General features: G+C 57.4%; 823 protein-coding genes, 16 tRNA genes, 3 rRNA genes, 1 other RNA gene, 7 pseudogenes and 1 riboswitch (2 of these 851 cut by a window edge). Of the genes and pseudogenes, 415 read left to right on the top strand and 435 right to left on the bottom strand.

What is annotated here, in order from left to right:
• The 3 genes in view from U6G28_11280 to U6G28_11270 are tightly spaced (at most 50 nt apart) and all read right to left on the bottom strand, a layout consistent with a single transcriptional unit that may run on beyond the window.
• Positions 1-1,792, bottom strand: the 5' portion of a protein-coding gene (locus tag U6G28_11280; protein ID WRS30071.1) for a heavy metal translocating P-type ATPase. Its footprint begins 467 nt before the window's first position; only the first 1,792 of its 2,259 coding nucleotides appear in the window; the start codon lies at positions 1,790-1,792; its stop codon lies off the left edge, out of view.
• 50 nt (positions 1,793-1,842) lie between these two features.
• Complete coding sequence (locus tag U6G28_11275; GenBank protein WRS30070.1) at positions 1,843-2,010, bottom strand: hypothetical protein; 168 nt, start codon at positions 2,008-2,010, stop codon at positions 1,843-1,845.
• Positions 2,007-2,249 carry a heavy-metal-associated domain-containing protein gene (locus U6G28_11270; GenBank protein WRS30069.1) on the bottom strand — a complete coding sequence of 81 codons (243 nt, stop codon included), beginning with the start codon at positions 2,247-2,249 and terminating at the stop codon, positions 2,007-2,009. Before U6G28_11270 ends, U6G28_11275 begins: the two co-directional genes overlap by 4 nt.
• A gap of 411 nt (positions 2,250-2,660) precedes the next feature.
• On the opposite strand from U6G28_11270, the gene ileS reads away from it, so the two are divergent.
• From ileS to U6G28_11160, 22 genes are all read left to right on the top strand, one after another.
• The gene (gene ileS / locus U6G28_11265) at positions 2,661-5,984 is read left to right on the top strand and encodes an isoleucine--tRNA ligase (protein WRS30068.1); all 3,324 of its coding nucleotides are present in this window, start codon (positions 2,661-2,663) and stop codon (positions 5,982-5,984) included.
• A 358-nt stretch (positions 5,985-6,342) separates the two neighbouring features.
• The gene (locus U6G28_11260) at positions 6,343-8,013 is read left to right on the top strand and encodes a folylpolyglutamate synthase/dihydrofolate synthase family protein (GenBank protein WRS30067.1); all 1,671 of its coding nucleotides are present in this window, start codon (positions 6,343-6,345) and stop codon (positions 8,011-8,013) included.
• Between the two features lie 184 nt (positions 8,014-8,197).
• The gene (gene dhaK / locus U6G28_11255) at positions 8,198-9,193 is read left to right on the top strand and encodes a dihydroxyacetone kinase subunit DhaK (GenBank protein ID WRS30066.1); all 996 of its coding nucleotides are present in this window, start codon (positions 8,198-8,200) and stop codon (positions 9,191-9,193) included.
• Between the two features lie 11 nt (positions 9,194-9,204).
• On the top strand, positions 9,205-9,849 hold the full coding sequence (gene dhaL / locus U6G28_11250) for a dihydroxyacetone kinase subunit DhaL (protein ID WRS30065.1): 645 nt from the start codon (positions 9,205-9,207) through the stop codon (positions 9,847-9,849).
• Positions 9,842-10,564 (top strand): dihydroxyacetone kinase phosphoryl donor subunit DhaM, encoded by a 723-nt coding sequence (gene dhaM, locus U6G28_11245; GenBank protein ID WRS30064.1) that lies wholly within the window; start codon positions 9,842-9,844, stop codon positions 10,562-10,564. The genes dhaL and dhaM overlap by 8 nt, the downstream gene beginning before the upstream one ends.
• A gap of 133 nt (positions 10,565-10,697) precedes the next feature.
• On the top strand, positions 10,698-11,153 hold the full coding sequence (ndk, locus tag U6G28_11240; protein WRS30063.1) for a nucleoside-diphosphate kinase: 456 nt from the start codon (positions 10,698-10,700) through the stop codon (positions 11,151-11,153).
• Positions 11,154-11,195: 42 nt separating this feature from the next.
• On the top strand, positions 11,196-14,804 hold the full coding sequence (gene smc, locus U6G28_11235) for a chromosome segregation protein SMC (protein WRS30062.1): 3,609 nt from the start codon (positions 11,196-11,198) through the stop codon (positions 14,802-14,804).
• 108 nt (positions 14,805-14,912) lie between these two features.
• Positions 14,913-16,136: a hypothetical protein gene (locus U6G28_11230; protein ID WRS30061.1), complete on the top strand. Its 1,224-nt coding sequence runs from the start codon at positions 14,913-14,915 to the stop codon at positions 16,134-16,136.
• Positions 16,137-16,147: 11 nt separating this feature from the next.
• Complete coding sequence (ftsY, locus tag U6G28_11225) at positions 16,148-17,326, top strand: signal recognition particle-docking protein FtsY (protein ID WRS30060.1); 1,179 nt, start codon at positions 16,148-16,150, stop codon at positions 17,324-17,326.
• Between the two features lie 38 nt (positions 17,327-17,364).
• On the top strand, positions 17,365-18,981 hold the full coding sequence (ffh, locus tag U6G28_11220; protein WRS30059.1) for a signal recognition particle protein: 1,617 nt from the start codon (positions 17,365-17,367) through the stop codon (positions 18,979-18,981).
• Between the two features lie 213 nt (positions 18,982-19,194).
• Complete coding sequence (gene rpsP / locus U6G28_11215; GenBank protein WRS30058.1) at positions 19,195-19,725, top strand: 30S ribosomal protein S16; 531 nt, start codon at positions 19,195-19,197, stop codon at positions 19,723-19,725.
• A 2-nt stretch (positions 19,726-19,727) separates the two neighbouring features.
• The gene (locus U6G28_11210) at positions 19,728-19,955 is read left to right on the top strand and encodes an RNA-binding protein (GenBank protein WRS30057.1); all 228 of its coding nucleotides are present in this window, start codon (positions 19,728-19,730) and stop codon (positions 19,953-19,955) included.
• 11 nt (positions 19,956-19,966) lie between these two features.
• Positions 19,967-20,509, top strand: a complete 543-nt coding sequence (gene rimM / locus U6G28_11205; GenBank protein ID WRS30056.1) for a ribosome maturation factor RimM — start codon at positions 19,967-19,969, stop codon at positions 20,507-20,509.
• Positions 20,510-20,513: 4 nt separating this feature from the next.
• Entirely contained in the window at positions 20,514-21,863 is a 1,350-nt protein-coding gene (trmD, locus tag U6G28_11200) for a tRNA (guanosine(37)-N1)-methyltransferase TrmD (protein ID WRS30055.1), read from the top strand.
• Positions 21,864-22,055: 192 nt separating this feature from the next.
• Complete coding sequence (gene rplS / locus U6G28_11195) at positions 22,056-22,412, top strand: 50S ribosomal protein L19 (GenBank protein WRS30054.1); 357 nt, start codon at positions 22,056-22,058, stop codon at positions 22,410-22,412.
• A gap of 38 nt (positions 22,413-22,450) precedes the next feature.
• Positions 22,451-23,272 carry a signal peptidase I gene (gene lepB / locus U6G28_11190; protein WRS30053.1) on the top strand — a complete coding sequence of 274 codons (822 nt, stop codon included), beginning with the start codon at positions 22,451-22,453 and terminating at the stop codon, positions 23,270-23,272.
• A complete protein-coding gene (locus U6G28_11185; protein WRS30052.1) occupies positions 23,269-24,000 on the top strand; it encodes a ribonuclease HII in 732 nt (243 codons plus the stop codon). Before lepB ends, U6G28_11185 begins: the two co-directional genes overlap by 4 nt.
• Complete coding sequence (locus U6G28_11180; protein ID WRS30051.1) at positions 23,997-24,305, top strand: DUF2469 domain-containing protein; 309 nt, start codon at positions 23,997-23,999, stop codon at positions 24,303-24,305. Before U6G28_11185 ends, U6G28_11180 begins: the two co-directional genes overlap by 4 nt.
• A 242-nt stretch (positions 24,306-24,547) precedes the next feature.
• The gene (locus U6G28_11175; protein ID WRS30050.1) at positions 24,548-24,943 is read left to right on the top strand and encodes a YraN family protein; all 396 of its coding nucleotides are present in this window, start codon (positions 24,548-24,550) and stop codon (positions 24,941-24,943) included.
• The gene (locus U6G28_11170; GenBank protein WRS30049.1) at positions 24,940-26,601 is read left to right on the top strand and encodes an ATP-binding protein; all 1,662 of its coding nucleotides are present in this window, start codon (positions 24,940-24,942) and stop codon (positions 26,599-26,601) included. The genes U6G28_11175 and U6G28_11170 overlap by 4 nt, the downstream gene beginning before the upstream one ends.
• The gene (dprA, locus tag U6G28_11165) at positions 26,592-27,815 is read left to right on the top strand and encodes a DNA-processing protein DprA (protein ID WRS30048.1); all 1,224 of its coding nucleotides are present in this window, start codon (positions 26,592-26,594) and stop codon (positions 27,813-27,815) included. Before U6G28_11170 ends, dprA begins: the two co-directional genes overlap by 10 nt.
• A gap of 104 nt (positions 27,816-27,919) precedes the next feature.
• Positions 27,920-28,906 (top strand): tyrosine recombinase XerC, encoded by a 987-nt coding sequence (locus tag U6G28_11160; GenBank protein ID WRS30047.1) that lies wholly within the window; start codon positions 27,920-27,922, stop codon positions 28,904-28,906.
• Positions 28,907-29,078: 172 nt separating this feature from the next.
• Here the strand turns inward: U6G28_11160 and U6G28_11155 are convergent, their stop codons facing one another.
• The gene (locus tag U6G28_11155; protein ID WRS30046.1) at positions 29,079-29,615 is read right to left on the bottom strand and encodes a M23 family metallopeptidase; all 537 of its coding nucleotides are present in this window, start codon (positions 29,613-29,615) and stop codon (positions 29,079-29,081) included.
• A 372-nt stretch (positions 29,616-29,987) separates the two neighbouring features.
• Here U6G28_11155 and rpsB point away from each other — a divergent pair, with 372 nt between their 5' ends.
• From rpsB to U6G28_11080, 15 genes are all read left to right on the top strand, one after another.
• Complete coding sequence (gene rpsB / locus U6G28_11150; protein WRS30045.1) at positions 29,988-30,938, top strand: 30S ribosomal protein S2; 951 nt, start codon at positions 29,988-29,990, stop codon at positions 30,936-30,938.
• Between the two features lie 32 nt (positions 30,939-30,970).
• Entirely contained in the window at positions 30,971-31,804 is an 834-nt protein-coding gene (gene tsf / locus U6G28_11145) for a translation elongation factor Ts (protein ID WRS30044.1), read from the top strand.
• Positions 31,805-31,898: 94 nt separating this feature from the next.
• Positions 31,899-32,639 carry a UMP kinase gene (gene pyrH / locus U6G28_11140; GenBank protein ID WRS30043.1) on the top strand — a complete coding sequence of 247 codons (741 nt, stop codon included), beginning with the start codon at positions 31,899-31,901 and terminating at the stop codon, positions 32,637-32,639.
• A gap of 8 nt (positions 32,640-32,647) precedes the next feature.
• Complete coding sequence (frr, locus tag U6G28_11135; protein WRS30042.1) at positions 32,648-33,205, top strand: ribosome recycling factor; 558 nt, start codon at positions 32,648-32,650, stop codon at positions 33,203-33,205.
• Between the two features lie 23 nt (positions 33,206-33,228).
• The gene (locus tag U6G28_11130; protein WRS30041.1) at positions 33,229-34,119 is read left to right on the top strand and encodes a phosphatidate cytidylyltransferase; all 891 of its coding nucleotides are present in this window, start codon (positions 33,229-33,231) and stop codon (positions 34,117-34,119) included.
• A gap of 1 nt (position 34,120) precedes the next feature.
• Entirely contained in the window at positions 34,121-35,383 is a 1,263-nt protein-coding gene (gene rlmN / locus U6G28_11125) for a 23S rRNA (adenine(2503)-C(2))-methyltransferase RlmN (protein ID WRS30040.1), read from the top strand.
• Complete coding sequence (locus U6G28_11120) at positions 35,380-35,928, top strand: DivIVA domain-containing protein (GenBank protein WRS30039.1); 549 nt, start codon at positions 35,380-35,382, stop codon at positions 35,926-35,928. The genes rlmN and U6G28_11120 overlap by 4 nt, the downstream gene beginning before the upstream one ends.
• The gene (gene dxr / locus U6G28_11115) at positions 35,928-37,172 is read left to right on the top strand and encodes a 1-deoxy-D-xylulose-5-phosphate reductoisomerase (protein WRS30038.1); all 1,245 of its coding nucleotides are present in this window, start codon (positions 35,928-35,930) and stop codon (positions 37,170-37,172) included. Before U6G28_11120 ends, dxr begins: the two co-directional genes overlap by 1 nt.
• Positions 37,172-38,437: a M50 family metallopeptidase gene (locus U6G28_11110; GenBank protein WRS30037.1), complete on the top strand. Its 1,266-nt coding sequence runs from the start codon at positions 37,172-37,174 to the stop codon at positions 38,435-38,437. Before dxr ends, U6G28_11110 begins: the two co-directional genes overlap by 1 nt.
• A gap of 75 nt (positions 38,438-38,512) precedes the next feature.
• Complete coding sequence (gene ispG, locus U6G28_11105) at positions 38,513-39,640, top strand: flavodoxin-dependent (E)-4-hydroxy-3-methylbut-2-enyl-diphosphate synthase (GenBank protein WRS31247.1); 1,128 nt, start codon at positions 38,513-38,515, stop codon at positions 39,638-39,640.
• A complete protein-coding gene (locus U6G28_11100) occupies positions 39,633-40,166 on the top strand; it encodes a hypothetical protein (GenBank protein WRS30036.1) in 534 nt (177 codons plus the stop codon). The genes ispG and U6G28_11100 overlap by 8 nt, the downstream gene beginning before the upstream one ends.
• 114 nt (positions 40,167-40,280) lie before the next feature.
• Positions 40,281-42,074, top strand: coding sequence for a proline--tRNA ligase (locus U6G28_11095; GenBank protein ID WRS31246.1), 1,794 nt, complete (start codon positions 40,281-40,283; stop codon positions 42,072-42,074).
• Positions 42,074-42,565 carry a peptide deformylase gene (gene def / locus U6G28_11090; protein ID WRS30035.1) on the top strand — a complete coding sequence of 164 codons (492 nt, stop codon included), beginning with the start codon at positions 42,074-42,076 and terminating at the stop codon, positions 42,563-42,565. Before U6G28_11095 ends, def begins: the two co-directional genes overlap by 1 nt.
• Positions 42,566-42,686: 121 nt before the next feature.
• Positions 42,687-43,187 (top strand): DUF3145 domain-containing protein, encoded by a 501-nt coding sequence (locus tag U6G28_11085; protein ID WRS30034.1) that lies wholly within the window; start codon positions 42,687-42,689, stop codon positions 43,185-43,187.
• A gap of 3 nt (positions 43,188-43,190) precedes the next feature.
• On the top strand, positions 43,191-43,616 hold the full coding sequence (locus U6G28_11080; protein ID WRS30033.1) for an acyl carrier protein: 426 nt from the start codon (positions 43,191-43,193) through the stop codon (positions 43,614-43,616).
• A gap of 18 nt (positions 43,617-43,634) precedes the next feature.
• On the opposite strand, the gene U6G28_11075 is transcribed toward U6G28_11080, so the two are convergent.
• A complete protein-coding gene (locus U6G28_11075) occupies positions 43,635-45,515 on the bottom strand; it encodes an FAD-dependent monooxygenase (GenBank protein ID WRS30032.1) in 1,881 nt (626 codons plus the stop codon).
• A 229-nt stretch (positions 45,516-45,744) separates the two neighbouring features.
• Positions 45,745-46,461: an IclR family transcriptional regulator gene (locus U6G28_11070; GenBank protein ID WRS30031.1), complete on the bottom strand. Its 717-nt coding sequence runs from the start codon at positions 46,459-46,461 to the stop codon at positions 45,745-45,747.
• A 211-nt stretch (positions 46,462-46,672) separates the two neighbouring features.
• Between U6G28_11070 and U6G28_11065 the strand changes: the two genes are divergently transcribed.
• The gene (locus U6G28_11065; protein ID WRS30030.1) at positions 46,673-48,139 is read left to right on the top strand and encodes an NAD-dependent succinate-semialdehyde dehydrogenase; all 1,467 of its coding nucleotides are present in this window, start codon (positions 46,673-46,675) and stop codon (positions 48,137-48,139) included.
• 390 nt (positions 48,140-48,529) lie between these two features.
• On the opposite strand, the gene U6G28_11060 is transcribed toward U6G28_11065, so the two are convergent.
• Complete coding sequence (locus U6G28_11060) at positions 48,530-49,933, bottom strand: MFS transporter (protein ID WRS30029.1); 1,404 nt, start codon at positions 49,931-49,933, stop codon at positions 48,530-48,532.
• Positions 49,934-50,121: 188 nt separating this feature from the next.
• On the opposite strand from U6G28_11060, the gene U6G28_11055 reads away from it, so the two are divergent.
• The 6 genes from U6G28_11055 to U6G28_11030 all read left to right on the top strand — a co-directional run bounded on the left by U6G28_11055 (position 50,122) and on the right by U6G28_11030 (position 56,949).
• Positions 50,122-51,618: a fumarylacetoacetate hydrolase family protein gene (locus U6G28_11055; GenBank protein ID WRS30028.1), complete on the top strand. Its 1,497-nt coding sequence runs from the start codon at positions 50,122-50,124 to the stop codon at positions 51,616-51,618.
• Positions 51,600-52,316, top strand: coding sequence for a GntR family transcriptional regulator (locus tag U6G28_11050; GenBank protein ID WRS30027.1), 717 nt, complete (start codon positions 51,600-51,602; stop codon positions 52,314-52,316). Before U6G28_11055 ends, U6G28_11050 begins: the two co-directional genes overlap by 19 nt.
• 24 nt (positions 52,317-52,340) lie before the next feature.
• The gene (gene hpaE / locus U6G28_11045; GenBank protein ID WRS30026.1) at positions 52,341-53,858 is read left to right on the top strand and encodes a 5-carboxymethyl-2-hydroxymuconate semialdehyde dehydrogenase; all 1,518 of its coding nucleotides are present in this window, start codon (positions 52,341-52,343) and stop codon (positions 53,856-53,858) included.
• Positions 53,859-53,943: 85 nt separating this feature from the next.
• Complete coding sequence (hpaD, locus tag U6G28_11040; GenBank protein ID WRS30025.1) at positions 53,944-55,089, top strand: 3,4-dihydroxyphenylacetate 2,3-dioxygenase; 1,146 nt, start codon at positions 53,944-53,946, stop codon at positions 55,087-55,089.
• 122 nt (positions 55,090-55,211) lie between these two features.
• Positions 55,212-55,997 carry a 2-oxo-hepta-3-ene-1,7-dioic acid hydratase gene (gene hpaH, locus U6G28_11035; GenBank protein WRS30024.1) on the top strand — a complete coding sequence of 262 codons (786 nt, stop codon included), beginning with the start codon at positions 55,212-55,214 and terminating at the stop codon, positions 55,995-55,997.
• A 127-nt stretch (positions 55,998-56,124) separates the two neighbouring features.
• Positions 56,125-56,949, top strand: a complete 825-nt coding sequence (locus tag U6G28_11030; GenBank protein ID WRS30023.1) for an HpcH/HpaI aldolase/citrate lyase family protein — start codon at positions 56,125-56,127, stop codon at positions 56,947-56,949.
• A gap of 111 nt (positions 56,950-57,060) precedes the next feature.
• Here U6G28_11030 and aceE read toward each other — a convergent pair whose 3' ends face one another.
• The gene (gene aceE, locus U6G28_11025; protein WRS30022.1) at positions 57,061-59,796 is read right to left on the bottom strand and encodes a pyruvate dehydrogenase (acetyl-transferring), homodimeric type; all 2,736 of its coding nucleotides are present in this window, start codon (positions 59,794-59,796) and stop codon (positions 57,061-57,063) included.
• Positions 59,797-59,986: 190 nt separating this feature from the next.
• Here aceE and U6G28_11020 point away from each other — a divergent pair, with 190 nt between their 5' ends.
• The 5 genes from U6G28_11020 (at position 59,987) to U6G28_11000 (ending at position 63,193) form a co-directional block, all read left to right on the top strand.
• The gene (locus U6G28_11020; GenBank protein ID WRS30021.1) at positions 59,987-60,751 is read left to right on the top strand and encodes an SDR family oxidoreductase; all 765 of its coding nucleotides are present in this window, start codon (positions 59,987-59,989) and stop codon (positions 60,749-60,751) included.
• A 138-nt stretch (positions 60,752-60,889) separates the two neighbouring features.
• The gene (locus tag U6G28_11015) at positions 60,890-61,288 is read left to right on the top strand and encodes a DUF3052 domain-containing protein (GenBank protein ID WRS30020.1); all 399 of its coding nucleotides are present in this window, start codon (positions 60,890-60,892) and stop codon (positions 61,286-61,288) included.
• Between the two features lie 258 nt (positions 61,289-61,546).
• Positions 61,547-61,623, top strand: a tRNA-Val gene (locus tag U6G28_11010).
• 34 nt (positions 61,624-61,657) lie between these two features.
• Entirely contained in the window at positions 61,658-62,524 is an 867-nt protein-coding gene (locus U6G28_11005) for a hypothetical protein (protein ID WRS30019.1), read from the top strand.
• A 243-nt stretch (positions 62,525-62,767) separates the two neighbouring features.
• Complete coding sequence (locus U6G28_11000) at positions 62,768-63,193, top strand: hypothetical protein (protein WRS30018.1); 426 nt, start codon at positions 62,768-62,770, stop codon at positions 63,191-63,193.
• A 264-nt stretch (positions 63,194-63,457) separates the two neighbouring features.
• Here U6G28_11000 and U6G28_10995 read toward each other — a convergent pair whose 3' ends face one another.
• The 17 genes from U6G28_10995 to U6G28_10915 all read right to left on the bottom strand — a co-directional run bounded on the left by U6G28_10995 (position 63,458) and on the right by U6G28_10915 (position 79,074).
• Positions 63,458-63,655, bottom strand: a complete 198-nt coding sequence (locus tag U6G28_10995; protein ID WRS30017.1) for a hypothetical protein — start codon at positions 63,653-63,655, stop codon at positions 63,458-63,460.
• The gene (locus U6G28_10990; protein ID WRS30016.1) at positions 63,652-64,215 is read right to left on the bottom strand and encodes a hypothetical protein; all 564 of its coding nucleotides are present in this window, start codon (positions 64,213-64,215) and stop codon (positions 63,652-63,654) included. The genes U6G28_10995 and U6G28_10990 overlap by 4 nt, the downstream gene beginning before the upstream one ends.
• A 10-nt stretch (positions 64,216-64,225) precedes the next feature.
• Positions 64,226-64,687, bottom strand: coding sequence for a single-stranded DNA-binding protein (locus U6G28_10985; protein ID WRS30015.1), 462 nt, complete (start codon positions 64,685-64,687; stop codon positions 64,226-64,228).
• Positions 64,688-64,783: 96 nt separating this feature from the next.
• Positions 64,784-66,529 carry a TraM recognition domain-containing protein gene (locus U6G28_10980; GenBank protein WRS30014.1) on the bottom strand — a complete coding sequence of 582 codons (1,746 nt, stop codon included), beginning with the start codon at positions 66,527-66,529 and terminating at the stop codon, positions 64,784-64,786.
• A gap of 17 nt (positions 66,530-66,546) precedes the next feature.
• Positions 66,547-67,086, bottom strand: coding sequence for a hypothetical protein (locus U6G28_10975; protein WRS30013.1), 540 nt, complete (start codon positions 67,084-67,086; stop codon positions 66,547-66,549).
• Positions 67,083-68,639 carry an ATP-binding protein gene (locus tag U6G28_10970; GenBank protein ID WRS30012.1) on the bottom strand — a complete coding sequence of 519 codons (1,557 nt, stop codon included), beginning with the start codon at positions 68,637-68,639 and terminating at the stop codon, positions 67,083-67,085. Before U6G28_10970 ends, U6G28_10975 begins: the two co-directional genes overlap by 4 nt.
• Positions 68,636-69,448: a hypothetical protein gene (locus U6G28_10965; protein ID WRS30011.1), complete on the bottom strand. Its 813-nt coding sequence runs from the start codon at positions 69,446-69,448 to the stop codon at positions 68,636-68,638. Before U6G28_10965 ends, U6G28_10970 begins: the two co-directional genes overlap by 4 nt.
• A 107-nt stretch (positions 69,449-69,555) precedes the next feature.
• Positions 69,556-71,034 carry an SCO6880 family protein gene (locus U6G28_10960; protein ID WRS30010.1) on the bottom strand — a complete coding sequence of 493 codons (1,479 nt, stop codon included), beginning with the start codon at positions 71,032-71,034 and terminating at the stop codon, positions 69,556-69,558.
• A 6-nt stretch (positions 71,035-71,040) separates the two neighbouring features.
• Positions 71,041-72,510 carry a conjugal transfer protein TrbL gene (locus tag U6G28_10955; protein ID WRS30009.1) on the bottom strand — a complete coding sequence of 490 codons (1,470 nt, stop codon included), beginning with the start codon at positions 72,508-72,510 and terminating at the stop codon, positions 71,041-71,043.
• A 43-nt stretch (positions 72,511-72,553) separates the two neighbouring features.
• Entirely contained in the window at positions 72,554-72,826 is a 273-nt protein-coding gene (locus tag U6G28_10950; protein WRS31245.1) for a DUF6112 family protein, read from the bottom strand.
• Between the two features lie 265 nt (positions 72,827-73,091).
• The gene (locus U6G28_10945; GenBank protein ID WRS30008.1) at positions 73,092-74,915 is read right to left on the bottom strand and encodes a hypothetical protein; all 1,824 of its coding nucleotides are present in this window, start codon (positions 74,913-74,915) and stop codon (positions 73,092-73,094) included.
• A gap of 158 nt (positions 74,916-75,073) precedes the next feature.
• Positions 75,074-75,340 (bottom strand): DUF6112 family protein, encoded by a 267-nt coding sequence (locus tag U6G28_10940; GenBank protein ID WRS30007.1) that lies wholly within the window; start codon positions 75,338-75,340, stop codon positions 75,074-75,076.
• Positions 75,341-75,342: 2 nt separating this feature from the next.
• Positions 75,343-76,956: a M23 family metallopeptidase gene (locus U6G28_10935; protein WRS30006.1), complete on the bottom strand. Its 1,614-nt coding sequence runs from the start codon at positions 76,954-76,956 to the stop codon at positions 75,343-75,345.
• Between the two features lie 15 nt (positions 76,957-76,971).
• Positions 76,972-77,652 (bottom strand): hypothetical protein, encoded by a 681-nt coding sequence (locus U6G28_10930; protein ID WRS30005.1) that lies wholly within the window; start codon positions 77,650-77,652, stop codon positions 76,972-76,974.
• Between the two features lie 42 nt (positions 77,653-77,694).
• Positions 77,695-78,174, bottom strand: a complete 480-nt coding sequence (locus U6G28_10925; protein ID WRS31244.1) for an IS5 family transposase — start codon at positions 78,172-78,174, stop codon at positions 77,695-77,697.
• A 7-nt stretch (positions 78,175-78,181) separates the two neighbouring features.
• Positions 78,182-78,577: a transposase gene (locus U6G28_10920; GenBank protein ID WRS30004.1), complete on the bottom strand. Its 396-nt coding sequence runs from the start codon at positions 78,575-78,577 to the stop codon at positions 78,182-78,184.
• 32 nt (positions 78,578-78,609) lie between these two features.
• Entirely contained in the window at positions 78,610-79,074 is a 465-nt protein-coding gene (locus U6G28_10915) for a DNA-processing protein DprA (protein ID WRS30003.1), read from the bottom strand.
• On the opposite strand from U6G28_10915, the gene U6G28_10910 reads away from it, so the two are divergent.
• Positions 79,073-79,432 carry a DUF4287 domain-containing protein gene (locus U6G28_10910; protein ID WRS30002.1) on the top strand — a complete coding sequence of 120 codons (360 nt, stop codon included), beginning with the start codon at positions 79,073-79,075 and terminating at the stop codon, positions 79,430-79,432. The two genes, U6G28_10915 and U6G28_10910, sit on opposite strands and share 2 nt — an antisense overlap.
• On the opposite strand, the gene U6G28_10905 is transcribed toward U6G28_10910, so the two are convergent.
• On the bottom strand, positions 79,350-80,963 hold the full coding sequence (locus tag U6G28_10905) for an ABC-F family ATP-binding cassette domain-containing protein (GenBank protein WRS30001.1): 1,614 nt from the start codon (positions 80,961-80,963) through the stop codon (positions 79,350-79,352). The two genes, U6G28_10910 and U6G28_10905, sit on opposite strands and share 83 nt — an antisense overlap.
• An 809-nt stretch (positions 80,964-81,772) precedes the next feature.
• On the opposite strand from U6G28_10905, the gene U6G28_10900 reads away from it, so the two are divergent.
• Positions 81,773-82,120, top strand: coding sequence for a sulfate permease (locus tag U6G28_10900; protein WRS30000.1), 348 nt, complete (start codon positions 81,773-81,775; stop codon positions 82,118-82,120).
• A 281-nt stretch (positions 82,121-82,401) separates the two neighbouring features.
• The gene (locus tag U6G28_10895) at positions 82,402-84,057 is read left to right on the top strand and encodes an ABC-F family ATP-binding cassette domain-containing protein (protein WRS29999.1); all 1,656 of its coding nucleotides are present in this window, start codon (positions 82,402-82,404) and stop codon (positions 84,055-84,057) included.
• Positions 84,058-84,185: 128 nt separating this feature from the next.
• Here U6G28_10895 and U6G28_10890 read toward each other — a convergent pair whose 3' ends face one another.
• The gene (locus tag U6G28_10890; protein WRS31243.1) at positions 84,186-85,433 is read right to left on the bottom strand and encodes an IS256 family transposase; all 1,248 of its coding nucleotides are present in this window, start codon (positions 85,431-85,433) and stop codon (positions 84,186-84,188) included.
• Positions 85,434-85,939: 506 nt separating this feature from the next.
• Positions 85,940-87,099: pseudogene (locus U6G28_10885) on the bottom strand (IS3 family transposase).
• A gap of 270 nt (positions 87,100-87,369) precedes the next feature.
• Here U6G28_10885 and U6G28_10880 point away from each other — a divergent pair.
• The 5 genes from U6G28_10880 (at position 87,370) to U6G28_10860 (ending at position 91,949) form a co-directional block, all read left to right on the top strand.
• Positions 87,370-88,017 (top strand): TetR/AcrR family transcriptional regulator, encoded by a 648-nt coding sequence (locus U6G28_10880; GenBank protein ID WRS29998.1) that lies wholly within the window; start codon positions 87,370-87,372, stop codon positions 88,015-88,017.
• Positions 88,007-88,588, top strand: a complete 582-nt coding sequence (locus U6G28_10875) for a hypothetical protein (protein ID WRS29997.1) — start codon at positions 88,007-88,009, stop codon at positions 88,586-88,588. The genes U6G28_10880 and U6G28_10875 overlap by 11 nt, the downstream gene beginning before the upstream one ends.
• Positions 88,589-88,803: 215 nt before the next feature.
• Positions 88,804-89,670, top strand: coding sequence for a helix-turn-helix transcriptional regulator (locus tag U6G28_10870; GenBank protein WRS29996.1), 867 nt, complete (start codon positions 88,804-88,806; stop codon positions 89,668-89,670).
• 236 nt (positions 89,671-89,906) lie between these two features.
• A complete protein-coding gene (locus U6G28_10865) occupies positions 89,907-91,004 on the top strand; it encodes an ArdC-like ssDNA-binding domain-containing protein (GenBank protein ID WRS29995.1) in 1,098 nt (365 codons plus the stop codon).
• 432 nt (positions 91,005-91,436) lie between these two features.
• A complete protein-coding gene (locus U6G28_10860) occupies positions 91,437-91,949 on the top strand; it encodes a helix-turn-helix domain-containing protein (GenBank protein ID WRS29994.1) in 513 nt (170 codons plus the stop codon).
• A gap of 120 nt (positions 91,950-92,069) precedes the next feature.
• Here U6G28_10860 and U6G28_10855 read toward each other — a convergent pair whose 3' ends face one another.
• The 5 genes from U6G28_10855 to U6G28_10835 all read right to left on the bottom strand — a co-directional run bounded on the left by U6G28_10855 (position 92,070) and on the right by U6G28_10835 (position 93,848).
• Positions 92,070-92,312, bottom strand: a complete 243-nt coding sequence (locus tag U6G28_10855) for a hypothetical protein (GenBank protein ID WRS29993.1) — start codon at positions 92,310-92,312, stop codon at positions 92,070-92,072.
• Between the two features lie 174 nt (positions 92,313-92,486).
• A complete protein-coding gene (locus U6G28_10850; protein WRS29992.1) occupies positions 92,487-92,864 on the bottom strand; it encodes a VOC family protein in 378 nt (125 codons plus the stop codon).
• Between the two features lie 62 nt (positions 92,865-92,926).
• Entirely contained in the window at positions 92,927-93,094 is a 168-nt protein-coding gene (locus U6G28_10845) for a hypothetical protein (GenBank protein WRS29991.1), read from the bottom strand.
• 151 nt (positions 93,095-93,245) lie between these two features.
• Entirely contained in the window at positions 93,246-93,413 is a 168-nt protein-coding gene (locus tag U6G28_10840; protein ID WRS29990.1) for a hypothetical protein, read from the bottom strand.
• Between the two features lie 39 nt (positions 93,414-93,452).
• Complete coding sequence (locus tag U6G28_10835) at positions 93,453-93,848, bottom strand: hypothetical protein (protein ID WRS29989.1); 396 nt, start codon at positions 93,846-93,848, stop codon at positions 93,453-93,455.
• A 25-nt stretch (positions 93,849-93,873) separates the two neighbouring features.
• On the opposite strand from U6G28_10835, the gene U6G28_10830 reads away from it, so the two are divergent.
• Together U6G28_10830 and U6G28_10825 are read left to right on the top strand one after the other, a co-directional pair.
• On the top strand, positions 93,874-94,128 hold the full coding sequence (locus U6G28_10830) for a cupin domain-containing protein (protein WRS31242.1): 255 nt from the start codon (positions 93,874-93,876) through the stop codon (positions 94,126-94,128).
• Positions 94,129-94,428 (top strand): AraC family transcriptional regulator, encoded by a 300-nt coding sequence (locus U6G28_10825; protein ID WRS29988.1) that lies wholly within the window; start codon positions 94,129-94,131, stop codon positions 94,426-94,428.
• Positions 94,429-94,479: 51 nt separating this feature from the next.
• Here U6G28_10825 and U6G28_10820 read toward each other — a convergent pair whose 3' ends face one another.
• Both U6G28_10820 and U6G28_10815 read right to left on the bottom strand, forming a co-directional pair.
• The gene (locus U6G28_10820) at positions 94,480-95,061 is read right to left on the bottom strand and encodes a CDP-alcohol phosphatidyltransferase family protein (protein WRS29987.1); all 582 of its coding nucleotides are present in this window, start codon (positions 95,059-95,061) and stop codon (positions 94,480-94,482) included.
• Positions 95,058-95,666: a VTT domain-containing protein gene (locus tag U6G28_10815; protein WRS29986.1), complete on the bottom strand. Its 609-nt coding sequence runs from the start codon at positions 95,664-95,666 to the stop codon at positions 95,058-95,060. Before U6G28_10815 ends, U6G28_10820 begins: the two co-directional genes overlap by 4 nt.
• A 108-nt stretch (positions 95,667-95,774) precedes the next feature.
• Here U6G28_10815 and U6G28_10810 point away from each other — a divergent pair, with 108 nt between their 5' ends.
• The 4 genes from U6G28_10810 to U6G28_10795 all read left to right on the top strand — a co-directional run bounded on the left by U6G28_10810 (position 95,775) and on the right by U6G28_10795 (position 99,757).
• The gene (locus U6G28_10810; protein ID WRS29985.1) at positions 95,775-97,196 is read left to right on the top strand and encodes a histidine kinase; all 1,422 of its coding nucleotides are present in this window, start codon (positions 95,775-95,777) and stop codon (positions 97,194-97,196) included.
• Positions 97,193-97,870, top strand: coding sequence for a response regulator transcription factor (locus U6G28_10805; protein ID WRS29984.1), 678 nt, complete (start codon positions 97,193-97,195; stop codon positions 97,868-97,870). The genes U6G28_10810 and U6G28_10805 overlap by 4 nt, the downstream gene beginning before the upstream one ends.
• A gap of 1,004 nt (positions 97,871-98,874) precedes the next feature.
• A complete protein-coding gene (locus U6G28_10800) occupies positions 98,875-99,270 on the top strand; it encodes a transposase (GenBank protein ID WRS29983.1) in 396 nt (131 codons plus the stop codon).
• Positions 99,251-99,757: an IS5 family transposase gene (locus tag U6G28_10795; protein WRS31241.1), complete on the top strand. Its 507-nt coding sequence runs from the start codon at positions 99,251-99,253 to the stop codon at positions 99,755-99,757. The genes U6G28_10800 and U6G28_10795 overlap by 20 nt, the downstream gene beginning before the upstream one ends.
• Here U6G28_10795 and U6G28_10790 read toward each other — a convergent pair.
• From U6G28_10790 to U6G28_10755, 8 genes are all read right to left on the bottom strand, one after another.
• Positions 99,754-100,851, bottom strand: coding sequence for a ParB N-terminal domain-containing protein (locus U6G28_10790; GenBank protein ID WRS29982.1), 1,098 nt, complete (start codon positions 100,849-100,851; stop codon positions 99,754-99,756). The two genes, U6G28_10795 and U6G28_10790, sit on opposite strands and share 4 nt — an antisense overlap.
• Complete coding sequence (locus U6G28_10785) at positions 100,844-101,776, bottom strand: hypothetical protein (GenBank protein ID WRS29981.1); 933 nt, start codon at positions 101,774-101,776, stop codon at positions 100,844-100,846. The genes U6G28_10790 and U6G28_10785 overlap by 8 nt, the downstream gene beginning before the upstream one ends.
• Before the next feature lie 6 nt (positions 101,777-101,782).
• On the bottom strand, positions 101,783-102,217 hold the full coding sequence (locus U6G28_10780) for a hypothetical protein (protein ID WRS29980.1): 435 nt from the start codon (positions 102,215-102,217) through the stop codon (positions 101,783-101,785).
• Positions 102,214-102,948, bottom strand: a complete 735-nt coding sequence (locus U6G28_10775) for a DUF2637 domain-containing protein (GenBank protein WRS29979.1) — start codon at positions 102,946-102,948, stop codon at positions 102,214-102,216. The genes U6G28_10780 and U6G28_10775 overlap by 4 nt, the downstream gene beginning before the upstream one ends.
• Complete coding sequence (locus U6G28_10770) at positions 102,945-103,850, bottom strand: bifunctional DNA primase/polymerase (protein WRS29978.1); 906 nt, start codon at positions 103,848-103,850, stop codon at positions 102,945-102,947. The genes U6G28_10775 and U6G28_10770 overlap by 4 nt, the downstream gene beginning before the upstream one ends.
• Position 103,851: 1 nt before the next feature.
• Positions 103,852-104,937 (bottom strand): ArdC-like ssDNA-binding domain-containing protein, encoded by a 1,086-nt coding sequence (locus U6G28_10765; GenBank protein WRS29977.1) that lies wholly within the window; start codon positions 104,935-104,937, stop codon positions 103,852-103,854.
• 237 nt (positions 104,938-105,174) lie between these two features.
• Complete coding sequence (locus U6G28_10760) at positions 105,175-106,107, bottom strand: AraC family transcriptional regulator (GenBank protein WRS29976.1); 933 nt, start codon at positions 106,105-106,107, stop codon at positions 105,175-105,177.
• A gap of 33 nt (positions 106,108-106,140) precedes the next feature.
• A complete protein-coding gene (locus U6G28_10755; protein ID WRS29975.1) occupies positions 106,141-107,559 on the bottom strand; it encodes an MFS transporter in 1,419 nt (472 codons plus the stop codon).
• A gap of 338 nt (positions 107,560-107,897) precedes the next feature.
• Here U6G28_10755 and mobF point away from each other — a divergent pair, with 338 nt between their 5' ends.
• Together mobF and U6G28_10745 are read left to right on the top strand one after the other, a co-directional pair.
• Positions 107,898-111,443 carry a MobF family relaxase gene (mobF, locus tag U6G28_10750; protein WRS29974.1) on the top strand — a complete coding sequence of 1,182 codons (3,546 nt, stop codon included), beginning with the start codon at positions 107,898-107,900 and terminating at the stop codon, positions 111,441-111,443.
• A 218-nt stretch (positions 111,444-111,661) separates the two neighbouring features.
• Positions 111,662-111,988 (top strand): hypothetical protein, encoded by a 327-nt coding sequence (locus tag U6G28_10745; protein ID WRS29973.1) that lies wholly within the window; start codon positions 111,662-111,664, stop codon positions 111,986-111,988.
• Between the two features lie 73 nt (positions 111,989-112,061).
• Here the strand turns inward: U6G28_10745 and U6G28_10740 are convergent, their stop codons facing one another.
• Positions 112,062-113,129, bottom strand: a complete 1,068-nt coding sequence (locus tag U6G28_10740) for a DNA-processing protein DprA (protein WRS29972.1) — start codon at positions 113,127-113,129, stop codon at positions 112,062-112,064.
• A 466-nt stretch (positions 113,130-113,595) separates the two neighbouring features.
• Here U6G28_10740 and U6G28_10735 point away from each other — a divergent pair, with 466 nt between their 5' ends.
• Both U6G28_10735 and U6G28_10730 read left to right on the top strand, forming a co-directional pair.
• The gene (locus U6G28_10735) at positions 113,596-115,116 is read left to right on the top strand and encodes a hypothetical protein (protein WRS29971.1); all 1,521 of its coding nucleotides are present in this window, start codon (positions 113,596-113,598) and stop codon (positions 115,114-115,116) included.
• Positions 115,113-115,994, top strand: coding sequence for a DNA adenine methylase (locus U6G28_10730; protein ID WRS29970.1), 882 nt, complete (start codon positions 115,113-115,115; stop codon positions 115,992-115,994). Before U6G28_10735 ends, U6G28_10730 begins: the two co-directional genes overlap by 4 nt.
• 34 nt (positions 115,995-116,028) lie before the next feature.
• Here U6G28_10730 and U6G28_10725 read toward each other — a convergent pair whose 3' ends face one another.
• Entirely contained in the window at positions 116,029-116,376 is a 348-nt protein-coding gene (locus U6G28_10725) for a helix-turn-helix domain-containing protein (protein WRS29969.1), read from the bottom strand.
• Positions 116,377-117,111: 735 nt separating this feature from the next.
• Here U6G28_10725 and U6G28_10720 point away from each other — a divergent pair.
• Both U6G28_10720 and U6G28_10715 read left to right on the top strand, forming a co-directional pair.
• On the top strand, positions 117,112-117,648 hold the full coding sequence (locus U6G28_10720; protein ID WRS29968.1) for a GNAT family N-acetyltransferase: 537 nt from the start codon (positions 117,112-117,114) through the stop codon (positions 117,646-117,648).
• Positions 117,649-117,689: 41 nt separating this feature from the next.
• Positions 117,690-118,157, top strand: a pseudogene (locus U6G28_10715) (methyltransferase).
• Positions 118,158-118,176: 19 nt separating this feature from the next.
• On the opposite strand, the gene U6G28_10710 reads toward U6G28_10715, so the two are convergent.
• On the bottom strand, positions 118,177-119,733 hold the full coding sequence (locus U6G28_10710) for a recombinase family protein (protein WRS29967.1): 1,557 nt from the start codon (positions 119,731-119,733) through the stop codon (positions 118,177-118,179).
• Between U6G28_10710 and U6G28_10705 the strand changes: the two genes are divergently transcribed.
• Complete coding sequence (locus U6G28_10705; protein ID WRS29966.1) at positions 119,720-119,908, top strand: hypothetical protein; 189 nt, start codon at positions 119,720-119,722, stop codon at positions 119,906-119,908. The genes U6G28_10710 and U6G28_10705 overlap by 14 nt on opposite strands.
• Positions 119,909-120,047: 139 nt before the next feature.
• On the opposite strand, the pseudogene U6G28_10700 reads toward U6G28_10705, so the two are convergent.
• A pseudogene (locus tag U6G28_10700) lies at positions 120,048-120,557 on the bottom strand (IS3 family transposase).
• A 608-nt stretch (positions 120,558-121,165) separates the two neighbouring features.
• Here U6G28_10700 and U6G28_10695 point away from each other — a divergent pair.
• From U6G28_10695 to U6G28_10680, 4 genes are all read left to right on the top strand, one after another.
• Positions 121,166-121,372 carry a hypothetical protein gene (locus U6G28_10695; GenBank protein ID WRS29965.1) on the top strand — a complete coding sequence of 69 codons (207 nt, stop codon included), beginning with the start codon at positions 121,166-121,168 and terminating at the stop codon, positions 121,370-121,372.
• A gap of 329 nt (positions 121,373-121,701) precedes the next feature.
• Positions 121,702-122,298, top strand: a complete 597-nt coding sequence (locus tag U6G28_10690) for a hypothetical protein (GenBank protein WRS29964.1) — start codon at positions 121,702-121,704, stop codon at positions 122,296-122,298.
• A 66-nt stretch (positions 122,299-122,364) separates the two neighbouring features.
• Positions 122,365-122,844, top strand: a complete 480-nt coding sequence (locus U6G28_10685) for a hypothetical protein (protein ID WRS29963.1) — start codon at positions 122,365-122,367, stop codon at positions 122,842-122,844.
• 20 nt (positions 122,845-122,864) lie between these two features.
• On the top strand, positions 122,865-123,458 hold the full coding sequence (locus U6G28_10680; GenBank protein ID WRS29962.1) for an MFS transporter: 594 nt from the start codon (positions 122,865-122,867) through the stop codon (positions 123,456-123,458).
• 82 nt (positions 123,459-123,540) lie between these two features.
• Here the strand turns inward: U6G28_10680 and U6G28_10675 are convergent, their stop codons facing one another.
• Both U6G28_10675 and U6G28_10670 read right to left on the bottom strand, forming a co-directional pair.
• The gene (locus U6G28_10675; protein ID WRS29961.1) at positions 123,541-123,837 is read right to left on the bottom strand and encodes a DUF2249 domain-containing protein; all 297 of its coding nucleotides are present in this window, start codon (positions 123,835-123,837) and stop codon (positions 123,541-123,543) included.
• Between the two features lie 132 nt (positions 123,838-123,969).
• Positions 123,970-124,797 carry a Crp/Fnr family transcriptional regulator gene (locus U6G28_10670; GenBank protein ID WRS29960.1) on the bottom strand — a complete coding sequence of 276 codons (828 nt, stop codon included), beginning with the start codon at positions 124,795-124,797 and terminating at the stop codon, positions 123,970-123,972.
• A 155-nt stretch (positions 124,798-124,952) separates the two neighbouring features.
• Here U6G28_10670 and U6G28_10665 point away from each other — a divergent pair, with 155 nt between their 5' ends.
• The 4 genes from U6G28_10665 (at position 124,953) to U6G28_10650 (ending at position 127,753) form a co-directional block, all read left to right on the top strand.
• Positions 124,953-125,186 carry a heavy-metal-associated domain-containing protein gene (locus U6G28_10665; protein ID WRS29959.1) on the top strand — a complete coding sequence of 78 codons (234 nt, stop codon included), beginning with the start codon at positions 124,953-124,955 and terminating at the stop codon, positions 125,184-125,186.
• A 56-nt stretch (positions 125,187-125,242) separates the two neighbouring features.
• Complete coding sequence (locus U6G28_10660; protein ID WRS29958.1) at positions 125,243-127,201, top strand: heavy metal translocating P-type ATPase; 1,959 nt, start codon at positions 125,243-125,245, stop codon at positions 127,199-127,201.
• Positions 127,202-127,244: 43 nt separating this feature from the next.
• Positions 127,245-127,409: a hypothetical protein gene (locus U6G28_10655; protein ID WRS29957.1), complete on the top strand. Its 165-nt coding sequence runs from the start codon at positions 127,245-127,247 to the stop codon at positions 127,407-127,409.
• 68 nt (positions 127,410-127,477) lie between these two features.
• Positions 127,478-127,753: a hypothetical protein gene (locus tag U6G28_10650; GenBank protein WRS29956.1), complete on the top strand. Its 276-nt coding sequence runs from the start codon at positions 127,478-127,480 to the stop codon at positions 127,751-127,753.
• Positions 127,754-127,781: 28 nt separating this feature from the next.
• Here the strand turns inward: U6G28_10650 and U6G28_10645 are convergent, their stop codons facing one another.
• Positions 127,782-128,156 carry a hypothetical protein gene (locus U6G28_10645; protein ID WRS29955.1) on the bottom strand — a complete coding sequence of 125 codons (375 nt, stop codon included), beginning with the start codon at positions 128,154-128,156 and terminating at the stop codon, positions 127,782-127,784.
• A 41-nt stretch (positions 128,157-128,197) separates the two neighbouring features.
• Here U6G28_10645 and U6G28_10640 point away from each other — a divergent pair.
• Positions 128,198-128,943, top strand: a pseudogene (locus tag U6G28_10640) (phage/plasmid primase, P4 family).
• 685 nt (positions 128,944-129,628) lie between these two features.
• Here the strand turns inward: U6G28_10640 and U6G28_10635 are convergent.
• The 7 genes from U6G28_10635 to U6G28_10605 form a co-directional block, all read right to left on the bottom strand.
• Positions 129,629-130,261, bottom strand: a complete 633-nt coding sequence (locus tag U6G28_10635; GenBank protein ID WRS29954.1) for a TetR family transcriptional regulator — start codon at positions 130,259-130,261, stop codon at positions 129,629-129,631.
• A gap of 5 nt (positions 130,262-130,266) precedes the next feature.
• Positions 130,267-132,453 carry a YhgE/Pip domain-containing protein gene (locus tag U6G28_10630; GenBank protein ID WRS29953.1) on the bottom strand — a complete coding sequence of 729 codons (2,187 nt, stop codon included), beginning with the start codon at positions 132,451-132,453 and terminating at the stop codon, positions 130,267-130,269.
• Positions 132,450-135,161: a YhgE/Pip domain-containing protein gene (locus U6G28_10625; GenBank protein WRS29952.1), complete on the bottom strand. Its 2,712-nt coding sequence runs from the start codon at positions 135,159-135,161 to the stop codon at positions 132,450-132,452. Before U6G28_10625 ends, U6G28_10630 begins: the two co-directional genes overlap by 4 nt.
• Before the next feature lie 275 nt (positions 135,162-135,436).
• A complete protein-coding gene (locus U6G28_10620) occupies positions 135,437-136,084 on the bottom strand; it encodes an NAD(P)-binding oxidoreductase (GenBank protein WRS29951.1) in 648 nt (215 codons plus the stop codon).
• 249 nt (positions 136,085-136,333) lie between these two features.
• A complete protein-coding gene (locus U6G28_10615; protein ID WRS31240.1) occupies positions 136,334-137,059 on the bottom strand; it encodes an N-acyl homoserine lactonase family protein in 726 nt (241 codons plus the stop codon).
• 9 nt (positions 137,060-137,068) lie between these two features.
• Positions 137,069-137,200 carry a hypothetical protein gene (locus U6G28_10610; protein ID WRS29950.1) on the bottom strand — a complete coding sequence of 44 codons (132 nt, stop codon included), beginning with the start codon at positions 137,198-137,200 and terminating at the stop codon, positions 137,069-137,071.
• A 39-nt stretch (positions 137,201-137,239) separates the two neighbouring features.
• The gene (locus U6G28_10605; protein WRS29949.1) at positions 137,240-137,842 is read right to left on the bottom strand and encodes a hypothetical protein; all 603 of its coding nucleotides are present in this window, start codon (positions 137,840-137,842) and stop codon (positions 137,240-137,242) included.
• Positions 137,843-138,172: 330 nt separating this feature from the next.
• On the opposite strand from U6G28_10605, the gene U6G28_10600 reads away from it, so the two are divergent.
• Both U6G28_10600 and U6G28_10595 read left to right on the top strand, forming a co-directional pair.
• Positions 138,173-138,532 (top strand): hypothetical protein, encoded by a 360-nt coding sequence (locus U6G28_10600; protein ID WRS29948.1) that lies wholly within the window; start codon positions 138,173-138,175, stop codon positions 138,530-138,532.
• Positions 138,533-139,116: 584 nt separating this feature from the next.
• Positions 139,117-144,216, top strand: a complete 5,100-nt coding sequence (locus U6G28_10595) for a S8 family serine peptidase (GenBank protein WRS29947.1) — start codon at positions 139,117-139,119, stop codon at positions 144,214-144,216.
• A gap of 200 nt (positions 144,217-144,416) precedes the next feature.
• On the opposite strand, the gene U6G28_10590 is transcribed toward U6G28_10595, so the two are convergent.
• The 4 genes from U6G28_10590 to U6G28_10575 form a co-directional block, all read right to left on the bottom strand.
• Positions 144,417-145,058 carry a response regulator transcription factor gene (locus tag U6G28_10590; protein WRS31239.1) on the bottom strand — a complete coding sequence of 214 codons (642 nt, stop codon included), beginning with the start codon at positions 145,056-145,058 and terminating at the stop codon, positions 144,417-144,419.
• Positions 145,059-145,082: 24 nt separating this feature from the next.
• Entirely contained in the window at positions 145,083-145,433 is a 351-nt protein-coding gene (locus U6G28_10585; protein ID WRS29946.1) for an ATP-binding protein, read from the bottom strand.
• On the bottom strand, positions 145,423-146,493 hold the full coding sequence (locus tag U6G28_10580) for a sensor domain-containing protein (protein WRS29945.1): 1,071 nt from the start codon (positions 146,491-146,493) through the stop codon (positions 145,423-145,425). Before U6G28_10580 ends, U6G28_10585 begins: the two co-directional genes overlap by 11 nt.
• Positions 146,494-146,716: 223 nt before the next feature.
• The gene (locus U6G28_10575) at positions 146,717-148,996 is read right to left on the bottom strand and encodes a DUF4185 domain-containing protein (protein WRS29944.1); all 2,280 of its coding nucleotides are present in this window, start codon (positions 148,994-148,996) and stop codon (positions 146,717-146,719) included.
• A 403-nt stretch (positions 148,997-149,399) separates the two neighbouring features.
• Here U6G28_10575 and U6G28_10570 point away from each other — a divergent pair, with 403 nt between their 5' ends.
• Together U6G28_10570 and mgrA are read left to right on the top strand one after the other, a co-directional pair.
• Complete coding sequence (locus tag U6G28_10570; GenBank protein ID WRS29943.1) at positions 149,400-150,836, top strand: serine hydrolase; 1,437 nt, start codon at positions 149,400-149,402, stop codon at positions 150,834-150,836.
• Positions 150,837-150,996: 160 nt separating this feature from the next.
• Positions 150,997-152,019, top strand: coding sequence for an L-glyceraldehyde 3-phosphate reductase (mgrA, locus tag U6G28_10565; GenBank protein ID WRS29942.1), 1,023 nt, complete (start codon positions 150,997-150,999; stop codon positions 152,017-152,019).
• 104 nt (positions 152,020-152,123) lie between these two features.
• On the opposite strand, the gene U6G28_10560 is transcribed toward mgrA, so the two are convergent.
• From U6G28_10560 to U6G28_10545, 4 genes are all read right to left on the bottom strand, one after another.
• Positions 152,124-153,170 carry a S66 peptidase family protein gene (locus tag U6G28_10560; protein WRS29941.1) on the bottom strand — a complete coding sequence of 349 codons (1,047 nt, stop codon included), beginning with the start codon at positions 153,168-153,170 and terminating at the stop codon, positions 152,124-152,126.
• A gap of 60 nt (positions 153,171-153,230) precedes the next feature.
• The gene (locus U6G28_10555; protein ID WRS29940.1) at positions 153,231-153,713 is read right to left on the bottom strand and encodes a GNAT family N-acetyltransferase; all 483 of its coding nucleotides are present in this window, start codon (positions 153,711-153,713) and stop codon (positions 153,231-153,233) included.
• A 133-nt stretch (positions 153,714-153,846) separates the two neighbouring features.
• Positions 153,847-155,787 carry an FUSC family protein gene (locus U6G28_10550; protein ID WRS29939.1) on the bottom strand — a complete coding sequence of 647 codons (1,941 nt, stop codon included), beginning with the start codon at positions 155,785-155,787 and terminating at the stop codon, positions 153,847-153,849.
• A 134-nt stretch (positions 155,788-155,921) separates the two neighbouring features.
• Complete coding sequence (locus U6G28_10545; GenBank protein ID WRS31238.1) at positions 155,922-156,212, bottom strand: zinc ribbon domain-containing protein; 291 nt, start codon at positions 156,210-156,212, stop codon at positions 155,922-155,924.
• A 348-nt stretch (positions 156,213-156,560) separates the two neighbouring features.
• On the opposite strand from U6G28_10545, the gene U6G28_10540 reads away from it, so the two are divergent.
• The 3 genes from U6G28_10540 to U6G28_10530 all read left to right on the top strand — a co-directional run bounded on the left by U6G28_10540 (position 156,561) and on the right by U6G28_10530 (position 159,382).
• Positions 156,561-156,827 carry a helix-turn-helix domain-containing protein gene (locus U6G28_10540; protein WRS29938.1) on the top strand — a complete coding sequence of 89 codons (267 nt, stop codon included), beginning with the start codon at positions 156,561-156,563 and terminating at the stop codon, positions 156,825-156,827.
• A 510-nt stretch (positions 156,828-157,337) separates the two neighbouring features.
• Positions 157,338-158,288 (top strand): phosphodiester glycosidase family protein, encoded by a 951-nt coding sequence (locus U6G28_10535; GenBank protein WRS29937.1) that lies wholly within the window; start codon positions 157,338-157,340, stop codon positions 158,286-158,288.
• Positions 158,285-159,382, top strand: a complete 1,098-nt coding sequence (locus tag U6G28_10530) for a bifunctional glycosyltransferase family 2/GtrA family protein (protein ID WRS29936.1) — start codon at positions 158,285-158,287, stop codon at positions 159,380-159,382. Before U6G28_10535 ends, U6G28_10530 begins: the two co-directional genes overlap by 4 nt.
• 34 nt (positions 159,383-159,416) lie before the next feature.
• Here U6G28_10530 and U6G28_10525 read toward each other — a convergent pair whose 3' ends face one another.
• From U6G28_10525 to eda, 3 genes are read right to left on the bottom strand one after another with little or no spacing between them, the layout of a single operon-like run.
• On the bottom strand, positions 159,417-160,217 hold the full coding sequence (locus U6G28_10525; GenBank protein ID WRS29935.1) for a methyltransferase domain-containing protein: 801 nt from the start codon (positions 160,215-160,217) through the stop codon (positions 159,417-159,419).
• 20 nt (positions 160,218-160,237) lie between these two features.
• Positions 160,238-161,359: a sugar kinase gene (locus U6G28_10520; GenBank protein ID WRS29934.1), complete on the bottom strand. Its 1,122-nt coding sequence runs from the start codon at positions 161,357-161,359 to the stop codon at positions 160,238-160,240.
• Positions 161,356-161,988 carry a bifunctional 4-hydroxy-2-oxoglutarate aldolase/2-dehydro-3-deoxy-phosphogluconate aldolase gene (gene eda, locus U6G28_10515; protein WRS29933.1) on the bottom strand — a complete coding sequence of 211 codons (633 nt, stop codon included), beginning with the start codon at positions 161,986-161,988 and terminating at the stop codon, positions 161,356-161,358. The genes U6G28_10520 and eda overlap by 4 nt, the downstream gene beginning before the upstream one ends.
• A 79-nt stretch (positions 161,989-162,067) precedes the next feature.
• Between eda and U6G28_10510 the strand changes: the two genes are divergently transcribed.
• The 4 genes from U6G28_10510 (at position 162,068) to U6G28_10495 (ending at position 165,551) form a co-directional block, all read left to right on the top strand.
• Entirely contained in the window at positions 162,068-162,901 is an 834-nt protein-coding gene (locus tag U6G28_10510; protein ID WRS29932.1) for an IclR family transcriptional regulator, read from the top strand.
• A gap of 146 nt (positions 162,902-163,047) precedes the next feature.
• The gene (locus U6G28_10505; protein WRS29931.1) at positions 163,048-163,848 is read left to right on the top strand and encodes a hypothetical protein; all 801 of its coding nucleotides are present in this window, start codon (positions 163,048-163,050) and stop codon (positions 163,846-163,848) included.
• Positions 163,849-163,931: 83 nt separating this feature from the next.
• A complete protein-coding gene (gene kduI / locus U6G28_10500; protein WRS29930.1) occupies positions 163,932-164,771 on the top strand; it encodes a 5-dehydro-4-deoxy-D-glucuronate isomerase in 840 nt (279 codons plus the stop codon).
• Between the two features lie 6 nt (positions 164,772-164,777).
• The gene (locus U6G28_10495; protein ID WRS29929.1) at positions 164,778-165,551 is read left to right on the top strand and encodes an SDR family oxidoreductase; all 774 of its coding nucleotides are present in this window, start codon (positions 164,778-164,780) and stop codon (positions 165,549-165,551) included.
• Between the two features lie 205 nt (positions 165,552-165,756).
• Here the strand turns inward: U6G28_10495 and U6G28_10490 are convergent, their stop codons facing one another.
• From U6G28_10490 to U6G28_10475, 4 genes are all read right to left on the bottom strand, one after another.
• A complete protein-coding gene (locus U6G28_10490) occupies positions 165,757-166,884 on the bottom strand; it encodes a substrate-binding domain-containing protein (GenBank protein ID WRS29928.1) in 1,128 nt (375 codons plus the stop codon).
• 155 nt (positions 166,885-167,039) lie between these two features.
• Positions 167,040-167,954, bottom strand: coding sequence for a carbohydrate ABC transporter permease (locus U6G28_10485; protein ID WRS29927.1), 915 nt, complete (start codon positions 167,952-167,954; stop codon positions 167,040-167,042).
• Positions 167,951-168,889 carry a sugar ABC transporter permease gene (locus U6G28_10480; protein ID WRS29926.1) on the bottom strand — a complete coding sequence of 313 codons (939 nt, stop codon included), beginning with the start codon at positions 168,887-168,889 and terminating at the stop codon, positions 167,951-167,953. Before U6G28_10480 ends, U6G28_10485 begins: the two co-directional genes overlap by 4 nt.
• A 92-nt stretch (positions 168,890-168,981) precedes the next feature.
• The gene (locus U6G28_10475) at positions 168,982-170,322 is read right to left on the bottom strand and encodes a sugar ABC transporter substrate-binding protein (GenBank protein ID WRS29925.1); all 1,341 of its coding nucleotides are present in this window, start codon (positions 170,320-170,322) and stop codon (positions 168,982-168,984) included.
• Positions 170,323-170,613: 291 nt separating this feature from the next.
• Here U6G28_10475 and U6G28_10470 point away from each other — a divergent pair, with 291 nt between their 5' ends.
• Entirely contained in the window at positions 170,614-173,733 is a 3,120-nt protein-coding gene (locus U6G28_10470) for a DUF2264 domain-containing protein (GenBank protein ID WRS29924.1), read from the top strand.
• Between the two features lie 121 nt (positions 173,734-173,854).
• Here the strand turns inward: U6G28_10470 and U6G28_10465 are convergent, their stop codons facing one another.
• From U6G28_10465 to U6G28_10455, 3 genes are all read right to left on the bottom strand, one after another.
• Positions 173,855-174,376 carry a hypothetical protein gene (locus U6G28_10465; GenBank protein WRS29923.1) on the bottom strand — a complete coding sequence of 174 codons (522 nt, stop codon included), beginning with the start codon at positions 174,374-174,376 and terminating at the stop codon, positions 173,855-173,857.
• A 233-nt stretch (positions 174,377-174,609) separates the two neighbouring features.
• Positions 174,610-175,362 (bottom strand): tyrosine-protein phosphatase, encoded by a 753-nt coding sequence (locus tag U6G28_10460; GenBank protein ID WRS29922.1) that lies wholly within the window; start codon positions 175,360-175,362, stop codon positions 174,610-174,612.
• A 41-nt stretch (positions 175,363-175,403) separates the two neighbouring features.
• On the bottom strand, positions 175,404-177,935 hold the full coding sequence (locus U6G28_10455; protein ID WRS29921.1) for a PEP/pyruvate-binding domain-containing protein: 2,532 nt from the start codon (positions 177,933-177,935) through the stop codon (positions 175,404-175,406).
• A 116-nt stretch (positions 177,936-178,051) separates the two neighbouring features.
• Between U6G28_10455 and U6G28_10450 the strand changes: the two genes are divergently transcribed.
• On the top strand, positions 178,052-180,211 hold the full coding sequence (locus tag U6G28_10450) for an alpha-galactosidase (protein ID WRS29920.1): 2,160 nt from the start codon (positions 178,052-178,054) through the stop codon (positions 180,209-180,211).
• 69 nt (positions 180,212-180,280) lie between these two features.
• On the opposite strand, the gene U6G28_10445 is transcribed toward U6G28_10450, so the two are convergent.
• Positions 180,281-181,537: an ROK family protein gene (locus U6G28_10445; protein WRS29919.1), complete on the bottom strand. Its 1,257-nt coding sequence runs from the start codon at positions 181,535-181,537 to the stop codon at positions 180,281-180,283.
• Positions 181,538-181,625: 88 nt separating this feature from the next.
• On the opposite strand from U6G28_10445, the gene U6G28_10440 reads away from it, so the two are divergent.
• From U6G28_10440 to U6G28_10425, 4 genes are read left to right on the top strand one after another with little or no spacing between them, the layout of a single operon-like run.
• On the top strand, positions 181,626-182,909 hold the full coding sequence (locus tag U6G28_10440; protein WRS29918.1) for an extracellular solute-binding protein: 1,284 nt from the start codon (positions 181,626-181,628) through the stop codon (positions 182,907-182,909).
• 12 nt (positions 182,910-182,921) lie between these two features.
• On the top strand, positions 182,922-183,818 hold the full coding sequence (locus tag U6G28_10435; protein WRS29917.1) for a sugar ABC transporter permease: 897 nt from the start codon (positions 182,922-182,924) through the stop codon (positions 183,816-183,818).
• Positions 183,818-184,732, top strand: coding sequence for a carbohydrate ABC transporter permease (locus tag U6G28_10430; protein WRS29916.1), 915 nt, complete (start codon positions 183,818-183,820; stop codon positions 184,730-184,732). Before U6G28_10435 ends, U6G28_10430 begins: the two co-directional genes overlap by 1 nt.
• A 55-nt stretch (positions 184,733-184,787) precedes the next feature.
• A complete protein-coding gene (locus U6G28_10425; protein ID WRS29915.1) occupies positions 184,788-186,464 on the top strand; it encodes an alpha-amylase family glycosyl hydrolase in 1,677 nt (558 codons plus the stop codon).
• Positions 186,465-186,594: 130 nt separating this feature from the next.
• Here U6G28_10425 and aspA read toward each other — a convergent pair whose 3' ends face one another.
• The 3 genes from aspA to pdxY all read right to left on the bottom strand — a co-directional run bounded on the left by aspA (position 186,595) and on the right by pdxY (position 189,567).
• On the bottom strand, positions 186,595-188,040 hold the full coding sequence (gene aspA, locus U6G28_10420) for an aspartate ammonia-lyase (protein WRS29914.1): 1,446 nt from the start codon (positions 188,038-188,040) through the stop codon (positions 186,595-186,597).
• Between the two features lie 115 nt (positions 188,041-188,155).
• The gene (locus tag U6G28_10415; protein WRS29913.1) at positions 188,156-188,698 is read right to left on the bottom strand and encodes an NAD(P)H-dependent oxidoreductase; all 543 of its coding nucleotides are present in this window, start codon (positions 188,696-188,698) and stop codon (positions 188,156-188,158) included.
• A 17-nt stretch (positions 188,699-188,715) separates the two neighbouring features.
• Positions 188,716-189,567: a pyridoxal kinase PdxY gene (pdxY, locus tag U6G28_10410; protein WRS29912.1), complete on the bottom strand. Its 852-nt coding sequence runs from the start codon at positions 189,565-189,567 to the stop codon at positions 188,716-188,718.
• A 185-nt stretch (positions 189,568-189,752) separates the two neighbouring features.
• Between pdxY and U6G28_10405 the strand changes: the two genes are divergently transcribed.
• On the top strand, positions 189,753-191,219 hold the full coding sequence (locus U6G28_10405; GenBank protein WRS29911.1) for an amidase: 1,467 nt from the start codon (positions 189,753-189,755) through the stop codon (positions 191,217-191,219).
• Positions 191,220-191,403: 184 nt separating this feature from the next.
• Positions 191,404-192,552 carry a hypothetical protein gene (locus U6G28_10400; protein ID WRS29910.1) on the top strand — a complete coding sequence of 383 codons (1,149 nt, stop codon included), beginning with the start codon at positions 191,404-191,406 and terminating at the stop codon, positions 192,550-192,552.
• On the opposite strand, the gene U6G28_10395 is transcribed toward U6G28_10400, so the two are convergent.
• The gene (locus tag U6G28_10395) at positions 192,549-193,589 is read right to left on the bottom strand and encodes a mechanosensitive ion channel domain-containing protein (protein ID WRS29909.1); all 1,041 of its coding nucleotides are present in this window, start codon (positions 193,587-193,589) and stop codon (positions 192,549-192,551) included. The genes U6G28_10400 and U6G28_10395 overlap by 4 nt on opposite strands.
• Before the next feature lie 376 nt (positions 193,590-193,965).
• Here U6G28_10395 and gadC point away from each other — a divergent pair, with 376 nt between their 5' ends.
• From gadC to U6G28_10380, 3 genes are read left to right on the top strand one after another with little or no spacing between them, the layout of a single operon-like run.
• A complete protein-coding gene (gene gadC, locus U6G28_10390; protein ID WRS29908.1) occupies positions 193,966-195,519 on the top strand; it encodes a putative glutamine/gamma-aminobutyrate antiporter GadC in 1,554 nt (517 codons plus the stop codon).
• 9 nt (positions 195,520-195,528) lie between these two features.
• The gene (locus tag U6G28_10385; protein ID WRS29907.1) at positions 195,529-196,830 is read left to right on the top strand and encodes a hypothetical protein; all 1,302 of its coding nucleotides are present in this window, start codon (positions 195,529-195,531) and stop codon (positions 196,828-196,830) included.
• A 10-nt stretch (positions 196,831-196,840) separates the two neighbouring features.
• Positions 196,841-198,019 carry a hypothetical protein gene (locus U6G28_10380; GenBank protein WRS29906.1) on the top strand — a complete coding sequence of 393 codons (1,179 nt, stop codon included), beginning with the start codon at positions 196,841-196,843 and terminating at the stop codon, positions 198,017-198,019.
• A 123-nt stretch (positions 198,020-198,142) separates the two neighbouring features.
• Here the strand turns inward: U6G28_10380 and U6G28_10375 are convergent, their stop codons facing one another.
• Complete coding sequence (locus U6G28_10375; protein ID WRS29905.1) at positions 198,143-198,832, bottom strand: TM2 domain-containing protein; 690 nt, start codon at positions 198,830-198,832, stop codon at positions 198,143-198,145.
• Between the two features lie 245 nt (positions 198,833-199,077).
• Between U6G28_10375 and U6G28_10370 the strand changes: the two genes are divergently transcribed.
• The 3 genes from U6G28_10370 (at position 199,078) to U6G28_10360 (ending at position 200,668) form a co-directional block, all read left to right on the top strand.
• Positions 199,078-199,359, top strand: coding sequence for an HU family DNA-binding protein (locus U6G28_10370; GenBank protein WRS29904.1), 282 nt, complete (start codon positions 199,078-199,080; stop codon positions 199,357-199,359).
• A gap of 272 nt (positions 199,360-199,631) precedes the next feature.
• Positions 199,632-200,399 (top strand): glucosamine-6-phosphate deaminase, encoded by a 768-nt coding sequence (nagB, locus tag U6G28_10365; GenBank protein WRS29903.1) that lies wholly within the window; start codon positions 199,632-199,634, stop codon positions 200,397-200,399.
• The gene (locus U6G28_10360) at positions 200,396-200,668 is read left to right on the top strand and encodes a DUF3039 domain-containing protein (GenBank protein WRS29902.1); all 273 of its coding nucleotides are present in this window, start codon (positions 200,396-200,398) and stop codon (positions 200,666-200,668) included. The genes nagB and U6G28_10360 overlap by 4 nt, the downstream gene beginning before the upstream one ends.
• 141 nt (positions 200,669-200,809) lie before the next feature.
• Here U6G28_10360 and U6G28_10355 read toward each other — a convergent pair whose 3' ends face one another.
• Positions 200,810-202,171 carry a nicotinate phosphoribosyltransferase gene (locus U6G28_10355; GenBank protein ID WRS29901.1) on the bottom strand — a complete coding sequence of 454 codons (1,362 nt, stop codon included), beginning with the start codon at positions 202,169-202,171 and terminating at the stop codon, positions 200,810-200,812.
• A 144-nt stretch (positions 202,172-202,315) separates the two neighbouring features.
• Here U6G28_10355 and murI point away from each other — a divergent pair, with 144 nt between their 5' ends.
• Positions 202,316-203,149: a glutamate racemase gene (murI, locus tag U6G28_10350; GenBank protein ID WRS29900.1), complete on the top strand. Its 834-nt coding sequence runs from the start codon at positions 202,316-202,318 to the stop codon at positions 203,147-203,149.
• Positions 203,146-203,943 (top strand): MBL fold metallo-hydrolase, encoded by a 798-nt coding sequence (locus tag U6G28_10345; GenBank protein ID WRS29899.1) that lies wholly within the window; start codon positions 203,146-203,148, stop codon positions 203,941-203,943. Before murI ends, U6G28_10345 begins: the two co-directional genes overlap by 4 nt.
• Positions 203,944-204,327: 384 nt before the next feature.
• Here the strand turns inward: U6G28_10345 and rdgB are convergent, their stop codons facing one another.
• Positions 204,328-204,957, bottom strand: a complete 630-nt coding sequence (gene rdgB / locus U6G28_10340; GenBank protein ID WRS29898.1) for an RdgB/HAM1 family non-canonical purine NTP pyrophosphatase — start codon at positions 204,955-204,957, stop codon at positions 204,328-204,330.
• Complete coding sequence (rph, locus tag U6G28_10335) at positions 204,954-205,706, bottom strand: ribonuclease PH (GenBank protein WRS29897.1); 753 nt, start codon at positions 205,704-205,706, stop codon at positions 204,954-204,956. Before rph ends, rdgB begins: the two co-directional genes overlap by 4 nt.
• Positions 205,707-205,839: 133 nt before the next feature.
• Here rph and U6G28_10330 point away from each other — a divergent pair, with 133 nt between their 5' ends.
• Complete coding sequence (locus U6G28_10330) at positions 205,840-207,930, top strand: ATP-dependent DNA helicase UvrD2 (GenBank protein ID WRS29896.1); 2,091 nt, start codon at positions 205,840-205,842, stop codon at positions 207,928-207,930.
• 72 nt (positions 207,931-208,002) lie between these two features.
• Here the strand turns inward: U6G28_10330 and U6G28_10325 are convergent, their stop codons facing one another.
• The gene (locus U6G28_10325) at positions 208,003-208,983 is read right to left on the bottom strand and encodes a hypothetical protein (protein ID WRS29895.1); all 981 of its coding nucleotides are present in this window, start codon (positions 208,981-208,983) and stop codon (positions 208,003-208,005) included.
• Positions 208,984-209,288: 305 nt separating this feature from the next.
• Here U6G28_10325 and arcC point away from each other — a divergent pair, with 305 nt between their 5' ends.
• Positions 209,289-210,221: a carbamate kinase gene (gene arcC, locus U6G28_10320; protein ID WRS29894.1), complete on the top strand. Its 933-nt coding sequence runs from the start codon at positions 209,289-209,291 to the stop codon at positions 210,219-210,221.
• Between the two features lie 55 nt (positions 210,222-210,276).
• Here the strand turns inward: arcC and U6G28_10315 are convergent, their stop codons facing one another.
• Positions 210,277-211,713, bottom strand: coding sequence for a zinc-dependent metalloprotease (locus tag U6G28_10315; protein WRS29893.1), 1,437 nt, complete (start codon positions 211,711-211,713; stop codon positions 210,277-210,279).
• A gap of 95 nt (positions 211,714-211,808) precedes the next feature.
• On the opposite strand from U6G28_10315, the gene U6G28_10310 reads away from it, so the two are divergent.
• Positions 211,809-212,936: a S16 family serine protease gene (locus tag U6G28_10310; protein ID WRS29892.1), complete on the top strand. Its 1,128-nt coding sequence runs from the start codon at positions 211,809-211,811 to the stop codon at positions 212,934-212,936.
• Between the two features lie 101 nt (positions 212,937-213,037).
• On the opposite strand, the gene U6G28_10305 is transcribed toward U6G28_10310, so the two are convergent.
• Positions 213,038-213,664: a PPA1309 family protein gene (locus U6G28_10305; protein WRS29891.1), complete on the bottom strand. Its 627-nt coding sequence runs from the start codon at positions 213,662-213,664 to the stop codon at positions 213,038-213,040.
• Positions 213,665-213,885: 221 nt separating this feature from the next.
• Between U6G28_10305 and U6G28_10300 the strand changes: the two genes are divergently transcribed.
• Both U6G28_10300 and U6G28_10295 read left to right on the top strand, forming a co-directional pair.
• Positions 213,886-216,867, top strand: a complete 2,982-nt coding sequence (locus U6G28_10300) for a UPF0182 family protein (protein ID WRS31237.1) — start codon at positions 213,886-213,888, stop codon at positions 216,865-216,867.
• 65 nt (positions 216,868-216,932) lie between these two features.
• Positions 216,933-217,009, top strand: a tRNA-Met gene (locus U6G28_10295).
• Positions 217,010-217,102: 93 nt separating this feature from the next.
• On the opposite strand, the gene U6G28_10290 is transcribed toward U6G28_10295, so the two are convergent.
• Complete coding sequence (locus U6G28_10290; GenBank protein ID WRS29890.1) at positions 217,103-217,861, bottom strand: TetR/AcrR family transcriptional regulator; 759 nt, start codon at positions 217,859-217,861, stop codon at positions 217,103-217,105.
• A gap of 58 nt (positions 217,862-217,919) precedes the next feature.
• On the opposite strand from U6G28_10290, the gene U6G28_10285 reads away from it, so the two are divergent.
• The 3 genes from U6G28_10285 to U6G28_10275 all read left to right on the top strand — a co-directional run bounded on the left by U6G28_10285 (position 217,920) and on the right by U6G28_10275 (position 220,013).
• The gene (locus U6G28_10285; protein WRS29889.1) at positions 217,920-218,825 is read left to right on the top strand and encodes an ABC transporter ATP-binding protein; all 906 of its coding nucleotides are present in this window, start codon (positions 217,920-217,922) and stop codon (positions 218,823-218,825) included.
• Positions 218,822-219,556 (top strand): ABC transporter permease, encoded by a 735-nt coding sequence (locus U6G28_10280; GenBank protein ID WRS29888.1) that lies wholly within the window; start codon positions 218,822-218,824, stop codon positions 219,554-219,556. Before U6G28_10285 ends, U6G28_10280 begins: the two co-directional genes overlap by 4 nt.
• Before the next feature lie 109 nt (positions 219,557-219,665).
• Positions 219,666-220,013, top strand: coding sequence for a helix-turn-helix transcriptional regulator (locus U6G28_10275; protein WRS29887.1), 348 nt, complete (start codon positions 219,666-219,668; stop codon positions 220,011-220,013).
• Positions 220,014-220,019: 6 nt separating this feature from the next.
• Here the strand turns inward: U6G28_10275 and U6G28_10270 are convergent, their stop codons facing one another.
• Together U6G28_10270 and U6G28_10265 are read right to left on the bottom strand one after the other, a co-directional pair.
• On the bottom strand, positions 220,020-220,613 hold the full coding sequence (locus tag U6G28_10270; protein WRS29886.1) for an ATP-dependent Clp protease proteolytic subunit: 594 nt from the start codon (positions 220,611-220,613) through the stop codon (positions 220,020-220,022).
• Positions 220,610-221,263, bottom strand: coding sequence for an ATP-dependent Clp protease proteolytic subunit (locus tag U6G28_10265; protein ID WRS29885.1), 654 nt, complete (start codon positions 221,261-221,263; stop codon positions 220,610-220,612). The genes U6G28_10270 and U6G28_10265 overlap by 4 nt, the downstream gene beginning before the upstream one ends.
• A 279-nt stretch (positions 221,264-221,542) precedes the next feature.
• Here U6G28_10265 and U6G28_10260 point away from each other — a divergent pair, with 279 nt between their 5' ends.
• The 6 genes from U6G28_10260 (at position 221,543) to U6G28_10235 (ending at position 232,140) form a co-directional block, all read left to right on the top strand.
• On the top strand, positions 221,543-224,113 hold the full coding sequence (locus U6G28_10260) for a helix-turn-helix transcriptional regulator (GenBank protein ID WRS29884.1): 2,571 nt from the start codon (positions 221,543-221,545) through the stop codon (positions 224,111-224,113).
• Positions 224,114-224,219: 106 nt separating this feature from the next.
• Positions 224,220-225,644, top strand: coding sequence for an APC family permease (locus U6G28_10255; protein WRS29883.1), 1,425 nt, complete (start codon positions 224,220-224,222; stop codon positions 225,642-225,644).
• A gap of 18 nt (positions 225,645-225,662) precedes the next feature.
• Positions 225,663-227,057 (top strand): C45 family peptidase, encoded by a 1,395-nt coding sequence (locus U6G28_10250; GenBank protein ID WRS29882.1) that lies wholly within the window; start codon positions 225,663-225,665, stop codon positions 227,055-227,057.
• 2 nt (positions 227,058-227,059) lie between these two features.
• Positions 227,060-228,418, top strand: coding sequence for a C45 family peptidase (locus tag U6G28_10245; protein ID WRS29881.1), 1,359 nt, complete (start codon positions 227,060-227,062; stop codon positions 228,416-228,418).
• A 91-nt stretch (positions 228,419-228,509) separates the two neighbouring features.
• A complete protein-coding gene (locus U6G28_10240) occupies positions 228,510-229,853 on the top strand; it encodes a C1 family peptidase (protein WRS29880.1) in 1,344 nt (447 codons plus the stop codon).
• A gap of 103 nt (positions 229,854-229,956) precedes the next feature.
• Positions 229,957-232,140, top strand: a complete 2,184-nt coding sequence (locus U6G28_10235) for an APC family permease (GenBank protein ID WRS29879.1) — start codon at positions 229,957-229,959, stop codon at positions 232,138-232,140.
• 108 nt (positions 232,141-232,248) lie between these two features.
• Here U6G28_10235 and U6G28_10230 read toward each other — a convergent pair whose 3' ends face one another.
• Together U6G28_10230 and U6G28_10225 are read right to left on the bottom strand one after the other, a co-directional pair.
• The gene (locus U6G28_10230; GenBank protein ID WRS29878.1) at positions 232,249-232,968 is read right to left on the bottom strand and encodes a TetR/AcrR family transcriptional regulator; all 720 of its coding nucleotides are present in this window, start codon (positions 232,966-232,968) and stop codon (positions 232,249-232,251) included.
• A 184-nt stretch (positions 232,969-233,152) separates the two neighbouring features.
• Positions 233,153-234,178, bottom strand: coding sequence for a LacI family DNA-binding transcriptional regulator (locus tag U6G28_10225; GenBank protein WRS29877.1), 1,026 nt, complete (start codon positions 234,176-234,178; stop codon positions 233,153-233,155).
• A gap of 255 nt (positions 234,179-234,433) precedes the next feature.
• Here U6G28_10225 and U6G28_10220 point away from each other — a divergent pair, with 255 nt between their 5' ends.
• The 3 genes from U6G28_10220 to U6G28_10210 are packed head-to-tail and all read left to right on the top strand — an operon-like array spanning position 234,434 to position 240,337.
• Positions 234,434-237,439 carry a glycoside hydrolase family 2 TIM barrel-domain containing protein gene (locus U6G28_10220; protein WRS29876.1) on the top strand — a complete coding sequence of 1,002 codons (3,006 nt, stop codon included), beginning with the start codon at positions 234,434-234,436 and terminating at the stop codon, positions 237,437-237,439.
• A 31-nt stretch (positions 237,440-237,470) separates the two neighbouring features.
• Positions 237,471-238,745 carry a galactokinase family protein gene (locus U6G28_10215; GenBank protein ID WRS29875.1) on the top strand — a complete coding sequence of 425 codons (1,275 nt, stop codon included), beginning with the start codon at positions 237,471-237,473 and terminating at the stop codon, positions 238,743-238,745.
• A 47-nt stretch (positions 238,746-238,792) separates the two neighbouring features.
• On the top strand, positions 238,793-240,337 hold the full coding sequence (locus tag U6G28_10210; protein WRS31236.1) for a UDP-glucose--hexose-1-phosphate uridylyltransferase: 1,545 nt from the start codon (positions 238,793-238,795) through the stop codon (positions 240,335-240,337).
• Between the two features lie 69 nt (positions 240,338-240,406).
• Here the strand turns inward: U6G28_10210 and U6G28_10205 are convergent, their stop codons facing one another.
• The 3 genes from U6G28_10205 to glpA are packed head-to-tail and all read right to left on the bottom strand — an operon-like array spanning position 240,407 to position 244,610.
• Positions 240,407-241,705 (bottom strand): anaerobic glycerol-3-phosphate dehydrogenase subunit C, encoded by a 1,299-nt coding sequence (locus tag U6G28_10205; protein ID WRS29874.1) that lies wholly within the window; start codon positions 241,703-241,705, stop codon positions 240,407-240,409.
• Positions 241,702-243,027: a glycerol-3-phosphate dehydrogenase subunit GlpB gene (glpB, locus tag U6G28_10200; GenBank protein ID WRS29873.1), complete on the bottom strand. Its 1,326-nt coding sequence runs from the start codon at positions 243,025-243,027 to the stop codon at positions 241,702-241,704. The genes U6G28_10205 and glpB overlap by 4 nt, the downstream gene beginning before the upstream one ends.
• Positions 243,027-244,610, bottom strand: a complete 1,584-nt coding sequence (gene glpA / locus U6G28_10195; protein ID WRS29872.1) for an anaerobic glycerol-3-phosphate dehydrogenase subunit GlpA — start codon at positions 244,608-244,610, stop codon at positions 243,027-243,029. Before glpA ends, glpB begins: the two co-directional genes overlap by 1 nt.
• 287 nt (positions 244,611-244,897) lie before the next feature.
• On the opposite strand from glpA, the gene U6G28_10190 reads away from it, so the two are divergent.
• Positions 244,898-245,707, top strand: coding sequence for a site-specific DNA-methyltransferase (locus tag U6G28_10190; protein ID WRS31235.1), 810 nt, complete (start codon positions 244,898-244,900; stop codon positions 245,705-245,707).
• Here the strand turns inward: U6G28_10190 and U6G28_10185 are convergent.
• On the bottom strand, positions 245,685-246,425 hold the full coding sequence (locus tag U6G28_10185) for a DNA-3-methyladenine glycosylase I (GenBank protein WRS29871.1): 741 nt from the start codon (positions 246,423-246,425) through the stop codon (positions 245,685-245,687). The two genes, U6G28_10190 and U6G28_10185, sit on opposite strands and share 23 nt — an antisense overlap.
• Before the next feature lie 197 nt (positions 246,426-246,622).
• Here U6G28_10185 and U6G28_10180 point away from each other — a divergent pair, with 197 nt between their 5' ends.
• The 3 genes from U6G28_10180 to U6G28_10170 are packed head-to-tail and all read left to right on the top strand — an operon-like array spanning position 246,623 to position 250,082.
• A complete protein-coding gene (locus tag U6G28_10180; protein WRS29870.1) occupies positions 246,623-248,524 on the top strand; it encodes an anthranilate synthase family protein in 1,902 nt (633 codons plus the stop codon).
• The gene (locus U6G28_10175; protein ID WRS29869.1) at positions 248,524-249,357 is read left to right on the top strand and encodes a Nif3-like dinuclear metal center hexameric protein; all 834 of its coding nucleotides are present in this window, start codon (positions 248,524-248,526) and stop codon (positions 249,355-249,357) included. The genes U6G28_10180 and U6G28_10175 overlap by 1 nt, the downstream gene beginning before the upstream one ends.
• Entirely contained in the window at positions 249,354-250,082 is a 729-nt protein-coding gene (locus U6G28_10170) for a hypothetical protein (GenBank protein ID WRS29868.1), read from the top strand. The genes U6G28_10175 and U6G28_10170 overlap by 4 nt, the downstream gene beginning before the upstream one ends.
• Positions 250,083-250,288: 206 nt before the next feature.
• On the opposite strand, the gene rnpB is transcribed toward U6G28_10170, so the two are convergent.
• The 3 genes from rnpB to map form a co-directional block, all read right to left on the bottom strand.
• An RNA gene (gene rnpB / locus U6G28_10165) (RNase P RNA component class A) lies at positions 250,289-250,640 on the bottom strand.
• Positions 250,641-250,667: 27 nt separating this feature from the next.
• A complete protein-coding gene (locus tag U6G28_10160; protein WRS29867.1) occupies positions 250,668-251,420 on the bottom strand; it encodes an ROK family protein in 753 nt (250 codons plus the stop codon).
• Positions 251,421-251,459: 39 nt separating this feature from the next.
• Positions 251,460-252,278: a type I methionyl aminopeptidase gene (gene map / locus U6G28_10155; protein WRS31234.1), complete on the bottom strand. Its 819-nt coding sequence runs from the start codon at positions 252,276-252,278 to the stop codon at positions 251,460-251,462.
• Between the two features lie 228 nt (positions 252,279-252,506).
• On the opposite strand from map, the gene pheS reads away from it, so the two are divergent.
• The 5 genes from pheS to U6G28_10130 all read left to right on the top strand — a co-directional run bounded on the left by pheS (position 252,507) and on the right by U6G28_10130 (position 259,655).
• The gene (pheS, locus tag U6G28_10150) at positions 252,507-253,604 is read left to right on the top strand and encodes a phenylalanine--tRNA ligase subunit alpha (protein WRS31233.1); all 1,098 of its coding nucleotides are present in this window, start codon (positions 252,507-252,509) and stop codon (positions 253,602-253,604) included.
• A gap of 1 nt (position 253,605) precedes the next feature.
• Positions 253,606-256,275: a phenylalanine--tRNA ligase subunit beta gene (gene pheT / locus U6G28_10145; GenBank protein WRS29866.1), complete on the top strand. Its 2,670-nt coding sequence runs from the start codon at positions 253,606-253,608 to the stop codon at positions 256,273-256,275.
• 44 nt (positions 256,276-256,319) lie between these two features.
• Positions 256,320-257,696, top strand: a complete 1,377-nt coding sequence (locus tag U6G28_10140; protein ID WRS29865.1) for an ISL3 family transposase — start codon at positions 256,320-256,322, stop codon at positions 257,694-257,696.
• A gap of 127 nt (positions 257,697-257,823) precedes the next feature.
• Positions 257,824-258,351 (top strand): arginine repressor, encoded by a 528-nt coding sequence (gene argR, locus U6G28_10135; protein WRS29864.1) that lies wholly within the window; start codon positions 257,824-257,826, stop codon positions 258,349-258,351.
• 80 nt (positions 258,352-258,431) lie between these two features.
• Positions 258,432-259,655, top strand: a complete 1,224-nt coding sequence (locus tag U6G28_10130; protein WRS29863.1) for an argininosuccinate synthase — start codon at positions 258,432-258,434, stop codon at positions 259,653-259,655.
• A gap of 155 nt (positions 259,656-259,810) precedes the next feature.
• Here the strand turns inward: U6G28_10130 and U6G28_10125 are convergent, their stop codons facing one another.
• Positions 259,811-261,079 (bottom strand): arginine deiminase, encoded by a 1,269-nt coding sequence (locus U6G28_10125; GenBank protein WRS29862.1) that lies wholly within the window; start codon positions 261,077-261,079, stop codon positions 259,811-259,813.
• 138 nt (positions 261,080-261,217) lie between these two features.
• Here U6G28_10125 and argH point away from each other — a divergent pair, with 138 nt between their 5' ends.
• The 6 genes from argH (at position 261,218) to U6G28_10095 (ending at position 270,983) form a co-directional block, all read left to right on the top strand.
• Positions 261,218-262,669 carry an argininosuccinate lyase gene (argH, locus tag U6G28_10120; GenBank protein WRS29861.1) on the top strand — a complete coding sequence of 484 codons (1,452 nt, stop codon included), beginning with the start codon at positions 261,218-261,220 and terminating at the stop codon, positions 262,667-262,669.
• Positions 262,670-262,733: 64 nt separating this feature from the next.
• Positions 262,734-264,002, top strand: a complete 1,269-nt coding sequence (gene tyrS, locus U6G28_10115) for a tyrosine--tRNA ligase (GenBank protein ID WRS29860.1) — start codon at positions 262,734-262,736, stop codon at positions 264,000-264,002.
• Between the two features lie 439 nt (positions 264,003-264,441).
• Positions 264,442-265,981 (top strand): 16S ribosomal RNA (locus U6G28_10110).
• Positions 265,982-266,439: 458 nt separating this feature from the next.
• A 23S ribosomal RNA gene (locus U6G28_10105) occupies positions 266,440-269,584 on the top strand.
• 136 nt (positions 269,585-269,720) lie between these two features.
• A 5S ribosomal RNA gene (rrf, locus tag U6G28_10100) occupies positions 269,721-269,837 on the top strand.
• Together the 16S, 23S and 5S rRNA genes form the textbook arrangement of a ribosomal RNA operon.
• 156 nt (positions 269,838-269,993) lie before the next feature.
• Positions 269,994-270,983: an acetylxylan esterase gene (locus U6G28_10095; GenBank protein ID WRS29859.1), complete on the top strand. Its 990-nt coding sequence runs from the start codon at positions 269,994-269,996 to the stop codon at positions 270,981-270,983.
• On the opposite strand, the gene U6G28_10090 is transcribed toward U6G28_10095, so the two are convergent.
• Together U6G28_10090 and U6G28_10085 are read right to left on the bottom strand one after the other, a co-directional pair.
• Positions 270,976-272,961 carry an alpha-glucosidase gene (locus U6G28_10090; protein WRS29858.1) on the bottom strand — a complete coding sequence of 662 codons (1,986 nt, stop codon included), beginning with the start codon at positions 272,959-272,961 and terminating at the stop codon, positions 270,976-270,978. The genes U6G28_10095 and U6G28_10090 overlap by 8 nt on opposite strands.
• A complete protein-coding gene (locus U6G28_10085) occupies positions 272,909-274,303 on the bottom strand; it encodes a glycoside-pentoside-hexuronide (GPH):cation symporter (GenBank protein ID WRS29857.1) in 1,395 nt (464 codons plus the stop codon). Before U6G28_10085 ends, U6G28_10090 begins: the two co-directional genes overlap by 53 nt.
• A 338-nt stretch (positions 274,304-274,641) precedes the next feature.
• Between U6G28_10085 and U6G28_10080 the strand changes: the two genes are divergently transcribed.
• From U6G28_10080 to U6G28_10005, 16 genes are all read left to right on the top strand, one after another.
• The gene (locus tag U6G28_10080) at positions 274,642-275,667 is read left to right on the top strand and encodes a phosphotransferase (protein WRS29856.1); all 1,026 of its coding nucleotides are present in this window, start codon (positions 274,642-274,644) and stop codon (positions 275,665-275,667) included.
• Position 275,668: 1 nt separating this feature from the next.
• Positions 275,669-276,067: a hypothetical protein gene (locus U6G28_10075; GenBank protein ID WRS29855.1), complete on the top strand. Its 399-nt coding sequence runs from the start codon at positions 275,669-275,671 to the stop codon at positions 276,065-276,067.
• A gap of 144 nt (positions 276,068-276,211) precedes the next feature.
• The gene (locus U6G28_10070; GenBank protein ID WRS29854.1) at positions 276,212-276,853 is read left to right on the top strand and encodes a hypothetical protein; all 642 of its coding nucleotides are present in this window, start codon (positions 276,212-276,214) and stop codon (positions 276,851-276,853) included.
• A 26-nt stretch (positions 276,854-276,879) separates the two neighbouring features.
• The gene (locus U6G28_10065) at positions 276,880-278,841 is read left to right on the top strand and encodes an HAD-IIA family hydrolase (GenBank protein WRS29853.1); all 1,962 of its coding nucleotides are present in this window, start codon (positions 276,880-276,882) and stop codon (positions 278,839-278,841) included.
• Positions 278,842-278,930: 89 nt separating this feature from the next.
• Positions 278,931-279,770, top strand: a complete 840-nt coding sequence (locus U6G28_10060) for a TlyA family RNA methyltransferase (protein ID WRS29852.1) — start codon at positions 278,931-278,933, stop codon at positions 279,768-279,770.
• Positions 279,771-279,818: 48 nt separating this feature from the next.
• Positions 279,819-280,670 carry an NAD kinase gene (locus U6G28_10055; GenBank protein WRS29851.1) on the top strand — a complete coding sequence of 284 codons (852 nt, stop codon included), beginning with the start codon at positions 279,819-279,821 and terminating at the stop codon, positions 280,668-280,670.
• Positions 280,663-282,330, top strand: a complete 1,668-nt coding sequence (locus tag U6G28_10050) for an AAA family ATPase (GenBank protein ID WRS29850.1) — start codon at positions 280,663-280,665, stop codon at positions 282,328-282,330. The genes U6G28_10055 and U6G28_10050 overlap by 8 nt, the downstream gene beginning before the upstream one ends.
• A 35-nt stretch (positions 282,331-282,365) precedes the next feature.
• Positions 282,366-284,030 (top strand): CTP synthase, encoded by a 1,665-nt coding sequence (locus U6G28_10045; protein ID WRS29849.1) that lies wholly within the window; start codon positions 282,366-282,368, stop codon positions 284,028-284,030.
• Positions 284,031-284,400: 370 nt separating this feature from the next.
• Positions 284,401-285,099 (top strand): HTH domain-containing protein, encoded by a 699-nt coding sequence (locus tag U6G28_10040; protein ID WRS29848.1) that lies wholly within the window; start codon positions 284,401-284,403, stop codon positions 285,097-285,099.
• A gap of 54 nt (positions 285,100-285,153) precedes the next feature.
• On the top strand, positions 285,154-286,596 hold the full coding sequence (sufB, locus tag U6G28_10035; GenBank protein ID WRS29847.1) for a Fe-S cluster assembly protein SufB: 1,443 nt from the start codon (positions 285,154-285,156) through the stop codon (positions 286,594-286,596).
• Position 286,597: 1 nt separating this feature from the next.
• On the top strand, positions 286,598-287,770 hold the full coding sequence (sufD, locus tag U6G28_10030) for a Fe-S cluster assembly protein SufD (GenBank protein ID WRS29846.1): 1,173 nt from the start codon (positions 286,598-286,600) through the stop codon (positions 287,768-287,770).
• Between the two features lie 13 nt (positions 287,771-287,783).
• The gene (sufC, locus tag U6G28_10025; protein WRS29845.1) at positions 287,784-288,563 is read left to right on the top strand and encodes a Fe-S cluster assembly ATPase SufC; all 780 of its coding nucleotides are present in this window, start codon (positions 287,784-287,786) and stop codon (positions 288,561-288,563) included.
• Between the two features lie 27 nt (positions 288,564-288,590).
• Positions 288,591-289,871: a SufS family cysteine desulfurase gene (locus U6G28_10020; GenBank protein ID WRS29844.1), complete on the top strand. Its 1,281-nt coding sequence runs from the start codon at positions 288,591-288,593 to the stop codon at positions 289,869-289,871.
• A complete protein-coding gene (locus U6G28_10015) occupies positions 289,868-290,338 on the top strand; it encodes an SUF system NifU family Fe-S cluster assembly protein (protein WRS29843.1) in 471 nt (156 codons plus the stop codon). The genes U6G28_10020 and U6G28_10015 overlap by 4 nt, the downstream gene beginning before the upstream one ends.
• A gap of 11 nt (positions 290,339-290,349) precedes the next feature.
• A complete protein-coding gene (locus tag U6G28_10010; protein ID WRS29842.1) occupies positions 290,350-290,778 on the top strand; it encodes a metal-sulfur cluster assembly factor in 429 nt (142 codons plus the stop codon).
• Positions 290,779-290,792: 14 nt separating this feature from the next.
• Positions 290,793-292,880, top strand: a complete 2,088-nt coding sequence (locus U6G28_10005) for a prolyl oligopeptidase family serine peptidase (protein WRS29841.1) — start codon at positions 290,793-290,795, stop codon at positions 292,878-292,880.
• Positions 292,881-293,042: 162 nt separating this feature from the next.
• Here U6G28_10005 and tgt read toward each other — a convergent pair whose 3' ends face one another.
• A complete protein-coding gene (gene tgt / locus U6G28_10000; GenBank protein ID WRS31232.1) occupies positions 293,043-294,347 on the bottom strand; it encodes a tRNA guanosine(34) transglycosylase Tgt in 1,305 nt (434 codons plus the stop codon).
• A 248-nt stretch (positions 294,348-294,595) separates the two neighbouring features.
• On the opposite strand from tgt, the gene U6G28_09995 reads away from it, so the two are divergent.
• From U6G28_09995 to U6G28_09985, 3 genes are read left to right on the top strand one after another with little or no spacing between them, the layout of a single operon-like run.
• Entirely contained in the window at positions 294,596-295,222 is a 627-nt protein-coding gene (locus U6G28_09995; protein ID WRS29840.1) for a hypothetical protein, read from the top strand.
• On the top strand, positions 295,219-295,806 hold the full coding sequence (locus U6G28_09990; protein ID WRS29839.1) for a hypothetical protein: 588 nt from the start codon (positions 295,219-295,221) through the stop codon (positions 295,804-295,806). Before U6G28_09995 ends, U6G28_09990 begins: the two co-directional genes overlap by 4 nt.
• The gene (locus tag U6G28_09985; GenBank protein ID WRS29838.1) at positions 295,803-296,423 is read left to right on the top strand and encodes a hypothetical protein; all 621 of its coding nucleotides are present in this window, start codon (positions 295,803-295,805) and stop codon (positions 296,421-296,423) included. Before U6G28_09990 ends, U6G28_09985 begins: the two co-directional genes overlap by 4 nt.
• Here U6G28_09985 and U6G28_09980 read toward each other — a convergent pair.
• Together U6G28_09980 and U6G28_09975 are read right to left on the bottom strand one after the other, a co-directional pair.
• Entirely contained in the window at positions 296,420-297,709 is a 1,290-nt protein-coding gene (locus U6G28_09980; protein WRS29837.1) for a hypothetical protein, read from the bottom strand. The two genes, U6G28_09985 and U6G28_09980, sit on opposite strands and share 4 nt — an antisense overlap.
• Before the next feature lie 9 nt (positions 297,710-297,718).
• Complete coding sequence (locus U6G28_09975) at positions 297,719-298,330, bottom strand: queuosine precursor transporter (protein WRS31231.1); 612 nt, start codon at positions 298,328-298,330, stop codon at positions 297,719-297,721.
• A 190-nt stretch (positions 298,331-298,520) separates the two neighbouring features.
• Here U6G28_09975 and U6G28_09970 point away from each other — a divergent pair, with 190 nt between their 5' ends.
• Complete coding sequence (locus U6G28_09970; protein ID WRS29836.1) at positions 298,521-300,131, top strand: ABC-F family ATP-binding cassette domain-containing protein; 1,611 nt, start codon at positions 298,521-298,523, stop codon at positions 300,129-300,131.
• Positions 300,132-300,447: 316 nt separating this feature from the next.
• Here U6G28_09970 and U6G28_09965 read toward each other — a convergent pair whose 3' ends face one another.
• The 3 genes from U6G28_09965 to glgC are packed head-to-tail and all read right to left on the bottom strand — an operon-like array spanning position 300,448 to position 303,522.
• Positions 300,448-300,957, bottom strand: coding sequence for a histidine phosphatase family protein (locus U6G28_09965; protein ID WRS29835.1), 510 nt, complete (start codon positions 300,955-300,957; stop codon positions 300,448-300,450).
• 22 nt (positions 300,958-300,979) lie between these two features.
• Entirely contained in the window at positions 300,980-302,290 is a 1,311-nt protein-coding gene (locus tag U6G28_09960; GenBank protein WRS29834.1) for a DUF1015 domain-containing protein, read from the bottom strand.
• On the bottom strand, positions 302,287-303,522 hold the full coding sequence (gene glgC / locus U6G28_09955) for a glucose-1-phosphate adenylyltransferase (GenBank protein WRS29833.1): 1,236 nt from the start codon (positions 303,520-303,522) through the stop codon (positions 302,287-302,289). The genes U6G28_09960 and glgC overlap by 4 nt, the downstream gene beginning before the upstream one ends.
• 96 nt (positions 303,523-303,618) lie before the next feature.
• On the opposite strand from glgC, the gene glgA reads away from it, so the two are divergent.
• From glgA to U6G28_09935, 4 genes are read left to right on the top strand one after another with little or no spacing between them, the layout of a single operon-like run.
• Complete coding sequence (glgA, locus tag U6G28_09950) at positions 303,619-304,854, top strand: glycogen synthase (protein ID WRS29832.1); 1,236 nt, start codon at positions 303,619-303,621, stop codon at positions 304,852-304,854.
• Positions 304,854-305,642, top strand: coding sequence for an ATP-binding cassette domain-containing protein (locus U6G28_09945; GenBank protein ID WRS29831.1), 789 nt, complete (start codon positions 304,854-304,856; stop codon positions 305,640-305,642). The genes glgA and U6G28_09945 overlap by 1 nt, the downstream gene beginning before the upstream one ends.
• Before the next feature lie 51 nt (positions 305,643-305,693).
• The gene (locus U6G28_09940) at positions 305,694-306,170 is read left to right on the top strand and encodes an NfeD family protein (GenBank protein ID WRS29830.1); all 477 of its coding nucleotides are present in this window, start codon (positions 305,694-305,696) and stop codon (positions 306,168-306,170) included.
• Between the two features lie 34 nt (positions 306,171-306,204).
• Positions 306,205-307,095, top strand: coding sequence for an SPFH domain-containing protein (locus tag U6G28_09935; protein WRS29829.1), 891 nt, complete (start codon positions 306,205-306,207; stop codon positions 307,093-307,095).
• A 264-nt stretch (positions 307,096-307,359) separates the two neighbouring features.
• Here U6G28_09935 and U6G28_09930 read toward each other — a convergent pair whose 3' ends face one another.
• From U6G28_09930 to U6G28_09910, 5 genes are all read right to left on the bottom strand, one after another.
• The gene (locus U6G28_09930; GenBank protein ID WRS29828.1) at positions 307,360-308,160 is read right to left on the bottom strand and encodes an amino acid ABC transporter ATP-binding protein; all 801 of its coding nucleotides are present in this window, start codon (positions 308,158-308,160) and stop codon (positions 307,360-307,362) included.
• The gene (locus U6G28_09925; protein WRS29827.1) at positions 308,157-309,119 is read right to left on the bottom strand and encodes an amino acid ABC transporter permease; all 963 of its coding nucleotides are present in this window, start codon (positions 309,117-309,119) and stop codon (positions 308,157-308,159) included. The genes U6G28_09930 and U6G28_09925 overlap by 4 nt, the downstream gene beginning before the upstream one ends.
• Before the next feature lie 10 nt (positions 309,120-309,129).
• Positions 309,130-310,047, bottom strand: a complete 918-nt coding sequence (locus tag U6G28_09920; protein WRS29826.1) for an ABC transporter substrate-binding protein — start codon at positions 310,045-310,047, stop codon at positions 309,130-309,132.
• A 92-nt stretch (positions 310,048-310,139) separates the two neighbouring features.
• The gene (locus tag U6G28_09915; GenBank protein WRS29825.1) at positions 310,140-310,835 is read right to left on the bottom strand and encodes a DUF4191 domain-containing protein; all 696 of its coding nucleotides are present in this window, start codon (positions 310,833-310,835) and stop codon (positions 310,140-310,142) included.
• A 34-nt stretch (positions 310,836-310,869) separates the two neighbouring features.
• Complete coding sequence (locus U6G28_09910) at positions 310,870-312,117, bottom strand: MFS transporter (GenBank protein WRS29824.1); 1,248 nt, start codon at positions 312,115-312,117, stop codon at positions 310,870-310,872.
• 180 nt (positions 312,118-312,297) lie between these two features.
• On the opposite strand from U6G28_09910, the gene U6G28_09905 reads away from it, so the two are divergent.
• Positions 312,298-313,431: a hypothetical protein gene (locus U6G28_09905; GenBank protein WRS29823.1), complete on the top strand. Its 1,134-nt coding sequence runs from the start codon at positions 312,298-312,300 to the stop codon at positions 313,429-313,431.
• A 272-nt stretch (positions 313,432-313,703) separates the two neighbouring features.
• On the opposite strand, the gene sucB is transcribed toward U6G28_09905, so the two are convergent.
• Positions 313,704-315,530, bottom strand: a complete 1,827-nt coding sequence (sucB, locus tag U6G28_09900) for a 2-oxoglutarate dehydrogenase, E2 component, dihydrolipoamide succinyltransferase (protein WRS29822.1) — start codon at positions 315,528-315,530, stop codon at positions 313,704-313,706.
• A 29-nt stretch (positions 315,531-315,559) separates the two neighbouring features.
• Positions 315,560-316,936, bottom strand: a complete 1,377-nt coding sequence (gene lpdA / locus U6G28_09895) for a dihydrolipoyl dehydrogenase (GenBank protein ID WRS29821.1) — start codon at positions 316,934-316,936, stop codon at positions 315,560-315,562.
• Between the two features lie 276 nt (positions 316,937-317,212).
• On the opposite strand from lpdA, the gene U6G28_09890 reads away from it, so the two are divergent.
• Positions 317,213-317,683, top strand: a complete 471-nt coding sequence (locus tag U6G28_09890) for a hypothetical protein (GenBank protein ID WRS29820.1) — start codon at positions 317,213-317,215, stop codon at positions 317,681-317,683.
• Between the two features lie 465 nt (positions 317,684-318,148).
• Positions 318,149-319,609 (top strand): dicarboxylate/amino acid:cation symporter, encoded by a 1,461-nt coding sequence (locus tag U6G28_09885; GenBank protein ID WRS29819.1) that lies wholly within the window; start codon positions 318,149-318,151, stop codon positions 319,607-319,609.
• Positions 319,610-319,870: 261 nt separating this feature from the next.
• Here the strand turns inward: U6G28_09885 and U6G28_09880 are convergent, their stop codons facing one another.
• Positions 319,871-320,377: a hypothetical protein gene (locus U6G28_09880; protein WRS29818.1), complete on the bottom strand. Its 507-nt coding sequence runs from the start codon at positions 320,375-320,377 to the stop codon at positions 319,871-319,873.
• Positions 320,378-320,480: 103 nt separating this feature from the next.
• Here U6G28_09880 and U6G28_09875 point away from each other — a divergent pair, with 103 nt between their 5' ends.
• Positions 320,481-321,056 (top strand): NAD(P)-binding domain-containing protein, encoded by a 576-nt coding sequence (locus tag U6G28_09875; GenBank protein ID WRS29817.1) that lies wholly within the window; start codon positions 320,481-320,483, stop codon positions 321,054-321,056.
• 88 nt (positions 321,057-321,144) lie between these two features.
• Here the strand turns inward: U6G28_09875 and U6G28_09870 are convergent, their stop codons facing one another.
• Positions 321,145-321,795, bottom strand: a complete 651-nt coding sequence (locus U6G28_09870) for a response regulator transcription factor (GenBank protein ID WRS29816.1) — start codon at positions 321,793-321,795, stop codon at positions 321,145-321,147.
• 346 nt (positions 321,796-322,141) lie between these two features.
• Between U6G28_09870 and U6G28_09865 the strand changes: the two genes are divergently transcribed.
• On the top strand, positions 322,142-322,381 hold the full coding sequence (locus tag U6G28_09865) for a DUF3781 domain-containing protein (GenBank protein WRS31230.1): 240 nt from the start codon (positions 322,142-322,144) through the stop codon (positions 322,379-322,381).
• A gap of 569 nt (positions 322,382-322,950) precedes the next feature.
• Here U6G28_09865 and U6G28_09860 read toward each other — a convergent pair.
• Positions 322,951-323,412, bottom strand: coding sequence for a tRNA (cytidine(34)-2'-O)-methyltransferase (locus U6G28_09860; protein WRS29815.1), 462 nt, complete (start codon positions 323,410-323,412; stop codon positions 322,951-322,953).
• Positions 323,413-323,622: 210 nt separating this feature from the next.
• On the opposite strand from U6G28_09860, the gene U6G28_09855 reads away from it, so the two are divergent.
• From U6G28_09855 to U6G28_09840, 4 genes are all read left to right on the top strand, one after another.
• A complete protein-coding gene (locus tag U6G28_09855) occupies positions 323,623-324,153 on the top strand; it encodes a hypothetical protein (GenBank protein WRS29814.1) in 531 nt (176 codons plus the stop codon).
• A complete protein-coding gene (locus U6G28_09850; protein WRS29813.1) occupies positions 324,150-325,829 on the top strand; it encodes a DNA polymerase Y family protein in 1,680 nt (559 codons plus the stop codon). Before U6G28_09855 ends, U6G28_09850 begins: the two co-directional genes overlap by 4 nt.
• 82 nt (positions 325,830-325,911) lie before the next feature.
• The gene (locus tag U6G28_09845) at positions 325,912-326,532 is read left to right on the top strand and encodes a thymidine kinase (GenBank protein ID WRS29812.1); all 621 of its coding nucleotides are present in this window, start codon (positions 325,912-325,914) and stop codon (positions 326,530-326,532) included.
• A gap of 199 nt (positions 326,533-326,731) precedes the next feature.
• The gene (locus tag U6G28_09840) at positions 326,732-330,031 is read left to right on the top strand and encodes an error-prone DNA polymerase (GenBank protein WRS29811.1); all 3,300 of its coding nucleotides are present in this window, start codon (positions 326,732-326,734) and stop codon (positions 330,029-330,031) included.
• A gap of 7 nt (positions 330,032-330,038) precedes the next feature.
• Here U6G28_09840 and U6G28_09835 read toward each other — a convergent pair whose 3' ends face one another.
• Positions 330,039-331,418, bottom strand: coding sequence for an AI-2E family transporter (locus U6G28_09835; protein ID WRS29810.1), 1,380 nt, complete (start codon positions 331,416-331,418; stop codon positions 330,039-330,041).
• 195 nt (positions 331,419-331,613) lie between these two features.
• Between U6G28_09835 and U6G28_09830 the strand changes: the two genes are divergently transcribed.
• Positions 331,614-332,093, top strand: coding sequence for a MarR family transcriptional regulator (locus tag U6G28_09830; GenBank protein ID WRS29809.1), 480 nt, complete (start codon positions 331,614-331,616; stop codon positions 332,091-332,093).
• Positions 332,094-332,112: 19 nt separating this feature from the next.
• On the opposite strand, the gene U6G28_09825 is transcribed toward U6G28_09830, so the two are convergent.
• Both U6G28_09825 and U6G28_09820 read right to left on the bottom strand, forming a co-directional pair.
• Positions 332,113-333,036 carry a DUF4349 domain-containing protein gene (locus tag U6G28_09825; protein ID WRS29808.1) on the bottom strand — a complete coding sequence of 308 codons (924 nt, stop codon included), beginning with the start codon at positions 333,034-333,036 and terminating at the stop codon, positions 332,113-332,115.
• Complete coding sequence (locus tag U6G28_09820; protein WRS29807.1) at positions 333,033-334,988, bottom strand: heavy metal translocating P-type ATPase; 1,956 nt, start codon at positions 334,986-334,988, stop codon at positions 333,033-333,035. Before U6G28_09820 ends, U6G28_09825 begins: the two co-directional genes overlap by 4 nt.
• A gap of 208 nt (positions 334,989-335,196) precedes the next feature.
• Here U6G28_09820 and U6G28_09815 point away from each other — a divergent pair, with 208 nt between their 5' ends.
• Positions 335,197-335,739, top strand: coding sequence for a hypothetical protein (locus U6G28_09815; protein ID WRS29806.1), 543 nt, complete (start codon positions 335,197-335,199; stop codon positions 335,737-335,739).
• A gap of 348 nt (positions 335,740-336,087) precedes the next feature.
• Here U6G28_09815 and U6G28_09810 read toward each other — a convergent pair whose 3' ends face one another.
• Together U6G28_09810 and U6G28_09805 are read right to left on the bottom strand one after the other, a co-directional pair.
• Complete coding sequence (locus U6G28_09810; GenBank protein ID WRS29805.1) at positions 336,088-336,612, bottom strand: hypothetical protein; 525 nt, start codon at positions 336,610-336,612, stop codon at positions 336,088-336,090.
• 335 nt (positions 336,613-336,947) lie between these two features.
• Positions 336,948-337,033: transfer RNA gene (locus U6G28_09805), tRNA-Leu, on the bottom strand.
• Positions 337,034-337,167: 134 nt separating this feature from the next.
• Here U6G28_09805 and U6G28_09800 point away from each other — a divergent pair.
• The 4 genes from U6G28_09800 (at position 337,168) to U6G28_09785 (ending at position 341,386) form a co-directional block, all read left to right on the top strand.
• A complete protein-coding gene (locus U6G28_09800) occupies positions 337,168-337,719 on the top strand; it encodes a phosphoribosyl-ATP diphosphatase (GenBank protein WRS29804.1) in 552 nt (183 codons plus the stop codon).
• The gene (locus U6G28_09795) at positions 337,709-339,778 is read left to right on the top strand and encodes a M3 family metallopeptidase (GenBank protein ID WRS29803.1); all 2,070 of its coding nucleotides are present in this window, start codon (positions 337,709-337,711) and stop codon (positions 339,776-339,778) included. Before U6G28_09800 ends, U6G28_09795 begins: the two co-directional genes overlap by 11 nt.
• A 71-nt stretch (positions 339,779-339,849) precedes the next feature.
• Entirely contained in the window at positions 339,850-340,947 is a 1,098-nt protein-coding gene (locus tag U6G28_09790; protein WRS29802.1) for an FAD-dependent oxidoreductase, read from the top strand.
• Between the two features lie 136 nt (positions 340,948-341,083).
• Positions 341,084-341,386, top strand: coding sequence for a DNA primase (locus tag U6G28_09785; GenBank protein WRS29801.1), 303 nt, complete (start codon positions 341,084-341,086; stop codon positions 341,384-341,386).
• Between the two features lie 183 nt (positions 341,387-341,569).
• On the opposite strand, the gene U6G28_09780 is transcribed toward U6G28_09785, so the two are convergent.
• Positions 341,570-342,538: an aldo/keto reductase gene (locus U6G28_09780; GenBank protein WRS29800.1), complete on the bottom strand. Its 969-nt coding sequence runs from the start codon at positions 342,536-342,538 to the stop codon at positions 341,570-341,572.
• A gap of 154 nt (positions 342,539-342,692) precedes the next feature.
• Here U6G28_09780 and U6G28_09775 point away from each other — a divergent pair, with 154 nt between their 5' ends.
• Entirely contained in the window at positions 342,693-343,547 is an 855-nt protein-coding gene (locus U6G28_09775; GenBank protein WRS29799.1) for an undecaprenyl-diphosphate phosphatase, read from the top strand.
• Between the two features lie 21 nt (positions 343,548-343,568).
• Here U6G28_09775 and U6G28_09770 read toward each other — a convergent pair whose 3' ends face one another.
• Entirely contained in the window at positions 343,569-344,399 is an 831-nt protein-coding gene (locus U6G28_09770) for a PD-(D/E)XK nuclease family protein (GenBank protein ID WRS29798.1), read from the bottom strand.
• 142 nt (positions 344,400-344,541) lie between these two features.
• Here U6G28_09770 and U6G28_09765 point away from each other — a divergent pair, with 142 nt between their 5' ends.
• The 13 genes from U6G28_09765 (at position 344,542) to U6G28_09705 (ending at position 358,274) form a co-directional block, all read left to right on the top strand.
• Positions 344,542-345,615: a tRNA (adenine-N1)-methyltransferase gene (locus U6G28_09765; GenBank protein ID WRS29797.1), complete on the top strand. Its 1,074-nt coding sequence runs from the start codon at positions 344,542-344,544 to the stop codon at positions 345,613-345,615.
• 1 nt (position 345,616) lies between these two features.
• On the top strand, positions 345,617-347,170 hold the full coding sequence (gene arc / locus U6G28_09760; protein WRS29796.1) for a proteasome ATPase: 1,554 nt from the start codon (positions 345,617-345,619) through the stop codon (positions 347,168-347,170).
• A 74-nt stretch (positions 347,171-347,244) separates the two neighbouring features.
• A complete protein-coding gene (dop, locus tag U6G28_09755; GenBank protein ID WRS31229.1) occupies positions 347,245-348,753 on the top strand; it encodes a depupylase/deamidase Dop in 1,509 nt (502 codons plus the stop codon).
• Positions 348,754-348,810: 57 nt separating this feature from the next.
• On the top strand, positions 348,811-348,987 hold the full coding sequence (locus U6G28_09750; protein WRS29795.1) for a ubiquitin-like protein Pup: 177 nt from the start codon (positions 348,811-348,813) through the stop codon (positions 348,985-348,987).
• A complete protein-coding gene (locus U6G28_09745; GenBank protein WRS29794.1) occupies positions 348,988-350,391 on the top strand; it encodes a proteasome accessory factor PafA2 family protein in 1,404 nt (467 codons plus the stop codon).
• Complete coding sequence (locus U6G28_09740; protein ID WRS29793.1) at positions 350,388-351,449, top strand: FKBP-type peptidyl-prolyl cis-trans isomerase; 1,062 nt, start codon at positions 350,388-350,390, stop codon at positions 351,447-351,449. Before U6G28_09745 ends, U6G28_09740 begins: the two co-directional genes overlap by 4 nt.
• A gap of 37 nt (positions 351,450-351,486) precedes the next feature.
• Positions 351,487-351,903 (top strand): phosphoribosyl-AMP cyclohydrolase, encoded by a 417-nt coding sequence (gene hisI, locus U6G28_09735; protein WRS29792.1) that lies wholly within the window; start codon positions 351,487-351,489, stop codon positions 351,901-351,903.
• Positions 351,890-352,735, top strand: coding sequence for an indole-3-glycerol phosphate synthase TrpC (gene trpC / locus U6G28_09730; GenBank protein ID WRS29791.1), 846 nt, complete (start codon positions 351,890-351,892; stop codon positions 352,733-352,735). The genes hisI and trpC overlap by 14 nt, the downstream gene beginning before the upstream one ends.
• Positions 352,735-353,991, top strand: a complete 1,257-nt coding sequence (gene trpB, locus U6G28_09725; protein ID WRS29790.1) for a tryptophan synthase subunit beta — start codon at positions 352,735-352,737, stop codon at positions 353,989-353,991. Before trpC ends, trpB begins: the two co-directional genes overlap by 1 nt.
• Entirely contained in the window at positions 353,991-354,797 is an 807-nt protein-coding gene (gene trpA / locus U6G28_09720) for a tryptophan synthase subunit alpha (GenBank protein WRS29789.1), read from the top strand. The genes trpB and trpA overlap by 1 nt, the downstream gene beginning before the upstream one ends.
• Entirely contained in the window at positions 354,791-355,768 is a 978-nt protein-coding gene (gene lgt / locus U6G28_09715) for a prolipoprotein diacylglyceryl transferase (protein WRS29788.1), read from the top strand. The genes trpA and lgt overlap by 7 nt, the downstream gene beginning before the upstream one ends.
• A 141-nt stretch (positions 355,769-355,909) precedes the next feature.
• Positions 355,910-357,358, top strand: coding sequence for a pyruvate kinase (gene pyk, locus U6G28_09710; protein WRS29787.1), 1,449 nt, complete (start codon positions 355,910-355,912; stop codon positions 357,356-357,358).
• A gap of 130 nt (positions 357,359-357,488) precedes the next feature.
• On the top strand, positions 357,489-358,274 hold the full coding sequence (locus U6G28_09705; GenBank protein ID WRS29786.1) for a G5 domain-containing protein: 786 nt from the start codon (positions 357,489-357,491) through the stop codon (positions 358,272-358,274).
• 169 nt (positions 358,275-358,443) lie between these two features.
• Here the strand turns inward: U6G28_09705 and U6G28_09700 are convergent, their stop codons facing one another.
• Both U6G28_09700 and U6G28_09695 read right to left on the bottom strand, forming a co-directional pair.
• Entirely contained in the window at positions 358,444-358,623 is a 180-nt protein-coding gene (locus U6G28_09700; protein ID WRS29785.1) for a hypothetical protein, read from the bottom strand.
• Between the two features lie 76 nt (positions 358,624-358,699).
• Positions 358,700-358,773: transfer RNA gene (locus tag U6G28_09695), tRNA-Leu, on the bottom strand.
• 111 nt (positions 358,774-358,884) lie between these two features.
• Between U6G28_09695 and U6G28_09690 the strand changes: the two genes are divergently transcribed.
• Together U6G28_09690 and U6G28_09685 are read left to right on the top strand one after the other, a co-directional pair.
• On the top strand, positions 358,885-359,478 hold the full coding sequence (locus U6G28_09690; protein ID WRS29784.1) for a response regulator: 594 nt from the start codon (positions 358,885-358,887) through the stop codon (positions 359,476-359,478).
• Positions 359,479-359,481: 3 nt separating this feature from the next.
• Entirely contained in the window at positions 359,482-359,622 is a 141-nt protein-coding gene (locus U6G28_09685) for a hypothetical protein (GenBank protein ID WRS29783.1), read from the top strand.
• A 440-nt stretch (positions 359,623-360,062) separates the two neighbouring features.
• Here the strand turns inward: U6G28_09685 and U6G28_09680 are convergent, their stop codons facing one another.
• Entirely contained in the window at positions 360,063-360,572 is a 510-nt protein-coding gene (locus U6G28_09680; GenBank protein WRS29782.1) for a PaaI family thioesterase, read from the bottom strand.
• A gap of 19 nt (positions 360,573-360,591) precedes the next feature.
• On the opposite strand from U6G28_09680, the gene polA reads away from it, so the two are divergent.
• The 9 genes from polA to U6G28_09635 all read left to right on the top strand — a co-directional run bounded on the left by polA (position 360,592) and on the right by U6G28_09635 (position 375,627).
• Complete coding sequence (gene polA / locus U6G28_09675) at positions 360,592-363,321, top strand: DNA polymerase I (GenBank protein WRS29781.1); 2,730 nt, start codon at positions 360,592-360,594, stop codon at positions 363,319-363,321.
• A gap of 177 nt (positions 363,322-363,498) precedes the next feature.
• Positions 363,499-364,962 carry a 30S ribosomal protein S1 gene (rpsA, locus tag U6G28_09670; protein WRS29780.1) on the top strand — a complete coding sequence of 488 codons (1,464 nt, stop codon included), beginning with the start codon at positions 363,499-363,501 and terminating at the stop codon, positions 364,960-364,962.
• A gap of 80 nt (positions 364,963-365,042) precedes the next feature.
• Positions 365,043-365,750, top strand: a complete 708-nt coding sequence (coaE, locus tag U6G28_09665) for a dephospho-CoA kinase (protein WRS29779.1) — start codon at positions 365,043-365,045, stop codon at positions 365,748-365,750.
• Positions 365,751-365,881: 131 nt separating this feature from the next.
• Positions 365,882-367,006 carry a BMP family ABC transporter substrate-binding protein gene (locus tag U6G28_09660; GenBank protein ID WRS29778.1) on the top strand — a complete coding sequence of 375 codons (1,125 nt, stop codon included), beginning with the start codon at positions 365,882-365,884 and terminating at the stop codon, positions 367,004-367,006.
• Between the two features lie 169 nt (positions 367,007-367,175).
• Positions 367,176-369,284 carry an excinuclease ABC subunit UvrB gene (gene uvrB / locus U6G28_09655; protein WRS29777.1) on the top strand — a complete coding sequence of 703 codons (2,109 nt, stop codon included), beginning with the start codon at positions 367,176-367,178 and terminating at the stop codon, positions 369,282-369,284.
• A gap of 83 nt (positions 369,285-369,367) precedes the next feature.
• Entirely contained in the window at positions 369,368-370,855 is a 1,488-nt protein-coding gene (locus tag U6G28_09650; protein WRS29776.1) for an amino acid permease, read from the top strand.
• A 383-nt stretch (positions 370,856-371,238) separates the two neighbouring features.
• Positions 371,239-372,276, top strand: a complete 1,038-nt coding sequence (locus tag U6G28_09645; protein ID WRS29775.1) for a TerC family protein — start codon at positions 371,239-371,241, stop codon at positions 372,274-372,276.
• Between the two features lie 4 nt (positions 372,277-372,280).
• Entirely contained in the window at positions 372,281-374,683 is a 2,403-nt protein-coding gene (locus U6G28_09640) for an HAD-IC family P-type ATPase (GenBank protein ID WRS29774.1), read from the top strand.
• A 95-nt stretch (positions 374,684-374,778) separates the two neighbouring features.
• Positions 374,779-375,627: an alpha/beta fold hydrolase gene (locus U6G28_09635; GenBank protein ID WRS29773.1), complete on the top strand. Its 849-nt coding sequence runs from the start codon at positions 374,779-374,781 to the stop codon at positions 375,625-375,627.
• A 133-nt stretch (positions 375,628-375,760) separates the two neighbouring features.
• Here U6G28_09635 and U6G28_09630 read toward each other — a convergent pair whose 3' ends face one another.
• Positions 375,761-376,132 carry a YciI family protein gene (locus U6G28_09630; protein ID WRS29772.1) on the bottom strand — a complete coding sequence of 124 codons (372 nt, stop codon included), beginning with the start codon at positions 376,130-376,132 and terminating at the stop codon, positions 375,761-375,763.
• 90 nt (positions 376,133-376,222) lie between these two features.
• On the opposite strand from U6G28_09630, the gene uvrA reads away from it, so the two are divergent.
• Positions 376,223-379,057, top strand: a complete 2,835-nt coding sequence (uvrA, locus tag U6G28_09625) for an excinuclease ABC subunit UvrA (GenBank protein ID WRS29771.1) — start codon at positions 376,223-376,225, stop codon at positions 379,055-379,057.
• A gap of 158 nt (positions 379,058-379,215) precedes the next feature.
• On the opposite strand, the gene U6G28_09620 is transcribed toward uvrA, so the two are convergent.
• Complete coding sequence (locus U6G28_09620; GenBank protein WRS29770.1) at positions 379,216-381,180, bottom strand: AMP-dependent synthetase/ligase; 1,965 nt, start codon at positions 381,178-381,180, stop codon at positions 379,216-379,218.
• Positions 381,181-381,284: 104 nt separating this feature from the next.
• Positions 381,285-383,183, bottom strand: coding sequence for an AMP-dependent synthetase/ligase (locus tag U6G28_09615; protein WRS29769.1), 1,899 nt, complete (start codon positions 383,181-383,183; stop codon positions 381,285-381,287).
• 307 nt (positions 383,184-383,490) lie between these two features.
• On the opposite strand from U6G28_09615, the gene uvrC reads away from it, so the two are divergent.
• From uvrC to secG, 8 genes are all read left to right on the top strand, one after another.
• Positions 383,491-385,608 (top strand): excinuclease ABC subunit UvrC, encoded by a 2,118-nt coding sequence (gene uvrC, locus U6G28_09610; protein WRS29768.1) that lies wholly within the window; start codon positions 383,491-383,493, stop codon positions 385,606-385,608.
• A 16-nt stretch (positions 385,609-385,624) separates the two neighbouring features.
• Complete coding sequence (rapZ, locus tag U6G28_09605; GenBank protein ID WRS29767.1) at positions 385,625-386,593, top strand: RNase adapter RapZ; 969 nt, start codon at positions 385,625-385,627, stop codon at positions 386,591-386,593.
• A complete protein-coding gene (locus U6G28_09600; GenBank protein ID WRS29766.1) occupies positions 386,590-387,588 on the top strand; it encodes a gluconeogenesis factor YvcK family protein in 999 nt (332 codons plus the stop codon). The genes rapZ and U6G28_09600 overlap by 4 nt, the downstream gene beginning before the upstream one ends.
• Positions 387,589-387,629: 41 nt before the next feature.
• Positions 387,630-388,613 carry a DNA-binding protein WhiA gene (gene whiA / locus U6G28_09595; protein ID WRS29765.1) on the top strand — a complete coding sequence of 328 codons (984 nt, stop codon included), beginning with the start codon at positions 387,630-387,632 and terminating at the stop codon, positions 388,611-388,613.
• Positions 388,614-388,779: 166 nt separating this feature from the next.
• Positions 388,780-389,784: a type I glyceraldehyde-3-phosphate dehydrogenase gene (gap, locus tag U6G28_09590; GenBank protein WRS29764.1), complete on the top strand. Its 1,005-nt coding sequence runs from the start codon at positions 388,780-388,782 to the stop codon at positions 389,782-389,784.
• Positions 389,785-389,894: 110 nt separating this feature from the next.
• The gene (locus tag U6G28_09585) at positions 389,895-391,085 is read left to right on the top strand and encodes a phosphoglycerate kinase (protein WRS31228.1); all 1,191 of its coding nucleotides are present in this window, start codon (positions 389,895-389,897) and stop codon (positions 391,083-391,085) included.
• Between the two features lie 4 nt (positions 391,086-391,089).
• Entirely contained in the window at positions 391,090-391,866 is a 777-nt protein-coding gene (gene tpiA, locus U6G28_09580; GenBank protein ID WRS29763.1) for a triose-phosphate isomerase, read from the top strand.
• A gap of 292 nt (positions 391,867-392,158) precedes the next feature.
• Positions 392,159-392,404: a preprotein translocase subunit SecG gene (gene secG / locus U6G28_09575; protein WRS29762.1), complete on the top strand. Its 246-nt coding sequence runs from the start codon at positions 392,159-392,161 to the stop codon at positions 392,402-392,404.
• A 312-nt stretch (positions 392,405-392,716) separates the two neighbouring features.
• Here the strand turns inward: secG and tkt are convergent, their stop codons facing one another.
• Complete coding sequence (tkt, locus tag U6G28_09570; GenBank protein WRS29761.1) at positions 392,717-394,798, bottom strand: transketolase; 2,082 nt, start codon at positions 394,796-394,798, stop codon at positions 392,717-392,719.
• Between the two features lie 128 nt (positions 394,799-394,926).
• Between tkt and U6G28_09565 the strand changes: the two genes are divergently transcribed.
• From U6G28_09565 to U6G28_09525, 9 genes are all read left to right on the top strand, one after another.
• The gene (locus tag U6G28_09565) at positions 394,927-395,883 is read left to right on the top strand and encodes a site-specific tyrosine recombinase XerD (protein ID WRS29760.1); all 957 of its coding nucleotides are present in this window, start codon (positions 394,927-394,929) and stop codon (positions 395,881-395,883) included.
• 76 nt (positions 395,884-395,959) lie between these two features.
• The gene (locus U6G28_09560) at positions 395,960-396,817 is read left to right on the top strand and encodes an AAA family ATPase (protein ID WRS29759.1); all 858 of its coding nucleotides are present in this window, start codon (positions 395,960-395,962) and stop codon (positions 396,815-396,817) included.
• An 8-nt stretch (positions 396,818-396,825) separates the two neighbouring features.
• Positions 396,826-397,695: a ScpA family protein gene (locus U6G28_09555; protein ID WRS29758.1), complete on the top strand. Its 870-nt coding sequence runs from the start codon at positions 396,826-396,828 to the stop codon at positions 397,693-397,695.
• Positions 397,679-398,323, top strand: a complete 645-nt coding sequence (locus U6G28_09550; protein ID WRS29757.1) for an SMC-Scp complex subunit ScpB — start codon at positions 397,679-397,681, stop codon at positions 398,321-398,323. The genes U6G28_09555 and U6G28_09550 overlap by 17 nt, the downstream gene beginning before the upstream one ends.
• 3 nt (positions 398,324-398,326) lie before the next feature.
• Positions 398,327-399,076 carry a pseudouridine synthase gene (locus U6G28_09545; protein WRS29756.1) on the top strand — a complete coding sequence of 250 codons (750 nt, stop codon included), beginning with the start codon at positions 398,327-398,329 and terminating at the stop codon, positions 399,074-399,076.
• A gap of 1 nt (position 399,077) precedes the next feature.
• Positions 399,078-400,229, top strand: a complete 1,152-nt coding sequence (locus tag U6G28_09540; GenBank protein WRS29755.1) for a prephenate dehydrogenase — start codon at positions 399,078-399,080, stop codon at positions 400,227-400,229.
• Positions 400,226-400,942 carry a (d)CMP kinase gene (cmk, locus tag U6G28_09535; GenBank protein ID WRS29754.1) on the top strand — a complete coding sequence of 239 codons (717 nt, stop codon included), beginning with the start codon at positions 400,226-400,228 and terminating at the stop codon, positions 400,940-400,942. The genes U6G28_09540 and cmk overlap by 4 nt, the downstream gene beginning before the upstream one ends.
• On the top strand, positions 400,920-402,506 hold the full coding sequence (locus U6G28_09530) for a hypothetical protein (protein WRS29753.1): 1,587 nt from the start codon (positions 400,920-400,922) through the stop codon (positions 402,504-402,506). The genes cmk and U6G28_09530 overlap by 23 nt, the downstream gene beginning before the upstream one ends.
• A 64-nt stretch (positions 402,507-402,570) precedes the next feature.
• The gene (locus U6G28_09525) at positions 402,571-403,587 is read left to right on the top strand and encodes a Dyp-type peroxidase (protein WRS29752.1); all 1,017 of its coding nucleotides are present in this window, start codon (positions 402,571-402,573) and stop codon (positions 403,585-403,587) included.
• Between the two features lie 3 nt (positions 403,588-403,590).
• Here U6G28_09525 and U6G28_09520 read toward each other — a convergent pair whose 3' ends face one another.
• Positions 403,591-404,217: an NUDIX hydrolase gene (locus tag U6G28_09520; protein ID WRS29751.1), complete on the bottom strand. Its 627-nt coding sequence runs from the start codon at positions 404,215-404,217 to the stop codon at positions 403,591-403,593.
• Positions 404,218-404,315: 98 nt separating this feature from the next.
• Here U6G28_09520 and U6G28_09515 point away from each other — a divergent pair, with 98 nt between their 5' ends.
• From U6G28_09515 to U6G28_09500, 4 genes are all read left to right on the top strand, one after another.
• The gene (locus tag U6G28_09515) at positions 404,316-405,158 is read left to right on the top strand and encodes a DUF72 domain-containing protein (GenBank protein ID WRS29750.1); all 843 of its coding nucleotides are present in this window, start codon (positions 404,316-404,318) and stop codon (positions 405,156-405,158) included.
• Positions 405,159-405,273: 115 nt separating this feature from the next.
• A complete protein-coding gene (locus U6G28_09510) occupies positions 405,274-405,819 on the top strand; it encodes a universal stress protein (protein ID WRS29749.1) in 546 nt (181 codons plus the stop codon).
• On the top strand, positions 405,807-406,247 hold the full coding sequence (locus U6G28_09505; protein ID WRS29748.1) for a CrcB family protein: 441 nt from the start codon (positions 405,807-405,809) through the stop codon (positions 406,245-406,247). The genes U6G28_09510 and U6G28_09505 overlap by 13 nt, the downstream gene beginning before the upstream one ends.
• Positions 406,244-406,627, top strand: a complete 384-nt coding sequence (locus tag U6G28_09500) for a CrcB family protein (GenBank protein WRS29747.1) — start codon at positions 406,244-406,246, stop codon at positions 406,625-406,627. Before U6G28_09505 ends, U6G28_09500 begins: the two co-directional genes overlap by 4 nt.
• Here U6G28_09500 and U6G28_09495 read toward each other — a convergent pair.
• Positions 406,610-407,125 (bottom strand): hypothetical protein, encoded by a 516-nt coding sequence (locus U6G28_09495; protein ID WRS29746.1) that lies wholly within the window; start codon positions 407,123-407,125, stop codon positions 406,610-406,612. The two genes, U6G28_09500 and U6G28_09495, sit on opposite strands and share 18 nt — an antisense overlap.
• A 202-nt stretch (positions 407,126-407,327) precedes the next feature.
• Between U6G28_09495 and U6G28_09490 the strand changes: the two genes are divergently transcribed.
• The 5 genes from U6G28_09490 to U6G28_09470 all read left to right on the top strand — a co-directional run bounded on the left by U6G28_09490 (position 407,328) and on the right by U6G28_09470 (position 408,907).
• Positions 407,328-407,401 (top strand) — tRNA-Pro (locus U6G28_09490).
• A gap of 126 nt (positions 407,402-407,527) precedes the next feature.
• Positions 407,528-407,659, top strand: coding sequence for a hypothetical protein (locus U6G28_09485; GenBank protein ID WRS29745.1), 132 nt, complete (start codon positions 407,528-407,530; stop codon positions 407,657-407,659).
• A complete protein-coding gene (locus U6G28_09480; GenBank protein WRS29744.1) occupies positions 407,660-407,935 on the top strand; it encodes a hypothetical protein in 276 nt (91 codons plus the stop codon). It abuts the gene before it with no gap.
• A 130-nt stretch (positions 407,936-408,065) separates the two neighbouring features.
• Positions 408,066-408,674: a hypothetical protein gene (locus tag U6G28_09475; protein ID WRS29743.1), complete on the top strand. Its 609-nt coding sequence runs from the start codon at positions 408,066-408,068 to the stop codon at positions 408,672-408,674.
• Between the two features lie 29 nt (positions 408,675-408,703).
• Positions 408,704-408,907 carry a transposase gene (locus U6G28_09470; protein WRS29742.1) on the top strand — a complete coding sequence of 68 codons (204 nt, stop codon included), beginning with the start codon at positions 408,704-408,706 and terminating at the stop codon, positions 408,905-408,907.
• Positions 408,908-409,125: 218 nt separating this feature from the next.
• Here the strand turns inward: U6G28_09470 and U6G28_09465 are convergent, their stop codons facing one another.
• Complete coding sequence (locus U6G28_09465) at positions 409,126-410,649, bottom strand: ATP-binding protein (protein WRS29741.1); 1,524 nt, start codon at positions 410,647-410,649, stop codon at positions 409,126-409,128.
• A gap of 224 nt (positions 410,650-410,873) precedes the next feature.
• Here U6G28_09465 and U6G28_09460 point away from each other — a divergent pair, with 224 nt between their 5' ends.
• The 3 genes from U6G28_09460 (at position 410,874) to U6G28_09450 (ending at position 413,202) form a co-directional block, all read left to right on the top strand.
• Positions 410,874-411,452, top strand: a complete 579-nt coding sequence (locus U6G28_09460; GenBank protein WRS29740.1) for a DUF402 domain-containing protein — start codon at positions 410,874-410,876, stop codon at positions 411,450-411,452.
• A 272-nt stretch (positions 411,453-411,724) separates the two neighbouring features.
• Positions 411,725-412,306 carry a type IV toxin-antitoxin system AbiEi family antitoxin domain-containing protein gene (locus tag U6G28_09455; protein ID WRS29739.1) on the top strand — a complete coding sequence of 194 codons (582 nt, stop codon included), beginning with the start codon at positions 411,725-411,727 and terminating at the stop codon, positions 412,304-412,306.
• Positions 412,303-413,202, top strand: coding sequence for a nucleotidyl transferase AbiEii/AbiGii toxin family protein (locus U6G28_09450; protein WRS29738.1), 900 nt, complete (start codon positions 412,303-412,305; stop codon positions 413,200-413,202). Before U6G28_09455 ends, U6G28_09450 begins: the two co-directional genes overlap by 4 nt.
• A gap of 451 nt (positions 413,203-413,653) precedes the next feature.
• Here U6G28_09450 and U6G28_09445 read toward each other — a convergent pair whose 3' ends face one another.
• Genes U6G28_09445 through U6G28_09435 form a run of 3 tightly spaced genes read right to left on the bottom strand, consistent with a single transcriptional unit; the run spans position 413,654 to position 417,104 of the window.
• Positions 413,654-414,409, bottom strand: a complete 756-nt coding sequence (locus U6G28_09445; protein ID WRS29737.1) for a succinate dehydrogenase/fumarate reductase iron-sulfur subunit — start codon at positions 414,407-414,409, stop codon at positions 413,654-413,656.
• Entirely contained in the window at positions 414,406-416,361 is a 1,956-nt protein-coding gene (locus U6G28_09440) for a fumarate reductase/succinate dehydrogenase flavoprotein subunit (GenBank protein WRS29736.1), read from the bottom strand. The genes U6G28_09445 and U6G28_09440 overlap by 4 nt, the downstream gene beginning before the upstream one ends.
• Entirely contained in the window at positions 416,358-417,104 is a 747-nt protein-coding gene (locus tag U6G28_09435) for a succinate dehydrogenase cytochrome b subunit (GenBank protein WRS29735.1), read from the bottom strand. Before U6G28_09435 ends, U6G28_09440 begins: the two co-directional genes overlap by 4 nt.
• A 192-nt stretch (positions 417,105-417,296) precedes the next feature.
• Here U6G28_09435 and U6G28_09430 point away from each other — a divergent pair, with 192 nt between their 5' ends.
• Positions 417,297-417,875, top strand: coding sequence for a carbonic anhydrase (locus tag U6G28_09430; protein WRS29734.1), 579 nt, complete (start codon positions 417,297-417,299; stop codon positions 417,873-417,875).
• Between the two features lie 148 nt (positions 417,876-418,023).
• Here U6G28_09430 and U6G28_09425 read toward each other — a convergent pair whose 3' ends face one another.
• Positions 418,024-419,271, bottom strand: coding sequence for an alpha-amylase family glycosyl hydrolase (locus U6G28_09425; protein WRS29733.1), 1,248 nt, complete (start codon positions 419,269-419,271; stop codon positions 418,024-418,026).
• Positions 419,272-419,416: 145 nt separating this feature from the next.
• Between U6G28_09425 and proB the strand changes: the two genes are divergently transcribed.
• The 6 genes from proB (at position 419,417) to U6G28_09395 (ending at position 428,321) form a co-directional block, all read left to right on the top strand.
• Positions 419,417-420,556 (top strand): glutamate 5-kinase, encoded by a 1,140-nt coding sequence (proB, locus tag U6G28_09420; GenBank protein WRS29732.1) that lies wholly within the window; start codon positions 419,417-419,419, stop codon positions 420,554-420,556.
• 119 nt (positions 420,557-420,675) lie between these two features.
• The gene (locus tag U6G28_09415) at positions 420,676-421,944 is read left to right on the top strand and encodes a glutamate-5-semialdehyde dehydrogenase (protein ID WRS29731.1); all 1,269 of its coding nucleotides are present in this window, start codon (positions 420,676-420,678) and stop codon (positions 421,942-421,944) included.
• A 324-nt stretch (positions 421,945-422,268) separates the two neighbouring features.
• Positions 422,269-423,591 (top strand): bifunctional o-acetylhomoserine/o-acetylserine sulfhydrylase, encoded by a 1,323-nt coding sequence (locus U6G28_09410; GenBank protein WRS29730.1) that lies wholly within the window; start codon positions 422,269-422,271, stop codon positions 423,589-423,591.
• On the top strand, positions 423,591-424,712 hold the full coding sequence (locus tag U6G28_09405; GenBank protein ID WRS29729.1) for a homoserine O-acetyltransferase: 1,122 nt from the start codon (positions 423,591-423,593) through the stop codon (positions 424,710-424,712). Before U6G28_09410 ends, U6G28_09405 begins: the two co-directional genes overlap by 1 nt.
• A 109-nt stretch (positions 424,713-424,821) precedes the next feature.
• Positions 424,822-426,279: an FAD/NAD(P)-binding oxidoreductase gene (locus U6G28_09400; protein WRS29728.1), complete on the top strand. Its 1,458-nt coding sequence runs from the start codon at positions 424,822-424,824 to the stop codon at positions 426,277-426,279.
• A gap of 350 nt (positions 426,280-426,629) precedes the next feature.
• Complete coding sequence (locus U6G28_09395; protein WRS29727.1) at positions 426,630-428,321, top strand: FAD-dependent oxidoreductase; 1,692 nt, start codon at positions 426,630-426,632, stop codon at positions 428,319-428,321.
• Between the two features lie 181 nt (positions 428,322-428,502).
• Here U6G28_09395 and U6G28_09390 read toward each other — a convergent pair whose 3' ends face one another.
• A complete protein-coding gene (locus tag U6G28_09390) occupies positions 428,503-429,111 on the bottom strand; it encodes a DUF308 domain-containing protein (GenBank protein ID WRS29726.1) in 609 nt (202 codons plus the stop codon).
• 199 nt (positions 429,112-429,310) lie between these two features.
• Between U6G28_09390 and U6G28_09385 the strand changes: the two genes are divergently transcribed.
• Positions 429,311-430,369 carry an aspartate-semialdehyde dehydrogenase gene (locus tag U6G28_09385; protein ID WRS29725.1) on the top strand — a complete coding sequence of 353 codons (1,059 nt, stop codon included), beginning with the start codon at positions 429,311-429,313 and terminating at the stop codon, positions 430,367-430,369.
• A gap of 17 nt (positions 430,370-430,386) precedes the next feature.
• Here the strand turns inward: U6G28_09385 and thrB are convergent, their stop codons facing one another.
• From thrB to U6G28_09365, 4 genes are all read right to left on the bottom strand, one after another.
• Positions 430,387-431,316, bottom strand: coding sequence for a homoserine kinase (gene thrB, locus U6G28_09380; protein ID WRS29724.1), 930 nt, complete (start codon positions 431,314-431,316; stop codon positions 430,387-430,389).
• Between the two features lie 100 nt (positions 431,317-431,416).
• Entirely contained in the window at positions 431,417-432,193 is a 777-nt protein-coding gene (locus U6G28_09375) for an SGNH/GDSL hydrolase family protein (GenBank protein ID WRS29723.1), read from the bottom strand.
• A 17-nt stretch (positions 432,194-432,210) separates the two neighbouring features.
• On the bottom strand, positions 432,211-433,629 hold the full coding sequence (der, locus tag U6G28_09370) for a ribosome biogenesis GTPase Der (protein ID WRS31227.1): 1,419 nt from the start codon (positions 433,627-433,629) through the stop codon (positions 432,211-432,213).
• A gap of 109 nt (positions 433,630-433,738) precedes the next feature.
• Entirely contained in the window at positions 433,739-435,325 is a 1,587-nt protein-coding gene (locus U6G28_09365; protein ID WRS29722.1) for a UDP-N-acetylmuramoyl-L-alanyl-D-glutamate--2,6-diaminopimelate ligase, read from the bottom strand.
• An 84-nt stretch (positions 435,326-435,409) separates the two neighbouring features.
• Between U6G28_09365 and U6G28_09360 the strand changes: the two genes are divergently transcribed.
• The 8 genes from U6G28_09360 (at position 435,410) to U6G28_09325 (ending at position 440,162) form a co-directional block, all read left to right on the top strand.
• A complete protein-coding gene (locus tag U6G28_09360) occupies positions 435,410-436,285 on the top strand; it encodes a DUF881 domain-containing protein (GenBank protein ID WRS29721.1) in 876 nt (291 codons plus the stop codon).
• 3 nt (positions 436,286-436,288) lie between these two features.
• Positions 436,289-436,621: a small basic family protein gene (locus U6G28_09355; protein ID WRS29720.1), complete on the top strand. Its 333-nt coding sequence runs from the start codon at positions 436,289-436,291 to the stop codon at positions 436,619-436,621.
• Between the two features lie 2 nt (positions 436,622-436,623).
• A complete protein-coding gene (locus U6G28_09350; protein ID WRS29719.1) occupies positions 436,624-437,385 on the top strand; it encodes a DUF881 domain-containing protein in 762 nt (253 codons plus the stop codon).
• A 63-nt stretch (positions 437,386-437,448) separates the two neighbouring features.
• Positions 437,449-437,877 (top strand): FHA domain-containing protein, encoded by a 429-nt coding sequence (locus U6G28_09345; GenBank protein WRS29718.1) that lies wholly within the window; start codon positions 437,449-437,451, stop codon positions 437,875-437,877.
• A complete protein-coding gene (locus tag U6G28_09340; protein ID WRS29717.1) occupies positions 437,874-438,644 on the top strand; it encodes a MerR family transcriptional regulator in 771 nt (256 codons plus the stop codon). The genes U6G28_09345 and U6G28_09340 overlap by 4 nt, the downstream gene beginning before the upstream one ends.
• A gap of 147 nt (positions 438,645-438,791) precedes the next feature.
• On the top strand, positions 438,792-439,346 hold the full coding sequence (locus U6G28_09335; GenBank protein ID WRS29716.1) for a MerR family transcriptional regulator: 555 nt from the start codon (positions 438,792-438,794) through the stop codon (positions 439,344-439,346).
• Positions 439,347-439,351: 5 nt separating this feature from the next.
• Positions 439,352-439,642, top strand: a complete 291-nt coding sequence (locus U6G28_09330) for an acylphosphatase (protein WRS29715.1) — start codon at positions 439,352-439,354, stop codon at positions 439,640-439,642.
• A gap of 154 nt (positions 439,643-439,796) precedes the next feature.
• The gene (locus U6G28_09325; GenBank protein WRS29714.1) at positions 439,797-440,162 is read left to right on the top strand and encodes an RNA polymerase-binding protein RbpA; all 366 of its coding nucleotides are present in this window, start codon (positions 439,797-439,799) and stop codon (positions 440,160-440,162) included.
• A 6-nt stretch (positions 440,163-440,168) separates the two neighbouring features.
• On the opposite strand, the gene lnt is transcribed toward U6G28_09325, so the two are convergent.
• From lnt to mltG, 25 genes are all read right to left on the bottom strand, one after another.
• Positions 440,169-441,890: an apolipoprotein N-acyltransferase gene (gene lnt / locus U6G28_09320; protein WRS29713.1), complete on the bottom strand. Its 1,722-nt coding sequence runs from the start codon at positions 441,888-441,890 to the stop codon at positions 440,169-440,171.
• Positions 441,887-444,619 (bottom strand): DEAD/DEAH box helicase, encoded by a 2,733-nt coding sequence (locus U6G28_09315; protein WRS29712.1) that lies wholly within the window; start codon positions 444,617-444,619, stop codon positions 441,887-441,889. Before U6G28_09315 ends, lnt begins: the two co-directional genes overlap by 4 nt.
• Positions 444,616-445,593, bottom strand: a complete 978-nt coding sequence (locus U6G28_09310) for a WYL domain-containing protein (protein ID WRS29711.1) — start codon at positions 445,591-445,593, stop codon at positions 444,616-444,618. Before U6G28_09310 ends, U6G28_09315 begins: the two co-directional genes overlap by 4 nt.
• Positions 445,586-446,554 (bottom strand): WYL domain-containing protein, encoded by a 969-nt coding sequence (locus tag U6G28_09305; protein WRS29710.1) that lies wholly within the window; start codon positions 446,552-446,554, stop codon positions 445,586-445,588. Before U6G28_09305 ends, U6G28_09310 begins: the two co-directional genes overlap by 8 nt.
• A gap of 27 nt (positions 446,555-446,581) precedes the next feature.
• Entirely contained in the window at positions 446,582-447,430 is an 849-nt protein-coding gene (hisG, locus tag U6G28_09300) for an ATP phosphoribosyltransferase (GenBank protein WRS29709.1), read from the bottom strand.
• 7 nt (positions 447,431-447,437) lie between these two features.
• Positions 447,438-447,701, bottom strand: a complete 264-nt coding sequence (locus U6G28_09295) for a phosphoribosyl-ATP diphosphatase (protein ID WRS29708.1) — start codon at positions 447,699-447,701, stop codon at positions 447,438-447,440.
• A gap of 56 nt (positions 447,702-447,757) precedes the next feature.
• Entirely contained in the window at positions 447,758-448,816 is a 1,059-nt protein-coding gene (locus U6G28_09290; protein WRS29707.1) for an ABC transporter substrate-binding protein, read from the bottom strand.
• Positions 448,806-449,660 (bottom strand): ABC transporter permease, encoded by an 855-nt coding sequence (locus U6G28_09285; protein WRS29706.1) that lies wholly within the window; start codon positions 449,658-449,660, stop codon positions 448,806-448,808. The genes U6G28_09290 and U6G28_09285 overlap by 11 nt, the downstream gene beginning before the upstream one ends.
• A gap of 45 nt (positions 449,661-449,705) precedes the next feature.
• Positions 449,706-449,827: riboswitch (FMN riboswitch) on the bottom strand.
• Between the two features lie 59 nt (positions 449,828-449,886).
• The gene (rpe, locus tag U6G28_09280) at positions 449,887-450,564 is read right to left on the bottom strand and encodes a ribulose-phosphate 3-epimerase (GenBank protein ID WRS29705.1); all 678 of its coding nucleotides are present in this window, start codon (positions 450,562-450,564) and stop codon (positions 449,887-449,889) included.
• 2 nt (positions 450,565-450,566) lie between these two features.
• The gene (locus U6G28_09275; protein ID WRS29704.1) at positions 450,567-452,045 is read right to left on the bottom strand and encodes a transcription antitermination factor NusB; all 1,479 of its coding nucleotides are present in this window, start codon (positions 452,043-452,045) and stop codon (positions 450,567-450,569) included.
• Positions 452,045-452,998: a methionyl-tRNA formyltransferase gene (locus U6G28_09270; GenBank protein ID WRS29703.1), complete on the bottom strand. Its 954-nt coding sequence runs from the start codon at positions 452,996-452,998 to the stop codon at positions 452,045-452,047. Before U6G28_09270 ends, U6G28_09275 begins: the two co-directional genes overlap by 1 nt.
• Positions 452,999-453,047: 49 nt before the next feature.
• A complete protein-coding gene (locus U6G28_09265; protein ID WRS29702.1) occupies positions 453,048-454,874 on the bottom strand; it encodes a hypothetical protein in 1,827 nt (608 codons plus the stop codon).
• A 5-nt stretch (positions 454,875-454,879) separates the two neighbouring features.
• A complete protein-coding gene (gene metK / locus U6G28_09260) occupies positions 454,880-456,082 on the bottom strand; it encodes a methionine adenosyltransferase (GenBank protein ID WRS31226.1) in 1,203 nt (400 codons plus the stop codon).
• Positions 456,082-457,329 carry a bifunctional phosphopantothenoylcysteine decarboxylase/phosphopantothenate--cysteine ligase CoaBC gene (gene coaBC, locus U6G28_09255; GenBank protein ID WRS29701.1) on the bottom strand — a complete coding sequence of 416 codons (1,248 nt, stop codon included), beginning with the start codon at positions 457,327-457,329 and terminating at the stop codon, positions 456,082-456,084. Before coaBC ends, metK begins: the two co-directional genes overlap by 1 nt.
• Positions 457,310-457,576, bottom strand: coding sequence for a DNA-directed RNA polymerase subunit omega (gene rpoZ, locus U6G28_09250; GenBank protein WRS29700.1), 267 nt, complete (start codon positions 457,574-457,576; stop codon positions 457,310-457,312). Before rpoZ ends, coaBC begins: the two co-directional genes overlap by 20 nt.
• A gap of 73 nt (positions 457,577-457,649) precedes the next feature.
• Positions 457,650-458,207 (bottom strand): guanylate kinase, encoded by a 558-nt coding sequence (gene gmk, locus U6G28_09245; GenBank protein ID WRS29699.1) that lies wholly within the window; start codon positions 458,205-458,207, stop codon positions 457,650-457,652.
• Between the two features lie 70 nt (positions 458,208-458,277).
• Entirely contained in the window at positions 458,278-458,589 is a 312-nt protein-coding gene (mihF, locus tag U6G28_09240) for an integration host factor, actinobacterial type (GenBank protein WRS29698.1), read from the bottom strand.
• A 174-nt stretch (positions 458,590-458,763) separates the two neighbouring features.
• Positions 458,764-459,294, bottom strand: a complete 531-nt coding sequence (gene nusB / locus U6G28_09235; GenBank protein WRS29697.1) for a transcription antitermination factor NusB — start codon at positions 459,292-459,294, stop codon at positions 458,764-458,766.
• Positions 459,295-459,301: 7 nt separating this feature from the next.
• Positions 459,302-459,865, bottom strand: a complete 564-nt coding sequence (gene efp / locus U6G28_09230) for an elongation factor P (protein WRS29696.1) — start codon at positions 459,863-459,865, stop codon at positions 459,302-459,304.
• Between the two features lie 29 nt (positions 459,866-459,894).
• Positions 459,895-460,428, bottom strand: coding sequence for a shikimate kinase (locus U6G28_09225; protein WRS29695.1), 534 nt, complete (start codon positions 460,426-460,428; stop codon positions 459,895-459,897).
• A 12-nt stretch (positions 460,429-460,440) separates the two neighbouring features.
• Positions 460,441-462,036 carry a 3-dehydroquinate synthase gene (gene aroB, locus U6G28_09220; protein WRS29694.1) on the bottom strand — a complete coding sequence of 532 codons (1,596 nt, stop codon included), beginning with the start codon at positions 462,034-462,036 and terminating at the stop codon, positions 460,441-460,443.
• A 1-nt stretch (position 462,037) separates the two neighbouring features.
• Entirely contained in the window at positions 462,038-463,261 is a 1,224-nt protein-coding gene (gene aroC, locus U6G28_09215; GenBank protein WRS29693.1) for a chorismate synthase, read from the bottom strand.
• A gap of 24 nt (positions 463,262-463,285) precedes the next feature.
• Complete coding sequence (locus U6G28_09210; GenBank protein ID WRS29692.1) at positions 463,286-463,999, bottom strand: prepilin peptidase; 714 nt, start codon at positions 463,997-463,999, stop codon at positions 463,286-463,288.
• Between the two features lie 5 nt (positions 464,000-464,004).
• Positions 464,005-464,835 (bottom strand): shikimate dehydrogenase, encoded by an 831-nt coding sequence (locus tag U6G28_09205; GenBank protein ID WRS29691.1) that lies wholly within the window; start codon positions 464,833-464,835, stop codon positions 464,005-464,007.
• A gap of 30 nt (positions 464,836-464,865) precedes the next feature.
• Positions 464,866-466,110 (bottom strand): endolytic transglycosylase MltG, encoded by a 1,245-nt coding sequence (gene mltG, locus U6G28_09200; GenBank protein WRS29690.1) that lies wholly within the window; start codon positions 466,108-466,110, stop codon positions 464,866-464,868.
• Positions 466,111-466,132: 22 nt separating this feature from the next.
• On the opposite strand from mltG, the gene U6G28_09195 reads away from it, so the two are divergent.
• The gene (locus U6G28_09195; GenBank protein WRS29689.1) at positions 466,133-466,342 is read left to right on the top strand and encodes a hypothetical protein; all 210 of its coding nucleotides are present in this window, start codon (positions 466,133-466,135) and stop codon (positions 466,340-466,342) included.
• Between the two features lie 243 nt (positions 466,343-466,585).
• Here the strand turns inward: U6G28_09195 and ruvX are convergent, their stop codons facing one another.
• The 6 genes from ruvX to aspS all read right to left on the bottom strand — a co-directional run bounded on the left by ruvX (position 466,586) and on the right by aspS (position 474,470).
• A complete protein-coding gene (gene ruvX, locus U6G28_09190; GenBank protein ID WRS29688.1) occupies positions 466,586-467,065 on the bottom strand; it encodes a Holliday junction resolvase RuvX in 480 nt (159 codons plus the stop codon).
• 8 nt (positions 467,066-467,073) lie between these two features.
• Complete coding sequence (gene alaS / locus U6G28_09185) at positions 467,074-469,764, bottom strand: alanine--tRNA ligase (protein WRS29687.1); 2,691 nt, start codon at positions 469,762-469,764, stop codon at positions 467,074-467,076.
• Positions 469,765-469,875: 111 nt separating this feature from the next.
• Positions 469,876-470,499, bottom strand: coding sequence for a 30S ribosomal protein S4 (rpsD, locus tag U6G28_09180; GenBank protein ID WRS29686.1), 624 nt, complete (start codon positions 470,497-470,499; stop codon positions 469,876-469,878).
• Positions 470,500-470,666: 167 nt separating this feature from the next.
• Positions 470,667-472,001 carry a replication-associated recombination protein A gene (locus U6G28_09175; GenBank protein WRS29685.1) on the bottom strand — a complete coding sequence of 445 codons (1,335 nt, stop codon included), beginning with the start codon at positions 471,999-472,001 and terminating at the stop codon, positions 470,667-470,669.
• A gap of 14 nt (positions 472,002-472,015) precedes the next feature.
• On the bottom strand, positions 472,016-472,633 hold the full coding sequence (locus tag U6G28_09170; GenBank protein ID WRS29684.1) for an L-threonylcarbamoyladenylate synthase: 618 nt from the start codon (positions 472,631-472,633) through the stop codon (positions 472,016-472,018).
• A gap of 43 nt (positions 472,634-472,676) precedes the next feature.
• Positions 472,677-474,470 carry an aspartate--tRNA ligase gene (aspS, locus tag U6G28_09165; protein WRS29683.1) on the bottom strand — a complete coding sequence of 598 codons (1,794 nt, stop codon included), beginning with the start codon at positions 474,468-474,470 and terminating at the stop codon, positions 472,677-472,679.
• A 114-nt stretch (positions 474,471-474,584) separates the two neighbouring features.
• Here aspS and U6G28_09160 point away from each other — a divergent pair, with 114 nt between their 5' ends.
• Positions 474,585-476,303 carry a DEAD/DEAH box helicase gene (locus U6G28_09160; protein ID WRS29682.1) on the top strand — a complete coding sequence of 573 codons (1,719 nt, stop codon included), beginning with the start codon at positions 474,585-474,587 and terminating at the stop codon, positions 476,301-476,303.
• A 92-nt stretch (positions 476,304-476,395) separates the two neighbouring features.
• On the opposite strand, the gene hisS is transcribed toward U6G28_09160, so the two are convergent.
• The 21 genes from hisS to U6G28_09055 form a co-directional block, all read right to left on the bottom strand.
• Positions 476,396-477,751: a histidine--tRNA ligase gene (gene hisS / locus U6G28_09155; protein ID WRS29681.1), complete on the bottom strand. Its 1,356-nt coding sequence runs from the start codon at positions 477,749-477,751 to the stop codon at positions 476,396-476,398.
• A gap of 50 nt (positions 477,752-477,801) precedes the next feature.
• The gene (locus U6G28_09150) at positions 477,802-478,479 is read right to left on the bottom strand and encodes an MBL fold metallo-hydrolase (protein WRS29680.1); all 678 of its coding nucleotides are present in this window, start codon (positions 478,477-478,479) and stop codon (positions 477,802-477,804) included.
• Between the two features lie 8 nt (positions 478,480-478,487).
• Positions 478,488-479,783, bottom strand: coding sequence for a DUF349 domain-containing protein (locus U6G28_09145; GenBank protein ID WRS31225.1), 1,296 nt, complete (start codon positions 479,781-479,783; stop codon positions 478,488-478,490).
• A 236-nt stretch (positions 479,784-480,019) separates the two neighbouring features.
• Positions 480,020-482,335: a bifunctional (p)ppGpp synthetase/guanosine-3',5'-bis(diphosphate) 3'-pyrophosphohydrolase gene (locus tag U6G28_09140; protein ID WRS29679.1), complete on the bottom strand. Its 2,316-nt coding sequence runs from the start codon at positions 482,333-482,335 to the stop codon at positions 480,020-480,022.
• An 87-nt stretch (positions 482,336-482,422) separates the two neighbouring features.
• Positions 482,423-482,992 (bottom strand): adenine phosphoribosyltransferase, encoded by a 570-nt coding sequence (locus U6G28_09135; protein WRS29678.1) that lies wholly within the window; start codon positions 482,990-482,992, stop codon positions 482,423-482,425.
• Positions 482,989-484,083 (bottom strand): protein translocase subunit SecF, encoded by a 1,095-nt coding sequence (secF, locus tag U6G28_09130; protein WRS29677.1) that lies wholly within the window; start codon positions 484,081-484,083, stop codon positions 482,989-482,991. The genes U6G28_09135 and secF overlap by 4 nt, the downstream gene beginning before the upstream one ends.
• Positions 484,076-485,956, bottom strand: coding sequence for a protein translocase subunit SecD (gene secD, locus U6G28_09125; GenBank protein WRS29676.1), 1,881 nt, complete (start codon positions 485,954-485,956; stop codon positions 484,076-484,078). Before secD ends, secF begins: the two co-directional genes overlap by 8 nt.
• Positions 485,957-486,031: 75 nt before the next feature.
• A complete protein-coding gene (locus U6G28_09120) occupies positions 486,032-486,487 on the bottom strand; it encodes a preprotein translocase subunit YajC (GenBank protein WRS29675.1) in 456 nt (151 codons plus the stop codon).
• 84 nt (positions 486,488-486,571) lie between these two features.
• Complete coding sequence (gene ruvB / locus U6G28_09115) at positions 486,572-487,636, bottom strand: Holliday junction branch migration DNA helicase RuvB (GenBank protein ID WRS29674.1); 1,065 nt, start codon at positions 487,634-487,636, stop codon at positions 486,572-486,574.
• A 3-nt stretch (positions 487,637-487,639) separates the two neighbouring features.
• The gene (ruvA, locus tag U6G28_09110) at positions 487,640-488,254 is read right to left on the bottom strand and encodes a Holliday junction branch migration protein RuvA (GenBank protein ID WRS29673.1); all 615 of its coding nucleotides are present in this window, start codon (positions 488,252-488,254) and stop codon (positions 487,640-487,642) included.
• Between the two features lie 68 nt (positions 488,255-488,322).
• Entirely contained in the window at positions 488,323-488,958 is a 636-nt protein-coding gene (gene ruvC / locus U6G28_09105) for a crossover junction endodeoxyribonuclease RuvC (GenBank protein WRS29672.1), read from the bottom strand.
• A 200-nt stretch (positions 488,959-489,158) separates the two neighbouring features.
• On the bottom strand, positions 489,159-489,914 hold the full coding sequence (locus U6G28_09100) for a YebC/PmpR family DNA-binding transcriptional regulator (protein ID WRS29671.1): 756 nt from the start codon (positions 489,912-489,914) through the stop codon (positions 489,159-489,161).
• A 12-nt stretch (positions 489,915-489,926) separates the two neighbouring features.
• Positions 489,927-490,526, bottom strand: a complete 600-nt coding sequence (locus tag U6G28_09095; GenBank protein WRS29670.1) for an NUDIX domain-containing protein — start codon at positions 490,524-490,526, stop codon at positions 489,927-489,929.
• The gene (locus U6G28_09090) at positions 490,523-491,878 is read right to left on the bottom strand and encodes a PrsW family intramembrane metalloprotease (protein WRS29669.1); all 1,356 of its coding nucleotides are present in this window, start codon (positions 491,876-491,878) and stop codon (positions 490,523-490,525) included. Before U6G28_09090 ends, U6G28_09095 begins: the two co-directional genes overlap by 4 nt.
• A complete protein-coding gene (locus U6G28_09085; GenBank protein ID WRS29668.1) occupies positions 491,856-492,443 on the bottom strand; it encodes a hypothetical protein in 588 nt (195 codons plus the stop codon). The genes U6G28_09090 and U6G28_09085 overlap by 23 nt, the downstream gene beginning before the upstream one ends.
• Positions 492,440-493,612, bottom strand: coding sequence for a glycosyltransferase family 4 protein (locus U6G28_09080; protein ID WRS29667.1), 1,173 nt, complete (start codon positions 493,610-493,612; stop codon positions 492,440-492,442). The genes U6G28_09085 and U6G28_09080 overlap by 4 nt, the downstream gene beginning before the upstream one ends.
• Complete coding sequence (locus U6G28_09075; GenBank protein WRS29666.1) at positions 493,612-494,529, bottom strand: phosphatidylinositol mannoside acyltransferase; 918 nt, start codon at positions 494,527-494,529, stop codon at positions 493,612-493,614. Before U6G28_09075 ends, U6G28_09080 begins: the two co-directional genes overlap by 1 nt.
• Positions 494,526-495,200, bottom strand: coding sequence for a CDP-alcohol phosphatidyltransferase family protein (locus U6G28_09070; GenBank protein ID WRS29665.1), 675 nt, complete (start codon positions 495,198-495,200; stop codon positions 494,526-494,528). The genes U6G28_09075 and U6G28_09070 overlap by 4 nt, the downstream gene beginning before the upstream one ends.
• The gene (locus tag U6G28_09065) at positions 495,201-495,878 is read right to left on the bottom strand and encodes an HIT domain-containing protein (GenBank protein ID WRS29664.1); all 678 of its coding nucleotides are present in this window, start codon (positions 495,876-495,878) and stop codon (positions 495,201-495,203) included.
• A 6-nt stretch (positions 495,879-495,884) separates the two neighbouring features.
• Entirely contained in the window at positions 495,885-497,894 is a 2,010-nt protein-coding gene (thrS, locus tag U6G28_09060) for a threonine--tRNA ligase (protein ID WRS29663.1), read from the bottom strand.
• Positions 497,895-498,009: 115 nt separating this feature from the next.
• Positions 498,010-498,849 carry an aldo/keto reductase gene (locus U6G28_09055; protein WRS29662.1) on the bottom strand — a complete coding sequence of 280 codons (840 nt, stop codon included), beginning with the start codon at positions 498,847-498,849 and terminating at the stop codon, positions 498,010-498,012.
• A gap of 304 nt (positions 498,850-499,153) precedes the next feature.
• On the opposite strand from U6G28_09055, the gene U6G28_09050 reads away from it, so the two are divergent.
• Positions 499,154-499,666, top strand: coding sequence for a glutathione peroxidase (locus U6G28_09050; GenBank protein ID WRS29661.1), 513 nt, complete (start codon positions 499,154-499,156; stop codon positions 499,664-499,666).
• A gap of 46 nt (positions 499,667-499,712) precedes the next feature.
• On the opposite strand, the gene thrC is transcribed toward U6G28_09050, so the two are convergent.
• The gene (gene thrC, locus U6G28_09045) at positions 499,713-501,116 is read right to left on the bottom strand and encodes a threonine synthase (protein ID WRS29660.1); all 1,404 of its coding nucleotides are present in this window, start codon (positions 501,114-501,116) and stop codon (positions 499,713-499,715) included.
• A 226-nt stretch (positions 501,117-501,342) separates the two neighbouring features.
• Here thrC and U6G28_09040 point away from each other — a divergent pair, with 226 nt between their 5' ends.
• On the top strand, positions 501,343-502,542 hold the full coding sequence (locus U6G28_09040) for a tyrosine-type recombinase/integrase (protein ID WRS29659.1): 1,200 nt from the start codon (positions 501,343-501,345) through the stop codon (positions 502,540-502,542).
• A gap of 160 nt (positions 502,543-502,702) precedes the next feature.
• Positions 502,703-504,160, top strand: coding sequence for a DNA methyltransferase (locus U6G28_09035; protein WRS29658.1), 1,458 nt, complete (start codon positions 502,703-502,705; stop codon positions 504,158-504,160).
• A gap of 147 nt (positions 504,161-504,307) precedes the next feature.
• On the opposite strand, the gene U6G28_09030 is transcribed toward U6G28_09035, so the two are convergent.
• A complete protein-coding gene (locus U6G28_09030) occupies positions 504,308-504,631 on the bottom strand; it encodes a hypothetical protein (protein WRS29657.1) in 324 nt (107 codons plus the stop codon).
• Between the two features lie 141 nt (positions 504,632-504,772).
• Here U6G28_09030 and U6G28_09025 point away from each other — a divergent pair, with 141 nt between their 5' ends.
• Together U6G28_09025 and U6G28_09020 are read left to right on the top strand one after the other, a co-directional pair.
• A complete protein-coding gene (locus tag U6G28_09025) occupies positions 504,773-505,006 on the top strand; it encodes a hypothetical protein (GenBank protein ID WRS29656.1) in 234 nt (77 codons plus the stop codon).
• Entirely contained in the window at positions 505,003-505,440 is a 438-nt protein-coding gene (locus U6G28_09020; GenBank protein WRS29655.1) for a hypothetical protein, read from the top strand. Before U6G28_09025 ends, U6G28_09020 begins: the two co-directional genes overlap by 4 nt.
• A gap of 138 nt (positions 505,441-505,578) precedes the next feature.
• Here the strand turns inward: U6G28_09020 and U6G28_09015 are convergent, their stop codons facing one another.
• Complete coding sequence (locus U6G28_09015) at positions 505,579-506,058, bottom strand: hypothetical protein (GenBank protein ID WRS29654.1); 480 nt, start codon at positions 506,056-506,058, stop codon at positions 505,579-505,581.
• Positions 506,059-506,121: 63 nt separating this feature from the next.
• On the opposite strand from U6G28_09015, the gene U6G28_09010 reads away from it, so the two are divergent.
• Positions 506,122-506,931, top strand: coding sequence for a BRO family protein (locus U6G28_09010; GenBank protein ID WRS29653.1), 810 nt, complete (start codon positions 506,122-506,124; stop codon positions 506,929-506,931).
• 203 nt (positions 506,932-507,134) lie between these two features.
• On the opposite strand, the gene U6G28_09005 is transcribed toward U6G28_09010, so the two are convergent.
• Positions 507,135-507,437, bottom strand: coding sequence for a hypothetical protein (locus tag U6G28_09005; protein ID WRS29652.1), 303 nt, complete (start codon positions 507,435-507,437; stop codon positions 507,135-507,137).
• Positions 507,438-507,559: 122 nt separating this feature from the next.
• Between U6G28_09005 and U6G28_09000 the strand changes: the two genes are divergently transcribed.
• From U6G28_09000 to U6G28_08950, 11 genes are all read left to right on the top strand, one after another.
• The gene (locus tag U6G28_09000; protein ID WRS29651.1) at positions 507,560-507,751 is read left to right on the top strand and encodes a hypothetical protein; all 192 of its coding nucleotides are present in this window, start codon (positions 507,560-507,562) and stop codon (positions 507,749-507,751) included.
• A gap of 58 nt (positions 507,752-507,809) precedes the next feature.
• A complete protein-coding gene (locus tag U6G28_08995; protein WRS29650.1) occupies positions 507,810-508,118 on the top strand; it encodes a hypothetical protein in 309 nt (102 codons plus the stop codon).
• 130 nt (positions 508,119-508,248) lie between these two features.
• Positions 508,249-508,404, top strand: coding sequence for a hypothetical protein (locus tag U6G28_08990; GenBank protein ID WRS29649.1), 156 nt, complete (start codon positions 508,249-508,251; stop codon positions 508,402-508,404).
• 91 nt (positions 508,405-508,495) lie between these two features.
• The gene (locus U6G28_08985; GenBank protein ID WRS29648.1) at positions 508,496-508,777 is read left to right on the top strand and encodes a hypothetical protein; all 282 of its coding nucleotides are present in this window, start codon (positions 508,496-508,498) and stop codon (positions 508,775-508,777) included.
• A 244-nt stretch (positions 508,778-509,021) separates the two neighbouring features.
• Positions 509,022-509,147, top strand: coding sequence for a hypothetical protein (locus U6G28_08980; protein ID WRS29647.1), 126 nt, complete (start codon positions 509,022-509,024; stop codon positions 509,145-509,147).
• The gene (locus U6G28_08975) at positions 509,144-510,019 is read left to right on the top strand and encodes a PD-(D/E)XK nuclease-like domain-containing protein (protein WRS29646.1); all 876 of its coding nucleotides are present in this window, start codon (positions 509,144-509,146) and stop codon (positions 510,017-510,019) included. Before U6G28_08980 ends, U6G28_08975 begins: the two co-directional genes overlap by 4 nt.
• Positions 510,019-510,597, top strand: a complete 579-nt coding sequence (locus U6G28_08970) for a hypothetical protein (protein ID WRS29645.1) — start codon at positions 510,019-510,021, stop codon at positions 510,595-510,597. The genes U6G28_08975 and U6G28_08970 overlap by 1 nt, the downstream gene beginning before the upstream one ends.
• The gene (locus U6G28_08965; protein ID WRS29644.1) at positions 510,594-511,061 is read left to right on the top strand and encodes a hypothetical protein; all 468 of its coding nucleotides are present in this window, start codon (positions 510,594-510,596) and stop codon (positions 511,059-511,061) included. Before U6G28_08970 ends, U6G28_08965 begins: the two co-directional genes overlap by 4 nt.
• A gap of 397 nt (positions 511,062-511,458) precedes the next feature.
• Complete coding sequence (locus U6G28_08960) at positions 511,459-511,866, top strand: hypothetical protein (GenBank protein ID WRS29643.1); 408 nt, start codon at positions 511,459-511,461, stop codon at positions 511,864-511,866.
• Positions 511,866-512,258, top strand: coding sequence for a hypothetical protein (locus tag U6G28_08955; protein ID WRS29642.1), 393 nt, complete (start codon positions 511,866-511,868; stop codon positions 512,256-512,258). Before U6G28_08960 ends, U6G28_08955 begins: the two co-directional genes overlap by 1 nt.
• Positions 512,258-512,827: a hypothetical protein gene (locus U6G28_08950; protein ID WRS29641.1), complete on the top strand. Its 570-nt coding sequence runs from the start codon at positions 512,258-512,260 to the stop codon at positions 512,825-512,827. The genes U6G28_08955 and U6G28_08950 overlap by 1 nt, the downstream gene beginning before the upstream one ends.
• Here U6G28_08950 and U6G28_08945 read toward each other — a convergent pair.
• Entirely contained in the window at positions 512,774-514,126 is a 1,353-nt protein-coding gene (locus U6G28_08945) for an IS256 family transposase (GenBank protein ID WRS31224.1), read from the bottom strand. The genes U6G28_08950 and U6G28_08945 overlap by 54 nt on opposite strands.
• Before the next feature lie 94 nt (positions 514,127-514,220).
• Here U6G28_08945 and U6G28_08940 point away from each other — a divergent pair, with 94 nt between their 5' ends.
• From U6G28_08940 to U6G28_08715, 46 genes are all read left to right on the top strand, one after another.
• A complete protein-coding gene (locus U6G28_08940; protein WRS29640.1) occupies positions 514,221-514,802 on the top strand; it encodes a hypothetical protein in 582 nt (193 codons plus the stop codon).
• The gene (locus tag U6G28_08935) at positions 514,799-515,284 is read left to right on the top strand and encodes a hypothetical protein (protein ID WRS29639.1); all 486 of its coding nucleotides are present in this window, start codon (positions 514,799-514,801) and stop codon (positions 515,282-515,284) included. Before U6G28_08940 ends, U6G28_08935 begins: the two co-directional genes overlap by 4 nt.
• Before the next feature lie 163 nt (positions 515,285-515,447).
• Positions 515,448-515,903, top strand: coding sequence for a single-stranded DNA-binding protein (locus U6G28_08930; protein ID WRS29638.1), 456 nt, complete (start codon positions 515,448-515,450; stop codon positions 515,901-515,903).
• A 65-nt stretch (positions 515,904-515,968) separates the two neighbouring features.
• Positions 515,969-516,325, top strand: a complete 357-nt coding sequence (locus U6G28_08925; GenBank protein ID WRS29637.1) for a hypothetical protein — start codon at positions 515,969-515,971, stop codon at positions 516,323-516,325.
• On the top strand, positions 516,322-516,603 hold the full coding sequence (locus U6G28_08920; GenBank protein ID WRS29636.1) for a hypothetical protein: 282 nt from the start codon (positions 516,322-516,324) through the stop codon (positions 516,601-516,603). Before U6G28_08925 ends, U6G28_08920 begins: the two co-directional genes overlap by 4 nt.
• 159 nt (positions 516,604-516,762) lie before the next feature.
• The gene (locus U6G28_08915; GenBank protein ID WRS29635.1) at positions 516,763-517,080 is read left to right on the top strand and encodes a hypothetical protein; all 318 of its coding nucleotides are present in this window, start codon (positions 516,763-516,765) and stop codon (positions 517,078-517,080) included.
• Entirely contained in the window at positions 517,077-517,286 is a 210-nt protein-coding gene (locus tag U6G28_08910; protein ID WRS29634.1) for a hypothetical protein, read from the top strand. The genes U6G28_08915 and U6G28_08910 overlap by 4 nt, the downstream gene beginning before the upstream one ends.
• Complete coding sequence (locus U6G28_08905) at positions 517,283-517,465, top strand: hypothetical protein (protein WRS29633.1); 183 nt, start codon at positions 517,283-517,285, stop codon at positions 517,463-517,465. The genes U6G28_08910 and U6G28_08905 overlap by 4 nt, the downstream gene beginning before the upstream one ends.
• A complete protein-coding gene (locus tag U6G28_08900; protein ID WRS29632.1) occupies positions 517,455-517,853 on the top strand; it encodes a hypothetical protein in 399 nt (132 codons plus the stop codon). Before U6G28_08905 ends, U6G28_08900 begins: the two co-directional genes overlap by 11 nt.
• Positions 517,850-518,026 carry a hypothetical protein gene (locus tag U6G28_08895; protein WRS29631.1) on the top strand — a complete coding sequence of 59 codons (177 nt, stop codon included), beginning with the start codon at positions 517,850-517,852 and terminating at the stop codon, positions 518,024-518,026. Before U6G28_08900 ends, U6G28_08895 begins: the two co-directional genes overlap by 4 nt.
• A complete protein-coding gene (locus tag U6G28_08890) occupies positions 518,023-518,325 on the top strand; it encodes a hypothetical protein (protein WRS29630.1) in 303 nt (100 codons plus the stop codon). Before U6G28_08895 ends, U6G28_08890 begins: the two co-directional genes overlap by 4 nt.
• Complete coding sequence (locus tag U6G28_08885; protein WRS29629.1) at positions 518,322-518,585, top strand: hypothetical protein; 264 nt, start codon at positions 518,322-518,324, stop codon at positions 518,583-518,585. Before U6G28_08890 ends, U6G28_08885 begins: the two co-directional genes overlap by 4 nt.
• Positions 518,582-518,893 carry a hypothetical protein gene (locus U6G28_08880; protein ID WRS29628.1) on the top strand — a complete coding sequence of 104 codons (312 nt, stop codon included), beginning with the start codon at positions 518,582-518,584 and terminating at the stop codon, positions 518,891-518,893. Before U6G28_08885 ends, U6G28_08880 begins: the two co-directional genes overlap by 4 nt.
• Positions 518,890-519,138 (top strand): hypothetical protein, encoded by a 249-nt coding sequence (locus tag U6G28_08875; GenBank protein WRS29627.1) that lies wholly within the window; start codon positions 518,890-518,892, stop codon positions 519,136-519,138. Before U6G28_08880 ends, U6G28_08875 begins: the two co-directional genes overlap by 4 nt.
• Positions 519,131-519,373, top strand: coding sequence for a hypothetical protein (locus U6G28_08870; protein ID WRS29626.1), 243 nt, complete (start codon positions 519,131-519,133; stop codon positions 519,371-519,373). Before U6G28_08875 ends, U6G28_08870 begins: the two co-directional genes overlap by 8 nt.
• Positions 519,370-519,579 carry a hypothetical protein gene (locus U6G28_08865; GenBank protein ID WRS29625.1) on the top strand — a complete coding sequence of 70 codons (210 nt, stop codon included), beginning with the start codon at positions 519,370-519,372 and terminating at the stop codon, positions 519,577-519,579. Before U6G28_08870 ends, U6G28_08865 begins: the two co-directional genes overlap by 4 nt.
• Before the next feature lie 118 nt (positions 519,580-519,697).
• Positions 519,698-519,865, top strand: a complete 168-nt coding sequence (locus tag U6G28_08860; protein WRS29624.1) for a hypothetical protein — start codon at positions 519,698-519,700, stop codon at positions 519,863-519,865.
• 123 nt (positions 519,866-519,988) lie between these two features.
• Positions 519,989-520,831 carry a hypothetical protein gene (locus U6G28_08855; GenBank protein WRS29623.1) on the top strand — a complete coding sequence of 281 codons (843 nt, stop codon included), beginning with the start codon at positions 519,989-519,991 and terminating at the stop codon, positions 520,829-520,831.
• A gap of 91 nt (positions 520,832-520,922) precedes the next feature.
• Complete coding sequence (locus tag U6G28_08850) at positions 520,923-521,492, top strand: HNH endonuclease (GenBank protein ID WRS29622.1); 570 nt, start codon at positions 520,923-520,925, stop codon at positions 521,490-521,492.
• Between the two features lie 125 nt (positions 521,493-521,617).
• Positions 521,618-522,184: a hypothetical protein gene (locus tag U6G28_08845; GenBank protein ID WRS29621.1), complete on the top strand. Its 567-nt coding sequence runs from the start codon at positions 521,618-521,620 to the stop codon at positions 522,182-522,184.
• A 572-nt stretch (positions 522,185-522,756) separates the two neighbouring features.
• Positions 522,757-523,071 carry a hypothetical protein gene (locus U6G28_08840; protein WRS29620.1) on the top strand — a complete coding sequence of 105 codons (315 nt, stop codon included), beginning with the start codon at positions 522,757-522,759 and terminating at the stop codon, positions 523,069-523,071.
• Entirely contained in the window at positions 523,025-524,551 is a 1,527-nt protein-coding gene (locus U6G28_08835) for a terminase (protein ID WRS29619.1), read from the top strand. The genes U6G28_08840 and U6G28_08835 overlap by 47 nt, the downstream gene beginning before the upstream one ends.
• 41 nt (positions 524,552-524,592) lie before the next feature.
• Positions 524,593-525,999: a hypothetical protein gene (locus U6G28_08830; GenBank protein WRS29618.1), complete on the top strand. Its 1,407-nt coding sequence runs from the start codon at positions 524,593-524,595 to the stop codon at positions 525,997-525,999.
• Positions 525,983-526,726, top strand: coding sequence for a hypothetical protein (locus U6G28_08825; GenBank protein ID WRS29617.1), 744 nt, complete (start codon positions 525,983-525,985; stop codon positions 526,724-526,726). The genes U6G28_08830 and U6G28_08825 overlap by 17 nt, the downstream gene beginning before the upstream one ends.
• A gap of 65 nt (positions 526,727-526,791) precedes the next feature.
• On the top strand, positions 526,792-527,355 hold the full coding sequence (locus U6G28_08820; GenBank protein WRS29616.1) for a hypothetical protein: 564 nt from the start codon (positions 526,792-526,794) through the stop codon (positions 527,353-527,355).
• A gap of 17 nt (positions 527,356-527,372) precedes the next feature.
• Entirely contained in the window at positions 527,373-528,338 is a 966-nt protein-coding gene (locus U6G28_08815) for a DUF5309 family protein (GenBank protein WRS29615.1), read from the top strand.
• Positions 528,339-528,414: 76 nt separating this feature from the next.
• Entirely contained in the window at positions 528,415-528,786 is a 372-nt protein-coding gene (locus U6G28_08810; protein WRS29614.1) for a hypothetical protein, read from the top strand.
• Positions 528,787-528,804: 18 nt separating this feature from the next.
• Positions 528,805-529,209 carry a Gp19/Gp15/Gp42 family protein gene (locus U6G28_08805; GenBank protein ID WRS29613.1) on the top strand — a complete coding sequence of 135 codons (405 nt, stop codon included), beginning with the start codon at positions 528,805-528,807 and terminating at the stop codon, positions 529,207-529,209.
• The gene (locus tag U6G28_08800) at positions 529,206-529,544 is read left to right on the top strand and encodes a hypothetical protein (GenBank protein WRS29612.1); all 339 of its coding nucleotides are present in this window, start codon (positions 529,206-529,208) and stop codon (positions 529,542-529,544) included. The genes U6G28_08805 and U6G28_08800 overlap by 4 nt, the downstream gene beginning before the upstream one ends.
• A 3-nt stretch (positions 529,545-529,547) precedes the next feature.
• A complete protein-coding gene (locus U6G28_08795) occupies positions 529,548-529,796 on the top strand; it encodes a hypothetical protein (GenBank protein ID WRS29611.1) in 249 nt (82 codons plus the stop codon).
• Positions 529,793-530,158, top strand: a complete 366-nt coding sequence (locus U6G28_08790) for a hypothetical protein (protein ID WRS29610.1) — start codon at positions 529,793-529,795, stop codon at positions 530,156-530,158. The genes U6G28_08795 and U6G28_08790 overlap by 4 nt, the downstream gene beginning before the upstream one ends.
• Positions 530,159-530,229: 71 nt before the next feature.
• A complete protein-coding gene (locus tag U6G28_08785; protein WRS29609.1) occupies positions 530,230-530,799 on the top strand; it encodes a phage tail protein in 570 nt (189 codons plus the stop codon).
• Between the two features lie 14 nt (positions 530,800-530,813).
• A complete protein-coding gene (locus tag U6G28_08780) occupies positions 530,814-530,963 on the top strand; it encodes a hypothetical protein (protein ID WRS29608.1) in 150 nt (49 codons plus the stop codon).
• 94 nt (positions 530,964-531,057) lie between these two features.
• Positions 531,058-531,363, top strand: a complete 306-nt coding sequence (locus tag U6G28_08775) for a hypothetical protein (protein ID WRS29607.1) — start codon at positions 531,058-531,060, stop codon at positions 531,361-531,363.
• A gap of 116 nt (positions 531,364-531,479) precedes the next feature.
• Positions 531,480-531,764, top strand: a complete 285-nt coding sequence (locus U6G28_08770; protein WRS29606.1) for a DUF5361 domain-containing protein — start codon at positions 531,480-531,482, stop codon at positions 531,762-531,764.
• 22 nt (positions 531,765-531,786) lie between these two features.
• Entirely contained in the window at positions 531,787-534,699 is a 2,913-nt protein-coding gene (locus U6G28_08765) for a tape measure protein (protein ID WRS29605.1), read from the top strand.
• Between the two features lie 383 nt (positions 534,700-535,082).
• Positions 535,083-537,392, top strand: coding sequence for a hypothetical protein (locus U6G28_08760; GenBank protein ID WRS29604.1), 2,310 nt, complete (start codon positions 535,083-535,085; stop codon positions 537,390-537,392).
• Positions 537,392-538,474 (top strand): hypothetical protein, encoded by a 1,083-nt coding sequence (locus tag U6G28_08755; GenBank protein WRS29603.1) that lies wholly within the window; start codon positions 537,392-537,394, stop codon positions 538,472-538,474. The genes U6G28_08760 and U6G28_08755 overlap by 1 nt, the downstream gene beginning before the upstream one ends.
• A complete protein-coding gene (locus U6G28_08750; protein ID WRS29602.1) occupies positions 538,440-538,979 on the top strand; it encodes a hypothetical protein in 540 nt (179 codons plus the stop codon). The genes U6G28_08755 and U6G28_08750 overlap by 35 nt, the downstream gene beginning before the upstream one ends.
• A gap of 95 nt (positions 538,980-539,074) precedes the next feature.
• Positions 539,075-539,383, top strand: coding sequence for a hypothetical protein (locus U6G28_08745; protein WRS29601.1), 309 nt, complete (start codon positions 539,075-539,077; stop codon positions 539,381-539,383).
• A gap of 21 nt (positions 539,384-539,404) precedes the next feature.
• The gene (locus U6G28_08740) at positions 539,405-539,695 is read left to right on the top strand and encodes a hypothetical protein (protein ID WRS29600.1); all 291 of its coding nucleotides are present in this window, start codon (positions 539,405-539,407) and stop codon (positions 539,693-539,695) included.
• A gap of 21 nt (positions 539,696-539,716) precedes the next feature.
• Complete coding sequence (locus tag U6G28_08735) at positions 539,717-540,100, top strand: hypothetical protein (GenBank protein ID WRS29599.1); 384 nt, start codon at positions 539,717-539,719, stop codon at positions 540,098-540,100.
• On the top strand, positions 540,085-540,237 hold the full coding sequence (locus U6G28_08730) for a hypothetical protein (GenBank protein WRS29598.1): 153 nt from the start codon (positions 540,085-540,087) through the stop codon (positions 540,235-540,237). Before U6G28_08735 ends, U6G28_08730 begins: the two co-directional genes overlap by 16 nt.
• Positions 540,238-540,310: 73 nt before the next feature.
• The gene (locus tag U6G28_08725) at positions 540,311-540,964 is read left to right on the top strand and encodes a hypothetical protein (GenBank protein ID WRS29597.1); all 654 of its coding nucleotides are present in this window, start codon (positions 540,311-540,313) and stop codon (positions 540,962-540,964) included.
• A gap of 20 nt (positions 540,965-540,984) precedes the next feature.
• Positions 540,985-541,404, top strand: coding sequence for a hypothetical protein (locus tag U6G28_08720; protein WRS29596.1), 420 nt, complete (start codon positions 540,985-540,987; stop codon positions 541,402-541,404).
• Positions 541,405-541,414: 10 nt separating this feature from the next.
• Complete coding sequence (locus U6G28_08715) at positions 541,415-541,852, top strand: hypothetical protein (GenBank protein ID WRS29595.1); 438 nt, start codon at positions 541,415-541,417, stop codon at positions 541,850-541,852.
• A 514-nt stretch (positions 541,853-542,366) separates the two neighbouring features.
• On the opposite strand, the gene U6G28_08710 is transcribed toward U6G28_08715, so the two are convergent.
• The 5 genes from U6G28_08710 to U6G28_08690 all read right to left on the bottom strand — a co-directional run bounded on the left by U6G28_08710 (position 542,367) and on the right by U6G28_08690 (position 543,898).
• Positions 542,367-542,735 (bottom strand): helix-turn-helix transcriptional regulator, encoded by a 369-nt coding sequence (locus tag U6G28_08710; GenBank protein ID WRS29594.1) that lies wholly within the window; start codon positions 542,733-542,735, stop codon positions 542,367-542,369.
• A gap of 57 nt (positions 542,736-542,792) precedes the next feature.
• Complete coding sequence (locus tag U6G28_08705) at positions 542,793-543,365, bottom strand: hypothetical protein (protein ID WRS29593.1); 573 nt, start codon at positions 543,363-543,365, stop codon at positions 542,793-542,795.
• Positions 543,366-543,641: 276 nt separating this feature from the next.
• Positions 543,642-543,716, bottom strand: a tRNA-Val gene (locus U6G28_08700).
• A 1-nt stretch (position 543,717) separates the two neighbouring features.
• Positions 543,718-543,788: transfer RNA gene (locus U6G28_08695), tRNA-Cys, on the bottom strand.
• Between the two features lie 37 nt (positions 543,789-543,825).
• Positions 543,826-543,898 (bottom strand) — tRNA-Gly (locus U6G28_08690).
• A gap of 121 nt (positions 543,899-544,019) precedes the next feature.
• On the opposite strand from U6G28_08690, the gene U6G28_08685 reads away from it, so the two are divergent.
• Positions 544,020-544,334, top strand: a complete 315-nt coding sequence (locus U6G28_08685; GenBank protein WRS29592.1) for a hypothetical protein — start codon at positions 544,020-544,022, stop codon at positions 544,332-544,334.
• 89 nt (positions 544,335-544,423) lie between these two features.
• Here U6G28_08685 and U6G28_08680 read toward each other — a convergent pair whose 3' ends face one another.
• The 9 genes from U6G28_08680 to U6G28_08640 form a co-directional block, all read right to left on the bottom strand.
• Positions 544,424-545,728: a peptidoglycan bridge formation glycyltransferase FemA/FemB family protein gene (locus U6G28_08680; protein WRS29591.1), complete on the bottom strand. Its 1,305-nt coding sequence runs from the start codon at positions 545,726-545,728 to the stop codon at positions 544,424-544,426.
• Positions 545,729-545,802: 74 nt separating this feature from the next.
• Entirely contained in the window at positions 545,803-547,062 is a 1,260-nt protein-coding gene (locus U6G28_08675) for a peptidoglycan bridge formation glycyltransferase FemA/FemB family protein (protein ID WRS29590.1), read from the bottom strand.
• Between the two features lie 50 nt (positions 547,063-547,112).
• A complete protein-coding gene (locus tag U6G28_08670; GenBank protein ID WRS29589.1) occupies positions 547,113-548,366 on the bottom strand; it encodes a peptidoglycan bridge formation glycyltransferase FemA/FemB family protein in 1,254 nt (417 codons plus the stop codon).
• Between the two features lie 103 nt (positions 548,367-548,469).
• A tRNA-Val gene (locus tag U6G28_08665) sits at positions 548,470-548,541 on the bottom strand.
• Between the two features lies 1 nt (position 548,542).
• Positions 548,543-548,615, bottom strand: a tRNA-Gly gene (locus tag U6G28_08660).
• 77 nt (positions 548,616-548,692) lie between these two features.
• Positions 548,693-549,751: a GNAT family N-acetyltransferase gene (locus U6G28_08655; GenBank protein WRS29588.1), complete on the bottom strand. Its 1,059-nt coding sequence runs from the start codon at positions 549,749-549,751 to the stop codon at positions 548,693-548,695.
• A 32-nt stretch (positions 549,752-549,783) separates the two neighbouring features.
• Entirely contained in the window at positions 549,784-550,317 is a 534-nt protein-coding gene (locus U6G28_08650) for a GNAT family N-acetyltransferase (GenBank protein WRS29587.1), read from the bottom strand.
• A 61-nt stretch (positions 550,318-550,378) separates the two neighbouring features.
• Positions 550,379-551,188 carry an IS3 family transposase gene (locus U6G28_08645; GenBank protein ID WRS29586.1) on the bottom strand — a complete coding sequence of 270 codons (810 nt, stop codon included), beginning with the start codon at positions 551,186-551,188 and terminating at the stop codon, positions 550,379-550,381.
• Between the two features lie 41 nt (positions 551,189-551,229).
• Positions 551,230-551,718, bottom strand: coding sequence for a helix-turn-helix domain-containing protein (locus tag U6G28_08640; GenBank protein WRS29585.1), 489 nt, complete (start codon positions 551,716-551,718; stop codon positions 551,230-551,232).
• A 693-nt stretch (positions 551,719-552,411) separates the two neighbouring features.
• Between U6G28_08640 and U6G28_08635 the strand changes: the two genes are divergently transcribed.
• The 3 genes from U6G28_08635 to U6G28_08625 all read left to right on the top strand — a co-directional run bounded on the left by U6G28_08635 (position 552,412) and on the right by U6G28_08625 (position 554,824).
• The gene (locus U6G28_08635) at positions 552,412-552,975 is read left to right on the top strand and encodes a DUF3000 family protein (protein ID WRS29584.1); all 564 of its coding nucleotides are present in this window, start codon (positions 552,412-552,414) and stop codon (positions 552,973-552,975) included.
• Positions 552,968-554,416, top strand: coding sequence for an HRDC domain-containing protein (locus U6G28_08630; protein WRS29583.1), 1,449 nt, complete (start codon positions 552,968-552,970; stop codon positions 554,414-554,416). The genes U6G28_08635 and U6G28_08630 overlap by 8 nt, the downstream gene beginning before the upstream one ends.
• Positions 554,417-554,524: 108 nt before the next feature.
• Positions 554,525-554,824: an antitoxin gene (locus U6G28_08625; protein ID WRS29582.1), complete on the top strand. Its 300-nt coding sequence runs from the start codon at positions 554,525-554,527 to the stop codon at positions 554,822-554,824.
• Between the two features lie 66 nt (positions 554,825-554,890).
• Here U6G28_08625 and pflA read toward each other — a convergent pair whose 3' ends face one another.
• The 3 genes from pflA to dxs form a co-directional block, all read right to left on the bottom strand.
• Entirely contained in the window at positions 554,891-555,784 is an 894-nt protein-coding gene (pflA, locus tag U6G28_08620) for a pyruvate formate-lyase-activating protein (GenBank protein WRS29581.1), read from the bottom strand.
• Positions 555,750-558,014: a formate C-acetyltransferase gene (gene pflB / locus U6G28_08615; GenBank protein ID WRS29580.1), complete on the bottom strand. Its 2,265-nt coding sequence runs from the start codon at positions 558,012-558,014 to the stop codon at positions 555,750-555,752. Before pflB ends, pflA begins: the two co-directional genes overlap by 35 nt.
• Before the next feature lie 170 nt (positions 558,015-558,184).
• Complete coding sequence (gene dxs / locus U6G28_08610) at positions 558,185-560,110, bottom strand: 1-deoxy-D-xylulose-5-phosphate synthase (protein WRS29579.1); 1,926 nt, start codon at positions 560,108-560,110, stop codon at positions 558,185-558,187.
• A gap of 370 nt (positions 560,111-560,480) precedes the next feature.
• On the opposite strand from dxs, the gene U6G28_08605 reads away from it, so the two are divergent.
• Positions 560,481-562,493, top strand: coding sequence for a prolyl oligopeptidase family serine peptidase (locus tag U6G28_08605; GenBank protein ID WRS29578.1), 2,013 nt, complete (start codon positions 560,481-560,483; stop codon positions 562,491-562,493).
• Positions 562,494-562,771: 278 nt separating this feature from the next.
• Here U6G28_08605 and U6G28_08600 read toward each other — a convergent pair whose 3' ends face one another.
• Together U6G28_08600 and U6G28_08595 are read right to left on the bottom strand one after the other, a co-directional pair.
• Positions 562,772-565,603 (bottom strand): aconitate hydratase, encoded by a 2,832-nt coding sequence (locus U6G28_08600; GenBank protein ID WRS29577.1) that lies wholly within the window; start codon positions 565,601-565,603, stop codon positions 562,772-562,774.
• 107 nt (positions 565,604-565,710) lie between these two features.
• Positions 565,711-567,105 carry a TRAM domain-containing protein gene (locus tag U6G28_08595; GenBank protein WRS29576.1) on the bottom strand — a complete coding sequence of 465 codons (1,395 nt, stop codon included), beginning with the start codon at positions 567,103-567,105 and terminating at the stop codon, positions 565,711-565,713.
• Positions 567,106-567,240: 135 nt separating this feature from the next.
• On the opposite strand from U6G28_08595, the gene U6G28_08590 reads away from it, so the two are divergent.
• The gene (locus U6G28_08590; GenBank protein WRS29575.1) at positions 567,241-567,903 is read left to right on the top strand and encodes a TrkA family potassium uptake protein; all 663 of its coding nucleotides are present in this window, start codon (positions 567,241-567,243) and stop codon (positions 567,901-567,903) included.
• A 1-nt stretch (position 567,904) separates the two neighbouring features.
• Positions 567,905-568,576 (top strand): TrkA family potassium uptake protein, encoded by a 672-nt coding sequence (locus U6G28_08585; GenBank protein WRS29574.1) that lies wholly within the window; start codon positions 567,905-567,907, stop codon positions 568,574-568,576.
• On the opposite strand, the gene U6G28_08580 is transcribed toward U6G28_08585, so the two are convergent.
• From U6G28_08580 to U6G28_08565, 4 genes are read right to left on the bottom strand one after another with little or no spacing between them, the layout of a single operon-like run.
• Positions 568,562-569,296 carry a DUF3159 domain-containing protein gene (locus U6G28_08580; protein ID WRS29573.1) on the bottom strand — a complete coding sequence of 245 codons (735 nt, stop codon included), beginning with the start codon at positions 569,294-569,296 and terminating at the stop codon, positions 568,562-568,564. The two genes, U6G28_08585 and U6G28_08580, sit on opposite strands and share 15 nt — an antisense overlap.
• Entirely contained in the window at positions 569,293-569,670 is a 378-nt protein-coding gene (locus U6G28_08575) for a hypothetical protein (GenBank protein WRS29572.1), read from the bottom strand. Before U6G28_08575 ends, U6G28_08580 begins: the two co-directional genes overlap by 4 nt.
• Positions 569,657-570,235, bottom strand: coding sequence for a DUF3710 domain-containing protein (locus tag U6G28_08570; GenBank protein WRS29571.1), 579 nt, complete (start codon positions 570,233-570,235; stop codon positions 569,657-569,659). Before U6G28_08570 ends, U6G28_08575 begins: the two co-directional genes overlap by 14 nt.
• A gap of 9 nt (positions 570,236-570,244) precedes the next feature.
• A complete protein-coding gene (locus U6G28_08565; protein ID WRS29570.1) occupies positions 570,245-570,547 on the bottom strand; it encodes a DUF4193 domain-containing protein in 303 nt (100 codons plus the stop codon).
• A 162-nt stretch (positions 570,548-570,709) separates the two neighbouring features.
• Here U6G28_08565 and sepH point away from each other — a divergent pair, with 162 nt between their 5' ends.
• Positions 570,710-571,774, top strand: a complete 1,065-nt coding sequence (gene sepH / locus U6G28_08560) for a septation protein SepH (protein ID WRS29569.1) — start codon at positions 570,710-570,712, stop codon at positions 571,772-571,774.
• Between the two features lie 8 nt (positions 571,775-571,782).
• On the opposite strand, the gene U6G28_08555 is transcribed toward sepH, so the two are convergent.
• Together U6G28_08555 and U6G28_08550 are read right to left on the bottom strand one after the other, a co-directional pair.
• Positions 571,783-572,940, bottom strand: coding sequence for an alkaline phosphatase family protein (locus tag U6G28_08555; protein WRS29568.1), 1,158 nt, complete (start codon positions 572,938-572,940; stop codon positions 571,783-571,785).
• 2 nt (positions 572,941-572,942) lie between these two features.
• A complete protein-coding gene (locus tag U6G28_08550; GenBank protein ID WRS29567.1) occupies positions 572,943-573,491 on the bottom strand; it encodes a DUF5998 family protein in 549 nt (182 codons plus the stop codon).
• A gap of 66 nt (positions 573,492-573,557) precedes the next feature.
• Here U6G28_08550 and U6G28_08545 point away from each other — a divergent pair, with 66 nt between their 5' ends.
• A complete protein-coding gene (locus tag U6G28_08545; GenBank protein WRS29566.1) occupies positions 573,558-575,978 on the top strand; it encodes a DNA topoisomerase IV subunit A in 2,421 nt (806 codons plus the stop codon).
• A gap of 145 nt (positions 575,979-576,123) precedes the next feature.
• Here U6G28_08545 and U6G28_08540 read toward each other — a convergent pair whose 3' ends face one another.
• Together U6G28_08540 and U6G28_08535 are read right to left on the bottom strand one after the other, a co-directional pair.
• Positions 576,124-577,110: a hypothetical protein gene (locus tag U6G28_08540; GenBank protein ID WRS29565.1), complete on the bottom strand. Its 987-nt coding sequence runs from the start codon at positions 577,108-577,110 to the stop codon at positions 576,124-576,126.
• Positions 577,111-577,158: 48 nt separating this feature from the next.
• Positions 577,159-579,261: a DNA topoisomerase IV subunit B gene (locus U6G28_08535; GenBank protein WRS29564.1), complete on the bottom strand. Its 2,103-nt coding sequence runs from the start codon at positions 579,259-579,261 to the stop codon at positions 577,159-577,161.
• A 130-nt stretch (positions 579,262-579,391) separates the two neighbouring features.
• Between U6G28_08535 and U6G28_08530 the strand changes: the two genes are divergently transcribed.
• The gene (locus tag U6G28_08530; GenBank protein WRS29563.1) at positions 579,392-579,631 is read left to right on the top strand and encodes a hypothetical protein; all 240 of its coding nucleotides are present in this window, start codon (positions 579,392-579,394) and stop codon (positions 579,629-579,631) included.
• A gap of 342 nt (positions 579,632-579,973) precedes the next feature.
• Here U6G28_08530 and U6G28_08525 read toward each other — a convergent pair whose 3' ends face one another.
• Positions 579,974-580,870 carry a hypothetical protein gene (locus U6G28_08525; protein ID WRS29562.1) on the bottom strand — a complete coding sequence of 299 codons (897 nt, stop codon included), beginning with the start codon at positions 580,868-580,870 and terminating at the stop codon, positions 579,974-579,976.
• A gap of 365 nt (positions 580,871-581,235) precedes the next feature.
• Positions 581,236-582,555, bottom strand: coding sequence for an RNA polymerase sigma factor (locus U6G28_08520; GenBank protein ID WRS29561.1), 1,320 nt, complete (start codon positions 582,553-582,555; stop codon positions 581,236-581,238).
• A 135-nt stretch (positions 582,556-582,690) separates the two neighbouring features.
• On the opposite strand from U6G28_08520, the gene U6G28_08515 reads away from it, so the two are divergent.
• Entirely contained in the window at positions 582,691-583,851 is a 1,161-nt protein-coding gene (locus U6G28_08515) for a polyprenyl synthetase family protein (GenBank protein ID WRS29560.1), read from the top strand.
• 7 nt (positions 583,852-583,858) lie between these two features.
• Here the strand turns inward: U6G28_08515 and U6G28_08510 are convergent, their stop codons facing one another.
• Entirely contained in the window at positions 583,859-585,256 is a 1,398-nt protein-coding gene (locus U6G28_08510) for an IS30 family transposase (GenBank protein ID WRS29559.1), read from the bottom strand.
• A 281-nt stretch (positions 585,257-585,537) separates the two neighbouring features.
• Positions 585,538-585,999 (bottom strand): Rv2175c family DNA-binding protein, encoded by a 462-nt coding sequence (locus U6G28_08505; GenBank protein ID WRS29558.1) that lies wholly within the window; start codon positions 585,997-585,999, stop codon positions 585,538-585,540.
• A gap of 63 nt (positions 586,000-586,062) precedes the next feature.
• On the opposite strand from U6G28_08505, the gene pknB reads away from it, so the two are divergent.
• The gene (pknB, locus tag U6G28_08500) at positions 586,063-588,042 is read left to right on the top strand and encodes a Stk1 family PASTA domain-containing Ser/Thr kinase (GenBank protein ID WRS29557.1); all 1,980 of its coding nucleotides are present in this window, start codon (positions 586,063-586,065) and stop codon (positions 588,040-588,042) included.
• 187 nt (positions 588,043-588,229) lie between these two features.
• On the opposite strand, the gene U6G28_08495 is transcribed toward pknB, so the two are convergent.
• The 3 genes from U6G28_08495 to U6G28_08485 form a co-directional block, all read right to left on the bottom strand.
• Positions 588,230-589,621, bottom strand: a complete 1,392-nt coding sequence (locus U6G28_08495) for a 3-deoxy-7-phosphoheptulonate synthase class II (protein ID WRS29556.1) — start codon at positions 589,619-589,621, stop codon at positions 588,230-588,232.
• A 59-nt stretch (positions 589,622-589,680) separates the two neighbouring features.
• The gene (locus U6G28_08490; protein ID WRS29555.1) at positions 589,681-590,907 is read right to left on the bottom strand and encodes a pyrophosphate--fructose-6-phosphate 1-phosphotransferase; all 1,227 of its coding nucleotides are present in this window, start codon (positions 590,905-590,907) and stop codon (positions 589,681-589,683) included.
• 118 nt (positions 590,908-591,025) lie between these two features.
• Positions 591,026-591,886, bottom strand: a complete 861-nt coding sequence (locus tag U6G28_08485) for a lysophospholipid acyltransferase family protein (GenBank protein ID WRS29554.1) — start codon at positions 591,884-591,886, stop codon at positions 591,026-591,028.
• A 139-nt stretch (positions 591,887-592,025) separates the two neighbouring features.
• On the opposite strand from U6G28_08485, the gene U6G28_08480 reads away from it, so the two are divergent.
• A complete protein-coding gene (locus tag U6G28_08480) occupies positions 592,026-592,304 on the top strand; it encodes an Lrp/AsnC ligand binding domain-containing protein (protein WRS29553.1) in 279 nt (92 codons plus the stop codon).
• Between the two features lie 9 nt (positions 592,305-592,313).
• Here the strand turns inward: U6G28_08480 and trpD are convergent, their stop codons facing one another.
• The 6 genes from trpD to U6G28_08450 all read right to left on the bottom strand — a co-directional run bounded on the left by trpD (position 592,314) and on the right by U6G28_08450 (position 597,895).
• Positions 592,314-593,351, bottom strand: a complete 1,038-nt coding sequence (trpD, locus tag U6G28_08475; protein WRS29552.1) for an anthranilate phosphoribosyltransferase — start codon at positions 593,349-593,351, stop codon at positions 592,314-592,316.
• The gene (locus U6G28_08470; protein ID WRS29551.1) at positions 593,348-593,740 is read right to left on the bottom strand and encodes a hypothetical protein; all 393 of its coding nucleotides are present in this window, start codon (positions 593,738-593,740) and stop codon (positions 593,348-593,350) included. The genes trpD and U6G28_08470 overlap by 4 nt, the downstream gene beginning before the upstream one ends.
• A gap of 101 nt (positions 593,741-593,841) precedes the next feature.
• Positions 593,842-594,744 (bottom strand): FKBP-type peptidyl-prolyl cis-trans isomerase, encoded by a 903-nt coding sequence (locus U6G28_08465; protein ID WRS29550.1) that lies wholly within the window; start codon positions 594,742-594,744, stop codon positions 593,842-593,844.
• Positions 594,745-594,896: 152 nt separating this feature from the next.
• Positions 594,897-595,250: an iron-sulfur cluster insertion protein ErpA gene (gene erpA / locus U6G28_08460; GenBank protein WRS29549.1), complete on the bottom strand. Its 354-nt coding sequence runs from the start codon at positions 595,248-595,250 to the stop codon at positions 594,897-594,899.
• Positions 595,251-595,367: 117 nt separating this feature from the next.
• Positions 595,368-596,528: a glycerate kinase gene (locus tag U6G28_08455; GenBank protein WRS29548.1), complete on the bottom strand. Its 1,161-nt coding sequence runs from the start codon at positions 596,526-596,528 to the stop codon at positions 595,368-595,370.
• 5 nt (positions 596,529-596,533) lie between these two features.
• Positions 596,534-597,895 (bottom strand): M20/M25/M40 family metallo-hydrolase, encoded by a 1,362-nt coding sequence (locus U6G28_08450; GenBank protein ID WRS29547.1) that lies wholly within the window; start codon positions 597,893-597,895, stop codon positions 596,534-596,536.
• A gap of 104 nt (positions 597,896-597,999) precedes the next feature.
• Here U6G28_08450 and U6G28_08445 point away from each other — a divergent pair, with 104 nt between their 5' ends.
• Positions 598,000-598,650: a DUF3043 domain-containing protein gene (locus tag U6G28_08445; protein ID WRS29546.1), complete on the top strand. Its 651-nt coding sequence runs from the start codon at positions 598,000-598,002 to the stop codon at positions 598,648-598,650.
• On the opposite strand, the gene U6G28_08440 is transcribed toward U6G28_08445, so the two are convergent.
• On the bottom strand, positions 598,647-599,453 hold the full coding sequence (locus U6G28_08440) for an HAD-IIB family hydrolase (GenBank protein ID WRS29545.1): 807 nt from the start codon (positions 599,451-599,453) through the stop codon (positions 598,647-598,649). The two genes, U6G28_08445 and U6G28_08440, sit on opposite strands and share 4 nt — an antisense overlap.
• An 84-nt stretch (positions 599,454-599,537) precedes the next feature.
• Between U6G28_08440 and deoD the strand changes: the two genes are divergently transcribed.
• Positions 599,538-600,245, top strand: coding sequence for a purine-nucleoside phosphorylase (deoD, locus tag U6G28_08435; GenBank protein ID WRS29544.1), 708 nt, complete (start codon positions 599,538-599,540; stop codon positions 600,243-600,245).
• 6 nt (positions 600,246-600,251) lie between these two features.
• Here the strand turns inward: deoD and U6G28_08430 are convergent, their stop codons facing one another.
• Positions 600,252-600,467: a hypothetical protein gene (locus U6G28_08430; GenBank protein WRS29543.1), complete on the bottom strand. Its 216-nt coding sequence runs from the start codon at positions 600,465-600,467 to the stop codon at positions 600,252-600,254.
• A gap of 144 nt (positions 600,468-600,611) precedes the next feature.
• On the opposite strand from U6G28_08430, the gene dapA reads away from it, so the two are divergent.
• Positions 600,612-601,487 carry a 4-hydroxy-tetrahydrodipicolinate synthase gene (dapA, locus tag U6G28_08425; protein ID WRS29542.1) on the top strand — a complete coding sequence of 292 codons (876 nt, stop codon included), beginning with the start codon at positions 600,612-600,614 and terminating at the stop codon, positions 601,485-601,487.
• A gap of 42 nt (positions 601,488-601,529) precedes the next feature.
• Here the strand turns inward: dapA and U6G28_08420 are convergent, their stop codons facing one another.
• From U6G28_08420 to U6G28_08405, 4 genes are all read right to left on the bottom strand, one after another.
• Complete coding sequence (locus U6G28_08420) at positions 601,530-602,762, bottom strand: serine hydrolase (protein ID WRS29541.1); 1,233 nt, start codon at positions 602,760-602,762, stop codon at positions 601,530-601,532.
• Positions 602,763-602,904: 142 nt separating this feature from the next.
• Positions 602,905-603,309, bottom strand: coding sequence for a hypothetical protein (locus tag U6G28_08415; GenBank protein WRS29540.1), 405 nt, complete (start codon positions 603,307-603,309; stop codon positions 602,905-602,907).
• Positions 603,310-603,389: 80 nt separating this feature from the next.
• Positions 603,390-604,199, bottom strand: coding sequence for a zinc transporter ZupT (gene zupT / locus U6G28_08410; protein WRS29539.1), 810 nt, complete (start codon positions 604,197-604,199; stop codon positions 603,390-603,392).
• 42 nt (positions 604,200-604,241) lie between these two features.
• Complete coding sequence (locus U6G28_08405) at positions 604,242-604,895, bottom strand: exonuclease domain-containing protein (protein WRS29538.1); 654 nt, start codon at positions 604,893-604,895, stop codon at positions 604,242-604,244.
• A 212-nt stretch (positions 604,896-605,107) separates the two neighbouring features.
• Between U6G28_08405 and U6G28_08400 the strand changes: the two genes are divergently transcribed.
• Positions 605,108-605,183: transfer RNA gene (locus tag U6G28_08400), tRNA-Ala, on the top strand.
• A 332-nt stretch (positions 605,184-605,515) separates the two neighbouring features.
• Here U6G28_08400 and U6G28_08395 read toward each other — a convergent pair.
• The 11 genes from U6G28_08395 to U6G28_08345 form a co-directional block, all read right to left on the bottom strand.
• A complete protein-coding gene (locus U6G28_08395; GenBank protein WRS29537.1) occupies positions 605,516-607,024 on the bottom strand; it encodes a recombinase family protein in 1,509 nt (502 codons plus the stop codon).
• 260 nt (positions 607,025-607,284) lie between these two features.
• Entirely contained in the window at positions 607,285-607,977 is a 693-nt protein-coding gene (locus U6G28_08390) for a hypothetical protein (GenBank protein ID WRS29536.1), read from the bottom strand.
• Positions 607,978-608,147: 170 nt separating this feature from the next.
• Entirely contained in the window at positions 608,148-608,570 is a 423-nt protein-coding gene (locus U6G28_08385; GenBank protein WRS29535.1) for a hypothetical protein, read from the bottom strand.
• Positions 608,571-608,674: 104 nt separating this feature from the next.
• Positions 608,675-609,085: a replication-relaxation family protein gene (locus U6G28_08380; GenBank protein WRS29534.1), complete on the bottom strand. Its 411-nt coding sequence runs from the start codon at positions 609,083-609,085 to the stop codon at positions 608,675-608,677.
• Positions 609,000-609,416 (bottom strand): replication-relaxation family protein, encoded by a 417-nt coding sequence (locus U6G28_08375; protein ID WRS29533.1) that lies wholly within the window; start codon positions 609,414-609,416, stop codon positions 609,000-609,002. Before U6G28_08375 ends, U6G28_08380 begins: the two co-directional genes overlap by 86 nt.
• Positions 609,417-609,650: 234 nt before the next feature.
• Positions 609,651-610,937 carry a hypothetical protein gene (locus U6G28_08370; protein ID WRS29532.1) on the bottom strand — a complete coding sequence of 429 codons (1,287 nt, stop codon included), beginning with the start codon at positions 610,935-610,937 and terminating at the stop codon, positions 609,651-609,653.
• Positions 610,873-611,475, bottom strand: coding sequence for a hypothetical protein (locus U6G28_08365; GenBank protein ID WRS29531.1), 603 nt, complete (start codon positions 611,473-611,475; stop codon positions 610,873-610,875). Before U6G28_08365 ends, U6G28_08370 begins: the two co-directional genes overlap by 65 nt.
• A gap of 108 nt (positions 611,476-611,583) precedes the next feature.
• A complete protein-coding gene (locus U6G28_08360; protein ID WRS29530.1) occupies positions 611,584-611,814 on the bottom strand; it encodes a hypothetical protein in 231 nt (76 codons plus the stop codon).
• Complete coding sequence (locus U6G28_08355; GenBank protein WRS29529.1) at positions 611,807-612,031, bottom strand: hypothetical protein; 225 nt, start codon at positions 612,029-612,031, stop codon at positions 611,807-611,809. Before U6G28_08355 ends, U6G28_08360 begins: the two co-directional genes overlap by 8 nt.
• 178 nt (positions 612,032-612,209) lie before the next feature.
• The gene (locus U6G28_08350; protein ID WRS29528.1) at positions 612,210-612,434 is read right to left on the bottom strand and encodes a hypothetical protein; all 225 of its coding nucleotides are present in this window, start codon (positions 612,432-612,434) and stop codon (positions 612,210-612,212) included.
• On the bottom strand, positions 612,434-613,123 hold the full coding sequence (locus U6G28_08345) for an MT-A70 family methyltransferase (protein WRS29527.1): 690 nt from the start codon (positions 613,121-613,123) through the stop codon (positions 612,434-612,436). The genes U6G28_08350 and U6G28_08345 overlap by 1 nt, the downstream gene beginning before the upstream one ends.
• 94 nt (positions 613,124-613,217) lie before the next feature.
• Between U6G28_08345 and U6G28_08340 the strand changes: the two genes are divergently transcribed.
• Together U6G28_08340 and U6G28_08335 are read left to right on the top strand one after the other, a co-directional pair.
• Positions 613,218-613,424, top strand: coding sequence for a hypothetical protein (locus U6G28_08340; protein ID WRS29526.1), 207 nt, complete (start codon positions 613,218-613,220; stop codon positions 613,422-613,424).
• 245 nt (positions 613,425-613,669) lie between these two features.
• On the top strand, positions 613,670-614,977 hold the full coding sequence (locus tag U6G28_08335; protein ID WRS29525.1) for a hypothetical protein: 1,308 nt from the start codon (positions 613,670-613,672) through the stop codon (positions 614,975-614,977).
• A gap of 40 nt (positions 614,978-615,017) precedes the next feature.
• On the opposite strand, the gene U6G28_08330 is transcribed toward U6G28_08335, so the two are convergent.
• Positions 615,018-615,698 (bottom strand): hypothetical protein, encoded by a 681-nt coding sequence (locus tag U6G28_08330; protein ID WRS29524.1) that lies wholly within the window; start codon positions 615,696-615,698, stop codon positions 615,018-615,020.
• Positions 615,695-617,170 carry a glycosyltransferase family 2 protein gene (locus U6G28_08325; GenBank protein ID WRS29523.1) on the bottom strand — a complete coding sequence of 492 codons (1,476 nt, stop codon included), beginning with the start codon at positions 617,168-617,170 and terminating at the stop codon, positions 615,695-615,697. The genes U6G28_08330 and U6G28_08325 overlap by 4 nt, the downstream gene beginning before the upstream one ends.
• Before the next feature lie 373 nt (positions 617,171-617,543).
• On the opposite strand from U6G28_08325, the gene U6G28_08320 reads away from it, so the two are divergent.
• The 7 genes from U6G28_08320 to U6G28_08290 are packed head-to-tail and all read left to right on the top strand — an operon-like array spanning position 617,544 to position 630,511.
• Complete coding sequence (locus U6G28_08320) at positions 617,544-619,106, top strand: class I SAM-dependent DNA methyltransferase (protein ID WRS29522.1); 1,563 nt, start codon at positions 617,544-617,546, stop codon at positions 619,104-619,106.
• Positions 619,103-620,299, top strand: coding sequence for a restriction endonuclease subunit S (locus U6G28_08315; GenBank protein WRS29521.1), 1,197 nt, complete (start codon positions 619,103-619,105; stop codon positions 620,297-620,299). The genes U6G28_08320 and U6G28_08315 overlap by 4 nt, the downstream gene beginning before the upstream one ends.
• Positions 620,296-621,030, top strand: coding sequence for a TIGR02391 family protein (locus tag U6G28_08310; protein ID WRS29520.1), 735 nt, complete (start codon positions 620,296-620,298; stop codon positions 621,028-621,030). The genes U6G28_08315 and U6G28_08310 overlap by 4 nt, the downstream gene beginning before the upstream one ends.
• Positions 621,027-624,167, top strand: coding sequence for a type I restriction endonuclease subunit R (locus tag U6G28_08305; protein ID WRS29519.1), 3,141 nt, complete (start codon positions 621,027-621,029; stop codon positions 624,165-624,167). The genes U6G28_08310 and U6G28_08305 overlap by 4 nt, the downstream gene beginning before the upstream one ends.
• A complete protein-coding gene (locus U6G28_08300) occupies positions 624,164-627,859 on the top strand; it encodes a hypothetical protein (protein WRS29518.1) in 3,696 nt (1,231 codons plus the stop codon). Before U6G28_08305 ends, U6G28_08300 begins: the two co-directional genes overlap by 4 nt.
• A 28-nt stretch (positions 627,860-627,887) precedes the next feature.
• On the top strand, positions 627,888-629,666 hold the full coding sequence (locus U6G28_08295; protein WRS29517.1) for an AAA family ATPase: 1,779 nt from the start codon (positions 627,888-627,890) through the stop codon (positions 629,664-629,666).
• Positions 629,606-630,511, top strand: a complete 906-nt coding sequence (locus U6G28_08290; protein ID WRS29516.1) for a hypothetical protein — start codon at positions 629,606-629,608, stop codon at positions 630,509-630,511. The genes U6G28_08295 and U6G28_08290 overlap by 61 nt, the downstream gene beginning before the upstream one ends.
• 12 nt (positions 630,512-630,523) lie before the next feature.
• On the opposite strand, the gene U6G28_08285 is transcribed toward U6G28_08290, so the two are convergent.
• Entirely contained in the window at positions 630,524-630,823 is a 300-nt protein-coding gene (locus tag U6G28_08285; protein WRS29515.1) for a helix-turn-helix domain-containing protein, read from the bottom strand.
• A gap of 868 nt (positions 630,824-631,691) precedes the next feature.
• Here U6G28_08285 and U6G28_08280 point away from each other — a divergent pair.
• Genes U6G28_08280 through U6G28_08270 form a run of 3 tightly spaced genes read left to right on the top strand, consistent with a single transcriptional unit; the run spans position 631,692 to position 633,691 of the window.
• A complete protein-coding gene (locus U6G28_08280; GenBank protein WRS29514.1) occupies positions 631,692-632,036 on the top strand; it encodes a PadR family transcriptional regulator in 345 nt (114 codons plus the stop codon).
• Positions 632,033-633,040, top strand: a complete 1,008-nt coding sequence (locus tag U6G28_08275; protein WRS29513.1) for a hypothetical protein — start codon at positions 632,033-632,035, stop codon at positions 633,038-633,040. The genes U6G28_08280 and U6G28_08275 overlap by 4 nt, the downstream gene beginning before the upstream one ends.
• 21 nt (positions 633,041-633,061) lie before the next feature.
• Positions 633,062-633,691: a hypothetical protein gene (locus tag U6G28_08270; GenBank protein ID WRS29512.1), complete on the top strand. Its 630-nt coding sequence runs from the start codon at positions 633,062-633,064 to the stop codon at positions 633,689-633,691.
• A 565-nt stretch (positions 633,692-634,256) separates the two neighbouring features.
• Here the strand turns inward: U6G28_08270 and U6G28_08265 are convergent.
• The 4 genes and pseudogenes from U6G28_08265 to U6G28_08250 all read right to left on the bottom strand — a co-directional run bounded on the left by U6G28_08265 (position 634,257) and on the right by U6G28_08250 (position 639,824).
• Complete coding sequence (locus U6G28_08265) at positions 634,257-634,904, bottom strand: ATP-binding cassette domain-containing protein (protein WRS31223.1); 648 nt, start codon at positions 634,902-634,904, stop codon at positions 634,257-634,259.
• A gap of 231 nt (positions 634,905-635,135) precedes the next feature.
• Positions 635,136-635,930: pseudogene (locus U6G28_08260) on the bottom strand (ATP-binding cassette domain-containing protein).
• A gap of 105 nt (positions 635,931-636,035) precedes the next feature.
• Positions 636,036-636,938: a TIGR01777 family oxidoreductase gene (locus U6G28_08255; GenBank protein ID WRS29511.1), complete on the bottom strand. Its 903-nt coding sequence runs from the start codon at positions 636,936-636,938 to the stop codon at positions 636,036-636,038.
• A gap of 63 nt (positions 636,939-637,001) precedes the next feature.
• On the bottom strand, positions 637,002-639,824 hold the full coding sequence (locus tag U6G28_08250; protein ID WRS29510.1) for a cation-translocating P-type ATPase: 2,823 nt from the start codon (positions 639,822-639,824) through the stop codon (positions 637,002-637,004).
• A gap of 138 nt (positions 639,825-639,962) precedes the next feature.
• On the opposite strand from U6G28_08250, the gene U6G28_08245 reads away from it, so the two are divergent.
• The 3 genes from U6G28_08245 (at position 639,963) to mgtE (ending at position 643,431) form a co-directional block, all read left to right on the top strand.
• Positions 639,963-641,489, top strand: a complete 1,527-nt coding sequence (locus tag U6G28_08245) for an ATP-binding protein (GenBank protein ID WRS29509.1) — start codon at positions 639,963-639,965, stop codon at positions 641,487-641,489.
• Positions 641,486-641,974, top strand: a complete 489-nt coding sequence (locus U6G28_08240; protein WRS29508.1) for a response regulator — start codon at positions 641,486-641,488, stop codon at positions 641,972-641,974. The genes U6G28_08245 and U6G28_08240 overlap by 4 nt, the downstream gene beginning before the upstream one ends.
• 98 nt (positions 641,975-642,072) lie before the next feature.
• On the top strand, positions 642,073-643,431 hold the full coding sequence (mgtE, locus tag U6G28_08235; protein WRS29507.1) for a magnesium transporter: 1,359 nt from the start codon (positions 642,073-642,075) through the stop codon (positions 643,429-643,431).
• Positions 643,432-643,930: 499 nt separating this feature from the next.
• On the opposite strand, the gene U6G28_08230 is transcribed toward mgtE, so the two are convergent.
• Positions 643,931-644,788 carry an SAM-dependent chlorinase/fluorinase gene (locus tag U6G28_08230; protein ID WRS29506.1) on the bottom strand — a complete coding sequence of 286 codons (858 nt, stop codon included), beginning with the start codon at positions 644,786-644,788 and terminating at the stop codon, positions 643,931-643,933.
• 261 nt (positions 644,789-645,049) lie between these two features.
• On the opposite strand from U6G28_08230, the gene U6G28_08225 reads away from it, so the two are divergent.
• The 3 genes from U6G28_08225 (at position 645,050) to U6G28_08215 (ending at position 647,708) form a co-directional block, all read left to right on the top strand.
• Positions 645,050-645,973, top strand: a complete 924-nt coding sequence (locus U6G28_08225) for a transporter substrate-binding domain-containing protein (GenBank protein ID WRS29505.1) — start codon at positions 645,050-645,052, stop codon at positions 645,971-645,973.
• Between the two features lie 128 nt (positions 645,974-646,101).
• The gene (locus tag U6G28_08220) at positions 646,102-646,968 is read left to right on the top strand and encodes an amino acid ABC transporter permease (protein ID WRS29504.1); all 867 of its coding nucleotides are present in this window, start codon (positions 646,102-646,104) and stop codon (positions 646,966-646,968) included.
• Positions 646,965-647,708 (top strand): amino acid ABC transporter ATP-binding protein, encoded by a 744-nt coding sequence (locus U6G28_08215; protein ID WRS29503.1) that lies wholly within the window; start codon positions 646,965-646,967, stop codon positions 647,706-647,708. The genes U6G28_08220 and U6G28_08215 overlap by 4 nt, the downstream gene beginning before the upstream one ends.
• 127 nt (positions 647,709-647,835) lie before the next feature.
• Here U6G28_08215 and rsfS read toward each other — a convergent pair whose 3' ends face one another.
• From rsfS to U6G28_08185, 6 genes are all read right to left on the bottom strand, one after another.
• The gene (gene rsfS / locus U6G28_08210) at positions 647,836-648,204 is read right to left on the bottom strand and encodes a ribosome silencing factor (GenBank protein WRS29502.1); all 369 of its coding nucleotides are present in this window, start codon (positions 648,202-648,204) and stop codon (positions 647,836-647,838) included.
• A complete protein-coding gene (gene nadD / locus U6G28_08205) occupies positions 648,201-648,818 on the bottom strand; it encodes a nicotinate-nucleotide adenylyltransferase (protein ID WRS31222.1) in 618 nt (205 codons plus the stop codon). Before nadD ends, rsfS begins: the two co-directional genes overlap by 4 nt.
• A 5-nt stretch (positions 648,819-648,823) precedes the next feature.
• A complete protein-coding gene (gene obgE / locus U6G28_08200) occupies positions 648,824-650,365 on the bottom strand; it encodes a GTPase ObgE (GenBank protein WRS29501.1) in 1,542 nt (513 codons plus the stop codon).
• 107 nt (positions 650,366-650,472) lie between these two features.
• On the bottom strand, positions 650,473-650,724 hold the full coding sequence (gene rpmA, locus U6G28_08195; protein ID WRS29500.1) for a 50S ribosomal protein L27: 252 nt from the start codon (positions 650,722-650,724) through the stop codon (positions 650,473-650,475).
• A 30-nt stretch (positions 650,725-650,754) separates the two neighbouring features.
• Positions 650,755-651,066, bottom strand: coding sequence for a 50S ribosomal protein L21 (gene rplU, locus U6G28_08190; protein WRS29499.1), 312 nt, complete (start codon positions 651,064-651,066; stop codon positions 650,755-650,757).
• A 230-nt stretch (positions 651,067-651,296) separates the two neighbouring features.
• Entirely contained in the window at positions 651,297-653,708 is a 2,412-nt protein-coding gene (locus U6G28_08185; protein ID WRS29498.1) for an Rne/Rng family ribonuclease, read from the bottom strand.
• A gap of 436 nt (positions 653,709-654,144) precedes the next feature.
• Here U6G28_08185 and U6G28_08180 point away from each other — a divergent pair, with 436 nt between their 5' ends.
• From U6G28_08180 to U6G28_08160, 5 genes are all read left to right on the top strand, one after another.
• Positions 654,145-655,704: a cytochrome ubiquinol oxidase subunit I gene (locus U6G28_08180; protein WRS29497.1), complete on the top strand. Its 1,560-nt coding sequence runs from the start codon at positions 654,145-654,147 to the stop codon at positions 655,702-655,704.
• Between the two features lie 18 nt (positions 655,705-655,722).
• On the top strand, positions 655,723-656,880 hold the full coding sequence (cydB, locus tag U6G28_08175) for a cytochrome d ubiquinol oxidase subunit II (protein WRS31221.1): 1,158 nt from the start codon (positions 655,723-655,725) through the stop codon (positions 656,878-656,880).
• A gap of 366 nt (positions 656,881-657,246) precedes the next feature.
• The gene (gene cydD, locus U6G28_08170) at positions 657,247-659,058 is read left to right on the top strand and encodes a thiol reductant ABC exporter subunit CydD (GenBank protein WRS29496.1); all 1,812 of its coding nucleotides are present in this window, start codon (positions 657,247-657,249) and stop codon (positions 659,056-659,058) included.
• On the top strand, positions 659,055-660,824 hold the full coding sequence (gene cydC / locus U6G28_08165) for a thiol reductant ABC exporter subunit CydC (protein WRS29495.1): 1,770 nt from the start codon (positions 659,055-659,057) through the stop codon (positions 660,822-660,824). Before cydD ends, cydC begins: the two co-directional genes overlap by 4 nt.
• A complete protein-coding gene (locus U6G28_08160; GenBank protein ID WRS29494.1) occupies positions 660,821-662,095 on the top strand; it encodes a histidine kinase in 1,275 nt (424 codons plus the stop codon). The genes cydC and U6G28_08160 overlap by 4 nt, the downstream gene beginning before the upstream one ends.
• 346 nt (positions 662,096-662,441) lie before the next feature.
• Here U6G28_08160 and U6G28_08155 read toward each other — a convergent pair whose 3' ends face one another.
• The 8 genes from U6G28_08155 to U6G28_08120 form a co-directional block, all read right to left on the bottom strand.
• A complete protein-coding gene (locus U6G28_08155; protein ID WRS31220.1) occupies positions 662,442-663,068 on the bottom strand; it encodes a response regulator transcription factor in 627 nt (208 codons plus the stop codon).
• Positions 663,069-663,135: 67 nt separating this feature from the next.
• A complete protein-coding gene (gene mutM / locus U6G28_08150) occupies positions 663,136-664,014 on the bottom strand; it encodes a bifunctional DNA-formamidopyrimidine glycosylase/DNA-(apurinic or apyrimidinic site) lyase (protein WRS29493.1) in 879 nt (292 codons plus the stop codon).
• On the bottom strand, positions 664,007-664,753 hold the full coding sequence (gene rnc / locus U6G28_08145; protein ID WRS29492.1) for a ribonuclease III: 747 nt from the start codon (positions 664,751-664,753) through the stop codon (positions 664,007-664,009). Before rnc ends, mutM begins: the two co-directional genes overlap by 8 nt.
• Positions 664,753-665,337 carry a YceD family protein gene (locus U6G28_08140; GenBank protein WRS29491.1) on the bottom strand — a complete coding sequence of 195 codons (585 nt, stop codon included), beginning with the start codon at positions 665,335-665,337 and terminating at the stop codon, positions 664,753-664,755. Before U6G28_08140 ends, rnc begins: the two co-directional genes overlap by 1 nt.
• Before the next feature lie 41 nt (positions 665,338-665,378).
• Positions 665,379-666,176, bottom strand: coding sequence for a hypothetical protein (locus tag U6G28_08135; GenBank protein ID WRS29490.1), 798 nt, complete (start codon positions 666,174-666,176; stop codon positions 665,379-665,381).
• Positions 666,177-666,201: 25 nt separating this feature from the next.
• Positions 666,202-666,714 (bottom strand): pantetheine-phosphate adenylyltransferase, encoded by a 513-nt coding sequence (coaD, locus tag U6G28_08130; protein ID WRS29489.1) that lies wholly within the window; start codon positions 666,712-666,714, stop codon positions 666,202-666,204.
• Between the two features lie 9 nt (positions 666,715-666,723).
• Entirely contained in the window at positions 666,724-667,290 is a 567-nt protein-coding gene (gene rsmD, locus U6G28_08125) for a 16S rRNA (guanine(966)-N(2))-methyltransferase RsmD (protein ID WRS29488.1), read from the bottom strand.
• Positions 667,287-669,509: an ATP-dependent DNA helicase RecG gene (locus U6G28_08120; protein WRS29487.1), complete on the bottom strand. Its 2,223-nt coding sequence runs from the start codon at positions 669,507-669,509 to the stop codon at positions 667,287-667,289. The genes rsmD and U6G28_08120 overlap by 4 nt, the downstream gene beginning before the upstream one ends.
• A gap of 284 nt (positions 669,510-669,793) precedes the next feature.
• Here U6G28_08120 and rpmB point away from each other — a divergent pair, with 284 nt between their 5' ends.
• Complete coding sequence (gene rpmB / locus U6G28_08115) at positions 669,794-669,985, top strand: 50S ribosomal protein L28 (protein WRS29486.1); 192 nt, start codon at positions 669,794-669,796, stop codon at positions 669,983-669,985.
• Between the two features lie 179 nt (positions 669,986-670,164).
• Here the strand turns inward: rpmB and U6G28_08110 are convergent, their stop codons facing one another.
• The 19 genes from U6G28_08110 to U6G28_08020 form a co-directional block, all read right to left on the bottom strand.
• Positions 670,165-671,907: an ABC transporter ATP-binding protein gene (locus U6G28_08110; protein WRS29485.1), complete on the bottom strand. Its 1,743-nt coding sequence runs from the start codon at positions 671,905-671,907 to the stop codon at positions 670,165-670,167.
• Positions 671,904-674,543, bottom strand: a complete 2,640-nt coding sequence (locus U6G28_08105) for an ATP-binding cassette domain-containing protein (GenBank protein WRS29484.1) — start codon at positions 674,541-674,543, stop codon at positions 671,904-671,906. The genes U6G28_08110 and U6G28_08105 overlap by 4 nt, the downstream gene beginning before the upstream one ends.
• Positions 674,544-674,619: 76 nt before the next feature.
• Positions 674,620-675,624 (bottom strand): ferrochelatase, encoded by a 1,005-nt coding sequence (gene hemH / locus U6G28_08100; GenBank protein WRS29483.1) that lies wholly within the window; start codon positions 675,622-675,624, stop codon positions 674,620-674,622.
• A 198-nt stretch (positions 675,625-675,822) separates the two neighbouring features.
• Entirely contained in the window at positions 675,823-676,698 is an 876-nt protein-coding gene (locus tag U6G28_08095) for a carbohydrate ABC transporter permease (protein ID WRS29482.1), read from the bottom strand.
• Positions 676,698-677,645 carry a sugar ABC transporter permease gene (locus U6G28_08090; GenBank protein WRS29481.1) on the bottom strand — a complete coding sequence of 316 codons (948 nt, stop codon included), beginning with the start codon at positions 677,643-677,645 and terminating at the stop codon, positions 676,698-676,700. The genes U6G28_08095 and U6G28_08090 overlap by 1 nt, the downstream gene beginning before the upstream one ends.
• 81 nt (positions 677,646-677,726) lie before the next feature.
• Positions 677,727-679,016, bottom strand: a complete 1,290-nt coding sequence (locus tag U6G28_08085) for an extracellular solute-binding protein (protein WRS29480.1) — start codon at positions 679,014-679,016, stop codon at positions 677,727-677,729.
• Between the two features lie 160 nt (positions 679,017-679,176).
• Entirely contained in the window at positions 679,177-680,175 is a 999-nt protein-coding gene (locus U6G28_08080) for a thiamine-phosphate kinase (GenBank protein WRS29479.1), read from the bottom strand.
• 117 nt (positions 680,176-680,292) lie between these two features.
• Complete coding sequence (locus U6G28_08075; protein WRS29478.1) at positions 680,293-681,096, bottom strand: RNA methyltransferase; 804 nt, start codon at positions 681,094-681,096, stop codon at positions 680,293-680,295.
• Positions 681,097-681,132: 36 nt separating this feature from the next.
• Positions 681,133-681,516, bottom strand: coding sequence for a 50S ribosomal protein L20 (gene rplT / locus U6G28_08070; GenBank protein ID WRS29477.1), 384 nt, complete (start codon positions 681,514-681,516; stop codon positions 681,133-681,135).
• A 29-nt stretch (positions 681,517-681,545) separates the two neighbouring features.
• Positions 681,546-681,740, bottom strand: a complete 195-nt coding sequence (gene rpmI, locus U6G28_08065) for a 50S ribosomal protein L35 (protein WRS29476.1) — start codon at positions 681,738-681,740, stop codon at positions 681,546-681,548.
• A 74-nt stretch (positions 681,741-681,814) separates the two neighbouring features.
• Positions 681,815-682,447: a translation initiation factor IF-3 gene (infC, locus tag U6G28_08060; GenBank protein WRS31219.1), complete on the bottom strand. Its 633-nt coding sequence runs from the start codon at positions 682,445-682,447 to the stop codon at positions 681,815-681,817.
• A 494-nt stretch (positions 682,448-682,941) separates the two neighbouring features.
• The gene (locus U6G28_08055; GenBank protein WRS29475.1) at positions 682,942-685,719 is read right to left on the bottom strand and encodes a glycoside hydrolase family 3 C-terminal domain-containing protein; all 2,778 of its coding nucleotides are present in this window, start codon (positions 685,717-685,719) and stop codon (positions 682,942-682,944) included.
• Positions 685,720-685,723: 4 nt separating this feature from the next.
• A complete protein-coding gene (locus U6G28_08050) occupies positions 685,724-688,171 on the bottom strand; it encodes a glycoside hydrolase family 3 C-terminal domain-containing protein (protein ID WRS29474.1) in 2,448 nt (815 codons plus the stop codon).
• Positions 688,172-688,175: 4 nt separating this feature from the next.
• Positions 688,176-689,156: a phosphatase PAP2 family protein gene (locus tag U6G28_08045; protein WRS29473.1), complete on the bottom strand. Its 981-nt coding sequence runs from the start codon at positions 689,154-689,156 to the stop codon at positions 688,176-688,178.
• A 119-nt stretch (positions 689,157-689,275) separates the two neighbouring features.
• Positions 689,276-690,100 carry an SseB family protein gene (locus U6G28_08040; protein ID WRS29472.1) on the bottom strand — a complete coding sequence of 275 codons (825 nt, stop codon included), beginning with the start codon at positions 690,098-690,100 and terminating at the stop codon, positions 689,276-689,278.
• Between the two features lie 5 nt (positions 690,101-690,105).
• The gene (gene priA / locus U6G28_08035) at positions 690,106-690,852 is read right to left on the bottom strand and encodes a bifunctional 1-(5-phosphoribosyl)-5-((5-phosphoribosylamino)methylideneamino)imidazole-4-carboxamide isomerase/phosphoribosylanthranilate isomerase PriA (GenBank protein ID WRS29471.1); all 747 of its coding nucleotides are present in this window, start codon (positions 690,850-690,852) and stop codon (positions 690,106-690,108) included.
• 41 nt (positions 690,853-690,893) lie between these two features.
• Positions 690,894-691,523 (bottom strand): hypothetical protein, encoded by a 630-nt coding sequence (locus U6G28_08030; GenBank protein ID WRS29470.1) that lies wholly within the window; start codon positions 691,521-691,523, stop codon positions 690,894-690,896.
• Positions 691,520-692,128, bottom strand: coding sequence for an imidazoleglycerol-phosphate dehydratase HisB (hisB, locus tag U6G28_08025; protein ID WRS29469.1), 609 nt, complete (start codon positions 692,126-692,128; stop codon positions 691,520-691,522). The genes U6G28_08030 and hisB overlap by 4 nt, the downstream gene beginning before the upstream one ends.
• The gene (locus tag U6G28_08020; GenBank protein WRS29468.1) at positions 692,125-694,602 is read right to left on the bottom strand and encodes a histidinol-phosphate transaminase; all 2,478 of its coding nucleotides are present in this window, start codon (positions 694,600-694,602) and stop codon (positions 692,125-692,127) included. The genes hisB and U6G28_08020 overlap by 4 nt, the downstream gene beginning before the upstream one ends.
• Positions 694,603-694,922: 320 nt before the next feature.
• Here U6G28_08020 and U6G28_08015 point away from each other — a divergent pair, with 320 nt between their 5' ends.
• The 4 genes from U6G28_08015 (at position 694,923) to U6G28_08000 (ending at position 700,555) form a co-directional block, all read left to right on the top strand.
• The gene (locus U6G28_08015; protein ID WRS29467.1) at positions 694,923-696,572 is read left to right on the top strand and encodes an ABC transporter substrate-binding protein; all 1,650 of its coding nucleotides are present in this window, start codon (positions 694,923-694,925) and stop codon (positions 696,570-696,572) included.
• Between the two features lie 101 nt (positions 696,573-696,673).
• Positions 696,674-697,600 carry an ABC transporter permease gene (locus tag U6G28_08010; protein ID WRS29466.1) on the top strand — a complete coding sequence of 309 codons (927 nt, stop codon included), beginning with the start codon at positions 696,674-696,676 and terminating at the stop codon, positions 697,598-697,600.
• Entirely contained in the window at positions 697,593-698,585 is a 993-nt protein-coding gene (locus tag U6G28_08005) for an ABC transporter permease (protein ID WRS29465.1), read from the top strand. Before U6G28_08010 ends, U6G28_08005 begins: the two co-directional genes overlap by 8 nt.
• Before the next feature lie 299 nt (positions 698,586-698,884).
• Positions 698,885-700,555, top strand: a complete 1,671-nt coding sequence (locus tag U6G28_08000) for an ABC transporter ATP-binding protein (GenBank protein WRS31218.1) — start codon at positions 698,885-698,887, stop codon at positions 700,553-700,555.
• A 77-nt stretch (positions 700,556-700,632) separates the two neighbouring features.
• On the opposite strand, the gene dnaE is transcribed toward U6G28_08000, so the two are convergent.
• From dnaE to dinB, 21 genes are all read right to left on the bottom strand, one after another.
• The gene (gene dnaE / locus U6G28_07995) at positions 700,633-704,190 is read right to left on the bottom strand and encodes a DNA polymerase III subunit alpha (GenBank protein WRS29464.1); all 3,558 of its coding nucleotides are present in this window, start codon (positions 704,188-704,190) and stop codon (positions 700,633-700,635) included.
• Between the two features lie 10 nt (positions 704,191-704,200).
• Positions 704,201-704,719: a GNAT family N-acetyltransferase gene (locus U6G28_07990; GenBank protein ID WRS29463.1), complete on the bottom strand. Its 519-nt coding sequence runs from the start codon at positions 704,717-704,719 to the stop codon at positions 704,201-704,203.
• 14 nt (positions 704,720-704,733) lie between these two features.
• Entirely contained in the window at positions 704,734-705,654 is a 921-nt protein-coding gene (locus tag U6G28_07985) for an RluA family pseudouridine synthase (GenBank protein WRS29462.1), read from the bottom strand.
• The gene (gene lspA, locus U6G28_07980; protein WRS29461.1) at positions 705,647-706,231 is read right to left on the bottom strand and encodes a signal peptidase II; all 585 of its coding nucleotides are present in this window, start codon (positions 706,229-706,231) and stop codon (positions 705,647-705,649) included. The genes U6G28_07985 and lspA overlap by 8 nt, the downstream gene beginning before the upstream one ends.
• A gap of 146 nt (positions 706,232-706,377) precedes the next feature.
• The gene (locus tag U6G28_07975; GenBank protein ID WRS29460.1) at positions 706,378-707,019 is read right to left on the bottom strand and encodes a DivIVA domain-containing protein; all 642 of its coding nucleotides are present in this window, start codon (positions 707,017-707,019) and stop codon (positions 706,378-706,380) included.
• Between the two features lie 225 nt (positions 707,020-707,244).
• Positions 707,245-707,547 (bottom strand): YggT family protein, encoded by a 303-nt coding sequence (locus U6G28_07970; protein ID WRS29459.1) that lies wholly within the window; start codon positions 707,545-707,547, stop codon positions 707,245-707,247.
• A gap of 57 nt (positions 707,548-707,604) precedes the next feature.
• Entirely contained in the window at positions 707,605-708,075 is a 471-nt protein-coding gene (locus U6G28_07965) for a cell division protein SepF (protein WRS31217.1), read from the bottom strand.
• A 109-nt stretch (positions 708,076-708,184) separates the two neighbouring features.
• Positions 708,185-709,456, bottom strand: a complete 1,272-nt coding sequence (gene ftsZ, locus U6G28_07960) for a cell division protein FtsZ (GenBank protein WRS29458.1) — start codon at positions 709,454-709,456, stop codon at positions 708,185-708,187.
• A gap of 333 nt (positions 709,457-709,789) precedes the next feature.
• Positions 709,790-710,584 carry an FtsQ-type POTRA domain-containing protein gene (locus tag U6G28_07955; protein ID WRS29457.1) on the bottom strand — a complete coding sequence of 265 codons (795 nt, stop codon included), beginning with the start codon at positions 710,582-710,584 and terminating at the stop codon, positions 709,790-709,792.
• An 18-nt stretch (positions 710,585-710,602) separates the two neighbouring features.
• Entirely contained in the window at positions 710,603-712,054 is a 1,452-nt protein-coding gene (murC, locus tag U6G28_07950; protein WRS29456.1) for a UDP-N-acetylmuramate--L-alanine ligase, read from the bottom strand.
• Complete coding sequence (gene murG, locus U6G28_07945; GenBank protein WRS29455.1) at positions 712,051-713,166, bottom strand: undecaprenyldiphospho-muramoylpentapeptide beta-N-acetylglucosaminyltransferase; 1,116 nt, start codon at positions 713,164-713,166, stop codon at positions 712,051-712,053. Before murG ends, murC begins: the two co-directional genes overlap by 4 nt.
• Positions 713,163-714,398 (bottom strand): FtsW/RodA/SpoVE family cell cycle protein, encoded by a 1,236-nt coding sequence (locus U6G28_07940; GenBank protein WRS29454.1) that lies wholly within the window; start codon positions 714,396-714,398, stop codon positions 713,163-713,165. The genes murG and U6G28_07940 overlap by 4 nt, the downstream gene beginning before the upstream one ends.
• Positions 714,399-714,400: 2 nt before the next feature.
• Complete coding sequence (gene murD, locus U6G28_07935) at positions 714,401-715,855, bottom strand: UDP-N-acetylmuramoyl-L-alanine--D-glutamate ligase (protein ID WRS29453.1); 1,455 nt, start codon at positions 715,853-715,855, stop codon at positions 714,401-714,403.
• The gene (gene mraY / locus U6G28_07930) at positions 715,855-716,940 is read right to left on the bottom strand and encodes a phospho-N-acetylmuramoyl-pentapeptide-transferase (protein ID WRS29452.1); all 1,086 of its coding nucleotides are present in this window, start codon (positions 716,938-716,940) and stop codon (positions 715,855-715,857) included. Before mraY ends, murD begins: the two co-directional genes overlap by 1 nt.
• A complete protein-coding gene (murF, locus tag U6G28_07925; GenBank protein ID WRS29451.1) occupies positions 716,937-718,370 on the bottom strand; it encodes a UDP-N-acetylmuramoyl-tripeptide--D-alanyl-D-alanine ligase in 1,434 nt (477 codons plus the stop codon). The genes mraY and murF overlap by 4 nt, the downstream gene beginning before the upstream one ends.
• 114 nt (positions 718,371-718,484) lie before the next feature.
• Positions 718,485-720,233 (bottom strand): penicillin-binding protein 2, encoded by a 1,749-nt coding sequence (locus U6G28_07920; protein WRS29450.1) that lies wholly within the window; start codon positions 720,231-720,233, stop codon positions 718,485-718,487.
• Positions 720,230-720,676: a hypothetical protein gene (locus tag U6G28_07915; GenBank protein WRS29449.1), complete on the bottom strand. Its 447-nt coding sequence runs from the start codon at positions 720,674-720,676 to the stop codon at positions 720,230-720,232. The genes U6G28_07920 and U6G28_07915 overlap by 4 nt, the downstream gene beginning before the upstream one ends.
• Positions 720,673-721,689 carry a 16S rRNA (cytosine(1402)-N(4))-methyltransferase RsmH gene (gene rsmH / locus U6G28_07910; protein ID WRS29448.1) on the bottom strand — a complete coding sequence of 339 codons (1,017 nt, stop codon included), beginning with the start codon at positions 721,687-721,689 and terminating at the stop codon, positions 720,673-720,675. Before rsmH ends, U6G28_07915 begins: the two co-directional genes overlap by 4 nt.
• Positions 721,690-721,867: 178 nt before the next feature.
• Complete coding sequence (gene mraZ / locus U6G28_07905) at positions 721,868-722,296, bottom strand: division/cell wall cluster transcriptional repressor MraZ (GenBank protein ID WRS29447.1); 429 nt, start codon at positions 722,294-722,296, stop codon at positions 721,868-721,870.
• 167 nt (positions 722,297-722,463) lie between these two features.
• Positions 722,464-722,910 carry a DUF3040 domain-containing protein gene (locus U6G28_07900; GenBank protein WRS29446.1) on the bottom strand — a complete coding sequence of 149 codons (447 nt, stop codon included), beginning with the start codon at positions 722,908-722,910 and terminating at the stop codon, positions 722,464-722,466.
• A gap of 32 nt (positions 722,911-722,942) precedes the next feature.
• Entirely contained in the window at positions 722,943-724,184 is a 1,242-nt protein-coding gene (gene dinB / locus U6G28_07895; protein WRS29445.1) for a DNA polymerase IV, read from the bottom strand.
• Between the two features lie 84 nt (positions 724,185-724,268).
• On the opposite strand from dinB, the gene U6G28_07890 reads away from it, so the two are divergent.
• Positions 724,269-725,105, top strand: a complete 837-nt coding sequence (locus U6G28_07890; protein WRS29444.1) for a fused MFS/spermidine synthase — start codon at positions 724,269-724,271, stop codon at positions 725,103-725,105.
• Positions 725,106-725,244: 139 nt separating this feature from the next.
• Here U6G28_07890 and U6G28_07885 read toward each other — a convergent pair whose 3' ends face one another.
• A complete protein-coding gene (locus U6G28_07885; protein ID WRS29443.1) occupies positions 725,245-726,405 on the bottom strand; it encodes a PAC2 family protein in 1,161 nt (386 codons plus the stop codon).
• A 194-nt stretch (positions 726,406-726,599) separates the two neighbouring features.
• Here U6G28_07885 and U6G28_07880 point away from each other — a divergent pair, with 194 nt between their 5' ends.
• Genes U6G28_07880 through U6G28_07870 form a run of 3 tightly spaced genes read left to right on the top strand, consistent with a single transcriptional unit; the run spans position 726,600 to position 732,119 of the window.
• The gene (locus U6G28_07880) at positions 726,600-728,858 is read left to right on the top strand and encodes an AAA family ATPase (GenBank protein ID WRS29442.1); all 2,259 of its coding nucleotides are present in this window, start codon (positions 726,600-726,602) and stop codon (positions 728,856-728,858) included.
• Positions 728,859-728,900: 42 nt separating this feature from the next.
• Complete coding sequence (gene serA / locus U6G28_07875; GenBank protein ID WRS29441.1) at positions 728,901-730,112, top strand: phosphoglycerate dehydrogenase; 1,212 nt, start codon at positions 728,901-728,903, stop codon at positions 730,110-730,112.
• A 57-nt stretch (positions 730,113-730,169) separates the two neighbouring features.
• Complete coding sequence (locus U6G28_07870) at positions 730,170-732,119, top strand: AMP-binding protein (protein WRS29440.1); 1,950 nt, start codon at positions 730,170-730,172, stop codon at positions 732,117-732,119.
• A 228-nt stretch (positions 732,120-732,347) separates the two neighbouring features.
• Here the strand turns inward: U6G28_07870 and nrdR are convergent, their stop codons facing one another.
• Positions 732,348-732,818 carry a transcriptional regulator NrdR gene (gene nrdR / locus U6G28_07865; GenBank protein ID WRS29439.1) on the bottom strand — a complete coding sequence of 157 codons (471 nt, stop codon included), beginning with the start codon at positions 732,816-732,818 and terminating at the stop codon, positions 732,348-732,350.
• Between the two features lie 356 nt (positions 732,819-733,174).
• Positions 733,175-733,714, bottom strand: a complete 540-nt coding sequence (locus U6G28_07860) for a LysM peptidoglycan-binding domain-containing protein (protein WRS29438.1) — start codon at positions 733,712-733,714, stop codon at positions 733,175-733,177.
• 198 nt (positions 733,715-733,912) lie between these two features.
• On the opposite strand from U6G28_07860, the gene lexA reads away from it, so the two are divergent.
• Complete coding sequence (lexA, locus tag U6G28_07855; protein ID WRS29437.1) at positions 733,913-734,572, top strand: transcriptional repressor LexA; 660 nt, start codon at positions 733,913-733,915, stop codon at positions 734,570-734,572.
• A 138-nt stretch (positions 734,573-734,710) separates the two neighbouring features.
• Here the strand turns inward: lexA and U6G28_07850 are convergent, their stop codons facing one another.
• Both U6G28_07850 and hflX read right to left on the bottom strand, forming a co-directional pair.
• Positions 734,711-735,709: an L-lactate dehydrogenase gene (locus U6G28_07850; GenBank protein ID WRS29436.1), complete on the bottom strand. Its 999-nt coding sequence runs from the start codon at positions 735,707-735,709 to the stop codon at positions 734,711-734,713.
• A 51-nt stretch (positions 735,710-735,760) separates the two neighbouring features.
• On the bottom strand, positions 735,761-737,299 hold the full coding sequence (gene hflX, locus U6G28_07845; protein WRS29435.1) for a GTPase HflX: 1,539 nt from the start codon (positions 737,297-737,299) through the stop codon (positions 735,761-735,763).
• A gap of 60 nt (positions 737,300-737,359) precedes the next feature.
• Here hflX and U6G28_07840 point away from each other — a divergent pair, with 60 nt between their 5' ends.
• Positions 737,360-737,989: a methyltransferase gene (locus tag U6G28_07840; protein ID WRS29434.1), complete on the top strand. Its 630-nt coding sequence runs from the start codon at positions 737,360-737,362 to the stop codon at positions 737,987-737,989.
• Here U6G28_07840 and miaA read toward each other — a convergent pair.
• The 21 genes from miaA to rimP form a co-directional block, all read right to left on the bottom strand.
• Positions 737,933-738,880, bottom strand: coding sequence for a tRNA (adenosine(37)-N6)-dimethylallyltransferase MiaA (gene miaA, locus U6G28_07835; protein WRS29433.1), 948 nt, complete (start codon positions 738,878-738,880; stop codon positions 737,933-737,935). The two genes, U6G28_07840 and miaA, sit on opposite strands and share 57 nt — an antisense overlap.
• Before the next feature lie 6 nt (positions 738,881-738,886).
• Positions 738,887-740,410 carry a tRNA (N6-isopentenyl adenosine(37)-C2)-methylthiotransferase MiaB gene (miaB, locus tag U6G28_07830; GenBank protein WRS29432.1) on the bottom strand — a complete coding sequence of 508 codons (1,524 nt, stop codon included), beginning with the start codon at positions 740,408-740,410 and terminating at the stop codon, positions 738,887-738,889.
• A 91-nt stretch (positions 740,411-740,501) separates the two neighbouring features.
• Positions 740,502-741,155: a CinA family protein gene (locus tag U6G28_07825; GenBank protein WRS29431.1), complete on the bottom strand. Its 654-nt coding sequence runs from the start codon at positions 741,153-741,155 to the stop codon at positions 740,502-740,504.
• Positions 741,139-741,684, bottom strand: coding sequence for a regulatory protein RecX (locus U6G28_07820; GenBank protein ID WRS29430.1), 546 nt, complete (start codon positions 741,682-741,684; stop codon positions 741,139-741,141). Before U6G28_07820 ends, U6G28_07825 begins: the two co-directional genes overlap by 17 nt.
• Positions 741,685-741,784: 100 nt before the next feature.
• Positions 741,785-742,876 carry a recombinase RecA gene (recA, locus tag U6G28_07815; GenBank protein WRS29429.1) on the bottom strand — a complete coding sequence of 364 codons (1,092 nt, stop codon included), beginning with the start codon at positions 742,874-742,876 and terminating at the stop codon, positions 741,785-741,787.
• Positions 742,877-743,229: 353 nt separating this feature from the next.
• Positions 743,230-743,454, bottom strand: coding sequence for a DUF3046 domain-containing protein (locus tag U6G28_07810; GenBank protein WRS29428.1), 225 nt, complete (start codon positions 743,452-743,454; stop codon positions 743,230-743,232).
• Between the two features lie 23 nt (positions 743,455-743,477).
• Complete coding sequence (locus U6G28_07805; GenBank protein ID WRS31216.1) at positions 743,478-743,798, bottom strand: helix-turn-helix transcriptional regulator; 321 nt, start codon at positions 743,796-743,798, stop codon at positions 743,478-743,480.
• 179 nt (positions 743,799-743,977) lie between these two features.
• A complete protein-coding gene (gene pgsA / locus U6G28_07800) occupies positions 743,978-744,601 on the bottom strand; it encodes a CDP-diacylglycerol--glycerol-3-phosphate 3-phosphatidyltransferase (protein WRS29427.1) in 624 nt (207 codons plus the stop codon).
• A 77-nt stretch (positions 744,602-744,678) separates the two neighbouring features.
• Positions 744,679-747,555 (bottom strand): DNA translocase FtsK, encoded by a 2,877-nt coding sequence (locus U6G28_07795; protein WRS29426.1) that lies wholly within the window; start codon positions 747,553-747,555, stop codon positions 744,679-744,681.
• Positions 747,556-747,617: 62 nt separating this feature from the next.
• On the bottom strand, positions 747,618-748,571 hold the full coding sequence (locus U6G28_07790; GenBank protein ID WRS29425.1) for a PfkB family carbohydrate kinase: 954 nt from the start codon (positions 748,569-748,571) through the stop codon (positions 747,618-747,620).
• Between the two features lie 74 nt (positions 748,572-748,645).
• A complete protein-coding gene (locus U6G28_07785; protein ID WRS29424.1) occupies positions 748,646-750,337 on the bottom strand; it encodes a ribonuclease J in 1,692 nt (563 codons plus the stop codon).
• A gap of 93 nt (positions 750,338-750,430) precedes the next feature.
• Positions 750,431-750,640 (bottom strand): BrnA antitoxin family protein, encoded by a 210-nt coding sequence (locus U6G28_07780; GenBank protein WRS29423.1) that lies wholly within the window; start codon positions 750,638-750,640, stop codon positions 750,431-750,433.
• A gap of 440 nt (positions 750,641-751,080) precedes the next feature.
• Positions 751,081-753,423: a polyribonucleotide nucleotidyltransferase gene (locus U6G28_07775; GenBank protein WRS29422.1), complete on the bottom strand. Its 2,343-nt coding sequence runs from the start codon at positions 753,421-753,423 to the stop codon at positions 751,081-751,083.
• A 248-nt stretch (positions 753,424-753,671) separates the two neighbouring features.
• Complete coding sequence (rpsO, locus tag U6G28_07770; protein ID WRS29421.1) at positions 753,672-753,941, bottom strand: 30S ribosomal protein S15; 270 nt, start codon at positions 753,939-753,941, stop codon at positions 753,672-753,674.
• Between the two features lie 160 nt (positions 753,942-754,101).
• Positions 754,102-755,085, bottom strand: coding sequence for a bifunctional riboflavin kinase/FAD synthetase (locus U6G28_07765; GenBank protein ID WRS29420.1), 984 nt, complete (start codon positions 755,083-755,085; stop codon positions 754,102-754,104).
• A gap of 6 nt (positions 755,086-755,091) precedes the next feature.
• The gene (locus U6G28_07760) at positions 755,092-755,238 is read right to left on the bottom strand and encodes a hypothetical protein (GenBank protein WRS29419.1); all 147 of its coding nucleotides are present in this window, start codon (positions 755,236-755,238) and stop codon (positions 755,092-755,094) included.
• A gap of 29 nt (positions 755,239-755,267) precedes the next feature.
• Positions 755,268-756,374, bottom strand: a complete 1,107-nt coding sequence (truB, locus tag U6G28_07755; GenBank protein WRS29418.1) for a tRNA pseudouridine(55) synthase TruB — start codon at positions 756,372-756,374, stop codon at positions 755,268-755,270.
• Positions 756,355-757,014 (bottom strand): 30S ribosome-binding factor RbfA, encoded by a 660-nt coding sequence (rbfA, locus tag U6G28_07750; GenBank protein ID WRS29417.1) that lies wholly within the window; start codon positions 757,012-757,014, stop codon positions 756,355-756,357. Before rbfA ends, truB begins: the two co-directional genes overlap by 20 nt.
• Positions 757,015-757,550: 536 nt before the next feature.
• On the bottom strand, positions 757,551-760,292 hold the full coding sequence (gene infB / locus U6G28_07745; protein ID WRS31215.1) for a translation initiation factor IF-2: 2,742 nt from the start codon (positions 760,290-760,292) through the stop codon (positions 757,551-757,553).
• Positions 760,293-760,545: 253 nt separating this feature from the next.
• Positions 760,546-761,586, bottom strand: coding sequence for a transcription termination factor NusA (gene nusA, locus U6G28_07740; protein WRS29416.1), 1,041 nt, complete (start codon positions 761,584-761,586; stop codon positions 760,546-760,548).
• 1 nt (position 761,587) lies between these two features.
• Complete coding sequence (rimP, locus tag U6G28_07735; GenBank protein WRS29415.1) at positions 761,588-762,058, bottom strand: ribosome maturation factor RimP; 471 nt, start codon at positions 762,056-762,058, stop codon at positions 761,588-761,590.
• 161 nt (positions 762,059-762,219) lie between these two features.
• Here rimP and U6G28_07730 point away from each other — a divergent pair, with 161 nt between their 5' ends.
• Both U6G28_07730 and U6G28_07725 read left to right on the top strand, forming a co-directional pair.
• Positions 762,220-763,302, top strand: a complete 1,083-nt coding sequence (locus U6G28_07730) for a hypothetical protein (protein WRS29414.1) — start codon at positions 762,220-762,222, stop codon at positions 763,300-763,302.
• 42 nt (positions 763,303-763,344) lie between these two features.
• Positions 763,345-763,641 carry a hypothetical protein gene (locus tag U6G28_07725; protein WRS29413.1) on the top strand — a complete coding sequence of 99 codons (297 nt, stop codon included), beginning with the start codon at positions 763,345-763,347 and terminating at the stop codon, positions 763,639-763,641.
• A gap of 32 nt (positions 763,642-763,673) precedes the next feature.
• On the opposite strand, the gene U6G28_07720 is transcribed toward U6G28_07725, so the two are convergent.
• The gene (locus tag U6G28_07720) at positions 763,674-764,564 is read right to left on the bottom strand and encodes a neutral zinc metallopeptidase (protein WRS29412.1); all 891 of its coding nucleotides are present in this window, start codon (positions 764,562-764,564) and stop codon (positions 763,674-763,676) included.
• 130 nt (positions 764,565-764,694) lie between these two features.
• Between U6G28_07720 and U6G28_07715 the strand changes: the two genes are divergently transcribed.
• The 5 genes from U6G28_07715 to U6G28_07695 all read left to right on the top strand — a co-directional run bounded on the left by U6G28_07715 (position 764,695) and on the right by U6G28_07695 (position 769,410).
• Positions 764,695-765,306 carry a DUF4956 domain-containing protein gene (locus U6G28_07715; protein ID WRS29411.1) on the top strand — a complete coding sequence of 204 codons (612 nt, stop codon included), beginning with the start codon at positions 764,695-764,697 and terminating at the stop codon, positions 765,304-765,306.
• Positions 765,303-766,103 (top strand): VTC domain-containing protein, encoded by an 801-nt coding sequence (locus U6G28_07710; GenBank protein WRS29410.1) that lies wholly within the window; start codon positions 765,303-765,305, stop codon positions 766,101-766,103. Before U6G28_07715 ends, U6G28_07710 begins: the two co-directional genes overlap by 4 nt.
• Positions 766,104-766,336: 233 nt before the next feature.
• Positions 766,337-767,068, top strand: coding sequence for a response regulator transcription factor (locus U6G28_07705; protein ID WRS29409.1), 732 nt, complete (start codon positions 766,337-766,339; stop codon positions 767,066-767,068).
• Positions 767,061-768,614, top strand: a complete 1,554-nt coding sequence (locus U6G28_07700) for a HAMP domain-containing sensor histidine kinase (GenBank protein WRS29408.1) — start codon at positions 767,061-767,063, stop codon at positions 768,612-768,614. The genes U6G28_07705 and U6G28_07700 overlap by 8 nt, the downstream gene beginning before the upstream one ends.
• 136 nt (positions 768,615-768,750) lie before the next feature.
• Positions 768,751-769,410 (top strand): hypothetical protein, encoded by a 660-nt coding sequence (locus tag U6G28_07695; protein ID WRS29407.1) that lies wholly within the window; start codon positions 768,751-768,753, stop codon positions 769,408-769,410.
• A 148-nt stretch (positions 769,411-769,558) separates the two neighbouring features.
• On the opposite strand, the gene U6G28_07690 is transcribed toward U6G28_07695, so the two are convergent.
• The 6 genes from U6G28_07690 to U6G28_07665 form a co-directional block, all read right to left on the bottom strand.
• Positions 769,559-769,635: transfer RNA gene (locus U6G28_07690), tRNA-Ile, on the bottom strand.
• Between the two features lie 247 nt (positions 769,636-769,882).
• Complete coding sequence (locus U6G28_07685) at positions 769,883-772,234, bottom strand: hypothetical protein (protein WRS29406.1); 2,352 nt, start codon at positions 772,232-772,234, stop codon at positions 769,883-769,885.
• 76 nt (positions 772,235-772,310) lie between these two features.
• Positions 772,311-772,382: transfer RNA gene (locus U6G28_07680), tRNA-Asn, on the bottom strand.
• 64 nt (positions 772,383-772,446) lie between these two features.
• A complete protein-coding gene (locus U6G28_07675) occupies positions 772,447-772,971 on the bottom strand; it encodes a hypothetical protein (GenBank protein ID WRS29405.1) in 525 nt (174 codons plus the stop codon).
• Between the two features lie 112 nt (positions 772,972-773,083).
• Positions 773,084-775,048, bottom strand: coding sequence for a DNA primase (gene dnaG, locus U6G28_07670; protein WRS29404.1), 1,965 nt, complete (start codon positions 775,046-775,048; stop codon positions 773,084-773,086).
• A gap of 66 nt (positions 775,049-775,114) precedes the next feature.
• On the bottom strand, positions 775,115-776,410 hold the full coding sequence (locus U6G28_07665) for a deoxyguanosinetriphosphate triphosphohydrolase (protein WRS29403.1): 1,296 nt from the start codon (positions 776,408-776,410) through the stop codon (positions 775,115-775,117).
• A 100-nt stretch (positions 776,411-776,510) separates the two neighbouring features.
• Between U6G28_07665 and U6G28_07660 the strand changes: the two genes are divergently transcribed.
• Positions 776,511-777,722 (top strand): hypothetical protein, encoded by a 1,212-nt coding sequence (locus U6G28_07660; GenBank protein ID WRS29402.1) that lies wholly within the window; start codon positions 776,511-776,513, stop codon positions 777,720-777,722.
• Between the two features lie 51 nt (positions 777,723-777,773).
• Here the strand turns inward: U6G28_07660 and U6G28_07655 are convergent, their stop codons facing one another.
• Genes U6G28_07655 through U6G28_07645 form a run of 3 tightly spaced genes read right to left on the bottom strand, consistent with a single transcriptional unit; the run spans position 777,774 to position 781,124 of the window.
• The gene (locus U6G28_07655; protein ID WRS29401.1) at positions 777,774-778,559 is read right to left on the bottom strand and encodes a type I 3-dehydroquinate dehydratase; all 786 of its coding nucleotides are present in this window, start codon (positions 778,557-778,559) and stop codon (positions 777,774-777,776) included.
• On the bottom strand, positions 778,510-779,763 hold the full coding sequence (gene dusB / locus U6G28_07650) for a tRNA dihydrouridine synthase DusB (GenBank protein ID WRS29400.1): 1,254 nt from the start codon (positions 779,761-779,763) through the stop codon (positions 778,510-778,512). Before dusB ends, U6G28_07655 begins: the two co-directional genes overlap by 50 nt.
• On the bottom strand, positions 779,733-781,124 hold the full coding sequence (locus tag U6G28_07645; GenBank protein WRS29399.1) for a glycine--tRNA ligase: 1,392 nt from the start codon (positions 781,122-781,124) through the stop codon (positions 779,733-779,735). The genes dusB and U6G28_07645 overlap by 31 nt, the downstream gene beginning before the upstream one ends.
• 200 nt (positions 781,125-781,324) lie before the next feature.
• Between U6G28_07645 and U6G28_07640 the strand changes: the two genes are divergently transcribed.
• The 4 genes from U6G28_07640 to U6G28_07625 are packed head-to-tail and all read left to right on the top strand — an operon-like array spanning position 781,325 to position 783,923.
• Positions 781,325-782,107, top strand: a complete 783-nt coding sequence (locus tag U6G28_07640; protein WRS29398.1) for a metal ABC transporter ATP-binding protein — start codon at positions 781,325-781,327, stop codon at positions 782,105-782,107.
• On the top strand, positions 782,104-782,964 hold the full coding sequence (locus U6G28_07635; protein WRS29397.1) for an iron chelate uptake ABC transporter family permease subunit: 861 nt from the start codon (positions 782,104-782,106) through the stop codon (positions 782,962-782,964). The genes U6G28_07640 and U6G28_07635 overlap by 4 nt, the downstream gene beginning before the upstream one ends.
• Positions 782,964-783,353: a Fur family transcriptional regulator gene (locus U6G28_07630; GenBank protein ID WRS29396.1), complete on the top strand. Its 390-nt coding sequence runs from the start codon at positions 782,964-782,966 to the stop codon at positions 783,351-783,353. Before U6G28_07635 ends, U6G28_07630 begins: the two co-directional genes overlap by 1 nt.
• A 42-nt stretch (positions 783,354-783,395) precedes the next feature.
• Positions 783,396-783,923, top strand: a complete 528-nt coding sequence (locus tag U6G28_07625; protein WRS29395.1) for a hypothetical protein — start codon at positions 783,396-783,398, stop codon at positions 783,921-783,923.
• Positions 783,924-783,988: 65 nt separating this feature from the next.
• Here the strand turns inward: U6G28_07625 and U6G28_07620 are convergent, their stop codons facing one another.
• The 14 genes and pseudogenes from U6G28_07620 to lepA form a co-directional block, all read right to left on the bottom strand.
• Positions 783,989-784,960, bottom strand: coding sequence for an isoprenyl transferase (locus U6G28_07620; protein WRS29394.1), 972 nt, complete (start codon positions 784,958-784,960; stop codon positions 783,989-783,991).
• Positions 784,900-785,643 (bottom strand): DNA repair protein RecO, encoded by a 744-nt coding sequence (gene recO / locus U6G28_07615; protein WRS29393.1) that lies wholly within the window; start codon positions 785,641-785,643, stop codon positions 784,900-784,902. Before recO ends, U6G28_07620 begins: the two co-directional genes overlap by 61 nt.
• Positions 785,644-785,912: 269 nt before the next feature.
• Positions 785,913-787,640 (bottom strand): 2-isopropylmalate synthase, encoded by a 1,728-nt coding sequence (gene leuA, locus U6G28_07610; protein WRS29392.1) that lies wholly within the window; start codon positions 787,638-787,640, stop codon positions 785,913-785,915.
• Positions 787,641-787,885: 245 nt separating this feature from the next.
• On the bottom strand, positions 787,886-789,223 hold the full coding sequence (locus U6G28_07605; protein ID WRS29391.1) for an LssY C-terminal domain-containing protein: 1,338 nt from the start codon (positions 789,221-789,223) through the stop codon (positions 787,886-787,888).
• Positions 789,224-789,396: 173 nt separating this feature from the next.
• Positions 789,397-790,305: pseudogene (era, locus tag U6G28_07600) on the bottom strand (GTPase Era).
• Positions 790,306-790,318: 13 nt separating this feature from the next.
• Complete coding sequence (locus tag U6G28_07595; GenBank protein WRS29390.1) at positions 790,319-791,671, bottom strand: hemolysin family protein; 1,353 nt, start codon at positions 791,669-791,671, stop codon at positions 790,319-790,321.
• A gap of 38 nt (positions 791,672-791,709) precedes the next feature.
• Positions 791,710-792,162, bottom strand: a complete 453-nt coding sequence (ybeY, locus tag U6G28_07590) for an rRNA maturation RNase YbeY (GenBank protein WRS29389.1) — start codon at positions 792,160-792,162, stop codon at positions 791,710-791,712.
• Positions 792,159-793,211 carry a PhoH family protein gene (locus U6G28_07585; GenBank protein WRS29388.1) on the bottom strand — a complete coding sequence of 351 codons (1,053 nt, stop codon included), beginning with the start codon at positions 793,209-793,211 and terminating at the stop codon, positions 792,159-792,161. Before U6G28_07585 ends, ybeY begins: the two co-directional genes overlap by 4 nt.
• 108 nt (positions 793,212-793,319) lie before the next feature.
• Positions 793,320-794,117 carry a 16S rRNA (uracil(1498)-N(3))-methyltransferase gene (locus tag U6G28_07580; GenBank protein ID WRS29387.1) on the bottom strand — a complete coding sequence of 266 codons (798 nt, stop codon included), beginning with the start codon at positions 794,115-794,117 and terminating at the stop codon, positions 793,320-793,322.
• A gap of 17 nt (positions 794,118-794,134) precedes the next feature.
• A complete protein-coding gene (locus U6G28_07575; GenBank protein ID WRS29386.1) occupies positions 794,135-795,256 on the bottom strand; it encodes a J domain-containing protein in 1,122 nt (373 codons plus the stop codon).
• On the bottom strand, positions 795,253-796,326 hold the full coding sequence (gene hrcA, locus U6G28_07570; protein WRS29385.1) for a heat-inducible transcriptional repressor HrcA: 1,074 nt from the start codon (positions 796,324-796,326) through the stop codon (positions 795,253-795,255). The genes U6G28_07575 and hrcA overlap by 4 nt, the downstream gene beginning before the upstream one ends.
• A gap of 96 nt (positions 796,327-796,422) precedes the next feature.
• The gene (gene hemW / locus U6G28_07565; protein WRS29384.1) at positions 796,423-797,640 is read right to left on the bottom strand and encodes a radical SAM family heme chaperone HemW; all 1,218 of its coding nucleotides are present in this window, start codon (positions 797,638-797,640) and stop codon (positions 796,423-796,425) included.
• 9 nt (positions 797,641-797,649) lie between these two features.
• Positions 797,650-798,549 (bottom strand): tRNA (guanosine(46)-N7)-methyltransferase TrmB, encoded by a 900-nt coding sequence (trmB, locus tag U6G28_07560; GenBank protein WRS29383.1) that lies wholly within the window; start codon positions 798,547-798,549, stop codon positions 797,650-797,652.
• Complete coding sequence (gene lepA, locus U6G28_07555; GenBank protein ID WRS29382.1) at positions 798,546-800,414, bottom strand: translation elongation factor 4; 1,869 nt, start codon at positions 800,412-800,414, stop codon at positions 798,546-798,548. The genes trmB and lepA overlap by 4 nt, the downstream gene beginning before the upstream one ends.
• Before the next feature lie 353 nt (positions 800,415-800,767).
• Here lepA and rpsT point away from each other — a divergent pair, with 353 nt between their 5' ends.
• On the top strand, positions 800,768-801,028 hold the full coding sequence (gene rpsT / locus U6G28_07550; GenBank protein WRS29381.1) for a 30S ribosomal protein S20: 261 nt from the start codon (positions 800,768-800,770) through the stop codon (positions 801,026-801,028).
• 254 nt (positions 801,029-801,282) lie between these two features.
• Here rpsT and U6G28_07545 read toward each other — a convergent pair whose 3' ends face one another.
• Positions 801,283-802,281 (bottom strand): LacI family DNA-binding transcriptional regulator, encoded by a 999-nt coding sequence (locus tag U6G28_07545; GenBank protein ID WRS29380.1) that lies wholly within the window; start codon positions 802,279-802,281, stop codon positions 801,283-801,285.
• A 258-nt stretch (positions 802,282-802,539) separates the two neighbouring features.
• Here U6G28_07545 and U6G28_07540 point away from each other — a divergent pair, with 258 nt between their 5' ends.
• The gene (locus U6G28_07540) at positions 802,540-803,667 is read left to right on the top strand and encodes a DUF4185 domain-containing protein (GenBank protein ID WRS29379.1); all 1,128 of its coding nucleotides are present in this window, start codon (positions 802,540-802,542) and stop codon (positions 803,665-803,667) included.
• A gap of 193 nt (positions 803,668-803,860) precedes the next feature.
• Here the strand turns inward: U6G28_07540 and U6G28_07535 are convergent, their stop codons facing one another.
• Positions 803,861-805,228 carry an extracellular solute-binding protein gene (locus tag U6G28_07535; GenBank protein WRS29378.1) on the bottom strand — a complete coding sequence of 456 codons (1,368 nt, stop codon included), beginning with the start codon at positions 805,226-805,228 and terminating at the stop codon, positions 803,861-803,863.
• A 508-nt stretch (positions 805,229-805,736) separates the two neighbouring features.
• On the bottom strand, positions 805,737-808,322 hold the full coding sequence (locus U6G28_07530; protein WRS29377.1) for a GH116 family glycosyl-hydrolase: 2,586 nt from the start codon (positions 808,320-808,322) through the stop codon (positions 805,737-805,739).
• A gap of 237 nt (positions 808,323-808,559) precedes the next feature.
• Here U6G28_07530 and U6G28_07525 point away from each other — a divergent pair, with 237 nt between their 5' ends.
• From U6G28_07525 to U6G28_07510, 4 genes are all read left to right on the top strand, one after another.
• Positions 808,560-809,696: a glycoside hydrolase family 172 protein gene (locus U6G28_07525; protein WRS29376.1), complete on the top strand. Its 1,137-nt coding sequence runs from the start codon at positions 808,560-808,562 to the stop codon at positions 809,694-809,696.
• Between the two features lie 17 nt (positions 809,697-809,713).
• Positions 809,714-811,351 carry a hypothetical protein gene (locus tag U6G28_07520; GenBank protein ID WRS29375.1) on the top strand — a complete coding sequence of 546 codons (1,638 nt, stop codon included), beginning with the start codon at positions 809,714-809,716 and terminating at the stop codon, positions 811,349-811,351.
• Between the two features lie 331 nt (positions 811,352-811,682).
• Positions 811,683-811,949, top strand: coding sequence for a hypothetical protein (locus U6G28_07515; GenBank protein ID WRS29374.1), 267 nt, complete (start codon positions 811,683-811,685; stop codon positions 811,947-811,949).
• A complete protein-coding gene (locus tag U6G28_07510) occupies positions 811,946-812,119 on the top strand; it encodes a hypothetical protein (GenBank protein WRS29373.1) in 174 nt (57 codons plus the stop codon). The genes U6G28_07515 and U6G28_07510 overlap by 4 nt, the downstream gene beginning before the upstream one ends.
• Positions 812,120-812,403: 284 nt before the next feature.
• Here the strand turns inward: U6G28_07510 and U6G28_07505 are convergent, their stop codons facing one another.
• The 9 genes from U6G28_07505 to U6G28_07465 form a co-directional block, all read right to left on the bottom strand.
• A complete protein-coding gene (locus U6G28_07505) occupies positions 812,404-813,294 on the bottom strand; it encodes a carbohydrate ABC transporter permease (GenBank protein ID WRS29372.1) in 891 nt (296 codons plus the stop codon).
• A 1-nt stretch (position 813,295) separates the two neighbouring features.
• Complete coding sequence (locus tag U6G28_07500; GenBank protein WRS29371.1) at positions 813,296-814,261, bottom strand: sugar ABC transporter permease; 966 nt, start codon at positions 814,259-814,261, stop codon at positions 813,296-813,298.
• Between the two features lie 64 nt (positions 814,262-814,325).
• Entirely contained in the window at positions 814,326-815,705 is a 1,380-nt protein-coding gene (locus tag U6G28_07495; GenBank protein WRS29370.1) for an extracellular solute-binding protein, read from the bottom strand.
• A gap of 452 nt (positions 815,706-816,157) precedes the next feature.
• Complete coding sequence (locus U6G28_07490; GenBank protein WRS31214.1) at positions 816,158-816,577, bottom strand: RbsD/FucU domain-containing protein; 420 nt, start codon at positions 816,575-816,577, stop codon at positions 816,158-816,160.
• A 44-nt stretch (positions 816,578-816,621) separates the two neighbouring features.
• Positions 816,622-817,620, bottom strand: coding sequence for a LacI family DNA-binding transcriptional regulator (locus U6G28_07485; GenBank protein ID WRS29369.1), 999 nt, complete (start codon positions 817,618-817,620; stop codon positions 816,622-816,624).
• A gap of 75 nt (positions 817,621-817,695) precedes the next feature.
• Entirely contained in the window at positions 817,696-818,595 is a 900-nt protein-coding gene (locus U6G28_07480; GenBank protein ID WRS29368.1) for a ribokinase, read from the bottom strand.
• Between the two features lie 62 nt (positions 818,596-818,657).
• The gene (locus U6G28_07475) at positions 818,658-819,266 is read right to left on the bottom strand and encodes an SIS domain-containing protein (protein WRS29367.1); all 609 of its coding nucleotides are present in this window, start codon (positions 819,264-819,266) and stop codon (positions 818,658-818,660) included.
• Between the two features lie 316 nt (positions 819,267-819,582).
• Positions 819,583-820,551: a DNA polymerase III subunit delta gene (locus U6G28_07470; GenBank protein WRS29366.1), complete on the bottom strand. Its 969-nt coding sequence runs from the start codon at positions 820,549-820,551 to the stop codon at positions 819,583-819,585.
• Positions 820,552-820,681: 130 nt separating this feature from the next.
• Positions 820,682-822,253: a ComEC/Rec2 family competence protein gene (locus U6G28_07465; GenBank protein ID WRS29365.1), complete on the bottom strand. Its 1,572-nt coding sequence runs from the start codon at positions 822,251-822,253 to the stop codon at positions 820,682-820,684.
• Between the two features lie 122 nt (positions 822,254-822,375).
• On the opposite strand from U6G28_07465, the gene U6G28_07460 reads away from it, so the two are divergent.
• The gene (locus U6G28_07460) at positions 822,376-823,815 is read left to right on the top strand and encodes an MFS transporter (protein WRS29364.1); all 1,440 of its coding nucleotides are present in this window, start codon (positions 822,376-822,378) and stop codon (positions 823,813-823,815) included.
• Between the two features lie 31 nt (positions 823,816-823,846).
• Here the strand turns inward: U6G28_07460 and U6G28_07455 are convergent, their stop codons facing one another.
• Entirely contained in the window at positions 823,847-824,623 is a 777-nt protein-coding gene (locus tag U6G28_07455; GenBank protein WRS29363.1) for a ComEA family DNA-binding protein, read from the bottom strand.
• Between the two features lie 168 nt (positions 824,624-824,791).
• On the opposite strand from U6G28_07455, the gene proC reads away from it, so the two are divergent.
• The 3 genes from proC (at position 824,792) to U6G28_07440 (ending at position 830,333) form a co-directional block, all read left to right on the top strand.
• Positions 824,792-825,601, top strand: coding sequence for a pyrroline-5-carboxylate reductase (gene proC, locus U6G28_07450; protein ID WRS29362.1), 810 nt, complete (start codon positions 824,792-824,794; stop codon positions 825,599-825,601).
• Positions 825,602-825,731: 130 nt separating this feature from the next.
• A complete protein-coding gene (gene valS, locus U6G28_07445) occupies positions 825,732-828,407 on the top strand; it encodes a valine--tRNA ligase (protein WRS29361.1) in 2,676 nt (891 codons plus the stop codon).
• Between the two features lie 51 nt (positions 828,408-828,458).
• Positions 828,459-830,333, top strand: coding sequence for an AMP-dependent synthetase/ligase (locus U6G28_07440; protein ID WRS29360.1), 1,875 nt, complete (start codon positions 828,459-828,461; stop codon positions 830,331-830,333).
• Here U6G28_07440 and U6G28_07435 read toward each other — a convergent pair.
• From U6G28_07435 to U6G28_07415, 5 genes are all read right to left on the bottom strand, one after another.
• Positions 830,330-830,632 (bottom strand): chorismate mutase, encoded by a 303-nt coding sequence (locus tag U6G28_07435; GenBank protein ID WRS29359.1) that lies wholly within the window; start codon positions 830,630-830,632, stop codon positions 830,330-830,332. The two genes, U6G28_07440 and U6G28_07435, sit on opposite strands and share 4 nt — an antisense overlap.
• 77 nt (positions 830,633-830,709) lie before the next feature.
• Complete coding sequence (clpX, locus tag U6G28_07430; GenBank protein ID WRS29358.1) at positions 830,710-831,966, bottom strand: ATP-dependent Clp protease ATP-binding subunit ClpX; 1,257 nt, start codon at positions 831,964-831,966, stop codon at positions 830,710-830,712.
• Positions 831,967-832,124: 158 nt separating this feature from the next.
• A complete protein-coding gene (locus U6G28_07425; protein WRS29357.1) occupies positions 832,125-832,811 on the bottom strand; it encodes an ATP-dependent Clp protease proteolytic subunit in 687 nt (228 codons plus the stop codon).
• A 12-nt stretch (positions 832,812-832,823) separates the two neighbouring features.
• A complete protein-coding gene (locus U6G28_07420) occupies positions 832,824-833,435 on the bottom strand; it encodes an ATP-dependent Clp protease proteolytic subunit (GenBank protein ID WRS29356.1) in 612 nt (203 codons plus the stop codon).
• A 293-nt stretch (positions 833,436-833,728) separates the two neighbouring features.
• Positions 833,729-833,802 (bottom strand) — tRNA-Gly (locus U6G28_07415).
• 229 nt (positions 833,803-834,031) lie between these two features.
• Here U6G28_07415 and tig point away from each other — a divergent pair.
• From tig to U6G28_07400, 3 genes are all read left to right on the top strand, one after another.
• Entirely contained in the window at positions 834,032-835,393 is a 1,362-nt protein-coding gene (gene tig / locus U6G28_07410) for a trigger factor (protein WRS29355.1), read from the top strand.
• Positions 835,394-835,595: 202 nt separating this feature from the next.
• A complete protein-coding gene (locus U6G28_07405; GenBank protein WRS29354.1) occupies positions 835,596-835,976 on the top strand; it encodes a BlaI/MecI/CopY family transcriptional regulator in 381 nt (126 codons plus the stop codon).
• Positions 835,969-837,201: a M56 family metallopeptidase gene (locus tag U6G28_07400; GenBank protein ID WRS29353.1), complete on the top strand. Its 1,233-nt coding sequence runs from the start codon at positions 835,969-835,971 to the stop codon at positions 837,199-837,201. The genes U6G28_07405 and U6G28_07400 overlap by 8 nt, the downstream gene beginning before the upstream one ends.
• A 14-nt stretch (positions 837,202-837,215) precedes the next feature.
• Here U6G28_07400 and U6G28_07395 read toward each other — a convergent pair whose 3' ends face one another.
• From U6G28_07395 to U6G28_07385, 3 genes are all read right to left on the bottom strand, one after another.
• Positions 837,216-837,650, bottom strand: a complete 435-nt coding sequence (locus tag U6G28_07395) for a hypothetical protein (protein WRS29352.1) — start codon at positions 837,648-837,650, stop codon at positions 837,216-837,218.
• Positions 837,651-837,807: 157 nt separating this feature from the next.
• On the bottom strand, positions 837,808-839,109 hold the full coding sequence (locus U6G28_07390) for a CapA family protein (protein WRS29351.1): 1,302 nt from the start codon (positions 839,107-839,109) through the stop codon (positions 837,808-837,810).
• A 32-nt stretch (positions 839,110-839,141) separates the two neighbouring features.
• Positions 839,142-839,579, bottom strand: a complete 438-nt coding sequence (locus U6G28_07385; protein WRS29350.1) for a hypothetical protein — start codon at positions 839,577-839,579, stop codon at positions 839,142-839,144.
• A gap of 213 nt (positions 839,580-839,792) precedes the next feature.
• Between U6G28_07385 and U6G28_07380 the strand changes: the two genes are divergently transcribed.
• From U6G28_07380 to U6G28_07360, 5 genes are all read left to right on the top strand, one after another.
• Positions 839,793-840,851: an ABC transporter substrate-binding protein gene (locus U6G28_07380; protein ID WRS29349.1), complete on the top strand. Its 1,059-nt coding sequence runs from the start codon at positions 839,793-839,795 to the stop codon at positions 840,849-840,851.
• 111 nt (positions 840,852-840,962) lie between these two features.
• A complete protein-coding gene (locus tag U6G28_07375; protein WRS29348.1) occupies positions 840,963-842,000 on the top strand; it encodes an iron chelate uptake ABC transporter family permease subunit in 1,038 nt (345 codons plus the stop codon).
• On the top strand, positions 841,990-843,240 hold the full coding sequence (locus U6G28_07370) for an iron chelate uptake ABC transporter family permease subunit (protein ID WRS29347.1): 1,251 nt from the start codon (positions 841,990-841,992) through the stop codon (positions 843,238-843,240). Before U6G28_07375 ends, U6G28_07370 begins: the two co-directional genes overlap by 11 nt.
• Entirely contained in the window at positions 843,237-843,998 is a 762-nt protein-coding gene (locus tag U6G28_07365; protein ID WRS29346.1) for an ATP-binding cassette domain-containing protein, read from the top strand. The genes U6G28_07370 and U6G28_07365 overlap by 4 nt, the downstream gene beginning before the upstream one ends.
• A 128-nt stretch (positions 843,999-844,126) precedes the next feature.
• Positions 844,127-846,064, top strand: coding sequence for a BCCT family transporter (locus U6G28_07360; GenBank protein WRS29345.1), 1,938 nt, complete (start codon positions 844,127-844,129; stop codon positions 846,062-846,064).
• Between the two features lie 200 nt (positions 846,065-846,264).
• Here U6G28_07360 and U6G28_07355 read toward each other — a convergent pair whose 3' ends face one another.
• The 4 genes from U6G28_07355 to U6G28_07340 all read right to left on the bottom strand — a co-directional run bounded on the left by U6G28_07355 (position 846,265) and on the right by U6G28_07340 (position 849,873).
• A complete protein-coding gene (locus U6G28_07355) occupies positions 846,265-846,567 on the bottom strand; it encodes a Dabb family protein (protein ID WRS29344.1) in 303 nt (100 codons plus the stop codon).
• Positions 846,568-846,646: 79 nt separating this feature from the next.
• Positions 846,647-847,171, bottom strand: coding sequence for a glucose PTS transporter subunit IIA (locus U6G28_07350; GenBank protein ID WRS29343.1), 525 nt, complete (start codon positions 847,169-847,171; stop codon positions 846,647-846,649).
• Positions 847,172-847,184: 13 nt separating this feature from the next.
• On the bottom strand, positions 847,185-848,207 hold the full coding sequence (locus U6G28_07345; protein WRS29342.1) for a VOC family protein: 1,023 nt from the start codon (positions 848,205-848,207) through the stop codon (positions 847,185-847,187).
• Between the two features lie 22 nt (positions 848,208-848,229).
• Entirely contained in the window at positions 848,230-849,873 is a 1,644-nt protein-coding gene (locus U6G28_07340) for an FAD-binding protein (GenBank protein ID WRS29341.1), read from the bottom strand.
• A gap of 193 nt (positions 849,874-850,066) precedes the next feature.
• Between U6G28_07340 and U6G28_07335 the strand changes: the two genes are divergently transcribed.
• Complete coding sequence (locus U6G28_07335) at positions 850,067-850,411, top strand: NifB/NifX family molybdenum-iron cluster-binding protein (GenBank protein WRS29340.1); 345 nt, start codon at positions 850,067-850,069, stop codon at positions 850,409-850,411.
• Between the two features lie 107 nt (positions 850,412-850,518).
• Here the strand turns inward: U6G28_07335 and U6G28_07330 are convergent, their stop codons facing one another.
• The gene (locus U6G28_07330) at positions 850,519-852,111 is read right to left on the bottom strand and encodes a hypothetical protein (GenBank protein WRS29339.1); all 1,593 of its coding nucleotides are present in this window, start codon (positions 852,109-852,111) and stop codon (positions 850,519-850,521) included.
• Positions 852,108-853,100 (bottom strand): ABC transporter ATP-binding protein, encoded by a 993-nt coding sequence (locus U6G28_07325; GenBank protein ID WRS29338.1) that lies wholly within the window; start codon positions 853,098-853,100, stop codon positions 852,108-852,110. The genes U6G28_07330 and U6G28_07325 overlap by 4 nt, the downstream gene beginning before the upstream one ends.
• Positions 853,101-853,221: 121 nt before the next feature.
• On the opposite strand from U6G28_07325, the gene U6G28_07320 reads away from it, so the two are divergent.
• Complete coding sequence (locus U6G28_07320) at positions 853,222-853,887, top strand: SGNH/GDSL hydrolase family protein (GenBank protein WRS29337.1); 666 nt, start codon at positions 853,222-853,224, stop codon at positions 853,885-853,887.
• 147 nt (positions 853,888-854,034) lie between these two features.
• Here the strand turns inward: U6G28_07320 and U6G28_07315 are convergent, their stop codons facing one another.
• Both U6G28_07315 and U6G28_07310 read right to left on the bottom strand, forming a co-directional pair.
• Positions 854,035-857,088 (bottom strand): glycoside hydrolase family 38 C-terminal domain-containing protein, encoded by a 3,054-nt coding sequence (locus U6G28_07315; protein ID WRS29336.1) that lies wholly within the window; start codon positions 857,086-857,088, stop codon positions 854,035-854,037.
• A 415-nt stretch (positions 857,089-857,503) separates the two neighbouring features.
• Positions 857,504-859,474 carry a DUF222 domain-containing protein gene (locus U6G28_07310; GenBank protein ID WRS29335.1) on the bottom strand — a complete coding sequence of 657 codons (1,971 nt, stop codon included), beginning with the start codon at positions 859,472-859,474 and terminating at the stop codon, positions 857,504-857,506.
• A gap of 380 nt (positions 859,475-859,854) precedes the next feature.
• Here U6G28_07310 and U6G28_07305 point away from each other — a divergent pair, with 380 nt between their 5' ends.
• On the top strand, positions 859,855-861,486 hold the full coding sequence (locus tag U6G28_07305; GenBank protein WRS29334.1) for a succinic semialdehyde dehydrogenase: 1,632 nt from the start codon (positions 859,855-859,857) through the stop codon (positions 861,484-861,486).
• A 46-nt stretch (positions 861,487-861,532) separates the two neighbouring features.
• On the opposite strand, the gene U6G28_07300 is transcribed toward U6G28_07305, so the two are convergent.
• The 5 genes from U6G28_07300 to ald form a co-directional block, all read right to left on the bottom strand.
• A tRNA-Pro gene (locus U6G28_07300) sits at positions 861,533-861,606 on the bottom strand.
• 29 nt (positions 861,607-861,635) lie between these two features.
• Entirely contained in the window at positions 861,636-861,788 is a 153-nt protein-coding gene (locus tag U6G28_07295; protein WRS29333.1) for a hypothetical protein, read from the bottom strand.
• A gap of 215 nt (positions 861,789-862,003) precedes the next feature.
• Complete coding sequence (locus U6G28_07290) at positions 862,004-863,221, bottom strand: galactokinase family protein (protein ID WRS29332.1); 1,218 nt, start codon at positions 863,219-863,221, stop codon at positions 862,004-862,006.
• Positions 863,218-864,060: a nucleotidyltransferase family protein gene (locus tag U6G28_07285; protein WRS29331.1), complete on the bottom strand. Its 843-nt coding sequence runs from the start codon at positions 864,058-864,060 to the stop codon at positions 863,218-863,220. Before U6G28_07285 ends, U6G28_07290 begins: the two co-directional genes overlap by 4 nt.
• Positions 864,061-864,131: 71 nt before the next feature.
• Entirely contained in the window at positions 864,132-865,223 is a 1,092-nt protein-coding gene (ald, locus tag U6G28_07280) for an alanine dehydrogenase (protein ID WRS29330.1), read from the bottom strand.
• Positions 865,224-865,382: 159 nt separating this feature from the next.
• Between ald and U6G28_07275 the strand changes: the two genes are divergently transcribed.
• Positions 865,383-866,252, top strand: coding sequence for an HAD family hydrolase (locus U6G28_07275; protein WRS29329.1), 870 nt, complete (start codon positions 865,383-865,385; stop codon positions 866,250-866,252).
• A 175-nt stretch (positions 866,253-866,427) separates the two neighbouring features.
• On the opposite strand, the gene U6G28_07270 is transcribed toward U6G28_07275, so the two are convergent.
• From U6G28_07270 to U6G28_07250, 5 genes are all read right to left on the bottom strand, one after another.
• The gene (locus U6G28_07270) at positions 866,428-867,348 is read right to left on the bottom strand and encodes a cytochrome c biogenesis CcdA family protein (GenBank protein WRS29328.1); all 921 of its coding nucleotides are present in this window, start codon (positions 867,346-867,348) and stop codon (positions 866,428-866,430) included.
• Positions 867,349-867,350: 2 nt separating this feature from the next.
• Positions 867,351-868,142 (bottom strand): thioredoxin domain-containing protein, encoded by a 792-nt coding sequence (locus tag U6G28_07265; GenBank protein ID WRS29327.1) that lies wholly within the window; start codon positions 868,140-868,142, stop codon positions 867,351-867,353.
• A gap of 103 nt (positions 868,143-868,245) precedes the next feature.
• Positions 868,246-869,445: an aminotransferase class I/II-fold pyridoxal phosphate-dependent enzyme gene (locus U6G28_07260; GenBank protein WRS29326.1), complete on the bottom strand. Its 1,200-nt coding sequence runs from the start codon at positions 869,443-869,445 to the stop codon at positions 868,246-868,248.
• A 4-nt stretch (positions 869,446-869,449) separates the two neighbouring features.
• On the bottom strand, positions 869,450-871,843 hold the full coding sequence (metE, locus tag U6G28_07255) for a 5-methyltetrahydropteroyltriglutamate--homocysteine S-methyltransferase (protein WRS29325.1): 2,394 nt from the start codon (positions 871,841-871,843) through the stop codon (positions 869,450-869,452).
• The gene (locus U6G28_07250) at positions 871,840-872,793 is read right to left on the bottom strand and encodes a methylenetetrahydrofolate reductase (protein ID WRS29324.1); all 954 of its coding nucleotides are present in this window, start codon (positions 872,791-872,793) and stop codon (positions 871,840-871,842) included. Before U6G28_07250 ends, metE begins: the two co-directional genes overlap by 4 nt.
• Before the next feature lie 19 nt (positions 872,794-872,812).
• On the opposite strand from U6G28_07250, the gene U6G28_07245 reads away from it, so the two are divergent.
• On the top strand, positions 872,813-873,184 hold the full coding sequence (locus U6G28_07245; protein WRS29323.1) for a hypothetical protein: 372 nt from the start codon (positions 872,813-872,815) through the stop codon (positions 873,182-873,184).
• 111 nt (positions 873,185-873,295) lie between these two features.
• Here U6G28_07245 and U6G28_07240 read toward each other — a convergent pair whose 3' ends face one another.
• The 3 genes from U6G28_07240 to rpmF all read right to left on the bottom strand — a co-directional run bounded on the left by U6G28_07240 (position 873,296) and on the right by rpmF (position 877,306).
• Positions 873,296-876,166, bottom strand: a complete 2,871-nt coding sequence (locus tag U6G28_07240) for a VaFE repeat-containing surface-anchored protein (protein ID WRS29322.1) — start codon at positions 876,164-876,166, stop codon at positions 873,296-873,298.
• Between the two features lie 252 nt (positions 876,167-876,418).
• On the bottom strand, positions 876,419-877,000 hold the full coding sequence (locus U6G28_07235; protein ID WRS29321.1) for a DUF308 domain-containing protein: 582 nt from the start codon (positions 876,998-877,000) through the stop codon (positions 876,419-876,421).
• 135 nt (positions 877,001-877,135) lie between these two features.
• Complete coding sequence (rpmF, locus tag U6G28_07230; GenBank protein ID WRS29320.1) at positions 877,136-877,306, bottom strand: 50S ribosomal protein L32; 171 nt, start codon at positions 877,304-877,306, stop codon at positions 877,136-877,138.
• 181 nt (positions 877,307-877,487) lie between these two features.
• Between rpmF and U6G28_07225 the strand changes: the two genes are divergently transcribed.
• The 3 genes and pseudogenes from U6G28_07225 to cysE all read left to right on the top strand — a co-directional run bounded on the left by U6G28_07225 (position 877,488) and on the right by cysE (position 879,700).
• On the top strand, positions 877,488-878,126 hold the full coding sequence (locus U6G28_07225) for a YigZ family protein (GenBank protein ID WRS29319.1): 639 nt from the start codon (positions 877,488-877,490) through the stop codon (positions 878,124-878,126).
• An 84-nt stretch (positions 878,127-878,210) separates the two neighbouring features.
• The gene (gene cysK / locus U6G28_07220) at positions 878,211-879,146 is read left to right on the top strand and encodes a cysteine synthase A (GenBank protein ID WRS29318.1); all 936 of its coding nucleotides are present in this window, start codon (positions 878,211-878,213) and stop codon (positions 879,144-879,146) included.
• Between the two features lie 65 nt (positions 879,147-879,211).
• Positions 879,212-879,700 (top strand): annotated as a pseudogene (gene cysE, locus U6G28_07215) (serine O-acetyltransferase).
• Positions 879,701-880,086: 386 nt separating this feature from the next.
• Here the strand turns inward: cysE and U6G28_07210 are convergent.
• Genes U6G28_07210 through U6G28_07200 form a run of 3 tightly spaced genes read right to left on the bottom strand, consistent with a single transcriptional unit; the run spans position 880,087 to position 883,058 of the window.
• The gene (locus U6G28_07210) at positions 880,087-880,830 is read right to left on the bottom strand and encodes a triose-phosphate isomerase (GenBank protein ID WRS29317.1); all 744 of its coding nucleotides are present in this window, start codon (positions 880,828-880,830) and stop codon (positions 880,087-880,089) included.
• On the bottom strand, positions 880,831-881,286 hold the full coding sequence (locus U6G28_07205) for a ribose-5-phosphate isomerase (GenBank protein ID WRS29316.1): 456 nt from the start codon (positions 881,284-881,286) through the stop codon (positions 880,831-880,833).
• 29 nt (positions 881,287-881,315) lie between these two features.
• Positions 881,316-883,058: a dihydroxyacetone kinase family protein gene (locus U6G28_07200; protein WRS29315.1), complete on the bottom strand. Its 1,743-nt coding sequence runs from the start codon at positions 883,056-883,058 to the stop codon at positions 881,316-881,318.
• A gap of 301 nt (positions 883,059-883,359) precedes the next feature.
• On the opposite strand from U6G28_07200, the gene U6G28_07195 reads away from it, so the two are divergent.
• A complete protein-coding gene (locus U6G28_07195) occupies positions 883,360-884,064 on the top strand; it encodes a GntR family transcriptional regulator (protein WRS29314.1) in 705 nt (234 codons plus the stop codon).
• 44 nt (positions 884,065-884,108) lie between these two features.
• Here U6G28_07195 and U6G28_07190 read toward each other — a convergent pair whose 3' ends face one another.
• The 3 genes from U6G28_07190 to U6G28_07180 form a co-directional block, all read right to left on the bottom strand.
• Entirely contained in the window at positions 884,109-884,885 is a 777-nt protein-coding gene (locus U6G28_07190; GenBank protein ID WRS29313.1) for an SDR family oxidoreductase, read from the bottom strand.
• A gap of 47 nt (positions 884,886-884,932) precedes the next feature.
• Positions 884,933-886,303: an MFS transporter gene (locus tag U6G28_07185; GenBank protein WRS29312.1), complete on the bottom strand. Its 1,371-nt coding sequence runs from the start codon at positions 886,301-886,303 to the stop codon at positions 884,933-884,935.
• A 132-nt stretch (positions 886,304-886,435) separates the two neighbouring features.
• Positions 886,436-887,335 carry a sugar phosphate isomerase/epimerase family protein gene (locus tag U6G28_07180; GenBank protein ID WRS29311.1) on the bottom strand — a complete coding sequence of 300 codons (900 nt, stop codon included), beginning with the start codon at positions 887,333-887,335 and terminating at the stop codon, positions 886,436-886,438.
• A gap of 403 nt (positions 887,336-887,738) precedes the next feature.
• On the opposite strand from U6G28_07180, the gene U6G28_07175 reads away from it, so the two are divergent.
• Entirely contained in the window at positions 887,739-888,260 is a 522-nt protein-coding gene (locus U6G28_07175; GenBank protein ID WRS29310.1) for a GNAT family N-acetyltransferase, read from the top strand.
• 7 nt (positions 888,261-888,267) lie between these two features.
• On the opposite strand, the gene U6G28_07170 is transcribed toward U6G28_07175, so the two are convergent.
• The 4 genes from U6G28_07170 to U6G28_07155 all read right to left on the bottom strand — a co-directional run bounded on the left by U6G28_07170 (position 888,268) and on the right by U6G28_07155 (position 893,643).
• Positions 888,268-889,257 (bottom strand): DNA-formamidopyrimidine glycosylase family protein, encoded by a 990-nt coding sequence (locus U6G28_07170; GenBank protein WRS29309.1) that lies wholly within the window; start codon positions 889,255-889,257, stop codon positions 888,268-888,270.
• A 10-nt stretch (positions 889,258-889,267) separates the two neighbouring features.
• Positions 889,268-892,201 carry a leucine--tRNA ligase gene (gene leuS, locus U6G28_07165; protein WRS29308.1) on the bottom strand — a complete coding sequence of 978 codons (2,934 nt, stop codon included), beginning with the start codon at positions 892,199-892,201 and terminating at the stop codon, positions 889,268-889,270.
• A gap of 101 nt (positions 892,202-892,302) precedes the next feature.
• Positions 892,303-892,749: a DNA starvation/stationary phase protection protein gene (locus U6G28_07160; protein WRS29307.1), complete on the bottom strand. Its 447-nt coding sequence runs from the start codon at positions 892,747-892,749 to the stop codon at positions 892,303-892,305.
• A 93-nt stretch (positions 892,750-892,842) separates the two neighbouring features.
• On the bottom strand, positions 892,843-893,643 hold the full coding sequence (locus U6G28_07155) for an AAC(3) family N-acetyltransferase (protein WRS29306.1): 801 nt from the start codon (positions 893,641-893,643) through the stop codon (positions 892,843-892,845).
• 204 nt (positions 893,644-893,847) lie between these two features.
• On the opposite strand from U6G28_07155, the gene U6G28_07150 reads away from it, so the two are divergent.
• The gene (locus U6G28_07150; GenBank protein WRS29305.1) at positions 893,848-895,500 is read left to right on the top strand and encodes a CotH kinase family protein; all 1,653 of its coding nucleotides are present in this window, start codon (positions 893,848-893,850) and stop codon (positions 895,498-895,500) included.
• 37 nt (positions 895,501-895,537) lie between these two features.
• On the top strand, positions 895,538-896,002 hold the full coding sequence (locus tag U6G28_07145) for an HIT family protein (GenBank protein WRS29304.1): 465 nt from the start codon (positions 895,538-895,540) through the stop codon (positions 896,000-896,002).
• Between the two features lie 9 nt (positions 896,003-896,011).
• Here U6G28_07145 and U6G28_07140 read toward each other — a convergent pair whose 3' ends face one another.
• Both U6G28_07140 and U6G28_07135 read right to left on the bottom strand, forming a co-directional pair.
• Positions 896,012-897,733 carry an ABC transporter ATP-binding protein gene (locus tag U6G28_07140; GenBank protein ID WRS29303.1) on the bottom strand — a complete coding sequence of 574 codons (1,722 nt, stop codon included), beginning with the start codon at positions 897,731-897,733 and terminating at the stop codon, positions 896,012-896,014.
• Positions 897,723-899,411, bottom strand: coding sequence for an ATP-binding cassette domain-containing protein (locus tag U6G28_07135; GenBank protein WRS29302.1), 1,689 nt, complete (start codon positions 899,409-899,411; stop codon positions 897,723-897,725). Before U6G28_07135 ends, U6G28_07140 begins: the two co-directional genes overlap by 11 nt.
• A gap of 171 nt (positions 899,412-899,582) precedes the next feature.
• Between U6G28_07135 and U6G28_07130 the strand changes: the two genes are divergently transcribed.
• The 8 genes from U6G28_07130 (at position 899,583) to U6G28_07095 (ending at position 913,087) form a co-directional block, all read left to right on the top strand.
• On the top strand, positions 899,583-903,998 hold the full coding sequence (locus U6G28_07130) for a 5'-nucleotidase C-terminal domain-containing protein (protein WRS29301.1): 4,416 nt from the start codon (positions 899,583-899,585) through the stop codon (positions 903,996-903,998).
• A gap of 147 nt (positions 903,999-904,145) precedes the next feature.
• Positions 904,146-905,942: a DUF2207 domain-containing protein gene (locus U6G28_07125; GenBank protein ID WRS29300.1), complete on the top strand. Its 1,797-nt coding sequence runs from the start codon at positions 904,146-904,148 to the stop codon at positions 905,940-905,942.
• 65 nt (positions 905,943-906,007) lie between these two features.
• Entirely contained in the window at positions 906,008-906,547 is a 540-nt protein-coding gene (locus U6G28_07120) for a type 1 glutamine amidotransferase domain-containing protein (GenBank protein ID WRS29299.1), read from the top strand.
• 2 nt (positions 906,548-906,549) lie between these two features.
• Complete coding sequence (locus U6G28_07115) at positions 906,550-908,976, top strand: glycoside hydrolase family 2 TIM barrel-domain containing protein (GenBank protein ID WRS29298.1); 2,427 nt, start codon at positions 906,550-906,552, stop codon at positions 908,974-908,976.
• Between the two features lie 49 nt (positions 908,977-909,025).
• Positions 909,026-909,526 (top strand): DUF6328 family protein, encoded by a 501-nt coding sequence (locus U6G28_07110; protein ID WRS29297.1) that lies wholly within the window; start codon positions 909,026-909,028, stop codon positions 909,524-909,526.
• Between the two features lie 300 nt (positions 909,527-909,826).
• The gene (locus tag U6G28_07105; protein ID WRS29296.1) at positions 909,827-911,086 is read left to right on the top strand and encodes an Nramp family divalent metal transporter; all 1,260 of its coding nucleotides are present in this window, start codon (positions 909,827-909,829) and stop codon (positions 911,084-911,086) included.
• Positions 911,087-911,309: 223 nt separating this feature from the next.
• A complete protein-coding gene (locus U6G28_07100; protein WRS29295.1) occupies positions 911,310-912,062 on the top strand; it encodes a TipAS antibiotic-recognition domain-containing protein in 753 nt (250 codons plus the stop codon).
• Between the two features lie 101 nt (positions 912,063-912,163).
• Positions 912,164-913,087: a cation diffusion facilitator family transporter gene (locus U6G28_07095; GenBank protein WRS29294.1), complete on the top strand. Its 924-nt coding sequence runs from the start codon at positions 912,164-912,166 to the stop codon at positions 913,085-913,087.
• A 103-nt stretch (positions 913,088-913,190) separates the two neighbouring features.
• On the opposite strand, the gene U6G28_07090 is transcribed toward U6G28_07095, so the two are convergent.
• The 6 genes from U6G28_07090 to U6G28_07065 form a co-directional block, all read right to left on the bottom strand.
• The gene (locus U6G28_07090; protein ID WRS29293.1) at positions 913,191-913,358 is read right to left on the bottom strand and encodes a hypothetical protein; all 168 of its coding nucleotides are present in this window, start codon (positions 913,356-913,358) and stop codon (positions 913,191-913,193) included.
• Positions 913,359-913,488: 130 nt separating this feature from the next.
• Positions 913,489-913,561 (bottom strand) — tRNA-His (locus tag U6G28_07085).
• Between the two features lie 254 nt (positions 913,562-913,815).
• Positions 913,816-914,196, bottom strand: a complete 381-nt coding sequence (locus U6G28_07080; GenBank protein WRS29292.1) for a metallopeptidase family protein — start codon at positions 914,194-914,196, stop codon at positions 913,816-913,818.
• A gap of 6 nt (positions 914,197-914,202) precedes the next feature.
• Positions 914,203-915,117 (bottom strand): glutathione synthetase, encoded by a 915-nt coding sequence (locus U6G28_07075; protein ID WRS29291.1) that lies wholly within the window; start codon positions 915,115-915,117, stop codon positions 914,203-914,205.
• Between the two features lie 49 nt (positions 915,118-915,166).
• The gene (locus U6G28_07070) at positions 915,167-916,309 is read right to left on the bottom strand and encodes a D-alanine--D-alanine ligase family protein (GenBank protein WRS29290.1); all 1,143 of its coding nucleotides are present in this window, start codon (positions 916,307-916,309) and stop codon (positions 915,167-915,169) included.
• 43 nt (positions 916,310-916,352) lie between these two features.
• Positions 916,353-917,372 (bottom strand): NAD(P)H-dependent glycerol-3-phosphate dehydrogenase, encoded by a 1,020-nt coding sequence (locus U6G28_07065; protein WRS29289.1) that lies wholly within the window; start codon positions 917,370-917,372, stop codon positions 916,353-916,355.
• 139 nt (positions 917,373-917,511) lie between these two features.
• Here U6G28_07065 and U6G28_07060 point away from each other — a divergent pair, with 139 nt between their 5' ends.
• On the top strand, positions 917,512-918,171 hold the full coding sequence (locus U6G28_07060) for a hypothetical protein (GenBank protein WRS29288.1): 660 nt from the start codon (positions 917,512-917,514) through the stop codon (positions 918,169-918,171).
• A 159-nt stretch (positions 918,172-918,330) separates the two neighbouring features.
• Here U6G28_07060 and U6G28_07055 read toward each other — a convergent pair whose 3' ends face one another.
• From U6G28_07055 to leuC, 5 genes are all read right to left on the bottom strand, one after another.
• Positions 918,331-919,158: a lysophospholipid acyltransferase family protein gene (locus U6G28_07055; protein WRS29287.1), complete on the bottom strand. Its 828-nt coding sequence runs from the start codon at positions 919,156-919,158 to the stop codon at positions 918,331-918,333.
• Positions 919,155-920,189 (bottom strand): diacylglycerol kinase family protein, encoded by a 1,035-nt coding sequence (locus U6G28_07050; GenBank protein WRS29286.1) that lies wholly within the window; start codon positions 920,187-920,189, stop codon positions 919,155-919,157. The genes U6G28_07055 and U6G28_07050 overlap by 4 nt, the downstream gene beginning before the upstream one ends.
• A 10-nt stretch (positions 920,190-920,199) precedes the next feature.
• Positions 920,200-921,519, bottom strand: a complete 1,320-nt coding sequence (murA, locus tag U6G28_07045) for a UDP-N-acetylglucosamine 1-carboxyvinyltransferase (GenBank protein ID WRS29285.1) — start codon at positions 921,517-921,519, stop codon at positions 920,200-920,202.
• 142 nt (positions 921,520-921,661) lie between these two features.
• Positions 921,662-922,273 (bottom strand): 3-isopropylmalate dehydratase small subunit, encoded by a 612-nt coding sequence (leuD, locus tag U6G28_07040; GenBank protein WRS29284.1) that lies wholly within the window; start codon positions 922,271-922,273, stop codon positions 921,662-921,664.
• Between the two features lie 13 nt (positions 922,274-922,286).
• Positions 922,287-922,746, bottom strand: the 3' portion of a protein-coding gene (gene leuC / locus U6G28_07035; GenBank protein ID WRS29283.1) for a 3-isopropylmalate dehydratase large subunit. It continues 941 nt past the right edge of the window; only the last 460 of its 1,401 coding nucleotides appear in the window; its start codon lies beyond the right edge, outside the window; its stop codon occupies positions 922,287-922,289.

The following is a 922,746-nucleotide window of genomic DNA, read 5'->3' as shown; positions in this document are numbered from 1 at the left end:
CACCAGTAAGAAGTACCGGTGTTAGACCGATCGCTTTGAACTCGTCGATAGCTTCCGCACTGGTCGGCTTCACGGTGTCTGCAACAACTAGAATGCCTCGGGCGCTACCATCCCAACCAGCGGCGACAACGGTCTTTCCCTCCGACTCGGCCCGGGTCTTCTTAGCGGCGATCTCGGGGGATAGGTCTTGTCCCCAGTCTGCCAGTAGTGACTCGCGACCAACGATAACCAGTTTCCCGTCGACTACGCCTTGAACGCCTTTGCCCTCGACGTTCTTGAAGTCCTCGGGAGGAGTGAGGGCCCCCACCGCCTCTCGTGCGCCATCGGCGATGGCGCGAGCGATCGGATGTTCCGAGGCATCTTCAACGGTTCCGGCGACTCGCAATAGTTCTTCTTGCGGTGTTCCCGTCTCGGCAATAACTTCGACGAGGGTCATCTTTCCCGTGGTGACCGTTCCCGTCTTGTCGAGCACTACGGTATCGATGTCGCGGGTAGATTCGAGGACCTCGGGCCCCTTAATCAAGATGCCCATCTGAGCGCCGCGACCGGTTCCAACCAGCAGAGCCGTCGGGGTTGCAAGCCCAAGCGCGCACGGGCATGCTACGACGAGCACGGCGACTGCGGCGGTGAAGGCCGCTGTCACGGGGAAGCCGGCGCCAAGCCAGGCTCCGAGAGTTGCGGCGGCGATCAGGATCACAACAGGAACGAAGACGCCCGAGACTCTGTCTGCAAGCCTTTGAACCTCCGCCTTACCAGTTTGTGCGTCCTCGACCAGCTTCGCCATCTGAGCCAGCTGGGTATCAGACCCAACCCTGGTAGCTCGCACCACCAGACGACCCCCCGCATTGACGGTGGCGCCGGTTACAGGGTCGCCCTTGGCCACCTCGACCGGGACGGACTCGCCGGTAAGCATCGATTCGTCAACCGCAGAAGTCCCCGAGACCACCACACCATCGGTAGCGATCTTCTCTCCGGGACGTACGACGAACTCATCGCCGACCCTTAACTCGTCAATCGGAACCTTGATCTCAATCCCGTCTTTGAGCAGTGATACGTCTTTGGCACCCAGTTCGAGTAGGGCGCGGAGCGCAGCTCCAGCCTGCCGCTTCGATTTCTTCTCGAAGTAGCGACCCAGAAGAATAAACATTGTGACGCCAGCGGCGACCTCAAGATAGATGTTGGACGCGCCATCTGACGGGGCGACGGTGAGGGTAAACGGATGCTTCATTCCCGGTTCGCCAGCCGTTCCGAAGAACAGGGCATACAGCGACCAAAGGAACGCGGAAAGGGTCCCCATAGAGATCAGTGTGTCCATGGTTGCGGCACCCTGTTTGAGGTTGGCCCAAGCTGCTTTGTGGAATGGCCATGCCGCCCAGACAATCACCGGCGCCGCCAAAGTCAGAGAGAGCCACTGCCAGTTCCTGAACTGGAGTGCCGGAATCATTGCCAGGAGGATGACGGGGACCGCCAGTACCACTGCGCCGATCAACCTTTGACGAAGTTCGGTCAACTCGCGGTCTTCGGGCTGCTCACCGTTATCGACGGGTGCAGTCTTTGGTTTTGGAAGCTCGGCTGAGTATCCGGCCTTCTTCACCTCCTCAACGAGAAGATCGGGGTTGTACCCCTCGGGAACGGTGACCTTGGCCTTTTCGGTGGCGTAGTTGACCGTTGCGGTTACACCATCGAGTTTGTTCAGCTTACGTTCGATCCGGTTCGCGCAGGATGCGCAGGTCATTCCGCCGATATCGAGTTCTATCGACACCCCGGCCGGTGGATTTGTCTGAATACTCATCGTCGCCTCTCTCCCTTACGTAGCACGAGGTCGTTGCTAGCACCGGCTACCTAGTGGCTGTCGTGGCCATGTCCTTCGGATGGAGAGATGGGGGATTGGGTTACACCCGGATCCCAGCCATCGATCTGACCCGTGATCGCGGATGCAACAAAGAAAGCGATCATGAAGACCGCCACCATTGCCGCTGCGAAGAGCGCGAGTCGGGTGCCTGCCTTCACAGTTCTGCGGTTCTGTTGCTTCCACCGCGGAACGCTGGCGTAGCCGAGTACCCCGCTTCGGTAACTGCGGCGAGCACCGCAGCGTCGTCTATCTCTCCTGTAGCGGTAACTACAAGATCGCCTGATTCGGCGCTAACCTGGATGTCAGTAACTCCGGGGATCTCCGACACTTCTTCGCGCACGGACATCTCGCAGTGCCCGCAGGTCATTCCGGTTACTTTGTACGAGGCGGTTGCCATTGGTGGTCTCCTTAGTTCCGTGGTTGTCCTGGTTACAACTGGACAATATACCCCCGGGGGGTATATTGTAAAGACCCTTAACCGCCGTTCGCTTGAGGCCGAGAGCTCTCGTCTCGACGCGCGGAAACTCACAGCCGCCATCTTCGCAATATCAGCCGCGCGCACTTACCATGGAGGGGCATTGAGCCGGCCTAATCCAGCAAGAACGGATCGGGACATCACCGGGGAGCATCCGGAAGAACCGAGGAGTGATCGTTTTACTCCCCGTACTAGAACCGGACGGGTAGGCCCGAGACAGCCGTAATCGAGGGGCGCTCGCTCAGGGCGCAAGCGGGGTGGTACCGCGGGGATTCTGTTGAGAAGCAGAGACCTCGTCCTACGCAAGGGAGCTAGGACACGAGAGGAACCACAATGGTCGCTAAGGACAGTTCAAAGCGATTTCCGTTGCACCGAGAAGACCTTGAGGTCAGTGCTAAACCCTCGTTCCCGAAGATTGAGGAACAGGTGTTGGCATACTGGAAGGAAGACGACACCTTCCAAAAGTCCGTCGACTTCCGTGATGCGGGCGAACGAGGCTCTAATGAGTTTGTTTTCTACGACGGCCCTCCATTCGCGAATGGACTTCCGCACTACGGTCATCTCCTGACCGGATACGTCAAGGACGTTGTCGGTCGATACCAAACGATGATCGGTCACCACGTCGAGCGCCGCTTTGGCTGGGATACCCACGGTCTGCCCGCCGAGCTAGAGACCGAGAAACAGCTTGGCATCGTCGATAAGTCCCAGGTCGAGGGCCCAACTGGAATTGGAATTAAGGCCTTCAACGACGCCTGCGCCGCCTCCGTACTTCGCTACACATCAGAGTGGGAAGACTACGTTACTCGTCAGGCGCGGTGGGTCGACTTTAAGAACGACTACAAGACCCTGGACCCGGAGTACATGGAGTCGGTGATCTGGGCGTTCAAGACCCTGTACGACAAGGGGTACGTTTACGAGGGCTACCGCGTGTTGCCCTACTGCTGGAATGACGAGACGCCGCTGTCTAATCACGAACTCAAGATGGACGACGATATTTACCAGGACCGTCAAGACCAGACGGCGACCGTCGGCGTCCAGCTCCTGGGTGAGGACGGGGAGCCGACGGGAGAGATCGCCCTAATCTGGACCACGACCCCTTGGACGCTTCCGTCTAACTTGGCCATCGCCGTTGGCCCGGATATCGACTATGTTGCTGTGGAGCCTACCAGCGGCGCGCTGGCGGGGAAGAAGGTCATCCTCGCTGAACAACTGCTGGATGTCTATGCGCCTGAGCTTGGAGCAAAGGACCCCTCATCCAAGAAAAAGGAGGGCGACGAGACGGACCTTCCCACTGCCGAGGAACTCGTCGTGTCCCGGATGAAAGGTTCCGACCTGCTCGGCCGCCGGTACGCTCCAATGTTCCCCTATTTTGAGGGACGCGAAGAGGGAGTTCCCGGCCCGAATGCGTTCCAGATTATTGCGGGTGACTTCGTTACGACTGAAGACGGAACGGGTCTGGTACACATTGCCCCCGCCTTCGGTGAAGACGATATGAACGTCTGCTTAGAAGCAGGAATCAAGGCAGTGGTTCCAGTCGATGAGCGTGGACGTTTCACCGCTGAGGTTTCCGACTACCAGGACGTTCAGGTTTTCGACGCGAACCGTCTGATCCTCTCAGACCTGCGCGAGCAGGAGGGTCCGATAGCTCGCGAGGACGAGGCACGCCGTCCCATCCTGGTCCGTCAAGCCTCGTACCTGCACTCATATCCGCACTGCTGGCGCTGCCGTCAGCCTTTGATCTACCGGGCGGTGTCCTCGTGGTTTGTTGAGGTCACTAAGTTCCGTGACCGCATGGTGGAACTGAACCAGCAGATCAACTGGGTTCCAGACCACATCAAGGACGGACAGTTCGGCAAGTGGCTTGAAGGCGCTCGGGACTGGTCCATCAGCCGTAACCGCTTTTGGGGGGCCCCGATCCCGGTCTGGAAGTCGGACAATCCGGAATACCCACGCGTGGACGTTTACGGCTCGTATCAGCAGATTGCCGACGATTTTGGGGTGGATGCCGACAGTATCAACCTGCACCGTCCAGATGTTGACGACCTAGTTCGACCGAACCCAGATGATCCCACGGGGGGCTCCATGATGCGTCGTGTGCCCGAAGTTCTGGACTGCTGGTTCGAGTCTGGTTCGATGCCATTCGCTCAGGTTCACTACCCGTTTGAGAACCAGGACTGGTTCGAAGACCACTACCCGGGTGACTTCATCGTCGAGTACATCGGCCAGACCCGTGGCTGGTTCTACCTGTTGCATGTTCTTGCCACGGCACTTTTTGATCGTCCTGCATTCCTCAACGTCATCTCGCACGGAATCGTTCTGGGTGATGACGGACGCAAGATGAGTAAATCGCTGCGTAATTACCCGGACGTCACGGGGGTCTTCAACGACTACGGGTCCGATGCAATGCGTTGGTTCCTATTGGCTTCGCCAGTGGTACGCGGCGGTAACCTAATCGTCACCTCGGACGGTGTGCGCGACGCGGTTCGCCAGGTGGTTCTGCCTCTCTGGAACGCGTACTACTTCCTGACTCTCTACGGCAACGCGTGTGACGGTGGCGCGGGGATCGCTCCCAGGCGCTTGGATGTGGAGTGCGATGACATTTCCGCTCTTCCTGAGATGGATCGCTACCTCTTGGCCCGAACATACGAGGTGACAAACGAGGTTCGCGCGGCGATGGACGAGTACGATATTGCGCGCGCGACTGCCCGATTGCGCGATCACCTTGAAGTGATCACGAATTGGTACATCCGAACCCAGCGTGACCGCTTCTGGGACGAGGATCGCGATGCGTTTGACACTCTGTACACGGCCCTGGTTGTTTTTGTAGAGGCCGCTGCCCCACTACTTCCGCTGGTGACGGAAGAAATTTGGAGGGGACTAACTGGCGGCGAGTCTGTCCACTTGGCGGACTTCCCGCAGCTTCCTGAGACGTGGATGGACGCCGACCTGGTTGCCAACATGGACGAGGTTCAAGAGATCGTCTCCGCCGCGCACAGCCTCAGAAAAACGAACAATGTTCGGGTGCGCCAACCCCTCGGACGCCTGACTGTGGTGGCGAGCGACCCGGACTCCCTCGTGCAGTTTGCGCCGATTATCGCCCGCGAAGTCAACGTGAAAGAGGTTGATTTTGAGGCACCCGAGGAGTCGGGCTTCGAGGTGAAGCGCACCCTGGGCCTCAACCCGCGAGAATTCCCCGGCGCGGTCCGCCCTCTCACTTCTAAGCTATTTGCTGCTGCAAAGAGCGGACAGTGGGAAGAAGCTCGCGAGGCTGACACAGTCCGTTTCCCAGCAGTGGAACTCGACGGGGCACCTGTGGAACTTTCCGGAGATCAGTTCACCCTGACAATCGGGGTGGAGGCGAGCGGGGATGAGGTTGCCGCGGTGCTGGACTCGGGGGCATTCGTCATTCTGGATACCGCCGTGTCGGAAGACCTAGAGCAAGAAGGCTACGCTCGCGACCTGGTTCGTGCTATCCAGGACGCTCGTAAGGACGCAGGTTTTCACGTTGCGGATCGCATCAGGATCGATCTGGTCGTCCCGGAGGGCCGCTTGGTTGCCGCCCGGGCGTTCGAGGACATGATTGCGAAGGAGACCCTGGCGTTGGAACTTGAGATCGTCGCCGGGGCGGAGCAGTCGGTTAGGGTCACGAAGCTCTAGAGACTCCGGGGTGCTTCTGGTCTTGAGTCTCCCGGTGCGCCCCGTGGTTTCTTGCGTCATTTGCGTGTTTGCTGGGCGGAAGTGCCACTCCGGCGGATATCTTGCGATGGAGCCCTGCTATTGTTGCCTGCTGGGCTGAGTATCTGCCGGTGTGGCCTCTTTCCAGAAGAAATCATGCGGAACATAGGGCTTCCGTAGTCAACCCTGGCAGAGACTCCCCTCCCACATGAGCACTTTGTGGATGAACCTGTTCTCTGACGGACTGAATATTCCCGTCCCACACGGGCACTTCCCAGGCACAAACACCCGAATAGTCCGACTTACGGTAACGCCGGACCAAGCGACTAGAGTTTTCACCATGAGTGATTCGACTGGCGCCGGGACCGGCGACGAGCAGAACTTCGATCTTCCACACGGGATCGACCCCGAACTGATCCCCTATCTGATCGCGGCCGACGAGGATGACGAGTCGGACGATGACCAAGACGATGTGCCTTCAGAAGGCAGCGGCGAGGAAGACGAGGATGAGGGCGACCTTGAACAACTTCGGCGGATCGTCAAAGAAACACTGCTGGCAGGAGCCGACCCCGAGCTAATCGCATCCATCCTTGAGGAAGATAGCGATGAGGATCGGGGAGAGATAGATCCCGACACCCAACGGATCGCCGAACACGAGGCCCTGCTGGACGAGGCAGAAGCCGAAGCGGAGCTAAACGTCGTCTACCAGGACTTGATAACCAGGACGCCCGAGCACGACTTCGATCCAACCCTAGATCGAGTCCAGCAGGTGCTCTACATCCTCGGTGACCCTCAGGACGCGTATCCGATACTTCACATTGCGGGGACGAACGGCAAGACCTCTACCACCCGTCTTTCCTCGGCCCTACTTAGCGGATTCGGACTTCGCGTGGGTGCGTTTACTTCACCGCACCTGACGAGTGTGCGTGAACGGATCCAAGTGAACGGACAGCCTCTTTCAGCGCGAGAGTTCCTCTCTGCCTGGCAGGACGTTTCCCCATATATCGACATGGTTGATGAGAAGGCCGACGAGGCTGGAACCCCAAAGATCTCCTACTTTGAAGCCTTGGCGATTACTGCGCTTGCGGCTTTTGCAGACATTCCGGTCGACGCTGCCGTTATCGAGGTCGGATTGGGCGGTCGCTTTGACGCAACCAACGTGGTGAACTCTGGTGTCCAGGTCATCACCCCGATCTCCTTTGACCACCAGAAATACCTGGGGAACACCATTGAGGAGATTGCGGGGGAGAAAGCCCAGATTATCAAGCCTGGGTCAATCGTCGTGGTTTCGAGTCAGGACCCTGCGGCACTCGCGGTCATCGAACAGCGGATACAGGAGACTGACTCGATCATGCGTCTGCAGGATCGTGACTGGGCGGTCGAGTCTAGACAGCCGGGCGTTGGCGGGCAGATGATCTCCGTTCGCACGCCTGCGGCGTTGTACGAGGAGTTGTTTATTCCCCTGCATGGCGAGCATCAGGCGCAGAACGCGGCTGCCGCGTTGGTTGCCGTCGAGGCCATCATGGGTGGCAAGGCCCTGCCGCCGGAGGTTGTAGAGGCGGGGTTCCTTCAGGCTCGTTCGCCCGGAAGACTCGAAATCGTTAGACGATCACCGACCGTGATCGTTGACGCCGCGCACAATCCAGCTGGAGTTGCGGCCATGAGAACCGGACTCGCAGAAGCCTTCCACCTCGACTACTTGGTGGGCGTGTTTTCGGCCATGGCCGACAAGAATATTGAGGCAATGCTGGTCGAAATTGAGCCAGCCATGGATCAGATAGTGTTGACGCAGATGCAGGGGGCACGTCCCATCGACATTGATGATCTCACAGAGATCGCGGTGGGGGTCTTTGGCGAGGACCGAGTCCACGTCAAGCCCGACCTCGCCGATGCGTTGGAAGAGGCCGTGAAGCTAATGGACGCGCCGAGTGATCCGAGTCTTCAGAGAGCGGTCGTTGCGTTTGGTTCCATCATGCTTGCTGGCGACGTGACCGCGCTGTTTCAGCGGTAGTTCACTTGGTACCCGCTCCCGGGCGCTGACAACGTCATCGTGGGATGGCAAGATTGGAGGCGAACGCCCTGTCCAGCGTCGGCTCAGGCACTAGAGTTCTTCGCTGCCACGGAGGTTCCGCCACGCGACCATAGAAATTGATGTGGTCGTGAAGCAGACACTGACTATGCGAGAGGTAGCGCCAATGAAGAAGCTGATAAACGATCCACACGATGTCGTAACGGAGACGCTGGAGGGCCTTGCGCTTGCACACCCAGAGAAGGTCATTGTTCACCTAGGTCCTGACTGGGTGGAGCGCGCCGTTCCCAAGGCAGAAGGAAAAGTAGCCCTGGTATCCGGTGGCGGATCGGGACACGAACCGTTGCACGCGGGCTACGTGGGCGAGGGCATGCTCGATGCCGCGGTTCCCGGTCCGGTCTTTACCTCACCAACACCAGACCCGATCGCTGCTGCAACAGCCGCTGTAGATCGGGGTGCCGGGGTCCTATACATCATCAAGAACTACACGGGCGACGTACTAAACTTTGAGACGGCGGCGGACCTCTCCGAAATGGAAGATATCAAGGTTTCGTCGGTCATTGTCAACGATGATTGTGCCGTGGAAGACTCGCTGTACACCGCCGGACGTCGTGGCGTGGCAGGCACAGTTTTTGTCGAGAAGATTGCCGGCGCGGCTGCGGAACAGGGTAAGTCCCTGGACGAGGTCACGGAGATTGCCAGGCGCGTCAATCAGAACATGCGCTCAATGGGTCTGGCGCTTGGCCCGTGTACGGTTCCACACGCGGGCAAGCCGTCATTTGATCTCGGAGACAACGAAATTGAGCTGGGAATAGGCATCCATGGCGAACCCGGATATCGTCGCGGCCCAATGGAAGAAGCAGATGCGCTGACGGTTGAGCTCTACCAACAGATTCGTGACGATCTGGGTCTGAAAGAGGGCGATCGGGTAATCGCCATGGTTAACGGAATGGGCGGTACCCCAGAGTCCGAACTGTACATAGTCTTCCGCAGGCTGGCGTCACTGCTACAGGAAGACCTGATCGTTCGGGAACGTCAGATGGTTGGGAACTTTGTTACTAGCCTTGAGATGCCGGGCGTTTCGATCTCGCTGTTGCGCCTCGATGATGAAATGCTCGAACTGTTCGATGCTCACGTAGACACGGTCGCGTGGACTAATTAGGAGATAGCAACATGACACAGAGCCTGGACTGGGCGCGAAAGTGGATTCAGAACTCCGCTGTCGTGGTCGCAGATAACCGTGAACTGCTCATAGATCTGGATCGGCAGATTGGCGATGGCGACCATGGCGAGAACCTAGACCGCGGATTCACGGCAGTGATTCGCGGCGAGGGACTTGAGAGTGCGGAGAGTGGTGGTGACGTACTGAAGTATGTTGCCAAAACTCTGCTTTCGACCGTCGGCGGGGCCGCTGGACCGCTTTACGGGACCGCGTTCCTCAAGGCGGCACAGCAGTTCCCAGAAGGTGAACTGGATGCGGATTCGGTAGGAAAGATTCTTACCGGAGCGGTCCAGGGAATCCAGGCTCGTGGCAAGGCTGAAACCGGAGAGAAGACGATGGTCGATGCCTGGCTGCCCGCGGCTGAGGCCGCGAGCGCCGACGGTGGCGATGTTGTCTCGGCACTTGAGGCGGCCGCGAACGCCGCCAGCGACGGTGCCGAGGCAACGAAACCGCTGAAGGCGACCAAGGGTCGGGCCTCTTATCTGGGGGAGCGCTCTCGTGGTCATCTTGATCCCGGCGCGGTCTCATCGGCGCTGATTCTCCGGGCGGCGGCAGATGCTGCCGAAGAAGTCTACGGAGACTCAAACGATGGGTGATACGGCACCATCGCGCGTCTCGCTGGTGGTGGTTTCTCACTCGAAGTTGATTGCAGATGGAACGCGGGAGCTGGCCTTGGCAATGGCTCCTAACGTTCACATCGGCGCTGCCGGTGGTGACCCCACCGGCGGTCTGGGCTCTTCCTTTGATTTGATCGAGTTGGAGGTTGCGCGGGCCCTAGAGTCGTCCGGGGAACGCGGAGTCGTTGTCCTCACCGATCTAGGTTCGGCGACGCTAACGGTCGACTCAGTTATTGAGTTTGCAACCGAGCCGGATTTGATTCGATATGTGCCAGGACCGCTGGTTGAGGGCGCCGTCGCGGCCGCGGTGGTGGCTGAGGGAGGCGGAGATCTGGACAGGGTGGCTTCTGCTGTGGTCGAGGCCGCTCAGTCGATGTGTCGGGAGCTATCGTCGTCTGTCCCGACAGTGGCCTCAACTGCCTCGCAAGCCGGAGAGGTTGTGGAGGTCAAGGCGATTGTTGCCGATAAGGCGGGACTCCACGCTCGGCCGGCCGCAAAGATTGCAACGCTCGCTGCCGGTTTTGATGCCGAAGTGTGGATTGATGAAGCCGATTGTGCTTCAGCGATGGAACTCATGGCAGCTGGCATGGAGTTTGGGCAAGAGGTGACTGTTAGAGCTCAGGGTCCTGACGCGCTCCGTGCTGCGCGTGAAATTGCTGACGGGATCAACGCTGGATTTGACGAACAGGTTTAGTGTCGTGTGCCGGTGTGGTGCGCAATCTGGGCAAGGTTTTTGCGGTGCAGGACACTAGTTGGGTTGGTAATGAACTGTCTGTGGTGATCGGGACTTATGATTGCCACAGTTAGTTCATCCCAAAGGAGTATCAATGCCGACCCCTGATCTACTGGATTCCGACAAGGAACACACCTTGGTTCTGGTCAAACCCGATGGTTTTGCACGTGGCCTCACAGGCGAGGTACTGCGTCGAATCGAGGCTAAGGGCTATGTCCTGAAGGGCCTCAAAATTAAGTTTGCGAGTGAGGAACTGCTGAGTGAGCACTATGCCGAACACGCGGAGCGCCCCTTCTTCCCCTCGATGATCAAGTACATGATGGAGGGCCCGGTTGTTGCCGTCGTCGTAGAGGGCGACCGGGTGATTGAAGGAATTCGTAACATTGTTGGAGCCACCAACCCAACCCTCGCGGCAGCGGGGACCATCAGAGGAGATCTTGGGCGTGACTGGGCGACTGAGGCCGTAAAGAATCTGGTACATGCCTCAGATTCTGAGACTTCGGCGATCCGTGAGATTGCCCTGTGGTTCCCTGAGCTTCAGTACCATTAAGCCTCGTTCGCTTCCCTGTCTAGTACGCACTGAGGACCTTCCATGTATCTGAAAGACCTGACGCTTCGCGGCTTCAAGTCTTTTGCCTCTGCAACCCGATTTCGTTTTGAACCGGGCATCACGGCGGTGGTTGGTCCAAATGGATCAGGTAAGTCGAATGTCGTTGACGCCCTTGCTTGGGTCATGGGAGAGCAGGGCGCGAAGTCTTTGCGCGGCGGCAATATGGCCGATGTGATCTTCGCTGGTTCTGCGCAGAGACCCGCGCTCGGTAGGGCTCAGGTTGAACTGACCATCGACAACTCGGACGGCAAACTTCCGATTTCATACTCCGAAGTGACGATCTCACGGACTATGTTCCGCTCGGGCGGCTCCGAGTATGCAATCAACGGGCAGCAGGTGCGTCTCCTCGACGTGCAAGAATTGCTTTCCGACACCGGGTTGGGCCGACAGATGCACGTCATTGTCGGTCAGGGTCAGTTGGATGCCGTTTTAACTGCGACACCGCAGGACAGGCGGGCTTTCATTGACGAGGCTGCCGGGGTTGCAAAGCACCGGCGCCGCAAGGAACGGGCGCTACGCAAGCTCGAAACGATGGACGGGAACCTGGTCCGAGTCCTCGACTTAACCGAGGAAATACGCCGCCAACTACGCCCGCTGGCTAGACAGGCAAAGGCTGCGCGGGAAGCCGCGGGTGTTAGAGAACGCTTGGACTACGCTCGCGCTCGTCTGCTGGCGGCCGACATGGTCGACTCCGAGGAGCGTCTCGAACGTGAACGAGCCTCGCTCAACAGTCTTCGCGAGGCTAGCGGTGACATGGAACGACAGATCCGTGTTCTCCAAGAGCAGGCGGACACTAAGCAGGCAGAGGTCGATAGACTTTCGGCGGAGTTACAGGTCGTGGCCGACCACTATCGCGACTACCGAGAGTTGTCACAACGCCTGTCGGCCATTGCCGAGATTGCCACTGAGCGCGGTGCCAGTGCCGGACGAGTCCCGTCCGCGATCACCGATGACGCCGTCCAAATCGCGGTAAAGCGAGCAGAAGAAGCGGAGAGTGAAGCCGCTGAAGCCAAGGAGAAGGCCGACGAAGCGGCGATGGCGGCGGTCCAGGTTGAGACGGAACGACGCACCCGCCAAATCGAGGCTGAGCAGGCGAGGAAGAACCTCTACCAGCAGCAACTCGAACTGGAAAAGGCACAACAGGACTTTGCTGCGCACCAGGGGCGGATTGAGCGGGCCTCTGCTGCGTTGGCGGCAGCCGAAGAACAGTTGAGGCAGGCTCGCATCTCTCGTGAGGCTGCCGAACAGCGCTTGGCGAGTGTTCCGGAACTGGATGCGGACCGGGGTTCTCTCGATGACTCGAGCCAGGGCGCTCAATCCCACTATCAACAGGCTGCGGAGGCCGAACAAAGGGCTCGGGATACGGTCCAGGTGGCCGAACGGGACGAACGAACCGCGGGTGAGGCTCTGTCATCGCAGATATCGCGGCGGGAGACACTTGCCCGATCGCTCAACCGGGTTGAGAGTGTTGCCGAAGGCGTCGCCGGGTCTCCGCGGGCGAATTGGACGAAACGGATTCTGTCCTCGTCCAAGGGAACACTGGCATCTCAGATACGAGTTAAGCGCGGTTGGGAGGATGCGGTCACTGCGCTTTTGGGGTCAATGGCTGAGGCGCGGGTGATAAGTGCGGGAGGGCCGCTACATTCGATGTTGCCCTCTGATTTCTCATTTGCCGAGGGGGATGAGCAGCCGATCCCGGGCTTGGTTCAGATGTCGTCGACCGATGCTGAGAATTGCCTTGCGGCTCTTTCCCAGCGAGAGGGTTCTGTCTCGGCGCTTTCTGCGGTGGAGGCACCCGCAGACTTGGCCGCCACGGTCCGTGAACTTCTTGGCGATTGCCTGCTTTGCAAGGACCTCGACGAGGTCGCCGAAGTCCTGAGTGAGCAGTCGGCGGCTCCGCGCCGGGTCGCGACCCCCGACGGAATGATTTTCACGTCGCATTCGGTGAGGCTCCCCGGTCGGACAGAGACTTCGACCCTTCGGCTGCACGCCGATTACGAGGACGCATGCGTGGAGGTGGATCACGCACAAAAGGAGTTGGAACGGGTCTCGGTAATCGCGGCCGCCGCGCGCGGAGTTTTGTCTGAAGCGCGCAGTGCTCGCGAGTCGGCGCTAGAGATGCTTCGAGCCAGCGACGCGCTAAGGGCGGAGGAAGCTCAGGAGCGTGCACGGGTTTCTGCGCTACACCATGCGGCATCACAGGACCTTGAGCGAGCGATTCAGGGCGTCCAGCGAGCGGTTGCAACCCAGCAGGAAGCCGAGTCGCGGTATCAGAGCTTGACCGGGGGAGATGTCCCGGTCCGGCCGGACTCCGCCGAGGTGTTCCTTGCGGAGGCCAGGGTGGAACTAGCTCAGAAAGAGAGCACACTGGAACAGGCCCGAGAGGCCGATAGCAACGCCCGAATGGCGGCACACGTAGCTGCGGAACGCAGTAGCGCGATGGACCGCCAGGCCCGGGCGTTCCAGACCCAAGCAGTGCGTCTTCGAGAGGATCGCGAGCGGCAGTTGCGACGAGAGTCAAAGGCAAAAATTACTCTCGAACGGGCCGAAAAGATCTCCGAGCGCGCGCGCGAAGCATCACGCGCCAGTGAGGCTGGGGCTGGCCGTTGCGCGAGCCTCAAGGAAGAAGTCATGCAAGCGCGGCAGGTTGCGGAGTCTGCAGCAAGTGCGGCGCGGAGCCAGCTGCAGGGACTGGAAGCCGCTCGCGGTGGCGCCAGGGAGCACCTGCTACAGAGCGAAGTCGCCTTCGCACAGTTCCAGGGATCGCACATGAACCTGGCCCGGCAGGTGCTTGACTTCCTGGGATTGTCCTCGGCCGAGGTCGACGGGGACACTGAAACTCAGGCTGACGAACTCCCTGAGGAAGTGCAGAACTTCATTCGTGAATTTGGGCCGCAGCACCCCTGGCCAGGTGGGGGAGAAGATGTCGAACCTGTCCCCTTCGATAGGGCGAAGGCCGCTGAACAGTTGCGCCGTGCCGAAAGGGAGTTACAGCGCTTGGGCGTGGTTAATCCGCTGGCGGTTGAGGAACATGCGGCTCTACAGTCGAGGCTGGATTTCTTGCTTGAACAGATTGAGGATTTGAACCGTTCAAAGGCCGATCTGCTTGAGTTAATTCGTGACGTTGACGCACAGGTTAAGGCTTCGTTCAACTCTGCATTTGAGGACACTTCGGCGCAGTATTCCAGAGTGTTTGAGCGTCTGTTTCCGGGTGGAACGGGTCGACTAGAACTAACTGATCCAGACGATCCGTTGGCGACCGGGGTTGAGATTTACGCACGGCCCTCGGGAAAGAAGGTCACCCGTCTTTCGCTTCTTAGCGGTGGAGAACGCTCACTTGCTGCCCTCGCCTATCTGATCGCCATCTTCTTGGCACGTCCCTCCCCGTTCTATGTGATGGATGAGGTTGAGGCCGCCCTGGATGACATGAACCTCTCCCGGGTGTTGAGCTTGTTTGAGGATTTGCGTGACGAGAGTCAGTTGCTGATAATCACACACCAAAAACGGACGATGGAGATTGCCGACGCGCTCTACGGTGTTTCAATGAAGGGTGGCGTCACGGCAGTGGTGTCACACCGAATGGACAACTGATCAAGGTGGTCCCGAATCGAAGGTCGGCTTTCCCCGTAACTCGTTTGCCGGGGATAATAAGGGCGGGTTAGCCCTTGTCTGCTGGAAGAAAGGTTTTACGGTACAGCTGTGGTTAGTGGTCGTGCACTCGTGCTACTGGTGATTGTGGTGCTATTGCTTGTTGCAATGGTCATAATCGTCGGTGCCGCTCTGATGCAGAAGCCGACCCGCGCCTGGCGTCTTCAGTGGCAAGAAAATGCTTCAGACCTGAAGCGATCGGGGATAAAGACGCTCAGGGGCGAACCTGTGCAGCCTCGTCTGGTCTCATTTACTGAGTTACTGGATGATCCCTATGTAAGGTCCTATGGAGTCAGACCAGAGATATATCAGTCGGCTCAGACGCAATTTGTTTCTCCTCAGTCAGTTCAGGCAGTGGCCGAGGTGGGAGTTGTTCCGGAGCGTGTCTCTGTCCTGACCCATGCAATCCCGATTGTTGACGACGAGCACGGAGGGGCCGCTACCGACACGAAGACCGCGTGGGAAGACTACGACGGCGATTACAACTACTTTGAAAATTCCGGGTACGAACGGGAGAAACCCGAGGAACCCCAGCTAACTTTTGATGAGAAGCGGGAGCTGGATCTGATTGGGAGCTGGAACCCGGGGCCAGCTGAGATAAGTCCCGTTCCTGAGATTGCCCCGGGTCAATTCTGGGCGACGGTGACAAAGTCGCTTGCTGGTGTGTGGTCGGCGGTTCAAACACGCTATGCGGACTGGAACGTCGAGCGAACTCAGCGAAAGCTCGCTGCTGAAGAGGAAGCGAAGGAACGGGCCGAACGCCAGGCGACCGAGGACGCTGAAGCTGCTCTCGGGTTCGAAATACCCGAGACAGAGGTGCTTGAGTCTGCGGATATCGTCGTCCCAGAGATTGAGTCAGAAGTCGAGATCACGATAGAGCCCGAATCTGGGTTCTCCGAGGAAGCCGAGATTGACACCACGATCAAGCCCGAATCTGTGGATCTCGCTGAGACTGAGACAGAGTCCGTGACAGAGCCCAATTTCGAGTTCACCGAGGCGCTTCCGCCGCCTCCTCCACCCCCCAGTGCGGCGCTTACGGCAACTCAGGAAAACTTGGAGCAGGACGAGAATCAAGAAGACAATCGGCGGATATTTGACGAGTACGACGAGGATATCGAACCGACAACCGCCGTTCCTGCCCCTTCTGAACCGGAGCAACTAGGGGAGTGGGTGGGCGGATTGCGCTACCTCTCCGAACCCCGCCCCGAGGACGAGTGGCGCAAGTACGTCCCCCGGATTGAAGACTTCAGGGATTCACTCCCTCCCGAAGACTGAAAGGAATTGTCTTGAACGATTTCGCCCAGTTCCTACAGACGCCGGTCGGCATCCTTGTTGCTGTCCTGGTGTTGCTGCTGATTGCCTTCATCGTTTGGTTCGTTGTCTCCCGAACAAGGCGTGGTGGCCCCACCTCGGCGGACATTTCTTCGACAGAAGTCGAGACTAAGCCACCAATTTCTGAGAAACCGGAAGCGGCGAAAGACGAGGCGGAAACACAGGCTGAAGAGGCCGAGGAACTTGAAGTTCCTGAATCAGTGACCAGTCGAATGCAGCGACTTCGCTCCCGTATGGCGAAGTCTGGATCTATTGGCAACGCGCTGCTTTCTGTTTTTTCTCGCGGCGATCTTTCCGCATCGGACTGGGAAGAGATCGAAGAGACCTTACTTCTGGCGGATGTCGGCATGGGGCCAACCGAAGAGATAATGACCCGATTGCGCACTGAGGCAAAGGTCCGTGGGAGTCTTTCCTCCGCCGATGCGAAAGCGGTCCTGAGGGAGGAACTGCTCGCTCTGGTCGGAACTGACACGGATCGCTCGCTGAACCTCGTTAAGCCCTCGTCTGACAGTGGCGAAGAACTACCTGCGTCCGTTCTGGTGGTCGGTGTGAACGGTACCGGTAAGACCACCACAATTGGCAAGCTCGCTCGTCTGCTGCGTGCCGAGGACAAGTCAGTCGTCCTCGGGGCAGCCGACACGTTTAGGGCCGCCGCTGCTGAGCAACTGACCACCTGGGGCGATCGCGTCGGTGTGCCGGTTGTTTCCTCAGATCGCGAAGGTGGAGATCCCGCCTCGGTTGCGTTCGAGGCCGTGAAAGAAGCCGTGGACACTGCTGCTGACGTGGTAATTGTTGACACTGCCGGTCGACTCCAGACCAAGGCCACCCTGATGGACGAGCTTGGAAAGATCCGCAGGGTCATGGAGAAGCAGGCTCCCGTGGAGGAGGTGCTGCTGGTCCTTGACGCGACCACCGGGCAAAACGGCATGAGACAAGCTCAGGTCTTTAGTGAGGTTGTTGGGATTACCGGCATAGTTCTAACCAAGCTTGATGGCTCGGCGAAGGGCGGCATCGTCGTCTCTGTTCAGCGAGAACTAGGGGTCCCCGTAAAACTGGTGGGCCTGGGTGAGGGGCCAGATGATCTGGCCCCATTTGACCCGGAAGGATTCGTTGACGCGATTATCGGAGATTAGTCTGCGGTAGTCTCTAGTCGAAACCTAAGAGGAGAACTGTGTTCAACACGCTTTCAGACCGTCTGAGTGATTCTTTCAAGCGCCTGCGCGGGAAGGGCATCCTCAGCGAGGCCGACGTAGACGAGACCCTAGGCGAGATTCGTCGTGCGCTACTAGACGCCGACGTGGCACTTCCGGTTGTTCGCGACTTTGTTGCTAAGGTGAGAGAACAGGCCTACGGAGCGACTCGATCAAAGGCACTAAATCCAGGTCAACAGGTTGTCCAGGTAGTTCATGATCAACTGGTCGAGACCCTGGGTGGGCAGACCCGCGAACTGGTCTTTGCTCAGCGCGGACCCACGGTTTTCATGCTTGCTGGTCTGCAGGGAGCGGGCAAGACTACTCTTGCTGGGAAGCTTGGAAAGTGGCTTCGCGAGAACGATAAGTCGGTTCTTCTTGTTGCATCCGACCTACAGCGTCCGAATGCGGTAAACCAGCTTCAGGTGGTCGGTGAACGCGCTGGAGTCAAGGTATGGGCCCCTGAGCCCGGCAATGGCATCGGTGACCCGGTTCAGGTGGCTCGTAGCGGCCTTCAATACGCGATCGAAAATGGCATTGATGTCGTCATCGTTGATACCGCCGGGCGTCTGGGCGTCGACGAGGAGATGATGGAGCAGGCCCGCGAAATTCGGGACGCCGTCAACCCGCACGAGATCATGTTCGTCCTTGATGCCATGGTCGGTCAGGATGCCGTCCAAACCTCAATCGCGTTCCGTGATGGGGTTGGCTTTACCGGTGTCGTGATGTCGAAGTTGGACGGCGACGCTCGTGGCGGGGCCGCCCTTTCAGTGCGTGGGGTGACGGGCGCGCCGATTCTCTTTGCTTCCACCGGTGAAGGACTGGACGACTTCGAACGTTTCCACGCGGATCGGATGGCCGGACGCATCCTCGACATGGGGGATGTTCTTACCCTGATCGAGCAGGCCGAACGTAAATTCGACCAGGAAGAAACCGAGAAGATGGCCGCTAAGGTCATGTCCGGTGAACTCACCCTGGATGATTTCCTTGCGCAGCTGCAACAGGTAAAAAAGCTTGGTTCGATGAAGAAGGTCCTGGGCATGATGCCCGGAATGGGCCAGATGCGCAGCCAACTGGAAAACTTTGATGAGCGAGAGGTTGATAAGGTCGAGGCCATTGTTCGATCAATGACTCCGGCCGAGCGTCAGGACGTGAAGATCCTTAATGGTTCGCGTCGTGCGAGGATCGCTAGGGGTTCGGGAACTACCGTTGCCGACGTCAATGGTCTGGTTAAGCGCTTCGAGGGTGCTAAGACCATGATGACCCAAATGGGCGGAGCTATGGGACCAGGCGGTACTCCCGACTTCGCCGCAATGGCTCGAGGCGGGGGTGGAGGACGCGCCAAACAGCGGGAACAGGCCAGGAAGGCTCAGGCCCAAAAACGCAAGATCGCAAAGAAGGCTCGCTCGGGGAATCCGGCGAAGCGGAAGCAACAGGAACTTGAGGCCCTGTTGCCTGCCTCGCAGCGGAAGAAAACTGCTGAGCCACAGGCCAAAGGATCCGCTTTTGGTGTGCAGCAGCCCGATCAAGAGCCGCCCTCGCGCGAGACGTTGGACGCGCTCCCGGACGACTTGAAGCGGCTTCTCTCGGGTATGTAGGTCGTTCACGGACCTCCACGGTGACCGATTCCACGGGGTAAACCCCATCCCAAGTGGCTCGCGTCGTCCCGGCCTGACTACACTTGTCACTTGTACTCGCGCTGTGCGGACCCCTCTCATCCCACAGAGCGTGTCCACCCGAGGCCTGGCAGTGCCGTGACCCACCGGTTACCGTTTGGCCTCAGAGATTCTAGATTTGGAGATACCACTCAAGTGGCAGTTCGAATTCGTTTGAAGCGGATGGGTTCCATCCACAACCCCTACTACCGCGTTGTTGTCGTCGATTCACGCAAGAAGCGCGACGGTCGAGTGATCGAGGAAATCGGAACATACGATCCGAAGCCGAATCCCTCGAAGATTGAAATCGACTCAGAGCGCGCCGTCTACTGGTTAGGCGTCGGCGCACAGCCGTCTGACACCGCTCGCCGGCTACTTTCCCTGAACGGCGACCTTGCTCGCGCCGCGGGCAAGGAAAACGTCGTCTCCCGCATCAAGGTTGCGGACGAGGACAAGGAAGCTGAACGTCAGGCAGCTATCAAGGCCGCCGAGGACAAGGCACAGAAGACCAAGGCGAAGGCCGCCGAATCCAAGGCAAAGGAAGCCGCAGTTAAGGCGGAAGAAGCTGCAGATGCTGCAGTCAAGGCCGACGAGGCCGCCGCTGCTGAGGACACCGCTGCCACCGAGGCCGCCGAGGAAGCCGCTAACGAGGCAACCCCGGAAGAGCCCACCAAGGATGCTGAGTAAGCATGCTGGCTGACGCACTTGAGCACCTGGTCGGCGGGATTGTTGACAATCCAGAGGATGTTCGCGTGACCTCACGGAACACTCGTCGCGGTGAGTTGCTTGAGATCCGCGTAAACCCGGACGACCTGGGCCGTGTCATTGGACGCGGAGGACGTACGGCGCGTGCACTACGCGCCGTGATGTCCGCGATCAAGGGTTCGGGTTCGGTTCGAGTCGACGTAGTCGAGTAAGTCCCGGCCCAGTGAGCGATAACCTGGTTCTGGCCGGAATCATCGGCGCGGCTCGCGGACTAAAGGGCGAAGTATTCGTCGAGGTTCGCACCGATCGCGCTGATGAGGTCTTTGAAGTGGGCTCACAGTTACATCTGCAAAGCGCCCGGGGAGATGCAGCATCCGCTGTGTCCCCGGGCGCTTTCGCGCACGTTCCAACCATCGTCACAGTGGACGTATCCCGCGTTCATTCCGGGCGACAGATCCTCCACTTCATGGAGGTCCAGACACGCGAGCAGGCCGAGGCGCTGCGAGGGACGCACCTGATGACACCAGAAGTCGAGGAAGAGGACGCCTGGTATCCCTATCAACTCGAGGGTCTCGAAGTAGTGGCTCTGGACGGTGAACCACTGGGAACGGTCTCTGGACTCGCCCAGGGCACGGCGCACGATTTCCTGCTAGTCAATCACAGCGGCACCGACGTAATGGTCCCGTTTGTACTGGCGATAGTCCCAGAGGTCTCGATCGAAGAGAAGCGGGTCGTCGTTGATGCTCCAGAAGGACTGTTCGACTAGGGCAATGCGCTTCGATCTGATCACCATATTTCCCGAGTATTTCGCCCCACTGTCGCTCTCTCTCCTTGGAAAAGCTCAGCAGGACGGCGCGCTGAGAGTCCATGTTCACAATCTGCGAGATTTCGCGAGCGGGAAACACCTTTCCGTTGACGACACTCCTTCCGGTGGCGGTGCAGGAATGGTCATGCGCCCGGATGTCTGGGGTAAAGCAATCGACGCCTCACTGGAAAAAACCACGATGGACGAGGACGGGTCCCAAGATTCGTTCCGCGTGGTTCTCGCGATTCCGACTCCCGGTGGCGTTCCCCTAAACCAGCGCCTTCTTGAGGACCTTACTTCCGCGGACCAGATAATCGTTGCCTGCGGCAGGTACGAGGGCATTGATGCACGGGTTGCTGAGTATTATGCGAGCGCGCCAGACAGCGTGGAAGTCCTTGAGTTCTCCCTGGGCGACTACGTGCTGAACGGGGGAGAGGTGGCAGCCCTCGCCCTGGTCGAAGGAGTCTCGCGGCTGGTTGACGGGGTTGTTGGAAACCCGGACTCCCTCGTCGAAGAGTCACACTCGGCGGACGGACTACTGGAGTATCCCGTTTATACCAGGCCCAGACAGTGGAGGGATCGGGAGATTCCGGGCGTCCTCTTTGGTGGTGACCACGGGCGTATCGCACGGTGGCGCAGAGACCGGGCACTGGCAAAGACAGCGCAACGCAGACCCGACATGATCGAAAAGCTCCTGGAGCAGCCAGGTTCGCTGGATAGGCGTGATCGGGAGGTGTTGGCACGCGAGGGAATTTTGCTCCAACCTCGGAGGGCATCCGTGAGGTTTCGGGTGCTGGAGTCTTCGGAGGTTGATATTCAACGGGTTTCCGAACTGGCCGGGAGAACGTTCCCCCTGGCGTGCCCGCCGGGAACTCCGGGTGAAGAGATCGAAGACTTCATCCAGTCAAGCTTGAGTCCGCGGGCGATCGCTTCGATGGTCGCTGATGGCGCTCGAATCTGCGTGGCTGAGGTGGGGGACCAGATGGTGGCATACACGCTTACTCTTCCCCGAGTCGACTTGGACGAGGTCGGTGGGACCAGGATCCCAGAGCATTCCTCGTACCTGTCAAAGTGCTACGCGGACCCGAATTGGCACGGATCGGGTGTCTCTGGCGCGATACTTGAGTTTGCCATCGAAGACGCGGTGGTGGCATGGAATCCAGAAGCAATGGTTCTGGGCACCAACCGAGGCAACCAGCGTGCCGCCAAGTTCTACCGCCACCACGGCTTCGTGAAGGCTGGGAAGCGGACGTTTGTAGTTGGTGGCCGTGCACACCTAGATGATGTCTTCGTGCTTGATCTCACCTCTGTATAGCTCCACGTTCCAGGCTTTGTGCTGGTTGCCGGATCAGCTCTGTGGCAGACTTGATCACCGGGCACTTCGGCGAATCCTGCCGCAGGGGGACGCCACTGAAGTAGCCCACGAACAGAAGTCGGACTCGCTGCCTAGGCAGTGCAGTTCGAGATTTGTCGCCTCGACCTGCGGCGGCGGTGACAAGGAGTAATCATGCAGAAGCTCGATGCAGTTGACGCAGCCTCGTTGCGCGACGACATTCCCAAGTTCCGTGCCGGTGACACCGTGAAGGTACACGTGAAGGTGACGGAAGGTAACCGCACTCGTGTCCAGGTCTTCCAGGGCATCGTTATTGCTCGAAAGGGTCGTGGTCTCACCGAGACGTTCACCGTTCGCAAGATTTCTTTCGGCGTCGGTGTCGAGCGTACTTTCCCGCTCCACGCTCCGACGATCGAGCAGATTGAAGTAGCGCAGCGCGGTGACGTGCGCCGCGCAAAGCTTTACTACCTGCGTGATCGACAGGGCAAGGCCGCCAAGATTCGCGAGAAGCGAGTCGGCGAGGCTAAGTAGTCGGTCAACTAAAGCCACCCCCCGATAGACTGGGCAACGTGAGAGATACAGAGGACGAGCAGACCGAAGGTTCCTCGTTCCCTCCTCTCCACGCTTCGCCTGGCGGCGGGGGGTTTACTATACCAGTGGAGAACGAATCAACGGAGCCAGACGGAGGGTTTCCTTCGCGGCAATCCATAAAGAATGACGACGATTCACGCCCACGTTCGCACCCGTTTCGTTGGCTGCTTGAACTTTTAGTCATTGTTGCGGGCGCCGCGGCGATTGCGGTCCTGTTGCGGATGTTCGTTGTGCAGGTGTACCAGATTCCGTCAGAGTCGATGAACAACACACTTCAGTCGGGATCACGCATCGCAGTTAATCGTATCCCGGTGCTGGGGAAGGAAGTTGAACGAGGCGATGTCGTGGTCTTCCAGGACACGGAAGGCTGGATGGAGCCGGTTGCTGCGGGAGGGTCAAACCCGATCAGGGCCATTGGCGAGTTTCTTGGACTCATTCCTCCTAACGGAGAGCAGGTCTTGGTCAAGAGGGTCATAGGAACTGGTGGTGACACAGTTTCTTGCTGCGATATCGACGGGCGGTTGCAGGTCAACGGGGTGCCGATTGATGAGCCCTATCTACTCACCCCAGGAACCGTATCCACGCCGGAGTTCTCGGTCGTTGTCCCTGAAGGAAGACTGTGGGTTATGGGAGATAACCGTAGCAACTCAGCGGACTCCGTATACCACTACTTCAGGGGCGACGAAGCTACGATCGATCAGAGTGCTGTCATCGGACGCGCTTGGGCCGAGATCTGGCCGGTGAGTGAGTGGTCGTCACTGGGTAACCGTGGCGTGTTTGAGGCGGTGCCGGAGCCGTGAGTCCGGTGTTGCCGACCCGCGAGATCGAGTTGGGGCTGCTTGAGCAATATGACGTGGTGATCGGGATGGACGAGGTCGGACGTGGTGCCCTGGCCGGACCGGTTGCTGTTGGGGCCGCAGTTGTCTCACGGAGTACCGGAGCCGCGCCGCAGGGGCTCGCTGATTCAAAGCTATTGAACGGGGTGAGGCGGCAAGCCCTTATCTCTCCAATCCGGCAGTGGATCGTCTCTGGAACCGTCGGGTGGTCAAGTCCTAGCGAAGTGAGTGAACAGGGTTTGACGTGGGCGCTTAGGCTTGCGGGTCTGCGTGCTATCGCCATGCTTCTTCCTCCGGTAGCCGGGATCGCACGCATCTGCATCCTTCTGGACGGCAACTACAACTGGCTGAAGACACCCGAGCAGGATCTATTCTCGACGCTTGAGACGACGGTTGGCGGCTGTCCGAGTATTGAGTCCTTGGGCATAGATGTGGCCATCCGAGTCAAAGCCGACCGTGATGCATCAGTGGTTTCAGCGGCTTCTGTATTAGCAAAAGTCTCACGTGACCGGTACATGGGGACCATCGCTGATCCCGGGTACGATTGGGCGCGGAACAAGGGATACGCGTCTCCATCTCACATCGAGGCTTTGCGGACAATGGGTCCGTCTAGAAGACATCGATTGGGTTGGAACCTTCCCGGACTAGCGGTTGAGGTCACAGGCAATTTGATGGATGAAGGTGGGTCGTGAGCGCCGAGGAACTAGAGAGTTATGAAAACGACTCTGAGCTTGCGTTGTTCCGCGAATACCGTGATGTCGTTCAGCTATTCAACTATGTGGTTGAGACCGAGCGACGTTTTTACTTGTGCAATGCGGTGGAGTTGCAGGCTCGGCCGATTGGCAACGATATTTTCTTTGATATCACCCTGACTGATGCGTGGGTTTGGGATATCTACCGACCTTCCCGGTTTGTGAAGTCGGTGCGGATTGTTACCTTTAAAGATGTGAACGTCGAGGAGCTCTCAAAGCCGGATTTGGAAATCCCGAACCCATAGTCTTTGCGCCGTGCCCGCCGGAACGTCTGCCATCGTGCCGCGCCTGACGGAACGTCTGCGGGCTCTTAAATCTCCCGCGCTTCGCGAGGTCGATAGTCGCTCCTCGATCGTTTCCGTCAGCCGCAGCGCTACCCGTTCACCATGATTCTGGTTTTTCCACAGTACTTTCTCCTCAGCGGTGCTCCTGGGGCTTTTACACAGGGTGTCGGAGGGGCATCGGTTTGGCTGGGCATTCTTTCTGGGTGAGCATCTTAGATACAGCGACAAGACAGCCGGAAAAATCTGATCGTAAGAGTGTGGGGCGGGCAGGTGAACGTGCCGCCGCCGTCTTCTTGGTTTCTCAGGGGTATTCCGTCCTCGATCAGAACTGGCACGATGGCAGGCGCGGTGAACTGGACCTGGTTGTTGAGCGTGACGGAACTGTGGTCTTTGTCGAAGTGAAGACCCGGCGGTGGTTGCCACCGGAGGCGGCCCTCACCGCAGTCGATCGCCAGAAACTTGATCGACTGCGCCGACTCGGCCTGGCCTGGATGCGATCTCATGGTGGCTGGCGCACCTGCCGTTTCGACATCCTGGGGGTTGGGCTGCGAGAGGGACGCGAACCGCTTTTCGCCTGGCTGCAGGATGTGGCACAGTGAGCGGGCTGGCTCGTTCCTATGGAATCGCCCTCGCGGGCCTTTCGGGCGTTCCGATTGAAGTGCAGACGCACATCGGGCCGGGACTGGTCGGAACTACTTTGGTTGGGCTACCGGACACTTCTCTGCGCGAGGCAAAAGAAAGGGTTCGGGCGGCACTGTTCAGTTGTGGAATAGGTGCAGTCAACGAGCGCGTCACAGTGAACCTCACTCCTGCGGATCTCCCCAAGGCCGGTTCGGGATTTGATTTGGCAATTGCGGTGTCGATGCTCATTGCTCGAAGAATTCTGCCCGAGGTGGCTGGGACGGACACTATTTACATGGCAGAACTTGGTCTCGATGGTTCGTTATTGCCAGTGTGTGGGGTGCTACCAGCTTCCGCTGCCGCGGCAGCAAACAGCTTCCAGCGAATTGTTGTTGCTCCAGAGAACGAAGCAGAAGCAAGACTACTGGAAGAGCTAGAAGTCGTCGGTTGTGCCCACCTCGATGAACTTCTAGCAGCCTTTAGGGTAGAGCCGGACCCCCAAGGGGGGACGCTCGCGGTGGGCGACGGGCGGTGGAAAAGCCTTAAGGCGCTCAGCACTCATCGGACCAGAAATGGTGGCTCGGAGACCTCCGCAGTGCCAGAGGTACAGGTGGACCCGACAATTGACGGGCCCGATCTTGCGGATGTTCACGGTCAAGGTGATGCCGTGCTTGCTTTGACCATCGCTGCGGTTGGAGGACATCATCTACTTCTTCACGGGCCGCCGGGCGCCGGCAAGACAATGCTCGCCAGAAGACTTCCGGGTATCCTCCCGGACCTCAACACTTCCGATTCCCTTGTAGCAACAGCGCTTCGTTCGATCGGATCGACTTCGGGAGTTGCCATCGGAGGTGAGGTCTCTTCGCTGGCAGGGGATCGTTCGCCCGCCCTGATACGCCGTCCGCCGCTTGAGTCTCCACACCACTCCGCCACGATGATTTCTCTTGTCGGTGGAGGAAATCCGATTCGCCCCGGTGCGGTATCGCTTGCTCACGCGGGGGTCCTGTTGCTCGATGAAGCCCCCGAATTCTCGCAGCGGACCCTTGATGCGCTGAGACAACCAATCGAGCAGGCTCAGGTCACAGTTCATCGTGCCAAGACCCAGGTCACATTTCCGGCGAAATTCCAGCTAGTGATGACCGCTAACCCCTGTCCCTGTGGCGGTGCGATATCGGGGGATGCCGATTCTTGTCACTGTTCTCCGCACCGGATCGGTCTTTACCGGTCCAGGCTTTCTGGTCCCCTTCTAGACCGTATCGATCTTCAGATACACGTGGACCGACCAAAACATCTCGACTTGGTACATTCGACTTCGACGACTACTGAGGCCGTTGCCGAAATGGTGTCCCTGGCGCGGGAGAGAAGCACGTATCGCCTCAGAACAACGCCATGGAACGTCAACGGAGAGGTGCCCGGTAGGTTCATCCGACAGAGCGAACAGATATCGGGCCGCTACACCCGGGAACTAGAACGACTTGTTGAACGAGGGATTCTCTCGCTTCGAGGTGCTGATCGTGTGTTACGGATGGCCTGGTCAAGCGCGGATCTATTTGGACGAGCCGAGCCACACGCCGACGACCTCTCCCTCGCTATGAAACTGAGAGGAATGACCGAGGGGGCTCCATCATGGATCTAACCGCGAGTGAGGCCCTCGCTCTCGACGAACGAACGGCGAGGGCGGCCTGGAGCGGGATTGCGGAACCCGCAGACTACCGGGTTGGCGAGCTACTTGAACAACTGGGACCAACCCGAGCGCTAGCGTGGGCGGCGAGTTCGTACGCCGATCCGCAAATCGGAGAGCACGATTCCTGGGGGGTTGTGCACGAAAGAGTCCATCTGCGACTTTCCCATCTGGTCCTCGACAAGGAGTTGAGCCGGATAGAGAAACTAGGGGGACGAATCATCATCCCCTCGGACCAACAGTGGCCCTCCCGGCTCGAACACCTGGGCGCCGGAGCACCCCATGCGCTGTGGGTGCTGGGAAGACTCCCAACGGAGACGCAAGACGCGGTCGCAATGGTTGGGGCGCGAGCCTCAACCGCCTACGGCAATGTCATAGCCACCGATTTTGCTTTCGATCTCGCCGCCGGCGGATTTGCCGTGATTTCCGGAGGCGCGTACGGGATTGATGCGGCCGCTCACCGTGGGGCGATGCGTGGCAGTCGAAAATCCGACGACTCGGCTGATCGGCTCTGCCCGACAGTCGCCGTATTGTGCGGAGGTCTCAGCAATCTCTATCCCGCTGGCAATCACTCAATGTTCAAACAAATACTCTCTTGCGGGGGTGCCTTGGTATCCGAGATGCCTCCCTCATTTCGTCCCGCCAGATGGCGTTTCATCGAACGGAATCGGATTATTGCGGCGCTCGCGGCTGCCACCGTCGTGGTGGAAGCTAGCTCCCGCTCCGGGGCTTTGGCGACGGCGAATCGCGCGGTCGAACTGGGTAAAGAGGTCGGAGCAATACCCGGTCCGATCACCTCAGCAGCTTCTGTCGGAACCAACCGACTGATCGCAGACGGTGCGAATCTTGTTGCTTCGGTCGGTGATGTTGTCGCCATGACAGGCTCGGGATTCGGCGTCTCTGACAGTCAGAGTGGTTCTGAGCACCCGCTTTTCACTGACCGGAAAAGAGCAGTGAAGCAGGCTCCAGCCACTCTGGCTCGTGCAGATCCGATAGAACGGAGAACTTGGGACGCACTATTTCGTAGCGGGGAGGCGGAACCGGAAGTTGTAGCCGGTGAAGCTGGACTGTCGGTTCAGGAAGTGCATACGGCTTTACTGGGGCTTCAGGCCCTCGGATTGGTGGCGCGGAGCGAGGCAGGGGGCTGGTCACGAGTCTTTCCCGCGTAGCATCGAGATGTGCGTGCCCCTGGAGAGTTCCTTACACCACATACATTTCGGCCGCTAACTCCAGAAGATCGCTGCGCTCGGTCTTTCCCGCGTAGCATCGAGATGTGGAACAGCGATCGACAGACTTGACGGTAGCTCAGGTGCTTATGCAATGGAAGCGCGACATTGTGGTTCGCCGCGGCCATTCCGAAAAGACTGCGACCGCGTACTCATCGGACGTGGAAGGACTGCTAGAAAAGCTTGGCCCGGCTAGGGACTCCTGGGAGGCGACCCCTGCGACCACCCTTAATCAACTTCTGAACTACCGCTCGTTACGCTCGTGGTTGGCAGCAAGAGTCCATCAGGGAAAATCGCGTTCGACGGTAGCCCGAAACGCAGCATCCATACGTAGTTTTTGCGCTTACCTTGCAACTCAGGGAGTAATCGAGTCTGATCCTTCAACCGCTCTTGAGACGGCTTCGCCGGACTCAGTACTCCCGGCGGTCTTGCAGCCTGAAGCAGTAAACGACCTACTTGAGCGGGCGCGCAAGGAAGCAGAAGAGGGTAGATTGGCTGCGGCGGATAAGGCGAAGAGCAAGAAGCATGCTGTTGCCGTGCGCGACTGGGCCGTGCTCGAACTTCTCTATTCCAGCGCTATCCGGGTCTCTGAGCTCACCTCGCTAGACATCAACGACCTCGACATGGACAACCTGCGAGTTCGTGTCTGGGGAAAGGGAGGCAAGGAACGCGTCGTGCCGTTTGGCCGCCCCGCAGTAGCTGCTATCTCAGAATGGATCGATGTTCGGGAGATACTGCTACCGGACAACAGTGAAGGAAGTGACGCACTCTTTTTAGGGATGCGAGGGAGGCGGTTAGATCCTCGCACGGTGAGAGTCAGCCTCGAACGCCTCACCGCGAGGGCCGGAATCAAGCGAGTCTCTCCCCACGGACTGCGGCACTCCTCCGCGACCCACATGCTTGAGAACGGCGCTGATCTACGTTTCGTGCAGGAGTATCTCGGACATTCCTCACTTGGAACGACTGAAAGGTACACCCATGTGGATGCCCGACGGTTGGCGGAGACTTACAGGAGGGCGCATCCCAGGGCCTAACAGCCCCCTTTATCCGGTTTGCCAATCACATAGGGGGACGACCCGCCGCAAAAGCGCGGAGAAAAGTCCCCTATGTGATTGGCAAACCGGATAAAGGGAACGAGAGCTCGGTTGAGGGATTCTCCTGGCCCTAAGGTTCCCAAGGTTCCCAAGATTTCTAGGAGTCTTAGGATTACCAGGGCTTCAAGATCGAGGGGCCGGCCATCATTCGAAGCGGATCGATGTACTCGTTCTTTCCAAATCGAGCGCCCCAGTGGAGACCTAGATGCTCGCCAGCTCCCTCTCTGGACACGGTTCCAATAGGTGTTCCTGCTTCGACAATGGCACCCACGTTAACTAACGGATCAACCGGTTCGTAGGTTGAGCGAAGGCCACCAGCGTGGAGAACCGAGATCACGGGCCGGTCGACGAGGACTCCCGCGTAGACAACCGTTCCCGGTGCGGGGGAGAGTATCGAGTCCCCGATAGCCACTTTTAGGTCCACCCCGCGATGGCCGGAGTTCCATGGCTGGGGTGGCGGATCAAATGGAACCGTCACCTGGACCGGTGTCACTGTCGGCCAAATCCAATAAGGGCTGGTCATCGGATTCGCTGCTATTGCTGGAACGACAATGGACAACATCGCAGCCACCGTAATGACGGTCAGTAGCATGAGGGCTCTGGTCGAGCCGAAAACTGAGTCTCTGAAATGCTTGGTTTGTTCCTTCATTACCCCACAGTGACGGAAGACTGGACCGAAGGAAACGCCCCTCTCATTGGCTTGTGGATAACTCCCAACGTGCGCCAATGCTCACTTTCTGAGCGCCTTTAGGTAGGCACGCTGCACTAAACTAATCGAAGCACCCTCTCCGGGGTGACTTCGCGTGTCACTACCGAACTGCGGTTCGGGGTGCGGGGCGATGGTCTCGGCTCCATCTGGTTCCGAGAGCCTCCGGCCGTGACACCAGGATTTGGGACCCAGTTGGGCGCCCGAATAGACAACCGAAATCTGGGCTTCGGCACCAGGGACTCGGGGCGGACCGTCTCGGGTTTCTAGTAAGCCGACGCCCCCTAGACTGCGCGAGCAGTTGAAAGGACGATCATGGCTGTTGTAACCATGCGTCAGCTCCTCGAAAGTGGAGTGCACTTCGGACACCAGACACGTCGCTGGAACCCGAAAATGGAGCCTTACATTCTCACCGAGCGTAACGGCATATACATTATTGATCTTCAGCAGACTCTTGCTGATATCGACATCGCCTACGAGTTCGTGAAGCAGACTGTCGCTCGCGGCGGATCGATTCTATTTGTCGGAACCAAGAAGCAGGCACAGGAAGCTATTGCTGAGCAGGCATCACGCGTCGGTATGCCCTACGTAAACCAGCGTTGGCTGGGCGGTATGCTCACTAACTTCCAGACGGTTTCTAAGCGTCTCCAGACCCTCAAGGAACTTGAACAACTCGACTTCGAGGACGCGGCTGCTTCAGGCCTGACCAAGAAGGAACTGCTGATGAAGCGCCGTGAGAAGGACAAACTGCAGCGTACCCTTGGCGGTATCCGCGACATGCAGAAGGTTCCCTCGGCTGTGTGGGTTGTCGACACCATTAAAGAGCACCTGGCTGTCACCGAGGCTCGCAAACTGAAGATCCCCGTAATCGCAATGCTGGATACCAACTCGGATCCTGAAGAGGTCGATTACGGAATCCCCGCTAACGACGACGCTATTCGATCCGTCGGCCTGCTGACCCGCGTAATTGCGGATGCTGTCGCCGAAGGCGTCATTGAGCGTTCCGCCCCGAAGAAGGGCGAGGCCGAGACCGCTGAAGCTGAACCTTTGGCTGAGTGGGAACGGGAACTGCTAGAGACCTCGGCCGATGGCTCGGTGGTTGCTGAAGCGGCTACCGATGTACCGGTAACCGAAGAGTCCGTGGAAGCGATCGAGGACCAGGCTGCCAATGACGAGGTCCAGGGTTCACCCAACGCTGAGATGATGAAGAACGCTGCTGACTCCAATGTCGCCGTGGAGGCCGAAGAGGCCAAGGCCGACAAGTAACGACCGCTGACCGACTGAAAGGAGCCACAACGATGGCTAACTACACAATGGCTGACGTGAAGGAACTTCGCGAACAGACCGGTGCCGGAATGATGGACGTCAAGAACGCTCTGGTTGAGGCCGACGGTGACAAGGCTGCGGCCATGAAGATAATCCGCATGAAAGGTCTCAAGTCGCTCTCGAAGCGCGAGGGCCGTGATGCAAGTGCGGGTCTGATCGTTGCTTCGGTTTCCGATGACGCGAAGACCGGAATCATGATTGAGGTCAACTCCGAGACCGACTTCGTTGCAAAGAACCAGAAGTTCATCGACTTTGCCAACGAGGTGCTCGCTGCTGCAGTTGCGACGGATGCCGCTGACATCGATTCGTTGCTCGCTGCTCCAACAGATGAGGGAACGGTCAAGGATCTGGTGGACGGTATGGGAGCCACCGTCGGCGAGAAGACCGAGATCGGTCGTATCGCCCGAGTTGAGGGCGACCATGTTGATCTGTACCTGCATCAGACCAACCCCGATCTGCCTCCGCAGGTCGGCGTGTTCGTGGTGACGAACGAGGCTGGTAAAGATCTCGCACACGACATCGCGATGCATGTCGCGGCCTTCAAGCCGCAGTGGGTTTCCCGCCACGTTATTCCTGCGGATGTTCTCGATAACGAGCGCCAGACGCTCACCGAGATAACGCTGAAGGAAGGTAAGCCGGAGAAGATTGTTGAGAAGATCGTTGAGGGGCGTCTCAACGCTTTCTATAAGGACAATGCTCTGGTAGATCAGGACTTCGCTAAGGATCCCTCGACCACGGTTGGGAAGGTTCTTGAGTCCAAGGGCGGTGAGGTGACGGAGTTCGTCCGTTTCCAGGTCGGCGCATAACACGACTCGCTAGTTCTTGTCGCTGAAAGCCCTCGTTCTTCGGAACGGGGGCTTTCGCGTAAACTCTTCGTAGTCATCCCTCACGGAGGTTCAAATGCCCGAAGCATATAAGGACAAGAGCAGACGAGTTTTGCTGAAGCTCTCTGGCGAGGTTTTTGGCGGCGGGGAGATCGGGCTTGATCCAGAGGTCCTTGAGGGAGTGGCGGCGCAAATAGCGGCCGCGGTCCGGCAGGGCGTTGAGGTTGCCGTGGTGGTGGGCGGAGGGAACTTCTACCGCGGCGCAGAACTGGCAGCGAACGGCCTGGACCGGGCGCGTGCCGACTACATGGGAATGTTAGGGACCGTGGTCAATGCCCTCGCACTGCAAGACTTCCTGGAACGCCAGGGCATCGAGACTCGAGTGCAGACGGCGATCGCCATGACTCAGATAGCTGAACCTTATTTACCGCTTCGAGCCATGGCACATATGGAACGGGGCAAAGTCGTCATTTTTGGCGCTGGGTCTGGGATGCCTTACTTCTCTACGGATACGGTTGCGGCGCAGCGTGCTCTTGAGACTCACTGCGATGAGCTCTTAGTTGCAAAGAACGGAGTTGACGGGGTCTATACCGCCGACCCTCATAAGTATCCCGATGCAAAGCTGTTGAGTAATGTCACCTATGGTGACGCGCTGGCGAAGCAACTCAAGGTGGTGGACGCGGCGGCTTTTGCCCTCGGGCAAGAGAATGGTCTCACAATGAGGGTGTTTGGTATGAACGAGCCGGGAAATGTAACTAGAGCGCTAATCGGTGAGACAATCGGAACACTGGTTACGGTTCAGGCTAAGGAAGATTAGGAAGACCAATGATCGACGACATTCTGTTGGAAGCCGAAGAGCGCATGGACAAGGCAGTTCAGGCGACGCAAGACGACTTCCAGAACATTCGTACAGGACGTGCGAATCCGGGCATGTTCAACCAGCTCATTGTCGAGTACTACGGCGCACCAACCCCTTTGCAACAGCTCGCCTCGATCAATATTCCTGAGGCGCGCACCGTGTTGATCTCCCCGTTTGACCGGAATGCGACAAATGAGATCATCCAGGCAATCCGAGATTCTGATCTTGGGGTCAACCCCAATGATGATGGCAAGGTCATTAGGGTTGTGCTTCCGGCGCTCACCGAGGAGCGCCGTCGCGAATATGTGAAGCAGGCGAAGAACCGCGCCGAAGATGGGCGAATCGCCATTCGTGGGGCACGGCGTAAGGCAAAGGACCAAATCGAGACCGCCAAGAAGGACGGCGATATCGGGGAGGACGAGGCGGATCGGGCAGAGAAGGCGCTAGAGGTCACAACAAAAGAGCACGTCGACATGGTGGATGCGGCTCTGGCCTCCAAGGAAGAAGAGTTGCTAGCCGTCTAGCGGCAGGAACCGATCCAAATCCCATGGGCACAGACAAGGCATCGCGCCTGCTAACAATCATCAGGCCGAACCCAACGGTTGACCACAAACCTCTGCCGTCTTCGGGGCGTGCTGGTCGCAACCTCCCTGCAGCGGTGGCGTCGGCTGTTGTACTCATCGTTGTCGTTGCGGCGGCACTGTTTCTTGCGCGTCCAGTCTTCCTGGTGATAGTCGGGATACTGGTTTGGCTTGCTTCATGGGAGATTGCCGGGGCGCTTGCCAGACGGGATATGACGGTGATGTTGGTCCCGGTGTATCTGGGTGGCGCAGCGATGCTGGTGGCCGGTGCATACGGTTCGGTCGGGTGGTTGATGATATCCCTCTACCTGACCCTAATCATGATTGTCATAAACCGAATGCTGTGGTCATCCCTTTCGACCCGTCCAGTTTTGGATGTCCTTGCGAGCGTTTTTACCGCGGTCTATGTTCCGTTTCTTGGGTCGTTCGTAGCTTTGATCTCGGCCTATACGCAGTCGCCGTGGCCTCTGGTGTTCTTTATCGTGGTTGTAGTTTGCAACGACCTGGGCGGATGGATGGCGGGAGTGCTCTACGGCAAGCATCCGATGGCGCCCAAGCTCTCCCCGAAGAAGTCATGGGAAGGGTTCGCCGGATCGGTGGCCCTCTGCCTGGTTGCGGGAGTCATCGGTACGTTCGTCATGGATATCCCGTGGTGGTGGGCGGTGGTCATGGCAGTCGTTGGTTCGGTGATCGGCACGCTTGGCGACCTAACTGAATCACTGATCAAACGAGACGTGGGCCTTAAGGACATGTCGGGGATTTTGCCCGGACACGGTGGGATCATGGACCGCGTTGACTCCATCCTTTTCGCGGCACCGGCGTTCTTCCTGATTTACACGCTTGCATTTAGTTGGTGATATGACCTCCCAGCAGTCAGCCATTCGGCCGAAACGGCGCGAGGTGCGCCCTACTGACCAACCGCCCGAGGGAGCCGTGACTCCTGATGCGCGACCGGTGCTGCAGTTCGCGGCACCGAGACGTGGGAAGGCTCCGACCCACCTGGCTGACCTCCCCGCTGCGGATAGGCGTAAGTGGGCAAAGGAAATAGGTATCCCCGCTTTTCGCGCTGATCAGATCTCCCGGCATTATTTCGGTCGGAACGAGGGCAACCCGCTTGAGATGACTGACCTTGCCCCAGCGGACAGGACTGGGGCGGCAACTACAATGCTTCCCCCTCTAGTAAAGGAGATAAGTAAACAGACGGCTGACGCGGGCACTACCGTAAAGAATCTTTGGCAACTTCATGACGGCGTTAATGTCGAGTCGGTATTAATGCGATACCCGGGTCGGACCACTCTGTGTATTTCCTCGCAGGCCGGTTGCGGCATGGCGTGTCCTTTCTGCGCGACGGGGCAAATGGGGCTTACCAGAAACCTTTCGGCCGCCGAGATCGTCGAACAGGTTCGCCATGCTCGGCTGACCTGTGAGAACGGAGAATTACCGGGCGGTGCAACGAACCTCACCAACGTGGTGTTCATGGGGATGGGGGAGCCCTTAGCGAACTGGAAAGCCCTCACGCAGACACTCCACCGATTGCTTGACCCGGCGCCGGAAGGTTTTGGAATGAGCGCCAGGAATGTCACCGTTTCTACCGTTGGCCTGGTGCCCGGGATAGGTAAGTTGGCGGATTCGGGTTTCCCGGTCACCCTGGCGATCTCATTGCACGCCCCGGATGATGACCTTCGCGATGAGCTTATTCCGATCAATTCACGCTGGAAAGTGGGTGAGTTGCTCGATGCCGCGCGACAGTATTTCGTCAAGACCGGGCGTCGTGTCTCAATCGAGTATGCGCTGATAATGGACATGAATGACCAGCCTTGGCGTGCGCAACTCCTCGCTGACGAACTCAATAAACGAGGCAAAGGCTGGGCTCACGTGAATCCCATCCCACTAAATCCGACTCCGGGAACCATTTGGACGGCCTCAACGCTTGATGCGCAGAACGAGTTTGTGAGGATCCTTCGTGAGAACGGAATCCGAACTACCATTCGTGACACCCGCGGAGCCGACATCGATGGTGCCTGCGGACAACTTGCCACGCAGTGGGCTAAGCGTAACAATTCAAAGAACGCATCGAAAACGTCTGTGGGCAGCGGGCCCGCAAAGGAGAAGACCCAATGAGCGAGCTGTTTCCATCCGCTGGCAAGCTCTCACGCGGTTACGACAAGGAAATGGTGTTCCAGTTCTTTGGTGACGCGCGCGAAGCGTACGAGGGTGGCGCTACTGCTGACCAGATTTCTTTCGACGAGATTAGGCGAGCCGCATTCCCCCTGGTTCGAGGCGGGTATGACACGAAGTCGGTGGATCGCTCGCTCAGCAGGCTAGAGTCTGCGTTTATCCAGCGAGATCGTGCCAACTACATCACTCGTAATGGCGAGGCAGCGTGGTACGCAAAGATCGCGGACGATGCCACCGTCCTCTACCCCCGTCTATTGCGTCCGCACGGTGACCGCTTTAGTCATCCCGAGGGCAAAGGATATGATGCCCAGGAAGTAGACCAGCTACTCGATCGTCTCGCGGATTATTTTGACAAGAACTCCGGCATCAAGGAGTCCGATTTAAGGTTCGCTGTGTTCAAGGCGGCGAAGGGTGAGAAGGCATACGCAGAGGCACAGGTAGATGCGTTCTTGGCGCGTGCCATGTACGTTCTGCTGGCGGTCTCCTAATGCGATCTAGTGATGACCAGGTCATTAGTGTCGTCATTCTAGGGTCAACCGGTTCTATCGGCACCCAGGCACTCGAGGTCATTCGTAAGCACCCGCAAAAATTCAATGTAGTTGGTCTTGCAGCGGCCGGATCTGACCCTGAACGTTTGAACAGGCAGATAAAAGAGTTCTCTCCGGAGTTGGTCGCTGTTGCCAAGAACCACGATGAGTTCACTGACCGGGAAACGCTCCAACTACTCAGATCCAGCGCCGATTTGGTCGGTGCCGAACTCAGCTTCGGTCCGGATAGTGTTTCCGAACTGGCTGGCACCTTCAGAGGCGCCACGGTTCTCAACGGAATTAACGGTGGGGTTGGACTTGCCCCGACGCTCGCCGCGCTTGAGGCCGGATCGACGTTGGCCCTCGCAAATAAAGAGTCTCTGGTTGTCGGGGCACCCGTGGTAAAGAAGGCGGTGCAAAGACCCGGTCAGATTATCCCGGTTGATTCAGAGCATTCCGCGATCGCCCAGGCGCTGATGGCGGGGCGCCACAACAGGGGACTGACCTCGAAGAATCTTGACGGAGAATCTGACCTCTATTCGCTGGTTCTCACTGCCTCCGGCGGGCCCTTCCGCGGAATGACTAGGGGTGAACTCAGGGACGTGACTGCGCAGCAGGCGTTGGCCCATCCAACTTGGTCAATGGGGCCCGTGGTCACCGTTAACTCCTCGACTCTGATGAACAAGGGGCTTGAGATTATTGAAGCGTCGGTCCTCTTTGACGTTCCGCCAAGTCGCATCACCCCGGTCGTGCACCCACAGTCGATCGTGCACTCGATGGTCACTTGGAATGACGGATCTACCATTGCCCAGGCCGCCTACCCGAATATGCGAGTTCCCATTGCCCTAGGACTGGATTGGCCTAACCACCTAGAGAGCGTTGGAGCACCACTCAACTGGATTAGTCCTACGGAGTGGACGTTCGAGCCGGTTAACGAGCAGACCTTCCCGGCGGTGACTCTGGCTCAAGCCTGCTTGGAGATGTCACAGACCCATCCTGCGGTAATGAATGCCTCGAACGAGGTTTGTGTTGATCGCTTCCTTGCAGGCGGGCTCAGTTGGCTCTGCATTGTGGACACCGTTTCTCAGGTTGTTGAAGAACATGATGGGGTGTCCGCCCCGTCCCTTGACGACATCATGGAGGCGCAGCGCTGGGCTGTCGAACGTACCGAGCAGCTTATCTCTGAAGGACAGAGTTCTCAGTAATGTGGTTGATCGGATTTGTTGTCCTGATCCTCGGAGTGCTCATCTCGGTGGCGCTTCATGAGCTTGGGCACCTGATTCCAGCCAAGAAGTTCGGTGCTGCGGTACCCGAGTACTGGATTGGTTTCGGTCCCAAGCTTTGGAAGACCAAGTACAAGGGGACTACGTATGGCATAAAGGCAGTCCTCCTCGGTGGTTATGTGCGGATCATCGGAATGTTCCCCCCAACCAGGTCGGGGCAGCGGATGACGAAGGCGAACGGTCAGCCGACAATGGCTGAGGAGGCACGACGTCAATCACAGGCCGATATCCAAGAGGCACGTCGCTCGGGCGTGCCAGGAGTACCGTTCTACCAGCTGACAACTCCTCAGAAACTAGTGGTCATGACCGGTGGGCCGCTGATGAACTTGTTGCTCTGCTTCCTTATTGTGGCAACTATTCTGCTTGGTTTCGGTTGGCAGGCTCCCTCGACCACGATTGAAAGTATCGTCAACGATGAGACGCCGAGCCCTGCGGCCGTAGCCGGAATTCTGCCGGGCGATACTGTACTTAGCTGGGGCGGGAGTGAAGTAGAGTCTTGGGATCAGCTACGATCCCTGATCCAGGACACGCCAGAATCCGGCGCGGTTGTAGAACTACAACGTTCCGACGGACAGACAGACGCGGTGACGGTGGTTCCAGATATCAATGATGACGGCGAGCGCTCGATCGGAATCGTCAGTCAACTACAACGGGAACGAGGAGACCTCTCAGACGTCGGCAGGGTGGTCTGGACCCAGTTCACCGGCACGGTAGCGGCGGTGGCCGCTCTTCCGGTGAGTCTCTATGAGATGGCGCGTTCTTTCGTCACCGGTGAAGAGCGTGACCCAAACGGGGTGGTGTCCATAGTTGGAGTCGCCCGGATCGCCGGCCAAATCACCTCGCCCGATTCCCTGAGCCAGGAGCAGACAACGGCAAGTGGGACTGTCACTGTTGCCCCCTCGTTTGAGGACAGAGTAGTTATGATGCTCTCTCTACTTGCCTCGTTGAACATGGCGCTGTTCGTCTTCAACCTCATTCCTCTACCTCCTCTCGATGGTGGACACGTTGCCGGGGCCCTCTACGGGGGAGCAAAGAACGTGGTAGCGAAGTTGCGTGGGAAGCCGAAGCCAGCTCCGGCTGACACCGCACGTCTGATGCCGCTTACCTACGGCGTGTTCATCGCCCTGATGGCGATGACCGTAATTCTCGTCCTCGCCGACATCGTGAATCCGGTAACCATCCTCTGAGGGTGACGAATGACGTGCCCTGCTCTGGAGGAGGAGGGGGATAATAGAACCGTGAGTCAAGCTATCTCTCTAGGAATGCCAACGGTGAAGGACGACCCCTTCAACCGACGGAAGACCCGGCTGATCCACGTGGGCGATGTCCCCGTCGGTGGAGGAAGCCCAATCAGTGTCCAGTCGATGACAACGACAAAGACCCACGACATTGGTGCGACGCTTCAGCAGATTGCCGAGTTGACGGCGGCGGGTTGCGATATTGTGCGCGTTGCCTGTCCAACAGACAAGGACGCTGAGGCGCTGCCGATCATTGCTCGTCAATCAACGATTCCTGTTATTGCGGACATTCACTTCCAACCCCGCTACGTCTTTCAGGCGATTGAGGCTGGTTGCGGCGCGGTTCGCGTGAACCCGGGAAACATTCGTAAGTTTGACGACCAGGTTGCTGAGATCACCAAGGTTGCTAAGGACCATGGGACTTCACTTCGTATCGGGGTTAACGCCGGTTCGCTTGATCGGCGTATGTACGCCAAGTACGGCGGAGCCACCCCGGAGGCGCTGGCCGAATCAGCAATCTGGGAAGCCTCGCTGTTCGAGGAACATGACTTCCATGACTTCAAAATCTCGGTGAAGCACCATGATCCAGTGACGATGATTCGCGCGTATGAGATTCTCTCGGAAGCGGGAGACTGGCCACTACACCTGGGAGTCACGGAGGCGGGTCCTGCATTCCAGGGCACCATCAAGTCGGCAACCGCGTTCGGAGCACTGCTTCGTGAAGGAATTGGTGACACGATCCGTGTCTCGCTCTCGGCTCCTCCTGTCGAAGAAGTCAAAGTCGGCCTGCAGATTCTTCAGTCGATGGGATTGCGTGAGCGCACCCTTGAAATCGTCTCCTGCCCTTCGTGCGGTAGGGCGCAGGTGGATGTCTACACCCTTGCTGAAGAGGTAACTGAGGGACTAAAAGACCTGACCGTTCCACTGCGGGTGGCGGTAATGGGTTGCGTGGTTAACGGGCCGGGAGAGGCACGTGAGGCCGATCTTGGAGTAGCTTCGGGAAACGGCAAGGGACAGATCTTCATAAAGGGTGACGTCGTCGCTACTGTCCCGGAAGAACAAATCGTTGAGACTCTGATCCAGTTCGCGAATCAACTTGCCGAGGAGATGGGACTGGAAGAAGGCGAAGGCGAGGTCGAGGTAATTGCCTAAAACGGGACGGAAGTTTTTGCTCTCGCTCGGACTCAGCGCTGTAGCGACGGCCTTGGTGGTAAGCGGATTCCCTCGTCGTAGCGGGCTGACGGCGGCCCAGTCTCTCGTCTCGATGCCGGGCGACATGGTGCTCCCGACTGCCCCGGTGCAGGCCGACCGTGCGGGAACGCTAGCTGCCACTGCGGACGAAGTCTGGCCGCTGGTTGAGGATTTGGCTACGGCATACGCCGACCTGTGGGACGTTCCGCTACAGACCGTCTACGAGTCAGAAAACGAGCTGCTGGTCGTTCAAACAGACGAGCGTTCGGTAGATGAGAACCCCAATGAGGCGTATTGGAGAGCATCACTCGCGATCCGACTGATCCCCAGCGTGGACGGCACAGTTACGGTTCAGATTCGTGAGCGCTATCTGCCGAATGGAGCGGCGGGGAAGACCGCCGCATACTCTGCGATGATTCTCAGCGCGGTGCTCGTGAAGAAATGGCTTCGCGGTTCACGGAAGCATGTTGCACCCGTCACTGAGTAGCTGACGACGGGAAGGCAGCATTTGCCTCATAATCTAAGACAGACTCAGGCGTGTGCCTGGTAGGGGCCAACCGCGTCGCTTGCGCGGGGCCGAGAGCGAAGGGTGAGTAAACAATTGCTTACAACCATGTCCCAGCTTTTCGTCCGGACACTGCGTGAGGACCCGGCCGAGGCTGAGTTGTCGAGCCACAAGCTGTTGGTGCGCGCCGGTTACACCAGGAGGGTTGCTCCCGGAATCTATACTTGGCTTCCGCTGGGCCTTCGGACGCTAAGGAAAATCGAAACCGTTGTCCGAGAAGAGATGGATGCCGCTGGCGCTCAGGAGGTACTTTTCCCTGCTCTGTTACCGAAGGAGCCGTACGAAGCGACCGGGCGTTGGGAAGAATACGGCGACAACCTGTTCCGTCTCCAGGACCGGCGTAAGAATGACTACTTGCTGGCCCCAACGCACGAGGAAATGTTCACCCTGCTGGTGAAGGACATGGTCTCTTCGTACAAAGAGTTGCCTCTTACCCTGTACCAAATCCAAACTAAGTATCGGGACGAGGCACGTCCCCGTGGCGGTTTGTTACGAGGGCGAGAGTTCCTGATGAAGGACGCCTACTCATTCGACCTAACCGACGAGCAACTGGGAGGGTCGTACCAGGCTCAGCGCGACGCCTATCAGCGGATCTTCAAGCGACTCGGCCTGGACTACGTAATCTGCTCGGCGGTGGCCGGGGCTATGGGCGGTTCTCGATCCGAAGAGTTCCTCTCGCCGAGTGAGGCGGGTGAGGACGTCTATGTCGTCTCTCCCGGTGGATATGTCGCGAACGCTGAGGCCGTGGTGACTCCGCAGCCTGATGCGAAGCCAATTGATGGATTACCGGACCCGGTCGAGTTTCCCTCGCCGGACACGCGTACTATCCAGACACTGGTTGATTTGCTGAATGCGGAACACCCACGCGAGGATCGCCCTTGGGAAGCTGGCGATACCTTGAAGAACGTTGTCTTTGCAACCACGGATCCTTCTGGAAAGCGTGACCTCCTTGTCGTCGGTGTTCCGGGTGACCGCGAGGTCGATATGAAGCGTCTCGAAGCTTCTGTATCTCCTTTGGAAATTGAAGTTGCGACCGAGGATGATTTCAAGAAGTATCCGAGACTGGTTCAGGGGTACATTGGTCCGGCGATACTGGGTCTGGATGATAAGGGCGAGGGAGTTCGCTACCTGGTCGATCCTCGTATCGTCGACGGAACGGTGTGGGTGAGCGGTGCCAACGCTGTGGACAGGCACGTTTATGGCATGGTCATGGGTCGTGACTTTAGGGCGGACGGTACCATCGAAGCGGCTGAGATTCGCGAGGGCGATCCGGCTCCTGACGGGTCGGGCGGACTCCAGTTGCACCGCGGCATCGAGATTGGCCACATCTTCCAACTGGGTCGCAAGTACGCGGAAGCTCTGGGACTGACCGTGCTCGACGAGAACGGCAAGTCGCGTGTGGTTACCATGGGTTCCTATGGAATTGGTGTTTCTCGGGTTCTTGCAGCGCTCGCACAGGCCAACAATGACGAGAACGGTTTGAAATGGCCCGCCGCGGTTGCGCCTTTTGACGTTGATGTGGTTGTCGCTGGCAAGGGTGAGGAGCTTGAGACGGCCGCACGTCAGATTGGTGAGGACCTAGATTCTGCAGGACTCTCGGTTGTCCTTGATGATCGTCGCCAGGTTAGCGCAGGCGTGAAATTTGCGGATTCTGAGTTGATTGGGTTCCCAATCACCGTGGTCGTTGGACGAGGTCTGAAGGACGGCAAGGTCGAGATTCGCTCCCGTTCCACGGGTGATCGTCAGGAAATCGCTGTGGAAGAGGCGTTCGAGAGCGTAGTTGCTCTGCACACCGCGTTACTCGACGAACAGAAAGCTGGGACACGGTAATGGCTATCCGAGAGATCCGAATTATTGGCGACCCGGTTCTTCGTACTCCGTGCGAACCGATCACAGAGATTGACGAAAGAGTGAAGTCGCTGATTGAGGACTTGCTAGAAAACGTTGATATGGATGGTCGTGCGGGTCTGGCGGCAAACCAGATCGGTGTCGGCTTGCGAGCATTCTCTTACAACATCGATGGGGAGATTGGCTACGTCATTAACCCTCGTCTCGCTGAGATCTCGATGGAGGAGTACCAGGATGGGGAAGAGGGGTGCCTCTCCGTGCCAGGACTGTGGTACCCGACGGAGCGTGCCTGGTATGCCCGCGTTGAGGGAATCGACTTGGATGGTAAGCCCATAGTGGTTGAGGGAGAGGAACTGATGGCCCGTTGCCTCCAGCATGAGACTGATCATCTGGATGGAATGATCTACATTGATCGCCTCGATAGGTCCACGCGAAAGAGGGCACTGCGCGACATCAGAAATGCAGACTGGTAAGAACCTCATCACTTGGGCCATACTTGGACTATCACCTCGTTGATTTGGCGATAAGTCCGTAAGGGCAGAGTTCGATATCAGGGACGTCGGGGAAGCGATCCTGGTTGAACTGGAGGTTGCCATGTCAGGAAGCAACACCCGAGGTGTACTTTTTGTGCACTCTGTACCCGCTGCGCTCTGCCCTCATGTGGAGTGGGCTGCGAGTAACGCGATCGGGCGAGAGATTCGTTTGGAGTGGACCCCGCAAGATGCGGCGCCCGGAATGCTACGTAGCGAGTTGTCATGGTCGGGGCCGACTGGCACCGGGGCGCGTATCGCCTCGGCTCTCCGCGGCTGGGAACATCTGCGCTACGAAGTGACGGAGGAACCTACTGCTAGCACTGATGGTGGGCGTTGGGCGCATACGCCCTCGCTAGGCATTTTCCATTCTCAAATGGACTCAGTTGGCAACATGGTGGTGCCAGAGGATCGAATCAGGGGAGCACTGCAATCCGCGTCGAGCCACCAGGAGTTGCTCGATGCTTTGGACCTGGCTCTGGGACAAGCCTGGGATGAGGAACTGGAGCCTTTCCGCTATGCGGGCGCCGGGGCCCCGGTCCGCTGGCTTCACCGGGTTGGTTGATCAATGAGTATCGGTGATCTGTTTGGCGATGATCTGAAAGCTCTGCTGGGCGACTCGGCAGAATCCGGAAGTAAAGAGGTATCCACAGAATCGGCAGAGACCAGTGCTGAAGAGCGATCGGGCTTAGAGGGAGCGTCTGAGGACATGGGTTCTGACGGTCCGATTGCCTTTGTTAGCGGCGGTGAGTCCGCTGTCCAGACTGTTTCAAACATTGAATCTGTGGTCCGGTCGATCCTCGCTGAGCTCTCTAGCGTGGAACCGGCTGCCATAAGCCTTGACACCGAACTGGGGGAGTACGGCGCTGAAGGTTTGGGCCTTTGGGCGGTCGTAGCAGAGGTTGAGCGTCACACCGGCCAGGCGATAAAGGATGAGGATGTAGCAGACTGGAAAACGCCCTCAGACATCATGGATTCTGTCCAAGATATCTGAGGACGTCTTGAGCCGGGATTATTTGCTTTGTTGCAGAAAACCATCAAACAACGTTGCCAAAGCATCGGTCGCGCTTAGTGGCATGACAGCTGAAACGTACTGATCGGGCCTAACTACTATGACCACGCCATTTTCCCTGTCGATACCTCTTTCATTGAAAATATCGGTACCAAGACCGGTCCCAAACACATTGTTTAGATCTTCCACCCCGTAGGGGCCGACTTCAGGGCGGAAAACCTCGGGTACATGATGCACGTTGATGTCGGTGTATTTGTCCTGGTATACGACCTTTACGTCGAAGATGGAGTTTTGGTCGTGTCCTTCCCGGGTGTACCTCACCAGGGGTGACTTCGGATCAGAACCGAACCACCCGGCCCACTCACATGTCGGGGAATCGGGGGAGAGACCGTTCCTGTCTGCAAATACATACAGTCGGAAGCGACCATCTGCCTTGTGTAGATGCCCAAGGTGGACCCTGTTGGCGTCCGAGACGCGAATGGCTTCTGCGGAACGGAAGCGCTTTCCTATCGGATAGCCACGGGCGAGGTTCTGATCGGCATCGCGAGTTAGGGTTGAGGGCTTGTACTGTGTCATGAAACCCATTGGAAACTCTTGAGTGGAGACGTAGAACTCTGCCAGTTCGCCCTTGTTTGCGAAGTCCTCGGGTTTCTTCGCCATCATTGAGGACCATTCGCGATCAAAGTCAATCAGGTTCTGCGCGATCTCTTGACGCTCGGCCGAGTAGCTGTTTAGGAGCGTTGGTTGACCTAGACCCGTGAGAACATACGCTAGCTTCCAGCCGAGGTTGAATGTGTCTTGCATGGAGACGTTCATCCCCTGGCCGGCCTTGGCACTGTGGGTGTGGCAGGCATCGCCGGCGATGAAGACTCTGGGAATTTCCTTGGAGTCGGCGGGCACGTTGTCGAACTTGTCTGTCACCCGATGCCCGACCTCGTATACCGACCACCATGCCACATGCTTCACATCAATGCTGTAGGGGTGCAGGATGTCGTTTGCCCGCCGAACAATCTCTTCGAGTGGCGTCTCGCGAACTTTTCCGCCGTCGCCTTCTGGGACATCGCCGAGATCAACGTAGAGTCTGACCAGATATCCACCTTCGCGTGGGATCAGAAGAATCGAGCCGGACTGGGACTGGATCGCACATTTTGTGCGTATGTCGGGAAAGTCAGTGTTGCTGAGAATATCCATGACTCCCCAGGCATGGTTGGACTGCGCGCCCTTCAGCTCGCGGCCGATGCTCTTTCGAACTATCGAACGCGCGCCATCGGTTCCGACGGCGTACTTGCAATGGACTATCTTCTCTTCGTCCAAGTTGAATTCTGCGGTGCCCTTGAGCTTCACACGAACTGGGTAGTCACCCTCGTCTTCCACAACCAACTCGGTGACGTCCCAACCCCAATCTGGAAGGAAGCGCGATGGAGAATTGGCCGCAAAGTCAGCAAAGTAGTCGAGAACGCGAGCCTGGTTGACGATCAGGTGTGGGAACTCGCTAATGCCGGTTTCGTCGTCAAGGGTTATGCCGGTGCGAATGATGTCTTCGGGCTTTTCTGGATCCGGACCCCAAATGTTCATTTGGGTCAGATGGTAGGCCTCCTGAACTATGGATTCGGCGAAATCGAAGGCTTGAAAGGTCTCGACGGACCGAGCTTGAATACCGTCTGCGTGGCCAAGAACCAGCCGCGAGGGACGCCGCTCGACAAGGCGCGTGTTGATTGAGGGGAACATAGACATTTGCGCAGCTAGAATCATCCCGGCGGGTCCTCCGCCGACGATTAGTACGTCGATCTCATTGGGGATTTCGTCGGTGCGCTGGTGATTTTCCGAAACTGGCTTAGTCCGCGGGTCTTTAGAAACGTATCCGTGGTGGTGGAACAGCATCTCAACTCCTCTTTAAGTTGATTGATCCGACGTCGAGAATATCCACAAAGATGCGGATATTGAAACAGATCGTATATGATTTGTTAGGCAATGGCAATAGATCGACGTACCTCAGGTAATGCGCCCGCGTAGAGCGCTCCTTGCCTCAAATAGTCTCGTCCATGAGAACTGGTGGCAGATGGTACGGCAATTTGATCTGAGGTGTTACGCAGTTTCTTGCCAGTGGGAGCTAAGCTCTGTTCTCAATGTTCGCCGCGGTCTCCTTCAAAGCCGCCACCAATTGCTGACGGTCAATCTTTTGCTCGGTGCAGAGCAGTGCCAGTGCGCACGGGCGCTCACCGGGAACCGTAAGAGGAACGGCTATCGAGGAGACTCCCGGGAGCACTTCTCCCTCACTAACCGCGTAACCCTGGTTCCAAATCTCAGTAATTTCTTCACTTAAGTCCTGGTATTTCGTCGATTTGGGGTCGGTAATTGGCCAGGCATCTTTGGGGATCACGGAAAGGATTGCTTTTCCGGGCGCGCCAGCTGTTATTGAGTGGCGAGTGCCCGGTGCTTGCGCGATGGAGGTCTGAAAACCCGTGGGAATGGCAGAGAGTAGGGTCACGCACTCGTCCTCGTCCTGAACCGCTACGAACGAGGTCTTTCCAGTTCGGTCGGCTAGGGACCGGAGCGCGGGGGCGACCATTTGACGGAAGCTGCGCTGCACTGAGGCCGCAAGAGGGGCAATCCCAGGTCCGCATTGATACCGTCCATCTTCTGTGGTGGCCAGTAAGTCGTGGTGTTCTAGGGTGTGGAGTAGACGGTGAGTCGTTGCTCTTGAAAGCCCGGTTGTCTCTGCGATGGATGCCGCAGTTAGCGGATAGCGCGATGCAGTCACTAACTTCAGTACGACGATCCCGTTCGAAAGGGCTGTTGCTAATCCGGGGCCCGCTTCGGTTATCACTCTTACCTCATTCGACCTAAGAATCCTTGTCGCGACTTATTGCCCGCGCGAGATGGATCGTATACGATTCTATACAGACGTAGCTCCGTTCAGTATATGTTTGCGTGTCCGGCTTGCTGGACAGGTTATGACGGTGATCATCGACGATTGTTGAGTTCCGGAGCGACGTTGTCACGGGCGACCTTGACCCTCCTGAAAGGGGAGCGTGCAAATGACAACTGAGAACGAACTGCTAGGGAAGATCCCGACAGGTCTGCTGATTGGTGGGCAGTGGCGCCCCTCGTCGGACGACTCAACGTTGGAGGTATCCGACCCTGCTACGGGCGAAGTACTGAAGAAGATTGCCAGTGCTTCTGTTGCAGATGGGGTAGATGCCGTCCGGGCCGCGGACGCGGCTTTTCCTGCGTGGGCGGCAACGCCGCCACGGGAACGGGCAGACATTCTGCGTCGTGCTTTCGACCTGGTTACAAAGCGAGCTGAAGAGTTTGCTCTGCTCATGACGATTGAGATGGGAAAACCTCTGGCAGAAGCACGCGGAGAGGTAGCTTACGGAGCGGAATTTCTTCGTTGGTTCAGCGAAGAGGCTGTACGCGTTGATGGTCGGTATGGGCCGAATCCGGAGGGTACCGGAAGAACGATTGTCACGAAGCACCCGGTCGGGCCCGCGTTTCTGATTACTCCCTGGAACTTTCCTTTGGCGATGGCGACGCGCAAGATTGCACCAGCGCTTGCCGCCGGCTGCACGGTGGTGGTCAAGCCCGCTGCGCTAACCCCGTTGACTACCCTTTATCTGGCGCAGATTTTCGATGAGGTGGGTCTGCCGCCCGGCGTGCTGAACGTTATTACCACCTCTCACTCGGTGGATGTCTCGGCAGCAATCATTGAACACCCGGCCCTACGAAAGGTTTCTTTTACGGGGTCTACAGGTGTTGGTCAGCAACTCTTGCGCCAGGCGGCGCAGGGCGTTCTCCGTACTTCGATGGAGTTGGGCGGCAATGCGCCGTTCCTAGTTTTTGACGACGCCGATCTTGACGCAGCTGTTGAGGGCGCACTCCAGGCCAAGTTCCGCAATATCGGACAAGCTTGCACTGCAGCCAATCGTTTTATAGTGGCTCGCAGTCTTGTGGATGAGTTCGTGAGGCGGGTGACGGAGCGGGTTGAGGCGATGAAGATCGGTCGAGGCACCGAGGAGGATGTAGTGATCGGACCACTCATCGATCATCGAGCTGTGGAGAAGACACTGGCTCTTGTCGCTGATGCCAAGGCGCGGGGAGCCTCATTGATGATCGGCGGGGTCGCGATTCCAGGCCCCGGGAGCTTTGTCGAGCCCACGGTAATCTCCGACGTGGCACCGGGGTCAGATATTTTGAAGGAAGAGATCTTTGGACCGGTTCTCGCGGTGGTTCCATTCGACTCAGAAGAAGATGCCATTTCGCTAGCGAACTCGACCGAGTACGGATTGGTTTCCTATGCGTACACCCAGGACCTCGCCAGGGCGCAACGCCTCATAGAGTCTCTTCAAACCGGCATGATGGGGCTGAACGTGGGGATGGTGTCGAATGCGGCTGCACCGTTTGGAGGTTGGAAGATGTCCGGCCTGGGGCGCGAAGGTGGTCCGGAGGGCATTGAGGAGTACCTTCAAACGAAGTACACGCTGACGCCAAATCCTTTCAACTAGGCGAAGAAAACTCGCCAGGGTGTAGTGACAGTCACCAGGAGACGCACCCTCGAATGGGAAACACAGCCGCATTAGCCACGTCTTTAGCCGGAAACCGCACGGTTTCGGTTCGACGTGGCGACTGCGGCTACCCTTCCAAAATGAAGTCTCAGGAAATTACGACATCGGCCATGTTTCCGCTCCACTGCTTGTCAGCGAGGCTAAGGAATCCGCTCGGCGGTTGTCGGTGGTGCCGAGGACTCCGTTCCGCAGTCTCGTCGGCGATCTCCCTGCTCTGTGGCCCGTCGATGTGAGACCAAGGACCCTAAGCACCGCTCGTACCGCCTTTCAGCTTGTACAGAGTGAACAAACATAACCCCGAACGATGAGGATCCTCCTTGTCTCAGCGTTCTACTTCTTCCAGATAAGCGGACTCTTTGCCTGCTCTGCTTCGTGGTCGGGACCGAGGGGGATCCCCGAGCGGTCTCGCAACATCAGCGTGGCAAAAAAGCCGACCAGCGTCATCCCGACCAAGTACCAGACGATAGCGTGCCATGAGCCAGTCGACTGCTGGAGCCACTGTGCGATAAGCGGTGAGAATGCCCCGCCCAGAACTGCGCCGAGAGCATACGAGATAGAAACTCCGGAGAACCTCACGGAGGCTGGATAGAGTTCGGCATAGAAAGCAGCCTGGGGCCCATAGGTGAACCCCAGACCTATACTAAGAAATCCGAGGCCGGCGAACAGCCATAGGGCGCTGCCGTGGTTGATGAGTGGGAACAGCGCTAGAACTCCAATAAGCTGGAGTCCCCATCCGATGAAGTATGCGTTGCGTCTTCCGACAAAGTCAGATGCCCAACCAGCGATCAGCGTGAACGCTAGCCACACAACCGCTCCGCCCGCGACAGCCCAGAGAATATCGGCGCGAGGGAGTCCGAGCGGTCCCTCCGGGTCCGCCGCATACGCCTGGATGAACCCTCCGGTGGTCATGTAGCCGACTGCGCTGTTTCCTGCAAAGACCAGTGCCGCAACAATGACCAGTGGGAGGAAGTTCTTGAGAAGGGCAGAAAGGGGAGTGCGTGTTTCTTGCGCACGCTCTGAGATCTCTTTGAACACGGGACTTTCTTCGACCGACTTTCGAACCCAATAGCCAACAAAGACCAATATGACCGAAAGCAAGAACGGTATTCGCCAACCCCACTCAAGGAATGCGTCGCCGGGAGCGATCCAAGCGACGATAGCCATCACTGCGGATGAAAGTAGCAGTCCGAGGGGAACGCCGATTTGTGGCGGAGCGCCGAGCAATCCACGTCGACCCGGCGCCGCGTGTTCGACAGCCATAAGGACGGCGCCGCCCCACTCGCCGCCAGCGGAAATACCCTGCAGTACGCGTAGCAGAACCAGAATGATTGGTGCGGCGATGCCGATATTTGCATATGTGGGTAGCAGACCAATTGCCGCCGTTGCTAACCCCATCGTCCAAAGAGTTGTTACGAGTACGACGCGCCTGCCGTATCGATCACCCAAATGGCCCGCGATTATTGCCCCTAACGGGCGGAACAGGAACGAAACGCCAACCGTCGCAAAGGAGAGGAGCATTGCCGCTCCGCCTCCCGCGGGCTCAAAGAATAGTTTGCCGAAAACTAGCCCGGCTGCCGCTGCATATACGAAGAAGTCATACCATTCGAGAGAGGTGCCAATGACGGTGGCCGCGATGACGCGGCCCTGATCGGGGTTTTCCTTGAATACGGTCTTCAGGCTTGGCGGTCTGAGAGTTCTTTCCCCCTCAGCAATTACATAGTCAGTTTCGGCCATAACTCGTAACTCCCTTGTCGAGTCTTATTAGGAACAAACCACCTTTAGCTTGCCCTTGTGAAACACATCGTATATTATTTTAGATATGATGCAAGGGTCAACCAAAGATCGGTTCGAAATGCACCAGGAGAGCTTTCAAGAATGTCACGCATATGCGATGCGAACGGGTCACTGATGGAGGATGACAAATGACTGTAGATTCCGGTTCATCTACCACGGACTCTAAGTCTGGCGCATTGACAGTGCCAGAGTATGAACTAGCTATGGCAGCCCTACCGGCAAGGCCGGGGAAAATAGTCGCAGTTCATCTCTCATATGAATCTCGCGCCGCTCAGCGTGGACGCAAACCCAAGACGCCGTCGTATTTCTTTAAGCCGCTCAGTTCGCTTGCGCGGTCGGGGTCCTCCGTTACTCGCCCTGCGGGCGCCGAGCTGTTGGCGTTTGAGGGAGAAATTGCTCTGATTATCGGTCTACCTACTCGTTGGGTGACTAAAGAAGATGCATGGTCCCATGTTGGTTGGGTTACTGCGGCGAACGACCTCGGAATCTATGACATGCGTAAGGCGGATAAGGGATCGAACGTCAGATCGAAGGGAGGGGATGGATACACGCCGATCGGTCCGAAGTGCATTCCCGCAGCTAGCCTGGATCCTGAAATGATCACCGTGACCACGTGGGTTAACGGTGAGGTCGTCCAGAAAGACTCGAGCGGTGGGATGTTCTTTTCGTTAGCACAGATCGTCGCTGATCTTTCTCAGCACCTTACGTTGAACCCCGGGGACATAGTTCTCACCGGGACTCCGGCGGGTTCTTCAGTTATCCGGCCGGGGGATGTCGTGGAAGTTGAGGTGGCGCACGAATCAGCCACCTCCGGAAAGCTGGTCACGACGGTAGTGGAGGGAACCAAAAGCTTTGACCCCGGGCTGGGAGACGTTCCCTCAACGGATGCTCAGCAGATCTCTGAGGCGTGGGGCCTGAAGCCTGCCCCCGCGCTTACTGATGCCTTACGTTCACGGCTCATGGATCTGCCGACCGCGGCTATCAGTGCCCAACTACGCAAAATGGGCCTAAACAACGTCACTGTAGACGGTGTAAACGCCGTACATCCAGATCAGAAAATGGTCGGGGTAGCGAGAACGCTTCGGTTCCTCCCCGGTCGTGAAGATCTATTCAAGAAGTACGGTGGGGGGCACAACGCTCAAAAGCGCGCATTTGATTCTCTTGGGCCCGGTGAGGTCATCGTTATCGAAGCCCGTGGTGAGAGCGGTTCGGGCACTTTGGGTGACATACTTGCGCTTCGAGCCAAGGTTCTAGGTGCGGCAGGAATCGTAACTGACGGTGGAGTACGTGACTACGATGCCGTCGCAGATACTCAGATTCCTGTTTATACGAGGGGAGCTCACCCGGCGGTCCTCGGACGCAAACACTTTCCTTTGGAAGTGGACGGAACCATTGCGTGCGGAGGAACGACAGTCGTCGCGGGTGACATCATTGTTGGCGACCGTGATGGAGTGATCGTCATTCCCGTCGACCTACTAAAGGAAGTCATAGACGGGGCCGAAAAGGCTGAGGTATCGGACGCCTGGGTGGCGCGACAGATCGCTGATGGACACCCCATCGAAGGTTTGTTTCCTATGAACGACGAGTGGAAAGAACGGTACCAGCAATGGCTACAGACTCAGTAAAGAAAAAGGACAAGAAACAGAAGAAGGATAAGAAGTCCTCTGTATCTAAGTCTGAGCGCGCCTACCTTTGGCTCAAAGAAAGGATCCTGAATCGGCAGTACGGTCCCGGATACCGACTGGTACTCTCTTCCATCGCGGGTGAGCTAGATATGAGCGTTGTACCGGTTCGGGAGGCGATTCGGCGTCTTGAATCAGAGGGTCTAGTTACCTTCGAACGCAATATCGGAGCCTGCGTAAAGCTCATCGATGATGCCCAGTATGCCGATTCTATGCAGGCGCTAGCCATTATGGAGGGAGCTGCCACGGCGCTCTCTGCACCGAACCTAAAGGCCGAACAGATCGAGAAGGCCCGCAAGGTAAACGAAGTAATGAAAGGGACGCTGGAAGACTTCAATCCGCGCGTCTTTACAGTCTCGAACCAGGAGTTCCATGAGGCACTGCTAGTTGGTTGTCCCAACCACAGGCTTAGCGATCTGGTTCATGCGGAGTGGGCGATGCTTGGTAATTTGCGCGAGTCAACGTTTTCTTTCGTTCCGGGACGGGCAAGGGAGTCCGTCCGCGAGCACTCCGCCATTTTGGAACTCATTGAAAAGGGGGCGCCGCCCTCAGAAATAGAGGAGGCCGTCCGTGCGCACCGCACGGCGACCATGGATGCGTATTTGATCCGCCAGCTTGACGAGGCCTCTTTTGGGGTTTAGTTCGTCTGATTAACAGGAGGCCAAGTGTCCGACAACAGTAAAGTGGTTGCCGATGTTGCGGTACCAGCAGATTTGCCAGATCAGATTCTTCACTATATCGATGGTGAACGGGTTCCCTCATTAGGAGCGGAGACGTTCGAGGTCCTGAATCCGGTTACCAACGAAGCGTATATTGAAGCGGCTTCAGGACAAAAGGCGGACATTGAGCGCGCCGTGTCAGCTGCGAAGAAGGCGTTTGATGAGGGTCCTTGGCCGAAGATGCTCCCGAGGGAACGGTCCCGAGTGCTTCACAAGGTCGCGGACCTAATCGAGGCCGAGGACGAAAGGCTTGCGGCCTTCGAGTCCTATGACTCGGGACTCCCGATCACCCAGGCGCTGGGCCAGGCTCGTCGCGCCGCAGAGAATTTTCGTTTCTTCGCAGACCTGATTGTTGCGCAGACGGATGACGTCTACAAGGTTCCTGGTCGTCAAATCAACTACGTCAATCGTAAACCGATTGGCGTTGCCGGACTTATCACTCCTTGGAACACGCCTTTCATGCTTGAGTCTTGGAAGTTGGCACCGGCATTGGCAACGGGCAACACTGTTGTCTTGAAGCCCGCTGAGTTCACTCCGTTGTCGGCTTCCCTATGGGGCGAGATTTTCGAGAAAGCTGGCGTTCCTGCAGGCGTCTTCAATCTTGTTAATGGATTCGGCGAGAGTGCGGGGGATTCACTGGTTAAGCATCCCGACGTTCCTCTTATTTCATTTACCGGAGAGTCGTCGACTGGAAGTCTTATTTTCGCCAACTCGGCCCCGTTCCTTAAGGGGTTGTCGATGGAGCTTGGCGGCAAGTCTCCGGCGGTGGTGTTCGCTGACGCCAATCTCGATGATGCTATCGATGCAACAATCTTCGGGGTCTTCTCGCTAAACGGCGAGCGTTGTACTGCCGGTTCGCGAATCCTGGTCCACCGCGATATCTATGACGAGTTTGTCGAGCGCTATGCCGAGCAAGCCTCTCGTGTGAAGGTCGGTCTTCCTTCCGACCCAAGCACTGAGGTTGGTGCACTGGTGCACCCAGAGCACTACGAGAAGGTTATGAGCTACGTCGAACTCGGCAAGGAAGAGGGACGTCTCGTCGCTGGCGGCGGCAGGCCCCAGGGGTTCCCTGTAGGAAACTTTGTTGCTCCCACGGTGTTTGCCGATGTTCGGCCGGATGCTCGTATCTTCCAAGAAGAGATCTTCGGTCCGGTCGTCGCCATCACGCCATTCGATAGCGATGAGGAAGCACTCGCATTGGCAAACGACACCAAGTACGGTCTTGCTGCCTACATTTGGACCAATGATTTGAAGCGCGCCCACAACTTCGCGCAGAACGTCGATGCGGGAATGGTGTGGCTGAACTCTAACAATGTGCGCGATCTCCGCACCCCCTTCGGGGGCGTCAAGGCGTCGGGCCTGGGTCATGAGGGAGGATACCGCTCGATTGACTTCTACACCGATCAGCAGGCGGTGCACATCAACCTGGGTGAGGTCCATAACCCAACATTCGGCAAACAGTAGTCATATTAAGGAAGCGGTGCTTCCGGCATTCCTAATTATCCGTGAATCTAGTGACTCAATTTTCTAAGAAAGCAAAGGTGCTCTCATGAATAAAGTAAAAGAAAACACAAAAAATCTGGATGCGGCCACGATACTTGGTTCAGTCCCAATCAACACGCCAGCTTCGCCGCCGCCAGACATCTTGCGCGTTGCATACATGGACATGGTTGTCACAGACCTTGAGGCTTCGCGTGAGTTCTACGCTGATGTCCTCGGTTTAGTTGTGACAGAAGAAAATGAGAATGAAATCTACCTGCGCTCGCTGGAGGAGTTCATCCACCACAACCTAGTACTTCGCAAGGGCGATCAGGCGGCGATTCGTGCTTTCGGGTTCCGCGTTCGTTCTCCCGAGGATCTAGATAAAGCAGCGGCGTTCTACAAGGAAATGGACTGTAGGGTTGACCGAGTTGAAGCCGGAGTTGTTCCCGGCATGGGGGAAATCATCCGTGTTCAAGACCCTCTAGGGTTCCCTTACGAGTTCTTCTACGACGTTGACCACGTCGAACGTCTCGCGTGGCGCTATGACCTCTATACTCCCGGAGCGCTGGTCCGGCTTGATCACTTCAACCAGGTGACCCCCAACGTCCCACGTGCGATCGGGTACATGGAGGACCTTGGGTTCAGGGTTACTGAGGACATTGTGGACGAGGACGGAACGGTCTATGCGGCCTGGGTTCGTCGCAAGCCGACCGTTCACGACACGGCGATGACGGGTGGTGACGGTCCGCGTATGCACCACATTGCGTTCGCTACTCACGAAAAGCACAATATTCTGGCTATCTGTGACAAGCTAGGTGCTCTTCGTCAGTCCGACAGGATCGAACGCGGTCCGGGACGTCACGGTGTATCCAATGCGTTCTATCTTTATCTCCGCGACCCAGATGGTCACCGAGTAGAGATCTACACGCAGGACTACTACACCGGTGACCCAGATAATCCAAAGGTCTCATGGGACGTTCACGACAACCAGCGTCGAGACTGGTGGGGCACGCCGGTTGTGCCGTCCTGGTACCGGGACGCATCGCTTGTGATGGATCTAGATGACAATATCCAGCCACTGGTGGCTCGAACGGACGAGAGCGAACTGGAGGCCACAATAGGTGCGGACGGCTTTTCATACACTCGGGAGGGTGACGAGGCGTCAATGCCAGAGTGGAAGTTGGGCGAGTTCAAGCTCGGAAGCCAGTTGTAATACCTCGATCTCAGTGTGGGATTTAAAGACGATGGTGTCTTTAAATCCCACACTGGCGGGTGTCTTCGCAGCCGCGGCGAGGCAATGTTGCACACTTTTCGTACGGACCTAAGGAAGTTCTCATGTTGACAGACACAGAGTTGACGAAGATTGCGAATGATTTGGCTGAGGCGGAAGAATCACGCTCGATGATTCCCCTGCTCACCGCACGGTACCCGGAGATGGTGGTGGAAGACTCTTACGCTGTTCAAGCGAAGTGGGTCGATCGCGGAGTTCAAGCTGGTCGGCGGCTAGTTGGGCGAAAAATCGGCCTCACCAGCAAGGTCATGCAAGCTGCGACAGGGATTACTGAACCGGATTACGGTGCGATATTCGACGACATGGTGTATGAAAACGGTGAAGAGATTCCATTCGATCGCTTTTCGAACGTGCGGATCGAGGTGGAGCTGGCATTCGTCCTAAAGGACGAACTCGCCGGAACCGACGTGAACATTTTTGATGTTTTGCGCGCTACAGAGTACGTGGTTCCCGCACTGGAGATTCTCTCGTCCAGGATCGAAATGGAGGGACGCACCATAGTCGATACCATCAGTGACAACGCCGCGATGGGGGCGATGGTCTACGGCGGAAACCCGATGGCTCCGGACGCTCTTGACTTACGCTGGGTGTCAGCCCTGCTATATCGCAATCAGACGATCGAAGAGTCCGGGGTTGCAGCCGCAGTGCTGAATCACCCTGCGACGGGTGTTGCATGGCTGGCAGGGAAGCTAGCGCAACACGGTGAGATTCTTCGAGCGGGGGACATCGTGTTGGCTGGTTCTTTTACTCGCCCAATGTGGGCGGAAAAGGGAGACACGGTCTTGGCGGACTATGGGCCAATGGGAACGGTCTCCTGCCGCTTTGTGTAGATTCGATATCCGCTTGGGCCTCCAGGTGCCGCCGCAGTCAGCATGATGATCAATCTGCCTTGAACTGCGGCGCTAGCATCGAGATGCGGCTCTGCTTCGTCTGAGCGATCTAAATTTAGGAGTAGTTATGACTTCTTCACTTCCGCCGACTCTTGCTGATCGCCTTCGTGAGTCGCGCGGTGTCCTCGTGGGAATGTGGGTCTGCTCGGGTTCTCCGGTGATGGCCGAAATCTGCGCGGGCTCAGGCCTCGACTGGATTCTGATTGATGCAGAGCATTCTCCGCAATCACTCAGCGAGATGCAGGTTCAACTTCAAGCCATTGCTGCCTATCCGGTTGTCCCCGCGGTCCGTGTGGCAAGTGATGACCCAGTTACCCTCAAACAGGTCTTGGACCTCGGTGTTCAAAACGTAATCGTCCCAATGGTTTCCACGGCCGAGCAGGCCCTAAGAATCGTCGAAGCTACCTCATATCCGCCCCGAGGAATCCGAGGAATCGGAAGCGCGCTGGCCCGCTCGGGAAGATGGGGGAGAGTGGGTGACTACCTTCAGAATGCCAACGACTACGTTAGCGTAACAGTCCAGATTGAGACGGCGGAGGCGGTGGGAAACATCGAGCAGATCCTCGCAGTGGACGGTATCGACGCGGTGTTTGTCGGACCATCCGATCTGGCTGCGTCGATGGGACTAATCGGGAGACAGTCCCACCCCGATGTAGTGGCCTCGGTCAAGTCGGTGTTCGAAGCCGCAAAGTCAGTTGGCAAACCAGTAGGAGTTAACGCCTTCGACCCGACTCTAGCGCGGGAGTATGTTGATGCTGGAGCGGACTTTATTCTGGTTGGTTCCGATGTGACGTTGGTTGCGCGGGGTAGCGAGGCTTTGGCAGATCGTTTTGGCAACGAGCAACTAGGTGGCTCCGAGGCCTCCGGTTCGTCCAACGCTGCATCGTACTAGCGTGATAATCACTGTCGCCGATTTATAGCTTCAACAAACCTGACTTCGTCCGGCCTTCTAAATTGAAAGCGCCCCGAGAACATCTCGAGGCGCTTTCCCAGTTTCCGGCTTCTAGTTCTCCAGAGCCGGGGCTGCGTCGATTGCGTAGTTGAACAACTGATACTTCTCAATAGCTTGCTGAACTACGGAACGGTCAATTTTCCCCTCGTTCGCCAATCCCTGCAAAACACGGGTGGCAGTGGACTCCGCGTCCACGTGGAAGTAGCGACGAGCCGCGCGACGGGTATCCGAAATACCAAAGCCATCGGTCCCCAGCGTCAGGTACTGACCCGGAATCCAGGGGCGGATCTGATCGTGAACTAAAGTTGCCCAGTCAGAAGTAGCGACGAAGGGTCCTTCGGCCCCAGCAAGTTGCCTGCTGAGGAATGGAACCCGGGGTTCGTCTTCTGGATGCAGGAAGTTGTGTTGATCTACATCGACTCCATCGCGACGCAACTCATTCCATGAAGTGACCGACCAAACCGCAGCGTCGACGCCCCAATCTTCTGCGAGGAGACGGCGAGCTTCACGTGCCCACGGCACGCCGACGCCCGAGGCGAGGATTTGGGCCTTGGGACCATTTCCGGTGTGATCCTCAAGCTTGTAAATGCCCTTGATAACGCCCTCTACATCCAGATTATCCGGCTCGGCGGGTTGAATCATCGGCTCGTTGTAGACGGTCAGGTAGTACATCACCTCTGAGTCGCGTGGATCGTCCTTACCGTACATGCGCTGAATGCCATCTTTGAAGATGTACTTGATTTCGTACGCGTATGCGGGATCGTAGGAGACAAAACCGTGGTTGGTCGCCGCCAAGAGTTGCGAGTGCCCGTCGAGGTGTTGCAGGCCCTCACCGGTGAGCGTGGTGCGCCCAGCGGTTGCACCGATGACGAAACCCTTTGTCAGCATGTCGGCGGCCGCCCAGAACTGATCGCCCGTGCGTTGGAATCCGAACATTGAGTAGAAGATATAGACGGGAAGAAGCGGCACGTCATGCGTTGTGTAGGCGGTACCGGCCGTCTGCAGTGCCGCGGCGGAACCGGCCTCGGTGATCCCGGTGTGCAGTATCTGGCCCTCGGTCGACTCCTTGTAAGACAGCATCATGTCTGCGTCAACTGCGGTGTAGTTCTGACCGTGGGTATTGAAGATCTTGGCGGTCGGGAAGATTGAGTCAAGGCCGAAGGTGCGGGCCTCATCCGGAATAATCGGCACGACGTACTTGCCGACCTCCTTGTCACGCATTAGGTCCTTTAGAGCGCGGACGAAGGCCATGGTGGTCGCAACCTCTTGTGAGCCAGACCCCTTACCTAGCGACTTGAAGGGTTTGTCCGGAACAGTTGGCCACTTTGGCTCGAATGCTTTGCGTTCGGGGAGGTAACCACCTAGTTGTTCGCGACGCTCTTTCATGTAGAGCAATGCTGGATCGTCCTCGGATGGACGGTAGTACGGAGGGGCGTAGGGGTTCTTATCTAGTTCCTCGTCCGAGATCGGGATGTGTAGCTGGTCGCGTAATAACTTCGCGTCGTCGGGGGAGAGCTTCTTCATCTGGTGGGTTGAGTTGCGTCCAGCAAACGAGGGTCCCAGGGCGTATCCCTTGATTGTGTGAGCCAGGATTACAGTTGGCTGTCCGGTATGCTCCATTGCTGCCTTGTAGGCGGCAAACACTTTCCGGTAGTCATGACCGCCGCGACGAAGATCCCAAATCTGCTCGTCGGTCCAGTTCTCAACCATTGCTTTAGTACGCGGATCACGGCCGAAGAAGTGCTCGCGAACGTATGCTCCGTCGTTGGCCTTGAAGGTTTGGTAGTCGCCGTCAATGGTTTCATTCATGACGTTGACTAGCGCGTGGTCTTTGTCAGCAGCCAACAGCTGGTCCCACCCGCGGCCCCAGACCACCTTAATGACGTTCCAACCGGCACCCTTGAAGAACGCTTCAAGTTCCTGAATTACCTTGCCGTTACCACGCACCGGTCCATCGAGGCGTTGTAGGTTGCAGTTGATAACGAAGGTCAGGTTGTCGAGTCCCTGAACAGCGGCGAGCTGAAGCAAGCCGCGCGATTCGGGTTCGTCCATCTCACCGTCGCCAAGGAACGCCCAGGTGTGCTGCTCGCTGGTGTCCTTGAGGCCGCGCATGTGTAGGTACTTGTCGACCCACGCCTGGTAGATCGCGGCTGCCGGGCCCAGGCCCAGAGACACTGTCGGGTACTCCCAGAACCAGTCCATTTGACGAGGGTGTGGGTATGAGGGAAGACCATTCTCAGTCGAAGCTTGCTGACGGAAGCCGTCTAGGTCCTCCTCGTCCAAGCGGCCCTCAACGAAGGCGCGAGCATAGTTGCCAGGGGAAGCGTGTCCCTGGAAGAAAATGTGGTCGCCACCGCCCGGGTGGTCCTTGCCACGGAAGAAGTGGTTGAGACCCACCTCGTACAGAGTCGCTACGGAAGCGTACGAGGAAATATGGCCGCCCACGCCCACTCCCTTACGCTGGGCCCGCGTCACCATGACAGCGGCATTCCAGCGGATCCAGCGACGATACTGCCGTTCGATGGATTCGTCTCCGGGGAAGTAGGGTTCCTGCTCGACGGGAATCGTGTTGATGTATGGTGTCGTCACCTCAAGAGGAACAGACACGTCACGACGACGGGCTTCATCCAGCATCGACAGCAACAAGTAACGTGCGCGCGGCGCGCCCTTTTCTGCAATAAGCCCTTCTAACGACTCAATCCACTCCCGAGTCTCCTCCGGATCATTGTCCGGAACCTGGCTGAGCATGCCGTTGACAACTGGGCGGGAAGTGTTTCCCTGACTCACCTAGCACCACATCCTTGAAGTAGGTATCGGCCGTAGCATTTTCCCCTTGTACACGGGGACCATTGCACTTGTTACTATTCTCCACCATTCTTCGAGGTCCGACGGCGTGAGATAGGACCATTGGCTCAGCGGATTCGTCACATATCCAACAGATCCAGACTGATTTGCTTGGCAGTTGCACAATAGGAACATGACGAAAAAAAGAGCCATTGTTACCGGAGCCTCAACTGGGATAGGGGAGGCAACTGTTCGGGCGCTGATCGCGGACGGGTGGCAGGTGCTGGCGACCGCGCGACGAGTCGACCGCTTGGAGAAGCTGGCTGACGAGACCGGATGCGAGTTCTTTCCGGCCGACCTCACTAACGAGGCGGAACTTGATGCGCTAGCTGTCGCCGCCGACTCCGGCCGGGTTGACGCTGTCGTCAACGTTGCTGGGGGAGCGCTTGGGACGGATAGGGTCGAAGACGCGGATCCGGCGAAGTGGCTGAGGATGTTTGAGATCAACGTCCTCGCAACGGTCCAACTGACAACCCGCTTATTGCCAGCGATCCGAAAGGCCGGTGGAGGGAGCCTAGTATTTATCACTTCCACCGCGGCTCACGGTCCCTACCCGGGCGGAGCGGGTTACACCGCGGCGAAGCACGCCGAGCAGCAGATTCCCGCCACGCTGAGGCTGGAATTGGTTGGCGAGCCCATTCGAATCATCGAGATCGCGCCGGGAATGGTGAAGACGCCGGAGTTCTCCCTTAACCGTCTCGGATCCAGTGACGCTGCTGATCAGGTCTACGCTGGAGTCGATGGGCCCCTCAGCGCGGAGGATATCGCTGAAGCAGTGCGGTGGAGTCTGGCAACGCCAGATCATATGAACGTTGACCTGATGGTCCTGCGTCCCGTGGCTCAGGCTTCTAATACCGAGGTGGTGCGCCGTCCGCTCGCGGTGCGAGACAACAAGTAACTTTTCAACAAAAGATAACAAACTAGAACAGATTTGCCGTTAAGTGGGCGTAGTGGAGGGTCTTGAGCCTCTGACAGGGCAGAATAGAACCGTTCATTTACCTTAGTGGACTGTTGCTAGTGAGAGGTGGTTGTCGAGGTGGGTGTAAACCTCGGTTTCAGTCAGGGTCAGGTTGTCCAGGAACTTTACTACGACGACGACGTGGACCAAGAACTCCGCACCCGGATTGAAACCTTGACCGGAGCCGAACTGGTCGATTACGACTACGGAGACATGGTGGACGGCGTGGTCCTGTGGTGGCGCGCGGATGATGCGGAAGAGGAGGACTTGGTTGATGTCCTCGTGGATGCCGCTGCAAACCTCGACGACGCGGGCGGAATCATTTGGGTTCTTTCGCCCAAGGCAGGCCGCGCTCAGTCTGTTCATGCGGGAGATATTGAGGAGTCTGCAAAGACTGCCGGACTAAAGGCGACCTCGGCGACTGCTGTTGGGGCTGACTGGGCGGGTATGCGGTTGGTGGCTAGTCCTCGTAAGTAGGGTCTGGTTGAATCCCTATCGGAAGGACTCGAAATGACTGACGGCTAGTCCTCGTAAGTAGGGTCTGGTTGGTTTCGTCTACTTTTCGAGGCGGTCGAGGACGGGCTGGTTCTTGCTCGTGAGGTTCTAGTTGGCCTGCGGTGATCCAACAGATGGCCAGCTGGGGCGAGTTATGCCACCAAATCACGTCTTCAGTTTCGCTAGATGCCGAGAACCATCTATCATTTAGGGGTTGCAAAATTCTGCGTGGCAACGCGCGGGCCTATAGCTCAGTTGGCTAGAGCGCCACGTTTACACCGTGGATGTCGGGGGTTCGAGTCCCTCTGGGCCCACCAGAAGGTCGTTGTTCAAACCGGCGACATTACCGGTTTGAGACCTCGACTCAGCGGCCCGCCCCTCGTGGCGGGCCGCTATCGTCTGCACTTCAGGGTCGAAGAACGCGTTGAACGGTTCCCCCGGTTCACCGATAACGGTGCCCTCCTCACTGAGGTAGAGCTTGTCGAAGAACGCCTGGTTCGCGATACGCCGCAGCGAGTCATCGATGCTCATGTACAGCTTGTAGCAGTCTCTGCCCAGTACGAGGCAGTCGTCCAGGTGGGCACTTGCCAGTTCGTACTCCATGTCACCGGCTTCGATCTGTGCTTCGAGGAACGCGAGCCGTCTGCCGATGCGATCCTGCTCCGACTTGAGCAGATCAAGCGGCACCGCCCCCGCATAGTGAGCTTGCAGAAGTTTGGAACGCTCTGCCTGGAGATCGTCGCGTTCGAGCACGTGTGCGTTGCGTTCCTGTTTCACTGTGGCGTGGAGTTGAGAGAATTGCGCCGTGATGAGGCTACTCAATGCCTGGATGGTGTGCTCAGGAATTTGGATGCGCCGGTAGTAGTCCTCGACCGCGGCTTCAACATCAGGCACATACATTGCTTTGCGTTCACAGTTGGTGCGTTTGGCGTGACGACCGGCACAGATGAAGTAAGGGTAGATGACGCCACGGCGGCTCCTGGCGTTGGTGACCATGAGTCGGGAACCGCACTCACCGCAGAACACGGTGCCTTTGAGGTAGTGCTCATGGGTTTGGGTTTTCTCACCAGATACTTGCTTCGCACCGAGCACCGCTTGGACTCGGTACCAGACTTCGGGGCCGACGAGCGGTTCGTGGATGCCATCATAGGTGGCACCCCGAAACGACACGCTGCCCTTGTAGTACGGGTTGGAGAGCATCTTCTGCACCGTCGATAACGCGGGTGGCCGTGCTGGTCGTTTCGGCGTGGGCGGTGTGGTCAGGCCCCGGTCGATGAGGGCTTCGCGGAGCATTGCAGTTGAGTAGTTGCCCGTCGCATATGCCTCGAATGCCCACTTCACGATCTCCGCACGCGTGGGGTCAGGTTCAACGATGCGCAGCTCGCGGCCAAGTTCATCGCGCGTGGTCACGTTGAGATACCCAATGGGCGCTTTCCCGTTGGTGCCACCCGTCATCGCTTTTTGGCTCATGCCCTTAGAGACTTCGTTGGCAAGGTTGCGGGAGTAGAACTCGGCGATGGTGGACATGATGCCGTGGAGCAGCATGCCCGAGGGAGTCTCGTCAATGTTCTCTGTTGCCGAGACCAGCATGACCCCGGCGTCTTTGAGTGCGACATGGATCGCGACATCATCGGCTCGGTTACGTGCCAGGCGGTCAACCTTATGCACGATGCAATACGCAACGTGATTGGTTTTGACGTACTCGATCATCCGCATGAGTTCAGGGCGGTCGGCCTTCCGGGCCGATTCACCGGCGTCGACGAACTCTTCGACCACGATCGCCCCGAGGTCTCGGGCTTTGCGCAGATTCGCTTCGCGTTGAGCGGGAATAGAGAAGCCTTCGTCACGACCTCCGCGTTCAGCTTGCTCTTTCGTAGAGACGCGTAGGTATGAGACTGCGATGGCGGTGGTTGCACCGAGATGCGTGAAGTCGTTGGCGGCAGGTTGCTGTGTGGTGCTCACGGGCTGTGTTTCCTCTCCCCATAGGTGGGGCCAACACGAGCAGCCTGTACCGCTCGCGCGGTGCGACTCGTAAAAGGAAACAAGACCTGGACGACTCTCAGCCGAGCCAGCCAAGTAAGCCACGATGGGCCAAACAGGACTGCGCACCGCGGCCAAGCCGATGGCCTGACCGCTAGCTTCTTACATCTCTCATTCTATCTCACCGGGCTGACAACCCTCAGGTGCAACGTCCGATCCCTCGTGACCGGTGCGGGGTTGCTCGCTGCGAGTGAGAGCCATTCCGATAAAGACTTGGGCAAGGCGTTGAAGGTCGGGGGTTTCCCGAAGCTCGGCATGCACTTCATAATCTCGCATTCGGGCCGGGAGACGCGGATCGGGGGCACTCATGACACTTCCCCGGTTTCAGGGTCGAGTGTGCTATAAAACTCATCTTCTTGTGCACGCCGAACGTTCACTTCCGCCAGCACGAAATCCGTAAACTCGTCATCGCGGTCCTCGATGACAATGTCTTCGACTTGCGGTGCCGGTTCTTCGCCGGGCCAGGTGGTCTGCCGTGTCGGGCGGTCTCGGTCGAGACGTGTGCCGGAGGCAGCGACCCAGTCGCGGAGGCGTTGTCGAGCGTCCACGAAATCACGGTGCCATCCCAGTGGTGCTGATCCGTTTTGTTCTGGGTCGTAGGCGCAGAGCCAGTGCAGGTGCAGTGCGGACAGTTCCCACACCAGCTCAGGGTGGTGGTGCCAGAACGGTGGGATCACGCTTGCCGGGAGCCCATACGTTTTGCGGAGCCAGTCAACCCACCGGTTGAGTTCAAGCCACTCGGCCTCCAGATCATCAGCACTCAGGAGATTCCAGTTCACTGGATGTGGGGGCTCTGAGGGGGCATCAAATCTGTCTTCCCCGAGAGCATCAACGTCGCTCTCCTCAGGTCCAAGGTCGTAGTCATTCATGTTCGTCGCCTCAGATCCCCATACCAGGTGACGCAGCGCCAGCGCGTGACTGGGCTGGAAGATCGAATGCGGATGCATCGCGAGAAACCGCTTCCCGTCCGGCTGTCTTCCCTCTCGGTGTACGGTCGACCTCGTACCGGGTACGGGCCATGTCATGACCGATTCTGCGAGCAGTGAACTCTTCGCCCTCGATTGTCTGCCCATCACGTTCATAGGTGTATTCGCGAACGAAACCCTCCGCGATAAACCTGTCTCCCTTCGACAACCGGGCATGCCCCTGCTCAGCAGCGGCCTTGAACGCGACAAGGTTGTGAAACGTCGGCTCCAGCTCAGTGAACGACCCGTCTTGTTCCTGGCGGAAATGTTCTTTACCGACCTTCACGAACAAACGAGCATCCCCGTTCTCGGTGTAGGTCAACTGCGGTTGCGATGCGATAAAGCCTGAAAAGGACTGCTGCGTGTGAATAGCCATCGGTCCCGTCCTCCTGACAGTTCAGCGGCGGCCTTCACGGTTTGAACACCGCCTCGTGCCAGACAGGTGCACAACTCGCCCCTGGCCTGGGCAGGGTTACGGGCGTTGTTGGAGGAGGGTTTCGATCTCGGTGCGGTCGGCGCGCAGTGTTTTCGCGTCGTCACGAGTGACCCAGGATCGGAGGTTAGTGACGATGGGTGGGGCGCTGCGGAGCATGGTGATGCCGGTACCGAACGGCAGGGTGCGGAGCCGGTCGGGTGGCAGGATCGGGACGCGGCGGATGGAGCGCTGGTTCGAGCGGGTGCCGTGATCGCCGATGGTGGTGGAGTCGGTGTATTCGTCGCGCTCACCGATCAACGTGGAGAGGTCTTGGAGATCGCGGGAGTTGGATGCGCCGCCGAGGATGATTTTCACGATCGCGGCATCCCAGATCGCGTTTGCTGCGTTCTCACCCCACTTATCGCGTGCCTGCGCCAATGACTGGAGCACCGGCATCGTGGTGATGCCTGTGCCGCCGCCTTCGGCCATGAGTGTCGGCAGCGATGGGAGTGGTGCGAGGTTCCCGATCTCATCCAATGCGAGCAGTACCGGCGGGTCGAGACGCGCACCCGCGGAGCGTGCAGCCATGCGCCGTGCGGTCTCGATGAGATCTTCGACGAGCGCTGCCACCAGCGCCGAGGACGCACCGGCTCCGGCACCGGTTGCCAGCAAATACAGGGTGCCGGATTCAGTGAGAAACGCCTCAGGATCGAAATGCTCACCCGAACGCGGTGTGACTGCGTCGAGCACGCGTGGGTCAGCAAGAGCGGAAAGTGCGAGGGAGACGCCCTGCCAGATGGAGTCGCGGGTGCGCGGGTCGGCGTCGATCATCGCTTCGAGCGATTCGGCCCACCCGGCGGCAGCCACGGTGGAGCCGGTGAGGATTGCGACGGCTTCGGCCGCAGCGGTGGGATCGAGTGTCCAGCGGAACAATTCGGCCGGTGGCCGGTTATCGAGGGCTGCGGCATGGAGGAGGGCTTGGAGAGCGGTGCGGGTTTTCCCCTCCCAGAACCCGCCACCTTCAACTCCACCTGCTGAGAGACCGGTTCCAGATGCAAGGCCGGTGGCGCGGATCATCGCCGTCAACGGGTCCTCGCACCCGCGTACCGGTGACCAGCGCAGCCCTGCTGGGAGACCTTCAGCGAGATGTTGAGGATCGAACACAGCCACAGGACCGATGCGTTGACGTGCCCTGAGCGTCGCGGTGAGGTTATCCGGACGGGTCGAGGTGGTCACAACTGCGCCGGGAGCATCCAAGATCGCGTTGATCACCACGTGCAGGCCCTTGCCGGAGCGGGGCGGGCCGACGAGCAGGATCGAGTCTTCCACGCTCGCCCACACCCGTTTCCCGTGCGAGCGGCCCAGCAAATATCCGACATCGGACGGCTTCGGGGCATCCAGGGACGGGCGCAGGGTGCCTGCCCGTTTGACGAGTGCCGTTTCGGAGGCGACGCGAGAGACTTCGCTACTGGTGGCGATGCCTTGCAGCCGTCTCGGGTCCGTCTGCACACTCTGCGAGTGGTGAAGCACCTTCGTCCACACCCACCACGCCCCAGCACCGAGTACTACCAGTAGAAGCGTGGTGGTGATCCAGTATGCAATGGTGTTGAGCCCGTCAGCCTCCAGTGCGGCTGCTGGATCGGCTGGATTTAGGAGCACTGTGAGGCCTGCGGTGATGCCTGCTTGTGGTTGTAGGGTGCCGGTGAGGAACGCGGCGATCGTGCCCGCGCCACGGAGGATCGCGGCGATGCCTGCCGCGGCGATGAGGAGTCCTATGCCGAGGTTCGCGAGTCCGTCACTCATTGACGCTGCTTGCCGGTTCATGGGTGTCTCACGATCTCGTAGTTCCCGGAGACGCGACCGATCAGTACGACTTCCCCAGTGGATGATGCATCGAATTGAGTGGCCTCAAGGAGTGCACGGGCACGCCCGGTGTGGGAGGCACCGGTGTGGGTGACGATGATCGCGACGCCAATGTCTTCACCCGGGATGAACCCTTCCGCGGTCACTTCCACAAGCTGTGGGGCGGCCGGAGTCTCAAGCACTGTCTCTGTGTTCGCAGGCTCTGGTTCAGGGCGGCTGCGGCGGCTTGGGCTGGGGGTGATGATGTCGGTGAATGAGGTCCCGTCCGATTCGTGCACCTCCACTCGCACCGGGGTGCGGCGTTGATCGGTGATTCGGTCCATGATGCGTCCGAAGTCGCTGCGCAGCCACGCAGGCGCAAACGCCTCAGGTGCGAAAGGCGCACCGTCAACTGTGACGGTTAGTGCCCCTCCTGTGTCCACGGTCACGACCACGAGCGGAAGTGACACCGGCGGCTGGCCCTGTTGCTGTTGGGCACGAATTTCTCGACGGCTCATAGCCCCTCACCATCCTGGTTCAGGCTCAGCGAGGCCGTGGGTTCGTCAGCATCGATGGACTTCTCACTTTTGGTGATCATGCGGGTGGTGGTGTCGAAGGCGTCGAGTTCTGCCGGGTGGAGCTGATGCTGGATCACGAACGAGCGGTCCTTGATCCGCCACAACCCCTGCCCAGTGCCAAGCCCCGGGAGAAGCTTCTGTTCTGTGCCGGTGAGTCCGAGGGTTTGGGCGGTGATGCCGAGTTGGTCGGATTCTTGCCGGTAGATGATCCGTGTCTCCGCGTTCGCAAGCAGGCTCCTGGCGAGGGCGCGCATGGCGGAACCTGAGTCGCCGACGTTGTCGAGGTCGGTGAGTTTGTGGAAGATCAGCATGTTTGCGATCCCGTAATGACGGGCGAGCCGCCACTGGGCATCCATGCGTTTCAGCAGTGCTGGGTGGGACATGAGTCGCCAGGCTTCGTCGTAGATCACCCACCGCTGCCCACCGTTGGGGTCCATGAGGGCAGACTCCATCCACGCACTGGAGCAGGTCATCAACACCGAGATCAGGGTCGAGTTTTCAGCCACCCGAGACAGGTCCAGGCTGATCATCGGTAGCGACGGATCAAATGCCACCGTCGACGGCCCATCGAAGAGGCCCTGGAGGTCGCCTGCGACGAGGCGGCGCAGGGCGTGCCCGACCATGCGACCGTCTTCGGCGAGTCGCCCGTCTTCGTTATCTGTCGGGTCGGGCGTGAGAATCAGGTCAACCACCATTGGCAGGATCGGCACATCGTTACCCGCGACAACGGCGGTCAGGGCGACATCGATCGCGGTGTGCTCCAGCGGAGTCAGCGAGCGTTCCAGCACGGTGGCGGCGAGAGCACCGATGAGATCACGACGGCGAGAAGCGACTTGGGTGGCCCATTCGTGGTCCGACAATCCTGAGGGGCGGTGGCCTTCATCGAGGGGGTTCAACCGGTTGCGGAGCCCGTGGCCGAGGACGATGGCTTGCCCGCCGACCATTTCTGCGACCGGCGTATGCTCACCCTTCGGGTCCCCAGGTACGTAGACGCGGCGACCAAACGGAATCGACCGGGTGTAGAGGCTTTTCGCGAGGGAGGATTTACCGGAGCCGACGATGCCTGCGAGCACCACATTCGGTGCGGTGATCAGGCCGCGCTGGTAGAGCACCCATGGGTCATACACGAAGCTGCCTCCCGAGTAGAGATCCTGACCCACAAACACGCCATCAGAGCCGAGCCCACCTTCAGCGAGGAACGGGTACGCACCCGCCAACGCAGCGGAGGTGTCTTGGTGGCGTGGGAGTCGGAACCTGCCCGGTGTGGAAAGTGCAGCCGGACCGGGTTCACCCGCTGCCGGGAGGTAGCGGGTGTTGCGACGTTCCGCTCGTTCAGCTTCTGCGCGCTCTTTGGCTTCGGTAGCTCGTGCCCTGCGTTCTTCGGCGTGGAGAGCGGCGGCGGCATCGCGGCGTGCTTTGCGGTGCTTGCGGCGTTCCCCTTCTGGGCCGACGAGCACGGACGTGTGCAGGCGTTCATCAGCGTGGCGGTTCACAGTCCCAGCCCCCGATCACGCACCACAGCACTGATACGCGCGGGGCGGAAGGGGTGGGCGAACGCATCCTCCCGCGCAGAGGACGCACTCGAAGCGTGACGGGCTGGAGGTTCAGGCCGTGCCGGTGCAATGTCGGCGTCCACACCATCGATTTCGTTGATGGCGTCGGTGTCGAGGAGAGCTTTGCGGAGCAGGCTGACGTGACCGAGGTGACGGTTTGCGATCAGCAGATAGTCGCCGTGTTCAGCAGTCCAATCCAGTGCACCGGTCGGTACAGTGTCGTAGACGTGCCCGTGAGCGAGCGCCGTGTCGGTGGTTTCGTTCCCGTAGTCCCACCGCTGGAGGTGTTGGATGCCTGTGGTGATCCCGTCGGCATCGATCTGGTCAAGCACCCGGTCGGCTTCTTCTCCTTGGAGGAACACCACACTCACATACCGCTGCACCGTTTCGGCCACCGGATGTGCGGGATGCCAGACGATCCGCCCGGAAGCTTGCGACGCGGCATCGAGCCGGTCAATCGCCGCATCCAGCAGTGACCCCGCTTGATGAAGTTCATCGGAGGCCGCCAACGCGTCCCCGGCACCGATCTCGTGGTCGCCCGCGTCGTTGAAGGCACGGTCCTGGTGCGTGAGGTGGGTAGTGGCGAGCTGGTCGAACACTTGCCGGAGGGAGCGGACCCCGGAGAGGAGGTCACCGATCACCGCATACGTGTCGGCCGGGTTGTCAAACGTGCGGGTCGCGTGGGCAAGGCCGCGCAACGCCTCGGATGCTTCGGCAGCATCACTGAGGGGGTTATCAAAAGTGGGCATGAGTCTGAACGCCTTTCACAGAACCGTGTCGGATGGGCGTCAAACAGGTGCACCCCTGTCACCCCGGGCATACACCGGAGCAACCAGGGGTGCGCCCAAAAATGGGGTTAGACGGTGCGCGCGAGCGGAAGCGCGGCGACTGTGAACGCTTGGGCTTGCTGGCCGACAAGGCGACGGGTTTCACAAGATGCTTGGATCGCGGCCTGCTCAACCGCGGAGACCGCCGCTTCGAGGTCATCTTGTGTAGGGGCGGAGATGTTGATGAGACCGGTGTAGCGCAGGATGCCGTGCCCGGAGGTGAGGTCGGCTTCTTGTTGGAGCACGTCATGGTATTCAGCAGTTTGTCCGGCGTCTTCGATCTGCCCGATCTTCTGCCGCTGCGCCGCGTCACTGATGTATTCGGTCTTCTTCTTCCGAATATCCCGAGCCGCCTGATCCGACCTGATCGGTGTACACACCAGCGAGAACGAGCGCTGAATCCCCGTCGAGAGCAGTATCGGGGCGAGGAACCCCGGATAGACAAGCGAGCGTGGCCACTCGCTGATCCACAACACCGCATGATGCGCCGAGTCCGACCGGAGCTGGTCCCAGGTTTCGGTGATAGCGACCGGGCCTGCGGTGGCAAGATCACGACCGAGGTCACCGTGACGTTCCAACGTAGCGGCGATCGCCGGGTCATAGGCGCTGCGCAGGATGACGGCGACCTCGCCAGGGGTGAGCCATTCTGAGGGGGTGAGGTCTGCGGCGCGCAGCGCGGCAACGAGGGTGGTCATTTCCTGCCGAAGCACTGCGGCAGCCCCGCGCAGGCCGCCGCCTGCGGTGCGGATTATTTGCCGGGCCGCGGTTCGCATATCGAGCGCAAGCGACAACGTGGTGGCATGGCGTTCTCCGGCGGGGCCTGCCCGATCGATGAGTTCGGCATACGTAGTCGCCGTCCAAGAATTATCTTGGTGGCCGTGGGAGGCCCACCATTCGGCAAGCCCCGACCCGGAATCTGGGAGGGTGCGTTCGAGCACCTGCAAACGCGCGATCCGCCCGGAACGGCAGGTGGTAGCGAGGACGCGGCCCCAGGCGGTGACGCGGCGTTCTTGTTCACCGGGGTCGAGGAGCACGAACGCGGGATGCGAGAGGCTGATGATCGCAGTGAGGGTGTGTTGGTGCGGGTCGTGAATCATCGCTGCCCCCGTCTCTGGGTCCACATACTCTCGCAGCGCGGCGGCGTCACCGGGGAGGGCGAGGGTGCCCGTTGGGCGGGGTTTGACGATACGGCGGCGATACAACAGCTGCCCGATGCTGACCCGCCATATCCATCTGAATCCGACCGGCACCCACTCGATGAGTTTCCGGCCCCCAGCTGGCACCCATGTGAGCACGGCTGCAAGCAGCCAGATCGGTGCGGCGTAGGCGATGAGGATGCCACCACCGGCGTAAAGGGCAGCAACGATTGAGAGGATACCGATGGCGAGGGTAATCAGTTGCGGTAGCGACAACCCCAACAGGATGCCACGGCGGGTGAGCCGGGAGAATTTCACCGCCGACAGCTCATAGTCATCGCGGCGACGGTCGTGTTCGTGTTTGCGTGCCATAACGGGTTACTCCTTCGGCTTCGGGGACGACGGCGGTGCCGGTGGTGGTGTCGTCTTCGTAGGTTGCGCGGGCGGCGCAGGTGATGCCGACGACGCTGCTGTTGCCGATGCTGATGACGTGGCAGACGGCGCAGAGGGTGCCGAACGTGCAGTGCCAGGTGTTGTCTGTGCCGGGGCGTTCGGCGTGGGAGGGGGTGCCGTGTCTTGTGCTGCGCCTGCGTGGGCGTCAGCTTGTCCACCGACCGCGGACCCGGCTTTGGGGCCAGCGGTGGCGGCTCCCTTGACTACCTGCGCGCCGATCACTGCGGCTGCGGCAGGACCAGCCGCAGCCGCCCCTGCGCCAGCACTGGCTCCCGCGCCTCCGGCTCCTGCACCCGCGCTTCCAGCTGATGCGCCACCGGCGGCAGCGCCCTTCCCAGCGCCAGCGGCCGTACCCGAAGACGAGCCACCACCGGTGCTTGCTGGTGCCGATGATCCGCCCCCGGATTTTCCGCCGGAACTGCCAGCGTCATCAAGGATTTTCTTCGGTCCGTCACCGGCCGGTTTCGCGACGGTTGGCACAGGACGGTTCATCGCCGATTTCGCTTCCTGCTCACTCGACATCGCGTGGTACATGTCGAACCCGACGAACGAGATGAACTTGTACGCCATATAGGGTGCGAACGCCGCAATCAGCATGAGCACGATTCCCGCTATCGGGTCCGCAATGGACGCCAAGTCGAGGTCGATGGGGGCTGAGACTTGGGTGATGGCGACGAGGAAGATCACCACCAGCACAAGCTTCGAGGCAATCAGAGCGATGACGAAGGCTGCCCATTTGGTGAACCATCCCTTGGTGGCATCCCAGGATGCTCCGGACAGGGCAATGGGGGCGAATACGATCGCCACCAATAGGAGTGCTTTGCGGATGAGAAGGCTAAACCAGACGATCGCTGCGGCACTAATCGCAAGTCCTGCGAGGAAGATCGTGATGATCGCTCCTACCCCTGGGGCGGTGATATTGATACCGACAAGCCCCGCGGCAAGCAGAGCGATACGGTCGCCCATGCCTTCCATCGTGTTGCCGGTGGCTTGGACGATCCCGATCGTGAGCTGGTCGGTGATCTCCAAAAGCAGTCCGGTGATGCTGATAGCGACAAACGATCCGAGGACAGCTTTCGCGAGTCCGAGGGCGGCGCGGCTAAGGGCGGTGGGGTCGCGGCGGATGAGTCCGGTGATCAGTTGCAGACAGAAGAAGATCAGCATGATGAACACCGCCATACCGAAGAGCACGTTGTACACCCCGATATAGCCGGGGTCAGACACGTCCACCAGGGTTGTGGTGTCAAACACGCTCCAGACGGCCTCGAAGAGCCATCCGGCGGCTTGGCCCATGGCTTGGGCGAGCCAGTCGAATGGTGCAGAGACGAGGGTGGCGGCTGCTTCACCGGCCACGTCGCACACGTTGGAGATGACGGGGATGTCGCAGATCGCCACCGCACATCACACCCTTCCTGAAAACAGTTGCTCGTGCTGGGGGTTAGACGGACTGGCCGACGTTCCAGAAGAAATTGACCAGCGTCACCGAAGCTCCGCAGATGATCGCCGCACCACAGGAGACGAGGACGCCGACCTTCCCGCGCCCAGCCAGGTGCGGGTTGCTGCTGTTTGCGCCGAAGCCCCACACGATCGCCGACACAATGAGCGCCAACACGCTGAGAATGAGGCCGACGGTCATGACCGCGCCGACGATGGTGCGCAACTGGTTAATGCCCGGTAGTCCGGAACTGTTGGGGTCGATATCGATCTGCATCGGCAACAGTGTTGACAAGATGGGTGTGGTTTCGGTGAGGAAAGTCAGGGTGTTCACGACGGTGGCTCCTTCAGTTCGTGGAAGCACGTTGCTTCTCCCAGAACAGGTGCACACTCGCCGCCCACTACCCGCAGGTGGATTACTGGATTGCTTGGGCCGAAGACCTGGATGTAACCGATGCAAGTGTCATAGCGATTCTTGCCCGGTACTTTCATTTGGAGTGCCGGGCACCGCAGACACAGCGACAAGACTGCCGGACGAACGGCTACTGGCGCAGAGCAGCTAACGCGTCGTCACAGGCGCTCGCAACGTCGGCAAGGTGAGCTTCGCGAGCGTACCCACGAAGCTCGCGAATACCACGCACCCAGGCGCGAAGGTCCTCTGAATCTTCCCTAACAATTATTGCTCTTGCTACTCGATCCCACTCGTCCTTCGACCAAGGCGAGGCACCGTCGAGACTGCTGGCCGCAGTGATTGCGGTAAGTCTGAGAATAGATTGCTTCGCATCTAGCGATTCAAGGCCTTCCGTATGGGTTCTAAACCTGTCCAGGGAGGTGACGAATACATGTTCTCGCGACGGCGTGGCGACACAGATCGTTCCTAAAGTTATTGAATCAGAAAACACGGCGCTAAGCACCGCAGCGAGAGTCATCCAGTCCGGTTCTGGTCCGCTGGCGTGAATGATCGCGCCTTCGTCATTTACATCAACAGAGTCACATTGGAGGCTGAATGTTCCCAGCAAGAGCGCTACCGCAGCGTCGCGATCTCTCGGAGCAAGGTACTGATTGTATTCAAAGTCAATCCCGTGGCGTGCCACGGCGAGCGTCACACCCACGAACGTGGCTATCACGGTTTCAAGGTAGGCGAGGAATCGATCAATGAAATGGTCCGTCGAGAAGTAATTCCCATCAATCTTGAGGCCATGCTCGCTCAAATCAATATCAGCGTGGGCTCCGGCGTTACGTAATGCGGGAGTTAGATTCTCGTCTAAGAGGAGCTCGGGATGACCTGATGCGGCTTTCGCTATGACCGCTCCGCCATTCTTACGACTCAGCGTTAGATACTCCTCTATCGAGCTTGACAGCATAGTCGCCAGCGTGTGTTTCAATACGCCATCGCGAAAGGTCGCTACCGCTTCGACCGCTCGATGGGCTACTTCGAAGTCGCTGCTACCGCTAGTAAAGATCCCTTGATGAACAGACGCAGCGGCACTCCCCAGAAAGGCCGCCGCACGTGCGTGGCGACGCTTCCACTCCTCAGACTGCATGAGTCCCTTGCTCCCAGTGCCGACCGCGGCGTCCGAAGCGGACAGAATTTGAGTGAAGGAATCCAAATCGAAGGAGGACAGAGCCATTGAGTGAATAGTGTGCTCCTGGAGCCCCATTCCTTCTGAGGCCGACTCCCAGCCCACCCCAGCCCTTAACGCCTGATCGAGTTCTTTTAGAGAAGACTTATATCCTGCAAGTTGTCGTGCAGACCGGCCAATGTTATTGAGCGCCTCTGAGGGCGATTCTTCCGAGAAAACCTCGTCAGCTTGGTTTATGCGACTGATGTCCGCGAGTATGCTCTCCGCTTCTTCAAAAATCGTGTTCCCTTGGAGTTCAAGGTTCTGAGCAGAGAGCATGTCGGGCGCTCTTAATGCTTCGACGAAAAGGTCAGCACCTTCAGCAAACTTCTGAAGCGCGCTACCTATGATTTTTCCACGATTTCGCTCTGGCCTTGGCAATTGGTTCTGCCAGTTGGCCACCAGTTGGTCCAGCAACGCAAACGCTGCCACCAATGAGTCGGCGGTGCGGTCAGTCCGGGAGGAGTCGGCCAGGGCGCGGAGTACGTGCTTTATCGCTCGGTCAAGTTCCGAAGGAAGACTGTCTAATACGGGAGAGATATCGCGATCTGAGGGCTGTCGCTTCTCCCGAAACTCAACGACTATGCGTTCCCGACGTTGCAGGTCGTGCTGGACCTCATGATGTTTCGGTTTTGCCCCGCAGTCAGGGCATTCACGCGCAAGCAGCCGCACTCCATTGCATCGTGTGCATGTAATAGTGCCAAACTTCAAGAGCAATCCGTCTTTGCGTTTTTGTCGCGCCATCTCTGCTCCTGCTTCCTCTGATTTGAAATACGTATCTCAGTAGATCATGAGGTACTGACATAGCAGAGATAGCTAGTGTTGGCGATGATCCTCTTGAACAGCCAGAATGCCCGCACCACACACGATGGCACGGGCGAGGAACCGAGAACCGGGCGTGGTTAGAGGGTGGAGCCGAGGTTGATGAGCCAATTTACCCAGGTGACTGCGCCCCCGGCGAGGATCGCAGCACCCAGCGCGGTCCAGGCACCGATACGGGCTTTCGATGCTGCGCCATGGTGGCCGTTCGCCGTGGCGATCGCCCACGTGATGGCGCAGATGATGAGCATGAGGACGGCGATGATGAGCACGAACGTCAGCAGCGCACCGATCACTGCGGTGAGGTCGCCTGCACCTCCGACGCCACCGAAATCGGGAAACACGTCCATGGTCAGGCTCCTTCTTTGACGGTGATGTGGAGGTGGTCGAAATGGCCCCCAGTGATATCAGCGGGGTCGTGCATGCCGCCACCGTTATAGGGCCGCCACCCTTCGGCGTCTTGGGTGAGGGACCAGATGCGTCCCTGCCAGATCAGATACTCCACCCCGAGCATTTCGGCGTGGGTTTTGAGCCAGTTGGTGACCGCCCACCCATTCTCGAGTGAGGCCCCGGTAGCGGGGTGGCCGATGCGGTTGCCGAACGTCACATCGCATGCCCGTCCGAGCGGATGCTCGGATCGGGTGCCGGGGCGTGGCGAGTAGCAACCCCAGCCGGTGCCCGGGAACGCGGTTCGGGTTTGGTTCATGACGTGCAGCATCCGGGCCGTGATCTGCCCGCCACTGGTGGGATCATCTACCATGGCGTCTGGTTCACCGGTCATCCCGCCGGGTGCGGGTGCGTCTCCGCCTGCGGCGCAACCGGGGCCAGGGGTCTGGCCGCCGTCGGCTTCGGTTGCGCCGTGTTCTGTCAGCCAGGCGTCAGCGTCGATGGTGTCGCTGCCGGTGCTGCCGGGACGAACCTCGAAATGCAGGTGCGCTCCCGTGGACCGGCCAGACGATCCGACATCGCCGATGTGGGTGCCTGCGGTGACGGCCTGTCCCGGCGTGACGTGGATGCCGTGCTGCCACATGTGCGCATACGCGGTACGCAGCGTCTGCCCGCTGACGGTGTGCTCGATGACGATCAGTCCGCCGTACCCGCCAGTGAATTCTGCGACCGTGACCCGCCCGTCGGCGGCGGCATAGATCGGGGTGCCGTCGGCCGCGCCGTAGTCGGAACCGGAATGGAAGGAACGCTCTCCGGTGAAGGGGTCTGATCGCCACCCCCACGCACTGGTTTTCGTCCACGTTCCTGCCGGGAGCGGAAACACGATCCGGCTCGTCTCCGGCACCGCCCCTGCTTCACCACCAGCTCCGGGCGCAGGGCGTGTGAGCGCGGTGAGGATCGCTTCGGCGACCGGCTGATAGTTCTGGTATCGGTCGGGGTAAGCGGACACTTCGACGGCTTGGGCGGCTGCGCCCATATCCATCTGCTGCCAACCTGGAATATCAAGTAGGCCCCGCGGTGACGGATAGTTTGGCCCCGTCGGTCCGCCATAGAAGGCGCGGGCCTGGTAGGTGGTGTCCATGAGGTCCGCGACCGTGCCCCATCCGGCTTGTGGGCGCATTTGAAACAGGCCCAGCGAGTCGTGGTCGGAGCCGTTGCCGTCGTTCGGGTAGTTCCCGGATTCGGGGTAGGTGCCGGTGTTCGCCAGTTGCCGGAGTGTGGACTCCGTGAGCGCTGCCATGAGGGCGATGGTCACCCCACGGGTGTCGATCCCGTCGGTTTGCCCGCCGACGGTGATGATCGTTGCCGCATGGGTGAGCTGCCTTCGGTTCAGGGTGAACCGTTCACCGTTCTTTGTCGTCACGTCGAGCGAGTCCGGGATGGGTCCGACCGTGAGGGACATGCCAGGAAGGCAGGAAGCTTGCGCTGCGGGGTTCATCACCAGCCCAATGCCGAGGAGCACGATGGTGGGGCCAAAGCACACGGCCGCAATGATGAGAGCGGCAAGGATTTTGCGCATTCCGGGCACCAGCCTTTACGTCAGGGGCTCGTCGATGCGAGACAGGCGCAGCAGATGGCAGTGATCGAAGGTCGGCTGGCAGGTGATGAACATCGTGAACGCCACTGGCCGCGAGGACTCCACTGGCTCCGTACCCCAGATGCCTTCACGGTGACGGGTGCCCGTCACCGTGTACGCGGTCGTGCCCGGGAGGAGTTGCCCGGGTGCGGCTTGGGCTTCGGCGTCCGCCCACGCGGCGGGTATGTAGAGGTCGTCAACGGTCAGCCATTGGGAGGTCTGATGGATGCGCAACTGCGCCCACTGCTCCGGGGAGGGCAGGTAGGTGCGCACATCAGCGGCGAGCCCTGCGGTCTCGGCGCCGGTGGGGTCCCCGACATCGACAATGACCTGCGCATACTCCGAGTACTGGTAACCACTGGCCGTATCCCACGTGAACAGCGCCACCGCCACGTCACGCGCGAAATCCTCAGCACGGGTGGTGTCGCGAATCTCGTTCGGCCCAGTCCGCGTCGCCGGATGCCGCGGCGACGGGGCCACTGTGTCAGTCTGGCCGCTGGGTTCCGGGTCGGGGCTGCTGGTGTGGGGGCCGCGGATGAGGCCGTAGATGCCGATGCCCGCAAGAAGCACGAAGGCAAGGGCACTTGCGATGGCCGCGATGAGCACGCGGCGATGCTTCAAAACAGTGGAAGAGTTCATACCTCCCAGGTGCACTACCCGTCCACGAGCGATGGGTTTCAGCTAGGGCGTGTCTGTTAAATGTTTGAGCCAAGCGATCACCCCGTTGAGCACTACCGCGGCCCGGTACACAACCGCGAGCTTGTCATACCGGGTCGCAAGCCCACGCCACTGCTTCAACCGGCAGTAACCACGCTCGATCACGTTCCTGCCTCGATACTTATCCGCATCAAACTTCAGCGGCCGACCACCCCGTGAACCCCGTCGTTTCCGATGCCCTTGCTGATCACGAGGCTCAGCAATTACCGCCTCAATGCCACGCTGACGCAGATACGCTCGGTTCCCACGCGACGAGTACGCCTTGTCACCCAACGCCGCAACTGGACGGGTGCGGCGACCAACCTGCAGCTGTTCCATCAACGGAATGAACAACGGCGCATCACCATCCTGCCCGGCCGTGCAGATCGTCACCAACGGTAAACCATGCTGCCCATCGACGAGCTGATGAGTTTTCGTCGAGAGGCCGCCTCTGGAGCGGCCAATCGCGTGATCAGGCGGCTCGGTCAGCAGATTCTTGTAATTCGACGAAGCCCTTTTTTAGGCGGGTGACGTTCGTCGCGTGCTGGTGTGCGCGAGCAATCGTGGAGTCCACTGACACATCCCAATCGACCATCCCTGCACGGTCGGCATACTCGTGTAGTCGAGCCTGTACATGGTCCCAAGTACCATCCTTCGCCATCCGGTGGTGCCACTGCCACACTGTTTGCCATGGCCCGAAGGTTTCGGGCAGATCGCGCCACGCGATTCCGCACCGGTACCGATAGATAATCGCCTCGATCATCAACCGGGCATCAGCGAAGGGGCGGCCCTTCTTCCCGGTCGGGCCTGGCATCAAATCGGAGATTAGATCCCATTGCTCATCAGATAGAAGCTGGAATCGAGACATGGTTCCACGATCCCAGCTTCCTTAAGAATCAATTAACAGACACGCCCTAGCTCTCCCGAGAGGTCTTCGGCGATGTGTGTGCCATAGGCAGTGGCGGCTCTCGCGCCAGTGACGGTGACGAATCGTGAAAGTGTGTTGCTGAGCAGATTCGTGCGCCCACGCGCCCACAGTGCATACGGGGCACGATCGCCGAGATCGGTGATGCCAGCCGGCCAATCTGGATCGCTCGGGATCAATACCCGGTAGTCCTCGCTGCTGAACGTCTGTGCGGCAAGATAATTTGTACTCGCTCGGGAACGCATACGATCTCGCCAAACGGCCGATTCGACCGCATCTATTCCTGGGACGGCGATGTCGCGCTCGATCAGAGAGATCGCCTCAACTGCGCCGACTCGACTGAGAAGCGCGCCGATCGAGAGGTCGCACGGTGTACCGATCACGGCCAGCAGCTGGCGAGCCGTTCTTTCGTCCTTGGCGAGGGCAGTGAGCGATGGCATGGGAAGCCTCCTTGGCTACGTGTCGCTCAGGAGGTGCGCGCGAGCTGCCCTGGTGGCCAGAGTTCACGCGACGTACCCTGAAGACGCCCCCGAGCATCGAGAAGACATACGGGCGCCCCATTCAGGAATGGCTGGACCCGGCCGCCGACCGACTCGACCGCACAAGCATATGGAAGTCGTCGAGTGGCTGAAGACCGAACACGGTCTCGGCCATGGTCACGCCAACGCGATCGTCGCCTACGTGAGCGGCGTGCGTCGGATGATGAGCAAGTACGTCAGTCGTGGAGGGTGCCGTCACGGCGCAATTCGAGCCGCACCGCGACGCCGACCCGGTCGAGGAACGCGTCGTCGTGGCTGACCAGCAGCGCCGCGCCGCGGTATGCCGATAACGCGTCCACGAGCTGGTCGACCGTGTCGAGGTCGAGGTTGTTTGTGGGTTCGTCGAGTACAAGCAGTTGCGGGGGCGGGTCGGCGAGCAGCAGTCGCGCCAGCGCGACCCGGAAGCGTTCGCCGCCTGACAGCGCCGATACCGGTCGCAGCGCAGTGTCGCCGCGTACGAGGAAGCGTGCGAGTCGGTTGCGGATCTCGGCGGACGTCACCGTGGGTGCGGTCGCGCGCACGTTGTCGAGAACGGATGCCGCGTCATCGAGCTGATCGGAGCGTTGAGGCAGGTATCCGACGCGGTCGGTGAACAGCTCGGCACGAACGCGCGGAAGGATACCGGGGGCACGGGCCGCGGCATCCGGTTCGATGAGTCGTTCGAGCAGCGTCGTCTTGCCGACCCCGTTCGGTCCCACGAGGGCGATGCGTTCCGGTCCCTGCACGACGAACTCGTGCTCGCCGTCACCGAGCATCGCGATGCGCCTCCCCGCGGGCACGTCGGGGTCGGGCAGGTCGATGCGCACGCGGTCGTCGTCGCGCACCCGCCGCTCGGCTGCGTCGAGCGCGGTGCGTGCCTCATCGACCTTCGCGGATGCCTCGATGCGAAGCCTTCCCGCCGACACCTGCGCGGCACGCTTCTTGCCGTTCATGATGATCTTGGGCTCGCGCTTCTGGGCCGACGCCTTCTTCGCGATCGCTGAGCGCGTCGAGAGCATGGACTCCGCCCGCACCCGATCGCGTTTCTCGCGGCGCAGAGCGCTCGCCGCGGCCGTCTCTGCCTGTCGTGCCGCCGCCTGCTCGGCCTCGAGCCACGCCCGCCACTGCGAGTAGGGGCCGCCGAACACCGACAGCTCACCGGCGTAGATCTCGGCGGTCTCGTCGAGCGCATCGAGTAGCGTCACATCGTGGCTCACCACGATGAGTGCGCCCCGCCACGCGCGGATCACGTCGTAGAGCCGTGCCCGCGACTCACGGTCGAGGTTGTTGGTCGGTTCGTCGAGCAGAGTGACGTCGGCGCCGCGAAGACGGATACCGGTCAGCGCCGCCAGCACGGACTCACCGCCCGACAGCTCCCCGACGCGCCGGTCGAGGGCGCCGGGCGGCAGCCCCGCCTCGGCGAGTGCTGCGTGCGCGCGGGCTTCGATGTCCCAGTCGGCGCCGACCGCGTCGAAGTGCGCGGGGGCGACGTCACCGGCTTCGATTGCGCGCACCGCGTGGAGCGGGGCGTGGATGCCGAGCAGCTCGGCCACCGGGACATCGGTGTCGAGGGTGAGGTTCTGCGGCAGGTACGCCACCTCACCGTTGACGGTGATGTTCCCGGACCCGGGTTGAAGCTCGCCGGCGATGAGCCGCAGCAGCGTGGACTTGCCGCTGCCGTTGCGGCCGACGAGGCCGGTGCGCGCATGTGAGAACGCTCCCGCCAGGTTGGCGAGCGCGGGTGTGCCGTCGGGCCACGCGAACGTGACAGCATCGAGCACGACAGAAGGATGGGTGGTTGATGCGGGCATGGATGCCTCCGAAGTCAGTCGGGCGCTGACGTGGAGACGGATGCTCGTCACCGGGAACGGAAGATACGGGGCCGCAGGGCAGAGGTTTTGAGCGGGTCGACGGTCAGCGCGAAGAGGGGCGCTGCACACGTCGCGAGACGGTTCAGCGCAGGGGCGCGGACGCGTCGATCTTCACCGGTGATTCCTCACGTTTCAAAACAGGGCTGCGACTAGTTTAACGGCCCTGGCTGGGCGCTGCCTGGATACAGGCTCTGTCGAAGTCTTGTCGCGGTCGACGAGGCATGTCACAGTCGAGGGGCGAGTGTGAGCGGTCGGGAACGCGGAAAGCCGTTCCAGGTCGCCGCGCGCCAACAAGCTTTGGCTGTCGCGGCCGTGGACCGACGACACGATGATCAGGATTTCATCGAACATGCGTCCGGTTGGTGGGACGACGAGTGTGGAGGTGCCGAGATGGCCGTCAGGCTGACACCCTGCGCTCGATCGAGCTGCTCGCCACCGAGGTCGCCCCCAGGTACGCGCCGCGCTTTCCGCTCCCGCTGTGGCCTGAGCACAGACGCATCCGTTTCTCCCCAACGCGGAGAGGAAGCCGGGTTGTCCACCGAAGGTCATCGACCCGGCTGGTGCGCCCATGGCCGCGTCGATGATGGACGTATGAACGTCACACCGCACCTTTCGCTAATCGGAATGTCGGCGTACCCTGGAGGCTGAAGCAGGTTCTCAACTCTGCGGGCCCTCCGGGGCGGCCCTCCTGGGCGTTCGATCACACGCTGCTTCCTCGACCGAGAACGACGTGTGACGAGAGGCCCATCATGATTCACCCAATCTTGGCGATGACAAGCTTCATCTATTCGCTCCTGCAGCGCTACGCGCCGAGTAACATCGCGCTCCGATGCATCCGGAGTCGGCGTGGGCTGAAGTGGGGAGTGCCGGCCGTGCTCCTCGCCCTGCCATACCTCGGCCTTGCGTTTTGGTGCTCATTTGTGGCCGCTGGTGGCGGTTCAGCATGGCTGATTTTCCTTGTCCTTCTCAGCCTGTGGAATGCGCTGAAATTCATTGCGTTTGGCCCCATTAGCCTGATGATCCTGAGTCGCGTTCGTGTAAAGGAACTCAATGAACGGCGTGACGGCGAAAAGGTGTCCGCGCCGGCCCTGAACTGATTCCGACGGACCGCGACAGCGTCGCCGATAGTGCGATCAAGTCTGACCGATCAAGCCTCCGAAGCCACAATCGGCACCCGATTCGTTGGTGCGGTGTGAGTGTGGGGTAGAATTGACGGTATGCATTTGTACTTCTTGTGATGGCTGAGCAGGCCTACCGCGCTCGTTGAGTAACTCCGAGCTTGCGGCGGCCGCTTGTTCTGACCCCATGGAGGGTCGCCGTCATTTGCGTACCCGTTGGCTGTTCGGCTTGCCGTGGTGCGTTGTTCTGAAGGATTTGAATGCTTACCCCTACCAACCGTCATCCGGCGCGCCATCGCGCGCAGCTCACCGCCTCCGACCTCTCCGTCATGCGAGGCGTAACACCGGTGCTCAACCATGTCGATCTCGTCGTCACTCCCTCGTCTCGTGTGGCGATCGTTGGCGAGAACGGGCGTGGAAAGACCACGCTTCTCCATGCGCTCGCTGGCACGCTGCCTCCTGACAGCGGCACGATCCAGCGCATCGGCACACTTGGGCTCGCTGAACAAGAAATGAACTCCACCGACAACCGCACCGTTGGGCAGGCCGTCGCCGAGGCCATCGCTGAACCGCTCGCAGCGCTGGCCGCACTCGACGCCGCCGCTGCCGCTCTCGCAGATGGGAGCAGCGAGGCCGCAGAGCAGTACGCCGCAGCATTGGAAGGTGCTGAAGCACTTAACGCGTGGGATGCCGAGCGCCGCGTACAGATCGCGCTCGAAGCACTCGACGCAGAAACCGACATGACACGATTGCTCGCCGATCTCTCGGTAGGGCAACGGTATCGAGTGCGCTTGGCCTGCCTGCTGGGGGCTGAAGATGATTTCTTACTGCTGGACGAGCCCACCAATCACCTCGACCGCAGCGGGCTTGAATTCCTGACCACGCAACTCCGCGCGCGCAACGGTGGTGTCGTCATCGTTAGCCACGATCGCGCGCTACTCTCTGACATTGCGGAGACGGTTGTTGACCTCGATCCGACACCTGATGATCGCCCCCGTATCTACGGCAACGGGTATGCGGGGTACCGAGAAGGGCGCCTGGCCGAGCGGGAACGGTGGGAGCAGGAGTACGAGCGCCAGCAGCAGGAGCAAGCGCGACTGCAGGACAGTCTCAGCGCTGCGCAGAATCGGCTGGTGTCGGGGTGGCGACCGGAGAAGGGGTCACCGAAGCATGGCCGCGCCACGCGTGCGGGCGGGCTGGTGCAGAGCGTGCACCGACGACAGGAGGCACTGAGAGCCCACGCGGTGACGGTGCCTGAACCACCGCAGCTGTTCCAGTTTCCAGACCTGCCCACACGAAAGGGCGCAGTGCTACTGAACGTCGACAACGTGAGCCTTGCCGAACGGTTAACGCAGCCGGTGTCGTTTGAACTCTCGCACCGCAGCAGGCTTGTAGTGACTGGCCCGAACGGGGCAGGGAAGTCGACGCTCTTAAGCATCGCGGCGGGCGAACTGTTGCCAAACACGGGAACAGTGCGAACATCCCGTGGCACGCGCTTGGGCTTTCTGCGCCAGGAGTCGGTGTTGCCGCCTGATCGGCGTGCGAACGAAGTGTATGCCCGGCACATCGACGAACTCGTCGCTCAAGGAAACCTGCAATCATCTGAGGCGGTCGGCCTGTCGGGGCTTGGTCTGCTGCGATCGCGCGAGGCGGGCAAACGGGTGGGTGAGCTGTCGATGGGTCAACAACGACGCCTCGATCTGGCGCTCGTGCTCGCGGCACGCCCGCACGTGCTGCTGTTGGACGAACCCACCAACCACCTCTCTATCGCGCTCGTCGACGAACTCACCGAGGCACTCGGGGCTACCCAAGCGGCCGTCGTACTGTCGACTCACGACCGGCAACTTCTACGAGATGTCGCTGAATGGCCTCATTGTCATCTCAGCACGATCGCCGAAAGATCCGCGCTGGTATGAGGTAACCAGCCAGCAGTCATCTCCCTCTGGGTGCACAATATCGTGGGGTTTTGGGAGTTGCCGCGCCTGGGAGGTCAAGCCCGGGGGCGTGGTGTAGCTGTTGGTGATCCTTCAGTTGTTGGTGTCGGTTAGGCGCTGAGCTCGAGGACGGGGTCGCTCACCTCCTCGGTTCCGGTGTCGGTGACGAGGGTGAGGCGGGACTTGGCGAGGATGTCGAGGCCGAGGTAGCGGCGCCCTTCTGCCCATTCGTCCGTCTGCTCGGCGAGGACGGCGCCGACGAGGCGGATGATGGCGTCGCGGTTGGGGAAGATCCCGACGCTGTCGGTGCGGCGGCGGATCTCACGGTTCAATCTCTCGTTTGGGTTGTTGGACCAGATCTGCTGCCAGAGCCCTTCGGGGAACCCGGTGAACGCGAGGATGTCCGTCCGAGCAGCGTCGAGGTGCTCGTGCGCGTCGGGGAGCTTGCCGTTGACGTAGTCCAGGAGCCGGTCGAACTGGGCGTTTACGGCAGCTGCGTCGGGCTGGTCGTAGACGGAGTGCAGCATCGCTTTCACGGCCGGCCACATGTTCTTCGGGGTCACGGACATCAGGTTGGCGGCGTAGTGGGTGCGGCATCTCTGCCAGACCGCGCCCGGCAGGTTCGCGGCGATGGCTTCCACCAGCCCGGCGTGGGCGTCGCTGGTGACCAGCCGGACCCCGCTCAGGCCGCTGGCGACGAGGTCGGCGAAGAATGAGTTCCAAGCCGCTGCGGTCTCGCTGGTTGTGACACGAAGTCCGAGGACTTCGCGGCGCCCGTCGGCGTTGACGCCGGTCGCGACCAGCACCACCGCGTTGATCACCCGGCCGCCTTCGCGGACCTTCATGGTCAGCGCGTCGGCGGCGACGAACGTGAATGGCCCGGCATCGCCGAGCGGACGGTGGCGGAACTGGTCGACGTGCTCGTCGAGGTCGGCCGCCATCCGCGAGACCTGCGACTTCGACAAGCCGTGGATCCCGAGGGTCTTCACGAGCTTGTCCATCCGGCGGGTCGAGACGCCGGCGAGGTAGCAGTCCGCGATTACGGTGATCAGCGCGGTCTCAGAGCGTTTGCGGCGCTCGAGGAGCCATTCCGGGAAGTAGGTGCCCGAACGGAGCTTTGGAATCGCGACGTCGATAATACCGACGCGGGTGTCCAGGTCGCGATGCCGGTAGCCGTTGCGCTGCGCGATCCGGTCCGGGCTGGGCTTGCCCCATTCCGCGCCGACCATGGCGTCCGCGTCAGCGGACAGCAGCGCGTTGATCGTGGTCTGCAGCAGGCTGCGCATCAGATCCGGCGACGCGTCGGTCAGGGCTTCAGCGAGCACGCTCGCAGGGTCGACAATATGAAGTGCGGTCATCGTGATGATGCCTTTCGACTGGAGGTAAGAGACTTCTCGAAGGATCACACTGACCGCGCTCACGTCGCGAACGACGAGCCAGCCACCGCGGGCTACACCACACTTAAGGGGCACTACTGCCTGGGAGGTGATTCGCAATCATGCATCGGTTCTTCGAGGCGCTGACGAATAGCGAAATCTACCCGATATGTTCCCTGACTTCCTCGAGCAAACTCCGAGGATCGTCAGCCCAGAAACGCACGATGTTACAAGTGTGTGCGCCGCCCTTCGGGCGTAACCCCGGTAACGACAATTCCAGCGGTCGTTCAAGCGTGATCTCGAGGTTTGTTTCGTCTGATATGCGAATAGCCATCACTGATTTGTCGTCTTCACGAAAAACCTTTGGTGTCTTTGGCTCACCGGATACGCGTCCACTTCGTTGTTCGAAGAAGCCGACCGATTGAATGTCTGAAGCGCCCTGGGTTTGTTAGAGACTGATGTGCCCTGGGGTTCATGGAGTCGCGCCGTTAGATTCCTGACTGCAGCATCTTTGCTTGTTCATACAGTTTCTCGTATTCGACGGGTGAACGCATCCCGAGTCGGGAGTGGCGCCGTTTCCGGTTATGGAACATTTCCAAATACTCGAAGATCGCATTCGCAAGCTCGAGCCTGGTCCGCCACATTCGACGGTCCAGTAGTTCGGTTTGCATACGCCCCCAGAACGATTCGATCATACTGTTGTCGTAACATGACCCAATCGCTCCCATCGACGGCAACAGCCCTGCAGCTTGAACCCGCTGAGTGAATACCCAACTCCGGAAAACAGTGCCGTGGTCCGAGTGTATGATCGTCCCCGGTTGGGGCTTTCGTGTCTCGATCGCCATATGCAGCGCGTTCGTCACGAGCGCTGCATCCGGGGAACTGTCAATCGCCCAGCCCACCACTTTTCGGCTGAACGTGTCCAGTACGACGGCGCAGTAGACTTTCCCTTCTCTTGTGCGATGCTCTGTGACATCGGTGACCCATAGCATGTTGGGATGATCCCGTGCGAACTCGCGCCGCACGAGGTCCCCGGGAAGAGGAGCATCGCTGCGGGAGTACCGCGAGCGTCTGGGGCCAGGAATACCGCGCAGACCGGCGCGTGCCATCACCAGTTCCACTTGGGAACGTCCAACCTGTAGCCCTAACCCCATGGTGAGTTCTGCCCACACCCTGCGCGCACCATATACGCCTCGTGCTGCTTCATGGACGGCCTGAATCTGCTCGAGAAGCCACGCATGACGGATCTGGCGATTCGATGGGACACGGGTCTTCCAGGCGTAGTATCCAGATTCAGATACCCCGAGGAGCCTGCACGCCTTCTGCACTGGCAGTCGTTCCGCGGACATCACTGCGATGGCCGCGTACACCCTTTTGGGTTGGGAGTCTCCTTCAAGAGCTGTCGCGCACGAACCAGGATTTGTACTTCCTCTTCGAGCTCACGAATGCGGCGTTTCGCACTGGCAAGTTCAGCGTTCTCGGCGCTGGTTGTGCCGGGGAGCTCCCCTTGATCGATACGTTGCTGTTTGCGCCAGTTATAGATGGTTTGCTGGCTGATGCCGAGATCCTCAGCAACATGTTTCACGGGTTTACCTTCAGAGAGCAAATCTAGGACTTTGCGTCTGAAGGGTTCAAGATAACGACTCACGGCCGACCTCTTTCTTGGTTGCGCTGCTACCAAGATCCCAACAGGCTGACTCCACTAAAGCCAGGGCACATCAGAGCCTCCATCAAACCCAGGGCGCTTCAGTGGCGCGGCATTGCCATGCGCTCAGACAAGACCGCCAGGAACTATCACTCCGCGCTCTGCCTCGCCGCAACCCTCCAATGGGTTTAGCAACACGGCCTAGAAGGGATGGACGCCGCGCATTTACTTCGATACGCTTGTATTGCACTGTAGAAGGAAGGGAGATGGGCTGTGGCGCGAGGGCGCGGACGCGATCACGATGTGGTCCGGCAAGCGATCATCGATGCAGCGGGCACCGCGGTCGAGCAGGGGGGCCTCGAGTCGCTGACGTTCCGTCGGGTCGCTGCTGCCGCGGATGTATCCCCGGGACGGGTCCAGCACTACTTCACCGACCACGCCAGGCTGGTGCAGGCCTGCTTCGATGCTGTGCAGGATAGGGCGCGTTCTCGTGTGGAGGCGACGCTCGCGAAAGTCGAGCCGAGCCCTGCGGAGGTGGTCGCGGCGATTCTGCGCACGATGATCCCGCGGAGTCCCGAGGACTTCAGAGATCTCCGTGTGGTCACCATGTTTGAGACCTTGGCGCTCACCGAGCCGGCGTTGGGGCGGGCACTGCTGGAGGGTCACGCAGAGCTGCGCATGCTGCTGGTCGATCAGGTTGCGCTCGTCTTACGCAGACCCGGTTCCGCGCTGGAAGCAGCCGGCATCACGTCCCCGGAGATGATCTCTGATGGATTGCTTGCGACGGCCGGCGGGCTCGCGAGTGAAGTCCTGCACGGCCATCTCGGGGCCGACGAGGCACACCGGGTCCTAGACGCGGCGCTGGCTTGCGGGCTCGGCAAGAGCACGACTGACGACACGGAGGGCGGCCATGGCGGATGACTCCGAGGTCCTGCGGCCGCTGCGGCGCGGGGAGGGGCTGGTCCGGGGCCGTTTCGTGACCGAGCACGACGGGGCGACCTACGTCGTCGACGCTCACTACCTCGACCTGGCCGAGCGCATCCGCCTCTACCGGAACGGGCGACTCGTCGACACTGCTCGCGGGCGTGCCACGTTCCATCTCGGCGGTGGCGTACGGATCGAGGCCGCGGTCGCTAAGGCCGGCATGAAGTACGTTCGCCTGCGACAGGGCGAAGCTGGCGGCAAAGTGCAGCTTCCACCGGCCGAAGGAACGGCCGAGGCATGGCGGGCGCGGGTCGGTACCGCTCACCCTACCGCGAGCCGAGTCGTCGGTTGGGTCTCGCTCGTCGTCCTACTGGCTGTGCTCGGGATCGAGCTTCCCCAGCTGATCAACCTCACCGGGAACCTGACGCCGCTCGTCGGACTGCCGTCGTTCGAGGTCCCGGCACTGACGCTACCGGGCTGGACGAACGTGGCACTCATCATCCTGGCCGGAGCCGCCGGGCTCGAACGCAGCCTGAGCATGAAGTACAACCCTCTGCTCGACGACTGATCGGCTCGATGGGTCAGAACACTCATTCGCGGCGCTTCAAAGAAGCTGATATCTGCGGCGTGGGCTCTGCTCTCCACGCCGAGCGCGGACAGCGTCGAGCCATTGCTCGCTCTGCGGATCAGTGCAGTCCGGTGCGGATGGTAAAGGCCCCTGACCGCGGACGGTTTCTGCCAGTCCTGGCCCGCACCCGCTCAATCCGTCGTCCGGTCGGGCCGATGGTCTACGACTGTCTCAAGCTCGTGTTCGTCAGGTCGGGGTCCGCGATCGTGTTTAGCGAGTTCGGGCATCAGCCGGTCAGCTTCGGTGATGTAATCATGATCGGCCCGAACGTGTTGTTCAGCGCCGAACCCGAAGGCCTCGTCACTCTCACCGCGATCTACGTTGATACCGACTTCGCGCTCGATCAGTTCTTCTGGCAGCACTCGACGGTCTTGCATGATCGGCTCGACGCGCAAGGGTTTGCCGAGAAGGTCTACTCCGAGCCGGCCCAGGTCCTGCGCCTGGGCCGGGACCGGGCGGGCATGGTGACGCCGTGGCTGGATGAGATGGTCGCCCTCAGTATTGAGGGCTGTTTCCCGCAGCGGTTCAACCGGTTGCAGGCGCTCTGGTTCGCCGTCATGGACGTCCTCGCCCCGCACATCCGTGTCTCGCCGGTGCGGTTGACGCCGTTGCAGCGGGCGCGCTCGCGCCCAGTCTTGCCGCGTACTCGGCGGTTCGCGCCGCTGCGCCGTGAAGCGATGCTCGCGCGCGAAGCTCTCCACGAGAACGTCGCGCACCCGTGGACGCTGGGCGAACTGGCCGAGACCGTGCGGCTATCTCCGCAACAGCTCACGCGGGTGTTCGCGGAGGCATTCGGGAAGACCCCGATCGCCTACCTGACCATGCTGCGCGTGCAGGAGATGGCGCGGCTGCTGCGCGAGACCGACCTGCCCGTGGCTACCGCGGGCCGTCGCGTGGGCTGGTCGAGCCGGTCGCGGGCGACGGAAGCGTTCATCGAGCACACCGGGCTCAGCCCGAGCCACTACCGCGCCATGCGCCCCATCACGACCGATCACCCCGAGAACGGCACCGTGGTCCGGTAAACCCTCACTTCGTCCGGCGTCCGACCGGACATCCCCGCTTCCCGCCCAGCGTCGGCGGGAGCGCTGGTAGTCCGGTATGGCCTACGTCAGGCACGACCACAAGTTGTCCTGGCGGCCAACCTACCGATCCCGTAGTTCGCTGACCGTCTCGACTCGCCGGATGTGCCTGGCTCACCTCGCAGGTACAGGACCAGCCGCCGCCCCTTGCGGCTGGCCCGCCGGGAGGAGGCCGGACGATGGCGACGAGGCAAGAGGAGGCCCGCCAAGCGCGGGAGGCGAAGCTCGACGAGCTCCACGACAAGCTCACCGGCGCGGTCGAACGGCTCGTCACCGGGGACGACTGGGCCGACGCGCTCCGGTTCGCCGCACGGTTCCGGTCCCGGTCGTTCAACAACGTCCTGCTGATCTGGGAACAGCACCAGGCCGCGTTTGAACGGGGCCGGGTCCCGGAACCGTTCCCGACCTATGTCGCCGGCTACAAGCAGTGGCAACAACTCGGCCGCCAGGTCGGCAAAGGCCAGGCCGGATACCAGATCCTCGCCCCCGTCACCGGCAGATTCGCGTCCGCGAACCCGTCCGATCCCGCGTCGTGGCGGCGCCTGAACCGCGGTGAGAAGCCCAAGCCAGGCGAGACCGTGCGCTCGAAAATGGTCGGGGTGCGCCCGGCCTACGTCTGGGATGTCTCCCAGACCACCGGCGACCCGCTCCCGAAGAAGCCGGAGCCAAGGCTGCTCACCGGGGAAGCGCCGGAAGGACTGCGCGAGGGGCTGGCGGGACGGATCGAGGCCGAGGGGTTCGAGCTGCTGTGGGTGCCGCACGAGGGCATGATCGGCGGCGCGAACGGGCTGACGAACTTCGAGACCCGCCAGGTCGCGGTGCGGGAGAAAATGCCCGATGCCGCGCAGGTGAAGACCGAAGGGCACGAGCTCGCCCATGTCCTGATGCACGGCCCCGACCAGGAGGAGGCGAGGCAGCATCGCGGGATCGGGGAGGTCGAGGCCGAATCGGTGGCGCTGATGATCGGCGCTGCGCACGGGATGGACACCAGCGAGTACACGATCCCGTACGTGGCCGGGTGGGCGGTGGCCGTGGATAGGAAGAACCCGGTCGAGGTGGTGCAGGCCGCCGGGGAGCGTATCCGCAAGACCGCGATCGACATCCTCGACCGGCTCGACACGATCCAGGTGAGCGACGGCACCCCGCCCGGCCTCGACCGCGACACCCAACGCCGCCCACCGGAACCTCGGCCCGGCCGGACAGCGCCTGCCGCGGAGGCTGAGGAGGCGCGGCCGGAACGAGCGGGGCGCGGGCGTACGGGATCGCGAACGCGATGATCTTCCACAAGGTCAGCGACCTCGACAACGTCGGCGACCAGGGCTCGGCGATGCGGGGCCTGGCTAACTCGTTGTTGGCGAACGCGGAGACGCGGATCATCTACCGGTAGGAGAGCGACCAGCTGGGCCCGACCTCCGCGGCGCTCGGGCTGACCGGCACCGAGCAAGCCCTGCTGCCCACCCTCGGGGTTGGGCAGCAGGGCTGTGGAAGATCAAGGGCTCCTCCTACGTCGTCCAACACCAGCTGCACCCGGCCGAAAATAGACTCTTTGACACGAGCTCGCGGGCGGCGGCACGCAGCTAGGGCGTGTCTGATAGTTGCCGGGTCCACGCGATGGCGGTGTGGATAAGGACGGCGGCGCGGTAGACGATCACGTGTTTGTCGTAGCGGGTGGCGAGGCCTAGCTCTAAAACTGATGGAGGTTGTTGACAGTGGGGTGTTCCGATTGGGAGGAAGGTTCCATTTCACAACGAGAGTTCGAGCGTCGAGCGAAGCATAAGCTCGCCGTGCTGTGGCACGTCGATGAGATCAGTGGGAACGTCGCGGCGACGTGCCGGTACTACGGCATCAGCCGACAGACCTACTACAAGTGGAAACGTCGTTACGAGGACGAGGGTCTTGAGGGGTTGAGGGATCGCTCCAGCGAGCCGCATCATCAACCGAATAAGGCCGGCTCGGAAGTGATCGAGAAAATCCTTTGGCTACGCCAGCGGTATCACTTCGGACCCCACAAGATCGCGATGTATCTGGCTCACTATCACGACATCACGATCAGCACCTCCGGGATCTGGCGGATTCTAAAGAAGGTCGGACTGAACCGGCTCCCCGCTTCACAGCGCTACAAGCGCACCCAGACGAGGTGGAAACGCTACGAGAAGCAACGGTCTGGGCACGCCCTGCAAGTCGACGTGAAGTTCATCGAACCCTTGGGACAGACGGGGTGAAAGAAGCGCTACTACCAGTACACTGCGATCGCTGACTGCACCCGCGTCCGAGTGCTTTGTGCTTACCCACGCAACAACCAGAAGACCGCGATCCAGTCCATCGACCATGTGCTGTCGAAACTACCGTTCCAAGTCGAACAGGTGCAGACCGATAACGGTCAAGAGTTCGGACAAGCGTTCCATTGGCACCTGCTCGACAAGGGCATCGGCCACGTCAAGATCAGGCCCCGTACACCCCGCTTGAACGGGAAGGTCGAAAGGTCCCACCGGATCGACTCCGAAGAGTTCTATCGACTCCTCGAAGGAGAAGTCATCGACGACGCGAACCTCTTCGCCGAACGACTCCAGCAATGGGAAGACCACTACAACTATGATCGACCACACGGAGCACTCGGCGGGCAAACCCCCTACGAACGACTCAAACAGAAAGCACAAGCTCCCCTGTCATAAACCTCATTCAGTTGCACACCTAAGGATAGCAAGAACCCCTGCCACTCACTTTGAGCAGTAGGGGTTCTTGGTCGGCAGACTTAACCCTTACAGGTACGGTTGCGTGATGAGTTCGAGGTAGTGGCCGGACGGGTCGAGCAGATAGACGCCTCGCCCACCGTGCTCATGGTTGATCTCTCCGGGCTTCGTGCGCTGCGGGTCGGCCCAGTGGTCCCAGCCTCGTTCCGTGATCTTCGCGTAGGCGCGGGCGAAGTGCTCGTCGTCCACGAGATAGGCGTAATGCTGTGGTGGGAACTCGAACGGCAGCGGTCCGGCGAACTGGAGCATCACCCCGCTGCCGATCTGGATGTTCGTGAACGCGCCCCACGACTCAGCGGGTGTTGCTTCCAGCATGTCGATGTAGAACTCGGCCATGGTCGGCGGGTCAAGCGAAGCGATGATGGTGTGGTTGAAGTGTGCAGTCATGGATTCTCCTTGTCTTCGTTGATGTGATTCTGGGATCGCATCAACGCAAGGAGGCGCACGGATCAGGAAACGACCAGATGGCCTTCCCGGGAGCGGCCGCCGTGGGCCTGACTGGTCTTCATCGGTTCCATCCTACCAGGAAGAGCCGGAGAGCTGCCGTCCTGACCATCGGCGGTCAGTTCAGCCATCCCGGCGATGAACGCGTCGAGCCCCAGCTTGTCCGACTTCATGATTCTGGGACTGCCGCGCTGTTAGGTGACTTCTTGACCTGCCTCACGGAAAAGGTTCCAGTTTCGATGGCTAACTGGTGGCCTGATCCGGAAGGCTCATCCGCATGCCCCGCCCCTATCCGCCGGCCTCGGCCTCGGCCCCCTGTGCGGCTCACGCTTCCGCATAGATCTGGCGGCGCACCAGTACGCGCGCCTCGGCCCCGGCACCCAGCAGTGTCCGTTCGGTGACCGATCCGACCCTGCCTGTGGCTCCTGCGATGACGTACATATAGTTTCCTCCTGCGAGCTTCGATTGATTGTTCTTCGGCGTATGCGGCATTACTCAGCAGAAACATCCTCATATAGGCAAAGTTCTTGCTCAATCATCTGATCCAGCGGGCGTATCTGCTCGGGGACGTGACACGACTGCAGCATGGAGGTTCTCTCGCGTTTCGAGGATCAGGATCGGGTGGCGCGTGTGCTCCACTCGTTGCGGATGCGCAGTACCTTCTACTGCCACGTCGAGCTCTCCGAGCCGTGGGCGCAGCAAATGCCGGCGATCGCCGACTCTGTGAGCTTCCACGTCGTCACGGCCGGCTCCTGCTGGCTGCGCTTGCCAGCGTCCGATCCGGTCGAGGTGCGGGCGGGCGACCTCGTCCTCGTGCCGCACGGCCTCGGCCATGACCTGCTCAGCGAAGCCGATGCGCGTCGTGGCCCGAGAGTCGACCTTCTGCCCCGGGAGTACTTGAGCGCCAGCTACTCGATCCTCCAGCACCGGGGGAGGCAGCCGGGCAGCGCAGCTGATCTGCGGGGTTGTCTCCTTTGACGAGTTCGCCGCACGCGAGCTGATGCATATGCTTCCCGCCGTGATGTTCATCGGCGGCGATACGCTCTCGGGGGTGTCCTCGATCAAGGACACGCTGCGCCTTATGGCGGGCGAGCTCGCGCACCCGCAGCTCGGAGGTGAAGCCGCCGCTACCAGACTTGCCGACATCCTCGTTGTGCAGGCGATCCGCTCCTGGCTCATCAACGACTCGACGGCCCCTGCAGGCTAGTTGCGTGCACGCGAAGACGAGAGGATCGGTCGCGTACTCGAAGCGATCCACCACCATCCCGGCAACGACGGGGACCTCGGTCGTCTCGCCCAGGTCGCCACGATGCCCAGGTCATCGTTCAGCAGCCGCTTCACCGCGCTGCTCAGCGAAGCACCGATCGCCTACCTCACCCGCTGGCGCATGAACATCGCCGCGTCACGGCTGCGCGAAGAAGACATCACCGCCGCCCGCCTCGCCTCCGAACTCGGGTACCAGTCGGAGGCCGCATTCAACCGGGCCTTCACCCGAATCAACGACTAGACCCCCGGGTCTCTGCGTGGACGCCGGAGAAGATAGTCGAACAGCCTGGGATCACATATCAGACAGATCTTTGCGGTTGTCACGAAGGAGAGCTCGGAAGTACCCGAACCCTGCGACGGCGTGGAGAACCGCTCCAGCGATGCAAAGCACTCTGCCTGCGGCTCCGACCGGGTGGAGTGTGGGGAGCAGGCTGAGTCCGATGAGCGCGAGCCCTGACATGAGCGCGGCAGTGCGCATCTTCCCGACTCGGGAGACCTTCGGCGCTTGTGAGGGACGGGTCACCAGGTAGGTGATGACGAGTGCAGCGTCGACGGCTGCGATGGTGAGAACCACTCCGAAGGAGAGATGACCTGCTAAGACAAGGGCGAGTGCGATGGTCGCAACGCCGACGCGGTCTGTGATCGGATCGAGAACCGCTCCCGTGGTGCTGACCTGGTTCAGGGCGCGGGCGAGATAGCCGTCGATCCAGTCGCTTGCGCCGAAGATCGCCAGGAGTACGACGGTGAGGCCGGGATGGTCACGGTTGAGGATGAGGATGACGATCGGAACTACGAGCCCGAGCCGCAGCAGGGTGATGAGATTTGGCAGAGTTGCCCAGTCGCGGCGCGGGCGTGCCGATGACGTGCGGTTCATGCGCGCACCCCCCGCTTATGGCGTGCGAGGATCCAAACGGCGAGTGCTGCGGCCACGACGATGAACGCGGGCAGGGTGTAGCGCTCCACGATGTCGAACAGTGCGTTCCCGATAAGCGCACCACCGACGACCCAAAGCCCGGCCCAGAGCAGTGCCGCGAGACCACAAGCGGTTGCGAATCGCGAGTACGGCACCGCTGAGGCGCCGGCTGCAGCGGCGACGAGGGTGCGGATACCCGGAAGCAGGCGGGCGATGATCACGACCCAGAATCGGCCGGCAACATAATATCGTGCCTTCTCCCAGCGGTCCCGGCCCAACCGCTTGATCAGCCTGGTGTCGCCGAGGCGGGCTCCAAGACCACGTCCGACCGCGAACCCCACATGGTCTCCGAGAAATGCGCCCAGTGCGGCGACGAATACCCCGGCGGCGAGCAGTTCGCCGCGGTCTGAAAGCGTGATCGCGGCCAAGACGATGCCCGTTTCCCCGGGGAGGACGGCGCCGATCCCGAGGGCCGCGTCGAGGGCCGCGAACAGGAGCATGCAGGCGAGCACGAGGGTGATGTGCTCGCCTGCCTGTGCAAGGAGTGTGCGGAGAAGTTCGACCATGCATGTGACGGTAGATCCGCGGGTAAACGTGCCGATATTGCCGAATGCCTATTCATGACCTAACGATCGTGAGTTCTCCGGTCGGAACCGCGCGCATAGATTGGGAGTATGAGTGGTAGTTCCGATGATCTCGAGACACTGCGCCGTCGGCAGAACATAGTGGGGTGCGTCGTCGCGGTCGGCGTCGGCACGTCCACGTGCTGGTTGTCCGAGCTTGCCGTACTGGTGCTGAGCCTTGTTGCGGCTGCTGCGATCGTCCTCGTGTTCGCAACCCCGGCTGTGCGGGTTCGCGTGGTTCTTGCCGGTTCCGTGCTCGGGGCTACCGTCGTCAGACTCCCCGAGTTGAATGTCGAGGAGATTGTCGATGGCCTCGTATATGGTCTGTTGACCGCCCTGGTGCTTGCCGCGCCGCTGACCACGCGGCGCGCGGTGTCCGAGCGGCGAGAGTTTCACCGGCGGGGCTGGCAACTGGCCGCGATCGAATCCAGGCGACGGGCGAGCCAGACCCGTGAGGTCCTGCAACGTGAGCGGATGACCCTTGCCGCGGAGATGCACGACGGCCTCGGCCACTCTTTGACGCTCATCGCCGTCCGGCTTGGACAGCTCTCCCTCACGCCGACACTCTCGGATACCGACCGAGCAGAGGTCTCCGGTATCCGCACGATCGCAGCGGACGCGGCGGATCAGCTCGGTCTCGCCGTTCGGCTGCTGCGCCAGTCTGAAGACCCGACGGCCGGGTGGAGGCTTCCGAGCCTCGATGAAGCAGTGACCGGTGCTCGTCAGGCCGACATGGACGTGGACACGCACATCGCCGCAAATCTGAGCGAACGGCTCAGCGACGCAGCGCTCAACGCCGTCGCCCGGGTGGTTCAGGAAGGACTCACCAACGCGTCCAAACACGCCCCGGGGCAACCGGTCACCGTACGCGTCGAGATCGAGGGCGATACTGTCACTGCGGTTGTCCGTAATCCTCTCAACGAGGGAGCGTCCTACGCCCATCCGCACGATTCTGGATTCGGGCTGCACGGCCTGCGGCACCGCGCGGCGATGCTGGGTGGCGCCCTTTCCGTCCGTCAGACGCCGACCGAGTTCGCCCTGAACCTCACCCTTCCCGCGCACGCTCGCCCATCCGCGGACGGCGCAGCATCCGATAACGACATCGTCGCCGCCAAGGACGATGCCGCGACCCTTCGATCCCGCGCTACCCGAGCAGCCATCGCCGTGCCCACAGCCATCCTCGGCGCAATCGTGTTCATCGTGGTCGCTTACTTCGTGCTCGCCAACACGCTATCGGTGATGACCACGGCACAGCTCGCAGACATCTCCGTCGGGGATACCCAGGAGACGGTCGAGCGATCCCTCCCTGCCCTCGAGATGCTCGATCCCCCGCGTGATGAGTTCCCACCTCTCCCCGACGAGGCCTGCCACTATTATGAGGCGGGAATCAGCTTCTTCGAACGAGTCGACGTCCACGTCGTCTGCTTCGCCTCTGACCAGGTCAGCAGGATCGGAACGGTTCCCGCGCCATGACCCCGGGCGATCACACCGACACCCCGCAGATCCGCGTCCTGATCGCGGATGACGACCACCTCGTCCGCACCGGCATTGCCGCGATCCTCGCCTCCGCCACTGACCTCGACATCATCGCCTTCGCCAGCAACGGCCACGAGGCCGTCAACGCCGCGGCAACACACCGCGTCGACGTCGCACTGCTGGATATCCAGATGCCACGACTCGACGGCATCGGGGCCCTCCGCGAGATCCGGCACCGACAGCCCGAGCTTCCGATCGCCATGCTCACAACCTTTTCCGACGATCATCTCATCGCCGATGCGATCAACGCCGGCGCCCTCGGGTTCCTTCTCAAATCCGACGAACCCCAGCAGCTCATTGCCGGCGTCAGAGCCCTCGCACACGGCGGCGGTGCGTTCTCCCCCCGAGTCGCCCGCTGGCTCGCCGCCGAGCAACGAGCAGGTCACCGCACCCGAACCGCGCGAGACGAACTCACCACCCTGCTCACCGAGCGCCAGATCGAGCTCCTCACCCACATCGCCCAGGGGCTCTCCAACGCCCAGATCGGCAAAGCCATGCACCTATCCGAAGGCACCGTCAAACAGTACATCTCCCAACTCTTCAACACCCTTGGCATCAATAACCGTGTCCACGCCGCCATCACCGCTTACCGACACGGACTCATCACATGACACCACTGACGAGGCACTACGTGGGGGACTGTCTGATTAACAATGAAGATGGTGTCGTGGCCTCGGGGCGGGTCTGACCTTCCGATTAACTGACTCGCTCCTGGCGGTGCTGTCCTGACACCGACGGGTCGACTCGCTCCGCGGCCACGTTCGTTCCGGGTGACCGGACCGGGCAGGAGCGTGACTTCATAGGACGTTGCTCGATCAATGACTCTTCATTGTTGTGTCCGTCCGGCCCGGCGAGGTCATCCCCTCATTTCGCGACCGGTACGCCAGTACCGACTCAATGCCACTCGGCACGACTACGGAGTCGACCGCGCAGAAGATCGACCGGGCCGCGCCGAAGGAGTGCCCAGCGAGGTTGCCCGTCGAGGCGTGGCCGATGGACGGCACCGGCCAGCACCGCTGGTCTCCCGGCAACGTGAACTTTGAGCCGGACAGTGGATACGCGCAAAGAAGTGGGCCTCACATTCGTCCAACATGCTATGCTCACGGACCGGCTCAACGGTCTACATGGAACGCGTCACCGTTCCCGGTGCTTCACGACGGTGGAACTTAGGGGCCAGGGCCGTGCGCCCGCCCCCGGGTGAGATACTAGCTCCTCGACGTCCGTCGCGGACGTGACAAATCGCCGGATGCCGGTACGCACCGGCTCGTGCGGGCCGATGCCGTTCACTCTCGTCGCCGGACCGGGCACCGCACCGACGCGACGCCCAGTCGATGCTCCTCGGTGACCACGCGCAGCGAACCGGACCAGGCAGTGGCTTCGACCACGACCGTCGCCCCCGGACAGAGCAGCCACGAGTCGAGAACGTGCCAGAAAGCGGTGCCGTGTCGCCCGTCGATCCTGGCGGCAGCACCTGGACTCCGACATCAGCTCTACACTGCCTGCGGCGACCAGCCCCCGGCCTCACGCCTCCGCGTCGGCGTCGACAATGTCATGCCCAACTACAGCTAGGGCGTGTCTGTTAATTGATTCTTAAGGAAGCTGGGATCGTGGAACCATGTCTCGATTCCAGCTTCTATCTGATGAGCAATGGGATCTAATCTCCGATTTGATGCCAGGCCCGACCGGGAAGAAGGGCCGCCCCTTCGCTGATGCCCGGTTGATGATCGAGGCGATTATCTATCGGTACCGGTGCGGAATCGCGTGGCGCGATCTGCCCGAAACCTTCGGGCCATGGCAAACAGTGTGGCAGTGGCACCACCGGATGGCGAAGGATGGTACTTGGGACCATGTACAGGCTCGACTACACGAGTATGCCGACCGTGCAGGGATGGTCGATTGGGATGTGTCAGTGGACTCCACGATTGCTCGCGCACACCAGCACGCGACGAACGTCACCCGCCTAAAAAAGGGCTTCGTCGAATTACAAGAATCTGCTGACCGAGCCGCCTGATCACGCGATTGGCCGCTCCAGAGGCGGCCTCTCGACGAAAACTCATCAGCTCGTCGATGGGCAGCATGGTTTACCGTTGGTGACGATCTGCACGGCCGGGCAGGATGGTGATGCGCCGTTGTTCATTCCGTTGATGGAACAGCTGCAGGTTGGTCGCCGCACCCGTCCAGTTGCGGCGTTGGGTGACAAGGCGTACTCGTCGCGTGGGAACCGAGCGTATCTGCGTCAGCGTGGCATTGAGGCGGTAATTGCTGAGCCTCGTGATCAGCAAGGGCATCGGAAACGACGGGGTTCACGGGGTGGTCGGCCGCTGAAGTTTGATGCGGATAAGTATCGAGGCAGGAACGTGATCGAGCGTGGTTACTGCCGGTTGAAGCAGTGGCGTGGGCTTGCGACCCGGTATGACAAGCTCGCGGTTGTGTACCGGGCCGCGGTAGTGCTCAACGGGGTGATCGCTTGGCTCAAACATTTAACAGACACGCCCTAGGCGATGACCCTCGCCGCAGCATCCTGAGTGACGCGTGCTGTGGTGCGGTGTTCCGCGATCTGGCGGGCGAAGTTCACGGTGCCGTCGATCGTTTCTTGAAACGCCTCGTGTTCCTCATCCGTGAGGGCGTGCGCGATGTCGGCGACGTCGTAGTGCAGCCACCAGTCAGCCATCTCGCTCCACATGACCCGGAATGCCCGCACCGGAAACTGCGGCACCGGCCCCTCATCAGGTTTAGGTGCGGGGCGAAGCGGCCTCGGCTTCCGTGTCTTGGTTTGTTCTTTCACCCGGCGCAAAGCTTCTACGGCCAGCCGTTCCAACTCGGCGGCCTTCACATCGGCGGGCGTCTCCCGAAGACTGTGGGCGGCAACCTGTGCGTGATGTCGCACGATCTCATCGACATCGGTGTCGCTGGCGATCCGTTCCAGCTCCGCCACCGAAGTGTGGGCATTGAGGCGTTGGAATGCTGGGGAGACCGGGGAGCCAGTATCGATGGCGGCAAGCTCGGCACGTGCCCGCTGCCGCACCTCCTCACTCTGGCCTGGGTTTTCGGCGAGGTTCTGGAGGTGGGCGATGCGTTCCAGCCGCTGAGAAGAGTCCGTCCCGGTGATGAGGCGGGCGGCCTGTTCCCGCGCATCACCCTTCATGCCGTACGGTCCCGGTGACTCACCGGTACCGGCCTGCCCAGGGTGTTTCCCGTCTGTGCCGAACTGCGTCGCTGCCTGTCGTTGGGCGGCTTCTTCGGCCATGATTTCTTTGAGTTCCCGATACAAGGTGGCTTGCTCGGTCGGGGTCAGCGGTTTATGGAGCAGGTTGTCGTCCTGCTCGGCAAGTAATGCTCCGAGCCGGTCGGTGATCCCCGATCGCACCCACACGTTTACGGTCCGCCACCCCAACTGTTTGATCGCCGCGAGCCGCCGCGCCCCGCACACGAGCACCCCGTCGGGGGTGATCGTCACCGGCTGTAAGAGCCCGTCACGCTGGATGGATGCGATCAGTTGCGTCAGATCTCCGTAGTCGGTGCGGTGCCGGGTGCCGATGGTGATGGATTCGACGGTGCGTTCCAGTCCGATGAAACCGTTTCGTTCACTCACGACCACCACCCCTGACCGGGATAGATGCCGTGATCGTCAGCACCAGATCGTCATCCCGCAGCAGAACGGGCACTGGTTCACCGATGAGGAGTCGCAGCAACACCCCGCGTCCGTGGGAGGTGCCGACATAGACGGGTTCGGGGTTCCCGAGCACGGTCCGCAGCAGTCCGAGCCAGGACGGGGCGGGAAGATCAAGGAGTGCACGAGCGTGTTTATCGCGGCGTAGCGCTTCAAACGCGGTGGCGCGGTTTCCGGCGCGTGCGAGCCGTTCACAGATGTAGTCGATGCTGGCTTTGACGGTGGGTTCGGGCCAGCCAAGCGCGGTGAACAGCGCGACCGTGTCAGTTACCGCCGAGGCAGCCAGCACCTGCTCATTCTCCGAGGAAACCGCATCATCACCGATCCCACTGTCGTGGCTGTGGTCGTGGTGGTGGAACGCGGGATGATAATCGGTAAGGGGGTTCTCCCGGTCGCTGAATCGTTCGGCATCATGAAACACCGAAAACTGCGGGCGGCGGGCCTGGTGCGTGGAGCAGAGCATCCCGTGTGCACGAGCTTCGGCAATGCAGGTGATCTGCACCGCCCGCGTGACCACACCCCACGGATCATTAGCCCGCAGCACCGAGGGGGTGCGCATCACATCGAATGCCGCCGAGGCTGCCTCCCACGCATCAAGGCCGTGCTTCCTCGCCAGCGGTGCGTATTTGGTTGCGGTGTAATCCATAAGCGCAGGAACGTCACGATCACTGCGCCAGGCGGCCCTACCTGCGCCGTGGATTCGTGTGAGAAGGATGCGCAGGCCTTCTCCGGTAGTGAAATCGATATGTGCCGCTTGGGTCGTGGTCATGATGGTGGCACCTCCTGACAGACAGGTGCGCACCACCTCCCACTGGTCCGGGGCCAGCACGATTGCGGTGCTCGTCATAACGCATCACCGGGCCATCCCCACACCCGAACGCTGTGGTGCCGATACTCCGTGAGGACGGGGGCGACCGAACGCCGATGACGGTGGAAGCTTGCTGACACGGTTCGAGATGGCCGTTCGTGACGCTGCGACGGTCTGGACCGGGAAGCGTCTGATCCGGCGGTGGAGTTCCGCCTCAAAGCTGATCCCACGTCCCGCCAGCTGCGCAGTCGATGCCGACAACGCGTCGGACAGGCGCACCCAGGCGACGCTGCGCGGATCAAACCGATCCACACCACGCGCCGTTACCGTTCTGCTCTTCAGGGAGGGGTCGGTCCGGCGGGCCAGCTCCGACACGTCCTCGTGCGGCGACCCTCCAGCTGCACTTGGTGCTGTCGCGCGCGGTGTGGTTTGCGGGGGCTCGGCCTCATAAGTGATGTGAGGGGGTTGCTTGGTATTCATGGTGATGTCTCCTGTTCATTCGTGATGGAAATCGGTTGGGGTAGCCAGCGGCCCACGGTCGAGGGGTGCACCCCGAAATGTTTGGCGATGCGCTTGTTTGACCAGCCCTGCTCGCGCAGCCCAGCAGCAACCGTGCGCCGGTCCAGCTCACCCGGATCGGGGCTGATCGCCGAGGCCTCATCACTGAACGGAGGCGTCGCAGCGCTTCGAGAGTCAGGAACCGGAAGCCACGCGGCATCCTCCTGGTCACCATCAATATCTGCTTCGTCGACGAGTTCCAGGGTGGTCGCGGCGGTGGATGGGAAATTGTTCGGGGAGATCGGGCGCGTGAGGATGACGGTCAGATGCGTGATCGCAAGGAGCACCAGTGGCGGGACTGCGGCAACAGCGGCGGCCAGTAGCCCTGGTACGTTGGCGTCGGCGGCGATGACTGCGTGCAGCGCATTCGCGGTTACGGATACGAGCGCACCTGCGGCCAGTAGCATCCACGGGTACCAGGCTGCACGGTGGCCAGCCAAAGCAACGACGGAGACGGTGGCGACGACGATTATGCCGTCCACGATCAACGGCCACGCCCACGCCTGATCTTCACTAATTCCAGACCTACGCGCGAGGTCTGCCAGTGCGGTGAACGACAACCAGAACGCGCCAAGGGCGATCAACACGGTTCCTGCCACGGCGGTGCTCACCGCGAGCCGTCCACCACGCCGCTGCAATACCAGGGTCGTCATGCAATCACCCGGCCCACAGCTTGTTGCGGTGGAGAACGACGCGGTGCCGGTTCATCGTTTGTTGATCGGTGATGTGCGGGGTCGGTGGCGCGGTACGCGGAGCGGATCGTGGTGGTGATCTCTCGTGCTCCCAGTCCCGCGTGTGCCGCCGCAGGTCCAAGAACTGCGAGGGTGTCACCAACGGCAGTGTTGTTCTCGGCGAGGCGGCATGCTGCCCAGAACAAACCGCGGTTGCGTTCACCTTCACCCAGGGCTGCGACCCACTGTCCGAGGCGCTGCCCATCAAGACCCCGACGCGGTGTCATCTGGTCTCGGTGGGTAAGTGAGGGGCGTGGGTCGAGGAAGTTTCGCAGGCGAGACGCATCCACCGGCGAAGGTTCGACCAGGCCGGTGCTTTGCAACTCATACGGCCTCAAGCGCCCATCGGGCTGGCGCACCTGTGACGGCGGGGCAAGGATGTAGCCGCCGGTGCCACGAAAATCGATCTGTGCCTTGGATGCCTGCCACGAAGGCTGTTCCCGAGAGGTACCGGCTGGGAAATAGAGGTGCAGCCCACCCGATGGGGTGCGCACCAACGCTGCCCACCCGTGCACGAGTCCTTCGCGGCGTGCCCGCTGGAATGCAGGGAACCCAGAACCGGTTGAACCGATATCAATGTCTACGACCTCGATGCCCGAGGCGGGACCGGTGGGAATCGTGAGATTCGCGCTCGGCCACCGATCCCACCACGCCGATACCTGGTCCAGATCGGTGGTCGCGTCATAGAAGCCACGCCTGGTCAGCGGGCGTTTTTCACCCGGCACGCATGGAAACACCGGCACCCCGGCCGACGCGAGCGACCGCGCAGCATCCGGCAGCCGCAAGTGCTGAATTCGGGCCAGAGCATTGAATACGGTCGCCATGTCACAGCCCCCTCACCGGTTCACGTCTACCTATAGCCAAGGACGGTGACGGCTCAGGCAACGGTTGAGGTGCCAATCGCTGACGCGCTTCGCGTCGCGATGTATCCCGCACCAGGCCGGGCGGGTCACCAGCCCCGACCTGTGAGGTGTCGAGCTGATCGAGGATCTCGGTCGCGGCCTTCCGCACCCGTTCACCGGCAGCCTGTACAACTTCGACCGGGGATGAGTCCTTCACGGTGCTGGCCCAACCGGTGACGTACGGGATCGTGTAACCGGCGGTGTCCATTCCATGCGCAGCACCCACCATGAGGGCAACCGATTCGGCCTCCACCTCACCAACCCCGCGATGCCCTGATGCATCAGGATTATTCGGTCCGTGGAGCATCACATGTGCCAGCTCATGCGTGAGCGTCTTCACCTGCGCCGCTGGTGACATGTTGTCCCGCACCTTGACCGTGTTCGCACCGTAGTCGGTGACCCCGTTCGCGCCGTGGATCATGCCCTCATGCGGCACCCGCAGCACCGTGAACCCGCGCGCCTCAATCTGTGCGGCAAGGCCCTCCCAGAGCCCACCGGGGGCTTGACCTTCCAACAGCACCGCCATCGGGCGTTCGGGAATCGGCTCACCCGAGGTCTGCGAAACATCCCACACATAAGCGGGTTTCACCCCAACGATCTTCGACCGGGCGACCTCACCCGCGCGCGGTTTCTCGCCGCGTTCCAGTCTGCGCCACGACGCCGCATCAGCAGGAGTTGCCGAAGCAAACCGGGCAGTGACCGGGGCGAAGATCATGTACCCCGACTGACCCTTATCTACCTGACGACCCAACGTTTGCCACTGCCGGAACCCCGCCACATACGAAGGTTCCGCAGCTGATACGCGACCGGACTCGAATGCGTCGAGATGCTGGGACCAGATCAGCAATGTGTTGTTGAACGACCGCGACCGAAACCTCGCCGTGAAAGTCATCGCGCGCTGCCAATCCTCACCAGTCACGAGGCCATCAACCGCGCCGACCAACCGCTCCTGCAAACCGTCGAGCTTCGCCTCACGCGCTACTCGTGCTTCCTCCCACTTCTTCGCCATCGCGTCCGCCTCTCCCAGAAACCTGTAGTCACCAGCCACTGCTTTGAGCAGGGCCTGCGACTACCAGGTACGCCGGGAACACATAAGCGACGAGCGGAAGTCAAAGTACGGGACGACCGCCAGGAACAACACTGAACCCGACAGTCCTTACCGTCCTACCAGCCAAAAACCAGCACCAGGCAGCGGTGTCGAAGAAGACGTCCCGAAGGACACCAGAGATGTCCCGTTCCCGATCGCTTACTCGGCGCGGTGCATCCGGCGATATTCGCTCGGCGTCATACCCACACACTGTTGAAATGCCTCATTGGCACGGCTCCGGCTCGCCCAACCAACCTGACGGGCAGCCGCGTCGATCGTCAAGTGAGTTTCACGCAGCAGGTGCGCCATCTCCTCGACGCGCATCATCGTCAAATATGCCAACGGCGTTTTACCGTAGGCCTCGGTGAACACTCGTGAAAGTTGCTTTGGGGATAAATGCACCCGGGCCGCCAAGACATTCAGCGTCCAGTTCGTGGCGATATCACTGACCAGAGTCGCGCGAGTTTGGTGGGCCTCATCCCTGGCTGGTGTGAACTTTCGGCACCTGGGCAGTGTAGGCCGGGCATGCGCGCGCTGGCCGCGACTCTGACGTATCGGCGTGACTTTAAGGAACGGCATCACCACATCAGCGATCGAAAACCAAAGGGCCTGCATCCGATGAAAATGAGACCCGAAGCCACCATCGATGCTGAGTGCAACGAGTTCATCCAGCCATGGCATCAACATGCCGGTTCGGTCTTCACCGAGCCGGAGCACTTGTGAGGGTTCGCTGTAGACCGCGTTGGTAAAGCGTTCGGCATCAAGGCGATCATGGAGCAGACAAGCGTGCTGCCAGAACACCTGATCGATCACATAGTCAGTGTCGAGGTAAATCGTGGTTGTGGTGATGTGACTCTCCGGTTCGCTCCCGCACAATACGTTGGCGTTCAACACCACAACATCACCGACGGTAACGAACCGCTGCCCGAACTCGCTCAAGAGCAACGCGCTGCCGTCGCGGACGACGACCAACTTGACGCAGTCGTACGCCGCCGGAGCCATAGGTTGGTGAATGGTTGCGGTGCGCGCAATAATCGGTTCGCACCGCAACCATGATTCAACCCTCTCTGGCGACTTGCCTGACGCCACCATCGGGTAATTAATCAGTCCGACTGGCTGGGCTTTCTAAGCTTCCGTGTTCACTCCTTGCTCTGTCGTGTGTTCATCGGAGACAGCAACTCGTCGGGCAACAAAGGCTGCGACGCAGAGGCCGATGATCGCAAGCCCACTACTCAATAGATAGGGCGATACTCCGTGGGCGATTGATGCAAACCCCAAACCAACAAATACCGTGACGCCAGCAGACCCGCCAAGCTGGTCTGCGGCCCGCTGTACGCCAGAGGCGACTCCGGCATCGTCGTCAGTTACTCCGGTGACTGCCGCATACTGCAATCCGACTAGTCCGAATCCCATACCTGCGGCGATGAAAAGCATCGCGGGGATTAATACCCAAGCGGGGGCGTCGAGTTGCGCGGCGACAGCAATCACAATCATGCCTGCTCCTGCAAAGCTAAGACCCGCGATGATGCACGAGCGCGCTCCCCAACGTCCCATCAGTCGGGGAACGACAGTCACCGCGACGATCAGCGCCATAGCAAGCGGGAGAAGCAGTAGGCCGGCTTCCAGTGGGGAAAGGCCGAGTCCATTCTGAAGATAGAACGTGAACAGTAGGAACGACGTTGAGAGCGCGGCACTCAGCAACGCGGTCGCGAGATTTGCTCGCACCCGAGTCCGGTTGCGGAAGAAGGTTAGAGGAATTAGTGGGTTCGATGCTCGCCGCTCTACACCGACGAACAGAACGGCCGCGACGAATGCTCCTGTCAGAGCCGCAACTGGCAGCCAAGAGATTCCTTCTCCGGCCTCCACGACCCCGAAGGCGAATAGTAGCGGTGCGCCTGTCAACAGAATCGACCCGAGAATGTCCAGCGGTGCGCGCTCCTTCTTTCGGTCGCGTGGAAGCAGGAATACCGTCGCGATCAGCACGAACAGGGTGAACGGGATAGCGATGAGGAAGACCCATCGCCAACCTAGGTGCTCGGTGATGATTCCCGAGAGCACGAATCCCAAAACGAGACCGCTGCTTGCAACCGCTGCCCAGACGCTCAATGCTCGAGTACGGGCCCGTCCCTCGGGAAAAAGGAGGACGATGGTTGCCATTGCAGCTGGTAGGGCGAGGGCTTCGCCTACTCCTTGAAACAGCCTGGCTACAACAAGCACTGCGAAGGTTTCCGCGAAGCCTGCCATCATCGAGGCTGCTCCGAAAATTGCGGTGCCGATTAGAAGAAGGCGGCGTCGACCAACGACGTCGCCCAGGCGGCCTCCGAGCATGAGTAGACCACCGCCGGTGATGGTGTATCCGACGACAACCCAGGTCAGGCCGCGCGGATCAACGCCGAATTCATCGCCGATAGATGGCAGTGCTACGTTGACGACAGTAACATCAACGGCGATGAAGAATTGCAGGACTGACAGGCACACGAGTGCTGCCCAGGATCGCGTGGTCGAGATGTGATCCGGGCGCGATATTGAGGTAAAAAAAGACACAGATAACTCCGTTGCTTGAATGAAGAATCGGGCGACAAGGTATGTCGCACCGAACCGACCATCAAGCGACGGAACGTGAGTTTACTAAGTAGTGAGAAAGACGTTCCGCCGCTAGCGGAGTGTCTTCGTCACAGCGGCCGCGCTCGCGGCAGAAGCACCTGACATGCCCATCATCTTATCCGATGACGCTTCTCCAATCCATTGGACCGGCCGCGCGACGGCCCACAGAAGACCCCACGCGTCTTGCAGAAGAGGCTCGAAGCCCGCGAATCAACGCTGAGTTGACTGTCCAGAAACGCGGTAGCTGACGCTTACCTGTCGTTCAGGAGGCAGCGGCGATGACGGTTTCGATGCGTGTTATGAGCGCGGGTGACGGTTACAAATACCTCCTGCGTACTGTCGTTGCTAGTGATGGTGACCGGTTGCTCACGACCCCGTTGACGCGCTACTACGCCGAGCAGGGATCACCACCCGGTAGGTGGGTCGGGCAAGGCCTCGGTGGGATCGGTGCCGGTCAATTGAGCACCGGTGACCAGGTCACCGAAGCGCAGCTCCAACTTCTTGTCGGGATGGGCCGAGACCCCATCACCGGTGACGCCTTCGGACGTGCGTATCAGTCCTTTGTGCGCGTTTCGGAGCGGATCGAGGCTCGCGTAGCAGAGTTGGACGGGTCATTGTCGCCCGCCGTTCGCGCGGAACAGGTCGCGCAGATCGAAGCCGAAGAAACTAAACGGGGTACCCGTCGTGCCGTAGCTGGATTTGATTACACGTTCTCGATACCGAAGTCTGCTTCGGTGTTGTGGGCGGTTGCGGATGCAGGGACGCAAGCGCTGATCGCGCAGGCGCACCATGCCGCGATTGCGGAGGTGGTTGCATTCATGGAACGTGAGGTTGCAACCACCCGAGTTGGTGCAACCGGCATCGACGGTGCCGCAGCTCAAGTGGATGTCACAGGCGTGATCGCGACCGCATTCGATCATTACGATTCCCGTGCTGGTGACCCGCACTTGCACACGCACGTTGTGATCTCGAACAAGGTCCAGACGGCGCAAGACGGCAAGTGGCGTTCTCTTGATGGCAGACCGATGCACGCCGCCGTCGTAGCGCTTTCAGAACTCCACGAGGCAGTATTTGCCGATCACATGACGCGCGCATTCGGTGTCGAATGGGAGTCCCGGGACATGGGTCGTGATCGCAACCCCGCATGGGCGATCAGTGCTGTGCCTGAGGCGTTGGTGTCGGAGTTCTCGACTCGTTCCCGCCATATTGATGTCGAGAAGAACCGCCTCATCGCTGACTACATTGAGAAGCATGGCAAGCAGCCCACGACGGCGACGATTCTCAAGCTCCGAGCCCAGGCAACCCTTGCAACCCGGCCCGAGAAGCAGGTGCGATCCCTGGCGGAACTCACCTCAGACTGGCGTACCCGTGCAACGCGCTTACTCGGTCAAGATGCAACCCGGTGGGCACAAGACGTTGCAGTGAACCCTCCCGCGATGTTGTTGCGTGCTGATGATGTGCCCCTCGTTGTGATTGCTGAGATCGGGCAGGCAGTGGTGGAGGCCGTGGGTGAGAAACGGTCAACGTGGCGGCGCTGGAACCTGCACGCCGAAGCATCCCGTCAACTCATGAGATGGCGCTTCGCCTCTATGGTGGATCGTGAAGCGATCACCGGGCTTGTGGTCGATTCGGCCGAGAACGCATCGCTACGTCTGACACCGCCTGAACTAGCGTCGAGCCCTGTCGTCTTCCAACGAGATGATGGCACGAGCCGGTTCCGCCCGAAGCACTCCACCGTGTATTCCTCCGAAACCCTGCTTCAAGCAGAAGACCGCCTCCTGCAACGTGCCCGCGCCACGGTGTCACCGAGTGTGGCGCTTACGACGGTCGAGCAGATCACCCCTCTTCCTGATGATGATGGGCGGATGCTAAGCGATGACCAAGCGACGGCACTCGCGTCGATCGCGGTGTCCGGGCGAACTATCGACGTGCTTGTGGGGGCAGCCGGTGCCGGGAAGACCACCGCGATGAACGCGCTCCGCCGTGCATGGGAAGCCGAACACGGAGCCGGTTCGGTTGTTGGCCTCGCACCGTCAGCTGTCGCAGCAGAAGTTCTCGCTGAAGATCTCGGTATCGCTACAGAAAACACTGCGAAGTGGTGGCACAACCACCTCACTCACGGCACCACGTTCACGGCTGGTCAGCTCGTGATCATTGACGAAGCGAGCCTTGCCGGTACTCATTCACTGGATCGCATCACAGGACTTGCCGAAACGGCGGGCGCGAAGGTACTGCTCGTTGGCGACTATGCGCAACTGCAATCCGTAGACGCCGGTGGGGCGTTCGCGCTGCTGGCCGGTGACCGGAACGACGCACCCGAACTGATCGATATTCACCGGTTCAGCAACGAGTGGGAAAAGACCGCATCCCTTGATCTTCGGCACGGCCGCACCGACATCATCGACACCTATATCGATCATGACCGCATCCACGACGGTGACGAAGATGCTATGACAGATGCTGCTTATGCAGCTTGGCGTGAAGACACCGCGGCGGGACTCGTGTCGGTGTTGATCGCGGAGACCAATGAGACTGTCACCGCACTCAATAACCGTGCCCGCGCCGATCTGATTCTTGACGGTAGGCTGCGCCCGAGTCGTGAGGTGGAACTCAACGACGGGTCGATAGCAGGTATTGGGGACACGATCATTACTCGACGTAACGACAGGCGACTGCGCACGAAGGACACATGGGTGCGCAACGGTGGACGTTGGCAAATCACCCAGGTCCGTGACGACGGCTCGCTCACCGTACGGGCCGTCGGGCGTCGTTTTGGCGGCGCGATCGTGCTGCCTGCCGCGTACGTGTCTGAGCATGTTGATCTTGGCTACGCCGTCACGGCACACCGGGCACAAGGCATCACGACCGACACCGCGCACACGGTTGTGACCGCGACAACAACACGGGAGAACTTCTACGTCGCAATGACCCGCGGCCGCAACGCCAACCACGCCTATGTCGCCGTAAACCAACCCGATGATGCTCACAGCCAGCCCCACCCTGGCGATAACACCGATGCCACCGCCAGGTCCGTGCTCTACGGAGTCATGCAACACGTCGGCGCTGAACTCTCCGCACACGAAACCATCACGGCAGAGCAGGAACAGTGGGGCTCGATCGCCCAACTCGCCGCGGAGTACGAGACGATCGCGCAAGCCGCCCAACACGACCGGTGGGCGACGCTACTACATACAAGTGGCCTCACACTCCAACAGACGGAAGACGTACTTGCCTCCGATGCGTATGGTGCACTATCGGCGGAGTTGCGACGAGCGGAAGCCAATCACCACGATGTTGACCGGCTCCTGCCACGCCTCGTACAAGCCCGCAGCGTCGAAGACGCAGATGACATCGCCTCGGTACTGCACGCCCGACTCGCCAAAGCCAGCGCCCGCCCAGCCGGATCAGGACGGACGCGCAAACAGCCACGCCTGATCGCAGGACTCATCCCACCCGCAGACGGAACCATGAGCCCAGAAATGCGGCAGGCACTCAATGCGCGACACCAGCTGATCGAGCAACGCGCTGATGCACTCGTTGACCAAGCCGTCGATGAAGCAGCCGATTGGGTGCAGCCGCTCCTCCCAAAACGTCAGAACGAGGACATGATGACTGGTTGGCGTCGCCGTGCGCGCGTGATCGCCGCCTACCGCGACCGACACCAAATCACCAGCACCGACCCGCTTGGACCGGTACCCGAGCGCACCGCACAGAAGATCGACTATGCCCGCGCACACGCTGCCGTCACGCAACTCCAAGCATCCGTCGAGCAACCTCCACACCGTGAACAGCAGCGACAGGTCAACCGAACCCTCGGACTCTGAGGCCGAGAAGGTCTCGGGCTTCCCTCCTGTCAGTGCTTCGTCGTATCCTGGTGACAGAGGCGGATACTCATTCCAACGCGCCACTTGTGGCAGACCCTCCAGGTCACTCTTCAACGCATCGCCTCGTCGGAGTTGTTTGTGCGATGGAGAGGAACGAGATCGTAATCCGCTTGCTCTGGACTGGAAGCGTCCATACCCGAAATTTTCTGCGTCGGTACATGCCGACCAATATCCTGCTTGATGCGATCCGCACCCCACGCGGTCTCAAATGGGGTGTGCCAGCGATGCTGTTGGCGATCCCATACTTCTTGATCGCGGCAATCCTGGTACAGGCCATCAATGATGGCGGCCCGGCTTGGCTCAATGTGCTTGTCCTGTTGAGCATTTGGAACGGGCTCAAGATGTTGTGGATCGGTCCGTTGAGTCTGATGCTGTTTGTGCGTCTCCAGGTCAACCGGCTCAAGGCCAGACCCAGGAATCAGCAGAGGACCCAGCATATGTCTGGCGAGGATGCTGAATATCGTGATTTAGAAACGGCGCACTGATCCGCGTCGTTATCTACACATGCAGCTCAAGGCCAAACGATCCGTGCTGCGATCGCTGATCTCGTGGGTTCCGTCAGAGATCACGGTGAGCTGAATGAGCGGCACGAGCATGTGCCGAATAGCTGTCCATACGGAATGCTTTGGCGCTGAGTTGTTGTATCGAGCCGGAAGGCGGCTGTTTCTCGGAAAGCGCCCGTACGTCGTTGGCGTTGGTCACGACACTGGCGATGCCCTGGGCAATGAGTCGATGTGGGCCATAACTCGTGGCACTTGTCACCGGCCCGGGAACCGCACCGACGCTGCGCCCCAGCGAGTATGCCTGTTGAGCCACCAGCAGCGAGCCCGACCGTGAACCGGCTTCAATGATCGTCGTTGAACCCGAAAGTGCAGCTTCGATGCGGGCACGGGCCATGAACCGTGCTCGTGTCGGCGTGGCTCCCGGCGGTTGCCCGCTCACCAACAATCCGACATCGCTCACACGTTCAAGCAGATCTCGATGACCCGCTGGGTATGGACGGTCAATTCCACCGGCCATCACCGCAATCGTATGACCCGCAACAGCCAACGCAGACCGGTGAACTTCACCATCTATACCGTATGCGCCACCAGCAACAATCACTTTCCCGTCACTGGCAAGGTCAGCAGAGATCTCGTTTGCGACCTGGACGCCGTAGCTGGTTGCCGCACGTGCACCGGTGATCGTAAAGCGATCGCTCACTGGCATTGCGAGTAGTGACTTCTCGCCTTTGACCCAGAGGACATATGGAGCACCGTCGCCGAGATCGTGGAGCGACGCCGGATAGTTGTCATCGCTGGGAATAAGCGTCTTGAAGCCACCACGTTCTGTGAGGTCGAGTGCTTCTTGGATCAGTCGTGGTTCCACCCGGGGCAGCAAGCGTTTACGCCACAGCTGAGCTTCCACGTTATCCAAACCGGGAACCGGTGCGTCGTCGGCAAGCAGCATGACAGTGTTGACTGCGCCGTGAACCGCAAGGAGATGCCCCGTTGTCGCATCAGTGGGGTCCATGATCACGGTCAGGGCGATCCGTGCCGCACGTTCATCCGTCGCGAATGTCAAGAGCGTGTCCAAGTTCCCGGTCCCTTCGTCGTTGAAGGGAAGGTGAGCTACCAACGCCATCATTACCTAACGTTCAGAATCTTTCATCAGACATTATTTGGCCATACTCGCATCGAACAACCGCCCCAGTTTTTACAGCGGCTGGCTGTCAGGCTGGTGGGAAAATCTGTCGTCCAGTAGGGTGAAGGTAAGTCCAGTTCACGGAAGATGCGGGAAGATGCCAGAAGACAACGAAATCTTGACGGCTGACGAAGCTTCGGCTTTGCTGCGGGTGTCGACTAAGACAGTCCTTGCGCTTGCACGAGCAGGTACATTGCCTGGCGAAAAAGTAGGACGTGCTTGGCGTTTTTTGAAGAGTGACGTTTTGAGATACGTGAGTGGGTCAAGTGAGTCGAGGGGTGGAGTGGCGGATGATAAATAGATTCAGGTCGACTTTTCGACGCTACGACACCACAAACCTTTGCAGAATACCTCTCTGTTTTCAGCGTCCGATTCTACCCACCTTTACTCTCGGAAGAGGCTGCTGCTCATGTTAGACACTTCGACTTGGCCAATCGTTGAACTTGATGTGCTGAAAGACATACGTTTAGATCCGAAGAATGTTCGCCTCGAAATCGCTGATGCGAAAGTCGAGGCAGATATTATTGAAGACCTATTCGTCAATGAGGACGCTCTAGGACTTGTTGAAGGCATCTGCAAAATTGGGTATCTGACGCATGAAACGCCTGTAGTTCTTGATCGGCAAGGTAAGTACGTGATGGTCGAGGGGAATAGACGACTTGCCGCGCTTAAGTCAATTCAAAACCCTATGTTGGTGCCAGATTACCAAGCTCGAATTAGCGCTTTGGCAAAACAGTTACCTGATAGGTCGTCTCTGGCGAAAATTCGGGTCATGATTGCTCCTAGTCAAGACGAAGCGGACCAACTTATCGCTGCCATACATACTGGAAACTTAAGGCGAGCATGGACCCCCAGCAGGCAGGCAGCGTTTTTTCAAGCTCAGATCGACTCTGGCCGCACTCTGAATGAGCTGGTTTCTCGCTATCCGACGATTGACGTCACTAAGTTTGTTCGTCGCGCGTTATTCATTAACTTGTTCAAGTCCGTGCAATTTGACGATCCTGAGTTGCAAGACTTCTTGAATACTAAGAAGTGGGCTCGCGGACTTTCTACACTCGCGCGTATCTATGAGTCGAAAGAATTCGTTGAGCTGATTGGCCTGACAATGCAGTCAGATGGGACGCTCTCGAAAATAGTGTCCGACGAGGTTTTCAAAGAGGTGGCGACCGAAATTGTACGAGGCATGTTCGAAGAGAACATCAACACTCGAAGCCTGAATTCAGTAAAAAGTCCTCGATACACCCAATTAATGGCCGAATTGCGGCGAATAGTAGCATCAGCTCCAGATACCCAGCTCGCCGGTTCGTCTTCAGGAGATCCTGACCATACTGTCGGGGCTGGTGCCAACTTGGGTGTCGCGCCGAGTGGAGGGGACGGCAGCTCATCTGCGGCAAGAGCCACAGGTAGTGGATCGTCGCCTACCGCGAATACCTCCCGGACAAAGTCACCTGCGAGAAATTCACCGGTGAAGAAGAAAGCTAAACCCCGAAACTTAGATTTGGGTCAAGTAAAGGCCCCAGATGCCTACCCGGAAGCCTTAAAACTTCTCCTAGGAGAGCTGTCTGAAGTTGACGTGCAAAAGTTTCCGAATGTGACATTTCTGGCGATTCGAGCAGTCCTAGAAAAATCAATCAAGGCTTTCGCGGAATACAAAACGATCGACATAGGTAAAACTAAACACAACAATAAAGGTCGCGTGCAATTAGGTAACGCGTTGAGTTGGCTTCTCGACCACGTAAACACCAACGGTCCGAGTCATTTGAAGCAACCAATCAAGAGGGTCCAAACCGGCTTCCTTGTAACCTACACCTCGACCGCTGACTCGTTAAACGCTATAAATCACAATCATCATTTTAATGTTGACAGAGATCAAGCATTTGCGATGTGGTCGTCGATTGACTCAATCATGAGATATTTGATGAAACCATGAGCGTTGTAAATATTAGTGTGACGAGCAGGCGCCCCCGCATTTCCCCGCTACGTTACCCAGGCGGGAAGTCCGCCCTATATTCCCGACTGAGGAAACTCATTCGAGACATGGACATGGCGGGCTGTACTTACGTTGAGCCTTACGCCGGTGGAGTTGGGGCAGGTCTAAGCCTACTTGTTACAGGGCAAGTGGAGAAGGTCGTCATTAATGATCTCGATCCGGCGATTTACTCGTTCTGGCTGACGGTCAAGGAGCATCCAGAGTACTTGATCGAACAGATTCAAAGCGTCTCTTTAGACGTGAACGAATGGCGTAGACAACGCGAGATATATCGAGCCGTCGACACAAGCAATACCAAAGAATTGGGTTTCGCTACATTTTTCTTGAATCGAACTAATCGTTCGGGCATCCTCAACGGTGGCCCAATCGGTGGGCTGGAACAAACCGGAAATTATAAGATCGATGCTCGGTTCAATCGCGACGGTCTCACAGAGCGAATGCGAATTCTGGCACTTTACGCCGACAGTATCATCGCAACTAGACAAGACGGCAAAGATGTGATCGCCCAATTTGCAAGCCAGAATGATGCTTTTATATATGCCGACCCACCCTATTTCGAGAAGGCTGGCTCTCTCTATCTCAACGCTTTTACAGCAGAGGATCATGTTCACTTAGCGGAGATATTAAATAATTTCGCTACTAGTCGATGGATTTTAACCTACGATAACGCCCCTCAGGTCGCTGAACTATATGCCGAGCGACGTCGGAGAGAGTTCCAGTTGAATTACTCCGCTCACCGAGTCGTGAAGGCTACTGAAGTAGCAGTGTTATCTGACAGCCTTCCAGAGATTGGAGAAGGTTGGAAGATTGACGCATAACACTAGAAGCTCCTACTTTAGAGTGTTGAGTTATCTAGAAATATGCACTCATCTTTCGACGACCTTTGGGTCGAATTGTGCCCCCATTAGCTACCACTGCTGAGCGAACTGCTTCGTCGCCGATTCCCAACTGCGCTGCTACTTGACTGAGCGTGAGGCCCCCGGCGTAGAGGCGTGCCGCCTCACTTCGTAGCTGTTGTGAATGTTCCGGTGCTCTGCTCGGATGACCCGCTCGCCGAGCAATCTCTCGCACCGTCGCCCGATGGACGTTGAACCTTGTTGCCAGCTCCTGAACCGGTACCCCCTCGGCGTACCCAACGAGTAGTTCTTCACGATTCGAGGCACTCAAACGGGTTTGAGACTGACTCGAATTTTCACGCACTGGACCCCTAGAATCTGTCGTGTGAGGGGTACCAGTGCGCTGCCGCTGTGTCTTCGATCCCTTGAGGACACGCGAAATCAACGTTCTTCGCGGTTTGCTGGGGTTTGAGAAGTACCTACGAAGGCCCACCACTAGCAGACCCTTTTGGATACAATCCGTTTCCGGCTGATCGTCCAAACCTGACACCCGGTTTTCCGCGTGGTTCTACGGTTCTTGGTGTGCGGCCTGAGTGCGTGAGAACGAGCTGCCGCTTCCGTGACCGCCCAGAAACGTCCTCGGCAGCCTGATTTCGGTCGACCCGCGCCTCGCGCCTCTCAAAGTTGAATACAGGGTATATTCAAATCCTCGCGTGGAAGCGTCAGGGGGTTTCAACTTGGGTCCAGGTGTATTCAACTTCGGGCCGGGGGGTTGCAAACGACAAATCGACCCTGGTTGAAACAGGCATGCTGTCGTTCGCAGAGTTCTAAACAGTGGACGATGCGCTTGCGACCATGGCACTTCGGATCACCCTCACCGGGCTGCGGTAGGTCTTCGCGAGACCTTGCTCGCTTCAGGTGGCCGACCGGTCAGACTCTCGGTTCGTCTTTGAACCGAATCGTAACCGTGCCGTCCGTGCTTATCTCAGCTTCCTTAACGAGCACGTTCCACGCTTGGGGCATGTAGTCCAGGGGCGGCTGGGTTTGTAGGTGGTCGTGGACTTGGTGAGCTAGGCGCCTACGGGTCTCCAGGTCCTGGATGGCCCGCAACTTTGATGCGTTGGGCGCCTATCAAGGTGCGTCTCTGGGGACGAGGGATGTTGGGCCATGTAAGCTGTTAGCTATGTTTTCTCTTCGCCCACGTATGTTCGCTGACTGCGAGGTTATGGTCAGTTGGGTGGCCGATGCAGAGGATCTTTACTTATTTACCGGTCCAAGGTTGAGTTGGCCCCTGACTCCCGACAAGCTTTATACGATGGAGGAACCAGGTCTGAGTCCCTGGATGCTCGTTGAAGAAGGTGCGGACAGCCCGCGCGGCCATTTCGACCTTGCGATAGACGGCAAGGTCGCCCGAATCGGTCGAGTGCTTATTGACCCAGCACATCGAGGGCGTGGTTTGGCACATGTATTAGTTGGGTTGGCAATCAACCAGGCAAAACTGCTTGGTGCCTCTGCAATGGAGTTGAACGTCGTTGCTGACAACGAGCCAGCTATTCACACTTACACGTGTGCGGGATTTACCGGGGTACCACACCCGGAGCGCCCAAACATCACCGTGATGCGTCTGCCTTTGTGATGGGCGACATCCACCAGTAAGTGCGCTGCTAGCCGCTTCTCGACCTTGTTTACACCTCGCTTGGGGTTCTGTGTTGGCTACCCGATATCGACAGCTGGGCCAAAACAGTGGCATCGCTAATGAAAACGGGAGGTACCTTCTTCATCCGCGACGATCACCCGATGTTCATGAGTATCGGAGAAGACGTGTCTGCTGGGCTACAGGTCGAGCAGCCTTACTTCGAAAGGTCCGATCCCATGACCTGGGACGATGACGGCAGCCACGTTGACGCCCCCGACGCTCCCCGCATTGCACACACGACCAATCATCAGTGGAATCATTCGCTCGGAGAGATTGTCACTGCTTTGATCAAGGCAGGTTTGACGATAGAGGAATTTGAGGAGACTCCGTTTTCAGCATGGTGTCCATGGCACGATCTCATGGTTCAGATGCCTGACGGCAGGTGGCAACTAAGAGATAACCCGGAGCGCATGCCCTTCCAGTTCGCAATCACGGCACGCAAGAACTAAACAGACGAGGCCGGGCCACTCACCCCGCCGGTTCATCCTTGAAGCAGATCGTTATCGTGCCGTCCGCGCTGACCACGGCTTCTTCGACGAGGGTGTTCCACGCTTCCGGTGTGTAGGCCAGGGGTGGCTGGGTTTGTAGATAGTCGCGGACTTGGTGGGCTTGATGTCTGCGGGTCTCTCGGTTCTTGATGGCCTCGGTGGTCTTGATGCGTTTAGCGTCTGCCTTCTGGTACTTGCGCTCGAGGTCGGCGTAGTCGGCGTCGTATCGGTCGGGGTCCACGCCCTCGCGTGCGCCTGCCGTGACTAGGGTGTTCATTCGGGCGATCAGCCCCTCAGCCTGCTCGTCGAGGGCGGCGAGTTCTGCGCGGAGTTTGTCGGTGTCGAACGCACCATCGACGGTTGCCAGCAGGTCGTCAGCGACCGGTAGCTGTTGGAGCTTTTCCGCTAGTGCCGCGACGAACGCCTCCTCGATCTGGGCCTCATAGATGTGGGGGGTGGTGCAGCCGGTCTTGTTGCCTTCGTATTTGTTGTTGCACCTCCAGATGTGGCGGGCGTATTTGCTGGTGGAGTGCCAGGTTTTGCGCCCGAACCATCCGCCGCACTGGGCGCACCGGATGCGAGCTGCGAAGGGGTGGTCGGTGCGGACGCTGGGGTGTTTGCGCCGTTCGGTCTCTGTCTGGACTTGTTCCCACACGGCCGGGTCGATGATCGCCTGGTGGTTACCGGTGACGTAGTACTGGGGTACTTCGCCTTCGTTGATCTTGGTTTTCTTGGTCAGGAAATCAACAGTGAAAGCCTTCTGCAAGAGCGCGTCGCCCTTGTATTTTTCATTGGCAAGGATTGAGCGGATCGTCGTGGTGGTCCACTTAGTTTTACCTCGAGGTGTGGGGATGCCTTCGGCGGTGAGTTCGCGCGCGATTCTCGCGGGCGCGTGACCGGAGAGGTAGTCGGCGTAGATGCGCCGCACCACGACGGCTTGCTCGTCATCAACGGCTAGACCTCCATCAGTGCCTTTCTTGTATCCGAGCAGGGAGGAGTATGGGACCATGACTCTTCCGTCCGCGAAGGCTCGGCGGTGTCCCCAGGTGACGTTCTCACTGATTGACCGGGATTCTTCCTGGGCGAGGCTGCTCATGATGGTGATGAGCAGTTCGCCTTTGGAGTCAAAGGTCCAGATGTTTTCCTTCTCGAAGAACACTTCGACGCCTGCGTCTTTGAGGTTTCGCACGGTGGTGAGGGAATCGACTGTGTTGCGGGCGAAGCGAGAGACGCTCTTCGTGACGATCAGGTCAATCCCGCCGCCCAGGGCGTCACCCACCATGCTTTGAAAGCCGCTGCGTTTAGCGGTGCTGGTCCCACTGATACCTTCATCGGTGTAGATTCCCGCTAGTTCCCACCCGTCATGGTTCTGAATGTAGTTGGTGTAGTAGGCGACTTGGGCGGCGTAGGAACCGGCCTGTTCTTCCATATCGGTCGAAACTCTGGCGTAGCCCGCGACCCTCTTGGTCGTCTTGGTGACTGCTGCGGACTGGGTGCGCAGTTGGCGCGTTGCGGGGATGGTGGTGACTTTAGGCATTAGTGACCATCCCTTTGGCGTAGGCGAAGCGTCTGGAAGCGCCATTGTTCAAGGTGATGGCTACTTCCCCACCGGGACTGACTCGTATGGTCTCGACCTTGTTGATGATGGCTTCTTCGTCCCATACGGTCAGGTTCAGGGCGCGCTGGCACATGGTTTTGATGGCTTCTTCTAATATTTGGGGCGCCCTACAGGGGTTGCCTTTCCCTTGGGTGGCAGTCCAGCACCACCAGAAGCGGTGCTTCGTGCCGTTGCGGTTTTGTTTGGTGCGCCGGTGGTAAGGGACTGGTGCATGGTTTGGTGACAGTTCCTAGTCACGCTGCGAGGTGGGCAGCTGTGTTCATGATTGTTTCGTATTCGTGTGGTGTCAATTTCCCGAGTGTTGCCTGGCGGCGACGCCGGTGGTAAGTTCGCTCGATCCACCAAACGATTGCGGCTCTGAGCTGCTCTCGGCTGGTCCAGGGGCCCTGGTTGAGCACGTTCTTTTGCAATAGAGCAAAGAATGATTCCATAGCCGCATTGTCTCCGGCAGCCCCCACGCGACCCATAGATCCGGTCAGGTGGTGTTTACGCAGAGCCCGACAAAACTTGCGGCTTCGAAATTGGCTGCCTCTATCGGAATGGACAATACACCCGGCGGCACCGCCGCGGGTAAGGATGGCGTTGTTCAAGGCCGTGACCGCAAGAGAAGCCTTCATTCTTGGCCCGATAGAGTAGCCGACAATTCGGTTAGAAAAAGCGTCCTTGACCGCACACATGTAGAGCTTGCCTTCCCGCGTGGGATGCTCGGTAATATGGTTGGATATTCGCGGGTGATCTGGGGCATGTGTCTATACGGCGAAATCGAACGGGCAGCGCATGCGACGGCATTGATGAAAAAGCCTGCTCAGCAAGCATGGGAATTAGCGGAAGACTATTTCGCGTTTTCCGTTTACGCGGTGAAGTATGTTGCTGAGCGCAGTGAGGATATTGCCTCGCAGGAATTGGTAGCCCCAGTAGTCGCAGAATTGCGTAGCCTCGAAAAGGAAAGGCTTTTCGGCAAAGACCAACTGGCATTAAGTGAATACTTCAAAGATCCTTTCTCTCATCTTCAGGACTATCGGGGGCTACATGGTGAAAAGGATGTGTTGTTGGCAGCTATTGATGATCTGGCAGTCCTGGTATCAATGTGGGCATACGGATCAGATAGTTGGACAAAGAACAGATTGATGACGCTTTCGACTCCATCCGTACCAATATCTTCCGTCTCCCCTCGTGCCACCCGCACCGTTGGCGACGGCAATGTGTCTGAAATTGTCGATTGTGTGAAAAGGATGGAGGTCTCAATGGCATAGTTTCTTGTACTTGGTACCGGAGGAATACCGTTACTGGGTGCTGGGTAGTGGGGTGAATGCATTTGCCCGTTTGGAGCATAACGAGTGGGAGGTATCGTGTGAATAGTTCTATGACGGTCATGGTGGATCAGTTTGAAAATGAGCAGACGGGGGAGATGGTTGAGGGGGTGACGATTATCGTTGATGGTGTATTGAAGCAGTTTTTGGATGTTGTGCGTTCTCGTAGTTCTGCTTATCCGGATAATGCCACGTTGATTCAGGATGCACTTTTCCGAGGTCTGGATGACATCAAAGATGGCCTGTAGGGCAAGGCATTCACGAAGGAGACAAATTGAGAAAGCTTTTGAACTTCTCGTGGACGGGCGTGTCGAGAAAATAGATTGGATGTTCTATCGAAGTCCTGTGACAGGAAAGGGGGGCGACTGGTCCCTCACGTGAGCATTTGGATCGGCGAGGAATCGGGGTGATCGAGGTGCCAGGTGCGGGGGTGCTGTAATGGCTGATTGGGATCGGTTCGAAGTTTTCGCGCCTCGCGATCTGGCGCGTGTGGGGGAGGTGAGTGGACGCCAGGCGCGGGCTCTGTTTCGGATGCGGATGGGCTTGTTGAATGAGCGCATTAACGAGTTAAAGGGGTTTGTGGCTCGTAACGGGTTCGTTTTGGATGGGCCTGCGGATTCAAGAGTGTTCCCAGCAAATACCCGGACTCAAGGTCCAGGGGGAGCCGGTTGGTCCTGCCCTCGCGCTGGTTGCAGATACGTCGGTGCCCCGCGACCAGCAGGTTGATCCGCACCATCTAGCAGACGAAATGGCTCGGTTACGTTTCAAAATCCAGCACCAGCCGGGCCACATCCAGAGTGACGGGGTCAAGATTCCTCACAGTGCCTACCTGACGATAACCCCGGTGACGGAAGCGACTCTCCCGGAGTTTTGTGCGGCTCTAGAAGCGGGCGCAGCAGCTGTTCGAGGACAGGCGCGCCCCAAGGTGGAGCTGCAACTTCGGCTGTTACGCCTGCTTGGTTACGGAAGGAGAAACCGGGTCCCAACACCTGAAATGGCATGGCGGATTCTGAGATTTGCGGGGGCGGGAGGCGAAAGCCTGCCCGGTAATATGGCGCCCCTTATGGCTCTTGTTGAAAGGCTGCCCGGGCCGGTAGCAGAAGTTTTACTGAGTGAACTTCTGGCGAGGGTCAGCGAGCCCGGAACGGCGACCTCGCAGGTCGCTGGCGCTTGAAGACAGAGTAGACTGCCAAACCGTAACTCCTTTCTGTTCAAGGCAACCGGAAAACAGGCGCATTCTATGTCAGCTAAACCGGCCGTAATGAAACCCACTCGACGTACTGGTGCGCCGACTTCTGGCGGTCCCCGCAAAGATATTTCAACGCTGCAAAAGCACACCGTCGCGGTGCTGATCATCTCGCAGATCTTCGGAACTGCCGGGGTGGGGGTGGCCCCCTCGATTGGGATTCTTATTGCGGGGGATGTGACAAACAGTGAAGCCTGGGCGGGCTCGGCGGTCAGTTTACAGTCGCGGTTTGCCGCAACCGACCTGGCCACCCCGGAAAACAAGGCGCGGTCATTATCGTTCGTGGTGTGGGTGTCAACCATTGGGATGGTGCTTGGACCAAACCTGGGGGCCGTTGGTGAAGTGCTTGGAGAAGCCATTGGGCTCACCACCTACGCGGCAACGTTTTTACTCGCCGTAGTCTTAGCGCTGGTTGCCGCGCTGATTGTCAGCGCATTTCTGCGCCCGACCCGCTCCTTGTCTCAAGGGAACTAGAGCCTGAAAGCGAAGAGGTTGTGCTCACAAGAAAGCGCGGCGCAATCCGAGGCATTATTGCTGAGATGAGGGAGAATCGTCCCGCTCGCATCGCCGTGATCGCAATTATTTGGGCGCAGATCGTCATGGTTTCCATCATGACGATGACCCCGGTTCACGTGGTAAACGAGGGCGGTACAGTCACCCTGGTTGGCATAGTGATTAGCTTTCACGTGCTGGGAATGTTTGCGCTTGCCTCCGTGGTTGGGATGCTGACCGACAGGTACGGCAACCGCTTTACCATCGCTGTTGGGGGTACCATTTTGCTGGTGTCACTACTGCTTGGAATCTTCCTCCCCGATGACATGGGGTGGGTGACGGTCTCATTGGTTTTACTGGGTGTGGGGTGGTCGTTTGTGAACGTGTCGGCCTCCGCACTTTTCACCGAGGTTATTACTTCCGGAGATCGGGCTTCTTTGCAAGGTGGGGCGGATGCGCTCTCCAACCTGTTTGGGGCAACGGCTACTTTTGCTTCCGGACCGCTGATGGCTGTCACCAGTTTTTCGATCCTGTCTCTGTTTGGGGTGGTGCTTTTGGTACCCCTGGGCTTTGTGCTGCTGCGCCCAATTCGGTGAGTATAAAAATGCACCTGCTCCGACGGGCATTTCGCACCGGTGCTAAATGCCCGTCGAAGCAGGTCGACGCATTATTTACGAGTTACGCAAGAGTGAACTGGATGCGCCACTGCTGCGGTCCACGCTCAAGGTACTCCATGTTGTATTTGCCGGGATGACGCTGCCCCAGTTGTTGCAGGAGGGGGATGGGGTCATGGGTGGCACGAATAATAAGTCCGCGTCCGGGTTGGATTGCTTCCAGTGCGCCGAAAATGGTCGCGTGTCGCACCTCGCCTGGGATCTGCTGCACGTCGAGTTCTGGGAACTCCACGGGGTGATGTCCGCAAGCGCAGCCGCTGTCGCCGGGCTTTTCAGTCAGTTCAATGTTCTCCTGAGCCATGGTATTTAATACTCCTAAAAATGGTAGAGCGTGCTCCAGAGCACGCTCTACCATGACACCATTTCGTCAATAACTGAACCCTTGACCTGCAAAGACTGTAATTACGGGAATTTGGGCTCTCCGATACGGTCCCTAGTCGGAAAGAGGGGGGAGGACCGCTTGAGTCGCATCAGTGAGTGCTTCTGGATTCAGCAAAATCGTCCAACGCCGCCCCGAATCAACCACGTTTTGCTTTTTGAACTGGCTCATGACGCGCGAAACAGATTCCGGGGTGGAGCGTGCCAGCCCTGCAAGATCGGCGCGCGACAGGGGAACATTCAAAAGGATGCCCTCAGCGGTTTGCTCACCCAACTTATCTGCCAAACGCAGCAGCGTGGTTGCCACCCGCTGTTTCACAGTATTCGTGGACTGGTCGCCAATATCCTGCTGGGCTCGCCGCAGTCGGCCCGCAACATCGTCCAGTACTTTCAGTGCCACCTTTGGATGCTGTTCGAGGATTTGTCGAAAATCGTGTTGCCCGATCCGCAAAATACAGCAGGGAACAAGGGTGACGGCCGATTGCAGGTGCGTTCGCTGCCCCAGTGCCCCCATCGCGCCAAATAGATTACCCGGGACCAAAATGTCGGTGAGGGTGGCGGTGCCGTCGGCGGAGACCTGGGATAACTTGACCCGGCCCTCGGCAATCACAAAAAGTTCGTTGGCCTCATCACCGGCATTGTAGATGTGTTCGTTTGGTGCGTATACGCGCGTGTTCATGCGGGTGCTGATTTCACGTAGCTCCGATGTGTCAAGCCCCTGGAAGTAGGGGGCCTGCCCTAGAACTCGTAGGCGCACCGGTTCGGGACACTCGTGTGGTAAAACTACTTCGCGAAGGGGGATTGTGCGCCGGCCCTTAGGGGGAACAAAGCTATTGGCGTTAAGAGGAGGATGGTTGAGCTGCCCTTGGTCATCCTGTGTCATCTGCTTTCGCCTCCTAACAATGCCGCACTTAAATATCCTGCACTTAATTGACGCTGATCATTCTGCCAGGCTCAGGCCCCTTTTAGTCTGAGGTTATTCAGGTAGAAGAAACAAAGCCACCCCCAAACTACGGGTGCGGCGTGAAAGGAAGAAAAATGTCAACTACTAACCCCACTCACACAATTTTCCGTTCCGAAGGTTTCAGCTGTCCCTCCTGCGTTGCCAAAATTGAAAAGCAGGTTGGCGACCTCGACGGAGTCTCCGGGGTTGAGGTGAAGTTTGCTTCGGGCCGCGTTGAAGTTGACCACAACCCCCAGGTTGTCACCGCTGACTCAATCGCCTCAATCATCACGAAGGCGGGTTACCCGACCAAGGTCTCCGCGTTCTAAGAGGCAGAGGTTTTAGGAAACGATAGGTGACAGCCGAGAAATTAGAAAAGGACTGAATGAATCCCCTCGTTCGTTCAAGACGCAGCCCGTGGACGATCTCGGCCTGCTCTGGAACCCTGATTGTGATTTCCGCAATCGTTTCTTTCGTGTACGGGGTCAACCCGTTTGGGGCGAACCACCACGGCGCGTTTGATTTCACCAAACCGGGGCCGCTGCTGGTAGCGGATGCCCTAATGATCGCTGCGGCGCTGGTTGCGGGTATTCCGATCGCGGTGAAAGCAGTGCGGGCGTTGCTTGTAAAAGTTGTGGCAATCGACCTGCTGGTTATAATCGCCGCGGTTGGGGCACTGGTTATTGGCGAGTACTGGGAGTCGGCAGCCGTGACATTCCTGTTCGCCTTTGGACACGCACTTGAAGTGCGAACCATGAACAAGACGAGGGGAGCCCTGGCCGCCCTCGTTGCGGTAGCACCCGATACCGCAATTGTCATGCGCGATGGCGACCAGGTCGAAATCTCTGCGGGAGCCGTAGCGCTTGGGGAAATTGTGCTGGTAAAAACTGGGGCGAAGACTCCCGTTGACGGCATTGTGGTCGGGGGATCGGGAAGCTTAGATGAAGCCTCGATTACCGGTGAGTCACTTCCCGTTGAGAAAGCGGTGGGGGATCGGGTGTTTGCGGGATCGATTTCCCGCAGCGGACTTCTTCAAGTCGAGGCAACCGGCGTGGGGGCGGACACCACCCTGGCGCGCATCATCCACCGGGTTGAGGAAGCGCAGGACGCCAAGGCTGCAACACAGTCTTTCATGGAGCGTTTCTCGCGCTGGTACACCCCCGGCATCATTGTCCTTGCACTGGTAGCGGGGCTTTTGACCCGCGATGTGGTTCTTGGGCTCACCCTGCTCGTAATTGGCTGTCCAGGCGCCCTGGTTATTTCAATCCCCGTTGCAGTTGTTGCGGGGATTGGTCGCGGCGCCCGTGACGGCATCTTGATTAAAGGCGGGGAGTACCTCGAAACCAGCGCTAAAATCAACGCTGTCACACTTGATAAAACCGGGACGCTGACGTGGGGTACCCCCCGCCTCACCGACGTGGTGCCCCTGGCAGAAAATACCTCTCGTGAGGATGTGCTCCGCTGGGCAGCCCGCGCCGAAGTTGGCTCTGAGCACCCCCTCGCCAAACCTATTGTTGATGGCGCCGCAGCGGAAGGCTTTGCAGTGAAAGAGCTGCCTGAAGAGGTGGAAGTCGTTGCCGGTAAGGGCGTTGTCGCCCTGGTTGATGGCCACAGAGTCGCGGTGGGTAATTTGGCGCTTATGAGCGCACTCGTGACGTCAGGTTCTGGTTCGGACAGTGAAGCCGCGTCGGAAAATGCGCAGCTAACATCGACAATGGACTCATTGGCCAAAGCGGGACGCACGCCCATGGCCGTGAGTTTAGATGGAATACCCCTTGGTGTAATCGCCGTGGCGGACCAGATCCGGCCCGACGCCCCCAGAATGGTCGGTTGGCTGCATAGCGTTGGTGTAATAGACGTTGTCATGCTGACGGGGGATAACGCGAGGGTCGCGCAGGCGGTCGCGGGTCAGGTTGGTCTGGATGAAGTACGCGCAGGGATGCTGCCGGAACAAAAACTCGAAGCGGTCGTGGAGCTACAAGAAAAGGGCTACACCGTGGCGATGGTTGGTGACGGGGTGAACGACGCTCCCGCACTGGCTGCAGCAAACGTTGGAATTGCAATGGGAGCCGCGGGAACAGCCGTCGCGATTGAAACAGCTGATATAGCGCTTATGAACGACGACCTCATGAAGTTACCGCGGGCCATTTCGCTTGCAAAACGCACCGTTTCTGTCATGCGTCAAAATATTGCCATTGCGCTGATCACCGTCATTGTGCTGCTGACGGGGGTGTTCCTGGGTGAAGTCACCATGGCGCTCGGGATGCTTGTGCACGAAGGCTCTGTGCTGCTAGTCATTGTGAACGCAATGCGACTTATGCGGCCAAAGCGCTTTCGCGAGTAACCTGAAGGGGAGCTTATTGGTTACCTGGAAGGGAAAACCGAAAATGATTGATGAAAAAGCTGCGCTAAACGGCGTGAAAGAAGCCCTCGGGGATATCCCTGTTGAAGATGTCGCCATCGCATTTCCGGTTGGCGCCACGCGGGGTCAGGCCGGGGGAGCCCTTGTCGGGATGCCGGTGGGGCGGCACTCGGAGCTGTTGCTCAGCTGAGTGGTGCTGCATTTGCGGGGAGCACCGTTGGTGGGGGCGGCCTCGGCATGCTGATTGCTCAGCGTCGCATGGAAAAAACTGAACCGGCCGCCTCAATTGTGCTGGCGCTTACCGCGCAGGACCTCTATCTGCTGGGGAGACACAAAATCGGCCCCCTGGCATCTTTCGATAACCTCGAGGTAATTCACCAAATCCCCAGAAGCTCGGTTTCCGTCGACCTCAGTCCCGCTGGTTTCACCCAGCATCTTTCAATCACTGACGAGGAAGACGGAACGCAATACCTGTACGAGGTGAAGCCGCTTGGGAGCGGAATCAAACGGCTGATAGCCGACCTGGGACAGTAGCTTTTGGCCTAGGGACTGAGCGTTTTGCTCAGGCGGGTTGCGTGGTTCTTGGGGAGCGCCAAAAAGGGATTGCAAGTGAGAGCGCCGCGATGACGAAGATCGCAATGACGCCCAGTTCCGCGGTTGCTCCCCACAGCCAGTTGCTGACACTGGAGCCATCTGCGTAAACGGAGAAAACAACCCCTGTGATTAGGGCGTACCCGATTGCGGTCGTGATGCGCTGCGTCATTTGCTGCAGGCCGTCCGCAGTGCCGCCGTGAGCCGGAGGAAAATCTCGCATCGCCTGCGTTTGGTTTGAAGCGCTCATGGTGCCAGCGCCAAAGCCCATCGGGATCAGGGCGACGATCAGCCAGTACACGGACACGTTCGTGGTGGCAACAAGCCAGAAACCAACCCCGAGCACAACGAGGGAACCAACTTCAAGTGACAGTGCGAAAACCTGGAGCCCGCGTCCTTGGCTCCTATGCAGGGAACATGTCCGCCGACGTCCTCACGGTTGGCGCTACCCGCAATGTGAAACCCGAGTTGGCGGAAGCCAAAGGCAAACGACTCTTGATTGCCGCCGAGTCCGAAGAAGGCGTGCGCCTGTCCACCTCAGTGGTCAAACAGCTGGCGTCAACGGACCAGGTGTATGCGGAGAAGAAGTACAAGGCCCCCTTCGCCTACACGCCCTCCCACCAACTGGTGCTCTACACGAACCACCTGCCCCGGGTTGGCGCGATGGACACTGGCATTTGGCGACGCCTAATCGTGGTGCCGTTCGAAGCAAAAATCCAGGGCAGTAGCGACGTCAAGAACTATGCGGACCACCTCTACGACCATGCGCGCTGGGCGATCCTCGCCTGGATCATGGAAGGCGCTCGCCTCATCCACGCCGAGGACTACAGGCTCAACCCACCCAGGCAAGTCGTGGAAGCCTCCGAGGCGTACCGGGAAGAAAATGACTGGTTCACGCAGTTCCTCGAAGACTGCTGTGACACCAGCGATCGGGGCGGAACAGCTAAATCCGGGTAGGTGTACCGCACCTACCGTGCATGGGCCGCAGCCACCGGCAGCTACGCGCGCTCAACCACCGACTTCTACTCAGCATTCGAGCGGGCCGGCACATCAGGCATAAAACCAAGGCCGGAATCATCGTGCGCGGCCTGACACTCAAGAGCGAGTTCGACAGTCAAGACGGGCCATTCTGATGCGCTGAGCGCTGCCCAAAAAATCGTTAAATACCAACAGGGTGCATATCTATGCAGGTCTCTACTAGAACTTCCCTTAAGGACTAAAAGATAAGCCTTAAGAAAAGTTACCTAGACGACCTTCCTCGACATGCACCAGTGAGGAAAAACCGTGGGTCTGCTGAAGGTTTAGGTGACAGTTCCTAGTCATGCTGCGAGGGTTGTAGCTGGAACCATGTTTGTTTCGTGTTCGGTTGGCGTCAACTTTCCTAGGCCCTCTTGTCGGCGCCTTCAGTGGTAGGTTCTCTCGATCCAATACATGATCCTGGTTCGGATCTAGTAACGCGCGCACAGGATCAAGCTTTCGTCGTGCAGCGGTCGCTCATGCGCTCAACTCCCGACCCCGTAAGCGTCGGAGGGAAGACCTCGACCGAGCCTTCAACGAGAATCTGCTGTTACTCCGACAACCTGGTGTTGCATCGACTGGTTGAACCTGGTCAATACACGTCGTTTGCGTTCACCACACGACTGGTCGAGGCCGGCGTGGACGCCTTAGAGACGCATTGGCTGGGTCACCGATTGGGAAGACCAAACTGATCCGGCTCGAATGCCTCTGGTGCGACGTTGGCCGCTTCGAGATCGAGCCCCTTCACTGGGTTCACTAGTTCAACCACGAGCGGACCCGCGAGTCGGTCCTCGTTCGGCCTCAGAGTACGGTGAGAATTTCAGGGTGATCAGCGAGCAGGTCGGCCTGCTCGCGCCACGACAGGCCCGCCATGCTGAGCACGACCCTTACGATGGTTGCCGCGGAGCCTTCGGATGCCATGCGCAGGTCGCGCAAAGTTGCGCGCGCGGTCTCTTCGATCAGAAGGGCGAGCAGCTCAGGAGTGAGGTCGTTACGGAAGGCGCCTGACACGATCCCTTCGTTGGCCAATTCGCGCACGCGTCGGCGCAGCGGCGCCAGCGCCACCACAGTTTCAGACACGTGCGTGTCGTCGAGGGCGATATTGGCCGAAGCACGTACAGAGGCCGCTTCGCTCCACAGTCGCGCTGCCATATGGGCCAGGGCGACGCGCGGATCGGCGTCGTCTCGGCGTTCGGCGATGGCGTTGAACCGACCGGCTCCGATCTCGATAACCTCGCGCAGCAGGCTTTCGCGGTCGGCGAAGTGTCCGTAAAGTGCGCGGCGCGAGAGTCCGGCGGCGTGGGCGATGGCATCCAGCGATGCGTGGGGGTCGGACGCCAGCGTCGACTGCGCGGCGCGGAGGAGGGCCTCCCGGTTGGCGGTGGCGTCACGGCGACGTGGGCGGGATACGTGGGAGACCACGTGTGCGGCCATGCGGATCACATCAGTTTCGTTGACTCGAGGGCGGCGGAGAGCTTGCGGTTGAACGAGATGAGCGGGCGGCGCAAGACGAGTCCGAGGAGCAGCACGGGGATGAGGAACGACACGAGCCAGCCCAGCGATATCCAGAAGTCGGCTCCATACGTGCCCGCGATCGCGGCACGCATCGCATCTACCGCGTGGGTGGCGGGAAGAAATGGGCTGATGTTCTGGAACCACTCCGGCAGCAGCTGCAACGGGTAGGCGCCGCCCGAACCGGAGATCTGGATCACTAGCAGCAGCACGCACAGCGCCTTACCCGCGTTTCCGAATGCCACTACGCACGTGTAGATCAGCAGGGTGAACACAATCGAGGTCACCCATCCGGAGAGGATGAGCAGGAAGGCGTGCTGTGGCTCGATCTGGACGAACAGCACCAGACCCACGGTGGTGATCGTGCTTTGGATGAGGCCGATCAGGCAGAAGATCCCATAGCGTCCGAGGTACTTCTCGGTCGGGGTCGGTTCGGGCCGGTTGGGCAAGGTCTGGGCGTTCACGTCGACGCGGATAGCGACGGTCATCAGTAGCGCCCCGACCCAAAGGGCAAGCACCGTGTACAGCGGCGCCATCCCTGCGCCGAAGCCCGCGATCGGGAAGACCGCGATGCGATCGACGATGACCGGCTCGGCTAGCGATGTGGCGAGCACGCTCGGATCGGACCCGATGGCCTCACCGATGCCCGAGAGCGACCCGCTGTCACCGGCCGTCTCGAGCGCTTCGGCTAGCTTATCGAAGCGTCCGGCGGCCACAGTGAACGCATCGGCGAGCTCGTGCGTCACCGATTGCGCATTCTGCAGCGATGAGACAACCGAACCCGACGATCCTGACAGGTTGGATGTCGCAGTGCCGAGCTCCGCACGCACCTGCGCAACATTCGATTCGATCACCGAGAGGGTGGTGGCGAGCTTGTCGAGCTCGGGCTTGAGGGTGCTGTTGTAGGAGTCCTGGGCGTCCTTCATCGCGGCCTGGGCCTGAGCGATTAGCTCGGTCACCTTCTCGTAGTCGGCCTGGGCCAACCCATTGCCGTCTGCCAGGTCGCCGGCAGCGCCCGCGAGGGCGTCGTGCACCGACTGCTGAAGGGCGATCGCATTGTCGAGTTGGGTGAGTAGGTGTTGGAACGCGGGTTGGGCCTCGGCGGGAAGTTGCGGACCGACCTCGTCAGCGAGGGTGTTGCGCAGGGTCGTGTAGTCGTCGATCTGGGCCTGCACCCGATCGGCGAGATCGTCCAAGGTGGTCACCTGGCTGCCGGCGAGCGAGTCCGCCTTCGCGTACAGGTCGTCGATACTCTTGCCGACTGCGGCGAATCCGTCTGCGGTCGACGTGAGCGCCGAACCGAGCGCCGTGGTCGCCGACTGCAGCGTGTCGTTGAGCGAGCTGACCGCGGCCGAACCACCGCCGAGGGCGTCCGCGGCGTCGCCGAAAGCCGATGCCGAACCACTGACTAGACCGGCGGCGTTTGTCACCAGCGGGATGACGCCGTCGATCAACGTCGAGAACATCTCGGCGGTCTGGGCTCCGGTGCGCAGTTGGGTCGCGATGCTGTCTATGCGGCTCTCAAGGCTTGCGAGCGCGGTCTGAGTGTCGGCGTTGGTGAGGTAGTCCGACATTGACGAGATAAGCGCCAGTGCGACTTCGCCGAGAGTCTCGTCGAAGACCTCGGTGATCTGCGCCGAGACGCCTTCGGCGCCCTGACCAGTGATCTTTGGGGCGAGCGCGTTCTTCTTTTCGTTCGTGTAGTACGCCAGTTCGGTGCGCTGGGCGCCGTCGGCGTAGAAGGTCATCATGTCGGCGCTGAACGAGGCCGGAAGGATGATCGCGGCGTAGTATTCACCCGAACGAGTGCCATCGATCGCGTCGTCGTCATCGGTGATGACCCAGTCGAGCTGATCGTTGGCACGGAGCTCCGACAGGACCTGTTCGCCGATGTTGACGCGGATCGGGATGAGGTCGCTCTGGTAACCCTCGTCGAGGCTCGCGACGGCGACCTTGAGGTTTTGAGTGTTCGAGAACGGATCCCAACTGGCGATGACGTTGAACCATGTGAACAGGGCCGGGATCACCACGAGTCCGAAGATGACGATGCCCGCCATGACATTGCTGAACGCGTGACGGATGTCGCGCTTGGTCAGGTCAAAGATGTTCTTCATGCTCGCTCACCCTCGTCCGCCTCACCGGGTTCCAGTTTGGGTTCCGGTTCGGCTTCGGGCTCCTCGGTGAGGGCGTCGAAATGTGCCCCCGCGACATCCGGTTTCGGAAAGGGTGCCGGTTTCGGCTCGATGACGATAATAGCGGTGGGCGTGGTGGCGCCGACCATGCGGCAGCGCGGGATGTCGAGGAGGACGGCCTCGCGCAGTTCGTGGTCGTCGAGGGTCGCCACTTCGGATGCGACCTCAAAGCTCTGCCTAACGTATTCGAACCCCACGAGGAAACCCATGATCGCGAGACACCAAAGGAGCCACACGAACAGAAACATGGCTTTGTGGGTCGGGAACATCCACGCGAAGATGCTGAGCACGACGATGCCGACAAGGCCGGTGATCATCGCGACACGTAGCAGGCTGCCGTAGCGTTGGGTAAACCGCGCCCCGCGCCGCGCGGTCTCGTCGCGGTACTCGTCGCGGTTGTTTATCGCGCGGATCATGTCGGTGAGGCGGTATCCGCCGCCGACGACCTGGACGTCTTCGGCGACGAGAAGGTCGGTGGCGTGGATCTCGCGGTTGAACACGAGGTTCAGGTTTGCCAGGCGCCAGCGCAGCACCAGGCCCAGAACCCACGAGAGTATGACGAAGATCGCGAGGGCGCCCATCTCGCGCCAATATGCCCCGCCGTAGAAGCCGGCGATCGTCTCGCGCATTGCGTCGATGCCGTACGTGAACGGCAGGAACGGATAGATGTTGCGGAAGAAGTCGGGCATCAACTCGATCGGGTACAAGCCCGATGTACCTGGGATCTGCATGATCACGAGTAGGATGCACAGTCCTCGGCCGACGTGGCCGAACGCCACCGATAGTGCGTAGATGATGCTGAGGTAAGCCCATGCGATGAGCACACCCGTGACCACGAACGCGACCGCGCTCACGGTCTGCACGCCCAGCATGAGGTCGCCGACGCACACGATCAGCGCCTGCCCGCCGGCCATGGCGGCCAGCAACAGGAAGCGCCCGACGTAGGCTTGACCGACGGTGATGGGTTCGACGCCCTCGGTGTCAACTTCGAGTTTGAAGATCACGATGAGCACGAACGCACCGATCCACAGCGATAGGTTTGTGAACAGCGCCGCCATCGCCGAACCGTAGGTATCGATGGGGAACACGACGTTCTCGCTGACTTCGACCGGCGAGGCGATGAACTCGGCGATCTGTTCGGCGTTGAGGCCAGTGAGTGTGGACAGGTCGCTGAAGGATGACGCCGAGCTCAGCGCTACGACGTCGGTGTGGGCTTCATCGATTCCCGATTGGATGTCGGTGATCGCGGCATCCAGCTGGCTGACCGCCCCCGAGGTGTCGGACAACTGCGTGTTGAGGGCCGACAGCAGTGATGTCGCCTGGGCGAGCTGTCCCTGCTGGGCATCCAGCGCCGCTGAGAACGCGCCGGCGCTGGATGAGAGGGAGGACATCGCCGCGTTCAATGCGGGCACGTTCTCGGTGAGAATCGTGCGAATGTCGGTGGCGGAGTCGCGTGCAGTCTGCATCGCATCGTCGAGGTTGTCGGCGGCCGACTGCACGGAGTCCGCTGCTTCGGAGATGGCGTCGTTGAGCTGCTGTAGGTCGGTCAGCAGCTGCTGGTGGCTTGTGTTGCTCTGTTCGAACGTTGCCAGCAAAGTATTCAGACGTTCGGCGACCACCGGGTCGAGGTTGGAGTTGTCGAGGATTTGCTGGAGTTTCGCGATGGCCTGAGCGTTGACCTCGGTGATTTCCGAGATATTCTCGATCGCGGTGTCGACGCGTGCGGATGCCTGCTCGAGTGACCCGGTGACCTTGCTGACTGAGACGTTCGCGGTGGCCGAGGCATCCGCTAGCAGGGTGATCCCCTGCACATAGGCAGACGTCGTGGCGTCGGTGAACGCGATGACCTCGGTCTGGGCCTCGGCGATGATCTTCTGCGCCTGCGCGACGGCGGACTTCACGTCGCCCAGCAAGGTGTCGACATCGTCGAGGCTCGCTGCGGCCCGTGTGAGAGTCGCACGGGAGTCATCGATGCCGACCCTGAGTCCCGCGGTGTCCTCGCGCGCGTCCTCCAATGCGGCAGAGGTCTCATCGAGAAGGTTCAACGAGTCAGTTTTGGCACGCAGGAGGGCGAGTTCGGCCGAGTTGCCGGCATCTTTCAGCGCTTCGGTTGCCGCGGCGGCGACCTGCTCGGTAAAGGTGGTCGTTATCTGCGAATCGAGGGTGGATGCCCCCACATCGGTGATCTTTGGGGCGATCGCGTTGGACTTTTCGTTGACGTAGTACTTCAGCGTCGGCTGGGTGAAGTTGCCGGTCGTGACGCTCAGGAAGTCGCTGCTGAAGTCTGCGGGGATCACGATAGCGGCGTAGACCTCGCCGCTATCGACAGCCTCACGTGCCTCAGCTTCGTCCATGAACTCCCAGCCGAGCTGGTCATTGTTCTTGAGCTGGTCGGTGATCTCGGCACCGATGTCGACGGGTCCGGTCAGCTTGCTCGTGGCGCCCTTGTCGAGGTTCGCAACGGCGATGTGGATGTTGGCCGTGTTGGCGTATGGATCCCAGAACGCGGCGACGTTGAACCACGCATAGAGGGCAGGGGTGATTAGGACGCCGAGGAGGATTACCCAGGTGCGGCGTTCGTGAAACAGGCGCGACACATCGCGCCGGAACACACGGAAGCTCTTTCGCATCCGCCTAGCGTATACCTAACGTGCACAGAGGTGTGAACGTTAGCGTGGGTGGCAAGATGAGAGTCGAAGGTCGTACGGGCGAGTCTATTATCGGGGTCCTGCGCGAGCAGGGCGCGCGGATAGCCGCGCGCACTCGCCGAACCCACCGGCAAGGCATCATGTCTGCGCCTAACACGATCCCGGCCAAGGATGGAGTCCGCGCCGGGGCCTTGCTTCTGAACCGGGACTTCAACCCCGGTGCGGTTCAGAGCAAAACGTCAGTATACTTTTTGCCATTACTCTGCGGGCCTCCATCCCTTGGGGGTCGTGATGAGGAGGCGCTGCCCGATGGTCTCCGAGTCGGTGATGACCTGCAGAATGCCTGTAGCTGCGTTCTCGAACGGTAGAGTCGGTAGGCCTGGAACCTTTCCGACCTGCGTCAGCGGCTTCACCGCAACGCCTTCCGGCAGCGCGTCCTTGAGGTTGACCGGATACACTATCGTCCAATCGAGGCCGGAGGACTGCAACAGCCCGTCGGCGGCAGCCTTGTCATCGAAAAACTTCCCCAGAACAGTGCGGTAGATCAGCCGTGCGAAACCCGAGGCCTTCTCGGCAGTATCGCCGGCGCCGAAGGCAGAGACCAGCACGATCCGAGACACTCCGGCCTGCTTCGCGGCAACGATGATCTTCGGCAACGTACGCTGCATGAACGACGAATCCTTTATCGGCCCGGTGATGGACACCAGAATTGCATCCGCACCATGTGCGGCCGCGGCAAGTGCCTCGGTATCTTCCGCGGCTCCCTTCGCGGTCGTGACGCCGGGCTGAGTGGCAATCGACTCCGGCGTGCGGGCGAAGGCGATGACGTGATGGCCCGCCTTCACCGCCTGTTCAGTGAATCGGGAACCGACATTGCCTGTGGCTCCCAGAACAACGATCTTCATGATTGGTTCTACTTGGGTGTTGTGAACGAAAATGGGGTGGAGAGTGCGGCTCGAGTTAGTTGGCGGTCAAGCGGCGTCTACGCATAGCTTTGAACGCAGTCATGCGGAGGATGAGCCCCGAGTCCTTCGGTCGCGCCGGTGACCAGAACAACCTCCCCGTGTAGCGACGTACAGTGGGTCAACGTCCGACCCCTTGTGCGCTACCGATGCGGTGCGGACACGCCTCCGCGGTCATCGTATCCATCGTGCTCACCGCTTCTTTAACGCTGACGGCCGGTAGACGCTTCTGGCTGTCAGCCGGGCGGCGGCGTTCGGGTCATGGGCGGGGAGAAGTACGAGGGGTTGTACGGCGGCAAATTGCTTAATTTTGCGGAGCTGCTCGACGGCGAGGCGGGGGTTGTTGTTCACCCCGTCGGTCTGCTCCTGGTCCAGCAGTTCCTGATCATAGGTGACGTCCCCGCCGAGAAAGTAGGTGGCCTCGTTGCCAAACACGACCACCGACAAGTGCCCCGGTACGTGCCCCGGAGTGGGAACGCCGACGACGCGCCCGTCATCGGTGATCGGGTAGGTTCTCTCCCAAGGTCCGAGCGCGGGGCCGGTCAGCTGTAGGAGCGTGGGCTGAAACCTGGTCGGCCAGTGTTGCGGGAGCGCGCCTTCGATCGTGGCGCGAAAGGGTTTGCGATAGAACTCCCAGTGCTCAGCCGCCACAAGGATGCGCGCACCTGCGAGATCCTGCAGCCCGTCACCGTGGTCGTGGTGCAGGTGCGAGACCACGACCGCCTGCAGGTCCTGAGGTTCGATCCCTTGCTGGGCGAGGCGGGCGCCGATGGCTTCATCTGGGGCGACGTGGATGTCGACGCTGCGTTGGAAGAACGGGTGCCACCAGGGCAGCCAGCCCTTTTCGGTGGCGTGCGGGGATTCCCCGGTGTCGAACAAGATCGGCCCGTCCGGGTGCTGGATCAAATACGTGTTGATTGGCAGCGGTTAGGTCCAGTTCGGGTCCCCGAAGATCGCTGTAGCCCGGCGCAACGGTACAGGCTTATCTGCGCTCTGCTGCCGGTGGGACGGGCGGATACGGACGGTGCCTGTCTCCAGAATCGACACACTCACGCTCATGGTCTCATTCCTCTCATTTCCCTCTGATGTCTTCCCTTGTCAGACGACCTGTGCGCCAGTGCCCAGTCCTTTGAATACGGACATTTCGACGTACGCGCTGAGTTGCGCCGCGAGCTCTGGTACCGGCATGCGCGGGTCGTCCTCCAGCCAGCGCAACATTGTCCACATGACCCCGGCCGCCAGTGCCGCTGACGTCATCTCTACAGGAAGCGGCCCGCGAGCGAGCGCGACAGAGGCCGGAGAATGACGCCGTAGCCGCGAGGCTACGAACTCCACCAACCGCGCCTGGACAATCCCGCCGCCCGGCCCTCGAAGCACCCGTGCGAAGAACTCGGCATTGTCGGACAGTCGCCTCAGGACGATCGTGAAGTTCTCGCGCATCAGCGCTGCGCGCCCCTCGTCGACATCGCCGACTGCCGCATCGAGGTCGGCGAAGGCATCCTCTAGCCGCGCCAATGCCGCTGCGGCGAACGCTGTAGGAAGATCATCGAATGCCGCGTAGAACGTTGGGCGGGTAAGCCCGGCACGGTTCACAATGTCGGTGATCGTCACGCGTTCGATGTCCTCGGTTGCGTCCAGTACGGCGGTCACCGCGGCTAGCAGTTTGGCGCGCGAGCGGCTCGAAGAACCAATTTTACACATGTAAAGATTTCACGGTTGTTAAATCAGGTTGTCTAGCTACCCTTGCGCCCGGTCACTTCACTGATGCCAGCGATCCCGGTCCGACGTTCTTGTTGACAGACCTTTATTTCTCATGCCCGAACTCCTCACTTACGTGAGAGTTCTACCCATCTGCTGTGTCCTTGGATAACTTTACGACGACACCTTGACCTACCGGTTGCTTAGCACTTTCGTTGGCACTTTTCGTGATATACGCAGCTCTCCATAGGTGAGCAGTGAGGGCGCTGCGTCAGGGGACGAAGACCGTTGCCACGGTAGTGACAATTTTCGCTTCAGAAATGAAGACCAACTTTGCCCGCTCCTGTGCACTCCTTCTTCAGAGGCGGGCGAGGAGAATCGGGTTACCTGCGGGTCGCGGGTGAGCCATCCGTTATCGGTCTTGGTGACGGATTTGAGCACGGGAAGGAGTTCATCGAGACGTTCACCAGTGTCGAGGCGAAGGGTGAATACCGCATCCGCTCACTACCCTCCGAGGACTGTGGGACACCGACGCCCTTCCACGTGCTCACGGCGATGTGGTGGATGAACTTCTCGCCCGCGCGGATGAGCCGCAGCCAGACATGGGCGAAGTTCGGTTCGGTTGGGGTCGAGTGGCGGCCAGCGCTTCCTTCAGGTGTGCAAGCTTCAGTCGTCTTTCGCTCGCTCGGATAATGATGCCTGCGGCAGCAATAGCGAGCGTCTCAGAGTATCTTCGGGTTTACGACAAACTGGGGGTGAACCAACGATTTCGGCACTGGTCGTTTGTTTGAGAATTGCTAGGGAAGACCCACCATTGTGTTTTTACTGGAAACTTGGGCGCAAAGGTTAGTTTTGTTCAGCAGTGATTCCCTGCGTATATGCTTATCTGGATTGCTAAGGATGAGATCTAGTCCATCTCTTACTCTATAACTTTCGGCTATGTGCGGTATGTGCCGTGGTGAGACTCGAAGTCGGCGACCCAAAAGCTGCAGCATCGTCGACCTGACGGTGTTGACACAGAAGTTCCCGCGGCCACGGGTTATCCCAAATCCTGAATCCGTCGTCCTGTATGTAGCGGGTGCCTATAACTTTTGAGTGGAAACCCATCCAACCAGAGGTTAGGAAATATGAGGCGTATCTTCTCAATTGCAGGGGGTATGGCCGTCGCAGCGTCGCTCGTTTTCGCGGGTCCTGCCATGGCGTACACACCACCCCCACCGGAATCCACCGACAACCAACCAGGAAATTCCATTGCCTCCCATGCCAGGGTACCGGTCATGGTGACTTTGGTCGAGGAAGCAGACGCAACAGAGGCGAGAGAGGACGCGCTCCTCGCACACCAAGTCCAACTCTTCCAAAGTTGGAAGACAAAGTATGAAATCGAAGTGGACCGACAGTTCGGGTATCTCCTCAGTGGGTTCTCGGCAACGATGCCGTCCAGCAAGATTGCTGCGCTTCGCAATGAACCCCAGGTTGCTGCTGTTTACGAACAGCGCATCTTCTACCCGACCCTGGATTCTGCGGGCGAACTGACTCAGACCACCGAGGCTAGGGAAGACATAGGTGTCGACGGTTCAGGAATGGTCATCGCCATCATTGACTCGGGAATCGATCCCAGCCACCAGGACATGCGCCTGAGTGATCCTACCAGCGGAGCGATTCAGGAGATCAAGGCCGGTGGTACGTTCACAGCGAAGGTGCCGTGGGGCTACAACTACGCGGATCGCAACGACAATGTTGTCGATCAGGACCCAACTCAACACGGGATGCACGTTGCCGGTATTGCTGCGGCCAACGGAGGCGAAGGGGCTTCGATAGAGTCGAACGGGCGCGTGAATGGTATGGCTCCAGAGGCTCAGTTGCTCGCCATGAAGGTGTTTTCCAACGCCCCTGAACGGCGCAACCAGGCGTTTGAATCCGACATTGTCGCGGCGATCGAGGACTCCGTTAGGTACGGGGCCGATGTCATCAACATGTCTTTGGGCTCGGCGAATGGTTTTGACTCAGCCGACTACGGCCTTAACCGCGCAGTAGAGAAGGCGTCAGAGGCCGGGACATTTGTCGTGGTCGCCGCGGGGAACGAAGGGCTTCGAAACTCCCTGGACTCAACCAACTGGGACTTGGACCTGTACAAGGACAACGGTACGCTCGGCGGTCCGTCCTCCTCCCGGTCCGCTTTCTCGGTCGCATCCATTGAAAATGGGACTGTTGTTGCCAATCTAGCGGCCATCTCCGCAGATGGTGTGGCTGAGGGTGAGAACTTCCCCTACTCTCTGCAAGCGGGGGTCCTTCCCGGTTCGGCGGTGGAGCTCTTCGATGCCGGGCTTGGAACGTATGACGATTTCCGTGACAATACGGGAGAACTCATTGATGGTATCTCCGGCAAGTACGCGTTGATCCAGCGTGGCGACCTCACCTTCACGGAAAAAGTGAACAATGCAGGTGATGCTGGCGCTGCGGGCGTCGTGATCTGGAACCACGAGGACGGCGGCGAAGAGCTGTTGAACATCGCGCTCGAGACCGCCTACACATTCCCAGTGATGACGCTGGGGTACTCTGCCGGGCTCGAAGCGAGCGATCTCATCGGTGCGGGTGGCACCGCGTTCGTCGAGTTCTTTAGCACCCCGGCCGCACAGCCAAATCCGGCGTCGCTGACTCCTTCGACATTTACATCCTGGGGTGTCACTCCTGACCTGGAGTTCAAGCCCGAGATAGCTGGGATTGGCGGCAACGTTTACTCCACTCTCAATGACAACCAGTATGGCAATATGTCCGGCACCTCCATGGCCTCACCCCAGGTGGCAGGTGTATCTGCCTTAATCAAGTCGGAGTTCACGGAACGCTACCCAGAGATGAGCGAGACAGAGATCAACGATCTGGTTCGTCACTCGCTTTCAAACACCGCATCGCCGGTGACGGACGAGGCTGGACTTCCATACCCCGTGCGTCAACAAGGAGCGGGCTTGGCACAGACAAAGGACGCGTTGGAAACATCTGTCATCGCCACCGTGGATGGGGCCCCGAACGTCGCGCTAAAGGACTTCACCGGAAGCAAGCAATTTACTGTGACGCTACGTAACCTAGGTGACGTTGAGCAGAGTTTCGATGTGAGCGCGGCCGATGTCCTGACGGAGGCAGTCGACGGATACGGTGACCTCGGTTCGCAGGTCAGCGCACACGGCGACAGCATCGCGCCGTCCGAGAGTAGTGTGGTTGTACCTGCGGGTGGGGAAGCCACAGTTACCTTTGATGTTGCTGCAGGGGACATTGACGCCCGGTTCGTTGAGGGCTGGGTCGACTTCGCGGCAACCTCCACTGATCAGCCCGACCTTTCGGTGCCGTACCTGGGCTTCGTCGGGGACTGGGGCGAGGAAGATATCTTCGACACCGGACTCTGGGGATCAGAAGACTTGTTCGATCAACCCTGGATCAAGACTCAGCTCGGCGTCAGTGACGGCTACGACGTTTACACGTATGACCCCGATACTTGGTTCACTTCCAACGCTGCAGGGACACCTCAGGCACTGGTTCCCGCATTGTTCACATTGCGAAACGCTACCGAAATCCAGTATGAACTTCTCGATGCGGATAGCAACGTGATTCAGAAGCTCGGTTACGACCGGGAAGTGCCCGCACCCCTAATTTCGCGTATATATGACGGGATGATTTCTCCGTTTAACATCGCCGACTGGGGTTTCGATGGACTGCGCTATGACAAGTCGGCGGGTGACTGGAAACCCGCTGAGTCCGGTTCCTACTCCATGCGGATCAAAGGCAAAGTCAATGACGGCAAAGAGATGCAGGTGCTGGACTTCCCATTCAAGCTGGATGTCGATGCTCCAACCGTTGAGGTGATCGGAACTGAGCCGTCCGGTTCTGGCACGAAGGTACAGGTCAAGGTAACTGACGCTCTTTCGGGTCCCGTGGCGGTGGAGCAGTGGGGCGAAATCACGGGCCTATCTGTGAATACCGCTGGTGGTTACGTGATGCCGAGCCGGATCGTATCGGCAAGCGAAACTGAAGCGGTGTTCGAGGTTGAGTTCGGCGACGTAGAGTCCGCGAAGTGGGCTGTCGTTCGTGCACAGGACTACGCAGGTAACGAGTCTGCGCCCCTGACGTACTTCTTCGATGACTACGGTGTCCTATGGAACAACCGTGGTGATTTCGACATGGGGTTTGCCGAAGGGACCTACTCGATCTACTTGGGTGACTTCTTGCTGAAAGACGGTCAGGTTCCACTGGTATTCACCACGGGTCACGGGATCGAGACCATCTCAGTTGGAGATATATCTGTCCCAACCGCACCAGAGGGTGTCACCACCGTGTGGGTTCCGACAGAAGTCGGTCACCAACTCCTCCCAATCCGAGGGCTAGACGGGGCTGGAACTGCTCGTTTTGAAGATGAGGTCGATGTCTTTTACCATCCGGGTCTCCCAACGATTTCGGATGTGCGAGTAGTCCCGGCGCGCGCCGATCTCTGGGGAACTGGCGAGGAAATGGACGTGCTGCACGCAACGGGTTGCGTAGCTGATGAGATGGTCAACCCGGAGGACCTTATCGTCTGGATTGCCGGCTGGGACGCCTATCCTGGTCCCGATGGCTGCTTCTCTGTAGACGTACCTGACGAGGACTGGATGACCGGCGAGGCACCGTCTATGGTTCTCTGGTATGTCGACAACGGAGTGACTGCTGTTGCGGGCTATGTCCAGGTTGAAGGACGCAATCCTGACGCCACTTGGACCCATATGCTGAAGAGGGCAAACGTCGACTTCGCTGGCGGAATTCATTTTGTGAGCGACCAGGATCCTGCTTTGGTTCCAAACGAGGATGGTTCGGCAACCTTCACGATCAGCGGTGTATTCAATGTGGTTGCCCCAGGGGTGTTCAGGATCGACGGGCAGGACGTGGAGGTCGGTTCTGACCTCACGTTCTCGCATGAGGTTGTTCTGCAACCGGGTGTGACCAGTGTGAATGTTTACATGGAAACACCGCAAGGTGAACTCGTGAACGACACGTCGCTCAGGTTGCTGTACTCACCATCTCTGCCTGAGCTGACGTTCGATACTCCGACTTTCCGGGACGGTCAGATCTTCGTGCCGCAAGCTGCGGACAATGAAGTGTCCTTCATAGGGGAGATTGTAGATGAAACCTTCGGTCACACACTGTGGATTAACGGTGACCTCGTGTCCTCGTACCAGGACATTACGGCGCCCGGTGAGGAGCTAACACGCCAGCAATTTGAGTACGTCACTCAGTTGGATGCGGGAGACATTGTCACCGTAAACGTTCTTGATGCCATTTCGCGCGAGGCCGAGTTGCGGGTTCCAGTGGTTCTGGACGACCTAGATCCGGTCTTGACTGTGACGGGCCTGGCCGATAATGACCTGGTCACGGCTAGCCGAACCGTTCAGACAACTGCGACGGATGCGAACCTCACCGATCTGGCTGCAGTCGTGATTGATCAGGCCACAGGTGAGCCTGCGGATGTGCAGTTCGATCGGACGTACAACAGCGACGATGACGGTGTCACCTTCGGCGCCTCCTTTGATCCGTTCGCACTTGGCGCTGGCGACTACCTACTTGTGCTGCGTGCAACTGATGCGGCCGGCAATGCCACTGAGCAGAATGTGTCGTTCTACGTCTCTGAGCAGACTTCAGTGACTATCGACGGCCCCGACCAAATTGAGGTAGAGGAGGGGCAACAGGTGCTGGTCTCCGATCATTGGAGTGTCGCTGACGGATACTCGTTGGTTGCGGACCTCGATAACTTGGTTATCGGTGACAACGCGGTTCGCATCCAGGCGTTCGGTGATTCCAATGTGCCAGTTGCACAGCGCGATGTGGTTGTGACGGTCGTTCGTGGTCTGTCTACGCTCACCGATGGTCGGGTCTCTGTAACAGCTCGTTTCGCACCGACCGATTCCCTCAGTGCGACTTGGACCGCTGTGTCTGAGTACGTTGAGGAGGTCAGGGTGACACATGGAGGGGACTCCCTTGGCGGCACGTTCCAGGTTCAGGTCCCGAAGACTGCCGGAGTAAAGGTACTCAGAATTGCCGATGAATCGGATACGAATACCCGGGTTCTTCTCGAAACTGAGATCGCCTACGAGGTTCAAGGCAGCAGCTTGGTCTTCGACGGAAGCACCCCCGGCGCGTACCGGATTGTGTACCCGGAGGTTCCTGGCGTGTCTGGAGGTGACGGTACCGATAACGGCAAGGACGGAGTTGGTGGTGGCAACGACAATCTGCCCAGCACAGGTGCGAACGGCATCGGTGCGTTGGTCGCAGGTGCGGTGACACTTATCGCCCTCGGTGCCGGATCGCTGTACGTGGTGCGCAGGCGCGGTGGGAAGGCCGGAAACACGGTCTCCCTCTGAGACAAGATCTGATAGCCAGATCTTGAAGGATAAGTAGCGCAAGGTGCGCGGCTCCGAATAAAGGGGCCGCGCACCTTTGCGTCAAACATGTGAAACGCCAGGGTGCCGTCGGTGTCTGCGAAGAATACGCGTATCGCCGGGCACAATGAGACTCCCATGTGCGGGAATGAGGACGCGCCAGGATCGATTGTCGCCGCGCTCTACTGGGCGCCCACGAACGCCAAGACCGCCTGCACCCTCCGGTTGTGCTCGGGAGAATCCTCCAAACCAAGTTTGGAGAAGACTGCGGAGATATTCTTTTCTACCGTTCCCAAGGAGATGCCTAGGTTATCGGCGATTCGGGTATTCGAACCCCCTTGGGCCATCTGCTCAAGGACGTCCCTCTCGCGAGGTGTAAGGGTCGCCAGCGGGTCCCGATTGGAGGCCAGCAGTGTGGCCACCACTTCCGGGTCGAGGACCGTTCCTTTGCGGTGAACCCTGCGGACCGCTTCGGTGAATTCCTCAAGCGCCACGACGCGGTCCTTCAGCAGGTACCCCATCCCACTCCCGCCGTCTGCCAGTAGCTCCCGCGCATAAACGCCCTCAACATACTGGCTGAGAACGAGGATGCCAAGGTCGGGAAAGGTTTCACGCAGTTGGAGGGCGGCACGAACGCCCTCATCTCGAAAGGTGGGCGGGAGACGCACGTCCAGAACGACCACGTCCGGCCCCACCTGAGATACTCGGTCGAACAAGTTGTTGGCATCTCCCCCTGAGGCGGCGACCTCGAATCCGGCCTCAGCGATTAAGCGCACCAAACCCTCGCGAAGCAACACAGAGTCTTCGACGAGGGCGACGCGCAGCAACTTATCAGACACAGCGTGATTCTAGTCGACGGAATTTCCCGACCCGGCGGGAACTTCGATGTCTACCACGGTCGGTCCTCCCTGCGGACTATTGATTCTCAGCGTTCCACGAAGGCCGGTGATCCGGTCGTGGAGCCCAGCCAGGCCGTGTCCAACTCTTGGGCGTGCCCCTCCTCGGCCGTCATCGGTGGTGCGAATCCTGATGATCGCTCCGTCCTTGGCAGTCGGTACCACCGTGACCTGGATAGACACCGATTCGGCCCTCGCATGTTTCGTCGTATTCGTCAACAGCTCGGCAATCGAGAAATAGAGGGCTCGGGCGACCTCGGATGTCACTTCCGTGTCAAGGTCGGGTGCGACTTCAGTGGTCACAAGTAGGGGTGTGTTCGCGGCCAAGGCTTCGATTGCGGCGCCTAGGCCTCGGTCCTGGAGTTAATGGAGGCGCCACACCCGCAGAAAGGGCGCGCAGTTCGTCGAGTGCTGCTTTGGCATGACTTTGAGCTTCGACCGCTAACGTGGATACCGCCTCGATGTCCCCGGCTTCTACGCGCCGGACGAGAGTGGCCAGATCAAGTTGGACGCGCAAGAGTTGCTGCTGGGGGCCGTCATGAATATCCCGCTCCAGACGCCGCAAAGAATCGTTTTCCGCCCGTACCGCAGCGGTTCTTGCAAGCTGTTCGGCGCGGGCTTCGGCGGCTAGGTCATCACTGGGCCAGTGCCCAAGCATTGCCTTGGCCACAATCCAGTTCACCCAGGAAAGACCACGAAAAACCCAAGGTGCTACAGCGAGAAATATGGCCCCGATTACCAGGTATAGGACGTCCTCAATAACCCAGGGTGGCAAGCTACCGAAAAGCCACGGCATCGCATCGGAAATATGGCGACCCCAAATGTCACTAACGATGCTTGGATTGATCAATCGCAATAGCCATTCCAGAGAACCAAAAATGGCGACACTGGCCCAGAGGACCCCGATGATGAACGAGGCCAGAGTGATGATTGGGCTGACCATCAGGCCGTGCAACAGCGCCATCCAGTAGTGACCACCCCGTAGCGCACGGATCAGCCGACCCCACCAGGTGGGAGCCGCAGGACTACCGCGGTTCCAATCTGGCGCGCTGATCTGCGGCAGCCCAGTCAGGCGAAGTAGGTAGCAGTGCGCAGTTGCGAAGCCGCGCGCGGCGAACAACGCGCCGACGATCAGCGGGACGCCGATCCAGATGATCAGTGTTGCGATTCCCGTCGACAAGAGGGTTACGAGGACGATGAAGCTCGCCAAAGAGAGGGCAAAACCGGCGACTGTGAAGAGGAGGCTTCCTGGCGTCCACCTCCACAGGATCCCGTACGTTGGCCAGAGATCGCGTTGCGGCGGTTTAGTTGCCGGCGAGGTTAGGTTGTTCGGTTGCGTGGTTATTGAAGCTGTTCTCGGCATGACCCCAGTTTCGTTTTCCCCCGAATTCGCCGGTAGCCAGGCAACGCCCGTCCTCGCTGGGGGTTAACCCGACCTTAGCGCGGTGGGTGGCATCAACATATACCGGACCACTCTGGGGCAGGCATTAGCGCTGGGGAATTACTAACCGGAGGTCTGACAGAAGCCAGACCTCCGGTTTTATTGACTCGCATTTTGGTGGCGACCCTGGTCGCTACAAAGGCGTCTACCTACGCACACGGAGCCTAAGTAGCGCGCCGGTACCAAGTAGTGCCAGCGCGAGCACGGATACAGCAGCAACTGTCGCCCCGGTGTTTGGAAGGGCGCCGTCCGTGTTGCCCTTCCCACCATCAACCGGGTCGGTCGTAGCGGAAGTAACCTCAAGGCTCACGCTAACAACGTTCTCGCCCTGAATCGCCTTGAGCTCGTGGACACCAGCCGTTACCGTCTGCGGCACGGTTATCTGGGTCGTGAATGAACCATCGGCCTCTACCGCTGTCGCTCCCAATGACACGACCTTCGAATGTAACTCGAACTTCACGTCTGAAGCAGGACTCCACTTTGTTCCAGAGACCGTGATCTTGTCACCAGCCGTAGCCTTGGTGGCGGAAACGTTCAGGGTTCCAGCAAACTCCTCGGGTGTCGGGGGACAGGTAGTCGCGGCGACGTCCATTGGCCACTGTGTGGTGAGTCCGTCGGCGAACACGTATCCATCCTCCGCTAGAGCAGTGACGGTGACTATTGTTCCTTCTCGAGCCTGCTCGTAGCGATGAGTTTCCTGATTCGCCGGAACAGTCACTGTGGCTTCAATGCCGCACTCGGTAGCTTCGACAAGAGTCGGTGTCTCAACCTGATCGATCACCGCGGGCACAGGTGGCTGTTCGCCCTCACCGATTTTCACCAGTGAGTAGCTGCTACTTTGCACCCAACGGTCGCGATCCAGGTTGGTTCCCGCATATACCTCTAGGTTTGTCTGATCACCCGAGTCAAACTCGACCTGCTGTCTGGTGTAGGTCGGCAGGTTTTGGAACTCCGTTTTCGCAAGGACGCTCGCCCCTGGACCAGTTCCTCTAACCCCGACTTCACCGGTCACGGTCTCAGGGTGGTTGGCCGGGCCAGTGACAACAAACGCGGTTAGCAGGTACCGAGTGTGAGGCTCAACGGTTACTGGTTGATAGAGATCAATCCAGCCCGAGTTGTTGCGCAGATAAGCCTGCTTTTCACTGCCGTATGCCCACGATGTGTTGTGGTCGATTCCGCAGTTGCCGTTGCATGCCCATGCTTCACTCATTGCTCCTGGAGCTGACCGGGAGAAAGAGGGGTCCTGCAGCAGATTCGGATTGATTACATTGCCTTCGGGATCCACTGTGAAGGCGTACTGGAAGACGTTGTATGGCCCCCACAGCGAGAGCGTGAAGTGTACTTCGGGACCTTCATTCCAGGGATGTAAGTAGGGAGAGTACATTCCTGGCAGGTCCAATGATGTGGCGACTGCGGTCGGTTCAGACCACGGTCCCTCGGGACTGTCAGCTGTGCGGAAGACGATTTCGAGGGCGTCCATGTCCGCCGAGTCCGTCATATACATCATCATCCACTTGCCCAGATACTCGTTGTATTGGACCGATAGCTCGGTGACGGTCGCGGGGACTATTTCGGTCGCGGCGGTGTCTTCGACGGCCCAGTTTGCGCCGTCCCAGTAGGTGTAGGCATCTTTATCGAGAATCTGATCCTCTGAGACACGGGCAAGATGCAGAGGGCCGAAACGTCCGTTCTGAGTACCGAACATATAGACGTAGCCATCGCCCTGACCGTGAGCAAATGCAACCATTTGGAACTTGTTGCTCCAGGCATCGTCATTGTCCCATTGGGGTCCGTCGGTCGAGTTCCAGGTCTGACCGTTGTCATCGGAATAGGCGATGCGTGAGAAGTTCGTAAACCACTCTCCGGGATCACCCCAGTGGTTGACCGACATGAACGAGAGGTACTGTCTGCCATCCACTGCAATTCCGCCTGTCGGAATCGTGGTGTGCTCAACACCCGGGATCTTCTGCGACGGGATGATCTCTTTAGCTCGTCCCGCAACATCGCTCGCGGCTGAATCAAAGGTCATTCCTTTTGTGTTCCAGTCGGAGTTGCTGGACCGGAGCAGGGCATTGGAGCGCCAATCTCCGCCTCCGCCTCCGCCCCCGCTCCATTGTCCGAAAGTATCGCCGATTGCGAAGAGGATTTCTCCCGCGCCGTTATCCCACATCAAACCGAGGTCTGTTCCGCCAACAGCCCAGTCGGCGAGAGTGTTAGTCAGTCCCTTGGCTCCTGTTAGTTGGCTGACCAAGCGAACTGAACTTGGGTGCTCGTAGTCGTCTGGCCACGGTGAATCTGGGGTTGGTTCGGCAACGGCAGCCGATGGAACGGCCAACGTAAGGGTTGCCGCACCAAGAACTGCGGCTGAGAGGCCTGCCAGTTTTCGCCCTTGTTTGTGAATTTTAGGTTTCGTGTGATGGAACATCGAGTGTTTTGCTCCTCGTCGAGTTTCACTTAAGAACCAATAGGTTCGCGATTACTGTAATCGATTACTCATTACAAAGTAAACAAAATGAGCAATAAATACCCAATTACGTGGAATCGATTGCAGACACAGGCCCATCATTAGGTCCTGTCATCTATTCGCGTTGGAAGCTCCCAGGTTTGGGTGTGACGGGGGCCACTAAGAGTTCGGCTCTGGTGAGCCGATCTCGACTAGTCCTCTCCGGTGCAAACGCGCCCCTTATTGGCCACCTATTGAGCAGAATACATTTCAGGAGGCCCGACCAGAGAGCCGGTCGGGATCCTCGTCGACCTTGGCCGACGTCGGATGATGTTGTCTAGCTCGATCCCACTAGCAAGCCTTCATTGGTGCATAGGCTTAGGTCATGAACAATTCTTCCGCCAACGGTTCTTCTTCTGCGCACGCCCTTGCAGGTCTGTCCAGCAAAGCCCTCCTTCGCTTCATTGACAGCTTGGAAGGAGCTGATGCCCGATTCGGTGAGACCCTCGATCCCCACGGAGTATGCATTATGCGCGGCGGGGAGATTGTGTGGGAAGCGGTTTGGAAACCGTACTCGCTGGAGCATGCCGCGTTGGTCTACTCCGCATCTAAGACCTACACATCTATGGCAATCGGATTCTGCGAGAACGAAGGGCTCCTTTCTCTTGATGATGACCCAGGCGTGATCCTGGGACTCCCAAACCCGCATGGAATCACCATCCGACACCTACTCACGATGAATACTGGGCACGAGGAATCCACGATCAACGAGTTGGATTGGGAGAAGGACTCGCTGCTTTCTACTCCTCCCGAGCACACTCCGGGAACCCACTTCTCGTACAACTCTCAGGCAACCTTCGTGCTTTCGTGTGTCGTAACAGCTGTAACCGGCCAGCGGCTTACCGAGTACTTGCGCCCTCGTCTTCTAGATCCACTGGGTATCGGGGATCGGTGGATGCGACGAATCAGAGACGTTGATTTCGGCGCCTCTGGATATCACTTGACCGTTCGCGATCTGGCTCGTACGGGAGCGATGCTGGCGGCCGGTGGGAAAGACGGCGAGGTCACCGTGGTCCCTTCGGCCTACATCGAGGAGATGCAGAAACCCTGGTCGGACAATTCCGGAGCGCCTGACCCCTCACTTGATGAATACATTCGACGAACCGCCCAAGAGAACTGGGGTGCTGGCTATGGATACCAGGTTTGGCGCAGTCGCGAGGGCTTTCGCTTGGATGGAGCATATGGCCAGTTCAGTTTGATCATCCCCGAACGTGACATTGTAGTCGCGTATCAGGGCGCAACAACTAACACAGCGGCGACTATGGCTGTCCTTTGGGAACTGATTGACGACTGGGGGGATGCACCCGCTCAGGAATCAGCGGAACAGTTGGAACAACTAGTGCGGCGCGCTGGGTCATTGGACTCCTGGAGTTTTTCCGCACGATACCGCGCAGCGCCAGATGGAGAACTTGTCTCGACCAGGTGCTGGCGTGAAGATAACGGCATGTTGCGGATCGGACTAGATATGTTCGTCGGGCTGGAAGGGATGTCTGTTCACGTCGGTGAGTATGAATGGCTGCAGACTACGATCGAGGTTCCAGGAACTCAGAATCCCGCGAATCTTCTCCCGTTAGCCGTCCGCGGTGAAGAGGATATAGATGGCAAGGTTCGCATTCACATTGTGGTCACGTCCTCTCCCCACCGCGTGCTGGCTACCGGAGATATCGGCGGTGAGCTAGAGGCGGCTTGGCACACTGTCCCGTTACGCTACGAGACCGCTAAGGATATCGCGGTTCCAAGAGTGGTAGTCGACGCCGTGTGAAATCGTTGGAACCCTTCGGCCGTTGACGTTGATGTCTCATTCCGACAGTAGGAAGCGACTAAACTAATCGAAGCGTCCGCGAGGCATTCAACTTCGGTTCTGCCAACCCATTGTCTCCACACTGTTTACATGTGCAGGTCTTTTGTCGCATGATGGTGGTATGTACCCCACATATGTTCCCGATTCCGACCGCTATGACGGTCGCATGCAATATCGATTCTGTGGCAAGTCCGGACTAAGGCTCCCGGTGCTGTCGTTGGGGCTGTGGCAGAACTTCGGCGACAGCCATCCGATGGAGACCCAGCGTGCCATTGTGAGACGAGCCTTCGACGTTGGAATTACCCACTTCGATCTGGCGAACAACTATGGTCCTCCCTATGGCCAAGCAGAGACCAACTTTGGAACCTTCTTGCGCCAAGATCTGCGACCCTTCCGTGATGAGTTGCTGATCTCAACGAAGGCCGGTTACGACATGTGGGCCGGTCCTTACGGACAGGGTGGTGGAACTCGAAAGTATGTGCTCGCCTCCCTTGATCAGTCGCTTGAGAGGATGGGCCTAGATTATGTGGATATCTTCTACTCCCACAGGTTCGACCCCGACACACCTCTCGAAGAGACCATGATGGCCCTGGACCATGCGGTGCGTTCGGGAAAGGCACTTTACGTCGGGATCTCCTCGTACTCCGCCGAGCAGACGAGAGAAGCGGCGCAGATCGCGAGGGAACTCGGGACGCCTCTCCTCATCCACCAGCCGAGCTATTCGATGTTAAACCGTTGGATTGAGCAAGGTCTCATTGACGCATGCAGTGATGAGGGCATGGGAATCATTGCCTTCTCTTCGTTGGCGCAGGGATTGCTCACGAACCGCTACCTAAACGGGATCCCGGAGGGTTCTCGGATGACCCGCGGTGGGTCGTTGCCGAAGAAGCACCTAAGTGACGAAGTACTGGTCCGAATTCGCGGACTGGGTGCGATTGCCGAGGAAAGAGGTCAGACGCTGTCCCAGATGGCGCTCGCGTGGGCTCTTCGTGATCCGAGGGTGACATCCTTGGTTTCCGGAGCCTCATCCGTGGAGCAACTGGACATGAATCTGGGAATGCTGAACAACATGGAGTTCTCGGCGGGCGAACTCACGGCAATTGACGAGTTTGCTGTGGATTCAGGGATAAACCTCTGGGGATAGCGAGCCTGAGTGCTGATATGCGAGACATGAAGGCGCCGCACCGAGGCGTGGGTAGCCGGGAATCCTAGGTGGACATCCCGCGCCAAGCAGGACTTCTTCTCGTGTTATGTGTACGAGGCAAAGATCTGGCGGCGGGTACCATCCACCGTGATTTGCCCGCCGTAGGGGAGTATCCATTGCGGACGTGTGTGGCCAAACGGCGGTCCCACGCAGACGACGGCATTGGGATTGTAAGAGCTGACCTCCTCAATTACCGCGTCTCTCCGAGCCTCTCGCCACTTCTCGCGGTTCTTCGCGATTGGCGGTTCGCCATCGATAGCAGATGCGGGGGAACGGGCGAACAATACTGCGGCCACGGCTTCGAGAAGACCGCGTTCGCCCAGTGCACGCACCCACCAGCGCACCATGTCCGCGCTCGGCAGTGTTTCGCTGGTTTCAAGTAGTAGAACGGCTCCGTTGAGGTCCTCGTTCGAAGGAAAGCGGTCCGCAATCGCGATCCAGTCGAGTACGTCCAAGCAACCGCCCCACGTGATGCCGGTGACTTTCCTCGGCGGACCTGCCCAAGTCCACGGCTCGGTCAGTTCACGCTCCCCAAACTCGGCAAGGCACGCAGAGTCTTCCCATGTAATCCCGAAATCCTCCGACTCGCCGGGTTCCGTTACCTCAAGTTCGTCTCCCGTTAGTAGTGCGGCACGTAATGACGCGGAATGTTCTGGGTCGAGGCGAGGTCCCGGACCGATCTGTACCTGGGTTGAGCCTCCGTAGAAGCTGGCAACTCCCTGGTTCCACATCCAGTTAAGAATGTTCGTGTTGTCGGAATAGCCCAGAAATGGTTTCGGGTCCGCCAACAGAAGGTCAGGGTCGAGGTGACGGATAAGGCGAATCTGGTCAGAACCGCCAATTGTTGAGAGAATTCCCCGGATTTCAGGGTCAGCAAGCGCAGCGTTGAAGTCACGAGCACGTTCTTGCGGGCTAGCTCCAAGTTGCCGGGTTGTCGCGTATTCCACGGGTACCAATCCCGTCTCCCCAACCAGCCGGGTCATGGCCTGGTTATGTACCGCAGGGAATACAGCGGGGGCGGCGAACGACGGGGAGAGGACGGCGACCTTATCCCCTGGAATCAACTTGTCCGGATGTGTCAGTTTCTTCACGACTCCAAGGGTACGACGGACTCGCATCCGTCCGGTCTTATTCGGAGGGCTATGGTGGTTCTAGAGTTTTAGGAGCATCACGCCGTCGGCTTCTTTGCCAGGCACCTCCTTGAATCCCTCGGAGGAGTAAAGTTTCTTCGAATGATTGTCTTCTTCTACTGACAAACTGATCTGGTTGTATCTGCGGCTAGCTGCCTCATTGGCGAGTTCCCGCAAAAGCGTGCGGCCAAGACCTTGACGCCGATTGTTGGGATGTACCCATAAGGCAAGTTCAGGGGTGTCTTCATCGACGAATCCGTAACCTGGATCGGTCCGAGGTAGACACAGTGCCCAGACAACGCCGACTGGCATATCGTCCTGTTCAGCAACTATGCCAAAATCACCTCGCTCGGGAATGAGCTTCGCGTAGTGCGCCAGTTCCGGGTCGCTACGCAGGTCATCAAGTGTGAACCTTGGCCCACACCAGTTCAGAGTGCCAAGTGATGCTGTTTCAATCAGACTCACTTCGGATGCCACAAGCGGGCGAAATCGAACGAAGGACATACCTGAATCGTACTGTTCCAGGTGCACGACAGTACCACCGCCCGACTGCCTCTCATGCCCGCTACATGCTGTCTCCACCGATCCCGGTTCCGACGGTGCCGCAGTAACTCCGATCTAAAAACGAGCTGCCGCGTCACTGGGGACTGCGTAGCGCCGACTCAACCTCGTCGGGTGCAGGGGTCAGCGTGTCCAAACTAGAAGCAAGGATTGCGATAGCACGCAACAGTTCGTCTTCGGGCTCGGCAGACGTGGTTGGTAGTTGCTGGATGAACTGATTCCGGGATGCTTGTTCCACGGACTCGACAGGTGCCGCCGCAGTTGCTGCGCGAGAAAACACCGACTGCTCCGCGACGCCCACGGGTAGCACCGATGCTGCAGTAGTGAGGTCAATCAATCGTTCGAGGGTTGCAGACGCCGGGGTCCACATCGCAGCCTGAGTTGCGACGGCCGAAGGCTCGGTCAGACTTCGGGCCAACTGGGTACGAAGAGCAACCTCAGCCGTTCGGGCAGTGGTGCGCAAGTCGAACAGCTGGGATTGGGTGAGGCTCGGATCGGCCTGTCCTCGTAGCATCTCTGAGACAGTTAATCTGCCGTTCTGCGCAAGAGGAATGATGCGTGACTCGCGAGAGCGGGGCCAGATTGCGTAACCCATGACAATGACAATCGCAGCGGCGATTGCGGTGGCAGCAAGGCGTTCTGGCCCGTAGTCCACAGACGCGCCCCCTGGCAGGATCAGGTTAGTGAAGACCAGCATTAGCGGAGTGAAGATTATCGCCTGCGCCGTGTATCCGAACCGCTTCACCAGCGGCATTATCGCCATCAGAAGGATGATTACCGCCGCTTGCCACCATCCTTTGGGCACGAACTGGAAGATGACCCAGCCGATACCTACGCCTCCGATTGCCCCAATCGAGCGCTGAACGGCGCTTGCATAGACCGAGCCATAATCGGGCTGGGCGATCATGGCTACCGCGACGACTATCCAGTAGGAGTGTGGAGTGTCTATGAGTCGGTGGACTACTACAGCCGTCATCATGCACAGCGCGAGCCGTGTCCCGCGCATGACGGAATCGTGGGATGGGTGAGACACGTAGTCGAAGAATTTCCCTAACTGAAGGCGTGAGCGAGGCTTTGAATCTCGCTCGGCAGGGCTTGGAACCAATTTCTGGTTGCCAACTTGCGCCGCATCCTCGCGTGCGCTGGCCGCGATACTGGCGGGATCGACCCCACTGAGACTCAAGGGAAGAAACCGGGAAGCAGTTACTTTTCCAGTTTCGATGCCAATCTGACTGATGATCGCGGTAGCTTCCTGCTTCCACACAGAGGTTCTGGTGTTGTTCCTCGCATCCACGTTCGCCTGATACGCCCGGCGCCGGGCAGCAGTGACCGGATCAGCGATGGTTGGTGAAATCGGTAGTGGGGATAGAGGTGATTCCGGGCCGTCCGCCGTGGCTCGCTCGACTGTTTGCGCGTAGTTTGCTAGGGCAACGTAAGAAGCTGAGAGGGCTCTCCTTTCGGGGAGGTCCCGAAAGATCGTCCACTCGATTAGCAACATGACCTCGTAGAGAGCCACTCCCACAAGGAACCACAGGGCGGAGTTCCAGTGTGTTGCAACTGCATCTGTATCCATCGAAGTTGAGGCGAGCATCAAGAGTGTTAGGGTGCCCGAGGCCCACGCTGGCCCTAATCCGCTTAGGTAACCGGCGCAGAACGACACGAGGCCCATCGAGACCACCAGGATCACGTCGCGCAATACGGATGTTCCTGCTCCGGGAACCAGCGCACCGATCAAGAAACCGATCATCCCGATGGTCGAGGTGGCGAGAGAATTACGTACCCGCGCGGCATACGGTGCGGCTCGTTCTCCCTGCAACAAAAGGAGGACACCCATGAATACCCATAGGCCCTGCTTTAGGTGATCTAGTTGCAGGGAAATGAGCAGGGGAATTAGCGCCCCGACCGTTCCTCGGATCATGCGGGAGACGACGAACTCGTTGGGGACGAACTCTCGGAGCGTTCTGTGGCCGAGACTTGTGTGGGTCCGGCTAGACCTAGTGCCTTTGGCTGATTGCATGAAGTACCCTCGACGCCGGGGTTGGGATAACCAGTCTATAGACGAGTCGGATGCGCATCAGTTCGGATAACGCTCGAAAACCCTCGCCGATGAGACCGACTCATCGGATGAGGGAAGGTCTGGTCGACGACGGTCTATTTCCAGCGCGCGAGCGTGGAGAACGACTGTCGCATGATCGTTGCCTTCTGGTCGCGGCCCATGATGCGGCCGTTCTCATCAAGCATCGGAAAGTCCATGTCTGCACAGATTTGAATCATCTCTTCCATGCTCACATCGGCGGTGAATGCCCCGTTGCTGTAGCAGTATGCGCAGTATTCTGTGCTTGCGGTACCATCGTTCTCCGAGCCGAAGTGCTCGGGATCTTTCATTGGCATACTGCAACTCTGACACCACGTAGCGTGCACGCCGTTTTCATAGCAGTACATGCAGTATGAGGAATTCTTTGTCCCGTCGGCGTTGCTGCCATACAGGGTCTCGCTCTTCATTGGCATTTCGCAAGAAAGACACGTTGCTGTACTCATTGCGGAGAGTCCATTCTGTCCAGGTTACAGTCGCCGTCTCAGGCTAGCATCTGGTCGAGTCAGCGAATCACTACGACAGCTTCGGAGTGGCAACCCTGGGCGATGGTGTCTTCCCACCCGGGCTGCTCATAGCAGACATCAACCAAAACGTCGTGAGGGTCGACGGCACAGCATAGTTCAGGCTGTGGGAAACATATTAGACACTAACCCGTATGGCCAATATGCTGCCCATAACTCGATATGGGAGGTTTGGTGGACATAAACGTGCCAATCGCCACCGCGGACACCTTTGCCAACTTTGCGCGTCGTACTCGCATTGAGCTTGGCCTCACCCAAGAGGAACTGACAAAGAAGGCCGGGAGATCTCGCAAATGGGTAACTTGCGTAGAACGGCAGGAAATCATGCCCACATTGCCCGCTGTGATTAGTGTTGTGAAAGCACTTGGCTACGCCCTCGTTCTTGAGCCGTTTCTTGAAGAGGACTCCGATATCATCGCGACGATACTGGGGGACCAATGAGCGATGAAAACACCCTAGATTTGTGGGTAGAGAACCGGTTCGCGGGGCACCTTCACCGTGGACGGGGAGACAGAGCCGAATTTCGTCTACGGTGAAGATTACTTGGCGGAAGCAGAGTGGGACAGATATGGGTCTCTGGGCATCATCGTGACGAGACCTGGATCGAAGGGCATTGGCGTTCCAGGCCCAGAGCATAGTCGCCTTGAGCTCACGTCTACCAGGGTGTGGCTGCCGGACAAGAAATCGCCAGAGAGTCGGTTTTTTGTGGATGCCCTTCCTTGGTTCTGGTGGGGTCACGCAACCTCATAGGACATTCATAATGTTGCCTTAGTTTCCCGATAGGTTCGGCTCCCACAGTTGGGCGCATGGACAACAAATACGATGCCCGTAGCGAGCAGCCCCAGATCCCTCAGGGGATAGAAGGACAATCACCAACTCAGAGTGGGAAGAACCGTGCGGCCAAGAAGCGCGGGGTGAGACGTAAGAGGATCATCCGCACGGCGGTAGGCGGTGGACTCGCCGTCTCCCCTGGTCGCAGTGGGAATCAGTGCGTGGGCGCTGGATCGTTTCGTCATAGACCACGTTGAGATCTCCGATGTCGCCGCATACGAGGCCGCTCAGAGTCCGACCGCAGTTTCTGAGAGACCCGAAGCCGAGCAAGGCCAGTCAGAGACCCCAGACTCGCCCGCAGAGCAAATTCCGGCGACCGTTACGGATTCGACCTACGAGGGTAGCAACGCATCGATTTCTATCACGCAGCAACAGACGGGGTCGGGCGAGGACACGGTCACGTACTACGTCGCGACAGTCAACCTCTCGGATGCCACCGCGTTACGATCCGCCTTTGCCAATAACCAGTTTGGTCAAAGCATCATTGACAAAACCTCAAGCATTGCTGAGCAAAACGGCGCAATCTTCGCCATCAACGGGGACTATTACGGCTTCCGGGACACGGGAATCGTCATCCGAAACGGAGTGCTCTTCCGTGATGCGGGGGCCCGAGAAGGTCTTGCCTTCTATCAAGACGGCACAGTTCAGCTCTACGACGAGACCGCAACGTCCGCGGATCAGCTTGTCACAAACGGTGTGTGGAACACTCTCTCATTCGGCCCTGCGCTCGTCGCAGACGGTACCGTCATCGCCGGCATCGACCAAATCGAGATCGACACAAACTTCGGCAACCACTCCATTCAGGGCCAACAACCGCGCACTCTGGTCGGCGTAAGGAGCGACGGAACGTTGGTCCTCGTGGTGATCGACGGTAGGGAGACAGGATACTCCCGCGGCATGACCATGAGCGAGGCCGCCGAACTAATGGTCTCCCTCGATTGTCAAACCGCCTACAACCTGGACGGCGGCGGCTCATCGACCATGTACTTCAACGGCGCGGTTATCAACGAACCGTCTAACGGCGGTGAACGCGGCACCTCGGACATTCTTTACATTGAGGATCTCTCATGATCATTCTGATTCCGTCCCTTGAACCAACTCCGGCACTAGCGGAACTTGTCGACTCGCTCCAAAGCGAGTTGCCCGATGCGCACATTCTGATCATCGATGACGGTTCAGGTCCGACGTACCAACATGTTTTCAGGGCACTCGAAGGACGAAATGTCACGGTGATTGGGTACGAGGTGAACCGTGGCAAAGGGTTCGCGCTACGCACTGGTTTCCATTGGTGCATGAAGAACGCTCCAGACGAGGTGGTTGTGTGTGCCGATTCGGACGGTCAACACCGTCCCGCAGACATCGCAAAAGTGGCAAACATGGCACACGCTTGGCCTGACGCTACTGTGTTGGGAGTCCGGGCTTTTCAAGGCGAGGTCCCGTTACGCTCGCGGTTCGGGAATTCCGCTTCAGCCCTGTTCTTCCGTCTCGCAACAGGTGTAAAAATCGATGACACGCAGACGGGTCTACGAGCATTCGGATCACGGCAGCTTTCAAAACTGATGGAGGTGCCCGGGGACCGTTTTGAATGGGAACTCAACGCGCTCTTGGTCGCTGCAGATTCGGGGCAGGACATCATCCAGGTTCCGATCGACACTGTCTACGAGGATGGGAACAGTGGCTCTCACTTCCGGCCCATCACAGACTCTATTCGGGTGTTTTGGCCGCTGGTTTCGTTTGCCGTTGTAGGGATTGGTTCCTGGGCACTAGAAATGTTTGTCTTCGTGATGCTCTCAAGCGTGATGGGGCTATCCGGTCCGATTGGGCTCAGCTTCTCAGTGGTGATGGCACGCATTCTCTCGGGTAGCGTGAACTTCCTGGCGAACAAGCATAAGGTATTCCATGACACGTCGAGTTACCGAACCAAGCGACAGATCCTCGAGTACAGTGTCCTCGCGGTGGCGTTGCTATCGATTACGATCTTGGGCGTTGAGATCCTGACATGGATCGGACTCACAGCATGGCTGGCGAAGGCGATCCTCGACGTATGCTGCTTTGGAGTCAGCTTCATAGTGCAGCGTCGCTTGATCTTCAGTCGCGACCAGTCACTGGATGAACCCCCAATCACAGTTCCACTAACGACCGGACACGTCGACTCAGGTCCTTGACAGCCGAGGACATCAAATCATTTGTGAAACCTAGTCATGCCGCCGGAAGGCGGCAGATGATTTCGCCGTGAGGGATCGAAATCCACCCGTCTGCGTCTTCTGCCCACCGGGTCCAGGCATTGCTAATTTCTTGCAGATCGGCCAGGGTTGCGAGGTTATTGTCTACCAGTTGCTTGGCGATGGCCGAGTTCAGAATTCGGTCGGCCCACATTCCGCCCCAGCCGGCTCTCTCAACCGGAGTTGAATAGCACCATGTGCTTGAGGTCGCCGCCACGTCGTCCATACCAGCGGCGTGAGCCCACGAAAGCAGTCGTCGACCCGCATCTGGTTCTCCGCCGTTCGCTTTAGCAGCGGTTCGATATAGCTCCAACCATCTGTCCAGGTCGGGAAGCTCAGGCCACCAAATGAATCCGGCGTAATCGCTATCGCGAACCGCGATTATTCCGCCGGGTTTAGCCACGCGAGCCATCTCGGCTATGGCGCGGACAGGATCGGCGACGTGTTGCAGTACCTGGTGTGCATGAACCACATCGAAAGTGTTGTCACCGAACGGGAGGTTGTGAACGTCGGCGACAACGAACTCGGCATTGTCTACTTCGCGCTGTACGAGAGTTTTCTGGGTAAGCGCTAACTCATCCGTTCCAATCTCTGTTGCGACAACTTTTTCGACCAATTCGGCTAGATCGGCCGTGATTGTTCCGGGTCCGGCACCGATGTCGAGCAGATGGTCACTTGTTTTGAGATGTGGGAGAAGATAGGCGGCCGAGTTTTCGGCGGTTCGCGACCGATGCGAGCGCAATACCGACTCGTGATGGCCGTGCGTATAGACAGACAAGGTAACCTCCTGCTCCCAGGCTATCGCTTTACTCTTGCTGAGCCTCCCGCCGCCAGGTTCTTCACCTCGGTTAAGGTCACCATCGAGGTGTCGCCGGGGGTGGTCATCGCCAATGCTCCGTGTGCCGCGCCGTAGTCAAGTGCAGTCTGGAGCGGTTCACCTTCCATCAGCCCGAAGATCAGTCCTGACGCAAAGGAGTCACCGCCACCAACGCGATCGAGGATTTCTAGATTCTCGCGATGGATAGACTGAAGAACTCCCGTGGGTTTCGACCAAGCAATTGCGCCCCAGTCATTGGAGGTGGCGGTGCGAACGGTGCGCATGGTCGTGGCAATCACTTTGAAGTTCGGATATGCCTCGGCCACCTTCCTGATCATTGCGGCAAAGCTATCGACCGGCAGCTGACTTAAATTCTCGTCGGTTCCCTCGATCTCGAATCCCAGAGAAGCCGTAAAGTCCTCTTCGTTTCCGATCATGACGTCAACATGAGGAGCTATTGCTTTGTTGACCTCTTGGGCGCGGGACTTGCCGCCGATGGCTCCCCAGAGGGACGGGCGGTAATTGAGATCGTAAGAGACAACAGTGCCATGTTTTTTGGCTGCCTCCACGGCTGCGAGGACTGTCTGGGATGCCTGATCCGAGAGAGCAGCGTAGATCCCGCCGGTATGAAGCCAGCGAACACCCAGATCACCAAAGAGGTAGTCCCAGTCGAAGTCATCGGGCCCAAGCTTTGAGATAGCGGTGTTGGCGCGATCGGAGACCCCTACCGCGCCACGCACGCCGAAGCCGCGTTCGGTGAAGTTTAGACCGTTTCGGGCTTCGCGACCGACTCCGTCGTAGGGGATCCACTTGATGAACCCGGTATCGACGCCCCCGGTCATGATGAAGTCTTCGATTAGTCGGCCAACTTCGTTATCTGCCAGTGCCGTGACAACGGCGGTACGCTTGCCAAAGGCTCTGCGTAGTCCTCGTGCAACGTTGTATTCGCCGCCCCCTTCCCAGGCGCGGAAATTGCGGGCGGTGCGAATGCGTCCTTCGCCTGGGTCGAGGCGAAGCATGACTTCTCCGAGCGAAACAATGTCGTAGCGGCAGTCCTTGGGATCGCGTAGGTTGAGGACAGAGATTTCGGCTGGAGCGGTCACTTCGAGACCTCCTGAGCTAGGGCAACAGCCTTCGTGGTGAGGGCTCGAATCTCATCGAACTCGCCCGCGGCGATGAGCTTTGGACCGACCATCCATGAACCTCCTGCGGCCGGAATACAGGGAAGTCTCAAATAGTCCCCGAGGTTAGCGGTGCTAACACCGCCTGTCGGCACAAAACGGATGCCTCGAAAAGGCGCGGAAAGCGCGGCGATCGCGGCAGCGCCTCCAGAGGTGCTCGCGGGGAAGAATTTGACCACGTCGAGGCCTAGGTCGAGAACCATCTGAATCTCGGTAGCAGTTACGGCTCCGGGGAGAATGGGAATCTGAAGTTCCTGACAGCGCTCGATTACCTTGGTGCTCGTGCCAGGGGAGACGATAAACCGCGCGCCAGCGCCGACTGCGCGGTCTACTTGGTCCACGGTGAGCACAGTTCCGGCACCGACGATTAGGTCACCACGAGTCGACATTGCCCTAATCGAGTCTTCGGCAGCGTCAGTCCGGAAGGTAACCTCTGCAACCGGCAAACCACCGGATACTAGGGCATCGGCGAGATTATCGGCGTCTGTTGCTCTCTCTAGAACCACCACCGGCACGAGCTTCTTACTAAAGACCTGGTCCAACACTGACATTGGCAACCGCCTAACCTGAGATTCTGAATTTCCGTGTGGCGGAAAAAGATTTCCGCTGTTAGTCTTAGCCCAACCATACATGTTTGAGTCCCTTGCGGCCATAGCTTTTCAATCGGAGGGTGGCGCGTTGTCGAAGGATGGAAAATTTTCCGCACTGGAGAAGACCCTGTTGGTTCTTGAGTGCTCTGCTAAGGGCGGGCACTTCTCGGAGATCACTGAAGCAACAGGTCTTCCCATCGCAACGGTCCACCGGATACTCGCCGAGCTGGTTGCAAGTGAATGGCTGTTCCAGGATCAAGAGAAGATCTATCGTCCCGGACCGCGGGCTTATCGCTTCGCGAGCGCCCTTACCGAAGATGCTCAGCTCACCGCGCTCGTGCAACCCTATGTCGCCTGGTTGACAAACCAGACGGGGCTGACCGCGCACGTCGGACTGCTTCAAGGCGATCAAGTGGTTTACATAGCCAAAGTTGATGCCCCCAAGCCTTACCGAATGAAGTCCCAGGTGGGCGGCACCATTCCGCTCTATTCAACATCGATCGGTAAAGCGATTCTCGCGACCATGTCGGACGAAGATGTGCTGGCATCAGTCGCCCGGACCGGTCTAGCACCGGTAACCCGAAAGACCGCTAGTTCTTCAGACGAACTCCTTTCGGAGCTAGAGCGGGTCCGCAGTCAAGGGTGGGCGCTGGATGACGAGGAGAACGAGGAGGGACTTCGTTGCATTGGGGCTACGGTCCGTGGTCCATCCAGGGCGGCCGCCATGGGAATTAGTGTTACCGGGCTGGTTCACGAGATGGACGAAGCGGCCGTGACGACCATCGCCACACGCGTCCAGCAGGCAGCGACACTTATCAGCAGGGCGCTGGCCGGACAAGAAGCCTCTGGTCAAAGTCCGCTGCAAACTAACTAAAAACGGCACCAAGCGCTGTACGCGACCGAGTCGGCGGTGCCAAGTCCGTTGCAAACTAACGAAGAGACGACAAGGAAGGAGAGCGGCGGTACAGTCCAGCCGGGGCCTGAGGTCCTCGGTGGCTTGTCCACCACCGCGAAGATGATATGAATGAGCTCAGCCTGAAGGTTATGGACAAGGACTCCCACACGCTTGCCGCTGTCGGTCCAGGTATGTTCGTTAATCTTGCGTTTACAAGGGAATATCGGCCGGGAGACCGGATAATACTCGAGGTTGAGTCACCAGGAGTTTTCTGTGAGATTCGTTTTGACGATGCGATGATCCCTGCCGTCGTCTACATCGATCAGCGTGCTGTCGAGTACCAGGTTCCTTTTGGAGAGCAAAAACAGGTCTATTCGGATAAGTCATTCTCTGGTTCAAACCATCTTGTAACGGCCCGAATCTTGGATGCACAAGAGGCGTCGACCAGGCGAAACCTAGCCCTAAATCCATACGACCAGCATGAGGAGTCAGGAATGTATCCTCATGCCCGGGCGAACGTCGAAACCAGAGGAGAAAGTGTTTTCGCCGCGCGCAACGCGATTGACGGGACCTTTGCCAATCAATCCCATGGTAACTATCCATTTCAAAGTTGGGGTATCAACCGGCGTCCCGACGCAGAGTTGACGCTAGATCTTGGACTCGAATGTTGCATTGACTTGATTCGACTGACGACCAGGGCCGATTTTCCCCATGATAACTATTGGACCGAAGCAACGTTGCTTTTTTCCGATGGGCGTGAAATTCAGATCCCGCTAGGAAAAGAAATGGAACCTCAGTCTTTTCCCGTCGATGTAGTCACGCGAACCATCACGGTAAAGAACCTGAAGCTTGCCCCCGGACTCTCTCCATTTCCAGCGCTAACGCAGATCGAAGCGTGGGGGACACCGGCGAACCCCGTGGCGTGATCGAAGATGATCGATTACTTGTCATAAACAGACATCGAGCATAGAGTCGAAATGGACGCATACCCAAGGAGGACATCCAGGCAATGGAACACATCGAGCAGCGCTATGCATCGCACCCCGAGGAAGTTAAGCAACTAGGCACCGACCAACTGCGAGAGCGCTTTTTGGTACAAGAACTGTTCGTTGAGGACGAAGTAAAGGGTGTCTACAGCCATTACGACCGTGTCATGTTGCTTGGAGTGACCCCGAAGACCAAGTCTCTGAGCCTTCCCGTTTACGAAGAAATTCGTTCAGAGTACTTTTTCGAGCGTCGCGAGGCAGGCATCGTCAATGTGGGCGGCACTGGTCTGGTGACCGTCGACGGCCAGAAGTACGAAATGGTCAAGGGCTCGTGTCTGTACATTGGAAGGGGCGTAAAGGAGGCTGTTTTCGAATCGCTCAGCGGTGATGACCCGGCCAATTTCTACGTCTTTTCCGCACCGGCGCATACCTCATACCCCGTTGCCTTAGTGAATCCGGGCGAAGGTGTGCATATGGATCTCGGTGAGCCAATCACCTCGAATGCGCGCACCTTGAACCGATACATCCATGAGGACGGCATTCAGTCATGTCAGGTCGTTATGGGCGTCACGCAGTTGCATCCGGGTTCTATGTGGAACACGATGCCAGCCCACACCCACGACCGTCGAACTGAAGCCTATCTTTACTTCGATGTTCCCGAAGATGCGCGAGTTATCCACATCATGGGTGAGCCACAAGAAACCCGTCACTTGGTCGTTGCGGACAAGGAAGCAATCATCTCGCCGACATGGTCAGTCCATACTGGGGTCGGGACAGCCTCGTACACGTTTGTTTGGGCGATGGCCGGGGAGAACAAGGCCTACACCGATATGGATACCTTCCCTGTGACAGAGATGAAGTGAAGAACGGTGGATCGCACAAAGATACTGGACCTTTTCTCTCTCGAAGGAAAAACGGCAGCGGTGACAGGGGCCAGCCGTGGCATTGGACTGGCGATCGCAACACTTCTTGCTGAGGCAGGAGCGAACATTATCGGCGTTAGCCACTCAATGCCCATGGGAGAGTCAGAGCTACGTGCTGCTTGCGAGGGTGCAGCTGTCGACTTTACGCCGCTGAGGGCGGATCTCTCGGACCGTGAGGCAGTCTCGAAGCTAGCGAGCAAACTGGTTCACGAGGAGATCGACATACTCGTCAACAACGGCGGAACGATTAGGCGTGCACCCGCAGCTGAACACTCCGATGTTGACTTCGACTATGTTATGGAAGTTAACCTACGTTCGGCCTGGTATCTCTCGCGTGAGATTGGTGCGATGATGCTGAAGCGCGGCAGCGGGAAAATAGTAAACACGGCCTCAATGTTGTCTTACCAGGGTGGCATTAACGTTCCTGGCTATACCTCGTCCAAACATGCGATTGTTGGACTTACCAAGGCTCTCGCGAATGAGTGGGCGAGTGGCGGCGTTAACGTCAATGCTGTTGCTCCGGGCTATGTTGCGACGGATAATACTTCCGCGCTACGAGCGGACGAGCAGCGAAGCGGCGACATCCTCGCGAGAATTCCGGCCGGACGCTGGGCGGATGCAGGAGACATCGCGGGAGCAGTACTTTACCTGTGTTCACCCGCGGCCGAGTATGTAAACGGAGCCACGATTCCGGTGGATGGTGGGTGGTTATCGCGTTAGGGTGGCGCTGCATTTTCGTATGCCTAGTTGCGCGGCGACTCGCCGCACAACTAGGCATACGAGTGAAAGCTTGCTGGAAGCAAATTAAGCGAGAGTGCCGCCGCGAGGTGCTGGCTCAGGGCGCGAAATAGGGGCGAAGTTGTAGCGCGGATGCCTGGGTCCGGCCGGAGTTTACCGTGCTATTTGAGTGGTCTGACAGCGGACCTTAGCGACTTTGGGTGGATTCGCGGATCGTTAGTCGCGGGCTAAGTATTACTCGTTGAATCGGACGACCTGGGTCTGCCAGTCGCGAAACAATGAGATCGACCGCCGTTTCGCCAATAGTGTACCGAGGCGGACGAACAGCGGAAAGAGCCGGCGTGAAAAGTGATGCGACTGCGTCATCATATGCCATTATTGACAGGTCTCCAGGGACCTCGAGTCCGTGCTGCTGGGCAACCTGAAGCATCATGTTCGCTTCGGGATCTGCGTGCACCAGAAGTGCAGTCACTCCATGATCAAGGCATAGATCTAGCACTCGATTGGTTTCCTCCAACAGCAACTCAGGCGTCGAATTATCAATGAGTTCATTCAGTGTCGCTTCCGGAGAGATTCCTCGATCGCGGCACGCCTCTTCCCACCCTTCTCGTAAATGAGGCGAAGTCGGGGAATCGGAAGGGCACACCATCCCTATGCGTTCATGGCCCATTTCGGTCAGTGTCCGCACTGCCAAGACCGCTCCAGACCGGTGGTCAGTAGTAACCGACTCGACTGGAGTTCCATCGATCGGCAGACTGCTCTTTCGCTCCACTAGGACAACTGGAATTCCTTGGTTAACGAGGTTCTGTATAAGGTCAAGCGTCTCTAGGTCGCGTACGTCGACGGTGAGAATGAGTCCCTTGGCTCCCGCGTGCTGAACCAGATGCTCGATCTGCTTCCGATCTTGTTCGGCGGACTTGTAGGCAGACTCCCGAAGGTTCAGCCTCATTCCTCGGCGTGTTGCCTGGTCCTTGGCTCCTCGTGCCACAGACGGCCAGTAATAGTCGAGGGAGGGCACCACCATTCCAATAACCGGTGCCGCGCTATCTGGAGCATTCGCACGACTTACCCCAACCGTTTTAGGACGAGCGGAAGCATGAGTTCGAGGCGTTTGATTCCGCAGGGTAACTCCGCCGTGAACGCGCTTTACTGCTCCTCGGTCGCTAAGCAGTTGAAGATCACGTCGGATGGTTACGGGGGTGACGCCTAATCGCTCGGCCAGGTCCGTGACGCGTAGAGAGTTTTGGTCGGCGAGAAGGGATAGGATCAACTGGCGACGTTCATCAGGAAGATGATCACTTGTATCAGAACTCATCTGTGACGCCTTTCTAGCTTGAGGTGGTCCACTGAACGACGAGCTTACCGGCAGAGGAGTAAACCCGGTCCCGACATTCCCTAATCCGTGGTGAAAGTCGGGACCGGCCCCGTACCAATAATCTTGCCCGTACCAATAATCTTGAAGGAGCCTTGCTACTTAACTGCCCCGGCAGTCAGCCCAGCTTTCCAGAATCTCTGTAGTGCGATGAACGCGATCAATAGAGGAATGATTGACAGGAGCGATCCCGTTATGACCATTGGAGTGAAGGCGGGAGTCGTTTTTGTGTATCCCTGCCAAAAGGACATCCCAAGTGATACTGGGACCAGGTCTCGATTCTGAAGCATGATCAGCGGAAGCATGAAGTTGTTCCAGATTCCGACGAACTGGAACAGTGCGATGGTCACATATCCGGGAACCATCATGGGAAGAGCAACCTTAACGAAGGTCTTTATGGTTCCGGCGCCATCGACTCTCGCCGCCTCCAGAGTCTCGTTGGGCACGTAGCCTTGCGAGAAGGTCCTTGCCAGATACACGCCAAACGGATTGCACAGTACAGGGATTAGCACGGCCCAGATGGTATTGGAGAGTCCAACTTTGGAGGCGAGCATATACAGCGGAATTACGGTTGCAGTATTGGGGATGAGTACACCGGACATGACTATTCCGAGCCAGTACTTTTTCCCCTTGAAGTCGTATTTATCGAATGCGTATCCAGCCATCACGGAGATCATTCCACCGACCAGCGCGCCGACTCCAGCGTATAGGAAGGACATTCCCATCCAGCGAAGAAATATTCCGTTCTCTGCAGAGAGAACGTTTTGGATGTTCTCGCCCAGCTTCATGTCTGCAAACGAGAAAGCAGGAGTGGTGTAGAGCGCTGTTAGTGACTTGGTGGATGAGAAGACTAGCCACAGAGTCGGAAAGAGCATATAGAGAGATCCGATGACCAACAGGCCATTTACGCTCACATAGCTCCAGAGAGAGGCGCGTGCCCCCCGAGGACGCCTAGCCGCCTTGGACGATGATGGAGTATCGCTGGGGGGATTGGTAATAGCTACTGCGCTCATGCTTCGTTCACCTTCGCGCTGATTCTGTTGACGATGAGGGCAAGGATCGCGGCAAGAACCGCCAGAACAATCGAACCGGCTGCCGCCAAGTTCAGGTTGTGTTGCTGAAATGCGGTGTCATAGATCCACATGTTGGGGACGAACGTGGACGGCATCGCCGATCCTGCATTCCTCAGAATGTACGGTTCCGTGAAAAGCTGAAGAGTTCCGATTATCGTGAACAACGTGACCACGTAGAGCGAGGGGAGAATCGAAGGGAGCTTGATGGAAATGGCGGTTCTCAGTTCCCCCGCACCATCGATTCTTGCGGCTTCCAAGGTCTCTCCGGACACAGCCTGAAGGGCCGCAAAAAAGATTACGACGTTGTAGCCGGTCCACTCCCAGACCCCGATGTTGACTATTGCGGGAAGCGCCATATGAGCGGATAAAAGATGGAGTTCGATTCCGCCGGAGGCCGCTGCTTTTACTATTGGACTCAGTCCAGGGGTATAAAGATAGGCCCAGATCAGGGCCGCGATTACGCCAGGGACTGCATGCGGGAGGAAAAGGAGAACCTGGAAAATCCTTTTTGCCTTGGCCACCGTCGCATCGAGTAATAGTGATAGGACAAGCGCGGAGCCGATCATGATCGGGACGTATATAAGGGCATAGAGCCCGATTCTCCCGAAACCGGCGAGGAACGAGTCTGTAGTGAATACCCTGACGTAGTTTTCGATACCCACGAATGTCTGAGTGGTCCCACCAAAGCCGAGACCGTCTCGCTTTGTTGCGAAGAGCGAGCTAACTATCGCATAGACCATTGGTGCCAGCATGGTTAGCGTAAAGAGAATAAAGAAGGGGATGAGGAAGATCGAGGCCGAGCGGCCTCCACCATCGGAACCGCGAGATCGGTTCTTACGGCCGGTCTGTGTCCCCGCAGGTTGTAGCACGGTCATTGTGCACTCCTGAAACGTTTTCTGAAACCTTGAGATACATGAAAAATCGGTGTGGCGGCGCCGAGGAGACAACGCCGCCACACCGGTAGGAGCTACTTGATAGAAAGACCCATCGCCTCAAGTTCGGTGCGGGTTATGTCCTGTGCCTTTGTAAGCGCATCAGCAATATTGCCACCCTGCCCAACGGTACCCAGTGCGTCGGCCAGTGCGGTATTCGTGATATCCCAAGCAGGTCCCCAGCTCCAACCGTCTACAACGGAGGCGGCGGACTCATTGAATACTGAATAGATGTCATTCGCGTAGTAGTCCGAGGGGAATTCCACGGCGCTCTCAAGTCCCGGGTAAGCCGGGAACGTCGAGCCTGCCTCGCCACGCGCTGCGAATGCCTCTGGGCTCGTGGTTAGCCATTCGAGGAAGGCCGCGGCTGCCTCTGGGTTGTCGGTGCCATTGGTGATCGCGTAGCTGGTTCCGCCGTAGTAAGCAGATGCGGGCTCACCCCATGAAGGAGGTGTTGCAGCGATCCAGTTGCCCGCGCCCTCAGTTTCTTCAGTGCGGTTCTTGATACCTGCGGCAGACCACGAGGCACCAACGACTCCAACGGTCGTTCCCTCTGCCATCGCGGCCGTCCACTCGTCCGAGAACGATGCGGTGACGAGCACTAGATCATCGTCAACGAGACTCTGCCAGTAGTCGGCGACCTTCTTTGATTCTTCGCTGTTGATGTCTAGCTTCCACGAGTCGTCGTCGACTGAGTACCACTTGGCACCTGCTTGCCATGCTAGCGAAGCCATAACTGCCGGCTCGTTCGGGTTGTAGCTGACCAAGTACTTACTTGGGTCGTTCGCGTGTACTTTCTCCGCGGCGGTGCGGAACTCGTCCCATGTCTTAGGAACATCGGTGACACCAGCAGCTTCCAGCAGGTCTTGGCGGTAATAGACCACTAGCGGGGCTTGATCGAAAGGCATTGCGTACATTTGATCCGCGAAGGTAACCAGTCCGCGGAGTTGGTCGGAGTATTTGCTGAGGACGGACTCGTCAACTAGGTCATTAATCGGAAGGACGTGACCGCCAGCGACGAACTGCGGCAGGTTCGGGTACTCGAATCCTGCAACATCGGGTCCTTCGCCCGCCTGCAGGGCAGCGAGGATCTTTGCGTATCCGCCATTGCCTCCGTTGGGGATCTCTTCATAGTTCACCTTGATAGCGTCCTGCGACGCGTTGTACGCATCGACGACAGGACCCATCTCGGCTACGGCGGTCCAGAAGGTGATTTCGCCAGATGGGCCAGCTTCTGTGTTCGCCTCAGTTGTACCGGAATTCTCTGACTCCGGGGCTTCGGGAGCGGTGGAGGACCCACCGTTGCTGCAACCAGCCAGAAGACCCAGGGAGACGAGGGCTGCTGCCCCCGCGTAGAGTGCGCGTGAACGTTGCATCTGCAGTTCTCCTTTGAATAGTTCTTGCACAATGAGCGTATCGCAAGCCTGATCGCTACGCAAACAAAATCGATCAGGTCAAACATTACAGAATGGTAACGAACAGTCAGGACTACTGCCGGCAAAGCAATTTTTCCATCGTTAGCGCAGTCTTTATGCCAAATACCGATAGGGCGGGCGAAATTGTTGCTTCATAACACGTTCAGATTGACACAAAAACGAACATGAAGATACGCTGGTGTCGTCCAGACGCCGGTGTCGGACTCAGTTACCTAAGGCAGGAGTGGACAGATGCGTACCCGGGACGAACTTGTCGAGTTTGCTGACTCACTCATAACGGCGGCGCAACAAGTTGCGACATCAGACCATGCAACGATTGTGATGCCCGGTCTCGTCGGCGGCCGAGGTGCGCGTGTGGATGGACTTGAGGGATTTGCTCGCACGTTCTTATTGGCATCATTTCGCATCGCGGGTTCGCCGAGCAATGATCCTAAGGCCCTGGAACTATCCGATTGGTACGCGGAAGGAATAGCCGCCGGGGTAGATCCTCGTAACCCGAATAGATGGATCAGGCAGACTGAGGCGAGCCAAGCGCACGTTGAATCAGCGTCCATCGCGCTGGGACTGGATATGTGCCGTGAGCAGATTTGGGAGAGGTTTTCCCCGGAGGTTAAGCGGCGTGTGGTTGAGTATCTGGCCGAAGCCATTGGTGACGATAGCTTTCCACGCAACAACTGGCTTTGGTTCCGGGTAGTAATCGAGACATTTCTGCGCTCAGTTGGCGGCCCCTGGTCAGTTCGTGACATTCAGTTGGATCTACAAAGATATGACTCGTTTGCCAGAGAAGATGGTTGGTACACGGACGGTGCGGGGAGGAAGTTCGACCATTATGCCGGTTGGGCTATGCACCTGTACCCAACGATCTGGTCCCGAATGACGGGTGCCGATGAGCTGATCCAGGAGCTCGATCCTGGCCTACCTGGGCGTAGCCGTAGTGCATTCGATTTATATCTCAAAGATGCACTGTCATTGGTCGGCGCAGATGGGTCACCGCTAATCCAGGGAAGAAGCCTGATCTATCGATTTGCGGCGGCGGCTCCTTTTTGGGTTGGTGCACTCGCTGAGACGACCGCTGTGCCTATGGGACAACTTCGAAGCGCCGCGCTGAGCATAATCAGCCATTTTCAAGAAAACGGCGTGCCGAACTCGGAAGGTCTGTTGGACCTTGGATGGCATCATGAGTGGCCGCGAATGGCACAAAGCTACTCGGGCCCGTCTTCTCCGTACTGGGCGAGCAAGGGCCTGATGGGAATCGCGTTGCCACCAACTCACCCTGTCTGGAGTTCGATGATTGAGCCTCTGCCAATCGAGAAGACCGATTTCACGAGAGTTATCGAGGCGCCCGGATGGGTCGTTTCTGGGACCAGAAACGACGGGATCGTTCGCGTCGCGAACCATGGTACAGACAATGAATCTGTCTTCTCTCCCGTTACTGACTCCCCCCTATACGCACGATTTGGGTACTCGACGGCCACTTCGCCGTTGCTCCGAGACGCTGACTTTCGGAGTCCGTCAGATCAGTCCGTCACGTTGCTTGATTCCTCTGGTTCGGGGTCACACCGAACCGGCCTGGTTTTTCTTGGGTCGGAACACTCCAATGTCGCTTCGTCTCTCAACTACCTTCAATGGATCGATGCAGAAGAAGAGAAGGATAGATTCGGAGGAGGCCTCCGAGGCGAGAATCGACCGGCGGGCGTAGCCACCGTTCACTCGATTCTTCACGGGAGCCTGGAACTACGAATTGTTCGTGTCCTATCGTCGTCGAATGACGCCACGATCCTGCGATGCAGTGGTTGGCCCGTTAGTGGATCGCAGGTCACCGCTGAGGCGACTGCCAGAAGTGCCTCGATTCTAAACGAAAACGGACTCATCTCAGATCTGGCCCAGATCCAGATTCATACAGAGACGCCGACACCGAAGTACGGTACCGAGGTATTGGAGGACGCTTCATTCTTGGGTCCAAGAACGGGATACCCGTTCGTCGAGTTTGTTCCGCGTGCGGGAGAAGACTATGCGATCGCTATCGAACTCGGTCAGAACTCGAGCAGTGCAAGAGAGTCTGCCGCGGTGAATGTTCGGAGAAACCAAAATGATGATGGCTCGTCGGCTCTAGAAATTACCTGGCCGGACGGACAAACCGAACATGTAGTCCTGGACACCCTCGCAGAAACCTTGATGAACGCCACCGAAAAGTCACTTGCGATAATTCGGGACTCAATGGATAGGTTCAAGGGAGTTTATCCGAGCGATAACACCGTCCAGGGACGTTACCCGGTATTGGGTGACGAGTCCGACTCGGAGGCGGACGGCAATGTTGGTTGGACTTCCGGGTTCTGGGTTGGTGAGTGCGCAATGGCGTATCAACTGACGAAAGACGCGGCATATCTTCAGGACCTAGATGCACACTTCGATAGCTTCTCCAGGCGTCTTGATAACAGGATCGACGTCGATCATCACGACCTCGGTTTTCTGTACACGTTGGCGGGAACCTTGCCTTACTACCTGACGGGCGAGGAGCGGTTCAAGTCGTTGGCCCTCCGAGCCGCGGACGTCCTGATGGATAGATATCTCGTGAATGCGGGAATCATTCAGGCGTGGGGTGACCTAAACGATTCGAGTCAGCAGGGGAGGGCGATCATTGACTCCCTCATGAACCTGCCTCTCCTCTATTGGGCGACGGCGCAGACCGGAGATGTCTCCTATGAGTCTGCGGCTCGTCGCCATGCGAATCGGCTGCTAGATCACATAATCCGAGACGACGACACCACCCATCACACGTACTACTTCGATCCCGAAACGGGGGAGGCTCTCTACGGACGGACCGCGCAGGGAGCGGGTGATGCTTCGACCTGGGCGCGTGGACAAGCCTGGGGGATCTATGGTTTTGCCCTTTCCTATGCTCAGACCAATGATCCACGGATGCTTGAGGGAGCCGTCCGATGTGCAGATAGGTTTCTCGATCTTCTCCCACGGGATCACGTACCGTACTGGGACATGATTTTTGCGGACGGCGATGACGAACCCCGCGACTCATCTGCAGGGGCTATCGCGGTATGCGGGTTACTTGAACTCTCGGAATCGATGGCAGATGCCGGTCAGTACACGCTTGCCGATAAGTACCACAAGGCGGCATTGCAAATCATGGAATCACTGATGAAAATCTATGCCACGAAGCCTGGTCAATCAGATGCTCTTCTCGACCACTCGGTTTACTCAAAGCCAGACAACAGGGGAGTGGATGAGGGAACTCTATGGGGAGACTATTTCTACATGGAGGCACTAAGTCGGCTGTTGGATTCGAGCTGGATAAACCCGTGGTTGCCTCCGAGTGAGGTTTCAACAGGTCGGTAACCCGTCGGTTGCGACTGACAAAGACGAGTGAACTTTGGGGTGGTAAAGGGTTGCCCGCTCATCCGAAGGAGAGCGGGCAACCCATAAGAGACGAAGCTAAATCCATCCCCTTTGATTTGGACTACTTGTCGAGTTTGTCTGCAACGCGCTCGGCGGCATCGACGACCTTCTCGGCTGCTTTCTCGGCGGCCTCATCGAACTTGTCATCGCGAATGCCAATCTTTTCGGCACCCTTCTCTACGTGCTTCACAGCGGCCGTGGCGTCGTGCTCGAGATGCTTGCCCTCACGTTCGAGGACATGCTCCACTCTTTTCTCAGCAGACTCGGCGACTTTATCCGCGTGCTTCTGAGCGCGAGCAATGGACTCGTCTGACTTGCCTTCGGCCACTCGCTTGGCAACCTTGTCCTCGGCCTTTGCAACGCGGTCAGCCTGATGCTCAACAACATGTTCTGCATGCTCAATGTGGTTACGGGCAAGACCGGCATCGACCTCAACCTCGTCCTTGACATGCTTCACGGTGCGCTCATCGCGCTTCCCTTCGCGGTCGTCGAGGCTGTCGAGATGCTTTGCCTCTTCATCAAAGACCTTCTCAACGTGCTCAAGTCCGTCTTCGGCCTTCTTTTCCCAGTCCTTCTCATCCATATGACTCTTCCTCTCTAGTAGGCAAGGGGTGCGCAGCGCGACGTGCTGCCGATCTCCTTTGCAGGGGGCTATTCCATGAGGGGGATAGCGGGGGGATAGATCAACTCCACCCGTCGAACCATCTTAGTGGTCGATTCCGAATAGTCCTAGCAACTATCCCGCGGGGAAGGCGTTTCGCTTCGGTTACTGCATCCACGAAAAACAATCCCGGGCGTGCCGAGGACTAAGAGGACTCAAGCCACAATGAGTTCCGCGCGTAGAGCGTCAATTTCGTCTTGCGTTACGCCGTTCGCCAGGATAAAGTCCTTCACGGTGCCGTGCTCCTTGCGGATAGTGTCCAGAACGCCCTGGATGGCTTCCGCGGGGCTACCTGTTGCCAACGCGGTAACGGCGGCAATGTCGATGCCGCCGACATCGGGGACCTTGGACATCATCTTTTGCATGTTGGCTTGCATCTTTGCGAGCCATGCACCCTGGAGGTTCTTCTGGGTTAGGACGTAGTTGGCGACGATGTCCTTATCGTTGACCCCGATCAATTCCTGCGTGAGGGCGATGACTACTCCCGTCCGGTCCTTTCCTGCGGTGCAGTGGACCAGCGCTGCTCCATTCGGCACTGCTGCAGCAACGGTAGAAACGGCTTCTGCGAGTTGCTTTGGTGACTCTGTGATCATGCTCTGGTATAGCTCGCTGACAGTGGGAATATTCGCCATCATCGACTTAATTGATCCGGTGAGAATGGGAATCTCGACGACGCTAAAGCCAGCGTCCTTGAAGTATCTGGGCTGCGACGCGATCTCGGCGTCCGTGCGCAGATCAAGAACCGTAGCCAATGGCACCTCTTGCATGAACTCCGCGTCTTCGGGGCCGAAGGACTGGGGGAAGTCCGAGCGAAGCAGACGCTGTGTGCGCACTCGCCCATTTCCAGCGGCCATGCCACCGCCCTCACGGAAGTTATAGAAGCCTGTTAGCTCGTACTGAATAGTCATCTTCGCCCCTCGTAGTCGGCAATTGGCCTAGTTACTAGAGCCTATAGGTTTGGTTGGTTAGCGAATGCGCATCTTAGCTGCTGGCTTACCACGTCAGCCCAGACTCTCAATCCCGGCGTGTGGGCGACGTGAATCACCTGGCTCAGGGGTCCATCGAGGCAGTTTGGAAGACCCAGGACGAACCCGGGATTCAGTCGGCTCGTTGGATTCATTTGGTCGAGGGCAACAAAGAAGATTCCCGTCTCCACCAGATCCTGGAAGAAGTGGCTCCCAAAACTCAGATCAACATTGAAGTTCAATGCCGGGTCAGTGAACTCGACAATGGCCTCCATGTGGTTGATCTCTGCGAATGAGACTGGCAATCCCAGACTGGTGATTCGACTGCCCCAGCGTCCGGGGGCCAGAGCCAAAACAGTCCGATCGGCCAGGTCGCGATTAAGCCGCCCGATGGTGCGCGCCACCTCGTACCTGTCTTGTTCAGGAAGAGCAAGGTATGCCTGTGGGTCAACGTAGATCACCGTATCGACGGCCAGGTCTAGGTTGCCACCCATGAAGCCACCACTGCTGGTGAACAGGCACTGGTCCGCTTCGAGCTCTGGTACTTGGACTGCTGTCCCCACACCTCGCGTCTGAAGGGGACGGCATTGAACCAGGCCAACATGGAACTCCCCGGCATCGTCAATGTTTAGTGTGAACTCGATGTCGACCGGGTAGTCGTATGTGGAGGCAAGTGTCTTCAATAGATTACGCATGTACGAGGGAAACTCGCCCCGTAGCAGTTTCGCGTGGTCCACGAACCTGGGCGGCGACTTCAGGGGTCGTCCCCGTTCGCGAGCGCGAGCAATCTGGGCGCGGTCAACGCCCACAAATAGATCCCAGTGCGCATCGAGGTTTTGTAGATCTCGAATGGGTGCAGTGACGAGTGCGTTGTGCGGAAGGTCAATAACGTCGATCATTCGCTGTGAGTAACGCGGTAGGTCCGCTGCATCAACCGCACTTTTAGTCGGATTATCCAGTGGAACCATTCGGGCGTAGTCGTTCTCAAGACGATCTACTGCCCTGGTCCCCAGACCAACAACTAGACGTAAAGCTCCCGCATCGGGATCAATCTCTTCGGAAAAGACGAATAGGTTGTGTGAGTTTCCCACTCCGGCAGCGTTGGGGAAGAAGTAATCACCGTGGTGAGCCCCCGAAACGCGCTGAATCAGGATCGCCATTTGCTCGTCACTATCCGCAAGGTTCCGGCGCAGCCTGTAGTGGAGAGGTTCGGTCCCCATTGCAGAGGAATAGACGATTCGAACCGCGTCCTCGAGCGCGCGAAGCCGGTGTTCAGGAGTTCCCTGGTTGGCGCAAAACACACTCTCGTACTTTCCAGAGAAGGCATTTCCGAAGTTGTCCTCCAACAGTGAACTGGAGCGGATGATTATGGGGGATTGCCCAAAGTGCTCGAGAACGCGAAGGAAACGTTCGCGGATTGCAGGACCGAAGGTTCCGTGACGCAGGTTCTCGTGCAACTTCGCGCCGACGGGAAAGTAGCCCTCCGGGGTCTTCTGTTCAACCCAATCAGCCCACCATCCGTTCTCAATAAGGTAAGTGAAAAACAGGTCGGAGCCAAGGTAAAAGGAGTCTTGAGGCTCGAGTCTGGGTACCAGCGCGGGATCGTCAAGAGCGATCTGAGTTGCTACCAGCATGCCGACCGATTTGCCGCCTATTCGGCCGGAACCAATGCGTCGCCCCGCGATGGCAAGTAGATCAGGAAGTCTCAGGTGTTCGTCTGCCAGTTCCCCCATTCGTCCCGCATGACCAATCATGATGCGGCGCAGTTCGCCCGCGACTTTCTCTTGCGAGGAGGTATCACCGGTGGTGAGGGCCTGCTCTGCCCGCATGAGTAGCGCCGGCCACGGACCCAGCGGAGGCTCGTGAAGCCCGATCTTTCCGAAGAGTTCAACGGCCTGCGCTGATGACGTTACTGGTATCGCCTGATCTCCCTGAAGTAAATGAGGAAAGAACATCGTGGGGGAGTACCTACCCCATGCTTTGTGAACCTGGACGTACTCTGCGCCTTCGATTGTGTGCAGGTCCAACAGTAGTTGGGTGGTCTCGCGGATTCCGGCGATGGCGTCGAATGAATGCCTTCCGCGTAGCAGACAGAAATATGCGACGGTGTCTAGCTGAAACAGGTAGGGGCAGGTGACCTTGAAGAAGTTCATGACCATCAGATCGCTGTTCCAGTGAGCCAGAAGTCCTGTCAGCGAGTCGAAGACATAGTAGGCACCAACCCCGATATCAGTGATTGTCTGATAAATCGAACGTGTCAGTGACTCGAACCCCGCTGAAGGATCAAAGCGGAACACCTGTACTCGATCATCGTGGACCACCGGGTGGTGCTCACCAAACCGAAAGTAGACGACCGTGTGATCATCTGCCAGTGCCTTCTGAACGAACGGGGTCACGCGCGCCTCGTAATCATCGATATCGTCTGCTTGCCACACCACGTTGTCACCCAAGCGAAGTCCATCAACCACTCCATCGATCCCTGGGTGACCGGAGCTGATTGGACGAAAACCGTTCATGAATAGAATCTAGTTTTTTGCGCCGGGACTCCGCTAGGGCCGTCTCGTTTAGCCCACGGACTCCGAATATAGTCTTGTTACGGAAAGAAATCGGACTAGACGGGAGACCGCTCGCGATGTTTCAACCTCCACCAGCAATACACATGTCCCGCGGTGGCACATCGGTGGTGGTGTCGAATCCCCCTGTGGGCGGCCCAAGAATAGCCTATTGGGGAAGGGAAATCGGTTCCATGACCGAGTCTCAACTCCTTGATTTTGTGCTTTCCCAGGTTCCCGAGGTGGTTTCGGGGACGGCCGACATCCCGTCAGCCTTTTCCCTCATCCCTTTGCAAAGCGAGGGGTGGCTTGGCACACCTGGTCTGATTGGTTCGCGAGGCGGACTGGAGACTTTCTCTGCGGTCCACATTACGGAGGTTCGCACCGAGGACGACGCTTCTGGAAATGTAGTCAGGGTTGAGGTCGACTCCTACGACTTCGAAGCCGATCTAGCCCTTACCGTCACCCTTGAGCTGACGGAATCGGGAGTTTTGAGGCTGCGCGCGAGACTCATAAACCAGGGTGAGGGCGGTTATGAACTCCAGTCGCTACTGCTTGCGATTCCTACACCGTCTTCGGAGACGCAGGTGCTGGACCTAACTGGCCACCACCTCAGGGAACGATCCATTCAACGGCACGAGTTCACTCTGGGCTCCCACGAACGATCAGTTCGAGTTGCACGAGGGCATGCCGAGTCGACCATCCACGGTACCTGTGAACCGCACACCGGTTGGCGTAGCGGACAGGTGCACTACATTCATGTTGCTTGGTCAGGAAATACCCGCACTATTGCTGAACGCGACATCCTTGGCTTCCAGGGACTGATGGGTGGAGAGTTGCTCTATCCGGGCGAGGTAGTACTCGATGAAGAACAGAGTTACGAATCCCCGTGGATTATCGCCACTTGGGGAGACGGACTGGACCGCGCGGCCGGTAGGGTTCACCAGGTCGTGCGGAGTCAGCGAAACTACCCGAAGACTCCTCGTCCCGTAACTTTGAACGCCTGGGAGGCGGTGTACTTTGACCATTCGCTTCCGCGTCTCCTCGCCCTCGTTGATGCTGCCTCAGAAGTGGGAGTGGAGCGTTTTGTTCTGGACGATGGCTGGTTTGGTGGCAGAAGAGACGATCACACCTCTCTCGGTGACTGGGTCGTCTCGGGTGAGGTATGGCCGGACGGGCTGAACCCTCTGGCCGATGCGGTTCACGCCAAGGGAATGCAGTTTGGTCTGTGGGTGGAGCCGGAGATGATTAGTCCCGATTCTGATGTTGCCCGCGCACATCCCGAATGGATTCTTGGTCCCTTGGGCCATCGACCGATTGAGGCGCGGTGGCAGCAGGTTGTCGATCTTAGTAACCCTGAGGCGTTTGAACATGTGCTTTCCGCGCTGGTCAAAGTCCTTACAGATACGCCGGTTGACTATCTCAAGTGGGACTTCAACCGGGATTTGTACGAGGCAGTTAGCCCTGCTACCGGGAAACCCTCATACCACGAGCAAACCAAAGCCACGTATCGACTGATGGACGAGCTACTTGAGCAATTTCCAGGTCTCGAGATTGAGTCGTGCGCCGGAGGTGGCGGTCGAATTGACCTTGAGATGATGACCCGTGCGGTGCGGGTCTGGGCTTCTGACTGCATTGACCCGCTGGAACGCAAGCAGATAGAGGCAGGGACCTCTCTGCTGTTGCCGCCAGAACTGGTCGGTTCACATGTTGCTTCGACCACCTCACACACCACCGGACGCACACTGGACTTGACTCTGCGTGCCTCGACCGCGATGTTCTCGCACATGGGAATCGAGTGGGATCTAGCCGAAGCCACTTCCAAAGAACGTGAAGACCTTGGTTCCTGGGTTGCCCTCCATAAGAAACTGCGCGAGTTCCTGCACTCGGGGACAACGGTTCACAGCGATCACGCGGACAGGTCGTGGTGGGTAAATGGGGTTGTCAGCGATGACCAAAATCATGGGCTCTATGCGGTAACCAGAATGAGGACGGGGGAGCAACGGCCGACTCCGCCTCTGACTCTGTCCGGTCTCGATCCGAAGAAGGTCTACCGCGTGCGCGAGTTGCTACCGGGCGGAGTCGAGTCGGCCACTGCCGGGATTGACCCAGAGAAGCAGGTTCCGTGGTGGAAGGACGGCTTAGCACTCCCAGGTGACGTTCTGGGACGGGTAGGGATTAGGTTCCCAGATTTGATGCCGCAGCAGACAGTTCTATTCGACGTGTCCGAGCAGAAATAGCTCGGGTTCTTTCTGTACGGAGCGATGCGTAAAGTGCGTCGAGAAGTGCCGCACTGCCACTTGCTCGGGTTACTCCCGCGCCCTAAGGCAGAGGTCCAGGGCATGCGTCCGCGCCAGGTCCACTGCAGCGACCACAGCGCCGGTCACAACTGCTTTATCTCCTAGTTGAGACGCGACGATTTCCGGCGCTGGTGAGTATAGATCCGATGGAAGGGCGGCTTGAGCTGCTTCGATCAACGGGCCAGCACCGGGTCCGATTCCACCGGCAACTATCACCTTTTCCGGGTCGTACATTCCGCCGAACACGCTGACTATTCGAGCCAATCGCTGACCCACAACAGAGATCAGCCTGAGAGCATCAGGATCTCCCTTTGCTGCCAGTTCAATAACGGCTCGTCCGTCTAGGTCCTCGGGGGTGAAGGACCTTAGCTCGCTATCCGCGCCGATGTCATCTGTGGCTAGCGACCGGCGCGCGAGCTCTGCAGCCTGGTAACCAAGACCGTAGGTGTCACTAACGCCCTCGACGTGTTCGAAAGCTCCCATTTCTCCGACCCCGCCGCGGGCTCCGCGTAACAGGTTGCCATCGACCACTACTCCGGAACCCAGTCTTGAACCGGCGAGCATAGTGACGAAGTTGCGACATCCTTGGGCCGCCCCGCACGCCGCCTCGGCGAGCGCAGCCAGAGACGCATCGTTTTCGACTCTGACCACCGGAGCCCACTGCTTGAGAAGCCCAACTAGATCGGGATTTATTCTCTGCCAGAACCCCGTTCGGTGCACGGGGGAAACTCCGCTTTCGTCAACTGGCGCTGGCACTCCTAGGCAGATAGCGAAAACGTCTGCATCATCGGGTTTGGCGTCCGATAGTGCATTGTCGATGACGGAAACGATGGCGTTGCGACGCTCGGCTTCTGCGACGCCGTCGAGATTGTGCTCTGTGCCGGGCTTAAGTCCTGATTCTGCGCTAATTGTCGTAAGAGGAACGCCGCGCAAATTAGCGACGGTCGCCGTCAAATGGGAGTGCCCTGCATCGACACCGACCACGAGTCCGGCTTCAGCGCGGAACTCAAATCTTCGGGCGGGTCTACCCTTTTGATACTGTCCGGCCTCGCGAGCATTCGGGAGTTCGCGAAGTAACCCCAGTTCGACCAAGGTTTGAGTAGCCTCGATGGCCGTGGTTCTAGTCAAGCCCGTTGCGGCCATTACATCGGTTGCCGTGAAATCGTCCGCGTCCCAGGCGTAGCCCAGAACCGTGTCCAGGCTCGCTGGTCGCTCGGTACTGCCGCCCGTCCGCCCGGCGGTAGGTGTTGACAGAGTGCTAGACATGGCGCAATACTAACAGCGCACAGTTGATTTACTAACTAGATTTATCTGTTAGCGATACTGATAACGCGGTGGTTTGAGGAGGACGAGGGTGTCGAGACGTGCAAAGACGGCGCAGCGGTGGATCGCTGCCGTGGCTGTAGTGGCCCTTGGAGGGCCACTACTAGGTGGCTGCTCATCTGGTGGTCGGGAGGAGATTCGCTTTACGTTCAGTAAGCGTGAGGCAATCCCCTTCATTAGTGAGGTGGTGAAGGACTACAACTCCTCACAAGATAGATACGAAGCAGTGCTGGACACCTCAGGTGTCGACGTTATTTCCGCCAGTTTCGTGCGCGGAAACCCGCCAGACCTGATGCTGGCCAACTACAACTTTGAGGTTTCTCGATTTGTTGATCGATGTGTATTGACTGATCTATCGGATACTCAGGCGGCCGCTTCGGTCGACCTAGAGATGTTCGAACCGCTTATGGACCAGTACGGGCAGTGTGAGGGAAGAGTAAGTGCCCTTCCGTATTCGGTCATGTCGGCGGCGGTCATCTACAACAAAGAGATTTTTGCCGAGCATGATCTTGAGATTCCCAAGACTTGGGATGAGCTCATTGCTGTTAGCGACAAACTGAAGCAAGAAGACGTTACTCCGTTCTACGGGACTTTCAAAGATGACTGGACGGTCGGTCAGGGATGGTTTGACTACACGGTTGGCGGGTCGATAGATGTCATTGAGTTCTTTGATGCGCTAAAAGCCGAGGGAACAGATGTCGGTCCCGAATCTGCGGTTTCTTTTCAGAAAGACTTCGCCGAGCCGATGGACAAAATGACGCGACTAATCAAGAACTACGCGAATGCGGATGCAGATAGCCGCAGTTACGGTGATGGCAACCTAGCCATGGCCCAAGGCAAGGCGGCAATGTACTTGCAAGGGCCGTGGGCGTTCAATGAAATAGCGAAGACTTCCCCCGACCTGGAACTCGGCACCTTCCCCCTACCAATGACCAATGACGAGGGTGATCTGTCAGTGCGCACCAACATCGATCTGGCGGCATTGATTCCCACAGGCTCTAGGCATCAAGAGGCGGCACGGGACTTCCTTGAGTACCTTTACCAACCGGAGATTATTCAGGACTACAACGAGTCGCAATTGGGTTTCACCCCGACGAAAGACGCTCCCGCACCGACGGACCCACGCCTTGCAGGAATGATCCCGTACTACGAGGACGGACAGATTTTCCAGGGCGCATCCGTTCTGATTCCTAAGGCGATTCCGGTCTGGAGCTATGCGCAGGCAATAGCGATGGGCGGGGACCCAACCGAGTACCTAGAAATCCTTGACAACGACTGGGCGCGCCTGGCTTTTCGTCAGCCTAAGGCCGAGTGAGGAACCTGGACAATGACCACAACAACAGTTGCCAAACCCCGAGCTGACAAGAAACCTCGGGTCGAACCAATCTACTACCTGTTTCTGCTCCCAACCGTCCTTTTGTTCACGCTCGCAATCACGGTCCCGGGAGTTATGGGAATCTTCTTCAGCTTCACCGACTCGATCGGAATCGGTGACTGGAGCTTCGTGGGATTCACGAACTACATCGCGCTGTTCTCCGACCCGGCGATCCTCCAGAGCTATCTGTTCACTTTCGGTTTCGCAATCACCACGGTGATAGTGGTGAACGTAGTGTCGTTTTTCTTGGCTCTCGGGCTCACCGCTCGAATACGATTCAAGACGGCACTTCGTGCAATATTCGTTATTCCGATGGTTGTCTCTGGCATCATCATTGCCTACGTCTTCAACTTTCTGTTCTCGAACTCTCTGCCTGCGCTAGGTGGAGCGTGGGGGATTCCTTGGCTTGAAAACAGTATTCTTGCCAATCCAGACCTTGCTTGGCTTGCCATCGTTCTGGTGACTGCCTGGCAGGCAATGCCGGGAACCATGCTTATTTACATCGCTGGCCTACTCTCGATTCCGGGGGATGTTTACGAGGCAGCGGATATTGACGGCGCGAGCGGTCTGCAACAACTCACCAAGATCACGGTACCGCTGGTGTTCGGTTACGTTGTCATCAACGTTATTTTGGGATTCAAGAACTTCCTCAACGCATATGACATCATCGTCGGCCTGACTAACGGCGGTCCCGGCACAGCCACGCGTAGCGTTGCCTTAACCATCATTCAGGGATTCAACGGCGGCGACTATGCGTATCAGATGGCCAACGCGACCATCTTCTTCATCGTGGCGATCTTTATTGCCCTGCTTCAACTGTCTGTAAATCGCGGAAAGAGTGAGCTCTAATGTCTACACAGCCAGCACTTGAGTTTGAACTGGTCGAGGCAGCCATCGACCTGGAGATGGCCAAGCCAGCGAAGCAGGTAAAGGCCAAAAAGGGAGAAAGAATCAACTGGTCCGCGACAGTGCTCCTGATTCTCTGCACGGTCACGGTTCTCCTGCCGCTCTATGTGACGATTTCGATGGCGTTCAAGACCGGTACGCAGGCGGTTGATGGCAATGCCTTCTCGCTCCCATCGCCGCCTAGCGTCAGTGGCTTCATCGAAGCGTGGAACCTCACCAAGTTTCCGGTGGGTGCCGGGGTTTCACTGTTTGTTACCGCCGGAACGGTGGTCCTTACTATCTTCCTCGCGGCGCTTGCTTCATATGCCATCGTGAGGAACTGGGATCGTAAGCTGTTTCGCTACTCGTTCTTCTACCTGCTTGCCGCAATGTTTGTTCCATTCCCGGTTGTTGCATTGCCACAGGTCCAGCTAACCGGCCGCGTCGGGCTCGATAACCCCCTCGGAGTCGTGATTCTGGCAACGATGTTCCAACTCAGCTTCTCGGTAATGCTGTTCACCGCGTTCCTGAGGTCGATTCCCCTGGAACTCGAAGAATCAGCACGCATGGACGGTGCCACGACCTGGCAGACGTTCTGGAAGGTTATCTTCCCGCTACTTGGCCCTATGAGTGCAACCGTTGGTATCTTTGCGTTCCTCTATGCATGGAATGACTTCATGATGCCGTCCTTGATAATCTCAGACCCGGCCCTGCAAACCCTCCCGGTACGTCAGAACCTGTTCCAAAACCAGTTTGCAAACAATTACAACGTCTCATTCGCCTCGTATCTGATGGCGATGGCGCCGGCGATTGTGGCATATCTGTTCAGTCAGCGCTGGGTCATGGAAGGCGTCACACAGGGAGCCGTAAAGGGCTAAAGCCAACCCCGTAAACAACGAATTCGCAATTGAAATTGAACTGAAAGGAAGTTCCATGTCCACTCAAGTCGAGCGATCGGCACAGGCGCGCGAAGACGCCCCATGGTGGCGACAGGCAGTCGTGTATCAGATCTATCCCCGTAGTTTCGCGGACTCGAACAACGACGGACTGGGCGACCTGCAAGGGATAATCTCACGAGCAGACTATTTGGCTGGCTTAGGGATTGATGCCGTGTGGCTTAGCCCGTTCTACCCGTCGGCTTTGGCCGATGGGGGATACGACGTCGACGACTACCGCGACGTCGACCCCCGACTGGGAAGCCTTGAGGACTTCGATCTGATGCTCTTAGAACTGCACAGGCGAAACATAAAGGTCATCATCGACATTGTCCCTAACCACACTTCTAACCGGCACCGATGGTTCAAGGAGGCGCTCGCGGCTGGCCCTGGTTCCGCCGCGCGGGAGCGCTATATCTTCCGCGAAGGAAAAGGGCCGGACGGTACGGAACCACCGAGCGATTGGATCTCTGAGTTTGGGGGACCCGCCTGGACCCGCGTCGAGGACGGCCAGTGGTATCTCCACATGTTCGCTAGCGAGCAGCCAGATTTGAACTGGGAAAACCGGGAAGTGCGGGACGAGTTTCTGGATATCCTGAAGTTCTGGGCTGACCGGGGAGTCGACGGTTTCCGGATCGACGTCGCAAATGCTCTGGCTAAGGACCTGAGTGAGCCTCTTCCCACCCTCGCCGAAATCAAGGCGATGCCGACGAACATGGGTGTTCACCCGTTCTATGACAGGGACGAGGTTCAGGACATCTATGTCGAGTGGCGTGAGTTGTTCAATAGATACGATCCGCCTCGAACTGCGGTGGCCGAGGCATGGGTCGACTCTGATCGGGTGCCTCGCTACGCGAATCCAAACAGTCTGGGTCAATGTTTCAACTTTGACCTGCTTGAGGCCGATTTTGACGCGCCGAGCTTCAAACGGATCATCGATCATCATCTGGAGATGGCTGAGACCTCAGAATCATCAAGTACATGGGTCCTGTCGAATCACGACGTGGTCCGTCACCCCACCAGGTATGGCCTGCCCAATCCTGCGCGGTCCGGTTGGCGCCCGGACGTTAAGCATGGATCAGAGTGGTTGGCTTCTGGAGGCACAGAGCCAGAGCTACTGCGGGAGCAGGGGGAGAGGCGGGCAAATGCGGCCACACTGATGATCCTTGGCCTGCCCGGTTCGACGTACATCTACAACGGCGAGGAACTAGGGCTGCATGAGGTAGCAGAGATTTCGGCCGAGGAGCGTCAGGATCCTACGTTCTTCCGCACCCGGGGCGCTGAGATTGGTCGTGATGGTTGCCGAGTTCCCCTCCCGTGGGAACCGGAGGGAGACTCGTTCGGCTTCGGTGAAGCATTTGCCCATTTGCCGCAACCAGGTTGGTTTCGAGACTTCGCAGTCGCGGCCCTGGATGCTGATCCAGACTCAACCCTCAACCTGTATCGCCGAGCAATTCATCTTCGCCGCGAACTTCAGGGAGCTGAGGAACTTGAGTGGCTTGAGACCGGAAGAGATGATGTTCTGCGCTATCGTCGGCCAGACGGCTGGGAAGTAGTGACGAATTTCGGGATGGAGTCGGTGGAACTTGGTCAAGGCGAAGTCTTGATCTCAAGCCAGCCTATTTCAGATGGAATCCTGCCGGCCGAAACCACTGCCTGGATCAAGGTCTCCTGATCGAGATGTTCTTGCCGGGCCGGCGCAGATAGGTTCGGTTGTAGGCCGACCTGTTGTGTCGCCGGTCCGGCAATGACTTCGGGGTAAGACAGTACTGGCGGCGAATGTCCGCTGCACTCCGCTAATCGATTTAGTCTGATTTCGGTAGTCCAGTTTCAGTGGTGTTGTAATAGGTCCCCCTATACTCCGGACTCAGCAGGTTCTCCACGCTGAGGATCGAGTCGATCCGCTCGGGAGTCATCAGCCCTTTCTCGATCAGGACCTCACGCACAGATTTGCCGGTCTGGGCGCACTCGCGGCCGACCTCGTCGCCGGCCTTGTGCCCGATGATCTCGTTGAAGTAAGTGATGATACCAATGGATTCCAGGACTCCGGCGCGACATACGTCCTCATTCGCGGTGATCCCCACGATGCACTTGGTACGAAGGGTGTCCAGGGCCCGGGTTAGCAAAGAGAGGGACTCGAACAAGGACTGTGCGAGTCCCGGCTCCATAACGTTGAGTTGTAACTGACCCGCCTCGGCGGCCAGAGTTACTGTCACGTCATTACCGATGACCTTGAAACACACCTGGTTCACAACCTCGGGAATCACGGGATTTACCTTGGCAGGCATTATGGAGGAGCCAGCCTGTAGCTCCGGAAGGTTGATCTCATTGAGGCCGGCACGGGGGCCCGATGAAAGCAGGCGCAAGTCGTTGCAAATCTTCGACAGCTTAACGGCCAGACGTTTAAGTGCAGAGTGCACCGCGATGTAGGCGCCGTTGTCATAAGTGGCCTCGACAAGGTCGATTGCCGGAACTACCGGTAGTCCGGACACGTCGCTCAGCTTCTCAATCGCAACCACCGAGTATCCGGGGGGAGTATTGAGCCCGGTACCAATGGCGGTTGCTCCGAGATTTACTTCAAGGAGTAGTTCGCTGTTCGCCTCTAGTCGTCTCACCTCCTCCAAAATGTTCGTGGCATAGCCGGAAAACTCCTGTCCTAGGCTCATTGGCACAGCGTCTTGAAGCTGGGTCCGACCCATTTTCAGAATGTTCTGGAACTCAAGTCCCTTGTTGTCGAACGCGGCAGCAAGTTCCTCAATCGCCCGAATCAGCTTTTGAACCATGAAGTAGACGGCTAGCCGGAATCCGGTTGGGTAGGCGTCGTTCGTGGACTGCGACTTGTTAACGTGGTCGTTTGGATTGATCAGGTCGTAGCGGCCCTTCTCAAAGCCAGCAAGCTCCAACGCCAAATTGGCGACTACCTCGTTCGTGTTCATGTTGGTTGAGGTGCCGGCGCCACCCTGGAACACGTCAACCAAGAATTGATCCAAGCAGCAACCATCACTAAGGATGGCATCGCAGGCACGAACGATTGCGTCTGCTATATCTCCTTGAAGAACATGCTCGTCCTTGTTGGCAAGCGCCGATGCCTTCTTGACCATCACCATGCTACGCACGAATTCTGGAACGTCCGAGACCGTTGTTCCAGAGATCTGAAAGTTCTCAATCGCACGGGCAGTATGGATACCGTAATATGCATCAGCCGGAACCTCACGGGTGCCGAGTAGATCCTCTTCGATCCGAGTCTTCACAGCGCGGCCTTCCTCTTCGCTACCCCTCGGAATGAGGGTACCTCGTCCGAACCAAATTGGGCCCAGTTGGGCCGAGACACTTCGGGATTGAGAGGCGTATTTTGGAAGTGATACATCAATTCTGCGGGGAGTCTTGAACCCACTCTGCGTAGCGCTTTGCGTCCGCTTCCAGTTGATCACCAGAGTAGTTTTCGGCTACCCCAAAAATAGTGAATGGTTCTCCAAACGTTGATCCGACAAAAACTGCCGTCGCTGCGAAAGGGACGAGAACCTGGTCAATGGTGAATCCGACCGCACCCTCAGCGGTGTAACTCTCCGCGGGCGAGCCGATGGTTGTGGCAACGTTTATTAGCTTATCGGCCATCTTTCTTCCACCATTGCCATAGGCCCAGCCGTCAACCAGAACTTCACTTAGCCACTGGTGCAGAAGTGAGGGGGAACTGTACCAATACAGCGGGAACTGAAAGATGATTCGTTGGCTGGCTTCTACCAGCGCTTGCTCGGCTGGAACATCAATTCGGCCGTCAGGGTATGCGGCATAGAGGTCGCGGACAGTAATATCTTCGGAGTCATGCAGGGTCAGTAGTGCGTCCAGCAACGTTCGATTGACTCGGGATGCATCGAGATCAGGGTGAGCAACCAGAACCAGGGTGTTCATATTCGAGATTTCCTTAACTAGCGGATTCTCTTGACTTCGAAGGCGTGGGTCGGTGCAACATACGCCTCTTGGGATTCTATGAGTTGAAGTTCGCGCTTGCCGGAACTCAGCGTATTTTCTAGTAGCTCGAAGACACTCGCTGCGGTCTTCTCAAGCGCCAGCGCTGGGTTGCCGCTCTCGACATACGCCGCAGAGAAGAGCGCCGCTGTGACGTCCCCGGAGCCGTTGGCCTTGAACGGTAGCAAAGGGGTCTGAACAATCCATGCACCATCGCCGTTTACGACCATCATTTCGATTGTGTTCTCAGGACGGTCGGGACGAAGAACGGATGTCACCAGCACCGTATTAGGGCCCGAGGCTCTAGCAGCGTCGACCGACTCGAGTGTTTCTTCGAGAGTGTGCGGATCGGTGCCGGTAAGGAATCCAAGTTCGAACTGGTTTGGAGTGATGATGTCGGCGTAGGGAACGACTCGATCACGAATCAGTTCTTGAACTTCCGGCGAGACAAAACAACCCTTATCGGCACTGCCTAGGACCGGATCGCAAGCGTATAGAGCCGCCGGGTTGGCCTCTTTCGTCAGCCTTACGGCGTCGAGAATCGCATCCCCGATTGAGGAACCACCCTGATATCCCGACAAGACCAGAGCACAATCATCCAGGCCGCCGCGATCATTGATGCCCTTCACGACACCCCGCACGTCGTCCCCGGTCATCATCGGACCTTCCCAGGCGCCGTAGCCAGTGTGGTTTGAGTACATGACGGTATAGACCGGCATAACCTCATGGCCCTGACGCTGAAGAGGGAATACAGCAGCGGAGTTGCCGACGTGACCGTATGAAACTGATGACTGAATAGACAGAATTCTCATGATTTAGAGCATGCACCCGAAGGGCATATGAACGCCAGAAGCGTCCAGCATAAGAAGGAGCGGTGGAGTTTAGGAAGTGAATCTGCCTAGACGCTTGACAGGCGCCGGTGATCTGTCACTTCAGGTTGTTGCAGTCCGGTGGTGCATGGCAGTCTTTAGCTTGGAACTTGGGTGCACAAGGAAGCGTGAGCAAAGTGACCGAACTACACAAATACCCTGCGGTTCAGTTGAGGGCAATGCTTCAGAACCGGGAGATCCGTCCAACCGAACTGGTCGAGCACTATCTGAGACGGATAGAAGCCCTGAACCCCAAACTCCATGCGCTAACCACGCTGACTGGCGATATGGCTCTCTGGCGCGCCGGCGAACTGGAAGCCGCAGGGGCAGTTCCAGACCGGTTTGAGCAACCAATCTGGGGCCTGCCATTTGCCGATAAGGATCTTGATGATCGTGAGGGCGTTCGTTCCACGTATGGATCGGTTGCAATGACTGGCTATGTGGCGCAGAGTTCTTCGCCCGTGGTTCAGGACATGGACCGAGCCGGCGGTATCTCCCTTGGAAAGACCAACGTTCCTGAGTTTGGTTCACCGTGTTACGCGGTCAACAAACTACCCGAGGGCTACGCCAGGAACCCGTGGGACCCGAGCCTCGATCCGGGCGGTAGTTCATCGGGTGCGGCAGTGGCTGTCTCGGCGAGGATGCTCCCGTTTGCTCCCGGGAATGATGCCGGTGGGTCGATCCGTATTCCGGCCTCCGCCACCGGATTGGTTGGCCTCAAACCATCAAGAGGGCGAGTTCCGGGACTACCGGGCAGTGGTTCTCTGGCTGGACTTCCAACGGCGGGTCCCATCGGTCGAACTGTCGATGACGTGGCGCTACTACTAGACGGAATGCTAAAGGGACCGCAGCGATACGCCGTGCGAGCTCCGCAGCCACCTTATATGTCCGAGAACGGTTCATTCCTCGATGCGGCGAACCTTCCTATTCCAAGACTCAGAATCGGTTGGAACACGTGGTCGCCTTGGAATGAGGAGTATGACATCGTCGTCGACTCACAGGTTATGAGGGTGTTCCAGGAGACCCTGGATCTACTGAAGAACCTGGGGCACCGCGTTGAAGAGGTGGAGCCAACGCCGGCTCCCGGCTACGTTCAAGCATTCCGTTCGGTCTGGATGGGATCCGCAGCTTCCGCTCCGCTGCCTGACGAGGCGCTGGAAGTTGTTGAGCCACTCACGGCCTGGTTGATCCGCTCGGGACGGGAGCGTCCTGCATCTGACCTTCCAGCCGGACTGACAAGGCTTGCCGAGTTCGAGTCGCAGATTATTTCTGACTACTCAGACTTCGATGCCGTTTTGACGCCTGGACTTGCGATGACCCCTCGTGCTTCCGACTGGTACGACCAGGTGGACGGAAACCTTAACTTTGTTCAGCAGTGCCAGTACACGCCGTTCACCAGTTATCTGAATGTTGCTGGACTTCCTGCGATTGCCCTGCCTGTCGGACAGGGCACTTCAGAAGTCACGGGTGCGAGTGTCCCGATCGGAGTTCAGGCGATCGGCAGGCCGGGAGACGAGGCCACTCTGCTTCGTTTGGGCAAGCAACTCGAAGAAGTACTGAGTTGGTCAGAGCGTGTGCCGGGAATCGCGAAGTAGACCTCTAGCACCTCGTGCCAATGTGCCCGAAGAGAAAGTGGAAGCGTAGCCCTAGTGCCGGTGTAGCGTTGAAATGAGAAGTAGCAGGTGCCCTTTTAGTTGGGTAGCATTGTCGGGCGGTACCTCCAGGACGACCTGGCGGTCTTAGCTCTGAGGTGGGACGGCCCCCAGAAACGGAACAGTCTTGCACTCTGCACCTCTGTCCACGTCGGTGTTCAACCCGGGTCTTCTTGTTCGGCTGGGAGTCGGTTGGGGAGCGTATCTACTCACCGTCATATACCGCCCGATTCTTGAGGGAGAACTGTCCGGACTGGCTTTGCTCGGTCTGCTAATCGCCGTAGTGGCGGTAATCATCGTCTGCTCATTTGGAGTGGTTGCGCAGGCAGAACGTCTTGCAGAGCGCTTGGGCGACCCATACGGAACACTGATCCTAACCATTTCAATCGCCATGATTGAAGTCATCTTGATCGCCGCCGTCATGCTGGGACCCGGCGAGCATTCGACTATTGCTCGCGACTCGGTGATGGCAGTTTCCATGATCATTTTGAACCTGGTAATCGGGGTTGCCGTCCTCGTGTCAAAACGTCGTGGCGAGAGTCCGCGTGCTAACGGTCGGGGTGTTTTCACCTATTTGGTCTTGCTGGTTTTGCTAAGCACGATTGCATTCGTGCTTCCGAGCCTTATAGGCCGTGACGGGCAGTACTTGCGTGGTCAACAACCAGTCGTGGTTGTACTAACAGCAGTGATTTACGGGGTCTTTCTCTTCCGGCAGATGGGGGCTGACAGCCGCCACTTTCAAGAAGTTGAGGAATCGTCTGCTGTGGGGGAGAGGACAAAGAGAGCTCCCCAGGTAAGCGTCGGCAGTCTGATTCACAAATACCGATCGGAGGTTGCTCAGGCCACTGCCGCATTGGTGTTGCTAATGGTCCCAGTAGTGCTTCTTTCGCACGACATGGCGAGCCTTCTTGATCGCGGACTCGACAGCCTCGGTGCGCCGGTAGCACTTTCTGGTCTACTGATTGCAATGATTGTCTTCCTTCCCGAAACAATCACGACTTTTCGGGCCGCAGCAGTTGGCGAGATGCAGAGGGTCAGTAACCTCTGCCACGGAGCATTGCTTTCTACCATGGGGCTAACGATCCCAGCAGTGCTGACGATTGGCTTCTTCACAGGGCAGCCGGTGGTATTGGCCGAGAGCCTGGCGAACCTGACGCTACTAGCGGCCAGCTACGTCCTGACAGCGGTCTCATTCGGTCGAGGTCGCATTAGGCGCGGATTCGGCTACGCGCACCTGACGTTGTTTACGCTGTTCGTGGCGTCAATGTTTCTTTAGTTGGCCGGCTCCTCAAGCACTCGTTGCGTCGGCAGTGCGGTGGTTTGAGTGGATGCAAGCCATTCGACGAGCTGTTCACGTACCTGTAGTCGAAGATTCATCAGATCGTTTTCATCCCCGGAACTAACCGTCACGCGGATTCGCACCATCCCGCCCGTAGCGTCCTCCACCGCTACGCTGGCTGTCTTTCCATCCCAGAGCTGGTTTCCCGAGAGAACTTGGTTCAGCTGCTCGCGGATAGCAGATGGGCTAATGCGCCAATCGACATCGAATCTGATTGAACCAATATGAACTCCTGTTTCCTTGGTCCAGTTTTCGAAGGGAGTAGTAGTGAAGTAGTTCGAAGGAAGTACAAGGCAGCGTCCATCACCCAGGCGCATCACGACCGTGGTGAGGTTGATGGTTTCAATTCGCCCCTGTTCCCCGTTGGCGACAACCAAATCGTTCACCCGGATCGCGCCGTTCAGTGCCAATTGCATTCCGGCAAAGACGTTTCCGAGGACCGATTGTGCGGCAACGCCAATGATCACAGAAGCGACGCCTGCGGAAGCTAGTACGGATGCTCCAAAGGCATGTGCTCCGGGGATCGTGAAGAACGAAATGCCGATGGCTAGAAGCCAAATGGCTGCGTTTGCGAAGGCTCTAATTACAGACAGTTGAGTATGCAGACGCATCGTTTGCTGATCGTTGTCACCTTCTATGGGATGACGTGTTCTGATTCTGTCTATTAGTGCGTTAGTTATTGAGGTTGCCAGCGCCGCCGTCGCAAAGATGCTTGCTATTACCATGATGCGGACAACCAGATCTTTTGAGGACGCGTGCGGCCAGGTGGCGGCGATCGAAACGAGTCCCAAAATGAGTCCGGTGAGGGTCAGGAGGTACTTGCGCGATGCGGCAAGCGTCGATACGAAATCAGGGTGCTTGGGCCGCAGCGCCCGGGTGGCCAACTTGAGTAGCCAAGACAGCAATACCAACAGCACCGCTATGACCAGTAGGGCTAGCAATAGTCCAAGCCAGGACTCTAGTTGTTCAGACATTTCTCGGTCGTCTCCTAATCTCTTGTGGTCAGATTACGGCCTACGGGAAGACATATAGGCCCGACGCACGTGAGTCATACGGGGCCTTATCCGGATGTGACTTAAGACGCTACGCATGGTCTAGACCCACGCGAGTCATGTCCTCGCGTATCTCACCCTGCACGACATTTTCTTTCACCCTCCAGGTGTTACGGGTGCGAGACGTACCCTAAGGGGCGTAATCACTTGTCAGAGGGGTAATTCGTTAGTAGTGCACCCATGTGATCTGGATTATTCGGCGGAGCAATCTCTTCGTGGATAGGATGACAGCGAGTGGGTTTTGACCCGCTCTCTGCGTCACCCATCCCAGGTGAACATTCAACACAGGAGGTAAGCAGTGTCTTCTACCAAAGCCGCGCCCGACCAACAACAGTCGGCCGGTACTGTACAGAAGTCCCAGGGCACGATTGGGCTTTGGGGCCTGATATTTCTCAATATCACCGCAATCATCTCACTGAACAATCTTCCCTCGGAGGCCGAGTACGGTCTCTCGGCTGTCTTCTATTACTTGTTCGCGGCCGTATTCTTCCTAGTTCCAGTGGCTCTGGTAGCAGCCGAGCTGGCTACCGGATGGCCCAAACAGGGCGGAGTCTTCCGCTGGGTGGGCGAGGCGTTCAAGGGACGTTTTGGATTCATGGCGATGTTCTTGGCATTCGTCGAGGTCTGCGTGTTCCTTCCGACCGCCTTGACGTTCGGTGCCGTTGCTCTTGCGAACATTGACCCGAATCACAAGTCCGCAATGAGTCTTGCTAACAACAAGTTCTTCGTTATGGCGATCGTCCTGATCGTCTACTGGGGCGCGCTGTTCGTAACGCTGATCGGCTCTAAAGGCGTCCAGAAGATGGCAAAGTGGGGTGGAATCCTCGGTGTCTTTGTCCCCATGGGTATCCTGATTGGCTTTGGTGCTGCCTACATGATCGGTGGGAATAAGGCCGAGATGAAGCTGGGTTGGGATGAGCTGATTCCCGACTTCTCAAACTTCAGCAACATCGTTTTGGCGGCTTCTGTGTTCCTGATGTTCGCCGGTATGGAAATGAACGCGGTTCACATCAAACAGGTGAAGAACTCGGAGAAGACGTATCCGAAAGCGATCTTCCTTTCCGCGATTATTGTGGTGCTCATCTTCGTCCTTGGAACTTTGATCATCGCCTGGGTTGTCCCTCATAAGGACATAAGCCTCACGACCGCGATCCTTACCACGTACTTCGACATCTTTGAGTGGGCCCATGTTCCGTGGCTCGGATCCGTAATTGCCATCATGCTTGCAATCGGCGTGCTAGTAAACGTCACGACCTGGGTCGCAGGTCCATCAACCGGTATGTTGGCCGTGGCCAAGGCTGGTTATCTTCCTCGTTGGCTCCAAAAGACCAACAAGAACGGTCAGCCGATCAGTATTCTGCTGATCCAGTCTGGCCTTGTTTCTCTGCTGGCTATCTTGTTCGTTGTGTTGCCTTCCGTGCAGTCGGCATACCAGATTCTGAATCAGCTAGCGAACATTCTTTACCTAACCGTGTACATGTTGATGTTTGCCGCAGCGATCTACCTGCGTCACAGTGAACCGGATGTTCGACGTCCGTTCAGACTCGGTAAGAAGGGCAACGGGCTAATGTGGTTCGTCGCAGGTCTCGGGTTCGTGGCCTCGCTTATCGCGTTCTGCTTCAGCTTCATTCCGCCAGACCAAATCAATGTTGGAAGTCCGGTCCTTTACGTTGTCATCCTTGTCGCACTGGCGCTCTTGTTCTACGCGATCCCGAACATCATTTACTCGATGAAGAAGCCTGAATGGGTTGCTGCCGACGAGGACTTTGAGCCCTTTGACTGGCAGATTAAGGAGCAGCAAGCAAAGGAAAAGGCTACTGCCACCACCACTTCTGCGCCCACTACCAAGTAGGAGGAGTCAATGAGCAGTATGAACAAAGTCCGTTTCGCTGGGTTCGCTATTCCAACGACTCCTTCAAGCATCGTGGGTGTTGGTGATGTCAACGGACCCGGAGCCGTTGCTGGCACGTATCCCGCGCTTGAGGACTCTAGCAAGGACATTGCGGCTCGTTTGGATGTCATGGAGGCTGCGGTCAAGACAGCGTTCGCTGAGATCGACAAGCAGGATGACGAGGACGTACTCAATGTCTTTGTGGCCCCTGAGTTCTATTGGCATAGCGACATCGGGCCTTACGTCTTTAGTCCGGGGGAGACTGACCCTGCCGAGTACATCCTGGAGCAGTTGCAGGGTAGGTTCACGGCAGAGAAGTATCCGAACACACTGTTCATTTTTGGAACAGTAATCTCGGCACAGGTGGATAACCTAGAGGCTGTTCTGAACGACTCGTCGGTCCTAGAACGTAACAAGGTTGTCAGGTCAATCGGGGAGGGCTGGGTCAACACCACCGGTGCGATCAAGGACGCCCTGTTCGACATGATGGTGAACTTTGTAAAGCTGGGCCATGCCTATCCCAAGGTAGAGGTTCGTAACAGAGCCCTTGTCGTGGGTTCTGAGAACCTCAAATCGGTCTCTGGAGACATGCAGGCTAAGTCTTTGACGGCAGAGAAGTATTTCGCCTCGAACGAAGACTTCCTACTCTGGGATGTGACGGGCAAACCCGTCATCACAGAGCAGATGGTCGCTTATCCGGTTCTTGATCTCTCGGGTGGTGACCTAAAGCAGAGCCCGGGTGACTCCAAAGCGATTTTCAAACTCGACGACGGACCCAATATCGGAGTCGAGATTTGTCTGGATCACTCGGATCATCGTCTGCGTCGCTCAGCCGCCCGCTCTCCCTGGCCCTCAGACGGACAGGGAGTGAACCTGCACCTGGTGCCGTCGTGTGGCATGCAACTGCATCCCGCATCGATTGCTGCAATCTCGGGTGGTTTGGCCTTTAACTGCGACGGCTTGTACGGTCTTGACGACTCTGCATCTGGAGAGATCGTGAAGGGGAACGTTGGTGGAGTCGAGTCTATTCACGTCAGCTACATCGACGGGGACGACACCACCTATGGGGCGCACAGCCAACTGGCACGGGTAGTGCAAGGCCCTGTGGGGGGAGACTCCGCCAAGCCTGGAACCAAGGACGCGGTGACAGAGATTCCTGAGGTGGATGTTACGGTTGTTTCTGTTGATGGAACCCCTGACCTTCACACCGTCTTTGCTGGTGGCCCGGGAGCGATTCACATCTACGGACTCAAGGAACCTGTAAGCATCTAGGGGTGGGCAAGTGGCTTACTTGCTGATAGCGGTTGGAACTCTGCTGGTTCTGTTTACCTTGGTGGACACGTTCTTCACGGTTCTCAACTACAACCAACGTGGTTTGTTTTTCAACCGCTTCTTGAGGTGGCAGTGGAAGGGAGCCCACTGGATTGCCAGGGGCTTCCCCACTGCCATAAGACGTCCGTTCTATCGTTCGCTTACAGGGCTGACTTTGGTCTCTGGAATCGGACTGTGGGTTGCGGGCATCGTCGGCGGTTTCAGCCTGGTGTACCTGGGTGCGATTCAGCTTGGACACCTGAAAGTGGAAAGTGGGGCGCCGGGAGGCCTCGTGGGCGGGATCTACTTAAGCATCGCCCAGTTCGCAACAGTGGGAGCCGACGGACTCTCGCCTCAGGTTTCCTGGGTAAGTGTTGTTAGCGCTATTGAGACACTGTTCAGTGTGCTGTTTCTTTCCCTGGTAATCGCGTTCCTGATAAACATCTTCAACTCAATCGAAGCCCTTCGAACGCTCTGTGCTTGTTTTCCAAACAGCACGACCCGTGTGACTTTGAACGTTGATTCACTTATCCCGTATCTTCCAGTAGAAGAGCCAACCAGCCTCGAAGAGCATCTTGCAACGACCAGATCGTCAATGAACGGATACTTTGATTCGATCGCAGCTGATCACTCTGCTCTCTACTTCTACAGTGGCAAAGATCGGTTCTCAATGCCGTTCGCTGTCTACATGGTTGCCGGAACCATCACCGGCATACAGTACGGACTGCCTCCGCAACACCCGAAGTCGAAAGTGCCAGAACTAATTCGGCTAAAGGACTCATTTGAGGGCGTCCGGTCCCAGATGTATTACCTTCTCAGATGGAAGGAACCCGAGAAGGTTAGTCCACTCGGAGCAGATGAGTTCACTGCATGTGCGGTCCGCGCTGCTCAGATTGGAGATGCTTCCAGGGACAGGGACTACGTCAGCCGTTTTGTCTCTCTCCGGCAGTCTGTAAGCGAGATGGCCGAGCTTCCTCCTCCCAGCGACTGGAAAGGGGAGTACGACAGATACGCATCGTGGTTGTCTTTCGTGGTGCTCGCTGATGATTTCATCCGTAGAAGTAGTCATCTGTTCGATTACCGTCCCGAGCTGGCACCGGAGATAGAACACAGTGCAATACCGATCACCGATTACGGTTGGGCGAAGTAGCCTGGCTCTATGATCTCAGGCGTTCCACATGTGCGGAGATCACTAAGAACGTTGAGCACACAGGACCTTCAGCCCTCTCGGACCGCGCCTTACTCGCTTAGGTGCCTCGGTGGGGCGGGGTAGCTACGAGCCGATTGGTTGCATCGGGTAACCGTTAGCGTCCAAGTCCCAGCTGGTGCCGGTGCCGGAAGCAAGAACGAGGATGCCTTCGATAAGCCCCCAGATTGAAGAGACCCAAGCAAGCATTCCGATGCTAAGCAATGTGATTAGTAGCTGGGCTACCGCTTTGCCGGTGTAACCCAGATAGAAGTTGTGAACACCAAAGGTCCCAAGGAAGATTCCGAGCAGGCCCGCTGCGAGCTTGCTCTTGGGACTCCACATCGCTACTGGCTGGTAGGCGCCGCTCGCAGTCTGCACGTAGGGCTGTCCCGGTCCCTGGTACGGCCCCTGCTGATATCCCGCATTAGGTGGCGGATAGGCGCCCGCGGGGTATGGCATTTCCTGTGGTTGTGTGTATGCGCCCGGATCTGAAGGTTGATAGCCGTATGGGGGAGCGGTCTGATCGTCTGTGGGTAGCGTGTTGGCGCCTTGGTCTGAAGGCTGGTACTCGTATGCGGTCCATGTGGGATCGCTCGTGGGAAGCGCATCATTTGGTGCACTACCGTACGGAGGAAAGACCTGAGCTTCCTCGGGTTGGTACGAGGAGTAGTCGGTAGCGGGAGGCTGAGCGGGAACCTCATAATCGGGTTCGACGACCTCCACCTCGATTTCTTCGTCGTTGGACGGAGCAAACGGGTTCGTGTTATCTGACAACGCGGTCTCCACTTCTTAGCTGTACGGTCCTGCTTTCTTGCTCAGCCTACCGGGCATGAGGACCTGCTGATGAGGCTATTTCCCAAATCGAAACACGAAATTCGAGCGTTTTCGGCTGGTTTGCGAGTAATTGCACTGGGTTTTTCGTGGTGCCGTCTGGCAACTGGGCCGTATGTTCCGTAGGGTTTCACACGAGGCTACGCAAGTGGTCTAGGCAAATCTTGTATCGAGAATAGGACAAACGCATGGCGATCAACCGCAACGAACTGGTTAGCTCAATTGCAGAGCGCTCGGGTCTGACCAAGACTCAGGCTGACGCAGCCCTGACTGCTTTCCAGTCCACAATCATTGACGCACTGGCTGAGGGCGAGTCAGTTCGCCTGACTGGCCTGATGTCGATCGAGCGCGTTGAGCGTGCGGCACGTACTGGCCGTAACCCTCGCACTGGCGAAGAGATCCAGATCCCCGGACGTTATGGCGTAAAGCTAACCCCGGGCCTGACCCTCAAGAACGCAGTCGCAAAGTAGTAACACTTCGCATCGAGAAGTGGGGATTGAGTCTAGACTCAATCCCCACTTCTCTTAGTCTCTAAGGTCTTTTAGTCCCAACCCATCCCAGCGTTTGCCAATCAGATAGGTGCCCGACACGCCGGGAAAGTGGCGCGAAATCGGCCCCTATCTGATTGGAGATTCGAGGGGAGGTGCTCAGCATCCACTTACGCCTGGAGTCCCCGTCCGTTCCATGCAACGTTCGGACTAGGATGGAGGGACTCACACATCACTAGCGCAGGAGAAGTACGTTGAGAGTCGCTGTCCTTCCTTCGAGCAAGGAAATCGCCCCCCTGGTTGCCGATATGTACTCGGAGCTACTGGCAAAGAAGCCGGATGCTGTCCTGGGATTGGCCACGGGATCATCCCCGGTTCCGATCTATGACGAACTGATTCGCAGGCACGAGGCAGGGAAGATTTCGTTTGCCGAGGCTCGCGCCTTTCTTTTGGACGAATATGTCGGCCTTCCGGCAGATCACCCAGAGGGCTACCGAAACTTTATTGAGCGAGTGTTTGCGGGCAGAGTGAACTTTGCGCCTAACGCTGTCATCGGACCGGATGGTCAAGCGGAAGATGTGGAGGCAGCCGCGGTCGAATATCAGAAGCAAATGGAGACCGCCGGTTGGGTCGATCTGCAGATCCTGGGCATCGGAACAGATGGCCATATCGCCTTCAATGAGCCGGGAGGTTCTCTAACGTCTCCGGTCCACACTCAGGTGCTGACGAGACAGACACGCGAGGACAATGCCCGCTTCTTTGGCGGAGATATCAACAAGGTGCCTTCTCTGGCGCTTACCCAGGGCCTCGAGACGATAGGCCACGCAAAGAAAATCGTTTTGGTGGCAGAGGGCAAGCAAAAGGCTGAGGCCGTCGCTCAGATGGTAGAGGGCGGGGTGTCGGCGCTCTGGCCAGCTACTGTGCTCCAGTTCCATAACGACGTCACCATCATGGTTGATGAGCAGGCGGCTAGTGGACTGAGGTTAATCGATCACTACCGCGCAGTTTGGGATGCGCAGTGAGTAACGCATCGCCGGCGGGTGGTGCCGATGTCCTAGAGCTTCCGAAGACGAAGCCCGTAAGCAACGATGGTGATCAGGACAGGTTTTCTCACTATGTGCGTCGAGACCGTGCCAATGTTTCGGCTGTGACTGGCCAGGCCGTTGTAGCTCTGTGTGGAAAAGTTTGGGTCCCTACTAGGGATGCGAAGAAGTACCCAATCTGTCCTCGTTGCAAGGCCCTGAAGGACGAGATTGGGAAGCAGGGTCCAAACTTCCCCTTTGCGGGCTAGTGTCCCGCGTCGTAGCTACATTCCCTGTATCGCGCACCGAGCCAACACCTCTGGGCGGTACTATCGCTTGACTTGAGATACGCAGATTTTGCACGCGATCCTTGAAAGGAGTCTGCGACGCGGGAAACTAGTGTCGGCCTCCTAGTGAGTCGGAAGCTTGCTGTCTGCGTCGTAATAGACGGTTGGGATTCCGGGTTCTCCCTCTGAAAGACGCCATGCGTGGTAAGGGAGTTCATTTCGAACCGACTTATGGTGCTCCTGCGCCCGAAGTGTCTCAGGAGCGGCCCAAAGCTCTTCGGTAATCTCTCCTGCTAGCACCAGCGGTACCTGGAGCAGACGACCGCCGGCGTCTAAAATTCTCTCTTTAGCCTCTTCAACACCAACGCCGGTTAGTAGCGCTTCCTGTGATGCCCGTCCATCGGCGTCATAGAGTCGACCAGCGACCTTTAGGCCACCGACCGTTCCCTTTGACTCTGATTTCTTGGCTACCGGCGCAACGGTTCCGTTGGCGTCCTCCCGTGCAACTAGCTTGTAGACAAGCGATGCCGTCGGAACTCCAGAGCCGGTCACCAGACGGGTCCCAACTCCGTAGCTGTCCACGGGTGCGGCGCCTAGTGCAGCGATCGCGTACTCATCCAAATCTGAAGTAACCGTTATTTTCGTGGAGGTGGCACCGAGTTCATCCAACTGCTCGCGAACCTTGAAGGCGTGAGCAACCAGGTCACCGGAGTCAATACGTACCGCTCCTAGTTCGCCGCCGGCCGCGCGGGCCGCTTCAACGGCTTTGACGACTCCCTCGTGCACATCGAATGTGTCAACCAGAAGCGTTGTGCCCGGTCCTAGACTTGCGACCTGCGCTGCGAAGGCCTCTTCCTCTGTGTCATGAACCAGGGTAAACGAGTGCGCGGAAGTGCCGACCGTGGGCAGACCGTATCGGGTACCAGCCTCCAGATCGGAAGTACCTACAAAGCCTCCGATGAACGCAGCGCGAGCTGCCGAGACTGCGGATCGTTCATGTGTGCGTCTCGCTCCCATGTCGATGCAGGGGCGTCCATGCGCGGCGATTGTCATTCGCGACGCTGCTGATGCGACCGCGCAGTCATAGTTGAGAATTGAGAGCAACAGTGTTTCCAGTACGGTGCACTCCGCGAATGTTCCCTCGACCGTGAGTAGGGGCGATCCAGGGAAGTAACACTCTCCCTCGGCATAGCCGTAAATGTCACCTGAGAACCTAAAATCTTTCAGGTAGTTCAGCGCGTCGTCGGAAAGGAATTTTTGAGCGTCGAGCCAACAAATCTGTTCATCGCTGAACTCAAAGCGTTGCAGGGCTTCCAGTATCCGCCCGACTCCGGCAACAACACCGAAACGTCTTGCAGTGGGAAGCTTTCGTCCGAATAGCTCAAAGACTGAGTGGCGCCCCGCCACTTTGGACGCCAGAGTCGCGTCCAACATCGTTAGTTCGTACTTGTCGGTCAAGAGTGCAGTTGACTGTGATGCGGGCATGGGTCAACCGTAGCCCTCAGAGCGTCGGCGGGGGAGCGGACAGTCATTCCTTCTCGTCTAGTGTGACGCACACCCCGGGTAAACGGGTGTGATCTCGCATAGAGATGACTAGATTGGCGCCTCAATTGCGATAGCGTCAATCTCGTGAATGACGCGCCGATTGGCATCTTCGATTCCGGCCTCGGAGGCTTGACTGTGGCACGGGCGATCATCGACTATCTTCCCGGTGAGGATATCGTCTATCTGGGAGACACGGCGAATACCCCGTACGGTCCCAGGTCCATTGCACAAATTCGTGATCTGACCATTGCTGGCCTCGACACGCTGGTGGAACGAGGCTGCAAGGTACTGGTTATCGCTTGCAATACGGGAACTGCTGCGGCTCTGGCTGATGCCAGAGAGCGGTACTCGGTACAAATGGGAATTCCGGTGGTCGAGGTGATCTCTCCGGCGGCACGTGAGGCGGCACTGACGACTCGAAACGGACGTATTGGAGTGATTGGCACCGAAGCGACTGTGGCTTCGCAGTCCTACCCCTCAGCCCTCGGTGCGGTTCCAGGGGTAGAGGTATTTCAGCAGGCCTGTCCTGAGTTCGTTGACTTTGTTGAGCAGGGGATAACAACAGGGCCAGAACTTGAGAGCATCACCAAGAAATATCTGTCCGGACTTAAGACAGAGAACGTTGACACCGTGATCCTTGGATGCACGCACTATCCTCTGTTGCAAGGCGCCTTAGCTCGGGAACTGGGAGAGGGTGTCAACCTGGTGACGTCATCTGAGGCGACTGCCCGAGAGGTCTACCTGCTTCTCGTTGAAGGCGATCTGTTGCACAGCCCGCGCCCGAGCGGGACATCAAACTACCGGTTCTTGATGACCGCACCGAACAATCGGTTCGTTTCACTGGCGCGACGTTTCCTGGGTCCTGAGGTTGGCGAACTCGAATTGGTTACCGCAAGTAGCAGTGAGGATCAGCCATGAGACTAACGGTCGTTGGGTCTACCGGATCGATGTCAGGGCCGGAGGGCGCGGCGTCCTGCTACATGGTCCAGGCAGACGGAGTAGATGCGAATACGGGTGAGAGACGGACCTGGTCATTGATTATGGACCTGGGCCCTGGCGCATTCGGACAACTATGGAAGTTTCTCACGCCACGCGATCTGGACGCGGTGTTGATCAGCCACGGGCACGCGGATCATATGGCCGACATTATTTCGCTCCAGGTGTATTTAAAGTGGCATCCTGACGGTGAAATTCGTGGACTGCCGGTTTACGGACCCGAAGAAACTCCAACGCGCATCGTGCAGGTCGAGGGCTATCGCACAGACTTTGATGAGTACGAGGCATTCGAGTTCCACCCGATTCAGCATGGAACGCAGTTTGAGGTTGGACCGATGAAGATATCCGCGTTCCGAGGCCTTCACACCGTCGAGTCCTATGGTTTCCGGATCGAAGGTCCTGCCGAGAGCGGAGGCAGCGAGATTGTGACCCTCGCCTACACGGGGGACACAGATAGTTGCGATGCGATGGAGGTAATGGCAAAAGACGTCGATCTATTGCTTTCGGAGTGCGGATTCACCGACGAAGTCGAGGTACGAGGAATCCATCTGAGCGGGACGCGCGCTGCTCAAATATCAAAGAACGCGGGGGCCAAGACCCTCGTCTTGACGCATATTCAGCCCTGGACCGATATCAGTGTTCCTTTGACTGAGGCGGAGAAAGTGCTGGGGAGTCGCCCCGAGGTTGCTGAGGTCGGGAAGACCTGGTCGCTTTAGTTTCCGGCGTCGCAGCTTCGCCCACTGCATCAGCGCAAAGCTAGAGCTTGTCGGCGGCGCCCTCGTTTGACTTGCACCGGCAAGCCTTCGTTCATTTGCTTTGCGATGCGATAGGTGGTCCTGGCAGAAGCACAACGACTATCGTCCGACAGGCCTTTGTCCGCTTACCTGGTGATGCGCCGACTTTGTGCGATCTAGGAAGCTAGGGTGTGTCTCCTATATCTTTGCTTGCTGTGGTGACCGGGAAATCCGCGTTTGCTACGTTGTCATCGTCGGCTTTGCCACCAGCAAAGCCTCCTCTTCCGCCTTGCAACCACGAATTTCCCGGGCATCCTCGCCTGAGCACATATTTAGGAGACACACCCTAGCTTGCGGCGCGGGACTCTAGTGCGACTGATCGAATAGCTTTGCGATGTACGGAGCCATGTCACGCATTGCCTTTGCGCGGTGAGAGATCTGGTTTTTCTCCTCTGCACTCAGCTCTGCGTTTGTCACCCGGTATCCGTCCGCGATGAATGCTGGATCATATCCAAAACCATTCTTTCCTCGGGGCTGCGTGGCAAGAACGCCGCGCATAATCCCCTCGGTAGTGACCGACTTTCCGTCGGGTAGCGCCAGGGCCGCAGCGCAGACAAACTGTGCTCCCCTGTCCTCTTCCTTCAGATCGGAAACCTGGGCGAGTAGCAACTCGAGGTTGCCTGCATCATCCCCGTGTCCCCCGCTCCAGCGCGCCGAGAAGATGCCCGGGGCGCCCCCCATGGCATCCACAGTGAGGCCGGAGTCATCAGCAAGGGCGGGAAGCCCAGTTGCCGCCGTGACTGCCCGTGCCTTTAGCAGAGCATTCCCCTCGAAAGTCAGCGCGTCTTCGACGGGTGAATCAACACCAAACTCCGCCATTGACACGATTCGACTCAGATCGAGGCCGGGAAGTGAGGGAGTCAAAATGGTGCGTATCTCCTCGACCTTATGCTCGTTGCCGCTGGCTAGAACCAAAAGGGGCCGTGGTCTGCTCACCTGGCAATCGCCTCGTTCTGTAGGTCGATTAGCTGCCTGATGCCTGCCTGGGCAAGGTCGAGTAGCTGGTCTAGCTCGTTTCGTGAGAACGGAGCGCCCTCTGCCGTTCCCTGAACCTCGATTAGGTCCCCGGATCCAATCCCCACGACATTCATGTCGGTCTCGGCCGCAACGTCTTCAACGTAGGGTAGGTCGAGGACGGGGTTTCCTCGAACGATGCCGACGGAGATGGCGGCGACGTTGTCGGTGAGTACCCTTCGTGGATCAGCAACTTTGAGGATTCTCTTCTGGATCGCCCATTCGATTGCGTCGTAAAGGGCGACCCAGGCCCCGGTTATTGAGGCTGTACGGGTTCCCCCGTCTGCCTGGAGCACATCGCAGTCGACGGTGATGGTGTTTTCCCCGAGTGCTTTCGTATTCACGACTCCGCGTAGCGAGCGACCAATTAGGCGGGAAATCTCGTGGGTGCGCCCACCGATCTTGCCACGAACTGATTCTCGCGGCGATCTCTCAGATGTCGCGCGGGGCAGCATCGCATACTCAGCGGTAACCCATCCTTCTCCAGAGTCCTTCCGCCAGCGCGGAACTCCTTCTGAGAAAGAGGCGATGCAGAGGACGCGAGTATCACCGAACTCAACTAAGACCGAGCCTTCACCTGTATTGGTCCATTTTCTGGTGATTTTTACGGGTCGGATTTGATCGGCCGAACGTCCGTCGGCCCTGGTTGTCGATACTTGGTTTTCACTCATGTTCAAACGGTATCTCTTTCTTACCGTCTACTCACACGGAGTGGCCGATCCGATAGGGTGTGCCGATTGGGGATTGTCCACAGTTGAACTTTCGTGATTTCCAGATGTCGGAGTTGATGGCTACCTTGGGCGTATGGCTCTCTCACCTTCTGCTGATGACAGGCAAGCAGCTGACAGACTGCTCGGTGCCCTGGACGCTCAGCAGCAACAGGTAGCGATGCGGGTTACAGGTCCGCTTTGTGTTAGAGCTGGCGCTGGGACAGGCAAAACCCGTGCAATCACGTATCGAATTGCCTATGGGGCTGCGATGGGTGCCGTCGATCCCTCTACTGTCCTAGCCGTCACCTTTACCACCAAGGCGGCTGCCGAGATGGGATCTAGGCTCAGAGAGCTCGGTGCGGGTCGGGCTACTGCCCGGACGTTTCACTCGGCTGCACTCGCTCAGCTGAGACATTTTTGGCCGGTCGCTTATGGAGGTCAGATGCCGGGTGTAGCTTCGCACAAGGCGTCACTGGTCGCGGCCGCAGCGCAGAGGGTTGGAATTTCTGCTGATAAGGCTTTGGTAAGGGATTTGTCTGCGGAGATTGAGTGGTCGAAGGTCTCGATTGTCGATGCCTCCCGCTACGCACAAAGAGCTATGGCTGACGGGCGAACCCCTCCCGGCGGTCTCGAGGCGGAGATGGTCGCGAAGATAATCGACGCATACGAACAGGGCAAGGACGAACGAGGGGTCATAGATTTCGAGGATATTTTGTCACTGACGACAGCAATGCTTGCTCGTAGTGACGATATCGCCCGTTCAGTCCGTTCTCGCTATCGCAGCTTTGTAGTGGATGAGTATCAGGATGTCTCACCGATTCAGCATCGACTGCTTGAACTGTGGCTGGGTGATCGCAAAGACATCTGTGTTGTCGGTGACGTCGCTCAGACCATTTACTCTTTTACCGGCGCGAGTTCTCGATATCTAGAGACCTTTCCACAATGGATGAGCGGAGCTCAGGTGGTTGAACTGGTTCGGGACTATCGTTCCACCCCTCAGATTGTCGCTGTGGCTAATCAGGTAGTCGGAAGTGCTAGAGGAATGGATGGTCGATCACGCGTAGGTGGACTTAAGGGATCGGTTCGACTTGTTGCCGGACAGCCAACAGGTCCGGCCGTTCGATTCAACGTGTATGACAGTGATGAAGAAGAAGCGGCGGGAATAACTAGGCGAATCCGCGAGGTTCAGGCGGCAGGTACCCGCCTGTCAGAGATAGCAATCCTCTACCGGACAAACGCTCAGTCCAGGTTGTTTGAAGAGGCGTTGGGCGCCGAGGGAATCAATTATCAAGTCCACGGTGGCGCGCGGTTCTTTGACCGTGAAGAAGTGCGTCGGGCCGTGATGCTTCTACGCCAACAGGCTAGGGTTTCCGCTCTGGCAGAGGACACTGGGCTCAAGGGAGAGCCGAGCCTACTCGAACAGGTTGAAGAGGTTGTTTCCACTCTCGGTTGGTCTCCTCAGCCGCCCACCGGTGAAGGAGCAGTGCGCGAAAGATGGAGCAACCTTGATGCGCTGGTTCAGATGGCTCGTTCGAGAAGGGATTTGTCGCTCGCGGCCTTCTTTGTCGAGCTTCAAGAAAGGGCCGAAAATAAGGCCGCTCCGCAGATTGAAGGAGTCACTCTGAGTAGCTTGCACGCAGCAAAGGGCCTCGAATGGGAGGCGGTTTTTCTGGGTGGATGCTCCGAGGGATTGATACCGATCTCGCTTGCGACAACACCAGAGGCGATTGAAGAAGAACGCCGTCTACTGTATGTCGGAATTACTCGGGCGAAGCGAGAACTGCAGATTTCATGGTCTAGGTCCAAGGGAGGGGGCGGTCGTAATGTTCGAAAGGTTAGTAGATTCTTGGGGCCCCTGTGGCCTGCTGGTGATCCCTCGAACAAGACAAGACGACTGGCGGGCGGGCAGCGTCGTAAAACTGAAGAACAAGAGTTCCAAGACGAATCCGATCAGGCCACTTTGGAACTGTACGAGCAGTTGCGTCAGTGGCGAAAGGACACCGCAGACGCGATGGGACGCCCAGCCTATACGGTGCTTCCAAACACGACTCTGCGTGACATCGCGACGGCAAGGCCAAAGACGATGAGACAGCTTGGTGTCCTAAGGGGCATAGGCGATGTGAAGCTAACCCAGTTCGGTGCAGAGATCCTAAAGACGGTCCGTGAGATCGCCTCAGACAACTAATGGATAGTCGGTGAGCGAGCTCGTACCCCCGAATCGGTCCATAAGCTTGGGTCAGGCTATGCCGCACAGAAGCTAGTTGGCTCGCACTAGCTCGGTGTTCAGGCCAATACAGCCGCAGTCTGCATGGGGCATGACGTACTGAGTCGTTATTCCCTCGGTGCCCACCCTGAGAAGGGGAGTAGGGGCCGTGGACGTCGACGACGGTTGCTCAGGGTCCGAGTTCGATGTGGTCTGCGGCCGAGGGAACCGGTTCGCGGCAACGGCATCGATAATGTTGACCACTGCCGCGGCCGCCATAGTAGAGATAAATGAGACGGAACGACACGGTCCGCTCCGCCTTAGCGCATCTGCGAAATAGCCCAACCCGGGGATTCGGTCTGCGGAATGAAGCTCGGCGCACAGAGCGCATGCTGTCTGACCCGGGACTACCAGAGGACCAACAGTTACTTGGCGATCGTCTAAGACAACTGGTACGTGGGGCGTGTCGTGGCTTAGCAGCAGACCCACTATGCCGAAATCGATGGTTCTCTCGCTGCAGACGATGGCCAGGTCTGGGACAGCGATCTTGCCTAGACACGTGTTGGGAGAGATGTCTCGGATCATCTCTCGCGTGGCCCGTTCTCTCGGTTGACCTTTGGCTGAGGAGGGAAACAGGAGTTCACAGTCACTGTCAACGAATCTCGGATCCCTCACCTCGATGTGCTTTATTCGGATTTCGGCGAGGATTCTCGCTATTCGAATTCCAACGTCATTTAGGCCCACTACCCGAATTCTGAGTGTTCTCATCCGGGGTTCGCCGCAGTCAAGGAGGCCGGCTGCACCCAGCAGGCGAAGGGCTTCCTCCTGTCGGCCGGTTAGATCCTCGCTCGCTCGGCGTTGTCGGCTGCCGCCCCCAAAAGGAACATCTCTAAGAGATTTCAACCAAGAAATTTCTGCGTTACTAAGCCCGGAGAACAACACCGAATGCTTCGGGTTGCTCCCGACTTGGACCATGCCATTTTCGACCTCGTGCACCAAGGTTCCTGGAACAAGATGTTTCTTATGGGAGACCATGTGGCGCTCCTCTCTAATTGGTATTTCCGCTATCAAGGATGAACGAACCATGACGGTTAGGCGGTGAAAATGAGGTCTGTGGAAAACGCAATGTGATTATTATGGTTTGGGCGTCACATCATGGCTGGTCAGCGGACCTCACGGGCCGCTTCCAGATTCTGTCTTAGCAAAACAGCCGCTTATAAGGCACAGACGGACTACGTTCTGTGAGGGGCTCCTGTGACGTAAAGTTCTACTACTCTCACCGACTTTCCTCGATGAGAGCCTTCCCAGAATACGAGCTAGCAGGACTGTAGGAGGAGCCGGTGGCACGGATTGTTGTCGCGTTAGGTGGAAATGCACTGGGGGATACTCCGACCGAACAGATTGAGAGGGTCGAAGTTGCCGCGCGGTCGCTAGTCGAGTTGGTACTGGCAGGAAACGATCTGGTCCTGTGTCATGGTAATGGTCCCCAGGTCGGAATGATCGACAAGACATTTACCAAAGCCTCTCAGATGGACTGGGATATCGCCCCAATGCCCCTCGCCGAATGCACCGCAATGAGTCAGGGATACATCGGATACCACCTGCAGCAAGCCATGACCAGAGAACTGACGCATCATGACACGGGCAAGCAGTGTGTAACGATCGTTACAGATGTGTTGGTAGATGCCGACGATCCCGCATTCCAGCATCCGACGAAGCCAATTGGTGAGTTTGTGGACCAGCAGAGGGCAAAGGTTCTGATGGAGGAGTATCCCGGTTGCATCTTCAAGGAAGATGCGTCCCGCGGTTGGCGTGAGTACGTGGCTTCCCCGAAGCCGGTCTCGATAATGGAACGTGATGCAATCACGGGGCTGGTCGACGCGGGTTTTGTAGTAGTCGCCTGCGGTGGTGGTGGAATTCCTGTGATTAGTGACGGCAGCGGAACGAAAGGGGTTGCGGCTGTCATCGACAAGGATCGGTCTGCCGCGAAGCTTGCCGAGGTCGTGGGTGCCGAAAGACTAATCATCCTCACGGCGGTGGACAACGTTGCGATCAACTGGGGAACACCGGAGCAGACGAGTTTGGATGACGTAGACACAGCTACCATGCACCGCTATTTGGATCAGGGACACTTTGCCGAAGGGTCGATGAAGCCAAAAGTGGAGGCGGCGCTTTCATTCGTTGAAGGAGCACCCGGACGTGAAGCCATAATCGGTTCACTTCAGCGTGCCGCAGAAGCGCTCGGAGGTCAGTCGGGCACTCGAATCAGTTAGGTTGCGAGTCAAAAGAGGTAGTGCCACTAATCAACGAGCGGTGCTACCTCTTCCGCTACTCCTCGTCCTCGTGTGGCTCTTCGGCGCTCCGCAGATCTTCGGGGACGTTTTCATCCCATTCGAGAGTTCCCTCAAGTAGCTTTTGCATCTCCCTATCAAACTCGGAGTCTTGCTCGGCAACAACGGCCGTACCAGAGGCATGGAACTGGATCGGATTCTCTAGGTCTTCGCTGGTCGGAACGAAATCGGGGTGCGCCCAGACCGAGTCACGCGCGCCCGGACCTCCCTCTATCTCCAGATTACGGAATATGTGTGCCGCGCCGCGAGCTTGCCGTGGACGCAACTTTAGTCCGACCAACTCTCCTAGGAGTTTGTCAGCCGAAGAACCCGTGACTCTTCGGCGCCTAATAAGCTCTCGCAGTCTGTCGGCGTTTGGCAGGTAGGGAGCAACTGCTGTGGCTGTGACGGTCTCGACCCAACCTTCAATGAGCGACAGTAGCGTCTCCAAACGCTGCAGAGCACGAGCCTGGTCTTCAGTTGCCTCCGTGGCAAACACTCCACCGTTCATGGCACGCTGTAACGACTCGGGGTCAGAGGGATCGATGGAGCGCGCGGCGTCCGCGATCGCGTCATCATCCAGTGCGATCTCTTGGGCGTAGCGGATAACCGCCAGCTCAAGGTCGTGTCGTAACCACGGGACCGATGCAAGCAGGCGAGCGTGCGCCACCTCCCGTACTGCCACGTACTGCTGAATCGTCGCGAAATCATCATCGAGTCCCTCAGCGAATGCGGCAATGTTTGTCGGTACCAGTGCGGCGATGCCTGGCTGGGTCAAAGGAAAACCTGCATCGGATGTGCCAAAACTGTCTTTTGCCATAGCCGACAGAGCCTGCCCAATTTGGGCACCGAAGGAGACCGCAGAAATCTTAGGAATCATGTTGCTCAGCGAACCGATCATTCCCGACATTTCCTCGGGAACCATTGCCCCATCACCAATCTGGGACTGGATGGACTCACCCATTGCCCTGGCCACATTCTCGGCGATCGGATTGAAAACGTTCTTCCAGGCGGGCAGTGTCTGATCGACCCACTCCGCCCGCGTCCAAGCCTCACGTTCGCTTCCGCGCATGGTGAAATCTGTAACCGGGTCCAACCAGAGGTCTGCTACCGACAGCACCTGCCTTACCTGCCCAGATTGCGCGGCCGAGAGGCGGGGGTCACCCGACTGATAGGCCATTTGACGTCCGATGTCCTCAACCATTCGCCAGTTCACGGGTCCGCTTGACGAGTCCATAAGAAATCGGAACTGGTTCATGGCCTGCGCCATAGCCCCAGGTGAAGCAAAGTTTCCCATCGCAGATATATCAAAACCCTGCTCACGCATCGCTCTCGCGGCTTCCTCGCCCGCCTGTGGACCTAAGAATCCTTGAAGGAACTGTTCGAGGAAATCCTGTGGTTCTTCCTCGTTCGGTTTACCCTGATCGTCTTCCATAGTCCGAGCCTACAGGCGTGTAAACCCAAATTGGCCGATGGATGCACAATAGGGCCGTAGGCGAAATTGCTCTAACGGAAACTGAGGATTCATTTATGACGAAACACGCGAGTCGGATGCGGCTTGTCCTTCGCGCTGCGATTGTGGTCGCCCTACTTACGGTGTTACTCATCGGCGTTGCAATGATTCCTGTTCCATACGTGGTTCACAGTCCGGGACCAACCGTCAACGTTCTTGGTTCTCAGGGGAGCACGGTTGTCCTCGAATTCGGCGAGGCCGATGATCCCTCGGTTCCGGCCGTTCGTCCGGAGAGCGAGGACGAGGGACAGCTGCGGATGGTGACCGTTTCCGAGTCTGGCGGACCCGGTACCAAGCTCCGTCTCATTGACCTGATTCGAGCAAAGTTGAATCCGGCCGACGAGGTAGATCGTTACGAGGATCTCTATGACGAGACCATCACTGCCGAACAGTTGAAAGACGCAGGTGCTGCACAAATGACGTCTTCTCACTCGGCAGCCTCGATCGCAGCATTCGATTATCTTGGGATTCCGATGGAGTCAACACTGACAATCGAGGGAGCCGTTCCCGGAAGCAGTGCAGAAGGGCAGGTCGAGCAAGGGGACGTGCTTGTTTCGATTAGGACTCCTGATGGCACCGAGCATCGGGTGGATCGACCTTCTGTTCCCTTCGACTTGATGAAGGAAACCACGCCGGGATCAACTGTCGTGGTTACGGTCGATCGAGGGGGCGAAAAGATCGAGATCCCCATAGTTACGACGGGGCCACAAGACGGAGAGAACTTTGAGGGTTCAAAGATGGGCATCTACCTGTCAGCCGACACTGAGTTGCCACTCGACGTAACTATTCACCTAGAACGTATTGGCGGTCCATCCGCCGGGCTCATTTTTGCGCTGGGAATCATCAACCGACTGAGTGACCAAGACATAACCGGCGGCCAGGTAATTGCCGGTACGGGAGCGCTGAGTTTTTCCGGTGACGTAATGCCGATCGGTGGAGTCAAGCAGAAGATGTACGGCGCCAAACGTGACGGTGCGGACTGGTTCCTCGTTCCGTATGACAACTGCGACTTGGTGGTTGGAAATATTCCGAAAGGCCTGACCGTAATTCCGGTGAAGACGCTCGGAGGCGCAGTAGACGTCGTACAACAGATCGCCGCTGGACAGACATCGGGTTTTGCTACCTGTGAGGCTGCACAGTCCTAGTTGGCGTTGAACACTCTACTGAGTTGAACACTCTACTGATAGGCCCAGCAGACCAACGCTTGTCACATGGGCTGGACGGTTTGCTCAGCGGTATCCCGCCGTTATTTTGAGGCGTTCTGTTGTGATTCTTCAGTGAGTCCAATCTTCAAGCCTTCGACCAGCCCTGGCACGAGGAGGGCTCCCTGACCGACACGTTCGCGGTCATCAAACGTACGGGCACGAACCTCACACCAGGAATCTCCGTCGCGGTTGACCCCGACGACTACGCGAATATCGGTGCGAGCAGGGTGGTTCTCTGCGTAGTGGACAGCCTCGTTGGGATCTTCGGGCGCCTCCTCATCCGCGTCATCGGGAAGGATTATTCGTTCGACGGTTAGTGCCGCACCAGCAACGGTGTCCGGCCAGGCAATCTTGGGGAGAAGTTCCTCAAGATCGTCCTGAGGCAGTGTTTCCTGGGCAACAGCGGAGAGGTGATCTGATGAGCCATCCCATTCGGCGCGAAGCGACTCCGCAACATCCGACGGCAGCCCGGGGGTCGCCAGAAGGGATTCTGTGCGCACCAGCGCGTAGAGCGCGGGAGGTCGGTCCCAACCAACGCGGGCGCTGCCGACTTCAAGTTCATCTACGACGCGTCGCAGTGCCCTCTGTGAGGCACTTTGCAGCGCCCCCTGCTTCAGTTCTTCTTTACGCGATGGAGTTTCCTGTGTTTCGTTTTCAGTTTCGCTCATGGCGGCAATATTCGCACGACTGGGGTTGCAGTCCCAAGTACGGATAGACTGGCGACAGCTAAATGCGGGCAGTAGCAGTTAGTGCCTGCGGGGAGGTAAGAGTGAGTTCGTTCCCGGAGGGCTGGCCGAGGCCCAACAGACCAACAGGACCTAGACAGAGTGCCCCGACCCAGGCAGATGGTTCGGGAGCCTCGAACCCGCCAGGTGGTGCGGGACGGTCGATACTGAAGAACCCGTGGTTCTGGACGCTGTCGATAATCGCAGCGCTGGTGCTCGTCGTTGTGATCGCCTCAAAGGTGTGGACTGAGGTTCTTTGGTTTGACCAGCTTGGAGCTTCACGAGTTCTTTGGACCCGCTGGGGTGCTATGGGGCTGTTGTTTGTGCTGGCCTTCCTGGTCCAGTTCGCGGTAGTCGTTGCCTGTGTGTACTGGGCTTACAGGGGTCGACCCAGTTCGGCTCGTGGTGCTAACGCAGCCAATATGCGTGAGTATCAGCGGGTGGTGGAGCCATTTAGAAAGTTTGTGTTCTGGGGCCTTCCCGCGATCATTGCAGCGATGACTGCTGGCAGCGTTGCCAGCAATTGGCAAACCTTCCTGGTTTGGATGAATCGAGCGCCTTTTGGGGAAGTGGATCCTCAGTTCGGGCTGGACATATCGTTCTATGTCTTCACCCTGCCACTACTTGAGATCATCGCTGGATTTCTTCTATCGACTCTGATCATTTCTCTGCTTGCAGTTGTTGGTGTCAACTACCTTTACGGCGGACTAAGCTTTGCCCCGAGGTTCTCAAGCACTGCAAAAGCACGTCGGCAGGTCGGTATCCTCGCTGCTCTTCTCTCGCTCGTCGTCGCACTTCGATACTGGCTCGGCATCTACTCGCTTCTGCTGAAAGACAGCGAACCCGCTGATGGGGCGATGTACACCGACGTTCATGCGACGCTTCCCGCGCAGGTCATCCTGGCGGTTATCTCGTTGCTCGTGGCCGTACTGTTCCTCGTCGCTGCGTTCCGGGGGACCTGGAAACTTCCTGCCGTTGGGGTGGGAGTAACGGTTGTTTCTGCGTTGATCATTGGAGGCGCGTATCCCGCTCTTGTGCAGCAGTTCAAAGTAACCCCGAACGAACGAAATCTGGAGAGCGCATACATTCAGCGCAACATCGATGCCACACTTTCGGCGTACGGCTTAGACGACGTCGAGTATCAGACCTATTCGGCCAAGACTGAAGCGGCTCCCGGTCAACTACGTCAAGACTCTCAGTCGACATCGCAAATTCGCCTGCTCGATCCGGGCATCGTTTCGCCGACGTTCCGCCAGTTACAGCAGTCGCGCCCCTACTACACGTTCGCGAATGAGTTGTCGGTTGACCGATACACCATTGACGACGAGCGTCGAGATACGGTCATTGCAGTTCGCGACATCAACCTTGACGGTCTGCAGGCCCAGCAACAGACTTGGGTGAATGAGCGGACTGTCTTCACTCATGGATTCGGTGTTGTAGCTGCATTCGGTAACACCGTTCAGTCTGATGGCACCCCTGCTTTCTGGGAGCAGTCGATCCCGTCACAGGGTGATCTCGGTGACTATGAGCCACGTGTCTACTTCTCTCCCAGATCCCCGGAGTACTCGATTGTTGGAGCTCCCGAGGGATCGGAGCCACAAGAACTGGATTATCCAGATGAAAACGCCGCTTCGGGCCAGGTGATGACCACTTTCACCGGTGACGGAGGTCCGAATGTTGGCAATCCCTGGAACAAGCTCCTGTATGCGGTGAAGTTTGGTTCGACGGACATCCTGTTCTCAAGTCAGACCAACTCGGAATCGCAGATTCTCTATAATCGCGATCCTCTTCAACGTGCCTCGAAGGTCGCACCGTTCTTGACGCTTGACAAGAACGCTTACCCGGCAGTTGTGGACGATGACGATGATCCGTCGACGCCAAAGCGTTTGGTGTGGATCATTGACGCATACACGACAACTGACAAGTTCCCGTATTCGGAACACCAGTCGCTACTTGAAGCAACCACGGATTCGCGTACGGCCGAGACCGGGATCTTTGATGCGGGCAACGTAAATTACATGCGTAACTCAGTAAAGATCACGGTTGATGCATATGACGGCTCTGTAAAGCTTTATGCATGGGAGCCCGATGAGCCCATACTGCAGGCATGGTCGGGCGTCTATCCAGGAATGATCTCTGACATTTCTGAGATTTCCGGCGACTTGATGTCGCACCTGCGATACCCACAGGACATGTTCAAGGTCCAGCGAAAGCTTCTTGAGACCTATCACGTCACGGAGGCATCTGAGTTCTACACCGGTGGTAACCGCTGGCGTTTGTCAGAAGATCCCACGGTTTCTGCAAATGATGCCGCGGCCTCAGCTTCGCAGAAGTTGCAACCGCCGTACTACTTGACAATGCAAATGCCGACTCAGGACAGCGCCGAGTTTTCGCTGACGTCCGTGTACGTTCCTGCCGGTGCAGGTGAGACACGACGCGCTGCAATGGCAGGCTTTTTGGCGGTTGATTCAGAGACCGGAAACGAGACGGGGAAGGTTCGTGAAGACTACGGAAAACTGCGCATGATAGCGCTTCCGTCCTCAACCACGGTTCCCGGACCCGGACAGGTACAGAATAACTTCAACACTGACCAGACCGTCGCTCAGCAACTGAATCTGCTGAACCAGCAGGGATCAAAGGTACGCCACGGTAACCTACTGACGCTACCTGTCGGCGGGGGACTGCTATATGTGCAGCCTGTTTATGTTGAGTCGACCTCGTCCACCTCGTATCCGGTTCTGCGTTACGTCCTGACGGCATTCGGTGACCAGGTCGGGTTTGGTCGGACTCTGGCCGAGGCTCTGGACCAAACCTTCGGTGGGGACTCGCAGGCGACTCTGGGAGACGAGACTGTGCCGGACGAGGTTACTGGTGGTGCAGGAGCGGAGCAGACTCAAGAAGAGAAAATAAACGCTCTCCTTCTTGAGGCAAGAGATGCGATGGTTGCTTCTAATCAGGCAATGACCGATGGCGACTGGACTGCATATGGCAAGGCGCAGGACAAGCTTGCGCAGGCATTGGATGAGCTGGTGAGCTTGCAAAGCCTAGAGGCTCCTGAGTCGGATGCTGCGGCTGACGCGAATTCAGGTGATGTAAACCTTGGGGAGCTAGGCGAAGACGCTCAGGAGGCAACTGACTCCAAGTAATGAGAAACCCCACTGGCTGCTCACTTGAGCTAACAACCCGCGGTGAGTAGAGTTGTTTGAGCCGACGCGGGGTGGAGCAGTTCGGTAGCTCGCCGGGCTCATAACCCGGAGGTCGTTGGTTCAAATCCAGCCCCCGCTACCAAGTAGTAGCGAGCGAGAAGGTCCCTGATCTGGAGTAATCCAAGGATCAGGGACCTTCTCGCTTCCCGTGAGCCGGTTTCGCTCATTCTGTCAGTTAGTCCGCCTCGTTTGCGGGTTCATTTGGCTCGTAGGACAGCGCGCGTGAGAGGATGCGTTGCACTGCGGCTCCGTCGACCATCTCTGGAGTGAGAGCTGCGTAAAGTGTTCCCATGTTGACGATGGTCGCTAAAGTCAGCGCAGCATCGGGTCCAACACCGGGTAGTTCTTCCGCGAGGAACTGATCGATTTGATCCCGAGCTCGCACTTGACCGCGAATTATCGCTTCGCGATGTTCGGGATGTCGGAAAGCGTAGATGAGGATTTCCAAAGACAGTGCGGCTTCCCGTCGTTCCTCCGCATCGGAGACCGATCGATCAATCAGTTCTGCCAAGCGACCGTCCTTGAACGCGTACACGACCTCTTTCGTTCCGTCATCTAGGCCACCCTCTGAGCACTGACTCTCGGCCAAAGCGACCATTAGGTCATCTTTGCTCGGGAAATGTGCGTAGATGGCTCCCTTGGTGCGGCCTGCTCTTTTGGCGATTTCGTCGAGACTTGCCGCATCAAAACCCTTTTCGGAAAAGACGATGGCGGCGGCCTGAAGGATATCGTCGCGCGTGCTTGATGGTTTTCCCTCAGATGGAGTCACCTTCCTGGCTGCGTCCTCAACCGCGTCGGCGGCTGACTGAAGTGCATCGGACATCTGTCGGGAAACATCACGTCCCAGACCAACGGTTGCGGCCTTCGTTAAGTCTGCGGTCGCTGATGCAAGAGCCTTAATAGCCTCGGACAAACTTGTCTGGTTCTCAGTCATGATGGCACGATACCAGCCGGTTTGAACATACTGTTAAGTATATGAAATACTGCTCGGTATGTACCAACCAGTTTTAAACGTATTAGACCTCGAAAAGACCTACTCTGGGCGTCACGGCTCGAAGGCAAACGACGGCATATCGATTCGTGTTGGATCGGGGGAGGTCGTAGGACTCCTCGGACACAACGGCGCGGGGAAAACAACGCTCGTCAACCAGATCGTGGGCATCCTAAAGCCCGATGGTGGGGTGATAGAGGTGAGTGGTCACGATGTCATCTCTAAGCCACAGATTGCGCGCCGACTCGTTTCCGTGCAAGCGCAGGCAAATGTTCCGATCACCGGGCTATCGCCTCGCAAAGCCATCGAGTTGGTAGGGAGAATCCGCGGCCTGTCAAAACAAGATGCTTCAACGCGAGCCGTCGAGCTATTGACCGCGCTAGAAATGGAGCAGTGGGCAGATAAGCCCGCACAGGCAATCTCTGGTGGCGTTGCACGCCTGACTGCGTTTGGGATGGCAACGGCGGCGCCGGGTGAGCTCGTGATCCTCGATGAACCAACTAACGATGTCGATCCGGTTCGCAGAAAGCTTCTGTGGGCAGAGATTCGCAGACTCGCAGACTCTGGTGTCGGGGTGCTTTTGGTGACTCACAATGTTGCTGAAGCCGAGCATGTTGTCGATTCCCTCGTGATTCTTGATCACGGCAAGGTGATAGCTCAAGGAACCCCCGCGGAGCTCTCCGCTTCTACAAGAGGAGAACTGTCTTTGACCATTAGCGGTTTGCGTACTGAGCCAGACGAACAGATGAATATCGTATCTCGCAACGAGTCGGGGATCGTGGTGCGGGTAAGAGACTGCGATGCCCCAGCAGCGATCGCGTGGGCGAGTGATCACGCGGAACGCTTCTCTCTTGCGCCGACCACGTTGGAGGACATTTACATTTCACTGGTAAAGGAAGCGGCATGAACACATTGCGACAAACTGGACTGCTCATTCAGTGGCAACTTCGCCGTGGAGCTAGCAGTCTTCCATTGATGATCCTGGTTCAGACGCTACTTGCCGTGGGTACCATAATCGGGTTCGGATTCCTCATCGGCGATCTTGACCCCGTGGCGGCGCTGTTCCTGGCGACGGGCGCTCCGACGGTCACCTTGGTCATGGTTGGCCTGGTAATGACTCCGCAGATGGTGGCCGAGGAGAAGCGTGAGGGAAGTATCGACTGGAAACATACCCTTCCGGTGCCCCGGATATTGTTCCTTGCCGCAGATCTGGTGATGTGGACTGTGATCGCATTGCCGGGGCTGGTACTGGCGATTCTGGTCGCGCTATGGCGTTACGATATTGAGCTTTCGCCCAGTCCCTGGCTACTGGCCGGAGTCATTGTCGTCTCGCTCACTGCAGCGAGCTTTGGGTATGCAGTTGCGACCCTTTTTCCTCCGGTGGTCGCCATGCTGGTCAGTCAGCTTTTGGTATTTGTAATTCTTTTGTTCACTCCGATCTCCTTCCCCCCTGAACGCATGCCCGGTTGGTTACAGAGTCTTCACCAGTGGTTGCCCTTCGAGCCGATGGGCGACGTTATTCGAAGCGGCTTGGCGAGCAGCGCTTATCAGGTATCCACGACATCAATCGTGGTGCTGACTATGTGGTGCGTTCTCTCCGTTGTGGGAGCAGGACTGGTTCTAGTACGTCGCAGATGATCATCGTTGCCGCGTGATCGGCGTTGGGAGTTACGCTCTCGGTTCTGTCTCTGCTAGCAGCAGAGACAGAACGGGCACGAATCTGCCCCGGTTACGATGAGGTATGGCTGTGAACACTAGGAAGCAGAACAAGATAACTTCAGAGGAGGGCACCTCCGTGAGCTATGGTCATCCTCTATGGCGTCACCTAATGGGAGATGAACTCAGGCGCCTGCGCCGCGAACGTGGGGAAACGCTCGACCAGACGGCCAAAAGAGCCAAGGTGTCCCCGCAGTATCTGTCTGAGATAGAGCGCGGTGTCAAGGACCCGTCGAGCGAAATGATCGAAGCCGTTGCCGGGGCACTGGACGTAACCTCGATCGACTTGGCACGATCGGTCGTTGAACGGTACCCGACCGCGCAATCAACGGGTGCTCTGGCCGCTGTATGTCGAGTTTCGTTTACTCTTGCAGCCTAAGATCTGTCATCGCTGGGTTATTACCTGATCGAGTAGCCCATAATCCTTTGCCTCCTGCGCGGTAAACACCCGATCGTGATCGGTATCAGCGCGTAGTTGTTCGGCCGTTTGTCCACTGTGATATGCCAGCACGGTCTCCAGTTCCGAGCGGAGTCGCACCGCCTCGTCGGCCTGAAGAATAAGGTCGGGTATGGTTCCTCGTCTTCCCTGGTTGCTGGGTTGATGGAGTACGACGCGAGTGTGGGGTAGTGCCGAGCGTTTGCCACTCGTTCCGGAGGCGAGAAGGATCGCTCCTACACCGATTGCCTGTCCAACACAGGTAGTGGCCACGCTCGCTTTTACATACTGCATGGTGTCGTAGATTGCCAGCATCGCGCTTGGGTCGCCGCCCTCGCAATTGATGTAGAAATTGATGTCAAAGTCGGTGCTGGATGACTCAAGGTAGAGCAGTTGGGCAATGATCGCATTCGCGACGCCCACGTCAATAGGTGTGCCGAGATAGATGATTCTCTCGGTGAGTAGATGTGAGTAGACGTCCATGATCCGCTCGCCTCGCGGACTCTGAGAAATCACATTGGGAATTGTGTAGCTTTGACTCATTTTGGCTCCTTGATATCAGCAGAACTCGCGTCCAGAGACCGTGAGGTAAACCCTGATGTTTTGTCACTTGTCCGGGGCAGGAGTTCTTCGAAGCTTTGTACGATGGTGTCAATGAACCCATAGTCGAGGGCTTCTTCTGCGGAGTACCAGTGATCGTGGAGAGAATCCTCGAAAACCTTTTCAATCGGCTGGCCCGTATCCTCGCTCGTCAGCTTGAGTAGCGTGTCACGCGTATACCTTAGGTCGCCGGCCTGCAGTTCCACGTCGACTGTCGAACCACCAATGCCTGCAGAGCCTTGATGCATGAGGATCCTGGCATTTGGCAATGCTCGCCGTTTTCCTCTTGTACCGGCCGTTAGCAAGAACTGTCCGGCCGAATAGGCGATCCCTAGTGCCAGAGTTGAGACCTCGTTTGGAATCAAATGAATCAGATCGCGAATTGCGACCATGGCGGGGACGGAGCCACCGGGGGAGTGAATCCACAGCGCGATCTCGGAACGCGGATCGGTAGTCGCTAGCGAGAATAACTGCGTTGCCAGGAGCATGCCGTTATCGTCTGTTAACTCGCCATCAAGTACTAGAACCCGCTGATCGTATAGTTCACGTCTGAACGACTCGGTGAAAACTGGAGGTTTAGATGCATCACTCATGAACCCATCATCACGTTCCGACTGAACGGAAACCGCCTTATCTGCTGTCAGCCTCGCGGCCGACAGCAGGGTTACCTATCGCGCTGATGACCGATATTTCATTTCTCTTGCCGGACACCGTCCTCAAATAAACTCGTCGCGTGCTACAAACAAGTAGTGGTACTCGCCATTTCCCTTGGAGTGACCAAGATTTGGGCCGTCTCGTCTCTGGCTGCGCGAACATTATCGGCGCTGCTAAAGGGGCAAGAATGTTCCTCGACGGTATGGTGAGTCCTGAGGGTGCGTGACGAGAGCGAGGTCCTGCGCATGGGCGATGACGGATTCCATGCTCGGTCGAACCAGATAGTTCAGCCGCACTGGTGGCAACCAAGTCAGATCCCAGTTACCTCTTCAAAACTTCTTTATCGTTCGCGCTTTGAGAGCCTGTGGGCTGATCTTCCGCAACTCCTTGTACTTGCTGCGCTTCCAGGTTGGGGGAAACGGACCTGGAAAGAGCAGTCTGCCGACTATCTGTCCAGGACCAGGCCCGACCTAAAGCTGCATTGGGCTCGCGGAATCCAGGATCTCGGATCGATTCTGGATGGCGTTCGCGGCGGTGCTGGCGACGTAATCTGCTTTCTAGACGGACGCGACGCAGGAGCCGATGACTCCTTTTGGGGGGAACTGGCCGTGGTGCTGGCCGCGCGCCCCTGGGTGCGGTGCATCGTGGGAACGTATGGATATCCTCCGTTGGACCGGGGCTCGTTGGCCGAACTCTCTGAGCCAGAAGAGAGCGAAGCAAAGTCAATCCTGGCAGATGCTTTGGTGATGAACGAGGGAGAACTCAGCTTCAACGCGGAGGAACTCTCGGCGCTTCGCCAATTGCTCGGAGATGACGGGATGCTGAATGATCTTCTTCTGGACGGTAAACGCGAGAAGGGCTGCCCCTATCTCGTAGGCCAGCACATCGAACGCATGACGGCTCCCGGCCACGTGGGAACATGGGTGGCGACGGATCCGCGGATCGAGCTCCGGCTCCTAGGTCTGCTAGATGGGGCTGTCAAACAGACCAGGCTTTCAGAATACCCAATTGGGAAGGCGCTGCGAGAAGCGCGGCGGTTCCGAGCCGTTTCGGCAGATCTTCTTGCCGGCGATGACATGTCGCACGAACTGGCGACCTCGATGGTCACTCGTTTTTCTAGTATTCCGCTGTTCGACCGGGATTCCGACGACGAACTGCGGGTTGAACAATGGGGTTGGCGCGGTGATGTGTGGCGAGCCATTGCCGAGGGTGAACCAAGTGCGTCCAAGGCGGCTCGACTTGGGAGTGGTCTGGCTGATGTCCGCAGAAGTGGACGGATCGCAGCACAACTGATTTACCTTCTGGAGACGGGGAGCGTGGTCCAAGCCGAGGAACTGGTGAGAAGAAACTTCCGCTGGTTCCTTATGTTCTGCGACCAGTGGGCAACGCGGTGCCTGGAAGAAGCTTCCGTCGACCCGGCGCGGGCACCGGCACTGACTCTTTTGCAGACAGAACTCCGACTCAGAAGCCACGGATTTGATCCGGAACTGCGGGCCGAAGCAGATGCCGCATTCCAGAGGCTTCGCGGTTGGCAGGCGACCAGTACCTACGAGGAAATCGAACGAGGAGGCCTGTTATCTTACGGCGCTACCTTGGCCGGTCATCGCGGGGAAGCCTCACGCTACGTGAGGCACGTAATCGAGTTGGTCGACACAGCGAAGAGTGCCCGTAAGCCGATAGACGATGCTGCCCGAATTCGTTCCGTCGGTGCCTGTTATTTGGCTTACTGGTCAGCGCTTCAGGCAGATCTGCACGATGAGGCCCTCGAACTGGCCGAGGCGATCGTCAGGTACAGTGACCCAAAGGATCGGCTGTACTTCTACGAGCACGTGAGCCTGGTAACCGAGCAAGACCTGCACGGTCTTCGATCAATGTCGCCTACCGGAGAGCGACCTTCTACTGATTCTCATTCCCAAGCACAACCGTTAGTCGATCTTGAAGAGGGCGCAGATGGCGAAGCTTTCGGATTTCTACGCCCCATTATTGCGCACGATAGCGGCGTCTCGAGATCCGCACTTGACGCGCTGATTCTAGTTGGTTGGGCAGTAGCCTCGCCAGACGAACTAAGCGCCAGCGAGATCGAGATGAAGCTCTCTCGCAGTTCCAGGTCTTGGGATGACGGCAGGCCCAGTAGCTTTCTTGTCTTGGCTGCAGTCATCGCATTCGCCAGTATCGGCGCCGGCGATAAGGCAAGGGCTTGGGTTGATTCCCTCTCCACCTACGACGATGTATTCGCCAAGTTAGCGCGTATGACCCTGGCACAGTGGGAGGGCGACGCGGATGCCGCCTACGCGACTTTTGAATCGATCGATTGGCCCATCCCGCCCAGACTTGCTGTTTACGCATGGACGATCACAGCCGCATCACAGGCTCTGCGCGGCGATCAAGAAAGGTCAGTTCTCTCACTGAAGACAGTATGGCGTCAGTATCCGGCGCCACGGCTCTTTAGATTTGCTCTTCGTTTTGTTCCTCAGGCTGCATTTGATGCACTGAGGGCACTTTCGGACCAGATTCCACAGATGCTTTCTCAGGTGTTTGAGGACTCCATCGAGGACAAGCGCGCAATTCGCTGGGTCGAAGACCCCAGGCTCACTCCGAGTGAGCGAGAAATTCTGGAAATGCTCTCCCTTGGACGGACAAATCGCCAGATTGCCGAGGCCAGGTTTGTCACTGTCGGAACTGTGCGATCGCAGCTAAAAACCCTCTATCGAAAACTGGGCGCTTCTGACCGCCTAGACGCCCTTGAAATCGTCGAACGTTTCCGCCTTTTAGACCGAGGGGGGAAATGAGAGGGTGAAGTAACCCCGGCTGACGATTCAAGGGGAAGGGCTGACCTACGCTCTGAGCATCAGATACCCCAATCGGGGAATGCACAGGCGCTAGGAGGCGACATAAGTGGACGCCAGTAGTAGTAAGGGCAAGACCTTAGGGATGATCCCACTCATCGCATTCGCGGTGGGAACGATGGTCGGCGGCGGTGTTTTTGCTCTTTCCGGCATGGTTGTGCAAGAAGCCGGTCCCGGCGCAATCATTTCTTACATTCTCGCCGGTCTCGTGATGCTTCTTTCCGCGCTGTGCTTCGCTGCGGTCGCCTCGCGAGCTAAGCCAGGCGAATCAGGATACGCCCCGATCGCAACCGAGTTGTCTCCGATGTGGCGTTTCATGGCGATGTGGGCCTTCTACATTTGCGGCGTCACCGGTATCGCATATGTCTTGATGTCGTTTGCAAACTACCTAATGACCTTCTTCCCGGACCTAAAGGGACAGTCGATCTGGTTTGCGCTGGGCGCTGCCGTGCTTCTCGCACTGCTCAACTTTGGTCCTGCCGCACTGGTTGGTAAGGCTGAAACCGCGATGGTTGCGTTCAAGCTTGCCGTACTTTTGCTGCTGGTCGTCTTTGGGTTTATTCACTTTGCTCCGGCAGAACTTAGCAACATGATCCCGCACGGGTCGTCCTCTATCTGGTCGACTACGGCGCTATTGTTCACCGCCTATACCGGATTCAATGTGATCACGAACATGTCAGGGTCTGTGAAGAATCCGCAGAAGACTGTGCCAAAAGCGATCATTACCTCGTTAGGCGTTGTTGCAGTCGTTTACATTGGCGTTGCCATTGCTTTGGTCATGTCGAAGCAGACCGGCGCCGATGGCTTTGCCGAACACGGACTTACGATCGCAGCAAAGGCCCTGGTGGGGGACTGGGGCGCCTACCTGGTCGCAATTGCTGCGTGTGTCTCAACACTTTCGGGAGCCAATGCCAACATGCTTGGAAACTCCGATCTTCTAGTGCATATGTCCGGCAACGGCGACCTGCCATCAAAACTGGGACGACTAAGCAAGGCGGGTAATCCGATCTCATCTGTTGCCATGACCGCAGTGATTACCCTTGTTCTTCTGCTAATCGGGGTCCTTCCCGATATCGGGAAGGAAGCTCTAAAGATAATCGTCGTGTTCTGTAACGTGGCGGCGATTGCGGCAATGGTGATAGTGGATGTTACCGCACTGAAGATGGGACTGAAGAAGTGGGCCACTCCCGGAATGAAACTCCCTCTCGGACCGACTATCCCAATCCTCGCAATTGTGACGGCGCTGATTCAGATTCCGTCTCTCGGATGGTGGCAGGTCCTGGTTGGTGCGGCAATGGTGGCGGTTGGATTCCCGATCTGGGCGCGTCGAAAAGCATATGACATCGTCTATCAGCAGGACATCAAGGACCACATCGCAAGGGGAGACACCCCGTTGATGAGGTTTTTCCTCGGTGATCCTGGGCGGCAGAACTGCGCCGTTTCACCCCCGGCGACCCCGGGTACAACGAAGTAGGGAAGTGGGTAATCAGCGATGGCAAGACTTACTGGCGAACAAGAGCAGTGGCTCCAAGAGGCAAGTAGATCAGGAATAAACGGCTGGATTTATCTGCGAGTCAAGGGCGAGCCGTTCGCGCGAGGGTTCCAACATGGCTACCTGGTCGCAGACGAATGGGCCGAAGCTCTGCGGGTAACGCGAGCAATGACGTATCAGAACTACGGTCTGACATACGACTTTTTCCAAGAGCACGCCATCGAACTCCACAAGGATAAAATCCCAGAGGAAATCGCCGACGAAATGAAGGGCATTGCTGCCGGACTGACGGCGGCCGGAGTGCCTGCGACCTACGATGACATCATTGGCTGGAATGCGTATACGGAACTCACGGGCTACTGGTATCCAACCGTCGCATCGAAGTACGCAAAGTCCGGCCCAAAGTCGCCGAAGGACTCTCACTGCTCGGCATTTGTTGCCACGGGATCTGCGACCGTTGACGGCAAACTCGTCATCGCGCACACCAGCTTCGATGATTTCTGGAACGGCCAATCATTCAACCTACTGCTTGACCTGACCCCAACCGAGGGATCGAGGATGGTTATGCAGTCGGTTCCCGGGTATGTCGGATCGTTTACCGACTTCTGGGTGACCTCTGCCGGTCTGGTCGTGACTGAAACGACGATCGGTGCCTTCCAGGGCTATGATGCTTCGCGCTCGCCCGAGTACGTGCGCTCAAGGTTGGCGACGCAGTACGCAAAGACCATTAGCGAATGGGTGGACACCCTGAATCGGGATAACAACGGCGGGTATGCGAACTCGTGGTTGATCGGGGATGCGAACACTGGCGAGATCGCCAGGTACGAGGAGGGGTTGATCTATCAAAACTTAGTCACCACTCGTAACGGGTCTTACTTCGGAGATAACGCCCCAGGCGATCCGAGAATCATGCACCTTGAATGTGGAAACTATGGCTATGACGACGTTCGATGGCCTACGGGAGCTCGACGGGTCCGATGGATGAACCTCCTTGATCAGCACCACGGCCACATCGACGCCGAAGTCGGGAAGGCCATGATTGCTGACACCTACGATGTCTACCTTGGTTTCAACAACCCTTCAATGCGGACTATCTGCTCGCACTACGACGCTGATCCGCTCCACTTCCTCTCGTCTCACGGAGTTCCGTTCAATCCGTTCGGATCGGTGGACGCCAAACTCGCTACCGCAACCGACGTATTGAACATGAGTATGTGGGGCCGTTTCGGACGTGCCGACGGAACGGTCTTTGATGCGGATGAGCATCTGCGCCAGCATCCGCAGTTCAACTGGCAACAGGGGTACCTGAAGTCCCGTCCTTCCCAGCCCTGGACGTATTTCAACAACGGTGTGACCGAAACAGAACTGACTGGACCACTGGAAGATAGGAACTGACAATGGCTGAACTAACGTCTGACCAGCAGGCGATTGTCGATCGTGCTTCTCTTGAAGAGAAGGACGGCTGGTATCACGTCAAGACCTACGGCGACCCGTACTCGCTTGGGTTTCAGCACGGCTACCTGCTGGCAGAGCAGTACGCGAAAGCGCTGAGAACCTATACCTACATGACACTCCAGTGCTTTGGAATGGACTACTCATTCTTCGTTGAGTCCGCGGCCAAGATGCACAGGGACAAGATTCCCGAGTACCTGATGAAGGAACTGGAAGGCATGGCAGATGGTTTCACTGCCGCGGGCACCGAAACCTCCGTCGATGATCTCATCGGTTGGAACGCTTGGATGGAGCTTACTGACTACTGGTGGCCTACCGTGGCCGCACAGTACTCGAAGAACCCCCCGCAGGGCCCTCGCGGTTCGCACTGCTCGGGCATTGTCGCCACTGGCTCGGCGACCACCAATGGGAAAGTCGTGATTGCGCACGAGAGCTTTGACGAGTTCTGGTCTGGTCAATACTTCAATATTGCCGCGCATATTCACCCTGACGAGGGCCACGCGTTCACAATGCAGACTGTCGCAGGCTATCTCGCGTCAATGACTGATTTCTATGTCAATTCAGCTGGACTTGGTATCACCGAGACGACACTGGCGGGCTTTCGCGGATACGACGAAAAGCGAGTGCCCGAGTACGTTCGTGCCCGGAATGCCGTTCAGTTTTCAGGTTCCATCGATGAGTGGGTCGCTACGCTAAACAAGGACAATAACGGCGGTTACGCGAACGCCTGGCTTGTCGCCGACGCCAATACAGGGGAGATAGCCAGGTACGAGGAAGGACTGATCTACCAGTCCCTCGAACGCACCTTTGATGGGTCATTCTTTGGCTGCAACGCGACCTTCGATCCGCGAATCCGCAATCTTGAGTGTGCGGATGTTGGTTTCAATGATCCTCGTCAGCAGACCGGGGCAAGACGTCAGCGACTCATGCAACTGCTCGACCAGTATCACGGGAAAATTGATACCGACGTCGCAAAGAAGATTCTTGCCGACAAGTACGACCCATATTTGGGGTATGAGAATCCGAGTTCACGCGGTGTCTGCTCGTATTACGACGTTGATCCCATGTACTACGCCGATGATCCAAATGCGGTGTGGAATGTCCCGTTCTACCCGGCGGGTTCCGTCGACGGGAAAGCCGCGGACGCAGATGACATTCTGGGCGTAAGGATCTGGGGTCGGTACGGACGGGCCGATGGCGGTGAATTCGACGCAGACAAGTTCCTGCGCGAACACCCTCTTTGGGCATGGCAGGAAGGATATCTGGAATCGAGACCGTCCCAGCCCTGGACCGTTCTCGATTAACAAAGGACTCCGTGGGCGCCCACTCTCTTGGCCGGGATCGGGCACCCACGGAACCACCACACCTAACAAATACAAGTGAAGGAGTAGCTCAATGGAGCTTACCAAAGATGCCCTTAAGAAAATGAGGGATGAATACGCGAAAGCGGAGACGCAGCATGTGGCGCAGCGTGCCACGATGAAAAACGGAATCTTGGATTCGTGTGAGAACGCCGACGTGGTCGCAAGGGATCAGTACGTTTTCTCAATTGACGTCGATTCTGAGGCTGTTGCCAATCAGAACCAGTCCGGGCGCTGTTGGATGTACGCCTGTCTAAACACTTTGCGTTGGCATATAGAAAAAGATCTTAACTTGACCCACGGATCCTTCGAACTGTCGCAGAACTACACGTTCTTCTACGACAAGCTTGAGAAGTCGAACTTCTTTCATCAGCAGATTATCGACTCCGCCGATGCTCCGCTGTCAGACCGGAGAGTTACGTTCCTTCTGAACACCCCTCAACAGGACGGAGGGGACTTCGACATCATCGCCGCGATCGTGAAGAAATACGGCGTGATTCCGAAGAAGTGGATGGACGAGACCCACGCTAGTATCAACTCGTCCGAACTCGACACTATCCTCAACAAGAAGCTTCGTCAGGACGCACTAGAGCTAAGAACAATGGTGCAGAAGGAGGCTTCGGAGGCGGAACTTGACTCGGTTCGCGAAAGAATGCTGAACGAGGTTTACAGGATACTCTCGGTGGCCCTTGGAACTCCTCCGGAGACCATTGATTTTGAGTACAGGGACAAGGACGACAAGTACCATTCAGACTTTGGCCTAACTCCACTGGAGTTTCTGGCCAAGTACGTTCCGATCAATCTTGATGACTACGTCGGGGTTATCAATGTTCCGATCGAGTCCATGCCCTACAACCGGGTATTTGGTATCGAGATGTCCAATGAGATCATCCAGGGTCGACCCAACCGCTATCTGAATGTCAGCATGGACGATCTGAAAGCGGTCGCTCTCAAGCAACTTCAGGCCGGTGAACCAATTTGGTTCGGTTGTGACGTAATGCAGCACACCGACATTCATAACGGAGTTATGGACATGGACCTGTTCAGCTTCGATGAACTTTTCGGTGTCGAGTTCACCATGGATAAGGCGCAGCGTTACCTGATGCGCGACTCACTACCCACTCACGCCATGACGATCGCCGGAGTTGACATCGTTGACGGGAAGCCCCGTAGGTGGAAGGTAGAGAACTCGTGGGGTGCTGACGTTCACGGGCAGAAGGTCGGTGACAACGGGTACTACGTCATGAGCGACGAATGGTTCGACAACTTTGTCTATGAGGTTGCCGTTCGTAAGGATCTGCTTCCCGAAGAGCTACAGAAGGTCTTTGGAACAGATCCCATCATCCTGCCCTACTGGAGCAGCTTCGATCCGCTATAGGCACGGACCAGCACTGGTTCGGCAATAGCAGCCGGTGGGTGGGCTAGAGTTCCCATCAAGTGCCCACCCACCCGTCTTCTTCGCCACGCGAAAGGCAATGAAAATGAGTTCTCAAACGAGCTCCCCGACCAGCGCCAAAGCTGGAGCCGTGGGCGCAAAACCAACTGGCGGCGGCTCAGGATATATAACGACGCTCGCCCTGGTGATGATGAATGTGACCATCGTCGCCGGAATCGGCAACGATGTTCAGCAGGCGTTTTATGGCCTGTCTTCTGTCACGCTTTTCACCATCGGTGCAATTGTGTTCTTTCTTCCGACTGGTCTGGTTGCCGCCGAATTGGCATCCGGCTGGTCCCAGCGAGGCGGTATCTTTCGTTGGGTTGGCGAGGGGATGGGTAAGGGTTGGGCGTTCACCTGTCTGTTGATCCTTTGGTTTCAAACAACTTTCAACTTTGGTTCTGGCATCCCTAGCGCCTCGGCGACGATCAAGTTCTACACCTCCGACTTTGAGGGTGCGGTGAAGTTTGCCGAGAACCCCTCGCACGAACTGCTTATCATGTGCGGCTGGTTGGTCTATTACTGGGCAATCTGCTGGGTTGCGACCAAGGGCGTAAAGGTTTTTGCTGGCGTTGCGAAGTACGGTGTTCTTTTAGGAACGTTCCTGCCGCTCGCAGTAATGACCATTCTTGCGGTCGTTTGGCTGATGCAGGGCAATAAACCGAACATCGACTTCACTCCGTCGGGACTGGTGCCACCCGTCAAGAACTTTACTTCGCTCGCGTTGGCGGCAGGCGTTTTGTTCTCATTTGCGGGCATCGATATGAACGCTGCGCACATTAAGCAGTTGAAGAACCCCCGCAAGCAGTTCCCAATCGCAATGTTTATCGCCATGATCCTGTCACTGGTCATTTTCATTGTTGGAACACTGATCATCGCGATGGTGATTCCCAATAAGGACATCAACGTCCTGTACACGTTGTTTGCCACCTATCGGGCACTGGGCGAGACCATCGGCATGCCCTGGCTGTATATGGTGTTTGTGTACCTCGGCCTTGGCGCCGGAATGGCAAACCTGATCACGAACCTCGCCGGCCCCTCCTTTATGTTGGGTCAGGCTGGTCGAAGTGGTTTCCTCCCGAAGGTTCTGCAGAACAATAACAAGCACGGCATGCCTTCGCGCCTGATGTACCTGCAGATGGCAGGTATGACCCTGATCGCTTTCGTTGTCTTCCTCCTTCCGAACGTAGAGGGATTCGTGATCCTGGTAACTCAGGCGGTCACGATCCTGTACATGGTCTACTACGTCCTCATGTTCGTTTCGTTCCTGCGACTTCGGTATGAGCAACCGAACCGTCCTCGGACTTTCGTAGTACCCGGTGGGATGATCGGTGCCTGGATCGTTGCAGGGATTGGGTTGGCAGCGTCGGTGTTTGGTATTGTCTTGGCTTTGTATCCTCCAGAACAGGTCAAGAAGGAGGTCGGATCCGGTACCACTTACGTGACGATTATTCTGGTGATTATCGCGGTGGTTTTGGCGCTCTGTATCTGGATCTACCAGGAGTCCAAGAAACACGATTGGGTCGATCCAAAGAATACCTTCGCTCCTTTCACATGGGAGCTTGAGGGACTCAAGAAGCCTCAGAAGGTTCTGTCGAACGTACCAAGTGAAATGATGGCCGAGGGCCAGAACCCCATGGGTCTACCCGTCAAGCGTCTCTACTCGCCGAATGACCGAATCATGCTGCCGCCGGAGTATGACGACATCAAGAAACACAGAGGAGAACCGACGCCAGAAGAGTTGGCGGCAGCAAAGGTGCAAGGGGCCGCCTCGGCAGGCACAACTTCCGTTGCTACGGCAGTAGCGAGCCAGGTTGCCACAGCTGTAGACACCGAACAGGTGAAGCCGACCCGGGCAAGCAGGCCGAGGCATGTTCCTGTTCCTCAGGCATCCGCAGAAGCAGTTGCTTCTACGGTGCTCCCCGCGGATCTGGATGCGGCTTCCCAAGCGGCAGCGCAGCAGGCACAACAGACTGCGGCTCAGGCCAAGAAGCTTGAGGTTGCGGCGCAGGCACTCGCCGATGAAGCCAAGGCAGATGCACAACTAGCGGAGGCCGAACGCAAGGCTAAAGCGGCCACGGCCGCCGCCGAACAGGCGGTGGAAGCAACCCACGGCGATGCGGGTTCGGCCACCCCTCAGACACCTGGTGGGAGTTCGACCGATAGCGATGACGGACCGAGTAAGCCGGACTCGTCTAATCAGGGAGGGACACAGACCGCAGACAGCTAAGGAGTCGTTCTCCGGCTGTCGCAAATGACGGGGCGGGTGGTGCAGGTGACGGGAAACCTGCGCCACCCGCCCTCATTGCACCCCAACAAGTTTCTGATCAGGGTTTAGTTATCTGATTCTCCAGCGATCTTCGATCATCTGAATGACCAAATGAGCCTCGCTGACGATGTCCGTATCCAGCGCTTTCAACGACTTTTCGTCTCCGCTCTCCAGGTCCGTGACATGGGCGAGGTACTGCAACTGAAGGCCATCTGAAACCGCGGCCAGAATACGAGCAATTTGCATAGAAGGAGCGGCAGGGTCGACTGTGCCCCGTTTCTTGCCCTGTTCAAGTACCTCGCAAAACGTGTTGAGAAATACGGATAGGTGAGTGGTGAACCACTCGTGCGCAGGATGGTCAGGATTGGTAACACTGGAACCAAGCGTTACGTACAACGAGGTGCCCGCCACATTACGGAAGTTCTCTTCCAGGACATGCTCCCAAGACCTGAGAGCCTCCCAGGCATCTACTTCTAGGCCGGAAGGTAGCGTCTGGCGGTCAACGGGAAGACCGAGAGTCTCGGTGATCGTCAGAGTCGAACGTCTGTCACGTTCTTCTAGGACCGCGGCAAACAATGCTTCCTTAGACGGGTAGTGGTGCAGCAAGCCTGCTTTTGACAGGTCGGAGGCTCTAGCAATGTCCTCGAGCGAAGCACCGTCGTAACCGACTCGCGAAAACAGATTGAGTGCTTCTTCGAGGATACGAGCTGACTTGTCCTCACTTCCGGCCTTGGGACGGCCAGGTCCTCGGCGGCTTCTTCCGCTGGCGCTGGACTCGGTTTTTCCCATCACCTAACCCTGATCTCTCCGACATCATCCGACGACCACAGAATAGTTGCTCGCCGTCTGATCTGACGAACGTGTAATCCGCCCGCGTACTCCTCTGGGCATCCACATTTCTTAGTGGTTTTGATTGGTCTATGAGTACGATCACTACCGAAGCCCGCACCCGCTGGAGCAACAAATCGTCTTGCTAGAGCCGGCTTGGATTTGGCGGTGCTGTGGAGTCACGGATCACCATCGTAACGGGCTTCACGAACGGCATAAGGTCTGGAGCTTCTCCGAGCTCGATCTCGTTTATTAGTCGTCCGAGTGCTACCTCCGCGATGTAGCGGAAGTCTTGATGAATCGTGGTCAGAGGTGGGATGGAGAACTCAGATATTTCTGTGCCGTCAAACCCAGCAATCGAAATGTCTTCGGGGACACGTAGCCCTGCGTCCTGAAGAGCCCTGACAACGCCGAATGCCATCTCATCGTTCGCGCAGAACACGGCGGTGACTTTGTCATCCTTCGCGATCATTGTTCCGGCATGGTAGCCCGACTCGACCGTCCAGTCGCCCTGCCAGATGCCCCCAACTTCCAGCCCATGTTCCTCCATGGACTTTGTGAACTGGTCACGCCTAACGACGGCCGAATCTGAGTCTGAAGCGCCCATAACGTGGTGTATGTTTTTGTGCCCCATCCCAGCCAGATAGCGGACTATTTCGGCTGTTCCTTCGGGAGAGTCGCCTATTACGGTGGGGTAAACACCCGCAAGACGCGAATCGAGCGAGACAACGGGCAAGTGTGGCGGAAGCTTGATCCGGTCAACTGAAGCTCGACCGATTCTCACCATTATCAATCCGTCAATAGGCAGCACCCATAGTCGACTCAAGGCTTCATCTAGAGCATCGGTATCCGGCTGACCGATCTGCACCACGGTTACCGTGTACCCGTGCCGTGCGGCCTCATCCACGATTCCGGCCGTGGTGAGTGATTCGCCAGTTCGCTCAAGCTGTTGGGTAACGACTCCGACAGCCTTGTACGCTCCCTTACGAAGTGCTCTAGCCGCTTGATTTGGGGCATATCCCAACTGCTCCATCGCGGCTCGTACCTTCGCTTCTGTCTTCGGTGTGACGAGATTTGAGCCGGTTGAAACGCGAGATGCAGTCTGAGGTGAAACGCCAGCTAGACGTGCAACGTCACCCAGGGAAGCACTCTTCCTTTGCCGTGCATTCATGATCCCTCCAAAATCCCGAGACGCTCTATTGTTACAGAACCGCAATAGTCTATGAGTGATGCCAGGCTGCCATCAGACCTACCCTTGGACTGTTGGTGATAACGTTATCAATGGTGACGAGTAGAAGAATGAGGCTGATTCGTACACGTCAGTCGCGGCTAAGAGTCACATAGGACACTTCAAAGTGCTGACGGTATCTCGGTACCTTGTTCTTCAAAAGAGTTTCGCTAACGGAGTTATGGGAGCTGTTAAGTAATGTTCGACCCCGCTGTCTTGTCCGACCCCGAATTTGTTTCCGAAGGTCGGCTGCCCGCCCATTCCGACCACCGCTGGTTCGCTGATACCAAAGAGTCCCAAAGGGATGTAAGCAGCTATGAGCAATCACTGGATGGTCTTTGGAAGTTCCAGTATGCGAAGAACCCGAACAGTGCGCCGGCGGGGTTTGAATCACTTGAGTTTGATACCTCTGAATGGGACGACATACGGGTTCCCGCCCATATCCAGATGGAGGGATACGATCGTCCGCAGTATGCGAATACTCAGTATCCGTGGGATGGGAATGAGGAGATTGCGCCCCCGAATGCTCCGATGAAGTTTAATCCGACGGCTTGCTACGTCAAGGATTTCGTCCTCGAACGCGAACTGGAGGAAGGGGAGCGTGTTACCGTCACCTTTAATGGTGCTGAGAGCGCGCTTGTCGTGTGGCTCAATGGGCACTACGTCGGATATGCGGAGGACACCTTCACACCTTCCGAGTTCGATCTAACTCCCTATCTGGTCGATGGGGAGAACAAACTGGCTGCCGAGGTCGTCAAGTGGTGCTCGGGCTCATGGCTTGAGGACCAGGACTTCTATCGTTTCTCTGGTTTGTTCCGTAGCGTCGTCCTGCGTACCTATCCAAAGGTGCACGCACGTGACGTAAAGGTCGGCGTCGACCTTCCTTCCGATCTGAAGAATGCGGTAGTTCGTGTTGAGGTTGAGCTACAAGGTGAGGGATCTGCGACTGTCTCGCTAGACGGTGTAGGCGAGTTTAGCCAGGATGGACAGGGGTTGTTTACCGCCCACATTCCTGATCCGCGCCTGTGGAGTTCCGAGGACCCGTACCTGTACGAGGGATGGGTCAAGGTCCTCGACACGGCAGGGGTCGCCACTGAGTACATTCCCATTCGCGTCGGGGTGCGTCGTTTCGGAATCGAGGACGGCCTACTGAAGATTAACGGTGAGCGCATCGTCTTCTTTGGAGTTAACAGGCACGACTTTGGCCTCGATGGGCGTGTGATGACCCGGGAACAGACCGAGGCCGACCTAATCGCGCTAAAGCGAGCGGGACTAAACGCGATTCGCACCAGTCACTATCCGAACAACTCATTCTTGTACGAGCTAGCGGACGAGTATGGTTTCTACGTCATCGACGAAATGAATCTGGAGAGCCACGGACTGTGGGATCTGATCCGCTACGCGGACTTCCCTGATGAGGCGGCAGTTCCCGGCAATGATCCGGTCTGGTTGCCATTATTACTGGATCGTGCCGCAAGCATGTACCAGCGCGACAAGAACCACCCCAGTATCGTGATCTGGTCCTGTGGAAATGAGTCGTACGGTGGAACAGACATTCTTGAGGTCTCAAACTACTTCCGCAGCGTCGATTCCCGTCCAGTTCACTACGAGGGAATCACCTGGGATCCACGCTATCCCGACACCACGGACGTATACAGCCAGATGTACACTCCGGCCGCCAAGATTGAGGAGTTCCTGGAGGAAAACCTCGACAAGCCCTTCATCCTCTGCGAGTACGCGCACGCCATGGGCAACTCGCTCGGTTCGGTGGATCGCTACATTGAGCTCGCATATCGCGAGCCGAGGTTCCAGGGAGGATTTATCTGGGACTTCGCTGACCAGGCGATCCTGATGAAGGATCGGTACGGAAACGAATACTTCGGTTATGGTGGGGACAACGGCGAGGCCCCGCACGACAGTGACTTCAGTGGGAACGGCATCTTCTTCGCTGACCACACGCCGAAACCCTTCATGCAAGAGGTCAAGTATCTCTACCAGGGTATCCGTGGAGAGGTGGAGGATAAGGGATTCAGCGTCACGAATCGCTATAACTTCACGAATACTTCCGCATTTGAGTGCGTGGTGACTCTGTGCGAGGAAGACGAGGTTCTAGAGGCCGGTATCGTCAATACTGACGTCGCCCCGGGTGAGACCAAGAAGTACCCGTTCCCCTTCGAAGTTCCCACAGAAGCAGGGGAGTACGTCGTCGACGTCTCCTTCCAACTTCGGGAGCCAACCTCATACGCTGAAGCGGCGTACGAGGTCGCGAGTGAGCAGGGAGTTATCAAGGTTGACACTGCCGCTTCGGCCATCGCGCGACGAGAACCTCAGGTAGTTCAGGGAATCCACAATATTGGGGTTCACGGGCCGAATTTCTCGGCGTTGTTTTCCCGTCTACAGGGCGGCCTTAGCTCTTACAAGTACGGCGTCACGTCTGATCGGGGAGGCGAGCTCTTGAAAGCCGTTCCCACGGCGAACTTCTGGCATGCGCCCACGTCGAATGAACGCGGATGGAAATCCTCGTTCGAGGATGGACAGTGGTTGCTTGCTTCTCGCTATGCGAAGGTGGATCAATCGGCTGACAGCCCCAGATTTGAGATGCGTGATGGTTTGGCGGTAGTCACATACACATACGATCTTCCAACCATTCCACCGAGTCAGTGCGAGATTGAGTATGCGGTTGACGGTGAGGGACGCATTGAGGTCACTGAAACTCTCCGAGCAGACGAATCACTTCCGGAGCTTCCCGAGTTCGGAATGATCTTCAAGACGGATGCTGATCTTTCTGTACTGACCTGGTACGGCGATGGCCCGCAAGAAACATACTCTGATCGTCAAGGTGGCGGCCGTCTGGGTGTCTACCAGCAATCGGTGGATGATCAACTCGCAGAGTATTTACGCCCGCAGGAGTCAGGAAACCATACCGAGGTCCGTTGGGCAGAGGTCACCGATGAGAAAGGCCATGGTCTACGGTTTGAAGCGGAAGTGCCCATGGAGTTCTCCGCGTTGCCGTGGAGTCCATTCGAGATCGAAAATGCGTCGCACCACAACGAGCTTCCACCGATCTTGAACACTTTCATCCGTCCCGCCCTGGTTCGCCGGGGTGTTGCTGGTGATGATTCATGGGGCGCCAGGCCACATGAAGAGTTCCGAATCCCTGCAGGGGAACTACAGTTCAAGTTCGCCTTCCAGGGAATCAAGTAGCAGATAACGGCCCATACGCTTAGGAACAAGAATGACCAAGACGCTTGCTGCGCGCCTAGATGGCGGTGACCTGGACGGAAGACTTGCACAGATCTATGTAACTGATAGAGCCGTTGCGCAAGCCAGGATTAAGCTCGGTTCGCTACTGGATGAGTTCACGTCCGATCACCCGGAGCTTACTCCGTCCCTCTACACCGCGGCCGGACGCACCGAGATGGGCGGAAACCATACCGATCATCAGCACGGGCGAGTGCTGGCGGCCTCGGTTGACATGGAGACTGTTGCGGTTGCCGCACCAAACGGAACTCGGATTATTCGGGTAACTTCTACGCAGTATCCCGAGGACGTCGTTGACCTAGACGACTTGGAGCCGAAACCTGAGGAAGAGGGAAAATCAATTGCCTTGGTCCGCGGTATCGCCAGGAATCTCGTCGATCGGGGATACTCGCTTGAGGGCGCAACGATTCTCACTTTGTCGGGGGTTCCGGGTGGATCGGGCCTCTCATCCTCGGCCGCATTCGAGGTTCTCATTGGAAATGTCCTGTCGCATCTCTTCTGCAACGATGAACTCAGTCCGGTTGAGATCGCGAAGATTGGCAAATATGCGGAGAACGTCTATTTCGGCAAGCCAAGTGGGTTGATGGATCAGATGGCTTGTTCCATCGGAGGAATCATCGGCATCGACTTCGCTGATCCGAACGAACCGGCAATCACCGAGGTCCACTTTGACCTGGCGAGTTCCGGATACGTTATGTGCATCGTTGATTCGGGCGCCGATCACGCCGATCTGACTGAAGACTACGCAGATATCACCAGAGAGATGCGTGCGGTCGCCAGGTACTTCAAGAAGGAGTACCTGCGGGACGTGAACCCGGAGGAGTTTTGGGAAAATCTTTCCGGGGTGCGTGAGTCTATTGGCGATCGCGCGGCAGCTCGAGCCGCCCATTTCTTTGGAGATAATGCTCGGGTAGGCGAGCAGGTTGCTGCCCTCTCGGAGGGGCGTTTCGATGACTTCCTGAAGTACGTCGAAGAGTCAGGACGGTCCTCGGGCCTCTATCTGCAAAACCTCAGGAGCGAGGCATCTGCCGACCAGTCTGTTGTCCTGACAAGTGCACTAGCTGACCAGTTGTTAGGTGGAAGCGGCGCGGTTCGCGTTCACGGAGGGGGATTCGCGGGCACTGTCCAGGCATACGTCCCCGCCGAGGACGCTGAGACATTCAAGTCGCGTATTGAGGCTGTTCTGGGCCGCGGAAGCTGTTCCGTGGTGACGGTACGACCTGTCGGTGGTGCCTTCATCGCCGAGTAGGGCCTGGTAATCGATAGCTAAAGAACGAGGAAACGACTGTGGCTGAAATGAGTCCGCAAGTCTCGAAGCTGGTCGACTATGCGATTCAGCGAGGACTGATCGAAGAAGAGGATCGTATCTGGGCGCAGAACCAAGTGCTGGAGGTACTCCATATCGACTCCTTCACCAGGCCCGAGAGAACGGATACCCAAAAGGTCGGTGATCAGGAGCTACCGGAGATCTTGGACGCGCTACTCGACGATGCAACGCATCGGGGTCTCATCGAAGCGAATTCTGTGGTCTTCCGAGACCTGCTCGATACGGCAATAATGGGACGCCTGACGCCTCCGCCGCGTGAGGTAAGAGTTCAGTTCGCAGCGCTACGGGACTCCGATCCTGCCTCTGCGACGAACTGGCTGTACCAGTTGAGTCAGGACACCAACTACATTCGCCGAGACCGAATGGCCCGCGATCTACGCTGGGTAGCCGCAACGAAGTATGGCGATTTGGACATAACGATTAACATGGCAAAGCCGGAGAAGGACCCTCGCGCGATCGCGGCGGCGCGGGACCTTCCCGCCGGTGACTATCCGCAATGTCTGCTCTGTGCTGAGAACGAGGGCTATGCGGGGCGTGCCAACCACCCGGCACGGCAAAATCATCGAGTCGCTCCCGTAACCATCAACGGCGCACCCTGGTTCATCCAATACTCGCCCTACGTCTACTACAACGAACACTGCATCGTCTTCAACCGGGAACACACACCGATGAAGATTGATCGGGCTGCCTTCGGTAAACTATTGGACTTCGTTGACCAGTTTCCGGAGTACTTTGTGGGGTCGAATGCTGACCTTCCGATAGTTGGTGGCTCAATCCTCGCTCATGATCACTTCCAGGGCGGCCGTTTTGAGTTCGCTATGGAGAGGGCACCCATCGCCGTCCCGGTCTCGTTTTCCGGGTTCCCCGAGGTGCGTGCGGGCATCGTGGAGTGGCCGATGTCGGTATTACGACTTACCTCTTCCTCGCCCGAAGATCTGGTCACGCTAGCAGATCGGATCCTTACAAAGTGGCGAGATTACTCCGACGAGGATTCTTTTGTTTTCGCCGAGACGGATGGTGAACCCCATAATACGATCACTCCGATCGCAAGACGGAGGGGGAGAGACTTTGAGCTGGATTTGGTGCTGAGAAATAACATCACTACCGAAGAGCACCCAATGGGCGTTTTTCACCCGCATCAGGAACTCCACCATCTCAAGAAAGAAAACATCGGACTTATCGAGGTTATGGGACTCGCGGTTCTTCCCTCACGTTTGGCGGAGGAACTCCGGGAGACCTCGAGAGCGCTGGTCTCAGGTGAAGATCTTCGGAAAAGTGAGCTTACGGAAAAGCACGCCGAGTGGGCGGAGAGCTTTGCAGAAGAAGTTCGGGACGCTGCATTAGCGGACCCCAAGAATGCTAATGGGATCGCCCAGGGGATTGTTGAGCAAAAGGTCGGTGAAGCCTTTGCCACCGTTCTTGAGCACGCCGGAGTTTACAAGCAAACAGATGAGGGTAAAAACGCCTTTCTACGGTTTGTCGCCTCGGTAAACGCGGAAGACTGGCTCAACTGAGGAATCGGACCCACGGGAGTCTGCGCTCCCGTGGGTACTCTCGTTTTTCTCCAAGATGGGGGCGAGACTCTAGAGTCCGTAGGCGCGGTGGAGTAGCCAGATCGGATGAACCACATTCGCCCCGGTAGCGGTTCGCAGTTGCCAGCGACAAGTCTCAGTGTCACAGGCAGCGATCTCAGGGTTAACCCGTTTGATGAAGTCAAACACTGGCTTTCCGACGGCCTGAGCGATCTCGTACTTCTCTTTTTTCAGACCGTAGGTGCCTGCAATTCCGCAGCAGGGTTGCTCTGACTCGATAACCGTTACTCCGGGGACTAGCTCCATCATGTTGACTGCGGGCATTCCCATTCCCGTGCTCTTTAGCTGGCAAGGCGCATGGTAGGGAATCGTTGCCTCGAAGCTTCGGGTCCTCTCAGGAAGCTCGCCTCGTTCCTCAAGATCCATGATGAACTCACAGATGTCCCACGTGCGGAAGGAGACGTCTTTTAGCGCTTCGTCATCCATGCCGAGGATCTCATGCGCCTCGTGCCGTAGTTCGCCGCCACAAGAACCCGAGGCCGTGACGATCGGCGCGTCTCTATTGACGCTCCGGAGGTCAGCCGTGAGCTTGGAAACGTACTTTCGGGCATCGTCGTAGAGGCCGTTTGACTGGAGCGCCAACCCACAGCAGCCATGCTTTGGATTGAGCACCTCGTACCCGAGGAACTCAAGCAGTTCCACCGACTTAATCGAGGTTTCGACTTCGAAATACTCGCCCGCGCATCCATGGAAGAAGATGACCTGTCCCTTGGTGCCGGAGTTGGGGTGCGGGGTGTGTCGCTTGAACCAGCCGTCGAAGGTCTGCCGCTGAGCGACAGGCATCGGCGCGTTGCGAGCAATCCCGATCACCTTTTCGACGATGACACGAATCCAGTCCTGTCTCAGGGCCCAATTCGCTATCGGAGCGACAGGGGTCATGACTGCCCCCATGAAGGTTGTCCTCGAAATGAGGCGATCCCTGAGGGGAATGCCCTGCTGTTGTTTCATAGCGGTTCGGGCGTGGTGGTTGATCTCTGCAACCTTTACCCCTTGCGGGCACACCGTAGTGCAGGTGCCGCACGAGGAACAGTAGTCGATCGAATGGTCCACCGAAATGGAGCTCGCGCCGCGGAATCTCTCAGCCTGCGGGCCGACAAACTTCGGCCCGCTGAAGAGTGGAGTGACTCTAGCAACCGGACACTGGGTTTCACAGATTGTGCATTTAACGCATGCGTCCAGCGTTCCCCTGATCTTGAGATGCTCAAGATCAATGATCTCAGCACTGTCATGAACCGGGAGTGGACGAAGCGTTTCATCGTCAATCGAAGGGGTTTCGACTAGGAGGCTCATTTCTTGCTCCCTTCCTCTGAATCAATGGCACCTGCGGAAACAATAGAGTCGGCAGCGCGAAGACCCGTCAATAGCGCTATTCCGTCGCCGGACTTCTCGCGCCATCTGTTCGCTCCCCCAATAAGACCTCCGGCGGCCCTGAGGTTTGAGTAGACCGCCTGACCCGTAGTATCGAGCGGGCGCATCTGCTCGTCAACCTTGAGACCGACCCTGAATAGAGGTTGTTCTCCCCAATAGTCGCCGTTGATCATCTCGTCGGTGACCCCGTGAAGGGGAAGGTCGAACAGAGTCTCGCTGACCGTGCCATGTGAGTCCATTGCCAGCGATCCGGCCTCGAATCCTCCTGTTGCTAGGACAAACTCTTTTGCCTGGATGGTTGTGGGGTGTCCCGCGCTTGCAACGGTAACGGAGGTAACTCGATCATCGTCAGTGTCGAATCCGATAACGTGACCTCCCAGGATGAATCGGGAGCGCGAGGCGAGAACTCCCGTCTCATCCGGAATTGAGTGGATCGCGCCCGGGTCTTTCATTCCCGACTTGACCAGACGAGTAAACCGTTCGTTGAGCCGCATGCCGGGAACCGACGGGGGCTGGATCACAACCTCAAACACGTCATGGTCCAGTCGCTGCGAAATCCGTTTCCAGGCATTTGTGTCGGCAAGGCCCAGAACTGCTGGGAAACCGACGACTTCACCGTCAAGAAGGTGCGGTTTCACCAGCCTACAGAGCTCTTCTTGAACATCGGGTGAGTCAAGTGCTCGGGCGAACTGAACCGCGGACGAGTCAACCTCGCCTTCTCTGACCTCAAGGTCAACGTGAATGGCCCGAGCCTTAATGGGTGTACCGTCGGGATTGGTCTGACGTCTCAGGTTTTCGGCGGCAAGATCGGGATAAAAGTCCTTGAGCCGATCAAATCCGACCAGAACGATCTTTCGACCTGAGGGTTCACCGAAGACCATTGAGGGCTGGGGGAGAGCCGTAGGCCGAAGTGAACCCAAGGCTGTTGGTAGACGGTAGTTCTTGTGTCCGTCACCGACTAGCAGGTCATTTCCCATGAGATCGCGGATCCATTCGGCGGCAGAGGCGGCATCGTCGGCCGAGAAATGAAAGTACGGATGGGAGTCGTCAACCGTCTGATTGATTCCTTCGATCGGATCGTGGATCAGATCAGGAGTGTAACCGAGGAAGTCGATTGTTCCCTGGCCCAGCTGTATGCCACCGATACCTTTACTCACCAAAGCAACGGACTTCCCCTGCTGCATAAGGCGGGTTGCTGCGGTGAGTCCTGCAAGTCCTGCACCGATTACGACTACATCGCGCATTAGATGACCTCCGTCGCGGGTTCTGGCAGGTGCTCAAGATCTAGGGTTCCCAGGAATATCCAGCTGTCCAGGGCGGTTTGTCTGACCTGTTGGCCATAGAGAATCGGCCAAAGTCCAATCCAGCGATTTTTTAGGAAGTTACGGAGCAACTCGGAGGCTCGCTCGGCATCAACATTCTCCAGCTCGTGTGCAATGCCGGCGGCTCGACTGCTGCAGAAACCGCCCTGACACGGTCCCATTCCAAGACGCACCTGTCGACGGACATCGTCAAGATTGAAGTCAGTCAGTCCATCCATCACTTCGAGTAGCTTCTTGCGAGTTACTAGCTCACATTCGCAAATGATTTGCTGGCCCGACGGAGCCTCGGTCTCAGTTTCAACTTGGTTTAGTCGACGATCCAGGGTGTAAAGCCGGTGATCGGTGGAGCCCGGAACGGCCTCGTCTGCGGTACGACACTCGCGTTTGTCGCCCATCTGTTCGCACATTGCGTCCACAATGCGCTCTGCCATCAATCGATACGTTGTTAGCTTGCCACCCGCGATGGTGAGGAAACCGCTGACACCGTCGCGCTCTTTGTGATCGATGATCTGCATTCCTCGGGCCATGTGGCGCGTGTCTTCAGCGGAGACACGCGAGTCCTTCACCAGTGGTCGCGCACCGGCCCAGGCGTGGATTGCCCTGGACTTCCTAAATCCGGGGATCATCTCTTCGCCAGCATCAAGCATTTGCTGAACCTGGTCCTGGGGGATCGGCAGAATGTCTGCGTTTCCAGCCTTGTGATCCGTGGTGCCGATAATGCACACGGGGTGCGCGGGCACCAGAATGTCTCCATCTGCTGGATAGATGCAACGGTTCAACACCGATTGCGTCAGGCGGTGATTCATTGCGATCATGATGCCGGCTCCGGGGACTACTTCAACGTCATGACATCCAGCCATAGCGGCGATCTCTCCGCCCCAGGGGCCTGCGCAACTGAGAACAAAGGAGCAGCCAACCCTGACCGTTTCTCCAGTTCTTCGGTCTAAGCAGTACACGGCGGAAACCTGGCCGTCCTTGTGATCGATTTTGGTCACCGAGTGATAGGTCAGAATAGTCGCACCGTACAGTTCTGCACTTCGAGCTGCTCCCCAGACCAACTTCCATCCGTCGACGGTCCCATCTTCGACCGCAAAGGCTCTTTTGAGGCCGGGATCAAGTAGCGGCTCGCGTTTGAAGGCTTCACGAAGACTGATTTCCTCGACGGGTACCCTCGCGTTGACGCAAGCCTCCTCGTAGCCATCGGCAAAATCCTCTGAGTCGGCTGACGTTGTGACGAACAGTCCTCCGGTCGCCTCAATCGCGTCGGCTTGAATACGTTTGAGAATAACGTTTTCTTCGGCGCATTCGGTCGCTGATTCCGGGTCCGAAACCACATACCGGCCGCCCGAATGCAACAGACCATGGAACCGGCCGGATGTTCCCTGAGCCAGGTCAGCCCTCTCAATCAAGACTGTCTTGTAGCCGCGCATCGCAGCGTCGCGAACTACGCCCGCTCCAGTTGATCCTCCACCGATTACCACGACGTCCGCGTCAATGGTTTTCACAGTGCCTCCATGTGGATAGGAACCTCTTTATGTACCTACGGTCTACCAGGTTTTCAGAGGGAATTCAGACACATGAGAATCCATCGTTCGCCGCTGCCCCGAAGGCCAATCATGAGGCGCTTTCAAGGCCGCGGATGCTCGACATATCAAACGTTCTGTATTTGAATGAGTCCCGAGTTTCGTCACGCCATAATTGCGAAACCCGGCTTTGCCGATAACCTTGAGCGGTGGATCTTAGTGCGAAGTCAAACCCTTTGTCTCAAAGCACGGTAATTCTCGGAGACAACATGGAGGTGTTGCCTCAGTTCGATTCGGGTCTCTTTCAGCTGATCTACATCGATCCTCCGTTTAATACGGGACGTACACAGAGGCGTGCGACGCTAAAGACGGTTCGCTCCGAGGACGGTTCCCGCGTCGGTTTCCAAGGGAAAAAGTATCAGAGTATCCGTGAGGCAACGCGAAGCTACGATGACGCATTTGCCGATTACTGGAATTTCCTCGAACCTCGCTTGGAACAGGCATGGCGGCTACTCGACGAATCCGGAACTCTCTACCTGCATCTCGACTACCGCGAAGTGCACTATGCCAAGGTTCTACTAGATGGGCTGTTCGGAAGAGAGTGCTTTCTTAACGAGATTATCTGGGCTTACGACTATGGCGGTAAAGCAAAGAGGAAATGGCCGGCGAAGCACGACACGATCCTGGTGTATGTGAAGAATCCAGGCCGCTATTTCTTTGACTCTGAGACAGTAGATCGTGAGCCGTACATGGCGCCGGGGCTAGTGACGCCAGAGAAGGCTGCCCGTGGAAAACTTCCCACTGATGTCTGGTGGCATACCATCGTTTCGCCGACGGGCCGAGAAAAGACCGGATACCCGACCCAGAAACCCGAGGGAATTCTAAGGCGAATAATCCAGGCCAGTAGCCGTCCGGGCGATTGGGTACTTGACTTCTTCGCCGGTTCCGGAACTACAGGAGCCGTGGCCTTTCAGCTCGATCGTAAGTTCGTCCTCATCGATCAAAACCCCGAAGCATTCGACGTCATGCAAAAGCGACTCGGCCAGGATGTCATGTTTAGGCAGCTTGAGTCCGAGTAGCTCGACGTCTCCCGTCTGGTTGCCACAAGCCGCTGTCTCCGCGCCTGTACGCCTCAAGAGGATTCGTATCGACGATTCCCGCCGCCTGCATCAGCGCATAACAACTCTTCGGGCCAACGGCGGCGAACCCGTGATTTCTCAGGTCATTCGCCAGATCCTCTGACTCTGGTATCGACGGCGGGAGATCATCATGGTGTAGAGGCGGCGGCGAGGTATCTGGTTGATGCGACCACACCAAACTTGCTAAACCCCCCTCGTTCCTAAGTCTGACGGTTGCGCGTGCATTTGTCAGTGTAGATTCGATTTTTCTGCGGTTACGAATCACGGCGGTGTCACACATGAGTCGCTCGATATCTTCCTGACCCCACGACGCTAGTAGGTCCGGAGAGAACCCTCCAAAGGCAGCGCGGAGAACGGTCCGTCGGGTGAGGATTGTCTTCCAGCGGAGTCCGGCCTGGAAGACCAAGAGACAGAGGATCTCAAATAGATCGTCTTCGTCGGTTAGCGGTACCCCCCACTCGGTGTCGTAGTAGTCAAGGAGGACAGGATCTGTTCCGACCCAGGCAGGACGACGTTTTCCGTCGGATCCGACAAGGGTCGCTGGGGGGTGCCGCAAAGAAGGAAAGGTGATGTGAACTCCTTCAGGGATTGACCCAGAAGACTGGTTTGCGGGTTTTGGACGCGCTGGGCCATTGGGAAGGGTGACGGTGAGTGTCATATCGATTCGCTCCTAATTTGCTCGGGGACTGTTATCGAACAGGAAACGAGCCGGAAATGCGACCGATTGACCGCGCTGCTGTGGACGCAGGCTATAGGAGGGCCATGTGGAAAAGTGCTGCTACTGCGAACCGCGGCGCGCTAGCTCCTCGTTGGGCGATACTCTGGTGAGGTTGAAAACCTGAATCGGAGCAACAGATGACGCAACCAGCCATGCTTACAGACGACCTCGCGACGGTTCTTAGCGGACGTTCGTCCTGGCCGGTGGCAGTTATCCGACGTGAGAACGAACCCGAAGTTGATGTCTACACCGGAAGGCTTGGCAGCGCGTCGCTCCTTCGAGAGATCCCTCTGGAGGGGGACGAGGTCATTGCGGCCGTACCGTACCGGCAGATTCGCGAGCGGGGGTTCGATGCAATCGACGATGATGCCGCGCTGCAGTACCTGACTGTGGAGAAACACTGGAAGATCCCGTTGACCACACTGATCGGGGTTCTGCCGCAGGATAGTCCCGAGGTTGAGGACCTAGGCTTTTCCACAGACGACGAGGAGTATGCGAAACAGGTTGAGAGGGTCATCGAGGGTGAGATTGGCCGCGGCGAAGGAGCCAACTTTGTGATCCGACGGGACTACCGAGCACGCACTGATTCGCCCTTCCGAAGTGCTTCTCTATCATGGTTGCGCCGACTGCTGGCCGGAGAGCAAGGGGCGTACTGGACCTTTGCGTTCATCACGCCGGAGATGGCCCTGGTTGGGGCCTCTCCCGAGCGACACGTCTCTGCCAAGGGCGGAACCGTGCTCATGAACCCCATTTCGGGTACTTTCCGGCATGGCGGTACAGCCTCCACTACGGAAGACCTCCTTGCGTTCCTTGCTGATCGTAAGGAGAGCGAGGAACTGGTGATGGTGGTGGATGAGGAACTCAAAATGATGAGTGCCGTCTGCCCAACTGGCGGAGTAATGAGAGGCCCATTCCTTAAGCCGATGTCACGGGTCACGCACACCGAGTATCTACTTGAGGGCCAGTCCGATCTCGACGTACGGGAGATACTCCGCTTGACAATGTTCGCTCCCACGGTGACTGGGTCCCCGATGGGAAATGCCTGCACAGTGATTGCCCGTCACGAGACTTCTGGACGTGGCTATTATTCGGGAGTGTTGGCTCACTTCAGGCCAGACGGCGCTAGATATGAGCTGGACGCCCCGATCATGATTCGAACAGCTGAGGTAAGCGCCAATGGCGACATTAAGGTCGGTGCCGGAGCTACGTTGGTTCGCCACTCTGATCCCGCTGGTGAGGTACTCGAGACCAAAGTGAAGGCATCGGGAGTACTAACTGCCCTGGGTCTACTTGAGTCAAAATCATTGCCTCCCAGGGAACATCACAAACAGCTTGTTGAGGACCCGAGAGTCACGGTTGCTCTCGCTGCAAGAAATCGCGACCTGGCACCATTCTGGAGGGACGAGCAGACCGCCTCCCAAGCACCGGAAACGGCAAAACTCAGCGGAACAGCCCTTGTCATCGACTGCGGCGACGAGTTCACCACGATGCTCGCGCACCAACTCCGTCACCTTGGTCTCAATGCAAGAATCCTGCCGTGGGACCAAGTCGAAGATAATCCCGGGGAGGATCTAGTTGTTTTCGGTCCCGGCCCCGGAGATCCTTCGGACCGGAATGATCGACGCATTGTCCGAGTTAGTGAACTCATTGCTTCCAGAATCGAATCCGCTCTGCCGATGGTAGCGGTCTGTCTGAGTCACCAGATCCTGAGCTTGATGGCGGGCCTTCCAGTCGAGCCGCTCCCCGTTCCACGACAGGGTCAGCCAGTCCAGGTCACCCTTTTCGGTGAGCCATCGCTTATCGGCTTCTACAACACCTTTGCGGCGCGAGCGGCTGATGGGACCAAGACCCCCGAACTGGGCCTCGTAGCGCACTCAGAACCTGATTCCGATATCGTTCATTCACTCACCGGAACCGGAGTTGCTTCAGTTCAGGGACACTTGGAGTCAGTATTGTCGCTAGATGGTTTCCCGGCTCTTCGCCGTGTTGTGGACCACGCAATGATGTCGGGTGAGGCCCGCAAACAGGATGGTGAGTAATGCTCTCAGTGGGTGAGGTGGCTTCGTGGATGGACCGATGGTATCCGCCGGCGTGTGCCGCCTCGTGGGACCGAGTAGGACTGATCGTTGGTCGTAGAAACGCGGAGGTAGAGAGCGTCCTATTGGCTGTTGACCCGGTCCAAGAGGTACTGGAGCAGGCTTTAGAACTCCGAGTTCAGATGGTGATAACCCATCACCCGCTTTATCTGAGGGGTACGTCGTTTGTCAGCGAAGATGATGCCAAGGGCAGAATGGTTGCCGAACTGATCCGCAGAGACATTGCTCTTTTCAATGCTCATACAAACGCGGATGTGGCACCGGTGGGTGTCGCTGAGGCACTCGGAGCACTACTCGGTCTGGAACGACTCGTTCCATTTGAGCTATTAGGGGAGGATCGAGCCGTTGGATACGGTCGCGTTGGCGAACTTAGAGAATCACTCAGCCTGGCCGAGTTTGCGAAGCGGGTGGCGAGTCGGCTTCCGGCGGGACCAACCGGCCTGCTAGTCGGGGGAGACCTCGGACGACAAGTGAAGAAGGTCGCAGTTTCGGGCGGGTCGGGGGATTCTTTTCTTGCCCTCGCCAAAGAACTGGGGGTGGACGCATACGTAACGGCGGATCTTAGACACCACCCGGCTTCTGAACATCTGCAGGATGAGGGTCCAGCGCTGGTATGTGGCTCGCACTGGGCGACGGAGTGGCCTTGGCTGCCGGTATTGGCCGAGCGCCTGAAGAACAGGGCGGCCGAGTCGAGTTCTACATTGAATGTTAATGTCAGTAGCATTCCAACAGAGCCATGGACAATGCATCTTCCAACGAAAGGGGGAGCGCTGTGAGAGCATCAGCCATACAACAGGCAACGCTTCTTGAGCTACAGCAACTCGACCTAAAAACAGCGCGCTTAAGCCATCAGATGGCCATTCACCCAACGCGTGAGAAGTTGGCTGAGCTAAGGGGAAGGGCCGAGGATCTTGAACGGTTCACAATCGGGCTTGGGGCACAGATAGAGGACCAGCAGCGCGAACTCTCAAAGCTCGAAGGTGAGATTGAGAAAGTGAAGACCAGGGGCGCAGTGCAGCAAGAACGTCTCGATTCAGGCAAAGTCGGGATTCGAGACATGGGCGCGGTCGAGCACGAGATCGGCAGAATCCGCGACCGCCAGAATGAACTTGAGGGCATACTCCTCGAACAGATGGAGAAGGTGGAGGAAGCCGAGAACAAGCTCTCCGATGCCAAGGCGCAGATCGAAGTGCTGGTGCAGGATGAGCAGAGGACCCGCAATCAGCTAGAGGACGAGTTACTTGCGCCCAAGTCTGAATTGACTGGTCTGGTTTCCAAGCGTGAGCAACTTATCGCAGAGCTTCCAGATCAGGTTGTCGAAGAGTATGAACGACTTCGCGAGAGGTTGGGTCCTGTCGTCGTGCTGCGACTCGAAGAGGGGATGCTGATTAACTCGCCGGTCTCCGTATCTCAAGAAGAGCTTGACTCTGCATCGGTAGCTCCTGCTGACGAACTCTGGTTTAGCGAGGAGACTGGCTACCTGATTGCTCGTCCCGCTTGAGTCCGCGCTTGTCCGACTTGAGTCCGCACTTGTCCGGCTTGAGTCCGCGCTCGTCCCGCCTAAGTTCGCCCAGCACCCCATCTCGAGTCTTTCCTCGTTCCTCGCACGGATCTCCAATCCGATAGGGAAGCGACACGCCGTATTTCGGTCCGAGAGAATCCCCGTTGTGATTGGAAACCCGACGGGACAACGCAAACTGAAGAGTGTGGACGAGTTGGCCGATACGCCGGGTTCTGTCCCGACCGAAGTCGGTGGCGACCATTCATCTGGGACTTGCGTTGCCGCAAGACTCTAGCGGTCTACCCGAAGGCTTTGGGCGGGCCGCCCGGCCTTCTGCTTGACCTTGCTCCTGGTGGGGTTTACCTAGCCGACTCAGTCACCTGAGTCGCTGGTGCGCTCTTACCGCACCGTTTCACCCTTACCGCTTACGCGGCGGTCTACTCTCTGTTGCACTTTCCCTCGGGTCACCCCGGGTGGCCGTTAGCCACCACCATGCCCTCTGGAGCCCGGACGTTCCTCACCTGCGCATTGCGCGGGCGCGGCCGCCTGGCCAACTCATCCGTAATAAGTCTACCGCGAAGAGGACTAGCTTTGCTGGTCTGCGTAGTACGCAGCTCCGACAATCCCCGCCGTGTTAAAAAGTTCCGCTGGAACGATCTCGGCATCCTTCAGCTGGATGTACTTCAGGAATTCCTCGTGGTTCTTTGAAACCCCACCACCGACGACGATTCGATCAGGAGAAAATAGCATTTCAAGGAAGTTATAGTAGCGGTCGAGCCGGCCGCCCCATTCCTTCCAACTCAGGTCATACTTCGTGCGCTGCTTGGCCGAGGCGTGCGTCTCTGCGTCCCGACCGTCCAGTTCTAGGTGTCCCAACTCCGTGTTTGGAACCAGAATCCCGTTGTAGATCAAAGCCGAGCCGATCCCGGTTCCCAGCGTTGTCACGATGACGGTTCCCATAACGTTCTTCGCTGCTCCAAAAGCGCACTCGGCAACACCGGCCGCATCGGCATCGTTTAGGACAGTGACAGGGCGCCCCAGTTGCTTTTCATAGATCTTTTTAGCGTCCTTCCCGACCCATCCCTGGTCGAGGTTCGCCATGAAGCCAATAATGTTGTGCCGCATCGGTGCTGGCATTGCGATACCGATGGGAGCATCCTCCGGTCCGCCGAGTTCCTTAACGATCTTTACACAGGTTTTGGCAACCGCTTTGGGAGTAGAAGGTGTCGGTGTGGGAATCCGATGTCTCTCACCGATGAACTCTCCGGCATCAAGGTCGACAAGTGCTCCCTTGATGCCGGACCCACCAATATCAATCCCGATTCCTACTCGCGTCATTGGGAACGTGCCTCTCAATATGTTGCCAGCGTTGCTGGGCTAGGGGAGCGTGAGGATGTCAGCGCCATCCTCGGTAACAACAATAGTGTGTTCGAACTGTGCAGTCATGGAACCGTCTGCTGTCACAACGGTCCAGTCGTCGTCCCATTGGCGCCAGTCCACTCCACCTAGCGTCAACATCGGTTCAACAGTGAAGACCATACCCGGTTCCATGATCTCTGCGTGATCGGGCGCGGCGTCATAGTGCGGAATGATTAGTCCCGAGTGGAATGCCTCGCCGACGCCATGTCCGGTGTAGTCCCGCACGACTCCGTAGCCGAATCGTTTTGCATAGGCGCTAATAACACGTCCGATAACGTTAACTGGACGTCCCGGCTTAATGGCCTTGATCCCGCGCATCATCGCTTCTTTGGTGCGTTCGACAAGCAGTCGATTCTCCTCGGACGTCTCTTTGGCGATAAACATGGCGCACGTATCTCCGTGAACCCCGTCTAGGAAGACCGTGACATCAACGTTGACGATATCGCCCTCTTCGATCTTACGGTCATCAGGAATCCCATGGCAGATTACCTCGTTGATCGAGGTGCAAATCGACTTTGGATATCCCATGTAGCCCAGGCACGAGGGATAGGCTCCACGCTCGATAATGAACTCGTGAGTCCGTCGATCTATCTCATCGGTCGTAACCCCTGGTTCCACCAGCGAACCAGCGAACTCAAGCGCTTCTGCCGCTATTCTCCCCGCGCGCCGGATCCTTTTAACGATTTCTGGTGACTTAGTGTCTGAGGCCGTAACAACTTCAGGGCCGTCATGGAACATATACTCGGGACGCTCAATGTGCGCTGGGACGGGGAGCATCCGCGAGACTCGTCCCTGCTTGATTGGAGTTACGTTAGATCTGGTCTGCGGCATACCTCAAGCATAGGTCGCAGACCGATGGGTAACCGCGCATGAGTCGCCGGTGCGACCTTTACCACCTTCCATACGCAAATGGGCTTCGGGACGGCCCCGGGGTCAGGGAATACTAGAGTGGAGGGGTTCCGCACCAAGCGGAGCGGAAGTGATGTATCAGTGAACGGGAAGTTGATGTCCAAGTCGGATGGCCTTGGCGCGACCACGTTGGATCCGTGTGATGAAGCCGCGGTGAGCAACTGGGTAGAGAGCGCGTCAGCACTAATTGAAGAAGCCGCCTCCAGAGCCGAGTTGCGCGAGGCTAAGGTGAGCGTTTTTGGTGACGGATCCGCTCTGACTGCTGCGAACCGATCGATTGGCTCCCTCGAGCCGGCTCAGCGAGCCAGCGCAGGGAAGAATCTCGGGGGCGCGAGAAAGCAACTGCAGGGACTCTACGACACCCGGATGTTGGCCCTTGAACAAGAGGAGCGCTGGCAGGCGATCAGGTCAGAGGGCGTGGACGTAACACTGCCAACTCGGCGCACCCCGATCGGCGCACGCCACCCACTTTCGCTGGTCATCGAGCAGATCGAAGACTTCTTTGTCTCCCTTGGATGGCAGATTGCCGAGGGACCCGAGATCGAACACGAGTGGTTTAACTTCGACGCCCTAAACTTTGATGCCGACCACCCGGCTCGTCAGATGCAGGACACGCTCTATATCGACGGAACGACCGTGGGCGCGGATACCCCCGACGGTGCGAGCCTGGTTCTACGGACTCACACCTCTCCCGTACAGGCGCGTGAGCTCATCGACAAGGGAGCACCACTGTACGTTGCATGTCCGGGTAAAGTTTTTCGCTCCGATGCGCTTGATGCGACGCACACTCCAGTGTTCCACCAGGTAGAGGGACTGGCGGTCGATAAGGGCCTGACGATGGCCGATCTCAAAGGAACTCTCGACCACTTTGCGAAAGCAATGTTTGGTGACGAGGCTAAGACCCGGCTTCGCCCCTCGTTCTTCCCATTCACGGAACCCAGCGCAGAGATGGACCTTTGGTTCCCGCAGAAGAAGGGGGGCGCGGGCTGGATCGAATGGGGAGGCTGCGGCATGGTCAACCCCAACGTGTTGATCGCTTGCGGCGTGGACCCGAATGAGTACACCGGGTTCGCGTTTGGAATGGGCCTTGAGCGCACCCTCATGCTGCAACATGGAATCGCAGACATGCATGACATTGTCGAGGGTGATCTCAGATTCTCTAGGCAGTTTGGCCTTTACGGAAAGGGGAACTGAAATGCCACACGTCGCTATCGACTGGCTACGTGACCATGTAGAGGTTCCTGAGGACGCGACGATCGAACAGATCGCTGAAGCCTTGGTCAAGGTCGGGATTGAAGAAGAAGAAATCTTTCCCGCCGCCGTGCAGGGTCCGCTCGTTGCCGGCACCGTCCTCTCGATCGAGGACGAGGAGCACAGTAACGGTAAGACCGTCCACTACTGTCGCGTGGACGTCGGCGAGTACAACGATGAGCCGGGCGCCGGCGCCGAGGCGTCCGAGTTCCCAAGCCGCGGAATCATCTGTGGTGCGCACAACTTCAAAGTGGGTGACACGGTTGTCGTGTCGCTTCCAGGAGCCGTACTTCCCGGACCGTTCCCGATCGCCGCACGCAAGACCTATGGTCACGTTTCTGACGGGATGATCTGTTCCGAGAAGGAACTGGGTTTAGGCACCGATCATAACGGCATCATCGTTCTGGGCGAGACGTTGAAGATGGACCCAATTCCGGTTCCCGGTACGAACATGATCCCGCTACTAGGACTGGGTGAAGAGGTCCTTGAAGTAAATGTGACACCGGATCGAGGATACTGTTTTTCGGTACGGGGCCTGGCCCGCGAGTACGGGCACTCAACCGGGGCCAAGTTCACTGATCGGGGGCTTCCGAACTCTCTTGCCGCGCCCCTTCCGACTTCGGACGACGGAGCCTTCAGGGCTGATGTTGATTCGGCCTCGATCCGCGAAGGACGCCCGGCTGCCGACCGCTTTGTCACTCGGATTGTCAGAGGCATAGATCCGAACGCCTCGAGTCCTAAGTGGATGGTACGAAGGCTTGAACAGGCGGGGATGAGGTCTCTTTCCCTCCCCGTTGATGTAACGAACTATCTGATGCTAGATCTGGGGCAGCCGCTTCACGCGTACGATCTCGGATTTGTGAAGGCCCCATTTGTCGTGAGGCGGGCGAACGAAGGCGAGACCTTCGCTACCCTCGACGGATCGCGTCTGGAACTCGACCCTGAAGACGTGCTGATTACCGACTCCCCGGATGACGAAAGAGGTTCTAGAGTAGTCGGATTGGCGGGAATAATGGGTGGCCTCGATTCCGAGGTGGGTCCCGAGACTACCGACGTGGTGATCGAAGCTGCACACTTTGACCCGATTTCGATTGCCCGCAGCGCCCGCAGGCACCGGATGCACTCAGAGGCTTCGAAGAGGTTTGAACGCGGCGTCGACCCGAATATTGCGCCGGTTGCTGCTGCGCGAGCCGCAGAACTCATTGCCGAATACGGCGGCGGAACTGTTGATCAGGCGGGCTACGACTACCGTCTGGTCGCACCGAAGACACCGGTTATGCTTCCTTTCACAGAGACTCAGCGTCTCACCGGATTAGTGCTCACCGAAGATGAGATCCAAAGAATTCTAGAAGAGATTGGATGCCGGGTAGAAAGGGTCGACGCAGGATTCTCGGTGCTGGCTCCGTCGTGGCGTCCAGACTTGGTTGGACCGGCACACCTGGTTGAGGAGATTGCCCGCCTTTACGGGTATGACCAGATTCCAGATCGCCTACCCAGAGCGATCGGCGGAGGGGGACTTAGGGACTCACAGGTTCTTCGTCGCAACGTATCGCAGTCCCTGGCGACAGATGGATTGGTGGAGGTCAAGTCGTACCCGTTCATTTCGAATGCGCACGACCGCCAGCAGTTGCCGGAGGATGACCAAAGACGCCACGCAATCCGTTTGCGCAATCCGCTGGCGGACGACGCGGGAGCGCTTCGAACCTCTATTCTGGATTCTCTACTGGAAATCGCGGAGCGCAACGCCGCCAGGGGAGTCACTCCTCTCGCAATGTTCGAACTCGGCCAGGTGGCACTTCCCGCAGGTACCAGGCCCGCTGAGATTGTTGGCGTCTCTGAACGTCCTGCGGATGAGGAAATTGCCGCGTTATTTGCAGGCGTTCCGAGCCAGCCGTGGCACGTCGCGGGGGTTATGGGGGGCGTGTTTGCTCCGCGCTCGGGTGCCGAGCTAGATGACGCCGCACCGGCTCAGCCCGGATGGCAGTGGTCTGATGCGATTGAGGCAGCACGATTGGTGGGCGCTGCGGGCGGGGTGAGAATCGAAGCGACTCGAAGTTGGCTGCCGGATAGCCCCGAGAGGAAGCCCGGTCCCCCGATGCCGAAACTCCTAGAGAATCCCGAGTCCGCGGCACCATGGCATCCTGCGCGAGTGGCAACTCTATTTGTGCGTGCCGGCAAGGGGTACGTCGAGGTCGGTCGTAGCGGTGAGCTTCACCCGGCCGTGGTTGAAGAGTATGGTCTTCCGGCCAGATCCGTCGCGTTCGAGGTGGACATGGACGCAGTGCTGTCCCTAGCACCGAAGTCGTTCCTAAAGGTGAAGCCGATCTCGGCCTTCCCTGCCGCAAAGGAGGACTTTGCAGTGGTTGTGGCGGAAGATGTTCCCGAGTCGGAGATTGCCTCGGTCATGCGCCGCGCTGCAGGTCCATTGCTGGAGAGCTTAACGCTGTTCGATATCTACCGTGGAAGCCAGGTACCCGAGGGACACAAATCGGTCGCCTACGCGATGACCCTTCGTTCGGGATCGAAGACACTGGACGCGTCAGAGGTCGAATCGGTTAGAGCAGAGGTTGTTAGGGCTCTGGACAAGCGACTTAAGGCAACGCTCCGGGGCTAGGGTGTGTCTCCTAAACCGGCTCTTCGCAGAACGGGCTGTAGTGGGTGACCCTCTGGCTGACAGGATGTAGGTGTTCTAAGCTGCATCTGTTGCCCGGAGGGTCTGTGTTCGAGTTTACCGAACCGTGTTTGGAGTCCGCGTTTCGTCTTGATACTGACCTGGTGAAAATCACGGGACAGGCGTTGATACGCCTGAGGGGCCGGGAGGTACTCGTTTTCGAGACCCGCCTGGTCGAACCTGGACAGTGGTGTTACATGTGTGGATGTCAGGGACGATCTCGCGGATCGCGGTCCAGGATGCTCACTCATTGCTCTAACGGGACTCGTCCGGTGAAACTGTTGGTGCGCCTGCGGTGCTTTAGCTGCGATGACTGCCAGAGGTATTGGTCGGAGCAGATCCCTCAGACATTGGCGCCGCCGGGGTCGAAACTCACGGTCGCGGCAGTCAACTGGGCGCTAGTGTCAGTGGTTTTAGATGGAATGAGCATCAACACTGCCGCCCGGAATCTGGGGGCAGCGTGGAACACGGTCAACACCGCCGTGCTTCAAGCAGGCTATGAGCATTTGATCAGTGATCCGAACCGTTTTGACGGGGTGAGCACGATCGGGGTTGACGAGCACTGCTGGAAACACACCGGTTGGCGCTCTGACCGGTTCGTTACCGTGATCATTGACTTGACACCGCGTAAGGATAAGCAGCCAGCACGCTTGTTGGACATGATTCCAGGTAGGTCTAAGAAAGTGTTGAAAACCTGGCTGAAAGCCCGAGACACTAAGTTCCGTTTGAATGTGAAGACCGTGGCAATGGATGGCTTCACTGGGTATAAGACCGCGGTCCGTGAAGTTCTTTCTAGCGCGGTCACGGTCATGGATCCTTTCCACGTAGTCCAACTTGTTGGTGACAAAATCACCCAGTCTCGTCAACGACTCCAACAAGAAACCACCGGACACAGAGGCCATAAGGGTGACCAGTTGTTCCAAGCCAGACGTTTACTCCTGACTCGTAACCGGCTCTTAGAAGGAAAAGCAGCAGCCAAAGTCGACAAGATACTACAAGACACACGATATGCGGCCCTGACCCGGATCTGGGGCATCTACCAAGCAGTCATCGGCGCCTACGAGAACCCTAACAAGAAACAAGGACGAGAGAAAATCGCTGGGATCATTGACGCCTTGAACTATGAAGTGACCAAAGGAATCCCCGAACTGGGATCCCTGGCACGCACCCTGCGCCGCCGCCGCGATGACATCCTCGCCTACTTCACCCACCCCTACAGCAGCAATGGACCAACAGAAGCGATCAACGGCAGGCTCGAACACCTCCGCGGAATCGCCCTAGGATTCCGAAACCTCGAAAACTACATCACCCGCAGCCTCCTCCACACCGGAGGATTCAAACACCACCTACAGCCCATATTATGAAGAGCCCCTAAACCTCTGCTTGCTGTGGTGACCGACTTTGCGGCACGAGAGGCAAGTGTGCGTGGTCTTTGACCAACACTCGGACCGGATTCCGCATGACGTATGAATATGCGGTACTCTGCATGTTATGCAGAATGGTTCTTCGGTGGCGGCTATGGATAGCGCAGAGGTGTTGCTGACTCGTGCTGCCCGACATGATGCCATTCGAAATGTTCTGAGTACTCGGCAAATCACCTCGCAAGAAGAACTCCGTAAAGCGCTCGCAGCACAGGGTTTTGAAACAGTCCAGGCGACTCTTTCGCGCGACCTGAGTGAGTTGCGTGCCGTCAAGGTTCGTGGCTCACAGGGACAATCGACATATCAGATTGTCGATGATGACGGACGAAGTCCATCGGCCGTCGAACCCAGTGCCGCACGCCTGGCCCGCTGGTGCCAGGAGTTGCTGGTGGGCGCGGACTGTGCCCAGAACATTTTGGTGCTGCGTACTCCTGCCGGGGCAGCCAACATGCTTGGCGCCGCGATTGATTCAGCCCGACTAAAGTATGTCGTTGGAACGCTTGCGGGGGATGACACCATCTTTACCGTGTGCCGGGACGAGTCATCAGCGCTGGCGCTTCGTCAAGAGTTGTTGGAACTCGCTGGCCGCACCAGCTAATAGAAACAAGTCTGAATCTTCATAGGACATCGGCCCTAACCGGACATCTCTCGTTCGGAATCGATGACAAGGAAAACTGAATGAAAAGCAACAAAGACCGGGTTGTTCTCGCATACTCGGGAGGACTGGACACTTCTGTCGCAATCGGCTGGATCGGAGAACAGACTGGCTCCGAGGTAGTTGCGGTGGCGGTTGACGTCGGTCAGGGCGGTGAAGATCTCGAGGTCGTCCGTCAAAGAGCCTTGGACTGCGGTGCGGTGGAGGCCTATGTTGCTGATGCCCGCGATGAGTTCGCAGAGCAGTATTGCATGCCAGCGCTCAAGGCCAATGCCCTGTACCAGCGGTCATATCCTCTGGTTTCGGCCATTTCGAGACCTTTGATTTCCAAGCATCTGGTGAAAGCCGCCCGTCAGTATGGTGCCACCACGGTTGCTCATGGCTGCACAGGAAAAGGTAACGACCAGGTGAGGTTCGAGGTTTCGATCACCTCCATTGCCCCCGACCTAAAGTGCATTGCTCCGGTGCGCGATTTGGCGCTTACGCGTGACGTCGCCATAGATTATGCATCCAAGCATTCCCTGCCAATTGAGACCACTCGTTCCAATCCTTTCTCCATTGATCAGAATGTCTGGGGGCGCGCGATCGAGACCGGCTTCCTTGAGGACATCTGGAACGGCCCGACAAAGGACGTGTACAACTACACCGATGATCCGACGTATCCGCCACTTCCCGACGAGGTCGTCATTACGTTCGAGGAGGGTGTTCCGGTAGCGATTGATGGGCGGAAGCTCTCGCCGTTGCAGATAATCCAGGAACTAAACCGCCGCGGTGGGGCTCAGGGAATCGGACGCATCGACGTTGTCGAGGACCGCCTGGTCGGAATCAAGTCGCGAGAGATTTATGAGGCACCGGGGGCCATGATTCTCATCGCTGCACATAAGGAACTTGAGAACGTCACGATTGAGCGTGAGCAGGCTCGTTTTAAGAAGCGTGTCGATGAGCGGTGGGGCGAGTTGGTTTACGACGGGCAGTGGTTCTCACCGCTGAAGAAATCGCTCGATGTTTTTGTCGACGATACGCAGAGGTACGTCAGCGGTGATATTCGAATGACACTGCATGGGGGACTTGCAACTGTTACCGGGAGGAAGTCCGAGACGTCTCTCTATGACTTCAACCTCGCGACGTATGACACGGGTGATTCCTTCGACCAGGCAAGCGCAAGAGGTTTCATTGATATCTACGGTCTTCCAGCAAAACTAGCGGCAGCTCGCGACGAGCGCTTCGGAAACGGGATCAAGCTCTAGTGTCCTGAGCTTTGGATTTGTTCCCTATCTCGCCAGCCATGGCGAGATCTCTCGGGGGCACTCTCGTTTGGTCGACTCGAGCGAGCCTTCGCTCGCTCGCCTTGCGATGTGCCGACTCTGCGCACGATCTAGGAAATGAACTCGCGATGTAAAAGCTAGGCCCGCTCGATTGGGCAAGACATACATCGCGGTCCACCTCGACCGCGTCCCAGTTCTGATCCATTGATCTCCAGGACCTCGATTCCCGCGTCTCGCATTGCGGCGTTCGAGAGGGGAGTCCGGTCGTACGAGACGACGGTACCAGGGCGAAGCGCAAGCATGTTGAATCCGTCGTTCCATTGTTCCCTAGAGAGTTCGGCGTCGCTGGCATCGGGAGCGACAAATCTGACCGAGCGTCCCAGCACACGCTGGATGGAATCTCTAGTGTCCCTGCTGAGCTCGGTAACGGATGCTCCGTCCTCTGTCTTCTCCAGTAGAACTGTCTCAAGTTGCCTGGCGCCGGGATAGAGAGTGAACATGTCCTTGTCGAGTTGCGTGAGTACCGTGTCTAGATGCATGAACTCCCTCGATTTGGGAAGCATGATGGCTAAAACACGATCGGCTCGGCCAGCGCTAAAAAGCTCCATTGCCAGGTGCTCAACACCCTGAGGCGTAGTCCGCTCCGAAATCCCGACCGTTAGCAGTCCGTCACCCAGGACTAGGATATCGCCGCCCTCAACGGAACGAGTTGAGCCAGCCTGCCCTTGGGTCCACACATTGAACTGGGCGTTCTTGAACGCCGGATGATAGTTATAGATGGTTCGGTAATGCAGGGATTCCCGGCGTCGAGCTTCACGATTCATCGAGCTGATGGCAACGCCGCCATACGCCCAAACGGAGGAATCGCGGGTAAAGAGGTGATTGGGCAGTGGCCCCACCAAAAAGTCGTCATCTGAGAGCGATTGTGCCACCAGAGACGGCCCAGAGTGGATGTCCGCCCACTCTTTTTTGGTAATGCCCTCGATACAGAGCGAAGCTAACTCGGCCGGGGACAGACCTCCCGCCCACTCCCTCAGATGCGGCGACATCAGTGGTCCTAGTCGCTTCCAGTTGAACGTGTTTTCTAGGACGAACTCGCGCGCGGCGGGATCTTCCAGAGCTGACCGAAAGAGGTCCATAAACTCGAGGACCTGGATGCCGTTAGCCCTCATTAGTTCTGTGAAGCGCTCGTGTTCGTCCTGAGCCTGCCTTGGCGATAACAGGTCATCAAATAGCAACTCTTTGTGATTCGGAGGGGTCAGACGCTCCATTTCCGCGCCCGGCCTATGAACGATTACCGTTTTTAGGTTGGAGATTTCGTCTTCAACCCGAATGGTTACCGCCGCGTCGCCGTCCGAAATCTCCGCATCGCTACGAAACTCATCGGGTCGGACTACCTGGGTCAAGGAGACCACCTTCTACCTTCGAATAGAGGCCGTGTGCCCCATTGAGAATACACGGGCATTATGGCTCCAGGGTCGGATTGGGTCACGCCCACATGAAACGGGGAGCAAGACTCCTACTAAATCCGGCATCATTAAGCCATGCAAGAATCCACTCCAAGAACTCCGGACAATGACACAAAAGCCCAAAGCGCTTCGCTTTGGGGAGGTCGCTTTGAAGGCGGTCCGTCTGGGGCACTTGAACGACTCAGTATCTCGACGCATTTCGACTGGCGTCTGGCGCAGGACGATATCGCGGGCTCAAAGGCGCATGCCCGCGCTCTCAATCAGGTCGGACTGTTGGACGACAACCAGCTTGAAGTGATGTTGATGGCCCTCGACTCGATTGCTGATGAACTCGCGGAAGGGACAGTGCTCCCTCGTCCCGATGACGAGGACGTCCATACCGCCCTCGAACGAGAGCTTATTGAACGGGTGGGATCTGATCTTGGGGGAAGACTGCGAGCGGGTCGCTCCAGAAATGACCAGGTCGCTGCACTAACCAGACGGCTGTTGAGACGGGAAGCTAAAGCTGTCGCGGCAGGGGTGATTGACGTTATCGAGGCGCTTCTCGGACAGGCTCGCGATGCGGGCAGCGCCGTGATGCCGGGGCGTACTCACATGCAGCACGCCCAGCCGGTCCTCGTTGCTCATCAGCTCCTTGCCCATGCTTGGGCTCTGTCGAGGGATCTGCAAAGACTTCAGGATTGGGACCGTCGTGCAGATGAATCACCGTATGGAGCGGGGGCGCTCGCCGGTAACACACTCGGCCTGGACCCCGAAGCGATCGCTGAACAGCTCGGATTTGCCCGAAGCTTCAACAATTCGATCGATGCGACCGCCGCGCGTGACATAACTGCTGAACTGTCGTTCGTTCTGGCAATGATCGGGGTGGACCTATCGCGCTTGAGCGAGGAGATTATTATTTGGAACACCGTCGAGTTCGGATATGTGACTCTCGACGATGCGTTTTCGACCGGTTCCTCGATCATGCCGCAGAAGAAAAATCCGGATATTGCGGAACTGGCCCGGGGCAAGGCGGGGCGACTAATCGGTGATCTTACGGGATTACTTGCGACGCTAAAGGGACTTCCTCTTGCATACAACCGCGACCTGCAAGAAGACAAGGAACCGGTGTTTGATGCCCTTGACTCGCTCGATCTTCTCTTGCCTGCCGTAGCGGGCATGATTCAAACCATGACTCTTAACCTCGCGCGAATGAGGGAGTTGGCGCCGCAGGGGTTCTCGCTGGCGACGGATATTGCAGAGTGGTTGGTGAGGCAGGGGGTTTCGTTCCGCGAAGCACATGAAATTTCTGGTGCATGCGTGCGTTACTGCGAGTCGAAGAATAAAGAGCTCTCTGATCTCAGTCCGGCGGAACTAGCAGCAATTTCACCGCATCTCAGTTCCGAGGTACTAGGCGTGCTCACTGTCGATGGCTCCGTGGCGTCTCGAAATGGAAGGGGCGGCACAGCTCCCGAAATGGTCGCACAACAGTATCGTGCGCTACAGGTTGTCCTTGACGAAGCGCGCGAATGGACGTCGCGGCGGTAGGCTTACCGCTGGAATCAACCCGGAGCTATAGAGGTTCCCGGGATCGCAAATGGAGGGAATTACCTTGTCAGATCTGATCGCCGAGTTGGAGTGGCGTGGTTTGCTGAAGCAGCACACAGACATGGAGCAGTTGAAGACTGCCTTCGATTCTGGACCAGTCACGTTCTATTGCGGCTTCGATCCGACAGCGCCATCACTACATCACGGACACCTCGTCCAGCTCGTCCTAATGAAGCACTTGCAACGGGCGGGACACCATCCGCTTGCACTGGTGGGTGGAGCAACCGGACAGATTGGCGATCCGCGAGAAGTCGGCGAGCGGGCCATGCAGGCAAAAGAAACCGTCGCCGAGTGGACCGAGAGACTTCGTCGGCAGATTGAGAAGTTCCTTGATTTTGACGGGGACAACCCGGCGCGCATGGTCAACAACCTGGACTGGACTGCGGACATGACGGCGATCGGCCTACTTCGCGATATCGGTAAGTACTTCCGACTAGGAACCATGATCAGTAAGGACGTGGTGGCCCGTCGTTTGGAGTCTGAAGAAGGTATCTCGTACACCGAGTTTTCATACCAGGTGCTCCAGAGCAACGATTATCTTGAGCTTTTCCGCAGATACGGATGCACGCTCCAGACCGGTGGCAATGATCAGTGGGGCAATCTGATCAGCGGAGTCGAACTTATTCGTAAGGCTGACGGGGCTGCGGTCCACGTCATGACAACTCCGATCATTACCAAGGCTGATGGAACGAAGTTCGGAAAGAGCGAGGGCGGGGCGATTTGGCTCGATCCCAGCATGATGAGTCCTTACGACTTCTACCAGTTCTGGTTACAGACAGCAGACGAAGACGTGGTGAAGATGCTAAAGATCTTCACTTTCCTGACCAGGGAAGAGATCGGTGAGCTTGAAGTAGCCACCATAGAAAGACCACACGCACGCGAGGCGCAGAAGGCACTCGCTGCCGAGGTGACGCGATTGGTTCACGGGCAGGGAGAGCTTGAACAAGTCTTGCAGGCCACCGAAGCGCTATGGGGAAAAGGAGACCTGGCTGGGCTGGATGCGGATACGCTAACTGCGGCCACGGCTCACCTGGATCGGGCTGACGTGGTCTTGGGAGAGACGACCGTGGTCGATGCACTGTTAGCAACAGGGCTTGAGAAGGGCCGCCAGGCTGCACTGCGTTTAGCGAAGCAGGGGGGCGTGGCTGTCAACAATGACAAGGCGCTGGATCCTGACGCCGTATTCACGGCCGAACAAGTCTTACCGGGTGGAGTAATTCTGATCCGTAAGGGACGAAAAAATCTCGCGGCGTTGACCGTTCTTGGAGACTGACTCCTGGAGGCCTTCGAGTATGCGCTTTTTCTATGGGTTTCCGTCTCTACAAAACGGGCAGACACGCCCGAATTTGGGTGCGCCGTCGGTCGATTGAGCGGGGATAAAAGCCCTGGTCATAGTAGGTTTCGTTGGCTGTGGTCGCCATCACGTGGACGAGGGTTGACCCCGCCCTCGCGGGTGCTATAAGCTTTATATCCGTTGCCCCAAAAGGTACGGAGCAGGCAGGAAGAACTAAAGGTTCTGGAGCTTGTTCGGAAAACCTAGGGTGGCCGCCCCGACTATATAGTTTCGGGGGTGTTGTTTGTGAACTTGATAGTGTTTGTTTTTTTGACGTTTGTTGTTTTGTTTTTTGGCTTGGATTGCATCTTTTTTGGGTGTTTTCTTTTTGGCATTGACTGTTTGGCTGGCTCTTTTGTGGGGTTGGTTGTTTTGGTTTTTGTTGGAGAGTTTGATCCTGGCTCAGGACGAACGCTGGCGGCGTGCTTAACACATGCAAGTCGAACGGACTGCACTTAGCTTGCTTTGTGTGGTTAGTGGCGAACGGGTGAGTAACACGTGAGTAACCTGTCCTTTTCTTTGGGATAAGCATTCGAAAGGGTGTCTAATACTGATTATTCTGCTGATTCCGCATGGTTTTGGTTGGAAAGATTTGTTTCGGGAAGGGTTGGGCTCGCGGCTTATCAGCTTGTTGGTGGGGTGATGGCTTACCAAGGCTTTGACGGGTAACCGGCCTGAGAGGGTGACCGGTCACATTGGGACTGAGATACGGCCCAGACTCCTACGGGAGGCAGCAGTGGGGAATATTGCACAATGGACGAAAGTCTGATGCAGCGACGCCGCGTGAGGGATGAAGGCCTTCGGGTTGTAAACCTTTTTCGCCCCTGAACAAGGCACTGCTTTGGTGGTGTTGAGGGTAGGGGGTAAAGAAGCTCCGGCTAACTACGTGCCAGCAGCCGCGGTAATACGTAGGGAGCGAGCGTTGTCCGGAATTATTGGGCGTAAAGGGCTTGTAGGTGGCTTGTCGCGTCTGCCGTGAAAGGCTTCAGCTTAACTGGAGTAGTGCGGTGGGTACGGGCTGGCTTGAGTGTGGTAGGGGAGATTGGAATTCCTGGTGTAGCGGTGGAATGCGCAGATATCAGGAGGAACACCGGTGGCGAAGGCGGATCTCTGGGCCATTACTGACACTGAGGAGCGAAAGCGTGGGGAGCGAACAGGATTAGATACCCTGGTAGTCCACGCTGTAAACGTTGGGCACTAGGTGTGGGGGCTGTCATGGTTTCTGCGCCGTAGCTAACGCTTTAAGTGCCCCGCCTGGGGAGTACGGTCGCAAGGCTAAAACTCAAAGGAATTGACGGGGGCCCGCACAAGCGGCGGAGCATGCGGATTAATTCGAGGCAACGCGAAGAACCTTACCAAGGCTTGACATACACCGGAATACTCCAGAGATGGGGGACTCTTTGATACTGGTGTACAGGTGGTGCATGGTTGTCGTCAGCTCGTGTCGTGAGATGTTGGGTTAAGTCCCGCAACGAGCGCAACCCTTGTCCTATGTTGCCAGCACGTTATGGTGGGGACTCATGGGAGACTGCCGGGGTTAACTCGGAGGAAGGTGGGGATGACGTCAAATCATCATGCCCCTTATGTCTTGGGCTTCACGCATGCTACAATGGTTGGTACAGAGGGTTGCGATACTGTGAGGTGGAGCGAATCCCTTAAAGCCAGTCTCAGTTCGGATCGAAGTCTGCAACTCGACTTCGTGAAGGTGGAGTCGCTAGTAATCGCAGATCAGCAACGCTGCGGTGAATACGTTCTCGGGCCTTGTACACACCGCCCGTCACGTCATGAAAGTTGGTAACACCCGAAGCCCATGGCCTAACCGGTTTTTCCGGGGGGAGTGGTCGAAGGTGGGATTGGCGATTGGGACGAAGTCGTAACAAGGTAGCCGTACCGGAAGGTGTGGCTGGATCACCTCCTTTCTAAGGAGCCCCTGATTTTGTGGTTTGAGGCTGGAGCGGGAACGTTTGGTTTTGCGCGGGTCTCTTGCTTTTGGTGGGGGAAACATTTTTTGTGAGTCACTGCTCTGTGGTGGGGTGGTGCAGGAAATATTGCAGCGATTTGTCAAAGAAACAGTTCTGGTTGGTTGGTTCTTGTTGGGCTGGCTTTCTGGGGCCCTGCTGCCGCGCTTTGGTGTGGTGGTGGGTTCACTATCGGGTTTACTCTCAACACCCGTGTGAGTCATTGGGGGAAGGTTCCAGGTTTTGTGCTTGGGCTCTAAGGTTTTAGGGTTTGCTTTCTTTCTTTGGTTTGGTGGTTGGGTTTTGCTGGTGATGGCTTGTCTTCTTTTTGGGGGTGGGCTGTTGTTGGTGGGTTGTTGGTGAATTGTATAGTGGTTGTTTTGTGTCTTTATTTTGTGTGATTTTGTTTTTTGTGTTGGTTTTTAGTTTTTGTGGGCGTTCGGTGGATGCCTTGGTATCAAGAGCTGATGAAGGACGTGGCGGTCTGCGATATGCCCTGGGGAGTTGACGAGCGAGCGTTGATCCGGGGATTTCCGAATGGGGGAACCTGGCCAGAGTTGTGTCTGGTCGCCGCATCATGAGTTAAGTAGTGGTGTGGGGGGAACGCGGGGAAGTGAAACATCTTAGTACCCGTAGGAAAAGATATTCCGTTAGTAGTGGCGAGCGAACGCGGATGATGGCTAAACCGTGTGTGTGTGATTACTCGGCGAGGGTTGCATGCGCGGTGTTGTGGGGCCGACCTTCAAGCCTGTTGCCGCGGGTTTGGGTTTTTGTTGTAGCTGATTTGAACAGTTTGGGATAGCTGACCGTAGGGCGTGATAGTCGTGTAGATGGTTGGTTGCAGCAAGGGCTTGGTTTGGTGCCCGAGTAGCGCGGGGCTCGTGGAATCCTGCGTGAATCTGCCAAGACCACTTGGTAAGCCTGAATACTTCTTGATGACCGATAGTGTATTAGTACCGTGAGGGAATGGTGAAAAGTACCCCGGGAGGGGAGTGAAATAGTTCCTGAAACCGGATGCCTTTAAGCCGTCAGAGCCTGACGCACTGTTTTGGTGTGGGTGGGTGATGGCGTGCCTTTTGAAGAATGAGCCTGCGAGTTAGTGGCATGTGGCTTGCTTAACCCGTTGTGGGGTAGGCGTAGCGAAAGCGAGTCTGAATAGGGCGTTTTTTGGTCGCGTGTTCTAGACCCGAAGCGAAGTGATCTACCCATGGCCAGGTTGAAGCGCCGGTAAGACGGCGTGGAGGACCGCACCCACCTAGGTTGAAAACTGGGGGGATGAGTTGTGGGTAGGGGTGAAAGGCTAATCAAACTTCGTGATAGCTGGTTCTCCCCGAAATGCATTTAGGTGCAGCGTTGCGTGTTGCCTGTTGGTGGTAGAGCACTGGTTGGTTGATGGGCCCTTTTGGGTTACTGAGATCAGCTAAACTCCGAATGCTAATAGTGTTGAGCGTGGCAGTGAGACTGCGGGGGATAAGCTTCGTAGTCGAGAGGGAAACAGCCCAGATCACCGGTTAAGGCCCCTAAGTGTGTGCTGAGTGGGAAAGGATGTGGAGTTGCTGTGACAACCAGGAGGTTGGCTTAGAAGCAGCCATCCTTGAAAGAGTGCGTAATAGCTCACTGGTCAAGTGATTCCGCGCCGACAATGTAGCGGGGCTGAAGCACACCGCCGAAACCGTGGCAAACAGCAGGCCCTTTGTGGTTTGTTGGTTGGGTAGGGGAGCGTCCCTCATGAGGTGAAGCCGCCGGGTGACCGTGTGGTGGATTGTGGGGGAGTGAGAATGCAGGCATGAGTAGCGATTTGAAGGGTGAGAATCCCTTCCGCTGATTGACTAAGGGTTCCAGGGCTAGGTTTTTCCTCCCTGGGTTAGTCGGGTCCTAAGGCGAGGCCGACAGGCGTAGTCGATGGATAACCAGTTTATATTCTGGTACCGGAAGTTATACCGTCCAACATTACTTCCAATCGCAGTCACGCATCCTTCAGTTTTGATGATTCTTGATTCCTTTACGGGTTTCTTGTTGATTTGATTTTGTTGCGTGTGTGGTTGTCTGGTTGTGGTGAGCGTGTTAACAGGGGTGACGCACAGTGGTAGGTTCCGCACACCGGTGGTTGTGTGTGTCTAAGCATGTGGCCCGTCCGTAGGTAAATCCGCGGACTTTTGTGGGTGAGGTGTGATGGGAACCCCTTTTCAGGGGTTTGGGATTGAGCCTGTGGTGCCAAGAAAAGCCTCGACGTGAGGTGTTCTTCCGCCCGTACCCTAAACCGACACAGGTAGTCAGGTAGAGTATACCGAGGCGTTCGAGTGAATCATGGTTAAGGAACTCGGCAAAATGCCCCCGTAACTTCGGAAGAAGGGGGACCCCTAGGAGTGCTTCGCCCTCGCGGTGATGGTGCTTTGGGGGGTCGCAGAGGATAGAGAGAAGCGACTGTTTATTAAAAACATAGGTGCATGCGAACACGTAAGTGGCGGTATATGCACTGACGCCTGCCCGGTGCTGGAAGGTTAAGAGGAAAGGTTAGAAGCCCTTCGGGTTTCGAAGCTTTGAATTGAAGCCCCAGTAAACGGCGGTGGTAACTATAACCATCCTAAGGTAGCGAAATTCCTTGTCGGGTAAGTTCCGACCTGCACGAATGGCGTAACGACTTCTCTGCTGTCTCGACCATGAGCTCGGTGAAATTGCACTACGAGTAAAGATGCTCGTTACGCGCAGCAGGACGGAAAGACCCCGGGACCTTTACTATAGCTTGGTATTGGTGCTCGCTGGTGTTTGTGTAGGATAGGTGGGAGACTATGAAACCGCGGCGCTAGCTGTGGTGGAGTCATTGGTGAAATACCACTCTGAGGCTAGTGTGCATCTAACCTCGACTCGTGATCCGGGTTGGGGACAGTGCCTGGTGGGTAGTTTAACTGGGGCGGTTGCCTCCTAAATGGTAACGGAGGCGCTCAAAGGTTCCCTCAGCCTGGTTGGTAACCAGGTTTTGAGTGTAAGTGTAAAAGGGAGCTTGACTGTGAGACAGACATGTCGAGCAGGGACGAAAGTCGGAACTAGTGATCCGGCACCCCCGTGTGGAAGGGGTGTCGCTCAACGGATAAAAGGTACCCCGGGGATAACAGGCTGATCCCGCCCAAGAGTTCATATCGACGGCGTGGTTTGGCACCTCGATGTCGGCTCGTCGCATCCTGGGGGTGTAGTCGCTCCCAAGGGTTGGGCTGTTCGCCCATTAAAGCGGTACGCGAGCTGGGTTTAGAACGTCGTGAGACAGTTCGGTCCCTATCCGCTGCGCGCGCAGGAAACTTGCAGAGACCTATCCCTAGTACGAGAGGACCGGGACGGACGAACCTCTGGTATACCAGTTGTCCCGCCAGGGGCACCGCTGGTTGGCTACGTTCGGAAAGGGTAACCGCTGAAAGCATCTAAGCGGGAAACCACCTCTAAGATAAAGTTTCCAACACACATTCGTGTGTGTGAAGGCCCCCCATAGACTAAGGGGTAGATAGACCAGGAGTGGAAGCACCGCAAGGTGTTCAAGAGCTAACTGGCACTAATCGGCCAACACTAAAACCAAACAAACACACAAAAAACGAGCACACAAAACAGACACAAAGTGACCACTATACAAACTCAGCACCAACCCACCCCCACCACACAAACAACAAGTGTTTGATGGGGTGCGGGACTACTAATAAGTGCATACAAACTTTGCGGGGGGCACAGCACGGGGGAAACGCCCGGCCCCATTCCGAACCCGGAAGCTAAGCCCCGCAGCGGCGAAGGTACTACATTCGAGAGAATGTGGGAGACTAGCAACCCCCCGCAAACCAAACATGGTTAGAGGGACCACCCAACACGGGCGGTCCCTCAAACCAATCAACCCACAAACCAACACCCCGGCGAGTCTTCAGTTCGCCACGAGTCGGCCCCCGATACGATTAGAAGTTGCCAAAGAAGGAAACGCGATCACTGAGGGGTACAAATGGCTTTTTTCGATCTGCCGATCGAGCAACTACGAGCCTACAAGCCGGAGGTTTGTGAGCCAGCCGATTTCGATGAGTTTTGGCGGGCCACCCTCGAAGAGAACCCGGCAGCATCGGAGCCACTTGAAATAGCCAGGGTCGCTGAGCACCTCTCGACTCTTGACGTGTTCGACCTGACCATTCAAGGTTATGGCTCCCAACCGATTAAAGCTTGGTACATTCGACCACGTTTCTCGGAGCCACTCGGAACAGTCGTCAGCTACATCGGCTATGGAGGAGGACGAGGATTTCCGGAGGAGCACGTTTCGTGGGCAACGGCGGGATTCTCAGAGGTCGTGGTCGATTCCAGGGGTCAGGGCGGTTCATGGAGCGCGGGTGGTGATACTCCAGACCAGGGTCTAATGGAGCCTTCGGCCAATGGTGTGATGACCAGAGGAATCTCCCACCCAAACAACTATTATTATCGACGGCTGTTTGTCGATGCAGCCAACGCGGTTGTTACTGCTCGCGGACTTGAAGGAGTGGACCCTTCGAAGATGGTCACCGCTGGTGGGAGTCAGGGCGGGGCACTATCTATCGCTGCAGCGTCCCTTGACTACATGCGACAGGATGGAGCGGCGGCGCCTCTAGCAGGGGCTATTGCAGCGGTTCCGTTCCTCAGCCACTTTGAACGAGCCATCGGGCTGACCAACGATTACCCGTACCAGGAGGTTGTTGACTACCTAAACACGAGGCGGAACATGGTAGAAACCGTATTCAACACCCTGTCCTACTTTGACGGTGTTAATTTTGCTAAACGCATCGGGGGGAAGGGACTCTACTCGGTAGGTCTGATGGACACGGTAGTCCCGCCCTCCACAGTCTTCGCCTCGTACAACTGGTTTGGTGGAGAAGCCAAGATCGAGGTCTATCCGTACAACGGACATGAGGGCGGAGGCCCATACCAGGTGCGCCGAGAAATCGAGTGGCTCAGGACCCTCGTTAGCTAGCCACCTTCGGCAACCGCGAAAGCCTCCACTCGTATGGGCGGAAAGAGCCGATTGGAGGCGGTCCGGTTTCCTGGTTATGGTTCGAGTGGACTAACTCGGCGCCCCGTGCGAGGGACAGCGAACTCACGTCGCCCCTAAGGTTCAGCGGCGTGCTCCCCAAGTTCATCTGTACCAGGTACTCTCCGCGCCTATACGCCCAGTAGTCCTTGACTTCCGAGTCCAGGAACTCGACATCCGAGTAGATGAAATCCGTGTTCTCGTGACGCCAGTGGAGCAGGGCCCGGTAAAAGTTAAGGACAGAGTCCGGGTCTTCTGACTCGACGGCCACGTTCACGTCCAAATAGTCGCCGTCCCCTTCAATCCATGGTGTGGCAGGTCCAAACCCGCCGTGCTTCGTCGCGTCCCACTGAACCGGTGTACGGGCATGGTCGCGAGTTCCCGCAAGGAGACGCCCGAAGGCGTCCTCTTCGCTCATGTTCTGCGTCCACTCCGCAAACTGGTTGAGCGCTTCGACATCGCGCAAGCCCTTAATCGAAGTGAAGTTCTGGTTGATCATTCCCAGTTCCTCACCTTGGAACAAGAATGGTGTACCGCGCAAAGTCAGCAGAATGCCACCCAACAGCTTGCCGAGTGCTTCTCTATACCGCGGATCTGGATTAACCTTTGAGATCATCCTCGGATTGTCGTGATTCTCGAAGAACAGAGACATCCAGTACTGTCCCGAGTACTCCCTGAGTGCGGCCTGGTAGTACTGCTTCAGGTAGTTCAGGTCATAGCGGTAGTCGTCGAGTCGCGTGTGGCCCGGGGTTTCTAGATGATCGAAGCTGAATACTAGATCCAGATCCGGTCCTTTGGGATCGGTGATCTGTTTGCCCACCTGCAGACCGATGCCTGGTGTCTCTCCCACGGTGAAGGTGTTGTTCGGAGCGAAGACCTGTTTCTGCAACTCCAGGAGATAACTGTGCAGATGTGGTCCGTAAAAGTAGTGTTCGATTCCACGGAACCCAATCACTTCACCAATCAGCTTGTTCCCGTCTGGAAGTTCCTCACGCTTCGAGATGTAGTTGATTACGTCTAGACGGAAGCCATCAACGCCGCGATCAATCCAGAACTGGACAATCTTTGCGACCTCGTCCCGAACCGCGTGGTTGTCCCAGTTCAGGTCTATCTGTTTTGATGAAAAGAGGTGTAGCGCCCACAGATCTTGCATCGGATAGTGGTTCCAGGCAGACCCTGAAAAGAATGACTCCCAGTTGTTCGGCGGCTCATCGCTTCCGTCGCCGTTTCGCAACAGATAGTAATCGCGATACGGGGACGAGGGGTCAGCCAATGCCTCTTGAAACCATTCATGTTCGTCAGAGGTGTGGTTGACGACGAGGTCGAGGATCACTTTCAGGTCGCGCGCATGCGCCTGTTCGACCAGCTCATCAAAGTCGTGCATCGTCCCGAACTCGGTCATGATCTTCCGGTAATCGCGGATGTCATAGCCCATGTCGTCATTTGGTGAGTCGAAGATTGGGGACATCCAAATCGCCCCAACTCCCAGCTCCTTGAGGTACTCAAGCCGGGAAATGATTCCTTGAAGATCACCGATTCCGTCTCCGTTGGAGTCTTGAAAAGAACGCGGATATATCTGGTAGATGACCTCCTCTTTCCACCATTCTTTCGATGTCGGTCCAGATACGGGGGATACCTCCTGTGGCCACGCATTTAGCAGATCAACCAGTGTCTGAACGAACTGCCTATCGATCTTTCCGAGGCTGAGTCGTTCGAGTGACTTGATCCTGAGGTTCCGTGCTAAAGGATTGCTGACAAGCCTCGCTGATGCCCCGGTCTGCGCCAGAATCTTGTCGACGATATCTCTTCCAGCAGGGTGACGATACACGTCTTCGATGGTGTTTTTGTCGGTGAAGTGCACGTCACCTCTACCTTTCCCTGGCCTTGAGGTCAGCAATGATCCGAGTGTAGAACTCGGCATCGATTCTGTAGAAGCGGCGGTATACGAGGTAGCTTCCCGCGATCAATAGTAGAGGTAGCCCGATCATGGCAAGTTTAAAGACTAGGAGATGACTTCCCTGCAGAACTTGTCCGGCCGGGACTTCCTGCGTATGAGCCAGCAATACCGTCGTACCAACCACACCGGAGGCTAATGCTGCACCGAGCTTGTTTATGAAGGGCTGTACCGCGAAAGTAATCGACTCATTCCGTCGTCCGAGCTTCCATTGCCCGTACTCAACGGTGTCTGCAATGAAAAGCAGAATCAGTACCTGTATCCAGGCTTGTCCGACAAATATGAGGACCCCTGCAACACCGATGAACAACATTGTGGTTGTGGGAGCAAGGAAGAAAATGATGTATCCGGTAACCACCAGAATCATTGAGACGAGGAATAGTCGCTTCCTGCTGATACGCTGAGTAACGGCTGGATATACCGCCATCGCTGATATTTGAGAGATGCCGAGAACCAGGGCGAAGATCGAGTACATTGCCTCGTCTCCGTAAACGTACTTGAAGAAGTAGAGTCCCAGGCTGATCGTTATTGTGTAACCAGTGGTGAAGAGCGCCATTGCCGCAGCGATCGCCACCAACTGATCATTCTTGAACAACACCTTTCCCAGTTCCTTGAATCGTGTCGGAGAATAATCACTCGGGATAGTGCGTTCTTCTTTGGTGAAGATGACCGTGACCGCTTGGAACACGATCAGTAGAGTGGCCGCAATAATGGCGAGAAGTTGATAGGCCCGAGACTCGGACCCGACCCATTCGGTGAGGGCGGTAGATATAGGAACGATACCAACAACCATTGAGAAGGCGCCAAGAGAAGCACAGATACGGGCGAATGATCCAATCTTGTCCCGCTGCTTCTGGGACTGGGATAGAGCAGGGAGAAGCGACCAGTACCCGACATCATTTGCGGTGTACGAGATGCTGTAGGCGAGATAAATGGCGGCGAAGAGCCAGACGAACGCGGCACCCTCGATCCCAAAATCGGTGAAGAGAAGGGCCTGGAAAATGAAGGTCAAGATGGCGCCCGCGACGATCCAGGGTTTGAACTTTCCCCAACGAGTGGCGGTGTTGTCAACGAGCAGTCCGACAACTGGATCAGATAAGGCATCGAAGATTCGCGCAACAACCACTACAGCCGTCACTGCGGCCAGCGTTCCTCCAGTGATCCTGATGACATCAGTTAAGTAGAACATTAGGTACATCGACACGAGGGTGTACGAGATATCTCGGCCCATAGTGCCGATTCCGAACCCGTAGACGTTTCGGCGAGCCTGGCTCGATACCTGTTTCGTCTTTTCGGTGTATTTCTCCACCGGTCACCCCCTTGTGCCGCCCTGCGTAAACGCTACCTGAACAAAGGAGCGAGTGTCCCGTGACCGCCTCAGTTCTCTATCTCGCTGACCGATTCGGAACCTCTTGGCAGCGCCCTCGTTCGCTACTTACCCCTTTAGACCTTCGCTCGCTTACCTCGCGATGAGCCGACTTTGAACGCCATCTAGGAAGCGAATTTACGACGCGGGACATAAAGAGACACAAAGAGTGGACTTAGTAGCGGCGATCTTCGCTTCTTGGCGCTAGGGGGAGAGTTCGTCGTTGGTTGATCAATCTGCAAGACTTGGAATGGAATAATTTCTGGCGGGAGGGGAAGACCGTGCGGCCTAGTGCAGGTGTGACGCAACCGGCCTTTGCTGAAACCCTGAGGCGTTCGGCAGAAGACGGGCTTCTTGCTGGGTTACCAAGCAACATGGATCTTTCGTCGATTTCGGTGAAACTTGAGGGAACGGGGGAATCATACGCAGTCTGGTCCCTCACTGACGGACAAAGAGCCTACATGCTGCGCATTCCGCTTCGCCCTCTTGATGAGATGCCGCATCCGATGGAGCGGGAGTTCCAGGTCGCGTCCCATATTTCCCCCTCGGTAGGTCCACGGGCTCTTTACTTTGAGCCGGATCCGGGGAATCCTCTAGGTGCTCCGTATATTATTTCTGAGTTCACTCCTGGACGGACGAAGAGGGAGCGGCAATGGGCGGCAGACGACTTTGATGCCCTCGTGCCCGTTATCGTGAGGTTGCACAGCGGCCCTTCCTGGGATCTGGATGGCGGCGACGAGGACGTCAACTTGTTAGAGGGGTTCCGGGCGGCTCGATTATGGTGGCAGAATAACGATCCGCAGACAGCAGATTCTGAGCGTGTCGCGTCGCTTGGTGATCGCGTAGAACGTTTTATTGAGTCGAATGAATGGGCCTGCGAGGGTGCGCATGCGTGTCCAATCCACTCCGACTTATGTGCAACCAACATAGTCTTCGATAACCAGGGTCACCCTCGACTAATCGACTGGGAATGGGCGGAGAACGGAGACCCAGCAAAGGATCTGGCGTACGTTGGGGGAGAGGCCTACTGCGATCCTTGGTATGTTCCGATGAGTCGTGCCGAGGTGAAACGATTTGTGCGAAACTATGCGACCCAGATGCGCCCGGAACTCTCATCGGACGAGGTCGAACGGGAGTATGAGCGGCTTCTGGCGCGCCGAGACTCATGGGAGGCTTGGGAGCGGTACACCATGGGCCTACATTGCCTAAGGCGCGGACGGGAAGAAAACGACGGGTTCTATCTGAATGCAGGGGAACAGATGCACCAGCGACTCCAGGCCCTGCTTGATCGCGATGAGGCGGCATAACGTGGTGGGCAAGATGCTCTCAAGACGAGGAATCGTTGGAAGTGGTCTTGCGGGTTCTTTAGCTCTTCTATATGGAACTTCAGTAGGAGGGAAACGAACGGACGTAGTCGTTCCAGTAACAGACTCTCTCAGCTGCCAGGAAGTGCTGATTCCCATTCGGGTGGTCTATGGCTTGCCAAAGTGGGCGTATCCCCGGGGCGGTGTCTGCGTCGGTCGGACCTTCTTGACGGGTCGCCGACCAACCAAGAAAATTCTCCAGCACGAGGCGCGGCACGTGCTGCAATGGCGAAGGCATGGCCTGACGATGCCGATACGTTACTGGGCCGCAGGAAGTGATCCGTTTACGAATAGGTTCGAGATTGAAGCGGACTTGGATGAGGGCGGATACTGCACGCCCTAAGCATAGGCATGGTCCGTCCGAGTACCATTGAGACATTGACCGATTCAGGTGGGCGGATTTGAGTCCCGACCCGCGGCGCGGTGGAAAGAGGAATAGTGGCAGAGCGAGATTACGGGCGCCAAGGCGGCCAAGGTAAAGACCGGAATGGCGGCAAAGGCAACTACGGCCGGTCTGGATCGGACCGATCTGGAGGTTCTTCAAGGCGCTCTAACGACCGCTACTCTGGAGGGCGTTCTTCCGATGGCGGTCGGCGATCCGGTGAGGGTTCATACTCAAGGGATTCGTCTGGGCGTGGTGAGGGACGGCCTCGTAATGATCGCGGGAACTATTCACGCGACGGAAACAGGGATTCCAGTCGTGGTGGGCGGGATGACCGAAATTCTTACTCCCGCGATGGTGGTCGCCGAGATGACCGTAAGCCGTATTCGAGGGACGGTAGGCGTGACGATCGCGGATCGCAGTCACGAGATGGTAGGCGGGACGAGCGTCGCTCATTCTCTTCTGGCGGTGGGCGGGATGACCGAAATTCTTACTCCCGCGATGGTGGTCGCCGAGATGACCGTAAGCCGTATTCGAGGGACGGTAGGCGTGATGATCGCGGATCTGGCTCGCGGGACGGGCGCAAGTCGTTCTCGCGGGATGATCGTGGACCTCGTCGTGACGACAGAGGTCGGGGTGGTCAATCACGCGATGGGGGACGCGACTTTAAGAAGCGCGACGACAAACCACACACCCGCGAATACAAATCTGCGGATCCGAACGAGCCGATTATTCCCGCTGGCGTAGGAGCGGATCAACTCGATCAAGAAGCGATGAACGCGCTTAGCACCCTTGCGGGCGCCAACCGCGAGATCGTCGCACGTCATCTTGTCATGGCTGGGCAGACGATCGACGTAGACCCTGAACTCGCCTATCAGCACAGCCAAGCTGCCGTGAAGCGTGCCGGCCGTGTCGATGTGGTTCGTGAAGCTGCGGCGCTCACCGCTTATGCCACGCAGAGGTATGAAGAAGCGCTACGCGAGGTCCGCGCTGTTCGCCGGATGCGCGGAGATGAGTCTCTTCGCGCTATCGAAGCCGACAGCGAGCGCGGTCTAGGTCGCCCAGAGAAGGCAATCGAGATCGTGGACGAGGCAGATCTTTCGAAAACGCCGCTCTCCGAGCAGGTGGAGCTAGTGTTGGTCTCTGCCGGGGCGCGTGCCGACCTGGATCAGTTGGACGCGGCGTTGTTGATCTTGGATGAGGCCGTTCACAAGCTTCCAGAGACGGCCGACGCATACATGGTCGGAAGGCTTCATAGTTACCGCGCGGATATTCTTCGATCCCTCGGACGAGACGAGGACGCCGTTGCTGCCGAAGCGCTGGTTCCAGAGCCTGAAGAGACCATCGAGATCCTTGACCTAGAAGAAATCCTCGATGCTGATGTCGACAATGTTCGTACTTCGCTTCGCGGGTCGAAGGGTCCGCTCATCGAGCAGCACGACGGGCTGGTACTTGACCTTGATGGCGTTTGCTTCGAAGGAACCAAATCGATTGATTACGCTGGTGAGTCCCTGACCAAAGCGTCCGAGGAGTACGTTCCTCTTTCATTCGCGACCAATAATGCATCACGCACGCCTGAAGAAGTGGCCGAGAAGCTTCGTGGCTTCGGTATTCCCGCCAAGCCCGAGAACGTCATTACCTCGTCGATGAACCTCATGTACCTGCTCAAAGAGGAACTTGAGCCGGGAGCAAAGGTGTTGGTAGTCGGTTCCGATGCTCTTGTCACCGAAGTGCAGAAGGCCGGTTTCCAACCTGTTTCCGAGAACGAAGACGGAATCGCTGCAGTGGTTCAGGGCTATGGAAAGGATGTCAACTGGGCGCAGCTTTCAGAGGCAGCATATGCGTTGAACGCCGGAGCGCGTTTCTACGCCACCAACCTTGACACCACGCTTCCTACCGAGAGAGGAATGGCCCTTGGCAACGGATCTTTGGTCGCCGCTGTCACTCGTGCAACGGGAAAGCGACCTGCAGCAACCGGCAAACCGCAACCCGAAATTATGGATCGGGCGGCCGGGCTGATTGAGTCTCAGAAGCCTCTCGCTGTTGGTGATCGCCTTGAGACCGATACCGCGGCTGCAATCGCCGCCCGTATGCCCACCATGCACGTACTGACCGGGGTTTCTAGTGCCGAAGACATCATTCGCGCACAGAAGGGGCTACGACCGTCATACCTTGCGCTTGATCTTCGCGGCCTGTTCGAGGAGCATCCCTTTGCAAAGCACCACCGGGACGGAACGTGGACGGCCGGGAACTCCCAGCCGGTCAAACTCACCAGGTGGGGAAGTCCAGTCTTTAGCGACATTGAACTACGCGATGATGGGGACCCTGTCGTTCTGAGCCTGGACAACTATCGGGCGTTTGCGGCCGCCGCATGGGATCAGGTCGATAGTGATCGTCCGGTGCGCGTTCCCAAATTGGTAATCGTGCCCAACGATGATCCAGCGGGAACGGTGGTGGCGCCAAACTTCGTGAAGGACGAGGAAGGAAATGTTCTGAGCGCGGACACCGACTCAGCCGTCGACCGCGAAGAAGTCACGGTGGAAACGGACGAGACCGTAATCGAGACCGATGCAAGCGAGGGCGACGGAGAGGCCATTCCAGAGGAACACGCTGTCGAGATAGAGACGGAGTTCGTCGAGGCCGTTGGATCCGCAACCGTTGGAGCCAACTCCTTAGAAGCCGAATACGAAGAAGACGAGACCACTGATGTTGAGGTTAAGGTCGAAGATGTCTGACGCAGATCAGGTTGAGGATGAGTTGCGGGCCCTGCGTCGCCTAGAGCAAGAACTCAGAGATGAACTGAATGAGCTGCAGGTGAACTGAGATGGCCAGAAGCCGTCTCGACGCTGAACTCGTGAGGCGCGGCCTCGTCCCTTCACGAAACCAGGCACAGCGCCTGGTCGAAGAAGGCCGGGTACTAGTAAACGGTATGCCCGCGGCAAAAGCTGCTTCACAAATCGATCAGGCTGTGCCAATTGAGGTGACAAAACCCGCGGAGAAGAGCGACTACGTTTCGCGTGGGGCCCATAAGCTCCTCGGTGCGTTGGAGGCGTTTCACGGAGAGTTTCCTTCCATTGAAGGAGCGAAATGCCTTGACGCGGGAGCATCGACTGGCGGTTTTACCGACGTTCTCTTGCAAAAGGGCGCGCGCGAGGTTGTGGCGGTGGATGTCGGCTATGGACAGTTGGCGTGGAAACTACGTGAAGATCCGCGGGTAACGGTTCTTGAAAGAGTGAATATTCGTCACCTGACTCCCGAACAGGTCGGAACTCCGCCATCGCTCGTCGTTGCGGATTTATCCTTTATCTCTCTCACCCTAGTTTTACCGAACCTGGTAACGGTCGCACCGGGGGCAACCATGATGCTCATGGTCAAACCACAGTTTGAGGCCGGTAAAGGAAAAGTCGGCGCCGGTGGCGTTGTGCGTGATCCCGAGATTCGTGCACAGACAGTCTTGAAGGTCGCGGACAGAGCCATTGAGCTTGGGCTCAGGGTGATCGGGGTGGCGGCTTCACCTCTTCCTGGCCCCTCCGGAAACGTAGAGTATTTTCTGTTGTTGGCACCGCGTCCGGTGGAAAATGACCAAGCGATCGGCCTTGCAGGGGCGGAACTCGCCGATAGGGTCCGGCGTGCGGTCGCAGAGGGGCCACAGGATGGCCTCTAGTCGTCAGAGCGGCGATCGAACGGCACCGTTGCAGAAGGAGGAACTCAAGTGAGTAAATCAATTCTGTTGGTCAGCCACCGCCATCGAGAAGAGATCAAGGCAGCGGCAGCCCTGACCAGAGCGATTTCCGGCGACCTAGGATTGAGAATCGTTGAGGAAGCTGATCGTGACAGTCCGCCTGATCTCGTATTGGCCCTTGGTGGAGACGGGACGATACTTGGCGCGGCCGAGTTCGCACACGAACTCGATATTCCGCTACTGGGAATCAACTTCGGGCACATGGGATTCTTGGCGGAGACATCTGGGGAAACCCTTCCAGACGTGCTGAGTCAGGTGGCGCGGGCAGACTACTCGGTGGATCCGCGAATGACCTTGAGGGTTGTCGTTCGATGCCCGGGCGGACAGACGACCGAGGACTGGGCACTCAATGAGGCGGTGGTTCTGCACACGGACATGGCGCGCCCAGCCGAGTTTGCGTTCGCGGTGGACCACCAGATTGTTTCGACCTACGCCGCTGACGGGATAATCCTCGCAACGCCGACCGGCTCGACCGCCTATGCCTACTCGGCGGGAGGACCGGTCGTCTGGCCCGACACCGAAGCCATCGTTATGGCACCGCTCGCGGCTCACGGACTTTTTACTCGCCCCCTGGTTGTCAGCCCTCAGTCATTCCTTGAGGTTGGAGTCCTGGCGGTAAACCGTGAGATTCCGAGAGTGTGGTTAGACGGACGCCGCGCCTATGACACACCACCGGGTTCGACGGTTGAGGTAACAAAGGGTGCCAAGCCACTGATGGTTGTCCGTCTTGGAGACACTCCTTTTTCGAAGCGTTTAGTCACAAAGTTCAATCTTCCTGTCTCCGGTTGGCGCGAGAATGGTTTCGAGGCCGCCGTTGATTGAGACACTTCGGATTGGTGGCCTTGCGCTCCTCAAAGATTGCGAGTTGGAGTTTCCGCCAGGACTGACCGTCGTCTCCGGCGAGACAGGCGCCGGAAAGACGGTGTTACTCACTTCGCTCCGGATTCTTTGTGGAGGTCGAGCCGATTCATCAATGGTTAGTCCGGGTGCTCTTCGCACCGAGGTCGATGCGGTTGCAACCCTCGACCGAGATCAGGCAACGGAGCTTGAAGAGGCGGGGTATCTGGTGGATGAGGACCAGGTCACCTTTTCACGAACTGTCCCTCGTGAGGGGCGTTCTCGGGCCGCGATTGCCGGACGTCCGGTTCCGGTAAAGATGCTGACTGATACTGTCGGTCGGACCATTACCATTCATGGCCAATCCGACCAATGGCGACTCAAGGGGTCGGGAGCCCAGCGAACTCTTTTGGATCAGTATGGTGGACCCGAGCACAGGGCGCTCCTAGACGAGTACTTGGCGACATGGGAACGGGTGACATCTGCCCGTGAACGCTTCGAGTCTCTGATCGCAAATCATGACCAACAGCAGGTCGAACTGCAGTACCTTCGCGAACTAGCCACGGCGATTGAAGAGCTTGATCTTGGTACCGATGAGGAGGAGTTGATTGACTCTGCGATCGACCGCCTAACGAATGTCCAAGAGCTTCGTGAGGAAGTCGGACTGGCTGCGTCGCTCTTCGACTCAGACCAGGCAGAGGGATTGGTTGACGCCATTGGCAGAGTCACAGAACTGCTGCGACGCGCCGGCCGTCAGGACGCTTCACTTGAGGCGCTTGAGATCCGTGCCTCCCAGCTGGAAATCGAGGCGGGTTCCCTGGCAGCCGACCTTCGTGACTACGTTGAAGGTCTTTTTGACGACCCCGCGGAGTTGGCTCGTCTGCACGACCGTAGAGCAGTCCTTACCGACCTGATGCGGGGTAGAGCAGCGAGCGTATCAGAGCTCTTAGACTGGGCCGACAACGCAAAACGAAGGATTTTAGAGCTTGAGGACACTTCTTCCGATCCGGAAGCCGCGGCGCGCCAGCTAAAGGTGGACGAAGAGGAACTGAGCGCTCAGGCCCGGCGCTTAAGCGAGTCCAGGAAGACCGCGGCGAAAAGGCTTGAGAACAGAGTCGGGGCCGAGATCGCCGATCTGGGTCTAGGAAACGCCAAGTTCAGGGTTGAGATTGAAACTCAGGAGTTATCTCGCCTCGGTCAGGATCGAGTGACGATGATGCTTCAGGCCCACCCGTCCATGCCGCCCGCGCCGATCTCTCAGGGAGCCTCTGGCGGCGAGCTGTCGCGGATCATGCTGGCTTTGGAAGTTGCCCTGGCCGAGAACGATGGAGGCAAGACGTTTGTCTTCGACGAAATTGATGCTGGCATCGGTGGAACTACCGTGGGTAGCGTCGCGGCGCGTCTGCTAGATCTTTCGAAATCACAACAGGTGATAGTTGTCACCCACCAACCTCAGATTGCTGCGATGGCGGACGCCAACTTCGTTGTGCAAAAGTCGAATGGAATCGCTGAGGTAACTAGGGTCGAGGCGAAGTCACGAACAGATGAGATTGTCCGCATGCTTGGTGGAGAATCCAAAGCCGCTCGTCAACACGCAATTGATCTTGAGTCAAGGGCCGCACTGCGGAGAAATAAGACAGTCTAGGATCCACGCTCGACCACGCGCTAAAATGAGGGTCCATGGTTAATGACAGCGCACAAGCTGCGAACATGGCACAGCCCAAACACATCTTTGTCACCGGTGGCGTGGTATCTTCCCTTGGAAAAGGGCTAACAGCCTCGTCCCTGGGAATGTTGCTTCGGGCACGCGGACTGAAGGTGGTCATGCAAAAGCTTGACCCCTATATAAATGTCGATCCTGGCACCATGAATCCTTTTCAGCACGGAGAGGTATTCGTGACTGAGGACGGTACCGAGACTGACCTGGACATCGGTCACTATGAACGCTTCCTCGATGTTCCCCTGTCCGGCGACGCTAATGCAACTACGGGGCAGATCTACTCGAGTGTTATTGCAAGGGAGCGCAGGGGCGAGTACTTGGGTGACACGGTTCAGGTGATACCACACATCACCAACGAGATCATGAGCCGAATGAGAGCACAAGCAAGCCCGGGTGACGGGTCAACGTCCCCGGACATCATCATTACGGAGATCGGTGGCACCGTAGGCGATATTGAGTCGACCCCTTTCCTTGAAGCAGCTAGGCAAGTTCGTCGAGAACTTGGACGCGACAACTGCCTTTTCGTCCATGTCTCGCTACTTCCTTACCTAAAGTCGGCCGGGGAACTGAAGACAAAACCTACTCAGCACTCGGTCGCCAACCTTCGCTCTCTTGGCATTCAGCCCGACGCTCTGGTCCTTCGCAGTGAAGTTGATGTGCCCGAATCGGTGAAGAAGAAAATTTCACTGATGTGTGATGTCGACATGGATGCCGTCGTGGTTTGCCCCGATGCGCGCAGTTTGTACGAGGTTCCAAAAATCCTCCACAAGGAAGGGCTGGATGCATTCATTGTCCGCAGACTAGATCTTCCGTTTCACGACGTCGATTGGACCACTTGGGATGACCTTTTGGAGCGTGTAAACCATCCGGATCACGAGGTTGAGGTTGCGATAGTCGGAAAGTACATCGATCTTCCCGACGCCTATCTTTCTGTAATCGAGGCACTGCGAGCGGGTGGTTTCGCCAATCGAGCCCGCGTGTCTATCCGGTGGGTCAACTCCGATGCTTGCCTCACATCGGAGGGAGCAGCAAATGAACTCAATGGAGTCGATGCTGTCCTGGTTCCGGGTGGCTTCGGAATCAGGGGAGTAGAGGGCAAATACGGCGCACTCAGATGGGCACGTGAGAACAGGGTTCCCACTCTTGGCATCTGCCTGGGACTACAGGCCATGGTGATCGAGGCGGCTCAGAATCTGGCTGGAATCCCTGAGGCATCCTCGACCGAGTTTGATCCCGATACCCCAGACCCCGTCATCACCACCATGGAGTCGCAGCTCGGGATCGTCGAGGGAGAGGGCGACCTAGGCGGGACGATGAGGCTCGGAGCCTATCCAGCAGAACTTGTTCCCGGATCGATTGTCGCCAAGGCATACGACACTACCTCCGTCTCGGAGCGGCACCGTCACCGGTTCGAAGTGAACCCCGACTATCGTGAGGTTCTAGAGAAGGCGGGACTCAGAGTATCTGGAACTTCGCCCGACGGAATGCTCGTCGAGTTCGTTGAGCTCGATTCGGACCTCCACCCCTACTACGTTGGCACTCAGGCGCACCCGGAGTTCAAGTCGCGTCCAGCCAACCCACACCCGTTGTTCGTGGGTCTAATCAAGGCCGCCATCGCTTCCTAGGCCCTCTCACTCAACAAAACTGTGCGACGTTTTGAGTAGGGAGGGCGAGTAGTAGATCCGCCGACACTTGGCGACTGCCTGGCCGAGGTCCCCTGCGGTCGCCCGCCGGGGTTACCGTCCAGCTCTGTTGAGGAATGAAGGGCGACGGTGGGCGGTGACTGACCGAAGACGACATCAGCGAAGCAGTGGTCGAGGCAGCACCGGTCGGCGGCGCCCGCCGCAACGAGAGCGGTCGAACTGATGGTCGCCGACACCGAAGTGCACAATCCCGCAGTTTTTCACAACCGCACTGTTTCCAAAATCAGCTACACTTGTAAACGCGTTATAGGACTTAGGTCTACAGGATTCGATTTGCGAGTTTGGGGGTGCCATGACGGATTTAGTTGAGCAGGGTACCCGGCAGCAAGTCCTCGACCTCATTATCGAAAAGGGTCCAATAACTGCGACCACTATTTCGCACATTCTATCTTTGACCACGGCCGCCGTCAGGCGTCACATCACCTCCCTTGAAAAGGGCGGAGAAATCATCGAGCACGAGGTTCCGGTTATCGGATCACGCGGGCGCGGCAGGCCGGCGAGACACTATGTCGCTACGGACTCAGGCAGAGGACGACTCGAAGATTCGCATTCGGACCTGGCGGTGAAAGCTCTCTACTACCTAGAAAAGGTCGGAGGGAAAGAAGCCGTTGAAGGTTTCGCGGCCTCGCGTTCGAGGGAACTCGAGCGAAGGTACGCCCCGGTCGTGCGGTCGGCGGGACACGACCCTCGTCTTCGTGCTCAGGCACTGGCCGACGCTCTCACCGATGACGGGTATGCCGCAACGATTCGTCCCGTTGGCGATGGAAATTTTGCGATTCAACTCTGTCAGGGCCACTGCCCGATTGAGAAGGTGGCGCACGGATATCCGCAACTTTGTGAAGCTGAGCTAGTTGCGTTTTCAAAGCTTCTGGGCGTTCACGTTCAGCGGCTTGCGACTTTGGCTCAGGGTGAGCACGTCTGTACAACCCACATTCCAGTGGGGATGGCGACGGTCCATCCGGGAACACGCTCGGTCTTCATGCGCCGATAGGTGGCAGAGGGCCGAGAGCAGGACTGAATAAGAAGTAGAAAAAGAAGGAAATCAATGACGCAGACAACGCAGGCCCCTCCTGTGACGCCAATGACCGATGACGAGATCATCGATTCCATTGGCGCATATGGCTATGGCTGGCATGACCGCGACGACTACTCCAAGGGAGTGCCCAAGGGCATCAATGAGGACATCGTTCGGTATATCTCTGAAACGAAGGAAGAGCCCGAATGGATGCTTGAGCGGCGCCTGAAGGCCTTCAACTTCTTTGAGCGCAAGCCCACGCCAACCTGGGGTCCAGACCTGTCCGGCATCGACTACGACGACTTCAAGTACTACGTTCGTCCGACCGACCGCCAGGTTAACGACTGGAACGATCTGCCAGAGGAAATCAAAAACACTTACGACCGGCTTGGAATTCCAGAAGCGGAGAAGAAGCGACTGGTGGCTGGGGTTGCGGCGCAGTATGAGTCCGAGGTGGTCTACCAGCAGATTCAGGAGGATCTGGAACGTCAGGGAGTCATTTTCCTCGACACCGACAGTGGTCTACGCGAATACCCGGAGCTGTTCGAGAAGTACTTCGGCAAGTCAGTTCCTGCGGGTGACAACAAGTTTGCCGCACTTAACACCGCCTGCTGGTCCGGTGGGTCGTTTATTTATGTTCCGCCGGGGGTCCACGTCGAGATCCCGCTTCAGGCCTATTTCCGGATCAACACGGAAGCTATGGGCCAGTTCGAGCGAACACTGATCATCGCTGACGAGGGATCGTACGTTCACTACGTCGAGGGCTGTACTGCCCCCATCTATGATTCGAATTCGCTTCACGCTGCAGTCGTCGAAATCTTTGTGCTCAAGGACGCTCGTGTTCGCTACACAACCATTCAAAACTGGTCGAACAACGTTCTGAACCTGGTTACCCAGCGCGCCATCGTTGAAGAGGGCGGCACCATGGAGTGGATCGATGGAAACATGGGTTCCGCGATCACCATGAAGTACCCGGCCTGCTACCTGATGGGTGAAAACGCCAAGGGGGAGACGCTTTCGATCGGGTTTGCGGGTCGCGGACAGCACCAGGATACGGGGGCAAAGATGGTGCACATGGCTCCTCGTACCTCATCCTCGATCGTTGCGAAGTCGGTGTCCCGTTCCGGGGGGCGTACCTCGTACCGTGGTCTAGTTGAGGTTCACTCACGCGCAACCAAGTCGAAGTCGAACGTTCTTTGCGACGCTCTGTTGGTTGACAAGATCTCCCGTACCGATACGTACCCCTACGTGGATGTTCGGACTGAAGACGTTGTGATGGGCCATGAGGCCACCGTCTCTAAGGTGAACGAGGACCAACTGTTCTACCTAATGAGTCGCGGTTTGGATGAAAACGAAGCGATGGCGACGATTGTTCGTGGTTTCGTTGAGCCAATCGCCAAGGAACTCCCGATGGAGTATGCCCTTGAGCTCAACCGCCTGATTGAACTGCAGATGGAAGGATCCGTCGGCTGATATGGCCACTAAAACCACTGGAAAAGTTAACGAACCGTCAAAGGCCACCAGGGCTGACCGTCCCGTCTCGTTTAGTCTTGAAGACTTCCCCATGCCCGTGGGGCGTGAGGAAGACTGGCGCTTCACCCCGATGCGGCGCGTCAAGCCACTTCTCGAAGAGCAGACCGAGTATCTGGCACCGAAGGTGGAGGTACAGGGGCCCGAGGGTGTTCTAGTCGAAAATGTCGCCATGGACGACTCGCGAGTCGGCATCGTACTGGCTCCGGGAGATCGTCCTGCTGCGCTCGCCTGGAATAAGACCAAAGAGGCTGTGGTCATCACGGTGCCAGCCGACATTGAGCTGACTGAGCCGGTAATGGTTCACGTAACAGCTCCGCGAGCGGCCTCCGCCGGACACATTGTGGTTCGAACCGAAAGGCATGCCAAGGCGACAGTCGTACTAATTCACGATGGTCCGGCCATTCTCAACCAGACGGTCGAGGTTCGTGCTGACGACGGATCGACACTTAACTTCGTCGCGGTTCACAACTGGGATCGCGATGCGCTTCATGCGTCAGCGCATCGAGTCAGCGTGGGCCGCGACGCCAATCTGACGCACATGATCGTCACCCTGGGTGGGGACTTGGTTCGCATCACCATCGACTCCGAACTCAAAGAGCAGGGCGGCAACCTGAACCTCAACGGTCTCTATTTTGTTGACCCGGGCCAAAATCTAGAACATCGGGTCTTCATCCACCACACTGCTCCCAACTGTTACTCGCGTTCTGCCTACAAGGGAGCTTTACAGGGCAAGGACGCGCATGCCGTCTGGATCGGTGACTGCCTCATCGGGCGGGATGCGGACAACACCGACACCTACGAGTTGAATCGGAACCTGATTCTTACAGAGGGCGCCAAGGCTGACTCAGTTCCTAACCTAGAGATCGAGAACGGCGAGATCGAGGGGGCAGGTCACGCTTCCGCTACAGGTCGCTTTGACGATGATCAGTTGTTCTACCTAATGAGCCGTGGCGTTTCGGCAGTCGATGCCAGACGCCTTGTTGTACGCGGATTCTTCGCTGAACTCGTCAACCAGATCGGCATCGCTGATCTGCAAGATTCACTGATGGAAGAAATCGACCATCGTCTACGCGAATACAACGAACGCCTCGCTGAACAAGTAACAGCCAACTAACCTCACACACGCGATGAACGAAGACAAGAAAGAAAACAAGATGTCGGAAACACTGGCCATTAAGGATCTCCACGTTGAGGTCATGACTCCTGAGGGTGCAAAGGAGATTCTCAAGGGAGTTGACTTGACGATTGGCTCCGGTGAGATTCACGCGATTATGGGACCAAATGGGTCTGGTAAGTCGACGTTGGCCTATGCCCTTGCCGGTCATCCTGCCTACGAGGTGACAGGCGGCGAGGCTCTGCTAAACGGTGAAAACATCCTTGAGATGTCGGTTGATGAGCGGGCCAAAAAAGGGTTGTTCCTGGCCATGCAGTACCCGGTAGAAGTCGCGGGGGTGTCGGTTTCGAACCTGCTACGGACCGCGAAGACCGCCATTGACGGGGAAGCTCCTCCTATCCGCCACTGGATCAAGGACGTGGATAAGGCAATGCAGAATCTCCGCATGCCCTCAGACTTCGCAGACCGCGATGTCAATGTCGGGTTCTCTGGGGGTGAGAAGAAACGCCTAGAAATCCTGCAAATGGAACTTCTGGAACCAAAGTTTGCAGTACTTGATGAGACTGACTCGGGTCTTGACGTTGACGCTCTGCGCATTGTTTCTGAGGGCGTCAACCGTGCTCACAAGAAGGACAATATGGGGATTATGCTGATCACCCACTACACCCGCATCTTGCGCTACATCAAGCCAAACTTCGTCCACGTCTTCGTAAATGGGCGCGTTGCAGAAGAGGGTGGGCCAGAGCTTGCGGACGTTCTTGAGGAGAACGGATACGACAGCTACCTGCAGTAGACAGACGCATTCCTGATAGGACTCAACATGGATGATGGGCGTGACTTCTCCGCCGGGGAGCTAGCGGCGATCCGACGTGACTTCCCCGCGCTTGAGCGGATCGGTCGGGGCGGTCACCCAATCATCTATTTAGATTCTTCCGCTACCGCGCAAAAGCCAATGTGCGTACTTGAGTCGGAGGTTGACTTCTATACGAGCTCCAACGGGGCTGTTCACCGAAACACTCACCTTCTTGGCGACGAAGCAACCGCGGCGTTCGAAGACGCGCGGACAAAGGTAGCCGGTTTCGTCGGAGGTAAGTCTGAGGAAATTGTCTGGACCAAGAACGCGACCGAAGCACTGAATCTAGTTGCGGCCTCAATCGGTAATGCGTCCCAGAATCAACCTGGTAGCGAGATGGCGATTTCGCCTGGCGACAAGATCGTTGTCACTCGCGCAGAGCACCATTCGAACCTAGTTCCCTGGCAGCAACTTGCTGCTAGAACCGGGGCCAAGCTCGACTGGCTCGACCTGACTCCCGAAGGCCGGATCGACCTCAGTACTCTGGAACGAATCACCGAGGACACTCGGGTGGTTGCATTCACGCACGCCTCGAACGTCACCGGGGCGGTCTCTCCAGTGGAACAGGTTGTCGAAAAGGCAAGGTCAGTTGGCGCGTTGGTGGTTCTTGACACCTGTCAATCGGCAGCGCATGTGCCGGTTGACGTTTCAAATCTGGGTGTTGACTTCGCAGTTTTCTCCTCGCACAAAATGCTTGGGCCAACTGGAGTAGGCGCACTGTGGGGAAAGGCGGATTTGCTAGAGAAACTACCACCATTTCTCACTGGAGGCTCAGTCGTCGCGGACGTGACGATGGAAAGTACGCGCTTTCTGCCCCCGCCCGCGAAGTTCGAAGCCGGATCGCAACCGGTAGCACAAGCCGTGGGATGGGCGGTAGCACTGGACTATCTTTCCGAGCTTGGCATGGATCGAGTCGAAGCACACGAGAACCGAATCACTGAGTACCTACTAGACGGAATTACGAACCTTGAGGGAGTACGCCTCCTTGGTCCATCCGACCGAGCGGAGCGGACAGGCGCGGTGTCATTTGTCGTTGAAGGAGTTCACCCACACGATGTTGGCCAAGTGCTTGACTCATATGACGTCGCTGTTCGCGTGGGACACCACTGCGCGATTCCACTTCACAGATTCTTTGGTGTGAAATCATCTTCTAGGGCATCAGTTTCGCTGACGACAACTACTGAGGAGATCGACGCATTTCTTGACGCCCTGGTAAAGGTTCAGGAGTACTTTGGAGGTCCTAAGTGAGCAGCCTAGACGCGCTCTACCAGCAACTCATCATTGATCACTCTCGTAAAAGGAGTGGCAGCGGAGATGTGAGTGGCTTCGAGTTCACCTCGTATCAGGTCAATCCTACCTGTGGCGACGAGGTTACTCTGGGGGTTCGCCTGGACAAAGCCGGTAATCCGGTTGAGATCGCCTGGGATGGTGATGGTTGCTCGATTTCGCAGGCGGCGCTGTCGCTATTGAGTGAGACGCTTGACGGCGCTGACCTAGAAGCGGTTAGACGCGACTTTGCCAACATGGAGCAAATGATGCACTCACGCGGCTCAGGAACACCCGACGAGATACTGGATGAGCTTGGCGACAATGCCGCGTTCGAGGGAACCTCAAAGTTTCCCAACCGAATAAAATGCGCTCTCCTTGGTTGGTACGCGTTACGCGACGCCATGGCCAAGGCGGGTATCGACATCACAGACAAGACACAAGACTAGGAGGGGCGGATATGAGCGATCAAGACGGGATGGCTGGAAACCCGATGGCGACACCGGAGCCTCCACCGCAACTGTTCGGCGAAATAAAGCCGGAATCTGATTTCGGGCGTGTTGACGTCATTGAGCTTGGCAACGTCGGGGGCGAGGAAGTCATCGAGGCACTGAAAGACGTCATCGATCCAGAGTTGGGGATTAACATCGTTGACTTGGGCCTGCTATACGGTGTTGCGATTGCCCCGGACAACTCAATCACGCTGAACATGACGCTGACATCCGCCGCTTGTCCCCTAACTGACGTTATCGAACGACAGGCACAGATGGTGCTTGGCCCGTTTTCTGAGAACGTTACGGTGAACTGGGTTTGGCTTCCGCCATGGGGTCCGGAGTGCATCACCCCGGACGGTCGAGCGCAACTAAGGGCCATCGGCTTCAACGTGTGACGTATCCTGGGTTGGTGAGCGAAACACTATTCTCAGATCCAGCGTCCTTTGTCCGTGCCCCTCGTCTGAGCGGGCTATCTGCCTCCCGCGACGGTCGGGTCATTGTTACTCGGCGAACCATTAGTGAGGAGCAAAACGCATTCCTCGACCAGTTGTTCGAGGTCACGGAAGACTCGGCGCGTCAACTGACTTTTGGGACCAAGTCGGCAGCGCTCCTCGCAATTGGTAAACGAGGCGAAATCTACTTCAGCCGCAATGACCCGGGTGCAGAGTCGAAGGGTGACGCGATTTGGATGCTTCCGCCCTCAGGAGAAGCACGTGAGATCTTCCGTTACAGGGGCGGCATAGAATCCGTTTCGGCCACCGAGTCAAACCTCCTAGTAACTCTTTCGGTTCTGCCGTCGGCCTGGTCTGATGGAGCGTCGGTAGAGCAAGCTCTCGCCAGATCGGCCGAGCTGAACAAGAAGCGTGAAGATGCCAAGGTAAGTGGGGTTCTCTACGCCCGCTATCCCACTAGATCTTGGGATCACGACGAGGCGGCGGGGGAGTGCCACCTGTTCATTTCGCCCCTACCTGAGTTGTCTGCGCCTACAGGCATTGATCCTCCTAAGAAGGCCGATACCGATAAGAAGAACGAGGATCACGCCGCGAAGTTACCCGCCAGTGAACTCAAACTGACCGAGGTGGCGTTGCCCCCGAGGCCGGACGGTGTCAGCGATTGGGACTTGGATCAAGTTCTGGCTTCAGACGACGGATCGATCGCGATGATCACCATGAGACGCCGAACCGAGATCGATCCGGTAACAGAGGTCTACCTACTAGATCTGCTTTCTGATGACGAACCCAAACTACTCTTTGGAGCACCGGACGCCGACATCTCAGGCGAGTTGATTTATCCGGACGCAAATGCGGGAATCCTCGGACACTATCTGCCACCACTGCCAGGCCAAACGGTGGATATAGAACTACAAAAGATCGACTTCAAGTCTGGAGAGATCGTTCTGCTTGCCCGCAGTGAGTGTAACTCGATGGCCGTGGGAGCCGGGAACGTTCTTTATCTTGCGAACGATAGAGGTGGCCGGGGCGGAGTCTTCAGTGTTTCCTCGCCTGAGGAACTCAGACTCGTCACGCCCGACGATGAGTACTCATACTCCAGTATTGCCTGGGCAAAAGACAAACTGGTCGCCCTGCGATCAAGCATCGCAGAACCGGCTACCGTAGTCTTCATCGACCCGGCTTCTGGAACGGTTACCGAAGGCCCACAGCTTACCCCCGAACTTGAGCTGCCCGGTGAACTGACCGAGGTAGAGGCGGTAGCTACGGATGGAACGCCTCTTCGTGCGTGGCTCGCAGTTCCGGACGGCGAGGGCCCTCATCCGCTGGTCGTCTTCGCGCACGGTGGCCCATGGGGATCCTGGAACGACTGGACTTGGCGCTGGAACCCGTGGGTATTTGTCGCTCGCGGATACGCGGTACTGCTTCCAGACCCGGGTATCTCAACCGGATACGGTCAAGAGATGACCAGTCGTGGACACGACTCGATCGGCGATGAACCCTTCACTGATATCATGGCGCTAACTGACGCGACCATAGATCGCGACGATATCGATGAGAGTCGGCAGCTTTTTGCCGGGGGCTCATATGGGGGTTACATGGCTAACTGGGTCGCGGGTCATACAGGTAGTCGCTTCAAGGGCATCGTCACTCACGCCTCACTGTGGAACATCGAATCAATGGCAAGGACCACCGACAACGGTTCCTGGTACCGCTGGATGATGGCGCCGATTCCAGCAGGACCCAGACAGGGACCGGCGCAAGCGGAGCTTTGGTCACCGCATCGTTTTGCTCAGGACATCAAAGTTCCGATGCTGGTCATCCACGGAGACCAGGACTACCGTGTGCCGATTGGCCAGGGCCTGGAGTTGTGGATGGACTTGCAACGTACCAGCCCCGAACTTGCTCACCAATTCCTCTACTTCCCGGACGAGGGACACTGGATTCTAAAGCCTGGCAACGCGCAGGTTTGGTATGAAACTTTCTTGGCATTCCTCGACCAGCACTCAGAAGACAGGGATTTCGTACGTCCCGAATTACTCGGATAGGCCCCCCGCTTCCGGTAGCTTCAAACTGTTTGAAGCTACCGGAAGCGGGACTATTTTCCCGGTTTATGCGTGCGCCCTACGCACAAACGGCAGAATGGTCCGGTTTGCGGCAACATTGCGCAGAAATCCTCCGTTTGCGAAGAGAAACGGGGAGAGTCGGGATCACTGGGGGAAGACGGCCAGCTTTCCGCTTCCGTAGTATCGGCGCAGGGTCTCGTTCCTGAATGCCTCGAAGCCACCATCCGACACTGACTGCCTTATTGCATCGACCAGGCGCACTGTAAACCACTCATTGTGGATGGTTGCGAGGGTGGCCGCCAGAATTTCTTTTGCCTTAAACAGGTGCCTAACGTAAGCCTTCGTGAAGTGGGCGCAAGTGTAACAACCACAACCTTCAGCCAGGGGGGTGAAGTCCCTCGCGAAGCGAGAGTTAGTAATGTTGTAGCGGCCAGTGGGGGTGTAGATAGCGCCGTTTCGTGCCACCCGTGATGGATTGACACAATCAAAGGTGTCGATACCTGCATCAACCGCCACGAACAGGTCGTATGGTTCAGAAATCCCCAACAGATGACGACCCTTGTCGGAGGGAAGTTCGGCCGTGACCCACGAGACTATTTCTCCGAGTTGCTCTTTACGCAGTGCACCACCGATGCCAAACCCATCGAAGCTTTGTCCTTCTTCTTCCATGTCTGCCAGTGCTCGCGCGGCCGAAACGCGAAGGTCATGGTAGTCGGCTCCCTGCACCACTCCCCACAACTGCTGGTACGGCTTGCCGGCGCGCTCTTCGGTTTGTCGCTTGTGCTCACTCAAACACCGTCGGGCCCATGCTTCGGTGCGGATAAGTGATTCCTCCTGATAGGGGCGAGGATGCGACAGTGAAGTCAACTCGTCAAACGCAAACATTATGTCTGCACCGAGCTGATGCTGAATCCGGATTGATACTTCCGGGGTAAATCGGTGTTTCGCGCCGTCGATGTGACTCCGGAAAACGACGCCGTCGTCGTCGACCACTGCCCTCGAGGCCTTTATCGCCCTGGCCGAGAGTTTCGCCGGGATTGGTTGATCAGGGTCGGCTGCGAACTCTTCGCTCAGGACCTTCTTGAAACCGGCGCCCATCGACAGGACTTGAAATCCACCCGAGTCGGTGTAGGTCGGTCCGGGCCAGTGCATGAATGACCCGACTCCTCCGGCCTCGTCCACGATGTCCGAGCCAGGTTGAAGGTATAGATGATACGCATTCGCAAGGGTCGCCTGTGCCCCAAGCCCGACCAACATCTCGGGAAGAATGCCCTTAACGTCGGCTTTGGTACCAACCGGAATAAAGGCCGGGGTCTGGATCTCGCCGTGAGAAGTGTGAATGGTGCCAACACGAGCCAGGCCTCGCCCCTCTTCGCTGCGAAATGTTTCGGTGAAGCCACGATCCGGACGTTTGTGTCCCTTCTTTCCCACAACGCGGGCGGATGAGATTTCGGAGGGGCCAGCAGGCCGCTCTTTGTCAGCAGATGGTGGGAAGGCCGAAAGGGTAGTGAGTGGTCCCGAAAAAGAGATGGGAGGCTGAGAGATCCAGTCAGTCAAAATTCACCTATCGCAGTAGTTATCAACAGTGACTTTACTGCGAAGGAGGACAGATCAGAGAATAGACTGCCCGGAGTCCGGGTAGCGGCTTTCCGTACCATTGGCATGTGACCGGTGAACCCTCGAATCAGACTTCGCGATTGAAGCGCGCTAAGGAGGGCTACAAACTCGTTTCGGATATCTTTACTCCGAGCCGTATTGCCCTACTCGCAGTCGTGCTTCTGATCGGAATAGTCGGCCTGTTTGGTGGATGGGATGTGGTCGGTGAAGAAGCTGGTGCGCCCCGCGGCGACCTTGAAGAGGCCGCAGAGGTGAAGCCATTCAAGGTGCTGCCGGAAACCGCGCGCTACTTCGACGAAATAGAGCGGGTACTTCCCAAAGAAGAGGGGTATCGGTACATCGCACTGATGGTGAATGTCGAAAATACTAGTGACAGCTTCATTGCAAGCAATGTACTTACCGGCAGCGTGACCATAGACATTGACGGACTCAAGCAGTTTGAGGCTCCGGACGGATCGTTTCCTGTGAGTCCGCAGGTGATACGTGTGGATGACGCGCTTAATCAACGAGCATTTCAGCCCGGACTACCAGTGCGAGTAATTCTGGTGTGGCAGCAGGAATCCGGGGTCGAACCGTCTTCCGAGCTAGCGGTGACTTTCTCCGCCAACACCTGGCGTCGATCGACACTGGATGAACAAATGGCCTGGTTGGACCCTGAGCCTGCAGTCCAATACGTTTTGCCCCTTTCTAAGGCGGTGGACGAGTGAAAAACACAGGTAAGACCGTCCTAACGGTCGTCACAGTGTTTGCGCTTCTTTACGTCGGTTCATTTCTCACGAAGTGGATCCCCGATGCTACCGAAATACTCTCGGATCGTTCATTCACCCGTGAAGCCGTAGTCGGTGAGACAGTAGAGATGCGAACTGGCGATGTCACCGTTACTGGAGTGCAGGCGACGCAACAGGTGGAGATATATGGTCAGGTAGCCACCACGGACCAGACGTGGCTGGTGATTGATGTGCAGTGGACCCCGCACGGTGAGTCGGGCATAATCGGCGGGTCTTTTCCGGTGATTAGAAGTAAAGACGGGCGAACGTTCGGTGGTATGCAGACACTAACAGCGAACTGTGGCCCCACTCCGCCAGGCCTCACTGTATGGTGCCAGATGCCTTTCGAGATACCGACCGATGCGCTAGAGGGCTCCAAGATACTGATTCCTGCCGGTGGCCAGGTGTTCACAAGCGACGATGTCGCACAGATAGACCTGCAGATTGACGCGGCCACGGCCAGTCAGCTCACGAGCTCTCAAGAGCGGATTCTGCTCCAGGACTCCACTTCGGTGATCCCATGACCTGGCTAAAGCAAAACCGTATTTGGCTGATCCTGATTGTTCCCTTGTTTCTTATAGCTGTGCTTGCTTCGTCCTTCCGCTTGGTGACTTTGTACCTTCCGTGGCAGTGGTCTGATCCGGTTACCGCTGGGGGATCTAAGGGACAACTCGAGCAGACTTTCGTTGATGTTGACGGGGTAAAGAGGCACCGCTCAGTAGCCGTAGAAGTGGCTTTGATTCAGGAGAGAGCTGAGTTCGAGGGTGTGGCCCCGGTGGATGGAGCGGCGATGTGGCAGGTGGTGCTCGAGTTCACCGCTGAGCCAGACCAGTACCTCTACGGATGTGAGGTTGAGCTTATTGATGATCGAGAAAATCGATACAGCTACGCGGGCGGATTGCAGGCATCCGAACCAGGTGGCTTCTACCTGACTCCCTACCTGCTTGCTTGCGTCCCCGAAGACGCTCCGGGGCCTCGTGCCGCGATCCTTGGTGAACAGATCGATGAGGTTGGTGCAGAGCGGCCTTCGTCCTGGCAACAGACAGTGTTAATCGCCATGCCTCAGGACGTGTTGCCAACCAGTGTTCGAGTCGGCTGGTCGAAACCCGTTTATTTGGTCCTGGATGTGCCCAACAGCTAGCTGAGGGCAGCGGGCTGTTCTTCAACCTCGACTGTAATATCGGTTTCTTTTCGTTGTGCGAGCACAATAGTGCTTACCGCAGCCGCCAGAAGACACAAGACGACAACGAAATAGACTCCACGTTCAACCATAATTACGTAGGGTTCCAGGGCATAGAGTCGATCCGGCGAACTCGGACCGATCAGCAATCTTGCTCCAAGAGCAACGACCGACTGAAGACCCGATGCGAGAAGGAATGTCAGGCAGAACAGAATCATCGGCACCACGCCCGCTGCCGCGATCTTGAGAACAGCCTTGAAAGCGCTCTGTATTGGGGTCACAACTGGCTCTATGACGTGAGCAACGCCCCGTCGAACGGGGTTGGGAATGCGGCCAATTTGTTTGCTGACTTGCTCATGACCTGGAACTTTGAGCTCTGCTGACTGCAGTTGATATCCGTACACAGCGGCGCCGGTGGCAAGCCAAGCCACCGGAACTACAACGACTGCGCCCAAGCTTCCGATTGTTGAACCAACGGCATCCAGAACGGTCGAGATCGAATCGCTCCACTCGTGAACAGCCACTAGAACAGAATCGACCCACGACATGAGATCGGCAACGAATCTCCTCGAGGTAACCCAGTCTTGGACGATTGAGATATGCGAGGTAAGTGCTTGAGCAAGGGTAATGATCCAGAGGACCTCAAGATACGCGGCGAAGCCAGCCCATACAAGCCTGTCCTGAGCCAGGTTTTTGACTGAAATGATTTTGCGTAGGACCAGCGCGACCACGATGAACAGGATGATGGTCCACCCTGGTGCGTAGTCGGCTCGGCCGAAGTTGATCTGTTCCGGTGCGGTATTCAGCCACTCATCGGTTGCTGAATCCACTAGAAAAACCGACACGTCCTGCGACAGTAGTCCCGCCGAGGCATACACGGCCAAGAAAGGGATCATCACCTGTCCCGCTACGGTAAAGTCTTCCGTCCAACGTTCGGTTGGAGTCTGGTGCTCGACCAGTCCCGAGAACGCTGGGAGCGTTGGAGTCATTACCCGGAGCATAAGAATGAACGAAAGTAACATGCTCATGGGTGCCAGAGGTAGTACCAACACCGCTACGGTCGGACTCCAATCCGAGACGATAATTGAGATCCACAGGAAACCCATTCGCCCGATCCAGCCGATGAGGAACAGACATATGAGCGCAGGCCAGTGCCTCAAAAAGACTCGGATGGCACCATGAATAAAGCGCCCATAAGTTCGCCCCCAGTCCTCGAGGATTCCCTGGGGATTCTGCTTCTCGCTCACTCCAAGATATTAGCGAGTTTCCGCTTTCTTGACCCTGTCGATAACAAGATACGAGAGCGGGAGCAGGATAATCTCAAACGCCATCTTGTATAGGTAGCCGACTAGGACATAGTTCCAGAACGGACCGCCGGTCAGGACGCCATAGAACGCGATTGTGCAGAAAACCAGAGTGTCGGCAGCCTCTCCAACCAGGGAAGATCCGAGCAGTCGCGCCCAGAGGTGTCGCTCGCCCCAGCGAGCCTTTATTCGAGTGAGGACGTACGCGTTGAGTAGTTGCCCAACCAGATAGGCCATAAGGGATGCGGCGACTATTCGGGGGACGAATCCCAAGACGGCCTCGAACGCGGCCTGGTTCTCGTAGTCAGAGGCGGGAGGAAGTAACTGGACTACAAAAAAGACCAACGATGCCAAAGCGCTGATAAGGAAGCCGAGCACGACTACGCGTCGCGTCCTAACCCAGCCATACACCTCGGCCAAAACGTCACCGAGAACGTAAGTGAAAGGGAAGAGAACGGCTCCGCCATCGAAGATCAGTGAGAACGCCCCGAGGTCAAACTCGATGAGTTTGGTTGCTGCCACGTTGGAGATGAGGAGCATTGCGACGAAGCAAGCCACGATCACGGTGAATGGTCCAAGACGGTTCGATCTTGCCTCCGTACCACGCCATTGGTTCGCATCTGTAGTTTCATTCACGGCTCCATACTGCCGCAGATACCCGATTGCGGGATATTCGAGGTGATTATCGCCACCGCCTACGCCCTATCGATACTCTGAACAGGCGGGCCACCCCCGTCCCCGCTAGACTCTTCGGGTGATCAGCGTGACCGACTTTGAGCTTCGAATCGGAGCTCGTGAACTGGTGCATCCAGTTTCCTTCGCGATCCCAAATGGTTCAAAAATTGGTCTGGTCGGCCGTAATGGTGCTGGAAAAACGACAATGATGCGTCTGCTGGCGGGCGAGGACGACCGTGGTGCCGCTGAGTACGGGGGCGCCATCAATCGCAGTGGTTCCTGGGCATACCTGCCACAGGATACGACCGAGCCCGCTGAAGAGAAGACTGGGATCGCGCGGATTCTCTCCGTGCGGGGGATCGACCGGCTCATCGCCAGGATCAATAAGGCCGAAGAGGAAATGTCGACGCAAAGTGGCGCTCGTCAGCAGAAGGCAATGGAGCGCTATGTCCGTCTAGACCAGGAATTCACCATGTCGGGTGGATGGGCGGCGAGTTCAGAGGCCTATCAGATCGCGGATGCCCTCGGCCTTGAAAAACACACTCTAGAACAGGACATCGCAACTCTTTCGGGTGGTCAGAGAAGACGCGTTGAACTGGCTCGAGTTCTGTTCTCGAACGCGGAAACGCTACTGCTTGACGAGCCGACGAACCACCTGGACCATGACTCAATCATCTGGCTTCGCGATTGGATTCGCGCCTACTCTGGCGGAGTTTTGATGATTAGTCACGACGTGGGCCTGCTTCAGGACACCGTCAATAGAGTTTTCCATCTTGACGCGAACGAGGCAGAGCTCGAGGTCTATCATCTTGGCTGGGATGCCTACCTTGAACAGCGTCGAGACGACGAACGTCGCCGTCGCAAGGAACGCGCGGGCGCGCTCAAAAAGGCAGAAGTCCTCCAGGCTCAGGGTGACAAGATGCGCGCTAAGGCCACTAAGGCGGTGGCGGCCCAGCAGATGCTTCGCCGCGCTGAAGAACTCCGCCAGAAAGCAGGGGCCGAGAAGGCTAAAGAGAAAGTCGCCAAAATTAGGTTCCCTGACCCCGCCGCGTGCGGTAAAGTTCCTCTCACGGCAGAGGGCCTGTCGAAGTCATACGGCTCGCTCGAGGTCTTTACCGGCCTTGATCTAGCGATCGATCGTGGAGCAAAGGTGGCGATTCTCGGGCAGAATGGTGCCGGAAAGACGACGCTATTGAGGATACTCGCTGGCGTTGAGACACCCGACATGGGTGAGGTTGTTGCGGGACACGGGCTAAAGCTCGGCTACTACGCGCAAGAACACGACACACTCGATCCCTCGGCGACGGTGCGCGAGACTCTGGCCGCCGCGGCCCCCGATCTAGACGAGACTGAACTGCGAAGTGTCCTTGGCCAGTTCCTCTTCGGAGCGGATGATATTGCTAAGCCGGTAGCAGTGCTGTCCGGTGGGGAAAAGACCAGGCTGGCCCTGGCGACCCTAGTTATCTCCGCCGCGAACGTGCTATTGCTTGACGAACCGACAAACAACCTTGATCCAGCTTCACGCGAAGAAATTCTGAAGGCGCTCGCTAGCTTCGCGGGAGCCGTGATTTTGGTGAGTCACGATCCCGGTGCCGTTGAGGCACTTGGCCCGGAACGGGTTCTGCTGTTGCCTGAGGGGGACGAGGACCTTTGGGACGAGGACTACTTGGAACTGGTGACGGTTCGGTAGCTACCGCAGTTCAGTGTCCGCAACCCGGACAATGCTCGGTCTACCGTGGGTGATTCTGGGCGAAATGCTATGGTCCCACTTGCGGAAGTTACGGTTTCTCGAATGCGGAGATCTTGTACGGGAAGTTTCGGTATTTGAAGTAGCCCTCTAGCTCGTTCAAGTGGTTATCGCAGGCGAGCCAGGTTTTGCCTCTTCCGTAGTGGATTGCTGGATTCGACCAGTCGATACGCCACTTTGCGGGTTCCCTGCACTCGCGTGCAGAGCAAGCGAACTCGCTAGGTCCCGGTGCTAGTGCCAAGGTTCTGCTCCCGCGTCTCTATGCGTGCGAAACATGTTCGAAGCCCTCGAGATCAGCACAGTGAGGATGCCACTCGTTCCAGTCTCTATCACTAGAAATGACGATGGCCGACCCCGTGGGCATGCCCCATGAAACAGGGCTGTCCTCGTCCTCTTTCAGTAGGCGGCGCGCTAGTTCAGAGACCGTGGGCTCATGTCCAACGACGATTGAAGTAGTTCCCGTTGATTCGATTCGTACGGCGTCCCAAATCTGGCTGGGAGACGCTGAGTAGATCACGGGTTCAACGTGAATGTTGACTGTCGCCGGATCGACGCCAGAGCCAGATGAAAGAGCTTCCCAGGTCTGCCTTGCGCGGGTAGCGGGAGAAATAAATGCGTCGTCCAGCCCAGCAAGGGCCGACCTTAGCGCTATTCCGAGTTTCCGTGCCTGTACTTTTCCCGCATTGGTCAGGGCTCGTTTGTCATCGGTGCCAGAAGCGTAGTCCTGGGCCTTCGCGTGCCTAACGATGATGAGGGTGTGCTTCGGCATTGGGAGTGTCCTTGTATTGGTCCTAGTTTTGGATTCTCCGGGCTTCGAGGTAGAAGCGTTTGTCGTGGCTTTCGCCCATGGAGAAGGTCTTTCGGGGGAGGACGCCGTCGTGGATTACGGCCTCGAACAACGAGCCCTTCCCCATTCCAGGTAGAAGGAAAGCTAGGGTGTTCGGCTCTTCTGCCAGTTTCTTTGCAACATCAGCGCCGTGAACGTAGTCGATTCGCGCCTCCGGGTGCTTGGCAAGCCAGGAGTCTAGGAATGTCTGGAGCGTTCCGACCTCAAGTTGCTGTGTGGGATTTGGAACCGTAATGGTTCCGGTCTGAGCGCCGACAGAGTAGATGAGGGTGTGGCCGTGGTCTTGTCGCTGCGTCTCGTCTCGGCCCTGGCTCTCATCCAGGTAGGCTCCGGGATAGGCGCTGACAAGATCAGCCAATAGCTCCTCGAAGTCCACATCGAAGATAACCCGATGAATCGGCTCGAACTCCAGAGAATCATCGTGCAGATTAACCAGTTCGCAAAGAGCATACCGGGAGGGAAGTGAGTCCCACTCTTCCTCTGGAGTCATGGCCTTTTGTTGTTCGTAGCACTCTTTGGCGGTAGCCAGCGAATGGTTGCCATCCCCGACAGCGAAGACGATGACAGGCATCCCATCGGCCCGGTAGCGGGTAGCGAAGGATTCTGGCTTGCCGAGTGAGACAAGAGCATCAGAGACGTGCTTCAGTTGCTCAAGGTTTAGTTGCCAGCCGGAGATGTGGCCGCCGCGCTCCATTAGGTCAAAGTCGTAGACGGGGTTCATCTGGTTCTTTTCAGATTCCAGAGGTTCAATCACCGTGCGTTCTGGATCGTCGCAGAGCAACATCACGTGAGGGAGTTCGATCGGAGCATTTTTTCGTACTTCAACGCGAGGAGGAATGCGTTCTAAGACCGTACCCTCTGTAGCGCGAACCATGCTGTCAGAACCCGGATGGTAGTCGTACTGTTGCAGATCAACTACTCCTACTAGGCCCTTGCGAACTCGACCGTCATCAAGACGTCGCTCCACATAAATCATCGAATCGGGCAGTGTCACAAAGCGGTTGTCGTCAAGGTACTGCGACATTGTCTCGTTTATCGCCCTTATGTCCTCCGCAACGTTCGGCCCTTCTAGCGAAGCCTCCGGAAGGATCATTCTCAGGGTCGACGGACTACTCCCGACACGTTCGTTCACCCGCTGCCAGTACGCTGGTTCGGAAGTGTATTGATCACAGGCAACCACTGACCACAGCGTTAGATCGCAGTCCCGGGGGATCAGTATGTCTGCAGGACCGAAAGCAATTCTCTCAAACGTCATTTCTTGACTATAAGGCCCTTGGGGGCAACGACGATGCCTGACTCCGTAACTGTCATTCCACGTTCACGATCGTACTCGTGGTCGAACCCAATCTGAGCGTCTTCTTCCACAACCACATTCTTGTCTAGGATTGCGCGACGCACCCTTGCGCGCCTGCCCACGCGAGCCCCGTGCATGATTATGGCGTCTTGGACCTGTGCCCAGGAGTGAACGGAGACCATGGGAGACAGAACCGAAGAGTAGACCTCACCTCCGGAGATAATCACCGACTGGGATACGAGGGAGTTGATCGCGTGTCCTAGACGCGAGCCGTGCTCACCGTGGACGAACTTCACTGGAGGAAGCGGCTCACTGGCCGTCAGCACCGGCCAGTCAAAGTTGTAAAGGTTGAACACCGGGGTGATCGCGATCAGATCTTGGTTTGCATCGAAGAATGCGTCAATGGTTCCGACATCACGCCAATAGTCGCGGTCGCGCTCGGTGGAGCCAGGAACGTTGTTGTCGATGAAGTCGTAGACGCCGCATTCGCCCTTCTCTACGAACCACGGGACAATGTTCCCTCCCATGTCGTGCTTAGAGCGGGCATTCTTCGCGTCGACCCGCAGTGCTTCTACCAACGCGTCAGTGGTGAAAATGTAGTTGCCCATAGACGCAAGTACTTTTGTCGGATCATCCTCGAGTCCGACCGCGTCCTTGGGCTTCTCCTGAAATTCTTCAACCATGCCGTCTTTGGCCTTGATAACGCCGAACTGATCAGCGAGTTCAAGGGGCTGGCGGATTCCAGCGATGGTCGCAGGGGCTTCGGAGTCTATGTGGTGCTTCAGCATTTGTGAGAAGTCCATGCGGTAGATATTGTCCGCACCGGTGATAACCACATAGTCTGGGCGCTCATCGTAAACAGCGTTGAGCGATTGATAAATGGCATCTGCTGAACCCATGTACCAGTGCGGTCCGCGTCGTTGCTGGGCCGGCATCGGAGTCACATAGTTGCCGAGCAGGGGAGAGAGCTGCCAGGCGGTTGCAATGTGGCGATCTAGCGAGTGGGACTTGTACTGAGTCAGTACAAGAATCTTCGTTAGTCCCGAGTTGACCAGGTTTGAAAGTGAAAAGTCGATCAGCCGATAATTCCCGCCAAACGGTACAGCGGGCTTCGCTCGGTCTTCAGTAAGAGGCATGAGTCGCTTGCCTTCACCACCTGCAAGGACGATTGCCAGAACACGCTTCTTTGCCATGCTTCAAGCATAGCCAGGAAACCCGTTTTGGGAGGGAAAGCCCGAGAACTAGATATGATTGGACTCAAACCCATCGGCCGACCGAGGACGGTAATCGTGCGAGTTGATCTTCTTACCAGGGAGTACCCGCCCTTCATTTACGGTGGAGCTGGAGTCCACGTCAACGAGCTAGCCAAAGTGCTACGTCCAATGGTTGATCTTAGGGTCTTGGCCTTCGATGGACCTCGCGTTGAAGGCGAGGCTGGAACCGAGCCGGGAGTCATCGGCTACGGCGATCTTCCAGAGCTTGAATCAGCAAATGGCGCGGTGAAGACACTCGGGGTAAACCTCGAAATGACCGATGGTATGGCTGGAACCGATCTGCTTCACGCTCACACTTGGTACACGACTTTTGCAGGCTACCTGGGGAAGTTACTCTTTGACGTGCCGCTGGTAATTTCGGCGCACTCCCTCGAACCCTTACGTCCCTGGAAAGCAGAACAACTCGGGGGTGGATACCGCGTATCCTCTTTCGCAGAGAGAGTTGGGTACGAGAACGCCGATGCGATAATCGCCGTTTCTAACGGAATGAAAGATGACATTCTCAGGGCCTACCCGGCGATTGATTCAGATCGAGTAAAGGTAATCCATAACGGAATCGATCTGGCGAAGTGGCATCGACCCGATACTGCTGAGGCGGAGAAGGCAGCTAAACAGGTTCGCGCCGACCTTGGAATTGATCCAAACAGGCGAACGGTTGTATTCGTTGGACGAATCACTCGCCAAAAGGGCCTGCCCGGATTCTTGCGCGCGGTAGAGATGCTCCCTGAGGACGTCCAGGTTGTACTTTGTGCGGGAGCCCCGGACACCCCGGAAATTGCGGCCGAGGTCGAGGAGCTGATTGAGGATTTACAGAAGAAGCGAACTGGAATCGTCCTGATTACCGAGATGCTTCCTCATGATCAACTGGTCGCGGTACTGGCGGGGGCTGATGTATTCGCCACACCCTCGATCTATGAGCCTCTTGGCATCGTGAATCTTGAGGCAATGGCGATAGGGCTTCCCGTGGTCGGGACTAAGACCGGGGGCATTCCGGACGTTATTGTTGATGGTGAGACAGGCTACCTCGTCCCAATCGAGCAGGCGCAGGACGGAACTGGAACGCCGCTAGAGCCAAGGCGGTTTGAGGCGGACTTCGCGGCAGCACTCGTTAGGGTGCTGGATGATCCTGACAGGGCGAAGCGCATGGGTCAGGCGGGCCTTGAACGGGCGCGCGAGCTTTTCTCTTGGGAAGCGATTGGTAAGCAGACCTTTGAACTCTATGAGTCACTAGTGAAGGGTAAGGACTCCTGATGACATTAGCAGCGCAGCTGCAGGGTGTTGACGTTGAGCTGTCCGGGGGGACAATTCTCAGTGAGCTCGACCTGGCAGTAGAGAGTGGGCAACACTGGGTCATCGTTGGGCCGAACGGTGCTGGAAAAACAACGGTTGCCAGGCTGATTGCCGGCCTTGAGATTCCGACTTCTGGATCCGTCAATGTCCTCGGTCAGGATACGCGTGAAATCGAGTCAACCTATCTTGCGTCGCAGGTGGGGTTCGCGTCATCTGATGTTCGTGAACGTCTCTCAGGAGCTTCTAAGGTACTTTCTTTGGTGCTACCCGCAGCCTGGGGACAAACGACGCGCTTTACTGAAGAGTACGAGGAGATTGATGAGCGGCGGGCGATGGACCTGCTGGCCGCTCTCGGCGTCGGCAGACTCGCGGATCGTCGCTATGGAAGTTTATCCGAGGGAGAAAAGCAGAGGGTTTCGATCGCTCGGGCGCTAATGGCAGATCCAGAGATAGTCATCCTCGATGAGCCGACTGCCGGTTTGGATCTTGGCGCCAGGGAGATGTTGGTTAGGGCGCTCAGTGAGATCATGGCTGATCGAAATGCTCCCACCGTCATCATGATCACCCATGAGCTCGAAGAAATCGCGCCCGGCTTCAGCCACGGTGTACTTCTGAGCCAGGGCCGAGTAGTTGCAAGTGGGGAACTGGATTCGATCCTTACCTCGGCTAATCTTTCCGAGACGTTCGGGCTTCCGCTGGAAGTAGAAAAGCGAAACGACCGCTGGTGGGCAACGGCTATATTCAGATGAGGTTCGCACTCCGCTACTGTTAGTTGTGTTGGACGACGCGAGGAGAATCAAATGTGGTGGCTCATCTGGCTCGGTGCGGCGTTGGTGCTGGGAATGCTCGAGCTACTTACGATGGATTTCTTTTTCTTGACGCTTGCCCTTGCCGCGATCGTCGCAGGAGGATTTGGTGCATTTGGGGGCGCAGTGGCCGTGCAGGTAATTGCCTTTGCTGTGGCCGCAGTTGTGCTTCTGGTCCTGGTTAGGCCGTGGGCTCGTAGACTCCTGCAAAACTCAACCCCTGACATCGACACCAATGCCCGCGCGTACCTGGGCAAGACGGCGGTCGTCATGGCCCCTTTGATCGGGGAAGCCGGACGGGTGCGCATCGGTGGTGAAGTTTGGTCCGCTCGTGGTCAAGATGGTGCAACGTTCCCGGTAGGAAGCGAAGTCCGGGTGGTACAGATTGACGGCGCGACCGCCGTGGTCGGCCCTTTCAGTGAACAGGTTGCCCTGCCGCCCAGCAGCGTCCCACTTGAGCCGGAGCTCTAAGACCTTTGTTAGTAAACCAAGACAGGAGCAGTAAATGGACGGTCTAGGCATTTGGATTTTGGTGCTTCTAGTCATTCTTCTGGTCGTTATCGTTGTGGTGCGTGCGGTGCGGGTTGTACCGCAGTCGCGAGCCCTGGTGATTGAGCGACTGGGTAAGTTTCAGACGGTCATGTATGCGGGCCTCCACATCCTGATTCCTTTCGTGGATCGGGTGGCCGCAAACGTTGATTTGCGCGAGCAGGTCACTTCTTTCCCGCCTCAACCGGTGATTACTGCCGATAACGTGGTTGTCTCTATCGACTCGGTCATCTACTACCAGGTGAACGATCCGATGGCTGCAACCTATGAGATCGCCAACTATATTCAAGCTATCGAACAATTGACAGTTACGACGCTCCGCAACGTCATCGGTTCTTTGGACCTGGAACAGACCCTGACTTCCCGTGACCAGATTAACCAACAGCTCCGTGGGGTCTTGGACGAGGCAACAGGCAAATGGGGCATTCGCGTCAACCGAGTCGAGCTAAAGGCAATCGATCCGCCTCCCACGATCCAGCAGGCGATGGAACAACAGCTTCGCGCTGAGCGCGACAAGCGTGCGGCAATCCTCCAGTCAGAAGGGGTGCGACAGTCCCAGATTCTGCGGGCCGAGGGTGAGAAGCAGTCACAGATTCTCAAGGCCGAAGGCGAGGCGAGCGCGGCAGTCACCGTTGCTGATGGACAGGCGAAGGCAATTCAGACGGTCTTCGAGGCAATCCACCTGGGGCAACCGACATCGGACCTATTGTCATATCAGTACCTGCAGATGCTTCCCGAGCTTGCTAAAGGCGAGTCATCAAAGATCTGGGTCATTCCCACCGAGCTTACCGCTGCCCTCAACTCAATCACCGAGGGATTCGGCGGAAAGAACGAGGAAAAGAAGTAACAAAAATACCCGGGGTCACCGGTTTCTGTTAGGACGGTGACCCCGGGTATTTGTGTGCATTGGGAGCTAGGGCGTACCTCCTAAATTTCTGCTCGCTGTGGTGACCGGGAAATCCGCGTTTGCTACGTTGTCGTCGTCGGCTTTGCCACCAGCAAAGCCTCCTCTTCCGCCTTGCAACCACGAATTTCCCGGGCATCCTCGCCTGAGCACAGATTTAGGAGGTACGCCCTAGCGTACCGAGTGTTCTCCCTGGATTTCTCGGAGCTAGAGGACCTTTGAGAAGAAGTCCTTGGTTCGTTGCTCAGTTGGGTTGTCGATAACTTGAGCGGGTGTGCCCTGTTCAACGATCTTGCCGTCGTCCATGAAGACGACGTGATCTGCAACCTCCCGAGCAAATCCGACTTCGTGAGTCACGACGATCATGGTCATTCCACCCTCGGCCAGATCTTTCATCACGCCAAGAACTTCGCCGACCAGCTCGGGGTCGAGTGCCGAGGTAGGCTCATCAAATAGCATCAACTCGGGTTCCATCGCCAGTGCCCGCGCGATTGCCACTCGCTGCTGTTGCCCACCCGACAACTGTCCAGGATAGTGGTCGGTTCGGTCGCCCAGCCCGACTCGGTCTAGCAACTCAAGTGCTTTTGCCTCAGCTTCTTTTTTATGCACTTTTTTGACGTGGATCGGGGCTTCCATGACGTTGCGGAGGGCGGTCATCTGGGGGAATAGGTTAAATCGTTGGAATACCATTCCAATGCTGCTCCGTTGCTTCGCAATCTCGGAGTCTTTTAGACGATACAGGACCTCTTCGCCGTCTTTTCCCGGCTTAGTGCGAAGTCCCATAAGCTCACCGCCGACCCAGATTCGGCCCGCAGAAATAAGTTCGAGTTCATTGATACAGCGAAGAAGCGTTGACTTGCCGGAGCCGGAGGGTCCGAGTATCACACAGACCTCACCTGGCTTCACCGTTAGGTCAATGCCCTTCAGTACGTGGAGGTCTCCGAAGAACTTGTGAACGCCTCTGACCTTGACCATGGGAGCGCTTATCTCTATCCCGACCTCGGTCATGGCGTCACGTCCAAGAAAAGCATTTCATTGTGCATCTGGCCATCAATATCCTCTTGTTCGCCAGGGACTTCCTTGCCCTTTGTTGCAGAGGCATTCTCTGCGTAGCCCTTACCGAAATGGCGTTCGATGTAGTGCTGGATCACCATGAGAACCGATGTGATCACCAGATACCAGATTGCCGCCGTGAGTAGCATCGGAACTGGAGCGAACATCCTCTGACCAAGGTCGCGGGCGACGAAGGTCAGTTCGTAGATGTAGGGGATTGCGGAAACGAGCGAAGTTGTCTTCAGCATTGAGATGGTTTCGTTGCCCAGCGGCGGAACAATAACTCTCATCGCTTGCGGCATGACGATACGTGCCATGATCTGAGTTCGTGACATTCCGAGCGCGGTGGCGGCTTCCCACTGCCCTTTGTCCACCGAATTGAGTCCGGCGCGGATTATCTCGGCCAGGTAGGCGCCCTCATTAAAACCGAGGCCCAACAGCGCCATCCAGAAAATGGTGATGACCTTCGTTGTTTCGAACGTCACGAACTCTGGCCCGAATGGAATACCAATTGAAAGTGTCGGCAGGATTACCGGCAACAGCGACCAAAAGATGAGCTGCGTATAAACGGGGGTGCCGCGGAAAAACCAGATGTAGAAGGTGGCTACCCCTCGCATAATTGGGTTGGGCGATTGACGCATAACCGCCATAGCAATCGCGATTATCGTTCCAAGGATCATCGCGCCGGCGGTCAAAATCAGGGTGTGAATGATGGCCTGCATGATGGTCTTGGAAAAAAGCCAACTCAAGACCATGTCCCACTGGAAGACTGGGTTCTTGACCAGGCCATTGACGATCATTGCTACGAATACCAGCAGGATTGCCGCACCCACCCAGCGCCCCGGATGGGGAACTGGGCGGGCGTTAATCAACTTGACTGGCGATTCAGTTTGAGTTGAGGAAGTCGTTGTCATTAGTTTTGGCCTACTGACCAGGGTTGATCTCTGCCTTGCTTAGTCCGATAGCCTCGGAGCCGAAGTTGCCTAGAATCTGCTCAAGGTAGCCCTCGTCCATCAGGTACTGCATTGCCGCCTGGACTGCAACGGTAAGTTGCTCGTCGTCCTTCGCGATGGCGATTCCCTGCGGCTCGGATTCGATAACATCACCGATCTGCTCAAGATCGCCATTTGAGTTTGCAACTGAGTACCCAATGACGGGGGAGTCTGCGAAGGTCGCATCCCAGAGTCCGCCAACGACTTTGACCGTCACGTCAGTTTGTAGATCCAGGGGATTGACGGTAATCGGCTCCTTGCCATCCGCTTCGCACTGCTGGGACCACTCCTCGGCAAGCACCTGCTGATAGGTGCCGTTCTGAACGCCGATAATCGATCCGCAAGGGTCTGAGGGATCGAACTTTGAGGGGTTCCCAGTCTTCACAGCGAACGCAGAACCGACCTGGAGATAAGAGACCATGTTTACCTGTTCAAGACGTTCAGGATTAATGGTGAAGGAGGAAGCACCAATGTCGAACTTCGCGCCAAGTGCCGGAATGATGGTGGGGAACTCGGCATGTTGCGTGGTTCCTTCCAAGCCCATGACCTGGCCGAGCGCTTGGACAATCTGAATGTCGTATCCGACTGGAACGCCATTCTCACGGAACTCGCCGGGCGCGTAGTCTGTCGAGGCGCCGTTACGTAGCTGGCCCCTCTCAGCAACGCTCGCAGGGACCATATCGGCGATGTCAGGGACAACCTCTATGGTCATGGGGTCAAAAGCCTCAACGACTTCGCCGGACTCTCCGGTCTCGGTGGGTTCGTTGGCTTCGGGGGCACTCGGGTCAGAGCAGGCGGTGAGCGATAGGGCGGCTACGACGGTCGCGGCAAATGGAATAAGTTTCCGCATGGGATCCTCCATAGAATGTTGAACCCCATAAGTATGCATGTCTCTGCATAGTATGCGCCAGTGATCTCACATAGCGGAGTGCGCAGTAGCGACTAGCCGCGCATTGCCTTCCGATTAGTTCGAGTCTTGTAGGGATCGACGCCCTTAGGGATGGGTAGGGCTTTCGAGGACAGCGCATTGAGACGGTTGGCGACTGCCGGAACCTCATGCTTAGTCAGCACCTTTTTAAGGCTTTTGAGTTTCCTGTTTAGTTTCGTGAGGGGCACCTGACCCTCGTCATGTCCAACCTGAATGAATACAACAGGAACATTGGTGATGGCGCGAGATACCTTGCGTTTCTCATTCTGAAGCAACGGCAACACTCGGTTCGATGGACCCTCTGAGATCAGAACAACCCCTGGTCGACCAACGAGTCGCCATACTAGGTCTTGAGTTTTGTTGACCGCAACAGGTTCTTCTTCGATGTCCCAGCCTCGTTTGATCTGGCTGATAACCGCATAGACCGATCCGACCTTGCCGTCAATCTGCTTGTACATGGCAGGTCGTAGCAGGAACGCCAAGAGGGCCATGTCCGCGATGATCGCTAGCATGACACCGCTGATCACCCAGAACACCATGGAGTGGAAAACAAATCCACCCAGAACGCCAAGTCCAATAATGATTATTGGCGCCGCGATTAATAGGAAGGGAAACCAGCTGTAGGTGCGCTTGATTACCTTGTAAGCATCAACAAAGTTCTCGTACCAGCGACGCTTCTTCGGGGCAGCGGTGTCAGTGTTCTTAGCCATGATTTCTTATTCTACAAGTGATCCGCAGGTCCGGTTACTCCGCGTCGCGGTGACGCTTCTGATACGAGGGCAGAAGAAGAACGCCTCCCACCACAATGATGATCACGGAGGCAATAGCGCCCAGGAAATATGCGGGTTGAGGACCGAGATTCTGAGCAACGGATCCGCCGATTGTCGATCCCAGAGAAACCCCAACGGTGACGGATGACTGCATGAGAGTCATTGCGACAGAAATTCCGCCGCGGGGCGCCAGGTGTTCGGCCACGGTAAACGCAGTCACCATGGTCGGGCCAACGAATATGCCAGTAAGCGCAAGCCATCCTACTGTTGCCGGGATCGTGGTAAGCGACGCGACGACAGAGATCGATACGGCCATGCCGATAGCAAAGGTAATTAGGCGCCACGGGACACGGAAAGCCGCTGGAAGCATGACGACTGCCAAAGACGCTAGAGCCGAGCCGATGCCCATGACTGCATAGATGAGACCCGCCTGGGAGTTCACCCCGAGTAGGTCCGCACGAGCGGTTGTTCCTGCCTGGGTCGCACCAAAGAACATGCCGATTGACATGAGGGTAATGATTGCGGGAAGAACGGCACGAATAACCACGAAGATGGCCGGGCGGCTGTTTGCCGTGTCGGTCTGCTTTGGCTCTGGGGCTACTGTCTCAAGGGATCGGGGAGAAGTAAGCGCAAACGCCGTTCCAGCAACAGCCATGAAAACGAAGGCAAGAAGGAGTGGCGCTGCGGGAGCTGCCAGCGACGCAGCAATACCAACCAGTGCGGGCCCTAGAACAAAGAGCATCTCGTCTGCCATTGACTCGTATGAGAAGGCGGCGTTAAGGACCCTTGCGCTGGTGCCAAACGAGACCCACTTGGCTCTGGTGAATGAACCAACTGGAACGACCGTTGCGCCCGCGAACACGCACATAGCAAGTAGCGGAACACCGAATATCCCGGTACTCGCCGCCCAGAACAGGCCAAGAAGTGCGACCGAGTTCAGGGGCACCAGGGTAAGCAGCGTTCGACGTTGACCCCATAGATCTGCAGCTCGCCCGACCAGAGGGGAACAAATCGCTACGGCAATCGAAAAGACACCCGAGGCGAGACCTCCGATGGCAAGATCACCTGACGAAGCAGTGAAAGCGGTCATTATGCCCAAGGGGAGCATTGCATAGGGGGTTCGGGCGATAAGCGCTACCAGCATATTTGAGAGCCCATAAACAGGGGGTAGCTCGCGATAGTGACGCAGGGCGCCGAAGGGTGAAGCAGATGGGGAAGACAAAAGAGATCTCCGTTGTTACGGTTGCCCCGAAGGGCCTGTACACACAGGGCATCGGGGCGGTGACCAGAGCGCCGGGCACCCGGTCAACATTGGTTAATTCTACGGCTCCACATATGGGAGTTATCAACAGGTTTAGTGGAGAGATCCGTCTCCGTAGCCAAAAGTCTTCAAACTCAAGGCATGACATCCGAAGTATCCCGCAGACCGCTGTACTTCCGTCCCCGGGGAGTTGTGTGGCTTCAGCGACACAAGGAGGGGACGTTCCTTACTTTTCCGGGCCCGCTGGAGGAGGAAACTTGGCAAATTCTTTCAGCAATCAACCACCGACAGATCGCCAGAGTTCGTGTACGAGGAGACAGTTTTGAAGATGGCGCCCTTGTCCAGTTCGCGCCTGAAAGGGGCTATTTGAGTGATTCGCGCGACGACTTTCCCACAATCAGAAGTCCTGAGGCCGCTCGAGTTTTCCTGACGAGCCAAGGACTCGCGACCGTAGAAGCGGTCTGGGTTCGCGCGACAACCTCTCGGTCGGGAGAACTCTTCTTTGTCTGCGTCCCTTTCGACATGGAAGGAGAAGACGGCTGGAGCAGGATAGACGGCCTCAGCGCAACGCACTCGTATGAGTATCAGGGGAAGGAGGGCGTTGGAACTGAGGTAACGCGGTCACCTGTTTCCTCTCACGGACGACGAGTCAAGAACAGCCCTGTGACTGAGGCAAAGAAGTCCGCTACCTCCTCGGACGAGCGTCAAGTCGGTTTCGCATCAAAGCAACAAAACCTTGAGCGAATCACGAACCTATTCGCAGATCAGCCGGCAGTTGAGCTCGCCCCAACTAAGCGTCTGCCGATTCACAAGCGGGTCCGGTTCCGATTAGGTGCTGTAGTGACCGTTACCGCGATAGTCCTCGGTGCGCTCGCAGTGCTACTCCCGATCCAAATCGAAGCGGCGCGCGTGTCTTGTCCATCTAGAGAACAGGTTCAAGTTCGACTGGAAGAACTCCTCCAGATCCGGGCAGATTCCCTCGAACATGGAGACCTTGCGCGGCTAAGAGAAATCGAGTCGGAAAACCTCTTTCTGATCGATGCTCGAATACTTGAGGAAGCCGGGAATAGCAGGGGAATCGTGGCCCCCGATTACGAAGTTGAGGTGATTGAAAGACTGTGTGATGCCAGCACGATCACTGCGGAGGCAAGCGTCACCAGTTCAGTCAGGGATAACGCTACAAATGGCCCTCAACGGGACTCAACGACAAGGAACGTGGCAGTTTCGATGACGCGGAACCCATGGAAGATCGTGTCATTCACGAATCAGAGGTGACCAGCCTGGTGTATCAAGAGTAAAGAGTCTCGAAATCAGCGTAAGAAATCTGCGGATGCCAGGAAATGAGCGTGCCACTCTGGCGGATACTCGCCCCTGGCGCGCTCTGTGGGTGGGTTCAGTTGAGCATATCTGCCGGTGCGCCACTCCGGAGGATTACTCACCCTCAACGCACATCGACCCTACGTCCGGATAAGTGACTGTAAACGGGGAGTGGTTAAACTAAAGGGCCAGGAAACCTGAAAGAGTTCCCTGGCCCTTTGGGTTTGTTTCTAGCCGAGCTGAAGATCAGCCAGGAAGTCACCGCCTTCGAGGCGACGCTTCACATCGCTCAGGAAACGAGAGGCATCTGCTCCGTCAACCAGACGGTGGTCATAGCTGATTGACAGGTAGACCATGGAGCGGATTGCGACCGCTTCACCGCCGTCTGCATCCTTGACGACGACAGGCCGCTTCACGATGGTTCCCGTCCCGAGGATTCCGGTTTCTGGCATGTTCAGAATCGGAGTGTCAAAGATCGCTCCGCCCGAACCCGTGTTTGTGATGGTGAAGGTTGACCCAGTGAGTTCATCGGGGCTGATCTTCCCATCGCGAACCTTGGAAGCGAGGGAATTGATGGACTCGGCGATTCCGGCGATGCTCAGGTCCTGAGCATCACGAATAACTGGAACCATCAGTCCCTGCGGTGCATCGACGGCAATCCCCATATTGACGTGATCGTGGTAGGTGACCTGGCGATCGTCGATAACAGCGTTCAGCTTTGGGTGGGCTTCAAGAGCCTCAATCGTCGCCTTCACGAAGAACGGCAAGAACGTCAGCTTGGTGCCGTGGACCTGCTGAAACTGGTCCTTGTATTTCGCTCGAAGCGCCGCAACCTTGGTCACGTCAACCTCGAATACGGTGGTGAGTTGCGCAGATGACTGCAACGACTCCACCATGCGACGGGCAACGGTCTGACGTAGACGAGACATTTTCTCGGTGGTGCCGCGAAGGGCTTCGGCCTCAGGCGAGGGCACGATCTTACTGGAGGTGCTGGGAGTCGAGGTCGCAGGAACTGGTGCGGCGGGAGCTACCACAGCGGGTGCTGATGCAACCACTGCAGCTTCAACGTCCTCACGGCGGATTCGCCCACCAATGCCGGTTCCGGTTACGGTCGACAGGTCGACGCCCTTCTCTTTTGCCAGCTTGCGAACTAGGGGCGTTACATATCCGGTTGAGGCGCCAAGTCCAGGGGCATGATCGACTACCTGACCCTCGCTAGACGCAGCTCGGGAGACAGATTCCAAAAGCTGTGCGTGGGCATCAGGTTTCGGGGTCGCGGCTGGTGTAGGAACTGGCGGAGGCGGCGGCGCAGCATGAGTTGGAGTTGCAGGAACCGCCGGAGCTGCAGGGCTCGCCGTGACGGGCGTTGCGGGAGTGGGTGCCGCGACTGCCTCAGTCGGTGTGGACGCAGCCGTAGCGCCCGAATCACCGGATGGAGCAGTATCAGAGATACGTACCAGAACAGTTCCGACATCGACAGTGTCGTCTTCTTCCACGAGGATTTCCGCGACGTACCCGTCAATCGGGGAGGGAACCTCTGAATCGACTTTGTCGGTTGCGACCTCAACGAGCGGGTCGTCGGCAGAGACCTTGTCTCCAACGGAAACCAACCATTCGCTTACGGTTCCTTCAGAAACTGACTCGCCAAGGGCTGGCATCGTCACATCGGTTAGGTTTCCAGTGGATGGGCTTCCTGCTGTGTGTGCGGGTGTCGCGACTGGTGCCGGTTCTGAGGCGGGGATAGAGACGGGAGTGGGTTCAGGGGCGGGTGCTGCCTCCGGGGCCGGGGCAGTTTCGACTGGTGCACTACCTGCTTCGTCGGGAGAACCGACTCGGGCTATCTCGGTCCCAACGTCCACGGTCTCGTCTTCATCAACCAGGATCTCAAGTAGAACGCCTGAGACAGGGGAGGGTACCTCTGAATCGACTTTGTCGGTTGCGACTTCAACGATTGGTTCATCGGCTTCGACGGTGTCGCCGACCTTCTTCAGCCATTCTGTGACGGTACCTTCTGAGACGGACTCGCCGAGTGCCGGCATTTTGATGGACTGTGCCATTGTTCTGTTATCTCCTTGTTCGTCGAGTCTTAGTTATGAGCGTGTAACGGCTTGCCAGCAAGGGCCATGGCTGCTTCGCCCAGCGCCTCGTTCTGAGTTGGATGGGCGTGAATCAAAGAAGCCACGTCTTCAGGATAGGCCTCCCAACCAACCATGAGTTCGCCCTCACCAATTTGCTCGCTTATGCGTCTGCCGATCGCGTGGAAACCGATGATTGGGCCATCTGCGACCGCGATCAGCTTCACCACGCCGGGAGTCTCGAGAATGTTGGACTTGCCATTTCCTGCAAGGTTGTATTCAACCGTCCTGATGTTCTCATCACCGTACTTTTCACGGGCCTGCTTCTCAGTGATGCCGACAGAGGCGATCTCTGGATCGGTGAACGTCACCCTTGGGATCACATTCTCATCAATGGTTACCGGGGACAGTCCCGCGATCTCCTCGGCTACAAAAATGCCCTGCAGGAAGCCGCGATGTGCAAGCTGAAGACCGGGAACAATATCTCCGACTGCGTATACTCCGGGAACTCCGGTGGATAGGCGGTCGTCGGTAAGGACGAAGCCGCGGTCCAGTTTCACCCCGATCTCTTCGAAACCAAGGCCCTCGGTAACCGGTCCGCGACCAACTGCGACCAGAAGAATGTCGCCATCGACAGTCTTTCCATCCTCAGTGGTGACGTGTACGCCAGAATCGTCCTGAGTTACGCCGCTGAAGCGCGTGTTAACCATGAACTTGATACCGCGCTTACGGAAGGCACGCTCAAGGTTTTTCGAGATGATTTCATCCTCATTCGGAACCAGGTGGGGGAGCCCTTCAATGATGGTCACTTCTGACCCAAAGGAGTGCCACGCAGAGGCAAACTCACTTCCGATGACACCGCCGCCGAGAATGATTGCGCGACTCGGAATCCAATCCATTTTTAGGGCCTGTTCAGAGGTAATGACGCGCCCTTCGATCGGTAGGTTTGGAAGACTACGAGAGTATGAGCCAGTGGCTAGGATCAGATTCTTGCCAGTCAGAGTCTGACCGTTCACTTCAACAGTGGTGGGACTGGTGACGCGTCCCCAACCCTGGATGACCTCCACTCCGCGGGATGCGAGCAGTCCCTCAACCCCGTGGTACAGCTTGTCAACGACCGAGTCGCGGTACTGACCGACTTTCCCCATGTCGATGCCGTCAAGGGTTGCGAGGATGCCGAAGTGATCGGCTTCTCGCACAGAGTCGGCGGTCTCCGCGGCGTGCAAATAGGCCTTTGTTGGGATACAACCCCGGTGCAGGCAGGTTCCCCCAACCTTGTCACCCTCGACCAAGACAACCTTCAGACCCAGCTGCGCACCGCGCAGAGCCGCGGCGTACCCGCCGGATCCAGCGCCAAGGATTACTACGTCGTAAACGGAATCACTCACGTCTTATCGCTCCTTGAGTTCTGAAACGTTTTCGTTTCAGTTAGTTCGGTAGGCCCGTCCAGCACCGATCTACCGCGACGGTTCCTCGGGTCCATTGTCCCACGATCCGCCAGAGCGGCGGCAGGTCAATTGGTGCAAGACCGGCCACGTTTTACCGGTTTTAGTACGAGGACAGAGCTTGCTATCCGGGCCGGCGAGCGGTGAAGATTACTCGGTGAGTGAAGAACAGTCGGATGCGACCTCGGTTTACGCAGGTAAAAGTTCTGGGACTCCGCAGTGAGCCAGGAACGGACGGATTTACCCTCGATCAATCTCAACGATGACCGACGGGCTGCACGGGGATGGGGTCGGATCGTCCCTGCCCTTTTCTGGGTCTTCGGAGTTGGGACGGTAGCTATCGCTGTTTGGCAACTGTTCGATGCAACGGACCAGCCGGTGGGGCCCCGTCTTGCCACCCTGTTTGCCGGGGCGGTGTACATACTCGCTGCGCTTGGATTGACTCATAACGGCAGACGAATGCGAGTGGTTGCTTGGAGCTGCATCTCGATTAGTCTGGCCGGCCCATTGATCGAAGGACTGTTGAGCCTTGATTTTCCCGCGACAGACGTCTGGTCGCCGTGGGCAAACTTTGGCTTGCAGGTTTGGTTCTCCTCGCTGCTCTTGCCACTGATCGGTTTGGTCTGGATGTGGTGGTCGAATCCAAGGCGCATAGTGGAGCTGGCAGATTCATCTCCAAGACTTAGATAGTTCCGGTGTGCTCACTGTGTGAGGGGGTCTTGAGTATCTGCCGGTCATCGGTCTATTGTGGTGCCGTTGACCTTGGAGCTAACTCCGTCAACACGACTGATCTGGAGACCACGTGAATAATGCGCGCATCGCAAACCGCACCTTCGAGTCCTCGCGCTCGCTGATGTGCTGTTGCATGCGCCAGGCGTTCGCGATGTGTCCGGTGCGCTGAGACCAGCGACCTTTCACCGCGTAACGCCGGTAAACCTGGCCCTCCCTTGTCATCGGGCAGATCGCCCGCGATAAGCAGTTACTGAACCATACAGATTCCGTCGTTGAGTCGCGTTCAGTTTCGTTGATATCTAGACGCCTAATATGCGTCGGTTTTGCCGCTTCTATGCGGGATGACAAGGGAACGAAGCCCGCGTTGCCAGGGGCCGCCATGCTGGCTACGCATTTCAGTTCACTTAAAACAAGGAAACTCCTATGTCTACATCAACATCCATCAAGCCTGCGAAACGGAGGAGACTCAAGCTCCCCTCGTTCTCAATCCAAATCCTTATCGGTCTAGCCCTCGGAGTGCTGCTCGGATGGGCTGCTCTCGTGATCGGTGAAACTGCAACCGGTGACTCCAATTGGCTGACTATTACGCTCTCCACAATTGGCTCCGCGTTTGTAACGCTTCTGCGCGCTATCGTCCCGCCGCTGGTGTTTACGGCGATCGTCGCTTCGATAGCAAACCTTCGAGGAATCACCAATGGCGTACGCCTTGCATTCCAGACTCTGATTTGGTTTGCTATCACCGCGCTAATCTCGGTCGTTATCGGTATCGGCCTCGGCCTGGTGCTCAAACCGGGGTCCAACGCCGGAGTTTCAGTAGATCTCGCACAGACACCGTCGCGGACAGGTTCTTGGCTAGATTTCTTGAACGGCATCATTCCCGCAAACTTCCTCGGAATCTACAGCAGCACGAATCTTGTGCGCGATGCAGAAGGCGCAATTACCGGAGCCGCCTCGGCTGTGAACTTCAATGTTCTGCAGATCCTGGTGGTCGCCATAGCAGTAGGCATAGCGGCGCTGAAAGTGGGAAAGAAAGCTGACTCTTTCCTGAGTTTTAATGCTTCGTTACTGGCCGTTATACAGAAGGTACTGTGGTGGGTTATTCGCCTCGCCCCGATTGGAACTATTGGCCTAATTGGCAATGCCATCGCCTCGTATGGCTGGAGTTCACTCTCAAGTCTTGGGACCTTTGCGATCGCGGTTTATGCCGGACTGGCGATAGTGCTATTCATCGTCTACCCGGCACTGCTCGCAAGCCACAGACTTTCAATCTCGAGGTATTTCCGTGGGGCGTGGCCCGCGATCCAACTTGGTTTCGTCTCTCGCTCATCAATCGGCACCCTGCCCGTAACTGAGAGCGTCACCTGGCGTAACCTCGGGGTTCCGCGTAGCTACGCCTCATTTGCGGCGCCCCTTGGAGCAACCACGAAGATGGACGGTTGCGCTTCAATCTACCCTGCGATTTCAGCGATCTTTGTCGCCCAGTTCTTTGGTATCGACCTGGGGATCACTGACTATCTGTTGATTGCCTTTGTTGCAGTGGTTGGTTCGGCAGCAACGGCCGGTGTCACTGGGGCAACCGTAATGCTCACGCTCACGCTGTCTACACTCGGTCTACCGCTTGAGGGCGTCGGTCTGCTTCTTGCGATCGATCCGATCCTCGACATGGGACGGACTGCCGTGAACGTGGCAGGACAGGTGTTGGTCCCCGTCATTGTCTCGAAGCGCGAAGGCATCCTCGACGAAGTCCAGTACGCCGCTGCTAACGCGGATGATCTGTTCGAGGATAACGAGGACACTCCCGATCCGCTTGAGTCCACTTCCACGGATCAGGAACCTTCGCAACCGACCGACGGGGCCAAGGTGATCGAAGTAAACGCAGGATAGTCCGTCAGAACAAGGGGCTGCTAGGAAACCTGGCAGACGGTGAGTGCAGCACCCGGCCAGGTGCCTCTAGTCACCAGTAGCCGGTAGCGGGCACTGGTATCCGGGTCGGTTGGTGAGCATGAAGCAGAGTGCGAGCCAACCGACCCGACACGTTGCGCTCCCCGGGTTGCTTTGGTGCCGCTTCGTGAAAAGGGTCGTAGAGCAGTGGAAGGGAAACATATCCGTTGCGGTCTGCGGCCCATAGCTCATTGGACAACGAGACTACTCGGCCAGTTCTTGAGTTCCGCTACACAGTCTCTGCGTTTCTTCTTTCGTCGGGTTCAGCCGTTCGAGGAGAATCGTGGTGATAAATTCTAGGTTCTTCTGTTGAGATTCATTTAGTGGATCGAACAGTAGGGCCTTAAGCGCCGCGATGTGTCCCGGTCGCGCTGCCTCAAGTGCCTTGCGGCCAGTGTCTGTCAGGGTTACGTTGGTCGCTCGCCCGTCGCTGGGGCAGGTCCAGCGATCAACCTTGCCTTCGGCCTCCAGGCGCGCTACCAACTTTGACATACGTGGAAGTGCTGCTTCAGCGCTCACTGCAAGTGCGCTGACACGAAGCGTGGAGTTTTCGGATCGATCGAGCTCGTCAAGTACATAGAACTCGAACATACCCATTCCACTGTCTTCGGACATCATTCGATCCAAACGTGCAGGAAGCAACTCGATTAGCGCGCCGAACGCGGTCCAGAGTCTTCGCTCGTGGGAGGAGAGTGTGTCTTTCGCAGCCATGTATTCACCATATCAACAATAGTTGCCCTGGAAACTAAAATAGTGATAAGTTTCCAAGGAAACTAAATCTGAGTCCGTCGACAAGACGGGGAAACGGAAGTAAATGATGACTGAGGTATCGGTTTTTGGTAAGGGAAACATGGGGTCGGCGATTGCTGGAGTCCTGAGCGATGGGGGAGCGAACGTCGAGGTCTTCGACTCGTCATCGTCAGATGTCACCGTGAATGGAGACATCGTGGTTCTTGCGGTTCCTTACAGTGCGCTAGCAACTATTGCTCAGCAATACGGTGACCAGTTGGCGGGCAAGATTGTAGTCGACATTACAAATCCCCTTGATTTCTCGACCTTCACCCTTATCCCGGCGGCCGATAGTTCCGCTACTGCAGAACTAGCCGCCCTGCTCCCTGAGTCGAAGGTAGTGAAGGCGTTCAACACGAATTTCGCCGCGACCCTCGGGGCGAAGAAGGTTGGGGAGGCGACAACCACGGTTCTTATAGCCGGTGACGATTCTGATGCCAAAGCTGAACTTGCTGCCGCGGTTACCGCCGGGGGTCTTAACGCTCTTGATGCTGGCGCTCTGGGCCGCGCACGTGAACTTGAAGCTATCGCCCTGACGCAAATGGCTCTCGCTGCGTCCGAGCAGATCGGTTGGACCGGCGGGTTCGCAGTAGTCAAGTAACAGCAAAGCAAGCAAACACCGCAGCCAAACGCGACCGACGCTGCAGGAGGCGGAGAGATTGTCCCTAGTCGAGGACGGTCATCTACCGCTACTTGGTCTGCTTCAGGTACTCCAGGACGGCTAGCACCCTTCTGTTTCCGTCCTCTTCCGCTAGATTGAGGGTAAGGAAGATATTGGTGATCGTCCGTTCAAGGGTCGCCGTCGACACGCTTATTTCGTCTGCGATTTGTGCGTTTGTTCGACCCTGAGCGATGAGGGCGAGGACCTCCTTTTCGCGTGCGGTCAGGCGACTTGCGGGCTCATTCTCTTGAGCGATCAAATGACGGAGAACCTGCGGGTCTACCACGACTTCGCCTCGTCCGACCGCGTCCACGGCGGCTAAGAACTGGGAGACTCGACCAACGCTTTCTTTTAGGAGGTATCCCGTTCCTCCTTGAGCTTGGCCTGCCTCCTGTAAAAGTTTACGGGCATAGTCATTCCCGGCGTACTGGGAAAGGACCAGGATAGAAGTTGTAGGGCGCTCACGGCGCAGTCTGAGTGCGGCGCGAAGCCCGTCGTCGCCGTGACGAGGGGGCATACGGACATCGGTCACTAGCATCGTTGGGGGCTCGCGGTCCAGCAATCGCGTCAGTTGGCCTGCGTCCCCAACCTCCCAGATCACTTCATGACTGCCGAGGCCAAGTACCGTCACGATTCCCTGACGCATGAGGATATCGTCTTCTGCGACACCGATTCTCATCGCCTTCTCCGTTCCGCTAGCCGCTGGCAGGCGAGTGGTGCGGGAAAGGTCAATTCCGTCACCGTTGGCCCTCCTGCGGGACTGTCTATGGCGAGGGAACCCCCGAGCATCCTCGCTCTGTTCTCCATCCCCACCAGTCCTGTCCCCAGGAGGGGATCTGCGCGACCTCAAGTTGATCATCAGCGCTGGTGGCGCCCAGCTGACTTCTGGCGAGGCCCAGTTGAATAGCAACATTCGCTAGATGTTGCTGGGGCCATCGTGAAGTTCCCTGCCTACCGCAGTTTCTGAAGTTGACTGCGACCAGGAGTGTTCGAGAGTGTCTGTGCAGTAACCTGACCAGGTGAACATGTTCGGACTAGACAGAAATAAGTTGCACACCACTGAACTCGGAGTCGAGAGGATCAGGCGCAATCTATCTCTATCCACCGACGACGTTGTCACTTGGTGTCAAGAAGTCATCGCTTCGCATACAACCGACGACTCTTGCATCACACAACGGGGAAAGAACTGGTACGTGGATTGTGGGGATTGCATCATAACTGTGAATGCCCACAGTCACACGATCATTACCGCGCACAGGAAGTGATTCAAAGCCGCCACAGCTAACAGCGTGGTCAGAAGCGGCTCGACCGACCACCAAACGGAATCCGCTTGATGACGGCTCCACACCGATGGAACTCTTCGCAAGCGCGGCCATAAACATGAAGGGATCGAGAAAAATACCCGCTCGATTCGCTGTCGCTCAACCTCGAACACCGTAACCATCTCGGTTGTATCGGAGCCGGACTGACCCTGGTCGCAGGTATTGGAATCCTGGCCGCTTTGCGGGCAAGTTACGGAAACCCCCGCAGTTTTCTTACCTCGTCCTAATGAGGGTCTACGTAGAGTGGCAAATGAATGATCGACCCTGCAAACGACTCAACTTCAACGAACTAAACGAGGTCATCGAAAGCATACTGTTGCACTAACCGCCAGAACCCACCGCATGATTTCGATTCGGGGATAGCCACTGTGGTTGATACTTGGCCTCGGAACTGCTTGCGTGGGGGTTTGGACGGGAGTATCTGCCGGTGTGGCGGTTCCGCATTTCGGTTCGGGACGGCCACTGTGGCTGATACCCCGCTGGATTAAAGCCTCAGAGAGTCGGTTTGGGTGTTAGACGCCTTCGGGGAACCCCAGTTGGCGCCAGGCCTCATAGGTTGCGATCGATGCGGCATTCGCCAGGTTAAGTGAACGAATCCCGGGGAGCATTTGGATTCGTACCAGGGAAGTGATACGAGGATCGTTCATCACGTGTTCGGGGAGGCCGTCGGGTTCAGGTCCAAATAAAAGACAGTCTTCGTCCCGATACTCAATGTCGCTGTACAGGTTGTCAGTTCTGCCGGTAAACGCCCAGACTCGACCGGTCATCTGGTCCAGGAGATCATCTAGATTCGGGTGGACCTGTACGTGAGCAAGATCGTGGTAATCAAGGCCAGCTCGTTTCAGCTTGGTGTCATCCATATCAAACGCCAGGGGCTCAACCAGGTGAAGCATTGCGCCGGTGCATGCGGCCAAACGAATAGCAGCACCAGTGTTTCCGGGGATTTTCGGTTCAAAGAAGGCTAAATGAAGCACCGCGCTATTCTGTCACGTTCGACGGTCAGTCGCGATTTGGATGTTGTTTTACCTTTTCCGGGTGTTTCTCAAATAGGGGATCGAAGCTAGTGTTCCTGCTGTTGGTCGATTTGTTAGTCAATCTGCATTGCCCCAGTTTCGATAAGTGATGGTGAACTTGTCGGACCCACCCTCTAAGATCGAACGTATGTTCGACTGGGGGTGATGGTGGTGAACGGAATAGAACGTCTTGCTAGAGCTCGGGCGACACTTATGCAAGTTGAAGCCTCAAGTGGAGTACGTTCCCACTACGTGCAGTCGATCGACAAAGCTGTTTTTCCTCCCGGGGTCTATCATGTACCGCTTGGGATTGAGGGATTGGTGTATTCGCTAACCAGGGTGATGACGCCTGACATGTGGGGAGTTTTAGTTGGGGTTCCCGACGTGGGGTGGGAAGCTGCCGCATCGGGGATGCACCTAGATATCTCCCGGATGGTGACGGTTCCTAGACTGTCAATAGACCCGGCCAAGACCGTGGGAATACTGGTTGAGGGATTTGACGCCGTGGCCCTCGGTGATCTTGATTTTTCCGTGTCAGTTCGTCGATCACTCGCGGCCAGAGGCAGAATGATGGAACGGTTTTTGTTGACCTCAAATCCCTGGGTCGGTATTAGTAAACCATTCCCGATTCCAATGAAGCTTGATGCCGATAGTAATGCTGCTTCGCGTCTGTCAGTCTTTGAGAGCGGGGATGCAGTGTGATCGAACCTAGTCTTGGGTCTGGGCAGACACGATATATCGCCCTGTGGGTGCCCAACTGGCCACTGGCATCTTTGGTCGCTCGCACCCCTCCTGATACTGCCGCAGTTATCGAGCACGGTAGGCGAATCGTTGTTGTTAGCCCGAAAGCGGCCAGGAAGGGCGTCCGGGTTGGAATGACCAGAACTCTAGCCCAGTACTACTGCTCAGAGTTACTGGTTCTAAAACATGATGAGGAGCGGGAAAGTGGGGCATTCGAGGTATTACTTGAAGTTTTTGATTCCTATGCCGCAGACGTGAGTGTGGTGCGTCCCGGTCTTGCATTTGCTCCAGCTACTAGTGCGGCCAAGTGGGCCGGGTCAGAAGAGTCTTTGGTAGAAAAAATAATCGATGACATTGCCGCATACACGGGAGCAGAAGCCTACATAGGAATCGGAACGGGGATAGGGACCGCTCTGCTAGCCGCAAGGAAAAACCTGGTTGTTCCGGAAAGGAAAACGAGAGAGTTCCTAAGAGGACTTCCCCTTCGGGAACTGGTTCAAGACCTACCGGAGGGATCAGCGCGTCAGGTCTCAGAAATCTTGACAACCCTGTTAGGACTGGGGATCTATACCGCCGGTGATCTTGAAAAACTTGGGGCCAGCCCGGTTATAAGTCGCTTTGGGCAGGGAGGAGAAACCCTGTTCAGACTCCTTTCAGGTGAACAACCAGCACTGTCGATTCGAAAGCGATCCGAAAGTACTGTCAATGTCTTTTTAGAACTCGACCCCCCGGTGGGTCAGATTGAACACGCAATGACGGCCATTTCCAGGGTCAGTAACGACCTAGCCGACAGGCTACGCAGCTCGGGACTTTATGCGTCTGCGGTCCAGGTGGTCCTCATGAGTCAAGGAGGCCGTAGAAGGGAAAGAACTTGGACCCTTCTTGATGCCACATCCTCATCTCAAGTGGCAAAGCGAATTGCTTGGCAACTAAAGGGATGGATCGACACCGAAACAGATTCAATTAGTGAAGAACCCGACCCGCTTGCATCCATTGAACTGGTCGCGGTCGACCCGGGAACTCTTCCTGAGATCGACCCACTTTGGGGTGGCACGCGCACCTCATGGAAAGCGGCGCAGGCCGCCGAGCAGGTGCAGGGCCTTCTTGGTGAAGAATCAGTTTTATCCCCGAGCTTGCATGGCGGTTTCGACCCTAGAACCAGGGTCTCACTGACACCATGGGGAACAGAGAAAGAAATCTCCCCGAAGACTACGGGAGAGTGGGAGGGAGGGGTGAGTGATCCACCGATAATTCTTTTCTCTAATCCACCCGAAGCCATGCTTATCGGAGTGAGGCTTGGAAGTGAACCCGATCCCATTAGAGGCAGGCTATGGATCACACGCCGCGGAGTGCTAAACGGCACCCCGGAAAGACTGATAGTGCACCAGGATCGAAGTGAATTAGCGGCTGGTGACTATCCCATTTCACAGGTGAATCGATTGTGGGTGGTTAGTGGCAGATGGTGGAAACCCGATGACCAAGCCAGGGGATCCCGCTGCTATCTTCGGGTCAGTCGAAGTGATGGCCCGGACCTTCTCCTCGTCCAAAGAAAAGGGAACTGGTATGTGGAGGGCATATACGGGAGCCTTATCTCTGTACACTCACCTGTGGGAATGCCCCTCGTGGGCGAAAACTAAGTGTTCGAATAAGCGGAGTTCCCTGTTGAAGCGGGGACGCCCTCGTTGGGAACTAAGACCTTGACCTCGGAGGGAATGGCAAATGGCAAAGCTATATTTCCGTTACGGTGCAATGAACTCAGGAAAATCGACGGCGTTGCTTCAGGTTGCCTACAACTACGAAGAGCGCGGGCAACGAGTCCTCCTCGCCAAACCGGCGATAGACACGAAGGGGAGCGGTTCGGTCGTCTCACGTCTGGGTGTGACCCGGGATGTCGACTTCCTGATCGGTCCAGACGACAGCGTTCATGAGTTGTTTCAGACTGCCGCTCGCGGAACCCAGCATGATGCACTGATTGAAGAAGTCGAGGGGTATCCGCCGGTTGCGGCCCTGCTAATCGATGAGGCTCAGTTTCTTACTGCCTCTCAAGTTGACGAACTAATGAAAATCGCGGTTGTGGGTGGGGTGCCGGTTTTAGCCTATGGACTTCGAACTGACTTCCAGACGGTGGCATTCCCGGGATCCCGGAGATTACTTGAAATCGCGCACAGTCTCGATGAACTCAAGACAATCTGCCGCTGCGGTCGTAAGGCCATATTCAACGGACGTAAGGTCGGAGATCGCTTCATCTTTGATGGCGACCAGGTCTCGATTGATGGTGAGGGCGTAACTTATGAGTCTCTCTGTGGCCTTTGCTACCTGCAAGAATCTGGAGCCATTTAGCTTCCCGGGTCGCAGCTTCGCTTCCTATCTCGCGCAATGAGCTAGTACCTCTCGGCGGCATTCTCGTCTGACTTGCCACGGTAAGCCTTTGCTCATTTACCTTGCCATGCGCCGACTTACCGCGCGATCTAGAAACGAGTTTTGCGCCGCAGTAGTCTCTCAACCTTTTGATCGAACAAATGTTCGATAGACTTGAGGGGTGTCAAAGCAGTACAGATACGCAGAACTTCACGCTCACAATGCATTTACCTTCCTAGAATCAGCTGATTCTCCAGAAGAGTTGGTCCGCTCTGCTACGGAGCTGGGACTCAGCGGACTCGGAGTCTTGGACGTTGACGGGATGTACTCTGCCGTCCAGACCGCGAGTGCTGGTCGTAAGTACGGGATGCCGATTGTCCACGGGGTTGAGCTAACTATTGATCACTTTGAGATCCCCGACTCCAGTTCGTTGAATCCTCTACGTCGAGCCCCGAAGTCGGATTCAGGAGGGGTCTTCCTCCGTAGCGGTGATGGCCTTCCGGCGGGGAGTATGGATCCGGGGATTCGCCTCCCCGTGCTAGCAACCTCACAGATCGGCTATCACGCTCTGTGCTCACTACTCTCTACCCACTTTCTTGAGGAACCCGGCAGACGGAAAGTTGCTCTAAGGCTTGAGGAGATTGAGACTCTTCAAAGGTCTTGGGAGTCTCCTGATCTTCTGGCACTTACCGGGACCTCAAGGGGACCGCTACAACGGGCCATCCGCACCCACGGCCTAAAGAGTGGTCGAGCCGTTCTTGAACGCCTTAAGGAAGTTTTTGGTCAAGATGGCGTTGCTGTCGAGATGAATGCAGCTCCACATGAACCTCCGGAGCGTGATGATCAGTTAGCTCTTCTCGCCCACGAGGCAAACCTTCCATTGGTGGCAACGGGGGCAGTTCGCTCCTCTGATCCCAGCCGCACCCAAATTGCGGATGTTCTGGGAGCGATAAGACTAGGAAAATCGCTGGAACAGGCCGAGCCTCATCTTCCCGCGTGGCGGTCTTTTATGCGAAGTCCGAAAGAAATGTCGCATCTCTTCATCCGTCACCCCGCAGCGGTTGACAACGCAGTTGCAATAGCTGAAAGCTGTGCTTTCGATCTGCGAATCATTGACCCGGGCTTACCGAACTTTCCTGTGCCAGAAGGCAAAAACGAGGCACAGTGGCTTCGTGAACTTACCTATCAGGGAGCGCAGCGGCGCTATGGTTCACGGCGCAATCAGCCAGATGCCTGGAACCTAATCGACCATGAGCTTGCCATTATCGAGCAGTTGGGATTTCCCGGATACTTTCTGATTGTCAAAGACATCGTCGATTTTTGTTCTTCCCAAGAGATTCTCTGTCAAGGACGAGGCTCGGCTGCGAACTCAGCAGTTTGCTATGCCCTGGGAATCACAGCTGTTGATGCGGTCAAGCACAAGATGCTTTTTGAACGGTTTATGTCACCAGATCGGAAGGAAGCGCCTGATATTGATCTCGATATCGAGGCGGGCGAACGAGAAGTAGTTATTCAATACGTCTACCAAAAATACGGGCGTGAGAACGCCGCCCAGGTAGCGAATGTCGTCAGTTACCGACCTAAGTCCGCCGTCAGGGACGCGGGTAAGGCTCTCGGCTATCCAGAGGGCGCGATCCGTCGGTGGAGCCAGTTTGTTAACCGCAGAAACCATGATTCTAAGACTTCACCTGCGAACTCAGAGATTCCGGATGAGGTTCTGCAGATCTCTCAGAACCTACAGCGGCTCCCCAGGCACATGGGATTACATCCCGGGGGAATGGTCTTGACTCACAAGCCGGTTTCTCAAGTATGTCCGGTTATGTGGGCGGCGAAAGAGGATCGAAGCGTCCTGCAGTGGGGCAAGGAAGACTGCGCCGACGCGGGATTAGTGAAATTTGATCTCCTTGGACTTGGAATGCTTACGGCGCTTCGTCGCATCTATAACTGGTTAGCCGAACAAGGGATCACTTGGAATGGCCGCCCCCTGGAACTGCACAGCATGCCGGATGACGATCCTCGCGTCTACGATCTGCTTTGTGCGGCCGATACGGTCGGTGTATTTCAGGTTGAATCACGTGCACAGATGAACACTCTCCCTCGCCTAAAGCCAAGGAATTTCTATGACATCGTGATTGAGGTCGCACTGATTAGGCCCGGTCCTATTCAGGGTCGGGCTGTGAATCCCTACCTGCGGCGAAAAAACGGGAAAGAACAAGAGCAGTCCCTTCACTCGCTCCTCGAACCAGCTCTACACAGAACCCTGGGGGTACCACTGTTTCAGGAGCAACTGATGCAAATGGCGGTTGACATCGCAGGGTTTACCCCGGGTCAGGCAGATGAACTACGCCGGGCGATTGGTTCGAAGAGAAGTGATGAGCGGATGTTGGCTTTGCGTCCGGCCCTATACGAGGGAATGACACGGAACGGGGTAGCCAAAGATGTTCAAGAACAGATCTTTGACCAGCTGAAGGGTTTCGCTGAGTTTGGTTTTCCCGAGTCGCATGCGTTTTCTTTTGCCTACCTGGTTTACGCTTCGTCCTGGCTGAAAGTGCATTACCCAGAGTTTTTCTACGCAGGATTGTTAGCAAGCCAGCCAATGGGCTTTTATTCGCCGGCATCACTTGTTGAAGACGCCCGTCGTCACGGAGTCAGTGTCCTTCCTCCATGCGTGGTGAACTCCGAAGTGAAGACACGCCCGGTTCGGGTGGGCGTTGACACAAACCCTGCGAATCGCTCGCGGAAAGAAGGGGTGAAAAAACTGGTTGATGCAGACCCCACCATGGCGGTACGGATCGGCCTAGAAACCGTCTCAGGGATCGGCAAAGCAGCAGAGAGAATCATTGAGGCACGATCGCATGCCCCATTTGACTCCCTCCAAGACATGGCCTCCAGAGCAAAACTTTCGCCTACTCAGTTAGAGAAGCTTGCCGCTGCAGGGGCGCTAGAGGCTCTGGGTTCGGGTCGTAGGGAAGGGCTATGGAAGGCGGGGGTAGTGGGACAAACGCAATGGGAACAACCCCATATTCCCGGTACGGAGCCAGGTGCCAATACTCCTGTTCTGCCACCTGTTACCGAGGCAGAGAGAGTTCTTCTTGACTATAGAACTCTCGGTCTTAGCACCGAGAATCATCCGATTGCTTTGGTTCGTGACCGTCTAAAGACAAGGGGAGTGGAACCCCTTTCAGCTCTGCCCAGAATTGCCAACGGTCAGAAGATTCTGATTGCGGGAGTAGTGACTCACAGACAGAGGCCAGCTACGGCTCGTGGGACCACGTTCCTTTCCATCGAAGATGAAACTGGCTTAGCGAACATCATTTGTTCTCCCGGCCTTTGGGCACGCTATAAGAAGACGGCTCTAGAATCTACCGCCCTCGTCATTAGGGGGCACGTTGAACAGGGAGACGGGGCTACGGCAGTTGTCGCTGACAGACTGGAAGCTCTTTTGATTCCGGTAAGAACCCGATCAAGGGATTTTCAGTGACTCGGAGTCAGCTTGTTGCCGTAACCTCCTCATCTGTTTGCGAAGAATCCGAATCAGTCTTAGTCGACTTGTCCTTCTTACTGAAGCGGCGGATGATCCGACCAAAGAAACCCGGCGCTTTGACGGGTTCCGGTTTGGCATCCCACCCTGGAAGTGGACCCTCGATTGGAGGGTCTCGGTGGTAAAGGGCGTTGAATACGGCCCAGACAACACCAATGATTGGAATAGCAATAATCGCACCGAACAGTCCGGCGAGCAGGGTCCCACTGATGACACCTAGACCAACCACAACCGGGTTCAAGGCGACCTGTTTACCCATGATCAAGGGCTCTAGGACATGGCCCTCTAGCTGACCGATTCCTGCGATTCCGATGCCTACGATCACTGCCGTTCCAACCCCATCGGTTGCTAGGGCGACAACCATTGCCAGGGCCATCGCGGCCGGGGCCCCGATCATTGGGATAAGCGCACCCACCATTACCAGAACGGCTAGAGCGGGTGCCAAAGGCACCCGTAGAATTTCTAGAAAGACCCAGGCAAGCACCCCGTTGATAAACGCGATGATCATCGTGCCCCGAGCGTATCCCTCAAATGCCCACCAACCCGCTTGAGCCGCGTGGTTCCACTTTCCGCGTTTGGCGGTTGGAAGCATGTTCAGGAACCATCGCCACATCTCGGATCCCTGCAACAGAAAGAACACGGTCACAAAGACAGCCAACGCTACGATGGTGAAGAAAATCGCGATGCCTCCGGCATTCGACATTACCGTTGTGGCCAGACGTTGCCAGTTCTCCGTTAAATACTTTTCTCCCTGGGCAATCAGATCCTGGAGCCACTTAAGAACGCCCTCAGTTGTGAACTGGAACTTGAACGGAAGACCATTTAGGAAGTCCACGATCTTCCCTAGTCCGTTTGCCAGTTGATCGTAGAGCTTGTCCCACTGACCTGCCACCGAGGTAACTACGAACGTAATGAGTCCAGCGAATACGGCGATGGCGCTTAGAAGAGCTACCACCACAGCAAATCCCCGCGGCATGTGTTTTGCGAGAAAATTGACGGCAGGATTCAGTATCGCGGTAAAAACAAAAGCGACAAATACCGCAATGAAAACCGCTGAAATCCTGCTCGTTGCGAAGACAACTCCGACAATCACCAACGCGACACCGATTAGGGACCAAGACCCGACGCCAGCATTCTTCAGCCACTGCGGAACCTGCGCCTGCTGGTGAATCATTGCCGCACTCGGATTTGCTTCGGTACCAGAGTAAGAGAGGCCCGGACTTGAAACAGCTGCCTGATCGGCAGGCGTTGTCTCAGTGTCAGAGGTGGACAGATTAACTGCGTCCGAATCACTCGGCGAGACCGTGGTTCGTTTTTGGTCGTCCATTTTCATGACCTCCCTGCCCGTAAGCCTCAAGCATAGTTGTACGACCTACAGAAGTACGATGCTTACCAGGGCGTCGAGGGTGAGGTGCAGCGGCTCCGCGCGGAATTCGTCGTCTGCACCACCCTCGCCGGTAACATCAGATGGAACATACACACGACAGTGTGGAAGATTTAACCCATGGGGAATGGAGAAGGCATGGCAAGTTCTGCCATGAATGGCATAGGGGATCGGGATAATCGCCGCTCTCTGGCTTGGCGTGTCTTCTTTGAGGCGAGCACCCGGTTGCAAGGAATCCTCGAGTCGCGCATGAAGGCAGAGAGTGGCATCTCGCTGTCCGACTACAACATCCTTCTGACGCTTTATGAGGCACCCAACCGGCAAATGAGGATGGGAGAGCTCTCCGAACATCTTGGATACTCCCCGTCGCGCCTAACCTACCTAGTCAACCAACTCGGTCGGCAGAAGTGGATTGACAGGGTTCCAAGCGACGATGACCGACGAGGGTACGTCGCGCGGCTTACTGAACCCGGAATAGAGATCACTGAGCGTGCGAGTCACATACACCAGGAAACGGTAAGAGAGTTGTTGCTCGACGACATGACTGACGCACATATAGACATGATTGTTGAGGCTTTCGGTTTCCGCGGTGATCGGGACTTCGGGCAGCCCGAGTAAGTGTAACCGGGAGGACTGACTACTTCTCCGGCTTCGTGGTTGCGATGACTTCTTGAGCGTCGTTGTCCGCAGTCTCGATCGATGTGCCAGATTCAAGTTTAGAACGACGGCTTCTTCGTACGAGCGTCCGAATGAGCCAGATGATCAGCCCGATCACGATTAGCCAGGGAACAAGGACGATCAGCGCATATGCAACGAATTTCAATGAATCGATGAGCAGATCCCAAGCGCGTTCCCATGAGAAGCCTGATCCGGCCGAGGAGTCCTGGGTAAACGTTACATAGACCGTGGACATGTCGACCTGATCGGTAAGCCACTCAAGTTGGGAGTTGAGCGAGTCGAGTTCTGCCTGTCGCTGAGTAAGCATGTCCTCGGCTTGAAGTAGTTCCTCTGTAGTGGTCGCCTGTTCCATCAACTCATGAAGTCTGCTCAAGGAGGTAACAAGTGCGTCTTTGCGGGCGTTTAGGTCAGTTACTTGAAGGCCAACGTCCTGACGAGAGGTGTTCTGATCAATGATCTTGCCGAACTCAGGCAGTGATGCAATCAGCTCCTGATACCTATCCGCCGGCACCTGCGCATCGACGGACGCCGAGACAGATCCATCCCATTCGGATTGCCAGGTACTGGTAATCACTCCATCCATCTCGGTGACTCTTGCGGCGAAGTCTTTGGCCGCTTTGTCTGGAGTATTGGTTCTTATGGTTGCACTTCCGGTGGTTATCACGGACTCGCCGGTTACGTTGACCCCACCATCCTTAGCGAGTTCCGACATAGATTGGTCTTCGATACCGACAGCGTCTGAGTAGGCCATGGACTCTTCTGAACCGGCGAATGATGAGTCGTTCTGACTTCCTGTGCTTGCGGAACAGCCACCTAGGGCTACCGCACCCGCAACTAGAATCAGGTACACCGCATGTCTACGAAAACGCTGATTTACACTCATGACCGAAAGAGTACCGGGGGGTTCGCACGTCGAGTCGTTCCGATCGCGGTTGTTACTGAGTTGTTGCGTCGTTCGGAACGGGGTCCGATCGCCCTAAGGGCGCCGAGGATGGCAACCAGGTCAACGACCTCTTGGAGCCAAGCCCCCAGAAGTGCAGGCAGGAAGCCGAAAGCGGCCACAATCATCAACACAACGCTGATAATGATCCCCAGCCAGATACTCTGGAGCGCGATACGCACCGTGTCTTTTCCGATTCGTATTGCGAGGGGAAGGGAATTGAGAGTGTCATATCGATTGACGATGTCAGAAGATTCACTTGCCGCAGTGGCTCCCCGTGCACCCATGGCGAAGCCAATGTCCGCCGCCGCCAAAACGGGAGCGTCATTGAGACCATCACCGACCATGATTAGAGGACGAGGCTGCACTTCAGCGACAATTCGAACCTTGTCTGCCGGCCGACACTCTGCATAAACCTCGCGAATATCGAGTTGCTGAGCAACTATGTCTGCGGTTGCCCTGGTATCGCCGGTAACCATTAGTGTGCGTTCAATGCCTAGATCCGTTAACTCTCGGATTACCTCGGCAGATTCTTCCCGAACCATGTCACGCATAATGATCGATCCCGCGAAACGATCACCAATCGCGACGTAGACCGCCACCTCTCCCGGAGCAAGCTCTGTCTCGACAAAATCATGAGCGTATTCGCTTACCCACGAGGCTCGGCCCACTCGCACAACGACCGTTCTTTGCGCTTCTTCTGGATCGCGTACCGTAGCAGCAACACCGTTGGCCGCGAACTCCTCGGCCTGTTCAGCATCAAGTAGAGCAAGCCCTCTTTCTTTTGCGGCAGTTACCACTGAATCGGCGAGCACGTGGGAAGAGTACACTTCGGCAGACGCAGCAAGGCGTAGTAGCTGGCCTTCGTCAATCTCGCCGCTGGGAACGAGCCGTTCGAGGAGTGGCTGACCGGTTGTTATGGTTCCTGTCTTGTCGAGTGCCACTGATCGGGCACGTGAAAGCTGTTCGAGCGTTCCACCACCCTTCACTATGAGTCCAAAACGTGCCGCGCGGCTCATACCGCCGAGGAAAGCCACTGGAGCCGCGATGAGCAACGGGCAAGGCGTTGCGACTACCAGCACCTCAGCGAAACGGACCGGATCGCCGCTGAGCGCCCACGCAGCAGCTGCGATCAACAGGGAGAGAATAGTGAACGGAACCGCAAAACGGTCGGCTAGCCGTACAACCTTGGCTTTACTATCGGCTGCCTGTTCTACGAGACGCACGATCTGTTGATACTCGCTGTCGACGGCTAGGGAGATGGCTCGCATTGTCACAGCGGTGGATCCATTCACCGCGCCGCTAGAGACTTTTTCACCGATGGCCCGTTCAACCGGGAGGCTCTCACCCGTTAGCGACGACTCGTCAAAGATCGCCTGTTCCGAAACTAGTTTGGAATCCACGGGCACCAGGGCTCCAGGACGGACCAATAGCAGGTCACCGACCTTGACGTCTTCTACGGGTACATCCTCGGTGGTCATCTCAGACTCGTCTGCTGAACCGTTAGCGTCTTCATCAGAAATTACGGTCGCTTGCTGAGGTGCCTTTCGAAGCAAGGCGGTGAGTTCGCGCTTGGAACGGTTCTCCGCGTAGTCCTCAAGGGCGGCGCCGCCTGTCAGCATCAGCACGACGACCAGAGCGGCCCACGGCTCGCCAACCAAGACTGCGGCGGTAATTGCGGTTACTGCCAAGATGTCGAGTCCCGCGTTACCTTTGAGGAGTTGGCGTACCATGCCGATTGCTTCCCATGCCGCTATCGCAAGCGCGTAGCCGCCAACTAGCCACTGCGCAAACTCGTGCGCAGGGGTCGCGAGTAGGACCAGTCCAACCAGGGCGACCAGAAGTGTGGTGGCGACTAGCGGATACGTTCTGATTGCTGCACGTACTCGATTCATGCGTTAACTCTCCCATGTATTGCTCGTTCCCGCATCGAAGGAAAGCCTTGCCTTTCTCGCCAGATTTGTGTTGCTCACCAGACAATCTCTCGACCGAAATATGCTGTTTTCGAAAAAACCAACGTTCATTTGCAGGGAAGGTTACGATTCCCCAGTTGACTGAGCGTACCCACGGGGCGAATCGGCGCCCCGTCAGTTGACTCGAATCATGGAGCATTGGAGTGACTTCGCGGCGCTTATGGGCGCGACATTTGGAGTGCTAATCGGTCTGCTTTTCGTCGGCCTATCGCTGCATGCGGACAGGCTTTCCGCTGCCCCCGCGTTACGTTCGCGTATTGCTCAGGTCCTGGTCATCTTTATTGGACTTCTGGTCGCAATGGCGATACCGCTGGTACCCGCACCGATCCAGGTGACGGGCGCTCTTGTCTTGCTTGACGCCGTCTCTTTGATAACCCCACTGATGATCCTGAACTCCCACGCAAAAAGGGGCAGAAGACCCGCAAGGTTGGAAGTGCTTCTTGATCGAATAAATCCCAACATCCTCTCCATCAGCCTGCTCACGACCACCGGGTGCTATTGGTTTTGGGACTTGATTGGGGCATGTACTTTCTTTTTGCCGCGGCCATTATCGGGATGGTTGGAGGACTGTTGGCGGCCTGGTTTGTGCTCTTGCGCCCCGCAACGGACATGGAAGAGGCAGAGGAGTGAAAGCGCGAGTACATTCGTCGTCTTCGAACTAGAGCCGAGCTAACAGTTTCACCCTTCGGATGGTTCGGGCCGCTTAGTGCGCACCTAGAAGCGACGTTAACGGTATCCGGGGTCGCTGGTGCTAGTGGGAAGCAGTGGAAGACAGACAGGGCCTTAGCCGCCATTTTTGAACCGGGCTACGGGCGCGGTTATCGCCTTTTGGGCTAGACGACAAAAGCAGCCGCGTTCTGAACTAGAAGCAATCAAAGATTGTCACGTTCTGAACGGGCTGCCTTCAGTATGAATTAGCCACTCTGACCGTATTTCGATTTGCGGTGTGATTACGAGGGCCTATGTGCCGCAGTTCATGTGCACTGTTCCCAAACCTAGGGTGTTTGGAGGACGTTACTAATTACTCGATAGGGTTGGCGATCTCGACTTTCACGACGTCTTCTTTACGCCTCTGGAGAAAGACTGTGCCCGCAAGGAGAATTGAGACACCCGTTCCGACCACAAGCAGTGAGACGCCATAGGCCAGAATCGAAGTGAACAGGGATGCACGGAGGAATGAAGCATTCATCTGGGTGTTCCGCAAAGCCTGGGCTTCCGCAGCCTCTTCCGAGTCCTCACCGTATTGCTCTTTGGCTTCATTTACTACATTCCCCAGCTCGGCGTAGCTGACGCCATCAGTTGCGTGATCTGCATGCATCTGGATGGTTTCTTGCATTGACCAGGCCGTAATCGGACCGCTGACTGCCTTTCCAGCATTAGATGTGGCGTCACCGGGGACGGTCATTTCCTGACTCTTAATCTGGCCGCCAACGGCAAACCAAGCAGAAGTTCCAGCAACGATCATCACGATGCCAATAATGGTTAGTACCCAACCAACGAATTTGCGGTAACCGTTCTTTTCGGAGGCGACGCTACTTGTTGTCATTAGGTTCCTTCTCCTAGTGTTTTGGGTGCTTCATACGCCTGAAGCGTGCGTCTAGCATAGGACTTATTACCTAAGTTTGACGAATTCACATTTGGGTGATGCGCCTGGGTGATAGGCCAATAAATACGCGGCTCTCTGGCCCCTTGAAAATGAGGATCAGCCGGGGCGCAGGACGTAGGTCGGGTGTGGCGCAGATTGTTTCGTTCATGCCCAAAAGGGCCGCGATTTATGTGTTGGCCCCCGGAAGTTGCTCTGTGGACACGAATCGTTGACAAGACGAAAAATGGCCTCTGACCGAACCCCTAAAAGGCCAGGTCAGAGACCACTTCGCTCCGTGCGCGGAGGGGGACTTGAACCCCCACCCTCTAATACGAGGACTAGCACCTCAAGCTAGCGCGTCTACCTATTCCGCCACCCGCGCGATGCGCTCTAGAGCGACTCAAAGTTAGCACGCAAAGGCGCGTCAGGAAAATCGGTAGACTGCCATGGTGAGCAAATCGGCATTCGCCTCTTTCTCTCACGACACATCAGCAGATCGAGACTCTAGGACCGTCATTGAACCAGTGGGCGCAAAACAGTGGAGACACATCCAGCGGACTGACTCGAAGCAGGGGCCAGATCGACGGATCTAAGCCAGCCGCTCTGGTAGGTGAGTTCCATAACGTCTATCAGATGCCCGACCGGATTCGGGACGCGCAACCCTCAACCCTCGACTACGACCGGCTCAATATGCGTATGGGCCTCATTGCCGAAGAAGTCGCCGAGCTCTTCACTGCGGTCTACGGGCAGCGTGCTGGTGTCGCGGTTGCTCAGGCCGCGACAACCGCGGTTGACGAGGGCGTTCGCGATATCGTGGAGACGGCCGATGCCTTGGCCGACCTGGTTTACGTGATCTACGGGATGGCTTTGGAGTCTGGAATTGATCTCGACTCGATTCTGGCTGAAGTGCATTCCTCGAACCTGTCCAAACTTATGCCCGATGGGTCCGTCAAGCGGAGAGAGGACGGGAAGGTCCTTAAGGGGCCGAATTTCCGTCAACCTGATATCGCGGCTGTTCTAGAAGAACGTGACCGTGCGATCGCCGAAGGAGTAGCAGATGCCAACTGAGCAGCAAGCCGAAGTGACTCGTAGAAACCCGCTTATGGAGCCATCTGGTCTGCCGTTCGGAGTTCCAGATTTTGCCGCAATCGAAATTGAGGACATTGAACCAGCGGTCATGGCCGGGATCCAGGAGGAGTTTGAGGATTGGGATCGCATTGCAACCAATCCGGAGTCTGCTGATGTTGAAAACACTGTCGAGGCCGTCGATCGCGCAGGTGAGCTACTGACACGAGCCGCCGGTGTCTTTTGGACTCTCGCGTCCTCAATCGGAGGTCCAGAACTGGAGGAACTCCAAGAGAGGCTAGCTCCGGTGTTCGCCGCGCACTCGGATGACTTCTACACCAATGAGCAACTCTACGAGCGCTACAAAGAAGTCGCCACGCTAAAGAACCTTGATGAGGAGACGCGCTGGTTGGTTGACCAGACCATAAAGGACTTTGAGCGCTCTGGAGTTAAGCTCAATGCTCGAGCGAAAGAAGACCTTCGGGCAATGAACCAGGAGATTGCAGGTCTTGAGGCGCAGATTGACACCCGGATTTCTCGGCAGCTTCAAGACACCGGAATCACCGGGGAGGACCTAGGCGAGTTAGAAGGTCTAAGCGACGGCGAAATTGCCGCGGCGCAGACGGACACGAGGAAGGGGACTGCAACCTGGAGAATGGGGGTATCGAACTTCTCGATTCCTCCAAAGCTAGCTTCTCTGAAGAGCCCCGAGGTTCGAGCCCGCGCGCTAGAGAATTCTCTGGGTCGCGGTTCGACCGGTGACAGCGCGACTGACACCCGTGATCTCATCGTTAAGTTGACGAAGCTTCGCGCACGTCGCGCAAAGCTTCTCGGCTATCCCTCGCACGCCGCGATAGTGGTAGACGAGGAGACGGTGCCATCCCCCGAGGCGGCGCGTGCGTTGCTGGTGGAGGTCGGAGAAGCAGCGAAAGTTGCGCTTGATCGTGAGGCCAACGAATACACGAAACTTGCGCGCGAAGATGAAGTCGATTTCTCTGTCTCTGACTGGCCCTATTACGAGGAGAGAGCACGAAAGCTGGCGCTCGGCGTGGACTCTGCTGAGCTTCGTGACTACTTCGAACTAGACCGGGTTGTAAACGACGGAATCTTCTTTGCGGCGCGCCGCCTTTACGGTCTGACCTTCGAGCCTCGTCCTGACATTGTCGGATGGTCGCCCGAGACTGAGTCCTGGGAGGTCCGAGACGAGAACGGCAACACCATAGGTTTGTTCATGGCGGATTACTATGTGCGTCCAGGAAAGAGCGGTGGGGCCTGGATGTCAGACATTTTCCCAGGCTCAGAGCGCTCTGGAAAGCTCCCAGTGATAACCAACAATGCGAACTTCGAGAGACCTGCGACAGGTGAGCCGACTCTGTTGACGTGGGACAACGTAGAAACCGTATTCCATGAGTTCGGTCATGCTCTGCATGGACTGCTTACAAAAACTCACTACGACGCGACGGCTGGAACTAACGTTCCTCGTGATTTCGTTGAACTTCCAAGCCAACTAAATGAGATGTGGGCCTTCCATCCGGAGGTGCTGGCGAGCTATGCGAAGCACTGGAAGACCGGCGAAGAACTACCCTTGGACACCAGGGAGGCGCTCGCTAGGTCAAAGTTCTTCGGGCAGCCGTATGCGACTCTTGAGTATGTTCAATCCGCGCTTATTGATCAGGCTTGGCATGACAGCCCGTCCGACCTTCCTGAGGAAGCGGAGCAGGTAGATAGTTTCGAAGCTGATGCGCTTGAGAGGTATGGCGCCGCGAATCCATTCGCGGTTCCTCGATACCGAACACCGTACTTCGCCCATGCATTTGCGGGGGGATACGATGCCGGTTATTACTCGTATATGTGGGCTGAAGCTATGGTTGGTGAACTGGAAGAATGGTTCCGAGATGAAGCTTCAAGGTCGTCTGATGGTGGACTAAACCGTGAGGCGGGGGAGAGACTCCGTGTTGAACTGCTGAGTCGAGGCAACTCCCGGGATCCTCTGGAGTCCTTTATTGCAGTTCGGGGCCATGAACCAGAGGGTGCTGCGGTGATACGTCGTCGTGGACTTTGATGGTCTCATGCAACTGAGCTTCAGTGGCCTTAGTCTTAATATCCGAAAGTTCTAGTAGAGAAGGAACTGCTGTGGCACGAGTGGTGGTTATCGGCGGTGGTTATGGCGGAGTTACAGTCGCCAAAGGGCTAGATCCTATTGCGGACGTCGTCCTGGTCGAAAGAAAGGACCAATTTGTTCATCACGCGGCGGCTATGAGAGCTGCCGTCGACAGTGTGTGGCAGGAGGCGATCTTCATGCCGTACTCGTACTTGCTCACTAACGGTGAGGTGGTTCACGCCACTGTCTCTAAAGTAGTTGGCAATACGGTCTACCTCTACGGTCAAGACCCGATTGAGGCCGATTATCTGGTTATCGCCACCGGGTCAACCTATCCGTTCCCGGCGAAGCACATCACCAGCCAGAGCGCCGTCTCCAAGCAACGACTGGATGACACCCGAGAGAGTCTGAAGCAAGCTGGCCGAGTACTGCTGGTCGGTGGAGGAACTGTTGGGCTGGAGATGGCTGGCGAACTGGTAGCAGAGTTTCCTGACCTGGAGGTTGTTATTGTCGAGAAGGAAGACCGGATTCTTCCGTACAGCGGGTACACCGACGAGTTCCGTTCGCTGGTACAGGAACAGGCCGAAGAACTCGGCATTGAGGTGATTGCCGGTGCGCCACTTGCTTTCCTTCCTCCCAATCCGCTGGGAACCCTGGGTCGATTTCAGGTCGTGACTACTGCGGGAAACACCGTTGAGGCAGATATGTGGTTCCAGTGTTTCGGGACTGAGCCAGCAACCGGATATCTTCGTAACACTGACTATGCGGAGGCGCTGAACCAGGACGGGTCGATAAAGGTACTTCCAACACTTCAGGTAGTGGGTCATCCAAATACTTACGCGATCGGGGACGTTACCGATGTCGCTGAGTCCAAGCGTGCGGACGCGGCCCGTAGCCATGCGCGAGTAGTGGTTGCCAACATCGCATCGCAGATCAACGGCGAAGAGCCGGATTCCGTCTATCAAATCCGGCGGGACTGGATTGTTCTTTCAATGGGCCCCAGTCACGGCGCATCTCAGCTGGTTGATGATCTAGGGCAAACCAAGATTCTCGGTGCTGACCAAACTGCCGAGATTAAGGGAACTGATTTGATGGTTTCGGTCCAACGATCACAGATGTCGCTTCCGTAGATCGCTCTTGGGGTGGGCCGTGCCTGGGACGCGGATACAACCGGGTCGGCCGAAAACGGTGCTCATAAGCATGTTCGTTGCCGTTTCGTGCCCCTGAGTGTTCGTCACCGTTGAAGAACGGAACTAGAGTGGACCTATGTCAAGTAACGCACGTGAAGCACTTAGTCGTCTGGTCGCTGCGCTAGAACACCACTTGGATCTGGCACAGAACATCGACGTTGTGCAACCAAGTCTTCTAGAGCACGCCGAAGATCTACTTCGAGATGCGTTCTTTACTTACGACGACACCCTGTTTACTGAATTTGACGTCGAGCTTCCGTTTGAGATTCTTGATGACTCCGATGAAGACGAAGATGACGATGAGGATCTGGAGGATGAAGACCCAGACTTCATCGATTCGGACGATGATTCCGACAACGATTTCGAGGAAATCGACTGACCGAATCCGTCTACTCACGACTTTCTGATGTCTCGCTGCAAGTTGGTCTCTTAGATCGCGCGGGGAGTCGGCGCGTCACAAGATGGATGAGCGAGGGCTTGCCCGACGTGAGTCAAATGAAGACATCGCCGACAGATGTCAGCTCGGTGTGTGAGACAGGGAGCGAAGTCGTGACGCGCCGCACTAGGGAACTGCTACATCGGTTAAAGCCTCACGTAGCTCTCTGGGTAGGCGAGTCTCGTACCCGTCGAGAATCGAGTCAAACTGGGGCAGTGTCCTTGGACCGATCGCGCACGTGGCAACCGGTTGTTGCGCCAGAGCCCACGATACCGAAACGGCGGCGGGCGAGATGCCTAGTCCCTCGGCCACTCGAGACACTGCTTCGATCACCCTCGATTGGTCAGCGCCAAGGTAGCCGCTGACCATCTCGCCAAGATGGGCCGATGCGGCCCGCGAGTCAGGTGGGGTTGAATGCCGATACTTCCCAGTGAGCGCACCTCCTGCTAGTGGCGCCAGCGCGATGAACCCAGCGCCCTGTTCTAGGCAGTGGGAGAGCAGTTGGGTTGTAGGTGTTGCTCGCAGCAGGGAAAGAGGGGAGGCAATGACGCGAACCGGCGCTGATGTTCCCGCAAGCAGGGCCGAGATACACCCGTAGTCCCAGGGGTCCATTCCTGCGAGTCCAACGTAAGTGACCCGGCCTGATTCGACAGCCGCAAGCAGTGTGTCGGCCACTTCTCTGTATGGGACACCCAGGCGAGGTCCATGGACCACCCATACATCAACGTTTCGCCGACCGAGGGCTGTCAAATCCGCATCCAGACTACGAAGTAAGGAGCGTCGGGAGCACGGAGCGGAGACAGTTGGCGCAACAGATCGAGTCTTTACCGAGGGCGTGGGATCGATCGAGTGAAGAACCATCAACGGATCCTTAAGTGGCCCGTCGGCAATGACAGTCGCGATGGTTTCGCCCCGCGTAGCTATCGCTTCCGGACGGTAGCTGGATGGGATGTCCAGCGTCGTTCCTCCGACCTCGGCAAAACGCGCGTAGATGTCTCGGGCCTCCTCAGGTTCCGTATCCCTACCCCATGTGAGCGTTCCGAGGGAAAGGGTCGAAAGGGCGAGACCACTTTGACCAAGCCTTCGAGTCTGCAAAATGACCCTCCTCCATCACCGAGACATTCGTTGCTTTGCTACCGGGTTGATTCTACGTTGGGACGAGACACAGTTGTGGCGCTCGGCTCAATCCAGATTTGTCACTACCTTCAATCGTCTTACCCCGATGTTGATCGAGGTAGGCTTTTGACTCATGGATTGGCTTGAAGCCCTGATTATGGGCCTGGTTCAGGGTTTGACCGAGTTCCTTCCGATTTCATCTTCGGCGCATCTGCGGTTTGTTGGTGAGTTGATCGGGGCGGGGGATCCGGGGGCAGGGTTCACGGCCATCACACAGATCGGCACCGAGACTGCTGTTCTGATCTACTTTCGAAGGGACATTGCGCGCATCATCAGCCGGTGGTGGCGATCTCTCCCGTTCTGGGCTCCCTCGAAGCGTCTGACCTCAAAGGATCCTGACGCTCGACTCGGTTGGATGATCATTGTGGGAACCCTTCCTATTGGGATTCTTGGAATCCTCTTGGAGGAGTGGATAGATACCAATTTCCGAAACCTCTGGATCACAGTGCTTATGCTTGTTGTCTTTGGGCTGTTGCTCGGCTGGGCCGACGCCGTCGGAAAGCGGGTAAACACTCTTGACAAGATGACGTGGGGCCAGGCCATCGGCTTCGGATTCGCACAGGCAATGGCCTTGATTCCAGGGGTCTCTCGCTCTGGTGGAACTATTACTGCCGGTCGACTGATGGGTTTTAAGCGCGAAGATGCTGCGCGCTATTCGTTCCTGCTTGCACTTCCAGCCGTCTATGCTTCCGGTTTTTACAAGCTTTTCAAGGCGGTTGGGGGCGAGGACCCCTCGGTTGGATTTATGCCGACGCTTCTGGCAACTGTGGTTGCCTTCGCGGTCGGTTACGTCGTGATCGTGTGGTTCTTGAGAATCGTCTCAACCTACTCATTCAAACCATTTGTGGTTTACCGACTGGCATTTGCCGCGCTCATCGCCGTGTTGTTACTAGCGCACGTGATCTCTCCGATGCCGATGCTTGGCTAGTGTCCCTTACCCCGCATCCGCTCAATCGGGATCCTGCTGGACCGTCAGGAGCCTGGCTCGACCTTCTTCGGGAAGGAGCGGCTGGTGACCTCCGAAAGCCGGACAGAGTTCCTGGAATGCACACCAGTCGCAGAGCTTGCTTTTCTTTGGCCTGAAACTGTCAGCCAGAGCATCCGACTTGATGCGCTCCCAAATGTCTTCGACCTCTTCTTCGAACCTCTCAATGTCGCGACGCTCGGGATCTAGAGTTAACACTTGTCCACTTCGCAGGTAAAGCAACTGCATCCTTGCCGGAAGACGCCAGGATTCGCGGAGCATTAGCGCGTAGAACCTCATCTGGAATAGCGCATCACCGGTAAACCGTGGACTGGGAGCCCGCCCCGTCTTGTAGTCGATTACTCGAAGCGCACCGTCCGGGGCTTCGTCAATCCGGTCAACGATTCCCCGAAGCAGAATGCCGTTGGAGAGACGAACGTCGATAAAGCGTTCCCGAGCGCGAGGCTGCAGGTTCTTAGGGTGTTCGATTGAGAAATATGAGTCGACCAGTTCCTCGGTATCTGCCTTAGCCACCTCTAGTTTGTCAGCATCCTCAAACAACTGTGCGGCCATTTCGTCGCGCTGTAGAGTCTTGCGCCACGCCTCGGGCAACAACTGCCGAGCGTGAGGCTCGTCCCTGATTTCTCTCGGTAGATCAAACAGTCGCTCAAGCACCTCGTGCACCACCGTTCCCTTGACCGCGGCCTCAGACGGTGGCTGGGGAAGAGAATCAATTACCTGAAACCGGAACTTGAGGGGGCATTGAAGGTACTCTTTAGCCCGCGATGCGGACAGTGCAGGTGATCGAGTTGCCATGACTAAAGACTACCGATGCCCTCCGACAACAAGGTCCCGCAAGAGGGGCCGGGCCGAGATCACAGCGGGGCCATGCACCGAGACCGATAAGCTTGAGCAGCCGAATTGACGTGAAAGACAGACGCGACGTTAGGAAGACTTCATGGAGCTGAACCCGACAAGCCGGGACTCGGAGTCGTCCTCGTCCAACGTTGCACTATTGGGTCAAGCCGGGCGCCGAGGCGCTCTCCGTGAGGGAGATCGAGTACAAATAACGGATCCAAAAGGAAAGATGCACACGGTCATCCTGGTTGACGGCGGACAGTTTCAGTCAAGCCGCGGAATCTTGCATCACGACGATGTGATCGGCAAACCCGATGGTCAGGTTGTCGACGCGGGAGATGGCCGAACCTTCCAGGTAATTCGTCCACTGCTCTCCGACTACGTTCTATCAATGCCGCGCGGGGCCGCGATCATTTATCCGAAGGACGCCGCCCAGATAGTCCAGGTCGGTGATATCTTCCCCGGGGCCCGAGTACTTGAGTCTGGCGTGGGCTCTGGGGCTCTTTCGTTGTCTCTTCTGTCTGCGGTTGGGGAGAGGGGAGAGCTAACGTCCGTCGAGCTTCGGGAAGACTTCGCCGATATTGCTGCGGCGAACGTAGATCTCTGGTTTGGTCGTCGTCACCCCGCTTGGGACCTGAGGGTTGAAGAACTGGGCGAGGCGATGTCTCAGATGGAAGACTCCTCGTTCGATCGAGTCGTGCTGGATCTGCTTGATCCCTGGACGTTCATTGATCAGGTGGCCCGAGTTCTTGAGCCCGGAGGAGTCTTCGTAAGCTACATAACCACTGTTCCTCAGATGTCACGCGTGGTCGAGGCGCTCAGGGAGTGCGGATCGTTCTCTGAACCACAAGCAATGGACTCTACGAACAGAACGTGGCATGTTCAGGGATTAGCGGTACGGCCCGACCATCGGATGATTGGCCACACCGGATACCTTGTGTCCGCGCGGCGAATGGCGCCCGGCAGCCGCACCCATGAGCTTGCAAGGCACCCGGCTCCTGCGGCCGAGGGGTCGACCGGAGGGTGGGAGCGAGACCAGGAATGGAGTGACGGTTCGCTGGGTCTGCGATCGACTTCGGACAAGAAGGTCAGGCGGGTTAGACGTGATCTTCAGGCTCGTACGGCCACTTGGCTTGATTCGAGTGAATCAGAAGACGGTGGGGAAGGGAAGTAGATTGACTGATACAGACACCTCGGTGCAGGTGAAGCTCGATGCCCTGGAGCAAAAGAACGCGAACCTGACTCGCGCGCTACTCTCCGCTCGGAGTCAACTCAGTGAATTACACAGCAAACTAGACAAGATTTCTGCACCTCCGGCACAGATTGCGACTTTCGTTTTTGCAGACGAGCGCAAGAATGAAGTTGAAGTACTACTGGGGAGCCGCCAGATGCGGATCGCGGCCGCCCCAGACTTTGACTTCGAGGGGGCGAGTCCTGGTCAACTGATTCGGGTGAACGAGGAATCGATTGCCGTTGAACCAATGGGATTCCCAAGTGATGGAACTGTTGCTTCCGTGGTTGAGGGGGTCGGAACTGACAGGGTCCTTGTCGGGATGGAGGGTGGCATAGAACGCGTCCTTAAACTTTCGGGCCCGCTACTTCACGGCAATGTCAAGCCCGGGGACACTGTTCTAGCTGATCTGCACTCCGGCTATGTCTATGAGAGAATCGTCCGTTCCTTTGTCGAGCAGCTTCTCACTCCCGAAATCCCGGATGTTTCATACGAGGACATTGGCGGCCTCGATTCTCAGATCGAGCAGGTGCGCGACGCTGTTGAACTCCCGTTCAAGCATCCTGAGCTCTATCGCGCGTATGGACTTCGTCCACCTCGAGGAATCCTGCTCTATGGCCCACCCGGATGCGGCAAGACTCTGATCGCGAAGGCGGTTGCCACCTCGCTTTCAGTACCTGATGTGGATCGCAAGGCATACTTCATCTCGATCAAGGGCCCGGAGCTTTTGAACAAGTACGTTGGCGAGACCGAACGGCACATCCGTGCCATATTCGCCCGAGCGAAGTCGCTCGCAGCATCAGACGTACCAGTCGTTGTATTTTTTGATGAGATGGAGGCCCTGTTCCGGACGCGCGGCAGTGGAATCTCCTCCGACGTTGAGACGATGATCGTTCCCCAGCTCCTGGCGGAAATGGACGGGCTGGAATCCATGGAAAACGTTGTCGTCATCGGCGCTTCGAACCGAGCCGACATGATCGACCCCGCAGTTTTGCGGCCGGGTCGCCTGGATGTGCGCGTTCGGATCGACAGGCCGACCAGAGAACAGGCCAGGGACATATTTGCTAAGCACCTAGACCGTGAGTTGCCAATTAAATCGGAGCAGATGAAGAGCGCGGGAAGCCATGAGGCTGCCATAGAACAGATGATTGAAGCCGCCCTCGATATGCTCTACTCCCGCGATGACGCTGCGGCGCTGTTTGACGTTAATCTGGTAGACGGAAGCAAGCATCGGGTCTACATTTCTGACCTTGTCTCGGGCGCGATGATCGCCGGGACGGTCGAACGGGCCAAGAAAATGGCTATCAAGGCAACGCTTGAGGGCGCACCGGGAGGACTCTCAACCCATGACATTTTGGAGGGCGTGGCCCAAGAGAGTCGTGAGTCAGCGGAACTGGCTGCGACAACCTCTCCAGACGAATGGGCGCGAACTGTAGGTATGCGAGGGATCGAGGTCGTTTCAGTTATCCCGCTCCACGCTGCGAGCAACAGCATATAGCGCAGGCAGAACGGAGAGATGGACGAGTGGAAGAAATAACGCAGGCCCCAAATACGCCAGATTCAGTGCGCGTCATGGGCACCGAGACCGAGTTCGGCGTTTATGACCCAAGTGATGTCTACGCCAATCCCATAGTTCTCTCGACTCTGGCCGTTGAGACATACGGCAACTGGTATCGCGGAGACCGGGCTGCCGTGGCATGGGATTATCGCGGTGAAGATCCACTAAATGACATTCGGGGAATGCGGTTGGATCGGGCGAACGCCGACCCTTCGATGCTGACTGATGATCCCTATCACCTGGCACCCTCTGGCGGAGTGGAGCGTCTTCCGCGTCCCGAGGAACGCGAGCAACGGCTATTGCGTCCAAGTTCCATAGTCCTTCTAAACGGCGGTCGTTTCTACGTGGACCACGCGCACCCCGAGTATTCCTCACCCGAGGTGTCCGATGCCCTTGAGGCCGTACTCTGGGATCGGGCCGGGGACGAGATCGCCCGTCGAGTGATGATGCTTCGTGAAGTTCAAGCACAACCTGGGCTGCCGGCCGACCTGGTGCTGGTCAAGAACAACGTCGACGGTAAGGGGGCGACGTACGGTTCTCACGAAAACTATCAGGTTCGACGCTCCGCGGATTTGGACGACCTGATTCGTTTTATGATTCCATTCCTGGTCACCCGCCCTGTGATCTGCGGAGCAGGACGAGTCGGGATAGGCCCAGCCTCCGAGACTGCCGGGTTCCAAATTTCTCAGCGAGCCGACTACGTTGAGAACGACATAGGGCTTGAGACGACCTTCAACCGACCGATTTTCAATACCCGCGACGAACCCCATGCGAATCACCACTACTGGCGACGCATCCACGTTATCGGCGGAGATGCAAACCAGTTTGACGTGTCTGTCCTGTTGCGTCTTGGTACCACCGCGCTGGTGCTACGGGCGATTGAGGGAGGCACCGGTCTTGAGTGGGACTCTTTGGACATGGCGGACCCGGTGCGAGCGGTGCGTGAGGTTTCACGCGACCTTGCCCTGACACACAGAATCCAGATGCGCGAGGGTGAGGGGAAGACAGCCCTCGAGATCCAACGTCGCTACCTCCAACTGGTAAAGCAATATTTCTCGGAAAATGACGAGGAACCCAGTGAATCAGAGAAGCTGGTGCTCGATACCTGGGACGATGTATTAACGCGGATGAGTCAAAACCTGTACTCGGTGGGAACAGAAGTCGAGTGGGTTGGAAAACTCGCCCTCTTTGAACGCCAAAAGCAGCGTTTGGGAGTCGACTGGTCTGATCCAAGGCTTGCCGCGCTCGACCTGCAGTGGGCGGATCTTCGACCGAGCCACTCGTTGATTAGCAGACTTGATCGCGCTGGACTGGTCAAACGCCTATTCTCGGAGCCGGAGGTTTCCGAGGCGGCAGATAACCCTCCCCAGACCACTCGTGCCGCGATCAGAGGTGCTGCAGCCAGAACTCGAGCGGATCTGGTCATGGGCTCTTGGACATCGTTGGTGTTTGATGAGGGAGAGCACGGAGGCGGCTACGCCCGCGTGCCGATCGCCGAGCCAGGGGCGTCCCGTCTGGGCTGAGACCCTTAGGATGCAAACTAGTAGCAGAATGACAAGTGTAGAGCCGAGGAGAATCAGGTGCCACAGATTCAACTAAGCGGCGGGGGAGGCCCCGACGATCAGAACGAGGACGAGTTTGGCGCGGGCCAAATTCAGGTTAATCCGCTGGATGCCCTGCTCGATGAGATTGACACAGTCCTTGAACAGAACGCCGAGGCGTTCGTCCAGGGATTTGTGCAAAAGGGTGGCCAATAGGTGCAACGGCGGATCTTTGGCATAGAAACCGAGTACGGAATTACCTGCTCGGACAGGGCTACTGGGCGCCCGGCGATGGAGGCCGAGGCGGCCGCACGCGAACTTTTTGCTTCCGCCCTTCGCCAGTCCCGATCTACAAACCTGTTCCTCCCAAACGGCGGACGCCTTTACCTCGATGTGGGAGCTCACCCGGAGTATGCCACTGCCGAGTGCGATCAACTTTGGGACCTTTTGGCGCAGATCAGAGCGGGAGCTCAGATCCTCGCTGACATGGCTCAAGAAGGCGATCAGAGACTATTGGCGGCGGGAACCGACGCGTCTATTCACCTGTTCGGCAATAACCAGGATTACGAGGGCAACTCGTACGGCTGTCACGAAAACTACATGCTGCGCCGCTCCCGGGACTTTAGGGACGTCGCGGATTCTCTGGTGGCTTTCTTTGTCACACGGCAAATAGTGGTTGGCGCAGGAGATCTTCGTCGCGGTGAGGATGGGGAGGTTCGCTACCTGATCTCCTCGCGAGCTGATCGGATGCAAGACGCGGTATCTGCAGCTACTACCCGGTCGCGGCCAATCATCAACACTAGGGACGAGCCTCTGGGGGATGCTTCCTCATACCGTCGACTACACGTGATCGTTGGCGACACCAACGTTGCGGAGCCAACCACGGCACTCAAGGTCGCTTCTGCGGACCTGGTTCTGGGTGCGGTAGAGCAGGGCGTTAACCTCTCGGACCTAGAGCTTGAAAATCCGATGACTTCGATCCGTGAGATTGCCGCCGACCTGGATGGTCAAGCCCTCTTGGAACTGAAGGACGGACGGAGAATGACCGCCGCCCAGATTCAAACGGAGATTCTGGAACGGGCACTGTCGAAGGCTGACGAGGTGTCGCTGAACGATCTCTACCGATACCTGATTGATCTGTGGCAAAGGGCGACCCACGCCTATGCGAGCGGGGACTGGTCAAGCATCGACACCGAGATTGACTACGCCATCAAGAAGAAGCTGATTGACGGCTACATCGCACGGTCGGGGGTTCCGCTGTCCGATTCAAGGATCACAAGGCTGATTCTTGCCTACCACGACATCACGGGTGCTGGTCTTGCACCTAAAATGGAGCAGTCGGGCCTGGTGCGGAGACTGACCTCGAATGAGCAGGTGATTACCGCAATGGAGAGCGCTCCCGCGACAACCAGGGCCTCACTTCGGGGCGGTGTGATTAGGGCTGCGCAGGATGCCAGAAGAGATCTCGGAGTTGACTGGGTGAACCTGAGGCTAGATGGTCGAGGACTTCAGATAGCGCTTCAAGACCCCTTTGCGACCGAGGATTCCAGGGTTGATGAGCTAATTTCGATCATTATGGATAGGAAGCAAGAGTCGTCTTCGGGAGTCTCGCTGGTATGAGTTCCCCCCAGTTTCCGACTCGGCGGTCCTTAGCCGAGGGTAAGAAAGCCGACCCGAAAGCACCGGTGCGACGACAGCCAGTAGAAGAACCTCCCCCCGTAACAACCCAAATCGCGGCAACCGGTAAACGATCGGCCACTCCCACCGTGTCGGTTCCCTGGTGGATTGAGTACTGGCAACCTTTGGTCCTGACGATCCTGATGGTGCTTGTGGCCGCAGGCGCACTGTTCGCAGCGCGGGCATACTCGGTCTCGCAGGAATGCCCGATCCTAGTTCAGGAGGGAATCCTCGACGAGGTGCAGGTCAGCGGACGACACGGTGCGACTCCTGTTGTTGAACTTTCCTCGCCCGCAGAGGTCGAAGGGGTTGAGTACAGGCAACAGCACTACGGCGACGGTCGTACAGTAGAGGAAAATACGCCGGTCCTTCTGTCCGTTTCCGCATTTGACGGCGCGACAGGGGAGAGTCTGCAGCCGCACGGACTTCCCTCTTTGGTGGTGGGCGCCGCGAATGATGAGGATCTTGGCGCCACAATGGCCGAGATAGTGATCGGATCCAAAGAGGGCTCAAGGTTTGTCGTTGGACGTGTGCTTTCAAACGGCAAGGTAGAAATCAACGTCGTCGATGTGCTTTACACCATTGCAAAGGGCAGTTCCGTGGATGCTCCAGGACCTCTCACGGTAGCAGTCTCAGATGCGGGCATTGCGATTACGCACGCGGCAGGAGAGGCCCCGAGTAACCTGACGACACAGGTGCTAATCCAGGGTGACGGTCCTCAGGTTCATGACGGCGACCAAATTGTCGCTCAGTACGTGTCGGTAAACTGGACTAACGGAGCGCAGGTTGCCTCGACCTGGGATCAGGGCGCGCCACGACTCATCAGTTTGGATGACACATACTTGGGTCTACGCGAGGCACTGGTCGATCAGCGCGTCGGAACGCGCCTTGCAATTGTGATCCCTCCCGACATGGCGAGTGGCGAGGACACGCTCTGCGTGGTGGTGGATATTCTCGGTGCGATGCCTGCAGTCGGAACTGACTCTAGGCAGAGCGAATAACCGGAGAGAAACTCCGGTAGACAGGGACAGGTGTGTGATGGTCTCTCTTTCTAAAGGGATCGCATCGCGACTTAAGCGTGATGCCAACGGACTGGTCTGTGCGGTGATCCAGGAAGACTCGACGGGCGAAGTGCTAATGGTCGGTTGGATGAACGATGAGGCATTGGCACGCACGTTGACTGAGAAGAGGGTGACCTTCTGGTCGCGCTCGAGGCAGGAGCTGTGGCGCAAAGGTGATACCTCTGGAAACATTCAGGAGCTACTGGCCGCACAAATTGACTGTGATGGAGATGCGTTGCTACTGAGAGTGAGGCAGACCGGAGGTGCATGCCACACAGGAACGCACACTTGCTTCGAAGCGGGGGGCGTCCTTCCGTTCCTCGGAACCGACGGCGTGGAATGTCCACCCGGACCTAGCATCAAGACGGGAGGTAGCGGCAATGACGGTTCTTGACGACATTATTGTGGGAGTTCGCGCAAAGCTGGCGGAGAGGGAGGCCGAGCTATCACTTGATCAGGTCAAGGAAATGGCCCTCGCCGCGCCGCCTGCCCTCGACGTTGTCTCGGCGCTTAAGGACGGTCCCGGCGCGGTTTCCATAATCGCCGAGATAAAGCGCTCCTCTCCATCCAAGGGAGCGCTCAGTGACATTCCCGATCCCGCTGCTCTGGCGCAGATATATGAGCAGGGCGGGGCAGCCATGATTTCGGTCTTGACCGAAGAACTTCGTTTCAACGGATCGCTAGATGACTTACGCGCTGTCCGCGCCGCTGTGGATATCCCAGTCTTGCGAAAAGACTTCATCGTCACGCCCTACCAAGTTCACGAAGCTCGAGCGAATGGAGCGGACGCGGTTTTGTTGATCGTGGCGGCCCTTGAACAACCGGCACTGGTGTCCCTGATCGAGCGCACCCGTTCGCTTGGTATGACTCCGTTGGTCGAGACTCACTCGCGTCTCGAGGTCTTCCATGCTTTGGACGCCGGAGCTGATGTCATCGGTGTTAATGCACGTAACCTCAAAGACCTAAGTGTTGATCCGCGAACTGTCGAGGAGACTCTTGACGCGATTCCAGCAGATGTTGTCGCAGTCGCAGAGTCAGGCGTAAAGTCCGGCAGGGACGTTCGAAGCTATGCTCTGGCGGGCGCGGACGCAGTGCTAGTCGGCGAAGCCCTGGTCACCGCGCGATCGCCGCTGGAACAGATTTCGGACATGGTCTCCGCAGGCTCCCACCCTTCGCTACTTACCGAACGCAAAGAACGAGTCCAGCGGGCTAGAGAAGAGGACTAATGCCTTCGACAGATCACTATTTCGGCTCTTTTGGTGGCCGATTCATGCCTGAGTCGCTTATGACCGCAGTGAATGATCTTGCCGAAGAGTGGCGCAGAACCTGGCCCGATCCGTCATTCCGGGCCGAGTTCGAGCATCTGCTAAAGGACTATGCTGGCAGGCCGTCCCTGCTTACCGAGATCCCCAAATTTGCCGAGGGCACTGGGACTCGAATGTTCCTTAAGCGTGAGGATCTGAACCATACGGGTTCGCACAAGATCAACAACGTGCTGGGGCAGGCGCTACTTACAAAACGAATCGGAAAAACCCGTGTTATCGCAGAGACTGGTGCGGGTCAGCACGGCGTCGCTACCGCTACTGCTGCCGCGTTGTTGGGATTGAACTGCACCATTTACATGGGTCTCGAAGACACGCGGCGCCAAGCCTTGAACGTGGCGCGGATGCAGATTCTTGGTGCAGAGGTCATTGCGGTAACCCAGGGATCGCAGACATTGAAGGACGCGATCAACGAGGCATTCCGCGACTGGGTCACAAATGTTGAAACCACCAATTATGTCTTCGGAACGGCAGCCGGTCCGCACCCATTCCCAGATATGGTGAGAGATTTACAGAGCGTTATCGGAAACGAAACCAAGGAACAGATAGTCAGGCAGGCTGGACGTCTCCCGGACGCCGTTTTCGCGTGCGTTGGGGGCGGGTCCAATGCAATTGGCATGTTTAGCGCTTTCGTTCCCGATGACCAGGTCGAGTTGATCGGGTGCGAGGCTGCCGGAGACGGAGTGGAAACTGGTCGGCATGCCGCATCGGTTGTTGCGGGCGAGGTAGGCATTCTTCACGGGGCGAAGACGTACGTGCTTCAAGAGCGTGACGGACAGACGAAGCCCTCGCACTCAATCTCTGCGGGTTTGGACTATCCGGCGGTCGGCCCTGAGCACGCGCATCTTGCGGAGATCGGACGGGCTCAGTACATTCCGATCACAGACACCGAGGCGATGGATGCCTTTATGCGTTTGTCTCGTAGCGAAGGGATTATCCCGGCGATTGAATCTGCGCACGCACTGGCCGGTGCTCTCAAATGGGCCTCTTCCCGCGATGACCAAGACAGCGAGCCGTTACTGGTCATCAACCTTTCAGGGCGCGGAGACAAGGATATGGAAACCGCGGCCGCGTGGTTTGGTGTCGGCGAGCCGAGTCTAGACCGAGTCGACCCCTCGGCAGAGGGTGGACGATCACGCGCTGAAGGAGCTGGTATGTGATGCGTAGTCGGGAAGCTATACAGGCTGCAAACAATGGGGGACGTGCGGCTCTCCTCGGATATCTTCCACTTGGTTACCCCAGTGTTGACAAGTCGATCGAGGCATCAAAAGTGCTGGTTGACAACGGCGTGGACATTATCGAGTTGGGCTTTCCCTACTCAGACCCGGGCATGGACGGTCCAGTGATTCAGGCCGCCACCACTGAGGCACTGGCGCGAGGCACGCATATTGAGGATCTCTTCGCCGCAACCCAGGAACTGACGGACTACGGGGCGTGCGTGGTTTCAATGACCTACTGGAATCCCGTCTTTTGGTACGGAGTCGAGAAATTCTCACGGGACTTCGCAAACGCCGGCGGAAGCGGGCTAATAACCCCGGATCTTCCCCCGGATGAGGCGGGCGAATGGACCGCCGCTTCGGATCAGTACGGCCTTGAGAGGATCTTCCTTTCCGCCCCCTCGTCAAATGAGGAGCGGCTAAAGAAGATCGGTGCTGCCTCGAACGGGTGGGTCTATGCAGCCTCAACCATGGGAGTCACCGGTGCGAGAAGCGCGGTTGATAGCGCAGCTCGTGGTCTGGTTTCACGCTGTCGAGACGCCGGGTGCGATCCGGTGTGTGTTGGGCTGGGGGTTTCGAATGGTCAGCAAGCCTCCCAGATCGCATCGTTCGCCGATGGTGTTATCGTTGGCTCCGCGCTTGTGAGGCCGCTCCTCGAGCTACCGTGGGACGAAGCCCTATCTGATATTGCGAGGCGCTCAAAGGACCTTAGAAGTGGCGTCCAGAAAAGAGGAGTGAGCAGTTGTTAGCGACAGCAATCCCGTCTCCGTCGGTCAGTGCCATTTGGATCGGGCCCGTTCGCATCACCGTCTATGGCGTCCTGATTGTTACGGCTATCGCCCTCGCGGCCTGGATAACGTGGGATCGTTACAAGAAGCGAGGTGGGGCGGGGGATGTCGCTCTCGATGTGTATCTGTGGGCAATTCCCTTTGGCCTGATCGGCGCCCGTTTCTACCACGTCATCACCCACCCGAGTGACTACTTCGGCCCAGGAATGGATCCGCTTGCGGTATTCAAGACCTGGGAGGGGGGTATGGCGATCTTTGGTGCCATTGGGTTCGGTGCCCTCGGGGCCTTGATCGGGCTGCGTAGAGCCGGTCAGCGGATCGGGCCTTTCGCCGACTCTATTGCTCCCGCGCTGTTGATAGCTCAGGCACTCGGACGGATCGGCAACTACTTCAATCAAGAGCTTTTCGGAGGCCCAACCGATCTACCGTGGGGTCTAGAGATTAAGGACTCGATTCTTGAGTCTTTTGGATTGCCCGCAGGCACACTGGTTCAACCAATCTTTCTCTACGAGATTATTTGGAACCTGTGTATGGCCGGACTTCTGTTGCTGATTGACAAGAAGGTACAGGTCAAATCTGGTCAGCTAATGGCGCTCTACCTTGTTGCATACGGGACGGGTCGCGTCATTATGGAAACAATGCGTTTGGATACTCCCGACCGAATCCTCGGGTTGCGCGTCAATATGTTCACCGCGATTTGCGTCGTGTTGCTGGGTCTGATCGTCTTCTATATCTGTGGTCGCGTCGGTGCCTCAACTAGGGTGACTCCAGAGGAAATAGCGCGATATAAGGCGATTGTTGCGCGACGTGAAGGAAAGACAATAGAGGACTCCGGTTCCGAATCCATCAGTAGTGATATTTCGGACGAGTCGGTGGGTGATGCTGATTCCTCGGCTGAGCCGCAGTTAGACTCGGCCGAGTCTGAATCTTGAAATGTTGGACTGGAGCTAGAGACCAAAGTCTCGACCACGCGTCGATCTGGGAGTAAACAGTGACACGCTGTAGGCTCCTATTAGGGCCAGCGACAGTTGGTACGGTGTCCGTCTTACGGCGGCCGGGTATGGAGTGAGGTTATGCGTCGAGCCAAGATTGTTTGTACTATCGGTCCCGCTACGGAGTCATCTGAAAAGATCCAAGCACTCGTGGATGCTGGAATGGACGTGGCACGCATCAACCGGAGTCATGGGCTTCCAGAGGAGCACGCCAAGGTCATTGAGCGAGTTCGGCGTGCGGCAGACAACTCCGGTCGAGCGATTGCCGTTCTAGTCGATCTGCAGGGTCCCAAGATCAGGTTAGAGACTTTCGCTGACGGCCCGCAGATGCTTGAAGAGGGCGACCGATTCATCATCACAACAAGGGACGTCCCGGGAACCAAGGAAGAGGTCGGCACAACCTTTAAAGGACTTCCCGGTGACTGTCGACCAGGCGACCGTCTACTGATTGACGATGGGAATGTCGGTCTACGTGTTATTTCGGTGACCGACACAGATGTCGTCACTCGGGTCGAGATCCCCGGCATGGTTTCTGACCACAAGGGCTTGAACCTCCCAGGGGTCGCCGTATCAGTCCCAGCGCTGTCAGAGAAGGATCGCGAAGACCTTCGTTGGGCGCTTCGACAGGGCGCAGATTTTGTCGCGTTGTCGTTTGTGCGCGACGCATCAGATGTCAATGATGTCCGGGCGATCATGATTGAAGAGGGACACTTTGTCCCGGTGATTGCCAAGATCGAAAAGCCGCAAGCCGTCGAGAATCTGGCGGAGATCGTCAAGGCATTCGATGGGATCATGGTTGCTCGCGGGGACCTGGGTGTTGAGATGCCCCTTGAGCAGGTTCCCCTCGTGCAAAAAGAAGCCATCGAGATGGCGCGCCGGGCTGCTAAGCCGGTGATCGTGGCAACCCAGGTCATGGATTCCATGATTAAGAATCCTCGTCCGACCAGAGCCGAGGCATCTGACTGTGCCAACGCTATCCTCGACGGCGCGGACGCAGTGATGCTCTCCGGGGAGACATCGGTAGGAAGTTTCCCGATTCAAGCTGTAAGGACGATGGCTCGAATCATCGAGAACACTGAAGAAAACGGGGGCGACCGAATCGCTCCTCTCGGTGAGTTCCAGTCCGATCAGTCCGGCGTCATTTGCCAGGCCGCAGCTTCGTTAGCTGGCACCCTGGGAGCGCGATATCTGGTCACATTTACCCTTTCGGGCGCTACTGCTCGGCAGATGTCGCGAATGCGTAGTCCGATTCCGCAGATCTCGTTCACCCCTCTTGAAGAGACCCGTAGGCAACTTGCGCTGTCGTGGGGCGTGGAATCTTACAAGCTTCCGACTGTTCAGCACACTGACGACATGGTTAACCAAGTGGATCAGGTTGCACGGGCAGCTCGCATCGTTGACGGCGGAGAGAAACTGGTGATAGTCGCTGGCATGCCACCGGGGGTCCAAAAGAGCTCCAACTCTATTCGTGTTCACACCATTAGTGGTGGACCCGAAGAGATGATGACAGTCTCAAACTTCTCTCTTTAGTCTGACTGAAGGGGCGGATTATCCTCTGACTAAAGACAAAATGACGCAGGCGCGCCGTAGCAATTCCCCTCACAGCGGTGGAAGCGGCGCTCGGATTGCGTTAGTCTGCCTTTTGGACTGAAAGGACAAAATGGCGAGCAAAACCAAGTCGACGCCGCGGCGAGCACTGATTGGCGCGCTGTCTGTCATCGCTCTTTCCATCCCTGCCATGGCTGCATCTGCTGTGTCACCGGACGCCAGTAAGGCCGATCAGACCATCGCCGATCCACACGAGGGACAGAAGGTTGTCCGCGTTGGTTCCATTCCCTATCGGACCATCGTCATCGAAGATGAGAACCTGCCCGAGGGAGTTGAGGTTGAGGAACAGGCGGGCGTTAACGGAGTGACCAATGTTTATGCCGCAGTCAGCGACACGGTTCTGAAGTACTCGGGACTGTTTCCTGAAGTTGTTACGCCACCAACCGACCGTGTGATTCATCGGGGCACAAAGATCGACTTGCCGGTTGCAAAAGAACCCGAACCGGAGCCAGAACCGGAACCCGTCATAGAGGTGGTTGAACGGAGCCAGACCATTGAGGTCCCGCAGACCACAAGTGTTGATTATGGAAGCTTTAGCAGTACCGGGCAGTACAGCGTGGACGACCTGATGTACATGGGAGTTATCGGCTGGAATGGTTTCAAGTTTACGTACTACTCCCAAGGCGTTCTACCGGGTGGTGGGTTGGCTATTCCTGGTCGTCATGTGAACGAGGGCGGTTTCGTCGCAGATGGTGACGGATACATTGTCCTTGCCGCTCCGCCAGGAGTTGCTCATGGCACGGTGTATGGAACCCCGTTCGGTTACTCGGGCAAGGTTTATGACACGTGTGCTTCGTGTACCTCTTCGCCGCTCTGGCTTGACGTCTATATCCGCTAGTAGCACGACCGAACTAGGTTGCCTGGACAGAGGTGGGCATACGTCACCAGCGCTTTTTATAGTGCCTTTGTCACGAAGGTAGCGTGTATGTTCGCTTCCGAGACTTAGGAAGCCGAAACTACTTGGGTAAGGCTGGCCTCGGCTCGTATGTCACCGCAGTTACGTGAACCTATTTCTGTGCGAGTTCTCTCTTGATTGAAGCTGGAGTGCCCGCCCAGGTCGCCGCGGCGTACTTGCCCAGTTTCTCACCACGACTGACCTTCTCGTAAGAGTCCCGCAACTTCCCTAGCCGCCCACTCGAAAACTCCATGCGGAAAACCTCTTTCGCTACGCCAGAATCAAAGGACACTTCACAACTGTGCCACAAGAGGAGAGCGAACGTGTGGCGAGACACAAAAGGAACTGTGTCCCGCCACATCGCAGAGTACCCCGAGTGGGATTCGAACCCACAACAAGCCGGGTTTGAGCCGACCGCCTCTGCCAGTTGGGCTATCGGGGCATACTCGGATGCCGCATGAGAATCATTCCGCCCTGAGCCTCACAATTCGTCATGGAGCAACTGGACAAGGATAGGATAAGACCTATTCACTCTACAAATAGAAAGATCATCATGACATCAGAGACAGCGCAGTCGAAGCGGGTTCTGGTTGCTGAGGATGAGGCTCTCATCAGGCTCGATATAGTCGAGACCCTCACAGCAGCCGGGTTTGACGTTGTTGCAGACGTCGCAGATGGAGCAGAAGCGGTCGAGCAAGCACTTGAGCTTGAACCTGACCTCTGTGTCCTCGACGTGAAGATGCCGAAGGTTGACGGGATTACTGCCGCTGAGCAGATCCTCAAAGAACTTTCTTGCGCGGTCGTTATGCTCACGGCTTTCTCTCAGGCCGAACTGGTTGAGCGGGCAGCTGAGGCTGGTGCAATGGCCTATGTCGTGAAGCCTTTCGGGCCGAATGATTTGATCCCAGCCGTGGAGATCGCACTGTCTCGGCATGCCCAGATTGAATCGCTTGAGAACGAGATCGCTGACCTATCCGAGCGCTTTGAGACTCGAAAGGTCGTTGACCGTGCCAAGGGCCTACTTATGGAGAATATGGGGATGACGGAGCCCGAGGCGTTCCGATGGATCCAGAAGACTTCGATGGATCGTCGCCTTTCGATGCGCGAGGTTGCCGACGCGGTGGTTGAACAGGTCGCAGGAGAGTAATAAATGGAGTTTTCGAGTGGGCGGCTAGGGAAGTTGCGGGACTCTTACGAGAAGGTCAGTCGTGGTGAGAAACTGGGCAAGTACGCCGCGGCGACCTGGGCGGGCACTCCAGCTTCAATCAAGAGAGAACTCGCACAGAAATAGGTTCTCTTTGTAGCAGAGTTTGAGTATCTGTCGGTATGGTCGCTCTGGCGCGGATCATGCGGTTCGTGAAGGATGAATCGGTCACACCGGCGGATATTGCAGGTTTCCGACTCCCTGTCTCGGGCTGCATGTGGGAGTATCTGCCATTGTGGCAGTGCGCCAGTGTGGCTCATCGATTTCCTCATGTTTTTGGTCTGTGTCGGGCCGCATATGCAGGTGTTTTCTATCTGCGCGAACCCAACACGTCCCTCTGGTGGATCTCACTAAAGACGAGTAGAGACATGATTGGTGCGCGTCTAAACCAGCCTCAAAAACGGGCGGGCGACCAGAACCGAGAAACTGGCGTCAACTCCAAGGTCCCATTCCAAGGTGAGAACGTGACACACAGGCGCACCTAACCACCCCAAAGCAACCCCACTCCCAAAGACCCAACAAAACCTTTATGGTTCGATGATCATGTTTCTTGCAAGGCAGGTTGAGATAACTCGTCCGTCTTGGTCAGTGACTGTAACCTCGTGAACCGTGGTACGCCGCCCAAGATGAACGGCTTTTGCCACGGCGGTGACGGTGCCAGAACGGATCGAGCGAACATGGGCCATTGTCAGATCCGTACCAACGGCCACCAACTCGGTTCCTGATTCCTCTCCGACTTTCCAAGCGTGCCTAGTCGCCGCGATCGACCCGGCACTTTCACAGAGCGCCGCGGTCGCGCCACCGTGCAGTATTCCGAGGATCTGAGTGTTTCCCTCGACCGGCATCCGGATAATTGTCTCATCCGCCGTCGCGCTAATCAGGTCCATCCCCATCTTTGCCCCAAGAGCGCTCTCATAACGTTCACGTAGTGCAGGACTGTCTCCGCTACTGGGCGAATCCAGCCCGGGGTTATGAGGCGAGATGCTTCCTCGGATGTCACTTCGTGATGGGCGCTCGGTCTGCCGTTCCTGTTCCATAACCCTTAGGGTTGCATATGTGACCACAAAACTGCTTGTTATTGACGGCCATTCGATGGCGTTCCGCGCGTTCTATGCCCTACCTGTTGACCGATTTGTCACTTCTGGCGGACAGCACACCAACGCTGTCTATGGATTTCTCTCGATGTTGGTGAAACTCCTCGACACTGATCAACCGACCCACATTGCTGTGGCCTTTGACGAATCGAGAGTTTCCTTCCGCACCGAACTGTTCCCCGAGTACAAAGGCACACGCGACTCGGCCCCACCAGAGTTTGCTGGTCAGGTTGAGCTTATCCGCGAAGTACTGGACGCAATGGGAATCAAGCAGACCCAGGTGGTGAATTACGAGGCTGACGACATTATTGCAACCCTTGCCACCGAGGGGGTGGACGAGGGGTACGAGGTTCTTGTTGCATCGGGAGACCGAGACACATTTCAACTGGTAAACGACCAGACAACGGTCATCTATCCGGGTCGCTCTACCTCAGATCTCGTGTACATGACCCCGGCGCGAATCGAGGAAAAGTACGGTCTACCTCCAGCTCAGTATCCGGAGATCGCGGCGCTGGTCGGTGAGACTTCAGACAACCTTCCCGGCGTCCCCGGAGTCGGGGCGAAGACCGCAGCGCAGTGGTTGGCGAAGTTCGGGGGACTTGACGCTCTGCTTGAGAACGCCGAGCGGGTGACTGGTAAACGAGGTGAAGCGCTCCGCGAACATCTTGAGGAAGTCAAGATGAACCGTAGGCTCAACCATCTACTAACTGACATGGACCTGCCGTTTGGTCCCGACGACTGCGTTGCTGAACGCCCAGACCTAATGGAGCTTCAGGTCCTGTTCGACAGTCTTGAGTTCGGGAGCCTCCAGGGGCGGATCCTCAAGGCAATGGGACCGCTGTGGGGAGATGAAAGACAGGGGCCGATAGAGCAGACAAAAGAGGTCGAGGAGAGTTCTACCGAAAAGGAGAAGGAGAGGATTCTTGTCGACCCAAAGACCGACCTCTCGCGTTATCTCGGTCGCTTCGTAGCCGAGGACGGTGACTCGATTCCAGTTGCTCTCTGGGGTGAGGGAAGGCTTTCAACAACCGACGCGGACCTGACTGGATTGGCACTTACGAGTGGCCCACTCACCATTGTCTTGGATCCGGCAGAACTCAGTGATGAGCAGGGGGAGGCGGTGGCTATCTTCGTCGCCACCCATAGCAACCTCATCGTTCATGGGGGCAAATCACTCGCACACGCAATGGCGACCCGTGGCTGGGAACTGGCGACCCCCTCTTTCGACACTGAACTCGCTGCGTACCTGGCAAGGCCAGGGTTACGTTCATATGACTTGGCAGTGGTAGCAAGGCAGATTCTGCGGCGTGAGGTTAGCGGCGAAGACGACGGTGCTTTGCTGGCCATTGAGGACCTAGAGGGGGCGGAAGACAGTTTCGGAGGGCCGCCCGCTCGGATGGCGGAGAACGCCAGGACGGTTATGGATCTAGTCGCGCCCCTGCGAAAGTTCTTGGCCGAGCATGATCAGCTTTCTCTACTGAGCGAGCTTGAGATTCCCGTCTCTGGTGTTCTTTTCGAAATGGAACGTATTGGGATCGCTATTGACCTTCCCCAGCTCCGAGGTCTACGCGACGAGTATGCCGCGGAGACCCAAAGGGCCGCCCAGGATGCCTATGACGCAATCGGCCATGAAACCGCGCTCGGAAGTCCGAAACAACTGCAGGTAGTGCTGTTCGAAGAACTGAGCATGCCCAAGACGCGTAAGACCAAGACTGGCTACACAACCGACGCGGAGGCTTTGCAGGAACTGTTCATAAAGACAGAACACCCCTTCCTTGAAGCTTTGCTACGTCACCGTGATCGCACAAAACTGGTCCAAATGATCGACTCGCTGCTGTCAGTCGTGCAACCTGATGGGCGCATTCATACCACTTTCAGTCAGACTGCTTCGGTCACGGGGCGACTCGCCTCCTCTGACCCGAACCTTCAGAACATTCCGGCCCGCAGTGAGGCCGGGATTCGAATCCGTGAGGCCTTCGTCGCAGGTCCGGGTTTCGAGAACCTAATGAGCGTGGACTACTCCCAGATTGAGATGCGAATCATGGCGCACCTCTCTAAGGACAAGGACCTGATCGAAGCGTTCAATTCGGGGGAAGATTTGCACCGGACCATGGCCTCTCAGGTCTTTGGTGTTCCAATAAGCGAAGTAACGCCCGAACTGAGAAATCGAATAAAGGCCACCTCATACGGCCTGGCATACGGGTTGTCTCCCTATGGGCTCTCCCGGCAACTGGGAGTGTCGGTGGAAGAAGCGACTCACCTCCATCACCAGTACTTTGACAGATTTGGCGGAATTGGCCGTTACCTACACGAGGTCGTCGAGGAAGCCGCGCAGACCGGCTACACCGAAACGATGCTGGGTCGCAGACGGTACTTTCCCGAGTTGCGATCCGATGTGCGTCGCGTCCGTGAGAATGCAGAGAGAGCTGCCCTCAATGCGCCGATCCAGGGCAGCGCGGCCGACATCATCAAACTCGCAATGATTGACGTCGCAAGGCGGTTGCATGATGGGGGCTACCAGTCACGAATGCTGTTGCAGGTTCACGACGAACTGGTGCTCGAAATTGCCTCCGGCGAGTCTGACGAGGTCGCTAATCTGGTCGAAGAAGCTATGGGCAATGCCGTGAAGCTTTCTGTCCCGCTGGACGTGGCGGTAGGTGAGGGACACTCCTGGAGAGACGCAGCCCACTAAATCGACGGTTTTCCACGATTTTTGTGTGCGAAACGTAATAAAGCGACCGGGGGTTCACCGGGGGTACGCTGGTAGACTTTTTCGGGTGTTCGCGGAGTAGTTTGCCCAAAATGGGTTGCCGTGAACCACCAAGTAATGTCCACCTACTATTTTGTCCGTCTCGGAGCACACGACTAAATGACAAGTTCTTCCACCTCAACAGCCACTGCTACACCTCAGGTTGCAGTCAATGACATTGGTTCTGAAGAGGACCTTCTCGCCGCAATCGACGAGACCATTAAATACTTCAACGATGGTGACATCGTGGAAGGCACGGTCGTAAAGGTAGACCGAGACGAAGTCCTTCTGGACATCGGATACAAGACAGAGGGCGTCATCCTAGCCCGCGAGCTTTCGATCAAACACGACGTGGACCCCGATGAGGTTGTTGCGGTCGGAGACAAGGTCGAAGCCCTGGTTCTGCAGAAGGAAGACAAAGAAGGTCGCCTGCTGCTCTCTAAGAAGCGCGCACAGTACGAACGTGCTTGGGGAGAAATCGAACGCATCAAGGAAGAGGACGGCGTTGTCACCGGTACCGTTATCGAGGTCGTCAAGGGCGGCCTGATTATGGACATCGGTCTACGTGGCTTCCTGCCGGCATCGCTGGTTGAAATGCGTCGTGTTCGCGAACTTGGCCCGTACATCGGCCGCCAGCTTGATGCCAAGATCATCGAGCTGGACAAGAACCGCAACAACGTGGTTCTGTCCCGTCGCTCGTGGCTTGAACAGAGCCAGTCCGAGGTTCGTACCAACTTCCTTAACACCCTCCAGAAGGGACAGGTCCGAAAGGGCGTCGTCTCCTCGATCGTCAACTTCGGTGCGTTCGTTGATCTGGGCGGCGTTGACGGCCTGGTGCACGTGTCTGAACTGTCTTGGAAGCACATCGATCACCCGTCAGAGGTTGTCGAGGTTGGCCAGCCTGTAGAGGTCGAGGTCCTTGAGGTCGACATGGACCGTGAGCGCGTCTCGCTGTCCCTTAAGGCGACCCAGGAAGATCCTTGGCAGACCTTCGCGCGTATCCACGCCATCGGTCAGGTCGTTCCCGGTCAGGTCACCAAGCTGGTTCCGTTCGGTGCGTTCGTTCGCGTCGAGGACGGAATCGAGGGCTTGGTTCACATCTCCGAGTTGGCACAGCGCCACGTCGAGATGCCTGAGCAGGTCGTCAAGGTTGGCTCCGAAGTCTTCGTCAAGGTCATCGACATCGATCTTGAGCGTCGTCGTATCTCGCTGTCGCTGAAGCAGGCTAATGAGGGCGTTGATCCAGAGTCGGAAGACTTCGATCCTTCGCTGTACGGCATGGCCGCCGAGTACGACGAGAACGGCAACTACAAGTACCCCGAGGGCTTCGATCCAGAGACTCAGGAGTGGATGGAAGGGTACGACGCTCAGCGTGAGGCTTGGGAGAGCCAGTACGCGGAAGCTCAGGCCCGTTGGGAAGCTCACCGCGCCCAGGTTGCCGCGGCTGCGGTTGCCGATGCGGAAGAGGTCCCAACTGAGGTAGAGGCAGCGGCTTCATACTCCAGCCCCGACTCGTCAGAGGGAACGCTGGCATCTGATGAAGCGCTTGCCGCACTGCGCGACAAGCTGACGGGCGGCGAGTAGTCACTAGCTAACTAACAACGAAGACGGGGCGATCCGAAAAGGTCGCCCCGTTTCGTTACTCTGAAGGGAAGGAAAAGCGGTTGGGTGCTATCGAGATCGCTGGAACTCTGAGGTCCGGTCTGGCGACGGCTGAGGTCCTATCCGTTCCCAGAGCCGTTGTTGATCGACGCCTAAAGCACGGGCACCGTCTCTATCTAGGTCTGACCGGCGGTATAGGATCTGGAAAATCGTCCCTAGGCTCCGGACTGGCAAACGCCGGGGCAGTCGTTATCTCTGCAGATGAGCTTGCACGTGAGGTGGTGCTGCCAGGCTCTGTCGGACTGGCCGAAATAGTTGAAACGTTCGGCGAACAGGTTCTCTTTGATGATGGATCACTCAACCGCTCAGTTCTTGCCGAGCTTGTTTTCGCTGATGGGGAAGCGCGAGTAAAGCTTGAGAAGATTACCCATCCACGAATCGCCGGAGAAGCCAGGTCTCGGGTCATGGCTACGCCATCAAACTCACTACTCGTCTACGATGTGCCGCTTCTAGTGGAAAATCAGATGGCTGACCAGTTCGATATGGTCATTGTCGTAGATGCTCCCATCAATCAGCGCCTAGAAAGACTCGAGAATCGCGGCCTCGTCCGAACCGATGCGCTAAGTCGACTCGAAGCACAAGCTGATGAGGAGCAAAGACGGGCGGTCGCGCATATTTGGGTTAAGAACCGCGGGACGCAGGCGGATCTTGATCAACTGGCATCGGCAATGGTCAGAGAGTGGTTTTCTCCGGTTTTAGATGAGGCGTAGATCACTATTAATGTCGCACTTTGGTTGCGGTACGCATCAGCCGAGGTGACCAGCTACCTAAGCGTGCTGAAGAACTGTTTAATTGCTTGGCACGTGTTTTCCCATTGATAGTTGAGTAACGGAGGAAATTAATGAAGACTTCACGACGCTCTCTCACAGCTTTAGCGGCAGGCGGGGTCCTCGCGATGGTCCTTGCTGCATGCGGCAGTGCTCCGAGCGGAACCGAATCAGATTCGAGCGAGTCTGGTGAGCAATCATCGGATTCGGCCACAGGCTCGTCAACAGGTACCGATCCTGCGGCCAAGGTCTGTATGGTTGCCGGCCTTGGGGGACTGGATGATAAGTCCTTTAACCAGTCCGGTTGGGAAGGCTTACAGCGAGCGCGTGACGACCTCGGAATCCAAATCGAGGTCTCAGAAACATTCTCGGATGAGGACTACGTGCCACACATCGAGAATATGGTTCAAGAGGGCTGCGATATGGTCGTCGGGGTCTCGTTCATGATGACCCAGGCAATGACCGATGCCGCCAAGAAGTACCCGGACGTTAAGTTTGCTTTGGTTGATGATGTCTTCCCGGAGGAGCTTCCGAACGCAAAGGGTGTTGTCTTCAATGCTGCTGAGGCAACATATCTCGCAGGCTACCTGGCTGCAGGGATGACAAAGACTGGAAGCGTCGGCGTTTTTCTTGGAGGCAAGATCGTCCCGACCATGCTGTTCGCGGACGGATATGTCGATGGCGTAGCAAAGTACAACGAAGTTCATGGAACTGATGTAAAAGTTGTCGGCTGGGACAAAGAAGCTCAGGACGGAATTGCCACCGGTGATTTTGAGAATGTCCAGCGTGGACTTGAGTTCACCAAACGCATGATCGATCAAGGGGTTGACATTATCCTGCCGGTGGCAGGCACGGTTGGAAGCGGTGCCCTGGCGGCGGCCGCTGAGAGCAAGGGCGTATCGGTCATCTGGGTGGACGTCGACGGCTACTACTCAGAGCCTGACTACGCGCAGTACATCCTCACTTCGGTGCTCAAAGAGATCGGTAACGCGCTCTACACGACTGTTGAGGAACTGGTAAATGATCAGTGGTCGGATAGTGACTACATCGGAACCCTTTCGAACGAGGGCGTGGGCCTGGCTCCATGGCACGACTTTGAAGACCAGGTTCCCGCTGAGCTGAGTGAAGAAATCGATCAAATTCGTCAGGACATCATCGACGGAAAAATCGATGTCACCTCAACGAACGCCCCGAGCTAAACCGTAATCTCGGGCGCGATTTCAGACTCATCGGGCATTGCGGCCGCTCGTAGACTGCCATAACTGAGCAGGCTTGACTTCACCCTTTAGCGAAGTCTAAATGCTAGCCCGGGACTCTGTCGGAGTCTCGGGCTAGCATTGCTCTGCAAACAAATGGGGGTGGAGCGCAATGAGCAGCGAACTGAGATTGCCACAGGACGTGGAGCAACTGCGTGCGGAGGCACCCTTCGAGGTCATCTCCGAGTTCGACCCTTCGGGCGATCAACCACAGGCGATCGCCGAAATGGTCAGGCGCATTAACGACGGGGAACAGGACGTAGTCCTACTGGGCGCAACCGGTACCGGCAAGTCCGCGACGGCGGCTTGGCTCATCGAGCAAATTCAGCGTCCGGCACTGGTGATGGCGCCGAACAAGACCTTGGCCGCTCAGCTCGCATCGGAGTTTCGTGAATTGCTTCCGAACAATGCCGTCGAATACTTCGTCTCTTACTACGACTACTACCAGCCCGAGGCATACGTACCCCAGACGGATACCTACATCGAGAAAGACTCGTCGATTAATGACGAGGTAGAAAGACTGCGACACTCAGCCACCAACTCCCTCCTGACCAGACGTGACACCGTGGTGGTGTCCTCAGTTTCGTGTATCTATGGTCTTGGAACTCCAGAAGAGTACGTGGCACGGATGATGCAACTACACGTCGGCGACATCGTCCCCCGCGACCAGTTACTCCGCTCATTTGTTGAGATGCAATACTCCCGCAATGACATGGCCTTCACCCGAGGGACCTTCCGAGTGCGGGGGGACACGATTGAGATCATCCCCGTCTACGAAGAACTGGCGATCCGCATCGAGATGTTCGGTGACGAGATTGAGGCAATCCAGGTTCTCCACCCGCTTACCGGTGAGGTGGTTCGTGAGGTGCCAAACGTACACATTTTTCCCGCCACGCACTATGTAGCTGGGGAAGTCCGAATGGCCAAGGCAATCGAGTCGATTGAAAAGGAACTAGAAGAGCGCGTCTCCTGGTTCGAGAAACGTGGCAAGCTCCTTGAGGCACAGAGACTCCGGATGCGTACCACCTACGATCTTGAAATGATGCGCGAGATGGGAACTTGCGCCGGGATCGAGAACTACTCACGCCACATTGACGGACGTGAAGAAGGAACCCCACCGCACACCCTCCTAGACTTCTTCGCCGATGATTTTGTCCTAATAATCGACGAGTCCCACGTGACGGTGCCGCAGATCGGGGCAATGTACGAGGGAGACATGTCGAGAAAGCGCACGCTGGTTGAGCATGGGTTCCGGCTCCCTTCCGCGATGGACAATCGACCCCTGAAGTGGGACGAATTCCTTGAACGGATCGGCCAGACCGTCTATATGTCGGCAACACCCGGACCTTACGAGCAGGCGAAAGACCCCCATCCAGTCGAACAGATCATCAGGCCGACAGGGCTGATTGACCCCAGAGTCATCGTCAAACCCACCGAGGGACAGATCGATGATCTTCTCGAAGAGATCCGTGTCCGCACCGAACGCAATGAGCGTGTTTTGGTCACCACTTTGACTAAAAAGATGGCGGAGGATCTAACCGTCTATCTCGCTGAGCGCGGGGTAAAGGTCGAATACCTGCATTCAGATGTCGACACTTTGCGCCGAGTAGAGTTGCTTCGAGAGCTGCGCCAGGGCAAGTTTGATGTGCTGGTAGGAATCAACCTGCTTCGTGAGGGGCTGGACCTCCCGGAGGTATCGCTCGTCGCGATCTTGGACGCAGACAAGGAGGGCTTCCTCAGGTCCACCAGATCACTCATCCAGACCATTGGCCGCGCCGCGAGAAACGTCTCCGGGGAAGTTCACATGTACGCGGACAACGTTACGGACTCGATGAAGGCAGCCCTCGACGAGACAGAACGTCGCCGCGAGAAGCAGATCGCCTACAACAAGCTACACGGAGTAGATCCCCAGCCCCTGCGAAAGAAGATTGCGGACGTGACCGACATGCTTGCCCGCGAGAATGTCGACACAGAAGAACTTCTGGCTGGTGGCTACCGAAAGTCTGTGGCAACGCAAAGAACGAAAGACTCGGTGTTGCCGCCGGTGTCCAAGAGAGACTCGCTGCCCGAGGCCGAGAGCGAGCTAATCGCTCTTATCGAAGATCTTTCGGACCAAATGCTTTCGGCAGCCGAGGAGCTCAAATTTGAACTCGCTGGCCGCCTACGCGATGAGATTCAGGATTTGAAACGAGAGCTACGCGGAATGCAGGAAGCGCACTAGAATTCATCGGGTCCTAGGAGCGGAGCTTGCGTTCGATGTGATCATCGAACGCAAGGATTGTTGCGGAGTTCTAGGATGTTCTGGTGCCATCTGAACCCAGAATAGCCAAAGAAAACCACGACGGTCTTGAGCGTGCCCTCGGCAACCGCCATATTCAGCTAATTGCAATCGGCGGTGCAATCGGCACCGGATTATTCATGGGCTCCGGCAAGACCATCTCGGTTGCGGGACCGTCTGTGATTCTGGTCTACATGATTATCGGCTTCATGCTGTACTTCGTCATGCGTGCGATGGGAGAGTTGCTACTTAGTCGAACCAGCTACAGAAACTTTGCGGACTTCGCAGGTGACATTCTCGGACCCTGGGCCGCATTTTTCGTGGGCTGGACTTACTGGTTCGCATGGGTGGTGACCGGCGTTGCCGATGTTATCGTCATTGCTTCGGTGTATGTGAAGTTTTGGATCAGTGAAGATCTACTCCCGGTCTGGATTACCGGAATGGCGGTGGTCGTTCTTCTGGTGCTCCTAAACCTGCCTTCGGTGAAGGGATTTGGTGAGACAGAGTTCTGGTTCGCAATGATCAAGATTGTCGCAATAGTAGCGCTCATCATCGTTGGACTGGTACTGATACTCACCGGCTTTACGCACGAGTATGAGAGCGGCACGTCTACTGCGTCCTTCATGAATCTGTTCAATCAGGAGGGCGGATTCTTTGGCGGTGGACTGATGGGATTCATCATGGGGTTCCAGATTGCGCTGTTCGCATTTGTTGGAATCGAACTGGTGGGTACTGCCGCTGCCGAGACCAAGAATCCTGAGCACAATCTTCCAAAGGCAATTAACGCTATTCCGATCCGAATCATCATCTTTTACGTTGGTTCGCTCATAATCCTGATGTCTGTTGTTCCGTGGCAGAACTTCAGCAAGGACGAGTCACCGTTCGTGATGTTGTTCTCGTTGGCGGGCCTTGGAGCGGCCGCACATCTGGTGAACATGGTGGTGCTAACATCTGCCGCTTCATCGGCTAACTCTGGCATCTATTCAACCTCCAGAATGGTTTACGGCCTGGCGACCGAAGGCGATGCGCCGCGCATATTCGCAAGGCTTTCAAAGCGCCGCGTCCCACAAAACGCTCTGTTTCTGTCTGGCGTCATGCTCCTAAGCTCCCTGCTGTTGTTAGCGACAGGGCTAGATAAATCGCGAGGTTTTTCCATAGTTACAACGATCTCCTCGCTGGTTTTCATGTTTGTTTGGGGCATGATTATGGTCAGCTATATCGTCTACCGAAGACGCCGTCCAGAGGACCATGCTGCTAGTAAGTTCCAGATGCCGCTCGGGCGGATCATGCCCTTCGTGGTGCTGGCGTTTTTCGTTTTTCTCATCTGGGCGTTTACCAAGGACCCCGACACTTTGGCGGGACTCCTTGCAACGCCCATCTGGTTCACCCTGGTCGGAGTCGGCTACCTTTTTGTGCGTAAGACTCCGGCTCACTCGCAGGCACGTCTGGAGCATAAACGGCGGGTAAAAGAGGAACTTGCTTCCGCCAAAGCCTGGCGTCTCGCCCGCAGGTAGGAGCGAAAGGAAATACCCCTCATCCCAGCAAATAACTCACTGATTTCTTGTCCACAGATAGGCGCTAGGAAACCAGCCTCGCTGAAGTAAATGAGTTACTGATGTCTTTTCCGCGAGTGGGTGATAGGAGACAAACTCGTCTGGGCAGGTCGGTTACCGATTTCTTGTCCGACGAGAGGTATCGGAAAGAGCACTGTGGCGAGGTTTATATGGAAACCGTGCTGGGACTAAGAGCCCTGACCGATAAGCTAGGTGAGCGAGGGGAGTAATCCATCAGTTCAGTGTCGTCATCACGGCTAAGGCTCGGCGCTGACACCCGCGGGCATCTGGTTCGATCGGGTGGATAAGACCTCGAAGTGCGTCCCTGTACCTCGGAGGTTAGCTTGGAAGTCCACCTGTATGAGTGGCTGATTCTCGCCGCGATCATCATTGTCCTTATCACCATAGATATAGTCGGCCACGTGCGAACGCCGCACGCTCCCACGATCAAGGAGGCCGCCTGGTGGTCCGTCGGATACGTTGGACTTGCCCTTGCTTTCGGTCTTTACCTTTGGGCTATCCACGGGAGCGACTTTGCCGGCCAGTACGTAGCCGGTTGGGCTACGGAAAAAGCGCTGTCGATAGATAACTTGTTTGTCTTTGTGATCATCATGGGTGCATTCAGGGTCCCGCGAGAGTACCAGCAGAAAGCTCTGCTCTCAGGCATAATCATTGCCCTACTGCTACGCCTAGTATTCATCCTCGTCGGCGCGGCGATCATCGAACGCTTCTCTTGGGTGTTCTACATCTTCGGAGTGTGGCTTCTGTGGACGGCATACAGTCAGGCGCGAGCCGGAGTCGGGGGAATCGAGGAAGAGGACGAGGAAGCAGAGTATCGCGAGAATGCATTCACACGTCTAGTTCGTAAGGTTCTCCCTGTTTCGGACGGTTTTGAGGGACAACGTTTCCTCTATCGTCACGGCGGGAAAACCTACGTTACTCCGCTGTTGCTGTGCGTTATCGCGCTCGGCTCAGCCGACATCATGTTTGCCTTTGACTCGATCCCTGCAATATTCGGCCTGACGCAGGAACCGTACATTGTGTTCGCAGCAAACGCCTTCGCGCTACTGGGCTTGCGACAGCTCTACTTCCTGATTGACGGATTGCTTAGCAGATTGGTCTACTTGCACTACGGACTGGCGATTATCCTCGGATTCATTGGGGTGAAGCTGATTCTTCACGCGTTGCACGAGAACAGTCTGCCGTTCTTAAACGGGGGTGAAGGATTCAACGTTCCAGACATCGGGATTGCTGCCTCGCTAAGCGTTATTGTGGGAACAATAGCTCTAACAGTGATTGCCTCGCTGATTGCTAGTAAACGTCGGGCAAAAGCTGCTTTGCCGACTCAGGACGAAACCTCAGCAGCAGAGAAAAAGAGTTAAGACATTGCCGACAGCCTCGACGGAAAAGACGTTTCAGACTCCAGAAGGTTTGACCACTGCGGAGGTCAAACAACGTCACGAGGCGGGTCAGAGCAATCATATTGACCGGGCAACCTCCAGGCCGGTTAGCGCGATTTTGCGTTCAAACCTGTTCACCGTCTTCAACGCGATCCTAATAGTGGCCGTGATTGCCGTACTTGCGGTGGGTGACCCTCGCGATGCAGTCTTCGGGATTGTCCTAGTTCTCAATGCCATCATTGGGATTTTTTCCGAGCTGCGTTCGAAGAGAGCACTTGACAAACTTGCGGTTCTTACCGCCCCGGTAACGACGGTATGGCGCGATGGCAAAGAGCAACAGGTCCCGAGCGAGGATCTGGTGGTTGATGATGTGGTTGGGCTGACTCTCGGAGAGCAAGTTCCTGCCGATGGGGAGATCCTTGACTCTCACGGTCTTTCCGTTGACGAATCAGCACTTACGGGCGAATCAAAGCCGGTGAAGAAGGTTTCCGGAGACAAGGTCCTTTCCGGTACCTCGATAGTTGCTGGTTCGGGCACCATGGTTGCCAAGGTAATCGGCGCGGACTCCTGGGCGCAGAAGATCACCACAGAGGCAAAGAAGTTCTCCAAGGTTCACTCGGAGATTCAGGCCTCGATCGACACCATCCTCAAGTGGATCACGATGATCCTGCCGGTGATCGTAATTCTTTTGCTGTGGTCGCAAGTTCGAGCAGATAGCGGTGACTGGCGCTCAGCGGTGGTCCTAACCGTTGCGGGCGTCGTGGGCATGATTCCTCAGGGATTGGTTCTGTTGACCTCAATGAACTTCGGTCTTGCGGCTGCGACCCTCGCACGCAGAGGGGTGCTGGTCCAAGAACTTCCAGCGGTCGAGATCCTGGCTCGGGTCAACGTTCTCTGTCTCGACAAGACGGGAACTATAACGACGGGAAAGATTCGGGGCCGCGAACTAGTCGAAGCTCCCGGGTCCCCCGTGGGAAGTCCCTCGCTCGAACAGTCGAAGAATGTACTGAAACTGATGGTATCTGACGCCACCAACGCTACGTCTGTGGCGGCGATGGGATTGGTCGAGGACGCAAAGGCTCCGCATGCGGACGAGGATGACCTACTCCGTTTCAATTCCAGTCGTAAATGGTCGGCCTACTCGGTGCATCCAGGCGCGGGGAGTGAGACTGCAGTTCGAACCTGGATCTTTGGGGCTCCTGAGATTCTCCTCGCCGACGGTGACTCGATAAATGACTGGGCGACAAGTCGGGTAGAGAAGGAATCCGAAAGCGGACGTCGGACAGTGGTCTTGGCCTACTCGACCTCGTCTCTCAGCGGGGAGTCACTACCTGCCAATCCAATCGCTACGTTATTGGTGGTGTTTGAAGAGGACATTCGCGCAGATGCCAAGCAGACCCTCGATTACTTTGAGAAGCAGGGTGTTCGTCTAAAAGTGATCTCAGGGGACGCCCCCGAAACCGTCGGGGCGATCGCTCGTGAAGTGGGACTTCGAGGGGAGGCGGGGGGCGATCCACAGGTTGTTGGCGCTAGAGGCCTTCCAGCGCCCGACTCGCCAGAGTTTGCGGCAACCGCTCAGTCGGCCGATGTCTTTGGTCGGGTGACCCCCGACCAAAAGCAGGCGCTGGTCGTCGCGTTGCAAGGGGCTGGAAAGACCGTTGCCATGACCGGGGATGGCGTCAATGATGCTCTGGCGCTCAAAACCGCCGATCTTGGGATTGCGATGGGGAACGCCGCTCCTGCCACTAAGACCGTTGCTCGAATCGTCCTGGTTAACGGGGAGTTTTCAACCCTGCCAGGAGTTGTCGCCGAGGGTCGTCGAATCATCGCAAACATGGAGCGAGTCTCATCTCTGTTCCTCTCTAAGACCACCTACGCGATTCTGCTCGCAGTCTTGGTCGCGATCTTTGGGTGGGCGTACCCGTTCCTGCCCAGACACCTCACTTTCATTAGCGCACTAACCATTGGCACTCCCGCATTCTTCCTCTCTCTCGCTCCCAACAAGGTGCTCTACCGTCCAGGATTTTTAAGAAGGACGTTGCTGATATCCGTCCCTTCGGGGCTACTACTAGGAACGGCCGCGATAGCCACCTATCTACTGGCCGGCGAGGGAACTTTGGCGGGTCACACGGGGGCTACTGTCTCTTTGATGGTCGGTGCGCTCACACTGCTGTTCCTGCTTTCTCGTCCCTGGAACTCCTGGAAGATCTCACTCATTGTGGCCATGGGACTGGGCGCGGTACTTGGCCTGGCCGTGCCGGTGATTCGTAGTTTCTTTGCCCTCGAATGGCCGACGCTCCCGCTGTGGGGGATGATCCTCGGTATCGGAGGCGTGGCGGCAGCGCTTATTGTGGTCGCATACCAAATCACTGCGAGGTGGAGGAAGTAGCCTGCTTCGGTGCGGCAGACGGGTCCGTGGCCCTGCAGCGCAGTTCGGCGCGAGCGATCACGGCGAATTAGCTTCTGGAGAAAAGGAAGGTCTCTATGTCAACCGATCGACTGGATGTTTCTGGACCGCTGGCCTTTTACCGCTACGCCGTACCGGGCAAGCCGACTGCCAGCTACCCGATTCTGGTCTTAGGGCACGCGCTGGGTGTTGACCACACAATGTGGAACTGGGTTCTGCCTCTGCTTCCTCCCGGACTTGAGGTTGTTCTCTGGGACCAGCCCGGACACGGAGAGTCTGGGTTGCTAGCGATTTCATCTGCACAAGACCGGGCGGACCAGACATCTGTCATTGACACGGCACGAGCCCTGCGTTCCGGCTTGGTTGAACTCGGGGTGATCTCAGACGGTGGCCCCCGACCAGTAATTGCGGGGCTTTCACTTGGAGGAATGGTCTCGCTAGCTTTCGCCGAAGAATATCCTTCTGATCTCGCGGCTCTTTCGATGCTTAGTTCCGGTGCGGTTCTGTTGCCACATGATGCATGGTTTGAACGCTCAGAAAAAGTGAGGTCCCAAGGTCAGAGTTTCTTGGCTGATTCAACCATGGAACGCTGGTTTAGCAAAGACTTCAGAGAAGGCAAAGGAAAGCAAGCAGTTGCCGATACGCGCAAGACATTCCTGGCAACGAATCCAGATGGATACGCTCAATGCTGCCAGCTGATTGCGGGAACCGACATGCGCTCAGGCACCGCGGGTGTCCGCGTCCCGACGCTTCTGGTCATCGGCGAGGACGACCCGGGGATGACTCCCGATCAGGGACGCGAACTGGCGCAGAGCCTACCGAACTCGTCGCTTGAAGTAGTGGCCGGAACAAAACACATGACCGCCGTGGAAGAACCCCGGTTGGTAGCGGATCTGCTAACTGAACTGATTTCTTGCGTCAACTAGGGCGTGTCTCCCAAATCCCCGCCCGCCAAGGGATCTGTTGTGCCACCCTCTCGCTGACAGGATCCGCGCCTCAAATTTGCGTTTGTTTACCGGAAGATCTGTGCATCGGTTTAGTGGCTCATAGTGCGGTGGTTTAGGAGATCGGGAACTCCACGTCGAACTCGTCGGCGTGGACGCCGATAGTTGGGATCCAGCGGCGTGCCGAAACATCCTCGATCAGATCGTTCAGTCTGAACGGGTCTTCATCCAAAAGGTTTAGTGCCTCAGTGGAGGTCTCCGCTCGCACTATCAGCATTGCGCCGTCATACGCAGCATCTAGAAGAAACCCGGAGCTGATTAGTTTTCCCTGACTCTCAAGCTCGCGAAGGTAGTTGCGGTGCGCGGGTCGAAAGTCGTTGACCAGGTTACGAAGCTCCTGGCTGTAGCGATACTCGATCACATAAAAGGCCATGGCTACATTATGGAACAGATTGATCGCAGACAGCGAGAGCGTTGTCCTTTGCATTTGGGGAAATGTGCCCCCGTTCCCAGTCAAGAGGTACGCCGTGATCGAACACATGTACTATTCGCGCATCAATTGACTAAACTCGGGGGAGTGAGTGAAGAGTTGATCGTGCGGGGTGCTCGGCAGCACAACCTAAAAAATGTTGATCTAGAACTGCCTCGTGACAAGATGATCGTCTTCACGGGGCTCTCCGGTTCGGGCAAGTCCTCGTTGGCATTCGATACGATCTTCGCCGAGGGGCAGCGGAGGTACGTTGAGTCCCTTTCCTCGTACGCGCGCCAGTTTCTGGGGCAAATGGACAAGCCGGATGTCGATTTCATTGAGGGACTTTCTCCTGCGGTCTCGATTGATCAGAAGTCGACCTCGCGAAACCCGCGGTCGACCGTCGGTACGATTACTGAGGTCCATGACTATTTGCGTCTGTTGTTTGCGCGAGCGGGTATCGCCTACTGTCCAGTCTGCGGCGAACAAATCACCGCGCAGACCCCGCAGCAGATCGTTGACCGTGTTGGGACTCTTCCCGAAGGCACTAGATTTCAGGTTCTCGCGCCGGTTGTAAGGGGTCGCAAAGGCGAATACTCCGAGATGTTTGCTGAACTCCAATCTAAGGGGTACTCACGCGCGATCGTGGATGGTCAAGCGATCCGTCTCGATAGTCCGCCGCTTCTCGAGAAGAAGCTAAAGCACGATATTGATATCGTGATTGATCGCCTGGTCGTCAAGGACGATATTCATCGACGTCTTAGCGATTCGGTGGACACCGCGCTAGAACTAGCCGACGGCCTTGTAACGATTGATCTGGTGGATCTCGATGAGAAGGATCCGGCCCGACGCAGACGTTACTCAGAAAAACGGGCATGTCCAAATGATCATCCCCTGGCATTGGATGAGATCGAATCGAGGACTTTCTCTTTCAATGCTCCATACGGGTCCTGCCCCGAGTGCAGTGGGCTCGGCGCCAAGCAAGAAGTGGATCCAGACCTAATAGTTCCCGATGAAGAGGTGTCCCTGGAGGACGGGGCAATCGTTGTGTGGCGCGGTAACAACAAGTATTATCAGCGTCTGCTACAGGGATTAGCGAAGCAGCTTGATTTCGATATGAGTGCGCCGTGGAAGGACCTGCCACCCGAGGCGAAAGACGCGGTGTTGCACGGGCTTGATCACCAGATCCATGTCCGCTACCGCAACCGGTGGGGACGTGAAAGGTCCTACCACACGGGCTTTGAAGGAGCGATGGGCTTTATTGAGCGAAAGCTCCAAGAGTCTGACTCGACCCTGGTTAAGGACAAACTTCAGTCCTATCTTCGGGAGGTTCCGTGCCCTGCTTGTCACGGAGCGCGACTGAAGCCCGAGGTGCTGGCGGTAAGAGTTGGGGGAAAGAACATTGCCGAAGTCTCCGAAGCAGCAATTGGTGAAACACGTGAGTTCATCGAGAACCTTGAACTGACCGGTCGCGAAGCACAGATCGCTCGACCAATTCTTCAGGAGATCAACGCTCGTCTTAAGTTCCTGGTGGATGTGGGGTTGGATTACCTGACACTGGCCCGAGCAGCGGGCACTCTGTCTGGGGGAGAGGCACAGAGAATCCGTCTTGCAACCCAGATCGGGTCGGGACTGGTGGGTGTTCTTTACGTCTTGGACGAACCGTCTATCGGGCTCCATCAACGGGACAACAGTCGATTGATCGGCACTCTTGAACATCTTCGCGATCTGGGTAACACACTGATTGTCGTCGAACATGACGAAGAGACCATGGAGGCTGCCGACTGGGTCGTTGACATCGGTCCCGGTGCGGGAGAGAGCGGCGGTAAGGTCGTCTACTCGGGCACTCTTCCTGGACTGCTCAAAACGAAGGACTCGGTCACTGGTCAGTACCTTTCCGGCAAGCGTCGCATCGAGATCCCCGAAGAACGTCGAGCGATAGACGAAGACCGGATGATTACGGTCAAGGGTGCGCGAGAGAACAACCTTAGGGACATCACGGTTGACTTCCCCAAAGGGGTACTCACCGCGGTTACAGGTGTCTCGGGGTCGGGAAAATCAACGTTGGTCAACCAGATTCTCTACCGCTCTCTGGCAAATCGTTTGAACAAAGCGCGGCAGGTTCCGGGTCGCCATCGCTCCATCACAGGTACGGACGACCTAGACAAAATCGTTCATGTCGATCAGTCGCCGATTGGTCGAACCCCCAGGTCGAACCCCGCAACCTACACTGGCGTCTGGGACCACATTAGGAATCTATTCGCGGATACCACGGAGGCCAAGGTTCGCGGATATGGGCCTGGACGATTCTCGTTCAACGTCAAGGGTGGTCGCTGTGAAGCCTGCAAGGGCGACGGAACCATCAAGATTGAGATGAACTTTCTTCCGGATGTATACGTTCCCTGCGAAGTCTGCGAGGGCAGCCGGTACAACCGCGACACACTTGAGATTCTTTACCGAGGGAAATCGGTCGCTGATCTGTTGAATATGCCGATCTCGGAGGCCGCAGAGTTTTTCCAAGCCATCCCTCGTATTGCTCGGCACCTAAACACACTAGTTGAGGTCGGTTTGGGTTATGTCAGGCTAGGACAGTCTGCGACAACGCTTTCCGGCGGTGAGGCTCAGAGAGTTAAGCTCGCCTCAGAACTGCATCGACGTTCAAACGGGCGAACGGTGTACGTTCTTGATGAACCAACCACAGGGCTGCACTTTGAAGATATCCGCAAACTACTGTTGGTGCTTCAAGGCCTGGTAGATAAAGGCAACACGGTCATTGTCATTGAACACAATCTGGACGTCATAAAGAGCGCAGACTGGGTGATTGACATGGGACCGGGTGGCGGATCGAACGGTGGCCGGGTCATCGCGGAGGGATCACCGGAGCAGGTCGCTCAAGCTGAGGGGTCTTACACCGCAGAGTATCTGGCGCAAGTCCTGAAGTAGCGCGGACAACACGTTCCTAGGACAGTAGCACCCCTGGATCGAGCGAACTACGGCCTATCGAGCGCAAGGCGAGTCGTGAGGTAATGGCCATTACGTTTCTGGGCACAAGCCCTAAACGACATCCCTGCGAAAAGGCGGCCACAGTGCTAGAGGGCACACTACTTCGCAGTCTGTTCTTTCGACTCCCCGTCGTGTTGCTGGCCGGTCCCATTTACTGAAGCCCCACTGTGCGACAACTCTTCGTCGCTCATGGCGTAAAGCCCGTCGATATAGTCCTTAAAATCGGCTAGGACCTTGTGGCGCTTGAGCTTGAGCGAGGGGGTCAGATAGCCGTTCTCAACGGTGAAGTCCATGTTCAGAATTCGGTATCTGCGGATTGACTCCGCACGCGAAACCTGGGAGTTGGCCTTCTCGATTGCCCGTTCAAGTGACTCACGAACTTCAGGAAGCTCAGCAGCCCTGTTCGTTGGAACTAGTCGTAGACCCTTGTTTCGAAGCCAAGCCGGAAGCATTTCAGGGTCAAGAGTGACGATCGCACCAATGTAAGGACGCCCGTCTCCAACAACGACAACCTGACTGATCAAGGGGTGGGTTGAGAGGGCATCTTGAAGTATCTCAGGTGAGACGTTCTTTCCGCCCGCTGTCACAATCAGTTCTTTCTTGCGTCCGGTGATCTTGAGTCGTCCCTCATCATCAATAGATGCCAGATCACCCGTGTGGAACCAGCCGTCTTTGAAGGTCTCTGCCGTTTCTTCAGGAAGATTGTGGTAACCGGCACTAACCGAGATTCCCTGAAGAAGCAGTTCGCCATCATCGGCGAGTTTCATCGCATTTCCTGGCCATAGATACCCAACGGAATCCGGGGGATAGTCTGACGGAAGCTCGACTGTGATTGGCCCGGTGGTCTCAGATAGGCCATAGCCCTGCAGAAGGACGATGCCAATTCCGCGGTAGAAGTTTGCCAGATCGATTGAAAGTGGCGCCCCGCCGCAGATGATGGTGTGAAGATTGGGTCCCAGGATCTTTCTGATCTTTCGTAGGACCAGTGCGTCCGCCATCCGGTGCTGTGCTCGAAGGGTCATCGTGGGCCCGTCTGAGGTTCTTGGATTAAAGTCGGTCTCTGGCCGTCCCGGGTGTGGAATGGGAGCTTTTGCTGACTCACCTGGGCGCGGATAAGCAGTTGCTTCCGACATCATCCGCGATTTTTTCGCCGACCACGCAAAAATCCTCTTCTTTACCCCTTTGCCAGCCTGCTGCGAAGCGGTGTTGTATACCTTTTCGAGCACACGAGGAACCGCAAGCATCATCGTCGGTTCAAAGGTCTCAATGTCGTTGATCAGGTGCTTAATATCGGGACAGAACCCCAGTCGACCCTCACCGATAAGAATCGCTATCATCACGAATCTCGCCAGTACATGAGCAACGGGAAGAAACAGAAGGGTCCTTGATTTCCGGTCGTTGATGAGGCCGGGAAGGATGTCATAAGCCTGAAGAGCACCCTCAACAAAGTTGCCGTGGGTCAGCACCACGCCCTTCGGGTTTCCGGTCGTGCCCGAGGTATAGATGATTGTGGCGATATCGCTCAGATTTACCTGGTCACGGAGTTCGTTGACAGTCTCGGCCGGCACGGGTGCCCCGGCGTCAATCAATAGCCGCTCGGCACCGCGGTCCAGAGAGAGGATTTCCCTTACCTCGGCCGACTTCACGGAGTTCACCAGATCGGCCTGTTGTGCGGTCTGGGTAACCACGATGGAGACACCAGCGTCAGAAAGGATGTGCTCAATCTGGGAAGCAGAATCGCTCTCATAAATTGGCACTGTTATGGCACCCAAAGAAAGTGCGGCGATATCGAATGCGGCCCACTCGTGCGATGTGGCAGCAAGGATCGCCATCCGATCACCTGGACGCAACCCCATGGCGTATAGTCCCCGGGCCAGATCCTCGATGTACGAGGTGAACTCTTCAGCTCGAATTTGATGCCATTCGCCAGAAACTCTACGTTCGGCCACCACTTGGTTTGGGTCTCTGACCGCGCGGTCGAAAATGAGTCCTGGAATGCTGAGGTCGGGGCTTACTCGAATAACCGCGGGATTTTCCCACGCCCCATCCTTGCGCTGGTGCATCGGGTGGTCCTTCATCCTAGAAGTGCAGACCGATACACTCTATCGCTCGAATGAAGAAAGAACATCTTCAATCAAGGAAACAGGGCTTTGGGTTCGTCACGTTGTTACTGTGGCGACACGTCCTGGCCGGAACCGGAGTACAGCGCTTCAATCTCATCGGCATAGTCGTGTAGAACCTGATTGCGACGGAGCTTCAGTGAGGGAGTCAGATATCCGTTCTCGACAGTGAACGAAGCGTTCAAGATACTGAACTTGCGGATCGACTCAGCCCTGGAGACATTACTGTTGGCCCGCTTTATGGCCTTCTTCAGTGAGTTGCGAACCTCGGGGAGTTCCGCCGCCGTGACCGGGTCAACTATCGGTTGGCCCTTATTCTCAAGCCAGATTGGCAACATCTCGGGATCGAGGGTAATCAGAGCGCTGACAAATGGCTTCGCGTCACCAACGGCAATTACGTGACCGATAAGAGGATGCGTCGAGAGGCGATCTTCTAGGGCCTCCGGGGAAACATTCTTGCCGCCCGCGGTGACAATAATTCCCTTCTTACGCCCGGTAATACTCAGTTGGCCATGTTCATCGAGCGAACCAATGTCGCCGGTGCGAAACCATCCGTCTGAGAACACTTCTTCCGTCTCTTCCGGAAGGTTGTGGTAACCGGGGAACACGGAAACGCCGCGCAGAAGCACTTCTCCGTCCTCCTCATCCACGCGAACCTCATTACCCGGAAGAACCGGGCCGACTGTACCGGCGGGTGTGTAATCGGGCCTTTGTACGGTAATCGGGCCGGTGGACTCGGAAAGACCATAGCCAACCATCAAAGTCAGGCCCAGGCCGCGGTAGAAGGCAGCGAGGTCCGATGCCAGGGGAGCGCCCCCCGAGACGATGTACTTTAGGTTCGGTCCCAGGATCTTCTTCACCTTTTTGAGCACCAGGGCGTCGGCAACGGTGTACTTGAGTCCAGACATCGCCTTTGCACCGGTCTCGACCGCAGCGCCATTTGACTTTGCGACCGAGGCCGACCAGCTAAAGATCTTCGACTTGGCGCCACCGCCCGCTTTCGCGTGAGCGGCGTTGTAGACCTTTTCGAGCACACGAGGGACGACCAGAAGCAGGCTCGGCTGGAACGACCCAATGTCGCCAACCAGGTTTGAGGTGTCGGGCGAAAAACCCACGCGACCCGCGCCGGAGGCCAGTGCATGCATGACGAACCGCGCAAGGACGTGTGCCAGGGGAAGGAATAGAAGAATTCGAGTATTCGGATCGTGCGCGAGGTCAAACAGTTCCATATGAATCGACACGGAGGTGCCGACGAAGTTTCTATGAGTGAGTTCAACGCCTTTCGGAACGCCCGTAGTCCCCGAGGTGTAGATGATGGTTGCCAGATCATCTATCCGCATCTTGCTCTGTCGGTCTGAGACGGCGATCGGAGCAACGTATCGGGCCGATGCCTGGAGCTCGCGCTCGCCCCCGCGGTCCATCGAAATGATGTTGCGTAGCGTCACTGTCCGAGTGGACTCGACCAAGTCGGCCTGCTGCGCAGTGTCCGTGATTGCCAAGACCACGTTTGCATCCTCAAGGATGTGATGAATCTGCTTTACCGAGTCGGACTCATAGATTGGAACTGTGATCGCGCCTATAGAAAGAATCGCCAGATCCAGGACCATCCAGCGATAAGAGTTTGCGGCGAGCAAAGCAACAGATTCACCGGCCTGGACGCCCATACCGATTAGGCCTCGGGCGTAGACCTCAACTTCGGCGAGGAATTCTTCGATTGTAACCGCGCGCCAACCGCCGATTTCGCTTCTTCTCTCGGCGACGATACTGCCGGGACGAACTTTTGCCCTGTACTCGTAAAGGCCAGGAATGGTCATTTTTTCGTTCATCGGAGCGATGTACTGAAGTTGATCCTCGGTGAGCTCCGGCAGTCCTGCTAGCTCGCTCAGAGTCGCATCTGTGGCTTCCATTAGTCCTCGCTCGATTAGTAGGCGTAAGTCCTTGGTCACTCATCTTACAAAATTTGAAAGATAATTCTGAGTGTTTTCAGGTGGGGGTGCGCGTCATCCGTCACAGGACCATCAATCCATGACGGGCTGTTGCCCGCGGGCGCGAGTTAGTAATCAAGGTCGGTCCGATATGCCTCTGCGTAGAGGACCTGGGCGACGCCCAGGAGTTCGGTCGGTGCAGAACGACCTATTACGGGTCTTTGTAATCCCAGCTGACCGTCCCAGTGTGCTCGTTGCCTCGTTTGGAGGACTGCCAGCCGAACCAACGAGTTAAGATTGTCCGAGTAGTAGGGAGGGGGAATCCGGGTTGGAGGAAAGTAAAGACAAGGTTGGCCCGTATCCGGGTCCGCCCTGGCGTCCTTCGACCTCAGACATTCCCAGGGCACCGGGAGTCTACCGATTCCGTGACGAGCAGGGGCGCGTCATATACGTTGGAAAGGCTAAGAACCTTCGTTCACGCCTGACCAACTACTTTCAGGACCCAGCGGTCCTTCACCCTCGTACTGCGCAGATGGTGTCCCAGGCATCTTCTGTTCAGTGGACCGTTGTGGGAAGCGAGTCTGAGGCACTGACGCTTGAGTTCCAGTGGATAAAGCAGTTCGATCCGCGTTTCAACGTGATGTATCGCGACGACAAATCGTATCCCTATCTGTCAGTGAGTATGGGGGAGGAGTTTCCCCGTGTAGCGATTTCCCGCGATGCTAAGAAACCGGCCGCGCGATACTTCGGCCCATATACAAAAGTCTGGGCGATCCGCGAGACTATCGATCTTTTGCTCCCCGTGTTCCCGGTGCGGTCTTGCAGTGCTGGAGTTTTCAGGCGAGCGGAGGCACAGGGTAGGCCGTGCCTACTTGGCTATATTGATCGCTGTAGTGCGCCGTGCGTGGGACGCATCAGTGCCGCAGATCACCGGAAGCTCGCAGAGGACCTATGCCGGTTTATGGACGGGGATACTGCCAGGTTCACCGATCAGCTTGAGGCGCAAATGCGTGAGGCTTCAGCAAACTTTGAGTTTGAGGTCGCGGCGAAGCGGCGTGATGAGCTGGACGCCCTGGCAAAGGTACAAGAGAAGAACATCCTAGTGATGGACCCGGATGTAAACGCTGACTTCTTTGGCCTGGCCGCCGATGATCTGAATGCGTCGGTTCAAGCCTTCTTCGTCAGAGGTGGCCGAATCAGGGGTACCAGAGGTTGGGTAATCGATAGAGTTGATGAGCGCTCACAGGCGGACCTGATGCATGATCTCCTGGAGCAGGTCTATGTGGATCGCGCTGCCCTGGGACAGGCGCAAAGGTCGGCTGCTCCAACATCAGTGGACGATGTAGCGCATCTTCCAGTTGACGCGATTCCCAGACAGGTCTTGGTCTCGGTTGAGCCTTCGGACCTTGCTTCTTTGAAAGACGTTGTCCGGGAACTCGCCGGCAAAAAAGTAGGTATAAGGGTCCCAAAGCGTGGCCAAAAGGCACAGCTTATGGAAACGGTACTTACGAATGCGAAAGATGCCCTTCGGCTTCACAAGACCAGCCGCGCCGGCGACCTAACTCAGCGGGCACTGGCTCTTGAGGGTCTGCAGGAAGCACTGGGACTTGACAGTGCGCCACTGCGGATTGAGTGCTTCGATATTTCCCACACTGGTGGCGAACACAAAGTGGCATCAATGGTGGTGTTTGAGGACGGAATCCCTCGTAAAAACGCCTATCGAACCTTCACGATTCGGGGGGAAGAGGGAGCTGCCGAAGATGACACCGCGGCGATGGGAGAGGTGCTTCGCCGCAGGTTTAAGCGGCTCGGCAGGACGCAGGCCACACAGGAGGCGGAGGAGGAGTGGAAGACCTTTGGGTCTGGAAGGTGGGCCGGTGATGTCGACGAGGACGGATCGGATGAGTTTGAGCTGACCTCGGGTGAAGTATCTGCGGACTCAGGTAAGCCGCGAAGATTTGCCTACGACCCCGAACTGGTGGTCGTTGATGGTGGGCTCGCGCAAGTGAACGCAGCGCGGCAGGCGCTCTTAGATGTCGGGGTGAATCTTCCCGTCGTTGGACTGGCGAAACGATTGGAGGAAGTCTGGGTTCCCGGTAGCGCATACCCCGTCATTCTTCCTCGAACCTCTCCGTCCTTGTATCTCCTACAGCATCTGCGCGATGAATCCCATCGATTCGCCATAACTAAGCATCGTAAGAAGCGTCAGGGTGCGATGACCCGCTCGATTCTTGACGGAGTCCCCGGCCTTGGACCGGCGAGGCAACGAGCGTTATTGAAACATTTTGGATCGGTAAAACGCATCCGAGAGGCCAGCATCACCGAGCTTACGGAGGTGGCTGGAGTCGGTCCGTCGCTGGCAGACGCAATATCAGAGCACCTAAATCCCCAGGTTCCGAGTGACTCGGACCCTTCTCAGAACTCGATACCAACTGAACCCGTATAGATGGCATGCTTGTCTTATGAATGAAGCGGAGTTCAAAGGAAACCAGGATCCGCTTACTGCGCCCCATGGAATCCCCGCGCTTGAACGCAAAGCCACTACGAGTCCGAAGTCCGGCGAAGGGGCGAGTCCAAACGAGATCCTAATAATCACCGGGCGCTCAGGTGCTGGACGGTCGCATGCCGCGAACGCTCTGGAGGACCTGGACTGGTATGTGGTCGACAATCTTCCTCCGGCGATGCTTCACGCATTGGTTGGAATGATGACGACGCAGGGAGAGGGCGTACACAGACTTGCAGCAGTGGTCGATGTTCGCGGCCGTGAGTTCTTCAAATCACTTGAGGGAACCCTTGATGAGTTGCGTGAACAGGGCGTGCCCTATCGGATCGTTTATCTGGAGGCAGACGACGACGAGTTGGTGCGACGGTTTGAGGCGAATCGCCGGCCGCATCCGCTTCAGGGCAACGGGACCCTGGCAGAGGGTCTTCGAGCCGAGACCGAATTACTCGCTCCGCTTCGGGCACGGGCTGACGAAATTATCGACACGACCGGGATGTCTGTGCATGATCTGGCGCGACACATGCGAAACACGATTGCGGGTGCTGAGGATGCGCCGGTGCAGGTGTCTATCATGTCCTTCGGGTTCAAGCACGGCCTCCCCCTGGATGCGGATCATGTCCTAGATGTTCGTTTTGTACAGAATCCGTACTGGGTGGATGAACTCCGGCGACTCACAGGTCGCGATCAGCCGGTGGCAAGCTACGTGATGGCACAACAGGGGGTCGAGGCGTTTACAGACACCTATGCCGACCTAATCCTCAGTACTCTTCCGGGCTATGCAAAAGAGCTAAAGCCCTATGTGACGGTTGCGGTGGGATGCACTGGGGGCAGACACCGCTCCGTTGCAGTGGCCGAGCGTCTTGCATCGAGAATGCGAGACGCTGGAGCCCAAGTTCATGTGATTCATCGAGATATGGGGCGTAAGTGAACAGTTGGCGCAGACACGGTGGCGGTGGTGAAGAAGCGCTCAAGGTCGTTGCCTTTGGTGGAGGCCACGGCCTGTCGGCGACGTTGCGTGCGCTTAGACACATAACCCACAGCCTTACCGCGGTGGTTACCGTTGCGGACGACGGTGGTTCTTCTGGGAGAATTCGTCAGGAGGCGGGGACATTGCCACCCGGAGACCTTCGGATGGCTTTGGTCGCCCTTTGTGATGAGTCCGAGTGGGGACTTACGTGGCGTGACCTGATGCAGCAGCGGCTAAGCACCAGCGGCCCTTTGGACAATCACTCATTAGGCAATCTGCTAATCCTCGGGATGTGGCAGATGTTCGACGATCCTGTTGCCGGCCTGGATGGTGTCGCTAGACTGCTTGACTCTCACGGGCGAGTTCTACCGATGAGTTTAGAACCCCTGAAAATTTCTGCGACCGTGGAGCGCGATGGCGTTCGGGAGGTAATAAAGGGTCAGGCGGCAGTTGCGGTCGCAGGAGGGGAGATCAGCGACCTCAGAGTTGAGCCTAGGGATGCTCCTGTTCCCGGCGATGCGATTGAGGCGATCTCCGATGCGGACTGGGTCGTCCTCGGACCCGGATCCTGGTACACGTCGGTAATTCCGCACTTGATGATTGATGACCTGAGAAAGGCGATCGTCACCACCGAGGCTCACCGAGCGCTGGTCCTCAACCTGTCGCTGCAAGAGTCCGAGACTGCACGAATGAGTTCGGGCGACTTGGTCAGGGCGGTTCGTGATGCAGCACCCGACCTAAAACTAGACATTATTGTCGCCGATCCGACGTCCGTGGATGACGTGGACGACCTGATGGAGATTGGGGCAGAGCTCGGAGCACGTGTCCTGCTACGACAGGTCCGCGCCGCTGACGATCACTTTGTCCATGATCCACTACGCCTCGCAGCCGCCCTCCGAGATGGTTTTGATGGCTACCTGGGTGAGGTTGGACAGACCGAGACCTGGTTGGCGTAACCTAGATCGACCGAAGTGCCGTAGAAGTCGGAGATGCAGAGTTGTCCCTAACCGCTGAACTCAAGAATGAGATCGCAATACAGAATCCAGCCTCAGTTTCAGAGGCCAGAGCCGAATGCTCTGTGCTCCTGCGCTTCGCAGGAGGCTTGCACGTGGTGGGGGGACGCATTCTCATCGAAGCTGAAGTGGATACGGAGTTGGTGGCGAAGCGTCTTCAGGCTTTCCTCGAGCGCCTCTACCGCGTTGAGTGTCAGGTGATTATTGTCTCTGGAGGAGCGCTGCGCAAGGGCAACCGGTACGTGGTCCGAGTAGTAAAAGACTCGGATCGGTTGGCTCGAAGCACCGGGCTCATCGACTCCGCTGGAAGGCCGGTCCGCGGACTCCCCACAAGCATCGTCGGCGCGGGCAAGGGCGAAGCAGCAGCGGCATGGCGAGGGGCTTTTCTCGCTCGTGGCTCTCTGGTGGAACCAGGCCGCTCATCCACGCTCGAAGTCACCTGTCCCGGCCCCGAATCGGCGCTCGCGATGGTTGGCTGTGCCAGACGGCTCGGTGCGACTGCTAAGGGGCGGGATGTTCGGGGCACTTCTCGCGTTACCGTCCGTGACACGGACGCAATCGCCGCGCTTCTTGAGGCTCTGGGTGCGCCCAAGACGTTCGCAAGGTGGCAGGAGCAAAGAGAGAAACGTGAAGCACGGGGGAGTGCTAACCGGCTTGCCAACTTTGATGACGCGAACCTCAGAAGGTCGGCGCGAGCTGCCGTGGCTGCCGGAGCCAAGGTTGAACGAGCCTTTGAGATTCTGGGGGACGACGTTCCAGATCACCTGCTTCAGGCAGGCAAGCTGAGGTTGCAGTACAAGGAAGACTCCCTCGAAGAACTCGGGCAAAAATCGGAGCCGCCACTGACCAAGGACGCCGTCGCTGGACGTATTCGTCGTCTACTGGCACTGGCCGACAAGGTCGCAGAGGAAAAGGGGATACCCGGCACTGAGGCGGCAATCACACCCGAAATGCTAGAGGACGAGTGAGAGCGCATCTGTATCACCAGCACGGTTTGAGTTAGGCCAAAGGGCTGGTGCGACGGACGCGCTAACGGTGTAAATTAGATGGTGCCTCGCCGCGAGAGAGCGGCAGACACGAGCACAGTTCGTGTGGACCACAACCGAAGTGCCTCAGGCACATCAGGAGGATATAGTGACCATTCGCGTAGGCATTAACGGCTTCGGCCGTATTGGCCGTAACTTCTACCGCGCAGCGTTGGAACAGGGTGCGGACATCGAGGTCGTGGCAGTGAACGACCTGACCGACCCGAAGACTCTTGCCCACCTGCTCAAGCATGATTCTGTGCTTGGCAACCTGGATGCTGAGGTCACCTATGATGACGACTCCATCACGGTTAACGGTCACGATGTGAAGGTGTACGCAGAGCGTGATCCTAAGAACATCCCGTGGAGTGACAACAACGTTGACATCGTCATCGAGTCGACTGGCTTCTTCACTGATGGTGAAAAGGCGAAGGCACACCTCGAAGGTGGCGCTAAGAAGGTTCTGATCTCTGCCCCGGGCAAGAACATCGATGGAACGTTCGTCATGGGTGTAAACGAGAAGGATTACAACCCCGAGACCGACAACATCATCTCGAATGCTTCCTGCACCACCAACTGCCTCGCACCACTTGCCAAGGTTTTGAATGACTCCTTCGGTATTGAGCGCGGGCTTATGACCACCATTCACGCATACACCGGTGACCAGCGTCTGCTCGATGCTCCTCACTCGGACCTGCGCCGCGCCCGCGCCGCAGCCCTGAACATCGTTCCTACCTCAACTGGCGCTGCCAAGGCTGTCGCTTTGGTTCTGCCCGAGTTGGCAGGGAAGATGGACGGTTACGCCCTGCGCGTTCCCGTTCCGACGGGTTCCGTTACGGACCTGAGCTTCGTTTCCTCCAAGCCAGTCACGGTTGAGGAAGTAAACGCAGCCGTAAAGGCTGCCGCGGAGGGTGAGCTTGCAGGCATCCTGAAGTACTCGGAAGAGCCCCTTGTTTCCAAGGACATTGAGGGTGACCCGGCCTCTTCGATCTTTGACTCTGGCCTGACCAAGGTTATTGATGATGAGGTCAAGGTTGTCTCGTGGTACGACAACGAGTGGGGCTACTCAAACCGCCTCGTTGACCTGACCGTCTACGTCGGCGAGAAGCTCTAGTCTTCTTCTGACCGATCATAGTTTGGCGCCCGTGCATGCAGTCCTGTGTGCGCGGGCGCCGCTACATGAATCACTAGTTTCTACATCCGAGCAGAAAGCAATCACCTGTGCTGAGAACCATTGACTCCCTGGGCGATCTGAAAGGAAAGCGGGTTCTGGTCCGCTCCGACTTCAACGTTCCCCTCAAAGACGGCGTAATCACTGATGACGGTCGTATCCGCGCCGCACTCCCCACTATTAAGCGTCTCACTGATGCGGGCGCCGCAGTAATCATCACCGCTCACCTTGGCCGACCCGGCGGACAGGTGAACCCCGAGTATTCTTTGGCCCCAGTCGCAGCACGACTCAGCGAACTGCTGGGCCAGGACGTTGTCCTCGCCGAAGACGTAACTGGTGATTCCGCGAAGGCCGTGGCTGCAAACATAGAGCCTGGTCAGGTGGCCCTCCTTGAAAACGTTCGTTTTGATCCTCGTGAGACCTCAAAGGTTGATGAGGAACGACAGGAACTGGCCAAGGAATATGCCGCCCTCGCTGACGTGTATGTTTCGGATGGTTTTGGCGTGGTTCACCGCAAGCAGGCCTCAACCTACGACATCGCCCAGATTCTTCCTTCTGCCGCTGGTGAACTGGTCTTCAAAGAGATTGACTCCCTTTCCAAGGCAACTGATAACCCCGCTCGCCCGTACGTTGTGATCCTCGGTGGTTCCAAGGTTTCGGACAAGCTTGGCGTGATAGCAAATCTTCTAACCAAGGCTGACGCCCTGCTGATCGGCGGTGGAATGGCCTTCACCTTCCTCAAGGCCGAGGGCTATGAGGTAGGAAAATCACTCCTAGAGGAAGACCAGTTGGACACCGTCCGCGGTTACCTTGAGACCGCGAAAAAGAACGGCGTTGACCTCGTTCTTCCCGTCGATGTTGTCGTGGCTCCCGAGTTCGCCCCGGATGCGCCAGCAACGGTTGTGACCGTTGCTGACATTCCTGCCGATGAAATGGGACTGGATATCGGTCCTGACACGGCCGAGTTGTTTAGCAAGTACATCCTCGACGCGAAGACCGTGGCCTGGAACGGCCCCATGGGCGTTTTCGAGTTTGAGGCGTTTGCAAACGGGACCAAGGCAGTGGCCGGAGCCCTGTCAAAGACTGAAGCCTTCACCGTCGTTGGTGGCGGCGACTCGGCTGCGGCAGTGCGTATCCTCGGATTCGACGAGGATACTTTCTCTCATATTTCAACCGGCGGTGGCGCCTCCCTCGAACTTCTTGAGGGCAAGGTTCTACCGGGCATCGCAGTTCTGGAGGACTAACAAAATGACACGTACACCCCTAATCGCTGGCAACTGGAAGATGAACATGGACCACGTCCAGGCCGTCTCCCTCGTCAATAAGCTGGCAACCGAACTCGATGACCGTCGGTTTGACTATGCGGCCACCGAAGTCGTTGTAATTCCACCGTTCACAGACCTACGTTCCGTCCAGACTGTGATCGATGGAGATAACCTCGAGATTCAACTCGGTGCGCAGGACGTCTCTCTATTTGACTCCGGGGCATACACCGGTGAAGTATCCGCGACCATGCTCCAGAAGCTCGGCGTGCGCTATGTCGTCGTTGGGCACTCTGAACGGCGCGAGTACCACGGTGAGACAGATGATCTGGTCGGTCAGAAGGGCAAGGTTGTCCTGGAGGCGGGAATGCTTCCCATCGTCTGCTGCGGCGAAGTTCTTGAGATTCGCAAGGCCGGTCAGCACGTCGATCACGTCGTATCGCAGCTAAAAGGCGCTTTCCAGGGATACACGAAGGAAGACGCCGCGAAAGTAGTGGTTGCGTACGAGCCCGTCTGGGCTATCGGCACAGGCGAAGTCGCGACACCTGCTGATGCTGAAGAGGTTTCGAAAGCGATTCGTGAGCTTCTAGCTGAGATGTTCGACCAAGAGACCGCTGACGGAATTCGAATTCTCTACGGTGGCTCAGTAAAGTCCGGCAACGTCAAAGAGATCATGGCGCAGCCGAACGTTGATGGGGCCCTGGTCGGTGGAGCGTCCCTGGATGCCGACGAGTTCGCAAAGATCTGCGACTACAAGAACTAAAGACCGCGGAGACCTAGTGTCCCGCGTCGCAACTTCGTCCCTGTCTCACGCACAGAGCAAAGACTCTCGGCGGTGTCTTCGTTTCACTTGCGATGTACCGACTCGTGTGGGATTGAGGAAACGAACCTGCGGCACGGGACACTCGTCTTTGGAGACCGGGTTTCTGGGTGATCTCACACTCAATGAGTGGGGGTCACTTAGTTGACTCGGTCTTCTGACATGTAAGGTTGAGCAGTAACGTCGCGCGAGCGACCTGGGGGCTCTGTCGAAGAGCCGGATTGGACGGAAACTAGTGGTAGCTGTACGGGTTGCGATGATCACGATCATCGTTATCGCCAGCCTGCTTCTTATCCTCACGGTGCTTATGCACAAGGGGCGAGGCGGGGGACTTTCCGATATGTTCGGCGGAGGCATTTCGTCGACCGCCGGTTCGTCCGGAGTCGCAGAGAAGAACCTAAACCGGATTACGGTGGGTGTCCTAGTCTTCTGGACGCTTGCGATCATCGCTTACGGCCTGATGATTAGGTTCGGCTTCTAGACAGTAAACGTGGCATACGGGAAACCTCCGTTAAATAGAGACACACAATCGGTCGGTTAGCCGTAAATGCACAGGGGCTCCTGTTCCAAAGTTGGAACAGGAGCCTTTTGGGCTTATGGGACAGATGGGGCATATAGGCCGCCTTTTGCGTGCCATCTATATGCCATCAGCCTATGTGTCATCAACCCTTGCGCCTCTATCCGGCTCTAGTTCTAGCTTTGCCAATCAGATAGGGGCGAATTCGCCGCCTTTTCGCGGCGCGTCGCACCCCTATCTGATTGGCAAACCTCGAGGAGGGTCTAGGTCTATTGCCTACTGGTTTATGGTGATAGCTTCCTTTGCCGCTTCTATCACTGCTTCAGTCGTGATCCCAAACTGCTTGAACAGTTCCTCTGCGGCCCCGGGCGCACCGAAAGACTCGATGGATACCGATCGTCCCTTGGATCCGACGTACCGAAGCCAGGGAAGGGCCAGTCCGGCCTCAACAGAGACACGGGCTGTGACGTCCGACGGCAACACAGCCTCTTTATACTCGTCGTCCTGTGCATCGAACCATTCCATGCAAGGCATGGAGACGACGCGAACGTTGTTGCCTTCGACGGTTAACGCTTCGGCTGCTGCTAGAGCCAGCTGCAATTCGGAACCTGATGCCAAGAGAATGACATCAGCGGTGGCGTCGCAATCCTTGATTACGTAGCCCCCGCTCAGAACGCCGTCGGCGGAGGCCAGTCCCGTAGCGGGTCCGCGTCCGGGGTTTGGCAGGTTCTGGCGAGTCAGAATCAGACCCGCAGGTCCGTTGTTCTGCAGGATGCCTTTCCATGCGTAGGTTGTTTCATCGGCATCGCCCGGACGGACGATCGCCAAATTCGGGATGGCCCGATAAGCGGTCAGGTGCTCGACTGGTTGGTGCGTTGGCCCGTCCTCGCCCACGCCGATTGAGTCGTGGGTCCACACGTAAGTGACAGGAAGGTTCATCAGTGCTGCAAGGCGAACGGCACCACGCATATAGTCCGCAAAGACGAAGAAGGTAGCCCCGTATACGCGCGTAAGACGGTCGGTGGCGATTCCATTCATAATGGCACCCATGCCGTGCTCGCGGACACCGAAGTGCAGGTTACGTCCGAAGACGTTCCCGGTAAATTCCTTCGAGGATCGCTCGGCGGGGAAGAACGAAGCCTCGCCCTTGACGATTGTGTTGTTCGAACCAGCAAGGTCGGCTGAGCCGCCCCAGAACTCGGGCATGATAGAGGCAATGGCGTTGATTACTGTTCCTGACGCAGCTCGCGTCGCAATGGCTTTGCCGGGTTCGAACGAGGGAAGCACGGCATCGAAATCGGCGGGCAGCTCACCGGAACGAATGCGATTCAATAGCTCAACGCCCTCAGGATTGGCTTCAGCCCAAACTCGAAGTGCCTCGTCCCAGGCCTTAATCTCAGCCGTAGTACGCTTTGCAACCTGTCCGCGGGTGTATTCAATTAGCTCGTCCGGAACGTCGAACATCTTTTCCGGATCGGCGCCGACAGCTTCCTTCAGCCCTTTCAACGCCTCAGTCCCGAGCTTGGATCCGTGGATGCCTCCCGTATTCTGCTTTACCGGAGTTGGCCAACCAATGATGGTTGAGAGAACAATCAGGGAGGGCTTCGATGAATCGGCTAGGGCGTTGTCAATCGCGTTGCTTAGCGCTTCTACGTCCTCAACATATTCGCCGTCTGATTTCCGCCATTCAACGTGCTGGACATCCCAGCCGTAGGCTTCGAAACGCTTTGCCACGTCCTCGTTGAAGGCAATCGAGGTATCATCCTCGATACTGATTCGGTTGTCGTCGTAAATGGCGATCAGGTTCCCAAGTTCCTGAGTGCCAGCGAGAGAAGCGGCTTCGGAAGTGACGCCCTCTTGCATGCAACCGTCGCCGAGGATGGTGTAAACGTTGTGATCCCAGGGCGATTTGCCAATTGCGGTGTCCGCGTCAAAGATTCCGTGTTCGCGGCGAGAAGCCATCGCCATACCGACAGCCGCAGCAAAGCCCGAGCCGAGTGGCCCAGTCGTGACTTCAATGCCGTCAGTGTGACCGTACTCGGGATGGCCCGGAGTCTTGGAGCCGAGGTGACGGAACCCTTTGATGTCATCAAGCTCAAGCCCGACGCCCGACATGTACAACTGAATGTACTGCAGTGCCGAAGCGTGGCCTGCCGAGAGAACAAAGCGATCACGGCCAAGCCAGTGGGGATCGCTGGGATCAAAGCGAAGGAAACGCTGATAGAGCAGATATGCCGCTGCCGCTAGAGAGATCGGCGTTCCCGGGTGTCCCGACCCGGCATTTTCTACGGCATCAGCTGCCAGTACCTTGGCCGTGTCAACAGCCTGTTGATCCTTTTCGTCCCATTTGAAAGACATGGAGTCCTACCGCTTTCGTCTCAGTAATATATCCATGTAAAGCTTATCTTTCACCCGCGGTATTCGACGACTTAGACCACGGACGAAGAACGATTTGCTTTCCGTTTTGATTGTCAGGGATGGGACAAATGGCTGCTGATGTTGCTCGGGGAGAGTGTCGCGAAGTCGATTGGTATCTCAGTGATCTAAGTGTCGCCAAAGGCGCCTCGCCAAACACCCTAAGCAACTACGCACGCGACCTGAATCGATACGCTCAGTTTATCGCTGAGACACAAAAGGCCGAGGTGGGCGCCAGTCTCGATTGGGGACAGGTTGATTCTGGCCAGGTCGAGTCCTTCCTGGTCTCTCTCGGCCTTGGCACAGAGAATCATGGTCCGCTAGCCGCCTCTTCGATAGGTAGGTGCCTATCAGCGGTGAAGTCATTTCACAAATGGTTGGTGCGTGAGGGAATCACCAGTGAGAACCCGGCCGCTGCGCTAAAGAGTCCCAAGCGCTCGATGCCCCTTCCGAAAGCACTGTCCGTTCAGGATGTAGGAAAACTCCTCGACGTAGTCGCGGAGCCGGGTGATGTAGTCGCACTTCGAGACTCAGCTTTACTTGAGTTCCTGTATGCCAGCGGTGCTCGTGTTAGCGAGGCGATTCGAGTGACCGCTGATGACATGGATATTGAGGACGAGTTCGCGGTTGTCCGTCTGTTCGGAAAGGGACGCAAACAGCGGCTAGTTCCACTTGGAGATCATGCGGTTCGCGCCATGAGTGCCTACGCGACGCGCGCTCGACCCGCATTGGCCGCTAAGGGGACGGGAGTGCCTGAACTGTTCCTTAACCTGCGCGGGAGAGCACTTTCAAGGCAGTCAGCCTGGGAGATCATTGACCGAGCCGCTCGAAGAGCAAACATTCAGACTGCTGTCTCTCCTCACACACTGCGGCATTCCTTTGCCACTCACCTCCTGGAGGGCGGTGCCTCGATTCGAGAGGTTCAAGAGCTCCTCGGACACTCAAGCGTGTCGACTACTCAGATCTATACCAAGCTTTCACCCGCCCTTCTTTCAGAGGTCTATCGCTCAACTCATCCACGTGCGTAGGTTGCGGCGGTAGGCCCCGTGATGCTCTCGGTGCGCCAGCCGGTTTTGGGTCGCGGTTGGCGGTAGAGTTGGGCGCGTGAGTAATGACTACCAACCCGCGCTAGTCGGTGTAGAAGCCGAGGATGAATTCCCCATTCCGCAGCCCCTTGATGGTCATGGACCCGCACGTGTTATTGCCGTCTGTAATCAAAAAGGCGGAGTTGGCAAGACGACCACAGCGATAAATCTGGCGGCCGCATTAGCCGAGTATGGCCGTAAGGTCCTAATCGTTGACTTCGATCCCCAGGGTGCGGCTTCGGTTGGCCTTGGAATCAATGCCCTTGACTTGGATACCACCGTCTACGATTTGCTCCTCGATCCAAAGAATGACGTGCACGCGGCGGTCCATCACACTCGGCTCCCGAATCTGGACGTCCTCCCGGCGAACATTGATCTGTCCGCGGCCGAGGTGCAACTTGTCAATGAGGTAGCCCGCGAGTCAGCCCTTGCCCGAGTGATCCGACCTCTGCTTGACGACTACGATGTCATCCTCATTGACTGTCAGCCCTCACTCGGTCTGCTGACTGTCAATGCGCTCACTGCGGCCCACGGCGTCTTGGTGCCGGTCGCGACTGAGTTCTTTGCTCTGCGTGGAGTGGCACTGCTGGTGGAGACCATTGAGACGGTTAGGGACCGAATCAATCCGAGACTTAAGATCGACGGTATCGTCCCGACCCTGGTTGATTCCCGAACACTTCACTCGCGCGAGGTTCTCGACCGCCTACACGAAGCCTTCGGGGATCTCATCTACCAAACGACCATCAATCGAACAGTTAAGTTCCCTGACGCCAGTGTGGCGACCGAACCGATCATCACCTACGCGCCAGAACACCAGGGAGCCAAGGCGTACCTGCAACTAGCCCGAGAGATGGTCCAACGCGGGGAAGTACCATAAGCGCCCAGATGGCCTCGGTCGAACCCCAAGAGAACTCCGCCGACACGGCCGTCACCCCGACAGAAGAAACGTTCGGGCCCCAGACTCTTCGGGGATTCGAGGTTGATCTTGATAACTTTCAAGGCCCTTTTGATCTGTTACTTCGGTTGATTGCTAGACATGATCTGGATCTGACAGAAGTGGCCCTAGCCGCCGTCACTGATGAGTTTCTCCAGTACTTGCGCGGGTCACCAGATTTGTCGTCGGCGACCGACTTCCTTGTTGTTGCCGCCACCCTGCTGGACATGAAGGCAGCCGCGTTGCTACCGCAAATTCCCGGCGAAGAACCCAGCGCAGAGGATCTAGAGGCTCGCGATCTACTGTTCGCCCGACTTCTTCAGTATCGAGCGTTCAAGGATGCTGCGGCGGTGCTTTCTGAGCTCTGGCGTACCAGCGCAGGTGGCGTTCCCCGCGCCGTCCCCCTTGAGCAGCCGTATGCTTCAATGCTCCCTGAGCTGCGTTGGTCCACGACACCGGAGCAACTTGCACTGATTGCTGAGGCTGCTTTGACTAGCAAGCCTCGTCCCGATCTCGCTGAGCACGTTGCGCGGATCAGTGCTTCGCTGGACGAGGAACTGAAGGTGGTACGCGATCACCTTCGTCGTGAGGGATCGGCAACTTTTGCACGGCTGATCGAAGGTGCCACGATACCGGCTATCGTTGTAACTCGCTTCTTGGCCCTCCTTGAACTCTATCGACGAGGCAGGGTCAGTTTTGACCAGCCAGAACCAATGGGCAAACTGTTAATCACATGGCGTGAGAAACGACGAGGTACGTTGCCTCAGGCCGAAGCGGACGCAGTCTTGGCAGTGAGGGGGAGTGATGACGAATCAGCCTGATAATGATGCCCCTGCCGATCTGTTCGAGGAAGCTCGCAGCGAGATGGAAGAAGCCTTCAGACTTGATGATGGTGATCTTCTCCCCGCGATCGAGGCCATCCTGATGGTGACGGCAGAACCGGTAAGCACCAGTGCTCTCTCATTGGCAACGGGTATGAAACCGGATCAGGTGGAAGAGGCGCTGAGAAGTCTTCAGCGAGACTATGACGGCGAGGATTCCGGACGCCAGCGCGGCTTTGAACTGCGCTTCCTTGATGACGGCTGGCGCATTTTCTCTCGATCCAAATGGGCTCCCTGGGTTGGCAGTTTTGTCGCGGGTGCCGAGACCGCGCAACTTACTCAGGCGGCACTCGAGACCTTAGCGATAGTTGCGTACCGGCAGCCGGTGACTCGCGGCCAAATCGCACGGGTACGAGGGGTGAACGTTGACGGCGTTCTTCGAACCCTTCTTGCGCGTGACTTGGTTGAAGAGGTTGGAACCACCGCGACAGGCGCTCACCTTTTCGGAACTACGACACATTTCCTTGAGCGGATGGGGCTATCAGATGTCTCGGAGCTGGTGCCGCTTGCGCCCTTTATGCCCGGACCCGAGAGTGTCCATGACATTGATACAGAGACGGAGGCATAGGCCATGAAGAATGATCCACATGTTGAAAGTGGAGAGCGTCTACAGAAGGTGCTCGCTCAAGCTGGTGTGGCTTCCCGGCGCGCCTCAGAACAGATGATCCTTGACGGTCGCGTGAGCGTGGACGGCACTGTGGTCCGCAAGCTCGGCACTCGGGTTGACCCGGCAAAACAAGCAATTCATGTCGACGGTAGTCGAATTGTCACGGAGTCCGCGCACCATGTTGTTCTGGCCGTGAACAAGCCCGAGGGCATGGTTTCCACCATGAGCGATCCGGAAGGGCGACCGTGCATCGCTGATCTGCTTGAGGAGTATCCGGAACGCCTTTACAACGTCGGCCGACTCGATATCGATACCTCTGGGCTGCTGCTACTCACGAATGATGGGGAACTGGCCCATCGACTAATGCACCCCTCGTACGAAATCGAAAAGACGTATGTGGCGCGAGTTCACGGCGAGGTCAAACCCTGGGTTCGGAAGAAGCTGATGAAGGGCGTGCTGCTGGAGGATGGCCCTGTAAAGGCAGACTCGTTCACGGTCAAGGACGTGTTCGGAGACATCTCCGCGGTCCAGATCAAAGTCCATGAGGGACGTAACCGTATGGTGCGACGAATGATGGAAGAGGTCGGATACCCGGTTAGTGAGTTGGTCCGGACGGGATTTGGCCCGATCAGGCTTGAGCGACTACAACCGGGGACGATGCGTCGTATCAAGGGCGATGATCTAACGGCTCTGTACGATGCCGTTGGCCTCTAAGATGCAAAGTCCTAATGCTTCAGTGGGCCCCACGGCCACCAGGGGACCGGTACTGGTTGTTGGGACGGGGTTGATTGGCGCCTCTATTGGTCTGGCACTGCGCGCGCGAGGCGTTGAGGTCTGGATGAAAGACCCCTCGCCAACTTCGCTTGCACTGGCCATGGATATGGGTGCGGGTACGCTCCCCGGCGAGGGAGATCCTACCCTGGTTGTCGTTGCCGCTCCGCCCGACGTTGTTGGGGCGGAGGTCGCGAAGGCTTTATGGCAATACCCGTCCGCCTATGTCACCGACGTGGCATCTGTAAAGCAGTCGGTGATTGACGACATTGTTGAGATGACCGGCGACGACCGTGAATCCCTGATGTCGCGCTACGCGGGATCTCATCCAATGGCAGGCCGATCCCGTTCGGGAGCCTCCAGCGCTCAGGCAGACCTTTTCTACGGCCGACCCTGGGTGAGCGTTCCGACGCGGTGGAGCGGTCATGACGTCCAGTTGGCGGTTCGTAATCTAGCTGGGGATCTGGGAGGGGTTCTAGTCACGCTGGAACCTGAGGAACACGACCGGGCAGTTGCCCTGGTTAGTCATGTCCCACAGATCGTTTCAAGCCTGCTTGCGGCGCGTCTTGCTGAAGCCCCCGAAAATGCCCTGGCACTTGCCGGACAGGGACTGAGGGATACGACGCGCATCGCCTCATCCGATCCCGACTTGTGGACTCGAATCATCGCGGGCAACGCGAAATCCGTTGCGGAAATCCTCGTTAGTCTACGAGGCGACCTAGATGCGCTGATCGATCGCCTCATAGATACAGATACGATGCCGGATATGCCGGTGGCGCCCGGAACCACGGCAGCGATCAGCAACGTCGTGGCCGCCGGTAATCGGGGAGTCGGGCGAATTCCCGGGAAGCACGGAAGCGCTCCAAAGCGCTGGTCAACGGTAGAAGTCTTGATTCCTGATGAACCGGGCAACCTGGGACGGCTATTTAGCGACCTTGGTTCTGCGGGTGTCAACATTGAAGATCTGACTCTGGATCACTCTGTCAGTCAGCCGGTTGGCCTCGCCCGAATCATGGTGGCGCCCCAGCGACTCGATACAGCGATTAAGGCATTGACAGAGCGTGGCTGGCGGATAGCGGGACGGGATCAGCAGTGAGTGAATCCAAGGGAGTACTGGTTGCGATCGATGGCCCTGCTGGATCAGGCAAATCGACCGTTTCTAAGCTTGTTGCCAAAAGGCTGGGCGTTGCATTCCTCGACACCGGAGCCATGTACCGAGGACTAACACTCGCCTGCTTGGGACAGCGGATTCCTCTAGATCATGTAGCCCAGGTTCTTGAAGAGGCCGATCAGATGAAGTTTCGGTTTGAGGGCACGGTGGATGAGCCGCGTTTCTATCTCGGTGACGACGAGGTGACCACACAGATTCGAGAAGTTGACGTCGCAGAGAACGTCTCCACTGTCGCGGGCTTAATCCCAGTTCGGAAATGGATGGCTGGGGAGCAACGTCGACAAATGCTGGCCGCCCGCGACCTTGGGACAGGCATGGTCGCTGAAGGACGGGACATCACTACGGTTGTTTGTCCGGACGCCGACGTCAAGGTTCTGCTGCTAGCTGACCCGGAAGCCAGGGTCAGACGCCGTACCCTTGAGATGTATGGCAAGGCAACCCCGGAACTCCTAGAGAAGACTAGGTCACTGGTCGAAGGACGTGACCAGGTCGACTCGTTGGTCTCCGAGTTCATGGAACCAGCCGAAGGAGTAACGGTCATTGATTCCTCGAATATGACTATTGACGAGGTTGTCGATACCGTGATTGGGATGGTAGCGACGATCAAAGGGGAGCATGTTGAAAAGAGTGGGCAGTAAGCGACTGATCGTAACGGGAACGACCATCTTGGCCGCGACGTCACTGATTGCTGGCTGTAGCTCTTCTGAACCAACTCCGGAGTCTGGCGATCAACAGTCCTCACAGTCGGACGGCGCTAGCGCAGCGGACGAAGACGATGCCCCGGAGTGGGATGATAGCGTCCGTCCAAGTGTCATGCCCCTCGTCGCTCAAGATATCTCAGAGTTACCTTTCGACATCTGGGCGCCGGAACCTTCGGTCGAGATCAATACTCAGATTTTGAGCGAAACGCATGCTGAGGATGACCAAGAGAAGATCGTCGAACTTGGTTCCGCACAGGCGGAAGTACCGCCAAACGTTCTGACTCTTCTTACTGAAGGTAGCGGGTTTGGCATGGGGATTGATGAAGACTCATCCCTTCCCGAAGTCGGGATAATCACGCCAGAGGACGGCTTCACTTCTTTGTCTGCCCTCCCCGGCATTGCGGCTGCGAACTACCTGGCTGACGGTGTTCCGTATCAGACTCTGACAGCGTTTGCAGCCGATTCTTCAGATCGAGCCGTAGTCTGGTTAGCCAAGGGCGAGACCGATGATGTCTGGTCCCTGATGAGCTGGAATCGAGACGAGGGGACGCTCCAAGAACTCGCTTCATCGTCTTCCTTGAGCACAAACTCGACCGAATCGTTCGTGCGAATGGAAACATCTCCAACCCTGTCCACGAACGGCCGCTATGTGCTGGCTTCGGTCTCCCTTCCAACCTCGATTATTGAAACCGCAGAGCCAGGCTCTAGCTTTGAAGACCTAGAGGTGCCTCAAGACCTTGGTAGCGAGTACTCTAGCGCTCTGTTCCGAGTGGAGTTAGACTCGCCCGGAGCGGCGGTCTATCTCGGTTCAGACCTGCTGGCAGAGGCAGACCCCGTGTACACCCGAGGGATTTTTGTCTCGCAGGGAGAACCTCAGACTCTTCTCACCGAGCAGGAAACACAGTCGGTTTCCGGGGCCGAGCAGTCTGATGGCTGGAAAACAACGATAGATTTCGTCTGCGGCGCGGCGAGCGGTGAGGCCTGCGATACAAACCCCGTACTTCCAATTATTTGGACGGATGGAGAAACCAGCTATCCGATCTTCATAATCGATGACGGCGACCAGTGGAAAGTCGCTTCGATGTCAGCTTCTGCCCGATATCTAGTGGTTTCCGTGGAGCCTTCCGCCTTGGAAGGCGAAGAACCCGACGCACAGAAGCCAGGGGCGTGGCTAATGATCTGGGACTTGGATTCGTCACATTTGGTTGCCGCTGTTCAGACGGATGGTCCTGTGGTTCCGAGCGCTGGTGCGAGCCTTGTCGTCTGGGGCAACTTGGCGACTACGGGAGAGTCAGACGGGGCCCAACTAGAATCCGGAATGACGCCAGATCGTCCCGCATACCTGTTTGATCCGACGCAGGCAGAGGACGACGCAGGATCCGTCTACTTACTTCCCGCGGGTCCGGCCGACTCTGGCCCCAAGGTGAGCGGGGACATCCTCGCTGTTCGCACTCTCGACGAAAAGCACGTCCCCACATGGACATTCCTACAGTGGAAGTGATATTTGTGGGGCAACTAATGCCCGTTCGCAACCGAGAAGAGCAGGGGAGTCGTAACCTCTTATCATGAGCAGCCCAATACCGAATAGAAACGTGTCAATCCCGAACTTTGTGCCGGCGGAAGTTGCGACTCAAGCGAGGACTCAATCTCCGATCCCCGGTCTGCCACAGGACATCGACTCCACTCTCACCTCAAACGCGATCTTCCTGGTCGTGTCGATGACTGATGCTCCAGGTGCGGCCGATACTATCCGCGACGTGCTCTCGGACTTTTCCGGACTGATTAAGACTGTCCACTTCAGGGACTTGGACGGCTCGTTGTACTGTACCGTCGGAATCGGATCGCGGGTGTGGGACGATGTCATGCGCACTCCCAAACCCAGGGAACTTGCCCCATTCGAAGAAATAGCCGGCGCCTCTCACACGGCTGTCGCAACTCCAGGTGACCTGCTTTTCCATATTCGCGCGAACCGACCCGACGTATGCTTTGAGTTCGAAAGAATCCTTCTGGACAAGCTCGGGAACTCGGTGAAGGTTGAGGACGAGGTCTCAGGATTTCGATACTTCGACGAAAGAGACCTACTGGGTTTCGTTGATGGTACTGCCAATCCTGTCGGTCCGCATCTGCCTCAGGCAACTCTGGTGGGGGAGGAGGACCCGGCGGGGAAGGGCGGAGCATACGTTGTTGTTCAGAAGTATGACCATGACCTGAAGAACTGGGGCGGTCAATCAGTCGAGAAGCAGGAAGCCATCATTGGGCGCACCAAGGTCGAAAACATTGAGCTGCCGGATGCGACGCACGGGCAGAAGTCACACAAGACTCTTAACACGATCAATGAGGCCGGAGAAGAGTTCGATATTCTCCGCGACAACATGCCGTTCGGCTCAGCGGCCGAGGGTGTCTACGGAACCTATTTCATCGGCTATGCCAGGTACTACTGGGTGATTCAAAGAATGCTCGAACGTATGTTCATTGGGGATCCTCCAGGGTTGCATGACCAAATCCTTGACTTTTCGACGCCACTGACGGGCACGACGTTTTTCGCACCGTCGGCAACAGCACTGGAACAGCTAGGCGACTAACCTTTACCTGTCGCGCGCCAGCCAGGGAGCATTGGCGGGACGTAGTTTATCAAGGTCACCTCGAAGCCGGGCCACCTCAAGAGCAAGAACCCCACCGACCAGTGTCGGGGATTGAACTCGCCCTTCGAACACGTACTTTACGAGGTCATCTCTGGGGACGAAGCAGCTCGTCATGACGGCCTCTTCATCTTCTAGCTGGAAGCCTGCCGGCCGTTCGACGGCAGACAGATCACGGGCAAGAAAAATGCGAAGCGTCTCCTCATTTCCTCCGGGAGTCGTAAAGATATCGGTGAGAACGTTCCATCTCGCCGCCGCTAGTTCGGCTTCCTCCGCCAACTCGCGCGCGGCTGCCGCTTGATAGTCCTCGCCATTGACGTCAAGAAGCCCTGCGGGAACCTCGACCAGTTCCATGCGCACCGGGTGGCGGTACTGGTTCACAACGGCAACGGTGTCGTCGTCCTCGTTCCAAGCCACGATGGCGACGGCGCCAGGATGAGTCACGAACTGTCGTTTCATCACCTCGCCGTTTGGGGTCTCTACGGTCTCCTCAACGAATGAGGAGACCGATCCCGTCCCCAGGACCTCCCTAGAACGAATCGGCCAGACAACGCGATGATCAAGTTCTACCATGGGATCAACGGTAACGCGTGCCTGTCTCCACGTCTTCTCGGGTGTAAATGCTGAGCGCAAAACTCGCTGAACAGCACTCGGCCAGGCAGACTTGCTACATGAACGAGATGGCATCGAAGCCCAAAGGTTTGGCGCGAATCGGAACTTCGGGTTGGAAGTATCCGGAGTGGCGCGGCAAGTTCTATCCGAAAGGACTGGTCCAACGACTGGAGTTATCGTATTTTGCGCAAAGAATACACTCGCTCGAACTGAATGGGCCGTTTTACGGCCTGATGCGTCCCTCGACCTACCAGAACTGGGCGAGCGAAGTGCCGGACGGATTTCGTTACGCGGTAAAGGGTTGGAAGACCGTCAGCCATCTTAGGAGGCTGAGGGACGTGGAAAAGCCGTTGAGTGATTTCTTCGCTTCCGGCTTGCTAGAACTTGGTGACAAGCTTGGGCCGGTCCTCTGGCAGTTACCGCCCTCGCTGAGATTCGACGCACCAACCCTGAACGACTTCCTGAAACAGCTACCGGCAACGACGGCGGAGGCGGCAGGAATTGCGGGCGTGTCGGCCCCGGACCGCTCAGTACAGCTGCGCTATGCCCTCGAGCCCAGGAACCAGACGTTTAGTGATCCCGAAGCCGTGGCAATCCTCAAGGAGCATGACGTCGCGATGGTTACCTCGGACAATCCCGACCGTTTTCCAATCTTCCATGAAGTCACTGCCTCATTCGCGTATTTCCGACTACACGGCACCCCAAAGATGTACTACAGCGACTATTCCGATGAACAGCTCGCGGTGTGGGCTGGCGCGATGACCCGGCTACTCCAGGAAGGCAGGGACGTGTACTGCTACTTTGATAACACCGCCGGTGGTCGCGCCCCATATAACGCGATGAGCCTGGCAGAAGTACTTCGGGGTGAAATGCCCGCACAAGAGACTCTGCCCGAGATGTAGTATCAGGCGAGGTGATGGATCCCGCCTGAGCGAGTGCTCGAACCGCCGTGTGGCTGATGGCTTCCTGTGAACCCCGAGTGGGTAGACAGCGGCCTGCCCAGAAAGATTCGTGACGATGCACAATCCTCCTCAGCCGTCACTTGATCGGCTAACCCCATTTGCTGGAAACGCGATCGTAGTCGGTGTTGTACCGAATCAACCCGACCTCGTTGTGGCGACTGCGATTTCGTTCGCGCGGGCGTCTGGTAGTAACGGAATCTACTTCGCCTATGCCGATCCGTCCAGATATGTGCACGAGGAGTTGCTCGACGGTTCGGTAAGGCACGTCGCCTTGAACCCGGATAGCCTCGACCAGGATTGGCAGGAGCGATCAGCAGCCATCGAGGCTCGACTCGAGCAGAGCATGGACGGAACCAACATTCCTTGGCAGTTCAGATATCTCGCGGGTCGACCTGACAGGGCACTGACTCACCTCGCGCGCGCGGTCAATGCGGCGGTCATAGTGGTCGGTAGCAGAGCGGAGGGGCGAACTCAGGCGATAAGAGAGTTCTTCGAGGGTTCGGTTGCCGTGCATTTGGCCCAGCACCAGCACCGACCCGTTCTTACCGTTCCACTCAGCGTGGTCGATTGGAAGGACGCGGCAAGCAAGTGGGAGAAGTGAGGCGTGTCGGCGTTCTTTATTTCGTTCCGTTCGTGGGTGCTGGGGCTACGGTCGGCACACTATTGCGCGCGGTGATTGAGGGGGCGTTCCCCCCGGAATCAGGGCAGTGGCCCTGGGCAACATTCTGGATAAATATCGTCGGGAGTCTCGTTCTCGGTTTTCTGCTTGAATTCTTGACTCTCGGAGGTGAAGACACGGGATGGCGTCGCACAGTCCGTCTCGGTGTTGGCACAGGAGTCATCGGCGGATTCACCACGTATAGCACCTTCGTGCTGGAGATAGACAAGGTGGCACAAGCAGGTCAGATTCCGCTCGCAAGTCTTTATGCACTCGTGAGTATTATGCTAGGTGTGGCCGCGGCCTATTTCGGCCTTGTACTAGCCGACCTGCGCCACCGTGCAACCTTGGCGAGGGGAGCAGAGAAATGATCCTGTTTCTAACTGCACTCGCCGGCGGCGTCGGAGGAGCGACTCGTTTTGCGGTGGATAACTGGGTGTCGACTCGCAGCAAGGTTTCCATCCCGGTAGGCACCGTCGTTGTAAATGTGACCGCGTGTTTTTTCTTGGGTCTACTCACCGGACTCGTGTCTGGTGCCACTAACAGCGTTGCACTACTTTCGATCTTTGGAGTGGGCCTTATGGGTGGATACTCGACCTTCAGTACCGCTTCGGTTGAGGGCGCAAGGCTGATAAAACAACGCCGTTATCTCGCGGCTCTTGTCCACGCAGGAGGGATGTTGGCTATCTGCCTAGTCGCGTCAACTCTGGGAATGTGGCTTGGCTCAGGATTGTCACTGGCCCTGGTCTAGGTCCTTGACTAGCTGAGCGACTCCGCTCCCCAGTGGCTTTACCTCGTATGTGAAGGTTTCTCCGGTCTCTGAGTCGTTGAGAATCAAATGCTTGGTTACGCCAGCCGGCTCGAAATCGACGGTGAGACTAGCGCGATCAAGAGCTTCCATCACGGTGAGGTTCTTGAACGAGGCCAGTGGGCCCAGCTTATGTCGACCGAGTAGGTAGAGCTTGGTGTCGGTCAAAGCGAGAACAATTGAGGCTGCCGGCTCCTCTTCTTCCATTCTTCTCTGGTTGATGAGACCCGCAATGCTACCGGCACCGGCGGCGGCATTTGCCATGCCGAGCGGTCCGAGCTTGCCCAGGACACCGGCAACAGCGCCGACCGCATCGCCCTCGCCGTAGGCTCCGGCCTGTTTGCGTGTCGTTCCCACTGGAAAGGCAATCGCGACTTCGATTACCTTGTCATCGCCAACGGCTTCTTGAGCGCCCTTAAGTGCTTCTCGTTCGTCGAGCATGTTCAGTCCATTCTTTTGGCCGAAAGAGGTTCTTAGAGGCTACCAACTTGAAAGGAGATAGGTAACCTCAGACGTCCGAGCGCTCGCTACACCGTGCTGAACTAGGAAAGACAACAAGCACACCGCAATGAGGCATACACGACAGTAACCGGATTCGGAAGCAGCCGACCATTTGACCTATAGTTGATGAGCCGAAAGGTAGCGGGCTGTGGCGCAGCTTGGTAGCGCACTTGACTGGGGGTCAAGGGGTCGCAGGTTCAAATCCTGTCAGCCCGACCGTTGTGGTGTGGCGGGACATAGTTCGTTTTATGTCCCGCCTTTTTGTTGAAATAGCGGGTTTGTGTTGCGCGTCATTGCTCGCTTGTGTTGCGGGACATACTTCGTTTATCCGCGGGTTTTTCGTTGGTAGTTCTTGTCGGGGTTGATGGTGTGTTCAGCGAGGATTTCCCCGCTGGTGCGGTCGATGATGATGGTTTCTGGTCCGCTGGCGAGGATGCGGACTTGTTTGCTTTTGTGTTCGCGGCCTATGCCTAGGTGTTTGAGTTCTCCGGCGTACCGGTAGGTGATTACTCCGCTGGCACCTACTTTGTCGTGTCGGGTTCGCCAGGTTTTCCCGTTTTCGCTGATGGTTGGTTCGGCTTTGGGGAGTTCTTGGTAAACAACAGCTGGGGTGCGTCGGCCGATGGAGCGGTGGGGGCGCATGGTGTTGTAGATGGTTTGGAACTGTTGGAGAAGTTCATTGAGTTCCTCGATGGTTTCAGCTGGTGGGCGGGCTTTGGGGGAACCGGCCAGATGTGGTGTCTAAACTAGGGGGTTTCTCGCGTGATGGTGCGGGAAAGTAGGGATCGCTAAGCTTTTCTAGCTTACGAATCAGTAAAGTCCTGGAAATCCCGGTATTGACGCATTTGTGTGCTAAGCGTGGTGTTGGTTCTCTCCAAACATGGGAAGACCAGCAACAACGCGTAAATGCGAAGCCTGCGGGCAACCGGGCCTGAAACGTAACGGCACCCGGAACGGGCGAGCGCGTTGGCGATGCACCAAATGCGGAGCGACCACTACCAAGAGGCGCCCCGACATCACCGAAGAAGCCCAATGGAATCTGTTCCACTCCTACATAAGCGGCAAGACGAGCCAGGCCGAAATGGACGGGACCAAGTCGGGCCGGACGCTTCGCCGGGAGTTGGCGTGGTGCTGGACCGTCCCCGTTCCTAAGCCGCCTGCCACTGGGGAGATTTATGATCAACTCTTCCTTGACGGCACCCAAATCGCCTACCGGTGGACCCTCCTAATCGCCTGCAACCAGGCGAGACAGGTCGTTGCTTGGCAGTGGGCCACAAGTGAAACCTCCGCCGCCTACCAGGCGTTGATCAGTGGGTTGGCGCCCCCACGAGTCGTCACTGTTGACGGGGCCAGCGGCACCCTCAAAGCCATCAAAACCCTCTGGGGCGACCAGACCAGAGTGCAGCGCTGCCTCATCCATGTACACCGCAACAACCGAGAAGACCTAACCGGGTCTGCTGAAGGGATAGGTGACATCTGTTGTGGCTAGTTTGGTTGCTGGCCTGGAAGGATGTTGTTGTGCCTAATAAGTACTCTGAGGAGTTCCGTTTGGATGTGGTTCGGGTCGCTCAGAATCGTGAGCCGGATGTGACGCTGGTCCAGATCGCTGAGGATTTCGGGATTCATGTTGGGACTTTGGATAAATGGATGCGTAAAGCTCGGATTGAGTCCGGTGAGCAGGAAGGGGTTACTGCTTCAGAATCAGCGCAGTCCTCTCCATAATCATCTGCGCCATCGTGTGGGCAATCAGCAGCGACCGGGAATACCCACGGTGCAGCCAAAGCCCGCGTGGGGCTATTCGTTGCACTAGGAGTCGCTGTCCTCGCGGGCGCGGGCGTGGATGAACTTCTTGCTGGCAGTGGGCAAGACTCTCTGAAGCGTTCGGAACTGCGTGGTGCTATTGCCCTTTTCGCGTTCAGTTTACGAGGACGATCTTTCTGTCACTTGTCGGGCCGTGAGTCTTTGTGCGCGTCAACGAACTGTTGAACTGCGTCAGGCAGATGCCACCAATGATTTGCCGAGAAGCTCGATTCCTTTTGTGCCATGGCGAACACGTCCTTTATCGCTCGTGCGATCTGGGCATCGTTGTTTCGTGGGAAGAGTTGTTTGCGTGCTCGCGGGTCACGCACAACGAGAACAAATGCAGGATCCACTCTGGTTTGGTTGAACGCAGCGGATGCCGGATATGCGGCGAAGCCAAAGCCACTCTCATGTTCATTGGGATTGGCTGTGACAGTGAGGCAATAGAGGATGTCGAACTGGCACAAGGAGTCGAGCATCAGGTCGTGATTTGTTACATTCTCGTCTTTGGGCAGGGCTTCATTGGGAATGTCTGGTCTAAAATGCTCGTGCTTGTTCATCAGGTCGCGAGCGATGGAGATCATAAGTCCCTTTACCTCGCCGGGAAAGAGCTTTGCGCGAGTGGCTTCCACTTGGCCGTGTCGGATCCATGAAGTGTAGGCGTAGCCGTCGTCGTACTCAGAGAACGGCCGAATTGTCATCTGGGGAATGACTTCCCACGTTTTCATGCGAACGGCGAGGCTACCCACGATGTAGATGCGGTTCACTATGTCCAGACCAAGTTGAGGATCATGCCGCGCGTAAGTGGAGTACAGATCAAAAAGCTTGTCTGTCGTCAGTTTGAAAAGCGCAAGGTCGTCGCAAGACAAGGCGGATACTGCGATGATCGTGATCTTGTTGAGCACTTCCTCCCGGTAGCTTTCGCTGCCCATGATCGCCCAGGTTTTGGCTAAGAATTGCTTGACAGCGGCTGTATTCCTGCGGTCGAGATGGGTAGTGAGTGATTCATAGAACGCCTCTTCTGCCATACCCATTGCCAGAGGTGTTAACCCAACACCTAAGGTTCCTGCCGCACGGAGGGTTTTCGCCAGTTCTGCGATGAGGTCGTTCGTCTGTTGGGTAGATTCTGCGCGTATTCGTTCATCACGGACTTTGAGAAGTTCAGCCCAATGAGCGTGCCTGAACGGAACGTTGGCAGCTCCTTCTCGAATGAGAATGTCACCCTTGCGGAAGACTACCGTGGAGCCCTTCTTCGGATCGTCATACTGGCCCACGGTGGACATAGGTATCGGCAACCCATCTCCACCGGCCCTCGCGTAGATGAGAACGATCTCTTGCTCGTCTATCTCGTGGAACTGGGAGACGATATGGATTTCGCCTTCGATGTATTTGCGGATGAGATCGCCGAGGCGCGCACTATCGAATACGCTCCGGTCCTTGATAGAGCCGATGGGGAGAGAGGGTGTGGAGTCATCGTTCACTCCGATGAGAATGTAGCCGCCAGGATGCCGGTTTGCCATCGACACTGCATCCTTGACAAAGTCCAGGCTTCCTTTCTTCTCCTTCAAGTTGAGCTTTGATTTGAACTCTAGATGGGTTTCTTCCGGGGAGAGGAGGAGTTCTCGGAGCTTTTCTAGGTCAGTGCGGCCATCGACGGAGATCATAAGACTATTTTATGTGGGCAGCGCGTGATACCAACGTTTCTATTCCTGCTTTTCGTGGAACGCACAGACGCGTTAGGTTGACCGTGTTGCGTGCAGTTGCTTCAATAGCAAACTAGAAGAGAGGATTAAATCTGCCACTCACACAACGGCCACACGAGATTATGGCAAAGTCGGTTCTGAATTGGCACCTTTATATCGGCGGACACCTCAGTCAGGTTGCTCCAATGAGAATTGTGCGAAGTGAACCAGCAGGCGTTCTTGTGGCCGTTAGCCTTGGCAGTGAGATGCTTCGTGTACACATTCCAAATCAGCTTCACCTAAGAGATATTCCGCCTTCAAATCGGCCCGCAGGCGGATATGCAATGGTGGAAGGAGAATGGAGGATGGGGAACGCATTAGTGTTCTTCCCCTTCAATGAGCAGTATTCTGTGTGGTCTACTTATGATGGTGATGCCAATTTCTCAGGATGGTACGTAAATCTAGAGGAACATTCTTTTGTTGATGGGGCCATAGTCGTCACAGACTACGAGCTCGATGTTTTGATCGATATAGATCGCCAGGTTGCTTTTAAGGACGAAGAATCATTTCGGGAGAAAACGGGGACAGAGAGGTACTGGGGAGTATCGGAAGCTGAGAGAATATACGGTGTTGCCGAGGACATAGCAGCCAGCGCCTCTAGAGCTGATTGTCCTTTTGACGAGCCAATGGTTCATTTCCCTCCTGAGTTCGCCACTGCACGCATGTTAGGGGAGGTGTTGTTGCCTACGGATTTGGCTCAGATCTCTATGAAAGTTGAGCGCTAGTTTCTACGTTTTCTTTTGGATGTGAAATGCACCGCTTCAGTTTGGCACCCAAGACACTCTGATCGGAAAACTACCCGAGCGCCTCGAACTCGTCGCTACTTGGCATGAAACTCCAGAGTTCACGCTCCGAGACGGGATTACCAATCCTGCGGCGACCGCAGGATTGTGTTCAACACGTCCACCACCGCAGTCAGCAAGGCAGGTTGCTAGCCAACAGAACACATTACAGATATGCTTGATGTGTAGCGGATTCTGTTGATATGGAGGTGGCGATGGGAACTATGACATTGCCCGATCTGTTGAGTTATAAGGACTTTGCCGCATACGGGCTTACGCGGTATGGGCTTGACCGATTGATTGACTCGGGCGAGTTCGAGCGTATCGCTCCGGGCTTGTTCCTGCGCTCTGGGTTAGCAGATGACACAACCGCTGCGTGGGTTGCGATTGCCACCAAGAATCCCGATGCGACATTGTGCTTGCTTACCGCATTGTCTTTGCATGAGTTGACTGACGAGATTCCTGTTCGCAGTGACGTTGCGATCCCGCGTGGCACACAACCGGTTACTGTTTGTAACGCACCTGTCGCGTGGCATCGTTTCGATGTTGATACCTTCAATATCGGTCGGGGCGAGTATGATCTGCCGGGTGGTTCGCGGATCGGCTTGTACTCCGCTGAGCGGACTCTCATTGACCTGTTCCGTCTACGTCATAGCTGGGGAACCGATCTGGCCTATGGTGCGTTTAGGCAGTGGTTGCGTGGACGAGAGAATAGTCCCGGAGCCCTTTTGACGATGGCCGAGCAGTTCCCAAAGGCGCGCCCTTCGATACAACAAGCATTGGAGGTTCTCCTATGACTCCGAGCCCGCAGCACGGCAGTCCGTCAGGTGACGCGATCATCGCGATTCGGAAAGTTGCCCGGCAGACCGGCGCAGATGTGCAACAGCTCATGACGCTGTACGCCCTGGAAGGATTGCTGACACGCATCGCGCTGTCAGAGTACCGCGAGGACTTCGTTCTCAAGGGCGGTGTGCTCCTGGCTGCTTTCGCCGCGCGCCGACCAACAAAAGACATTGACTTGCAAGCGACGCGACTGGACGGCAACCCCGACGAGGTTGCCGAACGAGTACGCGACATTGCAGCACTGCACGTTGATGACGGGCTCGTCTTCGATCCCGAAAGTGTTACCGCAACAACGATACGTGACGACGACGAGTACGCCGGTGTTCGAGTCAAACTAGTAGCGATGCTCGGCACTGCCAGACTGACAATCGGAATGGACATCAACTTCGGTGATCCCATCTGGCCAGCACCCCAACTCATTGACCTGCCGCGCGTCATGAACCTTGGACTCCCACCAGTAAAGTTGCTGGGCTACCCGTTGAGCATGGTTCTGGCAGGAAAGATTATCACCGCCATCGACCGCGGTCTCTCCAATACCCGCTGGCGCGATTTCGCCGATGTCTACACGCTCACGCAACTCCACGCAGTCCAAGCAGACACGCTCCGCGCATCGCTGGATGCGGTCGCTGAGTACCGTAAAGTGCCGCTGACACCACTCCTACCAGCGCTCACGCCGATGAAGGAACGGTCACAACGGAAGTACCAGGCATGGCGCATCCGATCTTCCCGCGAAGACGAACTGCCCGAAGACTTCGCCGATGTACTCGCCGCCGTCGCCAACTTCTCCGATCCAACACTGTCCACCACAGCCACAGGAGAATGGAACCCTCGCTTACAGACCTGGACCTGAATGTGGATCACTACCCAATAGACGGTCGGCACGAACGTCGCCTAGTAGGGAATCGTCTGGGATCAACCGGCGATCTGGCTTTGTAAGTTCTGACTCGTGGTCATCGAATTGTCATCGAAATCAACCGCAAATGGTCAGAAACTACCGTATGTAACCAGACCCAGTGAATCGTCCGATTCCTTGATTTTGGGTGCCGAGCTACTTCGGCCAAAATACGTCATGCACCGCATGCTTGCAAGGCGGTTGGGCAACAATTCAAACCCCACTCCAGACACACTCAATCGCCCTTTTCATAAGACATGGCGACACAAAAGAGACGTCTCCATCCTGATGTCGCCAAGCTTCAGCTTCGACCATTGAGCGACACCAGTTACCTGATGACGGTCAGCCCCGAGCCGTCATGAACCCGCCACGAATGCCCACGTATTTCGCCATTTGTGGCTTATGGCCGCTACTTCCTCACCTTGCGCAGTGAGCGGAAAGCCGCGCGTAGTCTTTCCCTGTTGACCTGTGAAACGGCCGCGAGCGGAATTCCCGCCGGGCAGGCAATCGCGCACTCGCCATAGTTTGAGCAGGGTCCGAACACCCGATCCGCAGTGGCAACCATTTCCTTGGCCCGACGATCGCGTTCAAGAGAGGGCAGTGGTAGTTCGGAAAGATGCCTCAGCTTCGCTCCGAGAAAGAGGTTCGCTGAACCATTCGGGCAAGCTGCCACGCACGCACCACAGCCGATACAAGCCGCGAAGTCGAGCGCGTCTTCAACGGTATCGTGTCCAACCGGCAGATCATTTGACTCAGGTGCCGCTCCTGCGTTCACAGATACAAACCCACCGGCCATGATCATCACGTCAAGTGCCTGACGATCGACCATCAGATCCCTTAGCACGGGGAAAGGCCCGGCTCGCAACGGTTCGAGCCGAACCGTTTGTCCGTCCTGATACGACCAGAGACGCTGATGGCAGCTCGGCTCATTCGCCGTTGCACCATGCGCTTGGCCGTCAACAGTAATGCCGCACGCCCCGCAAATTCCCTCACGGCAATCCGAGTCGAACGCAATCGCCTCGTCACCCTGTGCCACCAACAATTCATTGAGCCTGTCGAGCACTTCCAGAATGCTCATTCCAGGAGAAAGGTCATTCAAGTCATGCGTCTCCCAATGACCATTATCGATAGGGGATTGGCGCCAAACTTGGATTCGGAGTCTCACCTGTAGCTCCTTATCTCCGGCTCTACTACCGAGAATTCCAGCGGCTCCTGGCGGGCGAGAAACCTCGCGCGTTCCGGTAATGAATCGGACATGCTTTCCCAGACGCTCACCGAAGACCAGTGCTCGTCGTCCCTTAGAGCTTCCCCATCGCTTTGATACTCACTTCGGAAGTGTGCTCCGCATGATTCCTCGCGATGCAGGGCATCAACAATCATTAGTTCCGCAAGCTCAAGGAAGTCCGCGACACGGCTCGCGCGCTCCAGTGTCTGATTGACATGGTGTCTGCCGCCCGGAACCGACACTTCCCGCCAAAACCTTCCTTGAAGACGTATTACAGAATCAAGTGATTCCCGCAGTGAGGCTTCGTTCCGTTCAACTCCAACTCCCGCGTACAGGATGTCTCCAAGTTCTCGATGGAACTGTTCAGGCGGAGCGTTGCCACCCACCGAAAGAAGCTTTCGTACACGGTCCTCAACATTCCTCGTCGCCGCGACAAATGCATGGTGATGCCGATCTGGGAGAGACTGGTCGCTGAGTCCGGCGAGGTAGTTGGGAACCGAAAGAGGCAATACAAACCAACCGTCAACCGCCGCGGATAATAGGGAGTTCGCTCCGAGGCGGTTAGCACCGTGGTAGGTGAAACCGGCTTCGCCACCCACAAACAGTCCCTCAATGTTGCTCATGAGGTCGTAGTCGGTCCAAAGGCCGCCCATGGTGAAATGGGCACCCGGGGCGATTCGCATCGGAACTGCATACGGATCTTCGCCCGTCGCACTTTGATACATCTGGAAGAGGTTCCCGTACTGCTCCGCTAAGTAGGGTTTCCCTTTTGTTTTCATGGCCGCCGAAAAGTCCAAGTAGACGGAGTTCTTCATCGGGCCGACGCCGTAGCCAGAGCGAATCCGCTCAGATCCGGCTCTTGAGGCGATATCCCTCGGAGTCAGGTTGCCGAAAGCAGGATACTTGCGCTCCAGATAGTAGTCACGTTCGGACTCAGGAATCTGCAACGGGTCCCGCGAGTCATTCGCTTTCTTCGGGACCCAGATGCGCCCGTCGTTGCGCAGCGACTCGCTCATCAACGTCGTCTTTGACTGCCACGGTGAACTCACCGGCAATGCCGTTGGGTGAAACTGCACGAACGAGGGGTTGGCGAGCCATGCCCCTCGTCTGTGCGCGCGCCATGCCGCGGTCGCATTGGAAGAAATGGCGAGGGTCGAGTAGTAGAAGACCGATCCGTATCCGCCGGTTGCCAGTACCACCGCATGAGCTGGTATAGCCGAGACAGTGCCATCCACAAGGTTCCGAACAATCACTCCTTGTGCGCGCCCGTCCTCGACCACCAGGTCGAGGAGTTCGGTGCGGGGATGAAGCGTCACGGTTCCGCGATTGACCTGCCGTAGCAGAGCCCCCGCGGTCGCAATCTGAAGCTGCTGTCCCGTCTGGCCCCTCGAATAGAACGTCCGCGAAACCTGGACACCACCGAATGACCGTGTCGCAAGTGTTCCGCCATATTCTCTAGCAAACGGGGTGCCGAGTGCATTCAGGTGGTCAATGACGCGCATGGACTCTTGACCCAGGCGGAAAACCTCTGCCTCGCGTGCTCTGAAGTCACCCCCCTTTACGGTGTCTTTCACGAACCGGGTCAAAGAGTCGGCATCCAAGGCACCTTCGCGCGCTGCGTTAATGCCGCCCTGAGCCGCGACCGAGTGCGCCCGCCGCGGCGCATCGTGGTAGGTGATTGCTTGAACGTCATATCCGAGTTCGCCGAGGGCTGCTGCCGCTGCGCCTCCGGCGAGCCCCGTTCCAACGACAACGATCCGGTAGTCGTGCCGTTTCAGTGGGCTAACGAGCCGATATTCGGCGCGGCGCCGATCCCACGCTGTGGCTGGATCTCCGGGCGGAATATTTGAGTTGATAGCGGGGGCTTTTCCATGCTTTTGCCTGATTCTCACTGGATCACCCCCAGTTGGACCAGGATCGGAATCGTGCCGTTTCCAAGCAGAATTACGAGGGCACACAGTCCGGCAGTCCAAAGGAACAGTTGCCGCCAGCTGTGGCCGGTTGTTCCCAGGTCAGACGCCGCCGTTCGCACCCCATGAAAAACGTGAACTGCAAGCAGAGCCATCGTCAGCGCGTAGATACCGGCCATCACCGGACGTTGCATTGACGCGACCAGATTGGCATACGCAGACGAGGTCTCAGTCGTCGCGGCGACGAACTGCTCAGTGGCAACTGGAGGCGTCCCCGTAGTCAAATCAAGAATATGGATAATGATAAACGCGAAGATCAAGACCCCGGTGAGGGGCATCAGTGCTGCCGAGACAGCTTGGATTTTGGACTGTCCCTCCGTTGGTCTACTCCAAACTGAACGTCGAGTCGTCCTTGACCCCCTTTTGCGTCCGCGTGACCACAAGATGTATGCGCACATCACGTGCAATAGCAAGCAGATGATAAGAATTATCCGCATGGTCCAAAGCAAGAATCCCTTAGGCAGAAACGGATAGAAGGCAGTTCTCAGCCAACGGGCGTAAGAATCAAACGCCTCTGCACCCGAGAAGACCTTGAGGTTTCCGAACAAGTGAATGAGAACGAATGCAACCCAGATCAACCCGGTGACGGCCATCGTCACCTTGAGCAGCCAGGAGGAGGGGCGGAGTCGATCTCGCCGGGTTCGCCTTAGGCGCATAGTCTCCATTTGCCGTGCCTCCCTTGTCACCTAACCTACTGCCCTTCCCGATGCAAATCAGGAGGATCACCTCAAGAAAGAAGCACTTTTGAGTACCGTGCTTCACGTAGCCACAGCAACCGGTATCAAGGTCCCAGGCATGGCTGCAAGTAGACTCCAATAGATCGAATATCCGGTATCGAGAAAACGGGGTCACAGGCATTGACACACCTAAACGACATCAGAGAAGCCAATCACGAATATTCCTCTAGCTTCGGTGACAAGGCCCAACTTTCTCATGCGCCACAGCGCAATATTGCTGTCCTCACATGCATGGACACAAGGCTGGAGCCCGACAGGTTCATGGGTCTCGGACTCGGTCAGGCAAACTTCATTCGCAACGCTGGTGGGCGTGCAAGCGATGACGCCATCCGCTCTCTGGTTGTTGCCTACAAGTTGCTGGGCGTCACGGAGTTCTACGTTGTTCACCACACGGACTGTGGAATGGCCGCAGTAACCGGAGACCAAATCGCCGATCTCCTCGCGGACAGCCTCTCGCCTGCGATTCGCGTTGACGGTGAACTAAGAAACTATGGGGAGGAGCGGGGGAGCGTAGAAGGAAGGTACATCGACTGGTTGACTATCGGGTCTGAGCCGCGCGCGCTGATCAATGACGTACTCCGAGTTCGTAACCACCCGCTTATCCCTGCCGAGATTCCGATCTACGGCCTCATATTCGATGTAAAAACAGGCAGACTGATAGAAGTTCCCGAAGCAATGGCCGCAGGGCAACCCCGGTAGACCGGGAGATAGTCCCGGATCGACATACTGCACTTAAGGGACCACCCAGGCAAGGTCTCGCACACCTCAGTCGGCAGCTCTCTGAGATCGAAGGCTATGACGCGCGAAACTGGGGTGTGTTTCCTAAGCCTGTGCTCGGCTTGTCGTCTCAGTGGCTCCAGAGCAAGTCCCCGTCACCGAATACCTCCACCGAAGGCGAGTTCTCTAGGTCGATGCGAACATCGATTGACGATTCACCGCCGCGCTCCGTGGTGCGGTAGTGCATCTTCGTGTTCTCGATTTTCAATGTCTCCGTTTGCGCGTTCACTAGCCAGGGGTGCCGGCGCCGCAGGGCGATGAGTTCTTGATAAGCGCGCTGATGCTCCGCGCCGTAGGGCAGCAGGTCCTCGGGCAAGGGGGGCATTGGAGGACGAATCGCGTCATCACCCGACCAGTCTTCAATCTTCTCGCCCGTAAAACCCTGTTCATCTCCGTAGTAGATGGAGGGAATCCCACCGACCGTCATCAGGACTACGAACGCGACAATCGACTTCTTCGCTCCAACCGTCGTCGCGATGCGGGTGACATCGTGATTGCCGATGAAGGTATTGGGTGTAAAGGTTTCGAGGAACTCGTTGTTTCGTTTCAGGGTCCAGTCGAGTTCAAAGAGGTTGTCATCGAGCAGACTCGACCAGATTGCCTTCCAGAGTTCGTACTGGGTGAGCGAGTCAACCGTGGACTCCTCTACGAATGCCGCATAGTTCCCATGGATCACTTCACCGAGAAACCAGGCGTCCGGGAAATCGGAACGAACGCGCGACAAAACGTTGGTCCAGAATTCGGTGGAAACGGAGTAGGCAGCATCAAGGCGCCAGCCATCTATTCCTCGTTCTAGCCAATACTTCATCACCGAGACCGCGTAGTCTCGTGCTTCGACATTCGCATGATTTAGTCGAACGAGGTTTCCGTGCCCTTCCCACACTCTTGGTTCCGGTCCGTCTGAACCATCCCAGTTGATGTCAAAGAGCCTTCCTTCGACCGACTCGGGACCCGCCTTTAGTGCAGTAACAAGCATCGGATGCTTGACGCCGACGTGGCTGAACACACCGTCGAGAACGATGCGGACGCCCTTTTCCTTACACCTCGATACCAACTCTGCGAAATCATGCTCGGTGCCGAGGCGAGGATCAATCTGGAACTGGTTGACGGAATCATATCCGTGGGAGGTCGAGGTAAATATCGGGCCTAGCAACAATCCGTTACAGCCCAGTCCGGTAAGGTAATCGAGCCAATCGCTCAACTGAGGAAAACGAGTGGATGCCCAGTCTTTTTCCCCCCGATTTTCGGATCGTATCGGCGCGCCTGTAAAGCCCAGCGGGTACACGTGCCACCAAATAGAGTGATCAACCCATTTCATGAGATCAGACTATCTCGGACCGAGGCAGAGTCGTGAGCTTCGGTGATGCCTGGGGCCCGGCGCGGGATCAATCACCGCAACGCTGTGGTTGCCCGCAGGTTGGCGGGTTGGAAAAGCCGACTCGATCCCTGCCTAGAATCTTCTCGTGACCAGATCAAGAGCCCCCGAGGTGTTGCCTTCCGCCAGGCGCATTGTGGTAAAGGTTGGATCCTCATCCCTCACTCGTCCGGATGGGCACCTAAGTGTCGCTAAGCTCAACGCCATTGTTGAGGCTCTGGTTGACTATCGGGGGGCGGGACACGAAGTATTGCTAGTTTCCTCGGGTGCCCAAGCCGCGGCCATGGGCGCGCTCGCCTTGAAAAAGAGACCGAAAAGCCTCGCCGCGGCACAGGCGGCAGCAAGCGTGGGACAAGGCCTCCTGATCGCGGAGTACACGCGGGCATTCGGTGCATACGGGATACCTGTGGGCCAGGTTCTCCTGACAGCCGAGGATGTGCTTCGTCGCAATCAGTACAAGAACGCGAGTCGCGCCCTCGAGGAGTTGTTGCGCCTCGGAGTCATCCCTGTGATAAATGAAAACGACACCGTTGCGACAGATGAGATCAAGTTCGGCGACAATGATCGCCTTGCGGCACTCGTTGCTCACCTTTCGAAGGCTGATGCACTGGTTCTACTCACCGACGTTGACGCGCTCTACACGACAAAACCAACACTTCCGGGAGCAGAGCGCGTTCCGGTCGTTGATCACTTCGATCAAGTTGAGGTTTTAGATACGCACTCGAAAGGCTCCGGCTTTGGGACCGGGGGAATGGCAAGCAAAGTTCGCGCTGCGGCGATGGCGACGAGTTCTGGAATACCGGTTCTTCTAACCAGTGCGGACCTGATCGCCCGGGCGCTGTCGGCCGCCGACGTCGGTACATGGTTCGAGGTGACCGGGAAGCGTCTGGCGGCGCGCCAACTTTGGCTGGCGTATGCCGCCGATGTCGGAGGCCAGGTCGTCGTAGACGACGGTGCAGCGCGTGCCGTGACCGAGAGGAACGCATCGCTTCTCCCGGCCGGAGTCCTCGGAGCGTCAGGATCATTTAGGGCTGGCGACGTCATCGAGATCGTTGCCAGAGACGGAACACCACTTGGAAGAGGGCGAGCAGGCTTTTCCTCGACTAATTTCGGGAAGATTAGAGGACTGTCAATCGGTGAGATCCAAACCCAGTTCGGTGCGAGTTTCGCGCACGAGGCGGTGCACCGTGACGAACTGGTTGTAATGGCTCGTCACAGGCGAGCGTAGTCAAAGCCTCAACAGCGGGGCAGAGCGCGAATGCCGCCACGGGTGCCTGTCTTTGCTGAGTCCTGTCCGTGGACTGGCTGTTTCTTTAGGCCAGCGCCTCTACGTTCTATCGTGGGGCCATGAACGCCGATACGACCGAAGCCGTAAAGCAGATTGCCACCGATAGCCGAGTTGCCAGCAGACACTTAGCAACGGCTTCGGCCGCGGTGAAAGACCGTGCGTTGTTGACAATGGCTGACGAGCTCGAGGATCAGATTCCAAGAATCATCGATGCCAACAAAGAAGATCGCGCCAGGGGAGTAGAAAGCGGACTCAGCGATGGTCTCCAAGACCGACTGAGACTCGATGAGACCCGCATAGTGGGCATCGCTGAGGCGCTACGCGAACTTGCCACCCTGCCCGACCCAGTCGGGGAAGTAGTACGCGGTTCAACCCTGGAGAACGGACTAAAACTACGCCAACTGCGCGTGCCAATGGGCGTCGTTGGAATGATCTATGAGGCGCGACCAAACGTCACTGTTGACGCCGCAGGTATCGCACTCAAGAGCGGCAATGCGGTAATTCTGCGTGGGGGATCCGCTGCACTAAACAGCAATATCGTTCTTGTCGAGGTTCTGCGGGGAGCACTTGAGAAAGTAGGGCTACCAGCAGATCTGATTGCGACCATTGACCCCCTTGGTCGTGAGGGCGCGGTCGCACTGATGCAAGCCCGCGGACTGGTGGACGTTCTTGTGCCTCGGGGAGGTGCGGGGCTAATCCAGACCGTCGTGCGAGAGGCGCAGGTGCCCGTGATCGAGACAGGTGTGGGTAACTGCCATGTTTATGTTGACGCCCAGGTGAACCAGGAACAGGCACTAGCAATCGTTGTTAACTCGAAAACCCATCGGGACAGCGTTTGTAACGCTGCGGAGACCCTCCTCGTTCACAAGGATGTGGCCGAGGAGTTTGTCCCGAGGGCAACAGAGGCGCTAGCCGAGAGGGGAGTCACGATCCACGGTGATCGCCGGGTCCAAGCACTCGCTCCGAGCAGTGTCTCCGTCGTAGACGTCAGCGACGAGGACTGGGCCAAGGAGTACCTGGGCCCCGAGATGGCAGTTGGAGTCGTTGATTCTCTGGAGGCCGCCATCAAACACATCCAGAAGTGGTCATCGGGCCACACTGACGCGATTTGTACTACTTCGATCAGCTCAGCAGATGAGTTCACCGGACGTGTCGACTCAGCGGTGGTCAACGTTAACGCTTCAACCAGGTTCACTGACGGAGGCGAGTTCGGCCTGGGTGCCGAGATTGGTATCTCAACCCAGAAGCTACACGCGCGCGGTCCGATGGGACTGTCGGAACTCACTACAACCAAGTGGGTCGTGCTCGGAGATGGCCAGATTCGATAGCGGGAATAGTCCGGGATTTGGACACTCCGCCTACATGACCGAGGCGCGTGGCTACTCTCGCATGCATGTGGTCAAAGCGAATGTGCCGTTGAGTCAGACAACCTGACTGATAGCGCGGCTTTCTCGCACCATAATTTCCTTCGCCACCAGTGCCTCATATACCGAGGTCGGGCGAAACTTGGGAAAGCACTGCAAGTGGATGTCGATCCACACAGTCAGGATGTTCCTCCCAATGCTGGGGAGAGCTACTGACTCAAGGCTACGCAGGCGGAACTCCGCACCTCCCCAGCCCCAAGACTAAAAAGCTGAGAGGCAAGAAGAGCAATGACCGAAAACCTAAAGTTTGAAACCCTGCAGATCCACGCAGGACAGGAACCCGATCCGACGACGGGAGCTAGAGCGCTACCGATCTACCAAACGACCTCATATGTCTTTGACAGTCCTGAGCAGGCGGCCAACCGCTTCGCACTCACCGAGTTAGGGCCCATCTACACTCGTATCACCAACCCTACAACCGAGGTCGTAGAGAACCGGATTGCTGCCCTGGAAGGTGGAGTCGGAGCACTCCTGGTCGCTTCGGGCCAAGCCGCAACCTCGTACGCGATTTGGAACGTGGCTGGCGCGGGCGACCACATTGTATCCAGTTCATCGCTTTATGGTGGAAGCTACAACCTGCTTGCTCATACGTTACGCAAACTTGGGGTAGAGGTTAGTTTCGTTGATGATCCGGAAAACCCCGAGGCGTGGCTTGCGGCCGTCAGGCCAAACACCAAGGCCTTCTACGCCGAAAGTATCCCCAACCCGAAGGGAGACATCCTCGACATCGAGGTCGTCGCGGAAGCAGCCCACTCAGTGGGCGTACCTCTGATCGTAGACAACACCGTCGCGACCCCCTATCTGATCCGCCCCTTCGAGTGGGGAGCAGACATCGTGGTGCACTCAGCAACGAAGTATCTGGGGGGCCACGGCACTTCTTTGGGTGGTGTCATTGTCGATTCGGGCAACTTTGATTTCGCCCAGTACCCGGAACGCTTTCCTGACTTCAACGAACCGGATGAGACCTATAACGGTCTTGTTTTCGCGCGCGATCTGGGAGTCGGGGGTGCTCTGGGAGCTAACCTGGCGTACATCCTCAAGATTAGGACGCAACTGCTACGCGATTTGGGAGCAGCAATCTCTCCGTTCAACGCGTTCCTGATTTCGCTCGGGATTGAAACGCTCTCTTTGCGCATAGAACGGCACGTTGAAAATGCTCAGAAGGTTGCAGAGTTTCTTAGTTCCCACCCCGACGTGGAGTTCGTGACCTACTCCGGTCTTCCGGACAGCCCCTACTACGACCGTGGCAAAAAGTACGCTCCCAAGGGCGCTGGCGGCGTCCTGAGCTTCGAGCTGAAGGGAGGCGAGTCCGCTGGCCGCGCCTTCGTTTCCGCGGTCAAGTTACATTCGAATGTCGCGAACATCGGTGATGTTAGGTCACTAGTAATCCATCCCGCCTCGACCACCCACTCTCAACTCACTGAGGACGAGGGCAGAAAGGCGGGAGTTACCCCGGGCCTGATCCGACTTTCTGTGGGTCTGGAGAACATTGACGACATCATTGCCGACCTGGAACTCGGCCTTGAAGCCGCACGCGAGGCGTCAAAGTAGTGACTCCTCCAGTTTCCGGTGCCTGGCGCGAGGGAGATCCCGTGGGTGAACGACAGTTTTTCCACGGAGGGCCCCTCGCGCTAGAAGCCGGCGGCCTGTTGCCGGAGTATAGGTTGGCCTACGAGACCTGGGGAGAACTAAACGAGGCCCGTGACAATGCGGTTCTGGTTCTCCATGCGCTCACCGGCGACTCACATATCAAGGGTTCAATGGGACCGGGTCATCCCACAGAAGGATGGTGGACAGAGCTGATCGGCCCGGGAGCGCCCTTGGATACCGAGAAATTCTTCGTTGTTGCACCGAACGTACTCGGCGGTTGTATGGGCTCAACCGGACCTGCCTCGGACGCGCCGGACGGGAGGCCCTGGGGGTCACGGTTTCCGTTCATCACGATTCGCGACACTGTGAGCGCCGAGATAGGTCTAGCGGACGAGTTAGGCATCGACTCTTGGGCTGCGCTTATTGGAGGTTCCCTTGGCGGAATGCGCGCTCTGGAGTGGGCCGCCATGTTCCCAGAGCGGGTTGAACGTCTACTCCCGGTTGCCACGACTGCAAAGACTAGCGCCGACCAGATTGCGTGGGCCCATACGCAGATGGCTGCAATCGAAACCGACCCGCACTTTTTGGGAGGCGACTACTACGACGCTGAGATCGGTCCGACAGCCGGCCTTTCGATTGCCCGTCAGATAGCTCAGACTACATATCGCTCAGCGTATGAGCTGGCACAGCGTTTTGGTGGTGAGCCACAGGGCGCTGAGGATCCGTGGCGCGGCGGCCGATATGCGGTGCAGTCGTACCTTGAGCACCAGGGAGCCAAGTTTATTGAGCGGTTTGATGCCAACTCCTACTGTGTCTTGACGCGAGCATTCATGGCTCACGATCTTGGCCGTGGCAGGGGAGGAGTGGAACGGGCGCTCTCGCAAATACGGGCCAGAACCTTGGTTGTCGGTGTCGACACGGATCGTCTCTGCCTCCCGGAAGAATCAGAACTCATTGCGGAACGCGTTCCTGGCACTGAAGGGGTATCCTGGGTCAGCTCGCACTCGGGCCACGACGGGTTCTTGCTAGAGTTCGATCAGTTCGGCCCCCTGGTCCGCCAACTGGTTTCGTCTCCGCTTTAGACTTTTCCGTGACTCATAGGACTTTTGGCACGTATTCGGTACAGATTTATACTGTACGGGGGTATGGTGTTCAGGACAGAGTAGATCCTCAACGTCAAAGGAGATGAGCATGGCCGAGATTGTCGTGCTTGGAGCGGGGGTTTCGGGTCATACGGCCGCACTGCACCTGCGCCGCATGCTAGGAACGGAACATAAGGTCACCGTTATCACCCCGAACAAGAACTACAACTGGATTCCCTCGAACATTTGGGTCGGGGTTGGGACCATGGCCCAGAAGAAGGTCATTTTTCCCCTGGCCCCGATCTACGAGAAACAGGGAATTCATCTGGTGCAGGCTAAAGCAACTGAGATCCATCCAGAGGGTGGCCCGACTAGCAGCCGCCCCTACGTCGTTGCGGAAAGCACAACCCCTGGAACCGTGGGGAAATCACAGCAGATCAGCTACGACTATCTGATAAATGCAACCGGACCGAAGTTGAAGTTCGAAGCGACAGAAGGTCTTGGGCCTAATGTCGGCAACTCGGTCTCGGTTTGTACCGCAGACCACGCGGTGCATGCTGCCAAGGAACTCGACAAGCTCATCGCTAAGGCTAAGAAGGGGCAGCGGCAGGTGGCCGTTGTCGGTATGGGTAACGGCACGTGCACCTGCGAGGGAGCTGCGTTTGAGTATGCCTTCAATGTTGACGACAAACTCAAGAAGGCCGGCATTCGTGACAGAGTTGAGTTGATCTACCTGACCAATGAAGCCGAACTGGGCGATTTTGGCGTTGGTGGGATGACGTTTGTCGAGCAGGGTTTTGAAACCAGTTCGCAGATTTGGACTGAGTCGCTGTTTAGAGAACGCAATGTCAAGGCCATCCTTGGGGCGGCCGTGCTGAAGGTCGAACCGAACAAGGTCACCTATGAGACTCTGGATGGACAAATTCATGAGTTGGCCTTTGACTTTGCAATGCTCCTTCCTCCGTTTGGCGGGCAGCCAATGAAGGCCTATGACAAAGAGGGGAACGACATCAGCACCGCGATATTTGCCCCCTCCGGTTTCATGAAGGTCGACGCTGACTACACGCCGAGGCCCTACGAAGACTGGCGTGCAAAAGACTGGCCACAGACCTATCAGTCCCCGGCCTATTCAAATATTTTCGCCGTCGGAATTGCATTCGCTCCGCCGCATCAGATTTCAAGGCCGCGTACCAGTCCGAACGGGACCGCAATCGCCCCCGCGCCTCCGCGTACCGGAATGCCCTCCGGTGTTATGGGCAAGGCTGTTGCAACGACCATCGCCCGACGGGTCAAGAAGGGTGCCACCGCTACGGCCGAGAATGCTTCCATGACCGAGATGGGCGCGGCATGCGTCGCCTCGTCCGGCACGGGGTTGCGGAGCGGTACCGCTGCGGCAATGACCATGATGCCCGTTGTGCCAGATTTCGAACGGTACAAAACAGGTCGCGATATCAAGGACACAAAGGGGGAGATCGGCCTCCACGGCCACTGGGTGAAGCTAATGCTGCACTACCTGTTCATATACAAGGCAAAGGCAAAGCCTTTCTGGTACCTGATTCCGGAGTGATGACTAATGGTGAAAGAAACCGAAGCAGAGAAAACAATGGATGCATCGCAGCCATTCGCCGATGTCACAGGAGCGCCGTTACCCACGAACAAGACCCTTAGGTCACGGAAATCTCTTGTGCCTCAGTTCGGGAAGTTCGTTGGGTTCAGCGCTGGAATCATGCGGATGGTAGTAAAAGGACATCTGAACAGCAAGTAACCCCTAAAGCGGAGGCGGGGAAGAGACCCCAAGGATGTGGTCTCTTCCCCGCCTCTGACGTTAACACCGATAAGAATCACAGTCTCGAGATGTCTTGCATGTACCCCCTAGGGGTATAGTGATCTCAGGTTTACAAGAGAGCGAGCCAGGATATGCGTATCGTCGTTGTCGGTGGGGTAGCCACGGGTATGAGTGCTGCGGCCAGGGCCAGACGGCTCGATGAATCAGCCGAGATCATCGTTCTAGAAAAAGGGCCATACGTCTCGTTCGCCAACTGTGGTCTGCCGTACTACGTGGGCGGCGAAATCGAAGATCGAACGAAGCTACTGGTCCAGACTCCAGAATCACTTCGTGAGGCACTCAATCTGGATGTTCGCGTCGACACAGAAGTTGTTGCTATGGACGCAGTCGCGAAAACAGTAACTGTGCGCTCTGTGGGCGAAACCAGTACGATTCGATACGATTCACTGGTTTTAGCTCCGGGAGCCGAAGCAGTTCGCCCCCCAATTCCGGGGCTTGACTCACCGCGCGTGATGACGTTACGTAGCGTCGACGATGCACTAGCCATGAAAGAGTTCGTCGACTCATCGGCCAAGCAGGCAGTGGTGCTTGGAGCCGGGTTCATTGGTCTGGAAGCAGCAGAGGCCCTGCGTCATCAAGGATTGGATGTCAGCGTTGTAGAACTGGCACCGCACGTCCTTCCTCCCCTGGAACCCGAACTAGCAACTTATGTAAAGGACGCACTACTCTCCCTGGGAATCGATGTTCGCGACGGAATCGGCGCAACGGAGATTAGGTCCGACCAACATGTCGACCGGGTCGTGCTTTCCGATGGCACTGTGCTAGATGCTGATCTAGTAGCGCTCTCAACCGGCGTCCGCCCAGCGACCGCACCCTTCGAGGCCGCCGGGGTTGAGTGCTTCAGGGGAGCCATGCTAGTTGATTCTCATGGCCGCACCTCACTAGAGGATGTTTGGGCCGGTGGTGATGCGGTGGCAATGCGGCCGAAGAACGGTCTCATACCTCGCGTCGTTCCGCTGGCTGGTCCAGCGAACCGCGCTGGAAGACTGATTGCTGATTCCATTCTTTTGGGGGAACGAGCCCGTGAGATTCCGGTGCCGCTAAGCACAGCCGTCGTTAGGGTTGGGGATCAGACCGCAGCGCTCACCGGCGCCAATCGTCAGATGCTAGATGCTGACGGCCGCGAATACGAGACGATAAACCTACACCCGTTCCAACACGCCACATATTTCCCGGGCGCGAAACAAATGCACCTGATCGTCCACTTCGACCCGGAAAATGGAGAGATTCTTGGGGCCCAGGGCGTTGGAGAAGAAGGCGTCGATAAACGCATCGATGTCTTCGCGACGGCAATCAGAGGCGGCTTAACCATTTCTGACCTAGTCGATCTCGACCTCACCTACGCACCCCCTTATGGAAGCGCCAAGGACGCTGTCAACATGGCAGGCATGTTGGGGGAGAACGTGCTCGGGGGTGTCACCCGGCTCTGGCATGCTGAAGACCTGCCGACCGAGATGGAAAGAGCACTAATCCTTGATGCCCGTAGCCGGACAGAGTACGCATCCGGCCACGTGCCCGGTGCCCTAAACATCCCCCACACCGAGATCCGCGAACGGATCGATGAGATCAGCCAAGAAGCGGCGGGAAGGCCGATCAGGGTCCACTGCGCTTCCGGCGTCCGCTCCTACCTGTCCGAGCGGATGCTTCGCGCCGCTGGCTTTGACGTAAAGAATATGACCGGTGGAATGATCACCATGAAGCAGGTCATCGCAGCCGGAATGCTCCCAGGACTGGAACTAGTCGAGGGTGAAGATCGCGGCTAACCGAACGCCCAAACAAAGGAGAATCCATGTGTACAGCTGTTACTTGCCGTAAGTGCGGAAAGACCACCTGGTCTGGTTGCGGACAGCACGTCGATCAAGTGATGCGCGGTATCCCGAAGGCCCAGCGTTGCCCGGGTCACCCAAAGGAACCGAGGAAGAAATTCCTCGGGCTGTTCTAGCGCTATTCGATCGTCAGAGTGGCCTCGTCTCCGATTGCCTTAACGACTCTGGTGACGCTGTAGACACGGTAGATTTGCGCGATTCCCAGCAGGACAAATGACAGTCCGAAGACCCACTTCAGTATCGTGGCAGTCTGGTAGAGCGGTAGCAGAATCATTGCGGCGCCAGCAATCACCGCGAGAACCCCGATGACGAGGGACGCAACGCTGGCATTCTTGCTCCGAATTGCGCTCATAAGGGTTATCACGCCTTCGGTTAGCCACAGGATTCCAAGTCCTAGTCCAAGTACCAGCACGATCAAATCATCAGTGCGATCCATGTATACCAAGGCGAGTACGCCGACTAGAAGGGCGACCGCGCCACCCACGATTCGGATAGTGCGGGAGGTCTTGGAGAGGTCGTTTCCCATAATTCCCATGACCAGATAAAAGACGCCCATCGCAATGGCGTAGATGCCGACTACGATCGCAAAGACTCGCAGGACTCCTGACGGCCAAAACAGGATGACAAGACCTGCGAGAATCGCGAGGACACCCGCGGTCGTGAAGGCAACACGATACCTGGAGTAGACGCGCTCAACTCGGGTGGTTGCCCCAGCTATACCTGACATTTCAGCCTCCATAATTACTTGACGATTCATTCGTGACCGAGGTGACAACAAGAATCGTTCGCCGCCCTCATGATCGTGAATTTACCCGATTCGGATCGTTCAATGGACATGATCGAGCGTATTTACCCGATTATGAAAGTCTGTCTTCTGGAATCGAGCGATAGGTTCTGCTCGGACAAAGAAAGAGCGAGGAAAACAGATGACTGGGAACGCTGAAGCGTTGACTGTGGCAGTTGTGGGCGCGACGGGGCAGGTTGGAACGGTGATGCTGGACCTGCTGCGTGAACGCAAGTTTCCCATCGCGAAGCTGCGTGCTTTTGCTTCCCCCCGCTCAGCCGGAAAACAGATCGTATGGAATGATCAGACCGTTACCGTCGAGGACGTCACCGCCTCGTCAATCGAGGACCTTGAGGGAATCGATATTGCACTGTTCAGCGCCGGTGGTGACGCATCGAGAGAGTATGCGCCGAAGTTCGCCGAGGCGGGGGCCGTGGTCATCGACAACTCCTCCGCATGGCGATCCAACCCCCAGGTTCCACTGGTTGTCTCTGAGGTTAATCCCGAGGACGCTTTTAATCGCCCGCTCGGAATCATCGCGAACCCGAACTGCACCACGATGGCGGCGATGCCCGCACTAAAGGCTCTTCACTCAGTTGCGGGCCTACGAAGCCTCAAGATCACAACTTTTCAGGCGGTTTCCGGAAGCGGACTAGCCGGTGTTAGCGAACTGACCGAACAAATCCGCGCTTCTGAGGACCAACCGATCCAGAATCTTGCTCGCAGTGGCACCGCAATTGAACTGCCTGAACCGAAGGTCTACGCAGCACCAATCGCATACAACGTAGTCGCCCTGGCTGGCTCACTGGTTGATGACGGCTCCGAGGAAACGGATGAGGAACAAAAGCTGCGCAATGAGTCACGCCGTATTCTCGGCCTTCCTGAACTCCTGGTTGCGGGAACCTGCGTTAGAGTTCCTGTCTTTACCGGGCATTCCCTTTCGGTTCACGCCGAGTTTGACAATCCAATTTCGGTCTCGGAAGCGATGGCTGCACTCGCGGACCAGGCGGGGGTGCAGTTGGTTGATCTGCCCTATCCATTGTTGGCCGCTGGCGCCGATCCGACTTTGGTTGGAAGAGTCCGTCAGGATCAGTCCGTGGAAGGTGGACGAGGTCTGGTGTTCTTTGTCTCCTCAGACAACCTGCGTAAGGGCGCTGCTCTCAACGCTGTTCAGGTGGCAGAGGTGGTCGCCGCTCAATAGGGGAAGCGGCGTCACGTTTAGAGAATCTGAACGCCCGCACCGGGGCTGAGAATCCTAGTCTCCATCTTCTTCGCTTCGGGAAGGTCCCGTACTAGTTTCACGAGGGCCTCGCTCTGCTCCTCGGTGTGCAAAACCAGTATGGTCGGCCCGGCCCCCGAAATCAGTGCCGCATAGCCCCGGGAACGTAAGTTGGTCATCACTGCGTGTGACGACGGCGCGAGTGAACGCCTGTAGTCCTGGTGCAGTCTGTCAGCTGTGGCTTCCAGGAGCAGAGCTGGGTCGTCGGCCAGTGCATGCACCAGTAGGGCTGAACGCGCTAAGTTCGCTATCGCGTCCGTAATCGGAACCATGGACGGCAGCGCACCGCGAGCACTGTCGGTTAATAACTCAGTGTCTGGAATTATCGCAAGAGCTCGGATGTTCTTCGCGATAGCACTGGTACGACTCTGAGGCACAGTGTTGCCATCGGAGGTAGTTGATGGCCAGGTGATAGTGAAACCACCAAGAATTGCCGGGCCGACATTATCTCCGTGGCCTTCGATGCGATAGGCGCGGATGAATGCCCACTCGCGATCTAGGGGCCTGTCGGGATAGGCGAGCGCCCATGCGAGCGTTAATCCAGCGACGATTGCCGCCGAGGAGGACCCGAGTCCTCGGGCAAGAGGAATCGACAGTTCGGCCTCAAAGGCCAGTCCCGAAACAGTCATATCCCACTCGGAGAGAGTTTCAAGGATGGTACGAACCACCAGATGTGTCTCGTCGTGGGGGAGCAGTCGCGATCCCGGCCCTGACAGAGAAAACTCCAGTCCGCGATCAATCACCCGGACCGAACACTCATCCGTCCAACTAAGCGCCATACCGAGTGAATCAAACCCCGGCCCAAGGTTAGCGCTTGTGGCCGGAACCCTCACCGATGCTTTACGCCCTACGGGAATGGCAACGCTCACTGTTCCTCCAGGAAGATGCGCCGAGAGGCGCTGGACATGTCTCTCAATAGTGCATCGCAGTCAGGCCCGGGGTGCCCGAGCTTCACCATACGGACCCTGCCTAGTGTCCTGCGTCAAACGGTGAAAGAACCGGACGCTTGGCGGTGCGCCCATCGCCCGACGAGCGACCCGTGAGGCGCCGACCTATCCAGGGAGCGACATATTCACGAAGATAGTGAACCGACTGGTAGTTCTTAGGATCAGGTTCAGGGTCACGAGGATCCCCCCACCACCTAGGATATGCAACTCCAAGTCCGTCCAGACAGTTCGCGGCACAGCGGATGTGGCCGGCAGTCGAAAGGTGTAGACCGTCTTCGGACCAGTAGGTGGAGTTATGGAATCCCTCGTCATGAAAGTTGTCGACGACGGTGACCATGTCACTACTGGGCACCAGTTCCACCATTCGATCGGTAAACTCACCGCCCCGTTCATTAAAAACGTGTCCAAAAGGAAGATTCTCTGACGGATCCGGTCCAGCCAGCAGCAGGACATGAATGCCCGAATCGGCGATTTTGTTGACTGCGCTAAGCAGTGCATCCACGGACTCTTCTAACAGAAATCCGGGGCGGAGCATGTCGTTACCGCCGCCATTAATCGAAACAAGATCGGGTCCTTGTTCGATCGCTCCGTCAAGTTGCTCATCAATGAGAGGCTGAAGTCTCCGTCCTCGAATTGCGAGGTTTGCGTACTCGAAGGGACTGGTAGAGCCCTTATCCTTAGCATCGAGTGCCAGGGCTTCGGCAACCAGGTCAGCCCAGCCCCTGGGCTGATCCTCCCCGAGCCAGTCACCCAAACCCTCGGTGAAACTGTCTCCCATGGCGATGTAGCTTTGAATCACTGCCAGATACTCCTGCCCTACCTCTTGCGTGCGCGCTTCTCGCGGACGCGTACCGATATTTGAATTGGACTACCAACGAAACCGAACTCCTCGCGGAGTCTTCGTTCAATGAAGCGGCGATATGTAGGTTCCAGGAATGCTGAAGTGAAAATGACGAATCTCGGAGGAGCCGTTGATGCCTGGGTCGCAAAGAGGACACGCGGTTGCTTACCCCCTCGAACCGGGTGGGGATTGGCAGCTTGGAGTCGTCCAAGAAAGGCGTTTAGCTTGCCGGTTGAAATGCGGGTCTCCCACCCGTCGAGCGCCTGATCAATGGCGCGGGGCAGTCGATTCAGATGCCAGGTGGTAAGGGCAGATACGTTGACTCGCGGAGCCCATTCGATCTGACCCAGATCCTTTTGTTCCTCGCGTTCTAGATCTGCTCGACGCTCATCGTCGACAAGATCCCACTTGTTGTTCACAATGACCAAAGCTCGTCCGGCGTCGATAACCTGCTGGACGACTCGAACGTCCTGCTCGGTGAACGGAACCGATGAGTCCACTAGGACTACTCCGACCTCCGCTCGTTCCAGTGCGGCCTGAGTTCGAATTGAAGAGTAATAGTCGGCACCGGAGACCTTGTGTAGCCGCCGCTTAACCCCGGCGGTATCAATGAACTCCCACTCTCGATCATCCATTGTGATTATCTCGTCGACCGGGTCGCGGGTGGTCCCGGCAAGATCATGAACGACCGCCCTTTCCTCTCCGGCCAGGGCGTTTAGTAACGAGGACTTGCCAACGTTGGGGCGCCCAACGAGGGCAACCCTTCTTAGGCCGCCCCTTTCTCGTCTACCGCCGACCGCCGAGGACTCGGGAAGAATCTCGAGGATTGCGTCAAGAAGGTCACCGGAACCACGTCCGTGCAGTGCTGAGACAGGTCGAGGTTCACCAAGGCCGAGCGACCAGAGCGAAGCGACATCCGCTTCCTGCGCCGGTGAGTCTGCCTTGTTGGCGGCGAGTATGACGGGCTTGCCCGAGTCACGGAGCAGACGAACCACTCGCTCGTCGGTGGCCGTGGCACCAACGTTTGCATCGACTACAAAAATCACGGCGTCCGCGAGCCCTATCGCGATTTCGGCCTGGTCGGCAACCTGGCGGTCGAGTCCGCGAACATCCACCTCCCAGCCGCCGGTGTCGACGAGGATAAACTTGCGTCCCGCCCACTCGGCGTCATACATCACGCGGTCTCTGGTTACCCCTGGCTTATCTTGAACCACCGCTTCACGACGACCAAGAATTCGGTTTACCAGCGTTGACTTTCCAACATTGGGGCGTCCAATGATTGCGAGTACGGGCGGATGTACTGCCTCAATCTGGCCCGGCTCTATAGCGTAGTCCTCGTCCAGGAGCGCTAGGTCTTCCTCATCGAGTTCATATGAATCGAGCGCGACTCGCATCGTCTCATAATGGAGCTCATCTTCAGATAGCTCCCGGGAGTTCGGATCTTGAATCTCACTCATGCTTTTACCTAATCAGTAGTGTTCGTGGTTTCGCTAGGGTTCGGTGTCAGGAAAGCGCCGACTGATAACCGAGATCCTCAAACTCTTCTTCTGCGACGTCGGGGTCATAGAAGGGAATCGCCTCACCGTTCCACTCCTGGACACGCTCGCCGCCCTTGCCAGTGATAACAATCAGATCGCCCGGTTTTCCACCCGCAATTCCATGTCGGATTGCGGCTCGGCGTCCCTCTCTTACCTCAACCACGCCCCGCATGTCTGGACGAACGCTCGCGATTGCTCTAAGCAGTTCACGACGAATAGCCGCAGCGTCTTCTGTTCGAGGGTTCTCATCAGTTATTACCAGCAGGTCCGCCTTGCGAGCGAAAACTTCTGCCAGGGGCGCACGCTTTGTCGCGTCGCGATCACCGTCGGTTCCAAAGACCGCGATTATTCTTCCCGCTGTAAGGGGCCGGACTACATCTAGAAGAACGCTAATGGCTTCGGGGGTGTGCCCAGAATCGACCATAACGGCGGGCGCACCCTCGCTCGGCTTTTGAACCCAGTGGCACCGTCCGTCGACCGGAGGGGCCTGTTCGAGGTTGGCGATTGCATCACTCAGCGGTACCCCTAGGACATTTGCGGCGACTATTGCTAGCGCAGCGTCCTGAACATTTGCCGGTCCCGGAAGTGGACAGGCAGCCGCGAACTGCTCACCGTCTGGCGAGACAAGACTAAATCGTGAACCTCCTGTATTCGCATCCGCAACGATCGAGGCAGCTCTCCAAAGTGGTACCTCGCCCAGCATCGGATCGTCTTCGGAAAGAACCTGCACGGCCTGTACTGGGATAGGGGACTCGGTCACCAAACGGCGACCGTACTGGTCATCGACGGCAATGACGGCGCTGTCCGTCCTCCCGGACTCAAAGAGTCTCGCCTTCGCGCGCAGGTAGGAGTCCATATCTCCGTGAAAGTCCAGGTGATCGTGCTGAAGATTGGTGAAGATACCCACGTCGAAGTGAATCCCCTCAACCCTTCCCATTTCGAGAGCGTGAGACGAAACCTCAATCACCGCAGAAGCGCAACCCTGCTGCTGAGCCAGTGCAAGTGCGCGGCCGACAACGGGTGCCTCGTGCGTTGTGCGGTCCGCCTTCACCCTGGTGGCTCCAGTGTCTATCTCGACGGTGCTCAGTACCGCGACTGGCGTCTTTGGGCCGCCCAGGGCAGCACGAGTGAGATAGGTGGTAGTGGTCTTTCCATTGGTTCCCGTCACCCCGACCTTATGCAGTTCGGCACTGTATGGAGCGTAGAGAGACTTAGCAAGGATTGCGGCAGAAGTACGAGGGTCTGAAACCGTCACCAGTGGAACGGGAGGATTCCCGATGATCTCGGCTCCACGAGCATCGGTCACCAGAACCGAAGCACCAGAAGCTACCGCGTCTTTGGCGAAATTAGCGCCGTGTTTCGAGCCTGGAACACCGACAAAGATCCATCCTTCACCCATATCAGGTGAGTCGACGCTGACGCCCGAAACAAGAACTTGATCCGCAGAGATAATCAGATCGGTGGGAACAAACCTTGCATCTGGAAGGTCGTTCAAGAGTTCGGAGAGGGGACGAGGTTCAATTGTGGGGCGCAGGGCTACAAGGGCTGACATACCCCTCATTCTAGGTTCGAGAACAAGGAGCGGCCTACAGGGTTGTTTCACATCGTGCGCTAGAGTTCTGCGCAGGGGAGCCAAATGAGCGAGTCGGGTACTTCGAAGGACCAGTTGCACTCGTGCCGTGATGCCGAGGAGTCCGAAGACATTGTTGTCCCCAGCGGTTCTCGGATCATAAACGATCCAGGGGCGTCAATGGCGCTATTGAACCGCATTGCTGAGAGTTCAATGGACCCCGGGTATCGGGAAGCGACAGCTGCCGGAAAGCATAGGCACTCCAAATGGTCCGCAATCTGGACACTACTTCTTTGCATTGTCTTTGCCTTGGCGACGACCTGGGCCGTGAAAGGTCTGCGGGCCAACAGCGGGTCGGTACCGCGCGCAATGGCTCAACTCGAAGAGCAGATTGAGGCCAAACAGAGTTTGGTCGAGCAACTTGAAGCCGAATCGGTGCGGCTGACGGAGGAACTCCAAGAGCGTGAAGCTCTCATCGCCAAAACTCACCCGGATGATCCCTCACTCGATACGACAGCAGGTGTGCGAAGGGTCGAGGGACCCGGAGTTGTAGTCACGGTCACCGAAGCTGTCACCACGGGTTCTGTGCCCGCGGTTGATGACGGGGCACTACGAACGGTCGTCAACGCACTCTGGGCCGGGGGAGCAGAAGCGGTCACTATAAATGGGGAGCGGGTGGCACCACAGACGATAGTCAGGATGGCGGGCCAGTCGATTCTGGTGAACCTAAAAGCAGTCCGCAGTCCCTACGTGATCGAGGCCGTCGGGGACCAACAAAAACTGCTTGATTCACTGAAAACGGATGCTGCAGTCCAGTCATTAGAGACCAAATCCGGGATGTCGATCAGCAAATCAACCTCAAACCGTCTGATACTGGGCTCAGTGCCGCTGTCACAGACGTGGTATCTGCATTCACCAAATAACGAAACAGGGGAGGAGTAGCAGATGGTAGCCGTCATTGGTCTGGTACTCGGAGTGGTGCTGGGCCTAGTCTTTGATCCGGTGCTTCCGGCCGAACTTCAACCCTATCTTCCCGTGGCGGTCGTGGCGGCTCTAGATGCACTTCTCGGTGCTCTACGAGCAAACTTAGAGGGACAGTTTTCTGACCGAGTATTCATCACATCGTTCTTCTGGAATGTCGCGGTCGCCTGCCTATTAGTTTTCCTTGGAGTTCAACTCGGTGTTGGTTCGGCGATGACCACCGCTGTGGTCGTGGTCCTGGGAATCCGAATCTTTTCGAACACCGCGTCGATCAGGCGCCTCATTTTTAAGGCTTGATCGTGCACGCGCCAGAAATCAAGGGAACACACCGGACAAAGAAGGAAGACGACGAACCTATCCAGTCGATGTCATTATCGCGAGGTAGCCTTCGTCCAATGCACGTACTCGCGATTCTTTTGTGCGTGCTGCTTGGTTTTGCCGTCAGCACCCAAATCAGGTCCCAAGACAGTGATGCGATCGGACGAATGGATGAAACCCAGCTCGTGTCGATGCTGGCGGACCTGGAACAACGCGAGACCGATCTGACCGGAGCGAACAGCGATCTTCGCGCACAAATACATGATTTGGAGGATTCGGCGAACTCGGCTCAGGCCGCCGGAGAAGCCGCGGCCAAGGCAACACAGGACGCACTTATTATTGCGGGTGCTATTCCGGTGGAGGGACCCGGTGCGGTGCTGTGGGTCGCCGTAGGTGACGATCCGATCCCCGCTTCGGTATTTGTTACAACGATGGCCGAACTGCGCAACGGCGGGGCTGAAGCGATTGACCTGAACGGGATACGGCTCGGGGGGCGCTCCTGGTTTTCGTCCGATGAACGCGGGATTGTCGTTGACGGACAACCGATTTCTTCTCCTTACGTCTGGACTGCAATTGGCGACCCAAAAACCCTGGTTGGGGCGCTTGAGATACGCGGTGGATCGGCCGCCCAGTTCCGTGCCTACGGCGCCACCGCCACCGCGCGCGAGACTGATTTGGTTGTTATTGAGTCGGTAACCGAGCTGCCGGAACCACAGTGGGCGGAGATAGTCCCAAGTTCATAGTGATCAAGGGCCCGGAAATCGGATAGTCTTCTGTAGGTAACCGACCGATGAAGGGAGCAGATCGTGGGCAGCGACGGCACCTTTGACCCATCCAGCACAGCATTCTTTGGCACGGAGAGCGAAGAGCCCCAGGATTCAGCGAGAATCCCACTTTCAGCCAGAGATCAAGAGGCTGTTGAGGCTCTACCTGCTGGTTCTGCACTTCTGATTGTTCAGCGTGGACCAAATACCGGGGCCCGGTTCTTACTGGATCGCGAGATTACCAACGCGGGACGCTCACCCTCGTCCGACATATTCCTGGACGATGTAACGGTTTCGCGCAAGCACTGCCAGTTCATTTCAAAGGACGGCGTGCATATGGTTCGTGACTCGGGGGCGCTAAATGGCACATACGTAAACCGTGAGAGGGTCGATCAGGCCCTGCTCTCTGCGGGAGACGAAGTGCAGATTGGCAAGTACCGTATGACTTACCAGCCTTCACCCAAGCAGTGACGAGGGCAGCGGCAGGTGCCAAACTAGATCGGGGCGGGGCGCCAGAGAAACAGGGACCGATTAGTTGGCCGCACGGCACTTCGCACGAACCAACCATGCCGATTGGTGCCGTCGTGAAGACTCTGAAGAACGAGTTTCCGGCCACTACAGTTTCCAAGATTCGTTTTCTTGAGGACAAAGGTCTGGTTAAGCCCCACCGCACGGCTTCGGGATACCGCAAGTACTCACTCGCGGACATCGAACGTATCCGGTACATACTGACCCAGCAAAGGGATTCCTACGCCCCTCTACGAGTGATTCACGAGAACTTAGTTGCTCTTGACGCTGGGCACCAGGCCGACGACCCGCGTCCGGCCCGCCTTGTTACGGATCGGGGAAAGTCGGTTGCGCCGAGTGGACGAAGCACCGTTTCAGTACGTGAGCTCTCTGACTTGACCGGGGTAGGTCGCGAGGTGCTAGAGGAGTACACCCGACTCGGTCTAATAGCTCCTGACCTGGGAGGACATTTCCCGTCATCGACCGTGACGACCGTGAACCTGATCGGTCAGGCAGTGGCTTCGGGAGTGCCCGCAAGGAACTTACGCTCAGTTCGAACCGGGGCCGAACGGTCAGCCGACATCATCGAACAGGTGACAGTTGGTATCACTCGCAGAGACAGGTCTGCAGATCGCGAGCGAGCCAAAGCCGAGGCCGCGGAGCTCGCCGAGGTCTTTATTACACTCCACGGCCAGTACCTGCACTCCGCACTTGCATCACTGGACGTCTAGCGCGACACGCCCCGACACTCACCCTCAAGTTGAGCCTGAAGGTTGAGCGACGGGGTAGTCTTAGTGGCGAGATACTTATGTATCCGAGCCCGGTCGCAGTATCCTGGCCACAGGCTTTAGCTTGAATAATCCCATCAAGGAGTCCACATGAGCGCTAACGGTGACCAGTTGGCGGAGTCACGCCAGACAATGCTCTTTGGAGACACTCTTGCTGAGATTGACACCACTGCCGGCTACCGAGGACCGGTTGCGTGTGGTGCGGCCGGAATAACTTACAGGCAGCTCGATTACTGGGCGCGCACCGGCCTGGTTGTTCCGTCGCTACGAAGCGCACAGGGATCCGGTTCACAGCGTCTCTATTCGTTCAAGGACATTCTGGTTTTGAAGGTCGTTAAGCGTCTTCTTGACGCCGGGGTTTCCCTACAGCAGGTGCGCACAGCAGTGGCACAGCTTGCGGATAGAGGAGTCGACGACCTGGCTTCCATCACTCTGATGAGCGACGGGGCATCCGTTTACGAGTGTTCTTCTGCAGACGAGATTGTTGACTTGCTTCAGGGCGGCCAGGGGGTCTTTGGTATCGCCGTCGGTAAAGTCTGGCGCGAGGTCGAAGGAACACTAGCAGAGCTTCCGGTCGACCAGGGCGACGGAGTTATCGGTATGAACGAACTTGAGGCGCGCAGGCGCGCCAAGCGTGCGGTCTGAGCTAGATGGTCTCGGACCAGCATTCTAAGAAGGCTCTCGATCTTCGGATTCGTGGGCGGGTACAGGGCGTAGGTCTTAGATACCGGCTCAAGTGGAAAGCCGACGAACTAGACATCGAAGGCTGGACCCGCAACGAAGTCGATGGAACGGTAAGTGTTCATGTCCAGGGCATGGGATATCGCATAGATCATTTTCGCGACTGGCTCTTGGCCGGAATTGACGGGGTCTATATTTCGCGCATGGACGTTGATGCTTCAAAGTTCGAGGACCTAAGCGGGTTCGAAATTCTCAGATAGGGCAGTAAAGAGCCCTAAGTAATCTGACATAATGTACATTATCGGAACATAGCTAGCTTGTTGATTTTACAGCTTAGGGCGTACTGAAACTCTTTCTCATACTCCTCGGCCTATAATGGGACGGCAAACTCGCGACTAATACTTAGGAGTTACGTTGGCAGATCGCGCACTTCGAGGCATGCAGATTGGTTCAAAGTCTCTTGAGTCCGAAGACGGTGTTGTATTCGCTGACCGTTTTGAGGCTCACTACGTTTGCCCGAACGGCCACGATTTTCCGGTGATGTTTGCCGCTGAGGCAGAACCCCCGGCAACCTGGGAATGCCGCTGCGGCGAGATCGCCGAGCTCGTTGGTGAAGTTGTCACCGACGAAGAAGCCAAACCTGTCAAGCAGCAACGAACCCACTGGGACATGCTTCTTGAGCGTCGTAGCCTTGAAGAACTTGATCAGCTTCTCAAGGAGCAACTTGAGGCCTATCGCAGCGGCGAACTGGAACTCGATGTCTCTTACCGAAACGGCTAATTGACGCTACTTTTTTGCTGAGGATGCGGAGCGCTTCCCCCTGGCAGCGCTCCCCTTTTGGTTAGATTTAGCCAAATTTAACTTAGTCTTTGCAGTCTCTTTACGTTTGACTTGGTTTTTCTGCGCCTTCACTAGCGAACGGCCATAAATATGGGCCCCGACCGAGGCCAATGCAAGCGCTCCTCCACCAAAGATGACCACCCATGACAGGCTTTCGCCCAGTCTTGCGGCCAGCGTAATCGTGCTTCGTAGCGGTACCTCGGCCTGTAGATGCGCCGCCACCTGCATCGGCGTTGAAGCGAGAAGACTGCCGTCTGGTCTAGCAATTCCTGAGGCTCCATTGGTGGAAACCTGGACTGCCGAGCGGGAGAACTCTGCGGCCCTGAACTGAAGCATTTGTAGTTGCTGCAAGGACTCCGCAGAGTCGTCGAAGTGAACGTTGTTGGTGGGAATGTAGATTAGTTGCCCGCCCATACGCACGCCTTCGGCGATGATCGGTTCGTACGCGACTTCGAAGCAGATTCCCACGGCTATTGGCAGGATGCTTCCGTCGTTCAGCTCCACCTCCATGTAGCCGGGATTATCCACGGGAACCATGTCGACCTGAATCTGTGCTGCCGCAGTGGCAAGTTTCAGTGTGAGAGCGCGGAATGGAATGTACTCCCCCCAAGGAACCGGCCGCTGTTTACCGTACAGGGTTTCTGCCGCGAAACCAGCTTCGTGGGAACCCTCCTTTGGATACCAAACACCAACCCAGTTATAGCGAACGTCTCCGTCCCGTTCCATGATGCCGATGACGAGGGGAACTTCGGCTGCGTCTGAGGCCTTCTCAACGATTCCTTTGGTCTCACCAAAGTAGCGAGGATCGAGATCCGTGGAGTTCTCGCCCCAAAAGACGATCTGCGGTCTCGGTTCGGATTCAAGCAGTCTCAGGGTCTCCGCTAGATGATTGCCGGTTACCTTCCCGGGAACTGAGAACGTCTCACTAGCCGGCACCTCAACATTGCCTTGAACCGCGGCTATCGAAACGGAACCCTCCTGTTGAGTGTTCGGCAGTCGAAAGAAAACCGGGCCAAACGCAATTAGAGCCGCGACGCCAAGAGCCCCGAGTCTCCCCCATGGACTTGGAGCGAGCGGCTCCCTCAGCGCCAGTGCACGTCGCAGAAGGATTGCAGCGGCCATCACCAGGAAGGAGACCAATACCTCTCCCCCAACCGGAGCATAAATTATCATCGGTGAGTCAACCTGCGGATAAGCGAGTTTGCCCCACGGGAATCCGCCGAATGGGACCCGGGACCTCAACTCCTCAAAAGTCACCCACAATAGGGCTCCGCCAAGAACCTCGCCCCAAACGGTCCGCGACCATCGCCAAGTACCGAGCGCAGAGAAGCTACTGCCCCATAGGCCGATAAAGAACGCCTGGGCTCCTGCCAGTGCGATCCACGCCAGGATCGTGCCGTCCGTCGCGATCTGCATCCAAGAAATGTGGGGCATCAGGAAGACCATTGCCCAAAACACCGCATAGAGTCCCGCGCGCAGAGGTCCAACCCGGTCTATCACAAAAACGAGCAAGGCCAGAGAGGGAATCATTAATGGCCAAATACTCAGCGCTGGGAACGAAGCCCACATCGCCACCGCGGAGATGACCAGGAGAAGCAGGTCAAGCGGGAGACTCCCCGTCGCACGAAATCCTCGTTTTGACTCGCTCTTTCCCAAGACCGAACTCACAGATCCTCCGTCCAGGCCACCACGCCCCTAAGAACTGCGTCATACGCGGCGGTAGCGGACTCGTGAAGCGGTGATCCTTCGACACGTCGAATCTGTTGCAGCATGTCGAGTATTTGACGCATCCATCTCACAAAGTCACCGCCGGACATCTCTGATCCTTCAAGCACCTTCGCAAGCGATGCTCCTCTTGCCCACTGGTAGGTCATAGCAACCAGATCGGCACTGAGTTCCGTCGTTCGGTCGATACCAGCCTGCTGCTCGGCCTGTCTGATCACCCGTCCAATAGCTTCCGTGTTCGCCCACGCATCGCGCAGACGCTCGGTTGGGAGGGATGGGCGCTCCGAACTAGCGCTCGCCTCTGCTCGCGGCTCATAGACCACCGTAGAGATGATTGCTGCAAACTCCTGCGGGGTGAGCTCGTCCCAGATTCCCTCACTGATCGCCTGCGCGACGACCAGGTCACGCTCTCCGTATATTCTTCTAAGCATTTCGCCGCGGCCGGTGACCGTGTCTTTGTCGAGGAAACCCAATGATCGAAGTACCGTGCAGACCTGATCGAACTCAGAAACGATTCGTGCGGTCCGACTCGCGATTCGCTCTGCGAGATCATCGCGATCACGCAGAAGGCGCACGTAGCGGTGCCCGATCCCAGCGTGTTGTTCACGGTCCGGGCAGGAATGAACCGGGTGGGCGCGCAACGTCTCCTCAAGTTCGCTTGCGCGCCTTAGTAGTCTTTCTGCTTCCGGAGAATCGTCCGCCGTGCGTCCTCGAAGGTCTGATTTTCCCCGGGGTTTGGTCTGGAATTCTCGCAGTTCACGTGCCAGAAACTGTCGGTCCTTTGCACGCCTTAGGCCGCCGCTTTGAACGTGCATGCGCCCGAGCTTCTCCATCCCCTCGGAGGCCTCCCGCGGTCCTAGACGCCCTATCTTCGCGTTCTCATCAAGAATACTGGGAAGAGGAACGGCATATCCTGGCGCCGCGGGCTGAATCACGACAGCTCGACGCCATTTGCGTCCACGACGGTACTGGACCACGTCCCCAATCCGAAGTTTTGACAGACTTCGCAGTTCATTTTGACGCTTGTGGGTCCGGCTTGCCGCTGCCGCACTCTTTTGAAGTCGAGAGACCTCGTCGCGAAGGGAGAAATACTCACCCGCGTCTCCGCGATCACAGTGAAGTTCGGCCTTGACCTCACCGATCCGCTCGTCTGTTTCCCTCAGTTTCTGGGCTAGTTTCACCACTGCGGCGTCAGCCTGATACTGAGCGAAAGAGGACTCCAAAACCTGACGGGTGGTTGCCATGTCGCTACGCGCCAGTAGGTTCACCGCCATGTTGTAGGAGGGAAAGAAAGCGCTCTTCAGCGGATAGCTTCTCTTTGAAGCAAGCGCCGCGACTTCCTCGGCAGAGACATCCCGTCGATCCATTACGACGGCGTTGCCCTCCACATCAATGCCTCGTCTACCCGCGCGCCCGGTCAGCTGGGTGTATTCGCGAGGTCCAAGCCGCACATGTTCAGAACCGTCCCATTTTTCGAGCGACTCCAAGACGACTGTGCGGGCAGGCATATTGATTCCGAGGGCGAGCGTCTCGGTAGCGAATACGACCTTGAGCAGGCCACGGGAGAACAGTCTCTCGACCGTTTCCTTGAGAATTGGAAGTAGGCCAGCGTGGTGCGCGGCCACACCACAAGCCAGTGTTTCTGCCCAGGCGTTCAAACCAAGCGCGGCGTGATCCTGAGCCGGAATTGATTCGAGGGCCGCAGAGGTCTCTTTCCTAATCTGCTCTCGCTCCTCGAACGTTGTGAGTGTCAGCGGGGCTCGGGCAACCTCTTCGGCCGCCTGGTCGCATCCGGCGCGGGAGAAGATAAAGTCGATGGCGGGCAGCAGGTTCTTTTGCTGCAAAACCTCGACCATCTTGGGACGAGAAACCCACGGAGTCGGATGCGCTCGGCGACCCGAGCGGGGAATCGACGGCCCAATCGCGGCAATCAGGTCCGGATTAAGACGATAAGTAGCCTCGTTTGCCTTCGCGGCACGGCGCGGTTGCGCATACAGGCTGTAGAGCCGCGGCCCCACCATCATGTGCTGATAGAGCGGAACCGGCCTCTTGTCCGAGGTAACTACGGTGCAACTACCTCGAACTGACGCGATCCAGTCACCGAACTGCTCGTAGTTCGACACCGTGGCGGACAGCGCTACGACGCGAGTATGCCTGGGGAGTTGAATCAGCACTTCCTCCCACACTGGCCCACGGAAGCGATCTGAAAGATAGTGGACCTCATCCAAAACGACGGTGCCGAGATTCTCCAGGTTCTTGCCGGCATAGATCATATTGCGCAGCACTTCGGTGGTCATAACTACTATCGGAGCGTCACCGTTGACCGTCGTGTCGCCCGTCAGTAAGCCGACATTCTCATCGCCAAATCGTTCCGAAAAGTCTCGGAACTTCTGGTTTGACAGTGCCTTAATCGGGGTGGTGTAGAACACCCTCTCCTCCGCCAGCAGAGCCAGGAAGGCGGCTCCCTCTCCAACAACGGTCTTTCCCGAACCTGTTGGAGCGCAAACCAGCACAGACTCCCGGAGTGCCACCGCCTCTAAGGCCTCCACCTGAAAGTCGTCGGCTCGGAAGGGAAGAGTCTGCCAGTACTCCCCCAAACCGCTCTCTTCGACTGCCATATGCCGGCGAAACAGACTCATCCGTTCGGCGGCCGTCGGCTCAGTTTTGCTCATGAGTAATCGCCATTCTTTGGTTTCCCAGGTTCGTCAAGGACCGCGCGCCAGGTTCGGGCGGCGTTTGTTGCAAATTCCGCCGCATCATCAAGAAAGACCGCAGGGTCGGTTCCGCGCACATAGTTCGCCATAGTCAAGATTTCTGTGCGGATCCAAGAGCGGTCCCATACCGCGTACTCGGCTTTGATTGCCTCGGGCGTTTCTTGAACTCGACGTGCCGTGAGTTCCGACTTGACCCAGGCAGCAGACGGATCGAGATCGATAAAGACGGTCTCCGACTCATCACGCGACTCGCGTCTGATCTTCGCTACTTCCCCCTCGCCGAAAATACTCAGATCGCCCATTCGGTCAAGACGAAAGGAGCGCATTGAGCCGACTTCGGTATCTATGGCATCAAGTAGCCAGCCATCGCGGACAAAGCTGAGGGAGACAGGCTGAGCGAGTCTACTTGAGCGGCCGCCACTTCCGCTGACGTAGTCAAACTGGACCCGCTGGCCGCGATCAATCACCCCGCGCAAGACCTGGACCTTATCACCGGAAACCACTTCGTTAATGGTGTCGATGAACGGAAGCGGAGCGCTCTCAGTCATTCCGGCCAGGGCCGCGGCCTTCGAAATCGCTCCGGGAATATCGGCAATCTCTCCGTCCGTGAGAGTCGGTGCGATCGCCTCTAGGCCGTAGAGAAGAATCGCAAGATCGGCGCTGGTCAGTTTTACGCCTCGTTCAAGTCCGAGTGGACTGCGAAGACAGAGGATACCGGCGTGCTCGTACTGGTCGTGGTCGAACTCGAGCGTTCTGCCCGGCAGCAGGTCATCAAAACCGGCTTCAAGAAGAACGGCAAGGTCCCGCTTCAGTTGTTCTTCTGTTCGCTCAAAATGAGTGGCAACTTCGCTCACTGTCAGACCCGGGTTAGCGTCGATAAAACGGGCGAGAGAAACTAGCCGAGACAGACCAACTGAACTCTGCTCAGCCATCCTCACTCCTTTGCTGGAACTTCCACTCGGCGGCGGTCTCAAGATTGGTTAGTAGGCTCTCACGGAGGAACTCCGGTTCCAGCAAAACCACGGAATCTGCCTCCCTCATAATTGCCAGTTCCCATACCGAGACATCATCACGCGTCCCCCGCATACATTCCCAGCCCTCCGGGAGAGTCCACTCATCTGAACTGTCGAGAACGCAGGCCCTTAGCCGCACCAACGGTGCACCGCCCTTTCGCACAGCCAGAAGCGGCTCAACGAGGAAGGAGTCGTAGTCGAATTCCCTGGGTGCCAGAGCTCCCGTGGGAACGGTTGCTTCCCTTTCACCGATTAGCACCGGAGCACTGCGGAATCGCGAAAGCCTGAATAGGCGGGCGTCCCACCGATTCAGGTCAAATCCCCAAAGATAAAGAGCATTTCCTCTGGCAATCAAGTTCCAGGGCGCGACCTCTCGTTCTTCAAGTCCGGTTCGCGACTGGTAGCGAAAACTAACCGGTTGAGAATTTAGTATGGCAGCGTGAAGTGTGGGCGTGTAGGCGCCGCCCTCGAGGGGCAGAGTTGCACTTGGAGCAGTCGGCCCGTGGCCACGCGAACTGACGGCACGTAACTTATTGGTAACTACGCCACCCTGCGTCCCAGCAACATCAGTCCAGGAAGCCGCAGCCCGACTCAATAACTGAAACTCACCGTCGGTGAGCAAGTCCCCAACCTGATAGGCACTACGGGGAATCCGGTATCGAGGCGGGGTGTGCTGAGATAGCGTCTGGACATCGAGCCCGGTTTCACGGAGTGTGGCCAGGTCACGCTCGAACTTACGCATCGTAGAGTCCGGGTCTGCGGTTTCGTAGCCAGGGACACGCTTAACTAGACTGCCAGCGGTCAACCCCAGATCGGTGTTGAGCAGATTCAGAGTAAGAATCAGTAGTCTCAGGGAGGTTGTTGCCCGTCGTTTAGACAATGCGCCTCCCCGACCTTCTATCGATTCCTACCCGAGTCTTGAAGCTGCGAGCTCAGTGACGATGATACCTTTGGCGCCCACTGTGAGCAGTTCATCCATGACCTGATTCATGGCATTTCGAGCTACTACTACTCTAACGGCTCGCCAGTTCTGTTCAGCTAAAGGCGACACCGTTGGCGACTCTAAACCGGGAGCAATCAGTGTGGCTTTGGACAGGTTGTCGAGTTCAATGTTGTAGTCCACCAACACATGATCCCGCGCAACCAACACACCCTGAATGCGATTCACCAGAACGCTTAGTTGGGGTTCACCCTCGTGCTGCTGACCCGTAATCAAAATTGCTTCAGATTCCATGATCGGATCCGCGAAAACTTCGAGTCCGGCGGCCTTCAAAGTTGACCCGGTTTCAACAACATCCGCAATCGCGTCGGCAACCCCAAGTTGTATAGAAGACTCGACCGCCCCATCCAGATGGATTACCTGCGCCTCCACCCCACGTCCGCTCAGGTAGTCACGTACGAGTTTGTCGTACGAGGTCGCGACTCGTTTGCCCTCAAGATCCTCGACGCGGCTGGCAAGGCCCACCGGCGCCGCAAAGCGAAAGAGCGAACGCCCAAAACCGAGTCCCATAAGCTCGATTGCACCGCTCGGTGAATCAGCAACCAGATCACGTCCGGTAATCCCAGCGTGCACTCGACCCTCTGCCACGTAAACCGCAATGTCACGAGGACGAAGGAAGAAGACTTCTGTGTCACCCCGCGGGTCAACAATTACTAGCTCGCGACCGCGGCGCTTCGTCCGGTAGCCCGCTTCCGCGAGCAAATCCACCGAGGCTTCGGAGAGGGATCCCTTATTGGGTACTGCAATTCTTAACATTCGAGCCTCAGAGATACTTATAGACATCTTGGAGCGACAAGCCCTTGGAAACCAGCAGAACCTGCGTGTGATAAATCAGCTGTGATACCTCTTCAGCCAGTTCGGCGTCACTCTGGTATTCAGCCGCCATCCAAACCTCAGCAGCTTCCTCAACAATCTTCTTGCCGATCGCGTGGACCCCAGCATCGAGTTCAGTAACCGTTCGCGAGCCGTCGGGTCGCTCACTGGCTCTCTGGACTATCTGCTGGTACATGTCCTCAAAGGTATTCATGAGCAGTAGCGTACGTCGATTGCCTGACTAGAACCGATACTGTCCAAGCACCATCTCTAGTTTGCGAAGTCGTTGGTCACCGCCTGATCTATTCCCATGGCGGACTCAGGGACCTCAAGAATGCCCGAGAGGAACGGAGCCATTCGGTTCCAAGTTTCGATATCTTGAACAGCAGACGCTTTCCCGTCTGAACGTTCCCATAGCGGAATCGTGGCTTCCAGCAATCTAGCCGCTGTTGCGCGATTTTCGCCCTGCCGCAGCGACGGGTCCCAGTTGGCGCTAATCTCTAGCGCGTGCTGCGGATTCTGGATGACCCTGTCCATCCCTGCGGTTATTGCCTCGACGACCGAGCGAGCAAGTTCCTGGTGATCTTCTAGCCACTCCCTGGTAGTGACAATGGTGGCACCAACCAGCGGGACATCGAAGTCCGAGAGAGGCAGCACTGTTGTCTCGATTCCCATTTGCTCTAGTTGCACAGCATCCGAGTTGACGAATCCCACAACCGCATCCACGGCATCTGTTGCCAGTGAAGCGGCCTGGGTGTAACCGACAGAGACAACCGTTACATCCGAAATGTTTAGTCCCGCATAATCCAGTGCCGCCAACAGGCCAAACCAGTTCGAACCAAACTCGCCCGGAACGCCTATGCTCTTGCCCTTCAGGTCCGCAAGACTATCGATTCCGCTATCGGCCTTAGAGATGACTGCAACCGGGTATTCGTCGTAGTAGGTGCCGATCGCAACCAGGTCCAAACCGGCGGCCCTGGACTGCAAAACCTCATCCCCACTCGCGACTGTCACGTCTTCTTCCCCTGAGGTAAGGGCAGTAAATAGGCCTTCGTCCGTTCCGTGATGTCGGATCACCGGACCGACCTCGGCCGCGCGAAAGATCTCATCGGCCGCAGCAACATAGACGGGCGCAAACTGAACATTGGGGACATAGGTAAGGCCAATCGTGACTTCTTCACCTCCCCGTCCAATCGGGACAGATGCCCCGACAAGGTCCTGTGAACTCTGTTCGCCTCCACCGGTGCTACAGGCAGCGAGTGAGGAGGCCCCCGCCAGCGCGGCTACAACGAGCAAGCCGATGCGTATCATTCCGGATCTAACGGGCATTTCTATCTCCTTGACTAGCAGAGTCAGTTTGCGGCTCGGCGCTCGCGGTTCGGTATCGATTCTTAGGGCGGGTGTCTCGCTTAATCCGTCGTTCAACTGAGTAGATCAGCGAGTACAGCGTCATCGCGAGCAGACAGAGAACCCCAACAGTGACAAACATCCCCGCTGTGTCCAGGTTGTATCTCTGCTGGGCTAAAGCTTGGCCCAGTCCGGTGCCCCCCATGACCATCTCGCCCACAACCGCACCTGTTACCGAGAGGGTGAAACCATTTCGTATGCCCGCCAGAACTATCGGGGCCGCCATGGGCATTTCAACGGACCAGGTCAGCCTAAGACCATCCGCCCCGTCGATCGCCGCAGCATCAAGCACGTCTGGATCCAAACCTCGAAGTCCAACGACTGTCGAAACCAGTACCGGGAAGAAAACCATCAGTGCGCAGAGGGTGACGATTGCGACGAATCCGTGCCCGATCCACAGAACCAGAAGGGGCGCCAAAGCAATCGCAGGGATAGCTTGCGTTGCACCTAAGAAAGGCTCAATTGCAGCGCGGACGATACTTGAACGATAGATGACCCAGGCAAGAGGAATTGCAACTACTGTTCCAAGGAAGGCTCCCGCAAGCGCCTCTCCGGCGGTGATGGCCACACGCTGCCAGAACCACGACTCGGTTAGTAACTGCCCGGCAGCGCGAACGAACGCCTGAGGAGACGGGAAAACCCACGACTCAATATCGGCAAAGGCAGTTACAAGCCACCATGCCGCAATCAACAAGAGTGCGAACAGCACCGGAGCCGTCCACGCAAGCTGACGGCTCTCGTGTTTCCTGTGCGTGAGTGTTCCCAATGCATTCCCCCGCCTCGGGGTGCACAAGGACAGCGTCGAGCGACGCTACCGCTTCTCCCATCCGGACTTTAACCGTCGGTGCTGGAGTTCCACCAGCTCAACCGCACTGCGTACGGGTCGCGGACTATGACCGCCGGCTCGGACTTTCACCGACCCCGAAGCTGTTCTCGATTATGCCACGAAGATCAAGGGAGGTTAACTGTCATTTCACCAGGGGCAGACGAGCCTACTTTTCCATGGCACTCGTGGCGAGTTCGCGCAGGATTTCAACTTCTTTTGTTGGGTCGGCAGATCCGTAGACCGCAGAACCTGCGACAAACACGTTTGCACCAGCCTCCGCAACCCGGGCGATCGTCTTCCGGTCAATGCCGCCATCAACCTGAATGTCTAGGTCGAGGCCCATCTCGTCTGCCGTCTTGCGCACAAGGCGGATCTTCTCGAGTGCTGGTTCCAGAAACCGCTGGCCCCCGAAACCTGGTTCAACGGTCATGATTAGCACCATGTCAAACTCCGAGAGATACGGAAGATACCCCTCGACCGGCGTGGTTGGCCTGAAACCTACTGCCGCCCGGGACCCCGCTGCGCGAAGATTCCGTGCCAGTGTTATGGGAGCGGTGGCCGCCTCGGCGTGGAAGGTCACGCTGGCACACCCCAGGTCCGAATACTTTGGGGCCCATCTGTCCGCATCTTCGATCATCAAGTGTGCATCCACTGGGAGCACCCCCTGGTCAACGCATACCTTCGCCACTGGAAGACCCCAGGTGAGGTTCGGAACGAAGTGTCCGTCCATGACGTCAACGTGTACTAGGTCAGCGTTTGCAACCCGGAGTATCTCATCGTCGAGTCTTCCGATATTGGCTGACAGAATCGAGGGAGCGATCTTTACTTGACGGCCGTTGGTCATTTCTACTTAGCTTCTTCCTTTTTGAGGAGTGCAATGTACATTGCATCGGTCTTATGGATATGTGGCCAGAGCTGCAGTGAGCGTTGCAGAACGGTTCGTGTGGTCGGAGCCAGACCCTCCGGGATGACCCCGGTAGCTCGTAGGTCTTCGGGGGTGAGACAAGCTGCCACATCGTAAACGTCCAACAGGGTCACCTGTCCGCTCTCTAGCACTCGGGCGACCTGGTCGACGGTCTCACTCCGGTGCGGTGAACAAGTCACCCAAGCGATCACGCCCCCCGGGCGCGCCAGGCGGATACCGGCATCAAGAAGTCCTCGTTGCAGTGGGAGTAGCTCGTCAAGATCACTTTCGCTGTGTCGCCATCTGGACTCTGGACGTCTGCGCAAGGAACCCAAACCTAGGCATGGGGCATCAACCAAAACTCGGTCATAGATGCCTTCACCAAGAATCTCTCGTCCGTCTTGTACGGTAACAGTGACATTGTCTAGCGCCTGTGCAGAACGTTCAACAAGCCGGGCACGACGGGGACTAACCTCGTTGGCTGTCACGGTGGCGCCCCGTTCCTTCGCAACTGCTGCTAGTAGTGCCGCCTTGCCTCCGGGACCGGCACAGAGGTCGAGCCATCTACTGTCCGATCCCGCACCTAGAGGGGCGTTCGCAAGCAGTAACGCTGCAAACTGCGAGCCTTCGTCCTGTACCCCCGCATCTCCTGATCTGAGCGAAGGAAGCGCGCCGGGATCACCCCCGCCCAGAATCACGGATGTCTCCGCAAGGTTTCCCTGGTGTGCACTAACGCGCAGAACGTCCTCAGCTTCCTCAGCCAAATCTTGAGGATCTACTAACCCTGGACGGGCGGCAAGCGTTACCTGAGCTGCCGTGTTGTTTGCCTCAAGCGCCTCGGCCAGGGTCGCTTCCGGAAAGCCACGCAGACGCAACGATTCCCGAAATGCATCCACGATCCAGTCGGGATGTGACTGTTCGACCCCGACCCGATACTGCCGTGGAACGCTGTCCACTGCCCGGGCCAGAGCCTCATCCGTCCCGAGTCTGAGTAGGGAACGCAGTACGGCGTTCACAGTTTTGCTTGGACCTTCTCCCGATAGTTCTCGCGCCACCGAGACGGTCTCGGATACCGCCGCGTGGTCGGGAACCCTCATGTACATCAACTGATAGGCACCCAAACGAAGGCATGCTCGTACCGGTGCATCCAATTCGGCCAAAGGCTTGGTCGAAAGAGGCGTAAGAATCTGGTCTAGTGTTCGCTGACGCCGGGTGGTTCCATAGACCAGTTCACTAACAAATGCCGCGTCCTGCGGCGAAAACCGTGGGTTAGACGACTGCTCTTCGCGGAGCATTCTAGGAAGAAGCAAGTTCGCAAACTGACCGTCTTCGTCGATCGATACCAACGCCCGGGCGGCGAGCAATCGAGGAGCATCAACACTCTTCGACTCCCTATGCCTCTTTTGTCTGTCCCCGTTCACTACACTCTCCCAACCCCACCAAGTCGATCATCTTCGGTCATTCTTGCTCCCCGCGCCCAGTCGGCCCCGCGCATCCAAGACTTCCCAGCGGGAGCCACCTCTGAGAGGACAATATCTGTGTCGGAGGTGCCGACTTTAAGTAGCTGTCCGACGACCATGGTCTGCCCGGGCGCCAACAAAGTCTGATCGCTCAGTGTGGCGCCCCTCAGCTTCATTGGTTTTCTCGTGGCATCTAGGGTCCATGCTCCCGGAGCCGGCGTCACCGCTCTGATTCTATTCACCGTGTTTTCGGCGGACTCTTCAAAGCTGATGAATCCGTCTTGCCTACTAAGTTTTGGCGCCAGGGTTACAAAGGAGTCATCAGGCCCCGTGTCCTGGGGGGTTGGAACATACCCGGACGTCTGAAGCTTCGTCAGCGCAGAGACCACTTGAGTGGACCCGATCTCAGATAGTTCCTCAAGTACCTCTCCCGACGAAGCGCAGGCGGTCGTCCGGTGCTTCTGTGTCTCGATAATCGGTCCGGAATCCATGCCCGGATCCAGGAGGAAGACGGTGGTTCCGATCGTTGTATCACCACGAAGGATCGCTCGCTGAACTGGCGCGGCTCCTCGCAGGTCGGGAAGTGATGAGAAATGGAGATTAACCCAGCCTAGCCGTGTGCTATCAAGGACAGCAGGAGTAAGAAGTGCCCCGTACGCAACTACGACCCCCGCATCGGCACGCAGGTCCGTCAGCCAACGCAGATCTTCTTCGGACCCGGGCCGGGATGTTTCGCGCAGATTCAGGCCCTCTTGTTTTGCAAACGCCCCCACCGGTGAATCAACCAGTTTCCTCGAACGACCCTGGGCGGCTGGCGGTCGGGTAATTACTCCGACGACCTCATGTTCTGAATGTATCAGGGCAAGCAACGTTGGAAGAGCAACTTTAGGAGTTCCAGCAAAGACGATTCGCACCGTTCCAGCTTAGAGGTTCAACGCGCCAACGGTTAGTTGACGCGGGGCACTAGGAGCTATCAGCCACCTGGCTGGGGTTTACTTCGATCAGCAAAAGAGCCATTCCATTCTTTGATCGGTCGATCTGTACCTGCCTCAAAGCGCTCATTAGCTGGCCGGTCATTCGTGGGGCGCTCGATGCAATAAGACGACGAACAGTTTTTCCCTCCTCGCGATACGGCGAAGAGAGACTGACGACGGCAATCGATGCCTCCGAGTCTTTTGGCTGGCATGCCTCCGCCCGATTGGCAACATGGTGAACCGCATCAGCGGCCTCTTCGACCGCCTGTGGTTCACCTGTGACGCTAACCAGCCAACGGCTTGGGGGAAAGCCAAGCTCAGTGCGAGTCCGTAGCTCCTCTACCGCGAGAATCTCTGGTTGCCAGCGGACGATTGACTGCTCCAGGGATTCAGGAAGAGTTCCCACAATAATGGCGGGTGCTCTGGGGGCAGAAAGAGCCAGCGCGCCCATCCAACGTCGTTCTGCTTCCAGCTGAGCATCCAGGGAGTCCGTGTACACAACGGATTCAGCCTCCGCAATCACAATTGAACCGTAGCCGCCTTTTACGTGCGGCTCCGAAGAGGTGGTGGCGACAACGATTCTCGGACTCGCTTCCACCTCGTCGATGATTCCTGCGGTTGATGAGGAGGCGACAACGGGGAAATCAAGGAACGCTCTTTGTAACTCGTCCCTGATCCGATCAGAGCCGATTCTGAGACGCGCCCCCCACTCGTGCGAAGGATGGGGACACTCATTTGGTTCCGCATCCCTTGGGAGGTGACAAAGAGGGCATTGAACCTCCGTCGCATAGCCGGCGGAGGCCACTTGGACCAGCACAGGGCGCCCTGTCGTCAGTCCTTCCCGAATAACTCGGTACGCGGAGTCAGGTAGTCGTGAGTAGCCCGAGGCTCCCTCTCTGCCAGCATCGGCCCAGTCAAAGACCCGGGTTCGAGGAATCAGTGTAAGACCGAGCGCTCGATCAGGTGAGGTGTCCTGGGCCCAGCTGGATTCAACCAGAGCCTGTGCCTTAACCGAGCGGGCGTAGGAGGCGCACAGTAGGCGGACTCGTTCAACATGGGAGCGTGCCACCGCAACATCAAGCGCGTCGAACCGAGGCGAGCGCCGCTCCTTAAGCCGGTCATCACCATCGTCCCAGACAACAATCGCACCACCCGCTGGCATCGGGGTCCAGACTGCCGACCGAGTCCCGACAACCACATCAACTTCGCCAGCCAGGGCCCGCAGGTGCACCCGATACCGCTGGGCATCAGACTGCTCCGCGTCTGCGAGGGCTATCCGCAACTCCGGGAGTGCCGCCTCCAAGTACTTCTCAACCCTTCGGGCTGCCGCTGAGGTCGGGACAACTACAGCAACGATCTCTCGCTTCTCCCTTTCCCGCGTCGCCGACTCGATAGCGGAAAGCATTTGGCCCGGGTAAAGCGAAGTTACCAGGCGTCTCGGAACGACCTTCTTGTCGGGGAACTCGGGCGCGATCTGTTCCCCGAACTCTTTCTCCACGCTCGCTCTTCGAGTCGGAATGGCAAACGAGAGTATCTGCTTCAAGTTGGTCGCGTACCGCGCCGAGAGATACTCGGCAGTTCTGATCACCCCTGAAGTTACGAGTGGAAATGGCCCGACAACGCGTCTAATCGGTTGCAGGCTCCGTCCCGATGCAGAAGTATCTGTCAGACCAGTCACCCATCCATATTGACGCCGACCGGCAAAGTTGACGCTCACTCGTGATCCCACGCCCACCTCAAGACCCTCCGGAATCGAGTACTCGAATGGATGGTCAAGATGGGGAACGTCAAGATCGATGGCGACCAGGGCGATCACGGGCGTCAGATCCCTGCTGCGGAGCGCAGTTCAGGAACGCGCTCCAGTGACTCCCAAGGAAACTCTTCGCGTCCAAAATGTCCGTATGCGGCCGTATTCTGGTATTTGATTTTCTCTGTGTTGAGAAGACCGAGGTCTTCGATTATGCCGCGTGGGCGAAGATCGAAGGTGTCCTGCACGATCTTGGACAGTTCCGAGTCCGGGATGATTCCGGTTCCGCGGGTATCAACCGCAATAGAGACGGGTCTAGCGCTTCCAATGGCATATGACAGCTGAATCTCACATCTCTTTGCCAATCCCGCGGCAACGACGTTCTTAGCGACCCAGCGTGCAGCGTACGTCCCACTACGATCGACTTTGGAGGGATCCTTACCCGAGAATGCTCCACCTCCATGTGGCGCGCTTCCCCCGTACGAGTCAACAATGATTTTGCGGCCCGTCAGCCCGGCATCGGCTGCCGGACCGCCTAGAACGAATCGACCCGAGGGGTTCACCAGCACCCGTATTTCAGACGTGTCCAGATCCAGACCGCTCTCGGCGAGCACCGAATCGACCACCAAACTACGTACGGCTTCCTCCAGGTCTACCTGAGCGATGGATTCAAGGTGTTGAGTAGAGACCACAATCGTGTCGACCGCAACGGGGATACCGTCTGCATAGCGCAATGTCACCTGTGTCTTCCCGTCAGGAAGTAGCCCCGGGTTGCCCGGCGATCGGCGAACATCAGAGAGCTTTCGCGCCAGGCGATGGGCCAACCAAATCGGCGCTGGCATCAAGTCCGGGGTCTCATCGCAGGCGAATCCAAACATGATTCCTTGGTCGCCAGCTCCCTGCTGATCCCGAATATCCGCGTTTGAATCACGGCGCAACTCTAGTGACTCGGTCACCGACCCCGAGATGTCGGGACTCTGCTGCCCGATAGAGACTGACACGCCACAACTATTGCCGTCGAATCCCGCCTGTTGCGAGTCGTATCCGATACGCAGGACCTCTTCACGCACAATCTGTGGAATCTCGACGTACGCCTCGGTCGTCAATTCACCGACGACGTGGATGAGGCCCTTGGTGCCAACGACTTCGACTGCAACCCGAGCCTGCGAATCTTGCGCAAGGACAGCGTCCAGAACAGAATCCGAGATACGGTCACAGACCTTGTCTGGGTGTCCCTCCGTGACCGATTCCGAAGTGAATGGCTGAGTGGATTGAATCAACCCTGAGTTCCCTTCTCAAGAAGCTCCTCAACGCGGTCAAGCAGATCGGAGGCAAGCAGTGTTTTCGATCCGCGGGCAGATCCGACCTGCTGTCCGGCCGAGTCGAAATAGAAGAACTCGGAGTCAACGTCACCGAATCCGGCTTCGTTTCCAACGCGGTTCACCGTCAACAGGTCCGCGCCCTTCCGAATCGCCTTTTGGCTACCCAGTTGCCGCACGGCGGCCGAATCACCCGTCTCAGCTCCGAAGCCGACCAAGACGCTCGGGCGGAGAGCAGAGGTAGAAATCTCCCTGAGAATATCGGGGTTCTGCACCAGATTCAGTACCAGAGCACCGCCGTCTTCGTTCTTCTTGATTTTCGTCTCTGATGCCTGCTCAGGAGCGAAATCACCCACTGCGGCGCACATAATCAAGCTATCGCTTCCGTGCAAGTTATCCTGAACAACCCGCAGCATCTCTGAAGCTGATACTGCCCGCAAAACCGTCATTTTGGGGCCTGGCTCAGGAAGCGGGACCTCAACGGCTCCTGCAATCAGAATCACCTCGGCCCCTCGCCTGGCGGCTTCCTCCGCCAGCGCCACCCCCTGACGACCGCTGGATCTATTGCCAAGAAAACGTACGGGGTCTAAGGCTTCCCTGGTCCCTCCAGCCGTGATGATCAAACGCTTGCCTTCAAGAACACCGGAGGCTTGTTGATCTCTCACAAGGTCAGCCACCATTCGCACGATGAACTCGGGTTCGGGCAGTCGGCCTGGACCGCTATCGCCGGAACTCAAAGCTCCGCTCTCCGGATCAACGATTGTCCACCCGCGGGACCGAAGAACCGAAACGTTCTCTTTCGTGGCTGGGTTCAACCACATGTTGGTGTGCATCGCCGGAAACGCGATTATCGGAGCCGAGGTAGCAAGCAAAGTCGTGGTTAGGAGGTCATTCGCCAGGCCGAACCGCGCCCTCGCTAGAAGGTCGGCCGTGGCCGGCGCCAGCACCATGAGGTCGGCATTTCTAGCGAGTTCTACATGCCCCTCACCGGCGTGATGAAATACTTGGGTCTCGACGGAGTTCTCGCTTAACTCACGCCACGTGGCCGCGCCGACGAACTCAAGTGAGGTTGGAGTTGGCACAACGTGAACATCCCAGCCAAGTTTCCTTAGACCACGCACGACGTACGCGACCTTATAGGCCGCGATTCCAGCCCCTACGCCAACGACAACGGTTGGTGCCTTGCTACTTGCTGACTTCTCCACTGAGCTCCAGCTTGTCATCAACGATTTCACGCAACGCAATCGACAGCGGCTTGTCATCGGGTTCAGTCGGGACAACCGGACCGACGAACTGGATCATGTTGGACTCAAGTTGAGTGTTGTAAGCGTTGATCTGACGCGCACGCTTGGCGGCGTAGATCACAAGGGCATACTTCGACTCTGTACGCTCAAGTAACTCGTCGATCGGAGGGTAGGTGATGCCTTCCGGTTTTGCGACAATTCCCGACATAGAAAAGAACTCCTTGGTATCGCGGCCCGGCTGGCCAACATAGAACGATCTTGGCGCCGGAAACACCCTGAGTCTAGTTGAGGCCCAGGGTCTGAGCCAGTTCCTGAACTGTGGAGTTCACGTCAACATTGACGATTACCGTTTCAAACTCCCCCACAGCTGCCATCTCAGCTTTCGCAGTCTGAAGACGCCGACTCTGTTCCGCGGCATCCTCGGTGGCACGTCCGAGCAGGCGTTTCTCAAGTTCTTTCCATGAGGGCGGCGCGAGAAATATTCCATGAGTATCAGGCAGACGACGCATCACCTGACGCGCACCGTCAAGGTCCACCTCCAAAAGCACGACGCGCCCCTCATCCTGACGCTCACGGACCCAGTCAGCAGGGGTGCCATACCTGTACTTTTTGTGCACCACTGCCCACTCGAGAAGTCTGTCCTCGGCGATCAGCCGGTCAAACTGTTCGTCCGAGATGAAGAAATAGTCTCTTCCGTCGACCTCACCGGGGCGCGATGGTCTGGTGGTCGCCGAGATCGACAACTGCAACTGAGGGTACCGAGCCACAAGTTGTTTCAGGACCGTGCCTTTGCCGACGCCAGAAGGACCGACCAGAACGTAGAGTGGAACCGTAGTCATGTCCCATAGATTGGCATTAAGTGCGTCGTCAGCGCCATTTTTCCCTTCTTGACACGTTAGGGAAATGGAACTAGCCGAATCGCTCCACAAGCGCCCGCCGTTGCAGCGGACCCAGACCGCGTACACGGCGAGTCTCAGCGATTCCCAGTTCATCCATGAGTTGACTCGCGCGTTGTGGTCCGACTCGAGGGAGAGACTCCAGTAGCACCTTAACGCGCATCTTCGCGATAGCTTCGTCACTCACCCCGAGTTCCAGTACCTCGGATACCTTGTACTCGCGTTTCTTGAGACCTGTCTTAATCTCTGCTCGACGTCGCCTCGCGATCGTTGCCTTCTCTAGGGCTTCAGCGCGCTGCTGTTGTGAAAGTGCTGGAAGTGCCATCGTTCCTCCTGTTTTAGCGTCAGGGTTGCTCACCCCGATGATCGGGTCAACGCACCGTTTGGGCGTGGAAAATACAACACTGTATTGGCGCCAGAATAGCGTGTGGACAGCACAAATGTCGCGAAACCGTCCAGGTATGGCCCCTGAAATGATCGCGATTAATTACGATCCGGCCTAATACTCGTCAATAGCCTCGTCGTCCCAGTCATCCGTGGGGTTGTCGACCGGGGTATCTTTGGCGCTCTGTTCCTTGTGCCACGGGTTATCCAGCGACTTACGAACCGCGTCTAAAACAGCATTGACGTATGCCGGAGAATCATCGGTCGAGAGATCCTTGACTATGGCCACCGCCTCGTCTATGGCCGTAATCGGTGGAACTTCTTCGGCATTATGAAGCATCTCCCAGACCGCGACACGCATTACTGCGACATCCACCGCCGGGAGTCGGTCGAGTCCGGCCCCCTTGGCGTGCCTGTCGAGGAGCCGATCGACTCCGGGCAAGTCATCTGAGATCCCCTCGATAATGCGCACCGAATACTCAGGCAACGGAGAAGGCGCTGATGTGAGTGCTTGTCGCTCCGACAAAAGCCCACGCAGGGCCGCAGGATTCCGAGTCAGACCTTTTTGATCAGCCTCAAACAGGATGTCTGCGGCCCTCTTGCGGGCCTTCGTTCTTGAGGTGTACTTACCTCGCTGATGCGCCACATCCGACCTATTCGTTCACGCGACCCGCATACTCACCGGTGCGGGTATCGACCTTGATTAGTGTGCCCTCGTCCATGTAAAGCGGCACCTGGATTTCATAGCCCGTTTCGACCGTTGCTGGCTTGGTACCAGCATTGGACCTATCTCCCTGCAAACCGGGCTCGGTGTGAGTAATCCGCAGGTTTACTGTTGCGGGCAACTCAACAGACAGCACTGTACCTTCATGGAAGGCCACGACCGCTGGCTGATTATCGATCAGGTAATTTGCGACATCCCCAACGACCTCAGGCGCAATTGGTGTCTGCTCGTAGGTGTCGTCGTCCATGAAGACAAAGGAGTCACCGTCGTTATACAGGTAGGTCATATCGCGGCGATCAACGGTGGCGGTCTCTACCTTCAGTCCGGCATTGAACGTCTTATCGATCGACTTGCCGCTTAGGACGTTCCGGATTTTCGTCCGAACAAATGCTGGCCCCTTGCCCGGCTTAACGTGCTGGAACTCAAGCACCTGCCACAACTGGCCGTCAATGACCAGAATCATGCCATTCTTTAGATCGTTTGTTGTTGCCACTGGTAAAGCTCGTTTCTGTAGATTCTGACTCAGTTTATCGCGACCACCCGCATGATCTCATCGACCACTGCGTCCGGATCAACGTGGGTTGTGTCGCAATGCAGATCGTAGAGGCCCTGATACCCCTCCTCTAGTGTCCGGTTCAGTTGCCGGAACCAGGCGCGTGGAGTCCCAAGAAAGCCCGGTTGAGCAGCCCCAAGACCACTTCTACGCGCCAGTGTTTCAAGGTTTGCGTCCAGGTAGATCACGATGACATCTTTCTCCCTTGCGGCCAGCAGAGCGGAGCGTACCGCCCTGTCGAGCGGCGCAGACGGAGGCAGTTCCACGACGTGTCTTTGATCAGTGTTCTTTGAGACCATTTCAACCAGGTCGCGCGCCCGCATATTTATCCTGCGCTGGGCATCCTCGGGATCTTGAACAAAGGCCTCTGTAACAGAGGTCTCTTCTGTTCCCAGCGCCTCAGAAGCATCCAGTAGCCCGGAGCCGAGTCGATCCGACAGGACTCTGCCAACGGCACTTTTTCCACTGCCCGAAGGCCCGATCAGTACAAGAGAATCACCCATGTCCAGCACTACCTACCTAAGACCGATACGTTCTGCAGGTGTGGATAGTTCATTCGGAGAGACGCTGCGCACCACCGGGTTGCCGATTCCGTCGAGAACGACGAATCGTAACTGACCGTCGCGGACCTTCTTGTCCGAGAACATGTGGACCAGTAGATCACTCAACTCTCCCTCGTATCGAGTGGGAAGTCCGACTGCTCCAAAGAGAGTTCTATGAAGCTCAATGTCTTCTTCACTCAGTAATCCGAGTTCACCTGCCAACTCTGCGGCGAAGATCGCCCCCATCGCTACCGCCTCTCCGTGGCGAAGCGTGTAGCCTTCCTCTTTCTCGATAGCGTGTCCGAGAGTGTGGCCGTAGTTCAAATGTTCCCGTACTCCGGCTTCGGTTCGGTCCTCACCAACGACACTCGCCTTGACACGCACCGCTCGCTCAATGATCTCGCGAAGAACCGTTGCTCCCTCTCTGGTAGCCCAAACGACATCGTCAAGTCGTGGATTATCCCTAAATATCTCCAAGATGCGGGTGTCCGCGATGAATCCACACTTGATGATTTCAGCGAGCCCGCCACGATAGTCCGCCTGTGGCAGCGTTGCAAGATAGTCCGTGTCACAGATGACTGCGACAGGGTCGTAGAAGGATCCAACCAGATTTTTCCCAGCTCCGGTGTTGATTCCGGTCTTTCCCCCGACAGCTGCATCGACCATACCTAACAACGTCGTCGGCATATTGATATTCGCGATGCCACGCAGCCATGTCGCGGCTAAGAATCCGCCCATGTCTGTCGTCGCTCCGCCGCCTAGAGAGACAACGGAGTCTTTTCTGCCGATTCTGGCCTCCCCCATTGCATCCCATCCTCGTTCGACCACACCGTATGTTTTGGCCAGCTCCGCGACAGGATGAGGGAAGAGAGTCACTTCGCGCCCGGTGTTCTTGATCTTCTGCTCTACAACCCGCGCGTGGTTTGCCAGTGTCTCGGGATAAACCAGAAAAACGCTCATCACATCTGACGGAAGCAGATCGACGGCTCGCCTCTGCGCCCCCGTTCCGATAAGCACCGGGTACTCGCGGCTGCCCTGCACAGTTACCTCGATAACTGGAGTCAACTCAACCATTACTTGATCTGCTACCTCCTGAGGGGGTCCGGCAGAAGTCCACACCTGAATATCCGCCACCTCCTCGAACAGTGGATTTCTTCTCTCCGCCAGCGTCTGAAGAGTGGCCTTCGGGTTCCTGCGCATCAGCGGTCGCCGCGGCGACCGACGAATCCTCCGTAGCAGCTCCCCCTCATCGGCCCTGATCCAAACAGCGTGTCCCCTGGCCAAAACTCCTTGGACCGATGGCGATTCAATGGCGCCACCTCCCAACGAAATGACCGCTTGCTCAGTCTCAAGGCCCTCAATTATTCGGGACTCCAGAGCGCGAAAATACGGTTCCCCTCGATCTGCGAAGATTTCTCCGATACTTCGTCCTTCGGCTTCCTCGATTAGGACATCGGAATCGATGTGCCTCACGCCAAGCTCCCGAGAGAGAATCTTGCCAACACGGGACTTGCCTGATCCGGGCAGTCCCACGATAAATATCGGCAGTGGAACAGCGGCCTCGGACACGTCAGCGCCCAGCCTCTTGCGAAAGAACAGAGTCAACGTAGCGCTGGTGGACCTCGAGCTGTTCTCTCACTTCGCCGAGCGAGCGACCACCGAATCGCTCCGTCAATGCGCGCGCCAACACCAAGGCAACCATCGATTCACATATCACTGCGGCTGGGACAACCTGACAGGTGTCGGAACGCTGGTGGAAGGCCGATTCCTCTTCGCCGGTTGAAAGGTTAACTGTCGAAAGAGCCCTCGGAACGGTTGAAATCGGCTTGAATCCGACTCGGGCAACAACGGGCTCGCCATTGGATGTTCCTCCCTCAATCCCTCCGGAGCGGTTCGAGGAGCGAGTAACCGCGCCGGACCTCAGAACAATCTCGTCCTGGACCGCCGCGCCGAAACTTCGTGCCGCGGTGAAACCATCACCGATCTCGACGGCCTTAGCCGATTGAATTCCCATCAGCGCCGCAGCGATCTGTGCGTCTAGTTTCATCTCTGATGATACGTGTGATCCGAGGCCCAGTGGAACGTTCCAGGCCACGACCTCAACCACTCCTCCGACTGTGTCACCGCCTTCTTTCGCGCTGTCAACAACCGCTCGAAAGGCTTCATCGAGAGAGGGGTCAAGCGTCCGCATTGGTGAAGCCTGAAGCGCATCCCGGTCGGTCGCCCCTGGGAATGCCGCCCTACCCTTGACAGTTCCTACCTCAACAACATGCCCAATGATCTCGGTTCCAGCTACCTCGCGGAGCAGGGAGCGAGCCAGGGCGCCAAGAGCGACGCGTGCGGCCGTTTCACGTGCCGAAGCACGCTCCAGTATGTTGCGCGCGTCGTCAGTTCGGTAAGAGACCATTCCGGCTAGGTCCGCATGTCCTGGCCGGGGAGTCGTAAGCTTCTTGTTCCGGCTCATCTCTCGACTATCGCCCTTGCCAGCGTCGACGCGAAGCTCCGCCTCATCAACTGGATCAGCGCTCATGACCGCCTGCCACTTCGGCCACTCTGAGTTGCCGATCTCAATCGTTATCGGCGCTCCCGTCGTCCGTCCATGCCGCAGTCCGGAGATTACCCTTACCTCGTCCCGCTCGAAGGCTTGACGAGCCCCTCGTCCGTAACCGAGGCGGCGTTCAGCCAGGGCCTCCTGGATCATCCCAGTCGTTACCGGGACGCCAGCTGGCATTCCCTCCATGAGAGCAATTAGTGCTGGTCCGTGTGATTCACCTGCAGTGGTCCAAGAAAGCATGCAACTAGCTTTCCACAATCCGTCCTACCCGTGCGTCAGGGGAGCAAGCATTGGTACGAGGCAGCCGATTGCGAAGCTACTCCAGGTACCGACATACAAAAAGGGACCGAGGGCAAATCGGTGGCCGATAGTTGCCCCATGCCGCCTAAGGCTCAGGGCGGCAATACCCGCGAATAAATATGCCAGAAGTAAACCCAATACGGATGCCATGAGTGACATCGTCCCGAGCCCGAACCCCAGAACCGGGGCGAGTCGAACGTCACCCCGTCCGATCTGGCCGGTGCGCGCCCCGATGAAAGAGGGAACTAGCCAAAGCAGCGCCCCCAGAGCCGGAGCGAGAACCCCGTCAATCCTGAAGCCCACGTTGATAAGGGTGATGAACCAGGAGACGAAGATCTCGAATGCCATCAGAGAGGTTAGTTCGCTCGGTAGTTTTCGAGACCGGGCATCAATCAGCAGTGAGAGCCAGCCCAGCGTGACGACCGAGCTGAGAACACCGACCACCCCGATACCCCACGAGGGATCACCGAGAGAACCCGGACTGGGATCAAGATGGCTCCCCATCCAAAGCGGAAGCGTCCCAAGTAGCAGGCTTGCCCACACTAAGGAAAGCGAACTTGGCAACCCTGCTTGCGGGTACTGCTTCCGCAGGTGATCGCCCCTTATCGCGAGATAGATGGCGTTGGTGGCGACAGTAATCGCCCCAACTAACAAAGCGACAGAACCGGGGTCGCTCACCGAGGCTATCTTCGCATCCGGGCCGCAGTTTGAACGGCTTTGAAGACTGGCTCATACGGGACTTCACGATCCGTCATCAGCTTTACCTGAGCGATGCCCTGGTGCACCAACATCGATAGCGGCGAGGCCACTCTCGCGCCCGCTCTAAGAAAAGCTTCTGATAGCGCCTGGACGGACTCTGAGTAGGTCACGTCCAGCAGCACTGAGTCTGATCTTGGGCGGAGGAGCGGAGCAAGTACATCACTTGCGGAGGGGGGAATAGTGGAGATGACTACTGGTGCGCTTGATGCCGCCTCAGCCACCAGGTCGACCAGCTTGAGCGGGATTGCTTCAGCGCTGATTCCGAGTTTTGGCGCGATTGAAAAAGCGCCACCAATGCCGGCCAGGTTTCTCGCGGCGACATGGACATCTCGATATCCAAGGGTTGCGAGCGCTGCCAACGCGGAACAGGCGGTGGCACCGTTTCCGATGATAAGCGGGCTTCCTTCCGGGTGGTTCTCAAGGCCCGGTCTAAGAGCTTCTTCGATGCCCCTGACGTCCGTGTTGAAAGCCGCCTTCAGTCCACCCTGCATGACGACGGTATTGGCGACTCCCAGAGCCTTGGCCAAAGACTCGACGCTGTCTACCTGCTTCAGGATCTCTCGCTTGCACGGCATAGTAACGCTGACCCCGATGCAGTCGCTCCCAAGATCTTCCATGAACGTAGGGAGGGACTCTGCATCCACTTCAAAGCGCCTGTATTGCCAATCCAGTCCGAGTAGCCCATACGCAGTTTGGTGAAGCACCGGAGAGAGCGAGTGCTCGATCGGTTTGCCAATGACACAGGCCCAGGTCACAGTCCCTCCCCCACTGTCGATCTCAGTTGGCTAATTGCAACCGTTGGTGGCGCACCACTCGTCGAGCAACTTTTGGTTTTCTTCCTGTTCGGCCAGAGTGTCGGCAAACTTTGTTTCACCGGTGTCTAGGTTGACCGTCACGAAATAGAGCCATGATCCCGCTTCGGGATTTAGTGTCGCTTCAATTGCTTCCACAGAAGGCGAAGCAATTGGCCCGGGCGGAAGTCCTTTGTGAATGTATGTGTTGTAAGGATTCTCATTCTGGAGATCTGCGAGCGTCGGAATTCCACCTGACTTTCCCACTCCGTACAAGACTGTTGAGTCCATTTGTAGAAGTCCGACTGTCTCCGCATCAGTATTCTCAAGTCGGTTCTCGATTACCCTGGCAACCTTCGCTAGGTCCACATGATTGCCAGCCTCACGTTCGAGGATGGAGGCCTTGGTTAAAACCTTCATCCACTGGTCCTCCGGAGCCCCCAGGGTCGTTAGGGTATTGACGGTCGCCGCGACCATCTGGCTAATGATGGTCTCCGGGGTGTCATTTGAGGAGATCTCATACTCTCCCGGAGCAGGCCAGCCTTCCGGATCTCCACCGGCCACGGCTGGGAGTCCAATTGCCTCAGGATTGTTGAAAGCCGCGTTCACATCCTCTTCCGTGAAACCACCCACGGTCACCATGCGTTCTTTGATCTGCGCGGCAGTTTGCCCCGAGTTGACCGTTATGGTGTTGTCTGAACGATTAGTCTCATCAAGCATTGCGGCAAGGGCCCCCGCAGCCGACATCTCTAACTTCAGTGAGTAGTTTCCCGGGCGAATTGTCGAGGCAGCCGAGTTGTTGTCGAATGCACGAATGAACGCTGCCGGACTCTTTACAACCCCCGCTTCGTACAGCGTCTGTGCGATATCGGATCCGTGATCACCCGATTCAACCGTCACGGTCACCTCGGTCGTTCCCGGGCCGGGGTAGTCATCGGCTTCACTCTGACTTCCGTCTCCGGACAGACTCTGGAGCGCAAACCAAACCGCTACGGCCAGAAGTGCTACCACCGCGAGAAGAATCAGAGTGGTCCTTATGGCCTTTCGGCGCTTGCGTGCTTTTCCTTTTGTCACGGCGAGCGAACCCGTGATCGGACCCGTTCCCGTTCGGACCGGGTCTGTGGGCGGCCGATCATTCTCCGCTTGCGCCGCGTGCCGTGTCGAGACCTTTGGTGATGCCCCGGTACGCGCCATCGCGGACGTGTCAGGACTGACCCGGTGATCTGTGGGTGTGGCCATCGAAGCGGCATTTTTAGGTGTGGTGGCAGAAGCGGCATTCTTGGGCGCGGTGGCCGAGGCCGCGGCACTTCTAGGTTCTGTTGCAGAGGCAGCATTCTTGGGCGCGACAGCCGAGTCAGCACCATCCTCAGGCCGTGTGGCTGAGGTGGCCTTTTTTGGCGTGACGTCCGAGGTTGCGCCCTTGGACTCGGGGCTACTGGATCGAGTTGCCCTAGGCGGAAACCCCCATTGAGTGGAAGTCCCTTTTATCTGCTCCGAGTGTTCAGGCGTCTTTGGCGGGTGAGAGGGAACAATCGAATCTCTCAGTGCTGGTGTCGAAGATCCTTCCGACCCCTCTTTCCCCTGCTGACCTGACACACTCTGTCCGAAGTCTGCAGAGGCCTCTGGAGACTTGGGAATTCGGGAGCCATGAATGTCCTTGCGAGAGGGAAAGGGATACGGCTGAGCGTTCCCCTTCTTCTCTGACGGAGTTTCCTCAACCACCTGGAAGTCCTTCCGATGCCCACTTAGTCTCGCCGACGGTCTCTCCCGGAGCCAAACTGCTAGACCGCTCCAATTCAAGAGCTTGCTCAAGAATAATCTGTGCTGCCATCTGATCGATGATGTTTCGGCTTCGGCGTGTATCAATGCCGATTTCGTGAAGTTTTGATTGCGCCTGAGCTGTCGTCAGGCGCTCGTCCACCAGACACACTCGCACACCGGATACCAGCTTCGCAATTTCTTCGGCGAACAAACGAGCCTTCTTCGCTGCGGGTCCTTCGTTCCCGGCCATGTTCTTGGGTAGTCCCACTACCACCTCGATGACCTCACGTTCCAGGCAGATCCGAAGCACTCTCTTTATCCCTCGGCTCCTAGGGTGTGCCGGAATCGTCTCAAGCGGCAACACTAGCGAAGCCGCAGCATCACTGACTGCAACTCCGATTCGTGCTTCGCCAACGTCTATTCCTAGACGCACACCCGACCTCAGGATCTGGCTCCGCTCGCCTCGTCGACAACGGCGGCCAGAGCATCCTCAATCGCGTTCGGATCGGTGCCGCCTCCCTGTGCAACATCAGGCTTGCCTCCGCCGCCGCCGCCAAGAACCTTGGCTCCAGTTCGAACGAGATCTCCCGCCTTCAGTCCCTCATCACGCGCCGCCTGGTTTGTCGCGACAACGACGGTTGGTTTGTCATCACAAACGGCTCCGATAACCACGACTGCAACTCGATTGTTTCCGAGTCTGTCTCGAACGTCCGTGGCGATTGAACGCGCGGCAGCGGCGGAGGAAACGGTTCCCAGATCAGCGCGCGCCACCAGCAACCCGTTAATCTCCGTGGCACTATCGGCCACTTCACCAGCCCGTGCAGCAAGGATCTGATCTTGCATGGCAGCAACCTGACGCTCACTGGACTTGAGCTTGTCCAGCAGGGCAGCAACCTTCTCGGGTAACTCCTCGGGTCGGCCCTTGAGCAACGTCGAAAGCTGTCCGACTAGCGCATGTTCAGTTGCCTGGAACTGATAGGAACCATCCGCAACCAGAGCGTCAATACGACGAACCCCTGAGCCGATCGAGCTCTCACCGAGGACATTCAAGCGACCGATCCGCCCGGTAGTTGGAACGTGTGTACCCACGCAAAGCTCGCGCGACCAGCCATCTCCGATGTTAACGACGCGCACCACCTGACCGTACTTCTCACCGAACAGCGCCTGAGCGCCAAGTGCTTTAGCCTCGTCGATGTTCATCCAGCTGTCGGTAACCTGAAGATCATCCGTCATCTTTGAGTTGACGAGTTGCTCAATGTCGCGAACCTGACCCTCCGAAAGGGCCTTACCGTGCCGGAAATCAAAACGCATTCTTGATGGTGAGTTTTCCGAGCCAGCCTGGACCGCCTGTTCCGAGACGATCTCGTGCAGTGCCTGATGCACCATGTGCGTCGATGTGTGTGCACGAGCGATCGCGAGTCTGCGGTCGGCATCAATCTCCGCGAATGCCCTGTCTCCCACCGCCACAGTTCCCTCGTTCAAGGTTCCGTGATGAACGAATAGTCCTTTGATAGGGGCCTGTACGTCGACCACATCAATCACGGCTCCGCCCTCAAGGCGAATCTGCCCAGAATCGGCGAGTTGGCCGCCGGACTCCGCGTAGAACGGAGTCCGCGAAAGAACTATCTCAACTTCGGCGGGACCAGTTAGGGCGGCTACTGCCTCCCCTCCCGAGAGCAAACCAACAACCTCGGCTTCTCCAGAACTGTGGTCGTAGCCGATGAACTCAATCTCAGGCGCGCTGGCTGCAATCCTGTTGAATACCGACGCATCCACGTGTCCGGTCTTCTTCGCACGGCTATCGGCGCGCGCACGCTCCTTCTGCTCTTGCATTAGCGAGCGGAACTTGGTTTCATCAACGCGCACTCCCCGCTCCGCCGCCATTTCAAGCGTGAGATCGATTGGGAACCCGTACGTGTCGTGCAGGGTAAATGCGTCGTCACCACTAAGCATCACGGGGTCGCTCCCCGCGTTCCTAGATGCCTTGGTCACGGCTAGGTCAAAAATGTTCGTCCCTGAATCCAGAGTTCTCCGGAACGCTTCTTCCTCGCCGTATGCGACGTCGGCGATGCTATCCCAGTTTGTGATCAACTCGGGGTACGAGGGGGCCATTGCATCACGTGAGATCGGATAGACCTCGGGGAGCACCTTTTCGTCGACTCCAAGAAGTCGGATTGAACGAATAGCCCGGCGCATCAGTCTGCGTAGCACGTAGCCTCGCCCGTCGTTTCCGGGACGAACACCATCATTGATGAGCATCATCGACGAACGAACATGGTCTGCGATGACGCGCATTCTAACGTCGTCTTCGGCTCCAGCACCGTAACGTTTGCCGGTTAACTCCTCTACCCTAGTGATTACCGGGCGCACCTCGTCGATTTCGAACATGTTCGGCTTGTCTTGCAAGACAAAAGCAAGACGCTCGAGTCCGGCTCCTGTATCGATCGATTTTTCGTCAAGTTCATGTAGTAACTCGTAGTCCTGTCCCTCGCCGGGACCCCGCATGTACTGGTCGAAAACCAGGTTCCAAAGCTCAAGGTAGCGGTCCCCGCCCGGGTCGATGGATCCACCCACCGCCTCGGGCCCATACTCGGGGCCGCGGTCATAGTGCCATTCGCAGCAGGGACCCGCGGGTCCCGGTTGACCGGTGGACCAGAAGTTCTCTTCTCGGGGCAACCTAACAATGTGCCTAGAGTCCAATCCGATCTGGTTGGTAAGGATGTCTAGCGATTCGGTATCTCCGTCCCACACGGTCACCCACAGGCGATCGGCGTCGAGTCCGTACTTGCCTTCATCTACCGGACCTGAAAGCAGATCGAACGCGTAGTTGATCGCCCCTTCCTTGAAGTAATCACCAAACGAAAAGTTCCCGTTCATCTGAAAAAAAGTTCCGTGACGGGAGGTGTAGCCAACGTTTTCGATGTCATTTGTGCGAATGCACTTTTGCACCGAGGCGACGCGCGGCCATGGCGCCTTCTCTTCTCCGATGATGTACGGAATGAACGGAACCATCCCCGCAACGGTGAAGAGTAGCGAGGGGTCCGGAGAAATAAGAGAGACAGACGGGAGCTCGACGTGGTCGTTCGCGACAAAGTAGTCGAGCCATCGCTGACGAATCTCAGAGGTACGCATGGTGTCAGTGCTCCGGTATCTAAAGGGCAGGGAGAACGAGGATTGTTAACTCGCAGGTGGACGGAAGAAGTCCCTTCCGTCCACCTGACATGAAATGCTCTAAAGCGGTTCCTAGCGTGAGTAGTACTCGACGACCATTTGGACGTCGCACTCAACCGGGACCTCATCGCGCTTCGGTCGGCGGACCAGAACGGACTTGAGCTGTGCCAAATCAACGTCCAGATACTCAGGGGTCTTCGGTAGAACCTCGGCGTGAGCCCCTGTCGCCGCAATTTCGAAGGGAACCGTGGTCTGTGACTTCGGCTTAACCTGAATAACCTGGCCAGGCTTCACACGGAACGACGGACGGTCAACGATCTGTCCGTCGACCAGGATGTGACGGTGAACAACGTCTTGTCGTGCCTGTGCCATTGTACGAGCGAAGCCAGAACGGAGTACCAGGGCGTCGAGGCGCATCTCGAGCAGCTCGACCAGGTTCTCACCAGTCAGTCCCTGTTCTTTCTTCGCCTCCGCGAATGCGCGGGCCATCTGCTTCTCACGAATACCGTACTGCTCGCGTAGACGCTGCTTTTCCTTCAGACGCACGGCATAATCGGACTCTTGACGACGACGTGTACGACCGTGTTCGCCCGGGCCGTAGGGGCGCTTCTCGAAGTAGCGCACAGCCTTCGGGGTTAGGGGGACGCCAAGTGCGCGCGACTGGCGCACCGACTTACGGGAACGGTTTCCCGACATATGTTCTCTCCTGTTTCAGTCTGTCATGGGCGGATGCTCTACCCATGGGGCCAACTCCCGGAATCGTTCGCAGTTACGCAACACAATCCCATCGGCTAAGACCCCAGGACTCTTTAGTTATTGAAAACACGCCAACCGCATACACAGATAACGTGCCGCGTTCGAGCCTAGTGCACGTCGAGGATGTTTCGGATCGCCTGTAGCCGTTTTCCTATGAGGGCTTCCTCACCCCTGCCGGACGGCTCATAGTAGCGAGTTCCTACCAGGTTATCCGGAAGGTACTGCTGGACGGCTACGGCGTGGGGTTCGTCGTGGGCGTACTTGTAGCCTTCTCCGTGCGAGAGTTTCTTGGCTCCGGCATAGTGCGCGTCACGCAGATGGAGCGGGACCGGGCCTGTTTTGCCGGCTCGCAGATCGCCCTGAGCGGCATCAATGGCGGTAATAACGGAGTTTGACTTAGGCGCCGTGGCGACGGCGATCACCGCCTCAGCCAAGATGATTCGTGCCTCTGGCATTCCCACTAGCGCCACCGCTTGAGCGGCCGCCACCGCCACTTGCAGGGTGCTTGGCGATGCCATCCCAACATCCTCAGCCGCACAGATCATCACTCGCCGGGCAACAAATCGGGGGTCCTCGCCCGCCTCAAGCATTCGTGCAAGGTAGTGAACTGAGGCATCAACGTCACTTCCCCGCATCGACTTTATGAAAGCGCTTGCCACATCGTAATGCTGATCCTGATCCCAGCGGACAAGGGCAACCGACGCAGCAGTCGATACGTCATCAGCCGTTATCTCTTCTACTCCTCTATCGTTTGCAGCAGAGAATGAGGCCTCAAGCAGTGTCAGAGCCTTGCGAGCATCCGATCCAGAAACACTAACCAGCGCTTCCAGCGCATCGTCATCCAACGTCGCCCGGCCAGCGAGGCCACGCTCATCTTCAAGGGCTCTTGTTATCGCCTTGCGAATGTCATCCTCGCTAAGGGGATTCAGAACCAGCAGCAGAGAGCGGGAGAGCAACGGTGAGATAACCGAAAAAGAAGGGTTCTCGGTTGTTGCTGCAACAAGGGTGATCCACTGGTTTTCTACCGCTGGGAGCAACGCATCCTGCTGTGACTTCGAGAAGCGATGAACCTCATCAATGAAAAGCACCGTGTTCTGCCCGGTTGCACCCTGATGCCTACGGGCGCTTCCGATGACCTCACGCACTTCCTTGACTCCGGCACTGACTGCGGATACCTCCGCGAACCGGCGATCAGACTGCCTGGCAATTAGGTAGGCCAACGTAGTTTTACCCGTTCCGGGTGGTCCCCAGAGGATCACTGAGGAAACACCTGTGGACTCCTTGGAAAGGAGTCTGGACATTGGAGAGCCAGGAGTAAGGAGATGATCCTGGCCAAGTACCTCTTCGACACTACGCGGACGCATCCGAACCGCCAGCGGAGCACTCCCCGACTCCGCGGGCAGTCCTAACTCATCGACACCGAGCGCATCAAAAAGATCCACAGTCCATTTCCCGCTCAGTCGAAGAGTGAGGTTTCGCCAGCGCCTTCGCGCACCACTTCTGGATATCCCTGCTCGAACGAGACGACCGTGGTTGCCCCGCCCTCACCGACCGGCGCGTCCACAACCAAATCGACCTGGCTACCTATGGCGTCTGCAACGTCCTCACCGTAGATCAGCGGATCTTCAGTTCCAGGAAGAATTAGCGTCGAACAGAGAAGCGGCTCGCCCAACTCACGCACAATCGCCTGCGTTATGGTGTGCTCTGGGATTCGAACCCCAACGGTTTTCTTCTTCTTATTCAGTGTCATCCGGGGCACTTCTTTCGTGGCGTGCAGGATGAAGGTGTAGGCCCCCGGAGTGAGGGCCTTGATGGTGCGAAAAGCTTTGTTATCGACGATAACAAGTTCCCCGAGCTGACCAAATGAATCACAGAGCAACGAGAAGTTATGCGACTCATCCAGCTTTCGGACAGAGCGGATTGTGTCCATCCCGGCTTTGTTCCCAAGCTTGCACGCAATCGCGTAGCCGGAGTCTGTCGGAATCGCGACCGTTCCACCATCGTTCAGCGTCTGGACGACTCTGCTGATCAATCTGGGCTGGGGGTTGTCGGGATGTATCTCAATCGTTGTCATACCCCAACTTTAGTGGTGCTTTCCGACAAGTCGAGGGGTCACCTCAGGACTCTGTCTTCTCCGACTCTTTAGCTTCGGGCTTCCAGTCGACGCCCGTCTCTTTACGCTGCTCTTCCGGTATTGGTGCGGGCGCAGAAGTTAGCGGATCGAAACCACCCCCGGACTTCGGGAATGCGATGACGTCTCGGATAGATGGCGCGCCGACCAAAAGGGCAGCAATACGATCCCACCCGAAGGCGATTCCTCCGTGAGGAGGTGCACCGAACTGGAACGCATCAAGCAAGAAGCCGAACTTCTCCTGCGCCTCTTCCGTGCCGATACCCATCACCGCAAAGACGCGCTCCTGGACGTCACGGCGATGGATACGGATCGACCCTCCGCCGATCTCGTTTCCGTTGCATACGATGTCGTAAGCAGAGGCTAGCGCGGCCCCAGGATCAGTATCGAAGGTGTCGGCAAACTCAGGTTTCGGTGAAGTGAACGCGTGGTGAACTGCGGTCCAGGCCGAAGCACCCAGTGCAACGTCACCTTCTGATTTGGCCTGTGCAGTCGGCTTGAACAGCGGTGCGTCGTCCACCCACACGAATGCCCAGGCGTTCGGATCGATCAGGCCCAGACGCTCACCAATCTCAAGGCGAGCTGCGCCAAGCAGTCCGCGAGCATCGTCCGGATCACCCGCAGCAAAGAAAATACAGTCTCCGTTCTGAGCGCCGGTTGCCTCCGCCAGGCCGTTTCTTTCCTCTTCCGAAATGTTCTTGGCGACCGGACCACCCAGGGTGCCGTCTTCACCGATCGTGACGTACGCCAGTCCTCTCCCGCCTCGTGAGCGAGCCCAGTCCTGCCACTTGTCGAAAGTCCTTCGGGGCTGCGATGCTCCGCCGGGCATGACCACCGCACCCACGTAGGGGGCATTGAACACACGGAACGGTGACCCCGCAAAATACTCGGTTAGGTTTACCAGTTCAAGACCGAAGCGCAGATCAGGTTTATCAGTTCCAAAGCGCTCCATGGCCTCACGGAATGGCATATGAGGAATCGGCGTTGGAATGTCGTATCCGATCACGCTCCACACGGCCTTAAGAACCTTTTCGGCGGCGGCAATAACATCTTCTTGATCCACGAAACTCATCTCAACATCCAGTTGAGTGAACTCGGGCTGTCTATCGGCACGGAAGTCTTCGTCGCGGTAGCAACGAGCGATCTGGAAGTACCGTTCCATTCCCGCAACCATTAGAAGCTGCTTAAAAAGTTGTGGCGACTGAGGAAGTGCATACCAGGAACCGGGAGACAAGCGCGCAGGAACCACAAAATCTCGCGCTCCCTCGGGCGTGGAGCGGGTCAGAGTGGGCGTTTCGATCTCAGTAAACCCAAGACCATAAAGTGTTTCGCGGGCCGCACGGTTCATTTCCGAACGTACTCGCAGCGCCTCAGCAGCCTTTGGACGTCGCAGGTCGAGGTAGCGATACTTTAGACGGACGTCTTCTCCTGCCTCGGGTTCATCGGTGTGAGTCGAAACCTGGAACGGCAGCGGTGCCGAGGTGTTGAGAATCTCTACCTCGTCAGACAACACCTCTACCTGGCCGGAAGGAAGCGACAGGTTTTCGTTGCCCTCGGGTCGCAAGGAGACTTCGCCGGTGACGCGCAGCACGTACTCGGGGCGCAACCTGTGCGCGATGTCCTCGTCGCGTACCACCACCTGTGCGATACCAGAGCGATCACGCATGTCGATAAAAACGACACCGCCATGGTCACGACGTCGATCCACCCAGCCGGTCAGAGTTACGGTTTCTCCAACGGAATCGGGCCCCAACTCGGCCATCAGATGTGTGCGCTGCACGTTTGAACCTTCCCTCAACTCCCATTGATGCTCTAGCGATTCTACGCGGGAAGCATCGGGTGACATTACAGTCACCGTGCCAGAATGACCACGTCTGCCACGTATCCTAAGCAAATGACAAGTTCAGACCCCGAGTCGCAGGCTCGATTCAGTGACCTGCCCCTCGAAGAATCGCAGTTGCAGATCCTAAGTGATCTTGGCTTCGAACATCCAACTCCAATACAGCAGGCGTCTATTCCCCTTTTGGTGGATGGTCAGGACGTTATTGGTATCGCACAGACCGGGACCGGAAAGACTGCCGCGTTCGGTCTGCCTTTGCTAACCCGCATGGACCCGGGACTCGCGGTTCCCCAAGCACTTGTGTTGGCACCGACACGCGAACTCGCTCTCCAGACCGCGGCGGCCCTTGAAGCCCTGGCTGGGCCACGCTCAGAGTTGAAGTTCGTGACCGTCTACGGCGGAGCTTCATATGCTCCCCAGCTACAGGCGCTAAAGCAGGGGTCCCAGATTGTTGTCGGCACGCCTGGTCGCACCATTGACCTCATTGAACGTGGCGCCCTAGACCTATCTCACATAAACACTCTGGTGTTAGACGAGGCCGATGAGATGCTTCGCATGGGATTCGCCGAGGAGGTTGATCAGATCCTTGCCTCCGTACCGGATCAGCGCCTCACCGCGCTCTTCTCGGCAACGATGCCACCGGGAATCGCGAAGGTAGCCCAGAAGTACCTCACCGCCGCCAAGCGGGTCGAAGTGTCTTCACCCTCGTCCACCGTTTCGACCATAAATCAGACCTACACGGTCATTCAGCCCAAGATGCGCTTCGAGGCGCTGTGCCGCTTCCTCGCCGTCTCGGATGCCGGTGCCGCGATCGTTTTCGTCCGTACTCGCAAGGATGCGGAAGAGGTCTCTCTATCCCTATCTGCGCGGGGCTTCCGGGCCGCCGGTATTTCCGGCGACGTCGCTCAAAGGGAGCGCGAGCGTCTTCTTGACGGCCTTCGCCGCGGTTATCTAGATGTGTTGGTAGCAACGGATGTGGCGGCGCGAGGGATCGACGTTGATCGCGTTGGTCTGGTGGTGAACTATGAGGTACCTCGCGAAGACGAGCAGTACGTTCACCGAGTCGGGCGTACGGGCCGAGCTGGCCGTGAGGGACAGTCCCTCACATTCTTCACTCCCCGGGACGTACGAAAACTGCGCTCCATCGAGCGCACTACCGGCTCTTCAATGCAGAAGGTACAGGTCCCCTCCGCCGAGCAGGTTCGGCTTAGTAAAGCCACCGGGGTTCTTGAAAGCGCTCTTTCCACGCAGAAGACAATCCCCGATGCGGTACTAGCGCTCCTTGATGCCAAACGAGAAGAGGGACTGCGATACCGCGACGTTGCTGCGGCCCTGCTGACCCAGGCAGCAAGCCCACGCGCGCTTGGAGAAATCTCGACGGCAGCGCAGGACCGAATGGATGACGCCTTCGAGGCTGCCACCCCCAGTTCGACCCGTAAAAAGGGCCGAACGGACTTCACCGGAAAAGGCAAGCGGTACCGCATTGAGGTTGGCCGGCGCGATGGAGTCAGTCCGGGAGGAATTGTTGGAGCAATCACCGGAGAAGCAGGGCTCCAGGGATCGGCGGTCGGGAAGATCGATATTTTCCCCTCATTCTCAGTGGTTCAAGTAGATCAAGAGCTCTCTGAAGCACAGATGAAACGCATTGATCGCGCCACTCTGCGGGGCAGGCGCATGCGCATCTCTGTTGACCGAGGGAATTCCAAGTCCGGCAAACCCAGTTTTGGGGGGAAGACGCGCAGCAAAAAGAGGGACTATAAGGGTCATAAGTGATCTGAGGGATTAGTCTGCAGATGGCGTCTCCGGGCTGTAGCAACCTGGAGACGCCAAAAAACGACTGGAGACCTCGAAGTGCTCTGAGGGACTCAGTCTCTTGGTGGCGTGACCTGGACTAGCAAATCTTCTTTCGGTGGGAACCAAGACATCGCGTCGGCGTCAATCTGTTCGCCGGATCGAATGTCCTTTACCTGATCTCGTCCCTCTGCGGGGAACCACACAAACGGGATTCCGCGCTTGGACGCCATCCGAATTTGTTTTCCAAACTTCTGAGCGCTGGGCGCAACTTCGCAGTTCACCCCGCGATCCCTTAAAGTGGCGGCAACCCGGTCGGATAAAGGACGCTCATCCTCTGAGTTCACCGCGACCATAACGACCGAGGGTGAAGGGCGAGAGGGCTCCAGTAGTCTCTCCGAGAGAATTAGCGAGACCAGGCGCGTAACTCCGACGGACAGTCCCACACCCGGGTAGGTGCGTCTGCCCTCAGAGACCAGCGTGTCGTACCTGCCCCCCGAGCAGATCGAGCCCAAAGACTCATAGCCAGGAATGATCGTCTCGTAGACCGAGCCGGTGTAGTAGTCGAGCCCGCGCGCAATCCGGAGGGACGCTCTAACCTGACCGGGAGCCGAGGACGATGCGCCGTCAAGTAGCTCACAGAGCTCATCTAGACCCTGCTGCACTAGGTCACCGGTAAGTCCGAGTTCGCCTATCCTGTTTCTTAGTTCGTCCGCGCTGTCGGTGCTTATCTGCGCAATGGCGATAACCTGCTCGATCTGCGCTTGATTCAAACCGATCGCCTTGAGTTCCTCTGAAACTCCTTCGGCACCGATTTTATCGAGTTTATCCAGGCCACGCAGGGTTCCTTCAAAGTCTTCAATGCCTGCTGCCGAAACCAGTCCCTGGAGCAAACGCCGGTTGTTGACCTCCATCAGGACGGGCGGAATCCCTAGCCGTCCGAGTGCGTCAAGCATTACCCGGGCCGCCTCAACCTCGTGGTGAAAGGACAGAGTGTCGAAACCAACAATGTCGATGTCTGCCTGAGTGAACTCGCGGAAGCGTCCTTCTTGCGGACGTTCTCCACGCCAAACCTTTTGGATCTGATAGCGGCGGAGCGGAAACACTAACTCGTTCGCGTTCTGTAGAACGTACCTTGCCAGCGGAACGGTCAGATCAAAGTGCAGGCCGAGATCGCGACCTGTTGGCTCGGTCGTTAAGGTCCCCTTGGCGGCGTCCTCACGCACCGTCTGAAGTCTCTCTAAGAGATAGACCTGCTTTGAGGTTTCGCCCTTCGATTCGAGTGCTGATAGTGGCTCGACAGCCCTGGTCTCAATCCCGCTGAACCCGTGCAGTTCAAAGACGCGACGAAGGGTATCTTGGACAAAGACTTCTACCATCCTGTCTTCCGGTAACCATTCTGGGAAGCCAGAGACGCTCTGTTTTGCCACGGTGAAACTCCTTAGACAATAGGTCCGCCAAGCCCGAAACTCGTTAGTTGTCAGCCGACCTTGCAGGCTCGAAGGACGTAGGGATTAGTTTCCATCTCTTTAGCCCAGGTCGTTTGCGGTCCATGACCGGGAAGCAGAATAGTCGCGGGATCGAGTATGTTCCCTAGCGTACGTAGGCTCTGGCGCATCTCACGTTCATCACCGCCTGGAAGGTCGGTGCGGCCAACAGTTCCGGCAAACACAACGTCGCCCGAGAGCGCGAGTGGACTTGCTAAACCGTCTGCCCCGATCAGAAATATCGCTGATCCAGGCGAGTGTCCGGGCGCTGGGATGACGCGAGTGAAGATACCCTTTGCAGGTGAGAAGTTAAGCTCGTCCAGGGCAACAAGGTTCTCTGGCCTATTCCATGCCCCGAGATCGAAAGCCCCAACTTCAAAGCCGATTTCGCCTACTGGATCCTCGAGGAAAAAGCCGTCAGGTTCGGTGTAGTAGACAGGAATTGCAGATCCTTGCTTCTCCACCTGCGCAGAGTCCCATACGTGATCGACATGACCGTGAGTCAACAAAACCGATGCCACGCTCAGCTCGTTTTCTTCGAGGATCGCACCGACTGCCGATGCGGTTCCGGGACCCGGATCAACGACCACGGCCTCCCGTTGCCGGTCGTCCCAAAGGATGTAGCAACTTGAGTCAAAAAGCGATGCAAGAATCGAGCGTACTTCGAGCACTTCACTCCCTAGCGCGCGCTTGAAGAAATCTGGTCAAACCACATCTGCTTTGTGGCAAGCGCATCGGATACTTCCTTGGCGCGCTTCTTGTCGCCGGATTTTTCGGCGGCTGCCAGATCTTCCTTAAGCTCGTTTATGGAGTCCTCGAGTTGACTCAGCATGCCTTCGGCTCGTGCCTTTGTCTCGGGATCCGATCGTCGCCACTCTCGACTTTCTGCCTCGCGCAGTTCACGTTCGACCGCCTTGAGGCGCCCTTCAATGCGTCCGGAGTCACGGGAGCCCACTCGGCCGATCTCCTCCCAGCGATCTTGGATCGAGCGGAGCTTACGCTTCGCGTCCTCAAGATCAGTGATTGGCAAGAGCGCCTCGGCTTCCCCAGCAAGAGCTTCCTTCTGTGCGAGGTTCTCCGCAAACTCCTCGTTCGTCTGGCGATCGTGCTCGCGACGAGAGTCAAAAAAGACCTGTTGGGCTGCGCGGAATCTGGACCAGAGCTCGTCATCCTCCTTGCGAGAGGCTCGGCCGGCCTGTTTCCACTGGTCCATTAGGTTCCGATATGCCGAACTCGTGCCCCTCCAGTCATCGGAATTCTGCAGAGCGACTGCCTCCGCAATCAAGCGCTCCTTGGTTACCTTGGCTTCCTTCTGTTTTTGATCCAGGGCTGAGAAGTACTGTCGCCTGCCACGATCGAAGGTGGTTCGAGCGGAAGAAAAGCGCTTCCAGAGGCTGTCCTCGGTGGCCTTGTCTAGCCTGGGACCACCGCGCTGTTGGTCCTTCCACTCATCCAGAAGCTCACGTAGCTTTGCTCCCGACTGTTTCCACTGGATCTTTTCGGAGGGTTGCGCCGCGATGGCCTCCGCCGCCTCGACAATTGCGGTGCGGTCTGCCAACGCCTGCTCGCGCTGCTGTTTACGCTCCTCTTTCAACTGCTCGCGGCGCTCTTCGGATCGTTTTTCAAGATCCACCATGCGCGCCCGCAACAGTGGGATATCGCCGACTACATTTGGAGCAACAAGTTGTTCATTGAGCGTCTTTAGTGTTGACTCAATGTCTTTCGTAGGTAGCGTTGCCAGTCGCGCCTCAAACAGGTTTATCGTCGCTTCAAGGTCCAGGTAGCGCCGGGTGTAAAGTGCGAAGGAGTCTGCGGGAATCTCGTCAGGGTACTGCCCGACCTCCCGTTCTTCCTCCCCGTCCTTTACCCAGACTCGGCCCTGCTCATCAATGCGACCAAATGGGATCTCCAGTACCGCTCCCTCAGCCACGCTCGGATGCGCTTCGGGAACCGCGGCAACTTCTGCACTCGCCACGTGAGTCTCCGACTCATTCGGAGGGACGACGCTCACCTCCTCCACCACGGCGATGTCGGCGGGCGGAAGTTCCACCGGATTCGGAGTACTCTGCTCAGATTCAGGGCTGACGTTTTGGGTCACGGCTGTCCTAACGGATTTGGGCCCGAAGGCCATGGGCCTCACTTGGCATGAGGCGGCGCGGCAACGTATGCACCGCCCATCCTAGCGCGATTAACCGCCACTGTTATCCCGGACTACTGGGAGCCGGTCTTTGAGCCCATCCGCCGGGAGGCTTCAAAGACTCCGTCGACCCTGCGGAGCGAGTTCAGGACGGTATCTAGGTAGGTCACTCCCGGAAGCCCAAAGGTAAATCGCGCGGACGCTAACTGATCTCCCGTTGTCATCATTGATCCGGAAACGATGTCGACGCGGTGCTCCGCAAGAACCTTGGAGAGGTCGTTCAACAGGCCGGCACGATTGAGTGCTTTGATCTCAATCTCTACCAGATACTGGCCGCTCGTCTGATCGCCAGCCCACGAGACATCAACGAACCGTTCTGGGTGCTCCTCTTGTAGACGTACGGCGTTGATGCAGTCCACTCGGTGCACTGAGACTCCCTGGCCTCTGGTAATGAATCCAACGATGTCGTCACCGGGTACCGGGGTGCAGCATCGAGCTAGCTTGACCCATACCTCGTTCGAGCTCATCCCTTCAACGTTGACGGCAACTTCCGCGCCGGAACCACCACCGTGCGTAATACCACGTCCGGGTTGTACTCCCTCGGCCAGGGTCTCCTCAACCCCGTCTTCGCCGCCAAGATTCTCTACCAGCTTGCCAACCACGTTCTGCGCCGAGATGTGGTTCTCTCCGACGGCCGCATAGAGAGCGGACACGTCCTGATAGCCGAGTTCGGTCGCCACTGCTGTCAAAGCTTGATGGGTCATCAGCCGCTGTAGCGGAAGGTTCTGCTTCCGCATTGTTTTGGCAATGTGGGATTTGCCAAGATCGATGTGCTCTTCGCGTCGCTCGCGCGTGAACCAGGACTTTATCTTCGAGCGTGCCCTGGAGGACGCAGCGAACTCCAGCCAGTCGCGCGAGGGGCCGACCTTATCAGAGGACGAGGTAATTGCTTCAACCGTATCGCCTGACTCGAGCACGGTGTTCAAAGACACCAGACGCCCATTCACTCTTGCCCCCACCGTCTTGTGCCCCACCTCGGTGTGGACCGCGTATGCGAAATCGATAGGCGTGGACTTAGGAGGAAGTGCAATCACCTGACCACGTGGCGTGAATACGTAGACCTCATCGCCCGCTATTTCAAATCGCAGGGAGTCTAGGAACTCTTCTGGATCACCGGTCTCTTTCTCCATGTCGACCAGCATCCGAAGCCAGTTCATCTGCTCTTTGGGCGACATCTTGTCCGCGTCGGGACCTGCCTGACCGGGATTTTGCTTATAGCGCCAGTGTGCTGCTACGCCGTACTCCGCGCGCTCATGCATCTCGAAGGTTCTGATTTGAACCTCAATTGGCCTACCCCCCGGGCCAACTACCGTCGTGTGCAACGACTGATAAAGATTGAACTTCGGCATGGCGATGTAGTCTTTGAAGCGACCTGGGATCGGATTCCACCTAGCGTGAATTGCCCCAAGAACCGAATAACAATCCTTTACGGTTTCTACCAAAACACGTACAGCAATCAGATCGTAGATCTCGTCAAAGTGTTTCCCACGGACGATCATCTTCTGATAGATCGAGTAGTGGTGCTTCGGGCGACCGCTAACCACGCCCTTGACCTTGGAGTCTCGAAGATCATCCTCAATCATTGCAATGGCATCGGACAGGTACTTGTCACGCTTTGGAGCGCGCTCTGCAACGAGCTTATCGATTTCCTCGTACACGTCCGGGTAGAGCGTCTTGAACGACAGTTCCTCAAGTTCCCACTTGATGGTGTTCATCCCGAGTCGGTGCGCCAGCGGGGCGTAGATTTCCAGCGTTTCACGCGCTTTGCTCTTCGCGGACTCCGGGGCGACGTATCGCCAGGTGCGCGCATTGTGGAGCCGGTCCCCGAGCTTAATGAGCAGTACCCGGATGTCCTTGCTCATCGCCACGATCATTTTTCGCAGAGTCTCCGACTGTGCGGCCTGGCCATAGCGAATCTTGTCCAGTTTCGTGACTCCGTCGACCAGGTGTGCGATCTCGGAACCAAAGTCGGTCGTTAGCTGCTCAACCGTGTAGTCGGTGTCTTCTACCGTGTCGTGGAGTAGCGCGGCGACCAGGGTGGGAGGGGTCATGCCGATCTCGGCTAGGATCGTCGCTACCGCCACAGGGTGAGTAATGTACGGCTCACCCGACTTGCGAGTTTGGCCCCGGTGCCACTGTTCCGCCGTCTTGTAGGCGTCTTCAATTACTCCGACATCGGCCCGCGGATGATGAGCCTTGACGGCTCGAATCAGCGGTTCAATTTCGGGAATCGCTGTGCGGCCCCTGGACCCGAACCAGGACAGGCCAGAGCGAACAAAGGAGCCGGATGATCCGGTCTTTGGGGGCTCGGGTACCTGTGGTTCAGTCATTCCTAAATGATAGTTCTAACGTCAAACCGACCGCTTCGAACCGAGAAAAGTGAAAGCATCGCTTGACACCGCGCGATGCAGCATCGGCTAGTAATTCTCGTCCACCGCCACGATTGTCCCGATCGCGACATCTTCGAGTTTCTTTCGTCCGCCGAGTTCCGTGAGCTCGAGCAGCACTAGCAGACCGACTACTTCGGCACCGCACCGCTGCAGTAACTCAACCGCTGCGGAAGCCGTACCTCCCGTTGCCAACACATCGTCTACGATCAACACCCTGGCCCCTGCGGGCACTGTCTCGGGCCTGATCTCCAGCGACGCACTCCCGTACTCAAGTGTGTAATCAACGGAGATGACAGGCCCTGGAAGCTTGCCTTTCTTCCGAGCCGTAAGTAGCCCGATCCCCAGGTGTGTTGCCATTGGAGCCGCCAGAATAAAGCCGCGCGATTCCAATCCAACGACGTAATCGATTTTCCCGGCGTAAAGATCAGCCATTCCCGACGTCAGTGCTTCAAATGCGGGACCGTTCGCAAGTAGCGGCGTGATATCCCTAAAGAGCACCCCTTCCGTGGGGAAGTTCGGGATCAGGTCGATGTTTTCTTCAACGAGTCTCGCCAGATCTCCGGTGTGGGACTGGACGGCTGCGTCTTGGATGCTCATTTCGACTTCTTCCGTTTGGGTTGCGCCTTCTGCCCCAGGTGGTGTCCCGGGGTCTTACTTGCCACTGCGACGACGACCGCTTCCTCAGCCGAATCGGTGTGCGAGGACTTTTGGTTTGCTCCCGCTCGCGCTTCAATAATCTTCTGGTTCTTCGTGGCGGTCCGTCCGCGTCGGCTCTCGATCAATGCGAGCGCCGAGGGCGCAATAAAGATTGATGACAGGGCCGCAGCCAGCATGCCAACAAAAAGAGCGAGTGAAATGTCGGTAAGCGTTCCCGCCCCCAAAAGCAACGAGCCGATGAACAAAATCGATCCGACCGGTAGTAGCGCCACGACCGAGGTATTTATTGATCGAACCAGGGACTGGTTTACTCCCAGGTTTACTAGCTGGTTGTAGACGTACTTGTTTTGGTCCTGGAATCCGGAAGTGGTCTCTCTGATCTTGTCAAAGACCACGACCTTGTCATACAGGGAGTAGCCAAGAATTGTTAACAGACCGATTACGGTCGCTGGGGACACCTCCACCTGGGTTAGTGCAAAAAACCCCACGGTTACCAAGAGATCGTTGGCCAACCCGACAAGACCGGCAATACTGACAGACCATGATCGGAAGTATGCCGCCATGATAATCATGACTAGCACAACGAAGATCAGAATCGACTGCATCGCCTTCCGAGTCACGTCCTGTCCCCATGACGCGCCGACTGAGTTGGTATCTACCTGCTCCGGTGAAACCTCATAAGCCTCGGCTAAATCAGTACGAACTTGGGTGGTCGTGTTGGTGTCGAGAGTTCTGGTTTGGACCCTAATAGAATCGGAACCAAGTTGTGAGACTCGCACATTTTCCGTGATCCCGTCAGCGCCGAGCACGTCGTAAGCCGTCTGTTGGTTAGAGACCTGGGTTCCAGAAATAATGAACTGTGTCCCGCCTGCAAACTCAATCGACGGGTTAATCCCCCGGGCGAACAAAAGAACGATCGACAGCACCATCAGAGCAATGCTGATTCCCAGCCAGGTCCATGCCTTGCCAATGATGTTGTAAGAACGCTTTCCAGCGTAAAGCTGATTACCCCACTGCGCGAAACTAGCCACGGGTCGCCTCCGCTTCCTCGGTACCCTCATCAGCGACATCCGAAGGAGCCACTTCTATTTCTGCTGCCAGCCGAGCCAGACGCCGTCGCTCAGCAAGCGAAAGTTGCTCGCCGTCACTGACTACGACTCCAACTGCCACAGGCTCTTGTCTCGTCTGCGATGACGGCACCGACTTCTTAGAATCTGACTTAGTCTTCTTGTTATCAACAAGTTTGACTCCGCCTCGGCCTGTGTACACGAAGCCGGAGGAGGCACCTAGGTGCTCCGGGTCCAGACCCGAGAGCTTGTGTCCGCTACCAAAGAATCTGGTACGAATCAGCAACTCCATCATCGGGTGAGTGAACATAAAGACAACCAGCAGGTCAACCACGGTTGTGAGTCCGAGCGTGAATGCGAATCCTTGGACCCCGCCGACGGCCAGTAGATAAAGGACGGCCGCCGCGACAAGGTTAACCGTGTCCGAGATCAGGATGGTTCGTTTTGCACGATCCCAACCTTCTTCTACAGCCGCCTGTAGCGGTCTTCCCTCGCGAATCTCATCTCTGATTCTCTCGAAGTAGACGATGAAAGAATCCGCGGTAAAACCAATCGCCACAATCAGACCTGCAACACCCGGCAGGGAAAGCCGATACCCCATGGTCCAGGACAGAACCGTTATCAGCAGATAGACAATCGCAGCCGCCACAACAAGTGATCCGGCAGAAAGAACCGCTAGGCCCCGGTACTGCCAGATCATGAACAGAACGACCAGGCCGAGGCCGATAACGCCAGCCCAAAGACCCTTCTCAAGGTGGCTTGAGCCAAGCGTGGCCGAAATCTGTTGCTCAGATTGGACTTCAAAGTTCAGCGGAAGAGAACCAAACTTGAGGGAGTTCGCAACAGACTGGGCCTCGGCGGCCGTGTAGTTGCCGGTGATCTGTGCCTGCCCATCAACGATTACGGCGTTCATGGTCGCGGCAACGATAACGTTCCCGTCAAGCACGGTGGCAAAGCTACTTCTTGCCGGATCAGTTGTCTTGAACTCGTAGAGGCGTTTGGAAGTCTCCGCGAACTGCTCTCCGCCCTCTGAGTCAAACTGAAGATTCACCGCGTACTTACCGGTCGGTTGACCCGTCGATGTTGTCTCGGCTCCCGCAGAAGCGCTAGTCAGGTTTGTTCCTTCAACATCGACCGGACCGAGAATGTATTTTGAGGCACCGTTGACATTGCATGCGGCGTACGGTGCAGTCGGATCGTCCACCTCATCCTGAGTCATGGACTCGGGATCCGTGCAGTCCAAAAGCAGGAAATCACGCGCGACCTCGGGGGTGATCCATGCATACGAGGAGTGGTTGTCTTGTTCCTGCCCGTCGCCGAGTGCAACAAGCTCAGCCACGGCCGCTTCCATTATCGCGTCGGGATCGAGGTCCGCACTCTGGGCATCATCACCACTCTGCATTGCCTGCGCCGCAGCGACCGGGTCATAGGGGGCTGGACTGTTACTGGTGACAATAATCGATCTGAATCGCATTAGGGCAGATGAACGAACCAGCTCAAGGATGTTCTCGTCTGCCTCACCGGGAATCGTCACAACGATGTTGTCGGTCCCCAAAGTGGTGATCTCCGCTTCGGAGACACCCGAGGCGTCCACACGTTGGCGGATGATCCTGATGGCTTCGTTCATGTCGTCCTGGGAGACCTCGCGGTCCGTGGCTCCCTCCTGTAAACGGGGAGTCAGGATCAACTGAGTGCCGCCTTCGAGGTCGGCAGCGAGTTTGGGGGTGAATGTGGCACCCTGCGTGAAATGACCTAGGGTCAGTGCAAGCACTCCGAGCACGAACAGTACTGCGAGAGTGGTGAGCGTTCTGCCTGGTTTACGAGTCTTACTAGCCAAGTTTGGTACAGCCCGATTCTTAAATAATTCCTGTGTTAGTTGCCCTAGGGCGTTCGTCCGTCCGGTGGCGGGCGACTACTTCTCCGTCTTTTCCTCGCTGTCCTCGGACCCATCGTCCTGGGTCAGCTCAAGAAACGCCGCGTCGATGTCGGCGGTGTCGGACGGTGCTTCGTCGGTGGCAACACTCTGCTCGATCCCAGCGTCATCGGCGGATGAAGTCACCTCATTTGCAGCGAGTTCTTCATCGAGCACTGCCTCAAACGGAGGATCAATAACTCCCTTGATGGCGGCCTGCAACCAGTAGGTCTCTTCACCGCTCGGTGTTTCAAGGATGACGACGTCTCCGTCAACGTCAATGAATCGACCAAAGAAACCAGAGAAGGTCTGAACCCATGCCCCAGCAACCATCGCCTCATTCATCATCTTTTCGCGCTCAGCCTTCTGCTTCTGCTGAGATCTTTTTGCGAAAGAGTTCATCAGGAATAGGCCGCCCATAAGCAGCACAAGCATGATGATGAATTCAATACCCACTATTACGTCCTATCGCCGATTTTGCAGAGTCTGCGCCCTGAGAAGTCTAGGCCATCACGCCACAATAATTGAACGCGCGATTAACTAGCTGAACAGAGTGTCGCCCACAGGCGGCTCCATTCCGAGGTGCTTCCAAGCCTTTACTGTAGCGACTCGGCCCTTCGGCGTGCGCATTAGGAACCCCTGCCGAACCAGGTACGGTTCCGAAACCGTCTCTAGAGTCTCCGCTTCTTCGCCAACGGTGTGCGACAGCGTCGTTAGCCCGACCGGGCCGCCTGCAAAGTTGCCGCAAATCACTTCTAGCACCGCGCGATCGAGGCGATCAAGGCCCAGACCATCAACCTGGAACAGACTGAGCGCCTCTCGCGCGCTACGAAGCGAGACCGAGGACTCCCCTTGAACCTGGGAGTAGTCAACAACCCGGCGTAGCAAGCGATTTGCGATGCGCGGCGTCCCCCGAGATCGCCCGGCAATCTCATCTGCGGCGCTCGGGTCGAGTCCGGCGTTGAGCAACTTTCCAGAACGTCGAACGACCCGCGCTAGATCCTCATCAGAGTAAAACTCTAGGTGCGCCGTGAATCCAAACCGGTCGCGAAGCGGTGCTGGAAGTAGGCCGGATCGCGTAGTCGCACCAATCACAGTGAACCTTGGCAAAGTGAGCGGGATAGAAGTGGCCCCCGGTCCTTTGCCAACAATGATGTCTACCCGAAAGTCCTCCATCGCCAGGTACAGCATTTCCTCAGCGGTTCGCGCCAAGCGATGGATCTCGTCAATAAACAAGATATCTCCGGGCTGAAGCGAGGAGAGTATCGAAGCAAGATCGCCCGCGTGTTGAATGGCCGGACCCGATGTCAGACGCAGCGACGCTCCCATTTCTGCGGCAATAATCATTGCTAGCGTCGTCTTACCGAGGCCCGGTGGCCCGACGAGTAGCACATGATCGGCCGGTTCGTCTCTGCCCCGCGCCGCGTCAAGAACGACTGCAAGCTGACGTCTGACGGCGGGTTGGCCGATAAACTCACCCAGAGTCCTTGGCCTTAGAGCCGCCTCCGCAGCGCGTTCAATCTCTGAAGCATCCGGCGCAACAACACGCGACTCAAAAACTTCGTAGTCACCTTGATCCTCAAACGGGTCCACAGTAGGTTCCACTTTCTAGCCACCCAGCCTTCCATCACGGGCGACTGCCAAAGCATCCCGAATCATCGAGCCGATGTCGGAGTATTCCCCTTCGAGGGCGTCCACAGCACGCTGAGCAACCGCACGAGGATAGCCAAGTTGCTCCAGTCCCGCTTCAACGGACTCACGCATTCCAGAGTCGTGATGCGAGGCCGACTGTGTGCTTTCGGCGACTGACACCGAGCCAAGCTTGTCCCCGATTTCAAGCGTCATGCGCTGCGCGGTCTTCTTTCCAACGCCGGGAATTCGGGCCAGTGCAGTTAGATCCGCATTGGCGACGGCGATCCGTAGCCCATCCGCTCCAAGTTCATTTATCGCTGCCAGAGCGAGCCGAGGTCCGATCCCGCTCACCGTGAGTAGCACGTCAAACACGTCGCGCTCCCCCGCTGACTCGAATCCGAACAGCGTCAGTGAGTCCTCGCGCACGATTAACGAGGTGTGTACTTCAAGAACAGAACCAGCCGAAACCGCCGCCCCTAGCCCGGAGATCATGGACGCGGGAACCTCAACTCGCAGTCCAATTCCTCCGACCTTAAGCACCAGGTGATCGATTCCGGCGCTTATCACCGGTCCCTCTATGAATGAGATCATCACGGCCCCCAATCGAACAACTGTACGATACCAGGGGTAACCGACATCTTGCGGAGCATGCCTTGTACCTACCTAGGATTGCGGTGACGACGCGGGTCGACAGCGCCGCTACGGCGCTGATTTGCCTGCGCTTCAACCCAGATTCTCTGCGCTGGAGTTAGTGAGCCGGTAGCGCTGACCTTTCCCGAAAGGGATACCTCCACGGCGCTGTCGCTTCCTGCTCCTAGCAATCCTGTGCCGCGCCAGGCGTGACAAATCGCAATCGCGAGTGCATCGGCCGCATCGGCAGGCTTTGGTGGCTTCTCGAGTCGCAGAATTCGCGCGACCATGTGTTGCACCTGAGCCTTGTCTGCCCTTCCTGAGCCGGTGACGGCGGCCTTTACCTCGGAAGGGGTATAAACAGCCATCGGCAGTCCGCGTCTTCCAACCTCGGTCATTACGGCACCCATGACCTGCATTGTTGTTGTCACTGACTGAAGGTTGTCCTGTGTAAAAACCCGTTCAATCGCAACAACCTCGGGCCCGAACTCGGTCATCTTTTCACTCACGGCATCCGCGACGTCCCGCAGGCGAAAGTGTGTCGCCATCGACTGGCGGGTGCGCGTTACGGAGACATCAACGAGGTTCGCGCGTCTAGCTTCATCGACATCGACAATACCGAGACCACAACGAGTGAGCCCAGGGTCAACTCCGAGTACCCGCAACCCGGCCTCCTCAACTCGTCATAGAACAGATAGCTTTCTGCTAGTGTTCCACGCCGCAAACCCGCTCCCTATCTCACGCGCCGAGCCAACACCTCTCGGTAGCACCCTCGTTCGACCTGCCCCGATGAGCCTTCGTCCGCCTACCTTGTGATGCTCGGCCTCGTCACGCGATCTAGGGGACAAGTTTGCGGTATGGGGCACTAGTCTTCTTCAAGTTCGGCCATTACCTCGTCAGGCACCGACATGTTGGTGAAAACGTTTTGAACATCGTCGGAGTCCTCGAGCGCATCGATCAGCCGAATTACTTTCCTTGCGCCGTCGATATCAACGACGGATTCTGTTGATGCGACAAATTCGGCTTCTGACGAGTTGTAGTCGATGCCAGCCGCCTGGAGTGCCTCACGCACCGCCGTCAGATCAGTAGGGGCGCAGGTGATGGTAAATACGTCTCCGCTCTGTTCGACCTCTTCGGCACCGGCATCAAGGACCGCTTCGAAGATCGAGTCTTCATCCGTTCCCTCCGCCGGAACCTCGATGATGCCCTGCCGAGAGAACAGGTACGAGACAGAGCCGGGACTAGCCAGCGAACCGCCGCTCCGAGTCAGCGCAAGGCGAACATCTGAAGCCGCCCGATTCTTGTTGTCGGTAAGACATTCGATGAGGACAGCGACCCCGCCTGGAGCGTATCCCTCATACATGATCGACTGGTAGTCGGCTCCCCCGGCCTCAGCGCCAGAGCCGCGCTTTACGGCACGGTCGATGTTGTCCGCCGGAACCGAATTCTTCTTCGCCTTCTGGATCGCATCGTAGAGAGTGGGGTTCGCGTCGGGGTCTCCACCCCCGGTGCGTGCGGCCACCTCGATGTTCTTAACGAGACGTGCGAATAGCTTGCCTCGCTTAGCGTCGATGGCGGCCTTCTTGTGCTTTGTTGTTGCCCACTTAGAGTGACCTGACATGGTTCCTCTCCCTCACGATTGCTCGGCCATTGATTCTACACGGCTCTGGGTGACGGCCCCCAGGCCCCCGTCCTGTTCGTCACCAAGCTCAACGAACTCGCCGTCCCACCCAGTTGCCCATCGCTGTACCAACTGCGGCAGTGAGAGCGGGTAGACGGTCTCCTTTTCTGATAGCTCCAGAAGCTCTTCCGGGGTGAACCATCTGAACTCGTCGAGGGTCTGATTCTCTAGTTCTGTCAGACCACCGTCCGTTAGTCTCGGAGCCGAAGAACGCAGGAACGCAATATAAAAGACCTCATCTTGGCGGGCCACGACGTTTCTAAAACGGAAGACCGCCTTTCGGTGCATTACCGGTCCATCGATAGTTCGTGCGATGGACCCGATATTGAGTCCTGTCTCTTCGCGAGCCTCCCGAAGTGCTCCTTCGAGTTGCGATTCGGTCCGATCAAGACCTCCACCAACAGTGAACCACCACCTGTGATCAAGATCGTGGGTGTCGTGGCCTCGGATCAGCAGTACGCGCCCATCAGCGTCGAAAATAATCAGTCGCGCGGCGTCGCGGCTTGGGACTCCGTCCGAGTCAAGCACCCACTCTGGTCCTAGATCGGTCACGGTCTTCCTCCCGTCGAACTTGCCGCGTATATTTCGCCCAAATGCAGATACGTCTCCCGATACTCAGCCAGTGCTAAGAGCGATTCGCGGGCGTTGTCCACTCGCTTTGGATCAGGTCCAGCTTGCTCCATGTTTGATTGGTCAAGACCAAGACGACCGGCCGTTTGGAGATACTTCCGCATGGCGACCTTGGCTGGTCTGCCTACTTTTCGAGCCCACCTGCGAGCATACTTTCGTGCCTGGGCATCGGTGACCATCTTCTCCTCCGCGGGGCTGATCCAGCCCGTTGCCACGTAGGAGGAAAGGCCGGAACGAATCTGTCGCATCTGTCTGTTCCCCTGTGTTGAGACCCAAACAAGCCATCCGACAAACAGTGGTACTTCAATTAGCACATAGAACAAGAGCCAGGTTGAACTTCCTACAGAAGCCAATCCGTTCCACAGTGCATGAGTCAACATCGCCAATGCGAAACCAACAGCGATGCGCCAGAACCACGACCATGCACCGGTCCCCTTCAGGATTGCCGAGGCAAAGAAAAATCCAATGAACGAAGTAGCCATCGGATGTATGAAGGGACTCAGGACCAGCCGACCGACAATGGTCGCTCCAAGAACTGCGCTACTGTCAGTTTGTGCCTGCAGAAAATACTGGATGTTCTCAACAAAGGCGAAAGCCGCTCCAGCGGTACCCGCAATTACCAGTCCATTTGTGGCGGAGACTATTCGGTTACGGCAAATTAGCAGAACGAGTATTACTCCCCCGCCCTTTAGTAGCTCTTCCGAAAGTGGAGCCACAACCGTAGCGGCTATCGTCTCGGCTCTACTCATGTCACCCAATGTCGCAATGAAGTCGGCGAGAAGCGCTGAGTTAATTACGCTTGCAATCACCGTTGCGATTCCCGCCCCCCAAAGGGCCGCAAGCACAACGTATCTGGCTTCAATCGGAGCAAACCGATCGGCCCTGATCAGCACAGTAAGGACGAGCAACAGGGGCACTGTCGAGATGAGGGCGAACAGCCCGACCGAGCCGATGTCACGCTGCGAGACGAACAGATACATTGATGTAGCGATGCCCAGGGCCGAAAGCAAGACTATGGCAAGCTCACCCTTGCTGGCTCCGCGCCACCAGTTCCGCAGAGACGCTCTCCCCTTGTTCTGCCCTGCCGCTGGCCCATCTGCAACGGGGCTCTCAGAAGATTGCCCCGCAAACGGACCCGCCATGGTCCAGCCCTCACGCTCCATCTCGGGACGCTGGGAAGACAGCCGATATCGCTCCCACGGAGAGGAAAATGCCTGTTCGTCGTCCTTAGGTCGTTCGCTCCAAGCCTGCTCAGTCACCGAAAACCCGATCATCCAGTTCCACCGGATGCGGCAGTTCGGCACTTCCAGCCAGGTGCAACGCCTTCGGTAGCCTACGGTCGCGGAGCGCCAGAGTTAGGGAGACATCCTGGTTGTGAAGGGTTCGAATCAGTTCCGCTCGATTACACGCCTCTATCAAAGCCTCTAGCTGAGCTCCAGAGACCGGGTCTGTCTTCATTTCGGCGCACAGATCCTCGGTCATGCACACGCGGAGCACTTCACTAAGATCAGACTCGGCCCGTAGTCGGGCGAGGGTTGCAGGCTCATTACTTTCGTCAGATCCGAGTCCTTTGATGACCAAAGGGACCCCTGCCAGGCTAATTTCGTCCGTTGCTGCCCGCCGCATCTCGGTGGCGCGATCAGATGGAACCTGCACCAGATCAGCGGTCCTCATGGTCTCTGCCGCCCGCTTAATCAGTTGGCGATTTAGGTTAACTCGGTTCGACTCGACCCGACGGTGGAGCCTGTCAATTCTCTTGGCCATTCGAAGGCTCAAGAGTCCTAGCGTGATAATGGCCAGGATTCCGAGGACTACCAAGAGCCATAACTGCCAGTTCATCTGCCTCCTCCAGATGCGAAGCGCTCATGCAGGTTCTCGTAGGCCGTACCCGTCGATGGCCTCGGACCCCAGGGAAGAACTGCGTCATAAATCGCAAGCAATCGATCTGTCACTGTCTGCCAGTCGTAGATCTGGGCTCTCTCGGCTCCCAGGTTCGCCAACCTTTCAGTCCTGGTCGGATCTGCGATAGCGGCACTGATCGTTTTGGCAAGGGCCGTTGAATCGCCAACCGGGAATAGGTCCCCGGCGCGTCCCTGGTCCAGTACTGCCTCGAACGCGGCAATATCGGACGCGATCACCAGAGTCTTAGCCGCCATTGCCTCGACTAAGACAATCCCAAATGACTCCCCGCCGGTCTGTGGTGCCACGTATGCGGTGGCACCTGAAAGAAGCGAAGCCTTGTCCTCGTCTGTGATCTCCCCAAGAAGCTGAACTGAATCGGGGTGTTTTTCAATGAGTTCATGCAGCGAATCCGCTTCGCCGCGACCCGCCACCAGGAACCGCGTGCCGGGATGCTCCCGTAGGACGTCCTCTATTGCGCCGGCAAAGACCGGCAGTCCTTTACGCGGTTCGTCAAGACGACCAAGGAAGACGATAACCGGACGGTCCGAAGTGGCCTCCCATTCCGGCCTTGGAACCGCTGACGAGAACTGCCTGGTAAATACGCCATTCGGCACGATAATCGCATCGCCGGAATGATGTTCAACAAGAGTTCGTTTTGCCTCTTCAGAAACGGCTACGCGGGCGGCGATCTTCTCTAGCGACGGCGCTACCAGCCCGGCCGTCATTCCGCGAAGTCTAGAGTGATTCATTGCCGAATGAAACGTCGCCACGACCGGAACCCGTGCCCGCATAAGCGCGATAAGACCGACCGATAGGGTTCCCGGTTCGTGTATGTGGAGAACATCGAAGTCATTCTTCTCAAGCCATTTTCGCGTCTTTCGGTCGACCTTGGGTCCGAATGCAAGGCGCGCCACCGAGCCGTTGAACCGAACCGCAAAGGACGAACCCACCGAGTCAAGCCAGGGGGGAAGGTCCTCGTTCTGCGAGGGGGCGAGCACACGGACGTAGTGACCTCTGCGAATCAGTTCTTCGGCAAGGTCTCTAACGTGAAACTGCACTCCACCCGGCGCATCAAATGAGTAGGGACAAACGATTCCAACTCGCATTACTCCGCCTCCTGTGCCCGCTGGCGAGCGCGTGCAAGCCGCTCGGGATCAAGGTCGTCAACGAAGACCTTCTGCATCATGTGCCAGTCAACCATGTGATCGATCATTACAGGGGAAATCTCGTCCACCCAGGCTCGAGTGAGTGCTTCCGTTTCGGTCTCACCCTCGCGCAACTCGGGCATCTTCACAGGGTCGGAAAAGTGCGCTCTGATGTTCCATCTTCCCCGGTCGTAGACATACGAAATGTGCCCGGCAATCAAAGGCCGTCCGAGCTTGAGAGCAAGCGCCGCTGGCCCGGCCGCCACCAGCGCCTTGGAGCCTCCGAGGCGAACCTCAATCCCAGATCCCGAAATGTCGCGATCAGCCAGAAGCGGAACCAGGACGGGGCGACCTCGTGTCTTCTCAACCAATTCGGCGAAGACGTGATCGCCGGGACCCACCCCGATTATCTCCATCCCAAGGGACTCTCGAAACTCGACGAACTGCTCAAAGAGGTCTTCGGGGTTCAGTTTCTCTGCCACAGTGACGATCTTGCCGTGGGTCTGGCAGAACCATGCACCGGCAAGATCCCAGTTGCCGGAGTGGGTTAGCGCCAAGACAAGTGGGCCGTCTTCAAGCCATTCGGCATCTCGGGCTCCGTCCGGCCAAACGCATCCATTTGCAATCTCGGCGGTGTTCCACCCCGAGAGGGTAAACATTTGCGCAAAGCAACGAAAGTACGAACGCACTCCCTCGCGCAGTTCTTTTTTCGATATCTTTCGCCCGCTGAGCCGCTCGTAGTTTTTCCGCATTTGCTGAACAGAGGAGCCACCCAGAAGGTAGACAATATCCGCTACGAGATGGGCAAACCAGATCACCAGTCCCTGTGGAAGCTTCGGCAGAACCTTCCAGGCGATCCTATAGACGGCGGCAATCACGAGGTTGCTGGCTCCTGTCCTCCGGTCGACCCGTCGTTCTCCTCCACGAGCCCATCCTTGAGTTCCCTGTGGGTTACCACCATGCGCTGAACTACCGTCACACTCGAAGCGAATGCGACCCAGGTCAGACCAACGGCGTAGAGCCACAGTGGCACACCCAAATCAGTGAAACCGGCTCCGACGAGTGCAATGATTAGGCGATCTGTGCGTTCCGCGATTCCTACTTTGGCAATCACCCCGAAATTCTCCGCGCGAGCCCTGGCGTATGGGACCACGCCAATCGCGGTCATACAGACGATTCCGGAGATGATTGAAACGGTCCGAACAGCACCGTCGGGCAGTCCGACAATCGCCCACCAGAGGAGCGACCCGAAGACGATTCCGTCCGTGATCCTATCCATCGTGGAATCGAGAAATGCTCCATATTTCGACGACTGCCCTGTCATACGGGCCAGGATTCCGTCGATCGAATCTGCAAACAGCACCAGGCCGACTAACACGCCACCGACAAAAAGATATCCCCTGGCAATCAATCCGAACGATATTGCCGTGACGAGCAACGCCGAAGTGTACGTGATCATGTTTGGCGTCACGCCCATCCGGTGTAGACCCCTTGCCACCGGAGTGAAGATCGCCTTCGTAACCGAGCGACCGTGGTTTCCCAGAACCATCTATCTTTTTCCTTCTTGAGGGCCGTCTTCCACCCCGACGCTCCCCCACGCATTCGCGAGGAGCCCACGGGCTTCCTCAAGCAGCTGTGGGATCGCCTTGGTTCTGGCGATTATCGGGAAGAAGTTCGAATCTCCACCCCATCGAGGGACAATGTGCTGGTGGAGGTGAGCCGCTATTCCCGCTCCGGCTACCTCTCCCTGGTTCATCCCGAGGTTGAAACCAGCCGGTCCAGAAACTGAACGCAGTACCCGCATTGCGTGAGCTGTCAGCTCACCTATCTCGATTCGCTCGGCATCGGCGAGTTCGGTGTAGTCGGCAATATGCCTGTATGGACAAACAAGAAGATGACCGGAGTTGTATGGGAACAGGTTCATCAGCACAAAGCAGTTATTGCCTCGATGAACTATCAATCCCTCTTCATCAGGTTGCGAAGGTGCCGCACAGAAAGGGCACTGACTCGTATCGGAACCGTGATCGTGATCGCCATTGATGTAGGCCATCCGATACGGCGTCCACAGGCGCTGAAACCCGTCCGGAACACCCGCCAGACTCCGGGCGTCCTCAACTTCAAGAACACCACCGTTCCCCGTGGAATCGAACTCGTTGTCCACCGTCACGTTGACTTTGCCGTTGACAGTCGGCTCAGTCTTGGCGCTCTCCGTAGAATTCCGGGTCATTCGTATCTAGATCTCATCATCGTTGCGGTGGGCTCGGTCGTGCTCGACAATCCGCTCGACCGCCTGATCTACCGGGACACCGTTGATCTGTTCGCCGCCGCGGAGTCGGAACGAAACCGCACCCGCTGCCTCGTCCTCGCCCCCCGCAATCAGAACAACCGGAATCTTGTCCTTTGAAGCGTTACGGATCTTCTTGCCAAACCGATCATCGGATTTGTCGACCTCGACCCGTAGGCCCTCTTTCTTGAGCTTCTCGGCGATTTCATCACAGTAGGGGTCAAAGGCATCCGCAACTGGGATGAGCCGAACCTGAACGGGCGCCAACCACAGTGGGAAAGCCCCGGCGTAGTGCTCGAGCAGGATCGCGAAAAAGCGCTCGATTGAACCAAATAGAGCCCGGTGAATCATCACGGGACGCTGACGGGTCCCATCGCTCTCCGTGTACTCCAGGTTCAGGCGTTCGGGGGTGTTGAAGTCCAGTTGGATGGTGGACATCTGCCAGGTTCGTCCAAGCGCGTCACGCGCCTGAACTGAGATCTTCGGTCCGTAGAAAGCCGCACCGCCCGGGTCATCCACCAGTTCAAGTCCGGTCTCTTCAGCGACCTCTCGCAAAGTGTCCGTGGCTTCTTCCCAGATCTCATCAGAACCGAAGTATTTCTCGGGGTTCTTCGTTGACAACTCTAGATAGAAATCGTTCAGACCGTAGTCCCGCAGAAGATTCAGGACGAACTCCAAAACCTCGCGTATCTCTGCTCGCATTTGGGAACGAGTGGTGTAGATGTGTGCATCATCCTGCGTGAAACCACGAGCCCTGGTAAGACCGTGGACCACGCCCGACTTCTCGTACCTGTAGACCGTTCCGAACTCAAAGAGTCTCATCGGTAGGTCGCGATAGCTTCGCCCCCGCGAGGCAAAGATCAGGGAGTGCATGGGGCAGTTCATCGGCTTCAGGTAGTAATCGAAGCCCGCCTTGCGTACCTCCCCCGTTTCCTCGTCAATTTCCTCATCGACGTGGAGAGGAGGGAACATGCCGTCCTTGTACCACTCAAGGTGGCCGGACTGCTCAAAAAGAGTGCCTTTGGTTATGTGCGGGGTGGAAACAAAGTCGTATCCTGCTGCGACGTGCTGTTTGCGAGAGTAGTCCTCTAGCTCCATTCGGACTGCCGCACCCTTTGGGTGGAAAACGGGCAAACCCGATCCGATTTCGTCGGGAAAACTAAACAGGTCAAGTTCTGCGCCGAGGCGACGGTGATCACGACGTTCTGCTTCTGCGATCCGTTCCTGATACTGCCTAAGTTCCTCTTTTGTGGGCCAAGCCGTGCCGTAGATGCGTTGCAGCTGCGGGTTCTTCTCGCTCCCACGCCAGTACGCTCCGCCGGATCTGGTCAGGGCGAACCCATTGCCCAGATACTTGGTCGAGGGAACGTGGGGACCGCGACACAGGTCCTTCCACGCAACTTCACCGCCGCGGCGGACGTTGTCATACATGGTTAGTTCGCCCGCGCCGACCTCAACAGATGAGCCATCCTCGTCATTCGAACCGCCCTTTAGCCCAATAAGCTCCAGCTTGTAGGGTTGGTCGGCCAGTTCTTCACGTGCTTCCTTGTCCGAAACAACGCGACGGCGAAAGGTCTGATTCTCCTTAACGATCCGGCCCATGGACTTTTCAAGCGCGCGGAGATCCTCGGGATCAAAAGGAGCGTCAACACCAAAATCGTAGTAGAAGCCGTCGGTGATCGGCGGGCCGATCCCGAGGTCCACCTGTGGGTTTTGTTGCTGAACCGCCTGGGCGAGGACGTGCGCGGCACTGTGGCGCAGAATAGAAAGTCCCTCGTCGGAATCAATCGTGACCGTCTCGACTTCAGCTCCCTCAGGGATCGGGACGAACAGGTCCTTTGTCTCACCGTTGACCCGCATTGCAACGATGTTCCTGTCCTTACCGAATAGATCCAATCCGGTGCTACCAGATTCGACTTCTACCTGGTTTCCGTCGATGACTGCAACGAAGGTTGCCACTGTGTCTCCCAAGAGGTTCGGAATCGGCCAAATGGCCGCACTACAGGGTCCAATGATAGTCGTGCACAGTAGTGGAACGAACTTCAGGGGCTGTGCAGACCGTTACCCTAGGGGCCTAGAACTCCTCGTGCGTCGCTGGGTCGATATCAAGCACCCTGTGTCCGTTGACACCAAGGTCGGTGATTGCAGTTACCTCATCGGCAGCGAGCTCAAGACTTTGTGCATTGAAGTTCGCGATCTGACGCTCAAGGCTGGAGGACTTCGGAATCGGGACGACGCCGCGGGCCATGTGCCACGCCAACACGACCTGAGCGGGAGTCGCAAAGTGGTTGTCGGCGATCTCAATGATCACTGGCTCGTCAAGCAGGTCTTTGCCCCGCCCCAGCGGAGACCATGCTTCAGTGATGATTCCCCTACTGGTGTTGTACTCTACTGCTTCTGTGTCAGGGAAGTATGGGTGAAGTTGAAGCTGGTTGACGGCCGGCAAAACTCCGGTCTCGCTTTCAAGGCGTTCGATGTGCTCCGGGAGGAAGTTCGACACCCCGATCCACCGAATGATGCCACGTTCCTGAGCATCAACCAGCGCCCTCCATGCTTCGACGTACTTGTCGACTCTTGGAAGCGGCCAGTGAATCAGGTAGAGATCAATCTGGTCAAGGCCCAGCCGGAACAGGCTTTCTTCAATGGCTTCTTTGGCCCGGTCATAGGCGTGATAACGTCCGGGAAGTTTCGAGGTTATGATCAGGTCCTCGCGTGGAACTTCGGTATTACGGACGGCCTCACCCACGGCGCCCTCGTTGTCGTAATTGAACGCGGAGTCGATTAGGCGATAGCCCGCACTAATCGCAGCATCAATTGCGCCTGCCCCATTTTCCCCGTTCAACCTGTAGGTTCCCAGACCAATTTTCGGCAGTTCGACACCACCTTGGAGCTCGGTTCGGACTGTATTGCTCACTGAGTCAACCTCTTCCTAAAGACCTCTGTTCTTACAGTCGATAGTAGTGGTGCCGCTCCAGTTTGTAACGACCCAGGCGGGCCATTACGGCCCTTCTATGGCTATGGACACCGCAGCGTGACCAGCCGATGTCTCCCCAGCACACTAGTGGGATTGCGGGGAGAGTCCATTGGTTGAAAAATGTACAGCGTAAGCGATGGGTATTCACGCGACTAGGGTTCAAGCCTCGCCAACTAACCACAACTCGGCAAATCAATGATCCGTCGGCCCCGACCGCGCGACATGAAGAGAAGGGAACATCGCCATGGGTATCAATGAGATTGAGGTCACTACTCTCCGCGGAGAGCAGACGACGTTCGGGAAACTGAGCGATGGGAAGGTCGCACTGGTCGTCAATGTCGCTTCGCGTTGTGGGCTCGCCCCGCAATACGAACAACTTGAGGAATTGCAACGCACCTATGGAGATCAGGGGTTCACCGTCATCGGGTTCCCTAGTAACCAGTTCCTACAGGAACTAAGCAAGTCCGAGGACATTGCGGAATACTGCTCGGCAACCTGGGGGGTGACTTTCCCGATGTCCGAGAAAATCAAGGTCAACGGTAAGAACGCCCATCCTCTGTATAGTCAACTAACTCAGGCGCCCGATGACGCAGGCAAGGCTGGTCGTGTGATCTGGAACTTTGAGAAGTTCCTCGTGCATCCCGACGGACGAATCAGGCGCTTCCGCCCAAGGACCCTCCCTGATTCGCCCGAGATCATCGAGACCATCACCGCATGGACCGCTGAACTCAGTGATGGCAAGCGGGATAACGAGTAGCTTTCAGGACGCCGGGAGTCTCGTTGGGAGTATCATGCAGGGCCGGCTATTGCCGCGCGTGTTCTGCCAGATATGCGCGTAGCTGCGACGCATCACCTTGCATTTCCACCACGTACTGCTGAGCCTCAAGCATTTGTTGCAACCCGTCACTGAGCGGTACTTCGACACCGATGGCTTCGTCAATAGTCTCAGCGAACTTCTCAGCTTTGGCGGTCTCAAGTACCAACATCGGGACACCATTTTCGACGTGTTCTCTTGCGACTTTGACTCCATCAGCGGTATGAGGATCGATAATTTCCCCCGCTTCCTCGTACACCGACTTGATGGTGTCCAAACGATCAGAGTGTGTCGATGAGCCACTTACAATTCCGAACTCGCTCTCAAACCTCGGCTGCTCAACGGAGAGATCGACAAAACCCTGTTCTTCAACATCGCCGAAGAACTCGAGCAAACGTTTCGGAGAATGCTCGACAAGATCAAAGATAAATCGTTCAAGGTTCGATGCTTTTGAAATATCCATGGACGGGCTGGAGGTCGCATACGTCTCGGCGGCGCTACGCGGCCGGTAGATACCGGTACGGAAAAACTCATCGAGCACATTGTTTTCGTTAGTGGCGAGCACCAGTCGTCGAATAGGCAGGCCCATCGCCCTTGCGTAGTGACCGGAGAGGATGTTTCCGAAATTTCCTGAAGGAACCGTAAATGATACTTCAGCCGGACCAGAACTATCGGTGGCACGGAGCCAGGCCCAGAAGTAATAGACCATCTGTGCGGTGATACGTGCCAGGTTTATTGAGTTCACGGCACCTAGATTCTGTGCACGCTTGAAATCCAGGTCGCCCGCAAGTTCCTTCACAAGGTTCTGGCAGTCATCGAAGACTCCGTCGACCGCAATGTTATGGACGTTCGCATCATTCAGGGAATACATCTGGGCTCGTTGAAAGGCACTCATGCGACCCTGGGGGGAAAGCATAAACACAGAGATCCGGTCTTTGCCGCGCAGTGCATACTCCGCTGCGGACCCCGTATCTCCGGAGGTGGCGCCGAGGACGTTCAATACGCGGTCCTGCTCATTCAGCACGTATGGAAGAACCTGGCCAAGGAACTGCATTGCCATGTCCTTGAACGCCAGGGTCGGGCCTTCTGAAAGACCAATGAGGGTTACGCCGTCGCCAACCGGGCGAAGTGGAACTACGGGATCGGGAAAGGACGCATAGGCATCCGCCGCCATCCGATCAATTTCTTCACGGGGGATATCGGTGGCGAACCGCGAAATAACCTCAGCGGCGAGTCTCGGGTAGCTCAACTCTCGCCAGGACTCGAGGGTCTGGGTATCCACCATGGGCAGGCTCTCCGGCACGGCGAGTCCCCCATCAGAGGCCAGTCCTTCAAGTAGCACTTCGCTGAAAGCCTGCGGCGTCATACTGCCGCGCGTGGAGATGTACTTCAACTCGACTCCTCCATCAGAACCGGGACTGCCGTCTGGTGGGCCGTACTGGGATCGAACCAGTGACCTCTTCCGTGTGAAGGAAGGGGGATGGTATTGTGGTAACTAGCAAAACCGCGTGATTCCAATCTTTCTTGATGCCCCACAGTGCCACGAGATACCATTGGGGGACCGATAATGACTCCCAGAATGACACCCATATAACACCTCTTCCGAAGGGAACAGTACCATGGCTCGGGACAAAGGCTCAGGTAGCGTCTACTACGACAAACAGCGCGACCGATGGAGGGGTGCGCTGGAAGTCGGATACAACACCAAGGGCAACCGTCGACAAGTAAGAGTTTCAGCGCGCACCAAACGTGAATGCATTCAGAAGCTTGCGGATAAGCGTCGTGAACTCGCTGTCTCTGGCCCGCCCGCTGAGGACGTGCGGGAGCAGACCACCATCAAGGGGTTCTCGGACGAGTGGTTGAAAGACGAGGTTGAAAGGCTGGACCCGTCTGCCTATGACACGACTAAGGCGGCGGTGTCGAACTGGATTGTGCCGACCATTGGCAAGCGCCGCCTAAACTTGGTGACCGCTCGGGATGTGCGGTCCGTGCACACGGCGATCCGAGATGCTGGCCGGTCAGAATCCACGGTCGCTAGGTACCACGGCGTGCTGATGCGCATGCTGAAAGACGCGGCCAGGGACGGCTACCCTATCCTCCAATCAGCGCTCCTTGCAGAGTCTGTGGCACCCGGCAAGTCTGACCGTGACGCCATCCCCTTAGAGCATGTCGCCTTGATACTGGAGCAAGCGCGCCTGGAGCCGGACTACTCACGATGGCTGGCCGCATTCCTGGAAGGGTTACGTCCTGCTGAGGCTTTGGGCTTGGAGTGGGATCGCGTGGACTTTGAGCGCGGCGCACTGGAAATCTCCTGGCAATTGAAGGCACTCCCCTACAACAAGCCGCGAGACCGATCCTCTGGGTTCCGCATGCCCCGAGGGTATGAGTCCAGACAGATTGAGCACTCCTGGCATTTCGTGCGCCCGAAAACCGATGCCGGTGACCGGTGGATACCCTTGCACTCTGCGCTAGCGGCTGAGCTTCAGGCATGGCGGGAAGAATGCCCGTCGGACACGCTGGTTTGGCCTAATATCACTGGCGTCCGGGCGCGCGCCTACGGTGGCCCCAGGGAGGACAAGCCAGACCGGGCAACGTGGAAACGGCTCTGTGAACAGGCCGGAGTCCCCGACTACGACCTGTACGCCGCCCGCCACACTACGGCGTCCCTACTGCGGGATATGGGTGTGCCCGAAGAGATCATCACCATGATCATGGGACACTCCTCAATGCTCTCCACCAAGGCGTATATTCACACGACGATGGCTAAAGCGTCGAAGGAGCTAGAGCGGGCCACCAAGCAGATCACGGGACACGCCTAGAAACCGGCCAGTCGAAGCTCACGCCGCGAACAGTTCGCGCGCTAGCACACGCCGATAGGCTTCGATAACCCAGCGGGGAAGCTCCAAAGCGGAAGCGATGTAGGGAAAATCGTTGATTGTTTCCTGAGTGGACATTCGGTCGGGTTGCTAGGGTTGCTTTATGAAACACCCTGAACAACCTCTTAACGAGTTGTTCTACGGGGATAACCTCGATGTTCTTCGGACATTGCCGTCCGAGAGTGTTGACCTGATCTACCTAGATCCCCCGTTCAACTCGAACCGGAATTATTCGGTGATTTTTAACAGGCATGGCACCAAGAACGCTGACGTGTCGGCCCAGATTCAAGCGTTCGAGGACACTTGGCGTTGGACCCAGAAGACTGAGCAGGATTATCTCGAGTTCATTGCTACTGCGCCTAATGAGGCGGCTAACGCCCTAACGGCGTTCCGTACGCTGCTTGGAGAGAACGATGCGAGTGCCTATCTGGTGAATATGGCTCCTCGCCTGGTGGAGCTGCACCGCGTTCTCAAGGACACAGGATCGCTGTACCTCCATTGCGACCCCACCATGAGCCACTACCTAAAAATCCTTCTCGACGCCATTTTTGATCCCCGCAACTACATCAACGAAATCATCTGGGCCTACAAGTCAGGCGGAGCCTCGAAAAAGCACTTCGCACGAAAACACGATGTCATCCTTTTCTACGCAAAGGACTACCGAAACAAGTTCTTCGACATCCAAAAAGAAAAGTCATACAACCGCGACTACAAGCCCTACCGATTCAAAGGTATCAAGGAGTACGAGGACGACAGAGGTTGGTACACGCTCGTAAACATGCGCGATGTCTGGAACATCCCCATGGTCGGACGAACGTCGGCCGAAAGGCTGGGATACCCGACCCAGAAGCCTCTAGCCCTACTAGAGCGAATCATCGAAGCTTCCACCAACCCCGACGACGTGGTTCTGGATCCCTTCTGCGGGTGCGGGACGACAATCGACGCCGCCGAGAAACTTGGCCGACACTGGATCGGGATCGACATCACCTACATTGCCGTGGACTTGATAGTGAAGCGCCTTGAACACACTTACGGGGCAGGAATTAGGGACACGTTTGAGGTTCTTGGTATGCCGAAGGATCTTGCCGGAGCCCAGGCGCTCTTCGACCGTGACCCGTTCGAATTTGAGCGGTGGGCGGTGTCCCATATCGGCGCGCAACCAAACGAACGCCAGGTCGGTGACCGTGGCATCGATGGGGTTTCCCTCTTCCCACTGGATACCAAGGGACGGAAGCTAGGGAAAGTCCTGGTATCGGTAAAGGGCGGAAAGACCGTGACCCCGTCAATGGTTCGTGACTTGGCTGGAACGGTGGAGCATACGACGGATGCACATTTGGGTGTGCTTGTGACGATGGGGCCGTTGACTCGGGGCAGCCAGGAAGCGATCGACAGGTCGGGTTCCTACTCGTTCCCGGTGAATGGGCAGCCGTACCCGCGGTTACAGCACATTAGTGTTCCAGAGATTCTGCAGGGGATGCGCCCCTACCTACCGCCGACGTATCTGCCCTACATTGAAGCGAAGCGGCAGAAAGTGCAGGTTGATGCTGGGAGCCTCTTCTAGCTAGTCCTGATAAACACACGCGGATAAACCCTCCCACTCTCGAACAGACGTTCGATTCTGTCGGGCCCTTCACCTAACGTTTAGGCATGGACAAGCGAAGCGGCCCCCGACCCGAAGACCGAGGACCGCCGATGTGTTTGTGATGACCTAATCGATTCGACGCCGGAGCTCTGCTAGAAGTTCATCGGCGGGAATCTTTTCTAGGTACTTTGAGTCTTTGAGTGTTACCTCCTTTAGTTGCGCTTCTGCGTTGGTGAGTAGCCCGGAGACTACTAGAGCGTGAATCACGTTCGCGTTGTAGGCGCGGGCGAGTTTCACGGCGAATGCAGGATCAGCTTTTGCTCCCTGCTTCCAGCGGGTGAACGCCGACTTATCAAACCCAGCCTTACTAGCGGCTTCGACATAGTTGTCATTGCCGATGAGAGTCTGGACGTAAGTCCACCATTCCGTTTCTTTATGTGATGTGCTCACACTCCCAGCATAGTTGCACGCGCGCAACAGTGCAAGGGGTGGAACATCCCAACTAATAGTTGCGTAGGCACTATGCATTGTCTATGATGATTGTAATGCTCCACTCCAGTGTTGGACTGGACCAAACCAAAAGGAGGAATCTTGGCAAACACAGGGTCCACTATTACCGTACGCCAACAGTGGGCGCAGAGAGCAGCGCAAGACGCCGGAGGCGTTGTTGCTTGGGCCGAGGCTCTCGGGATTGACAAATCTACTGCATCGCGTCAGCTAAAGGGCGGCGTAGAGGCAAGCCCGAAGTTTATTGCGGCTGTCCTGACCCGCTACCCGGTAACCTTCGACGCCGCTTTCGATGTGACAGCAGAGGAAGCAGCGTGAACATTTCGTTGAAGGTAAGGGTTGTCTGCGACCAAACTGGACAATCCGTCGAGCTTGACCAGCGCGACCTTGGTGCTGTCGTCCTGTCGAGCATACTCAAGGACCTACTCAAGGCTGGATGGAGCGTTAGTACATGGCGTAATTGTTACGGCGAGTTCTCTACTCACCACCTTGCGGCTGATGGATGGAGAATCATTCAGGAACGCGCAGATGGTGCTAAGCGCGAGGTCCGTAAAGGGCTAAATCGCAACGATATTTGGGTGACCGCTCCCGGCGTAGAACCCAATCCACCTTTCACAAAATCCGCGCTCATTGCGATGGAAACACAGTCTCAATTCAAAGAGCCTGCGGTGCCCGTCTCGCGGGTAAAGCTCCTCGAAGATCAGGTCGCATACCTGACCTCACAGCTTCAACGGCAAGTATCTGCCGACTAATTGAGGGCTTGAAAGGAGGGGGTTTGTCGGTATGGGTACAGGCATCAGTGTCCTTGCCTTAGTGCTAGCTCTGTGGGGCTTGAATGAGGCTCGAAGGGCCCACCGTTACGTCAGCGAAATGCTGCGCGAAGACGAAAGTCAGTCGTAGTAATGGGCACCTTCATCAAGCCGCTCCATGCGCACAGACGGGATGAACCGCTGTCGATACTTTCGACCGGCCTTGTCTCTGAACTCCAACCGCAGAAGCGAAATCCCTTGCGGGCCCTTTTCCTTGAAAAAGTCGAAGTCCGTACAGAAGGTCACAAGCTGCCCCTTCCCCAAAGACTTGGACTTAGGAGTCTCTGGCGGCACAGAAGCGAGGGGCACGCTCTCTCCCCGACCAAAAAGCGGCCACAAAGGATGCTGGATTCTAGCTCGGATGTGGCGGGCCGGAGACTCCCCAACGTTCCTGACATAGAAGTAGGTCCTCTTGTCCTCCTCGCCCCAAAAGGTCTCCAAGACCAGTTCGGGCCCTTTATACAGGGCGACCTGTCGCCTCGTGTGGCTCGCGTAAACCGCCGTAACCACAGACACAACGATGGCCGCGAGGGGCAGCGCGTTTTGTCCAATCCAGTCCATTTTCCCAGCCTACTAACGAAAAGTGCCCTCGGACTGCACTCCGAGGGCTGAAAGGAAAGAACAATGAATGAGCTAATCCCTTTCGACTTCCAGGGTAACAACGTCCGCGTTGTCCTGGTAGACGATGAACCGCACTTTGTGGCTAAGGACGTGGCAACCGTCTTGGGCTACGCCGAGCCTAGCAGCGCTATTAGACAGCATTGCCGTGGGGGTGCGAAATACACCCCCATCATTGACAGTCTTGGTCGCACTCAGGAGGCGCGGGTAATCCCCGAGTCGGATTTGATGCGGCTGATTGTGTCCTCGAAGCTCCCCGCCGCTCAAGAGTTCGAGCGCAAAGTATTCGAAGACATCCTCCCTCAGATTCGTAAGACCGGCTCGTACGGCCAGGTGCAACGGTTGGAGGGTCCGGCGCTTCTCGCGGCGGCGGTCCTTGAAGCCCAAGCGATGATCCAGTCCCAAGAAAAGCAAATCGAGGCGGCCGACAAGTACATCGCGGACAATCAGCCCAAAATCGATTACGTAGACCTGTATGTCACTGATGATGATCTGCTGACTATCCGCCAGGTCGCTAAGAGTCTGGGCGTGCAGGAAACCATTGTCAGGGAAGCCCTACTAGAGCATGACTGGATCTACTGTGAGACGGCTTCCCGATGGTCGGAGAAAGACCAGAGCAAGGTCATTCAGCGCCGGTACTCCCCCAAATCACACAAACGCGACTACTTCCGCACCGTGCAACGCCACGAAGCGCCCCGGTTCAAAGGGCAGGTGGATCACACGCTAAAGATAACCGCGCCCGGAGCTAAAGCAATCGGACAGGCCCTCAAGAAATGGGGACTCCTCGAAAACCAACTAAACGAGGTGGCATCATGACGGCCCTGGTCACTGGGAAAGTTTTGTACGCGGTCAGTGTTGACGCTAGCTCGAAGGTGCCGCCATCGTCGGGCTGGTCGGAAATACCGCCCAAAGTGGAAGATTTTGAGTTTCCACTCAAGAAGCCTGTCCGCGTCTGGGTCAAGACTGAGGTGGCGAACTGCCACACCTTCCCGAAAGCGGCGTTTTGGCTGACACCCCAGTCAGTCTTCTTCTGTAAGGGTTACGCGCCTCCCCACCATGAGTCCCCCAAAGTAGTTAAGCCAACTTTGCGCGACTTCCCCGTTCGCCATGACTCCCAGATGGTTCGTGATTCCAGATTCCAAGATTTTGACGGCGACACTCAGCGCGTCCAGCTTCGCGTTAATGGCATCGACGTAAGCCTTGGCCTCCGGGGGGACGTCTCCCATCTGCTCGTTGATCTCAGCGAACGTGTCTCGCAGGGTCTCAAAAACGGGTGTGGTCACAGCGTTGACGTTTGTGTCTGTCAGGTCGATTTCACTCATGATTCTTCTCCTTCGATATGCACCCAGCTAGGCACTGGGTCTGAGGCTGATAGCGGGTTTTCTTCTCCCCGCCACACTGCCGAGCATATCGGAGGAGAACCCCAAGGCGAGGGGGAACAGTGATGACAGTTCAGAAGCTCTCGTACACGTATGAGGACGCGGAAGATGCGACAGGTGTCAGTGTCCGCTCACTGAAAAGGGCCGTGAGTTCTGGGGAGCTAAAGACTCTGAATCCAAGAATCAAGTCCGACACTCCCCTACGCAGGGTCCTCATTGACCCGGCTGAGTTGGAGCGGTGGCTTCACAACAAGTAAGTCGTGTCGCCTGCACCCACAGGCGACAAGTAAGTGATTGGCAGGAAAGGGAAAGCATATGAGTAAGCAGGGGAAAACGGTGGATTGGGATCGGGTGCGGGATGCGTCTGCTGACCTGTGTTTGGCGGCGAGCAACCTTAGTGTCCGTCTGAGTCACACGCGTCCGACTGAGGCTCCGTTGGCGGTTGAGGCGGAGCGGGATCAGATGGTCGCTGAAGTGTTGCGACTGTCGGACGAGCTGCGGGAAGCGTTGAAGCCTCGCAAGCCGAAGAAGTTGAAGGCGCCGGGTAAGCCGCGGGTTGGCGAGAGAGTTCCTGCCGCCGTGTACGTGCAGGACGGGAAGCCCGTCGTCGCAACAGTCGAGTAAGTAAATGGCCCCGGATGTGTGGTCCGGGGCAGGCAGGAAATACCTATTAGGAAGGTTATCAGGCTGATGCAGGAAGAAAAAGTAGTGCAGGCGTTTACGGCTGGGCCGGTGGTGTCCTGTGAGTGAGGTGATGATTCCGGCTTCTACGGTGGCTTTGATTACGCAGTGGGATGGCCGGTTGGAAGTTCGCGCACCGGATGATGTGCCGGTTGATGCCCTGATTTTTGCGTTGCGTCGTTGTGCGAATGGTTTGGCGAAAGAGCTTCGGGAAGCTGAGGCGAGCTGATGTTTTCTCTGATCAATGTGCTATCGGCGTGGGCGGCTGTTTGTTTGCTCGTGTATGCGGGCCACCGAGCTTTGAAAGCGAGGGGCAAGCAATGAGTGCGGCAATCGCTTTCGCGCCGGACGAGTGCCTGCTAACTCGCTGCCACCGGACGGCTTTGTCTGACAGCGAGTATTGCGGGACGCACAGTCGCCCGCAGGTGCGCTTCGAGGGTGGACGCGTCGAGGTGTGGCATGTGGACCGGCGTGATCCTACGGAGTGGGTATTAGTCCTTGATCTTGTCCCGCAGGTGGCTTTGGAAATGGCTAATGACATCAGTGATTGGGCGACATTGGCGATCCGTAAAGCCGACTACTTACAGGCGGTGAAGCCATGACACTGCCGGAGAGTAACTGGATGCCGATCCCCTGCTGGGTGGCAGACGTAATTCGCACCCGCCCGGACATGCACCCGAATTCTAGCCGCACCGACCTCTCAGGCGAGTTTGGCGACCCATGTGTTCACACCGAATGGGGTTTGGAGTCCGGGGAGCCACGGATGCGGGAGTGGCGGTATCCCTCACCGTGCGACGGTGAACCAGACCTTAGGCCGTGTGAGCACCTAGCAGTCAGGACCACGCTATGACCTACCTGCACCCGGAGCCGCCAACTGATCCGCCGGAGTACGTGGATTACGACGAGTTAGCAGACCTCCGTGAAGCCGCTGAGTTGCAGCGGTGGGAAGAAGAAAGAGACATGAGCTTATGAGCGATCTGATCACTGAGCCTTGCGTAATCGAGGGTATGGACGAAGCCCAGTACCACGCTGACCCTGTGAAGGGTGGCAGTCTCAGCTACTCGGGTATGAAGCAGCTACTAAAAAGCCCCGCGCATTACCGGCATTACATGGATCAGCCGCGCGCGGAGAAGAAGGTTTTTGACGCGGGTCATATCATTCACGCCCTGGTTTTGGGGACCGGCCTGGATGTGGCAGTGATCCCTGAACACATGCTCGCGTCGAATGGTGCCACGTCCACGAAAGCCGCGAAGGACTTCATTGCCGATGCGCGTCTGGATGGCATGGTGCCGGTGAAGGAATCCGAACTCGCCCCATTGAAGGCTGTCGCTGAGGCAGCCCTGACGCACCCAGCAGCACGCACACTATTCGAGTCTGATAGTCCCGCTGAGTTGTCAATGTTTGCGCCCGACCCAGAAACAGGGGTGTGGCTCAGGGGGCGCGCAGACAAGATCAGTGAGCTTGACGGGGAGACCGTGATCGTGGATTTGAAGACCACAACGGACGCTGACCCTAAAGAGTTCAACCGGAAAGACGTGGCGAAGTTCGGCTACTACATTCAGGCGGTTGTGTACCCGCGTCTCTGGCAACTCACACACGAGGACACTCCGATGCCGGGAATGCTTTTCGTCGCCGTCTCCAAAACCGAGCCCTATTTAGTCAGCGTTAACTCCCTTGACTGGATGTACGACGACCTAGGCACCAAGGCCATGCGTGAAGCTATTCGCCGCTACCAAGACGGCGTGCTCACCGGTGATTGGCCCGGATACACCGAGCAAGTCACCGAGCTAACCCCTCCCTCTTATCTCGTCTACGAAGACGACGAAGAAATCGAGATCGACTAATGGATATTTCATCGACTATTGAACCAGCCGGAGACCAGCTCGACGCGGCGGAGTTGACTGAGCCGCGCACTTTCACTATCGACCGAGTGTCGAAAGGCAGTAAAGAGCAGCCCGTGAACTTGCATCTAGTCGAACTGGGCGGGCGCGCATGGAAGCCGTCTAAGAACGTGCGCCGCCAACTGGTCGCCGCTTGGGGCAAAGACGCAAGCCAGTACGTGGGACACCGCGCCAGGTTGTATTGCGACCCAAATGTTCGATACGGGAAAGAAGCTGTTGGCGGCGTCCGTATTGAAGCACTGAGCCATATTGATAAGCCGGTGACCACGGCGATTATCGAGACGCGGGGCCGGTCAAAGATGGTCACCGTCCAACCCCTCCCCGACGCACCCTCGGCTCCGGCAATCACTGTCGCGCAGGTTCAGGCTTGCACGGACATGGACGAGCTTCGGGGCATGTGGAATCAGGCATCCCCCGACGTGCAACAGGCGATCATGGCCCGCAAAACCGAGCTAGAAGCACACCCCGCTGACCCGGCGCGTGACACGAACAGCCCATACGAGGCCGGTGATGCGCAGTGATTGAGCAGAGCCTATTTGACCTTCCACTCGCAGAGTACAAGCCGAAAGAAAAGGAAGCTGCGCCTGTAGACGAGGAAGCCCTACAAGACCTGGCTTTTCTCTACACGGCCACAGAGCGCGGGAACTCCACGGGCATCCGGTTCGCCGCATCCCGCGAAGACGCCCGCAAATGGTGCGACTCGCCGCAGTCGAGAGGTTATCTGCACGGCACCCGATGGGCGTATTTCTTCACTTCCGCCTGGAATTATGTGCGCCACTATCGGGGTGATGCTGACACCTATAAGGGGTACGGCTATCAGCTTGATATTCGCGGTGAGCGGGACAACGGGACTTGGGACGAGCGCATCGAGTCCACGGGATGCAAGATCGTCCGCTTAGAAGAACTCCCCGACCTGTTAGAGCCGCTGGGTGTGCGCGTTTTCCATGACCCAATCGCGCTCTATAAGGAAGCGAGAGCCGCATGAATTGGCGACTAAAGGCCAAGTGTGCGGGCGCGGATTCTGAACTGTTTTTTGATCGCGACCGCACCCGTGAAGCGAAAACGTTTTGTGCGGAATGCCCTGTAGCCGCGTTTTGCTTACAGGCCGCACTCAAAACCGAAGGGAAAGCTGACAGTAAATCAAGGTTCGGCGTGTATGGCGGGAAAACACCCTTGGAGCGATACCGGATCGAAAACAACATTCGCCCGCCCCGTCCCACCACGCCCGCATCCAGGCTCACCAACCTGTCCTGCGCCATATGCGGACTACTCATGGAAAACGTGCCCGCCAACAAAAAATACTGTCCTGACTGCAAACGCCTAGTCAACATCCAAAACTCACGCAACCGCAGGAGCAAACTCCGCCAACAAAGGACGGCGAAATGAGTGCCATTGAAGCAGTCTTCACAGTCAACCGGACGCAATGGAAAGCACTCCGCGCGAACGGCCCACACGGGAACCCTTACGCGCAATCCAATGCGAAGAAACAGTTACGGTACGCCGCGAAAATCTGGGCCCAAAACTACCGGAATAAGGGCGGACAACAGCTTCAACCCCCCGCGCATTGCGTCGCCTACGTGCAATACCCAACCAGGGCGAAAGCCGACCCGAGCAACGCCCAAATCGTCGCCAAACCACTAGTCGACGGGTTAGTGGACGGCAGGTTGCTAGTAGAGGACCATTCAGAGGTTTTCACCGGGCCAGACATGCGCCGCGACACTAAGGCTTCTGTCCCTGGGTTCTGGGGAATCCGCCTCGTAATCACCGAGATACAAGGGAAGGAAGACTGATGGGTGAGGTTCTTCGTTTCCCGAAAGAGCGTGTCCGGCATTCCCTGTCTTGGACTCGCCCACTCCCAGCACTCTGGGACGGCATGCCGATCACGTGGGAGCCCTTCGAACGCGACTACGGCTACGTCCAACTCTGCTCCCCCGTGATCGGCTGGAATCACCCTGTGGTTTGTCCCGGTTGTCATCAGGAATGGCCGCCGAAATGGAGTGCTCGCGGCCTCAACAGTCGGAATCTTTGGGAACTATGGGTTGAGCGCTGCGAATACTGCGGACACGACCAGATCACCGAATTCAACAACAACTTCACCGTGTGGGATCTGGACGAGTCAGACTACGGGCCACTCGGCTCAAACCCTCCACCCGAAAACCAACCACAGGAGGCGCTTTTCTAATGGCCGACGAATACGGGAAAATGTTTAAACGGATTTGGGGTGACCCTGATTTCCGGGCGTTGGTCGGCGCCGAGCAACTCATGTACGCGAAGCTGATTAGCCAGTCTGATATTTCCCTTGCCGGGGTTGTCACTGCTGCTCCTACTAGGTGGGCGAAGCAGACGGCTGGCACGTCGGTTGGTGCCATTCAGGACGCTTTGGATGGGTTGGAGCGCGCCCGGTTCATCATCGTGGATGAGGACACGGAAGAGATCCTGGTTCGGTCTTATATTCGCGCTGACGGGTTGTGGAAGTCGTCTAAGACGATGAAGGCAATCAGTGGGGCAGTCAAGCGGGTTCTGTCTAAGAAATTGCGTTGCGAGATTAGTCGTGAGCTTGCTCGCTTGGACACTTCTGGGTTGACGGAAGAGACCGCGAATGGGTTTCGGTCGCGTGACTACATTGAGGGTCTGATCGGAAATCTGATAGCGGAATACCCTATCCCGGGAGCTTGTCAAATAGTTTGTGTTTGGGGGTTAGTAAATGTGGGGGTTGACGCGGTCGGGGTAGGCGACTGCGAGTTGGGCTAGGGCTTGTTTCCAGTTGGTGGTTACATGTCCTTGGATTAGTCTTCCTGATGCTTTTCGGTCTTTACCTCTCTTTCCTTTATCTCGTTGTCTTTCGGCCGCTCTTTTGTCTTCGATGTTGCAGATCCCAAGCCATAGCAGTTTCACTGCCGCTTCATCGTTTGGGAACTGGCCGCGGTTCTTACTGATTTTGCGTAGCTGGTAGTTCAGTGACTCGATCGCGTTGGTCGTGTAAATGACGCGGCGTAGCTCTGGGGGGAACTCCAGGAACGGGGTGAACCGGTCCCACGCTGACTGCCAAGTACTCACCGTCGCGGGGTTCTTTGCCCCCAGATCGCTCTTCGCGAAAGCGCTGAGTGCTTCGGCCGCGGCGTCGGCATCAACGGCCGTGTAAATGGGTCTAAGCGCTGCGGAGACCTTTTTACGGTCTTGGTAGTTCACGAACCGCATCGAGGCGCGAATCAGGTGCACCACGCAGGTCTGGACTATGGTTTCAGGCCAGGTAGCTTCCACGGCTTCGGGCAGGCCGGTGAGCCCATCACAACAAACAATGAGGACATCGGCTACGCCGCGGTTACGCAGATTAGAGCACACCGAGGCCCAGAAACTAGCGCCTTCGTTGTTTTGAACCCAGATCCCCAGGACGTGTTTGACACCGTCCATGTCAACGCCAATGGCGATATGAGCGGCTTTAGAACGCACATGAGATCCATCCCTGACTTTCACGCGGATCGCGTCTAGATACATGACGGGGTAGAACTCATCCAGGGGCCGTTTTTGCCATTCCAGGACGGCCTCTAACACGGCGTCAGTGATGTTCGAGATCGTCTCGTGGGATAAGTCAGTGCCAATGGTCTGGCTCAGGTGCCACTGGATTTCCCTTATCGTCATTCCCCCCGCATAAAGGCTGATGATCATGTCATCTAGGCCTCCCAGACGCCGCGATCCTTTCGGGACCAGGCGCGGGGTGAAAGAACCATCCCGGTCCCTTGGTATCGAGACCTCAATCGGGCCTACCTCGGTGGCAACTGACTTAGGGTATGAGCCATTCCTTGAGTTCGCAGCCCCTACGGCTTCCTTAGATTCCCGATCGCCCGCAGCGTAACCCAAATGCGAGGTCATCTCCGCTTCTAAACCGCGTTCCAAAGCAGTCTTGATCAGTGCGGGAATGAGACCGCCATCGCCTGTTAGTTCCACTTCACCGCTATCAATGCGGGCAAACAAATCAGCCAGAGCCCCAGAATCCTCAAGCTCTTTCGCTAAACGATTTGTTGCCTCACTGTTCTTATCAATCAAATCGATCTCGTCCAAATCAATCGTTCGTGTATCCAACGCCAGCACAGCCTTTCAGATCAAGCCATACACAAACAATCTGACAGGCTCTATCCCGGACCTGGTGCCTGTGGATAACTCCGTTTCAGATACTCCTATATATGGGGTATCGGATACCCTATCGGATACCGCATCAGATGGACTATTCCCGAGTGGTCGCTTAACAAACGCAACTGCAAACGCAACTGCAAACGCAACTGCAAACGCAACTGCAAACGCAAATAAGGTCGAAGATTCTGACGAATCCCCGACGACGGCTGTGGATAACTTTCAGCGCGAAGACATAACCGAGATTCTGGACCTCCTCGACGAGGCGATCACCCTCAACGGATTCACCAAGCCGAACCGCACTAAAGGCAACCTAGACGCCGCTCGCCTGCTCATCGACCACGACCAGCGGCCCATTGAGGAAATCCGGGCCGCGATCGCCTACCTGCCGTCTGATGAGTTCTGGCGAACCAACATTCGCAGCATGTCGAAGCTCCGCGAGAAATGGGACCAGCTCAAAGGGTCCGCACAGAGAAACCAATCCAAAGCTCGCCATGGACCACGCAACGTCAACGAGCGAATCCAAGACATGTACGCGGTCGCCGCCGAAGCAGACCGACGCATAGCCGGACAACAAGCACTGGAGGCCGCGAAATGATCACTGTCACGAAAGCAACCGAGATCGTCCAGCACTTCATCGACGCTGGAGCGCTCGGGGCTGGATCACTCGCTCAAGGAGTCACCTGGGCGCAAATCATCAACGACCCCGTCCACGGCGTACCTGACCTCGCGGACCATGACGCGATGAGTGCCGCGCTAGAGGCCGGTCACAAGTGGGCGGCGGAAGGCCGTAGCTGGAAGATCGACGCCTACCGGTACGTGCAGGCGGTGAAGAATATTCGCCGTGACCGGATCGAGGTTTACAAGCGCCTCAACGGCACTCCTGCCCCCGAAGGCGACCTGTCTGGCATCGAGTACGCGGCCTGGCTGACTGCTGCCAACCGAGCGATCGCATCCGGTGAAACATCCCGCGAAACCGTGGAGGGCATCGCATATGCGGCAATCAACCGCGAACCACCCCAAGAATCACCCGCCATCACTGGCGGCACCATCCCAACCCTGAAAGGAATCCCAGCATGACCACCCTTGCCCCTCGTCCTGGCCCTGACAAGATGCCGAAGCATCGCGTGTCGCGCGTGCAGGATGTCCGCTACCACACGCACGCAGACGAAGCCTTGCACCCCGAGTCCTGCCTGCGATGCAAAACCCTCACCGACAAATACGCAAGCAAGGAGAACAACTAATGTCCGCGAAAGTTACTGTCACGGGGAATCTCGGACAAGACCCGCAAATCCGATACACGCCGTCCGGCCGCGCGGTCCTTGACCTGAGCATTGCTGCCACACACCGCGCCAAAAACAAGCAGACCGACCAGTGGGAAGACCGAGGCGAACCCCTATGGCTGCGCGCCAGCTTTTGGGGAGACCAAGCCGAAACCCTCGCCCAGTCACTGGCGAAGGGCGACAAAGTCACCGTCGAAGGAGCCCTCGTCATCGAAAAATACTCGGGACGCAACGGCGACGGCATAGCCTACATCCTCGACTTCCCCCGCTTCCTGGGCGTGATCCCGAAGGCCGGGCAACAGTCCTCCCCGCAAGCCTCCTATGCCGCCCCCACTAGCGACCCGTGGGGTGCGCCCGCCGAGACACCTCTCGTGGACGTGGCCCCCGACTATTCACGCGTGGACCCACCTTTTTAGGAACCCACGCAGAGGCTGACGTTAAAGCACCGACCATCCCGCACCCAAGCTAGGAGACCTAAACCATGACATCGATTCCGCTACGCAATACAGAGTTACGCGAAACAGCCGAAATGGATATGAAAAGCGTCCCCCTCAACGAGCGAGAAACAACAATCAACATTCCCGGCGACGGAAGCGAAGTAATGATCTGGACGAACATCCCCAGAGACATCCGCGCGTTCCGAAGCAAAGCCCCGAAAGTGAGCGAACTGAAATCAGGTTTCCAAGGGACAACGGAATGGGCAGAGTTCCGGGTCGCTTACAAGGACTTCAATCCAGCTAAAGGCGTGAGAAACACGCGCCAACTCACCGAGGAACAACGACAGGCCGTGGCAGACCGATTCCGCGCGTTCCGCGAAAACCAGACGGAGGCGGCGTGATGACTCACCGTGACGAAGCGTTACGCATTTTGGATGAAGCCGACCGGGAAGTGAGCGAAAACTGGCTTTACAACACCGGTGAGCACAAAGCCGACATGATCGCGCAAGCCCAAGTACACGCCCTCCTCGAAATCGGGGAACAACTGCGGGTCGCGAATCTGATCGCCCTCTACCAGACGACAGGCCCAGACGACCAGGCGGGCGGCGAGTTCGCATCCGAAGCATACGACCACCTCGCCGGGGCCGAGGTACGCCAGACGCTAGGAGTAGACCAGTGACCGGGTTTGTCGCGATCGTCGTGGTTTTCCTCGCAGGCATCCTCTTCGCCGCTCTCCTACTCGGTGACCCCCAATGATCACCATCACGGCCCTCATCGCCATCACCAGCCTATGCGTGGCACTAATCCTCGCACTCACCTACCAGAAAGACAGACAACCATGAGTGACATCAGCAGGCTAGTGGTTGCTTGGGTGTCAACCCAGCAACGACATTTCTACAACTCGACGCGCGGCATAGCGACCGTGGAACAACGCCTGGCGTGGGAAGCAGAAGCAGAACAAATCATCGCAGATCACGAGTCCGAGATACGTGCTGACGAACAGCGAAAGGCCCTAGAAAAACTGTCAGCCCGCGTCGCCCGCAAGGAAACCGAATGGGACCGCCAACCCGGCAAACACGCGGCGGGCATGTCCCACGCAGCCGGGAAGATACGCGTCTACATCTCCGAACAAATCGAGAAAGGGAAAAGGCCATGAGTGCCGGATTACGTCGCAAATACAAGGTTCGTCGAGTCTCGGACCCTAAAGGCAAGCACAAGAAATGCGCCTATTTCGTGCTCGACCCGGCCCATGACCCCATAGCCCGCGAAGCTCTCCGCCTCTACGCGATCCGCACACCAAACCGGGACCTAGCCCACGACCTACACGACTGGATAGACAAAATCGAAGGAGAAAACCAGTGACCACGAAGCGCTGTGAATGGTGCGGCAAACAGCGCCGCAAGTTCTCCACCTGGGAACAAAAAACCATCAGCACCGGCAAGTGGGAGCCGCTGTGTGATGGATGCGCTACCCGAAGACTCAACAACCCATGGAACGCCCTACTTGGCATGCGAAAGATCGGAGAAACCAATGCTCAGTGACCAGGAAATGCGGGCCCTCGCAGACAAAGCCACAGAAGGGCCATGGGCTGCCTGGCTAGACCAAGACGGCACCCCCCATATGCAAGGGCGACTCATGGTCGGCAACTCTGAAGGAGTAATCCCTGAGGGTGAAACATTCATCGACGGGGTAGAAATCAACCCCGTTGCCGAGTGCTACACGCCTGAGGATCGCCAGTTCATCGCCGCCGCCCGCGAATGGGTGCCCGACGCGCTCACCCGGTTCGCGGCTATCCGGGAGCTACACCAGCCGGATTGGTCTGACTGGGATATTGACCATCCCGAAGAAGAAGCGAATTGCACTTGCGGCTACAACGGCTCTTACAGCGAATGCCCGACCGTGCGAATCCTCGACAGGAGCGAATCGTGAGGCGTTGGGAAATCAGGTTCACATCGGGACGCATCGAAACCGTAGACGGATACCGAACCAGGACCGAAGACGGCGTCCTCCGAATCCGCACCACCCACGACACCGCCTACACCGAAGAATGGGCGAACTACCCGCTAGCAAACATCGAATCATGGAAAGAAATACGACGATGACTGAAATACCAGACGAAGCAGTTGATGCAGGTTCGAGAGTCGCATGGTTTGAGGACTACGGAAACATGACTGGTTACGACAGCCCCGAGAACCTGGACCGAGTAAATTATGACGACCGGACTCTAGCTATCCTCAAAGCCGCCATGCCCCACATCCGAGCACAGATCGCGGCAGAAATCCGGGCAATACCTATCGGTGACTTCCGAACATATGACTGCCTACCCAGCGACTACGCAAACATGGGACGTGCCGGAATGAAAGAAAAAGCCGCCAGGATAGCGGAAGGGAGCGGGGAATGAGCGTCGAACAGTTAGAGCGTGACCTGCTGGTCACCGCGAAACGCGAAGAGCAGCTCGCCATCAACAAGCGCCGATCAGTCATCAACCATTCGTTGGTGCTCCACCGCGACAATCCCAGCGTGACCGACATGGAAGCGATGTTTGGTCAGCTCCGCCGCGCCGGAATGCCAGACCACGCGACCCTGAAAATCGACACAGCGATGAACCATGTCCGCTTCTGCGCGACTTGGAGCACAGACCCGAAGGAGACCGACCGATGACTGACATTCCAGAAGTCGCTGTGGAAGAGCCTTCTGCCGAAATAGTGGAGCGTGTCGCGGCGACAATCTACGGGAAGCCACATTGCGACAAGCACCCATGCGAGGGATGCGACTCCGAGCGGAAAGAGGCGCGAATGCACCTCATGGCAATTGCACCCATCATCCGCGCGCAGGTCGCGGAAGAAATACGGGCGATACCCGTCGGTGACTTCCGAACCTACGACTGCCTACCCAGTGACTACGCAAACATGGGACGCGCCGAAATGCGAGAAAAAGTCGCCCAGATCGCGGAAAGGAGCGGGGAATGAGCCTAAAAGTTGTGTGGACCTGCGACGAATGCGAAGAATCCACAGTTGAAACCACGCAAATGCACCGTGTGGAGCTAGAGGCATTTGCCACCTCCCACGAACTCTACGGCGGTGGAATGAGCGACCTCAGGGGGTTTGAAATCAACGTTGTTGACGACGGTGAAGGTTGGCTGATCGATGAAAACCCCGCTTCTGGGACCAAGTACTTTTGCCCAACATGCAAGATCGGGGCGACCAATGAGTGAGTTCACGCCAACCACGAAGCAAGTACGCAAGATTTACGCGACATGGAAATACGAAGACCCCGAACCCGACGAAGACATGCTCACCTTCATCGGAGAGTTCGACCGGTGGCTAGCTGAGGTGCAAGCCGCAGCGTGGATGAGTGGATACTACACCGGGAAACGCGACTACGCGGGCAGCATCACCGGAGGAATCCCGATAAGCACACCCAACCCCTACCAGGAGACAGACCAATGAGTGCGATAAAGGGGCAGATCGTCGCCGCATCATGGGAAAACGGCCACCGAAAAGTCGAATGCGACCTAGAAGACTGCCCCTGCCCAACCCACGAAGAATCACCGCTACCACCAGGCACCTATGTCACCGTGCGACTACCCGAAAATACGCCTATCGGCCTGTGGAATGTCTACATCACACGACAAGAAGAGGAGGCCAACCGATGATTGACCACTCGATTTGCTACCCATGCAGACTCGGAAAACACGAAGACTGTCTACGCCTCACACACACCCCGCAAGGCATCCACCACTGCCAATGCGACTGCAAGAAACGAGAAGAAAAATGATCTGGATACCAATCACATTCACCTGCTGGATAATGCTCGGAACCGGCATGAACTTTGCCAACGCAGGGAAACCAAGAAAACCAATCTCAAGCGGCGAAGCAGTAGGAGGGCTTGTAGCAAACATCATGCTCATCGCTCTCATCTGGTACCTGTACTCAAGCTAAAAACACTGATCCCCCAGGCTCCTAGAGCTACGAATCACTAGGAACGCTGGGGGACGATAATGAGACTAATAACCATTCGCAATAGTCACTAGTGATCCTACCAGCGCCCACAAGGAGAACTCAGTGACACACACACCATCCGCACTAACCGTCGAATCACGCATGGCCGACATCCTCAAATGGAAAAGCCAAATCGTCCCGCCCACACCATCCATCCCCGCAATCCGCTACGACAAAGACGGAGCCCCAACCACACGCTCCGACACTCTCCCCCACGGCATCCAAATAGACACCGCCAACAGTGACGGCACACGCGGCATCATCAGCGAGCAAGGCGTCGAAGCCGTCCTATCCAGCCTCGCCATGGACCTCGCCGGATGGCTGTCAGAAATGACCGGGGACACTCACCAAGTCACCGGTGATCCTGGACCGTGGATACACGCCCAACTCCGAGAACGCCCGGTCCTGCGACACATCCACGTCAAGCCCGAGGCGCTACCCGAAGACGCAACATCCGAAGAACGCCAAGCACACGAGTGGGCCATGTGGGACTACTCGCTTTGGGAATCGTACAGTCGCGAAGTTACGGCGCTTTGGTGGAAAGTCGGCAGGCTCACCGGACACGCACCAGAATCACGGACCCGATGCCCCAGATGCCGTAACGGCTGGTTACGCAGCCAATGGGACAAACACGGGCTAGAAGACGTGGCCGCCTGCTCAAACCCTGACTGTGACACACAAGTGGACTACAGCAAAGGAGAAGCCACCAACTCCTACCGGGCAACGTTGAGAAGCGAAGACATGCCCGACGACATCTACCTACCACTCGCCGGCGTGCTCTCAATCTGGCCGAACCTTCCCAAAGGAACCCTCCGCCGCTGGGTCCACGAAGGCCACATCCGAAAAGACCACAAAGGCGACTACAACCTCGTTGACATCAACAAGAAGAAATGGGGGCAGTCGTGAGCGACACTGGTAGAATAGAAGCGGCCCGCAAGAGTGCTACCAACACTCCACGGGCCTAACCGAAACACCTAACCTAACTAGGAGAACGGCTATGAACAGCCTAGACGCAAAAGCGCAACTCGAAGAAATCCTGAACAAAGATTCCGTGGAAATTACGGTTCGTGGCGGCAAAACCCTCATAAGCACAATCGACCTATTCGCAGTGCTCACCTCCGACGCGTGGTTCATCGATGAGAGCGGTTACGTGAAGCGCTCTGCGGCAGACGCCTGGGGCAACAACATCTACCTGCACAATCTCATCGTAGGAGACAAGAACGTAGATCATGCCAACGGAAACAAACTCGACAATCGGCGCGAGAATCTACGTGTCTGCACTCAGGCTGACAACTCTGCGAACAGGAAGGTTCGAGCCGACAGCGAGACGGGCTACAAGGGAGTCAATCGAACACGCGCAGGAACATTCCACGCACAAGCCTCCAAGGGCGGGGTTGTGCACAACCTAGGAACATATCCTGACCCAGAAAGCGCAGCCAGAGCCTACGATGAAGCGGCGATAAACCTATTTGGCGAATACGCGGCCACGAACTTCCCCCGCGAGGGATACCGCTGGGCGAGAGAGCACCTACAGCCCACCATTGAAGAATCATCACCCATCGACTAGAATCGAACGCGTTGGGACGTTCAGCGTCCCCGAAACCCGCTCAGAGCACCAACTCCAGCGGATGTTCTAGGATCTCATTCTCCCATTCTTGAGACGAAACCAGGCGAAATCGATAATCTGGGACTATGAAGAAAATCTTGGCCATCGCGGCACCCATCGCACTAGCAATCACCCTCACAGGCTGCGGAAGTAACAGCGGCACAGTCACCAAAGGTGAAGAAACCGAATCGGCAACCACTGAGCAATCTGCGCCTGCCGAAGAAATCGTTGAGGAAGAAGTGGAAGCTGAACCGGCATCCACCAACCCCACCTTCGGAGACACCTACACGTGGCCAGACGGCCTAGCCGTCACCATCAGCGCCCCACAAGAAATCACCCTCAGCAACGAATACATGGGCGAACTCTACGACCTCAGCGTCGGACCAGTCCTCACATTCGACGTGACCGTCCACAACGGCACCGATGAAGACGTTGAGGCAATGGCCATCAACATGCAAATGACGTCAGGGAGCAAGCAAGCAGAATCCGTGTTCGCCAGCGAAGACGGAATCGACATACCAACCGTGACCATCCTCCCCGGCAAAGACCTAAGCTGGAAAGTCGCCTACGTCGTAGCCGACCCAGCAGACCTACAGCTCAGCGTCAGTGACCTCAACAACTTCTCCAACGACAAGGTCCACTTCACCAACTAGCCCGCAGTCAACCAGACGCCCCTAGCCACCAAAAGGCCGGGGGCGTTCTACTACCCGCAATGACCGTGGCTACGGTGCTGGGGCGCATTGAGCCGGGGTGATAGCGGGTGGCAACCTCAAGGACCGGCACCGCCAAATGGAAAAACCTCCGAGCCAAAGCGCTCGCCAGGGGTAAAGCAGAAGGACAAGACCGGTGTCCAATATGCCGGGGCGAACTTGACTGGAGCCGAAGCTTACAACCTAACAGCCCAGAAGCAGACCACATCATCCCAGTCGTTCTCGGCGGGACAGACACACTAGACAACCTGCGAATCATCTGCCGCACCTGTAACCAACGCCTCGGAGTCATCGCCCGCGAACAAAAACGAGTCGAACTCAAACAGCAACGCAAAGCCAAAGCGTTCACAGGCACATTGAGCACGTCGCAATCCTGGTGACCCCCGAACAAGGGCGGTCCACCACCAAGCACCCCAGGGGGGACACCCCTCCCCGCCCGCCACGTTCGCCCCACCAGCAGCATAGCGATCTCCCCCCGATGTTTTTCCACACGCACCCTGCCGGAGGTGGTTCTGATGGCCGCTCCTAAACGGAGGTTAAGCGTGCTTGGCCCCGACGATTCTCCCCCTGCTTCTGGGAAGGAATCGGCTTCTAAGACCGTGTTTCAAGCTGCGCAGACTGGCTCCGTGCTTGAAGAGTTGAAAGCTCTGCGATTGGTGATTGCGAAGAAGCTGGACGATCCGAACTTGTCAGGTCGGGATATGGCCGCTTTGTCGAAACGTCATATTGAGATTGGTCGCGAGATCGAGGCTACGCAGAAGGCGGCGGCGGAGGAGGCTGAGCATGACGCAGTCTCAGAAGACGAAGCCTGGGACGAGGAAGCGATCTAATGCTCGCCCACCGTCGAAGCCTTCTAGTCAGGATCGGAAGCTTTCTGAGGTTGCTAGGCATGTAGTCAAGCCGAAGGGCATTGTCTCTACTGGATGGCCGATGGTCAGGGATCGTTGCAGACAGTTTGGTATTCCCTTTGACCGCTGGCAGGACGGCATTGGGCGTTTGGCGTTATCGAAGCGTGCTGATGGGAAGTACGCGGCGGGTGTTGGCGGCGTGATCCTCTCGATTCCGCGTCAGGTTGGTAAGACCTACCTGATTGGCTGGATGATGTTTGCCTTATGCTCGCTGATTCCTGGTCTAACGGTGATTTGGACTGCGCATCATACGCGCACTTCGGATGAGACGTTCACGAAGATGCAGGCTATGGCCCGCAAGCCGAAGGTTGCCGCCTATTTGGACGGTCCGCCGAGGGCGGCGAACGGTCAGCAGATGGTGAAGTTCAAGAATGGTTCACGCATCCTGTTTGGTGCTAGGTCGCAAGGATTTGGCCTCGGTTTCGACAAGGTTGATGTCCTGGTCCTGGATGAAGCTCAACGTGTCAACGAAACGACGATGGCGGACATGGTTCCGGCGACGAACGCGGCCCCGAATGGCTTGATTTTTATGATGGGTACGCCGCCGCGTCCGGCTGATAATGGGGATGAGTTCGCTAATCGTCGTAATGATGCTCTTGAGGGTGATCCTGACACTGCCTATGTCGAGTTGTCGGCTGATGAGGACGCGAAGATCATTGACTGGGATCAGATCGCGAAATGCAATCCGTCTTACCCGCATAGGACCGATAAGACTGCGATCTTGCGAATGCGGAAGTTCTTGAGTAGTGATGACAATTTTCGGCGTGAGGCTTATGGGATCTGGGATAAGAGCAACGCGAATCACGCGATCGATTTCCCGAAGTGGCGGCGGCTAACCGTTGATGCGGACGAGGCTCCGTCAGGTGGTCGCGTGGCTTATGCGGTGCGCTTCTCGGTTGATGGGATGGTTGCAGGCCTCGCCGTGGCATGCAAACCTAGCCACGGCCCTATCCATGTTGAGGGCATCGAAGTGTTCGACATGACCGGTGGTATTGGCCCGATTCTTGATTTCCTGGTGCCTCGCGCACCGGACGCGGCTCAGATAGTGATCGACGGTAAACGCGGCGCTGACATGCTAATTGAGGCTCTGCGGGATGTGGGCGTGCGTAACAAGAAATTACTGATCAAGATGACACCTGACTTGGTGACGGCAGCTTGTGCAGAGCTATTGCAGGCACTTACGGACATGTCTTTGACGCATATCGGGCAAGAGGTCTTGGATCGTCAGGTTGAGTTCGCGGTTCCTCGAAAGATTGGTCCGCTTGGTGGTTTCGGCTGGGACGCTCCCGAGGGGGAAAATGTGGCGCTGCTGGAGGCCGTAACTTACGCATTTTGGGCTGTGAAGCACACGAAACGGCGATCAGTGAATGACCTGCCGGGAGGGGTGGTGCTGACACGATGAATCCTTTGGTTTACTGCCCGGCAGCGCCGCAAGTCTGCGGTTTGAATGAGACAACTCAAAATACGCTGAATGAGCTTTGGGGGCAGTGGGCGAAGAAGCAGCCCCGGAACATTACGCGCCTGCTGTATATGGACGCCAAGAACCAGTTCAAGGATCTAGAAGTGGCTTTGCCGCCGTCCCTGGTTGACAAGCTGAATGTTGTTTTTGGGTGGCCTGAAAAGGCCGTCTACGAGTTGGCTAACCGGATTGTTTTGGAGGGCATCGACTCCCCGGATGACGAGCCTGACCCGTTTGGCTTGGGACCGGTTCTGCGTAAGAACAAGTTTTGGACTGAGCTGCCGTCAGCGATTGTTTCCGCAACTGCGCTGTCTACTTCTTTTGCTTCGGTGACTGAGGGGGACGTTTCGCGAGGTGAACCCGAGCAACTGATCATGTTTCATTCTGCCCTGTTCGCGACGGGCCTGTGGGACAGGCGTCTACGTCAGATGACGGCGGGTTTGCTGATAAATGATACGGATGCTTTGGGTCAGCCGACCTTGATTACTTTGATGCTCCCTGAGGCGACATATGTGTGTCGCGACAATGGTGGCGGATGGTTCGTTGACGCGGATATTCCGAATCGGACGAAGCGCCTAATGTTTCACCGGCTCGCGAATCGCCCCAACCTGGATCGCCCTTTCGGTAAGTCTCGGATTGACCGGGTAACCATGTCACTGACGGATCGCGCGGTGCGCGCTGGTGCGCGCTTCGATGTGCACTCCGAACTTTTCGCCACACTCAAGCTGATGCTGATGGGGGTTGGTAAGAATACGTTCCTAGATGAGAACGGTCAGACGATTCCATTGTGGTCGTTCGTTATGGGCCGAATGAATGGCATTCCGAAGGATGAGGACCATGAGACCCCCAAACTTGAGGTAATCAAAGCGCAGTCCCCTGAACCGCATATTGCTGGTTTGCGGGAGTTGGCGTCGGAATTTTCGAGTCATTCTGGCGTCCCCTTGTCGTCTCTTGGCGTGTCTTCCGCTAACGCTGAGTCGGCGGATTCTAAGCGGGTTGGCCGTGAGGATGTTGTCAATGATGCGGAGTCTCAACATCTCATTTATGGGGACGAGGTTCTTAGCATTTGTGAGGACGTTGTGATGCTCCGCGATGGCCTGACTGAGCCACCTGAGGAAATGATGGGCTTGTCGTTGTCGTGGCGGTCCCCTGAGCGGTTCACGAAGGCGGCGATTGCTGACGCTGGCGCTAAGCAGGTCGCCATGGTCGATGGGCTTGCTGGTACTGAGGTTGGCATGGAAATGCTCGGTATGACCAAGGCTCAGATCGTTAGGGCTCAGTCGCAGTTGAAGCGAGCTAGGTCTAGTGACTTGCTGGATCGAGTGCTCGCGTCGAAGCGGTCTGAGGCGACCCCTGATCCTGTGGTGGTCACTGATGGTAGCTCGGAGTGATGTTAGTCGGCTAGCGGACGCTACCGGCAAGGTTTCTGCCGACGCCGAAGCCCTGTTGGCGGACTTCTTCCGATCTGTTGATCTGGGAAAGCCTGAGAGGGTTAGGGACGCTCTTTTGGAAGTGGTCCCAGCTATTAGCTCAGAGTTTGGGGACCTGTCGGCGGGGGTGGCGGCTGACTGGTATGAGCAGGTCCGCGCCAAAGAGGTTGGCGGCCGGTATGTGGCTAGGCTCGGCTCCCCCGATGATGCGGACCGTGTGATTGGGTCGGTCCGGTGGGCGTCAGGGGAACTGTTCAAGGACAACCCGCAGGGAGCGTTCGATCTCCTGAAGGGCGCGCTCCAGCGACATGTGACCTACGGGGCGCGAGACACGATCGCTAGGAATGTCCGCTTGGACCCCGCACGTCCACGCTTCGCTCATGTTCCTACCGGATCGGACCCGTGCGGATTCTGCGTGATCATGGGGTCGCGCGGCTGGGTTTACACGACCAGGGAGGCCGCAGAATTGAATCCGAAAGACAGGGACGGATTGCACTCCCAGTTTCACGATAACTGTCACTGCCAGGTCGTCGCGTCGTGGGACGCAACCCAAGCGCACATTGACGGCTACGATCCGGACCTCTACTACTCCATGTACGAATCATCGCGGAAACCTGGTGACAGCCTGGGGCAGACCGTGAATCGTATGAGAAAAGACTTCCCTGACTTCTTCAGGGTGGCCACATAAATTTCCCCTTTTCGTCGCGGGGGCCATTAGCGACGCCGAATCACACCTAGGAAGGTGGAATAACCATGTCCGAAACTACTGAGACCAAAACGCCAGTTCCTACTCCCCCTACGCAGTCTGAGCAAACTTGGACGCCTCCCGCGTCCCAGGAAGCCCTAGACAAGATTATTGGGGAGCGAGTGAATCGTGAGCGGTCAAAGTATGCCGATTACGAGGATCTGAAGAAGAAGGCCGCTGAGTTCGATGCCATTGAGGAGGCCCAGAAAACTGAGGCTCAGAAGCAGGCAGACGAAATCGCGGCGCTCAAAGCTCAGGTCGCAGCGAATGAGGCTGAAAAGTGGGTGGCGGCATGGAAAACCGAAGTTGAAACTGCTACCGGTGTCCCCGCTAAGGCCCTGGCAGGCTCCACCTTGGAGGAGATCCAGGCTCATGCGGAAACCCTGAAAGCGCTGGGTGTGGGGAAGGCGGCGACGCCAACCCCGCAGGTGGTCCCAACTATCGGGCAGGAGCCAACCATTCCGGGAAACGTGTCTATTGACGCGCAGATCGCCGCCGCAACTAAGGCAGGCGATATGGACCTGGTTGGGACTCTCAAAGCTATAAAACTTGGCGGCACAAAGACCGCATGATCTGAAAGGAGGCGGCTATGCCCGCTTCAATCACAGGTATGGGCACAACCTATAATCTGCCTAACTACGTCGGGGAACTCTTTTGCGCTACCCCGGCTGACACGCCGTTCCTGTCCGCTATTGGCGGGCTGACCGGGGGCCGCGAGGCCAACGCAACCTTTTTCGAGTGGCAAGGTTACACGCTGCGCGAGGGTGCGGACGATCGTCAGCGCCTTGAGGGTGCGGCGGCACCTGACGCGGAGGCGCGAGTCCGGTACACGGAACGCAATGTAGTGGAAATCCATCAGGAGAAGGTGGAGATTTCCTACACGAAGCTTGGTGCTACCGGGCAGCGCGCAACTGATGGGGAGCCTCAAGTGACCATCGGGGGTATTTCCATTCCCGTGTCGGAGTTGAAGTTCCAGATCGACGCGGCCTTAAAGTCAAAGGCACTCGACATCGACAAATCGTTCATCGCGGGAACCTTCCAGTCCCCGGACGATAATACGGCTCCACGTAAGACACGCGGCTTGCTTCAGGCGACGACCACCAACGTGGTCACCGCCGCGAAGGACGATTTGGACGAGGAAGCGATCCTTGACCTTTTCCAGAAGGTTTGGGACAAGGGTGGTATCGCCTACGACGAGACCCGCACTGTCATGGTGAACTCGACGCTGAAGCGCCTACTCACCAAGATTTTCATCAAGGACAAGGGCTATCAGGAAGAGTCTCGAACCGTTGGCGGCGTCAGTCTCCAAACGTTCGAGACGGACTTTGGTCGCGCGAACCTGATGCTGGAACGGCACATGCCGGTCAATCAGATTTCGGTTGTATCCCTGGATGAATGCGCACCTCGCTTCCTCCCGATTCCCGGTAAGGGCCACTTCTTCGTGGAGCCGCTAGCTAAGACCGGTGCGTCCGAAGCTGTGCAGCTCTACGGCGAGATCGGCCTGGAGTACGGCGACGAGAAGAAGCACGGAAAGCTCATCGTCACTGGCATGTAGCCAGCCAGTGCAGGGCAAATCTGACATCGGGCTTGCCCTGCACATTCCCTCCCAACTTTCGTAAGGAACAAATCTAGTGAAGACGCTATATTGCTCCGAATATCCGGAGCTTCTTGTGATCAAGCCGCGTGTGGTTTTCGTGGATCACTACGCAGACAATGTGTCCGACGAGGACGCTGACATTCTTTTGGGTCTCGGCCTCGGCATTGTCGAATCAGTGGATGGGGTAGCAGCCGTTCACGTGGACGGCAGCTCGGACGAATCCGAGACCGACGACCCTAATGGTGCAGAGGACAATTCAGCCGGTAATCCGGTGATGCTTTCCAAGAACGCGACTACCGCAGAATGGGTCACATTCATGGCGGAGAACAAGATCAAGCATCCCGAGGGGGCTACTCGCAAGGAAATGATCGAACTCGCTGAACAGCATTTCGCTGAAACCGAGTAGGCGAAAGGGGTGTGTGCCGTGACTGAATCTCCTGGGCCGTTCGCAGACACGAACTACTACGAGAACAACGGGTTTGGTGACGGTGCTTCCCCAGCGAACCTGGACGCGCTCTTGAAACGAGCGTCACGCATTATGCGGGCCGACGCGAAAGAGTACGGCGTCGATTTGGATCAGCGGATCGCGGACGGGGATCTAGATAAGGACTTAGCCGCCGATGTCTGCTGCGACATGGTCGCGTATGCGACCGCAAGCCCTGGCGGGATCGGCATCGAGTCATACCAGCAAGGCGGCGGGCCTTATCAGGAAACTGTGAAGTACGTGAACCCCGTTGGCAACCTGTCATTCACGAAGGTGCACCGTAAGCGCCTAGGGATCATGAGCGGTAAGGCGTGGGAGATCGACCTGTTGGCGGGCCGCAAATGATCGTCGGCGAACCGGTGCGTATCCGCGTGCCAGACGTGCTGATCGGCCATGACGCGGCCAACGACGAGATCTGGGGTACGGATGAGCGGGACGTTGAGAACGTCCTAGTCGCCCCTGGCCCACGCGCTGACCTGACGGACGCTGAGCGGCCAGCGGGCGTTCGAGTCGTTTTCAACCTCCATTTCCCTAAGACGTTCGAGGGGTCACTTCGGGGCGGTGAGATTCGTGTGCGCGGCCAGTGGTACGCCGTCATCGGAGACCCGCAACCGTACACGCCGGAGAACACTCCCGGCCAGTGGAACATGCCCGTCGAAGTTGAAACCGTGAAGGGATGAGACGTGGCGAAACACAAGTTTGTGGCTAACCATGAGGGGTTCCGGGAAATCTTGCGGAGGCAGTCCACGCAGCAGCGAATCCTTGGTATCTGTCAGGAGGTCGCCTCACGCATGGGTGAAGGGTATGTGGCAGACGTGCAGCCAGGTAAGAACCGCGCGCAGGGAATGGTGAAACCGGCGACCCGTGAAGCTGATGAGGACAACCGGCGTAACAACACTTTGCTCAAGGGTGGGAACGGGGGCGCACCATGAACATCACCGCAACTGTCATCCAGTGGCTCAACGGTCGTCCTCACTTGGTTGCTGCGGGCCTGGAAGCGTTTGCGACCGTCCGGAAGGAGCGGCCCCCCAGGTTTATCACCGTGGAACGCACTGGCGGCGCGATTGACACTTTCAGGGATCTCCCGAACCTCGCGATCCAGGTGTGGGGCCAATCGGTCGCCGAATGTGAAGACCTATCGAACCTGCTGCGCCGCGAACTCCCCCACCTGACCGAGATTTCGGAGATAGCCCGCGTCAGCATTGGCTCCACGTACAACTGGCCAGACCCCGACACCAAGCAAGCGCGTTGGCAGACCGTCATTAGCCTCGTTGTCGCCTGGCCTAACCCGTAAAACCTACTCACTATCTGAGCCGTCCAACGTGGACGGCTTTTTTCATGCCCCAAACCATCTAGGAGGAAAACATGGGTGCACCAACAGGGAGCCTCGTAACGGCTCCGAAGCCGAATACTGGGGGCGTCATGTATGGCGCACCCCTTGGAACCGCTTTACCAACAGACGCGACTACCGCGCTCAATGTGGCGTTCGTGAAGCTTGGCTATCTCACATCTGACGGCTCGACGAACGAGGAAGAAATCGAGTCTTCAGAGGCGGTGGCCTTCGGTGGTGACACGGTACTAACCATGACCACGTCCCGTAAGGAGACCTTCACTCAAGCCTTCTTACAGACCCTCGACGTGGACGTGCTCAAGGAGTATTACGGCCAAGACAATGTCGTAGTTGAAGACGGGAATCCTATGGTCCGTCACAACGCGAAGTCGAACGGGAAGCGCAGCTTCGTGCAGGAATACTTGCATTCCAACGGCACGATTCAGCGCACGGTAATTCCTGAGGGTGAGCTTTTCCGGTCAGGTGGTGTCCAGTCACAGAACGGTACGCCGCGAAGCTTCGAGTCCTCGATTACTGCTTATCCGTCCAGTCAGGTGGATGGTGACACGGCCCGCGACTATTACGCGGTCCCCAGCCAGCCGTAGCCATGTCAGCGCCGGTGACCCCGGCATTGGCTACGGAAGACACCGATTCGCCGTCCTCTAAGTGGCTGAAGGACGAATTACTCAACTACGCGCTGAATCTCGACCTTGAGGTTGATGGGTCGATGACGAAGGCGCAGATTCTCGCCGCAATCGAAGCGGCGTAACAGGCGTGTGCGGGTCGGTGATGCGTCTCCCGGCCCGCACGCATCAACTCAATCAACAGGTGGAGACGCAAACACGCGAAATGGAGACGCAAAAATGGCTACAGCCGCTAAGAAAACCGTTACTGAAATTGAGGAAATCGCAATCGAAACCGTTGTCGTTGGCGACGACCTGACCCTCGTCGTGGACAAAGATGTGCTCAACGACTGGGAAGTCCTCGAACTGATCGATGAGGCAGAAGAGAACCCGCTAAGGTTCCCGCGCCTAGTAAAAAAGGTCCTAGGGGACACGCAATACAAGAAGGTCAAGGATTACTGCCGTGACGACTCTGGACGTGTGAACCCCGAGACGATCGGGGAAGTCTTCGCTGACGTGATGGGGAGGCTAGCAAAAAACTCCTGACGCTCGCGTGGCTATTACGCGAGCACCCAGACGAACTGGAATCAGACTATTGGCGGCTTTACGGGCGGGGGGTCCGCGACTTCACACCCGTAAAGGCCGCTCAACTCACGGTCGGAGTGCTGTCCAGCATTGAGTCAGCGACCTACCGGGCAATCTTCCCCGATTGGCAATGGCACCTGATAGGCAATCAACTGTCAGCCTTCCAAGCGGATCTGCTGAACCTGCTGTGGTGGGCGAAAACGGAAGACGGGCAGAAGGACCGCAACCGTCCCGCACCTGTGTCACGTCCCGGTGTGCCCGGTTACCAGCGTGACGCGGAAGCAGAGTTCGCGGCCATGGACATTGACGCCCTGGAAGCCACACTCGCACTGCCACGGGTATCAATCGAAAACCCTCTTTGAGACGCGGATGGGCGGGTGATCGTTGGCGAATGTAGGCACCGATTATCTCCAGATCGTCCCGTCACTCGACGGCGCGGTCAAATCCATTCAGAAGACTCTTTCCGGCATGGACATGTCGGGCATCCAGAAGAGCATCGGCAACAGCCTGTCTTCCGGCTTCGGTAAAACCCTCAAGTCCAATATTTCTAAAGCCCTCGATCAGGCCGCGATTCAAACCAAGAAACCGCTTGAGGCGGCACTCAAGGGTGTAACGGACGCGGAAGCGAACCTGGCTAAGGCGCAGAACTCGCGGCAGAAGATCGTAGATCAGGTCGCGAAGTCAGAGCAGAAGTTATCTGATCTGCAAGCCACAGGCAAAGAGGGCACGAAGGCTTACGAGCAGGCGCAACGCCGCCTCGCGGACCAGCAAAACAAGTTGTCTCTGTCCTCGTGGGATGTGGCGGCAGCGCAAATCGGCTTGGAATCCGCACAGAAGAACGTTTTCAAGGTTTCGGGTGAAGTCGACCAGGCGCTAGCTAAGCAACAGACGGGGTGGGATCGGATCGCGATCACTGCCCCTGTGGTCGCTGACGGTCTGAAAACCGCTGGTAATGCGCTCAAAGACATCGGCGGAAAAATCAGTGATGTCGGCGGGAAGCTTACTAGCCACATCACAGTGCCCGCACTGGGGGCCGCGACCGCTGTCGCTGCCCTTGTTGGCGGACTTGGTTTCAAGCGCCTAGTCGGGATCGACACGGCACGGGGCCAATTCAAGGGTCTCGGCTACGACGCCGACGCAGTTATGAAGCAGGTTGATCGTGGCGTAAATGAGACGTCGCTGTCGATGGCTGAGGGTGCATCTGCGGCCGTGTCGATCCTCGCCACTGGTGCTGTCCCTCTTGAGGGTCTGGAATCTCAGATCAAGCGTGTCGCCAACGTGTCTGCGGCCTACGGAGTAGACGCTAGTCATGCAAATTATCTGCTGAACAGTGTACTCACCAAGCAGAAGGTGACCTGGGGCGATCTCGCCCAAATGCAACGCAACAACATCCCCATTGTTATGGCGCTCGCTGACACCTTCGGGTATACGGGTGAGCAAATCGAGGAAATGGCCCAAAACGGGGAGATCAGCATTGACATGCTGAATCAGGCCCTGGATAACAAGGCTGGTGCCGCCGCTCTCGAATATGCGAAGACTTGGGAAGGCGTCACCAAGAACATCCTGTCGAATATCGGCAAGCTCGGCGCGAAGCTCATGGAGCCATCCTTCGAAATCGTCAAAGAGAAGGCCGCTGACTTCCTCGCCTACCTGAAAACGCCAGAGTTTGCTACCGCAGCGGAGAGCGTCGGGCAGTCAATCGCTAATGGCCTCACCAAGGCCATTGACATGATCCAAGGGCTGATTGATAAGTGGAATTCTCTGGACACAGCCACCCAGAGAATGATTGGGAAACTTGCACTCGTCGCGGTTGTGGCTGGGCCGGTTTTGCAGGTCTTCGGCAAGATAGTCAGCACTGCCGGGACACTGATTTACGGTCTGGGCGGGATCGCTGGAGCGGTCGGTAAAGTCGCACCAAAGTTCGCAGCTGCTGGTGGCGCTGGTGGTGCTGGCGGATTCCTAAAGGTAATCGGCCAGTTCGCCGGACCGGTAGGTATTGCAATCGCCGCGATCACCGCTTTGTGGACTCAATCAGACGGATTCAAAGACGGAGTGAAAGCCGTTGGCGAAACCCTGATGGATGTTGGCAAGCGGATTTGGGAAGCCCTCAAGCCCGTAATCGAGAAAATCAAGACTGCCTTTCTGCCCGTCATTGAGCAGATCGGGGATGCGGTCGGCGACCTACTAGGGACTCTCACGCCGATCCTCAGTCAGATTGGTGACCTCTTCGTAACTGTCATTGAAGCGGCAATGCCCCTCATCGATTGGCTGATCGATCAGCTAGTACCAGCCTTCGAAAACGCTGTCACCGTGATCTCAGCGGTCTTCGATGCGCTTGGTCCAATCATCCAGGCGGCAGTGGACACAATCAGCGCGATTGTGGACACGTGGATCGCCATATTCCAAGGCGACTGGGAAGCGGCAGGTGAAAACCTTCGTGCCGCCGCCGAAGCCTCCTGGGAGCTAATCAAGTCCATCGTCTCGGGCGCAATCGACGTTATTTGGACGATCCTTTCCGGCTGGTGGGAGAACGTTCAAACCACTTGGGCTTCAGTATGGGGTTCCATCGGTAGCTACCTAGAGGTCGCGTGGGCCGCAATCAAGCTGACCGTGACGACTGCTATCGAGTCAGTCAAGACCTCGATCACCGTCACACTCGAATCGATCAAGGCGACTTGGTCGGGCGCTTGGGAAACTGTCAAGTCTAGGTTCTCGGCAATCTGGGAGGGCATCAAGTCTGGGGCCTCTTCAGGAGTGAACGCCGTATACAACACGGTGACGGGGATAAAGAATCGGATCACAGGTTTCTTCTCTGGTGCCGCGTCTTGGCTTATCGAGTCGGGCAAGTCTCTTATGCAGGGCTTCGCTGATGGCATCAAGGCTGGGGTACAGGCCGCAGTCGATGCGGTGTCTGGCGCGGTCGCAGCAGTCCGAGACTTCCTTCCTTTCTCCCCCGCGAAAAAGGGACCATTCTCCGGTAGGGGTTGGACCCTCTACTCTGGCCGGTCTGTGGTTGAGGCGTTCGCGAAGGGCATGACTTCCCAAACTGGTCTTTTGGAGTCAGCGGCGTCGTCAGTGATGGCACGCGGACAGGTCGCTCTTGATAACGCGTCTTCGTTCCGCGCTCGCCTGGGTTCTCCGTCTGCTTCTTTCGCGGCGTCTAACCCTGGTTTTCCGTCTGAGTTGCGGGTCCGGTCTGGCCGGGTGGAGCTGGATGGTACGGACGCGTTTATTGACTTGGTTTTGGCTGCGTCTGGTCTTGGTGATGCGGACGTGGATTCGAAGTTTGGTAGCTGATTCCTGGCATGAGCGCCTAGCCCCCCTCTCTTTCATCGCTTCTTTTTCTCTTTTTGGGGGTGGTTTGGCATGTCTGATGCGCCTGAAACCGAGGTTTTTGCTGATCCGGGGGATGTGAGTGTGCGGCTGGCTGAGCCGGTGCGTGAGGGGTTTTGTCCTATGTGCGCTACTGGTCAGCATTTTCACCAGCCGGTGTCTCCTTTGGTGGTGTCGGGTCGGTGTCAGAATGTCAGCATTTTTGATTCTGAGGGTTCTCCGGTGGCTTTGTGTGACTGCCTGGTGGTCCTAGCAGTGCCCCTTTCTCTGCCTGTTTCGTCTGGTGTGAGCACGCGTCCTGCCCCTTCTCATGGGTCGGCCTTGGTGGTTTTCGGGGGTGAGTGCTGATGGCGACCGTGTGGGGTGGCTGGACCTATTCGGGTGGTGGCGAGTTTTTCCGTCTTGGTATCGCCGATTCGGGGACCACTCTGATTGTCTATATTCAGACTGGTAGCTCGTCTTGGATTAGTGGCACGCACACTCTTAGCAGGGGTGGCCCTTGGGCGGGGTCGGTGTCTGTGCCGGTCAATACGTCTGGTGCGGTCACGGCCGAGTTGTACCGCCAGAATGTGGGCCAGACGAACGGGACGTATACGGCGTCGATGTCTATTTCCGGGGTGACTGCTTCGGTGTCCCGGTCGATTAGTTTCGTGGCGAAGCCTGGTGCCCCGTCAGGGCTGACGCATACCCGGCAGGGTGGTCAGGCAACCACGTTTTCTTGGAATGCGGGGTCTGGTGCCACTGACTACGGCATCCAGGCTGGCTATGACGGTGCTACCCCGTCTACTAGGTGGTATTCGGCGGCCAGGTCTTTCCCTGTCAAGGGTTGGCCCGCGGATTCGCGCGTGTCAGCTAGGGTTTTCTCGCGTAACAGTGCGGGCAATTCGGCTTACTCGAATACTGACACTTTCTATACGACGCCGAAAACCCCGGCGAAACCGACGCTGACCAGGACCGAGAACGGTGTTCTCGTCGCAAGTTCTGGCCCGAAGTATCCATATGGGCTGGAATACAAGCGCTCGGATGGGGTCACCGGGTCTGCCGGCACTGGGACGAGCGCTCTTGCTCCGTATAGTGTGCTGGATTCGAATGCTGGCGGCGCAAACCTCACCTACCAGGTAAGAGCGTTCGTCGGCCCCGCTTCGGATCGGGTGTACTCGGACTGGTCTGTCGTGTCGGACCCGATCAGCACGCTTAGCGCTCCGAACCCGCCGACTCTGACCGCCCCAAACGGGATGGTCGCGGTGGGCCTAGTGACTGCTGCCTGGCGGCACAATCCGATAGACACGTCCGGGCAAGAGCAAGCGAAAGTCGAGTATCGGCTCAAAGGCGCTACCTCGTGGATGTCCAAGACAGTCACCGGGGCCTCAGAGTCGACCACTCTGGATTTGGCGGCGGGACAGTACGAATACCAGGTGTCCACGAAGGGCCTGGCGGCGGAATGGTCTCAACCCTCAGCGGTGGGGTCTTTCCAAGTAATAAGCGCCCCCATTGTGGAGATCACCTCCCCCACGGGAGCCATTACGACGGCGGTTCTTGCTGTCTCGTGGGTGACGGGTCAGGCCGAAGGACTCCCCCAGTCCGCATGGAAAGCCCGCCTCTACGACAACGACCAAAACCTTTTGGATGAAAAGAGCGGTACTGGTGCGACCGTCAAAACCACTTTCACTCCCCGCGCCGTCGATGGTGGTATTTACCGGATCGTCGTGGAAACCGCTTGCTCTGGCGTCTGGTCTGTCCCCGAGCAGACCACTTTCCAGGTGTCCTTCCTGCCACCCCCCAAACCCATCGGCAACGTGGTCTGGGACGAGCAGGAGGGCTGTCACAGGATCAGTATTGAACCGGCAGACAGCGTGAGTGTCCGTCCGATCCGAGCGGTACTCAGCGGAGGGGTCGTCTCCTTCAACGACGCCCTCTCCATGATCCGGCCTACGAATCTGGCTTTGCGCGGCAAGGACGTTTACTGGGACGACGAAACCCCCGGTGATGATCTTTTCGCGGCAATCGACCCGGTCACCGGGAATATTGTGGCGGCAACCTTCGCCGAACTCTGGGACGCCACCGCCTATTTGGGGGTCCAACGCTCGATTGACGGCGGAGACACTTGGGAGACAGTCGCCGAAAACCTGCCACCACAAACCCTAGAAATCGAGGACTACCAAGGACTCAGCAGTGGCACCACCCTCTACCGGCTCACCGCATACACCGCGCTCGAAGCACAAGCGATCAACCAGGTCAGTGTCGTCTCTGAGTCGCAGGCTTTCTGGCTTGCGGTCGGTGACGACTATTCGCTGATTGCTCGGCTTCCCGCGAATGTGGGAGGACCACCACCGCTAGGGAATAGTCCGCAGCGTGAGCGGTCATCAGAAGAGTATGAGGGTCGCACCTGGGGCGTCCCCTATGCGGGCACAACGCTGCGCCAAGAAATCACGACTTCTGGCGTGCTGGTGGAAGGCAATCCAGATTTCGCGGACTGGCGGACCCTGGAGCAGATCGCTTTCGCGCCGCAGCCAATCCACCTTTTACGCACACCACTCGGTCAGCGCGTGTACGGGAAGCTGGGTGAAGTACCTTTGAATCGGACCCGTAAAGATCAGGTGGACTATCAGATCTCGGTTTCGCGTACTGAGTCGCCGATTATGGCGGTGAGCTTGTAATGGCATCGGGATTGTACGGCCCGCGCTCACCGTCCTGGCTGATCGAACTGCTCGACTCTGAAGATCAAGTCTTAGATGTGCTGGATACGGTCGAGTCGCATTCGATTGAGATTGCGGCCACTGAGCGTCTTGGTGGTCATGCGGAAATGCTGATCAATGAGCGGGGCTTGGATTGGATGTCGCATCGAGTGCGCTTCACCTACGATCCTGGCGTGAAAGGGGTGGAGGCGTGGCCTTACGGGGTCTTCCTACTTTCCTCACCCACTGAGTCTCGCAAGCTGGGGGCACCATCCTACAAAGTGTCCTGCAAGACCAAGCTGTCGGTGATTGACGAAGCCGCATACGCGCAAGCCCTGTCTTTCCCTGCTGGCACTGACGTGGTAGCTACGGTCGTGGATCTGATCCAATCGACTGGGGAAACCGCGATTGCGGCCACTAACCAGGGGATCACGCTCACTAGCCCAATGAGCTTTGATGCGGGCGAATCCTTACTGTCGGTGATCAATGAGATGCTGACCAGTATTGGCTATTGGTCCCTGTCGGTGGACACGTACGGGGTTTTCCAGATCGGGCCGTGGACTGCCCCAGCGTCTCGGACTCCCGCATGGTCTTTTGAGGCTGGAGAATTGTCGCTCTATAGGCCGGGGTGGACGCGCACCCAGGACCGATCATCAGTCCCCAACGTCGTGGTCGCATCCACTAGCGGGTCGGATGAGGACCCCGCGATTGTGGGCGTCGCCAGGAATGATGACCCGGACTCGGATTATTCGACGATCAGCCGGGGTCGGGAAATCGCGAAGCGCTATGACATTGATGCTGAGTCCCAGGCGAGCGCTAGCAGTCAAGCTCAGCAACTTCTTTTGGGCGCGATGGACCCGGTTTTGAAGGTGGAGGTGGAGCATGCGCTGGTGCCTTTGCAGGCCAATGATGCGGTGCTCTTTTGGCCGCAAGGCGACGAGGCTCCCCGTAAGCATACGGTGCAAAGAATGAGTATCAGCAGCGGTTTTGACGCTCACTGCAAAGCGACGTGGCGGGGGGTGAGCGGTTTTGAGCTTGGACAAGATCAAGGAAGTAATCTATGACCTCAAACAGCAAGTGCGGGGCCTCCCGGTTCACCGGTACGGCACCATAACCGCGCTAGAGCCTTTGACCCTCGTCTTGGATGGTGAGCGCGGCACCATCTACGACGCCTACAAAAACTGTGCCGTCAAAGTCGGCGACAGGGTCTCCTGCCTCAGACAGGGCACCCAAACAATCATTCTTGCGGTGGTTGGTGGTGGTGATCCGACCGTGGTCATGGTTGGGGGTGTCGTGTATGAGGCGTCGGGGGTTATTGAGGTTTCGAGTACTGCCCCTTTCACTGCTTATGCCCCTATCTATTCGAGGGTTCTTTCCGTCCCGGCCCCCTATCAGCCGCCACCGGGCTGGGATTTTCAGGTCACCACGTACACGTCCGGTAATCGGATCTGTCTTTTCAATCTTGACGCCCCCACGGTGAGCGGTGTGATGACCGTCCGACACCTGCAAGTCGCTAATAGCACTGTGGGTACGGGGGCTTCTTTCTTGTGGCGACTGTGCCACGTCTGACCGTTTTTTTCTTGCCCCGCTTTTCCTTAACCTAGGAGGTTTTTATGTCTATTTGCGCACCCCCCCCCCCCCGTTGTTTGTGGGGGCGATAGGGTATGGCGATTATTCCGATTGCGAGGGTCGCGGATTTGGCGGACCGTCTCCCGCACATCATTCTTACTGCCGACATGGCGGTGGAGGACTTACCGCCGTGCAGCTTCTACGCGTCCTCGACGGTTGGGGACGCGCTGGGACTACCAGGGTCTTCGAGCCGGTTCGGGCAGATGCGCAGGTCTACGTCCAGCGGGACGGGTACGGTCGCGCTTTTGCAGGTGTGGGCGGCGGATTGGACTCCGGCGTCTTATTTCGAGAGGCGCAGGCTCGCTTCGACGGGATGGGCGAGCGAGTACACGCGAATCCGCTGACCACCAAGGCAGGTGGTCACAGTGACAATCATTCCTTTGTTGACCACATCGGATATCCCTTTGTGGCAGACCACGAACGCCTCGACGCGGGATACTCTCGCCGCGAAGCCCGGAGTCTATGGGGTCGGGGCTTGGGCGCATTTCGGGAACCTTGGTTTACCAAGCGCAGCGACCGGTTACGTCGAGTCAGTTACGGCCGGTGGGGGTGCAACGTCGATCCTCAAGGCGACTCTGCTCGTGTCCGGCGCATGGAAGCAGTACGGGTGCCGCAAAGCTTCCGGCGTGTGGGAAGACTGGAGTTCAATGAGCTAGCTCCCCGTGGGGGTGGGTTCCGTGGCTAGTTTCATGCTGATGGTTGCAGGCGCATCACCCTCGACCGCTCCTCGGACGCTCCCAATGGCTGAAGGGTGCAGCGGAGAGCTGACAATTCAGCGTAATGGTCAAGCGGTGACCCTGGTGTTGAACGGGGTTGAGTTTCCTGCGGGGTCTGGCCGGTTCATTCTGGTTCCGACGGGTATTCCTGCGGGGTTCCGCCCGCCCCGTAACTATCGTCAAGAAGTTGTCGCTGGCGGCGCTGGGGGCACCATGAATGTTTTGAGTTTCACGTACGCCGATATTTCCTGGGAGCAGCAGACCTCTGGAAGTGGGGCCCGGCCAACGGGCAAGGTCTATGCGCAGGCGCAGTGGTTGACGAACGACGCATGGCCTACCAGTTAGAAGACGGGAGACCACTAATGCTCAGAGACCTTGCCGGCAAGACGACCGACGTTCTGATCGCCCTTACCGCCCCGCTGTGGCTTCCCGGCCTGCTGGTGCTCAGCGCATTGTGGGCTAGGGATAACGACCCCACATAAGTCGCTACCAATAACCATTCTGACCGCCTCACTTGGGGGCGGTCTTTTTGTTGCCCGAAAGAGGAGGTCGCACATGGCTTGGAAACAACTGGTCCCCCCGGATTTGTCGATTCGTGTCTGGGCTGGATGGTGCCTGAGTCTGGCTCGTCAAGTCGCTAGAGCGCCCGCGAGGGAAGCAACCGCGTGGGACGCGTGGATGGCCGTCAAGCACCGGCATGGCCCTGGTGAGCCGATCCCGAATGTGCCAGTCATCCTCTGGCTCTCGCATTGGAATACGTACAACGACACCTACAAAAACTGGGGGCACGTTGTCTACTGGATTCCCGGCCGTGGCTACCTAAGCTCTCCCGGCTCCGGGTACGGGCAGGAATGGCTCAACTCCATTCCCGCTGTGATCGCCCGCTTCGGTGGCGCATACGTCGGCTGGAGCGAAGACATCTCAACCCAACGCGTCGCACAACTCGTCGCCGACGCCCCCACACCCCAGTCAGCAAGCAGTACGAACACTACTCAAAGGAGAACCAAAACCATGATCTTCAGCTACATCCCGGGCGCGGCAGCAGACGGCAAACACTTGTACGTCATTTCTGGTCCCCGCTACTACCTCGAATTCACGGGGCAAGCCACAGCCAACGGCTACGCCCGACAACTTGGTAACGCCGTACCAATCAGCCGCAAATTCGCTGACGCCCTCAAAAAGGCGGCAGTCAACGGCGTCTACGCCTAACAGCTAAGGAGAAAATTATTATGGATGCAATCGAAATTGTTACTACCGTGGCAACGGTCCCAGCGATCCTGGCACTGGTGGAACTCGCGAAGACCCTGGGGGTGAAGGGGAAGTGGGCGACACTACTCGCCGTCGTCTTGGGCGTCTTCTTGAATTGGTCAACCTGGTACTTCGGTTCAACGGAGTGGTATCCAGTTGTAGCTACCGGCCTGATCCTCGGACTGTCCGCCGCTGGACTGTATGACACGGCAAAACGCTCCTCAGACACGGTCACTTACACGACTTTGCAGGAAGCCCAGCCAGTGGACCCCGGACAGCTAGTAGGCGTGGACCCGGACGCACCCGAGTGGTGGAATCCTGAGCTACCCAACTACGGGGAGACGAGCGCGATTGTTGACGGGGAAACCCTGGACGCCTCCCCCAAACACGCCGCCGAGTAGGAGATAACTGATGCCTGACCCAGTTGATTGGGGCCTAGTCCTTGAATCCCCCGTCTTCTGGGGGGCCGTAATGACACTCGTCGGCGTCCTAGTCGGTAAATGGGAAGAACGTCGATCTAAGAAAGACGACCTGGATTTGGACCGCGTGAAAGCCGAGCAAGACGACCGATATGAAGCCCTCAAACTCACGGTGGAAACCTTGAAAGGCGAGTATGCGCGACTGATCGAGGAAGTCAAAATCTTACGCCTGGAACTGGACGAGGAGCGCAAAGGGTCAAGGATGATGAAGGAAAAGTATTCCGCGTCCCTCGCTTACATTGTGTCTTTGTGGACAGCAGCGGTCGGTCTTTTCTCTCGCCTTGACGCTACCGGCGTTGACCATGGAGAAATCCCGAAACCGCCTGACCTGATCGCCGTGGACATCCAGCCTTTACCCGACACCGAATAATCGTCCGCGGCTCCCCCATAGCCTCAGGTTATAAAGGGGGTCGCGGCATAACTGAATATCGACACGCAAACAACATTGGCCTCTCGCCTGGCACTAGCTGGGTGAGGGGCCGATTCTGGTGTTTAAGTCGGCGGCAGGTGTTACGCTGATTTTGTGATCCCCGCTTCGGTGGGGATGATCCAATAATCGACACCCATGTCGAATACTCCTCGCGAAAGCGGGGATGATCCAGTAATCGACACCCATGTCGAGTACTCCCCACGCGAGTGGGGATGATCCGGTGTTCGGCACTTATGCCGAAATGCTCCCCACCTCGGTGGGGGTGAGCCGGTGGTGGTACTCATTCGAGTATCAGCAAGGGCTTTTCCTGCCACGGTAGGAAAGAACCCCGTCAAGCCTCACGCCTGGCGGGGTTCTATTTTTATGTTCAAGTCGCTTGTTCCGTAACTTTCAAATGTTCAGGGCTCACGCAAGCGCGGTTACCGCAAGTATGAGTCGCGATCATTGAGAGTGTTCATGTAGACGCAATCCCCACACGCTTACCGTCCTCCACTAAGGACAGTCGTGCTTGCGCGGCAGCGACCCTAGCGAAAGACTCCGGCAAAGGTCGGCCCCGGTTCATTCCCGCAAGCTCGGTAGGGTCCAAAGGAAGCAGAATATAGGCTCCCACTTCTGCTGGTTGTACCAGGTCGAAGAACCCCTCGATCAGGGATTCTTGCAAGGCTTCCAGGCCGGTTAGCTCATCCTCCATCCAATCAGGCACCTCGCGAGTCCCCAGCTCGTACTTGCTGATCGAGGTTTGCGCGACCGCTAGAGCCTCAGCGAGCGCTGACTGAGACAAGCCGAGTTGCTCCCGTCTGGCGACCAGTTCTACCGGTAACATCAGTGTCCTCCTAAGCGTGGGAGTGCCCCAGCCGGTGAGGGCTGGGGCTAGTGCTTGTTAGGCGTAGTCTTCGTGATCCATGACCGGGCGAATCGCGCCCGAGTCAAGGTAGCGTTGGCGGCGCTCCAGACGATCCCGCTCTTTGCGCTCCTCGGCACTCAGTACAGGTAGCTCCTTGATCGTGCATCCCTGTGTCTTGAATGACCAGTCAGCGTAATCTCTTACCCTCTCAGGGGTAAGGGTTGGGGTCTCGAAGGCGAGGGAGCCATCAAACCACTCGTAGGGGGCTTGCCTCACACCATCTTCATCTTCATAGGAAATATCCCAGATCGGGTAAGACCCGAAGGTCTGGGCGTCCATGAGGGTCGCTGTGATGTAGTCAAGGTAGCCGGTGAAGCTGTATTCGCGCTTTCCGTAAGCCCCGTCCACTGGGACTGTGATCAGCTCGTAAGGGGTGAGGGTTTGAATGATTTTGTCGGCTTCCTCAGCGGTGAGGTTGTCGGTCGATTTGTGGAAAGCTTGGTAGGACTTGAATTCGCGCCAGTCTTCCGTGTCACACCCGTAGTCACTGAGGTATGCGGCTTTGAGTGCATTGATTCGGTTGATCTGGGTTTCGGTTGCTGTGCTCATTTGTCTGGTCCTTTCGTGACCTTCGGGCTTAGGCCTTCCCTTCCCGATGTACTAATTTTAGTACACCTTGGAGTGGAGTGCAACCTCAAACCAGAGAAACCCCCAAAGTTACCAAACCGTGACCTAAAGAAAAAGGGCGAAGAAAGAAAGGCGAAAGCCGCATAAGCCTGAAGTCTACGAATGACTCCCATGATGACACCCAGACCGCAATTTCGGTAGGAAAAACAATATCGGCGGCATTCCCGATTATGCTAGGAATACCGCCGAATAACTACCTGGTGGGCCGTACTGGGATCGAACCAGTGACCTCTTCCGTGTGAAGGAAGCGCGCTACCCCTGCGCCAACGGCCCGAGGTGGGTACGGGATTCGAACCCGTGTATACGGCTTTGCAGGCCGCTGCCTCACCACTCGGCCAACCCACCAACTTGACACCTGTTCAGCCTAAGAACACGAGTCTCGAGCGGATGGCAGGGATCGAACCTGCGACCTTCACCTTGGAAAGGTGATGCTCTACCAACTAAGCCACATCCGCAAAACGAGCAAAGCCACCAAGCGCTGGTTCCTTTGCGCCTAGAACTCTATGTCACGGAAGCGACTAGCGGCAAGTTACGAGGACGTGACGTTTACCTAGTTGGGTTGGTAGATTCGGACCCATGAAACTACGCCTCGCAAGCATCCTGGCTTCCGCTACCCTCGCAGTTTTCGCGCTCACCGGTTGCGGTGCGGGTGGGACTGACTCTGATTCCGGGGGGTGGCCCAAAGAGATCGAGACCAACTTCCTCGATGCTTGCGATGGCTCGTCCGAAGGCGAGAGCGAATACTGCAAGTGCTCACTTGAACAACTACAAAAGAAGTACACGGCTGATGAGTTCGCACAACTGGAGCAGCAACTTGACTCCGACCCTGCCGCTTTAGACGAAATACTTGGAGCAATCGAACCCTGCTTCGAGCTGGTGGGATCTGACTGAGACGTTTCACGTCATTGCCGGGTATATTGCTAGACGGCGTTGGCACCACCCCTAAGAACTAGTCGAGACATCCCACAGGAAGACTAAGACTAGCTCTGTACCGCACCGGTATTCCTGGCCAGGAATGGGCGTAGCGCAAACTCGTACGTACCCACCAGTTCTTCGATAGTGCCGTGAAAGTTCCTCTTATAGTCGAGCAATCCGAATCCTGGCTTGCCCTCCTCAAACACACCTTGGATAACGTGCAGGTTGTACCAGCGTTTTCCCCGCTCAATCGACCTGGCAATCATTGCTTCGTGTACCGCGTAGATTCCTCGATAGCTAGCCAGGTCGTCATAACCTCCCGAGTGATAAAAAATCATGTCGGAGGGTGTCTCAACAAAGGTTGATACTGTGAGAATCGGACGGTCTCCGTACTTGCGGCGTACCTCCTCCGTCTTCGTTTTATTCCTTATCAGAGCGTCATTCCTGGTACGCGCTTCTCGGAGTTGATTGGCATGCTTCTTCGAGAAACTCAGGCCCCTTGTCTCCGCCTCTCGTTGGTCCCTCTCGAGACCATCAATCTTTGCGCTCAACGCCTCAAGTTCCCCCTCAATTGCGGTCAACGAAGCCTCGACGTCAAGTTCCGACACAACCAGTTGGAACTTCTCAGGACCCATCCGCTTCATCAACCGTCGTGTCCGCTCGAGAGCGTCATCCGAAATTTCTGGCATGCCCGTGCGCTCAACTGTGTGATCCAGCGCGGACTTAAGGACCGGAAAATCATCGGCTCCAAGAAATCTAACCCGCACCCCACCGGAGGCGGCTTTACGGATCCCGCTTCGCACATTGTTTCCGGTAGATGCAATAGCCTGTCTAAAATCGAGTCCCGCAAGATCCTTTGAATACATGAAGATTGGGTGTATGGAAGTATCGTCGAAGTACTCGCCCTTCACCTTCGTAGCTCCGACCATTGCCATGGTAGCGTCAAGCCGTTTGGCGGCCGAGGACTCGTCCCCCGCGATCAAGTCGTCGTACGGACGGCGGATCATATCTGGATTTACTCGTAGCACAATCACCCTCGGATCCCGCATGACCCACTGTTTCAGTTCCTCGATGAAAAGTCTCACTAGATCAGAATCATCAAAGTTGAGCACAGGACCAAAGTGCACCAGCGCGCGCCTAAAGATTCGCATCCACGACTCATACACGACCGTTGCCGCGCCGACCACTCGTCCATCGTCGACGAGTCCAACCCGATCGACTCTTCGACCTTCCTCTCGGCGAACATCTCCGTACTCGATGAGCTGTGTCAAATAGACACGTTCTTGGTCGTCCAGAAACGCCTGGTACTCGCGGTCAGAAAGTGCTCGAAACTCCACGCCTTCGCCTTCATGGTCGTATACGGACAACATTGAGATACGGTCAGTATAGATTCATTGCCACCGGCCGAACTGACCGGAAATTCTGGCGCGAACTATAGAGCTATTTACGGCTGAACGGCTCCGAGCCACTTAGCAAGCCTGGGGCGAATCGCGAACTCGTATGTACCAACCAACTCTTCGACATTGCCGTGAAAGTTCCTCTTGTAGTCGACCAGTCCGTACCCGGGTTGTTCCGCGTCAAATACGCCCGGAATGACATTCAAGTTGTACCAGCGAAGTCCCTTCTGGACAGCTCGTTTCATCATTTCATTGTGAACCGCATAGATACCGCGATAGTCAGCCAAGTCGGAGTACCCACCCGAATAGTAGAAAATCATGTCAGTGGGGGTCTCAATAAACTGGCTGGCGGTGAGCACTACCTTCTCTCCGTGCTTCGACCGAACCCTCTCAGTCTTGTCACGTCTTCGTAGTAACCCGTTGATCCGGTCCCGCAACTGTTCTCGGGCATTATGTTGCTTCCGAGTCAACTGGCGATCTTTTTCCAACTCGTCAAAGTGAGCTAACTCTTCCTTCACTGATTCAAGCTCAGTATCGATTGCGCGTAAGGTCTCCTCTGCGTCCAGAATAGCAACCATGTAATGGCATGTCTCCGGCCCCATCAGTCGCATCAATTGGCGCGCGCGTTCGAGGTCGTCGGGCAGGACGGGCGGCATCTCGGTACGTTCAGCAGTATGATCTAAGACATCTCTGAGAATCGCAAAGTCCTCGGTCCCCAGGTACTCAACCTTTACCCCATTGCTGGCCGCCTTACGAATACCCGCCCGAACGTTATTTCCTGTTGATGCTAGGACCTCTTCATAGTTCATTCGACCGAGGTCCTTCGTATAAAGGAAGTTTGCGGCAACAGACACCCCGTCCTGATACTCGCCCTTCACTTTCGTCGCCCCGGCCAGGGCCATAACACGGTCGACCGCTCGAGCTTCTTCGCTCTCCTCGCCCGGCGTAATGTCGCGGTAGGGTCTCCGGTGCACAAAGGGATTAACTCGAAGTGCCAACACGCGGGGATCTTTCTTTACCCAGCGGACCAGTTCTCGGACGAGTTTAAGAGCGAGGCTCTCATCCATAAAATCAACCATCGGACCGTAGTAAGCGATCGCGCGAAAAAACACCTTCTTCCAGGGCTGGTTGTAAATTGTTGCTGCGCCGAGTGGTGTCCCATCGTCCGCTAGCAGCCCGACTCGTTGAACCACCGTTCCTTCGAGCCTGCGAGCATCCCCATACTCGACCAGCTGGCTGAGATACACGCGATCCTGCCGCCCCAGTAAGTCACGGTACTCCGCGTCCGTAAGTTCCCTAAACTCCACGTTTCAGTCTCCCAACTGCGTTGTGTGCGTCTTAGTGGATTGTCGACTGGCTAGCCTCCAACCGCGCCGAGAACCCTGGCTAGAAACGGCCTAATCGGAAACTCATAGGTCCCGACGAGTTCCTCGACGTTACCCTGAAAGTGGCGTTTGAACTCAAGGACTCCAAGCCCGGGACCATTCTCATCAGCCAGGTCCGGGACCGCATGCATGTTGTACCAACGGAGTCCCCGGAGCGCAGCGTGTTTCAGCATCGCCTCATGGATCGCGTAGATCCCTCGAAAGCTTGCCAGATCCTCGTAGCCACCCGAGTGATGGTAGATGAGGTCTGTCGGGGTCTCAACGAAGAGACTTGCCGTGAGTACCACGTGTTCGCCCCGCTCCCGTGAAACCTTTAGAGTCTTCTCCCTGCGCCGAATCAGTGCGTCATGTCTGAATTTCAACTCCTTCAGCTGCTTTTGTTGCTTGCGTGTCGGAGTGTGTTGATGGTCGGGTTCCAGCAGCTTCATCTGAAGTTCGATTGTCTCCGTCTCTTGTGCTATTGATTTGAGCGCCCGATTCGTGTCAAGAATTGCCGCTGGGAAGAGATAACGTGCCGTGCCCATCTTCTCCATCATGTCCCTGCATCGGGCAAGATTGGCATCCGTGATGGGAGGCATACCCGTTCGATCCTCTGTGTGGTCCAGGACCGCTCGCAAGACACCGAAATCCTCCGGCCCCAAGAACTCAACTTCGACACCGTTTGCCGTTGCGTTTCGGATATCCGTTCGAACGTTGTTTTTGACCGAAGAAAGTATCTGCTCAAAACTCATGTTTCCAAGGTCCTTGGTGTACATGTGGTTAGGCTGAATCGTTGGATCCGTGTAGAAGTCGCCGAGGACACGCCGGCCACCGAGGTCGTTCATTACTGAATCTACCGATTTCGCAATCTCGGTTTCCGGGCCCGGCGTGATGTCTTTATAGAAACGCCGCAACACATAGGGATTTACTCGTAGCGCGATCACGCTTCGTTCTTTGTGGGCCCATGCCTTCAGGCCCGTTATGAACTCTCTAAGTAGCCCAGTCTCTCGATAGTCAAGCATCGGCCCGTAGTAAACGCACGCGCGTCTAAACACTTTCTTCCATGGTTCCAAGACGACCGTCGCTGCCGCAACGATCTCGCCGCCGTTCAGTAGACCGACTCGTGCGATCTCTACTCCCTCGTCCCGGCGGACATCGCCGTACTCAAGAAGCTGGGTCAGGTAGACGCGATCATACTGATCAATAAACCCCTGGTACTGCTCATCCGTCAGTGTTTGAAATTCCACGTCATCACTTTCAAGGTTGTGCGGCCCAGGGCATCCACAACTCGGCCTCTTAGTCAATAATAAAGAATCCCCAGACCGATTACCGGGTCCAGGGATTGTGTAGTGGGCCGTACTGGGATCGAACCAGTGACCTCTTCCGTGTCAGGGAAGCGCGCTACCGCTGCGCCAACGGCCCGAGCGGATGACGGGACTCGAACCCGCGACCCTCACCTTGGCAAGGTGATGCTCTACCAACTGAGCCACATCCGCGTTGAGATTGAGCAACTGCTCAAATCAGCAATGGAGACTTTACCAGGGGTGGGTCCACTCAACAAACCCGAAGTCGACTATTTGCCCTTTTCGTTGGGTTTGCCACGAAGACGTGAATTTACTTCTCTCAATACCCGTTTTCCCGACCGAATAGTGGTAAGGAAACGATACCGAGGCATGCTGATTACCAGGTCGCGTGCCGGAGTCACTTCGCTTACTTCTTTGGCAAACCCGGTTTTGAAGGAATTGAGTTGCATCAGCGAAGGAGCAAGCTCTGAGCCAATGCCCATTAGGTCGATCTCCTCAATTCCCTGGTCACCCAGCGCAATTGCCGCGCGGTAGAGGATTTGGGTCGGGGCTCCGACTTCCCTACCAGCTTCGCTTGAGGCGGCGTAGTAATAGATTCCCTGTTTTCCGGAGACCGTGAAGATTGCCCATGCCACCATCTCTCCGTCCAGTAGGGCAGCGTAGAGCCGAGCATGTTCCGGACCCAGTTCGCGCAACATTGACTGATAGACATCGGATGACCACGCACTAAAGCTCTGTCGCGAAGCGGTTGAAGCCATCAGGCGGTGGAACCGAGCAAAGTCACTGATGGCTTCTGCTGTTTCGTCCACGACTTCTACGGGAGTGCGACGCAGGTACTGACGGAGGTAGCTCCGGCCGCGCTTCTTGAGACCGGCCATGATGCCGTCTGCACCGCCGACTGTACTCATGACCACAGTTTGGTCATAGGTGACGATCTGCATCGGAGGATGGGTCCCCTCGCACCCCTCGTCCACATGGATTCGCAGGAACGCAGCCCGAGGGTGGGTTTGCTTGACCCAGTCAACGAGCGCTGACGCAACCTGGGCCTCAAGCTCGGGGGTGAGAGAAACAAGCCACACAGGACCATGCTTTGCCCAGAGGAAGTAGGTCCCGTGATACTCAACCTTTTGTAGGGCGATCAACGCAATCGGATCTGCGTCCCGGTAGATGGCGAAGAATCCGAGAAAAGTGCGGTCAGGAAAAGTGCGCTCAAATCTGTACCAAGCGGGGGTTTGCTCGATGGGTAGGCTTTCGCCCGTGTCGTCGACTAGTTGCCGTAGTTGGGTCTCATCTATCTTCTCGATCTGAAACGTGCTGCGCTCAGACAATTGGTGCCTCCGAACTATCGCGTCCACCGATCCTATCGACCGAGCTTGCTTCGCAGACTCGACACTATCCACATGATTCCCTCTGCGATCCGGTTGAGAGGCAAATCGTAGGTGATAGATGTCTCGGTATACTCCCCAGTTAATTCCTGGCGCAAGAATGCGAGCGAACCCTGTCTGTGCGCTTCTGGATGGATGCCTTCGCGCAACTCGAGACGTTCTATTCCTTGGTCAGCCAGGTCGACCGCTGCCGCCAATGCAGTCTGAGCGAGTGCGTCTATGTCTGCGCTTGCCGCCGAACGCGCGCTCCATTCGCATACCGCCTCGACTCCGGAAATAGTGAAAAGTAGCCAACTAATCAGTTGGTCTTCATACCTTGCCGCGTATAGGCGCACATGCCCGGGAGTAAGGCGCTCAATAAGCTTGCTGTATGTACTCCGACTCCAGGAGGCGAACTCTGGGGCGGCCTCGCTATCTTCCAGCAGCGCGAAGTACGGGGCAAAGTCCTCACGCGCCAGGTATGTCTCGTCTCGAACGATGACGGGGGAAACGGATCGCGCTTTCAGCAAAGCCTCCCTGGCCCCCTGGGAGTGAACTGGTCCCCGGAAGTTGGACGGCTTAATTAAAGCATCATGCGGCGAGGGCATGAGCACGGTATTCCATCGGGCTCATGCCCTCAAGTGTGAGTGAGACGCGCTCGGTGTTGTACCAGGCGATGTATGCGTGGATCTCGGCTTCGAGGTCTTCGATGCTGTCGAAGGAGTCATGGTGGAACATCTCTTCCTTCAGGTGGCCGAAGAAGTTCTCCATTACTGCGTTGTCCAGGCAGTTGCCCTTCCTGGACATCGACTGCGCAGCGCCTGCCATTGCTAGGCATTGTTGCCAGTGCGCGTGCTGGTAATGGAATCCTTGGTCACTGTGGACCAGGAGCGATGCGTGCTCTGGGAGCTGTTCGAGCGCGTCCCTCAGTGAGGACACCGCGAACTCCACTGTTGGGTGCTGGCTCGTGGCGAACGCAACGATAGAGCGGTCGCACAGATCCAGGACCGGTGACAGATACAGCTTGGCTTCCCTTACTTTGAACTCAGTCACGTCCGTCACCCATTTTTCATTCGGGCGATCCGCAAAGAACTGGCGGTTAAGTAGGTTCGGGGCGATCTTGCCGACGTTGCCCTTGTAGCTGGAGAAGCGTTTACGGCTACGCGTTTTGGGTTTCAACCCCAGGACCTGCATCGTTTTCAACACGGTTTTCTTCGCGACCTGCCACCCTTGCTTACGCAGCTCGATGTGGATGCGGCGGTGACCGTACCGGGACTTGTTGTGCTCGAAGATCTCTTCGACCGCTGCTTTCAATTCCGCGTGCGGGTCTGCGCCGTCGAGTCTGGCCAGGTGGTAATAGAACGTTGACCTGGCAAGCCCTGCGACATCGAGCAGTACCAACAGATCGTAGTCGTCCTTGAGAGTGGCTACAGCACGTGTTTTTAGTGCAGCCCCTGATCCCTCAAGTCCCGCAATTTTTTCAGGTACGCGTTCTCCGCCCGCAACCGCACGTTCTCCCGTTGCACGCGTTCCAGCTCAGAAACTGGCCGCTGGGGAACATCAGGATCTCCCTTCGGCCTGCCCTTGGGCTTAGGCCGCAGTCCGTCTTCCCCCTCAACTCGATACTTGTGCACCCAGTTCTTGACTAAGTTCGGCGAACTGAGCTGAAATTCCTCGGCCAGGGCACGCTTAGACTCTCCAGCCAGAAACCGATCAACGATCTCCTTCTTACGGTCATACGAGTACGCAGTTTTTGTTGGTTTCTCCACAAGACACAATCTGCCATGGATTCGCCAACGCTCATACAACATGCGCACCCGATCCATGGGCACTCGCAGACGGTTTGCGGTCGCGCCCGCGCCGTACCCCTGCTCGAAATAGTCAACCGCGAGTTCTCGTTGGTTGGGTGAAAGAAGTGAACGTGTTCGCATAGAAAAGCTCCCCGAAAGTCGGTATCTGATTTCTCAGTCCAACTTCCGGGGACCAGTTCAGAGAACTGGCTGAGAATTCCCTCTTCGCCGCCCTCCAGGGACACCACAGTTGAACGCTCAGCGGCGATCTCTTTGGCCCACTCTCCCACCCTCTTTGGTTCGAATGCGAGTTGTAGACGGATGAAGGCAGCCCAGGGATTTTCCTTTTTGGCCCAGGCAACTATGAGGTCTGTGACCCGCTGTTCCAGCTCCGCGCTCTGCGGAACAAGCCAGACCGGGCCATTTGGCGTGTGAAGAAACTCGACTCCGTCTCTTTGTATTCGCTCTAGGGCCATCACTGCCACTGCGCGGCTATCTACTTGAATCGAAAAGAATCCGGCCAGGGACCGTCCCGGCAGAGCTTCATCGAATTCGTACCACACCCAGGTCTGTTCTATCGGAACGTTTATCTCCGCATCAACAGCCAACGACCGCATCTCTTGAGCACTAATCGACGACACGCCTTCTGATTTTGAACCGTCCATCACGTCTCTCCCCCGTAGACAAGTCATTCGTATCCCGAGCCGTCCAGATGAGTCTACTTGGTCCCCCGGCATGGTTCGAATGGCTGTTTTGTCGTTATTTGCCCGATCTGCTCAGGCTTCTTCGGCGTGCCAGCGAAATCCAATCCCGCCATCCTCGTAGAGTGATTTCGTGAATGAGATTGGCCCGCCGGAGCCGTTCGTAGACGCACTACTGAGTCTGCGGCGTGCCAGTGTTGACCCTTCACTTTCGATCTACGAAGCACCTGCTCCCGCACGACTGTCACCCTACGCCGCGGCAGTGCAGGTAGATGCAGGACTAGCGGATGAGGAACACCCAATCGGCAGTTCCACGTTGGTCGTTCTTTACGACCCGGATGAACAAGAGAACTGGGGCGGACCCTTTCGATTGGTCGGGCATGCTCGAATCCAGATCGATGCGGACCAGAGCACCGACCCATTGCTAGGTGAGGCAATCTGGCAGACTCTTGTAGACAGTTTCGACGAGGCCGGGGCCGGATTTGACCGTCTCGTTGGGTCAGTAACTCGAGAGATCACGGAGACCTTTGGCGGCCTCGACCTGATGGGGTCGGTTCTGAACGCTGACCTACGTTGTTCTTGGAGCCCAGTTAGTGAGGAGTTGGCGGAACACTTGACCGCATGGAGCGAAGCATTACGACAGAACTGTGGCCTAGAGCCAAGCGGAGTCACATCCTTTGGGACGATAAATGGGTGAATCACCCCTATTCTTGGCTCCAAACGATCCCGAACCAGAGGCGTTAGCAACCCGCCGTGTTCGAAAGAGAAGACGTTCGGCGGAGACTGCGATGAGCAACGCGGACTCTCCCTCCACTCCTCTGGCAGGACCAGACGAAGTAACAGACGAGCTTCCACTACTGGTTGAACCGGCGGAAGGAGTTCCGTCGCTAATTGACACATTCGCGGATCTTGAACAAGCAGCGGGCAAGCTTTCGGGCTCATCTGAGCCCGTTGCGGTGGATACCGAGCGAGCTCAGGGTCGGACGTATGGCTCGGCCGCGTATCTGGTTCAGATACGTCGGGGAGACGTAGGAACATTTCTCATTGATAGCCACCTATTGCCTGATTTGAGCGTCCTCTCTAGGACTCTCGACGCCGAGTGGATCCTCCATGCCGCAGACCAAGACCTGGCTTGCATGCAGGACCTCGGCCTTCGTCCCTCATCAATCTTTGACACCGAGATTGCGGCGCGACTGCTGGGCTCCCAGCACTTCGGGCTCGGAGCACTTACCGAGGAGTACCTGGGAATCCGTCTCAAGAAGAACCATCAAAACGAGGATTGGTCCACCAGGCCACTTCCAAAAGACTGGTTGGCATACGCAGCGCTGGACGTGGAACTTCTCCCGCAGCTCCGCGAGGTACTTACCTCAAGGCTTGAGGAGTCTGATCGCTGGGCGTGGGCCGAGCAGGAGTTTGACTATGAGCTCCGAGCTCCCCTGGCCCCGAAGCCGAACCACTGGCGCAACCTCAAGGGCATCGGTAAGCTGCGCCGCCCGGAGGAGCTTGCAGTTGCCAGAGAACTGTGGCGTGAACGGGAAGAAATCGCAAAAGACACAGACACGGCCCCCGGACGGGTTCTGACTCCAAGCGCCATTATTGAGGCGTCGCTGAGCCGCCCCGCATCCAAGCGTGAACTGCTACAGATCAACGATTTTAAGCGGCCCGTGGCCCGGAGGAACATAGATTCCTGGTGGCACGCCGCGACCCGAGCCTACGATCTGCCGGCTGGTGCGTACCCGGCGCGCTCCGCTGCCGATCCATACTCAGTGCCGGCAGCGGGTCAGTGGAAACGCATCGACCCGGTCGCTGCCGAGCGGTTGACTGAGGTTCGCGAGGCAGTCGCATCCATTGCCGAGCCACTTAAAGTCGCCCCGGATGTCGTTCTGAGCGCCAAAGTTCAGCGTGCTCTTGCGTGGTGGCCTCTCAACCGAGAAGTTCCGACCCCTGAGCATCCGAGTCCCAAACGGATTGAGCTAAAGACGAAAGCACAGTTCATCGACGCTGCTATCCAACGACTCGAACAAGCCGGTGCTAGGCCATGGCAACGCGATCTGTTTCGCTCGTATCTCGATTCCTTCAATGACCCTCTACCAAACGTCAGGGCTGCCTCTCCAAGACCGCCGCGGGTGACAGCTTAAGTCAACGCAGGAGGCGTCCAGGTTTTTCAAAACCGCTACGCAGACGATCCGAATCGTGCATTATGTCCGAGAAAGCACCAACTAGATGTGACTAATGAGGAGGCCGAAATGGCTGAAGCAAAAGCAGAGAACCCGTTGGCATCCATCCTTGCTAAGGCTCAGGAGGCCCTCGGGCTTGGAGCCGACGCGAATGAGGACGCTGTGGCCAAAGCAGCCGGAATCGACCTGAGCTCCCTTGGTCTCAATGCTGGAAGTCTCAATGAACTGCTCAAATCTGACCAGGCAGAAGCCGTCAGTGACAAGATTCTTGATGCTCTGGAACAGGCTGCGAAGGGCGCTGCGCCCGACAAGAAGGCAGCAATCGAGACTATTCGAGATCAGATCGACCGCAAGATTGGTAATGAGTAAATCGTCATAGTCAGCCGGGGAAGCGCGGACGGAGAATAAACTCCGACCGCGCTTCTGGTTTTCCTGCTAGAACGTTGGGATTCCCATTTCACGGAAGATATCTCTTGCCGCTTCTGTCTCGCCTGGCGTGGGCGGTTCGACCTCGTCAAGTAGGTAAGGCAGGCCGAGAGCGTGCCACTTATCGCGCCCCATCTGATGGAACGGAAGTACCTCAAGCCTCTCAAGGCTCGTGATCGTCGACGCGATCTCAGCCACCTCGCGGATATTATCAGCCGAGTCGGTGTGTCCGGGAACCAGTACGAATCGAACCCAGACCGATACTTCCGCATCGCTTAGGCGCTTGGCGAACTCGATCGTCGGCTGCAACTCTCGACTGGTCAGCGCCCTGTACGTCTTTTCGGTTCCCGACTTGATGTCCAGCAGGCACAGGTCGAGGTTAGAGAGCATTTCGTCTGTACAGCGCCAACCCAGGAACCCCGTCGTGTCCAGCGCCGTATGAATCCCGTTTTCCTTCGCGAACTCGAAGATCCTTGCAATGCCCGCGGGCTGCATCAGGGGCTCTCCACCCGACATGGTGATACCGCCCCCGGTCCGATCAAAGATTCGTTTGTAACGGAGCATTCGCTCCATGAGTTCCTCGGTCGGGATCATGGTGCCGCGACGCATATCAAGCGTGTCGGGGTTATGGCAATAAAGACACCTCAGAGGACACCCCGAAAGGAATGTGGTCATTCGGGTACCCGGACCATCGACGGCGGTTACAAGTTCCCAGGAGTGCACTGACATGAGCTCGCCAGAGTGAATCATCCTGGCTTGCTCGACGCGCTCCAGGTCATCGGCAGAATCAAGTCCAGAGAGACCCGCGCCCATTATACGGGCAACGGGAGTCTCTAGCGGTGCGGGTGAGTAGAATCCTGCGACTCCGTCAGACGCGCTCGTGGAACGTCCTGGAGATGACATCCATCTGCTGTTCTCTGGTAAGCCGCACGAAGTTCACCGCGTATCCCGAAACACGAATAGTCAGTTGCGGGTAGTTCTCCGGGTGTTCCATAGCGTCGTAGAGGGTGTCACGGTTCAGCACGTTTACGTTCATGTGGTAGCCCTGCTCCCCCATGTACGAATCGAGCAAACCAACCAGGTTCTTCACCTGTTCATCCTCGGTGCGTCCCAGACCGGAGGGAACGACAGTGTTGGTAAGCGAAATACCATCCTGTGACTCGCTGTACGGCAGCTTCGCCACAGACAGTGCCGAAGCAAGCATTCCGTGGGTATCGCGGCCGTTCATCGGGTTGGCGCCCGGGGCAAACGGCTCACCCGCCCGACGCCCGTCGGGCGTGTTCCCCGTAGCCTTGCCGTAGACGACGTTAGAGGTAATCGTCAGTACCGACTGAGTGTGCAGTGCGTCGCGGTATGTCGGATACTCACGAATCTTCTCCATGAAGCGGTGAACTAGGTCAACGGCGATCTCGTCAACGCGGTCATCGTCATTGCCAAACTTCGGGAAGTCGCCCTCGATCTTGTAGTCGGTGATTAGCCCACGTTCGTCGCGGATTGGCGTTACCTTCGCGTACTTGATCGCCGACAGCGAGTCGGCCGCGACCGAGAGACCGGCAATACCACAGGCCATGGTTCGTAGAATCTCAGTGTCATGTAGAGCCATCTCGATACGCTCGTACGCATACTTGTCGTGCATGTAGTGGATGCAATTGAGGGCATCGACATATGTGCGAGCCAACCAGTCCATCAGGACATCGAACTTGGCGTAGACATCCTCAAAGTCCATCACGTCACCGGATACTGCCGGAGTGGGCGGAGCCACCTGTGCTCCAGTGTTCTCATCCCGACCACCGTTGATTGCATAAAGCAGGGCCTTTGCCAGGTTTACTCGGGCCCCGAAGAACTGCATCTGCTTTCCGATTGCCATTGCAGAAACACAGCATGCGATTCCAGCATCATCGCCCCATGCTTCACGGACCAAAGTGTCGGACTCGTACTGGATTGCCGAGGTCTCAATTGAAGTTTTGGCGCAGAAGTCCTTAAATCCTTCGGGCAGGGTCTCTGACCAAAGCACCGTCATGTTCGGTTCGGGAGCCGGACCCAGGTTGTTTAGAGTCTGAAGCATCCGGAAAGAGTTCTTGGTGACCAGCGGACGGCCGTCACGACCGGTTCCACCAATCGTCTCGGTAACCCAAGTCGGGTCACCGGAGAACAGTGCGTCGTACTCGGGAGTACGCAGGAAGCGGACAATACGGAGTTTGATGACAAAGTCATCGATGATTTCTTGGGCTTCCTGCTCAGTCAATGTGCCTTCTGCAAGGTCACGCTCGAAGTAGACATCCAAGAACGTGGAGGTTCGACCAAGGCTCATTGCCGCGCCGTTCTGCTCCTTAACCGCTGCCAGATACGCAAAGTAAAGCCACTGAACGGCTTCCTTAGCGTTGCTTGCGGGTCCAGAAATGTCAAAGCTGTAGCTTGCGGCCATTTCCTTGAGTTCTTGAAGCGCCCGAATCTGCTCCGCGAGTTCTTCACGGTGACGAATAATTTCCTCCGTCGAGAAGCGGCTGTTCAGTTCGGCCTTATCGACCTGCTTCGCCTCGATCAGTCGATCAACACCGTACAGAGCGACGCGACGGTAGTCACCGATAATGCGACCGCGGCCGTATGCGTCGGGAAGACCTGTTACGACGTGAGCAGAACGCGCCTTGCGGACGGAATCGGGATAAACGTCGAAGACTCCCTGGTTGTGGGTCTTGCGATACTTGGTGAAGATTTCCTTGACGGTAGGGTCAACCTCATATCCATACGTCTTCAGAGAGTTCTCGACCATGCGCCATCCACCGTTGGGGATCATGGCTCGTTTTAGTGGTGCATCGGTTTGCAGACCAACAACCACGTTGTCGTCTTCGCTGATGTACCCGGGGCCATGGGAAGTAATCTGGCCGGGGGTCTTAGTGTCAATGTCATAGACCCCGTCCTCACGCTCTTTCGGGAACATCTCGCTAAGCGTCTGCCACACCCGCGTGGTGCGCTCAGTTGGGCCCTCAAGGAACTCCGCATTGCCCTCGTAAGGCGTGTAGTTCATCTGGACAAAGTCGCGGACATCGACAAGGTCTTGCCAGAGTCCCGGCTCAAATCCCCTCCACGCTGTCTGGGTCTTTGTATCGGCAGCGGGTTCTGTGCTGATCGCCATTGGATTCGCTCCCTAGTATTGGGTTGTTACAGGGGTTCTCCCCGTATGACCTCAGCATAGAACCTGGCACTCTTCGTTGGTATGAGGGGGCTCGATGTAACCAGTCACAAGGTGCGGAAACAGCGGGGAACTGAGTGAAATTCGAGCCGTAGATCACGGTCCGTCTGGGACTAATGTCCTTCGGTTGTCCTGTCGGTGGTCACCGTCGCGGCGGCCCGCTTTGAAGCATCGACGATGCCCTCAGAATCGAGCCCGAATTCGTGAAGCAGATCAGTTCGCGTCGATTGAGGAAGGAAGGCACGAGGCACCCCAAGCACATGCACGACCTGGTCACGCTCTTCGCCTATCAGGCGTTCAATCTCGGAGCCGACTCCACCGGATTCGAGGCCGTCCTCGACGCTCACAACAACGTCGAAAGAAGCCGCCATGTCGATTAGTGCCGAGTTCACTGGCAACACCCACACCGGGTCAACGACGGTAACCGCAAATCCCTGTCCAGCCAGTTCCTCGCCGCTGCGAACTGCTTCGACGGCGGTAGCGCCAACCGCGACTATTAGGACTGATACCGACGGTGACTCAGAAACCGACTCAAAGAGAACATCGATTCCATCCTGCTGGCGAACCACCTCCAGGTCCTCTGGCGGAGCGCCCTTCGGATATCTCAATAGCGTGGGTCCCTGATCCCAAGAGGTTGCTTCGTCAATCCCGCGTCGCAGGGTCGCCTCGTCCCTAGGAGCGCATACACGTAGTCCGGGCACCATCGCCGCGAGGGCCAGGTCCCACATTCCATTGTGCGAAGGTCCATCCTCGCCCGTCAGCCCGGCACGGTCGAGGACGATGGTTACGGGGGCATGGTGTAGCGCAACATCCATCAGTAGTTGGTCGAACGCTCGGTTCATAAAGGTCGCGTAGACGCAGACCACCGGATGCGCGCCCTCGTACGCCATTCCAGCCGCGAACGTGAACGCGTGCTGTTCGGCAATTCCCACGTCGTAGACACGATCGGGGAACTGATCAGCCAGCGGTTGTAATCCCACCGGGGCCATCATTGCAGCGGTGACCCCGACAATATCGTCGTTGGACGCCGCCGCCTTGACGATATGCTCCGCAAAAACCTTGGTCCATCCAAAGCGTTGCGGAGTGACTGGCAGACCGGTTTCAGGATGAATCCTCCCGACCGCGTGAAAACGGTCGGCGATATCTTCCTCTGCAGGCGTGTATCCGCGTCCCTTCTGCGTAATCACGTGCACCAAGACCGGAGCGCGGAAGCTTTTGGCCTGTTCAAGGGCCAGCTCCAGGGCAATCTGGTCGTGCCCGTCAACGGGCCCAATGTACTTAACATCAAGATCTGAGAACATCGTCTGCTGAACGATTACGTCCTTGATCCCGGTCTTTAGGCCGTGAAGCGCATCGTATGTTCTCTCCCCTACCGGCCCCATGCTGTTCAAAGTCCGCTTGGCCCACGAAAGCGTCTCTTCATATTTCACGGAAGTACGAAGACCATCCAGGTGGTGCGCCAATCCGCCTACCGTGGGGGCATACGAACGTCCGTTGTCATTTACCACGACAACCAGGGGTACCTGTGGGCCGTCCGAAATATTGTTCAGCGCCTCCCAGGCCATTCCTCCGGTCAACGCACCGTCACCGATTACAGCGACGGTCGAGGACTTGTCTCCACGACGCAACTTCTGCATCGCAATCCCGTCGGCCCAGGACAGCGCGGTCGAAGCGTGTGAGTTTTCCACCACGTCGTGTATCGACTCCGCCCTTGAAGGGTAGCCCGAGAGTCCCCCAGCCTGTCGAAGATCGCCGAAGTCCTTGCGTCCGGTGAGCAACTTGTGGACATACGACTGGTGCCCGGTGTCCCATACCAACGTGTCTAGGGGGGAATGAAACACTCGGTGGAGAGCAAGTGTCAACTCCACCACACCCAGGTTAGGACCAAGGTGTCCGCCGGTTCTTGAGATTGAAGAGATCAGATACGCGCGGATCTCCTCAGCCAGAAGTACCAACTCAGCGGGAGTCAGATCTCTTAGGTCTTCAGGAGAATTGATACGGTCCAGGACGGGGTGCTTCGAGTCCTGGCTACGGGTCATGAGGGGAAGTCTAATGCAGAGAGGATGGCTAGTGCTCCGTGCCGCGACTTCGCTTCCTATCTCACGCGCCGAGGCAGAACCTCGCGGCGGCACCTTTGCTTGACACGCTCTCGGCGTCCTTTGCTTGACTTGCCTTGTGATGCGCCTCGGTAATCGACACGCCCCGAAACACCGGATGGGTCTTCACTGGCTGCCCTGTGATGCGGCTCAGCAAGCGGAGTGAGCTTGACACGCCCGGAACGGCTGATGAGGCTTCGCTCGCCACCTCGTGATGCGCCGGCTCTACACGCGACCTAGGAGACGAACTTGCAACGCGGGACACTAGACTGTGAGACAGACACCCCAATACGACTATTGCTAGCGAGGTGGCATGGAACCGCAGATTGCTCCCTACGGAACTTGGAAGTCTCCGATTACGCCCGAGACCATTACCGAGAGGACAGTCACTCTCAGCCAACTTCGCGTCGACGGGCCCGACATCTATTGGGTCGAGGACAACCCCCGCCGCCCGGGTCGCTCTGTCCTACTTCGTCGCGACGCCATGCAGCAAACGCGTGAGGTTCTACCGATGCTTGAAGGGTCCAGACTTGTCAACGTCTCGACCCACGTCCATGAACGGGGTGGCCGGGCGTATGCCGCCAAAGACGGCAACCTAGTTATCTCCGATGGAACCGACAACCGGGTTTATTTTTTCCGGATTCCAGATCGAAATCGCGAGTTGGTGCCGCTCACTCAGCTTGGGCAACAACGGTTCGGCGATTTCGAGATAGACCTGTCGCGCGGCCTGGTCTACTCAATTCTCGAGGACCACTCGCAGGTCGAGGAGGGCGGCGAACCCACCAATGTTCTTGCCACCATTCCCCTGGATGGCTCCGCAACGCGCGATGCGTCGAAGGTCAAGACCATATTCGCAAAAACCGACTTTGTTTCGTCCCCCACTCTTTCTCCCGATGGAACAAAGCTGGCATGGTTGACATGGAACCGTCCCGAAATGCCGTGGACCAAATCAGAGCTACACGTCGGCGATCTCGATGAGCAGGGAAACCTAATCTCTGACGTCGTTATTGTCGACCGACCCGACGTTTGCGCATACGAGCCGAGATGGACGCTTGATGGCGATCTAGTTCACGTCGATGATTCGACGGGGTGGGCCAACTTCTATCGAACCGAGGGGTTTTCTAGGAGGGGTTCGGAGCCTCTTGATGCCTGGCAAAACCGTCTGCGTACCAGATCCCTCCACCCCGGGTCCCGCGCATTTTCCCGGCCTCACTGGGAACTCGGGCTTCACTCTTACGACAACCTTGATAATGAGCATCTGGTGTGTGCGTGGTCCGAGGATTCAGCCTGGCATATAGGTACGATGCGTATCGACAACGGTCTGCTTGAGGAGTGGAACCTCGGATGGGAGCCTGTGGGCAACGTTGCCGTCTCGGGTGAACGCGTTATATTCCTTGGCTTCAGGGAGGACGAAGCCCCAACCATCCTTGAGGTGAGGGACGCCAAGGCATCGGTGGTCCGCCCGTCGTCTGAAGCTCTCGTAGACGATGACCACCTCTCGATGGCCCAACGTATTAGCTGGGAGACTCGGGACGGCTGGCGCGTTTATGGTCTCTATTACCCTCCGACATCCGCCGACTACCAGGCGCCCAAGGGAGAACTTCCGCCGCTGTTGGTCACGGTGAACCGAGTCCCCACAATGTCGAACAGAGCGGGCCTCGAACCGAGAATCCAATACTGGACCAGCCGCGGTTTCGCCGTTCTCTGTCCGAATCCTCGCGGCTCAACGGGACGGGGACGCACGTATCGTGAGGCGCTCAACGGACACTGGGGCGACCGTGACGTGAAAGACATCATTGACGGGGTTGAGCACCTTGCGGACCAGGGCATGATCGATCCAGAAAGAGTCGCAATCAGGGGTGAGTCCTTCGCCGGCATCACGATTCTTTCGGCTCTCGAAAAGTCTGATGTGTTCTCTGCTGGAACGCTGATTTCGGGCGTTTCAGATATTTCGCCAGAAGCCCTAACGTCGAACAAGTTCGTGGCGTTCTATCCGGGGCGTCTCATGGGAGTAACGGGACCGGACGATCCGCGGCTCAAGGAACTCTCCCCCTGTGCGCATCTCGACAAGGTCTCTGCCCCAGTCCTGCTGATTCATGGTACCGACGACCAGATGATCCCCGTTGCTCAGGCACAGAAGACCTATGACTGCCTGGTAGAACTGGGGAAACCCGCCGCAATCGAACTGTTTGCGGGAGAGCCACACATCTTTACCCATGACCGAGTGGTTCACGAGATGCTGCGCGACGAGCTTGGTTTCTACGGAAAGATCTGGGACATTCCGGTTGATGACGGTGCCCGGGTTGACATCAAGAACTGGAAGTAACGCAATAGCTGGCGTGAGCTCTGCTTCCTAGCACGAGGACCCGCCTTCCAGTGAGAGAACCCGGAAGATCACGGGCATGACTCGTGGCCCAGTACAAGGGCGCGCAACTTTGGAAGTATTTCCAGAATCCGGGGTGTCAACAAGTGTTTGCTTGTTGACACCCCGGATTCTGGCCCTATATTGGGCTCAATACTTCTGGCCCGGTGGGTGAGAGCCCCACCGGGGTTCGGTCTTCCAATTTGGCAAGGCCCCGAATGTCTTAGGACGACCCCAAAGTCCTAGTTGGCCTTTGCGTCTTCCTTTGCCTTAAGACCCCGTAGTACATATTGAAGAATTCCCCCGTTACGGAAGTAATCCCTCTCCGCAGGAGTATCGACCCTTACCTTGGCCTCGAACTCGATCGCCGTTCCATCCTCGCGCTTCGCCTCGACATGAACCGTCTTCGGGGTGCGCCCATCGTTGAACTCTTCCAGACCCGTGATCGTGAAGACTTCGGTGCCATCAAGGCCCAGGGAGTCTCGGTTCTCGCCCTCGGGGAATTCGAGAGGTAGAACGCCCATTCCGATCAAATTGGAGCGGTGGATGCGTTCGAACGACTCAGTAATCACGGCCCTAACGCCCAGTAGTGCAGCACCCTTCGCCGCCCAGTCACGCGACGAGCCGGATCCGTACTCCTTGCCAGCCAAAACGACTAGCGGGGTCCCCTCAGCAACATAGTTTTGCGCCGCGTCAAAGACTGGAGCCTGCGGCCCACCTTCTTGGGTGAAGTCCCTGGTGAATCCGCCTTCGACACCCGGAAGCATTTCATTTCGAATTCGAATGTTAGCGAAGGTTCCGCGAATCATTACCTCGTGGTTTCCGCGCCTGGAACCGTAGGAGTTGAAGTCGCGAACTCCGACTCCCCTATCGAGCAGATACTGACCCGCTGGCGACTCGGCCTTGAAAGATCCCGCAGGCGAGATGTGGTCCGTGGTGACAGAGTCACCGAGCTTTAGCAGAACACGCGCACCAACAATGTCTTCAATCCTCTTCGGCTCGGCAGGCATTCCGTCGAAATACGGTGCCTTCCGAACGTAAGTCGAGTCCTGATCCCAGGCGAAAGTCGCACCTTGGGGAACGTCTAACCCCCGCCACTTCTCGTCACCGGCAAAGACATCAGCGTAGTCGGACTCGAACATCTCCCGATCGATGGTCGCATCGATTACCGATTGGACCTCTTCGGGGTCTGGCCAGATATCGCGCAGGTAGACGTCGTTACCCTGCTGATCTTGACCCAAGGACTCGTTTTCAAAATCAAAGTCCATGGTTCCAGCAAGGGCGTATGCGATGACTAGTGGCGGCGAGGCCAGATAGTTCATCTTTACGTCCGGATTAATGCGTCCCTCGAAGTTTCTGTTGCCAGAGAGCACAGAAACAACCGAAAGATCGTGATTGTTCACGACGGCCGAAACCTCTTCAGGTAGCGGCCCAGAGTTTCCAATGCAGGTGGTACACCCATAGCCGACCAGATAGAAACCTAGAGCTTCGAGGTCGGGCCAGAGCCCGGCCTTCTGATAGTAGTTGGTAACTACCTGAGATCCCGGAGCCATCGAAGTCTTTACCCATGGCTTCGACTTCAGACCCTTACGATTGGCGTTCCGTGCCAATAGCGCCGCCGCCATCATGACCGACGGATTCGAGGTGTTTGTGCACGAGGTAATCGAGGCAATGACCACCTTGCCGTGATCCAGCTCAGTGCGCGTTCCATCGGCAAGAGTTACCGGAACACTGCGGTGCGGCCGCTCGGATGCCTCGCCCGGGTCATCTACGGGTGCTGAACCGTCGCTGTCCTCTGTGTCAGGTGCGACAGGGTCCGATGCGGGGAACGTCCCTTCAAGAGCCTTGTCCAAGTCGGTTGCCTTGACTAGATCATCGTCTGAAACATAGTCCGGGAGAACGAACCTGAACGCGTCCTTCGCCTCCGTTAGGTCAACCCTGTCCTGAGGGCGCTTCGGTCCGGCAATCGAAGGAACGACCGTTGATAGGTCCAGTTCCATGTACTCCGAATACGTGGCTTCACGTGACGGATCGTGCCACAGACCCTGTTCTTTTGCATATGCCTCCACCAGGGCGATCTGTTCGTCACTACGACCCGTGAGATTCAGATAGTCAAGGGTTACCTGGTCAATCGGGAACATCGCTGCGGTCGAGCCGAACTCCGGCGACATGTTGCCAATCGTTGCCCGGTTGGCCAGTGGCACAGAGCCGACACCCTCGCCGTAGAATTCGACGAACTTTCCGACCACACCGTGCTCACGCAGCATCTGCGTAATACGCAGAACCACATCGGTTGCAGTGGCACCGGCGGGAATCTCTCCAGTCAACTTGAAACCGACAACCCTGGGGATAAGCATCGAAATCGGTTGACCGAGCATCGCTGCTTCGGCTTCAATTCCGCCAACGCCCCAGCCCAAAACCCCAAGACCGTTGACCATTGTCGTGTGAGAGTCGGTTCCAACACACGTGTCCGGATACGCCTCAGTGACGCCCGCCGCGGTCCTTGTGAAGACTCCCCGAGCCAGATACTCCAGATTCACCTGGTGAACGATGCCGGTGCCCGGCGGAACGACACGGAAGTTATCGAAGGCTTCCTGTCCCCACCGAAGGAACTGATAACGCTCACCGTTTCGCTCGTACTCGCGTTCGACATTCCTCTCAAAGGCCATTCGCTCACCAAATACATCAATCTGTACCGAGTGATCAATGACTAGTTCTGCGGGAACCAACGGATTGATTGAGTCCGGGTCTCCCCCCATTTCCTGGATGGCCTCACGCATGACCGCCAGGTCGACAACACACGGGACTCCCGTGAAGTCCTGAAGCACTACTCGGGCCGGAGTGAACTGAATCTCCGTGTCCGGCTCAGCATCAGGATCCCAAGAGGCGAGAGAACGAACATGGTCGGCGGTTATGTTCTCGCCGTCCTCGTTGCGTAGCAGATTCTCCGTAAGGATCTTTAATGAATAGGGCAGTTTACCCGCACCAGGAACCTGGTCCAATCGGTAAATCTGGTATTCCTTGTCGCCAACCAACAGGCTGTCGCGGGCACCAAAGCTGTCCAATTTCGCCACCGGTCCTCCTTCGGTCAAGTGGTTTTCACAGGGCTTCACGTTCCACCCTATTGCGAAACCAAACGCGTCGCGGACAGATACCGCACTTCAGAGGTGTGGGTCGCGTCCTATCGCACCAATTCCGCCACTGTCTCAAAGTGGTGAGTCCCTGGAAACAGGTCCCACGCCTCGATCGATTCGAGGCGGAATCCGCAAGACACTAGGTCCCTAATATCTCTGGCCGCGGCTACAGGGTCGCACGAGACGAGCACTACACGACCCGCATCTGTCTTAGCGATGGCTCTTACGACATCGAAACCCGCACCCTTACGCGGAGGATCGAGTACGACCGTGTCCACGTGCCCTTTGGCTTCCGTAAACAGTTCCGCTACGGACTCCTCGTCCACCTTTCCCTCAAAGATGACCGCAAAGTCATCCTCAACCGCGTCGATCAGGTTGGCACCCGCATCCTCGACCGCTGTCGCGTCACCCTCTAGGGTGAGCAAAAGCCCTGAGGGTCCAACCGCATCAGCTAGGAAACGAGAGAATAGCCCTGCTCCCGAGTAGAGTTCCATGACGGTCTCGCCGGGTTGCACCTGAGCGGCCTTCATAACGGACCGGGCAAGCACTTCGGGTCCTCGCAGGTGCGTCTGCCAGAACCCGCCCGGTCGAACCCTGAACTCACGTTCTGTGCCATCGACGCAGACCGCCCATTGCGATGGTCCCTCGAATGGCACCGCTGTCTCAGCGTCGTAGACGCCGCTGGCAGTAACGACCACCGGCCGCGAACGATTGGGGGCCTCGACCTGAACCCGATCACCAGCACCCCACCGCCCCTTCCATCTGCTACCCAATACAGTCGGATCGAATCGAGCAACGTCTTGAATCTGTGCAGTAGCAACCGGAACTTCCTCAAGGGCAACAACTTGGTCGCTCCTATATGGCTTCATTCCCAGTCTGCCCTCGGAATCTGCGATCAGTTGGATACGAGTCCTGGTTGCAATAGATGGACTGTCACTTACCGGCTGCACCTGCACACCACCCGGATACAACGCATCGATTCGCGCCGCAACGTCCTCTCCACCAATCCGCCTCATTTGGTCCGCTAGCACCTCGGATTTCCAGGCCAGCTGCCGGTAGGGGTCAACATGCCCCAGGTCCGCAGCCGCACTGCCGATCTCTGGCGGATCTGGCCAAACATGGGGGATCCGGTGCTCGGAAGCCTCAAGAACCTCATCCGTATCTGCCCACATGAACTTCTTGTGGTCGGCAGTTACTCGGGCACGTACCGTCTCGCCCGGAATAGCACCCCTAACGAATACCGTCCGACCATCTGGGGCTCGCCCCACGGCCGCGCCACCATGCGCCACCCTCTCAACTTGTAGCGTAAGAGGCTCACTTGGCAGCCCTTCCGCCTTCCGTCCCTGTTTCGCCACGGTGCGCCCCGCAGCCCTGGCCTTCCTTGCGCGAACCTTCGCGCCTCCTCGGGTCTTCTTGCGCGAGGGTTTCGGTTGGTCGGCCATCTGCGTCTCCTTAGTGACATGGTTGTGGACGCTCGGGTCCACTCTCTGATCAAGGGTACTGGCACACTCGTGCCGCGTTCTCTCGCGCCTAAAGATTCCTTCCAATAAAGCTCAAAGCGGTGATAGTTTTGCACCGTGCATTTCGTCATCATGGGTTGTGGCCGCGTCGGGGCCATGGTCGCTGAGGAACTCGACTCAGCTGGACACTCTGTCGCCATCATCGATCTAGATTCTGGCGCATTTCGGCGCCTTTCCTCGTCGTTTTCTGGCCAGCGCGTCACCGGCAACGGATTCGATCTGGGTACGCTCAAGAAAGCCCGTATTGCCGATGCCTATGCGTTCGCCGCCGTCTCTAACGGAGACAACTCGAACATCATCGCTGCGAGAACCGTGGCGGAAGAGTTCAAGGTGGGACACGTCGTCGCGAGAGTCTCCGATCCCGAACGGGCTGAACTCTACGAGAGATTGGGTGTTCCAACTATCGCATCAGCCAAGCGCGTTTCCACGGCAGTCCTAAGGCGCCTACTTCCCTCAAACGCCTCAGTAGTTTGGGGAGATGCCACCGGAAGCGTCTCAATCATTGCTGTGCGCCCCAGCGAATACTGGTACGGTCGTTCGTTCCCTGAGATAGAAGAAGCAACCGCCGGTCGGGTTGTCTTTGTCGCGAGGATGTCCGAGGTCATGCTGGCTAGTCCCTACATGGTTGTGCAAGAGAACGACGAGTTGTTCATCGGGACCCAGGGAACCGATCCGACGGAGATCCGTAGCATCCTAATGGACCGACCGGAGGGTCAGTGAAATGAAGATCGTTGTGGTCGGAGCCGGATCTGTCGGCCGGTCAATCGCTGCCGCGCTGCTTGAATCGGGGCACGAGGTCACCCTGGTAGATGACCGCGCGGAAGCAATTCGTGTTGCATGGGTCCCCGAAGCGGACTGGGTGCTAGCGGATGCCTGTTCTCCCTCCGATCTGGAAGAACTGGGAGCTCGAGAGTGCGACGCGCTTGTGGCAGTGACCGGAGATGACAAGGTAAATCTGGTTGTGTCTCTCCTGGCGAAGACCGTCTTCGCCGTGCCTCGCGTGATTGCGCGCGCCAATCACACTGCCAACGAGTGGATGTTCAACTCAAACTGGGGCGTTGATGTACTCGCGTCGACTCCGAAGGCCCTCACCGCCCTGGTCGAGGAGGCTGTGTCTGTGGGTCAGGCGGTCCAGCTTCTCTCGCTCGACCAGTCGGCAACTTCGGTATTCACAATCGAAGTCCCGGCCGACAGTGCATTGATTGGTCTAAGTCCCGTAGCCGTCGAGTGGCCTGAAAACATCATCGTCTCGGCGATAGTACGCGACAAGCAACCTGCGGCACTTGGGAAGATCGACGGGATCCAACCGGGAGACGAGCTAATCGTCATCACCGGTCGCGGTGCCAGCCCCGAGCTAATGCACCTAGAAGACCTGGTCTCAAGCCTCGGGTAGATCGACTGGATTTTCTTCGTCCGTGGACTCCTCGTGGGGAATGACCCCTCGAAGGAGCACCCAGGTGAGCCACCCTCCAAGCGCGAACAGTGGAAGTCCTAGGATAAGTTTCACCGTACCAAGTGCGACTATGTGTTCGCCAAAGTACAGCGGAACCTGGGCGGCAAGGCGAATACCGAAGACCGCCACCCACACCCAGCTAGCCTGCATGGAGCGTCGAGCGAGCATTCGCCCTGCTTCAGTCCTCTTCCAGTCATCTGGGAGCCCGTACAAAAGCTGGATCAATATCGCTATCAGAGGGCGGCGCAGAATGATCGAGAGCAGGAAGACAACAAAGAACGCAGCGTTGGTGATGATTCCCCATGCAAAGTAGTTCTCTGCACGACCGGACATGGCAGCCCAGACAACGCCTATCGCAACACCTAGTAGGCCGGCGAATGCCTGGGTGATCGGCGTACGCTGCAGCAACCGAACAAGCAGGAATATGACGGAGATACCTCCCGCCATGATCAGCGTGGTTGTCAGATCGCGCGTTATCACGTAGGCAACAACGAAGACAAGTCCCGGGAGCAGGGACTCTACCGCGCCGCGAACACCCCCGATTGAATCCTTCAGAGAAAACTCTTCGTTCTCTAGCTGACCGATCCAACCCCGTCCGCTAGAGACGGGAACCGTCGGTGTTTTCTCGGTCCCATCCTCGGGTACCTCGGCGTCCGTCACGAACCTCTCCTGTTCAGGATTGTGTACGAGGGATCCATCATCGTTAGTCCCTCCGTTTTCTTTTGCACCGTTCCTCGTGCCTTTAGCGGGCGACCAGGAGAAAGACCAGGGATGGCACCGCGACCGAGCCAAACCAATCGCAATGTGGAACCACTGTCGTCGTCAAGCACAGCAATGAACTTACAGTTGTTGTCCATTGTGACATGTTCAACGGCACTAACCAGCCCGGCGACTACTACCTCAAAACGCTCAGGACACTCGGCTATTGGAACTCGGTCAGGCACCAGTTGGTCGAGGCTCAGTTCCTCCTGGGGACTCGAGATCTCCTTCTGTGAGTTCTTGTCTCCAAATCGGAATACCCTAGGCAGTCTCATTGAGCGAGGCGGCTTCCTTGGGGAGCCGCAGGGGCATCAGGTCAAAACGGATTCTCGGCTCATTTCCCCGATTGACAATCAGCCTGTCAATCAGATCCTCGCAGGCAGCTACCTGTTCAGGATCTCCGCTTACCGCAGCTCCCTGGATGTCAATCCTGGTGATCCAACGAGGTCCGTCAACACCGATGATCCGAACCGGGACCAGCATCGTTTTTCCATTCGGAGCCTGCTGGGCGATTTGAGCCCTAATCTCAAGTCCGTAGGGACCTTCAACCTCATCGGTTTTGCCGCCCGCGCCCTCGATGGCTCCTTCGATTTGAGCAGCCAGCTCGGGCCATGAGTTTCCTGATTTCGGCGCGGCAGCCACCGAAACGGCAACACCTGAAGCCCCGAGAACCAATAGAACTTGTCGCAAGGTCTGTTTGTCGGGTTCAAGCTTGCCTCGTAACTGCAGGCCCGGGATCTTCGGGACATAGAGCGCGCCTAGGTCCAGGTATCCCTCAGGAGGAGGGTTTCCTTCAGAGTCCGAAGGCCCCGGTCTGGCAGTCAACTCAGAGTCAGTCATCGTTCCTTCCTAGCCAGCGCAGTCGATACAGACAGGCGCGGAGGGATCGGAGTTCTCAGACATCTGTGAGGTGTGCTGTACCAGGAAGCAACTGGTACAGGTGAACTCGTCCTCTTGTGGAGGAACGACCAGTACGGTCAGTTCCTCTTTGGACAGGTCAGCGCCCGGTAGCTCAAAGCTCTCTGCGGCCTCGTTCTCGTCCTCGTCAACGTCGTTAGACCCAATGTCTGCGCGACGTGATTTCAGTTCTTCGATCGAGTCTTCTGAGAGATCTTCTTCGCTCTTGCGGGGGGCATCGTAATCGGTGGCCATCCGTGTTCCTTTCGGCCTTCTCGGCCCAGGGTAGCAATGTGCGTGCGCCGGGATACTAGCACCATTTAAGGGGGAACATCCATCCAGGTACGCACATAACGACGAGTCTTACGGTTATTAGCGAAATCGAATGGCACGATTAGGGGGAAAGGTGGCAAGCACATGATTGATCTTGAGTTCCTCGGCCCTGCCGGAGACGGTGAGTCACTGGTGTTCACTGATCGAGACGGCGAGCGATACCGAGTCTCAGCCAGTTCCGAGCTCCGGGCCGAAGTGGGACGACTGCTTCTTCAAGGGGTTGTGCCTGAGGAACCAAAACGGGACATCGGGCCGGGACAGATTCAGTCGATGCTTAGAAGTGGGCTTTCTCCCCTTGAGATCGCCGAGCAAATCGGTAGCGATGTCGAGCGTGTCATCCGCTACTATGCACCAGTCGAGGCAGAGATTAACCGGGCCGTGCAACTGGCCCAGGACTCAAGAGTTGGCGCCGAACCGGATTCCCCAACCATGGGTGATCTTGTGATCGACCGGCTCGCGGCCAGAGGAGTTGACGTCGAGACTGTCTCTTGGTCCGCTTCCAAGAATCCCGACGAGGACTGGGTAACCACCCTTTCGTTCACCCGGGGCGACGTACTCCAGACAGCACGCTGGACAAATCCCGGTGGAACCGGGCGAGTAGTAGCCCTCGACCCTTTGGCGCAGGAACTAACAGAGACCGTCGAAATCTCCTCGTCAACGAATCCCCTGTTTCCGCCTGCACCCCTGTTCCCACGCGGTGGAACAGACTCCCCAAGGAACCTTCCAAATGACGTTGGCATCCCGGTTACGCCGCGGCTGAGCAGCTCTGCTACCTCCGAGGATCAGGCACGAGCCGAGGAACTGGTTGAGAAGCTTAATCAGGCGCGCGGCAAGCGCGTTCCGATCATGGATAACATGCTCGACCTGGAACTAGACGACGACTTCGAGGACGAGGATACAGATGCAGACGGGGACGAAAATCGGCCTCGCGCTTCGTTGCACACGGTCGCGGGAGAACTGGCGGACCAAAGCGATAACAAAGAAATGAGTTTAAACGCGGCGTGCGGCGATGTCTCCGAGACGTCAATCACCGAAGCCGCTGACGAACCACCCACCGATACCGCACCACAACCAAACGGGAGCCGGCGCGGCAAGAGAACTCCGGTTCCCTCGTGGGACGAGATTATCTTCGGTCAGCGCCCTGAGTAGTCCTGTCACTAGACCAAGCGCAGTAGCGGAATTGCCATCTCGGCATGAGTCAGAGAGCCGTGGACGCCCCTCATCTCGAAAACCGACTTTTTCTGGCTCCGCGAATCCAGAATGACCGTGTTGTCCCGAAGAAAAACCATCGCCGCGCCGATTTCTGCTATTCCGGCTCCCTCGCCCAGAAGCGGTGGCAGGTCCGCAGCTGGAACCACGTCTGCGACTCCGTCTAGGAACTGCGTCCAGCGCGCCACCACCGCGGCTTCTTCTCCTGGAGCTGTATGGAGATGAAGTGCCCTCCCCTCGCCGGCGACAAGCGGAACTCCGTCCAGCAACTCTGGGGTGTCCGCGATATCGATGATCCGCTCCACGTCAACCATTCCGTGATCAGCGGTTAGGAGCACAAGGGTCTCACTCGGGACACGGGCAAGGAATGCCCCCAGAGCCGTGTCAAACTCCTCAAGTTCCTCGGCCCACTTCTGTGAGGTGACTCCGGATCGATGTCCCTCGTGATCGATATCCGACCAGTACACGACCTGCAGCTCAACACCTTCACGGATACCTGCGAGAGCGGCATCAAACCGCTCAGTCAGACCCTCACGACCCACAAACCCAGCGCCTCTAAATGATGCCTGAGTCAACCCCGAGTCCCTGAACTTCGGCTTTGTGATTATCCGTGTTCGTAGTCCTGAGTCCGCAAGTCTTTCAAAAAGGGTTGGGACGCTCTGCCACTGCTGTGCTACCACGTCCTTTTCAAAGTTGAGCAGATTCATCACGTGATCGCTGCGCCGCACCGCGTAACCGACCATACGGGTTGCTCCGGGCAACGCGCCCGTCGTGAAGGCCGTGAGAGCGGACGCGGTAGTGGACGGCACCGTGGACTGCCCGACCACGATGGAATCAGCGAACCCTCGGAGCGTGCGAGCATACGAAAGGCGGTCCGTTAGCGGCACTACTCCAAGGCCGTCGACCATAATCACAACCGCGTGTCTTGCGGACTCAACCCCCATTGCCGAGGCAGCGTCACTTGATGAGTTCTCATTCGCCTGGTCAACCGCCCACAGGGCCGCTGGAAGAACCGAACCAACCCACCTCAGCGGCTGTTCGGACGGAAGGAGAGAACCTCCCTCGTGCAAGATTTCTTTTACCGCGTCAATGCCTTGATCTGACACCGTTACTGCTCATCCATCCAGGTCATCAGTGCGCGAACGAAAACCATCGCATCCTGGGATGATGATGAGACACCTGCGTCGGGATTGTCTTCAAACCGCATCGCTAACCCGTCACGTTTGAGGAAGCCGCTATAGCCATGGTCATACTCACATTCAGGATCCTCACAGTGAACCTTATCGAGATCCAGCGTCATTGCCGAGCCAAATCCGATGTTGACCATGAGTTCGTTGCCGACCCCGTCTGCGGGGCCGCCGGCTTCCTCGTCCGAAAGCAGAACCTGCGCGATCTCTATTGGCCCAACATCCGACAGAGGTATCACTGTGGCCATCCAGCGCATTCCACTCGCGAGTTCATCGATGTGAACAGCGATCATCCGGCGTTCAAGTAGACCGACGTAATCTAGATGCCTGAAGACCGAGTCATCGTCAAATGAGGTCTCAAGGTTGTACAGGGAGTGACCGGGCAGTTTTCCGCCGCTGAGATCACAAACAGTCTTCTCAAGCAGGTCCGCATGGAATCCTGAACTTCGCACCTTGTCGAATGAGGTCATGGGTATCTTTGGCTCCGCTCGCGTGGAGAGTATGGGGTTGTCCTTCTATCAACAATAATGGCCCCTATGCCAGGAAGTGATCAGACCAAGACCTCAAACGCCCACGAGCAGATCGACGATATTGATGTTTCGGTGGAAATGCGGGGTTCTTTCCTGGAGTATGCATACTCCGTCATCTATGCCCGTGCCCTCCCCGATGCCCGCGATGGACTCAAACCAGTCCAACGTCGCATCATTTACCAGATGCAGGTGATGGGACTCACTCCGGAAAAGGGACACGTAAAGTCACAGCGCGTTGTCGGCGAGGTGATGGGTAAGTTACACCCGCACGGTGACTCAGCCATCTACGACACCCTCGTCCGCCTGTCCCAGGACTTCAACCTCCGGCTCCCGCTGATAGACGGTCATGGAAATTTTGGTTCACTCGATGACGGCCCCGCCGCTCCCCGCTACACCGAAGCACGACTCGCCAAGCCCGCCCATCTACTGACGGACGGACTAGACGAGGATGCAGTTGAGTTTGTCCCCAACTACGACAACCAGTTCAAGCAGCCAGACGTTCTTCCGGCGGCGTTCCCATCGCTGCTGGTAAATGGCGCATCTGGGATCGCGGTCGGCATGGCGACGTCGATCGCACCGCATAATCCGGCGGAAACCATTCGCGGAGCACTGCACCTGTTAGAACACCCTGACGCGAGCACCGACGACCTGATGCGTTTTATTCCGGGCCCCGACTTCCCTGCTGGCGGCATAATCCCGGGTCTGAGCGGAGTGCGCGAGGCGTATGAGACCGGGCGCGGTAGCTTCAAGATCAGGGCTAAGGCTAACGTCGAACGCATCACGGCCCGCCGTAACGGAATTGTCATTACTGAACTCCCCTACATGGTTGGGCCGGAGCGGGTTATCGAGCGCATCAAGGAAGGGGTGAACTCCGGAAAGATCAAGGGTGTCTCGGCAGCACAGAATCTCACCGACCGCCATCATGGTCTGCGACTGGTGATAGACATTAAGTCCGGGTTCGACCCCGCTCAGGTTCTGGCACTGCTGTACAAGCACACTCCGCTTGAGGAGTCATTTTCCATCAATGCCGTGGCACTGGTGGAGGGCCAGCCGCGCACCCTTCCGCTTCGCGACATGCTGCAGGTGTTCCTGGACCATCGCCTAGACGTGACACGCAGACGTGCTTCTTTCCGGCTCCAGAAGAAGAAAGATCGTCTTCACCTGGTTGACGGGCTACTGGTTGCGGTATTGGAAATCGATGACGTAATCCAGATAATTCGTACTTCTGAGAACGCCGAAGAGGCCAGAACCCGCCTAATGATGGCCTTTGATCTGACCGAGATTCAGGCCCAGCACATCCTGGACCTGCGCCTACGACGGCTCACCAAGTTCTCTACCCTGGAGCTTGAGACCGAGAAGCGGGAGTTAGCCGACGAGATCGAAGGCCTCTCGAAGCTTCTTTCATCGGATGTACTACTTCGTGAGGCAGTCGCCGCTGATCTGACCTCTGTAGCAGAAGAAGTGGCTTCGCCAAGACGCACCGTTCTCTTGGACTCCGAGGGCGCTGATCCGGTCACCTCTGTTGATCCCGCTTCACTTGAGATTGCGGACGACCCGTGCGTGGTTGTGCTCACTCCCGATGGTCGCCTCTGCAGAATCGGTGGGCATGAACCGCCGGCCACCCCGGGAAGCGACAGCGACATTTGGCTCTCGTGGGCACCAACCACTGCACGAGGAATGGTCAACGTTGTAACGGCCGACGGGATGGCACACGCGGTACGGGTGGAGACGCTTCCCGGAATCGCACGTAGCGACCTAGCCCAGACACTCGCCGGGTCGGTCCCATTCGCTGAGATCAGCGGAGTAAGCGAACCCGCCATTGGACTGTACGGGGACGCGGTCGACACCATCCTGGCAATCGGCACCAAGCAGGGCGTGGTCAAACGAGTAAAGCCCGGCCCGCATCCGCCAAGGGACAGCTGGCCTGTGATCGCGCTTGAGAATGGTGACCGAGTGGTCGGCACAGGTAACTCGGACGAGACAGATTTCGCCGTCTTTGTGACTAAGGGTGCGCAACTTCTCAAGTTCCCGCTCTCAAGCGTGCGTCCGCAGGGTCTTCCCGCTGGCGGGATGGCCGGAATAAAGCTGGGATCGAGAGATGAGGTGCTGTTCTTTGGCGCAGTCACGGAGACCCCTGATGCCACGGTTGCAACCGTGTCGGGCACCTCAGATGCAATTCCTGGAACTGTTCCGGGGCGTGTCAAGCTCACCCCCCTTACCGAGTATCCGGTCAAGGGACGGGCAACGCAGGGAGTGCGAAGTCATCGCTTCCTCGCCGGTGAGGATCAGCTAAATGTGGCTTGGGCCGGTGACCATACCCCAGCAGCGCAGACCGCCGGTTCGGTCCGTGTGGGGTTGCCCGGAGACATGGGGAGGCGCGATGGGTCCGGGGAGCCGCTCACTGCGGTAGTCGCTAGCTTCGGCTAGATGGCGCACTAGCGGGCTTGTCCCCTCGGCACCGATTACCCCGATAACGGATATTTTCATCCAGGATGATTAGGTCCCGGTCAGTTACGACAGGCCGGGACCATCTTTCGCCGTGCAGACCAACGTAGGGGCACCCTGTCTCATTTCAGGGGGTAACAGTGCGTGAATAGTGTCGCCACCAAGCGTGGGGTTCAAAGCCCATTGATTCGTAGAACGCCATCATCTCAGGGTCCGACTGCGGGTCGATGCCCGCAGCAGCTTTGTCCAAACCGGCTTCACCCATGGCCCGCAATGAGTTCGAGAGCAGACTGGTCAGTATCTGAGTTCGGGAGTCGGGGCGAAACACGGCGACCGTGTCAATGTAGCCCTCTTTCCATCCAAGTGCTTCCCAATCCTGCTGGTATAGTCCGACCTCAATCAAACCAACGACCTTCGCACGGTCCCCAGTTCGGTCAACGGCCAAGAACGATAGCCCCGGTACCAGATGAGCTCTGGCCTCCCTCCATTGCTCCGCGCTCTGGGACTCCTGGTTTCCAGCCTGTTTCGATGCGCGATTAAACGCTTTCCTTGCCTGTTCCTCCCACTCATCGGACCAGGGAACGATTTCGATAAAGCTAGAAAGCTCAATCGGCCCGGGAGAATCGTTGAGACTACGACGTAGTTCAGCGAAGCTGTGCGTCCACTGGTATCCGAGGCTTTCAAGATGGGAGTGGAACGCAGTGCGTCTTGCATCAACGGCGTGAGTGATCCGGCACGTTTGCTCTGGGAAATGTTCGGCCAACAACGCGCTTCCACGTTCCGTCTGCCAAGAAAGCAAATCCTGCCCTAGACCGCGATTACGGATCTCTGGCAAAACGCCGCCATGACAGATAGCTTCAGGGTTTCCGCTTCTGGCAAGCCCGACGTATCCGAAACAGACAAGCCGATCATCGGCAGTGCCACCAACGACGTGGGCAAGTCCTGGGCGACCAAGCATTTCTTCAACCTCTGGAAGCGAGGTACGAAATAACGCCTGGTCCTGGTCTTCCAACTTCGTTATGAGATTAAGCAAATCTGTGGCGTCGTCCATTGCGAGGACGCGCCATCTGACGTCGGGACGAATCCCGGGAAAGCCTGGATCGGAAGCTGACATTAGTCTCCAGACTAACGGATTGAGCCCGATTGCCGCTTTGGGATATCTCTATGCGTCGATCTGGTCACGTGAAAGTTGCTTTGCCCCCTGGACAATAAACTCTTTTCGAGGGGCAACAACCGAACCCATCAGCAGCTCAAAAACCTCCTCGGCCTCGCGCAACGCACTCTCGTCAGCAAGGGTCACGCGACGGAGGCGCCTGGTGGTTGGGTCCATGGTGGTCTCGGCCAGTTGATCACCGTCCATTTCGCCAAGACCCTTGTAGCGCTGAATGGGTTCCTTGTGGGTTCGACCTGAACGCTCGAGCTTCTTCAGCACCTGGTGTAGCTCTGCATCAGAATAGGTATAGATGAACTCTTTCTTGGCTCGGCCCTTGGCAGCCACCTCAATTCGATGCAGCGGCGGGACCGCGACAAAGACCCTACCGGCCTCAACCAGTGGTCGCATGTAGCGAAAGAACAGCGTAAGCAGCAAAGTACGAATGTGCGCACCGTCCACATCGGCGTCCGTCATCAGGATGACCTTGCCGTAGCGAGCCTGCGACATATCGAACGTCCGGCCGGAACCTGCCCCAATGACCTGGATCAAGTTGGCACACTCTGCATTCTGCAGCATGTCAGAAGTAGAGGCCTTCTGAACGTTGAGTATCTTTCCTCGAATTGGGAAGAGCGCCTGAAAAGAGGAAGAACGTGCCGCTTTAGCGGTGCCGAGAGCCGAATCACCCTCGACTATAAACAGCTCAGAGGACTCAACATCGTTGGATCGGCAGTCTGCGAGTTTGGCGGGCAACGAAGATGTTTCGAGGGCGTTTTTACGTCTCGAGATCTCCTTGTGCAGGCGGGCAGAAGTGCGCGCCTTCATTTCACCGGCCATCTTGTCGACCAGCGCCTGATTCTCTTGTTTGTCTCCACGTCCGGTCTTAGCGAGCTTGGCTTCAAGCCACTTCGTGACTACGTTCGAGACGATGCTTCGAACCTGCGGGGTACCAAGAATCTCTTTGGTCTGTCCCTCAAACTGAGGCTCGGGAACCCTGACTGAGACCACCGCGGTTAGTCCTGCAAGAACGTCATCTTTTTCGAGACGACCGTCTTTCGCAGTTAGCTTCAGTCGTCTTGATTGTTTTTCAACCTGTGCGCGAAAGACTTTGAGTAGTGCCTGTTCAAACCCCTGTACGTGGGTCCCGCCCTTCGGGGTTGAGATTATGTTGACGTAGCTCTTCTCTTCCGTCTCGTAACCGACTCCCCACCGCATCGCAATATCGACCTCGCAGACTCGCTGCGTCGGGACTGGGTGAAGGTGCCCATCGTCGCCCAATTGTTGGACGATCTCGGTGTACTCCCCCTCGGACTGGATACGCCAGATGTCGGTGACTCCCCGATCCTGCGCGAGGAAGTCAACGTAGTCAGTGATACCACCATCGAACTTGAACGTTTCTTCGTCATCACGTCCCTCGCGTTCATCGCGAACGACGATGGTCAGGCCGGGGACTAAAAAGGCGGTCTGTCGCGCCCTGGCGACCAGCAGTTCCCAAGAGAAAGACTCCGACTCTGGGAAGATTTGGAAGTCATGCCAGAATCGCACCCGGGTGCCCGTTTTCCCGCGAGGGGCTTTACCAACGACCTCGATTTTTTGCGACTGCGCGAACGGGCTAAACGGCGAGTTCGGACCCATCGCTTTTGAGTCGTCGTACTTTCCAGGTTCTCCGCGGCGAAACGACATTCGGTGTGTTTTGGAGGAGCGGTCAACCTCAACGTCAAGCCTGGCGGAAAGTGCGTTCACAACAGAAGCGCCGACGCCATGCAGACCACCGGCGTTACCGTACGGTGAGCCGCCGAATTTGCCCCCCGCATGCAGCTTAGTAAAAACGACCTCAACGCCGGAGAGGCCAAGACCGGGGACCGTGTCGACCGGGATTCCTCGTCCATTGTCCACAACCGAAACGGAGTGGTCATTATGAAGGGTGACCTCGATGCGGCTGCACTGACCCGCCAAGGCTTCGTCAACCGAGTTATCGACGATCTCCCAAACACAGTGCATAAGACCGCGTTGGTCGGTCGAGCCGATGTACATTCCGGGACGCTTGCGGACCGCCTCGAGCCCTTCAAGTACCTGAAGGTGACGTGCGGAGTAGTCGAGTTCCTTGTCTACCACGTAACTGAGTCTACGAAAGCTACCGACAAAACCAGCGCTGCATCGCCGGGGCCGCCGTCGCATCTACGCCACTGGCGAAAGAACGAAGTCAGCCGATGCTTTTCGGCCTGGGGCGTGTTGTTATAGGTACATGGATACAGCAACATCAACAGCCACGGCCGCAGAGGAACTAGCCTTTGCCGACCCAAGGCGTGAACTGACTGCGCTGGATCGTTGCGACGTCTGCGATGCCAGGGCCTGGGTTCGCGCTGTTATGAAGACCTCCGAGCTATTGTTCTGCGCCCACCACGGAAGTCAGCACATTGACGCTCTTCGAGATACCGCACTCTTCATTCAAGATGATCGGGCGCTACTGCTAGAGGACGCCTAGGCGCGGACTCGTTTACCAGCGACCTCGGCAGATACTGCGCCACAGAAGGCTCGCCAGGTCCACTCCGACAAACACTCGCTCGGGGGAACCGCTACCGAGCCACAGCCGCAGTCCCACCGCAAGCTCGATCACCCGATAAGTCTGTCGGCGTGCCCGGCAGTGTCAACCGAAACTCAGGCATCCACATATCTGCCAATGTGACCAAGGGTGCCAGCCACCAAATCGAGTATCTGCCGGTGTGACGCGATCCGAAACGTAAACGTAAGGGAGACACAGGTTTCGGGTGCCACAGCGACAGATACTCCACTACGTCACGTCACGCCGCGGAGCCAACGAAGTTGACTACTCGCTCTGCTCGTCGCCGTGCAGATCGGAATCCGACGTCTCAACCGCACCCAGAACGCGATCAACATCTTCTTGGGTGTAGCCACAGTAGTTCAGCGCCTCACTCTGCCACTTCTGAGTCAGGCGTTCCTTGCCCTGCGCGTGAGCCTCGGCGACGGTGCCAACATAGATCTGGCCGTCCTTCGACTCCCTGTTAACATCAGGAACCGCTTCGCAGACATGGAACACGGTGCCGGACTTGACCCAGTAAACCTCGTCCGCACCCGTCAGAGCGACAATAATGTTCTCTTCAGCCGCGTACTGTTCTTGCGACGGGCTGTCCCATGTAACGCCCGACAGCAAAGCAACCGCAATCGCCAGGACGGCACCGATACCGCCCGCGACGGCTTTCTGCTTGCCGTCCATGTCCTTGTTCGTGAAGATGAGGACAATCAACGGTAGAAACGCCAGAATGGTCATAATTGCACCAAGCTGATTCTGTATGAAGAACTTGGTCTTGTTGCGCTCGGAGGCGGGATCCAGTCGATTGGCTTGCTTCCAGAGTAGATTTCCGGCAACGGCCAGAAGCGCGATGACAACGAGGATTCCTACCAAGAGCCACGTGTTTACCGGAGTCTGTTTCAGCACCCAAGCGATCGTGAAAATTTCTAGTCCGATTGCGACTACCCACGCGATCCACGCGAAGACGCGGAATCTCGTGGCCTTCGATTTGGCTTCTGGCGTTGGAGTCCAAACTGGTTCTTTAGCGGAGTCCGTGTTCTTTGTCCCGGTCTTCGCAGCAGGCGTACCAGCAGACTTGGCGCCGGACTTGCCGCCGGACGTGTTCGACTGATTCTTCGGCTTCGACACTTCCGTCTCGACGCGAACAACCTTCTTCTTCGGCTTTTCTGCCATGTGATCTCCTGTGCCTGGGAGCGCGCGGGGAACGGCGCTATTACCGCGACCAACTGTATATGACTAACGTCCCGCGCGTTCGAAATCGGGGCGCCGCTAAATGGTGCCGAAACGCACTATGCTTCTGCGCAAAACTGTTCGGTGGAACTCCGCCGCCCATCCTGCATAGGAACCATACGAACGACCCGCCCGGCAAGGACAATCACGCAGGCCATCAGCGATATCGACGCCGAGACAACCAGCGTCGCTGTGCGTCCCATCAGACCAAGATCACAACCAAAACGGCGCTTCAGACTCGAACTATGGCGAGCTTTCTGGAACGCCAAACTCCGATCTGACAGTCAGATCGGAGCCGCCGTTATCAACTAGTCCAGGTAGTCCCTGAGAACCTGTGACCTTGAGGGATGGCGAAGCTTCGACATGGTCTTTGACTCGATCTGGCGAATGCGCTCACGAGTCACGCCGTAAACCTTGCCGATCTCATCGAGCGTCTTAGGCTGACCGTCCCCGAGACCGAAGCGCATCGAGACCACACCCGCCTCACGCTCTGACAGCGTGTCAAGTACCTGATGCAATTGTTCTTGCAGCAACGTGAATGACACGGCTTCTGCAGGGACGACCGCCTCGGAGTCCTCGATCAGGTCACCAAACTCGGAATCTCCATCTTCACCCAGCGGGGTGTGCAACGAGATCGGCTCACGACCATACTTCTGGACCTCAACCACCTTCTCAGGAGTCATATCCAGATCAGCGGCCAGTTCCTCGGGAGTAGGTTCGCGGCCGAGCTCTTGCATCATCTGACGCTGTACGCGAGCCAGTTTGTTGATGACCTCGACCATGTGAACTGGAATACGAATAGTCCGTGCTTGATCGGCCATTGCACGAGTGATTGCCTGACGAATCCACCAAGTGGCATAAGTCGAAAACTTATATCCCTTTGTGTAGTCAAACTTCTCGACTGCGCGAATCAGGCCCAGATTTCCTTCCTGGATCAGGTCCAAGAACTGCATGCCTCGTCCCGTGTAACGCTTTGCCAGCGAAACAACCAGGCGCAGGTTCGCCTCAAGAAGGTGATTCTTGGCGTTCTGTCCATCGGAGGCCAGCAACGTCAGCTCACGGCGTTCCTTGGAGTTCATGGTCTCGCCGTCGTTCTTAAGTAGGTAGTCGGCGTAGAGACCGGCTTCGATCCGGCGAGCCAAGTCAACTTCTTGTTCAGCATTCAGCAGTGCGACCTTACCGATCTCCTTCAGATAATCCTTTACCGGATCGGCGGTTGCACCGGCCGAAGTAACCTGCTGGACGGGCTCGTCCGCATCATCGGAGTCGGAAACAATGAATCCTCTTGGACCGGCTTTCGCGGCCTCTTCCTTTACCGAGTTGGGACGGTCTTCATCCTCATCTTCGTCGTCTTCCTCGGAGTCAGAATCGTCATCGCTAGACTCGTCCGCGTCATCCTCGTCACCGACGGTAGGCTCGGCGTCCTCGTCCTCTTCATCAACCTTTGCCTCGACGTCATCATCTACCACCACATCATCGATCTCTTCGTCAGGGGTGTCCGACTCGGGGTCCTCTTTCCCCTTCTTCGTCTTGGAAGCGGTGGTAGCCTTCTTGGCGGTAGTCTTCTTCGGAGCAGCCTTCTTGGCGGGTGCCTTCTTGGCTGAAGTTTTCTTAGCGGAAGCAGTCACAAATAAGCCTTTCTACACTCCAGTTACGCCGAAGTAGGCGGGAGTCGTGGGCAGGAACAGACCGCTACAATTATAGTTCTTTAGGGATACTGTGCCCATTCCAGCTCGATGCACGGTCCCGGTAGTCTAAGCATTATGAACCCAGTTCTAGATCCCGGAAAAGCATCCTTCTTGGCGATAGAAGGCGCATTTGCGACGATTCGTCGTAGCGTCGATGCCGCGATCATCCGAGATATTACCGAGTTCAACTTCGCCATCGGCGCAAGCGACACTCCCCTTTCGCCCCTCGCAACCCGCGCAGTTAGTGGTGGAAAGCGATTCCGCGCAATTTGTTCATACGTGGGCGCGGCCGCTGCACTTGGTTCTGCAGACAACCTTGCGGAACTGATTACGACCACTTTTGAAGTTCCAGGAATCGACGATCTAGCCATGGCGGTTGAGTACTATCAAGCCTCCGCGCTAACTCACGATGATGTGATCGATGACTCGCCTCTGAGAAGGGGGGAGCCATCCGCTCACTCGTCCCTGGCGGCCCAGCACCGACATGATCAACTCATCGGTTCGGCGTCTAAGTACGGGGTAGACGGTGCGATTCTGCTGGGAAATATGCTTGCCGCCGGCGCAGAAAACAGCCTCTCACGTCTTGTTTCGAAGATAAGTCCGGACCGTGCATCACTTCTGCTTCAGCAATACTCCCGAATGACGGGGGAGGTGGCGCAAGGACAGTATCGGGATATGGTTGCCGGATACCATCCAATCTCTTCGGTAGACCAAGGTTCAGAGAGCTCAGACGTCGTCGAGCGAACCCTGCAAGTGATTCGCGTCAAGTCTGCGCTCTATTCCGTGGTCCGGCCAACACAGCTTGGAGCCATCCTCGCCGGTGCGGATGAAGGGTTCCTCCAAGTCCTTGAGTCCATCCTGGAACCGGCGGGTCTCGCATTTCAGCTTCGCGACGATGAGCTTGGTGCATTCGGTGATCAGCAAACCATCGGGAAGCCAAACCGCAGTGACATCAGCGAGCGCAAGCACACAGTTCTCTTGGCCCTCACCTACGCCAATGCCGACCAAGCGGCGCGAAGTCACCTGGAGCGAGTCTATGCGGCAGACAGCGTTGGTGAGTCTGATGCAGAGGAGACGGCGGCGCTCCTAGAGAGATTCGGCAAGCAACCCCACGAAGAACTGATCAATAGACTCGTCAAGCAGTCTCAACAATCCCTGAAATCGGCTGACCTGTCCCCCGCGTCACGCGAAATTTTACTCTTCCTGGTGCAGACCCTCACCGACCGAAGTGTCTAGACCAGGTTCAATCGGTTGATGCAACACCGGCTTGTTGGAGTAATAGTAGGTGCTCGTTGAAGGCCTCGGCTGGGGTTTTCCATCCGAGTGTTTTCCTTGGCCGGGTGTTGAGTGCGTGGGCGACGGCTTCAAGTTCCGTGGCCGACCATCGGGACAGGTCCGTGCCTTTGGGGAAATACTGTCGCAGCAGGCCGTTGGTGTTCTCGTTTGTGCCTCGCTGCCAGGGTGATTGTGGGTCGGCGAAGAACACGGGTATCCCGGTCTCAACTTTGAACTGGGCGTGTGCCGACATCTCCTTACCGCGATCCCAGGTCAACGAGCGTGCTAGTTCTGAAGGTAAAGTCGCCATCGCGTTCGCTAATGCGTTTTTCATGGTGTTTGCCCCGTAGCCAGCCAGGGCGGGCCCATTCTTGACGGCGCCCATGTGCCGCCAACCATCTTCGCGTGGCAGGTGGACTAGCATGGTGAACCTGGTTGTCCGCTCGACGACAGTACCGATCGCTGAGCGTTCCAACCCGATCAGTAGATCACCTTCCCAGTGTCCTGGAACGGCTCGGTCCTCTGCTTCTGCGGGTCTCTCACTGATCAGCGTCTCAGGAGTCACATGGGCCCAAGTTTTGCGTCTGGATCGCTCCCGCGGGGCGCGCAACGCGCGTCCGGTGCGTAAACACCACACCAGCTCGCGTTTGAGCGCGCCACGGCCCTGAATGTAAAGGGACTGGTAGATCGCTTCGTGGCTTATCCGCATGGACTCATCATCGGGGAAATCGACCTTGAGTCGGTTACTGATTTGCTCGGGACTCCAAGCATTCGACCATGCCCGGTGCTTACGGTGAGGTTTGTTGTTGCCGGTGAAACGTGGAGGTTCCGGGCCGCTGACCACCATGCCTGAAGGTGTTTTGATCTGGCCCGATAGGCGTTCTTCTACATAGGCGCGTAACCGCGGGTTAGCGACCAGTTTCGCGGTTTTAGGGCGTTTGGCTGCTAGATCAGCTTTCCACTGCGCAACAGATGCGCGGTACTCCAGTTTCCTACCCCGAGTGGCAGCGTTACGGCGCAGCTCTCTGGAGATCGTCCCCGGGTCACGACCAACGGTGCGGGCTATCTGACGCACCCCCTGTCCTTGAGCCCGCAACAAAGCGATTTCCTCGCGTTCGACAAAAGACAAATAGCGCCCTGTCGGGGTGAACTTCACGTCAAATGGTGGCATACCCCCAGCATTGTGGAACCACCGCTGACCCACCGCAGACGCCACGCCAACCTGCCCTGCGGCCTCGGCAGGAAGCATCCCCTTGGCGATCTGCAACCAGAACGCGGCCTCGACATGCCGCTGGAACTTCGGATGACCAGGGGAACGTAGCTTCGGGCGGACCGCCCGATCCGCAGCCTGCTGACGACGAACCATAAAACACCTCCAAATCGAGGTGTTGCGACGACCAATTGAATCCACCTAGTGTCCCGCGCTACAAGTTCGTTTCCTAGATCGCACACTAAGTCAGCGTATCCAGGGCGAGCGAACAAAGGCTTCCCCGTGACAAGCCGACCGAAGATGCCGCCGAACAGTGCCGACTCGGCGCATAGGACGTGGACGAATCTGCGGCGCGGAACACTAACGAAAGTTCACGGCTACCCGGAGCGTGTGACTCCACCAATATTTCGGGGCCACGCTTCAGGCTCAGTTCGCCGCTACCAGGCGAGTGCCGACGCTACTGAGTTCACTTCGTGATGGCGCCCCGACCTCAAAGCATCTATCGGCTTTTCGTCGAGTAGTTCGCTGGGGCTAAACAACCATTCCAGCACCTCATCATCAGTGAATCCCCCGTCTTTTAGAACCGTGATGGTGCCGGGCAGAGTCCAAAGCGGAACGTGGGTGGCTTCAGGCAGGGGGTCGGTATCCTCTGCCAGCTTGACTGACGCGGCAATTCGTTCCGCGATTTTCTTGGCTCCCGGCATCTGGCCGAGCTCCGAATCGAGTAGAACCAATGCTGTCTCCGGAACCCACCACGAACCGTCAGCGTAGTAGCCGATCAAAAGATTGTCTCGGATCAACTGCTTAATCCGAGAAGGTTTAGTTCCTAGCATCCGGGCTGCACTGAGGCCATCAACCAATTCGGTTTCGGCAAAGAGATCTTTGTTCGAGTAGCTCATCCCTCAAGGATAGTGCCGCGTGCCAGAGCGGTGCGACGCTCCCATTCACGTAAACTCGGGGTCGTGAGTGAGAGTTCAACCCCTTCGGGGCCCGACGCGCCCCGAGGCGGAGAGGTCGATGGTCCGCCGCCCCCGAACGGCGGAGACCCGCTCATCGGACTGACTATAGACGGACGTTACAAAGTTGTCTCGCGCATGGCACGTGGCGGCATGGCAAGCGTCTACATTGCCGAGGATCAGCGTCTGGGTCGTCTGGTTGCCCTGAAGATCATGCATCCCCATCTGGCGGAGTCTGAACAGTTCACGGCGCGCTTCCGTCAAGAGGCACGCTCCGCCGCCAAAATTTCCCATCCCGGCGTCGTTCCGGTCTACGACCAGGGGGCCTATCAGGGGCAGGGATACCTGGTGATGGAACTCGTGGATGGACCCCATCTACGAGACTTCGTCCAGGACTCGGGTCCTCTAACTCTTGGCGATAGCCTGGACATCACCGAGCAACTGCTCGCAGCGCTAGTCTTCGCCCATAAGGCGGGTGTGGTCCACCGCGATCTTAAGCCCGAGAACGTTCTGGTTGCCTCCGATGGAACGCTCAAAATTACCGACTTTGGCCTGGCACGTGCAGCCTCAGAGGTGACGATGTCATCCACCGGTACGGTGATGGGCACAGTTGCCTATTTAGCTCCCGAGGTTGCCCTGCGGGGTGACTACGACGGACGAACCGATATCTATGCGGTTGGGATCATGCTCTACGAGCTATTGACAGGAACCGTTCCGGGGCAGGGTTCCGATACGCCGATTCAGCTCGCGCTGTCACGGGTCAATGACGATATTCCACCGCCCTCGAAACTCCAGGACTGGATTCCCACCGAAGTGGACAATCTGACCCAGGTCTTGGCGGCGCGTGACCCTGCTGATCGCCCTTTGACGGCCCGGGACGCCGCGGCGCTCGTCGCGCGAACGAGGAACGCACTTCCGATCGAGCTACTAGACCACCAGCTTCCGGTTTCGGGATCAGAGAGCCTTTCCGCTGAGGAGTCGGGGGCGACCCACGCACTCAAGGTCGATGGTCGCACTACGTGGCTTCCGATTGAACAGAATGTTGTTCACACTTCGGGGGCCGTCGCGAAGACTTCTCAGAAGGAACGCCGCAAGCCGTTATCCAGGGTGCCCCTGGTTGTCGCAACCGTTCTTTTGTTGCTTGTCGGGGTTGCTCTCGGCGTTTGGTGGTGGTGGCAACAGTACGGTCCCGGTTCCTACTACGAAATGCCAAACCTTGCGGGAAAGACGGTAGCCGAAGCTCAGTCGGAGCTTTCCGAAATGGGGATAGCTTCCAACCTGCAGTACGAGAACGATGATGACGTACCCGATCAGATGATCATCGAAACCAACCCGGCCTATGGCGAACGTGTTCACAAGAACGCCGAGGCAACGCTCATCGTCTCGCAGGGCGTTCTATTCCTTCAGGTGCCCGACGTTGTCGGAGAATCAGTTTCGGATGCCACGACAACGATCGAAACCGAAGGTTTAACCGTCAACAAGACTCTTGAGGAATGGTCTGAGACCGTTCCTGAGGGGCATGTCATCAGTACAAACCCAACTCCGGGAACGGAAATCGACCACCGAAACTCGGTGCACTTAACTGTCTCGAAGGGACGTGAGCCAATCGAGATCCCCGATGTTTTGGGGCAGTCAGTGGAAGAAGCTCAAGTGCAGCTCGAAGCACTGGCACTCAAGGTTGAAGTTGTCGAAGACTATTCGGATGACTACGCAATCGGTCAGATATCTGCTGTAAGCCCGGCCATTGGAGAAAAAGTCCATCGGGGAGACACCGTTCAGATCACCCGCTCCCTCGGTTCTCGATATGTCGTTGTTCCCGATGTCTGGCGGATGAGTCGTGATGAGGCGGTCGCGGCGATTGAGGGGGCAGGATTGCGGGTGGAGGTCAACGTAATCGTTGAGCTACTCAATGTCGTGGGAAGGCAGAGCGTCGCCCCCGGTCAGACCGTGGAGCGTGGCACGGTCGTTACCATCGATATCGTCTAACGTCCGCGCCCCACAACTCGTCTAGATCGAATTCATTTCCTAGATCGCGCACAGGAGTCGGCGCATCCAGGGCAAGCGAGCAACGGCCTGCCAAGACAGCCTAAACGAGGCTGCGGCCGAGAGGCACGGGTTTAGCGCATGTGACCGGTGACGATATTACGGCGCCGATGGCACTAGCGCAGATGCCCTAGTTGATGTCCTCCGCGCCAATCATGCGCCATGCCCCGTCGCCGTCATAGTCGATTGCGTGACCGCCCTGTTCTTCGGCTGCCATGGACGCTACCTGGAACGCGATCTCAAGTGACTGCTGATGGTTCAGCCTCGGATCAACCAGGGTTTCATAGCGCTGAACCAGCGAGGCGTCATCCAAGCCTTCCGCTCCCCCAATCACCTCAGTAACGTCTCCACCCGTTAGCTCGACGTGAATCCCAGCCGGAACGGTGCCAAGCGAGCGATGAACGGAGAAGAAACTCGCGACCTCTTGCATGATCGTCTCGAAGTCCCGTGTCTTGTAACCATTGGACGTTGAGATTGTGTTTCCGTGCATTGGGTCAGTGATCCAAGTGACGGGGCGCCCATCAGCATTAACAGCCTCAACCAGGGGCGGGAGTGCATCTTCAATGCGGCCAGCTCCCATCCGAGCCATGAACGTTAGCCGGCCCGATTCTCCCTCGGGGTTAAGCGCGTCGATAAGTCCTATCAACTCATCGGTCGTTGCACTCGGACCGATTTTGACACCGATAGGATTGCGTACCTGGCGCATCAACTCAACATGCCCCTCGTCCAAACCACGGGTCCGCTCCCCGATCCAGAGGAAGTGGCCCGAGGTATCGTAGGGATCTCCTGTACGCGAATCAATACGGGTCAGCGCTGATTCGTAGTCGAGTAGAAGAGCCTCGTGAGAGCTAAATAGATCGACTTCTCGCAACGAGTCAAAGTCGGCCCCAGCCGCCTCCATAAACTTCACGGCACGAGTGATCTCATTTGCCAGCTGATCGTAGCGCCGATAGACGGGGTTCTGAGTGAATCCGCGATTCCACTCATGAACACGGCGAAGATCTGCGTAGCCACCTTTGGTGAAGGCCCGAATCAGGTTCAACGACGACGCGGATCGTTGGTACGTTTCCAGAAGTCGCCCCGGATCATGTCCGCGATCCTCCGGCGTGAAATCAAAACCGTTAACCGCATCTCCGAGGTAGCTGGGAAGCTCGACCCCATCTCGTGTCTCCACCGGAGATGAACGAGGTTTCGCGTACTGACCAGCGATCCTTCCAATCTTCACTACCGGCATGGAACTGCCGTAGGTGAGAACCACCGCCATCTGAAGAAGAGTCTGAATCTTCAGGCGAAGCTGATCGGCGGTTGACTGGGCGAACGTTTCGGCACAGTCACCGCCTATCAGAACGAAAGCCTCTCGGTTACCCGCCTTACCCAACTGCTCACGCAGGCTGTCGACCTCACCCGCAAAGACTAGCGGAGGACGAAGTCGAAGATCCTCAACAACGCGTGAGAGTTCATCGGAGTCAGGGTAATCAGGCTGATGGCGAGAAGGTTTGTCTCGCCATGTGTCCCAGGGCATCAACTGGCTGCCCCCTTCGGTCTCTAACGGGTTCTCGGCACTGCCGCAACCCAGATCTCTTAGTGCTCAGCGGGTTCTGCGGGCTCGACTGGCTGACCAATCTCAGCCATCATTTGGACGAACCAGTCCTGGGTAATATCGAAAGCTTTCCCGCCAGCAATCCTGTCGAAAGCAATAGCGCTCAGCTTGTCACCGTTCTCCTCGTCATGCCCGATGACGCCAGAGACACCCTGCAGAGCAGAATCGACTCCGAAGTCCGTCATCTCTTTGATTAGGTCGAGGTCAAACTGGTTCGACTCGGCCGCACGCGAGAAGTAACCAGACTTTTGAACCATGACCTTCTCGGCACCAAGAAGCTGTGCAAACTGCTTTGCGAACCACTGGCCGGGGTTGATTTCGTCAAGCCGAACATGCCCGAAGGCATCGCGTGCGACCTCTTCACCATTAGCTTCCATCTCAGCGATAATCTCAGGAACACCCGCGCCCTCGGAGATAAAGATATTGACGTTGCCGCCCTCATCCATGATCGCCCGTAGACGCTTCGCCTCGTCCTTGACGTCAAAGTGCATCTCGGGAAGGTACAGCGCGTGAACATCCCAGTAGTCCCTGGACAAACCGATTGAAGGAACCCAGGTTTCACCCTCAAGAATTTCACGATAGTTCTTGGTCGCGGCAGCAGCCAGCCAACCGCAGTGGCGTCCCATGATTTCGTGAACAATCAACATGCGCGGCCCGCAGTGGTTCTCTCCAATGACGTTCTTCGCGAAGCGTGCAGCCTGATTAGCGGCGGTGTCAGCCCCGAGAGACTGACGAATTGGAATGATGTCGTTGTCGATCGTTTTGGGCAGACCCACAACGGTCAGGTTGTAGTCGTTATCCGCCAGGTACTTCGCCAGGTCTGCCGCCGTCGTGTTCGTGTCATCTCCACCAATGGTGTGGAGCACGTCAACACCGTCGGTGCGTAGTTGCTCAGCCGCCACCTCAAGTGGGTCCTGGCCCTCTTCAACCAGACCGCGCTTCACGCAATCCTTGACGTTTGTCAGCTTTACTCTGGAGTTTCCAATCGGTGAACCACCGAAATTGCGCAGAACAGCAGCGTTCTTCCTAGCCTCGTCATCGACCTCGATGTAGTTCCCGGTCAACAGACCGTGGTAACCGTACTTGTAAGCAATGATCTCGATTGACGGATCAAGCTGGTTATAGCGCTCTATCAGGTTCCCAACGGAGGTTGAAAGACAAGGTGCGAAACCACCGGCGGTTAGAAGGGCAACGCGACGAACGGCCACGGGCAATACCTCTTTCGAAGATCCTTATAAGTCTTGGACGCAAAGCGCCTATGCAAGCTTACCCGCCCGAATAGGCGGTGCGGGAACTCGACCGCAGACTGGCTATGTCTCTAGAGCCTCAAGACTCTTCCGGGTCCAAGTTGACCTCGACAGCCGAGAGACCGTCAATATCGGTATCCTCGGCCGTAGCTATCACCTCCGGTTCTTCTGGAACCGGCTTCGTTGGACGCTCAACTTCAGGTACGGGCCTGCCACCAGGAGCCTTTGCACTGTTCGGGATCGGCCCTTCGAACTCGCCCATCTCCGCTAGCTCCGCCTTTACGTCTGCAGCGTAGAGGTCGACATATTCCTGTCCTGACAAAAGCATCAGGTTATACATGATCTCGTCAGTGATCGCTCGAAGAACATAACGGTCTTTCGCCAGCTTTCGGTAGCGAGAGAAGTCAAGTGGTTTGCCGATCACGACACCGATGTCGCTGCGGTTTGGAATCTTCTGTCCGATCGGCTGAGCCGCGTGCGTCCCAATCATCGCCACCGGAATGACGGGAGCCCCTGACTCAAGTGACAGTCGAGCGACTCCGGTCTTGCCACGGTACAGACGCCCATCCGGACTACGGGTACCCTCCGGATAGATGCCGAACAACTCGCCTCGACGCAACCGATCCAGACCCGCCTGCATGGCTGCCTCAGCAGCTTTACCTCCAGCCCGATCAACGGGGATGGTCCCAACGGCCTTCATAAAGTTCTTAACCGCCCAGCCCTTGACGCCAGTTCCAGTGAAGTAATCAGCCTTCCCCATAAAGGCGACTTCGCGCTCAATGAGCGCCGGAAGGAAGATCGAGTCCCAGACGGCGTTGTGATTCGAAGCGAGGATCGCCGCTCCCTCTTTAGGGATATTCTCTACCCCTTGGATCCACGGGTGATAAACACCGCGCAAGACCGGACCACCGACACCCTTAAGCACCTGGTAAAAGGCCATGCAGCTACCCTCCGTGAACTTCTCTGTTTCGTTTCCTTCAAATGGCGAACGGAATCTAGTCTAGTCACCATCTTTGGGGTCTATGAATCGCGCCACCAGATAGAATGCAGATAAAGCTGAAGTTTCTGGAAGGAATCTCATGGTCAACGCCATCGTAATGATTAACTGCTCAGTCGATTCGATTCCAGAAGTAGCTCAGCAAGTCGCGGATATCGAGGGAGTCGAAGAGGTCTATTCGGTAACCGGTTCAGTTGATCTGATCGCTCTAGTGCGCCTTGGCCGGTACGAGGAACTGGCCGACATAGTGTCGGACAGGATTGCGAAAATTCCGGGCATAACTTCGCTTGCGACCCATCTCGCTTTTCGGACTTACTCAAAGAGTGACCTGGAAGAAGCCTTCCACCTGGGACTCGACTGAGTTCCCCCGCTACTTTGCGTTAGTCGCTGCAACCCAGCGATCTAGCGTCTGCGTCGCTGCTCCAGACGACAGAACCTCTGTTGCTGCCCCCATTGCCTTAACAAGCCGATCTTCAAAACTACCCGCCGGGTCTGTGTCTGCGGCCATCAGCGCGAGCGAGGTGTTGAGCGCAACAGCATCGGCAACAGGTCCCGCTTCACCAGCAAGAACGCGGCGCGCGATAGCGGCGTTCTCCCCAGGTTTTCCTCCGCGTAGCTGTGTTATCGAAGCGCGGGGCAGACCAAATACTTCGGTCACGTCCACAACTCGATGCTCAATGGTGCCGTTTCGCACCTCCCAGATCTCAGTTGGTTCGGCCGTTGTCATCTCATCAAGCCCAAACTCGGCCCCGCGGAAGACATACGCTGAGGTGCCCCTTTCAGCAAAAACACCAGCCACCAGTGGCGCGAATCCCTCCTTGGCCACTCCGACCACTGAAATCTGTGGCTTCGCCGGGTTAGTCAACGGACCGAGCACGTTAAAAACCGTAGGAAACGCCAGCTCTCGGCGCACTCTGGCTGCATGACGCATCGATGGGTGAAACTTGTTGGCGAATAGGAAGGCTATTCCCGTCTCTTCAAATACGTCTTCGATCTCGGGAATTTCAAGCTCAAGATTGACGCCGAGTTCTTCAAGAACGTCCGCGCTACCGCAGGCCGAGGTCGATGCACGATTGCCATGCTTCACAACCGGCAGTCCTGCGGCTGCGATGACAATCGCTGCCATAGTCGAGATATTCACTGTGTTCGCGCGGTCGCCGCCAGTTCCAACAATGTCTACAACATCAGTCGGCAGATTGATGTTCAGCGCCAACGAACGCATCTCGTCCGCTAGTCCTTGCAGCTCGGGAACCTCTACACCACGCAAGGCCAGGAATGAGAGGAACGACGCCAAGCGAACCTCGTCCAGGGAACCTGACATTATCAGAGACATCAAATCCCGGGACTGTCGGTAGTCGAGTGGCTTACCTCCTACGAGGTCCTGTGCGATCTTTTCCCACGAACTCATCGCACCAGGTCCAAGGCCTTGACCATGGTCTCTTGAAGATCAATCGGTGCGTATGGCGCCAAAACGGTGAATGAAGCTCCGCTCCAGGTAGCAAGCCACTTGTCTTGCGGCCGGGCCGTAAGCAAGACGATGACGGGCTCCTGTTCGAGCTCGTTAATTATGTCCCGGGCCACGGCCATGCCGCCGACCTTCGGGGCGTCTGCATCCAAGACGACCACGGGTGGAACGCGGTCCTTCACCTGGGCAATAGTGCCTGCCGCAGTCGCCGTCTCGATCCAGTTAATCGGGGGGGCACCCTTTCCGGCTTTGATCCCAACCCCTTCGATTACCGCTCTGCGGCGATCTTTGTCGGCACTGTAGAGAACAACATCTACGGCTTCTTCGCTCACCGAAATCTCCTTATGGCTTCTAGTACGACTTGAGCATATCCTTTTGCGGTCACGGATGTGATTCCGGCTCGGCCAAAAGGCAGTAGGTAGCGGTGAAGTGTCTAGTAGACCGCGACGATGTCAACAATCATGACCAATGCGGGACTCGACTCGTCCTGCGGGGGGAAGACAAACAGAATGCGGTCACCGACATTGTGGCCCAAGAACACCGTGTCCTGGGCGGGCTGGACTGTCGGCCCGGTCTGCCAAGTACTCTCAGAGGCACTTTGAGAACCCCAGTAGGAGCCCGTGTAGTGGTAAACAACCGAATCTGATGAAGTGACTGCGGCACCACTGCCCTTGGCCAGAGTGAGTTCGATCTGCTCGGTGGGAGCGACTGCCCCCTCCTGGTAGACAACCACTGGAGCCTCGCCCAAAGCGCCGGTGATCTTCAAACCTTCAGGAAGTTCCTCGTCTACTGCGGTGGCCTCCTTCAGCGGTGTCAAATCCGCACCGGGAACGTCAACGATGTCTACGACGAAGATGAGCGTAGAGTCCGCGGGGATATTTCCCTGTTCAGCCGATCCGTATCCGTACTCGGGAGGAACGATCAGCAGGACGCGATCCCCAACCTTTGCCCCTGGAAGACCGTACTTCCACCCATCGATGACACTGTTCAAACTGAGCGTCATCGCCTGATCCCCGTGGTTGAACGAGGAGTCAAACGTCTTTCCGTCCCATAGGAACCCGGTGTAGTGGATGGTGACTAGGCCGCCAGCCGGAACCTCGGCCCCGTCTCCGGGAGTAATGAGTTTCGCCACCAGTTCCTTTGGTGGATCACCCTCGACCGTCTTAATCTGCGGAACCTGCCCCCACTCACCCGACACGGTCGGAACCTCGAAGTCGGGATTCCTATTGACCTCGGGACCCTCCACCAGGGCTTCAGTCTCGGACTGCTGGGTTGCGCCGACCGAGTTCGGATCAGACGATGAGCAACCCGCTAGACCCAAGGCAGAAGTGGCCACGATAGCTAATGCAGGCAACCAGGTAAGACGTCGCATAGTTCTCTTTCAGGTTCTTAGGCTGATCAGGCTCAGGTACCGCGCGCCCTCTGAGTCTCATACGAGACAGACCGGCACGGCGCGTAAATGGATCGCGAAGGCTCCAGACCCAACTTCTAGTGGAAGGACTCACCACAGGCGCAAGTGCTGCCTGCATTCGGATTGTCAATGGTGAAGCCCATGCGCTCAATCGAGTCAGAGAAGTCGATTACGGCGCCGCTCAAATAGGGAGAACTCATGCGGTCTACAACTACCTCCACGCCATCGAAGTCAACGACAGCATCCCCATCGAGTAGCCGATCATCAAAGTAGAGCTGGTAGATCAGGCCGGAACAACCGCCGGGTTGAACAGCTATGCGCAGACGGAGATCATCACGTCCCTCTTGTTCAAGCAGGCTACGGACCTTGTCCGCCGCCGCCTCGGAAATCTTCACCTCGTGAGTGGGCAGTTCAGTTAGCAGATCGCTCATGCGCATAACCTCCAGCATTCGCCGAACTCTTCGGCACTATTTCATAAGTCTAGTCGTCCCTGTCACCCCGCAAAGATGCGGTGCGCCACGGGCAGAATTGCCGGTTGGCGCGAACCACTAACGAATCCAGGTCTGTGCAATTCGTCTGCCGACATCGACGAAGGGGTCCCGTGTTCCCGCTCGGATCAAGGAGACTCCGTGTAACCCAATATCCGCCCGCTCGGGCCCCGACAGGGATGACTGTGTCGCGACAGCGACAACAGGAACGGCGTCCAGCGAGGCAAGCGCACACACTTTGCGCAGAGCCGAATCCACCAGGTTTGGGGAGTCTAGATGAGGCTCCACGGCAACGATCAGATCAGCCTCGCCCACCAGTTTAGGGAGTTGGGACAGCGTGGAGAGAGTCTCCCAGGTCGAGCGGATCGGGACTCCGAGTGCGGCAAGTAGTGCTCCGCTCCCCCCAGCGACTCCGGACCCTTCCAACAGGGTCGGGTCCACGGCTGCCGCGACCGGCGAAGGGGAAACTGGACCGGGCCCGGCAATTTCGGTGCGTATTCGCGACTCGATCGGAGTCAGGTTTATAGCTCGCAGGGCATCAACCGTCCTCTGACTCGCCCCCTTTAGCACTTGCGCCCATCGACTGATCGCTTTTTCGTGTTCACTACCAGACGAGTAGTTTTGCCTAAGAGAAAGATCCGGTGCGACGTATCCGGTGCCTCCAACGCCGAGTAGCGGACGAGACGTTGAACTAGCGACAACGATTGTGCGGCCCGCCAATGTCGATCGCGCGGACTCAACTGCGGCCTCAAGCTTTGCGGAACTGTCGTCGAGACTCAGCAGGGGTTCCCCTGCCAATGCCCCGAGCAGCCCCATTCCCCAGTCGTGCGACCAGGAGTGTCCCCCTTCTACAAGCACGGTTCCTTTGAAATCTCCAAGGTCACGAAGCTCCGAACCGATGCCTACCGATGAAGCCTCTCTGCGACCTGAGACTATGTGTCTGAAGTTTCCTGAGATTGCTCCGTCTTGCGCGAGCGCCTCCACAAAGGCCGATGCCGGACCAAATGGAAGAAGTCGCAGTTGCAGCGATGCTCCGACGCTGGCATCCACCGAAGCACGAATTCCCTCGACAATCCCCTGTAGCGCACGAACGTTTGCTTCGGGGCGCCCCTCGATATTTGGTTCGTTTGCGAGCCACTGCAAGACCTGTCCAGAGAGGTCGTCCTTCCCAGAGAGATCCTCGGCGCTAAGGTCCCAGTGTCCAATTACCAGGACCCGCATCGGAGCTACTCTCCCATTCGGCCGAGTTCAACCAGCAGAAATGCCTCGGCCAGAGTTGCGTTGCGTAGAACAGCCAACGACTGCGACTCGTCCTCAGAGTGGGCGTTGGTTGAGGGGTCCTCGACACCTGTTACCAGGACGGTCGCCTCTGGGAACACTCGTTCAAACTCAGCGATGAATGGAATGGAACCTCCTTGGCCGATCGCAACAGCCTGAGCTCCATATGCGCTGGTGAGGGCTTCGCGGAGCATTTCCGCTTCGGGACTATTGAGGTCGGCCGTGTACGAGGGCCCTTCTTCCACGCTGTGAACACTGATCTCGGCACCGAACGGAACGTTTGCAGTCAGATGTTCCTTCAGTGCCTTCAAGGAGTCGGCGGTCGACACCCCCGGCACAGTGCGCATGCTCAGTCGAAACCTGCACTGCGGAATGATCGCGTTTGCCGAGTCTTCGACAGTGGTCACGTCCATTCCAATCACGGATACCGCAGGCATGGTCCACACTCGCGCCGCGAGATCACCGACACCGGCGAGCCTGTATCCGTCAACTACAGAAGCGTCTCGGCGATACTCTTCCTCGCTCCAATCGACCTCGGCCACCGAACTTCCACCGAGACCCGAGACTGCCACGTTTCCTTCCTCGTCATGAAGAGTCGCAATCAGACGCGATGCGATAGTCACGGCGTCTAGGATCGGGCCACCAAACATTCCCGAGTGAACCGCGTGTTCCAGAACCCGCACTGTAACGTCGACAGACGAAACTCCGCGTAGTGAGGAAGTGATCGCCGGAATCTCCGTGGTCCAGTTCCCCGAGTCCGCAACGATAATCACGTCGGCCTCCAACTGGTCTCGGTACGTCTCGAGAAAACTCTTGAATGAGGGCGACCCCACCTCTTCCTCTCCTTCGACGTAGACGATGACGTTGACAGGTAGCTCCCCTGCGAAGGCTTTCAACGCGGACAGGTGTACCGCGACTCCGGCACCATCATCAGAGGTTCCGCGACCGTAGATTCGGTCATCTCGAATCTCAGCGACGAATGGATCAGATGCCCATCGCGACACGTCCCCCACCGGTTGCACGTCATGGTGAGCGTAAAGAAGAACGGTTGGCTTTTCGGGATCGCGCTCACTTCTGGCAATGACCGCAGGGCGCCCAGGTTCCCCGTTTGCCATTGGAGCGGTGCGGACCACGGCATCTAAACCAAGCGAGGCGAACGAGTCGCGGACGAACTCAGCTGAGCGAAGAACCTCGCCCGCCTTAGAGGAATCGGATGAAATCGACTGAATCTTTACCAGGTCCGTGAGAAAGGCAACCTCTGTGTCGAATCCCTGGTCAATACGTTGCGTTAGTTCTTCTGGTGTCATCATACCTCAAATCTACCCCGAGTCTGTGACCGCAATTCGACGATACGAGACGGGTCCCACCGTGAGCCTAGATTGGGCCTGTAGGCAGACTCAGATACCCTTAGCCCGTGGCAAAGAAGAACGAAGAACAGACCGACATCACGGATTCGGCGGCGCCCTCTGGAAAGAAGTCGACACCGACACGATCTCGCAGAGAGGCGGAGCTGGCGAACCGTCGTCCCCTGGTTCCAAATGACAGGAAACTCGCCAAGCAGATCGAGCGCCAAAAGAGGGACGAGGCGTACGCTCGTGAACGGGTGGCCCTAGAAACCGGTGATGAACGCTATCTTCCGGTGCGGGACAAGGGTCCGATCCGCAGATACGTCCGCGACTGGCTCGACGCGCGTTGGTCGATATCGGAGTTCTTGCTGCCCGCCATGATCCTGTTCCTCGGCGGGGTTCTAATCCTTACTTTCGTCAAGCTAGACGAGCGCGTGGTCAGCTACATAATGGTCGGGCTGATGGTGTTGTTCTATGCCCTGTTAGCCATTTCGATCGTTGAGGGAATCATCGTCTGGCTCCGCATGAAGAGCCGTCTAAAGAAGCTTTACCCAGATACGCCAATTCCTAAAGGCACCTGGTTCTACATGTACACCAGAATGGTTATGGCGCGCCGTTGGCGCTCCCCCAAACCACAGGTTGCGCGCGGGCAGTTCCCTGATCCGGATGGCTCCCGCTCTACCGCCAGAAAAGCGAAGGAAGACAAGTCTAGGGACTAGCGGGACTGGTCGCGATCAATTGCGGTCGCGATTTGAGTTACGGCGACAACGGTTTCTTGCCAACTATCCACGGCGAACGTGGGCCAGCCAGCGGCCCGTACCGGGTAGTCATTTCCGCCCGGATCCAGCCGGTCACCGATGAAAAGCATCTGGTTCTTGTCATATCCCGTGATGCCCAAAAGCGCATTCATTCCGTAAGCCTTGTCGATCCCCTTCGCGGTGATGTCAACTGAAGTTGACCCACCCCCGCGAACCTCTAGCTCAGGCAGAAGAGGTGCCACCTTTGCGACCAGGGAGCTTTTCTTCTCCCCCGTAGGATCCCAGGCACGCTTCGCGTCCAGTGGTGCCTTTTGTCCCAGGGCAGAGAAAGTAATCTGTGAACCACGGTCCTCAATAATGTCACCCCAGGGGGCGGCCTCCCACAGTCCCAGTTCGTTCGCGGCATCGGCCAGTACCTGAATTGCTTCATCGCGCTGTTGCTTCGAGAGATGGTGAGCGTAGACCTCCTCAAGCTTCCCTTGGTCGAATCGAAGATACTGGGTGCCGCAGGTCGGAAGCAGATGCAGTCGAGAAAGCTCGTCGGCGCTTGCCCCAAGGTTGTCTAGTAGTTGTAGACGGAACTGCGGCAGTGCGCCCCCAGAAATTACCGCTACCTCGCCTACATCCAAAAGACGGCGAAGAGCCGTTGCCATTGGTTCGGGGAGCGGAGACTTTGAGGGCGCCAACGTATCGTCAAGGTCGAAAGCGACCAGCTTCCAGTCCGACTTCTTGAGCAGAGTCTGAGGATCAGCATCTTTGTTCACAAGAAGACCTTACAGACAGGTAGGCTTCAGAGCGTGATCGGCGCGGCTCGTCGATTTCGTTAACTACTTCCCACGGAGGACTAAATGGCAACCCCTCACATCTCCGCCGAAAAGGGCGATTTCGCTCCCGCTGTGCTCATGCCGGGCGATCCCCGCAGAGCGGAACGGATCGCAAAACAGCTCTTTACCGATCCCAAACTGGTCACCGATGTTCGCGGCATGCTGGGCTTTACCGGTGAGATCGACGGGCGCCCCTTGTCTGTCATGGGTTCGGGAATGGGAATGCCCTCCATCGGCATCTACTCATACGAACTCTTTAGCCAATATGACGTACAGCGCATCATCCGCGTCGGAACCTGCGGCGGAATCTCCCCCAAAGTCAAAGTTGGCGACACGATTATCGGTATGGGTGCCCACACAGATTCGAACTACAACCAGGTACGCATCCCAGGAATCAACTACTCTGCCACCGCAGCATACAATCTGGTCCGCGCGGCCGCCGACGCCGCAGCCGATGATCCGACCGTGTTCGTTGGGCCCATCGTTAGCCACGATCACTTCTACCTGGAGGTCCCGGGCCAAACCGAAGCGTTGGCAGAATATGGTGTGCTCGGCGTCGAAATGGAAGCTGCCGGTCTGTACGGCAATGCTTCTCAGCTTGGAAAAGAGGCCCTGACCGTCCTCACCGTTTCTGACCACCTACTCGACGGATCACAGGACATGACCGCAGAGGAACGAGAAACCAAGTTCCAGACTGCACTGAAGCTAGCGGTAGCAGCGGCGTTCGCGTAGCGAGGTTTACAACTCCGTATCCTCGGTGGCAGCGGGATCATTCTTACGATCTGCGAGCAGAATAGACAGGGCGATCCCGCTGACCACCAGCCAGGCGAATAGTCCGATCCACAACGCGGTGGAGGCAACGCCTGATCCCAGATCGAGTGCGGTAAAGCCGGCCATCAATATTCCGATTCCAAAGACGGTCCACGTAAGAGCCTTGCGAATTGCTGAATCCATGACGGAAGTCTATCGGTCTTCCTTCTAACTCAATCCAGGTCAGTAAGGGACTGTTCGATATATTGACGCTCCCGCTGCGGCAGCGCATAAATGGGTAGAGTCGTTGTCGTTATTGGGACTTGCTACAACCTTCAAGGAGCCGAAATGGTCTTCCAGGGATCTGCCCCCGCCCTCGTCACTCCGTTTAGGGACGGGAAGATCGACTTCGATTCTCTTGAGCGGCTGGTTGATTTTCAGCTTGACGGCGGATCAGATGCGATAGCCGTCTGCGGTACGACCGGCGAACCTTCAACGATGACGCTGAAGGAGGAGGTAGAGGTCGCAAAGGCGGTCTCACAGCAGGTGAACGGCCGCATCCCCATAATCGCCGGCATCGGTGGAAATGCAACACAAGAGGTCCTGGACGCGACCGAACTGATGAGCGAGACCGGAGTCGATGCGCTCCTTGGAGTGACCCCCTACTACAACAAAACGACGCAGGGCGGCTTGGTTGCGCACTACACGGCCGTCGCGAACGCAACAGACTTGCCGGTGATCCTCTACAACGTTCCCGCTCGTACCGGGCTGAACATGCTTCCCGCCACCATCGCCGAGCTGGCAGAGGTCCCAAACATCGTCGCGGTTAAGGAAGCGTGCGGAAACATCACACAGATCATGGAACTATTCCGACTGTGCCTGGGCAAGATTCAGATCTTCAGCGGAAATGACGACCATGTTTTTCCACTGGTCGCAATGGGCGGTGACGGGGTCATCTCCGTGGTTGCAAATGCTATGCCACGCTACATGCACGACATGGTTGCTACGACCATGACCGGCGACCTAGGGACTGGCCGCAAGATGCAACTGGATATGCTACCCCTCGTTGATCTGCTGTTCTGTGAGGTGAGTCCGATCCCGATCAAGGCCGCTCTGTCACGCATGGGAATGCTGGATAACGAACTACGCCTTCCCCTCGTCCCCATGACCGACGAGAACGAGGCCAAGCTATTCACGGAGATGGAACGTATCGGGCTCGTCTAGGTATCCCTAGACGTGTACCTCTATCCCCACAGACCGTAGTCCTCACAGATAGTCATAGACCGCCTGAGTCATCTCAGCTATTGTCTCCCACGAGAGATACACGGTCATGATCACGATTGCATACTCGCCCTTGGGCGTGGATACGATCGCGGCGTCATGTAGTTCCTCGGGCTCAAGGAATCCGACCTTGTCAGCAACGGTGCCGATTGGGTCCAGCGCGGCCGGGATTCCGTCTCGATAGATCTGGTTCTCCATCGCGTAAAACAGCCTCTGATGCGAGTCATCACTCATTGAGTCGGTGGAGGCCAACACTTCAAGTGCCCGCGCAAGGTCCGCTGGAGTCGAGACCAATCCGTAGGGGACAAACTCGGTATCCTGCGCCCCGAGTTTGGTCAGCGTGGGTCCGATGTTCTCCCAACCGATTTGCTCGAGCCAGGCCTCGGGACAGTCGTTGTCCGAGTATGTGATCATTTCGTTGAAACACTCGTCAAGCGTCATGCCAATCAGATCATCCGACCAACTGGCCGCACCCGACTCAACTGCGTCGATCATCGAACTGGCCACGTAGAGCTTGTACGTGCTGGCCATGGTGAACGGGTCATTCTGGTTCAAAGACACAACTGGAAGACCGGTACTTAAATCCACTACCTGAATCCCGACCTGGCCCGCACCGAGCAGAACCATGAATCCGCCGTCTGGGTCTTCCTCGTCCTCTACCCAGATGCTTCCGCCCTCGTCGCCACCGCTCATTGAGGAAAGCTCTTCCAGCAGAGAGTCGTATGAGGCTACACGGTTCTCAAACTCGTAGAGTGCGCGACTCAGTTCCTGGCGAACTTTGCCCGACTCTGAAGCTCCTACTGTCAAGGTTCCGTCGAGGCCTTGCGCAATCTCGATCGTCTCCTCCAGAACGACCGCATCCTGGGTGTTCAAAACGTTCTCGGGGGCATCTCCCAGAGCCGCCTCGGCGTCCGAGATTAGCTCCTCGAAACTGACCGAGAGATGAAGTCCCGACGGCAATCCTCCAACGATCCGACCGCAAAAGGCGCCAGTTGGCCCCAGATTTGCCTCTTGTGCGAGTCTTTCTTGCATCTGAGCGACGGGACCGGCCTGGCGGAAAACGTCCTCAAAATCGGACCGCTGCGCCGTCCCATCGTCGGTCGTGACGCTATCCATTTCCTCTGCGGATGCCGCAACAACTCCCATCGGCATCAGAAGTAAGGAAAGGACGACTCCCATCAACAGCCCGCAACGTGCGACGGACTTCCGAGAGGTCAAACTCAGACTACCCCTCGGTATTACCGACCGCCTGAAAAATCTGCCCACCAGAAATCTCACGTGGAAACACTACATATCGAAGCTTGGAATCACCTATGAAAGTCCGATGACCTGCAGGTCATCGGACTTTCCACGCGGCTGGTTACTCAGCTCGCTTAAAGCTGATCGATGATCCGTCCACAGCGAGAATCAGCTTGCCGTCTTCTATTGGCGCACTGATTGCCTCGCCCTCAATGGTGATCTCACAGTTACCGTCCTTGACGGCCCATGTGCCCTCGGAGGGGGCGTCAAACACTGAAAGCATTGCTTTTCCGTCAGAGGTGAGGTCGAGCGTGAACGCTGCGCTTAGGTCCACCCCGGACTGTTTCATGTCCTCGATGTCGTTCTCGGTGATCTTCTCACCATCGGATTCCATTGCGGCGAGGGTCCAGCTTCCTTCGCAATCAGGACCGGCGGTGCCACCATCGCCAGAGCTGCATCCGACCAACGCAACAGATCCAAGTGAAACTGCGGCGAGTGTTGCGGTGAGCTTCGCGATTGACCTCATTTGTGTTCCTCTTCCATTCATATTGCTTTTCGTGATTTCAGTATGCCCGACCACCGGGGGCAGCGCGTTCCTCGCCCTGTCTATGAGCCGCTAGCGAACAGGACAAAGCTCACCGCCATAGCTCCCATTCCGGCCAACATTCCGTAGATCGTTTGGTGTTTGTCAGTCTGGTAACGCCATGCACCTGGGAGCAGTTCGTCGAGGGCAAGGAAGACCATCATGCCGGAGACAACTCCGTAGAAGATCCCAAAGAACTGCGGCGGAATCACCCAGGCGACAAGCAAAGCAGCGAACAATGCGCCGATTGGCTCAGTCAGCCCCGAAAATGTCGCCCACCAGAAACCCTTCTTCTTCGATCCTGTCGCCGCGTACACAGGGGCTGCAACGGCTATGCCCTCGGGAACATTGTGAATTGCGATTGCTACCGCCAGAGTGAATCCGACCTGCGGGTCCTGATATGTAGTAAAGAATGTCGCCATGCCCTCGGGAAAGTTGTGTAGCGCCAGCACCATTGCTACAAGAGCGCCCGAGCGCATCAGGTTTCGAGTTGATGAAGTATCCGTTTCAGTAAGAGCGTCCTCGCGCCCCTCCATCTCGTTTGGATTTAGCACGTCTGGCAGTATCCGGTCGATAACCAGAACCAGAGCAATCCCACCGAAAAACGCGAGCCACACGTACAACTGCGCGAGTTTCGGCGAAGCGTACTCGCCCATGTATTCGATTCCAAGCGGTACTAGCTCTACCAGGGAGACAATTATCATCGCTCCGGCCGCAAAGGCCAGTGAGACCGCCAGCCACTGACGCTCCAGTGTCTTTGAGTTCAGGACCAACAGCCCACCGATCGACGTCGCCAAACCGGCAAGGAGAGAAACGACTAGGGCGAGGGTCATAACGCCAGGCTACTCAACTCCCGGCTGTCCAAGAACTCAGGTTCACGAACTGAGGAGGGAATCGACACCGCTCATCGCCTGGATACTCGCGACTATCAACGCGCACGCTTCCGCATCCGAGTCAGCCTGGTGGTGGTCTAGCTCGAACCACGGCGCGCAGGCGTGCGCAACGGTCGGGAGCTTGTAGTTAACCAGGCCAGGAACGGTTCTCTGCGCCAGACGATAAGAGCAGTAGAAACGGTCCGGAAGTGTTTCGGTGTCGAAGTAGTTGTCCAGTTCACGCCAGACGCGGGCATCGAATGAGGCATTGTGCGCGTACACGGGACTGTCCCCAACGAACTCAGCTATATCCGAGCTCGCCTCATCCCATGCGGGCGCATCGCTTGTCTGCTTTTGTGAGATCCCGTGTAGCCAGGTGAACTCGAATCTGTCGTACCCAACGGGTGGACAGAGGTAGCTGGACTGGCGCGCCACGACGTTGCCGTCCACGACCTTGACCAGGGCTATCTGGCAGGCGGAGACGCCGCCTAGACGATTCGCGGTTTCGAAGTCGACCGAGACGAACGAGGGCGACATCAGCTCGGCGAACGAAGGAACCAGTTTGCTACTGGCCCTCAAGGGTTTGCGCGATCTGGTCCCCGACCATCCGTACACGCCTGCAGGCCCCCCGTTGCTTGCTGCTGAAGTCAAAGCCAACCGACTCTCCAAAAACGAAATACTCGTGATTTCAAGTAGCCGATGCGCGGTAATTGAACGCGACCGGGCGTGTCTATCTAGCGCGGCACCCACTACTTTCAACTCGATAACTCTATCCCCGCTGTTTCGATAAGTAACGAACCCCACCGCCATCGGATCCCTCCCAAGTTGTGCGCGGGGCCGCGCATCCGTAGAATCTATTTCTGTTGTACGGGGCATTGGCGCAGTTGGTAGCGCGCTTCCATGGCATGGAAGAGGTCAGGGGTTCGAATCCCCTATGCTCCACCATAAGAGGCTTACTGCAATCGGCGTCCTCGTAAACGCCGCCAGGCAGGTCAAGCCAGAGGTTCTGTAGTTCGGCCAGGTCGCCCTTCGGGGCGGCTTTTGGCGTTTCTGGGCCGCTGTGGCGCGCTGTCGCGGCCTGGGCCGTACTGCGTGCCACCTCGGGCGTTGCGCCCGCCGCGAGAGCCTCCCAGCCGCGTTCGGCGGCGAGGAGTTCCCATAGCGGCGAGCGGATGTCGTCTCCGACAACCTCGTCGTGGGCGAAGATAGCCTGGTTGAGCTTGCGGCGGGTGGCTTCGCTGGCGTGGAGGTACAGCTCGTGGGGTTCTCGAGCAGGTTCAGGTGCGCGTCGAGGAACGCGCGGCCGCTGGAGAGGCCGCCGTGCACCTGGCTGAGCTGTTCGGTGACGCGCTGCCGGTCGCGGCGATCTCCCGGAGACGCTGCCGGATGCGCTCCTGCGGGAGTGAGCTGTCTGCGGCGAGGTCGAGGAGGTTGTCTCCCTTGGTCGCGAGCTGCGTCAGCTGATCCTCCAGGTTCTTGCGGAGCAACTGCTGCGCGGCGACCTGGTCGTCCAGCGCGGCTTCGATGTGGTCGCGGACAGCGGCGACGAATGCGGGGCTGAGGCGGATGGTCTTGTAGTGCTCGGCGATGGCGTCCTCGACGCGGTCGATCGAGGAGTATGGGGCGTCGCAGACGTGGTCTTGCACGCCTCGGCAGAAGAAATACCCATAGTCGGCGGTGCCGTGCCTGCCGGTGGTGCGCATGAGGAGCATGCGGCGGTTGACGTGCTGTTCGAGGCGGCACTGGCCGCACCAAATGGTGCCTTTGATGTAGTGGTCGTGTCGTTTGCGGCGTTCGCGGGCGTAGCCACGTTCGTCCATGAGTTCTTGCACCTGGTTGAACAGATCCTCCGTGATGAGAGGTTCGTGCCGGCCAGGGTAGGTCTCGCCCTTGTAGCGGACTTCTCCGAGGTAGTAGAGGTCGCGGAGCATCTGCTGGATCTTCGAGTCCGAGATTGGCCCGGCCGCGCGACGTTGCGTGGGCCTGGTGCGAAGGCCCCGGTCGGTGAGTTCGTCCGCGATGTCCTGGAACGTCTTGTCTCTGGTGGCGTACAGCTCGAAGGTGAGCTTCACGAACGGTGCGCGTTCGGGATCAACCTTGACGGTGTTGATCTTCCGTCCGTCGATGTTCTCGGTGACGTTGAGGTAGCCGATGGGTGCGCGGCCGAGGGTGCCGCCGTTCTTGGCCTTCTGACTCATCTTGTAGGCAATGTCGGCGCCGTCTTCGCGGGAGCGGTATTCATTGAACGCGGCGAGGATGCCGTGCATGAGCTGCCCTACGGGAGTGGCGTCGATCTGCTCGGTCGCGGAGATCAGGGCGACTCCGCGTTTCTGCAGATCGGCCATGACGATGGCGTCGTCGGTGGGGGTGCGGGCGAAGCGGGAGAGCTTGTAGACGATGACGTAGTCCACGTCCCGGTCGCGGCGGATGCGTTCGAGCATCTCCTGGAACGCGACCCTCTTGGTCATCTCCGTGGCTGACCGGCCCGGCTCAATGTACTCGTGCACGATCGTCAGCCCGAGCGCTTCGGCCTTGCGCTGGCAGGAGATGCGCTGCGCAGGGATAGAGATGCCCTCGGGGTCGTAGTCGGTGTTCACCTGCCCCTTTGATGACACGCGCAGGTAGATGACCGCGCGGCTGCCCGGTGGAGCGTCGACGGCTCCGGTCGGCAGCGACGAGACCGTGCCGTCATCGGTGCGGGCGTCGTCCTCCTCCTCGACCGGGGCGAGCGCGGGCGGGATCCCGTCGAAGGCGAACGGCGCGAGGTCGGTATCAGGCAGACTCATGACTGCCCTCTTTCCGGTGAGAGCAGCTCGAGACACGAGTGGTGAGTCGCGTTTCGAGAGAGCGGTGATGTAGGAGCGGCGCCCCGAGATTGATCGGGCCGGGGCGCAAGCCCGAAGCTTGAATTGCCATCGGCTGCGTTCTCCGTTTACCTCCCCATTTTACCTCGCCTGACCGGCCTTTTTGCGGTCGTTGACTATTCCGCATCGTTTTCCGTCTGCCCTCCGAGAACACCGCCCCATCACGACGGGAGACGGCTCGGCTATTTGTGGAAGACATAGACCCGGCCTTCCTCCTCGACGAGGTCAAAGGCGTCCGCGACTTCTTCGAGGAGCGCCTGGTAGTCGGGGTTCACCTGTTCGATGACAAGCTGGCGTTCCTCGGCGTAGGTGAAGACATCGCGTTCGCGCTCGTCGACTTCCGCGAGTTCGTGGATCGCTTCCTCGATGGTCGCGAAGACCCCGAGGTAGCAGTCGTGGAAGTCCTCCATGATGTCGCCGCTCATCGCGTTGGTGTCCGGCAGGCTGAGGTAGGCGCGCAGAGCCGCATCTCGGTCGACAGAGAGTTCCCCGAGCGTTTCGGTCAGCTCTTGGATGTCTTTCGTGCCGTAGATTCCGGGGACGTTGACGCGCAGGTACCAGTCGCCCACCTCGATCCCGGTCAGTACGAGGATGTTGTCAAGCCGGGGCGGGTAGCTCTCGACGTAGGTCGTTGGCCTTGCGTCGGGGTGCTGCTGGCGGATGAGGTGGGTGCCGAGCCAGTCGATGAGTTCCTGCGTCGTCGCAGTGACGCTTTCGTCGTTGTGCAGTCTGAGGTATTCCTCGCGCAGCGTCTCGTAGTCGCCCTCGCCGGTGCGGGCGAAGTTCGCCAGTGCACTGTGGCGGCCGAGGCTGCGACCCAGGACGTGTGCGATGCAGCGCGCCGTGCCTCGGTCAACGTCCCGCTTCTCAGCCATCGCCTCACTGATGCCGGAGGCGATGAGTTCACCGAAGCGGCGCGCGGCGACCTCGAATCGTCGCCAGTCCGGTGCTCCACTTTCTTGTACAGGACAAGGCATGCCTGGCCGGTCTGGCGAGCAAGAAAGTTGTTCACCCTGCCCCGGGGTTGGGAGGTGTCGTTCGCTCATCACAACCGCCCTCCCCTCGAGGCGATGTCGGCGGACATCGGCTTGATGCCGCCCCGAGTGAACACGTGCAGGACGCCTTCGGGTGTGTCGAAGATGTGGAAGTAGCGGCTGAGGTAGTCGTAGATCGCGGCGTGGTCGAGTCGCACAGCGGCGAGCGGGATGCCCGTGTGCGTGGTCATCTTGTGGATGATCTGGAACCAGCCGAGTTCGTCCGCGACGTGCTCGACGAACGCCAGGCGCCCCTCGAAGCTGCCTGCGTAGCTGGTTTCGAAGTCGAGCCAGGACTCGGTGAGCGGCTCCAGCGGCTCTGCTTTGTGTTCGACGGACTGCAGATGCGCGCGATAGAGCGTGGCGGCTTCGTCGTAGTAGCGGGCGGCCTTGTTGCGAGCCGTTGATGGTGAAGTCGTTGTTGGTGAAGTCATAATGAACCTCCTTTCGGATTAGGTGATGTGTACGGGGCGACCGCGGTGAGCGACTGCTCGCCGGTGGCGGCGCGGAAGAGCGCGGCGTTGAGGCGGCGGTCTTCCTAGATGGCGCGCCGGATCTTGTCGGCCCGCTCCACGGCGGGGCTCGCCCAGACGACGAGCGGAAACAGCCCATCGCTTCTCGCCTGCTCTGCGCTGGACTCCCAGTACCGCTGGTACAGCCCGGACTTACGCAGCACCGCAGGCAGATGCTCGGTGTCGCGGTCTATCTCCACGAAACTGTGCGTCTCGCTCTCAGCATCAGCCGTCACGACGGCGAGATCCGGCTTGAGAGTGAGCGCCCCGCCCTGCGCGGCCTGGAACTGTCGCCAAGAGGCGGGCTCGGCCTGTAGGTCGAGGATGTCGAAGCCGTCAGATCGTGCCTTCTCAGTGAGCGTAGCGGGCGACCTCGAGGGTGTGGGCGAGGAACCCGGCTCCGGGGTCGACGTAACGCCTGCGCCCGCCCTGGCCACGTCGGGGGCGGAGGAGGCGTTCTCCGGCGGCGGCGAGTTGCCATACGGTTTGCCCCGAACCGCGGCCGCTGCCGCCCACACGCCGCTCGACACGAGCGATGAGGCCATGCTCCTCCAGGCGGTGCAGTACCCGGAGCGTGAGCCGGGTTGCTGTGGCCTGGGTGGCGAATCCAGGCTGCCCGCCCGAAAGTGTGCCTACTGGGAACTCGAGGCGTTGGATGAGGCGAGTATCGAGTAGGCGGAACTGTTCGAGGTCTTCGAGAATCCGTAGGTCGCGGTCAGTCAGGTGCAGCAGGAGTTCCCCGATCTTGTACGGCGTGCGCGGTGTCATGCGACACTTCCCTGCCGCCTCCAGGAGATGGTCGGGGGGTGGCCTGTGTGGTGGCCGTGCGCCCCGCTCGAATGAGCGGGAGTCCCATCCCAGTTCAGGCCAGATGCGCCGGAACAGTGGCCGACAGAGGGACGTGTCAGCAAAGCGAACGGAGCATCGAATGGATCAGGAATGGATCAGGAACGACACTGCTCGAATGCGAACTCACGCCTCCCATGAACGTCGTCATCGTCGTCATGATCGCCGCCTCCGTTGATGCGAACGCACCCCAGACGCCTCACCTGCGGTCAGCGATGTATCGCCTGGCAAAGGAGTCGCATTCTTCGATGCACGCTCGGATTCGATACGGAGAGTCGGTGCGCCGTCGCCCGCGAACCGTTCGCGGTAGGCCGTGCGGATTTCGGCGGCGTGCCCTGCATCAGGTACAGGAGGATTGGTCTTCGCTGAGAACCAACCGGCTGGTGCGCCGTTGACGACGAGGTTGGCGTAGATGTGCCGAAGCGCCAGGGACTGGAAGTCGTCGGGCTTGAGCTTTGTCGTGGTCTTGGCCAGCTCGCGGGCGTCGTTCGGGCTGGCGGCGAAGGTGATCAGATTTCTGGCGTTCAGCTGGATGGCATCGGCTAGCTTGGTCGGCACCTGGCCACGCCCCTGGAAGGCCAGGTGCCAGCCGACGCCGTGGGAGCGGCTGGTGGCGAGGGCGTACTCGATGCTGGTCGGCAGGTGTAGGTAGCGCTGCACTTCGTCGATGAAGACGAACCCGGGACGGGAGCGCGGGTTCTCTTCAGCGGCGCGTTCCTGGGTCGCCAACCACGCCTCTGCGACAACGAGGCCACCGAGCAACTGGGAGGCTCCCGGCCCGATAAGCGCATCGTTGAGCGGGACAAGGATGGCATGGTCGTGCTTCCAGACGTTGCGGATGCGGATCTTCGGTTGCGCTTGCCCGAGCACCGCCGCGACGTTCTTCCGCAGCACGCACTTGCGGAGCTTGTTCAATGGTGCTGCGACCATGTTCGCCCGGTGCGCAGGCGACAGCTCATTGAAGGTCGCCCAGAAGCCCGCCAGGATCGGGTCGTCAGCAACCGCCCCGATGATGCTCCTGCGGTAGCCGTCGTCAGAGAGCAGCATCGGCAGATTGAGCAATGTGTACGGGACGCCCCGGCGCTGCCCATCGGCGACGAGGGTGAGCAGGCCGGTGAGCATCAGCTCCTCGGTTCTCGGCCCCCAACCATCGGTGAAGACGGTCTTGAGGACTTCGAGAATCCCATCGACCACCGGGTCAGGATCACGATCCCCGATGTCGAGCGGATTCGGTTCTGCAGCGTCAATGACGACGATGTGCCCAGCGGTTTCCTTCGGTGCGCGCTTCACGATGGCGTCGACCAGCTGCCGCTTCGGCTCGATGAGCACAAGCGGACGTCCCGCCTCAATGTCCGAGAGCGCCAGGTGCGCGAAGATCTCACTCTTCCCTGACGCCGTCCCGCCCGTGATAGCCGCATGCAGCAGCCGCCCCTCTGTCGTCATCCCGATACACTTCTCGACCCCCGGAGCGGTGCTCCTCGCAAAGAGCGACACCTTCTCCGTGATGCCAGGAGGTGGTGGGATGAGCTGTGGGTGCCGGGGCGGCAGACCGGGAAGCTCCAAGCTCGTCGACCGGCCAGGCGACGACTCCCACGAGCTGCGACGCGGTCAAAGCCAGCGGACTCCACCCGAGGGTCGCCTGCTCCCACCTCGTCGGCGACTCGTTCACCAGTGACAGCCGGGCGCCGGGAGCTTCGAGCTGTTCGAGCGCGGAGAGGAACTGCCCACGGAGCTGCTGGCGACGCTCGGGAACGGCAGCGGTGACGCCGACGCGTACCGTCACGTCGATCCGAGCCTGACCAGCGTTCTGCGCAACCCGGCGACGGGTATCGGTCGGAGCCGACCCCGCCCCGCGCAGCAGTAACTCGGGTACGGACGCGCTCGGGTCGAGGATCTTGCTCGGCACCACTGCGGGCCTGCTACCTCGGCCGAGCACCATCTGCAGCGTGATGGTTTCGCCCTTCCGTCGCCCGGCGAGCACGCTGTAGATGCCGTGCAGCACATCCGAGGTGGTGTCGTCCCGGAGCGGCATCGCTTTCGGCGTCAGCTTGAGGCGAGCGACTCGCTCCGGCACGTTGGGGCGGGAGGCTCAGAGCGTTCGACTCTCCGGCAAGTGCGACCGCAGCAGGTGACGGACGGTCGGCTGCCCCGACTGCGTACGTCCGACCAGGTGGGTGATACCCTCGTCGCCCGCCCAGGTCTCGAAGACCGGGGGGCGGGGCGACCCTGGTGCGCTCAGCCGCTCGAAGAGGCGCTGCACCTGGGCAGAGGTCAGCTCCATCCCGGGCAGCAGCCTCGTGTAGTGGATCTGCTCAGGCATCGGGCGCCTCCTTCGTGGTCGTTCCCGCCGAGTCGTGGCGGGTGCGTTGCCGTTCGTGCTCGTGGGCGGCTTCCGCTTCAAGCCGGGCCTGCTCGAGTCCTGCGGCGGTCAGGATGCTGGCGATCTGCTCTGGGCGCAGATCGTGATTCAGTTCGCTGAAGACCCAGACCCTGCGATCAGGTCGTTTGCGGTAACGACGTTGAGATTTCCGACTCATACAACACACACCTCCTTCCGGCGAGTCACCGAATTACGTTTGCCACGTGCAGTCGCAGAATGTCGTGCGGAGAGCCCTTAACATAGGGTGCGGATGATTACGCACCGTTGTTTTCTGCTTGTCAAGAGGGATTGTGTATTCGACAACACCTCAACTGAGGTGAACGCGCTCATGCTTTTCACCAGCGATCCCGCCAGCGGCGGTAAATGAGCAGTCCGATCCACACCGCCGTGATAATCGCGGCGACCAGGAGCAGCCATCCCCAGATCGCCGAGAGCAGCTCCATCGCGAGGTACAGGAGGATCACGCTCAGGAGGATCGTGAAGCAGAACCCGAGGACGCGGGAGGCCATCGTGACCGGCTCCTTGTCGTTCTTGCCGGGCTTCCTGGAGGTGGAAAGCATCAGGCATCACCAGACTCTCCGTTGCTCACCGCCGCGCAGCGGAACTTGGTGTCGCTCGGCACTGGGAAACCCGGCAGCATGAAGTCGTTCTCACACTCGTTGCCCCAGATCGACCAGTCCGAGCGGGAGTTCGGACGACGCCGGGCGAACAGCTCGGCGTAGGGGCCGTCGAGGAGCCGCTCGATAAGCGGGATCATCTCGTCGGGCTTCCGGCTGTGCTCCGTCCTCGGGAACAGCAGCATCGAACGCTGCCCGTGGAACTTGAACGGCGCCTTACCTCGCACGCCGTGCAGCAGCGTCTCGTGGCTGGAACGGAAGTAGGTGCCGAGACCCATGTGGTACTTGTCCCAGGCCGCGTGGGACTTGTACGTGAAGCCCCAGCTCCTTAGCACCTCGATCCCTTCGGGGAGTGCGGCGCTGGTCACCCACATCAGGAGAGTCGCGTTGTCGTCGCTGAGCTCCTGGATGAGCGGCCCCATCGTTTTGATCCGATCGAGGGTCATGAGGTCGTAGTGCTGGATCGCACCGCGCTTCCCGGTCTGGGCGATGTCCCAGGGCGGGTCGGCGTACCAGACCTTGATCCGCTTGGTCGTGCCGAAGCGAGCCAGGCGAGACGCCTCGTCAGCAGAGAGCGGCTCCCCGCTCGCGGCTCGGTCCTCAGTCGCTGGTTCTTTCGTGTTGATGGACATGAAATTGCTCCTTTCTCCACCCGAATTGTTCGAAGCACTCGCGGCTTCACGGGCGGCGGATGGACGTTTATGGAGGGTTGGGAAGAATTCGTCAATGGTCTGTTCGGGATGTTGTGCTTTTCACGGCGACCCGAGCTGGTGCCTCAGCCTGACCCGGTACGAGGACTACTTCTCTGCAGCAGCGTGGGCAGTAGTGTTCCGCGAACGCTGGACTGATGCCGTCGACGTGAAGGTGGTGTCCTCCGTGGAGCTTCCCCGGCGGATGCAGATCCTCGTGGACGCACTGCCTCCCGTGGAATGATGACGCTATCCGCGTGCCTTGGTGGCATCCGACCGAGCTTGAGAACTATGCGCTCTCGTTCGGCGGATGCCGCTCTTTTCATTGGTTGACGTCCTACGGTCTCGATACAGAGCACCTCGTACCAAGTGAGCATGAGGGAGTGTCAGTGCCGCCGCCTAGAATTGCTGCTATTAGCCGCCTAGAATTGCTGCTATTAGGAGATGCGCGTCGCCGGGGCGTGGAACTCACGGCAACGGGGAGACAGCATGGCAGACGAGAACGCGCTCGTGCCGGTGTGGACACTTGCCACTGAGGCCGTGGCGGTGCCCGATCTCGTGGGTGATGCGGACATGACTCCCGAGCGGCTTGCTGACCTGCGCACCGCGCTCGCGACGTTCACACAGGCACCCATCGCGACGTTGGAGATGCATCCGATCGAGCGACGCCGTGACCCGGCTGGCGGCATCGCGCTGCACGCGAGCAGTCCCCTTGCCCAGCAGCTCTCGCAGCTCGTGACTCAGACCGCGCGCTCAGCGCCGGCGAAGGTCGACATCGCGGCTTCCGGCGAAGTGCTTTACCGCATGGTGGTGCCTGCGAAGGTCGCCTCCCAGGTGAGCAAGGGACTCGTGAAGCCGATGGCGTCCAAGGCCGTCTCGGGCGGCGTCTACAGTGCTCTCCGGGACTCGACGGGAATCGTCTCCAAGGCGACATTCGTCCCTGTGGCTGGCACGGGCGCGACAACCGGCGCTGCAGCAACCGCAGGCGTCGGTATTGCAGGCGCAGGATCGCTGACCGTCACCGCCCCGCTCGTCCTGATGGCTGTGGCCGTGGGCGCGAGCGCCTACGCCGACCATCAGCGGCAGAAGGCCATCGAACGGATCACTGACCTGCTTGAGCAACTGCACGACGACAAGCTGGAGCAGGAACGTAACCGGCTCGATGGCTGCCGGGACGCGATAGACAAGGCCACGTCGGTACTGCTGGATCAGGGCAAGATCGGGCAGTCGCTGGGACTGGATTCCGCGTCACACGAGATCAGCACCGCCATTGCCGCCGTTCGTACGCGGCTCAAGAAGTGGCACGACGCGCTCGATGAATTCCCCGAAGGACCGGTGGAGCTGGCGACGCTCACAGAGGCGTTCCCTGGCATTACGGACGAGAACGGTGCTTTCAGTGCGCACCTGGAGACCGCGAGGTTGGCCCTTGCGCTGAAGCGTCGTGTCTTGGTGCTGCAGGCTGTGGAGCACGCGCAGCTCGACGGCACTGGCAACCCGTTCAAGTCCTTCCTGAGCGAGCTGCGCAGCGACGAGCAACGATTGAACGACCTCGAAGCGAGCATCAATGGCGTGCTGCTGCGACTGTCCTCGCTCGAGCTCAAGCGCCCAGGTGGGTTGCTCAAGAAGGTGCACTACGCACCGTCCGACGTTGACAAGCTCCTTACCGCCGCCTATCGGCTCAGAGGCCTCAGCAGCGGAATCGACGCTGCCGGAAACCACGCCGATGTAGTGATCGAGATCGAGCGGGGACATGACGGGTCTGTCGTTGTGTTTCCGGCGGCAGCGGTCGAATCCTGACGTTCTCGCTCGATCTGACTGACCCGCTCGAGCGTGTGGACTATTCCCCAGCGGCTTCTGCGAGCTTCTGGTTGCTGACGATGTAGACGTTGCGGCTCCAGTGCCAGTCTTTGATAAGGGCTGAGCCATCGAACCATTCGCGGTCGCCTTCTGCGAGGTAGACGCCTGTGGCGTCGCCGGGGATGGCGTCGGCGTCGTCGACGCTGGCGATGAGGGCGAACTTGGTGCCGTTGGAGTAGTAGAGGTAGTGCTTTGCGCCGTACATGGTGTCGCAGTCGTCAGCGGTGGTCGTGGCGTTCGTGCCCCGCTCTGTCTTGGTGCTCTTGGCGATGCCATCGGTATCGCGTGGGATGGCGTCGATGACGGCTTCGCGTTCGAGGTCTGCGAGGAAGCCGAGGTCGGCGTCGCTGTCGAAGGTGCCGCCCGCGCAGGTGCCGGTACTCATCGGGTAGCCGCCGTGGCGTTCCTTGTAGGTCTTGAGCGCTGTGGCGAGGCGGTCGAGATCAGCAACGCGCTTGGCGTCACCTCGAGGAGGGTCTTTCTTCTCTTCCTGCTTCTGGGCCGTCTGGTTGCTCGAGTCGTTGATGGCCGGTGTCTGGCCGGTAAGGCTTGGCAGAGTGAGCCGGATGGGGCCGTAGGTGATGGCGACACTGACGGCGATGATCAGGACCGTGAAGATGATCTGGCTGCGGATTTCTCGTTGTTGCTGGTAGCTGCTCATGCTGCTTTTTCTCCTGCTGCTACTTCGGCGGCAGCGACGCGCTTAGATGTTGGTTCACGGTTCGGGACGGCAAACTTCGGGGTCGGCTTCCACGCCACCTCACGGATACCGGCGAGCCATTTCAGGACGGCCACGAGCGGGCCAGCGGTGTCGATGACCCCGGCGAACGGCGTGACGAGAAGCACGAGGACGTGGTCGCGGAGCTTCTGCAGGCGGGTCATGCCGGTGTAGCGGAGGTTGTAGAACAGGCCGAGCTGCGTGCCCGCCAGCCAGAGGGCGAGGCCGATCGAGGTGATGATGCCGTAGACGGTCAGCTCGGGCGCGACAACCGTGATGGTGCCCTCTCGGACGGCTTCGGCAGCGAGAATGAGCAGGATGACGACGTTGGAGCCGAGCGCGAGGAGCGAGACCGGGAAGCCGAGTGCGTAGGTCAGCACGCGCAGGCGGATGATGACGTTGATGTGCCACCGATCTTTGCGGGACAGGCGCATCCAGTCGGGTTGCTGGCGGATGTGTGCGAGGGCCTGCATGGCGCCGAACACCCAGCGTTCACGCTGCTTGTAGGCGGCCTTCAGTGTGAATGGCGGTTGCTCGATCATCTCGGTGTGGTGCCAGCCGAACATGTCCTTCCCGAACTTGAGATAGCCGGCAAGGCCGAAGACAAGGTCTTCAGCGATGAGGGCCGAGCCGTCGAGGTTACCGATGTCCCAGCCGATCTGGTTCTCCAGATCCTGTCGGACGACGAGATTCGAGCCGTGCAGATGCATGGGAGGCGGGCTGGTCATGACGGAGTAGCGCTCGTGGCAGCCGAAGGGACGGTTGGACTCCATCGCCTTGTTCAGCAGTGTCGTCTCGTTCCAGTCCAGACCGTAGGAGATCATGCCCTCCGAGATCCCGACTGGATGACGGCTCAGGCGATGAACCAGGCGTGCGAGGTTGTCGGGGGTGAAGACGGATTCTTCGTCGTAGTGCACGACGTAGGACTCGGTCGGAGAGGCGCGGTGCTGCTCGACCATGTACTCCAGCGCACGAGCCTTGAGGCGGGTGTCTTTGGGTGTGCGGTAGTCGGTCGGCAGGAGATACGGCGTCACCGGGATGACCGCATTTCGGTAGCGGGTCTGGAGAGCGGCCACCTCATCGGCGTCCTCAGTGATGATCTCGACCCAGACGACCTTCTGCAGCACCGGATAGCGGGCCACGCCTGCCAGGACGTTGTCGATGCCGCGCTGGACGACGGAGAGCGCACCGCCCTTGGTCGTGATCTGGATCAGGAAACGATGCGTGTTCCCTTTCCGCTTCGCGTGAGCCAGCGACGCAGTGAGCTTCCGGTTGGTGATCTTCTCACGAGAGACATGCTTGTGAGCACTGGCCTTGATCACCATCCACCAGAAGTAGAGGTAGGTCGGGATCAGGAGCACCATCGCCCCGAACAGGAACCAGCCGACTGGCGTGAGATCGGGCGCGAGACGCACTACGCGCGGACTCTCAAATCACCCCCTCGTGAGACGAGGATGCATAAAGAGCTGGAGATGGTGTGGTGGAAAGCCAGACGCATTACTGCTCTGGAATGTAAGATGAATCGATTACTGAGACAACACTGAAAGCGCTTCTCGTCAGGCATTTATCCGTGGCTTTGCGATATTCCTATTCCGGCAAATTGCGGATTATGAGAGAATAGAACGTAGATCGCAGCGTCCCGGTCGAGCCATCCGGCTCCCGCCTGCGACAGCACGACCCGCCCGAGCGGCGCGGCACCCTAGCAGTGTCGGAGGCCGCCGGTACCGTGATACACGGCACTATGAGCACAACTTAAGACGCGCCCTGCGGCGCAGAGGAGACAACAGCATGGTACGCGCCGCGAAGCCGAAACCGACGAAGACACTCGAGCAGACCCTCTGGGAGGCTGCCGACAAGCTGCGCGGCAACCAGGAACCGAGTGAGTACAAGCATGTCGTGCTGGGCTTGGTGTTCCTGAAGTACGTCTCCGACCGCTTCGAAGAGCGACGGAAGGCGCTCGAGGTAGAACTGGCTGCTGACGGCATCAAGGCCGAGCGGGTACCGGACTTCCTCGAAGACCGCGACGAGTACACCAGTCACAACGTGTTCTGGGTGCCAGAGTTGGCGCGCTGGGGCTACATCCAGTCCGTGGCGAAGCAGCCTGAGATCGGGCAGCAAATCGACCAGGCGATGGACCTCATCGAGAAGGAGAACCCTTCCCTGCGCGGTGTGCTCCCGCGCAACTACGGCCGCGACGGCCTCGACAAGCGGCGCCTTGGCGAGCTGGTCGACCTGATCGGTTCGATCGGGTTCACCGAGACCGACGACCACGGCGCCGATGACGTGCTGGGCCGAGTGTACGAGTACTTCCTTGGGCAGTTTGCCGGCAAGGAGACCGGCAAGGATGCTGGGGCCTTCTACACGCCGCGCTCGGTAGTCAAGACGCTGGTCGAGATGTTGGAGCCCTACCAGGGGCGTGTCTATGACCCTGCGGCGGGTTCAGGCGGCATGTTTGTGCAGTCGGCTGAGTTCGTGAAAGCTCACGGCGGCAAGCGCACCGACATCTCCGTCTACGGGCAGGAGTTCACGGACACGACCTGGAAGCTCGCCAAGATGAACCTCGCACTGCGAGGCATCGAAGCCGACATGGGACCGCGTTCGGCCGACTCATTCACCGATGACCTGCACCCTGACCTGCGCGCCGACTTCGTGATCGCCAACCCTCCCTTCAATGTCTCTGACTGGTGGGACGCCAAGCTCGCAGATGATCCGCGCTGGCAGTACGGCACCCCGCCGCAGGGCAACGCGAACTTCGCGTGGGTGCAGCACTTCATCTACCACTTGAGCCCGAAGGGCACGGCAGGGTTCGTGCTGGCGAACGGGTCGCTGTCGTCGAAGACGGGCGGTGAGGGTGAGATCCGCCGCAAGCTCGTCGAGGCTGACCTTGTGGACTGCATCGTCGCGATGCCCGACAAGCTGTTCTTCAACACCGGCATCCCCGTCTCGCTCTGGTTTGTCTCGAAGGCCCGGCACGGCAATGGCCACAGGGAGCGCCGCGGCGAGGTGCTCTTCATCGACGCCCGAAAGCTCGGCACGATGGAGTCACGCCGTCTGCGCGTGCTCACCGACGACGACATCGCGAAGATTGCCGATACCTACCACGCCTGGCGCAACCACGACGGCGGCTATGAGGACGTCCCTGGCTTCGCGAAGGCCGCGAAGCTCGATGAGATCGAGAAGCACGACTTCGTGCTCACCCCGGGCCGCTACGTCGGGGCTGCCGAGGCAGAAGTCGATGACGAACCGATCGACGAGAAGATCGACCGCCTCACAAAGGAACTCTTCGCAGAGTTTGAACGCGGCAGGCAGTTGGAGGACGAGGTGCGGCAGCGGTTGGGGAAGTTAGCATGACCGTCTTGCCTGGATTGAATCTTGAACTGCCGCGGTCTTGGAGTGCAGCGACGTTGGCTGAAGTGACATCAAAGATTGGCAGTGGTGCAACGCCACGAGGAGGTAGCGCCGTCTATGTGGCTTCGGGGCCAGCTTTGATCCGCAGCCAGAATGTTTATGACCACGAGTTCAAGACGGAAGGGCTGGCATTTCTAGGTCCGGACGCGGCCACAGCGCTTCGCGGGGTAACTGTGGAATCCGGCGACGTTCTGATAAACATCACTGGAGACTCGATTCTCCGAACCGCGATGGTTCCCGATGCTGTCCTGCCAGCAAGAGTTAACCAGCACGTCGCAATTGTGCGGTCGAATGGAAAGGTCTGTCCTGGGTTCTTGCAGAAATGGCTGTCTTTGCCGTTGATGAAGGACTACATGCTCGGGCACTCATCTGGCGGGACACGTAAAGCAATTACGAAGGGGCATCTTCAGTCATTCCCCATTCCACTGCCACCAATCGAGGAGCAGCGTGCCATCGCCGCGACGCTCGGCGCACTCGACGACAAGATCGAGTCGAATCGGCGGGCGATCGCGTTGATCCCTCAGCTCGTTCGCGCTCGAGTAGATGCTTCGATTTCTCAAGCGGGTGACCGAATCGCAGTCGCTGAGCTCGCGCGCTTCGTCAACGGCGGCGCTTACACAAAAGGCGCGACCGGAACGGGGCGCATGGTGATCCGAATTGCTGAGCTGAACTCCGGGCCCGGAGGTTCGACTGTGTATAACGACATTGACGTGCCGGATGAGAAGGTCGCGCGTGCTGGTGACATCTTGATGTCTTGGTCGGGATCACTTGCGGTGTACCGGTGGTTCCGCGACGAGGCGATCGTCAACCAGCACATCTTCAAGGTGATCCCGACCGGCTATCCAGCCTGGCTCGTGTTCGACCGCCTCGACGCGGTGATGCCGATTTTCCGAGGAGTTGCCGCCGACAAGGCCACCACCATGGGTCACATCCAGAGAGGGCATCTGGAGAGCACGAACGTCGAGATTCCGGTTGGCCCCGAGATCGAGCAGCTGAACGAGATGCTGTCGCCGCTCTGGGGACGTTTGCTCTCGGCGGAGCGAGAAGTCGTCCGCCTTACTGAGCTCCGCAACGCGCTTCTTCCCGAACTGCTCTCTGGTCGCATGCGTGTTCCAACTGAAGGAGCCGCAGCATGACCGGGCTGAACGTTGAGTGGGCACTGGAGCAGCTGGATGATTTCATCCGGGCTACCACCGTGCATCACGTGTCGCCGCCGAGCGGAGTCATAAGCGCCGGGAGCTATCGGACGGCGGACTCGGAAGAGGAAGTAGTCAAGCGAGCTCAGGTCGCTGAGCAGATCCTTGATCGGGTACTTCCCACCTGGCGTTCCCTTGAGGTCAGCACAAGCCGGAAGAAGTGGGCACTGCACCATGAGGCTTCGCTTCGTGCCCGGGAGAACCTCCGTCGTCAGGAGGAGATCCGCAAGAACCTTGGCGATGACGCCCCGGAGCTGTCAGCTGCGAATCTGCATCCGTGGGTTTGGGGCGGTGCTTCGTCGCTGTGGCACTCGGGGCACTTCCGCGAGGCCGTAGAAGGCGCGATTCGCAAGTTGAACGCCGAGACGCAGAACAAGCTCGGTCGTCGTGATGTGAGCGAGACAGATCTCTTCAACCAGGCGTTTAGCGAGCAGCCCGCCGTTGCGAAGAATCCGCGTCTGCACCGGATGCCGGATGACGGCAGCAAGACCTTCAAGTCGGTGCAGCGTGGGGCTCGCATGTTTGCCGAGGGTGTGTTCGCTGGTATCCGTAACCCGCTTGCTCATGAGGCTGACCAGGAGATGCCGGAGCAAGAAGCGCTGGAGTACTTGGCGGCGCTCAGTGTGCTGGCGCGCTGGGTGGATGAATCGACGTTGGAGGTTGCATCGTGAGCGCGTTCAACGAGAACACCGTCGAGCTGGCGGCGCTGGAGTACTTCTCGGAGCTGGGCTACCGCACGCTGCACGGGCCGGATATCGCTCCTGGTGAGCCGGGAGCGGAGCGCGATTCCTACGAGGAGGTGTTCCTGTGGGGCCGGCTGCGTGATGCGATGAGGCGGATCAATCCGGGGACTTCCCCTGCCCTTGTCGACGAGGCGATCAAGCGGGTGCGTCGTGCGGAGTCGCAGAGCCCGATCGATGAGAACTACCGGCTGCATCAGCTCATCACGGAGGGCGTGCCTGTTGAGCATCGGGATGCCGACGGTGCGCTGCGCACGACACGCCTGTGGCTGATGGACTTCGAGCGCCCGGAGAACAACGACTGGGTGGCGATCAACCAGTTCACGATTGTTGAGAACGGCAAGAACCGCCGGCCTGACGTGCTGGTGCTGGTCAATGGGATGCCGTTGGCGCTGCTGGAGTTGAAGAATCCGGCTGCCGAGCACGCGACGTTGAAGTCAGCGTGGAACCAGGTGCAGACGTACCGACAGGACATCCCGTCCGTGTTTGTGTCGAACGCGGTGACGGTGATCTCCGACGGTACGTCGGCCGCGATGAGCAGCTATGCGGGGGCGTTCGAGCACTATGCCCCGTGGAAAACGATCGAGGGTCGCGAAGTGGTGAGTGATCGCCCTGCCCTTGAGGTGCTGATCAAGGGGGTGTTCGAGCCGAAGCGATTCCTCGATCTGCTGCAGAACTTCATCGTCTTCAGTGACGAGACGGCCACTGACAAGGCCACTGGGCAGCCGACGCGGGTGCTGGTCAAGCGGGTGGCGAAGTACCACCAGTACTGGGCAGTGAACGCGGCGGTCGAGTCCACCGTGCAGGCGTCCCGGCCCGATGGTGATCGTCGTGGTGGCGTCGTCTGGCATACCCAGGGCTCGGGCAAGAGTTTCGAGATGGTCTTCTATGCCGCGAAGATCATGCGCGATCCTCGGATGGCGAATCCGACGCTGGTGTTCATCACCGATCGCAACGACTTGGACGACCAGCTGTTCGGGGAGACGTTCGCTCCTGCCCATATCCTGCCGGAGACACCGGTGCAGGCCGCGACTCGTACTGACCTGCGGACGAAGTTGAAGCGTGCCTCGGGTGGCATCGTCTTCACGACACTGCAGAAGTTCGCTCCTGGTGAGGATGGCGATGCCAACCCGGTGTTGACGGATCGTCGCAACGTCGTGGTTGTGGCCGACGAAGCGCATCGCAGCCAGTACGGCTTCGGTGAGACGCTGGATCGTCACGGACGCTTGCGCGCCGGCCTCGCGAAGCACATGCGAGATGCTTTGCCCGGCGCTACCTACCTCGGCTTCACCGGTACGCCGATCGAATCGAACGACAAGTCCACGCGCTCGGTGTTCGGTGACTACATCGACGTCTACGACCTCACTCGCGCGGTCGAGGACGGTGCGACCGTCAAGATCTTCTACGAATCGCGTCTGGCGAAGATCGATCTGTCCGACGACGACCTTGCCGCGCTCGACGAGCTGGCGGACGAGATCACTGAGACCGTCGAGGAGGACGCGGCCACGGCAGCGAAGTCCCGCTGGTCGCGACTGGAAGCCATCGTCGGCGCTGACTCGCGCCTAGACCTCATTGCCCGGGACATTGTCGAGCACTGGGAGAAGCGGCGTGAGGCGCTGTTCGGTAAGGGCATGATCGTCACGATGAGCCGTCGTATCGCGGTGCGCCTCTACGAGAAGATCATCGCGCTCCGCCCCGACTGGCACTCAGACGATCCGGCTAAGGGCAAGATCAAGGTCGTCATGACCGGCTCGGCTGCCGACCCGGCCGAGTTCCAACCACACATCCACTCCAAGGACGTCCGCAAAGACCTCAAGCTCCGGGCGAAGAACCCCGACGACGAGCTCGAACTCGTCATCGTCCGAGACATGTGGCTGACCGGCTTCGATGCGCCGAGCATGCACACGATGTACGTCGACAAGACCATGCAGGGCGCAGGGCTCATGCAGGCCATCGCCCGCGTCAACCGCACATTCCGAGATAAGCCCGGCGGGCTCATCGTCGACTACATCGGCGTGTTCTCGAACCTCCAGGCCGCGCTCCAGGAGTACTCGCCCTCCGACCGTGACCAGGCCGGCGTCCCCATCGACGAGATGGTCGCCGTCATGCTGGAGAAGCACGACATCATCCGGGGACTACTGCACGGCGTCGACTACGACTCCTCGCCGTCACTCACCGCCTCCCAACGCTTGGCGGAGTACGCCAAGGTGCTCGACTTCGTCATGGCCGACCCTGATCGCACGAAGCGCTTCAACGACCAGGTGCTCGCGCTGGCGAAGGCGTTCGCTCTGGCTGGAGCGCGTGACGAGGCTGCGGAGATCCGCAACGACGTGCGCCTATTTACCGACGTGCGTGCAGCCGTTCTCAAGATCCAGAACCCCGACTCGGGGCGTGGCGGATCCGGTGCGGTCGAGATCGACACCGCGCTCGGGCAATTGCTCAACGAGGCGGTCGCTGCCGACCAGGTCGTCGACATCTACAAGCTCGCCGGCGTCGAGACACCGGAGCTGTCGATCCTGAGCGACGAGTTCCTCGACTCCCTCGCGGAGAAGGACAAGCCCAACCTGCAGATGGGGCTGCTGCGGCGCCTGCTCAACGACCAGATCCGCACCGTGCAGCGCACCAACCTTGTGCAGGCACGGAAGTTCTCCGAACTGCTCGACGAGGCGATCAACAGGTACACGAACCGGTCGCTGACGACGGCGGAGATCATCGCGGAGTTGGTGAAGCTCGCCAAGCAGATGCGCGACGACCAGAAGCGTCATGATGCGCTGGGGCTTCGCGAGGACGAGGTCGCGTTCTATGACGCCATCGTCCAAAACGACGCAGCCGTGCTGGAGCTTGGCGACGAGGTTCTCAAGGAGATCGCGCAGAAGCTCGTCAAGGCAGTTCGGGAGTCCGCGACCATCGACTGGAATCTCAAGGACTCCGTCCGTGCCACCATGCGCACCAAGGTGCGGCGCTTGCTGGCGCGCTACGACTATCCGCCTGATGCTGAGGCCAAGGCGATCGAGCTGGTGCTGGAGCAAGCTGAGTTGTTTGCTAAGGGGGAGGTATCGGAGGGATGAGCTACGCCCCGAAGGAACCGACCGAGAAGTCCAAGTGGAGCCTCATCCCACTCACCCCTGAGTACCTCGAAGCTGAGCACAGTGGCTACGTCTCGGCACTTGAGGCTGCGCTTGAAGACGATGAGATTCGTAACATCGCGCTGTCCGGCAACTACGGCGTCGGCAAGAGCAGCATCTTGCGGGAGCTCGGGAAGCGCCTTGACGGCCGCGTCGTCGAGCTTTCGCTGTCCACCCTTGCCCCGATTGAAGCGTCCAAGCTAGACGAGTCGGTGCCGCTGCATGCCACGACTCCGACGAACCGCATCCAGCAGGAGATCGTTAAGCAGCTGCTCTACCGAGAGGATCCCAGCAAGACTCCTGCATCTCGGTTTCGCCGGATCGAACGCTTCCAGGGGTGGAGAGAACTCGGCACTGCCGCCCTGTTGGGCCTCGCCGTTGCCGTCATCTTCCTTCTGACCGGGTGGACCGCGCGGATCGCGGCCACCTTCACAGCACTGAACGATCTCGGGGTCTGGGCACACCTGATCGTTTGGGTCGTGGCAACGACAGCGGTGCTCCTGGTGCGCTGGCTGTTCTACGGGAAGATCCGCATCAAGCAGTTCTCGGCGGGTGCGGCCACGGTCACCCTCGATGACAACTCCGTCTCGTACTTTGACCAGTACCTTGACGAGATCGTCTACTTCTTCGACGTGTCGGATCGTGACGTCGTGATCTTCGAAGACATCGACCGGTTCAACGACTCACACATCTTCGAGACGCTGCGCGCACTCAATACCTTGCTCAACGCCTCACCACAGATCGAGAAGCCGATCCGCTTCATCTATGCGATCAAGGACAGCATCTTCGACCGAATCGGGCTGGAGGCGGAAGGCCGCAAGCTCGAGACAGGCGTACTGGCAATCGAGGATCCGGCGCAGGCTGAGGCGGTGCGTGCTAACCGCACCAAGTTCTTTGATCTCGTGATTCCGGTGGTGCCGTTCATCACGCATCGCAGTGCACGGAACCTGGCGACTCGGTTGCTGGCCGAGATCGAGCACAAGGTGGAGCCGGAACTGCTCGATCTGGCTGCGCAGTACGTCCCTGATATGCGGCTGCTGAAGAACGTCCGCAACGAGTTCATCGTCTTCCGCGATCGAATCTTCTCAGGCGACGGTGAGCAACTCGACCTGAGCGAGACTGACTTGTTCGCGATGATGCTCTACAAAAGCACGCACCTCACGGACTTCGAGACGATCCGACTCGGTAAGAGCAATCTGGACACCCTCTACAAGCTCAGTCGCGAGCTGGTAACCGAGAACATCAAGCGGATCGAGGGCGAGCGTCGTACGCTTCGGCAGCGGCTTGCACGCAAGAGCGGCGCAGAGTCGCGCAGCTCCCACCTTGGGGACTTGCTGGCGGCGCACATCAAACGGACGGCAGCCTCGGCCTCAGCGCTAGGAAGCCGACGTCGGAACGGTTTGACATCCTCGGTTGATGGCGCCCCGAAGTCGGACGCGGATCTACGAAGTGCGGAGTTCTGGGCGGCTTTCGTTGCGGCGGATGGTGACCCAGAGCTCCGTCAGCAGATGTCGTCTGGCAACGTACTAACGTTCTCGCGATCCAGCCTTGTCGGCGCGCTCGGTGATCCATTGGATGCTGACAGCTGGAGCGATGCAGATCGGGATCCGCTGAATGAACAACTCAACGAGAAGTTCGAGGACATCAAGTTCCTGCGCGGTGCGGACATGGGTGATCTGATCAAGCGCCCGGAGTTTCTAGTCATGTTCAAGGAACTCGACACGCCTGCGAGCGAAGGTACGTCTGCGACCTACAAGGAGACGGCGCAGTCGCTTGAGTACGTCGCCAAGGCACTGCTCAAGCCCGGCTTGGCCTATCAGCTTGTTCGGGCCGGACACATCAACCGCAACTTCACGCTGTACACCTCGACGTTCCACGGCGACCGCGTAAGCCCAGCGGCGACGAACTTCATCATCCACCACGTCGAGCGAGACCTGATGGATGCGCACTTTGAACTCGGCCCGGAGGATGTCGATGCCGTCGTGCGGGAACGTGGCAAGAGCGCACTGAAAGAACCAGCGCTCTACAACATCCCGATCCTTGATCGTCTCCTTGCAACCAACGCTGATGCAGCCGACATCATGATTCGCTCGCTGGTTGGCCTGGGAGAGAGTCAGACGCAGTTCCTGCAGGCGTACTTGACCGCCGGTGAGCAGCGCGCACAACTCGTCCAGCGGTTTGTGACAGTGTCGCCGAGAACGCTTCTCTACCTCGTGAACCAAGCGGAGCTGGACGACGCTTCGCAGCTAGAACTAGTAGACGTTGCACTGGCGAATCTGTCATCGTCAGCGCAGCGCACGGACGCGCGGGTCGTCGATTATCTACGAACGCACTACGCGGAGTTCTCCGTCCTCACGAACGACGGGATGTCCGCCCAGGCAGAGCGAGTTGGAGCGCTCTTCGCCGAGGCGAGTATCACGCTGCCTAGCCTGACGCCGCTCTCGGCAAGTGCCCGTCCGTCGTTCGTCTCGCGCAGTTTGTACGACATCACGCATGAGAACCTGACCCTCGCGATTGGCAATGACGAGACGGTTGCTCTCGACGTCATCCGAGCGGCGAACAAGACGGTCTATGACTACGTCCTCGAACATATCGATGTCTATCTGGGCGCGATCGAAGGCTCTTCCGCAGCGGTCGATACAGGTGAGCAGTTCATCGCAGTGCTCGAGGAACTACTCGAGCAAGGGACGCCTCGCCTGGCCGACGTGGTTGAGCGCGCTGCGCCAGCGTGCCAGGTTGTCGATCTTGGCGCCATCTCCGAGGGAGCGTGGCCGGCGTTGGCTATGCATCAGCGGTTCCCTGCAACGTTCAACAACGTCAGCCGATACGTTGCTGCTCTTGGAGTCGATGCCCACCTCGCTCCGCTGCTGGCCGCAGCAGGCACGCTCACCGAGGCTGAGTCGGCCGACGAGGGCGAGAAGACCACGTTGGCGACCACGATCCTTGCGGCGCGGGAGCAGCTGCCAGCCGCAACACTGCGCGCGGACCTTGTTGCGAGCTTGAAGCTGGGCAGCCACCTCGAGATTGGGGAGATTGCTGCCGAGACCGGCGACTTGTTCGCGCTACTCCTCAAGTACGACATCATCTCGGACACCGCCGAGTCATATGCGCACCTTGCGGCGACTGATTGGCCAACGCGAAGGGCGTTCATCCGCGAGTCGGAGAAGTTCGCGAGCTACATGACGCCGGAGCTGGTGCAGCCGGATCTGGCGGCGCTTCTCGCCGACAATGAGATCGAGGACGCGATCAAGCGGGTGATCGTCGAGCAGTCTGAAGCGTACGCCGAGGTCGCTGGGCAGCGAGGGCTGAATGAACTGGCGCGCCTTGCTGTGAAGCACGGGCACACCATCCCGTCCGTCGTCGTGCAGAAGATGGCGCAGGGTGGCGCTTCTGCGCAGTACGTAGTACCCCTTCTCGAACCGCACCTTGGCGACCTTGCCCGCGCAGACCTCTTCGCGATCTTGCAGTCGCTGGGAGGCGACTATTCGAAGTTGACCACGGTGGGACGCACCGCCCTGCACATCGCGAATACCCCCGCAGACCGAGCCCTACTTGAGTGCTTGAAGGGTCACGGAACCGTCAGTTCGTATGACCCAGATGTATCGCCTATCAAGGTGAACAGGAGGCACAAGTGATGTGCATTTGCAGGCTGCGAGGACAGAGATGAGCGGGAAGACAACACATGGAGCACGGTGGGTGCGAGCTGCACTCCAGGTGAACCCCTACGAATACCAGGGGAAGAACGCGCCATCGGCCACGTACAACACGGAGGCAGACTACAACAAGGCTCTGCTCGACGAGTGCGAAGCGCAGGGCATCGACCTGTTGGCCATCACGGATCACTGGAAGGTCGACTCCTCATTTCAGCTCATCCGCGACGCGGCCGAGCGGGGCATCGTTGCCCTTCCCGGCTTCGAAGCGAACTCCGACGAGGGCATCCACATCCTTGTGATCTTCGAAGCGTGTACCACCGCAGCAACGATCAACGCCGCGATCGGGATGTGCGGGGTCGCGCCCGGCTGCGCCAACGGAACAACCGGCGAGCCGTTCACCGACATCCTCGAGAAGATGACCGCGCAGGGCGCCCTCGTGATTCCTGCCCACGTCAACGTCCCAAACAGCGGCCTCCTGACCGGCCGCGCTGGACAGCCACTCGTCACCAAGATCAAGCACTCGGACCTTCATGCACTCGGCATCACGCCGAGCCAACCCGATGGCACAGACCAGTCGGCGATCCTCAACGGCACCAAGCCCTACGACAGAGCTCACCCGCTCGCCGCGATCCATGCCGACGATGTGACGAAGCCCTCCGCCCTCCAAAGCGAGGGCGCGAGCTGCTGGTTCAAGGTCAGTCGCCTCTCCGTGGACAGTCTCAAGCTCGCCGTCCGTACTCCGGAGACCCGCGTCTCGCTGGAAGATCCCGCGATCGAGGCGCGCCCCACCCTGAAGGAGATCTCGTGGGTCGGCGGCTTCCTGGACGGCGTGACGATCCCGCTCTCGACCGATCTCACGACACTCATTGGCGGACGAGGAACTGGGAAGTCGACCGCCATTGAGAGCCTCCGATTCGTGCTGGGGCTCACTCCGATTGGTGCAGAGGCGAAGCGAGACCATGACGGCATCGTGAACGGCGTGCTCAAGTCAGGCACCGTGGTGAAGCTGCTTGTCGAGACCACCTCGCCGTCGGTGCGCACGTTCACCGTCGAACGCTCTGTCAACAACCTTCCGGTAGTGAAAGACGAGAGCGGTACTGCCACCAACCTGCGGCCAGTCGATGTCATCGCAAACGTGGAGATCTTCGGACAGCACGAGCTCGCCGAGCTGACGAACGACAGCTCGAAGGTCGCGAGTATGCTGCAGCGGTTCCAAGGGAGCGGCGAACTGACAGTCGAGCACACCGACACCTTGGAGAAACTCAAGCTGAATCGAGAGAAGCTGACTCGTGCGGAGGAAGGGCGAACTCAGCTCGAAGATGAGCTTGCGGATATCCCGCGGCTAGAGGAGCAGGTGCGGCACTACACCGACACGGATGTGCCGACTCGCCTCAAGGAAGTTACGCGACTCACCCAGGATGAAGCGGCGTTCACCGAGGCAACGGCGCGCGTGGCTACAGCTCAGGAATCGCTAACAGCGCTCACCGACCCGCAGCTGATCACGAAGCTGGAGGCCGCGTTCGAGAACATTGACGACTCACCCAGATCTGACTATCTCAAGCGCGCTCAGGCTGCGTCGACGACACTGGCCGCCAAGCTGGCTGCTCTTGCGGCTGAGGCCCGCACAGCGCTCGACGCGGCATCCTTGGAGATCGAGACAGCGAAGACCGAATGGTCAGACGCAGTTCGCGAGCAGCGCGACGAACCGATGAGGTGCTTCGCAAGCTCGTGGCGGAGGGGCTGGAACCCAACAAGTACCTCGACACGACCAAAGCGCTGGAGACGCTGAAGGCTAAGGAGTCTCGACGCGCCGGTATCGCAACGAGTCTCCAAGGCCTGCAAACCGAGCGGGACACCCTGCTGCAGACACTCGCAGGCCACGAGAACGACCGGGCACGAGAACTGACCGAAGCGATCCGTGCCGCGAACGCCGCGACCGGCGGTGTCGTGATCGTAAAGCCTGTCCCCGCGTCGGATCGGAAGCACATCAAGTCGTTGATCGACCAGTCCATCTCCGGTCAGCGCAATCGCATCATGGCGGCGATTGACCAGGACAACTTCTCAACGCGTGCTTTCGTGGAGGCGGCACGAGCTGGCGAGTCTGAGCTGAGTGCACAGTTCTCGATCACCGGCGCACAGGCACGATCTCTGATCGAGGCCGGTGAGCCCCTTTTCCGCCAGCTTGAGGAGCAGTCGGTTGGGCAAGCTGTGGAGGTGCAGCTGGACGTGCAGGCAGGAACCGGCACACGCGAGTTCAAGAAGATGGACGATCTGTCGAAAGGACAGCGTGCGACCGCACTGCTCCTTCTCTTGCTCGGCGCATCAAACGCTCCGCTCGTGATCGACCAACCTGAGGACGATCTCGACAACCGATTTGTTTATGACGGCATCGTCATCAACCTTCGGAGACTCAAGGGTAAGCGTCAGATCATCGCGAGCACCCATAATGCGAACGTTCCCGTGCTCGGGGATGCTGAGTTGATTGTGGCTCTCGAAGGAGATGGCCAGAACGGCCGTGCGGCAGCGGACGGGATCGGCTCCCTGGACGATGTAGCCATTCGCTCACACGTTGAGAACGTGCTCGAGGGCGGGCCAGCAGCTTTCAACGCTCGCCAGCACCTTTACGGGTTCTAGCGTGAATTCCGGTCAGTACCGTCCATGTGAGTCACGCGTCGCTATGCCGCTTCGTAGAAGCATCGTGCGGATCGTTGTTGCGTCGAAATTGAGCTGCGCGCCGACACTCGCAAGCGAGAGGCCAGACTCATAGAGGCGTGCGGCCATGTCGACTTCGCTCGGGCTCATGCCCTTCGGTCGTTTCGGCGTGCCCGTCCTATCGAGTACCTCGCTGACCGTGACGCGATGAATACTGTGCTTCGTCGCGATCGCTTTCATCGTCTGCCCTGCCTGGTACTCGGCCACAATGGCCCGCTCCGTTTCAGTAGGCAAGTGCTTCCCTTTACGCCCCGATCGCGGAGGGCGCGGCACGCGTCGCGGCGCTGCACCTCTGATCTGACCTCGGGCCTCTGCCACCAGGCCATCGAGTTGGCGGACTGTCTCGTCTTGATTGCAGTAAGTCCGTAGGAGCTCCACCACTCTGACACTCTTTTGGATACGGTGTCGTTTAGTTATCTTTCTCAGCAAGCTCGGTTTTCCGCGTGATCTTTCCTCGCCCTTCATGTCTTGTCCCGAGCCGTTACTGTTCCCAAAGGCTGGAGATCGGCAGAGCCCAGAGCTTATCGCCAAAGGGTTGCGAACGTCTCCCGGTGTGTAAAAGCACACTTGCTTGGAACCACTCGCCGACTTTGTTGCGGATACACCGGAGAGTAGCTGTGGACTCGCCTAAGCACACGGCCTGCCTCGCCCCCCGGTCAGTTCTGAACTGCCCATGTCGAGGTCATACCTGCCTAATGAGAGTTCTAGACGTTCACCCAAACGTCGCTCCGTCGCGCAGCACTCTTGTCGGCAGCTGCCGAGCTACTGGTGTCACTCACAACGCCCCCTAGCTCACGCACCAGCTTTGCCCGCAGATGTCAGAAGAAAACCTGGCTACGGCGGCTGCAGCCCTGTGGGGCACGGCCCACGGGAGCGCGCAACTCGTCGCGGGCGGACACCTCACTTCAGAGGCCGCCTTAAAAGCGCTGCGCCTAACAGCCTTAATCTTCCACCAAGCGAGTTCTCTTCACCCGTGAGCCCGCACATGCGCCACTTTGAAAACCAAGAGCCTCGCAAACCTCAGGACGACGCACTGTGGCGACTATCGACACCCTTAGGGTCTGATTGCCTATAGTGTGCGACACACACTATAGTGTTAAGCATGAGTTCCGATGAGGCGTTCGAGACGCACCTGCAGGAAGTGCGGCGCGGTACCATCGTGCTGGCGTGCCTTCGGTTGTTGCAACAACCTGGTTATGGATACGGGCTCCTCGAGAATCTGGCGCGCTTTGGCTTCTTTACCGACACGAACACCCTTTACCCTTTGCTACGCCGCCTCGAAAAACAGGGCTACCTGGTCAGCGAGTGGAACACAGACCAGTCCCGACCTCGCAAGTTCTATCGCACCTCACCCGCCGGAAGAGCTCTTGACCGCGAGCTGACCGACGAATGGGCGGCCTTGAGCGCCGCTATCGCTTCCCTCCCGAACCCAAAGGAGCCGCAATGACATCGACGTTGACAGAACGCTACATTTTCGCGGTGACAAACGGCCTTCCTGCATTGTCCCAGGAAGACGTTCGACAAGAACTGGTCGCCTCCATCGCCGACGAGATTGACACTCGCGTGGAGGCGGGAGAATCGCACGAGGGCGCCGAGCGCGCCACATTGATGGATCTCGGAGACCCACGGCGACTCGCGGCGGATTTCGCCGACAAACCTCTCTACCTCATTGGGCCTCGCTACTACCTGCTGTGGCGGCGCCTATTGAGACTCCTGCTGTGGATCGTACCGACGTGTGCCGTCGCCGTCATCGCTATCGCTAAACTCATCGAAGATGCTCCTATCGGGGACCTCATTGCCACGGTTATATCGGTTGCGATTGGCAGCGTCATCAACGTGATTTTCTGGACCACACTCGCTTTTGCAGTCGCGGAGCGCGCCGGCGCTGAAGCCAAAGTGACATGGGATCCAGATTCTCTGCCAGAGCCGCAGGAAAACGGAGCCAGTGTCGTTGACCTAGCGGGTTCTCTTATCTTTGTAACGCTAGCCGCAGGCGCGCTTCTCTGGGATCACTTTATAGGACTCGTTTTTCTCGGCGGGGATCACTTCGATGCGAGCACAGGGGTAAGAGAACAAACCAACCATTTCTCAGTGCTAAATCCTCAGTTGTGGCCCTGGTGGATCACTGCACTCTTTTTTCTTCTTGCGGTGGATGCGGTCGTCGCCATCATGGTCTACCGCAGTCGCGGATGGAGCAAGGGTCTCGCCGCGGCGGACACCATCACTACCCTCCTCTTCACCGGGGAAGCTCTCTATCTGCTTATCACTGGAGCACTGGTGAATCCGGAGCTCATCGACCTTCTCGTCTCGCGCCCAGAGATCGACGCGACAGTGCCTCACATTATGGGCACGATTGCAGGAGCGATCATTGTGGGGATTGGTGTCATCAGCATCTTCAGCGTGTGGAACAAAGCGCTACATGCCGCTGGGATTCAATACGCGCCGCGCTAATCACCTTGGTAGTATCACCGCATGGGAGCCAAGCGTCTGGTAGCAGCAGGAGTCCTTGGTGCGGCAACTCTTGGGGCATGGGTGGCTCATGCTTCGAAGACCTGGGGCGCAACGCCGACCGAACAAGACATGGAGTTGCCCGGAGATTCTCATATTCCAGCAGTGCAGCTCGTTGCAACTCATGGCATCACGATCGACTCGCCTCCCGAAGACATCTGGCCGTGGCTTTTGCAGATAGGTCAGGACCGGGGAGGATTCTATTCCTATGAGGCTCTCGAAAACGCCATCGGTTGCGATATTGAGGGGATAAACGAGATTCGACCCGAGTGGCAGTCTCGCAACGTTGGTGATGTTGTTCGATTGGCTCCCGAGGTTGAGCTAATCGTTGGCGAGGTGATTCCAGGTCAAGCGCTGGCGTTCGTTGAGGACCAGACAAAAGAGGGTCCCGGTAAAGGATTCCCTGATTCGTTCTCGTGGGCGTTCGTTTTGGTGCCCGTCGGAGACAGACGGACCCGCTTGCTTACGAGAGAAAGATACAACTGGGGTGAGACACTCCATCCTCTCCTGCGCGTGGTGCCCATCGCGAGTTGCATCATGACCGACAAATTGCTTCGGACAATCAAGTCATTGTCGACGGCGGACCTGGTTTAGTTCACCCGCGTGCTAGCTACCGTATTTCGGTGTTACGACACGGTCGGTGCGTATACGCGAACTGGCTCGGATTTTTGCACCGAACGCCACGAACTAAAGAACGCGGCAACCACCAGGTCTCCGCATTGGGTCGAAGTACTCATGTACCTAAGAGACCTACTTGTTCGACCACTAGGGCTTGGGGTATCGGGCCAGCCGTCCCCAGCAGGCCAAGATTCCCCGTCCTTGTGGAGCTTCCTAGCGAGGCAATCACCGGTATAGAAGACACTCATCTGACCTTCTGGGGGAATAGCAACCGTCAACGAAAACAAAGTTGCGATGACGACCCTGGCGCGAATCAATGGCGCACTAGGAAGGTTCTACTGGGGCGTAGTCAGGTACTTCCATCCCCTGATTATCAAGGCATCTATGACGCATGCGGTTGCCCCCCAAAAAAAGTAGGGGCGCAGCCTCAGACTTGGGTGCTCAACGCCTTGCGACCGGGGCGCTCTCTGGATGCTCCGCAAACGGTCTCAGCAACAGTTCGTCTACCAACGCCGATTAATCCAGTGAAACGATCAGGACTTCAAGTTCTATCGCGTTCCACCCGCGTCTCGTCCCAGACCGGCTCATTGCTCTCATAGACGGTTCCGTCTGAGCCAAAGACCAGGTATCGGTCGAAGTCGCGCGCAAACCAGCGGTCGTGAGTGACAGCAAGCACGGTTCCATCGAATGCTTCGAGAGCATGTTGCAGGGCCTCAGCGGAGACAAGGTCAAGGTTGTCGGTGGGTTCATCGAGAAGAAGCATTGTCGCACCGCTCAGTTCCAGAAGCAGAACCTGAAATCTTGCCTGCTGTCCTCCCGAGAGAGTGTCGAAGCGTTGCTCTGCAGCCCTCGCTAGCTCGTAGCGCGCCAGTGCTCGGCTCGCCTCCTCACGCGGCATACCCTGGCGATGCTCATCGCCTCGGTGGAGAATCTCAAGAAGCGTCTTGCCCTCAAGGTCAGGGCGCGAGCGGTTCTGAACGAAATAGCCCGGGCGAACTCGGGCGCCAAGCTTAGCGAGTCCCGAGTGTCTCACCGGTTCGATGCTGACTTCGCTCACCGGTTCATGTTCGATCTCAGGATCGGAACCACCGGCAGTCAAAAGGCGGAGAAAATGAGACTTTCCCGAACCATTCGAACCAAGCACGGCCACTCTGTCCCCATACCACGCCTCGAAATCAAAGGGCTTCATCAGACCAGTGAGTTCAAGGTTGGTGCAGGAAAGCGCACGTTTACCCGTTCGTCCTCCTCGTAATCGCATTTGAAGACTTTGGTCGCGGGGTTGGTCTTCCGGCGGCCCAGCCTCTTCGAATCTGGCAAGACGGGTCTGCGCGGCGCGATAGCGGGACGCCATGGAGTCGTTGTAAGCGGCCTTCTCCTTATACATCTGCACGAGCTGACGTAGCTTCGTATGCTCCTCATCCCAGCGGCGACGGAGTTCATCAAGGCGCGCAAAACGACTCTCTCTCGCCTCGTGATACGTCTCAAAACTGCCAACGTGTGTCCACGCTGTGTTTCCCGCAGCACCAAGTTCCAGAGTGACAACAGAGGTAGCGGTTTGGGCGAGGAGTTCCCTGTCATGGCTGACGTAGAGGATGCCCTTGTCAGTCAGTTGCAGCTGTTCCTCGAGCCAACGTTTGCCGGGAACGTCAAGGGAGTTGTCTGGCTCATCAAGAAGAAGTAGGCCATCGGGACCACGCAGCACAGCCTCAAGTGCCAAACGTTTCTGTTCGCCACCGGATAACGTCGTGAGTGGGCGGTCTTTGCATTGGTCATATGGGACGCCGAGGGCAGAGGTAGTGCAGGTGTCCCAGAGCACTTCGGTATCGTAGCCACCAACGTCGCCCCATACGGTGATCGCAGAGGCAAAAGCCATCTGAGCCTTAGTGGTGCCATTCGACTCCATCCTCGCCTCGGTCTCCGCTAACTTTGTAGCGGCCGAGCGGATTGCCGGCGGCGCGATGGACAGAAGAAGTTCGTGGACGGTGCCCCCGGTGACAAACTGGCGCATTACGCCCAGGGAACCATCGATGGTGACGGAACCAGATTCAGGGCTGAGCTCGCCAATGATGATCTTGAGCAGGGTTGACTTTCCGGCTCCGTTGGCGCCGATCAAAGCAACCCTCTCCCCTGCTCCAACACGCAGGGAGACATCACGCAGAAGCGGACGGCCGTCTGGCAGAGTGTATGAAACTGAAGAGACATCAAGATGGGGCACCAGATGACGGTATCAAACTCGGCAAAGCTCGCGCTCAACTATGAATAGACCTTCTGTCGTCCCGAGTTGGCTAGGTAGTCAAGTCGGGATAGCGGCGTGGCTAGATCACGCCCTTCTCAGGGACTCTTCTATCGCCGCCCGGGGAGTTTCGTACTGGAACTCGAAGCCGGTGTTCTTGAGGACAGCCGGACGCACGTCAGCATCTGAGAGAAGCAGGGAATCGGCCGGGTCCCGGCCCAGGACCGCCCTTATGAGAGGTCCCGGTGTCTTGAACCAGTAGGGGCGTTTCAAGGTTTTAGCAATGGTTCGCCCTATATCGTTCTCGCTAGCTCTGGTCGGGCCGCTCAGGTTCACAGGTCCTTCAATGTCGCTGGCAATGACGTGCTTGATAGCGCGTATCTCGTCCTCTAACGAGATCCAAGGCCAGATCTGTGTGCCCTTACCCAGAGGACCGCCTAGCCCCAGCTTCGTCAGTGTAATCATTGGCTTAAGCACACCGTCCAGGTCGAGCACCGGAGCGGTTCGAAGTAGCGCTACTCGGGTGTAGGGAGAGGCAGCGACCGCCGCCTTTTCCCACTCCACGCATAACTTCGCGAGGAATGTTCGCCCCGGTCTACTGTCCTCTGTCAATATCTCGTCTGGTCGATCACCGTAAAAACCGACTGCTGAAGCGGAGATAAGGGCTGGAGCCTCATCGCCTAGATCGCGGATTGCCGTTGCAAGGATTCTGGTGGGTCGAATCCGTGAAGTACGCAGTGTCTGGCGGTACTGTTTGGTCCACGGCAGCTTGCCGATACTCGCACCATTTAGGTTGACGACCGCTTGAGCGCCTGCAAGCTCAGCAGAACTGATCTCTCCCCTATCGGGGTTCCACTCAATTTCATCTGTGGTCAGTGGAGGGTGTCGGACAAGGGTTTTGACTGTAGCGCCATCCGACCGCAAGGACTTCACCAGTGCGGTGCCAATAAGGCCAGACGCGCCAGAGACAATGATTGTTGATGCGACCATTTGTACCTCCCACCAAGTCAGCAACTCGCACCCTGAGTTGCCACTAAGCCTCTTTCGACAACTCTAGTTTGGTCCTGTTACTGCCCGACGGATCAGCTTTACTATCTCTTCAAACACAAGCACAATCACTCCCGCTCCAATAGCCAATGCCCATTGCGCGGGTGCAATTGAAGTCGTTCCGAAGGCGCTCTGTAATACCGGAACCTCAACGACGATTATCTGTGCCACCGTCGCGAAAGCCAGAGAAATCCACAACCAACGGTTCGTGAACAGGTGGTGGAAGGCGCTGGCCTTATCGGACCTGGAGTTCAGTGCATTGAACAACTGCATGAACACCAGGGCGGTAAACATGGTGGTTCGTGCAGCATCTAGCTGCTTGTCGACCGGACTCAGGTGCTCCATGCCACTCACCAGACCACCCGGCAGGTTGATGTCCATGACAAAGAGCGACAAGATCCCCATTACCAGACCGATGCCGATGATCCGCGACCACATGTGGGAGTCAATGATCCTGACTTTGATGTCCCTTGGCGGTCTTGCCATCACGTCATCAATCTCGGGATCGACTCCCATTGCTAGGGCCGGACCTGAGTCAGTAACCAGGTTGATCCACAGAATCTGTGTTGCGAGTAATGGCACCACGGCGGCACCGGGGTTCGCAGGATTGGCAAGACCGATCACTCCAGCGAGGACAACCCCCAAGAACACAGTCGCGACCTCGCCCATGTTCGATGAGAGCAGGTAGCGGATGAACTTAGTGATGTTCTCGAAGATCACACGACCCTGACGAACTGCCGCAACGATAGTGGCATAGTTGTCGTCGCCCAGGATCATCTCGGCCGCTTCCTTGGTCACCTCTGTGCCGGTGATCCCCATCGCAACGCCGATATCCGAACTTTTGAGCGCGGGCGCGTCGTTCACCCCGTCTCCCGTCATCGAAACGACGTTCCCGTTTGCCTGGAGCGCATCAACAATCCGGAGCTTGTGCTCAGGCGAGACTCGGGCATAGACGCGAGTTCGTTTCACAACTTCGGAAAGTTCCTCGTCGTTCATTTCCTCAATCTGTGCCCCGGTAATCGCAACGACGTCCCCGTCCCCGTCAGCGATCCCTAAGTCGGTGGCGATTCGCGAAGCTGTGACCGGATGGTCGCCGGTAATCATTACCGTTGCAATTCCAGCGGCGTGAGCATCGCGGATTGCCTCAGCGGCCTCGCTACGGGGCGGGTCGATTATTGCCACTATCGCTAGAAACACCAGATCACGTTCAGGATTTTCCCCAAGCGAACCTGAACCTGTCTCTTCGGGTGTGGCCGCACGCGCAGCCACCCCGAGCGTGCGATATCCCTGTTCACTAAGACGGGTGACAGTCTGCTGAAGCTCCTCGCGCCGCAGATCAGTGAGCGGCCTGATTTCGGAGCCAACGCGCTCCGCAACGCTGTCTTCGATTAGCAGGTCGGGAGCCCCCTTTGCGTATAGCTTCTCCCCACCCGCGCGGCCCTCAGCCAAGACGGACATCATCTTGCGTTCGGAGTCGAACGGGGCCTCTGCCCTGCGTTCGTAGCTATCCAGTTCGTCGTTTGCCCCCGGAACTTTGCGTAGCGCGACCAAGAATGCGGCCTCCGTCGGATCTCCGACAATCTCCCACTCACCACCTCGCTGCAATAGCTGTGCATTATTCGCGATAGAACCGGCCAACAGAGCATCCCGGGCCTCGTCCAGCACCGTCGCCTCGTCTCCCGAGATCACGGTTGAGGTCCCTATAGGCGAATATCCAACTCCCGACAGCTCCATTCGACCTGAGCCGGTCACCACCTCTTTTAGGGTCATTTCGTTGCGTGTCAGTGTCCCGGTCTTGTCCGAACAGATCACGGAGACGGAACCCAGTGTTTCAACCGAGTCGAGGTTCTTCATCACCGCGTTCCGTCTCGCCATCTTTCGCACTCCAATTGCGAGTACGAGGGAAAGGATGGCGGGCAGTCCTTCCGGAACCGCAGCAACCGCGAGCGACACACCCAGAAGGAGGATTTGCACGGCCTCCTCGGTTGAGTGAACCCCATTTATCAGTGCAATAGCGGCCATCACCACGAGGGCGATGAGGATAACCAAAATACCCAGTGTCTTGGATATCTTCGCGATTTCTATCTGCAGTGGGGAAGGTTCACGCTCCGTTTCGTCAAGTAGTGTGGCAACTGCTCCGACCTGGGTCTTCATCCCGGTCGACGTGACTATCGCTCGACCTACTCCCCGGGTAACGGCAGTTCCGCGGAAAACCATATCGGTGCGATCTCCGAGAGTCACGAGCTTCGTCAGAGTCTCGGGGTTCTTCTCGACCGGTTCGGATTCGCCGGTAAGGGACGCCTCCTCAACTCGTAGCGCACTGGCGGAAACTAAACGTGCGTCCGCCCCGACCGCATCACCCTCACTCAAGACCAAGATGTCGCCCGGAACAAGTTCGGCAGAGGCAACGGTAACCATCTCCCCTTCACGAAGCACCGTCGAGGAGGACGCCGTCATGTCCGCGAGCGCCGCCACAGCGTCCGCCGCTTGGTTCTCTTGAACAAACCCAATTACCGCGTTCGCGATAACGATCAACAGTATGACAGTCGCGTCTATCGGGACGCCGCTGGCCCCCTCAAACACCCAGGCCGCAAGGGATATTGCTATAGCAACCAGCAGCAGGTAGACGAGGGGATCGGCGAACTGCCGCAAGAATCGCTTCCAGCCGGGCTCAGCCTCTTTTGAACGGAGTTCATTAGAGCCAAATCTTTCAAGACGCTCAGAGACCTCAGATTGACTTAGCCCGATCTGCGGGTCGACGTCGAAATCTTTCGCGACCTCGGAAACGCTTAGCAGAGACGGGTCAGTTACGGCCTGAAGATCAGTCATGGCAGCAATCCTATGGGAGCACCACCCACCTGGAACATGGGCTTGACGATACCGCTATCCAGTGGCTATTGAGACAACCGGGGCCTCACGTCGGCCAAAAGACCACACCAGACTACGTTTCTGCCGTATCCTCGGCACATGGGTTCTTCCGACTCGGATGCTGGGGACTCTCTGCCTCGTGTGTATTCACTGTTTGAGTCTCCGCTCTCAGACGACGCCATCATCGAGAAGCTGCTCCTTCGAATCGAGTCGATTCTTGGCGCGCAACCACGAGAGACTTTCTCTGCGGGAACTCGTCTTACCTCAAGCGGTCAGGTCGTCGAGGACATAACCCTCATCCTCTCCGGACGCGTGGCACTGATGCACCAAACGCCCAGTGGCAACGAGATTGTGATGCACGAGGAGTCCACGGGTCGAATCATCGGTTTGATGGCGGTGAGCGAGGGACGCAGAGCTCTTTTGGATGCCGTCACCACAACCCAGGTGCGGGCGGTGCAGCTGACGGTGGAGCAGCTCAATAGCGCAACCCAAGGAAATGCAGAGATCAGTCAGCTGGTTGCAACACTGTTTATCCGTTCCCTTGACCGACGGTTACGACGGGCCGAGGAACTTCACATCGATAACGCGGAGCTTTCGAAGCAGTTGGAGGTAGAAAGAAAAAATCTGGCGAATGCCCTCTCCAATCTTAAGGAAGCCCGAACTGAACTAATGGCACAGGAGCGCCTTGCCTCGCTCGGTTCGCTTTCGGCAGGAGTTGCTCACGAACTAAACAACCCGGTGGCTGCAATCGAAAGGGTTAGTGAGTACCTGGTCCATGATGTAATCGCACTTCTTGAGACCGCCCCGGACAAGAAATGGGCCAAATTAGCGATGTCGGCATTAACCGACGGGCTGGAATCAAAGGCTCTTTCGTCACGCCAGGAACGTGCCATGCGCAAAGAGTTCACCGAGGTCACGGGAGACGAATCGTTGGCCATGAGACTCGCCCTCGGGGGCATTCGAGACACAAAGTTGGCGCGCAAGGCAGCAAAGGGAGCAGGAATCGAAATTGACAGTGTTCTGCAGGCCGCATCGATAGGGGCAGGACTTCGCAACCTCGGCTCAGCCTCCGAGCGCATTACCGATTTGGTCTCCTCTCTTCGTTCTTACGCCCGCCCAGACGGTGACAAAATCACCGAGGTCAGTATCCATCAGAGCCTCGAAGACTCGATCCGCCTTCTGCCTCACAAACTTTCCGCAATTCGGATTACTCGCGATTACGACGATGCCCCCACCGTCATGGGATATCACGGGCAACTCGCGCAGGTCTGGACCAACCTGGTCACCAATGCGGCCGAGGCGATTACGGACGCGACGGAAGATACCGAAACCACGAAGGAGTACCTCGGCACCATAACCATCCGGACTCGTAGTCCACGCTCAGGTTGGGTTCGAGTTCAGATACTCGACGACGGGCCAGGAATTCCATCAGATGTTCTCCCTCGCATTTTCGAACCACGGTTCACAACAAAATCCGGTCAGGTGCGTTTCGGCATGGGAATTGGTCTGAGTGTCTCACGAACCATAATTGGCAGGCATTATGGAACCATGCGGATTGACACCGGAGAATCAGGAACAACAGTCACCGTCGACATTCCGACAGAGGCACCTAAGGAGCAGCAATGAAACTCTCAATCGTGATTCTTGAGGATGAGCCGGAGGTTCGGGCGGCTCTAGAGCGAGACCTGATGACCTTGGCTCCCACGGTCCGGATTGAACCGGCAGAGGATGTTTCCGATGCCGAGACCGTTATCGAAGAGATCCAAGATGACGATGATGCCTTCGCCCTGATCCTTTGTGATCATCGTCTTCCGGGCACTACCGGAATCGACTTCATGATTGAACTGGCTAAAAAGGAGGCTACGGCCGATACCCGCAAGGTCTTAATCACCGGCCAGGCGGATCTTCAAGACACCATTCGTGCCGTCAACGATGCCCACATTGACCACTTCATTGCGAAGCCGTGGAACGCGGATGATCTACTACACACCGTACGAAACGAGTTAACCGAGTACGTCATCGCCAAGAAAATCAATCCCTTGCGCTACCTGCAGGTCCTCAATCAGGTCCGAGCACTCGACGCCTTCCAGGAGTTCGCTGAGTCTGATTAGGCAACTCACAACCCTATTGACCTGATCGAGGTGCTTATCGGGCCGCTGGGGGCATAGGCTATGCGTGGCCCCAATCCAACGCGAGACGGGAGCGCTACATGACCCCCGAGCAGTCACCAGAGGTTACGCGCCTAATCGAACTAATCCAGGACACCCTGGCTCACAATGACCTTGCCGGCGTCGCAGACGAGTTGAAACCTCAGCAGACAGAGAAGCTCGTCGATGCCCTGGAACGCCTCGGCGCCAAGGATCGAGCTATCGCGTATCGACTGCTCCCCAAACAGACCGCGCTTGAAGTCTTCGAGGACTTTGACCCATCTATTCAAGGCGAGTTGGTCAACTCACTGCGGGACGTTGAAGTTGCGGCCATATTCGAAGAACTCGAGCCTGACGACCGTGTTTGGCTGCTCGATGAGCTCCCAGCGAGCGTGGCCCCCAAGCTGCTCCACGGACTCTCTTTGGAGGATCGTCGGCTTACTGCCTCCGTGCTCGGCTACCCGAAGGACTCCATTGGACGTCGTATGAGTCCCGAATACGTGGCCTGCCGAGAGGGAGCTACGGTCGGTCAGGCAATGGACCGGGTCAGAGCCAGAATGGATGATGCCGAGACCATCTACACTCTTCCGGTTCTGGATGATTCCCGCCACGTGGTTGGAGTTGTTAGCCTTCGTGATCTGCTTCGTGAGGACCCCGACACCCCGATAGCAGATGTCCTTTCGCCCACGCACGTCGCGGAAGCAACCGAGGACGCGGAAGAAGCGGCTCGTCGCCTAGCCGAGCAGGGTTTGCTTGCAATGCCCATCACCGACAGCGAAGACCGTCTAGTGGGCATCCTGACGTTCGATGATGCCATGCGAATCATTGAGCACGAGGAGAGCGAGGACACCGCGCGTCAAGGTGGCGTGGAGCCTCTGCACAGACCGTACCTTTCGACCCCGACCTGGGCTATCGTCAAGTCCCGCATTGTCTGGCTCCTGGTACTTGCCGTCGGGGCGGTCCTCACCGTCCAGGTTCTGTCGACTGCGGAGGCCACTCTGGCTCAAGTTACGGTCCTGACGCTTTTCGTACCCCTACTGATTGGAACCGGAGGGAACACCGGCAACCAGGCGGCAACAACAGTCACCAGAGCGTTGGCCCTCGGTGACGTTGAACCCAAGGACATAATGAAAGTCCTAGGCAAGGAATTCGGTGTCGGGATGCTGCTCGGTGGCGCACTCGGAATCATCGGCTTCGCCGTCACCTCACTGATCTTCGAAGTGCAGATCGGGCTGATCATCGGCCTGACACTGCTCGCTATCTGTACCTGGGCGGCAACCATTGGCGGCATAATGCCACTGGTCGCAAGGGCGGTTCACGCCGATCCAGCAGTCTTCTCAAACCCGTTCATCACAACGTTCACAGACGCAACAGGACTGATCATCTACCTGGCAATCGCAAGGGCAATCCTGGGGATCTAGTACGGCAGCAAGGCTCGGCGCCTAGTTCGTAGAGAGCTGGAATGCGAAGTACCAGCAGACAAGAGCGATACAACTACCGATAATCTGCGATAGCCGACGTTCTCTGATACCCAGAACCAAGTTGATGAGGCTTAGTGCCATTAGGGTGGCGAAACAGAATTGTGTGAGAAATCCTGCAGCCGTCATGTCTTGGCCAGTTATTGTAGCGACCACTAAGGGGGTGAGTGCCCCGAGAACAATTGAGACAAGAACTTGAAGAAGTTGAACTTTCAGTGAGATCTTGCTGGGTCGGTCGCCTACACTCGCCGGCGTGGAGTTGTCAACCGGTGCCTCTATTCGGGCGGCCGGATCGTTAGGCATACCAAACACCTCCGCTAACGATGGGGACAAGTATTTCTGAGCGATACTCTCAATCTTCGCTCTCAACTGCCATGTTACGGGGCTGAGCTCCCAATATGTAGGACCGAAGCTGCGCGGGTACGTATAGCAATCAAACTGCTCAGACGATTGGTTCGACCGAGATTGTCCAGTCGTTTCCGTAGGCGATGTCGTTTTCTCTAGCAAAGCCGCCAAGGTTTGTCGCTACGGAGAGCATATTCAAAGAGTTGAAGTAGATCAGGGACTCCCCTGCCGCGACATCTGCAAAAACGTTTACATACGGCAGAATTTCGGAGTAAACCCGCTCATTGCCACGAGAAATTTCGACTCGATATCTCTCGCCAAGTTGCAGCCCGATTCCCGATGCGAGTTCTTGGTCAATATCGCTCCAAACGTTCCCGAACATAATGTCGAGGGCAGGAATGGTGCCGATCAGCTTTCCATCGCTAACCGAGGCGCGCTGGAAATCCAATGAGACCGGAGCCTCGTGGATGACCTTCCCCACATCCTCGAATGAAATCTTTCCGGAGGCCAACCTCGCGCCGGTAAATGCGTAGACATCGCGGCCGTGGAACGTATAGGGATTATGACCGCCCTGCCGACGATTCACTGCCTCATCGATCTCACGCATTTCGGTGACACCATAGCGATCAGCGATAAGGGTGAGAGTGCCGTTATCCGGCGTCACCACATAGTGTCCGCTACCTGTCTTGGCGACCACGGATTTACGCGAGGAACCTACCCCCGGATCAACCACGGAAACAAATACGGTGCCTTGGGGCCAATACTCGATGGTCTGATAGAGGCGGTATGCGCCATCCCAGATGGTGTAGGGCGGAATCTGATGAGTCAGATCATAGAGTTTGAGGTCTAGATCAACGCCGGAAGCGACGCCTTTCATCGCGGCTACCGCACCGTCGCGGGTTCCGAAGTCCGACTGGAAAACGACGATACCAACAACGTCTTTCGACCGATCCATTGACACTCCCAACTCGTATTTGTTCGTCCAAAGCCTAGAACACAGGTTAGTCCGCAGGAAGCAACATCCACCTGCAGGAAGCAAGGGTGTGTAGCTTCCCATCCATTCGTCGGATACCAGGGCGAAGACCCGTCTGGGTTTGGTATTTTGGCCTAGTTCGTGCTGCAACGCTGAAGCTCGGTAGCTGAGTTCGCACGGCGAGCACAGACAATCGGGTTCTGGACTGGACATGGCGCGGACCAGGAAGATCTAAGGAGACCCATGGCCATTTCACTGACACGATCTACAAAATCATTTGCCAAGCGTCTGGGAGTGGGAGCCATGGCTACCGTGGCCGCACTGTCCATGGCCGCATGTAGCAACGGTAGTAGCGGCTCCACATCCGAAGAGTCCGGGGAATCTGAGGACATTCAGGCCGTTGAGGCCGAAAACACCTCGGATGCTGACGCACTTCCAACCGTGGTTCCCGGCAAATTCACGGTAGCTACCGGTGAGCCTGCTTTCTCCCCTTGGGTTGAGAATGATGATCCCGCTTCCGGAGAGGGACTTGAGGCGGCGGTAGCCTATGCGGTTGCGGAACAGCTTGGCTTCGCACGTGAAAACGTGGTTTGGATCCGTACGCCTTTCGATACGGTCATCAGTCCCGGACCCAAGGACTTCGACGTAAACCTCCAACAGTTCTCGATCTCTGAGGAACGCTTGGAAGCCGTTGACTTCTCAAGTCCGTACTATGTGACCACTCAGGCTATCGTCAGTCTTGAGGGCAACGCCGGAGCCGATGCTAAGACACTCGCCGATCTCAAAGACGTGAAGTTCGGGGTTGCTGTCGGCTCGAACGGTGCCGCCGTTATCGAAGAGAAAGTCGCACCCAATCAAGAAATTGGTGTGTTCAACTCGAATGACGATGCGGTTGCTGCCCTTCAGGCAGGACAGATAGATGCAATCGTTACTGACCTCCCAACGGTCCTCTATCTGCAAGCAGCGGTGCTGGACAACGGCGTGGTTGTGGGACAGTTTGAGCCCGTAGAGGGAGACGGAGACGAGTTTGCCTTCCTCCTTCCTAAAGACTCCGGATTGACCGCTCCGGTAACCGCCGCAGTAGACGCCCTCCGTGCTGACGGCACACTCGATGCGCTCGCAGAGAAATGGATCGCCGAGGGCGCCGGCGCACCGGTCCTAAAGTAGATTCTGTATTCAACCGCTGAGAGGCGGCAGACGCGGATCTGTTCCGTTGTCGGCCGCCTCTCAGCGTTTTTGGACTGGTTCATCTACGCTTAGTTTGGCGATGGTAGAACCCCGGCAGTGAGAGATAGATGGTGAGTGAAGATAGGGCTGTGCGACCCACTCCAAGTCAAGTGGAGCTGGACCGCCGGACATTCCGCAAGAAACAGGACACACGATCCATTCTTATCTCGATAGTCTCAACCCTGATCTTTGCGGCAGTGCTGGGATTCCTGGTCGTGGGATCGCCTGGATGGGCAGTGGTTCAGGAAAAGTTCTTCAATTTCGAAATCGGCGCCGAGTTTTTCCCAAGGATATTGAAAGGATTGTGGCTCAACGTTCGAGTTCTGTTTTTCGCCGTTATCGGTGTCGCAATCTTCGGCTCATTGCTGGCAGTAGCGCGGACCCTCAAGGGCTCGGTCTTTACGCCAATCAGGCTGCTTGCCGCGGCCTACACGGATATCTTCCGCGGACTTCCGGTCATCTTGGTTTTGTATCTGGTTGGCTACGGCATCCCGGGATTACAGATTCTCCCCCGAATGCCGGAGGCTTTCTGGGGAACGATTGCGCTGATCCTCTGTTACTCGGCATACGTGAGTGAGGTTCTTCGCGCGGGAATTGAGGCGATACACCCCTCGCAACGCATGGCTGCTCGCTCTCTTGGCCTGACGTACTATCAGACGCTGCGCATGGTGGTGTTCCCCCAGGCGATTCGCAAGGTCACACCCGCTTTGATGAATGATTTCGTCTCGATGCAAAAGGACGTTGGGTTGATCTCGGTACTCGGCGCAGTCGATGCCATCCGTGCCGCTCAGATTGCCGCGGCGACCACCTACAACTCGACGCCATACGTTGTCGCAGGAATCCTGTTCATCCTATTTTCTTGGCCGTTTATTCGGCTGACGGACTGGTACACGGCTAGGACACAGAAGCGCGAGCAGGTCGGAGGCTTGGTATGACAGCCGTTCTCTCAGTCGATAATTTGCACAAGTGGTTCGGGGATAGCCATATCCTCAAAGGCGTAAACCTAGATGTTGACCAGCACGAGGCAGTCGTACTAATCGGAGCATCAGGATCCGGTAAATCAACACTACTTAAAACCGTGAACCTACTTGAGCGAGTTGATGACGGACAGATCTTGCTTGCGGGTGAGGACATCACTGACCCTTCGATTGATGCCGACCGGATTCGTGGTCGAATCGGAGTGGTCTTTCAGAACTACAATCTGTTCCCTCACATGAGCGTTCTGGACAACGTCACTCTGGCACTTCGGAAGGTCAAGAACATCCCCAAGGACGAAGCCGACAAGCGAGGAATGGAACTCCTCGAACGAATCGGTCTGGCAGATAAGGCACAAACCTACCCTGATCGCCTCTCTGGGGGCCAGCAACAGCGCGTTGCAATTGCTCGCGCGATCGCAACCGATCCGGAACTACTTTTGTTGGACGAGGTAACCTCAGCACTAGACCCCATGCTTGTGGGCGAAGTCCTAGATTTGGTACGTGAGCTCAAAGCCTCCGGTCAGGCGATCGTCATGGCAACTCATGAAATGGGGTTCGCCCGGCAGGTCGCAGACCGGGTCGCCTTCTTGCACGAGGGCGAACTAATCGAGATCGGTCCACCGGAGCAAATCTTTGATAGCCCGATGCGCCCCGAAACCAGGGAGTTCTTAGCGAAGCTTCCTGAGAACGTCCGCTAATCCAGCGCATGAGTTCCCCGTGTTTCGGGTGGTACTGCCGCGAACACGGACCATTCGACCATTTGCGCCTGGGACAACCCAGGGTCAACCGACGAGTGCCCGGCTTATTGCTTCAGGCCCGCTACTACTACGTGGTGGTGTACTTCGCTAGGGGCAATCGGGGGCTGTGTCCCCACAGCTTCTCAAGAGCATAAAAATCTCGGGCCTCTGGCAGCATCACGTGTATCAGCACGTCTCCCCCGTCAATGAGTACCCACTCGGATTCTTCACTGCCCTCGATGACCGAGTGGATGCCGAGTTCATCTCGCAACTTATCCGCCACTGCGTTCTGAACCGCACGCAAATGACGCGGATTATCCGCGGTAAGGACAAGGAACGCGTCCGCAAACGGGAGATGTTCGGTTACGTCGATTGCCACTGGGTCTTCTGCTAGTGCCTCAAGGGCGGCTTCGGTCGCAACTTCCAGAATCTGAGTTGATTCGGGCGAACGGGTCATTGGTCTCCTTCTTCATTGGACGTACCACTACGGTACAGCCGATGCTTGCTTATGTACTGCACGACACCATCGGGAACCAGATACCAGATCGGAGCGCCCTTGGCTACACGCTCACGAACGTCAGTAGATGAGATGGCCATGGCGGGAACCTCGACAAGCGAAACTGAGTCTTCAGAACCGTGACCGTCGATCTCAAGTTTGTGGCCCGGTCTAGAAACTCCGACGAAGTGAGCCGCACTCAGTACCTCGTCCGCGTTCTTCCAAGAAAAAATGTCCTTGAGCGCATCAGCTCCCGTAATGAAGAACCATTCGGCGTCGGGGTACTGGCGCCGTAGATCACGAAGCGTCTCGTAGGTATAGGTAACGCCACCGCGCTCAATATCAACTCGGGAAACGTTGAACCGATTGTTCGATGCGGTTGCGATAACTGTCATCAAGTAGCGGTCTTCGGCCGGGGCCGTCTGACGACCAACTTTGAAAGGCTGGGTAGCAGTTGGAACAAAGATCACCTCGTCCAAGTCGAAGTCATACATCACTTCGGAGGCGGCGACCAGGTGCCCATGGTGAATCGGGTCGAATGTGCCACCCATGATGCCGATACGGCGGCGCTTCATACTACTCACTCGTCTTCCTCATCGTCACCCCAGGTCGGGTCGGTCCACAGTCCCGCGGCGCCTTCTTCACGAAGTTCCACCCTCGCCGCTTCCTTCGCGTCCATCTGGTCCAGGTACGCTTCGCGGCGCTCTTTTCGACTGGGTCGAGGTGACTGCTCAAGACGCAGGTCCTGTCCGCGACTTCCAAGATGCTCAGCACCCGTTCCGATGCTCGGCTCCCAATCGAAGACAACACCGCCTTCAAGTGCTCCGATAACCACGGCATCTCCTGGCAATGCCCCAGCGGCCACCAGTTGGTCCTCTACCCCTGCAGCATTCAGTCGGTCCGCGAGGTATCCAACCGCTTCATCGTTGTTGAAGTCTGTCTGCTTGACCCAGAGCTCCGGCTTTCTGCCACGGATCTGGAACATTGTCTCGCCAGCGTGCTGAATCTTGCTGACTAAGACTTCCTCTCGCGGTGATCCCACAGGTCTAGGTTTGATGATCTCGCGCGGAGCCTCGGTCGGTGAAGTTGCAGCGCGTTGAGCCTCCACCACCCGTGCAAGCGCAAATGAGAGCTCTTTCAGCCCTTCGTGTGAGACGGCGGAAACCTCAAAGACATCGAGACCGCGCCCCTCAAGGTCGGCGCGGACCATGTCGGCCATTTCTCGACCATCTGGAATATCAATCTTGTTCAAAATGACAATTCGCTTGCGCTGTGCGAGCGGAACGTACCCTTCGAGTTCCCCGAGATCTCCCTGATATTCATCGAGTTCTTTCTCAATGGCATCTAGATCCCGAACCGGATCCCGGTCGACCTCAAAACTCGCGCAGTCAATTACGTGCGCAATAACTGCGCAGCGCTCAATATGGCGAAGGAAATCGAGTCCTAGTCCCTTTCCTTCGGAGGCACCCGGAATCAGGCCCGGGACATCGGCAATCGTGTACCTAATCGCGCCGGCCTCAACAACACCCAGGTTTGGGATCAGAGTGGTGAATGGGTAGTCGGCGATCTTCGGACGAGCCTTAGACATCGCGGCAATTAACGATGACTTTCCCGATGACGGGAATCCCACAAGCGCGACATCAGCGATCGACTTGAGTTCGAGGACGATTTGATCTTCCTCACCCGGTTCTCCAAGCAGAGCGAATCCGGGGGCCACCCGCGCCCTACTGGCCAGAGATGAGTTCCCAAGGCCACCTTTACCGCCACGAGCCACGACAATCTCAGAACCGGGCAACATGAGGTCAGCAAGTAGCTCGCCGGAGGAAGTCTTCACCACGGTGCCGGCAGGAACCAAAAGAACCAGGTCCTGCCCCTTCCTGCCAGGACGCCAATCTCCGGCGCCCTGAGTGCCCTTTTCTGCGGAATAACGAGGACGTCGATGATAGGTGAGGAGCGTTGTTTCCTGAGTTTCGGCACGGACAATAACGGACCCACCGTTTCCACCGTCTCCGCCGTCGGGACCTCCAAGCGGCTTGAACTTTTCTCGGTGCACTGAAACGCAACCGTTTCCACCGTCTCCCGCTTTGACGTCAATCTTCACGCGGTCAACAAAACTTGCCAACTGAGCATCTCCTTGTGTTGACTGCTTCGATAATAGAATCGGGGCACCCGCAACGCGAGTGCCCCAACAGATTCTCCCGCATTAGTCGGGAGATATCCATAAAGCTGTTAGTCCGCTACCACGCTAACCGCGCGACGGCCCCGGATGTTACCGAACTCCACCTCACCGCTCTTTAGAGCGAACAAGGTGTCATCCTTGCCTCGGCCAACATTTACGCCGGGGTGGTACTTGGTGCCTCGCTGACGCACCAGAATCTCGCCTGCATTTACCTTTTGGCCACCGAAACGCTTGATTCCGAGTCGCTGTGCATTAGAGTCGCGACCGTTACGTGAGGTGCCCTGGCCCTTCTTATGTGCCATCTCTATGTCTCCTTAAGCGTTGTAACCGAATCAGGCGATCTCGGTGATCTTTACGACCGAGAGCTTCTGGCGGTGTCCCTGACGCTTGCGGTAGCCGCTCTTGTTCTTGTACTTGACGATGCTGATTTTCGGGCCCTTGGCCTCGTCGTCAATAACTTCAGCCAAGACCTTTGTGGAAGCAAGCTTCTTAGCGTCGGTGGTGACCTTTTCGCCGTCACCAACCAGAACTGCCTCAAGTTCGACGGTCTCGCCAACCTCATTTGGCAACCTGTCCATGACGACCTTATCGCCCACAGCGACCTTTTCCTGACGGCCACCGGACTTCACGATTGCGTAGACCACGTTACTGCTCGCTTCTCATGTCTTAAATCTTTGGGAACCCTAACTTCGGCAAATGCTACTGACCGAAATCTTGAGTCCTGGGCGCGGGTTGCGCCGACTAGTAAATCTAACGGAATTTGCCCTGTTCAATCAAGGAGACAGGCCCGTTACTCCCACCTGTGGCCTGTGCGATTAGGCACTGTGTGGCGTAGGTTACGGCCGCTGTCGATATTCCCGCGAATCTCACGGGACTAATCCTCGAATAGAGCTCGGACTGCTTCGCGCGCGGACTCGTGCTTTTGTTCGGCCGAAACTACGTCTGTTTCTTTAGACGGAACCGACGCGGTTCGGACCGGAGGACTGCCTGCCGCACGCGTGACCACCCGCCGTGTCCCGCTTTTCGCCTTACGGCTCCGTTGCTCGTTTGAGGGTTCCGGAAGCGTAATCGCGGGAACGGGTTTCTCCGCCCGTGGTTCCTCGACCCTGACCGCGGGCTCGTCCCTGCTTCGATCGGGATCGGCAGCATCTACGTCCGTCTCGCCGGGCCTCGTAGCGGCGGCAATCGCGCTGAGGGCAGTACGAACTTTCTCCTCGCCCACATGGCTCTCAGTAACCGCTGGACTCGAATCGGCTTCTGCCTGGCGTCCGCGCGGCTTCCGTTCATCCCTGACGTCGCTACTGTCCGCCCTGCGTGAAGACTTCCCGTGGCCGTTCTGTGACCCGCCTAGTTCTACCGGATGGTCGTGGACGATAAAGCCTCTGCCTTCGCATTCATCGCAGGTGGTAGAGAACGCCTCAACCAGGCCCTCCCCAACCCGCTTCCGTGTCATCTGAACCAACCCGAGTGAGGTGATCTCAGTGACCTGATGACGAGTTCGATCACGTCCAAGACACTCGACCAGACGTCGAAGCACCAGTTCTCGGTTAGATTCGAGCACCATGTCGACAAAGTCGATGATGACGATGCCGCCGATGTCTCGCAGGCGTAGCTGGCGAACGATCTCTTCGGCCGCTTCAAGATTGTTTCGCGTGACGGTCTCTTCAAGGGTGCCGCCCGAACCAACGAACTTGCCGGTGTTCACGTCCACCACCGTCAGCGCTTCTGTTCGCTCAATGATCAGGGTGCCGCCCGAAGGAAGCCAAACCTTGCGATCCATTGCCTTCGCAAGTTGCTGGCTGACCTTCTTCGCCTCGAAGACGTCGTCCTTGCCGATCCAGTGCTCAAGGCGATCGGTCAGTTCCGGTGACAACTCGCTGACGTACTCGTGGACCTTGTTCCAGGTCTCGTCCCCCTGAACGATCAACTTGCTGAAGTCTTCGTTAAAGAGGTCGCGAACCACTCGAACTACCAGTTCCGGCTCACCTCGAAGCAGGACCGGCGCCTTCTTGGTGTTCTCGGCCTTCTTCTCGATGGACGCCCACTGTTTGGTGAGTCGTTCGACGTCATCGCGAAGTTGTTCTTCGCTCGCTCCCTCCGCCGCCGTGCGTACGATCACGCCGGCTCCCTCAGGAACGATCTCTTTCAGGAGCTTCTTGAGTCGATTCCTTTCGACATCGGGAAGCTTGCGGGAGATTCCGAGCATTGACGAGCCCGGGACAAACACCAAGTAGCGACCAGCAAGCGTGATCTGACTCGTGAGCCTTGCGCCCTTGTGGCCTATGGGGTCCTTGGTTACCTGCACCATTACGGTGTCTCCCGGGGAGAGGGCCGTCTCTATCCTCCGGGGTTTGCCCTCCATACCGAGTGCATCCCAGTTCACCTCTCCGGCATAGAGAACGGCGTTGCGGCCCCGACCGATGTCCACGAATGCGGCTTCCATAGAGGGCAACACGTTTTGTACACGACCAAGGTAGCTATTTCCAACTATTGACTGGGCGGTCCTGCGAGCGACAAAGTGCTCGACCAAAATGCCGTCCTCAAGTACGGCGATCTGGTCGGCGCCATCACGGTGGCGAACAACCATCTCCCGGTCAACTGCCTCACGACGCGCAAGGAACTCAGACTCGGTTATCGACTGTCGACGACGGCTCTCTCGCCTGCCCTCGCGCCGCCTCATTCTCTTTGCTTCAAGCCGCGTTGAACCCTTAAGTCCCTTTACCTGATCGGCTTCGGCACTCTCGATTTGAGAATCGCTATCAGTGCTTCGAGACCTTCGCCTACGTCTGCGTGTCGATGTGCCAGACTCCTCCCCTGATTCGGCTGACTCGGTGGAGCTAGTTGTGTCTGTGTCAACATCTCCGGCTTCGACTTTGGCAGAGTCGTCCGCTGGGGCGTCCTTTTCCTGCTTCTTCTTGCCGCCTTTGGACTTCTGTTGGCCCTTATCCGAAGCCGGGTCTTGTTTGCCCTCTTCACCCTTCGGCGAGTCCTTCTTGGTCCGCTTCGACTTCTGCTGATTCTTACCGCTACGTGCGCCCGAATCCTTATTCGCAGAATCCTTGTTGCTTAAATCAGCGTCCTCGGACGGGTTCGACGCGCCATTCCTACGCCCCGTTTCCTGACTATTTTTTCGATCTCGTTCACCCGATCTATCGGGTTTCGCCTCTTCCTGTTTCGTGGGAGGGGGTGCCTGAAACACCGGCGCGGTGAACTCAGGGGCTTGGAACAACAGTGCTGCCGCCGGTGCCGACTTGGCTTCCTCGGGCGCCTTGTCTTCAATATTCAAGATTCTCCAATGGGGTTCATCCTCCCCACACCGGGACGATGAGCCTTCTCAAGTTCTCACATATCGCCCCAGTGCAACGCACTTTGAGGCGCAAATTCTGCGGGCTTTGCACGTCTTCCTGTCCCGCTCGATTCTCGGTAGATCTAGACACTTCTAGATCTGTTCCAAGAATCGGGAACAGGATGTGCTCCGAGTGGTGTGGCTCGGCGCCCTGCTGAAGATTCTAGCGCACCGAGTGAAAGTATCCGTGAGGTCCCCGCCACGGACAGCGACAACGAGCTGCGACACGGGGAGTCGAATTAGGACTTAACATCTAGACTTCACATCCGAGATGTGCATAGCTATCCGCGCGATACGGTACATTCTTGCTTGTGAGTGGGAAGGAAGACCTATCCCGCCGAGTATCCGACTAACACAGTTTTGAAAGGGTCATCGCATGGACATTTTGTCTACGGCGCTGGATCCCGTAGTGCTGGGACGGTGGCAGTTTGGTGTCACCACCGTTTACCACTTTATCCTGGTCCCTCTTACCATCGGTCTTTCTCTGGCAGTCGCCATCATGCAGACCATTTGGCATAAAACAGGGAACGAGACATGGCTAAAGGCCACCAGGTTCTTCGGGAAACTACTGCTAATTAACTTCGCACTGGGTGTTGCAACCGGCATCGTGCAAGAGTTCCAGTTCGGAATGAACTGGTCAGAATACTCACGCTATGTCGGTGACATCTTCGGTGCACCACTGGCAGTTGAAGCGCTGCTGGCGTTCTTCCTTGAATCTACGTTCCTCGGCCTGTGGATTTTCGGTTGGGGACGCATCTCCAAGAAGCTTCACCTCGCAACGATATGGCTGGTCGCGATTGGCACCACGCTTTCGGCGCTATGGATCCTCACCGCCAACTCGTGGATGCAGCATCCGGTCGGTGCGGTGTTCAACCCGGCGACGGGCCGAGCTGAGCTCGATGGAGTCGGGGGCTTCGGAGCTCTCCTCACCAACCCGGTTCTTCTCTGGACTTTCACTCACGTCATCTCTTCGGCCTGGCTGATCACCGGCACGTTTATCGCCGGGATCTCCATCTGGTGGATGACACGCTCGGCTCGTGATGGCGGCGAAGCTGGCGTCAAAGAAGCGCGACAGGTTTGGCGTCCTATCACTGCCTTCGGACTTGGAATCGTGGTTGTCGGCGGGGTACTTACAGCCGGTACCGGTCACTTCCAAGGTCAAGAGATGGTCGAACTCCAACCAATGAAGATGGCAACTGCTGAGGCTATATGCGTTGATACCGAAGGGGCGGCGTTTACCGTTGCGGCTTTCGGGGAGTGTCCTCTCGACGGCGATGGCGGACCAATGCGCATTATTACGGTCCCTGGGGTCGCCTCACTCATGGCCTCGAACTCGTTCACCTCGGAAGAAATGGGTGTGCAGGGAGCTCAACAACAGTTGGTTGAACTGCTCAACGCCGACCCGAACTTCGTCGCAAAGTATGGAGACGCTGCGCAGTACGACTTCCGCCCCCCTGCAATGCCGACTTTCTGGTCATTCCGTCTGATGATCGGGACAGCTGCATTCGCGGCACTATTGGCGATTTGGGGTCTTTGGGCGATGCGCGGTGGACGAATCCCCACCAGTCGCGGACTCGGAAGGTTTGGAATCATCTCGATCCCGGTGCTGTTCATCGGGGCTTCATTCGGATGGATATTTACGGAAATGGGCCGTCAACCGTGGGTGGTTTCTCCAAACTTGATGGCGATGCAAAACGGCGATCCTGGTGCGTCCGTCTTCCAGATGACGGAGATGGGAATCTCCACTTCGGTTCCAGCCGCACAGACGCTGATAACCCTGATTCTGTTCACCGTTCTATATGCGGTTCTAGGAGTGATCTGGGTTTGGCTGATGCGAAGGTATGTTTTAGAGGGAATCGATGGTGACCAACAGGGTCCCGATGATTCCAACGCAAATGAAGAAGACAGCGCCCAGGCGCTGAGCTTCGGATACTGATAGGGGACGAGAGAAATGATGGCTCTAAGCATTATTTGGTTCATCCTTATCGCCCTACTTTGGACCGTCTATCTGGTCCTTGAAGGCTTTGACTTCGGCGTCGGAATGCTTATCCGAGTTGTCGGCAAGACCCCGGATGAGCGCTCAGTCGCTGTTCGCACTATCGGCCCTCACTGGGATGGCAATGAGGTCTGGCTGCTAACCGCAGGCGGCGCAATGTTCGCGGCCTTCCCGCTCTGGTACGCCACGATGTTCTCTGGAATGTACTTGGCACTGTTCCTGATGCTGGTTCTGCTCATCGTGAGGATTACCGCCATCGAGTGGCGCTCGAAGTTGAAGAGTCAAAGATGGCGCGACACCTGGGACTGGGTCCACATCGTGGCCGCATACGGGGTTCCGCTGATCCTCGGCGTGGCATTCTCTAACTTCGTTCAGGGAATGAAGATCGAGGCTCAGGCGCCTACGGTCGTCGATGGTTCGCTGGTCATGACCACCATCGCACCGGCCGATGTACCGGCGGCAATGGCTAACGGAAACATTGCTTTCAACCTGACCGGTGGCTTCTTCTCACTGTTCACGCCATTCACACTGCTCGGCGGTATCACCGTGCTAGCCGTCTGCATGGCTCACGGAGCTCAGTTCCTGGCACTAAAGACCGAGGGAGAGGTTCGTGAACGCTCAGTGAAGGTTGGGGCTGTTGCCTCAGTGGTTACAGTTGCGCTCGCAGCGATCTGGGTACTCTGGGGCCAGTTGGCATACTCGCCCAACGCTTGGGGTTGGATCCCGCTGGTTATCGCAGCCGTTGCACTGGTTCTAGCCGCGGTCTATGCACAGCCCAAGGTTCAAAGAGAAGGTATGGCATTCATCTTCTCGTCAGTCGGCATCGCCGGAGCGGTTGCCTGGGTCTTCACCACGATGTTCCCGAATGTCATGGTCTCTTCCATCGACCCGGCATACTCTCTTCCGATTAGTTGGGCATCCTCGACCGAGCCGACGTTGATCGTCATGACAGTTGTTGCCGTGCTATTGGTACCGATTGTTCTGGTCTACACCATCTGGTCCTACTGGGTGTTCCGCAAGCGTGTATCGGTCGATTCCATCGACGCCAACCCGGGTATCCTTCCGGACTGGATTCGTCCGAAGGCAAACTTCCTTACCGGAAAGAACCCCATGTAACTGATCTAAATCAGTAGACTTCAGATCAGAAATCGGGTGGCCCGCCAAGTTTGGCGGGCCACCCCTTTTGCTCCATCCCCACAACCGGTCGATGAGGACCCCCCCCCCCCGGGTCTCGGCAGTCGATCCCGGCGACCATTCGAGTGGTCCTCGTCGGAGTTGTGGTCGATTAGGACCGAAATCCGGGGTCTCAGCGAGGTATTCGTCATTGAGACCCTGGTTTTCGGCATCGTCCTCTCTATCCGGTAGGAAAACGACTCGCAAAGCATCCCTGGGTTGTCTCCGATGTGATCAGAGATTCGTATGAGGGATGAAAGAAGTACTTCCGCGGCAATCTCCCGGCAAAAATCTGGGACAATAGTCCGTATGAAACCACTCGATCCGCGCCTGCTCAAGTATGCGAGATCGGCCCGACGATACATCGCTCAGATTGCGGTACTCGGACTGCTAACCGCCGCGCTGGTAATCGCTCAGGCATTCCTAGTCTCCGCTTCCCTCTCGCCCGTGGTCACAAGTAGCAAACCACTGGCCGAGGTTATGCCCACCGTCCTTGGTCTGGCAGCAGTCGTGGCCGTTCGCGCCCTGCTTGTGTATCTGCGCGAGGCTGGTGCGCACCGCGCAGCAGACCAGACTATTGCAGAACTACGGGCCCAAGTACTCGCCAAGAGCGCACGCTTGGGTCCCCGGTGGCGGGCCCGCAATGCCGCCGAAAACGCTACCTTAGTCACCCGCGGCCTTGACGATCTCGACCCGTACTTTGTGAAGTTTCTGCCCCAGCTGCTCCTGGTTATGACGGCCACTCCCCTCGCCCTGGTGACCATCCTGTTCCTCGATTTTTGGTCGGCACTGATAGCTCTGCTCACGATTCCGCTGATCCCGATCTTCATGGTGCTTATCGGTAAAATGACCGTTGGCTTTTCCTCCAAGAAGTTGCTCGCAATGGAGCGGCTCGGAGCTCAGCTTCTCGACCTTCTGACCGGACTTCCTACTCTTCGAGCGCTGGGACGCGAGAAGGGACCGCGCGAGCATCTAGTTCGCCTAAGCAAGCAGAACACCAAGACGACTATGCAGACGCTCCGCGTCGCATTTCTCTCGGGCGGAGTTCTTGAGTTTCTGGCGACCCTGTCCGTTGCTCTCGTTGCCGTCCAGGTCGGAATGAGGATGGTCTCCGGACAACTGAGCCTTTTTGTAGGGCTGGTGATAATAATGCTCGCCCCGGAGGTATTCGAACCTCTTCGCCAAGTTGGAGCCCAGTTCCATGCCTCAACCAACGGCGTTGCTGCGGCGGAGCAATGCTTCACGATCCTCGAGACGCCAGAGCGAGAGTCAGGCACAGTAGAAGCGGCCGGGGCAGGAACGAGCCCTATTCGCATCGAGGGTCTCTCTGTGGCCAGTCGGGGGGCATGGGCTCCTTATGATCTCAACGGAACGATCGCGCCGGGACGGATCACGGCTCTTGCCGGTGTTTCAGGTGGGGGTAAGTCGACAACCGTCCAGGTGTTGCTTGGTCTTGAGCCAGCCACTCGTGGAATGATCCGCGCTGAAAGTGCGGCAGGGGAACTGGTACCCGTGGAGGACTTCTCTCCCCACTCTTGGTATCAGGGAATTTCGTGGATACCCCAACATCCCACTATTTCGCCGGGTACGGTTCTCAGCAACGTTCTTCCTAGCACCGCGTCCGAAGTCAACTCCGCACTCGGCCGTGCTGCACGTGCCACCGGTTTCGATGCCGTAGTTGATTCCCTCCCCCAGGGATGGAACACAGAAATCGGGCTTGGCGGCGTTGGGCTCTCTGTGGGCCAAAGACAACGACTGGCACTAACTCGAGTCCTAGTAAATGTCCCCACACTCTTGGTTCTAGACGAGCCAACTGCGCACCTGGACGCAATGAACGAGGAACAAATCGTTGAGGTGCTAAAGGAACTGCGCAGTCGAGGGACGACAATAGTGGTCATAGCGCACCGGCAGGCAGTCCTCCGCGCAAGTGACGCGGTGCTGCACGTGGAGTCGCATCCCGCGACGGAGGCGGAAATGAAGCTGTACCCGCAACTACTCGACGACTACGATCTCGAAGATTTGAGCGGTGAGCTTCCCGGCTTCCTAGATTCTTCCTATCTGCCAGAGGACGACGTCCAGGGCATGAAACTCTTCGAGGAGCAGGAGGAGGTTCCCAAGTGAAATGGATACTTACCGCTCCTGAGCGTGCGGCTCTTGACCGCGCCGTCCGAATGCTCAAGATCAGGAAGGCGGACTTCGCTCTTGCACTGTTCTACGGAGTTGCCGGACTCGGCTCTGCCATTGGTCTAGCCGCCGTTTCCGCGTGGCTTATCGCCCGGGCGTCGCAGATGCCTCCCGTGCTATATCTGACCGTTGCAGCAACGTCAGTTCGTATGTTTGGGGTGCTTCGAGCCCTACTGCGCTATCTGCAGCGGCTAGCAAGTCACCAGGTCGCGCTGGATGGAATGGACTCCCTGCGCCTAGGCGTTTACGACGCCCTGGCAGAGGCGCCGGTCGACCAGGTCGCAAAATTACAGCGAGGCGACCTTCTCAGCAGAATCGGCAGTGACATTGATGCCGTGGGCGACTATGTCGTGAAGTCAATGCTTCCTTTTGCCGTAACCGCAATCGTCGGAGTTGGAACCGTCATCGGGTTCGCTTTTCTCTCAGTTCCTGCGGCCATCGTTATTGCCCTCGGCCTGGTCGTTTCCGGGATCGTGGCACCACTACTTACTGCGAGATCGGCGCGAGAAGCCGAAGCTCTGGAACAGAGCTCGAAGACCGATCTCTCCGTTGTCGCCATGACTATTCTGGAGTCAGCGGACGAGTTGGTTGTCAGTGGGAACTTGGACCAGGCCGAAGCCGATGTCGACACAGCTTCGGCCGACCTGAACACCGCACGTGCCAAGGCTGCACGCCCGGCAGCACTGGCCAGCGCACTCGATCGTCTGGCTATGGGACTAACCGTTGTCGGGGTTCTAATCGTGTCGATCCCCGAGACCAATGCTGGTCTGGTTGCGGCCGTCGCCCTAGCAGTTCTAGCCCTCACGCCTCTTGCGGCTTTCGAAGGAACCGCGGATCTGGGACCCGCCTCCGTTCAGCTAATCAAATCAGCCAGGGCGGCGGAGCGCATCATGGCTCTTCTGGGTCCAGATGACAAAATCAGTCAGCAGGCACACCAGATTCCCGGATTCGATTCGACTCCCCCACGCGTCGAGATGGTTGCCCAAGACCTGGAGGTCGGGTGGCCTGGGCGTGAAGTAGCAGTAACCAATATCAATCTTGAGATAGCGCCGGGCACCGTCACAGCGATCGTTGGGCCGTCGGGAGTTGGCAAGACAACCCTTCTTTACACCCTTGCCGGAATGCTTGCCCCTCGCGGCGGAACCGCTGATCTGAACGGCGTGCCGCTCTGGAACGGTGACCGCAACGAGGTGACACACCTGGTTTCGCTTACCACCGAAGACTCTCATGTTTTCGCAACGACCGTCTACGAGAATCTCAGGGTGGCCAGCGCCGATCTCTCGCGTGACGAGGCCGGGGTTCTTCTCGGCCAGGTTGGCCTTGGTGAATGGTTTGCGGGGCTACCGAAGGGTCTGGATACGCTACTGGGTGTGGGAGCAACAACGATATCCGGAGGCGAACGACGACGGTTGCTCCTGGCGCGCGCACTGGCTTCACCTGCCCGAATCCTTCTACTTGACGAACCGGGCGAACATTTGGACGGCCAGACAGCAGACCAGATCATGAGTTCCCTATTCGAAGGTTCAGGCAGTGAACGAGGGCTAGTCGTCGTCACACACAGACTCTCGGGACTTGAGAAGGCTACTCGGATAGTGCAGTTGGTTCCCGGAGACGGCGGACCCGCGATCGCTCGCATTGCTAACTCGCACGAGGAGTTGCTGGCGGGTGACTCTGGATACCGATGGGCAATGGAGCAAGAATGACCGACCGCACTTCTCCTAGCGAGGGACTCCTCTCACTTGAGGATTCTCTGCGGTGGGTCGAAAGCTTTCGCAGATTCTCCGAAGAAATTCTTTCGGCAGATGACCCCGAGGACATGTTGAATCAACTCCTCGATCTGTCCTGTAACGCGGCGGATGCGGATGCGGCCCTGATCTTTCTTAGATCCGTCGGCGGCGTAATGCTCTGTGAAGAGGCCTTTTCTCGTAGCAGGCAGGATCCACTAATCAAAGTGAACCAAGCCGTCGGATTAGCGTTTGAGATCCCCGATCCAAGTCTGGAACTGCTTCGTGGCGGCACAGGAGTGGTCATCAAGCGCGACCAGCCTAGACCTGCATGGGCCACTAACCTGGGAATCTCCGGCTCACTAATGCTGGTTCCTGTTATGGCGCCCCAAAGCCTGGACGGAGTTCTTGTCCTGGTGCGTTCCCATGACAGGGATAGTTTTCAACTCGCCCAGTCAGTTCCTGCTTCGGCTTTTGCGATGCAGGCGGCTCTGGCGAATGACCTGGTTGTTTCTCGGCAAGCACTGAGCGAGATCGAACTGGTCGAGGAACGATCACGTATCGGCAGAGATCTGCACGATCTGGCAATCCAAGGATTGTTTGCCACAGGCATGAAGCTACGCGAAGTGCAGCGAAGGATAAATGAGGGCGCCAGCTATAGCGAACTCAACAACGGGATCACACAGGCCCTTGACTCCCTCGATTCGTCAGTTGGTCAGATCCGTTCCATCGTTTATCAGCTAAAGGAAGCCGAGGAATCCGCCGGTCTTGTTGATATGCTTCGCCGCGAAGCGTCTTCTGCGCGCGGACACCTCGGCTTCGCACCGACTTTGATCATCGAAGTTGATGAAGAGAACATCACTCTCTCCTCCTCCCAGGGACAGCCTTCGCCTAATAGTCGCGTAGAAGAAAACCTGACAGTACGTGCGAATGCGACTGCCGCCAATGTCTCAGATGATGTGGTCGCTGTGGTGCGGGAAGCTCTGGCGAATGTCGCCAAGCACGCTCGGGCCAACTCCGTGAGCGTCAGCGTGGCAATACATGGAAGCGGACTATCTGGAGAAGTCGTGGTTACCGTGGTGGACGACGGCAAAGGCGTGGATCCCACCGTAACGAGACAGTCGGGTCTGGCGAACATGCAACGCCGGGCAAGAATCCACGGAGGCTCATTTGCGATGGGGCGCGGGCCCCCGCGGCAGGGGTACTTCACTGGTTTGGCGCGCCGGCCTGAGCTAGGGTGTGTTTCCTGAATCTGTGCTCGGGCGAGGATGCCCGAGAAATTCGTGGTTGCAAGGCGGAAGAGCAGGCTTTGCTGGTTGCAAAGCCGACAATGACAACGTAGCAAACGCTGATTTCCCGGTCACCACAGCAAGCTGGGATATAGAAGACACAACCTAGTCTCCTGCGTCGCAAATTCGTTTCCTAAATTGCGTGCAGCAATTCGCGCGCATAGTCGACGCAAGGCAAGGCAAACAAGCCGAGTTGAACCGGAGGCAATAAGTTAAGCGAGGGCGCCGCCGAGAGGCGCCGGTTCGGTGCATGAGATACGGGTGAAGTTGCGACGCAGGACATTCGACCGGCGCAGTCGCTAAATCACTACTTTTGTGCTCCGCTACGCCACGGAGCTGATCTTTGTGCTGCCACCCAGGCTGCCACCTGTGTCCGCCGTTGAAGGCCCATTTTCGCAAGCAACGAGGTGATATGGTTTTTGACCGTTTTTTCGGCGATTCCTAGATGCTCGCCAATCTCACGATTCGATAGGCCGTCACCAATCAGGTTTAGTACGCGACGTTCTGACGGCGTTAGATCCATCGAGGGATCATCCGAATCGGCCCGGTGACGCGTCACGGTGCGCTCATCGAGAAGGACGCGACCATCTGCCACAGCTTGGATCACGTCGTTTATCTCTGCACCACGAATGGTCTTCAGGACGTATGCTTTGGCCCCCGCCTCAAGAGCTGCAGTCAGAGCATCATCGTCATCAAAGGTAGTAAGGACGATCGCCTTTGTTTCCGGGACAGTCTCATGAAGCGCCTGCATAACATCGATACCCGTACCGTCAGGGAGTTGAAGGTCAACGAGGACTACGTCCGGGTTGACCAGATTCGCGCGGCGCACCGCGTCCTCAACAGTCCCTGCCTCGGCAACAACGTCAAATCTAGAGTCGCGGTCGACAATTTCAGCTATGCCCCTGCGGACAATCTCATGATCGTCAACGATCATGACTCGTACGGGTGGCCGTTCACTGTTCACCATGTTCTGCACCATTTCATCATAAGGGAGGAAGGTCCTAAGTCTTGGAAACCACCACACGCTGACACGTCGCGCAGTGGAAGTGGGACCGACCACCAATGGTTTCCCGGGCTATCGGACCGCCACAGACCAAGCATTCCTGGTCTTCGCGTCCATAGACTTTGAGTTCGCGTTCAAAGTAGCCAGGGTTCCCATCGGCGTCCACATAGAGCGTGTCGAACGAGGTTCCTCCCGCCGCCACGGCCTGGGTCATTACTTCACGCGTTCTCTCGAGAAGAGAACTCAGTTGCTGAATGCTCAGTGACGCACCGGTTGATCGCCCCTGAACTCCCGCGCGGAATAGTCCCTCGTCCGCGTAGATGTTCCCAACACCGGAAACCAGCCCCTGGTCTAGGAGCATCGTTTTGATGGCGCGGTTTCGGGTGTGCATGCGCTCAGCAAGTTCAAGAAGGCTACTTCGGTCACGCAACTCCAGTAGATCTGGCGCGATATGCCCGGTGATCTCAGGAATTCGGCGCCCATACTGATCCTGAACCAGTTCGGAGAGCGTAAGGTGACCAAACATTCGCGGGTCGACGAAGCGTGCCGCCATCCCGTCAGAGAACGTCAGTCGAACGTGTTCGTGTCGATCAAGTTCCGCTGGAGGGTGAGTCGCGGTACGAACCTGACCGGACATTCCAAGGTGAATAACCAGACTAGATTCGGCGGCGCCGTCCAAGAGCATCCACATGAACTTGCCACGGCGTTCCACCGATTCGATCTGTGCACCAGTGAGCGAGTCCCGAAGTTGCATCATGCCTCCGGGGTTATTTCGCACCAGACGTCCACCCGCGCCTTCGACAGAAACGATCTGTTTTCCCGACAGATGCTTATCCAAGCCCCGGCGAATGGTCTCGACTTCCGGCAGCTCAGGCATTGTTACCTATTGGTCTACCGTCCGGAACGTGTCCGTCGGTCAATGCGAGGTACGCGTGCTTTGCCGAGTCGTTCTCAGCCTCTTTCCGCGATGGTCCATCCCCTGTCCCGAGCGGCTGCTCCCCAGCCAGCACGGTTGCGTAGAAGTGCCGGTCGTGATCTGGCCCCTCTCCCCTAACATCAAAAGAGACCTCGCCCATCCTGTTTGCCAGGGCAAATTCCCTGAGCGGCGTTTTCCAGTCCATTACCGACTCGGGTTCATCCGCGGCCTCTAGGACGCCCCTCAGGTGGTGTAAAAGCACAGAACGAGTCGGTTCAAGCCCGCTGGTAATGTAAGTTGCTCCGATGAGGGCTTCAAGCGTGTCCGAGAGGATAGAGTCCTTCTCTCGACCACCCGTCTTGTGTTCACCTACCCCAAGCAGAATATAGGATCCGAGATCCAGCTCGCGCGCGACCTGCGCAAGTGGCCTCTGCGAAACAACAGCCGAACGAAGTTTCGCCAGTTGACTCTCGGGAACCTGCGGATGGGTTGCGTACAGCTCTTCCGTCACCACCAAGCCAAGGACCGAATCGCCGAGGAATTCAAGTCTTTCGTTGTTTGGAAGTCCCCCCATCTCGTTTGCAAACGAACGGTGGGTTAGGGCAAGAATCAACAGTTCCGGGTCAAGCACTACACCCCATTTGTCCTGCAGTTCAGCTACATCAGGATTGTCCGCGCCGGCTCGAGTCTTTCGGGACATTACTCTTGAGGCTCCCCTTCAGGCAGGCTATCGAAGAAACCTTCCAGCGCGGCAAAGCGCGGATCGAGGAACTCGTGTTTGTGGTCCGGGGGCGCATCCCGAAGAAGAATGCCGCAGTGGACACAGATGCCGAGGCAGTCATCGCTACAAACTGGTTGGAGCGGAGCTTCAGCAAGAATAGCGTCGCGAAGAAGCGGCTCAAGATCCACGCTGTCCCGTTCGATGAGCAGAGTGGAGTCCATGTCGTCCCCTTCGCTTTCAATTTCATCAGAGGATCTCTCTCGCTGGCCGCGCTTGTCCTCGTAGACGAACACTTCGCTGGCGTTGAACTCCTGATGAACTTCAATGGGGTCAAGGCACCTGACGCATTCTCCCATCAGGGTTACCGCGCCGGCAGCCTCAACGACCACGCCTCCGTCGATCGTGGTGACTGTTACGTCGAGCGGGACGATAGTTCCGGGTTCCAGGCGTAGCACCTCGGTCTCCCATCCCTTCGGGACAGTCCAGTCAAAACTGGCTTCCTCACGGGCACCGGGTTCCACTGGCTGATCTCTGAGGGAGAGACGCAATCCCTTTACTTCCACCGCTACTCCATCCACTATCGAAGCGACTACAGCCAAACAGCCTACCGCTCTTCGATATCTATGTCGGTGGCCGTTCCCTGTCGTTCAGCAACGGCGCGAACTCCTGCTTCGGTGCGACGGAGCAGGTCCGCAAGCAGTTCAGAGGTTTTGTTTAGTGTTCCTGCGACATAGTCGTCTGCACCCGCACGAAGCTTGAGGGCTTCCTTCTGAGTATTGGCCATTAGCTCGTGAGCACGCTGGTTTGCCATTTCAGTAACTGCGTCTGAGGCAACCAAGCGCTCCGCCTGCGCACGCGCATCGGCCATGAGGTCCTCTGCTTCTTTCCGTGCCTTAGTCTGAGTGTGTGCCGCGTCCTCGGTAGCGCGAGCAATAGTGCGTTCCGCTTCGCCGCGCGCCTCTCTCATGATCGAGTCGGCTCTTTCACGCGCCTCTTCAAGGATGGTTCCTGCCTTGAGGTTCGCCTCGCTCACCGCCGCGTCAGCGGCAGTATCTGCGCGGACCAGAACTGCCTCAGCATCGGCCACAACCGCATCTGCAGCCACCAGGTCCTCGGGAAGAGCCTCGCGTGCCTGGTCGACCAAATCGAGAACCTCAGCCTTGTTGAGGACAACGTTGGCTGAGAGCGGCACGGCTCGTGCTCGGTCAACCAGGACCTCGATCTGATCAAGTGCCGCAATCACCGCAGAAGGTCCATAGGGCGTCTCTTCAGGCTCTGCAGAGAAGATTTCTTCCGCCTCTAGCTCGGTAGTCTCAATAGGTCCGGTCGGCGCCTCCGGCCCGGGAACCTCAAGGCTGTCCGCATCGGTGCTGAACAACTCGTCGTCAAATTGCTGAGGCATTTGGACTCCTATGGCTTCATGTCGGTTATGAACCAAATCCGGCAGGTTTTGGTTTCTTGGGGGTTATGGACTGGAGGAAGGACCAGACCGCCCGCGGAACGTACTTGCTAACGTCACCGCCCGCGGCGAACAGTTCCCGTACCAGAGATGAAGAGACGGCTGCCAGACCCGGGCGCGCCGGAAGCAATAACGTCTCGACTCCGCACAGGTCGCGGTTGACTTCCGATTGTATGGTCTCGGAGTCCAGGTCAACTACCCCACGAACTCCCTTTACTATTGCCGTCGCCGCGAGCTCCTCCGCGAAGTCGGCTAGCAACCCGTCAAAACTCGTAACTCGTACGTCGGATTTTGGGCACTGCTCCGCCAGTGCGGCTTCGATAAGCTGAATCCGTTTCCCCGGGGCCAGCCACGCCTGCTTGGTTGCATTCACACCAACCGCAACAACGACCTCGTCGAACATTCTCCCTGCCCGAGAGACGAGGTCGATGTGGCCGTTAGTCACCGGGTCGAATGATCCGGGAATCAGTGCCAATGTCATAAGTTCATCCTACTTTTCATGAGCGATTGGGGCGGCGAACCACGCCGCCGTATCGCCCCACTTACGGCTACTAAGCATTTCCCACTCCGTCGGGATCACAGGTTCAGGCGACCTGGCTGCCCGCTCGATGACGATTGTGGCGTCGTTAGTCACCATTTGGGACAGCAGCTCTAGGTGCGCCGATAGTTCGGTCTCTGACATCGCATAGGGAGGATCGACAAAAATGAGTTCATAGAGAGTGCCGTCTGCTCCACGCTGAAGGAACGCCAGCGCCCTTTGTCTGGTCACAGACGCTCGCCCGCTTAATCCTGTTGATGCGAGATTTTGGTTCACGGATTTGATGGCCTTGGCGGACGAGTCAACTAGCGTCGCGCGTGAAGCGCCGCGCGAAAGCGACTCAATCGCGAGGGCGCCTGAACCGGCAAAAAGATCTAGCGTCTCGGCGTTGGCAACGGCGTTCCAACTATCGAGCCGCGCGAAGATCGATTCTCGGATCCGATCAGAGGTGGGCCTTGTTCCCATGTCGGGAACAACGAGACGTTGTCCCTTGGCGGTTCCAGCAATCACCCGCGTCATGAGCTCTCCATCCAGACCAACTCGTCCCCCGCCCTCTTGCGCGCGGCCTTGGCAAGATCAGGGTGCTTTTCAAGGGTAGGGTCCTCAGTCAGGATTTCTCTCGCGGTTTCGCGAGCAGCCGAGATCACTGAAGCATCCCTGCGAACAGAGAGGAACTGCAGTCCCGAGACTCGACCCGACTGATTCTTGCCCAGTACATTTCCTTCTTTGCGAAGGCGAAGGTCTACCTCTGCGAGGGCGAAGCCATCATTCGTCTTCGAAATCGCGTCAAGCCTCTCCGCACTGGTATCGGAAATCTCGCCAGGATAGGTAATCATGCATAGCGAGGGTGTGTCCGATCTACCAACTCGACCGCGAAGCTGGTGAAGCTGGGAAAGCCCAAACCTGGTTCCGTCCAGAATGACCATCATCGTCGCTTCGGGAACGTCAAGACCCACTTCGACCACAGTGGTTGCCACCAGAAGCGGGGCACTGCCGTCAGCAAAGGCAGTAAAGGCCGCGGCGTTGTCCTCAGGTTTAGCACGTCCGTGCGCAATGCCGATATTTATCCCACTAAAGGTCGATTTACTACGCAGTTCCTCGACCACCTCCATTGCTGCTGGCAATGACCGTCCACCGGAGCCGGTCGCACCCAACTCCTGATCGCCGATCTCAGACTCGTCCCCTTCAATCCGGGGGCACACCACGTAGACCCGACCGCCACGATCGATTTCCTCCCTAGCCCGCTGCCACATTCGGTCCATCCATACCGTGTTGCGCTCATCAACCAAGAAGGTCTCTACCGGTTTGCGCCCAAAAGGGAGCTCGGACATTGCCGTTACGTCGAGATCTCCGAAAACGGTCATCGCAATTGTCCTAGGAATCGGCGTAGCCGTCATGACCAACAGATGAGGAACCAGGGCGCGTCCGTACCTGAGCTGCTCGCGTTGCGCAACCCCAAAGCGGTGCTGCTCATCAACCACAACCAGGCCCAGAGTGGGGAGTTCTACGTCCTCTTGAAGTAGTGCATGCGTGCCCACCACTATCGAAGGTTCTCCCGATGCGAGGGCTGCAAGCACCTGGTTCTTCTCGGCAAAGGCGCGCTTTGAGGTGAGCAGATGTACCGGAACTCGCACTTCGGCCTGATCAAGCATGTTGGTGAGTGAGTACCAGTGTTGCCTGGCAAGCACCTCCGTAGGGGCAAGCATCGCGGCCTGATAGCCGGACTGCACCGCTTGTAACATCGCTAGTAGAGCGACAATTGTCTTCCCCGACCCCACGTCTCCCTGAAGCAGTCGCTGCATGGGTTCTGGCTTCGCGATATCATCTTCAATCCGACCCCAAGCCTGGCGCTGAGCAGAAGTAAGTTCAAAGGGAAGGCTGCGAACAAGCTCAATAACCGGATCCCCTGCCCCGTCTTCGGAGCGTTCAGAATCCCGACTCAAGACTGGGGCCGATCGACTTCCAAAACCGCTACTGGATGCCGCTCTCGATGTCTGATCGGCTTGGAGAACCGCGCCCGTTCTGGACCCGAGCAGAGCGGTTTGCAGGACCAGCGCCTCCTCCCACGCAAGTGAGCGCTGCGCCGTTTCCCAGTCGAGGGAAGAAAGCGGTTGGTGCAACATTCGTATCGCTTTGTCGTGCGTAAAGAGCGCGTGGATTGCACGGACGTTCTCCGGCACGACCTCCTCTGCGATCTCTCCCTCGTCGGATGTCAATAGAGCATCGATCAGCGAGGCGATCTTCCAAGAAGGGAGGCCCGAGACGGCTCGGTAGATCGGAATGGGACGACCGGCTCGGCGGGCTGCGTCTACCGCCGACCCCTCCTCAATCTCCTCGAACTCCGGCTGAACCATCTGCAAGTTCCCTTGGTACTCCCCTACCTTTCCCGCAACGAGAACAACGGCACCCGGGCGTAGTAAGCGCTGGTGATGGCTCAACATATAGGCATTCTTAGCGAAGAACGTACAGGTGAGACAAGCCCCACCATCCGTTACTTGAACCAGGAAGCGAACGCCTTTACCCGAGCGATTTTGAACAATCGACGCACTTACCACCTGCGCCAGTATCGTCGCGTGTTCTCCAACTACCAATGACGAGATGTCAGTGAGTTTCCCCCACTGGTAATAACGGACGGGAGCATAGTTCAACAGATCGCCCACCGTCTCGAACCCACCATCGGCAAGTTTCTTTGCAGCAGCCTTTGGCAAGCGGAGCGCTAGCGGAATATCAACATCCACCGAGTCACCCCCTGGTAATCAGTCCCCGCAGTTACTATCGTTTAGTCTCTCACCTGTGACCGACACCTGGGCCTCTCGACCCCCTCAACGCCCCGCCCGGCGGCCCGAAATGCCGGATACGGCAGGAAGTGTGGGAGACTCGACATCCCCAGAGAGCCTCTAGCGTTGAAACTGCGGGGCTCACTCCGATACTCTTTCTAGGTTGCTTCTGCTCAGCGTTCCTTGGTTTCTCAAGGTCGGATGCCCCAGCGGAGGCGGTACTGACAATCTTCTAGGAGGACCCCGTGGCCTCAGTCTGCGACATCTGCGGCAAGACCCCGCAGTTCGGCAAGTCTGTTTCGCACTCGCACGTGCGCACCAACCGTCGCTTTAACCCGAACATCCAGCGCGTCCGCGCCAAGGTTAACGGCGAGACCAAGCGACTCAACGCTTGCACCAACTGCATCAAGAGCGAGCGCTTCGAGAAGGCTGTTTAGCGCATCGCTTCATTATTTGAGTTGAACCCCTCACCTCAGTTGCAAACTGGGACGAGGGGTTCTTTGTTTCCCTCTCCTCCTGTTTGCCAATCAGATCGGGGGTTTTTCGCCAGGATTTTGCGGCGTGTCGCGCCCCGATCTGATTGGCAAACAGGAGGAGAGGCGAGGGAGTAAAGTACTCAGGCCCCCAAGCGCCAGTTTCCAACCTGACTCTGCTGGCGCCAGAACTCAGCAAATCTTCCATTCTTGTCCAGCAGTTCTGGGACAGTCCCGTCCTCCACGACTTGGCCTTCTTCCATGAACAGGACTCGATCAGCGAACTCCACGGTCTTGAGCGAGTGAGTAACGAGTAGCTGAGTGCGTTTCCCCTCATCTGAACGCACGGCATCCATCAGTGCCACCTCGTTCTCCGGATCCAGGGCGCTGGTTGCCTCATCAAGCAGGAGGATCGGCGCTTTGCTGATCAGCGCCCTTGCAATCGATACCCTCTGACGCTCGCCTCCCGAAAGAGTCGCTCCACCCTCCCCAATCCGAGCCGACCATCCGCCGAGAACCTGTTCGAGGACCGTCTGGAGACGGGCTCTTGATGCCGCTTCCTCCAGCTGCTCCGAGCCTGCTTCTGGCCTACCAAGAAGCACGTTGTCCCGTAGCGTTCCCTCAAACAAGTACGGTTCCTGGAACACAACCGAAATCAGGTCCTCTCGGGAATCTTGATCCAGGTCAGCGAGTCTCACCTCCGAGTCGAGCACAACAGTTCCAACGGTTGGTTCAATCAGTCCGGCAGCAAGTTTCAACAGGGTTGATTTTCCAGACCCCGAGGGACCGACAACTGCGGTTGTCTCCCCAGCTTTCAGGTCCAGGTCGAGGTTCCTGATAACGGCTGTTTCGTCATCCCCTGCCCCATATGCATACGTGACTCCACGCAGAGATATCTGAGGTGCGCCATCAGGAGCAAACGCGATTGACCCTGACTCACGAACCGGCGCGTTTAGGACGGTGCGTAGCCTGCGAAGGGTCAAAGTGATCGTTTCAATCCCCGGTGCCAGCATCGCAAGTACCGAAAGCGGCTCCATGTAACGCACTGATGTAACGAGTAGAGCTACACCCACCGGAAGACCAACAAATCCAGAAATCGTCAGATAGACAGATATGCCAACCAGGGTGAACAGAGCTAGTTGGCTAACAACCATAAACATGAACTGCCCTGGAACTTGCGCACTGACCAGGCCGAGCATTGCCCGGTGCTGGTTCTCAAGTACTCCCGCCACCCGGCTGTTTTCACCCTCCACCCGCCGGGAAGCTCGTAGTGTTGCCTGCGTCCTCGCAAACTCCAACAGGCTGGAAGACAGCTCCTCATTTGTTGTCTCTGCGTCTCGTTCGGCCTTTCGAGAGAATGAGGCCCCGGCAAAGTACACGGCGATTAGGGGCGGCAGGAACAGCAGTGCGGCGAGGCCTAACGGCCACGAAACAAACAGAAGTCCCACCGCAACTATCAGGGGAACCAATACCGATGCAATCAACGGCGTAAACAGGTAGACCACTAATCCGACCATGTCTGGACCGATGGCGGCAATGGCCTGCCGGGAAGTAGCCGACTTTTTCTGACCAAACCAGCCAAGCTCGACTCCGGAAAGTCGACCGGCAGCCTTACCCTGCGCGTTTTCCAGTAGTGAGAAACCTATATCGAAAGCGAGGTTCGCAGCCAGCTTATCGACAAACCAGCCAAGAACAGTCGCCAGAGCCACAAGTCCAACCCAGGGCCACGCCTCCCCAGGATTTCCGCCAAACAGGGCTGAAATCAAGGGAATCACCATCAGCGTTGCTACTGCTCGCAGTAGTGCACTAATGGCGCTCCAAAACCCGTATGATCGAAGCTCGGATCGGCTTTCGGACGGCAGTAGTTCGAGGAATGTCCGAATCATTTTCGCGGCCCTTCTTGATCGGCCGAATGCTTGGCGACATCCCACATCTGGGCGTACTTACCCCCGAGGTTCAAAAGCTCTCCGTGATCTCCTGACTCGATAATTTCTCCCCTGTCCATGACCACTATGCGGTCAGCACCCGCAATGGTCTGAAGTCGGTGAGCAATGACAATGACGGTTCGACCCGCAGTCAACTTATTGATCGCACGCTGCACCTGGTACTCGGATTCAGGATCCGCGAAGGCGGTCGCCTCGTCCAAAACCAAGATCGGGGTGTCAGCAAGAAGGGCGCGAGCAATTGCAACGCGCTGTTTCTCGCCGCCAGAAAGCGGTGGTGCTTGACCGAACTTGATTTGGTATCCACCGGGCATAGCTTCAATTCGTTCGTGGATTTGGGCAGCCTTGGCGGCGCCTTCTACCGAGTCATGTTCTGCCTCGGGCTTTGCCAACGCGATGTTCTCGAAGGCGGTGCCACTGACCAGTCCCGGGTCCTGGAAGACGAAACCAACGGTTCGATACAGATCATCGGATGTGATGTCGCGTAAGTCCGTACCGTCCAGCGCAATAGAACCGGATGTCGGATCATTGAATCTGGCGATAAGAGAAGCCAGCGTGGACTTGCCAGAACCCGACGGTCCGACCAGGGCAACTGTCGTTCCAGGCTCGATTTCAAGGTTGACGTCTGATAGAACCGGCACCCCAACCTCGTATTCAAAACTGACATTCTTTAGCGAAATCTTGGGGCTATCCGAGCTAAGCAGCATTGGAACTGACTCACGCAACTCGAGTTCAGGCTGATCCAGTTCGTTCTTGATCCGCCGCGCCGCCTCCATACCGTCGCGTAGTCCTCCAAGCCCGTATCCAAGACCGAGCAGGCGCGAACCGAAAGTTGTACCTAGCAGGAGGAAAGGCAATATCTCGCCCGCGGGCATCTTCCCAGAGGTGATTAGCCAGGTACCAAACACCACGATGATCAAGAGGAAGGTAGCTGGACGAGTGGCGATATCCATCAGCGCCTTCTTTGACGAGAACGGACGCTGCCAATCTCCGAGGAAACGCACATACTCGCCAAGTCGCCGGTTGAACGAGGAACGTTTCGCTCCTCCAAAAACACGAACTACCGGTTGCGCTTCGATGTACGCGGCCGCCTCACCGTCCATTGCCTCGGCCCACTTCACCGACTGCGGCGTCTTCTCCGAAGAAACCACAAGCATGACGTACATGATGACGAGGTAGACCAGAACTGGGATTAGCAGTAGCAGAGCTAGTCGCCACTGGACAACAAATAGATAGACCAGCACCATGAGAGGGGCTACAACCGCCGCCACGGCATCCGGAACCGCGTGGGTTACCAGGTAGTGAAGCGAGAGGGGGTCGTCTTGAACCAGTCGTTTTACCTTTGCAGAGTTCCGGGAAGAGAACCAACTGAGCGGCAGATGCACAAACTTCGTAAGCAGTCGAGAACGCAGGTCCCGCTCAAACTTCGCATCCACCAAATGGAGCCAGAACATCAGCGCAATCCCCAATAGTGTCCCGCCCAGCATCGTTAGAATTGCGGCGACCAGGGTTGATCGCATCGCCGGGAGGCCGTCTCCCTGCGCCATCTGAGTCGCGAGGTGCGCGAGAAGGACGAAAGGTGCCAGTTCGAGGAGCGTCACCAATACCTGAACGATACCCGCGATCCAGAACGTTGTTTTCAAGTGGCTCAGTAGTTCGGTGCCGCCCTGAGACTTCCACCGCCCCTTCTCGCCTTCCGGGAGGACCGTGGGGGTTTCTACCTCGATCTTCGCCCCATAGTCTTCTACGGAGGAGGATGCCCCGTTCGGTTCAACCTCACGCCCTTTACCCATTGCCTTTCCCTCGGACCAGTAGGCACGGCCATATAGGGCAGATTTCGGAAAGCCAAACCGGTCGGTCAAACTCGCACGGAGCATCTTAAGTGATCCCGCTTCCGAGGCCATCCAGGCATACCAATTGGACCAGTCACGGGAGTCTACTGCGGTGGTCAGCGAGCTTGTTCCATTCCTTGGAATCCAGTGAATCGATGCCTTTGGATGAGTAGTTATGGGGAGTTCAAGATCGCCCGGCTCGTGTTGTTCGAGGTAGACCTCGACCGGCACGTGCTCCGGGATCGTGGAAAGAATCTGATTGATGGCAGGCAACGAGGCTGTGTCACCGGCCAGCAGGTATCCGGCGGGAGTATCAACCGAGACTTCAAACGGCTGGGATCCCATGACCATTGCCTCAAGACGGTCGCCAGGCTTCGTACGCTGAGCCCAACTGGCTGCGGGTCCCGCCGGAGTGTGGAGCACAAAGTCGCAACTGAACTTCCCGCTCTCTGGGTCAGGATCTATGAGCGTGTACGCGCGCTGATGCTCAAAGCCTTTGTCATCTGGAAACCAGAACCTAACCCAGTTAGTGGGACCGATCGGAAGTTCACCGAGTAACGTCTTTGAACACATTGAAACGCGGACAATGTGCGGAGCAGTCTGCTCGGTTCCGGTGACAGTAACCAGGTGATCAACGGCTCCAAAAGAGCGCATCATCGCGCCTTCCCAGCCGCGTTTACCCCGCCTGTGCTCCGTGGTAACGGCTTCTTCTGACGAAGCCGTTGCTGCCGCCTGTTTAGCGCTCAAATGCTCACCTAAGTCAGGAAAATTACTATAACTTAGGTAAGCCTAACTTAGTGGATTATCGGTTTGAAGAGGGGAATCACTCAATCCATCCCGCCAGAGCGTTCTTGGAAAGGTCGGAAAGTGCGTCAAGCCAATCCGGCTTGTTGTTTCCCCAGGGAATGTAGTTGAACTCTCGCCCCCCAGCCTCTTCGAAAGTCTCACGATTGAGCATCTCGATTTCCTCAAGCGTCTCGAGGCAGTCACTTACAAAGCCTGGGCAGAGAACGTCAATCCTTTTGGTTCCACCAGCACCGAGGGCTCCTACCGTGTCGATTGTTGCCGGGAGTAGCCAAGGAGCAGGGCCAAACTTGGACTGGTAGGCGTGCACGATATCGGACTCGTCAAGACCCAATCGCACCCGTAGCGCTTCGGTCGTCTGGTTGCACTCATCCGGATACGGATCACCATTTTGAGCCATCGCCTGAGGAATACCGTGGTAGCTCAGGACGAGCTTGTCTCCCGACGCGAAGTCCGGACGCCCGTTTTGCTGCCATGACTGTTCCAAAGCCACTGCCATGGCTTCGATGTACGGCGGGAATGTCTGGAAAGAGCGGGTGATGCGGAGATCAAACTGGTCCCGGGCTTTCAGACCGTATCGGAATACCTCGTCACTAATGGTTCCCAGAGACGACGCCGAATATTGCGGGTAAAGCGGGAAAACGGCAACCCTCCGATAGCCATCCTCGTATGCGCTGGTAAGAGCGGCCTGCAGGCCGCGACTTCCATATCGCATCGCGTAGCGGACCTCGGCGGTGTCCCCTAGGGCGCGCTGAACTGCCTCGGCCTGATCAATGGTGTACTCAACCAGTGGTGGATGTACCTCGCCCCAGACCATCGCGTACTTCTCGGCAGATTTCTTGGGGCGAACCTGCAGGATTATTCCGTCAAGGACGGGACGCCACAACACGGGATGCGTCTCAACGACTCGGCGGTCAGAGAGAAACTCTCGGAGGTATTTCCTAACCGACCTGGTTGTTGGTTCGTCTGGACTTCCTAGATTCACCAGAATCAGACACGGCTTATCCACCGGTTTCTTCGTCACTAAATCCACCTCAAGCATCCCAAATTCATAGCAGGTAGCCCTGCACCCCACATAGCCTAATGCCTTTAGGCTGGCGTCCAAGGGGTTGGACGCCAGCAGGATGATGCGGAGGAAGGCTAGTCGCGGGCTACGGGCGGCATCCGGGGAGATCAAGCCGAATGATGCCTGCCCCGCAATATACAAATCGGCCGTCTGTGCCTACTTGATCCCCCCAGCGGCCAGGCCCCCGATCAGCTTCTTCTCAATCATGGCGAACAGAATGACAACAGGCACAATCGCGATAACGGCAGTGGTGAAGAGGTACTGCCAGTCCTTGATGTAGAGACCAAGGAATCTCGGCATCGATACTGTAAGCGGCTGAAGGTCCGGGTCCTGAACCAGGATGAACGCGGCCGCATACTCATTCCAAGTGTTCACAAAGACGAACACGATCGCGGTGACGATTCCCGGCCACACTAGCGGAAGAGAAATCTTGAACATGGTCTGCATTCGACCCAACCCATCAAGAAGCGCCGCCTCGTCAATCTCCTTCGGAATCGATGAAAAGAACGCCTGCATCATCCAGATGGCAAAGGAAAGGTTGAATGCACCATTGATCAAGATCAAGGCACCCCAAACCGCATATCCCTGCCAACCTGAGAACTGCTGATACAGCCCAACAGCCAAAACCGTCGGCTGTAGCATCTGCGTGGTCAGCACCAGGAGTAGGAAGATTAGTCTTCCTCGAAACCGAAAACGCGCCACGTAATACGCCGCCGGGGTCGCAACCAACAGAACCACGATTGTCGCCCCAAACGCAATGACTGCGGTTGCCAGCAGCGACTTGCCGGGTTGGACGTTTGAACCCCAGACCGTTAGGTAGTTAGAAAACTGGGGGTTCGATGGAAAGAACTCTGGTGGAATCTTTCGCACGTCCGCCTGGGTTTTCAGTGACGTGATCACCATCAGCGCATATGGGAAGCTGAAAAAGACGACAATCAGGATTGAACCTAGTGCCGTCAGCCAGGGGTTTGGAGGCCGATTGATCGGACTGGTGCCCCTGTATTTGGTCTTCTTCTCTGTTTTGTTCGACATCACGCATCAACCTCCTTCGTTGGCTTGACCACATAGAGATAGATCGCAACGATAACCAGACAGAACATGAAGTTCAGTACCGACAACGCACTGGCGACGCCAGGGCCCAGCTGAGTTTTGTACTCGAATACCAAAGTCGTCGTAATCTGGCCGGCGTTGTAGCCCGGAGTCTCATTAAGTATTTTCAGAATTGGTAGCGAGTTGAAAACATTAATGATGTTTATCAGTGCTGCGACAGCGATGGCTGGCCGCAGTGATGGAAGCACAATGTGCCAATACCTCTGCCATGGTCCTGCTCCGTCAACATGAGCCGCCTCCATGGCGTCCTGGGGCACCGCCTGAAGACCAGCAAGAATCGTGTATGTGGTGAAGGGAAGCGAGACATAGATCGCGACAAAAACTGCAACCCAGAACGCTGACTGGGGGTCTTTGGTGAATCCGTAGGCTTTTTCCAGTATTCCGGTGTCTACCAACAGTCGGTTGAACAGACCTACGTCTGTCTGCAGCCCGTAGTTGAAGACAGTCGTTGTCATAACCACCGAACTTGCCCAGGGAAGGATAACGAATAGCCGAATCAACTTTCGGTACCGAAAATCCTTGTTGAGAAACTGTGCCAGCGCGAGTGACAACAGGACCGTGATAGCGACAACCACGATTACCCAGATGACCGTGTTGAGAAAAATCCTCTGGATCGGAACGCCGGGGAATGTCAGCGCTCCGGCTTTACCAACATAGTTGTCTAGACCAGTAAATCCTTGGGCGATTCCGTATCGGTTGAACTTTACAAACGAGTAATAGATGAGCAGGGCCGCTGGCATCAAGACGACGCCAACGATTAGCAGTAGGGTCGGGGTGAGCCAGGGAAGAGCAGCTAACGTTTCCTTTCGTTGTTTTGTTTTCGCCCTCTTCTTAGACTCTTGATTTTCACTAGCCGGGGATCTTGACATTGGTTACTCCGCGTTGAATGTGAACATGCCGAGACGGTGGCACCGAATACCTTGTTCCAGTGCCACCGTAACCGTCAATAGCTACATACCGGCGTCAAGCTGAGCTTGGATCGATTGCACAACGCTTTCGGGACCATCACTTTGGATGCTCCCGGCGGTACCCTGAAGCGCCGCCTGTAGCGAGTCCCACTGTGGGTTGCCAACGGGGAGGAACTTCACGTACTCAAGAGCATCGTAGAACGTTGCGTTGTCAGCATCGTTAGCTTTGCCCTTCTCGATCATCGACTTGGTTACCGGGAGTAGGCCGGTACCCTGATACCAGGTCTCATACAGCGCATCGCTGTATAGAAGATCAAGGAATGCGGACGTTGCTGCCTTCTTGTCAGCGTCGCCGTTATCAAAGGCCAGAATGAAGTCAGTAACTCCAATGGCGACGGGCTCGCCTTCTTTCGAGGGGACGGGAGCTAGGGCAAACTCAACGTCCGGGAAATCTGAGCGAGTAACGCCGAGCAGACCGGAGTGGCTAACCATCATGCCCAGCTTGCCATTGTTGAACAGATCGGCTGCCTGTTGGCGATTGGTTGCTCCCGGATCAGGTTGCACCGCATCGGCGTCGATCATTGCCTTCATCTGAGTGAATGCTTCGACGACGGTTGGCTGGTCGGCGACCAGGTTGCCGTCGACGTCCCAGTCTCCCCCTGCGCCCCAGAGCCACAGGGAGCTTTCGACCTGCGCCTCTTCACGACCCAGCGGTAGTCCGTAGCCATAGGTGTCCCCGCCTAGGGCCTGGACTTTCTTCGCCGCATCCATCAGACCGTCCCACGTCGTTGGAACTTCCGATACTCCAGCCTCTTCAAGGAGTTTCGTGTTGTATGCGAGTAGACGTGAGGACGCCACATCGGGCGCGGCCCACTGTGTGCCGTCGGCGCCCAGACCGTTCTTTAGCAGCGCGGGCTCGATTGCCGACATTACCTCGGGACTAAGAACTTCATCGATCGGATAGAGCAGTCCCCCCTCGGCCGCAGCGGAGAAAGTGTTGTCATTTAGGATGTCCGGATAGTCTTTCGCCTGGATTCGAGCCTGGACCTTGGATGAGAAGTCGTCCCATCCTTCAATCTGCAGGTTTACCTCGACATCGGGGTAGCTCTTGTTGAATTCAGCAATGATCGCCTCCCAATCGCTCTTTGACGATTCAGAGTAGGAGGGCGCAAGAATCGAGATGGAGGTCTTGAGACTATCGCCAGTGGCACCCTCTTCCGGGGTCGTCGTGTCTTTGCCACTCTCGGTGGTGTTGGAGCCGCCACCACCGCAAGCACTTAGCAAAAGCGCGCCCGCAACCGCGACCGCGCTGAGTGCAGTAATTCTCTTCACCTTTGAAGATCCTTTCTGTAACCAAGCTCACCTTAGAAGCCTGGACTAATGCAAGGTTACATCTGGGCTTCGGGACCAGTCGCCACTAACGCCAGTCGTTATCAAGAAGTGACCTAAGTTCGGGTTCCGCACATATTATCCAACAGGTCGGATGGCCCTGTTATGAACGGAAATGATCGAAACCGCGTTGCTCGAGCGGAACCCGATCTAGGGTAACCAGCTCAGACCGAGCAAACTTGCGTTCGCCGATGGTTCCGATCGCAGTGAACGGAGCGGTAACTAGGACATAGGGAGGGAAAGCAACCAAGAGTCCGTGATCTTCACCGCCATATAGCACCCATTCCAACGGATCGACACCGAGTTCGTTTCCGACCTCCGAGAGTTCCTCAACCCGCGAAGCGAGGGCGTTACGCGTCAAATCAAGGGTTACATCGGATGCCTCGGCCATACGGATGCCGTCCTCGACCAGGCCGTCTGAGATGTCGAGCATCGCCGTCGCTCCCCTGCTAGCAGCAAGAGGGCCGGCCTCCAGCGGGGCCTCTGGACAGCGATACAAAGCAACCGCTCTGCGATAGGGAACCGGAACGTCAGCGCCATGCAGGGATCCCGACACCGCTCCACTCGACAGGGCCGCCAATCCAGCGGCGGAGTATCCCAGGTTACCGACAACAGCAAGCGTGTCACCTGGACGCGCTCCAGATCGAGTGATTGGCGAGTTCGATAGCTTCCCATGAGCGGTCACGGAGATTACTAGCCCCTCTCCCCTGCTGAGATCGCCCCCAACGATCCCGGCTCCGGTCGGAGCAACCACCGCCGCAAGTCCCCCAGCGAACCTTTCAAGCCAGTCAATCTCAAGGTCGGGAGGCAGTACCAGCGAAACCACCAGCGCCGTCGTGTGCGCCCCCATCGCATTCACATCAGAAAGATTCTGGACCGCAGCCCTCATTCCGATTTCGTCGGGATTGGACCAGTCGCGGCGGAAATGAACGTTTTCAACTAGCACATCGGTTGTTACGGCAAACCTTCCCCCCGGTGACTGGACGACTGCGCAGTCGTCACCGGAACCGAGGATGGCATACTTCCCCTGCGGGAGGATTGGAAGGATTCGAGAAAGAATCTGTCCCTCGGAAAGGTCGCTAACCAGGAGTCTTTGCGCCAATGTCATCCGCCTCGTCTTCTGGGTTTGCCAATCAGATAGGGGGTATTTTGGCCGGAATTTGCGGCGTGTCGACTCCCGATGTGATTGGCAAACCGGAGTGGGGTACTTGACTCAATCCTAGCCCGCAAGGCTCGAAGCGAACATGCACATTGCTGCCGCTGAAGCGACGTTAAGCGACTCGGCTTCACCGTGCATCGGGATGTGAACCAGGCGGTCACAGACGCTCATTTCATGCGCGGTCAGACCCCGCGCTTCATTTCCGAACACCCATGCATGCGGTCCGTCGAGCGAGCTCACGGTATCAGTCATTAGGTCCGAAAGAGCGACTGAATCAGTGTGTAGAGCGGTGCCGAGCACCACGACTTTTTTCCGCTGTAGCTCTGTCACCGCGTCAAAAAAGTCTCCGTAGGCGACGGGGAGATGGAACACCGATCCGGCGGAAGCGCGAATCACCTTGGGGTTAGACACCTCGCATGTTCCCTGTCCCAGAAGAACTCCACGCGCTCCCATGGCGTCGGCGGTGCGAACGAGAGTTCCTAGGTTCCCCGGGTCCTGCGTCTTCGGAAGTAGGACCCAGAACGCAGATTTACCCGATTCAGAGTCAATCCCGACAGCGTTTATTGCCTCCTTGCGGGCAACCGCTACAACTCCCTGTGACTCTTTCGATAATCTGTCGGACACCTCAGGGGAAACCACATGAACCCACTGCACTGACTCGTTAGCAAGTTGGAACAGAGCCGCGTTGCGCTTAATAGCTTCCTCAGAAAAATAGACATCGAGGATGCACTCGGCTCGGAACTGCACCAGTTCTTTCACTGCCCCAGGGCCTTCGACCAGGATGCTTCCGCTCTTTTTTCGCGCAGAACGCCCGCTCAGCGCCGTAACTTTCCTGATCCGTTCGGACCTGGTGTTGTCGAGCATGAGCGGGCGTTCTACTTGCGTTCTTACGAAGCGAAACTAGGCGGCCTTAGGGGCGTTTACGTCCTCGGGCAGCGCGTCCTTTGCAACCTTTACGAGTGCCGAGAAGCTGGCAGGCTCGTTGACGGCCAACTCAGCGAGCATACGGCGATCAACTTCAACCCCTGCCAAGTTAAGGCCCTGGATAAGGCGGTTGTAGGTTAGTCCCTCGGCGCGAGCCGCAGCGTTGATGCGCTGGATCCACAGACGACGGAAGTCACGCTTCTTATTACGACGATCGCGGTAGGCGTAGACGTTTGAGTGGGTTACCTGTTCTTTCGCCTTGCGGTACAGGCGTGAACGCTGTCCGCGGTAGCCCGATGCCTGTTCAAGTACCTCGCGACGCTTCTTCTTAGCGTTGACTGAGCGCTTTACACGTGCCATTGAAGTTCTCTCCTATTTCCAGTTCAGCGTCACTTGCCCAGCAGGCGACGAACTTCTTTCTGGTCGTTCTTTGCAACGACAACGTCACCCTCTAGACGGCGTGTACGGCGTGAGGACTTGTGTTCGAGCAGGTGACGGCGACCAGCGCGCTGGCGCATGAGCTTTCCAGAGCCCGTGGTGCGAAAGCGCTTCTTAGCACCGGAGTGAGTCTTGTTCTTCGGCATCTTCTTTTCCCTATTTCGTTTTCCTGCGACGCATCCAGACCCCGTTAGAGGCCCGCGCGCAGAAGTCTGTTCTACTACTGTTCGTTGGTCTGTGAGTCGGCCTGAGGCTTTCCGTGCCTAGCAGTGTCTCGCTGAGCCCGTTCCTCGTGCTTCGCGCGGCGTGCTTCCCGCTCGGCGCGTCGGCGTTCGCGCTGGTCAACCATTGCGTCTGCCTTCCTGCGAGTCGGAGCAAGAACCATCGTCATATTGCGTCCATCCTGACGCGGTAGAGACTCCACTGTGCTGATCTCTTCGACCTGCTCTGCGAGACGTTGAAGAAGACGAATACCCGCCTCCGGACGCTGCTGCTCGCGCCCACGGAACATGATCATTACCTTGACCTTGTCCCCCTGCTCAAGGAACCGGCGAACATGTCCGGTCTTTGTCTCGAAATCGTGCTCGTCGATCTTAATGCGGAAGCGAATTTCCTTCAGCGCAGTGTTCGCCTGATTGCGGCGAGCATCGCGGGCCTTTTGTCCGGCCTCGTACTTGAACTTCCCATAGTCCATCAGTTTCGCGACCGGAGGACGCGCATCTGGGGCCACCTCAACCAGGTCTAAACCGGCATCTTCGGCAACCCGTAGCGCATCTTCAACGCGCACAACTCCGACCTGTTCGCCCGCAGGGCCAACTAGTCGCACCTCGGGTACACGGATGCGGTCATTAATACGAAGTTCGTCGCTGATGGGACTCTCCTTCCAAAACTTCTTTCGGGCAAAGAAAAACTCCGTGCCCTTTGACGTGGCAACGGAGAAATCCAGGCGGCATGCGAAAGCATTCCGTCTGTTACCCGGCGCCTGTCTTCTTATCTTCCCTGCCGCTTGCGGCTGGGCCTGATATCGGCACCCAGGTGGGATTTCTCCACTTACGTCGAGCCACGACTGATGACGTGACCCTTACGGTCGATGACAACTTTAGCAGTAGCGCCTCCCTCGGAAGCAGGAGCCAGCCCACAACGGGGCCGTGCGATCACTCACACGACCCCGCTGACACAACTAGGGCGTGTCTCCTATATCTGTGCTCAGGCGAGGATGCCCGGGAAATTCGTGGTTGCAAGGCGGAAGAGGAGGCTTTGCTTTGCTGGTGGCAAAGCCAACGATAACAACGTAGCAAACGCGGATTTCCCGATCACCACAGCGAGCAGAGATATAGGAGGCACAACCTAGTCAAACAAGTTCGATTCCAAAACCATGTAACAGATTTGGTGAACTCGTTCACGCAGGGCATTCCCAACACCGACCGGATCGTGGTTGACCGCGTTCATCGTGGTCTTCGCTGTGGCACTACCCATTGCCGAAAGCATCAGGTCGTTTCCATTCAGCGCTGCAAATGTGGGGTTCATGAACCCGCCAAGAACCGCATCGGTCGAAACTACACCCTCAAATCCCCACTGCTCCCGCAACAGGTCTTGCAATAGCTGGGAGTTGCCGCCGGACCAAATTGGACCGATATGGATGAATGAGGACATTGCGCCTGTCCCGCCGCCCTCCTTAACCGTGATTTCGAAGGGACGTAGATAGAGCTCACGCATTGCCTGCTCGTTCGCGAAGACATTAACGCCGCTCCGCGCATTGATTTCCTGATCGTTCAGCACAAAGTGCTTCATGAACGTGACGATGCCCTGATTCTCTGCTCCGCGCACCATTGCGGCACCCATCTTGCCTGACAGAAGCGGGTCCTCAGAGTAGTACTCGAAGTTGCGTCCGCCAAGTGCGCTTCGCTGGATGTTCATCCCCGGCGCGTACCATCCCTGAACTCCGTAGGCGTTTGCTTCCTCACCGACCGCGTCACCGATGGTCTGGGCCAGTTCGTCATTCCAGGTCGACGCCACTGTTGCCGCTGTCGGATACGACGCTGCAGTCACGTTGCTGAAGAATGAGTTGAGACCCGCTGGCCCATCGAGCAGTACGGTGGAGGGAATTCCCAGTCGATCCACCGACTCAGTCTTCCAACCACCACGGGAGAACAGATTGACCTGCTCCTCCTTAGTAAGTTGGTCAAGGAACAGATCCCACTTGGCGTCATTGAAGGAAAGACCCTTGAGATCAGCGAGCATGATCCCGTTGTCCGCACCGTAGATCGGGAGTTCTCCCTCGGCCGGAATATCCTTTGGGAACATGGCATCCAGTAACTCTTGACTTGCGACATAGTTCCTGTCGTCGGGATTTGGATACGTGCCCTCCCAGTCACCGCGTGATAGATAGGAAAAATCACCGTGCGCATAGGGGAACAGGTTCATAAGCTCCGTGCCCGTTACCTCGTCTTGTCGATACTCGACCCTCGTAGGAACGACATAGTCGAACGCGGCAACGGAGTTGTGAGCGTCGCTACTCACGTGGATCTTGTAACCTCCGGCATCAAGTACGTATCCTCCGCCGCCAGACTCGTCCCACGAGGACATGTCGCGCACTGGGAACACCAACTTCACCGTTTCGGTGTCTCCAGGGGCAATCTCAGAGGTCTTCTGGTACGCCACCAGGTTCTTCGAGGACTTCTCGATTCCACCCTCGCTCCATGGTGGGGTGTAGTAGACCTGAACAACGTCCTTCCCCGCGCGGCTGCCGCTGTTGGTCACTTCGACAACAATCGCAATCTGATCTGCGTCAATAACCGGCTCTGAGACCTTCCATTCGAAGTCTGTGTAACTCAAACCATAGCCAAACGGGAACTGAACCGCCTGTTGGTACCCGGCCTCGTCCGCCTCATACCGTGTTTCGTAATAGCGGTATCCGACGTAGATCCCCTCTTGGTAGTTGAGGAATGCCCGCTTGGCGTTCTCGTACTTGTAGTCACCGAAATTGACGGTTGCAGGGGCCGTCTCGACGTCGTATGCGTACGTGTTGCTCAGGCGTCCTGATGGGTTGATATCTCCTGCGAGCGTATCCGCCAGTGAGACCGTGCCGAACGGACCGGGGGTACCAATCCATAAGGCACTCTTGATCTGCGGGTACTCGTCGAGAAACCCAAGTTCCATCTGATTACCAGAGTTAATGATGACAACGATGTTCTCGAACTTAGAAGAAATGCGATCAAGCAGGTCACGCTGAACCTGGGTAAGTCGCAGTTGTTCGGGAGCGAAGTCTTGAGCCTCAACCCCATCGTTTCCAATCACCACCAGAGCAACATCTGAGAATTGAGCCGCCTGTTCCATGACTTCATCCGTCAGGTACGTCGGGGCTTTTTCATCTTCCTTGGTCGGCAGGACGAACGACTTTACGACCTGGACCAATCCGGTGGAGTTAGCCGTGTTGAGCGAGGCTCCGTTGTCCTGCATCGTCTTGAACAGCTCCGGGTTGTATTCGATACCGGCACCTTGAAGAGCGTCATATAGGTTAACGGCCTGTGAGAGATCAGCTCCGCCCGACCCGCCGCCGCCGTAGCGCACATTGAACGAGGCGAAACCGAAGACGTTAATCTTTCCATCTCGGACCGGCAGCAGGTCACCATCGTTCTTTAGTAGCACAAGTCCCTCGTCCGAGACCTGATTCGCAACCCGCATTCCCGCTTCACGCGCGGCCTGCCCTTCAGCAGTTTCTGAGTTGGCAGTAATGCTGAACAGGCGCCTGATGTCCGACACGTAGGGGGCGGCGGCCACTGCTACTCCCACCACTACGACTGCAACAATTCCCCATCCGACTGCTCTACGACGACGATGCGCAACCTTGCGGAAAATGCGAGCTTCGCGTTTGTCCGCTTTCCGCTCAGAACGAGGCATTTGCTTTCGTGCCGCTTGCCGCGCCGTCTTTTCTCGCTTGTTGGTTTCTTTTGCTGCGTTCTCCGCTGCCTTACGCTCTTTTGGAGGCAACGCCTTAATCGCTATCCTTGCGTCTTTTTCTTCTCGCGCGGCCGCTACTGCGTCACGCTTTATCTCTTTGCGACTCCGCCTCACAGACTCGGATACTGATCCAGCCGATTCGGGAATCTCTGCTTGGTCTGTCAACGCACTATCTTTCGCTTGTGCCCATTTCTTGGGTCCTTGAACTTGATCTGGTCTTCAGTCGCTTTGGCAGGTTGCGAGCGCGTGCAAAAACCCGTCGCCACTCACCGTTGAGAGCATCTAGTAGCACATCGAGTGCCGCCTCACTGAACGCCCCAGCAGAGAATCTCGGAAGGTTCCGCAAAGGTAAATCCAACGCGAAATTGATCTGATTGGCATCGATGGGGCGCCCCGCTACTCCGAGGGCCTTCTGGGTGGCGGACAACAGACCGTGCACACCGCTGGCCAGTCCTCCTCGCCCCTTCGTTTCGGCCAGAATGCTCAACCTGTTCAAAGGAGCTGTCCGATCCCAGTGGAGCTCGGGGAGTTCTCGACCAAGCAGCGTGGCAAACTCCTGGTCTGAAGCCCTCTTCACCCACCCTGAGTAGTAACTGGACAGAGCCGAAGGTTCATACGGGAGCTTAGCTTCCTCGCCCTTGACCTCGATGGTCGTTCGCAATCGAATGTCTCGTGAGGAAGACCCGATCAGAACCTCGTACGTCCCTCCGATCCGACGCCAGTCGTCCCCCGCAACGTCAAAAACATCAAACGCGTGTTCGGCGAAAGGAATCTGAACCGTCTTCGTCTCTCCCGCTGCAAGACGAATTCTAATGAAGCCCTGAAGTGACTGAGGCGCTACAAAACCTAGTTCCGTTGGGGGACGAAGGTATACCTGCACCACTTCGGCACCGTCTCGATCACCGGTGTTCTGCACGCTCACCGTCGCCCCCTCACTATCTGCAACCATGTCGGTAAAGGTAAACGAGGTGTAACTCAGGCCGTGCCCGAAGCAGTATCTGACGGGCGCTTGGACCTTGTCATAGTAGCGATAGCCGACGTAGATGCTCTCGCGGTGCTCCTGCGTGGTTTCGCCCAAGCCAAAGTCGCTCGACGAGGGCACGTCTTCGTACGTCAGGGGCCAGGTCTCCGCCAAGTGTCCACTAGGGTTTGACTTTCCCATCAGTACCTGGGCGATAGCGTGAGCCGCGCCCTGCCCCGAGAGATAGCCGCCAAGGATGGAGTCGACGGCTGGCTCAAACGGCAGTTCGACTGGCGATCCCCCAACTAGAACCACGGTAATCCTATGACCGGCACGAATCAGATCTCGTAGCAGAATCAACTGATTCTTCGGGAGGTGCATGTGACGCCTATCAGCGCATTCGCCCTCACTTGATTCGTCGAGCCCGGCGAAGAAAATAACCCGGTCCGCTCGCCTAGCCAACTGGTTTGCTTCTTCTCTCATGCGCTGCGACCAGCCACCGTGTCGCCTATAACCGGGGGCGAATCCGATCACGTTGACTCCGGCCGCCTCCATTTCTTCGAGCGGCGAAGTATCCCGAGTTGGATTCACCAGAGAACTTCCAGCGCCCTGAATCCGGATTTTCTGCGCAAACTCACCGACAACGGCAACGCGGATCCCCGGTTTGAGTGGCAACGCTCCGTCGTGGTTCTTTAGAAGAACTAGCCCCTCCAGCGCGCCCTGCTCAGCAAGGACGTGGTTTGTTTCAAGGTCGGGAGCAACGCCAGGTATGCGGGCGGTCGCTGTGCGATCAATAAGAGTCAGGAGCTCGTCGACTCGCTGATCAAGGATTCTTTCGTCCAAGGCTCCCGTCTTTACGGCATCGACAATCTCCGCGTCCGTGATTCCGCCCGTCGACGGCATCTCAAGTGCATTGCTCGCCAGGATTCCAGCCACTCGGTCGTTACTTCCACCCCAGTCGGTTACCACGAGGCCCTTGTAACCCCACCGGTTGCGGAGGACATCAGTCATTAGTTCCTGGCTCTCGTTCGCGTACTCCCCGTTCACTCGGTTGTACGCTGACATGACCGTGTAGGGCTTGGCTTTCTCAATCGCTATGCGGAAGCCCTCAAGATAGATTTCGTGGAGTGCGCGGGTATCGACCACCTCGTCAACACTCATCCGGTGCGTTTCCTGACTGTTAACTGCGAAGTGCTTAACCGACGCGCCGACACCCTTAGACTGCACCCCCATTACGAATGCCGCAGCGAGTTCACCCGACAGCAACGGATCCTCAGAAAAGTACTCGAAGTTTCTTCCTCCAAGCGGGTTGCGCTTGATGTTCATGCCGGGGCCTAGAAGAACACTAACGTTTTCGGCTGCCGCCTCAGCTCCCAGTGCTGCTCCAATTTCGAACAGTAGATCGCGATCCCAAGTGTTCGCTAACGTCGCAGCGGTCGGGAAACACGTCGCCGGGACGGACGCGTTTAGTCCGAGATGGTCGGCCGCACCCGCTTGCTTTCGCAGACCGTGTGGTCCATCGGTGAGCATGATCGACGGAATGTCCAGTCGGTCGATGCTCTTCGTGTTCCAGAAGTTGGCCCCGGACATCAGCGCCGCCTTCTCGTCGAGAGTCATCTGATCGATTAGGTCGGGATGGCTAACGGTTGTGCTCACGCGCTCACACCTTTCTCGGACGGTCTGGCAGTGACTCGATATCGGTGGTCAAGCCATTAGGAAAAACAAGCCGGTACACGACCAGGATCGTTATGAACGTCACCGTCAGTCCGAACATAGTGTCGGTCAGAAAATGAGCGCCCATAACCATTCGGGAGAACGCAACCATGAACGCCCATACAGCCCCAATCCAGAAGAACGCTCCCTTCCATTTCTCCAGAGCGGGGCGCAAAACGGGGAGAACAGTCAGCATTATTAGCAGTGCCGCGTTAGCCGTGTGCCCCGACGGGAAGGATTTGAACTCCTCGTGTTCGATCAGCCCGGTACCGGTTACTTCAGCCTTAGCGGCATCTCCGATCTGCCACCAGGAGTTGAAACCGAGACCATCGATTCCTTCCCCGGCCATTTCCTCAAGCATTCTCATCCGGGGACGCTCCCAACCGATCTTGATCACATTGACTAGGACGAGTTCAACCACCGCCACCACGAACAGGACCAGAGCGACGCGGAGTGCCAGTTTTCCATCGGCCCCGGATGCTAACTTCAGAACACCCCACGTGACAGCAACGACTATCACCGCTCCGATTATGGTCGTAGCAACAAGCGATATAGGCAGATACCTCGACGGCAAGTACATTACTAGCAGCGTTCCTACCAAAAACAGCAGTATTCCTCCAACCAACTGGAGGATCATCGTCCACGTCCTGTTTCGCTCTCTGTAAGCAATGAACAGCGTCCCGGCGGTGACCATTGCCAGGCCCAAAGGAACCTCGCCGAACGCGGCGCCAAACACGCCGAAAACATTGGCGTGCCTAGGATCCGAGAGCACAGTTGGGTCAAAGAGTAACTCGGATATCTGCAGGTCCCAAAAGCTCCCGACTAGAACCAAAGCGACGATTATTCCACCAAGAACCATCGCGTTTACTCGGGAAATCAGCGGGCGATCAACCCCGTTAGGGGCTACTTCTAGTCCGGGTTCGCTCATGGAGATCCCCTCTGATCTAAGGCTGTCAAACTCTATGTGAGATGACTATACCGACCACTTGGTCTATTTGACCATTCAGTCTCTATGAGGAGTACTCGAGCTTCTGCGAAAGAGTCCCGTTATGAGGTAGCGACAGGGCGCGGAACCAACTCGACCTGTTGAGCCGCCTCGCGGAGTCTGGAATTCTCACTGACTCGCTTCATCATTCCAGCGAACATTGCGCGAGCCTTTGACTCGTTCCCGCCGGCGGCACCAATCATGGCCCCCATATCAAAGGCAATGTCTACCGCGACTCCCCCATCCCATGAGGCCGCGCCATACGCGGCTCCCGGGCGAAGCCCGATTCTAACGATGCCCGGACATTCTTCCTTCGCTAAGGCGGTGAGCTCGTCACGCAACTCCCGATCCTCCCATGCCGGAAGCCAGCTGTCGCCCGACGCGAGTGCCAGCACCGCCGGACGAGGAATTAGCGTCCGCCTTCCAGAGCCCGGATTGAGCGTTATCGTGCCCGAGCCATGCCCCGTAAGCGCCCCCACCGCAACACGGTAAGTCTTTATGGTCATTGGACGACCATTCGAGTCCCATCGCTTCAGTTCTTCGGCCGATGTGAAGCCAACAACGCTGTTGCCATACGGGCTGTCGGCGGTCTTCAACGGTGAGGCGGCTGGGTCGAGGGGCTTATGGTCGGGATCGTCAGGATCGGCTTCAACGCTGACGGGAACGATTAGACGTTCCTCTCCCAGCGCCAGAACCAGTTGTCGGGTTCGCTCGGCGGCCAACTCCGGGGTACCGTCGGGAAGAGCCCATGCCGCAGCGGTCTTTGGTAATTCTTCTCCGGTGTCGCGCCTATCCGGTCGCATCAGCAGTCTCATTGCCAGGCGATCTTTCATTGCCTGAGTGAACTGTTCGTCGGGGCGAAGATTCTGCCCTTTTGTCTCGTTCATATCGTTCAGACCCGGTCCGTCGGTCCTTCTGCGACTTCGAGAGCCTGTTCAAGGGTGAACTGTCCTGCGTACAGCGCCTTACCGACTATGGCGCCCTCAACCCCGATCGGAACCAGTGTTCGTAGCACTGCGAGGTCATCTAGAACGGACACCCCGCCCGAGGCAACTACGGGTGCATCCGTTGCACCGCAGACCTTTTCAAGAAGATCCAGGTTGGGTCCATTCAGCATTCCGTCACGGTTAACGTCAGTTACCACGTAGCGAGAGCACCCAGCCATGTTCAGTCGGCGGAGGACCTCCCACAGATTGCCACCCTCGCGTGTCCATCCGCGAGCGGCTAATGTCGATCCACGAACGTCTAGACCAACAGCCACCCGGTCTCCAAACCGCGCAATCGCAGTCTCCGTCCAGTCAGGATCCTCCAGCGCCGCGGTTCCCAGATTCACTCGTGTGGCTCCCAGGTCAAGAGCGCGACGCAGGGAATCTTCGCCCCTGATTCCACCAGAGAGTTCGACGCTAAGCGTCGTGGAGGTCACCACTTCCTCCAACAGTTTGGCATTGTCGCCCCTACCAAATGCGGCATCCAGATCCACCAGATGGATCCAGCTTGCCCCGGCCTCGGCGAACTGCTGTGCGATCTCTCTTGGGTCTCCGTATTCTGATTCCGTACCCGCCTCCCCCTGGGTTAGGCGTACGGCCTTTCCGGCAACAACGTCGATAGCGGGCAAGAGTGTCAGGGCGTTATGGGTCATGTTGTTCTTACTGTCCTTAGAATCTGGGCGGCGTAGTCCGGCTATGGCCTGAAACCGGGTCCTCTCATCCAGCCGGTCCATCGGCCTCGCTTGGAAATGGCGTCGGCTTCCTCCGGGGTAAGCCTGCCTAGAAGTAGCTCCTCACACACGGGGTCCAGGCCCGCCAGTACCAGACCGGCAGAGAGTTTTTGTTCCGGTTTTCCGTTTATGTAGCGGCGGGCAACGATGGTGCCCTCCGTTCCCTCTTTTTCTGATGAAGTCCAGGAAGTGAGCGCGACGGCTCCTCCCTCTGTCATCTTTGAGACCAGAGAAGCCATCTTGTCAACGCTGTCAGGGATTGGCCTGTCGTCCCCGAGCAGCATGGCAAGTTCTTCTTCATCGGAGGGACCATTCTGTTCGACCTCCATAATGACGGCCGATCCCTGGGAGACCTGAATGACCGGCGCCGACGCGCCGACCATGCTCAGACCGGCACTGAGGGCTGCGGGGGCATCAATCTGTGAGAGAACCAATGCGCGTGCTATCCCTTTAGCCACCTCGGGTTCATCGGGGTCGCCCGGGGTCACGTCGCTGTCGTTGGACCCGGAGGCAAGTTCTGCCAACGCCCAAAACTCCTCATCCGAAAAGGAGGTGTCAGAGCTCTCGTCTGGATCAGGTTCTTTGGAACTCACAGTGATCCCTTCGTGGAGGGGATTCCCTCGACGCGGGCGTCTGGAGCTACGGCTTCGCGAAGCGCCAGCGCCAACGCCTTGAACTGAGCCTCAACGATATGATGCGGGTCGCGACCGTATAGCAACTCCATGTGAAGGCAGATGCCAGCATTGAAGGCGAAAGACTCCAGAACATGCCGGGTCAACGCACCGGTGTAGTGACCGCCAATTAGGTGGTATTCCTGTCCGGCGGGCTCGCCTCGTACCACGCAGTAGGGACGACCGGAGACGTCCACAACGCATCGGGCGAGTGATTCGTCCAGTGGGGCAAATCCGGTGCCGTAGCGACGGATTCCAACCTTGTCGCCCAGAGCTTGAGAAAAGGCCTGTCCCAGTGTGATCGCGGTGTCCTCGACCGTGTGGTGTACGTCAATTTCAGTGTCGCCGACGGCCTTAATCTCCATGTCTATCAGGGAATGCTTAGAAAGCGCCGTAAGCATGTGGTCGTAGAAGGGAACGCCAGTATCGATACTGGACCTCCCGGTCCCGTCAAGGTCGATCTTGACGCTCACCTCGGACTCGCTCGTCCTTCGCCCGAGCGATGCCGTCCGGTTCTGATCACTCATAGCGCCTCCTTGAGGGCGTCGAGGAACTGTCTATTTTCTTGCTCTGTTCCAACTGTAACCCGCAGGAAACCGGTGGGTCCCACCTCGCGAATAAGTACCCCTCGATCCAGGAGCTTTTGCCAAGTGGCATGGCGGTCCTCAAACGTGCCAAACAAAAGGAAGTTTGAGGATGAGGGAAGCACCTTCAAACCCATGCCGGTCAGTTCCTTTACAAGTAGCTGACGAGCCGCGCGAATCGAATCCACCTGCTGCAGCTGTGACTCGGCCGATCCGAGGGCGGCGATAGCGGCAGCCTGAGTAACGAGTGAGAGGTGATAGGGCAGACGGACTTTCATTACCTCGCGGATAACCTCGGTGGAAGCGACCATGTACCCGAGACGAAGACCGGCAGCTGCAAAGGCCTTTGACATGGTTCGGGTGACAACTAAGTGTGGATTGTCGGCGACCAGCTCAATGGCGGAGGGTTCTCCTGGCTCGCGGAACTCCCCATATGCCTCATCGACGATAACGATGGTTGAGGTAGGGCCTTTCGAGGCAACGGGCGGTTTTGATCCCGTGAGCAGCATCCGTCTTAGCGGCCCGGTTTCCTTCGCCGCGTCTAGAACTCGGAGCAAATCCACCGTGGAAATCGCCGTTCCAGTTGGGTTGTTCGGGCTCGGGAGGAACAGAACCGCCGGTCTCTCATTCCGCATGGCTCCAATCAGTAGATCAACATCGAACTCCAGGTCGGGAGACTCGACCGTCACGAAAGAGGTGAAGGTATCGCGGGCGTACTCCTCATACATCGAGTACGTGGGCGCCTCCACCAGGGCGTTGTGACCGGGGCCCCCGAACGCCTGGAGCATCTGAAGCATTATTTCGTTTGATCCGTTGGCCGCCCAGACATGCGCGGGATCAACCGGAACTCCGGATTCTTGCGAGACGTACTCTGCCAGTGCTTCACGTAGCCCCAACGCATCGCGATCGGCGTAGCGATTAAGGCGATCAGATGCGGCCCTGACGGACTCGGCGATAGAAGCGATCACTTCGTCACTTGGCGGGTACGGGTTCTCGTTGACATTGAGCCTCACGGGCACGTCGAGTTGCGGGGCGCCGTACGGTTCCACATCGCGGAGGTCCTCTCGAACGGGCAGTGATACCTCCTGTGCTGCTGGTTCCTGCTTGCGCGAACTGGACTCTCGCCGGATCGTGGCCGCAGTTCCGTGCGAGGGCAGTCCCTCCGCCTTTGCAAGCGTCACCAGTGATCCGGTTAACCCATCGAGAGCATCACGGCCATAGTCGATTACCTGGACACTACGAAGAAAGGCAGTAGTGTTCAGTCCAGACGAGTACCTGGCTGTTCCCCCGGTTGGTAGAACGTGGTTTGACCCGGCCACATAGTCACCGAGCGGAACCGGCGAATAGTCGCCAACAAAGATGGCTCCGGCGTTTCTGATCAATAATGAGCGCTCGAGTGCATCTTTGGTGACCACCTCAAGGTGCTCCGGCCCGTAACGCTCAACAACGGCGGTTGCCTGCTCTATGTCCGAAGTCAGAACGATCGCTGACTGTGGACCCTCTAGCGCCTGTCGAATTCGGTCTCTGTTCGGGGCGGCATCGACCTGACCGGTCAGTTCTTTCTGAACCGCGTCAGCAAGGTCGCAGCTGTCTGTCACCAACACCGATGCCGCTGCCGGATCGTGCTCCGCCTGGGAAATAAGGTCTGCTGCAACGAACGAGGGGTTCGCTCCGCCATCGGCAAGGATCGCAATCTCAGTGGTTCCCGCTTCAGCGTCGATCCCGCACACGCCCTGGATGGCCCTCTTTGCGGCCGCCACATAAATGTTTCCAGGACCGGTCACCTTATCGACCCGCTCGCAGATGTAGTCGCCGTCAGTGAATCCATACGCCATTGCTGCAATTGCCTGAGCGCCACCGACCGCGATCACCTCAGCAATACCGAGCATCTCACAGGCCGCAAGAACTGACGGGTGGGGTAGGCCCCCAAACTCTTTCTGTGGGGGTGAGGCGACGACCAGTGATCCGACTCCCGCCACCTGCGCTGCCACGACGTTCATCACCACGGACGAGGGATAGACGGCGAGGCCGCCGGGAACATAGAGTCCGACACGACTAAGCGGAACCCAGCGCTGATAGACAAAACCTCCCGGCACGACCTCGGAGACAACCTCGTCTGGAAGCTGGGCCCGATGTGCTCTGACAGCGTTAGTTATCGCCACCTCTAGCGCATCGGTTAGTTCCTGTGGCTGCTCAGCTAGAGCGTCCTTCATGGCCTGACGCGGGACTCGAAGGTTGTGAGGAACGATCCCGTCGAATCTCTCCGAGAGTTCGCGCAGGCCGCGGCCTCCATGATCTCTAACCTTTTCGATGATCGGCTCGACGACTTTCACGGCGGCGCTGATGTCCAACTCCGGGCGCGGAAGCACCCCGTCGAGATCGGCAGGCTTCTGGTCACGCAGATTGATTACTCTCACGCAGACAATCCTATTTGGGCTTGGACTGAGGGGACGGCGCCGACCGCCCTTCGGCCATGTATCACCCCGTCTGCGGGATTCGTGTGTCCGCTATCAACACGCAAATGACATTCGTGTGAGACACCTAACATCAAGGGGGTCGAGACCATACTGCAACAAAACCCTCAAACACCTTATGACCTGCTGTTATCTAGCACAACTCAGTCAATAGTGTGTTCGTATTCTGGTACTCCTACCCCGGGGACTCACGTCCTATCTACTGTCGTCTCTGAAAACCGGGCACTAGATGTGCCCAGCATTAGACCCCTGAAGGAGGGACCATGAAGCTTAAGAGGAGCTCATGGCTGGCCGTTCCGGCCGTCCTAGCACTCTCGCTGACAGCCTGCTCGTCTGGTGGAAACACAAGCAGCGAGTCTGGCGAGTCCAGCGGTACCCAGAGTGAAGAGGCAACACCTGCGGCATCGGGTGAGAAGATCATTGCTAACAACACTGAGCCGCAGAACCCCCTGATTCCAACCAATACAAATGAGGTCGGCGGCGGAAAGCTTGTTGATCTATTGTTCGCCGGTCTGACCTACTACGCGGCTGACGGCTCGGTCAAGAATGACATGGCAGAGTCCATCGAAACCGAAGACTCGCAGGTTTACACCATCAAGATCAAGGACGGCCAGACCTTCTCGGATGGCACTCCGGTGACCGCGAGTTCCTTCGTCGACGCTTGGACCCTGGGTTCAAAGAACAAGGATCTGTCCGCCTACTTCTTCGCACCCATCGCTGGCACCAACGATGACGGAGAACTTGAGGACGGGGCAGACTCAATGTCTGGCCTGGAGGTTGTCGACGACACCACCTTCAAGGTGACCTTGAAGCAGCCCGAATCTGACTTCCCACTACGACTCGGCTACTCCGCGTTCTTCCCCCTCCCCCAGTCCACTCTTGATGATCCCGTCGCAGGCGGCGAGAGTCCGATTGGCAATGGACCATACAAGGTTGGTGACGCGGGTTGGGTTCACGATGAGAGCATCGAGTTGATCCCCAATGAGTCATACAAGGGTGATCGCCAGGCAAAGAACGCTGGCATCGACTTCATCTTCTACCCGACTCAGTCGGCTGCTTACGCAGACTTGCTTTCCAACCAACTGGATGTCCTGGACGCTATTCCGGACGAGGCGCTAGCGTCGTTCGAACAAGAGCTAGGTGATCGAGCTGTGAACCAGCCGGCCGCCGTTTTCCAGTCCTTCACCATTCCGGAGCGCCTGGAGCACTTCTCGGGTGAAGAGGGCATCCTGCGTCGTGAAGCCATCTCGCGTGCAATCAACCGCGAAGAGATCACCAATGCGATCTTCTCCAGCACCCGCACCCCTGCGCGTGACTTCACTTCACCGGTTATCTCCGGATACGACGCGAACCTGAAGAACGCCGTAAACGTCGATTTTGACCCAGAAGGCGCCAAGGACCTGTGGGCCCAGGCTGACGCAATCAGCCCCTGGAGCGGAACCTTCGAGATCGCTTACAACTCTGACGGTGGACACCAGGCTTGGGCGGACGCTGTTGCGAACCAGTTGGTCAACAACCTCGGAATTGATGCGATGGGTGCTCCGTACCCGGACTTCAAGACCCTGCGTAGCGAAGTTACCGATCGCACTATTCAGACCGCATTCCGCACGGGCTGGCAGGCAGACTACCCGGCACTGGGTAACTTCCTCGGCCCACTATACGGAACCGGCGCTGGCTCAAATGACGGCGACTACTCGAATCCTGTAGTCGACGCTCTGTTCAACGACGCAGCTGCAGCCAAGACAGTTGAAGAAGGCAACGCGAAGTTGCAGGAAGCTCAAGAGATCCTGCTCGAAGAGCTCCCGGCTGTTCCACTGTGGTATGCAAACGTTACTGGCGGCTTCTCTGAGAAGGTCGACAACGTAGTGTTCGGTTGGAACTCCGTTCCGCTTTACTACGACATCACCAAGTAGTTGACGCCATAGCGCACGTCCTCGGGATGGCAGGGTTACCCTGCCATCCCGAGTCTGCGTTATAGTCCAGTAATCTCGTAGGCCCAGCCGAGGATTCCTTTATGCCTAGATATATTGGTCGCCGATTGCTCCAGACCATTCCGGTCTTCTTTGGCGCCACCTTCCTTATTTTCGCGATGGTTTACCTGATGCCAGGTGATCCCGTTCAAGCTCTTGGCGGTGATCGAGGTGTCTCTGAGGCTGTCGCAGAGCGCATCCGCGAGGAGTACAACCTCGATAAACCCTTCTGGATGCAGTATCTGCTGTACCTGAAGGGTGTCGTCACGCTTGACTTCGGCAAGACATTCTCAGGCCGACCAGTCGGTGAGGTTATGGCGAGCGCCTTTCCGGTAACTATCAAGCTAGCTCTAATGGCCATCGTCTTTGAAACCGTCTTCGGCATACTCTTTGGAGTCATTGCTGGGATGCGCAAGGGAACCTGGTTCGACTCCACGATTCTTGTTTTCTCGATGGTGCTGATCTCCCTGCCAACCTTCGTCCTTGGCTTCCTGCTTCAGTTCTTTGTGGGCGTCAAATGGGGAATATTGCCGACCACCGTTGTGGCGGACGAGTCATTCAAGGCACTGCTGATGCCCGCGATAGTCCTAGGGGCAGTTTCGCTGGCATACGTTATTCGACTCACTCGCCAGTCGGTCTCTGAGACCACAAGCGCCGACTTCGTCCGTACGGCGCGCGCCAAAGGCATGGGAAGTGGCAGCGTCATGTCCAGACATATTCTGCGCAACTCGCTGATTCCCGTCGTCACCTTTATCGGTGCCGACCTAGGCGCCTTGATGGGTGGCGCGATCGTTACCGAGGGAATCTTCGGTATTAAGGGCGTGGGAGGAACGCTGTGGCAAGGCATTATCCGCGGTGAACCCGGCACCGTCGTTTCGATCACCACGGTCTTAGTCCTGGTCTTCATCGTTGCCAACCTGCTGGTCGACCTGCTCTATGCGGTCCTGGACCCGAGGATTCGCTATGTCTAACATTCCTAACATTCACTCCCAGAACGAGCGCCCTACTAGCGCCGTTACTCCTAGGCCGCGCCAGGAACACTTCGTCGCGGAAACCGACGAAACGGGCCTGGGGGCCGTAGATGCTGTCGCCGACGACTCCGCACCGTCCTCAATGTGGGGCGAGGCATGGAAGTATCTGCGCACCCGACCGCTATTTTGGGTCGCTGCGGCAATCATCCTGCTAGCAGTGCTTCTAGCGGTCTTCCCACAGTTGTTCACAAGCCAGAATCCGCGCTACTGCGAGCTGTCAAAGTCCTTGGCATCGCCAGAGGGCGGACATCCGTTCGGCTTTGACCGCCAGGGCTGCGACATCTACTCCCGCGTCGTGTACGGAGCCCGCGCGTCGGTCTCGGTGGGCGTACTGACCACGCTGGTAGTCACGATCATCGGGACCGTCATCGGAACTCTTGCCGGATACTTTGGTGGTTGGATCGATTCTCTGCTATCGCGTCTGACCGATATCTTCTTCGCGATTCCACTAGTTCTAGCCGCAATCGTCTTCATGCAACTGTTCCGCGACAACCGCACCGTTGTAATGGTTGTTTTCATCCTGTCAGTTTTTGGGTGGGTGTCCATTGCACGCATCGCGCGTGGAGCAGTCATGTCCGGAAAGAACGAGGAATACATTACTGCTGCCCGGGCCACTGGCGCGTCACGCTGGCGGATCGTCACCTCGCATATCCTTCCGAATGCCGCTGCGCCGATCATCGTCTATGCCACGGTCGCGCTGGGTACGTTTATCGTGGCGGAAGCAACCCTGTCGTTCCTGGGCGTGGGTCTTCCCTCGAACATCGTTTCTTGGGGTGGTGACATCAGCGCTGCTCAAGCGGCACTGCGGACACAGCCGATGGTGCTGTTCTACCCGGCAATCGCCCTCGCACTTACCGTTCTTAGCTTCATCATGATGGGCGATGTCGTCCGTGATGCACTCGATCCAAAGGCCCGCAAACGATGACAGACATGAGTTTTATTCCGGACGACAAGAATCTGGAACGCGCCACTGAGTCCAAGGACGACAAAGAAGGACAGGTAGGACCAAACGAGGACTCGTTCTTCCCGGGAGCCGACCCGCTCGCGAACTATGAGAACGACGTCGACGCTCCGGGCGTGCTAACTGATCGCGCGGACCGCAAGGCAATGGAAGAGGCCGCCGCTCAGCACCCTGACCTTGCCGTCGACGAGACCAGCTACCAAGAGACCCTGATCGAAGACGCGGTCGCCACAAAGACCGCTCAGTCTCTGGGTCTGGATCCGATGAAGCCCCTGGTGGAACTGAAGGATCTTAGTGTTGCCTTCGAGTCCTCTACCGGCATGGTTCCTGCGGTTCGCGAGGCTAACATTACGATCTACCCGGGCCAGACCGTCGCGATCGTTGGCGAATCTGGATCGGGTAAATCAACCACTGCGGCCGCGATCATCGGTCTGCTCCCCGGAACCGGAAAGATCACGGGCGGTTCAATCGAGTTCCAGGGCAAAGACCTGGCGAGTCTGTCCTCCAAAGAGTGGGTTGCCTATCGGGGCAGTGAGATCGGCATGGTCCCGCAGGACCCGATGACGAACCTTAACCCGGTTTGGCGAGTCGGAACACAGGTGGCTGAAGCCCTCAAGGCAAATAACGTCGTACCTCGTTCAAAGGTGGGAGAGCGCGTTGCTGAGCTTCTTGAAGAAGCGGGACTTCCCGATGCTGAACGCCGCGCGAAACAGTATCCACATGAGTTCTCTGGAGGAATGCGTCAACGCGTTCTCATTGCCATCGGTCTCGCCGCTCACCCGAAACTACTGATCGCTGACGAGCCGACATCTGCACTGGACGTAACCGTTCAAAAGCGGATATTGGACCACCTGGAGACAATGACAGGCGATATGGGCACAGCGGTTCTGTTCATTACCCATGACCTAGGACTCGCCGCGGAACGTGCGGAGCAGCTTGTCGTTATGCACCGCGGCCGGGTCGTCGAATCAGGTCCAGCACTGGAAATCCTACAGAATCCACAACACCCCTATACCAGGCGTCTGGTAGCGGCGGCCCCTTCCCTAGCGTCCAAACGCATCTCAGTCGCTCATGAGCACGGTGTACAGACCACCGAGGAAGAACTGACCGGTTCGGGGGCTGGCTCGACGGCAACAGAAGAGATCATCCGCGTCGAAAACCTGGTCAAGGAGTTCGACATCCGTGGAGCAAAGGGCGAGAACAAGACACTCCGCGCGGTCGATGATGTGACGTTCGGCGTTCGCACCGGAACCACAATGGCAATCGTTGGGGAGTCCGGATCGGGCAAGTCCACGGTCGCGAACATCATCTTGAACCTGTTGGACCCGACCTCCGGCAAGGTCTATATGCGTGGCCGCGATCTTTCAAGTCTGAACAGTAAAGAACTCTTCAATCTGAGACACAAACTTCAGGTCGTCTTCCAGAACCCGTATGGTTCCCTCGATCCAATGTACTCGGTCTTCCGTATCATCGAGGAACCATTGAGGGTGCATAAGGTCGGAACCAAGAAGGAACGCGAGAAGCGAGTAGCCGAACTACTCGATCTGGTGTCACTCCCCCGTTCCGCGATGCGTCGTTACCCGAACGAGCTGTCGGGCGGACAGCGCCAACGGGTCGCCATCGCACGAGCACTGGCTTTGAGCCCGGAGGTCGTCGTACTGGATGAGGCAGTCTCGGCTCTGGACGTGTTGGTCCAAGACCAGATACTGAAGTTGCTCAATGATCTGCAGGCCGACCTGGGCCTGACTTACATCTTCATCACTCACGACCTGGCCGTTGTTCGTTTGGTTGCCGACGACGTTGTGGTGATGGAGAACGGGAAGATTGTCGAAGCCGCCACATCGGAGGAACTCTTTGCCAATCCAAAGCAGGCATACACCCAAGAACTAATCAACGCAGTGCCGGGAGCCTCAATCCCCTTAGGAATCGGCTGATAGTTCCCTATCCCGCTGTATGGGGCCGCGATACGCCGAAAAATCGGGTCGCGGCCCCAATAATCTGGTCGAAAACCTTAGTTGACTGCGTCAGGGCCCAGCAGGGCCTTGAGATCGGCATAGAGGGACGCATCGACATCAACGTTCAGCGCATCCCCGAGGTCGATGTGCGTAGTCTTCAGCTTGTCCTTCAACGCTACTTTGACCCTGGTTGCTCCGGGACGGCTCGACAGAGCTTCCCGAATACCTTCAAGGATCGCCGCCGTACACTGACCTGCGTAAAGGGTTAGCTCCAATGGCCTATCGCTGCGGTCCATCACCTCGATTGCGGAGGCCCCCTGAGCGGTGATTGAAACCGAGTCATCCCTGATGCCCACACGTCCGTTCAACTGAATGACCTGGTCGGTCTTGAGGAACTCAGCGACCTTCTCAAATTGGCGCGCAAAGAAAAAGACATCAATGGAGCCCGAGAAATCCTCCACTGTGGCCACACCCCACGGCTGGCCGCTCTTGTTCAGTTTCGTCTCCAGATGCGTAATCAACCCGGCAATTCGAACGGTGTTGTTATCGTGCTTTCGAGGGTCTTCCTTCAGGTCCCCAATCTGAGTGTCCTGGTGTTTCGCCAGCGAACGCTCAGCACCACGTAGCGGGTGATCAGAAACGTAGAGTCCTAGCATCTCTCGCTCTAGCGCCAGCTTCTCACGCCGATCCCACTCGGCAATATCGGGGATCTCAACCGTGAAAGTGGAAGCCGAGGACTCGCCGCCGAGGCCCGCAAACAGGTCATACTGTCCATCAGCCTCGTTCTTCTTCAGACTTATGACCGAGTCAACTGCATCGTCGCTACGGGCCAGTAGCGCTCGCCGAGAGTGTCCGAAGCTGTCGAAAGCTCCGGCCTTGATCAGGGACTGCATTGTCCTCTTGTTACAAACGGTTACGGGAACCTTATCGAGGAAATCCTGGAATGAGGCAAACTCGCCTTTCTCTTCGCGAGCTTCGATGATTCCCTCAACAACGTTTGCTCCGACATTTCGAATGGAGCCGAGGCCGAAACGAACCTCGCCTCCTTCCGCAGTGAAGTTACCAAATGACCGGTTAACATCCGGGCGGTTGACCGCTAGTCCCATTCGTCGGCACTCCCCCAGGTACTGAGCACGCCTGTCGGTGTTGGCAGCAGCAGAAGTGAGAAGAGCTGCCATGTACTCGGCGGGAAAGTGCACTTTCAGGTAGGCGGTCCAGTATGAGACGAGCCCATAGGCCGCCGTATGAGAACGGTTGAAGGCGTAGTCAGAGAATGGAACCAGGATGTCCCACAGAGCCTTAACGCACTCAAGTGAGTACCCGTTCGCTAGCATTCCCTCCTTGAAGGGCTCAAACTCCCGGTCCAGGACCTCTTTCTTCTTCTTGCCCATGGCACGACGCAGGTTGTCTGCTTGACCCAGGGTGAAGCCCGCGACCTTCTGCGCAATCTGCATGACCTGTTCTTGGTAGACAATCAGACCGTAGGTTTCCCCGAGAATCTCTTCAAGTGGTTTCTCAAGCTCGGGGTGAATCGGGACAATGTCCTGACGTCCGGTCTTTCGCAGAGCATAGTTGGTGTGAGACCCGGCCCCCATCGGCCCCGGTCGATACAGGGCGCTGACAGCGGAAATATGTTCGAACTGGTCAGGCTGCATTAGCCGCAGTACTTCTCGCATCCCCGAGCCTTCCATTTGGAAGACTCCGAGAGTGTCGCCACGTGCGAGTAGCTCGAATGTCTCGGGATCGTCGAGACCAAGGTGTTCCATGTCGGGCGGCTCATGACCCTGAAGCTCAACGTTTGCAAGAGTGTCACTGATGACGGTCAGATTACGCAGACCCAGGAAGTCCATTTTTAGCAGTCCCAGTTCCTCGCACGAGGGATAGTCGAACTGGGTGATTATGGCTCCATCTGCGGGACGCATCATCAGCGGGATGATGTCCGTTAGTTTTTCGCTCGACATGATCACGGCGCAGGCGTGGACTCCCCACTGCCTGGTTAGACCTTCGAGGCGCCTTGCCAGGTCGAAAACGTCGTGGAGTTCCGGTTTCTCCTCGTACAGTTTCCTAAATTCGGCCGCCTCCGCGTATCGCTTGTGTTCTTTGTCGAAGATTCCCGAAAGAGGCATTGACTTGCCCATGATGTCGGGGGGAAGCGCCTTGGTCAGTTCTTCTCCGACCCGGTATTCGCGTCCCATGACTCGCGCAGCATCCTTTAGCGCCGCCTTTGCCATGATTCGGCCGTAGGTGACGACCTGCGAGACTCGATCATCCCCGTACTTCTGGCGGACATAGTCAATGACCTCGTCCCTGCGACGCTCATCGAAGTCAACGTCGAAGTCTGGCATCGAGACGCGTTCAGGATTAAGGAAGCGCTCGAACAGTAGGCGATGTTCAATCGGATCGAGGTCGGTGATGCCCATGGCGTAGGCAACCATTGAACCTGCGCCGGAGCCGCGGCCCGGGCCAACCCGGATTCCCTGGTTCTTCGCCCAGTTGATGAAGTCGGCGACGACCAGGAAGTATCCCGGGAACCCCATCTGGAGGATTACGCCTTCCTCGTAGTCCGCCCTTTCGCGGACCTGCTCGGGAACATTTTCTCCGAAGCGCTTTATTAGGCCCCGGCGAACTTCCTCAATGAACCAGGACTCCTCGGTATAGCCCTCCGGGACCGGAAACTGCGGCATGAAGTTAGCGCCGTCTTTGGTTGTCTGGAAGTGCACTTCTGAGCGCTCGGCGATTTCAAGTGTTGCATCCAGCGCCCGAGGTAACTCTGCCCACTCCTGTCGCATGTCCTCACTCGAACGGAGATAGTACCCGCTGCCCTCGAACGCGAACCGGGGGCCGCCGCGCTCCATTGGCTCATCAAGCAAGGTTGTTCCGGACTGGAGGGCAAGTAGCGCTTCCTGAGTCTTTGCATCGTCCTTTGAGACGTAGTGAGAGTCGTTGGTGACGACCATGGGAGCATCAAGAAGTTTGGCTAGTTCAGGGAGTTGATCTCGAGTTTTCTTCTCGATCTCGACCCCGTGATTCATGAGCTCGACGTAGAAGTTGTCTCTGCCAAAAATGTCCCGAAGTTCTGAGGCTTCTCGAACGGCCTCATCCCAGTGACCGAGTCGTATTCGCGTCTGTACCGCTCCGGAAGGACAACCCGTGAAAACGGTCAGACCTTCGTGGTATCGCTCCATCAAATCGCGGTCGATTCGTGGCCATTTGCCCAGTTGTCCGGTAAGTGAAGCCTCCGAGCCCATGCGGAAGAGGTTGTGGACTCCCTCGGTCGAGTGAGCGACGAGCGTTAGGTGCGTGTATGCCCCGCGAGCCGACACGTCGTCGCCTCTCTGCCAGGGCTCACCCCAAAGAAGTCGAGATTTGTCAAAGCGTGAGGTTCCCGGTGTCACATAAGCTTCAAGGCCGATGACGGGTTTGATTCCCTGAGCCACACACTCGCGGTAGAACTCATAGGCGCCGAACAGGTATCCGTGGTCCGTTATCCCCAGAGCAGGTTGTTCAAGCCGCTTTGCTTCAGCGACCATTGGCTTGATCTTCGCGGCCCCGTCAAGCATCGAGTACTCGGTGTGGTTGTGCAGATGAACGAAGCTAGATCCCGAAGAAGCCATAGAGCAGAGTCTACCGACCCTCCCCGACGGAACCAGAGTCCGTTCCGGTGGTCGTCTTCACCATTTCCTGATGCAGGATGCCTGCGTCGTAGAACTGCCTGCGTTTCGTGGGTTCGTACCCAAGACGGCGATAAAAGCCCTCTGCCTGCACCTGCGCGTCGAGGGTCAAGAGCAGGAAGCCACCGAATGGGACCTGGCTACGCGCCACCTCCTCGGCAAAACGCATCAGTCGTTCGCCGATCCCCTGTCCGCGAGCTTCCTTTCGTACCGCAACCCTGCCGATATGAAAGTTGGCCACTTCGCCCGGTGCGATCTCCCCATCTCGCAACAGTCTTGCCGCCCCGACAACCCGCCCCTTCGAATCGTCCGAAGCGATCAACTCCGTTGTCGTCCCGGCGAAATCTCGCGCGTCGATCTCAAGGACGGGGGCGACCTCCTGTTCGACTACAAAGACATCCCACCGCACCGACATTTGCTCAAGTCGTTTACTATCGGTATCCGCGATACTGCAGGTGATCTTGCTTTCCATGTCTGAGATACGCCCTAAAACATCGGGTTGCGGAGGGTCTCGAGTGCTTCCGTCAGATCTTGCGGATACGGTGCCTCGACCCTGATCTGTTCTTCCGTGATCGGGTGCCTAAACTCCAGCACGCGCGCGTGGAGCCACTGGCGCGTGAGCCCAAGCACCTCGGCCCTGGTCGGATCCGCCCCGTAAAACGTATCGCCGACGCAGGGGTGCCCCACCGCAGACATATGAACACGGATCTGATGAGTTCGACCCGTTTCAAGGCCGATTTCGAGGAGGGCGGCCCCCGGAAGCAGCTCAATCGTGTCGTAGTGGGTGATAGCGGGCTTTCCACCCTCTATCACAGCCATTCGCCAGGTTCGGGACGGATGACGCGCTATAGGGGCATCTACGGTGCCTCTAGGAGGGTCTGGGTGCCCTTCGACCACCGCGTGATAGGTCTTGCCCACTGTGCGTTCGCGGAACATGTGCTTAAGTCTCGAATATGCGCGTTCAGACTTCGCCACCATCATCGCGCCCGATGTTCCAACGTCGAGTCGTTGCACTATGCCCTTACGTTCAGGAGGGCCAGAGGTCGACACCCGCACTCCGGCACCCTCGAGAGAGCCAATGACAGTAGGTCCGTCCCAACCTGGACCCGTGTGAGCAGCAACCCCTACCGGTTTATTGATGATGATCAGATCGTCGTCCTCGTACAACACCTCTAGTTCGAGGGTGGGCTCCGGTGGCTTCCGGGTGGAAGGGAGATCTACTTCGAGCATCGAACCCACGCGGATACGTTCAGAGCGACCTGCGACCTTCCCGTCCACGGACACGTCTCCGTCATCCAGCATTCCGGCACAGACGTTTCTTGAGAGCCCTAAAAGACGCGACAGCGCCACGTCCAGTCGTTCCCCCGCTAGCCCGTCTGGGACCGGAATGAACCTGGTGTCACTCATCTGTGGGTTCACTATTGGCATCGACCTGGAGTTCCTGTTTATCAGCAATCTCCCCCTGGCGCTCTGTCTCGGACTTTACCAATACCCACAGAAGCAATCCGACAGCTGCCACAACGATCCAGATGTCAGCAACGTTGCCGATGAACCAGTTGTTGTAGTTGATGAAGTCAACAACGTGACCACGACCAAAACCGGGAGGCTGGGTAAGTCGGTCCCAGAGGTTACCTGCGGCTCCACCAATAAGTAGGCCGACGATGATGGCCGGAATCACCTCGTGAACTCGTGTCGAGAACCAAATCAGGGCGCCGATAACCAGCACAGTTATGCAGGTGAAAACAATGGTGACTCCCTCACCGAGCGAGAAAGCCGCTCCCGGGTTGAAAATGAGTTGAAGAGTAATGAAGTTTCCTACAAAGGAATGCTGCACGCCCTCTTCCAAGTTCCCAAGAGCCCACCACTTCGTAACAAGATCTAGCCCCAGGGCAAGGAGGGCGACCCCTGCAACCAGCGCCATAAGCTTCGGTGACCGAGTCGCCGAACTGTTACCATCCGCACCGGTCTGATCCGCCTCAGTCACCCGTAACTCCGTTCTTGCTCACCGTGGACAACGAAGCGAGTCTACCTGTTCGGGAGCCCTTGACTGCTAAGGGTGCCCCACCACATGGCGGGGCACCCTTAGTCACTTCTTATAAACCCAAGTTCGGCGGGTCTGAGTCCAGGAGACTACTCGCCCTTGACGTCAGTGTTTACCTGCTGCAGCAAACCCTGGAGGTGTTCAGAGATAGCCTTGCGGTAGTCACCCTCGAACTCGCGTAGCTGGTTGATGGACTCTTCCAGGCCACCCTGTTCCTGAGCGAGCTGCGAAAGAACCTCATCGCGCTGGGTATTTGCCCCGGCAACGATTTCCTCGGCCTTGGTGTTTGCCTCACCAATAATCCGCTGCGCTTCAGCCTTGCCGTCATCGATGTACTCATCGTGCAGACGTTGAGCAAGAGATAGCATTGAAGTAGCTGTTTGAGGATCGTCAACCGGTGCAGGAGCGAGTGCCTCTACCGCCTGCGGGGCTTCTGGAGCGCTCTCTGGTTCGGGCTCAACGATCGGTTCGGGAGCTTCCTCAACGACCGTCTCCTCAACCGCGACGACCGGGGCTTCTGGAGCCACCGCGACGCCGGAGGACATCTCCTCAATCCGCTCACCAGCGGCCGCAAGCTGCTCTTTCAGTTCGTTGTTCTCAACCGTCAGGCTGTAGATGGTAGCTACAACCTCATCAAGGAACTCATCAACCTCAATCTGGTCGTATCCCTCGCGGAACTTGACGGACTGGAATTTCTTATTCAGTACGTCGTCTGCGGTAAGCAGCGCCATGGTGGTCACCTCTACTTTGTGTCTCTAGGTTCCGAAGCTCCGTTGGCTTCACCGGTCTAGCGTTTCGGCTGGGACCGGATTCCATGGGACTCCGAGATCAGGTTCAGCCTCCTAGATCATATCGCAGGAAGCCATCTGTCTATGCAACTTTAACCACAAGTGCCACAGCAAGTACATTTGTCCACGCGATTACGGGTCAGAGTCGTGCACTCAATCGCACGGTGTCTATCCGAGATACTGAAGAAACTGTCCGAAACGTCCCACTACCGTGACTGCCAAGAAGACAACCAAGAAGCCAACGTCTAGGGCAACATTTCCAAGCCTCAGCGGGGGAATATACTTCCTCATCCAAATAAGGGGCGGGTCCGTGAGGCGATAGACCCAGTCGGCAATTCGAAGAACAGCATCTGAAGGAATCCAACGCGGAGCCAGGATCCTGGCCCAGTCAAAGCCAACTCGGGCCAGTAGGACGAGCACATACAGCGACGACGCCCACTGAAGAATCGAACCGATTATTACTAGTACCACTCAGGTCCCTTGGGTTTTAGGACCGCCAGAGACAACTCCTCTGACGGAAACCAATTATCATCCGAACATCGCGGAAGAGGTGGAACTTCCGCTTGAGGTGACCTCGACAGTGCGAGGCGAAAGCAAAAACACCCTAGAGGTCACTCGTTCGATATTACCCTGCAACCCAAAGACAAGACCCGCGGCAAAGTCAACCACGCGCCTAGCTTCCGAATCGGGAAGATCACTTAAGTTCATAATTACCGGAATCCCAGAGCGGAACGCCTCGCCGATTGCGCGTGCATCCGCATAGCTCTCCGGATGAATCGTCGATATCCGGCGGAGTGAACCAGCCGGGGTGGACGAGACAGAATGGAACTCGGGGCGATGCTCAGTCCTTGGTCCGTCTACGTCACCGCCGGGGAGCGACTGCAGGGTGAATTCTCTGGCGCCTTCTTCCGCGAACCCATCGACATCCTCATAGTCGTCGTTCTCGACCGGTACGCGCCATCCCATGAGCTCCATCGCACGGTTGAATCGCTCCGCCATCATGTCCCCTTGGTCTAGTGTTTTTTGGTCGCCTTGTCTTCCCGGCGTTGCCTCTAAAGTTAGTGCAACCCCGTGCCTGAACCGGCGAAGCCGGGCGGCATGTTGCGGCTCAGCGCAAGAAGTCTGGAATGTCCAAATCTGACTGTGAGTCGTCCTCGAAAATCCTTGGTACCACGAACCCGGGTTCCGACTCGCCCTTGGATACCGACTGCTCAGCCTCGTCTAGATCAATCATCCGAACCGCTCCGGTTCGCGTCGGAACCTCCGGTTCGGCCCGATGAAGAGGCGCCGTACGAGGAGTCCTTGATGCGCTCATCCAGTCGCCTTCGGTCGGCAGTTCGGCCGGCGGAGCGGCAACCGGCGCCTGCACCCTCGGTTGGTCGACGGACTCAGTCTTCGTCTGCCCTGCACGAGGTTGACTGGCGGGCTGCGGCGTAACAACATCAAATCCGGCACCAATCACCGTCACTCGAAGTTCATCACCCAGTGCGTCATCGATCACGGCGCCGACTATCACGTTCGCCTCGGGGTGCGCGGCCTCACGAACCAGTGTAGCTGCGTGGTCAATCTCGTGGATTCCCATGTCAGGACCACCCTGGAAAAAGATTAGAACTCCGTGGGCACCATCGATTGAAGCCTCAAGAAGCGGCGAAGAAATCGCTTCCTCAACCGCTCGCAGAGCGCGATCTTCCCCGGAAGCATTACCCATCCCCATCAGCGCTGATCCGGCGTCCTTCATAACCGACTTGACATCGTTAAAGTCAACGTTAATCAGGCCTGGAATAGTAATCAGCTCAGTGATTCCTTGAACGCCAGAGTAGAGGACCTGATCGGCTGCCATGAACGCATCGAGGATGGACAGTGTCTGATCTGAAACCTCAAGCAGACGTTCATTCGGGATGATTATGAGCGTGTCAACCTCATCGCGAAGGGCAGCAATCCCCGCCTCAGCCTGTTGAGAGCGACGGCTTCCTTCAAACGCGAACGGGCGCGTGACAACACCAACGGTCAGCGCGCCGCCTTCGCGGGCAATACGCGCAACTGTGGGAGCTCCACCAGTTCCGGTGCCACCACCTTCACCGGCCGTCACGAAAACCATATCTGCGCCGCTGATAGCGTCAGAAATTTCCTCGACGTGGTCCTCTGCTGCTTTACGACCGACAGCAGGATCGGCGCCCGCACCGAGACCCTTGGTGATCTCACGACCGATATCCAGCTTGGTGTCAGCATCGGACATCAACAGCGCCTGAGCGTCGGTGTTTATCGCAATGAACTCGACGCCCTTCATCCCGGACTCGATCATGCGGTTGACAGCGTTTACTCCGCCTCCCCCGACGCCGACGACCTTGATGACGGCTAGATGGTTCTGTGGTGCGGCCACTGGTACCCCCGGATGCTAGAACTCTAAAGCTAAAGTTGAAGGTTGCATTTTCTGTTTACGTTAGCGCCTAGAGGTTATTGGGGGTTCGGTCAGCGATCCGGAAGGTCGTCCGGTGTGTCGCAACAGAGAGCAATAACCGCCTCAAAAACTGCTCCCCGTGTCCCGCGCGCAGACTCGTTTCCTAGATCGCGCGACGAGTCGGCACATCGAAAGCAAGATGCGCAAAGGATTCTCTGGGGCAAGTCAAGCAAGGGCACTGCCGTGAGGTGCTGACTCGGACGTGAGAGAGGGACCGAATTCACGACGCGAAACACCAGAGACCGGTTGCGGATTCTATCGGGTTGACGGATAGGCCGGATCCATCACGTTATAGATGCTCGCTTCGCGCCCGGCAATCAGTACCTCAAGGACTTGGCTCTTGACGTCGCTCAAATCGGTTGTGCCCCAAAGGATCTCAGCACCACCGGTAGTCTGCATCGTGATGTCTGCTCCATTCACGTTGATGACGGAAACTTGGTCTCGCAGACCCTGGGAAAGAGATCCCCAGACCTCGGCGGCCTCGACAGCCTCCCGAGTAACTCCATCGGTTCCATACCCCGAAAGCACCACCGTCGGAACACCCGGGTAGGGATCGGTAACCTGCCCGAGCGAAACACCGTCAGGTCCAAGCAGGTCGAATCCTTCCTCAAGTCTCTGCATCATTGATGGGACTCTTGGGATGACCTCAACTGACAGTCCCCTGGGCCACGCGCGAGAGACCGTCACTTGGTCAACGTTTGGGTTCTTCATAATCTCAGACTCAAGCGTGTCCAGGGGAACACGAAGTAGTGGTGTTCCCTCATACACATCGGTCGATGAGGCGATGGTTTCGAGAGTGGAATCCGGCGAGTAGGCGGTATCCGCCCCGGTAACCTCGACCGAGTCTGCCCTAAGGGCGAACGCCGGTGAGCCGAGGAGTAGCCAACCAATAAGAGCTATGAGGGCAACCACCCCTCCGGCGATGGCCCCGCGGACTAGCCAAAGCCGCCTTCCAGCACGCTTCTTCTCCGCGCGACGCTCATCAATGCTGGAAACCGAGCCTCCCGAACCGCCTCGTGTGGGAGGAATCAGCGGTTGTTTACTGCTCACAGACCGTAGCCGCCGTGTTTACTTGTCATCGGTGTCAAGCGGAGTTTCGGCCCAGCGCTTAAGCACCGTCGGCTCCTGCAAATAGATGTTGCCGCAACCCATCAGAATGCAAAGATCGCCCGCGCCGGTCAGATCCGCTCCCGTTCGAGCCGCGTTCACGGCCGGTCCGCCCAGAATCAGATTTGCTCCATCTGGAGCCAGGTCAACTATCAGGTCTGAGGTGATTCCAACACCCTGAGATGCGTCTTCTCTGGCTCCGTCTATGTCAGCGACCACGGCCGTGTCAGCAATTGCCAAAGCATCCGCAAACTCCTGTTTGAAAAACTTGGTTCGCGAATATAGATGCGGCTGAAAAACGACGATCACGTTGTTGTCTCCTGCAACCAACCTCGCCTGGCGAAGGGCCGTGGCGACCTCGGTTGGGTGGTGCGCGAAATCGTCTATCAGAGTGCGTCCTTGATCCACCCCGCAAACCTCGAAACGTCGCTCTGTCCCTCTGAAGGCGGCCAGTCCCTTTGCAGCGACTTCCGGGGCGACGCCCAGACTCAGACAGCATGCCCAAGCACCTGCGGCATTCACCAGGTTATGTTCTCCAGTTGCTACCAGTTCAAGAGAGGTATCGACTTCCCGGTAGCGGAGGGTCGCGACAGTTCCCTCGGTCCCCACCTCAGCATTAAGAATGCTCACGTCGGGTTCAACGAGCGAGCACTCGGGGCGGCCATACGTAAGGATCGTAATGTCTTCCCTGGCTCGCATCTTTAGTGCCAGTTCCACGCTCCCCCGGTCCTCGGCGCAGCACACAAGTGACCCCCCGGAGACGATGCGATCCGCGAACTGTCGGAAGATGTCATAAAAGGCTTCCGCCGTACCAAAACTGTCAAGATGGTCCGGCTCGATATTGGTGATCAGTTCTATCTGCGGGCTGTAGTTAAGGAAGGATCGGTCGGACTCGTCTGCCTCCGCAATAAAAACCTCAGTACCGCTTCTCGCACCGGTACCAACGCCGTCAATCGACGATCCAATCGCGAAGGAGGGATCCATTCCCGCCTCAAGCAGGGCGACAGCAATCATTGCTGAACTGGTTGTCTTACCGTGGGTTCCCGCCACCGCCACAAACGATTGATCGCGCGCCGCGAGCGCCAGCGCCTGCGAGCGGTGGATGATTTTCTGTCCCCGCTCCCTGGCTGCTATCAGTTCAACGTTGCCAGGTTTGATCGCTGATGAGAGAACCACCGTTGCGTCAACGTCGAATTCCTTAGCCCCGTGCGGTGTGTAGGCGTCGATTCCCATTCCCTGGAGTAGGTGCAACGTCTCAGAGTCGTCGCGGTCGGATCCGCTGACCCGGGCCCCTTGCACCTGAAGTAGCTCTGCGACAACGGACATTCCATGACCGCCGATCCCGATCATGTGGTACGAGGGATCAAGACCCACCTGTTGCTGTTCGGTCCGGGGTCCGTTTGAGTCATTCATGCTGCCATCTCAATCATCTTGACTAGGTTCTCGCCACCATCACCCGGGGACACCGAGCGTGACGCCTTCCCCATCGCCATAAGTCGGTCTGGGTTCCGGAGCAACGGCAACACAGTCTCCTTGAGCGTTGCGCCTCCAAAGTCCTGATCGTACACCAGCAGTGCGCCTCCAGCCCTGACCTGATCTGCGGCATTGAGCGCCTGTTCTCCGTTGCCTATTGGGAATGGTACGTAGAGGGCTGGCATTCCGATGGCGGTCAACTCCGAGACGGTCCCCGCACCGGAGCGGCAGACAACCAGGTCGGCACAGGCCATTGCCTGATCCATCTCGGTGATGTACTCGTGGACGAACCACGGCACGCTCACCGCAGGGTCCGAACTAGCCTTCTCGACCGCAGCCATCTTTCCCTTGCCCGTTACGTGGAGGATTTGGATATCAGGAGGGAGGTCGGGAGCTACCTCAATGACTGCGTTGTTCAGCCTCAACGCCCCGAGGGAGCCGCCGGTCACCAGCAGGGTCGGAAGATCCGGATCCATGCCGAAGTAACGCGCCGCTTCCTGTCGGGCGGTGCGGGTTCCCGCATCGGTCTGCCTGACCCGCGCCAGTTCCATGATTTCGGTCCGCAGTGGCATCCCGGTCACCTCGGTTCTACCGCTTTTCGCCCGCAGTGTCGTGCTGGGAAACGTAAGTGCGACTGCAGCGGCGAATCGTGCGCCCATCTTGTTTGCCCAGCCAGCCCTGACGTTCTGTTCGTGAATCACTACTGGAACGCCAAGCTTCCTCGCCGCGATGTATGCCGGGGCAGAAACATACCCCCCGTAACCAACCACGACATCTGCATCGTCAATAACCTTCATACAGCGGGTGACCGCTTCATGTAGCCTGCCGGGAACTGAGAACATCTGAAGCGATGGACGCCTTGGCATCGGTACCTTTGGAATCACCGCGAGCCTGAAGCCCTGCGAAGGCACCAGATCCGACTCAAGTCCCTCCTCGGTGCCCAAGACCACTACGCCGTGGCCACGCTCCCTAAGGACGTGTGCCGTTGCCAGTAATGGGTTTACGTGTCCGGCCGTTCCACCACCGGCGAGCACAACACGTAACGGCATCATTCAGCCTCCCTGTTCCCTGAAGCGACTGCCATGTCATATCTAGCAAAAGACAGCAGCACTCCAACCGATGTTGCAGTAAATAAGAAAGAAGAGCCGCCGTAGGACACCAGGGGGAACGGAACTCCGATCACGGGAACCAGCCCGATCACCGTACCGACATTGATCAATGCCTGGACCGCAAGCCAAACCCCTATTGCGCCAGATGCAACGCGAATGAACCCCGATGTCGTGTTGGCCGAAAGCTGGAATATTCCAAAGATCAAGGCTCCAAAGATTGCCAAGACTACGAGCGAGCCAAGCAATCCGAACTCCTCACCGATAATCGCGAAGATGAAGTCCGTATGTGCCTCTTGAAGATAGTTCCACTTCTCTCGCGAGGCGCCTGCACCAAGTCCGGTTAATCCTCCCGAACCCAGGGCCCATAGTCCGTGGTCGGTCTGTGTCGGAGCCGAAGTTGATGGCGGGGTCCCGTAGCCGGGAAGAAACTCAATGACTCGCCTGATTCTGGATGGGCTTATCGAGACCAGGAAAACCAGAGCCCCCACTCCTAGCACCCCGAGGTAACCCAACCATCTGCCCGGAATTCCTGCCATCCAAAGGGCACCAACAACGATCGCGACAAAGATCAGCATGGTGCCCATGTCCGCACCGACCATCACTGCGGCCATGGCGGCGAGAGAGGGGATTCCGGCCCAGACCAGGACTGCGCGCCAGTCGTTCACGTCGAGGAATTTTCCTGACAGTACCTTTGCGAGCACCAGGGCGGTCGCCAACTTCAGGAACTCTGATGGCTGAATCGTCTGACCGCCGGTGCCGGGAATCTCAATCCAGTTGGTGTTACCGCCCCTCGAAACGCCAAAGGGGATGAGCATCAGCTGAAGGGCCAGCGCGGCCAGAAATATCCAGAAGGACCATCGCTCCCACCACTTCGGCGGAACGAATGTCGCTACTGCCCCAAGAACCAGGGCAACGCACGCTATCAGGAGGGTCCGCAGGAAACTCTTGTACGGGTTTACTCCCTCCGCAATATTAGTGACAGAAGTGGCCGAAAAGCCCATCATCAGGCCGAACACGCCAAGTAGCAAAGCAGGGACCAAAATGAAGTAGAAGGTTTGTACCGCCGTAAGCGCCGGACCCGAGTCACTTGATCCGAACTGCAGTTTGGGCAACCGAAACCGCTTGCCTGCTGCCCGCGGGGTTTTTCGAGAGGATTGCGACGTCTGCTCAGGCATTCCTAAGACCCCTCCGCTACCTCAAGCTCTCTGATCGCCTCCGCAAAGGCATCACCCCGTTCACCGTAGCTGTTGAACTGGTCCCAAGAGGCACAGCCGGGGGCTAGCAATACCGTATCGCCGGGCACAGCTATTTCTGCGCAGGCGCGCACGGCGCTGCGCAACACTGACGCCCCATCCGGGCCGCTCCCCGCGACCGTCATCGCAGTCTTAGGAGCGTACGTGTCCCGGAGTGCAATGAGCGGCTCCGGATCCGCTCCGACCAGAACCAAAGCTTTGGCCTGTTTCGCAGCGAATTCAAAGACGGGCGAAAGATCCTGTCCCTTCGCATCGCCCCCGACAATCCAGATTAGTGTTCCAGGTTCTACGCTACGGGCGGCGGCCAGTGCGGCATGCACGTTCGTGGCCTTAGAATCATCGACCCAGCGAACGCCGTCAGAGGTCGGGACCGGCGCGCGCCGGTGGCCCTGAGGTACAAAGTCGGACAGTCCTTTTAGGACGTCCTTCGACGACACCCCAAAGGATCGTGCGAGGGCGGCTGCGGCAAGCGCGTCCCGAACCAGCGGATCACTCGCTGGGTTTGAAAGATCAGCGCTGGCCAGCAGCGGCACGTCAGCCAAATAGAACAGCACCTCGGCGCGGCCATCATCGGTGAACGCGCAATCAATCACTGCCCCATCCTTGACCCCGACAGCACCCTTTACGGCGGAACCAAATTTCAGTGATACCAGCCTTGACCCCTCTGAGTCAGTGCCGTTTTGAGCCATCTCTTCGGTCTCTGGTTCATCATCAAAGAAGATTCTGGCCCGGTCGACATGGTCGTAGACTCGCGACTTGGCCGCCGCGTAGCTCTTCCTGTCTCCATGCCAGTCGATATGGTCACTGTCAATATTCAGGCAGATGGCGGCGCTCGGCTCCAAATCCGGGGAAGTCGCCAACTGAAAGGACGATAGTTCAACCACCAAGACATCGGCGGGTTCCTGAATCGCCCGCGTAATTGGATAGCCGATATTCCCCACTTCTGGAGCCCGATACCCGGCGGCAGCCAGAATCGCGGCCGTCATCCCGACCGTGGTCGTCTTCCCATTAGTACCGGTGACGCAGAGCCATTTCGGTGCAACCTGCTCTCCCTCGCAGGTATGACTCAGATCCCAGGCGAGCTGTACCTCTCCGATGACCCGTATGCCCGCTGAAAGAGGAGCTTGGATCAGCGGTGAGTGCTCAGGGATTCCCGGTGATGCGACGACAAGTTCAGGGGCGTAATCCGTGACCTTTTTTGCCAAAGAGTCGGCACTCTCATCAACGACGACCTCGTAACCAGTTTCTAGGGGTGCCTGCGAAAAGACGGCAACTTCAAAACCGTGGGTCCGCAATAGTTCAGCGGAGGCCAGGCCGGAGATTCCGGCACCCAGGACTGCAGCGCGCCGACGTGAGGACGCGGAACTCGCAGAGATCATCAGAGCGCCGCAACCCACTCAAGGTAGAAAACTCCGACGCCTGCGAAGACGAGCAGCGCGGCGACAATCCAGAATCGAGTAACGATGGTTACTTCCTTCCACCCCTTCAACTCGAAGTGGTGGTGCAGGGGTGCCATGCGGAAAACCCGTTTGCCTCGCAGTTTGAAGGACCCGATCTGGATCACGTCAGACATCAAGATTACGAAGTAAAGGCCGCCGATCAGAATGGCGATGAACTCGGTGTGGGTCAGAATCGAGACGCCGGCAAAGACGCCTCCCAGAGCCAGAGCTCCCGTATCGCCCATGAAGATCTGAGCCGGTGAGGTGTTCCACCAGAGGAAACCGATTAGCGCCCCCACAACCGAAGCACAGACGATTGCTATTGCCAACGGGTCACGTGTGGCATAGCAGCCGACATACGGTTCAGAGACCCGCACGCACGACTGACTAAACTGCCAAAAGGCGATGAGCGTATATCCAGAAAAGGCAGCGATCGAAGCTCCCGTTGCCAACCCGTCCAGACCGTCCGTTAGGTTGACGGCATTTGACCACGCCGCAACCAGGAAGTTCACCCACAGTACGAAGAGAATGACCCCCAGGGCGATGCCAGCAAATGTCAGGTTGATCGACAGGGTGTTTGTGAACGAGATCCACATTGAACCGGGTGTAAGACCATCGGGGTTTGGATTCACCAGCGCAAGAATTGCAAAGGCCGTTCCAACTGCGATCTGACCCACTATCTTGGCCCAGGGGTGAAGGCCAAGGCTACGGTGCTTACTGATTTTGATGAAGTCGTCTAGGAATCCAATGAAACCTAGGCCCACCAGCAGCAGGATCAGGAGCCATGCCGAATACCTGGGCCAGCTCCCGTTGATCGCGGATCCCACGAACACCCCGACAACAATGGCAAGGATGATTACCAGACCGCCCATGGTCGGAGTCCCACGTTTGACATGGTGCGTGGTTGGTCCGTCCTGCCTGATGAACTGTCCATACTCGTGTTGGACCAAGTATTTGATGAGAATCGGAGTTCCCACAATGCTTACAACAAGAGCGATGGTAAACGCACCGATTACGCCGATCATGCCATCTCTGCTTTCGAGGAGAACTCATTCATTTGGACCAGTTCGTCTGCAACTTTCCAGGACCGCGAACCATTCGAACCTTTGACAAGGATAGTATCTCCTGATCGAAGTCTTCTCCGGAGCAGATCTGCCGCCTGGTCTGAGTCTTCAGCCCGCATCACAAGGACTCCGGGGGTCGCGTCGGGAACATAGGCTTTTGCAGGCCCGATAAGTACCAGCCCGGCGGGAGATACAGATAACGCCGCCTCCCCCACCTCCCGGTGAATCTCGTCGCTATCTGAGCCGAGCTCCAGCATCTCTCCAAGGACCATAAACAGTCGCCCATTACCCGCGAGCTGACGAGCCGTTTGGAAGGCGGCCTTCATCGAATCGGGGTTCGCGTTATAGGAGTCGTCAATTAGGCGGACCGAACAGTTCTGCCCCTCAAGTGGAATATCGAGAGCGCGAACATCCATTCGATGTGGAGAACCAGCCTCAAGACCGCTAATCAACGAGGTGACCCTGTCGAGGCCCAACTCGAGAACATGAGCGGCCGAAATGGCCGCTAGTGCGTTACTCACCTGGTGTCTCCCGACTAAGCCGAGCTGCAAGCGAGAGGTAAACGAATCGGTAGAAACATCGAAGCTGGCACGTCCGGCTTCATCGAACTCGATATTCTCTGCCCGCACATCGGCCCGCGCGATACCTTTGGCAGAAAACCAACATATGTGACCCGGGGCAACGCTACTCATCGGGACCACTCGGTCATCATCTAGGTTCAAAACAGCCGTGCCCGAGGGAAGGATTCCCTCTACCAGTTCCGCCTTTGCTTCGGCGAGGCCCTGCACCCCTCCAAAGCCTCCCAGGTGGGCGCGTCCCACCATAAGGACAACCCCGATATCAAGAGGAGCGATATTCGTCAGGTACCGCAACTCTCCCCTGGCAGACGCACCCATTTCTAGTACCAGGTAACGAGTCGCCTCATTAGCCTGAAGAATGGTCATGGGACAACCGACCTCGTTATTGAACGAGAGCTTAGGCCACACACTCGGCCCAAATCCAGAGAGAACCCTCCCGAGCAGGTCCTTGGTGGTCGTCTTTCCCGCCGAACCTGTGATGCCAATAACCTTGATGTCTGCGCTACGACGCAGATCAGCTAAGTGTGCCTTGGCGAGCCTACCGAGAGCGAAGGTAGCTTCGTCGACCACTATCTGAGCAACCGGTATCTCGGGTAGCTCGCGCTCTACGATAAGTAGAGACGCCCCACGCTCTACTGCAGATCTAGCGAAGTCGTGTCCGTCGGAGTTCTCGCCGATTCGAGCAACATATGTGCTCCCCACAGACACTTCGCGCGAGTCCGTAACCACGAGTGACAGATCGACCGACTGTTCAGGCTCTTCCATCCGCTCATTCGGGGTGAGGACCAAACTTCCTTCTGTAGCCTGTGCCACCCACTCAAGACTCCGTAGCATAACTCTCCCGTATTGACTGCCCCTCGGCCGGGTCAGTAATCCGACTCGTGGGCTCTGCTCCACTATTCCAGACCAGACCTTGATAATCCCGCTCTACTCAGATGGGAATAATCTCGCCGGTTCTCCAGACGGCGGAATATCAAGCATCCGCACTGCTTCGGCTACGGATGCAGAGAATAGCGGACCAACCGTGTTTCCCTCAGGCAGGGTATTCGAGGGTTTATAGAGCATCGCCGTGATTACTATCTGTGGATCATCAGCGGGAACAATGCCCATGATCGAGGGAACGATACCTCCACCAGCGACTTCGGCGGTACCCGTCTTAGCGGCGATCCGGTATCCCTCAACGGCAGCCAACTGACCCGTCCCAATTTCATCGACAACGACGGATTCCATCATTGTCCGTAGAGTTTTGGCGACCTCGGGTGAGAGAGCCTCACGCGGCTTGGCTGTTTCCTTCTGGTGGTAGATTCCATCAGCAGTGGTCCAACCGTCTACAAGATGGGGAGCATTCCACACCCCATCGTTCCCGATGACTGCCCCGATTGCGGTGGTCTGCAGAACGTTAACACCGACTCCCTGGCCGAACATGTTGGCGAACTTTGTCCGACCGTCCCACGAATCAGGAGCGCCTAGCATACCCGCGGTTTCGCCCGGCAGTTCCACTCCGGTCGACTGCCCCAGACCGAAGTCAAGGAAGGTCTGGTATCGGTCTTCATCACTGACCGTCATTCCCACCTGGATGGTTCCCGTGTTGGAGGACATCGCGAGGACACCGGTAGCAGTCAGGTCATAGGTTGGGTGATCGGAATAGTAGTCATGAAAATTCTGGTCACCAATGTCGATCGTGGCCGGAACAGAATATCGCGTGGTCGGTGTTATGGTCCCCTTTTGCAGCGCTGTGGCAAAAGTAAGGACTTTACCGACGGAACCGGGCTCATAGAGATTCTGCACCGTTGCTGATGGCTGCGGTCCCTCGAGCGGTGAGCGTTCAAATGAGTCCGCAAGCACCAGGATGCGAGAGGTAGCGACGTCCATGATCACCACGGAGCCCCACTCGGCTCCCCACTGCGCGACTGACTGGTCCAATAGCTCTTGAATGGAGTACTGGAGATCTGAATGAATGCTGGTGTGCAGGGTCGCTCCCGGAACGGCCTCTTTGGTGGTAACTTTTGCGCCGGGCATTCTCGCGCCGGTAGGACCAATCTCGTAGGCTTCCTCACCGGGAACTCCGGTGAGGAGATCATTGAAGGTAAGTTCCAGTCCTGAGCTGCCGTTGCCCTCATAATCGACGGTACCTACCACGGTCGCCGCCGTCGTTCCGGCAGGATACTGACGTTCGAAGCTTGGCTCTAGCTCAATTCCATAGATGTTTAGCGATCGAATCTCGCGAGCGGTCTGCAAATCAACATTCTTAGCCAAATATTGATACTGCGAATCACCGACCAGTTCTCCGCCGAGTTCAGAAGGATCCCGCTCCAGTATCGGAGCCAAGAGTCTCGCGGCTTCAGCCGGCCCCGTGCCGACCAGCTTGCCGTCTTCATAGTTGCGGAACTCAGGGATTACCTGCTGCCGAACAGCGACGTGATAGGTCTTGACCGTGTCGACAAGCACCTGTCCGTCGGCATCCACGATCGAACCTCTTGGCGCGTCAACCGGCAGAGCGGAGGTACGGACGATCCGCCCCTGTTCGGCCAGTTCCGCCCCTCGGACGATTTGGATATTGAACAGCTGGACTCCGCAAGCAATCAATGCCATCAGAGCAATGATCCACACCGCTTTCCCGCGGCTGCGCGCTTTGGGCATGGCTACGCCCGCTGCATCTGTGCCGCTACGAGTCACTTGGCTGGCTCCCCTCCGGTCACCGTTCCATCCACCAGAGATACCGCACCCGGAGCTGCGGCACGCACGAAGCCTAGGGTCTCCGCGCGTTCTTGAAGCGCAGGCGCGGCGTTGAGTTCTAGCAGCCTGGATTCGAGAACTGTGGACTGTGTATTCACCTCCGCCAACTCGACGCGCAGATCACGGATTGCGTAAGAGGTCTGAGCCATGTGCGTGTTGACAACCAGAGGCAGAGCGATGGCCACCGTCAAGATAAGAAGCGCAAGAAGAACAATCGGCCAAGCGCGGCCCGGCGAAGCAGTCTCGTTCCTGGTGACAACCTGGATGTGAGGATGACCGCTTTCTTGTTCTGATAGAGACGATCTGCGAACCGGTCGGCTTGCGGCTGAGGTGTAACGCGGCGCGTATGAGGGTGCCACTCTGGCTGCACTGTTGCTATTCATTGTTCACTCCAGGGTGCGATCAGTTCGCCGGCCCGTAATCGCACTGAGGCGGCTCGCGGGTTATCTTGGATTTCTTGTTCTGTTGCCTTGCGCGCTCCGTGGGTCAAAAGCTCCAATCGCCGCCCCTGTTCGGCCCTGGCCGCATCCACGGGTACACCGACGGGAATCTGGGAGCCCTGTGTCTTAGTTCCCTCGGCGAATGTGGCCTTGACGATTCGATCCTCTAGCGACTGGTAGCTCTCAATCACGATGCGGCCACCGACCCGCAATGTCGCGAGGGCCCTTGGGAGCGCCCTCTTCAGGATCGCGAGTTCGTCGTTGACAGCAACCCGTATCGCCTGGAATGTACGCTTGGCGGGGTTACCCCCCTTGCGCCTGGCCGGGGCCGGGATCGCGTCCCTAACCACCTCAACGAGTTCTGAAGTCTTCTCAAATGGTCTGTCGGCTCTGCGGGCAACGATCAGTCGAGCAATCTGCGGTGCGAACTTCTCGTCCGATCCCTCACGAAGAATTCGGACCAGTTCCTTCTCGTCAGCAGTGTTAATCAACTCGGCAGCGGAAATGCCTTCCTCCGGGTTCATCCGCATGTCGAGAGGAGCGTCGCTAGAGTACGAGAAGCCCCTCTCATTTAGATCTAGTTGCATCGAAGACACACCCAGATCCATAAGAATTCCGTCAACACTTCGTCCACCACTAGCGTCGGGAATCTGGTCATAGGTTCCGTAAAAAGGAACAAAGCGATCTCCGAACGGGGCGAGCCGCTTTGACGCCAGCTCCAGAGCTCTAGGGTCTCGATCAATCCCAATGACCGTCAGTGATTCGAAACGCTTTAGGGCACCCTCGGTGTGGCCTCCCAATCCCAGTGTCGCGTCGATCATTATCGGCTCGGCGGTATCGAAGGAGGGTTCCAAAAGGTCAAGACACGCCTCTAGCAGGACTGGCGCATGAAGGGAGGCGATTTCGGCGTCCGGGTACGGCAGGTCCGTGGCTTGCGGTCTAGCTTCTGTTGCCACGTCTCCTCCTACCCAAAATGTGTGTCCGCTCCCCTGTTTTCCGCTGCTATGGCGAACTGCCTGCTTCTTCTCTCGGTGCCCGGTGGTCCCATCCGTATCCGTGGCCCCCACCCGCGGGTTCTGAGATCGGGGAAGTGAACTCAGATCCCGCGGCCGAGACCACAGACACGGCGAGGTCCTAGTAGAGGCCCGGAATGACTTCCTCCTCTGTGCTCGCAAATTGATCTTCGACTCCGGAGAAGTAGTCATTCCAAGACTCGGCATCCCAAATCTCGGCTCTGGTTCCGGCACCGATTACAACCAGGTCGCGTTCGAGCTTCGCGTATTTGCGCAGTCGCGGTGGGATCGTTACTCGGCCCTGTCGATCCGGGGTAGAGTCTTCGGCTCCGGAGAAAAGTACGCGTAGATAGCCGGAGTTCCGCTGCTTGCCAGAATCCTCACGTAGCTCTGTAACCATCCGCTCAAACTCAGTTTCCGGAACGACGTATAGGCAACGTTCTTGGCCGGGAGCTAAGACAAGTCCCGCCGAGAGCTGATCACGAAACTTCGCAGGGAGGATAACGCGTCCCTTTTCATCAAGCTTTGGCTCATAGGTTCCAAGAAACACGGCACACCTCCTCTGATGCACCACATTACTCCACTTTCACCCATATCCATCCACTTCGAGCCAAATTGGCCCCGTGTCTCGTCCAAAAATGGGCAAAAGAAAACTCGGACACCTTCTGTGTCCGAGTTGGATGCGGCTCTACAAAGCCGGTGGTGGAATGTGGAGGACTATCTGCGGTCTTCCCACCGCTTACGTCGTTCTTCCTCTCGCGATGCCTTCTTCGGCGTCGTCTGCTGCGAAGAAGGTAACTTCAGGTTGGCGTTCTCGGTATTCTTGCTGTTCTTGTCCGCGCTCAGGGCGTACAGCACCCCACCGACCATCAACAGGAACCCCACAGCACCCAAAACCACCGAGAGAATTGAGAACCCGATCGTCACACCCGTTAGAACAATCGCCAATCCAGCGGCCGCAAGGATACTTCCCAACGCGATACGGCGAGGGGAAAGCTTTGACTTCGGCGCCGCTGGTTCCACTGTCGGAGGGGCGGCTTGAGCCATTGCATCGGCCAAATCAGGATCCTGCTGGCGCAGGTGCTGTTCCATCTCTGCGAGAATCTGCTTCTCGTACTCAGAAAGTGCCATGGCCCCTCCCCTCAGCTTCAGTTCCGCTTGCATATCAGCAGGCTTGGGTCTTGCTCTCTTCCAGCTTAGTCGCTCTGAGGCTTATTCAAAGACTCGGCCCGCCTCAACAGACTCGCCGGAAGCAGTGCCTGTGGCCCATAACGCTCCCTCGCCCTGTCCATTGTCTGCTCAGTAACCCGCTTCCTCGGGTCTTCATCTAGCAGTACTGGGACCCCGGAATCCGTCCCGACCAGGCCCGATACTCCTACACCAGCCAGCCGCACTCCCCCTCTAGGAAGCCCCTCAGCGGCCAGCAACTGCGCGGCAGCGTGGGCGACAACACTGCCAACATCCGTCGGAGCGCTTAACGTTCGCGACCTGGTTATGGTCTTGAAGTCACCCGATCTCAGTTTTAGAACCACGGTCCAACCGAGCAGCGAAGCGGCCCTAAGTCTCTTCGCGCACTGGTGAGAAGCCGAGAGCACAAAACGATCCAACTCACTTCTATCAAGCACATTCTCACTGAACGTCCGCTCGGTCGAAATGGACTTCTCTCTTGCCCTTGGCCCAACTGCGCGAGCATCGCGCCCCCACGCAAGCTCAAGTAGATGACGCGCAGAAGCCTCGCCGACCCAGCGTGAGAGCAAAGACAGCTCCGTGTTCGCCAAATCTCCAACCGTGTCGATTCCCCGGCTGGTAAGGATCTGGCCCGTCTTCCTTCCCACGCCCCAGAGCGCTCCGACCGGAAGTGAGTGTAGGAACTCGACTGTCCGGTCACTGGGAATAAGCAGTAGTCCGTCTGGTTTGGCGTGGGCTGAGGCGATTTTGGCAACGGACTTGGTGGAGGCGATGCCAACGGAGGCGGGAAGTCCAATCTGCGCCCGGATCTCTCTGCGTATCCGCTCACCTATCGTCAGCGGTGATCCGAGCCTGCGGACAGATCCCGAAACATCGAGGAATGCCTCGTCGATACTCAGCGGCTCTAGGTCGGGGGTGACCTTACCGAGCAGATCCATGACTCTTGCCGAGTATTCGGCATACAGTCCGTGACGCCCCGAAAGAAATACGGCTCCAGGCACTAACTGTCTCGCCTGCCCGATTGGCTGTCCGGCCCGGACCCCGTGGGCTCGGGCTTCGTAGGTCGCCGAGGTGACAACCCCTCGGTTCCCCAGGCCGCCAACCACGACGGGTTTTCCCTGCAACTCGGGGTTCTCTTTCAGTTCAACCGAAGCAAAGAAACTATCCATATCAACGTGGAGGATTGGGGTTTCGGAGTCATCTGTCCCCCAGTCTCGTCTCGCAGACGATGATCGTGGAGAGATTGACACGACGAAACCTCCGTTCATTTGTCATTCCGACTCTCAGATATGGCATTGTCTAGTTCCGACTCTCAGATATGGCATTGTCTAGTTGTGGCAAAGGGTAGAGCATCGAGCAGAAAAACTCATTCGGTCGAAGCAGCGACCGCGGGCGGACTCATCCTGCGTCTTGATGGCTCAATTCTGACACTCACCACCGCGGGAACCGAGCAGTCTCGCCTAGACCTGGATCGGCCGGATGTCCTCGATTTCGAGTACATGCAACATCTTGATCTGCTTCTCGGATCACGTCACCGCGAAGCTGAAAGGCTCAGAGTACTGCACGGCGGAGCCGGAGCCTGCGCCCTTCCCCTCCACTGGGCCCAGAAGTACCCGGCCGCGTCACAAGTGGCGGTCGATACCGATGCGGAGATGTTGGGGATGCTGAAGGAATGGAAGGTGCTTTCCCCTCGTAGTCGAATCAAGCTTCGTGTCGGGGACGCCCGAGAGGTCCTTGAAGGAAGCGGAGCCACCTACGACGTGATCGTGAGGGACGCATTCGCTGGGGAATCGACGCCCCGTTCGCTCACGACTACGGGGTGGCACGAACTGGTTCGCTCAAGACTGCGACCCGGTGGCACCTATTTAGCGAACATCGCGCACGGCGCGACCTCCTCTTGGACAAGGGGGCAGGCGGGTTCTATCACCAGCAAGTCGGATGTAGCCGCCGCATTCTCAGTCTTTCCCTCGCTTGTTGCGATCGCCGACAGAAAAGTCTGGCGAGGTGACCGCCGCGGCAATATTTCCCTGGCCGCCTGGGAACGAGGCGAGATGGACAGAGAGTGGCTCGAGCAACAAGTTCGCAGACTGCCGCTGCCCGTCGCGGTCTACTCTCGCCCCGAAATCGCCACCTGGCTCGCCGGAGTTGACCCTTCGCGTGATAGCGCCTAGCTGACAGCCACCTCGGCCCGAGGACGACGTATGCTGAGGGCCCTTCGCACGACAGCAGAACCGGGACTTTCGAGATGGTCACCAATGGGCAAACTGCCCAGTCATTGCCGATGACGCGCAAATGCGCGAATGAAGGAAGCTAGTCCTCCTGGCTATCCTCGTCGTTCGCGGTGGGCGTCTGCGGAGTCTCGTCATCTTCTCCCGGCGGTGAAGCCCTATGTCTCGGAACGTGCTTGTTCTCTGAGTTCACAGATCCGCCCGGTCGAATATCAACATCGCGCCGGCGCTTCTGTTTCGAGTGGGTTCGCAGATAGCTCTCGATCGCCTCTCCTATGGCATCCGCGAGCGACTCATCCGTCTCACCGTTTAGCTGTTCAACCTCGGGGAAACTTCCATCTTGGGGCGCAGCCCCCATGACCCGATCCCAGTCAACCGTATCTGTATCTTCAGCAGTTCGGAGAACATCAACCCCGTCCTCGTCTGCGACAAACTCCCCGTCAGTCGGCCCGGAAGCGATCGCATCAAAATGCTTCTCAAGAGCCATCACGGTACTTTGTAGATCGTGGTTGTGTTCCACTAGCTCATTTACTTGTCCAGTCTCCTCATCCGCGCCGCGTTCGAGGTCACCGACAGGAAGCGAAAGTTCGGCCATTTCGGACAGGCGACGAATGAGCGCAGACGACGCCCGAGGAAATGTGGTCCCCGACATGTAGTAGGGCACCGTGGCAAGCAAGCTGACACCGGAGCGCCCGGTACGCGAGAGCTTGAACTGCAGGTACGAGGTGTAAGGGGAGGGGAACTGGGCGATGCCTGCCATTAGGGGTTGGTCCGGCACCAGGTCGGCCTCAGTACTCTGGACGTGAACGGTCGACGGACGTGTATGAGGAACTGCTGCGGGTAGTCCGTGCAGAGTGAAAACCGCCTCGACTCCCGCGTCATCGGCAATCTGACGGATCGCCTCAGTAAACGTCTTCCACTTCGCGTCCGGTTCCGGACCGTGCAACAACAGAACCGGCTGCCCCTGGTCATCATGGATCAGGTCAATCGCGATCTCAGGTTCACTGACATCGGTGGTTACCCAGTCTTCGACCTGCATTGTCGGCCGATGGGACCGGTAGTCGACCAACTCATCGGAATCAAAGGTCGCGACTCGCTGAACATTCAGTGTCTTCAGCAGTTGTTCCACCGCGAGCGCGCCAGCGGCCCCCGCGTCAAGTGAACCGTCCAGATGGGCGACAAGAATTGGGGCCCTGGCCTCACGGGCTGGTCCCGGTGTAAACAGATCTTCGGGTCTTACCATCGCGCACCTCCTTGCGGACTCCACTGATCTTCTAACCGTATCCATCCGTCGCAAGAAGATCGAGAGAAGCAGAGCGAATTGAGCCAGCAGGGAACAATGAAGAATCAAACCTTCTTGCAGCGAGGATGACCTCGTCCCCCGAATAGGGAATAATGGATTGCTTGGAAAATCCAGCTTGGGAAAGGTCGGCGTGAATGAGTGAGTCCCCGCAGGATTTCGAGGCCGATATCGCCAGGGAGCAACGTTTCGTTGATCAGGCATACGAAGTACTTGAACGCCTGCGTACGGAGTATCGACGCTCCCAGCGCGAAGTCGAGTCGCAGGGCGGCTACGGAACTCCCCAGGCACGGACGGAAAGAGACGCAAAGGCAGCCCACTTCGGGGATCAGGCATCGCGTCTAGAGCAGATTGAGGATCGACTGGTCTTTGGTCGCATCGACATGAATGACCGGTCCAGTCACTACATCGGGCGGGCGGGGCTTCCCGATTCTGATGGCGGACGACTGCTGGTCGATTGGCGTGCCCCGGCAGCTCGACCCTTCTATCAGGCAACAGCCGCGGAACCGGGAGACGTTGTTCGAAGGCGTCACATAGCCACCCACCTCCGCAAGGTTCGAGGGATCGAAGACGACGTTCTCGATGCCCAGGCCGCGGCGGGACAAGGATTGCAGTTCCAAGGCGAGGGCGCCCTAATGTCGGCTCTCGCTTCGGCCCGTGACGGGCGAATGAGTGACATTGTTGCGACCATTCAGGCAGAGCAAGATTCCATCATCCGAGCAGACGGAAACGGGATCATGGTTGTTCAGGGAGGACCGGGAACTGGAAAGACCGCTGTCGCCCTCCACCGTGCCGCCTACCTGCTCTACACCCATAGAGAGCGCCTGGAGCGCTCCGGGGTTCTGGTTGTAGGGCCTTCACGGGTTTTCCTCCGCTATATCGAACAGGTTCTACCTTCGCTGGGTGAGGCAGGCGTTGTTTCCGTGACCATGGGGTCACTGGTGCCGGGAATAAGCACAGACATCACAGACACCTCCGAAGTTGCCCATGCTAAGGGCAAGATTGAATGGACCCAGACCCTTCGAGCGGCCGTGCGTGACCTACAACGTATTCCCGCCGAAACCAAGCACTTCACCATCGATGGACGCGAAGCACATCTGAGCCCACAGATGGTCCGTGACGCGAGAACTAGGGCGCGCAGAACCGGTCGGCCCCACAATGTTGCCCGCGATGGTTTCGCGCTGGAGCTAGTCGATGCACTCTCTAAGCAGTTGGCCGGGAGCGATGCGGACCCCGAAACACTCGATTGGTGGAGGGAATCCGTCAGGGGCGAACGTGACATCAGACGAGAGATAAATCTCTGTTGGATGCCGACCAGTGCCATCGGCCTGCTCCGTCGTCTGTACTCACATCCAGAAACCCTTCGCCGGGTTGCAAGAGGTCTAACTCCGTCGGACATTGAACTGGTCTCTCGTTCGTCGGACTCCCCGATCACTATCTCTGACGTGCCCCTTTTGGACGAGCTTGAGGAACTACTCGGCACTTCAGAAGCCATCGCAAACTCAGAGTCGACTGCCCAGAGCAGGCGCGAGGAAGAAGAGTTAGAGCGGGTCAGGACTGCGATGGAGGGCCAGCATCTGGGCGGCGGAATCGTGAGCGCTGAAATGCTAGCTCAGCATGTACGAGGACCGAGAGAATGGGCTCCGCTGGCAGAACGTGCGCTAGCTGATCGCACCTGGAGCTATGGACACATTGTCGTTGACGAGGCACAAGACCTCACCCCCATGGCATGGCACACGCTATTGCGCCGCTGCCCCTCCCGATCATTCACAGTTGTTGGAGACCTTGACCAGGCGCGCGGACACCACCGGCCTTCTTCCTGGTATCAGGCACTGGGACCTGCCGCCCGAGGCCTGTCAGAAGAGTTCGTTCTCACTATCTCCTACCGCACGCCTGAGACCATCACACGGGTAGCACAGTCCGTGATGGAAGAACTCGGTCATCCGGTGCTGTTCCCACTGACCTCCGCGCGAGACGTACCCGATGCCCTGGCGGACACCCATATTGAGGTTCACTCCGCCTCCGAGCGTCCTTCCGATGATCTCCTCTGGGAGGCGGTACAGCGCGTGGTGGACGAGGAAATAGAAAAGCTGGACCTTGAGGTCGGACCCGGAAGCGGCCGAATTGGCGTCCTGGTCTCCGACGAACGCGGGCGGATGTGGGCAGCCGACTCTAAGGGCGACACCGCTCTCGACCAGCGCGTCAGTTTGCTTCGCGTTGTCGGGGCTAAGGGCCTGGAGTTTGATGTAACAGTCATTGTCGAGCCCGACGAGATTGCGGCGGGCGGCGCGGGAGACCTATTTGTGGCTATGACGCGTTCAACAAGACGTCTGCACTCCGTCAGAACTAGAGACCTGCCAGCGGCTTGGAAGCGGGCCCTCGACTCCACCAGGTGAAACCAGGCGACGCGAAAACCCCAAAAGAAGGAACATTGGGCCGTGACCAACGTACTTTTGCTTGAGAACCCACACCAGATTGCCTCCGAGATCCTTGAGTCGGCAGGACTTAATGTCCGCGTAGTCAAGGGCGGCCTAGACGAGAACGAACTTATCGATGCTCTCGATGGGGTCCAGATCCTCGGTATCCGATCAAAGACGGAAGTGACGACCAAAGTCTTAGCGCACAGTCCGTCTTTGGAGGCGATCGGGGCGTTTTGCATCGGCACCAACCAGGTAGCCCTTGGGGCAGCTGCTGAGCGAGGAGTACCCGTCTTCAACGCCCCGTATGCCAACACACGATCTGTCGTTGAGCTGGCAGTTGGCGAAATCATTGCCCTCACCCGTCGTCTCACGGTCAAGAACTCGAAACTGCACAAAGGGCGGTGGGACAAGACGGCGGCCAATGCACACGAGGTTCGGGGACGCACCTTAGGCATCCTTGGGTACGGAAACATCGGTACGCAGCTCTCGGTCCTTGCCGAAGCCATGGGCATGCGAGTGCTCTTCTTCGACATTGAGGAAAAGCTCGCGCTGGGTAATGCTGAGAAGGCCTCGTCCATGGCTGACATGCTGCGAAGAAGCGACGTGGTCTCAATTCACGTCAATGGGAATCCCGCCAACAAGAACCTGATCGGCGCCGAGGAACTGGCGACGATGAAACCCGGTTCCGTTCTGGTCAACCTGTCCCGGGGTTTCGTGGTGGATCAGGTTGCCCTAAAGGAAGCACTCGACTCAGGTCACCTTATCGGCGCGGCAGTGGATGTCTTTCCAGAGGAACCAAAGGAGACGGGAGACCCATTTGACTCTGAGCTTCAGGGAATGGACAACGTCATTCTTACTCCGCACATCGGGGGTTCCACCATTGAGGCGCAACACGATATCGGAGCTTTTGTCGCGCAGAAGCTCATTGACTATCTGACTCTTGGCAACACGTCAATGGCCGTGAACGTGCCGAACCTGTCGCTTCCGGTCACTCCCTCTTCCGCTGCCCGTCTCACATTCATGCACCACAACATTCCCGGCGTGATGGCTCATCTGAACGAAGCATTAGCATCAACGCACATCAATGTTGAGGGGCAGGGCCTAGCGACGATGGGCTCACTAGGTTACGCGATAACAGATGTGTCCACTCCATTGCCCCCTCTAGTTCTGGAACGGCTTAAGCTCTCAAACGCAAATGTCTCGGCTCGGTGCCTGAACCTGCAAATGTGACGAAGACGCACCCTAGACTGAGACCGGCAAGCTTTGACGGCGAGGGAGTGGGCAACGATGTCGCTAACTGACGAACTTAGGACCGAGTACGCACCGGGGGTTCCATATCGGACCGATTCTGGCGACCGGCGCCTTATTGATCTGTTATTCGACTCGGCAAAGCTTTACCCGAAGCGGGTTGCGCTCGATTTCCTGGCGCAACAAACCTCGTACGAGGACCTCGTACAACAGGTATTTAAAGCAGCAACGGTACTAAGCGAGGCCGGGGTCAAGCCTGGCGATCGCGTGGCGCTCGTAATGCCTAACTGCCCTCAACATATCGTTGCCCTGTTCGCTACGACCCTGATCGGTGGAATCGTTGTTGAGCACAATCCTCTCGCGCCGGCAGAGGAACTGCGACACGAGTTTGAACGGCACGGGGCGAACGTGGTTGTTGCCTGGGAGAAGGCCATAACGAATATGGACTTCCTGGACGCTAGCAAACGCGTCTACGGGGTAAATCTGGCCCACGATCTCTCGGCCACCAGCCGCGCTCTACTGAAGATTCCTCTCAAGTCCATTCGCGAGCGGAAGAACCAACTCGGAGCTAAGGTTCCAAAAACGGTTGTTTCATGGAACAAGACCGTAAGCAACGCGAAGCCTTGGAATGGCACTTGCCCCTCAGCTGCTGACCAGGTCGCGTTGCTTATTCACACAGGCGGAACCACCGGGGTTCCGAAGGCAGTGGCCCTGACCCACAAGAATCTCTGCTCAAACGTGTATCAGTCGGTCGCCTGGGTTCCTCCGCTTCACGAGGGCGCCGAGGTGTTCTACTCAGTGCTTCCCTATTTCCATGCATTCGGCCTCACGATCTCACTACTCGCTGGTCTACGCCTTGCAGCTACAATCGCTGTCTTCCCTAAGTTCGATCCGTCCCAGATACTGCTGTCACAGCGACGTCTACCCTGTACTTTCTTCTTGGGAGTACCTCCAATGTTCGATCGTCTTCTTGCCGAGCTAGAGAACATTCCCGTAGACATGACTTCGATGACGTTCTCGCTGTCCGGGGCGATGCCTCTTAGCCAGGAACTGATGGAGCGTTGGGAGCAAGCGACCGGTGGCCTAATGATCGAGGGCTATGGGATGAGTGAGGCGTCTCCGATTTTGCTCGGCTCACCCGTCTCACCTCTCAAAAGGGCCGGTGCTCTGGGAGTCCCCTTCCCCTCGACCGAGGTGCGAATTGTCGATCCCGAAAACACCGAGGTGGATGTCCCCGCAGGTGAAATTGGTGAGCTTCTGGCACGAGGACCGCAGGTTTTTGGAGGCTATTGGGAGAATTCTGAAGAGACAGCCGAAGTCCTCAAGGATGGCTGGCTTCACACCGGCGACCTGGTCCAGATTCGTGACGGCTTTATCTACATGGCAGACCGTCGCAAAGAGCTAATTATCTCCGGGGGCTTCAACATCTACCCCAGCCAGGTAGAGGACGCCGTTCGATCTATGCCAGGCATTGAAGACGTTGCCGTGGTCGGAATGCCGAGCGGAAAGAATTCGGGCGAGGACGTTGTCGCCGCTCTGGTTCTTGAGGCCGGCGCCTCGATTTCGCTTGCCGACGTTCGCGAGTGGGCCGAGAAGTCTCTGGCACACTACGCTCTTCCCAGGCAGATTGTCGTCGTTCAAGAGCTTCCGAAGTCCCAGATAGGTAAAGTCATGAGACGCCGTGTCCAGCGGCAAATCAGCGACATTCAGGACGGCATGAAGGTCGGTCTGGCTGCGGTGGCGGAACAGGTTTCTGATCTGGCGGAACGGGCAGGACAAGCCACGACGGCAGCAAAGGAATCTCTTGCGAGCGCGGCAGCCGCCACCTCGGACATTGCCTCTGGGCTTGGATCGAAGGCCACCGAGTTCATCAAGCAGGCCTCGGCCGGCACGGATGACTCGGACCTCATTGAGGAACATGAGTCTGAGGTAACCAGCGAGCAGCGTGAAGAAACGACGGAGATTGAGCACTCTACGGACGCAGACTAGTTCAACAGCGACCGAGTCCAGCGCAGAAGAACAAACCCGGGCCAGAACTGTAGCAAACCGGCAGAAAGCCAAACTAGCTTCAGACCGGGTCCAGCGCAGAAGAACGAACCGGGCCAGAACAGCGGTAAAGCCGCCAAAAGAGCGGACTCGGCCCGAAACCAGCAGGTCCGGTAAAGGACAGACTGGTTCACACGGTAGCTGTCACCACCGGAAGAAGTCTCACGACTTCTAGCCTGCCGTGGAATCCTCCCGGGTCTGATCTGCGCGAAGCTCAGCGATTGCCAGATCAAAATCATCGAGGGACTGGAATGACGAGTAAACCGACGCAAAGCGCAGATAGGCGACCTCGTCGAGCTGACGAAGAAACGGCAGGATAGCTTTGCCAACCTCGTCAGCCGAGACGGTAGCCTGTCCGGTGGCTCTTAGGGCATCCTCGACCTGATGAGCGAGATATGCCAGTTCCCGTTCCGAGACCGGGCGCCCCTGACAGGCTTTGCGAACTCCGGTGGTGATCTTGTCTCGTGAGAATGGCTCGACTACACCAGATCGTTTCTCGACCGAGAAGCTCGCAGTCTCAGTAGTTGTGAAGCGCCCATGGCACTCACTGCATTCACGACGACGGCGGATAGTGGTGCCGTCGTCGGTAACACGGGTGTCGACTACACGAGTGTCGTCATGCTGACAAAAGGGGCAGCGCAAGGTTTCCTCCCAAATACCGGGTAAGGAAACCGTAGTCCGACTTGGCGCTAACTCAAAGTGGAGGCTGAATCCGCAAAGCAAACCTGGCCAAGTACCAACCGAACACTGGTCCAAGGAAGAGGCTGAATCCGCACAACACACCCGGTCAAATACCAACCGGATACTGGTCCAAGGAAGAGGTTGAGTCCGCTCAACAAACCCGGTGAAATAGCAATCGGTACGAACCCAAAAAGAAAACGAATCAGACAAAACAGACGCGGTGAAATACGAAGCTGACTCCGGTCCAAAGAAGAAAGCGGATGCCGGTTCTAAGAAAAAGGCGAATCCCACCAAACCAGCGCGGCGAACCCCAAGCCTCAGTCGACGGGAACCAAGAGTTCTTGCCCGGGAATCAGCGTTGCGTCAACCAGTCCGTTTAGCATCCGGATGTCCTCGACAACATCCTCCAGTCCGCGACCGGAGTTCAGGGAAGCGGCAACTCCCCAGAGCGAGTCACCCGAGGCCACAGTATGGGTCCAGGTGTCCCCCTGATAGGTTCCCGGATTCAAAGCCGATCCGAGACCCACTCCCCCTCCGACTGCAAGCATGACTCCAGCCGTCCAACCGAGAACTTTCGCGTAGGTCGGAACCCGCGTGACGTAGCGAACCGAAGCAGTTTGTGGTTCCGATTGAGGAGACTTATGAGGGCTTCGCAAAGTCTGAGAAGCCGGATGACGACGGATAGCTTTCTCAAGTTCCATTCGATCACTCTGGGAAAGATGCGCGGACCTCGACTCTGCCCGCACCCTGCGATCTCGGGCTTCAGCGATATCAATTACCGGAGCCAAGCGCTGACGCTCTCTGTCGGCGGTGCCGATATTGGAATCAATTCCCACGTATGCCGTTACCGCACTCATTGTTCTACCTCCACTGCCCAAGGCCAATCGGCCCAGAGAATGCACTACCCTTTGATCTAGTCGAACATCTGTTCGTCGAACACTTGTACGATAACACCGGGGTCCGACAAAATGAAGACTCGCTCGAACATATGTTTGATTACGGCGTACTTTCGCCTACGCTTCAAGGAGAGGTAGCGGAAGACCGGAGGGACGACAATGACTGAAACCACGCGGATCACGCCCCGTCAGAGTCAGATATTGGACGTTGTCCAAGACAACATTGAGAAATACGGATACCCGCCGTCAGTTCGTGAAATTGGTGAGCGTGTCGGGCTGGCCTCACCCTCGACAGTCAAACACCACCTTGATGCACTCGAAAAATTGGGGTTATTGGAGCGCGTCGCAGGGCGACCTCGCGCACTACGCTCCACTGAACACTCCCCGCAACCTGATAGTCAGGCCGCGACACCGATTGAGATTCCGGTCTCCCACGCAGAGGGAGACGCATCCGATGTGCCTCTAGTGGGACGTATCGCGGCAGGCGCGCCAATCACCGCGGAGCAGAACGTAGAGGATGTGTTTTCTCTGCCTACCAGACTGACCGGAACCGGCCAGTTATTTGTGCTTGAAGTTCATGGCGACTCGATGGTTGAGGCAGCGATCTGCGACGGTGATTTTGTCGTGGTGCGCGCGCAGAGAACCGCCAACAACGGCGAGATTGTCGCGGCAATGATTGAAGACGAGGCAACTGTGAAGGTTTGGTCACTCACCTCGGACGGCGCCTGGCTTCTGCCTCGTAATGAGGACTATCAGCCAATTCCAGCCGAACACGCAGTCATCTTGGGCCGCGTTGTCACCGTGGTGCGCGCGCTCTAGCTCGCCTAAAGGTCAACGTGCGTATTTGCGGGAACATTTCGCCGATCCGTCGTACGCATCTCCAATCAGATAAGGCGCCGACACGCCGCAAAAAAACACCGTAGAAGTCCCCGGTCTGATTGGAAGTTCAGTTCTGAGCTAGAACCCCAGTGATCTCGCAGCCTGCCTGATCTGGTCGGCACACTTACGCAACCCTCGTAGTTCCTCAACGCTCAGCGGCGGCTCCAAGATACGTCCTGCACCCTCACGTCCGACAACGGTCGGAACCGCCATACACACGTCCGAGATACCGTTCCAGTCATCAAGGTACGTCGACACAGTCATAACCCTGTGCTCATCGCGCAATACGGAACCAGCAATGTAGTTCGAGGCCACTCCAATCGCGTAGTTTGTTGCACCCTTCCCTTCGATGATGTTGTAGGCCGAGTTGATCACGTCCTGGGCAATATCGTTCTTTAGTTCAGGGTCAAAAATACGGCCGGTTAGTGTGGGTCCCCACTGGTCGACCGGAACGTTCCCGATTTCAGCACTGGACCAGAGCGCCACCTGGGAGTCGCCATGTTCTCCGGCAATCATCGCGTGAATTGACTTCGATGAGACCCCGGTCTCACGGGAAATAAGGTAGCGGAACCTTGAACTGTCAAGGACTGTTCCCGAGCCAAACACGTGGCCCGAGGGCCGACCCATGATCTGAATCGCCGCGTACGTCACGACGTCAACCGGGTTGGTAACGAACATATAGATAGCATCGGGGGCGGCAGCCATCAGCTCTGGAATAACGGTTTTCATCAGACCGACCGTGGACTCGGCTAGCTCCATGCGGGTCTGTCCTGGCTTCTGTTTTGCGCCCGCGGTCACAATGACCATGTCAGAACCCTGCAGGATGTTTATGTCGTCCGAGCCCTCAACAGCTCCGACCGGCATGAACTGGATACCGTGCGCAATGTCGAGCCCCTCGGCACGTACCTTCGGTCCGTTAATGTCGTAGAGAGCAATGGATCGGGCTACCCCGCTTATCGCTGCTGAGTACGCAACAGCGGTACCAACGGCACCCGCACCGACCACGGAGAGCTTTGAAGGGCGCCCCTGCGCCAAGATTGTCGGAGTATCCGAGGTCTTTGCATCGTCGCTGGACAATTTGTTCTCCTATTGCTGGTGCACCTGTGTTATTGCTCAAAATCAAATCTACTAGTCTGACGTGACGGAGTCAGCGAGTACCTCTCCGTCACGCAGAGCGGATGCTGCTGCCTCAAGCGCCGCCGCGAGATCTGGATCAACGCGAGCGACCAGATGGGTTCCTCGCTCGCTCCACTCCTCGCTCATCACCTCACCGGTCTCGTGTGCGGCGCTGACCAAACGGGAATCCGAGAAAGGAACAACTAGGTCAACCTGAGCTTGAGGTCTGGGAAGGCGGGCGGCGATAACTTCCTGCAGTTTTTCGATTCCTTCCCCAGTGTGAGCCGAGATTTCAATGGCCTCCGGAAAGGTGGCTCGGAGCATCGCGCGGGCCTCTGGCTTTGCCAGATCAACCTTATTAAGGACGATTACCTCTGCAGAAGGCCTGTATCCCTCAATCTCTGCCAAAACCTGTCGCACCGCCTGCACCTGAGACACGGGATCAGGGTGCGCGGCATCGACTACGTGCAAAACCACGTCAGACTCACCGATCTCTTCGAGTGTTGACCGGAAAGCCTCGACCAGTTGAGTCGGAAGATTTCGAACGAAACCGACAGTGTCCGTGAGGGTGTACTGTCTTCCGTCGGGCGTGGTTGTCCGACGGACCGTGGGGTCCAAGGTGGCGAACAACGCGTCCTGCACCAGGATTCCCGCCCCGGTTAGCGCGTTGAGAAGCGTCGATTTTCCAGCATTTGTATAACCGGCAATAGCAACGGATGGCACCCCTCCCTTGCGCCTGCCAGAACGCTGCGTTTTACGCGCTGGGGCCATCTGGCGGATCTGCTGGCGCAGCTTGGCCATCCGAGTGCGGATACGGCGCCGGTCCAGTTCGATCTTTGTCTCGCCGGGTCCGCGGGAACCGATTCCCTCGCCTCCGGCGACTCGGCCACCAGCCTGACGGGACATTGACTCACCCCAGCCACGAAGCCTGGGTAGCAAATACTCAAGCTGGGCCAGCTCGACCTGTGCTTTGCCCTCGCGGGATTTTGCGTGCTGGGCAAAGATATCGAGGATCAGGGCCGTCCGATCAACGACCTTAACCCGCACGACATCCTCAAGCGCGCGCCGTTGCGAGGGTGCAAGGTCAGAGTCGACGACCACCGTATCGGCACCCATTTCCGCAACCAACTCGCGCAATTCTTCGGCTTTTCCTCGACCTAGATACGTTGCTGGATCGGGGTTCATTCGCCGCTGGATTAGCGATGCTAATACCTCGGACCCCGCCGTCTCTGCGAGGGCCGCCAATTCGGCAACCGAGTTCTCGGCCTCAGCCAAGGTCTGGTCGGTTCGCAAACCCACTAAGACGACACGTTCGAGGCGCACCTTGCGGTACTCAACCTCGGAGACATCTTCGAGTTCTGTAGAGAATGAGGTTCCGCGCCCAGTCGCCCGACGCTCTTCCCATTCCTCGCTCATCTCCGGCGAGGAATCATCTTCTGTCTCGCCGGACTGCAGGGCCTGTGCACCGCGCGCCAGTACCCGCGCAGCAACTTCTTCAGCTCGCTGCAGGTTGGCTTCCCGCTGTTCTTCCAAAGTCAGTTCTTCTGGCACAAGTCCTCTTTCATCTGTCCTCGGTTCCAGCTTACCGCCCGGGCAACTACGCTACTTAGGGTGAGCAGTCATTACTTCACCAGCAACGAGATCGCGCGTGAGTCCGAGTTGCGGCCGGTGCGCGTCGCGATCCAGGGCCTATCCCTTCAAATGGTCACTGCCGACCAGGTCTTTTCTTCGTCCGGCCTGGATATTGGGACGAGAGTTCTTCTAGAAGCAGTCCCGTCTCCCCCGCCGACTGGAACGTTCCTTGACCTAGGGTGCGGTTGGGGGCCCATTGCGGCCGTTCTAGCAACGAAGTCTCCGGGCGCGCAGATTTGGGCAGTGGATGTCAACGAACGAGCGCTCAACCTAACTGCCAGGAACGCCGCTAATCTCGACCTTGGCAATATCAAGACCATGACCGAGCCAGAGGCCTTGAAACGACAGGCGTCCTCAAATACAACATTCGACCTTATCTGGTCCAATCCGCCCGTACGGATCGGGAAAAAGCCCTTGCAGGAGTTGCTGCTTCGCTGGCTCTCTCACCTCTCTGAGACGGGTATCGCATACCTGGTTATCGGAAAGAACCTCGGCGCCGACTCAATGGCCCGTTGGCTTGACAGTCAGGACTTCGTCACCAGCCGCGTCGCGTCAAAGAGGGGTTTCCGCGTTCTGAGCGTTCAGAAGAACCTCAAGAGCAAGCTGTAACGAGACCGGGTCTACCCCATCGATCCAAGTTATCCGGGGGTCCGCCCGGAACCATTTGATCTGACGCTTCGCTAACTGCGTTGTCGCAAGTGTTATCGACTCGCGCGCCTCTTTCTCGCTGATCTGTCCCTCTAGCATCGCGAGAACCTGGGAGTACCCGGTTGCTCTTGCAGCCGTCTTGGATTCGCCAAGTCCGATCTCTCTGAGCCGGGAGACTTCCTCGACCAGACCCTCATCAAACATTGCCGCAGTCCGAAGACTAATCCGCTGTTCAAGCTCTTTCGCATCGCGACGAATCCCAATTTGGACGGCAGGTGAGACATACCGCCGCTTGGGCAGCGTCGCTGAGAAGGGTTCGCCCGTCACCTCAATAACTTCGAGTGCACGGACGATACGCCTTCCGTTTCTCGGATTGATACTGCGAGCTGCTTCAGGATCAGACTCCGACAGTTCCCGGTGCAGCGTTTCTGGGCCGTAGCGAGTCAAGCGCTCTTCGAGTCTTTCGCGGATTGCCGGGTCTGTGGGTGGAAAGTGCATCTCGTCCAGTAGAGCCCTGACATAGAGACCCGATCCTCCAACTACAAGGGGAAGCTTGTTGGAGCGCTGGATGGTTGCAACGTCTGCACGCGCGTCCTTTTGATACTTTGCTACCGAAGCCTCGTCCATAATGTCTAGAACGTCTATCTGATGGTGGATGATCCCTCGGCGCTCCGCAAGAGGCAGCTTCGCGGTTCCGACGTCCATTCCGCGATACAGCTGCATGGCGTCGGCGCCAACGATCTCGACCGCCTCGGGGCCGCTGATTGTGAGGTGTGCCGCGTACAGCTCGGCCAAGTCGAGAGCAAAGTCAGACTTACCGCTGGCAGTGGGTCCCACTACCGCCAGAATCATTGCGCTCTACCTGACGCGAAGGGTTGGGATTCCCAACCCTACTCTGGTGTCTTCTTCGGGAGCGCTCTGACGTGTCTGCCAAGCATCTCCCGCCCGAGTTCTTCTCACGCTGTATAGTCCGCCCGTCTCAAGCCCGGAGTCGGCCAATAGATGATGTGGCGCGCCGTGAGTGGCACGAACCGAGACCATGTCACCGGGGCGAGGTTCGACGCTCCCCTCAGGAACTGCAAAGTGAACCAAACGGTTGTCTCTGGATCGTCCTGAAAGTCGTCGCGTGAATCCGTCCTTGCGTCCCTCGCCCTCGGCAACCAGAACTTCCAGTTCCCTGCCCACCAGGGCCTCGTTCTCTTCCGTCGAGATTCGGTTCTGTAGGTCGATTAGGCGCGAGTATCGCTCGGCCATCACGTCGTCTGGAATCATGTCTGTGCGGCCAGCAGCAGGAGTTCCCGGTCGAGGCGAGTACTGGAACGTGAATGCGGAGGCAAAGCGTGACTGCTCAACCACCTCTAGCGTCTGCTCGAAGTCTTCATCCGTCTCACCTGGGAATCCGACAATGATGTCGGTGGTGATCGCTGCATCTGGGATCGCATCGCGGACGCGCTCTAGAATCCCCTCGAAGCGAGAGCGGCGGTATGAGCGACGCATTTCCTTTAGGACTCGGTCAGAGCCGCTTTGTAAGGGCATGTGAAGGCTCGGCATAACCGTAGGAGTCTCGGCCATTGCGACGATAACGTCATCCGTGAAAGACGCGGGGTGGGGCGAGGTAAACCTGAGTCGTTCCAAGCCTTGAACCTGGCCGACTTTACGAAGTAGCGAAGCGAACGCCTTACGGTCTCGGAACGAGGCTCCATATGAGTTTACGTTCTGCCCCAACAGGGTCACCTCGATAGCGCCCTCACTTACCACTGCGCCGACCTCGTCAAGTATCTCTTCAGGCATGCGGTCGCGCTCGCGTCCGCGCAGACGAGGGACGATGCAGAAGGTACAGGTGTTATTACAACCGACCGAGATTGAGACCCAGGCTGCGTATGAGGACTCCCTCGCCGAGGGAAGAGTGGAAGGAAAGACCTTGAGCGATTCCTCAATTTCTACTGCGGCTTCACTGTTGTGCTGGGCCCGCTTCAGAAGTGCCGGGAGCACGTCGATATTGTGAGTTCCAAACACAGCGTCAACCCACGGAGCACGCTGAACGATTCCATCTCGCATCTGTTGGGCGAGGCAACCGCCGACGGCAATCTGCATCCCGGGCCGATCACGCTTGACTGAGGCGAGTTGGCCCAGATTGCCAAAGAGTTTGTTCGCGGCATTCTCACGCACCGAACAGGTGTTGATGACGACGACGTCTGCTCCGCTGTCGCCCGCTTCAGTTGCCCTCGCGGCTGCTTCGGGGACAAGCTCTACGGGAACGAGTCCCATGTCTTGAAGCAGACCTGCCATCCGTTCGGAGTCGTGCAGATTCATCTGGCATCCGAGCGTTCGAACCGAGTACGTGCGCGGCAGTGCCGGGACGTCAAGTAACTGAGTTTCCATCGGCTGAAAGCCTACTTCGCTTGCCGCGCGGGTCCAACTGAGAGCGTCCAATCCCACGTCATGCCGGACCTGATTGAGTGAGGTGCCACGTCTAGTTCTCCCGGAATGTTCTCAACAATTCAGCGCTAAGGGCCAACGCCGCGTCCACCGACTGCGCCCTTACTTGTTCACGGGATCCCTCAAACCTGTGTTTCGAGACTACTTCAATGGACTCTTCATGTGTCCGGTCTTCGAGACTCGTCAGCACTGCCGCAACATAGACCAGGCCCTGTGGCCCCTCTTCGCTATCTCCCGGTCCCGCGACACCGGTTGTAGAGAGTCCGAGCGAGGCGTCCATCAGTCTTGCCACACCCAGCGCCATCTGCAGTGCGACCTCCGCCTGCACCGGACCACCATTGTCCAGAAGCCGCTGTTCAACTCCCAGGATCGAATGCTTAATGTCGGTGGCGTATGAAATAACCCCGCCCCTGAATACGCTAGAACTGCCCGGAATATCAACTACTGCCGAACTCAGCAACCCTCCCGTCAATGACTCTGCGGTCGCAAGTGTGAGGCCGGAGTCCCGGAGTCGCGAGAGTAGCTCGTCTGCGGATGAAAGCGGGGCAGGAACTGAGAACGCTGTCGTCATCGGGGCTGATGTAGTGCCAGGCGCCTCGGCGTTCACACTAGAGTCCTCCCAAATCCGAGTAGTAGCCTTTGGAGCCGCTACACGCGTTGTCTCTTCCATATCACCAGACCTGCTCATCGCGCTCCTCGCTATCAGATTCTTCAATGAGCCTAGCCAGTACCGCCATTACGACCGACTGGTTGAAACCTCGACGTTGCAGGAAGCTCGCGGTTCTCCGTCTCCACTTCTCTCGCTGGTCCCAATCGTCAGGGACGAGGTGAGTCTTGCGTCTGGCAGCGTTAAGGGCCCTGTCAAACTCTTCCCTAGAATCGATCTGGAGAACTAGCGGCTCCCAGATATCCTTCGATATTCCTCGCTTCTTCATCTGTTCCGTGAGTCCCCGACGACCGAGATTTGAATACTGTCGAGACAGTATCTCCGCAAATCTTTGGTCATCGAGGTACTTTTGCTCAATAAGTCGATCAAGCGCTGACTCAATATCGGAAGGATCAAAACCTCGCGCATTAAGCTTCTGTTGCAGCTCAAACCTTGAGTGCTCCCTCATGCCGAGGAGTCTTACGGCGCCGTCGTAAGCGCTACCTTTCGGAGGTTCCTTGCTCCGAAAACCATCCCGGTTAGATTCCCTCGCGTTATCCTTAGTGGACATGGGGCCGTTTCCCGGTAGCCCCCGAGAACTCGACTCGGAATTCCTTGCCCTCTGCGGTCGTGGACATGTCACTCCCCTCGTTTTGCTTCGAGGCTAGAGACTAGAGTTCGGGTCCAGCTAACTCGCTATCAGCTTCAACCTGGGATGCTTCAGCTTCAGCCACAGGATCACCCAATCCCATCTCAGCAAGGATCTTGTTTTCAATCTCATCAGCCAGGTCGGGATTATCCGTCAGGAATTGCCGAACGTTCTCTTTGCCCTGGCCCAGTTGATCCTTGTCGTAGGTGAACCACGATCCCGACTTACGGATGATGCCACTTTCTACACCCATGTCAATGATCGAACCCTCACGAGAGATTCCCTTGCCATAGACGATGTCGAACTCGGCCTGCTTGAACGGTGGTGCCATCTTGTTCTTTACGATCTTGGCCCGGGTGCGGTTCCCGACCGGAGCCCCGGCTTCCTTCAGTGTCTCAATGCGACGGACATCGATGCGTACTGAGGAATAGAACTTGAGGGCCTTGCCACCCGTCGTCGTTTCTGGGGAACCGAAGAAAACGCCAATCTTCTCACGGAGCTGGTTGATGAAGATAGCAGTGGTTCCCGTTGCAGAAAGTGCGCCCGTAATTTTTCGTAATGCCTGGCTCATCAGTCTTGCCTGAAGACCAACGTGAGAATCGCCCATCTCTCCTTCGATCTCAGCCTTGGGCACCAGTGCGGCCACGGAGTCAATGACAATAATGTCAATGCCGCCCGAGCGAATCAGCATGTCGGTGATTTCAAGTGCCTGTTCGCCCGTGTCCGGCTGAGAGACTAGAAGTGAGTCCGTATCGACCCCGAGAGCCTTTGCGTACTCCGGATCCAGAGCATGCTCCGCATCAATGAAGGCAGCATTACCGCCGGCTCTTTGTGCGCTGGCAACCGCGTGAAGGGCAACCGTTGTCTTACCGGAGGACTCCGGCCCGTAAATTTCGATCACACGACCGCGAGGAAGTCCGCCTATCCCAAGGGCGATGTCCAAAGCAAGAGAACCTGTCGGAATGACCTTGACCGGCGGACGAGTATCGTCCCCAAGTCGCATCACCGATCCTTTGCCAAACTGTCGGTCAATCTGGCTCAACGCAAGTTCAAGGGCTTTATCCCTATCTCCAGCTACGCCTACCTCAGACTTACCCGTGCTGACTTTAGCCATCGCTACTCCTTGTGTCAGGCGGCCTCTCCGGCCGTTAATCTAAGCTGGTCAGTTTTTCGCATGTCCTCTCCGGACTGCGAAAGCAACCGTATGCCCGACCACCGACATTTGGCCTCCCGCCCATTCCACGTCTGTGAATTGAATGAGAAGCGGTTACATGTTGATAACCATACTCGAACATCCGTTCGATTGGTTACGACACGCAGTGGCGAAAAGGCCCCTGTCAGAAAACTCGCATGCGCATACTCCGTCAGCAAACTTTAGTTTTCCAATCAGATCGGGGCGTCTTCGTGCCGCAGAATACGGCGTGTCGTGCCCCGATCTGATTGGAAACCCGAGAGAGGGCGCGTTTCTCAGGAATGCTTTTTCTTTGGGCGACGATGAATCCACCGGGCTTCCTCGCCCGCACCGACCTCGACAATTAGTGCTTCCCACACCTCATCAGGCTTGATACCCCGAGCGAGCGCTTCACCCGGAGTTCCACCAAGGCCCGAGATATGGAGATCCTGGACAAGAGAATGCCCTAGAGTCGGCCCGAAGACCTGCTCTAGGGCTTCCCAAAACTCAGACTCAGTCATGGGGCTGAACCGTCAAATAGGAACTAGCGAAGGTTCGCAAGCTGTTCCACAAGTAGTTCATCTGGAACAGTATCTGGAACCCGAGTCTCATCAAGCATCATCATGCGATCGGCCACTTCCCGTAGCACGAACCACAGTGGAACTCCGAGCGCACCGCAGATTGACTCAAGGAGTTCTGACGAGGCTTCTTTCTGGCCACGTTCAACTTCACTCAGATAGCCAAGTGAAACCTGGGCATCTGACGAGACCTCGCGTAGCGTCCGTCCCTGCAGGGAGCGAAGCGAACGAAGCACATCGCCCAGTTCGGTTCGAAGCAAGGGTAGTTCTTTGCTCACTGTCTCAATCACGCCTTTAGAGTACTTGGTAGATGGGACGGGATGCGAGACCCGTCCAGCGCCGCTTCCCCGGTATACGCCGGGACGATTCGAGTAATTCATGTTCATGCAATATAAAACGCAGGTATTGCCAAAATATTCCGTGTGCTCTAACACAGAATGAGTCGTTTTTCCCAGGAAACTTCGAGCTATTTGCTAGCACTTTCCTGGGTCGCCGATCCGCGCGCCGCAGCTATTACATACTGCGCACCAGAGACCACTGTCACTGTCAGCGCCGCGACAGCGACGATCGCAATGACGACGGTCACAATCTGCATCCAGACCGTCCCCGCCGGAAGGAAAGACGACCACGGAAGGATCATCAACCAGATCAGGACGATCTGCAACACGGTCTTGAGCTTGCCCCCCGAGCTAGCCGCCACCACGACGTTCTTACGCCTTAGCACCTCTCGCAGAATGGTTATCCCAATCTCGCGGATGGCCACGATCACGGTAAACCACCAGGTCAACTCACCCATGATTGAAAGCACTATGAATGCTCCCAGAGTCATGAACTTATCCGCCAGTGGGTCTGCTAGCTTCCCGAAGTTCGTAATCAAGCCCTTCTTGCGGGCGATCTCGCCATCAAGGTGATCCGTGTAAGCGGCAACCATGAAGACCGCGAGCGCCCACCACCTGGAGGGTGCCGTGTCCACCAGCAATAGCCACAGGAAAACTGGAACCAAGACCAGTCTCAAAGCGGTTAGGGCATTGGGGATGTTGAACGAACTGGGCTGATCCGCCTTCTTTGCTTCGTCGGTGTCAGACATCATCTCTCTCACCTGAAATCTCTACGCGCAGCTTCACGCAGGCTAATCGGCCGCAATGGAAATACTCCCGAACGAATCCATCATAGGTCTGAGGGCTGAACCGTGCCTGGAAGCTTCACCGTCTTCGGGTCCTCCCAGGCTCCCACCCGCGAGATCGGTTGGGTTGCCTCTGGATCGCTAAAAGGCTGGTAGGAATCTATGCCGGGAGACGGTTCGGGCGCGCCTTCATCGACCATGTTGTCCCACTCGTCCCAGACTTCGTTGGAGGGGGCATCATTCACCGACGGTGCGAGTTCGGGCTCAGAGTGAAGAGAGTCAGACTCCCCTCGTAGCAGGGCAAGGACCGATGGAAGTTCCTCGGGGGGAACCAGGACTTCTCTAGCCTTCGAACCCTGCGAAGGTCCGACTATCTCGCGGGCTTCAAGCAGGTCCATAAGTCTGCCGGCGCGTGCGAAGCCGACCCTGAGTTTTCTCTGCAACATTGAGGTTGAACCGAGTTGTGTGTTCACAACCAACTCGGCAGCCGCCAGCAGATCATCAAGATCGTCTCCGATATCCTCAGCAACTTTCGCTGTCTTCGCCGGGGCAATCACGTCTTCTCTGTACGAGGGAGCCATCTGCGACTTAGCGTAGGCAACAACCGAATGAATCTCGGCCTCATCTACCCACGCACCCTGGACGCGCATCGGCTTTGCTGCCCCGGCCGGCAAGTAGAGTGCATCGCCCTGCCCAATGAGCTTTTCGGCGCCCGGTTGATCCAGAATAACCCGGGAATCGGCGAGAGCCGAAGTCGCAAAAGCCAGTCGCGAAGGTACGTTGGCCTTGATAAGTCCCGTAACGACATCCACCGAGGGTCGCTGGGTTGCGAGAACCAGGTGGATACCCGCTGCACGAGCGAGCTGAGTGATCCTCTGGACCGATGACTCAACGTCGCGCGGAGCAATCATCATGAGGTCCGCCAGTTCGTCCACAACCACAAGCAGATAGGGGTATGGCTTCAGCTTCCGTTTCGACCCATCTGGAGGATGGACCTTGCCCTCGCGAATAGCCGCATTAAAGTCATCAATGTGTTTGTATCCGTAGTCGGCCAAATCGTCGTAGCGTGCGTCCATCTCGCGCACCACCCACTCGAGAGCTTCTGAGGCTTTCTTAGGATTAGTAATGATCGGGGTTACCAGATGGGGTATTCCCTCGTAAATCGTTAGCTCAACACGCTTCGGATCGATCAGGATCATACGAACCTGCTCCGGAGTCGCGCGCATCAGGATCGAGACAATCATTGAGTTCACGAACGAGGATTTACCGGAACCCGTCTGACCGGCGACCAGCAGGTGCGGAGTGCGCGCCAGGTTAGTAACGACGTAGCCGCCCTCGACGTCTTTCCCAACACCGACAAGCAACGGGTGATGATTCTTTTGGGCCTGTCCGCAGCGCAACACGTCGCCGAGGGCGACCGTTTCACGATCTGCATTTGGAATCTCCACACCGATCGCAGACTTACCGGGAATCGGCGCCAGTATCCGAACGTCGGCGCTTGCGACCGCGTAGGCAATGTTGGCAGAGAGCGCTGTAATCCGCTCAACTTTCACGCCTGCCGCCAGGGAAAGTTCGTAGCGAGTGACTGTCGGGCCACGGGAAAAGCCGGAAACAGTCGCGTCGATTGAGAAGTCACGGAGCACTTTCTGCAACGCCTCAACGACTTGATCGTTGACCGCCGAGCGCTCCTTGTGGGGAAGTCCCTTCTTCAACATCGATTGAGGTGGAAGCTGATAATTCGCCATGATGGCCTCGGCTTCTCCGGGCCGAACCATCTCAATCGAAACGTCCGTTCGATCGGCAACCTCTTGACGGGAAGCAGGGCCGCGAGGTTCGAGGCCCGATCCACTAGTCGCACTCGTCACAATCGGTGAAGGGCCGCCGCTAACTTTACTGGTCGACCCAATAGGCCCTTCAGAGACTACCGTCTCAGTCGCGTCACCCGAGCCGAAATCAAACGGAGCCTGAGACATCGCCCCGCTTCGAGAATCGACCTCCGCAACACCGCTGCCTAGACCAAACGGTCCCTCCGGCTCGACCGGAACCTGCGCTATCTCTTCGGACTTCTTCCCCCGCAAAAGTTTCCTACGCGGCTTGCGCTTGTTCGAGTTTGCCAGGTCCTTAGCACCTTCGCGCTGAAGCCATTCGTCACCGGCGGTTGCTAGGCCGACGCGAGTTTCTTCCTGTTCCGCTTCGCCACTATCGGTCGCACCGGTAATCTTTCTCCAGAGCGCAGCGACTTTTCCTGGAGCCTCGCGGACAGGAGTTCTGAATGCAATCAGGATCGAGTAGAGCAGAAGCAGTACCAGAACTAGACCAGCGCCCCAGCCGGACAAGAGTTGCGCTAGTGGGTAGGTGAAGAACCAGCCAAACAGACCACCCGCATCCTCAAGACCACCAAAAGGGGAGATCGGCGGGTTGCCCTTTGCTACCTGAACCAGGCCGGTTGCGGCAACGACTACTCCCATCATGCCTGCGAAACGGTAGGCAATGGCCTCGGTGGACTTGCGCGCCGTGATCAAGCCGACCGCCCAAAAAACCAGGACAAGAGGGGCAATAACCGAGAAGACCCCAACTAATCCGGCAACCGCGTGATGGATGGCCTCCCCCGCCTGCCCCGAGATACCAAACCATTCCCGAAGAGCGACGATTATTCCTGCTGCGATAAGCAGGAACGCGAGAGCATCGCGCTTTAGTTGGGGTGGAATTCCTCTCCATCCCATAGCGACAGATGATCCAAAATTGCGTATTGGTCCGTGGCTCTTCTGGCCTCCATCCTCAAATTCCAGTTCGCCCTGGCGAGCCTTTTCTTGAGACTGATTTGAGTTTGAGCGCGCGCCTGTACCCCTGTTGGTGGACGTCGCGCGTTTGCCACCCCGTCCGCCCTTGGTGGACGAACTCTGTTTTGCTTGAGTTGCCATAACAACTTGAAGGTACCTGCTACCACCCAAATAGGCGTGGTGCCGCGCCCTGGCCCCCTAACTCAGGCCAGGACGGCCGCAGATTTCAGAGCGATAACCTGATCAACCTGATGCTTGGTCGGAGGCGGATATGATCCCGAATGTTGCACCATTAGGGCACCGGCTGCATTGGCGCGCGTGCAGGCTCCGAGCAGGGGCGATCCCTGCAGCAGGGCCGCACACATGACCGCAACGTGGGTGTCACCAACGCCGGCGGTGTCGACCATTTCCGCCCGGAAAGAAGGCACCTGAACTGCCCGAGATTCAGAGGACTCCTGTAGGTCACAACCCATTGCGCCGAGGCGTCTGACAACGGCGGCATCTTTTCGTAGGACGTTCCTGATGCTGGTCCCCGGACTGTCAGCCGTGAGGGTTTCTCGGATGGTGTCGGCTTCGCGAATATTCATGGTTAGGATGTCTGCTCTTTGCAGCATGGGGATCCACACCTCGGCTGGCACCTGATCTACGGCTGGGGAGACTGCGAGCACCACCTTGAGCTCCTCGGGAAGCGTAGGAACCCACTGGGTCAGCACTTCAGCAGAGGATTTCACCGCAAGATCACCACCGTGGATAAGGACGATGTCTCCGCTTTCAACTGGAACCGATGCTAAAAGGTCAAGAGATGTTTCGGCTTCGACCCCCGGCGCGATAACCGAGGCAACCTTGCCGTCCTCTTCAACCAGTGAGACGCCAACCCCGACATCTCCGACAATGGCGCCGGGGAGTGCCTCTAGTCCATCGAGCGCCATACGGCGACGGATCGCGTGCGAGTTGGGTCCGGTTCCCAGAGGTGAGGCACAGAGAGTTCTAACTCCCTGCGCACGCGCTGCAACAGCACCGACGTATCCCCCGCCCGGCGATGATTCAGCGCTGTGAGCCTGAAGATTGAGTCCTTCTTTCGGCAGTCTGGGTACGCGCAACTCCACGTTTAGGTGAAGCGACTGAGTCGTCACAAACTTGCCAAGTTCGGGCGGCACCGCCTCCATCGTGCTCGGGGTTCGGGACCCGATGGGCCACGTCGCATCACCGTAAGACTGTCTTCGGTCGCGTCTCACTGTTCAACGACCACCGGCACGATCATTGGGCGGCGGCGAAGCCGCCTGCCAGCCCAGCGCCCGATGACTCGGCGCATTACCTGTTGCAGTTTTCCCGGATCAACGTTTCCAGGAGCCGCCGCGTCCTTTAGAGCCTCGGTTACTTCCGGCACGATCTCTTGGATCGTCGCCTGATCTTCGGCCACGCCAACAGCCCGGATAACCGGATCCGAGAGGACCATCCCCGTCTCTTTATCGACCACAGCGTAAACGGTAATGAAGCCCTCGGTCCCAAGCGTGCGACGCTCTTGAAGTTCGTCTTCGGAGACCTCTCCTATTGAGGTGCCATCGACGTAGACAAGCTCACAGGGAACCTGTCCGACAACGTTCGCGACTCCGTCCTTTAGGTCGATCACCACCCCGTCGTCGGCAAGCATGACCCGTTCGGGGTCAATTCCCGTTTTCACAGCGAGGCCACCGTTTGCGACCAGGTGCCTGATCTCACCGTGAATGGGCATCACGTTCTTCGGTTGGACGATGTTGTAGCAGTAGATGAGTTCTCCGGCTGCCGCGTGTCCCGACACGTGTACCTTCGCGTTGGACTGGTGAACGACCTTGGCTCCCGTGCGAGTCAGATCGTTGATAACGCGATACACAGAAGTTTCGTTGCCCGGGATCAGGCTGGAGGCGAACACGACGGTATCACCAGGTCCCACGTTGATCTGCTGGTGGGTTCCGTGCGCAATTCGAGCCAGAGCGGCCATTGGCTCGCCCTGCGAACCAGTAACCATGAAGACCTGTTGATCCCTGGGAAGTTCGCTCACCTCGCTCATCGGTAGGACAACATCACTGGGCTCTTCCAGGTATCCCAAGTCGATCGCGATTCCCATGTTCCGTTCCATTGAACGACCCACGAACGCGACCTTCCGCCCCGTCTTCTCGGCAGCCTCAAGAACCTGCTGTACTCGGTGGACGTGAGAGGCGAACGAGGCGACTACCACCGCGCCCTTAGTCTGGTGGAACACCGATTCGAGGACGGGGCCAATTTCAGCTTCCGGTGTCACGAACCCAGGTACTTCAGCATTCGTGGAGTCGACGAGAAAGAGGTCCACTCCCTGCTCGCCGAGGCGCGCAAAGGCACGGAGGTCGGTCAGACGACCATCAATTGGAAGCTGATCCATTTTGAAGTCACCGGTAGCAAGGACAGTGCCGGCCCTAGTCTTGATGAAGACGGCGAGAGCATCAGGGATCGAGTGCGTCACCGCGACGAATTCGAAGCTGAATGGTTTCGCCTCGACCTTCTGGCCCTCGGTAACCACGTTGAGGTCGGCCCCGGTAATCCTGTGTTCGCGAAGTTTCGGCTCAACGAACGCGAGTGTCAGTTCACTTCCGTAGATCGGTATGTCCTGGCGTAGCTTTAGCAGGTACGGGACGGCGCCAATGTGGTCCTCATGCCCGTGGGTTAGAACCAAGGCCACCACGTCATCCAGGCGGTCCTTGATTGGCTCAAAATCGGGCAGGATCAGGTCCACACCCGGCTGATACTCATCGGGGAACAGAACCCCGCAGTCAACGATGAGTAGCTTGCCCTCAGTCTCGAAAACGGTCATATTTCGACCGACCTCTCCGAGACCTCCCAAGGGGATTACTCGCAGAGCGTGCGGATCAGCAGGGGGCGGAGGATTAAGTTCTTCGTACAGGGACGTCATGACTCAATACTGCCATGGAGCTCCCGCTACGCACCTATCGACAAGACCACTGGATCAACTCCCAGTTGTCGAGTCTGAGCAGCCCCGTACTTCTCAGACCCAGCGCAGTTCCGGACGACGATTGTTCGTAGCACAGTCGGCTAGGTGAAGGTTGATCAGGGTCTGGTAAGGGATCCCAGTCTCTTCGGCTCGCGCCTTGAAGTAATCGATCGTGTCAGGATCGAGCCGAATAGTCACCGGCTTCTTGACTCTGCGGGCGTACGGATTGGGACGCGCGTCCGTGAAGTCATATTCTTCGCGCAACTCTCTCAGCTTCTTTCGTAGTGCTGGGCTTCATTTCTTGATGCTTTCCGTGCAGAGACTACGCGCATAGACGAGCTACCTTCGCGATAACAATGGGCAACGATAAGCAACCGTAGACGGTTACTGAGGCCCATAATGATGAACCTATCTTCTTCTTGCGAGTGATCAGGATCGTCAATAACGATTGCACGAGGATCCTAGAACGCGGTTGGCGCCTCAGCAGAGGAAACCCCATGTTTGCACTCATTGGACACGTTCTTCCGACCGTCCCACTCAAACCTAAGGTCACCCATATGTACACTGCATATACGAAATTGGCGTGCGTAAAGACATTTCGCAACTTAGTAACCAAACGAAAGGGAGCCGCCCCAGGCTTACAGCCCGTAGGACGGCTCCGCTTCGTATTACTCGACGCTGGTTTGCGCCTTCGTCAGATTCGGTTACTCGCCTGACTTGTCATCCGAGCGACGGCGACGGTTCCGCTGACGCGGGCGACGATCCGAGTTGCCGGACTTCTCGCCTCTGTCCTCAGAGGAACCTTCCTCGGCAGGTGCCTCGTTTTCCTCACCCTCGACAACCGCGTGGAGTGAAAGCTTGCCACGATCATCGATCTCAGCAATCTCAACCTCAACCTTTTGGCCGACCTGGAGGACATCCTCAACATTCTCAACTCGCTTGCCACCAACCAGGCGGCGAATCTGCGAGATGTGTAGCAGGCCGTCCTTGCCGGGAGTCAGGGAGATGAACGCACCAAACGAGGTGGTCTTGACGACTGTCCCGACGAAACGCTCGCCTACCTCGGGCATCTGCGGGTTCGCAATGGCGTTGACCATTGTGCGCGCCGCCTCAGCAGCCTCACCCGTAGTGGCACCAATGTAAACAGTTCCGTCATCCTCAATAGTGAGATCCGCGCCAGTATCTTCCTGGATCTGGTTGATCATCTTGCCCTTGGGGCCGATAACCTCACCGATCTTGTCAACTGGCACGTGAACCGTGATGATCCGCGGCGCGTGGATCGACATTTCCTCAGGAGTATCGATGGTCTCCTCGATCACATCAAGGATCACCAAGCGCGCGTCACGGGCCTGCCCTAGGGCGCTCTTGAGGACGTCTGAGTCGATTCCGTCAAGCTTGGTGTCAAGCTGAAGCGCAGTGATGAAATCCCTGGTCCCGGCGACCTTGAAGTCCATGTCGCCGAAGCCATCCTCCATGCCGAGGATGTCGGTCAGGGTGACCGCACGCTGCTCGCCATCGACTTCACCGGTCATTAGGCCCATTGCAATGCCCGCAACGGGAGCGCGTAGCGGGACGCCCGCCTCAAGCATTGAAAGGGTTGAAGCACAGACCGAACCCATTGAGGTCGAACCGTTCGATCCGAGGGCCTCAGAGACCTGGCGGATTGCGTAGGGGAAGTCCTCACGACCGGGGATTACAGGCCGCAGGGCCCGCTCAGCGAGATCACCGTGGCCGATTTCGCGACGCTTCGGTGAGCCAACACGACCTGTCTCGCCCGTGGAGAACGGCGGGAAGTTGTACTGGTGCATGTAGCGCTTGGAAGTTACCGGGCTCAGGTTGTCGAGCTGCTGCTCCATACGAAGCATTGCCAGCGTGGTGATACCCAGAATCTGAGTTTCGCCGCGCTGGAACAGAGCGGAACCGTGGACCATCGGAACAACGCCAACCTCTGCGGAAAGCGAACGGATCTCGGTTGGGGTACGACCGTCAACGCGAATACCATCGCGCAGCGTGCGCTGGCGAATGGTTTCCTTCTCAACGCTACGCAGAGCAGCCTTATATGCCTTCTCGCCCTCCGGGTTGGCTCCCAGAAGCTCGGTCAGAACCGAGTTCTTGACCTCGTCCACCGCGTCGAGGCGGGCCAGCTTGCCCTCGGTAAGCAGCGCCTGCGCCAAACGATCACCGGTGGCGTCAACGACTGCCTGGTATTCCTCATCCGTGTAATCGAGGAAGACGGGGAACTCCACAGTGTCCTTGGATGCCTTCTCGGCGACGCGCATCTGTGCCTCGCACAGAACGCGAATAAACGGCTTAGCCGCCTCAAGGCCGTCCGCGACAACATCCTCGGTGGGCCTGGGCTGACCCTGCTGAATTAGCTCCCACTGGTTGTCACCGCCACCGGCCTCAACCATCATGATTGCGATGTCCTCGGTGCCGTCCTCCTTGGTGACGATACGTCCAGCAACAACCATGTTGAAGACTGAGCACTCCATCTCGGAGTAGCGCGGGAAGGCAACCCACTGGCCATCAATCAGAGCAATGCGGGTGCCGGCGATAGGACCGGTGAACGGTAGGCCCGCGATCTGGGTGGACATTGACGCAGCGTTGATCGCCAGAACGTCATAGGCGTCATCAGAGTCAACCGCAAGAACGGTTTCAACGACCTGAACCTCGTTGCGCAGGCCCTTAACAAAGCCGGGGCGCAGCGGACGGTCAATCAAACGGCAGGCCAGGATGGCCTCGGTGCTGGGACGTCCTTCACGACGGAAGAACGAACCAGGGATGCGGCCAATAGCGTACTGGCGCTCCTCGACATCAACCGTCAGTGGGAAGAAGTCGAACTGGTCTTTGGGGTGCTTGCCAACCGTGGTGGCGGAAAGGACCATAGTGTTGTCGTCCAGAGTGGCGACTGCTGAGCCGGCTGCCTGCAGTGCCAAACGGCCGGTCTCAAACTTGATTCGGCGGGTGCCAAACTTGCCGTTATCGATAACGGCTTCCTCGGTCACGACGCCAGCAGGCTCGATGACCGTTGTGATGTCTTCCGACATATGCTTATTTCTCCTTGTTGAATGCGGAGAACTGTACGTCGGCCTTCGATCGAAGCCCTCGGAACTGAGAAACACTCACGTGGAGGCTTTCCCTTTCGGGTCTCGCTCCGGGAGCCACTGTCGAAAACCGCGGCGATACAAGTTCTCCAATATTTACTTCTATTCGTTGGCAGGAGCCCTGCCAACTTCGTTGCCTCGCCTAAGTGCAAAAGCGGCCCGGCTCCGAGTGGAGGCGGGCCGACAAAGTGCTACTTACGCAGACCTAGCCTAGCGATCAGCGAGCGGTAGCGCTCAACATCAATGCTGTTCAGATAGCCCAGCAGTTGACGCCTGTGACCAACCAATAGCAGCAGTCCACGGCGGGAGGCGTGATCGTGCTTGTGAGACTTCGAGTGCTCGGTGAGCTCCTTGATACGCTCGGTAAGCAGTGCGATCTGAACCTCGGGAGAGCCGGTGTCACCCGGGTGGGTTGCGTACTCTTCGATGATCTCTTGTTTCTTTTCCTTCGTCAGAGCCATGGCTCATCCCTTCGTGTCGTTGCGCGGAGCGTCGGGGCGTTTTCACCCGAGCAGACTCACCGCGGCCGATATGACGGCGAATAGAAGGTTATCATTGGAATCTCACCCAAAACCGCTGGTGAGGGCTTCCCCACCATCGAGAAGCGGTGACATGCAACACCTAGCGTTCCGCGTCGGTTGTCCTGGTTGATGGCCGTACTCCAAGGGAGGCGGCCGCGAGCCGAATATCCTCGTCCATCTGAGCGAGTAGTTGATCCACGCTCTCAAACTTCATCATCGGCCGAAGGAACTTGGTGAAGACAACCGCTACCTGCTGGTCGTAAAGGTCGAGGTCGTCGCGTCCCAGGACATGAGCCTCAACTGTCCGCTGGATTCCGTCAAACTGAGGGTTGGTTCCAACCGAGATTGCGGCCGGCAAGAACTCCTGCGCCTGGACATGCCCAGGAACGTCTCGAACCAACCAACCGGCGTAGACGCCATCCGCTGGGGAAAGTACTCCCTCGCCCGCATACAGGTTCGCGGTGGGGAAACCGAGTTCGCGACCGCGTTTCTCCCCGTGCTGAACGGTTCCCACAAGACGGTACGGGCTACCAAGCACCTCGGCAACCTCGTCCACCTTTCCCTCGTCGAGAAGCTGTCGAACCCAGGACGACGACCAACGGCGACCCGATGGAGAACTGATATCCGTCACCATTGCGACCGTAAAGTTGTAGCGCTTGCCGAGGTCGAGGAGAGTCTCAACATCCCCCTCGTTACCTCGCCCGAAACGGAAGTCCTCACCAACTACTACCTCGATGGCCCCGAGTCGATCCACCAGGTACTCAACTACGAATTCTTCGGCTGTAAGACTGTAGAGGGAGGGGTCGTATCTGGCGACCAGCACCGCATCAAGACCCGTGTTGGCCATGGCGTCGAGCCGAGTCTGCAAGGACATGATCAACGGGGTCGGATTACCTGGAGAGTGCACGGCCCTTGGGTGGGGATCAAACGTAAGCGCAACAGAACTGACCCCGTGCTTTTGAGCGCGCTGAACGCAGGCTTCGATCACGCGGGTGTGGCCGCGGTGCATCCCGTCAAAGTTGCCAATAGTGACAACGGAACGCTGGTTACCGGGAACCTGCGCCAGATCGGTCCAGATCTTCAATGCTGTCTAAATGCTCTCGCTTGCACGGAGGCCAAGGTTCATGCGACCTTCTTCATCGACCGGCTGACCTTCGCGGCTCTTCTTACCTTCTCCGCCACAACCACAACCACAGCCACAACCACCGGAGGTCTTCTGCTCGTTATCGCTCATCATCTCTCCCCTTTCAGTTCAAAGCCTCAACCCTATTTCGCCACGCGCAGGTGAAGCACTGACCTAAACTTACCGTTTTCGAATCTGACTAGGGCGAGGGGGATCGTGGGATTGGACTCTTCAGCGATGGCGACAACCCTGTCTTCGCCCCCCGAACCTCGACTGGGATCCTCCTTGACCGGGTCGCCTGGACCCGGTGGGAACAAGTTCTCATCCGGCAGAGGGAACGTGCGCTCATGGGTGACGCCTCTGTTCTCCTCTACCTCGACCGGCAATTTGTCCCCGCTCATCGTGTTCGAGGAATCCAACCTCACAACTTCATCCGGTGTAATCGGTCGGCCATTGGCGAACGCCGTGGCTGCCGCGTCTGAGACGACAACGAGGGGGAACTGGTTCTTCACCGCCTGTTCCAAAGGAATCAGCGTAATCTGCCGTCCTTCATCGATCGTCTGCTGGAGTTCCTCCAGGGACTGTGCCCTTTCCACGTTGAATGAACCAACGCGGGTTCGCCTTAGGGCGGTCAGGTGGCCAGCCGTTCCAAGTTCACGAGCCAAGTCACGGGCGAGAGCCCTAACGTATGTTCCAGATGAGCAATCTACGTCAACGTCTATATCCACCACGCGAACGCCGTCAACTGTGGTTGTCCGTGGTTCAGAGGTGCGTTCAAAAGTGAACACCTCGACGGCACGCGGCCTCAGTTGCACGTCTTCACCGGCACGGACAAGGGCATAAGCCCTCTTGCCGTCGACCTTGATTGCACTCACCGCCGAGGGTACCTGCTCGATCAGACCAACAAATCTGGCGATAGCCCGATCGATGTCCACAACGTCCTGGAGTACGAATCCCGGGGCTTCCTCGACTTCTCCCTCAGCGTCCTCAGTCACCGTACCGATCCCGAGGCGAATCGTCGCCCGGTACGTCTTGGAATCTCCGGAGACGTACCCCAGTAGCTTGGTCCCTCGCCCAACTCCTAAGACCAGAACTCCGGTCGCCATCGGGTCAAGAGTGCCCCCATGTCCAACCTTGCGTGTCTTCAGAAGCCTACGAGCCCTGGAGACCACACCGTGACTGCTAATCCCCTGCGGCTTGTCGACTACGAGCAGTCCGACTGGTTCACTGCTAGATTTCTGCGGTGCCACCAGGTTCCACGTCGTCTTCGGAGTTCTTGATATCAGCTTCAAACTGCTGTTTTTGTGTGTTGTCCTTCTCAGGGGCCTCTAGATTCGCCTCAACTTCATCCAGTGGCCGTTCTGAGCTGGAGTCGTCACGCCAGTCGCTCCATGCCTGATCCAGTTCCTCAAGCTCTTCTGCCTGGCTCTTGTTGTTATCCGTCATCTCTGAGTCCTCCTCATCTTCATCCTCGCGTGGCTCGCGATACGGCGATTGTCCCCCGGCATACTCTTTGCCTGCTGCCGCTGCAGCGATGGACTCGTCCCGGGCCTTAGCCTCGCGAAGGGCGTCCTCGATCGACGCTGCCGACTCGGGAAGTGAATCGAGCTGGAAAGTGATCGTTGGTGTGAGTCGGAGTCCGAGGGCCGATCCAACCTCGGAGCGAACCAAGCCCTTAGCTGACTCAAGGGCGCGACGGGTCTTACGTTGGTCCTTCTCGTCTCCCAAAACCGTGTAGTACACGGTGGCATGTTGAAGATCACCGGTGACCCGAACATCGGTGATGGTGAGGAATCCGAGACGCGGATCCTTGACCTTGCGTGTGAGTGTGTCGGTGACCGAAGTGCGGATACGCTCAGAAATACGGCGTTGACGTCCTTCATCTGCCATTGTGTCCTCCTCTAGCTAACTGGTACCAGGGTAGTGCCGGTCAGGTGGAACAAGGAAACAGAACCATCACGGCGTTCACGCCTCTAGGGAAAGATCTAGGCACTTCCAGCCGATTCCCCGGTATTATTCCCGATTCCCCGGGCCGAACAGGGAATCTCTTTCGGGGCTAGTTTCCCTTCTCAGATCGCGGAGTCACCCGCCGCCCGAGAAGTGAGGTCCCGGTCCCCGCGACTCGACGTTTGTTCCAGAGGACACCGCTCAGCCCGACCGGGGTCGAATATCCGCCAGGGTGTCACTTCAACCGCAGGACCATCTGGAATATGCGCCAGAGTTGCTACCCAGAGATCGAAATCATATGGAAAGCGGGGGTTGACCCGGCCACACTGGCGTTTATTCCAACGACGGCCAAACTCAGAAGGCCACATTGGTGCGTACTCCAACAGGGACCAAGTTCTTCCCGCAGCTAAATCAGAGCGGGGCCGACATCGCCCGTTTGCGGCGTGTCGGCCCCTATCTGATTGGGAAGTCGAGATCGTTTAGAGGTCGCGTTCCTTCTCGACCATCTCCCACGTCTCAATAATGTCGCCCTCGGCGATATCCCTGTATCCCAGGGTGATACCGCACTCGAAGCCCTCACGAACCTCGGTGACATCATCTTGCTCACGACGCAGCGACTGGATCGAAAGATCGGGAGCCACCACGACCCCGTCACGCACCAGTCGAGCCTTAGCGCCCCGCTTGATGGTGCCACTTCGAACAATCGAACCGGCAATGTTGCCGAACTTACCTGAGCGGAAGACCTGGCGAATCTCTGCTTTACCGGTCTCTTGCTCCTCGTAAATCGGCTTGAGCATGCCCTTCAGAGCATCCTCAATATCCTCGAGGGCCTTGTAGATAACGGTGTAGTACTTGATCTCCACACCCTCGTTGTCGGCCATCTCTTGAACTCGCTCAGCCGGGCGGACGTTGAACGCGATGATGACCGCGTTATCAACCGTCGCCAGGTTGACATCATTCTGCGTGATAGCGCCGACACCACGGTGAATAATCCGTAGCGCAACTTCGTCACTGACCTCAAGTTTGAGCAACGAGTCTTCCAGCGCCTCAACGGCACCGGCGACGTCACCCTTGATGATGAGGTTGAGAGTATCGACCTTGCCCTCTTTGAGCACCCGATCAAAGTCCTCAAGAGTGACGCGCTTGCGACGCTTAGCCAGCTGTGCTTGACGTTCGGCGGCTTCACGCTTGTCAGCAATCTGACGAGCAGTGCGGTCATCGGTCGCAACCAGGAACGAGTCGCCGGCACGAGGAACCGAAGTAAGTCCCAACATCATTACCGGGCGAGCGGGACCCGCTTCCTCAAGCGAGTTGCCCTTCTCATCAAACATGGCACGAACGCGACCGTGAGAGGAACCAACCACCACGGCATCGCCGACACGCAGAGTGCCGCGCTCAACCAGCATGGTCGTAACGGCACCACGACCCTTATCCAAGTTCGCCTCGATGGCTACGCCACGGGCCTCGGCCTTCGGGTTTGCCGTAAGCTCCAAGGTCGCATCTGCGGTCAAAAGCACCGCGTCGAGCAGTTCATCGATGCCTTGGTTCTGCTTGGCTGAGACATCAACGAACATGACATCCCCGCCGTACTCCTCAGCGACCAGTCCGTACTCAGTTAGCTGTCCACGAATCTTGTCGGGCTGCGCCTCGGGCTTATCAACCTTGTTCACGGCAACCACGATCGGAACACCGGCCGCCTGTGCGTGATTAATGGCCTCAACCGTCTGGGGCATAACCCCGTCGTCCGCAGCCACAACCAGGATTGCGAGGTCGGTAACCTGGGCACCGCGAGCACGCATAGCCGTGAAGGCCTCGTGACCGGGAGTATCCAGGAATGTGATGAGACGTTCGCCGTCCTCAATCGGAACACCCACCTGGTAGGCCCCGATGTGCTGAGTAATCCCGCCGTGCTCCCCGCGAATAACGTCCGTATGACGAATCGCATCAAGAAGCTTGGTCTTACCGTGATCAACGTGGCCCATAACGGTCACGACTGGAGCTCGATCCTCAAGGAATGCCTCGTCCGCAATGTGCTCGGCTTCGAGGTCGATGTCGAAGGTCTCCAGGAGCTCTCGGTCCTCATCCTCCGGTGAGACGACGGATACACGGTACCCGAGCTCTGCGCCGAGAACCTCAAAGGTGTCCTGGTCCAGCGACTGGGTCGCAGTCGCCATCTCCCCCAGGTGGAACAGAACCTGCACCAGCGATGCGGGATTGACATTGATCTTTTCGGCAAAGTCCGCGAGAGAGGCTCCTTGACGAATTCGAATCTCCTGGTCATTGCCACGGGGGATCTTCACGCCGCCAATGCTCGGCGCATCCTGCTGCTCGAACTCTTGACGCTTCGCACGCTTCGACTTGCGTCCGCGCTGGCTCTTGCCACCACGACCGAAAGCACCCGGAGTGGCTCCACGACCCGCTCCGCGACCACCTCTGGGAGGTCCTGAGAAACCGCCGGCAGGGGGCGCGCTCGGTGCACCACCAGGGGTGCCACGATACTGGCCACCAGGGCGAGCTCCGCCCCCACCTGGACGGCCTCGACCGCCGCCACCCGAAGGCGCCGAACTACGATCAGGACGTCCCTGGCCCTGGCCACGCTGGAACGAGGCCGATCCGGGCATCATGCCCGGGTTAGGACGCGAACCACCGCGCTCGCGGTCACCTGATCCACCCTGACGTGACGAACCGCCGGGCCTTGGTCTGCCGCCGCCGGGACGGGGCATTCCCTGGCTTGACGCATAGGGATTGTTACCGGGCCGCGGGCCGCGAGGACGCGGGGCACCGATCGGACGAGGGGGCGCTGGAACAGCGCCCGGCTTCGGCGATGCGGGTCGCGCGGGACGAGGTGCCGGTACCGGTTTCTCCTCCACCGCTGGCGCCACAGTCTCCGCTTCGACCTTCTTCACCTTGGGCGCTGGCTTCGGCCCGGGTCGAGGCCCGGGAGCAACCTTGGTGGTCGGCTTTTTCTCGGTGGCCGGCGCGCTCTGTTCTACCCTCGCTGGCTTCGCCGATGGCTTTGAACTCGCCTTGGGCTCTTTAGCTTCTTTGGTGTCCTTTGCTTCAGGCTTGGCCTTAGCGGCGTAGTGCTCGCTGACCTGGCGGACAATTGGGGCTTCGACCATTGACGAAGCCGATTTTACGAACTCACCTCGCGAGTCGAGGTACTCCCGTAGTTCTTTACTCGTGATTCCGAGCTCCTTAGCGAGCTCGTGGACACGCATCCTTGGCACAAATACTCCTCTTCGGGTCCATCCCCGAAGTGGAGACGGACGTCTATACCTGCTGGCAGCTCATCGCTGGGAACTCATCGGGTGCCCATCAGCTTCCAACCCGCTTCCCTAACTGGCGTGTGGCATCCACCGCACGCGTCCGTTCTTTACAACAACCCAGTCTAGACCAGCCAAAAGGCCATCCCCCCGCCTACTTTTGAGCGACTGCTCACGCGAGGATGGCCTATCTCGAAGCTGTAACAGGTCAGCGACCGTCCTCAAAGTCGGCACCCGGAATCGAATCTGGAATAGAAGAACGTGAGGTCTCCACCTCGCCGTCGGCCGTATCGGAATGGATGTCGATGTGGAACTGCGTGAGTCTGGCCGCCAGTCGCGCGTTCTGTCCGTCCTTGCCAATCGCCAGCGACAACTGGAAGTCAGGAACGATTGCCGTCGCGGTCTTGTTGACCTCGGAATGGACAACCACTCTGCTGACTCTGGCTGGCGAAAGCGCGTTTGCTACGAACCTTCCCGAATCTTCCGACCAGTCAACGATGTCGATCTTCTCCCCGCCGAGTTCTGCCATTACGTTGCGGACGCGCCCCCCCATAGGACCGATGCAGGCACCTTTAGCGTTGACCCCGTCCCTGGTGGCGGCAACCGCAATCTTGGTGCGGTGACCCGCCTCTCGAGCAATTGCCTTGATCTGGACCAGCCCCTCATCGATCTCGGGAACCTCGCGACGAAACAGTCCCTCGACCAAACCCGGGTGACTTCGAGACAGGAGAATTCTAGGACCCTTATCTGTCCGCTCCACGGAAACGATGTATGCGCGAATACGGTCTCCGTGTTCGTAGCGTTCACCCGGAACCTTCTCGTTGTCGGGCAAAATCGCTTCGAACTCATCACCGAGCTTCACCAGAGTCGTCCGACGATCACGGGACTGTTGGACGATTCCAGTAACCACGGCGCCCTCTTTACCTGCATAGGCGCCGAGTACACGCGAGTCGTCCGCTTCGCGCAGTCGCTGCATGATGATGGACCGTGCCGTGGTGGTAGCAATTCGGCCGAAGTCCGAGGGGGTATCGTCAAACTCCCCTATCTCGTTTCCTTCGTCGTCAAAGTCGGTCGCGACCACTTTTGCCTGGCCGTTCTTCCGATTAATCTCAATCCGGGCCTTCTCCACCGCTCCGGGCATGTTGTGGTAGGCGCGGAGCAGGGCCTCTTCGATGGCGTCAACAAGAGTGTCGAGACTGATTCCCTTTTCTTGTTCCACCATGCGCAGGGCGCTCATGTCTATCTCCATCTCAGCCCTCCCTGGGTGTCACGGCAACCCCGTGGGCCGCAGTGATCTTCGAAAATGGAATTGATTCTGTCTGCCCCTCAACGCGGAGTTCAATGCTGTCCGCGCCCACATTTAGCAGTTCTCCCTGCAACTTATGGCGGTCGCTACGGGTGACTAGAACCGTCTTGCCGATCGCGCGCCGCCACTGATCCTCGCGAACGATTGGAGCTTCCACCCCCGGAGTTGAGACCTCAAGAGTGTACTCACCCTCAATCGGGTCCACCTCATCGAGTTTCTTTGAGAACAGTCGTGTCAGGTCTGCGAGTTGGTCAGAACTGAGTGATTCCGTCGCGTCGTTTCGAACCACGGCGATCGTCAGCACTGGGGGCTTGGCATTGGCCCTGTATTCGACCCCGTCGATAAGTGCCCCTTGATCCTCGGCAAGTGGGGTCAGAAGTTCCTGCACGTTCGCCTTGATGTCATCAATCTCCATGGCCGTTGCTCCCTTCCTGGGCGACGGGTGAACTCTCCGGTCGCGCCTTGACCGCTGGCTCGGGTCCTCATATTACGTGTGAGAACCATGTTAGCCGTCCAATGGTGGCATGATCGATGGTGGCGACGTCCAGTTGCCCGATAAGACGTAGGAGGTTGTGCGTGACCACAACACATGGCACCCTACGTCGAGTCCTTGTGACTGTTGTAACTGCGGCGCTGGTTTGCGCCATAGGCGGGTGTTCCTCCAAATCCGAAGATGGCCCAGACACCCAATCTAAGTCCGGAACGTTTGCGAACAAGGACGTGAACGAGATCACCTCACTCCCAGAGTTAACCAGGACTCAGCAAGCCCGAGAAATGGTCTCGCAAACCGAGGATCAGATCAATGGTCGGCTTACTCTTCTGTCAGCTCTGGCGGACGAGTGCGCGACCTGCTCGCTCGCTCTCGACTCTGCCCTGGTGGCTTCGTCCGAGCGGCTCCAACTGGCCGGAGGACTTTGGGATCCCTGGGGTGGCTTCCAACAGCGTCCCTGGTCATCGAACCAGGTTCAACTACTCAATCCAATACCGGAACCCGGTTTCACGGTTGAGTCCGTGGCGGGATACATGGGCGAGACTGCGAAAAGTCAGTTGCAAGCCATGGCCGAGGCCGAGAGTGTACCCGCCAGCCAACGTCTCACATTCTCGTCCCTACTTATCGAGCGAATGATTTCCGCCTCCCTGCTCGCTGAGGAGTTTGGATTTCAACTGGGCGAGGCAACTGCCAGGCTGACGGATGAGGGAACCCCAAGTTTCGTGATCGACGGAGCTCCGTCTCCCGCGCCCTCAGAAGAGAGTCCCCAAAGCGAGGGACAACTCAGTCTTGAGCAGCAGTCGCTGGTGCAATTCGACTGCGTTTACGGAGAACTGATCCGAAACATCTCGGTGAATGAGGATGAGGCTCAAACTGAGAACGCGATTCGCTTCGCCCAGGGCATCCAAGACCGCACCGTCAGCCTGAGCGCACTTGGTATCAGTGACCACCGCTTGACCCGCTGTTCCCTTGCCAGCACTGACCCATCAGACCTTCTCGCGGAACTGGTACGGATTGATGCCGGACTGCTCGGTTCCGATAACGGTGAGATTCGTCGCCTGGCATCGCAGTGGGTCTTCGCAGATGTCGAAAGCCTGGTGACCGACTACCCGGAGAGAGCACAGAGCCTCACCTTGGTGAACTCCATTTCGGCCGTTGACGCCGAGTAGTCTGACAGAAGAACGAGAGTAGAACCAGAGGAAACCCCAACTATGAGTCCAAAAGAGACGCTACCTGCTCCACCTCAGGATCCGGGGGCGACAGCGAAGGCAAAAAGAGCGCAGACACTGACGAATTCTGCTCTCGGTTGCTTCGTTATCCTTGCAACTCTGCTTGTGCTCTCCTTTACGTTGGATACTTCCGAGGTCCTTCGCGCCGTCGCGGCAATTGGGACGCTCTTGTCGGGTCTGTTGCTCATGCTGGCAATCATGCTGACCATGAGCTTGAAAGCAGAGCGTAAGCGCGCACAAAAGACCAAAGAAACCGCGACCGCCGAGACGACAAGTTAGTAGAACTCCGCCTTTACTGGAACACCACTTCTCTATAGTTCAGAGCCAGAAACGGCAAAAGTATCGCATCCGCCGATCCCGCTGGTATAGCCACTGGTAAACCACTTCTGACGCTGTTCGCTCGTCCCGTGCGTGAATGACTCGGGCTGGACACGACCGGTCGCTTGCTCCTGGATATGGTCATCTCCCACCGAAGCTGCGGCGTTGAGCGCGTCAACCAGTTGCTCTTTAGTCGGTTCGAGCAGGTACGGCTGTCCATTGACATCGGTTGTCGTGGTCATGTCCTTGATAAACGCCCCGGCGAAGCAGTCCGCCTGCAGTTCGATTCTTACGGAATCGCTGTCGGCCCCACTCGCCCTACTGGAGTGAGCGTCACTTATCCCCGTGATGTTCTGGATGTGATGTCCCCACTCATGAGACACGATGTAAATCTGTGCCAGGTTTCCGGCAGAAGCTCCAAAGTCCTGCCTCATCAGCTGGAAAAACGCAGGGTCGATGTAGACACCTCGATCAGCCGGGCAGTAGAACGGCCCAACTGAGTTATTGGCCTGGCCGCAGGCACTCATGGTCGAACCGTCATAAATGATCATGGTTGCCGGGGTGTATCCCTTAACGTGCTGAGCCCAGTAGTCATCGAGAGCGAGCTGAGAAGCAGCAAGCCGACACGCGTCGTCCTCGTTCGCGTCCTGCCCCGTTGCACAATCCTCGATGACTGACTCGCTGGCAGCCACGACCTGATCCTGGTCAGGGTCAAGCATGCCTGTGATCATCGGGGTTAGCCCTGTGAAGTTGTGTCCTGTGAATAGGCTGACGAGCAGTACGATCACTCCCACGGCACCCACACCAAATCCCGTATTTCTAGCGCTATGACCGCGCCGGGTGGCCTTGCTGGTCGACACATCCGCATTCGGGTTAAACGTCATGGGGGAAGGATAGCGTCATTGCCCAATAACCTCATAGGTACATGACAGCGACCTCATAGCTAACTCCAAGGTTCCAGCGTTTCCATGTCGTCATTGAAAGAGATTCCTTGAGATTGATTTGGGAGAAGAAATGGAACTGGCATACGCTGCGGCAATCGACCTGGTTGCCATGGTCATTTTGACGCTGGCTCTCTACTACCGCAGACATCGCAGGCGTGATTTGGTAACCGCGTACGCCGTTCTCAATGTCGGAGTGTTCGCCGTCGCGTCGGTTCTAGGAAGCGTCGAGATTGGTCTCGGGGTTGGGATGGGTCTGTTCGGTGTACTTTCCATCATCCGTCTGCGCTCAACAGAGATATCGCAGTACGAGGTTGCATACTATTTCTCTGCTCTTTCCATCGGTCTGATAACTGGTCTTGATGCAACTTCGATACCGGCCACCGCCGCCCTGGTGACAATGATCCTGGTAGTGGTGGCGATCATTGACTCTCAGGTCCTTTTCTCGGTGTCCAGGCAACAGGAAATACGTTTGGATCGAGCTTTCACGGACGAGGACAAGCTGAGAGACTACCTCGGCCAACTGTTAGGTGGGCGAGTGACTAATATGCGGGTGATCTCCGTTGATCTGGTAAACGACTCGACGCTTGTTGACGTTCGCTGGTCCCGGGGAAAAGACGCGCCGGTCGAGGATGAGTCGGCAGAGCCAGACTATTTCACCCAGGTCGCGGGGATTCACCAATGATTGATACGATCACTCGACTTCAGACAATATCCCTCGAAGAACTAAACCGGATCGCAGAACTTCAGAGGCGGGTCGACTGCAAATACCTGGTCGAGGTCGAAGAAGCGCGGGAGTTTCCAGCCCGTCTTCCCTCGGGGAGTCGAATCCTGGAAATCAACGGAGAGACCACATCGGCCTATTACTCGATCTACTTCGATACTCCGGGATGGACCCTGTATTCGCTTGCTGCTTCAAAGCGTCGCCGCCGTGTCAAGGTACGAACCAGAGCATATCTAGATTCCGGAACTGGTTTTCTTGAAATCAAGACCAAGGGGACTAGAGGGATGACCGAGAAGGTTCGTATCCCTCACCCCGTTGATAGGTTGGCAGAACTTAGCGCCGCCGACCTCGATTTCATTCGCGTATCGTTGATCGCCCAGGGAATCGACCCCGATATCGCAGACAACCTTTTACCGGTCACCGGGGTAGGTTACGACCGTTCAACCTATGTTGTTCCGGAATCGCCTAGGGAGCGTCCGGCGCGTATAACCATCGACACGGACATCTACTGGGAGTCTCTTGTGACTGGACGCTACTTCTATCCCGGAGCGCTGTCGCTGGTGGAGTGCCCCTCGCTCGCAATCATCGAGACAAAGACCGAACGACACTCTTCTCGCATCAACCGCTCTTTGTGGCGGACGGGAATGAGGCAGACATCCATCTCGAAGTACTGCACGGGAAGCGCGGCACTGAATCCCGGCCTTCCCTCGAACAAGTGGCACCAGTCGCTAATGACTATCGAGGAAGCGCGGGGCTAGGCCGTGTCTCCTAATATCTGTGCTCAGGAGAGGATGCCCGGGAAACTCGTGGTTGCAAGGCAGAAGAGGAGGCTTTGCTGGTGGCAAAGCCGACGATAACAACGTAGCAAGCACGGATCTCCCGGTCACCACAGCGAGCAGAGATATAGGAGACACGCCCTAGAGACACAGAGAGGACGTCCCGGCGATAGTCACCTTGCTACAGAGCCAAGACGTCAGAATAGGATTTCATCATGAGCGTTCCACCGAACCCCCAGAGCGAACAACAGAACGTCCGAGTCGTGGTGGTCGAAGACGATCCCACCCTCAACGAACTTCTGGTAATGACCATGAAAGCTGAAGGATGGGAGGTCGAGCAGACCAGACACGGCGTTGACGCTTTGACCCTGATTCGTAACCGGACACCGGACGTCGTGATTATGGACGTGATGATTCCGGGCATCGATGGAGTCGAGGTGGTCCGCAGACTTAGGGACCGCGGAATTGACGTTCCTGTCCTGTTCCTAACCGCCAAGGACGAGCTTCAGGACAAGCTAGCGGGACTGTCGGCTGGAGGAGATGACTACGTTACCAAGCCATTTAGTCTGGAAGAGGTCGTGTTGCGTCTTCGAGCGCTGGTGCGCAGACGAGTGGCCCCTATCCCCCAGCAATTGGGCGATGAGAATCTGTTGGTCGTTGGGGACTTGAAGCTGAACCCACAGACGCATGAGGTTTCACGAGGCGAGACTCCCATCGAGCTAACCGCGACCGAGTTTGCACTGCTTCAGTACTTGATGGAGAACCCAAAGATCGTGCTCTCAAAGTCAAAGATCCTCGACCACGTCTGGAACTATGACTTTGGAGGAAAAGCGAGCGTGGTAGAAATCTACATTTCATACCTGCGTAAGAAGATCGATTCTCTCGGCGATCCGATGATCCGAACCGTGCGCGGGGTCGGATACTCGATCAGGCCCGCAGATGAATAAGGCAGCGTCCAACGCGCCGAGCAAAGCTCGTTTCTCACCGCGTTCACTTCAGACGACTCTCGTCGCACTAATCGCTGTGATCCTGTTGATCGTCGGGCTAATCATCTCTCTGGTTACCATCACTGCTTTGAACCGTGATCTGCTAGGACGCGTTGACGAGCAACTTCGAGTCTCCATGAGTATGACTCTTCGTAATGAAGATAGCCCTGGATTCGGTCCCGGTCCATCGGACCAGAGTCCCCAGGATCAGCCACAAACCAAAGATCCAGGAGCGACGAGCCCAACCGGAGGACCGCGCCTGGGTAGTCTCGAAGTGCTCACCATGGGAGGCGGGGACGAGGCTTTCGGCCAGGTGGTTACCAACGAGGGCACGGTTCGGCAGCTTTCAGTCAATGAGATCGCGACGATCACCAGCGCCGTAACGGCAGGGCACCGCGAAACCACTCTTGAGGGCCTGGGCACCTACCGACTTCTTTCGGCCTCAGGAGGAGGCGCGGGAGGGGCCAGCGATGTTGTCTCGGCGACGGTTGGACAAAATCTTGCCGACGTTCGCCAGACAAGTCGGAACCTAACCTGGACGCTGGTCCTTACAACCGTCGTTGCAGTACTACTCGGGGCGGTCGCGGGACACTACATGGTTCGTGCGTCTCTTCGTCCGCTAGAGGTCCTGCGTCGAACGACAATGAAGGTGAGCAATCAGCAACTCGAATCCGGCGCAGTAACACTCCCCGGAAGGGTTCCCGAGGCTTCCCTCACCCCGGGAACCGAGGTCGGCGACCTCGGTCTGTCATTCAATGACATGCTCGATCACGTTGAGGACGCGCTCAATCAGCGCGAAGCGAGCGAGAACAAACTCAAACAGTTTGCCGCGGACGCATCACATGAACTCCGCACTCCCCTAGCTGCCATTAGTGGTCACGCCGAACTCGCAGCAAGAAGAAGTGGCGACATGCCCGAAGACGCCGCTTTGTCCCTCAACCGCATCCGATCCGAAGCGGGACGGATGGGAACTCTGGTCGAGGACCTGTTGCTCCTCGCCCGCCTCGACTCCGGGGATGGCGGACCAACCGAGCGGGTTGATATGGCGCGCCTGGTAACCGATTGTGTGACTGATGCACAGGTCGTTGGAAGGGATCATCATTGGTTGCTTGAGATCGACGAGAGTTCCGATCAAATGTTGGTTGATGGAAATCAAGTGCGATTTCATCAGGCGGTGGCAAATCTACTGGCCAACGCAAGACTGCACACTCCGGCTGGAACTGCGGTGACGACCCGCGTTACTGACGACGGAGACGTGATTCGGGTGGAGGTTCAAGATGACGGACCGGGTATCGACCCTCAGCTTCTCTCAAGCGTCTTTGAAAGATTCACGCGCGGCGATACAGCAAGAGCCCAGAACCCCCGTAACCCCAGTAGAAGTACAGGCTTAGGCCTAGCGATAACCTGGGCCATTACGCAGGCGAGCGGCGGAACAGTCTCAGTCGAAAGCAATGAGGGCGGAACGCTCTTCACGATGAGGCTTCCGGCCTCATCTCAGCAGAACTGAGGGCCCGTTCGTAACTTGGTTCGATCGAGAAGCCGCGCGGGCGTGTCGACGCGGTTGACAAACCCGGCTTCTATGCGACGATCGGACCAGCTGGTCAGCCGTCTGAGACATGGAACTGAAGAAGTGGTGATATTTCGTGCAACCTAAATCGTTCACGGCGCGAGCCAAGGCGATCGCGACATTGGTCGCAGCACTGGTTGTTATCGGAGTGATTATCTGGATCGATGTCAACACCGGTGTGTGGAACGAACTGGTAGTCCTTTCCGGCCTTGCTGCTGGTCTCGTCACATTCCTACTAACGACGATGGTGCTTGATCGCATCCTCGCTCGTTCTGCAGCGCGTCGCTGGGCCCCGGTTAACCGTATTGCTCTCTCTGAGTTCTTGCACGCTATCGCCGACGAAGAACGTAGCGAGATCTCCCGGAACAAGATCGTGATCCGCAGTTTCAAACCGATTCCCGACCACATAGATGAGCGGGCGCGAACAGAGGCACTTGAGGCTTTGCAACACCAGGTTGTTGCAGAGCGTCAGCGTCTGGCCGATGTGCTGAGTCGGTGGGCACAGTTCCTCGCCTCCAGTGGAAACAACGAGGAAATACTGACTCACATCGCCAGTATCGCCTGGCAGTTTGACCGAATCCGGGACGAAGCAATCGAATCTGAAACCGATTCTGGATTGACACAGTTGGGTGAACTAAACGCCGAAATACAGTCGTGTAACGATGCCGTCACTGCCCTTGAGGCAGAGATTCGAACCCGACTGTCCGCGGAGAACCTGTCTGGTCAACCAAATTAGGCCGCCATCTTCTGTGTCGCAGACTTAAGTGGCTTTTGAGGAGCGCCCTGCCCACGCACGTAAGTCAGCCAGCCCGGAGGGCCAGCCCAGCGGATAGAACAACAGCAGTTCCTCTGATGAAGAGTCTCCAAGATAAAAGAGCGACCATTGGTGCCCCCGCTGGGGCTCGAACCCAGGACAAACGGATTATGAGTCCGCTGCTCTAACCGACTGAGCTACGGGGGCCAGCCTCGCCTATCTTAGCCTGTCCTCGCGACTGCCTCACACACGGGAAGCGTGAGTTCTGATGTATCCTCCAAGTCGCTCACTAGCGACATGAGTTCCGGCGTGATTGCTGTCTCATCAATGCGCCATGACACGCTCCAGAGGCGAGAAATGCCCAACCAAGAGGTGAGAAAGCATGAGCAAATCACCTCGACAAGCCCGATCCAAAGCATGCCATCAACTAACTCGATGGCGGCGGCCAGTCAGCTCAGTTGGTCAGGAAACCCTTTGGATGTCTGCCGATATAGCCAATATAGATTCGCCCGTCCCGATCAGCGTTGTCCAGGTAGTACATGCGAGGCGAGAAACCGTCGCCTGAGCCGACCCGGAAGTGCGACTCCATGAAGACTTTTCCGCCCGGATCAACTTCAAGCGGAACCGGGAATTCTCGTAGTTGCCGCAGATCGTCGCGGGTGCGGATCATCTCGGTCTCGTGGCGGGCATGGCGTCGCACCGAGACCTTGTGTCCATCGAGCTCATTGTTTCTGAGGTACATGTCAAAGTCGATGTTGACTCCGCTAGCCTTCAGTTGGGCAAAATCATAGAGCGCGCGAACGAATGACCACGTCGCCGCCGCGTACTGTCCATGACTATCCCTTTGAGCAACAGCGTCCAGGGCGGCAATGTCTCCGGTAAACACCACGTGTTCACGGATTGTCTCCCCCTCGGGAGCGTTTGTCAGGATAGCCGCAATCTCATGCAGGTCCCCGGGCGTATTCCATTCATCGGCCTCTGGTAACTGTGCTGCAAGAGCTTCAAACTGTCGTGCTTCCATCAACTGCTTGCGATAGAACGTTAGTTTTGCACTGTACTCATTAGCCTCTTCTTGGGCGAGGGCCGCGTCGGCATGAGCATCCGCCAGCTCACTCATGGCCGTCGTCAACTGGGCCGAGAAGTGGTCCAGTTCCTCCTGCGCCTCGTCCACCATTTCAAGGGCCGCCGCACGCTCATCGTCTCTGGCTACCAGTACTAAATCCGCCTCGGTAATCTTGCGGTCTACCGTGTCTTCGGAAACGTCTTCGTGACCGTGTGGATAGAGCCAACGTCGCAGAAAAGAAGCGACCCTGGAAAGGCCTTTCGCGCTCTCATCCAGTTCAGGCCGATCAACTGCGCTCGTAATTCGTCTCGATGAGACCGGTCCTGATGGGGTGGAGGTGTCCTTCTGATCGCTCGTACTCTCAGCCGGCTTGTCGGGTCGGTCGCCTAGATGTTCGATTTGCCGGGGCGCGTCTGAGGCAGAATCCAGTCCGCCTGAGCTCAGGACCTTGCCAGCACTATCGTAAGCGGGCTCGTCTGTAGCGGATTGGATGCGGGCGATGTCTGGCTCCGCTGCCGACATTCCTCTAGTCGCCCTCTCACCAGCAAGAGACTTTTCCAGTTTCTCGGTAGATTCGGTTGTCGGCGAGTCTTCCGAAATCTGGGATGACTGCGAAAGAAGAACCTCGTCAAATGACGCCTGTCCTTCGGGCCCTAAACCTCGTTCCGCGCTCTCCTCGTGAGGACGAGGGAGGTGACTCCTTACTAGCGATGCGATTCGCCCATGGCGTGCCTGACGATCAATCTGAGCGCGCAGCGAGAGCAATTCGGGCGCAAGTGGTCGCTCCAACATCTGACGACGAGGCAGCCGCGAGTGCAGAATCGGCAAAATTCCTTGAACCTGCTGTTGCGCATCCAGGGACCGCGCAAGAGTGTTCGGCCCCGTATAGCGGTGCCGTGCGCCCGAGACCGGATCATCAATGTCCACGTGTGGCAGGTAGGTGCGGACGTCGCCGCGTGGAACTTGAAGGTGAGAGGGCAATTGCCTGTTGAACTTGGGGACAACAGTCTCGGCCAAGACAAATCCGGTCGCAGTTCCGATGCTACGACGCATCAGCGACCCGATTACGTGTGCGAACTCCTCATCGCTACTGGTCCGAGGCGAAGCTGCAGCCACGACAGAAGCGGTTCTATCCGGATCAAGAACAGCGTCAATCAGATGTTTCACGGTCTTGCGGTGAACAATCACCGGCTGGGTAGTAAGGCGCGTGTATCCGTTGTAGCAGCTTCGTTCATCCAGCATCACCCGGACGATGCTCGGCACCTCGAACCGGTCGATTGCCTCAAGAATTGATTCGTCGTCCGTGGCACCTTGAATCAGTATGTTGGCTCCGGGACGGCCTCGATACTGCGTGGGGAAGGCGTAGATTGTTGTGCGATGGTAGCGCTCCGGAGCCCCTCCGTCCGCCACCAGTGATGGATCGGGGGTTGCTGGTCCTCCCACGTCAAGGGAATCATCCACCGCGAGCGACTGCGGAAGGTAGACACGGAAAACTCGCCCCTCAGCCTTTCCCCCGAATCCCGACGACCGAGCCTGCTGCGCGAAGATACCTTCGGAAAGCTGAATCTCCGTGTAGTCTTCTCCTCGGTCTTCGACGCCGCAACCCGGAGAGACACGCTCAAGCCACTGTCTGACATAGGCATCGACAACGTCGCCCGCTGATTCGTCATCTGCGAGTCTGAATACGAAGTTGGATCGATATCCCGTGTAGAACGGCCTGTCCGCCACCTGTGTTAGCTTCATGTCGGCTCCCTCGCCTTCCTCGGCCCAAGATGCCAGAACAGGTCAGAACGGCTGACGTTCTGACCTGTCGTTTCGGCTCCTGCGGTTGGACTCGAACCAACAACCGTCCGATTAACAGTCGGATGCTCTGCCATTGAGCTACGCAGGAATGCGCAAGGACGATACTACGGCGCTAGAGCGTTCTTTTCCAAACCAAAACGGGTCCCTGAGAGCTAATCCTCAACCCCGAGCTCCTCTCGAAGTGTCTGCTCGATTTCATCGGCCTTTATGCGATCATCCTCGCTCAGATCACCATCTGCCAGCAACGTCGAGAACAGTTCGCCATCAACCCGGCGCCGGATCGAGGCCGATACTTTCACTCCGGTCGGCGTATAGAAGGAACGCGTTGCAACTATGGTCTTTTCGACCCTGGTCGTGATCGCCTCCATTAGCGATCTGGGATCATCCGTTTCAGTAGTGACAACCACCGGCTCGCGCCCCGGCTGGACCCATATCACGGTCAATCTCCTGTTGTTTGCCGTCCACTTCACATACTGAACCTCGTGCCACAGTCCAGAGTCCTCCACGCCACCCGGGCCAATCAGAATCAGGGCGTGGCGTCCAGCCAACACCACCCGCTCCTCGTCGATGCTCTCCCAAGGCTGACTCTGGTCACCACTCGGAACGAACTGTGCGAATGGTTCTGGCAACGCGATCCTGTTTGCCTTCCGGCCCGACGCTTTTAGTTTTCCGAACATGTTCCAATTCAACCCGGTTTGGTTACGGGTGGCAACGTTTGCTCAGAGAAACTGCCGGTCTGCAGTACAACCCCAGCGTATGCAACGCAAGCTCCCGGCCGGGGACTCCGGACTACGACAGGTCGCTGTAGGACCGTCTCTTCTTGTCGATATCGATCAACTGGATAAACGCCTGCTTGTACTCATCTGATTCCGGCTCGCTGCGTCGCAGTTGCGCTTGGAGATTACTTGCTTGACGCAAAAGGTCCCTTCGGACCAACGAGCGGACAATCCCCTGAGCGTAGTCGCGCACGGCACCCTGCTCCCCCTCGTTCACCGGCAGGTCCGTAAGGACGAGGGCAGTCACCTGGTCCCGCGCCGACTGATCCAGGCCGTCCAGCAGATGCTCCCCCCAACGACGAACTGCGAGATTCACTGAATCACTTCCAACGCCGACCTCTTTCTCGGCTTTCGACAGTTCGTCGAGGAATGAGTCAAGACCTCCATTTGCGGTGATGACGTCAAAAACCAGTCTGTGGGTGGGAACCGAAAAGGAGTCCGCTTCGAGCATCTCAAAACCGGCACCAACAACTTCCAGCGGGTGCTGGATCGTGGCGGCCAAAGCGTAGCGTTCACTCAGGGAAGCCGGGTCTGTGGGCAACTGGGAGGGTCGCCGAACTGGGGCCGTCACCGGGCTAGAACCTCCCGTGTTTCGAAGGTCCTGAGGCGGGCGCTCTCGACTTGCGGCGTGCTGAGCCGACTCGACCTCGCGCGGCTCCATGCCCAGCCAGCCAGCTACCTGACGGGTGTACTCGGACCGAAGAGCTCGGTCCTTGATACCAGCCAAAATAGGTGCGCAGGCGCGCAAGCCCTGGACTCGTCCCTCGGCGTTGGTCAGGTCAAGTTCGCCGAGCACCGAACGCAGAACAAACTCGAAAAGAGGAACCCGGCTGGCGATCAGACGCTGCACTGCCTCCGGACCACGTTGGGTCCACAGATCGCACGGGTCTTTGCCTTCAGGATCAACTGCGACAAAAGTCTGCGCGGCGAAGGACTGATCCTGAACGTAGGCACGTCGGGCAGCGGCTTTACCGGCCTCATCCCCGTCGAAAGTGAATATGACCTGCCCTCCGTGGGCACGTCCGTCGGAGAGCACGACACCTGCGGCAGGGCTCTGCACATCCCCCAGCAGGCGGCGAACGATCTGTGTATGCTCGCGCCCGAATGCTGTTCCGCACGTAGCAACGGCGGTTGTCTCTCCGGAGGCATGGGCGGCCATCACGTCCGTATAGCCTTCAACAATCACTACTTTACGTTGTTTTGCGATGTCCTTCTTCGCCAAATCGATCCCATACAGAACCTGAGATTTCTTGTAGATCGCCGTCTCCGGAGTGTTGAGGTACTTGGGCGAGTTTGGGTCATCACCCAACCGACGCGCACCGAAGCCTACAGTCGCCCCGGTCAGATCGCGGATCGGCCACATTACCCTGTTCCGGAACCGATCGTACGGACCGCGGTTACCCTGCACCGCGAGACCTGAGGCGATCAGTTCATCTTCGGTGAACCCTTTGGAACGTAGATGCCGGATAAGGCCGTCCCATCCAGACGGAGAAGCTCCAACTCCAAAACGATCAACCTCGGCCTTACCGAAACCCCGTCCCTGGACGAACTCACGCGCTTCCTTAGCCTCCGGGGAATCAAGATATCCTCGGTAAAAATCTTGCGCGACGCGGTGAGCCTCAAGAAGTCTCTGCCGTTTACCGGGTTCGCTTCCTCGTCTGGGTCCTTCACCGTCCTCGTACCTCAGAGTTACCCCGTATTTTCCCGCCAGGTACTCTACTGCCTCCGCGAAGGAAAGATGATTGAGCTTCTGCACAAACGAGAAGACGTCTCCGCCCTCGTCACATCCGAAACAGTGCCATAGTCCCAGGCCAGGACGGACGTGGAACGAGGGGGTTCGTTCGTCATGAAACGGGCACAGACCCTTCATGGAACCAGCTCCGGCACCCTTGAGAGTCACCTGTTCCCCGACGACGGACTCTATTCGGGCGCGCTCACGAACGGCGTCGATATCCTCACGTCTGATTCGCCCTGGCATGAGCACAGTCTAAGCCGAGGTCGCAGCCCCACGGTTCGCCCTCTGAGAACCGTCGCGGGGCGCACCCTAGAGAAGCGTCGATAGCATCCCGCAGTGTCGGGCATGCCACTGATTTGCCGAGAAGTCGGTCAAGCAGGCGATCTGATCGATGACCGCCCTGAGTCTTCCCGCGTCGTCCGTTGCCTTATGCCACTCGGCGCGAAACGGTTCTTCGAGACTTGTCGGTGCCGTGTCCTTCAGCGCGCTAACCAAATCGAAAATCAGGGTTCGCTGTTGGAAGTACAGGGGTTCGAGTTCTCGGGGAGCCATCACGTAGTGCACGGCGATGCCCTTGAGGAACATGATCTCAGCCTCAGTCTCGCGTGGAACGACCAAGTCGGCTCCGTATCGTCCCAATGGGCCGTCTCCAAAACGCTCCCGGGTTGCCTCTATGGTCGCACCACAGAATCTGCCAATTAGGGAAGATGTCAGATCCTTTAGCCGGGCCTGCCCGGCATACGTCCCGTCATAGTAGGTGGGCCAAAATGTCTGGCGCATTAGTCGATGCGCCGCCTGACGAAGCTCGTCCACGCTGTATCCGGGCCCGTACCACCGAGTTGTAGAGCCCGCCACCTGCGAGATTTCGTTCTCGTTTATTAGCTCGGCAAGATCACAGTTACCGGTTGTCACCGCGTCTTCTAGGTCGTGGACGGAGTAGGCGATGTCATCCGAAAGATCCATAACCTGCGCCTCAAGACAGCGCCTTCCCTCCGGCGCTTCCTCGCGCATCCAAGTAAAGATCTCCGTATCGTCGGGGTAGCACCCGTACTTTATGGCGGACTTCTTCGGATCCGGCCCTTCGCCTTTCCGCCACGGATACTTAGTCAGCGCATCGAGTGTGGCCCGGGTTAGGTTTAGCCCGCCGTGTTCGCCGTTTGGACCGAGCACCTTTGTCTCAAGGCGGGTGACCAACCGGAATGTCTGGGCGTTACCTTCAAATCCCCCGACATCCTTCGCTGCCTCATCCAGCGCCTTTTCGCCGTTGTGCCCAAATGGTGGGTGACCTAGATCGTGAGCCAGGCAAGCGGCATCCACAATGTCCGGTTCAAGGCCGAGCTCCTGCGCAAGTCCCCTACCGATCTGAGCGACCTCAAGGGTGTGAGTAAGGCGAGTTCGAACGAAATCGTCCGTGGCAGGGCCAAGAACCTGCGTCTTGGTTCCGAGGCGGCGCAGACCTGCTGAGTGAAGAATCCGAGCGCGATCTCGCTCAAATGGGGTTCGGTGAGACTCCTTCGGGGCTTCACCAAACCGTCGCTCCGCATCCCAGGTTGTGTAGGGCCACAAAAAACTGGGGCGGACTTCTAAGACTTGAGATTGCTCCACAGGGCTAAGGTTAGTATGAGTATTCGACCGGACCCGCTACTGGGACGACAAACCTCGGGGGTTGGTAGTGGATTTACCGCGCCAGACCGTTACCACGCGCATGATTCATCGGCGCGCCAAGACGCAGGCCCCTTGGTGGCATTCTGCGGTGATCTGTGATTTTCCAGGTGCCTTTAGCAACGATGACCTAAAGCGTGCCGCGCGACTACTGCCAGATGTCGCGGAGCTTGGTTTTGATGCGGTCCTCATCAGACCCGCAAGCCCAAGGGTTGATGTTGGGGCCAAGTCCCTTCCTTCTTTCGTTGAGAAGGCGCACGATCAGGGTCTGAAGGTGGTTGTGCGCGCGTTCCTCACGGACGATGAAGCGGACCTTAGACCCGAGAGCAGCCCACCTCAGCTCACTCTTGAGCACGATGTCTCTGAGTTACACCGTCGCGCTCGGGCAATCCTGGCGACAAACGCCGACGGAGTTGACTTGGGTCTAGTAAATGACGAGGCGGGGAGCCCCGACTCAGCAGCTAATGCTCGCGCATTCACAGAGGCGGTTCAGGGGCAACTTGCTGAGGTCGAGTTAGCCGGAGGAACGACAATCCTCGCAGCTGCGATCCCTTCGCAGCCGAGGGAGGCAGCGCTCCGACACCTGACTGAGGAGTGGTTTCACCACCTACGCGATGATTCGCTCGTTGCGACGCCGTGGGACGCCCACGAGATCAAACAACGGGTTAGCTTGGCTTACGCGGATCGTGACCCACTGGGTCACACCGCCGCATGGCGCTATTCGCTTCCCAAGTGGACAGATTCCCCGTACGCGAGGAACAGCGCCGACTACGGCTGGGCCAAGAGCTCTAAGAGCGATCAGCGCGAAATGGCGATGATGCTCTATGCAGCATCGCTTCCCGGATCAGTCTATGTACCCTTCCTGCACGTGGGTGGCGGAGTCACGGTCAAGGACGGCGCCGCTCCACGACTCAAACTCAGCTTCGAGAAGGGAAGGCAAGCGAAGAGTCAAGCAACCCTAACCAAGGAGGCTCTTCTGGTTAGGAAGAAGCACGCACTAGGCGACGCGACGCTCGCATTTCTCGATGGCCCAGGGTACTGCGACACCAAGACAGCAGTGCACTTGAGTGGCGATGTCCTCGTGGTTCTAAATACTGGGAAAGCCGATGTCATCATCCCTGCCGAGAACCGGCCACTTGTAATGTCGGGCGACCTTCGCCTCACCCCGGACGGGGAGACCGTAGTACGGCCTAACTCCTGCGCCTGGTTTCTTCCGCCAACGCCAGAACCCGCGGGGCCTCTCGCCTACCGATAACTGGATCTAGAGAGACCGATAACTGGACCTAAAGAGAATTTCTAACTGGACCTAAAGAGATTTTCTCAATTCCTCGAGTGTCGGCTGGCCGGGTGCGCTCTCGCGTCCCACGGTTGCGAACGTGAATGCACTACGTCGGGCAGCGTCCCCTAAACGCGTCTGTTTGCCCCCCGGCCCCATCCCCAGCACCACCGAGGGAACCTCTAAATTCTCAACCGCCCACATTTGCGCTTCTCTGATCGCTTCAGCGCTCCGGGCTCCATCCATCATGGCCGAGAGTTTGGCAACATTAGCGCCGCTCGCCTCGGCCTCAGAGAGCCACTCCTCGAAGGATTCGGATGAGTGAATCGGGATCAGGAGATGGAAGGAACCGACCACAGGAACTTCTTCTCTGACCTCACGAATTAGTTCGTTTGCCCCGGCCCGCTGATACTCGATGTCGACCGCATCTGCCCACTGAGCGGCAGAACGGAGTAAACGATCGTAGTCCAGGTCCTCATCATCGACGAGCCCCCGACGTTTAGCTCCGCCTTCCGCCGCGGTGCGGTAGGTTGCCAAAACCGGAACCCCGGTGGCCTCACGCATCTCGTCAGCCACCTCAGCAACCTTGCGAAGCGATATTTTCTTCGAACTCCGTTTCGGTTCAAGCCAGTCCAGACGCCATTCGACCATGTCTGCCCCAGCCGAAGCAGCTTCACCCCATTCTTTGCGAACATCCTTTAGATTCTTCGAAGTGAGCGGCACTACAGCGACGACTCCATCCCTGTCTCGAAATCGCTCAAGCAGATCAGCCACCGGAACCTCCATCATCAGCGTCAGCCAGTCCCTCACGTTCATCCTCGGAGAGAATTTGTGAGCTAAGCCAACCATAGGGCAAATGCGGCCTACGAGGTTTGCCGGCCCGGACCCCCTTCCCAGCCGAGCCAGGAGGAAGCTTCAGGTCGCCGTCGAGCTCACCGAGTCTGTCTTCTAGCTCCTGTAAGGAGTCGACGAGATTCAACTCTCGGCGTACTTCACCCCCGATTGGAAACCCTTTCAGGTACCAACCGACGTGTTTGCGCATCTCTCGCATTGCCCGAAACTCATTTTGTTCGGCCTCGACGGTGCCACGGGCCTGCTCAAGTAGAGTTCTCCGAGCCTGATCGAGCGTGGGCTGATCCGGCGTTGGCAAACCCCATACTGAACAGACTGCATCCTCGAACAGCCAGGGTCGCCCCTGGGCTCCGCGACCTATGGTCACGGCGTCACACCCGGTTTCTTCAAGCATCGACGCAGCATCGGCCCCGGTGAACACGTCCCCGTTCCCGAAGACCGGAACTCTCATTTGCTCCTTGAGCCGGGCAATCCACGACCACCTTGCCGCCCCGGAATAGTACTGCTCCTGGGTGCGAGCGTGGAGCCCTACCGCTGCAACGCCGCACCGCTGCGCGATCTCAGCCGCATCGAAGACCGTGACGTGATCATTATCTATGCCTATGCGCATCTTTACCGTAACCGGGATACTCCCCGGACCACCGGGAGCCCCCGCGTCGACGGCTTTGACAACCGACCGAACGATATCCTCAAAAAGATCGCGCTTCCACGGGATTGCGGCCCCGCCGCCCTTACGCGTCACCTTCGGCACCGGACAGCCGAAGTTGAGATCGATGTGATCAACCAATTCCCGGTCGACTAGCAGATTCGCCGCTCGTCCAAGATCCTCTGGTTCAGTACCGTAGAGTTGAACTGATCTGACTCGCTCGCTCGGGTCCGGGCGAACCATGTGCCAGGCCTTTTCGTTGTTCTCAAGCAGTGCACGCGCCGTGACCATCTCTGCGACATACAGCCCGGACGGTCCGTCCACTCCGGGGATAGCCCGTTCAAGGAGCTCTGGATGGTACTCGGCGAGAGGCGACTCGCCGAACTTCCGACAGACTTTTCGGAAGGGAGCATCGGTGACCCCGGCCATTGGTGCCAGGATCAGCGGAGTGTGAACTCGAACCGCACCGAGCTCAATCGGCGTGGGTGCCTCTAGGCGACCTCTAGGCGATCCAGCAACCATGAACGCACCTCGGCAATCGGAACGCGCACCTGTTCCATGGTGTCGCGGTCACGAATGGTAACTGCATCGTCTTCGAGGGAGTCGAAGTCGTAGGTTATGCAGAACGGAGTACCGATTTCGTCCTGTCTGCGGTAGCGACGACCCACTGCGCCGGTCTCGTCGTACTCAACGTTCCAAAGCTCGCGGAGCCTAGAGGCGAGTTCCTTCGCGGGAGTGGACAGTTCTTCTTTCTTCGAGAGAGGAAGAACCGCGACCTTCACGGGCGCTAGCCGTGGGTCGAGACGAAGCACAACTCGCTTTTCGACGCCCCCCTTGCCGGTTGGCGCTTCGTCCTCGGAATACGCCTCGACGAGGAAAGCCATAAGTGATCTGGTCAAACCCGCCGAAGGCTCAATGACATAAGGGGTCCATCTCTCCCCTGTCGCCTGGTCAAAGTAATCGAGCTTGGCGCCAGACGCCTCAGCGTGAACACTCAGGTCGTAATCTGTACGGTTGGCGACGCCCTCAAGCTCGCCCCATTCGGATCCCTGGAACCCGAAGGTGTACTCGATGTCAACGGTTCGCTTCGAGTAGTGAGACAGCTTTTCTTTGGGGTGCTCATAGTGACGGAGGTGGTCGCGATTGATACCAAGATCCACGTACCAGTTGGTGCGAAGATCAATCCAGTACTGATGCCACTCCTCGTCCGTACCCGGAACAACGAAGAACTCAAGCTCCATCTGCTCAAACTCGCGAGTGCGGAAGATGAAGTTGCCCGGGGTGATCTCGTTGCGGAACGACTTTCCGATTTGGGCGATACCGAACGGCGGTTTCTTCCTGGCCGAGGTCATGACGTTGAGGTAGTTAACGAAGATTCCCTGAGCCGTTTCAGGACGCAGGTAGTGCAGTCCCGCCTCGTCATCCACCGGCCCGAGGTAGGTCTTCATAAGCCCAGAGAAAGCTTTGGGTTCCGTCCACTCGCCACGGGTTCCACAGTTAGGGCAGGCAATCATCTCCATGGTCACCGCCGATTCTTCCAACCCGTTCTTCTCGGCGTACTGCTCGATAAGCTGATCCTCACGGAAGCGGTTATGACACTTCTGGCACTCAATGAGTGGATCAGTAAACGCGGTGACGTGACCAGAGGTCTCCCAAACTTTGGTGGGGAGGATGACGGATGAGTCAATTCCGACGACGTCGTCGCGTAGACGAACCATCGTCTTCCACCACTGGCGCTTGATGTTCTCTTTGAGTTCAACTCCCAATGGCCCATAGTCCCAGGCAGATCGGGTGCCACCATAGATCTCGCCACACGGGTAAACAAACCCTCGTCTCTTGGCAAGGTTGATGACTGCTTCTAGCTGACGAACATCCGAACTCACGCCGAACTCCTTGATTCCTTTGCCGACCCTGTACGCGAAGCACTGGTTTGCCCTTCTCGTGGCGGCATCAGCCAAGTTTAGCTAGAGCCGTTGAAGACCTCGAAGTCAGTTCCAGTAGACTTCGTTACTTTTTCGGGTCGTTGCCCTCAGACGCCCCTAGATTTCTTGACTATCATTCGCAACAAGAACAGGATAGTCGGGTGACTCAGTCAAGTTCTCCTCCGGATGCAGCTGTTGCTTTCGATGATCTCGAAGTCGGCTACGGGCGCCACGTTGTGCTTCACGACATCAGTGCCCGTATCGAACCCGGCGAGTGCGTCGCCATAACGGGCAATAATGGTAGCGGAAAGTCGACACTGGTCAAGGCTCTGATGGGAATCGAACCGTTCCAGAGGGGCATGATTGATCTCTTCGGATATATCCGTTCAACAGGCGCCTCGCCGATTGGGACCCCGCCTTGGATGAGGGTCGGTTACGTTCCGCAACGTCTTTCATCCGTTGGGGGCGTCGAGTCTTCGGTCTTTGAAGTAGTTCAGTCAGGACTTCTCGGGTATAGAACCCTATGGCCAAAATCGGGTTCCAAACAAAGAGTCCAAGAGACCCTTCAGCAGGTCGGCTTGGCGCACCGCGCTAAAGAACCATTCGCAATACTCTCCGGCGGTCAACAACAGCGCGCACTAATTGCCCGAGCACTCGTTCGTAGACCGGAACTGCTGGTCTTGGACGAACCACTGACCGGACTCGACGCTCACAACCGCGAGCGCCTAGCCCAGATAGTCGCAAACCAGAAAGAGTCGGGAACAACCTCGTTGCTGGTCCTCCATGAACTCGGAGAGTTGACTCCTCTGATCACTCGCGAGCTGAGACTTTCGTACGGGCACCTGGTTCACGACGGACCGTGTACTCATCAAAGCCACTACGATGATTCGTCCGTGTGGATTGACCCCGAGTGCTCGGATGTCAGGCAGGGGTCACGGCTGTGATTGAGTTGCTTACCTCTCCCCTGTTTCTCCGCTCCCTCATTGCCGCACTGCTGGTGGGCGTCTCCGCCCCGGTCGTAGGTACATACCTAGTTCACCGCCGACTTGCGATGCTGGGAGACGGCATTGGCCACGTTGCCCTGACGGGCGTGGCACTCGGATGGTTGGTCGGGTCGGCTGCCAACCTGGTGCCGGTCGATCAACTAGCAGTCCCGGGAGCACTGCTGGCATCGGTCGCAGCGGCCGTGGCAATTGAACTGATCCGCCAATCCGGTCGAACATCAGCCGACGTGGTGTTGGCTGTGCTCTTCTACGGCGGTATCGCTGCCGGAGTTGTTCTTATTGGTTTAGCTGGGGGGACGTCCACCCAGTTGAACTCTTACCTTTTCGGCTCTCTAGCAACCGTATCTTGGAGCGATCTGATAATCATCGCCGTCATGGCGATAGTAATCTTCGTCTTTGGCATCGGTCTGCGGGGAGCCCTGTTCTCCGTCACGTCGGACGAGGACTTCGCTACCGCAACCGGGCTTCCGGTTCGCGGCCTATCGATGCTGATCGCTGTCCTGTCGGCGGTCACCGTGGCCGTCTCGATGCGTGTGGTTGGCGCGCTTTTGGTTTCGGCCCTGATGATCGTTCCCGTTGCAACATCGGGTCTGTTTTCAAAGTCCTTCAAGGGAACGATGGCGATGGGAACGGTACTTGGCGGCATCCTCTGCGTCGCGGGCCTTTGGATAACCTTCTATGTGAATGTCTCGCCAGGCGCGATGATCGTCGTGTTGGCTGTAACTGTCTACGCCGTAGCGTTCTTCTTTAGGACCATTGCAGATAGATCCAAGCGAAAAGTCGAGGTACACCACTGATGGCCCAAATCCAGCGAATGACGAAGCAGCGTCAGGCAGTTCTCGCCGCGCTTCAAGGGCGTAATGAGTTTCGGTCAGCCCAACAGGTCCATTCCGATCTGGTGAGCGAGGGCGAGTCGGTAAGTCTCGCGACGGTCTATCGTAACCTTCAGATTCTTGAGGAATCCGGCCAGGTGGATACCGTAAGGGCTGCCGACGGTGAAGTCATGTATCGCCTCTGCGAGGACACCGGCCACCACCACCACTTGGTGTGCACAGACTGCGGGCATACTGAAGAGGTAGACCTGTCCGCTATCGAACCGCTACTCGCCATTGTTTCGGAAAAGAAGGGGTTCGATCTGACCGGGCATGAGCTGGAACTCTTCGGTTTGTGTCCCAGATGCAAGTAGGGTGTAGCTAGTGACCGTCTTTATCCCGAAGGAGATTCCATCTTGATTCCATCATGGGCTCAAAGCGGAGTTCCCCTCATAGTCTTCTTGTTTTTCGTGGTCTTCTTCCGCGCGCAGGGCACCTATTGGGTGGCGCGCTCTGTCCCAGCTCTTGTCACCAGAGCATCAGGCAGGTTCGATTGGCTCAAGGGGTTGGCAAACTGGGCAAACGGACCGGTTCCCCGGAAGGGTGCTCACATTCTCGAGCACTGGGGAATCATCGTTATCCCACTTTGCTTCCTTACGGTCGGCTTGCAAACGGCGATCCTTGGCGGTGCCGGTCTGGTGAGAATGAACTGGGCGAAGTTCACCGCGGCGATGATTCCCGGGTGCGTTGCCTGGGCTCTTCTCTACGGTTTAGGGATGCTCGCGGTATGGCAAGCCGCAATCAAAGCCGCTGCCGGAAGTCCGTGGGCTTGGGCGGCGCTCGCACTGGTTATCGCGGTGGTTACGGTCGTTGTTATTGTCCGGAAACGACGCGAAGCGCCGACTCCCGCAGCCGTGGTTATCAGCGCTCCCGTTGAAGACTAAGACTGGTCTTATTGCACATCCAGGTAATGCGACGACTGGCAAAACGACCATTCCCTAGTACCGGGTCAAGAGCCTTCGACGCGGTCTTTAGCTCCGCCGAATCTGCGGTTTCGGGTGCCGTATTCCACTAGCCGCTCCCAAAGAGCCTCACGTCCGAAATCGGGCCACGCAGTCTGCACAAAATCGAGCTCTGCGTAGGCCAGTTGCCACAGGAGAAAGTTACTGATTCGCTGTTCGCCCGATGTACGAATCAGCAGATCCACGTCCGGGGTGTCAGATAGATAGAGATGGCTGGCGAGGGTCTTTTCGCCGATTGAATCGGGTTTTCGGCTTCCCTCCGCGACCTCCTTCGCCAGTTTTCGTGCCGCATCAGCAATCTCGGCTCGTCCGCCATAGTTCACGCAGAGTAATAGCTCGGTCTTGGTGTTGTCCCTGGTCTTCTCCTCGGCGACCTTGAGTTCCTTGATCACGGACTTCCACAGCTTCGGCTCACGTCCAACCCACCGAACGCGAACCCCCCACTCATTGAGCCTGTCGGTATGTCTTCGAATAGTGTCCCGTGAGTACCCCATGAGAAATCGAACCTCAGCGGGTGAACGGCGCCAATTCTCGGTGGAGAACGCATAGAGAGACAGATACTCGACTCCCGCCTCTACCGCTCCAGCGACCGTATCCATAAGAGAAAGTTCCCCAGCCCTGTGACCGTCTGTACGAGGCAGTCCGCGAGCGTTCGCCCACCGACCGTTTCCGTCCATGATCACCGCGACGTGTTTCGGAGCCTTTCCGAGGAGAGCGGGAGGAACGCGAACCGGTCCCTCTCCCGGCGCAGCGAGCGGATTGTATCCGGGATCGTGGGGTTTCAGTCGGCCCGCGCCACGTGCACCAAAGCTACCAAAGTCATATCGAGAGTCGTGTGCCTTATCGTTCCCTGGCTCTTCGAACTCCAACGATGCCCCGTCCAGCATGGTCCCTCCATTTAGCCGGCTGCGCCAGCGGTCGCGAACGGTAGAGAACGTAGTCTCTGCTCCAGATGCCACTGGCCCCATGCTCCCGCAAGGTCGTGTGCCTGTTCCCACAGCGGAGTCGGTTCGAGCATGGCACTCTGCCAGTCGGCCCGAATCAGGGCCTCCATTAGGGTGGCGCTACCGGGTTCCATTGGCATTGCGTCGGGGGGAGCACAACTGGCACAGAACGCTCCACCCCCACCCGAGGAGAAGAACCGCAAGTCCCCCGATTGTCCGCACGAAACACAACTGGTCAGCGTGGGACGCCACCCCTCCAAACCCATAGAACGAAGCAGATAGGCCGTCCCGACGAGGGTGGCCGGGCGGGCCGAGCCAGCAAGTGTGTGTAGGGCTCCGTGCAGTAAGTCGAATTGCTCGGGAGTTGGCTCCTCGTGACCCTCGGTTACCTTCTGCGCAGTCTCGACGATCAGCTTGGCGTTGGTGAACTCTGGATAGCTTGACGTCAGCGAGTCTGAGTAGGCGCTAATGGTCTCAACCTGCGTAACCGTGTCCAGGTTGCGTCCGCTGTGAAGCTGGATGTCGACTAGATTGAAGGGGGCAAGACGGGCTCCGAAGCGAGAGGTCGTCCGTCGCACCCCTTTTGCGACGGCCCTGATCTGGCCGGACTTCTTTCCGAGCATCACCACAATTCGATCGGCCTCACCCAGCTTGTAGCTGCGTAGCACGATCACTTGATCACGGTATGTCCGAAGCACCCGTCAATTCTCTCACGAGAATCAACCATCCCTCGATACGGGACTCGCCGCTAGTGGGTTTCGCTCTCGAAAACAACCTGCACTACGTCAATGACTACCTGGACTTGGCTCCGAAACACCACATCGGTCAACCGCCACCGGATTTCGCTCTCGAACTCGACCGAGCAGCGATCTTGGTCCCTGGATTGCCGGGGACAACCAAATGCGCACAGGTAATAGCGCACAGGCATTTCGAGAGTGAAACCCGGGTAGCGGCCAACCTATGGGACCTAGTCTCTGACCGTGTTCACGTCTCGCAGTGCTCGGTTGAGGGCGGAGATAACGGCTCTGTAGGTCGCACGCGCGATCGAAGGGTCGATCCCTACGCCCCAGACAACCTGACCATCGACCTCGGCCTCAACGTACGAGGCCGCCTTGGCATCGTGTCCTGCGCCCATAGCGTGCTCAGAGTAATCAAGGATGTGGAAGTCATATCCCTGCTGCTGGATCGCATTTACAAAGGCATCGATGGGGCCCGAACCGTCCGCACGAAGTTCCACAACTTCGCCACGATCGCGAATCTCGGCTCGAAGATGTGCTCCGTCCTCGTCCGCATCAACGGAGGTCTTGCCCAGAACAAAACGACCCCAGGGCTCCAGCCCGTCTGCGGCATCATTAGGCAAATACTCGTCGGCAAAGATCTTCCACATCGCGTCTGCATCGACCTCTCCGCCGAGGGCCTCCGTCTTCCCCTGGACAATCTTTGAGAAATCGATCTGCAGGCGGCGCGGTAACTCCAGGTTGTGTGCCGAGGACATCAAGAATGCCACCCCGCCCTTACCGGACTGCGAATTTACTCTTACTACCGCCTCGTACGAACGACCAACGTCCGCCGGATCGATCGGGAGGTATGGAATCTCCCAGACAACGTCCTCCTCATTCCCGGCTTCCTTGACAAGTCTGCCCCGAACCGCGAACCCTTTACGGATTGCGTCCTGATGCGAACCAGAGAACGAGGTGTAGACGAGGTCGCCAGCGTATGGAGTCCGAGGCGGAACCTCCATCGAAGTGCAGTACTCAACCGTACGACGAATCTCGTCAATGTCAGAGATATCCAGCTGCGGATCAATCCCCTGGGTATAAAGATTAAGAGCCAGCGTTACCAGATCAACATTTCCGGTGCGTTCGCCCTGCCCAAACAAACAGCCCTCCACGCGGTCGGCCCCAGCCAGCATTGCTAGTTCGGCGGCGGCAACAGCACTGCCACGATCGTTGTGCGGGTGAACAGACAGTGAAACATGCTCGCGGCGGGTTAGGTTGCGTGACATGAACTCAATCTGGTCGGCGTAGACATTGGGGGTGCTGCGCTCGATCGTTGCGGGTAGATTGATGATCAGTTCTCGGTCGGGTCCGGGCTCCCAGGTATCCATCACCGCCTCGCAGATCTCAAGTGCAAACTCGGGCTCGGTGTCAATGAAAATCTCGGGCGAGTACTCCAACCCCACGACAGTGTTTTCTCCGAGAATCTCCTGAGCATCGCTCATAATCTGCGCGACCCCGGAAGTCGCCAACTTGACGGTTGAGACTGGGTCATTACCGAAGACAACCTCGCGGAACGTTGGCGATGTTGCGTTGTAAATGTGAATGTTGGCCTGCTTCAAACCGGCGAGGGACTCCACCGTTCTTCGAATGATGTCCTGGCGAGACTGGGTCAGAACGGAAACGACGACATCATCGGGAACCGCGCCTTCATCTACCAGAGATCGTACAAAGTCAAAGTCTGTTTGCGATGCCGCAGGAAATCCGATCTCGATTTCTTTGAATCCCATTCGGACTAGCAGGTCAAACATCAGTCGCTTGCGCGCGGGGTCCATGGGTTCGACCAGCGCCTGGTTTCCGTCACGCAGATCGGTCGAAAGCCAGCGCGGTGCCGCAACTATCTGTTTATCGGGCCAGGTTCGCTCCGGCAGACTGATTGGGTTGGTTTCACTAAACGGCCGATATTTTGCCACCGGCATTCCGGAAGATTTCTGATTGTTTCTGTGTCCGGCTGTAATCATTATGGTGCTCTTTCTTGGTTACCGGACCGCTTGGGCCCTGGGCTTGTCCGCCAGATCGGAACGCCTAACTCCGCGTCGAGTCGTCCGATCCGGTCAGGACTCGCCGCGGCAACCAAGCAGGAGGCTAAGAGCTTTCACACCTGCAATGTATTCCGCTTGCTCAGTCCGTGGCAAACCGTTCCAGAAACTGGTCGTTCCAAGGCTCACGCCAACTGTTGTAGGTAGGCGTCTCGCTGTCGACGAAACTCGACCCTAGAGAGGGCAAAGCTGGTTACCGAAGGGGAGGTCAGCACCACCAACATAATGATTGCGATGCTCAGGGAGAGCATGTTTGAGTACCGGTCGATTGCATAGTCCCTTGCCACCCATAGCAGGAACGTATGAACCACCTCGAAACCGACCACCAGAACCAGAGCGATACGAGCTCCGCGGTATCCAAACCACATTCCCAGTCCTAGCAGGATGAGCAGGACGATCAGCGCCGCCGAGATAACTATACCGGCAGTGAAAACATGTTCCGGAGCGAGATTCGGAATGTTCAGCGAATCCACCACTTTAGGATCGGCAATGATTCTTATCATTCTCCATGCCTCGGCAGCCACCATTGCCAGTATGACTGCGACTGCCAAGTAGACGCCACCCGGACGGGGAATCTTTTCTATTTCGACTCTTGGGTCGTCTGCAGTCGGGTCCGGGGCCTCGGCCATTGATTCGATTGCCTTGAGGTCGGGGGTGGGAACCGTTCGCGGCACCTCAGTAAGGTCAACAATCGCCAGGTTACCGTCAGTAGCGATCAGATCCCCTCCGCCATTGCGGGAGTGATAGGCCGTCGAGAAGTCTTCTATCCAGTCAACCCTCAGATTGGGATCAACCTCGCGGAGTGAATCAAGCACATGATCACGTTCACCGTCGATATCGTCGCCTATTTTGTGCGTCACCTGCAGGGTGAACAGCGATAGGCCCACCGACCGGTCGTAGGTTCCCGCAGCCACCCAGCCAACCCTTCGCCCACCGGGCAGCGGCCAGTCAGGCGGGCAGTGCCAAAACCTGATGTGGTGCCTCTTTCCAGGGCTACCCCCAATCTCCTGTTGATAGGCAAAGTCCTGCATCCTCTCGAAGACCTCTAAGGTCGAGACCGGAGCAGTCGGATACGACTTACGTGTCACAGTCGCCTCGACGATCTTGAGGCCAGAACTCAGGTTGACCGGCTCAGCCAGGGTCCAACCGGCCGCCTGCATCATTCGGTGGATGTGATCGGCAGACCCATCAAAGGCAATGTTTATCGGGTCGCCCATAATTCCTTCGCTGGTTCGGGAACGACCGATGAAGTAGTTCGGCACGTACATCGCGCTGAGAACCTTGTGAATACGGGGCAAAAACCAATACGCGACGACCGCCCACAGAGCAACGATAAAGAGGACCAGCGTCCAGTTATGCTCGTGAGAATCGAAGAAGACTGCCACCAGTGCCCAAACCGCCGCGACACCCGCTAGCAGGAAGAAGAATCCGTTGACCAGCACGGACAATCTCGATTCGCGCACATGCTGAGTCTCAGGAGGCACTGAATTTGCTTCGGCTCTGCCTTTACCGCTCTTGTTCTGACTCACGGTGCGTTCAGCCCCCTCCGACGTCGTTACTTCGAAGCTTAGACCCCTCAAAAACCAGAGTCCTGCGCTTTCGGGCTGCCATATGGCCGTCTTGAAGTTCTAGCGCTCTAGAACCCCAGCCTTCGTAATGCCTTCGGGTCCGTCTGCCAATTCTTGAGTGAAGTAACGTGCGTATGCAGATATACCCGGCGCCCCAACAGTCTTTCGATCTCCGCTCTGGCCTTTACCCCCACCTGCTTGAGGTGCTCTCCGCCCTTGCCTATCACGATGGCCTTCTGGGAGTCTCGCTCAACGAAGATGGTTACATAGATGTCGAGGATGCCCCGGTCTCCCTTACCCTCTCGCTCAACCATTTCGTCGACCCGGACCGCTACAGAGTGCGGTAGCTCGTCCCGTACTCCTTCGAGTGCCGCTTCCCTGACATACTCAGCAATCAGGGTTTCTTCACTCTCGTCAGTGATCTCATCGTCAGGATAAAGCTGCGGTGAGGGGGGAAGATAAGAGATCAGAACGTCAATCAGGGTGCCAAGATTCTTGTCCTTCGCCGCGCTGACGGGAACTATCGCGTCAAACTGAACCCCGTCGTCACTCTGTAGACCCTCAATATCACTCAGGTGCTCAATCAAGCGATCCGTACTCACCAGATCTAACTTCGTGGCGATGGCGACCTTTTTAGCTCTTGAGCCTGAGATCTGCTCTGCGATGAACCTATCGCCCGGTCCGATCTTCTGATCGGCCGGAAGACACATGGCAATCACGTCAACGTCCGCGAGCGCCTCAAGAACCATCTCGTTTAGACGCTTACCAAGCAGCGTTCGTGGACGATGGTATCCAGGGGTGTCGACAAGGATCATCTGTCCATCAGGGCGAGTGACTATGCCGCGGATGTTGTGCCGAGTGGTTTCGGGTCGATTCGAGGTAATTGCTACCTTCTGCCCAACCAGCGCGTTAGTTAGCGTTGACTTGCCTACGTTCGGACGGCCAACGATCGCGACAAACCCCGCACGGTAGTCCTCGTCTTGACTCTCCTCAATCATTTTCTCCCCCAGCATTCTCGGTATCCTCAGTATCTGGCCTCTCATCGTTCTTGGGAGAGGTAACGGTTACCGTGAGCGAGCGTACCTGTCTGCGTCGTCCTACCTCGTCGCCCGCTTCGATCAGCAGTGGACCGATCTGCGCGGTTGATCCGGGCAGGGGCACCTTCCCAATCGTCTTGGCTAAAAGACCACCCACGGAATAGACGTCGTCATCATCAATCTTGACATCTATCAGGTCCGCGAGATCATCGAGGGAATAGGACGAGGGCACCTCCCACACGTTCTCGGAGATCTGCTCTGGCGAGGCGGCGGTGTGGTCGTGCTCATCCTGCAGCTCCCCGACCAGTTCCTCGATGATGTCCTCAGCGGTAACCAGTCCGGCGATCCCGCCATACTCGTCGACCACCAGGGCAAGGTGTGAGTTCTCCTCTTGCATCACCCGCAGTTCGTCATCGGCCAGCTTCATCTCGGGAACGAAAGAAGCTGGACGCATGATGTCAGATGCTTGAAAATGATCACCGCTATCGGCCTCACGGAGACGACGAACAACGTCCTTGAAATATAGAACGCCCTGTACATCGTCCCTGTTCTTGCCAATAACAGGGATACGAGAAAAGCCGGAACGGATGAAAAGCTCAATGGCATCGTCTGCGGCCTCATCAGAGTGAATCGAGACGATTTCCCCACGCGGCACCATGACCTCACCGACCCTGGTTTGGCCCAGTTCGAAGACGGAACGAATGATTTCTCGGTCCTCCTCATCCAGATCAGAGGGGTCACCCTCCGTGACTTCGTCAACCAGTTCGCGTAGTTCCTCGACCACATCCAGGCGGGTACTTCGTTGCTCAAGACGTCGCTGACTGCGCTCCTCTCCCTTGGAAAGGGCGGCAATCCGACTCGGTCTGCGAAGGAGTTGGTTCGCAAGCGGTGCCCCGCGCAGAGCAACCCAAACGTAGCGTTCACCACTAAGTAGCGCGGCAGTTCCCAGTAGAGAAAGCAGAATTACCAACCCGACGATGGCCAGGGTCAATATCAGGTCAAGCCACCAGGGCAGCCCGCGCTCAGCGAACTGAACGATCAGAGGCACAGTGATGAAGAAAATCCCCAAACCGAGGGAAACGTCGCGTGGAACCAGCAGAGCCAACGATGCTTCGCGTCTGGTCTTGAGGGCGGAGGCAAGCGAGGATGCCCCTTTCCGTCCCTCCTCTTCGAGATCCTCTGCGTAAGCCAGGGACATCCTGGATATCGCGATGTCGATTGCGGTAACCCAGCTTGAGAAGAACACAAGGAGGACGCCGACAATCGCCAGAACAACCGACAGTCCGGGGTTTGCTAAACCAGACACTTATCTATCACCATTCCACAGGGTAGGGTCCGACTTCATCAGTTCTGCGCTAGGAAGGTCAGTAGCAGCCTGCGCTGCAGTGCAAACATCACTTCTTTTTCGTCGGGCTCAGCATGGTCGTAGCCCAAAAGGTGAAGGATGCCGTGGGTTGCAAGAAGCAGCATCTCTTCTTCTTTGGAGTGCCCTGCAGCAAGTGCCTGTTCCGCCGCCACCTGAGGACAGATGCACACGTCCCCGAGGACGCCCTCGCCTGTCGGACTTGCGGGCGTCCCGGGCTTCAGTTCATCCATTGGAAAGCTCATAACATCCGTGGGACCTGGAAGATCAAGCCACTGCTCGTGGAGCTCCGCCATCGGATCAGGATCGATAAACATGATGCATAGCTCCGCTCCGGAACCGACGTGCATCTGATGCATTACATACTCGGCCAGATCAGTGAACTCAACAATGTTGATGTCCACATCCGTTTCGTTTATTACCTCGACCGTCATCGCCTACCTCCCGCGGCTCGACTTCGACTCGAAGAACCACTCTTCCTGGAAGCGACGCCCTTGTTTTGGGGATGACGCGTGTCCCATTCGTCATAGGCATCAACGATGTCAGCCACCAGGCGGGTGCGGACAACGTCGGCACTGGTGAGGTACTGGAACCCTATCCCGTCAATATCCCTCAGAATCTGCTCGGCCTGGATCAGCCCAGACTTCTGATCACCGCGCAGATCTACCTGGGTTACATCACCGGTGACAGCCATCTTGGACCCCTCACCAAGACGTGTCAGGAGCATCTTCATTTGGGCCGCGGTCGTGTTCTGGGCCTCATCGACGATAACGAATGAATCGTTCAGGGTTCGACCACGCATGTAAGCAAGCGGGGCGACCTCAACGGCTCCTGCCTCCATCAGACGCGGGAGCGATCCCTCCTCAAGGAGATCCTGTAGAGCGTCGTATAGGGGGCGCAGGTATGGATCAATCTTGTCTGAAAGTGACCCTGGCAGGAACCCGAGATTCTCTCCGGCCTCAACCGCGGGTCTGGTCAAGATCACTCGGCGAACCTGGCCGGAAAGTAGCTGGTCCACTGCTTCGGCCATAGCCAAGTAGGTCTTACCGGTTCCAGCAGGCCCGATCCCAAAGACAATCTGCGAGCGTGAGAGGGCATCCATATAGTTCTGTTGACCAGGGGTCTTCGCCTTGACGTTTCTGCGAGGATTGCCAAAAGCCTGGCCTGTGGCTGCACTGGGCGCCATCTCAAAAAGAGTATCGCTGCGAAGCAGGTCAACTGCGTGTGTGACTGCATCTGCGTCAAGGATGGTTCCCTGCCGCGCCAACGTCACCAGTTCCTCGACCAGCTTCGCGACAGTCCCCACCTGGTCTGCAGAACCTGCCACAGAGATTATTCGGCCGTGGACCAGGACCGAGACGCCTGGGAATCCCTTCTCGATAACCCGAATGACCCGGTCCGAGGGTCCGAGGAGGGAGACCAGTTCAACGTCCTGAGGTACTTCGATGGTTCGAGTAAGTGAACGACTTCCTAGTTCGGTCATCTCATCCATTCTGCGTGATCTTGCGGGCTTATGCTCTCAAGTCTACGAGTGAATCTAGGTTCGCAGGCTCCAGAGCAGACTCTGTTACACAAGGGTTACTACCGCCCGTCACCAGCGGCCCAGATGCAGGTTTGCAGCGACCAGGGCTGCGGGACCGGCAGTCGAGCTGCGAAGCACTTCGGGGCCCAAGATGACGGGCGTAGCACCCGCTTCCTTGAAACCGTCAATCTCCTCTGGGCTGACTCCCCCTTCGGGGCCAACGAGCAATACAACTCTGGCGGGGGCCACTCCGTTTGAGGCGGTCGAAGCCAAGACCTGCGACAGAGGAACTGTGGCTTCTTCATGACAGACCAACACCAGATCACCCGACTCGGTCCAACTACCAACTTCGGCGGTGAGTTGTTTGGAAGACACCGGGTCTCCGATACCGGGGAGAAACGCTCTCCGGGACTGTTTCATTGCCGCAGTTAGTACCTTCTGCCAGCGCTCGACTCCTCGCTTAACCTTCTGCGGACTCCACTTCACTATGCTTCGGTCGGCCTGCCAGGGGATCACCCGATCAACCCCGAGCTCCGTCGCAGTCTCGATTGCCTGCTCATCTCGCCCACCTTTAGCAAGCGCCTGAACCAAAATCAGTTCGGGGCTTCGAGGCATCTCTTGTATCGCCCGCATAGCACGAACCTCGAGACCGTCCTGGTTTGTCCCGACCGCCTCGGACACGACTCGCACGCCCTGACCGTCAACCAAATCTAGGCGCTCACCCGGACGGATCCGCTGAACTCTAGCGGCGTGACGTCCCTCATCCCCGTCAAGAATCAAAGTCGAACTAGACGTCGTTACCTGTCGAAGTGGAGTTCGGTGGCCGTCAACCAGCACCTCCGGCGCGAAAAAAACTGATGCAGTCACTGTCTTGCGCAGGGTCCCTATGCGCCTAGCGCGTCCTTGATTCGCCCAAAGACCGAAGACTTGGCCCTGGGACGCTCTCCGGTGTCTTCACCCCGGTGTGCTGCCAGTTCTTCGAGGAGTTCCCGCGAGCGGTCATCCAGCTTTGTCGGCACCTCGACCCCCACGTGAACCACCAGGTTGCCGCGAGTCGAACCTCCCGGTCGAGTGATTCCGAGCCCCTTTAGTACCACTTCCTCACCGGGCTGGATGCCGGGATGAATCTCGACGTCGCGGTCTCCGTCGAAGGTGCTCAGCGGGAACACAACCCCGAGCGCGGCCGTTGTTACTGGAACGGTGACACTGGTGTGCAGGTCAAATCCCTGGCGCGAAAACAGCTTGTCGGACTTTACCCTGATCTCGACGTAGAGGTCTCCGCTCGAGCCGCCCTGGGCACCGGCCTCGCCCTGTCCTCGAAGCTTGATTCGACTTCCGTTCTCGACCCCGGAGGGAACAGAAACAGAGATGGTTCTGGTGGCGCGAACTCTTCCCTCTCCCGAGCACTCTGGACACGGAGTCTGAATAAGACGACCTCGACCATCACAGTTGCTGCAGGGAACCGCCATCCGAATCGGTCCTAGAAGGGAGGACTGCATACGGGTAACAGAACCGGTGCCGTTGCACTGGGTACACATGATCGGCGAGGTTCCGGGAGCACAGCAGGTGCCGTTGCAGGTACCGCAGACCATCGCGGTGTCCAAGATAACCTGCTTCTCGGTGCCGAAGACTACTTCCTCGAGGGTGATCTCGACCGCTACCTTGGTGTCACGTCCCGGCCTGCCGGTCGCGGGTTGCGGCATCGCAGAAGTAAACCCGCTCCCCGAGAACATCGCATCGAAAAGGTCAGCGAAGCCGAAAGATCCACCGAACGGATCGCCTCCGCCTCCGCCATTGAAGGAACCAGGTCCACGCAAATCGTACATCTGGCGTTTCTTCGGATCGGACAGTGTTTCGTATGCGACTGAGAGCTCTTTAAACGCTTCCTCAGACTCAGGTCCGGCATAGTCAGGGTGCAGTTCGCGTGCCTTCTTACGGTATGACCGACGGATTTCCTCGACGGTCGCGTCACGACTTACGCCCAGGACCTCGTAGTAGTCCCTCACGCGGTTTCCTCTTTCGATGGCTCTTCTTCTTGCGGTTCTTCAGACTGCGGCTTCCCTAACAGTAGTTCGGTCAACCGCTCCGACACAGCTTGTACAGCCGCCAGCGAACGCGGATAGTCCATGCGCGTCGGTCCGAGGATTCCGACGTGGACTGTAGTTGTCTCCGGCACCTCATAAGTAGCCGAGACGAGCGATGCCTCGTGAAGGTGGTCATCTCGGTTTTCAGCTCCGATCGATACGTCCAGCGGTTCTGTGTGAACCTCGCCGAGCACTCTTACTAGGGAAGCCTGATCTTCAAGAACCTCGAGAACGGAGGCAACGTCTGTGAAGCCTCCACTAACACGTGCCAGGTTTGAGGCCCCTGAAGTAGCGAACCGGGAGACAGCGAGCGGCCTAAGGATGTCCCGCACCGACTCAGCAACCGGCGCCAGGATCGCGCGCAACTCAGGCCTTGCAACGTCGACCACGCGCTCTAGCTCTTCGCGTACTTCACGGACGGTTTTCCCCTCGCTCAGTTCGGTCAGGGCCGTGGAAACCTCCGATACTAAGTCATCGGTCAGGGCCACGTCGGCTCCCAGGTCGATCTGCCGCTTGGCAATTCGCCCCGTCGTCGAGATCACCAGAACTAGAAGTCGGCTGGCAAGCAGGTCGATAACCTCTATCTGACGGATACCTGCAAGTGAGAGGTCCGGATACTCCGCGATAGCAGCTTGCCCAGTTAGCCTGGCTAAGAGTCGCACTGCCCGCCCGACCAGTTCCTCGTATGCGTCCACCTCACCGAGGTTCTTTTCAATACGCCGTCTGGACTGTTCGCTGATTGGCCCAGGAGCGTGAAGCTCGTCGACAAAACGGCGGTAACCGGCATCCGTTGGAACACGCCCAGCAGAAGTATGCGGCTGCTGGATGAACCCATCGCGCTCAAGTGCGCTCATATCGGCACGGATCGTGGCAGAAGAGACTCCCGTCACGTGCCCTTCAGCGACAGCCTTGGAGCTAACCGGTTCGTTGGTCTGAACGTGCTCGACGACAATTGCCTGCAAAACGTGCAGTCTGCGATCACTTGCGGACATCGGATTCACCCCCTCGACGATCAAATCGTGCGTGTACAAAACGGCTCAGTGGCACTCGAAGCCCGCGAGTGCCAGCACTACGAGTCTACAACCTGGCTACGGCCATCCCAGGATCATTCGCGTCACATGGTCGGCAAGTAGGCGTCCGTTCAACGTTAGTACGAGGCGTCCGCGCTCAAGTTGATCCGCTTCTACCAATCCATCGTCCACGAGCGAATGCGCGACCTCGGCAGGAACTCCTCCGGCGGGCAAGCCCTCGAGGGTCCTAATTCCGAGCATTACGCGTTCTGTACGGCGGTCCTCCTCGGTGAGAGCTTCCCCTTCTAGCCCGGGAGAGGTGCCCTCGGCGAGTCGGGCTGCATACGCCAGGGGGTGCTTGACGTTCCACCACCGTTGTCGCCCAACATGGGAGTGTGCTCCCGGCCCGTACCCCCACCAGTCCCAGTCACGCCAGTAGGCCAGGTTGTGTACGGAGCGGTCACTCGGGGTCTTTGCGAAGTTGGAGATTTCATACCACTGGTAGCCTGCTGTCGCCAATGTTTGATCAGCCAAACGGTACTTGTCAGCGTCCAGGTCCGGGTCGGTCTGCGGTAGTTCTCCGCGGGTGATCATGGCGGCCATCTTGGTTCCCTGCTCAACGATCAGTGAGTATGCACTGAGGTGGTCCGGCTCCAAGGTCAGGGCGTCTTCGACCGACCTCTTCCACTCTTCGAGTGTTTCGGTTGGTGCCCCGTAGATGAGGTCAACTGAGTTCCGCAGCCCTAAGTCCTTCGAGATCTGAATCGTCTCGGTCACTTTCGCGGGATGATGCTGTCGGTCGAGGACGTCCAGCACCCTGGGGACGGACGATTGCATTCCGACGGACACTCGATTCACCCCGGCAGATTGGAACCCCGTCATACGCGAATAAGTCGCGGTCTCGGGGTTGACCTCGAGGGTGATCTCGGCACCGGCAGTGACACCGAAGGTGTCATCAAGGCGGGTGATTATCTCACCGATCGCTGAAGGCTCTAGCAGGGAGGGAGTCCCGCCGCCAAAGAAAATACTCTCAATCGGCCTGGGAAGAAGTTCAGCCTCAGTGAGAACTCGCCTGGAGATCTCGATCTCCGCTGCCACAGAGTCGGTGTACGAGGCTCTGTCGGCTCCCGGCCCGAAGTCTTTGGTATAGGTGTTGAAATCACAGTACCCGCAACGGACGGTACAAAACGGGACGTGAACGTAGACAGCAAACGGGCGGTGCGCGACCGGTTCAGCCAGGTCGAGGTCAAGCGACCCGTCGAGGGGCCACGTACTGCCTTCAGGAAAGGCTGCCATCTCCGGCTCCTACGGCGTCCTGGGCAGTCGAACGGCGACCAAATCCCACGCGGGACGACCTGCCTTGGCCCCGCGCTCCTCAAAATGGGTGAATACCCGCCCATCGAATCGGGGAGAGAATCCGCCGGTCTGCGGGGCCGGAACCTGGACTGTGCCCTGAGCCGCGCACTGTGTTCTATCGATCCCAGTTGACTGCCCGATTGAATGCCCAGCCTCTCGCACCGCGTCCTGAAGTGCGACAGATTCAAGCTCGTACGGGTTCTCGAGTTCCTCTGCGCGGCTTAGCACCCCGAGCATCTGGCCTGCGTAGTTCTCCCAGTCCGTGGCCAGTCTCCACAGGCCGCCATCCTCCAGAACTCGGGCCACCGTCTCGGCGAAGTCATCCGAGACCAGTCGACGCTTGTGGTGGCGGGATTTTCGCCAGGGGTCGGGGAAGAAGGTCCATAGTTCACTAACAGTTGCCTCATCCAATATCGATTTCAGGGCAAGTTGAGCGTCTGCCTCAATCACCCGGATGTTCGTGAGTCCGGCTTCCCCAGCCTTTGCGGTAAGCCGAGCCAAGCCGGGAACCCAAACCTCGAATGCCAGATAGTCTCGCTCGGGATTTGATGCCGCAGCGGTGAGCATCTGCTCTCCACGACCCGACCCGACCTCGACCACGAGGGGTGCTTCACGACCGAACACTTCAGTCGGACTCAATCTGAAGTCAGGGTGAGCGGTCGTCAGACCGACGTCACGAGGAACCTCGATTACGTACTTATCCCTGTGCTTCGCGAAAGCGCGTTCCAGTGCAGGCTTCAGGTCCCGCGAGCGCCGGGTGAATGACTTGGTTCGAGCCATAAACTCAGCGTTCCTGAACTCGACTCCTTCGCTCCCCTGACTTTGTTCGTCACTACTGTGTTCGCTCACTTCTTTCCCGTCGGAGCGTCCGCCGTCAGCGCGGCGATGAAGGCTTCCTGCGGAACGTCAACCCGGCCGATTGACTTCATCCGTTTTTTACCTTCCTTCTGCTTTTCGAGCAGTTTCCTCTTACGAGTTATGTCGCCGCCGTAGCATTTTGCCAGCATGTCCTTGCGAAGCGCCTTAATAGTCTCGCGGGCAATGATCCTTGAACCAACTGCCGCTTGAACCGGGATTTCGAACTGTTGTCTTGGAATCAGTTCCTTTAGCCGTTTTGTCATCCGCACGCCGTATGCGTATGCAGCATCCTTGTGCACGATGGCGGAGAAGGCGTCTACTTGTTCACCGTTCAACAGCACGTCGACCTTCACCAGGTCTGCCGCCTGGTCACCAGACTCGTGGTAGTCGAGAGAGGCGTACCCCCTAGTACGTGACTTCAGGTGATCGAAGAAGTCGAAAACAATCTCGGCGAGGGGAAGCGTGTAGCGCAACTCGACACGGTCGGTGGAAAGGTAGTCCATTCCCAGCATTGTGCCGCGACGTTCTTGGCACAGTTCCATGACAGAACCGACATAGTCGGTCGGCGTCAAGATGGTCGCGGAAACAACCGGCTCGCGAACTTCCTTTATCTTTCCGTCGGGGAACTCAGAGGGATTGTCGACCCGCCTGATGGTACCGTCCTCGCTCTGCACGTGATAGACAACGTTCGGGGCGGTAGCAATTAGATCAAGGTTGAACTCGCGCTCAAGTCGCTCACGGACGATTTCGAGGTGAAGCAAGCCAAGGAAACCGCAACGAAATCCGAACCCCAGGGCGACAGAAGTCTCCGGTTCGAAAGTGAGTGCAGCGTCGTTCAGTTGAAGCTTGGTTAGGGCTTCGCGCAGATCGGGAAAATCCGACCCATCAACAGGGTAGACACCCGAGAACACCATCGGCTGGGGGTCACGATATCCGGGAAGAGCCTCAGTGGCCGAATGGACCGTGGTGGTTACTGTGTCACCAACACGCGACTTGCGGACGTCCTTGACGCCGGTGATTAGGTAACCTACCTCCCCGGCACCGAGACCATCGGCCGGGGTCGGTTCCGGCGACATCACTCCGAGTTCAAGGAGTTCGTACGAGGCGCCTGAAGACATCATTTTGACGCGCTCACGTTTACTGAGGTGACCATCGACCACACGAACATAGGTGACGACTCCGCGGTAAGAGTCATAGACGGAATCAAAGATCTCAGCGCGAGCAGGACCGTCGGGCTCGCCCGACGGCGCGGGGATCTCTCGAACCAGTCGGTCGAGAAGCTCAGGAACTCCGTCGCCGGTCTTTCCAGAGACTCTGAGAATGTCCTCCGGTTCCACCCCGATCAGTGAAGCAATTTCTTCGGCAAACTTCTCGGGCTGCGCCCCGGGAAGGTCAATCTTGTTCAGGACCGGAACGACTACCAGATCGTTTTCCATCGCAAGGTAGAGGTTCGCCAAGGTCTGAGCCTCGATCCCCTGCGCTGCATCAACCAAAAGAACCGCGCCTTCGCAGGCGGCGAGGGAACGGGACACCTCGTACGTGAAGTCGACGTGGCCCGGCGTGTCGATCATGTTGAGGACGTACGTCTCGCCGTCCACGGTCCAGGGCATGCGAACAGCCTGGCTTTTGATGGTGATTCCTCGTTCGCGCTCAATGTCCATACGGTCTAGGTACTGCGCGCGCATCTCACGCGAGCCCACGATTCCGGTCAACTGGAGCATTCGATCAGCTAGCGTCGACTTGCCGTGGTCAATATGGGCAATGATGCTGAAGTTACGAATGCTCGTTTCAGGCGTGTTTCCGGGTAGGTTTACTCCGGGCGTTACCTGGGATGCAGACAAGGGGACCTCCAACATGTTTCAACCTTGCAAGTTTGCCACGATCAGTACGGGTTTTCGAAAGCTGGTCGGCGGCTTCACAGTTACCGGCGCCGCCATCACTGGTCTGACCGGGCGTAACACTGATGGGATGGGGTCTGAACTGCGGGTCGTCCGGGGAGAATATGGTTGCCGTGAGTCGAAACGCACACGATTTGGCAACTTTCGGCCTCCGAGGGCATTAGTCTCCCTGCTACTCTTGACCATTGGACTCCACGCCCGGTCGAGCGTGGTGTCAGGCTAAAGCCGTTTGCGGGTGTCCCCACGCCTAGTCCTGGCTGAACCTAACCCCTCATCGACCCGTTATTTGCATATTTATGAGGAGAGTCTGAGTGGCGAACATCAAGTCACAGAAGAAGCGCATCAAGACGAACGAGAAGCGTCGTGTGCGCAACCAGGCGGTTAAGTCTGAACTGAAGACAATGGTCCGTAAGACCCGTGAAGCAGCCCAGGCTGGCGACAAGGAACTGGCTGAGGAGAGTCTGAAGAAGACCTCTCGCAAGCTAGATGTCGCGGTTTCTAAGGGTGTTATTCACAGGAACCAGGCGGCCAACCGTAAGTCGAAGCTGGCTAAGCGCGTCAACGCAATGTAGTGCAACGGTAACACCGCGCATTCTGAAGTGTTCAGAAGCTCCCGCACAGAACTCTATGAGTAAAGGTGCGGGAGCTTTTGCAATTGCGAATGAACTCCGACGATGCGGGATCCTGGGCATATAGGACACCGGGCGTTGCCGGGATGGCATTTCTGTCCCGTGTTTTCAACGAAGTCTCGGTTTGGGCCAATAAGACACCAGGGGCCTCGGACAGGGCTTCTACGACGCCCCCTATGCTGCTCCGCTTACGTCTATCATCCACTCGTGCCATTTATTGGTCGACCTGCAGATTTGACCTCGTTACGGAGCACAACTGTGCGCGCAGGTTGCCGGTCTCCGGAGATTCGCTCCAGCAACATCTTGGCCGCCGTCTCTCCCATCTGTCGACCAGGAAGTCTGACAACGGTGACGGCGCTTGGAGACAGGGTAGTGAACGGAAGGGTACCTATAACTGAGACGCCAATCTTTGGCGGGGCCATTCCCATCTCGCTCAAGACCTGGATGGCCCCAACCCCAAGAAGGTTATTTGCCGCGACTATCGCATCTGGAGGTTCCGGCATTGCCATTAGCAACTCGGCACAACGCCTCCCATCGGCAACGCGGAAAGTCGAATAGTGCAGCAGAGGGTCGAGATCTAGGTCAGGGAAATGCTGCCCCATTACAGCCTTCCATCCCTCAGCACGTTCGTACGCCGTATCCAGCTCGCGCGGCCCCGTAATACAAGCAATACGTTTGCAGCCCTTTCTCACAAGGTCTTCGGTGGCGACTCTACCCGCTTTGGTATTCGCCATGATGACCTCATCAATGTCGTAAGAGCTACCACGGTCAACAGCCACGATCTGACGTCCCGCAGCAAGAGCGTCGTCAAGGTTCGTCATCGGACCGGCACAGGCAATAATCACACCCGCGATGTGTTCGGAAATGGCTACTTGCAGGTACCGTTCCTCTTTCTCCGGGTCGCCATCCGTGTTGCACAACATCAATGAATAACCCGCCTCCTGCGCAACATCCTCAACGCCTCGGGCAACTTCAGTAAAGTAGGGATTCTCGATGTCTGGGATGACCAGAGTAAGAATCTCTGATTTCTGCCGCCGCAGGGAACGTGCTGAGCGGTTTGGGGTGAATCGGAGTTCTTTTGCCGCTTTACGAACAGCATCAGTCTTTTCTTTGGACGCCCCGATCCCGTTAAAGACCCGCGAAACCGTGGCCGGTGAGACCTTAGCAAGACGAGCGACATCATAAATGGTGGCCATGCGAACCGCCTTGCCTTGAGATCATTGACATGGGCTGCGCCTAATGTTAGCTTATTGAAATCGATTTCATCATCTGCAAATGGGGTTCACCGCCTGCAATGACGACAAAACCATGCCGCTGTCGATAGTCATTGTCGTAGTTATCGACCCGAGTGAATCGCAGTGGCGTGTTCGCCACTGAAATCTGTGGGACTGGAGATCGCTTTCTGCCTCCTAGCAACTAGTGGGGTAAACGCCTAGCCAATGGAGGACGGCATAGTGAGAACAACACGCGAGAATCAGGTAGTGGCAGCTATCTCCTGCATAGTTATTGCCGGACTAACAGGATGTTCTTCAACGTCTACGCACGCCCTTACCTCCGCGGAAATTGCGCCAGTCGTTACCGAAGTCGGCGTGTCTGACGGCGATCTGTGGGCCAATTGTTGGTCGGACGATGGAAACCTTTACGCCGCCAACGGCGATGGGGCGGGATTCGGATTCCAGACCGCCGATGTCGTAATGAATCGGATTACCGGGTCTCCCGAGGAGAACAATCTCTCCGGTGAAACGCTGGCCGTTGGCGATCAACTGAGCCAGGTTTGGAGTGGCGGCGACTATACGCGGAAGCCAACTGGCATGCTCTGCGTGAATGGATCCATATATGTGGCAGTCGAGGACCTGGCACTCGACTTCAATGAAGCTCCTGCCGCCACGATTGCACGCAGCGATGACCACGGTGAGACGTGGAGTTGGGACACGTCCACTCCGATGTTTGACGACCACACATTCACCACAATTTGGTTTGCGGACTACGGTCAGGATTCCACGAATGCCCCAGATTCCGAATACGCCTACGCCTTCGGCCTTGACGGAAACTGGCGAACCTCATATACCGAGATCGTGCCGGATCCAACCGAGCTTTTCCTCGCACGGGTCCCGGTAGATTCCGTACAGGACAGGGCCAAATGGGAGTTTTTTGCCGGCGAAGCCGGAGCGAAGGAGCCCACCTGGACCTCGGACATCAACGAAAAGCGGCCGGTTCTGGTAGACGAACGAAGAGTCCACCAGGGAGACGCAGGAAACGGAATGTCAGTGCTGTCGCAGGGAGGAGTCCTTTACCTTCCAGCACTAGACCGCTACCTCTATACGTCTTGGACGGAACATACGTTTGAGTTCTATGAGGCACCCGAACCCTGGGGTCCGTGGACTCTATTCCAATCAGAAGACTTCGGCCTATACCCGTGGACAACAGATAGCTACGGCGGGTATGGGGTAACTGCTCCTTCAAAGTTCATGTCAGAGGACGGCCTAGACATTTGGATTCAGTCCAACGTCTGCCCATGTGCGCCCGCAGGAATGTCCTCATATTGGTTTGGCCTAAGACCAGTGACTCTATCCATCGACTAGGCCCTCACCCGCCTCTCCGTTCTGAGGCGCGGTGAAAGGTGCCTACTGCTTCTTTGGACCACGCCTAAAGGCATGAAACACCTTCACTGCCCCGGCGCAATAGCTGAAACCAGATTGGGTGGCGGTTCTAACTTAGAACCGCCACCCAATCAGTGTGTTAGGTAGTTCGGACTCGCAGCGAGCAATCCAAAAGCTAGCGCGTGGCTGGAAGATCCAGATCCTTAATGAGCCGTTCGATCTCTGTTTGTGCCTGGTTCTGAGCGTTCACAGAATCCTCGCCAAACATGGCTTTTTCAAGCGCAGTACCAAATGCCATGGATACCTGCCAGTCATAGGTTGGCTCCAGAATGGCGGTCTTGGTCGATCCGGCGAGTACATCGTAGAAGGGATTCTCAGACCGTTCTGGGTCATCGGCTAAGTCTTCCGAAACGCTGGTCCTGGGTGAGAGCTTTGTGTACTTAGTCTTAACGAAGTAATCCTTTGCCAGACTCGGATCTCCACCCAGCATGTAGCCAATAGCCTCGGCGGCTTCCGCCACGCATTCAGACTTTGAGTCGACGCCTACCGTCCAACCGCCGAGAGTCGCAGTCGTGCGGGCCGGATCGCCATCGACGGTAGCCATCGGGGTAACCGCTATGTTCTTCACCTGATCTGGGTAGTCGACAAGCAACTGGTTGAGCGCCCATGAACCTGTTGTCATACTCGCAAGCTTCCCCTCGGCAAGCGGGGTCAGATCTCCGTACGCGGACAAGGCCTGCTTTGCCAACGTACCGTCTGAATACATTGTCTGGAGTAAGTCGAACAACGGAAGATAGGCGGGGTCGTTTGCAAGCGCCTCTGACCAATCCTCAGATATCGGTAGATGGCCGGCGTTACCTTGTTGTGCACCCCAAGTTGACCAGGCCAACTCAGTTGCGTTTTGAGCCATCTGGTAAGGAACCACCCCTGGGAGTTCATCTTTGAGGGTTCGGCCCGTCTCGATCAGTTCGTCATATGTCGTGGGCACAGAATCAGGGCCCAGGCCCGCCTTCTCAAAGAGGTCCGTTCTGTACATATAAAGTGCACTTGGCTCGTAGTAGAGCGGGTAGGCAAACTGTGAGTCGCCCACAGTAACCGCATCCAGGAACCTGGTGTCGAGGTCGGCCCAAGAATCCTCTGAGATGTACTCCGTAATAGGAGCCAGTGCACCGTTTCGTGCGTTCATTGGCACTGCCGAATAGTTCATTGTGTACATGTCTGGTGCGCTTCCGGCAGCCTGGGCTGCTTTCAGCTTCTGCTCCCACGCGTCGCCTGGGACAACGGTGAGTTCCACCTTTATCTGATCCTGTGAGGCGTTGTACTTGTCAACCGCCTCCTTGAACCACGCATTGTCTTCCGGCTGGAACTGGTTTTGCCAGAAACTTACGGTGTCGCAAGCGGCTCCTGAACCATCGGTGCCGGACTCAGATGAACTCTCTCCGGTTTCTCCCGACTGACTGGGGCTCGATCCGCAGGCCGACATGAGAAGCAATGTCAAAGCCGCCGCACTTGCAAGGGATATTCGTGTGATCGTATTTTTCACTAGATTTCCTCATTTGTTTCTAGGACTGGCGATGCTCTTGTTAGACGTCACCGTTGACAACCGACTCGCGATATGCGAAATCGATTTCACTCTGAGTATGAGGCAGGTCATGCTAACGATCAAGGGATCCAAGCTGTTTTCCCGTATCAATAATGTAACGATCGCAGCTCGTAGATGCGCTTTTCTGGCATTTCTGTGAAATCAATTTCAGAGGTTGATGGCGAGTCGCCGGGCACGCTGATACACAACAGAAGATCAGGCAACCCTCAATCTACGTAGCGGGAGGATATGTCTAACCCGCCAGTTCGTTCGCAGCTGCCGGCCCCTGTGCCTTCTCCCATATTCGCTGCGAAGAAAACCCAAAACCGCTTCGTGCCCGAACCGACGATCCGACATCCGACGGCCGTAACACTATGGTGCGGACAAGTAGCAGCCTTACCACGGCGGTCCAAGGCTCGAGAGTGACGCGTCATTGTGATGTGCCCAGATAGCGGACCTCTAGGTTGCCCTATGCGAGATCGATAACGGCCTCGTCTCCCTCCTCTAGTACTAGTGGTCCCCCTGCTCGACTACCTCGGAATCGGACATCCTTCACGTCCAATCTGCCCCCAAGCAAGCGGACAATGAGACGATTCTCCTCAATAGTGACACTTCCCCAACCATCTCCCGTCGTGAAGAGTGCCTTCATTGGGAGGGGGACACGGGGATCAAAACTGAGAGTTTTGCTTGGAGCATCCCACTGGGTTCCCGTGAATGCGAGGAGCAAAGACCAAGACGCCAACGACCGCGCGTAATGATTCCCCCACTCAATCTCGCACCACGGACTACGCGAGCTCCCGTCGTATCTTGCGCGCAAGGATTGCTCGATCTTCACGGCTTCGTCCGTCAAGTCAGCAAAGGCGAGTGACGCAGCGACTTGGTGTTCGATACCGGTCCATACTTCATCGGAGTAGATGAAGGGAATTCTTGGACGTCCACCTGTCGGCCAGGACGCCAAAAGCAACCCGCCCTCATCGTTAAGAGCGTAAACGCGTTGTGTACTCTCATGGTGACTGAGGTCCGTGCGGAAGTTGTGCTGGAAGATCGAGCGAAGAGCCGATCGCACACGTTCCCTAGGAAGGATCTCGCCTAGCCCGGTGACATAGGCATGGTACTGCCCCAGGAGTTGGTCAGATAGGACTCCTTCGCCGTACTGATATCTGTGTTCGTCGACGTCATCCAGAACTTGCCGATACCAAGCTCCATTCCAGAGCACGGTATCCATCTGCTCGGCAACCGTTGCCGCGAGCGAGTGCCACCGTGCTGCAAGCTCCCGCTCCCCAAGGTATCCGGCCATCTGCTCACCGGATCGCAGCGCCGCCAGGTAAATTCCGTTTGCGAGCGGATCGATACCGTAAAACTCTATGTCGTAGGTGTTGTGCAACTCGCCGTCCAGCAAACCATCACCATTTCTATCCCACGTGGTGGTCGCATACTCAAGACTCGAAACGGCGGCCGGCCAAAGTTCCTTAAGGAAGTCGTCATCCCCGCTGAACTTCCACTCGCGATACAACCGGAGGAACGTTCCCAACTGCCCATCAACAGCCGGAGTCATATACCAGGGCGGTCCACCGAAGACGCGATTCGTCCGAAACTTCTGCGCCCCTTCACCGTCTGTCTCAAGTAAAAACTCGACTCGGCGCGCTGAACGCTCGAGACTCGGGAACAGGTACGCGGCTGTTTGAGCATATGACCACACGTGGGTGCACGTTCCCTCACACGCGCCTCCGTGATCGAACGATCCCTCCCACGCCGCAAAGACCGGCCCCGTCCCAATCTGGGGATTAGGACTCTCGACGACGAAACAGGTGGTGGAACGAAGCGCCGCGACGTTTGCACCGATGGCATCAATGATCGCGGGATCTAGCGTTGAGTCATACAACGAATCAACGTAGCTGTCAGTTATGGACTCAAGTTCTGCCAGATTCTCGTGCAGATACTCGGACGCCGCCCATGCCTCGGGCCAGAGCGTCGCGTAGTGGTTCTTGACCACCTGGTTCTCATTCGTGTTCTCAAGGCCCATGTGTCCTTGCCAAGCGCGATGCCTGTTCGGGAAACACCAGGAGAGCACAAATTCAAACTCGGCTGTCTCTCCCGGAAGAAGCCGTTTTGGAATCCCAAGAGATCCAGTACGGATACGCGGAAGATGATCGAACAGGTCTTCTTCCGACATCGGCCCTGGGGGCACGTTAGCTCCAAACAGACCTCTTGGCCTGTCCTCAAGTGTCAGCCTGGGTTCCGCATCCAACATCCCATCATCGCTGAGGTCATCCCAGAACAGCCGAGAACCATCGGGCCAAAAGCCCGTAACCCACTGCGGCTTAACCGTTATTTCGTCCGCGGTGGTGGTAAGGCTCAGTGTTCCATACCCAAAATCATCCTCGGGCAAGTCGACTCCGAAATCTAGCCCGCGAATATTGCCTTGTTCCCGAAACCTGACACTCTGTTTGGCACGCATGCCAAACGGTCCATCCCCGCGTCCCGCCGTGTGGCTCATCGAGCCAGCAACCGTAACGTCAACAGGGAGCCGCCCCGGATTCGTGACTGAATATCTCAGAACCGCGCCCGGAACGCCCGAACGGTCGGCATCAAGTGGCACCAAAGGAGTAAACGCGCGCAGAGTAACAATCACGGGAAGTTCATCGTCGTCAAAGTCGACCTCAACAACTGGATACTCACCAAAAAGCGTCGCTGACTCCAAACGTGGGAGTCCTGCCGTCTGATCAAATGAGAATCCGATGTCACGATCTAGCCGACCGGTTCGACGGGCCTCCAACACCCGGGTGATCGGTTGTTCCCCTTCCGGTTTTACGAAAATTGAGAAAAAACTATACGGGTTATCGCGCCCCTTGTCCTGGTGATTCTCGAGCTCCCAGTCACGCAATTCGCCTCGCGCTCCGATCGACACGTTCCCGGTCCCAATGCCTCCGAGAGGAAACGCGGTAGCTTCGCTGGTATGTGGAATTCCCCTGGAACGGCGCCGAACCCGCCACGTATCTGTGTCGCTCTTGCTACTGGTGCTATAAACATCGGAATATGGCTCGTGATTGTCCACCGTTGAAACCCTCCTGAACGTTGAAGAGAACACTATCTTAATTGGTAGTAATAGAAATCGATTTCTCATATATGAGCCGACGATTATGTCCCGAAGCCTTCTTTAGCTGTCAGGACCTTTGACACCTATCTGAAGTCGATGATAACTTATTGAAATCGATTACCCACCTTTTGTGGGTCTGCTTTCGCATCGAAATAAGCACAGAGATGTGCTCCGACTAGTAGAAGGTATATGACTATGGCAGAACCTCTTGGAAGCGGTTTGTCGGCTATCAGTGCGCTTCGAAATGTGCAGACGCGCTCGATTTCGCCCGAGAACTTCGACGGGTCCCCCGGAAAAGGGGGGATGGCGACCGAAGGAACCGGAGCTGATTGTGCCCGCGATCTTGGGACCGGTTGGAAGATCTCTCCTAGCGTGGATATCAAGCCTGGAGAGACATTCGAACTGGCCAATATTACGACTGCCGGCAAGATCACCCACATCTGGATGACCACCCACACCGACAACTGGCGCACACTTATTCTTCGGGCATTCTGGGACGGAGCAAGTGAACCCGCTGTAGAGGTTCCCTACGGCGACTTTTTCTGCAACGGATGGGGCGTCTTTGCTCAAGTGGACTCGCAGCCGATTGCGGCCAACCCAAACGGTGGATTCAACTCGTATTGGCCCATGCCTTTTCAAGAGAGCGCACGGTTGACGATCGAGAACACATCGACAGTGGACGTTCGGATTTACTATCAAATCACATACGAACTGGGAGGCGACTACTCGAACGAGGGGTATTTCCACTCCCAGTGGCGTCGGTCGAATCCGTTAGAGGAGTTGACTCCCCATGTGATTCTCGAAGGTGTAGAGGGGCACGGGCAGTATGTCGGCACCTACATTGCGTGGGGTAGCAACTCCAACGGTTGGTGGGGCGAAGGCGAGATCAAGTTCTACCTCGACGATGACACCGACTATCCAACAATTTGTGGGACTGGAACAGAGGACTACTTCGGAGGCGCCTGGAACTTCGATGTTCCTGGGGACGGCTACACAACCTTCTCTACTCCGTATCTGGGTATGCCTCAGGTCATCCGACCGGACGGCCTGTACGTATCCCAACAACGATTCGGTATGTACCGTTTCCACATCCAGGATCCGATCAACTTCTCAAAGGGAGTCCCAAGGGTCGACATTCAGGCACTTGGCTGGCGTAGTGGCTGGAGGTACTTGCCGCTTAGGGACGACATCGCCTCGACTGCAATGTTCTATTTAGACCGACCGACGGCTCGACGCCCAAGAACGCCCAGCGCCGACGACTTGGAGGTCCATTTAGGTGCCGGACCCGTACCCGATGTTGGGGCGACTCCCCCACGCGAGCCGCAATCGTAACGGCGCCAGAAAGCCTAATGATGAGCTCCTTTAGCGACCTAGAGTCTGACTCGGTCCCAGTATCGCCCGATGACTCTCCACTGCAGGTAAGAGTTCTCCACGTCGAGCAGGCAAACTCGGTGTCAAGCAACAGCGACGGAGACCTCTGGCCATCGGCCTGGGCTGATGACGGCGCCCTGTATTCCGCATGTGGCGACGGCACGGGCTTCGCTAGGCACGGTTGGAGCGATATCGTCATGAATCGGATTGACGGTAGTCCAGAAACGGACCTGAGTGGAGAGCGACTAAGTGATGGCGAGGATATCGCCCCCACTTGGGACTCAGTCTCATTCAACAGGAAACCTACTGGAATGCTGGCGGCTGACGGGGATGGAAACGGAAAGGACGAGCTCTATCTGGCGGTCCAAGACCTGCGGCGTCCTGATGTCGGCAACGCTTTCGACGAGGCACCCACGGCCACGATCGTGCGCTCCGATGACTACGGTAAGACATGGTCCTGGGCCGAAACACCCATGTTCACCGACCACAGGTTCACAACAATCATGTTTCTAGACCTGGGCCAGTCAAACCGTGGGAACAGGTGGGCATACGCATACGGCCTGGACGGTAACTGGAGAACCTCTCACTCTCGCATCCAACCGGATCCAACCGAGCTCTTCCTTGCAAAAGTCCCGATTGATTCCATCCAAGATCGTAGCAAGTGGCAGTTCTATGCCGGGGATAGCGGCGACCAGCCGATTTGGTCTTCATCCATAGAAGACAAGATGCCCGTGCTTACGGACCAGACCCGCATGTACCCCGAGCCACTCGGCTTCGGTGGTCGTGGCGACCACACGCGCGTCGCGCAAGGTGGCGTGGTTTGGAACCCCGGCCTTCAGCGGTATATCTATAGCTCGTGGAGTGAGTTCACACACGAGTTCTACGAAGCTCCACGACCGTGGGGACCATGGAATCACATCGGTTCTATCGATTACGGTCACATTCCGTGGCAAGGTCCGAAATCTCCCATTGCCAAACACGGTGGTTATGCGCCCACTATCCCCTCCAAGTTCATCTCGGATGACGGCACCGTGATGTGGATGCAAAGCAACTGGTTCGCCCCTGCTTCTACCAGGGGTGGACGGGCGTATTCGTACGGGATGCGCAAAGTCATTTTGAAGCAGGACTTGGGGAATGATGTAGGACCGTCTTCTTTCGTCCCCCGCAATGTTGCGCTCGATGCCGACACGTACCCGTTGGTCGCGCGGGTTCGGGAAGGTCAGACTGTAGTGCTAAATGACGGTCGTCGCGACATCGGTGAAGATTCTGCATACGGCCCAAACAACGGTTCTCACTACTGGGGATACCAGTGGCCGACTCCGCGCTGTTTCGATCGGATCATTTATTGTCCGGGACCTCAGGACTCACAGGGTGGCTGGTTTAGAACAGGTCCTCAAGTCGAAATACGCACGGACGGACAGTGGAGAACAATCGACGACGTGAGCGTCTCCCCCTCTTACCCGAATGACTACACGGCTCTGGAGTGGGATGAGTACGAGTTTCGGTTCCCAAGAGTCTGTGCCGATGCAGTCCGAATCATCGGAGAGCCGGGAGGGGACGCTCAGTTCACGTCGGTGACTGAACTGGAGGTCTGGCTAGACCATACAGGTAGCTAAACACTGGTCAATCTACCTGTCGGCACTCCTGGCACTGACTCTGGTCCCTTATGACCACCATTGCAGCTCGGCGAATCGAACAGGTCCGAACCCTCGGTTGGAACCCGGTGAAACAGCGGGTTCCAATGATCGGGTGTGAGGCTTGAGCTCGCGCGGTCATCGCCGCAAAGCTCTCTCGCGTCCAGGAAATGGAAGCCACTCCAATCCACTCGGATAATCCTGCCGGGAGGTTGGCTCCTGAAGACCAAAAACCGGGGTTCTGGAAACGACAATTCAGCTAACACGCAATACGGGCATGTATTACGTTTACGTATTGCGTTAGAGCGAGTGTGTGCGGATCTCTTTTCACCCGAACGGTTTGAAGCGAGGGTTCACCGAGGAAGCTCTTCGGTATTCGCTCCTAGAAGCAAGACTGGTGACGCGGATCCGTGAACGCGACGTGGACAGAGAACCATCCCGATGGGGAAGCATCTGTTTCGACCCAACAGGGCGAGCCTTAGAACTGGTGGCAGTGGAGCTAGCTGATGACGAAGTAATGATTATCCACGCGAACTATCTAACGGCAGGATTCGAGAAGGAAACGAGGGAGGCAAGATGAAGACTTATGTTGGTGCAAACGGCGTCGAGTTCACCGATGAAGACGTGATGCGTTGGACTGATGAAGCCGAGGCCGGGTTCCCGGACTCTGTCCTCACCCGCGAGACCCCATCCTGGCGCAAGAACGAACCAATGACCACTAAGAGCCTGCGGGTACCAAACTCACTATAGGAGCTAGTAGAAAAACAGGCCCGAGAACACGGGGCCGGTACCAGTGAACACGCACGCCAAGCACTCACCCAAGGACTGCTAATGGATGCCTAGTCCTTCACCGCGTGAACTATTTTGGGGAAAGGCGAACGTCCAGGCCGAAGGAATCTGCAGGAATTTCTTCGGCCCCGGCGGCAAACCTCGGATCATTCGATAGACAGACTAAGCCCGTCCCAATCAGCTTCGAGGCAGTTATCTGCGACCAGATAACTGCCTCGAGGACCCACCAAGTTCTTGGCTAAGCGTTACTTCAATCCGGCCATCTTGATATTTCCAATGATCTGCTTCTGGAAGATTAAGAACAGGATGATTACCGGCGCGGCTGCGAGCACAGATCCAGCCATCAGCAGGCCGAGTTCTGTTGAACGTTCGGATCGGAAGGTCGCTAGATACTGCTGTACCACGTACATATCTGGATTGGTGATCGTCATGATGGGCCAGACGTACGAGTTCCAGTACGCAAGGAAAGTGGTAATTCCCATAACGACGAACGGGGCTTTCGACAGTGGAAGGAACAATCGCCAGAAAATCTGGAAACGGCTACAACCATCTAGCATCGCCGCCTCTTCTAGAGACGAGGGAATGCTCAGATAGAACTGCCTGATAAAGAATATTGTTGCCGCGCTGGCAGCACCCGGAAGGACCAGTACTGCCAATGAATCCAGCATTCCTAGGTCGGAGACCACCACGAAGCTAGTCAATAGAATGGTCATTCCGGGAATAAACATCGTCGTGATGACAATGACCCAGAGAGCACTCTTGAACCTAAAATCGAGGCGAGCAAAAGCATACGCAGCCAATGAGTTGATTGTAAGCGCCAGCAGAGTAAACAGGATCGCACCCATGAAGGTCCATCCCATCGTCTTCATAAACGTCGGATCAGAGAGAATCTGGGTGTAGTTCTCCCACTTCCACACTTCCGGGAAGAACTGAAACGGGGTAGATATGACCTCTGTCTTCGATTTGAATCCTGCTATGACCATCCAGGCCAGTGGAAAAAGCGCCACGACCACAAAGACTGAGCCAAAGAAGGCCTTGCCAATCGTGTAGAACCACCAGGCCCCACCACGGTCATGTTTCGTCTTCGCGGATGTGTTCTCAAGGTCCGCACTGGGCGGAAGCGTTGTCTGCGCCATGCTAATCAACCAACCTTTCCGAGTTGACGAACTTGAATACCAGCGCCGAGATACTGCCCAAAACGACGAACAACAACAGGGCTGCGGCTATCGAGTAGCCGACGTTCATGTCATTGCGGAAGTGGTTGAAGATAAACAGGTTCGGTGTCGTCGTGGAGTCCAGTGGACCTCCTCCGGTCATAACCAGCGGAAGCTCATACTGCTGGATGGCCGAAACGAATCCCGTGATCAGCAGATAAAGAAGTATGTTTTTCATCTGGGGAAGGGTTATATAGAAGGTCTTTTGCCACCAGTTGGCACCCTCCATCGAAGCCGCTTCGTAGAACTCTTGTGGGATGTCGATCATTCCGGCAACCATGATCAAGGACGTTAACCCCATACCGAGCCAGATGGCCGGAACAGCTATCGCGAAGAGGGCCCAGCGTGGATCTCCGATCCACGCGACCGGATCCACTCCGAAAACTCCCAGTAGCGCATTTAGAAGACCACCAGAGTAATCGTAAATAAGGACGAAGATTATCGAGGCGATAACTGCAGAGATGATTGTCGGTATATATATGCTCACCTTTAGGACCGAGGCGAAGCGACGAGAGACACTAACCACCAACGACGAGAACAGGAAAGCAAGCACCAGCATTACTGGTACCGTCATGGCAACAAAAATGAAGCCTCTGCGCACAGCCGCCCAGAACAGTGGGTCCTTGAGAACGTTTGCGTAGTTCCTAAAGCCCACGAACGCGGGGTCCTTATAGAAACTCCAGTCGTGGAACGATAAGAAGCCCGCATAGACGGCTGGCCAGATCACGAAGATTCCTAGCATTACCAGTGCTGGCAAGACCATCAGATAAGGCATAACCCCAGATGATCGTGCCTTGGATCTTTTCATTTTTCGACCGGCTTTTGGCGGCTTCTCCATCGTGCCGATTATGCCCTCTTGCTCGAGAGTCATGACGTCTCTAGTGCTCACCCTTGCTCTCCTCGTGTTGGCAGAAGGAAGGGTCCGGGGCGATTCGCACCCCGGACCCCACTAACTAACCTTCTGACGGCGCCTTCTCCGGCAGGTTTTCGCGTTCAATCACCACGCGGATCTCGTCCTCAGCGGTCTTGATCGCTTCGTCTGTCGAAGCTGCACCCTTCATTACCTTCTCGATCGCAGTTCCCACTGCAAGCGAGACATCCCATGGGTAACTTGGTTCGGGAATAGCGGTTGGCGCAATGTCATTCATGACGATTGCGGACCATGGAGCATCATCAGCTGCCGCATCCGCAGATACTGCCTCCTGCACCGACATACGAACCGGGACCTTGGTGAACTGAGTCTCCACGAAGAACGGAACCAGATTAGCGGGATCGCCGGCAATCGCCCATTCTAGGAATTTTCCGGCTGCTTCGGCATTCTTAGCTTTCGCATCCACAACCCACTTGAAGTTGCCCATAGTTGTGGCGGTACGACCGTCAGCATTCGGTGAGTTCGGGAAGGCTCCGATGCCTGTGCGACCAAGCACATCCGGGAAGTCCGATCCGATCTCAGACATCATCCACGACCCAGATACCTTGAAAGCTACCTTCTCTTCGCCGAACTCGCGTCCCTCAACGTACGGTCCAAGCGGCTGCTTCGGCATATAGTCGTTGTCCCAAAGAGCCTTGTATGAGTCCATGAGATCCTTGTAACCCTGATCGTTGATGTTCGGCTCTGTCCATGTGTCATTCAGAGCGGTGTGACCAGAGAAATTGTATTGCTGTCCGACAGTTGACCAAGCGAATGTCGGTGCATCACCGGCGGGCGAAATACAGAACTGGCCCGCGGCGAGCGTCGGCTTGATGGCCGCGCAAGCGTCCATCAGATCCTGCCAGGTCGAGGGCCCAACCTCCGGGTCAAGCCCAGCCGCTTCAAGCATGTCCTTGTTCCAGAACAAGACGGTCTGAGGCTCAAGCAAGAGCGGATAGGCATAGAACTTGTCTCCGATAGCAGAAACCGGCAGAGCCGAGTCAATGATTTGACCCAGAGCATCGTCAGAAACAATACCGTTCAGTTCATGAAGCTGTCCCGCATTTACCGCATCCTGTATGGAACCAGCATGTGTGTAGACGTCGGGAGCATTACCTGCAGCCTGGGCAGCCTTCATGCGTTGATCCCAAGCATCGGCAGGGATCTCAGTGTCATTTACGAAAATTTCGTCTTGTGAGTTATTGAAGTCCTCAACGATCTGCGTGTACCACTCGTTTTCAACGGGGGTAAACGTGCGATGCCAGAACTCAATGGTTACCTTGTCACCACTGTCAGGAGCAGCGGTCCCCTCGTCGGTCGACTGGGACTGACCACCACTTCCACCACTACACGCGCTCAGTAGCAATGCCGTGACTGAAGCCACCGCTGCCACCGAAGCGAATCGGCGCTTTCCTGTTTGCATTAATCCCTCCTATAGGGCTCGACTCTCCTGTGAATCGCTGCGGACTCCGTGCGAAGGTCCGATATTATCGTCCCCTTCGACGGCCGGAGCGGATGGTCCCGCCCGGATATTTCGAGACTATCGGAAATCGATTTCCCGCGCAACAGCGATCTTTGTTGTACACACTACCCTCTCAACCGCTTTGGCGACAGCGCTGGAGTAAACTCGCGTAATAGAGGGGATTTCGCCCCCTCTAAGAACTAAAGATTACGTTTTGATTACGGAATTTGGTCCGCTTTTCCAAACCTGAATCCTGACAATCCCCAGAGAGCACAGTCCTCTTCGAGTAATCGGTTGCAGGGCATTCTGAGTCGACCCGAGTGGAAGGTCACAATGAGAGTCCTGAAGACTGAAAGGCAGGAGTTTGGCTGCGGTCGGTGCGAGCGGAACGGCCACAGCAAGACGCATCTGAGCTAGATGACGCCCTTTGTCAGAATGAAGTCTCCATACGGACGGGTTTCGCCAGTAACTACAACAAGGTAGGCCTGTTCAGCCTGATCATAGAAGTCAAAGCGTTCGACTTCACCGACGCTCTGACCCTCTTCAAGAAGCGCATCCACCAGCTCCACCACCTCAGCATGAACCTCGGGAGTACCACCATCAGCTGTCTTCATTCGGAGAACGGGTTGCTTGACGCTCAGGTCCAACGGCAACAGTTCGCATATCGCTGCCACCACAGTGGGCGCATCATGACCGCGCAGTTCTACAACGCGCTCTCCTATCCGATGAGACGGAAAGTTCCTATCTGCGATGACTATCTGGTCGCCATGCCCCATGGCTGCAAGAGCTTGGAGCAGATCGGGTCCTATAAGCGGATTTATTCCCTTTAGCATTTCCACCTTTTCTTGTTCACCGGAATTATCGCCATGGAATCCGTCTACATGGACTCTCTGACGACCAACTCGGGACTGAGCACAACCTTTGCGCCGGCGAGGCTTTTCAGCCCGTTAGCTTGACTCAATAGTTCTCCGGCGATGCGGCCCACATCCGAGACCGGTTGCCGAACAACAGTCACTGCTGGCGTGACCATCGCAGTCCATTGATCGTCATCAACGCCAACGAGCGCGACGGACTCTGGAACTGCAATTTTCTCATCCTTGAATACCGTGAAAGCCGCCGCAGTCAGGGGGCCATTGACTGTGAAGAGCGAATCGATCTCCGGATGCTCTTCCAACATCCGAAGCATGGTTTCGCGCCCAGAATCGTAGCGAAGATCGGTGGTGTAGATCCTCTCACTCGGAACCGGAACTCCCGCCGCCCGCAGAGTATCAACGAACCCTCTGCTTCTATCGTGTGCCGAGGAGACATCCTTGGAAGAGGTTATGACCGCGGGGGTCGTGTAGCCGCACTCAAGCAAATGCTCAGCCGCCAAGGTTCCCACCTGAACGTTGTCGACCATAACTGACGCGCCGGTGTACCCGGAGATATGGCGGTCAACGACCACCACCGGGATTCCAGCGTTCATAAGCGCGGTCAGGTCGGTCTGAGACTCAGACGACGGAGAGATGACCACCCCCGCCATCTGCTGAGAAAGGGCGACCTCGATATGGCGACGCTCTTTCTCAAGATCCTCGTCAGAAGTAGCGAGCATGACCGAAAACCCCTGCTCTTTTCCGATCGACTCTATGTCCGCTACCAGCCTCGTATAGAACGGATTCTGAAGGTCGGAGACGATGACGGTCCAGATGTCGCTTTGCTGGCGTCTGAGGGCTCGTCCATACGGATTCGGCACGTATGAAAGGTCAGAAGCGGCCTTGCGTACTCTCTTTGCCATGTCGGAGTCAACACTCGAGACCCCATTGAAGACTCGCGAGACTGTAGCCGCAGACACCTTCGCCCGCCTTGCAACGTCCTGGACAGTGATCCGATCTCCCATGTGATAGTTCCTGACTCGTCTTGGACCCTCGGCATCACCGGAGTCTATGGATCTACATCATCTTGAAGTATCTCACTAGAGCAGCTCATCAAGGCGCGGTACCGATACCGCACTTCCCTGTCGCGTCACGGACAATGAGGCTGCCGCACAGGCGCGAGGAGCGGCTTCAGACAGGCTCTCGCCTCGTGCTAGACCCGCCGCGAGATAGCCGCAGAAGGTATCGCCCGCACCAACGGTGTCCACTGCCTTAACGACTGGGGCCTCTACCAGAACCGCGGGGGCATTTCGCTCGGCCACCAACGCACCCTTTGACCCTAGCGTTGCCACCACCGACACTTCGAACTCGCTCGCGAGTCGACTGACAGTATCTTCGGTACCCAGTACCTCACCAAAGACCTGCCGAGAAAGCTCCTCAAGCTCAACCTCGTTCGGCGTAAGGACTGAGGTGTTTCTCAACAGTTCAGGAGGGATTGGGCACATCGGAGCGGGATTTAGCAGGAATATCGCCCCGTGCTGTGCTGCCCACTCGGCTGCTGCCGTACTGGTCAGAACATCTAGTTCGAGCTGCCCAACTACAACACCCACGTCGTCTAGCGCATCTAAAGACTCACGCACCATCTCAGCGGTTACTGCCTCGTTCGCCCGTCGGACGATCACAATGGAATTGCCGCCGTCATTGACTATCACCGGAAGTCCAACACCTGTCCCCGTTCCGGTAACTAGAACCCCTTCCGTGTCGATTCCCTCTCGTTCAAGAAATGACAAGAACTGGCGTCCATAGTCATCTTCGCCGAGCGCTCCGATCATCGCGGTAGGTGCCCCGGCGCGCGCCGCAGCAACGGCCTGGTTGAATCCCTTACCTCCCTCAGACACATAGAAGTCTGAGCCGACGATCGTTTCGCCCGGCAATGGCCGACGAGGAGCTCGCGCAACGAGATCCATCATGAATGTGCCAACAACGGCTACCGTTTTCACCTGTATGCCTCAAGTTCTGATCGTCGATGGTAAATATTTCGTTCGGATTCGCTGTGCATCGTTCAACCCTTCAGTTGTACGCCCAGTGCGCCGCCCGGGTGGTGTTTTGCGAAATCCTCGGCCGTGAAACCGCTGAGCGACATTAGGCCAATAGCAAGCGCGTCTCCGAGCACGAGCTTGAGCGTGGTAGAACTGGTAGGCGCGAGACCCAGCGGGTCCGCCTCTCGCGGAATCCTGAGTTCTATGGTCGCATCCGCTAGCTGCCCTAAAGGCGATTGAGCGCTTCTTGTCATAGCGACGATGGGAATACCCCATTCCTTTAGCATTGCCGCAAATGCACAGACTTCGGCGGTGGTTCCGGAGTTTGACATCAGCAACGCGGTGTCTCCCGGTCTCACCATGCCCGAATCGCCATGTAAGGCTTCAGTCGAATGAATAAAGAACGCAGGCGATCCGGTTGAGGCGAGTGTGGCTGCAATCTTTTTGCCTATGTGCCCCGGCTTTCCAATGCCGGAGACGACAATTTTGCCCGTAGTCCCGCTAAGGACTGTCAGCGCGGCGGCCAGCTCATCATCGATTCCCTGCGTTGCCGACGAGAGCGCGACTATTTCATCTTCAATAGCCTTGGTCGATGCTACAACCGCCTCGTCTAAGCGACTACTCCTGTTCATTACCTATCCCCTCAACCACTCTGTCTGAGAAATCGATTTCTACAATATTTCCGATTTGCACTTGGAGTCAAGTCCAGGAGGGGTTCAGGGCGTTTTCGCCTGAATGTTGGGGTCAATGACTATATCTGCAATCTACAGAAGAAATGTTCGGTTGCGATTTGATCTCAGAACGAAGAACTGAACTGTTTATTAGAGTAATCGATTATCCAGAGATCGGTTCTAGTCGGCACTATTTGGAAACGTTTGGTCCACCCGGTCCTTCGGCAACGGAAGGAAATTACGTGCGCTAGCGCAGAAAGTACATTAGGTGAATGGACTACAGGGACTGATAAGCGCGATTTATGTCCATAATGCACAGTTCGATGGAGGCCTCTGGATCCTTTGAGAGTCCCTTTACTGCCGAGTCGGCCTCGGCAATGCGAGTGATCGCATAGCCAAGTGCCTCGTCAGTCCACTTGCGTGATTGCTTGCGTGCCCTATCGGCCTGCCAGGGAGCCATCCCCAGATCTGACGAGGAAACGCCTGGAACCCCCACTTTGGCGACTGCTCTAAAGGTCTGTGCAAGCACAGCGACTAACACGACCGGCGGAACTCCTGTTGCCGTGGCCCTTCGAGCAAGCAACAACGCAGTTGCCCCCTCACCCTCGACCAGGGCGTTAGCCGCCTCGTACGGACCTGTTTCTACGCGTCCCCGAAAGTAGGCGTGTACGGTGTCCTTGGTAATGTGTCCACCCGAGTCATCGCTCAGTTGTCTAGCGACTGCAAGTAACTCACCCAGACTGTCCCCTAGCGCATTGACCAGATCCTCAGCGGCCGGTGGATCAATCGCTCCACCAGCCAAGCGGACGTCTTCCCGGACCAGGTCTAGCTTTTGCTGGATACCTCGTTGCCCCTTCTCGAGTTCGCACTTAAGCACTGGAAATCCAGCTTTCTTAATGGCGTTGGTCACCCCGGTCCCCCGGGTGCCCCCACCGTGGCGAATTACCACCCATGCGTCTTGTAGGGGGTCCTTGATGTAGGCGGTAATCTCGTCAACGAACGCATCCGAAGGCTTGTCTGCATCAGTTATGACCAGGATCTGTGATTCTGCGAACAAAGAGGTAGTCAGGAGCTCCGCTAGGTCCCCCTTCTGAAACTTTTCGGCGCTTGCCTCACCCACTTCAGCCTCAGGAGCGAACGCTGTGATCTCCTTAAGGATCGACCGTACCGCGCGGTCAGCTAGCTCCTGTTCCTTCCCGCTTACCAGTTGGACTGGAGCCGGGGCGGGTATCTCGCGGGATGCCATTTGATCTCCTTCGGAGGCGGCCGTGGGGCCTCTCCATTATCGACCAGACTCCCGACAGATTGGACTTCGTCTAGCGAGAGACCCCAATCCTCAACCAGTGAATCACTCTCACCTTTGCACGAACCTCTGTCTATGCCGTTCGGTTGGTGAGGCGGCGATAGAGGGCGATGACCGCGCCCCAGGCCACGATCGTTACAGCCACCGACAGAAACAGCCCTCCTATTCCTTGAGGCCATGGCAACTTCGCTAGCGGCAAGGTGGCAGTCCTAGTGGCCACGATCACCAACCAGTCGGCAAACGGCTCAGCACATTTCACCAAGAATCCCGCCAGATTCGGCGCGAAAAGAGACGCGAGCGCGGCACCAAGCCCAAGTAGAGTCAGAGGAGCAACGACCGGCGCCACCAACAGATTCGCTACGATTCCCCAGAGCGGGAGCCAGGGGTTGAGCAGTGCGAGGATCGGCACCGTAGCCGATGATGCACTCACTGCAACAGATACGGTGCCTGCGACCAGGGAACCCATCTTGTTTGTCACGCCCTCCTCTGGCAAAGACTGAACAAGAGCACGCTCCAGTGGTCCAGCAACAACAATGATCGCGGCAGTCGCCGAGACCGAGAGCGCAAAGCCAATAGATATTGCTAGCCAAGGATCAATGAGGACAGAGGCAAGAGCGACTACCGCCAGTAAACCGAGCGGTTGAGAAGGTCTTCGTCTAACCGTTCCCCAGACCGCGAGGCCACTCATTGATACCGAGCGGACAACGCTTGGTTCAGGGCCGACGACAATGATGACAAGGACAAGAAAGCTGCACACTGCGGTCGCCTGGAGTCTGCGTCTTCCCCGGAGAATTCTGCTCACGAGGGCTAAAGAGATTGCGATGTGACTTCCCGACACCGCGGTGAGATGAGTCAGCGACGAGATCAGCATCGATTCCCTTAGCTCTGCGGACATCAGGGCATCGTCACCGATTGCCATTCCACTGATCAACGGACCGGCCACTCCCGTGGCGGTCGTGGCCTCTCGCATCGACCGGCGTAGCGAAGCTGCCCATAGCTGAGATCTGGGAGCGCCCTCCACGACAGAGTAGCTAGTAACTTTGAATCTGGCCGCGATAGGTGGAGACAGCCAGTCCTCCTTCGAGGAAATCCCCCCAACAAGAAGCGTAGACCCCGGGATCAGGGCATCGACAAGGCTGGCTCCACCCGAAACCTCGCCCCAGAGCCTGACCGAGCTGGGAACACCACACTCGGTTGACCCGTCCTCCACATTTGAAGTGCAGACAGCCCGAGTCCGTAACTCAACTACCAGCGTGTCTGTCGACCACGACGAACTTGCAGGTCCAGGCTGACCGATAACGACTACCAGAGCACGCACATATGCCTGTTCTGCCGCGACATTTTGAATCGGATCGCCCTCAAACATGGACGCCGTGCTCCCGGCCACCAAGACCGATATCCAGGCCGCTACGACAGACGCCCCGATCAGCAAAGCAACGTCTAGACCAAGGATTCCTTTAGAAATGACGAAGGCGACAACGGTCGCTATTGCAAACATTACCGAGACTCGGGATCCCAAAACCGGACTTTCAATAGGACCTAGTCTGAGGCCAAGCAGAGTTCCAAGCCACGCACTGCAGGCGACGACAACGACGCGGAGATCCACCCCTTTCGGAGTAGGTCTCAGTTTCTGGTCGTCGCTCATGCGGGAAACTGTGAGGCACAGGGAGTGTCGATGCTACCTGGTCCGACGCGATTGGTGGAAAACATCCAGATTGCAACCTTGTTCACCTCTCACTGTGGGTCATAGACAAATAGCATCGACGTATGAGCGTAAAGGCATCGAAGAATCCCTCCCGAGACGTCACCCACCAATCAGACACGACACTGAAGAGCGGCGGCTCGCTGCTGACGTGGTTGATCGTCCTCCAAGTGGCGAGCGGGTTCGTTCAGGGTTTCTATACTCCTCTGTTACCAGACCTCTCTCGATACGTGGGCGTCTCCGTGGAGGCAATGAACTGGTTTCAAACTTCCCAGGCAATGGCGGCAGTGGTTCTGGTACCGCTCCTGTCCCGACTCGGAGACCTGATCGGGTCGAGGAGGATTCTTCGCGTCGCAGTGATATCCGTTTTTGTAGGGACCCTGATTATTGCTCTGGTTCCCTCGTTCCCGGCAATCCTCTTGGGGAGAGTCTTGCAGGGGCCGATCGGGGTGTGGCTACCACTGGCGATAGCCATCGTCTATATCCGCATGTCACAAAAGAGCTCAGCCCGTGCGATAACGATCATGACCGGCGCGCTTACCGGGGGCATAGTCATTGGAACCGTTGCATCCGGCTTGACCTTCGCACTCTCATCAAACCTAGTCATTACTCTGCTGGTCCCGTCTTTGGTCGTCTTAATCGGAGCGTACAGCGTCTTCTTCAAGCTTCCGGAGGACTCCACGCCCGGCTCCGGCAAGGTTGATTGGATCGGTTTCACGGGCCTCGGCCTGGTGATGGTAGCTGTTATCTACAGCGTTGGTCACATGGGATACAAGCATCTGAACCTGTCGCTACTTCTGCTGTTCATCACCGGGGTCGTGCTGGTCGGCTGGATTCTCTGGGAGCAACGTGTTGAGAATCCGGCGGTCGAAATAAACCTCGTCGTATCTCGATCAATGGGTCCGCTCTACCTAACAGCGTTCGTAATCGGCGTTCTGTCTACTGATGCACCGCCCAATATGGCCGCATATATGAGCACCGATCCCGGGGAGTTCGGATACGGCTTCTCCTCATCGACGCAGACCATTTCCCTGTTGATCGCTGCGCTACTAATCTTCGCGATGATCGGCGCCTTCTCCTCGTCATTCATCGCCGCAAAAATAGGAATGAAAACGACCTTGATTGGGGCCTCACTGCTCGGCGCGCTAGGACAACTGGTGATGATACTTGCGCCGCACTATCTCGCGAGTTTTTGGGTCTCAGGAGTTCTAAGTGGCTTTGCGGCAGGCGTCCTCTCTGGAATCATTCCCGTGCTAATTTCGCGGGCAGCTCCCGCTGGCAAGACGGGAATAGCCAACGGCCTATATGCGGCATTCTCAGCCGTGGGAGGCGCTCTCGGTGGAGCGATAGTCAAGAAGATCCTGGCAAACTTTCATGATGACGCGGGAATGACGGGGATCGGCGGATACATGACTGTGTGGGGCTTCTGCGTGATTCTGTTCCTAGTTGCGGCTACCGCACTCGCTTTGGTTCCGATCGGCTCGGCCACAAAATCTGCGGAGTAATGAGCTATCGGATTTGATCGGCGCATCACCGTCACCTTTCACATAAACCCACCAGGATCCTTGCATAGAGCTTCGCTCCGATTCCAGATACAGCCAAGAGTTCTTCGTTTGCGGCGAATCCTTCGTTGGTCTCTCGCCACTGCACTATGCGTTGCGCGATCTTCGGCCCCACACCGTCGAGTGTCTCCAGTTGAGATTGATTCGCAGAGCTCAGATCGACGCATTCGCCGACCTGGGCTAGAGGATCGTCGTCCCGGGCGCCGCCCGCCGTAGATGCAGATGCTTGTTGCTCGCCCTCGGCCAGCACGTGGATGTGTTCGCCGTCTTCGACCAGACGCGCGAGATTGACCGAAACTAGGTCTGCCTGCTCCGTTAGTCCCCCGGCTTCCAAAATGGCCGCTTCTAAGCGCGAACCTGCAGGTACACTCACCACTCCCGAACGCTTGACTGCACCCGTTACGAATACAATAAGCGGTTCAGAATCATTTCCTGCTTCCGAAGCAGATCCGTCCCGACCAAGAGAGGATTCTTCACCTCGGGCGCTTTGGTCTGTCTCAATAATGCTCAATGGGCCATTCGCTTGCTCACTGTGTTCTGCCTGGTAGAACGATGAGCTGGCAGTCCCGGCCGGGAGTACTACCCGTAGGATTCCGACGGTTCCAAGCACGACGATGAGGCCGACTAAGACCATCGCCGCCGTGGAACTCAACCCGACTCTCACAGACTCTTTGGGCGCTTTCCCGCGTAGGGGTTGGAGCCCATGAAGATCTCGGCGTGAAGGAAGCCAGTGGGAGTCACGATCGTCCATCCAGCAATGGTCCTAGCTTTTTCTGTCTCTTGCCGCTCCCGAGCGGACCACCTGTGGAAAAAGCCCAAGTTGAATCATGTTGACAGACAGAAGGTTCTGCGAGATGTCGGACAGCCGACCTAAACTGAACGAGTTCGAGGTTAACCCACGACGTCGGTTGGAGAAGACATGAAGGTAGCCGTCATCGGCGCAGGGGCAATGGGCCGCGCCATATCCAGGGGTGCTCACGACTCCGATCCTGATCGCTGGTCCTTTGTTTTCTTCGACCCCCACGAGCAGTCAGCGAGAGACGCGGCAAAAGCCGTAGCGGGTACCGTCGCCCGTAGCGCAAATGATGCCGTGGCAGAAGCCGAGCTAGTGATACTGGCGGTCAAACCACAGGTTCAGGCCCAGGTGATCAGAGAGCTAGAGCCGGGCAGCGCCTGCTATGTCTCGATTGCCGCCGGCCGTTCGACCGATGATATTGATGGCGACTTTGCGCAAGGTGGCCATAGCTCCGTTCCCCTCGTCCGTGTGATGCCCAACGTGAACGCCATGATCGGTAAAGCAACTACGGCGGTGTGCGACAACGGGAAAGTGAGCGAGCCCCAACTGGACAGCGCCCGAAGTCTGTTTGATTCCGTTGGCACAACGCAGGAGATTCCCGAAAAGCTATTCCCAGCGTTTACCGCGATGGCGGGATGCTCCCCAGCCTGGTACTTCAGAATTGCGAACTCTATGGCACTAGCAGGGGTACGGCAGGGACTGACCAAAGCTCAGGCAATAAAGGCTGCGGTGTCCGCGATGGAGGGATCTGCAGCAATGCTCCTAAAGACACTCGAGGACGGGGGGCATGCTGAGGCCCTGGTTGACCAGGTGTGCTCACCCGGAGGAACCACAATCGCGGGTATGCTCGCGGCCGAAGAAGCTGGACTCTCTGCGGCCCTGGACGCTGCGGTCGATGCTGCAGTGGTGCGAGATCGGGAGTTGGCCGGTTAGATACCTCGCACTAGAGACCAAGTACCCGGCCCTCCAGTTGTTACCGTCGTTTCAGGTGAGTAGCGTTGGCTATGGTGTGCCCACAGGCGCACCGACCAGACGACTTTTACAGACCTACTAAGGACGCCCGATGACATCCCGCGAACCGGTAATTCCAACAGTGCTTCCCTCTCCGTCGGTGCCGGACCGAGTATCCACTGACGGCCTCGAAGCCAAGTGGGACCAAAAGTGGGAAGAATCCGGAATCTATCGCTTTGATCGCGGTGCCGAGCGCGAGAACATCTACTCGATCGACACGCCTCCTCCCACGGTTTCCGGCTCGCTTCACGTCGGCCACTGCTTCAGCTACACCCACACTGATACCGTGGCTCGCTACCAGCGAATGACCGGTAAGGACGTCTTCTACCCGATGGGGTGGGACGACAACGGGCTTCCCACTGAGCGGCGCGTTCAGAACTACTACGGGGTTCGCTGCGACCCATCTCTACCCTATGATGCCGACTTCAAGCCGCCCTATGAAGGCGGTGAAGGCAAGTCGTCCAAAGTCTCTGACCAGGTTTCCGTTTCGCGCCAGAATTTCATCGAGCTGTGTATGCAACTCAGTCAGCGGGACGAGGCACAGTTTGAGGATCTTTGGCGATATCTTGGTCTGTCGGTTGACTGGTCAACCACCTACCAGACTATTGGTAACGACGCGCGCCTGGTCGCCCAGGCTGGCTTCCTTAAGAACCTAGAACGCGGTGAGGCGTACATGGCCGAGGCTCCCGGCCTTTGGGACGTCACGTTCCAGACCGCCGTTGCTCAGGCCGAGGTCGAGGCACGCGAGTATCCGGGAAACTACTACACCCTGAACTTTCACAGCGACGGAAGCGACGTAGCAATAGAGACCACACGACCCGAGCTACTTGGGGCGTGTGTCGCGCTGATCGCTCATCCCGAGGATGAGCGCTATCAACACCTGTTTGGCACCACGGTCATAACCCCCGGGTTCGGCGTTGCGGTTCCCGTGCTCTCACATCCGATGGCTGAGATGGATAAGGGTGCAGGAATTGCCATGTGCTGCACCTTCGGCGACCAGACCGACATTCAGTGGTGGCGCGAACTCGATCTACCACTGCGTACCATCTTGGACCGAGACGGGCGCGTGACTCGTGAGGTTCCCGAGTGGATAACCGATCCCAAGGGCCGCGAACTCTTTGAGAAGATCCTGGGCAAGACCACGTTCTCTGCCCGTAAGGAAATCGTCGAGGTCCTGTCCGCCACCGGCGAGTGCCCCGGCGATCCGAAGCCCACCCAGCGTATGACAAGCTTCTACGAGCGCGGGGAGAAACCCCTTGAAATTGTCACCTCCCGGCAGTGGTACATCCGAAACGGTGGCCGCGCCTTCACTCGAACTGGATCGACCGTCGACCTGCGCGACGAGATGATTGAGCGCGGCGTCGAACTGAACTTCCATCCAGACTTTATGCGCGTGCGTTACGACAACTGGGTCAAGGGACTGAACTCCGACTGGCTCGTCTCCAGGCAGCGCTTTTTTGGTGTTCCTCTCCCCGTTTGGTATCAGATCGACGAGTCGGGTGAAGTCAACTACGACGCAGTCTTGGTTCCGAACTTTGAACAGCTTCCTATCGATCCCTCGTCCGATTGTCCTCCGGGATACTCCGAGAACCAACGAGACGTCGCTGGCGGCTTCCACGGCGAAGTTGACATCATGGACACCTGGGCGACCTCGTCACTGACCCCCCAAATTCCCACCGGCTGGCTGAGGGATGAGGAACTGTACAGCAAGCTATTCCCCATGGATCTTCGCGCCCAGGGCCAGGATATCCTCCGAACTTGGCTGTTCAGCACGGTTTTGCGTTCGAACCTAGAGTTTGATTCTCTACCGTGGAAGAACGCCGCGATCTCCGGATGGATTCTCGATTCTGACCACAAGAAGATGTCGAAGTCCAAGGGCAATGTCATCACGCCCAAGGCGATCCTCGACGAGTACGGTTCGGATGCGGTTCGTTACTGGGCCGATTCCGCCCGACTAGGCGCTGACCCCGCGTTCGACGTGGGCCAAATCAAGATCGGCCGACGCCTGGCGATCAAGCTGCTCAATGCTTCGAAGTTCGCCCTGTCGATGGCGGGCGGGCAAGGCGACGAACTGCGGCTTGACCCGTCCCTGGTGACTGTTCCGGTGGATGCCTCCACCCTGGCGACACTCGCCGATGTCATCGAGCGCGCAACCTTGGCATTCGAGAACTATGAGCACTCCACCGCACTTGAGGTGACCGAAACCTTCTTCTGGACCTTCTGCGATGACTACATAGAGTTGGTCAAGGAACGTGCATACAACGCCGAAGGCGCGTGGAGCGAAGAAGAGGCCCAGTCGGCCCGTTCGACCCTGGCCTTAGCAATAGATGCGATGGTTCGCCTCCTAGCACCGTTCCTGGCATTCACTGCCGAAGAGGTCTGGTCCTGGTATCGCGAGGGTTCCGTCCACATCGCGCCATGGCCGACAGCGGAACCATATCGGAGAACCTCAACTGCTTCCGACCCAGAGCTTCTTGAAAGCACCTCGGCCGCACTGATTCAGCTACGCAGGGTGAAGTCCGAGGCCAAAGTCTCCCCTCGTACCCCCTACCTTTCGGTGACTGTCATAGCCGATGAGTCCGTCGTTGGGGAGCTTTCGAAGGTCGAGACCGATCTTAAGGCGGCCGCCAAGGTAACCGGCGAATGGATCCTCAAGATCGCTGACGTACCCGAGGGAGAGGTCGTGATCGACTCGTTTGAGTTGGGCCAGGCCCCGCCGCGGAAGTAATAGTCGCCCCATACCCCACCAACACCACCAACCGAAGGAAACGGGAATCTGATGTCCGAGGCAGAAGAAAAGGCAGATGAGACAGGCGAGGAAACACCGGTAGTAACAGAGGCGCTTGAGTGGAGCGCTCCTGTCCTCGCCAGAGTTGACGACCACGACACGATTCCAAACCAACTGTTGCAACGAGTCCAGAGAGGGCCGCGGAGGGCGCTCGCCGAGGTCAAGGAGCCGATGACTGGTACTTGGCGTACGGTCACTGCGGGCCAGTTCTATGACTACGTCACCAAGATCGCTCAGGGCTTGATCGGCTCTGGACTTGGCATGGGCGATCGAATCGCGATCATGTCTCGTACTAGGTACGACTGGATGGTGCTTGATTTCGCGTGCTGGAGTGCAGGACTGGTCCCCATTCCAATCTATGAGACCTCCTCCAGGGCACAGATCGAGTTCATGCTCAAGGATGCCGACATTCATTTTGTAATCGCCGAATCCGTTGTCATGGCAAACCTCGTCGCCGCAGCGGCTGAAAGCGCCGGCCTGGATGTAACCGTTCTTTCGCTTGACCAGGGTGCGATGGACACTCTTGAGAGCGCGGGAGCCTCGGTTCCCGTCAAGGAGGTTGACGCGCGGATCACCCAGCTAACCCTCGACTCGATAGCCACCATCGTCTATACATCTGGAACCACCGGTACTCCCAAGGGCACAGAAATTACTCACGGAAACTTCGCTGACATTAACGCGAACTCTCACATCTGGATGCCCGAGGCTTGCCACCCCAAGTCTCGGATGCTGCTCTTCCTCCCACTGGCACACATTCTGGCCCGTTTCCTGCAGGTGTATGTAGTAACTGGAGATGGCGTCATCGGTCACACCTCCGACCTAAAGGACCTGCTTCCAGACCTGGGAACATTCAAGCCGACATTCCTACTGGTGGTTCCTCGGGTGCTCGAGAAGATCTACAACTCAGCAGATGCTCAAACCGGAAGCGGGGCAAAGAACCGGTTGTTCCGCGCTGCTGCCAACACGGCGGTCGAATACTCAAAGTCCCTAGATACTCCCGAGGGGCCATCGCGAACGCTAAGCATCCAAAGAAAACTGTTTGAGGCTCTGGTCTACTCGAAAATCACGGGTCTTGTCGGCGGCAATGTCGAAATCATTATCTGCGGCGGCGCCCCCCTATCAACTCACTTGGCACACTTCTACCGCGGAATCGGTCTGCCCGTAATGGAGGGATACGGGCTCACCGAGACCACCGGCCCAATCTCGGTCAACACTCCGCACCTGACGAAAATCGGGACGGTTGGACCTCCGATTGCTCCGATGAGGGTGAAGATCTCAGACGAGGGCGAAGTACTCGCAAAAGGTCCCTCCATTTTCGTCGGCTACCACGACCGGCCGGACCTGACCGAAGCAGCGTTTGACGAGGATGGCTGGTTCCGCACCGGGGACCTCGGATCAATCGACAAAGATGGCTACGTTCGGATCACAGGACGTATGAAGGAAGTCATTGTCACCGCGGGAGGAAAGAACGTTATCCCGTCGACGCTTGAGGACTCGCTCCGTGGACACCCACTTATTGGCGAGGTTGTAGTCGTCGGTGACAAGCGCCCCTTCATTGGCGCACTGATCACTTTGGACGACGAGATGATGCAGGTCTGGCTTAAGAACAAGGGCTTACCATCAATGACTGTCGCCGAGGCGGCCCGTAATCCGGAGGTCAGGGCTTCCCTGGCGCAGGCAATAGAGCGCGCGAATGAGGGGGTCTCCCGGGCTGAATCAATTCGCAAGTTCGAGGTACTATCGACTGCCTTCACCGAAGCAAACGGCATGATGACGCCATCGATGAAAGTCAAGAGAAGCTCTGTGCTAAAGAAGCACGCCGGCGATATCGATGCTCTGTACGGCGGTCCAGTGGAGCAGGACTAGTCTCCCTGCTCGTACTGATGCTTAATCACCTCATGGTGACGAATCACCTCGTTGACCATGAAGGTTAGGAAGGTTTCGGCAAAATCGGGGTCTAGGCCCGACTGCTCGGCGAGTTCGCGAAGGCGTTGGACCTGCCTTTGCTCGCGCTCTGGATCAGCCGGCGGCAGTCCTTCCCGCGCCTTTATGTGCCCGACCCGCTGAGTACACCGAAACCTCTCCGCAAGAATATGGATCAGCGCGGCATCAATGTTGTCGATTGTCTGGCGCTCTTCCGCCAATTCGGACGGTATCTCGCTCATGACACTCCCCTCGTACCAAACGTTCCAGCCACAGCCTCACGCCTAACTTGCCGCTGAGCGGGACTCTGGGTACTACCCTACGAGGCGCGCTTGACCTGCTGCCCATCGATCTCGAAGATCTCAGCATCCTCTCCCTCAACGACGGACTCTTTGGTGACACGTACACGCGCGACATCGTCTCGGGACGGGATCTCAAACATTAGGTCAGCCAGTGTCTTTTCCATGATCGACGCAAGTCCGCGGGCTCCGGACTCACGTTCCATTGCCTTGGCTGCTATGGCACCCAGCGCGTCTGAGGTGAACTCCAGTTCGACATCGTCCAGTTCAAACAGGTGCTGATATTGGCTGACCAGGGAGTTCGTTGGCTCTGTAAGGATTCGCACCAGGTCGTTCTCCGACAGTGCGGTGGTCGAGGTAAGGACGGGCAGACGCCCGATAAACTCTGGAATCATCCCATATTTGTGGAGGTCCTCAGCGGTAATCAGAGAGTAGTAGTCTCCGACCTCGGCCGCAGGACGTAGTTCAGAGCCAAAGCCAGTGGCCCTTCTCCCGAGCCGGGACCGGACGATCTCATCAATTCCCGAGAATGCTCCGGCCGCAATGAACAAGATCCCCTGAGTGTCAATCTCCAGGAACTGCTGGTGTGGATGCTTACGTCCCCCTTGCGGGGGAACTGAGGCTTTGGTTCCTTCGATGATCTTCAAGAGGGCCTGTTGGACACCCTCACCCGAGACATCCCTGGTTATCGAAGCGTTCTCGCCCTTCCGGCCGATCTTGTCGATTTCGTCCACATAGATGATCCCCTGCTCGGCCTTCTTGATGTCGCCGTCGGCGGCTTGGATCAGCTTCAGGAGGATATTCTCTACGTCTTCACCAACGTAGCCCGCCTCCGTCAGTGCAGTGGCGTCAACAATGCAGAAGGGCACATCCAACAAACTTGCAAGAGAGCGAGCCAGGTGAGTTTTCCCTGTTCCGGTGGGCCCGAGCAGAAGTATGTTCGACTTGGTTGCAGCAAGGTCTTCGGGCGCCCCCGACTGCTTTGATCGGACACGCTTGTAATGGTTGTACACCGCAACTGAGAGAGCCTTCTTCGCGGCGTTTTGACCCACTACCCAGGTATCAAGGAACGCGTTGATTTCTTTCGGTTTGGGGAGCGATAGCTGACGAGGTGGCGTGTCATCCTGCAACTCCTCTTGCACTATGTCGTTGCAGAGTTCAACGCACTCGTTGCAGATATAGACCCCGGAACCACCAATTAGGCGGCGAACCTGTCGTTGTGACTTGGAGCAGAAGGCGCACTTCAGCAGGCCTGCTCCCTCTTGCAGATCAGCCATCCGATCACTTCCTCACGGGTCAACCCCGAGTTCCCACCGACCACCGCGCCCAGTCTGGTTCACTTTCACCCAAAACGGCCACGGGTAGTGCCAGCCTATGGCACTACCCGTGGTAAACGCATTAGGACAGGCGGATAGAACCTCTGTCCTTAGGATCTCTAGTCAGCAAGTTTTCTAGAGGTGAGGACGTGGTCAATCAGTCCATACTCTTTCGCCTGCTCGGCCGTCAGAATCTTGTCACGTTCCACGTCTTTTCGAACCTGTTCGACAGACTGACCCGAGCGCTCCGAAATGGTCTGTTCCATCCATTCACGCATCCGATCAATCTCGTCAGCAACAATCTGGATATCGGAAGCCTGCCCCTGAATACCCTCCATCGCTGGCTGATGAATCAGAATTCGTGCGTTGGGTAGTGCCATTCTCTTGCCCTTTTGACCGCCGGCGAGAATCACGGCTGCTGCCGAAGCGGCCTGTCCCAGGCAGACCGTCTGGATGTGTGGCCGGACGTACTGCATGGTGTCGTAAATGGCAGTCATGGCAGTGAATGAACCGCCCGGACTGTTGATGTACATGGTTATAAGTGAGTCGGTATCCATCGACTCAAGGACAAGAAGCTGGGCCATTACGTCGTCCGCCGAAGCATCATCGACCTGGACGCCCAGGAAGACAATACGATCTTCAAAGAGCTTGGCGTAGGGATCCTGACGCTTGTAACCGTAAGCAGTCCGCTCCTCGAACGTCGGGAAGACATAGCGGTTCTCAGGTAGGCCCGCAGCCAGTCCCTGTGCAGCAGCAGCTGGGAGCTGACGTGCCAGTCCCTCAAAATACGGGGTTGATGAAGTCACTTTGTTTCCTCCCTACTCCGCCGAGTCGTTCTTGCGTCCGATGAGCTGCGGCTGCGTGACGATATGATCCACGAATCCATAGTCGAGCGCCTCTTGCGCATTGAACCACTTGTCGCGATCCGAATCTCGCTCAATCTGTTCAACTGATTTGCCCGTGTTCTCCGCAATAATCTCCGCGAGTTCCTTCTTCATCTGGAGGATGAGGTCGGCGTTGATGCGGATGTCGGTTGCGGAACCTCCGGCTCCGCCCAGAGGTTGATGCATGAGGACACGAGTATGGGGCGTAATAAAACGTTTGCCGGGCGTCCCAGCAGTCAGCAGGAACTGACCCATCGAAGCCGCAAGGCCCATACCGACGGTGGCCACGTCGGGCTTCACGTACTGCATGGTGTCGTAGATGGCCATTCCAGCAGTTACCGAACCGCCGGGACTGTTGATGTAGAGATAAATGTCCTCGTCGGGGCTTTCGGCCGCGAGCAGCAGCAACTGTGCGCAGACAGCATTGGCGCTGTCATCGCGTACCTCCCCACCAAGCCAGATGATGCGTTCCTTCATTAGTTGCTTGTAGACGTTGTCGGCCAGACCAACGATCTCGCCCTGCGCTGCACGCATTTGTGAATCCATGGGAATCGGGACTCCTTCCAATACGGCCTTGTCCGGTATCGCTTAATACTCGGAGAAGGTATCTGCAATCAAACTAGCCCAAACCGGGTGCTGGATGCCCGTCTCAGATGATCATTTCGCCGAAGGCGCATAGGCATGCACTCGCCCGCGGCAACGGGACAACCCAGGGTGGGGCCACAGTTACCTGGAACAGATGATGGGATCCCTACCGCAGCCGCGGCCGGCGGTTCCCCCATTGGATTACTGTCACACTGAACAACTGCACACCCACCCTCTGGGTGGCCTCAGGTACTTGGAGCGGATGACGGGAATCGAACCCGCACCATCTGCTTGGAAGGCAGAGGCTCTACCATTGAGCTACATCCGCAGTAGCTCCGTTTGGAGACGACCTCCATACTATAGCTTGATCGTCCTTGCGCAACTCCACTTGGACCCGTTGCGGGCGAGGAATACGTTACAGCCGCCTCGATCAGTGAGGGGTTTACTTGGACCCTGCCGTAGCATTGTGAGGGTTGTGGACTCGCCAAGTCTGGCGGCCCACGAGGCGGGACCGTCCCAAACCGGCCCCTACAGAACTAGACCTTGGAGTATTTCGCGTGAAAAGCACCGCAGAGACACTTGAGCCGACAAAGGCCAAGCTGGTTGTCGAAGTTGACTATGACGAGCTAAAGCCTGCAATGGATGCCGCCTACAAGGACATCGCATCCCAGGTGAACATTCCTGGCTTCCGCCAGGGACACGTTCCTCCCCGTGTGATCGACCAACGCTTTGGTCGCGGAATGGTAATCGAGCAGGTAGTCAATCAGGTGCTTCCGGAGTACCTGTCGCAGGCGATCCTCGAAAACAACCTGCGCCCCCTTGCTCAACCCGAGGTCGACGTAAAGTCGGTCCCGAACACTGAGGGCGAGCAGGGCGGCAAACTAGAGTTCGAAGCCATACTGAATATTGTTCCGGACTTTGATCTTCCCGATTTGGCCGACTTGGAACTCGAGGTTGATCCCATTGAGGTCGCCGACGAGGACATCGATGCCGAACTGATGGAGTTGCGCACCCGCTTCGCCACTCTCAAGCCGCTCGACCGCGAAGCAAAGGACGGCGATTTCCTAACTCTCGATATCACCGCAACGGTTGACGATGAAGAGATCGATCAGCTTGCTGACGTCTCCTACGAACTCGGCTCTGGGACGATGCTTGAAGGCCAGGACGAGGCACTGCGCGGCGCGAAATCTGGCGATGACATCACCTTTACCTCAACAATCCTTGGCGGAGAGCACGCGGGTAAAGAAGCCACCATCAATGTCACCGTCCATGGCGTCAAAGAGCGCGAACTCCCCGAGGTTGACGATGACTTCGCACAGATGGTCTCCGAATTCGATACCGCTGCGGAACTGCGCGAGGACACCGAGAAACAGGTCCGAGAGGGCAAGCGCGGAGCTCAGGCGCTGCAGGCTCGCGACATTCTTCTAGACAGACTACTTGACCAGACCGAGATTCTGCTTCCCGCATCCGTGGTCGATCACGAGGTAGAGCACCGCGTAGGTGAGGACGCCGACGAGGACGCAAAGGAAGAGACGAAAGCGGGGATCGAAAAAGATATTCGTCAGCAAATCTTCCTCGACACTCTTGCCCAAAACCGCGAGATCCAGGTCGGTCAGCAGGAGCTCGTCGACTTCATGATGACCACTGCTCGCAACTTCGGAATCGACCTGAACCAGATGTTCTCTGATCAGCAGCAGGTTCAGAACATGTACGGTGAGCTCGCCCGGACCAAGGCTTTGGTGTCTGTGCTAGCCGACGCAAAAGTGAAGGACACCGAGGGCAACGAGGTTGATCTGACCGACTTCACAACCGACCGCGCGCAAGCAGAGGCAGAAGCCGCCGCGGCAGCGGCGGAAGCTGTAGAAGATGACGGAAGCTTCTCGCTCAACGTTGACGACCTGGACGGGGAGTCCAAGTAGCACTGACCGGATAGAAACGGCCGACGACCCCGGGGTTGTCGGCCGTTTCTGATATCTCTGGTGATTGACTCTACTGGCCGATTGATTCGCGTCAGAAACGAGGCGCGTCTCTTCAAACGGCGACTTTTGGCGCGTGATGATCATTGTGCTCTGAAGCGGAGCGTTCTACCATGACAGTACGACAGATGTAGAAGGAGCGCCGATGGAGCTACTGCCCGACGCAGAGTTGGAAGTCATGAACGTGCTATGGGACTCGCCGGGGTCGACCATGACATCCAGAGAGGTCGTTAACGCGCTCTCGGACTCCCACGTCTGGAAGATCCAAACAGTCTCGACCTTCCTTACTCGACTCTGCGAGCGCGGATTCGTTTCAAAAACGCGTACCGGACGAGAGATCAACTACGCCGCCATTGTGGACCGCGGCGAATACATGAGTGCTGAAGCCCGCAGTTTTGCTTCGAAGCACGCAGGATTTTCACTGAAGGGACTGGTGGCCGCGTTCGCAGATCAAGGCACCGTCTCGGAGCGGGACATCCACGAGCTTTCAGCCTGGATAGAGGCGAGGCGAACGGAAGATGACTAGCCTCGTCCAAAGTCTGGTTCTATGGGTAGCTGTCATGACTGCCCTCACTTTGACGTTGAGCATCGCCACCTTCCTATTGCGAGGACGCTACCGTGGCGCCGCCCTGAGCACCAGCTGGACACTGATCGCCGTGGCGTGGCTTTTTCCTTTTCGTCCTGAAATCTTAGCTATTCCGGGGCGTGCGTTGCCCGCATCCGAAGCGAGAGCACTTCAGGGAACTGCCTTGGATTCCGCTTCAATGACGGCATCCACTTCGACCGAGTGGCTACTTCCGCTACTGATTGGTCTCTGGGCAACGGGGACTGTGATCGCCCTCGGCATCCTAGTGGTGCAGCATTTACGGCTAAGGAGACACGTGCGCCAGGCGGGGACACTGCCCGCGAGTGCAGATCTGCTGACTCAGATTGAGCGCGAATCGGACCGCCTGAATCTGTCGTATCGACCTTCCGTTGTACTGATCTGCGGGCTAGACTCACCCGCGGTCGTAGGCATCATTCGCCCGCGGCTGCTATTGCCCGCCGATCCCCGATTCCACTCGCGTTTCGTGCTTCGCCACGAACTAGCACATATTCGACGTCACGATACGCTAACTCGGCTAGCGCTGAACGTGGTGGTCGCCCTGCAGTGGTGGAATCCTCTGCTGAGATTGGCAGCCAAGAACTCTGCTGAGGCAGCGGAAATTGCCTGCGACCAGACAGCTCTAGCGGATGCCAACACCGAGCAGAGGTGTGACTATGCGCAGCTCTTGGTCACCGCCTCCGCGTCCCACGGCGTTCGTCCCTTGACATCAGTCGCCCTACTGCCAGGGTCACGGGCACTGGCGAACCGAGTGTCATCGGCTCTCGGCACACGAGGACGCCGGGTGGGGAGAGAGACAGTTATCGCCACGGTAGTGCTACTCGCTGGACTGGGGGTTCCAGTTGCTTGGGGCGACAGTTCCCCTAGCTCCGAAACCACGTTGGATACTGTCTTCGACGCTTCAGACACAGACACCACCGAGTCCACGCGACACTCAGAAGTGCCCGACCTATCCAACCTCACCGAGGAAACTGCGGACGAGGGCGCCAACCCCGATCGGGAGAGCACTGGCACTCTCGAGAGCAACACTGTCCCCGCAGAAGAAGGCACAACCGAGCCCGAGTCTCATGACGGCACATCTTCCGAGTCAAATGGGTGGCAACACAAGCATCGAGTGGGAGCCAGTGGAACTCACGGCTCCCACTAGGCAACCAGAGTACGTCAGTAAACGGATGCGTGACGGTGGCCTCTATGAAGCCCGGTTCCCACGTTAGGACAGATTCGGGGACACTCGCCCCGTTGCACCGCTACCTCGCCCGTCTCTGATGTACCTGTTGCTTGATTCGTTCCGAGGTTTGAGCTCTGCGCGGTTCCGCTACTGTGGTAACGACCACTACCATCACGGAGTCCGATGTCCTGACCATGATGAGGGCTGCTACCGTCACGGAGCCCACTACCGTGATGCGGTCCTGTCCCATCTTGCAGACCGCTTCCTTGCGGCACTCCATCCTGGCGCGGACACTCCCAAGCGACTACCGCCGGTGTCACAGAATCAATCATGGTCGCGCTCGCAACCGTGCCTGTACCGACGGTTCCGCCCAACGCCAACAGCGCCACGGCCACAAGTCCGCTGGTTCTGCCTCCCAATCTCCCCATTTCCATACCTCCTAATCGCACTAATCGCAGAACGACCGAGTCATCACACCTCGGATTGAACCGTTCTACATCTGTAGTTTATCTACCGTACTACAGATGTAGAATGTAAGGCAACGTGGGTAGGCGCGGAGGACCTGGTAAATCGCGAGCAACAGACTCATTGGACCACGACGGTCGTTACTCCAGGCTCCACGGGAGGCCCTCCCCGCTCCGACCCGAGTCCTTCGCTCATCACGTCGGCCACCATTTGATGGCGCCACTGGATCTCGTCAAGGGGAACCGGACTGTCAGCGGCACCGTCGGCTGTAATGACGCGGGTGTAGTAGCCATACTTCCTCTCGGTCATAACAGCCGACCAGGATGCGTCGGGAACCGTTACTACCCCATCGGCGGCCTTTTGAACCTCAAAGAAAACCAGAACACCGACATTGGACTCGGGAACACAGCAGTTCTCGTCTTGGTCAGAGATGAAGTTCCCCGTACCGTACGCGACCCACATTCCATCGCCGTTCGGCCCACCAGGCACCCGATCGATCGGTTTGGGAACGTGCGCGTGGTGCGAAATCATGATGTCAACTAACCCCGACTCGCCCAGTGCCTGCGCAGTAGAAACCTGAAGGTCTTCGGGAATCGAGGTGTACTCAACTGCGCAACAGTGGTAAGAGACAATAACTAGGTCCGCTCCGTCGTCTCGGGCCTGCTTCGCCTGTTCGAGGACCATTTGAATGTCATTTAGGTTGATCGACCACGGAGCTTCGGCGGGAATCTCCATTCCGTTAAGATTGTTCGCGAAAGAGATGTGCGCGACAGTCAGGGTCTGTCCATCCTTCTCGATCTCGTAATACTGAGGGGCTTGAAGCTCCTCGGCCGAGCGCGCCGTACCAGCATGCCCCAACCCGGCCTCGTCGAACCGATCGAGAGTGTTTGTAAGACCCGCAAAACCCCAGTCCACCGAATGGTTGCTGGCGGTTGAGCAACCATCCCAACCAGCCTCCTTCAGTTCCTCCGCCGTCTCATACGGCGCGGCGAACAACGGGTAGTTTGACGGCTCCTGACCAGCCTGCGCAATCGGAACTTCCATTTGACACAGAGCCAAATCCGCTCCCTCAACATAGGCGGCGGTCGTAGAGAGCAGTCTTGAGAGGTTGTAACGCCCATCTGCCTCCTGAGACGCCCAAAAAACCGTGTTGTGTAGCAGGATGTCCCCGCCCGCCGCGATGGTGAAATCCACTGGTGCCAGCTCGGGTTCTGGCGCAACAGCGGGTTCAGACTGTGGTTCTGGAAGCGGATCCGCCTCGGACTGCTGCCCAGACTGCGTGGCAGCAATCCCCCCGTCCGGCTGGGTCTCAACTCCGCCCCGCAACAGCATCCAGACTCCGCCTCCGACGAGGGCCAGAAGCGACGCAACGATCAGGATGATCAAAAGAGGACGCAAACCACCTGACTTCGTCTGAGTCACACTCGCATGTCTCGCCCCTGTTGTCGGCATCGCTAGCAGCCCTCTCCTCGTCGCCAAGTAGGCAGAATCTCGCTTAGCTTCACTGTCAGGTCCATCGACTCACCATCGCGTCCGCCCTGGCTTAGAACGAGTGGAGGCGGAGAGGGCTGCGGCCTTATTCCCCGGAGCCGATCTAGCACCGAGAGATCGGCGGTCAAGATGTAGTAGTTTCCCTCAGTATCCACTGCAAGCGAGTGGTCGTTCTTCAAGTACCAACCCTTTAGCGGTGTCTTTGCTCTGCCCTTGCCGCCGTATCCTCTAGCAAACAACGGTTCAGGCATCAGACCCTTCTCCGCCGCACTTTGGACAAACTGGTGCAAGAACTCTGCCGCCTTAGCACTTTCTGCTTCCTGAGCATCCAATAACATCTGGCGCTTCAGCCTTGCAGCGTTTGCTTGCAACTGCGCGAAATGCTGGCTGTCGGTAGTCATTGAACAACTCTATCCTCGTCCGCGTTCGAACACCCTGGCCGGGGGGCCACCTATCTCACATTCTCTTGAAACTAACCTAACCTATTAGGTTAGGCTTACCTAAGTTCCACGAACGGAACAGGGTTCTGACCTGGTTGTTTGGAACCCCTCATCGACCGTCGGGGGCTGGGCCACTGCTCGCCCCACGCACAATCCAATTTGGAGGCTTTACACATGAGTAGAAGTACTCGCCTGCCCGTGCGGCGCGTTTACGCAACACTGGCCGCAGTCTCTGCCCTAGTTCTGACCGCTGGCTGTTCCAGCAACGCCCCGGCTGCGGGTGAGTCCGAGGCATCCGCGGAGTCGGCTACTTCCGATGTCGAGGAAGCAGCCGAAGACACCGCCGCAGAGTCGTGCACATATCCCGTCACCGTAACGGACATGGCTGGCAACGAAGTCACGGTGGAGAGCGTTGACTCCGTGGTTGTGACTGACAACCGCATGTTCGCCACTATCGCTGACTGGGGTATTCAGCCGACAGCCGCCCCGCGGACCCTAATGAGTCCCAACAACCCGATGAAGGACGACGACTCAATCCTTGACACTGGTTCCCACGGCGAACCGGACTTCACCAAGGTGATCGAAGCCGACCCGACAGTCATCATCAGTGGATACCGCTACGGTGACCACGCAGACGCACTGAAGGATGCCGCCCCGGGCGCCGCCTTCATCGACACCACTAACAACGAGATGACGGCGGATGAGTACGCTGTGGCAAGCACACAGATGCTCGGCGAAATCTTCTGTATGCAGGATAAGGCGACCGAGTTGGTAGATCAGTTCCACACGTCGCTGGAGGAGACCAAAGCGGCCTACGATCCGGCAATGACGGTGATGGGGCTGGTCACAAGCGGCAACGAGATCCGCTACTCTAACCCGACCGATGGTCGCGGCGCGTCCATCTACTTCTCGCTATTGGGACTAACGCCCGCACTCGATCAGGATGGCTCAACCAATCACCAGGGCGACGATATCTCCCTCGAAGCAATCGCGGAATCGAACCCCGACTTCTACTTGGTTCTTGACCGCGACGCGGCCTTCGCCGGTAGCGATGGAGAGGAAACCACTCCCGCCCTTGAGTTGATCAATGGTTCCGCATCTCTCGCAGCAACCCCTGCAGTCGTTAACCAAGCCATATACATTATGCCCGCCGACTACTACCTGACCGAGGACATCTACGCATACATGGACGTTCTCTCCGGGCTAAAACAAGCGTTCGAGGCTCAGAAGTAGCCAAGACGAATCCCGGTGGAGTGCGTCGTGTCTAGGCGTGCAGTTGCCACGACGCACTCCGCTCCGCTTTAGTAGGTGAGAAACCTGCTCGAGTCAGAAGGAGTCTGATTCTTGGCCTCCCCCGCCGCCCCGGCACCCCGCATTACCAACGTTGATGCGTCCAGTCCTTCCAGACGTATTCCGCAAAAGCATCGTCTGCCCAAGTTCCTCCCGATCATGCTGGGAATCGTTTTTACGATTGCGCTGGTAGTACTCTCGCTTTTCGTCGGGGTCGCAGACATAACAGACACGGCTGGCCGAGGGCACGAGTTCCTCTGGATCACCCGTGTTCCACGAACGGTCGCCCTAGTGCTGTCCGGTGCGTCAATGGCGATTGCCGGCCTCATCATGCAACTACTGACACAGAACAGGTTTGTCGAACCAACTACAGTCGGGACCACTGAGTGGGCCGGGCTAGGTCTACTGCTCACCTACATCTTTATGCCGACGTCGGGTATCTTCACGAAGATGGTCATTGCCATCGTCTTTGCCTTCGCGGGAACCATGGTGTTCTTCGCGTTCCTCAGCCGTGTCAAACTTCGCTCCTCACTAATAGTTCCCATCGTCGGGCTAATGATCGGTGCCGTCGTCGGTGCACTGAGTACATTCTTGGCGATTAGGTACAACCTGCTTCAAACTCTGGGTAGTTGGTTTGCCGGCCGATTCACGGGCATCGAAGTGGGTCGCTACGAACCACTGTGGATCGCACTTCTCGTATGTGCCTTTGTGGTCATCTTCGCCGATAGGTTTACCGTCGCTGGTCTCGGAAAAGAGGTTGCGACCAACGTCGGCCTCAACTACGAGGCAGTGGTTCTGTTGGGAGTAGCCCTGGTCTCAATCGTCACCGGGGTTGTCACTGTCGTGGTCGGGGCTCTCCCCTTCCTCGGCCTTGTGGTTCCGAACCTGGTATCCCTGGTACGCGGCGACAACTTGCGAACGAACATCCCCTGGGTTTTTCTCGCTGGCATATGGCTAGTCACGATCTGTGACCTGATTGGGCGGACAATTATCATGCCATTTGAGATACCAGTTTCCCTGGTCCTCGGCGCAGTCGGCGCAGTGGTGTTCATCGGACTTCTTCTTCGTACGAGGAGGACCAGTGCCAGCTGAGCCTAGTGGTCCCAACAAGCACCCCTCGTACACACAGTTGCGTGGAGAGGCCGCCGTTACCGAGGTCGCCGAAGAGATCGTGGAGGGGGCAGAACACGAACTTGAACTGGCGGACATGACTGTGTTCGGTGCCGGCTGTGGACCACTCGAACTCGCCTCAGAGGCCGCTGCCCGCTCCGAGGTGTCGAAAGTCTACGAATCGTCTGGCCCCACCGAGCAGAATCGGCTCAACCGCCGTCCCAACCGCTCCGGTGCCTTCGCCAGTGTGAAACATGAACGCAAATACCGCCTCACGATAGCGGCGCTGCTCGTGGCCGCTGTTGCCGTCACGGTCTTGATACTGACGTGGGGCAATAATTTCGAGATTTTCGGCGACAAGTGGTGGCGGGTTGCGCGAATGTACGGCTCAGCAGTGGTCGTTATCGCAGTGGTTACCTTCGCCCAGTCCTTCGCTACGGTGACGTTCCAGACCGTCACCAACAATCGGATCATCACTCCGTCGATCATGGGCTTCGATTCCCTGTTTGTTTTGATTCAAACCTCGATTGTTTACCTGTTTGGTACCACTGGAGTCTTGGCCGTAAGCCCTGGTTTGCGATTCGCGTTGCAGGTGACTCTGATGGTTGCGTTCGCCGTTGGGCTCTACTCATGGCTGCTTTCCGGGCGGCTTGGGAGTCTGCACGTGATGCTGCTAGTCGGAATCGTTATCGGCACTGGTCTTGGTGCGATCTCAACCTTCATGCAAAGAATGCTCGACCCAAATGAGTTCGATGTTCTCCGCGCCCGGCTATTCGCCAACATCGGTAACGCCGAGACTGGTCTTTTGGTCTATGTTGTCCCGATCTGCGTAGTTGTGGGAGGCATCATATGGGTGCTTGGGCGTCGCCTCAATGTGCTCTCACTCGGCGCGGAAACCTCCACGAATCTCGGCCTGAACCATAAGCGGCAGGTCATGTTGATGTTGACTCTGGTTGCGATCCTCTCCGCCATGTCCACCTCGCTTATCGGGCCAATGACCTTCCTCGGGTTCCTCTGTGCAACACTCGCCTATTCCCTGGTCGACACTTACGATCATCGGCGGATTCTGCCGGTGGCGTGGCTACTCGGCTACGTTATCCTCGGCGGAGCCTATTTCCTACTGCGGCATGTGTTCACGATGGTTGACGCGGTGACCGTAATCGTCGAGTTAATCGGTGGACTCGCCTTCCTGATCGTCATTATGAAACGAGGTCGATTGTGATCAAGCTGAGTGAGCTCGAGAAGCGCTACGGGAACGGGACCCTGATAGGTCCGGTCTCCCTCGACCTTCCCAAGGGTGGGATAATTGGGTTGGTCGGCCCGAACGGAGCAGGCAAATCAACGCTGTTGACCATGATGGGGCGTTTGCTCGCTCCCACCGCCGGCTCGGTGGAGATCGACGGCCTCGACGTTCACAAGACGCCCTCTAGAGATGTGGCACGAAAAGTGTCGATCTTGAGGCAGGAGAATCATTTCGTCACTCGTCTGACGGTTCGTCAGCTGGTCGGGTTTGGTCGGTACCCGTACTCAGGTGGACGACTCACCGCAGAGGACGAGGAGAAGATTTCGGAAGCGATCGACTTTCTCGACATGACCGGTCTGGAGCAACGCTTCCTCGACCAGATGTCCGGTGGTCAGCGCCAAAGAGCCTACGTAGCTATGGTCCTGGCGCAGGACACGGACTACCTGTTGCTCGATGAACCCCTCAATAACCTGGACGCCCAGCACTCCGTGCAAATGATGACTCAGCTAAGGCGCGCGGCAGACGAGTTGGGCCGGACCGTCGTGATTGTTCTTCATGACATCAACTTCGCCGCGGCCTACAGCGACCACATTGTCGCTATGGACGAGGGAAAAGTCGTGATCTCCGGTACCCCCGACCAGATCATTCAGGATGAGGTGTTAACCCAGGTATTCCGCACCCCGGTGACCGTCGTCGACGGGCCGTCGGGAAGGTTTGCGGTGTACCACCGAATGTGAGGAAGCTCGGGTCTGTCCGCAACTTGGAGCGTCACTGCTACCCTGGATCGAGTGTAAATCCTAAAGTCAACCAGGGGTGAGCCGCGCCATCCGAGCGCACTGACCACCTCTTTTGGGGGGAAGCTACTGTGGACTCGGCGTCCAGCAAGCCCGGATCGTCCAGCAACAAGATGGACAATCTGGCTCAAAAGCCATCAAAACTTCTAAACAAGTATCCGTTGATGAATCCTTCGCGGTCATTCCCGAAGGGAACGATTCACCCGGGCCTAATTCCTGGATTGAGCGTGGAAGACACGCCTCAGAAGTATCCGACTAACAGACTCGTTTTCGTCGTCGGACTGCTGATTTCGGCCGCGGTTATTCTGTGGGCTGCATTCTCACCACAGAGCCTGAATTCCGTCGGAACCGACTCACGCGACTGGGTGGTAGAGAACTTCGGGTGGTTCTTCACCGCTCTAGTTGTTGTCATCCTGATCTTCATGTTCGTTGTTGGGTACGGACCGACGGGAAAAATCCGTCTTGGCGCAGATGACAGCGAGCCGGAGTTCTCCACAGCGTCTTGGATTTCGATGCTGTTCGCCGCCGGGTTGGGCATTGCCCTAATCTTCTACGGGCCCATGGAGCCTCTCACTCATTTCTTGGACCCAGCGCCCGCAACGGACGCTGTCGCAGGGTCGCCACAGGCAGTTCAACCCGCGATGGCGCAGGCCATCCTGCACCAGACAATTTCGGGATGGTCAGTCTATGCACTAGTCGGCGGCGCTATCGCCTACTCAGCGTTCCGGCGCGGACGCCTGCCCCTTATTTCTTCACTCTTCGAACCTGTGTTTCCTAACGGGAACAATCGAATTCTGGGAAAGATAATCGACATTTTCGCCGTCATGGTGACCCTGTTCGGTACCGCAACTTCTTTGGGAATCGGAGCACTCCAGATTAGGACCGGAACGTCCATCGTCACCGGAAAAGACCTGTCCGGCAACACATTCGTTGTCGTGGCTATGACGTTCTTGACGGTCTTGTTCATCTTCTCTGCCGTGTCCGGAATCAAGAAGGGAATCCGGTTCCTTTCAAATGTGAACATGCTGCTAGTAATCGTTATGGCCGCATTTGTTCTGTTGTTTGGACCAACCCTGTTCATCTTGGATCTGCTTCCGACTTCCATCTACACCTTTGTCGGAACACTGCCTGACATGCTTTCGGTTACTGCCAGTCAGGGAGCCGATGAGAAAGAATTCCTTTCAACCTGGACAGTCCTCTACTTCGCCTGGTGGATTTCTTGGTCCCCCTTTGTGGGAATGTTTATCGCCAAAATCTCAAAGGGACGGACACTTCGCCAGTTTGTTACCGTCGTTATTTTGGCCCCCTCAGGCATCATCGCAGCATGGTTCACTATCTTCGGTGGAACCGCGATTTGGATGAACCAGAACGGCATGGACATGGAGATCGAAGACTCCGGAGAAAACGTCATGTTCGACCTTCTGGGAAACCTGCCGCTGGGCACCGTAATGTCCGTTGTTGCAGTGGCGGCCGTCGTAATTTTCTTCGTCACTGCGGCCGACTCAGCAACCAATGTAATGGCATCCATGTCGCAGTACGGCCGGCCTATTCCCTCCCGTGCTATCACGATCATTTGGGGTGTGGCACTCGGCCTGATCGCAATCTTCCTTCTACTCGCCGGAGGACCCGACGCGCTCTCCGGCTTGCAGGCAATCATGGTGACCTGTTCACTCCCCTTCGCGATCATCCTCATTGGAATCATGATCTCCTGGTCAATTGATCTGAGCAGAGACCCCTACATAATTCGCCGAAAGTACGCGCGTCAGGCAATCGAAAAGGGTGTCGAACGCGGCATCGGAGAGCATGGAGATGACTTCGTTTTCGGAACAGATCATGTGGAATCTGACGAGGGCGCGGGAGCTGACTTTGAGAGCGACGATCCTTCACTGACCGAGTGGTACACCGACGCGATCAGTTCTCAGGAACCGAATATGCAAGACACGGCCGTTCAGAACTCAGACGCTCAGGCCCCGCCAAGCGGGACGGGGACCAACGTTTCGACCACCTAGGCCGCCGAGAGACCACCCGCCCAATCGGAGCGCGACACTGACGAGGAGTGGTCAATCTGGAACTACGAATGACTCGGTGTCCGAAGTTCAAGCCCCTCGGGCGACTGGACCCCACCCAGTCGGAGAGCGAAGCTGACGAGGAGCGGCCAACCTGGAACTACGGAATGAGACGGTGCCCGGAATCTGGCCGACGCAAAGGTCTAGATCGGGAAGTCCGCCGAAGCGCGCGCCGTTGAGATAGCACGGATATCTTTGGCGACCTCCAGGTGATTGGGGTCCACGTTGTACTCTGACAGCGCTTCCTCGTCTACAAAGTCGGCCACCAGAGCCATGTCCCAGTTACCCTCGACGGCCACCGTGTTCGGCGAGGCGGTCGCGGCGATCAGCCCCGGAACTACACCAACCAGAGCTTCCAGGCGATCAGAGAGACCTCTTACTGCCTGTTCGCGTAACGTGATGTCATCAATGCCGATTCGCCAGACCACTACGTGTCGAAATGCCATTAGTTCCCCTTAGGTGTGCTTTGGCTGAGCCGCCAACTAAAACAATAGGCTCTTCATACCAGTCATGTCGAAGGGACTCTCAGGGCCGAACGGTCATGATTGTCTCGCCGGCAACAACTCGCTCCGTGGAAACGGGTATCACCGAAGTCAGATCCCTTGTATTGGTAATGAGAGTAATGACAGTTGGATCGAGACCGGCCCCAATAATCTCTGCAAAATCAACCGATGCTAGGGGTTCACCTACACCGATTATGTCGCCCGCCTTCACCAGGGCCTCGAATCCTTCACCCTTCATCGACACGGTATCGACGCCAATATGCAGCAGAACCTCGACTCCGTTGTCGGCCTTGATGGCATACCCATGACCTGTTCGGAACGCCACCGCTACGGTGCCAGAGGCCGGAGAGCGAACCAGTGCGGGTCCTTGATGCGCTTCATCGGGAATGATTCCGATGCCACTTCCGAGCATGCCGGAGGCGAACACCTGATCCGGGACCCGATCCAGTGACACGACTCGACCGTCAATCGGAGCCTTGACCATCAACCGACCATCGATAGAACTAATCGCGGATCGCCCGACTGGAACTTCATCAAACTTAGGCATTAGGACCCCAAAATCAGTTCCAGACGCGGGGCGACACCGCCAACTTAGTTCCCCAGGGGTCAACAAGCCGCAGAGTCCGTCCGTCATCCTCTGAACCGATTTGGTGGAACCTCAGCCGCTCAGCAAGCGCCTCGACATCCTCGCGCTCTGGAACCATGATCCGAACATCCCCGAGGCCGAGACTTGCGGCGCGAGGACCTGCACCCGCACTGTTCCAAGTGTTCATTCCGATGTGGTGATGATACCCGCCAGCCGATAGGAAGAGTGCACTCCCCATATCAAGCGTGACGTCAAAACCAAGAATGCCCTCGTAAAACACCCTCGCGGTTGGAATGTCACCAACCTGCAAATGAACGTGTCCGATCATCGCCGAAGCGTTCGAGTCATTCGACGTCGAAGCGATCATGTCCGTGTCGTACCACCGGGCGAGAAACTCATTGGGATCGAGGTACTCGGTGCCCATGCGCACCGTTCCGTCGGCGCTGACGTCCCACTCGTCGCGGTCCCGATCACGATAGAGCTCAAGTCCATTTCCCTCCGGATCGGCGAAGTAAAAGGCTTCGCTCACCAAGTGGTCGGCACTACCTTGATACAGCGAACTTGCCTTCTGGGCCATTGATCCGAGAGCGCTGGCAAGTCTGTGGGAATCCTCGAACACGATTGCCGTGTGGTAGAGACCAGCACTGTTCTGGCTCCTCGGTGGCAAGTTCTTCTCATGTCTCAATACAATCGATGGGACTCGCCCACTACCCAAGGTTACTGTGTGGCCAGATTGATCAAGTACATCGAGAGTGAGGGCGTCACTGTAAAAATGCGTCATCAAATCCAGGTCCCGCACCAGAAGCTCAACTATGTCCAACCGCGTCGCATCCGGTGCAGCACCGTTAGTGGAAACGGGTCCAACCGCCCACCGCGGTAGGCCGGTACTCGACGCTCTGCCGGGCGCGGATTCCTTATTACTCTCCGCTTCCCCAGACAAGACCGAAAGCAGCGAATCATGCGGATGGCTATTGTCGCCGCTACTCGTACCGACCATTGCGGTAACCTCGCTTAGCTCCTTAGCCGCCAACCTTTGCCATGTGCCTCACTCCGCGTAATCCAAATACCGCTGCCGGTCCGATAGTCGAGCCTGGCCCCGGATATGTATGGCCCATGACCGAAGCCGTGGTGTTGCCTGACGCGTACAGACCCTCAATGACCGAACCATCCTCACGCAATACGCGAGCATCCTTGTCCGTAATCAGACCGCCCTTAGTTCCCAGATCGCCCGCCACAACCTTGTAGGCGGTGTAGGGACCCTGATCCATCGCTCCAAGGCAGGCGTTTGGCGTTACTGTTGGGTCACCGTAATACCTGTCATACAGCGAGTCTCCCTTGCCGAAATCCTGATCTCGCCCGGTCTTGGCAAATCCAGTCACTCGATCCGCCGTAGCACGCAGGTTTTCCGGTGGCACCCCGATCTTTTCAGCAAGTTCCTCGATGGTCTTCGCCTTGTGCAACAACCCCTTCTCCGCCATGCCCTTCATCAGTCCGGGCATTATCGAAAAGGTCCGGAAGTAGCGTTTGTTGTAGGGACCCGAAGTGATCATCCAGAAGTCGCCGCCACGGTCATGTTCAAGCATGTGATGGCCGAGGTCCACATATGACTCAGCCTCGTTCGCAAAACGCTTACCATGCGAGTCAACGATCATCGAGTACGGCAATGCTCGCTCCCCAACGATGAACCCCATGTTGGGGCCGTCCTCAATCGGAGCGAGCGAGGCACCCCACCACGCATCATCCATATAGTCGACAGCCGCACCGATCTGCACAGCAAAATCGATCGGAAGGCCCACGTTACTTGGCGAGCCCGAGGAGTAGCCATGTACGTGCTGATACTTCTCGCGCCACTCCTGGTTGGACTCGAAACCACCTGCTCCGAGCATCACCCCGCGTCGAGCCCTGAAGATTCGCCCTCCCTCGGGACTCTCCGCGCGCACCCCGACAACCCGATCGTCTTCAGTAAGTAGTTCCACCGCAGGGGTGTTGAGCAGAAGCGGTACGCCCGCACTAATCAGGGTCGCATAGGCAAAGTTACCCGCCAATCCGCCTCCGAGTCCTACCTTCTTCTTGCCGGTAGCAAAGCCCCCCAGTGTCCGGAAGACGAACTGGGCCCCACGGACAAACCCGTCAGGGGTGGACCAGGCTCGGCTCAGCAGGTATGTATCGTCTGTGCGCATGGGAATTGGGATTGCCCCGCGCTGAGTTTTCGCCCAGTCCCCCAGCTTCTTCGAGTCGAAGATCCCGCCTTCGACTGCACGTCCTACTTTGCCGCCCGGTAGTTCGGGATAGTAGTCGGGATACTTTGGCGCCCTCGTGAACTGCATGCCGTGTCGTTCTGCAGTATCGATGAGGTCGTCAACGCTGTCGATGTAAGCCTCGATACGCTCCCTTGAGGACGCGGGTCCTGGCTCGCCGATCGTCGCGAGCATGTACTCGAGCGCTTCTTCCCTTGAGTCGGCCGCGCCGTCGCGCTTCATCAGCGGGTTGTTTGGCAGCCACATGCCACCCCCTGACATCGAGGTATTCCCGCCCCACTGCTCAGAACTCTCGAGCATCACGACACTCAAACCCTCGTCGACTGCAGCTAAAGCGGCAGCAAACGCGGCACCACCTGATCCAACAACTACAACGTCATAGGTCTCTTCTTTAGGTTTCGACATTTGTCGCTACCTCCCTCTCTAGTGCACTGCAACACCGAACAGGACATCCTTGTCCGCATCAGGATACAGAAAATCACGTGAGGAAAGCGAGGTTTTGGCTACCTGCTGAAGTCCGTGGGTGCAGCACCGCAACACCAACAGTCTGAAGCTCGTCAACCGCGGTGAGCCCTTACTGTGAAGGTATTGTTGAGAAATGATCATTGCAGTTCCCGTCACCGCAGACGAAGAAGTTGACCCTCGTTGGGGCAAAGCCAAGAACGTTGCACTCGCAAAGGTCGAGGAAGGGGCAATCACCGCTTGGGAAGTGTTCGACGTCGGCTGGGATGCCCTTCATGATCAGGGCGAGCACGGTACTCACCACGGTCGAATCGTACGGTTTCTTCGCGAACACAGTGTCGAGGCCGTGGTAATCAACCATGCTGGGGCGCCGATGATGAACACAATGGCAAAGATGGGGCTACGCATTGCCATCGAAGCGACCGGACCCGCAAGGCAAGCCGTTCTACGCGCAGAAAAGCTTTTCTCCGAAACAGACTAGAAAAATAGGCGGACACCGGTCCGGCGCGAGTCTCCCATCCTCCGACCGTTCTGTCTTAACTGACAGCTGCAAGTTGACCTGATGCCGCCAAAGCGACGTAAATCTGTTCACGCCAGGTCACGACGACGGTAGCCAACGAAACCGACGATGATCAAAATGAGGCTAATGCCAATAAGCACGGCAATCCCGGTCCATGATGCGTCGGCCATAAAGATTGACGGGACGTGATGGAACGGGTTTAGAGCAACCATTGCTTCCGGTAGATCAAACAACGCACCGAACAGCGTCAGGAATACCGACACGACGATGACAACCCAGGCAAGAACGCTAGCCCTGGGCAGAACCCCAACAAGTGCCGTAGCGACCGCCAGTACGATCCATGATGCAGGGATCACCGCGAGCATCTGAATTAACACCTCCCCCGCTGAATGGCCGATATCGGAACCCTGAACAAAGGCTGAGACAACGCCCGCAGACAGTAACATTCCCAGCGCGCTTGAGCTAAGAGCAAGCAAGACAGAAGCACCAAATAATCGCGGGCGAGACACCGCGGCCCCCAGTACAGGATCAACGCGACGTTCGAGTTCCTCGGACCTCAAGTTGAGGATGATCTGGACGCCAACAACCGTCGAGATGATTCCCACCATGGTGAGCACCATGGTTATGACTCCACCCGAGAGATCATCAGCGCTCACAGTGCCCGATCCAAGCAAAGCTTGGATCATCGGGTTATCTGAAAATGAGTCTTGAACCTCGGTGACGAAGTAACCGAAAACGACTCCAATTACTGTGAACGCAGCCGACCACGCAATCACTGTGCTTCGATTGAGACGCGCGGCCAAACCCCAAACTGTGCGAATGCGACCGCGGGCTCTACCGGATCGCTGTGGAAGTATCCCCACTCCGAAGTCGCGCTGAGACTGCAACAACGAAGCAACAATCAGTAGAAACAGGGTTAGCGCGATGCCGAGCAGCAGCGGCCACCACCGCTCTTCTGACGTACCAGCATTGACTTCACTCATCCAACCAAGCGGGTTGGCCCACAAAGTCCATTCCGGGAGGACTAGGGAATAGCTGAAACCTCTGAGCGCATAGAGCGCAGTTAATGTCGCCACAGCGATTGTGCTCGCACTTCGCCGGTCTGACCCGAGTTGTGCGCTAACGGCCGCGAGACCGGTGGCCATCCAACCCGTAACCGTGAACGTCGCGCCGATCAACATTTGGGTTTTCCAGCTACCACCCGTAGCTACTCCGGCTAGACCCGAGGCGAGCCCGACCAGAACCGAACCGATTCCACCCAGCAAACAGGCTGTCGTCAGGCGTGCTCCCCGTCCAAGAACACCCGAGGCGAAGAGCTCAGCCTGTCCTGAATCCTCCTGTCCCCGCGATGCCTTGGTCACCAGAAGAATCACGCCGATTCCAACCAGAAGGCCTCCGAGGGCTAGGTTTCTCCATGCGCTCAAACCATCTGCGGTCGAAAGGTCTCCGACTGGACCGAGGATCAGTCCGATAGCGGGGTTTGCCGCAAGCACACCCTCAATCGATGCCACGTCTTCGGGGCCGGACACTAGAACATCGAAACCGGCGACCGCCGAGGCGGAGAGCGCGACCCCGACTACTGACCATGCCATGAGCGCCAATCTGTTCTGGCGCAGAGTGCTTCGCAGATACGGCAAAGTACCGGTGAGAAGCCCGCTCATGCGGCGTGATCCTCGTCCTCTGCGGTCCGGTGATCCACTCCCTCGTAGACATCGAGAAACAGTGACTCAAGTGAGGGCGGCTCGACTGTTAGGGACAAAACCCCGCATGGAACAAGTGCCGCAACCACTTCACCGACCCTATTTGAGTCAACCTTGGCCGTGAGGCGAATCCTGGATTCGTGTCTCGGCGCAGCGGTGATCGTTTGGACATCAACGTTCGAAAGCTCAACCAGAACAGTCCGGGGCGGATTCGTGGCCAGATCGGCTTGAATCCGCGACTTAGTCCCAGATCGGAGTTGATCGAGGTTTCCAGTCTCCACGACAGATCCGTCCCGAATTATGCTCAGTCGATCTGCGAGCGCCTCTGCTTCCGAAAGGATGTGACTACTAAGCAGAACGGAGGTTCCCTCGGCCTTCTCTTCTCGAATTACGTCCTGGAAGACGCTCGCCATGAGGGGATCAAGACCCGACGTCGGCTCGTCGAGTAACAACAGCTCAACCCTAGAAGAGAGAGCAGCGATAATCGCGACCTTCTGTCGGTTGCCCTTTGAGTACTGCCGTCCTTTCTTGGTTGGGTCAAGTTCAAAACGCTCGATTAGGTCACTCCGGCGTCGCTCGTCAAGTCCGCCCCGCAGATGTCCTAACAGGTCGATGGCCTCTCCTCCGGTCATTCCGGGCCACAGGGAAACGTCGCCGGGAACGTACGCCAGGCGCCGATGAAGTGAAACGACATCCTTCCAGGGATCCTGTCCGAGAACACGCGCACTGCCACCATTTGCACGTAGCATTCCAAGAAGTACCCGCATCGTCGTGGACTTGCCCGCGCCGTTAGGGCCAAGGAACCCAAGTACTTCGCCGCGTCGAACCTGTAGATCAAGCTTGTTAAGCGCCCGCGTCCGGCCGTAAAACTTCGTAAGTGCACGTATATCGATTACTAAGTCATAGCTCGCCGAAGCAACCTCAGTCTCGGATTGGTTTTCGCTGCTCATCAACGGGCCTCTTCATCCGGAATCAATGCCGCTTTCGGGTGCTTCCAAGAGTAGTCCGAGACGCTCCCCCATCGTCTTCACGGACCAAGTATCATTTTTTGCCGTGAATGGTGCTCAGAGAATGGTCGTATTGGCTCAGGCCGCATGGGCTTCAAAGACCGTCAAACTCGCTGCGGAGCCTCCCGGCGAACGTTCGGGCATGGTCGGTGAGGGCCGTGATGAGCTCCGACTCGTCGCGGTCGGCGACTCGATAATCGCCGGATGTGGAGTCGAGGACCAAGCGGATTCTCTCACCCCTAGACTTGCGGTAGGAGTAGCAGAGAAAGAGGGAAAACGAGTCAGCTGGGAGACTCACGCGCAGTTGGGTGCCACTATGAAACGAGTCAGATACCGCTTCCTACCCGAGATAGATTCAACCCCTGACATCCTGTTTGTCTGTGCGGGATCCAACGATGTCATGGCCAGAAGAAGTATTGCCGAATGGGCCGATGACCTGCAGGGAGCTCTTGATGAAGCTCAGGGACTGTGCGACCGAGTCTGGGTATGTAGTTCGGGCCAACCGCATAGGAGTCCGGTCTTGCCGCGTACTCTCCGTAACGCGCTAGAGCAACAGGTCAACGCACAGACCGAGGCAAGTGTCGCGATCTGCGCCGAGCGAGGAATTCCTTTTGCCGATGTCACCCATATACCTCTCCCACCTGCCTTCTGGGCTTCCGACGGATTCCACCCTTCCGCCGTCGGTTACGAGGTTGCCAAGGACAGCATCCTCGCGGCAGCCTATAGCTGAACTTTCGTCTGTTCGCTCTGAGGAACCGGCCGTTGGGTCACCCGGTGTCGTCGCCCAACTTTGCGATAACAGTTGCTCTGCACAAGAGCCCCACGTCCGTGTTGCCGCCCGCAGCAGGCTCACGGCTTGCTCCAGTTCTTCCTACCGCTAGCGCTTCACTCTCAGGGTTAGCAGTTCAAATGGCTTCAGCGTCACTTTGATGGTTCCGTTGGAAGCATCAAGTGCCGCCGGATTCAAGAACTCTTGATGGAGACCCGACTGTTCCAGCAGACCGACAACCTCGACTCCCCTATTTGGGAAGTCAAAATCCAGCTCAGCACGGGCACGATTGCCACGCGGCTCGAACAGACGCAAGATCACATCGCCGCTACGGTCCTCTGCCAGCTTGACCGTCGCAACATCCACACCACCAACGACATTCACAAGCGGGAGGAGGTTTTTCTCCGCTTCGTTCGATGCCTCCACTCGGCGGAGCGGCAGATTCAGTTCGTAGCCTCGATCATAGGCATCACGGACCGTGGCACCGACGGAGAGTGCGTGGTGGAAGATATGCCTGCCCTGATCAGCCACCGGATCCGGGAACAAAGGAGCACGCAACAACGAGACGCGTACTAGAGTGCCAGCGCCGGAACTGGTTCTCGTTCGCGTGACATCGTGACCATAGGTACAGTCGTTGGACAGGACGACGCCGTAGTCCGATTCTGCGGCGCGGAGCCAGCGGTGTGCCACAGTCTCGAACTTCGCTGCGTCCCATGAGGTGTTGTCGTGGGTCGGGCGACGCACAAAACCGAACTGCATCTCGGACTCAGAAGTCTCCGTCACCAAATCCAGTGGGAAGGCGAGCTTGAGTAACTTCTGCTTCTCATGCCAGTCCACCTCAGTGCGAATATGTAAAGTTGCGTCGGTGCCCGGAGCTAGCCACACCGTCTGTTCAATCGTCGAGTTTGAAAACGACCGACGGATGCGCAGAACAGGTCCTCCGTCTGGGCTCTCGACCCTGTCAATCTGGTCCACATCCCTAAGATCGGTTGCGACCCGCTTGTAGTGCTGCTCGATGTCCCAGGCCTCCCAATTATTGGGGATATCGCGGAACAACTGGAGCAGGTTCCCTGCCTCACCGGCAGGGATAACCTCGCGCTTCTCCGCGACGTCATATATGGAGGTGACCAGACCCTGCCTGTCAACGGTGATCTTCACGGCGGGATTCTTAAGTATCCATTCATTCTCCACCACGGTCAGAGTCGCAGGCGACTCGGTCTCGGTGGTGCCAATCCCAAATGCGGGGACACCCTTTCGGGGGCGAGGAGATGCGTTGGCAACAAGCTCGCTCTTTACTCCCCCTCCGGCCACCAGATTACTCAGGCTCGTTTCGATGAGCTCCTGGAGTTCTGCTTCGATTTCCTCGTACTGTTCTTCTGCTTGGCGGTGGACCCAGGCGATCGATGAACCTGGAAGGATGTCATGGAACTGCATCAAAAGGACATCTTCCCAGATTCGCGACAGCGCCTCATACGGGTACTCTGCGCCGGTGCGAATAGTGGCCGCGCTGGCCCAGAGTTCCGCCTCGTAAAGCAGATTCTCGCTCCGGCGGTTGCCACGCTTGGTACGGTGCTGTGAGGTGTAGGTGCCCCGATGATACTCAAGGTACATCTCGCCGATCCAGGTGGGAGCATGCTCGCCATACTGGGTGAGGGCGTCGTCGAAAAACTCGTTCGGATCACTCATGCGAACCTTCGGTGAGCCGTCAAGATTGGCAAGTCTGCGACCCTGGAACACCATCTCGCGAGTGGGGCCGCCACCACCATCTCCGTAGCCGAAGGGGACGAGGGACTTGTTGGCCAGTCCCTTATCGTTGAAATCACGCGAAGCCTTCTCAATCTCGGGCGAGTCCAAAACCGAGTTATAGGTTGCGACCGGTGGGAAGTGGGTGAAGACGCGGGAGCCGTCTATGCCCTCCCACCAGAACGTTGAGTGGGGCATGATGTCAGTGTCATTCCAGGTGAGCTTCTGCGTCAGCATGTCACGCATACCTGCCTGGCGGGCAATCTGCGGCAAGAAACCCGTGTAACCGAATGAGTCGGGGAGCCACACCGACGCGGGATCAAGGTTGAACTCCTGCCTGAAGAAGGATTTGCCGGCGACGAACTGGCGGGCAAGGGCCTCACCTCCAGGCATGTTGGTATCCGACTCAACCCACATTCCGCCGACTGGAACAATGCGACCCTCGGCGACGCGCTGCCCGAGGCGTTCATAGAGGGATGGGTACTTCTCCTTTATCCACTTGTACTGCTGAGCGGAGGAAAAAGCGTACTTGAAGTCATCCAGTTCATCCATTAGAGCCAGAACATTGCCAACCGTGCGCCCGACCTTACGTTCGGTTTCGCGTGTCGGCCAAAGCCAGGCAGAGTCGATGTGGGCGTGGCCGACGGCGTAAGCCTCGTGCACCGAAGCTCCTGCCGGTCGAGCTAATGCATCGGCAAGCTGAGCGCGTCCTGCGATGGCGGTTCCGTGAACATCGTCGGGGTTGATGGCATCGCACATGTTCTCTAGAGCGACGATGATCTCGGCGCGACGGGGCGAGTTCTCAGGTAGAACATCAGCCAGGCTACGAAGTGTGAAGGCATCAGCAACGAGGGCCTCGGCCTCAGTGTCAATTAGGGCAACGTCAAGCTGACGGACGGAATAAATCTTCTGATCACCCGCAGTTGCCTTGTCCCCCATTTTGGTGGGGTGAGTCCATGCGCCGCCGGGCACATCGGGGTTTGATGCACCCTCAACATAGAGATCGACCTTGCCCTCTTCGGTCACTGGGGCGAGGGGAACGAAATGATTCCGCGGCGAGATTCCTTTGATTAGGTCTCCGTGTGGGCTCCACGCCGCAGCCTCAGCCTGGAAGCCTGCCTGCGCCGCGATCCACCCGAGGTCGATGAGCAGTTCGGCGCGGGTGCCGGGAAGGGGCCAGGACTGCGGAACCCGTCCCTCTAGGTGAAACCAGGTTGTTCCCCATGGTTTGCCCCAGGGCATGCCAAGCTCGCCAGGAATAAACTGACCTGTCATAGCCTCGTCAAAGTGCACCGGCTCGTCGGGGGCCTCCCAGAATGTGAAGCTAAGGGGCTCGGTCTCCCGAACCACTGCGGGAGCAATCCATTCGCGAACGAAGCGATCAATGCGGCCGAGGCTAATGGCGGACGTGTCATGCATGATGAACTCTCGGGTAGGTGCGGAAAACTCTGAGATCGAGCATAACGGTGAAAGGAGGGGACAGTAGAACCCGCAGAGTGTCAGTCAGGGGCCCATATAGCTTTCGTGATCTGCGCAGTCTCGGTACGCAATCTGCCACACGGGCAAGTACACGTTGATACCTTCCTCGTCACGGTCCCTCAGCGTCTGGAACCACATGCTCACCGCCCATGCGGATATCCGGTGTGGCCGTCTTATTGAGCTACTCGGTGAGGACGTGTTCACCGCCCATGAGAAGATCCAACTAGATCAGAGACAAGGACGGGCCCGATCCGAAGTGTCCACCACACATGCGGAGCCATCCCTAGATCAGAGATAGAGATGGGGCAGATCCCGCGTGCCAGCCACTTGTGCGGAGCTATCAACGGTCTTTCGATCACGCGGCGACCAGACTCAAGTTCTCATCGCCGCTGTTGAGAAAGTCAGCATCGGCAATACCAGAGTCAACAACGCCCGCACCGACATCACCACTGGTTACGCAGTCAGCATCACTGAAGTGGGCGGCAACAACGTCGGGGCGAATAGACAGCGTGTCTACAACGGCAGGGCCGCGCGCCTCCACAACGGCAATATCAGCAATGCCGTGAACAAGATCGGTGTCTACAACGTTCCGGTTAACGAAACCCGAGCCACCAGACCCAGGACCAACCCCATTATTCCGGACGCGCTGTTTCTTTCGAGCCTCAAGTTTCTCCCGGATTCGTATAGCCTGATCGGCCAGTACTTGATTCATCCATTCTCGCCGTGGATCATCTGGATACAGACTCTTCAACCAGTTCGGCGGCCGGACCAATGGAACTCCGTGGTTCATCTTGATTTCCCACCCATTGCTATCAATCGTCGAGTGGTGAAAGCGGCACAGAAGCACTCCATTGTCCGTGTGCGTCGGCCCACCGAACGCATGAGGCATTACGTGGTGTACCTCGCACCACGATGCTGGAACCGTGCAACCAGGGATCACGCACCCGCCGTCACGCAATGCAATCGCCCTCCGCTGCGTCGCCGAAAAAATCCGAGCGGGAGATCCGAGTTGGGTTATCCGCCCGAGGCTGTCCCTGACCACCGCCTGAATTACAGCTCCACAAGTCAGACCGCTGACGGTATTCATAGACAATGGCGTCGGTGCACCATCATGGCCGATCAACCATGCCGGACTCACGGAGCCAGAACCAACTCGAAGGTTGTCTGCAGGTGCAGGGCCCCAGCAAGACTGATGGTCTGATTCGAAAACTGAACCAGGACCAGAATCCGGGCGAGTCCCTAAACGACCAGGAGCGGAGTCAGAGCCGTCGATCCCACCTTCCATGTATTGCCAGCCGAAGTGTCGAGCAAGGGACTCTTCCCTCACCTCCACCACGATCATTGCGTTAGCACCCTGTAGCACCGGAAGATCTCTACTAGAAAGAGCCACATTCAAAGCAGTCGCCAGGGCGTCGTGACGTCGCTGACCCGCCGTACGATCATCGGTCGGATCTGCTTCTGAAGCCAAACCTGAGTCCAAGACATCAACCCCGGCGTCTACCTCAGGATCAGTCTCTGTCTCAGTATCGGGCAAGTACGCACCGCCAATTGAACTGCTATCACGAACCGTTGCCTCGTATGCCTCTGCCGAAGTCACCCGACCATCAGCCTTAGCACGAGGGTTGTTGAGCGAGTCGAGAACCACACCAAACGCAGCTGCGGTCTCCGCAGTAAGTAACCCCGTAACCTTCGACAGTCCGTCCCTCGTTGGCCCCACATTTAGGAAACGCCCACGCAACCTGAGATCATCGTCCGGTGCCGTGCCATCGGGATCCAACGCCTCGTCCCACTTCAGGCACAAGCGGCGAATGTCATCAGCATGCAACGCCATTCCCGGAGCATCACCGGCACCAAAATCGAAACCTGTGGCTGCCTGAACCAGACTGCGCTCCGCGAAATCCAGATCGTCGACATTCGAGGGACGCACCTTCTCAGCAATAAGCCGGGAGATATGTCCGGCCGAGTCCACATTCAGGTAACCGGACTCAAGCGCACTGGCGACGTGTTCCTGGAGTGGCGGTAGTTCCTCCCCCAACAGTGAAACGCGAACCGCAGTCTGACGACCAAGTCTTATTCGCGCAGAAACAACGCGAGCTGGCTCGCCAGTGAGCCGCTGAACAAGCTCCACAGAACTGCGGCAGCCATACTGCTTAGTCAGCGAGTCCTGACTCAACGATCCTTCCGACATCGACCAGATTTGTTTAGCGATCTGGGTCTGCAGCTTCTGTAGACGATTCATTTCCAGAGCGACGCACCTACATAGACGAAGCAGCTCTTCTCCCTCAAGAGAGGCCACTTCGCTCGCGGTCACGTCCAAATCGGTCATAACTCATTCTACCAAAAATCGAACATATGTTCGATTACGAGGAGATGACAAATCACCCCAGCAAGCCCACGAAAAACAAGAGACCCACGGACCACGCCAGGCCAAACGGACTGTCGGTTCTAAATCAGAGGTTCACTCTTTCAGACATGATGCATCGAACTGGATTAGGTCTTCGAGATTGAGGATGACATCCGGGGATTGTCTGCGAACTCCAGAAATCCGAAGTCCGAAGTCCAAAAAGTGGATTCGGCGGCACAGGTCAAGACCGCCCGCGATTCGTTTTCTGCACTAGCTCTACGAGTCCGGATACAACTTCAAGAACAGGATCTTCCTCATACATCTCCTTTCGGTACGTGTGTTCAAAGTCGTAGCCTTGAAGCATGAACTCCAACGACGGACTGCCGAACGGGACTGACGGCGAACCATCACCGCGACAGATGCAGACACGGGCGATGAGTTCGTTCGTGGCCGTGGTCCGTGAGCCTGGGCGATACCTATCTAACGATTCCGAATCTGATAAGTCCGAAAGTGTGCGAATCTCTCCTCTTACGGATCTACCTCTGCCGTCAGTTGCCAAGACCGCCATGTCCGAGCTGGACGAGGTTTTCTCACGCGCCCGAACTACCCAAGTTCAGTGGGAGCGTCTTCCAATCTCTAGTCGCGCCAAGCTGCTCCGCACATTTGAGTCGCTGATGTGGAAGTACCAGGAGCAAATTCTCGACGTGATTCAGTGGGAAACGGGGAAGCCACGAAAACACGCGTTCGAAGAAATACTCGACGTTTCCCAAAACATCGGATTTGTGACAGGAAAAGGTCCCTCGATCTTACGAGATCGTGCGACTTCTGGCGCCGTCCCCATCCTTTCCAGGGCGACGGTGTCCCACCATCCGATTGGTGTTATTGGTGTCATCGCCCCGTGGAATTACCCCTTCACTCTAGCCATTTCTGATGCCTGCGCGGCCCTCTTAGCCGGGAACTCGGTGGTCCTGAAACCCGCCTCACAGACGCCCCTATGTGCGATCATGGTCTGCTCTTTGTTACAGCGAGCCGGTCTTGCGCCGGGAGTGTTCCAACTGGTTCTCGGCCCGGGCAAGACGGCGGGAGAAAGCGTCGCCAGGCAAGCGGACTATGTAATGTTCACCGGCTCAACAAAGGTCGGATCCCATATCGCCGAACTCTGCGGCAGCCGGCTAATCGGGTTCTCCGGTGAACTAGGAGGGAAGAACCCCTCCGTGGTGTTCTCGGATGCCGACCTTAAAAAGTGGGCCGAAACAGCGAAAAGGGAGTGCTTCTCAAACTCGGGTCAGCTATGTGTCTCAATCGAACGGATTTTCATTCACGAATCGGTTTGGGACAGGGCACTTTCGCTACTCATCGAGGCCGTGGCGACGCTGAGGCCAGGACGAAACTTCCAGTGGACAACGGACTTCGGGCCACTGGTGGACTCAGCGCAGTTTGACAGAGTAAATAAGCAAATCGATGACGCGATCTCGAAGGGCGCGACGGTTCTTACCGGAGGACGACCACTGCCCGAACTCGGTCCCACCGGATACTGCCCGACTCTACTCACAAACGTCACCGAAGAGATGCAACTGTATTCCGAGGAGACCTTCGGCCCGATTGTCGCGCTGTATCCGTGGAGCAATCAGCACCAGATGGTGAACAAGGTGAACAACAGCGCCTACGGACTGAATGGGTCAGTCTGGAGCTCCGATCGATCCAATGCGATTAGAGTTGCAGGCCGGCTTCAGGTCGGTTCCGTCAGCATCAACGAAGGCTACGGAGCGACCTGGGGATCAGTGACCGCACCGATAGGTGGGTTCAAGAGTTCAGGCGTGGGACGACGCCACGGACCCGAAGGACTTCTCAAATATACCGAGACGCAGACAGTAACCACTGGGCCCAAGAGCCTCGACCCCTGGCTCGGAATGAGTGCGAGGACCTGGGCTGAAATCGAGGGTGCTCTGGTACGGGGTCGAAACTTGCTCTGGCGACTCACAAGTCGAGCGTGAGGCTCTAAGCTTCACGCGCTTCTAGACAAAGAAACAGCAAAATTTGTCGGGGTGACAGGATTTGAACCTGCGACCCTCTGCTCCCAAAGCAGATGCGCTACCAAGCTGCGCCACACCCCGCAGTCACCGACGAGCGGCAACAGAGACGATCATACGCGAGACAGACACCCAATCGCGCCCTCAATCCCCTCTATTGGGAGAACCTTGGCAAAGATCACCTCTCCTGCTACCGAGTCTTCGACCAAGTATCGCTCCACTACGTCGAGGAGCACAGGCACTTCGCGCCATCCTTTATCAGACACCCAGAAAGTTGAGTGCCAAAAATAGGATGAAAGAGGTCAAAAGACTAGCTCCCCGCGCGATTGACCCCCTAGACCGTGCAGAGACGACGCACCGCAAGACAAGCGGGCAAAAGGCCTTACTCGGGGGTCAAGCCAAGCAAGAATGACACCAAGAGATGTTGATTAGGTACGTCAAGTAGGAGCCAGCTTGCGGCGCCGACCACTAGAGCCGACCACTAGATTCGGTGAGCCGACTCGCCCGCCCCTGTAATTAGGACGGATGCTCTGGCACCGTTGTCGGGGAACCGCTCCAAATAGGTCTCAAGCCAGTTGTCGGCCCACTCTTGTGCGCCGTCCTTTGGAATCAGCGCCCACACCGAACCGCCGAAACCCGCCCCGAAAGCTGAAGCAGCCGCAGCTCCAAGATCGCGCGCGATACGCTGCAACGCGTTGGTCTCGTCGATTTGGTTGTGCAGGTTCTGATCGGCGTTTTGATGAGAAAGATCCACCGCAGCGCCGAACGCCTCGACGTCACCGACCTGAAGCGCAGCCTCCGCTACTGGAATGACCTCCCCGGTCTCAACCAGGTAAGCAAGTAAACGCTCCATCAGGTCCGGCCGCTTCGCAAGCTCCGGGTCATCCAACAAGAGCTGCCCGAGTTCCTCCGCTGCATTCTCCGACTGATCGATCACCTGGGCCAGCGTCAGACAGTTGGAATCGTGGGCGCGGTTCCATACATCTACCAGTTCCGTGACTCGCAACGAAACGTCGTTGTAGGAATGAAGCGCCGCGCCCGTCTTTTCTGCCAGAACCCCGGAAACTGCAACAGCAAACGTCCATCCGTCCGGCACCGGCACCGGCTCATGCGCCGCGAGCGGGAAGTACGTTATCGGTGTCAGGTACTCCGAGATGCAGTTCAACATTGCGGCATGATCCTGCGACCCGCCAAACGTACCCACCCCACTGGACCCCTTCAGTGCCTTGAAGTCAGCGCCATTCTCGATGGCTGCAGCGTAACCAGCGAGGTCTAAACGATCCTCTAGACTCTGCCGCCATTGCGGCAACTCCCAAAGGTCGTTATGGTCGGCCAGCGCCAGCGCAACCGCAACAACGAGCGCAGACGAGGAACTCATTCCCGATGCCAGCGGCAACGTCGAGTCGACCTCAACCGCCGCCGCCTTCAACTCGCCGAAATTCTGCGTTAGCCGATCAACCACCGTCTGCACGTACCGCCCCCAGTGTCCCGAGGGTAAATCCAGACCTTCTCCGGCGACGACCGTCACGGCGTCACGTGAGAGGGTAGAGTGCGCCTCAATCGTTCCGGGCCGAGCAGTGAGAAGGTCCGTAGCAGTCGCGGTGACTCCCTGTTCGGTCGCCACCAACAAAGACCGTCCCCCGGCGTAATCAACGTGCTTTCCAAGAACCTCGATCCGCCCAGGAACGAACCAGCTCAAAGGGAAACCTCGGTACCATCAAGCGCGGCAGCAACCGATGCGATGTCGTCGCGATTCGACATATCCAGAACGCCGTCCTCTGAACGAACGATTGAGAAAGGCTCTCCGTCGTCCATTGCCTGACGAACCGCGTCAATGATCTCGTACTCACCGCGGGCCGACTTGGGTATCACCGCCGCTGCGGCGAAGATCGGTTCAGTAAACTTCCATAGATTCATCGAAACCATGGCATCATTGCCAAGAGTAACAATCTGTTCTTCGCTGGGCTTTTCAACGACGTCTACCAGACGTCCCTCTTCGTCTCCGGTTGCGAGTGCAAAGGCAGCAACGCGGTCCGAGGCAATGTTGGATTTCTCGAACATTGCGACGCGGTCGAATCCGACCAGGCCAGCGCCCTCCATGTCGCGGAGCGCCTCGTACGCCGCCACAGGATAGTAGTTGTCAGAGTTAAGAACCAGGAACGGCTCGCCCGCTGCAAACTCCTCGGCTGCCCGAAGCGCATCCGCAGTTCCGAGCGGCTCTTCTTGAACAGCATATGAAATGGTGACACGGGACTTCTCGACGTTGTCATAGTAGTCGCGGATCATGTCGTGCTCGGGACCAATGACCAGGCAGATATCGGTGAAGTCCGCGTCCGCAAGTGCACTGATAACGTAGTCAAGGAACGGTCGATCAATTGAGATCATTGCCTTAACGCCGCTGTCCGCAGCCTTTCGTTGTTCGTCGGTCAGTTCGGCACCCTCTGATTCCTTCCTCATGCGCGATCCGAGGCCGCGCGCTAGGATGACCGCCTTATGTTGTTTCGGACCGGGTGCAACATTGTCTTTGTCGATGCTCATATTCCTACCTTAGGTTGGTTCTGCCTGCCCACGAAACGGATCTAGTCTTGCCATAGACGCTACTAGAACACTTACGCCAAGTCAGGGAAAGCTTCCCTGACTCCCGGGTGTACCAGTCTCCCGTCACGAGCGTTAACCCCTGGAGACAGCGCACGATTATCGTCGACCGCATCCTGCCATCCCTTGTCCGCAATCGACAAGACGTATGGGAGCGTGGCGTTTGTCAGAGCATACGTGGCCGTCTCGGGCACAGCACCCGGAATGTTGGCGACGCAATAATAGAGGGAGTCGTGGACCTGGTACACCGGATCATCGTGTGTCGTTGGCCTAGACCCTTCGAAACAACCACCCTGGTCAATTGCTATATCGACGAGGACCGAACCCGGTTTCATGCCTGCAACCATCTCGTCAGTGACCAGCTTCGGCGCCTTGTTCCCCGGGATCAGGACTGATCCGACCACCAGATCCGCTGCGGCAACTGCCTCGGCAATGTTCATGATGTTTGAGGTCCGCGTCTGAATCCTCCAGTCGAGGATGTCTTCTAGCTTCTTGAGGCGTGGAATGGACAGATCAATCACCGTCACCTCTGAACCAAGACCTAGAGCTATCTTCGCGGCCTGCTCTCCTGCGACCCCTCCGCCGATAATGACGGTGTTGGCACGACGAGTGGTCGTGACACCGCCAAGTAGCAGACCTCGCCCTCCGTTGGGCCGCATCAGATAGTGCCCACCGATCTGCGGTGCCAGGCTGCCAGCGACCTCGGACATGGGAATCAAAAGGGGCAGTGATCCGTCTGGGAGTTGGACAGTCTCATAGGCTATCGCCGTGATGCCGGAGTTCAGAACGGCCTCAGTGCATTCTCTCGATGCGGCAAGATGCAGGTACGTGAACAGAACCTGGCCTGGCCGCATCAGGTTGTATTCCGGTCCCACAGGTTCCTTGACCTTCAAAATCAGGTCGGCCTGTTGCCAGACTTCCTCAGCCGTGTCGATTATCTGCGCGCCCGCCCGGGCGTACTCCTGATCCCAAATAGCGCTGCCATCTCCAGCCCCCCGCTGAATCAACACCTCGTGACCACGAGCAGTCAGTTCCATCGCTCCCGCTGGCGTCAGAGCCACCCTGAACTCATTGTTCTTGATCTCTGTTGGAACGCCGACGCGCATCTCTCCCCCTCCGCCTGCCACTACTTCGATCTTGCGCTCAACGATCCTCGTTGCAACTCAAGAGCCAATTCCACCATACAGCGGGAAATGGTTCAGCAACCGATTTTGTGTCATGCGCCCGACTTGGATGCGTCCCTAACGTGCGGGCACAATGAGATCATGCCTACGGATTTCACCAAGACCCGCGAACGCAGGATCGTTTTTGTCGATGTTGACGGGACCATTACCGATAATTCGGGAGCGGTTCCTGCGTCTACTCCGACGGCTATCAGGCAGACGCGAGAACGAGGGCATCTGGTCCTTCTCTGCACGGGGCGTGCCTATCGCGACATCCCCGAGGAAGTGTTGGCAATCGGCTTCGATGGAGCCGTCACCAATGGCGGGGCAACTGTTGTCTTCGGGGACAAGACGCTACTTAACCAGACGCTCACTGTCGAACAGGCAACCCGGATGCTCGACTACTTTGATTCCAACGGGCTACAGTACATCGCCCAAACCACCGGGTTAACCCATCGCAGTACCAACTACGTGTCTTCGATGGAGCAGTATCAACTAATGCTTAGTGCTGAGGGTGTCGAGGCGGACTTTTCCGAGATCATTGACTGGCTTGGTCTTATGCCACTAATTGATACCGTTGATCTGAACACCATTACCAAGGCCGCATTTGTTGGCCTGGACCCAGAATTGTTGCCCAAAGCAAAAGCCGAGCTTGGCGACGACTTCTATATCGTGAATGGTTCGCTTCCAAACGCCGCCGGTTTCAGCGGAGAAATCGCTCCACCCGGCATCACGAAGGGTACCGGGGTCGAGATGGTTCTCGATCACCTGAGGATGAGTAAAGAGCAAGCAATTGGCATCGGCGATAGCCACAATGATGTGGACATGTTTGAAGCTTGCGGAACCTCGATCGCGATGGGAAACGGCGAGTCCGTTCTCAAGGAGATCGCGAACTTCGTTACGGCGGACGTTGACGCTGACGGTGTTGAACTGGCGCTCGCAAAGCTGGGGCTGATCGAACCGAGCGAATAGGTAGCAGGCGGCTTCAAGACCCAGCGTTCTGCGCCGCGAATCCGTTTCCTTGATCGCGCAGGGGTCGGAGAGTTGCGGGCGAGTGGGCTAAGGCTTGTCAGTCAGCTCGATCGAGGGGCCAGCGAGAGGTGCTGTCCTGGTTGGCAATACAGGGGCGAACTTGCGGAGCGAAATCCTAGTTTTTCCTGTCACGCCCAGGCTGAACCACGCCCGAAACCTCGACGATTGAACTGGGAGCCTTCGGACTGTCCCCCTCATCCGCACTGTCTAAATCCCGTTTGCGGTCCGAACGCCACCAGACGAATAACAAGATAGCCGCCACCAAAGCAATGGCCGCGACATCAACCCAGACGTTCGACAGAATCGAGCTGTTCTTCTGAAGCCATGCTGACAACGAGCCCGGCAGTAGGTCGGGCATGGTTACAAGGCCGTTGGTCGCCCAGAACAACACTCCAACACCGACCATTAGCAGACCGGTGACCACCGAAGTCGAGTGAAACCGACGCCCGAATACCTCAAAGGTCCTCCCGCGCAGACGGCCACGCCCCTTCTCTCCCATTCGGTTCCACAGCAGCGCGATGATCAAGAGCGGCACAACCATGCCGGCCGCATAGATAGCCAGCAGTAGGCCAGCGGTTACCAGGTTCCCCTGGGCCGCGGCAAGAGTCAGTACTGCACCAAGGATCGGACCCGCGCAGAAACCGGCGAGTCCGCTGGTCGCTCCAAGAAGGAAGGACTTAACCAGGCCCACACTACCTGCGGTTGTGTTCTCAAGCTTCTGGGAACCGGGCAACATCTTCGAGGCGTCGAAGCCAATTCCGAAAACCGTCATGATCCCAAAGACGACCAGCAGCAGTGACGCGCCGTTGATGATCAGCTCGCGGTGAGAGACAAACAGGCTTCCCAGGACTCCTGCCCCGACACCGAGGGGAACCAGAACCAACAACAGTCCCACGTAAAAGACAACTCCGTGGATCAAGAGTCTGGGGCCAGACCCCACAGTTGAGGCGAAAAACGCGGGAAGCAGTAGTGCCGCGCACGGACTTAGGATCGCCAGCATTCCGCCGACGAACGCGGTGAGCAAGCCTACGTCCACGCTTAGCTTCCCGCCAGTGCGAGCTTCTGGTTTAGTAGCTGGACGAAGTACTCACTCGGTTGCGCGCCAACGACCGGTTCAAGACCCACCAGGAATGACGGGGTCGAACTGACCCCCATGCTCAAGCCTAGATTGGCGTTCCGCTTAACGGCATCTAGCGTGCTCTCTGCGTTCAGATCTTTGGTGAACTTTGCTTGATCGAGTCCTAGTTCGGAGGCAAGCTCCGTCAACGACTCTTCACTCAGTTCTGCGGGGCTTCGGGTGGCGCCGTCAGCAAATAGCCTGTCATGGTACTCCCAGAACTTGCCCTGTAGACCCGCTGCGTACGAGGCCGCGGCGGCACGCTCTGAGTCCTCACCAAATATGTTGACATCGCGCCATTCAATGCGTAGTTTTCCGTCCTCCACATACTCCATCATCAGCGGGAGTGTTTCTGTGCTCCACTTGGCGCAGTATCCGCACTGATAGTCAGAAAAGATCACCATAGCGACCGGGGCGTCCACCGGACCGGCGGCCAGTGGATCATCAGGATTTCGTTCCTCAGCAAAGGCGAGTTCCGCGTATGGATTCTCCTCCGATCCGGCAGATTCTTCGGTCTCGGTGATCACGGTGTCTTCTGGGACCTTGCCCTCTTCACTGGACTGCGGTACGTCTACGGGCGCGTCCTTTGCGTCGTCCTTTCCTGAGCCTGACTGCATAAACAGAACTGCGGCGATCAGAATTACCGCCACCGCCACAATCAAAAGAGGGATTACGGCGCGATTACGCTGCTGGATCTCACTGCCTGAACTCAAGGGAAACCTCCGCGGGGTCTGCAAACTTCTTCCACCCTACTGGGCCGAGGGCGGCTGGAACATTTACGGGCACAGACTGTGAGTCAGCGAACGCTCAGGTGACTCACACAGTTTCAAGTGCCGCCTCAAGATCAGCGATCAGATCCTGCGGATCCTCGAGCCCGACCGAAAGACGAAGGTGACCGTACTCCTTGAACGGTTGCGGATAGTAGACGACTCGAGGACCTTCGTTACTCACGTGCATTATCAGGGTCTCGTCATGTCCGAGTGACACCGCAGAGGTAATGACACGCAGGCTTGAGACGAAACGGTTCTGGGTGTCCCGATCCCCCTTGACTGCAAAGCAAAGCATTCCACCAAAACCTCGTCCTCCGAACTGGCGGATCGCGAGTTCGTGTTGCGTGTGCGACTCCAGACCCGGGTAGAAGACGTACGCAACCTTCGGATGCTGTTCAAGGAAATCCGCGATCTTCCGGGCGTTGGACTGATGCCGTTCCAGACGAAGGGGAAGTGTTACTGAGCCGCGTTGAATCAGCCATGCGTTGAATGGAGAAATTGCGCCACCAACATCGACCATCGCGTCAGACTTGATCTTCTGGATCAGCTCCTTGCTTCCTGCGACCGATCCACCCATCGCGTCCCCGTGACCGTTGATGTACTTGGTTAGCGACTGGACCACAAAGTCAGCCCCGTCCTCAAGCGGTCGATATAGAGGGGGAGGAGTGAACGTCGAGTCGACGCTAAGTAGCGCGTTGTTTTGGTGGGCTACTTCTGACAGGGCAGCTATGTCGGCAACCTTGGTTGTCGGATTTGCGATTGTCTCCGTGTGGATCAACCTCGTGTTCGGTCGGAGCGCCGCCCGAACTGCTTCCAGGTCACTCACGTCGACGAACGTCCCCTCAATACCGTACTTCTGGGGGAAAAGCTCCTCGAACAAGCGCCAGGTCGCCTCGTAGGTCGTATCCGAGATAATTGCGTGGTCGCCACTGCGAAGGGTGGTGAAGAAGACTCCGTGTAGCGCGGCTACCCCGGTTGCCAGCACCACAGCGTCTTCACCCCCTTCAAGGGCGGCGATCTTACGCTGGAGCGCAACCTGATTTGCTCCGGTATTCCTGGTGTAGAGGGGAATATCGGTGCCAGACCAGTCGACAGTGGAAGGATCGTAGGGCAACGAATACGAGTTGGCCATGATTATCGGCGTCCGTATTGCTCCCGACCCCCTATCGATCGAGTTACCGACATGAACGGCCTGAGTATCAAAGCCCAGCGAGTCGGGATCTGCCTTATCCGGGCGACATCTCATTTTGTTAGTCGCCCGCCTCTTGCAGCTGTGCTCTCACGGCCTTCGCGGCCTGGACCAGATTCCGTAGTGACTGCTCGGTCTCGGTGTAGCCGCGAGTCTTGAGACCGCAGTCTGGATTCACCCAAAGCAGGTCCGTCGGGACCGACTTAGCCGCGGTTAGAAGCAGTTCCGCTAGTTCTTCGGCGCCTGGGACCCTGGGAGAGTGAATATCCCACACTCCGGGACCAAGACCTCGGATCAGATCGGCGGTATCAACGTCCTCGAGTAGCTCCATCCGCGAGCGGGCAGCCTCAATCGAGGTGACATCAGCATTCAGTCCGAGGATGGCGTCCAGAACCTGCCCAAACTCCGAGTAACAGAGATGGGTGTGAATTTGTGTCGCGACGTCCACGTCAGAGGTCGCGAGCCTGAAGGCCCGAACTGACTGATCCAGATAGTCCTGATGCCTAGACTCATCGAGAGGCAACAGTTCACGCAGGGCAGGCTCATCGACCTGAATGACGCGAATACCCGCCGTCTCAAGATCTTTAACTTCGTCTTGAAGCGCAAGACCAATCTGGGCGGCAACCTCACCAAAGGGAAGGTCCTCGCGCGGGAAGGACCACGCGATCATCGTGGTTGGACCCGTGAGCATCCCCTTGACTGGCTTATCGGTTAGCGAGGCAGCGTAGGCCGTCCAATCAACTGTCATTGGTTCGGGCCGGGAGACGTCACCCCACAGGATCGATGGGCGCGTGCAACGAGTTCCGTAGGATTGAACCCAGCCGTTCCTTGTTACTGCGTATCCGTCTAGTTGCTCAGCGAAGTATTGGACCATGTCGTTACGCTCAGCTTCACCGTGAACCAAGACATCGAGGTCCAGTTCCTCCTGAAGGCGAATCACCGATTCGATCTCGGCTTTCATCGCGTCGTGGTATTGCGACTCCGTGAGTTGACCGCGAGCATGCGCGGCGCGTGCCCTACGAATCTTTTGTGTCTGCGGGAAAGACCCGATAGTGGTGGTCGGCAACGGCGGAAGTTGTAGTACCTCGGCCTGTGCCTTCTGTCTGGTCGCCGAGTCCTCGCGCTGTGTGTCCGCCGCCGTAACGGATGCCGTTCGTGCACGCACATCAGCGCGAATAACCCCTTCGAATGAGGCCCGAGACCTGATGGCCTGATCCGACGCCTCTATCTCCTCTCGAATGGAGTCCCAACCGTCAGCCAGTCCAAGACCTAAGACCGCGACCTCTTGGACTTTCTGATCGGCAAAGGAGAGCCACCGGTGCAGAGCCTCATTGAGCGCCGGGTCATCCCACTGCTCAATGTCAGCGGTGATCGGTACGTGCTGCAATGACGTAGCGGTAGCAGCAGACAGATCGGTGACGCCCAGGAGCTGAAGGTTTTGCAGAGTCGTTACCGCCTTGCGCAGATCGGCGCGCCAAATATTGCGTCCCTCGACGACACCTGCAACCAGGGTTTTTCTTGCGAGGGCCTTGCTCAGCACGGCATCCGGCTCTGGAGTGCGTTTCAGATCTATGTGGATTGCCTCAACGTCAGTTTCAGCGAGCGTCGCCGCTGCTCTACTTCCGTTGCCGTAGGGAAGGGTCACCAAGAGTTGGGGACGATCATTATGAGTGGACAGATCTGACCAAACGCGCTTGGCAACCTCGATCAACTCATCGCGGGCGACCCCAAGATTGTCCGTCGTGAGGGCGGGCTCATCGAACTGAATCCACTCGACTCCCGCGCCGGCAAATGCGGTAAGGGCCTCGCGATAGGCCGTCACAATGGAGTCTATTAGCTCGAGAGGAGTCCAGTTCGCAGGGGCACCCTCCGCCGCCTTCGAAAGTGCCAAGAAAGTGACGGGACCGATCAGGGTGGGCCGCACAACATACCCTGTGTCTCGGGCTCGTCTAAACTCCTCGATTTTTCCCTGGTCTTCAAAACCAAAGACAGTCGAGGGGGATAACTCCGGAACCAGGTAATGGTAGTTGGTGTCAAACCACTTGGTCATTTCAAGGGCGGGCAGTTTGTCAGTACCGCGCGCCAGGGCGAAGTAACGGTCGAGTCCTTTGAGGTCTTGGTATCGCTCTGGAACCGCACCGAGGGTAACCGCTGTATCAAGTACCTGGTCGTAGAGGGAGAATGATTCTGGAATAGCGTAATCTTTCGGCTCCAACCCTAGATCAGTGAGCCGATCATAGGTGGAATCACGAAGCGCGGTTACAGCGAAGTGCAATTCATCGCCACTGAGTTCGCCCTTCCAGTACTTCTCGGTGGCCTTCTTTAGCTCGCGATCGGGCCCGATGCGCGGGTAGCCGATGATTGTTGCCTTGGGGAAAGAAGTGGTCACGGTGGGCCTTTCGTTTACTGGAGCGGTTGCCGTTTCAAAAGTGTTCGGGGAAGTTGGTTCGATCATCTACGTTCCTCGGTGGGAATTGAGAGCCGCCTTCCATTCGGATCGGGAGCCTCAAGGTCGCGCACCAAGTCAAGGGCAGGACCAGCTTGGTTGAAGGTGTACACGTGCACCCCGGGAGATCCGCCAGCAAGTACCTCTCGGGCGATGGTTCGACCGATCTCCGTTCCTACTTTCGCGGCTTCTTCCACACTTGAAGTGGCCTCCAACGGGTCTAGCAGCCAGGCTGGGGCCTCCACACCGGTTAGCTCCTGCATCTTACGCACTCTGCGTGGCTCGGTTGGAGGAAGAAGACCCGCAACGATGGGGATTGAGACCCCGATTCGCCGCGCAGTGTCCACGAACGATTGATAGCACTCAGGGTTCCAGAACAGTTGGGTGACGGCGAACGAGGCGCCCGCAGTCTGCTTGGTGAGCAGTCGTTCCGCCTCCTGCTCGGCCGTGGTTCCCGCTGCGGGGTTTCCGTTTGGGAAGGTAGCAACAGCGATGGTGAGCGGTTTGAAGGCAGACCGGAGAGCGAAACCTGGATGAGCGGCAATCCTCTCAGTTTCAATCTGCCTCATCAGTGTTATGAGGTCGGCAGCGCTGGTTACGTCACCTGGTTCAGGTCTCCAGTTGGACGTCCCACGGGGTGCATCGCCGCGTAATGCCATGAATGAACGCACGCCATTATCAAGGTATCCCTCGACGATCGACCGGACGTCACTTCGGGGTGAAGCAACGCAGGTCAGGTGAGCGACCGGTTGAACGGGAGTGTCTCGAACCAACCTAGTGACGACGTCACCTGCTCCTTCACGATCAGCGCCTCCTGCGCCATACGTGACCGAGATAAAGTCAGGTCTACTTGCCAGGAGTTGGTCGACGTTGGACCAGAATCTGGGGGCCAGCTCAACGCGCCTTGGAGGCATAACCTCGAATGAGATCGTGTGTGACGGCCGAATCGGGAAGTTCATCTTGTTTCCAATGCGGATAGTGCGGAGCACTCGGCCTAATGAACGGCTCCTCGAAGAGGACGATTCCTTAATCGATCCTGGGAGACGAAGAATAAGTGCGCTTGATCGTCTCTACTTCGAGAAGCCGCAGCACATTCGGGACATGGACATAGCAGTGTTCACCCTGAAAGTTTCTCGGTTACGGGCGCTCACGCTAAGGTCCTGGTTACTAGTCACGCTAGGCACGGTAGCACTCAGAGAATCAAGAACCGCAAAGCGTCCAAACCTCGAACGCCAGCAAAGAGCAAAGACCGCAGCCAAGGCAGAAGAGTTGAGCGGTAAATTCCGTCAACGCCAAGACGCGGCCATCGGGCACAGGGTTGCCACGCACCGTTCAATGGCAGAGCGATGACGATTACCACCGCTCTGCCCCACCCGAAATTTGGGGAGTTCCACAGTTCCAGGTAAATGGGTGGTCGCCGCCCATTCGTAATAAAAGGGCGGCTCCCCCGAGCCGATTTGCTTATGTCCGACGACGACGGACTACCAACAGAAGCGACAGTCCAGCCGCCGCTAGTATCACGCCGGCGGCAACGACTCCCAGAACACTGGCACCAGTGTCTGGCAACTCCTCGGCCTTTACCTTCACTGTTTGGCCCTGATCCTCGAGGTCCGCATGCGTAGCGATTCTCACCCCGTCAAAGAACAGGTCTTCGAACACGACTAGTTCTCGGTTTGCGAGCTCAGAGGCATCAAACTGAAACTCTAGTTCAATACATCCATCTGGTTTCTCCGCGGTGAACTCTTTTGAGGACTCAATGATCTCTTTAGCGACTATTAGTGGTTCGCCCTTGGTCTTATCCATGAGCACTCCCCTAACCTGGTACGTTTTGCCAACTGCGAGTCGGGAGTAACAGACACTGTCCACCACCACCTGATTGGGTTCGGCCTCTATTTCTTTTCCTTCGGCCCCGTTTGTGGCGGTTGTTGAAACCTTTGGAATATCTACACTCTGTCCCCGATCATCAATGTCGGCGTGTGTGGCCACCTTGATGCCGTCGTGATAGAGCTCCTCAAAAACCACCGTGGTGGTTCCTCCAAGCACAGAGGCATCGAACTCGAACTCAAGGTTTTCGCACCCCTCTGCTTGTTCGGAGACAAAGACCTTCTCGACCCGGACTTCTTTCCCGTTTACCAGGATTGGTTCACCGGTTGCCTGATCCATCAGAATCCCCTGGAGTTGATACTCCTTTCCAGCACGAAGATTCAGATAGCAAACCTCGTCCGTAATTGTCGCTTTATCGAAGGCTCCCACCATCTTTTCGGCCTCCCCGGTCGCAGTGGTCGTAATTTGTGGTTCGGCTGTTACCTCATACATCTCATGGATATCCGGCACCTGCGACATGAAGGGGGCCACACGATCATCTCCATCAAAGACATGAACGACCTGGTAAGTGCCTATCTCAGGATCCCCGTTCTCATCGCGCTGGAGCTTCCAATCGGGACTCCCCTGCGAGGCAAAGAAGCCCTCTTTTGCGTCCATTTCAACGGTTCCGACGAGGGTCGCATCGTCAATAGACGTCACTTCATTGGCAAGCTTTGCTTCCCAGAAGTAGAGTCTCGCTTCCATCGTCGTCGTATCCGTGACGAATCCTGCCTCGCCTCTGAATGATCCATGGGCCCTGGGCATCTGCGTTATCCAGACATCATCCACCAGGAAGGTGTTGTCATTGGTCGGATGTACTTTCAAATTTGACTCGATTTTTCCCGGCCAACGAACCGAACTCTGTTCGGCCGCAAGTCCGTAAGCATCAGACCAGTCAGCATGAATCATTGACCGGTCTTCTGCAGAAAGCTGCAACTGGTCCTCTTTTACCACTTCCCAGACCCAGGTAAGGAAGCCCGGAGTGCCGTCATATGCAACCTCGGTCCTGTAGGTTCCCGGGCCTTTGGCGATCAAGGTGGTCTCGGCAATCCTCTTGGCACTGGGCGGCACGATGCCTGCTTGTTTTACCGGTTGCTCCCCCACCAAGTACAGCGTCCCCTTGAACTTCACGGAAAGCGGAGAATATCCGTCTTCACCCGGCATCGTGCGACCAATGCCAAGCCACTTACCATCTCCGAGATCAGGATCGGCAAACACTTCCAGTTCATCCTTTAGGACCTTCTCGCCGGGATCAACAATCCGCGAACCAGCCCCGTCGGTCGAAGAAGTAAGCATGGGCTGGAAGTCGACCACCACCTCACTGAACTTCGTTTGCTTCGCAATACTGGTTTGTCCCGAGCGGTACATCATCGTTGTTTGAGCGCCAACCGGTCGTTCCAACATCAGCATGTCGTCCTGCGGCACCTTTGGATAGCTCACCCTGGCAGAGACGCTGCCATTGGCAGTTGCACTTCCCGAGAGCCGTATTTCTTTGTCCGCCAGCGTCTTTCCTGTCCAAGTCTTGCCGTCCGCTGACACAGTACCGCCCGGAGCACTATTCGGATCCAGGACTGCCGGGCCTTGGATCGTGACAATCACGTCATGGCCGCCCTCAAAGTTCCCCGATCCCATTCGCAAACCAACCTGACCGATAGCGAAGTCACGTCGGTTGGCGTTCATTTCCATTTCGATGCCACCCGAGTAGGCCAAACTGGCACCCTTTGAGCGCGCGTCGCTGGCAATCGCGGCGGCAAACTCTGCGATAGTATTCGCTGCGCTCCCACCAGCGCGCATAGTATCGATGAGATCATCGAGGATCGGCACTGCCTCATCAAGCTCATAGTTCATGTGAACAAGAAGCGCTACAGCAGCATAGACACCGGGGTCGTTGCTCGGGGAGCCGTACAGTTGCCCTGTCTCGCCGTAAGTCCGCAGAATATAGGCCATCTCTGCATTCGAGTTGACCTTGTAGTCACTCGGAACATTTGTGTGGTTCATCGGCGCAGCGACGGGCTTGGTGGTTCCAACTCCGGCGGGCCAGTCCTGTAGCAGATTGACGCACCACTGCCGGGTTTTCTGACCATCGCGCACGATATCGTAGCCACCAAGTCCATGAGCGGTGTTCGACATGTCGTGGAAGGAATACGACTCCGTAAGACTCATGCCTGTGCCCGATGGGTGTTGATATGCCTGATACGGCCCCGAAATATGACCGATTACGGCCCGCGGCATCGGGCCCCGCAACCTGAGTGCGTTCTTCCCGATCTTCTCGCCGCTCAGTTGTCCAGATTGCGGTTCTCCCAAATCCCCGCTCTGAAGTGGCTCAGAATCCGCGACAATCCCCTCATGATCATCGCCATAGTCCGGAGTTGCAGCGATTGCCAACCCTGCGGGTAACACCACTGAGAACAGACTTATCAACACAACAAGAAGGTGCTGGATCCTGCCGCGGTAAGCATTCTCTTGCATCCGTTTTCCTCGTCTCTATCAGCCCGGGCATCGCCCGAGACGTAGCGATGCCCCTATGGCCCTCGCACATGCTGGGAACGCTAGACCGGCAAATGGGCGCAATCGAGGGCAGCAGGAAGAGACTGTGGATGAACCCCATTAGGGGACCTTGGAAAAATGGCTTGTGGAAAACCACACCGGAAACACGGTGGCAACACGAATAAGGGCGGGAGTTCCGTCTCCGGAAACTCCCGCCCTTATCGCTAGATGGGACTAGATTGTTGCAGATGAAAAGCGGATTGACGCAATAATCGCGACGACGCCCCAGACGATTGCCGAGACGCCAATGACAATCAACATCACCGCAGCACCAGTTAGTGGAGCAATGAAGAGAACGATTCCAGCGATGATTGAGATGACCGCATAGAAGATCGCCCATCCCTTTGATGGAGCTTCCTGTAGATCAAGCAGCGTTACGATTCCCTCGATTACCCAGGTGACGCCAACCATGATGACTGCGAACACAACAACAAACAGGGCGGAAGGTGCAGGGTTGAACAGAACAATGCCGCCGGCGATGACGGCAAGAATTCCGCCGATCAGCCTGAGCGCGCGGCCCCAGAACGACAGACCCCTGGTGAAGAATGCACCAAAGCCGATCGCGATACCCGCGACGACTGCATAAAGTCCTAGGACAATCGCGGCGAACAGACCGATGCTGGTTGCAGACTCAGCTGGGTGCGTCAGAACAAGGGCACCGATGACAATGGAGAGAACACCGAAAACCGCGACCCCAACGCGGATTCCTGTGTGAGCCTTTTCGGCCGCTTCATGTACTACCGAAGAGTCGCTCACGGGAAAATTAGAGTTGTTTATACTCATGTTTTGCGCCTTTCAGAAACAAGGAACCGGATGGTACCTGCGCCTTTACAGTACGCTATGACCACCCGGTAACCCAGTACCTTGACTGAGTATTGATTACAGTCTGATCTAGTCCTCGGGCTGGATCAGACCCTTCTGGTATGCCTTCGTCAGGCGACGAGGCACGCGGATTTCTCGACCGTCAACGCGGATGGTCTGGAGCTCCGACAGCTTGGCCTTCCACGCGCTACGGCGGGTGCGGGTGTTCGAACGCGACATCTTGCGCTTGGGTACTGCCATGGCGGTGTCGCTCCTTCCAAGATTCAAGGATGCCTGAGACATCCATCCAATACGGTCTATTTTAGGTGACCCGAATGATCACCCGAATTCGGGATGAGCACAGTCCGGCCAGACCCGATTCACGGCTACAAGCCTTACATACACGCGCCAAACAGGGTAATCGAAATGCGACAATGTCACCATGTTCACGCTATTGCCGGGTCCCGTGGTGCGCAGTGAGATAGTGGAGAAGCGCTCTCGCTTCATCACCACCCTATCCCGCGCGGAAAACGAGCATGAAGCACGCGAGATCGTGAGTCTGGTCCGGGCAGAGTTTCCCGATGCCCGGCACCACTGCTCCGCCTTCGTCATTAGTTCGGAGGCGGGACCACCACGCACTCATTCCTCCGACGACGGAGAACCCTCAGGAACGGCCGGCCCGCCAATCCTTGAAGTCCTAACCGGGGCTAATCTGGTTAACGTCGTCACGGTGGTAACTCGCTACTTTGGCGGAGTGCTCCTGGGCACCGGCGGCCTAGTGCGCGCCTATTCTTCGGCGACACGAACGGCTCTGAATCAAGCCTCACTCGCGAAGAGAATCCGTATGGACCTGGTAGAGGTAGAGGTGCCCTCTGAGTTCGCAGGGCAGTTTCAATCAATTATTCACCAGAGAGGCATACGGGTATTGAGTGAAGAGTGGGGTGCTTCGCTCCGTGTCACTCTGGCCCTGCAGGGCAACCAGGTTGAGGAAATCGAGCATCTAGCCGCTTCTCTAACCCGTGCCCCATGTACGCTCATCCCAATCGGAACCAAGGTTATTGACATTCCGCTGTCCGCGTAGTCGGTCGTCCTCGACACCCCTCGTTAATCCTCCGTAGGCTGGTCACGCAGTTCTATTGCACTATCAAGGGACAAGTGAGACGAAATGGCGAACATCCACGCGAACATCGCTTCAACTATTGGCAACACCCCTCTGGTAAGGGTGAACTCCATGACCGATCAAAACGCAACGGTTCTGGCCAAGGTAGAGAGCTTCAACCCCGCCTCGTCAGTAAAGGACCGTATTGCACGCGGTATCATCGACGCCGCCGAGGCATCCGGTGAGCTTAAGCCCGGTGGCACCATTGTTGAGGCGACCTCCGGCAACACCGGTATCGCCCTTGCCATGGTGGGGGCATCTCGTGGCTACAACGTGGTTCTTGCTATGCCCTCGTCCATGAGTAAGGAGCGGCGCGCGCTTATGCGTGCATACGGAGCCGAGCTCGTCTTGACCGACCCTCCGCTGGGGATGAAGGGGGCTGTCGAGGCAGCAAATGAGATTGTCAAAACCCGCCCCGGCGCAGTCCTTGCCCGACAGTTTGAGAACGAGGCAAATGTTCAAGCACATCGGACTACCACCGCCGAAGAGGTCTGGAACGACACCGACGGCGAGGTAGATATCTTCATCGGTGGCATCGGCACCGGTGGCACGATCACAGGCGTAGGAGAAGTACTAAAGTCGCGTAAACCCGGGGTCCAGATCATCGCGGTTGAGCCGGCCGAGTCTCCCCTGCTTAGTGAGGGAAAAGCCGGTCCGCACCTCATCCAGGGTATCGGCGCAAACTTCGTGCCAGCGGTTCTAAATCAGGACGTCATTGACGAGATCATTGCCGTCCCCGGCGAAAAGGCAATTGAGGTGGCTCGTCAGGCAGCCCGCGATGAGGGTCTGCTTGTCGGAATTTCCTCCGGGGCGGCTCTCGCCGCCGCAGTCGATGTTGCTGCTCGCCGCGAGAATGAGGGGAAGACGATCGTTGTCGTCCTTCCCGACACCGGAGAACGTTACCTTTCTACTAAGCTCTTCGAGGGACTAGAAGAAGACTAGAGCGCGACACGAAACACCGGGGAGAGGAGAGCGCGGGAGTGAAGGTACCCCACCCATTCAAGCAAATGCGAGACGACCTGAAGGCGGCGAGAGAACGCGACCCCGCTGCAAGGTCCGCACTTGAAGTAGCACTCCTCTACCCCGGTCTTCACGCTCTTTGGAGCTATCGCGTCTCGCACGCTCTTTGGACCAATGGAGCACGATTTCCTGCCAGGGCTATTCAGTCCACGGCACGATTCTTCACCGGCGTGGATATTCACCCCGGCGCCACAATCGGGGACCGTTTGTTCATCGATCACGCCATGGGCGTCGTCGTTGGCGAAACGGCAGAGATTGGCAATGATGTCCTCATCTTTCATGAGGTAACCCTCGGCGGTGTCACCATGACCCCCGGAAAGCGTCACCCAACCGTGGGAGACCGCGTGATTCTTGGCGCGGGAGCCAAGGTCTTGGGTCCCGTGACGGTCGGCTCCGACGCAAAGGTGGGCGCAAACGCTGTTGTGGTCAAAGACGTTCCCGAAAAGGGCGTGGCCGTAGGGGTTCCCTCGCACCTACGGGGGACGTCTGAAGAACGAGGCTCCCACACCCATGAGGTTCTCCCCGCGAGGCTTCCGGCGGATTCGCGCGAGGCGTGCACTTCTTTGGAGACAAGCCTGGAAGCTTCAACCCTGGAGGGCGAGATCACCGTCAAGCCGAGTCGCGACGGCAGTACACCTGCCGCGGATGAGGTCTCAGTCAAGTTCAAGCAAACCTACCTCCACGAGGACGGAGTCATGGTCGAGCCGGCGCTCTACATTTAGTTGTCGCTCATCAACTCGTGGAGAGAAAGCCTGAACAACACTCTCGGCCCAGAAGTTGAGGTTGGTTTATCTGGGAGAAGGGACCCCGCTCTTCGGCCATATATTAGCTTCAGTGAAGATTGCGCCCTCCGCCACAACCCCTATCCAGCCGCCTTTTGGGTAGCGATCCTTAGAATATCGAGGTAGCCCTCCACACTCCATGCGGACCGTCCCACAAATAGGCCGCCAACGCCTTGTATGTTGAGAAGATCCAGGGCGTTCTTCTGATTAACCGACCCTCCATAGAGGATCGCTTCAACTCGGGTCTCATAGCGCTCGCGCAGGGCAGCAAATGCGGTTACTAGATCTTCGCGCTCGGGTTCTCGCCCGTTCTCCCCAATAGCCCAGATTGGCTCGTAGGCGAGGATCACAGAGGAGCTATCTAAGCCGCATAGCGCAGCGTCGGCCTGCTCAGTTATGTATGAAACAGATCCTCCCGCCCTAAAGACTTCGGCTGGTTCACCCACGCAAAGTAGCGGTCGCGCTCCGGCCAGCAAGGTCGCTTCAACCTTCCTACGCACAACCTCGTTGGTCTCAGCGAAATTGGCGCGACGCTCAGAGTGTCCAATTTCGATGAGTTGTGCCCCAGCGTCCATAGCTTGGAGCACCGATATTTCTCCGGTCCACGCTCCCTCGTCTTCCCAGTGAGCGTTCTGCGCGCCGAGTAGCACCGGCGAATCGGGTCCGAGTTCGTTTCGAACGGTGTCGATCGCGGTGAAAGAAGGGATAACAAACGGTTGTACTCCTGCCCAGTTATGCAGGTCTGCTTGCCTCAGGCTCCGCGCATAGTCACGCGCAAAGCCAAGCGAGCCGTTCATTTTCCAGCTTGTTCCAACCCACAACATCTACTCGGCCTCGTAAGCGCACATAGCCTCGACCTTGGGGGCCGACGGCGAGGAAGAATCGAACCTGTAATCGAAGAACTCTTTGGCAAGTCTGCGGGCAAGCTCACGCCCGATGACACGCTCCCCCATGCACAGAATCTGTGCGTCGTTGGAGAGAACCAAGCGCTCCACTGAAAACGAATCATGCGCAGTTCCAGCACGAATCCCCTTGACCTTGTTGGCGGCCATAGCGACACCAAGCCCGGTTCCGCAAATGAAAATGCCACGGTCGGCTTTGCCATCGGCGATCATCCGAGCCGCCCTGGTTGCTACATGGGGATAGTCGACGTCTTCACCAGCGCCCACTCCCGCGTCAATCACCTCATCTATGCGAGGATCGGCCTCAAGATCGGCCTTAATCGTTTCCTTATATTCATAGCCAGCAATGTCGCCAGCGACAACAACACGAAAACCCATCCTTTTTCCTCTATCTACTGTGTTTGTATCTAGCGTGTTTGGTGATCTGCGCTCGGGTCTGACAACAGGGCCTCACCCACAGCGGTCATCAGCATCGAAAACGAGGTCGCTCCCGGGTCGGGAGTTCCAATCGACGCAGCCCCGTGCGTGCGTGCACGTCCCTTTCGAGCAATCATCTTGGCAGTTGCTTCCGCTGCTTCCATTGCCACAGCCGCAGCAGCGCACCACGCGGAAGCCAAATCATCGCCTCGATCAAGACGCGCCTCCAGTTCTTCGGCGAACGGATGGGTTGCGTCGATCATCGTCTTGTCGCCCGGAACCGCGGTACCAACATTCGAAAAGGCTCGCACAGCCGATACACTTGCGCGTCCGATTTCCTCGTCGGTCGCGGCGCGTTCATCACTAAGAGCCTGGCCCATCGCTGTGACAGCTGCACCCCATGCCGCGCCCGACGTACCCCCGGCTCCTTCCGCCCAAGCAGCTCCAGCTTCGGCAAAAAGCGTGTGCATGCCCACCTTGTGGGCGACAAGTTCCCGAGCAACTCGCGCCGCCGCAGCGGACCCCAACGACATTCCCTGACCGTGGTCGCCGTCTCCAGCGATCGAGTCTAGATTGCCCAGCTCGTCCTCTTTCTCTGCCGACACCGTTGCGAGAAGTTCAACGAAGCTGACTGCCTTAGCGGCCTGTGCAGCGGACTCGGGCGAGCCAACGGGAAGTTCCTTGGACTTGGTCTCGATCACGACGCGGCGAGCCGCCCCTTGCTTAATCGCACCAAGTTTGAACGCTGGTGAGTCTGCGGGAGCCAACCAATACTCCTCCAACTCGTCGTCAAGAAACATCAGAGTCAGGGAAGCTCCGGCCATATCCAGCGAAGTCACTTGTTCGCCTACGACAGGATTCACAAGGGTAAAGCCGTTCTCTTCAAGGGTCTCGGCAATCGAACCAAAAAGAACGAAAAGTTCCTCATACTTAGTGGCTCCCAGACCGTTGACCAGGACGGCGACGCGACCCCTGTAACCTGCCTCGTTTCGTTTTGGCTCTTCGGCCAGAAGACGATCAACCAGAAGATCGCCAATTTCTTTTGCAGATGTCATCGGATGCGTGGTAATACCCGGTTCACCGTGTATTCCCAATCCCAGTGCATAATGGCCCTGAGGAACAGCAAAGAGAGGCTCTGCGGAACCAGGAAGCGTGCAACCTGTGAACGCGACGCCCAGCGTGCGCGTGGAACTGTTTGCCTTGCGGGCAACCCGCTCAACGTTGTCAAGATCCAAACCGGCCGCTGCCGCGGCGCCCGCGACCTTAACAACCATGATGTCGCCGGCAATCCCGCGCCGATCATCGTGCTTGTCTGGCGTGTTCGACGCAATGTCGTCAGAAATCAAAACAATGCGCGTATCGATTCCATCGTCATTTAAGCTCTTCGCCGCAGCCCCAAAGTGTAAGACGTCACCCGCATAGTTGCCAAACAGAAGGAGCGTTCCACCACCATTGTCAGCTTGCTCTACCACCGACCTCACCTGCGACGCAGACGGTGAAGCGAAAATATTGCCGCAGACCGACCCGTGGGCCAAGCCCGGACCAACCCAACCAGCGAACGCTGGGTAGTGTCCCGAGCCTCCGCCCACAACGACGCTAACCTCACCATCCGGACTCGACGTACTTCGAACTACTCCACCGTGCACTGCCTGTAAATATCTGCCGTTTGCAAGGACCATTCCTTTAAGACTGTCTGTGGCGAATTCTTTAGGGCTATTGACCAGATACGTCATCGTTCTGCTCCCGGAGGTCGTTGTCGATCACTTTATCATATAGACTATAGGATATAGAATCCTAGTACAAGCGTGATTCGACGCTTTACTCCGGGCGAGACGCTGGCAGGACAGTTGATGATCCCCTACCCACAAGTCGGTGTGCGACTGCAAACGAGGATGTCAGGAACTCTCTGAGCCAGGCGATATCAAACGGACCAGCGACAGATGAAAGTGGGGCAGGTCATCGGCGCTGTCGCCCGATGGACCGAGCAAACACGCCGGTAGCCGTCCGGGTCGTTCGTCTAGCTAAAATACCCTTATGTCTTCGAGTGATACGCCATTACGACCCCTGTCGAGTTCGGCTCCCCGCAGCCTGCCCGATGCAATCTACGACGCGCTCCTAGACATGCTGATATCGGGGCAGATGGCCCCGCACGAGCCTTTGGGAATTGATCGCATCTCTGAGCAGCTTCAGGTTTCTCCTACACCTGTTCGCGAAGCGCTAGCACGCCTCGAACACACAGGTCTGGTTGAGCGCCAAGCGCGAAGAGGATATCGAGTCGCTCGACCCATGTCGGAAAGCAATATGCGGGAACTTGTCGATGCGAGGCTTGTCCTAGAGACAGGTGCTCTTGAACGCGCAATGACCCATTTGCCCGACCTCATTCCAGACTTGGAACACGCGCTCGAAGAACATGCAGCAATCGGCAAACGCCTAATGGATTCTGATGGTGCTCTAGACCCCGTGGATCTCCGGGAGTATTTCAAACGCGATTGGGACTTTCACCAATCGATCCTCGATCACTGCGGCAATAGATACATAGAGCGTTCGGTCAATAGTCTGTCATTCAGCGTGCATCGCATGCGTCAGACTCTCGGCGTAGGCAAGACTGATGCTCCCGAAGCCGTCGCCGAGCATAAAGAGATTCTTGAAGCGGTCAAGACCGGTGATGTCGAAAAGGCTCTCGATGCACTACAAAAACACCTCTCTAACGTAAACGCGCGGTCTAGCAGTGGCGATTAGGGTTCGCCACCGCTAGACCACGATCAGTACTAGATCCCGCAGGGTTAGTGCATGTGTTTTCCACCGTCGACGTTCATGGAGACACCGTTGACGAAAGCTGCTTCTTCCGACAACAAGAAATTCACAACAGCGGCCAGATCTTGAGGTTGTCCTACTCGACGGAGTGGAATGTTTGAAGACATAGCCGCTTTGCGTTCATCAGTCAGCTTGCCACCCATGATGTCCGTGTCGACGGGGCCAGGCAGTATGGCGTTGCAGGTGATATCTGATTGGCCGAGTTCACGGGCTCCTCCGCGGGTCAACCCAATTACCGCCGCCTTAGCAGCCGCATAGGCGAACTTAGAGAACGTTCCACCACCGTCCAGGGCCGTGATGGACGAAAAGTTGACAATGCGACCGACTCCCACCTTTTTCATAAGTTCCGACCCGTACTTCATCATGAGCATAGTGCCGGTGGCATTTATGGTCATGACGCGATTGAACTCATCGACGGTGATGTCTTCTAGCGCTACCGGACACGCCACACCGGCGACGTTGGCCATTCCCACCAGTGGTGGCATGGTTTCGTCAATGTTTGCGAAAGCCGCCCTCACTTGCTCCTCATCAGCGATGTTGAACTGGAGCGTCAAGACTTTACGGTCCGGGTACTCAGCTGCCAGTTCGGGCTCAAACTCAAGAACCTCGGGGACGACATCGCACACCACAACGTTCCAGTTGTCTCTTAGGAGACGACGGGCTACCGCACGGGCGATACCGCGAGGAGCGCCAGCTCCTGAGACGATGGCTGTTCTTTCCTCGGGGAAGGTTGCAACTTCACTCATTTTCTATTCTCTCCTTTAATACTTTGCATACCGCATCTATTTCGCGACTAGGACGCGAGCTCGTCCTGTATCAGCTCTGCCTCCACCTCGGCGTCAGTCTTCTTTTGCAAATACAGGCCCAAAATGAGAATGAAGCCGAGAATGCCTGCCATGCCAAGAACGACCAGGCCCGCCCCCTCATTCGGCGCATCGGGAGTTCCAAACCAGGACTGGGTTGCCCAGGTACGAAGATTCGGTGCGAGCCAACCGCCAAGATTGCCGAGTGCATTGATCAATCCAGTGGCACCAGCAAGTGCCGCACCGCTGAGATACCGCGTTGGTAGTTGCCAGAAGATCGGCTGCGCACACACGAAACCGACTGCAGCGAGGGAAAGGAAGAACAGTGCCGGAACCGGGCTTTCCAGGAAGGCCCCTGAGACCGCGATACCCACGCCCGAAAACAGAAGTAGTACCGCAGCGAAACCCTGGTACTTACCGGTCTTGTCGGCAAGCCTGGGGATAAAGATCACGCCGACGAGGGCTACCGCCCACGGAATCGCAGTTACTAGCGCAGCCGCAAGTCCCGCGCTCTGCCCCGTCATGTGCGTCACCTGCTTAGGCAAGAAGAAGGTCAGACCGTAAACGGATGCCTGAATGCACATATAGATCAGACAAAAATAAAGGATCTTTGGGTCGACTAATGCTTTCGCCCAGCTGATCGGCTTTGCCTTCTCTTTCGCGGCTTCCTCAATCGCAATTTGTGCAGTTAGATGATCGCGTTCCTCCTGTGTAAGCCATTTCGCCTTTTGCGGTCGATCAACGAGCACCCATGGAGCAATGAAACCTACGACCACCGCAAGTCCACCCTCAACGAGGAACATCCAGTGGATCCCGTCCATTCCGAGTATGCCATCCATCTCCAGAAGGCCGCCCGAGAGCGGGTTGCCGACTATGTTGGCGATGGGCAGGCCCATGTAGAAGAGACCGGTCGCCCATCCTCGGCGGGCGGCAGGGTACCAGTACGTGAGGAAGAGCATCACACCCGGGAAAAAGCCTGCCTCTGCGACGCCGAGTAGAAATCGGAGCACATAGAACATAGTTGGACCGTTGACAAACATGAACAGTATGGCGACCAAACCCCAGGTGATCATGATTCGAGTCATCCACCACCTCGCTCCAACCCTATGCATGATCAGGTTGGAAGGCACCTCGAAGACCGCATAGCCAATGAAGAACAACGTTGCACCGAAGGTGTACGCAGCGGTAGAGATCCCGTAGTCCGCTTCCCACGCCTGTTGCGCCCAGCCGAGATTCGTACGATCGATGAATGCAATGACGTACATCAAGAGCAAAAATGGGATGAGGTACTTCGTTACTTTTCTAAGGGCGCCCGCGACCACCTCTTTGTCCGGGTCCACGACGATTGTCTCCTGCGTCATTAATGTGACCTCCTCGTCACGATAGATTCCTTTGAAGGGTCTGTTATGCGACGCTCCCGACGTAGCGCGCTGATTACTTCTGTACGCGAATGAGGGTTCCACCCACCTCAATCGCACCTCGGGCCGTGGTGACTACTTCCGCTCGTGGATCAGAGATTCCGACTGCCGCAAAACTTCACGCATGTAGCGCATATTCTGGGCTTGGATACCCAACCAGTCACCGCCGTAGTGCTCCGCCATGAGTACACCGTCAAACCCATTCGCGAGCGCCAACTGGATGACAGTTCGGTAGTCGATAATTCCGGTCTCAAGGGGTGTCGGAAACGTGAAATATGCACCGGTTGCTGGATCTTCGTCGCGCATATAGTTCTTGATATGCCAGAAGTTCGCGTACGGAAGCACCTGCTTGTACATATCAAGCCCTGACGGCATCGGGCGGTGCAACCGAATCAGATTGCCGATATCAGGGTTCAATCCGACGTTTGGACGGTCAATATCCTGGACCATGGAGATGGCCTCTTCTGGCGTGCCACAGAAAGAGTCTTCATACATTTCGAGCGAGATCCGAACTCCGAGGCGTGCTGCATGATCCGCGAGTTCCTGAGTCCGTAAAATTGCGATGTCTCGAGTCTCTGGAACACTAGAAAATCCATCAGCGTGCCAGAACCATAGAGCCTTTGTTTGCTCTGGCAACAGATCTCCGAAGTACCCTATGTTCACTACTTGAGACCCAAACTTGTCCGCAAGATCGACAAAACGATGGGCAATACGCAGATAGTCGTCTCCGCGATCCTGGTCTGCCACAGACCGCCGTCCCATGGACAGCGACGCCAATCGCTGCCCGTGGTCTTCCACGACTCTCTCGAATTCGGACAGTTTCGCGTCATCGAACTCCCAGAAGGGCACCCACACATCAGTCGGGTCGATGCAATCAAAGCCATTAGCTTGAACCTGAGCTAACTGGAACGCCCATGCTCCAGGCCCGGCCTCACCAATAGCCTCTCCGTTAAGTGTCTTTTCACCAAAAGCCATCTTGCAAGCAATTGGCCAGTCTTCCGCTGTAAACATCGTTGTCCTCAATCGCACCTACAGGTTATATATCCTATAGGATCGATACTATAGCATTTGTTCTCGGCTGCCAACGGCAAATTCGTCGCGTTGCAGATGCTCATATACAGATACGACGTTGAGAACGCTTCAAAAGCACTTGACTTTCCCCTGCGGGGAGAAGACAGCGAGGATCCGCGACCGCTCAATGAGTCCGCGTCAACAGGTTTACCCATCCGAGGCACGACTATTTCCAGACTCTTGCACGACGACCACTCAGAAGGGTGACCGGCGGCGCGTAGTTCCATCTGCGGCGCTGACCTGCATTGAGGCACACTCGTGATCCAAAATGCGACGCTTTGCCTCGTTCATGAACTAGCCTTGAACTATGACCGAGCTAACACTTAAGGCAGATGCCTCGTCCGTTGATAGTGAGCCGTCGGTCGAGGGATTACAACTGGCCACGCTCACCGTCTACGATCTACCCGCGCTTGCATCACTGTCTCTTGTCGCATACAAGCAACGTCTTACCGCCGAGAACTTTTGGCGCGCGACCGATGAGATGCGACTTTACTTCGAGGGTGCCCTTGGCACCCCGAGAGACGATTCATTTATCGGCGCCTGGTTGGATGGTGAACTGGTTGGGGCCGTATTCTGTGTCTTGGATGCACCTTTCGACGACGTTCCTCGCGGGCCCTTTGTCCTCGACCTCATGGTTGATCCCGAGCACCGACGCCGTGGAATAGCCACCGCGCTGGTCGCCGAACTGTCACAGAGAACCAGAGACTGGGGCTATGACTCGGTTACACTTCGACTCGACATGAAGCAAATGCCTGAGGCCTTCAATCTCTATCGTCGACTGGGATTTGCCCCCATCGCTGAAGAAATCAAGGAAGAGCACCGAGTTTAGTCCGCTCTTATTTTTGACAGGTACCGCACCAAAATAGCCTGCGGCCCTGCACTTCTTTCTCGCTAATCTCGTTGCCGCAAACAAGGCAATTCCGACCGGTTCGGTGGTAGACGTACCAACGAAGAGCCTCAGGGTCGAGGTCTTTAGCGATCTCGGGATCAGGTCTATCTTCGGAACGAACGGTAATAATTCGTCCCTCTTTCACGCCCTTATCCAGCAGGTACACATAATCGTCCCAGAGGCGCTCAAGGCGAGGGATCGAGACGTTCGCCCCCTTTCGATTCGGGGAGATGCCCTGACGAAATAGTCCCTCGGCCCTGTAAATGTTGCCCACTCCAGCGATAACCGACTGATCCATAATCAGTTCGCTAATTGGCCGTTTTCGGGCACGAACGTTCGTCACGAATCTTGCCTTTAGCGCGGAGGGATCAGAGCGATGATCTAGAGGATCTGGACCGAGGCGGTCAATGACTCCCTCAACTTCCTCGGGTGTCAGCACCTCGCAACGGGTAGGTCCGGCCAGGTCAGCTGCTACTCTCCCGTTGTCTATTCTTAGACGCACAGCGCCGACCGGCTCCGGTGGCTGCCATAGTCCATCGGCAGCCGCCTCAGTTCGATCTACCGCTATCCCCTCGTTCTCTCTCCTTCGAAGAGGAACGACCCCCGTATCCTCTCGAACCTCTCGGTAGGAGTTGTTTCGACGGGGAGCACCGATCGAGGCAGCAACTTCTACACCGCTATCTGCATGGAAGCGCCAGGCACCGTACAGACCTAGGTGAACGTGCAACCACAGCGGCATCGTTGACTCTGATTCAAGGTCGTCAAAGCGGAGAAAGAGATGTTTTCCAACCGACTCAGAGTCGGCCATTACTCGTCCATTCAGGAGTTGCGCCCCTCGTTCAAATCGTCCTTGAGGCGAAGAAGTGAAGCACTGCGAACCCACGAACCATTCTTCGAAGGTGTTTGCGAGCCGCCTTATCGAATGTCCTTCTGGCACGAACCGACCGCTACTTACCCGGCACCACGAAGTTGACCAGTCTAGGTTCCCTAACAATCACCTTTATCGGCTGTTGCTCGCCCATCGCCCGGCGCACCGGTGACAGCTCCCGAGCTTCTGCCTCAAGTGTTTGCGCATCAATCGATGTAGGAACCTCGAACTTTGCACGTAGCTTGCCGTTGACTTGAACCACACAGGTCACGGTTTCTTCGATCAGTAGAGACTCGTCTTCAACCACCGGGAAGTCGTGGGTAGCAAGGCTTTCGCGGTGACCCAACTTGCTCCACAGTTCCTCGGCCATGTGCGGTGCCAACGGGGCGGTCATAAGAACCAATGGCTCGATAGCCTCGCGTGGCACCTGCTCCAGTCCGGTCAGATGATTGTTGAGCACGATAAGACGAGCAATCGCAGTGTTAATCCGCATATTGTTCAGTTCCTCCGTGACCTCCGAAATAGTCTTTGCAACAAGACGCTTCGTCTCCAGGTCAGCCTCTTCGTCCGCGACGGTGAGTTCACCTGACTCTTCATCAATTGCATTGCGCCACAGGCGCTGTAGGAATCGCATCGCTCCTGGAACAGACCTTGTCTCCCAAGGTCGGGAGATGTCGAGCGGTGCCATTGACATTTCAAAGACCCGAAACGCGTCAGCACTGTACTGATCACACATTTCATCTGGGGTAACGGAGTTTTTCAGGGACTTGCCCATCTTTCCGTACTCGCGAGTTACGGGCTCCCCTTTCCAGGTGAAGCCGCTTTCGGGATCGCCCTCTACCTCTTCCGCAGGAACGTAGACCCCGCGAGAGTCAGTGTATGCATACGCGAGAATGTAGCCCTGATTGAAGAGCTTGTGGAACGGTTCAGCGGCGCTCACGTATCCAAGGTCAAACAACGCCTTCTGCCAGAACCTGGCGTAGAGCAGGTGCAAGACCGCGTGCTCGACGCCGCCAACGTAGAGGTCGACTCCGCCAGAGGTTTTCTTCTCTCGGGGACCCATCCAGTAGTCATCGTTAACCTGATCGATTAACGAGACCGCGTCGTGGGGATCAACGTACCGAAGTTCGTAGTAGCAGGACCCAGCCCAGTTGGGCATGGTGTTGGTGTCCCTCTTGTACTCCTTGAGGCCATCGCCCAGATCCATCTCTACGTTCACCCATTCCTGAGCACGTCCAAGTGGTGTCTCCGGGTTTGACTCTCCGTCCTCGGGGTCGAATGTCCGAGGAGAGAAATCGTCCAGATGCGGCAACAAGACGGGGAGCTGTTCTTCAGGAAGAGCATGAACGCGACCATTCTCGTCATACACCACCGGGAAAGGTTCACCCCAGTAGCGCTGACGCGAGAACAACCAATCGCGTAAACGATAGGTAGTGGTCGCCTCTCCGATTCTCCGGTCTGCCAGCCAGGCCGTGATTGTCTCAATGGCCTCCTGCTTACGCATGCCGTTAATGGAGAACTCGTCGCCCCGAGCGGAGTTCACTATCACTCCGTCACCGGTCCAGGCAGCCTCCTGATTATCGAATCCCTCAGGAACCCCGTCGTCTTCGGTCGGTTGAATAGTTGGGACAATGTCCAAGTCGAAGGCCTTGGCGAACGCGAAGTCGCGCTCGTCGTGGGCGGGCACGGCCATGATTGCTCCGGTCCCGTAGCCCATCAGAACATAGTCGGCCGTAAAAATCGGCACGGCTGTGTCGTTTACCGGGTTCGTCGCGAAGATCCCGGTAAAGACTCCAGTCTTCTCCCCAGCCTCTGCTTGACGTTCCATATCTGTCTTGGCCGTGGCCTCCTTTTGGTAGGCAGCAACGGCCTCACGTGGACTCGAATATCCTCCAGTCCATGCAACACGGGTACCTTCAGGCCACCGCTCGGGAATCCCTTTACTGAGGAGCGGATGTTCGGGGGAAACCACCATGAACGTTGCACCGAACAAGGTGTCAGGCCTAGTGGTAAACACGCGTAACAGGGCTGATTCACCACTATCGTTAAGGGCAGTGAAGTCCACAAAAGCACCATGGGATTTCCCGATCCAATGGCGTTGCATCGACTTAATCTTGTCCGGCCAGTCAATGTCCGTCAGTCCCTCGGTAAGTCGGTCGGAATATGCGGTGATCCGCATATTCCACTGGCGCAGGTTCCTTGTAAACACGGGAAAGTCGCCGCGCTCTGAGCGTCCCTCAGAGGTGACCTCTTCATTGGCCAGCACGGTCCCGAGACCGGGACACCAGTTAACCGGCGACTCGGAGAGATATGCCAGGCGGTGATCCGAAAGCACCTGGTACTGCTCTTCTTCGGACAGTTCTACCCAGGGTCGCCCATCGGGGGTTGCTTTCTCGCCAGATTCGAGTTTTGCAACTAGCTCGGTGATCGGACGAGCAGCCCCCAAGGTTCCTTCACCGTTCTTGGCTTCGGGGTCATACCAAGAGTTGTAGATCTGCAGGAAGATCCACTGAGTCCACTTCACGTAATCATCATCAATGGTCGCGAAGGAACGACGCGGATCGTGCGACAGGCCCAGTCTTGCCAGCTGACGCTGGTAGACCTTAATTGCGTTCTCAGTTGTCTTGCGAGGGTGTTGGCCGGTGGAGATCGCATACTGCTCAGCGGGTAACCCAAACGCATCATAACCGAGAGTGTACAGCACATTTTTGCCCTGCATTCGCTGGTAACGGGCAAGAATGTCCGTTGCTATGTATCCCAATGGGTGACCGACGTGGAGACCCGCACCCGAGGGATACGGAAACATGTCCATGACGAACCAAGGTTCAAGCTCCGCCCTAGGCCCGGCCAGATCACCTGTCGGGTTATCAGCGTTGAACGATCCATTCTCAGTCCAGTACTTTTGCCATCGTTGCTCAATCTGCTCGGCAAGGCGTGGAGAATAACGGAACTTCGGTTCATCCGTTCCAGATGACGCTGCCCTATCGGTTCTCGGCGCGACCGACTCAGCCATATGGTTTACCCCCTGTAAGTTCGCTCCAAGTAGGTTATCGCAATCAAAGTGGGTGCCCGGAAGTCATCCGGGCACCCACCAAGTGATGTTTGTCAGATGTGCTACTCGGTAGCCGAACGAAGCAGCCAGGCCTGCTGGTCTAGTGCCTCGGACGTTGCGATAAGGATGTCGCCACTTACCGGATCAACGTCATCGACCGGCTTGATTGCTTCCTTGACCTTGTCTGAGACCTGCTGGACTTTTTCGGCCATTAGCACGTATGTCTTGCCGGTCTCTAGAATTCCAGCGTCTATCGGAGCAAGAACGGTGGTGGCAGCGACGGTTTCCGGGCGACCATCAGGCGTGCCACCCACCTGTGCCAGGCGTTCCGCAACCTCATCTGCCAACGTGCGTGCCTGATCAACAACCTCATCCAGCGCCAGGTGGAGCGAGCGGAACTGCTCCCCGCGAATGTTCCAGTGTGCCTGCTTTGATTGCAGTTCAAGGGCGATCAAATCAACGACACTCTGCTGGAGCGCCTCGGTTACCGTAGCGTTTACCTCTGTCATGGTTCCCCCTCTATCCTCGCCGACCGTGTTTCAGTCGGGCGTGCATATTAACTTCGAGCAGGCACGGACTCCTACCTGCTCCTTACCCCAATCTTACCGACGCCCACCGACAAAGCCCTCAAGAAGTTCCTCAGGAACCGCCTCGGATGTGAGGAACAAGTCTGGATCCTGGGCCAGAAGATGGGCCGTCAGATCGAAAACGCCGCGAGCGGTGGTAACCAAGACCGTCGCGTCACCAAATCTGCCCTGATGCAGAAGACCAAACCGACTTAGGGGCTCCTGGAGTTTTCCGTAGTTGGATGAGACGTCGTCAATGGGTGCCTTATGCATGAACTGTGGGGCATCGATGATCTCCCCCTCTGGGGTGCGCACAGAAAGCTGGGTTGCTTCAGATGCAATTCGATTCGGCACTCGGGCCCACTCCTCAACCCCGTGAACATACGTGTTCTTCGTCATCGGGCATCCAAGAAATGCGATGTAGGCCTCCCTGTCCAAAAGTCGCCCGTAAACGCCGTCTTTAGGGCACGGGGTTCTGGCCAGTTGTTCCCCGTCAGTAAACTCCTCCGCATCCGCGCCGCGCACAGCGACAGAGTGGGTCGGATGCCATGAGCGAATCACATCGTTCCTGCCGCGAAATATGTCCGGAAGAACCCCGACGCAGGAGGGGGAGGTCTCCACATCGAAAACGTCACCGTCTTGGTGCACACTCATCCAAGTGTGGGTTGGAAGAACCAGCAGACCGGGATCAAAGAAACTCGACAGCGTCTCAATCACGGAGTCCGCGCCGCCCTGGACCTGGCCGATCGACTTCATTGAGGAGTGGATCAGCAGGGTCGCTTCTCGCGGGACTCCCCACGACCCTAGGTCGTTTTCTAGGCCAGAAACATTGTGCATAGCTCCATGATGCCTGATCGGCCTACGATTCTTTACTCCGGGCTCAGCACAACGCGGCCAACTTGAACTACCCGCTCTTACTTATTTCGCCCAGCGTTCAGATTGCTCCCGACTATGGCGATGGGCTCAGTTGAGACTCAGTCGCATAGCTGATACATAGGTTCAGCCAAGGGAGCGCCAAGCTTTGGATGCTGGGATCCTCGTATGCATGAGTCACCAGTAGAACCAAAAACGACCATAAGAACTAAATCGACCAAGGCCCGATGGCTAAGCGCTGCGGGAGCGACGGTCGCCCTCGTGGTTTCTCTCGCAGCGTGCAGTGATGTAGTCCCGACCGGAGAAAGCGGAGCCGAAACAGGCTCGACGTCCACCTCCGAAACCTTCTTCACCACGGATCGTGTTCACGCTATCAGTGTCGACTTCGACGATACGGAATACGAGGAGATGATGGCCGCGTACGCCGCGGACGGCGACAAGAACTGGATAAGCGTCACCGTAAACATTGACGGGACGACGTTCGAGAACGCGGGACTGCGGTTGAAGGGCAACCGTTCTCTGCGGCAGGCACTGGCCGAATCTCGCGGTATCGAACTGACGCAGGAAGACTTGGAGAAGGAGGACGCCGACGGCGATTCTTCACCGGGAAACTCGACTGATCCAGCAACGATTCCGTGGCTAATCCGCCTCGACAAGTACGTTGACGGACAGGAGTACCTGGGGCGCCACGACTTCGTGGTGCGCGGAAATGACACTGACACGTATTTGAACGAGGCCGTTGCAATGGCCATGATCGAAGAGGCCGGCTTACCCGCACACAGGGTTGCGTTCTCCGCGTTCTCCGTAAATGGTGGGGATTCGACGCTACGCCTTATTTCTGAGGTCCCCGATGACGCTCTTTGGAACGAGGAGTGGTTTGGAACCGACGGCGCGACCTGGAAGGCAGACTCCGACGGGGACTGGGACTACCACGGGGAGGATGGAGCCAGTTATGAGAGTCTATGGAAGCAGCGCACCGGCGCTGAAGAAGTGGGTATGACACCCATCGCTCAGTTCATGGACTTTATCAACAACGCAACGGATGAGGAGTTTCAGGCGTCATTGGGCGACAAACTTGATATCGAACAGTTCGCTACCTACCTCGCTGTGGAGAGCCTGATTGGGAACCAAGACACTATCTCTGGTCCGGGCAATAACGGATACCTTCACTATGACCCGGAGACCGGTCTGATGACCGTGGTCGCTTGGGATCATGATGTCGCCTTCGACAGCATGGGAGGTCTCGGAGACGCTGGCGGCATGGGAGTTCCAGGTAGCACGCAGGGGCCGGAAGGAGGCAACATGCCCCGGAATGTGCCTGACCAGATGCAGTCAGGGAACATGGAACCCGGTGGTGGTCCCGGCGGAACGCAACCTCCGACAGGCGGCGAGGCACCCGGTGAGGGGGTAATGCCACCGGCAGGGATGACTTCACCGGATGGAACCGCGGGTCCGGGAGCTGGGACAGTGCCAGATGGTGGGATTGTCCCCGACGGGATGGAACAGCCTCAAAGCATGGAAATGCCGAACATGGGTGGACCCGGACGTGGCGGCATGGCAGGGTCAAACATCCTTGAGAGCCGGTTCATGGCTTCGACGACATTCAATGACCTGTACGAAACTGCCTATACCTACCTGCAAGCCAGTCTCGTGACGAGTGGGTTTGCCGACGAAGTGCTGAACGAATACGCAGAACTGCTCATCAACGATGCCGGTGAACTAATCAGCGCAGAGACTGTGGTGACCGAGCGTAACGCCATTGCTCAGTATCTGGCTCGGATCGCGGCGGCAGATTCTGAGCTTGGATCAGGACAGTCCTAGTCTGGAAAGTTCCGCTTGGCAGGAACACAATGGAGTCATGAGCACCATTTTTGAAAAAATCCTAGGCGGCCAGATTCCCGGCAAGTTCGTTTGGAAGGACGAGAAGTGCTTCGCAATCCTGGATATCAACCCCGTCGCACCTGGGCACACGCTGGTGATCCCACGCGAACCCATTGACAAATGGACCGACCTGCCGGATGAACTGCGTAGTCACCTCTTTGACGTTGCGGCCAAGATAGGCAGGGCCCAGGAACTGGCATTTGACGTGCCCCGCTCCGTGGTCATAATCGCCGGATTCGAGGTCCCCCACGCGCACGTCCACGTAATTCCCGCGACCTCCGAGGGGTCGGCCAACCTGGGCAACGGTGCTCCTGTCGACTCGGAGACATTTGAGGATGCGTATCGTCGGCTGACCGCAGTTCTGGCCGACCAAGGGTTTGAAGAAATGGTGCTACGCGCAGACACCAAACCTGAGGACGCAAACGAACCACTTGACATCTAGCCTGGATGCCTAGCGGGCCGCGAGTCGAGACAGATAACCCTGAGAGTTCGCGAGTAGTTCGCTTGCTCTTCCCTGCTCGACTAACTCACCGTCATCAATAACGGCGATAAATGAGGAGGGAAGCACCCGGTCCACCTGGTGCGAGATCTCTAGTACCGTCATCTCTGGATCGAACTGACGGATGCCCTCTTTAACCCGCTTCGACGTAGCCTCGTCAATCTGGCTCGTGGCCTCGTCCAAAATCAGTATCTGAGGGCGGATCAGCAACGCTCGTGCAATAGCGATCCTCTGGATTTGTCCTCCAGAGAGATTCCCGCCGTCTGTGTCGATTATGCGACCCAGCCCTGATTCTCTTGCCCAGTCCCGCATGTCCACCGCTCGAAGTGCGGCACGAAGTTGCTGGTCAGTGGCTTCGGGAACGGACAATCGCAGGTTCTCTGCCAGCGTTGCGTGAAGTAGATACGGGCGCTGAACTACCAGTGCAATACGACGACGCAGTTCCGCGAGCGGTATATCCCTGATGTCCGTACCGTTCAGCGAGACTGCGCCCTGGTTAGGATCGTAGCCACGGGCCATCAGTGCCGCCAGTGTGCTCTTTCCTGATCCGGACACCCCCGCCAGGTATTCCCATGATCCGGGTGAAACCTCGAAACTGATTTCCTTGAGTACCGCTTCGGCGGGGTCGCTTAGCCCACCCGTCTTCGGGTAGCTGAAGCTGACACCTTCGACACGTAGTATCCCGTTTCTCCGCGAAATCTCTCTGCGAGTAGCGGGGTCGGTTCTCTCGACCACGGCGGGCTCCGCATCGATGGTTCGTCGCACACGCTCCGTTGACTCCAGGGCGTCGTCAAGCCCATCAACGAAATCGTCCACCCCCCGAAGAGGTGCCCATAGGCCAATCCAGACAAGGACGGAAATGAGGGGAACAAACAGATCGGTTCCTCCCGGCGTGGCGACAAGCAATGCCAAAGTTGCTAGTTCAATGGCAACAAGCATCCCTTCTCTTATCCCAGCCATTCTGCGAATCCGAGTAAGTGGTCCGTCTGCTCCTCGCTCAAGTTTGTGGGCGTCCTCAGTTCGCCGAGACTGTGCCCCGAATGCGGCGACCTCCCGGGCCCCTTGAATGCTGTCGCCCAAATGAACAGTGAGTCGCGCATTGACCTCTCCCAGCTTCTGAACTGATTTCCAAGAGAGTTCTCTGGCCAGTGCGGGTCCAGCAACCATAAGAATCGAGGAGGTGAGCATTATGAGAGCCGATCGGACTCCCAGGACTGTCCAGGACCAGACAATGGCGACCAGGGGGACAGCGACGGCCGCCACGGCCGGTGGCACGGTATGTGCAAAGAACACTTCGACTCGATCGATGTCCTTGGTGGCCCGCTCACTCAGTTCGGCCGCCCCATTCCCCTTGGCGACCGCAGGAGCCTGCGGAACGAGCGCATCGTAGAACTCGGTCCTCATTCGCGTCAGCATGGTAAAGGCGACCCAGTGTCCAGCGAAGTGTTCTAGATATCGCAGGCTCGCCTTCACGATCGACAGACCAAGGATCCACCAGATCCACGGACTCAGAGAGGCTTCAAGGATAGCCATTCCCGCACACACCAGCACCGCAATGAGAAGCAACTGGTTCGCGATTCTGGCAAGTGCGCTTATCAACCAAATCGCGCGAACACCTCGGGTTCTGCTGATCAGCCAAGAGGTAGTCGACTGCGCCGAGACGTTAGAAGCCATCGCCATCGCCCTCCCCCTCGTTCGCTACCGCTACGATGCCATCTGGGACCACCAGAACTCGATCAGCCTCCCGGACCGCGGCGCTCCGGTGGGCTATCGTCAGCACCGTGCGCCCCTTTGAGGCACGCCCAATTGCCTCAAGGATTAGGGCTTCTCCCCTCAGATCTACCTGCGAGGTGGGCTCATCAAGAACCAGAATCGGTGCGTCCTTTAGCAGGGCACGAGCTACGGCCAGCCGCTGCGCTTGACCGCCGGAGAGCCGCGAACCGCGATTGCCCACCTGGGTTTCCAGACCACTGCCGATTGCGCGAATGTCCGCCGCCAGGTTTGCCTTCTCCAGTGCGCTCCACAGTTCCGCGTCGCTGGCATGGGGCTTAGCCAATCGCAGATTCTCAGCGATGGATGCGTTGAACAGATAGCTTCTCTGCTCAACCACGGCAATCGAATCCACCGCCTCCGACGGCGGTGCCGCGTTTGTGAGAACACGTCCCGTATCGGGGTGAATCAATCCCTGAACCACGGCGGAGAGCGTTGACTTTCCGCTTCCAGAGGGGCCGACCAGTGCCACATGCTCCCCGTAATCGACTCGTATCGAGACGTCCCTAAGAACGGGTTCGCTGCCCGGCCATCCAGCGGTAACGTGATCAAGGAGAATCGCTGGCGGTGCGGGAGGCTCTGGACCCTCTCCCGGATGAGGCATAGCCGCATCTGAGTAGTCTTTGGCCGCTTCCACCTCACTCAAGAGCACGCTGAACTGTCTTTGAGCCGCGCGCCCGCCGATGCCGACATAGAAAAACTGCCCGATTAAGTCAACGGGTGCGACGAGAATAATCGTCAGTAGTATTACCGAGAGTGCCTGGCCCGTGGTCAGTGTTCCGTTCCCGATTCCTCGCACCGCGAGGATGGTCGCTAGTATCAGGGCTCCCAGTGAGAACACCAGATCCATGATTAGGATCAGGAGCTGATTGCTGGCCAACAGCCGCATAATCTTCTTACGATGTTCCTCGTTCGTCCCTGCCAGAGACTTGGCATACGAGTTCCCAGCACCGGCGTACGAAAGCGATTCGAGGGCGTTGACCCCCTCAAGGAACTTCTCGCGAAGATGAGACTGCGAGTCGCGGAACCTGTCACCAACGTCCTTGTTCATTCCCTGAAATGCGCCGATGAGCAACGGGCCGACGACAACGACAACGGTCATGAGTCCCGCTACGCCCCAGCCTGCAGAGAAACCGATGACCGCGAGAACGATCAAGGGGGCGCTAAGTGAAGCGACGCTGGCAGAGAGGAAACCGCCCCGGTAACGAGCGGCACGCATCGCTCCAGTTGAAGCCAGGTCAAGTAGCTGCCCTGCGTGACCCTGCACCCTGATCGGCCCGAGCGCGAATGATGCGTCGTGTGCCAGATTTCGTAGGCTTCGCTCAGCGCTATTTTGCACCCGTAGAGACTGAGTCACGGCAAGACCACCAGAGAGCGCGGCAACAGCGACCAAGAAAACGACCCACACCCACCACGAAGCCGGGAGACGACGCCCAGCAGCGGTGATATCGAGGGCATTCCCAACTTTCACGGCTACCAGTGAAATGGCTAGTACGCTGAGCCAGCGCAATCCGATCTGTACGAATCGATCGGACCGGGAGACGACGCCCTTGACCCGTGGGTCAAGCTTTGGGTTAGCCACCTTCAACCTTCTCTCATTCAGTTCAGAATTCGACCCCAACTAGCATCCCACTGGGTCCGATAATCTACTAGGCTAGATCGGACCGTGTCGGGACGGACGTCCGCCTGTGGGCACAGTTGCCGCATCCGTGCTCCCCTGATACGCACCGCAATACAGTTCAAAGGAGAAAAGATGCGAAAGCTTGCGCGGTGGTCCTCTGGACTATCGGCGGCAGCACTCGTTGTTGCTTCACTAACTCTGGCACCTCCCGCCCTGGCGCAGAGCGAGGTTCCCGAAGAATCTCAAGATCCAGGCATAGCCCTGGATGACCAAAAGCTGCTAGATGAACAGCCGCAATCGGATGATCCCGCGGCGACGGGAGACGAAGATTCACAGAGCGATCAGACCGGCTCCGAAGAAGCGGAGTCCCCCGCCCTTTCGCGCTCTACTGCCAAGGCAGCCGCGGACCTCGTCTCGATTCAGCTACTCAACATCAATGACTTCCACGGGCGAATCTCAGGTCAACTCGACGAGAGCAAGACCGCGCTGACCGGATCCTCGACCATGGACTTCGCCTACACGGTGGAGTCACTCAAGAGTGGCGGTCTTGCTGACTCCACACTGCTGCTCTCGGCCGGGGACAATATTGGCGCGTCACTCTTTGCCTCTTCGCTCCAGAATGATGAGCCCACGATCAAGTTACTGAACGCTTTGGGACTTGCGGCCAGTGCCGTGGGAAACCACGAGTTTGACTACGGCTGGGACTGGATCAGCGAGGTAAACGGCTGGGCCGGTGGAAACTGGCCCTATCTGGCCGCAAACGTCGTCCAGTCGGACGGTAGTATTCCTTCTCCATTCCAGGCCTACACGGTGATTAATTCGGGTTCCCTGAAAGTCGGAGTTATCGGCGTAGTGACACAGGAGACTCCGGCTCTCGTCTCCGCCGGGAATACGGCTGGACTGACATTCTTGGATCCCGTTGACACCGTCAACACGTATGCGGACCAGCTGATGGCGCTTCCAGAAGAGCAGCGACCCGACATCATTGTCGCCGAATACCATGAGGGCGCGAATGAAGGAAAGGGGTCAACCCTTGAGCAGGAGATGGCAAATTCAGCCGTCTTCAACAAGATCGTCACCCAGACCTCACCGGATGTTGATGCCATCTTCACCGGACACACCCACAAGGAATACGCGTGGGAAGCACCGGTAGGCGACGACGGCGCGACTCGTCCCATTGTCCAAACGGGTTCATATGGTGCGAACATCGGCCAGGTGATTTTGCAGGTAGATCCGGAAACTGGGAAAGTTGCGAGCCACACGGCACAAAACGTCAGCACCTCAACCGGTCTAGGTATTGATGTGCTACGCGGTTTCAACCCCGCCACGGCTACCGCCTACGACATTGTCCTTGCTGCCGAGCAGAAGGCCGATGAGGAAGGATCCGTGGTCACCGGCCGCATCGCGGCCACGATTTCGCGAGCATTCACCCACGGCGACTACGTTGACGGAAAGTTCCAAACCAACAGTGACTCCCTTGAGGATCGCGGAAGCGCTTCTCCACTGGGAACCCTGGTCTCGAATATGCTCCGCGATCAGTTGTCTGTCCTTCCGGACGCACCGGACTTTGGCGTCACCAATCCGGGCGGACTACGTAAGGATCTCGTCTACAACCCAGATGTCAACGGCAACATTACGGTCGCGGAAGCCAACTCGATTCTTCCCTTCAATAATGAGCTTGCAACCGTCAAGATGACCGGCGACCAGGTCTACACGATGCTGGAGCAACAGTGGCAGAGAGATGCCTCCGGGAAGGTTCCCTCTAGGACGTTCCTGTATCTGGGTCTGTCCGACAACGTTCGTTACACGTACCACGTGATTGATGACCCGGTTATCCCCGGTGCCGAAAAGGGCATTGTCGATACCGTTTGGATTGACGGGAAACTGATCGACCGAGCGGCAACGTACACAGTCGGAACATTCAACTTCTTGGCAACTGCTGGCGACAACTTCTGGGTCTTCAATGACACCACTGTTACCAACACTGGACTGTTGGACTACGAGCAGTGGTTCGCCTACCTCGCAAGCGAAAGCGGCGAGGCCGGCATCGAACCTGACTTCCGCAAGCAGGGAGTCGAGGTCGACGTCGTTCCGTCTGATGCAACCGTTTCTGACGAAGAGTCCGTTGAAGTCACCTACTCGAATCTGAATGTCCACGCGATTGGTGCACCAGAAAACGGCGACGTGACGGCAACACTGGATCTGACGCTACCGGTTTCGGCAACAGAGCCGTTGGTCAACGCCAAGGACGGTGCCGGCTACTGGTCGGACTCTGTCGCTTTCGAACTGACGGTTCCCACAACGTCCGCCGGTGGAGACACGACGATCACCATGGTCGCAGAACCGACGGGAACAACTGCAACCACACCGGCAAAGATCACCTCGGACGTCGTGACGCTTCAGCTGTTGAACATAAACGATTTCCACGGCCGAATCGATGGGAGTCTCAACGACGCCAAAGATGCGCTTACGGCGTCGAGCACAATGCAGTTCGCCTATACGATTGAGGAGCTGAAGAACAGCGGAGTTGCAGAGTCCTCGCTGCTTCTTTCTGCGGGTGACAACATTGGCGCCTCGCTGTTCGCCTCCGCGATCGGACAGGATAAGCCGACTATTGATCTTCTGAATGCCCTGGGCCTCGTTGCGAGCGCCGTTGGCAACCACGAGTTCGATTACGGAGCCGACTGGATCGATCTAGTGAACGGATGGGCAAACTTCCCATATCTGGGTGCAAACGTCATCGACGATTCAACCGGGAAGATACTCGAACCCTTCCAGCCGTACGTAATTGTTAACTCTGGCGGACTCCGTGTTGCGGTAATTGGGACGGTTACTCAGGAAACCCCGACTCTGGTATCGAAACAAAACGTTGAGGGACTGACATTCCTCGATCCGGTCGACACCACGAACAGGTACGTTGAAGAACTAATGGCGCTTCCCGCCGACCAGCTTCCCGATGTCATCGTGGCCGAATACCACGAAGGAGCAAATGAAGGAACCGGCTCGACTCTTGAACAAGAGATGGCGAACTCCGCCATCTTCAACAAGATCGTCACTCAGACTGCTCCGGAAGTGGATGCCATCTTCACCGGACACACCCACAAGGAGTACGCATGGGAGGCTCCGGTCGGAGACGACGGTAGAACCCGTCCGATAGTTCAGACCGGATCGTACGGGGCGAACATCGGCCAGGTGCTGCTGGATGTCGACCCCGCAACGGGTGAGGTCGTTCGTCACAGCGCCAAGAACCTTTCGACAGCCTCAAGTCTGGGAATTGACTCTCTGAGGGGATTCAACTCCGTGACAGAAGCTGCCTACCAAATTGTTCTCGACGCAATGAAGACCGCCGACCTGGAGGGTTCTAAGCCCACGGGGCGCCTTGCAGCTACTATCAGCCGGGCATATACCGCCGGCGACTACGTTGACGGGGCGTTCCAGAAGAACTCCAATTCCCTAGAGGATCGCGGGGGCGCTTCGCCGCTTGGAACACTCGTGTCAAACATGCTTCGCGATGAGCTGGCCGGTCTTGAGGCAGCACCAGATTTCGGCGTCACAAACCCGGGAGGTCTTCGCACCGACCTGGTCTACGACCCGGAGACAGACGGCATGATCACAGTTGCAATGGCTAGAGCTCTGCTGCCGTTCAACAATGAACTATCCGTTGTGACGATGACGGGAGATCAGATCTACACGATGCTGGAGCAGCAGTGGCAGAGGACCGTTGACGGGGATGTTCCATCCAGGGCGTTCCTCTACCTAGGTCTGTCCGACAATGTTCGCTACACGTACCACGAAATTGCTGACCCGAACATTGAGGGCGAGACCCTCGGCGTCGTTGACCAGGTGTTCATTGACGGCAAGCTGGTGGATCGAGAGGGAACTTACCGTGCGGGTACATTTACCTTCCTAGCGACAGGTGGGGACAATTTCCACGTCTTCGCTGAAGCAGAAACCCTAAACACCGGCCTGCTCGATTGGGAGCAGTGGCTCAACTTCCTGCAGGAGCAGAGCAACGGATCAGCGGGGCTTAGGAACGCCGCTCGTGCAAGCGAAGGGATCGTCCCGGACTTCACGAAGCAGGGCATCAAGCTCGACTTGGTCCCTGCCAACGGAACGGTCAAAGCGGGAGAAACGGTGGAGGCCACGTTCTCGAACATCAATATCCATGCAATTGGTGCTCCGGAGAATCCGACTGCCGAGGCGACCCTGACCACAGCGTCGGGAGTTCTCACGGAGACCGCGGCCGTCTCGAATGTCAAGGACGCGGAGACGGGAGTTTGGAGCGATTCGGTCCTCTTCGAGTTCAAGGTACCTGCAAGCACGGCTGGCGGTATCGCGTCGCTGGAGATGACTGCGTCACCAACCGGAAGCTACGCGACCTCGTTCGTTGAGGTTGTTCCGGTGAAGGGGCCCATCGGGCCCGGCAAACCAGGTGACGGCGCACTGCCTGATACGGGCGTTTCAGTCCTGTGGATGGTTCTGGCTGGACTTGCGGTTACCGCCACGGGTGCAGGTCTCGCTGTTAGGTCTCGTCGAGAAGAGGTATAGAACGGGTAGCACGGTGAGGTGAGGTGCAGAACCAGACCGCACGACAGGGGTCGGGAAGTACAAACTTCCCGACCCCTGTCACATTCTCGGTCTCTTGCAAGAACATACGAGGTCGGGATATCGTCTGTCGTTCTGTACTCTTCAAACATGGGAACTCAGAGAATTGCGCCGTCCTTGACCGGTGCTGTAGAGCAAACTCCAGCACCGACTAGCAGAAGACTGGTCGGCCTCTTCCTCGTCCTGATCGGAATGCTCACGATTCTCACGGCTGCAGTGCCAGCTCATGCCGATGCCCGCGATGACGTGATTCGTAAAGTGGACATTAACGTTGAGTTGAGCGAGGACGGCGTAGCCCACATCACCGAGACGTACACATGGGATTTCGGAGACCGAAATGGTCTCGGTTTCTATCGCACCCTTGTTCAACACATGGGGTGGCCGGACGACTCAACCCTCATACGAAAGTACGAGTATTCGAACTTTGCTGTCTCCAGCCCGTCCGGGGCTCCTGCCGAAGTCTGGGTTGAGGACGAGGAAGGTGACGAACTGCTGGTTTCCGTTGGCGCGCCAGACGGATCGAATGACACACGTTCAGGCGTCCAAACCTACATACTCTCGTATGACATGGCCGGGGCCCTGAACCAGATACGAGACAAGCAGGGCACCGAAGACCAAGACGAGTTCTACTGGAACGCCTTCAACGACTGGGACGTCCGAATGGAAGACATCACCGTCACTGTTCAGGGCCCTTCTGGTGTCGTTGATGTCGCCTGCTATGCGGGAACCTACGGTTCATCTACCCCCTGTGATGACTACTCCAGCTCCGGACCCACCGCTACGTTCCATGCCAAGGCTCTTCCTGCCGGTAGTGCTCTCTCAATTATGGCGGCGTATGAGGCGAACTCGTTCACTAATGCTTCCCCGATCCTGATCGCGGCGCCAGAATACGATCAGGAGTTTGCAGAGGAGGGATCGTCCGTGATTGTCTGGCCGTGGGTCCTGGGGACTGCGGTCGCAATAGTTGCGGGGATTGCGGGACTTATCGCGTTGTTTATCCATAGGTCTCGGGACTTTCACTACGTTGGTTTAGCTCCGTCAGAGTTACCGAGGCCAGGCAACGAAAGCTACTACGCTGTTGAGCTCCTCAAAGACGTACCTCCCATTACGGTGCAACATCTCCCGCCCGCAGGTCTAGCACCGGCGGAAGCAGCGCTGATCCTTGACAAGGATGCCAAGACCTCCACCCTCTCGGCCACCATCTTGGACCTCGCAATTCGCGGCTATCTGATAATCGCCGAAGTCGATTCCAAGAAGCGCTGGAAACCAAACGATTGGCTGATTGCACGAACGCCCAACCCCCCAAGCATCACCGGACTCAAACCATTTGAGGCCAACCTGCTAGGCCACCTCCTGGGAGCGCGCGAGTCGGTCCTCATCTTCGAGATAAGCGGAAGTTTCTATGAACAAACCGCACAGTATCGCCAAGACCTTCTAAATACCGGTTTCAGTAATGATTGGCTCATAAAGAAACTTGGGCGTCCAAGGACCCCCAGAGGCCGCGCTCTCTTTGAGCAAAGCCGCGGTTTCCGAGAGTATCTGCGTACCGTAGACCCCTCCAGCCTGCGCTGGGATCAGGACTATGACATCTTTTCAAACTATCTTCCCTGGGCAATGGCCTTTGGATTGACGCAGCGATGGAGCGAGATGTTCGATAGGCGCTCCGCCGAACTCGGCTACGAGGTGATCCCGACCTGGTATCTGGTTGGAGGCGGTGCTACCCCCGCTTCGTTTACTGATGTTTCCCGGGCGATGAATCGCTTCTCTGCGCAGGCATCAACCAGTCTTGCAACAACCCCCGCTTCTTCGGGTGGTTCTGGCTCGTTCAGTAGTGGTGGCGGATTCGCTGGCGGCGGCGGTGGAGGTGGAGGAGGCGGAGGTCGATAATCAGCCCCGGCTATCGCAGACAACCCGTTGACCCGATAGGGTGGAAGAAATCGAAGGAGTGCGAAATGCCGAATCTATCTGGCAAGAAGGTGGCCTTTCTCCTCAAGCGAGGAGTCGAGCAACCGGAACTCACTGAGCCGTGGCGCGTGGTTGAAGAAGCGGGTGGGCAGCCCGTCCTCGTCTCAGAAGAACACGGAACCGTAACCGCCCTAATTGGTGACTGGGATCGTGGCGATGATTTCGAGGTAGATCTGACGTTGGATGAGGCCGACCCGACCGATTTCGACGCACTGGTGCTTCCCGGAGGAACGCTCAATTCGGACAAGCTCCGCTCTAATCCGAAGGCGATTGCTTTCGTGAAGTCATTCTTCGACGCAGACAAGACCGTAGCGTCAATCTGTCACGGACCGTGGATCATTATTGAGGCCGGAGTTATTCCGGGGCGAACGCTCACCTCCACCACCCGAATCGCAACAGATCTCAAGAATGCGGGAGCTATCTGGATCGATGAGGAAGTCGTGGTTGACGGGAACTTGATTACCAGTCGTAGTCCGCGCGACATTGAGGCCTTCAACGCAGCACTACTAGATGCTCTAGCAGAGTAACTATGCTTCGCACGCCATTCAACGATGACTGGACTTTCACCAAAGAAGATGTGCCGGGTTCGTCAGTTCCGGTCACGCTTCCCCACGATGCGATGATCCGCGAAGTTCGCGATCCCAATCTCCCCGGTGGCCAGAACACCGGCTATTTCCCAGGCGGACGGTACCGTTACTCAAAGACCTTCCAGGCTCCAGAATCAGAGACTGCCATCCTGGAGTTTGAGGGCGTGTTTCATCGTTCGAAAGTACTGCTTAACGGAACCGAGGTCGGTGGAAGACCGTCGGGTTACGCCACCTTCCACGTGCCACTTACGACCTGCCTTCAGGATGGGGAGAATCTGATCGAGGTAGTGGTTGATACAACCGACCAGCCGAACTCACGCTGGTACACGGGATCCGGCATCTATCGCCCCGTCAGTCTCCTCACCGCTTCTTCGGTCCACATCGAACCATTCGGGTTTCGCCTCTTGACCGATTCCACTTCCTCAGAATCCGCATTGATTCAGGCTATCGTCGACGTGGCAAATGAGGAGGACCGTGCTCAGGAACTCACCATCACAGTCACCCTGAGCTCCCCCACCGGAAAGAAGACGACGGCGAAGGCATCCCTCACTGTTCCCTCGCGTGCCACCGGGACTTTTCGCCTGCCGATCACCGTCAACAATCCAGAGTTGTGGTCGCCGGAGAATCCCGCGCTATACCAAGCGGAGGCAACGGTTAGATCCGGGCGCAAAACCTTGGACCGAGAAGAAGTCACCACAGGAATTCGTTCGGTGACAGTCGATGCAGAGAATGGCCTCCAGCTCAACGGGCAGACTATCAATCTTCGCGGGGCCTGCATCCACCACGACAACGGGGTCCTCGGAGCGGCGGAGTTCGACGCAGCCGCGGAACGCAGAGTTCGCCGACTTCTCGATGCCGGATACAACGCCATTCGCTCTTCACACAATCCCACCTCGAATGCGGTATTGCGGGCCTGCGATAAGCTCGGAATGCTGGTCATGGATGAGTTTTCTGACGCTTGGTACTTCCCCAAGCAAGTTGGCGACTACGGCAACGATTTCGATAAGTGGTGGCAGCGTGACCTCGACGCGATGGTACTGCGCGACGCCAATCATCCCTCAGTCATCATGTATTCGATTGGGAACGAGATATCGGAGACCAGTCAACCTCGTGGCATCGAGCTAAGCAACGAGATGACCGCGCGAATCAGAAATCTCGACGCGACGCGTCCTCTGACCAACGGAATCAACCTCATTCTCAACGCGTTTGCCCAAAGTGACGAGAAGAGGGAAAAACAACTTGAGAAGGCCCGAACACAGGGGGAAGACCAGAACAAGAACCTGATCGTCCTTCTCAACTACGCGATGGGGGCGATGGAGCGAATCATGCCTCTCGTGGGCGGATCTAAGAAAGCAGACGCTCTTAGCCGAGACTCTTTTGCTCCCCTAGACATCGCCGGATACAACTACGCTCCCTTCCGCTATCGGAAGGACGGCGAGCTGTATCCGGATCGAGTCATTGTCGGGAGTGAAACAAATCCACCGGATATCGCAGAGAACTGGGCGATGGTGGAAGAACTCCCCTACTTGATTGGCGATTTTCAGTGGACGGGTTGGGACTATCTGGGTGAAGCGGGAATCGCCGTTAAGCGGTACAACCAACCGCGAGCCATGTTCCTCCCCTACCCCGCATTGCTTGCGGGCGAGCCTGTCATAGACATCCTGGGGAATTCTCAGACGCAGATGTACCTGAACCGGATCGCCTACGGTCTGGAGGAGGGCCCGGTCCTCGCAGTGCAGCCCGTAAATCACGCGGGCGAAAAGCAGAGCAGTACGCCGTGGCGCTTCACAAACTCTATCCGTTCCTGGGCATGGGAAGGCTACGAAGGGACCATCGCCGTCGTTGAGGTCTACGCGAACGCTCACATGGTCTATCTACTTCTTAACGGCGAGAGAATCGGATCCGCTTCCATCGGCAAGAAGGAAGGCTATACGACCACCTTCGAAGTTCCCTACACGGAGGGAACTCTTGAGGCTGTTGCCTATGACGCAGCCGGGCGCGAACTGGGTCGCGACCGCCTACGAAGCGCCAGCTCAGACCTGCGACTAACTTTGGAATCAGATCGGGACAACCTCGCTGCAGATGGACAGGATCTCGCACACGTTTCAATCGCCTTCACCGACTCAAGCGGTGTTGTCCGCCCGCTCGCTGACCGCCCAGTTCGAGTGCGAGTCGACGGTGCCGGGGTCCTGGCTGGTTCAGGCAGTGCGAATCCGATCACCGAGGATCGCTACACGACGGGTCGGTTCACCACATACGGCGGACGCGGCCTGGCCATAATCCGTTCGACCGGAGAATCGGGTGAGGTCAGGGTGAGCGTCGAAGCCGAGGGGGTTTCTCCCACGTCTCTGATGATCAGTGCGGAATAGACAGAAGGACTTCCGAACTACTGCGACCCCCTTGCTCCATACTGGAATTATGTACACCGAGAATAGAACGATTGACGACGGACGAGGCGAGTCTGCAAATATGCGCGCCGACCGCAACTGGAACGAACTGATGCAAGAGTTGCGAGTGATGCAAACTGGCGCACAGGTATTGACAGGTTTTCTCCTAGCAGTGGCGTTTCAGCCACGATTCACAGAGCTAAGTCGCGCCCAGCTGGCCTTTTACTTAACTCTGGTCGTGCTGGCGACCCTCGCAACGATCCTCTCGATCGCTCCCGTGGTCCTGCATAGAGCGCTATTTCGCAAGGGAGTCAAGCCGAGGTTAGTAACCTACGGGACACGATTCGTGAGTATTGATCTAGTTATCGTTCTGTCGCTTACTGTGGGTGTTCTGACCTTCATCGTGCAGTTCGCACTGGGAGACCATGCGGCTTGGATCGCACTAATTGTCTCGGTGACCGTTGTCGCAGGGGTTCTTGTGACAATCTCCGGCATAAGCAGAAAGGCTCGCAGGGTCGATCTAGACGACTGATCCACGCTGTTTGGCGTTGCGCTAAGGGCGCCGCTGCCCACCGGACGGTATTCCGCCGTGCCACTGGAGCTTGTCCCGTTCGCAGTTGATCGCCACAAAGCTGCGCAACTGTCCCACATTCCCAAAAGGGCCAGGAAGGGCAGAGCCAATGGTTTGTGGCGGTCACTGCTAGTTATCGCCGAATACAACGGTCAACACCAATCAAACCTTTGCTACGAATCAAATTGTTTGTCACACCGAACAATTAGATATAGTAAGACGTACTTAGCGGAGGGGATACTTGTGCAAATAGCTACCGACTTGTCCGAAACTTCCCTTCCGTCGAATCGGGAGACTAAGCAACGCGGTCTCTGGAGGCTATTTGGCCCTGCCTTTGTTGCCGCAGTTGCCTACGTCGACCCCGGCAATGTGGCAGCAAATCTCTCGGCCGGAGCGAAATACGGGTATCTCCTGGTCTGGGTGCTAGTGCTCGCGAACATCATGGCCGTGATCGTGCAGTACCTCTCAGCAAAACTCGGTATCGTTACTGGCCGTAGCCTCCCCGAAGTCCTCGGCGATCGGATGCCCCGAACGTCTCGCCTTCTCTACTGGGCCCAAGCCGAGCTAGTCGCCGTCGCTACCGACCTTGCAGAAGTGGTCGGCGGAGCCCTGGCCCTATATCTACTGTTCGGTACTCCCCTGCTGTTGGGCGGCCTGATCGTTGGGGTGGTGTCGTTGTTGATCCTCGCCCTACAACACAGCGGTCGCGGGACGACGGGACAGCAACGCTTTGAGCACGTGGTAATCGGACTCTTAGCAATCATCACAATCGGCTTTGTAGCGGGACTGTTCGTTGCACCCCCAGACTGGGGAGAGGTCGTCGAGGGACTGGTGCCCCGGTTCGCCGACTCCGGATCCGTTCTACTGGCTGCCAGTATGCTTGGCGCCACAGTCATGCCCCACGCGGTCTACCTACATTCGTCGCTCGCCCGAGATAGACACGGCTCCTCCACCGAGCCAGGTCGGATTCGCAGGTTGCTCCACGCTAACCGATGGGACGTCGTGCTCGCTTTGGTTGTGGCAGGCAGCGTTAACATCGCCATGCTACTGCTGGCTGCCGCGTCGCTCCGAGGCGTTTCCGGTACGGACACCATCGAGGGGGCAGCGGCGGCTATCACCACACATCTCGGTGCCGGGATCGGAATTATCTTCGCCATCGGCCTGCTAGCCTCGGGACTTGCCTCGACCTCAGTCGGAGCGTACGCCGGCGCGGAGATAATGAGCGGTCTACTGCACGTAAAGATCTCGCTGCTGGCACGCAGGCTAGTTACTATGGTGCCTGCTCTGGTGGTTCTCGGTCTGGGAGTTGACCCCACCTGGGCGCTAGTCCTAAGTCAAGTGCTTCTGTCGTTCGGCATTCCATTTGCTATCGTCCCGCTCGTGTGGTTGACCAGTCGCAAAGAAGTGATGGGAGAGTTCGTAAACGGAGTATGGTTACGTCTCGCAGGTGCCGTGGTAGCCGTACTCATCATCGCGCTAAATCTGCTGCTTATTTGGCTAACATTAACTGGACAAGCCTAGGGCGTGTCTCTATATCTGTGCTCAGGCGAGGATGCCCGGAAAATTCGTGGTTGTAAGGCGGAAGAGGAGGCTTTGCTGGCGGCAAAGCCGACGATAACAACGTAGCAAATGCGGATTTCCCGGTGACCACAACGAGCAGGAAATTAGGAGACACACCCTAGCTACCGAGAGCTTCTAACGATCGCTTGACATTGACGTAACGGAAACGTTTACCGTGGTTCGCATGGAATGGTCAATACAACAGGTCGGCCAAATCGCTGGCGTCACAAGTCGAACCCTCCGTCACTACGACGACATTGGCCTAGTGACGCCGAGCCGCGTCGGGAACAACGGCTACCGCCACTATGACGAAAAGGCGCTTGTTCGACTACAGCGCGTACTGCTCCTGCGGCAACTTGGTCTCAGGCTTTCGCAGATCGCCGATGTACTTGAACGAGAGGTCGACGAAGCCTCCGTATTGATGACGCATCTGTCCGTGCTCCGACAGGAGCAGAACAGGCTCACGCGGCAGGTCGCCGCAGTGGAGCACACGATTAGATCCCTAAAGAGAAAGGAAACGCTCATGGCCGAAACCATGTTCGACGGATTCAACCACACCCAGTACAAAGACGAGGTGGAAGAACGCTGGGGCGCTGATTCCTACGCAAAGTCAGATGCCTGGTGGCAAGGCAAGACCGAAAACGAGAAGGCCGATTGGACAGCTCGGATGAAAAGCTTGAACAGGGACTGGATAGCGGCAGCGTCTGACCCCGAGGTTGCCGCAGATTCGGAACGTGCCCAGACCCTGGCAGCTCGTCATGTTGACTGGCTCCGTAGTATTCCTGGTACACCGGCGGCCGACCCAAATGGTGATTTAGATGGATACGTGAAAGGGCTGGCCGAGATGTACGTCTGTGACGAACGCTTCGCCGCCAACTACGGAGGAGTCGAGGGAGCAAGCTTCGTGCGCGATGCACTTGTGGCATACCTGACGTGATACCAACGGTTGACGGAGTCATTCATCAGTCAGACTGTAGAAGACCGCGGTCGGCGACTACGATTACGCTCGGCCAGGACAACTAGGGAGAGCGAACACTCGTGCAAGAAAGCCGTGATCTTAGTCGTTTCGCGTGGTTGTCGATCGCTGCAGCGATTGTAACCATCGCATTGAAGACTGGCGCCTGGGCACTAACCGGCTCGGTTGGATTGCTCTCTGATGCGGCGGAGTCGATCGTTAATCTCGCCGCTGCTATCGTCGCCTTGATTGCTCTTAAGACAATCGTCCGACCCGCGGACTCAAAGTACACCTATGGCCGCTCGAAGGCCGAGTACTTCTCTGCTGCGGTCGAAGGAGTAATGATTTTCGTCGCGGCGGCGGTGATCATGTTCATGTCCGTTGAACGCTTCATCCACCCCAAGCCCTTGGAGCACATAGGCGCCGGCCTGATCGTCTCTCTCGTCGCGGCCGTGATTAACGGGGTCGTTGGATTCATTCTGCTGCGAGCTGGGAGACGGTATGGCTCCATCACACTTGAAGCCGATGGCAAACACCTCTTCACCGATGTCATCACATCAGTTGGGGTGCTGGTCGGCATCGGTCTAGTCGCACTCACCGGATGGGAGCGACTTGATCCGATAGTGGGTTTCATTGTCGGGGTCAACATCGTAGTAACCGGGGCCCGCCTCGTTTCGGAGTCTGTACAAGGACTAATGGACCACACGCTGCCCGAGGCCGAGAACGCAACCCTCGTCAGCATTCTCCAGTCGCATACCACCGATAAGGTTCAGTTCCACGGGCTACAGACGCGCATCGCGGGACAGGGCAAGTATGCCAATGTCGATGCACTGGTGCCGGGCGACTGGACCGTGGCCGAAGGGCACCGCTTTATCGAGCAGATCGAGTCGGAGATGGAAACTGCGCTTCCAGGTCTGGTGGTGGTCACTCACATCGAACCAATCGAGGATCCTGAATCCTACCGGGACATTCCCGTCGGAGAAGTTCCCATCCCGCCAATGCGGTAGGTACCGCACCTGTCACGATACCGTTCCCAGGCCCACCGAGACGCACGAGCGTCGCAAAGAACCCCTGGTGAGTCCAGGCCGCGAGAACCACTCTGGCGGATATTTACCAAAACCGCACTGCCTTAGCCTCAGTCAACGTCAACACTTCGAACGCCTTCTGAGTGTCAGCGGTCATGGTCCACAGTGAACCCGACTTCGCAGGATCGGACTGGCCTCTCGTCATGTTGTCCTCAACGTAAGCGTCAGTCAGGTTGCCTAGTGGGGTAAACATGGGGCTACTGGTACAGGGTAATGGTCACAGGTGCCTTACTTTGACAGGTTTTGCCTGCCCCGCGCGGCACGACAAGACAAACAAAACCCCCAGAAACCATTGATATTTCAACGTCTTCTGGGGGCATCGGGGTGGCTGACGGGACTCGAACCCGCGACAACCGGCACCACAAGCCGGGGCTCTACCAACTGAGCTACAGCCACCATCGCTAAAGTCCGCTTGTGGCCGACCTCAGCAATAGACGATATTACCAGGGCGTTGGGCCAGAGAAGAACGCAGAGCGGGTGGTCTGGCATACCTCACATCTAGGACGGAAAAACGTGAGCGTAACGAGCGTCAAGCAAGAGCGCAACGCTACCCGAATGTGAACAGAAATCGAGCGACACGGAACACGAAAGAGCCAGAATCCCAACGGGGACGAATCACGAACGAATACTGAACAAAGCTGTCAGCGCCTCTACCCCCAGCCCAGATCGCGCAATTCCTCCTCGTCGAACCCGAAGTAGTGTCCAACCTCGTGGATCACCGTTCTGTGCACCTGCTTCCGTAACTCCTCGCGATCCGGATAGTGGCGTACCAGGGGACCCTGATAGATGGTGATAGTGTCTGGCAGAACTCCGTAATAGTCCTGCCGCGACGTTATTGGCCTGCCCTGGTACAACCCAAGCAGCGTCCCCCTCCCCCACTGCGGCTCATCCTCGACGATAAACGCGCAGTTCTCCACCATTTGTGCAAGCTCCGGTGGGATGGACTCAAGTGCTTGTTCGACCATCTCCTCAAACTCAGCATCGGTGACCGGTGACCCATCGTCCGCTCCCAACGGCTCGGAACTATCCAAAGACCATCACCAAAATGCGCGCACCGAGATCGCATCGGCAAAGTTGCGAATCGCGGTCGGGGTCGAATCCAGGTAGAGATCCGCATCAACCATGGCCAACTCCATAACCAGGAAGGAGCCGTTGCCATCCGGCACAATGTCGACACGGTTGAACAGGAACTGCTCATCCCGGCCAGTGCGCTCACGGACGTAGTCGTGAACGACGGAGTGAATTTGCTCCGCCCAACGAAGCTCCTGGTCTCGGGCTTCGGTGGCCTGAACGTAAGTCTCCTTGATGCGTTCATCGGTAACCTGAGCCGGATTAAGTAGCGCTCCCTTTTGAACTACGTGCGACAGCATGCCATTGAAGAAAACCATCGACATCTCGCCGTGGATGTCTACCGCCTCCTCGTACCGCTGAATCATGATGTCGCGTCCGTTACCCAATAGGTCCATCGCTTGAGCAATCGCGGCCTGCCGCGCCTCGATACTGTCCGTCGAGTACCGCCCGATATCCCTAACGCCCGAGGAGACGGTTGGCTTCAAAACAAAGTCGCCGAAGGCCGGGAAACGTGAGTGGACCTGGTGTTTGTTGTAGTGCTTGTCGGCCCCTACCCAGGTAGTCGTGATAGTCGGCAGACCACGCTTAGCTAACTCCTGCAAATAGTGCTTATCGCTATTCCAGGTCAGCACGTCGTAGCTGTTGAGAATCCGCGGGATTCCGCTGGCCCACTCCAGGAAGCTCTTCCGATCCCTGGCGTAGTCAACGACGGAACGAACCACAACGATGCCCGCGTCATTCCAATCGACATTCGGATCGTTCCAGATTTTGATCTGGGGGTCCATGCCGCGCTCGGCCATTGCGTCAAGGAGACCGGCCTCATCAGGGTAAAGATCGGGCAACGTTGCCGCAGTTGCCAGGGTCACTTTGGGCTTACTCATGTTCCAACGTTACCCGGAAAGTCTTTGGGAGGAGAGAACGTGACGGAGTCTACCTGAGGCCATTCGGACGGCTGATCGCCTCTTGCAGTAGCGCTTCGATCAACTCCGCGTATGCCAAGCCCGATTCCCTAAACATGGTGGGATACATGGAAAAAGGTGTAAAGCCGGGCATCGTATTGATCTCATTCAGGGTGATCTTGTCGGTCTCAGGATCATAGAAAAAATCAACCCTTGAGATTCCTTCACCTGCGACCGCTTCGAACGCCCGCACTGCGATCTCTCGAATCCGGTCTCCTACCCCATCGGGTAGATCGGCGGGGCATTGCAGATCGACCCCGTCCGGATTGAAATACTTGGTCCTGTAGTCGTAGAAAGTATCACCGAGGACGTTGATCTCCCCGATCGCCGACGCGTGTACCTCTCCACTGGCCATGGCGAGGACCCCGCACTCCACCTCGCGTCCGCCCGCAGCCCTCTCTACGATCACCCGTGGATCGTGGTGCTGCGCGTCCTTGATCGCGGCATCCAGTTCGTAGTCATTGTCGACACGCGTTACTCCAAGCGAGGAGCCAGCTCGGCACGGCTTCACGAATACAGGAAGCCCCAGCGCGGCGATGTCCTCCTTGATTCGCAGTGAGTCTCTGTCCCACTGTTCTCGGGTGAATGCAACCCACTGTCCTACATCGATCCCCGCATTCTTCAGAACCGTCTTCGTGAGGTGCTTGTCTTGACACACAGCGGACGAGGCCACCCCGCATCCGACATATTTCACCCCGCTGAACTCAAGTAGCCCCTGCACCGTGCCGTCTTCACCATACGGACCGTGCAGCAGAGGGAAAACGACGTCAACGTCACCTATGACCGAAATGGACTCGTCTACTGGGTTTCCTTTCGTGTCGACCTCGTACTCGATCAAACGTGGCGAACCAGGAAGGAATGTAACGCGCCGATGGTCGGCAGTCACGGTGTAGCCCGAGTCATCCTTTAGATCATATTCCTCGGGCTTACTCGGCAGAGGAACCCATTCGCCATCGGGCGATATTCCCACGGCCCGTACGTCCCATAGAGCGCCGTCAATGGCCCTTAGTACACCGCCCGCCGTCGCGCAGCTGATCTGGTGTTCACCCGACCTTCCCCCGAAAAGGAGGACGAGGAGTGGGCGAGAATCGATTCGCTCGGTGGTCTTTGCCATGGAGGTAATCATATTGCTCGCGTGGCTCACTACCGCAAACCGATCAGTCAAGAAACTCGATTTCCCACCCGTCCATCTTTTGGGGGCGTCCGAGGAGCATCTCCCCCATCTCCTGTACCGTCGCCTCACCGCTCAGCCCAGCCACGACAGCCGTGGTGATGGGCATATCGACCTCGCGCTCAGTCGCGTACTCCAGCAGGGGTCCTGCGGTCTTAGCCCCCTCAGCCACGCCAGGAGACAGGTTCAGGGCTTCCTCGAGGCTCATTCCTTTGCCCATGCGATATCCGAGGGAGTAGTTACGTGACAGCCTCGACGAACAGGTTGCGACCAGGTCACCCATTCCCGCCAGGCCCGCAAAAGTTCCAGGGCTTGCTCCCACAGCGGTTCCCAGACGCGTCATCTCGGCGAGTCCTCTGGTCATCAACGTCGCGCGAGTATTGGCTCCTAGTCCCATGCCCTCGGAAGCCCCAATCGCTATCGCGATGACGTTCTTCGTCGACCCGGCGATCTCACAGCCAATAACGTCAGTTGACACGTAGGGGCGGAAGTAGGCGTTGTGACACATCTTCGCCAACCGCTTTCCGGTGTCGAGGTCAGTGCTCGCTGCAACTGAAGCTGTCGGTTGCTTCATCGCAATCTCCATTGAGAGGTTAGGGCCGGAAATCAAAGCGACCTGCGACGAGTCGAGATTCCCAGCACTGCGAATAATTTCCGTAATCGTTCTGCGCGAGCCCGTCTCGATGCCTTTCGCGAGCGAGACATACACGGCATCTGAGTTGCTTGCCGATGCTTCTGTAACCACTTCTGCCGTCGCCGCTACTGGAACTGCGACAAAGACCATCTCGGCTTCGTCCAGAGCTTTATCGAGGTCAGTCGTGGCAATGATTGACTCAGACAGATCAATGCCCGGCAGGTATGAGGAGTTTTCGTGAGCATTGATCATCTCAACGACCGCGTCGCGTCGGCCCCACATTGTCACCCGGTGTCCCGCGTCCGCAAGCACTTGTGCAAAAGTGGTCCCCCATGACCCCGTTCCCAACACCGCTACTTTCTCGGAACTCACAGCAGTCCTCCTTTGTTCACGCGCCGCGCGCTTTACCTCACCATCCAGCCTAGCCGCGTTACGGTTGAGGCACACCGGCCCTACACCGGGAGTCGGCATTTGGAGGTGGGACGTGACTGCATTGTCCAAAAGGACTGCGTTGTCCAAAAAATTGTCTACGGCGACGTCAGCCATGGTCGCTCTCCTGCTGATCACAAGCTGTTCTAGTAGCCCCGCCGCTGCGCCCGACTCATCCAACCAATCGGAGCCGACGGTTCAGGAAGAAGAGAAAGCCCCTGCTTCTGGGCCTTCATCCCCGGCCGATGTACAGAGCGAAGAGACGGCGGAGGATGAGTCTTCCGAGCAACAGATCTCTATTCCATGGCTCACCGATGAGACGGTTGGTGAACCAGTGGCTCCCGTTGTCGAAACCGCGCTGGTGACCGGGATGCGTCTCGCGGAACATGACGACTTCGATCGGATCGTTATTGACCTGCAAGGCGACACCTCAGTCGGGTGGACCACTAGATGGACCGACAACCCCGTCGAAGAGGGCCGCGGCGAACCCCTCGTCATTTCGGGCAACGAGTTTCTTGACATTGCCATCACCGGAACCAGAATTCCAGAGACGGACGAGGACTGGTCGCTGGTTTATGACGACTTCTCAGCAAAGGCCACCGGAGAGATAAGTGCTATCTATGACGGAACCTACGAGGGGAGATCGCACGTCGTCATCGGGATGACACAAAAGGCCCCGTATCGAATCTTCCAACTCTCAAACCCGAGCCGTGTCGTGATTGACATCCAGCGAGTCGGGTGACGAACTCGCCTGGTCTCGCCGCGAAGTATCCTGTGCCGTGGATTCGTTTCCTAGATTGTGCGATGGGTCGGCTCATCGCAAGGCAGGCAAGAGTGCCACCGGAGAGGTGCTGGGTCGGCGCACCAGCTCGGGAGCGACTATACGACGAGGAACGGCTACCTAACGAGGGGTGGCCGGTAGAACGTCCTGCCGCTTTGCCGACCGCGCCAGTTCTCGACGCCATTTAGAAAAGGGTCTAGATTTGCGAGGATTTCTTTTCTCGTTGGTCGTTCGATCCCATGGAGTCTTTGGAGCAAGCTCCTCACGCAAGGTCGCGGAGCCCTTCTCCAACACGTCTTGAAGACGCTGGGTCAGCTCTCCCACACTCTCGTGGTTACTGGAGTCTCCGGGCAGATCCGAGTAATCAATCTCAGGCAGCACCCTGATGAACAACTCAGGTCGTTTCCCGAACGGCCTCAGTTCAAGATAGCGGTTCACGATATCTTGAGCACCCCACTGAACCACCGGAATCACTGGAACTCGGGTATCTAGAGCCAGACGAGCCAGCCCAGTCTTGCCTTTCATCGGCCAATAGGCCGGGTCCTGAGTCAGTGTTCCCTCGAAGTAGAAGCCCACGATGCCGTCGTGCCCCAGGACGCCGCGCGCGTGAACCAGAGAGTCAGCTGCAGCGGCCGAGTTCCTAACGACGGGAATCATGCCCCAGGCCCGGAGAATCCATCCCAGCACCGGAACACGGAACAGCGAGTCCTTTGCCATGAAACTGATCTCATAGCCGGCATCGGCCATCAGGTAGCCCATCAAGAACGGGTCGGCGTTCGACATGTGATTAGGGGCAAGGATAAATGCACCCTCCTTTGGAAGATTCTCAAAGGTCTGCAAACGAGGCTTCGCCAATGCTGTTACCAAGGGCCACATGATCGGTAACAGCGCTCTATACGCGGCGCGAAGATTGCCCTTGTATGGCCGCAGAGGCGCAATGCTTCTCATTTTGTCTCCTCGGTCGCTCTCGGCGGCGCAACAACTCTCAGCGCACTCGGAAGAACCTTTACATCCATTGGGAGGCGACCGATAACGTCGCCGTCAGCCATGACTTCCAGTCCCGCAGGTTTTTCAAGGTGAACCTGCGTTCCCTCGTAAATGTGTACTACCGGATCGTCCAGCGCTCGACTGGAAAGAACCTTGGCAAGCTTTCCTATCGCACGGAAACGCGGAATACCCTCAAGGGTAATGATCTCAAGAAGGCCATCATCGGTCCGGGATTGCGGCGTGAGGTTCACCCCGCCGCCGATCCATCCAGTGTTCGCGACCGAAGTTACCCATCCTCCGAGGACCGGACGGAAAACTCCCGTGCCCTGCGCTTCTGCGTGGGCGATGGCCGTGTCGGTATCCCTACCCGGGTACTCCTTCGGAATCTCACCCTCAATGGTTCCGCTGATCTCAAGCGGACTGTATTTTCCAAGAGCCGCGAGTGCTGCGCCCCACGCGTATGCCAGCGGGCCGGAGCGGAACCACGAGTTGTTGGCAATCTGGTTGGCAGTTGCATCGACCCCCAGCGAAACGACACCGAGCACAACGTACGTTCCGTCTCCAGACTTGACCTGCATTGCGTCGAGTGGTCGGATCCAGCTGTTAATCTCCTCGGTTGAGGCCGCTGCAACCTTCCGCGCCCATTCGAAGGAATCCGCGCCAATGCCAAGGGACCGACAGAGGTCGTTTCCTCGTCCCCCCGGGAAGGGAAGCAACGGAGACGGATGACCAATACAACCCCGAGCGGCAGCAGTCAGATAACCATCCCCGCCGAGCGCCCCGATGAAGGGATGGTCGGAAAGGGACGCCTCATACTCAACATCACTGGTCGAGTTCGTTACGTGAACGTCTACTTGCCAGCCGCCGTCGCGCAAGATTTCAACGAGTTCGCGGCCCAGCTTCAACGAGCGGCCCCGCGCAGACATTGAGGAGACGACAAGTGACATCGAGCGAGGCGATTCGCTCGAACTATCCTGGCTCCATTTCTCCACTAAGCCGTTCCTAGGCGTATTCGATGTCTGCGTGAAGGGAACGAAGCTTATGAATGAAGTGCTCATATCCTCTGGAGATCATGTCGATACCAGAGACATGCGAGGTTCCCTCGGCCGCGAGCGCCGCAATTAGGTGCGAGAAACCGCCGCGCAGGTCAGGCACAGTGATATCGGCAGCCCGAAGCGGGGTCGGACCAGAGATAACGGCAGAGTGATAGAAGTTCGCCGAAGCGAAACGGCAGGGGGCCCCGCCCACGCACTCCTTGTAAAGCTGGATGTTCGCACCCATCTGGCGCAGAGCGTCGGTGAAACCAAACCTGTTCTCGTAGACAGTCTCATGGATGATCGAGAGTCCGTTTGCCTGGGTCAGCGCGACAACCAGGGGCTGTTGCCAGTCGGTCATGTAGCCCGGATGGACGTTCGTCTCAAGCATGATCGGCTTAAGTTCTCCGCCCGGATGGTAGAAACGAATCCCGTCTGCCTCAACATCAAAACCCCCACCAACTTTACGGAAGGTGTTGAGGAAAGTAGTCATATCAGGCTGGTGCGCGCCCTTGACGAAGACATCCCCGCGGGTGGCAAGGGCCGCGGCACCCCAGGAAGCGGCCTCAATGCGGTCTGGAAGGGCAGTATGGACGTAGCCCTCAAGCCGTTCAACGCCCTCGATACGAATAGTTCGATCCGTATCGACAGAGATGATCGCACCCATCTTCTGAAGAACGTTGATCAGATCCATGATCTCGGGCTCGATTGCGGCCCCGGTCAAAGTCGTGATCCCGTTCGCTTGAACCGCCGTCAACAGAGTCTGTTCCGTTGCCCCGACGGAGGGATATGGCAGGTCAATCTGAGTTCCGCGCAGTCCACGCTCGGGGGCGATCAGACGAATCCCGCCCGGCTCCTTGACCACCTCTGCACCGAAGCGGCGCAGGGTCTCAAGGTGGAAGTCGATCGGACGATCACCGATGGCGCAACCACCAAGCTCGGGAATAAAGGCTTCACCCAAGCGGTGAAGTAGCGGTCCGCAAAACAGAATCGGAATACGAGAAGAACCCGAAAGAGCGTCGATGTCGCCCGAGGCGGCAGACTCAACTTCGCTCGGGTCGAGGAGTAGAACGCCCTCTTCCTGATCGAAGTCGACCTCCACACCGTGAGCTTCCATCATCTCCTTGACGACATCCACGTCACGAATCAGAGGGACGTTGCGTATCTGTGACGGAGTGGTTCCGAGCAGAGAAGCAACCATTGCCTTTGGGACGAAGTTTTTCGCGCCGCGAACTTGAATGGTTCCGTAGAGAGGCTTGCCGCCTTTCACGCGAAGAACTTCCGACATCCGTTCTGTCCTTTCGGGTCCACTCCAGCGATTGCTGGACCGGGCTCAATCAGATTCGGTCAATACCTAGATGAGTCTAGCGCCGTGATCAGATCATGAAAGCCCATAGTGGCCTGTTTCGCCCAGTGCCGTTAGCGAACATCTACGAAAGAGGCGAGGTGTACTCGGGCAGAGTTCGAGGCTTCCAGACGGGACGCGCCGCCTCATAGGTCTCAATTGCATCCTCTGACCGCAACGTAAGGCCGATATCGTCCAGCCCTTCCATCAGACGCCAGCGAGTGTATTCATCGATCTGGAACGGGTAGGTGGCTCCCCCGCCCGATACAGTTTGCTCTTCGAGCGAAACGGTCAGTTCAGCTCCTGGCTCCGTCTCAAGAAGCTTCCACAGGGCATTGCAGTCTTCCTCCGAAATCACCCCCGCAACCAGGCCCTGTTTTCCGGCATTGCCCCGAAAAATGTCGGCGAACTTGGTCGAGAGCACAACCTTGAAACCGTAGTCTTTCAGTGCCCAGACAGCGTGTTCGCGTGACGATCCGGTCCCAAAGTTAGGGCCCGCAATTAGGACCGATCCCTGGGTGTAGCTTGGATCGTTGAGAACAAAATCTGGCTCGCGTCGCCAAGCCGAGAAAAGGGCGTCCTCAAATCCGGTTCGGGTAATTCGCTTGAGGAATACCGCAGGAATGATCTGGTCGGTATCGACAGCAGAACGACGTAGAGGGACTCCGATCCCAGTATGAGTGGTGAATTTCTCCATGTTGTCCTCCGTCCTACAGGTCCGCCGGGCTGGCCAGCGTTCCCTTGATAGCCGTTGCCGCGGCCACAACAGGCGAAACCAGATGGGTTCGCCCGCCCTTGCCCTGGCGTCCCTCAAAGTTACGGTTCGAGGTCGAAGCAGACCGTTGACCGGGAGCTAACTGGTCGGGATTCATTCCCAGACACATTGAACATCCGGCATTGCGCCAGTCGGCTCCGAAGTCTTTGAACACCCGGTCTAGGCCCTCGGCCTCGGCCTGGATACGAACCTGATCAGACCCGGGCACCACCATCATCTCTATGGAATCGGCTTTCTGTTTGCCCTTCAGAACCTCGGCGGCGGCACGGAGATCCTCAATACGCGCATTGGTGCAGGATCCAAGGAAGACGACATCAACGGGGATGTCCTTCATGCGGGTACCGGCTTCCAGGTCCATGTACTCAAGGGCCCGTTCTGCGGCGGCACGATCGTTC

Source organism: Actinomycetaceae bacterium MB13-C1-2, assembly GCA_035621235.1.
In the GTDB taxonomy this organism is placed as follows: Bacteria; Actinomycetota; Actinomycetes; order Actinomycetales; family Actinomycetaceae; genus Scrofimicrobium.
The sequence above is the reverse complement of the archived record's forward strand: the minus strand, read 5'-3'. Positions and strand labels throughout refer to the sequence as shown.

Coding starts and splice junctions, on each gene's coding strand:
- U6G28_08110 (WRS29485.1), bottom strand. CDS start 671,907: ATGATTCGGACATTCCTCGAACTACTGCCGTCCGAAAGCCGATCCGAG.
- U6G28_10940 (WRS30007.1), bottom strand. CDS start 75,340: ATGGACGTGTTTCCCGATTTCGGTGGCGTCGGAGGTGCAGGCGACCTC.
- ispG (WRS31247.1), top strand. CDS start 38,513: ATGCCAACGGTGAAGGACGACCCCTTCAACCGACGGAAGACCCGGCTG.
- U6G28_07440 (WRS29360.1), top strand. CDS start 828,459: ATGTCCGAGGCAGAAGAAAAGGCAGATGAGACAGGCGAGGAAACACCG.
- U6G28_08900 (WRS29632.1), top strand. CDS start 517,455: ATGCTCAGTGACCAGGAAATGCGGGCCCTCGCAGACAAAGCCACAGAA.
- U6G28_08005 (WRS29465.1), top strand. CDS start 697,593: ATGTCTAACATTCCTAACATTCACTCCCAGAACGAGCGCCCTACTAGC.
- pyk (WRS29787.1), top strand. CDS start 355,910: ATGCGTCGAGCCAAGATTGTTTGTACTATCGGTCCCGCTACGGAGTCA.
- U6G28_08155 (WRS31220.1), bottom strand. CDS start 663,068: ATGATCGTTGACGATCATGAGATTGTCCGCAGGGGCATAGCTGAAATT.
- U6G28_10760 (WRS29976.1), bottom strand. CDS start 106,107: ATGGTGGCGTCAGGCAAGTCGCCAGAGAGGGTTGAATCATGGTTGCGG.
- mobF (WRS29974.1), top strand. CDS start 107,898: ATGACGGTTTCGATGCGTGTTATGAGCGCGGGTGACGGTTACAAATAC.
- U6G28_11060 (WRS30029.1), bottom strand. CDS start 49,933: ATGGCCGAAACTGACTATGTAATTGCTGAGGGGGAAAGAACTCTCAGA.
- U6G28_10250 (WRS29882.1), top strand. CDS start 225,663: ATGGCAAGACTTACTGGCGAACAAGAGCAGTGGCTCCAAGAGGCAAGT.
- ileS (WRS30068.1), top strand. CDS start 2,661: ATGGTCGCTAAGGACAGTTCAAAGCGATTTCCGTTGCACCGAGAAGAC.
- U6G28_07915 (WRS29449.1), bottom strand. CDS start 720,676: ATGAATAGCAACAGTGCAGCCAGAGTGGCACCCTCATACGCGCCGCGT.
- U6G28_07115 (WRS29298.1), top strand. CDS start 906,550: ATGCTTCGCACGCCATTCAACGATGACTGGACTTTCACCAAAGAAGAT.
- U6G28_09845 (WRS29812.1), top strand. CDS start 325,912: ATGGCAAAGCTATATTTCCGTTACGGTGCAATGAACTCAGGAAAATCG.
- U6G28_08820 (WRS29616.1), top strand. CDS start 526,792: ATGTCCGAAACTACTGAGACCAAAACGCCAGTTCCTACTCCCCCTACG.
- U6G28_08335 (WRS29525.1), top strand. CDS start 613,670: ATGGCAGACGAGAACGCGCTCGTGCCGGTGTGGACACTTGCCACTGAG.
- U6G28_08135 (WRS29490.1), bottom strand. CDS start 666,176: ATGCCTCAGCAATTTGACGACGAGTTGTTCAGCACCGATGCGGACAGC.
- U6G28_09565 (WRS29760.1), top strand. CDS start 394,927: ATGGCTGCTGATGTTGCTCGGGGAGAGTGTCGCGAAGTCGATTGGTAT.
- U6G28_10185 (WRS29871.1), bottom strand. CDS start 246,425: ATGACACTCACCGTCACCCTTCCCAATGGCCCAGCGCGTCCAAAACCC.
- lepA (WRS29382.1), bottom strand. CDS start 800,414: ATGTTGGAGGTCCCCTTGTCTGCATCCCAGGTAACGCCCGGAGTAAAC.
- rplT (WRS29477.1), bottom strand. CDS start 681,516: ATGGCACGTGTAAAGCGCTCAGTCAACGCTAAGAAGAAGCGTCGCGAG.
- hpaH (WRS30024.1), top strand. CDS start 55,212: ATGTTGACAGACACAGAGTTGACGAAGATTGCGAATGATTTGGCTGAG.
- U6G28_10480 (WRS29926.1), bottom strand. CDS start 168,889: ATGACCGTGCTACAACCTGCGGGGACACAGACCGGCCGTAAGAACCGA.
- sufD (WRS29846.1), top strand. CDS start 286,598: ATGGCCACTAAAACCACTGGAAAAGTTAACGAACCGTCAAAGGCCACC.
- U6G28_10310 (WRS29892.1), top strand. CDS start 211,809: ATGACGAAACACGCGAGTCGGATGCGGCTTGTCCTTCGCGCTGCGATT.
- U6G28_10490 (WRS29928.1), bottom strand. CDS start 166,884: ATGAGTTCTGATACAAGTGATCATCTTCCTGATGAACGTCGCCAGTTG.
- U6G28_08545 (WRS29566.1), top strand. CDS start 573,558: ATGCCAGGAAGTGATCAGACCAAGACCTCAAACGCCCACGAGCAGATC.
- rplS (WRS30054.1), top strand. CDS start 22,056: ATGCAGAAGCTCGATGCAGTTGACGCAGCCTCGTTGCGCGACGACATT.
- aroC (WRS29693.1), bottom strand. CDS start 463,261: ATGCTTTCTTGGACCACTGCAGGTGAATCACACGGACCAGCACTAATT.
- U6G28_09400 (WRS29728.1), top strand. CDS start 424,822: ATGGCCGAGATTGTCGTGCTTGGAGCGGGGGTTTCGGGTCATACGGCC.
- U6G28_07660 (WRS29402.1), top strand. CDS start 776,511: ATGATTCATCGGCGCGCCAAGACGCAGGCCCCTTGGTGGCATTCTGCG.
- U6G28_09100 (WRS29671.1), bottom strand. CDS start 489,914: ATGTCAGGTCACTCTAAGTGGGCAACAACAAAGCACAAGAAGGCCGCC.
- U6G28_07505 (WRS29372.1), bottom strand. CDS start 813,294: ATGGCGCAGACAACGCTTCCGCCCAGTGCGGACCTTGAGAACACATCC.
- U6G28_10485 (WRS29927.1), bottom strand. CDS start 167,954: ATGAGCGCAGTAGCTATTACCAATCCCCCCAGCGATACTCCATCATCG.
- U6G28_09925 (WRS29827.1), bottom strand. CDS start 309,119: ATGACAACGACTTCCTCAACTCAAACTGAATCGCCAGTCAAGTTGATT.
- U6G28_10580 (WRS29945.1), bottom strand. CDS start 146,493: ATGCCGAGAACAGCTTCAATAACCACGCAACCGAACAACCTAACCTCG.
- pyrH (WRS30043.1), top strand. CDS start 31,899: ATGCCCGAAGCATATAAGGACAAGAGCAGACGAGTTTTGCTGAAGCTC.
- U6G28_10070 (WRS29854.1), top strand. CDS start 276,212: ATGGCGGCAAAGGCAACTACGGCCGGTCTGGATCGGACCGATCTGGAG.
- coaD (WRS29489.1), bottom strand. CDS start 666,714: ATGACATTGGCACTGATTCCCGGATCATTCGACCCGGTGACTAACGGC.
- U6G28_10815 (WRS29986.1), bottom strand. CDS start 95,666: ATGGTCGAACTTCTCCGCACACTCCTTGCACAGGCAGGCGAGCACATC.
- U6G28_09450 (WRS29738.1), top strand. CDS start 412,303: ATGACTCCGAGCCCGCAGCACGGCAGTCCGTCAGGTGACGCGATCATC.
- U6G28_07785 (WRS29424.1), bottom strand. CDS start 750,337: ATGACGTCCCTGTACGAAGAACTTAATCCTCCGCCCCCTGCTGATCCG.
- valS (WRS29361.1), top strand. CDS start 825,732: ATGACATCCCGCGAACCGGTAATTCCAACAGTGCTTCCCTCTCCGTCG.
- U6G28_08330 (WRS29524.1), bottom strand. CDS start 615,698: ATGAGCAGCTACCAGCAACAACGAGAAATCCGCAGCCAGATCATCTTC.
- U6G28_10210 (WRS31236.1), top strand. CDS start 238,793: ATGAGTCCGCAAGTCTCGAAGCTGGTCGACTATGCGATTCAGCGAGGA.
- U6G28_10805 (WRS29984.1), top strand. CDS start 97,193: ATGACCCCGGGCGATCACACCGACACCCCGCAGATCCGCGTCCTGATC.
- U6G28_09315 (WRS29712.1), bottom strand. CDS start 444,619: ATGAGCAAAACTGAGCCGACGGCCGCCGAACGGATGAGTCTGTTTCGC.
- U6G28_08915 (WRS29635.1), top strand. CDS start 516,763: ATGAGTGACATCAGCAGGCTAGTGGTTGCTTGGGTGTCAACCCAGCAA.
- U6G28_07340 (WRS29341.1), bottom strand. CDS start 849,873: ATGTCGAAACCTAAAGAAGAGACCTATGACGTTGTAGTTGTTGGATCA.
- uvrB (WRS29777.1), top strand. CDS start 367,176: ATGAGCAGCGAACTGAGATTGCCACAGGACGTGGAGCAACTGCGTGCG.
- U6G28_07465 (WRS29365.1), bottom strand. CDS start 822,253: ATGAGCGACGACCAGAAACTGAGACCTACTCCGAAAGGGGTGGATCTC.
- pgsA (WRS29427.1), bottom strand. CDS start 744,601: ATGATGTCTGACACCGACGAAGCAAAGAAGGCGGATCAGCCCAGTTCG.
- U6G28_07355 (WRS29344.1), bottom strand. CDS start 846,567: ATGGCATTTCGACACGTAGTGGTCTGGCGAATCGGCATTGATGACATC.
- U6G28_08530 (WRS29563.1), top strand. CDS start 579,392: ATGGATACAGCAACATCAACAGCCACGGCCGCAGAGGAACTAGCCTTT.
- U6G28_08300 (WRS29518.1), top strand. CDS start 624,164: ATGAGCTACGCCCCGAAGGAACCGACCGAGAAGTCCAAGTGGAGCCTC.
- U6G28_10305 (WRS29891.1), bottom strand. CDS start 213,664: ATGAGCGAAACTGAAAACGAAACACAGGAAACTCCATCGCGTAAAGAA.
- U6G28_10225 (WRS29877.1), bottom strand. CDS start 234,178: ATGAATGCACGGCAAAGGAAGAGTGCTTCCCTGGGTGACGTTGCACGT.
- U6G28_10510 (WRS29932.1), top strand. CDS start 162,068: ATGTTTGAGTCCCTTGCGGCCATAGCTTTTCAATCGGAGGGTGGCGCG.
- ald (WRS29330.1), bottom strand. CDS start 865,223: ATGCGCGTCGGCGTTCCAACAGAGATCAAGAACAATGAGTTCAGGGTG.
- U6G28_10465 (WRS29923.1), bottom strand. CDS start 174,376: ATGGATGAGAAGGACTGGGAAAAGAAGGCCGAAGACGGACTTGAGCAC.
- U6G28_07110 (WRS29297.1), top strand. CDS start 909,026: ATGTACACCGAGAATAGAACGATTGACGACGGACGAGGCGAGTCTGCA.
- U6G28_10745 (WRS29973.1), top strand. CDS start 111,662: ATGCCGACCAATATCCTGCTTGATGCGATCCGCACCCCACGCGGTCTC.
- U6G28_10370 (WRS29904.1), top strand. CDS start 199,078: ATGGCGATCAACCGCAACGAACTGGTTAGCTCAATTGCAGAGCGCTCG.
- U6G28_10675 (WRS29961.1), bottom strand. CDS start 123,837: ATGGCTCAGGAGAACATTGAACTGACTGAAAAGCCCGGCGACAGCGGC.
- U6G28_07330 (WRS29339.1), bottom strand. CDS start 852,111: ATGAGCGGGCTTCTCACCGGTACTTTGCCGTATCTGCGAAGCACTCTG.
- U6G28_09865 (WRS31230.1), top strand. CDS start 322,142: ATGTTCGGACTAGACAGAAATAAGTTGCACACCACTGAACTCGGAGTC.
- U6G28_07100 (WRS29295.1), top strand. CDS start 911,310: ATGGAATGGTCAATACAACAGGTCGGCCAAATCGCTGGCGTCACAAGT.
- U6G28_07250 (WRS29324.1), bottom strand. CDS start 872,793: ATGAACTTCCCGATTCGGCCGTCACACACGATCTCATTCGAGGTTATG.
- U6G28_10355 (WRS29901.1), bottom strand. CDS start 202,171: ATGCCCGCATCACAGTCAACTGCACTCTTGACCGACAAGTACGAACTA.
- U6G28_10865 (WRS29995.1), top strand. CDS start 89,907: ATGGCGACGAGGCAAGAGGAGGCCCGCCAAGCGCGGGAGGCGAAGCTC.
- U6G28_07195 (WRS29314.1), top strand. CDS start 883,360: ATGTCTTCGAGTGATACGCCATTACGACCCCTGTCGAGTTCGGCTCCC.
- pflB (WRS29580.1), bottom strand. CDS start 558,014: ATGGCGATCAGCACAGAACCCGCTGCCGATACAAAGACCCAGACAGCG.
- dnaG (WRS29404.1), bottom strand. CDS start 775,048: ATGCCAGGGCGAATCAGACGTGAGGATATCGACGCCGTTCGTGAGCGC.
- U6G28_07965 (WRS31217.1), bottom strand. CDS start 708,075: ATGGCGGAGCGATTCAACCGTGCGATGGAGCTCATGGGATGGCGCGTA.
- U6G28_08480 (WRS29553.1), top strand. CDS start 592,026: ATGGTCAACGCCATCGTAATGATTAACTGCTCAGTCGATTCGATTCCA.
- U6G28_08355 (WRS29529.1), bottom strand. CDS start 612,031: ATGAGTCGGAAATCTCAACGTCGTTACCGCAAACGACCTGATCGCAGG.
- sufB (WRS29847.1), top strand. CDS start 285,154: ATGACGCAGACAACGCAGGCCCCTCCTGTGACGCCAATGACCGATGAC.
- U6G28_10040 (WRS29848.1), top strand. CDS start 284,401: ATGACGGATTTAGTTGAGCAGGGTACCCGGCAGCAAGTCCTCGACCTC.
- U6G28_07900 (WRS29446.1), bottom strand. CDS start 722,910: ATGCAAGCGGAACTGAAGCTGAGGGGAGGGGCCATGGCACTTTCTGAG.
- U6G28_10020 (WRS29844.1), top strand. CDS start 288,591: ATGGATGATGGGCGTGACTTCTCCGCCGGGGAGCTAGCGGCGATCCGA.
- U6G28_10220 (WRS29876.1), top strand. CDS start 234,434: ATGTTCGACCCCGCTGTCTTGTCCGACCCCGAATTTGTTTCCGAAGGT.
- U6G28_10610 (WRS29950.1), bottom strand. CDS start 137,200: ATGAGCGTGAGTGTGTCGATTCTGGAGACAGGCACCGTCCGTATCCGC.
- U6G28_10160 (WRS29867.1), bottom strand. CDS start 251,420: ATGACGCGAGTAGGAATCGGGATTGATATTGGTGGGTCCGGCATCAAG.
- U6G28_08350 (WRS29528.1), bottom strand. CDS start 612,434: ATGCTTTCCACCTCCAGGAAGCCCGGCAAGAACGACAAGGAGCCGGTC.
- glpB (WRS29873.1), bottom strand. CDS start 243,027: ATGCGCGATGTAGTCGTAATCGGTGCAGGACTTGCAGGACTCACCGCA.
- U6G28_07485 (WRS29369.1), bottom strand. CDS start 817,620: ATGGGAGATCGGATCACTGTCCAGGACGTTGCAAGGCGGGCGAAGGTG.
- U6G28_09070 (WRS29665.1), bottom strand. CDS start 495,200: ATGGTTCTGGGAAACCACGGTCGCTCGGTTACGAAGGCGATCTTCACT.
- dhaM (WRS30064.1), top strand. CDS start 9,842: ATGGGTGATACGGCACCATCGCGCGTCTCGCTGGTGGTGGTTTCTCAC.
- erpA (WRS29549.1), bottom strand. CDS start 595,250: ATGAGCGATCTGCTAACTGAACTGCCCACTCACGAGGTGAAGATTTCC.
- U6G28_07870 (WRS29440.1), top strand. CDS start 730,170: ATGTCGCTAACTGACGAACTTAGGACCGAGTACGCACCGGGGGTTCCA.
- U6G28_10240 (WRS29880.1), top strand. CDS start 228,510: ATGGAGCTTACCAAAGATGCCCTTAAGAAAATGAGGGATGAATACGCG.
- proC (WRS29362.1), top strand. CDS start 824,792: ATGAAGGTAGCCGTCATCGGCGCAGGGGCAATGGGCCGCGCCATATCC.
- U6G28_08485 (WRS29554.1), bottom strand. CDS start 591,886: ATGGCCTTTTACCAGGTGCTTAAGGGTGTCGGTGGTCCGGTCTTGCGC.
- U6G28_09550 (WRS29757.1), top strand. CDS start 397,679: ATGACGAATCAGCCTGATAATGATGCCCCTGCCGATCTGTTCGAGGAA.
- U6G28_08640 (WRS29585.1), bottom strand. CDS start 551,718: ATGCGAACACGTTCACTTCTTTCACCCAACCAACGAGAACTCGCGGTT.
- nusA (WRS29416.1), bottom strand. CDS start 761,586: ATGGAGATAGACATGAGCGCCCTGCGCATGGTGGAACAAGAAAAGGGA.
- mihF (WRS29698.1), bottom strand. CDS start 458,589: ATGGCACTTCCAGCACTTTCACAACAGCAGCGCGCTGAAGCCCTAGAG.
- U6G28_08395 (WRS29537.1), bottom strand. CDS start 607,024: ATGAGTCTGCCTGATACCGACCTCGCGCCGTTCGCCTTCGACGGGATC.
- U6G28_10575 (WRS29944.1), bottom strand. CDS start 148,996: ATGTTCCATCACACGAAACCTAAAATTCACAAACAAGGGCGAAAACTG.
- U6G28_08710 (WRS29594.1), bottom strand. CDS start 542,735: ATGTTACCGGTAGAACTGGTCGCCAGACGGGAGCAACTCGGCTTGTCT.
- U6G28_08430 (WRS29543.1), bottom strand. CDS start 600,467: ATGGATTCAGCAATTCGCAAGGCTCTTACGTGGACCGTCTTTGGAATC.
- U6G28_08240 (WRS29508.1), top strand. CDS start 641,486: ATGAAACTCTCAATCGTGATTCTTGAGGATGAGCCGGAGGTTCGGGCG.
- U6G28_09870 (WRS29816.1), bottom strand. CDS start 321,795: ATGAGAATCGGTGTCGCAGAAGACGATATCCTCATGCGTCAGGGAATC.
- U6G28_10735 (WRS29971.1), top strand. CDS start 113,596: ATGTTAGACACTTCGACTTGGCCAATCGTTGAACTTGATGTGCTGAAA.
- U6G28_07720 (WRS29412.1), bottom strand. CDS start 764,564: ATGACGTTTAACCCGAATGCGGATGTGTCGACCAGCAAGGCCACCCGG.
- U6G28_08980 (WRS29647.1), top strand. CDS start 509,022: ATGACCTACCTGCACCCGGAGCCGCCAACTGATCCGCCGGAGTACGTG.
- U6G28_09365 (WRS29722.1), bottom strand. CDS start 435,325: ATGTCAGCCCTTGTAGCCCTGCGCCCCACAATTGAACCTCGTCCCCTC.
- dusB (WRS29400.1), bottom strand. CDS start 779,763: ATGGTTGCTGGATCGCCTAGAGGTCGCCTAGAGGCACCCACGCCGATT.
- U6G28_07335 (WRS29340.1), top strand. CDS start 850,067: ATGATCATTGCAGTTCCCGTCACCGCAGACGAAGAAGTTGACCCTCGT.
- U6G28_07710 (WRS29410.1), top strand. CDS start 765,303: ATGATTGATACGATCACTCGACTTCAGACAATATCCCTCGAAGAACTA.
- tsf (WRS30044.1), top strand. CDS start 30,971: ATGGCTAACTACACAATGGCTGACGTGAAGGAACTTCGCGAACAGACC.
- U6G28_08935 (WRS29639.1), top strand. CDS start 514,799: ATGATCACTGTCACGAAAGCAACCGAGATCGTCCAGCACTTCATCGAC.
- U6G28_10950 (WRS31245.1), bottom strand. CDS start 72,826: ATGCAGATCGATATCGACCCCAACAGTTCCGGACTACCGGGCATTAAC.
- U6G28_08575 (WRS29572.1), bottom strand. CDS start 569,670: ATGAGACTGCCTAGGGTATTCCGATTTGGAGACAAGAACTCACAGAAG.
- U6G28_10065 (WRS29853.1), top strand. CDS start 276,880: ATGAACGCGCTTAGCACCCTTGCGGGCGCCAACCGCGAGATCGTCGCA.
- miaB (WRS29432.1), bottom strand. CDS start 740,410: ATGGAAACTCAGTTACTTGACGTCCCGGCACTGCCGCGCACGTACTCG.
- U6G28_09660 (WRS29778.1), top strand. CDS start 365,882: ATGAAGACTTCACGACGCTCTCTCACAGCTTTAGCGGCAGGCGGGGTC.
- U6G28_07130 (WRS29301.1), top strand. CDS start 899,583: ATGCGAAAGCTTGCGCGGTGGTCCTCTGGACTATCGGCGGCAGCACTC.
- dprA (WRS30048.1), top strand. CDS start 26,592: ATGGATCTAACCGCGAGTGAGGCCCTCGCTCTCGACGAACGAACGGCG.
- U6G28_09940 (WRS29830.1), top strand. CDS start 305,694: ATGTGGTGGCTCATCTGGCTCGGTGCGGCGTTGGTGCTGGGAATGCTC.
- U6G28_10975 (WRS30013.1), bottom strand. CDS start 67,086: ATGAGCCGTCGAGAAATTCGTGCCCAACAGCAACAGGGCCAGCCGCCG.
- U6G28_10460 (WRS29922.1), bottom strand. CDS start 175,362: ATGACTATTCAGTACGAGCTAACAGGCTTCTATAACTTCCGTGAGGGC.
- U6G28_10230 (WRS29878.1), bottom strand. CDS start 232,968: ATGGGAAAAACCGAGTCCAGCGCCAGCGGAAGAAGCCGCCGAGGACCT.
- U6G28_10685 (WRS29963.1), top strand. CDS start 122,365: ATGTCAGCTAAACCGGCCGTAATGAAACCCACTCGACGTACTGGTGCG.
- U6G28_10770 (WRS29978.1), bottom strand. CDS start 103,850: ATGGCGACCGTATTCAATGCTCTGGCCCGAATTCAGCACTTGCGGCTG.
- U6G28_10915 (WRS30003.1), bottom strand. CDS start 79,074: ATGCCATCGCTCACTGCCCTCGCCAAGGACGAAAGAACGGCTCGCCAG.
- rpmA (WRS29500.1), bottom strand. CDS start 650,724: ATGGCACATAAGAAGGGCCAGGGCACCTCACGTAACGGTCGCGACTCT.
- hisG (WRS29709.1), bottom strand. CDS start 447,430: ATGTTAAGAATTGCAGTACCCAATAAGGGATCCCTCTCCGAAGCCTCG.
- U6G28_08930 (WRS29638.1), top strand. CDS start 515,448: ATGTCCGCGAAAGTTACTGTCACGGGGAATCTCGGACAAGACCCGCAA.
- U6G28_07420 (WRS29356.1), bottom strand. CDS start 833,435: ATGGATTCACAAATGCGTGCAGCGCAGGGCGAGATCGTTGGTCTGGCC.
- rlmN (WRS30040.1), top strand. CDS start 34,121: ATGACCTCCCAGCAGTCAGCCATTCGGCCGAAACGGCGCGAGGTGCGC.
- U6G28_08250 (WRS29510.1), bottom strand. CDS start 639,824: ATGACTGATCTTCAGGCCGTAACTGACCCGTCTCTGCTAAGCGTTTCC.
- U6G28_08265 (WRS31223.1), bottom strand. CDS start 634,904: ATGAAGCCCTTTGATTTCGAGGCGTGGTATGGGGACAGAGTGGCCGTG.
- ndk (WRS30063.1), top strand. CDS start 10,698: ATGCCGACCCCTGATCTACTGGATTCCGACAAGGAACACACCTTGGTT.
- U6G28_09140 (WRS29679.1), bottom strand. CDS start 482,335: ATGACTGAACCACAGGTACCCGAGCCCCCAAAGACCGGATCATCCGGC.
- cydD (WRS29496.1), top strand. CDS start 657,247: ATGAAACCACTCGATCCGCGCCTGCTCAAGTATGCGAGATCGGCCCGA.
- U6G28_08505 (WRS29558.1), bottom strand. CDS start 585,999: ATGAGCTACTCGAACAAAGATCTCTTTGCCGAAACCGAATTGGTTGAT.
- sufC (WRS29845.1), top strand. CDS start 287,784: ATGAACGAAGACAAGAAAGAAAACAAGATGTCGGAAACACTGGCCATT.
- U6G28_09310 (WRS29711.1), bottom strand. CDS start 445,593: ATGGCTGAGCAGAGTTCAGTTGGTCTGTCTCGGCTAGTTTCTCTCGCC.
- U6G28_07460 (WRS29364.1), top strand. CDS start 822,376: ATGAGCGTAAAGGCATCGAAGAATCCCTCCCGAGACGTCACCCACCAA.
- U6G28_10570 (WRS29943.1), top strand. CDS start 149,400: ATGAACAATTCTTCCGCCAACGGTTCTTCTTCTGCGCACGCCCTTGCA.
- U6G28_07325 (WRS29338.1), bottom strand. CDS start 853,100: ATGAGCAGCGAAAACCAATCCGAGACTGAGGTTGCTTCGGCGAGCTAT.
- U6G28_09915 (WRS29825.1), bottom strand. CDS start 310,835: ATGGCTAAGAACACTGACACCGCTGCCCCGAAGAAGCGTCGCTGGTAC.
- tpiA (WRS29763.1), top strand. CDS start 391,090: ATGACACGTACACCCCTAATCGCTGGCAACTGGAAGATGAACATGGAC.
- U6G28_08785 (WRS29609.1), top strand. CDS start 530,230: ATGGGTGCACCAACAGGGAGCCTCGTAACGGCTCCGAAGCCGAATACT.
- U6G28_09945 (WRS29831.1), top strand. CDS start 304,854: ATGACATTAGCAGCGCAGCTGCAGGGTGTTGACGTTGAGCTGTCCGGG.
- U6G28_07775 (WRS29422.1), bottom strand. CDS start 753,423: ATGTCGGAAGACATCACAACGGTCATCGAGCCTGCTGGCGTCGTGACC.
- U6G28_08975 (WRS29646.1), top strand. CDS start 509,144: ATGAGCGATCTGATCACTGAGCCTTGCGTAATCGAGGGTATGGACGAA.
- U6G28_09785 (WRS29801.1), top strand. CDS start 341,084: ATGTCAAGTAACGCACGTGAAGCACTTAGTCGTCTGGTCGCTGCGCTA.
- argH (WRS29861.1), top strand. CDS start 261,218: ATGCAAGAATCCACTCCAAGAACTCCGGACAATGACACAAAAGCCCAA.
- alaS (WRS29687.1), bottom strand. CDS start 469,764: ATGCGTACCTCTGAGATTCGTCAGCGATGGCTCGACTACTTTGTCGCG.
- U6G28_07810 (WRS29428.1), bottom strand. CDS start 743,454: ATGACTGAGTCTGAGTTTTGGGAAGCCCTAGAGCAGGTCTTCGGGCCG.
- dapA (WRS29542.1), top strand. CDS start 600,612: ATGGTCTTCCAGGGATCTGCCCCCGCCCTCGTCACTCCGTTTAGGGAC.
- U6G28_09360 (WRS29721.1), top strand. CDS start 435,410: ATGAGCGAGTCGGGTACTTCGAAGGACCAGTTGCACTCGTGCCGTGAT.
- U6G28_09635 (WRS29773.1), top strand. CDS start 374,779: ATGTCAACCGATCGACTGGATGTTTCTGGACCGCTGGCCTTTTACCGC.
- U6G28_10820 (WRS29987.1), bottom strand. CDS start 95,061: ATGAACCGCACGTCATCGGCACGCCCGCGCCGCGACTGGGCAACTCTG.
- U6G28_09460 (WRS29740.1), top strand. CDS start 410,874: ATGAGAATTGTGCGAAGTGAACCAGCAGGCGTTCTTGTGGCCGTTAGC.
- U6G28_09085 (WRS29668.1), bottom strand. CDS start 492,443: ATGAACTGGCAGTTATGGCTCTTGGTAGTCCTCGGAATCCTGGCCATT.
- U6G28_08865 (WRS29625.1), top strand. CDS start 519,370: ATGAGTGCGATAAAGGGGCAGATCGTCGCCGCATCATGGGAAAACGGC.
- U6G28_09415 (WRS29731.1), top strand. CDS start 420,676: ATGAACGCCGATACGACCGAAGCCGTAAAGCAGATTGCCACCGATAGC.
- dnaE (WRS29464.1), bottom strand. CDS start 704,190: ATGGCTTCTTCGGGATCTAGCTTCGTTCATCTGCACAACCACACCGAG.
- U6G28_08585 (WRS29574.1), top strand. CDS start 567,905: ATGAAGATCGTTGTGGTCGGAGCCGGATCTGTCGGCCGGTCAATCGCT.
- U6G28_11085 (WRS30034.1), top strand. CDS start 42,687: ATGTCAGGAAGCAACACCCGAGGTGTACTTTTTGTGCACTCTGTACCC.
- U6G28_09685 (WRS29783.1), top strand. CDS start 359,482: ATGGAGTTTTCGAGTGGGCGGCTAGGGAAGTTGCGGGACTCTTACGAG.
- U6G28_09515 (WRS29750.1), top strand. CDS start 404,316: ATGAACGAGATGGCATCGAAGCCCAAAGGTTTGGCGCGAATCGGAACT.
- U6G28_10945 (WRS30008.1), bottom strand. CDS start 74,915: ATGGCGCGACAAAAACGCAAAGACGGATTGCTCTTGAAGTTTGGCACT.
- U6G28_10455 (WRS29921.1), bottom strand. CDS start 177,935: ATGAACGGTTTTCGTCCAATCAGCTCCGGTCACCCAGGGATCGATGGA.
- U6G28_08845 (WRS29621.1), top strand. CDS start 521,618: ATGAAGAAAATCTTGGCCATCGCGGCACCCATCGCACTAGCAATCACC.
- U6G28_08160 (WRS29494.1), top strand. CDS start 660,821: ATGACCGACCGCACTTCTCCTAGCGAGGGACTCCTCTCACTTGAGGAT.
- U6G28_09830 (WRS29809.1), top strand. CDS start 331,614: ATGGCAAGTTCTGCCATGAATGGCATAGGGGATCGGGATAATCGCCGC.
- argR (WRS29864.1), top strand. CDS start 257,824: ATGCAGAATGGTTCTTCGGTGGCGGCTATGGATAGCGCAGAGGTGTTG.
- rimP (WRS29415.1), bottom strand. CDS start 762,058: ATGGAGATTGATGACATCAAGGCGAACGTGCAGGAACTTCTGACCCCA.
- U6G28_07225 (WRS29319.1), top strand. CDS start 877,488: ATGTTCACGCTATTGCCGGGTCCCGTGGTGCGCAGTGAGATAGTGGAG.
- U6G28_07715 (WRS29411.1), top strand. CDS start 764,695: ATGGAACTGGCATACGCTGCGGCAATCGACCTGGTTGCCATGGTCATT.
- ybeY (WRS29389.1), bottom strand. CDS start 792,162: ATGACGGTCGAGGTAATAAACGAAACGGATGTGGACATCAACATTGTT.
- U6G28_08790 (WRS29610.1), top strand. CDS start 529,793: ATGAACATCACCGCAACTGTCATCCAGTGGCTCAACGGTCGTCCTCAC.
- U6G28_07240 (WRS29322.1), bottom strand. CDS start 876,166: ATGCAAGAGAATGCTTACCGCGGCAGGATCCAGCACCTTCTTGTTGTG.
- U6G28_09825 (WRS29808.1), bottom strand. CDS start 333,036: ATGAGTGTAAATCAGCGTTTTCGTAGACATGCGGTGTACCTGATTCTA.
- U6G28_09920 (WRS29826.1), bottom strand. CDS start 310,047: ATGCGGAAACTTATTCCATTTGCCGCGACCGTCGTAGCCGCCCTATCG.
- U6G28_08985 (WRS29648.1), top strand. CDS start 508,496: ATGAGTGCGGCAATCGCTTTCGCGCCGGACGAGTGCCTGCTAACTCGC.
- U6G28_11020 (WRS30021.1), top strand. CDS start 59,987: ATGACGAAAAAAAGAGCCATTGTTACCGGAGCCTCAACTGGGATAGGG.
- U6G28_11130 (WRS30041.1), top strand. CDS start 33,229: ATGGGCACAGACAAGGCATCGCGCCTGCTAACAATCATCAGGCCGAAC.
- U6G28_09905 (WRS29823.1), top strand. CDS start 312,298: ATGACATCCGAAGTATCCCGCAGACCGCTGTACTTCCGTCCCCGGGGA.
- U6G28_09965 (WRS29835.1), bottom strand. CDS start 300,957: ATGCCGAAGCACACCCTCATCATCGTTAGGCACGCGAAGGCCCAGGAC.
- rpmI (WRS29476.1), bottom strand. CDS start 681,740: ATGCCGAAGAACAAGACTCACTCCGGTGCTAAGAAGCGCTTTCGCACC.
- U6G28_07510 (WRS29373.1), top strand. CDS start 811,946: ATGAAGACTTATGTTGGTGCAAACGGCGTCGAGTTCACCGATGAAGAC.
- U6G28_10315 (WRS29893.1), bottom strand. CDS start 211,713: ATGGAAGACGATCAGGGTAAACCGAACGAGGAAGAACCACAGGATTTC.
- U6G28_10245 (WRS29881.1), top strand. CDS start 227,060: ATGGCTGAACTAACGTCTGACCAGCAGGCGATTGTCGATCGTGCTTCT.
- hisI (WRS29792.1), top strand. CDS start 351,487: ATGGTCTCTCTTTCTAAAGGGATCGCATCGCGACTTAAGCGTGATGCC.
- U6G28_10730 (WRS29970.1), top strand. CDS start 115,113: ATGAGCGTTGTAAATATTAGTGTGACGAGCAGGCGCCCCCGCATTTCC.
- U6G28_07190 (WRS29313.1), bottom strand. CDS start 884,885: ATGAGTGAAGTTGCAACCTTCCCCGAGGAAAGAACAGCCATCGTCTCA.
- rpsD (WRS29686.1), bottom strand. CDS start 470,499: ATGTCGGGAAACCGTTCCCGTAAGTCGGTGCGCCAGTCGCGCGCACTT.
- U6G28_08955 (WRS29642.1), top strand. CDS start 511,866: ATGGGTGAGGTTCTTCGTTTCCCGAAAGAGCGTGTCCGGCATTCCCTG.
- U6G28_08705 (WRS29593.1), bottom strand. CDS start 543,365: ATGAGCACAGCAACCGAAACCCAGATCAACCGAATCAATGCACTCAAA.
- U6G28_09815 (WRS29806.1), top strand. CDS start 335,197: ATGGAGCATTGGAGTGACTTCGCGGCGCTTATGGGCGCGACATTTGGA.
- U6G28_07260 (WRS29326.1), bottom strand. CDS start 869,445: ATGAGATGTCGCCCGGATAAGGCAGATCCCGACTCGCTGGGCTTTGAT.
- U6G28_10450 (WRS29920.1), top strand. CDS start 178,052: ATGTTTCAACCTCCACCAGCAATACACATGTCCCGCGGTGGCACATCG.
- U6G28_10800 (WRS29983.1), top strand. CDS start 98,875: ATGTCTCGATTCCAGCTTCTATCTGATGAGCAATGGGATCTAATCTCC.
- U6G28_10190 (WRS31235.1), top strand. CDS start 244,898: ATGGAGGTGTTGCCTCAGTTCGATTCGGGTCTCTTTCAGCTGATCTAC.
- U6G28_07495 (WRS29370.1), bottom strand. CDS start 815,705: ATGCAAACAGGAAAGCGCCGATTCGCTTCGGTGGCAGCGGTGGCTTCA.
- U6G28_07180 (WRS29311.1), bottom strand. CDS start 887,335: ATGGCTTTTGGTGAAAAGACACTTAACGGAGAGGCTATTGGTGAGGCC.
- ruvA (WRS29673.1), bottom strand. CDS start 488,254: ATGATCTCATTCATAGAGGGACCGGTGATAAGCGCCGGAATCGATCAC.
- mraY (WRS29452.1), bottom strand. CDS start 716,940: ATGATCGGCGTAATCGGTGCGTTTACCATCGCTCTTGTTGTAAGCATT.
- U6G28_10395 (WRS29909.1), bottom strand. CDS start 193,589: ATGTCTGAACAACTAGAGTCCTGGCTTGGACTATTGCTAGCCCTACTG.
- rpsA (WRS29780.1), top strand. CDS start 363,499: ATGACAAGTTCTTCCACCTCAACAGCCACTGCTACACCTCAGGTTGCA.
- U6G28_07155 (WRS29306.1), bottom strand. CDS start 893,643: ATGCACAATGTTTCTGGCCTAGAAAACGACCTAGGGTCGTGGGGAGTC.
- U6G28_09495 (WRS29746.1), bottom strand. CDS start 407,125: ATGCTCGACGAACGAGAAGCACTTAAGGGCGCTCAAGAAGCCGTTGGC.
- U6G28_10010 (WRS29842.1), top strand. CDS start 290,350: ATGAGCGATCAAGACGGGATGGCTGGAAACCCGATGGCGACACCGGAG.
- U6G28_07880 (WRS29442.1), top strand. CDS start 726,600: ATGAGTGAGTCCCCGCAGGATTTCGAGGCCGATATCGCCAGGGAGCAA.
- U6G28_10765 (WRS29977.1), bottom strand. CDS start 104,937: ATGGCGAAGAAGTGGGAGGAAGCACGAGTAGCGCGTGAGGCGAAGCTC.
- U6G28_07345 (WRS29342.1), bottom strand. CDS start 848,207: ATGGTCGGTACGAGTAGCGGCGACAATAGCCATCCGCATGATTCGCTG.
- U6G28_08455 (WRS29548.1), bottom strand. CDS start 596,528: ATGCGGGTCCTGGTAATTGGACACTGGGACCTTAGCGCCGAGGATCTC.
- U6G28_09885 (WRS29819.1), top strand. CDS start 318,149: ATGTCTACATCAACATCCATCAAGCCTGCGAAACGGAGGAGACTCAAG.
- U6G28_08625 (WRS29582.1), top strand. CDS start 554,525: ATGGCTGAAGCAAAAGCAGAGAACCCGTTGGCATCCATCCTTGCTAAG.
- U6G28_07160 (WRS29307.1), bottom strand. CDS start 892,749: ATGACAGAGGTAAACGCTACGGTAACCGAGGCGCTCCAGCAGAGTGTC.
- U6G28_08385 (WRS29535.1), bottom strand. CDS start 608,570: ATGACTTCACCAACAACGACTTCACCATCAACGGCTCGCAACAAGGCC.
- U6G28_09410 (WRS29730.1), top strand. CDS start 422,269: ATGACCGAAAACCTAAAGTTTGAAACCCTGCAGATCCACGCAGGACAG.
- U6G28_09930 (WRS29828.1), bottom strand. CDS start 308,160: ATGACCGAGGTCGGGATAGAGATAAGCGCTCCCATGGTCAAGGTCAGA.
- U6G28_08910 (WRS29634.1), top strand. CDS start 517,077: ATGAGTGCCGGATTACGTCGCAAATACAAGGTTCGTCGAGTCTCGGAC.
- U6G28_09435 (WRS29735.1), bottom strand. CDS start 417,104: ATGGAGACTATGCGCCTAAGGCGAACCCGGCGAGATCGACTCCGCCCC.
- hpaD (WRS30025.1), top strand. CDS start 53,944: ATGAATAAAGTAAAAGAAAACACAAAAAATCTGGATGCGGCCACGATA.
- U6G28_07380 (WRS29349.1), top strand. CDS start 839,793: ATGAGTAGAAGTACTCGCCTGCCCGTGCGGCGCGTTTACGCAACACTG.
- U6G28_08275 (WRS29513.1), top strand. CDS start 632,033: ATGACATCGACGTTGACAGAACGCTACATTTTCGCGGTGACAAACGGC.
- U6G28_08825 (WRS29617.1), top strand. CDS start 525,983: ATGGTAGCTCGGAGTGATGTTAGTCGGCTAGCGGACGCTACCGGCAAG.
- U6G28_11210 (WRS30057.1), top strand. CDS start 19,728: ATGCTGGCTGACGCACTTGAGCACCTGGTCGGCGGGATTGTTGACAAT.
- murC (WRS29456.1), bottom strand. CDS start 712,054: ATGAATGACTCAAACGGACCCCGGACCGAACAGCAACAGGTGGGTCTT.
- U6G28_08310 (WRS29520.1), top strand. CDS start 620,296: ATGACCGGGCTGAACGTTGAGTGGGCACTGGAGCAGCTGGATGATTTC.
- U6G28_10670 (WRS29960.1), bottom strand. CDS start 124,797: ATGACACAGGATGACCAAGGGCAGCTCAACCATCCTCCTCTTAACGCC.
- U6G28_10905 (WRS30001.1), bottom strand. CDS start 80,963: ATGCCCGCATCAACCACCCATCCTTCTGTCGTGCTCGATGCTGTCACG.
- U6G28_08630 (WRS29583.1), top strand. CDS start 552,968: ATGGGTGAATCACCCCTATTCTTGGCTCCAAACGATCCCGAACCAGAG.
- U6G28_07310 (WRS29335.1), bottom strand. CDS start 859,474: ATGACCGATTTGGACGTGACCGCGAGCGAAGTGGCCTCTCTTGAGGGA.
- U6G28_08680 (WRS29591.1), bottom strand. CDS start 545,728: ATGTTGTCCGTATACGACCATGAAGGCGAAGGCGTGGAGTTTCGAGCA.
- rbfA (WRS29417.1), bottom strand. CDS start 757,014: ATGGCAGATGAAGGACGTCAACGCCGTATTTCTGAGCGTATCCGCACT.
- nadD (WRS31222.1), bottom strand. CDS start 648,818: ATGAAGCGCCGCCGTATCGGCATCATGGGTGGCACATTCGACCCGATT.
- U6G28_09985 (WRS29838.1), top strand. CDS start 295,803: ATGACCTGGCTAAAGCAAAACCGTATTTGGCTGATCCTGATTGTTCCC.
- U6G28_09960 (WRS29834.1), bottom strand. CDS start 302,290: ATGACGTTTGAGAGAATTGCTTTCGGTCCTGCAGACATACTGATCCCC.
- U6G28_08890 (WRS29630.1), top strand. CDS start 518,023: ATGACTGAAATACCAGACGAAGCAGTTGATGCAGGTTCGAGAGTCGCA.
- U6G28_08360 (WRS29530.1), bottom strand. CDS start 611,814: ATGCCTGAGCAGATCCACTACACGAGGCTGCTGCCCGGGATGGAGCTG.
- U6G28_09875 (WRS29817.1), top strand. CDS start 320,481: ATGATGACTGAGGTATCGGTTTTTGGTAAGGGAAACATGGGGTCGGCG.
- U6G28_07520 (WRS29375.1), top strand. CDS start 809,714: ATGATGAGCTCCTTTAGCGACCTAGAGTCTGACTCGGTCCCAGTATCG.
- U6G28_07725 (WRS29413.1), top strand. CDS start 763,345: ATGAGTCCAAAAGAGACGCTACCTGCTCCACCTCAGGATCCGGGGGCG.
- U6G28_09775 (WRS29799.1), top strand. CDS start 342,693: ATGGATTGGCTTGAAGCCCTGATTATGGGCCTGGTTCAGGGTTTGACC.
- U6G28_07860 (WRS29438.1), bottom strand. CDS start 733,714: ATGAGTGCGGTAACGGCATACGTGGGAATTGATTCCAATATCGGCACC.
- U6G28_09620 (WRS29770.1), bottom strand. CDS start 381,180: ATGCACCAGCGCAAGGATGGGGCGTGGGAAAATCCCGCGGTTATTCGA.
- U6G28_08180 (WRS29497.1), top strand. CDS start 654,145: ATGGACATTTTGTCTACGGCGCTGGATCCCGTAGTGCTGGGACGGTGG.
- U6G28_07705 (WRS29409.1), top strand. CDS start 766,337: ATGAGCGTTCCACCGAACCCCCAGAGCGAACAACAGAACGTCCGAGTC.
- U6G28_09540 (WRS29755.1), top strand. CDS start 399,078: ATGCAAAGTCCTAATGCTTCAGTGGGCCCCACGGCCACCAGGGGACCG.
- U6G28_10965 (WRS30011.1), bottom strand. CDS start 69,448: ATGCCCACTTTTGATAACCCCCTCAGTGATGCTGCCGAAGCATCCGAG.
- pdxY (WRS29912.1), bottom strand. CDS start 189,567: ATGAGAATTCTGTCTATTCAGTCATCAGTTTCATACGGTCACGTCGGC.
- U6G28_11055 (WRS30028.1), top strand. CDS start 50,122: ATGACTGTAGATTCCGGTTCATCTACCACGGACTCTAAGTCTGGCGCA.
- U6G28_09765 (WRS29797.1), top strand. CDS start 344,542: ATGGAGCTGAACCCGACAAGCCGGGACTCGGAGTCGTCCTCGTCCAAC.
- U6G28_08390 (WRS29536.1), bottom strand. CDS start 607,977: ATGGCTGAGAAGCGGGACGTTGACCGAGGCACGGCGCGCTGCATCGCA.
- U6G28_08550 (WRS29567.1), bottom strand. CDS start 573,491: ATGACCTCATTCGACAAGGTGCGAAGTTCAGGATTCCATGCGGACCTG.
- U6G28_09335 (WRS29716.1), top strand. CDS start 438,792: ATGAGCGCTAACGGTGACCAGTTGGCGGAGTCACGCCAGACAATGCTC.
- U6G28_10910 (WRS30002.1), top strand. CDS start 79,073: ATGGGAAGCCTCCTTGGCTACGTGTCGCTCAGGAGGTGCGCGCGAGCT.
- U6G28_08870 (WRS29626.1), top strand. CDS start 519,131: ATGAGTGAGTTCACGCCAACCACGAAGCAAGTACGCAAGATTTACGCG.
- U6G28_10475 (WRS29925.1), bottom strand. CDS start 170,322: ATGCAACGTTCACGCGCACTCTACGCGGGGGCAGCAGCCCTCGTCTCC.
- U6G28_10550 (WRS29939.1), bottom strand. CDS start 155,787: ATGCAATCAGCCAAAGGCACTAGGTCTAGCCGGACCCACACAAGTCTC.
- U6G28_08570 (WRS29571.1), bottom strand. CDS start 570,235: ATGACTGACTCTGAGTTGACTGCCAGACCGGGGCCTTCGGACTCTGAA.
- dxs (WRS29579.1), bottom strand. CDS start 560,110: ATGACCCGTAGCCAGGACTCGAAGCACCCCGTCCTGGACCGTATCAAT.
- trpC (WRS29791.1), top strand. CDS start 351,890: ATGACGGTTCTTGACGACATTATTGTGGGAGTTCGCGCAAAGCTGGCG.
- U6G28_09835 (WRS29810.1), bottom strand. CDS start 331,418: ATGGACGACCAAAAACGAACCACGGTCTCGCCGAGTGATTCGGACGCA.
- sepH (WRS29569.1), top strand. CDS start 570,710: ATGATTGATCTTGAGTTCCTCGGCCCTGCCGGAGACGGTGAGTCACTG.
- U6G28_09425 (WRS29733.1), bottom strand. CDS start 419,271: ATGAAATGGGTTGATCACTCTATTTGGTGGCACGTGTACCCGCTGGGC.
- pheT (WRS29866.1), top strand. CDS start 253,606: ATGCCACACGTCGCTATCGACTGGCTACGTGACCATGTAGAGGTTCCT.
- U6G28_09455 (WRS29739.1), top strand. CDS start 411,725: ATGGGAACTATGACATTGCCCGATCTGTTGAGTTATAAGGACTTTGCC.
- U6G28_07435 (WRS29359.1), bottom strand. CDS start 830,632: ATGAGCGAGATACCGTCCGAATTGGCGGAAGAGCGCCAGACAATCGAC.
- U6G28_08730 (WRS29598.1), top strand. CDS start 540,085: ATGGCCTACCAGTTAGAAGACGGGAGACCACTAATGCTCAGAGACCTT.
- trpD (WRS29552.1), bottom strand. CDS start 593,351: ATGAGTTCGTGGGAAAAGATCGCACAGGACCTCGTAGGAGGTAAGCCA.
- U6G28_09330 (WRS29715.1), top strand. CDS start 439,352: ATGGTCTCGGACCAGCATTCTAAGAAGGCTCTCGATCTTCGGATTCGT.
- U6G28_10415 (WRS29913.1), bottom strand. CDS start 188,698: ATGAACACCCTGGTTCTGGTTGCTCACCCTGATCTCGATGCATCCCGA.
- mgrA (WRS29942.1), top strand. CDS start 150,997: ATGTACCCCACATATGTTCCCGATTCCGACCGCTATGACGGTCGCATG.
- U6G28_10960 (WRS30010.1), bottom strand. CDS start 71,034: ATGGCACGCAAACACGAACACGACCGTCGCCGCGATGACTATGAGCTG.
- U6G28_08375 (WRS29533.1), bottom strand. CDS start 609,416: ATGACACCGCGCACGCCGTACAAGATCGGGGAACTCCTGCTGCACCTG.
- U6G28_10555 (WRS29940.1), bottom strand. CDS start 153,713: ATGTCCTTCGTTCGATTTCGCCCGCTTGTGGCATCCGAAGTGAGTCTG.
- U6G28_08815 (WRS29615.1), top strand. CDS start 527,373: ATGCCCGCTTCAATCACAGGTATGGGCACAACCTATAATCTGCCTAAC.
- U6G28_08840 (WRS29620.1), top strand. CDS start 522,757: ATGGCCGCTCCTAAACGGAGGTTAAGCGTGCTTGGCCCCGACGATTCT.
- U6G28_08255 (WRS29511.1), bottom strand. CDS start 636,938: ATGGTCGCATCAACAATCATTGTCTCTGGCGCGTCTGGCCTTATTGGC.
- cysK (WRS29318.1), top strand. CDS start 878,211: ATGGCGAACATCCACGCGAACATCGCTTCAACTATTGGCAACACCCCT.
- U6G28_10890 (WRS31243.1), bottom strand. CDS start 85,433: ATGACCGCACTTCATATTGTCGACCCTGCGAGCGTGCTCGCTGAAGCC.
- U6G28_07760 (WRS29419.1), bottom strand. CDS start 755,238: ATGATGAGCGATAACGAGCAGAAGACCTCCGGTGGTTGTGGCTGTGGT.
- U6G28_08095 (WRS29482.1), bottom strand. CDS start 676,698: ATGTCGAACAAAACAGAGAAGAAGACCAAATACAGGGGCACCAGTCCG.
- U6G28_11110 (WRS30037.1), top strand. CDS start 37,172: ATGTGGTTGATCGGATTTGTTGTCCTGATCCTCGGAGTGCTCATCTCG.
- U6G28_09475 (WRS29743.1), top strand. CDS start 408,066: ATGGGAAGACCAGCAACAACGCGTAAATGCGAAGCCTGCGGGCAACCG.
- U6G28_08540 (WRS29565.1), bottom strand. CDS start 577,110: ATGTCAGCTTCCGATCCAGGCTTTCCCGGGATTCGTCCCGACGTCAGA.
- U6G28_10900 (WRS30000.1), top strand. CDS start 81,773: ATGATTCACCCAATCTTGGCGATGACAAGCTTCATCTATTCGCTCCTG.
- U6G28_10625 (WRS29952.1), bottom strand. CDS start 135,161: ATGCGAAAGAGCTTCCGTGTGTTCCGGCGCGATGTGTCGCGCCTGTTT.
- U6G28_08745 (WRS29601.1), top strand. CDS start 539,075: ATGGCGATTATTCCGATTGCGAGGGTCGCGGATTTGGCGGACCGTCTC.
- metE (WRS29325.1), bottom strand. CDS start 871,843: ATGATCGAACCAACTTCCCCGAACACTTTTGAAACGGCAACCGCTCCA.
- U6G28_11260 (WRS30067.1), top strand. CDS start 6,343: ATGAGTGATTCGACTGGCGCCGGGACCGGCGACGAGCAGAACTTCGAT.
- U6G28_07675 (WRS29405.1), bottom strand. CDS start 772,971: ATGTTCGGAAAACTAAAAGCGTCGGGCCGGAAGGCAAACAGGATCGCG.
- U6G28_09810 (WRS29805.1), bottom strand. CDS start 336,612: ATGACAACAAGTAGCGTCGCCTCCGAAAAGAACGGTTACCGCAAATTC.
- U6G28_11075 (WRS30032.1), bottom strand. CDS start 45,515: ATGCTGTTCCACCACCACGGATACGTTTCTAAAGACCCGCGGACTAAG.
- U6G28_08345 (WRS29527.1), bottom strand. CDS start 613,123: ATGTCCATCAACACGAAAGAACCAGCGACTGAGGACCGAGCCGCGAGC.
- U6G28_10980 (WRS30014.1), bottom strand. CDS start 66,529: ATGAGTGACGGACTCGCGAACCTCGGCATAGGACTCCTCATCGCCGCG.
- U6G28_08010 (WRS29466.1), top strand. CDS start 696,674: ATGCCTAGATATATTGGTCGCCGATTGCTCCAGACCATTCCGGTCTTC.
- U6G28_08715 (WRS29595.1), top strand. CDS start 541,415: ATGCCTGACCCAGTTGATTGGGGCCTAGTCCTTGAATCCCCCGTCTTC.
- U6G28_09555 (WRS29758.1), top strand. CDS start 396,826: ATGGCCTCGGTCGAACCCCAAGAGAACTCCGCCGACACGGCCGTCACC.
- U6G28_10840 (WRS29990.1), bottom strand. CDS start 93,413: ATGCCGCATACGCCGAAGAACAATCAATCGAAGCTCGCAGGAGGAAAC.
- U6G28_08000 (WRS31218.1), top strand. CDS start 698,885: ATGAAGCCCCTGGTGGAACTGAAGGATCTTAGTGTTGCCTTCGAGTCC.
- def (WRS30035.1), top strand. CDS start 42,074: ATGGCTATCCGAGAGATCCGAATTATTGGCGACCCGGTTCTTCGTACT.
- U6G28_09520 (WRS29751.1), bottom strand. CDS start 404,217: ATGGTAGAACTTGATCATCGCGTTGTCTGGCCGATTCGTTCTAGGGAG.
- zupT (WRS29539.1), bottom strand. CDS start 604,199: ATGACCCTCGCCCTAGTCGTTTCTCTCCTTGCCGGTTTGGCGACGTCG.
- recA (WRS29429.1), bottom strand. CDS start 742,876: ATGGCTAAAGTCAGCACGGGTAAGTCTGAGGTAGGCGTAGCTGGAGAT.
- U6G28_10430 (WRS29916.1), top strand. CDS start 183,818: ATGTCTACACAGCCAGCACTTGAGTTTGAACTGGTCGAGGCAGCCATC.
- U6G28_10445 (WRS29919.1), bottom strand. CDS start 181,537: ATGTCTAGCACTCTGTCAACACCTACCGCCGGGCGGACGGGCGGCAGT.
- map (WRS31234.1), bottom strand. CDS start 252,278: ATGCTCCCCGTCCCAGCGCACATTGAGCGTCCCGAGTATATGTTCCAT.
- rpsB (WRS30045.1), top strand. CDS start 29,988: ATGGCTGTTGTAACCATGCGTCAGCTCCTCGAAAGTGGAGTGCACTTC.
- U6G28_07200 (WRS29315.1), bottom strand. CDS start 883,058: ATGACGTATCTGGTCAATAGCCCTAAAGAATTCGCCACAGACAGTCTT.
- U6G28_10780 (WRS29980.1), bottom strand. CDS start 102,217: ATGAATACCAAGCAACCCCCTCACATCACTTATGAGGCCGAGCCCCCG.
- U6G28_08220 (WRS29504.1), top strand. CDS start 646,102: ATGGTGAGTGAAGATAGGGCTGTGCGACCCACTCCAAGTCAAGTGGAG.
- U6G28_07990 (WRS29463.1), bottom strand. CDS start 704,719: ATGGAAAGCAAGATCACCTGCAGTATCGCGGATACCGATAGTAAACGA.
- U6G28_07455 (WRS29363.1), bottom strand. CDS start 824,623: ATGGACGATCGTGACTCCCACTGGCTTCCTTCACGCCGAGATCTTCAT.
- U6G28_08230 (WRS29506.1), bottom strand. CDS start 644,788: ATGGATCGGTCGAAAGACGTTGTTGGTATCGTCGTTTTCCAGTCGGAC.
- U6G28_07175 (WRS29310.1), top strand. CDS start 887,739: ATGACCGAGCTAACACTTAAGGCAGATGCCTCGTCCGTTGATAGTGAG.
- leuA (WRS29392.1), bottom strand. CDS start 787,640: ATGCCGGTGGCAAAATATCGGCCGTTTAGTGAAACCAACCCAATCAGT.
- U6G28_08990 (WRS29649.1), top strand. CDS start 508,249: ATGATTCCGGCTTCTACGGTGGCTTTGATTACGCAGTGGGATGGCCGG.
- U6G28_07545 (WRS29380.1), bottom strand. CDS start 802,281: ATGGCCACCATTTATGATGTCGCTCGTCTTGCTAAGGTCTCACCGGCC.
- U6G28_09530 (WRS29753.1), top strand. CDS start 400,920: ATGTTGAAAAGAGTGGGCAGTAAGCGACTGATCGTAACGGGAACGACC.
- U6G28_09500 (WRS29747.1), top strand. CDS start 406,244: ATGATCCTGTTTCTAACTGCACTCGCCGGCGGCGTCGGAGGAGCGACT.
- U6G28_10850 (WRS29992.1), bottom strand. CDS start 92,864: ATGACTGCACACTTCAACCACACCATCATCGCTTCGCTTGACCCGCCG.
- U6G28_08315 (WRS29521.1), top strand. CDS start 619,103: ATGACCGTCTTGCCTGGATTGAATCTTGAACTGCCGCGGTCTTGGAGT.
- U6G28_07470 (WRS29366.1), bottom strand. CDS start 820,551: ATGGCATCCCGCGAGATACCCGCCCCGGCTCCAGTCCAACTGGTAAGC.
- trpA (WRS29789.1), top strand. CDS start 353,991: ATGCGTAGTCGGGAAGCTATACAGGCTGCAAACAATGGGGGACGTGCG.
- U6G28_08860 (WRS29624.1), top strand. CDS start 519,698: ATGATCTGGATACCAATCACATTCACCTGCTGGATAATGCTCGGAACC.
- U6G28_08875 (WRS29627.1), top strand. CDS start 518,890: ATGAGCCTAAAAGTTGTGTGGACCTGCGACGAATGCGAAGAATCCACA.
- U6G28_09690 (WRS29784.1), top strand. CDS start 358,885: ATGACATCAGAGACAGCGCAGTCGAAGCGGGTTCTGGTTGCTGAGGAT.
- U6G28_09170 (WRS29684.1), bottom strand. CDS start 472,633: ATGACAACGATTGAGATACATCCCGACAACCCCCAGCCCAGATTGATC.
- leuD (WRS29284.1), bottom strand. CDS start 922,273: ATGGAGAAATTCACCACTCATACTGGGATCGGAGTCCCTCTACGTCGT.
- U6G28_07395 (WRS29352.1), bottom strand. CDS start 837,650: ATGGGGAGATTGGGAGGCAGAACCAGCGGACTTGTGGCCGTGGCGCTG.
- U6G28_08215 (WRS29503.1), top strand. CDS start 646,965: ATGACAGCCGTTCTCTCAGTCGATAATTTGCACAAGTGGTTCGGGGAT.
- U6G28_10325 (WRS29895.1), bottom strand. CDS start 208,983: ATGGTCTCCCATAAGAAACATCTTGTTCCAGGAACCTTGGTGCACGAG.
- dop (WRS31229.1), top strand. CDS start 347,245: ATGGGCACCGAGACCGAGTTCGGCGTTTATGACCCAAGTGATGTCTAC.
- hrcA (WRS29385.1), bottom strand. CDS start 796,326: ATGTCCGCAAGTGATCGCAGACTGCACGTTTTGCAGGCAATTGTCGTC.
- U6G28_11065 (WRS30030.1), top strand. CDS start 46,673: ATGACAACTGAGAACGAACTGCTAGGGAAGATCCCGACAGGTCTGCTG.
- dhaK (WRS30066.1), top strand. CDS start 8,198: ATGAAGAAGCTGATAAACGATCCACACGATGTCGTAACGGAGACGCTG.
- hisB (WRS29469.1), bottom strand. CDS start 692,128: ATGAGTGATCAGAACCGGACGGCATCGCTCGGGCGAAGGACGAGCGAG.
- U6G28_09880 (WRS29818.1), bottom strand. CDS start 320,377: ATGGCTGCGAAAGACACACTCTCCTCCCACGAGCGAAGACTCTGGACC.
- U6G28_10530 (WRS29936.1), top strand. CDS start 158,285: ATGATCATTCTGATTCCGTCCCTTGAACCAACTCCGGCACTAGCGGAA.
- rpoZ (WRS29700.1), bottom strand. CDS start 457,576: ATGTCGGGAATTGTCGCAAAACCGGAAGGCATCACCTACCCTCCGATC.
- pheS (WRS31233.1), top strand. CDS start 252,507: ATGTCCAAGTCGGATGGCCTTGGCGCGACCACGTTGGATCCGTGTGAT.
- U6G28_08415 (WRS29540.1), bottom strand. CDS start 603,309: ATGAGGTCAATCGCGAAGCTCACCGCAACACTCGCCGCAGTTTCACTT.
- U6G28_08880 (WRS29628.1), top strand. CDS start 518,582: ATGACTGACATTCCAGAAGTCGCTGTGGAAGAGCCTTCTGCCGAAATA.
- clpX (WRS29358.1), bottom strand. CDS start 831,966: ATGGCTGATCTGCAAGAGGGAGCAGGCCTGCTGAAGTGCGCCTTCTGC.
- U6G28_09770 (WRS29798.1), bottom strand. CDS start 344,399: ATGGCAACTCGATCACCTGCACTGTCCGCATCGCGGGCTAAAGAGTAC.
- U6G28_09065 (WRS29664.1), bottom strand. CDS start 495,878: ATGACCCGGAATTCTACGGAGAGCGCCAAGACTGAGCCGACTGTCAAC.
- U6G28_07075 (WRS29291.1), bottom strand. CDS start 915,117: ATGAGTAAGCCCAAAGTGACCCTGGCAACTGCGGCAACGTTGCCCGAT.
- U6G28_09395 (WRS29727.1), top strand. CDS start 426,630: ATGCGTATCGTCGTTGTCGGTGGGGTAGCCACGGGTATGAGTGCTGCG.
- U6G28_09705 (WRS29786.1), top strand. CDS start 357,489: ATGGCGAGCAAAACCAAGTCGACGCCGCGGCGAGCACTGATTGGCGCG.
- infB (WRS31215.1), bottom strand. CDS start 760,292: ATGCGTGTCCACGAGCTCGCTAAGGAGCTCGGAATCACGAGTAAAGAA.
- U6G28_07525 (WRS29376.1), top strand. CDS start 808,560: ATGGCAGAACCTCTTGGAAGCGGTTTGTCGGCTATCAGTGCGCTTCGA.
- U6G28_07885 (WRS29443.1), bottom strand. CDS start 726,405: ATGGTAAGACCCGAAGATCTGTTTACACCGGGACCAGCCCGTGAGGCC.
- rpe (WRS29705.1), bottom strand. CDS start 450,564: ATGACCAACGGCCGTCAAGTAAAGATCGCTCCCTCGATTCTGTCAGCC.
- U6G28_07585 (WRS29388.1), bottom strand. CDS start 793,211: ATGACCGAACTAGGAAGTCGTTCACTTACTCGAACCATCGAAGTACCT.
- lexA (WRS29437.1), top strand. CDS start 733,913: ATGACTGAAACCACGCGGATCACGCCCCGTCAGAGTCAGATATTGGAC.
- dhaL (WRS30065.1), top strand. CDS start 9,205: ATGACACAGAGCCTGGACTGGGCGCGAAAGTGGATTCAGAACTCCGCT.
- U6G28_10935 (WRS30006.1), bottom strand. CDS start 76,956: ATGCGCAAAATCCTTGCCGCTCTCATCATTGCGGCCGTGTGCTTTGGC.
- rph (WRS29897.1), bottom strand. CDS start 205,706: ATGAGTGAAAACCAAGTATCGACAACCAGGGCCGACGGACGTTCGGCC.
- U6G28_07655 (WRS29401.1), bottom strand. CDS start 778,559: ATGAACGTGAGGGACTGGCTGACGCTGATGATGGAGGTTCCGGTGGCT.
- U6G28_11155 (WRS30046.1), bottom strand. CDS start 29,615: ATGAAGGAACAAACCAAGCATTTCAGAGACTCAGTTTTCGGCTCGACC.
- frr (WRS30042.1), top strand. CDS start 32,648: ATGATCGACGACATTCTGTTGGAAGCCGAAGAGCGCATGGACAAGGCA.
- U6G28_10270 (WRS29886.1), bottom strand. CDS start 220,613: ATGAGTCAAAGCTACACAATTCCCAATGTGATTTCTCAGAGTCCGCGA.
- U6G28_07630 (WRS29396.1), top strand. CDS start 782,964: ATGGCCCAAATCCAGCGAATGACGAAGCAGCGTCAGGCAGTTCTCGCC.
- U6G28_07090 (WRS29293.1), bottom strand. CDS start 913,358: ATGTTTACCCCACTAGGCAACCTGACTGACGCTTACGTTGAGGACAAC.
- hemW (WRS29384.1), bottom strand. CDS start 797,640: ATGGCAGCCTTTCCTGAAGGCAGTACGTGGCCCCTCGACGGGTCGCTT.
- U6G28_10345 (WRS29899.1), top strand. CDS start 203,146: ATGAGACTAACGGTCGTTGGGTCTACCGGATCGATGTCAGGGCCGGAG.
- U6G28_10545 (WRS31238.1), bottom strand. CDS start 156,212: ATGTACTGCTATGAAAACGGCGTGCACGCTACGTGGTGTCAGAGTTGC.
- U6G28_09040 (WRS29659.1), top strand. CDS start 501,343: ATGGCTCGGGACAAAGGCTCAGGTAGCGTCTACTACGACAAACAGCGC.
- U6G28_07275 (WRS29329.1), top strand. CDS start 865,383: ATGCCTACGGATTTCACCAAGACCCGCGAACGCAGGATCGTTTTTGTC.
- gmk (WRS29699.1), bottom strand. CDS start 458,207: ATGACTACGGTTCCACTCTACGTTCTGGTCGGTCCTTCTGGCGTCGGC.
- U6G28_08605 (WRS29578.1), top strand. CDS start 560,481: ATGGAACCGCAGATTGCTCCCTACGGAACTTGGAAGTCTCCGATTACG.
- U6G28_10665 (WRS29959.1), top strand. CDS start 124,953: ATGTCAACTACTAACCCCACTCACACAATTTTCCGTTCCGAAGGTTTC.
- mgtE (WRS29507.1), top strand. CDS start 642,073: ATGACCCCCGAGCAGTCACCAGAGGTTACGCGCCTAATCGAACTAATC.
- U6G28_08225 (WRS29505.1), top strand. CDS start 645,050: ATGGCCATTTCACTGACACGATCTACAAAATCATTTGCCAAGCGTCTG.
- trpB (WRS29790.1), top strand. CDS start 352,735: ATGCCTTCGACAGATCACTATTTCGGCTCTTTTGGTGGCCGATTCATG.
- U6G28_10595 (WRS29947.1), top strand. CDS start 139,117: ATGGTGACTTTGGTCGAGGAAGCAGACGCAACAGAGGCGAGAGAGGAC.
- U6G28_09465 (WRS29741.1), bottom strand. CDS start 410,649: ATGATCTCCGTCGATGGCCGCACTGACCTAGAAAAGCTCCGAGAACTC.
- U6G28_07145 (WRS29304.1), top strand. CDS start 895,538: ATGAGCACCATTTTTGAAAAAATCCTAGGCGGCCAGATTCCCGGCAAG.
- U6G28_10635 (WRS29954.1), bottom strand. CDS start 130,261: ATGGCCGCACACGTGGTCTCCCACGTATCCCGCCCACGTCGCCGTGAC.
- U6G28_09820 (WRS29807.1), bottom strand. CDS start 334,988: ATGAATCGAGTACGTGCAGCAATCAGAACGTATCCGCTAGTCGCCACC.
- U6G28_10985 (WRS30015.1), bottom strand. CDS start 64,687: ATGGCTATTCACACGCAGCAGTCCTTTTCAGGCTTTATCGCATCGCAA.
- U6G28_07285 (WRS29331.1), bottom strand. CDS start 864,060: ATGAGCATCGACAAAGACAATGTTGCACCCGGTCCGAAACAACATAAG.
- U6G28_09000 (WRS29651.1), top strand. CDS start 507,560: ATGACAGTTCAGAAGCTCTCGTACACGTATGAGGACGCGGAAGATGCG.
- dxr (WRS30038.1), top strand. CDS start 35,928: ATGCGATCTAGTGATGACCAGGTCATTAGTGTCGTCATTCTAGGGTCA.
- U6G28_07475 (WRS29367.1), bottom strand. CDS start 819,266: ATGAACAGGAGTAGTCGCTTAGACGAGGCGGTTGTAGCATCGACCAAG.
- U6G28_08565 (WRS29570.1), bottom strand. CDS start 570,547: ATGGCCACCGATTACGATGCCCCCCGCAAGAGCGAAGAAGATCTCTCA.
- U6G28_09035 (WRS29658.1), top strand. CDS start 502,703: ATGAAACACCCTGAACAACCTCTTAACGAGTTGTTCTACGGGGATAAC.
- U6G28_07055 (WRS29287.1), bottom strand. CDS start 919,158: ATGAGAAGCATTGCGCCTCTGCGGCCATACAAGGGCAATCTTCGCGCC.
- U6G28_09160 (WRS29682.1), top strand. CDS start 474,585: ATGACAAGTTCAGACCCCGAGTCGCAGGCTCGATTCAGTGACCTGCCC.
- U6G28_07795 (WRS29426.1), bottom strand. CDS start 747,555: ATGGCAACTCAAGCAAAACAGAGTTCGTCCACCAAGGGCGGACGGGGT.
- U6G28_07070 (WRS29290.1), bottom strand. CDS start 916,309: ATGGCAAAGACCACCGAGCGAATCGATTCTCGCCCACTCCTCGTCCTC.
- U6G28_08295 (WRS29517.1), top strand. CDS start 627,888: ATGAGCGGGAAGACAACACATGGAGCACGGTGGGTGCGAGCTGCACTC.
- U6G28_08960 (WRS29643.1), top strand. CDS start 511,459: ATGAGTGCCATTGAAGCAGTCTTCACAGTCAACCGGACGCAATGGAAA.
- U6G28_08925 (WRS29637.1), top strand. CDS start 515,969: ATGACATCGATTCCGCTACGCAATACAGAGTTACGCGAAACAGCCGAA.
- U6G28_07205 (WRS29316.1), bottom strand. CDS start 881,286: ATGGGTTTTCGTGTTGTTGTCGCTGGCGACATTGCTGGCTATGAATAT.
- U6G28_10775 (WRS29979.1), bottom strand. CDS start 102,948: ATGACGACCCTGGTATTGCAGCGGCGTGGTGGACGGCTCGCGGTGAGC.
- U6G28_07320 (WRS29337.1), top strand. CDS start 853,222: ATGGTCGTATTGGCTCAGGCCGCATGGGCTTCAAAGACCGTCAAACTC.
- U6G28_11270 (WRS30069.1), bottom strand. CDS start 2,249: ATGGCAACCGCCTCGTACAAAGTAACCGGAATGACCTGCGGGCACTGC.
- U6G28_09135 (WRS29678.1), bottom strand. CDS start 482,992: ATGAGCATCCAAGACGCAGCCGTCCAGTCCCACACCGGAGATCTGGCG.
- U6G28_07700 (WRS29408.1), top strand. CDS start 767,061: ATGAATAAGGCAGCGTCCAACGCGCCGAGCAAAGCTCGTTTCTCACCG.
- U6G28_09295 (WRS29708.1), bottom strand. CDS start 447,701: ATGAATACCTTTGAGGACATGTACCAGCAGATAGTCCAGAGAGCCAGT.
- U6G28_10095 (WRS29859.1), top strand. CDS start 269,994: ATGGCTTTTTTCGATCTGCCGATCGAGCAACTACGAGCCTACAAGCCG.
- U6G28_09090 (WRS29669.1), bottom strand. CDS start 491,878: ATGATCGGGTTTTCGGTGACTGAGCAGGCTTGGAGCGAACGACCTAAG.
- U6G28_07405 (WRS29354.1), top strand. CDS start 835,596: ATGGAGCTACTGCCCGACGCAGAGTTGGAAGTCATGAACGTGCTATGG.
- priA (WRS29471.1), bottom strand. CDS start 690,852: ATGACCCATAACGCCCTGACACTCTTGCCCGCTATCGACGTTGTTGCC.
- U6G28_07825 (WRS29431.1), bottom strand. CDS start 741,155: ATGAGCAGGTCTGGTGATATGGAAGAGACAACGCGTGTAGCGGCTCCA.
- U6G28_08450 (WRS29547.1), bottom strand. CDS start 597,895: ATGATGACACCAGAAGAACTAACGCAACGTATTGACCAGGGATTCGAC.
- U6G28_09290 (WRS29707.1), bottom strand. CDS start 448,816: ATGCCCGTTAGATCCGGAATGATACGCATCGGCTTGCTCGTTGTAGCC.
- U6G28_10655 (WRS29957.1), top strand. CDS start 127,245: ATGATTGATGAAAAAGCTGCGCTAAACGGCGTGAAAGAAGCCCTCGGG.
- rnc (WRS29492.1), bottom strand. CDS start 664,753: ATGTCCCGAAAGACTCGAGCCGGCGCGGACAATCCTGATGTAGCTGAA.
- U6G28_08515 (WRS29560.1), top strand. CDS start 582,691: ATGAACCCAGTTCTAGATCCCGGAAAAGCATCCTTCTTGGCGATAGAA.
- mltG (WRS29690.1), bottom strand. CDS start 466,110: ATGGCCACACCCACAGATCACCGGGTCAGTCCTGACACGTCCGCGATG.
- murD (WRS29453.1), bottom strand. CDS start 715,855: ATGATCTCTGCGAGTTCCGCGTCCTCACGTCGGCGCGCTGCAGTCCTG.
- U6G28_10130 (WRS29863.1), top strand. CDS start 258,432: ATGAAAAGCAACAAAGACCGGGTTGTTCTCGCATACTCGGGAGGACTG.
- U6G28_10285 (WRS29889.1), top strand. CDS start 217,920: ATGTACCAACCAGTTTTAAACGTATTAGACCTCGAAAAGACCTACTCT.
- U6G28_10280 (WRS29888.1), top strand. CDS start 218,822: ATGAACACATTGCGACAAACTGGACTGCTCATTCAGTGGCAACTTCGC.
- U6G28_10235 (WRS29879.1), top strand. CDS start 229,957: ATGAGTTCTCAAACGAGCTCCCCGACCAGCGCCAAAGCTGGAGCCGTG.
- U6G28_07985 (WRS29462.1), bottom strand. CDS start 705,654: ATGAGTGACACCAGGTTCATTCCGGTCCCAGACGGGCTAGCGGGGGAA.
- rpsO (WRS29421.1), bottom strand. CDS start 753,941: ATGGCTCTGACGAAGGAAAAGAAACAAGAGATCATCGAAGAGTACGCA.
- U6G28_08725 (WRS29597.1), top strand. CDS start 540,311: ATGGCTTGGAAACAACTGGTCCCCCCGGATTTGTCGATTCGTGTCTGG.
- U6G28_07150 (WRS29305.1), top strand. CDS start 893,848: ATGCATGAGTCACCAGTAGAACCAAAAACGACCATAAGAACTAAATCG.
- cydB (WRS31221.1), top strand. CDS start 655,723: ATGGCTCTAAGCATTATTTGGTTCATCCTTATCGCCCTACTTTGGACC.
- U6G28_10845 (WRS29991.1), bottom strand. CDS start 93,094: ATGAAGTCGGACAAGCTGGGGCTCGACGCGTTCATCGCCGGGATGGCT.
- U6G28_09525 (WRS29752.1), top strand. CDS start 402,571: ATGAGCAGCCCAATACCGAATAGAAACGTGTCAATCCCGAACTTTGTG.
- U6G28_08775 (WRS29607.1), top strand. CDS start 531,058: ATGGCTACAGCCGCTAAGAAAACCGTTACTGAAATTGAGGAAATCGCA.
- U6G28_08015 (WRS29467.1), top strand. CDS start 694,923: ATGAAGCTTAAGAGGAGCTCATGGCTGGCCGTTCCGGCCGTCCTAGCA.
- U6G28_08495 (WRS29556.1), bottom strand. CDS start 589,621: ATGCCCTGGGACACATGGCGAGACAAACCTTCTCGCCATCAGCCTGAT.
- U6G28_10650 (WRS29956.1), top strand. CDS start 127,478: ATGGAAAAAACTGAACCGGCCGCCTCAATTGTGCTGGCGCTTACCGCG.
- U6G28_09545 (WRS29756.1), top strand. CDS start 398,327: ATGAAGAATGATCCACATGTTGAAAGTGGAGAGCGTCTACAGAAGGTG.
- der (WRS31227.1), bottom strand. CDS start 433,629: ATGCGAGTCGCGCTCGATTCATATGAACTCGATGAGGAAGACCTAGCG.
- U6G28_09355 (WRS29720.1), top strand. CDS start 436,289: ATGGTAGCCGTCATTGGTCTGGTACTCGGAGTGGTGCTGGGCCTAGTC.
- rsmD (WRS29488.1), bottom strand. CDS start 667,290: ATGACGCGGGTGATTGCTGGAACCGCCAAGGGACAACGTCTCGTTGTT.
- U6G28_09015 (WRS29654.1), bottom strand. CDS start 506,058: ATGGACTGGATTGGACAAAACGCGCTGCCCCTCGCGGCCATCGTTGTG.
- U6G28_10720 (WRS29968.1), top strand. CDS start 117,112: ATGGCCCGCAACTTTGATGCGTTGGGCGCCTATCAAGGTGCGTCTCTG.
- U6G28_08685 (WRS29592.1), top strand. CDS start 544,020: ATGAAACTACGCCTCGCAAGCATCCTGGCTTCCGCTACCCTCGCAGTT.
- U6G28_08835 (WRS29619.1), top strand. CDS start 523,025: ATGACGCAGTCTCAGAAGACGAAGCCTGGGACGAGGAAGCGATCTAAT.
- U6G28_07120 (WRS29299.1), top strand. CDS start 906,008: ATGCCGAATCTATCTGGCAAGAAGGTGGCCTTTCTCCTCAAGCGAGGA.
- U6G28_08075 (WRS29478.1), bottom strand. CDS start 681,096: ATGCTCGACAACACCAGGTCCGAACGGATCAGGAAAGTTACGGCGCTG.
- U6G28_09935 (WRS29829.1), top strand. CDS start 306,205: ATGGACGGTCTAGGCATTTGGATTTTGGTGCTTCTAGTCATTCTTCTG.
- miaA (WRS29433.1), bottom strand. CDS start 738,880: ATGATTCTGGCGGTAGTGGGACCCACTGCCAGCGGTAAGTCTGACTTT.
- U6G28_09740 (WRS29793.1), top strand. CDS start 350,388: ATGAGTTCCCCCCAGTTTCCGACTCGGCGGTCCTTAGCCGAGGGTAAG.
- U6G28_10205 (WRS29874.1), bottom strand. CDS start 241,705: ATGAGCCTCCTAGTCGAAACCCCTTCGATTGACGATGAAACGCTTCGT.
- U6G28_10425 (WRS29915.1), top strand. CDS start 184,788: ATGTCCACTCAAGTCGAGCGATCGGCACAGGCGCGCGAAGACGCCCCA.
- U6G28_09795 (WRS29803.1), top strand. CDS start 337,709: ATGCCAACTGAGCAGCAAGCCGAAGTGACTCGTAGAAACCCGCTTATG.
- U6G28_10920 (WRS30004.1), bottom strand. CDS start 78,577: ATGTCTCGATTCCAGCTTCTATCTGATGAGCAATGGGATCTAATCTCC.
- U6G28_10090 (WRS29858.1), bottom strand. CDS start 272,961: ATGCCGAGTTCTACACTCGGATCATTGCTGACCTCAAGGCCAGGGAAA.
- U6G28_10930 (WRS30005.1), bottom strand. CDS start 77,652: ATGAACTCTTCCACTGTTTTGAAGCATCGCCGCGTGCTCATCGCGGCC.
- U6G28_10995 (WRS30017.1), bottom strand. CDS start 63,655: ATGAGTGCCCCCGATCCGCGTCTCCCGGCCCGAATGCGAGATTATGAA.
- U6G28_09080 (WRS29667.1), bottom strand. CDS start 493,612: ATGCGAGTTGGAATCGTTTGTCCCTACTCATTTGATGCGCCGGGTGGA.
- U6G28_10785 (WRS29981.1), bottom strand. CDS start 101,776: ATGACGAGCACCGCAATCGTGCTGGCCCCGGACCAGTGGGAGGTGGTG.
- U6G28_08720 (WRS29596.1), top strand. CDS start 540,985: ATGGATGCAATCGAAATTGTTACTACCGTGGCAACGGTCCCAGCGATC.
- U6G28_08950 (WRS29641.1), top strand. CDS start 512,258: ATGGCCGACGAATACGGGAAAATGTTTAAACGGATTTGGGGTGACCCT.
- U6G28_08320 (WRS29522.1), top strand. CDS start 617,544: ATGGTACGCGCCGCGAAGCCGAAACCGACGAAGACACTCGAGCAGACC.
- U6G28_07685 (WRS29406.1), bottom strand. CDS start 772,234: ATGAAGCTAACACAGGTGGCGGACAGGCCGTTCTACACGGGATATCGA.
- U6G28_07185 (WRS29312.1), bottom strand. CDS start 886,303: ATGACGCAGGAGACAATCGTCGTGGACCCGGACAAAGAGGTGGTCGCG.
- U6G28_07125 (WRS29300.1), top strand. CDS start 904,146: ATGGGAACTCAGAGAATTGCGCCGTCCTTGACCGGTGCTGTAGAGCAA.
- rapZ (WRS29767.1), top strand. CDS start 385,625: ATGAATGAAGCGGAGTTCAAAGGAAACCAGGATCCGCTTACTGCGCCC.
- U6G28_08800 (WRS29612.1), top strand. CDS start 529,206: ATGATCGTCGGCGAACCGGTGCGTATCCGCGTGCCAGACGTGCTGATC.
- U6G28_10045 (WRS29849.1), top strand. CDS start 282,366: ATGGTTAATGACAGCGCACAAGCTGCGAACATGGCACAGCCCAAACAC.
- U6G28_08510 (WRS29559.1), bottom strand. CDS start 585,256: ATGGTTCGTCGTCAGCAGGCTGCGGATCGGGCGGTCCGCCCGAAGCTA.
- kduI (WRS29930.1), top strand. CDS start 163,932: ATGGAACACATCGAGCAGCGCTATGCATCGCACCCCGAGGAAGTTAAG.
- U6G28_10180 (WRS29870.1), top strand. CDS start 246,623: ATGACGCAACCAGCCATGCTTACAGACGACCTCGCGACGGTTCTTAGC.
- U6G28_08370 (WRS29532.1), bottom strand. CDS start 610,937: ATGACGACAGAGGGGCGGCTGCTGCATGCGGCTATCACGGGCGGGACG.
- U6G28_10875 (WRS29997.1), top strand. CDS start 88,007: ATGGCGGATGACTCCGAGGTCCTGCGGCCGCTGCGGCGCGGGGAGGGG.
- U6G28_07315 (WRS29336.1), bottom strand. CDS start 857,088: ATGCATGACACGTCCGCCATTAGCCTCGGCCGCATTGATCGCTTCGTT.
- U6G28_10740 (WRS29972.1), bottom strand. CDS start 113,129: ATGATGGCGTTGGTAGCTCACCTTCCCTTCAACGACGAAGGGACCGGG.
- U6G28_10605 (WRS29949.1), bottom strand. CDS start 137,842: ATGTGTAAAATTGGTTCTTCGAGCCGCTCGCGCGCCAAACTGCTAGCC.
- U6G28_07975 (WRS29460.1), bottom strand. CDS start 707,019: ATGGCGCTGCTTACCGCAGACGACGTACTGAATAAGAAATTCCAGTCC.
- sucB (WRS29822.1), bottom strand. CDS start 315,530: ATGGCACAGTCCATCAAAATGCCGGCACTCGGCGAGTCCGTCTCAGAA.
- mutM (WRS29493.1), bottom strand. CDS start 664,014: ATGCCTGAGCTGCCGGAAGTCGAGACCATTCGCCGGGGCTTGGATAAG.
- U6G28_08850 (WRS29622.1), top strand. CDS start 520,923: ATGAACAGCCTAGACGCAAAAGCGCAACTCGAAGAAATCCTGAACAAA.
- U6G28_08090 (WRS29481.1), bottom strand. CDS start 677,645: ATGTCAAGATCCCCGGCTAGTGAAAATCAAGAGTCTAAGAAGAGGGCG.
- U6G28_07140 (WRS29303.1), bottom strand. CDS start 897,733: ATGGCTTCTAACGTCTCGGCGCAGTCGACTACCTCTTGGCTGATCAGC.
- rpmF (WRS29320.1), bottom strand. CDS start 877,306: ATGGCAGTACCCAAGCGCAAGATGTCGCGTTCGAACACCCGCACCCGC.
- smc (WRS30062.1), top strand. CDS start 11,196: ATGTATCTGAAAGACCTGACGCTTCGCGGCTTCAAGTCTTTTGCCTCT.
- U6G28_07305 (WRS29334.1), top strand. CDS start 859,855: ATGAACTCCAACGACGGACTGCCGAACGGGACTGACGGCGAACCATCA.
- U6G28_10660 (WRS29958.1), top strand. CDS start 125,243: ATGAATCCCCTCGTTCGTTCAAGACGCAGCCCGTGGACGATCTCGGCC.
- pflA (WRS29581.1), bottom strand. CDS start 555,784: ATGTCATCTCCAGGACGTTCCACGAGCGCGTCTGACGGAGTCGCAGGA.
- U6G28_09385 (WRS29725.1), top strand. CDS start 429,311: ATGACTGGGAACGCTGAAGCGTTGACTGTGGCAGTTGTGGGCGCGACG.
- U6G28_09050 (WRS29661.1), top strand. CDS start 499,154: ATGGGTATCAATGAGATTGAGGTCACTACTCTCCGCGGAGAGCAGACG.
- murA (WRS29285.1), bottom strand. CDS start 921,519: ATGTCGGAAGTTCTTCGCGTGAAAGGCGGCAAGCCTCTCTACGGAACC.
- U6G28_09630 (WRS29772.1), bottom strand. CDS start 376,132: ATGCAAAGGACAACGCTCTCGCTGTCTGCGATCAATCTGTTCCATAAT.
- U6G28_08245 (WRS29509.1), top strand. CDS start 639,963: ATGGGTTCTTCCGACTCGGATGCTGGGGACTCTCTGCCTCGTGTGTAT.
- U6G28_11080 (WRS30033.1), top strand. CDS start 43,191: ATGAGTATCGGTGATCTGTTTGGCGATGATCTGAAAGCTCTGCTGGGC.
- U6G28_11120 (WRS30039.1), top strand. CDS start 35,380: ATGAGCGAGCTGTTTCCATCCGCTGGCAAGCTCTCACGCGGTTACGAC.
- U6G28_08045 (WRS29473.1), bottom strand. CDS start 689,156: ATGAGCGAACCCGGACTAGAAGTAGCCCCTAACGGGGTTGATCGCCCG.
- U6G28_08270 (WRS29512.1), top strand. CDS start 633,062: ATGGGAGCCAAGCGTCTGGTAGCAGCAGGAGTCCTTGGTGCGGCAACT.
- U6G28_10470 (WRS29924.1), top strand. CDS start 170,614: ATGCGTACCCGGGACGAACTTGTCGAGTTTGCTGACTCACTCATAACG.
- U6G28_11030 (WRS30023.1), top strand. CDS start 56,125: ATGACTTCTTCACTTCCGCCGACTCTTGCTGATCGCCTTCGTGAGTCG.
- U6G28_08340 (WRS29526.1), top strand. CDS start 613,218: ATGGTCTGTTCGGGATGTTGTGCTTTTCACGGCGACCCGAGCTGGTGC.
- U6G28_07385 (WRS29350.1), bottom strand. CDS start 839,579: ATGACTACCGACAGCCAGCATTTCGCGCAGTTGCAAGCAAACGCTGCA.
- U6G28_10385 (WRS29907.1), top strand. CDS start 195,529: ATGAGCAGTATGAACAAAGTCCGTTTCGCTGGGTTCGCTATTCCAACG.
- leuS (WRS29308.1), bottom strand. CDS start 892,201: ATGGCTGAGTCGGTCGCGCCGAGAACCGATAGGGCAGCGTCATCTGGA.
- U6G28_08595 (WRS29576.1), bottom strand. CDS start 567,105: ATGGCCGACCAACCGAAACCCTCGCGCAAGAAGACCCGAGGAGGCGCG.
- U6G28_10435 (WRS29917.1), top strand. CDS start 182,922: ATGACCACAACAACAGTTGCCAAACCCCGAGCTGACAAGAAACCTCGG.
- U6G28_08885 (WRS29629.1), top strand. CDS start 518,322: ATGAGCGTCGAACAGTTAGAGCGTGACCTGCTGGTCACCGCGAAACGC.
- U6G28_10505 (WRS29931.1), top strand. CDS start 163,048: ATGAATGAGCTCAGCCTGAAGGTTATGGACAAGGACTCCCACACGCTT.
- U6G28_07350 (WRS29343.1), bottom strand. CDS start 847,171: ATGCCTAAGTTTGATGAAGTTCCAGTCGGGCGATCCGCGATTAGTTCT.
- U6G28_10990 (WRS30016.1), bottom strand. CDS start 64,215: ATGAATGACTACGACCTTGGACCTGAGGAGAGCGACGTTGATGCTCTC.
- U6G28_07210 (WRS29317.1), bottom strand. CDS start 880,830: ATGTTGTGGGTTGGAACAAGCTGGAAAATGAACGGCTCGCTTGGCTTT.
- U6G28_10060 (WRS29852.1), top strand. CDS start 278,931: ATGGCCAGAAGCCGTCTCGACGCTGAACTCGTGAGGCGCGGCCTCGTC.
- U6G28_07820 (WRS29430.1), bottom strand. CDS start 741,684: ATGTCCACTAAGGATAACGCGAGGGAATCTAACCGGGATGGTTTTCGG.
- U6G28_09510 (WRS29749.1), top strand. CDS start 405,274: ATGCACAATCCTCCTCAGCCGTCACTTGATCGGCTAACCCCATTTGCT.
- deoD (WRS29544.1), top strand. CDS start 599,538: ATGGCAACCCCTCACATCTCCGCCGAAAAGGGCGATTTCGCTCCCGCT.
- U6G28_08040 (WRS29472.1), bottom strand. CDS start 690,100: ATGAACGAGACAAAAGGGCAGAATCTTCGCCCCGACGAACAGTTCACT.
- U6G28_07940 (WRS29454.1), bottom strand. CDS start 714,398: ATGCCTGAGCAGACGTCGCAATCCTCTCGAAAAACCCCGCGGGCAGCA.
- tkt (WRS29761.1), bottom strand. CDS start 394,798: ATGTCTTTCAAATGGGACGAAAAGGATCAACAGGCTGTTGACACGGCC.
- U6G28_08755 (WRS29603.1), top strand. CDS start 537,392: ATGGCATCGGGATTGTACGGCCCGCGCTCACCGTCCTGGCTGATCGAA.
- U6G28_10290 (WRS29890.1), bottom strand. CDS start 217,861: ATGACTGAGAACCAGACAAGTTTGTCCGAGGCTATTAAGGCTCTTGCA.
- U6G28_10265 (WRS29885.1), bottom strand. CDS start 221,263: ATGAGTGATGCATCTAAACCTCCAGTTTTCACCGAGTCGTTCAGACGT.
- U6G28_10215 (WRS29875.1), top strand. CDS start 237,471: ATGACCAAGACGCTTGCTGCGCGCCTAGATGGCGGTGACCTGGACGGA.
- U6G28_08280 (WRS29514.1), top strand. CDS start 631,692: ATGAGTTCCGATGAGGCGTTCGAGACGCACCTGCAGGAAGTGCGGCGC.
- U6G28_10895 (WRS29999.1), top strand. CDS start 82,402: ATGCTTACCCCTACCAACCGTCATCCGGCGCGCCATCGCGCGCAGCTC.
- U6G28_08970 (WRS29645.1), top strand. CDS start 510,019: ATGGATATTTCATCGACTATTGAACCAGCCGGAGACCAGCTCGACGCG.
- rsfS (WRS29502.1), bottom strand. CDS start 648,204: ATGACCCGTTCGCCCGAATCAACTCAGATTCTGGAAGTTGCGACCGAA.
- U6G28_09680 (WRS29782.1), bottom strand. CDS start 360,572: ATGGAACAGGAACGGCAGACCGAGCGCCCATCACGAAGTGACATCCGA.
- U6G28_10710 (WRS29967.1), bottom strand. CDS start 119,733: ATGCCTAAAGTCACCACCATCCCCGCAACGCGCCAACTGCGCACCCAG.
- U6G28_09225 (WRS29695.1), bottom strand. CDS start 460,428: ATGGGTGATTCTCTTGTACTGATCGGGCCTTCGGGCAGTGGAAAAAGT.
- U6G28_08995 (WRS29650.1), top strand. CDS start 507,810: ATGAGTAAGCAGGGGAAAACGGTGGATTGGGATCGGGTGCGGGATGCG.
- U6G28_08760 (WRS29604.1), top strand. CDS start 535,083: ATGGCGACCGTGTGGGGTGGCTGGACCTATTCGGGTGGTGGCGAGTTT.
- U6G28_10810 (WRS29985.1), top strand. CDS start 95,775: ATGAGTGGTAGTTCCGATGATCTCGAGACACTGCGCCGTCGGCAGAAC.
- U6G28_09390 (WRS29726.1), bottom strand. CDS start 429,111: ATGTCAGGTATAGCTGGGGCAACCACCCGAGTTGAGCGCGTCTACTCC.
- U6G28_09005 (WRS29652.1), bottom strand. CDS start 507,437: ATGAGTGAAATCGACCTGACAGACACAAACGTCAACGCTGTGACCACA.
- glgC (WRS29833.1), bottom strand. CDS start 303,522: ATGGCAAAGAAGCGTGTTCTGGCAATCGTCCTTGCAGGTGGTGAAGGC.
- U6G28_11050 (WRS30027.1), top strand. CDS start 51,600: ATGGCTACAGACTCAGTAAAGAAAAAGGACAAGAAACAGAAGAAGGAT.
- murG (WRS29455.1), bottom strand. CDS start 713,166: ATGATGCCGTTACGTGTTGTGCTCGCCGGTGGTGGAACGGCCGGACAC.
- U6G28_10330 (WRS29896.1), top strand. CDS start 205,840: ATGGCTCTCTCACCTTCTGCTGATGACAGGCAAGCAGCTGACAGACTG.
- U6G28_07400 (WRS29353.1), top strand. CDS start 835,969: ATGACTAGCCTCGTCCAAAGTCTGGTTCTATGGGTAGCTGTCATGACT.
- U6G28_10175 (WRS29869.1), top strand. CDS start 248,524: ATGCTCTCAGTGGGTGAGGTGGCTTCGTGGATGGACCGATGGTATCCG.
- trmD (WRS30055.1), top strand. CDS start 20,514: ATGCGCTTCGATCTGATCACCATATTTCCCGAGTATTTCGCCCCACTG.
- U6G28_10870 (WRS29996.1), top strand. CDS start 88,804: ATGGTCTACGACTGTCTCAAGCTCGTGTTCGTCAGGTCGGGGTCCGCG.
- U6G28_10630 (WRS29953.1), bottom strand. CDS start 132,453: ATGAAGAACATCTTTGACCTGACCAAGCGCGACATCCGTCACGCGTTC.
- U6G28_10620 (WRS29951.1), bottom strand. CDS start 136,084: ATGAAGATCGTTGTTCTGGGAGCCACAGGCAATGTCGGTTCCCGATTC.
- U6G28_08525 (WRS29562.1), bottom strand. CDS start 580,870: ATGGCAGAAAAGCCGAAGAAGAAGGTTGTTCGCGTCGAGACGGAAGTG.
- eda (WRS29933.1), bottom strand. CDS start 161,988: ATGTCAGTGTTGGACCAGGTCTTTAGTAAGAAGCTCGTGCCGGTGGTG.
- U6G28_09010 (WRS29653.1), top strand. CDS start 506,122: ATGAATGAGCTAATCCCTTTCGACTTCCAGGGTAACAACGTCCGCGTT.
- U6G28_07490 (WRS31214.1), bottom strand. CDS start 816,577: ATGCTAAAGGGAATAAATCCGCTTATAGGACCCGATCTGCTCCAAGCT.